Origin of the sequence: Nocardia sp. NBC_01377, assembly GCF_045040005.1 — a bacterium.
Lineage (GTDB): Bacteria > Actinomycetota > Actinomycetes > Mycobacteriales > Mycobacteriaceae > Nocardia > Nocardia noduli.
In genome coordinates this window covers 3,511,335-4,434,080 of record NZ_CP109566.1, presented here as the reverse complement: position 1 = coordinate 4,434,080, position 922,746 = coordinate 3,511,335, and the positions used below count along the sequence as shown (strand labels likewise).

At 66.5% G+C, this 922,746-nt stretch carries 829 protein-coding genes, 3 tRNA genes, 36 pseudogenes and 1 riboswitch (2 of these 869 running past the window's edge); of the genes and pseudogenes, 457 read left to right on the top strand and 411 right to left on the bottom strand.

What is annotated here, in order from left to right; translation table 11 throughout:
• The 5 genes from tatA to OG225_RS20505 all read left to right on the top strand — a co-directional run.
• Positions 1 to 91, top strand: the final stretch of a protein-coding gene (tatA, locus tag OG225_RS20525) for a Sec-independent protein translocase subunit TatA (protein ID WP_109527308.1). Its footprint begins 164 nt before the window's first position; the window shows 91 of its 255 coding nt (coding positions 165-255); its start codon lies off the left edge, out of view; the stop codon is at positions 89 to 91.
• A 117-nt stretch (positions 92 to 208) separates the two neighbouring features.
• Positions 209 to 1,153: a twin-arginine translocase subunit TatC gene (gene tatC / locus OG225_RS20520; RefSeq protein ID WP_216910240.1), complete on the top strand. Its 945-nt coding sequence runs from the start codon at positions 209 to 211 to the stop codon at positions 1,151 to 1,153.
• A gap of 176 nt (positions 1,154 to 1,329) precedes the next feature.
• The gene (locus tag OG225_RS20515; RefSeq protein WP_216910238.1) at positions 1,330 to 1,497 is read left to right on the top strand and encodes a DUF4236 domain-containing protein; all 168 of its coding nucleotides are present in this window, start codon (positions 1,330 to 1,332) and stop codon (positions 1,495 to 1,497) included.
• Positions 1,498 to 1,613: 116 nt separating this feature from the next.
• Entirely contained in the window at positions 1,614 to 4,316 is a 2,703-nt protein-coding gene (locus OG225_RS20510) for a DEAD/DEAH box helicase (protein ID WP_405183136.1), read from the top strand.
• 118 nt (positions 4,317 to 4,434) lie between these two features.
• On the top strand, positions 4,435 to 5,145 hold the full coding sequence (locus OG225_RS20505; RefSeq protein ID WP_405183135.1) for a DUF4333 domain-containing protein: 711 nt from the start codon (positions 4,435 to 4,437) through the stop codon (positions 5,143 to 5,145).
• 99 nt (positions 5,146 to 5,244) lie between these two features.
• Here OG225_RS20505 and OG225_RS20500 read toward each other — a convergent pair whose 3' ends face one another.
• The gene (locus tag OG225_RS20500) at positions 5,245 to 6,216 is read right to left on the bottom strand and encodes a 5'-3' exonuclease H3TH domain-containing protein (protein ID WP_405183134.1); all 972 of its coding nucleotides are present in this window, start codon (positions 6,214 to 6,216) and stop codon (positions 5,245 to 5,247) included.
• 133 nt (positions 6,217 to 6,349) lie between these two features.
• Here OG225_RS20500 and OG225_RS20495 point away from each other — a divergent pair, with 133 nt between their 5' ends.
• Positions 6,350 to 7,477 carry a M24 family metallopeptidase gene (locus tag OG225_RS20495; protein WP_405183133.1) on the top strand — a complete coding sequence of 376 codons (1,128 nt, stop codon included), beginning with the start codon at positions 6,350 to 6,352 and terminating at the stop codon, positions 7,475 to 7,477.
• Between the two features lie 144 nt (positions 7,478 to 7,621).
• Here the strand turns inward: OG225_RS20495 and OG225_RS20490 are convergent, their stop codons facing one another.
• The gene (locus OG225_RS20490) at positions 7,622 to 8,020 is read right to left on the bottom strand and encodes a PPOX class F420-dependent oxidoreductase (RefSeq protein WP_216910228.1); all 399 of its coding nucleotides are present in this window, start codon (positions 8,018 to 8,020) and stop codon (positions 7,622 to 7,624) included.
• 88 nt (positions 8,021 to 8,108) lie between these two features.
• Here OG225_RS20490 and OG225_RS20485 point away from each other — a divergent pair, with 88 nt between their 5' ends.
• From OG225_RS20485 to OG225_RS20470, 4 genes are all read left to right on the top strand, one after another.
• Positions 8,109 to 8,873, top strand: coding sequence for an SDR family NAD(P)-dependent oxidoreductase (locus tag OG225_RS20485; protein WP_405183132.1), 765 nt, complete (start codon positions 8,109 to 8,111; stop codon positions 8,871 to 8,873).
• Positions 8,870 to 10,111 (top strand): precorrin-6y C5,15-methyltransferase (decarboxylating) subunit CbiE, encoded by a 1,242-nt coding sequence (cbiE, locus tag OG225_RS20480; RefSeq protein ID WP_405183131.1) that lies wholly within the window; start codon positions 8,870 to 8,872, stop codon positions 10,109 to 10,111. Before OG225_RS20485 ends, cbiE begins: the two co-directional genes overlap by 4 nt.
• 107 nt (positions 10,112 to 10,218) lie before the next feature.
• On the top strand, positions 10,219 to 10,809 hold the full coding sequence (locus OG225_RS20475) for a hypothetical protein (protein ID WP_405183130.1): 591 nt from the start codon (positions 10,219 to 10,221) through the stop codon (positions 10,807 to 10,809).
• The gene (locus OG225_RS20470) at positions 10,806 to 11,570 is read left to right on the top strand and encodes a cobalt-precorrin-6A reductase (RefSeq protein ID WP_405183312.1); all 765 of its coding nucleotides are present in this window, start codon (positions 10,806 to 10,808) and stop codon (positions 11,568 to 11,570) included. Before OG225_RS20475 ends, OG225_RS20470 begins: the two co-directional genes overlap by 4 nt.
• Here OG225_RS20470 and OG225_RS20465 read toward each other — a convergent pair.
• From OG225_RS20465 to OG225_RS20450, 4 genes are read right to left on the bottom strand one after another with little or no spacing between them, the layout of a single operon-like run.
• Positions 11,552 to 12,121 carry a PadR family transcriptional regulator gene (locus tag OG225_RS20465; RefSeq protein WP_405183129.1) on the bottom strand — a complete coding sequence of 190 codons (570 nt, stop codon included), beginning with the start codon at positions 12,119 to 12,121 and terminating at the stop codon, positions 11,552 to 11,554. The genes OG225_RS20470 and OG225_RS20465 overlap by 19 nt on opposite strands.
• A 44-nt stretch (positions 12,122 to 12,165) precedes the next feature.
• Positions 12,166 to 13,737 (bottom strand): precorrin-2 C(20)-methyltransferase, encoded by a 1,572-nt coding sequence (locus tag OG225_RS20460; RefSeq protein ID WP_405183128.1) that lies wholly within the window; start codon positions 13,735 to 13,737, stop codon positions 12,166 to 12,168.
• Entirely contained in the window at positions 13,734 to 14,369 is a 636-nt protein-coding gene (locus tag OG225_RS20455; RefSeq protein ID WP_405183127.1) for a precorrin-8X methylmutase, read from the bottom strand. Before OG225_RS20455 ends, OG225_RS20460 begins: the two co-directional genes overlap by 4 nt.
• 51 nt (positions 14,370 to 14,420) lie before the next feature.
• On the bottom strand, positions 14,421 to 14,858 hold the full coding sequence (locus tag OG225_RS20450; RefSeq protein ID WP_216910216.1) for an Lrp/AsnC family transcriptional regulator: 438 nt from the start codon (positions 14,856 to 14,858) through the stop codon (positions 14,421 to 14,423).
• Positions 14,859 to 15,011: 153 nt separating this feature from the next.
• Between OG225_RS20450 and ddaH the strand changes: the two genes are divergently transcribed.
• Complete coding sequence (ddaH, locus tag OG225_RS20445) at positions 15,012 to 15,842, top strand: dimethylargininase (protein WP_216910281.1); 831 nt, start codon at positions 15,012 to 15,014, stop codon at positions 15,840 to 15,842.
• Positions 15,843 to 15,848: 6 nt separating this feature from the next.
• On the opposite strand, the gene cobG is transcribed toward ddaH, so the two are convergent.
• Positions 15,849 to 17,030, bottom strand: a complete 1,182-nt coding sequence (gene cobG / locus OG225_RS20440; protein WP_405183126.1) for a precorrin-3B synthase — start codon at positions 17,028 to 17,030, stop codon at positions 15,849 to 15,851.
• A gap of 96 nt (positions 17,031 to 17,126) precedes the next feature.
• Between cobG and OG225_RS20435 the strand changes: the two genes are divergently transcribed.
• Positions 17,127 to 17,276, top strand: a complete 150-nt coding sequence (locus OG225_RS20435; protein ID WP_405183125.1) for a nuclear transport factor 2 family protein — start codon at positions 17,127 to 17,129, stop codon at positions 17,274 to 17,276.
• On the top strand, positions 17,251 to 17,568 hold the full coding sequence (locus OG225_RS20430; RefSeq protein WP_405183311.1) for a nuclear transport factor 2 family protein: 318 nt from the start codon (positions 17,251 to 17,253) through the stop codon (positions 17,566 to 17,568). The genes OG225_RS20435 and OG225_RS20430 overlap by 26 nt, the downstream gene beginning before the upstream one ends.
• Before the next feature lie 7 nt (positions 17,569 to 17,575).
• Here the strand turns inward: OG225_RS20430 and OG225_RS20425 are convergent, their stop codons facing one another.
• Positions 17,576 to 18,580 (bottom strand): helix-turn-helix transcriptional regulator, encoded by a 1,005-nt coding sequence (locus tag OG225_RS20425; RefSeq protein ID WP_405183310.1) that lies wholly within the window; start codon positions 18,578 to 18,580, stop codon positions 17,576 to 17,578.
• A 63-nt stretch (positions 18,581 to 18,643) separates the two neighbouring features.
• Between OG225_RS20425 and OG225_RS20420 the strand changes: the two genes are divergently transcribed.
• The gene (locus OG225_RS20420) at positions 18,644 to 19,786 is read left to right on the top strand and encodes an epoxide hydrolase family protein (RefSeq protein WP_405183124.1); all 1,143 of its coding nucleotides are present in this window, start codon (positions 18,644 to 18,646) and stop codon (positions 19,784 to 19,786) included.
• 37 nt (positions 19,787 to 19,823) lie between these two features.
• Here the strand turns inward: OG225_RS20420 and OG225_RS20415 are convergent, their stop codons facing one another.
• Positions 19,824 to 21,401: an MFS transporter gene (locus OG225_RS20415; protein ID WP_405183123.1), complete on the bottom strand. Its 1,578-nt coding sequence runs from the start codon at positions 21,399 to 21,401 to the stop codon at positions 19,824 to 19,826.
• A gap of 109 nt (positions 21,402 to 21,510) precedes the next feature.
• Between OG225_RS20415 and OG225_RS20410 the strand changes: the two genes are divergently transcribed.
• The 3 genes from OG225_RS20410 (at position 21,511) to OG225_RS20400 (ending at position 26,812) form a co-directional block, all read left to right on the top strand.
• Positions 21,511 to 22,119, top strand: coding sequence for a TetR/AcrR family transcriptional regulator (locus tag OG225_RS20410; protein ID WP_405183122.1), 609 nt, complete (start codon positions 21,511 to 21,513; stop codon positions 22,117 to 22,119).
• A 178-nt stretch (positions 22,120 to 22,297) separates the two neighbouring features.
• A complete protein-coding gene (gene cobN, locus OG225_RS20405; RefSeq protein ID WP_405183121.1) occupies positions 22,298 to 25,933 on the top strand; it encodes a cobaltochelatase subunit CobN in 3,636 nt (1,211 codons plus the stop codon).
• A 360-nt stretch (positions 25,934 to 26,293) separates the two neighbouring features.
• Complete coding sequence (locus tag OG225_RS20400) at positions 26,294 to 26,812, top strand: hypothetical protein (RefSeq protein ID WP_405183120.1); 519 nt, start codon at positions 26,294 to 26,296, stop codon at positions 26,810 to 26,812.
• Positions 26,813 to 26,965: 153 nt separating this feature from the next.
• On the opposite strand, the gene OG225_RS20395 is transcribed toward OG225_RS20400, so the two are convergent.
• Positions 26,966 to 27,706, bottom strand: a complete 741-nt coding sequence (locus OG225_RS20395) for a TetR/AcrR family transcriptional regulator (RefSeq protein ID WP_405183119.1) — start codon at positions 27,704 to 27,706, stop codon at positions 26,966 to 26,968.
• 55 nt (positions 27,707 to 27,761) lie between these two features.
• On the opposite strand from OG225_RS20395, the gene OG225_RS20390 reads away from it, so the two are divergent.
• Positions 27,762 to 29,228 (top strand): MFS transporter, encoded by a 1,467-nt coding sequence (locus OG225_RS20390; protein ID WP_405183118.1) that lies wholly within the window; start codon positions 27,762 to 27,764, stop codon positions 29,226 to 29,228.
• Between the two features lie 12 nt (positions 29,229 to 29,240).
• Here the strand turns inward: OG225_RS20390 and OG225_RS20385 are convergent, their stop codons facing one another.
• Together OG225_RS20385 and OG225_RS20380 are read right to left on the bottom strand one after the other, a co-directional pair.
• Complete coding sequence (locus OG225_RS20385; protein ID WP_405183117.1) at positions 29,241 to 30,230, bottom strand: MHYT domain-containing protein; 990 nt, start codon at positions 30,228 to 30,230, stop codon at positions 29,241 to 29,243.
• A gap of 870 nt (positions 30,231 to 31,100) precedes the next feature.
• Complete coding sequence (locus OG225_RS20380; RefSeq protein ID WP_405183116.1) at positions 31,101 to 32,477, bottom strand: FAD-binding oxidoreductase; 1,377 nt, start codon at positions 32,475 to 32,477, stop codon at positions 31,101 to 31,103.
• A 137-nt stretch (positions 32,478 to 32,614) separates the two neighbouring features.
• Here OG225_RS20380 and OG225_RS20375 point away from each other — a divergent pair, with 137 nt between their 5' ends.
• Positions 32,615 to 33,775 (top strand): response regulator transcription factor, encoded by a 1,161-nt coding sequence (locus OG225_RS20375; protein WP_405183115.1) that lies wholly within the window; start codon positions 32,615 to 32,617, stop codon positions 33,773 to 33,775.
• 51 nt (positions 33,776 to 33,826) lie between these two features.
• On the opposite strand, the gene OG225_RS20370 is transcribed toward OG225_RS20375, so the two are convergent.
• A complete protein-coding gene (locus OG225_RS20370) occupies positions 33,827 to 34,363 on the bottom strand; it encodes a TetR/AcrR family transcriptional regulator (RefSeq protein ID WP_216910193.1) in 537 nt (178 codons plus the stop codon).
• A gap of 151 nt (positions 34,364 to 34,514) precedes the next feature.
• Between OG225_RS20370 and OG225_RS20365 the strand changes: the two genes are divergently transcribed.
• Complete coding sequence (locus OG225_RS20365; protein ID WP_405183114.1) at positions 34,515 to 35,306, top strand: SDR family NAD(P)-dependent oxidoreductase; 792 nt, start codon at positions 34,515 to 34,517, stop codon at positions 35,304 to 35,306.
• Here the strand turns inward: OG225_RS20365 and OG225_RS20360 are convergent.
• The 3 genes and pseudogenes from OG225_RS20360 to OG225_RS20350 all read right to left on the bottom strand — a co-directional run bounded on the left by OG225_RS20360 (position 35,293) and on the right by OG225_RS20350 (position 39,073).
• The gene (locus tag OG225_RS20360; protein WP_405183309.1) at positions 35,293 to 35,706 is read right to left on the bottom strand and encodes a DUF5915 domain-containing protein; all 414 of its coding nucleotides are present in this window, start codon (positions 35,704 to 35,706) and stop codon (positions 35,293 to 35,295) included. The two genes, OG225_RS20365 and OG225_RS20360, sit on opposite strands and share 14 nt — an antisense overlap.
• Positions 35,707 to 35,804: 98 nt before the next feature.
• Positions 35,805 to 38,459, bottom strand: a pseudogene (gene ileS / locus OG225_RS20355) (isoleucine--tRNA ligase); the annotation flags it as partial.
• Positions 38,460 to 38,809: 350 nt separating this feature from the next.
• The gene (locus tag OG225_RS20350; RefSeq protein ID WP_405183113.1) at positions 38,810 to 39,073 is read right to left on the bottom strand and encodes a helix-turn-helix transcriptional regulator; all 264 of its coding nucleotides are present in this window, start codon (positions 39,071 to 39,073) and stop codon (positions 38,810 to 38,812) included.
• 74 nt (positions 39,074 to 39,147) lie between these two features.
• Between OG225_RS20350 and map the strand changes: the two genes are divergently transcribed.
• Positions 39,148 to 39,915: a type I methionyl aminopeptidase gene (gene map / locus OG225_RS20345; RefSeq protein WP_405183112.1), complete on the top strand. Its 768-nt coding sequence runs from the start codon at positions 39,148 to 39,150 to the stop codon at positions 39,913 to 39,915.
• Here map and OG225_RS20340 read toward each other — a convergent pair.
• A complete protein-coding gene (locus OG225_RS20340) occupies positions 39,912 to 40,631 on the bottom strand; it encodes a VOC family protein (protein WP_405183111.1) in 720 nt (239 codons plus the stop codon). The genes map and OG225_RS20340 overlap by 4 nt on opposite strands.
• Before the next feature lie 120 nt (positions 40,632 to 40,751).
• Here OG225_RS20340 and OG225_RS20335 point away from each other — a divergent pair, with 120 nt between their 5' ends.
• The 3 genes from OG225_RS20335 (at position 40,752) to OG225_RS20325 (ending at position 42,415) form a co-directional block, all read left to right on the top strand.
• On the top strand, positions 40,752 to 41,324 hold the full coding sequence (locus OG225_RS20335) for a PadR family transcriptional regulator (protein WP_405183110.1): 573 nt from the start codon (positions 40,752 to 40,754) through the stop codon (positions 41,322 to 41,324).
• A gap of 9 nt (positions 41,325 to 41,333) precedes the next feature.
• Entirely contained in the window at positions 41,334 to 41,729 is a 396-nt protein-coding gene (locus tag OG225_RS20330; RefSeq protein WP_216910178.1) for a PPOX class F420-dependent oxidoreductase, read from the top strand.
• Positions 41,730 to 41,881: 152 nt separating this feature from the next.
• Positions 41,882 to 42,415 (top strand): DUF4333 domain-containing protein, encoded by a 534-nt coding sequence (locus OG225_RS20325; RefSeq protein WP_405183109.1) that lies wholly within the window; start codon positions 41,882 to 41,884, stop codon positions 42,413 to 42,415.
• 19 nt (positions 42,416 to 42,434) lie between these two features.
• Here the strand turns inward: OG225_RS20325 and OG225_RS20320 are convergent, their stop codons facing one another.
• Together OG225_RS20320 and OG225_RS20315 are read right to left on the bottom strand one after the other, a co-directional pair.
• Complete coding sequence (locus OG225_RS20320) at positions 42,435 to 43,751, bottom strand: metallopeptidase TldD-related protein (RefSeq protein ID WP_405183308.1); 1,317 nt, start codon at positions 43,749 to 43,751, stop codon at positions 42,435 to 42,437.
• A 65-nt stretch (positions 43,752 to 43,816) separates the two neighbouring features.
• Complete coding sequence (locus OG225_RS20315) at positions 43,817 to 45,364, bottom strand: TldD/PmbA family protein (RefSeq protein WP_405183108.1); 1,548 nt, start codon at positions 45,362 to 45,364, stop codon at positions 43,817 to 43,819.
• A gap of 151 nt (positions 45,365 to 45,515) precedes the next feature.
• Between OG225_RS20315 and OG225_RS20310 the strand changes: the two genes are divergently transcribed.
• Complete coding sequence (locus tag OG225_RS20310) at positions 45,516 to 46,172, top strand: helix-turn-helix domain-containing protein (protein WP_308165275.1); 657 nt, start codon at positions 45,516 to 45,518, stop codon at positions 46,170 to 46,172.
• A 10-nt stretch (positions 46,173 to 46,182) separates the two neighbouring features.
• On the opposite strand, the gene OG225_RS20305 is transcribed toward OG225_RS20310, so the two are convergent.
• The gene (locus OG225_RS20305; protein ID WP_405183307.1) at positions 46,183 to 46,950 is read right to left on the bottom strand and encodes a sulfite exporter TauE/SafE family protein; all 768 of its coding nucleotides are present in this window, start codon (positions 46,948 to 46,950) and stop codon (positions 46,183 to 46,185) included.
• 113 nt (positions 46,951 to 47,063) lie between these two features.
• Here OG225_RS20305 and OG225_RS20300 point away from each other — a divergent pair, with 113 nt between their 5' ends.
• Positions 47,064 to 48,239 carry a sensor histidine kinase gene (locus OG225_RS20300; protein ID WP_405183107.1) on the top strand — a complete coding sequence of 392 codons (1,176 nt, stop codon included), beginning with the start codon at positions 47,064 to 47,066 and terminating at the stop codon, positions 48,237 to 48,239.
• Positions 48,240 to 48,245: 6 nt separating this feature from the next.
• On the opposite strand, the gene OG225_RS20295 is transcribed toward OG225_RS20300, so the two are convergent.
• A complete protein-coding gene (locus OG225_RS20295; RefSeq protein WP_405183106.1) occupies positions 48,246 to 50,717 on the bottom strand; it encodes a DUF4132 domain-containing protein in 2,472 nt (823 codons plus the stop codon).
• A 250-nt stretch (positions 50,718 to 50,967) separates the two neighbouring features.
• On the opposite strand from OG225_RS20295, the gene OG225_RS20290 reads away from it, so the two are divergent.
• The 7 genes from OG225_RS20290 (at position 50,968) to OG225_RS20260 (ending at position 71,623) form a co-directional block, all read left to right on the top strand.
• A complete protein-coding gene (locus tag OG225_RS20290; RefSeq protein WP_405183105.1) occupies positions 50,968 to 51,627 on the top strand; it encodes a response regulator in 660 nt (219 codons plus the stop codon).
• Positions 51,628 to 51,721: 94 nt separating this feature from the next.
• On the top strand, positions 51,722 to 52,204 hold the full coding sequence (locus tag OG225_RS20285; protein ID WP_355084237.1) for an FxsA family protein: 483 nt from the start codon (positions 51,722 to 51,724) through the stop codon (positions 52,202 to 52,204).
• 64 nt (positions 52,205 to 52,268) lie between these two features.
• Positions 52,269 to 53,867 carry an amidohydrolase gene (locus tag OG225_RS20280; RefSeq protein WP_405183104.1) on the top strand — a complete coding sequence of 533 codons (1,599 nt, stop codon included), beginning with the start codon at positions 52,269 to 52,271 and terminating at the stop codon, positions 53,865 to 53,867.
• Positions 53,857 to 55,485 carry an apolipoprotein N-acyltransferase gene (gene lnt / locus OG225_RS20275; protein WP_405183103.1) on the top strand — a complete coding sequence of 543 codons (1,629 nt, stop codon included), beginning with the start codon at positions 53,857 to 53,859 and terminating at the stop codon, positions 55,483 to 55,485. Before OG225_RS20280 ends, lnt begins: the two co-directional genes overlap by 11 nt.
• Positions 55,486 to 55,967: 482 nt before the next feature.
• The gene (locus tag OG225_RS20270; RefSeq protein WP_405183102.1) at positions 55,968 to 69,731 is read left to right on the top strand and encodes an amino acid adenylation domain-containing protein; all 13,764 of its coding nucleotides are present in this window, start codon (positions 55,968 to 55,970) and stop codon (positions 69,729 to 69,731) included.
• Positions 69,732 to 69,740: 9 nt separating this feature from the next.
• The gene (locus OG225_RS20265; protein WP_109530568.1) at positions 69,741 to 70,736 is read left to right on the top strand and encodes an ATP-binding cassette domain-containing protein; all 996 of its coding nucleotides are present in this window, start codon (positions 69,741 to 69,743) and stop codon (positions 70,734 to 70,736) included.
• A gap of 71 nt (positions 70,737 to 70,807) precedes the next feature.
• Positions 70,808 to 71,623: an ABC transporter permease gene (locus tag OG225_RS20260; RefSeq protein ID WP_355084357.1), complete on the top strand. Its 816-nt coding sequence runs from the start codon at positions 70,808 to 70,810 to the stop codon at positions 71,621 to 71,623.
• A gap of 100 nt (positions 71,624 to 71,723) precedes the next feature.
• Here OG225_RS20260 and OG225_RS20255 read toward each other — a convergent pair whose 3' ends face one another.
• Positions 71,724 to 72,059, bottom strand: a complete 336-nt coding sequence (locus OG225_RS20255) for an RNA polymerase-binding protein RbpA (protein ID WP_109530567.1) — start codon at positions 72,057 to 72,059, stop codon at positions 71,724 to 71,726.
• A 254-nt stretch (positions 72,060 to 72,313) separates the two neighbouring features.
• Between OG225_RS20255 and OG225_RS20250 the strand changes: the two genes are divergently transcribed.
• Positions 72,314 to 72,667 (top strand): hypothetical protein, encoded by a 354-nt coding sequence (locus tag OG225_RS20250; RefSeq protein WP_109530646.1) that lies wholly within the window; start codon positions 72,314 to 72,316, stop codon positions 72,665 to 72,667.
• Here the strand turns inward: OG225_RS20250 and OG225_RS20245 are convergent.
• Together OG225_RS20245 and OG225_RS20240 are read right to left on the bottom strand one after the other, a co-directional pair.
• Entirely contained in the window at positions 72,639 to 73,721 is a 1,083-nt protein-coding gene (locus tag OG225_RS20245) for a hypothetical protein (protein WP_405183101.1), read from the bottom strand. The two genes, OG225_RS20250 and OG225_RS20245, sit on opposite strands and share 29 nt — an antisense overlap.
• 221 nt (positions 73,722 to 73,942) lie before the next feature.
• On the bottom strand, positions 73,943 to 74,686 hold the full coding sequence (locus OG225_RS20240) for a M23 family metallopeptidase (protein ID WP_405183100.1): 744 nt from the start codon (positions 74,684 to 74,686) through the stop codon (positions 73,943 to 73,945).
• 183 nt (positions 74,687 to 74,869) lie between these two features.
• On the opposite strand from OG225_RS20240, the gene OG225_RS20235 reads away from it, so the two are divergent.
• Positions 74,870 to 75,205, top strand: coding sequence for an ArsR/SmtB family transcription factor (locus tag OG225_RS20235; protein WP_405183099.1), 336 nt, complete (start codon positions 74,870 to 74,872; stop codon positions 75,203 to 75,205).
• Here the strand turns inward: OG225_RS20235 and OG225_RS20230 are convergent.
• On the bottom strand, positions 75,148 to 76,206 hold the full coding sequence (locus OG225_RS20230) for a glycosyltransferase family 9 protein (protein ID WP_405183098.1): 1,059 nt from the start codon (positions 76,204 to 76,206) through the stop codon (positions 75,148 to 75,150). The genes OG225_RS20235 and OG225_RS20230 overlap by 58 nt on opposite strands.
• A 201-nt stretch (positions 76,207 to 76,407) precedes the next feature.
• Between OG225_RS20230 and OG225_RS20225 the strand changes: the two genes are divergently transcribed.
• The 4 genes from OG225_RS20225 to OG225_RS20210 all read left to right on the top strand — a co-directional run bounded on the left by OG225_RS20225 (position 76,408) and on the right by OG225_RS20210 (position 79,991).
• A complete protein-coding gene (locus OG225_RS20225) occupies positions 76,408 to 76,821 on the top strand; it encodes a VOC family protein (protein WP_405183097.1) in 414 nt (137 codons plus the stop codon).
• Between the two features lie 87 nt (positions 76,822 to 76,908).
• A complete protein-coding gene (locus tag OG225_RS20220) occupies positions 76,909 to 77,487 on the top strand; it encodes an HdeD family acid-resistance protein (protein WP_405183096.1) in 579 nt (192 codons plus the stop codon).
• Between the two features lie 146 nt (positions 77,488 to 77,633).
• Positions 77,634 to 79,037: an amidohydrolase family protein gene (locus tag OG225_RS20215; protein WP_405183095.1), complete on the top strand. Its 1,404-nt coding sequence runs from the start codon at positions 77,634 to 77,636 to the stop codon at positions 79,035 to 79,037.
• A 9-nt stretch (positions 79,038 to 79,046) separates the two neighbouring features.
• The gene (locus tag OG225_RS20210; protein WP_405183094.1) at positions 79,047 to 79,991 is read left to right on the top strand and encodes an antibiotic biosynthesis monooxygenase; all 945 of its coding nucleotides are present in this window, start codon (positions 79,047 to 79,049) and stop codon (positions 79,989 to 79,991) included.
• Between the two features lie 23 nt (positions 79,992 to 80,014).
• On the opposite strand, the gene OG225_RS20205 is transcribed toward OG225_RS20210, so the two are convergent.
• Positions 80,015 to 80,698 (bottom strand): carboxymuconolactone decarboxylase family protein, encoded by a 684-nt coding sequence (locus OG225_RS20205; protein ID WP_405183093.1) that lies wholly within the window; start codon positions 80,696 to 80,698, stop codon positions 80,015 to 80,017.
• A 104-nt stretch (positions 80,699 to 80,802) separates the two neighbouring features.
• On the opposite strand from OG225_RS20205, the gene OG225_RS20200 reads away from it, so the two are divergent.
• The 3 genes from OG225_RS20200 (at position 80,803) to OG225_RS20190 (ending at position 81,900) form a co-directional block, all read left to right on the top strand.
• Positions 80,803 to 81,036 carry a hypothetical protein gene (locus OG225_RS20200; RefSeq protein ID WP_405183550.1) on the top strand — a complete coding sequence of 78 codons (234 nt, stop codon included), beginning with the start codon at positions 80,803 to 80,805 and terminating at the stop codon, positions 81,034 to 81,036.
• The gene (locus OG225_RS20195) at positions 81,012 to 81,596 is read left to right on the top strand and encodes a hypothetical protein (protein WP_405183092.1); all 585 of its coding nucleotides are present in this window, start codon (positions 81,012 to 81,014) and stop codon (positions 81,594 to 81,596) included. The genes OG225_RS20200 and OG225_RS20195 overlap by 25 nt, the downstream gene beginning before the upstream one ends.
• Before the next feature lie 160 nt (positions 81,597 to 81,756).
• Entirely contained in the window at positions 81,757 to 81,900 is a 144-nt protein-coding gene (locus OG225_RS20190) for a hypothetical protein (protein ID WP_157978982.1), read from the top strand.
• Between the two features lie 54 nt (positions 81,901 to 81,954).
• Here OG225_RS20190 and OG225_RS20185 read toward each other — a convergent pair whose 3' ends face one another.
• Positions 81,955 to 83,079: a fatty acid desaturase family protein gene (locus OG225_RS20185; protein WP_405183091.1), complete on the bottom strand. Its 1,125-nt coding sequence runs from the start codon at positions 83,077 to 83,079 to the stop codon at positions 81,955 to 81,957.
• 276 nt (positions 83,080 to 83,355) lie between these two features.
• Complete coding sequence (locus OG225_RS20180) at positions 83,356 to 84,978, bottom strand: alkaline phosphatase D family protein (RefSeq protein WP_405183090.1); 1,623 nt, start codon at positions 84,976 to 84,978, stop codon at positions 83,356 to 83,358.
• Between the two features lie 146 nt (positions 84,979 to 85,124).
• Here OG225_RS20180 and msrB point away from each other — a divergent pair, with 146 nt between their 5' ends.
• The 4 genes from msrB (at position 85,125) to OG225_RS20160 (ending at position 87,127) form a co-directional block, all read left to right on the top strand.
• Positions 85,125 to 85,577 carry a peptide-methionine (R)-S-oxide reductase MsrB gene (gene msrB / locus OG225_RS20175; protein WP_405183089.1) on the top strand — a complete coding sequence of 151 codons (453 nt, stop codon included), beginning with the start codon at positions 85,125 to 85,127 and terminating at the stop codon, positions 85,575 to 85,577.
• Positions 85,574 to 86,089, top strand: coding sequence for a peptide-methionine (S)-S-oxide reductase MsrA (gene msrA / locus OG225_RS20170; RefSeq protein WP_405183088.1), 516 nt, complete (start codon positions 85,574 to 85,576; stop codon positions 86,087 to 86,089). Before msrB ends, msrA begins: the two co-directional genes overlap by 4 nt.
• Positions 86,090 to 86,207: 118 nt before the next feature.
• On the top strand, positions 86,208 to 86,417 hold the full coding sequence (locus OG225_RS20165; RefSeq protein WP_405183087.1) for a molybdopterin-binding protein: 210 nt from the start codon (positions 86,208 to 86,210) through the stop codon (positions 86,415 to 86,417).
• A gap of 383 nt (positions 86,418 to 86,800) precedes the next feature.
• On the top strand, positions 86,801 to 87,127 hold the full coding sequence (locus OG225_RS20160) for a hypothetical protein (RefSeq protein WP_405183086.1): 327 nt from the start codon (positions 86,801 to 86,803) through the stop codon (positions 87,125 to 87,127).
• A 214-nt stretch (positions 87,128 to 87,341) separates the two neighbouring features.
• Here OG225_RS20160 and OG225_RS20155 read toward each other — a convergent pair whose 3' ends face one another.
• Entirely contained in the window at positions 87,342 to 88,679 is a 1,338-nt protein-coding gene (locus OG225_RS20155; RefSeq protein WP_405183085.1) for a glycosyltransferase 87 family protein, read from the bottom strand.
• 445 nt (positions 88,680 to 89,124) lie between these two features.
• Between OG225_RS20155 and OG225_RS20150 the strand changes: the two genes are divergently transcribed.
• The 10 genes from OG225_RS20150 (at position 89,125) to OG225_RS20105 (ending at position 101,618) form a co-directional block, all read left to right on the top strand.
• The gene (locus OG225_RS20150) at positions 89,125 to 90,783 is read left to right on the top strand and encodes an ABC transporter substrate-binding protein (RefSeq protein WP_405183084.1); all 1,659 of its coding nucleotides are present in this window, start codon (positions 89,125 to 89,127) and stop codon (positions 90,781 to 90,783) included.
• A 5-nt stretch (positions 90,784 to 90,788) separates the two neighbouring features.
• Positions 90,789 to 91,742 carry an ABC transporter permease gene (locus tag OG225_RS20145; protein ID WP_405183083.1) on the top strand — a complete coding sequence of 318 codons (954 nt, stop codon included), beginning with the start codon at positions 90,789 to 90,791 and terminating at the stop codon, positions 91,740 to 91,742.
• Positions 91,739 to 92,602 (top strand): ABC transporter permease, encoded by an 864-nt coding sequence (locus tag OG225_RS20140; RefSeq protein WP_405183082.1) that lies wholly within the window; start codon positions 91,739 to 91,741, stop codon positions 92,600 to 92,602. Before OG225_RS20145 ends, OG225_RS20140 begins: the two co-directional genes overlap by 4 nt.
• Positions 92,602 to 94,239: a dipeptide ABC transporter ATP-binding protein gene (locus OG225_RS20135; protein ID WP_405183081.1), complete on the top strand. Its 1,638-nt coding sequence runs from the start codon at positions 92,602 to 92,604 to the stop codon at positions 94,237 to 94,239. The genes OG225_RS20140 and OG225_RS20135 overlap by 1 nt, the downstream gene beginning before the upstream one ends.
• A 97-nt stretch (positions 94,240 to 94,336) precedes the next feature.
• Positions 94,337 to 95,530, top strand: coding sequence for an acyl-CoA dehydrogenase family protein (locus tag OG225_RS20130; protein ID WP_405183080.1), 1,194 nt, complete (start codon positions 94,337 to 94,339; stop codon positions 95,528 to 95,530).
• Entirely contained in the window at positions 95,527 to 96,867 is a 1,341-nt protein-coding gene (locus OG225_RS20125; RefSeq protein ID WP_405183079.1) for an LLM class flavin-dependent oxidoreductase, read from the top strand. Before OG225_RS20130 ends, OG225_RS20125 begins: the two co-directional genes overlap by 4 nt.
• Entirely contained in the window at positions 96,867 to 98,210 is a 1,344-nt protein-coding gene (locus OG225_RS20120) for an NtaA/DmoA family FMN-dependent monooxygenase (RefSeq protein WP_405183078.1), read from the top strand. Before OG225_RS20125 ends, OG225_RS20120 begins: the two co-directional genes overlap by 1 nt.
• An 11-nt stretch (positions 98,211 to 98,221) precedes the next feature.
• The gene (locus tag OG225_RS20115) at positions 98,222 to 99,265 is read left to right on the top strand and encodes an aldo/keto reductase (RefSeq protein ID WP_405183077.1); all 1,044 of its coding nucleotides are present in this window, start codon (positions 98,222 to 98,224) and stop codon (positions 99,263 to 99,265) included.
• Complete coding sequence (locus tag OG225_RS20110; protein ID WP_405183076.1) at positions 99,262 to 100,308, top strand: aldo/keto reductase; 1,047 nt, start codon at positions 99,262 to 99,264, stop codon at positions 100,306 to 100,308. The genes OG225_RS20115 and OG225_RS20110 overlap by 4 nt, the downstream gene beginning before the upstream one ends.
• A gap of 215 nt (positions 100,309 to 100,523) precedes the next feature.
• Entirely contained in the window at positions 100,524 to 101,618 is a 1,095-nt protein-coding gene (locus OG225_RS20105) for a mechanosensitive ion channel family protein (protein WP_405183075.1), read from the top strand.
• A gap of 9 nt (positions 101,619 to 101,627) precedes the next feature.
• On the opposite strand, the gene OG225_RS20100 is transcribed toward OG225_RS20105, so the two are convergent.
• Positions 101,628 to 102,545, bottom strand: a complete 918-nt coding sequence (locus OG225_RS20100; protein WP_405183074.1) for a DAPG hydrolase family protein — start codon at positions 102,543 to 102,545, stop codon at positions 101,628 to 101,630.
• A 181-nt stretch (positions 102,546 to 102,726) separates the two neighbouring features.
• Here OG225_RS20100 and OG225_RS20095 point away from each other — a divergent pair.
• Positions 102,727 to 103,008, top strand: a pseudogene (locus OG225_RS20095) (diacylglycerol kinase); the annotation flags it as partial.
• 70 nt (positions 103,009 to 103,078) lie between these two features.
• On the opposite strand, the gene OG225_RS20090 reads toward OG225_RS20095, so the two are convergent.
• Positions 103,079 to 103,816, bottom strand: a complete 738-nt coding sequence (locus tag OG225_RS20090; protein ID WP_405183073.1) for a sulfite exporter TauE/SafE family protein — start codon at positions 103,814 to 103,816, stop codon at positions 103,079 to 103,081.
• 440 nt (positions 103,817 to 104,256) lie between these two features.
• Here OG225_RS20090 and OG225_RS20085 point away from each other — a divergent pair, with 440 nt between their 5' ends.
• Positions 104,257 to 104,595 carry a hypothetical protein gene (locus tag OG225_RS20085; RefSeq protein ID WP_405183072.1) on the top strand — a complete coding sequence of 113 codons (339 nt, stop codon included), beginning with the start codon at positions 104,257 to 104,259 and terminating at the stop codon, positions 104,593 to 104,595.
• A gap of 409 nt (positions 104,596 to 105,004) precedes the next feature.
• On the opposite strand, the gene OG225_RS20080 is transcribed toward OG225_RS20085, so the two are convergent.
• The gene (locus OG225_RS20080; protein ID WP_405183071.1) at positions 105,005 to 105,796 is read right to left on the bottom strand and encodes a helix-turn-helix domain-containing protein; all 792 of its coding nucleotides are present in this window, start codon (positions 105,794 to 105,796) and stop codon (positions 105,005 to 105,007) included.
• Positions 105,797 to 105,883: 87 nt separating this feature from the next.
• Here OG225_RS20080 and OG225_RS20075 point away from each other — a divergent pair, with 87 nt between their 5' ends.
• Together OG225_RS20075 and OG225_RS20070 are read left to right on the top strand one after the other, a co-directional pair.
• The gene (locus OG225_RS20075; protein WP_405183070.1) at positions 105,884 to 106,279 is read left to right on the top strand and encodes a nuclear transport factor 2 family protein; all 396 of its coding nucleotides are present in this window, start codon (positions 105,884 to 105,886) and stop codon (positions 106,277 to 106,279) included.
• A 222-nt stretch (positions 106,280 to 106,501) separates the two neighbouring features.
• Positions 106,502 to 106,714 carry a hypothetical protein gene (locus OG225_RS20070; protein WP_405183069.1) on the top strand — a complete coding sequence of 71 codons (213 nt, stop codon included), beginning with the start codon at positions 106,502 to 106,504 and terminating at the stop codon, positions 106,712 to 106,714.
• 270 nt (positions 106,715 to 106,984) lie between these two features.
• Here the strand turns inward: OG225_RS20070 and OG225_RS20065 are convergent, their stop codons facing one another.
• The 3 genes from OG225_RS20065 to OG225_RS20055 form a co-directional block, all read right to left on the bottom strand.
• Positions 106,985 to 107,179: a hypothetical protein gene (locus tag OG225_RS20065; RefSeq protein WP_405183068.1), complete on the bottom strand. Its 195-nt coding sequence runs from the start codon at positions 107,177 to 107,179 to the stop codon at positions 106,985 to 106,987.
• A gap of 114 nt (positions 107,180 to 107,293) precedes the next feature.
• A complete protein-coding gene (locus tag OG225_RS20060) occupies positions 107,294 to 107,842 on the bottom strand; it encodes a TetR family transcriptional regulator (RefSeq protein ID WP_405183067.1) in 549 nt (182 codons plus the stop codon).
• Positions 107,839 to 109,731: an MFS transporter gene (locus OG225_RS20055; RefSeq protein WP_405183066.1), complete on the bottom strand. Its 1,893-nt coding sequence runs from the start codon at positions 109,729 to 109,731 to the stop codon at positions 107,839 to 107,841. The genes OG225_RS20060 and OG225_RS20055 overlap by 4 nt, the downstream gene beginning before the upstream one ends.
• A 360-nt stretch (positions 109,732 to 110,091) precedes the next feature.
• On the opposite strand from OG225_RS20055, the gene OG225_RS20050 reads away from it, so the two are divergent.
• The 3 genes from OG225_RS20050 to OG225_RS20040 all read left to right on the top strand — a co-directional run bounded on the left by OG225_RS20050 (position 110,092) and on the right by OG225_RS20040 (position 112,343).
• Complete coding sequence (locus OG225_RS20050; RefSeq protein ID WP_405183065.1) at positions 110,092 to 110,286, top strand: ferredoxin; 195 nt, start codon at positions 110,092 to 110,094, stop codon at positions 110,284 to 110,286.
• A 46-nt stretch (positions 110,287 to 110,332) separates the two neighbouring features.
• Positions 110,333 to 111,568 (top strand): cytochrome P450, encoded by a 1,236-nt coding sequence (locus OG225_RS20045; RefSeq protein ID WP_405183064.1) that lies wholly within the window; start codon positions 110,333 to 110,335, stop codon positions 111,566 to 111,568.
• Between the two features lie 73 nt (positions 111,569 to 111,641).
• Positions 111,642 to 112,343, top strand: coding sequence for a TetR/AcrR family transcriptional regulator (locus OG225_RS20040; RefSeq protein ID WP_405183063.1), 702 nt, complete (start codon positions 111,642 to 111,644; stop codon positions 112,341 to 112,343).
• A 389-nt stretch (positions 112,344 to 112,732) separates the two neighbouring features.
• Here OG225_RS20040 and OG225_RS20035 read toward each other — a convergent pair whose 3' ends face one another.
• The 4 genes from OG225_RS20035 to OG225_RS20020 form a co-directional block, all read right to left on the bottom strand.
• A complete protein-coding gene (locus tag OG225_RS20035; protein ID WP_405183062.1) occupies positions 112,733 to 113,842 on the bottom strand; it encodes a tyrosine-type recombinase/integrase in 1,110 nt (369 codons plus the stop codon).
• The gene (locus tag OG225_RS20030; RefSeq protein WP_405183061.1) at positions 113,806 to 114,228 is read right to left on the bottom strand and encodes a hypothetical protein; all 423 of its coding nucleotides are present in this window, start codon (positions 114,226 to 114,228) and stop codon (positions 113,806 to 113,808) included. The genes OG225_RS20035 and OG225_RS20030 overlap by 37 nt, the downstream gene beginning before the upstream one ends.
• Positions 114,229 to 114,490: 262 nt before the next feature.
• Complete coding sequence (locus OG225_RS20025) at positions 114,491 to 115,096, bottom strand: hypothetical protein (protein WP_405183060.1); 606 nt, start codon at positions 115,094 to 115,096, stop codon at positions 114,491 to 114,493.
• A 901-nt stretch (positions 115,097 to 115,997) separates the two neighbouring features.
• Positions 115,998 to 116,420 (bottom strand): transposase, encoded by a 423-nt coding sequence (locus OG225_RS20020; RefSeq protein WP_405183306.1) that lies wholly within the window; start codon positions 116,418 to 116,420, stop codon positions 115,998 to 116,000.
• 168 nt (positions 116,421 to 116,588) lie between these two features.
• Here OG225_RS20020 and OG225_RS20015 point away from each other — a divergent pair, with 168 nt between their 5' ends.
• Both OG225_RS20015 and OG225_RS20010 read left to right on the top strand, forming a co-directional pair.
• Positions 116,589 to 116,810 carry a hypothetical protein gene (locus OG225_RS20015; protein ID WP_405183059.1) on the top strand — a complete coding sequence of 74 codons (222 nt, stop codon included), beginning with the start codon at positions 116,589 to 116,591 and terminating at the stop codon, positions 116,808 to 116,810.
• A gap of 422 nt (positions 116,811 to 117,232) precedes the next feature.
• A complete protein-coding gene (locus OG225_RS20010; RefSeq protein ID WP_405183058.1) occupies positions 117,233 to 117,643 on the top strand; it encodes an SRPBCC family protein in 411 nt (136 codons plus the stop codon).
• 548 nt (positions 117,644 to 118,191) lie between these two features.
• On the opposite strand, the gene OG225_RS20005 is transcribed toward OG225_RS20010, so the two are convergent.
• From OG225_RS20005 to OG225_RS19990, 4 genes are all read right to left on the bottom strand, one after another.
• Complete coding sequence (locus tag OG225_RS20005; protein WP_405183057.1) at positions 118,192 to 118,719, bottom strand: carboxymuconolactone decarboxylase family protein; 528 nt, start codon at positions 118,717 to 118,719, stop codon at positions 118,192 to 118,194.
• A 1-nt stretch (position 118,720) separates the two neighbouring features.
• Positions 118,721 to 119,470, bottom strand: a complete 750-nt coding sequence (locus OG225_RS20000; protein WP_405183056.1) for an SDR family NAD(P)-dependent oxidoreductase — start codon at positions 119,468 to 119,470, stop codon at positions 118,721 to 118,723.
• 20 nt (positions 119,471 to 119,490) lie between these two features.
• Positions 119,491 to 120,342, bottom strand: a complete 852-nt coding sequence (locus OG225_RS19995; RefSeq protein ID WP_405183055.1) for a mycofactocin-coupled SDR family oxidoreductase — start codon at positions 120,340 to 120,342, stop codon at positions 119,491 to 119,493.
• A 322-nt stretch (positions 120,343 to 120,664) separates the two neighbouring features.
• Positions 120,665 to 121,189 carry a hypothetical protein gene (locus tag OG225_RS19990; RefSeq protein ID WP_405183054.1) on the bottom strand — a complete coding sequence of 175 codons (525 nt, stop codon included), beginning with the start codon at positions 121,187 to 121,189 and terminating at the stop codon, positions 120,665 to 120,667.
• Positions 121,190 to 121,710: 521 nt separating this feature from the next.
• Here OG225_RS19990 and OG225_RS19985 point away from each other — a divergent pair.
• The 3 genes from OG225_RS19985 (at position 121,711) to OG225_RS19975 (ending at position 124,961) form a co-directional block, all read left to right on the top strand.
• A complete protein-coding gene (locus tag OG225_RS19985; protein ID WP_405183053.1) occupies positions 121,711 to 123,081 on the top strand; it encodes an SRPBCC family protein in 1,371 nt (456 codons plus the stop codon).
• Between the two features lie 93 nt (positions 123,082 to 123,174).
• Positions 123,175 to 123,636 (top strand): hypothetical protein, encoded by a 462-nt coding sequence (locus OG225_RS19980; RefSeq protein ID WP_405183052.1) that lies wholly within the window; start codon positions 123,175 to 123,177, stop codon positions 123,634 to 123,636.
• A gap of 53 nt (positions 123,637 to 123,689) precedes the next feature.
• Entirely contained in the window at positions 123,690 to 124,961 is a 1,272-nt protein-coding gene (locus OG225_RS19975) for a cytochrome P450 (RefSeq protein WP_405183051.1), read from the top strand.
• A gap of 31 nt (positions 124,962 to 124,992) precedes the next feature.
• On the opposite strand, the gene OG225_RS19970 is transcribed toward OG225_RS19975, so the two are convergent.
• The gene (locus OG225_RS19970; protein ID WP_405183050.1) at positions 124,993 to 125,637 is read right to left on the bottom strand and encodes a TetR/AcrR family transcriptional regulator; all 645 of its coding nucleotides are present in this window, start codon (positions 125,635 to 125,637) and stop codon (positions 124,993 to 124,995) included.
• 351 nt (positions 125,638 to 125,988) lie between these two features.
• Between OG225_RS19970 and OG225_RS19965 the strand changes: the two genes are divergently transcribed.
• From OG225_RS19965 to OG225_RS19925, 9 genes are all read left to right on the top strand, one after another.
• Positions 125,989 to 127,197 (top strand): cytochrome P450, encoded by a 1,209-nt coding sequence (locus tag OG225_RS19965; protein ID WP_405183049.1) that lies wholly within the window; start codon positions 125,989 to 125,991, stop codon positions 127,195 to 127,197.
• A 246-nt stretch (positions 127,198 to 127,443) separates the two neighbouring features.
• A complete protein-coding gene (locus OG225_RS19960) occupies positions 127,444 to 128,295 on the top strand; it encodes an MlaE family ABC transporter permease (protein ID WP_405183048.1) in 852 nt (283 codons plus the stop codon).
• A complete protein-coding gene (locus OG225_RS19955) occupies positions 128,295 to 129,149 on the top strand; it encodes an ABC transporter permease (RefSeq protein WP_405183047.1) in 855 nt (284 codons plus the stop codon). Before OG225_RS19960 ends, OG225_RS19955 begins: the two co-directional genes overlap by 1 nt.
• Complete coding sequence (locus tag OG225_RS19950) at positions 129,142 to 130,464, top strand: MlaD family protein (RefSeq protein ID WP_405183046.1); 1,323 nt, start codon at positions 129,142 to 129,144, stop codon at positions 130,462 to 130,464. The genes OG225_RS19955 and OG225_RS19950 overlap by 8 nt, the downstream gene beginning before the upstream one ends.
• Positions 130,461 to 131,498 carry an MlaD family protein gene (locus tag OG225_RS19945; RefSeq protein ID WP_405183045.1) on the top strand — a complete coding sequence of 346 codons (1,038 nt, stop codon included), beginning with the start codon at positions 130,461 to 130,463 and terminating at the stop codon, positions 131,496 to 131,498. The genes OG225_RS19950 and OG225_RS19945 overlap by 4 nt, the downstream gene beginning before the upstream one ends.
• Before the next feature lie 46 nt (positions 131,499 to 131,544).
• Positions 131,545 to 132,561, top strand: coding sequence for an MCE family protein (locus OG225_RS19940; RefSeq protein ID WP_405183044.1), 1,017 nt, complete (start codon positions 131,545 to 131,547; stop codon positions 132,559 to 132,561).
• Positions 132,558 to 133,661, top strand: a complete 1,104-nt coding sequence (locus tag OG225_RS19935) for an MCE family protein (RefSeq protein WP_405183043.1) — start codon at positions 132,558 to 132,560, stop codon at positions 133,659 to 133,661. Before OG225_RS19940 ends, OG225_RS19935 begins: the two co-directional genes overlap by 4 nt.
• Entirely contained in the window at positions 133,658 to 134,767 is a 1,110-nt protein-coding gene (locus OG225_RS19930) for an MlaD family protein (RefSeq protein ID WP_405183042.1), read from the top strand. Before OG225_RS19935 ends, OG225_RS19930 begins: the two co-directional genes overlap by 4 nt.
• Positions 134,764 to 136,035 carry an MlaD family protein gene (locus OG225_RS19925; RefSeq protein WP_405183041.1) on the top strand — a complete coding sequence of 424 codons (1,272 nt, stop codon included), beginning with the start codon at positions 134,764 to 134,766 and terminating at the stop codon, positions 136,033 to 136,035. The genes OG225_RS19930 and OG225_RS19925 overlap by 4 nt, the downstream gene beginning before the upstream one ends.
• A 141-nt stretch (positions 136,036 to 136,176) precedes the next feature.
• On the opposite strand, the gene OG225_RS19920 is transcribed toward OG225_RS19925, so the two are convergent.
• Positions 136,177 to 136,542, bottom strand: coding sequence for a hypothetical protein (locus tag OG225_RS19920; RefSeq protein ID WP_405183040.1), 366 nt, complete (start codon positions 136,540 to 136,542; stop codon positions 136,177 to 136,179).
• A 130-nt stretch (positions 136,543 to 136,672) separates the two neighbouring features.
• Positions 136,673 to 137,215: an aldo/keto reductase gene (locus OG225_RS19915; protein WP_405183039.1), complete on the bottom strand. Its 543-nt coding sequence runs from the start codon at positions 137,213 to 137,215 to the stop codon at positions 136,673 to 136,675.
• On the opposite strand from OG225_RS19915, the gene OG225_RS19910 reads away from it, so the two are divergent.
• Positions 137,096 to 137,731, top strand: coding sequence for a hypothetical protein (locus tag OG225_RS19910; RefSeq protein ID WP_405183038.1), 636 nt, complete (start codon positions 137,096 to 137,098; stop codon positions 137,729 to 137,731). The genes OG225_RS19915 and OG225_RS19910 overlap by 120 nt on opposite strands.
• A gap of 499 nt (positions 137,732 to 138,230) precedes the next feature.
• Here the strand turns inward: OG225_RS19910 and OG225_RS19905 are convergent, their stop codons facing one another.
• Complete coding sequence (locus tag OG225_RS19905; RefSeq protein ID WP_405183037.1) at positions 138,231 to 139,340, bottom strand: tyrosine-type recombinase/integrase; 1,110 nt, start codon at positions 139,338 to 139,340, stop codon at positions 138,231 to 138,233.
• A complete protein-coding gene (locus tag OG225_RS19900; protein WP_405183036.1) occupies positions 139,337 to 139,639 on the bottom strand; it encodes a hypothetical protein in 303 nt (100 codons plus the stop codon). The genes OG225_RS19905 and OG225_RS19900 overlap by 4 nt, the downstream gene beginning before the upstream one ends.
• Positions 139,640 to 139,941: 302 nt before the next feature.
• Here OG225_RS19900 and OG225_RS19895 point away from each other — a divergent pair, with 302 nt between their 5' ends.
• Positions 139,942 to 140,940 (top strand): phosphatase PAP2 family protein, encoded by a 999-nt coding sequence (locus tag OG225_RS19895; protein WP_405183035.1) that lies wholly within the window; start codon positions 139,942 to 139,944, stop codon positions 140,938 to 140,940.
• A 7-nt stretch (positions 140,941 to 140,947) separates the two neighbouring features.
• On the opposite strand, the gene OG225_RS19890 is transcribed toward OG225_RS19895, so the two are convergent.
• A complete protein-coding gene (locus tag OG225_RS19890; RefSeq protein WP_405183034.1) occupies positions 140,948 to 141,514 on the bottom strand; it encodes a TetR family transcriptional regulator in 567 nt (188 codons plus the stop codon).
• 83 nt (positions 141,515 to 141,597) lie between these two features.
• Between OG225_RS19890 and OG225_RS19885 the strand changes: the two genes are divergently transcribed.
• Together OG225_RS19885 and OG225_RS19880 are read left to right on the top strand one after the other, a co-directional pair.
• Entirely contained in the window at positions 141,598 to 142,074 is a 477-nt protein-coding gene (locus tag OG225_RS19885) for a DUF4334 domain-containing protein (protein WP_405183033.1), read from the top strand.
• A complete protein-coding gene (locus OG225_RS19880; protein WP_405183032.1) occupies positions 142,068 to 143,156 on the top strand; it encodes an NAD(P)-dependent alcohol dehydrogenase in 1,089 nt (362 codons plus the stop codon). Before OG225_RS19885 ends, OG225_RS19880 begins: the two co-directional genes overlap by 7 nt.
• Positions 143,157 to 143,162: 6 nt before the next feature.
• On the opposite strand, the gene OG225_RS19875 is transcribed toward OG225_RS19880, so the two are convergent.
• Together OG225_RS19875 and OG225_RS19870 are read right to left on the bottom strand one after the other, a co-directional pair.
• Complete coding sequence (locus OG225_RS19875) at positions 143,163 to 143,618, bottom strand: hypothetical protein (RefSeq protein ID WP_405183031.1); 456 nt, start codon at positions 143,616 to 143,618, stop codon at positions 143,163 to 143,165.
• A gap of 79 nt (positions 143,619 to 143,697) precedes the next feature.
• A complete protein-coding gene (locus OG225_RS19870; RefSeq protein WP_405183030.1) occupies positions 143,698 to 144,885 on the bottom strand; it encodes an MFS transporter in 1,188 nt (395 codons plus the stop codon).
• A 133-nt stretch (positions 144,886 to 145,018) separates the two neighbouring features.
• On the opposite strand from OG225_RS19870, the gene OG225_RS19865 reads away from it, so the two are divergent.
• Positions 145,019 to 145,540, top strand: a complete 522-nt coding sequence (locus tag OG225_RS19865; RefSeq protein ID WP_405183029.1) for a MarR family winged helix-turn-helix transcriptional regulator — start codon at positions 145,019 to 145,021, stop codon at positions 145,538 to 145,540.
• Between the two features lie 10 nt (positions 145,541 to 145,550).
• Positions 145,551 to 145,898, top strand: coding sequence for a rhodanese-like domain-containing protein (locus OG225_RS19860; protein ID WP_405183028.1), 348 nt, complete (start codon positions 145,551 to 145,553; stop codon positions 145,896 to 145,898).
• A 71-nt stretch (positions 145,899 to 145,969) separates the two neighbouring features.
• Here OG225_RS19860 and OG225_RS19855 read toward each other — a convergent pair whose 3' ends face one another.
• Positions 145,970 to 146,746, bottom strand: coding sequence for a DUF5134 domain-containing protein (locus tag OG225_RS19855; protein WP_405183027.1), 777 nt, complete (start codon positions 146,744 to 146,746; stop codon positions 145,970 to 145,972).
• Between the two features lie 8 nt (positions 146,747 to 146,754).
• A complete protein-coding gene (locus OG225_RS19850) occupies positions 146,755 to 148,170 on the bottom strand; it encodes a hypothetical protein (RefSeq protein ID WP_405183026.1) in 1,416 nt (471 codons plus the stop codon).
• Between the two features lie 219 nt (positions 148,171 to 148,389).
• Here OG225_RS19850 and OG225_RS19845 point away from each other — a divergent pair, with 219 nt between their 5' ends.
• Both OG225_RS19845 and OG225_RS19840 read left to right on the top strand, forming a co-directional pair.
• Positions 148,390 to 148,749 (top strand): hypothetical protein, encoded by a 360-nt coding sequence (locus tag OG225_RS19845; RefSeq protein WP_405183025.1) that lies wholly within the window; start codon positions 148,390 to 148,392, stop codon positions 148,747 to 148,749.
• A 107-nt stretch (positions 148,750 to 148,856) separates the two neighbouring features.
• Positions 148,857 to 149,528 carry a CPBP family intramembrane glutamic endopeptidase gene (locus tag OG225_RS19840; RefSeq protein ID WP_405183024.1) on the top strand — a complete coding sequence of 224 codons (672 nt, stop codon included), beginning with the start codon at positions 148,857 to 148,859 and terminating at the stop codon, positions 149,526 to 149,528.
• A 25-nt stretch (positions 149,529 to 149,553) separates the two neighbouring features.
• On the opposite strand, the gene OG225_RS19835 is transcribed toward OG225_RS19840, so the two are convergent.
• Together OG225_RS19835 and OG225_RS19830 are read right to left on the bottom strand one after the other, a co-directional pair.
• On the bottom strand, positions 149,554 to 149,715 hold the full coding sequence (locus OG225_RS19835) for a hypothetical protein (protein ID WP_405183023.1): 162 nt from the start codon (positions 149,713 to 149,715) through the stop codon (positions 149,554 to 149,556).
• A gap of 84 nt (positions 149,716 to 149,799) precedes the next feature.
• Entirely contained in the window at positions 149,800 to 150,885 is a 1,086-nt protein-coding gene (locus OG225_RS19830) for an AMP-binding protein (protein WP_405183022.1), read from the bottom strand.
• On the opposite strand from OG225_RS19830, the gene OG225_RS19825 reads away from it, so the two are divergent.
• From OG225_RS19825 to OG225_RS19815, 3 genes are all read left to right on the top strand, one after another.
• On the top strand, positions 150,799 to 151,074 hold the full coding sequence (locus OG225_RS19825; RefSeq protein WP_109530523.1) for a GlsB/YeaQ/YmgE family stress response membrane protein: 276 nt from the start codon (positions 150,799 to 150,801) through the stop codon (positions 151,072 to 151,074). The genes OG225_RS19830 and OG225_RS19825 overlap by 87 nt on opposite strands.
• A gap of 331 nt (positions 151,075 to 151,405) precedes the next feature.
• Entirely contained in the window at positions 151,406 to 151,867 is a 462-nt protein-coding gene (locus OG225_RS19820) for a hypothetical protein (RefSeq protein WP_405183021.1), read from the top strand.
• Between the two features lie 231 nt (positions 151,868 to 152,098).
• Complete coding sequence (locus OG225_RS19815; RefSeq protein ID WP_405183020.1) at positions 152,099 to 152,836, top strand: FkbM family methyltransferase; 738 nt, start codon at positions 152,099 to 152,101, stop codon at positions 152,834 to 152,836.
• 67 nt (positions 152,837 to 152,903) lie between these two features.
• Here the strand turns inward: OG225_RS19815 and OG225_RS19810 are convergent, their stop codons facing one another.
• Complete coding sequence (locus OG225_RS19810; protein ID WP_405183019.1) at positions 152,904 to 153,431, bottom strand: hypothetical protein; 528 nt, start codon at positions 153,429 to 153,431, stop codon at positions 152,904 to 152,906.
• A 179-nt stretch (positions 153,432 to 153,610) separates the two neighbouring features.
• On the opposite strand from OG225_RS19810, the gene OG225_RS19805 reads away from it, so the two are divergent.
• Complete coding sequence (locus OG225_RS19805; RefSeq protein WP_405183305.1) at positions 153,611 to 153,916, top strand: hypothetical protein; 306 nt, start codon at positions 153,611 to 153,613, stop codon at positions 153,914 to 153,916.
• A gap of 208 nt (positions 153,917 to 154,124) precedes the next feature.
• On the top strand, positions 154,125 to 154,301 hold the full coding sequence (locus tag OG225_RS19800; RefSeq protein ID WP_405183018.1) for an MbtH family NRPS accessory protein: 177 nt from the start codon (positions 154,125 to 154,127) through the stop codon (positions 154,299 to 154,301).
• 17 nt (positions 154,302 to 154,318) lie between these two features.
• On the opposite strand, the gene OG225_RS19795 is transcribed toward OG225_RS19800, so the two are convergent.
• The 4 genes from OG225_RS19795 to OG225_RS19780 form a co-directional block, all read right to left on the bottom strand.
• The gene (locus tag OG225_RS19795) at positions 154,319 to 155,077 is read right to left on the bottom strand and encodes an SGNH/GDSL hydrolase family protein (RefSeq protein ID WP_405183017.1); all 759 of its coding nucleotides are present in this window, start codon (positions 155,075 to 155,077) and stop codon (positions 154,319 to 154,321) included.
• Positions 155,078 to 155,316: 239 nt separating this feature from the next.
• The gene (locus tag OG225_RS19790; protein WP_216910557.1) at positions 155,317 to 156,627 is read right to left on the bottom strand and encodes a bifunctional o-acetylhomoserine/o-acetylserine sulfhydrylase; all 1,311 of its coding nucleotides are present in this window, start codon (positions 156,625 to 156,627) and stop codon (positions 155,317 to 155,319) included.
• On the bottom strand, positions 156,624 to 156,752 hold the full coding sequence (locus OG225_RS19785) for a hypothetical protein (protein ID WP_405183016.1): 129 nt from the start codon (positions 156,750 to 156,752) through the stop codon (positions 156,624 to 156,626). The genes OG225_RS19790 and OG225_RS19785 overlap by 4 nt, the downstream gene beginning before the upstream one ends.
• A 208-nt stretch (positions 156,753 to 156,960) precedes the next feature.
• Positions 156,961 to 157,572 carry a nucleoside deaminase gene (locus tag OG225_RS19780; protein WP_216910726.1) on the bottom strand — a complete coding sequence of 204 codons (612 nt, stop codon included), beginning with the start codon at positions 157,570 to 157,572 and terminating at the stop codon, positions 156,961 to 156,963.
• Positions 157,573 to 157,923: 351 nt separating this feature from the next.
• On the opposite strand from OG225_RS19780, the gene OG225_RS19775 reads away from it, so the two are divergent.
• Positions 157,924 to 158,232 (top strand): hypothetical protein, encoded by a 309-nt coding sequence (locus tag OG225_RS19775; protein WP_405183015.1) that lies wholly within the window; start codon positions 157,924 to 157,926, stop codon positions 158,230 to 158,232.
• 11 nt (positions 158,233 to 158,243) lie between these two features.
• On the opposite strand, the gene OG225_RS19770 is transcribed toward OG225_RS19775, so the two are convergent.
• Positions 158,244 to 158,906: a DUF308 domain-containing protein gene (locus tag OG225_RS19770; protein ID WP_405183014.1), complete on the bottom strand. Its 663-nt coding sequence runs from the start codon at positions 158,904 to 158,906 to the stop codon at positions 158,244 to 158,246.
• A 96-nt stretch (positions 158,907 to 159,002) separates the two neighbouring features.
• Here OG225_RS19770 and OG225_RS19765 point away from each other — a divergent pair, with 96 nt between their 5' ends.
• Positions 159,003 to 160,229: a homogentisate 1,2-dioxygenase gene (locus tag OG225_RS19765; RefSeq protein ID WP_405183013.1), complete on the top strand. Its 1,227-nt coding sequence runs from the start codon at positions 159,003 to 159,005 to the stop codon at positions 160,227 to 160,229.
• Positions 160,226 to 161,395, top strand: a complete 1,170-nt coding sequence (fahA, locus tag OG225_RS19760; RefSeq protein ID WP_405183012.1) for a fumarylacetoacetase — start codon at positions 160,226 to 160,228, stop codon at positions 161,393 to 161,395. Before OG225_RS19765 ends, fahA begins: the two co-directional genes overlap by 4 nt.
• 386 nt (positions 161,396 to 161,781) lie before the next feature.
• Here the strand turns inward: fahA and OG225_RS19755 are convergent, their stop codons facing one another.
• The 3 genes and pseudogenes from OG225_RS19755 to OG225_RS19745 form a co-directional block, all read right to left on the bottom strand.
• Positions 161,782 to 162,234 carry a hypothetical protein gene (locus tag OG225_RS19755; RefSeq protein ID WP_405183011.1) on the bottom strand — a complete coding sequence of 151 codons (453 nt, stop codon included), beginning with the start codon at positions 162,232 to 162,234 and terminating at the stop codon, positions 161,782 to 161,784.
• On the bottom strand, positions 162,222 to 162,686 hold the full coding sequence (locus OG225_RS19750) for a hypothetical protein (RefSeq protein ID WP_405183010.1): 465 nt from the start codon (positions 162,684 to 162,686) through the stop codon (positions 162,222 to 162,224). Before OG225_RS19750 ends, OG225_RS19755 begins: the two co-directional genes overlap by 13 nt.
• A 346-nt stretch (positions 162,687 to 163,032) precedes the next feature.
• Positions 163,033 to 163,621, bottom strand: a pseudogene (locus OG225_RS19745) (alpha/beta hydrolase); the annotation flags it as partial.
• A 695-nt stretch (positions 163,622 to 164,316) separates the two neighbouring features.
• On the opposite strand from OG225_RS19745, the gene OG225_RS19740 reads away from it, so the two are divergent.
• The gene (locus tag OG225_RS19740; RefSeq protein WP_405183009.1) at positions 164,317 to 165,015 is read left to right on the top strand and encodes a response regulator; all 699 of its coding nucleotides are present in this window, start codon (positions 164,317 to 164,319) and stop codon (positions 165,013 to 165,015) included.
• A gap of 149 nt (positions 165,016 to 165,164) precedes the next feature.
• Entirely contained in the window at positions 165,165 to 166,097 is a 933-nt protein-coding gene (locus tag OG225_RS19735) for an ATP-binding protein (protein WP_405183304.1), read from the top strand.
• Between the two features lie 31 nt (positions 166,098 to 166,128).
• Here OG225_RS19735 and OG225_RS19730 read toward each other — a convergent pair.
• From OG225_RS19730 to OG225_RS19705, 6 genes and pseudogenes are all read right to left on the bottom strand, one after another.
• A pseudogene (locus OG225_RS19730) lies at positions 166,129 to 166,778 on the bottom strand (SDR family oxidoreductase).
• 91 nt (positions 166,779 to 166,869) lie between these two features.
• Positions 166,870 to 167,157, bottom strand: coding sequence for a DUF1330 domain-containing protein (locus OG225_RS19725; protein WP_109530509.1), 288 nt, complete (start codon positions 167,155 to 167,157; stop codon positions 166,870 to 166,872).
• A gap of 80 nt (positions 167,158 to 167,237) precedes the next feature.
• Complete coding sequence (locus OG225_RS19720) at positions 167,238 to 168,152, bottom strand: cutinase family protein (protein ID WP_405183008.1); 915 nt, start codon at positions 168,150 to 168,152, stop codon at positions 167,238 to 167,240.
• A 1,186-nt stretch (positions 168,153 to 169,338) separates the two neighbouring features.
• Positions 169,339 to 170,040 carry a hypothetical protein gene (locus tag OG225_RS19715; RefSeq protein ID WP_405183007.1) on the bottom strand — a complete coding sequence of 234 codons (702 nt, stop codon included), beginning with the start codon at positions 170,038 to 170,040 and terminating at the stop codon, positions 169,339 to 169,341.
• A 327-nt stretch (positions 170,041 to 170,367) separates the two neighbouring features.
• Positions 170,368 to 171,126, bottom strand: a complete 759-nt coding sequence (locus tag OG225_RS19710) for an enoyl-CoA hydratase (protein ID WP_216910600.1) — start codon at positions 171,124 to 171,126, stop codon at positions 170,368 to 170,370.
• A 78-nt stretch (positions 171,127 to 171,204) separates the two neighbouring features.
• On the bottom strand, positions 171,205 to 171,714 hold the full coding sequence (locus OG225_RS19705; RefSeq protein ID WP_216910602.1) for a MarR family winged helix-turn-helix transcriptional regulator: 510 nt from the start codon (positions 171,712 to 171,714) through the stop codon (positions 171,205 to 171,207).
• A gap of 97 nt (positions 171,715 to 171,811) precedes the next feature.
• On the opposite strand from OG225_RS19705, the gene OG225_RS19700 reads away from it, so the two are divergent.
• Both OG225_RS19700 and OG225_RS19695 read left to right on the top strand, forming a co-directional pair.
• Positions 171,812 to 172,594 carry a dioxygenase gene (locus OG225_RS19700; protein ID WP_405183006.1) on the top strand — a complete coding sequence of 261 codons (783 nt, stop codon included), beginning with the start codon at positions 171,812 to 171,814 and terminating at the stop codon, positions 172,592 to 172,594.
• A gap of 30 nt (positions 172,595 to 172,624) precedes the next feature.
• The gene (locus OG225_RS19695; RefSeq protein ID WP_405183005.1) at positions 172,625 to 173,161 is read left to right on the top strand and encodes a DoxX family protein; all 537 of its coding nucleotides are present in this window, start codon (positions 172,625 to 172,627) and stop codon (positions 173,159 to 173,161) included.
• Here the strand turns inward: OG225_RS19695 and OG225_RS19690 are convergent.
• Positions 173,148 to 174,482, bottom strand: coding sequence for a DUF5933 domain-containing protein (locus tag OG225_RS19690; protein WP_405183004.1), 1,335 nt, complete (start codon positions 174,480 to 174,482; stop codon positions 173,148 to 173,150). The two genes, OG225_RS19695 and OG225_RS19690, sit on opposite strands and share 14 nt — an antisense overlap.
• A gap of 100 nt (positions 174,483 to 174,582) precedes the next feature.
• Positions 174,583 to 175,461, bottom strand: a complete 879-nt coding sequence (locus tag OG225_RS19685) for an alpha/beta fold hydrolase (protein ID WP_405183003.1) — start codon at positions 175,459 to 175,461, stop codon at positions 174,583 to 174,585.
• A gap of 79 nt (positions 175,462 to 175,540) precedes the next feature.
• Here OG225_RS19685 and OG225_RS19680 point away from each other — a divergent pair, with 79 nt between their 5' ends.
• Positions 175,541 to 177,562 carry a BTAD domain-containing putative transcriptional regulator gene (locus OG225_RS19680; RefSeq protein WP_405183002.1) on the top strand — a complete coding sequence of 674 codons (2,022 nt, stop codon included), beginning with the start codon at positions 175,541 to 175,543 and terminating at the stop codon, positions 177,560 to 177,562.
• On the opposite strand, the gene OG225_RS19675 is transcribed toward OG225_RS19680, so the two are convergent.
• A complete protein-coding gene (locus tag OG225_RS19675) occupies positions 177,502 to 178,119 on the bottom strand; it encodes a TetR/AcrR family transcriptional regulator (RefSeq protein ID WP_405183001.1) in 618 nt (205 codons plus the stop codon). The genes OG225_RS19680 and OG225_RS19675 overlap by 61 nt on opposite strands.
• Positions 178,120 to 178,342: 223 nt before the next feature.
• Between OG225_RS19675 and OG225_RS19670 the strand changes: the two genes are divergently transcribed.
• Together OG225_RS19670 and OG225_RS19665 are read left to right on the top strand one after the other, a co-directional pair.
• Positions 178,343 to 179,284, top strand: coding sequence for a metal-dependent hydrolase (locus tag OG225_RS19670; RefSeq protein WP_405183000.1), 942 nt, complete (start codon positions 178,343 to 178,345; stop codon positions 179,282 to 179,284).
• Positions 179,281 to 180,444 (top strand): hypothetical protein, encoded by a 1,164-nt coding sequence (locus OG225_RS19665; protein ID WP_405182999.1) that lies wholly within the window; start codon positions 179,281 to 179,283, stop codon positions 180,442 to 180,444. Before OG225_RS19670 ends, OG225_RS19665 begins: the two co-directional genes overlap by 4 nt.
• A gap of 53 nt (positions 180,445 to 180,497) precedes the next feature.
• On the opposite strand, the gene OG225_RS19660 is transcribed toward OG225_RS19665, so the two are convergent.
• Complete coding sequence (locus OG225_RS19660; protein WP_405182998.1) at positions 180,498 to 181,034, bottom strand: glutathione peroxidase; 537 nt, start codon at positions 181,032 to 181,034, stop codon at positions 180,498 to 180,500.
• Between the two features lie 351 nt (positions 181,035 to 181,385).
• On the opposite strand from OG225_RS19660, the gene OG225_RS19655 reads away from it, so the two are divergent.
• The 4 genes from OG225_RS19655 to OG225_RS19640 all read left to right on the top strand — a co-directional run bounded on the left by OG225_RS19655 (position 181,386) and on the right by OG225_RS19640 (position 185,697).
• Positions 181,386 to 181,802 carry an OB-fold domain-containing protein gene (locus OG225_RS19655; RefSeq protein WP_355090927.1) on the top strand — a complete coding sequence of 139 codons (417 nt, stop codon included), beginning with the start codon at positions 181,386 to 181,388 and terminating at the stop codon, positions 181,800 to 181,802.
• Between the two features lie 35 nt (positions 181,803 to 181,837).
• A complete protein-coding gene (locus OG225_RS19650) occupies positions 181,838 to 182,980 on the top strand; it encodes a thiolase family protein (RefSeq protein ID WP_405182997.1) in 1,143 nt (380 codons plus the stop codon).
• Between the two features lie 94 nt (positions 182,981 to 183,074).
• Complete coding sequence (locus tag OG225_RS19645) at positions 183,075 to 184,448, top strand: FAD-dependent oxidoreductase (protein WP_405182996.1); 1,374 nt, start codon at positions 183,075 to 183,077, stop codon at positions 184,446 to 184,448.
• Between the two features lie 52 nt (positions 184,449 to 184,500).
• A complete protein-coding gene (locus tag OG225_RS19640) occupies positions 184,501 to 185,697 on the top strand; it encodes an AI-2E family transporter (RefSeq protein WP_405182995.1) in 1,197 nt (398 codons plus the stop codon).
• Positions 185,698 to 185,700: 3 nt separating this feature from the next.
• Here OG225_RS19640 and OG225_RS19635 read toward each other — a convergent pair whose 3' ends face one another.
• Together OG225_RS19635 and OG225_RS19630 are read right to left on the bottom strand one after the other, a co-directional pair.
• Positions 185,701 to 187,068, bottom strand: coding sequence for an NtaA/DmoA family FMN-dependent monooxygenase (locus tag OG225_RS19635; RefSeq protein ID WP_405182994.1), 1,368 nt, complete (start codon positions 187,066 to 187,068; stop codon positions 185,701 to 185,703).
• A gap of 19 nt (positions 187,069 to 187,087) precedes the next feature.
• Positions 187,088 to 188,140 carry an LLM class flavin-dependent oxidoreductase gene (locus OG225_RS19630; RefSeq protein ID WP_405182993.1) on the bottom strand — a complete coding sequence of 351 codons (1,053 nt, stop codon included), beginning with the start codon at positions 188,138 to 188,140 and terminating at the stop codon, positions 187,088 to 187,090.
• A gap of 190 nt (positions 188,141 to 188,330) precedes the next feature.
• Here OG225_RS19630 and OG225_RS19625 point away from each other — a divergent pair, with 190 nt between their 5' ends.
• From OG225_RS19625 to OG225_RS19615, 3 genes are read left to right on the top strand one after another with little or no spacing between them, the layout of a single operon-like run.
• Positions 188,331 to 189,170 (top strand): hypothetical protein, encoded by an 840-nt coding sequence (locus OG225_RS19625; protein WP_405182992.1) that lies wholly within the window; start codon positions 188,331 to 188,333, stop codon positions 189,168 to 189,170.
• Between the two features lie 59 nt (positions 189,171 to 189,229).
• On the top strand, positions 189,230 to 189,916 hold the full coding sequence (locus OG225_RS19620) for a crotonase/enoyl-CoA hydratase family protein (protein ID WP_405182991.1): 687 nt from the start codon (positions 189,230 to 189,232) through the stop codon (positions 189,914 to 189,916).
• The gene (locus OG225_RS19615) at positions 189,917 to 190,501 is read left to right on the top strand and encodes a TetR/AcrR family transcriptional regulator (RefSeq protein ID WP_405182990.1); all 585 of its coding nucleotides are present in this window, start codon (positions 189,917 to 189,919) and stop codon (positions 190,499 to 190,501) included.
• Here OG225_RS19615 and OG225_RS19610 read toward each other — a convergent pair.
• Positions 190,487 to 191,863: a purine-cytosine permease family protein gene (locus OG225_RS19610; protein WP_405182989.1), complete on the bottom strand. Its 1,377-nt coding sequence runs from the start codon at positions 191,861 to 191,863 to the stop codon at positions 190,487 to 190,489. The two genes, OG225_RS19615 and OG225_RS19610, sit on opposite strands and share 15 nt — an antisense overlap.
• Positions 191,861 to 191,974: riboswitch (TPP riboswitch) on the bottom strand. (Overlaps the previous gene by 3 nt.)
• A gap of 96 nt (positions 191,975 to 192,070) precedes the next feature.
• Positions 192,071 to 193,033: an alpha/beta hydrolase gene (locus OG225_RS19605; RefSeq protein ID WP_405182988.1), complete on the bottom strand. Its 963-nt coding sequence runs from the start codon at positions 193,031 to 193,033 to the stop codon at positions 192,071 to 192,073.
• Between the two features lie 212 nt (positions 193,034 to 193,245).
• Here OG225_RS19605 and OG225_RS19600 point away from each other — a divergent pair, with 212 nt between their 5' ends.
• From OG225_RS19600 to OG225_RS19590, 3 genes are all read left to right on the top strand, one after another.
• Complete coding sequence (locus OG225_RS19600; RefSeq protein WP_405182987.1) at positions 193,246 to 194,649, top strand: cellulase family glycosylhydrolase; 1,404 nt, start codon at positions 193,246 to 193,248, stop codon at positions 194,647 to 194,649.
• Between the two features lie 252 nt (positions 194,650 to 194,901).
• Positions 194,902 to 195,900: an acyl-CoA dehydrogenase family protein gene (locus tag OG225_RS19595; RefSeq protein ID WP_405182986.1), complete on the top strand. Its 999-nt coding sequence runs from the start codon at positions 194,902 to 194,904 to the stop codon at positions 195,898 to 195,900.
• Entirely contained in the window at positions 195,884 to 197,059 is a 1,176-nt protein-coding gene (locus OG225_RS19590; protein ID WP_216909571.1) for an acyl-CoA dehydrogenase family protein, read from the top strand. The genes OG225_RS19595 and OG225_RS19590 overlap by 17 nt, the downstream gene beginning before the upstream one ends.
• A gap of 63 nt (positions 197,060 to 197,122) precedes the next feature.
• Here the strand turns inward: OG225_RS19590 and OG225_RS19585 are convergent, their stop codons facing one another.
• The 6 genes from OG225_RS19585 to OG225_RS19560 form a co-directional block, all read right to left on the bottom strand.
• Positions 197,123 to 197,656 carry a carboxymuconolactone decarboxylase family protein gene (locus OG225_RS19585; RefSeq protein ID WP_405182985.1) on the bottom strand — a complete coding sequence of 178 codons (534 nt, stop codon included), beginning with the start codon at positions 197,654 to 197,656 and terminating at the stop codon, positions 197,123 to 197,125.
• Positions 197,657 to 197,750: 94 nt separating this feature from the next.
• On the bottom strand, positions 197,751 to 198,434 hold the full coding sequence (locus OG225_RS19580; protein WP_405182984.1) for a TetR/AcrR family transcriptional regulator: 684 nt from the start codon (positions 198,432 to 198,434) through the stop codon (positions 197,751 to 197,753).
• 216 nt (positions 198,435 to 198,650) lie between these two features.
• On the bottom strand, positions 198,651 to 199,361 hold the full coding sequence (locus OG225_RS19575; RefSeq protein WP_405182983.1) for an SRPBCC family protein: 711 nt from the start codon (positions 199,359 to 199,361) through the stop codon (positions 198,651 to 198,653).
• A gap of 28 nt (positions 199,362 to 199,389) precedes the next feature.
• Complete coding sequence (locus OG225_RS19570; protein ID WP_405182982.1) at positions 199,390 to 199,938, bottom strand: (2Fe-2S)-binding protein; 549 nt, start codon at positions 199,936 to 199,938, stop codon at positions 199,390 to 199,392.
• A complete protein-coding gene (locus OG225_RS19565) occupies positions 199,931 to 200,806 on the bottom strand; it encodes an FAD binding domain-containing protein (protein ID WP_405182981.1) in 876 nt (291 codons plus the stop codon). The genes OG225_RS19570 and OG225_RS19565 overlap by 8 nt, the downstream gene beginning before the upstream one ends.
• Positions 200,803 to 203,154: a xanthine dehydrogenase family protein molybdopterin-binding subunit gene (locus OG225_RS19560; RefSeq protein ID WP_405182980.1), complete on the bottom strand. Its 2,352-nt coding sequence runs from the start codon at positions 203,152 to 203,154 to the stop codon at positions 200,803 to 200,805. Before OG225_RS19560 ends, OG225_RS19565 begins: the two co-directional genes overlap by 4 nt.
• Positions 203,155 to 203,575: 421 nt before the next feature.
• On the opposite strand from OG225_RS19560, the gene OG225_RS19555 reads away from it, so the two are divergent.
• Positions 203,576 to 204,676 carry an XdhC family protein gene (locus OG225_RS19555; protein WP_405182979.1) on the top strand — a complete coding sequence of 367 codons (1,101 nt, stop codon included), beginning with the start codon at positions 203,576 to 203,578 and terminating at the stop codon, positions 204,674 to 204,676.
• Positions 204,677 to 204,735: 59 nt separating this feature from the next.
• Here OG225_RS19555 and OG225_RS19550 read toward each other — a convergent pair whose 3' ends face one another.
• A complete protein-coding gene (locus OG225_RS19550; RefSeq protein ID WP_405182978.1) occupies positions 204,736 to 205,572 on the bottom strand; it encodes an SDR family oxidoreductase in 837 nt (278 codons plus the stop codon).
• Positions 205,573 to 205,672: 100 nt separating this feature from the next.
• Between OG225_RS19550 and OG225_RS19545 the strand changes: the two genes are divergently transcribed.
• From OG225_RS19545 to OG225_RS19530, 4 genes are read left to right on the top strand one after another with little or no spacing between them, the layout of a single operon-like run.
• Positions 205,673 to 207,250, top strand: a complete 1,578-nt coding sequence (locus OG225_RS19545) for a methylmalonyl-CoA mutase family protein (RefSeq protein ID WP_109530625.1) — start codon at positions 205,673 to 205,675, stop codon at positions 207,248 to 207,250.
• Positions 207,250 to 207,648: a cobalamin B12-binding domain-containing protein gene (locus tag OG225_RS19540; protein WP_109530481.1), complete on the top strand. Its 399-nt coding sequence runs from the start codon at positions 207,250 to 207,252 to the stop codon at positions 207,646 to 207,648. The genes OG225_RS19545 and OG225_RS19540 overlap by 1 nt, the downstream gene beginning before the upstream one ends.
• A gap of 37 nt (positions 207,649 to 207,685) precedes the next feature.
• The gene (locus OG225_RS19535; RefSeq protein WP_405182977.1) at positions 207,686 to 208,642 is read left to right on the top strand and encodes an LLM class F420-dependent oxidoreductase; all 957 of its coding nucleotides are present in this window, start codon (positions 207,686 to 207,688) and stop codon (positions 208,640 to 208,642) included.
• A complete protein-coding gene (locus OG225_RS19530) occupies positions 208,639 to 209,685 on the top strand; it encodes a CaiB/BaiF CoA transferase family protein (RefSeq protein ID WP_405182976.1) in 1,047 nt (348 codons plus the stop codon). Before OG225_RS19535 ends, OG225_RS19530 begins: the two co-directional genes overlap by 4 nt.
• A 58-nt stretch (positions 209,686 to 209,743) precedes the next feature.
• On the opposite strand, the gene OG225_RS19525 is transcribed toward OG225_RS19530, so the two are convergent.
• Positions 209,744 to 210,799, bottom strand: a complete 1,056-nt coding sequence (locus tag OG225_RS19525; RefSeq protein WP_405182975.1) for a 2Fe-2S iron-sulfur cluster-binding protein — start codon at positions 210,797 to 210,799, stop codon at positions 209,744 to 209,746.
• Between the two features lie 75 nt (positions 210,800 to 210,874).
• On the opposite strand from OG225_RS19525, the gene OG225_RS19520 reads away from it, so the two are divergent.
• The 4 genes from OG225_RS19520 to OG225_RS19505 are packed head-to-tail and all read left to right on the top strand — an operon-like array spanning position 210,875 to position 215,033.
• Positions 210,875 to 212,308 carry a class I adenylate-forming enzyme family protein gene (locus OG225_RS19520; RefSeq protein WP_405182974.1) on the top strand — a complete coding sequence of 478 codons (1,434 nt, stop codon included), beginning with the start codon at positions 210,875 to 210,877 and terminating at the stop codon, positions 212,306 to 212,308.
• Positions 212,286 to 213,191, top strand: a complete 906-nt coding sequence (locus tag OG225_RS19515; protein WP_405182973.1) for an acyl-CoA dehydrogenase family protein — start codon at positions 212,286 to 212,288, stop codon at positions 213,189 to 213,191. Before OG225_RS19520 ends, OG225_RS19515 begins: the two co-directional genes overlap by 23 nt.
• Positions 213,178 to 214,266: an acyl-CoA dehydrogenase family protein gene (locus OG225_RS19510; RefSeq protein WP_405182972.1), complete on the top strand. Its 1,089-nt coding sequence runs from the start codon at positions 213,178 to 213,180 to the stop codon at positions 214,264 to 214,266. Before OG225_RS19515 ends, OG225_RS19510 begins: the two co-directional genes overlap by 14 nt.
• Before the next feature lie 2 nt (positions 214,267 to 214,268).
• Positions 214,269 to 215,033 (top strand): enoyl-CoA hydratase/isomerase family protein, encoded by a 765-nt coding sequence (locus OG225_RS19505; RefSeq protein WP_405182971.1) that lies wholly within the window; start codon positions 214,269 to 214,271, stop codon positions 215,031 to 215,033.
• Positions 215,034 to 215,239: 206 nt separating this feature from the next.
• Here the strand turns inward: OG225_RS19505 and OG225_RS19500 are convergent, their stop codons facing one another.
• Entirely contained in the window at positions 215,240 to 216,013 is a 774-nt protein-coding gene (locus OG225_RS19500; RefSeq protein ID WP_405182970.1) for an SDR family NAD(P)-dependent oxidoreductase, read from the bottom strand.
• Positions 216,010 to 216,774: an SDR family NAD(P)-dependent oxidoreductase gene (locus OG225_RS19495; protein WP_109530472.1), complete on the bottom strand. Its 765-nt coding sequence runs from the start codon at positions 216,772 to 216,774 to the stop codon at positions 216,010 to 216,012. Before OG225_RS19495 ends, OG225_RS19500 begins: the two co-directional genes overlap by 4 nt.
• Before the next feature lie 124 nt (positions 216,775 to 216,898).
• Here OG225_RS19495 and OG225_RS19490 point away from each other — a divergent pair, with 124 nt between their 5' ends.
• Together OG225_RS19490 and OG225_RS19485 are read left to right on the top strand one after the other, a co-directional pair.
• Complete coding sequence (locus OG225_RS19490; protein WP_405182969.1) at positions 216,899 to 218,044, top strand: thiolase family protein; 1,146 nt, start codon at positions 216,899 to 216,901, stop codon at positions 218,042 to 218,044.
• Positions 218,045 to 218,099: 55 nt separating this feature from the next.
• Entirely contained in the window at positions 218,100 to 218,981 is an 882-nt protein-coding gene (locus tag OG225_RS19485) for an ArgK/MeaB family GTPase (RefSeq protein WP_405182968.1), read from the top strand.
• Positions 218,982 to 219,014: 33 nt separating this feature from the next.
• On the opposite strand, the gene OG225_RS19480 is transcribed toward OG225_RS19485, so the two are convergent.
• Positions 219,015 to 219,668: a TetR/AcrR family transcriptional regulator gene (locus tag OG225_RS19480; RefSeq protein ID WP_109530623.1), complete on the bottom strand. Its 654-nt coding sequence runs from the start codon at positions 219,666 to 219,668 to the stop codon at positions 219,015 to 219,017.
• 300 nt (positions 219,669 to 219,968) lie between these two features.
• Between OG225_RS19480 and OG225_RS19475 the strand changes: the two genes are divergently transcribed.
• Both OG225_RS19475 and OG225_RS19470 read left to right on the top strand, forming a co-directional pair.
• Positions 219,969 to 220,754 carry an enoyl-CoA hydratase gene (locus OG225_RS19475; RefSeq protein WP_109530470.1) on the top strand — a complete coding sequence of 262 codons (786 nt, stop codon included), beginning with the start codon at positions 219,969 to 219,971 and terminating at the stop codon, positions 220,752 to 220,754.
• A gap of 246 nt (positions 220,755 to 221,000) precedes the next feature.
• Positions 221,001 to 221,516, top strand: coding sequence for a hypothetical protein (locus OG225_RS19470; RefSeq protein ID WP_405182967.1), 516 nt, complete (start codon positions 221,001 to 221,003; stop codon positions 221,514 to 221,516).
• Positions 221,517 to 221,646: 130 nt separating this feature from the next.
• On the opposite strand, the gene OG225_RS19465 is transcribed toward OG225_RS19470, so the two are convergent.
• From OG225_RS19465 to OG225_RS19440, 6 genes are read right to left on the bottom strand one after another with little or no spacing between them, the layout of a single operon-like run.
• Entirely contained in the window at positions 221,647 to 222,459 is an 813-nt protein-coding gene (locus OG225_RS19465; RefSeq protein WP_405182966.1) for an acyl-CoA dehydrogenase family protein, read from the bottom strand.
• Positions 222,456 to 223,571: an acyl-CoA dehydrogenase family protein gene (locus OG225_RS19460; RefSeq protein ID WP_405182965.1), complete on the bottom strand. Its 1,116-nt coding sequence runs from the start codon at positions 223,569 to 223,571 to the stop codon at positions 222,456 to 222,458. The genes OG225_RS19465 and OG225_RS19460 overlap by 4 nt, the downstream gene beginning before the upstream one ends.
• Entirely contained in the window at positions 223,568 to 223,984 is a 417-nt protein-coding gene (locus OG225_RS19455) for a nuclear transport factor 2 family protein (RefSeq protein ID WP_216909529.1), read from the bottom strand. Before OG225_RS19455 ends, OG225_RS19460 begins: the two co-directional genes overlap by 4 nt.
• Entirely contained in the window at positions 223,971 to 225,212 is a 1,242-nt protein-coding gene (locus OG225_RS19450) for an amidohydrolase family protein (RefSeq protein ID WP_405182964.1), read from the bottom strand. Before OG225_RS19450 ends, OG225_RS19455 begins: the two co-directional genes overlap by 14 nt.
• 3 nt (positions 225,213 to 225,215) lie before the next feature.
• Positions 225,216 to 225,575, bottom strand: coding sequence for a hypothetical protein (locus tag OG225_RS19445; protein WP_109530464.1), 360 nt, complete (start codon positions 225,573 to 225,575; stop codon positions 225,216 to 225,218).
• The gene (locus OG225_RS19440) at positions 225,556 to 226,827 is read right to left on the bottom strand and encodes an aromatic ring-hydroxylating dioxygenase subunit alpha (protein WP_405182963.1); all 1,272 of its coding nucleotides are present in this window, start codon (positions 226,825 to 226,827) and stop codon (positions 225,556 to 225,558) included. Before OG225_RS19440 ends, OG225_RS19445 begins: the two co-directional genes overlap by 20 nt.
• A gap of 449 nt (positions 226,828 to 227,276) precedes the next feature.
• On the opposite strand from OG225_RS19440, the gene OG225_RS19435 reads away from it, so the two are divergent.
• From OG225_RS19435 to OG225_RS19385, 11 genes are all read left to right on the top strand, one after another.
• Positions 227,277 to 228,662, top strand: a complete 1,386-nt coding sequence (locus tag OG225_RS19435; RefSeq protein WP_405182962.1) for an ABC transporter substrate-binding protein — start codon at positions 227,277 to 227,279, stop codon at positions 228,660 to 228,662.
• 16 nt (positions 228,663 to 228,678) lie between these two features.
• Complete coding sequence (locus OG225_RS19430) at positions 228,679 to 230,802, top strand: ABC transporter permease subunit (protein WP_405182961.1); 2,124 nt, start codon at positions 228,679 to 228,681, stop codon at positions 230,800 to 230,802.
• Positions 230,780 to 231,493: an ABC transporter ATP-binding protein gene (locus OG225_RS19425; protein ID WP_216909521.1), complete on the top strand. Its 714-nt coding sequence runs from the start codon at positions 230,780 to 230,782 to the stop codon at positions 231,491 to 231,493. The genes OG225_RS19430 and OG225_RS19425 overlap by 23 nt, the downstream gene beginning before the upstream one ends.
• An 11-nt stretch (positions 231,494 to 231,504) precedes the next feature.
• Positions 231,505 to 232,260 (top strand): ABC transporter ATP-binding protein, encoded by a 756-nt coding sequence (locus OG225_RS19420; protein ID WP_216909519.1) that lies wholly within the window; start codon positions 231,505 to 231,507, stop codon positions 232,258 to 232,260.
• Entirely contained in the window at positions 232,257 to 232,631 is a 375-nt protein-coding gene (locus tag OG225_RS19415) for a hypothetical protein (protein WP_216909517.1), read from the top strand. The genes OG225_RS19420 and OG225_RS19415 overlap by 4 nt, the downstream gene beginning before the upstream one ends.
• 315 nt (positions 232,632 to 232,946) lie before the next feature.
• Positions 232,947 to 234,113 carry an acyl-CoA dehydrogenase family protein gene (locus tag OG225_RS19410; RefSeq protein WP_405183303.1) on the top strand — a complete coding sequence of 389 codons (1,167 nt, stop codon included), beginning with the start codon at positions 232,947 to 232,949 and terminating at the stop codon, positions 234,111 to 234,113.
• Positions 234,113 to 234,877: an SDR family NAD(P)-dependent oxidoreductase gene (locus tag OG225_RS19405; RefSeq protein WP_405182960.1), complete on the top strand. Its 765-nt coding sequence runs from the start codon at positions 234,113 to 234,115 to the stop codon at positions 234,875 to 234,877. The genes OG225_RS19410 and OG225_RS19405 overlap by 1 nt, the downstream gene beginning before the upstream one ends.
• Positions 234,877 to 236,265 (top strand): CaiB/BaiF CoA transferase family protein, encoded by a 1,389-nt coding sequence (locus OG225_RS19400; protein WP_405182959.1) that lies wholly within the window; start codon positions 234,877 to 234,879, stop codon positions 236,263 to 236,265. Before OG225_RS19405 ends, OG225_RS19400 begins: the two co-directional genes overlap by 1 nt.
• The gene (locus tag OG225_RS19395; protein ID WP_405182958.1) at positions 236,262 to 237,107 is read left to right on the top strand and encodes an enoyl-CoA hydratase/isomerase family protein; all 846 of its coding nucleotides are present in this window, start codon (positions 236,262 to 236,264) and stop codon (positions 237,105 to 237,107) included. The genes OG225_RS19400 and OG225_RS19395 overlap by 4 nt, the downstream gene beginning before the upstream one ends.
• Positions 237,100 to 238,245 carry a thiolase family protein gene (locus OG225_RS19390; RefSeq protein WP_405182957.1) on the top strand — a complete coding sequence of 382 codons (1,146 nt, stop codon included), beginning with the start codon at positions 237,100 to 237,102 and terminating at the stop codon, positions 238,243 to 238,245. The genes OG225_RS19395 and OG225_RS19390 overlap by 8 nt, the downstream gene beginning before the upstream one ends.
• 27 nt (positions 238,246 to 238,272) lie before the next feature.
• On the top strand, positions 238,273 to 239,424 hold the full coding sequence (locus OG225_RS19385) for an acyl-CoA dehydrogenase family protein (RefSeq protein ID WP_405182956.1): 1,152 nt from the start codon (positions 238,273 to 238,275) through the stop codon (positions 239,422 to 239,424).
• A gap of 157 nt (positions 239,425 to 239,581) precedes the next feature.
• Here the strand turns inward: OG225_RS19385 and OG225_RS19380 are convergent, their stop codons facing one another.
• The 5 genes from OG225_RS19380 to OG225_RS19360 all read right to left on the bottom strand — a co-directional run bounded on the left by OG225_RS19380 (position 239,582) and on the right by OG225_RS19360 (position 243,402).
• On the bottom strand, positions 239,582 to 240,460 hold the full coding sequence (locus tag OG225_RS19380; RefSeq protein WP_405182955.1) for a helix-turn-helix domain-containing protein: 879 nt from the start codon (positions 240,458 to 240,460) through the stop codon (positions 239,582 to 239,584).
• Between the two features lie 4 nt (positions 240,461 to 240,464).
• On the bottom strand, positions 240,465 to 240,836 hold the full coding sequence (locus tag OG225_RS19375; protein WP_405182954.1) for a nuclear transport factor 2 family protein: 372 nt from the start codon (positions 240,834 to 240,836) through the stop codon (positions 240,465 to 240,467).
• A 182-nt stretch (positions 240,837 to 241,018) separates the two neighbouring features.
• Positions 241,019 to 241,450: an NUDIX domain-containing protein gene (locus OG225_RS19370; RefSeq protein WP_405182953.1), complete on the bottom strand. Its 432-nt coding sequence runs from the start codon at positions 241,448 to 241,450 to the stop codon at positions 241,019 to 241,021.
• A 148-nt stretch (positions 241,451 to 241,598) separates the two neighbouring features.
• Positions 241,599 to 242,417: an SDR family NAD(P)-dependent oxidoreductase gene (locus OG225_RS19365; RefSeq protein ID WP_405182952.1), complete on the bottom strand. Its 819-nt coding sequence runs from the start codon at positions 242,415 to 242,417 to the stop codon at positions 241,599 to 241,601.
• 58 nt (positions 242,418 to 242,475) lie between these two features.
• Positions 242,476 to 243,402 (bottom strand): hypothetical protein, encoded by a 927-nt coding sequence (locus OG225_RS19360; RefSeq protein WP_405182951.1) that lies wholly within the window; start codon positions 243,400 to 243,402, stop codon positions 242,476 to 242,478.
• A gap of 301 nt (positions 243,403 to 243,703) precedes the next feature.
• Here OG225_RS19360 and OG225_RS19355 point away from each other — a divergent pair, with 301 nt between their 5' ends.
• The 4 genes from OG225_RS19355 (at position 243,704) to OG225_RS19340 (ending at position 247,200) form a co-directional block, all read left to right on the top strand.
• The gene (locus OG225_RS19355; protein WP_405182950.1) at positions 243,704 to 244,024 is read left to right on the top strand and encodes a hypothetical protein; all 321 of its coding nucleotides are present in this window, start codon (positions 243,704 to 243,706) and stop codon (positions 244,022 to 244,024) included.
• A gap of 800 nt (positions 244,025 to 244,824) precedes the next feature.
• Positions 244,825 to 245,406 carry a pentapeptide repeat-containing protein gene (locus OG225_RS19350; RefSeq protein WP_405183302.1) on the top strand — a complete coding sequence of 194 codons (582 nt, stop codon included), beginning with the start codon at positions 244,825 to 244,827 and terminating at the stop codon, positions 245,404 to 245,406.
• 539 nt (positions 245,407 to 245,945) lie between these two features.
• On the top strand, positions 245,946 to 246,335 hold the full coding sequence (locus OG225_RS19345; protein ID WP_405182949.1) for a hypothetical protein: 390 nt from the start codon (positions 245,946 to 245,948) through the stop codon (positions 246,333 to 246,335).
• Positions 246,336 to 246,360: 25 nt separating this feature from the next.
• Positions 246,361 to 247,200 (top strand): 2OG-Fe(II) oxygenase, encoded by an 840-nt coding sequence (locus OG225_RS19340; RefSeq protein WP_405182948.1) that lies wholly within the window; start codon positions 246,361 to 246,363, stop codon positions 247,198 to 247,200.
• A gap of 243 nt (positions 247,201 to 247,443) precedes the next feature.
• On the opposite strand, the gene OG225_RS19335 is transcribed toward OG225_RS19340, so the two are convergent.
• From OG225_RS19335 to OG225_RS19280, 12 genes are all read right to left on the bottom strand, one after another.
• Positions 247,444 to 248,187 (bottom strand): SDR family NAD(P)-dependent oxidoreductase, encoded by a 744-nt coding sequence (locus tag OG225_RS19335; protein ID WP_405182947.1) that lies wholly within the window; start codon positions 248,185 to 248,187, stop codon positions 247,444 to 247,446.
• Complete coding sequence (locus OG225_RS19330; RefSeq protein WP_405182946.1) at positions 248,184 to 248,936, bottom strand: TauD/TfdA dioxygenase family protein; 753 nt, start codon at positions 248,934 to 248,936, stop codon at positions 248,184 to 248,186. The genes OG225_RS19335 and OG225_RS19330 overlap by 4 nt, the downstream gene beginning before the upstream one ends.
• Positions 248,937 to 248,973: 37 nt before the next feature.
• Positions 248,974 to 249,531: a nuclear transport factor 2 family protein gene (locus OG225_RS19325; protein WP_216909484.1), complete on the bottom strand. Its 558-nt coding sequence runs from the start codon at positions 249,529 to 249,531 to the stop codon at positions 248,974 to 248,976.
• Positions 249,532 to 249,574: 43 nt separating this feature from the next.
• Positions 249,575 to 250,435 carry an SDR family NAD(P)-dependent oxidoreductase gene (locus OG225_RS19320; RefSeq protein WP_405182945.1) on the bottom strand — a complete coding sequence of 287 codons (861 nt, stop codon included), beginning with the start codon at positions 250,433 to 250,435 and terminating at the stop codon, positions 249,575 to 249,577.
• Positions 250,432 to 250,974 carry a nuclear transport factor 2 family protein gene (locus tag OG225_RS19315; RefSeq protein WP_405182944.1) on the bottom strand — a complete coding sequence of 181 codons (543 nt, stop codon included), beginning with the start codon at positions 250,972 to 250,974 and terminating at the stop codon, positions 250,432 to 250,434. Before OG225_RS19315 ends, OG225_RS19320 begins: the two co-directional genes overlap by 4 nt.
• Positions 250,975 to 250,986: 12 nt before the next feature.
• Positions 250,987 to 252,420, bottom strand: a complete 1,434-nt coding sequence (locus tag OG225_RS19310) for an aldehyde dehydrogenase family protein (RefSeq protein WP_405182943.1) — start codon at positions 252,418 to 252,420, stop codon at positions 250,987 to 250,989.
• 2 nt (positions 252,421 to 252,422) lie between these two features.
• Positions 252,423 to 254,129, bottom strand: coding sequence for a thiamine pyrophosphate-binding protein (locus OG225_RS19305; protein WP_405182942.1), 1,707 nt, complete (start codon positions 254,127 to 254,129; stop codon positions 252,423 to 252,425).
• Entirely contained in the window at positions 254,119 to 255,042 is a 924-nt protein-coding gene (locus OG225_RS19300) for an SDR family NAD(P)-dependent oxidoreductase (RefSeq protein WP_405182941.1), read from the bottom strand. The genes OG225_RS19305 and OG225_RS19300 overlap by 11 nt, the downstream gene beginning before the upstream one ends.
• A 23-nt stretch (positions 255,043 to 255,065) precedes the next feature.
• Positions 255,066 to 256,889 (bottom strand): flavin-containing monooxygenase, encoded by a 1,824-nt coding sequence (locus tag OG225_RS19295; protein ID WP_405182940.1) that lies wholly within the window; start codon positions 256,887 to 256,889, stop codon positions 255,066 to 255,068.
• 27 nt (positions 256,890 to 256,916) lie between these two features.
• A complete protein-coding gene (locus OG225_RS19290; protein ID WP_405182939.1) occupies positions 256,917 to 258,293 on the bottom strand; it encodes an aromatic ring-hydroxylating dioxygenase subunit alpha in 1,377 nt (458 codons plus the stop codon).
• Between the two features lie 140 nt (positions 258,294 to 258,433).
• Positions 258,434 to 259,969, bottom strand: coding sequence for an SMP-30/gluconolactonase/LRE family protein (locus OG225_RS19285; RefSeq protein WP_405183301.1), 1,536 nt, complete (start codon positions 259,967 to 259,969; stop codon positions 258,434 to 258,436).
• Positions 259,970 to 260,539: 570 nt separating this feature from the next.
• The gene (locus OG225_RS19280; RefSeq protein ID WP_405182938.1) at positions 260,540 to 261,346 is read right to left on the bottom strand and encodes a FadR/GntR family transcriptional regulator; all 807 of its coding nucleotides are present in this window, start codon (positions 261,344 to 261,346) and stop codon (positions 260,540 to 260,542) included.
• Positions 261,347 to 261,478: 132 nt separating this feature from the next.
• Between OG225_RS19280 and OG225_RS19275 the strand changes: the two genes are divergently transcribed.
• From OG225_RS19275 to OG225_RS19255, 5 genes are read left to right on the top strand one after another with little or no spacing between them, the layout of a single operon-like run.
• Positions 261,479 to 262,648 (top strand): acyl-CoA dehydrogenase family protein, encoded by a 1,170-nt coding sequence (locus OG225_RS19275; protein WP_405182937.1) that lies wholly within the window; start codon positions 261,479 to 261,481, stop codon positions 262,646 to 262,648.
• Between the two features lie 32 nt (positions 262,649 to 262,680).
• A complete protein-coding gene (locus OG225_RS19270; protein ID WP_405183300.1) occupies positions 262,681 to 263,625 on the top strand; it encodes an acyl-CoA dehydrogenase family protein in 945 nt (314 codons plus the stop codon).
• A 5-nt stretch (positions 263,626 to 263,630) separates the two neighbouring features.
• Positions 263,631 to 264,407, top strand: coding sequence for an enoyl-CoA hydratase/isomerase family protein (locus OG225_RS19265; protein WP_109530435.1), 777 nt, complete (start codon positions 263,631 to 263,633; stop codon positions 264,405 to 264,407).
• Positions 264,404 to 265,600: an acyl-CoA dehydrogenase family protein gene (locus tag OG225_RS19260; protein ID WP_405182936.1), complete on the top strand. Its 1,197-nt coding sequence runs from the start codon at positions 264,404 to 264,406 to the stop codon at positions 265,598 to 265,600. The genes OG225_RS19265 and OG225_RS19260 overlap by 4 nt, the downstream gene beginning before the upstream one ends.
• Positions 265,600 to 266,712, top strand: a complete 1,113-nt coding sequence (locus OG225_RS19255; RefSeq protein ID WP_405182935.1) for an acyl-CoA dehydrogenase family protein — start codon at positions 265,600 to 265,602, stop codon at positions 266,710 to 266,712. The genes OG225_RS19260 and OG225_RS19255 overlap by 1 nt, the downstream gene beginning before the upstream one ends.
• A gap of 438 nt (positions 266,713 to 267,150) precedes the next feature.
• Here OG225_RS19255 and OG225_RS19250 read toward each other — a convergent pair whose 3' ends face one another.
• From OG225_RS19250 to OG225_RS19230, 5 genes are all read right to left on the bottom strand, one after another.
• Positions 267,151 to 268,857: a class I adenylate-forming enzyme family protein gene (locus OG225_RS19250; RefSeq protein WP_405182934.1), complete on the bottom strand. Its 1,707-nt coding sequence runs from the start codon at positions 268,855 to 268,857 to the stop codon at positions 267,151 to 267,153.
• Between the two features lie 29 nt (positions 268,858 to 268,886).
• The gene (locus OG225_RS19245) at positions 268,887 to 270,200 is read right to left on the bottom strand and encodes a MaoC family dehydratase N-terminal domain-containing protein (RefSeq protein WP_405182933.1); all 1,314 of its coding nucleotides are present in this window, start codon (positions 270,198 to 270,200) and stop codon (positions 268,887 to 268,889) included.
• A 14-nt stretch (positions 270,201 to 270,214) separates the two neighbouring features.
• Positions 270,215 to 271,198, bottom strand: coding sequence for an MDR family oxidoreductase (locus OG225_RS19240; protein ID WP_405182932.1), 984 nt, complete (start codon positions 271,196 to 271,198; stop codon positions 270,215 to 270,217).
• 149 nt (positions 271,199 to 271,347) lie between these two features.
• A complete protein-coding gene (locus OG225_RS19235) occupies positions 271,348 to 272,124 on the bottom strand; it encodes an SDR family oxidoreductase (protein ID WP_355086896.1) in 777 nt (258 codons plus the stop codon).
• On the bottom strand, positions 272,121 to 273,662 hold the full coding sequence (locus OG225_RS19230) for a class I adenylate-forming enzyme family protein (protein ID WP_405182931.1): 1,542 nt from the start codon (positions 273,660 to 273,662) through the stop codon (positions 272,121 to 272,123). The genes OG225_RS19235 and OG225_RS19230 overlap by 4 nt, the downstream gene beginning before the upstream one ends.
• Before the next feature lie 109 nt (positions 273,663 to 273,771).
• On the opposite strand from OG225_RS19230, the gene OG225_RS19225 reads away from it, so the two are divergent.
• The 4 genes from OG225_RS19225 (at position 273,772) to OG225_RS19210 (ending at position 277,495) form a co-directional block, all read left to right on the top strand.
• The gene (locus OG225_RS19225; protein ID WP_405182930.1) at positions 273,772 to 274,965 is read left to right on the top strand and encodes a CaiB/BaiF CoA transferase family protein; all 1,194 of its coding nucleotides are present in this window, start codon (positions 273,772 to 273,774) and stop codon (positions 274,963 to 274,965) included.
• Complete coding sequence (locus tag OG225_RS19220) at positions 274,962 to 276,233, top strand: acetyl-CoA hydrolase/transferase family protein (protein WP_405182929.1); 1,272 nt, start codon at positions 274,962 to 274,964, stop codon at positions 276,231 to 276,233. Before OG225_RS19225 ends, OG225_RS19220 begins: the two co-directional genes overlap by 4 nt.
• Positions 276,233 to 277,000 (top strand): enoyl-CoA hydratase/isomerase family protein, encoded by a 768-nt coding sequence (locus OG225_RS19215; RefSeq protein ID WP_405182928.1) that lies wholly within the window; start codon positions 276,233 to 276,235, stop codon positions 276,998 to 277,000. The genes OG225_RS19220 and OG225_RS19215 overlap by 1 nt, the downstream gene beginning before the upstream one ends.
• Before the next feature lie 183 nt (positions 277,001 to 277,183).
• A complete protein-coding gene (locus OG225_RS19210; protein WP_405182927.1) occupies positions 277,184 to 277,495 on the top strand; it encodes a 2Fe-2S iron-sulfur cluster-binding protein in 312 nt (103 codons plus the stop codon).
• A 194-nt stretch (positions 277,496 to 277,689) separates the two neighbouring features.
• On the opposite strand, the gene OG225_RS19205 is transcribed toward OG225_RS19210, so the two are convergent.
• The 6 genes from OG225_RS19205 to OG225_RS19180 all read right to left on the bottom strand — a co-directional run bounded on the left by OG225_RS19205 (position 277,690) and on the right by OG225_RS19180 (position 283,167).
• Positions 277,690 to 278,508, bottom strand: a complete 819-nt coding sequence (locus tag OG225_RS19205) for an SDR family oxidoreductase (protein ID WP_405182926.1) — start codon at positions 278,506 to 278,508, stop codon at positions 277,690 to 277,692.
• A complete protein-coding gene (locus tag OG225_RS19200) occupies positions 278,505 to 278,963 on the bottom strand; it encodes a VOC family protein (RefSeq protein ID WP_405182925.1) in 459 nt (152 codons plus the stop codon). The genes OG225_RS19205 and OG225_RS19200 overlap by 4 nt, the downstream gene beginning before the upstream one ends.
• Positions 278,964 to 279,055: 92 nt before the next feature.
• A complete protein-coding gene (locus tag OG225_RS19195; RefSeq protein ID WP_405182924.1) occupies positions 279,056 to 280,030 on the bottom strand; it encodes an NADPH:quinone oxidoreductase family protein in 975 nt (324 codons plus the stop codon).
• 1 nt (position 280,031) lies between these two features.
• On the bottom strand, positions 280,032 to 280,817 hold the full coding sequence (locus OG225_RS19190) for an enoyl-CoA hydratase-related protein (RefSeq protein ID WP_405182923.1): 786 nt from the start codon (positions 280,815 to 280,817) through the stop codon (positions 280,032 to 280,034).
• Entirely contained in the window at positions 280,814 to 281,869 is a 1,056-nt protein-coding gene (locus OG225_RS19185) for a phosphotransferase family protein (protein WP_405182922.1), read from the bottom strand. Before OG225_RS19185 ends, OG225_RS19190 begins: the two co-directional genes overlap by 4 nt.
• Positions 281,866 to 283,167: an acyl-CoA dehydrogenase family protein gene (locus OG225_RS19180; protein WP_405182921.1), complete on the bottom strand. Its 1,302-nt coding sequence runs from the start codon at positions 283,165 to 283,167 to the stop codon at positions 281,866 to 281,868. Before OG225_RS19180 ends, OG225_RS19185 begins: the two co-directional genes overlap by 4 nt.
• Positions 283,168 to 283,326: 159 nt before the next feature.
• Here OG225_RS19180 and OG225_RS19175 point away from each other — a divergent pair, with 159 nt between their 5' ends.
• Complete coding sequence (locus tag OG225_RS19175; protein ID WP_405182920.1) at positions 283,327 to 284,001, top strand: TetR/AcrR family transcriptional regulator; 675 nt, start codon at positions 283,327 to 283,329, stop codon at positions 283,999 to 284,001.
• On the opposite strand, the gene OG225_RS19170 is transcribed toward OG225_RS19175, so the two are convergent.
• The 4 genes from OG225_RS19170 to OG225_RS19155 all read right to left on the bottom strand — a co-directional run bounded on the left by OG225_RS19170 (position 283,998) and on the right by OG225_RS19155 (position 288,247).
• On the bottom strand, positions 283,998 to 284,864 hold the full coding sequence (locus OG225_RS19170) for an SDR family NAD(P)-dependent oxidoreductase (protein WP_405182919.1): 867 nt from the start codon (positions 284,862 to 284,864) through the stop codon (positions 283,998 to 284,000). The genes OG225_RS19175 and OG225_RS19170 overlap by 4 nt on opposite strands.
• The gene (locus OG225_RS19165) at positions 284,864 to 285,775 is read right to left on the bottom strand and encodes an LLM class F420-dependent oxidoreductase (RefSeq protein ID WP_405182918.1); all 912 of its coding nucleotides are present in this window, start codon (positions 285,773 to 285,775) and stop codon (positions 284,864 to 284,866) included. Before OG225_RS19165 ends, OG225_RS19170 begins: the two co-directional genes overlap by 1 nt.
• A 69-nt stretch (positions 285,776 to 285,844) precedes the next feature.
• Positions 285,845 to 287,074, bottom strand: coding sequence for an acyl-CoA dehydrogenase family protein (locus OG225_RS19160; protein ID WP_405182917.1), 1,230 nt, complete (start codon positions 287,072 to 287,074; stop codon positions 285,845 to 285,847).
• Between the two features lie 33 nt (positions 287,075 to 287,107).
• Positions 287,108 to 288,247 carry an acyl-CoA dehydrogenase family protein gene (locus tag OG225_RS19155; protein ID WP_405182916.1) on the bottom strand — a complete coding sequence of 380 codons (1,140 nt, stop codon included), beginning with the start codon at positions 288,245 to 288,247 and terminating at the stop codon, positions 287,108 to 287,110.
• Positions 288,248 to 288,386: 139 nt separating this feature from the next.
• On the opposite strand from OG225_RS19155, the gene OG225_RS19150 reads away from it, so the two are divergent.
• Genes OG225_RS19150 through OG225_RS19140 form a run of 3 tightly spaced genes read left to right on the top strand, consistent with a single transcriptional unit; the run spans position 288,387 to position 291,448 of the window.
• Positions 288,387 to 289,685, top strand: coding sequence for a cytochrome P450 (locus OG225_RS19150; protein ID WP_405182915.1), 1,299 nt, complete (start codon positions 288,387 to 288,389; stop codon positions 289,683 to 289,685).
• Complete coding sequence (locus tag OG225_RS19145) at positions 289,682 to 289,870, top strand: ferredoxin (RefSeq protein WP_109530416.1); 189 nt, start codon at positions 289,682 to 289,684, stop codon at positions 289,868 to 289,870. The genes OG225_RS19150 and OG225_RS19145 overlap by 4 nt, the downstream gene beginning before the upstream one ends.
• A gap of 21 nt (positions 289,871 to 289,891) precedes the next feature.
• Positions 289,892 to 291,448 (top strand): acyl-CoA synthetase, encoded by a 1,557-nt coding sequence (locus OG225_RS19140; RefSeq protein WP_405182914.1) that lies wholly within the window; start codon positions 289,892 to 289,894, stop codon positions 291,446 to 291,448.
• Positions 291,449 to 291,484: 36 nt separating this feature from the next.
• On the opposite strand, the gene OG225_RS19135 is transcribed toward OG225_RS19140, so the two are convergent.
• From OG225_RS19135 to OG225_RS19100, 8 genes are all read right to left on the bottom strand, one after another.
• Positions 291,485 to 292,294, bottom strand: coding sequence for an NAD(P)-dependent oxidoreductase (locus tag OG225_RS19135; protein ID WP_405182913.1), 810 nt, complete (start codon positions 292,292 to 292,294; stop codon positions 291,485 to 291,487).
• A 14-nt stretch (positions 292,295 to 292,308) separates the two neighbouring features.
• Positions 292,309 to 293,127: an NAD(P)-dependent oxidoreductase gene (locus OG225_RS19130; RefSeq protein WP_405182912.1), complete on the bottom strand. Its 819-nt coding sequence runs from the start codon at positions 293,125 to 293,127 to the stop codon at positions 292,309 to 292,311.
• The gene (locus OG225_RS19125) at positions 293,127 to 293,681 is read right to left on the bottom strand and encodes a DoxX family protein (RefSeq protein WP_216909407.1); all 555 of its coding nucleotides are present in this window, start codon (positions 293,679 to 293,681) and stop codon (positions 293,127 to 293,129) included. The genes OG225_RS19130 and OG225_RS19125 overlap by 1 nt, the downstream gene beginning before the upstream one ends.
• The gene (locus OG225_RS19120; protein WP_405182911.1) at positions 293,681 to 294,643 is read right to left on the bottom strand and encodes an alpha/beta hydrolase; all 963 of its coding nucleotides are present in this window, start codon (positions 294,641 to 294,643) and stop codon (positions 293,681 to 293,683) included. Before OG225_RS19120 ends, OG225_RS19125 begins: the two co-directional genes overlap by 1 nt.
• A 22-nt stretch (positions 294,644 to 294,665) precedes the next feature.
• Positions 294,666 to 296,354, bottom strand: coding sequence for a thiolase C-terminal domain-containing protein (locus OG225_RS19115; protein WP_405182910.1), 1,689 nt, complete (start codon positions 296,352 to 296,354; stop codon positions 294,666 to 294,668).
• Between the two features lie 82 nt (positions 296,355 to 296,436).
• Positions 296,437 to 297,807 carry a cytochrome P450 gene (locus OG225_RS19110; RefSeq protein ID WP_405183299.1) on the bottom strand — a complete coding sequence of 457 codons (1,371 nt, stop codon included), beginning with the start codon at positions 297,805 to 297,807 and terminating at the stop codon, positions 296,437 to 296,439.
• A complete protein-coding gene (locus OG225_RS19105; protein WP_109530409.1) occupies positions 297,808 to 298,002 on the bottom strand; it encodes a ferredoxin in 195 nt (64 codons plus the stop codon).
• 69 nt (positions 298,003 to 298,071) lie between these two features.
• Complete coding sequence (locus tag OG225_RS19100; RefSeq protein WP_216909394.1) at positions 298,072 to 298,779, bottom strand: SDR family NAD(P)-dependent oxidoreductase; 708 nt, start codon at positions 298,777 to 298,779, stop codon at positions 298,072 to 298,074.
• 301 nt (positions 298,780 to 299,080) lie between these two features.
• On the opposite strand from OG225_RS19100, the gene OG225_RS19095 reads away from it, so the two are divergent.
• From OG225_RS19095 to OG225_RS19080, 4 genes are read left to right on the top strand one after another with little or no spacing between them, the layout of a single operon-like run.
• Positions 299,081 to 300,544: an aldehyde dehydrogenase family protein gene (locus tag OG225_RS19095; RefSeq protein ID WP_405182909.1), complete on the top strand. Its 1,464-nt coding sequence runs from the start codon at positions 299,081 to 299,083 to the stop codon at positions 300,542 to 300,544.
• Complete coding sequence (locus OG225_RS19090; RefSeq protein WP_405182908.1) at positions 300,541 to 301,749, top strand: CaiB/BaiF CoA transferase family protein; 1,209 nt, start codon at positions 300,541 to 300,543, stop codon at positions 301,747 to 301,749. The genes OG225_RS19095 and OG225_RS19090 overlap by 4 nt, the downstream gene beginning before the upstream one ends.
• Before the next feature lie 19 nt (positions 301,750 to 301,768).
• Positions 301,769 to 302,953, top strand: a complete 1,185-nt coding sequence (locus OG225_RS19085) for an OB-fold domain-containing protein (RefSeq protein ID WP_405182907.1) — start codon at positions 301,769 to 301,771, stop codon at positions 302,951 to 302,953.
• A complete protein-coding gene (locus tag OG225_RS19080) occupies positions 302,950 to 304,122 on the top strand; it encodes a thiolase C-terminal domain-containing protein (protein WP_405182906.1) in 1,173 nt (390 codons plus the stop codon). The genes OG225_RS19085 and OG225_RS19080 overlap by 4 nt, the downstream gene beginning before the upstream one ends.
• Positions 304,123 to 304,266: 144 nt before the next feature.
• On the opposite strand, the gene OG225_RS19075 is transcribed toward OG225_RS19080, so the two are convergent.
• Positions 304,267 to 305,523: an amidohydrolase family protein gene (locus OG225_RS19075; protein WP_405182905.1), complete on the bottom strand. Its 1,257-nt coding sequence runs from the start codon at positions 305,521 to 305,523 to the stop codon at positions 304,267 to 304,269.
• A 292-nt stretch (positions 305,524 to 305,815) separates the two neighbouring features.
• Between OG225_RS19075 and OG225_RS19070 the strand changes: the two genes are divergently transcribed.
• Together OG225_RS19070 and OG225_RS19065 are read left to right on the top strand one after the other, a co-directional pair.
• The gene (locus OG225_RS19070) at positions 305,816 to 306,679 is read left to right on the top strand and encodes an SPASM domain-containing protein (RefSeq protein ID WP_405182904.1); all 864 of its coding nucleotides are present in this window, start codon (positions 305,816 to 305,818) and stop codon (positions 306,677 to 306,679) included.
• Between the two features lie 35 nt (positions 306,680 to 306,714).
• Complete coding sequence (locus OG225_RS19065) at positions 306,715 to 307,734, top strand: hypothetical protein (protein ID WP_405182903.1); 1,020 nt, start codon at positions 306,715 to 306,717, stop codon at positions 307,732 to 307,734.
• Between the two features lie 24 nt (positions 307,735 to 307,758).
• On the opposite strand, the gene OG225_RS19060 is transcribed toward OG225_RS19065, so the two are convergent.
• Genes OG225_RS19060 through OG225_RS19045 form a run of 4 tightly spaced genes read right to left on the bottom strand, consistent with a single transcriptional unit; the run spans position 307,759 to position 312,144 of the window.
• Positions 307,759 to 307,905 carry a hypothetical protein gene (locus tag OG225_RS19060; protein WP_405182902.1) on the bottom strand — a complete coding sequence of 49 codons (147 nt, stop codon included), beginning with the start codon at positions 307,903 to 307,905 and terminating at the stop codon, positions 307,759 to 307,761.
• Positions 307,902 to 309,353 carry a FadD3 family acyl-CoA ligase gene (locus OG225_RS19055; RefSeq protein WP_405182901.1) on the bottom strand — a complete coding sequence of 484 codons (1,452 nt, stop codon included), beginning with the start codon at positions 309,351 to 309,353 and terminating at the stop codon, positions 307,902 to 307,904. Before OG225_RS19055 ends, OG225_RS19060 begins: the two co-directional genes overlap by 4 nt.
• A complete protein-coding gene (locus OG225_RS19050) occupies positions 309,350 to 310,546 on the bottom strand; it encodes an amidohydrolase family protein (RefSeq protein ID WP_405182900.1) in 1,197 nt (398 codons plus the stop codon). Before OG225_RS19050 ends, OG225_RS19055 begins: the two co-directional genes overlap by 4 nt.
• Positions 310,547 to 310,584: 38 nt before the next feature.
• Positions 310,585 to 312,144: an AMP-binding protein gene (locus tag OG225_RS19045; protein ID WP_405182899.1), complete on the bottom strand. Its 1,560-nt coding sequence runs from the start codon at positions 312,142 to 312,144 to the stop codon at positions 310,585 to 310,587.
• Positions 312,145 to 312,224: 80 nt separating this feature from the next.
• Here OG225_RS19045 and OG225_RS19040 point away from each other — a divergent pair, with 80 nt between their 5' ends.
• Together OG225_RS19040 and OG225_RS19035 are read left to right on the top strand one after the other, a co-directional pair.
• Positions 312,225 to 312,941, top strand: a complete 717-nt coding sequence (locus OG225_RS19040; protein WP_405182898.1) for an enoyl-CoA hydratase/isomerase family protein — start codon at positions 312,225 to 312,227, stop codon at positions 312,939 to 312,941.
• A 368-nt stretch (positions 312,942 to 313,309) separates the two neighbouring features.
• A complete protein-coding gene (locus OG225_RS19035) occupies positions 313,310 to 313,822 on the top strand; it encodes a hypothetical protein (RefSeq protein ID WP_216908855.1) in 513 nt (170 codons plus the stop codon).
• Between the two features lie 22 nt (positions 313,823 to 313,844).
• Here OG225_RS19035 and OG225_RS19030 read toward each other — a convergent pair whose 3' ends face one another.
• Positions 313,845 to 314,453: a TetR/AcrR family transcriptional regulator gene (locus OG225_RS19030; RefSeq protein ID WP_405182897.1), complete on the bottom strand. Its 609-nt coding sequence runs from the start codon at positions 314,451 to 314,453 to the stop codon at positions 313,845 to 313,847.
• A gap of 819 nt (positions 314,454 to 315,272) precedes the next feature.
• Here OG225_RS19030 and OG225_RS19025 point away from each other — a divergent pair.
• The 14 genes from OG225_RS19025 to OG225_RS18960 all read left to right on the top strand — a co-directional run bounded on the left by OG225_RS19025 (position 315,273) and on the right by OG225_RS18960 (position 329,308).
• Positions 315,273 to 316,175 carry an ABC transporter permease gene (locus OG225_RS19025; protein WP_216908817.1) on the top strand — a complete coding sequence of 301 codons (903 nt, stop codon included), beginning with the start codon at positions 315,273 to 315,275 and terminating at the stop codon, positions 316,173 to 316,175.
• Positions 316,175 to 317,029 carry an ABC transporter permease gene (locus tag OG225_RS19020; RefSeq protein WP_405182896.1) on the top strand — a complete coding sequence of 285 codons (855 nt, stop codon included), beginning with the start codon at positions 316,175 to 316,177 and terminating at the stop codon, positions 317,027 to 317,029. Before OG225_RS19025 ends, OG225_RS19020 begins: the two co-directional genes overlap by 1 nt.
• Before the next feature lie 6 nt (positions 317,030 to 317,035).
• On the top strand, positions 317,036 to 318,298 hold the full coding sequence (locus OG225_RS19015; RefSeq protein ID WP_405182895.1) for an MlaD family protein: 1,263 nt from the start codon (positions 317,036 to 317,038) through the stop codon (positions 318,296 to 318,298).
• On the top strand, positions 318,295 to 319,338 hold the full coding sequence (locus tag OG225_RS19010; protein WP_405182894.1) for an MCE family protein: 1,044 nt from the start codon (positions 318,295 to 318,297) through the stop codon (positions 319,336 to 319,338). The genes OG225_RS19015 and OG225_RS19010 overlap by 4 nt, the downstream gene beginning before the upstream one ends.
• Positions 319,338 to 320,393 carry an MCE family protein gene (locus OG225_RS19005; RefSeq protein ID WP_405182893.1) on the top strand — a complete coding sequence of 352 codons (1,056 nt, stop codon included), beginning with the start codon at positions 319,338 to 319,340 and terminating at the stop codon, positions 320,391 to 320,393. Before OG225_RS19010 ends, OG225_RS19005 begins: the two co-directional genes overlap by 1 nt.
• Positions 320,390 to 321,496: an MCE family protein gene (locus OG225_RS19000; RefSeq protein ID WP_216908800.1), complete on the top strand. Its 1,107-nt coding sequence runs from the start codon at positions 320,390 to 320,392 to the stop codon at positions 321,494 to 321,496. Before OG225_RS19005 ends, OG225_RS19000 begins: the two co-directional genes overlap by 4 nt.
• The gene (locus tag OG225_RS18995) at positions 321,493 to 322,596 is read left to right on the top strand and encodes an MlaD family protein (RefSeq protein ID WP_216908798.1); all 1,104 of its coding nucleotides are present in this window, start codon (positions 321,493 to 321,495) and stop codon (positions 322,594 to 322,596) included. The genes OG225_RS19000 and OG225_RS18995 overlap by 4 nt, the downstream gene beginning before the upstream one ends.
• The gene (locus OG225_RS18990) at positions 322,593 to 323,900 is read left to right on the top strand and encodes an MlaD family protein (RefSeq protein ID WP_405182892.1); all 1,308 of its coding nucleotides are present in this window, start codon (positions 322,593 to 322,595) and stop codon (positions 323,898 to 323,900) included. Before OG225_RS18995 ends, OG225_RS18990 begins: the two co-directional genes overlap by 4 nt.
• A 46-nt stretch (positions 323,901 to 323,946) precedes the next feature.
• A complete protein-coding gene (locus OG225_RS18985; protein ID WP_216908788.1) occupies positions 323,947 to 324,642 on the top strand; it encodes a hypothetical protein in 696 nt (231 codons plus the stop codon).
• Positions 324,643 to 324,756: 114 nt separating this feature from the next.
• On the top strand, positions 324,757 to 326,034 hold the full coding sequence (locus tag OG225_RS18980; protein ID WP_405182891.1) for a cytochrome P450: 1,278 nt from the start codon (positions 324,757 to 324,759) through the stop codon (positions 326,032 to 326,034).
• Between the two features lie 71 nt (positions 326,035 to 326,105).
• A complete protein-coding gene (locus OG225_RS18975; protein ID WP_405182890.1) occupies positions 326,106 to 326,945 on the top strand; it encodes a mycofactocin-coupled SDR family oxidoreductase in 840 nt (279 codons plus the stop codon).
• Between the two features lie 137 nt (positions 326,946 to 327,082).
• A complete protein-coding gene (locus OG225_RS18970) occupies positions 327,083 to 327,967 on the top strand; it encodes an LLM class flavin-dependent oxidoreductase (protein ID WP_216908782.1) in 885 nt (294 codons plus the stop codon).
• A complete protein-coding gene (locus tag OG225_RS18965; protein ID WP_405182889.1) occupies positions 327,964 to 328,866 on the top strand; it encodes an acyl-CoA thioesterase in 903 nt (300 codons plus the stop codon). The genes OG225_RS18970 and OG225_RS18965 overlap by 4 nt, the downstream gene beginning before the upstream one ends.
• Positions 328,867 to 328,891: 25 nt before the next feature.
• Positions 328,892 to 329,308, top strand: coding sequence for a DUF427 domain-containing protein (locus tag OG225_RS18960; RefSeq protein WP_405182888.1), 417 nt, complete (start codon positions 328,892 to 328,894; stop codon positions 329,306 to 329,308).
• 87 nt (positions 329,309 to 329,395) lie between these two features.
• Here OG225_RS18960 and katG read toward each other — a convergent pair whose 3' ends face one another.
• Together katG and OG225_RS18950 are read right to left on the bottom strand one after the other, a co-directional pair.
• On the bottom strand, positions 329,396 to 331,624 hold the full coding sequence (gene katG / locus OG225_RS18955) for a catalase/peroxidase HPI (protein ID WP_216908776.1): 2,229 nt from the start codon (positions 331,622 to 331,624) through the stop codon (positions 329,396 to 329,398).
• Between the two features lie 38 nt (positions 331,625 to 331,662).
• The gene (locus tag OG225_RS18950) at positions 331,663 to 332,100 is read right to left on the bottom strand and encodes a Fur family transcriptional regulator (RefSeq protein WP_216908774.1); all 438 of its coding nucleotides are present in this window, start codon (positions 332,098 to 332,100) and stop codon (positions 331,663 to 331,665) included.
• Positions 332,101 to 332,385: 285 nt separating this feature from the next.
• Between OG225_RS18950 and OG225_RS18945 the strand changes: the two genes are divergently transcribed.
• Positions 332,386 to 333,243: a DUF1206 domain-containing protein gene (locus OG225_RS18945; RefSeq protein ID WP_405182887.1), complete on the top strand. Its 858-nt coding sequence runs from the start codon at positions 332,386 to 332,388 to the stop codon at positions 333,241 to 333,243.
• A 61-nt stretch (positions 333,244 to 333,304) separates the two neighbouring features.
• Here OG225_RS18945 and OG225_RS18940 read toward each other — a convergent pair whose 3' ends face one another.
• From OG225_RS18940 to OG225_RS18925, 4 genes are all read right to left on the bottom strand, one after another.
• Positions 333,305 to 333,568 (bottom strand): hypothetical protein, encoded by a 264-nt coding sequence (locus OG225_RS18940; RefSeq protein ID WP_405182886.1) that lies wholly within the window; start codon positions 333,566 to 333,568, stop codon positions 333,305 to 333,307.
• 42 nt (positions 333,569 to 333,610) lie between these two features.
• Positions 333,611 to 334,021: an alpha/beta fold hydrolase gene (locus OG225_RS18935; protein ID WP_405182885.1), complete on the bottom strand. Its 411-nt coding sequence runs from the start codon at positions 334,019 to 334,021 to the stop codon at positions 333,611 to 333,613.
• A 124-nt stretch (positions 334,022 to 334,145) separates the two neighbouring features.
• Positions 334,146 to 335,513 carry an NtaA/DmoA family FMN-dependent monooxygenase gene (locus tag OG225_RS18930; RefSeq protein ID WP_405182884.1) on the bottom strand — a complete coding sequence of 456 codons (1,368 nt, stop codon included), beginning with the start codon at positions 335,511 to 335,513 and terminating at the stop codon, positions 334,146 to 334,148.
• A gap of 11 nt (positions 335,514 to 335,524) precedes the next feature.
• The gene (locus OG225_RS18925) at positions 335,525 to 336,739 is read right to left on the bottom strand and encodes an LLM class flavin-dependent oxidoreductase (protein WP_405182883.1); all 1,215 of its coding nucleotides are present in this window, start codon (positions 336,737 to 336,739) and stop codon (positions 335,525 to 335,527) included.
• Between the two features lie 601 nt (positions 336,740 to 337,340).
• On the opposite strand from OG225_RS18925, the gene OG225_RS18920 reads away from it, so the two are divergent.
• The gene (locus tag OG225_RS18920) at positions 337,341 to 339,131 is read left to right on the top strand and encodes an alpha/beta fold hydrolase (RefSeq protein ID WP_405182882.1); all 1,791 of its coding nucleotides are present in this window, start codon (positions 337,341 to 337,343) and stop codon (positions 339,129 to 339,131) included.
• Positions 339,132 to 339,182: 51 nt separating this feature from the next.
• On the opposite strand, the gene OG225_RS18915 is transcribed toward OG225_RS18920, so the two are convergent.
• Entirely contained in the window at positions 339,183 to 341,057 is a 1,875-nt protein-coding gene (locus OG225_RS18915) for an alkyl/aryl-sulfatase (protein ID WP_405183298.1), read from the bottom strand.
• 82 nt (positions 341,058 to 341,139) lie between these two features.
• Positions 341,140 to 341,691, bottom strand: a complete 552-nt coding sequence (locus OG225_RS18910) for a hypothetical protein (RefSeq protein ID WP_405182881.1) — start codon at positions 341,689 to 341,691, stop codon at positions 341,140 to 341,142.
• A gap of 215 nt (positions 341,692 to 341,906) precedes the next feature.
• Here OG225_RS18910 and OG225_RS18905 point away from each other — a divergent pair, with 215 nt between their 5' ends.
• Complete coding sequence (locus OG225_RS18905) at positions 341,907 to 342,308, top strand: hypothetical protein (protein WP_405182880.1); 402 nt, start codon at positions 341,907 to 341,909, stop codon at positions 342,306 to 342,308.
• A 48-nt stretch (positions 342,309 to 342,356) separates the two neighbouring features.
• Positions 342,357 to 344,054, top strand: coding sequence for a SulP family inorganic anion transporter (locus OG225_RS18900; RefSeq protein ID WP_405182879.1), 1,698 nt, complete (start codon positions 342,357 to 342,359; stop codon positions 344,052 to 344,054).
• 22 nt (positions 344,055 to 344,076) lie between these two features.
• On the opposite strand, the gene OG225_RS18895 is transcribed toward OG225_RS18900, so the two are convergent.
• On the bottom strand, positions 344,077 to 344,409 hold the full coding sequence (locus tag OG225_RS18895; protein ID WP_216908752.1) for an Lsr2 family protein: 333 nt from the start codon (positions 344,407 to 344,409) through the stop codon (positions 344,077 to 344,079).
• A gap of 175 nt (positions 344,410 to 344,584) precedes the next feature.
• Here OG225_RS18895 and OG225_RS18890 point away from each other — a divergent pair.
• Positions 344,585 to 345,252: pseudogene (locus OG225_RS18890) on the top strand (isochorismatase family protein).
• Positions 345,253 to 345,270: 18 nt separating this feature from the next.
• Here the strand turns inward: OG225_RS18890 and OG225_RS18885 are convergent.
• Positions 345,271 to 345,990 carry a hypothetical protein gene (locus tag OG225_RS18885; protein WP_405182878.1) on the bottom strand — a complete coding sequence of 240 codons (720 nt, stop codon included), beginning with the start codon at positions 345,988 to 345,990 and terminating at the stop codon, positions 345,271 to 345,273.
• Between the two features lie 27 nt (positions 345,991 to 346,017).
• Between OG225_RS18885 and OG225_RS18880 the strand changes: the two genes are divergently transcribed.
• From OG225_RS18880 to OG225_RS18870, 3 genes are all read left to right on the top strand, one after another.
• Positions 346,018 to 349,245, top strand: a complete 3,228-nt coding sequence (locus OG225_RS18880; protein WP_405182877.1) for a BTAD domain-containing putative transcriptional regulator — start codon at positions 346,018 to 346,020, stop codon at positions 349,243 to 349,245.
• A 155-nt stretch (positions 349,246 to 349,400) separates the two neighbouring features.
• The gene (locus tag OG225_RS18875; RefSeq protein WP_405182876.1) at positions 349,401 to 350,420 is read left to right on the top strand and encodes an ABC transporter substrate-binding protein; all 1,020 of its coding nucleotides are present in this window, start codon (positions 349,401 to 349,403) and stop codon (positions 350,418 to 350,420) included.
• A gap of 196 nt (positions 350,421 to 350,616) precedes the next feature.
• On the top strand, positions 350,617 to 351,030 hold the full coding sequence (locus OG225_RS18870; RefSeq protein ID WP_405182875.1) for a hypothetical protein: 414 nt from the start codon (positions 350,617 to 350,619) through the stop codon (positions 351,028 to 351,030).
• Positions 351,031 to 351,130: 100 nt separating this feature from the next.
• Here OG225_RS18870 and OG225_RS18865 read toward each other — a convergent pair whose 3' ends face one another.
• Positions 351,131 to 351,715 carry a TetR-like C-terminal domain-containing protein gene (locus OG225_RS18865; RefSeq protein ID WP_405182874.1) on the bottom strand — a complete coding sequence of 195 codons (585 nt, stop codon included), beginning with the start codon at positions 351,713 to 351,715 and terminating at the stop codon, positions 351,131 to 351,133.
• Between the two features lie 85 nt (positions 351,716 to 351,800).
• On the opposite strand from OG225_RS18865, the gene OG225_RS18860 reads away from it, so the two are divergent.
• The 6 genes from OG225_RS18860 (at position 351,801) to OG225_RS18835 (ending at position 355,835) form a co-directional block, all read left to right on the top strand.
• Entirely contained in the window at positions 351,801 to 352,307 is a 507-nt protein-coding gene (locus OG225_RS18860; protein WP_405182873.1) for a DUF4437 domain-containing protein, read from the top strand.
• 128 nt (positions 352,308 to 352,435) lie between these two features.
• Positions 352,436 to 352,693, top strand: a complete 258-nt coding sequence (locus tag OG225_RS18855) for a hypothetical protein (protein ID WP_405182872.1) — start codon at positions 352,436 to 352,438, stop codon at positions 352,691 to 352,693.
• A gap of 242 nt (positions 352,694 to 352,935) precedes the next feature.
• The gene (locus OG225_RS18850) at positions 352,936 to 353,550 is read left to right on the top strand and encodes a hypothetical protein (RefSeq protein ID WP_405182871.1); all 615 of its coding nucleotides are present in this window, start codon (positions 352,936 to 352,938) and stop codon (positions 353,548 to 353,550) included.
• A 161-nt stretch (positions 353,551 to 353,711) separates the two neighbouring features.
• Entirely contained in the window at positions 353,712 to 353,978 is a 267-nt protein-coding gene (locus tag OG225_RS18845) for an MFS transporter (protein ID WP_405182870.1), read from the top strand.
• A complete protein-coding gene (locus OG225_RS18840; RefSeq protein ID WP_405182869.1) occupies positions 353,972 to 355,192 on the top strand; it encodes an MFS transporter in 1,221 nt (406 codons plus the stop codon). Before OG225_RS18845 ends, OG225_RS18840 begins: the two co-directional genes overlap by 7 nt.
• Before the next feature lie 28 nt (positions 355,193 to 355,220).
• The gene (locus tag OG225_RS18835; RefSeq protein ID WP_405182868.1) at positions 355,221 to 355,835 is read left to right on the top strand and encodes a YfbM family protein; all 615 of its coding nucleotides are present in this window, start codon (positions 355,221 to 355,223) and stop codon (positions 355,833 to 355,835) included.
• On the opposite strand, the gene OG225_RS18830 is transcribed toward OG225_RS18835, so the two are convergent.
• The gene (locus OG225_RS18830) at positions 355,777 to 356,832 is read right to left on the bottom strand and encodes a helix-turn-helix transcriptional regulator (RefSeq protein WP_405182867.1); all 1,056 of its coding nucleotides are present in this window, start codon (positions 356,830 to 356,832) and stop codon (positions 355,777 to 355,779) included. The two genes, OG225_RS18835 and OG225_RS18830, sit on opposite strands and share 59 nt — an antisense overlap.
• Before the next feature lie 129 nt (positions 356,833 to 356,961).
• Between OG225_RS18830 and OG225_RS18825 the strand changes: the two genes are divergently transcribed.
• Positions 356,962 to 357,387 (top strand): VOC family protein, encoded by a 426-nt coding sequence (locus tag OG225_RS18825; RefSeq protein ID WP_405182866.1) that lies wholly within the window; start codon positions 356,962 to 356,964, stop codon positions 357,385 to 357,387.
• Positions 357,388 to 357,399: 12 nt separating this feature from the next.
• Here OG225_RS18825 and OG225_RS18820 read toward each other — a convergent pair whose 3' ends face one another.
• Positions 357,400 to 358,392 carry a fatty acid desaturase gene (locus OG225_RS18820; protein WP_405182865.1) on the bottom strand — a complete coding sequence of 331 codons (993 nt, stop codon included), beginning with the start codon at positions 358,390 to 358,392 and terminating at the stop codon, positions 357,400 to 357,402.
• 309 nt (positions 358,393 to 358,701) lie between these two features.
• Between OG225_RS18820 and OG225_RS18815 the strand changes: the two genes are divergently transcribed.
• The 4 genes from OG225_RS18815 (at position 358,702) to OG225_RS18800 (ending at position 364,393) form a co-directional block, all read left to right on the top strand.
• Positions 358,702 to 359,487: a class I SAM-dependent methyltransferase gene (locus tag OG225_RS18815; protein ID WP_405182864.1), complete on the top strand. Its 786-nt coding sequence runs from the start codon at positions 358,702 to 358,704 to the stop codon at positions 359,485 to 359,487.
• Positions 359,488 to 359,685: 198 nt separating this feature from the next.
• Positions 359,686 to 361,332 carry a DUF4331 domain-containing protein gene (locus tag OG225_RS18810; RefSeq protein ID WP_405182863.1) on the top strand — a complete coding sequence of 549 codons (1,647 nt, stop codon included), beginning with the start codon at positions 359,686 to 359,688 and terminating at the stop codon, positions 361,330 to 361,332.
• A gap of 73 nt (positions 361,333 to 361,405) precedes the next feature.
• Complete coding sequence (locus tag OG225_RS18805; RefSeq protein ID WP_405182862.1) at positions 361,406 to 362,725, top strand: tetratricopeptide repeat protein; 1,320 nt, start codon at positions 361,406 to 361,408, stop codon at positions 362,723 to 362,725.
• Positions 362,726 to 362,794: 69 nt separating this feature from the next.
• Complete coding sequence (locus tag OG225_RS18800) at positions 362,795 to 364,393, top strand: HD domain-containing phosphohydrolase (RefSeq protein WP_405182861.1); 1,599 nt, start codon at positions 362,795 to 362,797, stop codon at positions 364,391 to 364,393.
• Positions 364,394 to 364,475: 82 nt separating this feature from the next.
• On the opposite strand, the gene OG225_RS18795 is transcribed toward OG225_RS18800, so the two are convergent.
• The 4 genes from OG225_RS18795 to OG225_RS18780 are packed head-to-tail and all read right to left on the bottom strand — an operon-like array spanning position 364,476 to position 367,074.
• Complete coding sequence (locus tag OG225_RS18795) at positions 364,476 to 365,042, bottom strand: neocarzinostatin apoprotein domain-containing protein (RefSeq protein ID WP_405182860.1); 567 nt, start codon at positions 365,040 to 365,042, stop codon at positions 364,476 to 364,478.
• A 7-nt stretch (positions 365,043 to 365,049) separates the two neighbouring features.
• Entirely contained in the window at positions 365,050 to 365,328 is a 279-nt protein-coding gene (locus tag OG225_RS18790) for a hypothetical protein (protein ID WP_405182859.1), read from the bottom strand.
• On the bottom strand, positions 365,249 to 366,052 hold the full coding sequence (locus tag OG225_RS18785; RefSeq protein ID WP_405182858.1) for a neocarzinostatin apoprotein domain-containing protein: 804 nt from the start codon (positions 366,050 to 366,052) through the stop codon (positions 365,249 to 365,251). Before OG225_RS18785 ends, OG225_RS18790 begins: the two co-directional genes overlap by 80 nt.
• On the bottom strand, positions 366,049 to 367,074 hold the full coding sequence (locus OG225_RS18780) for a hypothetical protein (protein ID WP_405182857.1): 1,026 nt from the start codon (positions 367,072 to 367,074) through the stop codon (positions 366,049 to 366,051). The genes OG225_RS18785 and OG225_RS18780 overlap by 4 nt, the downstream gene beginning before the upstream one ends.
• A 421-nt stretch (positions 367,075 to 367,495) precedes the next feature.
• Here OG225_RS18780 and OG225_RS18775 point away from each other — a divergent pair, with 421 nt between their 5' ends.
• Positions 367,496 to 368,140 carry a hypothetical protein gene (locus OG225_RS18775; protein ID WP_405182856.1) on the top strand — a complete coding sequence of 215 codons (645 nt, stop codon included), beginning with the start codon at positions 367,496 to 367,498 and terminating at the stop codon, positions 368,138 to 368,140.
• Positions 368,141 to 368,180: 40 nt separating this feature from the next.
• Here OG225_RS18775 and OG225_RS18770 read toward each other — a convergent pair whose 3' ends face one another.
• The 8 genes and pseudogenes from OG225_RS18770 to OG225_RS18735 all read right to left on the bottom strand — a co-directional run bounded on the left by OG225_RS18770 (position 368,181) and on the right by OG225_RS18735 (position 374,130).
• Positions 368,181 to 368,783 (bottom strand): SDR family oxidoreductase, encoded by a 603-nt coding sequence (locus OG225_RS18770; RefSeq protein ID WP_405182855.1) that lies wholly within the window; start codon positions 368,781 to 368,783, stop codon positions 368,181 to 368,183.
• Entirely contained in the window at positions 368,780 to 369,697 is a 918-nt protein-coding gene (locus OG225_RS18765) for a hypothetical protein (RefSeq protein ID WP_405182854.1), read from the bottom strand. Before OG225_RS18765 ends, OG225_RS18770 begins: the two co-directional genes overlap by 4 nt.
• Entirely contained in the window at positions 369,694 to 370,383 is a 690-nt protein-coding gene (locus OG225_RS18760; protein ID WP_405182853.1) for a hypothetical protein, read from the bottom strand. Before OG225_RS18760 ends, OG225_RS18765 begins: the two co-directional genes overlap by 4 nt.
• Complete coding sequence (locus OG225_RS18755) at positions 370,358 to 370,987, bottom strand: hypothetical protein (RefSeq protein ID WP_405182852.1); 630 nt, start codon at positions 370,985 to 370,987, stop codon at positions 370,358 to 370,360. Before OG225_RS18755 ends, OG225_RS18760 begins: the two co-directional genes overlap by 26 nt.
• A gap of 29 nt (positions 370,988 to 371,016) precedes the next feature.
• Positions 371,017 to 371,154, bottom strand: a pseudogene (locus tag OG225_RS18750) (Rieske 2Fe-2S domain-containing protein); the annotation flags it as partial.
• A gap of 75 nt (positions 371,155 to 371,229) precedes the next feature.
• Positions 371,230 to 371,979, bottom strand: coding sequence for an alpha/beta hydrolase (locus tag OG225_RS18745; RefSeq protein ID WP_405182851.1), 750 nt, complete (start codon positions 371,977 to 371,979; stop codon positions 371,230 to 371,232).
• Positions 371,980 to 372,019: 40 nt separating this feature from the next.
• A complete protein-coding gene (locus tag OG225_RS18740; protein ID WP_405182850.1) occupies positions 372,020 to 372,514 on the bottom strand; it encodes a hypothetical protein in 495 nt (164 codons plus the stop codon).
• On the bottom strand, positions 372,511 to 374,130 hold the full coding sequence (locus OG225_RS18735; protein WP_405182849.1) for a nitrilase-related carbon-nitrogen hydrolase: 1,620 nt from the start codon (positions 374,128 to 374,130) through the stop codon (positions 372,511 to 372,513). Before OG225_RS18735 ends, OG225_RS18740 begins: the two co-directional genes overlap by 4 nt.
• A 253-nt stretch (positions 374,131 to 374,383) precedes the next feature.
• Between OG225_RS18735 and OG225_RS18730 the strand changes: the two genes are divergently transcribed.
• From OG225_RS18730 to OG225_RS18715, 4 genes are all read left to right on the top strand, one after another.
• Complete coding sequence (locus tag OG225_RS18730) at positions 374,384 to 374,893, top strand: GNAT family N-acetyltransferase (RefSeq protein ID WP_405182848.1); 510 nt, start codon at positions 374,384 to 374,386, stop codon at positions 374,891 to 374,893.
• Positions 374,894 to 374,979: 86 nt separating this feature from the next.
• Positions 374,980 to 375,651 carry a hypothetical protein gene (locus OG225_RS18725; RefSeq protein WP_405182847.1) on the top strand — a complete coding sequence of 224 codons (672 nt, stop codon included), beginning with the start codon at positions 374,980 to 374,982 and terminating at the stop codon, positions 375,649 to 375,651.
• Positions 375,648 to 376,037 (top strand): hypothetical protein, encoded by a 390-nt coding sequence (locus OG225_RS18720; protein ID WP_405182846.1) that lies wholly within the window; start codon positions 375,648 to 375,650, stop codon positions 376,035 to 376,037. Before OG225_RS18725 ends, OG225_RS18720 begins: the two co-directional genes overlap by 4 nt.
• 22 nt (positions 376,038 to 376,059) lie before the next feature.
• Positions 376,060 to 376,377: a hypothetical protein gene (locus tag OG225_RS18715; RefSeq protein WP_405182845.1), complete on the top strand. Its 318-nt coding sequence runs from the start codon at positions 376,060 to 376,062 to the stop codon at positions 376,375 to 376,377.
• A 237-nt stretch (positions 376,378 to 376,614) separates the two neighbouring features.
• Here the strand turns inward: OG225_RS18715 and ligA are convergent, their stop codons facing one another.
• On the bottom strand, positions 376,615 to 378,603 hold the full coding sequence (gene ligA, locus OG225_RS18710) for an NAD-dependent DNA ligase LigA (protein ID WP_405182844.1): 1,989 nt from the start codon (positions 378,601 to 378,603) through the stop codon (positions 376,615 to 376,617).
• Positions 378,604 to 378,909: 306 nt separating this feature from the next.
• Here ligA and OG225_RS18705 point away from each other — a divergent pair, with 306 nt between their 5' ends.
• Positions 378,910 to 379,479 carry a hemerythrin domain-containing protein gene (locus OG225_RS18705; RefSeq protein ID WP_405182843.1) on the top strand — a complete coding sequence of 190 codons (570 nt, stop codon included), beginning with the start codon at positions 378,910 to 378,912 and terminating at the stop codon, positions 379,477 to 379,479.
• 85 nt (positions 379,480 to 379,564) lie between these two features.
• Positions 379,565 to 379,771, top strand: a complete 207-nt coding sequence (locus OG225_RS18700; protein WP_405183297.1) for a Dabb family protein — start codon at positions 379,565 to 379,567, stop codon at positions 379,769 to 379,771.
• 102 nt (positions 379,772 to 379,873) lie between these two features.
• Here OG225_RS18700 and OG225_RS18695 read toward each other — a convergent pair.
• From OG225_RS18695 to OG225_RS18685, 3 genes and pseudogenes are all read right to left on the bottom strand, one after another.
• Positions 379,874 to 381,178 (bottom strand): annotated as a pseudogene (locus OG225_RS18695) (aldehyde dehydrogenase family protein); the annotation flags it as partial.
• Between the two features lie 321 nt (positions 381,179 to 381,499).
• A complete protein-coding gene (locus OG225_RS18690) occupies positions 381,500 to 382,771 on the bottom strand; it encodes an acyl-CoA dehydrogenase family protein (protein ID WP_405182842.1) in 1,272 nt (423 codons plus the stop codon).
• Positions 382,768 to 383,223, bottom strand: coding sequence for a flavin reductase family protein (locus OG225_RS18685; protein ID WP_405182841.1), 456 nt, complete (start codon positions 383,221 to 383,223; stop codon positions 382,768 to 382,770). Before OG225_RS18685 ends, OG225_RS18690 begins: the two co-directional genes overlap by 4 nt.
• A 125-nt stretch (positions 383,224 to 383,348) precedes the next feature.
• Between OG225_RS18685 and OG225_RS18680 the strand changes: the two genes are divergently transcribed.
• Positions 383,349 to 384,134: an IclR family transcriptional regulator gene (locus OG225_RS18680; RefSeq protein ID WP_405182840.1), complete on the top strand. Its 786-nt coding sequence runs from the start codon at positions 383,349 to 383,351 to the stop codon at positions 384,132 to 384,134.
• Between the two features lie 3 nt (positions 384,135 to 384,137).
• Here the strand turns inward: OG225_RS18680 and OG225_RS18675 are convergent, their stop codons facing one another.
• Both OG225_RS18675 and OG225_RS18670 read right to left on the bottom strand, forming a co-directional pair.
• Positions 384,138 to 384,452, bottom strand: coding sequence for a hypothetical protein (locus OG225_RS18675; protein ID WP_405182839.1), 315 nt, complete (start codon positions 384,450 to 384,452; stop codon positions 384,138 to 384,140).
• A gap of 54 nt (positions 384,453 to 384,506) precedes the next feature.
• The gene (locus OG225_RS18670) at positions 384,507 to 385,412 is read right to left on the bottom strand and encodes an aminoglycoside phosphotransferase family protein (RefSeq protein WP_405182838.1); all 906 of its coding nucleotides are present in this window, start codon (positions 385,410 to 385,412) and stop codon (positions 384,507 to 384,509) included.
• Positions 385,413 to 385,608: 196 nt separating this feature from the next.
• On the opposite strand from OG225_RS18670, the gene OG225_RS18665 reads away from it, so the two are divergent.
• Positions 385,609 to 386,274 carry a class I SAM-dependent methyltransferase gene (locus tag OG225_RS18665; RefSeq protein ID WP_405182837.1) on the top strand — a complete coding sequence of 222 codons (666 nt, stop codon included), beginning with the start codon at positions 385,609 to 385,611 and terminating at the stop codon, positions 386,272 to 386,274.
• Between the two features lie 37 nt (positions 386,275 to 386,311).
• On the opposite strand, the gene OG225_RS18660 is transcribed toward OG225_RS18665, so the two are convergent.
• Positions 386,312 to 388,219 carry an AMP-dependent synthetase/ligase gene (locus OG225_RS18660; protein WP_405182836.1) on the bottom strand — a complete coding sequence of 636 codons (1,908 nt, stop codon included), beginning with the start codon at positions 388,217 to 388,219 and terminating at the stop codon, positions 386,312 to 386,314.
• Positions 388,220 to 388,670: 451 nt separating this feature from the next.
• Here OG225_RS18660 and OG225_RS18655 point away from each other — a divergent pair, with 451 nt between their 5' ends.
• The 5 genes and pseudogenes from OG225_RS18655 (at position 388,671) to OG225_RS18635 (ending at position 392,284) form a co-directional block, all read left to right on the top strand.
• A complete protein-coding gene (locus tag OG225_RS18655) occupies positions 388,671 to 389,408 on the top strand; it encodes an SDR family oxidoreductase (RefSeq protein WP_405182835.1) in 738 nt (245 codons plus the stop codon).
• A 129-nt stretch (positions 389,409 to 389,537) separates the two neighbouring features.
• Positions 389,538 to 390,107, top strand: a pseudogene (locus tag OG225_RS18650) (hypothetical protein); the annotation flags it as partial.
• Positions 390,108 to 390,262: 155 nt separating this feature from the next.
• Positions 390,263 to 390,559 (top strand): hypothetical protein, encoded by a 297-nt coding sequence (locus OG225_RS18645; RefSeq protein ID WP_405182834.1) that lies wholly within the window; start codon positions 390,263 to 390,265, stop codon positions 390,557 to 390,559.
• A gap of 455 nt (positions 390,560 to 391,014) precedes the next feature.
• Positions 391,015 to 391,851, top strand: coding sequence for a carbonic anhydrase (locus tag OG225_RS18640; protein WP_405182833.1), 837 nt, complete (start codon positions 391,015 to 391,017; stop codon positions 391,849 to 391,851).
• A gap of 97 nt (positions 391,852 to 391,948) precedes the next feature.
• Positions 391,949 to 392,284 (top strand): YdcF family protein, encoded by a 336-nt coding sequence (locus OG225_RS18635; RefSeq protein ID WP_405182832.1) that lies wholly within the window; start codon positions 391,949 to 391,951, stop codon positions 392,282 to 392,284.
• A gap of 25 nt (positions 392,285 to 392,309) precedes the next feature.
• On the opposite strand, the gene OG225_RS18630 is transcribed toward OG225_RS18635, so the two are convergent.
• From OG225_RS18630 to OG225_RS18620, 3 genes are all read right to left on the bottom strand, one after another.
• Complete coding sequence (locus OG225_RS18630) at positions 392,310 to 392,966, bottom strand: TetR family transcriptional regulator (protein WP_405182831.1); 657 nt, start codon at positions 392,964 to 392,966, stop codon at positions 392,310 to 392,312.
• A 276-nt stretch (positions 392,967 to 393,242) separates the two neighbouring features.
• Positions 393,243 to 394,583 (bottom strand): sensor histidine kinase, encoded by a 1,341-nt coding sequence (locus OG225_RS18625; protein WP_405182830.1) that lies wholly within the window; start codon positions 394,581 to 394,583, stop codon positions 393,243 to 393,245.
• 15 nt (positions 394,584 to 394,598) lie between these two features.
• Complete coding sequence (locus OG225_RS18620; RefSeq protein WP_405182829.1) at positions 394,599 to 395,315, bottom strand: response regulator transcription factor; 717 nt, start codon at positions 395,313 to 395,315, stop codon at positions 394,599 to 394,601.
• A 163-nt stretch (positions 395,316 to 395,478) separates the two neighbouring features.
• On the opposite strand from OG225_RS18620, the gene OG225_RS18615 reads away from it, so the two are divergent.
• Complete coding sequence (locus OG225_RS18615) at positions 395,479 to 396,285, top strand: hypothetical protein (protein WP_405182828.1); 807 nt, start codon at positions 395,479 to 395,481, stop codon at positions 396,283 to 396,285.
• Positions 396,286 to 396,357: 72 nt separating this feature from the next.
• Here OG225_RS18615 and OG225_RS18610 read toward each other — a convergent pair whose 3' ends face one another.
• Entirely contained in the window at positions 396,358 to 396,804 is a 447-nt protein-coding gene (locus OG225_RS18610) for a hypothetical protein (RefSeq protein ID WP_405182827.1), read from the bottom strand.
• A 376-nt stretch (positions 396,805 to 397,180) separates the two neighbouring features.
• Here OG225_RS18610 and OG225_RS18605 point away from each other — a divergent pair, with 376 nt between their 5' ends.
• From OG225_RS18605 to OG225_RS18595, 3 genes are all read left to right on the top strand, one after another.
• The gene (locus OG225_RS18605; protein ID WP_405182826.1) at positions 397,181 to 398,707 is read left to right on the top strand and encodes a sulfatase; all 1,527 of its coding nucleotides are present in this window, start codon (positions 397,181 to 397,183) and stop codon (positions 398,705 to 398,707) included.
• 81 nt (positions 398,708 to 398,788) lie between these two features.
• Positions 398,789 to 399,127: a hypothetical protein gene (locus OG225_RS18600; RefSeq protein WP_405182825.1), complete on the top strand. Its 339-nt coding sequence runs from the start codon at positions 398,789 to 398,791 to the stop codon at positions 399,125 to 399,127.
• A 1-nt stretch (position 399,128) separates the two neighbouring features.
• Positions 399,129 to 399,199 (top strand) — tRNA-Cys (locus tag OG225_RS18595).
• 293 nt (positions 399,200 to 399,492) lie between these two features.
• Here the strand turns inward: OG225_RS18595 and OG225_RS18590 are convergent.
• The 5 genes from OG225_RS18590 to OG225_RS18570 all read right to left on the bottom strand — a co-directional run bounded on the left by OG225_RS18590 (position 399,493) and on the right by OG225_RS18570 (position 406,159).
• Positions 399,493 to 399,831, bottom strand: coding sequence for an Lsr2 family protein (locus OG225_RS18590; protein WP_405182824.1), 339 nt, complete (start codon positions 399,829 to 399,831; stop codon positions 399,493 to 399,495).
• Between the two features lie 417 nt (positions 399,832 to 400,248).
• Entirely contained in the window at positions 400,249 to 401,244 is a 996-nt protein-coding gene (locus OG225_RS18585; protein ID WP_405182823.1) for a hypothetical protein, read from the bottom strand.
• Between the two features lie 1,067 nt (positions 401,245 to 402,311).
• Positions 402,312 to 403,949: a SulP family inorganic anion transporter gene (locus tag OG225_RS18580; protein ID WP_405182822.1), complete on the bottom strand. Its 1,638-nt coding sequence runs from the start codon at positions 403,947 to 403,949 to the stop codon at positions 402,312 to 402,314.
• 2 nt (positions 403,950 to 403,951) lie between these two features.
• The gene (locus tag OG225_RS18575; RefSeq protein WP_405182821.1) at positions 403,952 to 405,775 is read right to left on the bottom strand and encodes a phosphoenolpyruvate carboxykinase (GTP); all 1,824 of its coding nucleotides are present in this window, start codon (positions 405,773 to 405,775) and stop codon (positions 403,952 to 403,954) included.
• Positions 405,776 to 405,862: 87 nt separating this feature from the next.
• Positions 405,863 to 406,159 carry a metalloregulator ArsR/SmtB family transcription factor gene (locus tag OG225_RS18570; protein WP_357785689.1) on the bottom strand — a complete coding sequence of 99 codons (297 nt, stop codon included), beginning with the start codon at positions 406,157 to 406,159 and terminating at the stop codon, positions 405,863 to 405,865.
• Between the two features lie 101 nt (positions 406,160 to 406,260).
• Between OG225_RS18570 and OG225_RS18565 the strand changes: the two genes are divergently transcribed.
• A complete protein-coding gene (locus OG225_RS18565) occupies positions 406,261 to 407,064 on the top strand; it encodes an alpha/beta fold hydrolase (RefSeq protein ID WP_405182820.1) in 804 nt (267 codons plus the stop codon).
• 55 nt (positions 407,065 to 407,119) lie between these two features.
• Positions 407,120 to 407,332: pseudogene (locus OG225_RS18560) on the top strand (PhnA domain-containing protein); the annotation flags it as partial.
• 28 nt (positions 407,333 to 407,360) lie between these two features.
• On the opposite strand, the gene OG225_RS18555 reads toward OG225_RS18560, so the two are convergent.
• Positions 407,361 to 407,936, bottom strand: a complete 576-nt coding sequence (locus tag OG225_RS18555) for a hypothetical protein (protein WP_405182819.1) — start codon at positions 407,934 to 407,936, stop codon at positions 407,361 to 407,363.
• A 758-nt stretch (positions 407,937 to 408,694) separates the two neighbouring features.
• Between OG225_RS18555 and OG225_RS18550 the strand changes: the two genes are divergently transcribed.
• Positions 408,695 to 409,615: an alpha/beta hydrolase gene (locus OG225_RS18550; protein WP_405182818.1), complete on the top strand. Its 921-nt coding sequence runs from the start codon at positions 408,695 to 408,697 to the stop codon at positions 409,613 to 409,615.
• 128 nt (positions 409,616 to 409,743) lie between these two features.
• Here OG225_RS18550 and OG225_RS18545 read toward each other — a convergent pair whose 3' ends face one another.
• The 3 genes from OG225_RS18545 to OG225_RS18535 form a co-directional block, all read right to left on the bottom strand.
• Positions 409,744 to 410,667 (bottom strand): universal stress protein, encoded by a 924-nt coding sequence (locus OG225_RS18545; RefSeq protein ID WP_405182817.1) that lies wholly within the window; start codon positions 410,665 to 410,667, stop codon positions 409,744 to 409,746.
• Positions 410,668 to 410,703: 36 nt separating this feature from the next.
• The gene (locus tag OG225_RS18540) at positions 410,704 to 411,360 is read right to left on the bottom strand and encodes an SRPBCC family protein (RefSeq protein WP_405182816.1); all 657 of its coding nucleotides are present in this window, start codon (positions 411,358 to 411,360) and stop codon (positions 410,704 to 410,706) included.
• An 82-nt stretch (positions 411,361 to 411,442) separates the two neighbouring features.
• Complete coding sequence (locus OG225_RS18535; RefSeq protein WP_405182815.1) at positions 411,443 to 411,679, bottom strand: hypothetical protein; 237 nt, start codon at positions 411,677 to 411,679, stop codon at positions 411,443 to 411,445.
• A gap of 238 nt (positions 411,680 to 411,917) precedes the next feature.
• Between OG225_RS18535 and OG225_RS18530 the strand changes: the two genes are divergently transcribed.
• Positions 411,918 to 412,208, top strand: coding sequence for a magnesium transporter (locus tag OG225_RS18530; RefSeq protein ID WP_405182814.1), 291 nt, complete (start codon positions 411,918 to 411,920; stop codon positions 412,206 to 412,208).
• Between the two features lie 159 nt (positions 412,209 to 412,367).
• Here the strand turns inward: OG225_RS18530 and clpB are convergent, their stop codons facing one another.
• Positions 412,368 to 414,917, bottom strand: a complete 2,550-nt coding sequence (clpB, locus tag OG225_RS18525) for an ATP-dependent chaperone ClpB (protein ID WP_405182813.1) — start codon at positions 414,915 to 414,917, stop codon at positions 412,368 to 412,370.
• A gap of 450 nt (positions 414,918 to 415,367) precedes the next feature.
• Between clpB and OG225_RS18520 the strand changes: the two are divergent.
• A pseudogene (locus OG225_RS18520) lies at positions 415,368 to 416,486 on the top strand (IS701 family transposase); the annotation flags it as partial.
• Between the two features lie 22 nt (positions 416,487 to 416,508).
• Positions 416,509 to 416,673: a hypothetical protein gene (locus OG225_RS18515; protein ID WP_405178874.1), complete on the top strand. Its 165-nt coding sequence runs from the start codon at positions 416,509 to 416,511 to the stop codon at positions 416,671 to 416,673.
• A 355-nt stretch (positions 416,674 to 417,028) separates the two neighbouring features.
• Here the strand turns inward: OG225_RS18515 and OG225_RS18510 are convergent, their stop codons facing one another.
• Positions 417,029 to 417,514 carry a GNAT family N-acetyltransferase gene (locus OG225_RS18510; RefSeq protein ID WP_405182812.1) on the bottom strand — a complete coding sequence of 162 codons (486 nt, stop codon included), beginning with the start codon at positions 417,512 to 417,514 and terminating at the stop codon, positions 417,029 to 417,031.
• Between the two features lie 574 nt (positions 417,515 to 418,088).
• Positions 418,089 to 418,670, bottom strand: a pseudogene (locus OG225_RS18505) (phosphoketolase); the annotation flags it as partial.
• Between the two features lie 98 nt (positions 418,671 to 418,768).
• Here OG225_RS18505 and OG225_RS18500 point away from each other — a divergent pair.
• Together OG225_RS18500 and OG225_RS18495 are read left to right on the top strand one after the other, a co-directional pair.
• On the top strand, positions 418,769 to 419,470 hold the full coding sequence (locus OG225_RS18500; protein ID WP_405182811.1) for a hypothetical protein: 702 nt from the start codon (positions 418,769 to 418,771) through the stop codon (positions 419,468 to 419,470).
• A gap of 307 nt (positions 419,471 to 419,777) precedes the next feature.
• Positions 419,778 to 420,758 (top strand): CHAD domain-containing protein, encoded by a 981-nt coding sequence (locus OG225_RS18495; RefSeq protein ID WP_405182810.1) that lies wholly within the window; start codon positions 419,778 to 419,780, stop codon positions 420,756 to 420,758.
• Here the strand turns inward: OG225_RS18495 and OG225_RS18490 are convergent.
• The 3 genes from OG225_RS18490 to OG225_RS18480 all read right to left on the bottom strand — a co-directional run bounded on the left by OG225_RS18490 (position 420,755) and on the right by OG225_RS18480 (position 424,356).
• Entirely contained in the window at positions 420,755 to 422,503 is a 1,749-nt protein-coding gene (locus OG225_RS18490; RefSeq protein WP_405182809.1) for a GAF domain-containing protein, read from the bottom strand. The two genes, OG225_RS18495 and OG225_RS18490, sit on opposite strands and share 4 nt — an antisense overlap.
• A 207-nt stretch (positions 422,504 to 422,710) precedes the next feature.
• Positions 422,711 to 423,670 (bottom strand): Acg family FMN-binding oxidoreductase, encoded by a 960-nt coding sequence (locus OG225_RS18485; RefSeq protein ID WP_405182808.1) that lies wholly within the window; start codon positions 423,668 to 423,670, stop codon positions 422,711 to 422,713.
• 215 nt (positions 423,671 to 423,885) lie between these two features.
• Positions 423,886 to 424,356 (bottom strand): hypothetical protein, encoded by a 471-nt coding sequence (locus OG225_RS18480; RefSeq protein WP_405182807.1) that lies wholly within the window; start codon positions 424,354 to 424,356, stop codon positions 423,886 to 423,888.
• Between the two features lie 228 nt (positions 424,357 to 424,584).
• On the opposite strand from OG225_RS18480, the gene OG225_RS18475 reads away from it, so the two are divergent.
• The 5 genes from OG225_RS18475 (at position 424,585) to OG225_RS18455 (ending at position 430,058) form a co-directional block, all read left to right on the top strand.
• Positions 424,585 to 425,799 carry an IS110 family transposase gene (locus tag OG225_RS18475; RefSeq protein WP_405179552.1) on the top strand — a complete coding sequence of 405 codons (1,215 nt, stop codon included), beginning with the start codon at positions 424,585 to 424,587 and terminating at the stop codon, positions 425,797 to 425,799.
• A gap of 310 nt (positions 425,800 to 426,109) precedes the next feature.
• Positions 426,110 to 427,108, top strand: a complete 999-nt coding sequence (locus OG225_RS18470; RefSeq protein WP_405182806.1) for an Acg family FMN-binding oxidoreductase — start codon at positions 426,110 to 426,112, stop codon at positions 427,106 to 427,108.
• A gap of 136 nt (positions 427,109 to 427,244) precedes the next feature.
• Positions 427,245 to 428,165, top strand: a complete 921-nt coding sequence (locus OG225_RS18465) for a universal stress protein (protein ID WP_405182805.1) — start codon at positions 427,245 to 427,247, stop codon at positions 428,163 to 428,165.
• Entirely contained in the window at positions 428,131 to 429,129 is a 999-nt protein-coding gene (locus OG225_RS18460; RefSeq protein WP_405182804.1) for an Acg family FMN-binding oxidoreductase, read from the top strand. The genes OG225_RS18465 and OG225_RS18460 overlap by 35 nt, the downstream gene beginning before the upstream one ends.
• Before the next feature lie 158 nt (positions 429,130 to 429,287).
• Positions 429,288 to 430,058, top strand: coding sequence for an SDR family NAD(P)-dependent oxidoreductase (locus OG225_RS18455; protein WP_405182803.1), 771 nt, complete (start codon positions 429,288 to 429,290; stop codon positions 430,056 to 430,058).
• Positions 430,059 to 430,138: 80 nt separating this feature from the next.
• On the opposite strand, the gene ppsA is transcribed toward OG225_RS18455, so the two are convergent.
• Entirely contained in the window at positions 430,139 to 432,430 is a 2,292-nt protein-coding gene (gene ppsA, locus OG225_RS18450) for a phosphoenolpyruvate synthase (protein ID WP_405182802.1), read from the bottom strand.
• Positions 432,431 to 432,698: 268 nt separating this feature from the next.
• On the opposite strand from ppsA, the gene OG225_RS18445 reads away from it, so the two are divergent.
• The 6 genes from OG225_RS18445 to OG225_RS18420 all read left to right on the top strand — a co-directional run bounded on the left by OG225_RS18445 (position 432,699) and on the right by OG225_RS18420 (position 438,608).
• Positions 432,699 to 433,028 (top strand): sporulation protein, encoded by a 330-nt coding sequence (locus OG225_RS18445; protein ID WP_405182801.1) that lies wholly within the window; start codon positions 432,699 to 432,701, stop codon positions 433,026 to 433,028.
• Positions 433,029 to 433,170: 142 nt separating this feature from the next.
• Positions 433,171 to 434,979: an acetate--CoA ligase gene (gene acsA, locus OG225_RS18440; protein ID WP_405182800.1), complete on the top strand. Its 1,809-nt coding sequence runs from the start codon at positions 433,171 to 433,173 to the stop codon at positions 434,977 to 434,979.
• Entirely contained in the window at positions 434,976 to 435,968 is a 993-nt protein-coding gene (gene pdhA / locus OG225_RS18435; RefSeq protein ID WP_405182799.1) for a pyruvate dehydrogenase (acetyl-transferring) E1 component subunit alpha, read from the top strand. The genes acsA and pdhA overlap by 4 nt, the downstream gene beginning before the upstream one ends.
• The gene (locus OG225_RS18430) at positions 435,965 to 436,933 is read left to right on the top strand and encodes an alpha-ketoacid dehydrogenase subunit beta (protein ID WP_405182798.1); all 969 of its coding nucleotides are present in this window, start codon (positions 435,965 to 435,967) and stop codon (positions 436,931 to 436,933) included. The genes pdhA and OG225_RS18430 overlap by 4 nt, the downstream gene beginning before the upstream one ends.
• A gap of 1 nt (position 436,934) precedes the next feature.
• Complete coding sequence (locus OG225_RS18425; protein ID WP_405182797.1) at positions 436,935 to 438,353, top strand: dihydrolipoamide acetyltransferase family protein; 1,419 nt, start codon at positions 436,935 to 436,937, stop codon at positions 438,351 to 438,353.
• Between the two features lie 3 nt (positions 438,354 to 438,356).
• The gene (locus tag OG225_RS18420) at positions 438,357 to 438,608 is read left to right on the top strand and encodes a phosphopantetheine-binding protein (RefSeq protein WP_405182796.1); all 252 of its coding nucleotides are present in this window, start codon (positions 438,357 to 438,359) and stop codon (positions 438,606 to 438,608) included.
• 96 nt (positions 438,609 to 438,704) lie between these two features.
• On the opposite strand, the gene OG225_RS18415 is transcribed toward OG225_RS18420, so the two are convergent.
• A complete protein-coding gene (locus OG225_RS18415) occupies positions 438,705 to 441,911 on the bottom strand; it encodes a beta-phosphoglucomutase family hydrolase (RefSeq protein WP_405182795.1) in 3,207 nt (1,068 codons plus the stop codon).
• A gap of 352 nt (positions 441,912 to 442,263) precedes the next feature.
• Between OG225_RS18415 and OG225_RS18410 the strand changes: the two genes are divergently transcribed.
• Positions 442,264 to 443,325, top strand: coding sequence for a hypothetical protein (locus OG225_RS18410; RefSeq protein ID WP_405182794.1), 1,062 nt, complete (start codon positions 442,264 to 442,266; stop codon positions 443,323 to 443,325).
• Between the two features lie 22 nt (positions 443,326 to 443,347).
• On the opposite strand, the gene OG225_RS18405 is transcribed toward OG225_RS18410, so the two are convergent.
• On the bottom strand, positions 443,348 to 443,512 hold the full coding sequence (locus OG225_RS18405) for a hypothetical protein (protein ID WP_405182793.1): 165 nt from the start codon (positions 443,510 to 443,512) through the stop codon (positions 443,348 to 443,350).
• Positions 443,513 to 443,601: 89 nt separating this feature from the next.
• Complete coding sequence (locus tag OG225_RS18400) at positions 443,602 to 443,880, bottom strand: hypothetical protein (protein ID WP_405182792.1); 279 nt, start codon at positions 443,878 to 443,880, stop codon at positions 443,602 to 443,604.
• Between the two features lie 532 nt (positions 443,881 to 444,412).
• Between OG225_RS18400 and OG225_RS18395 the strand changes: the two are divergent.
• A pseudogene (locus tag OG225_RS18395) lies at positions 444,413 to 445,102 on the top strand (DUF4389 domain-containing protein); the annotation flags it as partial.
• Positions 445,103 to 445,683: 581 nt separating this feature from the next.
• Here OG225_RS18395 and OG225_RS18390 read toward each other — a convergent pair.
• Positions 445,684 to 446,118, bottom strand: coding sequence for an Hsp20/alpha crystallin family protein (locus tag OG225_RS18390; protein ID WP_405183267.1), 435 nt, complete (start codon positions 446,116 to 446,118; stop codon positions 445,684 to 445,686).
• Between the two features lie 137 nt (positions 446,119 to 446,255).
• Between OG225_RS18390 and OG225_RS18385 the strand changes: the two genes are divergently transcribed.
• Positions 446,256 to 446,576 (top strand): MerR family transcriptional regulator, encoded by a 321-nt coding sequence (locus tag OG225_RS18385; RefSeq protein ID WP_405182791.1) that lies wholly within the window; start codon positions 446,256 to 446,258, stop codon positions 446,574 to 446,576.
• A 66-nt stretch (positions 446,577 to 446,642) separates the two neighbouring features.
• On the opposite strand, the gene OG225_RS18380 is transcribed toward OG225_RS18385, so the two are convergent.
• The gene (locus tag OG225_RS18380) at positions 446,643 to 449,462 is read right to left on the bottom strand and encodes a cation-translocating P-type ATPase (RefSeq protein ID WP_405182790.1); all 2,820 of its coding nucleotides are present in this window, start codon (positions 449,460 to 449,462) and stop codon (positions 446,643 to 446,645) included.
• 193 nt (positions 449,463 to 449,655) lie between these two features.
• Here OG225_RS18380 and OG225_RS18375 point away from each other — a divergent pair, with 193 nt between their 5' ends.
• From OG225_RS18375 to OG225_RS18350, 6 genes are read left to right on the top strand one after another with little or no spacing between them, the layout of a single operon-like run.
• Positions 449,656 to 450,783 (top strand): 4Fe-4S dicluster domain-containing protein, encoded by a 1,128-nt coding sequence (locus OG225_RS18375; protein WP_405182789.1) that lies wholly within the window; start codon positions 449,656 to 449,658, stop codon positions 450,781 to 450,783.
• Positions 450,770 to 451,279, top strand: a complete 510-nt coding sequence (locus OG225_RS18370) for a Crp/Fnr family transcriptional regulator (RefSeq protein ID WP_405182788.1) — start codon at positions 450,770 to 450,772, stop codon at positions 451,277 to 451,279. Before OG225_RS18375 ends, OG225_RS18370 begins: the two co-directional genes overlap by 14 nt.
• The gene (locus OG225_RS18365) at positions 451,276 to 452,130 is read left to right on the top strand and encodes an FAD/NAD(P)-binding protein (RefSeq protein WP_405182787.1); all 855 of its coding nucleotides are present in this window, start codon (positions 451,276 to 451,278) and stop codon (positions 452,128 to 452,130) included. The genes OG225_RS18370 and OG225_RS18365 overlap by 4 nt, the downstream gene beginning before the upstream one ends.
• On the top strand, positions 452,130 to 452,903 hold the full coding sequence (locus OG225_RS18360) for an oxidoreductase (protein ID WP_405182786.1): 774 nt from the start codon (positions 452,130 to 452,132) through the stop codon (positions 452,901 to 452,903). The genes OG225_RS18365 and OG225_RS18360 overlap by 1 nt, the downstream gene beginning before the upstream one ends.
• Positions 452,887 to 454,179: a Ni/Fe hydrogenase subunit alpha gene (locus OG225_RS18355; protein ID WP_405182785.1), complete on the top strand. Its 1,293-nt coding sequence runs from the start codon at positions 452,887 to 452,889 to the stop codon at positions 454,177 to 454,179. Before OG225_RS18360 ends, OG225_RS18355 begins: the two co-directional genes overlap by 17 nt.
• On the top strand, positions 454,176 to 454,682 hold the full coding sequence (locus OG225_RS18350) for a hydrogenase maturation protease (protein WP_405182784.1): 507 nt from the start codon (positions 454,176 to 454,178) through the stop codon (positions 454,680 to 454,682). Before OG225_RS18355 ends, OG225_RS18350 begins: the two co-directional genes overlap by 4 nt.
• Here the strand turns inward: OG225_RS18350 and OG225_RS18345 are convergent.
• The 4 genes from OG225_RS18345 to OG225_RS18330 form a co-directional block, all read right to left on the bottom strand.
• Entirely contained in the window at positions 454,648 to 456,066 is a 1,419-nt protein-coding gene (locus OG225_RS18345; protein WP_405182783.1) for a wax ester/triacylglycerol synthase domain-containing protein, read from the bottom strand. The two genes, OG225_RS18350 and OG225_RS18345, sit on opposite strands and share 35 nt — an antisense overlap.
• A gap of 234 nt (positions 456,067 to 456,300) precedes the next feature.
• Positions 456,301 to 457,164, bottom strand: a complete 864-nt coding sequence (locus tag OG225_RS18340) for a universal stress protein (protein WP_405182782.1) — start codon at positions 457,162 to 457,164, stop codon at positions 456,301 to 456,303.
• Positions 457,165 to 457,341: 177 nt separating this feature from the next.
• The gene (locus OG225_RS18335) at positions 457,342 to 457,989 is read right to left on the bottom strand and encodes a response regulator (RefSeq protein WP_405182781.1); all 648 of its coding nucleotides are present in this window, start codon (positions 457,987 to 457,989) and stop codon (positions 457,342 to 457,344) included.
• A gap of 27 nt (positions 457,990 to 458,016) precedes the next feature.
• Complete coding sequence (locus OG225_RS18330) at positions 458,017 to 459,540, bottom strand: AAA family ATPase (RefSeq protein WP_405182780.1); 1,524 nt, start codon at positions 459,538 to 459,540, stop codon at positions 458,017 to 458,019.
• Positions 459,541 to 459,774: 234 nt separating this feature from the next.
• On the opposite strand from OG225_RS18330, the gene OG225_RS18325 reads away from it, so the two are divergent.
• Positions 459,775 to 460,674 (top strand): NAD(P)H nitroreductase, encoded by a 900-nt coding sequence (locus tag OG225_RS18325; RefSeq protein WP_405182779.1) that lies wholly within the window; start codon positions 459,775 to 459,777, stop codon positions 460,672 to 460,674.
• A gap of 31 nt (positions 460,675 to 460,705) precedes the next feature.
• On the opposite strand, the gene OG225_RS18320 is transcribed toward OG225_RS18325, so the two are convergent.
• Complete coding sequence (locus OG225_RS18320) at positions 460,706 to 461,584, bottom strand: GyrI-like domain-containing protein (protein ID WP_405182778.1); 879 nt, start codon at positions 461,582 to 461,584, stop codon at positions 460,706 to 460,708.
• 14 nt (positions 461,585 to 461,598) lie between these two features.
• Complete coding sequence (locus OG225_RS18315; protein ID WP_405182777.1) at positions 461,599 to 462,126, bottom strand: hypothetical protein; 528 nt, start codon at positions 462,124 to 462,126, stop codon at positions 461,599 to 461,601.
• 233 nt (positions 462,127 to 462,359) lie between these two features.
• On the opposite strand from OG225_RS18315, the gene OG225_RS18310 reads away from it, so the two are divergent.
• From OG225_RS18310 to OG225_RS18295, 4 genes are all read left to right on the top strand, one after another.
• A complete protein-coding gene (locus OG225_RS18310; RefSeq protein WP_405182776.1) occupies positions 462,360 to 463,268 on the top strand; it encodes a universal stress protein in 909 nt (302 codons plus the stop codon).
• Positions 463,269 to 463,373: 105 nt separating this feature from the next.
• Complete coding sequence (locus OG225_RS18305; RefSeq protein ID WP_405182775.1) at positions 463,374 to 464,762, top strand: wax ester/triacylglycerol synthase family O-acyltransferase; 1,389 nt, start codon at positions 463,374 to 463,376, stop codon at positions 464,760 to 464,762.
• An 84-nt stretch (positions 464,763 to 464,846) separates the two neighbouring features.
• Positions 464,847 to 465,596 (top strand): SDR family NAD(P)-dependent oxidoreductase, encoded by a 750-nt coding sequence (locus OG225_RS18300; protein WP_405182774.1) that lies wholly within the window; start codon positions 464,847 to 464,849, stop codon positions 465,594 to 465,596.
• A 162-nt stretch (positions 465,597 to 465,758) separates the two neighbouring features.
• Positions 465,759 to 466,196 (top strand): hypothetical protein, encoded by a 438-nt coding sequence (locus tag OG225_RS18295; protein ID WP_405182773.1) that lies wholly within the window; start codon positions 465,759 to 465,761, stop codon positions 466,194 to 466,196.
• A gap of 406 nt (positions 466,197 to 466,602) precedes the next feature.
• Here OG225_RS18295 and OG225_RS18290 read toward each other — a convergent pair whose 3' ends face one another.
• Positions 466,603 to 467,001 carry a VOC family protein gene (locus OG225_RS18290; RefSeq protein WP_405182772.1) on the bottom strand — a complete coding sequence of 133 codons (399 nt, stop codon included), beginning with the start codon at positions 466,999 to 467,001 and terminating at the stop codon, positions 466,603 to 466,605.
• Positions 467,002 to 467,025: 24 nt separating this feature from the next.
• Positions 467,026 to 467,805 (bottom strand): ArsR family transcriptional regulator, encoded by a 780-nt coding sequence (locus tag OG225_RS18285; protein WP_405182771.1) that lies wholly within the window; start codon positions 467,803 to 467,805, stop codon positions 467,026 to 467,028.
• Here OG225_RS18285 and OG225_RS18280 point away from each other — a divergent pair.
• Positions 467,714 to 468,561: pseudogene (locus tag OG225_RS18280) on the top strand (APC family permease); the annotation flags it as partial. The gene OG225_RS18285 and the pseudogene OG225_RS18280 sit on opposite strands and share 92 nt — an antisense overlap.
• On the opposite strand, the gene OG225_RS18275 reads toward OG225_RS18280, so the two are convergent.
• From OG225_RS18275 to OG225_RS18260, 4 genes are all read right to left on the bottom strand, one after another.
• Complete coding sequence (locus OG225_RS18275) at positions 468,543 to 470,573, bottom strand: erythromycin esterase family protein (protein ID WP_405182770.1); 2,031 nt, start codon at positions 470,571 to 470,573, stop codon at positions 468,543 to 468,545. The pseudogene OG225_RS18280 and the gene OG225_RS18275 sit on opposite strands and share 19 nt — an antisense overlap.
• Positions 470,574 to 470,611: 38 nt before the next feature.
• The gene (locus OG225_RS18270; RefSeq protein WP_405182769.1) at positions 470,612 to 471,778 is read right to left on the bottom strand and encodes a site-2 protease family protein; all 1,167 of its coding nucleotides are present in this window, start codon (positions 471,776 to 471,778) and stop codon (positions 470,612 to 470,614) included.
• Positions 471,778 to 472,452, bottom strand: a complete 675-nt coding sequence (locus OG225_RS18265; RefSeq protein ID WP_405182768.1) for a DUF2267 domain-containing protein — start codon at positions 472,450 to 472,452, stop codon at positions 471,778 to 471,780. The genes OG225_RS18270 and OG225_RS18265 overlap by 1 nt, the downstream gene beginning before the upstream one ends.
• 262 nt (positions 472,453 to 472,714) lie before the next feature.
• On the bottom strand, positions 472,715 to 473,146 hold the full coding sequence (locus tag OG225_RS18260) for an Hsp20/alpha crystallin family protein (RefSeq protein WP_405182767.1): 432 nt from the start codon (positions 473,144 to 473,146) through the stop codon (positions 472,715 to 472,717).
• A gap of 266 nt (positions 473,147 to 473,412) precedes the next feature.
• Between OG225_RS18260 and OG225_RS18255 the strand changes: the two genes are divergently transcribed.
• The gene (locus OG225_RS18255; RefSeq protein ID WP_405182766.1) at positions 473,413 to 474,045 is read left to right on the top strand and encodes a hypothetical protein; all 633 of its coding nucleotides are present in this window, start codon (positions 473,413 to 473,415) and stop codon (positions 474,043 to 474,045) included.
• Positions 474,046 to 474,145: 100 nt separating this feature from the next.
• Here OG225_RS18255 and OG225_RS18250 read toward each other — a convergent pair whose 3' ends face one another.
• The 6 genes from OG225_RS18250 to OG225_RS18225 form a co-directional block, all read right to left on the bottom strand.
• The gene (locus OG225_RS18250; RefSeq protein ID WP_405182765.1) at positions 474,146 to 474,721 is read right to left on the bottom strand and encodes a flavodoxin domain-containing protein; all 576 of its coding nucleotides are present in this window, start codon (positions 474,719 to 474,721) and stop codon (positions 474,146 to 474,148) included.
• 116 nt (positions 474,722 to 474,837) lie between these two features.
• Positions 474,838 to 475,299 carry a DUF2267 domain-containing protein gene (locus tag OG225_RS18245; protein WP_405182764.1) on the bottom strand — a complete coding sequence of 154 codons (462 nt, stop codon included), beginning with the start codon at positions 475,297 to 475,299 and terminating at the stop codon, positions 474,838 to 474,840.
• 12 nt (positions 475,300 to 475,311) lie between these two features.
• Positions 475,312 to 476,238, bottom strand: coding sequence for a universal stress protein (locus OG225_RS18240; RefSeq protein ID WP_405182763.1), 927 nt, complete (start codon positions 476,236 to 476,238; stop codon positions 475,312 to 475,314).
• A 262-nt stretch (positions 476,239 to 476,500) separates the two neighbouring features.
• Positions 476,501 to 477,055, bottom strand: a complete 555-nt coding sequence (locus tag OG225_RS18235) for a flavodoxin domain-containing protein (protein WP_405182762.1) — start codon at positions 477,053 to 477,055, stop codon at positions 476,501 to 476,503.
• A gap of 178 nt (positions 477,056 to 477,233) precedes the next feature.
• On the bottom strand, positions 477,234 to 479,645 hold the full coding sequence (locus OG225_RS18230; RefSeq protein WP_405182761.1) for a flippase-like domain-containing protein: 2,412 nt from the start codon (positions 479,643 to 479,645) through the stop codon (positions 477,234 to 477,236).
• Positions 479,646 to 479,743: 98 nt separating this feature from the next.
• Positions 479,744 to 480,388 carry a phosphatase PAP2 family protein gene (locus OG225_RS18225; protein ID WP_405182760.1) on the bottom strand — a complete coding sequence of 215 codons (645 nt, stop codon included), beginning with the start codon at positions 480,386 to 480,388 and terminating at the stop codon, positions 479,744 to 479,746.
• 106 nt (positions 480,389 to 480,494) lie between these two features.
• On the opposite strand from OG225_RS18225, the gene OG225_RS18220 reads away from it, so the two are divergent.
• The 4 genes from OG225_RS18220 to OG225_RS18205 all read left to right on the top strand — a co-directional run bounded on the left by OG225_RS18220 (position 480,495) and on the right by OG225_RS18205 (position 486,375).
• Positions 480,495 to 481,403: an ATP-binding cassette domain-containing protein gene (locus tag OG225_RS18220; RefSeq protein ID WP_405182759.1), complete on the top strand. Its 909-nt coding sequence runs from the start codon at positions 480,495 to 480,497 to the stop codon at positions 481,401 to 481,403.
• Positions 481,400 to 483,022, top strand: coding sequence for an ABC transporter permease (locus OG225_RS18215; protein WP_405182758.1), 1,623 nt, complete (start codon positions 481,400 to 481,402; stop codon positions 483,020 to 483,022). Before OG225_RS18220 ends, OG225_RS18215 begins: the two co-directional genes overlap by 4 nt.
• A gap of 42 nt (positions 483,023 to 483,064) precedes the next feature.
• Positions 483,065 to 485,380, top strand: coding sequence for a heavy metal translocating P-type ATPase (locus tag OG225_RS18210; protein WP_405182757.1), 2,316 nt, complete (start codon positions 483,065 to 483,067; stop codon positions 485,378 to 485,380).
• Between the two features lie 551 nt (positions 485,381 to 485,931).
• On the top strand, positions 485,932 to 486,375 hold the full coding sequence (locus OG225_RS18205; RefSeq protein ID WP_405182756.1) for a pyridoxamine 5'-phosphate oxidase family protein: 444 nt from the start codon (positions 485,932 to 485,934) through the stop codon (positions 486,373 to 486,375).
• An 11-nt stretch (positions 486,376 to 486,386) separates the two neighbouring features.
• Here OG225_RS18205 and OG225_RS18200 read toward each other — a convergent pair whose 3' ends face one another.
• Entirely contained in the window at positions 486,387 to 487,388 is a 1,002-nt protein-coding gene (locus OG225_RS18200; protein ID WP_405182755.1) for an Acg family FMN-binding oxidoreductase, read from the bottom strand.
• Between the two features lie 285 nt (positions 487,389 to 487,673).
• On the opposite strand from OG225_RS18200, the gene OG225_RS18195 reads away from it, so the two are divergent.
• Entirely contained in the window at positions 487,674 to 488,672 is a 999-nt protein-coding gene (locus tag OG225_RS18195) for a zinc-binding alcohol dehydrogenase family protein (protein ID WP_405183296.1), read from the top strand.
• A gap of 45 nt (positions 488,673 to 488,717) precedes the next feature.
• Here OG225_RS18195 and OG225_RS18190 read toward each other — a convergent pair whose 3' ends face one another.
• The 4 genes from OG225_RS18190 to OG225_RS18175 all read right to left on the bottom strand — a co-directional run bounded on the left by OG225_RS18190 (position 488,718) and on the right by OG225_RS18175 (position 491,992).
• The gene (locus OG225_RS18190) at positions 488,718 to 489,131 is read right to left on the bottom strand and encodes a DUF302 domain-containing protein (RefSeq protein WP_405182754.1); all 414 of its coding nucleotides are present in this window, start codon (positions 489,129 to 489,131) and stop codon (positions 488,718 to 488,720) included.
• A 60-nt stretch (positions 489,132 to 489,191) separates the two neighbouring features.
• Positions 489,192 to 489,437: a DUF2892 domain-containing protein gene (locus OG225_RS18185; RefSeq protein WP_405182753.1), complete on the bottom strand. Its 246-nt coding sequence runs from the start codon at positions 489,435 to 489,437 to the stop codon at positions 489,192 to 489,194.
• Between the two features lie 44 nt (positions 489,438 to 489,481).
• On the bottom strand, positions 489,482 to 489,751 hold the full coding sequence (locus OG225_RS18180; protein ID WP_216916671.1) for a metal-sensitive transcriptional regulator: 270 nt from the start codon (positions 489,749 to 489,751) through the stop codon (positions 489,482 to 489,484).
• Positions 489,752 to 489,829: 78 nt separating this feature from the next.
• Positions 489,830 to 491,992, bottom strand: coding sequence for an MMPL family transporter (locus tag OG225_RS18175; protein WP_405182752.1), 2,163 nt, complete (start codon positions 491,990 to 491,992; stop codon positions 489,830 to 489,832).
• 380 nt (positions 491,993 to 492,372) lie between these two features.
• Between OG225_RS18175 and OG225_RS18170 the strand changes: the two genes are divergently transcribed.
• From OG225_RS18170 to OG225_RS18160, 3 genes are all read left to right on the top strand, one after another.
• Entirely contained in the window at positions 492,373 to 493,020 is a 648-nt protein-coding gene (locus OG225_RS18170) for a disulfide bond formation protein DsbA (RefSeq protein ID WP_405182751.1), read from the top strand.
• Between the two features lie 248 nt (positions 493,021 to 493,268).
• Positions 493,269 to 494,156, top strand: coding sequence for a universal stress protein (locus OG225_RS18165; RefSeq protein WP_405182750.1), 888 nt, complete (start codon positions 493,269 to 493,271; stop codon positions 494,154 to 494,156).
• A gap of 267 nt (positions 494,157 to 494,423) precedes the next feature.
• Complete coding sequence (locus OG225_RS18160; protein WP_405182749.1) at positions 494,424 to 495,227, top strand: sigma 54 modulation/S30EA ribosomal C-terminal domain-containing protein; 804 nt, start codon at positions 494,424 to 494,426, stop codon at positions 495,225 to 495,227.
• 214 nt (positions 495,228 to 495,441) lie between these two features.
• Here OG225_RS18160 and OG225_RS18155 read toward each other — a convergent pair whose 3' ends face one another.
• The 6 genes from OG225_RS18155 to OG225_RS18130 all read right to left on the bottom strand — a co-directional run bounded on the left by OG225_RS18155 (position 495,442) and on the right by OG225_RS18130 (position 501,416).
• Complete coding sequence (locus OG225_RS18155) at positions 495,442 to 496,464, bottom strand: Acg family FMN-binding oxidoreductase (RefSeq protein WP_405182748.1); 1,023 nt, start codon at positions 496,462 to 496,464, stop codon at positions 495,442 to 495,444.
• A gap of 90 nt (positions 496,465 to 496,554) precedes the next feature.
• Complete coding sequence (locus OG225_RS18150) at positions 496,555 to 496,749, bottom strand: hypothetical protein (protein WP_405182747.1); 195 nt, start codon at positions 496,747 to 496,749, stop codon at positions 496,555 to 496,557.
• 307 nt (positions 496,750 to 497,056) lie between these two features.
• On the bottom strand, positions 497,057 to 498,088 hold the full coding sequence (locus OG225_RS18145; RefSeq protein ID WP_405182746.1) for a 1-phosphofructokinase family hexose kinase: 1,032 nt from the start codon (positions 498,086 to 498,088) through the stop codon (positions 497,057 to 497,059).
• Entirely contained in the window at positions 498,021 to 498,539 is a 519-nt protein-coding gene (locus OG225_RS18140) for a DUF2267 domain-containing protein (protein ID WP_405182745.1), read from the bottom strand. Before OG225_RS18140 ends, OG225_RS18145 begins: the two co-directional genes overlap by 68 nt.
• Positions 498,540 to 498,715: 176 nt before the next feature.
• Complete coding sequence (locus OG225_RS18135; RefSeq protein WP_405182744.1) at positions 498,716 to 500,509, bottom strand: AMP-dependent synthetase/ligase; 1,794 nt, start codon at positions 500,507 to 500,509, stop codon at positions 498,716 to 498,718.
• A gap of 265 nt (positions 500,510 to 500,774) precedes the next feature.
• A complete protein-coding gene (locus OG225_RS18130; RefSeq protein WP_405182743.1) occupies positions 500,775 to 501,416 on the bottom strand; it encodes a TetR/AcrR family transcriptional regulator in 642 nt (213 codons plus the stop codon).
• Between the two features lie 86 nt (positions 501,417 to 501,502).
• Here OG225_RS18130 and OG225_RS18125 point away from each other — a divergent pair, with 86 nt between their 5' ends.
• The 4 genes from OG225_RS18125 to OG225_RS18110 all read left to right on the top strand — a co-directional run bounded on the left by OG225_RS18125 (position 501,503) and on the right by OG225_RS18110 (position 504,077).
• Positions 501,503 to 502,162, top strand: a complete 660-nt coding sequence (locus OG225_RS18125) for a class I SAM-dependent methyltransferase (protein WP_405182742.1) — start codon at positions 501,503 to 501,505, stop codon at positions 502,160 to 502,162.
• Positions 502,159 to 502,344: a hypothetical protein gene (locus OG225_RS18120; protein WP_405182741.1), complete on the top strand. Its 186-nt coding sequence runs from the start codon at positions 502,159 to 502,161 to the stop codon at positions 502,342 to 502,344. Before OG225_RS18125 ends, OG225_RS18120 begins: the two co-directional genes overlap by 4 nt.
• Before the next feature lie 113 nt (positions 502,345 to 502,457).
• The gene (locus OG225_RS18115) at positions 502,458 to 503,702 is read left to right on the top strand and encodes an MFS transporter (RefSeq protein WP_405182740.1); all 1,245 of its coding nucleotides are present in this window, start codon (positions 502,458 to 502,460) and stop codon (positions 503,700 to 503,702) included.
• 3 nt (positions 503,703 to 503,705) lie between these two features.
• Positions 503,706 to 504,077 (top strand): ArsR/SmtB family transcription factor, encoded by a 372-nt coding sequence (locus OG225_RS18110; RefSeq protein ID WP_405182739.1) that lies wholly within the window; start codon positions 503,706 to 503,708, stop codon positions 504,075 to 504,077.
• Between the two features lie 33 nt (positions 504,078 to 504,110).
• Here OG225_RS18110 and OG225_RS18105 read toward each other — a convergent pair whose 3' ends face one another.
• The gene (locus tag OG225_RS18105) at positions 504,111 to 504,524 is read right to left on the bottom strand and encodes a DUF1003 domain-containing protein (protein ID WP_405182738.1); all 414 of its coding nucleotides are present in this window, start codon (positions 504,522 to 504,524) and stop codon (positions 504,111 to 504,113) included.
• Between the two features lie 430 nt (positions 504,525 to 504,954).
• Between OG225_RS18105 and OG225_RS18100 the strand changes: the two are divergent.
• From OG225_RS18100 to OG225_RS18085, 4 genes and pseudogenes are all read left to right on the top strand, one after another.
• Positions 504,955 to 505,083, top strand: a pseudogene (locus OG225_RS18100) (TetR/AcrR family transcriptional regulator); the annotation flags it as partial.
• A gap of 82 nt (positions 505,084 to 505,165) precedes the next feature.
• Complete coding sequence (locus OG225_RS18095; protein ID WP_405183295.1) at positions 505,166 to 505,534, top strand: VOC family protein; 369 nt, start codon at positions 505,166 to 505,168, stop codon at positions 505,532 to 505,534.
• Positions 505,535 to 505,690: 156 nt separating this feature from the next.
• Complete coding sequence (locus tag OG225_RS18090; RefSeq protein WP_405182737.1) at positions 505,691 to 506,359, top strand: TnsA-like heteromeric transposase endonuclease subunit; 669 nt, start codon at positions 505,691 to 505,693, stop codon at positions 506,357 to 506,359.
• Complete coding sequence (locus OG225_RS18085; RefSeq protein WP_405182736.1) at positions 506,347 to 506,658, top strand: hypothetical protein; 312 nt, start codon at positions 506,347 to 506,349, stop codon at positions 506,656 to 506,658. Before OG225_RS18090 ends, OG225_RS18085 begins: the two co-directional genes overlap by 13 nt.
• Positions 506,659 to 506,852: 194 nt before the next feature.
• Here OG225_RS18085 and OG225_RS18080 read toward each other — a convergent pair.
• The 5 genes and pseudogenes from OG225_RS18080 to OG225_RS18060 all read right to left on the bottom strand — a co-directional run.
• Positions 506,853 to 507,245, bottom strand: a pseudogene (locus tag OG225_RS18080) (hypothetical protein); the annotation flags it as partial.
• Positions 507,143 to 508,708 carry a glycoside hydrolase family 3 C-terminal domain-containing protein gene (locus OG225_RS18075; RefSeq protein ID WP_405183294.1) on the bottom strand — a complete coding sequence of 522 codons (1,566 nt, stop codon included), beginning with the start codon at positions 508,706 to 508,708 and terminating at the stop codon, positions 507,143 to 507,145. The gene OG225_RS18075 and the pseudogene OG225_RS18080, both read right to left, overlap by 103 nt.
• Before the next feature lie 69 nt (positions 508,709 to 508,777).
• A complete protein-coding gene (locus OG225_RS18070) occupies positions 508,778 to 509,125 on the bottom strand; it encodes a hypothetical protein (RefSeq protein WP_405182735.1) in 348 nt (115 codons plus the stop codon).
• 174 nt (positions 509,126 to 509,299) lie between these two features.
• Positions 509,300 to 510,265 carry a LacI family DNA-binding transcriptional regulator gene (locus OG225_RS18065; RefSeq protein ID WP_405182734.1) on the bottom strand — a complete coding sequence of 322 codons (966 nt, stop codon included), beginning with the start codon at positions 510,263 to 510,265 and terminating at the stop codon, positions 509,300 to 509,302.
• A gap of 223 nt (positions 510,266 to 510,488) precedes the next feature.
• Positions 510,489 to 511,733, bottom strand: coding sequence for an ROK family protein (locus OG225_RS18060; RefSeq protein WP_405182733.1), 1,245 nt, complete (start codon positions 511,731 to 511,733; stop codon positions 510,489 to 510,491).
• Between the two features lie 61 nt (positions 511,734 to 511,794).
• On the opposite strand from OG225_RS18060, the gene xylA reads away from it, so the two are divergent.
• The 5 genes from xylA to OG225_RS18035 all read left to right on the top strand — a co-directional run bounded on the left by xylA (position 511,795) and on the right by OG225_RS18035 (position 519,301).
• The gene (gene xylA, locus OG225_RS18055; RefSeq protein WP_405182732.1) at positions 511,795 to 512,970 is read left to right on the top strand and encodes a xylose isomerase; all 1,176 of its coding nucleotides are present in this window, start codon (positions 511,795 to 511,797) and stop codon (positions 512,968 to 512,970) included.
• Positions 512,971 to 512,980: 10 nt separating this feature from the next.
• Positions 512,981 to 514,447: a xylulokinase gene (xylB, locus tag OG225_RS18050; RefSeq protein WP_405182731.1), complete on the top strand. Its 1,467-nt coding sequence runs from the start codon at positions 512,981 to 512,983 to the stop codon at positions 514,445 to 514,447.
• 265 nt (positions 514,448 to 514,712) lie between these two features.
• On the top strand, positions 514,713 to 515,477 hold the full coding sequence (locus OG225_RS18045) for an alpha/beta hydrolase (RefSeq protein ID WP_405182730.1): 765 nt from the start codon (positions 514,713 to 514,715) through the stop codon (positions 515,475 to 515,477).
• Entirely contained in the window at positions 515,474 to 517,930 is a 2,457-nt protein-coding gene (locus OG225_RS18040) for a glycoside hydrolase family 2 TIM barrel-domain containing protein (RefSeq protein ID WP_405182729.1), read from the top strand. The genes OG225_RS18045 and OG225_RS18040 overlap by 4 nt, the downstream gene beginning before the upstream one ends.
• Positions 517,931 to 517,942: 12 nt before the next feature.
• The gene (locus OG225_RS18035) at positions 517,943 to 519,301 is read left to right on the top strand and encodes an ABC transporter substrate-binding protein (protein ID WP_405182728.1); all 1,359 of its coding nucleotides are present in this window, start codon (positions 517,943 to 517,945) and stop codon (positions 519,299 to 519,301) included.
• A 770-nt stretch (positions 519,302 to 520,071) separates the two neighbouring features.
• Here the strand turns inward: OG225_RS18035 and OG225_RS18030 are convergent.
• Positions 520,072 to 520,623 (bottom strand): TetR/AcrR family transcriptional regulator, encoded by a 552-nt coding sequence (locus tag OG225_RS18030; protein ID WP_405182727.1) that lies wholly within the window; start codon positions 520,621 to 520,623, stop codon positions 520,072 to 520,074.
• Positions 520,624 to 520,744: 121 nt separating this feature from the next.
• Here OG225_RS18030 and OG225_RS18025 point away from each other — a divergent pair, with 121 nt between their 5' ends.
• Both OG225_RS18025 and OG225_RS18020 read left to right on the top strand, forming a co-directional pair.
• Positions 520,745 to 521,497 (top strand): carboxymuconolactone decarboxylase family protein, encoded by a 753-nt coding sequence (locus tag OG225_RS18025; protein ID WP_405182726.1) that lies wholly within the window; start codon positions 520,745 to 520,747, stop codon positions 521,495 to 521,497.
• A gap of 683 nt (positions 521,498 to 522,180) precedes the next feature.
• Entirely contained in the window at positions 522,181 to 523,287 is a 1,107-nt protein-coding gene (locus OG225_RS18020) for a terpene synthase family protein (protein ID WP_405182725.1), read from the top strand.
• A 207-nt stretch (positions 523,288 to 523,494) separates the two neighbouring features.
• On the opposite strand, the pseudogene OG225_RS18015 reads toward OG225_RS18020, so the two are convergent.
• From OG225_RS18015 to OG225_RS18005, 3 genes and pseudogenes are all read right to left on the bottom strand, one after another.
• A pseudogene (locus tag OG225_RS18015) lies at positions 523,495 to 523,653 on the bottom strand (helix-turn-helix transcriptional regulator); the annotation flags it as partial.
• A gap of 125 nt (positions 523,654 to 523,778) precedes the next feature.
• Positions 523,779 to 523,988, bottom strand: coding sequence for a hypothetical protein (locus tag OG225_RS18010; RefSeq protein ID WP_405182724.1), 210 nt, complete (start codon positions 523,986 to 523,988; stop codon positions 523,779 to 523,781).
• The gene (locus OG225_RS18005; RefSeq protein WP_405182723.1) at positions 523,985 to 525,040 is read right to left on the bottom strand and encodes an alpha/beta hydrolase family esterase; all 1,056 of its coding nucleotides are present in this window, start codon (positions 525,038 to 525,040) and stop codon (positions 523,985 to 523,987) included. The genes OG225_RS18010 and OG225_RS18005 overlap by 4 nt, the downstream gene beginning before the upstream one ends.
• Positions 525,041 to 525,613: 573 nt before the next feature.
• Here OG225_RS18005 and OG225_RS18000 point away from each other — a divergent pair.
• From OG225_RS18000 to OG225_RS17985, 4 genes are read left to right on the top strand one after another with little or no spacing between them, the layout of a single operon-like run.
• Positions 525,614 to 527,056 (top strand): MFS transporter, encoded by a 1,443-nt coding sequence (locus tag OG225_RS18000; protein WP_405182722.1) that lies wholly within the window; start codon positions 525,614 to 525,616, stop codon positions 527,054 to 527,056.
• A gap of 34 nt (positions 527,057 to 527,090) precedes the next feature.
• Complete coding sequence (locus OG225_RS17995; RefSeq protein WP_405182721.1) at positions 527,091 to 528,827, top strand: glycoside hydrolase family 3 N-terminal domain-containing protein; 1,737 nt, start codon at positions 527,091 to 527,093, stop codon at positions 528,825 to 528,827.
• Positions 528,828 to 528,855: 28 nt separating this feature from the next.
• Entirely contained in the window at positions 528,856 to 529,641 is a 786-nt protein-coding gene (locus OG225_RS17990; protein ID WP_405182720.1) for a TetR/AcrR family transcriptional regulator C-terminal domain-containing protein, read from the top strand.
• A complete protein-coding gene (locus OG225_RS17985) occupies positions 529,638 to 530,486 on the top strand; it encodes an alpha/beta hydrolase (RefSeq protein WP_405182719.1) in 849 nt (282 codons plus the stop codon). The genes OG225_RS17990 and OG225_RS17985 overlap by 4 nt, the downstream gene beginning before the upstream one ends.
• A 48-nt stretch (positions 530,487 to 530,534) precedes the next feature.
• Here OG225_RS17985 and OG225_RS17980 read toward each other — a convergent pair whose 3' ends face one another.
• From OG225_RS17980 to OG225_RS17930, 11 genes are all read right to left on the bottom strand, one after another.
• Positions 530,535 to 533,000, bottom strand: coding sequence for a glycoside hydrolase family 2 TIM barrel-domain containing protein (locus tag OG225_RS17980; RefSeq protein WP_405182718.1), 2,466 nt, complete (start codon positions 532,998 to 533,000; stop codon positions 530,535 to 530,537).
• A 162-nt stretch (positions 533,001 to 533,162) separates the two neighbouring features.
• Positions 533,163 to 534,290 (bottom strand): arabinofuranosidase catalytic domain-containing protein, encoded by a 1,128-nt coding sequence (locus OG225_RS17975; RefSeq protein ID WP_405182717.1) that lies wholly within the window; start codon positions 534,288 to 534,290, stop codon positions 533,163 to 533,165.
• Positions 534,291 to 534,907: 617 nt separating this feature from the next.
• Positions 534,908 to 535,948, bottom strand: a complete 1,041-nt coding sequence (locus tag OG225_RS17970) for an alcohol dehydrogenase catalytic domain-containing protein (protein WP_405182716.1) — start codon at positions 535,946 to 535,948, stop codon at positions 534,908 to 534,910.
• Positions 535,949 to 536,035: 87 nt separating this feature from the next.
• Positions 536,036 to 536,836, bottom strand: a complete 801-nt coding sequence (locus tag OG225_RS17965; protein WP_405182715.1) for an SDR family NAD(P)-dependent oxidoreductase — start codon at positions 536,834 to 536,836, stop codon at positions 536,036 to 536,038.
• A gap of 38 nt (positions 536,837 to 536,874) precedes the next feature.
• The gene (locus OG225_RS17960) at positions 536,875 to 538,020 is read right to left on the bottom strand and encodes a thiolase C-terminal domain-containing protein (protein ID WP_405182714.1); all 1,146 of its coding nucleotides are present in this window, start codon (positions 538,018 to 538,020) and stop codon (positions 536,875 to 536,877) included.
• Complete coding sequence (locus OG225_RS17955) at positions 538,017 to 538,463, bottom strand: Zn-ribbon domain-containing OB-fold protein (protein WP_405182713.1); 447 nt, start codon at positions 538,461 to 538,463, stop codon at positions 538,017 to 538,019. The genes OG225_RS17960 and OG225_RS17955 overlap by 4 nt, the downstream gene beginning before the upstream one ends.
• Before the next feature lie 2 nt (positions 538,464 to 538,465).
• Positions 538,466 to 540,070 (bottom strand): AMP-binding protein, encoded by a 1,605-nt coding sequence (locus OG225_RS17950; RefSeq protein WP_405183293.1) that lies wholly within the window; start codon positions 540,068 to 540,070, stop codon positions 538,466 to 538,468.
• A gap of 59 nt (positions 540,071 to 540,129) precedes the next feature.
• Positions 540,130 to 542,148 (bottom strand): FAD-dependent oxidoreductase, encoded by a 2,019-nt coding sequence (locus tag OG225_RS17945; RefSeq protein ID WP_405182712.1) that lies wholly within the window; start codon positions 542,146 to 542,148, stop codon positions 540,130 to 540,132.
• 782 nt (positions 542,149 to 542,930) lie between these two features.
• Entirely contained in the window at positions 542,931 to 543,824 is an 894-nt protein-coding gene (locus OG225_RS17940; RefSeq protein ID WP_405182711.1) for an LLM class flavin-dependent oxidoreductase, read from the bottom strand.
• 367 nt (positions 543,825 to 544,191) lie between these two features.
• Positions 544,192 to 544,965, bottom strand: a complete 774-nt coding sequence (locus OG225_RS17935; RefSeq protein WP_405182710.1) for a hypothetical protein — start codon at positions 544,963 to 544,965, stop codon at positions 544,192 to 544,194.
• A gap of 78 nt (positions 544,966 to 545,043) precedes the next feature.
• Positions 545,044 to 545,991 (bottom strand): SDR family NAD(P)-dependent oxidoreductase, encoded by a 948-nt coding sequence (locus tag OG225_RS17930; protein WP_405182709.1) that lies wholly within the window; start codon positions 545,989 to 545,991, stop codon positions 545,044 to 545,046.
• Between the two features lie 255 nt (positions 545,992 to 546,246).
• Here OG225_RS17930 and OG225_RS17925 point away from each other — a divergent pair, with 255 nt between their 5' ends.
• The 9 genes from OG225_RS17925 (at position 546,247) to OG225_RS17885 (ending at position 554,900) form a co-directional block, all read left to right on the top strand.
• Complete coding sequence (locus tag OG225_RS17925) at positions 546,247 to 546,846, top strand: TetR/AcrR family transcriptional regulator (RefSeq protein ID WP_405182708.1); 600 nt, start codon at positions 546,247 to 546,249, stop codon at positions 546,844 to 546,846.
• Between the two features lie 468 nt (positions 546,847 to 547,314).
• Positions 547,315 to 547,992, top strand: coding sequence for a TetR/AcrR family transcriptional regulator (locus OG225_RS17920; RefSeq protein ID WP_405182707.1), 678 nt, complete (start codon positions 547,315 to 547,317; stop codon positions 547,990 to 547,992).
• Positions 547,993 to 548,134: 142 nt separating this feature from the next.
• Complete coding sequence (locus OG225_RS17915) at positions 548,135 to 548,920, top strand: LysR substrate-binding domain-containing protein (RefSeq protein ID WP_405182706.1); 786 nt, start codon at positions 548,135 to 548,137, stop codon at positions 548,918 to 548,920.
• Between the two features lie 82 nt (positions 548,921 to 549,002).
• Entirely contained in the window at positions 549,003 to 549,806 is an 804-nt protein-coding gene (locus OG225_RS17910; protein WP_405183292.1) for an enoyl-CoA hydratase, read from the top strand.
• Positions 549,807 to 549,810: 4 nt separating this feature from the next.
• Positions 549,811 to 550,854 carry an alpha/beta hydrolase gene (locus OG225_RS17905; RefSeq protein ID WP_405182705.1) on the top strand — a complete coding sequence of 348 codons (1,044 nt, stop codon included), beginning with the start codon at positions 549,811 to 549,813 and terminating at the stop codon, positions 550,852 to 550,854.
• A 119-nt stretch (positions 550,855 to 550,973) separates the two neighbouring features.
• Complete coding sequence (locus tag OG225_RS17900; RefSeq protein WP_405182704.1) at positions 550,974 to 551,705, top strand: SDR family NAD(P)-dependent oxidoreductase; 732 nt, start codon at positions 550,974 to 550,976, stop codon at positions 551,703 to 551,705.
• Positions 551,706 to 551,792: 87 nt separating this feature from the next.
• Positions 551,793 to 552,839, top strand: coding sequence for an acyl-CoA dehydrogenase family protein (locus OG225_RS17895; RefSeq protein WP_405182703.1), 1,047 nt, complete (start codon positions 551,793 to 551,795; stop codon positions 552,837 to 552,839).
• A 29-nt stretch (positions 552,840 to 552,868) separates the two neighbouring features.
• Positions 552,869 to 554,044 (top strand): acyl-CoA dehydrogenase family protein, encoded by a 1,176-nt coding sequence (locus tag OG225_RS17890; RefSeq protein WP_405182702.1) that lies wholly within the window; start codon positions 552,869 to 552,871, stop codon positions 554,042 to 554,044.
• Positions 554,045 to 554,144: 100 nt separating this feature from the next.
• A complete protein-coding gene (locus OG225_RS17885) occupies positions 554,145 to 554,900 on the top strand; it encodes a TetR/AcrR family transcriptional regulator (RefSeq protein ID WP_405182701.1) in 756 nt (251 codons plus the stop codon).
• 125 nt (positions 554,901 to 555,025) lie between these two features.
• Here OG225_RS17885 and OG225_RS17880 read toward each other — a convergent pair whose 3' ends face one another.
• From OG225_RS17880 to OG225_RS17860, 5 genes are all read right to left on the bottom strand, one after another.
• The gene (locus tag OG225_RS17880) at positions 555,026 to 556,024 is read right to left on the bottom strand and encodes an alpha/beta hydrolase (protein ID WP_405182700.1); all 999 of its coding nucleotides are present in this window, start codon (positions 556,022 to 556,024) and stop codon (positions 555,026 to 555,028) included.
• Between the two features lie 18 nt (positions 556,025 to 556,042).
• Positions 556,043 to 557,689 carry a flavin-containing monooxygenase gene (locus OG225_RS17875; protein ID WP_405182699.1) on the bottom strand — a complete coding sequence of 549 codons (1,647 nt, stop codon included), beginning with the start codon at positions 557,687 to 557,689 and terminating at the stop codon, positions 556,043 to 556,045.
• A gap of 182 nt (positions 557,690 to 557,871) precedes the next feature.
• Positions 557,872 to 558,963 (bottom strand): helix-turn-helix domain-containing protein, encoded by a 1,092-nt coding sequence (locus OG225_RS17870; protein ID WP_405182698.1) that lies wholly within the window; start codon positions 558,961 to 558,963, stop codon positions 557,872 to 557,874.
• Positions 558,964 to 559,019: 56 nt separating this feature from the next.
• On the bottom strand, positions 559,020 to 559,985 hold the full coding sequence (locus OG225_RS17865) for an acyl-CoA dehydrogenase family protein (RefSeq protein ID WP_405182697.1): 966 nt from the start codon (positions 559,983 to 559,985) through the stop codon (positions 559,020 to 559,022).
• Complete coding sequence (locus tag OG225_RS17860) at positions 559,978 to 561,138, bottom strand: acyl-CoA dehydrogenase family protein (protein ID WP_405182696.1); 1,161 nt, start codon at positions 561,136 to 561,138, stop codon at positions 559,978 to 559,980. The genes OG225_RS17865 and OG225_RS17860 overlap by 8 nt, the downstream gene beginning before the upstream one ends.
• A gap of 161 nt (positions 561,139 to 561,299) precedes the next feature.
• On the opposite strand from OG225_RS17860, the gene OG225_RS17855 reads away from it, so the two are divergent.
• The 10 genes from OG225_RS17855 (at position 561,300) to OG225_RS17810 (ending at position 571,266) form a co-directional block, all read left to right on the top strand.
• Positions 561,300 to 561,758, top strand: a complete 459-nt coding sequence (locus tag OG225_RS17855) for a Zn-ribbon domain-containing OB-fold protein (RefSeq protein ID WP_405182695.1) — start codon at positions 561,300 to 561,302, stop codon at positions 561,756 to 561,758.
• Positions 561,751 to 562,896 carry a thiolase family protein gene (locus OG225_RS17850; protein ID WP_405182694.1) on the top strand — a complete coding sequence of 382 codons (1,146 nt, stop codon included), beginning with the start codon at positions 561,751 to 561,753 and terminating at the stop codon, positions 562,894 to 562,896. Before OG225_RS17855 ends, OG225_RS17850 begins: the two co-directional genes overlap by 8 nt.
• 41 nt (positions 562,897 to 562,937) lie before the next feature.
• Entirely contained in the window at positions 562,938 to 565,079 is a 2,142-nt protein-coding gene (locus tag OG225_RS17845) for an acyl-CoA dehydrogenase family protein (protein ID WP_405182693.1), read from the top strand.
• An 89-nt stretch (positions 565,080 to 565,168) separates the two neighbouring features.
• Positions 565,169 to 565,405 (top strand): hypothetical protein, encoded by a 237-nt coding sequence (locus tag OG225_RS17840; RefSeq protein ID WP_405182692.1) that lies wholly within the window; start codon positions 565,169 to 565,171, stop codon positions 565,403 to 565,405.
• Positions 565,336 to 565,908 (top strand): LLM class flavin-dependent oxidoreductase, encoded by a 573-nt coding sequence (locus tag OG225_RS17835; RefSeq protein ID WP_405182691.1) that lies wholly within the window; start codon positions 565,336 to 565,338, stop codon positions 565,906 to 565,908. The genes OG225_RS17840 and OG225_RS17835 overlap by 70 nt, the downstream gene beginning before the upstream one ends.
• A 147-nt stretch (positions 565,909 to 566,055) precedes the next feature.
• On the top strand, positions 566,056 to 567,264 hold the full coding sequence (locus OG225_RS17830) for a CaiB/BaiF CoA transferase family protein (protein ID WP_405182690.1): 1,209 nt from the start codon (positions 566,056 to 566,058) through the stop codon (positions 567,262 to 567,264).
• Between the two features lie 33 nt (positions 567,265 to 567,297).
• The gene (locus tag OG225_RS17825; RefSeq protein ID WP_405182689.1) at positions 567,298 to 568,494 is read left to right on the top strand and encodes an acyl-CoA dehydrogenase family protein; all 1,197 of its coding nucleotides are present in this window, start codon (positions 567,298 to 567,300) and stop codon (positions 568,492 to 568,494) included.
• A gap of 43 nt (positions 568,495 to 568,537) precedes the next feature.
• Positions 568,538 to 569,701 carry an acyl-CoA dehydrogenase family protein gene (locus OG225_RS17820; RefSeq protein ID WP_405182688.1) on the top strand — a complete coding sequence of 388 codons (1,164 nt, stop codon included), beginning with the start codon at positions 568,538 to 568,540 and terminating at the stop codon, positions 569,699 to 569,701.
• A gap of 40 nt (positions 569,702 to 569,741) precedes the next feature.
• Positions 569,742 to 570,488, top strand: a complete 747-nt coding sequence (gene fabG / locus OG225_RS17815) for a 3-oxoacyl-ACP reductase FabG (protein WP_405182687.1) — start codon at positions 569,742 to 569,744, stop codon at positions 570,486 to 570,488.
• 139 nt (positions 570,489 to 570,627) lie between these two features.
• A complete protein-coding gene (locus tag OG225_RS17810) occupies positions 570,628 to 571,266 on the top strand; it encodes a TetR/AcrR family transcriptional regulator (protein ID WP_405182686.1) in 639 nt (212 codons plus the stop codon).
• A 285-nt stretch (positions 571,267 to 571,551) separates the two neighbouring features.
• Here OG225_RS17810 and OG225_RS17805 read toward each other — a convergent pair whose 3' ends face one another.
• Both OG225_RS17805 and OG225_RS17800 read right to left on the bottom strand, forming a co-directional pair.
• Positions 571,552 to 571,761, bottom strand: coding sequence for a hypothetical protein (locus tag OG225_RS17805; protein ID WP_405182685.1), 210 nt, complete (start codon positions 571,759 to 571,761; stop codon positions 571,552 to 571,554).
• Positions 571,762 to 572,040: 279 nt separating this feature from the next.
• Complete coding sequence (locus OG225_RS17800; protein ID WP_405182684.1) at positions 572,041 to 572,775, bottom strand: TetR/AcrR family transcriptional regulator; 735 nt, start codon at positions 572,773 to 572,775, stop codon at positions 572,041 to 572,043.
• 310 nt (positions 572,776 to 573,085) lie between these two features.
• Here OG225_RS17800 and OG225_RS17795 point away from each other — a divergent pair, with 310 nt between their 5' ends.
• Entirely contained in the window at positions 573,086 to 575,011 is a 1,926-nt protein-coding gene (locus tag OG225_RS17795) for a CocE/NonD family hydrolase (protein WP_405182683.1), read from the top strand.
• A 118-nt stretch (positions 575,012 to 575,129) separates the two neighbouring features.
• On the opposite strand, the gene OG225_RS17790 is transcribed toward OG225_RS17795, so the two are convergent.
• From OG225_RS17790 to OG225_RS17780, 3 genes are all read right to left on the bottom strand, one after another.
• Entirely contained in the window at positions 575,130 to 575,435 is a 306-nt protein-coding gene (locus tag OG225_RS17790; protein ID WP_405182682.1) for a hypothetical protein, read from the bottom strand.
• A 241-nt stretch (positions 575,436 to 575,676) separates the two neighbouring features.
• On the bottom strand, positions 575,677 to 576,756 hold the full coding sequence (locus OG225_RS17785) for a phosphotransferase family protein (RefSeq protein WP_405182681.1): 1,080 nt from the start codon (positions 576,754 to 576,756) through the stop codon (positions 575,677 to 575,679).
• The gene (locus OG225_RS17780) at positions 576,753 to 577,085 is read right to left on the bottom strand and encodes a hypothetical protein (RefSeq protein ID WP_405183291.1); all 333 of its coding nucleotides are present in this window, start codon (positions 577,083 to 577,085) and stop codon (positions 576,753 to 576,755) included. The genes OG225_RS17785 and OG225_RS17780 overlap by 4 nt, the downstream gene beginning before the upstream one ends.
• 577 nt (positions 577,086 to 577,662) lie before the next feature.
• Between OG225_RS17780 and OG225_RS17775 the strand changes: the two genes are divergently transcribed.
• The 12 genes and pseudogenes from OG225_RS17775 to OG225_RS17720 all read left to right on the top strand — a co-directional run bounded on the left by OG225_RS17775 (position 577,663) and on the right by OG225_RS17720 (position 590,064).
• The gene (locus tag OG225_RS17775; RefSeq protein WP_405182680.1) at positions 577,663 to 578,874 is read left to right on the top strand and encodes a CaiB/BaiF CoA transferase family protein; all 1,212 of its coding nucleotides are present in this window, start codon (positions 577,663 to 577,665) and stop codon (positions 578,872 to 578,874) included.
• Positions 578,871 to 579,296, top strand: a complete 426-nt coding sequence (locus OG225_RS17770; protein ID WP_405182679.1) for a Zn-ribbon domain-containing OB-fold protein — start codon at positions 578,871 to 578,873, stop codon at positions 579,294 to 579,296. Before OG225_RS17775 ends, OG225_RS17770 begins: the two co-directional genes overlap by 4 nt.
• Complete coding sequence (locus OG225_RS17765; RefSeq protein WP_405182678.1) at positions 579,293 to 580,513, top strand: thiolase family protein; 1,221 nt, start codon at positions 579,293 to 579,295, stop codon at positions 580,511 to 580,513. The genes OG225_RS17770 and OG225_RS17765 overlap by 4 nt, the downstream gene beginning before the upstream one ends.
• Positions 580,507 to 581,976: an aldehyde dehydrogenase family protein gene (locus OG225_RS17760; RefSeq protein ID WP_405182677.1), complete on the top strand. Its 1,470-nt coding sequence runs from the start codon at positions 580,507 to 580,509 to the stop codon at positions 581,974 to 581,976. The genes OG225_RS17765 and OG225_RS17760 overlap by 7 nt, the downstream gene beginning before the upstream one ends.
• Positions 581,977 to 582,000: 24 nt before the next feature.
• The gene (locus OG225_RS17755) at positions 582,001 to 583,203 is read left to right on the top strand and encodes an amidohydrolase family protein (RefSeq protein WP_405182676.1); all 1,203 of its coding nucleotides are present in this window, start codon (positions 582,001 to 582,003) and stop codon (positions 583,201 to 583,203) included.
• A 1-nt stretch (position 583,204) separates the two neighbouring features.
• A complete protein-coding gene (locus tag OG225_RS17750; RefSeq protein WP_405182675.1) occupies positions 583,205 to 583,414 on the top strand; it encodes a ferredoxin in 210 nt (69 codons plus the stop codon).
• Entirely contained in the window at positions 583,411 to 584,199 is a 789-nt protein-coding gene (locus OG225_RS17745; RefSeq protein ID WP_405182674.1) for an SDR family NAD(P)-dependent oxidoreductase, read from the top strand. Before OG225_RS17750 ends, OG225_RS17745 begins: the two co-directional genes overlap by 4 nt.
• A gap of 3 nt (positions 584,200 to 584,202) precedes the next feature.
• Positions 584,203 to 585,450 carry a cytochrome P450 gene (locus OG225_RS17740; RefSeq protein WP_405182673.1) on the top strand — a complete coding sequence of 416 codons (1,248 nt, stop codon included), beginning with the start codon at positions 584,203 to 584,205 and terminating at the stop codon, positions 585,448 to 585,450.
• A 56-nt stretch (positions 585,451 to 585,506) separates the two neighbouring features.
• Entirely contained in the window at positions 585,507 to 585,908 is a 402-nt protein-coding gene (locus tag OG225_RS17735) for a nitroreductase family deazaflavin-dependent oxidoreductase (RefSeq protein ID WP_405183290.1), read from the top strand.
• Positions 585,909 to 585,993: 85 nt separating this feature from the next.
• Positions 585,994 to 586,251 (top strand): annotated as a pseudogene (locus OG225_RS17730) (helix-turn-helix domain-containing protein); the annotation flags it as partial.
• 522 nt (positions 586,252 to 586,773) lie between these two features.
• The gene (locus tag OG225_RS17725) at positions 586,774 to 588,315 is read left to right on the top strand and encodes an AMP-binding protein (protein ID WP_405183289.1); all 1,542 of its coding nucleotides are present in this window, start codon (positions 586,774 to 586,776) and stop codon (positions 588,313 to 588,315) included.
• Between the two features lie 114 nt (positions 588,316 to 588,429).
• A complete protein-coding gene (locus tag OG225_RS17720) occupies positions 588,430 to 590,064 on the top strand; it encodes an AMP-binding protein (RefSeq protein ID WP_405182672.1) in 1,635 nt (544 codons plus the stop codon).
• 83 nt (positions 590,065 to 590,147) lie between these two features.
• Here the strand turns inward: OG225_RS17720 and OG225_RS17715 are convergent, their stop codons facing one another.
• From OG225_RS17715 to OG225_RS17705, 3 genes are read right to left on the bottom strand one after another with little or no spacing between them, the layout of a single operon-like run.
• Complete coding sequence (locus tag OG225_RS17715) at positions 590,148 to 591,407, bottom strand: ABC transporter substrate-binding protein (RefSeq protein ID WP_405182671.1); 1,260 nt, start codon at positions 591,405 to 591,407, stop codon at positions 590,148 to 590,150.
• Positions 591,408 to 591,454: 47 nt separating this feature from the next.
• A complete protein-coding gene (locus OG225_RS17710; protein ID WP_405182670.1) occupies positions 591,455 to 592,213 on the bottom strand; it encodes an ABC transporter ATP-binding protein in 759 nt (252 codons plus the stop codon).
• Positions 592,206 to 594,968: an ABC transporter permease subunit gene (locus OG225_RS17705; RefSeq protein WP_405182669.1), complete on the bottom strand. Its 2,763-nt coding sequence runs from the start codon at positions 594,966 to 594,968 to the stop codon at positions 592,206 to 592,208. The genes OG225_RS17710 and OG225_RS17705 overlap by 8 nt, the downstream gene beginning before the upstream one ends.
• Before the next feature lie 382 nt (positions 594,969 to 595,350).
• Between OG225_RS17705 and OG225_RS17700 the strand changes: the two genes are divergently transcribed.
• Complete coding sequence (locus OG225_RS17700; protein ID WP_405182668.1) at positions 595,351 to 596,208, top strand: alpha/beta fold hydrolase; 858 nt, start codon at positions 595,351 to 595,353, stop codon at positions 596,206 to 596,208.
• A gap of 31 nt (positions 596,209 to 596,239) precedes the next feature.
• Here OG225_RS17700 and OG225_RS17695 read toward each other — a convergent pair whose 3' ends face one another.
• The 3 genes from OG225_RS17695 to OG225_RS17685 all read right to left on the bottom strand — a co-directional run bounded on the left by OG225_RS17695 (position 596,240) and on the right by OG225_RS17685 (position 598,505).
• Entirely contained in the window at positions 596,240 to 596,707 is a 468-nt protein-coding gene (locus OG225_RS17695) for an SRPBCC family protein (protein WP_405183288.1), read from the bottom strand.
• Between the two features lie 187 nt (positions 596,708 to 596,894).
• Positions 596,895 to 597,203 (bottom strand): alcohol dehydrogenase catalytic domain-containing protein, encoded by a 309-nt coding sequence (locus OG225_RS17690; protein ID WP_405182667.1) that lies wholly within the window; start codon positions 597,201 to 597,203, stop codon positions 596,895 to 596,897.
• A gap of 51 nt (positions 597,204 to 597,254) precedes the next feature.
• Positions 597,255 to 598,505: a cytochrome P450 gene (locus OG225_RS17685; RefSeq protein WP_405182666.1), complete on the bottom strand. Its 1,251-nt coding sequence runs from the start codon at positions 598,503 to 598,505 to the stop codon at positions 597,255 to 597,257.
• Positions 598,506 to 598,763: 258 nt separating this feature from the next.
• On the opposite strand from OG225_RS17685, the gene OG225_RS17680 reads away from it, so the two are divergent.
• The 11 genes and pseudogenes from OG225_RS17680 (at position 598,764) to fgd (ending at position 609,600) form a co-directional block, all read left to right on the top strand.
• The gene (locus tag OG225_RS17680; RefSeq protein WP_405182665.1) at positions 598,764 to 599,081 is read left to right on the top strand and encodes a hypothetical protein; all 318 of its coding nucleotides are present in this window, start codon (positions 598,764 to 598,766) and stop codon (positions 599,079 to 599,081) included.
• Positions 599,082 to 599,176: 95 nt separating this feature from the next.
• The gene (locus OG225_RS17675; RefSeq protein ID WP_405182664.1) at positions 599,177 to 599,533 is read left to right on the top strand and encodes a hypothetical protein; all 357 of its coding nucleotides are present in this window, start codon (positions 599,177 to 599,179) and stop codon (positions 599,531 to 599,533) included.
• A gap of 141 nt (positions 599,534 to 599,674) precedes the next feature.
• Positions 599,675 to 600,490: pseudogene (locus OG225_RS17670) on the top strand (thioesterase family protein).
• Between the two features lie 138 nt (positions 600,491 to 600,628).
• Positions 600,629 to 602,149 (top strand): class I adenylate-forming enzyme family protein, encoded by a 1,521-nt coding sequence (locus OG225_RS17665; RefSeq protein WP_405182663.1) that lies wholly within the window; start codon positions 600,629 to 600,631, stop codon positions 602,147 to 602,149.
• Between the two features lie 107 nt (positions 602,150 to 602,256).
• A complete protein-coding gene (locus tag OG225_RS17660; RefSeq protein ID WP_405182662.1) occupies positions 602,257 to 603,033 on the top strand; it encodes an enoyl-CoA hydratase/isomerase family protein in 777 nt (258 codons plus the stop codon).
• Positions 603,026 to 603,436 (top strand): nuclear transport factor 2 family protein, encoded by a 411-nt coding sequence (locus tag OG225_RS17655; protein WP_405182661.1) that lies wholly within the window; start codon positions 603,026 to 603,028, stop codon positions 603,434 to 603,436. Before OG225_RS17660 ends, OG225_RS17655 begins: the two co-directional genes overlap by 8 nt.
• A 76-nt stretch (positions 603,437 to 603,512) precedes the next feature.
• The gene (locus OG225_RS17650) at positions 603,513 to 604,724 is read left to right on the top strand and encodes an acetyl-CoA C-acetyltransferase (protein ID WP_405182660.1); all 1,212 of its coding nucleotides are present in this window, start codon (positions 603,513 to 603,515) and stop codon (positions 604,722 to 604,724) included.
• Between the two features lie 43 nt (positions 604,725 to 604,767).
• Positions 604,768 to 605,859: a phosphotransferase family protein gene (locus tag OG225_RS17645; RefSeq protein ID WP_405182659.1), complete on the top strand. Its 1,092-nt coding sequence runs from the start codon at positions 604,768 to 604,770 to the stop codon at positions 605,857 to 605,859.
• A 141-nt stretch (positions 605,860 to 606,000) separates the two neighbouring features.
• The gene (gene gnd, locus OG225_RS17640; protein WP_405182658.1) at positions 606,001 to 606,975 is read left to right on the top strand and encodes a phosphogluconate dehydrogenase (NAD(+)-dependent, decarboxylating); all 975 of its coding nucleotides are present in this window, start codon (positions 606,001 to 606,003) and stop codon (positions 606,973 to 606,975) included.
• Positions 606,972 to 608,545, top strand: a pseudogene (gene pgi, locus OG225_RS17635) (glucose-6-phosphate isomerase). The gene gnd and the pseudogene pgi overlap by 4 nt, the downstream one beginning before the upstream one ends.
• The gene (fgd, locus tag OG225_RS17630; RefSeq protein ID WP_405182657.1) at positions 608,545 to 609,600 is read left to right on the top strand and encodes a glucose-6-phosphate dehydrogenase (coenzyme-F420); all 1,056 of its coding nucleotides are present in this window, start codon (positions 608,545 to 608,547) and stop codon (positions 609,598 to 609,600) included. The pseudogene pgi and the gene fgd overlap by 1 nt, the downstream one beginning before the upstream one ends.
• A gap of 36 nt (positions 609,601 to 609,636) precedes the next feature.
• On the opposite strand, the gene OG225_RS17625 is transcribed toward fgd, so the two are convergent.
• Entirely contained in the window at positions 609,637 to 610,806 is a 1,170-nt protein-coding gene (locus tag OG225_RS17625) for a CaiB/BaiF CoA transferase family protein (protein WP_405182656.1), read from the bottom strand.
• 97 nt (positions 610,807 to 610,903) lie between these two features.
• On the opposite strand from OG225_RS17625, the gene OG225_RS17620 reads away from it, so the two are divergent.
• The 12 genes from OG225_RS17620 (at position 610,904) to OG225_RS17565 (ending at position 623,223) form a co-directional block, all read left to right on the top strand.
• Entirely contained in the window at positions 610,904 to 611,533 is a 630-nt protein-coding gene (locus tag OG225_RS17620) for a TetR/AcrR family transcriptional regulator (protein WP_405182655.1), read from the top strand.
• Positions 611,534 to 611,841: 308 nt separating this feature from the next.
• Positions 611,842 to 612,069 (top strand): ferredoxin, encoded by a 228-nt coding sequence (locus tag OG225_RS17615; protein ID WP_405182654.1) that lies wholly within the window; start codon positions 611,842 to 611,844, stop codon positions 612,067 to 612,069.
• Positions 612,066 to 613,268, top strand: a complete 1,203-nt coding sequence (locus OG225_RS17610; RefSeq protein WP_405182653.1) for a cytochrome P450 — start codon at positions 612,066 to 612,068, stop codon at positions 613,266 to 613,268. Before OG225_RS17615 ends, OG225_RS17610 begins: the two co-directional genes overlap by 4 nt.
• 20 nt (positions 613,269 to 613,288) lie before the next feature.
• On the top strand, positions 613,289 to 614,149 hold the full coding sequence (locus OG225_RS17605) for an SDR family NAD(P)-dependent oxidoreductase (protein ID WP_405182652.1): 861 nt from the start codon (positions 613,289 to 613,291) through the stop codon (positions 614,147 to 614,149).
• Positions 614,146 to 615,279 carry an NDMA-dependent alcohol dehydrogenase gene (locus OG225_RS17600; protein ID WP_405182651.1) on the top strand — a complete coding sequence of 378 codons (1,134 nt, stop codon included), beginning with the start codon at positions 614,146 to 614,148 and terminating at the stop codon, positions 615,277 to 615,279. Before OG225_RS17605 ends, OG225_RS17600 begins: the two co-directional genes overlap by 4 nt.
• Before the next feature lie 22 nt (positions 615,280 to 615,301).
• Complete coding sequence (locus tag OG225_RS17595) at positions 615,302 to 616,537, top strand: cytochrome P450 (RefSeq protein ID WP_405182650.1); 1,236 nt, start codon at positions 615,302 to 615,304, stop codon at positions 616,535 to 616,537.
• A gap of 36 nt (positions 616,538 to 616,573) precedes the next feature.
• Positions 616,574 to 617,656: a phosphotransferase family protein gene (locus tag OG225_RS17590; RefSeq protein ID WP_405182649.1), complete on the top strand. Its 1,083-nt coding sequence runs from the start codon at positions 616,574 to 616,576 to the stop codon at positions 617,654 to 617,656.
• 1,018 nt (positions 617,657 to 618,674) lie between these two features.
• Positions 618,675 to 619,118, top strand: coding sequence for a Zn-ribbon domain-containing OB-fold protein (locus OG225_RS17585; RefSeq protein ID WP_405182648.1), 444 nt, complete (start codon positions 618,675 to 618,677; stop codon positions 619,116 to 619,118).
• On the top strand, positions 619,115 to 620,311 hold the full coding sequence (locus OG225_RS17580; protein ID WP_405182647.1) for a thiolase C-terminal domain-containing protein: 1,197 nt from the start codon (positions 619,115 to 619,117) through the stop codon (positions 620,309 to 620,311). The genes OG225_RS17585 and OG225_RS17580 overlap by 4 nt, the downstream gene beginning before the upstream one ends.
• A gap of 75 nt (positions 620,312 to 620,386) precedes the next feature.
• Positions 620,387 to 621,826, top strand: coding sequence for an aldehyde dehydrogenase (locus tag OG225_RS17575; RefSeq protein WP_405182646.1), 1,440 nt, complete (start codon positions 620,387 to 620,389; stop codon positions 621,824 to 621,826).
• Between the two features lie 125 nt (positions 621,827 to 621,951).
• Positions 621,952 to 622,722 carry an SDR family oxidoreductase gene (locus OG225_RS17570; protein WP_405182645.1) on the top strand — a complete coding sequence of 257 codons (771 nt, stop codon included), beginning with the start codon at positions 621,952 to 621,954 and terminating at the stop codon, positions 622,720 to 622,722.
• Between the two features lie 147 nt (positions 622,723 to 622,869).
• Positions 622,870 to 623,223, top strand: a complete 354-nt coding sequence (locus OG225_RS17565; protein WP_405182644.1) for an LLM class flavin-dependent oxidoreductase — start codon at positions 622,870 to 622,872, stop codon at positions 623,221 to 623,223.
• Here OG225_RS17565 and OG225_RS17560 read toward each other — a convergent pair.
• The 3 genes and pseudogenes from OG225_RS17560 to OG225_RS17550 form a co-directional block, all read right to left on the bottom strand.
• Positions 623,175 to 623,444: pseudogene (locus OG225_RS17560) on the bottom strand (LLM class flavin-dependent oxidoreductase); the annotation flags it as partial. The gene OG225_RS17565 and the pseudogene OG225_RS17560 sit on opposite strands and share 49 nt — an antisense overlap.
• 7 nt (positions 623,445 to 623,451) lie before the next feature.
• A complete protein-coding gene (locus OG225_RS17555; RefSeq protein ID WP_405181851.1) occupies positions 623,452 to 624,237 on the bottom strand; it encodes an SDR family NAD(P)-dependent oxidoreductase in 786 nt (261 codons plus the stop codon).
• Positions 624,234 to 624,767, bottom strand: a complete 534-nt coding sequence (locus tag OG225_RS17550) for a nuclear transport factor 2 family protein (RefSeq protein WP_405182643.1) — start codon at positions 624,765 to 624,767, stop codon at positions 624,234 to 624,236. The genes OG225_RS17555 and OG225_RS17550 overlap by 4 nt, the downstream gene beginning before the upstream one ends.
• A gap of 725 nt (positions 624,768 to 625,492) precedes the next feature.
• Here OG225_RS17550 and OG225_RS17545 point away from each other — a divergent pair.
• Complete coding sequence (locus OG225_RS17545) at positions 625,493 to 626,758, top strand: ABC transporter substrate-binding protein (protein WP_405182642.1); 1,266 nt, start codon at positions 625,493 to 625,495, stop codon at positions 626,756 to 626,758.
• Positions 626,759 to 626,961: 203 nt separating this feature from the next.
• On the opposite strand, the gene OG225_RS17540 is transcribed toward OG225_RS17545, so the two are convergent.
• Positions 626,962 to 628,404, bottom strand: a complete 1,443-nt coding sequence (locus OG225_RS17540) for an MFS transporter (RefSeq protein WP_405182641.1) — start codon at positions 628,402 to 628,404, stop codon at positions 626,962 to 626,964.
• Positions 628,405 to 628,501: 97 nt separating this feature from the next.
• Between OG225_RS17540 and OG225_RS17535 the strand changes: the two genes are divergently transcribed.
• Positions 628,502 to 628,969 carry a MarR family winged helix-turn-helix transcriptional regulator gene (locus OG225_RS17535; RefSeq protein ID WP_405182640.1) on the top strand — a complete coding sequence of 156 codons (468 nt, stop codon included), beginning with the start codon at positions 628,502 to 628,504 and terminating at the stop codon, positions 628,967 to 628,969.
• Between the two features lie 56 nt (positions 628,970 to 629,025).
• Here the strand turns inward: OG225_RS17535 and OG225_RS17530 are convergent, their stop codons facing one another.
• The gene (locus tag OG225_RS17530; protein ID WP_405182639.1) at positions 629,026 to 629,415 is read right to left on the bottom strand and encodes a hypothetical protein; all 390 of its coding nucleotides are present in this window, start codon (positions 629,413 to 629,415) and stop codon (positions 629,026 to 629,028) included.
• Between the two features lie 214 nt (positions 629,416 to 629,629).
• On the opposite strand from OG225_RS17530, the gene OG225_RS17525 reads away from it, so the two are divergent.
• Complete coding sequence (locus OG225_RS17525; RefSeq protein WP_405182638.1) at positions 629,630 to 630,613, top strand: hypothetical protein; 984 nt, start codon at positions 629,630 to 629,632, stop codon at positions 630,611 to 630,613.
• 28 nt (positions 630,614 to 630,641) lie between these two features.
• Here the strand turns inward: OG225_RS17525 and OG225_RS17520 are convergent, their stop codons facing one another.
• The gene (locus tag OG225_RS17520) at positions 630,642 to 631,580 is read right to left on the bottom strand and encodes an SMP-30/gluconolactonase/LRE family protein (RefSeq protein ID WP_405182637.1); all 939 of its coding nucleotides are present in this window, start codon (positions 631,578 to 631,580) and stop codon (positions 630,642 to 630,644) included.
• 176 nt (positions 631,581 to 631,756) lie between these two features.
• On the opposite strand from OG225_RS17520, the gene OG225_RS17515 reads away from it, so the two are divergent.
• Entirely contained in the window at positions 631,757 to 632,602 is an 846-nt protein-coding gene (locus tag OG225_RS17515; RefSeq protein ID WP_405182636.1) for a MaoC/PaaZ C-terminal domain-containing protein, read from the top strand.
• Positions 632,599 to 633,528 carry an LLM class flavin-dependent oxidoreductase gene (locus OG225_RS17510; protein ID WP_405182635.1) on the top strand — a complete coding sequence of 310 codons (930 nt, stop codon included), beginning with the start codon at positions 632,599 to 632,601 and terminating at the stop codon, positions 633,526 to 633,528. Before OG225_RS17515 ends, OG225_RS17510 begins: the two co-directional genes overlap by 4 nt.
• A gap of 93 nt (positions 633,529 to 633,621) precedes the next feature.
• Here OG225_RS17510 and OG225_RS17505 read toward each other — a convergent pair whose 3' ends face one another.
• Positions 633,622 to 634,782 (bottom strand): hypothetical protein, encoded by a 1,161-nt coding sequence (locus OG225_RS17505; protein WP_405181837.1) that lies wholly within the window; start codon positions 634,780 to 634,782, stop codon positions 633,622 to 633,624.
• Positions 634,775 to 635,710 (bottom strand): metal-dependent hydrolase, encoded by a 936-nt coding sequence (locus tag OG225_RS17500; protein ID WP_405181836.1) that lies wholly within the window; start codon positions 635,708 to 635,710, stop codon positions 634,775 to 634,777. The genes OG225_RS17505 and OG225_RS17500 overlap by 8 nt, the downstream gene beginning before the upstream one ends.
• Before the next feature lie 89 nt (positions 635,711 to 635,799).
• On the opposite strand from OG225_RS17500, the gene OG225_RS17495 reads away from it, so the two are divergent.
• Positions 635,800 to 636,420 carry a TetR/AcrR family transcriptional regulator gene (locus tag OG225_RS17495; RefSeq protein ID WP_405182634.1) on the top strand — a complete coding sequence of 207 codons (621 nt, stop codon included), beginning with the start codon at positions 635,800 to 635,802 and terminating at the stop codon, positions 636,418 to 636,420.
• A gap of 117 nt (positions 636,421 to 636,537) precedes the next feature.
• Here OG225_RS17495 and OG225_RS17490 read toward each other — a convergent pair whose 3' ends face one another.
• From OG225_RS17490 to OG225_RS17465, 6 genes and pseudogenes are all read right to left on the bottom strand, one after another.
• A complete protein-coding gene (locus tag OG225_RS17490; RefSeq protein WP_405182633.1) occupies positions 636,538 to 637,107 on the bottom strand; it encodes a TetR/AcrR family transcriptional regulator in 570 nt (189 codons plus the stop codon).
• 191 nt (positions 637,108 to 637,298) lie between these two features.
• Positions 637,299 to 637,355, bottom strand: a pseudogene (locus OG225_RS17485) (hypothetical protein); the annotation flags it as partial.
• Positions 637,356 to 637,549: 194 nt separating this feature from the next.
• Positions 637,550 to 637,978 (bottom strand): roadblock/LC7 domain-containing protein, encoded by a 429-nt coding sequence (locus OG225_RS17480; RefSeq protein WP_405182632.1) that lies wholly within the window; start codon positions 637,976 to 637,978, stop codon positions 637,550 to 637,552.
• A complete protein-coding gene (locus OG225_RS17475; protein WP_405182631.1) occupies positions 637,956 to 640,367 on the bottom strand; it encodes a nitrate- and nitrite sensing domain-containing protein in 2,412 nt (803 codons plus the stop codon). Before OG225_RS17475 ends, OG225_RS17480 begins: the two co-directional genes overlap by 23 nt.
• 1,164 nt (positions 640,368 to 641,531) lie before the next feature.
• A complete protein-coding gene (locus tag OG225_RS17470; RefSeq protein WP_405182630.1) occupies positions 641,532 to 642,287 on the bottom strand; it encodes an SDR family NAD(P)-dependent oxidoreductase in 756 nt (251 codons plus the stop codon).
• A 64-nt stretch (positions 642,288 to 642,351) separates the two neighbouring features.
• On the bottom strand, positions 642,352 to 643,623 hold the full coding sequence (locus tag OG225_RS17465; RefSeq protein ID WP_405182629.1) for a CaiB/BaiF CoA transferase family protein: 1,272 nt from the start codon (positions 643,621 to 643,623) through the stop codon (positions 642,352 to 642,354).
• Positions 643,624 to 644,006: 383 nt separating this feature from the next.
• Here OG225_RS17465 and OG225_RS17460 point away from each other — a divergent pair, with 383 nt between their 5' ends.
• The 3 genes from OG225_RS17460 (at position 644,007) to OG225_RS17450 (ending at position 645,063) form a co-directional block, all read left to right on the top strand.
• Positions 644,007 to 644,345: a hypothetical protein gene (locus OG225_RS17460; protein WP_405182628.1), complete on the top strand. Its 339-nt coding sequence runs from the start codon at positions 644,007 to 644,009 to the stop codon at positions 644,343 to 644,345.
• A gap of 185 nt (positions 644,346 to 644,530) precedes the next feature.
• Positions 644,531 to 644,917, top strand: a complete 387-nt coding sequence (locus OG225_RS17455) for a nuclear transport factor 2 family protein (protein ID WP_405182627.1) — start codon at positions 644,531 to 644,533, stop codon at positions 644,915 to 644,917.
• Positions 644,914 to 645,063, top strand: a complete 150-nt coding sequence (locus tag OG225_RS17450) for a hypothetical protein (RefSeq protein WP_405182626.1) — start codon at positions 644,914 to 644,916, stop codon at positions 645,061 to 645,063. The genes OG225_RS17455 and OG225_RS17450 overlap by 4 nt, the downstream gene beginning before the upstream one ends.
• 11 nt (positions 645,064 to 645,074) lie before the next feature.
• Here OG225_RS17450 and OG225_RS17445 read toward each other — a convergent pair whose 3' ends face one another.
• A complete protein-coding gene (locus OG225_RS17445; protein WP_405182625.1) occupies positions 645,075 to 645,320 on the bottom strand; it encodes a hypothetical protein in 246 nt (81 codons plus the stop codon).
• A 73-nt stretch (positions 645,321 to 645,393) separates the two neighbouring features.
• Between OG225_RS17445 and OG225_RS17440 the strand changes: the two genes are divergently transcribed.
• From OG225_RS17440 to OG225_RS17415, 6 genes are all read left to right on the top strand, one after another.
• Positions 645,394 to 645,747 (top strand): hypothetical protein, encoded by a 354-nt coding sequence (locus OG225_RS17440; RefSeq protein ID WP_405182624.1) that lies wholly within the window; start codon positions 645,394 to 645,396, stop codon positions 645,745 to 645,747.
• 195 nt (positions 645,748 to 645,942) lie between these two features.
• Positions 645,943 to 646,134: a ferredoxin gene (locus OG225_RS17435; RefSeq protein ID WP_405182623.1), complete on the top strand. Its 192-nt coding sequence runs from the start codon at positions 645,943 to 645,945 to the stop codon at positions 646,132 to 646,134.
• A gap of 67 nt (positions 646,135 to 646,201) precedes the next feature.
• The gene (locus OG225_RS17430; RefSeq protein ID WP_405182622.1) at positions 646,202 to 647,182 is read left to right on the top strand and encodes a phosphotriesterase; all 981 of its coding nucleotides are present in this window, start codon (positions 646,202 to 646,204) and stop codon (positions 647,180 to 647,182) included.
• A complete protein-coding gene (locus OG225_RS17425) occupies positions 647,179 to 648,426 on the top strand; it encodes an NAD(P)/FAD-dependent oxidoreductase (RefSeq protein ID WP_405182621.1) in 1,248 nt (415 codons plus the stop codon). The genes OG225_RS17430 and OG225_RS17425 overlap by 4 nt, the downstream gene beginning before the upstream one ends.
• A gap of 37 nt (positions 648,427 to 648,463) precedes the next feature.
• On the top strand, positions 648,464 to 649,435 hold the full coding sequence (locus OG225_RS17420) for a zinc-binding dehydrogenase (protein WP_405182620.1): 972 nt from the start codon (positions 648,464 to 648,466) through the stop codon (positions 649,433 to 649,435).
• Between the two features lie 91 nt (positions 649,436 to 649,526).
• The gene (locus OG225_RS17415; RefSeq protein WP_405183287.1) at positions 649,527 to 652,370 is read left to right on the top strand and encodes an FAD-binding and (Fe-S)-binding domain-containing protein; all 2,844 of its coding nucleotides are present in this window, start codon (positions 649,527 to 649,529) and stop codon (positions 652,368 to 652,370) included.
• Positions 652,371 to 652,461: 91 nt separating this feature from the next.
• Here OG225_RS17415 and OG225_RS17410 read toward each other — a convergent pair whose 3' ends face one another.
• The 11 genes from OG225_RS17410 to OG225_RS17360 form a co-directional block, all read right to left on the bottom strand.
• Positions 652,462 to 653,274, bottom strand: a complete 813-nt coding sequence (locus OG225_RS17410) for an enoyl-CoA hydratase-related protein (RefSeq protein ID WP_405182619.1) — start codon at positions 653,272 to 653,274, stop codon at positions 652,462 to 652,464.
• 25 nt (positions 653,275 to 653,299) lie between these two features.
• Entirely contained in the window at positions 653,300 to 653,794 is a 495-nt protein-coding gene (locus OG225_RS17405; protein WP_405182618.1) for a MarR family winged helix-turn-helix transcriptional regulator, read from the bottom strand.
• A 34-nt stretch (positions 653,795 to 653,828) separates the two neighbouring features.
• Complete coding sequence (locus OG225_RS17400) at positions 653,829 to 654,056, bottom strand: hypothetical protein (protein WP_405182617.1); 228 nt, start codon at positions 654,054 to 654,056, stop codon at positions 653,829 to 653,831.
• A gap of 132 nt (positions 654,057 to 654,188) precedes the next feature.
• Positions 654,189 to 654,650 (bottom strand): nuclear transport factor 2 family protein, encoded by a 462-nt coding sequence (locus OG225_RS17395; protein WP_405182616.1) that lies wholly within the window; start codon positions 654,648 to 654,650, stop codon positions 654,189 to 654,191.
• Positions 654,651 to 654,775: 125 nt separating this feature from the next.
• Positions 654,776 to 656,023 carry a cytochrome P450 gene (locus tag OG225_RS17390; protein ID WP_405182615.1) on the bottom strand — a complete coding sequence of 416 codons (1,248 nt, stop codon included), beginning with the start codon at positions 656,021 to 656,023 and terminating at the stop codon, positions 654,776 to 654,778.
• Positions 656,024 to 656,646: 623 nt separating this feature from the next.
• Positions 656,647 to 656,853: a hypothetical protein gene (locus OG225_RS17385; RefSeq protein WP_405182614.1), complete on the bottom strand. Its 207-nt coding sequence runs from the start codon at positions 656,851 to 656,853 to the stop codon at positions 656,647 to 656,649.
• Positions 656,854 to 656,856: 3 nt separating this feature from the next.
• The gene (locus OG225_RS17380; protein ID WP_405182613.1) at positions 656,857 to 658,494 is read right to left on the bottom strand and encodes an AMP-binding protein; all 1,638 of its coding nucleotides are present in this window, start codon (positions 658,492 to 658,494) and stop codon (positions 656,857 to 656,859) included.
• Entirely contained in the window at positions 658,491 to 659,294 is an 804-nt protein-coding gene (locus tag OG225_RS17375) for a TetR/AcrR family transcriptional regulator (protein ID WP_405182612.1), read from the bottom strand. The genes OG225_RS17380 and OG225_RS17375 overlap by 4 nt, the downstream gene beginning before the upstream one ends.
• A 534-nt stretch (positions 659,295 to 659,828) precedes the next feature.
• Complete coding sequence (locus tag OG225_RS17370; protein WP_405182611.1) at positions 659,829 to 661,010, bottom strand: hypothetical protein; 1,182 nt, start codon at positions 661,008 to 661,010, stop codon at positions 659,829 to 659,831.
• On the bottom strand, positions 661,004 to 662,143 hold the full coding sequence (locus tag OG225_RS17365; RefSeq protein ID WP_405182610.1) for a TIGR03857 family LLM class F420-dependent oxidoreductase: 1,140 nt from the start codon (positions 662,141 to 662,143) through the stop codon (positions 661,004 to 661,006). Before OG225_RS17365 ends, OG225_RS17370 begins: the two co-directional genes overlap by 7 nt.
• A gap of 10 nt (positions 662,144 to 662,153) precedes the next feature.
• On the bottom strand, positions 662,154 to 662,303 hold the full coding sequence (locus OG225_RS17360; protein ID WP_405182609.1) for a hypothetical protein: 150 nt from the start codon (positions 662,301 to 662,303) through the stop codon (positions 662,154 to 662,156).
• 280 nt (positions 662,304 to 662,583) lie between these two features.
• Here OG225_RS17360 and OG225_RS17355 point away from each other — a divergent pair, with 280 nt between their 5' ends.
• Entirely contained in the window at positions 662,584 to 663,243 is a 660-nt protein-coding gene (locus tag OG225_RS17355; RefSeq protein ID WP_405182608.1) for a TetR/AcrR family transcriptional regulator, read from the top strand.
• 181 nt (positions 663,244 to 663,424) lie between these two features.
• Positions 663,425 to 663,907: a hypothetical protein gene (locus OG225_RS17350; protein ID WP_405182607.1), complete on the top strand. Its 483-nt coding sequence runs from the start codon at positions 663,425 to 663,427 to the stop codon at positions 663,905 to 663,907.
• On the opposite strand, the gene OG225_RS17345 is transcribed toward OG225_RS17350, so the two are convergent.
• From OG225_RS17345 to OG225_RS17330, 4 genes are all read right to left on the bottom strand, one after another.
• Positions 663,829 to 664,353 carry an aldolase/citrate lyase family protein gene (locus OG225_RS17345; protein WP_405182606.1) on the bottom strand — a complete coding sequence of 175 codons (525 nt, stop codon included), beginning with the start codon at positions 664,351 to 664,353 and terminating at the stop codon, positions 663,829 to 663,831. The genes OG225_RS17350 and OG225_RS17345 overlap by 79 nt on opposite strands.
• A gap of 60 nt (positions 664,354 to 664,413) precedes the next feature.
• Positions 664,414 to 665,775 carry a cytochrome P450 gene (locus OG225_RS17340; RefSeq protein WP_405182605.1) on the bottom strand — a complete coding sequence of 454 codons (1,362 nt, stop codon included), beginning with the start codon at positions 665,773 to 665,775 and terminating at the stop codon, positions 664,414 to 664,416.
• Between the two features lie 19 nt (positions 665,776 to 665,794).
• On the bottom strand, positions 665,795 to 665,986 hold the full coding sequence (locus OG225_RS17335; RefSeq protein ID WP_405182604.1) for a ferredoxin: 192 nt from the start codon (positions 665,984 to 665,986) through the stop codon (positions 665,795 to 665,797).
• Positions 665,987 to 666,393: 407 nt separating this feature from the next.
• The gene (locus OG225_RS17330) at positions 666,394 to 666,612 is read right to left on the bottom strand and encodes a hypothetical protein (RefSeq protein ID WP_405182603.1); all 219 of its coding nucleotides are present in this window, start codon (positions 666,610 to 666,612) and stop codon (positions 666,394 to 666,396) included.
• Between the two features lie 551 nt (positions 666,613 to 667,163).
• On the opposite strand from OG225_RS17330, the gene OG225_RS17325 reads away from it, so the two are divergent.
• Both OG225_RS17325 and OG225_RS17320 read left to right on the top strand, forming a co-directional pair.
• Entirely contained in the window at positions 667,164 to 667,373 is a 210-nt protein-coding gene (locus tag OG225_RS17325) for a hypothetical protein (RefSeq protein ID WP_405182602.1), read from the top strand.
• Positions 667,374 to 667,749: 376 nt separating this feature from the next.
• The gene (locus OG225_RS17320) at positions 667,750 to 668,010 is read left to right on the top strand and encodes a hypothetical protein (protein ID WP_405182601.1); all 261 of its coding nucleotides are present in this window, start codon (positions 667,750 to 667,752) and stop codon (positions 668,008 to 668,010) included.
• 114 nt (positions 668,011 to 668,124) lie between these two features.
• Here OG225_RS17320 and OG225_RS17315 read toward each other — a convergent pair whose 3' ends face one another.
• The 3 genes from OG225_RS17315 to OG225_RS17305 all read right to left on the bottom strand — a co-directional run bounded on the left by OG225_RS17315 (position 668,125) and on the right by OG225_RS17305 (position 671,736).
• A complete protein-coding gene (locus OG225_RS17315) occupies positions 668,125 to 668,802 on the bottom strand; it encodes a TetR/AcrR family transcriptional regulator (protein ID WP_405182600.1) in 678 nt (225 codons plus the stop codon).
• A 4-nt stretch (positions 668,803 to 668,806) separates the two neighbouring features.
• Entirely contained in the window at positions 668,807 to 670,549 is a 1,743-nt protein-coding gene (locus OG225_RS17310) for an amidohydrolase family protein (protein ID WP_405182599.1), read from the bottom strand.
• Between the two features lie 578 nt (positions 670,550 to 671,127).
• Positions 671,128 to 671,736, bottom strand: a complete 609-nt coding sequence (locus OG225_RS17305) for a TetR family transcriptional regulator (RefSeq protein WP_405182598.1) — start codon at positions 671,734 to 671,736, stop codon at positions 671,128 to 671,130.
• A 215-nt stretch (positions 671,737 to 671,951) separates the two neighbouring features.
• Here OG225_RS17305 and OG225_RS17300 point away from each other — a divergent pair, with 215 nt between their 5' ends.
• The 4 genes from OG225_RS17300 (at position 671,952) to OG225_RS17285 (ending at position 677,247) form a co-directional block, all read left to right on the top strand.
• Complete coding sequence (locus OG225_RS17300; RefSeq protein ID WP_405182597.1) at positions 671,952 to 672,881, top strand: cyclase family protein; 930 nt, start codon at positions 671,952 to 671,954, stop codon at positions 672,879 to 672,881.
• Between the two features lie 31 nt (positions 672,882 to 672,912).
• On the top strand, positions 672,913 to 674,133 hold the full coding sequence (locus OG225_RS17295; RefSeq protein ID WP_405182596.1) for an alpha-hydroxy acid oxidase: 1,221 nt from the start codon (positions 672,913 to 672,915) through the stop codon (positions 674,131 to 674,133).
• A 61-nt stretch (positions 674,134 to 674,194) separates the two neighbouring features.
• On the top strand, positions 674,195 to 675,412 hold the full coding sequence (locus tag OG225_RS17290; protein WP_405182595.1) for a cytochrome P450: 1,218 nt from the start codon (positions 674,195 to 674,197) through the stop codon (positions 675,410 to 675,412).
• Positions 675,413 to 675,612: 200 nt separating this feature from the next.
• Positions 675,613 to 677,247, top strand: coding sequence for an AMP-binding protein (locus tag OG225_RS17285; RefSeq protein ID WP_405182594.1), 1,635 nt, complete (start codon positions 675,613 to 675,615; stop codon positions 677,245 to 677,247).
• A gap of 117 nt (positions 677,248 to 677,364) precedes the next feature.
• Here the strand turns inward: OG225_RS17285 and OG225_RS17280 are convergent, their stop codons facing one another.
• A complete protein-coding gene (locus tag OG225_RS17280; protein ID WP_405182593.1) occupies positions 677,365 to 677,748 on the bottom strand; it encodes an aldehyde dehydrogenase family protein in 384 nt (127 codons plus the stop codon).
• A 228-nt stretch (positions 677,749 to 677,976) separates the two neighbouring features.
• Complete coding sequence (locus OG225_RS17275) at positions 677,977 to 678,633, bottom strand: TetR/AcrR family transcriptional regulator (RefSeq protein WP_405182592.1); 657 nt, start codon at positions 678,631 to 678,633, stop codon at positions 677,977 to 677,979.
• 200 nt (positions 678,634 to 678,833) lie between these two features.
• Here OG225_RS17275 and OG225_RS17270 point away from each other — a divergent pair, with 200 nt between their 5' ends.
• The 9 genes and pseudogenes from OG225_RS17270 (at position 678,834) to OG225_RS17230 (ending at position 689,861) form a co-directional block, all read left to right on the top strand.
• Positions 678,834 to 680,045, top strand: coding sequence for an acetyl-CoA C-acetyltransferase (locus OG225_RS17270; RefSeq protein ID WP_405182591.1), 1,212 nt, complete (start codon positions 678,834 to 678,836; stop codon positions 680,043 to 680,045).
• A gap of 15 nt (positions 680,046 to 680,060) precedes the next feature.
• Positions 680,061 to 682,298 (top strand): 3-hydroxyacyl-CoA dehydrogenase NAD-binding domain-containing protein, encoded by a 2,238-nt coding sequence (locus tag OG225_RS17265; protein ID WP_405182590.1) that lies wholly within the window; start codon positions 680,061 to 680,063, stop codon positions 682,296 to 682,298.
• Complete coding sequence (locus OG225_RS17260) at positions 682,295 to 683,860, top strand: AMP-binding protein (RefSeq protein WP_405182589.1); 1,566 nt, start codon at positions 682,295 to 682,297, stop codon at positions 683,858 to 683,860. Before OG225_RS17265 ends, OG225_RS17260 begins: the two co-directional genes overlap by 4 nt.
• 395 nt (positions 683,861 to 684,255) lie before the next feature.
• Entirely contained in the window at positions 684,256 to 685,506 is a 1,251-nt protein-coding gene (locus tag OG225_RS17255) for a TetR/AcrR family transcriptional regulator (protein WP_405182588.1), read from the top strand.
• 163 nt (positions 685,507 to 685,669) lie between these two features.
• Positions 685,670 to 686,583 (top strand): annotated as a pseudogene (locus tag OG225_RS17250) (acyl-CoA thioesterase).
• A 6-nt stretch (positions 686,584 to 686,589) separates the two neighbouring features.
• Complete coding sequence (locus tag OG225_RS17245; protein ID WP_405182587.1) at positions 686,590 to 687,186, top strand: DUF427 domain-containing protein; 597 nt, start codon at positions 686,590 to 686,592, stop codon at positions 687,184 to 687,186.
• A gap of 48 nt (positions 687,187 to 687,234) precedes the next feature.
• Positions 687,235 to 688,134, top strand: a complete 900-nt coding sequence (locus tag OG225_RS17240; protein ID WP_405182586.1) for an SDR family NAD(P)-dependent oxidoreductase — start codon at positions 687,235 to 687,237, stop codon at positions 688,132 to 688,134.
• Positions 688,135 to 688,198: 64 nt separating this feature from the next.
• Positions 688,199 to 688,813 carry a TetR/AcrR family transcriptional regulator gene (locus OG225_RS17235; RefSeq protein WP_216915823.1) on the top strand — a complete coding sequence of 205 codons (615 nt, stop codon included), beginning with the start codon at positions 688,199 to 688,201 and terminating at the stop codon, positions 688,811 to 688,813.
• 286 nt (positions 688,814 to 689,099) lie between these two features.
• Positions 689,100 to 689,861, top strand: a complete 762-nt coding sequence (locus OG225_RS17230; protein ID WP_405182585.1) for an SGNH/GDSL hydrolase family protein — start codon at positions 689,100 to 689,102, stop codon at positions 689,859 to 689,861.
• Positions 689,862 to 690,046: 185 nt separating this feature from the next.
• On the opposite strand, the gene OG225_RS17225 is transcribed toward OG225_RS17230, so the two are convergent.
• On the bottom strand, positions 690,047 to 690,838 hold the full coding sequence (locus OG225_RS17225; RefSeq protein ID WP_405182584.1) for a DeoR/GlpR family DNA-binding transcription regulator: 792 nt from the start codon (positions 690,836 to 690,838) through the stop codon (positions 690,047 to 690,049).
• A 316-nt stretch (positions 690,839 to 691,154) separates the two neighbouring features.
• Between OG225_RS17225 and OG225_RS17220 the strand changes: the two genes are divergently transcribed.
• Positions 691,155 to 691,316, top strand: coding sequence for a heme-binding protein (locus OG225_RS17220; protein ID WP_405182583.1), 162 nt, complete (start codon positions 691,155 to 691,157; stop codon positions 691,314 to 691,316).
• A 391-nt stretch (positions 691,317 to 691,707) separates the two neighbouring features.
• Positions 691,708 to 692,640, top strand: coding sequence for an alpha/beta hydrolase family esterase (locus OG225_RS17215; RefSeq protein ID WP_405182582.1), 933 nt, complete (start codon positions 691,708 to 691,710; stop codon positions 692,638 to 692,640).
• Here OG225_RS17215 and OG225_RS17210 read toward each other — a convergent pair.
• Positions 692,625 to 693,107, bottom strand: coding sequence for an SDR family oxidoreductase (locus OG225_RS17210; RefSeq protein WP_405182581.1), 483 nt, complete (start codon positions 693,105 to 693,107; stop codon positions 692,625 to 692,627). The genes OG225_RS17215 and OG225_RS17210 overlap by 16 nt on opposite strands.
• Positions 693,108 to 693,248: 141 nt before the next feature.
• On the opposite strand from OG225_RS17210, the gene OG225_RS17205 reads away from it, so the two are divergent.
• On the top strand, positions 693,249 to 694,202 hold the full coding sequence (locus OG225_RS17205; protein WP_405182580.1) for an AraC family transcriptional regulator: 954 nt from the start codon (positions 693,249 to 693,251) through the stop codon (positions 694,200 to 694,202).
• Between the two features lie 460 nt (positions 694,203 to 694,662).
• On the opposite strand, the gene OG225_RS17200 is transcribed toward OG225_RS17205, so the two are convergent.
• From OG225_RS17200 to OG225_RS17190, 3 genes are all read right to left on the bottom strand, one after another.
• Positions 694,663 to 695,478: an HpcH/HpaI aldolase/citrate lyase family protein gene (locus tag OG225_RS17200; protein ID WP_405182579.1), complete on the bottom strand. Its 816-nt coding sequence runs from the start codon at positions 695,476 to 695,478 to the stop codon at positions 694,663 to 694,665.
• Positions 695,479 to 695,628: 150 nt separating this feature from the next.
• Positions 695,629 to 695,934, bottom strand: coding sequence for a hypothetical protein (locus OG225_RS17195; RefSeq protein WP_405182578.1), 306 nt, complete (start codon positions 695,932 to 695,934; stop codon positions 695,629 to 695,631).
• Between the two features lie 186 nt (positions 695,935 to 696,120).
• The gene (locus tag OG225_RS17190) at positions 696,121 to 696,930 is read right to left on the bottom strand and encodes a response regulator transcription factor (protein ID WP_405182577.1); all 810 of its coding nucleotides are present in this window, start codon (positions 696,928 to 696,930) and stop codon (positions 696,121 to 696,123) included.
• A gap of 130 nt (positions 696,931 to 697,060) precedes the next feature.
• Between OG225_RS17190 and acs the strand changes: the two genes are divergently transcribed.
• A complete protein-coding gene (acs, locus tag OG225_RS17185) occupies positions 697,061 to 698,992 on the top strand; it encodes an acetate--CoA ligase (RefSeq protein WP_405182576.1) in 1,932 nt (643 codons plus the stop codon).
• Positions 698,993 to 699,379: 387 nt separating this feature from the next.
• Positions 699,380 to 699,748 (top strand): FAD-dependent oxidoreductase, encoded by a 369-nt coding sequence (locus OG225_RS17180; protein WP_405182575.1) that lies wholly within the window; start codon positions 699,380 to 699,382, stop codon positions 699,746 to 699,748.
• 63 nt (positions 699,749 to 699,811) lie between these two features.
• Here the strand turns inward: OG225_RS17180 and OG225_RS17175 are convergent.
• A protein-coding gene (locus OG225_RS17175) for an IS3 family transposase (protein ID WP_405178671.1) occupies positions 699,812 to 700,956 on the bottom strand; the annotation gives its coding sequence in 2 pieces (ribosomal slippage) (positions 699,812 to 700,677 and positions 700,677 to 700,956; 1,146 coding nt in all).
• A gap of 6 nt (positions 700,957 to 700,962) precedes the next feature.
• Between OG225_RS17175 and OG225_RS17170 the strand changes: the two are divergent.
• The 3 genes and pseudogenes from OG225_RS17170 to OG225_RS17160 all read left to right on the top strand — a co-directional run bounded on the left by OG225_RS17170 (position 700,963) and on the right by OG225_RS17160 (position 703,609).
• Positions 700,963 to 702,113, top strand: a pseudogene (locus OG225_RS17170) (IS3 family transposase).
• On the top strand, positions 702,038 to 702,310 hold the full coding sequence (locus tag OG225_RS17165) for a hypothetical protein (protein WP_405183549.1): 273 nt from the start codon (positions 702,038 to 702,040) through the stop codon (positions 702,308 to 702,310). The pseudogene OG225_RS17170 and the gene OG225_RS17165 overlap by 76 nt, the downstream one beginning before the upstream one ends.
• Positions 702,311 to 702,991: 681 nt before the next feature.
• Positions 702,992 to 703,609 carry a histone-like nucleoid-structuring protein Lsr2 gene (locus OG225_RS17160; RefSeq protein ID WP_405182574.1) on the top strand — a complete coding sequence of 206 codons (618 nt, stop codon included), beginning with the start codon at positions 702,992 to 702,994 and terminating at the stop codon, positions 703,607 to 703,609.
• A 164-nt stretch (positions 703,610 to 703,773) separates the two neighbouring features.
• Here OG225_RS17160 and OG225_RS17155 read toward each other — a convergent pair whose 3' ends face one another.
• Entirely contained in the window at positions 703,774 to 705,384 is a 1,611-nt protein-coding gene (locus OG225_RS17155) for a sigma-54-dependent Fis family transcriptional regulator (RefSeq protein WP_405182573.1), read from the bottom strand.
• Between the two features lie 16 nt (positions 705,385 to 705,400).
• Positions 705,401 to 706,172: pseudogene (locus OG225_RS17150) on the bottom strand (hypothetical protein); the annotation flags it as partial.
• A gap of 744 nt (positions 706,173 to 706,916) precedes the next feature.
• On the opposite strand from OG225_RS17150, the pseudogene OG225_RS17145 reads away from it, so the two are divergent.
• A pseudogene (locus OG225_RS17145) lies at positions 706,917 to 707,033 on the top strand (hypothetical protein); the annotation flags it as partial.
• Between the two features lie 88 nt (positions 707,034 to 707,121).
• Here OG225_RS17145 and OG225_RS17140 read toward each other — a convergent pair.
• Both OG225_RS17140 and OG225_RS17135 read right to left on the bottom strand, forming a co-directional pair.
• Entirely contained in the window at positions 707,122 to 707,622 is a 501-nt protein-coding gene (locus OG225_RS17140; RefSeq protein ID WP_405182572.1) for a helix-turn-helix domain-containing protein, read from the bottom strand.
• Positions 707,612 to 708,046, bottom strand: a complete 435-nt coding sequence (locus tag OG225_RS17135) for a winged helix-turn-helix transcriptional regulator (protein WP_405182571.1) — start codon at positions 708,044 to 708,046, stop codon at positions 707,612 to 707,614. The genes OG225_RS17140 and OG225_RS17135 overlap by 11 nt, the downstream gene beginning before the upstream one ends.
• A gap of 67 nt (positions 708,047 to 708,113) precedes the next feature.
• On the opposite strand from OG225_RS17135, the gene OG225_RS17130 reads away from it, so the two are divergent.
• Positions 708,114 to 708,785 (top strand): nitroreductase family protein, encoded by a 672-nt coding sequence (locus OG225_RS17130; RefSeq protein WP_405182570.1) that lies wholly within the window; start codon positions 708,114 to 708,116, stop codon positions 708,783 to 708,785.
• 211 nt (positions 708,786 to 708,996) lie between these two features.
• On the opposite strand, the gene OG225_RS17125 is transcribed toward OG225_RS17130, so the two are convergent.
• The 4 genes from OG225_RS17125 to OG225_RS17110 form a co-directional block, all read right to left on the bottom strand.
• Positions 708,997 to 709,311 (bottom strand): hypothetical protein, encoded by a 315-nt coding sequence (locus OG225_RS17125; RefSeq protein ID WP_405182569.1) that lies wholly within the window; start codon positions 709,309 to 709,311, stop codon positions 708,997 to 708,999.
• Between the two features lie 884 nt (positions 709,312 to 710,195).
• The gene (locus tag OG225_RS17120; protein ID WP_405182568.1) at positions 710,196 to 710,942 is read right to left on the bottom strand and encodes a tetratricopeptide repeat protein; all 747 of its coding nucleotides are present in this window, start codon (positions 710,940 to 710,942) and stop codon (positions 710,196 to 710,198) included.
• 138 nt (positions 710,943 to 711,080) lie between these two features.
• Entirely contained in the window at positions 711,081 to 711,368 is a 288-nt protein-coding gene (locus OG225_RS17115; RefSeq protein WP_405182567.1) for a hypothetical protein, read from the bottom strand.
• Positions 711,369 to 711,455: 87 nt separating this feature from the next.
• Complete coding sequence (locus OG225_RS17110) at positions 711,456 to 713,258, bottom strand: pyruvate kinase (RefSeq protein WP_405182566.1); 1,803 nt, start codon at positions 713,256 to 713,258, stop codon at positions 711,456 to 711,458.
• 178 nt (positions 713,259 to 713,436) lie between these two features.
• On the opposite strand from OG225_RS17110, the gene OG225_RS17105 reads away from it, so the two are divergent.
• From OG225_RS17105 to OG225_RS17090, 4 genes and pseudogenes are all read left to right on the top strand, one after another.
• Entirely contained in the window at positions 713,437 to 713,664 is a 228-nt protein-coding gene (locus OG225_RS17105) for a hypothetical protein (protein WP_405182565.1), read from the top strand.
• A 109-nt stretch (positions 713,665 to 713,773) separates the two neighbouring features.
• Positions 713,774 to 713,974: a three-helix bundle dimerization domain-containing protein gene (locus tag OG225_RS17100; RefSeq protein ID WP_405182564.1), complete on the top strand. Its 201-nt coding sequence runs from the start codon at positions 713,774 to 713,776 to the stop codon at positions 713,972 to 713,974.
• 992 nt (positions 713,975 to 714,966) lie between these two features.
• A pseudogene (locus OG225_RS17095) lies at positions 714,967 to 715,337 on the top strand (wax ester/triacylglycerol synthase domain-containing protein).
• 323 nt (positions 715,338 to 715,660) lie between these two features.
• A pseudogene (locus OG225_RS17090) lies at positions 715,661 to 715,762 on the top strand (hypothetical protein); the annotation flags it as partial.
• Positions 715,763 to 715,921: 159 nt separating this feature from the next.
• Here OG225_RS17090 and OG225_RS17085 read toward each other — a convergent pair.
• The 3 genes from OG225_RS17085 to OG225_RS17075 all read right to left on the bottom strand — a co-directional run bounded on the left by OG225_RS17085 (position 715,922) and on the right by OG225_RS17075 (position 720,953).
• On the bottom strand, positions 715,922 to 718,735 hold the full coding sequence (locus OG225_RS17085; protein WP_405182563.1) for a cation-translocating P-type ATPase: 2,814 nt from the start codon (positions 718,733 to 718,735) through the stop codon (positions 715,922 to 715,924).
• Between the two features lie 7 nt (positions 718,736 to 718,742).
• The gene (locus tag OG225_RS17080; RefSeq protein WP_405182562.1) at positions 718,743 to 719,273 is read right to left on the bottom strand and encodes a flavodoxin family protein; all 531 of its coding nucleotides are present in this window, start codon (positions 719,271 to 719,273) and stop codon (positions 718,743 to 718,745) included.
• A 465-nt stretch (positions 719,274 to 719,738) separates the two neighbouring features.
• Positions 719,739 to 720,953 (bottom strand): IS110 family transposase, encoded by a 1,215-nt coding sequence (locus tag OG225_RS17075; RefSeq protein WP_405179552.1) that lies wholly within the window; start codon positions 720,951 to 720,953, stop codon positions 719,739 to 719,741.
• Positions 720,954 to 721,206: 253 nt separating this feature from the next.
• On the opposite strand from OG225_RS17075, the gene OG225_RS17070 reads away from it, so the two are divergent.
• Positions 721,207 to 722,351 (top strand): IS3 family transposase gene (locus OG225_RS17070; RefSeq protein WP_405178671.1). Its coding sequence is split into 2 segments (ribosomal slippage): positions 721,207 to 721,486 and positions 721,486 to 722,351, totalling 1,146 coding nucleotides; the frame shifts between segments, so codons are not numbered across the junction.
• 486 nt (positions 722,352 to 722,837) lie between these two features.
• Here the strand turns inward: OG225_RS17070 and OG225_RS17065 are convergent.
• The 5 genes from OG225_RS17065 to OG225_RS17045 all read right to left on the bottom strand — a co-directional run bounded on the left by OG225_RS17065 (position 722,838) and on the right by OG225_RS17045 (position 725,034).
• Positions 722,838 to 723,167 carry an integrase core domain-containing protein gene (locus OG225_RS17065; RefSeq protein WP_405182561.1) on the bottom strand — a complete coding sequence of 110 codons (330 nt, stop codon included), beginning with the start codon at positions 723,165 to 723,167 and terminating at the stop codon, positions 722,838 to 722,840.
• 2 nt (positions 723,168 to 723,169) lie between these two features.
• Complete coding sequence (locus OG225_RS17060; protein WP_331758801.1) at positions 723,170 to 724,015, bottom strand: transposase family protein; 846 nt, start codon at positions 724,013 to 724,015, stop codon at positions 723,170 to 723,172.
• 115 nt (positions 724,016 to 724,130) lie between these two features.
• Positions 724,131 to 724,472: a DDE-type integrase/transposase/recombinase gene (locus OG225_RS17055; RefSeq protein ID WP_405182560.1), complete on the bottom strand. Its 342-nt coding sequence runs from the start codon at positions 724,470 to 724,472 to the stop codon at positions 724,131 to 724,133.
• Positions 724,473 to 724,735: 263 nt separating this feature from the next.
• Complete coding sequence (locus tag OG225_RS17050; protein WP_405182559.1) at positions 724,736 to 724,891, bottom strand: hypothetical protein; 156 nt, start codon at positions 724,889 to 724,891, stop codon at positions 724,736 to 724,738.
• A gap of 23 nt (positions 724,892 to 724,914) precedes the next feature.
• Entirely contained in the window at positions 724,915 to 725,034 is a 120-nt protein-coding gene (locus OG225_RS17045) for a transposase (RefSeq protein WP_405182558.1), read from the bottom strand.
• Between the two features lie 134 nt (positions 725,035 to 725,168).
• Between OG225_RS17045 and OG225_RS17040 the strand changes: the two genes are divergently transcribed.
• Complete coding sequence (locus OG225_RS17040) at positions 725,169 to 725,570, top strand: hypothetical protein (RefSeq protein ID WP_405182557.1); 402 nt, start codon at positions 725,169 to 725,171, stop codon at positions 725,568 to 725,570.
• A 40-nt stretch (positions 725,571 to 725,610) separates the two neighbouring features.
• Here OG225_RS17040 and OG225_RS17035 read toward each other — a convergent pair whose 3' ends face one another.
• The 3 genes from OG225_RS17035 to OG225_RS17025 all read right to left on the bottom strand — a co-directional run bounded on the left by OG225_RS17035 (position 725,611) and on the right by OG225_RS17025 (position 729,911).
• Complete coding sequence (locus OG225_RS17035; protein ID WP_405183286.1) at positions 725,611 to 727,407, bottom strand: UvrD-helicase domain-containing protein; 1,797 nt, start codon at positions 727,405 to 727,407, stop codon at positions 725,611 to 725,613.
• A complete protein-coding gene (locus OG225_RS17030) occupies positions 727,400 to 729,247 on the bottom strand; it encodes an ATP-dependent nuclease (protein WP_405182556.1) in 1,848 nt (615 codons plus the stop codon). The genes OG225_RS17035 and OG225_RS17030 overlap by 8 nt, the downstream gene beginning before the upstream one ends.
• Positions 729,248 to 729,647: 400 nt before the next feature.
• A complete protein-coding gene (locus OG225_RS17025) occupies positions 729,648 to 729,911 on the bottom strand; it encodes a MarR family transcriptional regulator (RefSeq protein WP_405182555.1) in 264 nt (87 codons plus the stop codon).
• A gap of 231 nt (positions 729,912 to 730,142) precedes the next feature.
• Between OG225_RS17025 and OG225_RS17020 the strand changes: the two genes are divergently transcribed.
• From OG225_RS17020 to OG225_RS17010, 3 genes are read left to right on the top strand one after another with little or no spacing between them, the layout of a single operon-like run.
• Positions 730,143 to 730,472, top strand: coding sequence for a hypothetical protein (locus OG225_RS17020; RefSeq protein WP_405182554.1), 330 nt, complete (start codon positions 730,143 to 730,145; stop codon positions 730,470 to 730,472).
• Entirely contained in the window at positions 730,453 to 730,980 is a 528-nt protein-coding gene (locus tag OG225_RS17015; RefSeq protein WP_405182553.1) for a DUF6879 family protein, read from the top strand. Before OG225_RS17020 ends, OG225_RS17015 begins: the two co-directional genes overlap by 20 nt.
• Positions 730,977 to 731,807, top strand: a complete 831-nt coding sequence (locus OG225_RS17010) for a helix-turn-helix domain-containing protein (RefSeq protein ID WP_405182552.1) — start codon at positions 730,977 to 730,979, stop codon at positions 731,805 to 731,807. Before OG225_RS17015 ends, OG225_RS17010 begins: the two co-directional genes overlap by 4 nt.
• A 7-nt stretch (positions 731,808 to 731,814) precedes the next feature.
• Here the strand turns inward: OG225_RS17010 and OG225_RS17005 are convergent, their stop codons facing one another.
• Positions 731,815 to 733,062 (bottom strand): helix-turn-helix domain-containing protein, encoded by a 1,248-nt coding sequence (locus OG225_RS17005; protein ID WP_405182551.1) that lies wholly within the window; start codon positions 733,060 to 733,062, stop codon positions 731,815 to 731,817.
• A 530-nt stretch (positions 733,063 to 733,592) separates the two neighbouring features.
• On the opposite strand from OG225_RS17005, the gene OG225_RS17000 reads away from it, so the two are divergent.
• Positions 733,593 to 733,787: a hypothetical protein gene (locus tag OG225_RS17000; RefSeq protein ID WP_405182550.1), complete on the top strand. Its 195-nt coding sequence runs from the start codon at positions 733,593 to 733,595 to the stop codon at positions 733,785 to 733,787.
• Between the two features lie 918 nt (positions 733,788 to 734,705).
• Here the strand turns inward: OG225_RS17000 and OG225_RS16995 are convergent.
• Both OG225_RS16995 and OG225_RS16990 read right to left on the bottom strand, forming a co-directional pair.
• Complete coding sequence (locus tag OG225_RS16995; RefSeq protein WP_405182549.1) at positions 734,706 to 737,435, bottom strand: hypothetical protein; 2,730 nt, start codon at positions 737,433 to 737,435, stop codon at positions 734,706 to 734,708.
• Positions 737,436 to 737,472: 37 nt separating this feature from the next.
• Positions 737,473 to 738,063: a hypothetical protein gene (locus OG225_RS16990; RefSeq protein WP_405182548.1), complete on the bottom strand. Its 591-nt coding sequence runs from the start codon at positions 738,061 to 738,063 to the stop codon at positions 737,473 to 737,475.
• 283 nt (positions 738,064 to 738,346) lie between these two features.
• Between OG225_RS16990 and OG225_RS16985 the strand changes: the two genes are divergently transcribed.
• Both OG225_RS16985 and OG225_RS16980 read left to right on the top strand, forming a co-directional pair.
• Positions 738,347 to 738,490, top strand: coding sequence for a hypothetical protein (locus OG225_RS16985; RefSeq protein ID WP_405182547.1), 144 nt, complete (start codon positions 738,347 to 738,349; stop codon positions 738,488 to 738,490).
• A gap of 98 nt (positions 738,491 to 738,588) precedes the next feature.
• Positions 738,589 to 738,912 carry a hypothetical protein gene (locus OG225_RS16980; RefSeq protein ID WP_405182546.1) on the top strand — a complete coding sequence of 108 codons (324 nt, stop codon included), beginning with the start codon at positions 738,589 to 738,591 and terminating at the stop codon, positions 738,910 to 738,912.
• 138 nt (positions 738,913 to 739,050) lie between these two features.
• Here OG225_RS16980 and OG225_RS16975 read toward each other — a convergent pair whose 3' ends face one another.
• The gene (locus OG225_RS16975; RefSeq protein ID WP_405181495.1) at positions 739,051 to 740,436 is read right to left on the bottom strand and encodes an IS1380 family transposase; all 1,386 of its coding nucleotides are present in this window, start codon (positions 740,434 to 740,436) and stop codon (positions 739,051 to 739,053) included.
• 7 nt (positions 740,437 to 740,443) lie between these two features.
• Between OG225_RS16975 and OG225_RS16970 the strand changes: the two genes are divergently transcribed.
• The 12 genes from OG225_RS16970 to OG225_RS16915 all read left to right on the top strand — a co-directional run bounded on the left by OG225_RS16970 (position 740,444) and on the right by OG225_RS16915 (position 753,360).
• Complete coding sequence (locus tag OG225_RS16970) at positions 740,444 to 741,448, top strand: OmpA family protein (protein WP_405182545.1); 1,005 nt, start codon at positions 740,444 to 740,446, stop codon at positions 741,446 to 741,448.
• A gap of 191 nt (positions 741,449 to 741,639) precedes the next feature.
• The gene (locus OG225_RS16965; RefSeq protein WP_405182544.1) at positions 741,640 to 742,908 is read left to right on the top strand and encodes a hypothetical protein; all 1,269 of its coding nucleotides are present in this window, start codon (positions 741,640 to 741,642) and stop codon (positions 742,906 to 742,908) included.
• Positions 742,909 to 743,047: 139 nt separating this feature from the next.
• Entirely contained in the window at positions 743,048 to 743,320 is a 273-nt protein-coding gene (locus OG225_RS16960; RefSeq protein ID WP_405182543.1) for a hypothetical protein, read from the top strand.
• A 381-nt stretch (positions 743,321 to 743,701) separates the two neighbouring features.
• Complete coding sequence (locus OG225_RS16955) at positions 743,702 to 743,986, top strand: hypothetical protein (RefSeq protein ID WP_405182542.1); 285 nt, start codon at positions 743,702 to 743,704, stop codon at positions 743,984 to 743,986.
• Positions 743,976 to 746,186, top strand: a complete 2,211-nt coding sequence (locus OG225_RS16950; RefSeq protein WP_405182541.1) for a type IV secretory system conjugative DNA transfer family protein — start codon at positions 743,976 to 743,978, stop codon at positions 746,184 to 746,186. The genes OG225_RS16955 and OG225_RS16950 overlap by 11 nt, the downstream gene beginning before the upstream one ends.
• 269 nt (positions 746,187 to 746,455) lie before the next feature.
• Entirely contained in the window at positions 746,456 to 747,244 is a 789-nt protein-coding gene (locus OG225_RS16945; protein WP_405182540.1) for a replication-relaxation family protein, read from the top strand.
• Positions 747,241 to 747,804, top strand: a complete 564-nt coding sequence (locus OG225_RS16940) for an MT-A70 family methyltransferase (protein ID WP_405182539.1) — start codon at positions 747,241 to 747,243, stop codon at positions 747,802 to 747,804. Before OG225_RS16945 ends, OG225_RS16940 begins: the two co-directional genes overlap by 4 nt.
• A gap of 135 nt (positions 747,805 to 747,939) precedes the next feature.
• A complete protein-coding gene (locus OG225_RS16935) occupies positions 747,940 to 748,305 on the top strand; it encodes a hypothetical protein (RefSeq protein WP_405182538.1) in 366 nt (121 codons plus the stop codon).
• 423 nt (positions 748,306 to 748,728) lie between these two features.
• Entirely contained in the window at positions 748,729 to 748,998 is a 270-nt protein-coding gene (locus OG225_RS16930) for a hypothetical protein (protein ID WP_405182537.1), read from the top strand.
• A 115-nt stretch (positions 748,999 to 749,113) separates the two neighbouring features.
• Positions 749,114 to 749,959, top strand: a complete 846-nt coding sequence (locus OG225_RS16925; RefSeq protein ID WP_331758801.1) for a transposase family protein — start codon at positions 749,114 to 749,116, stop codon at positions 749,957 to 749,959.
• Positions 749,960 to 750,065: 106 nt separating this feature from the next.
• Positions 750,066 to 751,475, top strand: a complete 1,410-nt coding sequence (locus OG225_RS16920) for a tyrosine-type recombinase/integrase (protein ID WP_405182536.1) — start codon at positions 750,066 to 750,068, stop codon at positions 751,473 to 751,475.
• 139 nt (positions 751,476 to 751,614) lie between these two features.
• On the top strand, positions 751,615 to 753,360 hold the full coding sequence (locus tag OG225_RS16915) for a recombinase family protein (protein WP_405182535.1): 1,746 nt from the start codon (positions 751,615 to 751,617) through the stop codon (positions 753,358 to 753,360).
• Here the strand turns inward: OG225_RS16915 and OG225_RS16910 are convergent.
• Positions 753,342 to 753,426, bottom strand: a tRNA-Leu gene (locus OG225_RS16910). The genes OG225_RS16915 and OG225_RS16910 overlap by 19 nt on opposite strands.
• Before the next feature lie 162 nt (positions 753,427 to 753,588).
• Positions 753,589 to 754,449 (bottom strand): NAD(P)-dependent oxidoreductase, encoded by an 861-nt coding sequence (locus tag OG225_RS16905; protein WP_405182534.1) that lies wholly within the window; start codon positions 754,447 to 754,449, stop codon positions 753,589 to 753,591.
• Between the two features lie 190 nt (positions 754,450 to 754,639).
• Between OG225_RS16905 and OG225_RS16900 the strand changes: the two genes are divergently transcribed.
• Positions 754,640 to 754,984 carry a winged helix-turn-helix transcriptional regulator gene (locus OG225_RS16900; protein ID WP_405182533.1) on the top strand — a complete coding sequence of 115 codons (345 nt, stop codon included), beginning with the start codon at positions 754,640 to 754,642 and terminating at the stop codon, positions 754,982 to 754,984.
• Positions 754,985 to 754,993: 9 nt separating this feature from the next.
• Here the strand turns inward: OG225_RS16900 and OG225_RS16895 are convergent, their stop codons facing one another.
• The 5 genes from OG225_RS16895 to OG225_RS16875 all read right to left on the bottom strand — a co-directional run bounded on the left by OG225_RS16895 (position 754,994) and on the right by OG225_RS16875 (position 758,958).
• Entirely contained in the window at positions 754,994 to 756,415 is a 1,422-nt protein-coding gene (locus OG225_RS16895; RefSeq protein WP_331758060.1) for an NF041680 family putative transposase, read from the bottom strand.
• A 404-nt stretch (positions 756,416 to 756,819) separates the two neighbouring features.
• The gene (locus OG225_RS16890; RefSeq protein WP_405183548.1) at positions 756,820 to 756,924 is read right to left on the bottom strand and encodes an NAD(P)-binding protein; all 105 of its coding nucleotides are present in this window, start codon (positions 756,922 to 756,924) and stop codon (positions 756,820 to 756,822) included.
• Positions 756,925 to 757,084: 160 nt separating this feature from the next.
• Positions 757,085 to 757,507 carry a hypothetical protein gene (locus OG225_RS16885; protein ID WP_405182532.1) on the bottom strand — a complete coding sequence of 141 codons (423 nt, stop codon included), beginning with the start codon at positions 757,505 to 757,507 and terminating at the stop codon, positions 757,085 to 757,087.
• A 461-nt stretch (positions 757,508 to 757,968) separates the two neighbouring features.
• On the bottom strand, positions 757,969 to 758,400 hold the full coding sequence (locus tag OG225_RS16880; RefSeq protein WP_405182531.1) for a hypothetical protein: 432 nt from the start codon (positions 758,398 to 758,400) through the stop codon (positions 757,969 to 757,971).
• A gap of 57 nt (positions 758,401 to 758,457) precedes the next feature.
• On the bottom strand, positions 758,458 to 758,958 hold the full coding sequence (locus OG225_RS16875) for a hypothetical protein (RefSeq protein ID WP_405182530.1): 501 nt from the start codon (positions 758,956 to 758,958) through the stop codon (positions 758,458 to 758,460).
• A 384-nt stretch (positions 758,959 to 759,342) separates the two neighbouring features.
• Between OG225_RS16875 and OG225_RS16870 the strand changes: the two are divergent.
• Both OG225_RS16870 and OG225_RS16865 read left to right on the top strand, forming a co-directional pair.
• Positions 759,343 to 759,528, top strand: a pseudogene (locus tag OG225_RS16870) (hypothetical protein); the annotation flags it as partial.
• 36 nt (positions 759,529 to 759,564) lie between these two features.
• Positions 759,565 to 760,140, top strand: coding sequence for a DUF4333 domain-containing protein (locus OG225_RS16865; protein WP_405183285.1), 576 nt, complete (start codon positions 759,565 to 759,567; stop codon positions 760,138 to 760,140).
• A gap of 144 nt (positions 760,141 to 760,284) precedes the next feature.
• On the opposite strand, the gene OG225_RS16860 is transcribed toward OG225_RS16865, so the two are convergent.
• On the bottom strand, positions 760,285 to 761,727 hold the full coding sequence (locus OG225_RS16860) for an aldehyde dehydrogenase family protein (RefSeq protein WP_405182529.1): 1,443 nt from the start codon (positions 761,725 to 761,727) through the stop codon (positions 760,285 to 760,287).
• 513 nt (positions 761,728 to 762,240) lie between these two features.
• The gene (locus OG225_RS16855) at positions 762,241 to 762,525 is read right to left on the bottom strand and encodes a hypothetical protein (protein WP_405182528.1); all 285 of its coding nucleotides are present in this window, start codon (positions 762,523 to 762,525) and stop codon (positions 762,241 to 762,243) included.
• Positions 762,526 to 762,755: 230 nt separating this feature from the next.
• On the opposite strand from OG225_RS16855, the gene OG225_RS16850 reads away from it, so the two are divergent.
• Positions 762,756 to 764,411 carry an ATP-binding protein gene (locus OG225_RS16850; protein WP_405182527.1) on the top strand — a complete coding sequence of 552 codons (1,656 nt, stop codon included), beginning with the start codon at positions 762,756 to 762,758 and terminating at the stop codon, positions 764,409 to 764,411.
• 25 nt (positions 764,412 to 764,436) lie between these two features.
• Here the strand turns inward: OG225_RS16850 and OG225_RS16845 are convergent, their stop codons facing one another.
• The 4 genes and pseudogenes from OG225_RS16845 to OG225_RS16830 form a co-directional block, all read right to left on the bottom strand.
• Complete coding sequence (locus OG225_RS16845; RefSeq protein WP_405182526.1) at positions 764,437 to 765,525, bottom strand: magnesium and cobalt transport protein CorA; 1,089 nt, start codon at positions 765,523 to 765,525, stop codon at positions 764,437 to 764,439.
• A gap of 146 nt (positions 765,526 to 765,671) precedes the next feature.
• Positions 765,672 to 765,818 (bottom strand): hypothetical protein, encoded by a 147-nt coding sequence (locus OG225_RS16840; RefSeq protein WP_405183547.1) that lies wholly within the window; start codon positions 765,816 to 765,818, stop codon positions 765,672 to 765,674.
• An 11-nt stretch (positions 765,819 to 765,829) separates the two neighbouring features.
• Positions 765,830 to 766,048: a serine aminopeptidase domain-containing protein gene (locus OG225_RS16835; RefSeq protein ID WP_405182525.1), complete on the bottom strand. Its 219-nt coding sequence runs from the start codon at positions 766,046 to 766,048 to the stop codon at positions 765,830 to 765,832.
• Positions 766,049 to 766,058: 10 nt separating this feature from the next.
• A pseudogene (locus OG225_RS16830) lies at positions 766,059 to 766,115 on the bottom strand (hypothetical protein); the annotation flags it as partial.
• 887 nt (positions 766,116 to 767,002) lie between these two features.
• Between OG225_RS16830 and OG225_RS16825 the strand changes: the two are divergent.
• Complete coding sequence (locus OG225_RS16825; protein ID WP_405182524.1) at positions 767,003 to 767,290, top strand: hypothetical protein; 288 nt, start codon at positions 767,003 to 767,005, stop codon at positions 767,288 to 767,290.
• Between the two features lie 31 nt (positions 767,291 to 767,321).
• Here the strand turns inward: OG225_RS16825 and OG225_RS16820 are convergent, their stop codons facing one another.
• The 3 genes from OG225_RS16820 to OG225_RS16810 all read right to left on the bottom strand — a co-directional run bounded on the left by OG225_RS16820 (position 767,322) and on the right by OG225_RS16810 (position 768,853).
• Entirely contained in the window at positions 767,322 to 767,924 is a 603-nt protein-coding gene (locus tag OG225_RS16820; RefSeq protein WP_405182523.1) for a helix-turn-helix domain-containing protein, read from the bottom strand.
• A 53-nt stretch (positions 767,925 to 767,977) separates the two neighbouring features.
• Positions 767,978 to 768,520, bottom strand: coding sequence for an HAD family hydrolase (locus OG225_RS16815; protein WP_405182522.1), 543 nt, complete (start codon positions 768,518 to 768,520; stop codon positions 767,978 to 767,980).
• 162 nt (positions 768,521 to 768,682) lie between these two features.
• Positions 768,683 to 768,853 carry a hypothetical protein gene (locus OG225_RS16810; RefSeq protein WP_405182521.1) on the bottom strand — a complete coding sequence of 57 codons (171 nt, stop codon included), beginning with the start codon at positions 768,851 to 768,853 and terminating at the stop codon, positions 768,683 to 768,685.
• 31 nt (positions 768,854 to 768,884) lie between these two features.
• Between OG225_RS16810 and OG225_RS16805 the strand changes: the two genes are divergently transcribed.
• From OG225_RS16805 to OG225_RS16795, 3 genes and pseudogenes are all read left to right on the top strand, one after another.
• Positions 768,885 to 769,073, top strand: coding sequence for a hypothetical protein (locus tag OG225_RS16805; protein WP_405182520.1), 189 nt, complete (start codon positions 768,885 to 768,887; stop codon positions 769,071 to 769,073).
• A gap of 221 nt (positions 769,074 to 769,294) precedes the next feature.
• Positions 769,295 to 769,417, top strand: a pseudogene (locus OG225_RS16800) (LysR family transcriptional regulator); the annotation flags it as partial.
• 353 nt (positions 769,418 to 769,770) lie between these two features.
• Entirely contained in the window at positions 769,771 to 770,196 is a 426-nt protein-coding gene (locus OG225_RS16795; protein ID WP_405182519.1) for a hypothetical protein, read from the top strand.
• 102 nt (positions 770,197 to 770,298) lie between these two features.
• On the opposite strand, the gene OG225_RS16790 is transcribed toward OG225_RS16795, so the two are convergent.
• Together OG225_RS16790 and OG225_RS16785 are read right to left on the bottom strand one after the other, a co-directional pair.
• The gene (locus tag OG225_RS16790) at positions 770,299 to 771,078 is read right to left on the bottom strand and encodes an SDR family NAD(P)-dependent oxidoreductase (RefSeq protein WP_405182518.1); all 780 of its coding nucleotides are present in this window, start codon (positions 771,076 to 771,078) and stop codon (positions 770,299 to 770,301) included.
• A 155-nt stretch (positions 771,079 to 771,233) separates the two neighbouring features.
• On the bottom strand, positions 771,234 to 771,824 hold the full coding sequence (locus OG225_RS16785) for a TetR/AcrR family transcriptional regulator (protein ID WP_405182517.1): 591 nt from the start codon (positions 771,822 to 771,824) through the stop codon (positions 771,234 to 771,236).
• A 762-nt stretch (positions 771,825 to 772,586) separates the two neighbouring features.
• Here OG225_RS16785 and OG225_RS16780 point away from each other — a divergent pair.
• From OG225_RS16780 to OG225_RS16765, 4 genes are all read left to right on the top strand, one after another.
• Positions 772,587 to 773,360 (top strand): SDR family NAD(P)-dependent oxidoreductase, encoded by a 774-nt coding sequence (locus tag OG225_RS16780; RefSeq protein WP_405182516.1) that lies wholly within the window; start codon positions 772,587 to 772,589, stop codon positions 773,358 to 773,360.
• 281 nt (positions 773,361 to 773,641) lie between these two features.
• Entirely contained in the window at positions 773,642 to 775,003 is a 1,362-nt protein-coding gene (locus OG225_RS16775) for a hypothetical protein (RefSeq protein WP_405182515.1), read from the top strand.
• A gap of 115 nt (positions 775,004 to 775,118) precedes the next feature.
• Positions 775,119 to 776,363 (top strand): AAA family ATPase, encoded by a 1,245-nt coding sequence (locus OG225_RS16770; RefSeq protein ID WP_405182514.1) that lies wholly within the window; start codon positions 775,119 to 775,121, stop codon positions 776,361 to 776,363.
• Positions 776,360 to 777,595, top strand: a complete 1,236-nt coding sequence (locus OG225_RS16765) for a DUF2201 family putative metallopeptidase (RefSeq protein ID WP_405182513.1) — start codon at positions 776,360 to 776,362, stop codon at positions 777,593 to 777,595. The genes OG225_RS16770 and OG225_RS16765 overlap by 4 nt, the downstream gene beginning before the upstream one ends.
• Before the next feature lie 118 nt (positions 777,596 to 777,713).
• Here the strand turns inward: OG225_RS16765 and OG225_RS16760 are convergent, their stop codons facing one another.
• Positions 777,714 to 778,850: a hypothetical protein gene (locus OG225_RS16760; RefSeq protein WP_405182512.1), complete on the bottom strand. Its 1,137-nt coding sequence runs from the start codon at positions 778,848 to 778,850 to the stop codon at positions 777,714 to 777,716.
• Between the two features lie 204 nt (positions 778,851 to 779,054).
• Between OG225_RS16760 and OG225_RS16755 the strand changes: the two genes are divergently transcribed.
• The 3 genes from OG225_RS16755 (at position 779,055) to OG225_RS16745 (ending at position 781,704) form a co-directional block, all read left to right on the top strand.
• Positions 779,055 to 779,495: a VOC family protein gene (locus tag OG225_RS16755; RefSeq protein ID WP_405182511.1), complete on the top strand. Its 441-nt coding sequence runs from the start codon at positions 779,055 to 779,057 to the stop codon at positions 779,493 to 779,495.
• A 225-nt stretch (positions 779,496 to 779,720) separates the two neighbouring features.
• Positions 779,721 to 780,845: an esterase/lipase family protein gene (locus OG225_RS16750; protein WP_405182510.1), complete on the top strand. Its 1,125-nt coding sequence runs from the start codon at positions 779,721 to 779,723 to the stop codon at positions 780,843 to 780,845.
• Positions 780,846 to 780,855: 10 nt separating this feature from the next.
• The gene (locus OG225_RS16745) at positions 780,856 to 781,704 is read left to right on the top strand and encodes a PucR family transcriptional regulator (protein WP_405182509.1); all 849 of its coding nucleotides are present in this window, start codon (positions 780,856 to 780,858) and stop codon (positions 781,702 to 781,704) included.
• On the opposite strand, the gene OG225_RS16740 is transcribed toward OG225_RS16745, so the two are convergent.
• The 3 genes from OG225_RS16740 to OG225_RS16730 form a co-directional block, all read right to left on the bottom strand.
• The gene (locus OG225_RS16740) at positions 781,656 to 782,312 is read right to left on the bottom strand and encodes a TetR family transcriptional regulator (RefSeq protein WP_405182508.1); all 657 of its coding nucleotides are present in this window, start codon (positions 782,310 to 782,312) and stop codon (positions 781,656 to 781,658) included. The two genes, OG225_RS16745 and OG225_RS16740, sit on opposite strands and share 49 nt — an antisense overlap.
• 387 nt (positions 782,313 to 782,699) lie before the next feature.
• Positions 782,700 to 783,095, bottom strand: a complete 396-nt coding sequence (locus OG225_RS16735; protein ID WP_405182507.1) for a YybH family protein — start codon at positions 783,093 to 783,095, stop codon at positions 782,700 to 782,702.
• Positions 783,061 to 783,687 (bottom strand): NADPH-dependent FMN reductase, encoded by a 627-nt coding sequence (locus OG225_RS16730; protein WP_405182506.1) that lies wholly within the window; start codon positions 783,685 to 783,687, stop codon positions 783,061 to 783,063. Before OG225_RS16730 ends, OG225_RS16735 begins: the two co-directional genes overlap by 35 nt.
• A gap of 135 nt (positions 783,688 to 783,822) precedes the next feature.
• Here OG225_RS16730 and sigJ point away from each other — a divergent pair, with 135 nt between their 5' ends.
• Complete coding sequence (gene sigJ / locus OG225_RS16725) at positions 783,823 to 784,716, top strand: RNA polymerase sigma factor SigJ (RefSeq protein ID WP_405182505.1); 894 nt, start codon at positions 783,823 to 783,825, stop codon at positions 784,714 to 784,716.
• 30 nt (positions 784,717 to 784,746) lie between these two features.
• Positions 784,747 to 785,562, top strand: coding sequence for an SAM-dependent methyltransferase (locus OG225_RS16720; RefSeq protein WP_405182504.1), 816 nt, complete (start codon positions 784,747 to 784,749; stop codon positions 785,560 to 785,562).
• 11 nt (positions 785,563 to 785,573) lie between these two features.
• On the opposite strand, the gene OG225_RS16715 is transcribed toward OG225_RS16720, so the two are convergent.
• Complete coding sequence (locus OG225_RS16715; RefSeq protein ID WP_405182503.1) at positions 785,574 to 786,614, bottom strand: hypothetical protein; 1,041 nt, start codon at positions 786,612 to 786,614, stop codon at positions 785,574 to 785,576.
• 262 nt (positions 786,615 to 786,876) lie between these two features.
• Between OG225_RS16715 and OG225_RS16710 the strand changes: the two genes are divergently transcribed.
• A complete protein-coding gene (locus OG225_RS16710; RefSeq protein ID WP_405182502.1) occupies positions 786,877 to 787,902 on the top strand; it encodes an alpha/beta hydrolase in 1,026 nt (341 codons plus the stop codon).
• 97 nt (positions 787,903 to 787,999) lie between these two features.
• Entirely contained in the window at positions 788,000 to 788,806 is an 807-nt protein-coding gene (locus OG225_RS16705; RefSeq protein WP_405182501.1) for a methyltransferase domain-containing protein, read from the top strand.
• A gap of 25 nt (positions 788,807 to 788,831) precedes the next feature.
• On the opposite strand, the gene OG225_RS16700 is transcribed toward OG225_RS16705, so the two are convergent.
• Positions 788,832 to 789,515 carry a hypothetical protein gene (locus OG225_RS16700; protein WP_405182500.1) on the bottom strand — a complete coding sequence of 228 codons (684 nt, stop codon included), beginning with the start codon at positions 789,513 to 789,515 and terminating at the stop codon, positions 788,832 to 788,834.
• A 199-nt stretch (positions 789,516 to 789,714) separates the two neighbouring features.
• Here OG225_RS16700 and OG225_RS16695 point away from each other — a divergent pair, with 199 nt between their 5' ends.
• Entirely contained in the window at positions 789,715 to 790,710 is a 996-nt protein-coding gene (locus tag OG225_RS16695) for a hypothetical protein (RefSeq protein ID WP_405182499.1), read from the top strand.
• A gap of 353 nt (positions 790,711 to 791,063) precedes the next feature.
• Here the strand turns inward: OG225_RS16695 and OG225_RS16690 are convergent, their stop codons facing one another.
• The 6 genes from OG225_RS16690 to OG225_RS16665 form a co-directional block, all read right to left on the bottom strand.
• Positions 791,064 to 791,405, bottom strand: a complete 342-nt coding sequence (locus OG225_RS16690) for a sigma-70 family RNA polymerase sigma factor (RefSeq protein WP_405183284.1) — start codon at positions 791,403 to 791,405, stop codon at positions 791,064 to 791,066.
• Positions 791,402 to 791,794, bottom strand: coding sequence for a hypothetical protein (locus OG225_RS16685; protein ID WP_405182498.1), 393 nt, complete (start codon positions 791,792 to 791,794; stop codon positions 791,402 to 791,404). The genes OG225_RS16690 and OG225_RS16685 overlap by 4 nt, the downstream gene beginning before the upstream one ends.
• 95 nt (positions 791,795 to 791,889) lie before the next feature.
• Positions 791,890 to 792,954, bottom strand: coding sequence for a fatty acid desaturase family protein (locus OG225_RS16680; RefSeq protein WP_405182497.1), 1,065 nt, complete (start codon positions 792,952 to 792,954; stop codon positions 791,890 to 791,892).
• A gap of 524 nt (positions 792,955 to 793,478) precedes the next feature.
• Positions 793,479 to 794,684, bottom strand: a complete 1,206-nt coding sequence (locus OG225_RS16675) for a glycoside hydrolase family 76 protein (protein WP_405182496.1) — start codon at positions 794,682 to 794,684, stop codon at positions 793,479 to 793,481.
• 177 nt (positions 794,685 to 794,861) lie between these two features.
• The gene (locus tag OG225_RS16670) at positions 794,862 to 795,977 is read right to left on the bottom strand and encodes a rhodanese-like domain-containing protein (RefSeq protein ID WP_405182495.1); all 1,116 of its coding nucleotides are present in this window, start codon (positions 795,975 to 795,977) and stop codon (positions 794,862 to 794,864) included.
• A 230-nt stretch (positions 795,978 to 796,207) separates the two neighbouring features.
• Positions 796,208 to 797,641, bottom strand: coding sequence for an ABC transporter substrate-binding protein (locus OG225_RS16665; protein ID WP_405182494.1), 1,434 nt, complete (start codon positions 797,639 to 797,641; stop codon positions 796,208 to 796,210).
• Between the two features lie 724 nt (positions 797,642 to 798,365).
• Between OG225_RS16665 and OG225_RS16660 the strand changes: the two genes are divergently transcribed.
• From OG225_RS16660 to OG225_RS16645, 4 genes are all read left to right on the top strand, one after another.
• Positions 798,366 to 798,641 (top strand): SDR family NAD(P)-dependent oxidoreductase, encoded by a 276-nt coding sequence (locus tag OG225_RS16660; RefSeq protein WP_405182493.1) that lies wholly within the window; start codon positions 798,366 to 798,368, stop codon positions 798,639 to 798,641.
• Complete coding sequence (locus tag OG225_RS16655; RefSeq protein WP_405182492.1) at positions 798,565 to 798,957, top strand: CocE/NonD family hydrolase; 393 nt, start codon at positions 798,565 to 798,567, stop codon at positions 798,955 to 798,957. The genes OG225_RS16660 and OG225_RS16655 overlap by 77 nt, the downstream gene beginning before the upstream one ends.
• Before the next feature lie 38 nt (positions 798,958 to 798,995).
• A complete protein-coding gene (locus OG225_RS16650; protein WP_405182491.1) occupies positions 798,996 to 799,670 on the top strand; it encodes a CocE/NonD family hydrolase in 675 nt (224 codons plus the stop codon).
• Between the two features lie 200 nt (positions 799,671 to 799,870).
• Positions 799,871 to 800,410 (top strand): ester cyclase, encoded by a 540-nt coding sequence (locus OG225_RS16645; RefSeq protein WP_405182490.1) that lies wholly within the window; start codon positions 799,871 to 799,873, stop codon positions 800,408 to 800,410.
• A 73-nt stretch (positions 800,411 to 800,483) separates the two neighbouring features.
• Here the strand turns inward: OG225_RS16645 and OG225_RS16640 are convergent.
• From OG225_RS16640 to OG225_RS16630, 3 genes and pseudogenes are all read right to left on the bottom strand, one after another.
• Positions 800,484 to 800,837 (bottom strand): annotated as a pseudogene (locus OG225_RS16640) (histidine phosphatase family protein); the annotation flags it as partial.
• 241 nt (positions 800,838 to 801,078) lie between these two features.
• Positions 801,079 to 801,576, bottom strand: a complete 498-nt coding sequence (locus OG225_RS16635; RefSeq protein ID WP_405182489.1) for a hypothetical protein — start codon at positions 801,574 to 801,576, stop codon at positions 801,079 to 801,081.
• 241 nt (positions 801,577 to 801,817) lie between these two features.
• A pseudogene (locus tag OG225_RS16630) lies at positions 801,818 to 802,851 on the bottom strand (epoxide hydrolase family protein).
• Here OG225_RS16630 and OG225_RS16625 point away from each other — a divergent pair.
• The 3 genes from OG225_RS16625 to OG225_RS16615 all read left to right on the top strand — a co-directional run bounded on the left by OG225_RS16625 (position 802,842) and on the right by OG225_RS16615 (position 806,201).
• Positions 802,842 to 803,375, top strand: coding sequence for a CGNR zinc finger domain-containing protein (locus OG225_RS16625; protein ID WP_405182488.1), 534 nt, complete (start codon positions 802,842 to 802,844; stop codon positions 803,373 to 803,375). The pseudogene OG225_RS16630 and the gene OG225_RS16625 sit on opposite strands and share 10 nt — an antisense overlap.
• Positions 803,376 to 804,254: 879 nt before the next feature.
• The gene (locus tag OG225_RS16620) at positions 804,255 to 804,608 is read left to right on the top strand and encodes a DUF4870 domain-containing protein (protein WP_405182487.1); all 354 of its coding nucleotides are present in this window, start codon (positions 804,255 to 804,257) and stop codon (positions 804,606 to 804,608) included.
• A gap of 972 nt (positions 804,609 to 805,580) precedes the next feature.
• Positions 805,581 to 806,201, top strand: coding sequence for a DUF6461 domain-containing protein (locus OG225_RS16615; protein ID WP_405182486.1), 621 nt, complete (start codon positions 805,581 to 805,583; stop codon positions 806,199 to 806,201).
• A gap of 426 nt (positions 806,202 to 806,627) precedes the next feature.
• Here the strand turns inward: OG225_RS16615 and OG225_RS16610 are convergent, their stop codons facing one another.
• A complete protein-coding gene (locus OG225_RS16610; RefSeq protein WP_405182485.1) occupies positions 806,628 to 807,353 on the bottom strand; it encodes an SDR family NAD(P)-dependent oxidoreductase in 726 nt (241 codons plus the stop codon).
• 105 nt (positions 807,354 to 807,458) lie between these two features.
• Between OG225_RS16610 and OG225_RS16605 the strand changes: the two genes are divergently transcribed.
• Entirely contained in the window at positions 807,459 to 808,382 is a 924-nt protein-coding gene (locus tag OG225_RS16605; RefSeq protein ID WP_405182484.1) for a LysR family transcriptional regulator, read from the top strand.
• Here OG225_RS16605 and OG225_RS16600 read toward each other — a convergent pair.
• Positions 808,358 to 808,585 carry a hypothetical protein gene (locus tag OG225_RS16600; RefSeq protein ID WP_405182483.1) on the bottom strand — a complete coding sequence of 76 codons (228 nt, stop codon included), beginning with the start codon at positions 808,583 to 808,585 and terminating at the stop codon, positions 808,358 to 808,360. The two genes, OG225_RS16605 and OG225_RS16600, sit on opposite strands and share 25 nt — an antisense overlap.
• A gap of 73 nt (positions 808,586 to 808,658) precedes the next feature.
• Here OG225_RS16600 and OG225_RS16595 point away from each other — a divergent pair, with 73 nt between their 5' ends.
• The 3 genes and pseudogenes from OG225_RS16595 to OG225_RS16585 form a co-directional block, all read left to right on the top strand.
• Positions 808,659 to 809,402: a hypothetical protein gene (locus OG225_RS16595; protein ID WP_405182482.1), complete on the top strand. Its 744-nt coding sequence runs from the start codon at positions 808,659 to 808,661 to the stop codon at positions 809,400 to 809,402.
• Complete coding sequence (locus tag OG225_RS16590; protein ID WP_405182481.1) at positions 809,302 to 810,150, top strand: dihydrodipicolinate reductase; 849 nt, start codon at positions 809,302 to 809,304, stop codon at positions 810,148 to 810,150. The genes OG225_RS16595 and OG225_RS16590 overlap by 101 nt, the downstream gene beginning before the upstream one ends.
• Before the next feature lie 258 nt (positions 810,151 to 810,408).
• Positions 810,409 to 810,696 (top strand): annotated as a pseudogene (locus tag OG225_RS16585) (hypothetical protein); the annotation flags it as partial.
• 49 nt (positions 810,697 to 810,745) lie between these two features.
• Here OG225_RS16585 and OG225_RS16580 read toward each other — a convergent pair.
• The 6 genes from OG225_RS16580 to OG225_RS16555 form a co-directional block, all read right to left on the bottom strand.
• Positions 810,746 to 811,540 (bottom strand): adenylate/guanylate cyclase domain-containing protein, encoded by a 795-nt coding sequence (locus tag OG225_RS16580; RefSeq protein ID WP_405182480.1) that lies wholly within the window; start codon positions 811,538 to 811,540, stop codon positions 810,746 to 810,748.
• Positions 811,541 to 811,638: 98 nt separating this feature from the next.
• Complete coding sequence (locus OG225_RS16575) at positions 811,639 to 812,664, bottom strand: phosphotransferase family protein (RefSeq protein ID WP_405182479.1); 1,026 nt, start codon at positions 812,662 to 812,664, stop codon at positions 811,639 to 811,641.
• Between the two features lies 1 nt (position 812,665).
• Positions 812,666 to 813,448 carry an SDR family oxidoreductase gene (locus tag OG225_RS16570; RefSeq protein WP_405182478.1) on the bottom strand — a complete coding sequence of 261 codons (783 nt, stop codon included), beginning with the start codon at positions 813,446 to 813,448 and terminating at the stop codon, positions 812,666 to 812,668.
• The gene (locus OG225_RS16565) at positions 813,445 to 814,689 is read right to left on the bottom strand and encodes an acyl-CoA dehydrogenase family protein (protein ID WP_405182477.1); all 1,245 of its coding nucleotides are present in this window, start codon (positions 814,687 to 814,689) and stop codon (positions 813,445 to 813,447) included. Before OG225_RS16565 ends, OG225_RS16570 begins: the two co-directional genes overlap by 4 nt.
• Before the next feature lie 205 nt (positions 814,690 to 814,894).
• Positions 814,895 to 815,581: a TetR/AcrR family transcriptional regulator gene (locus tag OG225_RS16560; RefSeq protein WP_405182476.1), complete on the bottom strand. Its 687-nt coding sequence runs from the start codon at positions 815,579 to 815,581 to the stop codon at positions 814,895 to 814,897.
• Between the two features lie 76 nt (positions 815,582 to 815,657).
• Positions 815,658 to 816,323 (bottom strand): TetR/AcrR family transcriptional regulator, encoded by a 666-nt coding sequence (locus OG225_RS16555; protein ID WP_109530340.1) that lies wholly within the window; start codon positions 816,321 to 816,323, stop codon positions 815,658 to 815,660.
• Between the two features lie 235 nt (positions 816,324 to 816,558).
• On the opposite strand from OG225_RS16555, the gene OG225_RS16550 reads away from it, so the two are divergent.
• From OG225_RS16550 to OG225_RS16540, 3 genes and pseudogenes are all read left to right on the top strand, one after another.
• Positions 816,559 to 817,344 (top strand): spirocyclase AveC family protein, encoded by a 786-nt coding sequence (locus OG225_RS16550; protein ID WP_405182475.1) that lies wholly within the window; start codon positions 816,559 to 816,561, stop codon positions 817,342 to 817,344.
• 81 nt (positions 817,345 to 817,425) lie between these two features.
• A complete protein-coding gene (locus tag OG225_RS16545) occupies positions 817,426 to 818,634 on the top strand; it encodes a cytochrome P450 (protein WP_405182474.1) in 1,209 nt (402 codons plus the stop codon).
• A gap of 170 nt (positions 818,635 to 818,804) precedes the next feature.
• A pseudogene (locus OG225_RS16540) lies at positions 818,805 to 819,089 on the top strand (acyl-CoA dehydrogenase family protein); the annotation flags it as partial.
• Between the two features lie 134 nt (positions 819,090 to 819,223).
• Here the strand turns inward: OG225_RS16540 and OG225_RS16535 are convergent.
• The 9 genes from OG225_RS16535 to OG225_RS16495 are packed head-to-tail and all read right to left on the bottom strand — an operon-like array spanning position 819,224 to position 828,399.
• Positions 819,224 to 819,781 carry a hypothetical protein gene (locus tag OG225_RS16535; protein WP_405183546.1) on the bottom strand — a complete coding sequence of 186 codons (558 nt, stop codon included), beginning with the start codon at positions 819,779 to 819,781 and terminating at the stop codon, positions 819,224 to 819,226.
• Between the two features lie 12 nt (positions 819,782 to 819,793).
• Entirely contained in the window at positions 819,794 to 821,074 is a 1,281-nt protein-coding gene (locus tag OG225_RS16530) for an MlaD family protein (protein ID WP_405182473.1), read from the bottom strand.
• The gene (locus OG225_RS16525) at positions 821,071 to 822,180 is read right to left on the bottom strand and encodes an MlaD family protein (protein WP_405182472.1); all 1,110 of its coding nucleotides are present in this window, start codon (positions 822,178 to 822,180) and stop codon (positions 821,071 to 821,073) included. The genes OG225_RS16530 and OG225_RS16525 overlap by 4 nt, the downstream gene beginning before the upstream one ends.
• Complete coding sequence (locus OG225_RS16520; RefSeq protein ID WP_405182471.1) at positions 822,177 to 823,280, bottom strand: MlaD family protein; 1,104 nt, start codon at positions 823,278 to 823,280, stop codon at positions 822,177 to 822,179. The genes OG225_RS16525 and OG225_RS16520 overlap by 4 nt, the downstream gene beginning before the upstream one ends.
• A complete protein-coding gene (locus OG225_RS16515; RefSeq protein WP_405182470.1) occupies positions 823,277 to 824,317 on the bottom strand; it encodes an MCE family protein in 1,041 nt (346 codons plus the stop codon). Before OG225_RS16515 ends, OG225_RS16520 begins: the two co-directional genes overlap by 4 nt.
• Positions 824,318 to 824,334: 17 nt before the next feature.
• Positions 824,335 to 825,372, bottom strand: coding sequence for an MCE family protein (locus OG225_RS16510; RefSeq protein WP_405182469.1), 1,038 nt, complete (start codon positions 825,370 to 825,372; stop codon positions 824,335 to 824,337).
• A complete protein-coding gene (locus OG225_RS16505) occupies positions 825,369 to 826,676 on the bottom strand; it encodes an MlaD family protein (protein WP_405182468.1) in 1,308 nt (435 codons plus the stop codon). Before OG225_RS16505 ends, OG225_RS16510 begins: the two co-directional genes overlap by 4 nt.
• Before the next feature lie 5 nt (positions 826,677 to 826,681).
• The gene (locus OG225_RS16500) at positions 826,682 to 827,536 is read right to left on the bottom strand and encodes an ABC transporter permease (protein ID WP_405182467.1); all 855 of its coding nucleotides are present in this window, start codon (positions 827,534 to 827,536) and stop codon (positions 826,682 to 826,684) included.
• Complete coding sequence (locus tag OG225_RS16495; RefSeq protein WP_405182466.1) at positions 827,536 to 828,399, bottom strand: MlaE family ABC transporter permease; 864 nt, start codon at positions 828,397 to 828,399, stop codon at positions 827,536 to 827,538. Before OG225_RS16495 ends, OG225_RS16500 begins: the two co-directional genes overlap by 1 nt.
• 393 nt (positions 828,400 to 828,792) lie before the next feature.
• Here OG225_RS16495 and OG225_RS16490 point away from each other — a divergent pair, with 393 nt between their 5' ends.
• Entirely contained in the window at positions 828,793 to 829,653 is an 861-nt protein-coding gene (locus OG225_RS16490; protein ID WP_405182465.1) for a mycofactocin-coupled SDR family oxidoreductase, read from the top strand.
• 54 nt (positions 829,654 to 829,707) lie between these two features.
• Here OG225_RS16490 and OG225_RS16485 read toward each other — a convergent pair whose 3' ends face one another.
• Both OG225_RS16485 and OG225_RS16480 read right to left on the bottom strand, forming a co-directional pair.
• Entirely contained in the window at positions 829,708 to 830,997 is a 1,290-nt protein-coding gene (locus OG225_RS16485; protein ID WP_405182464.1) for a TetR/AcrR family transcriptional regulator, read from the bottom strand.
• Between the two features lie 278 nt (positions 830,998 to 831,275).
• On the bottom strand, positions 831,276 to 832,562 hold the full coding sequence (locus OG225_RS16480) for an amidohydrolase family protein (RefSeq protein ID WP_405182463.1): 1,287 nt from the start codon (positions 832,560 to 832,562) through the stop codon (positions 831,276 to 831,278).
• A 171-nt stretch (positions 832,563 to 832,733) separates the two neighbouring features.
• On the opposite strand from OG225_RS16480, the gene OG225_RS16475 reads away from it, so the two are divergent.
• The 8 genes from OG225_RS16475 to OG225_RS16440 all read left to right on the top strand — a co-directional run bounded on the left by OG225_RS16475 (position 832,734) and on the right by OG225_RS16440 (position 841,892).
• Positions 832,734 to 833,549 carry a CbbQ/NirQ/NorQ/GpvN family protein gene (locus OG225_RS16475; protein ID WP_405182462.1) on the top strand — a complete coding sequence of 272 codons (816 nt, stop codon included), beginning with the start codon at positions 832,734 to 832,736 and terminating at the stop codon, positions 833,547 to 833,549.
• 100 nt (positions 833,550 to 833,649) lie between these two features.
• Positions 833,650 to 834,768 (top strand): ABC transporter substrate-binding protein, encoded by a 1,119-nt coding sequence (locus OG225_RS16470; protein WP_405182461.1) that lies wholly within the window; start codon positions 833,650 to 833,652, stop codon positions 834,766 to 834,768.
• Positions 834,765 to 835,910 carry a spirocyclase AveC family protein gene (locus tag OG225_RS16465; protein WP_405182460.1) on the top strand — a complete coding sequence of 382 codons (1,146 nt, stop codon included), beginning with the start codon at positions 834,765 to 834,767 and terminating at the stop codon, positions 835,908 to 835,910. The genes OG225_RS16470 and OG225_RS16465 overlap by 4 nt, the downstream gene beginning before the upstream one ends.
• Positions 835,907 to 836,983, top strand: a complete 1,077-nt coding sequence (locus OG225_RS16460) for an SDR family oxidoreductase (RefSeq protein ID WP_405182459.1) — start codon at positions 835,907 to 835,909, stop codon at positions 836,981 to 836,983. Before OG225_RS16465 ends, OG225_RS16460 begins: the two co-directional genes overlap by 4 nt.
• Positions 836,976 to 838,460: an aldehyde dehydrogenase family protein gene (locus OG225_RS16455; RefSeq protein ID WP_405182458.1), complete on the top strand. Its 1,485-nt coding sequence runs from the start codon at positions 836,976 to 836,978 to the stop codon at positions 838,458 to 838,460. Before OG225_RS16460 ends, OG225_RS16455 begins: the two co-directional genes overlap by 8 nt.
• A gap of 11 nt (positions 838,461 to 838,471) precedes the next feature.
• Positions 838,472 to 839,698 carry a cytochrome P450 gene (locus OG225_RS16450; protein WP_405182457.1) on the top strand — a complete coding sequence of 409 codons (1,227 nt, stop codon included), beginning with the start codon at positions 838,472 to 838,474 and terminating at the stop codon, positions 839,696 to 839,698.
• Positions 839,695 to 840,597, top strand: a complete 903-nt coding sequence (locus OG225_RS16445) for an SDR family NAD(P)-dependent oxidoreductase (RefSeq protein WP_405182456.1) — start codon at positions 839,695 to 839,697, stop codon at positions 840,595 to 840,597. Before OG225_RS16450 ends, OG225_RS16445 begins: the two co-directional genes overlap by 4 nt.
• A gap of 35 nt (positions 840,598 to 840,632) precedes the next feature.
• Entirely contained in the window at positions 840,633 to 841,892 is a 1,260-nt protein-coding gene (locus OG225_RS16440) for a cytochrome P450 (RefSeq protein ID WP_405182455.1), read from the top strand.
• Here the strand turns inward: OG225_RS16440 and OG225_RS16435 are convergent.
• The gene (locus tag OG225_RS16435; RefSeq protein ID WP_405180616.1) at positions 841,889 to 842,953 is read right to left on the bottom strand and encodes an IS630 family transposase; all 1,065 of its coding nucleotides are present in this window, start codon (positions 842,951 to 842,953) and stop codon (positions 841,889 to 841,891) included. The genes OG225_RS16440 and OG225_RS16435 overlap by 4 nt on opposite strands.
• A gap of 67 nt (positions 842,954 to 843,020) precedes the next feature.
• Between OG225_RS16435 and OG225_RS16430 the strand changes: the two genes are divergently transcribed.
• Positions 843,021 to 844,763, top strand: a complete 1,743-nt coding sequence (locus OG225_RS16430; protein ID WP_405182454.1) for a nitric oxide reductase activation protein NorD — start codon at positions 843,021 to 843,023, stop codon at positions 844,761 to 844,763.
• Between the two features lie 84 nt (positions 844,764 to 844,847).
• Entirely contained in the window at positions 844,848 to 845,090 is a 243-nt protein-coding gene (locus tag OG225_RS16425) for a hypothetical protein (protein ID WP_405182453.1), read from the top strand.
• Here the strand turns inward: OG225_RS16425 and OG225_RS16420 are convergent.
• The 3 genes from OG225_RS16420 to OG225_RS16410 form a co-directional block, all read right to left on the bottom strand.
• Complete coding sequence (locus tag OG225_RS16420; protein ID WP_405182452.1) at positions 845,087 to 846,151, bottom strand: IS630 family transposase; 1,065 nt, start codon at positions 846,149 to 846,151, stop codon at positions 845,087 to 845,089. The two genes, OG225_RS16425 and OG225_RS16420, sit on opposite strands and share 4 nt — an antisense overlap.
• Before the next feature lie 222 nt (positions 846,152 to 846,373).
• Positions 846,374 to 846,817, bottom strand: coding sequence for a hypothetical protein (locus tag OG225_RS16415; protein ID WP_405182451.1), 444 nt, complete (start codon positions 846,815 to 846,817; stop codon positions 846,374 to 846,376).
• Between the two features lie 340 nt (positions 846,818 to 847,157).
• Positions 847,158 to 847,976 carry an enoyl-CoA hydratase/isomerase family protein gene (locus OG225_RS16410; RefSeq protein WP_405182450.1) on the bottom strand — a complete coding sequence of 273 codons (819 nt, stop codon included), beginning with the start codon at positions 847,974 to 847,976 and terminating at the stop codon, positions 847,158 to 847,160.
• Positions 847,977 to 848,484: 508 nt separating this feature from the next.
• On the opposite strand from OG225_RS16410, the pseudogene OG225_RS16405 reads away from it, so the two are divergent.
• Positions 848,485 to 848,709: pseudogene (locus tag OG225_RS16405) on the top strand (thiolase C-terminal domain-containing protein); the annotation flags it as partial.
• Positions 848,710 to 848,727: 18 nt separating this feature from the next.
• On the opposite strand, the gene OG225_RS16400 reads toward OG225_RS16405, so the two are convergent.
• The 3 genes from OG225_RS16400 to OG225_RS16390 are packed head-to-tail and all read right to left on the bottom strand — an operon-like array spanning position 848,728 to position 857,300.
• Positions 848,728 to 849,414, bottom strand: a complete 687-nt coding sequence (locus tag OG225_RS16400) for a hypothetical protein (RefSeq protein WP_405182449.1) — start codon at positions 849,412 to 849,414, stop codon at positions 848,728 to 848,730.
• A 52-nt stretch (positions 849,415 to 849,466) separates the two neighbouring features.
• A complete protein-coding gene (locus OG225_RS16395) occupies positions 849,467 to 850,870 on the bottom strand; it encodes a condensation domain-containing protein (RefSeq protein WP_405182448.1) in 1,404 nt (467 codons plus the stop codon).
• Between the two features lie 28 nt (positions 850,871 to 850,898).
• Entirely contained in the window at positions 850,899 to 857,300 is a 6,402-nt protein-coding gene (locus OG225_RS16390; protein WP_405182447.1) for a type I polyketide synthase, read from the bottom strand.
• A 264-nt stretch (positions 857,301 to 857,564) separates the two neighbouring features.
• On the opposite strand from OG225_RS16390, the gene OG225_RS16385 reads away from it, so the two are divergent.
• Positions 857,565 to 859,796: an MMPL family transporter gene (locus tag OG225_RS16385; protein WP_405183283.1), complete on the top strand. Its 2,232-nt coding sequence runs from the start codon at positions 857,565 to 857,567 to the stop codon at positions 859,794 to 859,796.
• A 7-nt stretch (positions 859,797 to 859,803) separates the two neighbouring features.
• Here OG225_RS16385 and OG225_RS16380 read toward each other — a convergent pair whose 3' ends face one another.
• Positions 859,804 to 860,817 carry an alpha/beta hydrolase gene (locus OG225_RS16380; RefSeq protein WP_405182446.1) on the bottom strand — a complete coding sequence of 338 codons (1,014 nt, stop codon included), beginning with the start codon at positions 860,815 to 860,817 and terminating at the stop codon, positions 859,804 to 859,806.
• 340 nt (positions 860,818 to 861,157) lie between these two features.
• Here OG225_RS16380 and OG225_RS16375 point away from each other — a divergent pair, with 340 nt between their 5' ends.
• Both OG225_RS16375 and OG225_RS16370 read left to right on the top strand, forming a co-directional pair.
• The gene (locus tag OG225_RS16375; RefSeq protein WP_405182445.1) at positions 861,158 to 861,652 is read left to right on the top strand and encodes a GyrI-like domain-containing protein; all 495 of its coding nucleotides are present in this window, start codon (positions 861,158 to 861,160) and stop codon (positions 861,650 to 861,652) included.
• A 48-nt stretch (positions 861,653 to 861,700) separates the two neighbouring features.
• Positions 861,701 to 862,654, top strand: a complete 954-nt coding sequence (locus OG225_RS16370; protein WP_405182444.1) for an alpha/beta hydrolase — start codon at positions 861,701 to 861,703, stop codon at positions 862,652 to 862,654.
• Positions 862,655 to 862,693: 39 nt separating this feature from the next.
• On the opposite strand, the gene OG225_RS16365 is transcribed toward OG225_RS16370, so the two are convergent.
• Complete coding sequence (locus OG225_RS16365) at positions 862,694 to 863,545, bottom strand: endo alpha-1,4 polygalactosaminidase (protein WP_405182443.1); 852 nt, start codon at positions 863,543 to 863,545, stop codon at positions 862,694 to 862,696.
• A 207-nt stretch (positions 863,546 to 863,752) separates the two neighbouring features.
• On the opposite strand from OG225_RS16365, the gene OG225_RS16360 reads away from it, so the two are divergent.
• A complete protein-coding gene (locus OG225_RS16360) occupies positions 863,753 to 864,676 on the top strand; it encodes a WD40 repeat domain-containing protein (protein ID WP_405182442.1) in 924 nt (307 codons plus the stop codon).
• Positions 864,677 to 864,878: 202 nt separating this feature from the next.
• Here the strand turns inward: OG225_RS16360 and OG225_RS16355 are convergent, their stop codons facing one another.
• The 6 genes and pseudogenes from OG225_RS16355 to OG225_RS16330 form a co-directional block, all read right to left on the bottom strand.
• Positions 864,879 to 865,919 carry a hypothetical protein gene (locus OG225_RS16355; RefSeq protein ID WP_405182441.1) on the bottom strand — a complete coding sequence of 347 codons (1,041 nt, stop codon included), beginning with the start codon at positions 865,917 to 865,919 and terminating at the stop codon, positions 864,879 to 864,881.
• A 147-nt stretch (positions 865,920 to 866,066) separates the two neighbouring features.
• Positions 866,067 to 866,390: pseudogene (locus OG225_RS16350) on the bottom strand (inositol monophosphatase family protein); the annotation flags it as partial.
• Between the two features lie 25 nt (positions 866,391 to 866,415).
• A complete protein-coding gene (gene cysC, locus OG225_RS16345; protein WP_405182440.1) occupies positions 866,416 to 866,892 on the bottom strand; it encodes an adenylyl-sulfate kinase in 477 nt (158 codons plus the stop codon).
• A gap of 364 nt (positions 866,893 to 867,256) precedes the next feature.
• Positions 867,257 to 868,810, bottom strand: coding sequence for an acyl-CoA carboxylase subunit beta (locus OG225_RS16340; RefSeq protein ID WP_405182439.1), 1,554 nt, complete (start codon positions 868,808 to 868,810; stop codon positions 867,257 to 867,259).
• A gap of 180 nt (positions 868,811 to 868,990) precedes the next feature.
• Positions 868,991 to 869,644: a methyltransferase gene (locus OG225_RS16335; RefSeq protein WP_405182438.1), complete on the bottom strand. Its 654-nt coding sequence runs from the start codon at positions 869,642 to 869,644 to the stop codon at positions 868,991 to 868,993.
• Positions 869,645 to 869,746: 102 nt separating this feature from the next.
• Positions 869,747 to 871,015, bottom strand: coding sequence for an MFS transporter (locus OG225_RS16330; protein ID WP_405182437.1), 1,269 nt, complete (start codon positions 871,013 to 871,015; stop codon positions 869,747 to 869,749).
• Positions 871,016 to 871,081: 66 nt separating this feature from the next.
• Here OG225_RS16330 and OG225_RS16325 point away from each other — a divergent pair, with 66 nt between their 5' ends.
• A complete protein-coding gene (locus OG225_RS16325; RefSeq protein WP_405182436.1) occupies positions 871,082 to 871,462 on the top strand; it encodes a MerR family transcriptional regulator in 381 nt (126 codons plus the stop codon).
• Between the two features lie 31 nt (positions 871,463 to 871,493).
• On the opposite strand, the gene OG225_RS16320 is transcribed toward OG225_RS16325, so the two are convergent.
• On the bottom strand, positions 871,494 to 872,333 hold the full coding sequence (locus OG225_RS16320; protein ID WP_405182435.1) for a hypothetical protein: 840 nt from the start codon (positions 872,331 to 872,333) through the stop codon (positions 871,494 to 871,496).
• Positions 872,334 to 873,336: 1,003 nt separating this feature from the next.
• Between OG225_RS16320 and OG225_RS16315 the strand changes: the two genes are divergently transcribed.
• Together OG225_RS16315 and OG225_RS16310 are read left to right on the top strand one after the other, a co-directional pair.
• Positions 873,337 to 891,429 carry an amino acid adenylation domain-containing protein gene (locus OG225_RS16315; RefSeq protein ID WP_405182434.1) on the top strand — a complete coding sequence of 6,031 codons (18,093 nt, stop codon included), beginning with the start codon at positions 873,337 to 873,339 and terminating at the stop codon, positions 891,427 to 891,429.
• A 254-nt stretch (positions 891,430 to 891,683) separates the two neighbouring features.
• The gene (locus tag OG225_RS16310) at positions 891,684 to 892,580 is read left to right on the top strand and encodes a PaaI family thioesterase (RefSeq protein WP_405182433.1); all 897 of its coding nucleotides are present in this window, start codon (positions 891,684 to 891,686) and stop codon (positions 892,578 to 892,580) included.
• Between the two features lie 141 nt (positions 892,581 to 892,721).
• On the opposite strand, the gene OG225_RS16305 is transcribed toward OG225_RS16310, so the two are convergent.
• Complete coding sequence (locus OG225_RS16305; protein WP_405182432.1) at positions 892,722 to 893,033, bottom strand: hypothetical protein; 312 nt, start codon at positions 893,031 to 893,033, stop codon at positions 892,722 to 892,724.
• A gap of 405 nt (positions 893,034 to 893,438) precedes the next feature.
• Between OG225_RS16305 and OG225_RS16300 the strand changes: the two genes are divergently transcribed.
• Together OG225_RS16300 and OG225_RS16295 are read left to right on the top strand one after the other, a co-directional pair.
• The gene (locus tag OG225_RS16300) at positions 893,439 to 895,157 is read left to right on the top strand and encodes a hypothetical protein (protein WP_405182431.1); all 1,719 of its coding nucleotides are present in this window, start codon (positions 893,439 to 893,441) and stop codon (positions 895,155 to 895,157) included.
• 168 nt (positions 895,158 to 895,325) lie between these two features.
• Positions 895,326 to 896,957 carry a CHASE3 domain-containing protein gene (locus tag OG225_RS16295; RefSeq protein ID WP_405182430.1) on the top strand — a complete coding sequence of 544 codons (1,632 nt, stop codon included), beginning with the start codon at positions 895,326 to 895,328 and terminating at the stop codon, positions 896,955 to 896,957.
• A 62-nt stretch (positions 896,958 to 897,019) separates the two neighbouring features.
• Here the strand turns inward: OG225_RS16295 and OG225_RS16290 are convergent, their stop codons facing one another.
• Both OG225_RS16290 and OG225_RS16285 read right to left on the bottom strand, forming a co-directional pair.
• Positions 897,020 to 897,265: a CsbD family protein gene (locus OG225_RS16290; protein WP_405182429.1), complete on the bottom strand. Its 246-nt coding sequence runs from the start codon at positions 897,263 to 897,265 to the stop codon at positions 897,020 to 897,022.
• A 426-nt stretch (positions 897,266 to 897,691) separates the two neighbouring features.
• Positions 897,692 to 897,946: a lipopolysaccharide assembly LapA domain-containing protein gene (locus OG225_RS16285; RefSeq protein WP_405182428.1), complete on the bottom strand. Its 255-nt coding sequence runs from the start codon at positions 897,944 to 897,946 to the stop codon at positions 897,692 to 897,694.
• Between the two features lie 552 nt (positions 897,947 to 898,498).
• On the opposite strand from OG225_RS16285, the gene OG225_RS16280 reads away from it, so the two are divergent.
• Positions 898,499 to 898,693, top strand: coding sequence for a hypothetical protein (locus tag OG225_RS16280; RefSeq protein WP_405182427.1), 195 nt, complete (start codon positions 898,499 to 898,501; stop codon positions 898,691 to 898,693).
• Between the two features lie 95 nt (positions 898,694 to 898,788).
• On the opposite strand, the gene OG225_RS16275 is transcribed toward OG225_RS16280, so the two are convergent.
• Positions 898,789 to 899,835 (bottom strand): NAD(P)-dependent alcohol dehydrogenase, encoded by a 1,047-nt coding sequence (locus tag OG225_RS16275; RefSeq protein ID WP_405182426.1) that lies wholly within the window; start codon positions 899,833 to 899,835, stop codon positions 898,789 to 898,791.
• A 100-nt stretch (positions 899,836 to 899,935) separates the two neighbouring features.
• Here OG225_RS16275 and sthA point away from each other — a divergent pair, with 100 nt between their 5' ends.
• From sthA to OG225_RS16255, 4 genes are all read left to right on the top strand, one after another.
• On the top strand, positions 899,936 to 901,336 hold the full coding sequence (gene sthA / locus OG225_RS16270) for a Si-specific NAD(P)(+) transhydrogenase (RefSeq protein ID WP_405182425.1): 1,401 nt from the start codon (positions 899,936 to 899,938) through the stop codon (positions 901,334 to 901,336).
• 80 nt (positions 901,337 to 901,416) lie between these two features.
• Entirely contained in the window at positions 901,417 to 902,076 is a 660-nt protein-coding gene (locus tag OG225_RS16265) for a helix-turn-helix domain-containing protein (RefSeq protein ID WP_405182424.1), read from the top strand.
• 123 nt (positions 902,077 to 902,199) lie between these two features.
• The gene (locus OG225_RS16260) at positions 902,200 to 903,240 is read left to right on the top strand and encodes an alpha/beta hydrolase family esterase (RefSeq protein WP_405182423.1); all 1,041 of its coding nucleotides are present in this window, start codon (positions 902,200 to 902,202) and stop codon (positions 903,238 to 903,240) included.
• 446 nt (positions 903,241 to 903,686) lie between these two features.
• Positions 903,687 to 904,292, top strand: coding sequence for an SLATT domain-containing protein (locus OG225_RS16255; protein ID WP_405182422.1), 606 nt, complete (start codon positions 903,687 to 903,689; stop codon positions 904,290 to 904,292).
• Between the two features lie 17 nt (positions 904,293 to 904,309).
• On the opposite strand, the gene OG225_RS16250 is transcribed toward OG225_RS16255, so the two are convergent.
• Positions 904,310 to 905,257: a hypothetical protein gene (locus OG225_RS16250; protein ID WP_405182421.1), complete on the bottom strand. Its 948-nt coding sequence runs from the start codon at positions 905,255 to 905,257 to the stop codon at positions 904,310 to 904,312.
• Positions 905,258 to 905,374: 117 nt separating this feature from the next.
• Complete coding sequence (locus OG225_RS16245; RefSeq protein WP_405182420.1) at positions 905,375 to 906,325, bottom strand: zinc-binding alcohol dehydrogenase family protein; 951 nt, start codon at positions 906,323 to 906,325, stop codon at positions 905,375 to 905,377.
• 90 nt (positions 906,326 to 906,415) lie between these two features.
• Between OG225_RS16245 and OG225_RS16240 the strand changes: the two genes are divergently transcribed.
• Together OG225_RS16240 and OG225_RS16235 are read left to right on the top strand one after the other, a co-directional pair.
• On the top strand, positions 906,416 to 906,943 hold the full coding sequence (locus OG225_RS16240; protein ID WP_405182419.1) for a TetR/AcrR family transcriptional regulator: 528 nt from the start codon (positions 906,416 to 906,418) through the stop codon (positions 906,941 to 906,943).
• Between the two features lie 133 nt (positions 906,944 to 907,076).
• The gene (locus OG225_RS16235) at positions 907,077 to 908,564 is read left to right on the top strand and encodes a serine/threonine-protein kinase (protein ID WP_405182418.1); all 1,488 of its coding nucleotides are present in this window, start codon (positions 907,077 to 907,079) and stop codon (positions 908,562 to 908,564) included.
• 19 nt (positions 908,565 to 908,583) lie between these two features.
• On the opposite strand, the gene OG225_RS16230 is transcribed toward OG225_RS16235, so the two are convergent.
• The 8 genes from OG225_RS16230 to OG225_RS16195 all read right to left on the bottom strand — a co-directional run bounded on the left by OG225_RS16230 (position 908,584) and on the right by OG225_RS16195 (position 916,653).
• Positions 908,584 to 909,894: a hypothetical protein gene (locus OG225_RS16230; protein ID WP_405182417.1), complete on the bottom strand. Its 1,311-nt coding sequence runs from the start codon at positions 909,892 to 909,894 to the stop codon at positions 908,584 to 908,586.
• A gap of 78 nt (positions 909,895 to 909,972) precedes the next feature.
• A complete protein-coding gene (locus tag OG225_RS16225; RefSeq protein WP_405182416.1) occupies positions 909,973 to 910,149 on the bottom strand; it encodes a hypothetical protein in 177 nt (58 codons plus the stop codon).
• Positions 910,150 to 910,231: 82 nt separating this feature from the next.
• Positions 910,232 to 912,481 (bottom strand): hypothetical protein, encoded by a 2,250-nt coding sequence (locus OG225_RS16220; RefSeq protein ID WP_405182415.1) that lies wholly within the window; start codon positions 912,479 to 912,481, stop codon positions 910,232 to 910,234.
• Positions 912,482 to 912,484: 3 nt separating this feature from the next.
• Positions 912,485 to 912,556: transfer RNA gene (locus OG225_RS16215), tRNA-Gly, on the bottom strand.
• Positions 912,557 to 912,815: 259 nt separating this feature from the next.
• A complete protein-coding gene (locus tag OG225_RS16210) occupies positions 912,816 to 914,189 on the bottom strand; it encodes an ABC transporter substrate-binding protein (protein ID WP_405182414.1) in 1,374 nt (457 codons plus the stop codon).
• A gap of 447 nt (positions 914,190 to 914,636) precedes the next feature.
• A complete protein-coding gene (locus OG225_RS16205) occupies positions 914,637 to 915,104 on the bottom strand; it encodes a hypothetical protein (protein ID WP_405182413.1) in 468 nt (155 codons plus the stop codon).
• Positions 915,105 to 915,248: 144 nt separating this feature from the next.
• A complete protein-coding gene (locus OG225_RS16200) occupies positions 915,249 to 915,752 on the bottom strand; it encodes a cupin domain-containing protein (RefSeq protein WP_405182412.1) in 504 nt (167 codons plus the stop codon).
• A 28-nt stretch (positions 915,753 to 915,780) separates the two neighbouring features.
• Entirely contained in the window at positions 915,781 to 916,653 is an 873-nt protein-coding gene (locus OG225_RS16195) for a LysR family transcriptional regulator (protein WP_405182411.1), read from the bottom strand.
• Between the two features lie 615 nt (positions 916,654 to 917,268).
• Between OG225_RS16195 and OG225_RS16190 the strand changes: the two genes are divergently transcribed.
• Positions 917,269 to 922,746 carry the 5' portion of a type I polyketide synthase gene (locus tag OG225_RS16190; protein ID WP_405182410.1) on the top strand. 2,586 nt of this gene lie beyond the right edge of the window, so only the first 5,478 of its 8,064 coding nucleotides appear in the window; its start codon is at positions 917,269 to 917,271; its stop codon lies off the right edge, out of view.

Here is a 922,746-nt window from a genome sequence, read left to right as displayed (position 1 = left end):
CGCGCCGACTCCGCCGCCCGCGCAGCCGTTGCCGCCGGGTCAGTCCGCGGCCGAGCCGGTGCCACCGCAGCCGCAGCAGAAGTCGGCCTGAGCGGTCCGTTCCCATCGGGGTGAGTCCGGCTCACCCCGATCAGTGCTGTTCGGCGGACCGTGACATGGTTCGCGGCACCCGACTCAGCGGCTCTCGACTCAGGGACACATCAGACCTATGCGAATCCCATTCGATCCTCGGCGCAGCAAGCGCAGGACGAATCCCGACGGCACCATGTCGTTGGTCGAGCACCTGCAGGAATTGCGCGGCAGGCTGCTGAAATCGCTGGCCGCGATTCTGCTGACCACCGTGATCGGCTTCTTCTGGTACACGCATTCGTTCTTCGGTCTGGAAAGCCTCGGCGATCTGCTGACCGGTCCCTACTGTTCGCTGCCACCCGAGGCGCGTGCCACGTTGACCGCGGACGGGGCGTGCCGACTGCTCGCGACCGCGCCGTTCGAACAGTTCATGCTGCGACTGAAGGTCGGTTTCACCGCGGGTGTGGTGCTGGCCGCACCGGTCTGGCTGTATCAACTGTGGGCCTTCATCACCCCGGGCCTGTACGCGAAGGAACGGCGCTACGCCGTCGGCTTCGTCGTCTCGGGTTCGGTGCTGTTCGGCGCGGGCGCGGTGCTCGCCTACTTCATCGTCGCCCACGCGCTGCAATTCCTGCTGACCATCGGCGACAACGTCCAGATCACCGCGCTGAGCGGGTCGCAATACTTCTCGATGATCATCCAGTTGCTGATCATCTTCGGCGTCAGTTTCGAAACCCCGCTGATCATCATCGGCCTGAATCTCACCGGTGTGCTGACCTACGTGCGGCTCAAGGCCTGGCGGCGTGGAATCATCTTCGGACTCTTCGTCTTCGCGGCGATCGTCACCCCGCAGGACCCGTTCTCGATGCTGGCCTTGGCCTGCGCGCTGACCGTGCTGTTCGAGGTCGCCGTGCAATTCGCCCGGATCAACGACAAGCGGCGCGCGCGCAAGGACGCCGAAGCGGCCCTGCGCGACGAGGAAGCCTCGGTGCTCGCGGGGCCCGAACCGATCAGGCCCGCCGAGTCGATGTCCGGTTCCGCCGACGCGTCGCGTTCGGTCTCGGACTTCTCCGACACCCTCTGACGCTGCCCGCACCGGATCGATCGGCCGCGTTCGCGACACCCGCGACGATCGCCTCTCGCACGTGAACCGAATCATCGCTTCGTCCAAGTGATTCCGAATACCGGAACCCCGAATCGGCCCGAAGCCGTTTGGACCGCCCGTGTTCGGCTATTGCTGGATCGAACGAGGAGGATCACATGCCCATCAAGTACCGCCAGCGCAAATCCTACGGGCCGCTGAAGCTCAACTTCACCCAGTCGGGCCTGTCCTCATGGGGCATCAAGATCGGCCGCTGGTCCTGGAACTCCCGGACCAAGAAGAACAGCGTCGATCTGCCGGGCCCGCTCAGCTGGCGCCAGCGCTGATCCCGACGCGCCGGTCGTCGATCGGCGAACGACCGGCGCGGCCGGGGCATCGCTAGGGCGGGATCGGAGAAAAATCCATACGACCGGTGTCGTACTCCTCCGATACGCTCTGACAAGTGACAGTTGACCGGTCTCGGACGGGCGAATTGGCGAAATTCTCCGCCGAGCTGAAATTCACCCTCGACCCCTTCCAGCGCGATGCCTGCGCGGCGCTGGAGGACGGGCACGGGGTTCTGGTGTGCGCTCCCACCGGAGCGGGTAAGACCGTCGTCGGCGAATTCGCCGTGCACATGGCCTTGGCCGCCGGGGGGAAGTGCTTCTACACGACGCCGATCAAGGCGCTGTCGAACCAGAAGTTCGCCGATCTGACCGAACGGTACGGGCGCGACCAGGTCGGTCTGTTGACCGGTGACCAGGCGGTCAACCCGAACGCCCCGGTGGTCGTGATGACGACCGAGGTCCTGCGCAACATGCTGTACGCGTCCTCGGACGCGCTGCGCGGCCTGTCCTTCGTGGTGATGGACGAGGTGCACTACCTGGCGGACCGATTCCGCGGCGCGGTGTGGGAGGAAGTAATCCTGCATCTGCCCGCCGAGGTGCGGTTGGTCAGCCTGTCGGCCACGGTCAGCAATGCCGAGGAGTTCGGCGCGTGGATGGAGACCGTGCGCGGCGACACCAGCGTCGTGGTCGACGAGACCAGGCCGGTGCCGCTGTGGCAGCACGTCATGGTCGGGCGACGCATGTTCGATCTGTTCGACACCGAGTCCAGCGAGCAGAAGGTGCTGGTAGACGAGGATCTCGTGCGCTACATCAAGCAGCGCGAGGCGGCCGACCGGATGAACGGCTGGGGCGGCGGCCCGCGCGGCCGCGGTGGCGGCAGGCGCGATTTCCGTCCGTTGCCGCGCCCGGAGGTGCTGGCGAAACTGGACGAGGAAGGGATGCTGCCCGCGATCACGTTCATCTTCAGCCGGGCGGGCTGCGACGGCGCGCTGGCGCAATGCCTGCGGTCGCGGCTCGATCTGAGCCGTGACGCCGATCTCGCCGAGATCGACGCGATCATCGACAGGCATACCGGGGATCTGCCCAAGGGCGATCTGGAGGTGCTCGGCTACTGGGAGTGGCGCGAGGCGCTGCATCGCGGGTTGGCCGCCCACCACGCGGGGATGCTGCCCGCGTTCCGGCACACGGTCGAGGAACTGTTCGTGCGCGGGCTGGTCCGTGCCGTGTTCGCCACCGAAACCCTCGCACTGGGCATCAACATGCCCGCGCGGACGGTGGTGCTGGAGCGGTTGGTCAAATTCAACGGTGAATCGCACGCCGAACTGACACCGGGGGAGTACACCCAGCTCACCGGACGTGCCGGTCGGCGCGGTATCGATGTCGAGGGCCACGCCGTGGTGCTCTGGCAGCCCGAGGTCGACACCAGCGCGGTCGCGGGGCTCGCCTCGACCAGGACCTACCCGCTGCGCAGTTCGTTCAAGCCCGGCTACAACATGTCCATCAATCTGATCGATCGGATGGGCTCCGACGAGGCGCGGGCACTGCTCGAGCGGTCCTTCGCGCAGTTCCAGGCCGATCGCTCGGTGGTCGGGCTGGTGCGCGGCATCGAACGCAACGAGATGCAGCTGCGCAAATTGCGCGGACAACTCGACGGCGCCGAAGGCGGGTTCCTGGAATACATCTCGCTGCGCGAGCGGATCAAACAGCGCGAGCGTCAGCTCGAACAGCAGACCAGGATGGATCGTCGCGGTGCCGCGGTGACGGCACTGACCGCGTTGCGCCGCGGCGACGTGGTGGCGATTCCGACGGGCAGGCGGGCCGGACTCGCGGTGATCCTGGAGCCGGACGCGACACCGGGGGATCCGCGTCCGCTCGTTCTCACCGAGGACAAATGGGCAGGCCGGGTCTCGGTCGCCGACTTCCCGGTGCCCGCCGAGGCGCTCGGGCATATGCGGCTGCCGCGGCGGGTCGACCACAGGACCGCGCGCATCAGGCGCGATCTGGCCTCCGCGCTGCGCGACACCGGGATCTCGGTGCCGGGCAGGCAGCGCAGGAACAAGCGCTCGGGTGCGGCCGACGACAGGGAACTGTCCACGCTGCGCCGCAGTCTGCGTTCGCATCCGGCGCACACCCGCGCCGATCGGGAGCAGATGAGCCGGGTCGGCGAACGCTACAACCGCCTGAGCCGCGAGACCGACTCCATGCGCCAGAAGGTTGCCGCCACCACGAATTCGCTGGCACGTACCTTCGACCGGATTCTCGGGCTGCTCGAGGAACGCGGTTTCGTGCACGCGGGCGAGGTGACCGCGGACGGACGCAGGCTCGCGCGCGTCTACGCCGAATGCGATCTGCTCGTCGCCGAATGCCTGCGCCAGGGCCTGTGGCGTGGGCTCGGGCCCGCCGAACTGGCGGGCGTGGTTTCCGCGCTGGTGTTCGAATCGCGGCAAGAAGGCGGTTACCTCGGCGCCGCCGGTCCGACCGAACCGATTCGGCGAGCGATCGGCGCGACCATCGGTGTGTGGAGCCAGTTGCGAACAGACGAGGCCCGGCACAAACTCGCGCCCACCAGGGAACTCGACACCGGTTTCGTCGCCGGTGTCTACAAATGGGCCGGCGGCGAGGGGTTGGCCGAGTCGTTGCTGGCCAGCGGTGATCAGGGGTCGCCGCTGTCGGCGGGCGATTTCGTGCGCTGGTGCAGGCAGGTCATCGATCTGCTCGACCAGATCCACGGCACCGCCGACGACGTCGAGGTGGCCGCGACGGCGGCGAAGGCTGTGCGCGCCATTCGGCGGGGTGTCGTTGCGGTGGACGCCGCGTAGGCGATTCACTTGTGATTTGATTTCTTCGCGTACCGACCGTGGCCGAGGAGTTGTGCTATGCGACTACTCGCCGTCGGGGGGCTACCGTATGTATACCGATGCGAGTGGAGGCAAGCAGATGAGCGGCCCGTACGGACCGAACGACCCCGGGGAGGGACGTAACGATCCCACCCAAGTGTGGGGTGCACAGCAGCCGCAGGGCGGGGCCGCGCCGACCCAGCACTGGGGTGGTCAGAATCCGGAGCAGGCGCAGCCGACCCAGCAGTGGGGCCAGCAGCAGCCGCCGCAGACCGGTGGTCAGCCCCAGCAGCAGTGGGGCCAGTCCCAGCCGCAGTGGGGGCAGCAGCCGCCGCAGACCGGTGCTCAGCCGCAGCAGCAGTGGGGGCAGTCCCAGCCCCAGTGGGGCCAGCAGCAGCCACCGCAGGACTGGAACCAGCAGCCGCAGCAGCAGTGGGGGCAGCAGCAGCAGCCGCCGCAGCAGTGGCATCCCGGTCCGCCGACGCCGCCCTCCAGCGGCGGCAAGGGCAAGGGGCTGTTCATCGGCCTCGGCATCCTCGGCGTGCTGGTCGTCGGTGCGATCGTCGCGCTGGTGGTCGTGCTGACCTCGAAGGACAAGCTGGACCAGGCCGCCGTGCAGGAGGGGGTGAAGAAGGTGCTCACCGATTCCTACGGCATCCAGGACGTCGACGGCGTCTCCTGCCCGTCCGGCCAGGAGGTCAAGGTCGACGCCACCTTCGAATGCACCCTCCAGGTGAGCGGTGAGCAGAAGAAGGTCAACGTCAAGATCACCAACGAGAACGGGACCTACGAGGTCGGTCGCCCGAGCTGAGGTAGCCGATCGCCGAGAGGTGCGCGGGGTTGCGCCGAGCCCGGCCGTTCGTGAATTCCGCTGGGGGCGGGGGAATTCAGTCGGTCGGGCTCCGTCGTGTCAGTGCGATCTCGGCGCGCCGAGCGCGGTGACCAGGCGGGTGACGGGACTTTCCGCGTTGTACTTCGTGGCCAGTTCGCGCAGCCGATCCGGGTCTGCGGGTGCGGTGGGCAGGGTGTCGGCGCGGGAGAGTTCGACCTCGGCGTCGCGGACCACACGCACGACGGGGGCGGCGGCCTTCAGATAGTCGTCCGCGGCGCGGAGTTTGGCGCGCACGCCCGCGGCGAGTTCGGATTCCGGGTCCTCGACCGCGGCGATCAGGGCTTCCAGCGATCCGAAGCGGGTGATCAGCGTCGACGCCGATTTCTCGCCGATTCCGGCGACGCCGGGCAGCCCGTCGGAGGCGTCACCGCGCAGGGTCGCCAGGTCGGCGTAGGCCGGACCCGCGTTCGGCACGGGCACACCGTATTTCGCGGCGACCTCGGCTGGGCCGAACAGTTCGGCCTTGGCCAGACCGCGACCGGCGTAGAGCACTCGCACCGGCGGCGCCGGATCGTCGCGGACCAGTTGCAGGAGGTCGCGATCACCGCTGACGACCACCACCGGATCGGTGCGTTCCCGCGAGGCGAGGGTGCCGAGTACATCGTCGGCCTCCAGTCCCTCCGCGCCGCCGGTGGCGATTCCCGCCGCGGCGAGTACCTCCAGGATCATGTCGACCTGCGGGGTCAGTTTGTCGGGTACTTCCTCCGCGCCGTCGGCCGCGCCGACCGTCGTGTCGAGGCGGTGCGCCTTGTAGGAGGGCACCAGGTCGACGCGGAATCCCGGGCGCCAGTCCAGGTCGAGGCACACCACCAACCGGCTCGGCGAGTGTTTGGTGATCAGCGAGGCGACCATATCGGTGAAACCGCGCAGCGCGTTCACCGAACGACCGTCGGGGGCGGTGATCTTGTCCGGGATGGCGTAGAACGCCCGGAACCACAGGCTGGCCCCGTCGAGGAGCAGCAGGGGCGCACCGGAAGTCGCAGAGGTCACGCGCAGAGGCTACCTTTCCGCGCCGACAAGTCCCCGGACTTCGCCCTCGCCGCACCCGCGTCGCGGGGCGGAAACCGCACCTCACCTTTGTTCCGGTTCGCGCGGCCACGGTCGGCGGGTAACGTCGGACCCTATGAGTTCGCACACGGAGTCCAGGTTCGCGGCGGATGTGTACGGAGAGCGGCTGGAGCGGGCGGTGGAGTTGATGCGGGTCGCGCATCTGGACGCCCTGCTCATCACGCCCGGCCCCGATCTGCGGTATCTGATCGGCTCGGCGGCCGAATCCTTCGAACGGCTGACCTGCCTGGTGATCCCGGCCGACGGTGCGACACCGTCGGTGGTGATCCCGAAATTGGAGTTGGCCTCGCTGTCCGGTTCGGCGACGGGTGAACTCGGCCTACAGATACTCGACTGGGTCGACGGCGTCGACCCCTATCAGCTGGTGAAATCCACCCTGCACGCCGGTTCGCGGGTCGCGGTGGCCGACGCGATGCCCGCTCTGCATCTGATCCCGCTCGCCCAGTCCGTCAGCGGCCTGCCCGCATCGGCCACCCCGGTCCTGCGTGAATTGCGGATGATCAAGGGGGACGCGGAAATCGACGCGCTGCGCCGGGCGGGCGCCGCCATCGACCGGGTGCACGCGCGCATGGGGGAGTTCCTCGCCGCGGGGCGCACCGAAGCCGAGGTCGGCGCCGCGATCGAACGGGCGATCGTCGAGGAAGGCCATCTCGAGGCGGCGTTCGTCATCGTCGGCAGCGGCCCGCACGGCGCCGATCCGCACCACCACGTCTCCGAACGTCGGATCGAACGCGGCGACGTGGTGGTCATCGATATCGGCGGCCCCGTGGAACCCGGCTATTTCTCCGATTCGACCCGGACCTATGTCCTCGGTGAACCCGCCTCCGAGGTGGCCGCGAAATTCGACGTCCTGGAACAGGCGCAGGCCGCCGCGGTCGCCGCGGCACGTCCGGGCGTCACCGCGGCCTCGGTGGACGCGGCGGCGCGAGAGGTGTTGACCGAGGCCGGTTTCGGCGCGGCGTTCGTGCACCGCACCGGCCACGGCATCGGGCTGTCGGTGCACGAGGAGCCCTACATCGTCGCGGGTAACGACCTGGTGCTGCGGCCGGGTATGGCCTTCAGCATCGAGCCCGGCATCTACTTCCGCGGCGAATGGGGTGCGCGTATCGAGGACATCGTCATCGTCACCGAGGACGGTTGCGAGTCGATGAACCACCGCCCGCACGGACTGACGGTGCTGTAGGTGACCGCGGCGGAGTGAACCGAGCCGCCACGGCTCCTTGTCCGGCGCGGTCACCGGGCGATACGGGGCGAAGCCATATCGGCAGTCGGTGTCCTCGGCGAGTGCGTGGGGCGCCGGTGCGCCCGGCGCCGTACGCGGTGCTGTTCAGCGCAGGGTGCTGCTGGACAACACGCGGGCGACCTGGATCGCCAGCACGACGCGCGTCGGGTTCTCCCGGGGAACCCGGTAGCGGCCCGCGTAGCGCGCCACCGCGTCGGCGACGTCGGCGGGATCGTCCAGGACGGTGGCGGGCCCTTCCAGGGTGAGCCACCGGATTCCGTCCACCTGGCTCACCGCCGCGTACCCGGAGCGGCGCGTGTTGCGCACTTTCACCGAACCGTCGTTGGTGATCACGCGCGCGATCCCGGCCTCGGGATCCCAGGTGAACCCGACCGCGACGACGTGCGGGGTGCCGTCGGCGCGCAGGGTGGTCAGGGTGGCGAGATGCCGTTCGGTCACGAATTCGAGGGCGGTCGGCGTCAGTCGCGCGGTGGTTGTCGGCATCCCCCGACCGTAGCCGCCGATGTCCGCGCAGGTCACGAGGGGACCGGTGGCGGCACGGGCGCACGGCCGGCAATGACAGACTGTCCGCATGGGATTGCGAGGTGGGCGTGGCATCGCCGACGGGCCTGTGCTGGTGCTCGGCGGACGCAGCGAGATGGGTATCCAGGTGGCGCGGCGGTTGGCGGCCGGCCGGACGGTGATCCTGGCCGCCCGTCGCCACGGTGACCTCGACGGCGAGATCGCGACACTGCGAGACGCGGGGGCCACGGACGTGCACACCGTCGAATTCGACGCCGACGACACCGCGAGCCATCCCGCGCTGCTGGAGAAGATCGACGCCGAGCACGGCGGGATCGGCGTCGCGGTGCTCGCCTTCGGCGTACTCGGCGATCAGGCACGCGCGGAACAGGACCCGGCGCACGCACTGGCGGTGGCGCACACCGATTACCTGGCCCAGATCAGCGTGCTGACCACCCTCGCGAACCTCATGCGGGCCCGTGGCTCGGGGCAACTGGTCGTCTTCAGCTCGGTGGCGGGCGCGCGGGTGCGCCGCGCCAACTACGTCTACGGGTCGGCCAAGGCCGGACTCGACGGATTCGCGACCGGATTGTCGGATGCCCTGCGCGGCAGCGGCGTTCGGCTGCTGCTGCTGCGTCCCGGTTTCGTCATCGGGCGCATGACCGAGGGCATGGAACCGGCCCCGCTGTCGAGCACCGTCGATCAGGTCGCCGACGCGGTGGTCCGTGGCCTGCGTCGTGGCTCCGCCCGCGTGTGGGTGCCTCGGATCTTCCAGCCGATCTACGCCGTCGTCCGTTTCGTCCCGCAATCGGTCTGGCGTCGGATGCCGCGGTGACGAAGGTATGGCCGGGCCCTCCGATCGCGGTGATCGGGATCGGCGCCGACGGCTGGGACGGACTCGGGGCGACGGCGCGGCGCGAGATCGCGGCGTGCGAGGTGCTGTTCGGCTCGCCACGCCAGTTGGCGCTGATTCCCGACGACGTCACCGGCGAGCGGATGCGGTGGCCGTCGCCGCTGGTACCCGCCCTGCCCGGTCTGCTGGAGACCAACGCGGGCGCGCGGATAGGTGTGCTGGCCAGCGGTGATCCGATGTACTACGGGATCGGTGTCACGCTGGCCCGACTCGTCGGCGCTCGAGCGCTGCGGGTGTTCCCGCAGCCGTCGTCGGTATCGCTGGCCTGTGCGCGGCTGGGGTGGCCGCTGGCCGATGTTCCGGTGGTGAGCGTGGTCGGCAGACCCCTGGCGACGGTACTGCCCGAACTCGGCGACGGACGCCGGATCCTGGTGCTCAGCGCCGATCAGCACACCCCGGCCGCGCTCGCCGAACTTCTGCGGGACAACGGTTTCGGCGCGTCGAACTTGACGGTGCTCGAACAACTCGGTGGCCCCGACGAGTGCCTGGCGTCCGGTGTCGCGGCCGAATGGCGAAGGGGCGAGGGCGATCCGCTGAATATCGTCGCGATCGAGTGCGTGGGCGATCCGGCCCGTGCGCGGACCACTCGGGTGCCCGGCCTGCCCGACGAGATGTACAGCGGCGACGGACAGCTCACCAAATCCGAGGTGCGCGCGCTGACGCTGGCCGCGCTCACGCCCGCGCCGGGCGAACTGCTGTGGGATATCGGCGGCGGGTCCGGCACCATCGCGATCGAATGGTGCCGGACGCATCCGGCGTGCCGGGCGGTGACGTTCGAACAGCACGAGGCGCGACGTCGGCAGATCGCGGGCAATGCCGCCGCGCTGGGCGTGCCGCAGGTCGTCGTCCGCGGCGCGGCCCCCGAGGAATTGGCGATCGTGGCCGCCGAATCCGGATCACCCGACGTGATTTTCCTCGGCGGCGGGCTCACGCAGGATGGCCTGCTCGAGACATGTTGGTCGTATGTGCGACACGGCGGCAGGTTGGTGGCGAACGCGGTCACCGCCGAATCGGAATCGCTGCTGCTGACCTGGGCCGACAGTCACGGAGGTGAGTTGCGAAAGTTTCAGATCTATCGGGCCGAGCCGCTCGGCGGCTTCACGGCGTGGCGCCCACAGTTACCGGTAACTCAGTGGTCGGTACGGAAAATACTGTCGTAGCAGACTGGAAATACCGGAACTGCAGGTGAAACAGCGGGAGTCGGGCGGTAGGGTCGGTGGCCGAGATCCGATAGTTATCGGACTTCAGGTTTCTAATGGGGAGATTGATGAAGTACAAGAAGTTCGCCGCCACCGCGATCCTCGCGGTCGCCGCCACCGGCATCGCCTCCGGCACCTCCGGCGCCGCGCCCTCCGCACCGGCCCCGGCCGTGCAGAATCAGGCCGTGGCCGGCGTGCAGGGCACGGATCAGGGCGTCGGCTACACGGTGCAGGCGCTCGACAAGTCGATCGTCGCCGCGGTCACCGGCGGATCGTTCGCCTTCGACGCCGACAAGAAGTACGTCACGGTCACGAACGCCGACGGCGCGGTGGTCACCTCCATCCCGTTGCAGGCGAAGGTCGGTGAGGAGCTGATCTCCATCGCCGCCACCATCGATCCGACGGCGCAGCAGTTGACGCTGACCCCGGATGCCAAGCCCACCGCCGACGCGGTCGCCAGGCACGCCGAGGCCATCGGTTCGCAGGACTGGTTCTTCAGCGAGTTGCAGCGCGCGTCCCTGGGCGCCGTCATCGGCGGGATCATCGGATTCTTCTTCTTCGGCATCGGCCTGCCGGTGGGTGCGCTGATCGGCTTGCTGATCGCGGGTGGTCCGAACCTGATCAACGCGGGCATCGCCTACTTCAGCGGGCAGCCCTGAGGGTTCTGATTCTGGGCGGTTCCCAGGAAGCCAGGGAACTCGCCGCATCGACGTCCGGTGAGCGGGGATTGGAGATCGTCTCCTCGCTCGCCGGTCGCGTGCGCGATCCGCATCTGCCCGAGGGGCCGGTGCGGATCGGCGGTTTCGGCGGCACCGAGAAACTTCGCGACTGGCTGGCGGCCGAGGATATCGGCGCCGTCGTCAACGCGACCCATCCCTTCGCCGCGAGAATCGGCGCGAACACCGCCGTCGCCACCGCGGCGCTCGGCATCCCGCTGTTGCGGATACTGCGTCCCGCGTGGAGCGAACAACCGGGTGACCGCTGGACCAGGGTCACCGACCTCGACGCCGCCGCTCGAGCCCTGACCGCATTCGGCGACCGGGTCTTCCTGACCATCGGCCGCCAGGGCGTCGGCGCGTTCGCGGGCCTGACCCGGCAGTGGTTCTTGATCCGCGCCATCGACCCGCCGGAAGGCGCGCTGCCGCCGAAGCACGAATTGCTGCTGACCCGTGGACCTTTCGCGGTGGACGACGAGATAGCGCTGCTGTCCGACCGGCGGATCGACGTGCTGGTGACCAAGGACAGCGGCGGCGATCAGACCGAGGCGAAACTCGTGGCGGCCCGCGCCGCCGGACTACCCGTCGTCGTCGTCGACCGGCCCGTGCTGCCCGAGGGCGTCACCGCGGTGGAAACCGTCGAGCAGGCGCGGGAATGGTTGCTGCGCACGGCGGTTCGGTCCGATCAGGATTCCATCCGCTGAACCCGGAGCAGGTCGGGGAGGCGCTCGAACCATTCGAGGACGGCTGTTTCGTAACCGATGCCGAATTCCAGGGTGGCCCGCTGGTGCGGGGTGAGGGTGTCGGGGTCCTCGGCCCGGTACCGGTCCAGCCGCGTGTGGTGGATGGCGCGGTTGGCGGTGATGATCCGGTCGAGATGACGCGGATCGAGGTGTTCGCCGAAGGACAGCGTCAGCAGCAGCGGGACGCGGATCGTCTCGCTGCCGGGGTCGCGGCCGATCCATTCGCGGAAGGCCGCGCGGCCCGCGTCGGTGATCCGGTACGGCGTCCGGTCGCGCGCACCCGCCTGCCCCTTCTCGACCAGGCCCGCGCTGTCCATCGCGGCCAGTTCGCGGTAGACCTGGCTCTGGGTGATGGTCCAGAAGTCGCCGATGCGCTCCTGGGCGATCGTCACCAGATCCCATCCCGACATCGGACCCTCGTGCAGGAACCCGAGCAGGGAGGCCGCCGTGGAATTCAGGGATTTGCGGCGCTCGGTCGATCGGGTCTCGTTCGCTACATCCTCACGTTCCATAGTGGAATGTTAGCCGATCGACCCCGCGAGACGAAGCGAGGCCGTCAGCGCGTGTATCGGCGGGACGTGTAGACCCGCGGCCCGGCGTCGGTGTCGAAGGACGCGGTGGTGGAGGAGCCGATGATCAGCAGCGTGCGCATATCCACCTCGGCGGGATCGAGTTCATCGAGGGTGACGACCCGCACCGACTCGGTCGGTCCGCCGACATCGCGCCCGAGCACCACCGGTGTATCGGGTTTGCGATGTTCGAGCAGCAGCTCGCGCATGGCGGCGACCTGCCAGGTGCGCTGCGACGAGGCCGGGTTGTAGATCGCGATCGCCATATCCGCCGCGGCGACGGCCGAAAGGCGCTGTGCGACAACCTCCCATGGCTTGAGCCGGTCCGAGAGCGAGATCATGGCGTAGTCGTGTCCCAGCGGCGCGCCGACCCGGCTGGCGACCGCGTTCGCGGCGGTGAGGCCGGGCAGGACGCGCACCGGAACCCCTTCCCACTGCGGGTCGGCCGATTCCTCCAACACGGCGGCGGCCATCGCGAAAACCCCGGGATCGCCCGAGGAGACCACCGCGACGCGCGCACCCTTGCGGGCGAGATCCAGTGCCATGGCGGCTCTTTCGGATTCCACCCGATTGTCGCTGGCGTGCCTGCGCTGGCCGGGGCACACCGGCACCCGGTCGATATAGGTGGTGTAGCCGACGAGATCGGTCGCCTCATCGAGCGCGCGACGCACCTCGGGGGTCGTCCACTCGGCCGACCCCGGACCGAGCCCGACGACGACGACCTCACCCGCCGTGCTCGGCGTCACGGAGTCGTCGGCGGTCGCGGGCGACTCGACGACCGCGTGCTGGGCCGCGGCCCGCACGACCGCGCGTGGAAGCGGGGTGGTGGGCCGGGGACCGGGAACCAGGGTGATGGAGAAGTACGGGACGTCGGCGTCATCCACGTCTGCGGCGCGCAACACGCGCTGACGGGTGCTGCTCGCGCGCTCCACGTAGTAGGCGTCGTCGAGCCGTCCCGAATCCGCGAGCGCCTTGCGCACACCGGGGTAGGTGCGGCCGAGTTTCATGATGGCGGCGGCCTCGGTGCCGCGGAGCCTGCGGGTCAGTTCGTCGGTCGGCATGGTCCCCGGCAGCACCGTGAGCACCTGTTCGCCTTCCACCAACGGGGTGCCCAGCGCCGCCGACGCGGCGCTCACCGAGGTGATGCCGGGGATGATCTCGGCCTCGAAGCGGTCGGCGAGCCTGCGATGCATATGCATGTACGAGCTGTAGAACAGCGGATCACCGGCGGCGAGCAGCGCGACGGAACGACCGGCGGCCAGATGCGCCGCGAGGCGTTCGGCGGCCTGTTCGTAGAACTCGTCGATGGCGCCCTGGTACCCGCCGGGGTGATCGGTGGTCTCGGTGGTCACCGGGTAGACCAGATGTTCCTCCAGCTGGCCCGCCCGCATGTACGGCGCGGCGATACCGCGCGAGATGCTGCGCCCGTGCTTGGCGCTGTGGAAGGCGATCACATCGGCGGATTCGATCACCCTGGCGGCCTTGACGGTCACCAGTTCCGGGTCGCCGGGGCCGAGCCCGACACCCCACAGCTTGCCGGGTGCGCTGATCTCGGTCATTCTTGTTCGCTCGCAATCGCATTCAGCGCCGACGCGGTGATGGCGCTGCCGCCACGCCTGCCCCGGACGGTCAGATACTCGATACCGCCGAAATCGATCAGCGCGTCCTTGGATTCGGCGGCGCCGATGAACCCGACCGGGATGCCGAGTACGGCGGCCGGGCGCGGGGCGCCCGCGTCGAGCATGTCGAGCAGGTGGAACAGCGCCGTCGGCGCGTTGCCGATGGCGACGACCGCGCCGCCGAGCCGCTCGCCCCAGAGTTCGAGCGCGGCCGCCGAGCGGGTGTTGGTCATCTTCGCGGCGAGTTCGGGCACCCGCGGATCGGCGAGGGCGCAGATCACCTCGTTGTCGGCGGGCAGACGTTTGCGGGTGACGCCGGAGGCGACCATATTGGCGTCGCACAGAATCGGCGCCCCGGCGCGCAGCGCGGCCCGCGCCGCGGCGACGACACCGGGGGAGAAAGCGATGTCATCGGCCAGATCGACCTGTCCGCACCCGTGGATCATCCGCACCACGACCTGCGACACATCCGAGGGAAAGCGAGCCAGATCGGCCTCGTCGCGGATCGTCGCGAACGAGCGCCGATAGATCTCGGCCCCGTCGGTGAGGTAGTCGGCACGCACGTCGGACATGCGCACCACATTAGGAGGGCGAGGCGAGCACGATCACGCCCGGGTACCGCTTCAGGTGCGCGGACGTTCCAGGATGCGCGACATCACGAGGGAACTGCGGGTGCGCCCGACCCGGGTGTTCTCGCGGATCCGCTCGACGGTCGACTCGATTTCGGCCATATCGGTGGCCATCACATGCACCAGGGCGTCGGCCTCGCCCGCGATCGTCCAGACGCCGACCACCTGTGGGATCGGTTCCAGGCTGCGGCGCAGTTCGGCCGGGGTGATGTTGTCGCGGTAGTAGACCTCGACGTAGGCCTCGGTGGTCCAGCCGAGCGCGGCGGGGTTGACCAGCGCGGTGAATCCGGTGATCTGCCCGCTCGAGACCATGCGATCCACCCGGCGCTTCACCGCGGGAGCCGACAGTCCGATGCCGGAACCGATCTCCTGGTACGAGGCACGCGCCGAACGCAGCAGGTGCCCCAGAATTCGGCGGTCGATGTCGTCCATGTCACATTCTCCTCGCGCTACGCAACAAATCGCCATATTTCCCGTTGATTGCGCAATGAATTGCTATTTCTGGCGCAATGATAGGCGAATTATGGTCGTGGCAGTGGAAGATTCGCGACTACCTCGGGAGCCACGTTGACCTCTGTAGCCACCATGCCCACGTCGGAGTCCGATCCGGTCCGGCGGCAGTCGACACCGCGACGGTTCGTGATGTGCCGCCCCGATCATTTCGGGGTTTCGTACTCGATCAACCCCTGGATGGATCCGGCCCGACCGGTCGATCGCTCGCTCGCGCTGTCCCAGTGGGAGGCGTTGCGCGTGGAATTCGAGCGCCACGGCCACCGCATCGAGGTCGTGCCGGGTGTGCCGGGCCTGCCGGATATGGTCTTCGCCGCCAACAGCGGTGTGGTCATCGGTGGGCGGGCCATGTCGGCGCGGTTCACCCATCCCGAACGCGCGGCGGAGGGCCCCGCCTATCACGAGTGGTTCGCCCGGCGCGGATTCCGCGAGCTCGTCGCGGCCACCGAGGTGAACGAGGGCGAGGGAGATTTCCTCCGGGTCGGCCGTCGAATCCTGGCCGCCACCGGGTTCCGCAGCTCGCCCGCCGCCCACCGCGAGGTCGAGCGCTATTTCGGTCGCCCGGTGGTCTCGCTCGAACTGGTCGACCCGCGCTTCTACCACCTCGACACGGCCCTGATGGTGCTGGACGAGGACAATATCGCCTACTTCCCCGAGGCGTTCAGCGCCGACAGTCGCGACATCCTGGCCGCGCTGTATCCCGATGCCGTCCTCGCCGACGACGCCGACGCGATGGTGCTCGGCCTGAACGGGGTGTCGGACGGATTCAACGTGTTCATCGCCGCCCGCGCGCACGGTCTCGGGGAGGCGTTACGCGCGCAGGGATACAACCCGGTCGGCATCGACATGTCGGAACTGCTCAAAGCGGGCGGCGGCGTGAAATGCTGCACCCTGGAACTGCATTAGCGCCGCTCAGTCGACCCGGTAGCCGTCCGGCATCGCGGTGATCTCGGTGACCGCGCCCGGCGGCCGTCCGCAACGACGTTCGCAGCCCGACCAGTGCTGGCGTCCGCCCGCCACGACCATCGCGGCCTCCACCGGATCGGCCGGTGGAATGCCCGCGTCGTCGCGGGTGGGCAGTACCCGTCCCGATTCGACGGCCGCGGCCGTGTCGGCGCGGACATCGGTGCGCGATTTCGCGCATCCCGGTTGCCCGGCGCAGGCGCTCACGCGCAACCAGGGCGAGTCCGCGTCGAAGATCATTCCCATCGGCGCGAGCACCCGCACGACCTGTTCGGCGGCCCACTCCTCCAGGTCGACCACGAGCAGACTGCGCCACGGGGTGACGTAGATCGGGCGCTGTACCGCGGCCAGGAATTCGGCGACCCGCGCGGGCAGCGTCCCCAGGCGCACCCCGGCGCCGAGTGCCACCGAGCCGTCGCCCTGATCCAGCCAGCCGATCGGAATATCCTGGTACGCGACGAATTCCAGGCGTTCGTCACCGGGGGAGAGGCCCAGGTGCTCGATGACCCGGGCCGCGCCGTCCTCGATGTCGCGCAGCCGCCACTGCCCCGAATCCAGGTCGAGGAATCCCTCGGCCGCCGCCAGCACGAGATCGACGGCATGCGTCGCGCCGACCCGGATACCGCTGTCGGACCCGGCGAGGACCAGTGCGAATTCGTCGGCGCGCACGGCGTGTACGCCGATATCGCCCGCCAGTCCGCTCACATCGCCGCGTCCGTCGTCGAGGGTGAACAGCACACGCCCGGGCAGATCGGCCAGCCGCGCCGTCGCGCGCAGACCTTCGTCGAGCGCGATCACCCGATCGCGCACATCGGCCAGTCCGCCGAGCCGACCCGACAACGGCGACGCGACGATATTGCGCACCCGCTCGTGGGACCGGCTCGGCAGCAGTCCGGCGGCGGCGAGCCGATCGGTCAGCGCGACCGCGTCACCCACCTGCCGCAATTGCAGATTGCCGCGCGAGGTCAGTTCGATGTTCCCGTCGGCGAGATCGACGCTGATCGCGGCCAGATCGGCCAACTGATCCGGCTCCAGCCTGCCGCCCGGCAGCCTTATGCGGGCCAGGGGTCCGTCGGCGGCCTGATGTAGCCGCAGGACACCGGGGCAGGAATCGGGAGCACGTCGAGTCATAGCACTGCCAGCCTACGACCGGCTCCCGCGCGTCGCCGGGCGCCCGGCGGGAAAATGCGCGTGCGCGGCGGCGGGAGCGGTGAGTAGGGTCGATCCATGTCCGAAACCTCCTACCTCGCAGATCGTTTCGCGATCATCGAGGTCGTCACCCGCATGTTCGTCTACACCGATCAGAAGCGCTGGGACGAACTCCTCACCGAGGTGTTCACCGCGAACGTGGATTTCGACGGCGGGCTTCGGTGGTGATGTCGCCATCCGCCCCGCCGCCGATATCGTCGGCGACTGGCGCACCGGTCTGAGCGATCTCGACGAAGTCCACCACCAGGCCGGGAACTATCTGGTCGACCTGGACGGCGACACCGCCGCGGTGCACGCCGACGCCATCGCCGTCCACGTCAAGAACAGCGCGGCCAACGGTGCGACCCGCACCTTCGTCGGTAGCTACGCCATCGGCGCGGAACGTACCGCCGCGGGTTGGCGCGTCGACCGCTTCCACTATCACCTCAAGGTCATCGACGGGAACGCCGATCTGACCTGATCCCCCGTTACGCGGTGGCATCACCGGAGCCGGGGGAACGTGCCCGGCGGGTGACCGACGGCCGAGAACCTGCCGCGCGGCGGAACCTCGTCGCCAGGCGATCGAACGCCACCGCGAGTTCGTCGCTGTCGATCACCTCGATGTCGACGTCGAGTTGTGCCATCCACAGCGCAAGCCGGTCCGGGTCGTCGGAACCCAGTTCGACACGGCACGTGGACTCGTCGACCACCTCGATGTGGACCGGGATGTGGATCTTCGCGGCGACCCGGGCGGCGGGAGCGTGGACGAATACCCGGGCGCGGTACTTCCAGGCCGCCCTGCTGACGCGTCCGACGACGTACTCGACGGCATCGTCCTCCGGGACCGCGCGCGGCTGGAACCGCGCACCCGTCGGTGCGTGCGGAATCATGCGGTCGACACGAAAGATCCGCCAGTCGGCACGGTCGAGATCCCACGCGAGCAGGTACCAGAGCGGCCCCCAGGTCACCAGCCGTTGCGGTTCGGTGTGGCAGGCCCGTTCGGCGCCCCCGTGCTTGGTGTATCCGAACCGGAGCCGTTCGTGGCCGCGGATCGCGGCGGCGACCGCGCCGAGAACCGAGAGATCCAGCGGCGGTTCAGCTCCCGGAACGACGCTCATCGCCTCGCGTACCGCCTCGACGCGCCGACGCAGGCGTGAGGGCAGCACGTGCTCCAGCTTCGCGAGCGCGGTGAGCGAGGTCTCTTCCACGCCGAGCCTTCGGGTCGCGACCGCGCCCAGCCCGACCGCGACGGCGACGGCCTCGTCGTCATCGAGCAGCAGCGGGGGCATCGCCGTCCCGGCGGCCAGCCGGTACCCGCCCGCCACGCCGGGGCGCGCGTCCACGGGATAGCCGAGCGAGCGTAACTTGCCGATGTCGGCGCGCACGGTCCTCGTGCTCACCTCGAGCCGACCCGCGAGTTCGGAGCTCGTCCAGTCGCGCCTGAGCTGGAGCAACGACAGCAGTGCGAGCAGGCGGGCCGAGGTCTCCAACATGTTCTCGATCATTTCAGCAATCGCGGAAGCTGATCTGCCGCATTACCCGGGAACGTGGACGCCATGACCGAGAACACCGCACTCGCACCGTTCCGCATCGACATCCCGCAGGCCGACGTCGACGACCTCCGCGACCGGCTGGCGCGCACGCGCTGGCCGATCCCCGTGCCGGGCCGAGACGATCGCACCGACTTCAGCCGTGGCATCCCGCTGGTGTATTTGAAGGAACTCGCCGACTACTGGCGCGACGGGTTCGACTGGCGTGCGCAGGAGGCGAAACTCAACGAGTACGACCAGTGCACGACGGCCATCGACGGGCAGACCTTCCACGTCGTGCACGCGCGATCAGCGAATCCGGAAGCGACCCCGCTGATGCTGAACCACGGTTGGCCGGGCTCGTTCGTGGAGTACCAGCGACTCGTCCCGCTACTGACCGACGAGTTCCACGTGGTCATCCCTTCGCTGCCCGGCTTCGGGTTCTCCACCCCGCTGTCGGGAACCGGCTGGGAGTTGGCGCGGACGACGGAGGCCTACGCCGAGATCATGATGCGTCTCGGCTACGAACGGTTCGCGGCCCACGGCACCGATATCGGTTCGGGCATCACCGGGCGCCTCGCGGCGCTCTACCCGGAGCGCGTCATCGGCACACACATCGGCACCGACTCCCGGTGTCTCGGGTTCGTCGGCGACAAGTTCCCCTACCCCGACGATCTGTCCGATGACGAGATGGCCCAGTTCGCGGCCGCGCGCACCGAGGACGCGGCCGATCGCGGGTATCTCGAGATGCAGAACCACCGTCCCGACACGATCAGCGCGGCGCTCACCGACTCGCCGGTCGGTCAGCTCGCGTGGATCGCCGAGAAGTTCAAGACCAGGACCCGCGGCGACCACCGGACGCCGGACGAGACGGTCGACCGGGACCAACTCCTCACCAACATCAGCCTGTACTGGTTCACCCGCAGCGGCGCGTCGAGCGCGCAGTTCTACTACGAGGGCGAGCATTCCGGACTCGACTGGCTCGTGGCCTCCGACGTGCAGTCCGGATGGGCCGTGTTCGACACCCACCCGCTCGTGCGCCGCGCGATGGACCCGTGGAAGGCGATCGGCCACTGGAGCGAGTTCCCCGAGGGCGGTCACTTCCCCGCGATGGAGGAGGTGGAGCTGCTCGCGGACGACCTCCGCGTCTTCTTCCGCGGCGTTTCCTGACCCCGAGTCGGGGCCGACGGGCCGCGAAGACCCCCGACTACTCCGATTTCGTCGACGTGGCCGCCGCCTGCGGTTCGGTCACCGCGGGCTTCGGTTCGGCGGGCACGGCGGCGCGTCGGCGGCCGGGGGTCCAGAAGGCGATGAGCACCGCCGCGCCGATGGTCAGGAAGCCCAGGGTCGTCGCGGATTGGTGCAGGCCGTGGATGAACGCGGATTTGGCGAATTCGGCGAGTGGTTGGGCCGCCGAACCGGCGCGTTCGGCGACTTGCAGCGCGGCCGCGAGCGAGTCGCCGACCGGTTCCCGCGCGGCTTCGGGGAGGCTCGGCAGGGCGGGGGCGATGCGCTCGCTGTACCCTGCCGCGAGCACGCTGCCGCCGATCGCGATGCCGATCGCCGCTCCGACTTCGCGTGCGGCGTCGTTGACCGCCGCCGCGACACCGTGCTTCTCCACCGGTGTGCCCTCGATGATCGCGGCCGTGGCCGGTGCGGTGCACAGTCCGACGCCCGCGCTCATCAGCAGCAACGGGGTCAGCAGGTCGACGTAGGAACCGTCGACGTCGATGCGGGCGATCATCAGCAGCGCGCCACCGATCGCGAGCAGCCCGGCGAAGGTCGGGATGCGCAGGCCGACCCGCTGCGCCAGCCAGGGCGAGATCGCCGAGATCATCACCATGGGCACGATCATCGGCGCGAGCGCCACCGCCGAGATCAGCGGCCGGTATCCGAGGATCAGCTGGAAATACTGCACGAGCAGCATGAACATGCCGAAGGTGACCAGGAATTGCACCGTGACGATCGCGGTGCCGCTGCCGAAACCCCGGTCGGCGAAGAGTTTGATATCGATCAGCGGATGCGCGACCCGTTTCTCGACGACCACGAACGCGACGGCCGCGATGATGCCGATGACGGCCGCGACGAGCACCAGCGGGTCGAGCCAACCGCGAGCGGGCACCTCGATCGCGGCGATCACGAGCGCGCCGACCGCGAGGGCTCCGGTGATCGCGCCGAGCGGGTCCATCGCGGGCCTCGACTTGTCCACCGATTCCGCCACGGTGAACGCCGCGATGGACAGGACGACGCCCGCGACGGTCATGCCGACGAAAATCGAGAGCCAGGACCAGTATTCGATCAGGATGCCCGAGCCGAGGATACCGAGGATCGCGCCCGCGCCCGCGACGCCGGCCCACAGTCCGATCGCGCTGCCGCGCCGTTCCTCGGGGAATCCGGCGGTCAGCAGCGATAACGTCGATGGCATCACCAGCGCCGCGCCGACTCCGGCGACACCTCGGGCGGCGATCAGCCAGGTCGGGCTGTCGAGTACCAGCGGGATCGCCGAGGCCAGCGAGAAGATGATCAGGCCGACGATGAGGACCGCGCGCCTACCGTATCTGTCGCCCAACGCGCCCGCGGGCAGGACCAGGCAGGCCAGCGCGAGGGTGTAACCGTCGACGATCCAGGTGAGTTCGGCCTGGCTGGCCCCGGTCGCGGCCGCGATCTCGGGCAACGCTGTATACAGTGCCGCCATCGAGGCGATGACGAGAACCACCGCGAGACACGACAGTGTCAGCAGCCAGCGCTGGGCGGCGGACAGTCCGGCGCGTTCGGTGGATTCCATCGGACCTCCGCAACTATTGGTATCGCTACGCTACTATGAGTAGCATAAGTCGCTCGGTCCCCGGTAGACCGGGTGAGGTAGCCCACGATGTGAAGGAATACTGGGCGATATGAGCGGAACCGACGACGTCGACATCGACCCGCGCAAGGTGCGTTCGCGCGCCCGCCTGCTCGACGCCGCGACCGCCCTGCTGAAGGACGGCGGGCTGGAGGCGGTGACGGTCGAAGGCGTCACCAAGCTGTCGAAGGTCGCCAAGACCACGCTCTACCGGCATTTCGACAACGCGATGCAGTTGCGGGCCGCCACCATCGAACGCCTGCTGCCGCCCGTGCTGGAGACACCGGCCGAAGGTCCGCTGCGCGAACGCCTGATCACCCTGCTGGAACGTCAGGCCGATGCCATCCGTGACATGCCGTTGCAGGTGGGAACGCTCGCCTGGCTGGCGACCGGATCCGACCGTGTCGCCGAGAACGCGACCATCACCTCGCTCAGCCAGCGCCTCATCGATCAGTACCGGGTGCCGTTCGACCGGGTGCTCGACACCCAGGAGGCCCGCGCGCAACTCGGCGAATTCGACACCTTCTTCGTGCTCTCGCAGTTGGTGGGGCCGCTCGTGTTCGCCAAGCTGATCGGACTGCGCGCCTCGACACCGCAGGACTGCGCCCGCATCGTAGACGATTTCCTGGCCGCGCGCTCGGTCGCCCATCCGGTGTCCTGACCGTCCCCCGCGTATGCCGGGTCGGGAGGCGCTCGGCGGGCAGGTAGCATCCTGCATGCTCGGCGGGCGTCGAGGAAACCGGTGCGATTCCGGTGCGGTCGCGCCACTGTGAACAGCCAGACCCTCCCCGGCGAGCACCGAATATCCCGATGGGCGCGTCACCCGAGGAAGGTCACCCGTGATCCTGCTGCTGTCCACGTCCGACACCGATCTGCTGAGCGCGCGCGCCAGCGGCGCCGACTACCGCTGGGGTAACCCGGCGCGGCTGCTCGTGGACGATCTGCCCGCCCTGCTCGACGGCGCCGACCTGGTGATCGTGCGGATCCTCGGGGGCAGACGGGCCTGGGAAGAGGGCCTGGAGGCGGTACGCGCGAGCGGGGTTCCGATGGTGGCGCTCGGCGGCGAACTCGCGCCCGACGCCGAACTGATGGAATGCTCGACCGTTCCCGGCGGCGTCGCCGCCGACGCCCACAACTACCTGGCCGCGGGCGGTGCGGAGAATCTGCGCCAACTGCACGCCTTCCTGTCCGACACGGTGCTGCTCACCGGTCACGGCTTCGACCCGCCGGTGCAACTACCGAGCTGGGGCGAACTCGAGCGCTCGGCGCGCGAACTCGACGTCGAGGCGCCCACCGTCGCGGTGATCTACTACCGCGCGCAGCATCTCGCGGGTAATACCGGCTATATCGACGCGCTGTGCACCGCGATCGAGGACACGGGCGCCCGGCCGCTCCCGCTGTACTGCGCGTCGCTACGCACCGCCGAACCCGAACTGCTCGACACCCTGCGCCGGGCCGACGCGCTGGTCGTCACCGTGCTCGCCGCGGGCGGCTCCAAGCCCGCGACCGCTTCGGCGGGCGGCGACGACGAGGCCTGGGACGTGGCGGCGCTCGCCGAACTCGACGTGCCGATCCTGCAGGGTCTGTGCCTGACCAGCGGACGGGCCCAGTGGGAGGCCAACGACGACGGGCTCTCCCCGCTCGATGTCGCCACCCAGGTCGCGGTGCCGGAATTCGACGGCCGCATCATCACGGTGCCGTTCTCGTTCAAGGAGTTCGACGCCGACGGCCTGTCCACCTATATGCCCGACGCCGAGCGCGCGGCGCGGGTCGCGGGGATCGCCGTCCGCTACGCCCGGCTGCGTCATATTCCCGCCGCGGACAAGCGGATCGCGATCATGCTGTCGGCCTACCCGACCAAACACGCGCGCATCGGCAACGCGGTCGGGCTCGACACTCCGGCCAGCGCCATTCGTCTGCTCACCGAATTGCGTTCGGCCGGATACGATCTCGGCGCGCCGGGGGAGGTGCCCGGCCTCGAGGAACGCGACGGCGACACGCTGATCCACGCCCTCATCGCGGCCGGCGGCCAAGATCCTGACTGGCTCACCGCCGAACAGTTGGAGGGCAACCCGATCCGGATCGGCGCCGCCACCTACACCACCTGGTTCGACACGCTGCCGCAGGATCTGCGCGACGCCGTCGTCGAGGCGTGGGGTCCGCCGCCGGGCGAGCTGTATGTGGACCGCTCCGCCGACCCGAACGGCGAAATCGTCATCGCGGCACTGCGTTTCGGCAATATCGCGCTCATGGTGCAGCCGCCGCGCGGTTTCGGCGAGAATCCCGTCGCCATCTACCACGATCCGGATCTGCCGCCGAGTCACCACTACCTCGCCGCCTACCGCTGGCTGCGCGCCGACGAGGGTTTCGCCGCCGACGCCATGATCCACCTCGGCAAACACGGCAACCTGGAATGGCTGCCGGGCAAGACCCTCGGCATGTCCGCGTCCTGCGGCACCGACGCCGCGCTCGGCGATCTGCCGCTGATCTACCCGTTCCTCGTCAACGATCCAGGCGAGGGCACCCAGGCCAAGCGCCGGGCACACGCGACGCTGGTCGATCACCTGATCCCGCCGATGGCGCGCGCCGAGAGCTACGGCGACATCTCGCGTCTGGAGCAGCTGCTCGACGAGCACGCCAACATCTCGACCCTCGACCCGGCCAAACTGCCCGCCATCCGGCAGCAGATCTGGACGCTGATGCGCGCGGCCGAGATGGATCACGATCTCGGACTGGCCGAACGCCCGGACGAGGATTCCTTCGACGATATGCTCCTGCACGTCGACGGCTGGCTGTGCGAGATCAAGGACGTGCAGATCAGGGACGGTCTGCATATTCTCGGTCAGGCGCCCGTGGGCGAGATGGAACTCGACCTGGTGCTGGCGATGCTGCGCGCGCGCCAATTGTGGGGCGGCGAGCGCAATGTGCCCGGCCTGCGCGAGGCACTGGGCCTCGACGAATCCGGCACCGAGACCCGCAATCGCGTCGACGTGGTCGAGCGCAAGGCCCGCGAACTGGTCGAGGCGTTGCAGGCCACCGATTGGTCGGTGGACGCGGTGGACGGCATCGTCGCCGAATTCGCGCCCGCCATCGTGGAATCCGCACCGGGCGAGCAGGATTCGACGCAGCGTCTCGACGCGGTGCGCACCGTGCTGCGCTTCGCCGCCGCCGAGGTCGCTCCGCGCCTGCGCCAGACCGGCATCGAGATCGAGCGGGTGCTGCACGCGCTCGACGGTGGCTTCATTCCCGCCGGTCCGAGCGGTTCGCCGCTGCGCGGACTGATCAATGTCCTGCCCACCGGTCGTAACTTCTACTCGGTCGACCCGAAGGCCGTCCCGTCGCGGCTGGCCTGGGAAACCGGTCAGGCCATGGCCGAATCGCTGCTGGAGCGATATCGCGCCGACCACGGCGAGTACCCGCGCTCGGTCGGCCTGTCGGTATGGGGCACCTCGGCGATGCGCACCTCGGGCGACGATATCGCCGAAGTGCTCGCGCTGCTCGGTGTCCGGCCGGTCTGGGACGAGGCCAGCCGTCGCGTGACCACCCTCGAGGTGATCTCGCTCGAGGAACTCGGACGCCCACGCGTCGACGTCACGGTACGAATCAGCGGATTCTTCCGCGACGCCTTCCCGCACGTCCTGGCGCTGCTCGACGACGCGGTACGCCTGGTCGCCGATCTCGACGAACCGACCGAATCGAATTACGTGCGCGCGCACAGTGAATCGGATCTGGCCCAGCACGGCGACCGGCGTCGCGCCACGACCAGGATCTTCGGGTCAAAGCCCGGCACCTACGGCGCGGGACTGCTCCAGCTGATCGACTCCAAGAGCTGGCGCACCGACGACGATCTGGCGCAGGTGTACACCGCGTGGGGCGGCTTCGCCTACGGCCGCGACCTGGACGGCGCGCCCGCCGCCGAGGACATGCGCACCGCCTACCGGCGAATCGCGGTGGCGGCCAAGAACACCGACACCCGCGAGCACGATATCGCCGACTCCGACGACTACTTCCAGTACCACGGCGGCATGGTCGCCACCGTGCGCGCGCTGACCGGCAAGAATCCGGAAGCCTACATCGGTGACAGCACCCGCCCGGACGCGGTGCGGACCCGGACCCTGTCCGAGGAGACCGCGCGGGTGTTCCGCGCCAGGGTGGTCAATCCGCGCTGGCTCGAGGCGATGCGCAGGCACGGGTACAAGGGCGCGTTCGAAATGGCCGCCACCGTCGACTACCTCTTCGGCTACGACGCCACCACCGATGTGGTCGCCGACTGGATGTACGAGAAGCTCAGCGAGAGCTACGTTTTCGACGACGCGAATCGCAAATTCATGGAGCAGTCGAATCCGTGGGCACTGCACGGTATCGCCGAGCGGTTGCTCGAGGCGGCCGAGCGCGGCATGTGGTCGGCTCCCGAACAGGAGACGCTCGACCGTCTGCGTCGGGTGTACCTGGAGACCGAGGGCGAACTCGAGTAGTGCCGTTCGGGCGGCGGGCGAGGTCCGCCGCCCGAACGGTGGGCTCCGATACCTCTCGTGGCCGTGTTCACCGCTGCCGGAGCGCATTCCGCGCCGCCGTTGATCATTACGTGATCGAATAGCGACACGTCGGTTTGCCACGTAAGGCACAACGTATGTGGTCGACAGCCCGTGATGGGCGAAGATTTTACTGGAGTACATGATCGCAAGACCCGAAAAATCGGGCCGATCAGACGTTCCGCCAACCTGATTCGAATTCTACGATTCGCGCCCGCGATTGATGTCGAACGCGCATCATTATTGGTGTCCCAAGTCCGTTTCTCGGGGAACATCAATCGATTCGGCTGGATTGGAATACACATGAAGATCAGAAAATTGGTAGCGGCAACGGTTTTGACGGTCGCCGCCACCGGCGTCACCGCGGCCACCGCGTACGGTTCGCCCTCGGTCGCCGCCCCGGTGCTCGCGGGCAACGACCGCGGCGTCGAATACACGGCCGCGGTGGCTCCCGATCGCTCCGCGGCCACCGTGACCTTGGCCTCGGGCCGGTTCGTGGTGACCCCGGATGCCGGGATCGTCGTGGTCGCGCCGGACGGCGCGGTGGTGGCCACGGTACCGACCACCCTGCACGCGGTCGCGGGCCAGCAGGTGGAGGTGGCGCCCGAAGTCGACGCCACCGCAACGACATTGACACTCACCCCGGTCGGCGGAGTCCCGGCGCAGGCGGATTTCATCGGTGACGCGGGAACGACGGTCGCGGGGGCGTTGATCGGATGCGTGATCGGCGCGTTGATCGGATTCTTGTTCTTCGTCGCCGGATTCCTGCCCGGCTGCCTCATCGGCGGTCTCATCGGCGGCGTGATCGGCGCCAACCAGTAACCGTGCCGGAGTAAGGCATTCGGAAAGATCGAATATTCCCCGGTCGCCCTCGCTAGATAATTGCCGAGGGCGGCCGGGTAATTCACGTGCCCGAATTGTTTTCCCGGATACACCATTCCCGGCGGCGAGGGATTCGCCCGGTGCGCGGTCGGATCAGGGGAGCACGGATTCTGCCGGACTGCCGTGCGGTCGGTCCCGTTGACGCAGCCGTGCGTGCAGACCGTCGAGTACGCAGCACAGTCCGAAATCGAACGCCATCGCGCGAGCGGCGGCGGGGGTGATGTTCGTCGTGGTCCGGAATTCCTCGATCATCTCGGGGTAGTCGGCGGCGAGTTCGACCACGCTGTCGATCATCGTGTCACGATCGGGTTCGGTGTCGCCGAAAGCTTTGGTCCAGGCCAGTTCCGGGATGACCTGGCCGAGGACGAAGGAGATCACCGAGCCGCTGGCCAGGTAGATGTCGGTGCCGGTGAATCCGGCCTCGATGAACGCGCGGCGCAGTCGATCGGTGAGTCGCAGGGCATTCGGGCCGATGCTGGGTAGTTGGCCGACCAGGGACGCGGCCCACGGGTGCGCCCGCAGGGTCTCGCGGAAACTGTAGGCGAAGGTGGTGATCACCTCGCGCCACGGCGCCTGTCCGGGTTCGGCGCTGTCGAGCATGCCCCACACCTCGTCGAGGACCAATTCCAGCAGTTCGTCCTTGTTGGTGACATACCAGTACAGGCTCGTCGCGCCCGCGTCGAGTCTGGAACCCAGTTTGCGCATGCTCAGCGCGGCCAATCCCTCGGCGTCGAGAATCTCGAGTGCGGCGGTGACGATCTGGTCGCGGGTCAGGCCCGACGCCTTGGGGCGACGGGTTTCGCGGGTCCATACCGAGGAGAACTGCTTGGTCACACCCGTGATTCTATATTCACTCGCACATCGTTCGAGTTTGCCGTACGGTGTGCGAGTGGAATCGAACACTGTGCGAGACCCCCGTCGTTGGTGGATCCTCGGAGTTCTCTGTCTTTCGCTACTGGTGCTGATGATCGACGGCACCGTGCTCAACCTCGCGATCCCGTCCCTCATCCGGGAACTGGGCGCGACACCGGCCGATATCCAGTGGATCCTCGACGCCTACGTCCTGGTCTTCGCGGGACTGCTCCTCACCTCGGGCATCCTCTCCGACCGGTTCGGCAGGCGCCGGATGCTGATCATCGGCCTAGCCGTGTTCGGCGCGGCGTCGCTGGCCGCGGTCCTCGCCACCGAACCCTGGCAGCTCGTCGGCGCGCGCGCCGCGATGGGAGTCGGCGGCGCGCTGCTGATGCCGTCGACGCTGTCCATCCTCATGACGACATTCCAGGAGGACGAACGGCGCACCGCCATGGCCGCCTGGGCCACGGTGTCGGTCGTCGGCATCGTCGCGGGTCCGACGCTCGGCGGCACATTGCTCGAACATTTCTGGTGGGGTTCGGTCTTCCTGCTGAACATCCCGGTGGCGGTCGCGGCGATCGTCGCCGCTCTGGTGCTCATGCCCGAAACCGTGGGTGATCAGCGCCCGGTCGATCCGGTCGGTGTGCTGCTGTCCATCGTCGCCCTGGGGGCGGCGATCTACGTCGTCATCGAGCGTGAGCTCAATATCGGCATGATCGCCCTCGCGGTGGCCGCCGCGGTTGGTTTCGTGGTGTGGGAGGCGCGGTCGGACCATCCGATGTTGCCGCTCGGCGTGTTCCGCAACAGGGATTTCACCGGCACGGCGCTGACCCTGCTGCTCATGGTGTTCGGCATGGGCGCGCTCATGCTGATGCTGACGCAGTACCTACAGTTCGTCCTCGGCTACGGCCCGATGAAAGCCGGTCTGGCGTTGCTGCCGTACGCGGTGGCGGCCGCCGTCTGCAACGGACTGGGCGCCACCCTGGGCAAAGCGGTGAGCAACAAGACCCTGATCGTGTCGGGCCTGCTCGTCATGTCGGCGGCCTTCGTGATCCTCGCCATCGGCCAGGGATATCTGTGGGTGCTGGTCAGCATGCTCGTCATGGGTATGGGCGGTGGTCTTGCCGGTCCGGCCGCCTACGCCGCCATCATGAACGCCATCCCGCTCGAACACGCGGGCGTCGGCTCGGCGATGAACGACACACTGCAACAGGTCGGTATGGCGATCAGCATCGCTGTTCTCGGCAGCGTGCTGGCGGGTGTCTTCACCTCGCGCATGCCGGACGACGCCCCCGAGGCGGCGCGTGAATCCATCGGCGCCGCTTTCGAACTCGGGTACACCGAACCCGCCAAGGAAGCGTTCACCGCGGCCATGGCGGCGGGTGCGTGGATCAGCGCGGGCTTCAGCGCCGCGGCGGCTCTGCTCGGGTTGATACTGCTGCGCTCGCGACCGCCCGTCGCCGCCACCGAGGGCGAGGAACCGGAACAGGCGAAGGTGGCCTAGAGCCCCCGGGGATCACGTGTTGTCGTGGCGTCCGTACCGCGGCTGTCGTGGCGCTCGCTCGTCGACGGCGCGCGGTCGTGCGGTTTCCGATTCGGCGCGCGCCGACGAATTCGACGGTCTGCTCGGCCAGTACTGGTTGGTGGGAACGCCGCCGGTGCCTTGCGTCTCGGATCGATCCTCCCACCAGTTGATGCGGTCGGCCGGAAGGGAATCCGAGCGTCTGGGCGGTGCGAGGCCGACGCCCGTGGCGGGTCCGCTCGCGTCCGTGGGAGTGCGCCTGACGGGGGTGCGTTCGATGGAGGTCAGACCGACACTGATGAGCAGGAGCATGGTCACGATGCTGATCCCCGCGATCAACGGGCCGAGCAATTGCAGTGCTTCCGCTCCGGAGGGTGTGCCGTGGTGCGCACCCGCGTGGGCGTGCATGGAGGCCATACCGGTGTAGTGCATTCCGGAAACCGCGACACCCATGATCAATGCCGCGCCGATGGTGGCGAACGCGCCGTCGATATGCAGGGTGAACCACAGCGCCGCCGTGGCCGCGACGACCGCGATCAATACGGACAATCCGACCAATCCGGCGTTGTAGGTCACGGCCGCATCGGATTTCATCGCGTACATACCCGTGTAATGCATGCCCGCGACGCCGAGTCCGGTGATGGTGCCGCCCGCGAGTAGTCCGGGCAGCGTCGGCTCCGATTTCACCACCAGCATCAATCCGATCCACACCACCACGATGGCGGTGACGGCGCTGAACAGCGTGATAGGCACGTTATAGCGGATCTGCGCGTCCTCGATCGAGAAGCCGAGCATCGCGATGAAATGCATCACCCAGATACCGGTGCCGCCGATCGCCAAGGCGGACAGGCCGAGCCACGACGTCCGGCTCTCCTGCCGTGCGCGTGCCGCGCACTGCAATCCGAGTAGACAGCCGATGAACGACATGATGTAGGACAGCAGTGGCGTCAACCAGCCGTGACTGAAGTGGTAAATGTCTAGCACCTTGAAAACCCCACTGCCGACGGTACTGCCGAGATCACGAAATGATGTAGCGGAACAGACGATACGGCAGGTGGCAGGTTGGCCCTAGGTTGAAAATTATGGCGTTGATCACGTTTTGGTTTAACGGAAGGTCTTCCGGGAAATGGGGTACTCCCGCCCGGTAGTTACGTCCGAGCTATTTATCGGCAATATTGTCGGAGCTCGAGATCGGTGACCGGACCACCGCGTGGCCGGAACGCGTCGAGGGTGACGTTTCGGTGTGCCGGAAAAGATGACCTCCCGGTTCTCGCGTCTCATATGCGACACGTGTCGGAACAATAGTGCGGTCCAGCGGAATCCGATGTCGCAACCGCCGTTGTGCGTGTCCGGGCCTCCCGGTTCGATGTGGCCGTATCCGGATCGTGAACTGTGTGCGGTCGGCTCGATATCCTTTACCGCATATACGTTTACGACCCGGATGATTTCGACAACACTACATACCGGGTGTACTCGGATGCCGGAGTATCCGCCGACAGGCGGGGCTCGACCGGATATGTGGCGGCGTGCGACCCGCGTCGGAAATACTGTCTGCGGGGTTGCTGATATCGCTGTCGCACTGCTGAATCGGTGAATTCGACGGCATATGTGGAACATGCACATGTCGGATAACGCGGGGTCGTCACGTACAAGCGTGGAATTCCGGTCGTGCGGCCGACGACGCCGCCACCGCGCGCCTCGGCGGTAGCCCACGGCAGCACCCCTCGTCGGCGCCGCGACTACCGGTGATCTCGCGGTGGCGGTTCGGCCATGGAATCGGAACCGCCCGTGGCCGTATCGATTCCGTGATCGGAGCGGCGGAGCCGGTGTCCTCGCCGACGCCGCCGCATCACGCTAGAGCGCGTGATTCGCCACGAAGACCGCGCCCGGGGCGAGTTCGTCGCGGACCGTGCACAGGCGGGCCCAGTCCTCACCGTCGTACATGCGGCCCGAATCCGCGCGGTTCTCGGTGAAGGTCGGAATCAGATTCGGCAGCGACCAACTCGACATCGCACGAACGACGGAGAACGCCGCCGCCCTGCCCGCCACGGCGGCCTGCGGCGTCGGAGCCACAGCGACACAGAGCAATCCGTAGACGCCGGGGATGTGGGACAGCGCGCCGCCCGTGTCGGACGGGCGTCCGATGGCGCCGCCGAGGTGACGCAACTCGGTGAACATCAGACCGGGGGCGGTGCCGGGGCCGATATGGGCGAGCAGCGCGGAGATCGCGGCGTCGTCGAGATCGCCGAGGACGCTGTGGTCACCGACGGTCGGCGTCGGTGCGGGCGGGTCCATGTGGACGAGAAGCAGGGCGGCCGAGGGGATTCGGGCGAAGGTGTCCATTTCCGGGCGCAGCGCCCGCAGCGGTTCGACGATCGTCGCGGCGGTGTCGTCGTCGGCCAGGATCGCGCCGTCGACGACGACGATGTCGCGGCCGGACAGGAACGGCGGCAGTTCGGGCAGCGGCGGGAAGCTCATGACCCGCAGCGATGTGGTCACCGATTCGGGGGCGGTCCTGCTCCAGCGCACCCAGGCCGGAATCACGTCGGCGGCGCGCTCGCGATCCCACAGCAGCATTCCGGCGAAAACGTCGGCGTAGGGTAGCAATTCGAGTTCGATCGACACCACGACGCCGAGGTTGCCGCCACCGCCGCGCACCGCCCAGAACAGATCGGGGTTCTCCCGAGCGTCGGCGTGGACGAGGGCGCCGTCGTGCCGCACCACATCCACCGAGCGCACCGCGTTCGCGGCGAGGCCGTGTTCGCGGCCGTAGAACGACAGCCCGCCGCCGAGGAGGTATCCCGCCACCGCGACATCGGGCGCGCTGCCGTGCGACGCGGTCAGTCCGTGTGGAGCGGCGGCGGCGATCACCTCCTGCCACAGGGTGCCGCCGACCACCGTGGCGGTCCGCGCGACCGGATCGATCGTGACCCCGGTCAGCTCCGACAGGCGCAGCAGCACGACGTCGTCGAGCGCGCGTTCGGCGAGCGGTCCCGCGCCGTGACCGGTGCTCTGCGGGGCGACCCGCAGACCCGCCGAGGTGGCGGCGCGCACCACCGCGGCCACCTCGGCGACGCTGCGGGGGATCGCGACCGCGGCGGGGCGCTGGTCGACCGCCACGTTCCACGGGGTCCGCGCGGCGTCGTAACCGTCGTCGCCGGGCAGGTGCAGTTCGCAGTGGTCGCGCAGGGTCTCCAGGGCGGGGGAGGCGGTGAGGTCGAAAGAAGTCATGGCGACAACATTCGGCCCGCGCCGACCGCCACGCCATCCCGCGAAGCCGGGGAATCGCGGCCCGTCGGATCTGGTGGTCGGCGGTACCCAGACTTCTGGGATGGTGGGAATCCGCTCGCGGGCGCACACTGATCGTCATGGCTCGAGGACTGACCGCGGCACGCGTGCGACAGGATATGGATATCGTCGCGCGCGCCGGACTCGACCTCGACACCTTCCTCGAGGAAGCCGTCGCCTCGGTATCGCGCGCGGTGCCGTGGGTGAGCGCGTGCATCGCGACCCAGGACCCGGTCACCCATATGCTGACCAGCGCCAGGAAATACGGTGACCTGCGCGATCGCAACAGTCACGACCACGAATTCGGGTTGATCGAATACGGCACCGTCGAACCGACCGCGTTCACCGAACTCGCGCGCGCCGAGGTGCCCGCCGCGGGCGTGCACCTCATGACCAACGGTGACGTCGAGCGTTCCGGGCGGATGAGCACCTTCATGAAACCGCATTTCGGATTCGCCGACGAGGCCCGTCTGGCCTTCCGCGACGGCCACGAGACCTGGGGCGCGATGGCGCTGTTCCGCGGTGCGGGCGACGCGCCGTTCGACGCCGCCGAAATCGATTTCCTCGCCTCCCTCGCGGCGCCGTTCGCGCACGGGGTCCGCACCGGCATGCTGGCCCGCCTGGTCGAGGTCGCCCCGCCCGCCTCGATCACCGGCCCCGCCGTGCTGATCGTCGGCTCCGACGATCAGATCGTGCAGATGAGTCTCGGCGCCGAGCAGCGCCTCGCCGAACTCGACTGGGGGGTGGGCGGTGGCGATCCGCTCGGTCCCGTCGGTGCCCTGGTCGGCGCGGCCAGGCGATTCGGGCGCGGAGAGACGGCCGTCCCGCCGCGCTGCCGGATGCGCACCACCGGCGGTATGTGGCTGGTACTGCACGCGGGCCCGCTCACCGCACGCGGCGGCAGGCAGGGCGACGTGGTGATCACCATCGAGGAAGCACGTCCGCCGGAGATCGTCGCGATCGTCGTCGCCGCCTACGGGCTCTCACCACGGGAACGCGACGTCGTCCAACTGGTGCTCCAGGGCATCGACACCAAGGAGATCGCGGCCACCCTGCACCTGTCCACCTACACCGTCCAGGACCACCTGAAATCGGTTTTCGACAAGGCGAACGTCCGCTCCCGACGCGAACTGATCTCCCGCGTCTACTTCGACCAGTACGTCCCGCGCATGGGCGCGGAACTCACCCCGACCGGCTGGTTCGTCGCCCGCGAGCCGGAATCCGGCCGGGTCGGCGCCTGACCCGCGCCTCACCGGAGTCGATCCGCGGTGAGGGGTGCGATTCCGTTCGGGTCAGCAGAGACTCTTCTGCAGTGTCTCGCAGATGGCGCGCTTCTCGGATTCGGCGTGGGGGTGGACCAGTAGGCCCTCGATGGTGAACACGCACAGCCGTACGGCCGCGTCCAGTTCGGTGGGTGTGAGGCCGGGGCGGTGGATCTCGGCGCGCAGCATCGCCTCGCCCGTGGTGTGGAAACGGTGGTGCCAGGCGTCGATGGATTCGGACACGGTGGTGCGGGCGTGCACGGTGCTGACCAGTTTGCTCACGGTCGACAGTCGGTCGATCAGCCACAGCATGCGACCCGCGAGGCCGGTGGGGGCGTTCGGCCAATCCAGGAGGGCTTCCTCGACGAGGGTGTCGAGTACCGCGATCAGTACATCGTCCTTGTCGGTGAAGTACCAGTACACGGTGTTGGCCGCGACCCCGGCCTCGGCGGCGAGACGGCTCATGCTCGTGGCGTCGTAGCCCGCGTCGACGTAGAGGCGTCGCGCGGCGGTGACGATCTCGTCGCGCTTCTCCTGTCGGTCCCTGGGGCGTTTGTTGGCCGGCATGGGTTCCTGTCGCTCGTCGGCAAGGCCACGATCCTATCTTGAACGGCAATCAAGGATCGGCTACGCTCGCGAAGTTCTTGATTGCCATTCAAGAAACCCGGCCGTGTACCCGCGCGACCGTCGGGTTTCGCCCGCCGAGCCGAGGAATCGAATGCCCACCAGAACCGCCCTCGTCACCGGGGCCTCCGCCGGCATCGGCGCGAGTTTCGCCCGTCACCTCGCGAGTCAGGGCTACGACCTGCTGCTCGTCGCCCGCCGCGCGGAGCGGTTGGAAGCCCTCGCCGCGGAACTGCGCGCCGAATACGACGTGCGCTGCGCGGTTTTCGCGGCCGATCTGAGCGACCCCGCCGCGCCCGCCGCCATCACCGAACATGCCGCGGCCGAGGGCATCGACATCGACATCCTCGTCAACAACGCCGGACTGTCCGGGAAGACCGCATTCGCCGAGACACCGTGGGGCACGCTCGCCGCCGAGATCCAGCTGATGGTGACCGCGGTGACCGAGTTGTCGCACCGCGTCGTTCCCGGCATGAAGGAGCGCGGGTGGGGCCGGATCGTCAATCTCTCGTCGCTGGCCGCGTTCTCCCCGCCCGGCGCGAGCCTGCTCTACACGGGCGTCAAGAGCTACGTCCTCAATATCTCGCAGTCCCTCGACATGGAGCTGAAACCGCACGGCATCCACGTCACCGCCCTGTGTCCCGGCTTCACCCACAGCGAGTTCCACGATGTGATGGGTACCCGCGACGAGGCGAACAACCTCCCCGGCCTGCTGTGGCAGCAGCCCGACGACGTGGTGTGCGAAGGCTGGCAGGCCGTCATGAACGGCAAGCCGGTCTGCGTGCCCGGCACCGTCAACAAGGTCGTGGCCGCGGCGATGCGCCCGATCCCGACCCGTGTCGGCTACTACCTCGGTGGCAGGCTGAATCCCTTCAAGGACGCGTGAATTCGCCGGGCGTCGTCACGACGCGGACGCTGATCTCGGCCCCGTCGCCGACGGTTCCGGTGAAACCGTCGGTCACCGCGTTCACCAGCGTCGTCGAGGTGGCGAGAGTTTCGGTGGCGATGAAGGTTTCGTGAGATTTCACCGTCGCCAGGATGTCGTCGGATCCGGCGACGGTGAGCTCGATCCGGTCCGCGATCGCCAATCCCGCGTCGCGGCGGGCGTTCTGGACCACCCGAACGACATCGCGGGCGACACCTTCGGCCGCGAGTTCGGCGGTGATCCCGATATCGAGGGCGATGGTGGCGCCGCGCTGGGTTTCGACCACCCAGCCGGTGCGTGGCAGTTCCGAGACGATGACCTCGTCGGGTCCGAGAGTGACGGTGGCGCCGTCGAATTCGATCGTCGCCGCCCCGGTCTCGCGTAATCGCTCGACACACGCGCGGCGTCGGCGGCGTGCAGCGCATCGGCGACGGCCTGCGTCTTCTTGCCGAAACGCTTCCCGAGCGCGCGGAAGTTCGCCTTGACGCCGATATCGATCACGGTCGCCGCCGACCGCAGCGTCTCCAGACGTTTGACATTCAATTCGTCGGCGACATCGTCGAGCAGATCCTGCCCGAGCGTGACACCGGGCGGCAATCCGACGAACGCCCGCGCCAGCGGTTGACGAACCCGGACCTTGCTCACCTTGCGCGCGGCGCGACCGGCCTCGGCCAACGCCTGTGCCGTCGCGACCTCGTCGGACAGGGCGCGGTCGATCAGTGCCGCGTCGGACACCGGCCAGTCCGACAGGTGCACCGATTCGGCACTCGCCCCGCCCCGGCGCAGCACGTCCTGCCACACCTGTTCGGTGAGGAACGGGATGAACGGCGCGAGCAGACGGGTGAGCACATCGAGGCATTCGAACAGGGTCGACAGCGCGTCCTGGTCGCCGTCCCAGAATCGGTGGCGCGACCGGCGCACGTACCAATTCGACAGCGCGTCGACGAATTCGGCGAGCAGCCTGCCCGCACCCGTCGTGTCGTAGTTCTCCAGCCGCGTGTCCACCGCGTCGGCCAGCGTGTGGAGTTCGCCGATGATCCACCGGTCGAGCACGGGGCGCCGCGCGGGCGGGTGCGCCGCGGACGGATTCCATTCGGCGTTGCTCGCGTACAGCGCGAAGAACGACGCGGTGTTCCAGTAGGTCATCAGCAGGCGTCGTGAGATCTCGTCCAGTGGGCCGGGACCCACCCGGCGAGCCGACCACGGCGACCCCGAACATGCCATGAACCAGCGCAGCGCGTCGGCGCTGTGCGTGTCCATGAGCGGGATCGGCGCGAGGACATTGCCGAGATGTTTGCTCATCTTGCGGCCGTCCTCGGCGAGGATATGCCCGAGGCAGACCACGTTCTCGTACGACGAGCGATCGAAGACCAGGGTGCCGACCGCCATCAAGGTGTAGAACCAGCCGCGGGTCTGGTCGATGGCCTCGCAGATGTACTGCGCCGGGTAGTCGCGTTCGAAGGCCTCGACGCTGCCCTCCACGTGCGGATAACCGAGCGCGGCGAACGGCATCGAACCCGAGTCGTACCAGGCGTCGACGACTTCCGGCACCCGTGTCGCGGTGGTGCCGCAGTCCGGGCAGCCGAAGGTGACGGCGTCGATATGGGGCCGGTGCGGATCGATGTCCGACACGTCGACACCCGCGAGCTCACCGAGTTCTGCGCGCGAGCCGACGGCGGTGACGTGGTCGTTCTCGCAGCGCCACAACGGAAGTGGTGTTCCCCAGTACCGGCTGCGCGATACCGCCCAATCGATATTGTTGTCGAGCCAATTGCCGAATCGGCCGTGTTTGATGGTCTCGGGGAACCAGTTCGTCCGCTCGTTCTCCCGGTGCAGTTCCGCGCGGACCGCCGTCGTGCGGATGTACCAGGACGGCTGCGCGTAGTACATCAGTCGCGTGTGGCATCGCCAGCAGTGCGGGTAGCTGTGCTCGAAATCGGTGCGACGGAACAATAATCCGCGTCGGTCGAGTTCCTCGGTCAACACCGGGTCGGCGTCGTGGAAGAACATGCCGCCGATCAGCGGGACGTCGGGGGCGAAGCGGCCGTCGGATTCGATCGGATTGACCAGGGGCAGTCCGTTGGCCTGACAGACCGCGAGGTCGTCGGCGCCGAACGCCGGAGCCTGATGGACCAGGCCGGTGCCGTCGGCGGTGGTGACGTAGTCGGCCGTGACGATGCGGTGCGCGTCCGGGATGTCGACCAGGTCGAAGGCCCGTCGATACCGCAGACCGGCGAGGTCGGCGCCGAGCACGGTCGCCGCGCGTTCGGCGTCCGGACCGAGCACCGCCTCGACCAGCGGTTCGGCGACCAGGAAAGTCCCCGCGCCGGTGCGCGCGACGACATAGGTCACCGTGGGATTGACCGCGACCGCCGTATTGGCGGGCAGGGTCCACGGTGTGGTGGTCCAGATCAGCAGATCGACGCCGTCGATCCCCGCGACCGGTTCCGACACGGGCAGCCGGACGTACACCGACGCGTCGGTGACCGTCTCGTAGCCCTGGGCGAGTTCGTGATCCGACAGCGTCGTCCCGCAGCGCGGGCAGTAGGGCGCGACCCGGAAATCCTCGGTCAGCAGACCGCGGTCGAAGATTCGCGCGAGCGACCACCACACGCTGTCGATGTATTCCGGCGACATGGTCGTGTACGGATGGTCGAGGTCGATCCAGTACCCCATGCGCTCGGTGAGCCGCTCGAACTCCCCGACGTGGCGCATGACGGATTCGCGGCAGCGGGCGTTGAATTCGGCCACCCCGAATTCCTCGATCGCGGGTTTACCCTCCAGCCCGAGTTCCTTCTCCACCGCGAGCTCGACCGGCAGGCCGTGGCAGTCCCAACCCGCCTGGCGTGCCACCGAATACCCCTTCATGGTCTTGAAGCGGGGGAAGACGTCCTTGAACACGCGCGCCTCGACGTGATGGACACCCGGCGAGCCGTTGGCGGTGGGCGGCCCCTCGTAGAATCCCCACCTCGGACCCGTCGCGGTGCGTTCGAGACTGCGGGCGAAGATGTCGCGCTCGCGCCACCATTCGATAATCGTCGACTCGGTCGCGGGGAGGTCGATTCGCGCCGCGAGGGCGACGAAGGGTGACGTGGGTCGATCGTCATGGACCATATTCCGACTGCTCCCGTTTGTTCCGTGCTCGCACAGGTAGGTGAACTCGCCCGTGCGGGGACGAAACACCCGATCGACGAGGATCGGGAGCCCGCGGTACCACCCCGCTTGCACACGAAAATCCGCGTGCCGCTCATTGGTCGCTGTGACGTGCGACGGACGTCCGGTTCTACTGGGAGACTCCACGGAGTCCCTGTTCTTCCGGAGGCTTCCCGGTGATGGCCGGATCAACGCCGTTGTTTCGAAGTTGGCAGGTCGGCGCGCAACACCGAAAACGCGGCGAGGCGTTCGCGCGGTTCGGTGGGGCGATCACTGCGCGTCGACGTGGCTCGCGACCGGGCGCCGCTGCCTCAGGCGGATTCGGCGAGGCCGACCGAACGCCAGGTGTCGGCCAGTTCCTGGAGGGGGATGTCGAGGGCCTGGCTCAGGGCGACGACGGTGCCGAAGGCCGGGGAGGGGAGTCGGCCGGTTTCGATCTTGCGCAGGGTTTCGGGGGAGATTCCCGCCTCGGCGGCGACGTCGGAGAGTTCGCGGTCGGCGCGGGCCGCGCGCAACCGTCCGCCGAGGCGGCGGCCTGCCTCGATCTGGGCGGGGGTGAGCGGGAGTCGGACCATGCGACCAGGGTACGAGTGGTATTAAAATACCGCAAGCCGCTACGCTGGTATTAAAATACCGACTGGAGGTCGTGATGGTGGAGTTGAAGTCGCCCGCGGAAATCGATCGCATGGGGGTGACCGGGCGGTTCGTCGCGGGTGTGCTGGCCGAGGTGCGGGCGCTCGCGCGGGTCGGGGTGAACCTGCTCGAGCTGGAAGCGCATGTGCGCGAACGTATCCGGGAGGCCGGTGCGCAATCCTGCTACTGGGACTACGCGCCCTCGTTCGGGCGCGGACCGTTCCGCAACACGGTCTGCCTCTCGGTGAACGACGCCGTGCTGCACGGACTTCCGTTCGACTATCGGTTGCGCGACGGTGACGTGCTCGGTATCGACCTCGCCGTCGGCATCGACGGATGGGTGGCCGATTCGGCCACCACGGTCATCGTCGGCACGGCGGATCCGGAAGATCTGCGACTGGTCCGCGCGACCGAGGAGGCGCTGGCCGCCGCCATCGAGGCCGCCCTGCCCGGTAATCGGATCGGCGACATCTCCGCCGCCATCGCGGGAGTCGCCCGCTCCCACGGCTACCCGGTGAACACCGAATTCGGCGGCCACGGTCTCGGACGGACCATGCACGAGGACCCGCACATCCCCAACGCGGGCAGGCCGGGCCGCGGCTACACGCTGCGGCCCGGCCTGACCATCGCCATCGAACCCTGGTTCGCGCGCACCACCGACCGGATCTACACCGACCCCGACGGCTGGACCATCCGGTCCGCCGACGGTTCCCGCACCGCCCATTCCGAACATACGGTCGCGATCACCGCCGACGGCCCGCGAGTGCTCACCGCCTCGGGTTAGTCGTCACCGTCGAGCCAGTGCTCCAGATCGGTGCCCGCGCGTAGTTCTTCGGCGACGGCGTCGCGGTCCTCGGCGGATAATTCCAGCGCGCGGATATCGGCGCGGAATTTCTCGGCGCGCCCCGGTTCGTCCGTGGCCACCGCCAATTCGGCGAGCATTGCCATGGCGCGGGCGCGTTCGAGTGGGGTCGCGACCGTGGCGAACCGGCCGAGTCCGACCTCGAGCACGCGCGCGGCGGCTTTGTCGTCGTTCTTGAAATCGCGCAGGATCCGGGCATTGTCGAGAACGCGCGCGAGATCCTCCAGTTCGGCCGAACCTCCGTATTCGACATCCTCGGGTTCGTCGCGCTGGATGAATATGAGGGTGTTGCCGTCGGGGTCGACGACGCTGAATCGACTCTGGCCGGGACGGAATCGGGTGATGCGCGGACGCCCTTTGGCGGGAATCTTGCCGAAGTGGGCACGCAGGGCGGTGCTGAATTCGCGGTGCGCGTCGGCCACGTTGTCGACCATCACCAGACAGCCGACATGTTCGATGATTGCTTCCGCTGTCTCGGGCGCCGCCGTGAAGTGGATCGGGCAGCCGTTGCGTTCGAAGGCGAGATAGACGTAGGGGCGGGTCTGCTCGTAGGTCACGGTGTAGCCGAGTGTTCGGTAGAAATCCAGGGTCGCGGCCGGTGCTGCGGTCCACAGCACGGGAACCGGGGTGTCGCCCATCGGGAAGTTCCTCCACGTCGTCGAAGCTAGTCAAATTTGACTACCCCAGCCTAGGGCGCGTTTCGGGGAAGTCAAGCTCGAGTAGCATGTGCGGTCGACGACGAAGGAAGGAAGGTCGACATGTCCTCGGTGCGACTGCTCGTGCTCGGGGTGATCCGCGGGCAGGGGCGCGCCCACGGGTACGCCGTGCGCGCCGAACTGCTGTCGTGGCGCGCGGACACGTGGACCAATGTGAAACCGGGCTCGATCTATCACGCCCTGAAACAGCTCGGCGCGGAAGGAAAATTGAGTGCCTCCGATACCGAGAGCAGCGAGAAGGGACCGGGACGAACCCTGTTCACGCTGACCGAGGCCGGGGAAGCGGAATTCCGCGCGCTGATGGACGCGGCGCTGGTGAGCGTCGACATGGAGGAGTTGGGCGCCGCCATCGCCTTCATGGACGCGCTGCCCCGCGCGCACGTCATCGAGAAATTACGCGAGCAGCGCCGCAACAGCGACACGGTGCGCGCCGAACTTCTCGCGATGATTCCCGATTTCCCCGGCCGCTACGAAGCGCCGCACGCCACCGATCTACTCGAATTGTGGAGTGGTGTCTTCGCGAATCTCTCGGCGTGGACCGGCGGCATTCTCGCGCGGCTGGAGGCGGGCGAATACCACATGCGGGAACGGGCATACCCGGATCCGGAAGATTAGGCTGCGGGCATGACCAACACCCTCGGTCCCGTCGGCGACGCGGACTACGTTCTCCTGACGACGTTCCGAAAGGACGGCACGCCCGTCGGGACACCGATCTGGGCGGTGGCCGACGGCGACAAACTGTTCGTCTGGACCGTCACCGACAGCTGGAAGGTGAAACGGCTGCGCAAGAATCCCGCCGTCACCGTGCAGCCCTGCGACGTGCGCGGCAAGCCGCGCGGCGAGGTGGTCGAAGGCACCGGCCGGATCCTGGACGCCGAAGGCACCGCGCGGGTGCGCAAACTGCTGATGCGCAAGTACTTCATCCTCGGCCCGTTGACCATCATCGGAAGCAATCTGCGTCGCGGGAAATCCGGGACCGTCGGGATCGAGATCACGCCGACGCCCCCACCTGCGCCGTAACCATACGGTGATACGCAATCCGCAAGTCCGGTAGGGCGATTCGGGGGAGTGCGGGGCGAAGGACCCACCCACTCGGTTATCCTTGCGCGCGCACCGGGGTAGTTCACTGGCAGACCTCATTTTTCGGCCCTGCCCCGGGGGGAGGGAACGTGATGACGGTACCGACGCGACAGCCGAATACCTCTCGCCCTTACCCGATCGCCGATCACTCGGCGTCGGGGCAGGCACCCCGGTCCACCGCGAACGGCTGGGTGCCGGTGATCATCGCCGGCGTCGTCGCCGCTTTCGTCATCGCGATCGCGGGGGTGATCAGCGGTCTGATCGTGGTCGGCATCCGGGAGTCGTCGATGCCCGACACCGCGCCGAAACCGGCGGTGTCCGCGCCCCAGGCCAGCGTTCCGGTGATACCGCCCGCCGCGGCGGTGCCGTCGACGATCGCGGCGCGCACCAGCGTCGCGAGCGCGCCGGAGAATCTGGATCCGCTGGTCGTCCAGCGCGGCGTGGTGCAGGTGCTCGGCGAGTCCTACGGGCAGGAAGACGTCCGCGAGGTGAAATGCCCCGCCGGTCAGCCGGTGGAGGTCGGCACGGTCTTCGACTGCACGGCCAGGGTGGACGGGATCAAGAAGAGCGTGACGATCACCGTCACCGATCTCGACGGCACCTACGAGGTCAGCCGCCCGCACTAGGACAGGGCGCGCCGTTCGATCAGGTCGCCTGACTCACCGACGACATGTGGAAGTCGGGAATACGCAACGGCGGCATGGCGGTTCGGGTGAACCAGTCCTTCCACTCGCGCGGCAGCGTCGTCTCCGTCGCGCCCGCCTCGGTCGCGCGCCGCAGCAGATCCAGCGGGCTCTCGTTGAAGCGGAAGTTGTTCACCGCGCCGACCACCTCGCCGTTCTCGATCAGATAGACACCGTCACGGGTGAGCCCGGTGAGCAACAGGGTCGCCGGATCGACGACGCGGATGTACCAGAGCGTGGTCAGCAGCAGACCGCGTTCGGTGCGCGCGATCATCTCGTCCAGGGTGGCCCCGGAGCCGCCGATCAACAGCAGATTGTCGCCGGGGACCGTCGCGGGAGCGTCGTATTCGGCGGCGGTGGCGCGCGGATAGATCAGCGATTCGATCACGCCGTCGCGCAACCAGTCGACCCGTCGCGCGGACAACCCGTTGTCGAAGACCGACATCGCCTCCGAGGACGCGCGGGTCGCGACGAACGGCTGGTACTTGAGTCCACTCGCCTCCGGATCGGAGTACAGGGTCAGCGGAATCTCGCTGAGTCGCTCGCCGACCCTGGTGCCGCCCGCGCGCGCGAACGCCGAATGTCCTTCGTGCGCGCCTCGGCCCTCCATAGACCAGGACATATAGATCATCATGTCCGCGACGGTCGACGGCGGCATCAGCGTCTCGTAGCGCCCGGCGGGCAGTTCGATCCTGGTGCCCGCCCAATCCAGCCTGCGTGACAGGTCGGCGAGCATCGCGGCGATATCGACATCGGTGAAGTCGGTGGTTCCGACCCCGACCCAGGCGCTGGCCAGATCCGTGCCCTCGCCGCGCTTCCCGTTGATCTCCACCGACCCCGTCGGCTGGGTGAAACGGCGGCGGACCCCGGTCGACGTGCCGAGCCAGGTGGTGACGACCCGGTGTTCGGCGTACCCGTAGAGACGGTCCGTGCCGTCGAATCCGACCGCGAGATCGCGCGCGAGTTCGGTGAACACCTCGATGTCGGTGTGCGCGGGCGGAGCGGACCAGTCCTCGGCGTCGGCTCGCGGTTCCAGCAGCGGCATGGCGTCTTTCGCGGGTTCGGCGCTGCTCGCCGCCGCCTCGCTGGCCCGCACCGCCGCCTCGATCTCGTCCGGATCGACGCTGGTGGAGCTGATGCTGCCGACGCGCGCGGTCTGCGGTCCCTCTCGGAAGACGGAGACGACCGCCCAGTCCCGCGCGGTCGTGGAACCGTTGGTCGTCATCGAATTACCGGCCCAGCGCAGCGTCGCCTCGGACGCGTCGGAGACGATGACCATCACCTCGTCGGCCTTCGAGAGCGCCAGTGCCCGCTCGACCACCTCGCCCGCGTGCGGCAACTCCGTCACTGCCCTGCCTCCGTCCGCGTGTTGAGAATATTGATGCCGCGCACCAGGATCGACGGGCAGCCGTGGCTGACCGGGGCCGCCTGACCGGGCTGGGCCTTTCCGCAGTTGAACGCGCCGCCGAGCTGCCAGGTGGACCGACCGCCGACCGCTTCCATCGACCCCCAGAAATCGGTGGTCGTCGCCTGGTAGGCGACATCGCGCAACTGCCCGTCGAGTTCGCCGTCACGGATACGGAAGAAGCGCTGTCCGGTGAACTGGAAGTTGTAGCGCTGCATATCGATCGACCACGACCGGTCGCCGACGATGTAGATGCCGTTCTCGACCCGCGAGATCAGCTCCTCGGTGCTGGTGTCCACCTCGAGGTCGGGTTGCAGCGAGACATTGGCCATGCGCTGGATCGGCACGTGATGCGGGGAATCGGCGTACGAGCAACCGTTGGAACGTTCGAGGCCCAGGCGCGGGGCGAAGACCCGGTCGAGTTGGTAGCCGACCAGGGTTCCGTCACGGACCAGATCCCAGCGCTGTCCGGCCACACCCTCGTCGTCGTAGCCGACGCTGGCCAGCCCGTGCCGTTCGGTGCGGTCACCGGTGACGTGCATGATCGGCGTGCCGTACCGCAGGGTCCCGAGTTTGTCCGGGGTGGCGAAGGAAGTGCCCGCGTAGGCGGATTCGTAGCCGATCGCGCGGTCGTACTCGGTGGCGTGCCCGATGGATTCGTGGATGGTGAGCCACAGATTGGTCGGGTCGATCACCAGATCGGTCGGCCCCGGCGTCACACCGGGCGCTTTCACCTTCTCGGCGAGCCAGGCCGGTATCTTCGCGAGTTCGTCGTCCCAATCCCAGACCCCGTCGGCTCCGGTGACGTACTCCCAGCCCCGGCCCGCGGGCGCCGCGAGGGTCCGCATACTCTCGAAAACGCCCGCCGAGGAATCGACGGTGACCGCTTCCAGGGTGGGATGCAGGCGAATCCGCTGCTGGGTGATCGAGGAGCCCGCGGTGTCGGCGTAGTAGGTCTGTTCCTTGACCTGGAGGACCGACGCGGTCACGTGGTCGACGCCGTCGGCGCTGGACAGGCGTTCCGAATAGTCTTGGAGCAGCGCGACCTTCTCCGTCGTCGGCACCGCGAACGGGTCGATGTCGTAGGCCGAGGACCAGCGCGCGTCACGGTAGACCGGTTCGTCGGCGAGTTCGACACGTTCTCTGTTGAGCGCGCGCAACGTCGTCGCGACCGTCACCGCGCGCCGCGCCACCTCGGCGGCGGTCTGCGCGGTCAGCGCCGGATGCGACGCGAAACCCCAGGTGCCGTCGACGATCACGCGGACGGCGAATCCGAGATCGGTCGCGTTCGTGATCGCCTCGACCTCGCCGTCGCGCAGCCGAATCGATTGGGTCACCAGCCGCTGCACACGCAGGTCGGCGTATTCGGCGCCCGCGGATTTCGCCGCGCCGAGCGCGGCGTCGGTCAGCGCGGGCAGTGGTAGCGCGAGGAATTCGGCGTCGATGGCCGCAGTTCCCGACGAATCCTCGGAATTCGCGATGCTCACCCCGGCTACGCTACCGGGTCCGCCCGTGACCGGGTGTCCCGGCGCACAACCCGGCGCAACCGGACGAATTGCCCAGCGGCGCACGATCAACGGCGCGCTGGAAACCCCCTGGTTACCGCGAGGACGGCAGTCGATGTCGTACTGTGCCCGCGTGCCGCCATCTGCCCTGCGCGACCGTAAACGGGAACGTACCCGCCGTGCTCTGCTCGAGGCCGCTGTCGAGCTGTTCGAGAACAGAGGCTACGAGGAGACGACCGTTGCCGATATCGCCGCCACGGCCGATGTCGGCACCCGCACGTTCTTCAATTACTTTGCCAGCAAGGAAGAACTGCTGTTCCCCGAACCGGACGAGCGGGTGCGCGCCGCCGTCGTCGCGATCGGCGGGCGCAGGCCGGGCGAACGTCCGGTCGAGGTGCTGCTGCGCGCGCTACGGGCCGCGGGGGACAATCCCGGTGACCACCTGATCGACGATCTCAACGCGAGGATCGCCGCGGTGCGCGCGCAGGTCTCGCGCACCGTGCCCGCGGTGAGCGGTCGGGCCGCGCACGCCCAACTGCTCGCCCAGCGCGAGATCGGCAGGCAGTTGCACGCCGCGTTCCCCGAGGAATTCGATGAAGTCGGGGCCGCGGCACTGGTGGGCGCGGTGGTCGGCGCGGTCTCCGGGGCGCTGACGGTTCTTTTCCAGCAACCGCATTCGAGCCAGGAGGACGGCGAGCGACTGCATCGCCGGATCCACGAGACCACCTCGCGGGTACTGCAACCGTGGCTGTCCGCGCCCCACCCGACCCGCGCCGAAACCGTCGGCTGAGGGCTCCCGATCAGGCGAATTGCTGCCAGCCCAATCGGATCACCATCCCGATGACCACGACCAGCAGCACCACGCGGACGAATTCGGCGCCCTTGCGCAGTGCCATCCGCGAACCGGCCACGGCCCCGGCGACATTGCCCACCGCCATGGCCGCGCCGAGCGCGAAGAGGATGTGGCCGGTGGCGCCGAAGTAGATCAGCGCGCCCACATTGGATCCGCAGTTGATCACCTTCGCCATCGCGGCCGCCCGGACGAATTCGGTGCCGAGCACGGTCGCGAAGGTGATGATCAGGAAAGTGCCGGTGCCGGGACCGAGCAGGCCGTCGTAGAACCCGATCAGTCCGGCGGCCAGTCCGACGACCAGGATCACCTTGCGCCGCGTCGGCGGGTGCGTCGCCATGGTGACGCCGATCGACGGGCGCAACGTGACGAAGATCGCGACCCCGACCAACACGACCATCACGATCGGGATGAACAACTCGCGGTCGATCAGCGACACCGCCGCCGCCCCGACCCCGGCGGCCACCGCGGAGATCACGGCGGCGGGCAGCAGGATCCGCCACCGCATGGGCACCTTGCGGGCGAAGGTGATCGCGGAGGCCGACGTCCCCGCGACCGCCGCCATCTTGTTGGTGCCCAGCGCCGTCTGCGGCGCGATACCCGGCGCAACCAGGAACAGCGTCGGCAGCACGATCAACCCGCCGCCGCCGACCACCGCGTCGACCCAGCCCGCAGCGGTCGCGGCGACGAGCAGGGTCGTCCAGTCCGCGAAATTCACCCCGTCAGCCAACCAGACGTCCCATGATTCGACGCGGGTGGCATCCGCGGGGGAATCGGGCACGCCGCCGCGGTCGGGGCCCACCGCCGCGCCGCCGCCCTAGGCTGAGGTTCGTGCGTCGGTTCAGTCTGTGGCTTCGCGGCAAGCCGCTCGTAGCGGATTCCATCCTCGCGTTCGGACTGCTGCTGCTGGATCTGACCGGACTAGGCGAAAGCCGGGAGAAGGTCGTCTACCTGGTGATCGGCGGATTGCTGCCGATTCCGGTGGCGTTCCGTCGCGCCTATCCACGGGCCATGTCGGCACTCATGCTGCTGCTCGCGCTGAGTACGTCGGCGGTGAACTATCTGCTCGACGATCACGCGAGTCATCCGGCGCTGCTCGCGCTCGGCATCATGCTCTACACCCTCGTCGCGTACGTGGGCAGGCGCGAAGGGCTGCTGCTGCTGGTCGGCCTCGCGGTCGAGAGCACCGTCTCGGTACTGCTGCTGGATCAACCGGTGCCGTCCACGGTCGCGTTCATCTCGCTGTTCTACGCGCTGTGCTGGACGCTGGCCGAATTCAACGGCGCGCGCCACGCCTACGATTCGGAGGTCGCGGCCCGGCTCGCCGTCGCCGACTACGACCGGGAACGGCGCACGCACGAAGCGGTGGCCATGGAACGCACCAGGATCGCCAGGGAACTGCACGATGTGGTCGCGCACGCGGTGAGCGTGATGATCGTGCAATCCGACGGGGCCCGCTACGCGCTGCGTCGAGATCCCGACGTCGCCGAACAGGCGATGGCCACCGTCGCGGCCACCGGGCGCGAGGCATTGCGTGAATTGCGCCGCACCGTCGCGCTGTTGCGCACCGATCACGCGCCCGACAGCCTGCCCCAGCACGGCACCGCGGGACTGGCCCGATTGGTGGAGATGATGCGCGGCACCGGACTTGCCGTCGACACGGAACTCACGGGCGGACTCGACGGGATCGCGCCGGAAGTCAGCCTCGGCGTGCACCGCATCATCCAGGAATCGCTGACCAACACCCTGCGGCACGCCGGACCGAATCCGAAGGCCTGGGTTCGCGTGCGACGTCGCGACGCCGATGTCCTCGTCGAGGTCACCGACACCGGCGGGATACCGGTGCACGGTCCGCCCGGGCCTCTGATCGAGGGCAGCGGCATGGGCCTGGTCGGTATGCGCGAGCGGATCGCCGTCCTCGGCGGGACGCTGGAGACCGGCCGGATGCCGGACGGGGCCTGGCTGGTGCGCGCCACCATCCCGCTCGATCCCGGCCTGTCCGACTGAGCCGGGTCAGACGACGAGAATCTCCAGGTCGCGCAGGATCTCACTGGCGGTGATCGGGTCAAGGACCTCGAATCTGGTGTCGCCGCACCGGTGCCACCAATGCCGGGGCGGACCGGCCGCGAGTTCGACCGAGGCGATTCCCTGCTCCGGGATCGACAGGGGATCACCGGCATCGATGCCGTCATCGAGCACGATGAGCACCTGGAGGTCGGCGCCGACCGGGCGGAACAGGTAATCCTGGACTCCGCCGTCGGCCGGTGGGCTGCGTCGCCAGCCGGAATCCTCCAGGCGCAGCAGCGCGCTCGTCGCCACCATCCGATCCGCGAAACGCGCCAGCGAGGTGGCCGCCGCTTCCTCGGCCGAGAGCCGGTGCACCGTCCGGTCGAGCTGCGGGAACGGCTGCCTGATCCGGTCGTCGGCGAATCGGGCCGCCCAATACGGAAGCCGCTCGCCCAGATGTAGCGGATGCGCGATGACGACTTTCTCGGTGCGCAAGTCCAACGGCCGGTCGGCGTGGTCGCGCAGTGTGCCGTCGGCCGCGAGATGGAAGGAGTTCGCCGGGTGCGCGTCGTCGTCGAGGACCACCCAGACCAGTTGCCGCGCGATATGACGCAACAGCGGGTGCTCGAGGAACGCCGTGCGATGTTCGGCGGCATACCAGGTGCGTCCGCGCACCATCGCGGCCTCGAGTCGCCGCGCCTGCTGGGCGGCGACCGCTTCGACCTCCCTTTCGAGGTCGGTGAAACGTTCGGCGGTCGGCCGGGCGAGGGTTCCGCGCAACAGTGAGCCGACACCGGGTTTCGGCTGCGCGACGAATCCGACGAGCGAGATGCGGGTGCCGTCCGCGAGTACAAGGGTTCCGTCGGATTCCAGGCCGCAGGTGGGGACCTGGCGGTCGGCCAGTTGATCCGCGCTGAGGCCGATCCGATCGGCGACCGCGGACACCCCGCGCTTGGCCTCCGCGTGCAATTCGTCGGGCGGCAGGATCAGGGTGAGGCGGATCAGCTGGGTGAGCGCGGCCTCGGTGCCGATCGCCGTCAGCACCCGGATAGCGGTGACGGCCCTGCTGTGCCCGGCCGGTCCGTCCCAGGTGACGAGCAGTTCCGCGAGGGTGCGCGCGGTGGTGTCGTCACCGGTTCTCGCCAGGGCCGTCAGCACCCAGTCGTCTGAGGGCGGATAGCCCGCGGCGCGCCACCGCTCGAACAGCGCGATACCGAACGCGGCGCGATCGGCGGGATCGAGTTCGGCGATCAGCGCGTCCACGTAATCGTGTTCGGGTCCGGCGAGCAGGGTGCACAGCCGCATCGCGTCGGCGGGCGCCAGCGCGGGCAGCGCGGTGAGATCCAGCCACGGCCGGAAGTCGAGCGGTCCGTCGACCGGTGCGCCGAGTTGCTCGCCCAACAGCGCCGCGCACGCGACGCCACTGTCGTCGCCGCGGTGGGCCGCGGTCGCGAGCAGTCGGCGCGCCCGCTCGGGAAACGCCGTGACCGCGCCGCGCAGCGCGGTGCGCGCGCGACGGTCGGGCAGCAGGTCGATCAGCAGGTCGAAGGCCTCGTCGGTGGGGAAATCGGCCAGGATCTGGACCGCCCGGTGGTACATGTCGTCGTTGGCCTGCGCGACGCAGGCGGCGATCGACGCGGCGGCGGCGGGCCCGAGATGGGCGGCCACGCTGTAGAGCACGTGCGGGTCGCGGGCGAGCACGGTGTGACCGGCGACAGCGGCGACGCGTTCGGCCTGGGCGGGGGTGGCGACCGCGCTGAACAGGGCGGCCACCGTCCAGTGCCGATCGATGCCGTCTCCCAGTTCCGCGACGGCCTCGTCGACCCACTCGGCTTCGCTCGGCGCGAGATAGGCCAGCAATCGACGCGCGTAAGCGTCGCCGCGCAACGCGGTGAGCACTCCGATGGCGCGCGAATACGAGTCGTCGGGCGCGACGGCGAGGAAGGCGCGCAGCCGCCGTGCCATCGGCCGGGTCGCCGTGGTGGCCGCGTCCGTGTTCATCCGGACGGCCGCACCGGCCAGTCGCGCGCCGATGCCGTCGTCCGTGCCGCCCTCGCCCGCGCTGTCGGGGCGAACCAGCCGGACCCGGCTCACGTGGACGAGCGCCTCGGCCGCGAATTCGAGGCCGTACCACTCCACCAGCAGGTCGGCGACGTCACCGCGATCGGGTGGCGGCAGCATCCGCAGCAGCAGCGCGCTGATCACACCGGAACCGACCGGTTCGCCGATGCCCGATTCCAGTACCGCGAGTCCGCGGGCCGCGATGACGGGATCGGAAGCGGGGTCGGCGAGTACGGCGCGCAGCGCGTCCACCGAGTCGTAGAGCAGTTCGCGAACCCGTTGCGCGGCCGCCGAATCCACCGCGACGCGACACTGTCCGCGTCCGCGCCACGGCTCGGTACGACGCCACCAGCGCGCGGGAACGATCCATGTCCGCTCGTCGGAGCGCAGCCGTGCGAGTGATTTCCTGTCGGACACCTCGTCCCCCCGGGTCTATGTCTGGTCGAACCGAAAAGGATATCGCGCAATACCGACAGGAACGAACTCGCACGGCTCGCGCACGCATCGCCGCCGGAATTCTTTCAGTAACCGCGCGGATTCCGAAATCGGCGCGCACGCAACCGAACCGGATCGCGGCGATGTCGTGAATGGTACGGATCTCGCGGGGTCACGGCGTCGCTCGCAACGCCGTGGGCACGCGCGCGCGGGCAGGTCCTAGATTGGAGAGGTGCCGATCACCGTGCTCGTCGTCGACGACCAGGAACTCATGCGCATGGGTCTGAAGATGGTGCTGGGCGCGCAGCCGGATCTCGAAGTTGTCGGCGAGGCCGAGAACGGCGCGGGCGCGGTCGCGCGCGCCAAGGAGTTGCGGCCGGATGTGGTGCTGATGGATGTGCGTATGCCGGTGGTCGACGGTGTCACCGCGACGGGACGCATCATCGAGGCGGGCGACGGCTGCAAGGTGCTGGTGATGACCACCTTCGATCTCGACGAGCACGCGCTCGGCGCGTTGCGGGCCGGCGCGAGCGGATTCCTGCTCAAGGACACCCCGCCGGAGGATCTGATCTCGGCCATTCGCAGTGTCGCCGCCGGTGACGCGGTCGTCTCGCCCAAGGTCACCAAACGGCTGCTCGACCGGCTCATCGCCGACGATTCCGGCGGTATGCGCGATCCCGGCGTGCTCGAGGTGCTGACCGCGCGCGAACGCGAGGTGCTCGAACATATCGCGGCGGGGCGATCCAATGCCGAGATCGCCCGGCAGCTGTACCTGTCGGAGGCGACCGTGAAGACCCACGTGGGGCGGGTGCTGACGAAGCTGGGGCTGCGCGACCGGGTGCAGGCCGTGGTCCTCGCCTACGAAACCGGTCTGGTCCGCCCCGGCGGCTGACGCGTCGGGGGTCTCAGCGAGCTATCAGGCGCGATCGGGAGAAAAACCGGGCTCTTCGGCGTTGTACCGGGTAGATCCTTCGAAAGGAACGCCGATGCCCGCCCTGATCTTCGCGCTGTACGTCGTCACCGAGATCGCCGCGCTCTTCGCCGTCGGTCATTTCCTGGGCGTCGTGCCCGCGATCCTGCTGCTGATCGCCGTATCGGCCGCGGGCATGCTGCTCCTCGGTTCGCAGGGCCGCCGTGTCATCGAACAGTTCCGCCGTGTCGGTCGCGGCGACCTCGATCCCGGTACCGCTGTCGCGGACGGCGCGCTCGTCGCGGTGGGCGGCGTGCTCATGTTCGTGCCCGGTCTGGTGACCGGACTGATCGGCCTGTTGTTCCTGCTCCCGCCCACCCGCTTCCTCGTGCGTCCCGTCGTCACCGCGGTCGCCGCCCGGCGGATCGGGAAATTCGCCGCGGCCCGGCCGTATCGCGGTGTGGTGATCGACGGCGACGACGTCATCGACGGCACCGTCGTGCAGCAGTGGTACGACGACGGACAGGGCAACGCCCGCCGCGCGGTCGGCCCCGCCTGATCCGGGCGTCCACGCGCACTCCGGCGAGCGGCCCCCTCGAGCGGATGCGGCAGACTGATCCCCCGTGAGTACCCAGTTGCTTCTCGGCGGTCGTCTCTACAGTTCCAGTGCCCCCGACGCGACCGCGATGGCGGTCACCGACGGAATGGTGGTGTGGCTGGGAGCCGAGAAGCCGGGCCGGGCCTTGCACCCGGACGCCGAGATCATCGACGTCGACGGCGCGTTCATCGCGCCCGCCTTCGTCGACCCGCACGTGCACGTGACCGCGCTCGGACTGCATCTGACCGGACTCGACCTGTCCGGCGCCGAATCCCTCGGTGCCTGCCTGGACCTGGTCCGCGCCTACGCGACCGCGCATCCGCGGGGCGCGATCCTCGGCGACGGATGGGACGAGACCCGCTGGCCCGAGGGCAGGCCGCCGACGATCGAGGAGATCGACGCGGCCGCAGGCCCCGGCAGGCAGGCCTATCTGGCTCGCGTGGACGCGCATTCGGCGGTGGCATCGACGGCCCTGCTCGACGCGGTTCCGCAGGTGCGCTCGGCGACCGGATTCACCCGTGGTGAGCCGGTACGGGCCGCCGCCCACCACCTCGTACGCGCGACCGTGCTGGCGGGGCTGGATCGCACGCGCCGCGATCACGCGCGCCGCGCCGCGCTCGACGCGGCGGCGGCACACGGCGTCGCCGCCGTGCACGAATGCGGGGGGCCCGAGATCGCGGGCCGTACCGATCTGCGCGAACTGCTCGAATTCGAGCACGGGGTCGAAGTGCGGGCGTACTGGGGTGAGGCGGTGCGCACCGCCGATCAGGCCCGCGAACTGATCGGTGACCTCGGCGCGCACGGCCTGGCCGGTGACCTCTTCGTCGACGGCTCGCTCGGCTCGCGTACCGCGTGGCTGCGCGAACCCTATGCCGACCATGCCACGTCGGGACTCGGATATCTCGACGCCGACGCGATCGAGGCGCATGTGCGCGCCTGCACCGAAGCGGGTATCCAGGCCGGATTCCATGTCATCGGCGACGGGGCCATGGCCGCGGTCGTCGCGGGATTCGAGCGGGTGGTCGACGCGCTCGGCGGTCCGGCCGTCGCGGCCCGCGGACACCGTCTCGAACACACCGAGATGCTCGACGCCGAGCAGATCGCGAAACTCGCGGCGTGGGGTGTCATCGCCAGCGTGCAGCCCGGATTCGACGCGGCGTGGGGCGGCGGTTCGGGCATGTACGCCGCGCGACTCGGCGCCGAGCGCGCCGCCGCCATGAATCCCTTCGCCGCCATGGCGTCCGCCGGTATCGCCCTCGCCATCGGATCGGACGCCCCGGTCACCGCGCTGAATCCGTGGGCCGCCGTGCGCGCGGCCGTCAACCACCGCACCGCGGGCAACGGCATCTCCCCGCGCGCGGCCTTCTCGGCCGCCACCCGCGGCGCGTGGCGGGCGGGCGGCGTCCGCGACGGACTCGCGGGCACGCTGGTTCCCGGCGCCCCCGCCTCCTACGCGATCTGGGAGGCCGACGAACTCGTGGTCGCCGCGGCCGCCGACAGCGTGCAGCGATGGTCGACCGATCCGCGCTCCCGGGTGCCGGGACTGCCCCCGTTGGACGCGGACGCCCCGCTGCCCCGCTGCCTGCGCACCGTCCATCGCGGAGTCACCATCCATGAAGCCTGATCCCGTCGTCGCGGCCCCGGGGACCGAGGCGGTGTCGCGGTGGCGGTCGGTTCTCGACATCGTCGGCCGGTACCCGGTCCCGGCACGGGCGCTGGCCGCCGTGGTGGCCGGAGTGCTGCTGTTCGGCAGTTTCCCGCCGCGCCCGTACTGGTTCCTCGCCCCGGTCGGCCTCGCCGTGCTGGTTCTCGTGCTGCGCGCGCCCGGCGGGCTGCGCGGCGGGTTCGGATACGGGATGCTGGCCGGACTCGGCTTCTTCCTCCCGCTGCTGCCGTGGACCGGGATCTACGTCGGCCCGGTGCCGTGGCTGGCCCTGTCGACGGTATGCGCGGTCTTCCTCGGCGGTTTCGGGGTGCTCGCCCGTCTGCTCGGCAAGCTGCCGGGGTGGCCGGTATGGCTGGCACTGGCCTGGACCACGGGGGAGTGGGCGCGGTCGAGTTTTCCTTTCGGCGGGTTCCCCTGGGGGCGTGTGGCTTTCGGCCAGGCCGATGGCTGGTATCTGCCGCTGGCGATGATCGGCGGCGCGCCGCTTGTCGGCTTCGCGGTCGCGCTCACCGGTACCGCCGCCGCCGCGCTGGCCGAACGCCTGTGGGCGCTGCGAGCACCGGAGTCCGCCTCGAACGAGGCCGCACCGGTCCGCGCGTCACGGCGCGGAATCGTCACCGCCGCGGTCACTCTCGCGATCCTGCCGCTGGCGGGCCTGCTGCTCCGCTCCGCGCTGCCGGGCCCGCAGGACGGTGAGCGGATGATCACCGTCGCCGCAATCCAGGGCAGCGTGCCCCGGCTCGGCCTCGATTTCAACGCACAGCGACGAGCCGTACTGGACAACCATGTCCGGCGCACCGAGGAACTGGCGCGCGAGGTCGCCGCGGGCCGGGTGAAAAAGCCCGACGTGGTCATCTGGCCGGAGAATTCCTCCGATATCGACCCGTTGCGCAACGCCGACGCCGCGGCGTTGATCACCGCCGCCTCCGAGCGGATCGGCGCGCCCATCCTCGTCGGGGCCGTTCTGGTGAACGCGGACCGCACCACCAGCAATTCGGTCATCGTCTGGAACGGCGCCGCCGGACCGGGTGAGCGTCACGACAAGAAGATCATCCAGCCCTTCGGTGAGTACCTCCCGATGCGCGGATTCTTCCGCCTCTTCTCCGACTACGCCGATCGGGCCGGGTACTTCGTCCCGGGACACGGTGACGGCGTCGTCCACGCGGCCGGGACCGATATCGGTGTCGCGACCTGCTACGAAGTAGCGTTCGACCGCGCCTTCCGCGATTCGATGCGCGCGGGCGCGCAATTACTGACGGTGCCGACCAACAACGCGACCTTCGGCGACAGCGAGATGACCTATCAGCAACTCGCGATGTCGCGGGTGCGCGCGGTCGAACACGGCAGGGCCCTCGTCGTCGCGGCGACGTCCGGGGTCAGCGCGATCATCACCGCCGACGGCGACGTTCGGGCCGAGACGCCGCTGTTCGTACCGTCCGCGCTGGTAGCGGACCTGCCGCTGCGAAACGGAAAGACAATCGCCACGCGAATCGGCCCCGCGCCCGAACTTCTCTCGGTTATCCTGACCAGTGCCGCGGTGGTGTTTGTGCTCTACCGGCGTCGAAGGCGCGCGTGAGCGCCTCGACCGATCCGGGACCGGATGCTTCGTCGATCGGGACGCGATACCCGATCCGCCCTTGATCCGGGGGCGGTAGGGGCTCTTCTCTCCACTGAACCGAACATCTCCACCAACCGAACAATCGTTCTGTTTCGGGCCCGGCCTGTCTGTTTACCGCCGGTTCCGAACGTTCCATGCTGTTCGCCAGTCTGTTGCTGATGTCGCCGAGATCACTATCCAAGATCAGCGCCGGTAACCGTGCTACCGCCGGTGATCACTCGATGAACGGCCGTGGAACCATCCGGTTAGCGGGAATATAGCCAGCGAAAATCGCCGTCCTACACCGGCGTTCGATGCAAAACAAATCAAGCACACCGGCCATCCGCCGGATGTGGTGCTCCGAATCATAGGGCGTGGATCAGGCTCTACGGCTGGCGCATGCGCGCGGGTCGTGGTGGTGCTCGGGGAGTTGCGTCAACTGCGGCAGAACGGAGTGATTGATGAGTTCATTGGCCACCGATCGCGTAGACCAATGCTCTTCCGGCGAATACTCGCCACAGCCATTCGCACTCTCTCCCGCACAGACAGCTCTGTGGTACGCCCAGCGCATCCGTCCGGATGTGCCGCTGACGATCGCCCAGTACGTCGAATTCCGCGGTGACCTCGATATCGGCCGTCTGCTGTACGCCACCGAGCGCTACGGCGCCGAGTCGCAGGCGGGCTATGTCCGGTTGACCGAGATCGACGGCGTCCCGCACCAGTACATCGACCTGAACTGGCGTCCCGGCTGGGGCCGGATGGATCTGCGCGACCAAGAGGATCCCAGAGCCGCCGCCCTGCGGTGGATGCACGAACACGCGGGCTCCCCGATCGACGTCGAACACGACCCGCTCAGCACGAACGTGATCCTGCGGGTCGGCGACGCGGAGTATTTCTGGTACGCGCGTGCCCATCACATCGTCATCGACGGCTACGGCTCCATGACCGCGATGACCAGGGTCGCGGAGATCTACACCTCCCTCGAGGAGCACACCGAGCCCACGGTGTCGCGCGCCACCGATCTCGCCGCGATCTACGCGGGCGAGTCGACCTACCGCGCGTCCAAGCGGTTCGTCACCGACCGCGACTACTGGATGGAACAACTCGCGGGCGTCGGCGCGCCCAAGAGCCTGTCCAGCGTGAACACGTCCGGTTCGGTACCCGCCGCCGCGCGCTGGCTGGCCGGTGACGTGCTCGACGACCGGGCCGACGCCGCCCTCGCCGCGGTCACCGCGGCCAACGGCGCGCACCCGTCGACCGTCTTCGTCGCGGCCCTCGCCTGCTACGTGCGCTCGGTGACCGGCGATTCCGAGGTGGTGCTGAGCCTGCCCGTCTCGGCGCGCACCACCGTCACGCTGCGGCGCTCGGCCGGTGTCGTGTCGAATGTCGTGCCGTTGCGCATCCACTTCGACGACGACACCACGATCGCCGACGTCGTGCGCCGCGCGGAACTCCAGATCACCGGCGCGCTGCGGCATCAGCGCTACCGGCACGACGATATCCGGCGTGACTGCGGCTATTCGCGCGACGCCCGCGGGTTCTTCGGGCCGATGGTCAACATCATGCTGTTCCACAACGAGCTGAAATTCGGCAGTCTCACCGGTTCGCTGCACGTGCTCGCCACCGGCCCCGTCGAAGATCTGTCGATCAATCTGTACAACGGCGAGGGCGGCCGCATCCACATCGACTTCGAGGCCAATCCGGGGCTGTACTCGGAGAACGAGGTCACGGGGCATCAGGAGCGTTTCTTCGATTTCCTCGGCAGATTCCTCGAGTCCGAAGCCGATACTCGGGCCCTTGCGCTCGCCGCCATCACCGAGCCCGAGCGCGCCAGAGTACTACACACCTGGAATTCCACGGATCAGCCCGTTTCACAGGGCACTCTCGCGGGGCTGTTCGCCGAGCGCGTGGCGGACAGCCCCGATTCGGTGGCGGTGGAATACGACGGTGAGACGCTGACCTATCGGGAACTCGATCAGCGCGCCAACCGGCTGGCCCGTCGGCTGATCGTGCGCGGTGCGGGACCGGACCGGACGGTGGCGCTGTGCCTGCGGCGCAGTGTCGAACTCGTCGTCGGCATGTACGCGATCATCAAATCCGGTGCGGCCTATCTGCCGCTCGATCCCGACCATCCGGTCGAGCGGATCGACGGCATCCTCGAGCAGGCGCGACCGGTCTGCGTGCTGACCGCCGCCCGCGACGCGCTCACCCTGCCGCACAGCGCGGCGACGATCGCGCTCGACCTGCTCGACCTGCGCGAGATCGACGCGAGTCCGGTCACCGACGACGACCGCCGCGCGCCCCTGCGCGGTGACGACCTGGCGTATGTCATCTTCACCTCCGGTTCGACCGGAAAGCCCAAGGGCGTCGGGGTGTCCCACGCCGCCATCGTGAACCGGTTGCGCTGGATGCAGCACGAGTATCCGCTCGACGCCACCGACGCGGTATTGCAGAAGACCCCGGCCACATTCGACGTGTCGGTCTGGGAGTTCTTCTGGCCGTTGCAGATCGGCGCCAGGCTGGTGGTCGCCGACCACGACGGTCATCGCGATCCCGCCTACCTGGCCGCGATCATCGCCGAGAAGAACATCACCACGGCGCATTTCGTGCCCTCCATGCTGTCGGTGTTCGTCACCGACGCCGATATCCGCGGCTGCACCGGCCTGCGCCGGGTCTTCTGCAGCGGCGAGGCGCTGCCGTCGGCGACCGTGCGCGGTTTCCACGCGGCGCTGCGCGGTACCGAACTGCACAACCTGTACGGCCCGACCGAGGCCGCGGTCGACGTCACCTACTGGCCATGCCCGCCGAATCCGGACTCCGTGCCCATCGGCTCCCCGGTCTGGAACACCAGGACCTACGTACTGGACGCGCACCTGCAGCCGGTGCCGCCGGGGGCGGTCGGCGAGCTGTACCTGGCGGGTGTGCAGCTGGCACGCGGGTACATCGGTCAGCCGAGGCTCACGGCCGATCGGTTCGTCGCGAACCCGTTCACCCCGGGTGCGCGGATGTATCGCACCGGTGACCTGGCCCGCTGGCAGGTCGGCTCCGATTCCGAGCGCGGAGTACTCGAATACCTGGGCCGCACCGATTTCCAGGTCAAGATCCGCGGTCTGCGCATCGAACTGGGCGAGATCGAATCGGCGCTGCTCGCCGAGCCCGTCGTCGCCCGCGCGGTCTGCGTCGCGCACGCGGGTCGCAAGGGCGACGAACTCGTCGCCTACGTCGTCGCCGCACCGGGGGAATCGGGGCGATCGGAGGAAGCGGGGGGCATCGACACGGCCGCCCTCGTCGTCGCCCTGCGTCAGACCCTGCCCGGATACATGGTGCCGTCGGTGGTGATGGAACTCGACGAACTACCGCTCAGCGCGAACGGCAAGATCGATCGCAAGGCACTGCCCGCGCCCGTGGTGACCGTCCGCTCGCATCCGGTCGCCGAGCAGCCCGCGACCGAGCTGGAACGCTCCCTGGCGGCGATCTTCGCCGAGGTGCTCGATCTGGACGAGGACGCGATCGGCACCGGTGACAGCTTCTTCGACCTCGGCGGCAACTCGCTCGTCGCCGCGCGCGCGGTGTCGCGGATCAACGCGAACCTCGCCACCGGAATCACCATCCGCGACCTTTTCGAGGCCGCGACCATCGCGGGACTGGCCGAACTGCTGGCCACGCATACCTTCGACACGGTCTCGCCGCGCCTCGTCCCGATGAACAGACCCGAGCGGGTGCCGCTGTCCCTGGCCCAGCAGCGGCTCTGGATCCTCAATCGTTTCGCCGAACACGCGGCCGCCTACAACATGCCGCTCGCGGTGCGCCTGGAAGGGCCCGTCGATATCGAGGCCTTGCGCGCCGGCTTGACCGATGTGATCGAACGGCACGAGAGCCTGCGCACCACTTTCCCCGAATCGGCCGACGGCCCCTACCAATTGGTGCACCCGACCGCGGAGATCCCGCTCTCCCTCGAGCCGGTCGGCGCCGAGGGCGCCGACGCCACCGCGCTCGCGACCGAATTCGCCGGATACGGGTTCGATCTGCGCGGACAGGCGCCGATCCGGGTCGCGCTGTGGGCGACGGGTCCGAATCAGTACGTATTCCTCGTGGTGCTGCACCACATCGCGGGCGACGGCTGGTCGATCGCCCCGCTGGCGCGCGACCTGATGGTCGCGGTCGCCGCGCGTGCGCGCGACGCCGCGCCGCGGTGGAGCCCCCTTCCGGTGCAGTACGCCGATTTCGCGCTGTGGCAGCGGGAACTGCTCGGCGACGAAACCGATCCGTCGAGCGCGCTGAGCAGGCAGCTCGCTTTCTGGCGCACCGAACTGGCCGGTCTGCCCGATCAGCTCGATCTGCCGCTCGACCGTCCACGTCCGCTGCGCAGGACGACGGGGGGCGGCACGGTAGGATTCACCATCTCCGCCGAAACACACAGGGCGGCAAATGAACTGGCCGCCGCGCGCGGTGTCAGCATGTTCATGGTGCTGCACGCGGCACTCGTGACCTTGCTGTCGCGGCTGTGCGCGTCGACCGATATCGCGATCGGCACCCCGATCGCCGGTCGCTCCGATCCGGCGCTGGACGAGCTGGTCGGCATGTTCGTCAACACCCTGGTGCTGCGCACCGAGGTCGAGTCGGCCCGTGGCTTCGACCGGATGCTCGACGTGGTCCGCGAAACCGACCTGAACGCCTTCGCCAACGCCGATGTGCCCTTCGACCGGCTGGTCGAGGTCGTCAACCCGGAACGCTCCACCGCGCGGCACCCGCTGTTCCAGGTGATGCTGTCCTACGACCGGACACCGGAGATGCGCGTCGACCTGCCCGGTGTGCGCACCGAGGTACTCGAGCTGGATTCGGCGATCGCCAAATTCGATCTACAGCTCGAAGTGCGCGAGGACGCGACCGACGGCCCGATGCACGCCGAATTCGGCTATGCCACCGATGTTTTCGACGAGGAGACGGTCACCTCCTTCGCGCGTCGATTCGTCGCGGTACTCGATTCGGCGGTCGCGGCGCCGAAGGTTCCGGTGGGCGACATCGATCTCCTCGACCGTCGCGAGCGCGCCAAACTGGTCCCCATCGCCGGTGGTCCCGGTGAGCCGCCGGTCACCCTTGCCCGCATGCTGTCGGAAACAGCCGAGCGCATGCCCGAGCGGGTCGGCGTGCGCTACCAGGGACGCGACACCACCTACGGCGAGTTGGACGCCATGTCCAACCGGCTGGCACGCGTGCTCATCGATCACGGCGCGGGCCCCGAGGTCGTCGTGGCCGTCGCACTGCCGCGCAGCCTCGACTCGATCCTCGCGATCTGGGCGGTGGCGAAGACGGGAGCGGCCTACGTCCCGATCGACCCGAGCTATCCCGCCGAACGGATCGGCCACATGATCGCCGATTCCGGCGCCATGCTCGGCCTGACCGTCGCCGATTCGCTGATGGCCATGCCCGCCTTCCCCGACACCCACGGCAAGCATCGCAACACCTCACTGGACTGGCTGGTGCTCGGCTCGAACGCGCTGGCGGGCGAACTGGCCGAATACACGACGGCGCCGGTCACCGACGCCGAGCGGCACTACCCGCTGCGCATCGGCCATCCCGCCTATCTCATCTACACCTCGGGGTCGACCGGCAAGCCCAAGGCCGTCGTGGTGACCCACGGGGGTATCGCCTCGCTCGCGCGGGAGCAGATGTACCTGTTCGGCGTCACGGAATCGGCACGCACACTGCACTTCTCGTCGCCGAGCTTCGACGCCTCGGTGCTGGAGATGCTGCTCGGCTTCGCGGCGGGCGCCACCATGGTGGTCGTCCCTTCGGGTATCTACGGCGGTTCCGAACTCGCGGATGTGCTGCGCCGCGAGCGGATCACCCACGCGTTCATCACCCCCGCCGCACTCAACACGGTGCCCGACGACGATCTCGACGATCTCCAGGTCGTCATCGTCGGCGGCGAGGCGTGCTCGGCCGAGCTGGTGCAGACCTGGTCGGCGCGCCACCGCATCCACAATATGTACGGCCCGTCCGAGGCCACGGTCGCCGCGACCGCGTCGCGGGCGATGGTGCCCGGCCTGCCGGTGCCCCTCGGCCTCCCTGTGCGCGGCATGCGACTGTTCGTGCTCGACGCGAGGCTGCGTCCGGTGCCGCCGGGCACACCCGGCGAGCTCTACCTGTCCGGGCCCGGCCTGGCGCGCGGCTATCTGGGACGCAACGGACTTACCGCACAACGCTTTCCGGCGAATCCCCTCGGACGGCGCGGCGAACGGATGTACCGCACCGGCGACCTGGTGGTGATCGATCACACCGGGCATCTGCGCTTCCTCGGCCGAGCCGACGATCAGGTCAAGATCCGGGGTTTCCGGATCGAACTCAGCGAGATCGACCATGTGCTGCGCGCGCATCCGGGGGTGCAGTTCGCGCTCACCGTCGTGCACACCGACGAGCACGGCCAGCCCCGCCTCGCGGCCTACGTCACCGCGGACGAGGGCGTCGACGCGATCGCCGTCGCCGATACCGCGCGTCAGCGGCTGCCCGGCTACATGGTGCCCGGGTCGATCACCGTGCTGGACGACATGCCGGTCACGCCCGCGGGCAAACTCGACCGCAAGGCGTTGCCGGAGCCGGTCTTCGTCGCGATCGGCAGCTCGCGGGCACCGGAATCGGCCGCGGAGTTCCGGGTCGCCACCGTCTTCGGCGAGGTGCTCGGCAGGCCGGTCGAGGGCGCGGAGGACAGTTTCTTCGATGTCGGCGGCAACTCGCTGCTGGCCACCCGCCTCGCCGCCGCGCTGCACACCGAATTCGGCGTCGATCTGCCGGTGCGGGAGATCTTCGAGGAGCCGACCGTGGCCGGGGTGGCCAGGCGGATAACGGAAGCGCCCCGGACGCAAAGGATGGCGCTGGCGGTACACACCCCGCGCCCGGGACGCCTTCCACTGTCGCTGCCGCAGCAGCGCCTGTGGTTCCTCAATCGATTCTCACCCGAATCGAGCGCCTACAACATCGCTTTCGTGATTCGCGTCGATGGCGAACTCGATATCGACGCGCTCGGCGCCGCGCTGACCGATGTGGTCGACCGGCACGAGGTGCTGCGGACGATGTTCCCGGAGGACACCGAGGGCCCCCAGCAGGTCGTGCTCCCGATCTCCGAGGCCGCTCCCGTCCTGCACCCGATCACGACCGACGACGAGGGCGCGCGGCGGGCGCTGCACACCATGGCGCGCAGCGGATTCGACCTCACCCGCTCGACACCGGTGCGTATCTCGTTGCTGCGTACCGCATCCGACCGCCACCTGCTCGGCATCGTGATCCACCACATCGCCGCCGACGGCTGGTCGCTCGGTCCACTGACCCGCGACCTCGCGGTCGCCTACGCGGCGCGGCAGGATGGCGCCGCGCCGGTCTGGGCGCCGCTCCCCGTGCAATACGCCGACTTCGGGCTGTGGCAGCGGGCCTGCCTGGGCGACGAATCGGATCCGGCGAGTGTCGCGGGCACGCAGCTGGAATTCTGGCGCACCGCCCTCGCCGACGCCCCGGAGGAACTGCCGCTGCCCTACGACCGCCCGCGCCCGGCGCAACCGACGCACGCGGCGGGTTCGGTACGGCTGTCGGTCCCGGAGTCGGTGCGGCACGGCCTGACCCGGCTGGCCGCCGAACAGGGCGTCAGCATGTTCATGGTCCTGCGTTCGACACTGGCGGTCCTGCTGCGTGTCGTCACCGGAGGCCGCGATGTCGTGATCGGCACGCCGGTCGCCGGCCGCACCGACACCAAACTCGACGAGTTGGTCGGCATGTTCGTCAACACGCTGGTGCTGCGCTCCGACGTCGATCCCGACAGTTCCTTCGCGGCGCTGTTGAAGACCGATCGCGACACCGAACTCGCGGCCCTGGCCCACGCGGACCTCCCCTTCGAACGGGTCGTCGACGAATTGGGCAAGCAGGCGGGCACGGGTAGCCGTCCGCCGCTGTTCCAGGTGGCGCTCACCGTGGACGACAACCCGGTGCCGTCGCTGCGCCTGCCGGGTCTGGCACTGCGCGCCGAGGAACTCGATATCGCGCTGGCCAAATTCGATCTCGAACTGCGTGTCACGAGCACCGGTGACGCGGCCGACCACGCGCTGGGATTCGAATTCCTCTACGCGGCCGAACTTTTCGACAGCGCCACGATCGAGATACTGGGCGATCGGTTCCTGCGGGTGCTGTCGGCGGTCACCGGTAATCCGCGGGTGCTCGTGCGCGATATCGACGCCAGGACCGAGCAGGAACGACGAACGCTCGCACCGGCTTCGGGTGGCCCGATCGTGGCCCCGCGCACACTCGCCGCCTACTTCACCGGAACCGCGCAGCGGTATCCGCAGCGCACCGCGGTCGTCTACGCGTCCACCGACGGCGAGGCGCTGACCTACTCGGAACTGGACCGCCGCTCGAACAGCATGGCGCGGGCGTTGATCGCGCGTGGCCTCGGCGCGGGCGATCGGGTGGCGCTCGGCCTGACCCGTTCCATCGAATCCGTCGTCACGATGCTGGCCGTCACCAAATCCGGCGCGGCGTTCGTCCCGGTCGACCCGAAGTACCCGGCCGACCGGATCAGGCACATGCTGTCCGATTCCGGCTGCCTGGTCGGCCTCACCGATTCGACCTACGCCGACACCTTGCGCGCCGCCGGGCACGAACCGGGGACGACGGGTCCGGTCACCGACTGGCTGTTGCTCGACGAGCCGGGATTCGCGGCCGAACTCGCGGCCCGTGACGGAAGCGCCATCGAGGACGGCGAGCGTCTGCGCCCGGCCAGGATCGCCGATCTCGCGTACCTGGTCTACACCTCGGGTTCCACCGGGAAGCCCAAGGGCGTCGCGGTCACCCACGCCGGGTTGTCCAACCTCGCGGACGAATTCAGCGAACGTCTGGACGCGGGACCGTTCGCGCGCACCCTGCACTTCTCGTCGCCGAGTTTCGACGCGGCGATCCTGGACCTGTTGCTCGCGCTCGGCGCGGGCGCCGCGATGGTGATCTGCCCGCCGGATATCTTCGGCGGCGACGAACTGGCCGAACTGCTCGAAGGCGAGCGGATCACCCATACGTTCATGACACCCGCCGCGCTGGCCACCATCGACCGCGATCGCTGGGAACTGCCGCATCTGCGCTCACTGCTCATCGGCGGCGAAGCGTGCAGCCCCGATCTGGTGGCCCGGTGGGCGCCGGGCCGCAACCTCTTCAACGGGTACGGGCCGACCGAGACCACGGTCGTCGTCACCATGGCGCAGGTCGACGTCGGCCTCCCGATCACCATCGGTTCGCTGGTGCGCGGCTCGCACGCGGTGATCCTGGACGAGCGGATGCGCCCGGTGCCCGTGGGCGTCCCGGGTGATCTGTACCTGGGCGGACTCGGTGTGTCACGCGGCTACTTCGAGCGTCCGGCGCTGACCGCGGGCCGTTTCGTGGCCGACCCATACGGGCCTGTCGGCTCGCGGATGTACCGCACCGGCGACGTCGTGCGCTGGGACGCGGCGGGGGAGATCGTCTACCTCGGCCGCAGCGACCACCAGGTGAAGATGCGCGGTTTCCGCATCGAACTCGGCGAGATCACCTCCGCGCTGAGCGGACACCCTTCGGTCCGGTTCGCGCATACCGAGGTCCGCCGTATCAACGACGCGGACCGGATCGTGTCCTTCGTCCACCCGACCGACGAAGCGGCCGGGATCGACACCGACGCGGTGCGCGCGCATGTCGCCGGACTGCTTCCGGCCCACATGGTTCCGGCCGCGATCACGCTGCTCGACCGGATCCCGCTGACCCCGACCGGAAAGCTGGATATCGCGGCCCTGCCCGAGCCGACCTTCGGCGCCGCGCGGACGGCTCGTGAACCCGCGACCGAGGCCGAGCGACTCGTCGCCCGCATCATGGGCGAACTGGTTGGCGCGGAAACCGTCAACGCCGACGACAGCTTCTTCGAGATCGGTGGAAACTCGCTGCTGGCAACGCAATTCGTGGCCAGGCTGGCGGCGGCCACCGATACCAGGATCGAGGTGCGCACGGTCTTCACCTCGCCCACCGTCGCCGAGATCGCCGCGCTGCTCGATCCGTCGACGACGGTGTCGGTGGACGACGAGCAGCGGGAGACCCGTCGCGACGATCGTCCGGCCCTGGTACGCCGGGTACGCCCGGAGCGCATCCCGCTGTCGGCGGCGCAGCAGCGACTGTGGTTCCTCAACCGCTTCAACGACGGGGCCGATTCCGATCGCGCCGCGGGCGCGTACAACATCCCGGTCGTGCTGCGGCTGCGCGGCGCGCTCGAGACGCGGGCGCTGGTCGAGGCCCTGCACGCGGTGCAGCGCAAACACGAGACGCTGCGCACGGTGTTCCCGGAGATCGCGGGCGCGCCCGTGCAGCAGGTACTCGATCCGGTCGACGCGGCGATCACGCTGTCGCGCGTCACGGTGACGGCCGACCGGGTCGCCGACGAGGTGCGTCGCGTCGCCTCGCCCGGATTCGATCTCGCCGACACGGTGCCGGTGCGAGCCGCGCTGATCACCGTCTCCGAAGACGCCTATGTCGACGCCGGTGTGGGGTACGAGCACGTGCTCGTACTCGTCGTGCATCACATCGCGATGGACGGCTGGTCGCTGGAACCCCTCGCCGCCGATTTCGTCGAGGCGTACAGCACGATCGTCAGCGGCGCGGAACCCGCGTGGCTCGCGCCGGAGGTCCAGTACGCCGACTACACGCTGTGGCAGCGCGACGTACTCGGCACCGAGGACGATCCCGATTCGGTGATCAGCAAGCAGCTCGCCTACTGGCGTGACACCCTGGCCGAGAATCCGGAACTGCTGAGCGTGCCCGCGGACCGGTCGCGTCCGCCGGTGCCCTCCTACCGTGGCGGCATCGTGGAATGCCCGATCGACGCCTACACCCACCGGGAACTGCACACGGTCGCCAATGCCAACGGCGTCAGCATGTTCATGGTGCTGCACACCGCGCTGGCGGTGCTGTTGCACCGGATGACCGGGGTGGACGACATCACCGTCGGCACTCCGATCGCGGGGCGCGGACATCCCGCGCTCGACCGGATGATCGGCATGTTCGTCAACACGCTCGTACTGCGCACCCGGGTCCGCCCCGACGCGCCCTTCACCGAGTTGCTCCGGGCCGTGCGCGATATCGATCTCGACGCGTTCGCCCACGCCGACCTCCCGTTCGAGCGCATGGTCGAGGTGCTCAACCCCGCGCGGTCGCGTTCGCACCATCCGCTGTTCCAGGTGATGCTCTCGGTGCAGAACCAGCCGGTCGGCGCGGTCGAACTGCCGGGTCTGCGCATCGAGGCGGGCGATGTCGACACCGGGATCGCCAAATTCGATCTGCAGTTCACGCTGACCGAATCGCACAGTTTCACAGAGGGGCAGCGGCAGCCCGACGGTATCAACCTGTCGGTGAACTACGCCGCCGATCTGTTCGACGCCGCGACGGCGCACCGACTTGCCAAGCGGCTGGCCCGCCTGCTGAGCGCGGTGGCGGCCGGTCCGGCCACGCCGGTCGGCGATCTGGAATTGCTCGATCCGGCCGAATGGTCGGGACTGGCCCCGGTCAGCGGCGCCGAGGCGGAACGTCCGCTCACCCTGCCCGCGGTCTTCGCGGCCGCGGCCGCGGTCGATCGCGACGCCGTGGCACTGCGTTCCCACGGCACCAGGATCAGCTACGACGCACTCGACCGCTGGACCAACCGGCTCGCCCGCGTGCTGATCGGCTACGGCGTCGGTCCGGAAACCCTGGTGGCGCTCGGCATTCCGCGCTCGGTGGAGTCGGTGGCCTCGGTACTCGCGGTCGCCAAGGCGGGCGCGGCGTTCGTCCCGGTCGATCCGCTGTATCCGGCCAACCGGATCAGTCACATGCTGTCGGATTCCGGTGCGGCGCTGGGCATCACCCTCGCCGACTACCGTGACGAACTGCCTTCCGAGGACGCCGAGTGGATCGTGCTCGACGACGACGATTTCCGCGCCGCGGTGATGGCCGCGTCCGACGCACCGATCACGCAGGCGGACCGGATCACCGAGTTGCGGGTCGACAATCCCGCCTACGTGATCTACACCTCCGGCTCGACCGGCACCCCGAAGGGCGTCGTCGTCACCCACGGCGGGCTCTCGAATTTCGCCGCGGAGACCGCGCAGCGTTTCGACGTCCGGCCCGGTTCGCGTGTTCTGCACTTCGCGACGCCGAGTTTCGACGCCGCCATGCTCGATCTGCTGCTGGCACTGGGCGGTGCGGCCACCCTGGCGATCACTCCGCCCGGTGTGGTCGGCGGCGCCGATCTCGCTCGCGTCTTCATCGAGGAGCGCATCACCCACGCCTTCATCACCACCTCGGCGCTCGGCACCGTCGACCCGGCCGGTGTTACGGAACTGGCGCACGTGCTGGTCGGCGGCGAGGCGCTGCCGCCGGATCTGGTGACCCGCTGGGCGCCGGGACGCAACCTCTACAACGTGTACGGCCCGACCGAGACCACGATCGTCACGGTGATCGGTCAGCCGCAGGTGCCCGGTGGCCCGATCACCATCGGCGGCCCGATCCGCGGCGTCGGCGCCACCATCCTCGACGCGCGCATGCACCCGGCCCCGGTCGGCGTGACCGGCGAACTGCATCTGGCGGGTAACGCCCTCGCCCGCGGCTATCTCAACCGGCCCGGTCTGACCGCACAGCGGTTCATCGCCAACCCGTTCGGCAAGCCGGGTGAGCGGATGTACCGCACCGGTGACCTGGTGCGCTGGTTCGCCGGTGCGCGACAGGCGCCGATGACCCGCGATCTCGGGCGCGACGCCGAGGAGGAACGCGCGACACCTCGGGCACGCGAGATCGAGTACGTCGGGCGTACCGACCATCAGGTGAAGATCCGGGGCTTCCGGATCGAACTCGGCGAGATCGACACGGCGCTTTCTCGTCACGATGCTGTTGAATTCTCGACCACCGTCGGCCATCGCACACCCGCCGGTGTCACCGCGCTGGTGGCGTACGTGAAACTTCGTCGCGGCAGCGGGGTCGCGGTCGCCGAACTCGTGTCGCACGTGTCGGCGCTGGTGCCGAATTACATGGTGCCGCAGTCGATCATGCTGCTGGACGAGGTGCCGCTCAGTCCGGTCGGCAAACTCGATCGAAAGGCGTTGCCCGAACCCGTCTTCAGCGCGACCGGCGGTTACCGGGCACCGAGCACGGCGACCGAAGCGGTGTTGTGCGCGGCGTTCGCCGAGGCGCTCGGCGCGGAGACCGTCGGCGTCGACGACGGCTTCTTCGAACTCGGCGGCAACTCCCTGCTCGCCACCAAGGTGGTGTCGTCGGTGCGCGAGGCCGGAATCGAACTGTCGGTGCAGATGATGTTCGGCGAGGCCACCCCGGCCGCGATCGCCGCGAGGATCGACGGCGACGTCGATCCGGCCGTGGCCATGGCGGCGGCCCTGGCGCCGATGCTGCCGATCCGGCCTACCACCGGGTCGTCCCGTGCGCCGCTGTTCTGCGTGCACCCCGCGATCGGGTTGTCGTGGTGCTACTCGGGTCTGCTCGCCCATCTCACCCCGGACCGCCCGGTGTACGGATTGCAGTCGCCGCACGTGGCGGGAGAACAGGGGTTCGGGTCGATCGTCGAAGCCGCCCGACGTTACGTGGACAGGATCAAGACGATCCAGCCGTCCGGCCCCTACCACCTGCTCGGCTGGTCACTCGGCGGTCTGATCGCCCACGAGGTGGCGGTGCAGTTGCAGCAGGCCGGTGACGAGGTGGCGCTGCTGTCGATGATGGACAGCTACCAGCTCTCCGACGAACTGCTCGAACACGCGATCCCCGGCGTCGCCGAAATCGTCGCCGAATTCGGTAGCGACCTGCTCGACGGCGGCGAACTCGATCCGGGAATGGATCTGCGCGCGGCGGCGGATCTGCTCCGCTCACGGCCGGGCCCGTTCGCGGCGCTCACCGTCGACCACTTGGAAAGGCTGTACGAGGGATACGCCAACGGCACGGTGCTCGCGCACGGTTTCCGGCCGCGCACCTTCGTCGGCGACCTCGTCTTCTTCAGCGCGGCGGACGACGAGATCAATCGGGCCGATCCGGCCCGCCGGGCGACGGCGTGGGAGTCCTTCGTCACCGGGACCGTCCACGATCACCCGCTCCCGTGCCGCCACGCGGCAATGACGACCCCCGAATCGCTCGCTGTCATCGGTCCGGTGCTGCACCGGCATCTGGACGGCGCCGCCGGAACCGCAAAGGACAGGTGAGGTGCGCTCATGAGTTTCGCCGTAGAAGTGCAGGGACTGTCGAAGAATTTCGGCAAGGTCCGCGTACTCGACGATATCGACCTGCAAATCCCCGCGGGCACCGTCATGGGCCTGCTCGGACCCAACGGCGCCGGTAAGACCACGACCGTCCGGATCGTCACCACACTGCTCGCGCCGTGTGCGGGATCGGTGCACGTGGCCGGTGTCGACGTCCTGCGCGATCCGGCCGGAGCGCGACGGCGTATCGGGCTCTCGGGCCAGTACGCCGCGGTGGACGGCAACCTGACCGGATACGAGAACTTGCGCATGGTCTCCCGGCTGTACGGCATGTCGCAGCGGCAGGCGTCGGCGCGGGCGGCCGAACTGCTCACCGCCTTCGGCCTCGACCACGCGGCGCATCGCCGCGCGGGCACCTACTCCGGAGGTATGGCGCGCCGCCTCGACCTGGCGGGCGCGCTGGTGGCCCGGCCCGCCGTGGTCGTGCTCGACGAGCCGACCACCGGACTCGATCCGCGCGGACGCCTCGATATGTGGCAGGTCATCGGTGATCTCGTCGACGACGGCACCACCGTGCTGCTCACCACCCAGTATCTGGAAGAGGCCGATCTGCTGGCCGACCGGATCACCGTCATCGACAAGGGCAAGGTCATCGCCAGGGGTTCGGCCGACGAGCTGAAGACCTCCATCGGCGGCGACCGACTGACCGTCACCCTGGCCGCAGGCCAGCGGATGGCGCCCGCGTTGCGGGTACTCGCCCAGGTCGGGGTCGGCGAACCGCTGCACGAGCCCGGTACCGACGAGGCGTCGGTGGTCGTCGGCGACGGATCGCGCACCATGGTCGAGGCGCTGCGCAGGCTCGACGACGCGGGCGTGTGCGTGCTCGACGCGAATGTGCACCGGCCGAGCCTGGACGACGTATTCCTTTCTCTCACCGGAACTCCCGCCGACGACGCGGTCGCGCGGGAACCGGAAACCGATGACGTACAAGAGGAGATCATGTCGTGAGTGTCGCCGGTACCGTCGTGAAAGACGAAGCGCCGCGCGCGGATTCCGCCGTCGATACGGCGAAGACGCGGGTGAACACCGAGATCACCGCGCCGCGCGTGCGGGTCTTCCGTGACAGCGCGATCGTGGCCTACCGCAATCTGCTGACGATCCTGCGGGTGCCGACGCTGCTCGTGACCGCGACGATCCAGCCGCTGATGTTCGTCTTCCTCTTCGCCTACATCTTCGGGGCGTCGCTCGGCGGCAGTCAGTACCGCGAATTCCTGCTCGCGGGCATCTTCGCGCAGACCGTCGCCTTCAACGCCGCGTTCACCACCGTCGGTCTCGCGGGTGATCTGCACCAGGGCATCATCGACCGCATGCGCACACTGCCGATGTCACGGCTCGCGGTGCTGATGGGACGCACGCTGTCCGATCTGGTGGTCAACATCCTGAGCCTGATCGTCATGGTCGGCTGCGGCTACGTGGTCGGCTGGCGGATCAACGGCAGTGTCGCCGACGCGGCGCTCGCGTTCGGCGTCATCCTGCTCTTCGCGTTCGCGATGTCGTGGGTCGGTGCGCTGACCGGCCTGATGTCGCCCACCGTCGAGGTGGCGCAGAGCGCGGGGCTGATCTGGTTGTTCCCGCTGTCGTTCATCTCCTCGGCGTTCATCTCCGCCGAGACGCTGCCGGGCCCGCTGCGCACCATCGCCGAGTGGAATCCGATCACCGCGGTCGCGGGAGCGGGACGCAAACTCTTCGACAACGGCGCGCCGCCCACGTTCACGCCCGCCAGCGGGTGGGCCGCCGATCACTGCGTCCCCTATGCGATCGCCTGCTCGCTGGTGATCCTGGCCGTCGCCGTGCCGCTTGCCCTGTTGCAGTACCGCAAGGTCGCCAGTCACTGATCGTCCGCCGACGTGACGGGCGGCGGCGTCCGAATACGAGAAAGGCCGCGTCCCCGAGGGGAGCGGCCTTTTTCCGACTGTCTACCGACGCCGGATGCGATCAGACGCGGCGACGAGTCTTCAGCAGGTCGAGCCGCTCCTTGAGCAGCTCCTCCAACTCGTCCTTGCTGCGACGCTCGAGCAGCATGTCCCAGTGTGTGCGCGGAGGCTTGACCTTCTTGGTCTCCTGGGTGGTGCCCTCGAGCAGGATGCCCTCCTGGCCGTTGCGGCACAGCCAGTTCGGGGGGATCTCGGCATCGTCGGCGAAGGGAACGTCGAATTCCTCGCCGTTGTCGGTGCGGTACCGGGCGATCCGACGCGGCGCCAAGTCGTGGTCGCGATCGGTCTCGTAGCTCACCGCTCCGAGCCGACTGCCCCGGAGTACGCGATCTGCCATGGTGTGCCTCTCCCTGTGTGCTCGAGTCCGTGTTGCGTTGCGGGTCGTGTTCGGACGAGCACGTCGCGCGCTCACCGGACCTTCGGTACAACGAACGGGTCTGTCTGAATAGTTCCCGCCCCGGCGACGGTGAACCGTGCAATTGTAGTGGTCGCGCCCCGTTCGCGTGCACACGCCCCGGGATATGTCCTGGATTGCCAAGCCTCGCAACGGCAATTACCACCGCTCCCGCGCGCGGCGCTATCGTGTGCGACGTGCCACACACGCCCAGGTCAGGCAATGCCACCGCTCAACGTCAATTGTCCTGCCTGTGGTGCGGGCGCGAAATAGTCGAATCGGAGGCCGGACGCCGTCGCCGGTACTGCAGGCAGTCGTGCCGTCAGCGCGCCTACGAGAATCGCAACAGCCTCAAGGGGACCGGAATTCCGGACGATTCGGTCGTGCTCAGCGCCCAGGAAGCCGCTGATCTGGCCGATCGCTGGTTCGCGGCGCGCTGCGCGGCCGAGGACGTCGCGATCGCGATCGAGGAGGGCGCCGAACACGCCGAACTCGCCGCGTTGAGCAAGACCCTGCTCGAACTCACCCGAGAGGCCGAACGACTGCGCTGAGCGCGGGTGCCGTGCCGGGTTGCGCGCGGATCAGGTCGCGACCGCGTAGGTAGACCAGGATCGTCAGTCCCGCGACCACGGCCACCAGTCCGGCGAACACCCCGAGGGTCGTGTCGTCGGGATGGATCAGCGACTGGGCGCGCATCGCCTGCCAGAAGACCAGTGCGAACAGACCCGTGTAGCCGAACGCGAGCACACCGATCAGTTCGGCGCGGGTGCGTTCGGCGCGTAACCAGGGCCGACGCGGCGCCAGCCAGGCCGTGACGATCACGGCCAGCAGCAGTATCTGGATGCCGTGCAGCCCGACGAAATGCGCGATCCTGAGGTCGCCGCCGGTCGTGCTCCAGTGCGTGATCGGCATACCGTTCGCGTCGCGAACGGCCTCGGTGCGGGACGCGGTATCGATCACCGTGTGCCCGGCGACCAATTCGACGACCTCGCCGTCGGCGTCGAGGACCCGCTGCTTACCGGTGAATCCCATCAGATACGCCTGGAACATCCCGAGTGCCGCCAGCGCCATTCCGGCGTGTATCGCTCGCGCGGTCGGCCGGTCGACCAGTCGCTGCCACGAGAGGATCACCACGATGGCGAGATTCGCCAGGAACAAGCCCGGCACGCCGGACATGAAGATCCGCTGTCCGATGACGTTGACCGCGTCGGATTCGGAACCGTTGAAATGGCTGAAGGTGCCGCGCGCGGCCTGGACGACGATGAATCCGACATCGACGACGCCGGTGACCGCGAAGACGGTGCCGAGCCACCAGGTGGCACGACTGCCACGGTGCGGCAGCGACAGCAACCACGCCAGCGTCAGCCCGTACGCGGCGAAGGCGAACCCGAATTTCAGGGGTTTGACCCAGACCGACTCACCGAGCAGCACGCGGTCGTCGACCAGGATGCCGCCGAGGGACACGACGACCAGCGTCGTCATCAGGGCGACCATGGCCAGTAGCGGACGGTGCACGCGACCGCCCCGGGGGATGAGCGAGGGAATGCGACGATACCGCCCCGGTGCGGAATCCGTTACGGCGGAATCGATGTCACTGTTCGGCATAGACCGAAACTAGGAATCGCGCCCGCGCGAAGGCGTCCCGCCACGGGGCCATTCGACGGTGATACCGCAGTACTGGTTCGGCGCGCGAGCTACACCGAGGTATCGGGTCGGGAGACGACGAATGCCCGCGAACGCCGTTGTCCGCGAGCGCTCATCAGGGCGCTGAGAACCGCTCGGTGCCTGCTCGCCCCTCATCGAACGCGCGGGCAGTCATCGGGAAATCAGGCCGGGAATCGGAAGGCGTCGATGCCGCGCTGGGCGAGCCAGGGCAGCGGGTCGATCTTGCCCGCCTCGGGGTCGTGGACTTCGTAGTGCAGGTGGGGGCCGGTGGACTGGCCGCGATTGCCGACCGTCGCGATGATGTCGCCGGCGCGCACTTCCTGGCCGACGGAGGCGAGGATGTCGTTGACGTGTCCGTAGACCCCGACGGTGCCGTCGTCCTGTTGCACGCGTACCCACAGGCCGAAACCGGTGGCCGGTCCCGCCTCGATGACGACGCCGTCGGTGACGGTCGCGATGGGAGCGCCGAGCGGCTCGCCGAAATCGATTCCGGCGTGCATCTCACCCCAGCGCATCCCGAAGTTGGAGGTCAGGATACCGCCGACGGGACGGACGGTCTTGGGCCGTGCGGCCTCGACGGCGACGTGGTGCTGTTCGGCGATGTGCTGCTGTTCGGCGATGCGGTGCTGTTCGGCGAGCGCGGGGTCGGGCGCCGACTGCGGTATCCCGGGCTGGACGAAGGCGACGTTCTCGGCCGGTGCGGCCGGTGCGGCGAGGGTGTCGGCGGTGGTGGTGAGCGGGCCGGTCGCCACGGCGGCATCGGCGCCGTGCTTGTCGGCGCCGATGAGCACGCTGAGTGCGGCGCTGATGACGGCGGACACGGCGACTACACGAGTCGCGGTGCGGTGACGGCGGGGGAGGTCCGCGCCGGGCCGAAGCGAAGGTAACAGATCGGTCACGGGCATCACTCGAACGTACGGGACGTCTTCGAGGTCGCAGTAATCTTGTGGCTACCATCACGGAGCGGTAAAAACCCAGTTGGCAGGTCACGGCCGGGTAACAAGAACGCCAGGATGACGCGATGAGCTGGTAATTCGCCGATTTGCCGCGAATTGACCAGCGACCTTCCGGTTGGTCACACTCGTTAAGTGCCGACTAATGGAGTGCGTGCTCTGCAAGCCCTCGCAGACCCCACCCGGCGTGCGATTTTCGAGGCGCTGCCGCAGTCGCCCCGGTCGGTCGGCGAACTGGCCGCAGCCCTCGGCGTCACCAGTTCGGCGATCTCCCAGCATCTGCGGGTGCTCCGCGATGCCCGCCTGGTCATGGTCCGCGCCGAGGGCACCCGCCGCCTCTATTCGCTCGACCCGCGCGGCCTCGGCGACGCCCGCGACTATCTCGAACAGTTCTGGCCGAGCGCCCTCGCCGCCTACGCCTCGGCGCTCAGCGAAGCGCGGGTCGGCGCGGAGCCCGGGACCGACGGCTGAACCGCCGAGGCCCGAACCGGCCAGCCGACGCGGCGATACGGTGCGCGTCCGGATTCCGTCCCGGGCACGGTCCGCCGCGCTAGTTGTTTGTCGACCGCGTCCACGACCTCGCCGACATCGATGCGCAACAGTCCGGCATCGGGTGTCTGGGCGTCCGGGTCACCGAGCTGTCCCGCCCACAACACCGCGTGCCTGGCGAGCAGATGCTGCGGCGGGCCGTTCCAGTGCGGCGGGGTCGGGCCGAACAGCAGCACCGTCCTGGTGCCGAACGCGACGGCCAGACGGGAGACCCCGGTATCGCCGGAGATGACCAGTGCCGCCTCGGCGACGGTGGCGGACACTTCGATCAGATTCTGCCCACCCGCGAGAACCCGCCCGACCGGCAGCCCGGCGCGCGCGGCGATACTCAACGCCAGGTCACGTTCGGATTCGTCACCGGTGAGCACCACGTCTCGGCCGAGGACGAGCAGGTGGCGCACCACGGCGGCGAACCGCTCGGCGGGCCAGCGGCGCGCGGGCGCGCTCGCCCCGACATGGACGACGACGCAGTCGCGATGACTGATCGTCGACACCGGCGGCACCAAACCGAGGTTGCGCCGATCCGCGCCGATACCGCCGGATTCGAGCAGGCGGCACCAGCGCTCGACCTCGTGGGTATCGGTGTGCCACACCGGGCCCGCGAGATCGGGGAACGCCGGATCGCGGTAACTCAGGATGCGCTTGGCCCCGGTTCTGCTCAGCGCGGCGATGCTCTCGGCGTCGGGACCGTGCAGATTGATCGCCAGTTCGGGCGGCTGGCCGTCCCAGCGCAACGCGGCGGGCTCCGAGGTGGGCACCAGGGTGTCCACGGACGCGATGAGGTCGATGATCGGCTTGAGGCGCTGCGGCGCGGCGAGCACGATGTGGTCGCGCGGCTGGGCCCGTCGCAGCGCACGAAGCGCCGGGACCGCGGTGAGCAACTCACCCAGCCCGCGTGCCTGCAGCACGAGCACTACCGCCACCCTCTACTCCTAGCCACCCGAAACCCGTCGACCGCCGCGCCCCGTCGCACCCGGTCGGTGCTTACGACGAGAGTCACGAGTGATTACTTCCCCCGGGGCGGATCCGGTAAACGTCGGACATGGCGGGGCGTCATCGATCGCGCGGGGCATCCGCGGCGGTAATCTCGCAGGTGACGGCACCTACAGCTGAAGGAGCATTCCATGGTCTCCAGGCTCAATCCGTACATCTCATTCGGCGAGACCGCGCGTGCGGCGCTCGAGTTCTATCGCGATGTGTTCGGCGGCACGCTGACCGTCAACACGTTCGGCGATTTCGGTGACAAGGAGGCGGAGGGCGCCGATCTGGTCATGCACGGCATGCTCGAAACCCCCGGCGGATTCACCTTGATGGCGGCCGACACTCCGCCCGGCATGGAATACACGCCGGGCAGCAGTATTTCGGTCAGCCTCAGCGGTGAAGACGCCACCGAATTGCGCGGCTACTGGGAGAAATTGGTATCCGGCGGCACCGTCGCGGTACCGCTGGAGAAACAGATGTGGGGCGACGAATTCGGTATGTGTCTCGACCGTTTCGGAATCTCCTGGATGGTGAACATTTCGGCGGAAACCGCGTAGCCGGGCCGGTCAGAGTGGGGACACCACTCGGCGCGTTCATCAGCAAATCATCAGATAACCTTTGCTCCGAGGCATAACATCGGGGTCATGACCACAAATAGCGTGCTGGAGGGCCCTCTCGCGTCGCTGGCGAAGAGTGCCTGGCAATCGGTTCTGGTCATCGGCGTCCTGTCGGTGATCCTCGGCGTCATGATGCTGGTGTGGCCCGGCCCCACCCTTGTGGTCGCCGGCATCCTCTTCGGTATCTATCTGGTCGTGACCGGCGTCCTGCAATTGGTCGCGGCGTTCGGCACCAGCGCGAGTGCGGGCATGCGGGTGCTGTTGTTCGTCACCGGCGTGCTGTGCATCATCGTCGGGATCTTCTGCTTCCGCGACGAACTCGCCTCGATCATGCTGCTCGGCCTGTGGATCGGCATCGGCTGGCTGTTCCGCGGCATCGCGATCCTGATGGGCGCGATCTCGGAGCCGGTGCCGGGTCGCGGGTGGCAGATCTTCTTCGGCATCCTCACGGCCATCGCGGGCGTGGTGCTGATCGTATGGCCGATCACCTCGACGACGACGCTGGTACTCGTCGCGGGCATCTGGCTGATCGTGCTCGGCGTCATGGAGGTGATCACGTCCTTCGGCATCAGGAAGGACGCGAAGGGTATTCCGGCCGGTGTCTGATCACCGGTCGTAGCGGGCGCTCCGGCCGGTGATCGATATCGGCCGGACCGTTTCCGCGCACCCGGTCGAAAGCTCCGTCCGTACAGGTGCGGACACTTCTCGGCGATTCGCTGGCTAATGGTTGGCAAATATGCTGTGCTCGCTACGTGAACCAAGTCCACTTGGGGCACGTATTCCACCTCGCCGGACGTCCCACCGTCCAGGACGCGGCGGATGCGCTGGTCTCCCTGCCGAATGGCGCGCTGATCGTCGCCAGCGACGGTCGAATCGTCTATTGCGGTGACAGTGACGACATTCCCGCCGAATTCCGGGGGGACGAGATCGTCGACCACCGTCCCGGATTTCTGTTGCCCGGTTTCGTCGACACCCATATCCATTTTCCCCAGACCTTCGCGGGCGACGCCTACGGCGGCGGTCAACTGCTCGAATGGCTCGACCAGTGCATCTATCCGGCCGAATCTCGATTCGCTGATCCCGAATACGCGCGGATCGCGGCCGCCGAATTCTGTGCACGGCGAATCGCGGCGGGCACAACGGCCGCGATGGTGTTCGGCTCGGCTTTCCGGCACGCCCAGGACGCGCTGTTCGCCGAAACACATCGCCGGGGTCTGCGCGTGGTCAGCGGCCGGGGCATCCAGACCGTCGGCGGGGAATCGGTGGCCCCGCTGCTGATCCCCGAACAGGACGTGGTCCGGCTGACGCGCGCGGAGATCGACGCCTGGCACGGCGCCGACACCGGTGACGTCGACACCGCGCTGCTGCACGTCGCGGTGATCCCCCGATTCTCGCTCTCGGTAACCACGCGGACCCTGTTCGAACTCGGAGAACTGTACGAGTCGGTCCGCGACCGCGGCGTGTACTTCCACACCCATCTCAACGAGAACAATCGGCCGGGCACCGGCGAGGTCGACACCACCAAGACGGTCTACGGGGTGAATTCCTACCTCGACACCTACGACGGCAGATTCCTGCCCGGGTCGGCGGTGGGCGGACGGAGCATGCTGGGGCGGCGCAGCATCTTCGCGCATTCGGTGCACTGCCAGGACGGTGAATTAGAGCGGATGGCCGCCACCGGCAGTTCGATCGCGCACTGTCCGATCTCGCAGCAATTCCTGGGCTCGGGGACGATGCCGTGGAAGCGCACGATCGCCGCGGGGGTGAACGTGGCCGTCGGCACCGATTTCGGCGGTGGCGACGAATGGTCGATTCCCCGGGTGCTGTCGGCGGCGTTCAAGGTCCACATCTCCGAACCCGGCGCGGACGCGATATCGATGCATCCGGCGCAGATGTTGTTCACCGGAACGCTGGCCGGGGCGCGCGCCCTGGACATGGAGAACCGGTTCGGCAATTTCGATATCGGCAAGGAAGCGGATTTCCTGGTCGTCGACCCGGCGGGAACCCCGGCGCTCGCGGGCAGGCTGACACACGGGGTCCGGTCCGACGATCCGGTCCTGGCCCGGGACCAGACGCTGTTCACCCTGATCATGGGGATGGACGAGACCACGATCGCCCGCGTCTACGTGCAGGGTCGTCGGATCGACGACGACTAGCGTGCGCCGATGAACGCGACCGCGGTCACCGTATTCCACCGTCCGGCCGACGCGACGGCGTTCCGTACCTGGCTGGCGCGGCTGGCCGAAATCGCCGCCGCCGCCGAAGGATTCGTGGAGGCGTGCCGTGCGGCGGACGCCGAGCCGCCGTTGGAACCGGGATTGAGCGTCACCTTCCGCACGGCGCGGGCGGCCGACGAATTCCTGGATTCACCGCGGCGCGCCTCGGTGCTGGCCGAGGGGGAGTCGCTCGGATTCCACCGCCGTAGCACCGACCTGATCATCGTCGACGGGCAATTGCCGCCACCGGGCGTCGGCGTGTTCCAGCACACGGTGTCGCCGGGCAAGGAATCCGATTTCGTGGCGACCGAAGCGCGCCTGGTGACGTTGAGCGCCACCTTCCCCGGATTCGACGGCGCCGCCCTCTTCCATACCGGCGGCGCCGGTCGCTGGTGTTCGGTTCTGCGGTTCCGGACGCCCGAACACCTGTCGGCGTGGATGCGGTCGGAACAGCGCGCCGCCGCGCTACCCGCCCTGCGCTCGGAACTCGCCGAGGATTTCTCGGTGGTCGCGCACACCACGCCGTTCGGATCGACCCTGCGCACCGTCGACGGCGAAACACGCGTGACCCCGACGTGGAAGATCGCCATGCTCGTACTGCTCGTGCTCTATCCGACGGTCATGACGCTGTCCCGATTCCTGGGGCCGATCCTCGACGCGGCGGGCGCGCCGCCCTGGCTTGCCATGTGGCTGAGTCAGATCGTCAGCGTCGCCCTGATGAGCTGGATCCTGTCGCCCGCGGTCGCCGTGTGCTTCCGTCGCTGGCTGGACCCGGTCGACGGTGCGGGCAAGCGGATCAGCGCCCGGGGCGCGGCGGTCGTCGCGGTCGTCTACGCGCTGACACTGCTGCTGTTCGCCTCGGTCAAGTGGCTCCAGTACTGGGACTACACCTGACCACGTGCGGGGCGGATCCTCGCTCAACCACCGGTGGTCGCGGGTAGCACCTCGTCGATCACCCGCAGCGCGTCGATCGCCCGCGGATACCCTATGAACGGCAGGAGCGCGGCCACCACGTCGATCAGGGTGACGCGGTCGTTGCCGACGTTGCGGTTCGCGCGGACACGGCCCGCGGCCTGTGGTTCGCAGCCGCCGAGCGAGACGATCATCGCGAAGGTGATCAATTCGCGGGTACCCACGTCGAGCCCGCCGCGCGTGTAGTAGTCGCCGAAGCAATTCGCCGACAGATAGCGCTGGATATGCGCCTGACCCGAGGGCGCCGACGCGTACATGTCGGTGACCGTGTCGTCGCCGACGCACCGCTTCTGCGCGGCGAGTCCGTCGTCGTGGCGGGTGTGCGGTGTCGTGGTCGATTGCGGTGCCGGGGGCAGCGCGATGCCGCGTTCGGTCATGACCTCGTTCGTCGCGTGCACGAAATCGAACACCCGCGCCATCCCGACGTAGGCGACGGCCTGGTAGACGATCTCCTCGACCTGCGCGGGGGTGACCCCGACGGTCAGCGCGGCGCCGAGCATGACGCGGTATTCCGAGACCGCGCCCGCGGCGATCATCGACGCCGACTGGACGATCAGGCGGGTCGGGACGTCCAGTGCGATATCGCGCAGGACTTCGTCGAAGGCGAAGTTGTCGAAGATCTCGATCAACTCGGGATTCGGTCGCTCCCGATCGACGCTACGGCCTCGACCGCGCGTGGAGGAGGTTCTGGCGTTACCCGGAAGGTCAGGCACTACCACGCGCGTGTCGCGCGGTGGGGCTGCCGGCAGTCCTGTCGGCTCGGCGGCTCGGCGCCGAACAGATCGTCCTCACGGGACGTCACCGCGACCGGACCGCTCTCGAGCGCGAATTCGGCGCGCTGTTCGGCCGCTACCTCACCCTGAGCGGCGGCCCCGCTCCCGTGCGCGCGTATATCGATGAACTGCTCGGCCGAATGTCGTTGTCCGCGTTTACCATCCATGGGTGCCCATTTCCCGTGACGCCCTGATCGGCTATGCCGAGCGCGATCTCGAAGCCGATCTGACCCGATGGTTCCCCGACCGGCCGCCGGTCGAGGTCCCCGAGGACACCCGTCCGATCACCGACTTCCAGCAGCGGCTGGCCACCGAACACGCGACGGCGCTCAGGGCGCTCGATCGTCTCGTGCGTTCGGGCGGTATGCCGCAGGTTCTCGACATCCACGACTGGAGTTACGGTTTCGACTTCGCTGCCAACGACTGCGGAATTCGCGACAGCGACTACGAGACCGAACTCACCGACGATGACATCTACTCGGTCGGCGCGGACGGCGGCGGCAACCTCTACGTCGTGCTGACCAACGGTCAGATCGCGGTCTGGTTCCACGAAGAGGAAGTGCTGGAAGCCGATACGCGTTTCGACGATCTCGACGTCTTCCTGTGGCACGCGGTCCGCTACCACGCCGTCCGGGCCGGGAAACTCGACCGCGCCGAGGTGGAGGCGGATTTCCTCGCGCTCGGCCAGGACGGCGCCCTGGTGCCGGAACTCGGACTGCTGCACACGATGTTCCCCAGGGAGCAATTCGCCTGAGCACGCCCGGACCTCGCACCGGACCGGATCACCGCCCGGTCATCGGCGAATATCCGGCATCGGCGACGCCCCGGTCGAATGGTCGGTTCGGCTGTCGAACCGGGGCACAACCGAATACGGATCTCGTATCCTGAAACCACTTCGAGGGTGGGAGCAAGCCGTGAAACGTTTCGTATTCCTGATCATCGCGATCGTCGTCGCCGCGTCGACACTCGACTACGTCGGATCGTCGGGCTACTACGGGCTGGTCGTGGTGGGCGGGATCATCGCCGCGTTCCTGCTGTTCGAGAAGGCGGTGAGCTGACCGTCGCGAGTGACCGTGCGGGTCGCCCGGCACAATCCGGGCGACGACCCTCGATCACACGCCCGCGTGGGTTTCCGAGTTCGCTGCCGCGCCCGGTCGCGCGAATCTGCCCGCGGCGTCGAGCGCGGCGAGGGCCTGGGCGTAGGAGGCGATCAGGCCGGTCTGGAGATAGGGGATGTCGCGTTCGGCGCAGAACTGCTCCACGATCGGCTGAGCCCGACGCAGGTTGGGGCGCGGCATGGACGGGAACAGGTGATGTTCGACCTGGTAGTTCAGCCCGCCCATCGCCGTATCGATGATCGGTCCGCCGATGACATTGCGGGAAGTGAGCACCTGCCGGCGCAGGAAATCCACGGAGTTGCCTTCGTGCAGCACCTCCATGCCCTTGTGGTTCGGGGCGAAGGTGCAGCCCATGTAGAAGCCGAAAAGCCCCTGCTGGACGGCGATGAACACCAGCGCGTTCGCCGGTGAGAGCACCAGGAAGACCGTCGCGAGATATCCCACGAAATGGGCGGCGAGTAGTGCGCCCTCCAGGACCCGGTTCGGGATCGGCCAGCGCAGCACCGCCCTGACGCTCGCGAAATGCAGACTGCCCGCCTCCAGCAGCAGCAACGGGAAGAACAGCCACGCCTGGTATCGGAAGATGAATCGCCGGAAGGTGCGGTCGGTCCGGGCGCGTTCACCGGAATAGGCGAGCACGCCCATCACGTCGGGATCGGCGCCCTCGGTATTGGGGTGGGCGTGGTGGCGATTGTGATTGGCCACCCACCAGCCGATGCTCAAACCGATCGCGAGATTTCCCGCGATCGCCCCGAACGCGTAATTGGCTTTGCGGTTGGCGAAGATCTGCTTGTGGCCGGCGTCGTGTCCGAGGAACGCGAGCTGGGCGAAGACCGCCGCGAGGAAGGCGGCGACGCCGAGCTGCCACCACGAATCGCCCAGCAGGACGAACGCCGTCCACCCGCCGACGAACGCCAGCGCCGTCAGCGCGATGCGCCACGTGTAGTACCGCGAACGCCGATCCAACAGTCCGGCCTCGCGGACACGGCGCAGCAGGACCGAGAATTCGCTACCACGCGTCTTGGTCTGCGGCCCGGTCGATATCGGTGACTGTCCGCTCGCGTCGTCGCGGTCCTCCGCGACCAGCGCGCTCGTCCCGGCGCCGGAACTCGGCGTCACCCGATCGGCAGTGCTGTCAATTACCACGGGTGGCCTGCACATCCCTATGCGTCATTGTCGGTTCGGGCTGCGACTGTCCGTCCGTCGAGCCTGCGCAGACCCTAGCGGGCCGCGGGAAATACGCAAATCGCACCCCGCGCCTCCGACACCAGTATCCAGCGAATACACCACCGTCGGGTGAACTCCAGGTCGCTCGATGACACATTCCGGTGACGTTTCCGCTGTCGGCGGTCGCCGAGGAGCCCTCCGAGCCCGGCACGGACGCGCTGAGCGCCCTCACCGACCCTTCGGCGGCGCCGCACCGGAGGACGGCAACGCCACGTCGGCGACCTGGAACAGTCCCTTCCGCTCGCTCGCCGTTTCCAGGGTGAACCGCGCGGATCTGCCGGTGATGCGCAGGCAGCCGATCGAGTTGCCGAAATGCGGCCCGCTGACCTTGTTCCACCGAACCGGATCCGGCGAGATCCCGCGCCGATCCGCCAGCCATCGCAACGTCGAGGCGAGCGGTTTCGCCCACGAGAGCGCGAACGCGGGGCGCAGGTACCCGGGTGGATCGTTGTGCACGGGTGAGCACACCAGTTGCAGCACATCGGATTCGGTCGGATCCGGGTAGGTGGCACGCGCGGCGTAGCTGTGGTGCACGTCCCCCGACAGCACGCAGATCGTGCTCGGTGCGCCGGGCGCGGTGCCGATCCGGTGGATCAGATCCGCGAGATGTTCGAACGACGCGCGGAACGCGGGCCAATGTTCGAGATCGGCCGCCTGCCTGACCTTCTCGCCGAGTCGTCCCCGCCATCCCGGCAGACCGGCCGCGCGCTCGTTGAGCGACTGGAAGTGGCTCAGCGAAGGCGGCATCAGCCACGGCAGCGACGATCCGATCAGCAGGTGGTCGACATCGCCCGCGGCGTTGTCCTCGATCCAGGCGAATTCCTCGGCGCCGACCATGAGCCGCTGCCCGTCGAGGATGCGGCCGTTGCGGGTATCGATCACCAGCAGACGGATCCGGCCGAAATCGCGTCGATAACTCCACCGGGTGGGTTTACGGCCCTCGATCTCCTTGTCGGCCCGTCCGGCGAAATCCTCCAGCAGGTTACGCACGTCACCGTCGGCCGCGCTGATCTCGCGGAACAGTGCGTCGTCCGCCAGTTCCGTCGGTCCGAAGTTACCGAGATGCTGGTATACCCAGTACGAGGCGAGTCCGGCGCGAATGCGTTTGTCCCACCACGGTTTCTCCGCCATCTGCGCGCGCCAGGTCAGCGAGGTGTTCCAATCGTCGCGCACATCGTGGTCGTCGAAGATCATCGAGGTCGGCACCGTCGACATCAGCCAGCGGATCTCCGGATCCGACCACGACTCGTGATAGAGCTCGCCGTACTCCCGGAACGAGACCACTTCGCCGCGCGGCTCCTCTTCGCCGCGTCGCCGCGCCAGCCATTCCCGCATATGCGGTGTCGGTTCGTCGGCGTAGACCTGGTCACCCAGCAGGACCAGCGCGTCGGGCCACCGATCCTCGGGCAGCAACTTCATGCGCAACGCGTAGGCGTCCAGCGCGTCGGGGCCGAGCCGGTCGGCCTCCAGCGCGCCGGGGGCGGACTTGGCGGCCCGGCACGAGCCGAACAGGATCGTCTCGACGGTCCCCGTGCGGATGCGGCTCGGCGGGAAATCCGACCCGGGTTCCGGCCACACCGCCGCCCCGTCGAGACGCACCTCGTACCGGATCGACGTGTCGGGTTCGAGACCGTCGATGACGACCAACGCGAAATGCTGCTCGCCGACCTGGAATGTTCTGGCGCTGCGCCCCAGAATCACCACTTCGCACGAAACGTTCGTTTCCACCCACACGGTCGCCGATGTCGCATCGACGTGACGCAACACCGGGCCGAGTACCAACTCCGGCATGTGAACGACGTTACGTCGCCCGGTCGCGCGAGGCGCGGCGAAAGCCGATGCCGGATCGGAGATGACGGAAATATGACGTCGCCGTTCGGCGGGGACTTTCCGCACGGGGGATCTCGTTGTATCGGTAGTCGATATGAGGAGGTCATGTGGCACAGGAATACAACCGGAATCCCGCGGCGGCGGCCCTGTCGCCGGAGCAGTACTACGTCACCCAGGAGAACGGCACCGAACGGCCGTTCACCGGCGAGTACTGGGACAATCACGAGCCGGGTATCTACGTCGACGTGGTATCGGGTGAGCCGTTGTTCGCCTCGGTCGACAAATTCGACAGCGGATCGGGATGGCCGAGTTTCACCAAGCCGATCGATTCCGCGAACGTGGTCGAGAAGCGCGACCTCAGTCATCTGATGGTCCGCACCGAGGTGCGTTCGACCCACGGTGACAGCCATCTCGGGCACGTGTTCACCGACGGGCCGCGCGAGGCGGGCGGGCTGCGATACTGCATCAACTCGGCGGCGCTGCGCTTCATCCGCCTCGACGACCTCGAGGCGCAGGGTTACGGGCAGTACCGGACTATTTTCACGAAGGAGGACGCGTGAGCGAGACGCGGAAGGCGATTCTGGCCGGTGGATGTTTCTGGGGCATGCAGGACCTGATCCGCAAGCGCCCCGGGGTGGTGTCGACGCGGGTCGGCTACACCGGAGGACAGAACGACCACCCCACCTACCGCAACCATCCGGGTCACGCGGAGGCCGTGGAGATCGAGTACGACCCCGCGCGGACCGACTACCGGGCGCTGCTGGAGTTCCTGTTCCAGATCCACGATCCGACCACCAAGGATCGTCAGGGCAACGACATCGGCTCCAGCTACCGGTCGGCGATCTTCTATCTCGACGACGACCAGAAGAGCGTCGCCCTGGACACCATCGCCGACGTGGACGCCTCCGGCCTGTGGCCGGGCAAGGTGGTCACCGAGGTGACCCCGGCGGGTGCGTTCTGGGACGCCGAGCCCGAGCACCAGGACTACCTGGAGAAGTTCCCGAACGGCTACACCTGCCACTACCCGCGCCCGGACTGGAAGCTGCCCAAGCGGCAGACCACCGCCTCGTGATGTTCCGGTAGGCACGAAATTGACCGCACCACCCGATCGGGTGGTGCGGTTTTTCGTCGGACACCGGATTACCGCGCATCCCACATCACGAGACCGTCGCTGCCTAGACTTGCCACTCATGCGACTGAGCACGCGCAATCAACTCGACGGCACGGTGGTCTCGGTGACCCGCGGTGAGGCGATGGCCGTGGTTCGCATCCGGCTCACCGGCGGCGACGAGATCACCTCCTCCATCACCCGCGACGCGGTGGACGACCTCGGCCTCGCCGAAGGCACCCCGGTCAAGGTCCTCATCAAGTCGACCGAGGTGAGCCTCGGCGTCGAATAGCGGCGCTGCGCCCCGTCGGATTTCCGGTCTCCGGAGTTCGTCGGCGGGCGCTGATATCGTCCGGCCATGCTGATCGACGGGGCGGGGCAGGCCGCGCACGGAATGGAATCGACCGAGCGCGTGCTCGAGATCGTGCGACGGGATCCCGACGCGTCCGTACTCGACTACCGGAACATCCCGTGGGTCGCCGGAACGCGACGTCCGATGGCGCCGGATACGTTGGGGGAGTTGGTCTTTCCCTCCGGACGGCCGCTGTCGCCGAGCCTGCGGGCGTGGCTGGCCTACGACACGACATTGCTCGAGCGCCACGGGTGGTTCGACGCCGACGGAGGTCTCGCCCCGCGACCGCCGGACGAGTTGGTCGACGCGGAACTGGGTCCGCCGTGGGCGTCGGAATTCGCCCGTTGGCGCGACGTTTCCCCGAATGTTTCCTCCTGCCGGGCGGTTCGGACTCCCGCCGGATACTGGCCGTGGGCGATCCCGATTCCACGGGGGAATATCCGGTACTCGCCGTCGATGTGGACGACCTGCCGTTCGTCGGCCTCATGTATCCCGGTTTCGACGTCTACCTGGCGCACACCGCGGGTCTGTTCACCGCTGAATTCCCGACCTATACGGCCCTTTTCGATCACGAGGTGTACGGCCGCCGCATGCGCGAACACGCGAAGCTGCGATTCGGCGGTGACTCCTGTGCCGAGTGGCCCTTCTGAGCAGGGGCGAGTGAGCCGGCGCTGCGGATCGGCGTCCGCGCCTGTCCCGACGGCTCGCTACTCGCCCGTCCCGACGGCTTGCCACGCGCCTGTGCTGATGGGGGCCATGCGCCATTTCCGACGGCTCGCGACTCGCCTGGCATGGCGGCCCACCACGCGCCCGACGCCGCGCAGTGTGCTCACCGCCGACTTCGGTTCCGAAGTCGGCCCGGCGTCAGCCGACCTTCGCCCGTTCCACGGCGCTCGCCCCGGCCAGAGCAGTGACCGGGACCATTCCGTCCGCGTCGGGCGCCTCGGAACCACCCCGCCCGGAGGTGCCGCGCAGGAACAGCGCGGCCGCACCGAACAGGACCAGCGTCATCACCAGGTACGCGTTGCGGAACACCACTTCGAACGGTCCGCGGATATCGAGGACGGTGTCCATGGTCGGTCCGAAGTAATGCAGCAGTCCGCCGGACACCGTGACGCCCGCGCCGAACAGCAGCAGCGGAGCGAGTACGCCGCGACGCCGCACAGTCACCTCGCCGAGGCAGATCAGCAGCGGCGCGACCCACACCCAGTGGTGCACCCAGCTGTACGGTGACACGGCGGTGGTCGTGAGACCGCACAGCACGACCGCGTGCAACTCGTATCCCCGCAGCGACAGCCGCCGCGCCAGGTACAGGCAGAGCGCCGCGAACGAGGCCGCGCCCGCCAACCACAGCAGTTGGTGGCCGCCGTCGACGCCCACCGCCCTGGCGATCATGCCGCGCAGCGATTCGTTGGACAGATTCTCCGGCAGCCCGACGCGCGCCGGGTCGGCGAACGCCCCACTCCAGAAGGTCAGCGAGTCCTTCGGCAACGCGGCGAACCCGAGCAGGACCGTCGCGGCGAACGAGCCGGCCGCGACGGCGGCGGCCCGGTAGCGGCGGGTGACCAGCAGGTAGAGCACGAAGAACGCGGGGGTCAGTTTGATCCCGGCGGCGATGCCGGTGAGGACGCCTTTGCCGCGCGCGGAATCGGGGAGCGCCATATCCGCGAGTACGAGCAGCAGCAGAAGTATGTTGATCTGCCCGAAGCCCATGGTGCTGCGCACCGGCTCACACCACAGCAATATTCCGGCGACCCCGATGCCCGCGAATGCCAGGCGCAGGTCGCGGCGGTAACCGAGCATCCACAGCGCGGCCCAGGACGAGGCCGCGAGCATCGCGAAATTGCCGAACCCGCCCACGAACGTGTAGAGGTCGCCGCTCAGCCCGCCCAACGGGACGAACAGCAGCGCGGCGAACGGTGTGTAGACGAATTCCCAGACACCGCGGGTATTGCCGAGCAGCGGGGTGTCGTAGACGGAATCGCCGTCCGCGACCCGGTTGCCCGCGATCTGATACACGCTCAGATCCTTGAGGTGCATGAGCACCTGCGGCAGGTCGAACACCATTTTCAGATACCAGCCGCCCGCGATCGCGCCGACGACGAGAATCGCCAGGTACGCGGGGGTGCTGAGGGAACGTCGTCGTGGTGAGTCCGGGTCCGAGACGGTTGTTTCGGCTTCGGCGATCATCGACAACGGCACGCTCACTCCCTGCGTTCGGCTCCTGATTCGCGTTCCCACGCTCGCCGCACGGTGCGTATCGCGACCGTGCGGTGGGGTCTTCGCCATTCTGGCAAACATTCAGCACATTCTCCTGTTCGGTCCTTCACCAAAACTGAATGAATCTCGTAGGAAAGCTTGGTTGTTCTCCACTCGGCCGCTGTGCACACTCACTTCGGAGCGCAGAGGCGCGTTCGATTCGAAGATCACGAAGGGAGCGGCACATGAATGTCGGGCATTCCACGTCCTACCGCTCGTTCTCCCGGTGCGTCCGCTGTGCGGCCGCCCGCTGTTGTCGCTGATCGCCTCGCCCCGCCCCCTTCCGACTGCCGCCTTCGGGCCGTCACCTTCGGTCTGTCACAGCCACCGTCCTTCCTGCCTTCGCGTGGAGTTCGCACGCGAGGTCGATTACCCAGGAGTTCCCCAGATGTCACGAAGTTTGTTCGTCCGAGCCACGGTGCTCGCGACGGCGGCGGCGATCGCCGCCGCCGTACTGACCGGATGCGCGGCCTCCGGCAACCGGGTGACCGGGGCCGATGACAGCGCCACCCCGGTGGCGGGCGGCTCGTTGCGTTTCGCCGTGCTCGACGCTCCGGCGAATCTGGACCCGCATTCGGGCAGTTCCTACCCCGAATCGCTGATCACCAGCAATATCACCGACAAATTGACCTACCAGAATCCCGAGACCGGCGCGATCGAACCGTGGCTGGCGAAATCCTGGGAGATCGACGACCGGCTCACCGAATTCACCTTCCACCTGCGCGACGATGTGACCTTCAGCGACGGAAGCAGATTCACCGCGGATTCGGTCAAGGAGAATTTCGATCTGCTCGGGCGGGGTAACAAGGAACTCGGCATCATTCCGGTCACCGCCTACTGGGTCGGTTACCGCGACACCGTCGTCGTCGACCCGCTGACCGTGAAGGTGAGTTTCGACCGGCCGAATGCCGGTTTCCTCCAGGCACTCTCGCTCTACTTCTCCGGAATCGTCGGGCATTCCACACTGCAATTGCCCAAGGATCAGCGCGGGCTGGCGCGGAATCTCGTGACGACCGGACCGTTCACCGTCACCGAACACGTCTACCAGCAGAAGACCGTGCTGAAGAAGCGTTCCGGATACAACTGGGCGCCCGCGAGCCGCAAACACAGCGGCGAGGCCTATCTCGACACCGTCGAGATCGACGTCATCCCCGAGGCCGGGGTGCGGACCGGCTCGTTGCGGTCGGGCCAGGTGGACGCCATTCTGGACGTGAACAACACCGACGAGACCCCGCTGCGCAACGAGGGCTATCGCATCGTCCCCCAACTCATTCCGGGGCGCGATATCTCGCTGGATCTCAAGACCGATCTGTTCCCGACCAATGACCGCGCGGTCCGGGAAGCGGTCAAACTGGGTTGGAATCGCGACGCGCTGGCCAAGACGGTGCTGACCGACAGCTACCGGGTGTCGAGTTCGGTGATCTCCTCGCGGGTTCCCGGCTACGTCGATTTCAGCGCCGAACTGAAACAGGATCAGAAGAAGGCCGAGCAGATCCTGGAGTCGGCGGGCTGGACGAAGGGTTCGGACGGAATCCGGGTGGACAGGGACGGCAGGCGGCTCGAGTTGTCGCTGCTCGGAATCAACAACCTGGTCAACAACAAGCCCGCCTACGAACTGATCCAGCAGGATCTGCGCAAGATCGGCATCGATCTGAAGCTCAACGTGCTGCCCATTCCCGACTACACCGCGGCGGCGACCCAGCAGCAGCGCTGGAATATCCAGGTCGCCAATCAGAGTCGCGCCGATGTGGCGGTACTCGAGCAGGTGTATTCGCCGCAGTACGGCAACATGTCCAAACTCGCGCAGACCGATCCCCTCTACCAGCAGGCGATCACCGCACTCAGCGCCGTGAGTACGACACTGGACCCGAGCCGCCGGGCCGCCGCCGCCGAAGCGGCGCAACGGTTCCTGCTCGTGGATCAGGTGCTGACCGTCCCGGTCTACAACCCGGCCCAGGTGACCGCGGCCAGCCCCAAGGTGCACAACATCGGCTACGAGGCGCAGTCGCGCAATGTCTTCTACGACACCTGGATCGAGCCGAGGTAGCTCCCATGATCCGGTATGTGTTCGCCAAGCTGGGGCAGGCGGTCTTCGTGGTGTGGGGCGCCTACACCGTGACCTTCGTGCTGCTCTACGTGCTGCCCTACGACGCGGTCGACGTGCTGTTCGACCCGACCCAGGGCGATCTGATCACCGAGCAGGACAAGTCGAACGCCCGCGAGTACTACGGGCTGGACCAACATCTGATCGGCCAGTACCTGCACCGACTCTTCGACGCCGCGCAGGGAGATTTCGGGGCGTCGACCCGCAGCGGTGAACAGGTGTTGCCGCTGATGATGTCGGTGCTCCCGCAGACCGCGGCGCTGGCGGGTTTCGCCCTGGTGCTCGCCATCGTGATCGCTCTCGCGGTGGCGTTGACGGCGGGCTACGCCCGCACCCGCTGGGTCGCCGATCTGGTCGCCACCCTGCCCGCGGCGGGTGTCTCGGTGCCGGTGTTCCTGGTGGGATTGGCGCTGCTGCAAGTGTTCTCGTTCCAACTCGGCTGGTTCCCGCCGATCGGCAACGACGGGTTCGCCTCGCTGGTTCTGCCCGCGATCACCCTGGCCATTCCGGTCTCCGCGCCGATCGGGCAGTTGTTGATCAAGAATTTCGATTCGGGACTGAGATCCGGCTACGTCACGGTGTCGGTCGCCAAGGGGGCGACCAGGTTGTGGGTGCTGGTCCGTGAGGTGCTGAAGAACGCGGGCCTGCCCGCGCTGACCATCGCCGGTGTCACCTTCGGCAATCTGCTCGCGGGCGCGGTGATCGTCGAAACCGTCTTTTCCCGTTCGGGTCTGGGCAGGCTGACCGAGACCGCCGTTCGCACCCAGGACGTTCCGATCGTGCAGGCGGTGGTGGTCTTCGCCGCCGTGATTTTCGTGGCGGTGAATTTCGCGGTCGACCTCGTCTACCCGTTGCTGGATCCCCGGCTGCGGACCCGCCTGCGGACCGGGGTACCGGCATGACCGTTCTGGAGATACCCGCCGATACCACCCCCGTCGCCGCCGAGCAGCGGGTGCGTCGGGTGGCGCGCGCGGTCGTCGCGGCGCCGGGGCTGACGCTGTCCTGGCTGGTGATCGCCACCGTCGTGGCCTGGGCGCTCGCACCGTCCTGGTTCACCGCGTTCGATCCGAACGAAGGCGATTCGGACGCCAGCTTCCAGGCGCCGAGCCCGGCGCACTGGTTCGGCACCGACCGACTCGGCCGGGATCTGCTGGCCCGCACCATCCACGGCACCTCGACCACGGTGAGCGCGACCCTGATCGCGGTCGCCCTCGGTTTCGTGATCGGCGCGTCGATCGGGCTGTTCAGCGGATTCGTCGGCGGTCGGGTCGACGCGGTCGTCATGCGTTTCGTCGACGTGCTGCTCGCGATTCCCGCGTTGCTGCTCGCCATGACGGTGGTGACCGCGCTCGGCTACGGCACCCTCAATATCGCGGTGGCCGTGGGTATCTCGGCGGTGGCCGCGTTCGCGCGGGTGATGCGCTCGGAAGTACTCAAGGTGGCGCGCAGCGACTACGTCGAAGCCGCCTACGGTTCCGGCGCGGGTTTCGGGCGGGTGGTGTTGCGCCATGTGCTTCCCAATTCCGTCTCGGCGGTGCTGTCGCTGGCGGCGCTGGAATGCGGCACGGCGGTGCTCGCGGTCGCGGCACTCGGCTTCCTCGGCTACGGCGCACCGCCACCGGAGCCGGAATGGGGACTCGCGGTCGCCGAAGGCCGTGATTTCCTGGCGACCTACCCGTGGATCTCCATCCTGCCCGGTGTGCTGATCGCCGTAGTCGTGTTGTCCACCAACAGGATCGGCCGATCGCTAGGAGAGTTGTGATGAGCGCGAACGAACCCCTGCTCCGGGTCCAGGATCTGAGCGTGCGATACGGGCCGAGGGCCGAGGACGCCGTCGACGGCGTGTCGCTGGTCGTGCGGCCGGGCGAATTCGTCTCCATCGTCGGCGAATCCGGATCCGGCAAGAGCACGACCATCCACGCCGCCCTGCATCTGCTGCCGCCGGGTGCGCGAGTACGTGCCACCGCCCTCGAACTCGACGGCCGCGACATCACGGGGTGGAACGACCGCAAGCTGGCTCGGCTGCGCGGGCCGTTCGTCGGATTCGTGCCGCAGGATCCCGGCACCTCCCTCAACCCCGTCAAACGGGTGGGCACGCAGGTGCTGGAGGCATTGCGGTTGCATCGGCGGATGGCCTCGGGTCCGGGGCGGGATCTGGCCCTGGCCAAACTTGAGCTGGCGGGTCTGCCGGACCCGGAGCGCGTGTACGAGCGGTATCCGCACGAACTGTCCGGCGGGATGAAACAGCGCGTGCTCATCGCGATCGCCCTCGCCAACGATCCCGCGCTGCTGGTCGCCGACGAGCCGACCTCGGCGCTGGATGTGACGGTGCAGAAGGTCATCCTCGATCACCTGGCCGGGCTGCGGACCACGCTCGGCCTCGGGGTCCTGCTGGTCACCCACGATCTCGGCGTGGCCGCCGAACGTTCGGACCGACTGCTGGTGATGCAGCACGGTCGGATCGTGGAACAGGGCAGTGTCGAACAGATACTCACCGACCCCCGCGAGGAGTACACCCGCAAACTGGTCGAGACCGCGCCGTCGCGGCACAGTGTCCGATTGCGGCCCAGCCGGAAACGGGAGTCGGTCGCCGTGTCCGAGCCGTCCGGCCCGCCGTTGCTGAGTCTGCGGGGGCTGACCAAAACCTTCGGCTCGGCCGGATTCCGCGCCGCCGACGACGTCGGGATCGACGTCGCCGCCGGGTCGACCCACGCCATCGTGGGGGAGTCCGGGGCGGGGAAATCGACCGTCGCGCGTATCGCCGTCGGCTTCACCGCGCCCGACAGCGGTTCGGTCTGGTTCGACGGACAGCGGATCAGCGGGCGTTCGCGCAGGCAATGGCGGCCGGTGCGCCGAGGTATCCAGTTCGTCTACCAGAATCCGTACTCCTCACTCGATCCGCGATTCGACGTCGAACAGATCATCGCCGAACCGCTGGTGACCTTCGGTCTGGTGGACGGACGGGCGCGACGGCGTGAACGGGTGACCGAACTGCTGGATTCGGTGGCGCTCGAGCGCGCGCATCTGAGCCGCAAACCCGCCGAACTGTCCGGCGGGCAACGACAGCGGGTCGCGATCGCGCGGGCGCTGGCGGCCGGTCCCCGTGTGCTGGTACTGGACGAGGCGGTCTCGGCGCTGGACGTGTCGGTGCAGGCGCAGATTCTGCAACTGCTGGTCGATCTGCAACACGAACAGGGGCTGACCTACCTGTTCATCACCCACGATCTGGGCGTGGTGCGACTGGTCGCCGACGAGGTCACCGTGATGCGCGCGGGTCGTGTCGTCGAATCGGGCACCGTGGCCTCGGTTTTCGCCGCGCCGGAACACGAATACACCGAGCGCCTGCTGGCCGCGGTGCCCGGTGTCGGTGCCCGGACGTCCGAACTGGTTCGGGTCTGAGAGCGCGAGTGCCCACCGTGAGAACCGAATGAAATCCACCGGGGGACCCTCGCGCCGCCCGCACCCGACACGACACCGACAGGAAGGCGAACCGCCGATGACAGCCGTGGTAACCGAGCGGACCGCGCACGGACTCGACGACGCCGCGTTCACCGCGGCGCTGGCGGTGATCGCCGAACGCGCGGAGGAACACGACCGCACCGGGGCGTTCCCGTTCGCGGCCTTCCGCGCCCTGACCGAGATCGGCGCGCCCGCCCTGGTCGTGCCGACCGAATTCGGCGGTAGGGGAGCGGGGATCGCCGAAGCCGTCGAGGTGATCGAGAGGATCGGCGCCGCCGACCCGTCGGTCGGACTGATCCTGCAATGGAACTACACCAACCACCTCGGCCTGGCGCGCGCCGACAACCCGTGGCCCGCCGAACTGAAGGAACAGGTGTTCCGCTCGGCGGCCGAGTCCGGCGCGCTGATCAACGGCCTCGCGGTCGAACGCGAACTCGGCAGCCTCTCGCGCGGCGGTCTGCCCGCGACGACCGCCACCAGACTGGCCTCCGGCGACTGGCGTATCGACGGTGAAAAAGCCTATGCCACCGGCATTTCAGGGCTGAGCTGGTTCACGGTCACGACGACGACCGCGGAACCGAGCCCTCGGATCGCCACCTTCCTGCTCGACCGCTCCGCCACGAACTGGCGAATCGAGAAGACCTGGAACCACCTCGGACTGCGCGCCTCCGACACCCAGTCGGTGGTGTTCGAGGGCACCGTGGTGCCGCAGGCGCGTCTGGTGGAACTGCGCGATCCGGCCGACGGCGCCGGGAAACCACGCAGGCCAGGACGGCAGGCACTGCCGCTGCTGCTGGCCGCGAACTACAACGGCGTCGCGGTCGCCGCGCGGGACTGGCTGGTCCGCTACCTGCACACCAGGGTGCCCACCGCGCTGGGCGCGTCGCTGGCGACGGTGCCGCGCTATCACGATCGGGTCGGTGAGATCGAGGCGTGGATCCAGACCAGTCGCGCGCTGCTGCGCCAAGGCGTCGCCGCGCTGAGCACCGACCCCGACGGTTCGCTGCCGGGGCTGGCCAAACACGTCGCCACCACCACCGCCATCCGCGTCACCGAATCCGCGCTCGACCTGACCGGCAACCCCGGCCTCGATCGGCGGTATCCGCTGGAACGGCACCACCGCGACGCCATGGTCGGCCGAATCCACACCCCGCAGAGCGATTTCGTGCTGGCGAACCTCGGTCGCGCCGCGATCGCGGCGGGCCGTGACCCCCAGGAGAAACAGGTATGACCCGACGGCAGGTCCATCTGAACGTCAATATCCTCAACGCCGGTGTCTTCGGCGGGTCGTGGCGCTTCCCCGGCACCGACCCGGTCGCGAGTTTCACCCTCGACCACTACGTGCGCATCGCCAGGCGCGCCGAGGAGGCGACCTTCGACGCCGTCTTCCTCGCCGACGGTCCCGCGATCCGCGAAGACCTGCGCTACCGGCCCTTCAACAGCCTGGAACCCTCGGTGGTGCTGGCCGCGGTGGCCGCGGCCACCAGCCGGGTCGGGCTGATCGCGACGCTGTCGTCGAGTTACAACCACCCCTACGATGTCGCCCGTCGATTCGCTTCGCTCGATCAGCTCAGCGGCGGACGTTCGGGCTGGAATGTGGTGACCACCGCGGGCACCGAGGCCGCCGCCAATTTCGGCTACGATGCCGAACCCGAACACGCCGCCCGCTACGAGCGCGCGGCCGAATTCGTCGAGGTCGTCCGAAAGCTCTGGAACAGTTGGGAACCCGACGCCCTGCTCGGCGACAAGGCGAATCACCGCTTCGCCGATCCGGACAAGATCCATCCGGCCGCGCACCACGGCGCCCGTTTCGATGTCGAGGGCGCGCTCAATGTGCCGCGTTCACCCCAGGGTGAGCCGGTGGTGGTACAGGCGGGCGCGTCCAAGGACGGGCGCGCGCTGGCGGCACGGGTCGGCGAGGTGATCTTCACCGCGGCCCAGACCGAGGACGAGGCCGACGAGTACTACCGCGACATCAAGTCACGCGCGGTGGCGCTGGGACGGCGTGCGGAGGACGTGGTCATCCTGCCGGGACTGTCCACGGTGATCGGCGCGACCGAGGCGCAGGCCGCCGAACGTCGCGAACTGCTCGCCGAACTGGTGCCGCCGGAATACGCGCTGGCCCGGCTGGCGAGCCAACTCGGCGTCGAGCAGGACGCCCTCGCGCTGGACTCGCCACTGCCGTGGCAGCTGCTCGCCGATCCCGACGAGGCGGGCGGATCGCAGACCTTCTACAAGATCGCGCTCGGCCTCGCGCGCCGCGAGAACCTGACCGTGCGGCAATTGCTGCGCCGACTCGGCGGCGGGGCCGGACACCGCATCGTCACCGGCACACCCGAACAGATCGCCGACGCCATCATCGACTGGGTCGACAAGGGCATCGCCGACGGATTCAACCTGATGCCCGATGTCCTGCCCGGCGGCTTCGACGATTTCGTCGACGGTGTCGTGCCGATCCTGCGTCGGCGCGGCGTCTTCCGCACCGAGTACTCCGGAACCACCCTGCGCGACCATCTCGGGCTTCGCACCCCGGACCATGTCGCACGTCAGCACGAGGGAGCCGCGTGATGAGCCGACGACTACGGTTCTTCGTCAATATCGGCAGCGCCGGATATCACCGGGCCGCATGGCTGGAACCGGGACTGCCCGCCGACGCCTTCATCCGGCTCGACCACTACCGGCGTGTCGCCGAGATCGCCGAGCGCGGCGCACTCGACGGGCTGCTCTTCCCCGATATCCCGGTCCAGCAACCCGGCATCGCCCGGGCGCCCGCAGCCACCCTCGACCCGATCCTGCTCGCGGCCGCGCTGTCGGTCTCGACCGAGCGGATCGGACTCGTCCCCACCGCGACCACCTCGCTGAACCTGCCCTACAACCTCGCGCGCCGTATCCTCTCGCTCGATCACGCGACGGGCGGGCGGGCCGGATGGAACGTGGTCACCACCTTCGAGCCGAATGCCGCGCGCAACTTCGGGATTCGTCAGCTGCCCGAACGCGACGAGCGCTACCGGCGTGCCGCCGAATACGTCGAACTCACCGGAAAGCTCTGGGACAGCTGGGAAGCCGACGCGATCATCGGCGACCAGGAGTCCGGCCGGTTCGCCGATCCCGAACGGGTGCACGCGGTGCGCCACCGCGGTGAATTCTATTCGGTGGCGGGGCCGTTGAACGTCACCCGGTCGCCGCAGGGCAGACCCGTCCTCGTGCAGGCGGGCGCCTCACCGCAGGGCAGGGCCTTCGCGGCCGCGCACGCCGAGGTGATCTACACGACCCAGCTGAGTCTGTCCGCCGCACGGGAATTCGCCGAGGAGATCCGGGCGACGGCCACCTATTCCGGTCGCGACGGTGAGGCCATCCGAATCCTGCCCGGCCTGATCCCGGTACTCGGCGCGACCGAGGCCGAAGCTCGCGACCGCTTCGACGAACTCCAGGGCAGGCTGCACCCCGACAGCACGCCGGTCCGGGAACTGGCCGCCTGGCTCGGCTACCCGGACGCCGAGATCGATCTGGACGCGCCGCTGCCGCAGCGGCTGACCGTCCTGCCCGAGGGACGAATCGGTCCGCAGGGTTTCTTCACCTCGCTGACCAGGTACGCCACCGAGACCGGCTATCCGGTGCGGCGCCTGCTGACCGAATTCCTCGGCGGGCACCGGGTGGTGGCGGGAACCCCGAAATCGGTGGCCGACCACATCGAATTGTGGTTCCGCAACGCCGGGATCGACGGCTTCACGATCATTCCCGCGGTGCTGCCCTCGCACCTGGAGGATTTCGTCGACCAGGTGGTGCCGGAGCTGCGCCGTCGCGGGCTGTTCCGTCACGAGTACGAGCACGAGACCCTGCGCGGCCACCTCGGTCTGCCCGAACCGGCGAATTCGTTTGCCCGCGAGACAGTTTCCACGACAAGAAAGTGACGGATCCGACGATGACACATCGCTATCTGGGCCGGACCGGAGTCCTGGTCAGCGCGCTCACCCTGGGCGCCATGAATTTCGGCGCCTGGGCCAACCGCGACCACGACGACGCCGCGCGGATCATCCACCGGGCACTCGACGCGGGGATCAACGTGGTCGACACCGCCGACGTGTACTCCCAGGGCGAGAACGAGGAGATCGTCGGCAAGGCGCTGGCCGGTCGCCGCTCGGAAGTGGTGCTGGCCAGTAAATTCCACGGCCAGATCGGGACCGATCCCAATACCAGGGGCAATTCGCGGCGCTGGATCGTGCGCGCGGTGGAAGACAGCCTGCGCCGCCTCGGCACCGATCACCTGGACCTCTACCAGGTGCACCGGCCCGACCCCGAGGTGCCGATCGAGGAGACCTTGCGCGCACTCGACGACCTCGTCGCCGCGGGCAAGATCCGCTACTACGGCACCACCACCTTCGAACCGCACCAGCTGGTCGAGGCGCAGTGGGTCGCCCAGGATCGCAACCTGAACCGGCCGGTCACCGAACAGCCGCCGTATTCGATTCTCGCCAGGGGCGCGGAGCGGGCCACCCTGCCGATCGCGCAACAGTACGGCCTCGGGGTCCTGACCTGGAGTCCGCTGGCGGGCGGGTGGCTGTCCGGGAGATACCGGGCGGGGGAGACCGCGACCGAATCCAGCCGGATCGACCGCCAGCCGCACCGCCACGATCCGGAACTGGCCGCCAACCAGCGCAAACGGGCCGCCGCCGAGGAACTGGCCAAACTCGCCGACGACGCGGGTCTGACGCTGGTCCACCTCGCGCTGGCCTTCGTCCTCCAGCATCCCGCGGTGAGCACCGTCATCATCGGCCCGCGCACCCTCGACCACCTGGAATCCCAACTCGGGGCGGTCGACGTGCGCCTGGATGCCGAGATCCTCGACCGCATCGATCAGATCGTCGCGCCAGGGGTGACGATCAGCCCCGCGGACGAGGGCTATCTGCCGCCTTCGCTCACCGATGCCGCCACCCGCCGCCGCGACCCCGCAGGAGTTCTCCGATGAGCCTGTCCGACCTCCGTCCGCTCGGCCGCACCGGTGTGCGGATCAGCCCTTACGTGCTGGGCGCCATGAATTTCGGCACGCGCGGCAGCACCACCCACGAGGAATCCGTCGCCCTGATCCATCGCGCGCTCGACGCCGGGATCAATGCCATCGATACCGCCGACACCTACTCGCGCGGGGAGTCGGAGGTGATCGTCGGCAAGGCGCTGCGCGGTCGTCGCGACACCGTGATCCTGGCCAGCAAATTCCACAATGCCGTCGACGACGATCCGACCCACCGGGGCAACTCCCGGCGCTGGATCGCGCGCGCCGTGGAGGATTCGCTGCGCCGACTCGACACCGAACACCTCGACCTCTACCAGGTGCACCGGCCCGAATCGGTGACCGCGATCGAGGAAACCGTCGGCGCGCTGGACGATCTGGTGCGCGCGGGCAAGATCCGCTACTACGGCACCTCGGCCTTCCCGCCCGCCGAACTCGTCGAAGCGCAGTGGGTCGCCGACCGACGGAAACTGAATCGTCCCGCTACCGAACAGGTTCCGTATTCGCCGCTGGTACGCGGTATCGAACGCGAAACCCTGCCCGTCGCGCGCAAATACGGACTCGGCGTGATCACCTACGGTCCGCTGGCCGCGGGCTGGCTGTCCGGGAAATACCGGATCGGCGCGCAGCAGCCGCATTCGCACCGGGCCGACCTGATCCCGGGACGTTTCGACATCGACTCACCGAACAACGCCGCCAAACTCGCCGCCGCCGACGCGCTCGCGGAACTCGCCGAACAGTCGGGGCTGTCGCTGATCGACCTGTCCGTCGGCTTCGTGCTCGCCCACCGTGACGTCACCGCCGCCATCATCGGCCCGCGCACCGGGGAGCACCTCGACGCCTACCTGCGCGCCGCCGAGGTGACCCTCGGAGCGGACGTGCTCGACCGCATCGACGAAATCGTCGCGCCGGGCACGATCTTCAGCGAACGCGATACCGGGGCGATTCCCCGCGCCCTCGCCGAACCCGCCCTGCGCAGGTCGGTGGTCCCGGCGCGATAGTTCCCCGCAGCGGTGGCGGCGGCCGTCGTCCGCGCTGACCTGCGCGGACGACGATCCCGAGGCGAAACCCCGTGACAGGGTGGCATTCGCCACATCACCGGTGCCGTAGTTCCCTGTCGCGAGTGGGTAAGCGACTGCCTGTTGCGAGTCGACGACGAGTGGTCACGGCCGCGCGTATCGCGGCGCGGCGGTGACCACGGGAGGAGTTCGAACTCTTGGAGGAAGTACTACGGCCACTCATCGTCGTGGCGGGAACCGTCGCGGTCACCGTGATCGCGGGCCTGTTGATCGACCGACTGCTGCGCCTGGGCGCACGCCGTCATCCCGATACCCACCTGCCGCTGCTGCTGCGAAGACTCCAGTTGCCCCTGCAACTGCTGCTGGGAACGCTGGCGTTGCAGGCGACCTATCCGCTGGCGCACCTGGACCCGCACCAGGACACCTTCATCAGGAAAATGCTCGCCGCGGTGACGATCATCGCCGTGGCCTGGCTGGCGATCCGCGCCGCGGACGCGGTGGCGGAGAATATGCTGCGCCGCTATTCCCAACGGACCAGCGAGATCTCGCGCGTGCGGCAATTGCGCACCCAGCTCGGTCTGGTGCGTCGCATCGTCACCTCGGTGCTGGTGGTCACGACGGTGGCGGTGGCGATTCTGCTGCTGATCCCCAGTATGCGGGCGCTGGGCACCTCGATGCTGGCCTCGGCGGGTGTCATCGGCATCATCGCCGGTGTGGCGGCCCAGTCGACGCTGAGCAATCTCATGGCCGGGTTGCAGATCGCCTTCGGCGATTCGGTCAAGATCGGCGACACCGTGGTGGTCGAGGGCGAATGGGGTGTGGTCGAGGAGATCACCCTGGCCTTCCTCACGGTGCGGATCTGGGACGACCGCCGACTGACCATGCCGGTCTCCTACTTCAACAGCAAACCGTACGAGAACTGGTCACGCGGCGGCGCGCAGATCACCGGCACCGTCTACCTGCATCTCGACCACAGCACGCCGATCACGCTGTTACGCGAACACCTGCACGAGTACCTGCGTGAACGCCGGGAATGGGACGGCCGTTCCTGGGGTCTGGTCGTCACCGACAGCACGCCGACGAATATCGTCGTGCGGGCCACCATGTCGGCCGCCGACGCCGACGACGTGTGGGATCTGCGCTGCGCCGTCCGCGAGGAACTGCTCGGCTGGCTCGGGCGCACCCATCCGCAGGCGCTGCCCAAGATTCCGACCGCACTGGCCGGACCGTCCGACGGCGACTACCGGATGGCGATGAGCGCCAACGGTTCCCGTGGTGAATCCGACGAATGACGGGCGGCGCTACCGGAATTCGCGGTAGAGCTCGGGCAGGAACCCCGCGAGGTGGTTCATCTCCTGACCGCAGTGCAGCAGCAGATCCCGCGCCGCGTCCAGATCGGCCGCGATATCCCTCGGATCGACCGAGGGGCCGCGGCCGACGGCGTCGGCGGCCCTGGCCAGGTCCGGGACCCGCAGACTCCACATATTGAGGTAGAAGCGGCTGCGCATCTCGCATCCGCCGGTGATCGGCCTGACCTGGTGGGCCAGCCGGCCGACGTCCAGCGGGGCGACACTGCTGCCGACCTTGCCGAAGACGACGGTCTGTCCTTCGGGGACGTCGAATCCGTGGGCGATCGGGTCCTGGAACGCGATGGCGAGCTGTTGCAGTTCGGTGCCGATGTACTCGTCGACGTAGGAGATGTTGCCGACGTATCGTTCGCGGTCCGGCAGCGGTGCGGCGGTGCGGTCGGCGGCGATGGCCGCGTACAGGTGCGCGTCGGGATGCCACAGTTTGTAGCGCGCCGATTCCGAGGAATGCCAGCCGAACCACCAGTCCCACATGGCGGCGGTGACACGGGGCATCTCGGTGCGCACCGCGACCCACGCCTGGCCGGAAGCCGTGCGCCCGTACCCGGTTTCGATCGGCGACGATCCGGTCGCGGCGAGATCGGCGCGCAGCGCCGAGAAGTCGGGGATGTCGGCGGCGGGCGTCGGCGGCCCGGCGTAGGCGGCCGATACCGGCGCGGGTTCGCGCGCGGTGCGGTCGGCCATGTATTTCGCGTACGGCCGGGTGCGATCATGCTCGGAGTAGCCGCGATATCTGGTATTCGGTGAATCGGGTTCGGCATTCGCCGCGCCGACGCCGGTGACCATCGCGCCCGCCACGGCGGCTCCGAGGGAAAGTGTCACTCTGCGTGTCAGGTACCGCTGTCTCGCCACCCGACGAGATTAGCCAGGCCGGGCGGACGACGACAGGAGTTACCAACAGTTCACAACGGGACCGTCCGTCGCGCGGCACTTCTCGGAGACATGTCACTGGCACGACGTCCGCCCGGCAGTCGTGCTACCGGGCGGGTCTGCCGTGGCGCCCGGGACTATTTGTGCGGAACGGCCGTGACCGCTGCGCGACGACCTGTGCCCCGGCTGGCCGCGCCCCGCGCAGCCCGGTGGCTCGTACCGGGTCGAGATCACCGGCGAACCGTCCTGCGCGGTCGACATCTGCCCGACCAGCCTGGTGGGCGACCACAATCACGCGGCGATCGTGGCAGCGGCGGGACGGATCGTCAACGCGGCGCCCGCCGTCGTAACCGCGGCCCCCGGTATCCGCACCACCCTCGACCTGCCGTTCATCACCGGAAAAGGGGTGTTCACCGTGCCCGCCGCGTCCCAACCGGTCGGATAGCCGGTCGCGCTTCGGGCGCGCCCGCGCACCGCGGCCGCCGTCGTCCATGCGGTGGGTGACGGCGGCCCGATCAGGTCAGCGCCAGATAGGCGGCCAGGCCGACCCCGCAGATCGCCACCGCCACCCGTACGACAGTCGGCGGCAGCACCTTGACCACCGGGGGTCCGCACCATCCGCCCGCGAACGCGCCGATCGCCATCGCGGCGGCCGCGAGCCAGTGCACCGGACCGAAGAGCGCGAAGCCGATCGCCGCGACGAGGTTGGCGACCACGGTCAGATAACTCTTCAGAATGCTGGCCCGCCAGATGTGCTCGGACGTGCAGACCAGGATCAGCGCCAGGAACATCACACCGACGCCCGCGCCGAAATAGCCGCCGTACACCGCGATCGCCATCATGCCCAGCGGATACATGCGCGGGAACTCCCGATCACCCGCCAGTTCGCGCAGCTTGGGTTGCAGCAGCAGGCTCACCGACGCCGCCGCGAGTAGGAACGGCACCGCGATCTCGAACGCGTCGGCCGGGGTGAGCAGCAACAACGCCGCGCCCGCGATCCCGCCCGTCGCCGAACAGGCTGCCCAGAGCACGAGTTTGCGGCCGTCCTTGGCCAGCGCCGCACCCGAATTCGCGGTGGAGCCGACCCCGACCGCCACCATCGCCACGGTATTGGTGACATTGGCGGCCACCGGCGGCAGGCCCGCGGCCAGCAACGCCGGATAGGAGATGAGCGAGGCGATTCCGGTGACGTACCCGACCAGGCCCGCGAAGAATCCCGCGACGACGACCAGAAGGAAGGTGAGCACAGTCAACGCGGATTCTCCGGTGTTCGATGGGCGGATCACGGCGAAGGCCCCGCACCTCGGGATCACCGAGTGGCGGGGCCTCCTGCGCTGGGAACTATACGGGCGGGTAACCGGAGGGCCGCCCTCGGCCGTTCGAGTGCGCGGCGATCGTTCACGCACGCGGATCGCGCGATGTGACGCAGTCGATCGATCCTCGCCGTCGACGGCGCCGAATGGGTAGATGAGCGTCCCGCTCGCCGCCTCGTTTCCCCGCGCACGGCCGTCTTCCGCTGTCGCGCGCGCACGGATGAACGCGGACAGTTCCGCGCGGGGTGCGGATCGACCGCGCTGATCCGGTTCCGTGATCGTCCCTGCCGTCGAATGTTCGAACTCCCTCGGCACGGCCGGTGACGTCCCCTCGATCGCGCGGGCACCTGCCGAACGCACCTGACCTGAGGAGATTCCCGATGAATCGGGTACACACCGCTCTGCTTGCCTGTGCCGCGACAGCCTGTGCGGTCGCCGCCGCCGCTCCGGCCGCCCAGGCCGCCGTCCTGATCGACTCACCGACGAGCACCACCGTGATCCTGACCCCCGCCGAAGCCTCCGCCCTCTCGGTCGGAAATATCGGCGGCATCCTCGGCCAACTGCCACCGACCTTCACCCCCGAGGCGAAGACCAGCCTCGGCCACACCCTCACCCGCCTGGCCGGACAGGCCGCCGCCGACCAGCACTCGACGATGATCATCGTCATCGAAGGCCCGCTCACCGGACCGACGGCGGTATCGGTCGGCGTCTTGTCCTGAACGGGCGATTCGGGATCTCGTACTGGAATCCATTGGTAATGGACATGTTCGGCGTGGCGGTAGACGCACCGCCACGCCGAGATGAAAGCGTGCGGAAGTTACGGGCCCGGGGTATCTCTATGGTTCCTGTCAACCGGTTGCGGGCTGTGGCGCGCGGTAGGGCTGTTTGGCTCGGTGCGCTTGCGCCAGCGATCCGCGCCGGCCGATCCAACATCGTCGCCGCGCTGTCCGCGAGGTAGGCATCGGATCCACCGGCCAACGACGTGGCCGACTCCGGCATAGCCTCCCCCGCGGATCTACCACGGTGCTGACGGCATCGGGTTCCCTGAGATGCTGCCGGTGCGGAGTCGACCGCAACAGGGGGCTGTTTCCGGAACGGTCGGGAACCCGGTCCTACTACTCGAACTCGTCAACGGCCGGGCTTGGTGCTGTCGGCCAACTCGTGCAGGTAGTTCGTGGTCTCGGCGTCACCCGGAAAGTACGCCTCGACGGCGACTTCGGACAGGGTGATGCCGTGGGCGGTGCCGAAGGTCGTCACCGTGCTGAACAACGTCAGTTCGACATCGTGGTGGACCAGCCGGATCGGAAGCACGATCTCGGCCGGCTCCGTGTCGGTGATGAGCGCGGCGTAGGTCAGGAGTTCCTCGTGGAGAGTAGTCAGTTCCGGATCGCCGCTGGCCATCGCCTGACGGGCCAGGCGCGGCAACAGGTTCGCGCGTATCTGGTCCAGGTTGCGCAGTCGGTGGGCGAATCCTCGGGGGTGTAGGCCCAGTCGCATCATGTTGATGGGAGGTTGTAGTAGGGCCGGGTCGACGTCGTCGAAGAAGACCCGCACGCAGTCGTTGGCCTGCACCAGGTTCCAGTGTCGGTCGACCGCGAGCGCGGGAAAGGGTTCGTGTGGATGCAGGACCCGTTGAACGGCTTCGCGGGTGGGTCGCAGTTTCGGGTCGGACCAGTCGCGGCGGTGGAATTGCGGTGCGTGCCCCGCAGCGGTGAGTAGCCGATCGCGTTCGCGTAGAGGCACGTTCAAGTGCTCGGCCAGGTGTAGGACCATTGTCCGGCTGGGTATCGTGCGTCCGGTCTCGATGAAGCTGATGTGCCGCGAGGAGACGTCGGCCGCGATCGCCAGGTCCAGTTGACTGAGCTTGCGCCGGTGTCGCCATTCTCGCAGTAGTTCGCCTATCGGTCGGTCCGCGTGCATCGGTCCAGTATCGCGGCGTCGTGGTCGGGTCGGCCATTACGTGCCGAGTAATCGACGGGTCGTGCTCGGTCGGTCAGGCTCGTTCTCATGACGAACAACGACCTCGCGGCTCACGATCCGGCCGCGTACAACAAGCAACTGGCCCGGCGTGGCTTCGCGGAAGTCGCCGCAGGTGATTTCGATGTCCTGCGTACGCTGCTGCACGACGATTTCGTCGAACACAGCCCCGGAAACCCTTCCGGCAAGGAGGCTTTCATCGAATTCATCGCCGAGTCCGCGTTCGCCTCGGCCGGGTTGGAGTTGGCGCGGATCATCGCCGACGAGGAGTACGTGGTCGTGCATTACCGGATGACGGTGGCGGGCGAAGCGCGCGGTACGGCGGTTGTCGATATCTTCCGGATGGTCGAGGGAAAGATGATCGAGCATTGGGATGTGGTTCAGGCTGTTCCCGAACCCGAGCAGATACCGCACGGCATGTTCTGAGCCGGCAGCACCTCACGGCGCCACGAGACGGTCGGCCGGGACGCCGGCTACGTATTCGGCAAAGGGCGGCTCCGCGCGCAACTCGGTGTTGTCGACACTGTTGTGTAGCAACGCCTTACGGTAGAGCCTGGCCGTGTAAGGGTGACCGATGAGGGTTGCTGGCGATGCGCCCCGGCCGTTGGGACACGTTTGGATCACGATCAACAGGGGTAGCCCGGTGATATGACTGCGATGAATATCCAACCCGGCAGGGGCGGTCGCGTCGAGTCGGGAACCGCCCTGTTGTTCGCGATCATCGCCCTGGTCTTCGGTTTCGGGGTGGCGATGCTGGCAGGATCGCTGATGGCAGGCCTCGGCGCGGGCGCTGCGATCTGCCTGGCCATGATGGTGGCTCTGCCTTCCCTACCTTCCGGCAACGTCGTCCACGACCGCTGACCGGGCGTCGAGTCGACACCGGCCGCTCCTGAGCGGTGCACGCACCGGGGACGGGTGTGCACTGTGGACTCCGAGGCGGTGATACGGGTTCGGTCGCGACGCATGGCGGCGCCTATGCGCGCGTCCTGCGGCGACGTCGTGGATTGCATGGTCGATAGTTCGCCAGCGGCGCAGGGGCCACAACCAAGGATGGGGCAGATGCGCCGCGCCCAGTGACAGCAGAACGCTCACCGAGCCCGGATTATCCCAACGAGGGTGCCTGGCGCGGCACTAGCCGCCGTAGAGGCGAATGAAGTCCTGGGCCGGGTCGACGGCGGGAACCATGTAGCTCGACGAACTCCCGTCGAGGTGGGTTTCCTCGATGTAATAGGCGGGTTCGGCGGGCAGGCGGCGCCATCGGGCGCGTGAATCATCGACCTGTTCTTGATGGCTGTTCGACATGATTCCCCCGACAAATCGTGTCATCACATTCTACTCGAAGGGAACTCGGTGGGGCACGCGTTGCGGCACAGGCCAACTCGGACCGGAGGTTCCAGGATGTCGCTGTCGGCCCGGGCTCGGGCGTCGTGTGTTTCCCGTTTATCGCGGCTGGTTGTCGATGATGGCTTGCACGGCTGCTCCGTAGCGGGTGATGAGCGTTTCGGGATCGATGGTTTCGGGGCCGAGCAGACCGAGGTGGCGTAGGCCTGCGGCGAGGCCGAGGAGTTCGAGTATGACGAGTTGGGCCCGGACGCGGTGTTCGGTGGTGTCGTCGATGCGGTGGGCGATGGCGTCGAGGTATCGGTTGCGGGTGGCGGTGCGGGTATGTGCGGGGTCGGCGGATTCGTGGATGAGGAGCGGAGCCATGGCCCACGGCTCTGGTTCGTCGTTGTCGCGGCGGTCGACGATGCGACGTACCAGTTGCATGCCGATCGGTTCTTCGGCGGGCGGTGGTTCCTCCAGTCCGGCTGCCGACGGGTCGGCGGCGGCGAAGAGTTCGGCTTTGCTTCCGGTCAGTTTCATGACCAGTGCGGGGGAGCAGCCTGCCGCGGCGGCGATGTCCTTGATGGTGGTCGCGGTGTAGCCGCGGCGGGCGAACAGTTCACGCGCGGCGGCGACGACGGTTTCGCGGGTGGAGGTTTCGCTCATCGGGCGCCGACCGCTTGTGGGTCGTGTGCGAGATCGAAGTCGACCACGGCGGGACGGGTCAGGACGACAACGTGGCGGGTGGCGGTGCGACGGTCGGCGCCGAGCGCGGTGACCAGGTAACGACCGCTGGGAGGTTGGGCGAGTTCGTAGCTGCCGTCTTCGGCGGTGACGGTGGCGGCGACGTATTCGCCGGTGGTTTTGACCAGGCTGACCACTGCGCCCGTGCAGGGGTAGGCGCCGACGGTGACGTGGCCGTGCAGACTCAGTTGTTCGGTGAGCAGCACGTGGTGGCGTTCGGCGTCGGTGGTGAAGTCGACTACCTGTGAGTGTGGTGCCCATCCGTCGGCGCTGGTGATCATCAGGTAGGGGCCGGGTGCGGGGAGTACGACGGTGAATTCGCCGGTGTGATCGGCGCGGCTCCAGTCGACCGGTTCGCCTGCGGTGTCGAGCACGGTGATGACCGCGTGGCGGATCGGTTGTCCGCCTGCGCGGTGAACGACGCCGGTGACGACCAGTTCGTCGGGTGGTTGTTGGTCGTCGGTCGTGGTGTCGGCGGTGTCGATGCATGGGATGAACGACGCGACGGCCAGGGTCGCCAGGGCGGCGGTCGCGGCCAAGGCGAAGATGAGCTGGAAGGCGGTCAGCGACGGGTATTGCCGGTCGGCGACAGTGATGGTGACGGTGGTCAGCAGTGCGGAGATGAGGGCGCTCGAGATGGAGGTGCCGATCGATCGCATGAGGGTGTTGAGCCCGTTGGCCGAGGCGGTTTCGGTGATCGGGACCGAGCCCATGATGAGCATCGGCATGGCGGAGTAGGCGATCGCGGTGCCGACGGTGACGAGCATGGAGCCGAGCACGATGAGCGGAACCGACCCGGTGAGCAGTATCCGCAGCAGGTAGGCGAGGCCGAGTAGGGCGGTTCCGGCGATCAGAGTGTGTTTGGCGCCGATGCGTTGGATCATTCGCGCCGAGACCGGTGCGAAGGCGACCATCATCATTCCGGCGGGCATCATGCACAGCCCCGCGGTCAGTACCGAGAGTCCGAAGCCGTATCCGGTGGCGGTGGTCATCGCCAACTGTTGGGTGGTGGTCAGCATGTTGGCATACATCGAGATGCCACAGAGCAGGCCGCAGATATTGGTCAGCAGCACCGGCCTGCGGGCGGAGGTTCGTAGGTCGACCATCGGTTGTCCGACGCGGAGTTCGAACGGGAACCAGGCCGTGAAGGCGAGGATCGCGATCACCGCCGTGATCAGGGTCGGTGGACTGGTCCACCCCCAGGTGCTGCCTTTGGAGATGGCCAGCAGCATGGCGACCAGTGCGATCGACAGCAATACCGCCCCGCCGAAGTCGAATCGTCCCGGGTTGCGGACCGCGGATTCGGGGACCACCAGCAGTACCGCGACGAACAGTGCCGCCGCTGCCGCCGCCGACAGCCAGAAGATCGACTGCCAGCCCAGGCGCTCGTAGAGTATCCCCGGCAGCGGAAGTCCCAGTGCCGCGCCGACTCCCAATGTCGCGCTCATGATGGCGGTCGCACCGGCGACGCGGGCTTTGGGTAGTTCGTCGCGCAGGATCGCGATGCCGATGGGCACAAGTGCCGAGGCCAGCCCCTGTAGTCCGCGCCCGACCAGGACCGTCAGGAATGTTCCGCCGATCGCGGCGACCGCCGATCCGGCGACGATCGTGGCGAGGGAGACCAGCATCATCAGTCGTTTGCCGAACATGTCGGCCAACCGCGACAGGATCGGTGTGGCCACGGCGGCGGTCAGCAGCGTCACAGTGACGAGCCACGAGGCGCTGGCGTAGTCGACGTTCAGGATCCCGGGGAATTCGCCGAGCAGGGGAACGACCAGAGTGTGCTGTAGGGCAACCACCACGCCCGACATGCACAACACGATCGTCAGGGCGCGACTCGGCGGCGATTCGACAGGACTGTGCACGAGGCCTCCGGTTCACAGGGATGGCCCCATTCATACCATCGAGGTGAACGTGCGTTCACCCCCGAGGCGGCTGGAACCTGCCGGAGAGCCGGCTCGGTCGCGCCCGGGAGGCGCTGGGCGATACTCGCCACTCGGTCGAGTTAAGTCAATCAGTTGACTTAAAGATTGCGCGGTAGTTGACTGAACGAATGAACGATCTGATTTCCGGAGCGGTTGTGACGGGAATCGGCGTGGCGAACTGCGCGGACGCGCGATGAAGCGGACTCGAATCCGCCCGATCCAGGATGTTCAGAAAGGAAGACTCCGATGAAGATCACCATCGATCAGGTCAAATGTGTCGGGGCCGGCCACTGTGTCATGCATGCGGTCGACGTGTTCGACCAGCGAGACGAGGACGGCATCGTCGTGCTCCTCGATGAAGCCCCGCCGCAGGAACTGGCCGAGGATATCCGCCGAGCCGCGGCGGTCTGTCCCGCCATGGCCATCCACATCGAGGAATGAATCGAGTTCTGCGGTGTCACCGCAGTCGAGTACTCAGGAGTGAACAGTGTCCGAAGCGTTGATCGACACCTCCGCCGTCGCCGAGATACCCGAGTATCCGATGCTCCGGTCCGGTGCGTGCCCCTTCGCGCCGCCGCCGGAAGCGATGGAATTGGGAAAGGTCAAGCCGCTCAATCGTGTTCGGATCTGGGATGGCAGTACGCCCTGGCTGGTGACCGGCTACGCCGAGTTCAAGGCTCTGATGTCGGACCCGAAGGTCAGCGTCGATCATCATGTCGAAGGATTCCCGGATTGGAATGCGGGGATGCGCGCGATCAAGGACAGCAGGCCGAAGTCGCTTTTCACCACCGACGGTGAGGAACACAGTCGGTTCCGCCGGATGCTGACCAAGCCGTTCACCTTCAAACGGGTCGACGCGCTGCGGCCGGTGATCCAGCAGATCACCGATGAGCACATCGATCGGATCCTGGCCGGACCGAAGCCCGTGGATCTGGTCGAGGGGCTGGCATTGCCGGTGCCGACGATGATGATCAGCGAGATGCTCGGTGTTCCCTACGGTGATCACGAGTTCTTCCAGAAGCACGCGGCGGTCAACGTGGATCGTTTCGCGACGCCGGAGCAGGCGGCGGCGGGTCGCGCCGGATTGGCGAAGTATCTGATCGATCTGATCAATCTGAAGCTGGACGAGCCGGGCGAGGATGTGGTCAGCGATATCGCCGAGCGGGTCCGCTCGGGGGAGATCACGATCCTGGAGGGCGCGCAGCTCGGCACCGGCGTGTTGATCGCCGGGCATGAGACAAGCGCCAACATGATCTCCCTGGGTACTCTGGCGCTGTTGGAGAATCCCGAGCAGTTCGCGCTGCTGCGCGATACCGAGGATCCCAAGGTGGTGGCGAACGCGGTCGAGGAGTTGCTGCGCTATCTGGGTATCATCCAGAACGGCCAGCGGCGCGTCGCGGTCGGCGATATCGAGATCGCCGGTGAGACGATCCGTGCGGGTGAGGGGTTGATCTTCGATCTGTCTCTGGGGAACTGGGACGAGAAGGCCTGGGAGACACCGGAAAAGCTCGACCTCACCAGACCCGCGTCACATCATCTCGGTTTCGGCTTCGGTCCGCATCAGTGTGTGGGACAGCAGCTGGCCAGGGTCGAATTGCAGATCGTGTTCCGCACCCTGGTACGGCGGATTCCCACGCTACGTCTGGCGATTCCGTTCGACAAGGTCGAGTTCAAGCATGATCGCCTGGCCTACGGAGTGTATGAACTACCCGTGACCTGGTAACACGTCCGAAGTCGCACGTAGCGGTTCGGCATTTTAAGTCAACCGCTTGACTTAAACAAGTCACAGTAGTTGTGTGGATCACATCGAGCTGCCGACGGCGGCTGTGGTCGCGGCGAAGGGAGCGCGGGTGGGTAGGTCGGTTCGTGCCGAGCGGGCGGGGTCGACGCGGGAAGCCATTTTGTCGGCTGCGGAACAGTTGTTCGCCGAGCGCGGGGTGGGAGCCGTGTCCAATCGTCAGGTGAGCGAGGCCGCGGGCCAAGGGAACAACGCGGCGGTGGGATATCACTTCGGTTCGAAGGCCGAGTTGGTGCGGGCGATAGTGCGTAAGCATCATGCGAATACAGAGCTGTTGTGTCGGGAGATGTTGGGTCGGGCTCGGGGATCCTCGGACCCGCGTGATTGGGTGGCGTGTCTGGTGCGTCCGGTGACCGACCATTTGGCTGGGTTGGGCGGAGTGACCTGGTATGCGCGATTCAGCGCGCAATTGGTGTCCGACCCGGCGTACCGGGTGCTGTTGGCTGATGAGTCCCTGTCATCGAAGACGATTCAGTGCATCGTTTCCGGACTGCACGGCTGTCTGCCGGATTTGTCGCCGGAGTTGCAGCGCGAGCGTAATGCCATGGCGCGGTTGTTGATCGTGCATACCTGCGCCGAATATGAACGCGGGTTCGCCGACGGTTCGGTGCTGGGCGGGGTGGGATGGGAATCGGTCGCGGGGGGTTTGATCGATGCGATTACGGGGCTGTACTTGGCGCCGGTAGTGGATCGCGCATAGGCGGGCACAGCGCGTGATTCCTCCGTGACGTCGGCTTCGGTGGGGCCGCGGTGGTGCACCTCGAGGTATTGGCCGGTGCTGTTCCCGAACAGTTTCTCGCGGTCGGGTCCGAAGTCGGTGAGCGCCGCGAGGAATTCTTCGGGTGTCGCGGTCGTCGTCTCGGTGAAGTGGAGAGGACCGACGGCGGCTTCGGCCGGCGTTTTGTTCTGAATGGGTGATTCAGCTGATGACGGCAGGGAAACCGGTGGTAGCGGGCACTTTCCCGCCCAGATTCCCCGCGCGAGAATCTCGGAGCGCAACGCTCGGAACGCAAGATGGTGAATCGGCGTGGAACACTGGTTCCGACACGTAAACCGCAGCGAACACGCGATGTTTGCGTGTTCATGAGCTCAGATCCTACCGCCGGAGCCCTCCTCGGGGGTAACCGGTCGCCCGCTCAATGGATGTAGGTCGGTCGCGGCCAGGGGGTGGGGTTCGCCGGTGAGCGCGGAGAGGGCGTGCGCGACTTCGGGCAGGCCGGCTCGGACGTAGGTGAAGGTCGCGCCGAGCGAGCTCGTGGGTGCCGGTGCGTGACCGGCGTAGGCGCGGGCCACCGCGTAGCTGTACTCGCGTTCCACCCACGTCAGGGTGGTGTGTCGAAGCCAGTGGATGCTGAACTGCAGAGCCTGCGCCCACGGGAGGTGCTCGCGCAGACGCTGGCTGAGGTAGTCGAAGCGCCGCCGCCCCATCGCTTTGCCGTTGCGGTATCGCAGCAGTGCCGCTATCGTGTCGGTTCCTCCACGAGTCCGGACGTGGTTGAGAAGATGACGTGTCAATGAGGGGGAGATGGGCTGGCGACGGACTGTGCCGCCCTTCTCGTGGAGTTGCAGCAGGCAGTCGGTGCTGTTGAGGTCCGCGACTCGCAGGGCGAGAGTGCCGCCGCGTCGGCAGGCGGTTTCCAGATGTAGTCGAAAGATCAGCGCGTCGAGTTCGGGGTCGTTGCCGGTGGTGGAGGCGACCTCGGCCAGTTCCATGACGTGTGCCAATGACAGCGCGTGGCGCGGACTGGGCAGCTGAGGCGGACGCCGGATCCTGCTTGCGGGATTGTCGGCGGGATGGATGAGGCTGTCGCCTTCAGCGTGGCGGTAGATGCAGCGCAACGCCGAGACGAAGCTCGCCGCGGCACCGCGACCGTCACGAGAATTCGCGCGCACGACAGCGTGGGCGCGGTGTGTGTTGATGAGCTGGTCGATCTCGGTTGGTGTGGGCTCATCCAGCTTCCGCCCACCCCACGTGGTTTCGATGACATGCCAATACGAGTCGTAGTTCTTGACCGTCACCGGTGAGATCGACGCACGCAATTGCCTCAGATAGGAGGTGAAGGTGGGAACCGCCGCGGGCGGAGATACCGAGATCGACAGGTCCTCGACGGTGAGGCCGAGGCGGGTCAGCAGGTGGAGTGCGGTGGCGACGTCGTCGGACTTCATGGCTTCGGTGCCCGAAGGTCGGGGTGTCTGCATGCCAACGCGTCGGCGACATAGGCGGTGGAGTACACCGCCAGCACGTCATTGTCGGGGGCAGCGAGCAGGAGGACGCGATCGGTGAGCCCGATGTGGGATTCGCGGCGTAGTCGGGCCGGAAGACTGAGGTAGCCGGAGGCGCCGATGGTCCATCTGCCGGTCGGCTCGGCTACGACAACGACGCGCCCCGGCTCGGCGGACAGAGTGAGCGGCTGGCCCGGTTCCCAATGCAGGACCTTGATCGCGGAGCGTTCGCCCAGGCGTCCCCGGATGTCGACCGTGGTTGTCGCCATGTAGATCTCACCGATCGGGCTGATCGGTTCGGGTGGGGGAAACCGCAACGGAACACCGCCGAACTGCGATGGTCTGCGGTTCGAGGTGAACATGCCGCGGAAACCGACCAATGCTTCGGGGTGGCTGCCGCCAATGGATGATCGGGAAGGCATAGAACTCTCGATTCTTTTGCCAGCCCGCTGATCCCGTTCCGCTTCCATGAAACCCGATCTTCAACGATTTCGCCACACCGAGCTGCGGTGGAGCTGAGCTGGCTTGCGCGCCTGGTTACCGCGAGCAGGCCTGACTGACCCGAATCGCTCGCGCTGCCATGAACCGTGCCCGGTATCAGCGCTGAACTGCGCGAGGCTCGAATTATTTGGGGGTGCGTGCGATGTCGATGCGGATGGTGTCGTTGTCGGGTATGACGAAGACGCGGTCTCGGGTGGCTTTCCATTGTTGGGGGAGCAGGATGTAGCGGTCGGGTGTGCGTGCCAGAAGCCAGACGCCGCTGTAGACCCATTTGTAGCGTTCGTCGGGGTGGTCGATGTGGCCGGTGACGGTGCCGGGGCCTTGGATGCCGAGTCTGTCGATGCTGAAGATCATCACCGACGGGTAGTGGTGGAAGTGTTGGTTCTCGGCTTGTTGGGCGGTGGCGGTGCCTTCGCGGTGGGCGTAGGAACCCACTGCCCACAGACATCCGATGAGAGCGAGGGCGATGAACGCGGCCATGTTGATTCTGAGCGCGGAGGTCTCGCTGTTCGTGTTGCGTGGACGTAGGCCGAGTAGTGCCCGGTATCTGATGCGTAGGGAGTTCGAGTATCCGAGCAGTGCGACGCCTGCGATCAGCATGACTGGTAGCCAGAGGCCCAGAGCGCTGGTGACCACGGCTGGGGTGCTCTCGGGTAGCTGGATGAACATGACCGCTGCGACGAGCACGGTGATCGCCACCCCGATGGAACAGGTTGCGGCTACCCACATGCGCAGCACTCGTCGTGGCCTGCGGCGGCGGATGGCGTGCCATTGGGGTAGTCGGCGTGCCGCGAGCAAACACCACGGTGACGAAGATCGCGACGACGGCCGGGCGGAAGCCGCCGTTGAGGCTGCGCAGTACATAGTCTTGGGTGGAGAATCCGAGCAACCGCAGGTCGACACCGAAATGCTGGTAGAAGGCGCTGGCGTAGGCCCATCCGAAGTAATAGAGCACTCCGGTCACCACGACGGCTTGGGAGGCGACGACGGTGATAAGTGACCACGCCGACCCGATGGTGGCGGGTTCGCGCGCGTTCACGGTGTACCCGGGTCGACGGGCCCGGTGGACGGAGGCGGTTGTGGCGTGTCGTTCGGTGTCTGTGTCTCCGGGGCTGGTGGTTCGAAACTGGTTGTCTCTGCCTCGGTGTAGGGCAACGGAGTTGCTGTGGGCGGAATGATCCCGGTGAGGATCGGCGGCGAATCGTGCGCCGACGAGGACTGTGTGGTCGGTGCCATGCCGTTGGTCGGGGTCGCTCCACCGGTCGGCAATTGGTCCTCGGTCGAGGACGGATCCGCGTTCTGTGGCGTTACCGTGGCGGGGAACGTGTTTGGTACGTGTTGCGGATTCTGCTCCCGATCGCGGCATCCCCCCGCTACCAGGCACAGTCCGACTGCGGCGCTCAGGGCGGTCACCTTGACTGAAGCGAGTGAATTGTTCATTGCGCACAACCGATCACGTCGGGGTGCTCGACGGGCTGATACTCCCGGAACATCGACTCGGCCTTCGCACTTGAATCATCGGACGCGGAGCCGGTGTGCACCTGTGATGCACACAATGATCGTCGGACCTCGAGGGGATCAAGTCCAAATGCGTGGTGTAGCAGGATGGTCGCCGCGTGATCCTGTTTGGTCAGGCGGTCAGTGCTGCGGTGGCGTCCTCCTGTTCGGTGGCGGGGTCGGTGAGGCCGCGAGAGCGCGTCAGGACGTCGAGGCCGAGGTAGCGGCGGCCTTCGATCCATTCATGTTGTTCGGCGAGCACGGCCCCGACCAATCGGATGATGGCTTGTCGATCGGGGAAGATCCCGACTACGTCGGTGCGGCGACGGATCTCTTTGTTCAACCGTTCTTGGGGGTTGTTGGACCAGATCTGACGCCAGATCTGTTTCGGGAAGGCGGTGAACGCGAGCAGATCAGCGCGTGCGCCGTCGAGATGGGCGGCGACTTTCGGCGCGAGCCGGGCGAAGGCGTGGTTGAGCCGGGATGTGTTGGGCCGCGCGATGGATACCCTGACGGGAATCGTCGTGGTCGGATTCGGGCTGAAGCTGGCGGCCAGTCACCGCTGACCATCATGACGACGAGCAGGCCGCTCGTCAGTCGGTCCACCAAAATCCGCTACTGCCGCGATCCGCGCGATCCCCGGGAGTTGCGGTGCCGGGGGTGACCGACTCTCTCGGGTAGCCCAGTGATCTTGACCTGGTCCACAGCTCCGATAGCCTCATGTGTGTTGTGCCTCACAGGACAGTTCACTACTAGCGACAGGAGGCTGCCGACATGGGCGCTTTCAGCGAAAAGTGGGACAAGGTGGATTTCAAACAACGCGAAGACCATTCCCTCTGACGACCTCAACGACGAGGACGACCACGAGGTCGAGGACACCAGCACCGACATCGACACCGAGATCGCCGCTGCGCTGCAGGAGAAGATCGATCGCGGGGAGTATTGACCGAGTAGGGCGACAACAGTTGCGCGGTTGCAGCACTTTCCGCTGCGTCGATCACCGCCCGGCAGCACGAGCGCGGCGCAGAGGTCCGGCACGCGAGCCCTTCGGCTCCAGCATCCCGAGTGGCACTCTCGATGCTGACTTCAGTCGGATTGAGTGAGCTGTCAATGACACACGGTCTCGGGGGCCACGCGCAGCATGGCCCGCGCCGACGCGTCGTTGCCGACCCGTGCCGCCGATTCATCGAGTGCGGCGCCGCCAGGTCGCGCGCATCGGCGGTGCCCAGGCGGCGAAGCAACAGCTAACCACTGGCAGTTAACGATTGCCCGGCCCAGGGGCTGTGCGGATGGAGCGGCGATCTGCCGTGTTGCCTGGACACAGGCGTCTTCGCCGTGATTGCTCGACGCCCACGCCAGGATGAAGGGATGACACCGACGCTGCACGACCGGCGCTGGAGCGTGCACCGCCACATCCCGGTGCCGCCGGATGTGGTGTGGCAACTGCTCACCGATCTCACGGCCTGGCCGCAGTGGGGTCCCACGGTGTGCGCTGCCGCCCTCGACGACGCTGAGCTGACCGCGGGTGCGCGCGGCACCGTGAAGACCATGGTCGGAGTGAGGCTGCCGTTCGTCATCACCGACTTCGTCCCGGGACGCCGCTGGGCGTGGACGGTGGCGGGGATCCCCGCCACCGTCCACGAAGTCGAACCGGTCCAGGGCGGATGCCGGGCGTCGATGTCGGCACCGCTGTGGGCACCGGCCTACCTACCCATCCTCGATATCGCCCTTGTCCGTATCGACCGTATGGCCCGACACAGACATCGGGATCAGACGTGACGCTCGCGGGAGCCGCGCGACCGCTCTACCAGTACGGGGACGGTCTGTACCGATTCAGCCGACGGCCAGAGCGGATCGCGGGCGAGTACGGGCTGAGGCTGCGTGACGGCGTCGGCCGGGGCGGGCAAGTCCGACATTCGGCAGGCCTTCAGCCAGCTGCGGCCCGCTGTGCTACCGAGTTCACTCGAGCGGATTTCGGTAGAAGAGGGCGATGACGACCAGCGCAGCACCCACTCTGGATCTCGACCATCGCTTGGTTGGGCGACGTGCTGCAACCGATCCCGCCCCCGTTGTGCTCACGACTCAGCCTACGAGTCCCACGGGTACGCGCGATGATCTGCTGAACGAGTTCTTTGTTCGGACAGTCGAAGGTTGCATCCTGTCAGCCGTTATGTCCTACGTGTGACTTCCTCGTCCTCGCGGTAGATGAACCGTGATCGGCAGGCCGTCGCGCCCGTCGGCCCGACATACGACCGCGCAGAAATGGGATGCATCCGGATCTGTGGTTCGGCGAGATAGCAGACACCTACGAGCCGGGGTTGCGCTGGTCAGTGTTCGTCCTCGATTTCGAACGACTCGATGGCCATGGCCAGCAGGGTGTAGCAGCCCGTGGCGAATACGAGATCCATCACCTGTCGCTCATCGAGATGCTCGTGCAAGCACTTCCAGTGCGTCTCGGAGATCTTGCCGCGGTCGATCAGGTCATCGATGGCATCGATGACAGCGCAGGTCGGCGGGTCGTCGGTCAGTCCGGTGCGTATCTCTTCACGCCGAGATTCGGTAAGCCCCGCGCGCTCGGCCAGGGGCACATGGTGGTCCCACAAGTATCGGGATTCGCGCCGCGTGGCCGTGCGAAGGACGATCGTCTCGGTGATGTGCGCCGGCAGGGTCGTCCTCGCGAGTACGTGGAGATTGAAGGTGAGGTATGCCTTTGTCAGCTTCGGATGCCGTACGAAGGTGGCGAGCATATTGCCGACGGTGTCGGGACGAGCACGCTCGGTGGGCATCATCACCGAAAGCGCGCGGACGACGTCGTCATCCCAGTGCTCGGCCGAGAGCGGTTGTAGTCTGGCCATATCAAATCACCGTTCCGCCGTTGACACCGAGGATCTGACCGGTGATGAATCCCGCGCGCTCCGAGGTCAGGAAGCCGACGGCCGCGGCTATGTCATCGCTGGTTCCCATGTGCCCCAGAGGGATTCGTTTGGCGAGTTCGTCGGGTGTGTACAGTGTTCCCTCGGCTTGGGACTGCCGTGCCATCGGGGTGTCGATACTCGACGGTGGGATGTTGTTGACGGTGATCCCCTTTGGTGCGAATTCATTTGCCAGGGATCTGGTGAGAGTGATGACGGCGCCTTTGGCCGCGGCGTAGTGCGCCATGTAGGGAGATCCCCGCTGGGCGCTGGAGGACGAGATTGTGACTATGCGACCCCAGCGCGCCCGGACCATGTCCGGCAGGGCGACTTGGCAGCAGTGGAATGTGCCGGTCACGTTGACGCTGAACATCTCTGACCACGATTCGGGTGTGATGTCCCGGAACTTGCCGAAGGCGACTTTCCCGGCGCTGGTAACCAGGATCGCGACGGGACCCAGTTCGATTCTGGTCTGCTCGAACGCGGCTTCCACCGATTTCCGATCGGCGACGTCGACCCCGATGCCCAGCGCTACCGCACCGCCGGTTCGCAAGTCGTGGGCCACACGCTGCGCGCCTTCTTCGTCTATATCCAGAACGGCGATACTGTGTCCGTGTGCGGCCAGTTCATGACAACTGGCTTCGCCCATCCCTGATGCGCCGCCGGTGACGACGGCTACCCGAGGAATAATCATGTGTGATCCGATCCGGCCGCTTATTTGAGGCAACTGCCGAGGTCGACCGGCAGCGAAACGCCGGTGATGTAGCGCGATTCGTCGGAGGCCAGGAACAGCACCGCGTTGGAGATGTCCTGGGCTTCCACCCAGGGTTTGGGCATCGTGTGGAACATCTGACAGATCGGCGCGATGTCGTCGGGGCCGGGGTTGTCGAGGTCGGGTCGGAACAGGCCGAAGGTCTCGTCGTTCATGACCATCGGAGTCGCACAGTGGGTCGGGTGCACGCTGTTGGCGCGGATCATGTGCTGGCCGAGTTCGACGGCGAAGGAGCGCATGAGGCCGACGATGCCGTGTTTGGCAGCGACATACTGGCCCATCAGGGGGTATGCCTTGAGGCCCGCGACCGAACTGGTCAAGATCACCGAGCCGCCGTTGCCGCCGGCGACCAAATGGGAAACGCCGGCCTTGACGGTCTTCCACACACCGGTCAAATTTACGTCGAGCATGGTCTGCCAGACATCCTCGTCGAGTTCCTCCAGTGACTGGCCACCGTTGCCGATTCCGGCGTTGGCGACGACGATGTCGAGACGGCCCAACTGTTCGACACCGTCATCCACTATTCCCTTGAGGCGCGCATAGTCTCGGACGTCGACTTGGGCGGTCACGACGCGGCGATTATGCGCCTTGACGAGTTCGGCGGTCTCGGCCAGATCGTCCGGTGTGGCCAGCGCGTAGGGAACCGTGTCGACAGGGCCACACAGATCGACGGCGATGATATCGGCGCCCTCGGAGGCGAGTCGTACCGCGTGACTGCGGCCCTGTCCACGCGCGGCGCCGGTGATGAACGCGACCTTGCCTTCTACGCGACCACGTGTGCGCTCTGTCGACATGGCTTCCTCGATTCCTTCTTGGATTGTGGAGCCTGGGTCCGGCTTTTGAACCGTGCGACTCTTCGCCGCACCCGGTGACCAGACGTAGTTGCCCCGCACGGATCTACGATCGACCACGACAGCCCCTGATCTCGACCGGGGTTTCGCACCGAAGTCGGCCGCGTCCGAGACATCGCCACGGTTGCCCTGCCACCGTGGCGTGATAGTCGGACTCGTCTCTGACTTCGTATCGGCTCCCGGACATACGCCCACCTCGGAGGCGGGCGTATGAACCCGCGTCCCGCGAATCTCGCCGGTCCGATGAAGCCGCGGAAAGCGCCGACTACAGAGTTATGCTGTGTTTCTCGAAATGACGTGAGAGTGCCTGCATGTACTCGTCACCGTGGAACGGGCCGCGTGCCCCGATGGCGGCTTCGAGGAAGGGGCCGTACTCCTCGTCGTTGACATAGGTCGACCAATGAGTGATCTGAGCCTCGTCGTTGGTCTCGACGAAACTGATGGAATAGAACCCCATCGTCCGCCCCGTGTTGATGTTGGTGCCTTCCCAGCGATACCGCTGGACGAAGCCGTTCTCGGCCGGCCAGACCTTGAACCCGGCGGGTTTCCAGTCCGGGAATACCACACCGTAGGCCTTCGCCTCGATCGTCGCCGCGGTATCCCAATGTGTAGCAACGTCTTTGAGGACCAGTTCCTGGTCGGCTACGAAGTACGGGGAGGTGTAGACGGCGTCGTCGGTGAACTCCCACTCGTCGTAGGTCTCACCTTCCTGAACCTTCTGCAGGACGTACTTGTCTCGGTAGCTCTCGGCCATGCGGCGATGCTTGGCGATCCGATCGACCAGGTCCATGGTGTTCCCTTTCGCGATGATTTCGTCTGCGCCGCGTTATCGCCGCCCAGGGGCGCTGCCCCTCTGCCGGGGAATGAAGGGGTCTGGCCCGAACTCGCCCGGGCTAGCTCTGTGGCGTAGCGCACACAAGTAATATACATAGCTGTATCGCAGATACAAGATTGGATTTTTTGTAGCAGGTGGGACGATCGTGGCGGTCTCGGTCGTGCGGGGTAGGCGCGCATGCGGCCGATCGCGTCGATGGGGGTGTGGGAGGCCGCCGCGGCACACCACGATCGCATCAAATATACGGTCTTGTATTTAATATTCTGATGCGTATAGTAGTGACCGGCATCACTATGTAGGTCGAGGTCGGGAGGCCGGTCGATCACGGATGTCCAGAACGGAGTCGTCGCGTTCGAGCGGCGATTCTCAGGTTTTCCAACAGGTTTGGGCACCGAGCAGGATGGTGTGCCGGATGCTCGCACTCGTCGAAGAGCGACACCTTCGCCGTCGCCGACACAGCTGAGGAGCGATTGCCGATGACAACGACACAGCCGACGCGCCCGGGAGAGTGGGTCGACAGCGGTATGGGCTTGGCCGATATCGACTTCGGGCGATACCGCATGGACATTCCGACCGACCGCTATACCTCCGCGGCCTATGTTGAACGAGAACGCGACCATATCTGGATGCGGGTGTGGCAGGTCGCCGGGCGGGTGTCGGAATTGCCCGCGGTGGGTGATTGGAAGGAGTACCGCCTTCTCGATCAGTCGTTCATCCTGGTGCGCGGGAAGGACTACAAAATCAGAGGTTTCGTCAATGCGTGCCGCCACCGCGGCAATGCGTTGTGCAGCGGTAAAGGGAACGCTCGACGTTTCCTGTGCCCCTACCATCTGTGGTCCTACGACCTCGACGGGCAGTTGCGCGGAGTGCTGCGCGAGAAAGAAAATGTGGTGACCCCCCTGGACAAGGCCGGGATGTCCTTGTTGGAGGTCCCCGTCGAATGTTTCGCCGGATTCATCTTTCTCAACCCGGATCCCGACGCGAAACCACTCGCCGAATTCCTGGGGCAGGAGGTCGTCGATCTGCTCGCGCCGTACCACCTGGACGAAATGACCACCGTCCTCGATGTGCGCGAGAGCCTGAACTGCAACTGGAAGGTGGTGATGGATGCTTTCGAAGAGGGTTACCACATTTCCGGCATCCATCCCCAGTTGTTGCGTGTCATCCTGATCGACCCCGCGAAGAGCAGATATCGGTTCTTCGAGAACCACAGCGTCGCGTGCGCGCCCTTCGAGGTGGCGGGCGCGTCGAAATACGGACCCGAGGAACAGGTCGAGGGGATCCTGGAGTTGCCCGAGACCTTCCCCTCGGTTCAAGCGGTGCTGCCGCGCTTCCAGGAGTTGGTCGCCGCCTACCGCGACAGCGACGGTGTTCTGAGCTTTCCCGACGGCGTGGCACCGCGAACGTTGTTGCAGACCGCGACGCGGGAAGTGCTGACCGGCATGGGCCTGGATGTCAGCGGATTGACCGACGCCCAGATGAGCGACAATCACGGCTGGGTTCTGTTCCCCAACTTCTTCATGACCATCAGGGCGGGGGAGGCGACGATCATCATGTCCCTTCCGCACGAGGACGGCGATCCGCACAAGAGTCACTGGCACATCATGAGTTTCATGTGGTTGCCCGAAGAAGCCCGCGGTGCTTTCGCGGCCGAGGCGGTCGTGGTCGACGAGCCCGGAAGTTTCAAATACTTCCTGGCTTTGCAGCAGGACTACGAGCAGATGCCCAAACAGCAGATCGGTCTACGCAATACGGCGCTGAAGGCGATGTCCCTGGTCAAGGAAGAAGTGGTCATCGCGCACTATCACTCCGTGGTGGACAGGTATCTCGAGAACTCGGCCGGTTAGGCGATATTTCGGATACCGATCTCAAAATCTGTTAGCGGCCGAAACATATCGAAGGTTTCGGCCGTAGTAGTTGTACCTCAGGAGGGTGGCGGCATGGATATTCGCGTAGCGATGGAAAATCATCACGGCAATGTTCGGCGGGCGCTGGAATACGCCTGTGTGACGAAGGGTGTCGTGGACGGCGCCAAACAACCCGGATTCTCGGCCGCGAGCTGGGACCCGCTGCGCGCGCTCGTCTCGGTGCATGATTTCGTGCGGGTCGGAAATTTCAAGGAGACAATGCGCTGGGATGAATACGTATCGTTTCTGACCGGCTGGGCGTCTGCGGCGGAATGGGATTGCTCCTTCAAGCGGATCACCGAAGCCGGTGGGCTCGTTTTTCTCGAATTGGAAGAGCGCAGCGCATTCGGCGAGTTCTCGAATTCCGTCAACTCGTTGTCGGTGTACGAATTCACGCAGGAAGGCGCGATCCGCCGGATCGACGTCTACCTACAGATGGCCCTTCCGCCCAGCGCCCTGCCGGACGCGTACGAGGGCGTAGCGATCTCGGAATGAGGCAAGGGTCCGGCCGAGGCCGGGTCGGCATCACTGGTAAGGAGCGTGCCTACATGACCGAAATCGATTCGGTCGATTTCTTCACCAACAGAATGGTTCTGGACAATCCGTACGGCTATTTGGCGGCGTTGCGCGAGGAATCTCCGCTCCGCCGCGAGACGCACCACGATGTGGTGATGGTCACGGGGTACGAGGAGGTGGTCGCGATCTACAACGACCCGCAGCGGTTCTCCTCGTGTATCTCGGTGACCGGCCCCTTTCCCGGGTTCCCGGTTCCGATCACGGCGGATAGCGACGTGCGCGCGCTCATCGCCGCGCACCGGGACGTGTTGCCGATGAGCGACCAGTTACCGACATTCGATCCGCCCGCGCACACCGTTCACCGCTCGCTGCTCTCGCGCATGATCACTCCCAAGCGACTGAAGGAGAATCAGGAGTTCTTGTGGCGCCTGGTCGACCGTCAGTACGACGAGGCGCTGCGGGGAGGGGAATGTGAGTTCATCGGCGACTTCGCGAGTCCGTTCGCGATGCTGGTGATCGCCGATCTGCTCGGTGTGCCGGAGTCCGATCACGCGGAGTTTCGGGATTCGCTGCTGCACAACGCGGCAGGTGCCATCGGCAGTAGCGAGGGCGAGACCATGCGCGACACCCCGTTGCAGTATCTCTACGGCAAATTCGCGGAATATATCGAGGACCGACGGCGTCGGCCTCGTGATGACGTGTTGACCGGCGTCGCTTCGGCGACATTTCCCGATGGCAGCACTCCGGAGATCATCGACGCCGTGCGTGTGGCTTCCAACCTGTTCGCTGCTGGACAGGAGACGACCGTGCGTCTGCTCAGCGCGGCGGTGATGACCATCGCCGAAGATCGGGCTTTGCAGGAAAGGCTGCGCGGCCACCGCGAGTTGATTCCGAACTTCATCGAGGAAACGCTGCGTTACGAGAGTCCGATCCGGGGCGACTTCCGGCTCACCACCGAGGAGGTCGAGGTCGGCGGCATGACATTACCCGCGGGGACCACGGTGATGCTGCTCAACGTGGCCGCGAACCGTGACCCTCGCAAATTCGATGAGCCCGACACCTTCGATATCGAACGAACCAACGCGCGCAGCCACATCGCGTTCGGCAGGGGCGTGCACAGCTGTCCCGGTGCTCCACTGGCCCGCACGGAGGCCGTCGCCGCTGTGGAGAGACTCTTCGATCGCACGAGCATCATCGAGATCGATGACAGCAGGCACGGCCCCGTCGGCGACCGGCGCTACCGATATCTGCCGACCTTCATATTGCGTGGTGTGTCCAAACTCCATATCCGAGTCGGACTGTGACCGAGGACCGACGCACATCCGGCCCGTTCGCTCAGGAACCGGACGTGCTGACCGCCCCGCTCGAATGGGATTCGGCGCCGATCGGCTCGACATTCGCGAGCACCAACTCCAGAAATGCGCGGTACAGGTCCTCGCCGTCGATATGGCTGGCGAGGGTGACTCCTTCGTGGGTGGCGATCAGCAACCGGGCCACCGTCGTCTCCGGAAGCCGGAGTCTTCCGCCGACATGGGTGAGATGTGCGGCGATGTAGTCCGCCAAGGAATTGGCGGTCTGCTGCCGCTGGGCGGCGATCTGCTGTCGCGCTTCGGGATTACGCAAGAGGAAGAGGGTGAATTCATAGCCCAGTGCCGCGCGCTCGGGACCGCCGATGGTCAGCTCTCGCCATCGCTCGGCCAGTTTGTCGACGTCGAGGTCGTTGTAGGCGCGAAACGAGTCGACGATATCGGTGAATCCGCCGAGGAATCGTTCTAGTTGGCGCTCCATGACCGCGAGAAACAGCGCTTCTTTCGTCCCGAAGTGCGAATAGATCGCACCGCGGCTGTAGCCGGCCGCATCGGCGATGACTTCGAGCGAGGCGGCGCCGAAGCCCAACCGGGCGACCACCTCCTCGGCGGCATCCAGTAGGAGGGTCCGCGTTTGTTCGACCCGCCGTTGTCGCGTCCATCGTTCAGCCACGCCGTCATCCTCCCAGGAAAACGAGCGATGTGGGATCCGCCCTCTTGAGTACCATTTAAATATTCATCCTTGTATTTAGGATACACTTCTGTATATCATTAGTGTGCGGCGACACATCGGATGCCCGGAGGGTCGGCTGGCAGATCAGCCACCCGCCGCCGCGCGCAGGCCGTTCCGGTAACCGCGGCGGAATAGACACGATCGGATCCGGTCGAGCGTGGACGACTCCGATGGATGCCACGCGGCCCGAAGATCGGACCGAATATCAATTCGCCCGTGGCAGACAAATGTCCCGTGCCGATATCCATGTCGATAACCGACCAGAGTTCGAAGCAGTAGTGGGAAGCAATAATGACAGCGATAGCGGATGACCTCTACTACGACCCGTGGAATGTCACGTTGAACGCCGATCCGTACCCGATGTTCCGCCGGATCCGTGCCGAGGCGCCCCTGTATTACAACGAAACACACGAGTTCTACGCTCTGAGTCGTTTCGACGACGTTCAGCGAACCCTGATCGATTTCCGTACGTTCAGTTCCGCCAAAGGCGTCGTTCTCGAGATACTGAAGTCGGGCATGGAGATCCCGCCCGGGGTGCTGATCTTCGAAGATCCGCCGATTCACGATATCCATCGCAGTCTGCTCTCACGAGCCTTCACTCCGCGCAAGATAAACGCGCTGCACGACAGCATCCGTGAATTGACCGTGCAATGCCTGGACAATCTACCCGACGGTGACCGATTCGATTTCGTCAAGGATCTGGGCGCGGTGATGCCGCTGCGAGTGGTGGGGATGCTGTTCGGCATTCCGGTGGAGTTCCAGCAGCGCGTACAGGAGGACGGCGACCGTCACGTCCGAACCGAGCGCGGCGGCTCGATGGCCGACAACCCCAACGGGGTCCTCAGCGACGGTCGGGTATTCGCGGAGTTCATCGACTGGCGGGTCGACCACCCGGCCGACGACCTCACCACCGAGCTCCTGGAAGCGGAGTTCGAAGACGAAACCGGCACCCGGAGGAGGCTTCGCCGCGACGAGCTGCTGATGTTCATGAATGTCGTGGCGGTCGCCGGTGCCGAGACGACGACGCGGCTGATCGGATGGACGGGAAAGCTACTGTCCGAGCACCCCGACCAACGCCGCAGATTGGCCGCGGATCGGTCACTGTTGCCCGGGGCGCTGGAAGAGATCCTGCGATACGAGCCGCCTGCTCTACAGGCCGCCCGCTACGTCACCCGCGACGTGGAGTACTACGGTCGGACGATCCCGGAAGGCAGTGCGCTGCTGGCCCTCATCGGTGCGGCCAATCGCGACGAAGAGCGCTTCGGTGCCGACGCGGACAGCTTCGACATCACCAGGGCGCCCCGCCAGAACATGACGTTCGGCGCGGGAGCGCACTTCTGCCTGGGTAACTCGTTGGCGCGCACCGAAGGTCGTATCGCTCTGGAGGAGATCCTCAACCGATTCCCGGACTGGGAAGTCGATCTCGACAGCGCGGTCTTCTCCTCGTCATCGGCGGTCCGGGGTTGGGACAGCATGCCCGCCCAGATGCGTCGCTCCTGAACGAAACTCGGGGCTTGTGGCGCGGTTCTCTTCGAACGAATCGATCCGCCGGTCGGCGTCGGAGCGGTTCGACGTGGGGATCCGTGACGGCCGAGACCCGCCGAAGTCGACACCGCACCAGCGCGAGGAGTCTCATGAATCCGCCAATCGTCACCGGTCACGTGCGGCCCGCCTGTTGCGGTCCCGGTGCCTCGGCGCGCGGGCCATGTCGAATACCTCCGCCCGCGGTCGAGGATCGGTACCGCGATGCTCGCTGACAACGACCCGAGGACGAGCGCCGTCGATGAAATCCGCGACTGGTCGAAAGATTACGTTCGTCGGCACCCCGTACGCTCGATGGAAACGTTGGGCCGCCAGGTCATCATGGGCGGCCGAGCCATCCGCTACCTGGTCGCGGATGTGTTCGCGTGGCGGTTTCCCTTCAAGGAATTCGTCGATCAGGCGGCGTTCATGGTCAAGGTATCGCTGATACCGACTGTGGCGGTGGCCCTTCCGATCAGCGCGACACTATCGATTCAATTCGGTCTACTGGCAGGCCAGGTCGGAGCGTCGTCGTTGGCTGGCGCGGCCAGTGGCCTGGCCGTCATCAGGCAGACAGCGCCGCTGGTCACCGCAGTGTTGTTGGCCGCGGCTGTCGGCTCGGCGATCTGCTCGGATCTCGGGGCCCGAACGATCCGTGAAGAAGTCGACGCCATGGAAGTGATGGGCGTGTCGGTGCTACATCGGTTGGTGGTTCCGAGGTTGGCCGCCGGAATTCTCGTCGCCCTGGCGCTGACCGGTTTCAGTTGCTTCGTCGGTTTCCTCGCGGGCTACCTGTTCAACGTCTACGTGCAGGACGGTACGCAGGGAAGCTTCATGGCTACGTTCTCCTCCTTCGCGACCGCGGGCGATCTCTACCTGGCGATGGTGAAAGCGGTCGTCTTCGGCGCGATAGTGACGATCGTCGCCTGCGAGAAAGGGCTCAACACAAAGGGCGGGCCCGGCGGTGTCGCCAATTCGGTCAATGCCACCGTTGTCGCCTCGATGATCTTGCTGATGGTCGTCAACGTCGGATTCACCGAGATGTATACCGTCCTGTTCCCGAGGACCACACTCTGATGGCCGCGACGTACCAGCCACCGTTGCTGCGCCCGCTCATCGGGGTGGTCGGCGCTCCGATGCGTGTTGTCCGCCTGCTTGGACACATGGTCACCTTCTTCGGACGTACCGTGATGTCGATTCCGGTTGCCCTTCGGTCCTATTCGCGAGAATCGGCCAAGATCCTTTCCGATGTAATCTGGGGAAACGGCTCGATCGTCGTCGGCGGTGGAACCGCGGGAGTCATCCTCGTACTCGGCGCCGCGGCGGGCGCGATCGTCGGCATCGAGGGATTCAGCGCGCTCAAACTTCTCGGTATGCAGCAGGCCACCGGAATGATCGCCGCGACCGCCGCTACCCGAGAACTGGCCCCCATCATGGCCTCGATCGCCTTCGCGTCACAGGCAGGTTGCCGTTTCACCGCCCAACTCGGATCGATGCGCATCGCGGAGGAGATCGACGCGCTCGATTCGATCGCGATCCGCCCGATTCCCTACCTCGTCTCCACCAGGATGCTGGCGTCGGTGATCGCCATCGTGCCGTTGTTTCTCGCGGCGCTCGCCGCTGACTATCTGGCGGTCGAGGTCTTCGTCTGGATCGCCGGAGGCAGCTCGTCGGGAACCTACGATCACTATTTCAATCTGGTCCTGAGCGGCACCGACATTGTCTACTCGCTACTGAAAGCAGTGGTATTCGTCATCATCACGACCACGATCCAGTGCTATTACGGCTACTACGCGACCGGCGGACCCCAAGGTGTCGGCGTCGCGGCCGGACGGGCGATGCGCGCGAGTATCACCGTGATGATCTCGGTGAACCTTCTGATGACCATGGCGCTGTGGGGTTTCGATTCCGGCTCCAGGATAAGTGGGTAGACCGATGTACCTCGGATTCGAGTCCGACAACCGGAACCTGACCAACACGAAACTGGTCCTGCGCGGCATGGCCTTCATACTCGCCGCGGCAGGCCTCGTCGCCGTGGGAACAGCGCGCTCGGAAGGCAGATTCGAACACCGCGTCGAGGTGACGGCGCTGATGAGCAACCTCGGAGACGGGCTGCCACCGAGGTCGGACGTGAAGTACCTCGGCGTCCTGGTCGGCGTCGTCGAGAGCGTGGTGTCCGGTCGAGGTGACCGAATCAGTCGCGTGCGGATCGCCCTCAGGTCCGACCGCGCATCCGGAATACCCGCCACGGTCACCGCCCGAGTGGTGCCGAGCAACGTGTTCGCGGTGCCTTCGATCCAACTCGTCGACAACGGGCCGGGGCCCGCCCTGCGGCCCGGCGCCGACATCGCCGAGGACCGCGGCTCGGCGACTGTCCAACTCCAGACATCGTTGACCGCGCTGAGCAGGATCGCCGCCGCCGCGGGTCGTTCGGGAACAGATCCCACCGTCGGGATTCTGGAAACCGTGCAGCGAGCGACAAACGGCCGCGGCGCAGAGGCGGTCGAGGCCGCCGCGCAACTCGAGCGGATCGTGGCGGCGCTGACCGAGGTGGCTTCCGCCGACGGCACCGCATCGACGCTGGCGACACTGTCCACTGCGATCGCGGGGCTACGGTCCGCCGCGCCCGATCTGCTCGCCGCTGTGAACCAGTCGGTCGCGCCGATGCGAACCCTCGCCGAGCAGCGAGCACAACTGGCCCGACTCCTCACCGGTGGTCTGGTGACCGCGACGACCGTCGGCGACGGGATGGTCGCGCACACCGCGACTGTCACCGACATCACCGGCGCGATGGCGCCCGTGCTGGATGTCCTCGGCCGCGGCAGTCAGAACTTCGTCCGGATGACCACGTCTCAGACCAGGATCGCGCAGAAGTTCTACACCGAGTTCTGGCGAGCGGACACACAGAGCGCCACCGCCAACGTCATCATCGAACTCACGCCGCACAAGTTGTACAGCCGTGCGGATTGTCCGCGCTACGGCGAACTGGCCGGCCCGAGTTGTGTGACCGGCTCAGAGGGACCGGCGGTGCTCGGAACCGGTGATGGACTGCCCGCCTCCCGTCCTGCGGCGGCTCGGGAGCAGCCGCCCGGGAATGTGGACGAACGCGCGCAGATCGCCGAGATCCTCGGCGCTACCCCGAATGTCGCCGCGGAACTGCTGCTCGGTCCGCTGGTTCGGGGTAACGACGTACGGGTCGTCCCCGTCGACGGCAGCAGCGCACAGCCAACCGGAGGGGTCCGATGAACTACCGCAGATCACTGACGGGTCTCACGATCTTCTTCCTGGTCGCGATCCTGCTCACCTGGGTTGTGCACGCCACTCTCCAGCGGGGTGTCCCCGGGCACACCGATCGGTATTCGGCCCTGTTCACCGATGTGTCGGGTCTGCGTGTCGGCGACGACGTCCGGATAGCGGGCGTTCGGGTCGGCCGGGTCGACGCAATCGAGATCGAGGGCACCTTCGCCGAAGTTGGCTTCGCGGTGCGATCCGAGCAACGGCTGACCGGCAACACGATGGCATCGGTCACCTACCAGAACCTCATCGGACAGCGCTATCTCGGCCTTTCCAAGGCGACCTTCGGTTCGCCGGAAGTATTGGCACCGGGCACGCGAATTCCCCTCGAACACACCGAGCCCTCCTTCGACATCTCCGGATTGCTGAACGGATTTCGGCCGCTGTTCGGGCTGCTGGACCCGAAGGACGTCGACAACATCACCGCCGCACTCGTCCAAGCCCTCCAAGGCGACGATAACGCCGTTCCGGTGCTGATCGCCGAAACCGCCGCGCTGGCACAGTCTTTCGTCGGTCCTGATCAAATCCTCGGATCGATCATCGACAACCTGAGCGGCGTGGTGTCCGATCTCGCCGCCCAGAGCGGCAACCTCCGGACGACGATCGCGCAGACCCGCAAGCTATTCGAGGGACTCCACGAACGTCGCGATGTACTCCTGACCCAAACCGCCGAGATCGCGCGTGTGGTCGATCGAGCATCGCAGGTCATCCAAGGGGCGTCGCCTTCCATCAACCGGTTCGTCGAACGCGAGCCCGGTTTCGCCGACCATTTCGTCGACAACAAGGACAAGTTCGCCTACCTCGGATTCAATCTGCCGCCGATGCTGAAATCGCTGAGCCGGGTCGTCGACAGCGGCGCGTATCTCAACGCCTACGTCTGCGATATCGGGTTGAGCATCGTGCCGGGAGTCGACCCGCTCATGGCCCGGATTCTCGGGCTGGCCACCCCCAGCGGGCAGCCGGAACATTCCCCGATCTGTAGGTGAGCACATGAGACAACCACGTGAGTCGACCGTCCCGAACAGGATCGCCATGAGTCCATCGCGCCGATCGTTCGGCCCCCTGGCGGTAGGTCTGGCCAGCATCACGGTCGTCACCGTCGTTCTGCTGGCGAGCGTCGTCGTTCATTCGCTACACCTCGGAAAGACCACCTACTACGCCGATTTCGCGCAAGCGGCCAATCTCGGCGTCGGTGACGGTGTCACCTATGCGGGTGTCCCGGCCGGAACCGTCACCAGTATCCGGCTGGCCGGGGACCACGTCGCGGTGACCATGAAGGTGGACAGCGACCTCGCGCTCGGCGCGGATACCCGTGCCGCCATCAAACTGACGACGTTGCTGGGTTCCAGGTACGTCGAACTCCGATCCGACCGAACCGGAGAACTACCGGGCAGAACAATCCCGCTGTCGCAGACCGACGTGCCCTACGACCTGGAAAGCGCACTCCAGGACGCGACCGAAACCTTCGGTCAGGTCGACGCCGACCAGATCGCCCGATCCATGACGGTCCTGTCGCAGCAACTACAGACGATGCCGCCACTGGTGCCGGAAGTACTCCGCGACATCCAGCAGCTGTCCTCGGTCATCGCACAACGGCGCGATCAGCTGGGCACTCTGCTCGAAAGCACCGCCGAGGTGACCACGGTCCTGCGAGATCAACAAGCCGACCTCGCGACACTGGTGAGCCAGGGGCGAACAGTGTTGCAAGAGATCAACACAAGGCAACAATCCCTGCGGCGCTTGCTCGACGCGACGACCGCGCTCGTGCACCAACTGGAACCGATCGTCGTGAACGATCGTCCACGGCTGCAAACCCTGCTCGACGATCTGCACGGCATGACGACCATGATCGCGGGCAACGACGCCCTGCTCCGCAACCTCCTACAGATCCTGCCGGTGCCGTGGCGGTTGTTCGCGAATGCGACGGGCACCGGCATGGAGTTGTCGGCCAACGCACCCGACGGCGCGTTCATCGACTCCTTCATGTGCGCGCTCAGCAAACGTGCCGTCGAAATCGGCAGAGCTGCCTATTTGAAGGATTGCCAATGAGCCGAGTATCGACACCGCTGAAAATCCTCGTCTTGGTCGGCCTCGTCGCCGCGCTGGCCGGATGCTCCAGCGGCCCGCCGTTGTCGCGGAACGACACCACGATCACCGCGACCTTCGCCAATGCCAACGGACTCTTCACAGGCAACGCGGTGTCGGTGCTCGGAATGAGAGTCGGGAAGGTAACCCGGATCCGACCGCGCGGTTCCGGTGTCGATGTCGAAATGCGCGTCGACGGCGGCATCACCCTCCCCGCCGATGTCAAAGCGGTCACAGTGTCGGACTCCATGCTCACCGACCGCCGGGTCGAGCTGTCTCCGGCCTACCGGGGCGGTCCCACCCTCGGGAAGGACGTCGTGCTCGGCCGCGACCGCACCCGAACGCCGATCGAGTTCGACAGTCTGCTCGGGATGGTCGAGAAACTCGCCACCGCTCTCGGCGGCGACAGCGCGGCCAAAGGACCTGTCGCCGATCTGTTGGATCTCGGCGCGAAGGCCACCTCCGGCAATGGAGAAGCCATGCGGTCCGCGTTGACCGAACTCTCCCGGGCGTTGCAGCTCAGCGGAGACAACGGCGCGGCCACCCGCGACGAGATCACCGAGGTGGTGATCAACTTGGACGCGCTGATCGATCTGGCCGCCCGCAATGACCGAACGCTGCGCGAATTCGGTACGGGAATACACCAACTCGGTGATCTGCTGGCCGATCAGAACCTCGGTACCGGTGATACCGGCACCGTTCTGAACCGAATCATCGTCTCGGTCACCGAACTGCTGGAGCAGAATCGACACAAGATCGCAGACCTGCTGGCGAACTCGAACACCATGTTCACCTCGGTAGCGGACTACAACACCAATGTCGCCGAATTTCTCGATGTGTTTCCGCTGGCAGTGGACAACACCTACAACGCGATCGATCAGAATATCGGCGCACTCCGCGCCAGCGTCGATCTCAACCGCGTCTTGCTGGACGGGCAGATGGTCAAGGAGATCTGCAATCTGGTCGGTCTGAGCAATCTCGGCTGCGCGACCGGGACCATGCGCGATATGGGGCCGGACTTCGGGATCACCGCAATACTCCAAGCCCTCGCGGCGGCGAAATGAACGACCGGATACGCCGCCTCCGATACACCGCGTTGGCTGCGGCCGCGGCCATACTGTTGGCAGGCTGCTCGATCAGCCTCGATCGGCTTCCGCTTCCCGCGCCGGGACTCGACGAGAGCTCCTACACGCTGACCGCGACCTTCACCAACGCACTGAACCTACCGACCAAGGCGAAGGTGAAACTCAACGGCGCGGATGTGGGCCAAGTCGAATCAATGACCGCCCACGATTTCACCGCGCTGGTCACCATGCAAATCCGCCACGACGTCGAACTGCCCGTCGGCACGACCGCCGAACTCCGCTCGGCCACACCGATGGGTGACGTGTTCGTCGCGATCACTCCTCCTTCGACGCCCAGCCCTTCGGGCGGCATACTCCACGACGGGGCAACCATCCCCATCGAGGCCACTTCGGCGGCCGCAACCATCGAAGAGGTGCTGAGTCGAGCCTCCGTACTGGTCGGCGGCGGCGCGCTGGAGAACCTCGCACACCTTGTCGCCGCACTCGGCGAGCACTCCGCTGACCGCGGCGAGCGGTTGGCCGCCCTGATCACGCAGACTCGGCAATTGCTGTCGAGCATCACCGCCCGCTCCGACCGGATTCGTGAGGTGGTGGCGCAAGCGAACGAAGTGTCCGCGCTCCTGGCAGCGCAACGCGCCTCGATCACCGACGCGGTGACCGCAGCGGGCCCGGCCGTCGAGGTCATCGCCGAAAACACCGGCAGCATCCTCGATCTGGTCGACCGTGTCGACGTGATAGCGCGGCAGCTCTCCCGTTTCCCGTCGATCCAGGGAACCAACAGCGGAAGCATCATCGAGGATATCGATCTGCTGGCCAAAGGTCTCAACGATGCCGCGTCCAACCCCGAAGCCGACCTCGATGCGCTCAACAGCATTCTCGATATCGTTCTGAAGCTGACCAACGGATCGTCCGCGCATGCCGATATCGATATCGTCCAGGTGGCGGTCGGGGCCGTGCCGGATCCCGGTTTTCGTGGCACACCCGGCGGCCGTCTCCCCGACGGCGGCGACTGGACGGCGTTCGTCGGCTCGCTGCAACACATGCTCGACAGGCTCGGCGGACGCCTGAACGGACAACCCCGATGACGAAACGCATACTCGAGGTGCCCGCCCGCGCTGTGGTGGCGGTCGTCGGTGCCCTACGCCGGCACAAGACCGCAACATCGTCGATCGGGTTGCTGCTCATCTTGGCCATCGGTGTCTGGCATCTGATGATCGGCGCCCTCGATATCGACCCGCTCGCCACGCACTACCGCGTACGAGTCGAACTCGCCCGATCCGGCGGTCTGTTACCGGGCCAGGACGTGACGCTGCACGGTGTGAAGGTAGGGACAGTGGAATCCGTGGAGGTGAACGACCATCGAGTGATCGCTGTCGCGGCGATCGATACCGAGACCAGAATTCCGGCGAGCGGCCACGCGCGCGCCGCGTCACTGTCCGCGGCAGGCGAACAGTATCTCGACTTCACCGCCGACACCGACTCCGGGCCCTTCCTGGCCGACGGTGCGATCATCGGATCCGACCGCACATCCACTCCGGTGCCACTGTCGGACATGCTCGAATCGCTCAGCGGCACTCTGGTGCAGATCGACCCCACAACACTGCGGGCGATCGTCGACGAACTCGGAGTGAGCGAAACCGGACCCGAGAAGTTGGCCGCGATCATCGACGGCGGCACATTTCTGATCGCCTCGCTGGACGGAGTTCTCCCACAAACGGTGAGACTGCTCCGCAACAGCAAAGTCGTTCTGACCACACTGGCCGACAGCGAAGCGGGAATGCGCGAGACCGCAGCGGATCTCGCGGCAACGATGGGGGGTGTCTCATCGATGGCCGATGGTTTCACCGACCTGGTCGACCATACCCCGGACCTGCTCGCCACCGTGGACGCCGTTATCGCGCAGAACTCGCCGACGATGGTGCAGTTACTGGGCAATCTCGCCACCGTGGCACCGATGGCGTATCTGCGAGTTCCCGCGTTCGAGGAGTTCTTCTTCCCGAAACAGCGTGCGGGCTCGACACTGGACGCCATGACGACCGCCTTCCACGACGGCCGAGTGTGGGCGCTGGCCAGCGTCTATCCCCGCTATCAATGCGACTACAACGTGCCACGCAGGCCCGGCACCTCCGCCGACTATCCCGAGCCGTACCTCTACGCCGACTGCACCGACCCCGACCCGACGATCCTGCCCCGAGGTGCCCGGAACGCACCGCGGCCTCCCGGGTGGAATCCTTCGGTGCTGCCTCCCGGCGCGGACCCGCACCGGACGGCCGACCCCTCGCCGGTCGGCGCGTTGTCGATCCTGACTCCGCTCGGTGGAGGCCACGTACCCTCCTACGTCCCGAGCCGATGAAGCTGTGCCTGCGGGCATCTCAGCGCAAGCGCCGTCAGCGCGCCGGCGTCACGAGGCGGCGTGACCACTCGCCGGGGGTGTGATCTCCTCGGCTGCGTCGAGGCGTCGGAGCAGTGCTGTCAGGGCTTTCATCGACTTGCCTCAGCGGCGTCCGGATTCGAGGCATTCACGCAACGAGTCGATGTCTTGGTCGCGGACCTTGCCACCGTGATGGAAACGGTTGAACGCCTGATAATCCAGTGGGCGATAGCCTTTCTCGGCGCTGGTGTGGATCGCTCGGGTGACGCGAGGCCCCATCGCGATCACCATGAGTCTGCCGCGCCAGCCGTGTTCGGGCAGGGCCGCGATTTCGCGTTGAGCGCGACAGACGAGTTTCCACAACGGTTTGTCAGCGGCCATAGTGGTGAAATCGGGCCACCAGGCCAGATCGCAGGCGACATAGACCGGAAACCCGACGGTCGAGAACAGTTTGTCCATCTGCGGACTCGTCAGCGCGCAGCGCGACACGCCGCAACGGTCGTAGAGGGACGAGCCGAGCTCGGCGCACGGACCCCGATTATCCGGTGGGCGGTTCGATCCACAGCCGGCGGTTCCGTGCGGCGGCCCTGTCTGCCCGACCGGCGCCCGTCGCTCTCGGTCAGCGCCGCCGATTCGTGGTGAGCAGTGCGGTGGCTCCGTAGCTGTTGTCCTCGGGGTTGATGGTGACGCCTGGCGGGACGAGTTCATCGATGCGGTCCAGCACCTCGGTGGACAGGGTGAGGTCGGCGGCGCGCAGGTAGGACTGCAACTGCTCCATGGTGCGGGGACCGACGATCGCGGAGGTGACGCCGGGGTGGTTGATCGTGAACGCGATCGCCATGTCGATGAGCGTCATGTCGTTCTGCTCGGCCAGTTGCGCGAGGTCCTCGACGATGTCGAGTTTGCGCTGGTTCGCGGGTGTCGACATGTCGAACCGGGCGGTGGGACGCGCCGCGGAGGTAGGTGCGGCGGCGGCGTTCTTGCGCCACTTGCCCGACAGCCATCCACCGGCCAACGGGCTGTAGGTGAGGGTGCCCATGCCGTGCCGCAGTGTGGTGGGCAGTACGTCCTCCTCGATGCCGCGAACAAGGATCGAGTACGGCGGCTGTTCGGTGACGAACCGTTCGAGGCCGCGGTCGCGCGAGGCCCACTGTCCCTGCACCTGCAATCCGCCGACGAGCTACGCCAGCGCCTCACCCGCCAGGGCGTCGACGCCCACCTCGACACGCGCAACGTCCTCGCCGTCTGCATCGACCCACTACGCACCGTGCTCCACGGCAACCGCACCTTCCACCGCCTGGTCCCCGGCCTCGCCGAGGTCGACAACAATTACGTGCGATGGCTGTTCACCCCCGCCGCCCGCGACCGCATCACCAACTGGGACGCCGAAATCGTCCACGCCGTCACCATCCTGCGCGCCAACCTCGGCCGATACCGCGACCTACCCCGAGCCCGAAAGCTCTACCGGGAACTCCGAGCCACCCCCGACTTCCCACCCATCTGGGACTCCACCCCCATGCAGGTCGCCTTCGGCTGCCCCCGCCTCGAACCCCTCCACATCCGCACCCCCGACACCCACGAAACCTTCACACTCGGCCTCGAAATCATCGACTACGGCGGATCCCCCGACATCCTTCTCTCCTACGGCTTCTCCGACACCCACGCCATCGCCTGCTGAACCGAACAACCGCAATGAGACCTACAGGATTCGGATTCGAACGGACTCACCGCGGCGACAACCCGGGCAGGGGAGCACGTCTCGACAGACCACCGAGCATCCCGGAATCGATCCCCACCAGACACGAAGAACACCCCGACCTCCACGATGGCCTGTACAGCCCGCGACACCGACGACCGCGTCGGACAACGCACCCCGGCCAGTTGTCGGCGGCCCACAGGCCGACCATAGGCGAAGACGGCGCACGCTGACCACCGGCCAGTCGTGCGCATCCGGGAGTCGATCGTCTGTATCGGCGGCGCGGGTTCACCCGGAGGGTCGAGAATTACGCCGAACCGCTGCCGTGTCCTGCGCGACTCCGGCACGAAGATGATCACGAACGAACCATGATCATCTTCGTGCAGCGTCCTGCCACCGCGAATCCGGGCGAGGCTCTGGCACGGCAACGACTTCCCTTTGCGACGATCAGGAGACTTGCTGTGCGTCCTGAATCCAGACGTCATGGCTGCTGCTTCGGGCCGGAGGCGAGGTAGTCGAGGTCGAACGCAGTCGATGCCGCACACGGATGTGGCTCGCCGGTGAGTTCTGCCAGGGCCCGCGCGACCCCCGGCAGACCGGCGCGGGTGTAGAGAAGTGTCGCCGCGCCACCGGGGTTGTCGGTGTGCCCGGCATACGCTTTGGCGACCGGTACTCCGTAGCGTCGTTCGACCCAGGTCAAGGTCGTGTGCCGCAACCAGTGAACGGTGACCTGGTGCGCGGCGACCCACGGTACAACAGCGCCGATGCGCGCGAACATATGTCGGTACTGGTTGACCGAGATCGGGTCGCCGTTGCGATAGCGCAGTAGTCGCGTTTCGGCGTCGGCACTGATAGGCACGCCGTTGCGAGCGCGATGTCCGGCACGTCGATCGTGTGGGGTGCGGGTGCGATGGTGATATCGAAGTGCCGTCATCAAGGTCGGTGAGACCGGCTGCCATCTGCTGAGCTCTCCCTTCTCGCGCAGGTGTACGAGACAGTTCACCGGATCGAGATCGACTTCCCGCAACGCCAACCCTCCGGCGCGACGGCACGCGGTCTCGGTGTGCAGCCGCAGGATCAGGGTGTCGAGCTCGGGGTCGTTGCCGGATTCCGCGGCGGCGCGATTGATCTCGATCAGTTGATCGTGCAGCAGGGCGCGTCGGCGCGAGGGTGGCATGCGTGGCTTGGTCAGTTTCTTGGCCGGGTTTCGCTCTGGTCGGATATGGCCGTCGTCGACGGCGAATTCGTAGAGTTTGCGGATCGCCGAGACCGCGCTGCGGGCCGTGCCTTTGCCGCCGATGTCGTTGCGTCTGATCTCGCGGGTGTCGACGAGTTCGGCCATCAGGGTTTTGAACTCGGTCGCCGTGGGCTCGTCGATGCGCCTGTCCGGCCACGCCGCGGCGACCTTGTTCAGATAGGACCGGTACTTGCTCACCGTTCTGGTCGCGGGCAGGCCGGCCAGGACGCGGGGTACGTATTCGGCGAAGGTCGGGACCTCGCGACTCGCGTCGGTGAGGGCCAGGAGGTCTTGCGTCTGGTCGAGCAGAAGTCGGGCGGCGTCGAGGTCATCAGGGGAGGGGGCGGCGCTCATGACTGTCCTGACTCGGCTCGGTAGCCGTCGACAATGTCGCCGATCAGTCGGTCGACTGCTCGCAACGGCAGAAGGATCAGCGCCGCACGTTGCGTATCGGCTGCCAAAAGGACCTGATCGCCCGCGTTGATCGACAGGATTCGGCGAGTTCGTGCCGCCAGCCGCAGGTCGCTTTCGTTGGTGATCCGGTTCCTGCCGGTCTCGCAGAGCGTGAGCCGGACAGCGCCCTCGACGGTGGTCGCGTCCAGGCGCGTACCCGGGTGCCATCCGAGGGCCGCGATCACCGATTTGTCGATCACGCGCCCGTTGCGGTCGACGCGCCGAAGACCATATGCCCATCGCTCGTCGCGGGGCGGGTCAGGATAAACCACCGCGATCAGCGGGAGCACAACGTGCGCGCTCGGCCCGATCACTCGACCCCGGCCGGCCGATCCGGTCGCATCAGGTGCCAGAGCAGCGATGACATGATTGTTCATCGGTGTCCTCCCGACGTCGCGACGAGGAGTGCGGCGGCCAGAAACCGCAGAGAAGTGTCAGTTGGGTTACGGGATGCCGGATCAGACGCGAATTCGCTGCGAAATTGTGTCAGTACACTGGGTGAATGACGGGGTTGTCCACTGAATTCACTCGGACAGCGGTATCCGAGGAAGACGATCCGCACGGGACGCGGCGCGTGGTGCGCGTCGCGGTCCGGTACGCCTACCTGATCGCGCTCGTCGCGGCGGTTCTCACCGGCCTCATTCCGGGTGGTCGGTTGACCGAGGTGGCGTGGATCCTGACCGGAATCATCGCGTTCAGCATCGATCGGCCGTGGCGGGATCATCTGCGGGTCGTGGTGGATTGGCTGCCACTGGTGGCGGTGCTGCTGGTGTACGACTTCACCCGCGATCTGGCCGACACCGTCGGGATGCCGTTGCGCATGCACGAACTGGTGACGGTGGAGCGTTGGTTCTTCGACGGCGCGTTGCCCACGGTGTGGCTGCAACAGCATCTCGCCGAGGACGGCCAGCCCTGGTGGACGCCGATCATCGGCATCGTCTACACCACCCATTTCATCGTCCCGTGGGCGGTGGCGGCGATCTTCTACCTGTATTCGCGGCCGATGTGGGCGCGGTACATGCGCCGCATCCTGGTGCTGTCCTATCTCGCCCTGGTCACCTACATTCTCGTGCCCGCCGCTCCGCCGTGGTACGCGAGTCGTGAGGGTGCGATCGACGAGGAGGTCCGGCGGATCTCGGGTTTCGGGCTGGGCATGGTGTCGCCGGACGTGAGTGCGAAATGGCTCGAGGAGCAGGGCAATTACGTCGCGGCCCTGCCGTCGCTGCATACCGCCTTCGCCGTGCTCGTGACCGTGACGCTCTGGCCGCTGGTGCGCAGGTGGTGGCTGCGAGTCCCGTTGGCGCTCTTTCCGTTCGCCATGGCGTTCACCCTGGTGTACGGCGGTGAGCACTACGTCATCGACGTGCTGCTCGGTTACGTGTACGTCGGTATCACCATCGTGGTGGTGGCGATGTGGGAGCGGTACCGGGCCGGTCGCGCCCCGGTGGGGGAGGATGACGACGCGGCGGTGAAGGAAAGCCGCGTCAGGGCCGACGCCTGACCCGTTCTCACCCCTGGTCGGGTGTCACCAGCCGCCGTGCCGCGAGCACCAGTGCGGCGCGGCGTTCGGCGATATTGTGCTTGCCGTCGTCCCTCGTGGCGTGCGCGGCGGCGGTGCGGGCCAGGTCGGTGAGCATGACGATCAGGGTGATCGGCTGGAAATCGGTCGTCGCCAGACCTTCGCGCTGGCCGCGTTCGACCTCGGTGATCTTGGCGGCGATCACGCGCCGGACGACCTGTTCGGCCTCGGGGATGTGGAGCCGTTCCACATCGGCCCAGGCCTGTAGCCGGGCGTTGTCCGGATATCGGAGGTAGTGGTCATACAGCCGTCCGACGTAACCGGGTAGGTCGGCGGCGTTCAACGCGGTCTCGGTGGTGGTCTGGTCGGCCCACTGCTCGGTGACCGCGGTGTAGAGCGCGTCCTTGCTCGCGAAATAGGCGTAGAGCCGGTCCTTGCTGGCCTTGGCCGCCGCGGCGATGCGATTGATCCTCGCGCCCGCGACACCGTACTGCGCGAATTCGGCCTTGGCGGCGACGAGAATCCGTTCCCTGGTGGCATGACCGGCGGCGCGCATTGCGGCATCCTATCTTGCCGAACCATTTGGTTCGCGGTTAAGGTTCACGAACCGGATGGTTCTGAAAGTGGAGGGTGTCGCCGATGGCTGTAACTGTGGAGTCCTGGAGGGAACTGGCCGCCCGGGAATCGGGGGTGGCCACCGCGGATCTGGACGCGCTGTGGGCGCAACTGCCGACCGTGCGAGCCGAGGAGATCCTCGGACGGTGGCGCGGCGCGGCCTTCGCCACGGGACACCCGCTGTGTCGGGTCCTGCCCGCCAGCCGCTGGTACGGCAAGAATTTCCATGCGCTGACCCGCGCGGAACCGTTGATCTGCCGGGCCGAGGACGGGTCGCTGTTCTCCAATGTCGAACTCGGCGGCGGCGAGGCCAGTCTGTGGAATATCGAATTCCGCGGTGAGGTCACCGCGACGATGGTCTACGACGGACGCCCGGTCTTCGACCATTTCAAGCGTCTGGACGAGTCGACCCTGATGGGCATCATGAACGGCCGCCCCGATCTGGTGCTCGCCGAGGGCGAATACTTCTACTTCCTGCTCGAGCGGGACGGCGAGTGCTGACCACCGCGCTGCTGTCACGTGACCCCGCCGCGCCGTTCAGCCTCGAGGACGTCGAGGTCGACTCCCCGCGCGAGGACGAGATCCTGGTCCGGGTCGAGGCCGTCGGCATCTGCCACACCGATCTCGTCACCCGCGCGGCGGGCGGACCGGATCGCCCGGTCCTGCTCGGGCACGAGGGCGCGGGCGTCGTGGAGGCGGTCGGCGCGGAGGTCGGCGGGGTGCGTGCGGGGGATCGGGTCGTCCTGAGTTTCCGCTCCTGCGGTGAGTGCGCGAGCTGTCGCGGCGGGCGCCTCGCCTATTGCCGACATTCGTTGGCCTTGAACCAGTTCGGCGCCAGGTCCGACAAGTCGCCGAGGGTCACGGTCGGCGGTGCGCGGGTGCGCGACGGATTCTTCGGGCAGTCCAGTTTCGCGGGCTACGCCTTGAGCACCCGGGACAATACGGTGGTCGTCGACGCCGCCACCGATCCGGTTCTCGCCGCGCCGCTGGGCTGCGGATTCCAGACCGGCGCGGGTGCGGTGCTCAACGTCCTGTGTCCCGAACCCGAAGCGGCCCTCGTCGTCTACGGCGCGGGTGCCGTGGGGATGGCCGGTGTGCTGGCGGCGCGCGCGGCGGGTGTCGAGCAGATCATCGTGGTCGAACCGAACGGACCGCGTCGCGAACTCGCGCTCGCTCTCGGCGCCGTCACCGCGATCGATCCGGCCGGTGGCGAGACGACCGCTGCGATCCGCGACTCGACCCGGGGCGGCGCGACCCACGCGCTCGACACCACCGGATCGGCGACCGTGCTCGCCGAGGCCGCCGCGGCGCTCGCGGTCGGCGGGACGGTGGTCGCCGTGGGCTTGGGCGCAGGCGTGCCCGCCATCGATATTCGCGATATCGTCCTCGGCGGCAAAACCGTGCGCGGTTGCCTCGAAGGTGACGCCGACCCGCATACCTTCATCCCGCGTCTGCTCGCACTGCACGCGGTGGGCCGATTCCCGATCGAGCGACTGGTGGCCGGATATCCGCACGCCGATATCGAGGCCGCGCTGGCGGATCAGCGTGCGGGCCATGTCGTCAAGCCGGTGCTGACCTGGTGACGCGGCCTATCGGCTGACGGTCGGGTCGATCACCAGCTGGAATGCGGGGGTGTCGATCCGGATCGGCGCCAGTGCGGTCACGGACAGCGCGGGATCGTCCACGGCGCCGAATGCGCAGTGGCCGTTGGGATTCAGTACGGTCGTCGTGCCGTCGACCGGAGACGGCAGGGTCACCCGCGCCGCACCTCGGATCTCGAGGCCGGTGTTCGCGGGCACCGGCACCAGGGCGTGCACCCACGGTGCGAGGTAGGGGTGGGCGACGACGGTGGTGTCGAGTGTGTGCCGCACGTCGAGATCGGGCACCTGGATAGGGGAGGCGCCGGGGGTGAGATTGTCGGCCGGGTCGTCGCCCGATCCGTTCGCGACCTGCGCGTAATCCGGTGTCAACGTGTCGGCTCCGGCGATCCCCGCGCTCCACAGGCAGGCGGCGACCGCGGCGGACACGGCGAAAGCGATCCTCATACCGCGATTGTCGTCACCGGGGATCGAGGGGAACAAGGTTTGCGCTCGCGGTGAATCGGTTCCCGGCGACCCTCGTTTGTCAGGCGACGCCGCGCGAGTCCATTCCCGGTTCCGGAGTCTCGAGCACGGTCGGGGGCGCGTCCGTGCGGAAGTGTCGCGAGAACGACGCGGCGGTCGCCCCCGCGCTCGCCGCCAGACAGGCGGTGTGCACGACGAGACCGTAGGTGACCAGCGGCGGTCCGTGCGTCGCGAAGAGTCGCTGCCCCCAGCCCGACGCGACGATGCGCGCGATGGCCGAGGGGATGAGCGCCAGCGCGATGGCGAGCGCGGGAGTCTCGCACACCTGCATGAAATAGATGGTCTTGACGGTGTGGAAGGCCAGGCTGGACCCGAACCACAGCAGTGCCACCACATTGCCGGTCACGTAGCCGCGTGACCGCATCAGCGCCGGTGCGAACAACGGCAGGCGTCCGGTGCGAGCGTAGTGCCGTTCCCAGCACGCGAGTCCGACCGCCAACCCGCAGCCGAGGACGCAGACGGCGGCGATGGCGGCACCCGGGAGTCCGGGATCGATGATCGGCACCGTCACGAGGACGACGAGGAGTCCCAGTGCGGCGATACCGGGCAGGTCGAGGTCGGTCGCGCGACGCGCTCGGGGAACGCGCGGCAGTCCCCGGACGCCGAGCACGATCGTCGCGATGGTGAAGGGGATCGGTAGCAGAAGCACTACGCGCCAGGCGAATTCGGTGGGCAGCAGCCACAGCGCGATCCCGGCGAGCACCGGGCCCGCGATGGCCGCGGCCGCTCCCGCGGCGGAATACCGGGCCAGGGCGCGCAACCGGTCGGGGCCGGTGAATACATCCTGGATGACCCCGAGTACCTGCGCGCTGATGACGCCCGCGCCGAAACCCTGGACGAGCCGTCCGAGGATCACCGACCAGGTGCCGACCGCTCCCGCCGACGCGACGCATCCGATCAGGAAGAAGCCCAGCCCCGCCAGGAACAGCCCGCGCCGCCCGTAGGCGTCGCCGAGCCGTCCGGCGGGCGCGAGTCCGAGCCCGAACGTCAAAGAGAACGCGGATAGGAACCACAGCGTGGCGGAATCGCCGAGGCCGAGTGCCGACTGGACCGACGGTGCGGTGAAAGCGATGACGGCGCCGTCGAGCAAGGTCGCGAAACCCGCCCCGAGGCAGCACCACAGGGTGGACCGCCGGTCGTAGACGACCGGCGAGACCGGTCCCGTCGCGCGCGCTACACCGAATGCCACGGGCCCACAACGCCGTTCGCGGCAGAATTCATGGGAGGATTCTGCGCGGCAAGGCCGGCGCGCACCAGATTTGCGCTCGCGGTGATCGCTCCCCAGTTTCAGTTAGACTGAAACTAGAAAGGTGGTGAATGTCGTGTCCGATGACCGGGGTGGAGTCCCGCCGCTGAGTCCCGCGTTCCTGCTGATCATGCTCGGGAGTCGGTTGCGCGGCGGTGTCGAAGCCCGATTGGCGGCCGAGGGCATCGCGATCCGCCATCTCTCCGCGCTGGGGCACCTCTCCCGGGATCCGGGCCTGTCCTACAGCGAGTTGGCCCGCCGCGCCTCGGTGACCCCGCAGAGCATGCAGGCGACGCTGTCGAAACTCGAGGAATCGGGAGCGGTCGAGAAGGTGACCGGCGGCGGCCGCGGTCGCACCGCGAAGCTGGCGGTGACCGACGAAGGGCGACGGCTGCTCGACGTCGGGAAACAGGCGTACACCGAACTCGACGCTCTCCTGTCGGAGGCGATGGGCCCGGGCGCGCTGCGCGAGATACTGCCCGGCCTCTTTCGCGCCGCACAGGCGGCCGGTGACCGGCCCGGATCGGGGCGATCGCGTGAATCCGCCGGGCCGCGCAGACATTCGCGAACGAGTATGAACGACCGACCGACCACGTGAGGACCGACCCATGAGTATCCGCCACTACCTCCATCGCGCCCCCGCCGTTTCGGCGGCCGAGGCGATCGACGCCGTCCGGGCGGGCGCGTTGATCGTGGACGTGCGCCGCCGGTTCGAATGGAACCGCACCCACATCCCCGGTGCGATCCATCTTCCGCTGGAACAGCTGACAGAGGGATGCGAGGAACTACCCGAGAACCGACTCCTGATCACCTTCTGCACCGGCGGCCTGCGGTCCTACGGCGCCGCCAACCTGCTCATCGATTACGGCTTCGACGCCAAGAACATGTCCGGTGGATTGATCGACTGGCGCGCCGCCGGCGGAGCACTGGAGGTGGGACCGCGCGGCGAGCGCTGATCCGACAGGGCGCGAACTGCGTCGAGGGAGGCGCGTACGGACCCGGGGCATCGTAGATGGCCGCGGGGCGTTCAGCCGGGAGGTCGCAGGGCGAGGGCGAGCATCGTCGCCATGGCGAAATCCATTGTTGCGTGCGGGAATACCGCCGCGAACGTCGCGGGACGACTTCGGCCGAACCGCTCGGGCACGCGGCGCGCGGTGGCGACGAGAACCATCGCGTCGAGGACGAACAGTGCGACCAGCACCCATCCGATCGCCGGGATCGGCGGACTCGACGCGTGCGGGGTGTGTTCGGCACGCGGACCGTGCGCGTGCGGGGTGAGCGTCGCGTAGACCATGGCGAACGCGGCGATTCCGTGATAGATCGCCGCGCCGGATTTCTCGCCGAACAGTTCCGCATCGTTGCCCCCACCGACGGATCGCCCGCTCGCCTCGGCCCGCCGGTCCGCAACGGCCGGTTCGCCGGAGCGTGTCGCATCCGGTCGGCTGGACGGTGCGATATCGGCCCGCCCGACGGAACGGTCCACACCGGTCGATACGCCGGGGACCACGGCACCGAACCGACCTTCTTGGCTCACCGGACCGATCCATCGACATCCGACGACCAACCACACCGTCGATCCCACCGCCACCGCGCCGAAAACGATGCGCCAGAAGGAGATCGTGAGCCCCGCGCCCGCCGTGGTCCACATCGCGGACATGGCGACGAGCATGACCACGTGGACGAGCTCCCCACCTCGTCCGAACCGGCCGGGCTCGGGTCGGAACAGCCGGGTGCCCGCCACGATCGCGGCGAGCAGGCACGCGACGAACAGCGCCCATGTCACCGCGGTGTTCGCGTGATCCACGCCGAGGTTCAGACCGGGGTGACGTGCACGTCGGTGCGTCCGCCGAGGTCGACTTCGATCACGCGTTCGCCGTTCGCGTCCGCGGATACCGTCGGCTCGGTCGCACCCGTGACGCGGTAACTCCGGTGCGGGAGGAGTCGGTGCACTGCCAGCCGAACCCGCTTGTCGCCACGTCCCGGCCGCAGCACCAGTTCGAGTCCGGTGCCGTCGGTCACCGCGCGCGCGACGAGCACGTCGGGACAGGCGGCGTCGGCCAGAACGGGCCCGGTCCGCCACCCTGGCGGAACCGCGCCGAGCATCAGATCGCGCAGGCCGTCCGGTCGCAGGAATCGGGTCAGCGCGTGATGGGCGTTCGTGACGGTCGAGACGCCGAAGAAACGTCGCGCGCCGTCGCGTTCGACGAGGCGATAGCTCTCGCCCAGGGAACGGGCCAGCGCGGCAGCGAGATCGGTGTCACCCATCTCGGTCGCGGCGCTCGCCACGAAGACCTTGGTCATGCCGTCGCCGTTGACGACGTTGTAGTTGCCGAGATCGACCCGGGCGCGGGCGCTGCCGCGCAGGAGCGCGTTCGTACCGTCGTAGTCGACGAACCGATCGCGGATGGTGGTCCACGTGTCGCGCGCGAGGTCGGGCATCATCGCGTTCAGCCAGGCGACCATGCCCGCGTCGTAACCGAGTACCGGCTTGCTGATGGTGAGGGAGGGGCCGAGCCTGCCCGGGATGAACCGCCCGTTGCGCAGTCGCCATCCGTCGTGCAGGTAGCTGTGGCGTACCCGGTCGACGAGATCGCCGGTCAGTTCCGTGCCGTGCAGGCGGTCGTGCATGACCAGTGTGTTGAATGCGAAGACGTTGCAGATCGGGTAGATCAGATGCGGTTCACACGCGTACTGCGGACAGTCCTTGCGCGCCAGCATGTTGCGGCGGATCGCGCGGGAGAGCCGGGCGAAATCGTAGTCGTGTGTCGTGCGCGGGCTCCAGGTCAGTTTCAACGATCCCGGACGGTCGAAAGTCTGGTCGGCGTTGAGGGTTTCGTAGAGGCCGAGCATGACCCCGAAATAGCCGCTGTACATGACGTTCGCGTGCCGGATGGGATCGGTGTTGATCCTGGCGTAGCCGACCAGGCTTTCCGCGGCCCAGTAACCCCACACGCGTTTGTCGCACATCTTGACGATGGCGTTGCGCTGCGCCTCGGCGAGATAGCCGGTGAAGGCCGGAGTTCTGGTGTATTGCGCCATGGCGAGTGCGTAGCCGATGAAATTCAGCTGGTAGCGCAGCGCGCTGCCGCCGATCTGTTCGATGCGGTCGAATCCGTCGAACCGGTCGATCGGTTGCAGTGCCAGGTCGAGGACATAGCGCTGGAAGGCGAGATCGTCGGTGTCGGATTCGGTGACCGAGGGCATGATTCGCGGGGCGGGCGCGCTCATCAGGCGGCCTCGGTTCGTGCCGTGTGCGAGGCGGCGGGGCCGGGGCGCTGTGCGGTCGGCGCGAATTCCGCCGGTGCGATCGGTCGGCCGCGCACGCGCCGCCAGAGTCGGTGCGCGCCGGCGGAGAGGTATCCGGCAAGCAGGCAGCACGGCATCGGGTCTCGCTTCTCGCACGGTCTGATCGGTGACGCGAGCGCTCTCACCCGCCCGATCTTCACTGTGCTCGGATCGGAACTGCCGCGCGGCTTCTTCCTCATGGTCAAGCGCGGCAGAGAACTCGTTCCGCGGATCACCATGCTCGACCCCGGCCTGCTCGCGGCGGATCATTCCTACGCGGTCCGCCTCGACCACGAGCGAGTGGAATTCTTCATCGACGGCGGCTCGGTCGGCGCGTTCACGAACCCGCCGCACGGCGAGGGCGTGAACATCCTGGGTAAGCCGGTCCCGCTGCTCGGTCAGATGTGGCTCGACGGAAGTTACTGGTTCCCGCTGCCGATCCCCGAATACAACGCCGTCGAACAACGACTGACGATGACGCGCTACCGCCAGGGCCCCAGCGCGACGACTCCGCTCACGTAACAACCGGGACCGGCCCGCCGCGAAGACGCGAAGAATTCGCGTTCGTGCCACCCGCGGTTCGGCTGCGCGAAACGGTGGTCGGGAGCGCGGCGAATAGGTTGACGCGCGTGAGGATTCCACGCCTGCGGCGGGCATATCTCGGAGCCGAATACGCGGTGCTGTTCTTCGGTGGACCGACGGTGTACAACGCGGTGACGCGCGGTAGGTCGCCGATTCCCGCGTTGCTGGCGTTGACCTCGGGGGCCGTGCTCTATCTGCGCCGCGCACCGGATTTCGATCGCGGCACATTCTGGCGGGCGGGCGCGTTGCGCGCGCAGGGCCGGTCCATGGCGGCGGCCGCGGCGACCAGTGCGCTCGGATTGTCCGCGGCCGTCGCGGTGTTCCGACGCGCAGACCTGTTCGATCTACCGCGACGGAATCCGTGGATCTGGCTCGCGGTGCTGCTGGCCTATCCCGTGGTGAGCGTGTATCCGCAGGAAGTGATCTTCCGGTCGTTTCTCCTGCACCGCTACGCGCCGATTTTCGGTGACGGCGTCGGCGCGGTCGCCGCCAGCGCGGCCGCCTTCGGCTACGTGCACATCATCTTCGGGAGCTGGTTCTCCGTGGCGGCGAGTGCCGTCGGCGGCTGGATCTTCGCGACCCGATATCTGCGAACGCAGTCACTGTTCACGGCCTCGGTCGAGCACTCGATCTACGGAATCATCGTCTTCACGGTGGGTCTCGGCCGATACTTCTACCACGGCGCGCTACCGCCCGCGGGCGGACAGACGGCCGGGTGATCGCGGCGCACGCCGGAACGCGACATCAGCGCGGTCGTTCCGCACCGGGCGGATTCTGTTGTATCGCGGCGGGTTCGACGGATTTCCGCATTTCCCACCAGTAGCTCAACGTCACCGTCGTGTATGCCGCGAGCACCGCGACGGCCGGAAGCAGCAGTGCGATCAGCACCACCACGGTCAGGGACATGACGCCCTCCCCTACGAATCGAACGTGTCACGATCAGCGCCGCGCGGCGCGTTCCTATTCCCGCCACGCGATATCGCCCGCGGCTCACGCCGGGCAGCGGGGTGCGAGCACATGATTGGGAACGCGTTCGGCGATGTAACTCCGGACCCGGCGATAGTCGGGTTTGCCGCTGGGGGAGCGCGGCAGGGAATCGGTGCCGCGCTGGTCCTTGTAATAGCCGAGCGGCAGATTTCTGGTCGCCGCGAGATATCCTTCGGCCCCGGTCTCGGTCGGCGCGCCGTCGGCGTCGACGACGACGGTGCGGGGGGCGAGGTGGAAGCGGGAGCGACGGGCGAGATCGTCGTCCTTGCGGGCCACGCCCGCGCCGCGCAATCCGGTTTCCGACGATCCGATGGCTTCGAAGACGTCGGTCCACGGGAATTGTTCGAGCAGTTCGTTCTTCACCGATTGCGACAGCGGGGCGGCGCAGGAGGCGATGGTCGTGAGCGAGGTGGCGTCGGTCGGGCATCGGCGATAGGCGTCGAGGAGCGGACGCGCCATCGCGTCGCCCGCCGACACCACGACCTGCGGACGATTCTCCGCGACGATCCGCCAGATCTCGTCCGGATCGAATCGTGAGGTCGGCACCACCGTGTGGCCGCAGAGCAACGCGGTCAGCGTCGGCATGACGCCCGCGGCGTCGCCGAGCGGAACGAGGACGAGCCATTCGGGATGACCGGCGCCCTGGTGGGAGCCGCGCAGTCTGCGCGCGCCGCGCCGGTCGAGGTGGAAATCCATACTCCCCGCGAGTACCCGCGCCAGATCCTGGTGTTGCCACATGATCGCCTTGGGCGGTCCCGTGGTGCCGAGCGTGTAGACGAGCATCAGATCCTCGCCGCCGCGTGCCGAGAGCGGGCGGAACGGCAGGCCCGCGCGCAGATCCGTTTCCGCGGACGCCGCGCTCGGCGCCTGCCTGCGCTCGGTGAACTCGTCGGCGACCGCGATGGTGTGTGATTCTGCTCGATTGAGCGCTCTCGTGCGGGGTATGCCGTGGGCGAAGCGACTCGAACGGTGAGGCGCTCGGCTCCAGAATGGGAGAACACGATGCTCGGTCTCGGAATCATCGGATGGATCATCATCGGCGGCCTGGCCGGATGGATCGCCAGCAAGATCATGAAAACCGATGCGCAACAGGGCATTCTGCTCAATATCGTGGTCGGTGTCATCGGCGGCCTGCTCGGCGGGTTCGTCCTGAAGCTCTTCGATGTCGACGTCGAGGGCGGCGGCCTGTGGTTCAGCTTCTTCACCTGCCTCGGCGGCGCGGTGATCCTGCTGTTCCTGGTCGGTCTGGTGACCGGGCGCAGCCGCTCGGTGCGCTGATCCGCACCGACCGAGAGCAGGTGCGGGAGCTGTCGTTCCCGACACCTGTTCTCCCGGTGTGTCGAGCCCGTATGCCGAGGTCGGCATACGGGCTCACTCGCATAACGGATCGGGCCGTTGCTCCGCCGCCGCGGCGGCGGTCTGCTACGAATACCGAGGTGGTGCACCGCCGTCGCAGCCCGTTCGGCGATGCGCCCCTGCCGTTACGGCGGGCGTTCTCCGGGAGTGATCTTCGCCTCGGACGTCGTCCCGCGTCCTGAGATACACACGCGTTCGTGGTCCAGACCGTCCCCGAGCGCGACAGGTGCGTTTCGAGTCGTGAGGAGACAGCGTGGCAGTGATCGTCGAGCGTCATTCGAAGTGGTATTTCTCGGACTACGGCGTGTACGGCCCGGCGGTGACAACTCCGGTGACAGGTCGCGGGCGCATGCCGTTGCGCACCCTGGTCTTCGAGACCATGGCCCATTACCGGCCCGAGGTGTTCACCGATACGACGCGGGCGGGCATCCACTTCCACGGCGGGGGTCGTGAGGAACTGCTGCGGATCCGCGCCGATATCGAGGAGCCCGGTGACCTCTGCTACGCCCAGATGGACGACCGCGGCCTCACCATCGCGGGCACCCTCGGCCAAGCGGCCGCCATCGCCGCGCACCTGCGCCGCCACATTCCCGCCGACACCCCGCTACGCATGGTCACCAGGGGCGCGGAATGCGACCTGATGCCCGGTGTCACCGTCGACACCATCACCGCGGCACTCACGCCCGCCGACATCCTGGCCGACGCCGCCCGCTGAATCGCGCGGCTCCCGTTCCCGCGCGGGGCGCGTTCCCGCGCGGGTGACGCGCGTCCGACCCCGGTTCTTGCGTGAGCGCGGGCGCGGATGAATCATGGACGGCGTTCGGCACACCATCTCGAGTTCGATCAAGTTCTCTGCTGTCCTCATCGGAGTGATCCTCGAAAGGTTCGTGAACGTATGCAAACGAGTTCTTCGCAGATTCAACAGCTTCGGTTGGACGACGGCAGGATGATCGCCTGTACGAGTCCGGCCGAGGCGCGCATGCTGTGGGGCGAGATGTCGACGACCGGTTTCTACCGTCTGGCCGCCGCGGAATTGCGGCCCTCCGACGTCGCCATCGATATCGGGGCCAATATCGGGCTCAGCGCGATGATGTTCGCCGACACCTGCCCGGGGGTCAAGGTCGTCACCGCCGAACCGGCTCCGGCGACCTTCGACTGCCTGGAGCGGAACGTGGCTTCCCATGTGCCCGGGGGCATTCCGTTGCGCATCGCCGTCGGCGCGGAACACGGAGTGCTGCCGTTCACCTGGTACCCGCGGGCAACGGCGAATTCGGGTTTCTACGCCGACCGCGCGGCCGACGACGAGGCGACCAAGGTCTTCCTTCGCAACAGCGGCCTGCCCGACGAGGCGATCGACATGATCACCGCCGAACTCCACGAGGGCGAGCAGATCGACGTCGAGGTCACCACCGTGTCGGCGATCATCGCCGAGCACGCACTCGACAGCGAGATCGGCGTACTCAAGATCGATGTCGAGCGAGCCGAGATGGATGTCCTGCGCGGTGTCGCCGAGGGCGATTGGCCCCGCATCCGCGCCGTCGTCGCCGAGGTCCACGATATCGACGGCCGCCTCGCCCAGGTCTGCGATCTGCTGAGCAGGCAGGGATTCACGGCGCGCACCAGACAGGACGCGGCGCTGATCGGCACCGAATTGCACGAGGTCTACGCGACCCGTCGTCGATGAGACGGCGGTGCGGGCGCGCTGGACGCTGAGTGTCGAAGGGGCGTGCGGGAAGCCACCCGCGCGCCCGCTACTCGTACTGGCTTCGGAGGTATTCGGCCGACCGCGCCGCGACGGCGGCCACCTCGCGCACCTCCGGCGGCGCGGCGGCATCGTCCGCGAGGTGGTCGAGGACCTCGCGTAGTCGGCGTGCCAATCGTATTGTCTGCGTGACACATTCGGTCAGGTCGGGACCGATGGTGGTCAGCAGGGGATCGGCGAGTTGTTCGACGATCGCGTGCTGGTCGAGTCGATACTCGAGACGCCGATGTTCGCCGATGACCTCGATCAACTCGTAGCTGATCGCCTCGCATTCCTGTGCCACCGGCAGACATTCGTGCGGGCGGGGCACGTGATGCTCGTAGAGCGCCGTGCTGGACAGTCCCGCCGCGGCGAATCCGTGGAAGCATCGGGCGAGCATGACGACCGCGGGTTGTGGCGCGTACGGGACGTCGTCGAGCCGTCGAGCCGCCGCCGACAGCATCGCGACCAATCCGCCCGCGTCCGGTCGATATCCTGGCTGCTCCAGCGTTTCGGTCACGTCGAGTCCGCCGATCATGCCGGACAGAATAGGCGAATCCGGTCCGGTCGCCCCCGCGCCACGCTCGCGTTTTCGGGTCGGCGGGAACCGGCACGGTAGAACGGACGGCATCGGTCCTCGTCCAACGGTTGGGAGTTCGCAACGTGAGTGCGCCGGAAGTCGTCTACAACGTCGTGGTCGTGACACATCTGCTCGGTATGGCGGCGGTGGTCGGCGGATATGTCGCCGGGCAGCCGAAGGTCTCGGAACCGATGGTGTGGGGTGCGCGCGCCCAGATCATCACGGGACTGATCCTGGTCGGTATGGCCTCGGCGATCGATTCGATCGGCAAGGAACCCGATAACGCGAAAGTCGGGGTCAAGCTGGTGATCGCGATCCTCGTCGCGGCCTTCGCGGAGATGGGCCGCGCGGACGCGAAACGCGGCAACGACATCGCGTGGATGACCCATGCGGCGGGCGGACTCGCGATCGTGAACGTCCTCGTCGCGGTGCTCTGGACCTGATTCCGGCGTCGATATCGCGCACCGGGAGGCGGTGGCGCACGGCCTGTTGCCTCCCTCCCCGGTGAGTGCTATAAATCAACCCTGCCAGTCATGCTAAGCACTCGTTCAGCATCAGGGAATTCGGAGTCCGGCGGAAGTTCGGCACAACCGGTAACTCGGGTTTTCCGAAGTCGACCGGACGAGCCGCCGTACGACGGTGAGGTGATCTATGGGGCCTTTCGAGGAAATCGAGGACTTCTTCGTCCTGCTCGACGCGGCGCAGCGGTACGCGCTGTGGCCTTGTTTCGCCGAGTCACCGGGCGGGGCGCAGGTCGTCTTCGGGCCCGCCTCGCGCAGCGCGTGTACCGAGTACCTCGAGATCGCGGCGACCGGGGCCGCCTCCTGATCGACCGTCGGTCGCGGTCAGAGCAGCACGGGCAGCAGGTCGGGGCGTTTGGCGGACAGTCCGGTGCCGGAGGAGGTTCCGCGCATCCGCCTGCCGATCCACGGCAGCAGATGACGGATCGCCCACCCCGATTCCGCGGTGAGCGTGCTCGCGTGCGGAGCCGGGGGCAGCGGATCGCGCCAGGTGTCGCCGGAGCCGGGCAGCCTCAGGGCGTCGGCCACGGCACGGGCGACGAGATCGTGCCCGAGCGGGCCGAGGTGCAGGCGATCATCGCACCAGACGAGTGGATGCGTGGTCGCCTCGACCAGTTCGAAGTCCAGGAGTACGACACCGTGCTCTTCGGCCAGGGTGCGCAGATCGTCGTTCAGCGCGTAGATGCGCGGTGAGAGCGGGCGCACCAGCGGGGCGATGCCGCCGATATCGGGATAGGTGAAGCTGACCACCGTCGCGCCGGTGTCGATGAGCGCGCCGAAGATGATGTCGAGATCGGTGAGCAGCGATTTCCGGTCGAAGCGCGGCCGGATCAGATCGTTCATACCCGCCATGACCGTGACGAGATCCGGATCGAGGGCGATCGCCTGCTCGAGCTGTTCGTCGCGGATCTGCCCGACCCGTCGGCCCCGGACCGCGAGATTCGCGTAATGCGCTCCCGGATGCGCCGCGTCGAGCAATTCGGCGAACCTGTCGGCCCACCCACGATAGCCGCCCATGCCGTCGGGATCCCCGACGCCTTCGGTCTGGCTGTCTCCGATGGCGACATATCGGGAGTACGACATCCAGGATCCGGAGTACGGGTCCATATGCACCTCGCGGGTCGACGGCTACCTCGGCCCGGCGCGTGCTGCGTGCGGGGGATCCGACTGCGCTCATCGACCGGCGTCGCGCGTTCCTCGCGACGCACGAACATCGTATGTGTCACCGCGCGTCGCGGCCATCGGTGGACGAGCATCCGGTGGAGAGGTCGCGGGAGCGCGCTGCGGGGCGGTGGACCTCGGCCCACCACCCCGACGACGGATCACGCGTTGGCGGCAGCCAATCCGGTGCGCAGATCGGCGAGGATGTCGTCGATCCCCTCGACGCCGACCGCGAGGCGGACCAGCCCCGGCGTGACGCCGGCGGCGAGCTGCTCCTCGGGGGTCAGCTGGGAATGCGTGGTCGAGGCCGGATGGATGACCAGCGACCGGACGTCACCGATATTGGCGACGTGGCTGTGCAGGGTGAGCGCTTCGACGAAACGCTTACCCGCGTCGACACCGCCCGCGAGTTCGAATCCGATGATCGCGCCCGCGCCCTTCGGGGCCAGCGCCAGCGCGCGCTCGTACCACGGCGAGGACGGTAACCCCGCGTAGGCGACCGAGGTGACGCCCTGCTGTTCGGTGAGGAATTCCGCGACGGCCTTCGCGTTGCTCACGTGCCGTTCGATGCGCAGGCTCAGCGTTTCCAGGCCCTGGCTGATGAGGAAGGCGTTGAACGGCGACACCGCCGAACCGAGGTCGCGCAGCAACTGCACCCTGGCCTTGAGCGCGTACGCCGGAGCGCCGAGATCGGCGTAGACGACGCCGTGGTAGCTGGGGTCGGGTTCGGTGAAACCGGGGAAACGCCCACCGCGCCAGTCGAAACCGCCGCCGTCGACGATGACACCCGCGATCGCGGTGCCGTGCCCGCCGAGATATTTGGTCGCCGAATGCACGACGATATCCGCGCCGTGCGCGAGCGGCTGGATCAGGTACGGAGTGGCCACCGTGTTGTCCACGATCAGCGGAACTCCGGCGGCGTGAGCGACCTCGGCGATACCGGGGATGTCGAGAATGTGGTTCTGCGGATTGGAGATCGTCTCGCCGTAGACCGCCTTGGTATTCGGGCGGATCGCCGAACGCCACTGCTCCAGATCGTCGGGATCGTCGACGAAGGACACCTCGATACCGAGTTTCGGCAGCGTGTACCTGAACAGGTTGTAGGTGCCGCCGTACAGCCGCGGGCTCGACACGATGTGGTCGCCTGCCCCGGCGATATTCAGGATCGCGAAGGTTTCGGCGGCCTGTCCGGAGGACAGCAGCAGCGCGGCCACACCGCCCTCGAGCGCGGCGATGCGCTGCTCGACCGCGTCCTGGGTGGGATTCATGATGCGGGTGTAGATATTGCCCGGTTCGGTCAACCCGAACAGCGCCGCCGCGTGGTCGGTGTCGCGGAAGGTGTAGGAGGTGGTCTGGTAGATCGGCAGCGCGCGTGCGGAGGTGGTGCCGTCGGGAAGTTGTCCGACGTGGATCTGCTTGGTCTCGAAACTCCAGCTCGCGGTGGGATCCGCGGCCGTCGACGGGTCGGTCATGCGAGGGCTCCAGACGATGGGGGTGAGGTTCGGAACACCACGCGCGCGGCGGTCGGGTCATCGGCCACCGCGGTCGCCGTGGCGTCGACGAGCTCGATCGGCGGGTCGCGCGGATCCGTGGTCATGCCCCGAAAGGCTAGGAACGCTCGGCGGTTTGCGCGACGTTTACATTCGGCTCGAGCGCAAGGGTGGCCGAGGTGCGGGCAGGCCGTTCGGCTGCGGCGGAGGCGGCGAACCCGCAGGTGTTCTCACCCGCGCGGGCGTGATCGCGTGCGCGGCACCGTGAGGCGGGGTGATTGCGGTGCGGGTTACCGGAGGGTGGCGGAGCGTCGCTCAGGCGGCGCCGCGTGCGTTGTAGACGGTGAACTCCCGGTCGGCCGCCATGCGTCCGTAGTCGGCGAACACCTCGAGCGCGCGGTCGCGCTGGACGCCGATATCGACCCGGATCCCACGCCCGCGGAATTGTTCGGCCCAGTCCTCGCGCATCGGTCCTTCGTCGAATCCGGTCAGCTGCTCCAGTTCCGGTCCTTCGCCCGCGATGACCAGACGTTTCACCCCCGACCACAGCACCGCGCCGTAACACTGTGCGCAGGGCCGCCAATTGACGACGAGTTCGCGATCGGGCGCGTCCACCGCGCCGAGATCCCAGTCGCCCACCCGGGTCTGCGCGAGCGACAGCGCGACCACCTCGGCGTGGGCGGACGAAAGCCCGCTGGCCAGTACCAGATTGACGCCCGCCGCGACGATCGCGCCGGTGGCGCTGTCGATGACGAGTGCCGCGAACGGTCCGCCGGACCCTTCGCGCGGGTTGCGTGCCGCGAGCCGGTGGACCAGCGCCATGCGCTGTTCGTCGGAGTCGAGAACGGCGGGGGAGTGCTCGATTTCGTCGAAGACCCAGTCGGGCATGGTCGCGCCGTAGGAGCGTGGCAGAGCGTAGGTGTTCACGGCGTGCCCTTCGTCGGGTGGTGGTCATCGGGTGTGGGTCAACGTAGAGGGCGGGCGTTGCGGAGTGATTTCCTGGGCGCGTCGGCCGGGTAAGAGTTGTACGATGCCGATATGGAAATATTGCGATCAATGCATTTGACTGACCCTCGATGGTGAAACAGAGGCTAGACGTGACGGACGAGATCGCAAGGAACGCAGGGGAAGGCCTCGATTCCGTCCGCTCGGGACGGTCGAATGCGGGCGACGGTTCGACTCGGTGCGGTTCGAGTGCGGGAATTGGATATGGTCTAACCAACTGACCAGTACGCTCCGGAGGGCGCCGTGTGGTTCGACGCCGTGGAGGAGGCGAGTATGGGAGCCGGCGGTTCCGAACGAATCACGTTCACCGATCGGCCCGTGGTGGGTTCGGACATCTATGTCGACAACCAGCTGTTCCTCGGCCACGGCGAGGACGATATGCGCGGTGGTCTGGCCCGGGTGGTCGCCGTGCACGAGGATCTCGACTATCCCGACGACCCGCTGGTCGATGTCGCCGAACATCCCGACTGTAGCTACGACTGGGCGCTGCTCAGCCGCGAACAGGAACGGTTACGCGCCGCGTTCGGCGAACGGCGCGCTTCCGCCGATCCTGATCTACGGCCCGAATTCGATCTGTACTGACCGTCCCGGGTTCACGTATGCGATACGGGAATTCGCTGCGTCCACGCCACGTGGACGGCGCTGCCGCCGACTCCGGCCAGTGCCAGATTCGCCGCGCCGAGCAGGACCAGTCCCGCCGCGGCGAGGAATCCCAGCGCGGTCGGCGATTCCGGGGGAAACAGCAGGACGAGAATGCCGACGAGCATGGTCGCGACGCCGGTCAGTTCGTGGCGCACGGGTTCGGCCAGCCGGTCGTCCCAGACCGAGACCGTCGCCTGACCGACACCGCTGATCGCCCAGCTCGCTCCGAGCCAGATCGACAGTAACGGAATCGAGTTGCCGCCCACCACGTTGAACAGCGCCAGTGCTGCGGTCAGTATTCCGCACAGCGCCAGCACGGCGCGCAACGGTGCCGCGAATCGGGCGGCGATCGCGAGGTATATCTGTACTCCGGCGCCCAAGGCGATGCCCGCGCCGAGCAGCATTTCCAACGAGTGGACAGTCTTGTCGGGCCAGATCGCCACCAATAGTCCGAGTACGGTAGAGCCGATCCCGAGGACGAGGACGGCCTCGTGTCCCCGGTGCACCCGGGGAGCGCTCGCCCGGACGCGCGACGCGCCGGACGCGGGGCCGTCATGGGAACGCGAGAACGGCCGACCCGTCGTCGCGGGAAGTCGGGAGCGCAGTGTCACCATGGGGCAGCAATGCCCGCTTTCCGCGATCCGACACAGCTCGAACCGATAACTTCTGATGATCGGCGTCCATCCGCATCGACATCCGAGGAGTGCCACGTGCCGTATTACCGATCGGTGGGCTCGGTTCCCCCGAAGCGTCACACGCAGCACCGGAGCCAGGAAGGCGCGTTGTACTACGAGGAGTTGATGGGGGAGGAGGGCTTCTCCTCGGATTCGTCGCTGCTCTATCACCGCCACATTCCCTCGGCGATCGTCGACGCCACCGCATGGGAGTTACCGGATCAGACATCGGTGCCGAATCATCCGCTACGCCCGCGCCACCTGCGCCTGCGCACGCTGTTCGACGCCGACGCGATCGCCGGGACCGACGTCGTCACCGGGCGGCGGCTGATCCTCGGTAACGCCGATGTCCACATCTCCTACGTGGCGGCGGGCGCGCCGTCCCCGCTGTACCGCAACGCGATCGGCGACGAGGTGGTCTACCTCGAATCGGGCGAGGCGTCGGTCGAAACCGTCTTCGGTGTGTTGAACGCGCGCCGGGGCGATTACGTCGTGATCCCCCGTGCGACGACGCACCGCTGGATTCCCCGCGGTGACGAGGTGTTGCGGGCGTACGCGATCGAGGCGGGCAGCCATATCGTTGCGGCGAAGCGTTACCTGTCGCGCTTCGGTCAGTTGCTCGAATCCGCCCCGTATTGCGAGCGGGATCTGCACGGTCCGGGTGAACCCCTGCTCGCCACCGTCACGGGTGACGTCGAAGTGCTGGTCAAACATCGGGGCTCCTCCGGTGTCGTCGGCACCAGGATGGTCTATCCGACACACCCGTTCGATGTGGTCGGCTGGGACGGATGTCTCTACCCGTACACGTTCGACATCGCCGATTTCGAGCCGTTGACCGGACGGGTGCACCAGCCCCCGCCCGCGCACCAGGTGTTCGAGGGCGCGAATTTCGTGATCTGCAATTTCGTGCCGAGGAAAGTCGACTACCACCCGTTGGCGATCCCCGTTCCCTACTACCACTCCAATGTCGACTCCGACGAGGTCATGTTCTATTGCGGCGGCGACTACGAGGCGCGCAAGGGATCCGGGATCGGGGCGGGTTCGGTCTCGCTGCATCCGGGCGGTCACGCCCACGGGCCGCAGCCGGGCGCGTACGAGCGCAGCATCGGGGCCGAGTTCTTCGACGAACTGGCCGTCATGGTGGACACCTTCCGGCCGCTCGAACTCGGGGAAGGCGCTCTCGCCTGCGAGGACCCGGATTACGCGTGGACGTGGGCCGGTCGCGGTCCCGGCGACGTCCGCGAGGCAGCGGGTCCGGCGTGACCGGTCTGTCGATTCCCGACGACTCCCTCTTCGGCCCGGACAATCTCCCGTTCGGCATCTTCTCCACTGCGGAACTCACGCCGCGCGCGGGCGTCCGGCTCGGCGATCACGTCCTGGATCTCGGCGCGGTCTTCGACGACCCGGTCTTCAGGACGGGTTCGCTGAACCCGTTCATGTCGCGCGGTCCGTCGCGGTGGGCGCAGGTGCGGGAGCGACTACGGGGATTGGTCGGGGTGGGCGAGGTGCCCGACGGTGTTCCGCACGCAGTGACCGAGGTGCGGATGCACCTGCCGTTCGAGGTGGCCGACTACGTGGACTTCTACGCCTCCGAACACCACGCCGTCGCCCTCGGTCGCCTGTTCCGGCCGAATGCCGAACCGCTGCTGCCGAATTGGAGACATCTGCCGGTGGGATACCACGGTCGAGCGGGCACCGTCGTGGTGTCGGGGACCGATATCGTGCGACCCGAAGGACAGCGGCGAGCCCCCGGTGCCGTCAACCCGGAATTCGGGCCGAGTACGCGTCTGGATATCGAGGCCGAACTCGGATTCGTCGTCGGCGTGCCGTCCACGACACCGATCGGCGTCGACGATTTCGCCGAGCACGTGTTCGGGGCGGTGATCGTCAACGACTGGTCCGCCCGCGACATCCAGGCGTGGGAATACGTTCCGCTCGGGCCGTTCCTCGGCAAGAGTTTCGCGACCTCGATCTCGCCCTGGGTCGTCCCCCTGGCGGCGTTGAGCCACGCCTGGATCCACACCCCGCCCCAACTCCCGGTGCCGCTGCCCTATCTGCGCGGGGCGCGGCCATGGGGGCTCGACGTCGATCTCGAGGTGCGCTGGAACGGGGAGCGGGTCAGCCGACCGCCCTACGGGCAGATGTACTGGTCTCCCGCGCAGATGCTGGCCCATCTCACCGTCAACGGGGCGACGGCGCGGACGGGGGACCTGTTCGCCTCCGGAACGATCTCCGGCGCGGGGGAGGACCGACGCGGTTCGTTCATCGAGTTGACCAGCGGCGGTGCGCGGCCGATCACCGTGCGGGGCGAGACCCGCACCTTCCTCGAGGACGGCGACGAGGTCGTCATCTCGGCCGACGCGCCCGGCCCGGGTAACTCGCGCATCGGATTCGGCGAGGTGCGCGGCAGGATCGTCACGCGAGCGTGAACAGCGCTCGGTCCGACCGGTCGGCTCGGCGGCGTCGCACGGCCGATGCCAGGCCCGCTCCGAGGACACCGGCGCCGCGCGCTCGCGGGGGCGGTGACCAGCGCGGCGGCTGATCCTGCGGTGACCGATAGGGCGGCTGGGGCGGTGGGTACTGATACGACACGTTCACTCCGATCCCCCGGTCCCCGAGCGCGTTGGCGCGCGCCCTCCATCGCTGTCGACGGTACCGCGTACGCGCCGTGCGTGCCCGGTGTGCGGGCAGTGAAGCGACCTGCCGATATCCCTTATGGAAAGTTCTCCAGAATGATCACCAGAATGCGCTACTGGAATACACTCGGTACTCGACTCGTCGGCCCTGCTGTTCGTACGGGCTCGGCCCGTGACATCTAAATGACCACGCGCACGCACGTGTTCGATGGGTCGGAATTCGAAGTCAGGCCGACGCGGCATCGGGGGTCGCGTGCGCTGCGGCGGCGGTTGAAATTGTTGCCGATGTGGGTTCGCAGGGTGTCTATCAACATCGGATGGGCGTCGAGCGGCGCCGGCATCTCGCCGAGAAACCGACGTGCGGGGCTCGGCCTGGTCAGCTGGTATTCGACCGCCAGATCGGCGAAACGGTAGAGCCCGGGAGCGAATTGCAGTTGCCTGACCAGATTCAGTAGTTCGCGCAGATGCTCCACCACCGCCGGAATATCCTCCGGCTCGGCCTCCGCGCAGGTCGCGGTCAGTTCGATGTCCGCCGCCTCGGACCGGCCGACCACCAGGCGGTCCAGGTCGCCGTCGGCGCACCGTGACGAGGGAATCGAAATGATTCCGCCATCGATGTTCAGCAGGGACAACGCGCCCACCGAGATTGCGCGGCGAGCGATACCCGTATGCGCCGCAGTACTCGTCCGCCGATGATATGGGTGCTCGACGTGGAGTTGTAGTCGTCTCGTCGAGCGGGAAAGTGCACGGCCAACACCGAATAACTTCGCGCGATCTTGATGCCGCTCTCGTGCGTGATCGTCAACGTATCGTGCCCGCCGAGCAATGCCACGGTCAGCGCCCGCGGGATTCTGTGATTCTCGGCGATCACCGCGTGGAGTTCTTTGACATAGGCGAACGACATCGTCGAGGTGACTGTTTCCAGTACCTCCATCGCAACTCGCCGCACACGCGCCAGATAACTCGCGTCGGTGCCGAACGCGTTCGACGAGATCAGTTCCATCATCATGCGGAAGCCGTCGTGGATGGCGTGGTTGATCCGCTCGATCGGGACCCCGTCGCGAGCCCACTGTGCCGCGGCCACCTCGAGTGGTTTCAGGACTTCTCGCCGCCGACTTGTAGCGCCCGTCCAAGGTGGCGACAGCAACATCCAGGCATGCCTGGGTGACGTCGGTGACGTATTCGCGGGTCCCGCTGTCGGGGGCGGCGCCACGCGAAACCACGCTGTCGAACAGGTGGCGGACCAGATCGTCGGCCAGCGCCCGGGTAGCCATTGCTGTTTCGGATGCGGTAACGCCCGTCGATACGAGCTCGGATCCGTCCGGATATTCGGTAGTCATCGTCGACTTCCTTATTGCGCTCCACGCGGCTCTCGGCGGCGGTCACGCTGTGGCTTCCCGCGCCGAGGACGTCCCGGTGTCGATGTGAGGTCAGGATGTCGCCACGACGGCGTCGCGGATCACCGCGGTCACGCGGTCGGGCCGAGAGACGGGGGAGACGTGCGATGCGTCGACGTCACCGGTGCGGCCGGGTGCGGCGCGATCGGCCATCATGCGTTGCGGTGCCGGTGGGATCACCCGGTCTCGGGTCGAGACGAGGTACCAGCTGGGCGTGTGCGCCCAGGACGGTGGGCCGCTGGGTTCGAGGTTGGCTTGCAAACGCCGCGGTTGTCTGGTGGGCGTACAGGTCGGCGGCGACCGCGGGCGTGAGGTCCTGGGCGAAGACCTGGTGGAAGAAGAGTTCGGGGATGAATCCGTCGATACCGATGCCGACGGGGCTGTTCGCATCCGGGACCGGGGTGATCAGCACGGCAGGCGGCAGCAGCGGGCTGCCCGGATAGGTGAACGGGTTCAACAGCAGTTGCACGATTTCGCCCTCCGCGGGAGCGAAGGCGGCGACGAAGACATTCGCCTTCACATCGGGATCGTGGACATTGCCGATGACCGCCCCGCCGTAGGAGTGGCCGACCAGCACGATCGGACCGCCGATGCCGTCGAGGCAGGCGGTGAGCGCGGCGGCGGCCGATCGCAGGCGAGCGGTTCTTGGGGAGTTCATGGATCCTCCGGATACGAGAAAGCGTGGTGCGTGGGACAACAGGAAGTGGGTGGACGGGCATCGCGGCACCGGGTGTCGAATCCACTGGGCGGTACGGGTCGAGCCGACCGATGAACTCGGCCGCCTCGCCGGGGGGACGAGCGACGAGATCGATACTTCATGCAATCCAATAAGAACAGCTAGTAACTTATCAGTCTTCGTGTAGGTGGCGAGTGGATCGCCCGAATCTGGAGAGTTCCCCACTCGCCGGTCGTCGCAATGCCGAAGCGCCAGAGAAGTATACGTAGAAGCGCACTCCGACTGTCTCGAGTCACAGATCGCTGACCGGGGCTCCTCGACGTGATATCGCCGCCACCGCCGTAGGCCTTTTCGAATCGTGTGCCACCGTCTCGTTTCAGGGAAGAATATAAAGTAACTTTGTGCGGTTGAATTGCCTCGAGGCTCGCGACCGCTTCGTGCGAATGATCGACCACGATGATGCCGCGCGAAGGTCAGAGGCGGCGGCGCACGGAAGCGCGGGGCCGTTCTCTCGATGTCGCTCGGTGCGAGATCATCCTCCGACGCCTGCGCCGTCGAAGGTCTGGATCGATGACGAAAACCGCACCGAATCTCCACAATCGGGGCGGGTGGTCTCCACACCGAATGGTTAGGGTTCCGACATGGAACACAGTGGGGCGGGGAATGGGCGGGCGCGGCGGATTCTGGTGGTCGACGACGAAGTGACCATCGCGGAATCGGTCGCGGCTCGATTGCGGGCGGAGGGATTCACCGTCGAAGTGGCGCACGACGGGCCGGGGGCGGTCGCGGCGGTGCGGGCGAACGAGCCGGATCTGGTGGTGCTCGACGTGATGCTGCCCGGGTTCGACGGGTTGGAGGTGTGCCGCAGAATCCAGGCGGGGCGGGCGATTCCGGTGCTGATGTTGACCGCGCGGATCGACGAGACCGATCAGCTCGTCGGCTTGGGGGTCGGGGCGGACGACTATCTCACCAAACCGTTCTCGATGCGGGTGCTCGCCGCTCGGGTCCACGCGCTGCTGCGCCGGGTGGATCGGGCGGCGGACCGCGACGGGGCGAGCATCGTCGTCGGCGATCTGCGCATCGACGTCGACCAGCGCCGGGTGTGGCGCGCGGAGAACGAAGCTCAGCTCACGCCGCTGGAATTCGAAGTGCTCGCCCGACTCGCGCGCCGCCCCCGTGTGGTGCTGGCCAGGGAACGGTTGCTCGAGGAGGTGTGGGACTGGGCCGACGCCGCGGGTACCCGTGCCGTGGACAGTCATGTCAAGGCGTTGCGCCGCAAGCTCGGGGCCGACCTGATCCGGACCGTGCACGGTGTCGGGTACGCGCTGGAGGCGCCGTGATCGAGTCGCAGACCGATTCCGCTCGCGGCGGCGAGATCGGGAACGGTTCGTCCGCACAGCGGATTCGGGTGTGGACGGACCACATCGCGACGGTACTTCCGCGTCCGCTCGACCCGGTGCGCTCGGTCAAACTCAAACTGGCGATTCTGATGTTGGTGTCCGGCGGTGTCGCGTTCGGGTTCTTCCGATTCCGGATCGGGTGGTTACCGCCGAAGACCACCGTGGCCGCGTTGGTGATCGCGCTGGTGACGTCACAGTTTCTCGCGCACGGCATCACCCGGCCGCTGCGGGAGATGACGGCGGCGGCGAAGCGGATGGCGCAGGGGGATTACACGCGCCGGGTGCGGGCCAGCTCGCGCGACGAGGTCGGCCAGCTCGCCGAGGCGTTCAACCAGATGGCCGCCGACCTGGCCGCCGCCGATCAGCAGCGTCGCGATCTCATCGCCAACGTGTCGCACGAATTGCGCACGCCGATCACGGCACTCAACGCGGTGCTGGAGAATCTGGTCGACGGGGTGTCCGAACCGGATCCGGGCACGCTGCGCACCGCTCTGGCCCAGACCGAACGTCTCGGGTTGCTCGTCTCCGAACTCCTGGATCTGTCGAGTATCGAAGCGGGCGCCATTCCGCTCGACCGTGAAGAAGTCGCCGTCGCACCGCTATTGGCGCGGGTGGTCGACGAAGCCGAGGTGACGGCGGCGGCGTTGGGCCGTGGCGTGCGTTTCGGCACCGACGTGGACCCCGGCGATGTGTGCGTCCGTGCAGACCGCGCACGATTGCATCAGGTGCTGCTCAATCTGCTCGACAACGCCGCCCGGCACGGTCCCGCGGGGGGCGAGGTGCGGATAACGGCGCGCGCAGCCGAGGGCAGGGTGGTCATCGATGTCGAGGACGACGGTCCCGGAATTCCGGTGGCGGAGCGAGCCGGGATCTTCGATCGTTTCACCCGGGGTGGTCGCTCCGACGGTGGCGGAACGGGATTGGGATTGGCGATCTCGCGGTGGATCGTGGAATTGCACGGCGGCACGATCGCCGTCGCCGATCCGGGCTCCAGGATTCGCGTCGTCCTGCCCGACCACTGAATTCCCTACGCCCGGCGGCGTCGTCCACCGCTCAGCGAGTCGTGCTCACCCCGCCGTCGACGGGGATGACGGCGCCGGTGATGTAGGAGCTGGCGCGGCTCGCGAGAAAGACGGCGATACCCGCGATATCGTCGGGCCTGCCGATGCGTTTGAGCGGGAACTGCGCGGCGATGGCGTCGCCGCCGGTCTTCAGGACCGCCGCGGACATCTTCGATTCGAACAGGCCGGGCGCGATGGCGTTGACCAGGATTACCCGCGCCGGATCGTCGTCGGTGGCCGCGTCGCGCAACATCGGCAGCAGAGCGCGGGTGAGCGTGAAAACGCTTTTGACATCGAGGTCGAAGGTTCTGTCCCAGGCGGAGTCGGGGAATTCCTCCAGCGGTGCGCCCCAGGTCGCGCCCGCGTTGTTGAACAGGGTGTGGACCGAGTTCTCGCGTCGGCCGACGGTGTCGACCAGTTCGGTGATTCCCGCCTCGGTACTCAGATCGGCGGGGATGGCCTCGATGCGGCCGAGCGGGGAGAGTTCGTCGACGGTCGCGTCGAGTTCGGGGCCTTGCGGCTGCTCACGTACACGGTGGCCCCCGCGTGCAGCAGGCCGCGCGCGATCATCTTGCCGATGCCACGTCCGCCGCCGGTGACGACCGTGACCCTGCCATCCAACGTGAACAGGTCGTAGGACATATCTCTCCTGGTCAGCCGTGGCGATTCGAACACGAATCGAGGTTGTGATCGACACGGGTGCCGATCACAACCTCGGGGATTCGAGCGGGTCCTACAGCCCGTTCACGATCACGAAATTGGCGTCCGCGGCTGCCTGGCGCAGCGGGATGGCCGCCTGGTATTCCTCGGAGTCGTACCAGGCTTTCGCCGCCTCGGGGGATTCGAATTCCAGCACAACCGTCTGGTTTCCGTGCCATTCGCCCTCGAGCACCTGGGTCTTGGTATCGACGGCAAGGACGGTAACTCCCTTGGCCATGGCCTTCGCGGCGGCTTTGCCGTATTCGGCCATCTTGCTCGGATCTTTGATCGCCTCGGTAACGATCACATAGCCTTTGGACACTCCGGATCACCCTTCACGCAGAAAAGTCGACGTCGACTCTTCAGCTGAAGGTACCAAAAGAGAACCGTGCGGGACCATGGTCATCGACCGGCGGCCTCGATCAACCGTTGACGCAGCCAGGTCAACGGGGTGGCGCCGCCCGGGTCGACGGCGTACGAGGGATAGGCCTGGTGAGCGCCGGACTTCAGGAAGTTGTCGACCTGCTGCTTGCGCTGCTCGTAGGCGCTGCCGTTGAGTTGGTCGGACAGTAGACCGAGCCCGCCCGCCGCCAGCGCGTCGCCGATGAGCTCGCCCGCCTGGCTCTGGTAGCTGCCGATCTTGGTGGGATCGGGATTCGACAGCTGGACGACGAAACCGGCGATCCGGCCGGCGAAATCACCGTCGGGCATGGCGCAGTAGAGGTCGCCGTCGACGCAGAAGGTGTAGGTCTGCGGGGTGACCCAGCCGAAACCGCCGACCCTGGGGCCGCCCGCTCCGGCGCCGCGCACGGGCGGGCCGATCAAGGTGTCGGAGGGGGAGCGGCGAGGATCGGAGATCAATCCGACCAGCGCGACCCGGTGCGCCGCGACGACGCCGAGCCCGGTGCCGATCTCCGCCGCGAGATCGCCCGCCGCGTCCGCGCCCTGGCTGTAACCGACCAGCGCGATACGGGTCGCCGCGCAGGACCGGCCCATGTCGGCGACGAATCCGCGCGCTTTGTCGATCGCCTCCTGTTTGGAGCGGCCGTATACCTCACCCTCCCAGGGGAATGCGGTGGCCGCGTAGGTGACGTAGTCGACCTGGACATCACCGGGCAGATTGTCGACGCTCTGCGCGAGTATCCCCCTGCCCGGTTCGGAATTGGATGTTTCCCATGTGCCGGGAACAGCCACGACATACAGGTCGGGGCAATGGGCCGGTGCGCCTCCCGCGACGGCGGCGCCCTCGAACTGGAGGGCGGCGGTCAGCATCGTGGCCACGCAGGCGGCGGCATGGATCTTCCATCGTGTCAGCATCGTGTACTCCGTTGTATTCACTGCCGAAAGTCACTCGGTCGAAGTGGTGCCCGGGACGGTTGCGCGATACAGGGCGGATCCCCTGTCGGCACAAGGTCTGGCGAGAGTGCCGCGACACGGAATTCATGGAGTACGGGGACCGCCCGGGAAGTGTAAGCCATGTTGCGCGCGCGGCGTGTGCGGTCGTCCCGGTTCATGGGGATGACGGCCGACGCTGTCCATCGTGGCCGGATTCGGCGTCGATGCCCGAATCGCTGGTCGGTGGCGGGCTGTCCCGGCTTCTTCGTCGAGTTGTCGTGCGCATGTCTTCCACCCGTTCGGTCCACCCGCGGAGATCTGCCGACACGTCGGCGCTGACACTCCGGGCTGCTATCCCGCCGGTGATCGGAGACGAGTGATGCGGGTGCGCGTCACGTCGTCAGCTTCACTGTGCCAGAATTCGTACTAACATATAGGAGGCTACGGCGAATCGTCGACGATTCGGTGTGAGGTTTCGAGCGAACTGTCCGCACCGGGTGCGGTTCGTCGGAAGAGGCGTGCCACGCTGCGGTTGCCGGGTAGGACATACTGATCATGTTCATCTTTCGGCCGTCGAGTCCGCAGGCCAAATATCGCGACGGCAGTGACCGCGCGAAGTGTCGGGGCCTCGATCGTGCGTGCGAACCGCCTCGCGCCGGTCTTCGTCGAAGTCGTCATTCGGCGAAATAGCCGTGAAGTGATGGATAACTTGTGGCTTACGGAAGTCACACTGTCCCCCGATGTGACACCGCCGTCTCCCCAATGTCATTGCGTCGGTGACGGACCCCGGTGTCGTCGCCGGGGTGGTGCCGTCGACACGGCGGTCGGGGTTCGGTGGTCCGGGATGCGGGCGTCGCGCCATCCTGCGGTGTGTTCGGGCGGGGCGATCCCGGAAATTGTTGGGCTGGAATGTCTTTCGCGCATCCGTTGTGGATTCCGCCGCTGCCGTCCGATGGCGTCCCGTTCGCCCGGATCTCGCGCGTGAAACTCGTGTGCGGGTCGGGCGTGTCGGTCATCGATCGAAAGGAATCGCGCCCGAACCCCATGCCGGGAAATCGAGAGCGCCCCCGGATCGAGTCGGCCGACTCGATCCGGGGGCAATGGTCCGGCGACGCGGGAGGGTGAAACTATCGGCCGCCGAACCGATCTCGGTGGCCGTCGGAACGACTCACTTGGTCTGGAAGGGGGCGTTGATTGTGGCGAAGTACTGGATCGCGGCGCCGATCGCGACCGGCGCGGTGACCAGGAGTTGTCCGGCGACGGTGCCGAGCGCGCCGACGGCGACGACGCCACCGAGGCAGCCGATGACGGCGGCGGGGATGAACGGTCCGAACAGGCCGATGATGGTGGCCGAGGCGACGGTCGCGCCCGCGATGCCGCCCAGGACGCAGCCGACGGCCGCGCCGCCGAGACCGCCCGCGAGGGTGCCGATGGTGGCGCCCATGGCGATGGTGTCCTTCATGCGGTTGAAGGCGGCCTGCTCGCGGTCGTATTCGCTCTTCCAGGGCGCCTTGTCCTCGAACGGCAGCGCGACCGGCTTGTAGGTCGCGTGCGCCATGTCGAGTTGCGGGGTCAGGGTCGCGGTGTGGTCGGCGATATCGGCGGCGATCGGGAATTCGAAATCGTCGACGCGGAAGGACAGCGGTGCGCCCGCGAGCACGGTGCCGTTGTCGGCCCTGATCTGGAAGACGCCGTTGTCGACGGTGAGGGATCCGGCGTCGGTTCGCACGACGGTCGAGGAGCCCACGGTGTCGGCGGTGAAGCCGACGGGGGTTTCGGTCGGTGCCGGGGCGGCGTCGGCGGCGCCCGCGGTGACGCCCAGCGCGGCGATCAGAAGTGCCGACGTGGCGGCGAATTTCCTCATCAGCATTTCTCGGATACCTCGTTCGAATCGTTTCACAAGTGGGACGATTCGATAACAATCGATTCCAGCGAACGGCCGGTTAACCAATTGTGTCCGTCTTTTGAAACTCTGTTCTCCGCGAGGTGTCGAGCGCGGTGAGAAGAATTGAAACCGCAGCTCAGAGCCTGTCTATTGCCTCGGTCGAGCCGCTGTGGAGACAAGTGTCACATGTTTTGTCGTATGTCGGTAATCGGGCATTGGGTCGTATTGACCGAATTCGGCAATTTGTTATGCGTGATACTTCCGTGATCGAAACGATGTGCCGCAGCCGAAGTCACTGCGGCACATCGGGTATCAGTTTCCGCCGATTCTGGCCTTCATCGTGGCCAGTCTGGCCGCGAACTCCGGTGATTCGATCGAGGCGACCTGCGGCACGATCTCGGCGTCGACCGCGTCGGCGTGCGCGTCCAGCGTCGCGGTGTGGCGCATGGTGCGCTTGGTGGTCTTCAGCAACTCGCGCGGCGCTTCGGCCGCACCGCTCGCGAATTCGACGGCCGCCGCCAGCAGTGCGTCGTGGTCGCCGTCGACGACCCGGTGCGCCAAACCCGCTTCGCGGGCCGCCTCGGCGTCGAGGATCTCCCCGAACAGTGTCATCGCGGTCGCTCGTTGGGTGCCGATCGCCCGTTGCAGCATCCAGGTCATCCCGCCGCCGGGATGGATGCCCAGGCGCAGGAATCGCGCGTCGAAACGGGCGCGCGGCCCGGCGATCCTGATATCGGCCGCCAGTGCCAGGTTGAGTCCGGCTCCCACCGCCGCGCCGCCGACCGCGGCGATGGTCGGCAGCGAGCATCGCGCCACGGCGAGGAATCCGTGATAGATGGCGCGCAAACCCTGCTCGCGCGCTTCACCGAGTGCCGTCAGATCGGCGCCAGCGCAGAACGCGGGCGGTGTTCCGGTGACGATCACCGCGTGCACGGCATCGTCGCGCTCGGCGTCGTCCACCGCCGCCGCCAACTGTTCGGACAACTCCAGTGTCAACGCGTTCCGTCGGTCGGGGTCGTGCACGGTGATCACCGCTGCCTTGCCCCGCCGTTCACTCCTGATCTCGGCCATGGCCGGATCGTAGGCAACGCGGTCGAGCGGGCGGGCAGTGGTGGGGGTGGAACCGTCCCCGGCCGAGCCGAAAGGGAGTCAGACGGTGCGCTCGGGCCGCCGTGTCGTCGGCGCTCGTCCGGCGCGTGGCGAGCCTTCCTGGATGCGGCGCGCGACCTCGCCGAGGCCGTCGGCCAGCGCGGTGATTTGCGTCGGCGTCAACACGTCGATGAGCAGTTCGCGGACCTGGGCGACGTGACCGGGCGCGGCTTTGTCCAGGGTGTCTCGACCTTTGTCGGTGAGGACCGCGCTGACACCGCGGACATCGGTCGGGCAGGCCTCGCGGCGCACCAGTCCGGCCTCTTCGAGGCGGCTCACCTGGTAGGTCAGCCCGCTCTTGGAGTTCACCAGCGAATCGGCCAGTTCGGTCATCCTGATCCGGCCCTCCGGCGCGGCGGCCAGTCGCACCAGCACCTCGTACTGGGTGTGGGACAGTCCGGAATCGTTCTTGAGCTGGTGCTCGATCTCGCGATCGAGCAGCGCCCATCCGGACAGCAGTGCCTGCCAGGCGCGCATCTCCTCGCTGTTCAGCCACGTCGTTTCGTCCACGCTGATAAGCCTACCGCTGTTGTTCGAATCCGAACTAACAGGTAGTCTTCGAGAAGGTTGTTCAAATTTGAATGATATGAGGGACATGGGAGGTCTCATGACAGCGACGCAGTCCACGCGGATGCCCGTGCTGTACCTGTCGCACGGCGCGCCGCCGCTGGCCGACGACCCGATCTGGCCGGGGCAGCTCGCGGCGTGGTCGGCGGAACTGCCGAAACCCACCGCCGTCCTGATGATCTCCGCGCACTGGGAGGACGCCCCCATCGCGCTCGGCGCCACCGAATCGGTGCCGCTGGTCTACGACTTCGGAGGATTCCCCCGGCACTACTACCAGGTGCGCTACCCGGCGCCCGGCGCTCCCGAACTGGCCGCCCAGGTGCGCGCGCTGCTGAGCGGGCGGGGCACGGCGGTGCGGGACGTACCGGAGCGCGGACTCGACCACGGCGCGTACGTGCCACTGGTCGAGATGTATCCGAACGCGGATGTGCCGGTCCTCCAGATGTCGCTGCCCACCCTCGACCCGCACGGACTGTTCGAGGTCGGGCGCGCGCTGGCCCCGCTGCGCGACGCGGGAGTGCTGATCGTGGGCAGTGGCTTCTTCACCCACAATCTGCGCGCGCTCACCGACGACGGCTCGGTGCACCCGGTGATGGCCGAATTCGACGACTGGGGCAACCGCGCGTTGGCCTCCGGCGATATCGACGCGCTCCTGGATTTCGAGCACAAGGCGCCCGCGGCGCAGCTGGCGCATCCGCGTTCCGAGCATTTCGCCCCGTTGTTCGTCACGTTGGGCGCGGGCGAAACCGATATGGCGACCCAGCGCACGGTCATCGACGATTTCTGGCACGGTTTATCCAAACGCTCCGTCCAGTTCGGCTGACCCGATCACCCCACCGGTAAGGAGATACCCATGGCAACGATTCCCTCGAACAGGCCCGTGCTCACCGCACCCGTCGCCGATCAATCCGCGCTCGACCTCGGGTTGCTCGTCATCCGACTGGTCGTCGGCGTGACCATGGCGGCCCACGGCACCCAGAAATTGTTCGGCTGGTTCGACGGCGGCGGGATCTCCGGGACCGGCGGGTTCTTCGAATCCAGCGGCTACCCGCAGGGCGAGACCATGGCCTGGATCGCCGGGCTGAGCGAAACCCTCGGCGGTATCGGCCTGATCGCGGGGCTGTTCACCCCGCTGGCCGCCGCCGCGATCCTCGGCGTGATGATCAACGCCATCGCGGTGAAGGGCACCGGCGAATTCTTCGCGCCGAAGGGAATCGAATACGACCTGGTCCTGGCCTGCACGGCGGCGGGACTCGCGTTGACCGGGCCGGGGCGCGTCGCTTTCGACCACTACCTGCCCGGTCTGCGCTACCACCGCCTCGCCTACGGCATCGCCGCCATCGCGCTCGCGGTCGTGACCGCGGCGGTCGTGCTGATCATTCGGGGCTGACGCGGTCGCCGGGCTGGTCGGCGAACCAGGTTCGGTAGAACACGATCGCCAGCGCCGTCAGCGCACCGAGGATCACGATGCCGAACGGCGCGGGATAGGTCGCCATCGGTATCGCGAGATAGCGCGTGCACAGCAGCACCCCGGCGAAGACCGCGACGCCGAGTGTCATCACCGTCACCCGCGCGCGGTCCCAGCCGCGTTCCGGGTCGCGCAGCGCCGACTCGACCGTCAGGCACAGCGCCGCGCCCGCCACCAGATCCAGGCCGTAGTGCGCCCCGAGTCCGAGGGTCGCCACGAGGGTGCACACCAACCAGAACGCTCCGCCCCAGCGCAACCACAGCGGCCCGCGGCGGGAGTGGATGAACAGCGACAGCGCCCACGCCGTGTGCAGCGACGGCATGCAATTGCGCGGGGTGATGCCGTCGAACGGCATGGAATCCACCGAAGCGGGCAGGGCGGGAACGAGATCGGGCCACACATCGGCCAGTTCCAGCCCGTTGCCCTGCGGTCCGAACGCGAGAACGGGTCCGACCACAGGGAACAGCACGTAGCAGATCGGCCCGACCAGACCGAGTACGAGGAATGTCCGCACCAGGTGATGGCTCGGCCACACCCCCGTGGTCACCCGGCGCAGTTGCCAGGCCGCGACGACGATCGCGGCCACGGGCAGTTCGAAGTACACCCAGCGCACGACGCCCAGCGGCACCGGCCCCGCGATATCGAGCGCGTGCCCGACGACCCACGCGGGACTGCCGAGGGCCCGATCGGCCACTTCCACATAGGAATCCAGGACCTGCGGGCAGGCCCACGCGGTGATGTCGAGCCAGATCTCGCCCACCTTGGTCGCCAGGATGAGCAGCGCGCCCAGGGCGATGGTGCGCAACGCGGTCGAGCGCCGGATGCCGGACCAGCGCAGCGCGGCGATGAGCGCCACGGCGGTCAGCACGATGGTCGGACCGTTGCCGACGGTGAACGGCCTGCCGTCGACGGTCCGGATCGCGACGAAGATCAGGTCGATGACCACGGCGGCGGCGAGGGCGTTCACCCGGGCCCGCGCCGTGATGCCGATCAGCGCGAGCAGGAAACCGGCCCACGGCGTCGTCGCGGATTTCGGAACCCCGGCGTAGTCGCGAAAAAGGCTGGTCAGCGGGCCGAGCGCGTGGATGTGAACGGACATGAGCTGACCCGCGACCAGTACCACGATCGCGGCGCCGATCCCGCCCCAGATCACCGCGGGCCGAAAGTGACGCTCCCGGAGTCCTTCCGCACCCGGTGGATCCGGTGGTGAGGTCGAACTGCCGGGCGCGTCGTGAATAAGCATTCGGTCATCGTAAACACGATGTGAACACGGTGAGTCGCAGGATTGAACGCGCGACGATCCCGAAGGGTGCCCGGGCCTCTCGGGAAGGTGGCGGGGCGGGTCAGCGGCGGAGGAGATCGCGGAGGGCGGCGGCGATCTCGGTGGGTGCTTCCTCGGCCATGAAATGGCCCGAGGTGACGGTGCGATGGTCGAGGTCGGCGGCCCAGCCGGACCACAGCGCCGCCGCGTCGTAGCCGAGTGCGGCGCCCCAATCCTGTTGCAGGACGGTCACCGGCATGGACAGTCGGGTGCCCGAGGCGCGGTCGGCGCGGTCGTGGTCGAGATCGACGGTCGCCGAGGCGCGGTAGTCGGCGACGATGGAGGGGACCGCGGCGCGGCAGGCGTCGAGATAGGCCGCGCGGATCTCCGTCGGGATCGCGTCGGGATCGTTGGTCCACTGATCGAGGAAATGGGCGAAGAACGCGTCGGCCGACGCCGTGATCATCCGTTCGGGAAGTCCGGGCGGCTGGGCCATGAGATACAGATGGAAGCCGACGGCCGCGTCCGCTCCGCGCATGACCTCCCACATATCCAGCGTGGGCAGCACGTCGAGGCAGGCCAGGTGGGTGATCGCCGCGGGGTGGTCGAGACCGGCGCGGAACGCCACGAGCGCCCCTCGGTCGTGTCCGGCCAGCGCGAAGCGATCGTGGCCGAGTTCCGCCGCGGCGGTGACGATATCGGCGGCCATCGTGCGTTTGGCATAGGTGTCGGGCCCGGCTTCGGTCGGTTTGTCGCTGTCGCCGTAGCCGCGCAGGTCCGGGCACAGGACGGTGTGATGTGCCGCCAGTTCGGCGGCGACGTGACGCCACATGAGATGGGTCTGCGGGAAGCCGTGCAGGAGCACGATCGGGGTTCCCGAGCCCGCGACGGCGATATTCAGCGCGACGTCGTCGGCGACACGGACGCGACGGTAGTCGAAACCGGGAAGGGTGACATTCATCGTGGGCGACTCCTCGTATCGGGGTTGCGCGCCGTCGGGCGCCTCGGTTCCCACCCTGCGGTGAGCCGATGAGCAACCGATGAACGCGCACTACAGTGGACCGATGCGCTTCCAGGTGCTCGGCCCGGTGATCGTGCGGGACGAGACGGGTGAACCGGTCGCGTTGCGCGCGCGACACCGCGAGGTCCTGGCGCGGCTGATCCTCGCCCGCCGCCGCGTCGTCCCGGTCGGTCGTCTCGTCGACGACCTGTGGGACGAACCGCCCGCCGACCCGGTGGGGGCGATCCGCACCTTCGTCGCCGGGCTGCGGCGCGCGCTCGAACCCGATCGCGCGCCGCGCACTCCCGCCCGGTTGCTGGTGACCGAAGGACCGGGCTATGTCCTGCGCGCCGCACCGGACGCGGTCGACGCGTGGCGATTCGATGACGCGGTCCGGGCGGCGGTCGAACTTCCCGCCGCGCGAGCGCTTTCCCGGCTGACCGAGGCACTTGGCTGGTGGCACGGCTTCGCCTACGCCGATTTCGCCGACAGCGAATGGGCGCGGGCCGAGCGCGCGCGGCTCACCGAGCAACGACTACTCGCCGTGGAACGGCGCGCGGCGGCGCAACTCGCGACGGGCGCGGCCGCGGCGGCGATCCCCGATCTCGATGTCCACGTCGCCGAACATCCCTGGCGCGAGGACGCCTGGCAGTTGCTGGCCACCGCGCTCTACGGTTGCGGGCGTCAGGCCGACGCGCTCGCGGTCGTGGGCCGGGCCCGCGCGATGCTCGCCGAACAGTTCGGCATCGATCCGGGACCGCGCCTGCGGAGGCTGGAGCAGGATCTGCTGCTCCAGGCCGAACACCTCGATCCGGGTGTCACCGACCCGGCCGAGCGGGTGTGGGAACAGGCGCGCGCCGCCTACGACAGCGCGGTGGCGTCCCGGACCAGAACCAGGCTGGAGTCGACGGCGGGACTCATGCGCGATCTCGCGGTGACCGGTGGCGGCGGGCTCCAAGCCGCCCGCAGACACCGGATCGCGGCGGTCGCCGCCGCCGAGCGGACGGGTGACGCGCGACTGACCGCGCGGGTCATCGGCATCTACGACGTGCCCGCGATCTGGACCCGTTCGGATGATCCCGCCGCGGACCGCTGGTTGGTCACCGTCGCCGAGAAGACGATCGGACGCCTGCCCGAGCACGACACCGATCGGGCCCGGCTGCTCGCGACGATCGCGGTCGAATCGCGTGGTGCGCTGCCCACCGAATATCGCGCCGACGACGGTCTGCGGCCGCTGCACGCCGCCCGTGCGGCAGAGGAGATCGCACGGCGGCTGCGCGATCCGTCGCTGCTGGCCTTCGCGCTCAACGGCGTGTTCATGCAGAGTTTCGAACGGGCCGGAATGGCGCGACAGCGGGACGCGCTCGGCGCCGAGGTGCTGTCGGTGGCCACGGGCAACAACCTGTTCACCTACGAGGTGCTCGGTCATCTCGTGCGGATGCAGGCCCACTGCGCGCTGGCCGATCTCGAGGGGGCGCAACGGCACGCCTCGGCCGCGGACGCCGTCGCGCGACGCTACGACCTGCCGTTGGTCACGGTGTTCACCGACTGGTTCCGGGCGCTGCGCACGGCGGAGACCTCCGACATCCGGGCGGCCGAAGCGGCGTACGAGGCGGCGGCCGTTCCGCTCGAAGGGGCGGGTATGCCCGGACTGCATCGCGGCCTGTTGCCGTTGGCGCTGCTGAGTCTCGCGCTGCGCCACCGCGATACGGAACGGATCGCCTCGTTCGACACCGGCCGGGACTGGGGACCGTACGCACCGTGGGTTCGTCCCGCCGTGCTCGCCGCGCGAGGCGAGATCGACGGCGCCCGAACGGCTCTGCGCGATATCGCGTCCCCGCCACGGGATCTGCTTTTCGAGGCGCTGTGGGCCGTGATCGCCTACGCGGCGATCGCCGTCGACGACGCGCCGGTCATGGCGCGAGCCGTCGCCCAGCTCTCACCCGCCGCGGCCGAGACCACCGCGCAGAGCGGCCTGCTCGGTGTCGGACCGGTGCGGGGCTACCTCGACGAGCTGTCGACCTGGGCGCGGATCGCGGTTCCCATCCACCGCCGGAGATAGCGGCGCAGTTCCGCCTCCTCGCGCGGCGGATTTCCGGGGGACAGGAAGAACGACTGCATCGTCCGAAGGGCGTATTCGACGAGTTCGTGCAGGGATTCGTCGTCGTAGCCGCAGTGGCGCCAGTCGACGTCGAAGCGCTCGATCATCGTCATGCCGAAGGTGTGCGCTTCCTCGGAGGTGAGACTTTCCGGGTCGGCCTCGGAATAGGTGCTCGACAGCAGGATGCCCAGGTGCGGGGTCCGCGGCACATCGGTCAGGGTGAAGACCACGGCCTCGGTCATGGCGTCGGCCGGGTCGGTGATGCCGCCGACGTGCCGGGCCAGCCGGTCGAGGAAATTGTCGACCGAGGCGAACGCCGCGGCACGCATCAGCGCGTCCGAACTGGGGAAGTAGCGGTAGACGGTCTGGCGGATGACGCCGAGGGATTCCGCGACGTCGGCGATGCTGATCTCGGCGCCGGTTCGTCCGATCAGTTCGACAGCGGCGGCGACGATTCGACGAGACGCTTCTTCGTCGTCCTTCGGCGGACTGCCGCCCCACCCGCGCCTGCCTGCCACTGCCCGCTTCCTCGGCCGAATTCGTTGCGTGCGAATCAAGGAATCGAACCTACCACAGCGCTTCCGGCCGACTGTTCGCCCAGCTCGAGGCGATATTTCGATTCATATCATACACAGTGATAGTCATATGTATGATCACAATTGTCAGGCTCGGGCATGCCCGAGCGGGCTTATCCGAGCGGCCCGACAGCCCGGACCGCTCCCGAGAACGAGGTGGAGACCGGTGACCGACCTACAGGTCCGGAAGATGCGATTCGCATTCGCGGACTACGACGTGCCCTTCCTGTGGAACGAGCGGAATCCGGCCTTCTCCGCGATGGCCAACGCCGTGTCCTTCCTGGCGATCGGCTTCGAGAAGATGATCGTCAACATGATCCGCGAGGCCATGCCCCGGATCACCGATCCCGCCGTCGCGCGGGAGGCCGACGCGTTCGTGCGTCAGGAGGGCCAGCATTCGACCGCGCACCGTCAACACGCCAACGCTCTGATCAGGCGCTATCCGGGACTACAGGAAACGCTCAACCAGGTGATCGGGGAATTCGACCGCCTCACCGTCGACACGTCCCTCGACTACCGCCTCGCCTACACCGCGGACCTGGAGGCGACGTTCACGCCGGTCTTCAAACTGATGCTCGACAACGACTCGTCCCTGTTCCGGCCGGGCGACGATCGCGTCGCGTCACTGTTCATCTGGCATTTCGTCGAAGAGGTCGAGCACAGGAGTTCGGCGCTGATCATCTTCGACTCGGTCGTCGGCAGCGATATCTACCGGATGCGCATGGCACCCTCGATCTTCCGGCACGTGATGAAGGTGATCCGGATCGCCAGCGCGGGTTTCAACGAACACGTTCCGCTGGAGGATCGCAAAGTCGACGCGATGGCGATGTTCGCGACCTACCGCTACCAGCAACGACTCGCCGGATTGTTCCGCCGTTCGCGCGCCGGGGGCAACGGCCCGATGTCGCGCGCGTTCGACCACCTCCGGCTCGGTCCGCAACTCGTCGCGCTGGTCGGCATCATCCGTAGTCAGATGCCGCGACACAATCCCGATCACGAGACATTGCCCGAACTCGCCGGAGTGTGGTTCGAGCGCTACGACGCGGGCTACGACGTGTCGCAGTGGTACACCGCGAACGCGGTCACTTCGCCGCGGGCGGACCGATGACCGATCATTGCGCCCCCACCTTCGAGAAACTCGCCGGAGAACTCGGCTTCTCCTGCGAGGAAGCGGGTGGACTCCTCGAAGTGCGCAACCCGTTCGCGCTGGAGAACTGGACGCTGCCCGTCCTCGAATTCACCATCGTGCTCGGCGCGATACTCGCCCTGATCTACGCGATCGTCCGGCTGCGCCGTCACGGTGATCCGACCAACCTCGTCGTCTGGTTCGGCGCGACGGCGTATCTGTTCATCATCGAGCCGCCGCTGTATTTCCCCGCGGCGTTCGGCATCGACGAACATGTCGACACGATGTTCGCGCACAACGTCTTCACGGTCGAATTCCTCTGGGGCCGACTGCCGTTGTACATCGTCGCGATCTATCCGCTGATGGCGACGCTCGCCTTCGAAACGGTTCGATCGCTCGGGGTGTTCCGCCGCTACGGTGTGCTCGTCGGCGCGGTCTGCGTCGGGTTCGTCCATCACGGCTTCTACGAGGTCTTCGACCACATCGGACCGCAGTTGCGCTGGTGGGAATGGTCGGTCGACAATCCGATCAACCAACCTATGTTCGACTCGGTCCCCATTCCCAGCGTGGTCGTCTTCGCCGCGCTGTGGCCGATGTCGCTGGCGTTCTTCGTCCAGTTGCTCGTCGGTCGCCATGTCGACGCGGGCCGGGATTTCTCGGGTGTGGAAATCGTCTGGCGCACCGTCGTCATCGGCATACTCGGATCGCTGGGCACCGGGATACTGCCCATTCCCGCGACGGTTCTCGGCGCGGGCAGCGACACGGTCAGGGGATTGCTCTACGTGGCGGAACTGGTTGTCGTCTCGGTCGTCGCGGTGGTGGCGTTGAGCCGCCGGTGGCTCGCGCTGCGCCGGGGCGAGTCGGATATCCCGCGCTATTCGAATCGATTCGTCCGGATATACAGCGTGGTGTATCTGGGCGTGATGGCGCTGCTCTGGGTGACCGCGCTGCCCGACTACTTCGCCGCCGTGGACGGCTCGACCGCGAACGGCGATCCCATCGGCAATATCTGGTACGCCCTGGCGTGCTTCGCCATCGCCGTCCTGTGCGTGCTCGCCACGTACACGGTGCCGCGCTCCGACTCCGGTGGTGACGACCGGATCGGACCCGCGCGCGAACCCGAGGTGAGTCACTCGGCATAGTCGCGCCGGGGTGGTGCTTCGTGGGCGCGGCGCCCACGAAGCACCAACGGGTCTCAGTCGAGGTCGGCTTCGATATCGGCCCGGATCTGTTCCGGTGTCGCGCTGGATTCGTAGCGCCGGATGACCGCGCCGTCGCGGCCGACCAGGAACTTCGAGAAGTTCCATTTCACCTCGTCGGTGCCGAGCACTTCGGGACGTGAACTCTTGATGTGCTCGTAGAGGGGGCCCGCGTCGGGGCCGAAATCGCCCGGCGCCTGGGCGCGCAGGTAGGTGAACAGGGGATCGGCGTCGGGGCCGTTGACGTCCACCTTGGCGAAGATCGGGAAGGTGACCCCGTATTCGGTCGAGCAGAATTCCTGGATCTCGGCGTCGGTGCCGGGTTCCTGGTTGCCGAACTGGTTGCAGGGAAACCCGAGGATGTCCAACCCGCGGTCCTCGGTCGCTCGATGCAGTGCCTCCAACCCCGCGTACTGCGGGGTGAAGCCGCATTTGCTGGCGACATTGACGATCAATACGAGGCGGCCGCTGTAGTCGCTCAGGGGTTTGGCGGTTCCCTCGGCGGTGGTGACGCTGAATCCATGGATGCTCATGCTCCCGACGATAGCGGAGCACTTCTCTCCGTTTAGTTCCGATCGGCGGGTCGCCGGCGGGCAATCGAAAAGCAAACTTTTTGCTATCGGCCTCCCGGTGGGTCGAACGTGTTCTATCCCTCCCTGTTCGGCATCCGTCTCGAGGTTGACTCCGTGGTTCCCGCGTGGAAATCTATCTTCGGGAATTGAGAATCGAATTCTCGCAGGAGGATAGTGGGATGTGCATTCGCGGTCGCCGATGGGCCGATCGGACTGTGTCATCACCTTCTCTGGCCTGAAAACCATTGAGCTACAGCACATTCGAATACAAAAACCCAGCTCGCAAGAGGAATCGACAGAGGAGGACAGTAGATGGCGAAGGCACTGGCGCCGGATGTCTCGACGTGGCCCGAGGAAAATCCGCAGCTGATCGGCAGCCGCTGCAACGACTGCGCGGCCACCACCTGGCCGCGTCAGCAGCGGTGCCCGAGGTGCAGTGGCGCGGATCTGTCCGACCTGCTGCTCGAGCGTTCCGGCAAGTTGGTCGCGTGGACGACGCAGGGGTTCGTTCCCAAGCTGCCGTACGCGGGCAAGGAGAACGCCGACAACTTCGAGGCGTTCGGCATCGGCCTGGTGCAGCTCGGCGATGACGTGCGCGTCGAGACCCGGCTGACCGAGGGCGACCCGGCCGTGCTGCGCACCGGCATGGACGTCGAACTCACCTTCGTTCCCCTCTATGTCGACGACGCGGGCGAAGAGGTCGTGACGGTCGCGTTCAAGCCGGTCTGACACCGACCCTCACCGAAGAAATCAAGGAGCTTCACATGAACGACGTCGCCATCATCGGCGTGGGTCTGCACCCGTTCGGCCGCTTCGCCAAAACGGCGATCGAGATGGGCGCGGAAGCGATCCAGCTCGCCCTGTCCGACGCCGGAGTGCAATGGAAGGACATCCAGTTCGGGTTCGGCGGTAGCTACGAGGTGAGCAACCCCGACGCCGTGACGCGGCTGGTGGGCCTGACCGGTATCCCGTTCACCAACGTGTTCAACGCCTGCGCCACCGCCGCCAGCTCGATCGAGCAGACCGCCGAGGCGATCCGTTCGGGCCGCTACGACATCGGCATCGCGGTCGGCATGGACAAACACCCCCGTGGCGCGTTCACCGACGACCCGTCCAAACTGGGCCTGCCCGGGTGGTACGCCGAGAACGGTCAGTTCGTGACCACCAAGTTCTTCGGCATCAAGACCAACCGCTATATCGAAGAGCACGGCATCTCCCAGCGCACGCTGGCCAAGGTCGCCAACAAGAACTTCCGCAACGGCGCGCTCAACCCGAACGCGTTCCGGCGCAACCCGATCTCCGAAGACGACATCCTCAACTCGACGATGCTCAACTACCCGCTGACCCAGTACATGTTCTGCTCGCCCGACGAGGGCGCGGCGGCCGTGATCATGTGCCGTGGCGATCTCGCGGCGCGCTACACCACCAAGCCGATCTACCTGCGGTCCAGCGTCATCCGCACCCGCCGCTACGGCGCCTACGAGGTGCACAGCACCTGGGCCGCCGTCGACGAGGACGTCTCGCCCACGGTGTACGCCTCGCGCGCCGCCTACGAGACCGCGGGCATCGACCCGTCCGATGTCGACGTGATCCAGCTCCAGGACACCGACGCAGGTTCGGAGGTCATCCACATGGCCGAGAACGGTTTCTGCAAGGACGGCGAGCAGGAGAAGCTCATCGCCGAGGGCGCGACCGAGATCGGCGGCAGGCTGCCGGTCAACACCGACGGCGGACTGATCGCCAACGGCGAGCCGATCGGTGCCTCCGGTATCCGGCAGGTCTACGAACTCGTCCAGCAGTTGCGTGGAAACGCCGGGGACCGTCAGGTTCCCGGTAACCCGAAGGTCGGTTACGCGCAGGTCTACGGTGCGCCCGGAACGGCGGCGGCGTCGATCCTGACCACCTGATCCACCCGCGAGTACACATCGGCCCCCGCCGTCACGGCCGGGGCCGATGTGCTGTCGCGGGCCGGGTGCGCGCCCGGCGACGTAGCGTGACGGTATGAGTGAGCGACTGGTGGTCGTCGGTGGCGACGCGGCGGGGTTGGCGGCGGCATCACAGGCTCGAAGGATGCGCGGCGCCGACGAACTCGAGATCGTCGCGTTCGAGCGGGGCAGGTTCGCCTCGTATTCGGCGTGCGGGATTCCGTACTGGGTCGGCGGGGATGTGGCCGAACGCGACGCGCTCATCGCCAGGACTCCCGAGGAGCACCGGGCCCGCGATATCGATCTGCGTATGCGCACCGAGGTGGTCGAACTCGATATCGAGGGTCGCGCGGTGCGGGCGAAGGACCTCGAGTCGGGTGCGGAATCCTGGTTGTCCTACGACAAACTCGTGATCGCCACCGGCGCGCGACCGGTCCGCCCCGACCTGCCCGGCATCGACGCGCGGGGGGTGCACGGTGTGCAGACCCTCGACGACGGGCAGGAGTTGCTCGACACGCTCGACCGGATCGAGGGCAAGCGGGCGGTGGTGGTCGGCGCCGGATACATCGGTATCGAGATGGCCGAAGCGCTGATCAATCGCGGGTACGAGGTGACGGTGGTGCATCGCGGTTCCGCGCCCATGTCGACCCTCGATCCGGATATGGGCGCGCTCGTGGCCACCGCCATGCTCGGAATGGGGATCGAGATCGTCTGCGAGGCCGAGGTCGTGGAGATCCGCGCCGACGACGCCGGGCGGGTGCGCTCGGTCGTCACCGCGTCGGCGGAATACCCGGCCGACGTGGTCGTGCTCGGGATCGGCGTCACCCCGGAGACGACGCTCGCGCGCGCGGCCGGACTGCCGCTCGGCGAATACGGGGGCCTGCTCACCGATCTCGCGATGCGGGTGCGCGGTCACGACGACATCTGGGCGGGCGGCGACTGCGTCGAGGTCCTCGATCTGGTGTCGGGCCGTGAGCGCCACATCGCCCTCGGCACGCACGCGAACAAACACGGGCAGGTCATCGGCACCGGCATCGGCGGCGGGTACGCGACGTTCCCCGGTGTGGTCGGCACCGCGGTGAGCAAGGTCTGCGAACTCGAGGTCGCGCGAACCGGGCTGGGGGAGCGGGCCGCCGCCGATGCCGGGCTGCAATTCGTCGCCGTCACCATCGAATCGACCAGCAGGGCCGGGTATTACCCCGGAGCGGACCCGATGACGGTGAAGATGCTCGCCGAACGGCGGACCGGCCGCCTGCTCGGCGTGCAGATCGTCGGCCGCGAAGGCGCGGCCAAACGGGTCGACATCGCGGCTGTCGCGTTGACGGCCGGGATGACCGTCGAACAGATGACCGCGCTCGATCTCGGCTACGCGCCGCCCTTCTCGCCGGTCTGGGATCCGGTGCTGGTCGCGGCCCGCAAGGCAGCGATCGCGGTGCGGGCCCGCGGGTGATGCTCGCGCTCCAATCCCCGCCGCCGCGAGTGCCGCGTGCGAGACTGGCGGCGTGAGCGGGCCGACAGAGGAAACCAGCGGAGCACAGAAGAACGGCACATCGTGGCGCGATCGCGGCGACGTGATCGGGGGCGGGATCCTGTGGCTCGCCAAATGGTCGCTGGCCGTCGTGGCCATCGCGGCCGGTGCGTGGGTACTCGGATTCCTCACCGCCCGGCTGTGGGTGGTGATCCTCCCGGTCGCGCTCGCGATCGTGGTCGCGACGATCCTGTGGCCGCCGACGCGGTGGCTGACCTCGCACGGATTTCGCCCCGCCGCCGCGGCCTCGGTCACCGTGCTCGGATTCCTCGCACTGCTGGCGGGGGTGATCGCGCTGATCGTGCCGTCGGTGGCCGATCAATCGCCCGAACTCGCCGACAAGGCCACCGCGGGCGTCAATCAGGTGCGGGAATGGTTGCAGGGCCCGCCGTTGCGGGTGCGCGACGAACAGTTGGATTCCGCGGTCGACGCGATCGTGCAGCGACTCCAGTCCAGTTCCGAGCAGATCGCCTCCGGCGTCTTCACCGGCGTCAGCACCGCGACCTCCGCGCTCATCACGCTGTTCCTCGTGCTGGTGCTCGCCTTCTTCTTCGTCAAGGACGGACCGCGCTTCCTGCCCTGGATGCACCAGGTACTCGGCAACCGCAGCGGACGCCACGTCGAGGCGGTGCTGGAACGGGTCTGGGCCACCCTCGGCGGCTTCATCCGCACCCAGGCGCTGGTCAGCCTCATCGACGCGGTGTTCATCGGCGCGGGCCTGTTCATCCTCGGGGTGCCGCTGGCGATGGTGCTTTCGGTGATCACCTTCATCGGCGGATTCATCCCGATGGTCGGCGCTTTCGTGGCCGGTGCGCTGGCGGTACTCGTCGCGCTCGTCGGCAACGGGCTCACGACCGCGCTGATCGTGCTCGGCATCATCATCGCGGTGCAGCAGCTGGAAGGCAATGTGCTGCAACCGGTCCTCCAGAGCCGCAGCATGAAACTGCACGCGGTGATCGTGCTGCTGGCGGTGACCGCGGGCGGTTCGCTCTACGGCATCACCGGCGCCTTCCTGGCGGTGCCGGTGGTCGCGATCATCGCGGTGGTGATCCGCTATATCGGCGAGCAGATCGACGCGGTCAGCGGCCCGCCACCGGAGTCGGACCACGTCGACGTGTCCGACGAGCCGTCGCCCGAATCCGGTGGCGATCTCGCGCCGTCGGCCGAATAGCCCTCAGGCGCGGCGCGTGAGCGGGTCGCGCAATCCCAGGTGCTCGCGCAGGGTGGTGCCGGTGTACTCGGTCCGGTAGACCCCGCGTTCCTGGAGTTCGGGAACCAGCGACTCGACGATCTCGTCCAATCCGGTCGGCACCAGATACGGCGAGATATTGAATCCGTCGGTGGCGCCGTGGCGGACCCAGCGCGCCAGCTCGTCGGCTACCCCGGCGGGGGTTCCCGCGAAACCGGAACGGGCGGTGGTCGCGATGACGACCTGGCGCAGCGACAGATTCTCGGCCTCGGCACGGGCCCGCCACTCGCGGGCGATCTCCAGCGGATCCTGGCCGCCGCGCGGTGCGCCCCGGGTCTCGGAGATGGGACGCGGCTCCGGATCCTCCGCCGGGAGCGGACCGTCGGGATCGCGGTCGGACAGATCCTTGCCCCACACCTGACCGGCAAGCGACAGCGTTGTCTGGCCGGTGTACTGACCCTCGCGGACCCAGCGGACCTTCTCCTCGACCTCGGATTCCTTCTCCGCCAGCACGATCTGGGTTCCCGGCAGGATCTTGATGTCGTCCTCGGGCCTGCCCGCGGCGCGCAGCCGGGTCCGCACATCCCGCGCGAAGGCGAGGGCGTCGTCGAAATGGGTTCCGTGCCTGGAGAAGATGACATCGGCGTTGGCGGCGGCGAAATCGCGGCCCGTCGGGGAATCCCCGGCCTGGAAGATGACCGGATGTCCCTGCGGGCTGCGCGGCAGGGTCGGGCGTATGGTGGCGCGGATATGCGCGCCGGCGCGTTCCACCGGAGCGATCGCGTCGGGTTCGATCCAGTTCGCGCCGTGCTGGGAGGTCGCGATCGCGTGATCGCGCCAGGAATCCCAGATCTCGCGGACCGTGCCGACGAATTCGGCGGCCCGGTCGTAGCGGTGCGCGTGGTCGAGGTAGCCACCGCGCCGGAAGTTCTCGCCGGTCCACGCGTTGTCGGTGGTCACGGCGTTCCATCCGGCGCGTCCGCCGGAGATCACATCCAGTCCGCTCAGCCGTCTGGCCAGATCGGCGGGTTCGTTGTAGGTGGTGTTCTGCGTCGCGACCAGGCCGATGCGCTCGGTGATCCCGGCCAGGGCGGCCAATTGGGCGATGGCGTCGGGGCGGCCCGCGATATCGAGTTCGAGGATTCTGCCGTCCTGTTCGCGCAGGCGCAGGCCCTCGCCGAGGAAGAAGGCGTCGAACAGGCCACGTTCGGCGGTGGTGGCGACGCGGCGGAAGGTCTCGAAATCGATCTGCGATCCGCTGCTGGGATCCGACCAGATCGTGGTGTGATTCACGCCCTGGAAGAAGATCCCGAAGTGGACCTGTGCGTCGGGGCGCGGAATGTCGGCGGTCATGGTGATATCTCTCCTCGGATCAGGGGGTGACCGCGTAGCGGTTCGCCGGACGGGACAGCCCGAGTTCGGCCCGCAGGGTCGATCCGGGGACCGGTCGGTGTGCGAGGCCCGCGAGGATCAGGGCGGGCAGGACCAGCCGGGCCAGCACCGGAAGGTCCTCGTCGATGACCGCGGGATGCAGGCGCACGCCGTCGAGGTGGGAGGCCAGGCCGGTCAGCAGCGCGACCAGTTCGGCGGCCGAACCGGAGAACGACAGTCGTCCGGTCGATCGTGCGGGGGCGTGGCGATCGAGGTCGGCGAGCCGGTCCGCGGCGGTCACGGTGGGGGTGTCGAGGGCCACCGAGATCTCACCGAAGGTGCGCGGCGCGTCGGATCCAGCCGCCGCCGCGACGAGTTCGTCGACGGTGTTCCCGGTGACGAGCCGGACGTCGACCTCGCCTTCGACGCCGAACACCACTGGTTGGCCCTGCGGCGGGCGCGGCACGATCGCCGGACCCTTGACCGAGATGGTCCCGCCCTCGAAGTCGATGTAGTGCAGGCGATCCCGGTCGAGGAAGCGTCCGCTCGCGTAGTCGCGCACGACCGCGTCGTCCTCCCACGAATCCCACAGCCGCCGTGCCACCTCGATCGAGTCGCGCTGTTCGGCAGCGAGATCGGAATCCGCCGACACCACGGGACGACCCCAGGTGGCGGCGGCGCGTTCGTCGTCGACGCGCTGCGCGATCCAGCCCGCGCGACCGCGCGAGGAGTAGTCCAGCGTCGCGATCTGCGAGGCGGTGTGGAACGGCTCGGCATAGGTGGTGGCCACGGTCGGGACCAGGCCGATGGTGCTGGTCGTCGCCGCCACGAACGACGCCCGCGTCACCGCGTCGATACGCCCGGGCACCGCGTCGTCGGGCAGGATCGAATCCGCGAACGTGGCCAGGGTGAATCCGGCGTTCTCGGCGGCGACGACCCGTTGCCGGACCGTGTCGCCCGAGAGCAGCCGGTCCGGTGTGCGGCCCGAGCGCCGCCACGCGGCCGGGTGGTACCCGTCCCCGTCGAGTTCTATGCCGACACCGAACGCACCCATACGCCACCTGCTTCCGCCCGAGAGAACACTGCTCGAACCTCTAGGATTCGACCCGGTAGCCGCCACCGCGACGGTTTTCCTCGCTCTGATCCGAACCGGTCGTTCGGGAATAATCGGCAGGTCGTCCAGCCGCGTCGCGCGGACTCCGGATTCGGCGTCGCGTCGTGAGCGCAGCGACCAGACTGTCTCGGTGACCGCATTTCCCCTGTCGCCTCGGCGACGTGACGAACTGGCCGCACTTCTCGCCGACGAGCACCGGCTGCGCGCCGAGCATCCCGCCGTCGCCGACTATCTCGACACCGCCCCGCTTCTCGCGGGCACCGGCGACGAGAGCGCCGATGGCGCTTTCGATCTCGGGCTACTGCACTATCTGACCGGCGGTGCGGCCGACAATCCGTACTGGGAGATCGTCCGCCCCACGGTCACGCCCGGCCCGGACAGCCGCGGCCGCAGACGCGAAGCCAACGGCGGCGACCCTCGCGGCAGTGCCAGGCTCGCGTTCGCGCAAACCGTCCTCCAATCCGCCTACGCCTACGCGGTTCCCGCGCCGGAGACGCTGGATTGGATCGTCGCCCGCTGCCAGGGCCGTCGCCTCGTCGAACTCGGTGCCGGACGCGGCTACTGGGCCGCCCAGCTGTCGCGTCGCGGTGCGGAGGTCCTCGCCTTCGACGTCGAACCGCCCGGCGCGCGCTCGAACCTGTCGTTCCCGGCGACCTCGGGAATTCCCGAGACCTGGCATCCGGTCGGCGATCTCACCGCGTTCGCCCACATCGACACCACCGACGCCGTCCTGTTGCTGTGCTGGCCGCCGGGATGGGACGACCCGATGTCGTCGGAGGCGTTGAACCACTACCGCGAGGCCGGGGGCGACCGGCTCGTCTACATCGGTGAACCGCGCGGCGGCCGGACCGCGAACGAGTCCTTCTTCGCCACGCTCGACGCCGAGTGGGTGCTCGTCGAACAGGACCCCGATTTCGTCTCCTGGTGGAATCTGGCCGACGCGGCGCAGATCTGGCGCCCGCGCGAATGACGCTCGAATTCGTGGTGGAGTGCTACTCTAGAGCGGGGCTCTAGGACGAAGGAGTTGTGGTGCCTGATCTCGTCGGATACACACGAGAAGGTGCCGTCGCCACCATCGCGATGGATGACGGTAAAGCGAATGTGATGTCGCAGAACATGATTCGCGAATTGACGGCGGCGCTGGCGCAGGCCGAGACGGACCGGGCCGTGGTCGTGCTGACCGGGCGGCCTCGGCTGTTCTCCGCCGGATACGACCTCGCGATGTTCGGTCGCGATCCGGAGGAAGTCGTTCGGACCCTGCGGGCGGGCGGCGAACTCGTCCACCGACTACTGAGTTTTCCGTATCCGGTCATCGCGGCCTGCGCCGGACACGCGATCGCGCAGGGTGCGTTCGTGCTGCTCGCGACCGATGTGCGCTTCGGCGTCGCCGGTGATTTCAAGATCGGACTGAACGAAGTCGCGATCGGACTCACCATCCCGCACTACGGCGTCGAGACGGCCCGGCATCGGCTCACCGCACCCGGATTCGATCGCGCGGCGGGCACCGGGGCGTTGTTCGCGCCGGGGGAAGCGCGCGACCTGGGTTTCCTCGACGTCGTCGCCGAGGACGAGGACGCGTTGCGCAGCGGCGTGTACGCCGAGGCCGAACGGCTCGCGGGCTTGGACATGGTCGCGCATCTCGGCACGAAGACACGGGTGCGGGCCGCGGTGCTCGAGGCCGTGCGATCCGGTATCGATACCGAGTTCGGGGTCTAGGTGGCGGGGGACACCCGCGACCGGATCCTGGCCGAGGCGAGGACGCATCTGCTCGCGAAGGGGTATCCGGCGTTCACCGTCGCCGCGGTGCGCGATCGGCTCGGATTGTCCAGCGGCAGTATGTTCCACGCCTTCGGCTCCAAGGCCGGGCTCGCGGCGGCGGTCTACGTCGAAGCGATGCTGGACTACCAGCGCGCCGTGCTCGACCGCCTCGGTTCCGGCGACGGCGAGCGCGACGTACTCGCGTTCATCGCCGCGCATCTGGGCTGGGTCGAAGATCGCCGAGAGCTCGCGCGCTTCCTGTTCGCCACCCTGCCCGACGAGGTCGGAGCCATAGCGAAACCCGCACTGGCGCAGCACAATCAGGAATTCTTCGACGCGCTTCGACGCTGCTACGCGGAGCTGCCCGGCGCCGGAGCCGACGACGGTTCCGGTTTCTCGCTGGCACACGCGCTCTGCGTCGGACCGGCCCAGGAGTACTGCCGCCAGTGGGTCCGCGGCGGCGTCGACACACCGCCGCGAACCCACACGCGAACCTTCCAGCGGGCGGCGCTGGCCGCCCTCGCGACCCTATCCGCGCGCTGACACCGAGGCGCGGCGGTCGATGAACCTGCCCACCAGCCACGCCACCGCGACGGCGGCGAGGAACGACAGCAGCGACGCGCTCATCCACGGCTGCTTGGTGAAATGCAGCCATTCCTGTACCCGCACCCAGGCATCGGTCCACACGCCCGCGTCGCCGGGATTGATCAGCTGGTACACCGAGAGGCCGACCAGCCAGGCCACGATCATGCCCCAGCGTGACGGCGCGTCGGCGGCGGTGTTCCACTCGCCGTGCGTGCGCAGGAAGAAATCGGCGACGAGAACGCCGAGCAGCGGCACGAATACCGAGCCGATCAGGCCGAGGAAGCCGAAGTAGTCGTCCATGTCCAGCCACAGCGCCAGTACCGTGATCAGCGCGCCGAGCCCGATCGAGAGCGCCCTGCGGTCGACGCGCGGCGCGAGGTTCTGGATCGAGATCGCGGTGGAGTACACGTTGGCGAAGGACTGGTCGGCTTCGCGCAGCACCAGGATGAAGAAGAACGCCGCGCCGAGGGTGACGCTGAGGAACGGCCCGTAGGTGCCGTCGCCGGTGGACAGCGCGAGCGCGAACAGACCGAGGATGTAAGCGAGGATCTGGGTGAGTCCGTACGCGCCGCTCGCCGCCCCGAACGCCGCTTTCGTGCTGCGCGAGTGACGGGTGTAGTCGGCCGCGACCGGCATCCAGGAGATCGATACGGCCAGTGCGGCATCGGTGGCGATCCAGAACAGCGACCAGTCGGCGCCGAACGGGCCGTTGCCCTCGGGGCCGGGATCGGCGGTCAGATCGGGCAGGCCCGCACGGAAGAACTGGATGTAGAACCAGAGCAGCGCGACGCCGACGCCCACCGTCACGAACCGGCGCAGCAGTCGTACCGACCCCAGCGGCCAGATCGTGAGCACGGTGGTGATGACCCCGGCGACGACGACGTAGAGCCAGCGCGGACCGCCGCCGAACATCTCTTCGGCGGCATTGCCGATGACGATCAACTCGAAGGTGCCCCACCCGATGAGCTGGGCGATATTGAGCACCGTCGGCACATAACTGAGTTTCGCGCCGAACAGACCCCGCAACAGCATCATCGCCGGTTTGCCGGTTTTCGCGCCGGGGACGGCGGCGAGCCCGAGCATCAGTCCGCCGACCACGGTGCCGATGATCATCGCGACGATGCCCGCCGCGATCGAGATCTGCGCCGCGCCCTCGGTATTCGGCGCGAGGACGGTGTAGGCCCCGGAGAACGCGAAAAGACTGACGCCCAGATTCGCCCAGAACGCGCTCTGATCCCAGAACGACAGCACCCTCGGCGCGGGCTGATCCAACGTGAGCGGGGCCTCCTGGCCCGTCGTGTCGGCGGTCGATGAGGCCATCGGGCAACTCGCTTCCCTACGCCGGCATTACCCGGACAGGTTCATGCGGTCGGCGGCGCTTCGGGTCCGCCCTCTCAGCCCGGCCATTTCCGAGCTCCCGCGGGTGTATATCCGGGCAAATGGTACACGCGTACTGGCACACGCACCGGGGCGAGTTCGCGATCGGCGGATGTGGGCGCGCTGGCGCACCGACCCCGGGTAGCGCGGTCAGGGTTGCGGTGCGCGGTGGGTCCGCAGGGCGTGGTCGAAGCGATCGAGCAGAAAAGCCGTGGCCCGCTTGGCGATCGGGGTCCAGACGGCGGCGTCGAACCCGTGGAACGCGCCGGGAAACAGCTGGAACTCGACCGGCACGCCCGCTGCGCGCAAGGCATCGACGTAGGCGATGGTCTCGTCGCGGAAAGGTTCGATGCCGCCGACGAAGCTGATCGTCGGCGGCAATCCGGCGAAGTCGGCGGCGCGTGCGGGTGCGGCGTAGGCGGGCACGTTCCCGCCGTAGAGATCGCCCAGGTAGAGACGCCAGGCCGATTCGTTGGTGACCGCGTCCCAGACCGGGGCGTTGTTGTCGACGGCGGAGTCGGTGCCGCCACGGTCATCGATCATCGGGTATATCGGCATCTGGAAGGCGATGGCGACCTCGCCGTGGTCGCGGGCATACAGCGACACCGCCGCGGTGAGACCGCCGCCCGCCGAGGCCCCGCCGACCGCCAGTCGGTCGGTGCGGACCCCGAGTTCGTCGGCGTGATCGCGCGACCACAGCAACGCGTCGTAGCAGTCCTCGAACGCCGCCGGATACGGTGCCAGGCGGCTGAGTCGGTAGTCGGGGGAGACGATCACGCAATTGCCGGTGCGCACGAGTCTGCGCATGGCGGCGATTTCCCACTCCGGCGCGCCCATGGCGTAGCCGCCGCCGTGGATCCACAGGATCCCCGCCGCCTCCGGTGCCGGGTCGGGGCCGGTGACGATCAGAACGCGCAGGGGCGAGCCGTCGCGCCGACGGATCCATCGTTCGCGGCGACGGATACCGCCGATCGGCACGGCGCGCGCTATCCGGTCCATGATCGGTGTCGGCTTCCGCAGTTCGTCGACGGTGCGCGCGCGTCCGGCCGCCCTGCCCAGCACCGCGGCCGCCCTTCGCAGGCCGGGATCGATCATCGTCTCGGTGACATGCATGGTGTTTCGCTCTTTCACACGGTCGCCGCGCTCCGCGACAACAGGACGGCACGGGGGCTTGGAGTGTCGTGATCCCATCCGGTCGCGGAGATATAGCATTTCCGCATCAGCGGTGCCGGGGATTCGACGGCGGCCGCGTATCGGAGCTTCTCTCGCTCGAGTCGACGGTGCCGTAGCGGGGCGGTCGGCGCACTCGTCGAAAGGTTTGCGCGATGACCCTCATGTCCTCGGCCGCTCGGTGTCTCGGGTTGGTCGTCTTGCTGCTCGGACTGACCGTACCGGCCGCGGCGACGCCGACGGCGTCGGATCTGGTGCAGGCGGGGCGCTGGCTCACCGACGAACAGGGCCGGGTGATCACCGTGCACGGTGTGAACATGGTCTACAAATATCCGCCGTACTTCCCCGCGGCGGGCGGTTTCGGCGAGGAGGACGCCCGGTACCTGGCCGAGCACGGTGTCAACGCGGTCCGGCTCGGGTTCGCCTGGACGGCCGTCGAGCCGCAGCCGGGCGTCTACGACGACGACTACATCGCGCAGATCGCGCAGACCCAGGGTGTGCTGGCGGAGTACGGCATCTACAGTCTCATCGATTCCCATCAGGACGCGTTCAACGAATCGGTCGGCGCGAGCTGGAGCGGGTTCCCGAACTGGGCGACATTCACCGACGGGTTCCCGTTGCAGCCCGATCCGGGCTTCCCGTTGGTCTACTTCGTCAGCCCCGCGCAGAACCAGACGTGGGCGAATTTCTATCGCAACCGCGCCGCGGCCGACGGCGTCGGGGTGCGGGATCATTACGCGGCCATGTGGGAGCACGTCGCGCGACGCTTCGCCGACGAACCGTATGTGCTCGGCTACGACCTGATCAACGAGCCGTGGCCGGGGTGGGAATACCCGACCTGTTTCCCGCAGGGCTGCCCCCGGTTCGAGAACGACGTCCTCGCCCCGTTCCAGGCCGAGGTGATGAACGCCATCCGCCGGGTCGACTCGAAACACGTGCTGTTCTACGAGCCTTCGGTGACCAACGACTTCGGCACTCCGAACTGGATGCCGAATCCGACCGGTGATCCGAACGCGGGGATGAGCTTCCACGACTACTGCGTGGGTCGGGACGACGCCTGTGTGAGCAGCGGATTGGATCGCGCCGACCGCGAGGGCGTCGTCGGGATGGTGACCGAATTCGGCGCGACCAGGGACTGGTCGAAACTGACCCGTCTCGGCGATCTCTACGACGACCGCATGGTCTCCTGGATGCTCTGGTCCCTGTCGCAGAACCAGACGCCGGGTCATCCGCAGGAACCGCCCACCGGTCCCGACCTGATGGACCCGGCGATCGTGCGGGCCTATCCGCAGGCGGTCGCGGGCACTCCGCTGCAATGGCGCTACGACAGCGCGACCGGCGCTTTCACCCTGCGCTACCGCGCCGTTCGCGTCGATTCCGGCCAGCCGTTCCCCCTCGGAGCCCGGACCGAGGTGTCGCTGCCGCGGAGCATCTACCCCGGCGGCTACGACGTCGACGTCCAGGGCGCCGATGTCGTCTCCGAACCCGACGCCCCGATGCTCGAACTGACCGCCGCCCCCGGGCAGGACCCGGTGACGGTGACGGTCACGCGGCGGTGATCGACGCCGAGGACGCGGCGAACGTCCTCGGCGTGCGACGCCGACAGTCCGACTACGCGGGTGAATCGGGTCGTGTCTCTTGTCGGATATATGCGGTGCCCGTGCGCGCCTAGGCGGTTCAGTGGTGGATGTCAAGCCTGCGGGGGCGGGAAATCGGCGTGGTCAGAGGGGGAATCAGATCGGTCCTTTCGGAATTGAGAATGTTATTCTCATGGAAGTACATCTTCATTCCGCGAAAGGAGGGAGGCTGAGATGCTGTTCGAGTTCGACGCCGACCAGCGACTATTGCGCGATACGGTGCGTGAGGTCACGGCTAGAGAGTGCCCACCGGCGCTCATTCGAGACATCGTCGACAAGGACCTCGACGCCGGTCAGCTATGGCAGACCTACGTCGGTCTCGGCTGGACCGAACTGACGGATCCGGACCTCGCCGTGGAATTGGCCATCGTGCTCGAGGGCCTCGGTCGGGCCACCGATCCCACGCCCTTCCTCGCGTCGGTCTCGCAGTTCGCCCCCCTCGTTCCCGACACGGGAGCGATCGATCGGCCCGGTACCGCCGTGTATTCGGGTGTGGTGCCCAGCCGCGACGGCGCGGGCTGGCGGTTGAACGGCACCGCGCGCCACGTGCTCGACGGTGACCGCGCCGAGCAGTTCGCGGTGGTCACGCCCGCGGGTGTCTTCGTCGTGCCCGCGTCCGCGGTCACCGTGCGCCGCACCGCGATCTTCGATCCGGTGCTGCATGTCGCCGAGGTCACCTTCTCCGATGTGTCGGTCGGCAACGCCGACCGCAGCGGTATCGACACCGAACGCGCGCGTCAGCACGCGCTGACCGGCATGGCCGTGACCACCGTCGGCGCCTGCCAGCGGATTCTGGATCTGGTCCTCGAACACGTCCGCACCCGCAAGCAGTTCGACGCCGCCATCGGATCGTTCCAGGCCGTCAAGCACAAGGCCGCCGATATGCACATCGCGATCGAACGCGCCCGCGCGCTCGGCTATTTCGCCGCGCTGTGCCTGGCCTCCGACGACCCGCGCAGGCGGCTGGCGGCCTCGATGGCCAAGGCGTCGGCGGGCGAATGCCAGTCCGTGGTGTTCCGGCACGGGGTTCAACTCTTCGGCGCCATGGGGTTCACCTGGGAAAATGACCTACAGTTCGCGCTCAAGCGAGCCAAGGCCGGCGAGTTGCTGCTCGGCGGCGCGGCCGAGCACCGTGCGCTGATCTCCGAGGAGTACCGTGCAGCTCACGTTTGATTCCGATGTCGAGGAATTCCGGGCCGAATTCGTCGCCTTCCTCGACGCCAACCTGCCCGGCGAGGACGTCGCCGTCGAGCGGTCCGGATCCAGCGCCGACGTTCCGGAGTGGGCACGGCAGTGGCAGCGGCTGATGTTCGACAGCGGTTGGCTGCTGCCCGCCAATCCGCCCGAGTTCGGCGGGCGCAACGCCACGCTGATCCAGCAGTACGTGCACCTGGAAGAACTGTCCAAGCGGCGGATCTACCACAGCTTCAACCCGCAGGGCCTCGGCATCATCGCGGCCTCGCTGCTGTCGTTCGGCACCGAGGAGCAGAAGCGCCGCTGGGCCGTGCCGATCCTGCGCGCGGAGATCACCGCCGCGCTCGGCATGAGCGAGCCGGGCGCCGGTTCGGACCTGGCAGGGCTGCGTACTCGCGCGGTTCGCGAGGGCGACGAATTCGTCGTCGACGGCCAGAAGGTCTGGACCTCGGGCGCGCACGACGCCGATGTACTGCTCACCTTCGTGCGCACCGATCCGACCGCGCCCAAGCACAAGGGCATCAGCGTGCTGCTGATCCCGACCGATTCGCCCGGTGTGACCAGGCGGCCGTTCCCCTCGGTGTGCTCGCCCGACGATCTGGACTTCAACGAGGTCTACTTCGAGGGCGTCCGGGTGCCCGCCGAGAATCTCATCGGCGAGGTCAACGGCGGCTGGTCGGTGGCGAACGGGTCGCTCGGACACGAGCGCACGCTGCTGTGGCTGAGTTTCGCCGATCGGCTCGAGGATCTGCTCGGTGATTTCCGTCCGCACAGCGTGCAGGATCACGACGCCTTCGCGAAGCTGGTCATGGACAACCAGGCGCTGCGGCTGCTCGGCTCGGCGGCACTGGCCAGGGAGGCGCGCAACGAGCAGGATGTGCCCGCGCTGTCGATCCTGAAGGTGCTCGGTTCGGAGGCGATCCAGACGGCCTCCGAACAGGCTCTGTACTCGGTCGGGCTGGAAGGGCTCGCGCATCCGACCCTGAGCTCGCCGCCGAGTCGGATGTCGCTGGATCATTTCTCGTCGGGGTGGTTCGAGCGTTACATGCGTAGTTTCGCCGGCACCATCGCGGGCGGCACCTCCGAGATCCAGCGCACCATCATCGCCGAGCGGGTGCTCGGCCTGCCGCGCGCCTGAGCGCGGATAGACAGTTCGGGGGCGGTACGCGATTCGCGTACCGCCCCCGAGTCGTCGGCGGGGTCAGTGCCGGGTGTCGACCTCGATGCCGAAGGTGTTGATCGCCGACGCCAGCATGGCGTACGCGCCGACGGTGAAGACGAAATCCATGATCTGGCGCTCGCTGAAGCGTTCGCTCAGCGCGGCCCACGTCTCGTCCGACAGATTCGACTTCTCGTCGAGTTCGTCGACCGCCCGCAGGATGGCGAGATCGAAATCGTCGGTGATCTGGGCGTTGCCGCGCGCCGCCTCGACCTCGGTCTCGGTGAGTCCGGCGTCGATGCCCATCCTGGCGTGATGGTCCCACTCGTAAGCGCAGTTGCGGCGGTAGGCCACACGCAGGATTGCCAGTTCACGCACGCGCTCGGTGAGCGTGGACCGGAACAGCAGGTGCACGTTGAACGTCAGGAACGCCTTGGTCAGCGCGGGGTGGCGCGCCATGGTGGTGAGCACGTTGCCCGCCTTCTCGGCGTTGCGGCGCTCGGCGGGCAGCATGCGGGACAACGCGCTGATCACTTCGTCGTCCCACTCTTCCTCCGGAAGGGGGCCCAATCTCATCGCGTCCTCCTGATCACCTAGCGAGAATGCGATTTGCATTCTTGACTAACACATTTTCAAATCCGTGTCCCCCAGTCAAACCACCGCGCGCACCTCAGGTGAGCAGGCGATCCTCCGCCTCGTCGGAGCGGGCGGTGATGCCGTTGGCGCAGAAGTTCCACACCTCGGCGGCGCTGAGCGGTCGGGCGTCGGAGTCCACGCTCGCGGGCTGGGAGATGAACATGACGGTATGCATGGTCATCGCGGCCAGCCTGCGCGGGTTCGCGTCGCGCTGTAGCCGCGTCGACTTGTTCGCCTCGGTCATCAGCTCGGTGAACAGCGCGAACAGTGCCGCGTGCGCCATGCGCACCTCGGCGGGATGCGAACTGAGCAGCTGCGGAGCGAATTCGGTGAACAGCGGCCGCTTGGCGTCGGGGTCGGGACGGCAGAGCTGGAAGAGCAGTTCGACCGCGGTGCGCAACTTCTCCAGCGGTTCGACGCTGTTGCTGGTCGCGGCGCGGATCTGTTCGACGGTCCGGCCGAGCGCGTCCTCGTAGAGCGCGAGCAGCAGTTCGTGTTTCCCGTCGAATTGCAGGTAGAAACTGCGCAGCGACTGTCGCGACCGGTCGACGACCTCCTGCACCGTGAAATCGGTGCTGCCCTTCTCGGTGATGATCGCCTGCGCCGCGTCGAGAAAGCGCTGAACCCGTTGACTCGCACGGATTTTAGCCGTCCGGAGCGAGCGGTCCACCGCGCGTTGCTTCCACGCGGGCACGTTGCCTTCATCGGTACGGCTCATAGAGACCTCGAGCCGGTGCATCGATGGGCGGAAGCCCTCCGGAGGATGAACATCATTGAATAGTACCGGAAGGGAAGGAACATTCTACTGATTCGTATATCTCAATTCTTATCAGAAAGATCGAGACTATCCAAAATCAAGAACTACGTTCTCAGGCCCGGTGGGGCGCGTATCCGGCCTCGCTCCTGACGAGGCCGGTACGGAAGACCGCGCCGATCAGGCCGTCGGCTTGGACGAACGCCTGCGGAGCAGCACCGCGAGCAACAGCGCCGCGACACCGGCGAAGGCGAGGCCGCCGAGTTTGGTCGCGTTGCCCGCTCCCGCCGCGGCGAGCAGATCGATCGGTTCGGCCGGTTTACGGGGCGCCGACGAGGTCGGCGCCGTGGCGGTGGACGCCGAGGACGCGGCCGGGCTCACCTGCTCCGACGGCGGGACGGCGGCCAGAGTCGGCGGCGCGGGTTCGCCGCCGGGCGCCCCCTGTGTCGAGGCGGTGATCTCCTCGGCCAGGTTGGCGGCGAACTGGCCGATCAGCGTTCCGGCCACGTCCGCGAGCGCGCCACGCCCGAACTGGGCAGGTTTGCCGGTGATCGCCAGATCCGTGTCGACGAAAACCTCGGTGATGCCGTCGGTTTCGACCAGGCGGCAGGTGATGGTCGCCTTGGCCGTTCCGTTGCCACGGGTCTCGCGGCCGCGACCCTCCAGCACGGCGATGCCGCCGTCCTCGTCCTGGAACACGACCTTGATGACACCGCTGTAGCTCAGGCCGACGGGACCGAGCTTGACCTTGATCTTGCCGTGGTAGTCGTCGCCCTCCTTGGAGGTGATGGTCGCGCCGGGCACACAGGGGGCGAGGCGTTCCAGATCGAGCAGCACCGGGAAGGCCTGCGCGGCGGGGACGGGAATCGTGAAGGTGTTGTCGAGTTTCATTGGTGTCCTTCAGAGGTCGCGCGGATGTTCACGACTGCCGCGCCGCGGCGTCGGTCGTCTCCGCATCGTTCGCATCGGAATTGTTCGTCCGGTCGCCGTGCGCGTCGGCGATGGAATCGGCCGCGGCGCGAACGGCCCGGATGATGCCCTGGTATCCGGTGCACCGGCAGAGGTTGCCCGAGATCGCGTCGCGGATCTCGGGTTCGGTCGGGTCCGGGTTCGCGCGCAGGAAGGCGGTGGCCGACACGATGAAGCCGGGGGTGCAGAAACCGCATTGCAACCCGTGTTCGGCACGGAACGCGGCCTGCACGGGGGACAGGGTGCCGTCGGGGGCCGCGATGCCCTCGACCGTGGTGAGTTCGGCGCCGTCGGCCTGCACGGCGAAGATCAGGCAGGCCCGGACCGCGTCGCCGTCGAGCATGACGGTGCACGCGCCGCACACACCGTGTTCGCAGCCCAGGTGGGTTCCGGTCAGCCCGCATTTCTCGCGCAGGTAGTCGGCCAGGGTCAGTCGCGGCGCCACGATGTCGCGGCGCGACGCACCGTTGATCGTGACCTCGATCTCGATATCAGTCATCGCTCGCCTCCTCTACGGCACGACGCCACGCGCGCACCACCATTGCCGCGCCGACCCTGCGCCGATAGTCGGCGGAGCCGTGCACATCCGATGTCACCGAATCCAGTCCCGCCGTGGCGGACCGGCCGATTTCCTCGACGTCGATATCGTCGATCGAACGGCCGACGAGTCCGGCCTCGGTGGTTCTGGCCCGCACCGGTGTCGGAGCCAGTCCGATCAGTCCGATCGCGGCGCTCTCGATCCGCGAATCCGCGTCGAGGCGGACCGCGATCGCCGCTCCCGCCATCGCGAAATCGCCACTGCGGCGGGTGAATTCCTCGATGGCGTAGCCGCAGCGGCCGCGCCGGACCTGGAATCCGATCGCGGTGACGATCTCGTCGGCCTCCAGATCCGTCGACCACATGCCGGTGAAGAATTCGGCGGCCGGGACGACGCGGCGGCCACGGGGGGACAGCGTCTCGATCTCGGCGTCCAGCGTCAGTGCCACCGTCGGATATTCACCCGCCGCGTCGGCGTGGGCGATCGCGCCACCGATGGTGCCGCGATTGCGGATCTGGAAATGCCCGATGTGCGGGGTGGCCCGCGCCAGCAGCGGCACCGCGCGCCGCACCTCCTCGGACCGGCCGACCTCGGCATGGGTCGTCCCCGCCCCGATCCACACCGTGTCGTCGCTGGTCCGGATGCCGCGCAATTCGGTCACCTTGCGCAGGTCGACCAGATGGTCGAAGACGGCGAGCCGCAACGCCAGCATCGGCATCAGACTCTGACCGCCCGCGATGATCTTGGCCTCCTCGCCGAGGTCGGCGAGCAGGGTCACGGCCTCCTCGGCGGTGGCGGGGGCGTGGTATTCGAAGGCCGCCGGTTTCATGCGGGACCCTTTCCGGCGGCGCGCGCCTCGTCGAGCATCGACACGATCGTGGCGGGGGACAGCGGCAGTTTCGAGATCTCCACACCGAACGGCGACAGCGCGTCGGCGACGGCGTTGAGGATCGCCGGTGTCGAACCGATCGCCCCGCCCTCCCCGACGCCCTTGAAACTGCCCGGCCCCGGGCTCGGGGTCTCGACGTGACCGACCTCGATGCGCGGCACCTCCGACGCCGTCGGCATCAGGTAGTCGAGGAAGGTGGTGGCGACCGGGTTGCCGCTCTCGTCGTAGGCGAGATTCTCGTAGAGCGCGCCGCCGATGCCCTGCACGGTGCCGCCGTAGATCTGGCCCTCGACCACGGCCGGGTTGATCATGGGGCCGCAGTCCTCGCTCACAATGTAGCGAAGCAGTGTCACCTCGCCGGTCTCGATATCGACCTCGCAGGTGCACAGGTGGGTGGCATTGGCCCAGATCGCCATCTGCGTGGTCTTGTGCCGTCCGACGGCCTCGAGACCGGGCGGTATGCCCGGCGGCAGCGCGTCGGCCTGGAGGTAGGCGATCTCGGCGATCTCGGCCAGTGTGAGCGCCTTGTCGGGGGTGCCGACCACGGTGGCCCTGCTGGCGGCGAACTCGATCTCGTCCACGGCGACGCCGAGACGATGCGCGGCGATCGCGATGATGCGCTCGCGCAGGGGCGCGGCCGTCGCGGCGATCGCGCCCGCGGTCATCGAACCGGAGCGACTGCCCTGGGTGCCGCCGCCGAAGGGGGTGACGGCGGTATCACCCTGCACGGTGCGCACATCGGCGATATCGGCGCCGAGCGCGTCGGCGGTCAACTGGACGACGGTGGTCTCGATGCTGTTACCCGCCGAACCGCCCGCGACGAAGACGTTGACCTTGCCGCTGGGCGCGATCCGGATGGTGGCGCCCTCGGTGCTCAGGAACGGACTCGCGCCCGCCGTCGGCTCGATATAGGTGCAGGTGCCGACGCCGAGGTAGCGGCCTTCGGCGCGGGCGGCGCGCTGCTGGGCGCGGAAGGCGTCGTAGTCGAGCATCTGGACCGCCTGCTCCAACGTCTCCATCGGGGAGGCGTTGTCGTAGACCATGCCGTTGGGGTTGGGGAAGGGGAATTCGTCGCGGCGCAGGATATTTCGTCGGCGCAGTTCGATCGGGTCGATGCCGATCCGCCGCGCGGCGTGATCGAGCAGCACTTCGCGGGCCACCGACTCGAACTGCCACGGTCCGCGGTAGGCGATCCGGCCGACGGTGTTGGAGTAGAGGAATTTCGCGTGGAAGGAGGCGTTCGTGACCCGGTAGGGGCCGGGGAACAGCATGCCGACCGGAACGCCGCCGGTGATCGGTGAGGGCGCCGGGTAGGCGCCGACGTTCTGCGTGTGCTCGATGGAGGCGGCCAGGATCTTGCCATCCTCGTCGAAAGCCATTCCGACAGAGGCGTGTTCGTGTCGCGACATCCCGGCGGACATGAGGTTTTCCTGCCGGTCCTCGATCCATTTCACCGCCGAGCCGAGTGTGCGCGCCGCCAGCAGCACGCAGGCCTCTTCGCGCAGCGGCGCGACTTTCATGCCGAAGCCGCCGCCGGTGTCCCGGGCGAGGACGCGCACCTGGTGCTCGTCGATGCCGAGCAGTCGCGCGGTGAAACCGCGAACCTCGAAGGGGGATTGGGTGGAGGCCCAGATCGTCATCTCCGAGGTGGGGATCGACCATTCCGCGACGATGCCCCTTGTCTCCATCGGCACCGGCGAATAGGCCTGCTGGAAGATCTGCTGGCGCACCACGTGGGCGGCCGAGTCGAAGATCGGCGCGAGGTCGGAGGCCGGTCGGCCGCCGATCTCGCCCGCGGAATTACCGGCGAAACCGGCGTGCACGAGGTTCGGTGATTCGCCCGCGGTGATGTAGTCGACCACCGGGTCGAGCGGCTCGTAGTCGACGATCACCTGTTCGACGGCGTCCTCGGCGATATAGCGATCGACGGCGATCACGAGGACCACCGGGTCGCCGACGAAGCGGACCTCCTCCTCTGCCAGCGGCGGACGCGGCACCGGCGGCATGCCGATCATGTCGAGCCCGTAGGAGATCTGGTGCGCGGTGGGATTGAGGTCGGCGGCGGTGTAGACGGCCAGTACGCCGTCGAGTTCGAGCGCGCCGGAGACGTCGATGTCGCCGATGCGCGCGCGTGGCAGCGGGCTGCGGACGAAACACGCGTGCACCATGCCGGGCCGCGTGACGTCGTCGACGAAGGTGCCCGCTCCGGTGACCAGGCGCGCGTCCTCGACCCGGGGTACCCGGGAGCCGACAACGCCGGTGCTGGGAGGGGTGTGCGTGCGGGTCATCGCGCGGGTCTCCGGCCGTATCCGCCGTCCACCCCGATGGGCTGCCTGGAAGAAGTCATCCGGCTGGTACTCCGTTCACCTCGGATGCCGACCGGTGCCGCCCCGCGCGGGCTTCGGCGCCGTCGGCGAGTTCGGACATCGTGAGGGGCATCGTGATCGGAGGTCGGCGTCGGGCGCGCGGGCCGGGGCTGCGGGCCGCTCGCGGGACGACGGGTGCCGTTCGTGGATGCTGAACATGTGTTTAGCATTGAGATTCGCGGGATGTCAACCTCCTATGCCGTAAACGGATATGTCGCTAGAATCGTACGAGAATTGTATTCTCGCTGACAGTGCGACGTGATCGGAGTCCCTGGCAGGCTCCCATCCGATCGGCGGCGGGCCGTTCTCGCGGGCCGGAGCCGATGACTGCGAGAGGACTCCCATGCGTGAACTCGGTGCGCATCTGCTGCGATGGCATGCCGCGGGAGCCCCGTATGTGCTGGCCACGGTGGTCGGCGTGACCGGAAGCGCGCCGCGCCCGCCCGGGGCGACGATGGCCGTCGACGCCGAGGGCAATATTCGGGGGAGTCTGTCCGGAGGATGCGTCGAGGGCGCGGTCCTCGAATTGTGCGGTCGTGTGCTCGAGACCGGTGAGCCAGTCCGCGAGATTTTCGGATACAGCGATAGCGACGCCTTTGCCGTCGGCCTGACCTGTGGCGGTGAGTTGGAGATTCTGGTCCATCGGGTCACCCCGGACCGGTATCCGATCATCGAAGCCGTGCTCGACGCCGACGGTGGACCGGTCGCGCTCGTGCGCGATCTGGAGTCGGGGGAGATGCTGGCGCTGCGCCCGGACAGCGTGGTCGGGCCCGACGCCGACCCGACGCTCGTGGCTCGGGCGCGGGCCATGCTCGACACCGCGAGCACCGCGGTGCGGGTGATCGGCTGCGCTGATCGGGAAAGAACGGTTTTCGTAGAATCGTTCGCGTCGCCCCCGCGCATGCTGGTCTTCGGCGCGACGGATTTCACCACCGCGCTGTGCCGGGTCGGCCGGTTGCTCGGCTATCACGTCACCGTGTGCGAGGCGCGTCCCGCTTTCGCCGATCCGGCCAGGATGCCCGACGCGCACGAGGTCGTGCGGGAATGGCCGAACACCTATCTCGCGCGCACCCACGTCGACGCGCGCACCGTGATCTGCGTGCTGACCCACGATCCGAAATTCGACATTCCCGTACTGGTCGAGGCGCTGCGACGTCCGGTGGCCTATGTCGGCGCAATGGGGTCGCGGCGCGCGGACCGGGAACGCAGGCTGCGATTGCGCGCGGCCGGACTGGGCGACGAGCAGTTGCGTCGGCTGCGTTCGCCGATCGGCCTCGAACTCGGCGGGCAGACGCCGGAGGAGACCGCCGTCGCGATCGGCGCGGAGATCGTCGCCGTGCGACGGGGTGGTTCGGCACGGCCGCTGTCGGTGACCGATCGCCCCATTCATCCGGGTGGCCTCGTGTCCGGCGTGACACCGGCCGAGCAACTCGCCACGGGGTGAACATCGGGGGGCTCGAGGTGCGGTCCCCGGCCGATACCGCCGGGAACCGCGCTCGTGGATCAGGCGTCGAGGAAGAGGTCGAGCGTGGGGTTGTCGCCGCCGCCGTAGCGGGACATGTCGTCGATGCCGGTGAAGCGCTTCACCGCGTCCTCGTCGATGAAGGTGTTCCCGGTGATCTTGCCCGAGGGCTGGGTCATGATCGCGACGGCGGCGTCGGCCATGATGCGCGGGCTGCGGGCGGCGTTAAGGCGCTCCTCGCCGTTGTCGAGATTGGCGACCGCCGAGGTGGCGATATAGGTCTGCGGCCACAGGCAGTTGAAGGCGATCACGGCGTCGGCGTACTCGGTGGCCCAGCCGAGGGTCAGCAGGCTCATGCCGTATTTGGAGAGGGTGTAGACCGGGTGCGCGCCGAGCCAGTACGGATTCATGTTGATCGGGGGCGCGATGGTCAGCACGTGCGCGTTGGCCGACTTGCGCAGGTGCGGCAGGCAGGCCTTGGTCAGCAGGAAGGTGCCGCGGATATTGATGTCCTGCATCAGGTCGAACTTCTTGGCCGAGAGTTGCTCGGTCGGCTCGGTGGCGATGGCGCTGGCGTTGTTCACGACCAGGTCGACGCCGCCGAACCGTTCGACGGCGAGGTCGACGGCCCGCTGGACGTCCTCTTCGTTACGCACGTCGCCGACCACCGCCGCGGCGTGTCCGCCTGCGGCCTCGACGTCGGCGGCCGCGGTGTGGACCGTGCCGGGCAGCCGCGGATGCGGTTCGGCGGTCTTGGCGAGCAGCACGACGTTCGCGCCCTGCTCGGCGGCGGCGAGGGCGATCGCCAGCCCGATTCCGCGACTCGCGCCGGAGACGACCAGCGTGCGGTCGGTCAGTTGTGTTTCCTGATCGGACATCGTTCTCCTCAGTCCCGAGAGTGTCCCGAGAATATTTTGCGGTCTCGTTCACACCAAACGGTATTGGCATTCTCCTTTTGCGAAAGTATCGTATTCAATGATGAACAACCAAGTGCAGACCTCGTCCGGAATCCCGCTGGAGCCGATCTACGGACCGGATGACCGGCGCGGTGACCCGCCCGACCCGGGCGCTTATCCCTTCACGCGCGGAAACTTCGCCACCGGCTACCGGGGGCGACTGTGGACTTTCCGGCAGTACTCCGGTTTCGGAACCGCCGAAGAGTCCAATGAGCGATACCGCTACCTGCTCGGGCAGGGCGGTACCGGCTTGTCGGTCGCGCTCGACCTCCCCACCCAATGCGGGTACGACTCCGACGACCCCGAGGTGAGTGAGGAAGTCGGCCGCGTCGGTGTCGCGGTCGACACCCTCGCCGACGCCGAGGTGCTCTTCGACGGCATCCCGCTGGACAAGATCAGCACGAGCTTCACGATCAACGGCACCGCCGCGATCCTGCTGGCCTTCTACGTGGCCGCCGCGGAGAAGAAGGGTGTGCCCAGGGAGAAGCTGACCGGCACGATCCAGAACGACATCCTCAAGGAATACGCCTCGCGCGGCACCTGGATCTGGCCGCCGGAGCCCTCGCTTCGCCTGATCGCCGACACCATCGAGTTCTGTGCCGCGGAGGTACCGCGGTTCAACGCGATCTCGGTGGCCGGGGCGCATTTCCGCGACGCGGGCGCGACCGCCGTGCAGGAGATGGCGTTCACGCTGGCCGACGGCGTCACCTACTGTGACACCGTCGTCGAGCGCGGCCGGATGACGATCGATCAGTTCGCCCCGCAGATCTCCTTCTTCTTCTACACCCACGGCGATTTCTTCGAGGAGATCGCGAAGTACCGCGCGGGCAGGCGTCGCTGGGCGACCCTGGTGCGCGAGCGGTACGGCGCGACCACCGACAAGGCCTCGATGTTCCGCTTCGGCTGTGTGGCCGGCGGCGCCTCGCTGTACGCGCCGCAGGCCCAGAACAACCTGGTCCGCGTCGCCTACGAGGCGCTGGCCTCGGTGCTCGGCGGGGTGCAGTCGATGTTCACCGCCGCGTGGGACGAGCCGTTCGCGCTGCCGAGCGAGGATTCGGCCACCCTGGCGCTGCGCACCCAGCAGGTGCTGGCCTACGAGACCGGCGTGACCCGGGTCGCCGACCCGCTCGGCGGCTCCTACTTCGTGGAAGCGCTCACCGACGCCACCGAGGAGAAGATCATCGAGATCATGCGTGACCTCGACGATCACGGCGGCATGGTGCGCTGCATCGAAGACGGTTACCTCCAGGGCCTCATCGCCGACGAGGCGTTCAAACTCCACCACGAGGTGGAGAAGGGCGAACGCCCGGTGGTCGGTGTCAACAAATTCGTCTCCGACGAACCCGCCCCCGATATCGGTACCTACGAACTCGACGCCGAGGGGCGCGAGCGACAGCTCAAGCGACTGGCGCGGGTGAAAGCCGAACGTGATCCCGCCGCCGTTCGCGACACCCTTGCCGCGCTCTCGCGCGGCGCCGAAGGAGACGACAACCTGATGCATCGCCTGATCGATTGCGCCAACGCCTACTGCACGGTCGGTGAGATGACCGCCGCGCTGAAGTCGGTATGGGGCGAATTCCAGCAGCCGGTGGTGTTCTGATGCCCGCTCGCGTACTGGTCGCCAAACCAGGTCTGGACGGACACGACCGCGGCGCGAAGATCGTCGCCCGTACGCTGCGCGACGCCGGATTCGAGGTGGTCTACACCGGGATTCGCCAGCGTGTGGAGGACATCGTCTCCATCGCCTTGCAGGAGGACGTCGCCGTCGTCGGACTCAGCATCCTGTCGGGCGCGCACGTCGCGCTCACCGCCCGCGTGGTGAACGCGCTGCGCGAGGCCGACGCCGGTGATATCGCGGTGGTCGTCGGCGGGACCATCCCGCAGGCCGACGTGCCGAAACTGCTGGAGGCCGGTGCGAAGGCGGTGTTCCCGACCAGCACCCCGCTCGAGACGCTCGTCACCGAGATTCGCGCACTGACCGGAACACCGGCCCCGTGATCCAACGGATGCCGACGACACACAGCTTGGAGGAACAGTGCGTATCGGAGTAATGATCGGGCCGGAGAAGGGTGACTCCGGGCGCAAGCTCGAGCGCATGCTCCGCGATATCGAGTGGGCCGAATCGGCGGGGATGGACACCGCGTGGATCCCGCAGATCCCCACCGATTTCGACGCCCTGATCACGATCGCCGCGATGGGTTTGAAAACCTCGCGTATCGAATTGGGTACCGCCGTGGTGCCGTTGCAGGCGCAGCATCCCATCGCGCTGGCCCGCCAAGCGTTGTCGGCGCAGGCCGCTGCCGGGGGCAGGTTGGCGCTCGGCGTCGGCCCGTCGCACCACTGGATCGTCAGCGATATGCTCGGCCTGCCCTACGACAAGCCCGCCGCCTACACCCGCGACTACCTCGAGGTGCTCAACGCGGGACTGCTCGGTTCGGGTTCGGTGGACGTGGAGAACGACACGTTCACGGTGCACAACCCCCTCGATCTCGGCCCGGTCGCCCCGGTGCCGGTGCTGATCGCCGCGCTGGGACCGGTGATGCTGCGCATCGCGGGCGAGCAGGCCGACGGCACCGTGCTGTGGATGGCCGACGAGCGCGCCATCGAGAGCCATATCGTCCCCAAGATCAGCAAGGCCGCCGCGGACGCGGGCAGGCCCGCGCCGCGCGTGGTCGCCGGACTTCCGGTCTGCCTGTGCGAACCCAACCGGGTCGACGAGGCGAAGGCGCGCGCCAATCGCATTCTCGCCGAGGCCGAGGTCTCGCCGAACTACCAGCGTCTGCTGGATCAGGGGTCGGCGCAGAACGTCGGAGATATGTGTATCGCCGGTGACGAGAAGCAGATCGAGGCCGGTCTGCGGCGCTACGCCGACGCGGGTGCGACGGATATGTCGATCCGGCTGTTGCCGATCGGTGAGACCCGCGACGAACTGGTGGCGTCCAAGCAGCGCACCAGGGAGATGATCGCGGCGCTTGCCCAGGAGCTGCGATGAGCGGTCCGAATTCCGGCCCGCTGGCCGGAATTCGGATACTCGAGGTCGGCACCATGCTCGCCGGTCCGTACGCGACGATGATGCTCGCCGATCTCGGGGCCGAGGTCACCAAGGTGGAGCCCGCGACCGGCGATATCTCACGACAGGTCAGCGACAGCTATTTCGCCAGCCTCAACCGTGGGAAGCGGAGCGTCCGTATCGAGATCGGCAGCGAGGCGGGCCGCGCCCGTCTCGGTGAACTGGTCGGGCAGTCGCACGCGCTGCTGGTGAATCTGAAGCCGTCGGCTATTCGGCGACTCGGCCTCACCTACGAGGCGCTGCGGCAGTACAACGAGAAGATCGTCTGCGTCGCGATCACCGGATACGGGCTCTACGGCGGCGACGATCCGGCGTTCGACTACATCGTCCAGGCCGCCGCGGGCATCGCGGCGCTCACCGGCGATCCGACGGGTCCGCCGACCCTGCCCGGCTACTCGTCGGCCGACAACTCGACCGGCCTGACCGCCGCGCTCGGCCTGCTGGCCCAGATCGTGTCCGGTCGGGGCGGGCAGGTGGATGTCTCGCTCTACGAGACGATGCTGTCGCAGTTGAACTACCACGCCGCCGCCTACCTCAACGACGGTAAGCGACCGGAGCGCCGCCCCCACGGCGCGCATTCGTATTACGTTCCGGCCCAGATCTTCCCGACGGCGCAGGGCTACCTCGCGCTGTTCGTGACCCACGACGGGTTCTGGAAGACCTTCGCCGCCGAGGCGGGCGTCGACGGGTTCGAACTGATGGCGGATCGCGCCGTGCGCCGCACCGAGGTGCTCGACGCGGTCACCACCGCGTTGGCCGCCGACACCGCGGTCGGCTGGGAAGCGCGCCTGCGCCCGTTGGGCATTCCCGCCGCCGCCGTGCGGGATCTGCCGGAGGCGTTGGATACCAGTCCGGACGCGGTGGTGACGGCGGGACAGTTCCGTCTGGTCGGCAATCCGATCCGGATCGACGGGTACGAGCCCGCGTACGGCCCGCCGCCTCGGCTCGGTGAGCACGACGACTGAGTCCGTGCGCGACGAAACCCTGGGGCGGCCCGTGATATTCACGGGCCGCCCCCTCGGTTCACTGGTCGTAGTCGACGGTGATCGATTCGCTGTCGGGCACCGCCTGGCAGGTCAGGACGTAGCCGTCGTCGACCTCGTCGTCGGTCAGGGCCTGGTTGGCGCGCATCGTCGCGTGGCCCGCGGTCACCTTGGCCATGCAGGTGGCGCAGTTGCCCGCCTCGCACGAGAACGGCGGGGTGAAACCGGCACGGCGGGCGCTCTCGAGCAGCGTCTCGCCCACCTTGCGCGGTACCGACTTCTTCTTGCGCTTGAGGGTGATATCGACATTGCCCAGTTCGACCGCGGCCTCGGTGGGCGACGGGCTCTGCACGGGCGCGGTCACGACGGTGTCAGGCGTCGCCTCCACGGTCTCGCCGGGAATCGGCGCGGCGGCGCCGAATCGCTCGCTGTGCACCAGACCCGGTCCCGGCAGCGCGAGTTCGATCATCTCCATGAACGCCTCGGGGCCGCAGATGTAACTGTCACCGTGGCCGTCGGCGCCGACGAAGGTCTTGATCGCCTCGGCGTCGAGGAAACCCGCCGTGGAATCCAGGTGTCTGATCACTTCCAGCCTGCCGGGGTACTTCTGGGCCAGCTCCCTCAGGGCTGTGTCGAAGATCACCGAATCCGCGTCGCGATCGGCGCACAACAACCGAACCGATCGGTTGGTCGTCGCCAGTGCGGATTTGGCCAGCGACAGGATCGGGGTGATACCGCTGCCGCCACTGAAACCCAGCAGTGGGACATCGGTCTCGCGCAGGCAGAACCGGCCCGCCGCCCTGGTCACCTCGACTTCGTCGCCCTCGGTGAGGTTGTCGTGCATCCAGTTCGACACCGCGCCGCCCGGCACCCGTTTGACCGTGGTCATCAGCTCACCATCGGTTTCGGGTGCGCTGGACATCGAATACGCGCGATACAGCTCGGTGCCGTCGACGGTGACCTTGAATGTGCAGAACTGCCCGGCTGTGTAGGAGATCGGCCCGTCGTGCGGCGCGAGCACGAACGTCCGGGCGTCGACGCTTTCCTTCACGATCCGGGTCACCGTCGCGCGCTGGAACAAAGAGGGTCTCGCCATGAGCCGCAGCCTCCTGGTATTAAGGTTCTAGTAGTAAGAGAATTATATTCTCACTCACGAGACGGGATCTCTCAAATGTCGCCAGGAAGCAAGTCGAGTGCGCTCGACTTCGAGGGGCGGTCCTACTCACGGGACGACCTCGACGACCTCGCGGCAGGTTTGGCGGACGAACTGGCCGCCGAGGGCGTGCGAACCGGTGATCGGGTGGCGCTCATGTCGTCCAACCGTCCCGAATTCGTGATCGCGGTGCTGGCGATCTGGCGACTCGGCGCGGCCGTCGTCCTGCTGAGTCCGGCCTGGAAACATGACGAGGTCGCGCACGCGCTCGCGGTGACCGGACCGACCCGCGCGGTCGGCGACAACCCGGTGCTCGGCGCGCTGCTGCCGATGCGTGATCTCGACCGCCCGATCTCCCCGCGTGCCGCCGACGCCGCGCCGCCCGATCCCGCCGCCGACGCGGTGCTGGTGTTCAGTTCCGGCACCACGGGGCTGCCGAAGGCGGTCCGCCACACCCACGCTTCGCTGGCCTTCGGGGTGCGGCAGTGGATCGAGGTGCTCGGACTCACCGGCGCGGACCGCATCCAGATCGCCACCCCGCCCTCCCATATCCTCGGGCTGCTCAATATAGTGACCGCGCTCCAGGCGGGCGCGTGGATGCGGCTGCACCGCCGCTTCGACCTGGACACCATGCTCGGGTGCATCCAGAACGACCGGATCACCATCGAGATGGCCGTCGCGCCGATCGCCCTCGCCATCGCGTCACATTCGAAACTCGAAACTTTCGATTTGAGTTCGCTGCGTTACATCATGTGGGGCGCCACCCCGGTCACCGCCGCCGTCGCCGAACAGGTCACCGCGCGCACGGGGGTGCGCTGGCTACCCGCCTACGGTGCGAGCGAATTACCCGTGATCGCCTGCAATCCGCTCGACGGCGCACGCCTGGACACCGTCGGCAAGGCCGCGCCGGGGGTACGCGTGCGCGTGGTGTCACTCGACTCCGGCGAGGTTCTCGCGTCCGGGCGGACGGGTGAGATCCAGTGCCGCGCGGATTCGGTGATGGCGGGGTATCTGCCCGCCGAGGCGACCGCGAGCGCGTTCGACGACGGCTGGTACCGCACCGGCGATGTCGGCCACGTCGACGACGACGGCTGGATCAGGCTGACCGACCGGGCCAAGGAGATGATCAAGGTCCGCGGATTCCAGGTCGCCCCCGCCGAGATCGAGGCCGTCCTGCACGGCCATCCGCTCGTGCGCGACTGTGCCGTGTTCGGCGTCCCCGCCGAGGACGGCGAATCCGTCGTCGCCGCGGTAGCGGTTGTGGACACCGCCGCGGTAGCGGGCGCCGACACCCTCACCGAAGACGAATTGATCGACCTGGTCGGCGCGCGACTGGCCACCTACAAGCGGCCGCGCCGGGTCGTCTTCGTCCCCGAAATTCCCCGCCTGCCGTCCGGCAAGGTGTTGCGTCGAGTCCTGAAGGAGCGCTATGGACGTCCGTCTGACCAGTGAACAGCGGCAACTGCGCGATGCCGCAGCCAAATTGGCCGATGATCTAGGTCCTGGATCGGTCGCCGAACTCGATGACGAGAAACGCCGCGCGCGGCTCGAGCGGGCGGTCGATGTCGCCGGCTGGCGAGCCCTGCGCACCGACGGCGCCTCCGGCGTCGAAGTCGCCATCGTGGCCGAGGAATTCGGTCGTCGTCTGATCGACGTCGCGTTCCTCGGCCCGGTGCTGGCCGACGATCTGTACGGCAAACCCGCCGAGGACGGCGACGCCTGGACCGTCGCCGTCGGTGAGCGCGCGATCGACGCGCGCGATCGCGGCCGGGCGCTGTTCGTCGAGGACAACAGCCTTTTCGCGATCTCGGTCGGCGACGCCGCCCCCGGCGCGGATCTCACCCGGCGCAAGGCGCACCTGACCGGTGACCGCGAACATATCGGTGAGCTGTCGGCCGATCAGGTCATCCAGTGGCAGGCCCTCGCCGTCACGGTGACGACGGCGGACCTGCTCGGCGTCGCCCGCGGCGCACAGGATCTGGCGGTCGAATACGCCAAGATGCGTGAGCAGTACGGCAAGACGATCGGGTCCTACCAGGCCGTCGCGCATCTGCTCGCCGAGAGCCAGGCCCTGATCGAGGGCTCGGTCAGCGTGCTGCGCCACGCGGCATGGGCCGTGGACGAATTGACCCCCGCCGAGGCATTGCGCGCCGCGCGGATCGCCAAGCTCTACACCGCTCGTGCCGCGCGCACCATCTGTGAGACCTCGATCCAGGTGCACGGCGGCATCGGCAACACCTGGGAATGTCTCGCGCACGTCTACCTGCGTCGCGCGCTGACCTCGACCGAACTGTTCCCCGTACGTCTGGAGGAGATCGACCTTGGACTTTCGTGATTCACCGCAGGAGACCGAATTCCGCACGCGACTGCGGAACTGGCTCGCCGAGATTGCCGGGACCTTCCCGACCTCGGGTGACGAATACTGGGCCAAACAGGGCGAGTGGCACCGCGCGCTGTACGAGGCGGGATTCTTCGGGACCTCGTGGCCCGAGGAATTCGGCGGCCAGAACCTGCCGCCCGTCTTCGACGTCATCGTCGACGAGGAACTCGCGGTCGCGGGCGCGCCGCCACGGCCCAGCCTCGGATATCTGGTCCAGGGACTCGGCAGGCACGGCAGCAAGGAATTGCAGCAGCGCTTCCTGCCCGGACTGATCAACGGCACCGAACGCTGGTGCCAGGGCTTCTCCGAGCCGGGCGCCGGTTCGGACCTGGCGTCGTTGTCGACCACCGCGACCCGCGACGGCGACAACTACATCATCCACGGTCACAAGATCTGGACCAGCTACTCCGATGTCGCCGACTGGTGTCTGCTGCTGGCACGGACCGACTCGACCGTGGCACGCCACAAAGGCATCTCGGCCTTCCTCATCTCCATGCATCAGCCTGGCATCGAACAGCGTCCGCTCAAGATGATCAGCGGTGTCACAAAGGAATTCGGCCAGGTCCTCTTCGACGGCGCGGTCGTGCCGGCCGACCAGATGGTCGGCGAGCCGGGCGACGGCTGGAAGATGGCGATGACCGTCGTCGGCCACGAACGTGAGCCCTCCACCCTCGGTTTCGCGGCGCGCTACGGAAAACTGGTGCGCCAGATGGCGGCTCGCGTCGACGGCAGGAATCCCGACGAACTGGCCTGGGCCGCGGTCGAGGTGGAGATGTTGCGTCTGCACGTGCGCCGTCGGCTGTCCGAACAGCTCGACGGTGTGGTCCACGGGCCCGACGGCTCGCTCGACAAATTGCTGATGACCTGGGTCGATCAAGCGGTGGGGCACGCGGCGCTTGCCGTCGGCGGCACCGACGACACCGAACTGATGGGCAGCTACTTCTACAGCCGGGCACAGAGCGTCATGGGCGGCACCTCGCAGATCCAGAAGAACATCATCGCCTCGCGCATTCTCGGACTAGGAGTTTGACCATGTACGACATGCCCGACGAGATCCAGGTCGAGGCCGACGGCCCGCTGCGGATCATCACCCTGAACCGGCCCGACGCGCTCAACGCGGTCAACGACGACCTGCACGCGGGTCTGGCCAGGCTCTGGCCCCGGCTCAGCCGCGACCGTGACGCGCAGGTCGCGGTGCTGACCGGCGCGGGCAAGGCCTTCTCGGCCGGTGGCGATTTCGCCTACCTCGCCGAACTGGGCAGCGACGCGGATCTGCGCGCCAAGACCATCTCCGACGGCCGCGACATCGTCCTCGGGATGACGCGCTGCCGGGTGCCCGTCATCGCCGCGGTCAACGGCCCGGCGGTGGGGCTCGGATGCAGTCTGGTCGCGCTCAGCGATGTGGCCTACATCGCCGAGACCGCGTACCTGAAGGATCCGCACGTCCAGGTGGGACTGGTGGCCGCCGACGGCGGTCCGCTGACCTGGCCGTTGCACACGAGTCTGCTGCTGGCCAAGGAATACGCGCTGACCGGTGCGAAGATCCCGGCCGAGCGGGCGCGCGAGATGGGTCTGGTCAACCATGTGGTCGCCGATCCGCTCAACGAAGCCCTCGCCTGCGCCAAGCGCATCCTCGAACTGCCGCGTCAAGCCGTCGAGAGCACCAAGCGGCTGATGAACGTGCATCTGGAGCGCGCGGTCCTGGCGACGCTGGATTACGCGCTGGCCGCGGAGGAAGCCTCCTTCCAGACCGAGGAATTCCACGCGGTGATCGCGGGTCTCACCAAGCGCGGCTGATTGTCGGTCGGCGTGCCGCACCGTATGGCGCGCCGACCGGGTCGTGGCGAGCACCACGAACGCCGCGACAACGAAAATCCCCCGGAAGCTACCGGGGGATTTTCACGTGCTATCGGTGAGCCGTGCGCTCGGCCTGAGCGGACATTCTCGCTCGCGAGATGCGGGATTCCGCTGCTTTGTGGGGATATCGACCGCTCAGGCCGTTGTCAGCGGGCCGCGATGAGATGTTCGGAACGCTGTACGGTTCCGGTGATCCCGTCGGCGTTCTGGGCCGCGAGCAGGACGGCCGCGTCGGCCATCGCCTCGGGCGGCTCGACCATTTCCGGTGGAATCTCGCGTCCGCCGCTGCCTGCCTGCCAGCCTTCGGTCAGAACGACCCTGGTCGGGCTCAGGCAGTTGACGGCGATATTGTCGCCACGCAGGTCCGAGGCCAAGCCGAGGTACATTCGCTCGACCGCGGCTTTGGAGATCCAGTAGGCGTTCGAGCCCCGGTCGATCATGTCGACGCCGGTGGTGGTGATCGCGATGAGTGAACCGCCGCCGCGAGCCCGCAGATGCGGAATCACCGCCTTGGTCACCAGGAAGACTCCGGTCAGATTCACATCCAGGCACAGCTGCCAGCGTTTGAGCGGCGTCTTCTCGATCGGCGCCAGCCACATCACACCCGCGTTGGCCACGAGGATGTCGATGCCGCCGAACTCGGCGACGGTCGCGGCGATCGCGGATTCGACGGATTCCTCGTTCGTGACATCGCACGGCACGGGTAGCGCTCGGCCGCCCGCCGCGGTGATGCGTTGCGCGACAGCGTGAATCGTTCCGGGCAGCGCGCCTTCCTGTTCGGAACGCGCGGCGACGGCGACCGAGGCGCCCGCCGCGGCGAGTCCTTCGGCCACGGCCGCGCCGATACCGCGGCTCGCGCCCGCCACGAAGGCGACCTTGCCGGTCAGGTCGCCTGTCGCGGGTAGAACTGTGTCACTCATTTCGGCGGGAAACGCAGCGCGCCGTCGAGACGGATGACCTCGCCGTTGAGGTAGTCGTTGTCGATGATCGACAGCGCCAGCTTGGCGTACTCGTCGGAACGGCCCATACGCTTGGGGAAGGGGACCTGCGGACCCCAGTAGCCCTCGAGCTGGTCAGCCGCCTTGCCGTATGCGGGGGTGTTCACGGTGCCGGGGGCGATGCTCACCACGCGGATACCCGCGGGGGACAGGTCGCGCGCGGCCACCAGGGTCATACCGACCACGCCACCCTTGGCGGCGGCGTAGGGGAGCTGACCGATCTGGCCCTCGAACGCGGCGATCGAGGCGGTGTTGATGATCACACCGCGGGCGCCTTCCTCCAGCGGCTCGGTCTTGGCGATCGCGGCCGCCGACAGACGCAGGATGTTGAACACCGCGGTGAGGTAGAACTCGATGGTGGTACGGAAACCATCGAGAGCCAGCGGGGAGCCGTCCTTGCCGATCAGCCTGCCGCCCGAGGCGGGACCGCCGTGGGTGTCGACCGAGATCCGCAGCGGGCCGAGGGCTTCGGCCTCGGCGATGGCCGCGAGCACCGAATCCTCGTCGGTGGCGTCGGTGTGTACGTAGGTGATGCCGAGCTCGTTCGCGAGTTCTTTGCCCTTGTCGTCGGCCACGTCGGCGACGACGACCTTCGCGCCCGCCGCGTGCAGTCGACGGACGGTCGCCTCGCCGAGACCGCCGGTTCCACCGACGACGAGCGCTGAGCTTCCACTTATCTGCATGTCATAATCCTATCTTGCAACTGTCACTCTCGTACTGAGAAAATAGCATTCTCGCGACTCTCGGCATGATTGCCGAAAAGCTCTCGAACCGCAATCTCGTCCGTTCGTAAATGGAGGCCAACCAATGCCTGAAGCCGTCATCGTGTCCGCGCTGCGGACCCCCATCGGCACCGCGCGCAAGGGCACCCTGCGCGACACCAACGCCTTCGATCTCGCCAAGCACGTCGTCAGTGCCGCCGCCGAAGGTCTCGATGCCGACCGCATCGACGATGTGATCCTGGGCGAGGGACGCTACGGTGGCGGCGTGCTCGCCCGCCACGCGGCCGTGACCTCGGGTCTGACCTCCGCGCCCGGCCTGGCCCAGAACCGCCACTGCGCGGCCGGAATGGCCGCCGTGCAGAGCGCGGCCGCCGGAATCCGCGCGGGCATGGACGAACTGATCATCGCCGGCGGCGTGAACTCCGATTCCACCGCGCCCCGGGTCCGGTTCCGGGTCGGCGAGGACTCCTGGATCGACCCGTGGGTCTCGCCCAGCCACCCCGATCGCCCCGACGCCCCGGCGATGGACATGTCCATCACCGTCGGCTGGAACGCCGCGGTCAAGGCCGGGATCACCCGTGCAGACCTCGACGCGTGGGCGCTGCGCTCGCACCGCAATGCCATCGCCGCCATCGACGAGGGCCGTTTCAAGGAAGAGATCGTCCCGATCGACACCCCGCACGGTCTGTTCGACACCGACGAGCACCCGCGTCGCGACACCAGCCTGGAGAAGCTGGGCTCGCTGAAGGTGCTGCACCCGGAGATCGAGGGCTTCTCGATCACCGCGGGCAACTCCTCGGGCGCCAACGACGGCGCGGCCGCACTGGCCATCGCCAGCGACGCGCTCGGCCTGCCCGCCCTCGGCTACATCCGCTCGTGGGCCTCGGTCGGCGTCGACCCCGCCATCACCGGCCTCGCGCCCATCGAGGCGATCAACAAGGCCGTCGAGCGGGCAGGGATCTCGCTGTCGGAAGTGAAGCTCATCGAGATCAACGAGGCGTTCGCCTCCGTCCCGATCGCGGCCATCCGGGCGCTGGACCTGGACCCGGACTCGGTCAACTTCAGCGGCAGCGGCTGCTCGCTCGGACACCCCGTCGCCGCCACCGGTGCGCGGATGATCGTCACCCTGGTGCACGAACTGCGTCGTCGCGGTGGCGGTTTCGGCATCGCGGCGCTGTGCGCGGGCGGCGGCATGGGTTCGGCCACCGTGATCGAGGTCCCCGCCCCGTGATCGGGCCGGACACGCACTGGCAGGACACCGTGGACACGACGGTTCGGAGCGGGCGGTGATCGCGGAGACCGCGACCATCGCCGAACTGCTCGATCAGGCGAGGTCGGGCTCGGCACGGGCCACGGGCAGGCTGCTCAGCCTGGTCGAGGGCGAGCGTCGCGACGAGGTGCAGGCGGCGCTCGGGACCGGCACGATCCGGGTCATCGGGGTGACCGGTCCGCCCGGGGCGGGTAAGTCGACGACGATCGCGGCGCTGGTCGCCGCGTACCGGTCGCGCGGACTGCGGGTCGCGGTACTGGCCGTCGACCCGTCCTCGCCCTACAGCGGCGGTGCGCTGCTGGGGGACCGGATCCGGATGGCCAGGCATATCAACGACGCCGACGTGCTGATCCGTTCGCTGGCCACCCGCGGGCATCTCGGTGGGCTGTCCGCCGCGGTGCCCGCGGCCCTGCGGCTACTCGCGGAATTGAAATACGACGTCGTCATGCTGGAGACGGTCGGCGTCGGGCAATCCGAGATCGAGATCGCGGCCGTCGCCGATCCCACCCTGGTGATCCTGAATCCCGGTGCGGGCGACGCGGTTCAGGCCGCCAAGGCCGGGCTGCTGGAAGTGGCCGACCTGCTGGTGGTGAACAAGGCCGACCGGGAGGGCGCCGAGCGCACCGTGCGCGACCTGCGCGCGGAATCCGATGTCCCGATCCTCACCCTGATCGCCTCGCGCGACGAGCGGATCGAGGAACTGGTCGAGGCGATCGATGCCCACCATCGGGCCGATACCCCCGCGCGGCGTGCCGCCCGTGCCCGTGCCCAGATCCTCTCGCTGGCGCAGTCGTTGATGCGTTCACATCCGGAACTGGATCGACTGGCCGAGGCGGTCGCCTCGGGCGATCGCGATGCCTACGCCGCCGCCGCGGCACTGCTGACTTCGCGGGAGTGAGTCGGCGCGATCACGGCCTCGCCCGCGGGAGAACTAGCCGCGGGCGAAGCCGTGAGCGCAGAAGTTCCAGACCTCGGACGCGGTGATCGTGTGCTGCGTGTCGTCCTCGGACACCCCGGCCGACTGCGCGGTGAACATGACCGTCTGCATGACCATGGCGGCCATGCGGCGCGAGTTGATGTCGGGGGGAACCTGTTTCGCCTCTTTGGCGAGTTCCATCAGTTCGGAGAACAGCGCGAGCATCGGCGCGTGCGCGATCTTCACCTGGCTGGGATGGGTGACCAGCAGCTGCGGCGCGAAATCGGTGAACAGCGGACGCTGCGCGGCGGGATCGGGACGGCACAACTCGAACAGCAGTTCGACAGTCACCTGGAGCTTGTCCAGCGGGTCGGTGGGGCCGTCCGCGGCGGCGCGCAACTGTTCGGCGATACGGCTCAGCGCGTCCTCGAAGAGGGCGAGCAGCAGTTCGTGTTTGCCATCGAATTGCAGGTAGAAGCTGCGCAGCGATTGCCGGGAGCGATCGACGACCTCCTGTACCGTGAAGTCCGTCGTGCCCTTCTCGGTGATGATCGCCTGCGCGGCGTCGAGGAAGCGCTGAACGCGTTCCTCGGCACGTAATTTCGCACTGCGTAGGGAGCGCTCCACCGCGCGCTGTTTCCATGCGGGCTTCTCACTCAGGCTTGTCACCGGCGCCTCGGCCCTGGGTCGTCTGAAGAGAACATGGATGCACTGTACCGGAAATGCCAAAATTTTCGGGTTCCGTCGATTACGGTCCTCCTTATTGGAGACTATCCTTTCCAGTAGTGAGAATGTTATTCTCGCATCCGATCAGGCATCGACGCTGGCAAGGAGGCAAGCCGGATGTTCGTGGCGTACGGCTCCGACCGACCGCCGGGGCGCACTCACGGCGCCGGTCGTGGCCCGGATATCCAGCGCGCCATCGTGGCCGGGCGTGTGCCCGGTCATCCACGGAGTTGAGGAGTCGTCTTGTACATTCGCTACGAGGTGGCGGACAAGATCGCCACCATTTCGCTCGACCGGGCCGACGCGGCCAACGCGCAGAACAGTGAACTGCTCGACGAACTCGATGCCGCCTGGACACGCGCCGCCGACGACGACGATGTCGCGGTCATCGTGCTGCGTGCCGAAGGCAAGCACTTCTCGGCGGGGCACGATCTGCGGGCGGGTTCGAAGGCGGATTGGGGCAAGATCACCCTCGAGCGGATCTACACCAACGAGGCCCGCCGCTATCTCGAGTACTCGCTGCGCTGGCGCAATGTCCCCAAACCGTCCATCGCCTCCGTGCAGGGCCGCTGCATCGCGGGCGGGCTGCTGCTGGTCTGGCCGTGTGATCTCATCGTCGCCGCCGACGACGCCCAGTTCTCCGACCCGGTCGTGCTCATGGGCATCGGCGGCGTCGAATACCACGGTCACACCTGGGAACTCGGGGCGCGCAAGGCCAAGGAGATCCTGTTCACCGGGCGACCGGTGACCGCCGAGGAGGCCGCGCAGGTCGGCATGGTCAACACCGTCGTCCCGCGCGCCGAACTCGATGAGCAGACCAGGGCGCTGGCCACCAGGATCGCGGCCATGCCGCGGTTCGGACTGCGCCAGGCCAAACGCGCGGTCAATCAGACCCTGGATGTGCAGGGGTTCTACGCTGCCATCCAGTCCGTATTCGATGTGCACCAGACGGGTCACGGAAATGCCCTCAGCGAGAACGGTTTACCGATTCTGGTGCAGCTGGAAGACATGAAGGCGAATATCGAATAATTCTCCCCAATGTTTACGGCATCGCTTACAGTTTTTCCGAGTCGCTGGTGACCCGCGTAGCGACCGGTACGCCGGTATCGACAACATCGAGTCGGCCGCCGGTATCGCCGAGCAGGCGTAACCGGTGATGAAGCACAGATCGCGCCGCACCCATCTATACGACGCGATCGTGCACACAATAAATGTTCGGCGAATCGGGGCACCGAGGCCGTTCAGCAATTCCCTTTCCTGAGACGAGGATTTCTCATGCGCATTTCTTTCCCCCGCACTGCCGCGGTGTGTAGTGGTCTCGCGCTCGTCGCGGCCGTCGCCCTGACCGGCTGCAGCTCCGATGACGAATCGACCAGCTCGACCTCGACGTCCGCTTCGGCGGGTAGTGCCGCGAGCTCGGCCGCCGCCGCGCCCGGCGCCGCCGATGCCGAGACCACCAAGGCGATCACCGACGCCTACACCGTCTTCTTCAACGCCGCCGCGCCGGTCGATCAGCGCATCGCGTCGGTCGAGAAGGGCGAGATCTTCGCGCCGGTCCTGCAGGCGCAGGCCGCCGACCCGGCCAAGGGTGGCACCACCGCCACCGTTTCGGCCGTCAAGACGGTCGACGCGACCAACGCCAAGGTCACCTACACGCTGCTCATGGGCGGCAACCCGGTGCTGCCGAACCAGGGTGGCGAGGCCGTGAAGATCGACGGCAAGTGGAAGGTCGGCGCCACCACCTTCTGCGCGCTGATGGCCCTTCAGGGTGGCACTTCGCCCGCCTGCTGATTCCAGCAGCCTGCCGATGAGCCGGTAGAAACACCGAATGGCCCGGTCCCGACACAGAGTCGGGGACCGGGCCATTCGGTGTTCGAGGTGCTACTTCAGTAGTTGTGGAGAAGAACGCCGAGCGGACAGCTCAGAGCTGAGCCAGTCGCGGCGCCGAACCCGCGGCGCGGATGAGCGCACCCGCCTCGCGGGTGAGTTCCCTTGCGCTGCCGAGCAGTCCGTCCAGCACCAGGGTGCGGCGGACATGCCGGGACAGATCGTGTTCCGCGGTGAAACCGATACCGCCGAGCACCTGCTGGCAGTGCCTGGACGCGGTGAGCGCGGCGTGGCCCGCCGCGGCCTTCGCCAGCAGCGCGCCGAGTTCGCCGTCGGCGTTGTTCAGGGCGGCTTCGGCCCCTTCCAACGCGACGAGGGTTTCGGCGAGCCGATGCCGCACCGCCTGGAAGGACGCCAGCGGACGGCCGAACTGGGTGCGCTCGACGGCATGGCGCCTGGCGAGGGCGAGCATGGTGTGGCCCGTGCCGAGCAACCACCAGCCCAGCGCCCGCCTGCCCTCGGCCAGGGCCTCGGCGGGAAGCGCCGTCCCTTCCGTGAGCGTGCGCAGCGCGAGTTCCTCGTCGACCGCGCCGCCCGTGGTGCCGGTGCTGTCCCAGATCACGAAGGTGCCGCCCGCGAACGGCAGCGTCACCGGATCGGTTCCGGTCCATCCGGCGGCCCTGCGGACCACGTCGTTGAGTACCGAGGCGTGCGCCCCGGTCTCACCCAGCAGCCGGAACACCAGTGGTACGGCCAGATCCGGCAGATCGTCGAGCAGATCCGGCCAGCCCAGTTCGGCGAGCGCGGTGTCGAGCTCGTGACCACTGGCCGAGGTCAGGGTTTTGCGCAGTGTGTCGGTGAGCAGTTCGAGTTCGGCCCGATCGGCACCGGAATCGGCCACGGTCATTCCTTCCCCAGGTCCAGCAATCGCCGGGCGATGATATTGCGCTGGATCTCGGCGGTTCCGCCGTAGATCGTGGCCGCCCGCGAGTAGAGAAATTCGGTGCGCCAGGGCGATTCGCCGAATTCCACCTCGCCGGGGAGCAGATCGCGCGCGGTGTCGAACAGACGCTGTTCGGCGGTCGCGAGCAGCACCTTGTCGATCGAGGTCTCCGCGCCGAGCCGTTCGCCCGCGGCCAATCGCCGCTGGGTTCCCAGGGATCGGCACCGCACGGTGTGCAGGGCGAGGTAGGCCGCGCCGAGTTCGGCGTCGTCGGCGATGGTCGTCTGCTCGATCACCTGGTCGAGGCGGGTGAGCAGATAGGCGATCCGATGCCAGAAGCACGTGGAACGTTCGTAGGGCAGCAGATCCATCGCCACCCGCCAGCCGTCGCCCGGTTTACCGAGCATGCGATCGGCGGGCACGACGACGTCGTCGAAGAACACCTCGGCGAATTCGTCGACGCCGTGCATGGTGCGCAGCGGACGGACGGTGATGCCGGGGGAGTCCATGTCGACGAAGAAGGCGGTGATGCCGTCGTGGCCGGGACCGGTGCGGGTGAGCAGCACACAGCGGGCGGCGTACTGGGCCAGGCTGGTCCACACCTTCTGACCGCTCACCACCCATTCGTCACCGCGCTGGGTCGCCTTGGTGGACAAGGAGGCCAGATCGCTGCCGGAACCTGGTTCGGAGAAACCCTGGCACCACTGTTCGCGGCCGGAGAGCAGCAGCGGCACCATCTCGGCCGCCAATTCCGGTCGCGCGTAGGAGATCATCGTCGGCGCGAGCACCTCGATCATCGAGTAGATGCCGGGTTCGGCCAGATCGCGGGTGGCGACCTCCTCGCCGAGGATCGCGCGCAGCGCGGCGGGTCCACCGAGGCCGGTCACCTCGGCGGGCCAGCCGTAGCGCATCCAGTCGGCGTCGTAGAGCGCACGACGGACCCGCATCAACTGCTCGACCTGTCCGTCGAGCGAGTGATCCGGGCCCGGAGTCAGATCGTTGTCTTCGAGCCACGCGCGCAGACCGTCGCGGAATGCGGCGATCTGCGCGTGCGGGTCGGTGTCTACCGCCGTCATGCCTTGGAACGCTCGAAGGCGTGCGGGATTCCGGAGTCGTGATCGCCGTTGCGGCGGATGAAGGTCATCCGCCGCGTCTTGATCCGCCAGCCGTCCTCGGTGCGGACGATGTGGTCGGTGTAGTACCCGATCCGCATGTCGTGGGTGCTGTTGTCGATGAAGCACAGCGGCTGGGTGCCCGCCGCGGTGTCGCCATCGATGTCGAGAACCGGTGTGCCCGTGAGGAACAGGCCCTTGGGCGCGGCGGCGACCAGCTCCGGGAACAGGTCAAGGGTGTAGGTGTCGCCGAACGCGCTGTAGGTGCCGTCCGGGGTGAACACCTTCACCACCCCGTCGATATCGCCCTGCGTGATGTACACGGCGTATCGGGCCAGCAACTGCTGGATATCCAGCAGGTCGTCATTTCTGGACATAGATCTTTCCGCCTTTCATCACGAATCGCACGTCCCTGGTGACGGTGATGTCGTGCACGGGATCGCCGGGGACGGCGATGATGTCGGCCAGTTGCCCCGCGGCCAGCCTGCCGCGGTCGGTGACCCCGATCAGTTCGGCGCCGTTGATCGTCGCCGCCCGCAGCACGTCGATCGCGGGCAGACCGCGTTCGACGAGCGCGACCAGTTCGTCGGCGTTGCGGCCGTGCGGGATCGCGGGCGCGTCGGTGCCGACCGCGATCTTGACCCCCGCCTTGTAGGCGGCCAGCACCGAGGTGCGGGCCTTGGGGAACATCAACGCGGCTTTGGCCTGCAGTTCGGGCTCGGCCTCGGACACGTCCATGGCGTCGGCGAGGCGGGTGGTCGGCACCAGCCAGGTGCGGTTCTCGACCATCAGGTCGATCGCCTCGTCGTCGATGAGGAAGCCGTGCTCGATGCAGTCGATACCCGCGGCGACCGCGTGCTTGACCGCTTCGGCGCCGTGGGTGTGCGCCGCGACCTTGAGTCCGCGCCGATGCGCCTCGTCGACGATCGCGAGCAGTTCCTCGTCCGAATAATGCTGTGCGCCGGGCTCGCCCGTCAGGGACATGACGCCACCGGACACGCAGATCTTGATCAGCTGCGCGCCGTGCTTGATCTGGTACCGCACCGCCTTGCGCACCTCGTCCACACCGTTGGCGATTCCCTCTTCGAGGGTCAGGTGCAGTACGTCGGGCGCGAAGGCGGCGAACATCGTCGGATCGAGATGACCGCCGGTCGGGGTGATCGCGTGTCCGGCGGGCACGATCCGCGGGCCGTCGATCCAGCCCGAATTGATCGCCTTGCCCAACGCCACGTCGAGCAGATAACCGCCGGTCTTGACGAACAGCCCGAGGTTGCGGACGGTGGTGAAACCCGCACGCAGCGTGCGACGGGCATTGCCCACCGCGCGCAGCATGCGCAGTGCCGGGTCGTCCTTGACACTGGAGGCCAGGCCGGTTTCGCCCCGGCCTCCCATCAGGAGGTTGACCTCCATGTCCATCAGGCCCGGCATCAGGACGACGTCGCCCAGATCGATGACCTCACCGGATTCGACCTCACCCGACACGGCTGTGTCGGCACCGCCGACACCGACGATCCGATCGTCCTCGATCCGAATGATTCCGGGTCGGACGATGGTGCCGGTGTCGACGTCGAGCAGTCCGGCGGCTTTCAGTGTCAGCGCCGTCATGGGTCAGACCACAGGCTCGTGGACCAACGCCACGTAGGCCGCGCCGGAGTCGGGCACCCGGGCCTGGCTCCAGCATTCGATCGGGAACGACACCATCACGACCGACTGCAACAGGTGGAACAGGTTGCGAGCCTCGTCGGGCAGATCGTTGATGTCGAACTTGTCGCAGTAGTCGAGCGCGGCGTCGAGGTGCTCCATGCCGACGTCGTAGAGGTCCTGCATCTCCTCCATCGACGAGGCGAGGCGCTTGGTGTAGCGCTCGGGCTCGGTCGGCAGGATCCAGGCGGAGAACCGGGAGAGGGCGGCGAATTCTTCGGGCAGCTGCTTGGTCACGGTCGCGGCCTCAGTTGTTGACGTTGTCATTGCGGTATTCCTCCACGATTCGCTGGACGGTGGTGTGCAGGTGGCGCAGCAGCACTTCCTGGTCGTTGAGCGGGAAGTCGCTGATCTCGCGGGTGGCGAGCATGGTCTGGGTGGCCTCGAGGGTGTTCGCGTCCTGCAGCGCGTACTCCTTGAAGGTCACGGCGGCCAGTTCCTGGGCCAGCCGCTCACGGGCGGTCTTGGCGGGAACGAAGTAGAGGTTGGCCTCGAAGATATGCTTGTTCACCGCGGTCGGCCAGTAGTGGTAGGTCAGGTACCAGCCCGGCGCCCAGAACAGCAGCGACATATTCGGGAAGATCTCGAACTCGTCGATGCCCCACGCGCGGTGGCGGGCCGGGTTGATGCCCTCGGGCAGCGGGTCCAGGCCCTCGATATCGGGGCGATCCCACGGACCGAAAAGGCCGCTGCGCAGTTTGCGCTCGATCGGCTTGACCATGTTCGGGTCCTTCGGCGGGGCCATGCCGCCCCACGAGGAGACCATCGAATGCGGCGCCTCGATCTGGTAGTGCAGCGCCTCGAAGCCGACGTCGAGCAGCTTGCTGGCCTCGTCCCTGACCGCCTGCTTCTGGTGCAGGATCGGCGCGTGGTAGAACTCGGCGAAGGCGTCGATGAACAGCTTCCAGTTGCTGCCGATCTCGGCCTTGTAGCTGTAGACCTCGGTCATCTCGTGGAACGGGTAACCCTCGGTGCCCTTGATCAGCGGGCCGAGGAACTCGGTCAGCGGCTTGGCGTTGACGTCGAGGTTGATGAAGATGAACCCCTCCCACACCTCGCAGCGGATGGTCTTGAGGCCGTACTTGCTCTTGTCCAGGTCGAAGAATTCCTTCTCCTGCTGCACGAAGGCCAGATCACCGTTGAGTTCGTAGCGCCACGCGTGGTACTTGCAGGTGAACTGACGGCAGGAGCCCGAGGTCTCCTCGTTCGGGAAGTCGTCCCAGACCAGCTTGTTACCGCGGTGACGGCAGATGTTGTGGAAGGCGTGGATCTCGCCGTCGCGGTCCTTGTTGATCACGACCGAGGAGCCGATGCAGGGCAGTTCCTTGGTGAAGTAGCTGCCGACGCGGGGGAGCTGCTCGACCCGGCCGACGTTCAGCCAGTTCCGGCGGAAGATCGCGTGGCGCTCGTCCTCGTAGAAGGCGGGGTCGACCGAGTCGGTGTAGTCCACCGGCCCCGTGCCGAGCTCGGGATAGTTCTGCGTCCAGCTTCCCGCAGCCGGCTTGCTGAATTTTGCCAAGGGATTACCTTTCCTGGTCCGGCGGATCGCCGAAGGGGTTGACTGCCATGACCGGTGGGCGGTCCGGTCAAGACCTGAGGCGGGCCACGTGGCGACAGCCCGAAACCGAGCTGTCCCCCCCGTGGTCCTGCACATTGCTGCTCTCCGTTAAGAGAATAGCATTCTCAAAATCTGTCATCAGATTTTCATGCCGCCGGGCTGCTGTCAATCAGCGGGGTAGAAGTCACGTCACCGGCGGAGGGCTCCCGGCGGGCTGGGGGCGGCCGGACCAGGGGTGCAGGTGTGACTCTCCGAAAAACAGATATTGATTATCCAAATCTGAGAAGATAGTTTCCCTGGAGCGGACGGTGCCATGCCAGGCACCCGCAGCTCATCGACGAGCACGGGCAAGACGTCGACGACGTATCGGCTTCGCACACGGGACGCCGAGCCCGCAGAGGAGGAAAACGGTGAAACCGCAGCGAATAGTCGTTGCCCTGATCGCGATCGCACTGGTGGCAGCTGGTTGCGCTCGTGAGGGTGGTGGCACCGAGGCCGTCGAAGGTGGTGGCTCGTCGGGGCCCGCCGCCACGGCGAACTTCGGCAGCCTCAACGGCGTCTGTCAGCCCGGCAGCGCGAAAAGCGCTCCGGCGCAGGGTGTCACGGCGTCCGACATCGAGGTCGGCATGTTCTCCGATGTCGGGTTCACCAAGAACCCCGACTATGTCGACGCCGCGAAGGTCTTCACCTCGTGGTGCAACGCGGCGGGCGGTATCAACGGCCGCAAGGTCAACGTCAACCTGCGCGACACCAACCTGATGGAGGTGCGCCAGCGGATGCTGGAAGCCTGCCGTGAGGATTTCGTCCTGGTCGGCGGTAGCGCCGCGCTGGACGGACTCGGCGTCAAGGACCGGCTGAAGTGCACGCTTCCCGAATTCCCCGCGCAGGTCACCCAGGTGCCCAATACCGGCTCCGATCTGCAGGTTCCCTCGTTCGGCGCGTCCGCGTCGGAGAGTGTCAACCCGTATACCGGGCTTTACGAGTGGCTGACCAAAGAGGCCTACCCGGATTCGCTCGGCGCCATCGGCATGATCAACGGCGACTCGCCGATCACCAAGTCGATGGGCGACAAGCAGACCGAGTTCTTCAACGCCGTCGGCGCGAAGATCGTCTACAACGATCTGTACCCGGTCGCGGGCGTCTCGGACTGGACCCCTTACGCGCAGGCGATCAAGGCCAACAACGTCAAGGGCCTGATCTTCCTCGGCGAGTTCCGCTACCTCGCCAAGCTCGAGGACATCCTGACCAGCATGAACTACAAGCTGGACTGGATCGACGCCAACGCCAACGCCTACAACCAGTCCTTCCTGAGCGCGGCGAAGGGTTCGCTGGCCGCGCAGACCAACGTCTCCGACCTCAGCGGCACCGCTCCGCTGGATGCCGCGGGCTCGGTTCCCGCCATCGCGGAGCTGAAGGACCTGTACGCGAAGTACGCACCCGGTGCGGCGATCACCTTCCAGGGACTGCGGGCCTTCCAGACCTGGCTGCTGTTCGCCAAGTCGGCCGCCAGCTGCGGCGACAGCCTGACGCGCTCGTGTGTCTACAACGCCGCGATCAAGGAGACCGCCTGGACCGCCGGTGGCTTGCAGGCGCCGATCGATCTGTCCAAGCCGCTCGCGGAGCAGCCGCGCTGCTTCAACGTGCAGCAGGCCACCCCCGACGGCTGGAAGGCCGCCGATTTCAAGCCGAACAACGGTCAGTTCCGTTGTGGATTCACCCCTTACAAGTACACCCAGGATTTCGGCAAGCCGATGACGCTCGCCGACGTGGGTTTGAGCATGAACGATCTGAAGTGACGGAGCAATCGCACTGATGGAGCAATTCATCGCTTTCGGGATCGTAGGTCTCAGTACCGCCGCGATCTACGCAATCATCGGCAGTGGCCTGGTGCTGACCTACACCACCACCGGTGTGTTCAATTTCGCGCACGGTGCCGCGGGCATGATCTCGGCATTCGTGTACTGGCAGCTCACGATCGGCTGGGGCTGGCCGACCCCGACCGCGATCGTCGCCGTACTACTGGTATTCGCGCCATTGTTCGGCCTGGCCTTCGGAAAGGCGCTCGCGCCCACCCAGGGGCTCGGTGACGCGGAAAAACTCGTGATGACGATCGCGCTGCTCAGCGGCCTGATCGTCCTCGCGCGGTGGATCTGGAATCCGAACGAATCCCGTTCGCTTTCCCGGTTCTTCGCTGACAAGAAGTCGATCGACCTCGGCGTGGTGACCATTACCTGGCACCAGGCGCTCACCATGGTGGTCGCCATCGTCGTGGCCATCGCGCTGCGGATCCTGTTGTTCCGCACCAGGACCGGCGCCGAGATGCGGGCGACCGTCGATGATCGCGCGCTGGTGGGTCTCACCGGCGCCGATCCCAAGCGGGCCAACCGGGTCGCCTGGATCCTCGGCATCGAACTGGCGGCGATCGGTGGCATCCTCATCGCGCCCACCGTGGCGCTCGATGCCGCGCAGCTCTCACTGCTGATCGTCAGTGCCTATACCGCCGCCATCTTCGGCAGGCTCAAGAGCCTGCCGATGACATTCCTCGGCGCGGTGGTCGTCGGGCTTATGGAAAGCTATCTGACCGGATACCTTCCGCAGAACGAGTACCTGCCCGGCCTGCGCCTGGCGGCCCCGGCACTGCTGCTCTTCGTGGCATTGCTGGTGTTCCCGCACGGCAGGCTGCGCGGGCGTGATCGCAAACTCAATCCGGTGCCGTTGCCGACCAGATCCGGTTCGGTGGCATTCGCGGCGACGGTGATCGTGCTCGGCCTGATGTTGGCGACGATGCTGACCGAGTCGGATCTGATCACCTACGGTGCGATGTTCGCCTGGGCCATGATCGCGTTGTCCTATGTCCCGCTCCTGGGTTTCGCCGGGCAGATATCGCTGTGCCAGTTGAGCCTGGCCGGTGTCGGCGCGGTCGCCTACTCCCATCTCGGGCCGGACGGTCAGTGGTGGGCGATACTGGCGGCGATGGGAATCGCCGCGGTGGTCGGGGTGGTGATCGCGATCCCTGCCCTGCGCTTGTCCGGTGTCTACATGGCATTGGCGACGGCGGCGTTCGCGGTCATCCTGGACCGGTGGATCTTCACCCTGCCGTCCTTCGAGATCCTCGGCATCAAGATCTCGCTGTTCGATCAGGGTTCGATCTCGCTCGTCGGGCCGGATCTGTTCGGATGGAAACTCGAGAGCATCGAGGAGATCACCGTCTTCGCGGCGGTCTGCGTCGCGGTGGTCGGTCTGGCCATCGCGGTGCTGCGGCGCAGCAAGTACGGCCGTAGGCTCATCGCCCTGCGTGACAGCGAGGCGGCCTACGCCACCCTCGGTGGCAGCCTGCTCATCGCCCGGGTCCTGGTGTTCGCCTTCTCGGCGGCCATCGCCGGACTGGGCGGCGCGCTGTACGGCATGCAGTCCCAAGCCGTCGCGCCGGAGCAGTTCGGTCTGGTGTCGGGTCTGCCGATCTTCCTGGTCGTCACCATCGCCGGTCTCGGCGCTGTCGGCGCGGGCATGTTCACCGGTCTCGCACTCGCGGGTCCGCTGAAGGTGATCCCCGTGCTGTGGCCTGGACTGTCCAACCTCGCACAGGTATTGCCCGCTCTGGGTGGTATCGCCGCGGGTGGCGGTGCGCTCAAGGAAGGCGCCATCGGTCCGTTGCGCCGGGACTGGTTCCCGATGCTGCGCGACAAGATCATCGCGCCGCTGCTGGTCGTGGTGATCCTCGGCCTGTGGGGTCTGCGCCTGATCGACGCGATCGACGGCTGGGGTTTCTTCTTCGGTGTCGTCGCCGCGGTGATCGCCGCACGCTTCTGGCATTCGGAGCGGGTCAAGCCCGATCCGGAGACGCTGGAGATCCCGGTGGAGTGGGTCGGCGTCAAGCGACGGTGGACATCGGAGGACGAGGAGGTGCTCGAACGTGGTGTCACTGCTGGAAGTTGACGATGTCACCGTCGTATTCGGCGGTAACAAGGCTCTGGACAGCGCGGGCCTGCGGGCCGAGCGTGGTCAGGTGACCGGTCTGATAGGGCCGAACGGCGCGGGCAAGTCCACGCTGTTCGACGTGATCGGCGGTCTGCGCAAGCCGACGACCGGGCGGGTGTCCATCGGCGGTGTCGATGTCACCAAGCACGGTCCGGCCAAGCGCGCCAAGCACGGACTGGCCAGGACATTCCAGCGACTGGAACTGTTCGGACGCCTCAGTGTCCGCGACAACCTGCTGGTCGCCGCCGAACTCGGTCCCGAGCGCAGGCGCGCGAGCCGCGCCGTCGACGAGATCATCGAACGGCTCGACCTGCACCACATCGCGGATTCGTCCGCGGACGAGCTGCCGACCGGCACCGGTCGGCTGGTCGAGGTCGGACGCGCGATCGCGGCGCGCCCGAGCCTGATCCTGCTCGACGAGCCCGCGGCGGGTCAGGACCACACCGAGACCGAGCGTTTCGGTGAACTGCTCCGCTCGCTGGCCGACGACGGCGCCGCGGTGCTGCTCGTCGAACACGACATGGGTCTGGTGATGAACGTCTGTGATCAGCTGTTCGTGCTGGATCTGGGCAAGATGATCGCCTCGGGTCCGCCCGAGGTCATCCGTGCCGACGAAACCGTACTCGCCGCCTATCTGGGGGACGTATGACAGCCCGAAACATGACGGCCACCGACCTCGAGAAAGCACCGACGAGTACCGCGGCCGCCGAAGGAAACCTGCTGGAACTGCAAGAGGTTCGTGCCGCCTACGGCGCGATCTCGGTATTGCACGGTGTCGACCTCGCGGTCGCACCGGGGCAGGTCGTCGCACTGCTCGGTCCCAACGGCGCGGGCAAGACCACGACACTGCAGGTGATCGCGGGTAATCATCCCGTGGCCTCCGGCCGTCTCGTGCTCGGCGGACGCGATGTCACCGGCGTCGATCCGCGCGACCTGGCTCGGGCGGGTGTCTGCCTCATCCCCGAGGGACGCGGCGTCTTCCCGAACCTCACCGTGCGCGACAACCTGCTGATGATGACCTTCACCGGACGGTCGAAGGCCGAAATCGAGGAGATCGCGTTCAGTCGCTTCCCGATCCTGGGCAAGCGAGCGAACCAGGTCGCGGGCACCATGTCCGGTGGCGAGCAGCAGATGCTGGCGCTGGCACGCGGTCTGGCCACCGATCCGGCCGTGCTGTTGCTCGACGAACTCTCCATGGGCCTGGCGCCCCTGGTGGTCGGGCGGCTCTACGACGAGGTCGCCCAGATCGCCGCTCAGGGTGTCGCGGTACTCGTGGTCGAACAGTTCGCGGCCTCGGTACTCGACACCTGCCATCACGCGGCCGTGCTGGTGCGCGGCAGGGTCGTGCGGCAGGGTCATCCGGAAGACGGAATCCGAAATGAATTGGCAGCCCTCTATTTAGGAAGTTCCACATGACCGAAACACGTGCCGACCGGTTCGTCCAAGAACTGAACGCTCTCAAGATCCCCGATCCGTCGGCAGGCCGCTCCGGATTGTGGTTGCGCACCGGCGTCATCCTGATGGTCGGCGGCCTGGTGGTCGCGGTGCTGGCATACTTCATGTCACACGGCACCACCAACCCGCTGTCGCAGCGCGACGCCATCGTTCTGGCCCTGGGCGGCGTCGCGGCGTCCATCGTCGGATCGGCGCTGTTCCTGCGCTATTCGCTGACCAACTTCCTGCGATTCTGGCTGGCGCGTCAGTCCTTCGACCTCGACGCGCTCGGTAACAGGGTCGTCGGAGCCGACAACAACCGGTACGACGGCGTCGGCGCCGGGTCGAGGTAGATGACTCACCCGCCATCGCGCGGGTCGTGGATGTCCGTATCCGGCGAACACCGTTCGCCGGATACGGACACAAGCCCCCGGTGCAGTGCCGCACCAGTGGCGGCAGACGTTCGGGAAAACTCGTCTCGACTGGGGAGACGGGTGAGCTACGTGCTGGATACCGAACAGACGCCGGGTGGACACGGTGCGTGCGGTCCATCGACCGCACGCACCCGTGTGCGCTGTGGCAGGCCGGGTCCGGATCAGCCGGCCCGTGGAACCCGATCAGAGGAAAGTGGAGGTGCGGATGTGTCCGGTGAGACCAACAGCGAGGGCATGAATTTCGAACTGTCCGAGGATCAGGAGCTGATCCGCAAGTCGGTGGCGGAGTTGTGCCGCAAATTCGACGACCAGTACTGGATGGAAAAAGACCTGGCGCACGAATTCCCCACGGAGTTCTACAACACGGTCGCCAGCGGCGGTTGGCTCGGGATCACCATTCCAGAAGAATACGGCGGCCACGGCCTCGGTATCACCGAAGCGACAATACTGGCCGAAGAAGTTTCGCGATCCGGCGGCGGCATGAACGCCGCGAGTTCGATCCACATGTCGATCTTCGGTATGCATCCGGTGGTCGTGCACGGCTCGGAAGAACTGAAGAAGCGCACCCTGCCGCGCATCGCGACCGGTGATCTGCACGTATGTTTCGGCGTCACCGAGCCGACCGCGGGACTCGACACCCCCCGCATCACGACATTCGCGCGCCGCGACGGCGACCACTATGTCATCAACGGGCGCAAGGTGTGGATCTCGAAGGCGCTGGAATCGGAGAAGATTCTGCTGCTGACGCGCACCACCCCGTACGACGAGGTGACCAAGAAGACCGACGGCATGACGTTGTTCCTGACCGATCTGGACCGCGCGCACGTCGACATCCGGCCGATCAAGAAGATGGGCCGCAACGCCGTCAGCTCCAACGAGGTGTTCATCGACGATCTGCGCGTCCCGGTGGAGGACCGCGTCGGTGAAGAGGGTCAGGGCTTCAAATACCTGCTCGACGGCCTGAACCCGGAGCGTATGCTCATCGCCGCCGAAGCGCTGGGTCTCGGCCGCGTCGCGCTCGATCGCGCGGTGCGCTACGCCAACGAGCGCATCGTGTTCGACCGTCCGATCGGCATGAACCAGGGCATCCAGTTCCCGCTGGCCGATTCGCTGGCCAGGCTCGACGCGGCCGAATTGATGCTGCGCAAGGCCACCTGGCGCTACGACAACGGGAAATCCTGTGGGCGCGAGGCGAATACGGCCAAGTACCTGTGCGCCGACGCCGGCTTCACCGCCGCCGACCGCGCGCTGCAAACGCACGGCGGTATGGGTTACTCCGAGGAGTACCACGTATCGCGTTACTTCCGGGAGTCGCGGGTCATGAAGATCGCCCCGGTCAGCCAGGAAATGATCTTGAACTTCCTGGGTTCGCACGTTCTTGGATTGCCGAGGAGCTACTGATGACACAGCAGACGTTGTTCGATCTCGCCGGGCGTTCCGCCCTGGTCACCGGCGCCGCGGGCGGTATCGGCTCGGCCGTCGCCCAGGCGCTCGCCAACGCGGGCGCCGCGGTACTCGTCAGCGATCTGAACGGTGACGCGGCCGCCGCCGTCGCCGAGAAGATCATCGCCAACGGCGGTATCGCGTCGAGTTTCGCCCTGAATGTCTCCGATCGCGAGGCGGCGGGCGCCGCTGCCGAGGCGGCCGCGAAACTGACCGGCGGCGCGCTGCACATCGTGGTGAACAACGCGGGCATCACCGCCCCCGCGATGTTCAAGGACACCACCGCCGAATCGGTGCAGAAGATGATGGACATCCACGTGATGGGCACCATCAACTGCACCCAGGCCGCGCTGGAGTACATGCCCACCGACGGCACCGGGCGCGTCATCAACGTGACCTCCGCCGCGGGTATCGTCGGCACCCTCGGCCAGGTGAACTACTCGGCCGCCAAGGCCGCGATCATCGGCATCACCAAATCGCTGGCCAAGGAATTGGCGCGCAGGCAGATTCTCGTCAACGCCCTCGCGCCGCTGGCGGCCACGCCGATGACCGAGACCATCCGCACCAACGAGAAGTTCTCCGAGCAGATGCTCAACCGAATCCTGTTGCGCCGCTGGGCCGAACCCGAAGAGGTCGCGGGCGCTTTCGTATTCCTCGCCTCCGACGCGGCCTCCTTCATCACCGGCCAGGTGCTGCCGGTGGACGGCGGCACGGTCATCTGATGACCGCCTCCCCGCAGGACATCCCCCCGAGCGGGTCCGGTAATCCGGGCCCGCTGGCCGGTATCACCGTCGTCGCGCTGGAACAGGCGGTGTCGGCGCCGATGTGTACCCGCACCCTCGCCGATTTCGGCGCGCGGGTGATCAAGGTGGAGAATCCGGACGGCGGTGATTTCGCGCGGTACTACGACGATGTCGTCAACGGCCAGGCCGCGCATTTCGTCTGGGTCAACCGGGGCAAGGAATCGGTCACTCTCGACCTGAAATCCGAAGCGGGCGTGGAGATCCTGCACCGTCTGCTCGATCGCGCCGATGTGCTGGTCTCCAACCTCGCGCCGGGCGCGACGGCCAGGCTCGGCCTGTCGCCGACGGACCTGGCGCAGCGGCATCCCGATCTGATCTCGGTGGAGATCGACGGATTCGGCGCGGGCGGGCCGCTGTCGCACAAACGCGCCTACGACCTGCTGGTCCAGGCCGAATCCGGGGTGTGCGCGGTGACCGGCACCGCCGACGCTCCGGCCAAGCCGGGACCGCCGGTGGCCGACGTGACCACGGGACTGTATGCGGCACTGTCGATTCTGGCGCAGCTGACCGGTCGCGGGCGCGGTGCGGTGGGCTCCGGCCCGGGGAGCGGCAACAGCATCGCGGTCAGTCTGTTCGACACGATGGCCGAGATGATGGGTTATCACCTGACCTACGCGCGGCATTCGGGAGTCGACCTGCTGCCGCTCGGCATGAGTTCGCCCGCGGTCGCCCCCTACGGCGCGTTCGCGACCGCCGACGGCCGCACCGTCGTCCTCGGTACCACCAACGACCGGGAGTGGCGGCGACTGGCGACCGATATCATCGGCCGCCCGGATCTGGCCGCCGACGAGCGATACCGCACCAATTCCGACCGGACGCGCCATCGCGAAGAACTCGACGAGGCCATCGGGGCCTGGTGTCTGCGCCACGACCTGGCCCAGATCCAGAAGATCGCCGACGACGCGGGCATCGGCAACTCCTGTTACAACAAGCCGAGCGAGGTCGTCGACCACCCGCAGCTGGTCGAGCGGAATCGCTGGCGCACCATCGACACCCCGAACGGGCCCATCCCGTCGCTGTTGCCGCCCGCCGTGATCGACGGTTTCGAACCGCCGATGGGCGCGGTGCCGGGTCTCGGTGCGCATACCGACACGGTGCTCGGCGAAATCGGTTGCAGTGCGGCCGATATCGCCGGACTACGGGATGCGGGCGCGATCGGCCCGGCCGGAGTGCGGGAGTCGGCGAAAGTACAGGGTTCCGCCGACGGGCGGGGCCCTGCCGACGCGCCGAGTTCTGCCGAGGGGCTGGGTTCTGCCGAGGGGCTGGGTTCTGCCGAGGGGCTGGGTTCTGCCGAGGGGCGGCGATGAGCGCCGAACCAGTCCTACTGAGCGCCGATCACGAGGGTGTCCGCACCCTCACCCTGAACCGGCCGCACCGCAAGAACGCCATCGACGCGGCGCTGTGGACGTCGCTGGCCGACGCGTTGCGCGCGGTCGCCGCCGACCGTTCGGTGCGGGCACTGGTCATCACCGGCGCGGGCGACGCCTTCTGTTCCGGCGCTGACATCTCGGTGCCGGACAACGCGCATCCGATCTATCGGATGCGCGCGCTCACCGACGTGGCGGCGCTGCTCTACGAACTGCCGCTGCCGACCGTCGCGAAGGTCACCGGCGTCGCGGTCGGCGCGGGCTGGAACCTCGCCCTCGGATGTGACCTCGTGGTCGCCACCCCCGAGGCGAAGTTCTCGCAGATCTTCGCGCGGCGTGGGCTTTCGATGGATCTCGGCGGATCCTGGCTGCTGCCGAAACTGGTCGGCTTGCAGCAGGCCAAACGGCTGGCGTTGCTCGCCGAGGACATCGACGCCGAGCAGGCGCGCGAACTCGGTCTGGTGACGTGGGTGGTGCCCGCGACCGAGATCGACGCCCACGTCGCCGATCTCGGCGCACGTCTGGCGGCAGGTCCGCCGGTCGCGCTCGCCCAGATCAAAGCGTTGCTGAACGAGGGCGCGTCGTCGACTCATCGCGACGCGCTCGCCGCCGAGGCACGGGCGCAGGGACTCAATTTCGCGACCGCCGATGCCCAGGAGGCCTTCGCGGCCTTCGCCGGGCGGCGTGAACCCAGTTATACCGGGCGCTGGCTGATCGAACGTCCGCCGATCCGGACCGCCGACGGCGCCATGAAATCCGAGAACGGGAGAACTGATGCGTGAAGTAGTCATCGCCGGGGCGGTTCGCACCGCTGTCGGTAAACGTAACGGCGGCCTGTCGGCCGTGCATCCGGCGGATCTGTCCGCCTACGTGTTGCAGGCGCTCGCGGCGCGCACCGGGCTGGACCCGGCCGTCGTGGACGACGTCATCTGGGGCTGCGTCTCCCAGGTCGGCGACCAGTCCAGCAATATCGGCCGCTACTCCGTGCTCGCCGCGGGCTGGCCGGAGAGCATCCCCGGCACCACCGTGAACCGGGCGTGCGGATCGAGCCAGCAGGCCCTGGATTTCGCGGCCCAGGCCGTGATGTCGGGTCAGCAGGACGTGGTCGTCGCGGGCGGTGTCGAATCGATGAGCCGGGTGCCGCTGGGCGCGGCCAAGGGTGACGGCGCGCCGTACGGCCCGAAGGCGTTGGCCCGCTACGACGGCTTCGTCTTCAACCAGGGCATCGGCGCCGAATTGATCGCCCAGAAGTGGGGTTTCGATCGCACCCGGGTCGACGAGTACTCGGCGCTGTCGCACGAGCGGGCCGCCGCCGCGCAGGACGCGGGCGCTTTCGCCGATCAGATCGTCGCGGTGGAAACCGAAGCCGGTGTGGTGAACCAGGACGAGGGCATCCGCCGCAGCACCACCGTGGAGAAACTCGCCAATCTCAAGCCCGCCTTCCAGGAGGACGGCGTCATCCACGCGGGTAACTCCTCGCAGATCTCCGACGGCGCGGCCGCGCTGGTGCTGACCACCCCGGAGAAGGCGCGCGAACTGGGCCTGACGCCGCTGGCGCGTTACGTCGGTGGCGCGGTGGCCGGTTCGGATCCGGTCCTCATGCTCACCGGACCCATCCCCGCGACCGAGAAGGTGCTGGCGAAAACCGGTCTGTCGATCGGCGATATCGGCGCCTTCGAGGTGAACGAGGCGTTCGCGCCCGTCCCACTGGCGTGGCTGGCCGAAACCGGCGCCGACCCCGCGCTGACCAATCCGCTCGGCGGCGCCATCGCGCTCGGCCACCCGCTCGGTGGTTCCGGCGCGGTGCTGATGACCAGATTGATCCATCACATGCGCGACAACGGGATCAGGTACGGGTTGCAGACCATGTGCGAGGGTGGCGGCACCGCCAACGCCACCGTGATCGAACTGATTTCCTGAACCTCTCTCCCGAACGGAGGAACCGGCGTGCGCCGCGACCTTTTCACCGAAGACCACGAGGCGTTCCGGCAACTTGTCCGGGGCTTCATCGAAAAGCAGATCGCCCCGAACTACGCCCAGTGGGAGAAGGACGGGCAGATGCCCCGCGAGATCTTCCGCGAGATGGGCGGTCTCGGCATTCTCGGCTTCGCGCTGCCGGAGGAATACGGCGGCGGGGGATCGCGTGACTACCGCTACAACGTGATCCTGCAGGAGGAGGCCGCGCGTGCGCTGGTCACCCTCGGCACCGTGCGCACCCAGCTCGACGTCATCCTGCCGTACTTCCTGGAGTACGCCGACGCCGCGCAGCGCGAACGCTGGTTCCCCGCCATGGTGAACGGTGACCTGCTCACCGCCGTCGCCATGACCGAACCCGGCACCGGCTCGGATCTGGCGGGTATGCGCTCGACCGCGGTCCGCGACGGCGACCACTACATCCTCAACGGCGCCAAGACCTTCATCACCGGCGGCCTGCTCGCCGATCTGGTGATCGTGGTCGCGCGCACGTCCACCGATCCGGACAACCGTCGCGCCGGCCTCACTCTGCTCGTCGTCGAAGGCGGAATGCCCGGTTTCACCCGCGGCCGCATGCTGGAGAAGATGGGCTGCAAGGTGCAGGACACCATGGAGCTGTCCTTCGAGGACGTGCGTGTTCCGGTCGAGAACCGGCTCGGCGAGGAAGGCGCGGCATTCGGCTACCTGGGGCACAACCTGCCGCAGGAGCGTATGACGGTCGCCGTCGGCTCGGTGGCCCAGGCTCGCGCCGCGATCAACGCGACCATCGAATACACAAGGGAGCGTAAGGCTTTCGGCACACCGGTGTCCTCGTTCCAGAACACCAAATTCGAGCTGGCCGCCATGTCGGCCGAGGTCGAGGCCGCCCAGACCATGATCGATCGGGCGGTCGCGGATCTGGTCGACGGCGAGCTGTCCGGCGCGGACGCGGCCCGGACCAAACTGTTCTGCACCGAAGTGCAGGCCAGGGTGGTCGACCGCTGCCTGCAACTGTTCGGCGGGTACGGCTACATGATGGAATATCCGATCGCCCGGCTCTACACCGACGCCAGGGTGGCGCGGATCTACGCGGGCACCAGCGAGGTCATGAAGATGATCATCGCGCGCGATCTCGGGGTTTCCTGACATATCGCCGGTTCGAAGAATCGGATGATCGGGGCCGGTCCACTCCACGCGGAGGGACCGGCCCCGGCGCTCTGTCGCCTGTTCGGAAGCGAACCGCCGCATATCGGACAGCATCGAGCCGGTGGACTCGAGGTGCGTTGCCACATCGGCGGCCGAGTTATGGTCCCGAGCCGATGGGGATGGCGTAGCCCATGACCGAGTCGGGGCTGTCAGGCTGGTATCCCTCGCCGTAGATCTCCAAATCCGGGCCGTAGGTGTGGTGATGGTCGGAGCTGGTCAACCACGTGGAGTAGACGTAGTTCACCGTGAGGTTCAGGTCGGTGGCCGGACCACGGTGGGTGAAGCGTGCGTAGGTGGCGGCGGGCACGTCGAAGCGGAGCATGTGCTCGGGCAACGTGTCGATCCTCGAGACCTCGACGGCGGCGTCGTACACGAGGCGGTCGCTGTCGGGGTTCTCCGAACGGACGACGCCGTAGGCCTCGGGGCCGCTGCGGTGCTCCACCTCGTCCAGCCGTGCGAGGAAGGCGTCCCACAGGGGTGGGAGTTGGTCGGCGATATTGTTCTTCTCGCTGTCGACGCTGAAGAAATGCGTGCGCATCCCGACCAAGGTCATCGGCTTCTGCTCGATGACCTCCGGTTCCATGGTGAGGTTGGTGGTGATGTGGTGGAGGTAGTCGGCGTCGAACCGGGCTTTGCGGAGGAACAGGTTGCGTCGCCCGAGTTTGCGGAACTGGTAGGGGGTCATGTCGAACGCCTTGCGGAAGGCTCGGGTGAAGGTCTCCTGGGATTCGAAGCCCGCCATGATGGCGATATCGATGATCCGCGTGTCGGTGCACGCCAAGCGCTCCAGCGATCGGGCAAGGCGACGGGAGCGGATGTAGGACTTGAGCGTCTCGCCGGTGACCGCTGAGAAGATCCGCTGGAAATGCCAGCGACTCACCCCCGCGGCCCGCGCCACCTCGGCCGGCGACAGCTCGAAGTCCAGTTCGGCTTCGATGTGGTCGACTCCGAGCTGGAGCCGGTCGAGGTAGTTCACCGGATCACTGCTCGGGGGTGTCGAAGAAGCCGGTCATGGCGACCAGCCTGCCATCGTCTCCGAACTGCCCGTGGCTGATCCCCTCGCTCAGTACTGTCCCGTCGCCGGCGACCATGTCCCACCGTGCCAGGCAGGCTCGGTGGTGGACCTGGAAGCGTCGGGTGACGAAATGGCCGCCGGGGACCTGCCGGTCGAAGTCGATCATGTAGGCGATCAGCTCGTCCCACCCCTGTGTCCTGGATATCGGGTCGGTGTAGACGCAGTCGGGTGCCAGGGCCTCGGCGAAGAGCGCCTTCTTCTCCGTCTCGGTCCCCGCCGTCCACGACGCGACGTAGGTCTCCCATGTCTCACGCTCATCGATCCGGTGTTCGGTCATATCGTTGCCTCTCTGCTGGTGACCGACGATGGCCCCGTCGGCGCCCACCAGCCTGCGACAAGACACCGGGCGAACTTTTGACATTCTGTGCGGGCCGGGTCGCGGATTCGGGTGAGATCCGTCATCGGTCCCGCCCGACTCGGCGCCTTCGATGTCCGCGGGTGTGCGGCCTCGTCGCGCGGTTACTCGTTCCAGGCGTGCCAGCACTGCGCCGAGTCGCGATCGGCGACCAGTAGCGCGTTCTTCAGTGCGGCGGGACGGATATCGGTGTCGACGAGTCGGGTTATCGGGAGCCAATGGAGTTCGATGTGGTCTTCCCGGCTCGTCGGCTCCAGGTCTGCGATGGTGACCTCGAAGACGAGGTTCAGTTCGTGGTGCGGGGTGCCGTCCTCGACGTAGCCGTGTTCGACCACGCCGACGAATCCGGTGATCTTCGCGTCCGTGCCCAGTTCTTCGGCGATTTCGCGAATCAGCGCCACTTCTACGCGTTCGCCGGGTTCGACGTGCCCTCCGGGCAGGAACGACCAGTTCTTCGCTCGTTGCTTGACGAGCAGGATGTCGCCGTCTCGCCGGACAACCGCTCTGGCGATGATTGCCGTGCGTGCAGTGTCCATGGTCGAACCTTTCACGTCGATGGCTGGATCTGCCGTGGACCTTCGACTTGGAGGCGTCGAGAACACGATGACGCGGCCGGGAGACCGCCCGCACCGACCAGGGCACCTGGGGAATACGTCCGATCGAACCCGGTCGGCTTCTCTCGCGTCAGTTCGGTGTGGCGGTGGTGGTCAGCGGTGCGGGTGTCGCGGTCAGGGTATGTCGCCCGGTCGGTTTCTCGGTTTCGAGCGGACCTTCGATCGCGTACACCCCGCCGGTCATGCGGCCGCGGTCCAATTCCAGGATCGACAGCAGCACCTTCTCGGTGGGCACCGATGTCGGAAACGCTCGGGGCGCGATGGTATTCACGCGAACCCCGAATTCCTCGAACTCGACGGCCAGGTGCCTGCCCAGATGGTTGAGCGCCGCCTTGGATGCGCCGTACAGCGCCTGCCCGCCTTCATGGACCTCGGTGCCGGACATGCTCGACACGTTGACCACATTGCGATTGCGCGCCAGGTTCGTCTCGCGATCGTGCAGCCAGCAGCGCTGCGCCAGCCGCGTCGCCACACGCAGTGGCACAGCGACATTCGTGTGGAAGTGGTTGTCGAAATCGTCCAGCACCGTATCGCCGTCGACCACGCCCCGCCCATGGAACGTCGTGTGCGCGGCATTGTTGATCAGCAGATCCACCGTGCCGAACCGTGCCAGCGCCAGATCGACGACCCGCTCCACCTCGCCCGGCTCGTTCAGGTCGGACTCGAGCAGGTAGACGCGCGAATCGTTCTCCGGCAGTTCGGCTTCCGGATCGAGCGGGTCGACGAACCACTCGTATTGCGTCGGTACCGCCGGTGTCCGCGTCCGATGTACGGCCACGATGTCGTACTCGGTGTACAGCGCCTGGCAGAACGCATTGCCCAGCGACCCGCCCGCCCCGGTGATCAACGCGACCTTCCGGTCGCCGAGCACCCGTCCACCGTCAGCCAATTCCGTCTCCTCCCCATCCCGCGAGCATGTCGATATTAGGGTGTGCCGCGCAGCGCCGTCACTCCGAACGCTGAGCCAGCGTCGCCAGCAACGCGTTCTTCAAACGCTCCGGATCCGCCCGCAGCAACTGCGTCACCGGGCTGTACACCCGCAACTCGTCGGCCGCCAGCATCCGCTCCCGACTCGCGTCATCCGGAATCCATGACCGGAAATACGCGCGCGCCTCCACCCAATTCCCGCTCGCCGAGGCTCGGTGTATCAGATCCCGCGACCGCAACATGTACTGCAACTGGATCGGCACACTCGGATCGTCCCACCAGAAATTCGAGAACTCCCCGTGGTTGCCGAATTTCGCCACCCAACTCTCGAACGATGGATTCGGATAGTGCAGGATCACCGGCCCGATCGCCACGTGATGCTCACCCGCGTAGTCGTGGAATTCGTGAATACCGGCGCGCACTCCGGGCGATACGCGCACCGCGCTCTTGCCGTTGCCGTATGCCATGAAATCGGTCCGCCCGTTGACCCGGAACAGCGTGCACTCGGCGAAGCAGTTCTCCGGCCGGTGGTCCACCGGCACTGCCTCGTGGTTCGCGAACGTCACCTGCCCCACCCGCTCCTGATCCCGCCACGCCCCACCGCTCTCGTCGTAGAGCAGTTCATCGCTGTCCACCGCCGCCACCCAATCGAACCCGTGCTCCACCGCATGGGTCACCGCGGCCTGCGTATTCGCGATGATTCGCCGAACCACCGCCGACGGAGTGTTGTCGGCGCGATCCCCGGCCCCGTCCAGCACCAGCACCGGCCGATCCCCGACCAACTCCTCGAACTCCGCCCGCTTGCCCGGGTCGTCCAGAAAGAGCATGATCGACTCGGCCTGCCGTAGGTGGAAGTCGAGCCAGAACCGATGCCCGGCAACGGGATCGAGCACTGTCGAACAGATCAGGAATCGATTGGACACCGTCGGCGCAGGGTTACCGGACACGCGCTGATCGTAATCAGGTCGGTCGAATCGGGTACGGCCGCCGGACCCGCGCCGTCGCCCGGGTGCCGCCCGACCGGGATGTCCGCGATTGAACCTTTTGCCCATCGCGCAGTAGATTTCCGTGCGTGTGGTCCGGGCCGAAGCGCGGCTTCCGGATCCGATGGAACCGGTGCGGGCACGCGTGCGTCGAAGACAGTAGAACAGCAGTCTGCGCAATCGACGGAGCCGGTGTCCGGAACCCGGGGAGGGGTGACGATCATGGGCTCGGCGCGTGAGATACGAGACAGGTGGAGGACGATCCATGGCTACGTTGGATGTCAGTACGGCGGATCTGACAACGCTGTCGAACACGATGAAGGAATCGGGCAACGCGGTCGGTGGGCAGATCGATCCCGTCAGGAAGAATCTCTGGGGCATGGGCACGCACAACGGCCAGCGCGAGTCCGGGAAGAATTATCCGAAGCAGGGCGAGGACGCCAATGCCGCGCTGGAGCGCGTCGCCTTCTGGTTGACGCACTGGAGTACCGCCGTGAAGGCTACCGGCAGCGCGCTGGGGCAGAGCGCCGTCGCCTATGGCAACACCGACGCGGTCAACGCCAAGAAGGTGAACGAACTGTCGTAGACGGCACCACAATTCGAGCGGCGTGTGTGAACTGACCGAGTAGGAAATATGGCTGAGGCAAATGTCGACGACATCCTGACAGCGGGCGCCTGGGGATTGGAATACTGGAAACAGTTCCATCCGCACTTTGTGAAACTGTGGCCGAGGGAATGCGAATACACGGTCCAACAACTCGATGACAGGTATCACGAGCAGCAGGGGCTGAACCTGGTCGGGCTCGGCGGCACACTCAAAGCGCTGACCGACGCGAAGACGGTCGGCGACGACCAGATCACCAATCAGCGCAATATCGTCGGGCGGTTGCCGAACGTCTGGAGTGGGAACGCCTCGCAGCAGGCGCAGAACAAGATCTGGGAGCAGATCGGACTCGCGGAAGCCGACGTCACGAAGCTCCAGACCGCGATCAACGCCATCCGCACCTTCATCGACGATGTCAAGAGTGCGGTCGACACGAAGGCCGAGTTCACGCTCGCCCTACTTCGGGAAGTCTGGATCGAGCGGGTCGCGGTCGAATGGCAGATGGGCCAGAACTTCACCGGTCAGTTGCCGGTGAAGATCGATGGAAAGACCCCCGACGATGTCGACAAGATGATCCAGATCCGCGAGGCGCGTGAGTGGTTGAGTTACGACCAGATCTGCTGGGTCTACGACAACTTTCCCGAAACCAAGTCGCTGATGGACGATCCGAAACACCACACTTACAAGGACGGGGAAAGTAACAAGCTCAACTGGAAGGGTTCGGAGAGTGGGAATTTCGAACTGACGCCCAATGCCGATATAGCGCAGGCTGCGGTCAACAGGTGGCTGGACAACGTCTTCAAGAACGATTTCACCGGCAAGCTGTCGAAGTGGGGGCAAATGTGCACGGATGTCGACAATCTCATCATCGCGCATTACACCTCCATGAACAACGCGCTGGGGCAGCTCGACAGGGATCCCTACCCGCAGCCGGCCGGAGCGCCGTCTTCGCCCTCGTCCACACCCTCGCCGAGCTCTGGAACTCCGAGCTCGGGAACTCCGACGTCCGGAACCCCCACCTCTGGGACACCGAGCTCGGGAACACCGACCTCCGGAACACCCACTTCTGGGACACCGACCTCCGGCACTCCGACGTCCGGAACGCCAACCTCTGGGACGCCCACCTCCGGAACACCGTCCGCCCTGACGACGATGAGCGGTCTGGCGTCGGCGCTCACGAGCACGCTGAGCACGGCGGCCACCACGCTTGCCGCGGCCGCGACCAGCGGTCTGTCCACCCTCACCACCACCATCTCCGATGCCTTCGAGGACGCGACCGAGGACAAGGGCACGGAGGACAAGGACGACGACAAGAAGGACGATGCGAAGAAGAACACTTCGTCCGAATTCGACCTCGCCGGTAAGCATTACAAGCTCGAGGTGGGTGCCGACGGGCAGCCCAAGCTGGTCGAGACCAGCCCGGACGGCAAAACTCATGAGTACAGCGTGAAGCTGGACTCGAACGGAGTCCCAGTCATCTCCAGCGAGGAGAAGAAGGACGACGACAAGTCGACCGCCGGGACGCCGTCTGCCGGGACGCCGTCTGCCGGGACGCCGAGCGGAGGGACACCGTCCGCCGGGGCACCGAGCGGGGGAACACCGTCCGAGGGAGCACCCACTGCGGGAGCACCGACCACGGGTACGCCGACCACGGGTACGCCGACCACGGGTACGCCGACCACGGGTACGCCGACCACGGGCACGCCGACCACGGGCACGCCGACCACGGGCACGCCCAACTCGGTCGTGCCGCCGGGCGGAACCAACAAGCCCGCGCAGGACGGTGAGCACACGCCGAAGACCGCCGAACAGCCCGCACCGGCACGGACCGGCGCCGAGCTGGCCGAGGCGGGCCCACTGTGACCGGTGTGCGAGAGCTGGAACTGGTGAAGAGGTAGCGGCGATGGATTACGTCAGGGAAATGGAATACGCCTTCGAGGATTTCCGGCGTCGGTCACGAGCGAACCTCGAGGAGCTCGAAGAACAACAGCGCGAGACCCGAGCGGCCTACGGCAGGGCGGTCGAACAGGCCGTGGCCGAAGAACTTCGATTCCGTGAGGAGCACGCGGAGGAAATCGAGGCGGCTCGTGTCGCGGGTGCGGAGCGCGAACGACTCGAAGCCGAGGCTCGGGCCGAGCGGGAGCGAGTCGAAGCCGAGGCGCGCGAGCAGCGCGAATCGATCGCGCGTGCGGCATCGTCACGCCAGACCCAGGGCTATGCCGCGCCGAGCGACGACGACGAGTGGGACGATCCGGACTCTCGGTACTACCGCCGCGAAAGCTGGCTCGTCTGAACCTGTGGGGGACAAGAAGATGGTTGTGAAGTTGGACAGTGACTGGCGGAACTGGCTGGCCGAGAACGTGGATCGCGGCTGCCGGGTGGAGACGATCGTCAGCGCCATGGTGGGGGCAGGCTTCGAGGAAGCCGCGGCGGATTCCGCCGTGAAGCGGGTCCTGGGAGGCGAGACCGCGCAGCCGATCGCGCGGGAGCCGAATCCCGAATACGTGTACGACGAGTGCCCGGTGTCGAGCGACAACGTCATTCACGCGCACGACCGGGATGTTCGAGTGCTGACGCGTATCCGGCGACCGCAGGTGGTCCTGTTCGGTGACGTGCTCTCGACGCAGGAGTGCGATCAAATGATCGAACGGTCGCGGCACCGGTTGAAGCGCTCGACCACCGTCAACGGCGCGACCGGCGCGGACGAGACCATCGCGAACCGCACCAGCGAGGGCGCGGTGTTCCAGCGCGGTGAGGACGAGTTCATCGATCGTCTGGACCGCAGGAGCTCGGCGCTGATGAACTCGCCGCTGGAGCACGGTGAGGGTTTGCAGATTCTTCGCTACGGCGTCGGCGGCGAATATCGCCCGCACTTCGACTACTTCCCGCCGGAGGATCCCGGCAGTTGGCAACACGTCGCGACGGCCGGGCAACGGGTCTCGACACTGATCGTCTACCTCAACGAGGTCGAGGCCGGTGGCGCGACGGCCTTTCCGGAGGCGGGCCTGTCGGTCACACCGAAGAAGGGCGACGCGCTCTACTTCCGATACCGCAATGGGGTGGGCCAGCTCGATCCGCTCACCCGCCACTGCGGCGAACCGGTGATCGCGGGGGAGAAGTGGATCATGACGAAATGGATGCGCCTGCGCGCGTTTTGAGCTCTTCGCCGCGTGGTCGGGCCGGTCCCGCCCGCCCGGCGGGACCGGCCCCAGCTGTCGAGACCGGCGTCCCGGCCCTCATGGGCATCGCGGCGTGGAATCCGCCGCGATCTTGTCCAGGGAATCGACGATCGGGCGGGCCCGATCCGTTCGTCATTGCACGCGAATCCCAGCGCGTACAAGCGGTTTCGGATCGGGCCCCGCCCGACCGGCGTCGCCCACGTTCCCCCTGGACGACGTTCTCTAGGTGTTGCGCCCGCCGTTGACACCGATGATCTGGCCGGTGATGTAACCGGCTTCCTCGCTGACCAGGTAGGCGCAGGCCGAAGCGATATCCTCGGGACGGCCGATGCGACCGACCGGGGTGCGTTCGGTCTGGCTCTCGACGTCGAAGAAGCCCCGTTCCACCGCCTGCTGCAACATGGGGGTGTCGATGAAACCCGGTGGGACGGTGTTCACGGTGATCCCGTGCCTGGCGAATTCCAAGGCGAGGGATTTGGTGAGGCCGACGACACCGGATTTGGCCGCGACATAGCTTGCCAGCCAGGCGGATCCGCTGTGCACGCTCGACGAGGAGATGGTGACGATACGTCCCCAGCGTTCCTCGATCATGCCGGGCAGCACAGCCTGGCAGCAGTCGAAGGTTCCGGTGAGATTCACCGCGAGCGACTTGTTCCACATCTCCGCGGTGACGTCGAGGAAATTGCTCTCCAGACTCAGTCCCGCGCTGGTGACCAGGATGGTCGGCCTGCCGAGTCGCGAACGTACCTCGTCGATGCCCGCGTCGATCGCGGCCCGATCGGTGACGTCGACGGCGAGGCCGACGGATTTACCGCCCGCCCGCTCGAGTTCGGCGGCCATGGTGGCGGCCGCCTCACCGTCGAGATCGAAGACGGCCACCATATTTCCGTCGGCGGCCAGCCGCGAGGCGATGGCCGCGCCGATACCCGACGCGCCCCCGGTGACGATGGCGGTGCGCGAACTCATCCGATCGCCTCCTCGCCCGCGAGGGTGGTCCGATGCATGCGGCGCGGTTCCGAACGGTCGAATTCGCAGGCGCGGTGCACCAGGCCCCTGTTGTCCCACATGACCATGTCGCCGACGGTCCAGGTGTGCCGGTACACCCGATCCGGGGCGGTCGCCCGCTGCTCGAGATCGAGCAGCAGCGCCTTGCCCTCGTCGAGGTCCATATCCACGACATGTGCCGCCGTCGCGCCGAAAACCAGTGAGCGTCTGCCATTTTCGTGGTTCCACACGAGTGGATACTCGCGCAAGGGCCAGCGCGCCCAGTCCGCCGCCTGTTTCGGCGTCGGATTCGGGTTCGCTCGGCTCTGCACTCCCGACATGCTGTGCGCGACCCGCAATTCGGCGAACCGCTGCCTCTCGGTTTCGGTCAGCGCGTCGTAGGCCGCGTAGGTGCTGGCGAATTCGGTCTCCCCGCCGACGGCGGCGATCACCCGCGCCGACATGATCGACGCCTTGGCGGGATCGAAACTGATCTCCATGACTTCGGGGTTGGCGTACTGCGGGAACTTCACCAGTTCGCCCAGTCGCCTGCCGAACGCCACCTGGGCGTCGTCGGCGTTCAGTTCGCGGAACAGCGGCACGCCGTAGGTGTCGAGCGCGTCGAGGCACCACGCGGGAATCTCGTCGTTGTTCAGCAGCCGGTCCACGTCGACGTCGAGCACTTCGATACCGACGTTGTCGCTCAGTTTCTCGAATGTGATGTCGGACATGCCTACCGTTCTCCTCGCTGTCATGCCCGCCGTGTGCTCAGGCGGGAATATGCGGTGCCCGCGTGTTGGTGAGCGGGCGGCGGTAGGACGGGTCGTCGCCGCTGCGCGACGGGGCGCCGTTCTGGTGGATATCCGGAACGTCGGCGAAGGGGATCGGCATGGTGGGCACCAGGCCGGACCACTCGATCACGTTGGTGCGCAGCGCGATACGCCATTGTCCGTCGCGCTTCTCCAGACGGTCGATGTAGCGTCCGCCCGCGATCCAGTTGCTCTCGTCGCGATTGCGTCCGACGAACAGGTAGTAGGTCTCGGTGTGGGCGGTGTCGCCGTCGAGGTCGCAGGTGTGGTTCAGCAGGTTGTGGTGGGTGGCGACCTGGCCGGTCTCGTGCATGGCAGAGGCCCAGTCGTACAGATCGGTGGGTCCGCCGACGTAGTCGCCCGCGGCGATGGTGGCGTCGGTGTGGAAGGCGGAGAGGAACAGTTCCCTGTCGAAACGGTCCATGCCGCGGCTGAATCGGGTCAGGGCATCGAGGATGTCCTGGCGGTCGAGCAGTGATTCGAGGCGGGCCTGACGGTCCGTATCGGTAGAGGTCATGATCTTCTCCCTGGTGGATCTGTGAATCGGGATGCGGGCCCGGTCATACCGGCGACCAGATCGGTGCGCCGCGAGTCGCGCGCAGCGACGGGATCACCGACCCGTCGATATCGGTGACGTCGTATTCCCGCGCGAGTTCGGCGGTGATGAACGTGCCGCCGGATCGGGCGAGCACGTCGGGATCGGAGGCCATGGCGGCGATGACGCGGCCGGGGAATTCCGGTGTGCAACTGTCCTGCGGACGGGTCGCGGACTGTCCGCTCAATCCGGGCAGCGCGGCGAGATTGCGTTGCGCGCGCTCGGTGAGCGTCAGCCCCTGCCACAGCGAGATCGAGGTCACGCCATGCGGTTTCAGTTCCACGGCCATATCCCGCGCCATCCGGTCGACCGCGGATTTCGCGGTGCCGAACACGACGCCGTAGGTGTAGGCCACGCCGGTGTACCCGGAGATCGCGACGATCACGCCGCTGCCGCGCGGTGTCATGAGACGGGCGGCGTGCCGGGCGGCCACGAAATTCGAGCGGACCCCGACGTCGACCATCTCCCAATTGGACAGCGGCTTCTCCCAGAACGGCTCGGGGGCCGTGAGGTCGTCCGGGAGCGCGAACGCGTTGTTGACCAGGATGTCGAGACCGCCCTGTTCACGCTCGACGCGTTCGAATAGGGCAGCGACCTCGTCGTCGTTCGCGTGATCGACTTTGACGGCGATTCCCTTGCCGCCCCGGCGATCACATTCACTCGCCGTCTCGGCCAGACTGCCGGGGAGCGGATGCGATCCCTGCGTGGCGGTCCGGCCGGTGAGGTAGACCGTGGCGTGCTGTTCGGCCAGGGCCAGCGCGATACCTTTACCGATACCGCGACTGGCCCCGGTGACGACAGCCACTTTGCCGGACAACGTGGTCACGAGGAAGCCCGCGTGCCGAAGAACGTCGCGCTGTGATCACCCGACGTCCGGCCGATATAGCGACGGCCGGTCAGTTCCGCACCCAGGATGCCCTTCGACCAGTCCGCCGCGTCGCCGCCTTCGCGAACCCAGTCGTAGAGCATGGTGCGTTTGGCGATGCGCCACTGACCGTCGCGTCGTTCGAAACGGTCGAGATAGCGCCCGCCGAGGGAGATATCGCGCTCGCCCTCACCCATGTCGACGCGGTGGTACGCGTCGACGTAGGTTTCGGCCAGTCCGATATCGCCATCGAGCTCGACCAGGGTCTGACCGAGCATGTGCTGGGTGAGGATCACCGCGGGCGATCCCGGCACCACCCAATTCAGATAATCGTCGAACGATCCGGAGAAAATACCGAAATCGGTCGTGGCGTCCTTCCAGAAGGACGCGGTGATGGCCACCGCGTCCCTGCGGTCCTCGCCGCGGGCCAGACGCACGATCTGCTCGCGGATGCTCTGCTTGTCGAGCAGCGCCTGCACTTCTTCGGGCACGACACTCATCTCTGTCTCGAACTATGCCGAAGTATCCGGCGCGTACCCGAGGATGCCCTTGATCTCCAGGTAGTCGTCGAATCCGAATTCGCCCCACTCGCGGCCGTTTCCGCTCTTGCGGTAGCCGCCGAAGGGCGCGCCGAAGTCGAAGGCGTCGTTGATCGTGACGTAGCCGGCGCGGATACGACGTGCCACCGCGCGTGCCTGCTCCAGATCCGCGCCCGCGACATTGCCCGCGAGACCGTATTCGGAATCGTTGGCGATCTCGACGGCCTGGTCGACGTTGTCGTATCCGAGGATGGACAGCACCGGCCCGAAGACCTCTTCGCGCGCGATCGTCATATCGTTGGTGACGTTCGCGAAGACGGTCGGCTTGACGTAGTAGCCGGTGTCGAGGCCGTCCGGACGGCCGACGCCGCCGGTGACCAGGGTCGCGCCCTCGTCGATGCCCTTCTGGATCAGCGACTGGACCTTCTCGAACTGCGCGCCCGAGACGACCGGGCCGATGACAGCGTCACCGTTGGGATCGCCGACCGTCACCTGCTCGGTCGCTTCCTTCGCCGCGGCGATGGCCTCGTCCATCCGAGCCGCCGGGACCAGCATGCGGGTGAGCGCGCTACAGGTCTGGCCGGAGTTCATCATGAGCGGGCCGATCGCGGCGCCGACGTTGGCCGCCAGGTTCGCGTCGTCGAGCACGATATTGGCGCTCTTGCCGCCCAGTTCCTGGGTGACGCGCTTGACGCTCGGCGCCGCGTTCTTGGCGACCTCGATGCCACCGCGGGTGGAACCGGTGAACGAGATCAGGTCGACATCGGGATGCGACGCCAGCGGCACACCGACACTCGGTCCGTCACCCTGCACCAGGTTGAACACGCCGGCGGGAACACCCGCGGCGTCCAGGATCTCGGCGAAGATCTGCGCGGAGAACGGCGACTGCTCCGAGGGCTTGAGCACCACGGTGCAGCCGACCGCGAGGGCCGGGAACACCTTGACGGCGATCAGGCTCAGCGGCCAGTTCCACGGGGTGATGAGCCCGCAGACACCGATCGGCTCCTTGGCGATCAGCGTGGCGCCACGCTGCTCCTCGAAGGAGAAGTTCTCCAGGATGCCGATCGCGGTACCGAGATGTCCGGCAAGGAGATCGAGCTGGAAGCCGTTGGCGAGCGCGGCGGGCGCGCCCATCTCCTGGGTCAGTGCCGCGCCGAGGTCGTCGCGGCGTTTGCCGAACTCCTCGTCGATGGCGCGCAGCACCCTGAGCCGTTCGTCGATCGAGGTCGCCGACCAGGTGGTGAACGCCGCGCGGGCGGCCGTCGCGGCACGGTCGACATCCTCGGCCGTGCCCTGTGCGACGCGACCGAAGACCTCTTCGGTGGCCGGATTCACCACGTCGAAGAATTCGGTGCCAGCGGGCTCGACCCACTTGCCGCCGATGTAGAACGTTGTCAGATCACTCATGACTACTGTGTCCCTTCCGCGTACCACGTGCGGAACTCGTCGTAACTGGGCATTTCTTCCGAGTTCGCCTTGGGGTCGACGGCCACGTGGATCAGGCCCGGCTTGCCGCTGGCGTACGCCCGCTTGATGGCCGGTGCGATGTCCTCGTCGCGTTCGACGTACTCGCCGTAGCAGCCGAAGCCCTCGGCGACCTTGTCCAGTCGCGTCTCGGTGCCCCAGTGCACGCCGGTCTCGAGCGAGCCCTGACCGAAGGTGCGCTTGTAGACGCCGACCTCGAGGCCCCACGCGTAGTCGACAGCGACCACGACGACCAACGGAAGTCCTAGCCGCACAGCGGTTTCCAGCTCCGCGATCTGGAACTGGATCGACGAGTCACCGGTGACGAGCATGACCGGACGCTTGCGGCCCTCGGCGACCGAGGCGCCGACGGCGTAGGGCAGACCGGTGCCGAGGTGACCGAAGTTCTGGTTCCAGATCACGTCGTGCGGCTTGGCCTGGGAGTAGGTCCAGCCGAAGATCGTGGTGGCGCCACCGTCACGGACCATGATGCCGTCGGCCGGGAACGCCGTGGTGGCCTCCACGATCAGACGCGCGGGGTGCACGGGGGTCATCCCGGACGGCGCGGTCTCGGCCAGTTCGGCCAGACGCGCGGCATCCTGTTCGATCCAGCCTGCCAGCTCCGGCGTCGCGGTGCGCGGGGTGTCCTTCAGCGCCTCGACCAGCTGCGGGACGACGGCACGGAGGTCGCCGACCAGCGGAACGTCGATCGGGCGGTTGACGCCGAACGCGTACGGATCCTGTTCGATCAGAATCCATTTGCGGTTCGCCTCGTTCGCGACCCAGTGCCGACCGCGACCGTAGTGCACCGGCTCACCGAGTTCGGTGCCGATGGCCAGGCACAGATCCGACTGCACGACCGCCTCGACCGCCGAGGGCGAGAAGCCGTACGGGAAGGTGCGATCCTCGAGGCCCTCGATGTAGGAGGTGCCGCCGGAGGTCTGGATCACCGGGCAGGCCATCGCCTCGGCCAGCGCCCGGACCGACTCACCGGAGCGGGTGGTGTGCACACCGTGTCCGACCAGCAGCACCGGCTGCTTCGCGGCACGGATCAGTTCCACGGCTTCGGCGATCACGTCGGCGCCCGCGGTCTGTCCGACCAGGCGGTAGCGCGACGGCGGCACCGGATCCGGCACATCCAGCTCTTCGAGGATGACGTGCGACGGGTATTCGATGTAGACCGGTCCCGGGGTGCCGCCGAGCGCCTTGCGCAGGCCCTCGCGGATGATCTCGTCGGTCTGGTCCGCGTATTCGATGCTGGCGGAGTACTTCACCGACGGCTCGAACAGCGCGGCCTGCTTGACGAACTGGATCCGTCCGCGGCGTACCCGCTGCTCGGTGATCCTGGCGCGCTGACCGCCCAGGAAGATCACCGGCGAATTCTCGACCTTGGCGCACATCATCGCGCCCGCGAGGTTGGCCACACCCGGGCCGAGGGTGCCGATGCAGACCGCGGCCTTACCGGTCATCCTGGACACGGCCTCGGCCATGAATCCGGCGGATTCCTCGTGATGGGGTGCGATGACATTCCAACCGCGTTCTTCGGCGAGATGGAACATGTGCACGAAGTTCGGATCGGGGATACCGAAAATCGTGTTGATGCCCTCCGCTTCGAATAGCTGGAGAATGCGTTCGTAAACTTTAACCGACATGCTGGCCTGCCTCCGTGGCTAGCGCGAAACTCTTCGTTAGGTGTTCTACGTGTCCTGTGGTCGCGGGGAAGACCCACGAATCCGCGGTGTCGCGGATCGCATCGATCTGCTCGCCGACCTGCTCGATGGACCATGAGGGTCGATAGACCCCCGGGGTCTCGGCGATATACGCCCGCGCCACCCGACCCCCGACGGCCACCAGCATTTCGCCTGTGACCGAACAGGTTTCGTGAGCGAGCCAACCGACGGTCGGCGCGATCAGCTCCGGACCCATCGGCGGGTAGGCCGAGGTGTCGAGTCCGTCGGCCAGCCGGGTCACCGCGGCGGGCACGATGATATTGCTGCGCACACCGGATTCGGCGCCCTCGAGCGCGATCACATTGGACAGACCGATCATGGCCGACTTCGATACCGCGTAATTCGCGACGCCCTGATTGCCGTACAACCCGCCGATAGACGAGGTGAGCACGACGCGGCCGTAGCCTGCGTCGGCCATCAACGGAAACGCCGGGCGAACGACATGGAACGCCCCGCGCAGGTGGACATCGAGTACCGCGTCGAAATCCTCGTAACTCAGCTCGCGCAGCGAGCCGTAACGGACATTGCCCGCGTTGTGCACGAGGATATCGATCCGGCCGAAATTCTCGATGGCCGATTCGATGATCGCACGGCCGCCTTCGGGGGTCGCCACCGACTCCGTGCACGCGACGGCGATACCGCCCGCCGCTTCGATCTCCGCCACCACCTCGGCGGCGGCGTCCACTTCGACACTGTCGCCGCGCACGCTGCTACCGGGGTCGTTGACGATCACCTTGGCGCCACGTGACGCGAGCAGCAGGGCGTATTCACGCCCGAGCCCGCGTCCCGCGCCGGTGATCACGGCAACTCGATCGTCGAATCTGAGTTCCGGCACTGGATCTCCTCCTTCTGCGATCGTCACTTGTCCAGGACGAGGCCCTGGTGGTCTCCCGCGTCGCGCCACGCCTGGAACAGGTCCTCGAGGGCGTAGAAGCCGGGCCAGTACGGGTCACCGAGGTGCGACTTGATGGTCTTCTCGCCCTCGTTGTTGTAGTAGCCGGGCGTGCACTCGCGCTGGAAGGTCGTGTTGTCGACCGCCGACTCGCGGATGGTGGTGCACCATTCCTCGACCGCTTCCGCGGTGGGTTCGACCGTGGCGGCACCGGTTTCGTACGCCTTCGACAGGATGTAGGCGATGTGGTTGGCCTGCTGGTCGAACATGTCGGTGGTGCTCGCGGTCACGCCGCCCTGGATGAACCCGGTGAAGAACACGTTCGGGAATCCGCGGGTGGTGAGGCCGTGCAGGGTCTTGTAGCCGCCCGCCCAGTGCTCGTAGAGCGAGAGGCCGTCGCGGCCGGTGAACGGCGCGATGCCCAGGCGACGGTCCAGATCGGTGGTGATCTCGAAACCGCTGGCGAAGATGATGACATCGACTTCGTGCTCGACACCGTCGGCGATGATGCCCTTGGCCGTGATGCGTTCCACGCCTTTGGACTTGGACACATCGACCAGGGTCACGTTGTCGCGGTTGAAGGTCGGCAGGTAATCGTCGTTGAAGACGGGCCGCTTGCACAGGAACCGGTAGTAGGGCTTGAGCGCCGCCGCGGTCGCGGGATCCTTCACGATCTCGTCGACGCGGTTGCGGACCCGCTCCATCGCCTTGTAGTCCTCGGCTTCGCGCAGCTCCATGAACTTCTCGGGAGTCAGCGTCGCCCACTGGCCGGTGGCGCTGATATGCGCCTCCAGGTTGCGGCTCACCTCGGTCCAGCCGTCGCAGATCAGGTCTGCCTGGCCCGGGGCGAACGCCTCGAAGGCCGCGGTGTGGAAGTTACGCTTGCGCTCACGGGTCCAACCCGGCTGCACCGTGGCGGCCCAATCCGGATCGGTGGGCACATCGCCGCGCTCGTAGACGTAGGACGGCGTGCGCTGGAAGACGTAGAGGTGCTCGGCCGATTTCGCGAGGTGCGGAATCACCTGGATGCCACTGGCGCCGGTGCCGATCACGGCGACCTTCGTGTCGGCCAGCTTGTCGAGGCCGCCCTTCAAACTGCCGCCGGTGTACTCGTAATCCCAGCGAGCGCTGTGGAAGGTGTGCCCTTCGAACTCCGAAATGCCCGGAATGCCAGGCAGTTTCGGCTTGTTGAACGGACCCTGCGCCATGATGACGTAGTGCGCGCGGATGTTGTCGCCACGGTTGGTGCCGACATTCCAGAGCTTGGTCGCCTCGTCCCATTCCAAGGAGGTCGTCAGCGTGGAGAAGATCGCGCGCTCGTAGAGGTTGTAGTGCTTGCCGATGCGCTGCGCGTGCTCGAACGCCTCGTCGCCGCGGGCGTACTTCTCCTTCGGCATGTAGCCGGTTTCCTCGAGCAGCGGCAGGTAGGCGTAGCTGTCGGTGTCGCACTGGATGCCGGGGTAGCGGTTCCAGTACCACGCGCCGCCGAAATCGCCCGCCAGCTCGATGATCCGGAAGTCGGTGACGCCCGCCTCTTCCAGCCGGGCCGCGGCGATCAGGCCTGCCCACCCGCCGCCGAGGATCGCCACACCGATCTCGGCGTCGATCGGTTCCCGCGGAACGACCGTGGTGTACGGGTCGCCCTCGTAGAACTCCTTGAACCCCTCTTCGGTGACCAGGTACTGGCCCTGGCCCTCCGTGCGCAGACGCTTGTCGCGTTCGCCGAGGTACTTCGCCCGAAGTGCGTCGATATCGACCTCGGGGGTCTGCGTGGGTGCGCAGTCAGTCATGCGGGTTTCCTTGCTGGGTGTGGTGATTCAGACGAGGTCGTGTGGTTCGCCGGTACCCATGTACTGGGCCAGGCCGTGGTGGAGGTTGACCACGCTGCGTTCGCGATAGGGATTGGGTTTGGGACCGGAGAAGCCCCTGGACTTCATGCCCTGCTGGACCGCGGCCATATTGTCGAAATCCTGGGGGAGCACGGTGCGCCACCCCGGGTCGCCGACGGGGGTGTATTCCCATTCGGTCTCGGGTTCTTGCCCTTCGGGGAAGAGTTCGAAGACCGCGGCCTCGAAGACGCACTTGTCCGGGTCGGCGCCGAAGGGCCGGAACCGGTAGCAGAGCATGTTGTTGACCGCGTGCCCGATCTGGAAGTTCGGGAAGATCTGCCAGGCGGTGCCCGCCTTGGCCACGACGTCGGGTTCCACCTTGGGCCAGTCGACACCGCGGGCCTGATCTTCGGCACGAGAGGTCTCGAGCCAGTAGCGCAGCACCTCGGCACTGGGTGTGCCTTCAGGCAGTTCGTCGACGAGGCGGTTGGCGACGTCGACGAGGGTGCGGGTGGTGTTGGTGTTGGCGTTCTCCCAGGTGAAATTCTGCAGGGTCGCCGTGGAGATACGGGCGTCGGCACCGCCGCCGACGCGCAGCTTGGCCTGGTTCTCTTCCATGCCCTTGGGCGCGTCGTAACCGATGTTGCTGTGCTTGCCCTGCTGGCGGGCCCACCCCAGGAAGCTACCGAAATTCGTGAATTCCGGGTGGGTGTAGGGGACGTGGTAGGTCTCCATGAAGGCTTCGAAGGCGACTTTCCAGTTGCAGTCGAAGGTCAGCCATTTGCGCCAGCGGTAGCGCATCTTCTCGAGTTCGAAATGCTCGAGCAGGCTCGCGGCGGGCTCGAGGTAGTCGCGCAGCGGTTCGGCCTCGGGGTCCATGTTGATCCAGACCCAGCCGCCCCAGGTGTCGACCTTCACGTGGTTGAGGCCGTCGTTGCGTTCGGTGAGTCCGCAGGTCCAGTCCTCGCGTTCGGCGACGAAGGTGTTGTTGCCTTCGAGGTCGTAGCGCCAGCCGTGGAATCCGCAGATGAACTGGCGGGCTTGCCCGCGCGCGTCGTGCGCTCCAGCCGGGGTGTCGACCAGGCGGCGGCCGCGGTGGGCGCAGACGTTGTGGTAGGCGCGGATGGTGTCGGGGGCGGTGCGGACCACGATGATCGAGTCGTTCACGACCTCGTAGGTCAGGAAGTCACCGACCTTGGGGATCTCCTCCACGCGGGCGACCTGCTGCCAGACCTTGGCCCAGAGCTTGTCGCCCTCGGCTTTGGCGTATTCCGGGGATATGTATGCCTCGACACCGATCGACATCGGAGTCGACAGGGGTTCCGTCGTGGTGGTCTCGGTGATGTTCTCAGCGGTTTCGGTCATGACATCCTCCTGGTGGAAACCGTGGTGTCAGTAGGTGGTCGCGGCGCGGTGGCTGGTCCGGCCGGTGTTCTCTCTCGATAGCCCGGCAGCGGGGAACAGGCTTTTCGCGTTTCTGTTCCCCGCCGTCGGTCATCGGTGGCTCATGCCTCCTCGCGCAGGACGAGCACGCTGCCCTCGGCGTCGGCCGAGATGTAGACGGTGCCGTCCGGTGCGGCGGTGATACCGGCGAACGGACCCATCGGGCCCGAGAACGGCGGGGTGCCCTGGAGCGGCTTGGCGACGACACCGTCGGGGGTGCCGACCGGCAGGTTGGTCGCCAGCGTCGCGCGCACCTTGGTCTCGAGGTTGAAGCTGATCAGAGCCTTGAGGCCGACATCGACGATGAGCAACTGCTTGCCGCGCACCAGAATGCCGTGCGGGGTCTCGAGGCCGTCGACGACGGTGTCGACACCGCCCGCGCCGACCGAGACGATGCGTCCGGCACCGGACTCGGAGACCAGGATCGCGTTGTCCGGGCCGAGCGCGACGCCGATCGGGCGTTGCAGCCCGGACGCCAGCACCTCGGTCTGTCCGCCGCGCACCGAAATCGCCTGCCCGGTGCCCGCGTCGACCGCGACGACGGAGCCGTCCGACGCGACCGCGATGCCGTACAGCTGGTCGAAGCCGTCGGCGATCAGCCCGGTCTCCGGCTCCGTGCCGTGCTTGTAGGTCACGATCTGCCCGGTCGAGGTGGTGCCGACGAACTCGTTGACGCCGGTCGCGACGACGCCGCGCACGTAGCCCGGGCTGTTCAGGCTGAACAGCGAGGCGACCACCGAAAGCTTGCCATCGCGGAACTCGTGGAAGTAGGTGCCGTCCGCGACGTAGAGCGTGCCGTCCGGGCCGACCGTGAGGTCGAGCGGCCACAACAGCCCGCCCGGCAGGATCGACTTGCTCTCGCCGCCGCCGAGCACCTCGGTGATGGTGCCGTCGAAATTGGAGACGAAGAGCCTGCCGTCGACGAAGGTGCAGTTGTCCAGGCCGGGTTCGAGCTGGGCCAGCACCTCGCGGTTGCCGGTGCGCGGATCGATGCGCAGCACCTGCCCGGTGCCCGCCTGGGTGGAGACGATGAACCCGGCGGCGTCGAACTTCACCGAGTCCGGCCCGGCCAGATCGCCGATGACCCGCTCCGGCGTCCCGCCGTTCGGGTCGATGCGCCAGATGTCGTTGGTGCCCATCACGGGGTAGTAGAGCAGCCCGTCCGGGCCGACCTCCATGGCGTTGGGCATCGGCAGGTTGTCCTGGAGCACCACCGGGGCACTGCCGTCGAGCGGCACCTCCATGAGCCTGCCGCCGATGCGGCACTCGTTGACGAAGAGCCTGCCGTTGTACACGGTGATGCCGTTGGCGCCGGGCAGATCGTCGCGCAGTACCCGGCTGGTGCCGTCGGGGCTGCGCACGCTCACCCGCGCGTCCATGTACTCGGTGGCGATGAGGTTGCCCGCGGGGTCGAAGGCCATGTCGTCGGGGGCGATGATGTCGCCGCCTTTGGCGCTGATGGTCTCGAGATCGCCGGTGGTGATGTCGAGGGCGCTGATCGTGCTGCCCACCACCTGGGCGACGTAGATGCGGTTATCAGGTCCGGTGCGCAGGCCGTTCGCGCCGAACAGTCGGCTCGGCGGTGTGAGCCGTTGGATGCTCACACCCTCTGCGGTGGTGATGGACGTGGTGCTGCTGTAACGCGCCCCTCGAGTCAAGGTGGGGCCCTCCGATGCGGTGAGAAGTCCGATATTCGCGTTGCGGCACTGCCCGGACCCGGCGGCGCCGTGGGGCGGGATTCCGATGGGGGCAAGTGCAGGACCGCGTGTCGTGGGTCACGCTACTTCAATCCTCACAAGGATAGCAATACTTGAACAATTGCTTACCGGTGGGTAATTTGCCGCGGGCTGTCGATGACGCCTCGAAGCGGCGTGAAGCGGTCGTGCCGCCGAGCGGAGACGAGGTGTCGCCCGTCTCGCTGCTGGATTGAAATATGTTGTACTGCAAGCAGATAGCCGCACACAACGACCCCTCGGCGGTGTCGGCCCGCACCGACCCGGTCGGTAGGTGCCGACCGGTGCCCGGGTCTACCCGAGCATACGCCTGAAACACGATTGGAAACGCTGATTTCACTGGGATGAGAACATGATTATCCTAGGCCGTTCGCGGCGTCCAGCAAGGAAAACGCGACTTCAGCGGGGGTGCGATGGAATTCGTGACGCGGTGCGTCAGATCCGGGAACGCAGCCCGGAGTGCGCGGCGAGACGCGCGCCCGCCGACGCGGCGTTGACCACGCCGTCGTCGAAGCGTTCCAGCACGAGTGCCTGGGTGGCGGCCAGGTGGGTGCGATACAGCCGCTCGGCCTCGGCCGCTCGGCCCGCCGCGATCTCGGTGACGATGCGCTGGTGGGTGCGCACCACCGCGGCGGCCTCGTCCCCGGAGGGATATTCACCGCGTCGGGTGAGCGCCTCCGCCCAGGCCTCCTCCTGCGCAGACCACAGCGTGACCAGGGTGCTGACCACGTATCGGACGGTGAGATTGGGGGTGTTCTGGACGATGAGGTCGTGGAATTCGCGCGCGGTGTGGGTGAAGGCCATGCCGTCGGCCACGAGTTCGGCGGATTTCTCGACGTTCTCGGCGAGAACGGGCACCACGGTGTCGGCGCGATCGGGCCGTTCGGCGCATTCGGCCGCGCACAGCGGCTCCAGCATGCGCAGTCCCGCGGCGAGGTCGCCGAGCGTGACGCGAGCGCCCTGGAGGGCCAGGCCGAGGTGATACGCTGCGGAAGTCGCGTCGGGACGGTGTACTTCGGCGCCTCCGACATTGCCGCGCCTGACCGTGACCAGGCCTTCTGTCTCCAGGATGCGCAATGCCTCGCGGATCGAGGGATAGCTGACACCGAAATCCTGTACCAACTGGTCCTGGGTGGGAAGTCGGTAGTTCTCGTCACCCGCGAGGATGCGCGTGCGTAGCTCGGCGGCGACGGTTTCGGCGATGCGGCGCTGCGGCACCCGGCCGCGTTTGGCCGTGGTCATGCGGACCGTCGCGAGTTCGTCCGATTCGTTCGAACGCAGGTGGCCGTATCCGTCATGGCGGCAGTCTAGTCATCAACCGGCTGACCATTCAAATATTGCTATCCTTATGAGGATTGAAGTAGTGTGCGCCACATGGACTTCACGATGGGTGGGTCCGCCGCAGAACTCCGGCGAGAACTGCGGCGGCTGATTGCCGAGGAGGTCCCCGCCGATTATCTCGGCGCGTTCACCGACAATCCCTCGGATCTGGCAGTGGCCCAGCGTTTCTGCCGGGTACTGGCCGAACACGGACTGCTCTGCGCGGCCTGGCCGGAGGATTTCGGCGGTGGTGGCGCCTCGGTGTGGGAACAGACCGTCGTCCGCGAGGAGATGTGGGCACACCACGAACCGCGCGGCGCACAGTACATGGGTGTCAACTGGGTCGGCCCGACACTCATGCGGCACGGTACCGCCGACCAGCAACGCAAACATCTGCCGCCGATCGCGCGCGGCGAGGTGATCTGGTGCCAGGGCTTCAGCGAGCCGGATTCCGGCTCGGACCTCGCCTCGTTGCGCACCGCGGCCCGCCGTGACGGCGACGGATGGCGAATCTCCGGACAGAAGATCTGGACCTCCTACGCCTCGATGGCGCAGTGGTGCTTCCTGCTGGCCCGCACCTCGACCGGCGCGCGCAAACAGCAGGGCCTGACGGTCTTCCTCATCCCGATGTCGGATCCCGGCATCGAGGTGCGGCCGATCAAATCCATGCTCGGACCGCACCACCTCAACGAGGTCTTCTTCGACGGCGTCCGCGCCACCGAGGCCGATGTCCTCGGCACGGTCGACGAGGGCTGGTCGGTGGTGCAGGAAGTGCTCGCCTTCGAACGCGTCGGCATCGCCCGCTACGCCCGCTGCGACCGCCTGCTCTCCGCCGCCCCCGATGTGCTCGGCGAACGCTGGGACACACTGCCCGCGGAATTGCGCGTGCGCTGGGCGAAGACGCTGGTCCGGGCCAGGCGCGCCAGGTTGCTCGCCTACCAGGTGGTCTCCATGCAGGCCACCGGCCGGGTCGTGCCCGGCGACGCCGCCGCCTACCGGATCGCGGTGACCACACTCGATCAGGAGAGCGCGAGCGTGCTCACCGAACTCGCCGCGTTCGTGCCGAGTGAGGGTGAAGCCCAGCGGCAGTTCCGGCGCGCGGTGGACGATCACTGGCGCTACGCGAACGCGGCGACCGTCGCGTCGGGAAGTATCGAGATGCAGAAGATCCTGCTCGCTCGCTCACTGCTGAGCGCGCCCCGCCTGTCCGGGGAGGCCGCATGACCACCGCGCCCTTCCCTTCCGACGGTCATGCCATGACCATCGAATTATCCGACGAGGCACAGGAATTCGGTAGGCAGGCGTTGCGCGCGCTGCGCGCCGCAGGCGGCGACGAACTGGTGCAGGCCGCCGAATCGGAACCCGCGCGCAGGCACGAACTCGTCGCCCCGGTGCTCGACGCGCTCGGCGCGTGGGATCTGGAGCCGCGCCGCGATCCGGAGGAATTGGAAGCGGCCGCGGCGCTGTGCCGCAGCGCGGGCTACTGGGCGACGCCGTACCCGGTCGCCGAGCGGCTCGCCCGTCCGATCGGCATGGACGTCGACGGCCTCGTCGTCGTCGCCGGTGACGAACCCACCGCCGCGTTGGCCGGGGTGGATCTGCGCTGGGCCGCGGTGACCCTGGAGGGCGCGCGCGGCGAGATCACCGTGCTGCCGTCGAGCGAATCCGCGCGCTACTCCGCGTTCACGACCGGTGTGCGGGTGCGCCCGGTCGACACCGAAGGCGCCGCCGATGTCGCGCTGGCGCTGGTCCTGCCCTGCTGGACGCTGCTCGGCATGCTGGATCGCGCGATCGAATCGGCCCGCGAACACGTGCTCGTGCGCGAACAGTTCGGCAAACCGCTGGCCGAATTCCAGTCCGTGCAGTTCCAGCTGACCGATGCCGAAGTCGACCGGCGCGGGGTCGACATGCTCGCCAGGTACGCGCTGTGGAGTATCCAGGCCGGCCGTGAGGACGCGCTCATCGACGCGCTCTCGCTGCGCTCGGCGATACTCGACGCGGCCGACACCATCTTCCGCGCCGCGCACCAACTGCACGGCGCCACCGGCTTCTGCGACGAGACGCCGCTGTCGTGGCTCTCGCGCTACAGCCTGCCGCTGCGACGTTTGCCCTTCGCCTCCATCGGCACCGACGAAGCGCTGGCCGCCCACATGGGCCGCCGCGGGCCCGCGGGACTTTTCACCCAGATCGGGGGAGTGTGAGTCGCATGGGATACGACCTGCCCGCGGTGCTGACCGTGGAATCCGAGGGCCCCGTCCGCATCGTCACCTTCAACAGGCCCGACGAACTCAATGCCGTCAACGCCGATCTGCACCGCGCGGTCGCCGAGGTCTGGCGGCAACTGGCCGCGGACCAGGAGGCCAGGGTCGTGATCCTGACCGGCGCGGGCCGCGCGTTCAGCGCGGGCGGCGACCTGGACTGGATCACCACCTTCCTCGACGATCCCGCCGCGCGTGACGAGAGCATCCGCGAGGGCGCGCAGATCATCGAGGAGATGCTGCGCTTCCCGCTGCCCGTGATCGCCGCCGTCAACGGCGCGGCCATGGGACTCGGCGCGAGCATGGCGGTGCTGTGCGATGTCGTGCTGATGTCGGAACGGGCCTACCTGGCCGATCCGCATGTCGCGGTCGGACTGGTCGCGGGAGACGGCGGCGCGGCGTTCTGGCCGCTGCTCACCCCGATCCTGCGCACGCGCGAATTCCTCTACACCGGTGATCGCATCGATGCCGCCACCGCGGTCGAGGTGGGATTGGCCAGCCGCACCGTCGCGCCGGACGAACTGCTCGCCGAGGCGCGCAAACTCGCCGAACGCCTCGCCGCGATGCCCGCGGAGGCGTTGCGCAGCACCAAACGGGTGGTGAACATGTACCTGTCGCAGGCCCTCGGTGGGCCGATGCAGGCGGGTTTCGCCGCCGAGGTCTCCACCATGAAGTCCCCCGAACACCGGGAGCGACTGCTGGCGATCAGGGCACGCGCGCGGTGACCGGGCGCGATCTGCACGAGTTCCGCGCCGAGGTGCGTCGGTGGTGTCGGGACAACGTCCCGGCCGACTGGCGACAGGCTCAGACGGGACCGTCCGAGGCGGAATTCGTTCGCTTCCAACAGGAGTGGTTCCAGAAATTGCGCTCCGCGGGTTACGCGGTGCCGCACTGGCCCGCCGCCTACGGCAGCGGCATGTCGATTCCGGAACAGGTGGTGCTCTACCAGGAACTCGCCGCGCACGACGCGCCGCGCCTGGTCCTGGCCTTCGTCGCGGTCCATCACGCCGCCGCGACGCTGCTCGCGGCGGGCACAGAGGAACAGCGCAAGCGGCATCTGCCCGCCATTCTCGACGGTGAACTCTGGGTCCAGGGCTTCTCCGAACCGGGGGCGGGATCGGATCTGGCGGCACTGCGCACCACCGCGCGCCGCGACGGCGACACCTACCGGGTGACCGGACAGAAGGTCTGGGCCAGCGGCGCGCAATACGCGGACTGGTGCCTGCTGCTGGCACGCACCGACCCGGACGCGCCCAAACGTCGCGGTATCTCGTACTTCCTCATGGATATGCGCACACCGGGCATCGAAGTGCGCCCGATCCGCAACGCGGCGGGCGAATCGCATTTCTGCGAGATCTTCCTCGACGACGTGCCCGTTCCCGCCGCCAACCTGATCGGCGCGGAGAACGCGGGCTGGCAGGTCGCGCAGCGGACCCTCGGCGCCGAACGCGGGCTGACCATGCTGGAGCTGGCCGAACGTCTCGGCAACGCCGGATTCCGCTGGCTGGTCGAGGCGTGCGCGACCCCCGACGCGACCGGACGACGTCCGGTCGACGACCCGGTGGTGGCCGACCGACTGGTCGCACTCGATATCGAGATCACCGGATTGCGCGCGCTGTGCAGCGATCTGGTCGAACGTCACGACACCGGCACCGCCGGTCCGGCCGACGCCTCCATCGTGAAGTTGTACTACAGCGAACTGCTCCAGCGCATGACCGATTTCGGCACCGAGGTCGGCGGCGTCGGCGCGCATACGGTGCTGCGTAAACCGATGTCCGGCGGGTGGGAATCCGGAGCGTGGGTTCTCGATTTCGTCGGCTCGTGGGAATGGACCATTCCGGGCGGAACCAGCGAGATCCAGCGCACCATCATCGGTGAGCGCGGGCTGGGACTGCCCAGGGAACCGACGGGGACGTGATGAGCGAAGCATTCGCGGCGGGCGACGAATTCGCCGAGATCCACGACGAACTGCGCGCGGTGGCCCGTGATCTGCTCGGCAAGGCCGGTCGCGAGACCGCCATCGACTGGTCGCTGATCGCCCGCTCCGGCTGGCTCGGTCTGGAAGCGCCCGCCGAATTCGACGGAGCCGAAGCCACGTTCGCGGAAGTGGCGGTCCTGCTCGGTGAGCTGGGACGGGCGGCGGCATCGGGTGCCTACCCGGCGGTGGCCGCGCTCGGACTCGGCGCGCTGGGCCTGGTGAGCCCGAACCCGGAACGCGACACGCTGCTGCGCGGCACCGTCGCGGGCGCGTCCGTGCCGATCGTCGTACTGTCATCGGGGCGTTCGCCCGCACTCGATCCCGACACCGCGCCGGAATTCCGGCTCGTCGACGGTGAGAACGGACCGACCCTGCACGGCAGCGCCGATTTCGTGCTGGACGCGGTCTCGGCTGACCGGCTGCTGATCCCGGCGAGCACACCCGACGGCGCGATCGTGCTCGCCGCGATCGAACCGGGTGACCTTGTCACCGAACAACCGGTCGTCGACGAGACGCGCGGATTCGGGCAGGTCCGCATCGACGGACTGTCGCTCACGACGGAGCAGGTGTGGCATTTCGACGATGACGGTGCGCGCGCCGTCGGGCGACTGCGTGACCGCGCCGTGGTCGCACTCGCCTGCGACAGCCTCGGGCTGAGTGAGGCCATGCTGGACGCGACCGTCGAATACGTCGCGGTCCGCGAACAATTCGGCCGCCCCGTCGGCTCGTTCCAATCGGTCAAGCACGCGTGCGCGGACATGCTGGTCCAGGTGACCGTCGGCAGGCAACTGGTCTCGGCTGCCGTACGCGCCCTCGTCGCGGACACACCCGAGGCGAGCACCGCGGCCTCGATGGCCAAGGCGTTCACCAGCGCCGCCGCCGTCGACGTCGCGGGCAAGGCGATGCAACTGCACGGCGGCATCGGCTACACCTGGGAAAGCGGCATCCACCAGTACCTGAAGCGGGCCGTGCTCAACCGCTCCCTGTTCGGCTCTCCTGCCGAACACCGGAAAGTATTGGCCCGCCGCTACCTTCCTTCCGCCGCCGAGTAGACGCCGACTCGGTGCGGCGGCGCACCGGCCGTGGACATCGAGACAACCCGAAACACGATGAGCCCGAACAGTGTTGTCTGTTCGGGCTTCGTCGTGTGGCGCGGGGACGCCCGGCCCGAGCGGACAATGTCGCCTCGAACAGACGGGTTCATGTACCTGAGCGCCGCGTTTGTCCGCGTAGGCCGGGCCTTCCGGATCCGATTCGGAACGACACCGCGTGCCCGGCGCCCCGGGACACGACAAGGCCCGAACAGCTGAGCGGCTGTTCGGGCCTTGTCGTGTCACGTGACGGGATCCGCCGTAGCGCGCGGACGGATCGGACGACGCCGTTGTCGGGATCCGGTCCGCCGCGCGCGTGGGACGCGGGCGACGGACCGGCGACAACGTCGTTGTCGACGCCGGACCCACCCCGCGGCCGTGCCGGGGGCCTTCGTGCGGCTAGGTTTCCAGCCGCTGTGCGGCGAGCAGCCGCAGGTCACTCGATTTGATCTTGGCGCTGCCGGTGATCTCGATATCCTCTTCGGCGAAGAAGAGCACGTGCCGGGGCACCTTGTAGCTGGCAAGGCTTTCGCGCAGGAAGGTGCGGATCGCCTCGCCGTCGAGCGTCGTGTCCGCGTGCGGCACGACACAGGCCACCACGACCTCGCCGAGGGTTTCGTGCGGAACACCCACGGTGCGACCGACCTTCACGCCGGGGTAGCGGTTGAGTTCCTCGTCCACTTCCAGCGGGGAGACGTTGGCGCCACCGGTCTTGATGATGTCGGTGAGCCGTCCTTCCCAGTAGAGGCGGCCGATATCATCGAGGTAGCCGCCGTCGCCGGTGTGGAAATAGCCGTCCTCGTCGAGCGTCTCGTCCAGCGGGATGCCGACGTAGCCGAGCATCAGGGTCGGGCCCTTGACGCAGATCTCGCCGCGTTCCCCGCGTGTCAGCACCAGGCCGGTGAGCGGGTCGACGACCTTGATCGTATTGCCGGGCAGCGGCTCGCCACTGCTGCCCGCGATCACGTCCTCGGGGGTGTTGGCCGCGAAACACGTGGTGATGGTGAAGGTTTCGGTATTGCCGTAGGCGTGACCCGGTTCTGTCCAGTCGGTTTTCACCGTGGGATGCCGTGCGGCCGGGTAGTCGCGGTCGACGAACCGCAGACTGCTCAGATCCACCGTCGCCCAGTTGGGCGCGCCCTCGAGCTGTGCCCACTGATGCGGCCACGCGACCGGGAAATTCACCCGCTCGGACTGCATCAGTTCCAGGGCCGCCGCACCGTCGAAGGTCGACTGGAGTACCAGTGATCCGCCCGCGGCGAGGGTGGAGCCCAGCGCCTGACCGAAGTTGCCCGACCAGAAGAACCCGTTGGCGGTCCAGCAGCGGACGTCGTCTTCCGGACCGAAACCGAACATCCGCCGGAAACGCCACATCTGGATCGTGACGCCCCGATGCGCGCTGCGGATGCCCTTGGGCTTACTCGTGGTGCCCGAGGAGAAGAACAGGACAGCGGTATCGCTCGGGTTCACCGACGCGGCGCTGGCCTCGATCAGTTCGACCGGTTCGGTCTGTCCGCGGGCCACGAAGGTGTCCCAGTCGTCGATCGCGCCGCCTGGCACCGGCTCGCCGACGACGGCGAGATGGCGCAGGAACGGGTAGGTCGCCGACTGCGCGGCGCCGGGCGCGGAGGTACCGATGGCCGGTTCCAGATCGGTCAGCACCGACGCGAAATCCCTTTTCACCACGGTGCGTTCGAACAGCAGGACCGAGACTCCGGACAGCCCGAGCAGATGCTCGAGTTCGGCCGGGGTGGAGAAGGTGCTGAGCGCGACGGCGACACCGCCCGCCAGCGCGGTGCCGAAGACGGCCGCGAGCCATTCGGGGCGGTTCGTCATCAGCACGCCGACGCGGCTGTCCTTGCCGACGCCGCAGGCGCGTAGCGCCCGCGCCACCTCGACGGAGCGTTCCCACAGCTCGTCGTACGTCCAGCGGGTGACACCGGCGTCGTCGTGGAAGACCAGGGCCTCGCGACTGCCGAACTGCTGTGTCACCTCGCGTAGGAAGCCCGGCAGGGTGAGGGTGCCCAGGCCCGGCTCGTCCGCTAGCGGCAAGCCGGACGCGATCGCCGGTTGTTGTTCGGATACTTCCTTGGTTTCGGTGGTCATCCTCGACCTTCCCCGTTCCTTCCGCCGCCTCAGAACGGCAGTTCGACCTCGGCGACGCACTTGACGAGCGTGCCGCCATTCTGGTCGGTGAGCCTGAGCTCGACCTGGACCAGTGGTACGCCCCAGACAGACTGGGCTTCCTTGCCGATGATCTCGGCGTCGAAGTAGGTCACGTCGCCCTCGAACGCCGGAAGGCGGAAATCGGCCTTCGTGTGGCGCACCATGCCGTCGTTACCCGCCCAGTAGGCCAGGAAGTCGGTGCACCAGGCGCCCATGGTCGCGCCGTAGCCGTAGGCCCGCGCCATGCCGACCTCGCCGGCCTTCTCGTTATCGATATGGCCGCGCGAGGGGCCGACGTAGAGACCGTCGCGCAGTCGCGGATCGATCTTGGCGCCCTCTTCGTCGAAGCCGAACCCCTCGGTCCAGCCCGGATCCTGGTACACCCACGGATCCTTGATGCCCTCGGGCGCGGTCCAGCGGAAGGTGCCCCAGATGTTGAACAGGAAGGCGCGGTACTCGGTGGTGAAACTCGCGATCGAGTGCGGGCCGATGACGCGACGCGGCAGCTTGTCGCCGACCTTCACCTCGTCGAAATGCGGTGAGACACCGAGACGATTGGAATGCAGCCATTCGGTGCGCAGCGCGTCGACCTCGGCCAGTTCCTCGGCGGTCCAGCGCTTGAGCTCGCCGACCGAGTTGTCGTACATGCCGCGCTTGGCGGCTTCCTCGGCGAGGTAGCGGATGGCGGTGGAGCGTTCGCGGGCGACGAGCACGCCGTTCTGGTTGCGGTGGGTGGTGTCACCGCGCGAGAACATGGTCGGCCCGGCGAATTTCGTGTCCGCGACCTTGTAGTCGTGGAAACGCCGATCCTGGAACAGGGTGTCGCCGGGGCGCACGGGCGCACCGTAGAACCACCACTCCTCGCCACCGAAGATCAAGTGGCTGTTGGGGATATGGCCGACACACGCGGGCGCTGCGCCGTGACCGTAGTCCAGTCCGACCGCAATCGACTGCGGAGCGACCAGGCCGCCGTAGCGGGACTCCCTGGCGAATTCCTGATCCCAGTGCAGCGGATTGGGGTAGTCCATCGCCATCACCCAGCGGCGGATATCGGAGGTGCTGCACGGATCCCACAGCTGACCGCCGCCGATCGGCTTGCCGACCCGGTGGTCGACGTCGGACAGATCGAGTTCGACGGTCGGCTCCGCCGCTACCGCCTTGGTGGCGGCGGTCTTGGTGGTGCGGGTGGTCTTCGCCGCGGGCGCGGCTTTCGCCGCGGTGGTCTTCTTCGCCGCTGGTGCGGCCTTCGCCGCCGGTGCGGCGGCTTTCCTTGTGGTTGCCACGAACAAACTCCTGATCAGCGATTCACGTCGACGACGATGCGACCGCGCACGGTGCCGTCGATGAGCCGGCTCGCCTCCGCGATGGACTCACCGAGACCGACTTCCTGGGCGATGGACTCCAAGGCGGTGGGGTCGAGGTCACGGGCCAGTCGGGCCCAGGCCTCGAGACGGCGCGGTTTGGGCGCCATCACGCTGTCGACGCCCAGCAGCGCGACTCCGCGCAGGATGAACGGCGCGACGGTGGCCGGGAAATCCATGCCCTGGGCCAGGCCGCAGGCCGCGACGGCGCCGCCGTAGCGGGTCTGCGCGGCCGCGTTGACCAGGGTGTGGGAACCCGCGGTGTCGACGACACCGGCCCAGCGTTCCTTCTGCAGCGGCTTGCCGCGCTCGGACAGTTCGGCGCGATCGATGATGGTGCCCGCGCCGAGGCTCTGGAGGTATTCGGTCTCGGAGGTCTTGCCGGTGGCGGCGGCCACGCCGAATCCGACCTTGGTCAGCAGCGCGATCGCGATGCTGCCGACGCCGCCGGTCGCACCGGTCACCAGGATCTCGCCCTGGTCGGGCGTGACGCCGTGGCGCAGCAGCGCCTCGACGCACAGGCTCGCGGTGTACCCCGCGGTGCCGATCGACATCGCCTGGCGCGCGGTGAATTCCGCGGGCTTGGGGATCAGCCAGTCGCCGTCCAGACGCGCCTTCTGCGCGAGGCCGCCCCAGTGCTTCTCACCGACACCCCAGCCGTTGAGGATGACCTCGTCGCCCGCCGAGTAGTCCGGATGCGCGCTGTCGGTGACGACGCCGGCGAGATCGATGCCGGGGACCATCGGGAACGACCGCACGACCGGCGACGAACCGGTGATGGCGAGGGCGTCCTTGTAGTTGAGGGTCGAATACGCCACCTCGACGGTGACGTTCCCCTCGGGAAGCGCCGCTTCATCCACATTCGTCAGCGCGACTTTTGTTCCCTCGTCGCCCTTTTCGATAACAACTGCCGCAAACATTCGGAGCGGATTCCTTCCTCGCCCTTGGACTTTCCGGATCTCGCACATCAATTTTCGTCATACGAGAATTAGATTCTCCAGATGGGAAAACAATATTTCCATTATTGGTACCGGGTGTCAACCGGCTCTGACCAGCGCAAGCGCACAGGTCAGCGGGTCGTCCAGCCGCCGTCCACGACGATCGTCTGACCTGTGACGTAGCGGGCCGCGTCACCGGCCAGCCAGGTGACCGCGCCGACGATGTCGTCGGCCGTTCCCTCGGTCGGCAGGGGAGTGTTGCGGCGCAGATAGTCCGCGCCGCGGTCGCTGTCGTAGAGGCTGTCGGTGATCTCGCTGCGGAAGAATCCGGGCGCGACCGTATTCACCCGGATCGAATGCCGGGCCCACTGCACCGCGAGTTCGGCGGTGAGTCCGGAAAGCCCCGATTTGCTCGCGGCGTAGGAGGCCTGGGGAATTCCCGGCACGCCGACCCGTCCGCTGATCGAGGAGATATTGACGATCGATCCACGTCCGGCGTCGCGCATGTACGGGAACACCGCCTGCGCGAGCAGGAACGGGGCGATCAGATTCAGGCCGAGCGTCCGGTGCACGTCTTCGAGCGATTCGGATTCGGCGCGATCGTTGCTGAAGCGGTTGCCCGCGGCGCTGACCAGGATCTCCGGTGGTCCGAGCGCGTCGACCACCGCCGGAACCACGTCGCCGACCCGGTCGGAGTCGCCGAGATCGCAGACGACGGGATGTCCGTCGATGCGCTTGGCGAGTTCGGTCAGCCGGTCCTCGCGGCGCGCGACCACGGCGACCTTGGCGCCGAGCGCGGCCAGGGATTCCGCGACCGCGACCCCGAGACCGGACGACGCGCCGGTGACGATGGCGACCCGGCCGTCCAGGTCGAACAGTCGTGTCGCGTGCTCGCGGGGCAGGCTCACCGGGAGACCTCCGTTGTCCGGTCGGCGGCGGGCGCGGCGAGTTCGGTGAGCTTGGTGCGTTCCACCTTGCCCATGGCGTTGGTCGGCAGCGCGTCGACCCGCACCCAGATCTCGGGCACCTTGTATCCGGCCAGGTCCCGTTTGCACAGCGCCGCGAGTTCCGCGAAATCGACCGTTGGGGAAATGCTTTCGACGATCGCCGCGACCTTCTGGCCGAGCCGTTCGTCAGGGACGGGGCAGACCGCGACCTTGTTCACGTCCGGATGGGCGCCGATGACCCGCTCCACCTCGAGCGGGTACACATTCGCGCCGCCGCGAATGATGACCATCTTCTTGCGATCGAGCACCGACAGCATGCCCTCGGCGTCGACGGTGCCGATATCGCCGGTGGGGGTCGGACCCGGTTCGGGGGGCCGCACGCGACCATCCTCCCAATAGCCGAGCATCGGTGTCCACAGTCCGGCCCACGGTCCCGCGGTGGCGGGTGCGACCTTCAACTCGCCGAGCCCGCCGGGCGGCAGGCGTCGGCCGTCGTCGTCGTAGGCGGCGACATCGAACTGGGGCATCACCAGGCCGCTGCTACCGGGCGACCACTGCGAGCCCGGCTTGTCGATGGAGACGACGGTGGGGGTTTCGGTGAGGCCGTAGGTGACGCGGGGGGAGATGCCGTGCGCGGCGGCGAAGGCCTTGCGGATGGTGTCGGGGGTGTCGCTGCCGCCGCTCCAGACCTCCCGCAGCGAGCTCAGATCGAGCTCGGGCCGCCGTGCCAGGTCGTAGAGCTGGGCGGGCGCGCCGTTCCACACGGTCACGCGATGGCGAGCGATCCACTCGGCCACGCCTTCGAGATCGCGGCGGTTCATGACGACCGCGCAACCGCCTGCCTGTGCCGTGAGCAGGGTCGACAGCACCATCAGATTGAGGATCGTGAACGGAAAGCTGTCGCCTTTGCGCAGTTCGGGGCCGTATCCGCGGGTGGCGACCAGCGCCGCGCCCGGCAGCAGCAGGTTACGCTGACTGTGCACGACGGCCTTGGGCTTACCCGATGTCCCGCTGGTGAAGGCGATACCCGCGGGTGCGTCGATGTCGAGTTCGACGGCGGGCGGCGCTTGGGCCGATTCGGTCAGGGCGGCCCAGCGCTCGGCGTCGACGGTCTCGGGCGTGTCGAGCAGCCAGCGCGGTCCGGCGAGTACCACCGTCGGCGTGACCAGATCGACCAGATGTCGCTGTTCGGGAGCCGACAGGGCCTCGCCGATGCCCGCCCACACGGCGCCGATCCGCTGCGTGCCGTGAAAGGCGACGACGATGCCGAGGTCGTTGGGCAGGCACGCGGCGACGCGGTCGCCGGGGCGCACGCCGAGCGACCACAGGGCGCCCGCCGCGCGGTCGGCTCGTTCGTCGAGTTGGGCGTAGGTCAGGGAGCCGGAGGCGGCTTCTACGGCCGTCGCGTCGGGCTCGGCGCGCAGAGGCGCGTCGAGCACACGGGCGATCGGTCGAAGGGGGGCCGGGCCCGGTGGGCTGTCGCCGTTGAAACTGTCCACAGCGTCTTTGATATCACTATCCTTGCAAAGATTCATCAGATAGCCTCACGGTACCCATCGCGATGGGATTTGTGTAGACACCGGAGAGGTCGCAAAAAAGGACGTGGCGATGGAACATACAGGCCCGCTGTCCGGCATCCGTGTCATCGACCTGACGGCGATGGTCATGGGCCCATACTGCACGCAGATCATGGCCGATATGGGCGCGGAGATCATCAAGATCGAACCTCCGGCCGGCGACAACACCCGCTTCATCTCGGTAGGCCCCGAACGCAGCATGGGCGGCGTCTTCGTCAATGTCAACCGGGGCAAACGCAGTGTGGTGCTGGACCTGAGATCCGACGAGGGCGCCGCAGCGCTGCGCGACCTGGTGGCCACGGCCGACGTGTTCATCCACTCCATGCGCGCCTCGGCGATCGATCGGCTCGGATTCGGCTACGACGCGGTCGCGGCACTGAATCCGTCGATCGTCTACACCAACTGCTACGGCTACGGCCGCCGCGGTCGCGACGCCGATCTGACCGCCTACGACGACACCATCCAGGCCGAATGCGGTCTGCCGTCGGTCCAGGAACAGCTCACCGGAACCGCCGGATACGTCGGCACCATCATGGCCGACAAGATCGCGGGCCTGACCGCGGTGTACGCGACGATGATGGCGCTGTTCCATCGCGAGCGCACCGGCGAGGGCCAAGAGGTCGAGGTCGCCATGTTCGAGACCATGGCCGCGTTCATGCTGGTCGAACACGCCAACGGCGCGCTGTTCGAACCGCAGCTCGGGCCCGCGCACTATCCGCGCGCGGTCACCCCGAATCGCAAGCCCTATCGCACCGCCGACGGCTACCTGTCCGCGCTGGTCTACAACGACAAGCAGTGGACGACCTTCGTCGGCGCGGTGCGTCCCGCCTGGGCGGGCCCGGAATTCGCGACGCTGGAACAGCGCGCGGCGCGGATCGACGTCGTCTACGCCAGGCTCGCCGAGACCTTCGCCGAGCGCACCACCGATCAGTGGCTGGAACTGCTTCGCGCGCTGGGTATTCCGTGCGCGCCGGTCCGCTCGCTGGACGAATTGTTCGACAATCCGCACCTGAACGACGCGGGCTTCTTCGAAACCGTCGAATCCTCCTACGGGCCTTTGCGTTTCCCCGGCCCTCCGACGTGGTTCTCCCGGACGCCCGGCCGGGTCGCCGGTCCCGCGCCGCGACTGGGTGCCGACACCGAGGAAGTGCTCGGCGCACTGCGCGAACACGCGGACGTGGGCGCGAACGGAACGACTCACGCGAACGGAAAGGCACAGCCGTGACGACAGTGCTCGAGGCGGACGAACTGGATCTGCGCACGATCCTGCGCCCCGGCGACCGGATCGTCATCGGACAGGCGTGCGGTGAACCGACCACGCTGCTCGAGGCGCTCATCGCGCAGGGCCGCGAGATCGGCGGACTGTCCGCGTTCGTCGCCACCAGTTTCTCCGGGATCTTCACCCCCGAGGCCACCGAATCCTTCGCGCTGTCGAGTATGGGCGCGATCGGCACCCTGCGTTCGCTCACCAAGGAACATCGCCTGGCCATCGTGCCGTGCCATGTCAGCCGGGTCGGTCCGCTGATCGAATCCGGGGCCATCGGCTGCGACGTCGCCTTCGTCCAGGTGAGTCCGGCCGACGAGAACGGTGAGCACAGTTTCGGGCTCATCAGCGACTACGTGCGCGCCGCCGTCGCCACGGCGCGGGTCGTGGTGGCCGAGGTCAACGATCAGGTGCCGTTCACCCTCGGCGAGCGGCTGGCCGCCTCCGATATCGATGTCGCCGTGCGGGTCTCGCGTCCACCGGTGCGGGTCCGGGCCGCGAACGTCAGCGAAACCGACTCGGCCATCGCGAAATTCGCCGCGGCCTATATCGAGGACGGCTCGGTGTTGCAGGTCGGGGTCGGCGCGGTGCCCGACGCGATGCTGCGACTGCTGCACGACCGTGTCGATCTCGGCGTGCATTCGGGCATGATCGGCGACGGACTCGTCGACCTGGTCGAGGCGGGCGTTCTCACCAACGCGCGCAAGAAGATCGACCGGGCCGTCTCGGTCACCGGTGCGCTCATCGGCACCGACCGGCTGTATCGATTCGCCGACCGCAACCCGTCGATCCGGATGTGCGCCACCGGCTACACCCACGATGCCGGGGTGCTCGCGCAGATCGAACGTCTGGTCACCATCAATTCCGCGATGGAGGTCGACATCACCGGCCAGGTGAACGCCGAACAGAGCGGCGCGTCCTACCTGGGCGGCACCGGCGGCCAGGTCGATTTCGTCCGGGCGGGCGTGCGTTCGCCCGGCGGTCATTCGATCATCGGGCTGCCCGCCACGGCCAAGGGCGGCACCATCAGCCGGATCACCGTGGCACTGAGCGGCCCGGTGACCACCGCGCGCAGCGATGTGGACGTGATCGTCACCGAATTCGGCGCGGCCGAACTCGCCGGGCAGACGCTGGCCGAGCGCACCCGCAGGTTGATCGCCATCGCCCACCCCGACTTCCGTGAAGAGCTGGAGCGCGCGGCACACGTCGTCCAGCAGAGAGGTTTCTGATGTCGGACGCCGTACTCTTCGATGCCCGATCCGATGGCATCGCGATCATCACCATCAACCGGCCCGAGCGCCGCAACTGTCTGGCGCTGGACGTGCGCGCCGGACTGTTCGAGGCGTGGGACCGGTTCGAGCGCGATCCGGATCTGCGCGTGGCCGTCCTCACCGGCGCGGGCCCCAAGGCGTTCTGCGCCGGCGGCGATCTCGAGGAGATGGTGCGCACCGGGATGACGGTCCCGCCGCGCGATATGTTCGCGCTGCCCTACGACACCATCGAACTGTCCAAGCCGACCATCGCGGCGGTCAACGGCGCGGCGTTCGCCGGTGGCTGGATGATCGCGCAGGCCTGTGATCTGTGCGTCGCGAGCACCACCGCGACCTTCGCGGTCACCGAGGTGAAGGTCGGCCGCAGTTCGCCGTGGGCGGCGCCGCTGATCCATATGATCCCGCAGCGGATCATGATGGAGCTGTTGCTGACCGGTAAGCCGATCACCGCGCAGCGGGCCTACGAGATCGGTCTGGTGAATCGCCTGGCCGAGCCGGAGGATCTGCTCGACGCCGCGATCACGCTGGCGACCGAGATCACCGCGGGCGCACCGCTTTCGGTGCGCGCGGCGCGGGATACGGTCATGCTGGCGACCGAGATGGGGCGTTCGGCGGCACTGGAGGCCGCGCGGCACGCGTCGACGCACTGCTACGAGAGTTCGGATGCGCAGGAGGGGCCGCGTGCCTTCTCGGAGAAGCGCACGCCGCAGTGGACCGGTCGGTGAGCAGGTCTTCAGCGTGCAGGTCGCTGACCTGCCGGTATTGACCGTCCGCGAAGTGCCGTGCTAAGCATGTGCACAGCCCAAAATGCTGAGCGAGCGCTCAGGCCAATGGCCTGAGCGCTCGTCGGTACCGTCGGGGGTTGCCCATCCGACGTGTGCGATTTCACCGATCAGGAGTGTGCCGTCATGGCCGGATCATCAGTACCCCAGCGCGACACCGCCACTGCCTCGGTGGTGACCGTACGACTCGACGGCGGGGAGTCCGTCGTCGAGATGAAGCCGGACGAGACAGTGCTGGAAGCCGGTCGCCGCACCGGACTCAATCCGCCGTTCGCCTGCGAGGCGGGCAACTGCGGCACATGCATGGCGCGACTCATCGAGGGTCGTGTCGAGATGCGGGTGAACGACGCGCTGACAGACGAGGATGTCGCCGAGGGGTACATCCTCACCTGTCAGTCGGTCCCACAGACGCCGTCGGTGGTCGTCGAATACGAGTGATTCCCGGCGTTCGGCCGGAGAGCACAAGCCTTCGTCCGGAGCGTGCCGCGTTGAGCCAGCCGATAACCGCGGCGCTCGGCGGGAGTCCGCAGTAGTCAGCCGGAGACCACAGCGGTTGGGCCGGAGACCGCGGCATCGGGCCCTGTGGAGGGGCTTCGACCGCCGTCTCCGGCGTCAACCGTTGTTCGCGGCGATCAGCCCCGCGCGGCGGCACATACGCCACCGTCCACGAGCAGATCCACGCCGTTGAGGAAACTCGCCTCGTCGGAGAGCGCGAAGGCGACCACCGCCGCGAGTTCCTCGGGCCTTCCCGTGCGCCCCAGCGGGGTCCGCGCGACCAGCGCCTGCATACTCGCGTGCTGCTCGGCCTCCTGACGCCCCTGCGGGGTGTCGATCATGCCGGGTGACACCGAGCAGATGCGGCCGCCCGCCGCGCCGATACGGATCGCTTCGCGTCGGACGAACTGCTTCACACCGTATTTCGCCCACGAGTAGGCGACGCCCGGATCTTCGACCGACGGGCCGACGGCCGCGCGTACGGCGTCGAGGAATCCCTCGGCGAGCGGATCGTCGAGAATCTCGGCGACCGCGGGCTCCGCGGCGATACCCGCCAGGACCGGCGCCATCGACGCGAAACACACCGTCGCGGTGCCGGTGGTGACCAGCGGCCGCAGCTCGCGGGCGAGCAGGGCGGTGCCGACCAGGTCCACGGTGAAGATGCGTCGCCAGTCGGCCATGGTGGGGGAGATGCCCGCGACATGGGCGACGGCCCGCAGGGTGCCGAGTTCGCCCGCGCGCGCGGCGATTTCCGCGACGCCGTCCGCGTCGGAGATGTCGATGACGATCGGTTCGATCCGCGCCGACCCCCGCGCCGCGAGGGCATCGGATGCCGTGGCGAGGGTTTCCTTGTCCAGGTCGGCGACGAGCAGCACGTCGACCATGGTCGACAGCCGTTCGGCACAGGCCAGACCCATGCCGCGGCCGGCGCCGGTGACGATCCCCACGGTGGTCATGAGGCACTCCGTTCGGTGGCCCAGCAGTCCGAGAGGCCGGGTTCGGTCAGACGGTTGACGAGTTCGATCCTGATACCCGACGGACCGCGCAGGAAGGCGAATTGCGGCAGGCCGTTGGGCAGGTCGCGGGTCACCTCGCTGGCGTAACCGTTGTCGAGCAGCGTGGCCGCGTCGGCGGCGAGGTCGTCGGACCAGTAGCCGAGGTGGTGGATGCCGCCGCCCGAAGGCTCCCACAGCGTGCCGGGGATCGAACGGACGATCTCGATGCGCGGGACGGTCACCGAGTAGGTGCACGCGAGATCGATGACGGTCGCGCCCGCGGGCGTGGTCACCTCGACGGAGCCGCCGACCTGCGGGCCCCACCGGTAGCCGAAGGCCTCCGACAGTTCGGCCACGGTCGCCTCGAAATCGTCGGAGACGATGCCGAGATGGAATTGGTTCTCGGCCCGGATCATCGGGTTACCGCCCGACGTGCCGGACGGTGGAGAACGAGATGGGCACCGGTGTTGTTGATGACCCCTCTCCTTTCGGTCGAAAGGTATATCGACTACTGGTCGCCGGACAGATCGACCAGGATCTTGCCGACCGCGCGACCCTCGGCGACCTCGCGCAGCGCGGCGCCGACGTCGGCCAGCGGATACTCGCCGCCGATATGCGGGCGGATCCGGCCCTCGGCCAGCATGGCGGCCAATTCGTCCTCGTTGCGGCGGTATTCGGCCGGATCGAGATCGTGGAACTGGAAGCCGAGTAGGTGGACGCCCTTGATCAGCACCAGGTTCAGCGGGATGTCCGGGATGACGCCCGAGGCGTAGCCGACGGTGACGAAACGGCCACCGCGCGCCAGTGTGCGCAGCGCGGGTACCGACAGGTCGCCGCCGACCGGATCGACCACGGCGTTCGCGCCGTCGGGGAGCGCCTCGCGCAGGGCGGCGCGGATGTCACCGGCCGTCCGGTCGATGAGGTGCGCCGCTCCGTATCGTTTCGCCGCCGTGAGCTTTTCCGGCGACGACGCGACCGCGGTCACCTCGGCGCCCAGCTGGACGGCCAGTTGCACGGCCGCCAGCCCGACCCCGCCGCCCGCGCCGAGCACGATCAACCGATCGCCCTCGCCGATCCGGGCCATCGACCGCAGCGTGTGATACGCGGTGCGATAGGCGACCCCGAACGCGGCCGCGGTGGGCAGATCCACCCCGTCCGGTATCCGCGCCAGCTTCTTCGCCGCGAAGACCACCTGTTCGGCGAAGGCACCATACAGTCCGGTGCCGGTGACGCGGTCACCGATCGCGAGATCGGTGACCGCACTGCCTGTTTCGATGACCGCACCAGCGAATTCGCTACCGGGAACGAACGGCGGCGGCACGCTGATCTGATACTTGTCGGCGATCAGCAGGACATCGGGGAAGTTGACCGCGGCCGACCCGACCCGGACCAGCACCTCGTCGGCGGCCGGTTCGGGTGCGGGCAGCGTGCGGATCTCGACCGCCTCGGGCGGTCCGTAGGCCGGGCAGACGGCCGCGCGCATGTCAGCGACCCTGCCACACCGGCGCGCGCTTCTCCAGGAACGCCATCGCGCCCTCTTTCGCGTCGTCGCTGGTGAAGACCTTGCCCTGCCAGTGTGTCAGCCGCCTGTCGGCCTCGGCCGCGTCGTCGACAGCCAACCTGACCAGTTCCTTGCACGCGGCCAGGCCGAGCGGCGCGTTGGCCGCGATCCGTTGGGCGAAGTCGAGCGCGGTCGCGAACACCTGATCCGCGGGGACGACCGCGTTGACGAGGCCGATCTCGTAGCCGCGTGCCGCGGTGATCGGATCGCCGGTCAGCGTCATCTCCAGGGCGATGTTCATCGGGATCCTGGTGCCGATGAAAGTTCCGCCGCCGCCGGGAATCAGCCCGCGTTTGATCTCGGGGAACGCGAATTTCGCGTCCTCGGAGACGATGAGCACATCGCCGCCGAGCAGTAGTTCCAGACCGCCGCCGATGGCGGAACCGTTGGCCGCGCCCACCACGGGCACCGACAGCTTGCCGCGCGCCAGGCGCAGGTAGGCGGCCGTATCGCGGTCCTCGTCGGAGAAGGAAGCCCCGGAGGAGAACGCGCGCAGATCCATCCCGGAACAGAACGCGCGGTCACCGGCGCCGGTGAGCAGCAGCGCGCGGATCTCCGTATCGCTTTCGGCCTCGAGAGCCGCCGCGCCGATGCCCTGCATCATCGCCACCGTCAGCGCGTTGCGGGCTTCGAGCCGGTTCAACCGGACCACCGAGACGGCGCCGTGCCGTTCGAACAGGAGTTCCGCTGTTTCGGTGTTGTCGCTCATCCCTTGTACCCGCTCGATTCGGCGAGTTCGGCGGCCGAGCGCATCAGCTCGGGAACGATCGCGCCGAAGGACTGGAGTGTGGTGTCGTCACCGGCGCGCTGGAAACCCTGCTCGAGCACGATCGCGAGCTTCCACTTGGCCAGCACGAGGTAGTAGTCGAGGTCGTCGACCTGACGGCCCGACACCTTCGAGTAGTGGTCGGCCAGCTGTTCGACCGAGGGCATGTACCTCAGATCGACGTAACCGGAGGTGGACGCCTCGGGAGCCGAGGTGTCCTGCGGCCACCCCTGTAGCATCCACGCGAGGTCGAGTTTGGGGTCGCCGACCGTGCCCATCTCCCAGTCCACGATCGCCGACATCCGCGCCGGTGCGCCGTGGTGGAACATGACATTGGCGAATTGGTAGTCGCCGTGCATGACACCGGGGACGAAGTCGAGCGGACGGTGCTCGCGCAGCCACGCCGTCGCGGTCTCCATACCGTCGAGTTCGCGTGCCTTGATGCGCTCGAAGAATCCGGTCCAGCGTTCCACCTGGCGTTCGTGGAAACCGTCCGGCCTGCCGAGATCGGCGAGACCGTTGGCCTGCCAGTCGAATTCGGACAGCAGCGCGATGCCCTCGGTGAGCTGGTATGCCAGGTCGGCGCGGGCCGACAGATCGGCGTCGAACGGCTCGGGCCAGTGCTGGCGCTGCTGCATCGGCGACCAGCCGTCGACGAAGCCCATCAGGTAGAATGTGCGCCCGAGCACCGAGGGATCGGTGCAGACCGAGACCGCCTCGGTGTGCGGCACGTCGGAACCGTCGAGGGCCTCGATGATGCGCCATTCGCGCAGGATGCCCTTGTCACGGTCGGCCGGGGCGGCCTTCGGCGGAATCCGCAGCACGCTGCGGTGATCACCGTGGCGGATCTCGTAGATCTCGTTCTGGGTGCCGCCGGAGAGCAGGCCGATCTCGATCGGGCCCCCGGCCTCCGGGAGACCGGTCTGTTCCATCCAGGCGGCGAGGCGGGTGACGTCCAGCGTCGACTCGGTCTCCGTTACTGCGTCGCTCGTCATCGGTTTCCTACTTCGTCTTCCAGGAATTCGGCGTACTTGGCCAGCGCGGCCTCGCGCTGGCGCGGAATCCATTCCGTCGGCCAGGTGTCCTCGGTGGGCTTGTGATCGCGCAGCACCTGTTTGGCGACGGTGGTCTTGTGCACTTCGGTGGGTCCGTCGGCCAGGCCCATCACGGCCGCGCCGTGGATCATCCGGAACAGCGGCAGTTCGTTGGTCGTGCCGAGCGCGCCGTGGATCTGCATCGATCGCCAGGCGATATCGTGCAGCACGGTCGGCATGACGACCTTCACCGCGGCGATGTCCTTGCGGACCTTCTTGTAGTCGTTGTGCTTGTCGATCTCCCACGCGGTGTAGAGCACGAACAGTCGGAACTGCTGCAACTGCGCGTACGAATCGGCGATGTAGCCCTGCACGAACTGCTTCTCCGACAGCCTGCTGCCCGCCGTCTCGCGGCTGAGCGCGCGTTCGCACATCATGTCGATCGCCTTGCGGGCCAAGCCGATGGTGCGCATCGCGTGGTGGATGCGTCCGCCGCCGAGGCGGGTCTGCGCGATGGCGAAGGCCTGTCCCGGGCCGCCGAGCAGGCCCGCGTTCGGCACCCGCACGTCGTTGTAGTGGATCAGCGCGTGCTGGCCCTCGCCCTCGGCTTCGCCGTAGAGGCCGACGTCGCGCACGATCTCGATGCCGGGGGTGTCGGTGGGTACCAGGAACATCGACATGCCCTTGTACGGGCTGACATCGGGGTCGGTGATCGCCATGACGATCAGGAACGCGGCGGTTCTCGCGTTGGACGAGAAGAACTTCCAGCCGTTGATGACCCAGTCGTCGCCGTCACGCACCGCGATGGTGCGGAACTGCGTCGGGTCGGCGCCCGCCTGCGGTTCGGTCATCGAGTAGCAGGAGAACAGCTCACCCTCGAGCAGCGGGCGCAGATAGCGCTCCTTCTGCTCGGGTGTCCCGTAGTGGGCGATGATCTCGGCGTTGCCGGTGTCGGGCGCCTGGCAACCGAAGACGATCGGGGCCCAGGACGAGCGGCCGAGGATCTCGTTGAGCAGGGCGAGTTTCACCTGCCCGTGGCCCTGGCCACCCAGATCGGGGCCCAGGTGGGTCGCCCACAGGCCCTGTTCGCGGACCCGCTGCTTGAGCGGGGCGATCGCCTTGCGTCGTCCTCCGTCCAGCGGCACGAACTGCTCGTGCGGCCAGACCAGGTCCAGTGGCTCGACCTCTTCGCGGACGAACTCCTCGGCCCAGTCCAGCTTCGCCTGGTACTCGGAGTCTGTTTCGAAATCCCATCCCATCGCATCTCCTCTCGCCATGAAGAATAAGCTTCTCCTGAAACAGAATGCAATTCTTGGCGAGGGCCGGGCCAGCGCTCGACGCTCGCGTTTTCGCAGCTGGCGTCAGCATTTGCGCTGGAGGAGCCTGTCGAGAATAATATTCTTGTGAAGGAGAACGCGGTGACGAACCTGGAGGTCGACCTGTCCTACGACAGCGCGGCGCCCGACGAGGCGGATCGCGTCGATGATGTCGCCGCGCGGATCGCCAAGCGCGCCCTGGCCAAGCGCCGCGCCGACTACGCCGACGAGATCCGGCGTCTGCTCGATGCCGCGCTGTCGGTGATGACCGCGGGCGGGGTGACCGCCAAGCCGAGGGTCGTCGATATCGTCGCGGCCGCGGGACTTTCCAACGACGCCTTCTATCGGCATTTCCCGTCCAAGGACGCGTTGGTTGCCGCCCTGCTGGAGGACGGCTCGGAGCGGCTGGCCCGCTACGCGGCGCATCAGATGGCCAAGGAATCCGATCCCCGCCTGCGCGTGCGCCGCTGGGTGGCCGCGATCCTGGCCCAGGCCGACGAACAGACCGCGGCGGCCACCCTGTCCGTGCTGTGGAACGCGGCCGGACCGGGCCTGGCGCTCGAGGCGGGCCCCGGAGTGGTCGGCAGCGGACTCGCCACCCTGCTGCGTGACACGCTCGCCGAATTGGGAAGCGCCGCGCCCGATTCGGATGCGGCGCTGATCGCCCATGTCGCCATCGGCACGCTGGCCGACCTGCTGCGACAGCGATCCGGTCCCACCGAGGACGACGTGGACCGGATCACCGCCTTCTGCCTGCGTGCCCTTACCCCGGGTTAGGTCACGGCGCCGTTCGCGCCGCGGAGGACCTCGAGCGGGGCGTGGTTGGCCCAGCCCTGGCCGGGCCAGTTGAACCAGCCCGCCGACGCGCTGGTGCCGCCGTCGGGATGCAGCGTGGACCCGGTGATGTAGGACGAGAGCGACGAGGCCAGGAACACCACGCTGTTCGAGATGTCGGTGACGCGCCCGACCCGGCCCATCGGGATCGCAACCTTGACCCCGACCGGATCGTCCAGCGCGCCGTCGGCGTGGCTGAACCGCGTCAGGTTCGGCGTCGGCACGTAGTCGGGCGCGACATTGTTGACCCGGATGCCGTCGGGGGCGACTTCCACGGCCAGGGTGCGGGCGAACTGTTCCACCGCCGCCTTGGCCGCCGCGTAGACCGCGAAACCCGGTGCGGCGCGGTGGGCTTCGATCGTGGTGATGTTCACGATGCTGCCGCCGCGTCCACCTGCGCGCATGCGGGGCACCGCCAGCGAGCACGCGTGCAGCACGTGGCCGAGGTTGGTGCGGATGACCGCGTCCCAACCTTTGGCGTTGGTCTCGGTGAACGGGGCGCGGAAGGTGCCGCCGACCACGTTGACCAGGGTGTCCAGGCGTCCCCATCGGGCGTCGACGGCGTCGAACAGCGCGGCGAGCACGTCGGGATTCCTGGCGTCGCCGACCTCGATCAGGATGTCGTGGCCGCGCTCGGCAGCCAGCCGTCCCAGTGCCGCCGCGGCGTCGGCGTCGGCGTCGAGTACCGCGGCCCGCACGCCGTTGGCGGCCAGGTCGGTGACGACCGCCTGACCCAGTCCGCCAGCGCCGCCGGTCACCACGGCGACCGTGTCGTGCAGGCCCGCGCGTTCCTCGAACCAGCCCATCAGCGGGCCGCCGTCGGATACGTGGTGCCGAAACCTTCGATGAAGTCCATCGTCTCGGCCTGTTCGCGGGTACGGCTCGAGATGACGATCCAGTCCACCCCGGCCTCGGCCAGTTCGGCCAGCGCGTCGGTATGGCGCTGGGCGTCGACGGTCGGTTTCGTGATCCCCTCGCCGCTGTAGGAGTACACGACGTCGATATGTTCGGTGCGTCCCGCCGCTTGGGCCTGGTCCCTGATCTCGGTGATCTTGCGGGCGAGTTCGGGTACCGGTCCCAGCGACGGTGTCCGTGCGGTGGTGGACAGTTCCGCGCCGCCGCTCATCGGGATCCAGCCCTGGGCTCGCTGGGCGACCCGGCGACGGCTCAGTGCCGAGTTGCCGCCGATCCACAGCGGGATCGGTTGTTGGATCGGGCGTGGGCGGGCCACCACGTCGCGTGCGCTGAAATGGGTGCCGGTGTAGCTGAACGGCTCACCGCTCCAATGTTGGGGCAGCACATCCAGGGCTTCGTCGAACAGGACGTTGCGTTCGTCGAAATCGACGCCGAGGGCGTGGAATTCGCTCTTCTGGTAGCCGGTGCCCAGTCCGACGGTCATTCGTCCGCCGGACAGGATGTCGAGGGAGGCGGCGGTTTTGGCCAGCAGCATCGGATTGCGGTAGGGCGCGACCGTCAGATAGGTGATCAACCGCAGCCGCTCGGTCGCCGCGGCCACGAACGCCAACGCGATGAACGGATCGAGGGTCTGGTGACCGCCCGAGGCCAGCCATTTGGCGCCCGGGGCGGGATGCTCGCTGAGGGAGAACCCGTCGAATCCGTGCCGCTCGGCCGCCGCGGCGACCTCGGGCAGTGGACCCGCGTCGAGCAGGCTGCCTTCGTATCCGGCTGTTTCCGGATAATGGAATATGAATCGCATCGACTCCCTATCGGTGGGTTCGGCTCGGCTGGGTTCGGCTCGGCTGGGTTCGGCTCGGCTGGGTTCGGCTCATCGGCCGCGCTTGACCTGGTTGAACGGGACGTCGCGGTCGGCGGCGTATTCACGCGGCATGCCGAGCACCCGTTCGCTGATGATGTTGCGCGCCATCTCGGTGCTGCCGCCCGCCAGGCTCCACGCGTTGCGGAACAGGTAGTCCAGGCCGATCTTCTCGCTGTTGACCGGATCGCCGGGCGCCTGGGTGGCCGCGACCGAACCCGCGATGCGCACCCGCGTATCCGTTTGCATCCATTCGGTTTCGGCGCTGAACAGCCGGGTGATCGAACCCGCCGCGGGCGGAAGGGCGCCGTTCATGATCGATTTCGTGACGTGGGCGATGAGTTGATCGCGCACCACTCGCATGGCCCGCGCCTCGCCGATGTCCTCGCGGACGCGCGAGTCCTCCCACTGACCGGTCGCCTTCGCCACCTGGACCAGCGAGATGGTCTCGGCGCCCATGTGCACGGTGTGGCCGCTGATGTAGGGGGAGGTGCCGCCGAGCGCCGCGCGTTCGTGGTTGAGCAGCCGCGACGCCGCTTCCCAGCCCGCGTCGACCTCGCCCAGCACCGCTTCGGCGGGCAGCGCGACATCATCGAAGAATTCCTGGCAGAACTCGGTCGAACCGGTGACCTGTTTGATCCGCTGCACGGTCACACCGGGCGCGTGCACGGGAACGATGAACAGCGTCAGTCCGCGGTGCTTGGGCACATCCCAGTTGGTGCGGGCCAGGCACAGACCGTAGTCGGCGGCGTAGGCGCCCGAACTCCAGATCTTGGAGCCGTTGAGGATCCAGCGATCGCCGTCGCGTTCCGCGCGGGTGGTCAGGCCCGCGAGATCCGATCCGCCGTTGGGCTCGGACAGGAACTGGACCAGGACTTCCTCACCCTTGAGCACGGCGGGCAGATGCGCGCGCTTCTGCTCGTCGGTGCCCAGTTCGGCCAGTGTCGCCGCGCAGATGGACAGGGTCGGCACATTGAGCAGCAGCGGCATCTCGTAGCCCGCCGATTCCTTGTTGAAGGCGCGCTGGTGTGCCGGGGTCAGCCCGCGTCCGCCGTATTCGGCCGGGTAGCAGATGCCCGCGAAACCGCCGTCGAAGAGGATGCGCTGCAACTGACGCGCGCGCTGCCAGGCCTCGTCGGAATCGGGTTTGAGTTCCGTCGACGGGGCGGTCGGCATGTTGTCGCGCAACCAGATTCGCGCGCGTTCGCGGAAATCGGCGACCGATTCGAGCTCTGTGGTCATTGGTGAGGTGCCTTCCTGGAGATTCGGTGCGACTCAGGCTGCCGCGGTGTCGAGCAGGTCGGTGATGTGGCGCCGGTGCTCTTCCGGGGTGCCGTACAGGGTGCGGCCGAGGGTCACCCGACGCAGGTAGAGGTGCAGGTCGTGTTCCCAGGTGACGCCGATGCCGCCGTGCAACTGCACGCAGTCCTGGGCGATCTCGGTCGCCTTCGCGCCCGCGAAGGATTTCGCGATGCTGACGGTCTCGGCCGCGCCCGCCGCGTCCTCGTCCCACGCCGCGGCGGCCGCGGCCACGGTCGCCTTGCAGGCTTCGAGCCAGGTCTTGTTGTCGGCCATGCGATGCTTGAGCGCCTGGTAGGACGCCAGCGGCCTGCCGAAGGTGTAGCGATCGGTGAGCCATTCCAGCGTCGAGTCGAAGGCGGGGCCGGTGGCGCCGACCGTCTCGGTCGCCGTCAGCACCGCGGCGGTGAGCGCCTGGGTCCTGATCGAATCGGCGGCCTCGGCGCCGACGTTGACTACGGCGTCCGCCGCGACCTCGACATTCTCGAACGACACCTGCGCGGTGCGGCGCACCAGGTCCAGGGTCCAGGCCGGGGTCACCGTCACGCCGGGGGCGTCGGCACGCACGAGCAACTGGATCGGGCCCCGCTCGCTCTCGGCGGAGACGAGGAACACATCCGCCTGATCGCCCGCCTCGACCCGGTCCTTGACGCCGGTCAGTCGGTAGCCATCGCCGTCGGGCTCGGCGCGGGTGCCGGTCACGGTGCCGGAGAGCGCCTCGAAACCGCGGTTCGGTTCGTATACCGCCCATGCCACGACGGTCTCACCGCTCTGCACGGCGGTGAGGGTTTCGGCGAACCGGTCCGCGCCGGGAACCAGTCCGGCGAGTACGGCGTTGGTGGTGACGAAGGGGCCGGGTGCGACAGCGCGGCCCAGTTCCTCGGCGACCAGGGCGAGTTCGGTCATCGCGTAACCGGATACCGTTCCGCCGCCGAGACTTTCGGGGATGAGCATGGACGTCCAGCCGAGTTCGCATCCGCGCTGCCACCAGTCGCGGTCGAATCCGGTGCCGGAGTCGCCCAGCGCGCGCACCGTGCTGATCGGGACGGTGTCGGCGAGGAAGTCCCGGGTGGTCGACTGGAAAAACCGCTGATCCGCGGTGGGGTCATTGGGCATGATGGCGGTCCTCTGGTTGACGCGGAGCTATGAATATGGAAATCTCATATTCACAGATGAGAGCCTTATTCTCAATCATGGAAGTCAACTGGCAGCGTCGGCCCCGTGCGCTCGCCGGAGCATCGAAGGGAACCGTCGAGTGGTGAAAAACTTCCAGGATCTGGACTTCTTCCTCGGACAGGAGCTGGTCGACGATCCGTACCCGTACTTCGACTCGCTGCGCGAGGTGTGTCCGGTCACCAAGGAGAACCATCACGACGTGACGATGGTGACAGGGTACGAGGAAGCGCTGGAGGTCTACAACGACGTCGAGCGTTTCTCCTCCTGCATCTCGGTCACCGGCCCCTTCCCCGGCTTCCCGGTCTCGCTCGAGGGCGTCGAGGATGTCGACGCGCTGATCGCCGAACATCGCGACAAGCTGCCGATGAGTGACCAGCTGCCGACGATGGATCCGCCGATGCACACCGGGCACCGCGCCGTGCTGATGCGTCTGATCACCCCCAAGCGCCTCAAGGAGAACGAAGAGGCGATGTGGTCGATCGCCGACCGGTTGCTCGACGAATTCCTGGTGATGGAAGACGCCGACATCATCCGCGACTTCGCCGGTCCGTTCACCCTCTACGTGATCGCCGACCTGCTCGGCGTGCCGGCCGACGACCAAGAGGAATTCCTCAACAAGCTGCAGCGCGAGAAGCATTCGCGTGGCGCGGTCGGCAGCACCGACGGTGAGGACCTACAGCACGCCCCGATCGAATTCCTCTACACGAAGTTCTCGGGCTACATCGACGACCGCCGGGCCAATCCGCGTAACGATGTGCTGACCAGCATGGCGACCGCGACCTTCCCCGACGGCAGCACGCCCGAGGTCATGGATGTGGTGCGGGTGGCGGCCAACCTCTTCTCGGCGGGCCAGGAGACCACAGTCCGCCTGCTCAGCTCGGCCCTGCGCACGCTGGCCGAACGCCCCGACATCCAGCAGTACCTGCGTGAGGACACCAGCCGCATCCAGAACTTCATCGAGGAGTCGCTGCGGATGGAGAGCCCGGTCAAGGGCGACTTCCGGCTGGCGAAGGTGGATACCGAGGTCGGCGGGGCCGAGGTGGCCCAGGGCAGTGTCGTGATGGTCATCAACGCCGCCGCCAACCGCGATCCGCGCCGCTTCGACGACCCGACGACCTTCGACGCCGCCCGCTCCAACGCCCGCGCCCACGTCGCCTTCGGTCGCGGTGTGCACAGCTGTCCCGGCGCTCCGCTGGCCCGCGCCGAGGCGCGCGTCGCCATCGAGCGTCTGTTGCAGCGCACCGCCGAGTTGCGGATCAACGAGAACAGGCACGGTCCGGCCGACGCCCGCAACTTCTCCTACCTGCCCACGTTCATCCTGCGTGGACTCAACGAGCTGTACCTCGACATCGACGTCGCCGAGGCCGAAGCACGATGAAGGTCTCCATCGACGACGAACGCTGTCGCGGACACGGCATCTGCATGGTGCTGTGCGACGAGGTGTTCGCCATCAACGACGACGGCTACGCCGAGGTGCTCGTAGACGAGATCCCCGCCGAACACGAGGACAAGGTCCGCGAGGCCGTGCAGAACTGTCCCGAACGGGCGATCGTCGAAGAATGAGCACGGAACGAGCGGCCGGGCATGAGTGATGCCGAAGCGACGCTCGGGTGGCACGCGACCCGATCCCCGGATCGGGTCGCGCTCGTCATGGCGAGCGGCGGCGAGACGGTCACCTACGCACAACTCGAGGACCGTTCACTGCGGTTCGCGACGGCACTGCGCGAACGTGGCCTCGGCGTCGGCGGCCATATCGCCATCCTGCTGGAGAACACCCGCGCCTATCTCGAAGTAGCCTGGGCCGCACAGCGTTCCGGGCTCTACTACACCGCGGTCAACCGGCATCTGCGCCCGGCCGAGGTCCAATACATCCTGGCCGACAGCGGCGCGACCGCGTTGGTGACCAGCGCCGCCATGGCCGATGTGGTGGCCGGGCTGGATCTGTCCGATATCCCGGTACGCGTCACCGTCGACGGTGACCTGCCGGGTTTCGAGCGTTACGACGACATCCTCGCCGCCACCGCCGCCGGTCCGCTAGCGGACGAGTGCGAGGGCCGCGAGATGCTCTACTCCTCGGGCACCACCGGCCGTCCCAAGGGCGTGCGCAAACAACTGCCCGCCACACCGCTGGGCGATCCCACCGCCGCGCCCGTGCAGATCGCGCGCGGCCTGTTGATCTCCGGCGCCACCGGCGACGGCGTATACCTCTCGCCCGCGCCGCTGTATCACGGTGCGCCACTGGTGTTCTCGATGTCGTGGCAACGGCTCGGCGCGACCGTCGTGGTGATGGAGCGTTTCGATCCGGCGCAATGCCTCGATCTGATCGAGAACTGCCGCGTCACCCACACCCAGATGGTGCCGACGATGTTCGTGCGCATGCTGCGGCTGCCCGCCGAGCGCCGCGCCCGCTTCGACCGCTCGAGTCTGGTGGACGTCGTGCACTCGGCCGCGCCGTGCCCGGTCGCGGTCAAGCACCGGATGATCGAATGGTGGGGACCGATCATCAGCGAGTACTACTCGGGCACAGAGGATATCGGCACCACCTACATCGGCGCGCGGGACTGGCTGAGTCATCCCGGTTCGGTGGGCAAGCCGATGCAGGAATGCCATATCGTCGACGCCGAAGGCAACGAGGTGGGCCCGCGCGTGGTCGGCGTCGTCCATTTCGGCGGCGGCAGACCCTTCGAGTACCACAACAATCCGGACGCGACCGCGGCCGCCGCCCATCCGAAGGGCTGGCGCACCATCGGCGATATGGGCTACCTCGACGAGGACGGCTACCTGTATCTGACCGACCGCAAGGCGCACATGATCATCTCCGGCGGGGTGAACATCTACCCGCAGGAAGCGGAGAACGTGCTGGCGGGCCATCGGGCCGTCGCCGACGTCGCGGTGATCGGCGTACCGGACGAGGAGATGGGCGAGGCGGTGAAAGCGGTTGTCCAGGCGGTGGATCCGGCGCTGGCCGACGACGCGCTGGCCGCGGAACTGATCGAGTTCTGCCGTGCGGAACTGGCCTCGTACAAATGCCCGCGCACGGTCGATTTCGTCACCGAGTTGCCGCGCGATCCCAATGGGAAGTTGTACAAGCGACTGCTGCGCGAACGCTACTGGGAAGGGCGCGAATCCCGCGTCATCTGACGCGGAACCCGCGCCCCGAGAAGGCTTTCCGAGCGGTCAGGCCGGATCGTGCGCGGGGACTCCCGCGTCGATGGCCGCCTCCAGAATTCCCAGGTCTCCGCCGAGTTCGGCGACGAGCGCCCTGGCGACGGCGACATCCTTGCCGAGGAATTCACCGACCGAGGCCATGAACTGCGCCACCGCGCCCTTGCTCGCCACGCTGAGCAGCGCGCGACCGCTACTGCTGGCGTGCGGCAGTGCCGAGAGCAGCGTCGCCTCGTCGAGCCCGAGCTGTTCGCCGAGCCGTACCGCGTCGGCGACCAAGCCGATCTGCGCCGCGAACAACGCGTTGTTGACGAGTTTGACCCGCTGTCCCGACCCGAGCGGGCCGACGTGCACCGCCGGATCGGCGTAGGCGCACACCACCTCTCGCGCGCGGGCGACCGCTTCCTCGGATCCGCCGAGGAAAACCGTCAACTTGCCCGCGGCGATATTGTGCGGTCCGCCGCTGACCGGTGCGTCCACCACCTCGACACCGTATCGCTCGGCGGCCTCGGCGACAGCGGCCACGGTCGCCGGACTCCCCGTGGTGTGCACGATGAGCACCGCACCGCGCGGCAGATCACTCAGTAGCGAACCGTCGAGGCAGACCTCGCGGACCTGCTCGTCGGTGAAGACACACACCACGAGAGCCTCCGCTCCCGCGGCCGCGGCGCTGACCGACGCCACCGGTTCGGCGCCGGTCTCGGCCAGCGCGGCCCTGGTCTCGGCGGAGCGGCCGACGGCGCGCACGGTATGCCCGGCCTTGGCCAGGCGTTCGATCATCGGGCGGCCCATCCGCCCGGCGCCAACGAATCCGATACGCATGCCGGCTGTCTCCCTCAACGTGAACGATCCATGAAGCCCAGAGTCGCGTCGGCGGCGTCGAGCACGATTCCCGGGGTGACATCCGCCGCGGCGGCCAGGGCCGCGACCAGACCGACATCCTTGAGCAGCAGATCGCCCGCGTGCGCCGCGAGCCGGTCCAGCGTGCCGCCCGCGTCGACGATGCGTCCGAGCGCGAAACTGTTCGCGGTGCCGTTGGAGATGACCTGACCGAGGCGTTCCTGGCTCAGGCCGAGCGAGGTGCCCAGATCCAGTGCGCTCTTGGCCGTCGCCAGATTGGCGGTGAACAGCAGGTTGTTGAGCAGTTTGGTGACCTGCCCGGCGCCGACGTCACCGAGGTGCACGATCGGATTCGCATACGATTCGAAGATCGGTCGGCTGCGCTCGACGGCTTCGGTCGGCCCGCCGACCATCACCAGCAGGGTGCCCGCCGCGGCGCCGGGGCCGCCACCGCTGACCGGGGCGTCGATCAGCTCGACACCCTGTGCCGCGGCTGTTTTCGCGAGATCACGGCAGGTGTCCGGGTGCACCGTGGAGTGCACGGCGATGATCGATCCCGGCGCGATTCCGGCCAGGATGCCGTTCTCGCCGGTGATCACCTCGCGCACGTCGGCATCGCCGACCACGCACAGGCAGACCAGATCGCTCTTCTCCGCCAGGGCGGCGGGGGATTCGGCAGTGTCGGCCGCCGTGTCGGCGTAGGGCTCCAGCGACGCGGGCCTGCGTGCCCACAGTGTGGTCGGGTGGCCCGCCTCGATGATCCGGCGGGCCATCGGGCCGCCCTGGCTGCCCAATCCGATGAATCCGACGCGCATCAGTGCGCCTCCTCGCTGACGGTGGTTTCCGGTGCGGCACTCGCGGGTTCGGGCGCCGGGCTCGCGGGAGCGGGGCGGTAGAACACGGCGAGCAGTCCCGCGGTGCCGAGTACGCCGACGCCGAGCGCGACCGCGCCACCGGCCCAGCCGGTGATCTCGATGCCCGCGGCATGATCCAGCGACAGCCATCCCGGTCCGGAGAAGCCGAGCGCGAGCGAGGCCACGGCCAGCACGAGGACGTACTCGTAGCCCTCCTTGAAGACGAAAAAGCCGTTCTTGCGGTGCGCGAGCAGTCCGGCGACCAGCATCACCGAGATGACGGCGGCGGCCGCGAACGGCGTCAACAGTCCGACGATCAGCAGCACGCCCGCGCCGATCTCGGTGATGACGCTCAGCCATGCCTGTAGCACGCCGTTGCGCAGCCCGAGTCCGCTGAACCACCGTGCCGTTCCGGCGATCTTGCCGCCGCCGATCCAGTGATTCGCGCCGTGCGCGATCATCGTGACACCCACGACCAGCCGCAGCAGCAGCGGCGCGATATCGGTGACCTCCATTACCTGACCTCCCTGGCCGCGCTGTCGCCGCCGTCGAATTGTGTTGTCGGTCCGGTGAATTCTCCGGTAGTCGCGGCGACAACGCATTCCTCCACGAAGGAAAGCACCTTCAGGTGGTATGCCGCCGCCGTATAGCCCAGGCTCGCGTTGTGCCCGGTATTGGGTTGCAGGTTGAGCACGACGCGCGGCGCCGCCTCGAACAGCGCGCCGATACGCGCCACTTCCTCCGGGTCGTTGCGCCAGATGGCCTCGTACTCACCGGCGGTGTAGCGCACCGGGATCCGCACACGCGCGGCCAGGGTGGGGAAGTGGTGTTCGGCCCAATCGGCGATGGTCTGCGCCTCCAGCTTGGGGCCGGGCACGTAGATCGCCCCGCTGCCGAGCGAGGGCGGGTACAGCCGACGCGGCTTCCACAGCAGTCCGCCGAGCCCGATCGGCCTGCGGCCGCCCTCGGATCGAGGCCCCCACAGCACTTCCTGGGCTTTCGGGTGATGGTTGCGTCCGGTCCCGGCCAGCTCGAGGCCGAGCAGATCCGCGCCGCGATCCGCGCTCGCCATCCGCAGCGCGAGTTCGCAACCGGCCGAATGGGCCATCAGGAATACGCCCGCGCCGCGTTCGCGATTCGCCAACAGCGAGTCGACGACGCCGTACATGAGATCGACGCGCCGCTGTGCCTGGGTGAGTTCCTCGGTGAACGGCGCGGAACTGCCGTAGCCGGGCCGGTCGAGCGCGAGCACGGTGTAGCCGAGGCGTTGCCCGAGGCGCAGCAGCGAGAGTTCCGGGTGCCCGGGGCAGTCGAAATACCTCGAATCGGTCGCGCCGCCGTGCAGGGCGATCAGCACCGCGCGTGGGGCGGGCGCCTCGGCGAGCAGGCCCGAGACCGGGATGCCGTCGAATTCGGCGACGACCGGCAGCGGGGCCGGACCGTCGAGCGGGCGTAGGTCGGACTCGATGAGTGTCATAGGGAGACCGACATTCTCGCGCTCACGAGTCGGTGCGGAGCAGCATCGCGCCGCCCGGGGTCAGTCCGCCGCTGGAGACCACGGCGACCCTGGCCCCGCCGACCTGGCGTGCCCCGGCCTCGCCGCGCAACTGCACCACCGCCTCGTGCAGCAATCCCATGCCGTGGGTGCGCCCGTGTGACAGCTGGCCGCCGTGGGTGTTGACCGGAATCGTGCCGTCGCGGGCGATGTTCTTGCCGCCCTCCAGGAAATCCTTCGCCTCGCCGATCCCGCAGAAGCCGAGCGCCTCGATCCAGGACAGACAGTTGAAGGTGAACCCGTCGTAGAGTTCGGCGACGTCCACATCGGCCGGACGCAGGGTGGTACGGGTCCACAGATGCGCGGCGGGGCCGAGTACCTGCGGTTCGTGGGTCAGGGTGCTCTGATCCCATTCGATGCGCTCGACGATCTGGGTGCCGACGGCCTCGACCAGCACCGGCGGTTTCGCGAGATCGCGTGCCACGTCGACCGCCGACACGATGACCGCGACCGCGCCGTCGCACGGGACGTCGCAGTCGTAGAGCCCGAACGGGGTGGTGATGGCGCGGGCGCCGAGGTAGTCGTCCATCGTCATCGGGTCGCGATAGACCGCGGTCGGTTCGAGTTCGGCGTTGGCGCGCTGATTGAGCGCGATCCAGCCCAGTGTCTCGCGGGTGGTGCCGTAGCGCTGGAAATGGCGCTGGGCATTCTGGGCGAGCGTGTGCGCGGCGGAGGTCGCCCCGAAGGGCATCATCCAGCTGGTGGTGCGTCCGCCCGAGGACGGGATGCGACCCGCCTTCCTCAGTTCGTTGAACGTCGATTCCCATACGGTGCGGAAACAGAGCACATGGTTGGCCAGTCCGGCCGCGACCGCGGTCATCGCCGCGATCACCGAACCGCCGGGGCCGAAGGTCTCGATACCGCCGTTGTGCCAGGTCGGGCGCAAGCCGAGCGCGGCCTCGACCGCGGTGACGCCGCCTTCGCCGAATCCGCCGACATTGCCGCCGCCGGGATAGGAGGCGATACCGTCGATATCGTCCATGGTCAGCCCCGCGTCGGCGACGGCCCGTTCGCACGCCTCGACCGTCAGCGCCAGCGGCGGGACCATCAGCCTGCGTCCGAGCCGCGACATGCCGATGCCGGTCAGCGCGATCTTGTCCTCGAACTTCTCCTGGCGCACCATCGGGCGCACGTATTCGCCGAAACGCTCGGGGGCGATCTCGTCCACCGGCAGCGGCGCGAGTTCGGGCTGGTCGGCCACGGGCCGGAACAGCGGCAGCCACACGTCGGCGTCCTGCTGGAAGACGACCTCGACGCGCATCCCCAGCTCCAGGCTGTCGGGATCGGCGTCGATGATGTTGGTGGTCAACCGGACTCGCGGATCCTCGACCAGCGCGACCTGGGCGACCACGTAGGGCGGCGGCAGGCCGGGCAGGCCGAAGCGGTGGTTGACGGTGAAACCGGCGAGCACGGCCTGACCGGAGACCTCGCGGATTCCGAGGTCGTGGCCGCGGCAGTAGCGGCAGATCGGCTGCGGCGGGTGGATGAGCGCCGCGCAGGAACGGCATTCGGTGATGCGCAGGACGCCGTCGGACCCCGAGGTCCAGAAGAACTCGGTGTCCAGACTCAGCAGCGGCAATGGCCGCCCCGACGGTTCGGCCTTCGCCGCGGGTGAACTCTCCGCCTCTGCCACAGTGCCTCCTCGTATCGTCGCAGCCGGTAGCCGCGCGCGACCGGATCGGCCACGCGCGGCGCGTGTTTCAGTTGTCGTCCGGTCAGATTTCCGCGGTGTGCTTGTTCGCGGTCACCGGCTCGGCCAGCCGCTGCTCGTCACAGACGACCTGCAACTTCTCCAGGGTCTCCTCGATTCCCGGGCCCAGGCGCGGGCCGGGGGTGAACTCGGCGGGCAGATGCCGCATGCCCTGGATGATCGCGATGGTGTCGTAGTGCACCGTCTCCTCGGGGATGCACCGGTAGTCGGGCATCCGATCCAGCACGGCCACCAGCATCCGCTTGAAGACCATACGGGCCATGTTGGAGCCGATGCAGCGGTGGATGCCGAGACCGAAGGAATAGTGCCGGTTGCCCTTGCGGTCCAGGATGACCTCTTCCGGATCCTGGAACACCGAGGGGTCACGGTTGGCCATCGCCCAGGACAACCAGACCCGGTCGCCTTCCTTGAACGACGTGCCAGCGACCTCGCAATCCTCGGCGATGGTGCGACCGTCACCGGGCGCGGGGCAGTAGTAGCGCAGGAATTCCTCGGTGGCCGAGTTGAGCAGCAGATCGCGGTCCCGGCTGAGGTTCTCGCGTTCGGCGGGGTTCTCCGACAGCCATTGAAGCGAATGCGCGGTGAGCGCGGTGGTGGTGTCGAAGCCGCCGCCGATCAAGAGGCTGAGCATCCCGAGGATTTCCATATCGGGCAGCGGCGCGCCGTTGACCGTCGCCGAGTTGACCGCGTGGATCATGCCGGGACGTGGGCTCTGCCTGATCTCGGCGAGGTTGGTCAGCAGATCGATGCCGAGCGCCCTGTGCATTTCGGCGATCCGGGGATAGTCCGGATCCTCCGGGTGGGTGTACACCGCGGCGTGGATGGGCTCGTTGTAGATCTGCCACTTGTTCAGCGGCACACCGAGCATGCCGAGTGTCAGGACGGCCGGAGTGATATTCGCCAGCTCGTCGACGAAATCGATACGGCCGCTTTCGATCTTCTCGTCGATCGACGCCCGGACGATCTCGTCGACGAACGGAATCCAGCGATTCACGGCGGCGGGGGACAGGTACGGGTTGAGCACCGCCCGCAGTTCCCTGTGCTCGGGCTCGTCCATTTCCAGAATGCCCGCGCGGATGCCCTTGGCGCGGGGCGGCGGCGGAATGGAGATGCCCTTGTAGCCCGACCCCGTGCTGTTGGGGTCGTGATCGTTGGACATGTGCGGGCAGCGGGCGAGTTCGAAGACCTCTTTGTTACCCGCGGCGACCCAGTGGCCGTCGTAGGTCTCGGTCCACGCGACCGGGCATTCGCCCTGCATCTCGTCGGTGATCGCCTGGAAGTTCTCCCGATATTCGGGCGCGAAACGATCGAAGTGGAATTGTGGCTGCTTGCGATCGGTATCGGTGATGTTCTCCACGGTTATAGCGGTTCCGATCTACTCGTCGATCGAGATCGCGCGCTCGGGGCAGGAATGGACGGCCTCGCGGACCTGCTCCTCCTGGCCGTCGGCGACGGATTCGTCGACCGGGGACGAGTGTCCATCGATATCGCTGAGTTCGAACGATTGCGGGGCGATCATCGCGCACAGCGTGTGCCCCTGGCAGCGGTCTTGATCGACGTGGACCTTCACGGTGTTCTTCCTTTTCCGTCTTGCTGTTTCGGGCTGCACCGTCCGCGCCCGGTAGGGCGGGCCGGGGTCTTACGTGTTGCGTCCGCCGTTGACGCCGAGGATCTGACCGGTGATGTAACCGGCTTCCTCGGAGATCAGGAACGCGCAGGCCGCGGCGATGTCGGCGGGGGTGCCGACCCTGCGCACCGGGGTGCGCTGGATGTGGTCCTCGACGGTTCCGCCGAGTCGTCGCGCTTCCTCGTTCTTGCGCAGCATCGGGGTGTCGATGAAGCCCGGCGGCACCGCGTTGACGGTGATGCCCGACGGTCCCAGTTCCAGCGCCAGGGACTTGGTCAGCCCGTTGACGGCGGATTTGGCGGAAACGTAGTGCGACATGAACGGCTGACCCGAATGTGTGCTCGACGAGGAGATGTTGACGATACGACCCCATCCCGCTTCCAGCATGTCGGGCAGCACCGCTTGGACGCAGTGGAAGACCCCGTGCAGGTTGACGTCGACGACGCGCTTCCATTCCTCGAACGAGATGTTCTGGAATCGCTTGAAGCCGTCGAGACCCGCGGAATTCACGAGGACGGTGACCGGCCCCAGCTTGGCCCGGATGGCGTCGAGTGCCTGACCGATCTGCTCGGGATCGGTGACGTCGGCCCGATAGGCGAAGTCGTCCTCGGCGGGCGGATTCAGATCCAGCGTGGCGACGTGGAATCCGTCGCTGCGCAAACGCTCCGCGATACCCAAACCGATTCCGGACGCGCCTCCGGTGACCACTGCCGTCTTCACGCCTGGAACCTCTCTCCGTTGACCATGTTGCCGGACGAAATCGCGCGGGTGTCGCGCGCCGCCCCTTCGGGGACCGGGGCGAGTGTAGTGTCGAACACAAGAATCTCCCTTCCGGTTGTGAGAACCGTACTCTCGCACCGAACACCTTCGCAAGAGTCGCCTGCTTGCTGAACGGTCGCCAAGCGCAATGGAGGGCGTGGCGGGCTGTCGCGTGATGTCGATTATTGCTACAGTTCCGCGTTGTGAATGTTACATTCTCCAGAAGCGAGAATGTAATTTCCATTGTTAGCGAGGAGACGGGATGTCAACGCAGGAACAGGCAGTAGCGGTGACGCGGCGGCTACTGATCGACGGGCAGTTGGTCGAGACCGAGCAGACGCTCGCCTCGCTCGATCCCGCCACGGGCGAGGTGTTCGGCTACGCGCCGGAGGCCACCGTGGCCGAGGTCGACGCGGCGGTCGCGGCGGCGCGGCGCGCCTTCGACACCACCGACTGGTCGACGAATCACGCGCTGCGGGCACGCTGCTTGAACCAGCTGTACCAAGCGCTGCGCGACAACGTCGAGGAATTGCGCGAGCTGACCATCTCCGAGGTCGGCGCCACGCGCGCGCTGACCCACGGCAATCAGCTCGAGGTCCCCTTCGAGATCGTGCGCTACTACGCGGGGCTGCTCGAGGGCTACGAGTGGAGCGAGGATCTCGGCAATATCGAGATCCGCGGTCAGCAGCATCACCGCTGGGTCGAGAAGGAGGCCGCGGGCGTCGTCGCCGCGATCGCCGCCTACAACTACCCGCACCAGCTCGCGCTGGCCAAGCTGGCGCCCTCGCTGGCCGCCGGTTGCACCGTGGTGCTCAAGGGCGCGCCCGACACCCCGCTGTCGACCCTGGCGCTCGGTGAGATCATCGCGCAGACCGATATCCCGGCGGGCGTGGTCAATGTGCTGACCTCCTCCGATATCGAGGTCGGCAAGCGCATGACCACCCATCCCGACGTCGACGTCGTCACCTTCACCGGGTCCACCCCGGTCGGCCGCGAGATCATGGCGGCGGCCAGCGCGACCCTGAAGAAGGTCTTCCTCGAGCTCGGCGGCAAGTCCGCGATGATCCTGCTCGACGACGCCGATTACGTGAAGTCGGCCCAGTTCGCGGCGTTCAGCGTGGCGACCCACGCCGGACAGGGCTGCGCGCTGACCACCCGCGTCCTCGTGCCCGCCGCCGATCACGACAAGGTGGCGCAGATGATCGCGGGCGTGTTCGCCCACGTCAGCTACGGCGATCCGCGCGATCCCAAGACCTACATGGGACCGCTGATCAGCGAGCGTCAGCGGGAGAAGGTCGACGGCATCGTCCAGCGCGCGGTCGCGGCGGGCGCCACGCTCGTCGCCGGTGGCGAGAAGGTCGATCCCGGCTTCTTCTACAAGCCGACACTGCTCGCGAATGTCGATCCCGACAGCGAGATCGCCCAGGAAGAGGTGTTCGGGCCGGTCATCGCGCTGATCCCTTACACCGACGAGGACGACGCGGTCCGCATCGCGAACAACTCCATCTACGGTCTGTCCGGCGGCATCATGAGTGCCGACGCCGAGCGGGCGAAGGCGGTGGCGCGCCGCGTGCGCACCGGCACCTTCAGCATCAACGGCGGTAACTACTTCTCCGCCGACGCTCCCTTCGGCGGTTACAAGCAGTCGGGCATCGGACGGGAGATGGGCCGTCAAGGTCTCGAGGAATTCCTTGAGCTGAAGACCTTCGCCGAGGTTCTGGCATGAGCAAGCCGCTGGAAGGTATCAAGGTCCTCGAAGTCGCGATGTACGGGTTCGTCCCGTCGGCGGGCGCTGTCCTGTCCGACTGGGGCGCCGAGGTCATCAAGGTCGAACACGCGGTCAATGGCGATCCGCAACGCGGCCTGCGACGCATCGGAGCCTTCACCGTCGAGGGCGATCCGAATCCCAACGTGGAGCACGCGAATCGCGGCAAGCGCAGTATCGGCATCGATATGACGGTGGCCGAGGGACGCGAGGTCATCCTCGAACTGGCCGAGAAGGCCGATGTCTTCCTGACCAGTTTCCTGCCGCAGGCGCGCGCCAAATTCGGGATCGACGTGGAGCACATCCGCGCGGTGAACCCGAATATCGTGTACGCCCGTGGCAGTGCGCTCGGCCCGCGCGGTGTCGAGTCCACGCGCGGTGGATACGACATGACCGCGTTCTGGTGCCGTGGCGGCGTCGCCGCCACGATCACCCCGCCCGGAACCGACGGCATGATCCAGCCGCCGGGACCCGCGTTCGGTGACACCATCTCCGGCACCAACCTGGCGGGCGGTATCGCCGCCGCGCTGTTGAAGCGGGAGCGCACGGGGGAGACCTCGGTCGTGGACGTATCGCTGCTCGGTAGCGGACTGTGGGCACTCGGCCACACCATCGCGCTGTCGGCACAGCAGAAGCAGCCGATGGTCGCGCCGGTTCCCGGCGCCCACGGTGCGCCGACCAACCCGCTGTCGGGGCTCTACGCCACTTCCGACGACCGGTACCTGTCGTTCGTGATGCTCCAGCCGGGCAAGTTCTGGGCCGACGTGTGCCGTCATATCGATCGGCCGGAACTGATCGATGATCCGCGTTTCGCCGATTCCGCCGCGATCTCGGCGAATACCGCCGAAGCGGTGGCGATCCTGCGCGAGGTGATCAAGGGACGCACTCTGGCAGAATGGACCGAGCGGTTCGCGACCCTCGCGGGGCCGTGGGCACCCGTTCAGGACTCGTTGCAGCTCGGATCGGACGCCCAGATCAGGGCGAACGAGTACCTGTTGCAGGCCGGTGAACTGGAATTGGTCTCCAGCCCTGTGCAATTCGATGTCGGTGCGCCCGAGCTGCGGCCCGGCCCCGAATTCGCGGCGCACACAGAAGAAGTTCTGCTCGAACTGGGTATGGACTGGGATCGCATTATCGAGCTGAAGACCGCGGGCGCGGTGTCTTAGCTCGGGAAAGGGGTGACCGATGCCTTTTGTCACGTCTATCGGGACCTATCTGCCCTGTTGGGGCAGTAGACGCAGCAGAGTGCCCGGTGAGGACGAAGACGCGGTCACCCTGGCGGTCGAGGCGGGCCGTGCGGCGGTAGCGCACGGCGAGCCGGTGGAACGGGTGGTCCTGGTCAGCCGGGACCTGCCGCTCATGGACAGCAGTAATGCCGCGGTGTTGCTGGCCGGGCTGGGGCTCGATCCCGAACTCGAGGTGATCGAACGCCTCGGCGGCGCTCCGGCGACCTTGGACGCGTTGAGTTCGGCGCGGCCGCGCACCATCGTGATCGGCGTCGATCTGGAACCCGCGGGCGCGGTGGCGGCCTACGTCTCCGACCGCGGCGGCATCCAGGTCCGCACCGCGGCCAGGGTGACGCGCAGTCTTCCCGTGCGCACCCGCAACGCGGTCGGGGCCGTGCACGACTACGGCGACCCGCGCCTGCTGCACGAGCGCGGACTCATGGCCTCGCTCTCGGCGGCCTGGCTCGACACCCCGGTGGCGGTGGCGGGCGTCGACCACAAACAGGCGTCGGCGCTGTGCCTGAGTCCGCCGCCGCAACTGCCGACGCTCGGCGCGAGTTCGAGCCTGTTCGCCCTGGCCACGATGGCCGAATGGGAAACGGGAGGACTGCTCGTCGGAGTGGAGCAGGCGAATCTGTCCGGCGTCACCGTCGTCGCGGGCGCGGGCGCGGGCGACGTCCGGCGTAACGAACAGCCCGCGCGGGCGCTTCCCGAAGGTGTCACCGTGCCGGGCGCCGATCTTCCGCTGTCGCTGGCCGCCTACGAGCGCGCCTTCGAGGCCAAGGTCCGCTGGGAAGCGGGCAGGCATCCCGGCAGCGACGAACTGGATTTCCCGCCGCGCTACCGGATCGGGCCCGACGGACTGTTGAGCACCGACTACACCCTGGTGCCGCTCCCGCGTACCGGCGTCGTGTACTCCGAGACGACGGTGCGGATTCCGGTACCCGGCGTGAAGAGTCCGTATTCGCTGGTGATCGTGGAACTCGACGAAGTCGGCGTGCGTGCCGTCGCCAAGGTGACCGGCGCCGATCCGGGCACCGTCGGCATCGGCGACCGCGGTCGGATGGTGCTGCGCCGCGTCGCCGTGCGCGCCGGGGTCCCCGACTACGGATACGCGTTCGAACCGGAACCGGAGGCGGTATGAGGAAAGTGGCCATCGTCGGCGCGGGGATGACGCCCTTCGCCGAACATTTCGCACTCGGCATCAAGGATCTGTTGCCGATGGCCTTCGCCGAATGCGCGGCCTCGGTCGACAAGGGGTTCCGCACCGCCGATCTGAAAGCCGCCTGGTTCGGCGCGCTCGGATCGACCGACGGTTTCCCGTCCGGGGTGCTCGCCGACGCGCTCGGCCTGCCCGGCCTGCCCGTCACCCATATCCAGAACTCCTGCGCGACCGGTAACGACGCGGTGCGCAACGCGCTGTACGCGCTGGCATCGGGTGCGGTCGACGTCGCCCTGGTGATCGGGGCCGACAAATTGCGCGAGACGGCGCAGAAGGATCTGCTCGGCGAGTGGCAGCCCATGACCTGGGACCGCGCCTGGGATTCCCAGCTGGGTCTGTTCCCGCACGCGGGGTACGCCCTGCACGTCAATCGCTACCTGTACGAATCCCCGGCGACGCATGAGCACATGGCCATGGTCGCGGTGAAGAACCACTACAACGGCGCGCGGAATCCCAAGGCGCGACTACGTTTCGAGATCACCATGGAACAGGCGCGCGACGCCCCCGTGGTGGCCGATCCGTTCCGCGTCTACGACTGTGTGCCGCAGAGCGACGGCGCCGCCGCGCTCATCCTCGCCGCCGAGGACGTGGTCGACCGCTACACCGACAGGCCGGTATGGGTCCGCGGTGTCGGCCTCGGCCTGGATTCGGTGATGCACCAGCACAAGCGGGATATGACGACCTTCCCCGCGACCGTCCGCGCCGCGCGCGAGGCGTTCCGGATGGCGGGCCTCGGACCGTCCGACATCGATGTCGCCGAAGTGCACGATTTCTTCACCGGCATCGAGTTGATGAGTTACGAGGACCTCGGCTTCGCCGAACGGTTCGAGGGGTACAAACTCATCGAATCCGGCGTCACCGCGCTCGGCGGCGCGCTGCCGGTCAACCCGAGCGGCGGCCTCAAGGCCAAGGGGCATCCGCCGGGCGCCACCGGTGTCGCGCAATGCGTGGAACTGTTCGAGCAGTTGCGCGGCAGCGCGGCCAACCAGGTCGACGGCGCGCGTATCGGCTTGGCGCACAACGTCGGTGGGCCCACCGCGGTCGCCGCCGTGACGATCCTGGAAGGTCCGAGCGGAGATACCTCGCGCTGAGATCGCTCGCCCGCCTCGGGCGATGTCGTGACAGAACCCGGCCGGAACAATCCGGCCGGGTTTTCGCTGTTCCGATCGGGGTAACCGGGCAACGGCGAACAGAGAAATGCCCCGGTCGGAGAATCGGGGCATTCGTCGTGCAACTCAGCTCGCGCTGGGCGTGTACTCCAGTGCGTACTGCGCGCGCGACTTGGTCGAGATGTCGACGTCGGTCGCCTTGGCACGCAGCGCGCCCACCGTGGCCTGCTCACGCGGGACGGTCGCGAACGGGTCCCAGTTGAAGTGACGGCAGGCGTTCTGCCAGGTGATCTTGTTGATATCGCTGTCGTCGGCGCCCGCGTGCTCGAGTTCCTCGAGCACGAATTCCGGGGCCCCGGGCCACAGGGAGTCCGAATGCGGGTAGTCGCATTCCCACGCGATGTTGTCGATCCCGATGTCGTGGCGGTACTTCAGCGACGTCCGGTCGGTCACGTAGCAGGCGAGCACGTGCTCGCGGAACACCTCGCTGGGCATCTTGCCGCCGAAGTCGCGGCGCAGCCAGCGCTGGTTGGTGTAGTGCCGGTCGGAGCGGTCGAGGAAGAACGGGATCCAGCCGACGCCGCCCTCGGACAGCGCGATCTTGAGCTTGGGGTAGGTGCGGAACGCGGGGCCCCACAGCAGATCCTGCGCGGCGATGAGCGAGATGCTCGGCGCGAGCACCATCAGGTTGTCGATCGGTGCGTCCGGCGCCAGCTTCAGCACGCCGAAGCCCTGGCCGATGTGCAGGTTCATCACAGTGTCGTTGTCGCACAGCGCTTGGAACACCGGAGCCCAGTACTCGAGGTCGTGGTAGCTGGGCAGGCCGTCGATATGCGGCAGCTCCGGCATCGTCACCGAATGACAGCCGCGCTTTGCCAGTCGCTCGATCTCGGCGACCGCGAGTTCGGGGTCCCACATGGGCAGGATGCCGATCGGGATGAAACGGCCAGGGTACGCGCCGGCCCAGTCGTCGATATGCCAGTTGTTGTAGGCCTCGATCATCGCGACGGTGATCTCGTCCTGGCCGCCACGGCTCAGGTGCCCGGCGCTGAAGCCGGTGAAGGTGGGGAAGCACATCGAGGTCAGCACGCCGTTGACGTCCATGTCGCGAATCCGCGCGTGCACGTCGTAGACCGCGGGTCGCATCTCGGCGTAACCGGCGGGATCGCGGCCCCATTCCTCGGCGGGCCAGGTCACGACGGCGTTGAGCCCGGCGACACCGGTCGGCCGGTCCCGGTAGATCCAACGATCGATGCCCTTGTCGTCGACGACGACCTTCGGTGCGTAGTCAACGTACTTCTTCGGAACATGGCCGTCGAACATGTCGAGCGGCTCGACGACATGGTCGTCGATGCTCACCAGGATCAGGTCGTCGATGTTCACGTGACTCCTCGGTGTTCATGGGGCTGCGTGGGGGCTGCGCTCCACCGGTTCGAGATTGGAAAAGTTTCGAGATGATAAGTCTTCATTGAAGAGAATGTCACTCTCATACGTGTCCTCGACCATACACCCCAGGTGCCCGGCTGGTCGACATATATGCGAGCAATGGTCGCAAATCCCGTTGGGGCATGGGCCTTGTCCCTTGATTGAAATAGGATTACCGTTATTTGAGAATGACATTTCCGCTCGTGCCGCCGCACGGCGACGCGGCGGCCCAACCACGACGGAGGCCGGTATGGGCGCACCACTACCCGTGGTCGGACAACTCGGACACCGGCCCGAGGCGCCGCACCGCGTCAGCTGGGAATTGACCCACGACCACGAAGCGTCGGAGGCGGTGTTCCCGTCCACTGCGGTGCGGGAACTCGGCACCGCGGAATGCCTGGGGCTCGTCGAGGAGTTCGACGCCATGGGCGTTCCATACCTCGACATCGTCGGCGGCGAGCCGATGGTCCGCACCGACTTCTGGCGCATCGTCGACGCCGCGAGCGCGCGGCGCATCGGTGTCGGCTTCCGCACCGACGGCGCGACCGAGGCCACCAACGATCCGGTCGGCGGCGCGGGGGCCTATCGCGCGGCCGTGCGCGCCATGGAATTGCTCTACTCCTCCGGCGTCTACGATTTCGCGGTCGATGTCGTTCTCACCGAGCGGAATATGGGGCAACTCGACGCGATGGCCGCCGTCGCCGACCTGTTCGGCGTGCGCCTGCGCACCTCGAGCCCCCGCTCGCCCCGCCGGACCGGACGGCCGTGGTACGAACCCCGCCCCAGTGCCCGTCAGCAACTGGACGTGCGGCGCAGGCAGCGCGAGATCGGCGACGCGGCCGCCGACGATCACGGACAGACGGCGGTCGGATGCGGCGCGGGCCGGACCGCGTGCCTGATCGACGCGACCGGTGACGTCTACGCCTGCCCGTTCGCCTCGCACGAGGCCCTGCTGGCCGGAAATATCGGCACCGCGAACGGCTTCGCCGCACTCTGGCGATACTCGCCGCTGTTCGAACACCTGCGCGGTGCGGAGAACGACGCGCTGTGCGTATCCTGCGGCGGACACCACCGCCACGAGGACATCCTCGCGAGTGTCGGTCGGTCGGCATAGCGGCGCTCGGGTCACGGACCGGAAAGAAGGATCGGATGGTGGGGGCCGAATCCCGTACGGCGGAGCGCGACGAGCCGGACCGCGAGCCGATCGGACCAGGAGGGCATCCGGTGGTCGGAACCTTCGGCGAGCAACGCAATCTCACCGCCGATCAGGTGGCCGCCGCCGTCGGCGTGCCCGCGGAGCGCGGCAGGCGCTACCTGCGCGCGCTCGGCTATCCGCGGGTCGATGACGCCAGCGTCGATTTCGCGGCCTCCGACGTCGATCTGGTTCGTCTGGTCACCGGGTACGCCGACCGGGGGCTGGTCGACGAGACGGAGGCCTTGCACCTGGTCGGCGTACTCGCCAGATCCATCTCCCAGCTCGCTCGTCTCCAGGCCGAGATCGTCGCGGGCCAGATGCTGCGGGCCCCGGAATCCCTCGACACCACCGCGGCGCTGGCCGAGCGGATTCCCGAGGTGCAGTGGATGCTCGGGCAACTGTGGCGACGCAGGCTCGAGGACGCGATGGATATGCTCGACCCCGGCTCGGAAACGCCGCCGGGCCGCGACGCGGGCGTCGGCTTCGCCGACATCGTCGGATTCACCGAACTGAGTCGCGACCGCCGTGCCGCCGACCTGCTCAGGGTGGTGGCGCGATTCGAACACCGAAGCATCGACGTGGTGTCGGAATACGGCGGCAGCGTGGTGAAACTGCTCGGCGACGAAATCCTGTTCACCGCCGATTCCCCGGTGATCATCGCGGAGATCTGCACGCGCCTGGCCCGGGCCTTCGCCGCCGATCCCGATATTCCGGGTCTGCGCGTCGGCGCGGCGTGGGGGCCGCTGCACCATCAGCTCGGCGATATCTTCGGCAATACCGTCAATCTGGCCAGCAGGCTCACCGCGCTCGCCGCGCCGGGCGGCGTCGTGATCGCTCCCGCGCTGGCCGCCGAACTGCGCGGGCACCCGGATTTCCGGTTGACGGATATGGCGTGCGCGGAGATCCGGGGGATCGGCACGCTCACCCCGGTGCTGTTGCACCGAGCGGTCGAGAACCGCGCTCAGGACCGGTGATCCGGCGCCCGAGCGCGGCGTCGATCAGCTCAGGTACCGGACCAGATGCCGGTCGTCGGTCGCCTCGGCGAATCCGTCGATGCGCGACCGGTCGATCTCGAACCAGTCGCCGGTGCCGATCTCGGTGCCGACGGCCGCTCGCAGCGCGTCGAAGTCGGAGAAGTCCGTCATATCGCTTTCTCTTGTCCCAGCTGGTCTTTCATCACTTTGCCGGTGGCGTTCAACGGCAGGGTGTCGAGGAAACGTATCGAGCGGGGGACTTTGAAGCCCGCCATGCGGTCTCGGCTCCACTCGATCAGCTCGTCCTCGGTGATCGGCGCTTCGGCGACGATGTAGGCGCGTCCGACTTGGCCGAGGCGTTCGTCGGGCACGCCGATGACGGCGGCCTGGGCGACCGAGGGGTGTTGGATCAGGAAACCCTCGATCTCGGCCGGATAGACGTTGAACCCGCCGACGATGTACATGTCCTTCTTACGGCCGTCGATACGTAGACGGCCTTCGGCGTCGAGGCTGCCGAGATCGCCGGTGTGCAACCAGCCCTCCGCGTCGATCGCTTCGGCGGTGGCTTTCGGGTCGTCGAGGTAGCCCTGCATGACGCTGTAGCCGCGCACGAGTACCTCGCCGTCGTCGGCGATGGCGAGTTCGACACCGTCGCAGGCCTGTCCGGCGGTGGTGGCGATCTGTTCGAAGGTGTCGCCGGGGCGTGAGGCGGTCGCGGTACCCGCCTCGGTGAGTCCGTAGCCGGTCATGATCGACCGGAACGGCAGTTCTTCGCTGATCCGGCGGATCAGGTCGACCGGGATGTCGGCCGCGCCGGTGACCGCCGAACGCAGCGACGAGAGGTCGTGTGCGCCATCGGCTTGCAGCAGGGAGTGGTAGAGGGTCGGCGGGCCGGGCAGCATGGTGACCCGTTCGCGGGCGACCAGTTCGAGTACCCGGTCCACCTCGAAGACCGGTACCGGCAGGATCGTCGCACCACGGATGAGCGAGGCGACCAGGCCGGCCTTGTACCCGAAGGTGTGGAAGAACGGGTTGACGATCAGGTACTTGTCGCCCTCGCGTAGATCGGCCAGATCACACCATTCGGTGTAGAGCCGCAGCGTCTGTAGGTGGTTCATCATGACGCCCTTGGGGCGACCGGTCGTGCCCGAGGTGTAGACGATATCGGCGATATCGGTGCCGACGATGTCGTCATGTTCGAACGCAGTGCCCTCGGTCAGGAAATCCGACTTCAGATCGATCACCGCCACACCGCCCGCGGTGAAACCGCTGTAGTCCACGCCGAGGAAACCCTGTTGGACCAGGACCATCTTGGCGCCGCTGCGGGCGATGATGTCACCGGCCTCTTCGGCCTTGAACCGGGTGTTGACCGGAACCAGCACCCCGCCCGCGGTGAGTAGCCCGAACGCGGCGACGATCCACTGCGCCGAGTTCGGGGCCCAGATCGCCGCGCGGTCACCCTTGTCGATACCCGCTCGAGCGAAAGCACCCGCGGCGCGACGGATCCGGTCGACGAGTTCGGTGTAGGTCCACCGGATCTCCCCGTCGACGACCGCTTCGGCATCACCGAAGCGGGTCGCCGTACCGAGGACCATCTCGGGGATGGTCTGCCAGGTCATACCCCGAGCAGCCGAGCCAGGTTGCCGCCCATGATCTTCGCCTGGTTCTCCAGCGGCATTTCCTTGATCTCGTGGATGTAGCGCGCGGGCTCGGCCAGACCCTCCGGGTGCGGCCAGTCCGAACCGAACAGGACGTGATCGACGCCCATCACGTCCGACAGACGGAAGAGGTCCTCTTCCCAGAACGGGCTGACGTAGAGGCTCTGCTTGATGGCCTCGATCGGATCGCGGAAGCCGAAGCCCTCCGGTGCCTTCTTGTAGACGTCGGACAGCTGGTTCAGCAGCGGCTCGAGCCAGGCCGAACCGTTCTCGATGACCGCGATCTTCAGGTCGGGGAAGCGGTTGAGCGCGCCGTGGCACACCCAGGAGGCGACCGCGTCGGTGACCGGACGCCACTGGTTGGTCATGGCGAAGGTGTTGGTCTTGAACGGCAGCATCTCCAGGCCGCTGCCTTCCCACTCGGCGTCGAAACGCGAGTAGCCCGAGTCCGAGGAGTGCATGGTGACCAGCACGTCGAGTTCGACGACCCGCTTCCAGAACGGATCGAACTCCGGCAGCGCGAACGAACGCATACCGCGCAGCCCGGGAACCGGGGCCGGGCGGATCAGGATTGCCTTGGCGCCGTGCTCGACGACGGCCCAGTTCAACTCCTCGATCGCCTTCTCCACGATCGGCAGCGTGATGACCGGGATCGTGAAAATCCGATCCGAATGCACGAAGTTGCCGTCCTGGCCCCACTCCTCGAGCATCCACTCGTTGAGCGAGTGGATCACCGCGTGAATGAGCTCGGGATGATGACGCATACGCTCTTCGACCAGACTGGCCAAGGTCGGGAACATCAGCGCGCGCTGCAACTGCAAGTCGTCCATGACCTTCAAGCGGGCGACCGGATCGCGGAAGGCCTCGATCGCCTTCATCGACTTGCCGAAGATCTCGCGACGGCTCTTGCCCTCGGGGTTGCCGTACTTGAAGTAATCCTCCATGGCGCCGGGACGCGCCACGACATCGAAGGTCGGGTTCGGGATGTACTCACTGATCTGGCCCAGCACCGCGATCTTGGTGCGGCCGTTGATCTCGATGTACTGGATCGCACCCTCGTACTGCTCGGGCAGATGCCTGGTCAGCGCGTCCTTGGTCTCGTAGAGATGGTTGTCCGCGTCGAACAGTTGGTACGGCAGATCGACCTTGCTCATGGAATCCTCCTTGTCACTTTATGAGAATCGTATTCTCTTCATGAATGTATAGCAATGCCCGCGGCCCGCGTCTGCGCCAGATCCCGGCGGACGATGAACTTCTGGACCTTGCCGCTCGGGGTACGGGGGAAATCGGCGACGACGTGCACTTCCTCCGGCCACTTCTGTTTGGCCATTCCGGCGTCGGCGAAGCACTCCCGTACCTGGTCCAGGCCGGGGGCCTCGGCTCCCGGGTGCAAGCGCAGCACCGCCGCGGTGCGCTCGCCGAGGCGGTCGTCGGGAACCGCGACGGCGACCGCCTCGGCGACTCCCGGCAATGTGAGCAAGACCTCTTCGACCTCGAGCGCGCTGACGTTCTCGCCGCCGCGGATGATCACGTCGGATTTGCGGTCGGTGATGGTCAGGTAGCCGTCCTCGTCGAGGACGCCGATATCGCCGGTGTGATACCAGCCGTCCTCATCGAACATCTTCGCGGTGAGCTCGGGATCGGTGTACCCCAGGCACAGATCCGGTCCGCGGCTGAGGATCTCGCCGTCCTCGGCCAGTCGCATCTCCACGCCGGGCATGGTGTTGCCGTCGGTGAACAGGCGTTTGTGCTCGGGTGCGGTGTACAGCGAACCCGTGATCGACGGATGTTCGGTGCTGCCGTAGGACCGGTAGACGGTGATGCCGATAGCGGCCAGGCGGGTGGTGAGGGCCGCGGGCACCGACGCGCCGCCCATTCCGGCGTAGCGCATGAAGGGCAGATGCGCGTCGGTGTAGTCCGGATGGTCGAGCAGGCTGGTGACGTAGTAGGGCACGCCGCCGCCCACCGTCAGCCCGTCGGAGAGCATGAGCTCGAGCACCTTGGTCGGATCCCACACATCGGTGACGTTGATTGCGATGTTGTTCAGTACCGGGATGAGCAGCGCGTTGACCATGCCGATGAAATGGCCGACCGGCGCCGCGGTGATCTGATTGCCGAGTTCGGGGGGATACCAGGCCGCCAGTTGGCGGGTCTCGCAACCGAGGGTGCGATGACTGTGCACGACCCCCTTCGGCGAGCTGGTCGTGCCGGAGGTGAACGCGATCAGCGCCGGGCTGTCGGGGTCGACCGCCAGTGTTCCCGCCATCGGCTCGGGGTCGAGAAGTTCCTCGAAATTCCCGCCGACGACACCGACGATCGGGATGTCCTCGCGCAGATCCGCGCAGGTGTCGGGAAGACCGAGCAGTTCGGTGACGACGAAGACCTTGGGGCGCACCGTTTCCAGGATGTAGGTGAGTTCCTTACGTCCGTAGAAGTGCACGATCGGTACCACCGTGGCGCCGAGGAAGGCCGACGCCCAGAATACCGTCGCGGCCTCCACCCAGTTCGGCAGCTGGAACGCGACCACGTCACCCGGTTCGACTCCGCGCCCGCGCAGGCCTGCCGCGAGCCTGCGGGCGTCGTGCTCGACCTCGCGGTAGGTGCCCGACCACGGCCGCTTCGCCGAATGGATTCGGAACTGGGTGTCCGGTGCGGCGGCCAGGCCCGCCGCGAGTAGATCGCCGAGCGACTCGGAGGTCCACCAACCCTCTTCCTGGTAACGGGTGACCAGGTCGACGGGGATCTTGCGCATCGTCGAGCTCCTCGGAATCGCCTGCACGTATATTGTTCTCCTGACAAGAGAATCATATTTCCTCCTAGGAGAACAAGAAGATGGTCGAGCTAGAGCTGGACGAGGGATTGGCGGTCATCACCATCAATCGCCCCGAGGCCCGCAACGCGATCGCGCCCGCCACGATGGACGAGTTGGAGAAGGCGATCGACGCCGCAGGTGAGGCTCGCGCTCTGGTGCTCACGGGTGGGGGCGACAAGGCCTTCGTCTCCGGCGGCGACCTCAAGGAACTCGCCAAGTTGCGGACCGAGGAACAGGCCGCCGAGATGGCGTGGCGCATGCGCGGGATCTGCGATCGGCTCGCGGCGTTCCCCGGCCCGGTGATCGCGGCCCTGAACGGGCACGCGCTCGGTGGTGGCGCCGAGGTGTCGGTCGCCGCCGACATCCGCATCGCCGCGCACGACATCAAGATCGGCTTCAACCAGGTGTCGCTGGCGATCATGCCCGCGTGGGGCGGCGCGGAACGGCTGGCGCGGCTGGTCGGACCGGGTCGGGCGATCATGCTCGCCGGTTCCGGGGAGATCCTCGACGCCGCCTCGGCCGAGCGTCTCGGGCTGATCGACCGTGTTCTTCCGCGTCAGGAGTTCGACAAGGGGTGGCGCGCCCTGGCGAAGTCGCTCGCGACCGTTCCTGCGGGTGAAGTCAAACGGGTGGTCAGAGGTGTTTCCGAACAGGAAGCTGTACAGGCATTCGCGCGGTTGTGGGTGTCGGATGAGCACTGGGCGGCGGCGGATCGAGTAATGAACCGCGCCAAGTGATTTCAGTGTCCCGCAACGTAGGAACTACGTAGTTGGGTGTGGGTCGCAATAGGGCGTTTGCGCAGGAAGCGAGGGGTCTTCCACAACCGGATATGTGACATAGATCACATATCCTTCAGGTGTGAGGCCGGTATCACATTTCGGAGAACCGCCTTACTGTGTGAGCGGTAGATCTCCCTGCGGGAAATCCCGATGTTTGTCATTCAGCCCAGACGCATCGGCCCTGACCCGGGGGGATCCACCGCGATCTTCACGTTCGACAAGCGGGATGGGAAACCATGGCTGTACGATCCGTCGACTCCGTCAACCAGGGCGTTCGGGACCTTCATTCGGTGGCTCGTTGGCGCGCGCACGCGCGCCGACACCCACTGCGCTATCGCTTGGCGGTTGTCGCGCCCAGCGCCGTCGACGTGATCCGTCACGCCGGCGGGTGGCTGTTCGACCGCACGACCGCGGGCTGGGAGGTGACGGTACTGGTGACCGATCACAGCGATGTGCGCCCGCTGCGGATTCTGGGCGCTACCGTCCTGGATCTGGAACAGTCACTGGCCACCTCGGTACACGACACGTGGCCCAACGCGGTCGCGGTGGCGTCGGAGACCTACATGTCGGACAGCCGGGTTCGTGAAGGCGTGCTCGAGTGTTTCGACCGCGGCCTCATGGAGGTCGCGATGTGGGGCGATGTGATCCCGCCCGAGCTGGAACACCGCGCGGGCACCGCGCATCATCGTGTGAGCGTGGCGGCGCGCGCTTTCAAGGCGTGCGCGTTGAACGCGGCGGGCCACCCCGCCGAATCGGTCGAGTCGACCGAAGCCTTCCGGGTCGGCGAGATCCCGCCGCCCATCTACCGCTCCGACGCCGATCTGGTTCCCGCTACCTGATCTCCGATCGCGACACAGCCGGTCAGGAAATTTCCCGGCCGGCGTTCGCGTGCCCGCCCTCGAGTTTGTCGATCTCCCTCTCGACGAGCGCGAGGGCTTCGGCGTGCCCGCCCGACATCCCGAGCGCGCGTTCGATCACCACGACCCGCGAAATGCTCGTGATCAGGACCGCCATGGCCGCGGCCGGGAATCTCTCGGTATCGAATCCGTATTCGCCCAACAGTTCCTCCAGCGCGTTCGCCTGGATGGTGCGGAATTTCTCCGCGTATTCGGCGACGGCCGCTCTGATAGCTGGGCGATGGTTGGACAGGCCGACGAATTCCATTGTTAATCGCACCGCGGTCGGATCGGTGCTGAAAGCCCATAATGCGTGGAGCGGTTTGTCCGTTTTCATCATCTCGGCCTGCAGTTCGAGACCTTCATCCGCATTTCTTCGGAAAATATCCAGCAACAGCTCGTCCATCGAGCGGAAGTAATAATGCACCAACTGCGGTTTGAGGCCCGCCCGCTCGGCGACCTTACGCGAGGTCACCGCCGCCCATCCTTCCTCGAGCAGAAGTTGCTGGGCCGCCTCGATGAGGACCTGGCGATTCTTGGCATCGGGGGCACCGATCCTTCGGGGCGATGGCATTCGCCGTCCTCCTTGTTCGAAAACCCGTGGTGGGGTCAATTCATAGCCCAGTGCGAGCCTCGTCGTCTATTGACTGACTGAGTCACCTCATGCTATGCATATGCACAGCACCGATGCTGAGCAGTCGCTCGGCATCCGGTGGCCGATCGTAGCCCGGATCGTCCGCCGGTGGGTGTCGAATACTTCACTAGCACATTTCTTGTGGTCAGGAGGGGCAATATGGGTCACGACGGTGTGGTCCGCCCGTGGATTGCCGTGCGCCGATCGGCTGATCCCAGGCCGGACACGCGCGCGATATCCGGCCGGGGGCGGCACATGCCGACGGGGAGGCGGTCCGCACCGGTGTGACGCGGGAAGTCCTCCCGACGGCGCCCGGCCGAGCGAACGGGCGGCGGAATCGATGGTGCCCAGGCGTCGATCCGTCGTCGGATCCGGCGGTCGTCGAGTGTGCCGGATGCCCCATATCCACCTATCTCCTTTTTATTACGACTTAATTCGAACCGGCGGCAAAACCTCAGCTGATTCCGTGTTCTGCTATTGACTCGCGATGTGACTGCAAGCACAATGTCTTATCGACGATGCACGCCGAAGAGTTTTTCGGAGAAATCCTCGAGCCGGGGCGAGAAGTGGACTCGGCAAGGATTCAAGGAAATCCGGCAAGGGGATTTCCTTGCCCGAGGCGTGCGCGCCGCAGAGTGGCTCGAATAATCGGGAGACTCAGTTCAGAAGGCGAACCATCGCCTGAAAACACATGTTCTTACAGATCGTTCGTCGGCGGTGGGATGCTGCCCGCCGGACCTGAGAGTTTCGAGATCGAAGATGACTCACCAAGAATCCGATGTGCGCGAAAGCGCCGTCGGTGTGGACGGTGGCGTCGACCAGGATCCACCGCCCAGGTGGGCGACTCGGGAAATTACCGGATGGTCGCGCGGATACCTTCGGCGTCACCCCGTCACCGCACTGGAAACGGTGGGTGGACAGTTCGTTCTCGGCGTGCGCGCCGTCCAGTACCTGTGCGTCGACATCGTCACCGGGCGCTTCGCCTTCGCCGAATTCATCAGGCAGTCGGCGTTCATGGCCTCGGCCGCGGTGCTGCCGACGATTTTCGTCGCGCTTCCCATCGGTGTCACCCTGTCGATCCAGTTCGGGCTGCTGGCCGGACAGGTCGGCGCGACATCGCTGGCGGGTGCCGCGAGTGGTCTTGCGGTGATCCGCCAGGGCGCGCCGATGGTCGCCGCGTTGCTGATGGCCTCAGCGGTCGGCTCGGCGGTGTGCGCGGACCTGGGGTCGCGCAAGATCCGCGACGAGATCGACGCGCTCGAGGTCATGGGGGTATCGGTGGTGCGGCGCCTGGTCGTGCCGCGCCTGGCCGCCGCCATCCTGGTCGGCGTCTCGCTGACCGGCATCGTCTGCTTCGTCGGCTTCCTCGCCGGCTACCTGTTCAACGTGTTCGTCCAGAACGGCGCGCCCGGAAGTTTCGTGGCGACCTTCGCGTCGTTCGCGACCGTGACCGATCTCTGGCTGACCCTGTTCAAGGCCGTCATCTACGGCGCAATCGTCGCCGTCGTCGCCTGTGAGAAGGGGTTGTCCACCAAGGGCGGCCCCGCGGGCGTCGCGAATTCGGTCAACTCGACCGTGGTCTCCTCGATCCTGCTGTTGATGACGATCAACGTGGTCGTCACCCAGTTGGCGATGATCCTGCTCCCGAGGCAGGGCCTCTGATGGCCGCGACCTACTACCCGCCCGGGACTTATGCGCTTGTGCGCACCGCCCGGAACCTGGGCACCGCGATCATGCGCCTCGGGCACATGTTGACCTTCCTCGTGCGTGCTGTGGCCTCGATTCCGGTGATGCTGCGCCAGTACCGCAAGGAATTCCTGCGCATTCTGTCCGATGTCACCTGGGGCAACGGCTCGATCGTCGTCGGCGGCGGCACCGCGGGTGTCATCATCGTGCTCGGCGCGGCGGGCGGGGCGATCGTCGGGCTGGAGGGGTACAACGCATTGCACCTGCTCGGGATGGAACCGACCATCGGTTTGATCGCCTCGACGGCGTCCACCCGTGAACTGGCCCCGATCATGGCGTCGCTGGCGTTCGCGGCGCAGGCGGGCTGCCGCTTCACCGCGCAGCTGGGCGCGATGGGCATCGCCGAGGAGATCGACGCGATGGAATCGATGGGTATCCGCTCGATCCCGTATCTGGTCTCGACCAGGTTGCTCGCCTCGGTGCTTGCCATGGTTCCGCTGTACCTGGTGTGCCTGGCGGTGAACTACATCGCGGTGCAGGTCGTCGTGAACGTGTCGGGTGGACTGTCCGCCGGTACCTACCAGCACTATTTCCAATTGGTTCTCAACGGTCCCGACATCGTGTACTCGCTGATCAAGGCGATCGTCTTCGTCGTTCTCACCACCACGATCCAGTGCTACTACGGCTTCTACGCCGCCGGTGGACCCCAGGGGGTCGGCATCGCCGCCGGGCGCGCGATGCGCGCCGCGATCTCGCTGATGATCGTGGTCAATCTGCTGCTGACCATCGCCCTGTGGGGCATCGGCGCCAGCGCACGGCTGGGGGGATAGGAACCGATGTCGGTACTGTTCGAAAAGGACGGGCGCGGACCTTCGCCGCTGGCGTTGTTGCTGCGCGGCGTGGTGCTTCTGGTCGCCGCCGGGCTGGTGGTGTCGTTGCTGCTGATCAAATCGACGGGTGCCTTCGACGACAAGGTCGAGGTCACCGCGATGCTCGATCAACTCGGTGACGGCCTGCCCCCGCGTTCGGATGTCAAGTTCCGCGGTCTGCTGGTCGGCACCGTCGCGTCGGTCGAACCGGCGACCAACGGCGGCCGCAATCGGGTCCTGTTGCAGATGGATCCGGCGTCGCTGGGCAGAATTCCGCGTTCGGTCACCGCGCGGGTCGTGCCGAGCAATGTGTTCGCGGTGTCCTCGATCCAACTGGTGGACAACGGTCCCGCGCCCGCGCTCAGCGCGAGCGCCGAAATCGCCCAGGACAAGAGCCTTTCCACGATCCAACTCCAGACCGCGCTGACCAAACTGCGCGAGATCATCGCCAGCACCGCGCGTCTCGGGAGCAGCAATACCGTCGGCGTTCTCGCCGCGGTCGCCGAGGCCACCGACCGGCGCGGCGCCGATATCGTGGCCGCGGGCACTCAATTGGACCGCATCACCAAGGAATTCGACGCGCTGCTCACACCCGACGGCAGTACGCCGACGCTGACCCTCATGGCCGACGCGGTGCGCGGTCTGAACGCTTCCGCGCCCGATCTGCTCGACGCGCTGCACCACGCGGTGACGCCGATGCGGGTATTCGCCGAACAGGACGAACAGCTCGTTTCGCTGATCTCCGCAGGTAACAACACCCTGGCGTCGGTCAATGGAACCCTGGACCGGAGAACCGACCAGATCGTCACTGTGACAGAACAAATGGGTCCGGTCCTCGACGTGTTCGCCAAGGGCTCGCCGTCCTTCACGCCGATCGTGACGACGATCAGGAAGATGTCGGACAAGTGGTACCAGGAGTTCTGGAACTCCGACAGTCCGCGCGGCCGCGGCAAGTTCCAGTTCCGCTTCACCCCGCACACCCTCTACACGCGGGCGGATTGTCCGCGATACGGCGACATGGCCGGTCCGAGTTGCGCGACCGCGCCCGACGTCATTCCACAACAGGAGTTGCCGGCGACCATGGACCCGCGGAACTTTACGGCGCCACCAGACCTGCCCGCCGACCTCCAGGAATTCCTGCGCCGCGCGCTCACCGGTGAGGCGAACGGAGCCGAGTCGATTCTCGGCTCGCTGCTGGCCGACGGTCCGCTCACCGGGGGTGCGCGATGAACCTGCGCAAACCGCTGATCGGCGTCAGCCTGTTCGTCGTTGTCTCCTTCCTGCTGATCTGGATCACCTACGTCACCCTCGACCGTGGCATCAACAGCGAAACCCATTCCTATTCGGCGGTTTTCACCGATGTGACGGGGCTGCGGGCCGGTGACGACGTGCGGATGGCCGGTGTGCGGGTCGGGCGCGTGGACAAGATCGAGTTGGACGGCGACAAGGCGAAGGTGAATTTCCGCGTCGAGGTCGATCAGAAGCTCTACGGCAATACCAAGGCGTCGGTGACGTATCAGAACGTCATCGGTCAGCGGTATCTCGGATTGTCGCTGGCCGACTATCACGCGCCGCAGCAGTTGCGCCCCGGCGACGAGATCGGGTTGGACCACACCGAACCGTCGTTCGATATCTCCGCGCTGCTCAACGGTTTCGAGCCGCTGTTCGGTGGGCTCGATCCCAAGCAGGTCGACAATGTCACCGAAGCGCTGATCCGGGCGCTGCAAGGCGACAACACCTCCCTGGTATTGCTCATCGAACAGGTGTCTTCGCTGGCCCAATCGCTGGCGGGACCGGACCGGGTACTCGGTTCGGTGATCACCAATCTCAACCATGTCGTCGGGGATCTCGCGGTGCACAGCGACGAGGTGAGTTCGCTCATCACCAGTTCCCGCTCGATTGTCGAGGGGTTGTCGAAACATCGCGAGGAACTGATGGGAACGCTCACCAACGTGAGCGGCATGACCACCCGGATGGCCGAGGTGGTCGGGGGCATCCAACCCGACCTCGACGAATTGCTCTACCGGGAACCGGGTTTCACCCGCCATTTCATGGAGAACAAGAGCGAGTTCGCCTACCTCGGGTTCAATCTGCCCGCCCTGATGAAGGGGCTTGCACGGGTCAGTCAGCAGGGCGCGTTCCTCGACACCTACCTGTGCGATATCAACGCCACGTTCCTGCCCTCGCTGTCCGAACTCGTTCCCACCATCGTCGGCATGGCATCGGCCACCGGCAAACCGCAATATTCTCCGACCTGTCAGGTGAATTGATGAGTCCGAAAGATCGCGCGCGTCGATCCGCCGTGGTGCTGCGTCGACCACTGGAAGAACATCGCAAGGTGGTGCTGGGCTCGGTGGCGCTGGTGTTGCTGGCCGCGATGCTCTTCGGCGCGGTGGGATTCACCCGACTCGGTGTGGGCACCGAGGAATACGAGGTGGAATTCGCCCAGGCCGCCGGGCTCAGCCCGGGTGACTCGGTCACCGTCGCGGGAGTTCCGGTCGGCACCGTCACATCCCAGCGGCTGGCGGGCGACCACGTCGTCGTGCGGCTGACCGTCGAGAATTCGGTCGCGCTCGGTGCGGAGACCAGGGCGTCGATCAAACTCACCACCCTGCTGGGCGCGCGCTACGTCGAATTGCGTCCCGGTGGCACCGGATCGGTCCCGGATCGTCGGATCACGTTGAACCACAGCGCCGTTCCCTACGACCTCCAGGAAGCGCTGGACAACGCGACCGTCACCTTCGATCAGATCGACGCGGGCCAGATCGGCCGATCGCTGGACACCCTCGCGACCCAGCTCGAGGGCGTGCCGTCGGTACTGCCCGGTCTGCTCGGCAATATGCGGTCGCTGGCCACGATCGTCGGTGACCGGCGCGGCGAACTGACCGCGCTGCTCGCGGGCACGGAACGTCTGACCACGGTGGTCTCCGAACAGCAGTCCGATCTCGGGCAGATCATGACCCAGGGACGCGACCTGCTCACCGAGGTCGTCGCCCGGCGCGACGCGATCCTGCGGCTGATGGAGGGCACCCGGCAGCTCACCGGCCAGATCCGTGACCTGGTCGGCACCGACAGGGCCCAGGTCGACGAACTCCTCACCGGGTTGAACGGCCTGCTCGACACCCTGTCGCGCAACGACGAACTGCTGCGCAACCTGCTCGAGGTCCTGCCGGTTCCGATCCGCAATTTCACCAATGCCTCCGGTACCGGTAAAGAGGTCGACTTCACCTCGTTGGCGGGGCCGATGATCGACAGCTGGATGTGCGCGATCAGCAGCCGCGCCACGCAGGCCAACCTCCAGCCCTATCGCGAGGACTGCCGATGAACGTCAGAAGTGTGCTGAGTCGGGTCGTGGTCGTCGCGGCGATCGGCGCGATCGCCGGATGCTCCGGCAGTGTCGCCGGACTCGGCGACTCCACGAAAACCGTTGTCGCCGACTTCGACAACGCCGCGGGACTCTACGTCGGCAACTCGGTGGCTGTCCTCGGCATGCCGGTGGGCAAGGTCACCGCGATCGAGCCGCACGGTCCCGTCGTCGAGGTCACGATGGAAATCGACGACGATATCGCCATTCCCGCCGGCGCTCGGGCGGTCACGGTGTCCACCTCGGTGCTGACCGACCGGCACGTCGAATTCACGCCGGCCTACCAGGGCGGTCCCGCGCTGGCCGACGGGGCCCGAATCGGGATCGACCGGACGAAGACACCCGTCGAATTCGATCGCCTGCTCGGCGCGGGGGAGCGGATGGCAGGTGAGCTGTCCACCGAGAATCCCTCCGACGGCCCGATCGCGCAGTTGCTCGCGGTATCGGCCACCATCGCCAGCGGCAGCGGCCCGCAGATGCGCGAGACGATGGACGAACTGGCCACGGCGTTGCGGATGGGCGACGACGGCGGCGCGCAGGTGCGCGAATCGATCACCCGCATCGTCGAACAGTTGTCGGTACTGGTCCGCGCGGCCTCCGACAACGACGCGGTGATCCGGGAATTCGGCACCGCCACCGGCCAATTGGGTGATGTGCTGGCCCAGCTCGATATCGGGTCGGGTTCGACCGGCGCGCAGATCAACGACATCATGGCCCAGACGACGGCCCTGCTCACCGACAACGCCGACGAACTGCGCGCGACGCTGTCCAACGCGAGCACGGTGACCAAGGCGCTGGCCGACTACCGGACCCAGCTGGCCGAATTCATCGACGTGACGCCACTGCTGCTGAACAACGCCTACAACGCGATCGACTTCGAGCATCGAGGGGTGCGGGTGCACGCGATGCTGGACAAGGTCTTCTTCGACGGACAGCTCATCAAAGAGGTCTGCAACATCCTGGGATTGCGCCAACTCGGCTGTGCCACGGGAACTCTCCAGGATTTCGGACCGGACTTCGGTCTCACCGACATGCTGACCGCGATGTCGAGGATGGGGCAATGAGCACACGTGACAGACGCGCCCGCGTGATCGCCCTGGCGGCGATGGCGCTGGCCACGAGTACGGCTTGTTCGGTAGGTCTGGGTGATCTGCCGCTGCCCGCGCCGGGCGGCGGCAGCAACAGCTACACGATTCACGCCGACTTCGCCAACGCGCTGAATCTGCCCGCCAAGGCGAAGGTTCGGCTGTCGGGAGCCGAGGTCGGTGAGGTCTCGGCGATGGCGGTCCGCGACTACAACGCGATCGTCACGATGAGTATCGAGAAGGGGGTCCGGTTGCCGCTGGGCACCCGCGCCGAACTGCGGACCGCGACCCCGTTGGGTGATGTGTTCGTCTCGCTCACCGCACCCACCGACGCCACCGACGTGACCCCGATCCTGCGCGACGGCGACAGTATCGCGCGCGACGCGACCGCCGCGGCCGCGACCATCGAGGAATTGCTCACGACCGCGTCACTGCTGGTCAACGGCGGGGCCATTCGCAACCTGACCAATATCGTCAACGGTCTGGGTCGGGCGGTGGGGGATCGAGGCGATCACGTCGCCGCCCTGATCGAACAATCGACCCGGGTGGTGCAGGCGCTGGCCGCCCGGTCGGAGGACATCCGCACGACCCTGACCGAGATCGACCGGCTCACGGCCCGATTGCACGAGCAGGCGGGCACCATCGACGATCTGGTCTTCGCGACCGGTCCGGCCCTTGCCGTGGTCAAGGACAACGCGGATCAGGCGCTGGCACTGGTGCGACGGGTGGACGAGATCAGCGGTCAGCTGATGCGGTTCCCCGGCTTGAACGGCAGCGAGGGCATGGTCGCCGATATCAACCGGATCGCGGCCGAACTCAACGCCGCCGCGACCGATCCCAACGCGAGCGTGGCCGCCATGAACGCGATGCTGGGTCCGGTCATCGCCATCACCAACGGAACCGCCGCCAGTGTGGACGCCGACGGTCAGGATCTCGCGATCGGCGCGCTCCCGGATGTGAACCACAGCGGCGATCCGCTCAGCCGGATCCCGGACGGTTCCGACTGGCAGGCATTCGTCGGCACCTTGACCTACACCCTGCTCAAGTTGCAGGCGCAGATCACCGGGGGCCGACGATGACTACCTCCACTCGCGCGGGCGGTTCCGGCGTGAACCCTGTCGAACTGCTCGCCCGCGCCACGGTGACGACCGTTCGCGTCGCCAGGCAACGCCGCAACGCGCTGTCGGCCGTCGCGCTGGTTCTGCTGATCGTGGTCGGCAGCGGCTACCTCGTCTTCGGGGCGCTCGGCGCCGATCCGACGGCGACGACGATGAAGGTCCGCATCCATCTGGCCGATTCCGGCGGTCTGCTGTCCGGGCGCGAAGTCAGCCTGCGCGGTGTCCCGATCGGCAAGGTCGAATCGGTGGAGCTGAGCGATACCGGGATCGTCGCGGTCGCGGAGGTCGACGCCGACACTCGCGTGCCCGCCGACAGCGAGGTCCGGGTCGCGGGCCTGTCGATGGCGGGCGAGCAGTACCTCGATTTCCGCCCGACCCACGACAACGCCCCCTACCTGCGCGACGGCGCCGAGATCGCGGTCGGGCAGACCTCGACGCCGACACCGATGTGGAAGACGCTCTCGTCGCTGGATACCGCGCTGGCGCAAGTGAATCCGGCCGATCTGGAAGCCATCGTCAAGGAACTGGGCGTGAGCCCCGAGGGACCGGGCAAACTCGCGGATATCGTCGACGGCGGAGTCTTCCTCATCTCGACCCTGGATTCGGTGCTCCCGCAGACGGTGAGCCTGCTGAAGGACAGCAAATCGCTGCTGGCCACCATCGATGACTTCGGCCCCGGCCTGCGTACCTTCGCTCAGAACGCCGAGAGCGTCATGAGCGGAGTCGAGGCGAAGACCGGCGGATACGTCGAACTGCTGGGAGCGGCCCCTGGCACCTTGCGCGCGTTCGATGCGGTACTGGCGCAGAACGCCGGGACCGGAGCCGACCTGCTGGCGAATCTGGCGGTGGTCGCCGATGTCACCGGTAAACGCGTTCCCGCCTTCCAGGAGTTCTTCTTCCCCACCGAGCGCGCCGGTTCCACGTTGGACGGAATCATGGTGGCGTTCCACGACGGCGGGATCTGGGGTCTGGTGAACCTCTACCCGCGCTACGTCTGCGATTACGACCTGCCCCGGCAGGCTCCGTCGCGGCCGGATTTCCCGGAGCCGTACCTGTACACGTACTGCCCGAACAACGACCCCTCGGTACTGATCCGCGGCGCGCGCAACGCGCCGCGTCCGCCGGGGGAGGAGATTCCCGGCGCTCCGCCGCCGGGAGAGCCCGCCGACAAGCGGACGGCGCCGTCGCCGACCGGTCCGGAATCACTTCCGCTGACCTTCGGCGGTCCATCACTGCCGCCCGCCCCACCCGCGCCGAAGCGATGAGGCGAAGGCAGTCCATGCAAGGAATAACCACACGCGAGGAAACACTATGAGCGACAACGACACCGGCAGCTCCGTCGCGACGAAGGAGAAGTCCGAGGGCGCGACCGCCGAGACCGAGGCGACCGGTCAGGACAGCGAGGCGACCGCAGCTACGGTGGTGCTGGACAAGCCCGCCGCGGCGAAGGTCTCGGACACCGAGGCCGCCGAGCCGCCGACCGATGCCGATGCGTTGCCGCCCACGGCCGGTAAGTTCTCACGGCTGTCCCTCGTGATTCGTATCCTGATTCCGCTCGTCTCCCTGATCGCCATCGTGGCACTGGTCGCGGCCGGTGTGCTCGGCTGGAAACTGAAGCAGGAGCGCGACATCGACGCGGCGGGCGAGGCGGGACTGGCTGCGGCCCGCACCTACGCTGTCACCCTGACCAGCGTCGACTCGAGCAAACTCGACGGTGATTTCGCGGCGGTCCTGGACGGATCGACCGGCGAGTTCCGGGATATGTACACCCGTTCCAGCGGACAGCTGCGCCAGCTGCTGCTGGAGAACAAGGCGACCGGCAAAGGCACTGTGCTGGACGCCGCCATCAAGTCGGCGACCGAGACCAAGGTCGAGGTTCTGCTGTTCATCGATCAGACGGTCACCAATTCGGCGTCGGCCGATCCGCGAGTGGATCGCAGCCGGGTCGTGATGACGATGGAACTGGTCGACGGCCGCTGGCTGGCCAGCCGCGTCTACCTGCCCTGATTCGGAGCGAATCGGCTGGTAGTGCGGTTGCGCACTCATGAGAATGAGATTCCCACAACTGAATAATGATGTTATCCTTCCACTGGTTGCTTCGATATTTCAGGAGTTCCGCACATGACTGATTTCGATACGGTCGATTACTTCACCGACCAATCCCTGGTCCCGGATCCGCACCCGTATTTCGATCACATGCGGGCGAAGTGCCCCGTCACGCAGGAGCCGACCTTCGGCGTGTACGCGGTGACGGGTTACGAGGAAGCGGCCGAAGTTCTGAAGAACTCCGCCGAGTTCTCCTCGGCGATCGCGGTGGGCGGTCCTTTCCCGCCCCTGCCGTTCGCCATCGAGGGTGAGGACATCACCGGTCTGATCGAGCAGCACCGCAGCCAGCTGCCGATGTACGAGCACATGGTCACGATGGACCCACCGAATCACACCTACGCGCGTTCCCTACTCAACCGGCTACTGACGCCCGCCCGGTTGAAGGAGAACGAGGACTTCATGTGGCGGTTGGCCGACCGTCAGATCGATGAATTCATCGCGCAGGGCAAGTGCGAATTCCTCGCCTCCTACGCCAAGCCGTTCTCGCTGCTCGTCGTCGCCGATATGCTCGGCGTCCCGGAGGAGGACCACGAAGCGTTCCGCATCGTGCTCGGCGCCGCCGGGCCGGGCACCCAGGTCGGCTCGCTGGACAACGAGATCGTGGCGAGCAACCCGCTGGAGTGGCTCGACGAGAAGTTCAGCGCCTACATCAGTGACCGGCGCGAGAACCCGCGCGACGACGTGCTCACCTCGCTGGCGCTGGCGAAATATCCGGACGGCTCCACCCCCGAGGTCATCGACGTCGTGCGTTCGGCGACGTTCTTGTTCGCCGCCGGTCAGGAGACCACGGCGAAACTGCTGAGCGCGTCGCTGCGGGTGCTGGGCGACCACCCCGAGGTGCAGGCGCAGTTGCGTGCCGACCGCACCTTGATCCCCGCCTTCATCGAAGAGACCCTGCGCATGGATTCGCCGGTCAAGAGTGGTTTCCGGCTGGCCAAGCGGGCGACATCAATCGGTGAGACCGAGATTCCGGTCGGCGCGACCGTCATGGTCTGCCCCGGTGCGGCCAACCGTGATCCGCGCCGGTTCGACAACCCGCACGAGTTCCGTCTCGACCGGGCGAACTTCCGTGAGCACATGGCATTCGGACGTGGCGTGCACTCCTGCCCCGGCGGCCCGCTGGCCCGCGTGGAAGGCCGAGTCTCCATCGAGCGGATCCTGGATCGGCTCGGCGACATCGGCGTCGACGAGGAGAAGCACGGTCCCGCCGGTGCGCGCGACTACACCTACGAGCCCACGTTCATCCTGCGCGGACTCACCGACCTGAACATCACGTTCAACGCCAATTCCTGACATCACCAACGAATTTCCCGTGGCGGTTCACGTCGACCGCCACGGGCACGACGACGAATAGAGGTATAGATATGAGCGGACGGGTAGAAGGAAAGGTCGCCTTCATCACGGGTGCGGCGCGTGGTCAGGGTCGTAGTCATGCGGTGCGTTTGGCGCAGGAGGGCGCGGATGTCATCGCGGTGGATGTGTGTGCGTCGGTCAGTGGTACGGATTTGATTCCGTCGTCGACGCCGGAGGATTTGGCCGAGACGGCGGAGTTGGTGAAGGCGCAGGGGCGTCGGGTCGTGACCGCGCAGGTGGATGTGCGTGATTTCGATGCGTTGTCGGCTGCTGTGGCCGGTGGTGTGGAGGAGTTGGGTGGGCTCGATATCATCGTGGCCAATGCCGGTATCGGTAATGGTGGTCAGACGTTGGATCAGTTGAGTGAGGCCGATTGGTCCTCGATGATCGATATCAATCTGGCGGGTGTGTGGAAGTCGGTGAAGGCGGGTGTGCCGCACCTGTTGTCGGCGGGTAGGGGTGGTTCGATCATCCTGACCAGTTCGGTGGGTGGTATCAAGGCGTATCCGAATACGGGTCATTACATCGCGGCCAAGCATGGTGTGGTGGGGTTGATGAAGACGTTCGCGGTGGAGTTGGGTCAGCATTCGATTCGGGTGAATTCGGTGCATCCGACGAATGTGAATACGCCGATGTTCATGAACGAGGGGACGATGAAGTTGTTCCGTCCTGATCTGGAGTCGCCGGGTCCGGAGGATATGTTGCCGGTGGCGCAGTTCATGCATGTGTTGCCGATCGGGTGGGTGGAGCCGGTCGATATCAGTAATGCGGTGTTGTTCCTGGCGTCGGAGGAGGCTCGTTACATCACGGGTTTGCAGATGACGGTGGACGCGGGCAGCACCCTCAAGTAGGAGCAGTACGCACAAATCTCGACGATTTCCGGGGCGCGCCGCGCGTCCCGGAATTCGTTCGTTCACAGGCATATTCGTGAAACGGTCGGCCGGGCGCCCGGTCGCGCCGCTTCTCCGGAAGGGAATGGAGGCACACTGTGCGTTTCGGACTGTGTGTGCCGTGTCTCGGTGAATTCGCCGATCCACGGCGGGTCGCCGAATTGGCCCGGCGCGCCGAGGAATCGGGCTGGGACGGCCTCTACGTGTGGGACCACGTCGTCTTCCCGTTCGGAGCCGTCGAAGTGGCCGACCCGTGGGTGCTGCTGACCCTGGTCGCCGCCGCGACCGAGCGAATCTCCTTCGGCCCCTTGGTGACTCCGATCGCGCGGCGCCGGACCGGGACGCTGGCCAGGCAGACGACCTCGCTGGATCGACTCTCGAACGGTCGCCTCGTCCTCGGCGCGGGACTCGGGTTCACGCTGGAGGCCGAATACGGCACCTGGGGCGAACCGATCGAGCCCCGTGAGGTCGCGGCCCGCCTCGACGAGGGCCTGGACCTGCTCACCGCGCTGTGGTCCGGCGAGCGGGTCGATTTCACCGGCGAGCACCTCACCGCCACCGATGTCACCTTCCTGCCGACGCCGGTCCAGCGGCCACGCCCGCCGATCTGGATCGGCGGCAACTGGCCCAGTCGCGCGCCCCTGCGCCGGGCGGCGCGCTGGGACGGTTTCGCCCCGATGATCATCGGACCCGACGGTTCCTTCGCGCCGACCCCCGAGATCGTCGGCGAGATGATGCGGATCATCGGCGCGCATCGGGAGAGTTCGACACCGTTCGATATGGTCGTGACAGGCCGGACTCCGGCCGACCGGTCCGCCGAAACCGTCGACAAGGTCGCCGCGGTCGCCGCGGCGGGCGCCACCTGGTGGCTGGAGGGTTTCCATCCCGGACCGGGCGAGTACGAGCAGGCGTTACGCCGAGTAGAGACCGGCCCGCCGCGCGAGTTCGCGGCCACCGGGCCCAGTGAGGAGCAGTCCGCATGACCGAAACGGCGCGAGAGCACGCCGCCGTGACCGACGACGGTCCCGACCTCGAATCGTCGGTCCAGCGCATCCTCGACATCTTCGATGTCCGGCCCGCGGGCGAGAACGCCTTCACCGGCACCAGCGACGGCGGCTCCCGCAAGGTGGTCGACGGCACCCAATTGCTGGCCCAGTCGATCGTGGCTGCCGCGAAACTGCTGCCGGGCAAATCGATTCGCTCGGCGCACGTCGTCTTCGCGCGTGCCGCCGACGCCGACCTGCCCGTCGAATTCGCCGTCGACATCACCCACGAGGGCCGATCCATCGCCTGCGCGGAAGTGGTGGTGCACCAGGGTGCGCGCCGCTGCGCGTCGGTGACGATCCTGGCCGACGTTCCGTCGCCGGATGTGATCCGCCACCACGTGCCGCGTCCCGCCGTCGCCGGTCCCGAGGAGGCGATCGAGGCCTGGATGCCGATGACGGGGCGTCGACTGCGGATCGTCGATGTCGCCGACGTGAACGATCCGCACGAGGTCGGCCCGCCCGAACTGCACGCCTGGCTGCACTACGATCCGATCCCCGAGCGCGACGATCTCGCCAAGGCCCTGCTCGCGCATTTCACCGGCCACCTGTCGGTGTCGACGACCATGCGCGCGCATGCCGGAGTCGGCACCAGCCAAGCGCACCACACCATTTCGACCGCGGTGATGAGCGTGACGGTCAGCTTCCACGAACCACTCGGCTGGGACGGCTGGTTGCTCTACTCCCACGAGAGCACCCAGGTGGGTTCCGGAATGTCCTACGTCCGCGGCCTCGTGCACACCGAGGACGGCAGGCTGATCGCCTCGTTCACCCAGGAAGCGCTCATCCGCCCGCTCGCAGGCGATGTCTCCGCCATCCCCGCCTCGGCACGGCTCTGAGCACCCGTACGGAAAGGACCATCCGATGAGTTCACCATCGCTGCAACCCTCCGCCTTCGACGAGCGACCCGACTACCGCGTGGACATCCATCGACGCCGCAACCTGGTCACCGCCCACCTCGGCGATCGGCTGATCGCCGAGACCACCCGTCCGCTTCTGGTCGACGAACAGGACCACGGCCTGGTCTTCTACTTCCCCCGCGAGGACGTGAAAGTCGAACTGCGCCCGGACGAGTCGGTATCGACCCGCTGCCCCTTCAAGGGCCAGGCCAGCTACTGGCGTTTCGACGGCGACGGCGAAACCCCGCTGTGCTGGAGCTACGACGACCCCATCCTCCAGGTAGCGCGCCTACAGAAGCACGTCGCCTTCTACCAGGACACCCTCCACGTCCGCCTCGGCGTCGCCACCCCCGCCGTCGCCGGCTATCCCCCCAAGAGCTGACCCGCGCGGGCGGGCTGCGCTGCTCCGCCACGCGTTCTCGCCGAAGACCACGACAACCCCACGCGCACGGGGTTGTCGTGTGTCGGATCAGGCCAGGTCGTACCGGTCGAGTTCGGAGACCTTCACCCACGCGCTGACGAAGTCGCGGACGAACTTCTCCTTCGCGTCGTCGGTGGCGTAGACCTCGGCCAGCGCTCGCAGTTGCGAGTTGGAGCCGAAGACCAGGTCGGCCCGGCTGCCGGTCCACTTGACCGTGCCGGAGGCGTCACGGGCCTCGAAGGTTTCGGCGTCCTCGGAACTGCCCGAGACCGGCGACCACGTGGTGTCGAGATCGAGCAGGTTGACGAAGAAGTCGTTGGTCAACGTCTCCGGGGTGTCGGTGAGAACGCCCAGCGTGGACTGCTGGTAGTTCGCGCCGAGCACCCGCAGGCCGCCGATCAGGACCGTCAGCTCGGGCCCGCTCAGGGTGAGCAGGTTCGCCTTGTCGACCAGCAGGTATTCGGCGGGCAGCCGGTTACCCTTGCCGAGGTAGTTGCGGAAACCGTCGGCGACCGGCTCGAGCGCGGAGAACGACTCCACGTCGGTCTGCTCCTGGGTGGCATCGGCGCGGCCCGGGGTGAACGGTACCTCGATCTCGAATCCCGCACTCGCGGCGGCCTTCTCGACCGCGGCCGCGCCACCGAGCACGACGATGTCGGCGAAGGAGATCCTGGTGCCGCCCGACTGCGCGGCGTTGAAGGCCTCTTGGACGCCCTCGAGCGTGCGGATCACCTGGGCGAGCTCGTCGGGCTCGTTGACCTCCCAGCCGATCTGCGGCTGCAACCGGATCCGGCCGCCGTTCGCGCCGCCGCGCTTGTCGCTGCCGCGGAACGACGAGGCCGCCGCCCACGCGGTCGAGACCAGTTGCGACACGGTCAGACCCGAGGACAGGATCTGGTTCTTGAGGGTCGCGATGTCATCGGCTCCGACGAGATCGTGACTCACCGCGGGGATCGGGTCCTGCCAGAGCAGGGTCTCCTGCGGGACGAGCGGGCCGAGGTAGCGCACCACCGGACCCATATCGCGGTGGGTGAGCTTGTACCAGGCCTTGGCGAACTCGTCGGCGAACTCCTGCGGATGGTCGAGCCACCGGCGGGTGATCTGCTCGTAGATCGGGTCGAAACGCAACGCGAGGTCGGTGGTCAGCATGACCGGCGTGTGGGTCTTCGTCGCATCGTGGGCGTCGGGCACGGAGCCCGCTCCCGCGCCGTCCTTGGGGATCCACTGCCACGCGCCCGCGGGGCTCTTGGTCTTCTCCCACTCGTAGCCGTACAGCGTTTCGATGAAACTGTTGTCCCAGGCCTTCGGGGTGGGCGTCCACGCGCCTTCCAGACCGCTGGTGATGGCGTCCTTGCCGACGCCGGTGCCGAAACTGCTGCGCCAGCCCAGTCCCTGCTCCTCGAGCGGCGCGGCTTCGGGCTCGGGACCGACGAGGTCGGCCGGACCGGCGCCGTGGGTCTTGCCGAAGGTGTGCCCGCCCGCGATCAGCGCGGCCGTCTCGACGTCGTTCATCGCCATCCGGTGGAACGTCTCGCGGATATCGATCGCGGCGGCGAGCGGATCCGGATTGCCGTTGGGGCCTTCGGGATTGACGTAGATCAGGCCCATCTGGACCGCGGCGAGCGGGGCTTCGAGATCGCGGTCGCCGGAGTAGCGTTCGTCACCGAGCCAGGTGTGCTCGGGACCCCAGTAGACGTCCTCCTCGGGCTCCCATTGATCGACCCGGCCGCCACCGAAACCGAAGGTCGTGAAACCCATGTCCTCGAGCGCGACATTGCCCGAGTAGACGAACAGGTCGGCCCACGACAGTTTGCTGCCGTACTTCTTCTTGACCGGCCACAGCAGACGCCGCGCCTTGTCCAGGCTGGCGTTGTCCGGCCAGCTGTTCAGCGGCGCGAACCGCTGCATGCCCGCGCCCGCGCCGCCCCTGCCGTCCTTGATGCGGTAGGTGCCTGCCGCGTGCCAGGCCAACCGGATGAACAGCGGGCCGTAGTGGCCGTAGTCGGCGGGCCACCACGGCTGCGAGGTGGTCATGACATCGATGATGTCCTGCTTCACCGCGGCGAGATCGAGGGTCTTGAACGCGGCGGCGTAGTCGAAATCCGCGCCCATCGGATTCGCGACGGCCGGATTCTTCTGCAGGATCTTGAGGTTGAGCTGGTTGGGCCACCAGTCGCGATTTCCGCCGCCCTCGGTGGGGTGCGCGCGCAGGCCGGAGATCACCGGGCAGCCGGGCTCGGTGTTGGCTTCCGCTATCGGCGGATGTTCCTCGGGCATGGCAATTCCTTCCGAAAAAGGGTGTGATCAGGCTGTGATCACATCCGTGATGTGGTGCAGCCGGGGCACAGGCCCCAGTAGATAACTTCGGCTTCGTCGAGCTGGAAACCCTCGAAGCCGTTGTCGTCGGCGGCGTTCAGGCAGGGTGTGTCGCCGACGGCACGGTCGACGTCGACGATGAGCCCGCAGGAACGACAGATGAGGTGGTGATGGTTGTCGCCGACCCGCGACTCGTAGCGGGCCGAGGAGCCGGACGGCTGGATCCGTCGCACGAGTCCGGCGGCGGTCAGGGCGTGCAGCACGTCGTACACGGCTTGCCGGGACACCCCGGTCAGCGCCGTGCGGACGACTCCGTAGATCGTGTCCGTATCCGCGTGCGGGTGCGTGCGTACCGCATCCAGCACGGCGATCCGGGGCTGGGTCACACGCAGGGCAGCCGCTCGCAACTGCTCTGGGTAATCCGGCGTCGTGGACACCCTGACACTATGACTCGCTTTTCTGGAATGAGTCAAGAGTTTGTCCGATTCGATTTTTAGGAGAGAGGGGATACCCGGTCCTCGCCGGTTCATCCGTCGGGGCGACGCCCGATCGGATCGTATCGAAACACCGCGTGCCTGTGCGGGTTTCGAGGTGAGGTCCCCGGGTATTCGCCGATCGTTCACCTCGATGGGAGCGAAGACGCGGAGAGCCCGCGCTCCGATCGGCAGGCCCCCGTGGGCGCGGTGCGCACCCCCCCACCGCTATTTCCGGAGGAAAGCGATATGAGTCGAATCACAACTTCCATGACGTCGAGCGGTTCGTCGTCCTCGCGGGTCGGCGTGTCCGCGACCGCGGGGCGGCTTGCCCGCAACGACACCTTCGAGCGATTCGCCCGCGCGGGTTTCGTCATGACCGGCATCGTCCACCTGCTCGTCGGCTATATCGCGATCCGGCTCGCGCTCGGCGGCGAGGGCGGCTCGGCCGACCAGTCCGGCGCCATGGCCGAACTGGCGCGGAAACCGGGCGGCACCTTCGTCCTGTGGGTGGGCGCGGTCGCGTTCGTGGCGCTCGGCCTGTGGCGGCTGATCGAATCGGCGATCGGCAGCTCGTCCAAACCCGAGCCCGACAGCAAGAAGTCGCTGGCCTTCCATCGCGGCAAGGCCTTCGCCGAGGCGGTGCTGTACTTCGTGTTCGCGGTTTCGGCCGTCGCCTTCGCGCGCGGCACCGGCAAGTCCAGCGGCGAACAGAACGCGGGCATCACCGCGCGGCTCATGCAGAATACGGCTGGCACGATCGTCCTCGTCCTCGGCGGTCTGGTCATCATCGGTGTCGGCGGCTACTACCTGTACAAGGGCGCCACCCAGCGCTTCGTGAAGGATCTCGACGGTGGCGCGGGCTCGGTCGCGCGCAGGCTCGGCACCGCCGGATATCTCGCGAAGGGCACGGCGGTCGCCGGTATCGGTGTACTCGTGATCGTCGCGACCACGAGGTCCGAGCCGGACAAGGCCTCGGGGCTCGACGGCGCGTTGAAAACCCTCGGCGCGCAGCCCTACGGCGTCTTCCTGCTCATCGCCGCGGGCCTGGGCATCATCACCTACGGTCTCTACAATTTCGTCAGGGCCCGACACGCGAAGATGTGAGTCCTCGGACACGGCATCGCGGGCGTGCCACCGAAATCGGTGGCGCGCCCGCGGCTTTCGATCACCGCGAGCCGCCGCCCCCGTGCGCGCCGTCGACGCGCGAGACGATCGCCGCCGCCAGTAGATCGGCGGCCTGCTCGGGAATCCAGTGACCGACGCCGCTCAGCTCGACGAATTCGTAATCGCCCGTGAGGTGCTCGCCGCACCTCGCCGCGGCTTCTCCGGTGACCGCCGTGTCCTCGTCGCCGAAAGCCAGCCGCAATGCCGCCCCGCCATCGGCGAGCAGGAGTTCCGCGTCGAGGTCGCCGTCGTCTATCGAGGTCATGTACCCCGACAGTTCGCGTTGTCGCGGGTCGTGTTCCATCGACTACGCGAAGGCCGCGGGATGCGGCGCCGAGACCGCGGTCAGCGACGCGACGAGTTCGGGGTGCTCGGCCGCGACCGCCCAGGCCACGATGGCGCCCCAGTCGTGTCCGACCAGGTGCACCCGCCCGGCGGGCAGTGTCGCGCACAGCCCGAGCGCGTCGTCGACCAATTCGCCGAGGCGGTAGGCGTCCACCTCGGACAGCCGCGCGGTCGGCGAATACCCCCGTTGATCCGGGGCCAGTGACGCGATGCCCGCCGCCGCCGGCCGTCGTGCCACGTCGGTCCACGAGGCCGCGCTCTGCGGGAAGCCGTGGAGCAGCAGGGCGTAGGCCGAGGCGTCGCCCGCGGGCGTCTCGTAGACGGTGAACCGGTGCTTCCCGGCCTGCCGCGGCGTGGGCGTCGTTGCTGTCACGTCCACAGGTCAGTGTCACCCGGGCCGAAATGTATACACCTGTCCGGATAACTGTATGGTCAACGGCCGAACGGTCGCGGCTCCGTTCATCGGGGATTCCGAATACCCGGAGCCGCAGCCGAACTCAGGCGTCGGACGAGACGCTGACCGTCGAGCCGACCCGGGGGAGTCCCAGGTTGTCGCGCAGGGTGGTTCCCTCGTAGTCGGCGCGCAGGACGCCGCGATCCTGGAGCAGCGGCACCACCTGGTCGACGAATTCGTCCAACCCGGTGGGCACCAGATGCGACCCGAGAATGAAACCGTCGGAACCGTCGTTCTGGACGAACGCGTCGATCTTCTCGGCCACCTGGGCCGCGGTGCCGACCAGCGGACCGCGCTCGAACTGGTCGATCACCACCTCGCGCAGGGTCAGCTTCTTCGTCTCGGCGACCTGGCGCAGTCGCTCGACCGTCGCGAACCGGTCCTGGTGGACGAAGGCGCGACCCCGGATGATCGGCGGGGCTTCGGGATCGGGGTCGATATCGGGGACCGGACCCTCCGGGTCGTAGCCGGACAGGTCGCGATTCCAGATCTGCTCCAGCAGGATCAGCGCGGTCCGGCCGGTGACCTGCTCGTTGCGGACGGCGTGGTATTTCTCGACGGCGTCGGCCTCGGTGTCGCCGAGGACGAAACTCGCCGACGGCAGGATCTTGATGTCGTCGGCGGCGCGTCCGGCGGCGACGGCGCGCGCCTTGATGTCGCGGTAGAAGTCCGCGGCCTCGGGCAGCTTGCCGTACGGGGAGAAGATGGCGTCGGCGTTGGCCGCGGCGAAATCGCGGCCCTGCGGCGAGACGCCCGCCTGGAGGATCACCGGCCTGCCCTGCGGACTGCGCGGCACCGTGAACCGGCCGGAGATGTCGAACTGGTTGCCGTGGAAGGCGAATGCCCCGGCATCGGCGCGGGCCAGGAACCGGCCCGATTCCTTGTCGGCGACGATATCGTCGGCATCCCACGAATCCCACAGGGCGCGAACAGCCTCGAGCGTCTCCTCGGCGCGCACGTAGCGGTCGGCCGGATCGAGGAAGCCGCCGCGACGGAAGTTCTGGCCGGTGAACGCGTCGAAGGAGGTCACCACGTTCCAGGCGGCCCGCCCGCCGGACAGGTGATCCAGGCTCGCGAGCTGGCGTGCCAGCTCATAGGGCTCGTTGAAGGTGGCGTTGATGGTGCCCGCGAGTCCCAGATGTTCGGTGACGGCGGCGATCGAGGCCAGCACGGTGAAGGTGTCGGGCCTGCCGATGATGTCCTGGTCGAAGATCTCGCCCGCGCGTTCGCGCAGGATGAGTCCCTCGGCCAGGAAGAAGAAATCGAATTTGCCGCGTTCGGCGGTCCTGGCGGTGTGTTCGAAACTGCTGAAATCGATCTGGCTGCCCGCCTCGGGATGCCACCAGGCGGTGTGATGGTTGACGCCGCCGAGGTAGGCGCCGAGGATGACCTGCTTACGTGGGGTGCTCACGGTGACCTCGCTCAGACAGTCGTGTAACGGTTGGGTGCGGTGGCGGACAGGCCGAGCAGCGAACGCAGCGACCCGTCCGGGTAGTCGGCGCGGAACGCGCCGCGCCGCTGGAGGGCGGGGACGAGCCGGTCGGCGATGGCGGTCAGGTCGTCGACGGCGACGCCGGGGCGCAACCGGAATCCGTCGGCGCCCCGTGCGCTCCACTCGAGCAGCAGGTCGGCGAGATCGTCCGCGCTTCCGGTGAAAATCGCGGCATCGGAGGAGAATGCGCTTCCGGAGAGTTCGTCCAGACGTGCCAGGCGCTGCGCTCCCGACCCGTCGTCGGTGTCGAGGAAGACGACGAGATCGGGGTAGACCCGCAGCGGTTCGCCGCCGCGTTCGGCCCGTGCCGAGGCCGCCGCGACCTGTTCCACGACGGGACCGGGCCCGGCCCCGCGCCCCGGGGTCACGAACACCACATCCGCGACGCGGGCGGCGAATTCGTAGACCAGCGGGGAATGGGCCAACGCCGTCACCACCGGCTGCCCCTGGAGCGGACGCGGGGTGATGGAGGGGCCGCGCACGCTGAAGAAGCGGCCTTCGAAATCGATGTAGTGCAATTTGTCGCGGTCGATGAAGCGCCGGGTCGACACCTCGCGGATCTCGGCGTCGTCCTCCCAGCTGTCCCACAGTCGGCGCACCACCTCGACGGCGTCCACGGCTTCGCCGAACAGATCGTGCACGTGGGCGGGATAGACACCGGAGCGCAGCGCTTCGCCCAGTTCGGCGGCGCTGAGATCGGGCACGGTCCGTCGCCCGAAATGCGCGGCCTCCTGCGCGGTGCCCGACACCCGCACCTGCCAGCCCGCTCGGCCGAGCGAGGTGTAGTCGAGCGTCGCCAGCGCCTTGGAGACGTGGAACGGTTCGGTATGGGTGGTGGTCACCGTCGGTATCAGGCCGATCCGGCGCGTGACGGGGGCGACGCGCGCCGCGATCAGGTGGGCGTCGATCCTGGCCCGCACCCGGTCGACGGCGTCGTCGGCCTGCGTGTGCGGCGGCCCGGGAATCGTCAGGGTGTCCTCGATGGTCACGAAGTCGAGCAGTCCGCGCTGGGCGGTGGTGACCAGGTCGGTCCAGTAGCCGGGACCGAACAATTCGGCGGGACGTGAGTTCGGCGCTCGCCAGGCGGCCGGATGCCAGCCTGCTCCGTCGAGCGCGACGCCGATATGGAGTGGGTTCGGTGCCATCGTCTCCCGTTTCTGTGCTGCGTGAAGGCTGTGTCACTCAACGCGCGAATCCGCGCGTCCCGGGGTCGCGCTCGCGGCCGCTGCCGGGAGGTCCGCGTCGTCGCACGCGTCGTCGCGTCGCGCCGACCCGTTCCGCCTGGCCTTTTGCCGGACGAGGACACCGGCGCGGTTCTCGTCGACGAGACTGTCAACCGTTGAAATCAGGTCGATCGCGGGGAAATACGTTGTCCCCGAGTGGAATCGGATCCCAGTCTCCGAAGGCGGATATTCGCCACGGCCCCGGATCACGGCGAGCGCGACCGGTGCCCGTGTCCATGTGTTCGACCCGACGTCGTCCGTGCGGGCCACGGACCGGCGCGAGGCGAAATCCGCCCGGAATTCACGCGCGCGCCGTCGGTTTCATATCCCTCGATTTCCGTAATTCGAGTCGGTTCGGCAATTCCCCGTAATCGTCGAAACAGTTCCGGAGAAAGCCATTCGAGATCGTTATACGCCCACGATCGAAACAGCGGGCGGTCCTTTCTCGACCATGTCAGGCTTTCTCGTGGCGCACGTTGACGAAGACCGAAAAAACACTGGCACGTCACGGAAGGAGATAGTTTTGGCAAAAGAGGATTCCCGCATCGGAATCACCGCCGAACAGGTCGCTCGTATCTCCGAACACGGCATGTGGGACGCCGACGGTTCGGTCCGGCCCGAGGCGGTGCGGATGGCCGCGACCCTGGTCGACGCGGTCCGGGCGCGCAGTGCCCAAGGGCGGGTGCCCGACGAACTCGGCGATGTCGTCGAGCGGGCACTGAACATGGTCGTCCCGACCTTCCACCGCATCCCCGGCGCGAACGGTGTCGGGCTCTCGGCGCACATGTTGCAGCAGATCACCACTCGGCCGTGTCCGCTGGTCGTCATCCCCGCCGGGTGGACACCGGTGGGCTGGCCGCTGTTCGAGTACGCCTATCTCACCCTCGCCCTGAAGGGCTACCACGTGGTGGCCTACACCCCGCGCGGCATCGGCTGGACCACCTTCCCCGGGACGAACAAGCCGTGGATCGGCACCTCGGAGGGCACCGTCGACGTGGCGGGACCGCTCGACCGCGAAGACGGGCGCAAGGTGCTCGACTTCGCGATAGAGGCCCTCGCGCCCAGCAGGGTCGCGTTCTTCGGCGAGTCCTACGGTTCGGGCATCAGCCAGTTGGTCGCCGCCCAGGACGACCGGGTCGACGCGGTCGTCGCGTTGAGCACCTGGGGCAATCTGGCGACCAGCCTCTACGACAACGGAACCCGTCACACCAGGACCGTCGCCGCGCTGCTCGATCTGACCGGTGGCGACCGCGCGGACAAATTCGACGCCGACACCCTCGAGATCCTCACCAGGTTCGAAGAGGGCGGCGATATGGATCCCGTCGTCGAATGGGGTGAGGAACGCTCGCCGGAGAACTACGTCGGCGGCGCGGGTCCGGTGCCGACCTTCTTCTGCAACACCTGGCACGAGGGCCTCTTCCCGCCGAATCAGATGCTGCGAACCTTCCAGAAGCTGACCGGACCCAAGCATCTGAGCATGTGGATCGGCGATCACGCGGTGCCGGAGGGCCCGGGCCTGATCGCGCCCTCCCTCACCCCGAACGTGGCCCTGCGCGAGGCCTACGCCTGGCTCGACCACTACCTCATGGACGAGGACAACGGCGTCGACACCTGGCCGGAGGTCACCAACCAGGTCATGTTCACCTACGTGACGACTCCGGCGGGCGACAACGGCGACCACGTCATCATCGAACCGGCTCGCCGCGAACAGAAGCGGTCCTGGTCGGCGGTCACCACCGATACCGAGACGCTGATCCTGACCGGTGCGCACGGCAGCGGTGACGGCGCGCTGCTGCCCGAGGCCACCGCCGACACCACCGGGTGGCGGCGCAGTTTCTCGGTGGGCAAGGAACCCGAGATCGTCGCCATGGACGCGATTCTCGGCACCGGGCAGCGGGAGTGGGAGGGCAATCCGAAGCCCTACCGGGTCGACGAGATCGACCGCGGCCACGCCCTGGTGTGGTCGACCGAACCGTTCGCCTCCTCCCGGCGCATCCGGGGAATCCCGAGGGTTCGGCTCGGCATCGACAGCACCGAATCCGCGGCGACGGTAATCGCGTATCTGCTCGACGTCGACGCCGACGGCGTGGGCCGGATGATCACCCACGAACCGATGACGGTCTCCTCGGGGCTGCCCGCCACCCCCGTGTGGGAAATGCAGGCCGCGGCCTACGACATGTCTCCCGGCCACCGCCTGATGGTGGTCGTGGACAGCAGGGACCCGCACTACTCGACCGACAACATCCTCGACGCGACGATCACCGTCGGATCCTTCGACGGCGCCGCGTGTTTCGTGGAGATTCCGCTCGGCTGACACGCTCGTGGCCCGGATCCCTCGAGGATCCGGGCCACGGTGCGTTCGTTGTCAGGGAACGACGATCGGGAACTGCGGGTCGGGGGTATCCAGCAGGTCCACCAGCGTTTTCAGCACCGCCGGATCACCGTCGACGCCGATGCCGTCGAGTCCCTTGCCCACCAGCAGTTCGAGCAGTTGCTCCTTGGTGAGGTGCAGCGTCAGATCGGCCGCCCCCCGCAGCGGAGCCGCGGTGGTGTGCGCGCGGTGGGTGAGCGCGCCGTTGGACAGGGTGAGCCGGATGACCTTGCCCTCGTCGAGGAGATCCCAATCCATGGTCAGCGGCGAATCGGCCGCGCGCGGACCGTCGACGCGGACGGCGAGGGAATCGATGATCATGTCGACGGGCAGGGCCGCCAGCATCTCGGGGCCGGCGGTGTTGATATCGGTCGGTGTCGTGCCGTTTCGCAGTTCGTGCGCGCCGACCAGGTAGAAGTTCCGCCATGTCCCGTTCTCGGCCCCGCTGCCGAGGCGCTGGTACACATCGGCCAGTGCGCGCTTGGCGTCGTCGTTGCCGGGTTCGGCGAAAACCGCGTGGTTGAGCAGGGTCGCGGCGAACCGCAGATCACCGTCGTCGGCGTAGGCGCGGCCCTTGGCGACGATGGCGTCGATCCCGCCGTAGTCGGCGACGTAGCGCTGCGCCCGCGGAACCGGGGGATGCTCCCACAGATGCGCGGGATTGCCGTCGAACCAACCCATGTAGCGCTGATAGATGGCCTTGATGTTGTGGCTGGCCGATCCGTAGTACCCGCGGTTGGCCCACAGACTCTCCAGCGCGGACGGGAAGGTGAGTTCCTCGGCGATCTCCGAACCCGTCAGGCCCCTGTTGGTCAGGCGCAGCGTCTGATCGTGCATGTAGGCGTACATGTCGCGCTGTCCGGCGAGCCATGTCGTCCAGTTGTCCCGCCCCCAGGTCGGCCAGTGGTGGGAGGCGAACGCGACATCGGCCTCGTCCGCGAACATTCCGATCGTCTCGTCGAGATACTCCGCCCACACGCGCGAATCACGCACGAGCGCGCCGCGCAGCGTGACGATGTTGTGCATGTTGTGGGTGGCATTCTCGGCCATGCACAGCGCGCGGCGATCGGGGAAGAGGAAGTTCATCTCGGCGGGCGCTTCGGTGCCGGGGGTCAACTGGAAGACGATACGGACCCCGTCGATCACTTCCTCCTGCCCGGTATGGGTGATGTCCACGGTCGGCGGGACCAGGCCGACGGATCCAAGGGAGGTGGTCATGCCGAGACCGCAGCCGATCTGTCCGTCGGGCCCCTTCCCCAGCCCGGCTCCGTACATGAAAACCGCGCGCCGGGTCATCGCGTTGCCCGCGTAGACGTTCTCGCTCACGGCGTGTTCGAGGAATCCCTCGGGGGCGAGGACCGGCACCGCGGCGTGTCCCGGTGGGATGACACCGCGGACGCCGCCGAAATGGTCGGCGTGCGAGTGGGTGTAGATGACGCCGGTCACCGGCCGGTCACCGCGATTCTCCCGGTAGAGGGCCAGCGCCGCGGCCGCCGTCTCCGCGGAGATCAGCGGATCGATGACGATGACGCCCTTGTCGCCCTCGATCACCGTCATATTGGACAGATCCAGGTTGCGCACCTGATAGATACCTTCGGCGACCTCGAACAGACCCTGTTCGTTGCACAATTGGCCCTGCCGCCAGAGGCTGGGATTCGCGGTCGGGGGGCATTCGCCGTTCAGGAAATCGTAGGCCTGCCCGTCCCAGATCACCCGGCCGTCGGAGGCCTTGATCACCGCCGGTTCCAATGCCGCGATCAATCCGCGGGTGGCGTTGTCGAAATCGGTCGTATCGTCGAAGTTCAGCGATGCGCTCATATATTTCCTCGTTTCCGAATATGTCGACTTCTCGCGGACGAATACGGCGATGTGGGCCACGGTAGGGAATCGGCGGGTCCGGCGTATCACCCCCGGTGGGTGATACGCCGGACGGTGGAATTCGAGGAGCGGTTCACATATCGGCCGGATGCCACACGGCCATGGCCCAGATGGCGGCCACCTTCACCGTGATCACCACGGCCGCCCAGCCTGGATAGTGCGGCAGCCAGGCGAAATCGGCGACGATCGATGCCATCGCGCAGATCACCGCGCCGATCCGCGCCCAGGTCCGCCCGACGACCGAGCCCACACCGCAGAGGATCAGCGCGGCGCCGAGACCGAGGTGGATCCATCCCATCGCGCCGGCGCCGAGCCGGTCGACGGCGGCGATATCGGCGAGCACCACGTGGTCGCCCGCGAAGCAGGGCACGCCGAGCAGGATCGACATCGTGCCCGCCGCGATCAGGAACACCGCCCAGGCGATGGCCGCGACCGAGGCCGCCGCCTGCCGCGAGGACAGTCCGGCCTCCTCGACGTAGGTCACCGGCGGCACCAAGGCCACGGACGGGCGCGGTGTGCTCGGCATGGCGTGGTGGCCGCGGTAAATTCGCTGTCGCGGAGGCGAATTCATCCCCGAATAGCGCACCGGGCTCATACATCCCGGGCACAGTTTCTCGTTGACCATTACGGCATCGTCGGGCTTCCTCGCGCGTGGCGCCTCATCCGATTCGGGTGAGCGCCGCCGCCCCGGATCACGGTTGTCGCACGTGCGCGCGGCGGTCACCACGACCGTGATCCCGGGGCGGCGGCGGCACGATCGATCACCCCGAGCGGGTGAGGTGCCGCCGGGTGCGGTGCGGGCATAGTCGCCGTCGAACCCGTGCTCGGAAGGAGTCGGAGATGACCGCACCTGACAACCGCCCCGTACGGCAGGGCCTCGCCGCCGGTACCTCCATCGGCGCCGCGATCTTGCTGATGGTGCTCGGCATCGTGTCACTGCTGCAAGGTATTTCGGCCGTCGCCGAGGACGAGGTGTTCGTCACGGGCATCGACTACATCTACGAATTCGACCTCACCACGTGGGGATGGATCCATATCGTGCTCGGCGCGCTCATCATCGTCTGCGCGCTGGCGCTGGTCACGGGCACCGCCTGGGGACGCGGCGCGGCGATCGGATTCGCGTCGCTGTCGATCCTGGCCAACTTCCTGTGGCTGCCGTACTACCCGCTGTGGTCGGTGCTGCTCATCGTGCTCGACGTCGTCGTCATCTGGGCCGTGGTCACCTGGCGTCCCCGGCACTGAGGTGACGTGCGGGTTCGGTGACGGAACCAGCGAACGGGCGGTGTGAGGATGGCACGCTGGACGGTGTTCGAATCGCTCGCCGGATATCGCAGGCAGTGGCTGCGCCCCGATATTCTCGCGGGCCTGACGGTATGGGCCGTCCTCGTTCCCGAAGGTCTCGCCTACGCCTCGATCGCCGGGGTGCCGCCGGTCGTCGGTCTCTACGCCGCGATCCCGTCGCTGGTGCTCTACGCGCTCGCGGGCAGTTCACGACACCTCGTAGTCGGTCCGATGTCGGCGACCGCCGCGCTGTCGGCCGCCATCATCACCCCGATCGCCGGGGCCGACGGCGGCCGCTACATCGCCCTTTCGGCCGGACTGGCCATCGCCACCGGTCTGCTCGGTCTGGCGGCAGGCGCGATCCGATTGGGTTTCGTCGCCGCCTTCATCTCCGAACCGGTCCTCGAGGGTTTCATCGTCGGACTGGCGCTGACCATCATCATCGGCCAGGTGCCGAAACTGCTCGGCATCGACAAGACCGCCGGTGATTTCTTCGACCAGCTGTGGGGGGTGCTGACGGGGCTCGGCGACCTGCACTGGCAGACCGCCCTCGTCGGATTCCTGAGTCTCGCCGTGGTCGTCGGCCTGAAACGGTGGCTGCCGCTGATACCGGGATCGCTGCTCGCGGTGCTGCTCGGCATCGCGGCGGTGTCGGTTCTCGGTCTGGACGATCGAGGCGTCGACATCGTCGGCCACATCGATGCCGGGCTGCCCTCGGTCGGATTGCCCGACGGTGTGGCTTTCGCCGACTACCTCGATCTGCTCGGACCGGCGGCGGGGGTGCTGCTGATCGGTTTCGCCGAGGGCCTGGGAGCCGCGAAAACCTATGCGGCCAAACAGGGTTACCAGGTCGACCCCAACCGGGAACTCGTCGGGCTCGGCGCGGCGAATCTCGGCGCGGGACTCGCCTCGGGCATGGTCGTCAACGGCAGCCTGTCCAAAACCGCGGTCAATGGTTCCGCCGGTGCCAAGACACAGGTCAGCGGCCTGGTGGTGGCCGGACTCACGGTATTGACCCTGCTGTTCCTCACCGGCCTTTTCGAGAAACTGCCCGAGGCGACACTGGCCGGTGTGGTGATCGCCGCGGTGATCGAGCTGGTCGATTTCCCCGCGCTGCGACGGCTGTACCGGGTGTGGACGGTGCGACTCGGCGGGATCTACGGCAAGGCGGCCCGAACCGATTTCACCGCCGCGGCGGCGGCCATGATCGGCGTCCTCGTATTCGACACGCTGCCCGGTCTGTTGATCGGCATCGGGATCTCGATCCTGTTGCTCGTCTACCGCAGTTCCCGGCCGCATATCGTGCCCGTGGTCCGCAGCGGCACCCTGTGGCTGGACGCCGACCGCCATCCCGACCTGCCACGGCGCCCGGACCTGCTGGTGGTGCGGGTGGAGTCGGGTCTGTACTTCGCCAACGCCGACTACGTCCGCGACCGCGTCGAACAGCTGTGCACCGACCGGACACGATTGGTCGTGCTCGATGCCGAGACTTCGCCGACCATCGACGTGACCGCCGCGATGATGCTCTCCGACCTTCGCGACAGTCTCGGTCGCCGCAGGATCGACTTCCGCATCGCCCGCTACATCGGCCAGTTCGGCGACGAGCTGGGGACCGCGATCCCGCACGAAATGGCGATCACGGTCTTCGCGACCGTCACCGACGCCGTCGCCGACCTACCGGAATCCCCGGCCTCCTCCGACGGCTGAGCCGCCCGCGACGACGACCCGGTTACGCGTTCGACTTCTGATAGGCCTCGACGACCTCCGCCGAGATCCGGCCACGGCTCGAGACCTCCATGCCGTTGCTTCGCGCCCACTCGCGAATGGTCTGGGCCTGCTCGCGATCGGTGGCCTGCCCGGAGCCGCTCTCGCCGCGCGGCACCCGGCCAGCCTTGCGGGCGTGGGGCGTCCACTGTTCGAAGATGCCGCGTAGTCGCGCGCCGTTGAGTACCGACAGGTCCATCTCGTAGTCCACGCCGTCCACGGCGAAACGCACGGTCTCCTGAGCCTCGGATTTGCCGTCGTAATCATCGACCAGCTCAACGGTGACCTTGCGCGCCATTCCATATTCCTTCGACGATCGACCCGAACGATGAGACGTCATCGTAGCCCGAATGCCGACTTCGCTCCTGCGGAGCGTCCGTTACCCGATCGGTTCCGGGGGGAAACATGCCGTGCATACCTTCGAGGTCATCGCCCATCCGATTCATCGCCCCACCGAGAGGGAGTGATCCGCCATGCCGGTTCCCGACGACCTCGCCGCCGACTACGCCACCGCCGGATTCGGCGGCGAACTCACCCCGGGCACGAGGCCCGCGTTGATTCTCGTCGACCCGGCCCGCGCGTACGTCGATCCCGGCTGCTCGCTCTACGCCGGGGTCGACGAGCCGGTCCGTGCGATGCGCGCACTGCTCGCCGCCGCGCGCAGGGCCGGAATCCCGGTCGTGATCACCGAGGTCAGGCTGCGCGCCGACGGCGCCGACGCGGGCCATTTCTTCCGCAAGTCCGGTGGTCTCGTCGCGTTCTGCGAGGGCAGTCCGTTCGCCGATTTCATCGAGGGACTCGCCCCGAACGCGGACGAATTCCGGGTGAACAAGAGCTATCCGAGCGCGTTCTTCGGCACCACCCTGCACTCCTATCTCACCGCCAAGCGCGTCGACACGGCGCTGATCGCGGGGCTGTCCACCAGCGGATGCGTCCGCGCGACCGCGTTGGACGCGTTGCAGCACGGATTCGTGCCCATCGTGGTCGAAGACGCGGTCGGTGATCGGGACCGTCGCGTGCACGAGGCAATCTGTTCGATATCGCGCACAAGATCGGCGAGGTGTGGGCATTGGATCGCACGGTGGACTATCTCGGCGGTCTCGGCTCGCGAGCCGACGCCGTTCTCACCGGCACGGGATGAGAACGGCTGTCACGGCTGTCACGGACGCGCGGCCCACCGGCGCAAGCCGCGCGGTCTGCGCATCATCAGGACACCGAGTGCGGCCACGGCGATACCGCGCGGCGCTTCGTAGATGAACCCGGACAGTCCGGCCGTCGCGGGAATCGGCAGGAAGAAGCCGACCATGCCGAGCAGGGTCAGCACCGCGATCCAGCGCGGCACCGCGCGATTGCGCAACAGGCTCGCGCCGAGCAGACCCATTCCGGCCAGCATCACCAGTCCGCCGACGGTGTTGAACAGCATGAACGCGGTCGAGTCGATCATGTTGTCGTTGTCGGCGATCAGATGCGCGGTGTCCGGATCGGACGCGAACGGGTAGGCGACGAACAATTCGACGGTCAGGTGTCCGGTGGCGGTGACGATATTGCCGACCAGATAGGTGAGCGTGCCGAGAAAACCGGCCGGGCCGAGTCGAGGCCGCAGCCACGCGTACATACCGGGCAGGCCGAGCACGAGCAGCACGGTGCCGAGGCCGAGCAGGGTCTGCGCGATCGGTGTTCCCGGACTGGTCAATGCCTCGACGGAATGCCCTTTACCCGCGACGATCGGATGCAGGGTGCCACCCGCGACGCACAGTGCGCCGCCGATGGTCAACGCGGCGCCGCACATTCGCAGTACAGTTTCGCCGGACGGGCTGCCCGTGCACGCCCGGTCGTCGGTGGTGGTCGGTGTCGGCAGGAGTTCGTTCGTGGTTGTCATGAGCCGAGGATCGGCGAGGGCGCTGGTGTGACGCTGGTGCGTGCCTTGTCCGGCGACGTCGCGCGGGTCCGGCCCGCGATCGCGGTGCTCGGGCCGCTGGAGGTGAGCGGCCCCGACGGTGTCCGGATCGCGGTTCCCGCGCGAAAACACGCGGAACTGCTCGTCATCCTCGCCGCCGAGCGCACCACGCGCAGTGCCGGGTATCTGTGCGAACTGCTGTGGCGCGGAAATCCGCCCGACAGCGCGCTGGTCACGTTGCAGGGCTATGTCTCGCGGTTGCGCAGGGCGTTGAAACCGCTGCCCGACTTGCGCATCGACACCGACACCAACGGCTACGTGCTGCGATGCGACGGATCGGGTACCGACCTCGACCTGCTCGACGTGTGGTCGCGCGACGCGCGGGCCGCCGTCGCGGACGGCGATATCGGGCGCGCGGTCGAACTGCTCGACCAGGCACTCGGCCTGTGGCGCGGTGACGCCCTGTCCGATGTCGACGATGTCGCGGAACTGGCGCCCGAACGCGCCCGCCTCGACGAGTTGCGGTCCGAACTCGTCGAACTGTGCGCGGAAGCCCTGATCGTGCTCGGCCGCGCCAGGCACGCGGTGACATTGCTCGCCGACGAACGCGAGCGGCATCCGTTCCGGGAAGGCACGGCCCGGCTGCTCGCGCTCGCGCTGCGCGACTGCGGCCGGATCTCGGAAGCGCTCGATGTGATGGTCCGGCTGCGCCGTTCGCTGCGCGCGGAGTTCGGACTCGACCCCTGCGCCGACACCGTCCGGGTGGAGACCGAGATCCGCACGGTCTCGGCCGCGCCGACGGTCGACGCGGTCACGGCGCTGTACGGCCGCGGCGATATCGCGGCGGTTCTCGATCGGGCGTGGCGGCGGTCTCGGCGGGGACTGACCGTGGTGACGGTGCGCGGCGCTCCGGGGATCGGCAAGACCGCCGTGGTCGAGGACGCGGTGCGCCGCCACGGCGGCGCGGCCTACTTCACCGCCGCCGTCGGCGGTTTCGGCGCCCAGCCGCTGGCGACCCTGACACCGTGGCTGGACCAGGCGGCACTGTCGGGCCGTGTGGTCCCCGATATCCCGACCCCGCGCGCGCTCGCGGCCCTGTTCGCCGATATCACCCGCGAGACCGGCCGGATGGTCGCGGTCATCGATGACGTGCAGTGGGCCGATCCGGATTCGGTGCGAATGATCGCCGCCGCCGTGCGGGTGCTGCGCGCGCACCCGATCCTGCTGCTGCTCACGGTCCGCGGCGAAGCGCTGCCCGCCGAAACGGCCACCGCGGTGCAGTCTCTGCGCGCCGCGGGCACGCACGTCACCGTCGACCTCGCGCCGCTGTCCGACGCGGCCGTCGCCGAGTTCGTCCGCGCCGAACTCGGCGATGTCGGTGCCACCGCGCACCCCGACATCGTGCGCACGAGTCTGGGCAGTCCGTTCATCGCGGCGCAACTGTGCGATCTCGTGCGCGCCGGTCGCCCCGTTCACGGAACCGGCGCGGTCACCGCGATCACCGAGGCGAAACTGGGCGCCGTCACCGAAGCCGTGCGCGAACTCGCCGAACTGCTGGCCGTTCTGGGCGTTCGCGCCTCCCTCGGGCTCGCCGCGGCCGCCGACGGCACACCGCGTTTCGATGAGGGGGTGGCCGAACTCGTTGCCGCGCAGATCGTCTCGGTGACAGACCATACGATAGGCTTCGGGCACGAACTGGTGCGCGACGTCGTCGTCTCCGGGCTCGGCGCCGTCAGGAAGGCGTCGCTGCATCGGCGGATCGCGGACACACTGGCGGTCTCGCGCCCCGACGACACCGCGTCCGCCGCGCTGCACCGCAGTGCCGCCGCCCTCGATTCGATCGACCGCGCCGCCGCGCTGGCATGTGCCACGGCGGCACGGGACGCGCTGCGCCGCGACGCGGTCAGCGACTGCGCCGATTTCGCGGCGCGCGGCATCCGGCACGCCGAGCCGGGCGACGCCGAACTCCTCGTCGAACTCGACTGCCTCGCCGGACAGGCGCACCACCGGCTCGGCCACTACGACTCCGCCGCCGAATCCTTCGATCGCGCGGGCAGACGTTGCGCCGAACGCGACGACCGCACCGCGCTGGCACGCACCGCGCTGCTCGCCGCACCGCGCGGGGTCGCCGGCTACTTCTCCGGATACGGTGTGGTACAGACGGGTTCGTCGGCACTGCGGGCGCGAGCGCTGGCCCATCGGCAGGATCTGGACGCCGATCTCGTCGCCGAGGTGGAGGCGATCGAAGCGGCGGACCGCGCGATCCACGGCGCCGCGGGCGATCTCGAGGTGCTGGCCGACGCGCGTTCGCGCAGCGCCCCGGGACGCAGGTCGTGGCGGCAGGTGCGCCTGGCCGAATTCATCTGCACCTGGGAGCCGACCACGGTCGCCGAGCGTCGGGTGATCGCCGAGGAATTGGAGGAACTCGCCGGCCACGATCGCGAAGCGCTGGCGACGGCGATCCATCTGCGCCGCGTCTGCGCGCTCGAGTCGGGGGATATGCGGCTGGTCCGGCGGCTCTCGGCCGAATTCACCCGGCTCGCCGCCGACGGCGGTACCGATCTCGCGGCGACCCAGCTGTGGTGGCAGGTGATGCTCGCCGTGCTGCGTGGCGACTACGAGCAGTCGCGCACGCTGATGACGACCTTCGCTGACGGACTCGGCGCCGTCGACGGTCCGGCCCGGCTGCTCGCCGAGGCCTCGCTGCTGACCAGTAGTTCGATCGAACTGTGGCATCGGGGCCGCCTGCGCGAGGCGCTGGCCGACGCCGATCGCATGGCCGAGGATTTCGACGAGGATTTCGCGATCGTCGTCGCGATGGCCGCCGCCGAGATCGGCGATCACGAACGCGCCATGCGGTTGATCGAGCAGGTCGTCGCCCTGCCGGGGCGGTTGCACGGGCCGCGACTGGTCGTCCGGGTGCCGTTGCTGCTGGAGGCGCTGCTCGTGGTCGGTCGGCACGCCCCGGACCGTCGTGACCGCGTGGTCGAATTCGCCGCCGTCCTGGCGCCGCTGACCGCGGGATGGGGCGAGACGTTGATCGTGCAGTGGCCCGGCCTGGTCTGCCTCGGACCGTCGGGTCTCTACCGCGGCACCGCCCGCGGCATGCTCGGCCGCGCGGGTGCGCGCGCGGAAGTGGTCGCCGCGATGCACCGCGCGCGGGCGCTCGGCGCGCGGCCCTACGAATCGCGGGCGCGAGATCGGTTGACGCGCTGGCCCTTCGCCGACACCGAATAACCGAACCCGGATCGTCACAGCGACGAACCCCGTGCGGTGAGGTCGCGGGTGGTTCGAATCGGACCGATGACAACCCTGTACCTGGAAGAACGTGTGCCCCAGGCTCTCGGTACCGCGACGCGAACGCGCGCCGCCGAAGTCCGAGGAGAGTTCGAGTGAGAGCGCACAGCAGGTTCCTGATACCCGCGGTCGTCACCGCCGTCGCGGCGATGCTGCTGACCGCGTGCGGCGGCGGGAGTGAGGTCCGCGAGTCCGGCGGTGTGCCGGTGCTGCGGTATCAAGGCTGGGCCTCGCAGGTCGTCATTCCCGAACTGGCCGAGGATCTCGGTTACTTCGAGAACAAGGTGAAGCTCGAATGGCAGGGCAACACCATCAGCGGACCGCAGGACATCCAGTCGGCGGCGACCGGTCAGGTCGATTTCGGTGGCGCGTTCGGTGGCGCGGTGGCCAAACTCGGTCAGGCGGGCGCTCCGATCACCGCGGTGATCAACTACTACGGTTCCGACGAGAAGACCTTCACCGGCTTCTACGTGCCCGAGAACAGTCCGATCAAGACGCCGAAAGATCTGCTCGGCAAGAAGATCGGGGTCAACACCCTGGGCGGTCAGGCCGAGGCCGACGTCCACGACGTGCTGAAGAAGAGCGGGCTCGACGAGGAGCAGATCAAGTCGGTGCAGCTGGTGGTGCTGCCGCCGCCCAACACCGAGGACGCGGTGCGGCGCGGGCAGGTCGATGTCGCGGGTCTGTCGGGACAGTTCCAGCAGCGTGCCGTCGCGAACGGCGGACTGCGGGCCGTGTTCACCGATTACGAACTGTTCGGCGCCTTCAACGGCGGCCAGTACGTTTTCCGCGACGACTTCATCGGTAAGAGCCCGAAGAGTGTCGAGGCGTTCGTCGGTGGGGTCGCCAAGGCGATCGAATGGCTGCGGGTCACCCCGCGTGAGGAGGTCATCGCGCGGTTCACTCAGATCATCGAGAAGCGCAAGCGTGCGGGAGAGGACACGTCGTCGGTGAAGTACTGGCTGTCGGTCGGCGTTCCCGCCGTCAACGGCGTCATCGCCGACGCCGATCTCCTGCGGTGGGAGAGCTGGCTGCGCGACACCGGCGCTATCACCGGCCCGTTCGATCCGGCCAAGCTCTACACGAACAAGTTCAATCCGAATGTGAAGAAGTAGCGCGGCGGTCGGATCCGGCACCGATCTGGTGACCGGATCCGACCGTAGCGGTTCAGGATCGCTTCTTGCCCGCGGCGATCCATCGGCCGGTGGACGGCGCGGCAGCCGGTACGAGCGTCGCCGCGACGACGGCGGTGACCCGGCTCGACGGCCACCCTGCCGGGACGCCGCGAGCCCCCCGGCCGCGCGGAATTCAGTGTTCCCGCAACAGCGTCCCCGCCCCTTCGGCGAGCCGGTCGTCGAAGCCGTGCTCGCGCAGGGCGTGCCACAGCGTCGCGGCATTGATGGCGATGACCGGCTTGCCGAGTTCGGCCTCGAGCCGGTCGGCCTGCGCGACGAAGGACAGATTGGTGCCGACCTGGACGACGGCGTCGGCGTCAGCACTGTCGATCTCGGTGCGTTCGCGCAGCCTGCGTTGAACGATTCGTTGCCCGCGACACCACCCCAGAACGTCTCCGCCGACATCCCCATGACCATGCGGTCGGGTTCGGCGGTGAGCACATCGCGGACGGCGGTGTCGATGGAACCGCGGATCTGTCCGAGCAGGGCGGTGAAATCCTCGTCGTCGCCCATGACCGGATTCGGGATGTACATCGAACCGGCGCGGTAGCTGACACCGTCCAGGCCCGCGCGCCAATAGTCGTGTTCCACCACGGTATTCGTGCTCGGCACGATCACTCCGAATACCGCTCGCGTGCCTACCGCGTTGGTCATGGGCCGGTCTCCTCGAGATGTCGGACGGATGTCGGGGTCAGGGCGCGCTCGACGGCACGGTGTGCGCGTTCGCGGTCGATCGGGTGGTCGAGCAGCAGGGCGTCGACCAGCAGCGGCGACACGATCGCGGTGGCGGCTTCCTCGATATCGGCGTCGTCGAGTACGCCGTGCGCGTGGAACGCGGCGTGGAACGGCGCGAACAGGTCACCGACGTAGCGGCGGCGCAGTTCGGCGCAGGAGGGATCGGTCGCCGAGGCGGTGACCAGCGCGCGCAGGAAGGCGTCGACAGGCTTGTCGCGCAGGCGATCACACAGTCCGTCCACTTCCGCGTGCAGATCGGCGGCGAGGTCGCCGGTCGGCCGGACCGGGGGATGGGGAGCGACGGCGATGAGCGCGGCGAGGAAATCCCGCGGTGTCGGCCAGTGCCGGTAGACCGTGGTCCTCGCCACCCCGGTGACGGTGTGCAGCCGCGCCGGAGTCAGGGCGACGGCGCCCTCGGTGAGGAGCAGTTCGAGGGCGGCGGTGAGCACGATCTCCTCGGTGTCGGCGGAAGGGCCGGTGGGGCGGCCGGGTCTGGTCACGAAATTAACGATACATCTTGTATTCGAAAATGATAATTGCTACGTTCCGTATCGGAAAAGGAACGCAGTCCGCGAGGAGAACGGCATGCGACCCCATGTCGAACTGATCGACGAAAAAGATCTGATCTGGCACAACGCCGTGTTCCAGCACGCCGACGGCATCGCCGAGCAGCGCAACCTCAGCTACGACGAGGAAGACGGTTCGGCCTCGCTCGAGGTGCGATTCACCAGCGACTGGTCTCGGCCCGCCGGTGTGCATCACGCCGGGACCGAATGGTTCGTGCTGTCGGGCAGCGTCACGATCGGTGACACCGAACTCGGGCCGGAGGGTTTCTGGAACGCGCCGATCGGCGTGCTGACACCCCCGATCACCGTCACCGACGGCACCGAGATCCTGCTGTTCCGCGAAGGCGGCGACTGGCATTTCGACCTCGCCGAACAGGATCGCGAATTCGTCCGCCCCGACCAGGAACTCGTCGTCCTGCACACCTCCGAGATGCCGTGGATCGATGTCAAGGACGGCAGTCCGATGCGCTTCGATCTCCGGGGGGACGCCGGTGCCCGGCCTGTACATCAAGCTGCTGCATCGTGACGTGACGACCGGGTTCTACAGCCGTCTGATCAAGGCCAAACCCGGCTGGCGGGAAGTGCCGCTGGCCCATCACCCGTGCAGAGGAGGCATACTGCCTCTCCGGCGGATTCGACTACAACTACGGAAAGATGTGGCCCGGCGCCTATTTCTGGCGCCCGCCGCGGATCCGGCACGGAGATTTCACCGCCGACGCCGAGCGCGGGTGCGCCTGGCTGGTGCGATCCGACGCCGACCTCGTGGACTGGTACACCGACAACGCCCGCGTGGTCATGTCGGGCGATGCCACCAATTGGGGTCCGGGGTATCCGCGGAGCGTCGCGCCCAAGCTGGTCGAGCCGGTGCGTTCGCGTTCGATCGGCGCGTGGGCCGACGCCACCCGTCGGTAGTGCGGCCGGGCCGTTCGGCCCGTACATGCGGTGGCGGCAGCAGAGCGGCTGCTGCTCCCGGATAGTTTCCCAATGCGAAACATTCCGATGACATAGGGCATTGACCAACTGCTCATTTGACTGAAACGACCATGTTTCGGAAATCGAGTTTCGCAGAGAGAAACGGAGTACAAGGTGTCGCAGACCGATCTGGTGATTCGAAACGCCCGCGTGGTGCGCCCGGGCGACCCCACCACCGACGCGTGCCGATCGTACTCGAGGCGATGGCCGGGCGCTCCTTCGTCGACTACGCCCTGCACCTGGCCCCGATGACCGCCGAACACATCGACGAGATCCCTTCGCTGGTCGAGGAATTCGGCATCACCTCGTTCAAGATCTTCATGTTCTACGGCGGCCATGGCCTACACGGGCGCTCCGACGACCAGGCCGAATTCCTGATGATCGGTCCCGGCGAACGCTACGACCTCGCGCATTTCGAATTCGTCATGCGCGCACTCGCACGGGCCCGCGCCCGCTTCGGTGACCGGATCTCGCTGTCGCTGCACTGCGAGACCGCCGAGATCATGGCCGCCTACACCGAGATGGTCGAGCGCGAAGGGGTATTGACGGGGCTGCGCGCCTACAGCGCGTCGCGACCACCGCATTCGGAAGGTCTCGCGATCACGATGGCCTCCTACCTCGCCCACGAGACCGGACTCGCGGGCGGCATCTGCTCGCGGGCGAGATCGACTGGGTCGTCAGCGATCACGCGTGCTGCCCCGATATCGCGCTCGTCGATCCCGACGCGCAATGGACCGTGCGGGCGGGCGATTCCGACTCCGCCCAGGAATACACCCCCTTCGAGGGTTTCGACATGAGCGCCAGAGTGACCGATGTCTTCCTGCGCGGACATCACATCTGTCGTGCGGGCCGGGTCGTCGGCGAACCACGCGGCGCCTACCTCCGTCGTTACCGGGCCTGACCGGTGCGGGCCGTCAGCCCGGGGGCGTCCGCCACCGCTCGCCCCTGGCGGGTTTTCGTGGCGACCAGCATCGGCGTCGTCGCGGTGTTCCTCAATATCAGCGGCCTGAGCGTGGCCTTGCCGACCATCGCGCGCGAGCTGGGAGCCGATGCCACACAGGCCAATTGGATCCTGCGCAGCTATCTGCTCGTCACCACGGCGCTGATCCTGGTATTCGGCAGACTCGCCGACATCATCGGCCGCCACCGCCTGTACCTGGCGGGCCTGGCACTGTCACCCTGTCCACCGGCCTGTGCGCGCTGTCGGTCTCACCACAGATGTTGATCGCGGCGCGGATAGTGCAGGGTATGGGGGCGGCGGCCTGCGTCACCAACAACACCGCGCTGCTCACCGACACCTTCCCCGCCGCCGATCTGGGCCGAGCGCTCGGCTGGAACGTCACCATCGCGGCGACCGCGCAGGTCGCGGGTCCGGTCGTCGGCGGCGCGGCCACCGCGCTGTTCGGCTGGCGCGGACTTTTCCTGGTCTGCGCGCCGATCGGCCTGCTCGCCCTGGTGATGTCGCTGCTGTTCATTCCGCGCCCGGACCGGACTCGCAGGCGGCGTGAACGTTTCGACCTCGCGGGCGCGGCCCTGTCCACACTCGCGCTGACCGTGACCGTGCTGGCACTGACCACGACGGCGGAGGCCGACCCCCGCCTGGTGCGGGTGTGCGGTGTCGCGGCGGTGGTTCTTCTCGTCGCGTTCGTCGTCGTCCAGAGGCGACGCGAACACCCACTGATCGATATCGGGCTCTTCCGGCTGCCGACGATCGCCGTCGCCCTGACGGCCGTGATCGCCAATGCCGTCGCCACCAACGCGGTGGTTGTGCTCGTCTCGCTCTACGGGCAGGCGGGCGGATTGACACCCGTGCGGGCAGGAGTCATGGTCGCGCTCGGCACCGTGCTCGCCGCCGCGCTGACCGCCGCCTTGACCACGCGCTACAGCCCGAGAATCCTCACCGCGACCGGTATGGCCGCCAGTCTGATCGGCCTGATCGGTCTGGCGGCCACCATGACCGACGACGCGAATTCGCTCTGGGCGGTGACACCGTTCCTGTTCGTCATCGGCGCGGGCAACGGGCTGTTCATGACACCGAGCACCAACGCCCTGATGCTGGCCGCTCCCGCCGCACGCCGCGGCATCGCCAACGGCCTGCGCTCGACATCGCAGAACCTGGGCACCCTGGTCAGTTCGGCCCTCGCTCTGGCCCTCGGCACCGCGGGCCTGAGCGAATCCGCGCGCCGCGCCGCCATCGACGGAACCCTCGGCGCTATCGGGCAGGTCGACCTCGCGCATTTCGTCGCCAATCTCCGTACCGCCACCGCGGTTTTCGCCACCGTCGCCGCGCTCGGCATCGCCCTGTGCTGGTTCCTGCCCGGCGAACGTCCGAATCTCGATCCGGTGGGGACGGCGCGATCGCCGACGATTCCGTGGACCGAGTGTCCAGGGAGCGCGCGCACACTATTCGGTGATTCCGAGGACCGGGCGGCGACGTGATCGCGGTGAGTCGCGGATGTGCGGTGGTGTGCTCCGGGCGCGTCGCGTGGCGCGGGCGCGGGTCGCCGGGGAGTTGGGTCCGGTCCAGCGGTTCCCGGTGTTGGAGAACCTGTCGGTCGCGGGCGATACCGTGCGGGCGTATCGGCTCGAGCACGGAGATCGGAAGTGTCGCATGGGTATGGTCGTCTCGTTCACGGCGGTGACGGAAGCGCAACTCGCGCGACTGGTCGCGGCACCGGATTCGGCGTGGGAACTGTTGCACGAGAGCGACTCCGGTAAGCGCGGACCCAGCGGATACATCGACAAGGCTTGGGCCGGGCTGGATTACCTGTTCACGCGGGCGGGGGTGGGCGTCGACCTGTTCGTCGACGGGGAAGCGCTCGGCGAGGACGGGGAGCTCTACGCGTGGTCACCGGCGCTGGTGAGTGCCACCGCCGCGACATTGAAGTCCACACCGTTCGCCACGCTCGCCGCGCATTTCGACGCCGTCGACATGGATGAACGCGATATCTATCCGCCGATCTGGAAACGGGACGGCGACGATATCGGCCTGGGCTACCTGGGGGAGAACTACACGGAGCGGGTCAGGTTCTTCGTGTACGCCGCGAAATCCGGGTCGGGGGCCGTGATGAGTTTCGGCTGAGCGCCCGGGTCGGTGCCCGGCTTTCGGCCGCCGCGTCGGCGAAGCGGCGGGCCAGATCCGCGAACGCGGCGGTGAGTTCGGCCGGACCGACGATCTCGAAATCGGCGTCGAACCCGGCGATTTCGGCTGCCAGGCCGGGCCAGGACCACGAGCCGAGGACCACCCGGCAGCGGTGCGGGCCGAGTTCATCGACGACGGCCTCGCGGGAGAATTCCAGGACGGTGGACGCGGGCAGTTCGAGGATCACCTCGCCACGGCACGGCCAGTCACCCGCGCCGTCGGACCCCTTGAATCTGCCGGTCACGAACGCGGCGACATCCCCGCCCGGCACCTCGCGCGGGGTGAAACGCGGGCCGGTGGGAACGCGCGGCACGACCCGGTCCGCGCGGAAGATACGCCAGTCGTCGCGATCGAGATCCCACGCGAGCAGATACCAGCGACCATCCCGGGTGACGACACGATGGGGTTCCACCCGACGCGGTGGTGCCACCTCGAGGGCATCCGCGCGCGCCGCGGACGCGGGAGCGTAGTCGAAACGCAGCACTTCGCGGGCTCCGACCGCCGCGTTCAACGCCATCAGCACGGTGGCGTCGGCCACTGGGGCGGCCGGGCGATCCACGGTGGCGAAGTGGACCGCGTCGATCCGGTGGCGCAACCGCGCGGGCATGACCTGTCGCACCGTCTCCAGCGCCCGGGCCGCCGCCTCCTCGATACCGGCACCACTGACAGCCGCGGTCCCCAGGGCGACGGCGAGGGCGACGGCCTGTTCGTCGTCGAACAGCAGCGGCGGTAGTTCCGTTCCCGCCGCGAGCCGGTACCCGCCGTCCGGGCCTTTGCTCGCCACGATCGGATAGCCGAGTTCCCGCAGCCGGTCCACGTCGCGGCGCACGGTGCGCGGACTGATGTCGAGACGTTCGGCCAGCACTGCCCCCGGCCAGTCGCGGCGCATCTGGAGCAGCGAGAGCAGCGACAGCAGTCGCGCGGACGTTTTCGGCATATCTCCGATACTGCCCCGAGTAGCGGACACATTCTGGCCTCTTCTGCTGCGACCGTTGTCCCGTGTCGCCGCGACGGCGACACGAGCCGGTGACCACGCCGGGAAATATCCCTTCGACGACAGGAATCGATGATGTCCGTCACCACCACCACACACCTCAACTTCCGCGGTGATGCCAGGGCCGCGCTCGAGTTCTACCGGTCCGTTTTCGGCGGCGACCTCGCCGCCGTCACCTACGGCGACGCGGGCGCGGCCCAGGACGGGCCCGAGGCGGAACAGGTGATGTGGGGGCAAGTGCTCGCAGACAACGGCTTTCACGTCATGGCCTATGACGTTCCTGCGGCGATGCCCTACGACCAGGGCGCGAATTCGGTCTTCGTCTCGGTGCGCGGCGACACGGTCGAGGAGGTCACCGAGTACTGGAAAGGGCTGTCCGAGGAGGCGACCGTCGTCGTTCCGATCGGTCCGGCACAGTGGGCGCCCGCCTACGGAATGCTGAAGGACCGCTTCGGCGTCGTCTGGGTTCTCGACGTCGTGAGCCACCACAACGGCTGATCGACGGCACGGCTATTTCGCCGCGACGGGACCTCGGATCTGGCGTCCCGCCGCGGTGAACCAGCCGAGGTCGTAGTTCCCGCCCCCATCGCGGAAGGCGTCGGGCAGTTCGTACCAGCGCAGACCGGGATGACGATGGTGCACGCCGTGCAGATGGAAATTCAGCGCGAGGGCGTCGAGCGGTCGTGGCAACCGCAGGTTCAGCGCGTCGCGGGGCGCGTCCAGGTCGGTGCCGTAGTGGTAGGCGTTGTCGGACCAGGAGATGACCACCGCTCGTCCGCCCAACGCCGCCAACAGCATCCAGCAGTGGCTGCCGTAGGCGAGCAGCGCCGCGGCGTAGAGGATCACGATCGCGGCCGCGTCGGTGCGGAACCGGCGCAGTACCCCGGGTTGCCCGACGCGGGCGAATATCGGCCCGGCCACGGTGTCCGGTGCGTCGAGTCGGCGGCCGAGTTCGCGCACCGCCGCGGCGGGCAACAGCGCGAGCAGCAGCGCGGCGACCTCGAGCAGATAGAGTCCGCCGAACAGCCGCGGGTAGTAGCCGAGGGCGGCACGGCCCCAGGTGGTCGTCGCCGGGTCGTAGATCTCGGCGCGTTCCCGGGTCCGGCTGTACCGGTGATGTAGCAGGTGGCCCGCCTTGAGCAGGACGAACGGCGAGCCGTACAGCACCGCGAGCACTCGGCCGCAGCGGTCGTTGAGGCCGCGCTCCCCGGTCAGCGTGCCGTGTACGGCCTCGTGGATCAACGACCAGAACGGTGTGGTCAGCAGCGTCAGCGGCACCAACGTCCAACCCCAGGCGGCATCGCGCGGCAGCAGTCCCAGCGGCAGTGCGATCAGCTGGAACACCCCCAACGCGATCGCCACGGCGGTCAGCCACACACTGATCGACCGGTCCGGGCGCGCCGGGCGGCGCGGCACGGAAACTGTTCCGGCGGTACGTGTTCGCGCCATCGCGTCGGCCCCCTGGTCCGGGTCGGACTCGTCGATCCACGCATATGGTGCCACCCCCGACCCGGCTCCGCAGCCCGCCGCCGCCCCGGGCACGGCCATTTCACCTACCGGTCCGCGAACCGTCACGAACCGGACAGCGACGACCACCCGGTGTTCGCCCGGAGCCCGGAAAAGATCCGGCTTGCTCACCGCGTGTGCGTGTGGGCCGTCGCGCGGGATACCGGTGCGGACGGGCTGCCCGGGGAATCCCGCGCGGAGCGGAACTCGAGCTACAGTCAGCCTCTGCACGGTGGATGACGCGCTTGTTCCGGTACCGGAGGGGTACGCGCCGCATCGAAGAGGTAGTGAACTGAGAGGTATGCGGTGAAGGACCGGTCGGGGGATGCGGTTCGGCGGTTACGGGCACGCGGGCGGGATGTGCTCGACCGGATCGGGCCGAAATTTTCCGAACAGCGGGTGATCGCCGAGGCCGCGAAATACTGGTCGGCGCGCGCGGACAGGGCCTGGGAAGGCAACTCCCATTGGCGCGACGGCATCCCCGACCAGTGGGAACAGGTCGGGCGTGACCATTTCGCCCTGTTCGGCAAACTGGCGCGGGTGCTGGATCGGGAACCGGCGATCGGCACGATCGTGGAATGGGGATCGGGCGGCGGTGCGAACGCCGTCGCCTTCGCACCGCACGCGGATCGTTTCATCGCCGTCGACGTCGTGCAGGCCAGCCTGGACGAATGCGAGAGCCGTACCCGCGCGGTGTGCGAGACACCGTTCCTGCCGGTCCTGATCGACGTCGCCGATCCCGAGGAGGCCATCGAGCGGATCGGCCCCGGATCGTGCGACCTGTTCCTGTGCCTCTACGTGATCGAGTTGCTGCCCTCCCAGGAGTACGCGCGCCGCATACTCGACATCGCCGCGGAACTGCTCGGCCCGTCGGGGGTGATGTTCGTGCAGATCAAATACCGCGACAACGCCGACCGCGCACCGCACAAACGCAACTACGCCCGAAACCTGGCATCGCAGACCATCTTTCCGATCGACGCGTTCTGGCAGCTGGCGGTCGCGCACGGCTTCGAACCCGAAGTGGTGTCGCTGGTACCGCGCAACGAGCTGGACCACAACTACGCCTACCTGCTCCTCACGCCGTCGAAATAGGACCGCGGCCGGATAGGTCGATCGACCGATGCGACGGGACGGGACCGACGTACACCATTGGTGACACGGTCTCCATAAACGCTCACCGAGGCTCGAAGACGCAATGCGAATTGCGGACAGCCTCGCCCGCCGACACTTCCGACAGACCGTGCTCGACTGCGCGCCGCGCAGGATTGTCGCACCGATCGAAGGAATCTCATGTCTCATCAACTTCGGTACGGCGCCCGTCGTCGTACCGTCGGCGTCCTCGTGGGTGTCGCCGCCATCGCGTTCGCGACCGTCGGCGGCCCCGCGCTGCCGATCGCGGGCGCGTCCAGCCATCGCGAGGCGCCCCTGGTCGCCGCCGATCCGGCGGTGGACAACACCGATGTGTACGCGTTCGTCAGTCCTGACAAACCGGATACGGTGACGATCGTCGCCAACTGGTTCGGGCTCCAGGAGCCCAACGGCGGGCCGAATTTCTATCCCTGGGCCACCGACGCCAACTACGACATCAATATCGACAACGACGGCAACGGCAAGCCGAATCTCAGTTACCGCGTCAACTTCACCACCGACGATCGGCGCGGTGGCACCACCTTCCTCTACAACAACGGCCCGGTGACCGGTCTGGACGACGAGAATCTGCTGTTCCGGCAGAACTACACGGTGTCGGTCAGCCAGGGCGCCGACGACTGGCGTCCGATCGCGCACGGTCGAGTGGCGCCGTCCTACACCGGGCAGGCATCGATGCCCGACTACGACGCGCTGCGCAAACAGGCGACGACGACTCTGCCGGGCGGCGGAACCGCCTACGTCGGCGCCGCCGAGGACCCGTTCTTCCTCGACCTGCGGGTGTTCGACCTGCTCTACGGCGGGGACCTGTCCGAGGTCGGCACCGATACGCTGGCCGCGTCCAACGTCAACACCGTGGTGCTGCAAGTGCCGAAAAGCGATCTCGCGCTGCGCAACGACGCGACACGAAACCCGGTGATCGGCGTGTGGAGCGACACCGAACGCAAAACACTGCAACTCACCCCGGGCGCGGCCACGTCGGTCGGCGAATTCGTGCAGGTGTCGCGACTGGGCAACCCGCTCGTGAACGAGGTGGTCGTCCCGGTCGCGCTCAAGGACGCGTTCAACAGCCTGTCGCCGAGCAGGGACGCGACCATTCCCGAAGTGGTCCGCCGGGTCACCGATCCCGAACTGCCGAAATTGATCGAAGCGCTCTACAAGGTGCCCGCCCCCGCGGGCCCGCGCAACGACCTGGTGGAGATCTTCCTCACCGGAATCGCCAAGAAGGCGCCGACATTGGACGGCAGCGCACCGCCCATCCAGGCGGATCTGAATTCGCAGATCCTCAACGCCGACGTGCAGGCCTCGACGTTCCAGCCGTCGGAGATGCTGCGGTTGAACATGTCGGTGCCGGTGACGGCGAAACCGAATCGGTTGGGCGTGGTCGGCGGGGATCTCCAGGGATTCCCCAACGGTCGCCGCTTGAGCGACGACGTCGTCGATATCGCCTTGCAGGCCATGGTCGGCGCGGCCCAGACCGGCAAACCGGTCGAGGCGCTGGCCGCGGGGGACAAGGTGGACGCCAACGACACGGCGTTCTCCGGGAGCTTCCCCTATGTCGCGCTGCCGTCACCGGGTAAGACCACCGGGGGCAAGGCCGTCGGCCAGACCTCGTCGACGGCCGACACGACGAACACCTCCGTCGCGATGCCGCAGGGCGGTGACGACGACACGTCGGCCGTGCTGCTCGTCGCCGCCGGGGTCGGTGTGGGCGTCCTCGTCGCGGGCGGCGGACTGCTGCTGATCCGCCGCCGGTCGCGTCGGGCGCCGAGCCCGTCGTCGAACGGCTGATTCCGGTGCGGGCGGTGACATCGAGTCGATGTCGCCGCCCGCACCTCTCCGTACCCCTGCCACTCGAGGACTCATGATGTCCGACAATCTCTTTCGCACTTTCCGCACACCTCTGCTCGTCCTGCTGGTGCTCGCCGGGTTGATCGGCGCCGCCGTCGGTGTCACCGTCGCGTGGCCGGGCGGTCCCCCGACGGTCGAAACCGTCGCCGCCGATCCGAGTGCCCCCTTGCGCGCGGAGATCGCGCGGGCGAGACAGCAGTTGGATCGGGTGCCGGGTAATACGACCGGATGGGCGGCGCTGGGCGCCGCCTACGTCGAACTGGCGCGGATAACCGCGGATCCGGAACACTACGGCGCGGCCCAACGCGCGCTCGACCGATCGATCGAGCTGAAACCGCGGGACAATGCCGACGCGCTGATCGGGTTCGGCGCGCTCGCCAACGCCCTGCACGATTTCACCGCCGCGCGTGACTACGGCGAGCGGGCGCTCGCGCTGCGACCGAACAGCGCCGACGCCCACGGTGTCCTGATCGACGCGCTGACCCAACTCGGCGAGGCCGACGCCGCGACGGCGGCGGTGCAGCGGATGCTCGAACTACGACCGGGCGTACCCTCGTTCACCCGCGCCGCCTACGACCTGGAACTGCACGGCCGGACCGACGACGCCGCGGCGGCACTTCGTATGGCGCTCACCGCCGCGACCACCGCCGACCAGATCGCCTTCTGCCGCTACCACCTCGGCGAACTCGCGTTCGACACCGGCAACCTGGATCAGGCCGAAAGCGAGTACCGCGCAGGTCTTCTGGCGTCCCCGCACAACGTGGCGCTGCGCCGGGGAATGGCGAAGGTCACCGCGGCGCGCGGGGATCTCGACGGGGCCGTCGAGATGTACCAAGCGCTGACCGCCGCCGCGCCCCTGCCCGAATACCTGATCGAGATGGGTGAACTGCTCGAAGCGGCGCGACGTCCGGAGGAGGCGGCCGCCGTCTTCCACGAGATCTCCGAGCGGTTCCGTCGGCTCGAGGAACAGGGCGTGACCGAATATATCGACGCCGCCCACCTCGCGGCCGAACACGGCGATCCCACCGAGGCGGTGCGATTCGCGGAACTGGAGTTCGGCCGCAGGCAGAGCGTGATCACCTCGGATGTGCTCGCGTGGTCGCTGCACAAGGCGGGCCGCGACGCCGAGGCGCTCGGCTACGCGGACCGGGCGGCGGCGCTCGGGTGGCGCAGCGCGTCACTGGCCTATCACCGAGGCATGATCCTGGCGGCCCTTGGCCGGGCGGATCAGGCCGCCGCCGCGCTGACCACCGCACTGGAGATCAACCCGCATTTCTCGCCGCTGCACGCACCCCGCGCCAGGCAGGCACTGGCGACCCTGGCCGGACGCTGAGCGCGGCCGTCCAACGGGCTTGACAGCCAGCGTGATTCGGGCCGAGCCGGCCCGCGATACGGTAGGGGGGTGACTGGCGCTTCTCCCCATCTCGACACCGGTAGCGAGCATCGGGGGTCGGCTCGGTCGGGCGGTGTCCCACCCGCGTCCATCCGGGTCACCGAAGTGCTGGCCGCGCTGTCGTTGACGACCGATCTCGCCACCGGAGTCCCGTTCGAGAAGGGGCTGGCGACCTGTCTGGTGGCGACCGCGCTGGCCGAGCGGATCGGCATGGATCAGCCCGACCGGCGCGTCGTCTTCCAGGCCGCCCTGCTCGGCGCGATCGGCTGCACCAGCCGGGCCTCGGAGAACGCCGCGTCCTTCGCCGACGACATCGCCTTCCAGCGCGCCTATCACGTGCTCGACCCCGGTGACGCCCCGGTCTACGCCGCCCAGCTGGCGCAGTTCGGCTCCTGGGCGCCCGGTTTCCAGCCCGCGGTGCGCGAGCGGCTCGTGGAGATGACGCCGGAACAGGGTTCGGCGGCGGTCCGCTCGGTGTGCGAGGTCAGCCGAGCCCTCGGACCCCGGCTCGGTCTGCCCGACGCCGCGGTGCTCGCGCTGACCGAGGTCAAGGAACGCTGGGACGGTCTGGGAAAGCCCGAACACCTCGGGGGAGAGAATATTTCGCTGCCAGGCCGGATCGTGCACGTCGCCGAGCAGGCGGTGCTCGCCGCGACGGACCTTGGCAGGCGCGGCGCGGTCGACGAACTGCGGCGGCGCGCGGGCGGGCATCTCGATCCGGACCTGGTCGCCGCGTTCGCCGCGGGCGAGATCTGGGATTGCCTCGATGTGCCGGACGCGCTCGCCGCGGTCATGCGCGCCGAGCCCGGTGTCCCGGTGTACATCCGACCCGCCGAACGGCTGGAGCTGTGTTCGGCGCTCGCCGTCGTCGTCGATCTGAAAGGCCGCTGGCTGCTGGGGCATTCGGCGCACGTCGCGGGCCTCGCGCACGGCGCGGCGAAACTGTCCGGGCTGAGCGCGGCCGATATCGATACCCTCAGCGCCGCGGCCATGCTGCACGATATCGGCCGGGTCGGTGTGTCGTCGGCGATCTGGGATCGCCCGGGACCGCTCGGCGCGGGGGAGTGGGAGCGCGTCCGGCTGCACACGTACTGGACAGATCGGGTACTGCAACGCTGCCCCGGCCTGGCGGATCTGCGTGAGATCGCCTCGGGTCACCACGAATGTCTCGACGGCAGCGGATATCACCGGGGCGTACGCGGCCACGATCTGTCCAAATCCGCCCGAATCCTCGCCGCCGCCGATGTTTTCGCGGCTCTCACCGAAGCCCGGCCGTACCGCCCCGCCCATTCGCCCGACGCCGCGGCCGGGATCCTGATGTCGGCGGCGACGACGGGTCGGCTGGACACGGCGGCCTGCGCCGCGGTCGTGGAGGCCGCGGGCCTGCGGAAACCGCGCACCGAATATCCCTGCGGCCTCACCGAGCGCGAGGTGGAGGTGCTCCGGCTCGCCGCCCGCGGCCTCTCGAACCGCCTGATCGCGGCGGAACTCGTGCTGTCCGAACGCACGGTGGGCCACCATCTCGCCCACATCTACGACAAGACCGGCCGCCGTACCCGCGCGGGCGCCGCCGTCTTCGCGATGGAACACGGTCTGATGCCGGAATGATCCGCCGTCGCCGGACCTCGCGCGCCGGTAGTATGCGAACAGGATCCCCGAGGCGATACGAGCACCTCGGGGATCCTGTCGTTCACTCCGCTCGCGCGCGCCGTCGCACCGCCAGCAGAACCAGACCCGCGAGCACCGCGACCGTCACCGCGCCGACGATCACCATCGTGTAGTCCGAGTCGTCCTCGGCCGCCGCCGGTGCCGCCCGGGTGACCGGTGCGGGTTCGGGGCTACCGAAGGTCAACGGAACCGCGGCCAGAGTGGCGGTGGGATCGGTCAGGCTGGTCACGGCGATGGCGCAGGCGCCCGCCGCACTCGTGCAGTCCACGCCGCCGACATCGGCGGCCAGGGTGATGGATGTGCTGCCGCCGTTGGGCTTCCACACCCCCGCCGCGTCGGCGCTACCCATCAACGCGGTCGGCAGGTTGCAGTCGGTCGGCCCCTTGATCAGCGGTTTGCACTGTCCGACGGCCACCATCGGCAGATTCGCTGGCAGCCCTTCGAGTGTGACGGTGACCGATTGGCCGACCGCGACCCCGGTATGCGATTCGACCTGTAGCGCGGGATCGGCCGCCGCCACCGGACTCGTCGCGAGCAGGCCCGCGCCGAGCAGTACGACCGCGCCCGCGCGTAATCGCGTCGTCGTCATACCGCGCCTATCCGAAACTCAACGGAACGGTCGCCATCATGGCGGACGGATTGTTGAGCGCGGTGACGGCGACGATGCAGGCACCGTCGAACGCGGTGCAGTCGACACCGCCGATACTGGCCGCGAGAGTGATGGCGGTACCGGAATTGGAGGTCCAGTTACCCGCGTCGTCGGCCTTGCCGAGCAGGGTGCCCGGCAGATTGCAATCAGCAGGTCCCGAGACCTGCGACTTGCACTGGCCGATCGCCACCGAACCCTGGATCCCCTCGATTCCGCTCAGCGACACATACACCGCCTGCCCCGGCGAGACCCCGGCGGTCTGACTGACCGACAGATACGGGCTCGCCGCGGCGACACCCGTCGCGCCGAATGCCGCCGCGCAGGTGAGCGCCGCGATGGCGCCGAACCGGATTCGCGTGAATGGTCAGCGCCAGGCCCGCGATGATCGCCAGCAGCGCCGCGGTGGCGAACCACAGCGGTGTCGACGGGCCGGACAGGTCTTCGACCGTGGCAGTGCTCGCGGCCACCGGCGTCTGCACAGTGCCGCCGTGGAATCGCGTTCCGGCGAATCCGATCAGCACGACGGCGGAGTTGGCGGCGAGAATGGATTCCGGCTCGCTGCCTGGCAGCGGCGCGGCCGCGATGACACATTGCCGCTGGGCGCAGTCGATATCGCGGAATTTGGACCGGGCGGTGAGCGTCAGCTCCGGAAACGTTCCGTCGGCGCCGATATTGACGAAGGTCGCGCCGCCCTCCAGATCGCAATCGGTGAGCCCGTTGGTATAGCCCTGCTCGCAGAGCCCGACCGCGACGGCGGCGAGACCGGGCCGGAACCCACTGCCTCGGACGGTGATCCGCTGACCTTCGGTCACACCGTCCTCGGTCCCGACGTGCAGGGTCGCGGTGTCGGCGGGCGCGGCGTGGCCGATCGCGGGCGCGGCGGCGAGGCAGGCGGCGAGCAGGGGAGCGACGACGGCAAGGCGCAGCGCGGCGCGCGTGGAGGTGCTCACGAGTGGTCTCCTTCCGAAACAGGGGACTGGGTGCGAGGTTTCGCCGCCGCGACCGACCCGGCGATGACCGATGCGGCGACGATCGCCAGAACGGGAACGACGGTCAGCGTGAGCGCCGTCCCCGCGCCGAATATCGCGCCGAGTGCCTCGGCGACCGCGAGCCCGGCGACGGCGCCGAGCCCGCCCGCGCACACGGCGAGGGCGGTCGGCCGGACGGCGCGGGGATCGGTGGACCGGTCCAGTTCGAGTGTCGCGCGCGCGGCGGCCGCCACGGTGACCGCGAGTCCGATCGCGAGGGTCGACGGTCCGGGGGCGAACAGCAGCGGCCCTCCGGCCGCGACGACCAGGATCAGCGCCACCGAGACCCGTCGCAGCGGTGCGAGCACGGCCACCAGGGCCGCGACCGCCGCCGCGCCAACGACGGGCATCTGATCCACCCCGACGACTTCCCAGCGGAACAGCAGCAGATGCAGTGCGGGAGTGAAACTCACGCCGAGAGCCAGACCGGCGGCGGCATAGCCGAGCAGGACCGCACCCGCCGCTGTCGTGCCGCCGGTGACGGGCGCGGCGGGCGCGGGGGTCATGGCCAGCGGTATCGCGAGCACGCCGAGCCCGGCGGCCACGACCCCGGCCACCATCAGCCCCGACATCGGGTCGTCGTAGGACAGTCGCGCCAGCGTGGCCGCGCCGAGCAGACCGAGCCAGTTCAGCGCGTGCCGGGTGGTGCGCGCGTTCGCGCCGAGTGCGCCGAAGGCCGTTCGGCCGGTGGTGTAGGCGATGCCGGTGAGCGCGCCCGCGGCCAGCGTCGTCGCGGTGAAGAAGATCGGTTCGGCGGCGACCGCGACCAGGATCAGCGCCGCCCCCGCGCCGATACCCGACCACGCGCCCGCGCGGGCGGCGGTGTGGCGGAACAGTCTCGGCACGGCGAGAGCGGTGAGGCATCCGAGCAGCGCCGCCGTCACGACGACATATCCGACGACCGCGCCCGGGATATCGAGGACGCCGCCGATCGGTTTGGACATCAGGATCAACTGCCCGCCGCCCACCGGGGCCCCGTGACGGCCGCTCCCGCGGCGAGGGCCCACGCGAGCAGCGTGTCGCCCGGTTGGCGTCGGGTTCGGTGGCCGACGCCGAGGCGAGCGCGGTCGAGTCGATCGACGGCCGGACAATGCTATGGTCCGGTCACCTTGCCTCCTGACATGTTCCGCTATGAGAAACGCAGTTTCGGAATGGGCTCATTTGAATCGGTGGCGGAGTGAGAGTGTCAAGGTGCGAAAACGTTCCGAAACACGAACGTTTCATCGGATTTCGCGACCGGCGTGACGCAGCCGACAGGCACCGATCGGTACGGCTGGAGAAACGGCCGTTTCCCTTGTAGCGTGGCCTTCGATCGCGTTGCTTCGATGCCGGGCCGCCGTGTCCGGCGCTGTGGAAGGAGGCGCGATGTTCTCCGTCGCACTGGTTGCGCTGTCCCTCGTCGAAGTCGCGACACTGGTCGCGCTCGGGCGACCCGGCACGGGTGTGCGCCGTCGCCTGCTGATCTGGGCGGTCGGCCTCGGATGTGCCTACGATTCGGCGATATTCGGGCTCGGGGCCGTGGTGGGAGCCGGGCAGGCGCTCGAGACAGCGAGTTGGTTCCGGTTCCTCGGCCACGCGGTACTGACCCCGTTGCTCGTGGTCTGGGCCGCGTGGAAATACGCGGACCGACCGGGGATTCGGCGCGGCGCGGCGGCGGTGACCGCGTCGCTGATCGTCTGGGGCCTCGTCGCCGACGTGTGGGGTCTGCGGCTGACGGTGCGCACCTGGGCGGACACGGTGCGTTACGCCCCAGAGGAGGCCGCCGTCCCGCTGCCCGCCCTCATCGTCGTGGTCGTTCTGATCGTGGCGGGGGCGATCGCATGGCGACGCGGCGGCGACGCCGCGTTGCTGATCGGCGCGCTGGTGATGTTCGTCGCGGCAGGCGCCGGTGCCGCCGCGCCACCGCTGGGCAATCTGGGCGAGGCCGTGTTGCTCGCCGCGATCGTGGTGGCCGAACGCGGCACTTCCCAACGCCGCACCGCTGATCCGGCCGGTCGGCGCGAGGCGTAGCACCGAGCCACGCCGACCGGTTCGCGGTGGAACCGCTCGATCAGTACGGGCGCAGGATCTGCTCGCCCGGCGCCGCGGCCACCCGGCGGAAACTCTCGTCCGGGTAGAACTCCGAGGTGGGGGTGCCCGACAGGTAATCGTCGGCCCAGCCGATGGCGAGTGCGTCCAGTTCGGCCACGTTGAAGGTCTGCGGCTCGCCGCACAGCAAGGTGCCGAGCAGATCCGAGCTGCTGCCCTCGGCGTCGGTGTGCACGCCGCCGCCCGCGGCCATCCCGGCGATCGCGACCGCGCAACCGTGGATCGCGCCCAGCAGATTGGTCTCCACCACCGCCTGCGAGGTGACGGCGCTCAGTGCCCACGCCCGCTCGCGGTCGTGCGAGATCCCGGCGTTGTTGATCCAGATGTCGATGGGGCCGAGCAGTTCGCACCCCGCGTCCCAGAACCGCTGGACCTGGTCGCGATCGGTGACGTCGGCGGCCATCACCAGTGCCTCGTCGGGCAGTTCGGCGCGCACGCGCTCGATCCGCTCGGGATCGGTGCCGCAGACCGCGACCCGATGACCCGCCGCGAGCAGGGCGCGCGCGATCCCTAGTCCGACACCGCGGGTGCCGCCGGTGACCGCGACGGTCTTGACGGCGTTCACGACCGCTCCAGAATACCGTGCAGCACCGCGTCGAGGCGGTTGTGCTCGAAGATCTCGTAGACCACGGCGATCCGGGTGCCCGCACCCATGCCCGGTTCGGCGTTCATGACGAATTCCCTTCCCTGCGCCCGCTTTCCATCGGCGAAATGCACCAGCGGATAGTCGGCGCGCCCATAGGCGGTCGCGTTGCCCCAGCCGTCGAGGCCTTCGTAGAACAACCGGGCGCCGTCGCGGCGCGCCAGCGTGCGGTAGTCGTAGTCGATCGCGCCCGACCAGGTGATCTCGTGCCGCGCGGTGAGCAGATTCACCGGGTCGATCGCCAGTTCCATCCGTACCGGCCCGAGCGGTCGCTGGTCCGCGCCCCACAGTTCGCATGCACCGGTGTATCGGCTGACCTCCTTGGACGGCAGGATGAAAGGCACCGCACCGCAGCGTGTCTCGTGCGCGAGATGGTCCCGCACCAGTTCCGGGACCCGCGTGTAGAGACCGTTGAAGACCCCGACCATCGCCGGTCCCTGCCGCAGCACCGAGGAATACACCTGGGTGTCCTTGATGGTCTGGTTCCAGGTGTTCAGGCTGACCTGCCAGCCCGGCCCGTAGTACTGGGCGTCGACGAAACTGCCGTAGGGCTGGCCCGCGCCGAAGAAATCGGGACCGGTGTAGAGCCGATCGGCGTCGGAATCGGTGACGCCGAACGCGAACGGCGCGGCCAGCGCGAAACGTCCGGCCAGTGCGCCGCCGCCCTCGATGCCCCCGTCCATGTAGTAGGTGGTGACACCGTCGCGGAACACCGAGGAGCGGCGGATGTTCTCGAATCCACACCAGGTGCCCAGCGCGTCGAACAGCGACGGCCTGCCGACCCATTCGCCGGTGATGCGCTGCTGCCAGCGACGCGGTTCGACCGCGGTGCTCATGCCAGCAACTCTCCACGCACCAGATCGCACTGCTCGGGACCGATCAGCCGGGTGACCCGATCCCACACCGGATCGACCCGGGGATCGAAGAGATTCGCGCGGTTGGCGCGATCACGACCCGCCAGGTCCGCGTCGACCTCGCCGATGCCCTTGTCCACCAGGGTCAGCCAGTGTTCGAGATAGCTGTCGACGGTGCCGTCGAGTGCGACGAAAGCCTCGGGTGTGACCCGGCACACCAGCATCCAGGGCGACATCATGGCCCGCTGACCTGGGCGGATTGCGGCTGGTGAAATGCCTTCGGTCGACCATGCCGTTTCGAGTAACGGTGTGAGGGGTGCGAAAACCTCGTCCAGGTAGTCCAGATTCACCGCCAGATCTGCCCGGGGGACCAGATCCAGATGCATCGCGTGGTACTCGGCCGACGTGACCGAATCCAGGGTGAAATGCGGTATCGCCGAATCGCTTCCAGTGAACGCGAAGATCATGTGGCTGTCCAGGCCGATCTGCGGCACGACCAGAGAGACCGTCACCGCCTTGTCGATCGGGCCGCCGCGTAGCACGCGCAGCCTGCCGACCGGTTCGGGTGACATCGCACTGGTCAGGGCGACGTCCCGGGTCACCGTCAGATCGAGGGCGTCGGACAGTGTCGCCAGCGTGCGATCACTGAGCGCGGCGGGCAGGCTCATCGGGTTTACCTCCATTGCGGGCCTTGTGCACCCACGCACTGGCCAATTCGGGGTGGTCGCGGCGAGTGGGCGAGGCGATGACGGTCGCGTTGCGCCGTGGCCCCTCGGTGGCGATGATGTCGTCGCCGCCGACCCACCAGCCCTGCGCGATCAGCTGGGCGCGGCGACGACGGTAGGCCACCTGGAGCGCGTCACTGCGGACATGCAGTTCGTCGGCGAGATCGAAGGGCAGCAGTTCCGGGCGTTGCGATTCGACCACGGGCCGATCCTGGACCAGGATCTTCTCGATACGTTTGCGGGCGTTCTCGTCGGCCCAGCCGCCGGTGAAGAAATTGCGGTAGCCGATGATCTTCACCATGGTCCGGTCCTGGCTGATCGGGATGTTGAAGTCGTAGAGCAGCATGTCGCCGATCGCCAGGCGCACATGCAGTTTCACCACGTTGGGCAGGTACCAGCCGTTGGTGACGGTCACGTATTCCGGACGCGGTCTGCGTTTGGCCAGCAGGCCCCACAGCCCCTTGGGCGGCGGCGGGCTAGATAGGAATCCACCCGCGCCTTGCGCGGAATACTTCGCTCCTCGGCATTGGCCGGGATCTTCACGCACGCCCCATCCGGGTTGTACTGCCAGCCGTGATAGGGGCAGGCGATGCGGTCCCCGACGAGGCTGCCCATCGCCAGGGATCCGCCGCGATGCACGCACAGATCCGACAGGCAGACCGGTGCGCCGGATTCGCCCCGGTAGAGGACGAAATCCTGGCCGAGACAGGTCACCCTGATCGGTTTCCGGGTGACCTTCTCCGCGAATTCCAGTGCGTATCAGAAGTTCTTCAGCATGTGTGCTCGCTCCTATCGGCGGTGCAGGACGACACCATCGTCGGAAACGGAGACGTCGCCGAACGCGGACAGTTCGGCTCGCGCGCGTGCCGAACCCGACACATGGGTGTGCAGGAACAGCGCGGTCAGCCGGGAGAAGGCGGGCATCGCGTCGCTGTCGGCGGGCCCATCCAGGAATGCCCGCGCGGCGGTCGGATCGGCATCGGCGATGGCGAAGTGGTTGGCGCCCTTGATGATCGCCAGTAGATTCTCGCCTTCGGGCAGCGCCTCCTCGAAGGTGCGGGCGACCGGATCGGGCCGTTCCAGCCCGTCCTCGCCGTAGCGGTCGGCACTGCCCATGATGACGCCGTCGTTGGTTCCGACACCGAGCAGGACCGGGCAGGTGACCTGTGCGGGCAGCACCGTGCCCGGCGCCGCGGTGCCGTAGGTGTCGGGCCGGGCGGCGGCGAGGTCGACGCCGGGCGTGAGCCCGAACTGTCCGCCGAACAGTTCGGCGACCCTGTCGAAAGTGACGACGACGAAACCGTTTTCGGCGATGGCGGTGGCGAAACGGCGGTAGGCGTCCTGGCCGACGTTCACCCCGGACAGGAACAGGACCACCGGATACGGCGCGTTCGCCGGATCGGCCCCGAAGACGCCGGTGAGACGTTCGGCGTCGTCACCGCGGACCTCCGCCGGGTAGTAGACCTTCAGGTGCGCGGTATCGAAGGGTGCGGTCCCGTCGGTGCGGACCGACCACCACAGGGAACGGATGATGCTCATGGATGTCTTCCGGCGATTCGGGGTGGACGGCGTCTCGCGCTCACGCGACCGGCCCTGGTAGGACGCGGTCGCCGCCCCACAGCGCGCGGACCAGCCGTTCGGTCAATTCGGCGTAGTAACTGTCGAAGTAGTCGCCGTCGCCGACCATATCGCCTCGGGGTACGGCGTCGACGTAGAACCAGCCCTCCGGCCACAGCAGCAACGCGATCGCCAGATGCGGGACCCGGGCCTGGGGGCCGAGCCACAGCGTCAGGTGCAGGTTCACGAATCCGGTGCCGGGGTCGCCGATCCACGAGTGCACCAGCCAGTCGACCTCGGGACCGGTGTAGGCGGCCAGACTTCCGGCCGGACCGGTTTCCGGGTCGCCGTAGTGTTCCAGATCGACGGTGGACGGGTCGCGCGTCAATTCGAACCGCGCCGCGAGCCGATCCTTCAATTCGGTGAGCAGAGCCCGCCATTCGGTGAAGGTCTCGCTCACGTCGGTCCGCGGATTCTCGTCGACCATCTGCTCGACGTGTCGCAGCGTTTCGCTCACCTGATCACTTCCGTTCCTGACGTTGCGATGGCGAGCGGCCGCAGCGGACGCCCGTCCACGAGATTCGTGCCCTTGGAGACATTGCGGTTCACCGCTTGGGCGGGCCGCAGGGCGGCGCTGAGACTCACCGACCCGGCGACCGTCGCGCTCACGACCGGATGGCTGATGACCCCGGTGAACGGACCACGCCACGCGGTCCACAGCGTGAAATCCGGGCTCAGCGCATAACACGCGCCACGGAATTCGCCGTCCGCGTCGTACCCGGCGGCGGCGATGTTGAGTCGGTTCTCCGCCGACCGTTCGGCCAGGCCGAGCCGCAACTCCCACGGCTCGGACGGCGTGTGGGTGACCGCGACGACGTCGGCGTCGGCGACCGCGGCCAGCCGGAACGTCTCGGGGAAGACCGCGTCGTCGCCGACCACGATCGCCACACGGCCCCACGGCAATTCGAAGACGAGCAGGCCGTCGCCGAGCTCTGTCAGCCACGGGTGCCGATGCGTCGGATGCAGTTGCGGCTGATGGCCCACCACGCCTCCCGCGTTCACCAGCAGTCCGTGGTTGGCCGCACCATCGCGCACCGAGACCACCGTGTGCGCGGTCGAATCGGCGAGCGCGTCGACGAGATCGCCCAGCGGGATATCGGCCAGTTCCGGCAGCACGATCAGCGCGGCCCCGGCGCTGGCGGCGGCGCGGATCAGCGCGACGTCGGCGGCCACCACCGCGGCCGTGACGAAAGGAGCGCCGGGCGGTGCTGTCCGGGCGGACGGTTCGGCGAGCGGGTGATAGATCTCGGGACGTCGCGCGGCCAGCAGATCCGTGCCGTCGGGCCGGATCTTGTCATCGGCGCGCGCGACATCGATATCGGCGACGACGATCGCCTCACCGGTCGGCGGCGCGATAGCGACCACCGTGCCGTCCGGCGCGACGATCTGGCTTTCCCCCGCGCCGTGCAGCCGGTCCGGCGGAACCCCGAGGCGCGCGGCGATCTCCGGAACGAGTTCTTCCGGCAGCAGCGGCCCGACCTTGTTCGAGGCGACCACCCACACCTTGTTCTCCGCCGCCCGCACCGGCACGTGCAGACTCGCCTCGTCGACGGCGAAGGAGTTGAGACTGTTCAACAGGATCTGCGCGCCGCGCACCGCCAGTGAGCGGGTGACCTCGTTGATGACGCCTTCCATGCACGCGTACATCCCCAGCCGCCCGATCGGGGTGTCGATCACGGGCGAATCGGTGTCGCCCGGATCGAAGTAGTCGTTCTCCGCGCCCATCAGGACCTGTTTGTCGGACTCGCCGAGCAGCGCGCCGTCCGGTCCGTAGAGCAGGCTCGTCGCCGTCGTGCGGCCGTCGTCGCGGGCGAGGCCGACGCCGATCTTGACGTAGAGGCTGTGCCGTGCCGCACGTTCGGCGACCGCGGTGAGGAACTCGTCACCGATCCGGCAGGCCGCGCGCCGTGCGTGCTCCCGATCGGCGTACCAGGATAGGTGGTGACAGAACTCCGGCAGCACGACGAGTTCGGCGTTCGCCTCGGCGGCGGCATCGATGGCGCGCAGGCACGCGGCCAGATCGACGGTCACCTCCGTGCCCGCGGCGAATTGCGCGGCCGCGACTCGACTCACGGCATCGTCCTCTTTCCGCAGCGGATGGTGTTCCGTAGATCGAAACAGTGTTTCCAATCGACTCGAATTCTGTCCCCCCTGCCGATCGCGTGTCCAGGCAGGCAACAGGCAATACATTCGGACGTAACGAGCGGTGAGCGACGCCCGCGCGGCGTTCGGCTCGTTCGGAGAAACGCGAATGGGCTTCGGTCGACCGTTCGGCGCGCTGTCGAAATCATTCGAAGGCTCGGCGGGACCGCAGTACCGTCGCGATATGCCCGCCCTGATCACTCCCACCACGCGTCTACACACCGCGTGGCTCCAGGCGCACGCCGAATGGGGACCCGGCCCGCACGAAGACGGCTTCGGGCTGCGACCCTCCGACGAGGTCGACGCGCCCGCCGGTTTCGCGGACTGGGTGGCACGGTTGACCGCCGAATCGGACGAGGCGAGCGGTGCGCCTTGCGCTTACCGATGGATCGTCGAAGGCGACAGCGTGCTCGGCGGGATCGCGCTGCGGCACGAGTTCGACGATCACGCGCGCTGGGCAGGCCATATCGGCTTCGGCATCCGACCGTCCGCGCGCGGTCACGGGTACGCGGGGTGGGCGCTGGGCCGGATGCTCGGCGAGGCTGCGAAACTCGGCATGAATCGGGTGCTGATCGTCTGCGCCGTCGACAACATCGCCTCGGCCAAGACCATCGAACGGCACGGCGGTGTCCTCGAAGGCATTCGGGAAACCCCGCTCGGACCCGCACGCCGCTACTGGATCAGCGTGGAGTAACCGCTGTCGCGGCGACTTCGCTGCGGTACAAAGGAGTTCGCGTTGTCCGAGGTCCCGAGACACCGCCCGCGCAGTATCCTGCTGCCATGACGTGGTCCACCGCCGAGATCCAGCACCAACGGAGCAGGTTGCGCGCGATCCTCGAACGGGCCACCGGGGTATCGGCCACGGAACACGACGTGTACGCCACCGTCAAATTCGTTCACGGCGTCACGACGACGCAACGGGTGAGCATGTGGTGGGCGGGAGACACCGTGCGGCTCGGTGCGTGGGTCGGCGAATTGAAACCGCAGTACACCGCCTTCTATCCGAATCCGACCGTGGTCGACGGACTACTCGCCCTTGAGTACCGTGGCTGGTCGATCGGGGCGAATCTGCATCTGGCGTACCACACTTCGCGACCCGAGCAGCGGTGGTATCCCGCCATGGCCCTGACCGGCCGCGACTACATCGGCCGATGGACGCGGGACCTCCCGCACGCGGGACGTCGCCCGCGAGAGGAGATCGCCGATCCCCGATTCGGCCGATGGCTCGTCGACCGCAGCTACCTCACCGACCGCGAACTGCCCGGCCTGCGCGACTGGCTCGATCGACACTCCCGGCGGCATATCGATATTCGCCCGAGCGTCGCGGTCGAAAAGGAATGGGCCACCGACGAGACATCGACCGGCGACCGAACCTTCGCGGCGCGAGTACGCGCCGCCATCGACGAATTGCTCGACGCCCTCGATGAACCCGGCCTGCGCGCGACGCCGTGAGTGCTGCGTCCGCAACCACCGCGGTCGACGCCATGACCATGTTCTATGCCCACCATCGCGTCACGGATGTCGACCTCGCCAGCGACGGCGACATGCTGCTGTTCCAGTGGGGCACATACTCCGGCGACCAGCAAGAATTCGTCTACGACATCACCCGCCAAGTGATCACCGACGACGGAGACGACGACCGGATTCGACAGCTCTCACTCACCCTGCGCTACCCGTCGACGACGACCTCTCGTGACATCGGAAACGGCAGCCGATGGTGCCCACATCCCGAGCAGACCGAATCGTTTCTGTCCGTGATTGCGCACCACCCGGCGACAACGCATATCCGCACCTCCCACCCGCACCGAACCCAGGTCACCTTCGCCCTTGCCGGATAGCCGGCTCGGTACCCTCGTGGGCATGGGCGGGGACTTGCTACTGCTTATCGTCACCATCGGCCCGTTGGCACTGTTCGGGTGGGCGGCTCTTCGGGCGAAACATCGCGGCCTCGGGGGCTCGTTCGTCGGGCCGTTTCAGGAGATGTTCGATCCCGGCGCAACGCGAGCACAGATCGTCATCGAGGAGATCGCCGAACTGCCGGATCCTGCCGAATCCGGCGACCCCTGCAACGATGACGATGCGCTGAACACGGTGGTGTACAAGGGTGTTCGGCTCCATATCGACCCTGACAAGGCTCGGCGGCGTGGAGGTGACGGGACCACCGGGCGAGCCGGGTGAGCACCCGCCCTGCCGACCCGGCAACACAGTTCCCCGAAGTCGGTCAGCCGATGGTCGGATCCGGTGGGAGGTACTCACCCCCCCATCCTGTCTGTCAGCCGAATACCCGACTCTCGCAACCTCACCGAGCGTGGAAAAGAATCGTACCCAGAACGCGGCCCCATCACGGCGCCGACCGATGATCGTTGACACCGGCCGGCTACCGCCGCGAGGCACATCGGGCAATCCGTCGAAGGTCTAGACGACCTTGGCGGTGATCAGCAGGTTCCAGATCGTCGCTTGGTCGATGACCTCGACGCCGAGCTTCTCCGCCTTGGTCAGTTTGCTCTCCCCGACCCCGGCGCCGGTGATGAGCATGTCGGTATTCGCCGACACCGACGACGCCGCCGTCGCGCCCGCCTTCTCGCACAGACGCTGGAACGTCGGGCGAGCCACCTTCTCTCCGGAGCGCGGGTCACTGAGCGCGCCGGTGATCACCACCGTCTTGCCCGCCAGGGGCGCACCTGCCGCGACGACGGGCGGTAGGTCCTCCGCGCGGACGTCGAGACCGACACCCCGCTCGCGCAGCCGTTCCAGTTCCGGGCGCAGACGCGTGAGGTGCGCGACCAGCGAGGCCGCGACCTTCGGTCCTATGTCTTCCACCGCGACGAGTCGTTCCTCACCCGCGTCGGCGACCTCCTCCAGTGAGCCGAATCCCGCGCGGGCCAGCCGGGCGGCGGTGCCGTCGGAGGCCATCGGGATCGCCAGCCCGATCAGCGCACGGCGCAGACCGACCTGGCGGCTGGCGTCGATCGAGTCGATCATCCGCGCGGCCGAGACCTCACCGACGCGATCGAATTCGAGCAGGCGCTCCTTGGTGAGCGTGTAGAAGTCCGACGGGTGCTCCAGGATGCCCGCCTCGGCGAGGCGTTCGATCCAGACTCCGCCGATGGCGTCGATGTCGGCCGCGGCGCGCGAGGCCCAGTGGATGAGTCTGCGGACCGTCTGCGCGGGACAGGAGACGTTGGTGCAGAACAGTTCTCGGCTGTTTCCCTGTTCGGTCACCGGCTGCGCGCACGAGGGGCAGGCGGTGGGCGGCACGATCTCGAGTTCCTCGCCGGTGCGTTTGGAGGCGTCGAGGACGCCCGCCACGAACGGGATCACATCACCCGCGCGACGTACCAGGACGGTGTCACCGACCTTGATATCGCGGGCGCGGATCACCTCCTGGTTGGCCAGCGTCGCCTTGGTGACGGTCGTGCCGCCGACGAACACCGGCTCGAGCCACGCGACCGGCACGATCTTGCCGGTCTTGCCGACATCCCAGATCACCTCGCGCAGCAGCGTGGTCTTCTCCTCGGCGGCGAATTTGAACGCCAGCGCGCCACGCGGCGAGTTGGACCGGGTCCCGGCCGCCGCGTAGGCGTCACGGTCGGCCAGTCGCAGTACCGCGCCGTCGAGGTCGTAGTCCAGTTCGTTGCGATCCCGCTCGATCGCGGTGATCGCCGCCTGCGCCTGTTCGGCGTCGGCGCACAACCGCATCTGCGCCCCCGCTACCCCCAGCGCCCGCAGTCCCTCTCCGAGGTCGACCGCCGTGTCGTCGTCGGTATCCAGGTCGAAACCGAAGAATTGCAGGCGGCGTTCGGCGACCGTGGCCGGGTCCTTCGCGCGAAGCGTGCCCGCGGCGGCATTGCGCGGATTGATCAGGGGTTTGTCCGGATGTGCGGTGTTGTAGGCGAGGAAGGTCGATCGCAGCATCACCGCCTCGCCGCGCACCTCCACCCGCCCCCGGGAATCGATCCGCTCGGGGACGCCGTCGACCAACGCGCGGACCAGCATCGTCACGTCGTCACCGGTGGTGCCGTCACCCCTGGTGATCGCGCGCACCAGCGCCCCGTCCTCGAACACCAACGCCAGCGACAGGCCGTCGAGTTTGGGCATCACCACCACCGGCTGGCCGGGGAAACGGTCGAAGAACGCCGCCACCTGCTCGGGCGTTGTCGACTTCTCCAACGACAGCATCGGCCGCGAATGCCGGATCGGGGCGTGCAGCACCGCGGGCGCGCCGACCTGCTCCAACGGATTCGGGTCCGGCGCGAGCTCGGGGTGCGCCGCGATCAGGGCGCGCAGCTCGTCCTCGACCGTGTCGTAGTCGGCGTCCGCGACCAGCGGCGAGCCCTGGTAGTAGGCCTCGCGCAGCGCCACGATGCGGTCAGCGAGCTCTCGGATGTGTTCCCCAGTCTCCACAGACCATGACGCTACAGAAACCCACCGACACCACCGCGCACCGTGGACACCGTTGGTGTCCGCGTCTACGCGGCGGGCGCCGCGAAAACCGGTTCTCCGATCGGGATCAGCCGGGTGTAAGGGCGCAGCCTCATCAGCCGCCCCCTCTGACGCGACACCGTGTTTCCATCGATGAGCGTGCTGTGGGCGGTGCGGCAGCCGTGCTTCTACTCACCGATGCGTTATCGTCGCCCCCCGAAGGGTATGCCGGGTAGGTAAGTCACCGACGTTCATCGCTCACCTGAAACACGTTGTCAGGGAGGAATTGTGGACATCACCGAACTGATTCTCGACGACCACCACGAGCAACGGCGGCTGTTCGCGATCCTGGAGCAGATCGATCGTTCGGAGGTCGCCGTGCTTTCCGTAATCTGGGACAGACTGGCGGCCTTCCTCGAACTGCACGCGCAGGCGGAGGAGGAGATCTTCTACCCGGCGCTGCTTCAGGTCGGCATTGCCGCCCGGCGCAAGAGCGGCGTGGAGGACGAGACACTCGACGCCATCGGCGACCACAACGACATCAGGGACGCGATCGCCGAGGTAGCGCGTCATCGGACCGGTACCGACGACTGGTATGCGGCTGTGGCAGCGGCGAATGCGGCGAACAGTGACCACATGGGCGAGGAAGAGCGCGAGGGTCTCACCGACTTCCGCCGCTTGGCGAGCCTGGACCGCCGCCACCGGTTGGCGGTCACCTTCGCCGCCTACGAGGCGCGCAATTACGCGGGCGTCCGGCCCGTTGACAAGGATCCCGTCGGCTACGTCCGTGCGGAAGAGAAGAAGTTGCGCACCGACACCGGCGGTTCGCTGAGTGTCGGCACCATGAAGCGGAACTGATCCGGCGGACGGGATCGAGCACGCCGCCTGGCGCCCGACGATCAACAGGTCCGACGCCTTCGAGGCCAAGCGCAAACTGCTGGCGATGGCGCGGTCGGTACCCGAGATCAGCACCATCGCCATCGAACTCGACGAGGCGGGCACGGAAGTGTCCTACGACCTGTGCATGACCACGGTGCACGATTCCGCCGAGGCGCTGCGCGGATATCAGGCCCACCCCGCGCACCTCGAACTCGCGGCCTGGCTGGTGCCGCGCCTGGCCGATCGCGCCGTGGTCGACTACCGGCGCTGACCGCGTGCGCCCGGTTCCGCCCGCCGGATAGGCATTGGCCGCCGCCCCCGTCCCGTCCCGCCGGAATGCCGCCGGTGCGTGCCGTACGACGGTTTGCGCGTACTCGCGCAACCCTTCTTCGGCGTATTCGCGCCCGAATCCACTGCCCTTGATCCCGCCGAACGGCGCGCGTAGCGACATACCGGTGCGATTGTGCGTATTGACGAAGGTGAAACCCGCCTCGACGCGCGCGGCGACGGCGAAGGCCCGATCCTCGTCGGCCGACCACACCGACGCGCCGAGTCCGAGTTCGCCGTCGTTGGCGCGGGTGAGGGCCTCGTCTTCGCTGTCATAGGTGAGCACGGGCAACGCGGGGCCGAACTGTTCGAGCCGGACCAGGTCGGCATCATCGGATAAGCCGAGAACCAGTGTGGGAGTGAGGAAATAGCCATCACCGTCGGGTACGGACGCCAAGGGGACCAGCTGCCCGCCGCGCCGCGCCGCATCGGCGAGCAGTCCGCTCACCCGTTCCGCCGCACCGCGCGTGACCACCGGCCCCATGGTGACCTCCTCCGACGTCGGATCACCTACACGCAGAATGCGTGCTGCCGCCGCCCGATAGGAATGCACGAATTCGTCACCGCGTGCGCGCGGCACGTAGAGGCGTTTGGCCGCCATGCAGACCTGGCCCGCCGTCGCGAACGACGCCAGCACGAACCGTTCGTAATCGGCGTCTGTCAGGGCGAAATCGTCGAGGAATATCGCCGGATCGTTTCCTCCGAGTTCCAGCAGGATCGGCGTCAGTGCCCGCCTCGCCGCGGCGGCGATATCGCGCCCCGCGGCCGCACCCCCGGTGAACGCGATCTTGCGGACCGATTCGTGCTCGACGAGCGCGAGCACGGTGTCGGGACCGCCGGGCACGACGGTGGTCTCGGGCAGGAGTGCCGCCACCGCCGACACGGTCAGCGGGGCCAGCGGCGACGGTTTGAGGACGACGGTATTCCCCGCCGCCAGCGCCGGGGCCACCTTGAGCATGGACAGGATGATCGGCGCGTTCCACGGGGTGATCGCGACGACGACCCCGTACGGCCGCGCCACCAGATCCAGACGGCCCTGGTCGTCGTCGAACATCGAACCGGCCAGTACCGCAGGAGCTTTCGCGCACACCCAGCGCAGATAGGTGACCGCGAAACCGATCTCGCCCCGGCAGTCGGCCACCGGTTTGCCCGACTCGCGCGCGAGCAGCAGCGCCAACTCGGGAATGCGGGAGGCGATCACGTCGGCGGCTTCGCCCAGCACGACCAGCCGCTCGGCCATCGGACGGCGTGACCACACGCGGAAACCCTCGTGCGCATCTCGCACAACGGCCGCCACCGCCGCCGGTTCGGTGACCGGCACCGATCCGACTCCGAACCTGTTGTGCGGCAAGGCGGAACGATCCGGAGACGATCACGCCGAGCGGTGCGGTCTGGCTCAACGGCACCCCGGTGCTCACCGCGTCGAGCGCGGCGATCGCGTCCAGTTCCGGTTCCAGTGCGTCGGCGATGGCATCGAGCATGTCGGGGTCGATCCGCCCACGCGCCGCCGCGACCACTTCGAGACTGCGCTCGACCCGCGCGGGCGTACTACCCACCGCGCGGACCGTCGTCGCGCCGGTGGCCGGATCTTCCAGGTCGAAGCCGAGATCGATCGTCGCATCGCCCCATTCGCCGTCGACGAAATCCATGATCGGCGTCAGTCGTGTGTCCATCACCCCACCTCGGCCGGTGCGGTGGCGAACAGTTCGTTGGCTTTCGCCTCGGTCGCGATCTCGGCGACCTCGAGCATGCCGCGTTCGGCGGGAAAGGTCATGACCAGGCCCATCGCGAGATCGCGCAGCGCGCGCCCGGCCGAACCCTGCATCGATGCCGCGGAGGTGCCGCCCGCCTTGAGCGCCCCGAGTGCCACATGGAAACACGCCTCGGTGACCGAGCCTTTGCCCAGGCGCCACTGGGTGAAGACATCCTGCTTCGACTTGAACGCCGGCTCGGCGGTCTCGACCATGAGCTGATAGCGCTGCCACAGGTAGGCGGTCTGCAATTGCGGGGTCATCTCGCCGAACAGCACCTGGTGCACCGGTGAGGACGCCACCGGATTTCCGGTGTCGGCGAAGGTTTTCGAGGTGGCGGCGGCCAATGCCTCGTCGTAGACGTTCTGCGCGCAGCCGGTGTACACCGCCGCGATCGCGAGCTGATTCCCGACGAAACTGCCCCGGCTCCTGGTGAGCATCTTGGGAAACGCGCCCGGCACCCCGAGCGCCTCGTCGTCGGCGATGAACACATCGGTGAGCCGGATGCCGTTGTTGGCCGTTGCCCGCATGCCGAGCCCGTTCCACGGCGCGCGCACGCTCACCCCCGGCGCGTCGCGCGGAACGAAGAACGTCGCGATTCCGTCGGCGGTGTCGTGGCCGTCGAGTTTGGCCGAGGTGAGGTAGTAGTCGGCGACGCCGGTCGCGCAGCCGAACGACTTCTCGCCGTTGAGAATCCAGCCGCCGTCGACCTTGCTCGCGGTGGTGGCGATGGTGATGTTGGCCGCTTCGGTCTTCACCGATTCGGAGGCGAAATTGGCCAGCCACACCCCGTCGGCCATACGGGTGAGGACCTTCTCCGCGAATGCCCGCACCACCGGTATCTCGTCCGCGTCGAACAGTCCGGCGTCGATCGCCTCCAGCGGTAACAGGCCGCGCGAGGCGCTGGTGTTGTGGAAGAAGTACGCCAGCGCGGTCGAGGGACAGGCGGTGCCCATCGCGTAGGTGGCGGCGGCCAGGTCGCGCAGTCCGCCGCCGAGTCCGCCGAATTTCTCCGGCACGACCAGGCCGAGCAGGCCCGCGTCGCGCAGCAGATCGACGTGGCCCGCCGGGAAGGTTCCCGTGGTGTCGGCGTGGTCGGCCGCCGCGCGCAACACGGGCAGGATCGAATCCACCCGCCGCGCGCGGTCGCGTTCGTCCGCGGTCATATCTTCGACAAGTCGTTCACCGATCATCTGACGAGTCCCTCGTAGTAGGTGCGGGCGTGGTAGAGCAGGGGAGCGGCTGACCGCGGCGTCGCCGCGTCCTGCACCGATCCGAGCAGTATGGTGTGATCACCGGCCGGATGACAGGCTGTGACGACGCAGTCCAGCCAGGCCAGCGAATCGGCCAGCACGGGGGATCCGGTCCAGGCGGTATCCCAGTCGCCGTTCGCGAAACGGTCGCTGATATCCCGGTGATCGTGGCCGAGCATATTCACGGCGAAGACGCCGCTGCGCCGGATCATCCGGTACGTGGAGCCCGCCGAGGCCAGGCAGACCGAGATCAGCGGCGGGTCGACGGCGACGCTGCTGAACGAACTGGCCGTCGTGCCGTATCTGCGGCCGTCACCGTTGCCGGCCGTGGTCACCACGGTGACGCCGCTGGCCCATTGCGCCGGGACCGCCCGGAAGAATGGGGGATCCACCGCGTATCTCGTTTCGTTGGTCGAAACGCTGTCTCCCACAACGTAACGCTAGGTCTCGGTTCGTGCAAGGGGAACGGGTGTGTCGTCCGTTTCCCATAGGGAAATTTCCTGCTTACACTGGCCGAGTGGCAGTCAGTGAACCCGAAAGTCCCAGTCGATCCATCGCCGCCGTCGAGCGCGCCATGGACGTCCTGCTGCTGTTCGGCCGCTCCGGTCGCGCCGACCTCGGCGTCACCGAGATCGCCACCGAACTCGGCATCACCAAGGCGGCTGTCCATCGCATCCTCACCGCGCTACGCAACCGCGACCTGATCGCGTTCGAACCGTCCACGCGGCGCTACACCCTCGGCCACGCCGCCATCGCGCTCGGCCGGGCGTACATGGCGCGCACCGATTTACGCATCATGGCCGCGCCCGAGTTGCGTCGCCTGGCGTCGCTGACCGGCGAGACGGTGACGTTGTCGATCCGCCGCGGTGACACGAGAATGTACGTCGACCAGGTGGTGCCCGATCACGAACTGCGCGTGGAAGTGTCTCTGGGCGTTCCGTATCCGCTCTACGCGGGCAGTTCGTCGAAAGTGATCCTGGCCTACCTCGGCAAACAGGACATCGACGATTACCTGCGCAGGCAGGACCTGGTCGCCTTCACCGACGACACGATCACCAGCCGCACCGCCCTGCGCGCCGAACTGACCGCGACCCGCAAACGCGGATACGCGATCTCGCTCGGCGAACGCCAGATCGGCGTGGCCTCCATCGCCGCTCCCATCCTCGATCACGACGGCGGCGTCATGGCGGCCATCAGCGTCTGCGCCCCGCTGTCGCGCTTCGAGCCCCGCATCGACGAATTCGTCCCGATCCTGCTCAAATCCGGTCGTGCCATATCGGCGCAATTGGGTTACGCGGGTTGATATTCAGAGGTTCGCGCCGGGTTTGAGCACGCCGAGCGCGGCGGCGGCGAGCACACTGCCCCAGATCGTCCAGACGTAGGGCAGGCAGCCGTCGACGCTGCGCCGGATGGCGCGTTCAACCTCGTCGGTCGAGCCGGTCGTCATCAGCGCGCCGAACGCGGGGCCGAAGGGGCGCAACGTCATTCGGATGCCGAGTCCGGCGGCGATGGACGCCGAGTACAGTAGGATCTTCGCGCCGAGCCAGCGCGGCTCGGTGGTGACGCCGAACGGTTCGTCGACCGCGACGGTGTAGAGGCCGCACGCGGTGAGCGCGAACACCACCGCGTACCTGATCCCGACGCGTACCGCGAGCGCGGGGTCGCGCCCGAGGACTCAGCGAGATCGCAGAAGTCGGCGCGCCACCTCCAGGTGATCCGGCACGAGCGGCCGCCCGTCCTCGATCTCCCACAGGCAGTTCTGGAGTACCCGCCCCAACGTCCACGCCTTCGCTCGCGCCCGGTCGAGCCCGATGATCTCGGTCATCGCGTCGAAGCGCCAGAGCACGTCCTCGGGAGCGAAACTGTTGTCGATCGCGGGCATCAGATCGAATCCGGGATCGCCAGCCAGTGGTTTCGGATCGATGGCGAGCCATGGTTCGCGATCGCCCGCCAGGACGTTCTCGAAGTGCAGATCCCAGTGCAGCAGCCGATCACCGGCGTCGTCCATCACTTCGCGCACCGCGCTACCACATGATTCGAGCAGGTGGCGCGCGTCGGGGTCGTCGACGGCGGTCAACGCCGTCGGCAGGTCCGCCACCATCCGACGTGCGATGTCGCCGAGTCGACGCGTTCCCGGCGGTGCCTGGACCGAGGTGAGTCGTGCGAGCAATTCGGCGATGATCAGCACGGCCCGACGGGTATCCGCCGCTCCTCTCGCCGCGATCGTCGACAACATCCGTGCGGCGTCGAGGCGTTCGAGCAGCAACGTGCCGGTCTCCTCGTCGTGGTCCAGGAGCCGGACCGCTCCGTCGCCGTCCCACACCCGCAGCGCGATCGGCTCGCCCTCGCTCTCCTCGTCGCGGTGCTGGAATTTGATCGCCGCGCGGGTACCGTCCGGGCGCACCACCGGCAATACGAGCGCGGCCATTCCGTGCATCGGGCCACCGTCGACCCGCAATTCCCAGCGCCGGAGAAATTCGTCCATCCGTTCCGGCAGCGCCGCGATGAAGGCCTGACCACCCGCCCCGGCATAGGTGAACTGGGACTCGATCAATCCGCGCGGAATGGGTATGTCGACCACGCAGGCACCCTACCGAGCCGATGATCACCGCCACCGCCACCGCCACCGCCACCGACATAGGCACCGGAACCGCGACCGCAATCGGAACCGCGAACGGATCCCGAGCGGGTGCGGTGGATAATCGGGTGCACGGGAAGACCGAGATCCGCGAATGCGCGTCCGGCGATTCGGCGGCGGTGTCGGTCGGAGAGGTCGGATGTCCGAGCAACCGGGAGCCTTCGCGGACGACCCGTTCGACGATCGCACTCCCACCGGTCACGAACGCATGACCGGCCTGCCCTGGGACGCCTCCTATCGCGACGGTCCCGCGCCGTGGGATATCGGCGGCCCGCAACCCGCCGTGGTACGGATCGCGTCGGACGGCGGATTCACCGGCGCCGTCCTCGACGCGGGCTGCGGCACCGGCGCGAACGCCCTGCACCTGGCCGCCTCGGGACTGTCGGTGCTCGGCGTCGACGTCGCCGAAACCGCCTCGGCGATGGCGCGCGAACAGGCCGAAAGTCGAGGCATCACAGTCGAATTCGCGACCGCCGACGCGTTCGCGTTGCACCGGCTCGGCCGCACCTTCGACACCGTCCTGGACTCCGGACTGTTCCACACCTTCGGCGCGGACGAGCGCGCACCGTATGCGGACAGCCTGGCCGCGGTGACCGAACCGGGCGCCACGCTGTACGTGCTGTGCTTCAGCGACGAGGGCCCCGAGACCGGCCCGCACCCGGTCCGACGCGACGAGCTCGACACCGCCTTCGCCCCGGACCGAGGCTGGAAAGTCGTCACGATCGAACGCGACCGGATCCACACGAGATTCCACGACAACGGCGCACCCGCCTGGCTCGCCGCGATCACCCGCGTATCGAGGTGACCGAGGACCGGCGTGGCCCGTAGCAGTACGAACGGTGCTAGCGCCAATTGTGACGCCTGACGCGACGCGGCGGCGTCGGAATCGACTGTCGTACGGCGACATCGACGACTCCCGGTGCGAGCGGATCCGAATAGAGCGATTCGATCGAGGCGGCGTAATTGCGCTCGACCACGTAGCGGCGCAGCGACATCTTCGGGGTGAGTTCCTCGTCGCCGGGAGTCCAGGCGTGGTCGAGCAGGATGAACCGCTTCACCTGTTCCGGGCGTGACACCGTGGCGTTGCCGTCGCGGACCGCGGCCACGACCTTCTCGCGGATTCCGGGTCGGTGGACGAGGATGTCGATATCGGCGGCGAGCACGCCCGCGGCGGCCGAGTCCGCCGCGATGGCGTCCGGGTCGAGGGTGATCAGCGCGGTCAGATACGGTCTGGCCTCGCCGATGACCATGACGTGTCCGATCAGGAAGGACGCGGCCTTGATCGCGTTCTCGATGGCGGCGGGCGCGATGTTCTTTCCCGCGTCGTTGATGATCATCTCGCTCTTGCGCCCGACGACGAACAGGTTCCCCGCGGTGTCGACGGATCCGAGATCTCCTGTGGCGAGCCAATTCCCGGCGCGGAACGCGCGTGCGGTGGTCTCGGGATCGCGGTGGTATCCGAGCATGACCATGGGTCCGCGAACCATGATCTCGCCGTCGGCGGCCAGGGCGATCTCGGTCCCGTGCACGGGTCGGCCGACGCTGCCGAAGGCCGGATCGTCCAGTGTCGTGGTCGTGCTGACCCCGGCCGCCTCCGACAGGCCCCACACCTGGGTCAGCCGGATGCCCAGACCCGCGAAATACGCGAGCAGATCCGCCGACACCGGGGCGGCCCCCGATGCCGCGAACCGAATGCAGTCCATACCCAACTGTCGCCGGACCCGCGACAACACCAGGGCATCGGCGATCCGGCGGCGGACCGGCAGCCGCCGGTAACGCGGCACACGGCGGGTTTCCGCGTCCGCGGCGCGGCGACCGATCTCGAATGCCCAGAGGGCGAGTGCTTTCCTGGCGTGACTCGGTTCGGCATCGATACGCGATTCGATCGCGGCGCGCGCCTTCTGCCAGACCCTCGGCACACCGAAGAGCACCGTGGGGCGCACTTCCGGGAGGACGGCGGCCATCAGGTGCGGGTCGGCGACCGAAGTCACCTGGATACCCCGCACCATTCCGGCGTAGTGCGCGGTGATGCGGTCGGCGATATGTGCCGCGGGCAGATAGGACACGATCCGATCGCCGTGCTCGGCGGGCAGGTGTTCGCCGAGGCCGACGAGCTGGGCGAGGATATTGCCGTGAGTCAGCTCGACACCTTTGGGCGGGCCCGTCGTTCCCGAGGTGTAGCTGATGGTGGCCAGGTCGTCGGGGCGGACCTCACGCCAGCGTGCCTCGAAATCGAAATCGGGGGCCGACATGCGCACCAGTTGCGCGAGTGACATGACGCCGGGCGAGAGCCCGTCCACGCAGACGATGTGGTCGAAGGCGACACCGGACTGGAGCAGCCTCGGCAGGAACTGCTGTTCGGTGATCATGATCCGGTTGCCCGCGTTCGCGCAGATGTAGGCGATCTGCGCGGGCGGCAGCGTGTTGTAGATCGAGAACGGGGTGGCCCCGACGTGGAGTGCGGCGGTGTCGACGAGGTGGAATTCGGGCCGATTGGTCAGCATGATGCCCACGGTGTCGCCGAAGCGGATGTCGAGCGCGGCCAGGCCCGCCGTGATCCGCCGGACCTCGCGCGCGTATTCCCGCCAGCTGTATTCCCTGCCGCCGCTCACCCGCAGCGCGATCGCCTCCGGCCGCACCGACTGCGTGGCCTGGAAGGCCTCCGGGAGCGTGTAGACCGGGTAACCCAGGCTGTGCTGAAACGCGAAGAACCGCTCCCGACCGCGTATCGCACCCCTTCGTCCGATCAATCTTGAAGAAACAAAGAGTAACTTATCGACGGTCGTTCGGGACCTGAACGAACTCGAAAGCTCGATATATAGAGCATCTTGAGCGTTCTTCCGGTGTGTCATGTTGCCGCATGAGATTGGCGATCGTACTGTGAACGTCCATTAACTTACTGATCCGATGTCCAGATCGATGTTCGGGAGAGCCCCCGCTCTGCGTCGATCGGTTCCCGATGTGATCGCGGGTGCGACGGTCCGTGGGAAGGTCTCGAACCGGTCGCCATCCGGCAGACCCGTGGTGTCATCGATGGGCCGATGGGATGCTGTATCGGCAGCTGGTGGTCGACCGCTCGGGCCCGACGGCGAGTGAGAGCGGATTCGGTCCGAGTGGGCCACGAAAAGGACTTCCGACGTCAGCGCAACCGATCTCCACGAACCCCGGCGTGCCGGCGGCACGTCGTGAAAGGTGCGAATCATGAAGCTCACAGTCATCGGCGGTACCGGACGAATCGGCTCCCAGGTGGTGCGGAAGTTGACCGAGGCCGGGCACCAGGCGGTCCCCGCGGCGCCGTCCACGGGCGTGGACCTGATCACCGGAGAGGGGCTCGACCGGGCGCTGGCCGGCGCGGATGTCGTGATCGACCTGGCCAATTCGCCGACATTCGACGAGGCCTCCATCGACTTCTTCCGCACCTCGATGAACAATTTGCTCAGGGCGGGGGAGCGGGCCGGAGTCCGGCACCAGGTCGTCCTGTCGATCGTCGGGGTCGACCAGGTCCCCCAGCTCGACTACTACCGCGCCAAGACCATGCAGGAGGAACTGCTCAGACAGGGGCCGACCCCGTACTCCATCGTCCGCGCCACCCAATTCTTCGAATTCGTCGACGCGGTCATGGACTGGACCGCCGACGGCGACACCGTCCACCTGCCGACAACCCGCCTCCAGCCGATCGCCGCCGCCGACATCGTCGACGCGGTCATCGAGGTCGCGACGGGCGAGCCGCTGCTGGGAATCAGGAATGTCGCGGGCCCCGACGTCTTCTCCCTCGACGAACTCGGCCGGGTCACGCTGGCGGCGCACCACGACGCCCGGACCGTCGTCACCGACGACGAGGCCGGAATGTTCGCGGCCGTCACCGGCGACGTGCTGACCGCGGGCCCGGACGCCCACCTGGCGCCCACCCATTACCGGGACTGGCTCCAGAAAGTGTGAACGGGCGGAAGCGGTTTCCGGCGATCGGTCGACAAATGTCGCGGAGTGACAAATGAGACCGGATGTGTAAAGCTCGGAAACGCGAGCGGTGACCTACGTCACCGCTCGGCCTCGGCCGCATCGAGGCGGTCCGCCGATGTCTCGGTCTACGAATCCGCCGAGACCTGGCAGGCGCTGGGCATGTCGCTGCCCGAGGCGACACCCCGGGTGATCGAGATCGCCAAGATGTGGCTGAGCACCTTCCACGACGCCGTCCAGCGGATGGCGGTCACGCTCGGATACGAACTCGATGACGTGGAATTCTTCATCGAGCACGCGACCACCTCGGAAAAGGTCGATCTGGGCTGGTTCTGCATGGAGAAGTACACCATCGCCGCCATTCGTGCGGGCTGGAACGGCAAGGTGAACGGCAAGACCGTGGTGCAATCCAAGGTCGCCTGGTACCTCACCAAACAACTGAACGCCGACTGGGATTTCCTCGACGATCACTACCACGTCGTCATCAAGGGCGAACCCGAAGTCGACACCCGCATCCGCTTCATCCCGCCCGACACCTGGGGCAACCACGAGTGGGACACCATGACCGCGATGCCCGCGGTCAGTGCCGTGCTCGACGTCGCCGCCGCCCCGGCGGGAATCCTCGGCTTGAAGGACGTCGGCCTGGTCACCGCGCCCGCGGGGATCTGGCGGCACGACTGAGACGCCGATCGGTCGCCGGAACGTCGCCTCACGATGTTCCGGCGCCGCGTCCGATCGCGAATGGAGTAGCGGAATACCCTAGCTCGGCCTGTGCCCCGAACCGGACGATGGATACGCGCAAGAACAGCAATCACATCTCTGGTGAGGAGACCATCATGGCGCAAACTCCAGCTATTCACGTCGGTTCCGATACTCGGGCCAAGTCGCAAGCGGACGCTCGCCGGGACGCGGAATTCGCGATCCGGGAGACCGGCCTGGCGGTGACCTTCACGTCCGATCCGCATATCGGCGGTGCGGGCGACCTCGACGGATCCGGCGTCGCGGTACTGGTCACCTGCTTGCCGCAGGGGTCGAGGACCTTCATCGAGGTCGTCGGCGCCAGCGACAACAGCGCGGCGGCCGAACAGGCCCGCAACAGGATTCGCACGATCACGATGGGCCCGCCCAGCTGACGTCGTGCGGTCACCGCGGTGCGTACGACGAGATACTCGAACGCGAAAGCGTCGAGCTCGTGACCGATCGAACATTTCCCGGGAATTCGACGGGGCATTCCCGGATGGAGTTCGGGCCACAGGCGGACTGTGACCGTGGCCCGCCCTCGGTGGCCGCGCCGTCGTCGTCGCGGCCGCTCCATTCGCCCTCTGCGAGGACAGGATTCGGTATGCGGGGATCGGCTGTGATGTAGGTCGCCCTACGACCCTCTGTCGGAGACATAGCGCCCCGCGTTAATCTGGCTGCGGCGCGATCGCGAAACAGCTTGTTCCGCAGGCTCGTTCGCTCGATTTCGAGAATTCGACTCCGCGATCCGCGTCAGGTCACGCCGCGTGCCGTCCGTGCGCCTCGAGCTGTTCCGGCGCACACCACGACTCCGTGAAACGGCGACGCGCATCCTCACTAGGAGTCTCCGATGTCACTCCCGTCCAACACTTCCCCCGCCTCGGGCGGCTGTGCCGGGTTCACCCGCCGTCGCGCGCTCGTCGCGGCAGCCCTGCTGGCACTTCCCGGTTGCGGCGCCATCGGCCCGAGATCCGGCCCGGAGGTCGAGCGACATCCCGAAGCCGGTGCGCCTCACTGGGATTACGACGCCGACGGGCCCGTGCGCTGGCCGGTGATCGACGGCCGATACAGCGCCTGCGGCTCCGGCGCCAGGCAATCCCCGATCGACCTCGGCCATCCGACGCGCGTCGAGCCCGCCGAACACATCGATATCGAATACGGATCGGTTCCCTCGCTCGAGCTGGTCAACAACGGTCACACGATCCAAGCGAACCTGCCCGCAGGCACCGGCCGGCACATCGTCGTCGACGGACGACGTTTCGCCCTGAGCCAGTTCCACTTCCACGCACCGAGCGAGCACATCGTCGACGGAGTCGGCGCCGCCATGGAACTGCACCTGGTCCACGTCGCGGACAGTGGCGCGGTCGCCGTACTCGCGGTCCTGCTGGAAGTAGCGGGGCAGCGATCGGCCTTCGGCGAGGTACTGGCCGAGCTGCCACAGGTCGGGTCGACGCGCACCGTCGGCACCGTCGATCTGCGCACCGTCCTGCCGAGCGACCACGCCCAGTTCCGCTACGAAGGCTCGCTGACCACGCCACCGTGCACCGAAGGGGTGGCATGGACCGTCCTGCGTCACCCGGTCACGGTGACACCGGACGAACTCGACCGCTACCGGGTGCGATTCCCGCACACCAACCGCCCCGCCCAGGCGCTCAACGGGCGACCGGTAGTGCTCGCCGGAGGGTGACGACGCGCCGAAAAGCGAACCGACGGATCGGCTCTGACCGTCATGTCAAGCACCTGTCCGCTTTGCGACCCGAGCTGATCGACCGGCTCCGGGCAGGATGCCTGCAAGCCCTGCTCGCACCGCGTCGCCGATCATCGTCACCGGTGGCAACCCGCACAACGGCATCACCGAGGCGCGGGCGATGGCGGACTGGTTCGGCCGACAGTGCATTCCGGCCGATCGGGTGCATATCGAACCCGACGCCGACTCGACCCGGCAGAACGCCGAACACTCCGCGCGGTCGATGCACGAGCTCGGCGCCGACGACGCGGTGGTGGTCACCTCGGCCGATCACCTCGACCGTGCCGTCGAAACCTTCCACGCCGCAGGCGTCGACGTCATCGGAACGGTCACCTCCGACGTGATGCCGCAGTCGGCCGGGTCGCAGTTCTGAACCCGAGTCCTGGTGTCCGCGGCCGTCAGGGGGCGAACGGCGAATGGAACGAGGGACCGATCCCGAAAGTGGGGAAGTCCTCGGTGTGATCGTTCGCCGCCTCCTCGACGGGAGTGGTGAGAGGGACGTTGTCGCTCGTCATCCGCATGATGATCCGTTCCATCGCGGGCAGGATCTCGGCGCTGTCCAAATCGCCTGCGGCACAGCGACCGATGAGTGCGTAGGTCATATTGGTGAGCACGAGGCCGAGGTCGGCGGCGTAGTCGGGCTGAATTCCGGCGAAGATCTGGGCCGCGACGGGCAACACCGCTTCGAAACCCTTCGCGTCGAGGCGATGACCACCGGGGATCGACCGGGCCCGGAAATACGGTTCGAGCATGTGGGGATTGTGTTCCCAGGGCTCGAACACGTAGCGCAGCATCCGTATCAAACCCTCGGCCAGGGTCTCTTCCGGATGCGGCGGCGCCAGCTCACGATAGATATGGGCGTCCACCCATTCGGTGATCGCCGCGAGTACCAACTCGTCCCGATTCGGATACCTCTGATAGATGGTGCTCATCGAGACACGGGCGACACGCGCGACGTCACGCAACTGAAGGGCGTCGTAGCCGTCGGATTCCAGCAACGCCCACACGGCGTGGGTGATCCTGGTACCCGGATCCACGCTCACCTCACCCTCCATACCCCTACGATAACTGCGTTACCCGCAGGAGCGCAGATGGGTGGGCGCCATTCGGAGTCCAGGCGCCGCCGCGGAACAAGTTCGGGCAGTGCCGACTTCTGAAGGTCGAACACCGCCCGGAATCCATCTGGTGTCCGGAGGGGACTCGACCACTATGCCCACGACGGTCGCGGAGGGTATGACCGCCACGGCGCTACTTGGCGTCGTATCGTGCCTGCCCGGGTTGCGGTCATTGGCCACGAGCCCGTATCAGAGCCACGAGGCGGGTATCGATCCTCATAGCGGCTCGGCCTGTGTCGGGGGTATGGAGTTGTCGAGTTCGAATGTGAGTCGGGCGCCGCCGAGGTGGCTCGCGGTGAAATACGCTCGGCCGTCGTGGAGGTCGGCTTGTTGGGCGACCAGTGCCAGTCCGAGTCCCGATCCTTGTGGTGCGGCATTGCTGCCCCGGTAGAAGCGGTCGAAGACGAGGTCGCGTTCGTCGGTGGGGATGCCGGTGCCGTTGTCGTCGACGGTGAGGACGATGTGGCGGGCTTCGTGGCGGGCGGTGATCAGGACGGCGGTGGCGTTGCCGTGTTTGACCGCGTTGGTGATGGCGTTGTCCAGGACCGAGCGCAGACCGGATGGTAGTCCGAGGACCGGCATCGGTGGTTCGGTGCCGACGGTGATGCGGACCCCGGGGTGGTGGCGGGCGGCGTCGCGGGCCGCCTCGTCTGCCAGTTCGATCAGGTCGACGACGGTGTGTCGGGGCCGGCCGCGGGCCAATTCACCGGAGGCGAGCTGTTCCAGGGCGGTCAGGGTCGATTCGATACCACTCTGTTTTCGCAGGACATCGTCGATGATCTCGACGCGTTGTTCTCGTGGCAGATCGAGTCCGCGCATGACTTCCAGATCGGTTCGCATCGCGGTGAGCGGGGTGCGTAGTTCGTGGGCGGCGGTGGAGGCGAAGGTGCGGGCTGTTTGCAGGGCCGAGTGGGTCTGGTCCTGGGCGTGGTTGATCCGGCCGAGCATGTCACGCACCGCCGCCGACAACTCGGACGCTTCACGGACGCCGGTTCCGGTTCCGGTCAGGTCCGGGGTCGGGGGGCCGGTGCTGATGCGGTGGGTGAGATCGACCAGTGGCCGGACGGCGCGTCCGCCGAGTACCCAGCCGAGTCCGGTCGCGGTGAGGACCGCCGCGATACCGGTGGTCAGGACACGCTGTTGCTGGGTGCGGGTGATGGTATCGGCACGTGCGGTCGGGACCGCCAGCGAAATTGTCAGCGGGCCACCGATTCTACGGAGGATGGTTTCGGTTTTGACCCGGTATCGGGTGTCGCCCAGGGTTTTGGTGGCTCGCCCGTCCGACATCGGTGGCAGTTGCGTTGTGCTGGAGGCGATGACCGTCCCGCCTTCTCGCAGGGTCACCGCGAACGCTCCGGCGTCGCCGATTCTGCCGAGGAACAGTGCGGCGGTGTCGGCGTTGAGTTCGATGAGGTCGATCGCGGTGTCGAGTTCGTCGTCGAGGTGGTTGACGTTGTTGCGGGCGACGGCGTACGAGATCAGGGCCACCAGGGCGGCGACGATGACGAAGGCCCCCAGTCCTGTGGCCAGCGCGACTCGTGTGCGTAGTGACAGCATCGGAGACAGCCGACGTCAGCCTGCGCGCAGCACGTAGCCGATGCCGCGGACGGTATGGATCACTCGTGGCTCGCCGCCGGCTTCGAGTTTGCGACGCAGGTAGCCGACGAAAACATCGACCACGTTGGTGCCGGTGTCGAAGGTGTAGCCCCACACGTTCTCGAGGAGTTGTTCGCGCGATTGCACGACCTCGGGATCTGTCGCCAGCGCCGCCATCAGTTCGAACTCGCGCCGGGTGAGCTCGAGTTCCCTGTCCGCGCTCCACACTCGTCGTCCGGCGAAATCGATGCGAACGGCGCCGACGGTCAGCGGGTCGGTGCGGGTGGGCGTGGCCCGGTCCGCGCGGAAGCGGCGCAGCAGCGCTCGCAGGCGGGCGGTGAGCTCATCGAAGACGAACGGTTTGACCAGATAGTCATCGGCGCCGGCTTGCAGGCCCATGATCCGGTCATCGGGTGCGCTGTGGGCGCTGAGTACACAGATCGGGACGTCGTTGCCGCTCGCGCGCAGTGCCGTGATGACGGCCAGTCCGCTCAGTTTCGGCATCTGCATATCCAGCACGACGGCGTCGGGATCACGGTCGGTGCACGCGGTGATGGCCTGCGCGCCGTCGGCGGCGGTCAGCACCTCGAATCCGGACAATCCCAGGCCACGCCGCAGGGATTCGCGGACATTGAAGTCGTCGTCGACGACGAGGACTCGATACGTGGGGCGGGCAGCGGTTACCGGTGGCACGGCTTTTCCTCCCGGCGTGGTGACTGGGTAATCGGGGGCACCGTATCAGCATGGCTTGCCGATCCGGCGAGTGTCGGATCGGCGACGATGAGGAAACGGTGAGAGTCGTTGATTCGAGCTTCGTCCGGCCGTAGTCTGCGACGGTCCACATCTGGAGGTTCGCTTGGGGATTGTCGCCCGACGGGGCTACCTCGTCATCGCCGCGGCTGTCGCCATCGGTGGTGTCTCGTGTGCTCCTGAATCCGGTTCGGCTCCGCCGAATATCCGGGTCGAGATCCCGGACGATCCGGTGCTGACCGGGACGGTCACCGCGACCGGCGGCGGTGAACTCGTGATCGACATCGGTGTGGCGCGTCCAGTGGTCGTCGCGTTGGCCGGGATAGCGGCCACCGACTGTGGAGCGGGCAGCCGCGAGGCGTTCGACGCGGGGGTCGGCGAACTCGCGCCCGTCGATGCTCCGGTCGTGCTCGTGCGTTCAGGTGCGGCGGTGAAGCCCGGGTACGACCTCGCCGCCTTTGTCCATATAGGGACCGTCCGCGGTGTGGCAGCGGAAGATGTAGGCGTCAACGAGGCCCTGGTGCAATCCGGTCGGGCGCGCCTGGACCCCCCGCTGGACCGTGGGGCCGCGGCGGCACCGGTTCAAGACCAGATCGTCGCTCAGGCCGCGGCCCTGCCGTCACCGGACCGCGAATTCATCGGCGTACTCGCCGCGTCGGAGACCGAGGCGTGGCAGGGGCATACCGGCCCGATGGGGCGCTGCGCGAGCAGACAGGAAGAACTGGATCGCAGCCGTGTGCCCTCTGTCGTCGTCGCGCCGACCGCCGATTCCCTCCCGGCCGCTGAATATCCCGTCGCCCCAGCCGATCCCGTACCGGCGGCCGAAACGCCCGTGGCTCCGAATGTGCGTATCGAGGTCACCGTGCAACGTCCACCGCGTCCCCGCCCGTGTGAGCGAATCGGGCGATGCTGATCCAACTTGGCGACGGCCGGACCGACCACGCACACGTGGTCGGTCCGGCCTGGATAAGCGCTGTGGTTGTGATCAGTGCAGGAACGGGTGCCCGGGCAGACCGGGCAGCCCCCAACCGAGCCCTGGCAACAATCCCAGACCGGGTGCGCCTCGATCTGCCGAACCGGTCCGGGGCACGAATACCCCCGGACCGGGAACGCCGATACCCGGTCCCGGGTCGGACACCGGCTCGGTCCTCGGCACGAACACTCCCGGACCGTCGACACCGATCCCGGGGCCGGGATCGGTGGGGCGGGATTGGAATACCCCCGGACCCGGCACGCCGATACCCAGGCCGGGATCGGTGTCCGGCCGCGGAATGACGACGCCCGGACCGGGAACGCCGATACCCGGTCCCGGGTCGACGGCGTTCGCGATGCCGGTACCGGCCGCGACGGGTATCGCGGCCAGTACACCGACCACCGCGATCTTCGCGGCCATCCGGCCGACCTTGCTGTTCGAATAACGATTCTCGGCCATGATTTCGCCTCTCGATAGATGCCCGGCATACTTCGTGGACGGCGTTGGGTCCGACCGTGCCGGGTGAAATCGACCGTATGGCGTTCATATTCGGGCGGCAATATCGTATGTGATTGTCTCACCGGGTTTTAATGTTGTCGATAGGCGCCTCGCTGGCGACCAGGTCATCCGTGTGTGCTCGAAATATTCTGTGTGCGTGTCACTTTCCGATCATCGATGGACGGACTGCCTGCGATCGTGAGGTCGTTCGCCGAAGATGAGGGTGCGATGAGACTTCGCTTTCCGAGCGGCGTACACATTTTCTACAGACTACTTTCGATATCGATGAGCACAATTTCTGTGTATCAATACTTCAAGTGTTCAGGTAGGAGTTTCGATGCGACGAGTTCGTCTGTTCCATCGGTCGATGGGGTCCCTCGCCGTCCTGTTGCTGTCGGCTGCGGCGGGATTGTCCACGGCGTCGGCTGTTCCCGAACGCCATGACGACCGCCCGAATATCGTCCTCATACTCGCCGACGACCTCGACGCGACCACCACGCCGGTGTGGCAGGCGATGCCGCGCACCTCAGCGTTGATCCGGGACCGCGGTGTCGATTTTTCCAACGGGTTCGCGCCTATGCCCATCTGTTGCGCGGCGCGTTCCTCGATCCTGACCGGGCAGTACGGACACAACACCGGAGTGCTGACCAATGGTGGCGAGGTAGGCGGGTTCGAGGCATTCCGCGACAACGGCAACGAATCCCACACGATCGCCACCTATCTGCACGAGGCCGGGTATCGCACCGGAATGGCAGGCAAGTACCTCAACGGCCTCGAACACGATCCCGATCACATCCCTGCGGGCTGGGACGACTGGAACGCCGGAATCGACAACTTCCTCTACAGCGGCTACAACTACACGCTCAACGAGAACGGCCGCCACGTGAAATACGGTGTCGCGCCGAAGGATTACGAAACCGACGTGATCGCGGACAAGTCGGAACGGTTCATCACCGACGCCGCGGCTTCCGGGCAGCCGTTCTTCTGGTACGCCGCGTCCACCTCACCGCACTTTCCGATACCGCCGGCACCGCGACACCTGGCCGAGACAACTCCGTCCGCGGCGCCGCGGACGCCGAACTACCAGGAGGCCGATGTCTCCGATAAACCGAGTTGGCTCGTCGACACCGCGACCGCCCGTGCGGCCACGATCGCGCTGACCAACGACGCGGACTACACCAATCGGCTCGGTGCGCTGAGGTCGTTGGACGAGATGGTGGCCGGAATAGTCGAAACCCTCGACCGCACCGGACAACTCGACAACACCTACCTGATCTTCACCTCCGACAACGGGTACAGTCTCGGCGCGCACCGGCTCACCCAGAAGATGGCACCCTACGAAGAGTCCATGCGCGTGCCCCTGGTGATCGCCGGACCGGGTATCACCCGCGCCGAAACCGATGCCATGGGATTGTCGATCGACCTCGCGCCGACAATTCTCGACTGGGCCGGTATCACCACTCCCGACCAGATGGACGGACGTTCCCTGCGCCGGGTGCTCGGCGGTGACACCGATGCGTGGCGTGTCGACTTCACCGCCGAGTACGGAGGTCCCGGCGGCGACGGACGCAACGGCATCGCCCAAGAACAGGTTCCCGGCACCGACACGCCGCGGATGTATGCCATGGATATGCCGTCCTGGATCGCGGTACGCACCGATAGGTACCTGTACGTGCGCTGGTACGAACGCGAACGTCCTCTCGCCGACCGCGAATACGAGCTCTACGACCTCACCATCGATCCCTACCAGCTGACCAACCTCATCAAAACCGCCGACGGCCGGGTCGAACACGCCACCGTGGTCGCCGAACTCGACGAACGCCTGTCCGAACTGAGCGTGTGTGCCGGGGCCGGATGCCGATAGTCCGCACCGCAGGCCGAACCCGTCGGGCCTCGGTAACAGGACCGGGTCTGTCGCCTCAGCCAGCGGTGTCCCGAACGAACGGTGGCCACGCCGACTACACCCCGGGGCATCACCGCCACGACCATCCTCGCTCACGGCGAGCCTGGCACCAGCCGCACGGTGCTACCGATTGCGCTAAATACATTCGACCGTAACTATTTCCGTACCATCACCATCACCATCACCATCACCATCACCATCACCATCACCATCACCATCACCATCACCATGGATCCGCGCGTCGCCCGAGCCCATCGGGAAAGATCGTGGGCCGGCGGCCGAGGATTACCGCGCCCGAGCCGAGCCCTCACCTGCCAGGTTCGGCAACTCCTCGTCAGAGGCTCCACAGATAGCTCTGTTACCCTGACCTTACACTTCTGATGGTGGGGTGGCCGAGAGGCGAGGCAGCGGTCTGCAAAACCGTCCACACGGGTTCGAGTCCCGTCTCCACCTCATTCGAACGGTTCGACCGATGACGCATGTCGGAGCAGTGTCACAATTCAGCTCAGCTATCCAACAGAGATGGAGTTGCTCTTTGGGCAATCGCACTCTCCATTCGCGGCGTTTGCCGGTGAACCCAATTTCTCTACGACAACGGGGACGGTGGCATTCACGTGCCATCCTGTCCATAGGAACAGCCTGCACAGGTGAAAGGGCCGATGCTCTCGCCGACTCTCTTATCGGAACGATACGGTCTTCTGAATGGTGGCCAAGGATTCGCCGCTCGGAATTCGCAGTGCCTCTGGTCAGCTCACGGCCGTGATGTAGGCGGAGACGATTTCTGTCGAGATTCGGCCTCGGTCCGAAACCCTGTGCCCGTTCTCGCGAGCCCATTTCCGCACAGCGGCGCTCTGCACCCGGTCATCGTTCGGCGAAGCGGCGCTGTTGGACTTGGCTTTTGGCACCCGGCCTACCTTGCGGGCGTGCGGGGTCCATTTTTCGAAGATGTCCCGCAACCGGCTGCCATTGAGTACCGATAGATCGATTTCGTAGGACGCGCCATCCAGCGAGAAGGCTAGTGTCTCGTGCGCCGAGGATCGACCGTCGTAGTCATCGACCATTGTAACAACGACTTTGCGGGCCATTCGAGAATGTCCTCCGTGTTCGACTCGGCGGGCTTGCGAACTTGCCATAGTAGCCGAGTAAAAGCAGATGCGGAAAGGAACGGTACATGCAGTGCTTCGGATCGAGGATGCGTTTTCGATTCAGTCGGTTATCTCCATATTACGCAATACTCACACTCGAGCAATTGTTTGCGTGAGCAAGAATGTGGCGTCGATCCCGCTGCATGTCTGCGAACCGCTTGTTGCCGCGGCATCATGGGGTAGGTGCAGAACCTGTCGAACTACCGATCGATAGGTTGACCTCGCGTTGCTCGACCGAATCGCCCCGTACGGTTCAATACGTTTCGGACAAAGGGCCTGTCCCAACCTCGATTTTGTCGTGACCCGCGAGGGGCTGCTCGCGATTCGAGGTCGGGCAGAGTCGAGGCGGAGCGGCCGTCATCGGCCGAGACAGCTGGCGAAGAAGTCGAGGACGGGGCGGTTGTACTCGTCCTGCCATAGATGATTCGCCAGACTGCGCCGCGCGCCGCGAAGCAGGAAGTCCGGTTCCCCGGGATAGCCGTGCGCGCGAAGCTGGCGAGCGACCTTCTCGGCGCACGATACATCGTTGATTCCGTCCATCTCGTGATGGAAGAGCCGGAAGGTCGGCTTCGACGGTTTCTGCCCGTCATCCCATACGGTCTCGTTCGGGTAGCTCTGCGAGAGGCACGAATTCCGCTCGGTGATCTGCTTACCGGTCTCGTTGTCATATCCCGCGCCCTCGACCTTGCGGCGTGGTGTCAGGCCCGGCTCGCAAATCCGATGCCAGCCGTAGGGGTCTCCGCTGGAGACCGGCGCGAAAGCGGTGACGAGGGCGTTGAAATGCGTGGCCGCCCGGACAGTCATGTACCCTCCGGAGGACAACCCGGTGAGGAAGATCGCACCCTCGCTGCCGGCAGGGCGCAACGGTGGAATGATCTGCTGTACAACCTGTTCGATGAACGGCAGATCCAGATTCGGGCGGTCCCGAACCTCGTCGTCCCAGACCTTGCCGCAGACCCGACCTTGGCTGTCGCTCACCTCGCTCGACGAGTTCAGCAGAAAGACCGCGAACCCTTCTTCGACGGCGAGTTCACTGAAACGCACTTGCGCCGCCGCCGACCCGAAATTCGACCCGCACCACTGGACATGTTCGCCACCGCCACCGTGCATGACGATGATCACGCCCTTGGGCCAGGACCGTGCGGGAGCCTTCCACAACACCTCGCGTGGCTTGCTCGATACGTCGACGACGACGGATCGCCATCGGTGGTCCACGCACCGACGTTCCTGGGACGTGGTGGCGCCCTGATCGGAACCGCGATCCTGCGCGACCACACCGGCAACCAGAACCGATCCCGCGGCAACAGCCGACAACAGCAAGGCGATCGCCAACCGGGACTTCGGATACTTCATCCTTCGGCACCCTCATCCAAGAAAATCGGATCCGACCGATCAGATCCAAGCATGCCACGAACGATCCCTGCGCACCTTGGCTGCCTGCGGCCGAGGCACCGCCCGGTCAGTCCTCTGCCGTGATCGCGGCGAGTAGTGCTTCGAGGTCGTCCATCGGGACGTCTCGGAGTCCGGGGCCTCGGCGAGGACCGAATCGATTCCCTCTTCGGTGCAGCGGTCGAGGCCGCCGACCGACGACTCACGGCCGGTAGAGCTCCTTGTCGATCCGCGCCCGACCCGAACGCCTGGCATAGGCCAGGAACACCCCGCGTTGAGAATTTTCCACACGCCCGTGGCACACCAGAGCCAGTATTCGTGCGCTCCACTGGTGGCAGCAACCCCGTCGGATATGCCCGCGCTGACCGCCGCGGATCCGCCCGATAGGACAGCCCCGCCACGCCGAGATATCTTCGGCTGCACCATTACCAACATATGCGACAAACTGCACAGTATCAACTATGTTGCAGCACAACGAGATACCACTGTCGTGTTACAGCAGTGGTTCCTCACGGTGTCGATGACGCCGAAGCATCGGTCAACTACCTACTGGGCCTTGGAGCGCAACGTGAGCTGCGAGCTGTCCTCAGATCAGTGACAGGTAGCAGCGACGTCAACCGTACCCGGGTTTGCGCGTGCCCTTCACGCGTGCCCAAGGCGTGATCCAGCCGTTATTGAAACGTGGGAACTTTTCACCTGTTCGAGGGCAGAGAGGGGGCGAGTGGCAACGGCCGATAAGGTTCGCGGAGGGCGGTATCCGTCGAGGTTCCGAGTAAAGGGACACCGCCCGGTGACATCACAACAGCCACCAACTCAGGAGTCGGATCCGCGTGCGCGCTGGCGGTACTTCCCGCAGAGCCGCGCGAATGATCGACGCGTAACCGGTCGCCTCCGCCACAAGCTACACACCCGAGACCGGATAAGGCCATAGCGCTGCCGCCCGCTACGGCGGCTGAAGCGCTCTCCAAAGCCGTAAGGATCCTCGATGGGAGGGCGCGGGCAGTGCTGGCAGTTCGCCGGAAGTCCCGATTTCAGTGAGCTCGGCGAGTAGTGGGGAGGAACCGGCGGGCGTAGGTGATGGCCGCGCCGGTGTCGGGGAACACCGCGTCGTCACCGCCCGCTGGGAGCGCGCTCATCGCGGCCAGGCGCTGGCGGTGGTCCTCGCGCAGGCCGGACATGAGCACTGTGATGTGGCGGTGCTGCAACTTGGTGATGGCATCCTCGAGGACCCGTGCGCCGGTGGTGTCGAGGGCGGTGACACGTGACATCCTCAAGATCACCACCTTCACGTCGGCGACGTCGGCCAATTCCAGCAGGAAGCGGTGGGCGGCGGCGAAGAAAAGGGGGCCGTCGATGCGGTAGGCGACGATGTGATCGCGCAGCAGTTCGTGTTCCTCACCCAGGTGGTCGGTCTCGTCGAGCGGCACCTGATGCAGGTTCGCCTCCCGGGCGATCGCGCGCACCGCCAAGACCAGCGCGAACCCGATGCCGATCACCACTGCGGTGACCAGGTCCAACGCGACGGTAACGACGAAGGTGACCGCCATGACGATCGCGTCGCCCCGTGAAGCGCGGGCGATCGCGGCGAGTGAGGCCGCCTCCACCATCCGCACTGTCGTCGCCAGCAGAACACCGGCCAGCGCCGCGATCGGGATAGCGGCGACCAGTCCGGCGGCCAGGTAGACGATGCCCGCCAGGATCACCGCATGGGTGAGCGCCGCCAGCCGGGTGCGCGCACCTGAGCGCACATTGACCGCGGTGCGGGCGATCGCGCCGGTCGCGGGCACTCCGCCGAACAGCGGCACTGCGATATTGGCGAGGCCCTGCCCGAACAGTTCCCGGTCGGGGTTGTGGCTGGTGCCGACGGCCATGGCGTCGGCGGCGGTGGCCGACAGCAGCGATTCGAGTGCTGCCAGCGCGGCGACGGCGAGCGCGGGCAAGAGCAGGGCGGTCAGGTCATCGAGTCGCAGGAAGCCGAGCGAGGGTGCGGGCAGACCGGCCGGGATCGTCCCGATGCGCGCGAGCGGCAAGTCGAAGATGCTCGCGACCGCCGTCGCCACCGTCACAGCGACGAGCGCGAACGGTAGTTTGGGCAGGTATCGCCCGCCGACCAGGATCACCACGGCCACGACGAGCGCCGTGACCGGTGCGGTCGCGTGTGGATCGTCGGCGAACTTGCGGACCGCGTCGAACGCGGACTGCCAGACCTTCTCGCCCTCGGCTCCGGACACCCCCAGCGCACCCGGAAACTGTTGCAGGGCAATCACGACCGCGATGCCCGCGGTGAATCCCTCGATCACCGGGGCCGGCATGAACCGTATGGCTCGGCCGACTTTGGCGAACGCCAGCGCGACCAACAGCACCCCGGCCAGCAAGCCGACGGTCAGGACCCCGGACGCGCCGTGTTCGGCCACGATCGGCACCAGTACCACGGTCATCGCGCCGGTCGGCCCCGAGACCTGAAAACGTGAGCCGCCGAATACCGCGGCCAACGCACCGGCGATGACCGCCGTCGCCAGACCGGCGGCGGCACCGAGCCCGGAACTGATGCCGAATCCCAACGCCAGCGGCAATGCCACCAGCGCCACGACCAGCCCCGACAACAGATCCGTGCCCGGCGCCCGGAAAGCGGGCTTCCACTCCGACCAGGTCGGCAGCAGGGCCCGCATGGTCAGCGGTTGCCGAACAGGCGCAACTTCAGTGCGGCGAGTTGCTCACGCAGCTCCTCCGGTAGCCGATTGCCACCGATGCGGGCGAACCATTCGTCGATGGACTGGGTTTCGGCGACCCATTCTGCGGTGTCGACGGTCAGTGCCTGCTCGACCAGTGCGCGATCGGCGTCGTCGAGGCCGGTCAGGTCGATCGCGTCGGCGGTGGGGACATAGCCGATCGGTGTCCACTCGCCGTCGGCGGTGCCGTCGAGGCGTTGCAGCGCCCACTTCAGCACGCGCACGTTGTCACCGAAGCCGGGCCACAGGAAGGTGCCGTCGGCGTCGCGGCGGAACCAGTTGACCTGGAATATCTTCGGCAACTTCGTGGGGTCTGCCTGCGCGCCGAGCCACAGCCAGTGCGCGAAGTAGTCGCCCACGTGGTACCCGAGGAACGGCAGCATGGCCATCGGATCACGGCGGACGACGCCGACCGTGCCGGTCGCCGCGGCGGTGGTCTCCGAGGACAGCACCGACGCGGTGAACACCCCGTGTGCCCAGTCGAATGTCTCGGTCACCAGCGGCACCGTGCTTGCCCGGCGGCCACCGAAGAAGATCGCCGAGATCGGTACCCCGGTCGGGTCGTTCCACTCCGGCGCGACCGAGGGGCACTGCTCGATCGGCGTGCAGTAGCGCGCATTCGGGTGTGCGGCAGGGGTGCCCGATTCGGGTGTCCAGTCGTTGCCGTGCCAATCGGTGAGGTGCGCGGGCGGCTCCTTCGTCAGGCTCTCCCACCACACATCGCCGTCGTCGGTGAACGCGGTGTTGGTGAAGATCGAGTTGCCACGGTCTATGGTGGCGATCGCGTTGGGATTGGTGCGCGCATTGGTGCCCGGCGCGACACCGAAGAACCCGGCCTCCGGGTTCACCGCGTAGAGCCTGCCGTCGGCACCGAAACGCATCCAGGCGATGTCGTCGCCGATGGTCTCGGCCTGCCAGCCCGGCAGCGCGGGCTCGAGCATCGCCAGATTGGTCTTGCCGCACGAGGACGGGAACGCGGCCGCCACATAGTGCGTCTTGCCTTGCGGCGAGATGAGTTTCAGAATCAGCATGTGCTCGGCCAGCCACCCCTCGTCGCGGCCGAGTACCGAGGCGATCCGCAGCGCGAAGCACTTCTTGCCGAGCAGGGCATTGCCGCCGTAGCCGGAGCCGTAACTCCAGATTGCGGGCGACTCGGGGAAGTGCGCGATGTACTTGGTGCGGTCACACGGCCACGGCACGTCGGCCTGGCCCACGCCCAATGGTGCGCCGACCGAATGCAGGCACTGCACGAATTCGGTGGTGCCCGTGAGCTTTTCCCAGACGGGTGCACCGGAACGGGTCATGATCCGCATCGAAACCGCCACATACGGCGAATCGGTGATCTGCACACCGAACTTCGGCTCGGCGGCATCGAGCGGGCCCATGCAGAAGCCGATCACGTACATCGTGCGGCCGACCATCGCGCCGCGGAAGTGCTCGGTCAGCACCGTGCGCATGTCGAGCGGGTCGACCCAGTTGTTGGTCGGGCCCGCGTCGGCGGGGTCCTCGGAGCAGATGAACGTGCGGTCTTCGACCCTGGCGACGTCGTCGGGGGCCGAGACGCACCAGAAGGAGTTCGGTTTGCCGGTGACCCGGACGAAGGTGCCCTTCTCGACGAGTTCGTCGGTGAGGCGGTCCCATTCCGCGCGTGACCCGTCGCACCAGATGACGCGGTCGGGGGCGGTGAGTTCGGCGATCTCCTCGACCCAGGCGAGGATGGCCGGGTGGTCGGTGAGGACTGTCGTCGGTGCGGAGCTCGTGATCACGGGCGCTCTCCTTCTCACCTTGTTAGGTGTCTAATTTAGAAAGTATGCAACTAGTGGGCATTGGAGATTCGGGGCTGTTCGGTGGGGTCAGGCGGGGTCTAGTAGCTCGGCTTGTCCTGCGACGACGCCGGTGAGAATCGCGCGGGCCACGATCAGAAGCTCCTTCACCTGTGGCGAGGTGAGTTCGTAGGTCACCGACAGGCCTTCGCGCCGCGCCGTGACCAGGCCGGCCCGGCGCAGGATCGCCAGCTGCTGAGACAGGTTCGCCGCCTCCACGCCGACCTCGGGCAGCATCTCCGAGACCGCGTATTCGCGCTCGCTGAGCAGCTCCAGCACCCGGATGCGGATCGGATGGCCGAGGGTTTTGAAGAAGTCGGCCTTCATCTGGTATAACGGCCTGCTCAGTCCTGGCACCGTGGCGAACCCCTTCCTGCTGTGGCGGTAAGCTATTTTCTAACTTTAGCAAACAGGATAACAGGAGAGATATGCCCCTCGCCTCGCTCAATGGCATCCAGCTCAATTACGACGTCACTGGTTCGGGACCACTGGTCCTGCTCGTGATGGGTAGCGGCAGTCCCGGCCGTATCTGGCGCACCTATCAGGTGCCCGCCCTGGTCAAGGCGGGGTTCAAAGTCGTCACGGTCGACAACCGCGGGATCTCGCCGTCCTCGGAATCGGCGGCGGGCATCACCATGACCGACCTCGTCGGCGATACCGCCGCCCTGATCGAACGCCTGGGCGCGCCCGCCCACGTGGTCGGCACGTCGATGGGCTCGCGGGTGGTCGCCGAACTGGCGCTGGCCCGCCCCGAATTGCTGGGCAAGGCCATCATGTTCGCCGCCACCGCGCGTCCGGACCCGATGTCTAGCACACTCAATCGAGGCGAACAGGCGTTGTTCGACAAGGGAATCCAGCTGCCGCCGGAGTACTCGGCCGCGATCAAGGCGATACTCAACCTGTCACCGCACACCCTGGCCGACCCGGCCAAGGCGCAGGAATGGCTCGACATCTTCGAATTCACCTCGGGCAAAGGTACTCCGGGCACCCGCGCCCAGCTCGGGATGGACCGTTCGCAGGACCGGCGCGAGGCCTACCGCCGGATCACGGTGCCCAGCCTGGTCATCGGGTTCGGCGACGACCGGATGGTGCCGCCGCGGTTCTGCCGCGAGGTCGCCGAGGCTATCCCGAACGCCCGTTACGCCGAGATCGAGCGTTGCGGACACTACGGTTATCTCGAGCGGCCGGACGAAGTCAACCGCATCCTTGTCGAATTCCTCTCCGCCGCTTGATCGTCGACCCACTCGAAGGATTCCCACGAGCGACTCGCTGCCGCTCTGTCCCGACACGGTCGTCAAGTCGCTCCGAGTGAAAGGCAGCCCCGCCGGCATCGAGGCGGGCGGCAAGGTGCGCGATATCCGCCTGGTGAACGGGGTGGGCGATCACGACATCGACCACTCCGATTGCGACACACCCTGTCCACACACCGGCCGTGACAGGCCGCGACGATACCGCCCCCGCCGTCGAGTTCGATCGCGCCGTCGGCACGGTGTGTCGTGAGGACCACCATCAGTTGCGGGATCCCACCTCACTTCCTATCCGGCAGGTATGAGTTCCAGTCGATGCGGGCGAGCATCACGACAGCAGCGATCAGGACGATCTGAATTGTGATTCCGTAGGGCGAAGTAACTGAAGCAATAAGCGTCGCACCGAGATTTCGCTCGGCGACGCCTGCTGCGGCCATGTATACGGAGAAGCTGACCAGTCTTCCCAGCACGTGCGCAACTGTTATCGGAACAAGGCGAACGCCCATCAGTCCGGCCGCTTCGAACATCTGCGCGGACGGCAGGGGGGAGAGCAGGAACAACCCAAGCCCGGCGGACGAGCGTCCGCGATGACCTGTCAGATAGTTGTTCGCGGCTTGCAGACTGGCTTTGCGGTGCGGCCCCAGATGGTCGCGGACGCGGTTGGTCGCGACGGCGAGAAGATATCGACCAGCGCCCGAACTCAGGGCGCCGAGGATGACGAGCGCGATCGGGTCGAGGTGCCAGTTCAATCGGAACAACACAAGGACCAACGAGTTCGGTGGACCGAATGCAGGCAACAGATTGACCGCGAACATCACAGCGACCACGACCACGAAGGGCAGCAGAGTCGTGTTCACCGCAGGTGGGTACATGTCGGAGTGGCAATGAGCTCGATGAGCTGCGCGAATGAGGAGTTGGACGGGGGCCTTCCGCAGGATTCGGTCTCGGTCTGTTCGGCTCCTCGGATGTCGGGATGGAGCTGACCGGGATCGGGCATGCTCACTCGATTACGCCAGGTGAGTTCAATCGCTCGAGCTGCGAAACAATCGCCTGCGATGAATGGCGCGGACCGAGAGTCGGGCGCGCCGGGGAAGCCTCGGATGGACGTGCGGTGCTGCGCAGGGCGCGGTACCACGGTGTCCGGGTAGGTCGATGTCGCCGAGTTCGGACGGCAATTGCGGGTAGACCCGTGTAGGGCATAGTGGTATCTCCCTTTTCGGCTGGTGATAGACCTCTACGGTGCGCTCTCGACCCGCCGCCCGCCTACGGGAATTGGTTGGTGGCCGAAAGGTCGAAGGCCCCTGGCCGGTTCTGGGGTGCGACCAATGGTGCGTTTACCGAATGTGCCTGGTGCAGTTGTGGATCCGATCGAGATTGCAGACTGCGCTCCGGGAACAACTCGGGTGATCGTGCGCATCCCGCCGAGGGGGCCGCACCCGAAGATGCCTATTGTCGTCCATACCTGGTGCGGGCTATTTCGCTGCCACTCGCAATAGTCCAGGTTGCTCGGAGGACGGCGTCGACTGTTCGATAAGTACCGTATGGCGGGGTAGGGCACACGACGCAACCGTCACCGTGCCGAACCGGTTCCCGGTCACGGACTACAGGAGCTGCCATGTCCGAACGTCATGATCCGTCGACGCCGATCGCCGACGGTTGCGCTGTCGCTCGTCGGGACGACCACGTTGATATGCCGGTTCGCACGCTCGATCGAACACTGCCGAGAAGGTGGGGCGGCGCGATCCCCATTCGCGACTACCACCCCGCACAATCCCGGGAGGGCTCGCCGGCGGTGCTGTGGCTCCATGGAGGCGGATTCGTCTCCGGAAACCTGGAACAGTCGGAATCCCATTCGGTCGCGTTGGGCATCGCCTCGTCTGGGCGCCGGGTGCGCACCGTGGACTACCGGCTCGCGCCCCGATTCCCGTGGGGGCATTCGTCGACCGCCAACCCCTCGCTGAATCACTACCCCGCTGGGCTGGACGACGTGGTCGACGCAGGTCGCTCTCTGGCGCAGGAAGGCGGCCGGATCGTGCTCGGGGGTGCCAGCGCCGGCGCCTGCCTGGCTGTCACCGCCGCGCAGCGGCTGCCTGACCCGGCCGGGTTGCTGCTCTGCTACGGCGTCTACCACGCCGAGCTGCCGCCGCTATCGGAATCGGTGCGCGCCAGCGTACGTGGGCTCGCCGGATACCGGCAGTTGACTCCGCCCGCCGTTCATCGGATGAGCCTCAACTATGTCGGGGACGAGAGTCTGCTGAGCAGTGGTGCTTTTCCCGGGGGTGGCGAGCTGACCGGCCTGCCGCCTGCTCTGCTGCTCGACGCCGATCACGATACTTTGCGTGCCTCGGGTGAGGCCTTCGCCGCCGAACTCGCCGCCGCCGGCGTCCCGATGACGTACTCCGTGGTGCCACATACCTGGCACGGATACCTGAATCGCCGTCACCTGAACGGATTCCGCTACGCCATGGCCGCAATTCGAGGCTGGTTGGACGAGTTGGACGGAGAACTGGTCACCCGCCCGCTCGAACCATCCTGAGGCCGCTGTCGAACCCGCGGGAACCCGCAGGAATCGCCGGGTTCGCCGTGACCTCGACGTGGGATTCGCCAGGGCGGGGTCAGCCTCGCGCGGTCGGGCAGTTTGCTCCGTTCGTGGCGGTCAGCGGTTCATGCTCGCCGTTCATGGGTGATCAGCACGGGGCAGTGCGCGTGCTGGACCAGAAAGTTGCTGGTGGATCCGAACAACAGACCTGCGAACCCGCCGCGGCCGCGGCTGCCGACCACTATCAGTTGTGCTCTGATCGACCAGCGGGTCAGCTGCTCGGTAGGCCCGGCCAGATAAACCTTGCGGGTGACGGCGACATCGGGGTACTTCTCCTGCCACCCGGCCAGGCGTTCGGCGAGGATCGCGGACTCCGCGGTCTCCAGTTGGTTCGCGTCGATGGACAGGGCCTTCTTGCCCGCGAACTCACCGGCATCCCAATCGCTCCAGGAGTGCACGGCGACCAATTCTGTTCGGCGTTCGGAGGCCTCCGAGAATGCCGCCGCGATGGCGGCTTCGCTCGAGGGGCTCCCGTCGATGCCGACCACGACGGGGCCGTCGCGGCGAACACCCTGGTCGGTGCCCGAAGCACGGACGACCACGGTCGGACCGTGACCGTGGCTGGTTACCGCGAGCAGCGTCGAGCCGAGGTGCGCGAAGGTCCCTGTGTCGACTGTGACGCCCAGGACCACCATCCAGGCAGTTTTCGAATAGTCGATCAGCAGACGAGTGGGTGAGTCGTCGGAGATCTCGGTTTCTATTTCCAGCTCGGGGGCGATTTCGCGCGCCGATACCGCCGCTTTGTCGAGGACCGCCCTCGCATGCTCGCGGACCGCGTCGATGATCGCGGGTGTGATGACGTCGTGGCTTTCCACCGAGGAACTCAGCGTCAGGAGATCGATACCGTGCACGATCCGCAAGGGGCGACGGCGCTGTGCCGCAGTCTCGGCGGCCCAGCGAACAGCCAGATCGCTGCCGCGAGAGCCGTTTACGCCGACCACCACTGATCCCTGCTCGTGTTGTGGTGGGGTGTCGGGATGGTGGTCCATGGTGAGTACCTTTCAAGAGTGCGGGAATCGAAGGAATCAGATCCGGGCCAGCGGTGCGGCCGGTAAAGCCGTGCTCTTCTGTTCGGCGCGTCGTGCGATGCCCAACAACATCTTTCGCTCCATGACCCAGCTCCCCGGTTCCATGATCACGCGATTCAACAGTCGGACGGGCGCGGAGGCGGTGGGTGTCACGATGCGATTGCGGCTGATCAACCGGGTGCCGCTGACGCCGGGGTACAGCCCGAATGCCCAGATCCAGTTTCCGTCGGTCGAGCGGAACACGAGGGTGCGTTCGGGCTCCAGTTCGGTGACGCGCATTGTCGGCCCGCTGGTCCCCAGGCTGAGTGTGTCTCCGACGGCGAGGTCTTGGAATTGGGGCAGAATTTCATCGGCGCTGTGCATGTCGAGTCCGAGCAGGTTTTCGATCCAGTCATAGGTGTAGGCGCCGCCACGGCCGGGCCCCATTTGTACGAGCCAAGGCCATATCGCGGAGGGCGGGGCCTGGACGGTGACGGCCCTGGTAGCGACGATGTCGGGTATGGGGAGCAAGTCGTCGCCGGGCATCGTCCGTGTCGCTTCGTCGGGCGTGGTGCCCCAGTTGAGGCATCGGTCGCGAAGCAGTACCTGGTAGCCCACTGCCAAACCAGCGAGGTAGGTGCCGAGGCCGATCGCGCATGCCGTGGTTTTCTTCATACCGATACGGTCCGTCCGACTGTCGATATCAAGGAAGGGCACTTGGGCCGTAGTGGCGTTGACCATGGTCGTCGCTGCTCGATCAGCGACGGCGGCGCTTGCGGACTGCGACGCCCCAGCACAGGAGCCGCGATGCCGCCGCGAGGTAGAGGATGAGGACCACATACAGCAACGGCCCGTAGTCCGCCGACCACCCGGAGATCCTGCTGCTGATGACCAAGGGGGTGAAGAGCATCGTCAGGGCGAGAAGGATCGCAGGCACGCCCAGCGGTGCCGCAGGATCATCTGCCTGGGGAGCGAGGCGTCTGGTCTGCGTCATGTTCGAAGTGTGTCGGACCCCACGGCTTCGCACGTAGAGGACTCCGACCTCGGAAACAGGGTCCAAGGCCGGTGACTATGAGTGCCGCAGCTGACCTGAGCTGCCTGTCTACCGCCGCGTACCGATTCGAGACGCGAGATCGGGGCAGAGGCTGTCGTGGTGATACGGTGAAACCGCGCTACCGTTCGCCGGTGAGTGACCCCGCCTCCCATGGCTCCTGGTCGGCTTGATCGGATCCATGTTGGCCGCAGGACTGGTGGACGCCTTCCAAAGCCAACTGGAGCGCCAAGTCCTCCTCGGCTTCTTCATACCCGCGATCGTCTACTTGGCGGACGCGGTGGGCACCCAGACAGAGGCGCTCGTCATCCGCGGCCTGTCGGTGGGGGTCGGTATCAAACGAATTCTCTGGCGCGAGACGGTCACCGGACTCCTCATCGGCGCGCTCGTCGCCGTCGCCGCCTATCCGATCACCCTGCTGTTCTGGCACGATGCCGCTGTCTCGGTCTCGATCTTCGTCTACTTGACGTGAACGCGGTTGTTGTCGGTTGACCGGGGGTGCATCGCCGAGCGTCCACGCTGCGCTGCGGACCTTTCAGCGCATCCGTGTTTCGAACATTCGCAGTGCTGTCGATGGCGACCGGCGTGAAAGTGCTGTTCGCCATCGACGGGCAGGTGCCGCACGGTCGGCTCATGTGCTGACAGTGAGCGAATCGCCGTCCTCGTTCACCTTCACGGTGTCGCCGTCGATGATCTTTCCGGCCAGTAGTGCTTTGGCGAGGGTGTCGCCGATGGACTGCTGGATCAGTCTGCGTAGCGGTCTGGCGCCGTAGGCCGGGTCGTAGCCCCGCACCGCGAGCCAGGATCTGGCCGAATCGCCGACGTCGAGGGTGAGCCTGCGTTGGGCGAGCCGTTTCTGGAGTTGGGCGAGTTGGATGTCGACGATGTGTTGGAGTTGTTCCTCGTCGAGCGCGTGGAACATGACCACGTCGTCGAGCCGGTTGAGGAATTCCGGTTTGAACGCCGAGCGCACCGCGTTCATGACGAATTCCTGGTCGCCGCCGGCACCCAGGTTCGAGGTCAGGATGAGGATGGCGTTGCGGAAATCGACCGTCCGCCCCTGACCGTCGGTGAGGCGGCCTTCGTCGAGGACGGCGAGCAGGATGTCGAAGACATCGGGATGGGCCTTCTCGATCTCGTCGAAGAGCACCACCGAGTACGGCCGCCGCCGCACCGCTTCGGTGAGTTGACCGCCCTGGTCGTAGCCGATATACCCGGGGGGCGCGCCGACCAGGCGGGCCACCGCGTGCTTCTCGCTGTACTCGCTCATATCGATGCGGACCATGGCGCGTTCGTCGTCGAACAGGAAGTCCGCCAGGGCCTTGGCCAGTTCCGTCTTACCGACGCCGGTCGGGCCGACGAACATGAACGAGCCGGTCGGACGGTTCGGGTCGGCGACCCCGGCGCGCGCTCTGCGCACCGCGTCGGAGACAGCTGTGACGGCCTCCATTTGACCGACGACCCGCTGACCCAGTTCCTGCTCCATGCGCAGCAGTTTCCGGGTCTCGCCCTCGAGCAGCCGCCCGACCGGGACGCCGGTCCACGCGGAGACCACCTCGGCGATATCGTCGGGGCCGACCTCCTCCTTGAGCATGACCGAACCGTCGGCGGCCGATTTGGAGACCTGCTCGGCCTGTGCCAGATTCTTCTCCAGTGCCGGGATCCGGCCGTAACGCAATTCCGCGGCCCGGCCGAGATCACCGTCGCGTTCGGCCCGCTCGGATTCCCCGCGCAGCGATTCCAGTTCCTCCTTCAGGACGCGGACCCCGTCGATGGCGTTCTTCTCGTTCTGCCACCTGGTCGTGAGCTGGTTCAGTTTCTCCCTGTCGTCGGCGAGTTCCTGGCGCAGTTTCTCCAGCCGCGCCTTGGACGCCTCGTCGGTCTCCTTGCTCAGCGCGACCTCTTCGATCTCGAGCCTGCGCACCGCGCGCTCGACCTCGTCGATCTCGACGGGACGGGAGTCGATCTCCATGCGCAGCCGCGACGCCGATTCGTCGACCAGGTCGATCGCCTTGTCCGGCAGGAACCGGGAGGTGATGTAGCGATCCGACAACGCCGCCGCCGCGACCAACGCCGAATCGGTGATGCGCACACCGTGGTGCACCTCGTAGCGTTCCTTGATGCCGCGCAGGATGGCGATGGTGTCGGCCACCGAGGGCTCACCGACGAGCACCTGCTGGAAACGGCGTTCCAGGGCGGCGTCCTTCTCGATGAACTTGCGGTATTCCTCGAGGGTGGTCGCGCCGACCAGGCGCAACTCACCCCTGGCCAGCATCGGCTTGATCATGTTGCCCGCGTCCATCGCCGATTCACCGGTCGCGCCCGCGCCGACGATGGTGTGCAGCTCATCGATGAAGGTGATGACCTGTCCCGCGCTGTTCTTGATGTCCTCGAGCACGGCCTTGAGCCGCTCCTCGAACTCACCGCGATATTTCGCGCCCGCCACCATGGCGGCCAGGTCGAGGGAGACCACGGATTTGCCGCGCAGCGACTCCGGCACGTCACCGGCGATGATGCGCTGGGCCAAACCCTCCACGATCGCGGTCTTGCCGACACCGGGTTCACCGATCAACACCGGATTGTTCTTGGTCCGACGGCTCAGCACCTGCACCACGCGGCGGATCTCGGTGTCGCGCCCGATCACCGGATCGAGTTCGCCCGCCCGCGCCGCCTCGGTCAGATCGGTGGAGTACTTCTCCAGCGCCTGATAGCTGCCCTCGGGATCGGGGCTGGTGACCCTGGCGCTACCGCGCACGGTGGTGAACGCCTCACGCAGCCCGTCGGGGGTCGCGCCGTACTTCGTCAACAGCATGGTCACGTCCGAATCGCCCTGCGCCAATCCGACCAGGACGTGTTCGGTGGAGACGTATTCGTCACCGAGTTCGGTCGCCAAACGCTGAGCGGCGGTGATCGCCGCCAGCGCCTCGCGTCCGAGCTGCGGGGTCGTGGTCGCGCCGGTGGCGCGCGGCAGCCGGTCGACGATCTCTTGTGCCTCGCGTCGTACCGTCGCCGGATCGGTTCCGACAGCCTTCAGCAAAGGAGCGGCGATACCGTCGGTTTGATCCAGCAACGCCACCAGCAAGTGCGCCGGACGAATCTCCGGATTACCCGCGGCCGAGGCCGACTGCAGTGCGGCGGTCAGCGCCGCCTGGGTCTTGGTGGTGGGATTGAACGAGTCCACGAGCACCTTCCTACCTAGTTGATATACCTATTCGTACTGGGCTGTCTCCGGCTCGTCGAAGAGCATTCAGTCAGCAAAAGCAGAGACCAATGCCACCGCTGACGACCTTCCGGCCTGAAAATGCCTTGTGCACTGGAGTGAAGACCAATGGAGTTGAGTCCATTGCGCTCAACTCTATTGGTTCGTGCCGATGTCCACGGTTGGTGTCGCCGCGCGTAGGCCACTTTCGTGCCCGGCGATAGTAGTTTGGTGCGGCAACCGCGAAATCGCGTGGTGCAGAATTAGTTCGGTCTCGAGGCTGTGACGAGTCGGCGCGCCGACAGGTACCTCGATCGAAGGTGGTTCGGCGAAAGTGGACTGCTCGATTCAACAAGCGGGAACGCGAGAGGTCCCCTTCTGGATTAGTACTGCAACGGCACTCGGTTGAGTGTGTGCTGGTAGATCTGGCATGTGGTGTTGGATCGTGTTGTGGCCGAGTTGGATTCGTTGATGTCTCGGATAGGTTCCCGGTTCGCGCGGTCCGAGCCGCGGCAGCGGGCGCGGGAGTACGTGTCGGGCCTGCTGGCCGGTTTGGAACGCAAGAACGGGTGGACTCTGGCCGAACGCGCTGGTGAGGGGTGCCCGGACGGGATGCAGCGGCTGCTGCGCAAAGCCGATTGGGATGTCGAGGGGGTGCGTGACGATGTGCGGGACTACGTGGTCGAACACCTCGGCGACCCTGACGCTGTGCTGGCCGGTGACGAGACCGGGTTCTTGAAGAAGGGCACCAAATCTGCTGGGGTGCAACGCCAATACTCGGGCACAGCCGGGCGTACGGAGAACTGTCAGATCGGGGTGTTCCTGGCGTACGCGTCGAAGCAGGGGCACGCGCTGATCGATCGGGAACTCTATGTTCCCGAGTCGTGGACCAGCGATCGCGAGCGTTGCCGCGACGCTGGGATTCCCGACGAGGTCGAGTTCGCCACCAAACCCCGGCTGATGATCGCCATGCTCGAACGCGCGTTGGCCGCGAAGGTGCCGTTCGGGTGGTTCACCGCCGATGAGGCCTACGGGCAGGCCGGTTACCTACGGGACTGGTGCGAAGACCACGACGTGTTCTACGTGATGGCCACCCGCTGCGACCACCAGATGGCCACCCGCGCCGACCGTGTCGCGCGCGCCGATGATCTGGTCGCCGAGTTCGGCGGCCGCACCTGGCAGCGGCTCTCGGTCGGCGCCGGCGCGCACGGACCGCGCGAATACGACTGGGCGCGCCGCCAAATCGAGGGCACCTGGGCCGCCGGGCGAGGACACTGGCTGCTGGCGCGACGTTCGCTCACACCCAACAGCAGAGGCGAACTCGAGATCGCCTACTACATCTGTTACGGCCCCGCCACCGCCCGGCTGGTCGATCTGGCCTGGACGGCCGGGTCACGCTGGCATGTGGAAGAGGCGTTCCAGCAGGCCAAAGGGGAAGCCGGACTCGATCACTACCAAGTCCGCAGCTGGCGGGCCTGGCACGCCCACATCACCCTGTCGATGCTCGCCCTGGCATGGCTCGCCGCGTCGAAAACCCTTGCTGCAAAGGGGAACCAGTGACCTCGACGAGGGCATGATCGCTCTCACGCTACCGGAGATCCGCCGCCTGCTCATCGCGTTCGTCCTCACCCCACGCCATGCCGCCGATCACATCTGGTCATGGTCGACCTGGCGACGACGACGCCAGCACCAAGCCCGCCTCAGCCACTACCGGCGACGCGGACATCCACTTACCTGAGCGCCGAGTGCCGTTGCAGTATTAGCCGGTGAGCAGGCGCGCCTTGCGCTTTTGCGGACACTCGTCCGCTACGCCGAAAGTGCCCCGATGTTCGAGTCACTCGAATCGTGAATGAGAACGCCCCCCCGGAGGGCTTGTGCGCCGCGAGTCCGACCGTGCCCAGCTACCTGTGGTTGATCGCCGCGGGCGCGGAGGCTTCGCTGCTGTGACGCTCGGCTCGGTCGGTCCGAACGCGCTCCAAGCCCCCATGCTGCCGATCATTATCGCCCTACCGGAGCTGTGATGCTCCGCTGTCCACGGCTCTCCGGATCCGTCGCGTTGACCAGGTTCTCGAAGGATGCTCGGTAGCGTGGCTTCAGAGCTGCACACCGACCCGGGCCATGTCGTTGTGTTTATGTGCCACAACAGGATAACCAGTCTCGATGAACCAGCGCATCATCGCGGAGTTGGTCGGTGCCACGTCGAGGACGAAGCGCTGCATGCCGCGCTCACGAGCTAACCGAGTCAGCCGGGCCATGAGTTCTGCGGCCACCCTGTCCTGGTGAGCTTGCATGGTGACCAGCGCGACCTCCGCAGTGGAGGTTGCCCGTCCTGGGAAGAAACTTGCGACCCCGACGAGGCGGTCACCGATGAACGCTCCGACAGCACCACATGACGGATCACCTCTCCCAACGGCGGCTGCGACCGTCTTCAATTCCTTTCCATCTTGTGTCGCTGAACAAAAGACACCGGCTACCGAAGGGATCCGGTCGTCGAGATCGAGAATCGCGTCGGTGTGCTCTACGTCGAGTAGGTGTACTACTACAGCCTTGTCGGCGTCGATACTGTCGATGGTGGTCACGTTGATCTCCTTCGTCCGGTCCGGGGTGCCCGGCAGCAGCTCGTCAGTTGGCACGGTCCTCACCGAGGCCTGACGTCGGCACACGGATGATTCTTCGCGGCGCCGAAAAGCAAGAAGGTATTGTCCCCGGGCTGGGCGCGCGCCGACCAAGCTGTTACAGCCTAGGTCGATACCTACGGGGGTACTCGGTACAGCAGGTGAAGAATCCGACAACAACTGCTCGCGATCGCTTCAACTGCAAAGCTGTTGATACGCAGCATAGTTGGACGGTGCGGGTTCCGGTGGTGTCGGCAGCGAAACAGTCGTGTCCACAATCGGGCAACGTGGCGGTCGCCGGCGGCCTCGCCACAACCGGCACCCCGCCATATCGACGAGGTCCGATGTTCGTCGCTGATTCCTACAGGTCATGGGTACGGGAAAGGTGACCCACGTCGAGCCGTCTCTTCGTACGCCACAAACTCGGCGACTCCGAGGAGCTGTCACCGACGAAGCGCTACGGTGACGATGCTGGATCGTTGCGGGCGATCGTGGTGGATTTCGTCCAAGTTCCCGGAGCATCCTGCCTGCTATGCGCTCACAATGCGGGGTCGGGCCAGCGCCACTGCGAGACCACAGGGATGTCCGCGCCGTGTTCGCGAGTCCACGCCCTGGCCTTCCAGCGCGCGTCGACCATTTCCTGGCGCAGTCCCGCTGCCTTCTCCCGCAGGCCGGGAACGCGATCGACGACATCCATGACCAAGTGGTAGCGGTCCAGGTCGTTGAGCATCACCATGTCGAAAGGTGTTGTGGTGGTGCCCTTCTCCTTGTATCCGCGCACGTGCATCTCGGAGTGGTTGGTACGGCGGTAGGTGAGCCGGTGGATCAGCCACGGGTACCCGTGGAACGCGAAGATCACCGGGCGGTTCGTGGTGAAGAGTGTGTCGAATTCACTGTCGGGCAGGCCGTGCGGATGTTCGTCGGCGGGCAGCAGCCGCATCAGGTCGACCACGTTGACCACGCGAACACGCAGATCGGGCAGGCGATCCCGCAGGATCGCGGCAGCGGCGAGAGTTTCCAGCGTCGGCACGTCACCCGCGCAGGCGAGCACGACATCGGGGCTGGTGCCGAGGTCGTCGTTGTGGCGTGACCGCAGGCAGTGGTCGTAGGTCGACAGCAGCGCAACCGGTCGGCCGACCATGGGGTGACGTTTCACAAGACGTTCGATGATGTGCTGGATCTGCACCTTTTCATCGATTCGCATGAGTCGATCATCGATTGCATCGGGTGCTGAACGAAGAGGCCTTCAGCCCCGGATTCGCTGACTTCCGGCTTCTGCTGTGGACGATGGCACGGGATACGCTCCCAGTAGGTCCGCGGTCGGTCGTACACCGACGGAAAGCGTTCAGAATCCACTCGGCGTGCGTGCGCCGACGAGATGGCGACAGCGGTGGCGTCCTGATCCAGTTCCGGTGGTGGACAACGTCCGCATCCAAGGAGTACATCATGTGGGGATATGACAGCTACCTGCGGTGGCTGTACCGCGGCGGTAGGCCCAACCTGTTCGCTCGGATCCAGAATCGTTTGTCGGCAAGGCTTTTCGCGGTGGGAGTCGCGCCGCGGCGGGTCGCAGCTCTAGGAGTGCGCGGGCGACGCACCGGTCGTGTGATCTGGTTCCCTGTCGTTATCGCGGAGTTCGACGGTCATGACTACCTCGTTTCGATGCTGGGAAACAACGCGAACTGGGTGCGCAATGTCGCCGCGGCCGATGGCCGTGCCGTGCTGCGTCACGGCACCGAAGACCCGGTCCACCTCGTGGAGGTCGAACCCGATCGGCGTGCACCTGTTCTGCGCAAGTACTTGAAGGTTGCGCCCGGCGCGCGTCCTCATATCCCGGTCGACAGGAACTCCCCTTCGGCCGACTTCGAGCGGATCGCCGCTAACTATCCGGTGTTTCGAATCGACCAGCACAGAGATTGAGCGACTCGCTGTTCCGGCTCCGCACACGAGGCAGGTCGGCGTGAACCGCGAGATCGGGCATCGGTCACGTCGCACGGGCACTCGTGCGCCGCAGTGGTGGCGATCTGCTACATATTCGACATATGTCAATAAAGTTCGCGTGGTTGATTCCATGCCCAAGGCGTGATCGATCGCCGGAGCCAGGGTCCTGGCCGGGCAGATGTACCGGCCGGAGGACTCGCGGTTCTGCGACCAACGGCCCTGTCGGGACAGGTTGTTCCTGCGCAAGTGTGGAGCAAACGACCGAAATTCCACGTGAGGTGGCACCATGACGCGCGAACAGACCCTGAACACGGATTCATCAACAGCCGGCGCCTTCGACATCGATTCGGTGAGGATGTCCAACGCCGCGGTGTTGGCGGATTACCTGTGCGCACAGCGCGACATCATCGTCGAGGGGGAGATCGCCGCGCGTAGTGGAGATGCCGAGGCGATTCCAGCGATCATCGTCGCGGCGCGGCGGGCCCGCAGTGCGGTTGCCGCTCATCGCGCCGCGCGCGATCATCACCGCGAACTACGTCGATTGATCGAGGATCTGCGCTGGTTCGGGCTCGCACTCGGTGCGGCACACGATCTGGATGTCCAGGCCGTGCGCCTGCGGTCGAGCGCCGGAGCGTTGCGCGCTCGGTATCTTCGCGGTCCGGTGCGCGAGCGAGTCGAACAGTATTTCGACTACAACATCGAACAGGCAAGGAACGAGGGCCGGGCCTTGTTGGGCTCGAGACGCTACCTCGCCGTTCTGACCGACCTCGACTCGCAGATCGATGAACTACGCGGCGGCACGGCCGGATGGGCGTCCGTGGATCGCCCCGACGTGCTACTCGCCGATCTCGTCGAACGTGTGCAGGACCGGATGCGGGCCGTGGCGCTGGCGCTGGGCGAGGATTCGCGCGACGCCACCGTCCATTCCGTCCGCAAAGCCGTCAGAAGGTTGCGGTATTACATCGAGTCGATCGGTCCGTGCGAGCCGGAACGAGAGCGAGCGATGGCTGCATTGGAGTCGCTGCAAGACGCGCTCGGCGAGCATCACGACGCAGTGGTCGCCAAGCGGCACCTGTTGCAGATCAGCCGGGACGCAGAGAAGGCCGAGGAGCCCAGTTTCACCTACGGTCTGCTCTACCAACGTGAGTTGGACGTGACCGATCGGCTGTTGGGAGTACTCCCGCAGGCGTGTGATGGGGCGGTGCGAGCCGTGCGTCTCCTTGCCGCTGCCGAGCAGTCCGGCGACGGGGGCACCTCGAACGGTTAGGGCAGGGGAGCAGACCAGCGCAGGATCGTGCCTCCGCCAGGGTTCGGAGCGATGCTGAAGGTGCCTCCCTCGTTCTCCGCGCGGGTAGCAAGATTGGCCAGGCCGCTCCTTCGGGTATCGCTCTCGCTGATCCCCTTGCCGTTGTCGGTGATCTCTATGGTGACGTCGTCGCGGATACGCAATTCCACCGACAGGGTGGTCGCGCGCGCGTGACGGACCACATTGCACACGGCTTCGCGCAGGACAGCCTCGACGTCGTCGGACAACGGGGGTTCCAGAACGGTGACGGGTCCGGCCAGTCGAATGGTGGTGCGCAGACCGGAATCAGCGGTCGTGTCGACGATGATGCCGTGTAGGTGTTTGCGATAGCTCGACGAGTCGGCCGCGTTGTTGCTGTGCAGGTCGAAGATCGAATGTCGGATGTCCTGGACGATTGTCTGGACGTCTTCGATCGTCGCTGTGAGCCGGGACTTGACCTCCGGAGATTTTATTCGCTGGGCGGTGCCCTGCAGGGACAAGCCGACGCTGAACAGTCGCTGGATGACGTGATCGTGCAGATCACGCGCGATACGGTCACGGTCGGACAGGACATCCAGTTCGCGCACGCGAGCCTGTGTGTCAGCCAGGCGGAGGGCGAGTGCGGCCTGATCCGCGATAACGCCGATCATCTGCTGTGCGGCGGCGTCCAGCGGCTGCGCGCCCACGGGACGCAGCGCGGTGAGCACGCCGATGACCGAGTTCCCCGCTCGTAACGGCAGGATCAGCGCGGGACCGTATTCGTCTGTGTCGTCGCCGAACGGGTTGTAGGCCAACTTCTCGACCGAAACCATTCGCCCCGTCTTGAAAACATCGCCGGAATGTGACTTGTCCACGGGGATACGCTGAGTGACCAGGGTGTCCGATCGAGCGCCCGCCGCGGCGACCACGATGAGTTCCGCGGTCTCCTCGGCGGGCACGTCGGCGTCTTCGGGTCTGGCGACGAACGCGACGGCGGAATCGGTGAGTTCCAGCGTGCGCTCGACGATGACCTCGAGGACTTCGGTGGACTCACCGTTGCCGAGTAGTTCGGTGGCGACGTCCCTGGTCGCTTCCAGCCAACGCTGCCGTACCCGGCTCAGTTCATACAGTCGGGCGTTCTCGATCGCGATACCCGCGGCGGCGGCCAGCGCTTGGACGACGACCTCGTCGTCATCGGTGAATTCCAGACCGCCGGCTTTCTCGGTGAGGTAGAGATTGCCGAAAACCTCGTCCCGGACCTGGACAGGCACTCCGAGGAAGGTGTGCATCGGAGGATGGTGCGCGGGGAAACCGACCGAGGAGGGATGGTCGGACAGGTTGGCCAAGCGGATGGGCTCGGGGTGTTCGATCAGAACGCCGAGAACGCCGTGTCCGCGCGGCAGGTCGCCGATGGTGACCCGTGTGCGGTCATCGATGCCCTCGTATACGAATTCGGCGAGCTGTTTACCGTCGCTGTCGCGGACGCCGAGTGCGCCGTAGCCCGCGTCGACAAGTTCGATGGCAGAGTGCACGATGGCGCGCAGGGTGTTGTCGAGATCCAGTCCGGCGGTCACCACCAGCATGGCTTCGATCAGTCGATCCATCCGGTCGCGAACATCGACGATCTGGGCGATCCTGTCTTGCACTTCGAGAAGTAACTCGTGGAGTCGCAGTTGCGACAGTGTCTCGGTGACAGCGATCCGGCCATTCGATCTCGAACCAGACCGCTGGGCCCCAGTGTCCGGCATGACACCACTATAGGGCGAGGAGACAGGGGCGCGATATAGCCCGCCGTCGGATCGCTGGTCGGTGCTCGGTTTCGGGCGCGCGGTGACCGCGGTTCGGGACGTCTGGGCTGTGCTGGGTGTTCGTGTCGAGGCGACAAAGGTACGGAGTCGGCAGGGAACTGAGTGGCCCCACTCGCTGCACGGTCTCGCCGAACACATAGCCTGTCCTCACCCGATGATCAGGACTTCATCGACTGGTCGTCGGGGTGTGCGCGGCGGTTTCGGCGCGGTGGCGCGACCCAGACGCACGAAGATCTGGGGGTGGGACTCACCCATCGCCTCGATAACCCGCGCGCGCGTCGCGGGCATTTCCGTGAGATGGCTCATCACGCAGGTCGACAGGCCATACTTGGTGCACTCCAGGAGCACCGCCGATAACGCCTCACCGCAAACCAACAACGATTCGACGGCGTCGTCGTGGCTGACGAGTGCGATGATCCGTGCCTGGTCGTTGTGCTCCACCCCTTGGTCTGCTGTGCCGGTGAGGAATTCGCGGTTGGCCGGGACACGGGCAGGGTCCTCGCGAGGCGGCAGGGCCGAGGCGGGGACACCCGCGTACGGACCGGCGCCGCCGAGCCACCAGGCGAGCTCGGATTGATAGTGGGGGTCTCGACGCCGCAATGCCGAGGCACTCCACGAGATCTTGCCGAGTGTGGCCCGTGTCCGGTCATCGATCGGCACCAGGCGAGTGTCGTGCTGACGGCACACCTCCCCCAAGACCGGTGCGAGGTCGGGCCATCGTTCTGTGGGGCCGTAAGGCGCGCGGTCCGAGTATCGGGTGTCGATCGCCGCGGCGAGTTCGAAATCGGTGTCCGATGGGGCGTGGCGTCCGTGGAATTCGAGCGAAGCCAGATGGGTGCGGTCGCCCGGTTGCGGGAAGCGCTCGAGTCGTGGCCGCCACCAGGTCGCGTTCCACGCTGCGACCGCGTGGTGCAGAACGGCGCCACAGCCGATGATGCCCTGTCGGTTGAAGGCATCGGTGACAGGCAGAAGTCGTTCGGCGTCGACGGCCAAGGCCAAGCGGACGCCGTTCCAGCGCCATTGCCAGGGCTGGCTGTTGTGTAATGAGGGCGCTCGGTTCGCGCGCGCGAGGACTGCGCGGACAGTGGTCTCGTCAGGAGCGGTCATTCCGGCTCCCTGTCATCGTGTGTCCTGGATGAGGCGGCCGTTGTCGGGCGGCGCGGTGTGGTTTCACGGTTTTCTCGTCGACAGGTACGTGGTGATGATGACCATCACGGCGAAGACGACGGCGACGATCACTACTGCGAGGGGCCAATTCACGATAATTGCCTTCCATTGTTTGCTGGGACAGGTGCCGATCGAGCCGCCGTAGTGGTCACAGATCAGGTGCCGAGGACCATCCGTGGAGATACAGCCGCAGCACGCGATGCTCGGCCGGTCGCGTGGTGACGGTGTCGCCACAGTCCGTACGCCAGCACGCACATCGCCGATCCGAGCAGGCCGAGTACGGGTTGCTGCCAGAGCGAGCGGCCGATGACGATCGGCTGGATGGTGACCCAGGCGAACAAGAGCAGACCGCTACCTCCGCACAGCGTGACAACGCCCTTCCACGAGCGCAAAGCCGCCACCGCGCTGACCGTCATGGGGATTCCGACCACGAGTGCCAACAGCATGGCGGCGATGCCCGGGCTGTGGAACGGCAGCCGGGCGGTTGTCTCGGAGCCGAGATCCGCTCCCGCGCCGGAGGCGAGACCCACCGCACCGGCGTACGCCCAGATGGCCACGAAGGCCGCGACGCTCGCGAGTGCGGTACGGAAACCACGATCGGTTCGCCGTTGAGCCAGCGTCGACATGATCACTCCCTAAGTTTGTAGGTGTCTGGGGTTGGTGCCCTGGATGCCCAGAGCGGTGGGGTGTAGCTGATGGTTGCTTGCCGTTGGTTTGGCTTCAAAGGACTGGCTGCCCCACCGCGCTGGACACTCCGACCGCTGATTGAGAGCTTGTTGCGGGTCGTCGCTGTTTAGGGATCTGTCGGCGGGGTTGTCCACGGGCGTAACCGTTTTCGAGTCAGGAGCACGCGGGTGACTACTCGCCCTCAGATGTGGGTCGGGATCGACGTCGGCAAGCAAGCGCATCACGCGTGCGCGGTCGACGAGACCGGCAAGACGGTGTTCAGCCAGAAATTCGGCAACGACCAAGCCTCGATCGAGACGTTGATCGCCCGCGCCGGCCAGGCCGCGCAACAGGTGCGGTGGGCGATCGATCTGACCAGTCCGATGGCGTTGCTGCTGATCACGGTCTTGTTGGCCGCTGATCAAGCGGTGACGTATGTGCCGGGCCGGGTGGTCAATACGATGGCCCACGGATTCCGCGGCGAAGGGAAAACCGACGCCAAGGACGCGAAGGTGATCGCCGAGACCGCCCGCATGCGCCGCGATCTGGGGCAGGTCACGATGCCCGACGAGCTGGTGGTCGGGTTGACCCAGCTGACCAGCTACCGCACCGACCTCATGAGCGACTGGGTCGCCGGGATCAACCGATTGCGGGCTCTGCTCGGGTCGATCTTCCCGACGTTGGAGGCAGCGTTCGATTTCTCGAACCGGACCCCGTTGATACTGGTCGCCGGAATGTGCACGCCTGCGGAGATTTGCGCCGCCGGAATCGACGGTGTCACAACATATTTGACCGACAACGGGGCATGGAAGCCCGGCATCGTCAAGGCCGCGGCCGCTGCGGTCGATGCCGCCGGGCGCCAAAGCCTGGCCCTGCCGGGCGAGGCCGATACCGCGATGCTGGTCAAACGTATCGCCCGAAAGCTGCTGGACCTCGATCGCGAGATCAAGGACACCGACAAGCTCATCACCGCACGTTTCCGGGAACACCCGTGGGCGCACATCATCGAGTCGCTGCCCGGGATGGGACCGGGTTTGGGTGCTGAGTTCCTCGTTGGCACCGGTGGTGACCTGGCCAATTTCGCCAGCGCCGGACGTTTGGCGTCCTACGCCGGTTTGGTCCCGGTCCCGCGCGATTCCGGTCGAGTTTCGGGCAACCTGCACCGTCCGAAGCGCTACAACCGGCGCATGCGGCGTGTCTTCTACATGGCCGCCCTGTCGAGCTTGCGCTACGAGAACGGGCCGTCGCGGCGGTTCTACGACCGAAAACGCGGTGAACGGCAGATACATACCCAGGCCCTTCTAGCTCTGGCCCGGCGGCTGGTCGATGTGTTGTGGGCGTTGCTGCGTGACGGTCGTGAATTCAGCGTCGGCAACCCGGCTCCGGTGGCCGCTGCGGCTTGACACGGTCATTGAGAGTCCTTTCGGCCGCTGCGGCAGACGATTCTCCGCGACAGCGTTTCACTTCCGAGTGTCGCGTTCGGCGTCGATCGCGCGTTAGGGGCGCAGTGCCCCGGTGAGGAGGACCAAAGGCAGGCACAGAACAACGCGTCTCGTGGCGCGGCTGTGTCGAACTCGGTCGAGAACCGAGGGCCTCGAGCGGAAGGTATCGCCGTAGGTCCTCCGGTGCGGGTACATCTTCCCCTAACCGGGAGCGGACCGCGGTGGCAGCGTGAATTCCAGAAGCTCGAAAGGAAGGAAAGGACAACGCAGGATGCGGTACGGACTGCCCGATGTGGAAATCATCGAAACCGCCCTCACGCTCGCGGTGCGCGCGCCATCGGTGCACAACACCCAGCCGTGGCGCTTTCGTATCGTCGACCGCGGCCTGCGCCTGTATTCCGACCCGGCGCGCGCGCTGCGTGTGACAGACCCCGATCAGCGCGACCTGCTGTTGAGTTGCGGGGCGGTGCTGCATCACTTACGCATCGCTTTCGCCTCGCTCGGATGGTCGACCGTCGTGGACCGGATGCCCGATCCACACCGGCCCGACCACCTCGCCACCGTCGAACTGGTTCGATACAGGCCGACGATGACCGATATCGCGCTCGGTGCGGCGATCACCCGACGACGAACCGATAGACGGAGTTTCACCTCCGAGCCCATTCCGCAGGGCTACCTCGGGTTGATGACCGAACGCGCCGCGGCCAATGGCGCCTCGGTGCGCCAGGCCGCGTACGAATCTCGTCGTACATTGGTCGAGACGATGTACGACGCGGCTCGGCGACATGCCGGAGACCACGAATACGCACTCGAACTCGCCGAATGGAGTGGCCGACAAGGCGGTTCGGACGGTGTTCCGTCCGCGAGTACGCCCCGGGCACGCCGGGGGCGGGCCATCCCGAGCCGGATCTTCGCCTCCCCCCGTCTGGTGGATACCTCGCGAGAACCGGACTACGCGGAGTTGCTGGTGCTCGGTACTGTCAGCGACAGTCGGCTGTCTCGCCTGCAGGCGGGTGAGGCGCTCAGCGCGGTGCTGCTGACCGCTACGAATATCGGTTTGTCGACGTGCCTGTTGACCGAAGCGCTCGAGGTCCCCGAACTGCGTCATCGCATTCGTGCCGGAGTGCTGGACGGTACCGCCTACCCGCAAGCCATCATCCGAATCGGGTGGTCGGACAGCGACGTGGCGTTGCCCGCGGTGCCGCGGCGCCCGGTTTCGGAGGTCCTGGAGACCTCCGCAGCGCCACTGTGTGACTCCCCCTCTGTCTGAGGAACACCGGAAACGTGAGGCGTTCGAGTTAGGTGCCACAGGCCCATCGGGGCCGGGACTTTCGTCTCTGCCCTGCGGAACACCGATGCGGAAAGCTCGGTATCAGAGGTGACCGACGCCGATGAAAGGCAAGAAAATGGCAGATGACTCCGCGCAGGCTCGCGGCTCGCGATTGGTGGTCGCTGTCGATAATTCGGCGTCCGCGTACCAGGCCGCGGCATGGGCGGCCGTGACCGCTGCCATGCGCCGATGGCCGTTGCACATTCTGACCTCCATGGGACTTCCCGAGGGGCTCGGGCCGACAATGCCCTTGTCCGACTCGGATATCGAGTCGTTGACCAGTGCCGGTGAGCGGTTCGTGTCCGAGGCCGCCAGGGTGGCCCGAGAGGCAGCACCCGGCGGAGAGCTCGAGATCACCACCGAAGTGGCGTTCGAGGAAGTGCGACCGTTGCTGATCGAACGGTCGAAGTCGGCGTCGATGCTGGCAGTCGGAAGTCGTGGCCTCGGGGCGCTTCAGCGTGGGCTGCTGGGCTCGGTCAGTACCGCGATAGTGCGACACGCGCACTGTCCGGTCGCGGTGATCCACGATATCGCCGGACTGACCGAGGAATGGAAGGTCAGACCGGTACTGGTCGGAGTGGACGGCACCGAGAACAGCAGACCGGCGATCGAACTCGCCTTCGCCGAGGCGTCGCTGCGCAAGGTCGGGCTCACCGCCCTGCATACCTGGAGTGATTCGACCGGAATCGCCGTTCCGATGGTCGGATGGGATTCGATCCGCGAATCGGAGCACGCGCTGCTCGCCGAACAACTCGCCGGCTATCAGGAGCGATATCCCGACGTCCCTGTCACACGGATCGTCGAGTGCGACCGGCCCGCCCGCGCTCTGCTCGACGAATCGGCGGGAGCCCAACTGATCGTCGTCGGCAGCCACGGCCGCGGCGGTTTCGCAACTATGACGCTCGGATCCACGAGCAACTCCCTCCTGCACTCGGCAGAGTGCCCCATGATCATCGTCCGCGATGCGTCCGAAAAGAGGCAAGACCATGACCGGTAAGCACCCTGACGCCCACACCGTGCGAGCCGCGCTGGCCTTGGCTGTGCGCGCGCCCTCGATACACAACAGCCAGCCGTGGCAGTGGCGGGTCGGCGACACCACCGTGCACCTCTACGTCGATGACGACCGAAGTTTGCGTCACACCGACCCGGACAATCGAGATCTGCTCATCAGCTGTGGTGCGGCGCTGCATCACTTCCGTGTGGCCGCGCGCTCGTTCGGCTGGCACACGGTCGTGCATCGGCTCCCGAATCCCGACGACCCTCGGCACCTGGCTGCTGTCGAATTCGTACCGATCACACCGACCGCCGACGTGGTGTCGATGGCGCGTGCGATCGAAGACCGACGCAGCGACAGACGACATCTCACCTCGTGGGAGGTGCCTGCCCCATTCGTCACCGCCATGGCGGCGGCGGGCGCGGCGGAAGGCGCGCAGGTCAGCGAGATTCCGGGAGGAAGCACTCGTATCCGCCTCGTCGAGGCGTTCCGTGAGGCTGCTGCCGCGCACCGGGCCGATCCGGGGTATCAGGACGAACTCGCCCGGTGGAGCGGGCGCCACGCCGATTCCGAAGGAGTGCCCGCCCGCAACGCGGTGCTGTCGCCGGATCCGCTGACACGAGAATTCCACGCCTCGACCCTCACCGAGACGGCGACAGGTGATCTCGACGAGCACGGATCCCTGATGCTCGTGCATACCGGCTCCGACGACAAGCTCTCTCGCCTGCGCGCGGGCGAAGCCGCCAGCGCCGTGCTGTTGTCGGCCACCGTCTATGGATTGGCGACCTGCCCGCTGACCGAGCCACTGGAACTGCCGGGTACGCGGGAACTGCTGCGGGCCGATGTCTTGTCCGACAGCGGCTTTCCGCAACTCGTCGTCCGGGTCGGCTGGGCCGCCACGAGCGCCGCGGACTTGCCTGCCACGCCGCGTCGGGCATTGGCGGAGGTAGTACGGCCGATGGAGTGATTCGCGATCGGCTCAGATTGACATACTCGAAATGAAGAACGATATTCTTCATTTCGAGAGTCAGGAGCTGTGCGGATGGAAACCGAAGGTCTACCGACCGTTGTCGGGCTGTTGGCTCGGCGAGATGACACGATGTCGCCGCCGAGCGGGAGCCTCTGATGGGATACGCGGACGGCGTTTTCGATCTGACCGATCAGGTCGTGCTGATCACCGGCGGCAGCCGTGGGCTCGGGCGCGAAATGGCTTTCGCCGTGGCGCACTGCGGTGCCGATGTGATCATCGCGAGCCGCAACTACGACTCGTGCGTGGCGACCGCCGACGAGATCCGGGAAACCACCGGCCGCCGTGCACTGCCCTATGCGGTGCACGGCGGCCGCTGGAACGAACTCGACGGACTGGTCGACGCCGCGTACGAGCGGTTCGGCAAGGTCGACACGCTGATCAACAACGCCGGGATGCAGCCGGTCTACGACTCGCTCACCTCGGTCAGCGAGAAACTGTTCGACTCCGTACTGAACCTCAACCTCAAGGGCCCGTTCCGGCTGGCGGCACTGGTCGGCGAGAAGATGGTCGAGGCGGGGCGCGGGTCGATCATCAACGTCAGTTCCACCGGTTCGATCCGCCCGACACCGTGGATCGTGCCCTACGCGGCGGCGAAGGCCGGTCTCAATGCCATGACCGAGGGGCTTGCCCTCGCGTTCGGACCGAAGGTTCGGGTCAACACGCTGATGGCGGGCCCGTATCTTACCGATGTCAGCAAGGCGTGGGGGCTGGACACGCTCGAGCCGTCACGCAACCCCTTCGCCACCCACGCCCTGCAACGCGCCGGAAAGCCATCCGAAATCATCGGTGCCGCCCTGTTCCTGGCCTCCGACGCGTCCAGCTACACCACCGGATCCATTCTGCGGTCCGATGGCGGCATCCCCTGATCGAGTCCCGACCGCGGCGACGTCCGAACCCGGGAAGGAGGGGTCCCCCTCCCGGTTCCGGAAAGGTCGTCGGCGTCTGATCAGGTCCGCGGGTCGAGCAGGGCGCGGTCGAGCAGCAGGCGTCGCTCGGCGGCGGCGACGGTGGCGCGGACGGCGGGCGCGGCATCGGGTGTCACCGAGATCGAGGTGATACCCATGCGCACCAGATGCTCCGCGAATTCGGGATGATTCGACGGCGCCTGACCGCAGAGCGAGGACGTGATGCCGTGTTGCCGCGCGGTGGACACGATGCGTCCGATGGCGTCGAGCACGGCGGGATCGGATTCGTCGAACAGTTCGGCGCATTGCTCGGAATCACGGTCGACACCCAGCATGAGCTGGGTGAGGTCGTTGCTGCCGATGGAGACTCCGTCGATGCCGAGGCCGATGTACTCGGGGAGCCAGTGCACGACCGAGGGGACTTCCGCCATGACCCAACGGTGCAGGCCGCGATGGCGTCCGAGCGGGCTCGCGTCGACCAGTTCCAGGCAGGCGGCCAGCTCCCAGCGGGTGCGCACGAACGGAATCATCAAGTGCAGGTTCGGTGTTCGTTCCCTGACACGAGCTATCGCGGCCAATTCGAGATTGAACAACTCGGGCTCGCGAACGTAGCGGTAGCAACCTCGGTAGCCGATCATCGGATTGTGTTCGACCGGCTCGTAGCGGGAGCCGCCGGTCAAGGCGCGGAACTCGTTGCTGCGGAAATCGGTGGTCCGGTAGATGACCGGTCGAGGCTGGAAGGCCGCCGTGATGCGGTGCAGTGATTCCGCCATTCGGTCGATGAACAGATGCTCCTCGCCGCGTGCGATCAGATCTCGCGGATGCCTCCCGCCGAGCGCCTGGGTCAGCAAGGTCTCCGCGCGGAGCAGCCCGACCCCGTCGACGTCACCCGCGGCGACCCGTTCGGCGGCATCGGGTATCGCGAGGTTCACGTAGACCCGAGTCGCGGTGGGTACCTGAATCACACCCGGGACGCCGGTCGGGAGACGACTGGACTCGGTCGCGATCGGCTCCGCCTCTCCCGCGCGGACCTCACCTGCCGCGCCGTCCACGGTGACCATCGACCCGTCCGCCAATGTCGTTGTCGCGGAACGTGTGCCGACGATGCACGGGATTCCCAGTTCGCGGGCGACGATGGCGGCGTGGCAGGTCATGCCGCCGTTGTCGGTGACGACGGCGGCGGCGCGGGTCAGTGTCGGAAGCCAGTCCGGGTTGGTCATCGGCGCGACGAGGATTTCGCGGTCTCGCAACGAATGTCCCTGAGCGGGGGAGGACAGCACGCGCACCACGCCGCTCGCGATTCCGGGGGCGCCGGCCAATCCGCGTACCAGGACACGGGTGGGCACCGGGCCCGCGATGGGACGTCGGGTCGGTTCGTCGTGCAGGGTGGTGATGGGGCGTGCCTGCACGAGCCACAGGGTGTCGTCATCGAAGACCCATTCGACGTCCTGCGGAATCCCATCGTGGTGTTTCTGCACCTCCAGTGCGAGTTCGGCGACCGCGGTGGCCTGCTCTTCGCTCAGCACCGGGGCAGCGGTCTCGGCATCGGACAGACTGACCTGCCGATCGCCATCGGGTCCGGCGACGATCGCGTAACTCTGGTGGCCGGTGCGCGTGTCGAGTCGAGTCGGTCCTTCGGCGTCGAAGATATAGGTGTCGGGTTCGGTAGCGCCGGAAACCACGACCTCGCCCTGGCCGCGGGCGGCCTCGATCACCACCCGGTCCCTGCGTCCGCTCGACGGGTCAGCGGTGAACGCGACCCCCGAGCGCTGTGCGTTCACCATGCGCTGGATGACAACGGCCATCACCGGACGCCCTCGCATGCCTCGTCGCGCCCGGTAGGTGACCACACGGGGAGTGAAAAGCGACGCCCAGCAGTCGACGACGGCCTCGAGTACTTTGTCGTCACCGCGCACGTTGGTCCGTGAGATATTCATGCCGGCGAAGGACGAAGTGGCGCTGTCCTCGCCGATCGCCGACGAGCGGACCGCGACGGGAACCTGGTCGCCGAGTCCGCGATAGGCGGACAAGACCGCTTCGCGGACCACGCCGTCGAGGGCTGCCTCGTGTACGAGTTCACGCATCCGCAGACACGACTTCGCGATCCGGGACTCATCGGTGATCGAATCGAGCGCCTCACCGTGTAGGCGGTCGAGTTCGGGGCCGTGCGGACCCGACGTGATCACCTGCTCGTAGCAGGAACGCAAGATCACGAAACCCGGCGGAACGGGCAGGTCGCCCGCCACCAACTCTCCGAGGTTGGCTCCCTTGCCGCCGGCTATATCGGTATCGGCGAGCCGCAACTCGCGGAAGTCGGCCACGTACTCGCCCATATCGGCTCCGATCTGCGCATCAGGACTGTGTCGCCTCAGCCTCGCGCAGTCGCGAGCGGGTAGTCAGAGCCGTCGTGCCCGGGTGCTGGGGACCAAGGGCCTCATCTCTGCGGCCGTGGCGAGCAGGGGGCCCGCGCCGTGCCCATTTCTGATGCCGTTACGCCTTCGAACAGCGGGCCGAAAGACCCTCGGCGCGACGGTATCCGTGGCCGAGACTGGACTCGGCCGAGCATCCGCTCAGGCCTTGACCGATAGATAGGTCCGGCACATGAAAATCGATGAATTGATGACTCTCGCGAAAGATTCGATGACGGTACGGCGTGTCTACTCCGATCCCGTGCAGAGCGACGGAGTCACCGTCATCGAGGTCGCAGCGGTTTCCGGCGGCGGTGGCATCGGCACCGGGAGCGACAAAGACGGTGGTGAGGGATCCGGAGGCGGGTTCGGTCTCGGAGCCAAGCCGGTGGGCGTGTACGTGATCGAGAACGGACGACTGACGTGGCGGCCCGCTGTCGATGTCAATCGGCTCGCGATGCTCGTCGGCATCGTCGCGGTAACCGCACTGCTCGTCGGGGCGCGCATCGTGACCGCCGACTGAGGTCGACGTCATGCGCGCTCGCTGCCACGACACAGAGGTCCCTGCCGGGGCGGTCGAGGGTCGGAGACCCCCTCGATCGGTGACTTTGCTCCTGCGATCGGTGGGCCAGAGGCTCTGCCCCCCGGCCTGCCGCAGCGAGACGATGAACAACATGACCGAGACAAACGCGGCAGGCGTATCGGCGGGCGGCTTCTCCGGATGGGCGCCCATCGAGAAGTCGTCGTCGCAACGCTCGCAGGCCAACATCATCGATTACGACCGAGTCTGTCGTGAATTCAGTTGGGACGCGGCGCGATCGCAGCTGTCCGGGCTGCCGAACGGCGGCGTGAACATCGCCTGGGAAGCGGTCGATCGGCATCTCGGCAGCCCGACCGCCGGCGTCGTCGCTCTGCGTTGGCTCCGCGCGGACGGGCAGGTCGTCGAATACACCTACGCCGCACTGGCCGCGGCGACCAACCGGTTCGCGAATGTGCTGCGAGACAACGGAATGCGCGTCGGCGATCGGGTCGGAGTGCTGCTCGGACGCACCCCAGAGCTGTATATCGCGGTTTTGGGAGCGCTGAAGGCCGGTTGCGTCGTCTCCCCGCTCTTCTCGGCGTTCGGGCCGGAACCGGTGCGACAGCGCTTGGCGATCGCGGAGGCCGCCGCTGTGGTGACCACGGCGGCGCTGTACCGCCGCAAGATCGCCCCCATCCGCGAGGAGGTACCTACCCTACGGACGGTCCTGCTCACCGATGGCGGCCCCGATGGCGTCGACCTGCCCGCCGCGATGGCTGCCGCGGATGATCACTGCGCCCCCGCGCCGACAGGCCCCGAGGATCCGGCGCTGCTGCATTTCACGAGTGGGACCACTGGTAAGCCGAAGGGCGCCCTGCATGTGCACGGGGCGGTGCTCGCGCATCGGATCACCGCCGGATACGCCCTCGACCTCCGCGCCGGCGACGTCTTCTGGTGCACCGCGGATCCAGGCTGGGTCACCGGTATGTCCTACGGGGTGATCGCACCCCTCTGCCTGGGAGCCACGGTGATCAGCGACGAATCGGAATTCGACGCGAAACGGTGGTATCGGATACTCGACGAACAGCGGGTATCGGTGTGGTACACCGCCCCGACCGCCCTGCGGATGCTGATGCGAATGGGTGATCGCCCTCCCGACGGCACCGATCTGTCGGCGCTGCGGTTCGTCACCAGCGTCGGCGAACCGCTGAACCCCGAAGTCGTCGTCTGGGGCGAACACGCGCTCGGGCACCCCGTGCACGACAACTGGTGGCAGACCGAGACCGGCGCGATCATGATCGCCAACCTCGCGGCCACACAGGTGCGCCCCGGCTCGATGGGCCGCCCGCTCCCCGGTATCGAAGCGACCACGTTGCGACGCGGCCCCGACGGGCGTGCCGCGGTCACCGACGGTGCGGTGACATCCGCCGAACCAAGCGAGGTCGGGGAGCTCGCCCTACGGCCCGGCTGGCCGTCCATGTTCCGGACCTACTGGGGGGAGCCGCACCGGTACGCACAGTGCTTCGCGGGCGGCTGGTACCTCAGCGGCGACTTGGCCCGCCGGGACACCGACGGCTACTACTGGTTCGTCGGACGCGCCGACGACGTCATCAAGTCCGCAGGACATCTGGTCGGCCCCTTCGAGGTCGAAAGCACGCTGCTCGAGCATCCCGCGGTCGCCGAAGCGGGCGTCATCGGCACTCCGGACCCCGTCGCGGGGGAGTTGGTCAAGGCCTTCGTACTCCTGCGCCCCGGCTACGAGGCCACCGAGGAACTGCGCGCCGACCTGCTCGCCTTCAGTCGTAAGGCATTGGGCGCGGTCGCGCCGAAGACCATCGAGTTCACCGCCGCGCTGCCGCACACCCGCAGCGGCAAGGTGATGCGCAGACTGCTCAAAGCACGCGAACTCGACCTCCCCGAAGGCGATGTGTCGACCCTGGAAGGCCCGTCATGACCGACACCGACTTCGCGGCGACCGAATTCGGTTCCTTCGACCGGATCGGTCTGCTGCGCCAGATGATTCGCATCCGACATTTCGAGCAGCGATGCGTTCAGCTCTACAGCGCCGAGAAGATCCGCGGGTTTCTGCATCTCTACATCGGAGAGGAAGCCGTCGCGGCCGGACTCCTCGGTGAGCTGACCCCGCAGGACGCTGTCGTATCGACCTATCGCGAGCACGGTCACGCCATCGCCCGCGGCATTCCGATGACGGCGCTGATGGCCGAGATGTTCGGCCGCTCGACCGGGTGCAGCCGGGGCCGCGGCGGATCGATGCACCTGTTCGACGCCGACCTGCGCTTCTACGGAGGCAACGCGATCGTCGGCGGCGGGTTGCCGGTCGCCGTCGGGCTCGCGCTGTCCGACGCGATGCAGGGTCGCGACGCGGTCACGGTTTGCCTGTTCGGTGACGGCGCTGTCGCCGAGGGCGAATTCCACGAATGTCTCAACCTGGCCGCGCTGTGGCGGCTTCCGGTGCTGTTCGCCTGTGAGAACAACAGATACGCGATGGGCACCGCGCTCGCCCGCGAGCACGCGAACATCGACCTCGCGTTGCGCGCGGGATCCTACGGGCTGACGTCGTGGCCGGTCGATGGAATGGACGCGATCGCGGTGGCGGCGGCCACCCGCAGGGCGATCACCTCGATCAAAGGTGGCGGCGGACCATGTTTCCTAGAACTGCGCACCTACCGATTTCGTGCCCACTCGCTCTACGACGCGGATCGCTATCGATCCAAAGAGGAGATCGCGGACTGGAAAGAACGTGATCCCATCACCACCCTCGGTGCCACGCTCGGTGCTTCCGGCGAACTGGATGAAGCCGAGCGGGCTTCGATGGACTCCGCGGCAGAAGCGGAGTTGGACGCGGCCATCGCCGCCGCGGAGGCAGCACCGGAAGAACCGGTGGCCGACTTGACCAGGTATGTCTACGCGGAGCCGTCATGACCACCTACCGCGAGGCGATCGCGGAAGCGATCCGCGAGGCGCTGCACCGTGACGACCGTGTCTTCCTGATGGGGGAGGATGTCGGCGCCTACGGCGGCTGTTTCGGCGTCAGCCGTGGCATGCTCGACGAGTTCGGCCCGCGCCGGATCCGGGATACCCCGTTGAGCGAATCGGCGTTCGTCGGCGCGGGAATCGGCGCGGCACTGGGCGGCATGCGCCCGATCGTCGAGATCATGACCGTCAACTTCAGCTTGCTTGCCCTCGATCAGATCCTCAACAACGCCGCCACCTTGCGCCACATGTCGGGAGGACAGCTGGGAGTGCCGCTGGTGATCCGGATGGCGACCGGGGCCGGGCGCCAGCTGGCCGCCCAGCATTCCCACAGTCTCGAGTCCTTCTACGCGCATATCCCCGGCCTGCGGGTCGTGTCTCCCGCGACCGTCGCCGACGCCCGCGGCATGCTGTGGGCCGCCTTGGAAGACCCGGATCCCGTGCTGATCTTCGAACCGATCGCGCTGTACAACGCCGAAGGCGAACTGCCCGCGGACGGTGCGGTGACCGATATCGTTCACGCGGCGATCCGACGTCCGGGAACCGACGCCACCATCGTCGCCTACGGAGGCAGCCTGCGGGTGGCCGAAACGGCAGCCGAGCGGTTGGCCACCGAAGGGATCGCGGCCGAGGTCATCGACCTCCGTGTGCTGCGCCCGCTGGATGAGACCACCGTCTTGGAGTCCGTCGCGCGCACACACCACCTGGTGATCGTCGACGAAGGGTGGCGCAGCGTCGGCATCGCCTCCGAAATCGCCGCCCGCGTAGCCGAATCCGGCTACTACGAACTCGACGCTCCGATCCGCCGGGTGTGCACCGCCGAAGTCCCGATCCCTTACGCACGCCACCTGGAGGAGGCTGCCCTGCCGCAGCCCGCGACTGTCGTCGACGCGGTACGCGCGGTGGTGAGCTGAGATGGTCGAATTCCGGATGCCCTCCCTCGGCGCCGATATGACCGAGGGCACGCTGCTGCGGTGGCTCGTAGCACCCGGCGAGGCGGTACACACCGGCCAAGTGGTCGCCGAGGTCGACACCACCAAGGCGGCCATCGAAATCGAATGCTTCGACGACGGGATCCTGGCCGATGTGCTCGTTCCGGAAGGCGCCACCGTGCCGGTCGGCACCGTCCTCGCGACGATTCGTCCGCAGAGGGCCGACGACAGTGCGCCCACCACCGCCGATTCCACGGTCGGGCAAAGTATCGGTGAGGACGCGGCCCCGAACCGCATCGAAGCGGAAGCGCAGGTCGCAACCCTGCCATCGGAGCAGCGGGCCGCCGATCGTGTACCCGAACCCGATGTGCACGCCACCCCGCTGGTCCACCGCCTGGCCGAGGAGGCCGGACTCGATCTGGGGTCGATCACCGGTTCCGGACCCGGTGGACGAGTCCTGCGGACCGACGTGGAACAAGCCACCGCGAAACGTCGCAGCGGTGACCACGATCGGGTGCCCGCATCGGGTTACGCCCGGCGCCTCGCGGCCGAATTCGGTGTCGATCTGGTCGGCGTCGGCGGCACGGGGCCCGGTGGCGCCGTACTGGCCGGTGACGTCCTCGCCGCCCGGTCGGCGTCGTTCGCCGCACCCGCGCCACCCGCGCCACCCGCGCCACCCGCGACGGCTGCCCCCGCACCGCCCAGCACGAGCGCGGAACAACCCGCGCCACAACGGGATCGCGACGAGATCCGACGGGTCATCGCCGCCGCGATGACCCGGTCGAAGCAGACGGTGCCGCACTACTACCTGTCCAGCCCGATCGATATGGACGCCGCGCTGCACTGGCTGCGCGAAGTGAACCTCGACGCACCGGTCTCGGCGAGAATCCTGCCTGCCGCCCTGTTGCTGCGGGCTGTCGCCGGCGCCGCCCGCGCGGTGCCGGAGCTGAACGGGCACTGGATCGATGACACGTTTCGCCCGGTCGATTCGGTACACGTGGGCGTGGTGGTGTCGCTGCGTGGCGGCGGCATCATCGTACCGACCATCCCGAACGCCGACACCCTGTCGGTAGCCGAGACCATGGAGCGGCTGCGGGCCCTGGTCGCCCGCGCCCGCGACGCTCGTCTCCGTTCGGCGGACACCACGACGGCGACCATCACCGTCACCAATCTCGGCGATCTCGGTGCGGAAACCGTCTTCGGCGTGATCGCCGTGCCACAGGTCGCGATTGTCGGCTTCGGTGCGATCGAGCCGCGGCCGTGTGCCGTGGACGGGCTGCTCGGTGTCCGTCCGCAACTGACCGCGACGCTTTCCGGTGATCATCGCGCCAGCGATGGCGTCACCGGGTCGCGCTTTCTCCACGCCTTCTCCGACCTGCTACAACATCCCGAGGAGCTGTGAGCCGTGCCCGAGACCCTGACCAACGCCCAAGCCGATCAACGTGTGCGAGCTGCCCTGCGCGGGTTCGGATCCGATGCCGAGGTGGCCGCGCTGTCGTCCGACGAACCGTTGCGTAGCGCCCTGGAACTCGATTCGATCGACTTCCTGACCTTCGTCGAACGCCTGTCCGAAGTGCGCGGGGCGCGCATAGAAGAGGACGATTACCCTCGACTGATCTCGATCCGCTCGTGTGTCGAATTCCTGCTGACCCGATAGGTATCGGACATCCGCCGCGGGCAGGTCACCGCTCTCCGGTCGAACTGACGACGGCGACTGTCGATCGGACCGTTGTCCGCTCGGGCGTCGAAATCTCTACCCGAGCGCGATGTCCCACGTTTGGCCCGCTCCGAGGGTCCGTTGCTGGTCCTCCACGGAAACCGATATCGGATCGGCACTGCTGGGATGCAGACGCAGCGTGATCCGATGATGGTTCACGGTGATCGTCAGCGGTTGGTCGCGGTAGCTGAGGGTGAATTCCACCTCGCGCAGTTCGAGGGGCAACACCGGGTGCAGGCGCAGGGTGTCATGGCGGGTTTCGACTCCGCCGTAACAGCGCAGCACCATATCGGCGGTGCCGGCCATCGCGCCCAGATGCACGCCTTCGCGAGTGGTGCCGCGCTGGGTGTCGGCGACGTCCGCGTCCAGAGCCTGGGTGAACAGCGACCAGGACAGGGCGCGGTTGGTACGGGCCAGCACCCATGCGTGGATCAGGCGACTCAACGTGGAGCCGTGGCTGGTGCGGGCGAGATAGTAGTCCACGGTGCGCGGGATCAGCGCTGGCGGTAGCTCGTAGCCGAGGCGCTCGAAGATCTCACGCAGTTCCTCCGCGGAGAACAGGTAGAACAGCATCAGCACATCGGCCTGTTTGGACAGTTTGTAGCGATTGGTCGTGTCGCCCTCGGCCTGCAATATCAGGTCGAGGCGACCGATATTGCCGTAGCGGGATCGGTAAGCGTCCCAATCGAATTCGGCGAGATCCTCGTACCCGTCGAACTGGCTGATGATGCCGTCGGCATGGAACGACACACGCAGGCGCCGACTGATCCGGTCCCAGCGCCGCGGTTCGTCCGGTCCCAGACGAAGCCGGTTCCACAGGGGCGCGCAATCGTGACCGGACAGCAATTCCACCACCTCGTGGGCGCGGGCGAGCACCCAGGCGGTCAGCACATTGGTATAGGTGTTGTTGCGGACCCCGAGGCCGGGGGTGTCGGGGTAGCCGTCGTGATACTCGTCGGGACCCATGACTCCGCTGATGTCGAAGCGATCCGTGGCCGGGTCGTGTGTCGCGAGGTCGGCGAACAGGCGTGCGACCTCTACGAGTATCTCGGCGCCGTTGTCGATGAGGTATCGCAGATCCGCGGTGGCCTGGTAGTACTGCCAGACGCTGTAGGCGAGGGCAAGTCCGACATGACGCTGGCGATGGGAGTGGTCGGGCATCCATTGCCCGTTGCGGACGTTGAAGAGTTCCGTCGGAGTTTCCTCGCGCCCGTCGCTGCCGCTCTGCCAGGGAAACAGCGCCCCGCCGAGTCCCAGTGCGCGTGCCGCGGTGCGCGCCGCTGGTAGCCGTCGGTAGCGGTAGCTCAGAAAGGCGCGGCTCAGTTCCGGTCGACGCAGGGTGAGCACGGGATAGACGAACAACTCGTCCCAGAAGATGTGGCCGCGGTAGCCCTCTCCGTGAAGTCCGCGGGCGGGCAGGCCCGCGTCGGTATCCGGGCAGGCGGCGACCGTGGCTTGCAGCACATGGAAGACATGGAGGTTCAGCGCGAGCCGATGACCGCGGCCGTCGCCCAGACGAATGCCGAAGCGGTCCCAGAGCTGGGACCACGCGTCCATGTGAGCGGCCACCAGCGCACCGAAACGAGGAGCCTCATCGATGCGCTGGACGGCCGCCAGCGCCGCGGTCGACAGGCCACGTTCGCGAGAGGTCGCCACGGCGGCGATCTTCTCGATGACGACGGGACACGCGGGTGCTAGGGCAAGGGTCAATTCGACACCGGGACGTTCGATCTCACTGTGTGGCCGGAGGTCGACGGGTGCGGCGTCGGTATGGGTGCGTGCCGCGATGGCGATCGTGATGCCGGACTGGCCGGTGACAGCCTCGTAGAGCACGGTCCGGTCGTCCAGCGCCCGATGGTGGCCCGAGCTCAGGTGCCGACCGTTGAGTGCGCGATCGGCTGCCACATTGCGATTGGCGACCTGTCCGTCGATCTGCGACGTGACCACGACGGTTCCCGACCAGTCCTCGGCCTCGACGCCGAGCTCGATGGCGGCAAGATGGGGGTGGGTCAGAGACTGGAACTGGCGTGTGGTCAGGCGTGTGGTCCGGCCGAGGCTGTCGCGGTACCGGTTCGTCCGGGTGAGTACGCCGGCGCGCAGATCCAGATCCTGGTGGTGGCCGATCATTTCGGGGCACCCGGGATACAAGAGCGGACCCTGGTCCGCTCGTACTCTCAGCACGGTCCAGTCCGGGGCGTTGACCAGGTGTTCGGATTCGTCGTCGTGGTCGTCGAGACGGGTGGTGACGCGGTTGTAGATTCCGGCGAGGTAGGTGCCGGGATAGTGCACCGCGTCCGCGACACAACCCGGTGACGCGCCTCGGGTGGCCCAGTAGCCGTTGCCGGTGGTGCACAGCGCTTCGCGTGCGCCCTCGTGTGCGGGCTCGAAGCCGTCGTAGATCAGATTCCATCCGCCCGCGGTCGTCGTCGTCGCGCCGCCGCACCAGCGCGTCGGCGAAGGTTCCGCGAAGGTGACGCCGGTGTGTGCGATCAGGGGCAATTCCGCGAGGTCGGTGACGACGAGATCGGCTCCGGCCTCGGTCAGTTGTGCTCGTGTACCCGTACGGTCGACTCCGACGACGAGACCGAAGCCCGCCTCGGCTGCCGCGCGCACGCCCGCGGTGGCGTCTTCGAGCACGACCGCATCGATCGGTTCGACGTGCAGGCGGCGTGCCGCCTCGACGAACATGGCCGGGTCGGGTTTGCCTGCCAGAGCGAGCCTCGCCGCGTCGGTGCCATCGACACGCACGGTGAACAGGGAGGTGATCCCGGCCGCGTCGAGCACCGCGGTGCTATTGCGGCTAGCGGTCACCAACGCCGTGGGAACCCCGGCGGCGCGCAGACCATCGAGCAGTCGGCGGGCATCGGGAAATACGCACACACCGACGCGAGCGAGTTCGGTGGCGAACAGACGTTGTTTGCGAGCGGCCAACCCCGCCACGGTCCAGGATTCGGATGTGTCGTCGGGTTCGCCCTCGATGACGCGCAACCCCCGCGAGCTCAGAAAGCCGCGTACGCCGTCTTCGCGACTGCGGCCGTCGACAAAGAGCCGGTAGTCGTTCACGGGGTCGAACGGCCGCTCCGAGGGGTCCGCGAGTCGAGCGAGCACTTCGTCGAACAGGATCTTCCACGATTTGGCGTGGATGGCGGCGGTGTCGGTGACCACGCCGTCCATATCGAATACGACTGCGCCGTAATCGTTGACCGTTCGCCCTGGGGACGAGGGGAGATTCTCCAGTCGCATAGCGGTTCTCGTTCCCCGTTCGGATCTGTGGATTCGGGCCACACGCTGTCGCGGTGCGGCGTGTCGCAACGCTTCGCGGTCGTGGCCCGAACCTCCCTAGCGGGAAGTCTGTCCTGACATCGCAATTCTCCTCGGTCGTGAACACCGACAGAAACCGTGCACATCCGACATTACGGCTGGTCGGCGACCACGGATAGTGTCCAACCGTCGTCGGCCGATGGACTTTCGACCATATGGCGGCAGTGCGCCGAACCTATCTGTGGGGCCCGTCGAGCGGGGACGGACGAATGGCATCGGCCAGCGGGTCTTTGGATACTGGCCCGTTGGCGGTGTTCGCGGCGACCATCGGTGGATGACAGAGATGACTCGCTACCGGACTCCCGGGTTCGGAGCGTCGGCTGTATTGGCCGTCATGCACACACCGTTCGGCCGGGGACTGGCCCCGAATCTGGGGGAATTGCGCTACCAGGCGAGGCGTTCGGGGCGAAATATCGCATTGCCCGTGTCCTGCGTTCGTTCCGGCGACATCGCCATAGTGCGTGTCGCGCGACCGGAGACCAAACAGTGGTGGCGCAACTTCCGTTCGCCGCGATCGGTATCGGTGCGCCTGGACGGGCACTGGATTCACGGGATCGGGCATGTGGCGTCGGCGGGGACTTTGGAGCACGAAGAGATCGCGGTGGTCTATCAGCAGAGTCATCCGCGCATGGAGATTCCCGCGACCGACCCTTTCGTGGTGATCGACCTGGCTGCCGAACGTCGGCGCCACGATCTCGAGGAAGGCACCCGACGCCTGGAGAAGGGCATCCGGCGGCATTGGTTCACCGCGGTGACCCTCGGAGAACTTCTGGGCTTCGCTGCTCCGGCGGTCGCCGGCTCTGTCGTGTGGGACGCCGCACCCGCCGTTGTCATCCCGGCCATGCTGGCCGCGGGCGCCTTCGAGGGAACCGTATTGGGTTGGTTCCAGGCTCGGGTACTTCGGCGGGTATTGCCCGGCATCCGTTCGAGAGCATGGGTTCTCGCGACCGCGCTCGGTGCGTTGGCGGCGTGGTCCATCGGCGTCGTACCGATGATCTCGTCCGACGGGTTGGGGTCGTGGCCTCCGGCATTGCTCGTACCCGCCCTGGTGATCGGCGGTTCCTTGCTGCTGTTGTCGTTGGGAGTGAGCCAATGGGTGGTGTTGCGCCATCACGTTCCTCGCGCTGCCCGATGGATCGCGATCAACGCCGCGGCCTGGCTGGCCGGGCTCGTCTCCTTCACCGTGATCACCACTCCGCTCTGGCACCCCGGTCAATCCGTTGCGCTGGTGGTCTTGATCGGAATTGTCGGTGGCTTCGTCATGGCCGCCACGATGGCCGCGGTCACCGGCTGGGGGCTGACAAAGCTGCTGTCGACGCGACATGCCGCGACCTGAGGCGAATGAGAACCAGTCGTCGCTATCGTCCGACGATGCCCGTGTCGTGGAGAAGAACCGCCAGGATCGGTAGCGCGACCACCAGAGGCAGCGGAAGCAGGAATGCCGGCGGCAGCCCCGCCACCGCTGCGATCACGATGACAATCGAGCTCGCGACGATGAACACGGGAGTGTGACGGATAAGCACGGAATACTCCTGGCAGTACTGGACGTGATGCGGTCGATTTCGATATGGGCCGTGCGAAGCGATCGGGCGGGGGAGTGCCGACGAAATCCTCAGCGGCGCGCGGGCCGACCATGTCGAGTTCGTGAGACGTACCGGGCCCGTGGGGCCCGATGCGCGGCACCCCACCACCAGATTCGGGCGGCCACAGCCAAGTACAGCAGCGCAGCCGGGTACACCAGTGCCGGTCCGTATTCGCTCGCCCATTGCGGCAGCCGGGTCAGCGCGGTCAGCGCGGGAGTCGACATGAGCACCGCCAGCACCATCGCGGGAACTGCCAGCGGGGCCGCGGGGTCCGTGGTGGTGGCGCTCGAACTCCATGTTGTCGTCATGGTGTGAGAGCTTGCCGAGGGGCAGGGGGCGGGATGAGAGGACTCGGGCTCTATGTTCCGGGACCAACGACACCGACAGCACTCCGGTCGCGCGCATCGCCACCGCGTCGAGCGATCCGGTCGCCCCGGGAGTCGGCGACTTTCCGCCCATCCGATAGGACCCTCCCGCGAGGGAAGCTCGATGGAGATCCCTTCGCCCTGTCGGATCACCGCGTCCTGGTTGGCGTCCACCGCGTCCGGGCAATGGCGGAGGAGGAATCGTGTCGGGAACCGATCAGGTCGAGACGCGACGGCATATCGGTCGAGGGGCCACGGTCGGAGCCGCAGTCGAGGTTGTCCGGGGCCACGCAAGCGGAGAAGTTCGTGAAACGCCGAGGGCACAAAGTCCTTTCGACCCGGTGACCATCGGCGCCGAACCGGTTCGTTCGGCACTCGGGCCGCAGTGCCATCGGGGGGAAGCTCGAATTGTTCGATTCCGAGCGACCTGGCACGACTTCAGGAGCACCCTGTCATGAATTCCGATTCCGCCCAGAGCTATCCGGCCCGTTTGCGAGGCGACCTGGACGAGCCGCTGTCGCGCTGGCTATGGCTGGTGAAACCCATTCTCGCGATACCGCATTACGTCGTATTGCTCTTCTTGTGGATCGCATTCGTGGTGGCGACCATCGCCGCCGGATTCGCGATCCTGTTCACCGGCCGATACCCGAGGAACCTGTTCGACTTCAACGTCGGAGTGGTGCGCTGGTCGTGGCGGGTGCAGTTCTACACCCTGGCGGCGCTGGGCACCGACCGTTACCCGCCATTCACTCTCGCGTCCACCGACTATCCGGCCGACTTCCACGTCGACTATCCCGAGCGCTTGTCCAGGGGCCTGGTTCTCGTCAAATGGTGGCTGCTGGCCATACCGCACTACGTGATCGTCCTCGCCCTCACCGGCGGCGGACTGAATCTCGGTGACAGCGACAGCGACAGTACGATCCCGTTGCTCGGTGTGCTCGTTCTCATCGCCGCCATCGTCCTGCTGTTCACCGCGAAATATCCCCGGGGTCTCTTCGATTTCGTGATGGGTATCAACCGCTGGTTCTATCGGGTCCTGGCGTACGCCGCCCTGATGCGCGACGACTACCCGCCGTTCCGATTCGACCAGGGACCGCGTGAACCCGGTACCACGCAAACTGTTCCGACAACGCTCATCGACGGTGATCCGACCGGATCCCGGTAGCCGACCGCAGCGCTAGTTCGGAACCGGGCCGTGACCGTGATTGGAACGCGAGCAATGTATGAGCCGACCGAGATCACTGTGAAGGATGGGGACGTCGACAGGATCGGTCCGATGGTGGTCTGGCCCGACCCCAGTCCGCTGAGCGCTTGGTGGGAACAGGTGATGGGGCTGACGACCGACAGCCCGCTCGAGGTGCGAGGGTGAACTCGTGCCGATCCGGCTCCGATCGGTGGCTGGGCTATCCGTGGCCGCTGGTCGGCTGCTGACGTCGCTGACCATCGTGCACCCGCTGAACGGCAAGCCGGTTCGGACGAGAATAGCGAAGATCCCCGGTTCGCTCTGAGTCGAGGATCTGGGCGGGTCCGAACATTCGGACCCGCCCACGGGAAGAAGAGTGATGTGCGGACGAGTCGGCGCGCGGCGGCCGCTGGTCCTCGCACACCGTGATCAGGGGGTGAATATCGTGCTGGATCATCACCTCCTCGAGTGGGAGGTGTGCCTGCGGTACGGGACCGACGAGAGTTCGAGGGCCGAGCCCGGCCTCGGTCGGCTATTCCGCTGAGGCCGGGCGTTTCCGAGTGTCAGACGGTGATTGCCTGACGGTTGTCGTTGTGTCCGATCTCGATCTTGCGGGGTTTGGCCTTCTCCGCGACCGGGATCACCAGTCGGAGTACTCCGTCGGTGTAGTCGGCGCGAATGTTGTCGGTGTCCAGACCTTCGCCGAGGAACAGTTGGCGGCTGAATACGCCGCGGGAGCGTTCCGCGGCGATCATCGAGCGGCTGCCGTCGAGGGGCGGGCGGGTCGCGCGCACGGTGACGACGTTGCGCTCGATGTCGAGGTCGAGGGATTCGGGATCTATGCCGGGCAGGTCCAGTTCGACGAGGAATTCGTCACCGTCGCGCCAAGCGTCCATCGGCATGACCGCGGGCCTGGCCGCGGTGCCGAATACCTGCTGTGTGAGTCGGTCCAGATCGCGGAAGGGATCGGTACGCATCAGCATGGTCGCCACCTCCAACACACTCCGTTCTCGGTAGTAGTGGTTGCCGGATAACCTCTGCTATTCGGCATAGATTTGTTTTAGCACTGTCGTAAGGTGAGTGCAAGGGGTTACGATAGGAAACCTGATATGGCAGTGTGGGAGTGAGGGGCGCAATGACAAGCGAGCAGCAAGGGAGTCGGCTGCCCGGTCCCGGGCATGCGGTGTACGCGATCTCGGTGGCCGCCGAGCTGGCCGGGATCGGCGTGCAAACCCTGAGGCTGTACGAGCAGCACGGTCTCATCACGCCGGTGCGTAGCGGCGGAGGGACGCGGCGCTACAGCGGCGACGATCTCGCGCGCCTGCATCGGATCACGGTTCTGGTCTCCCAGGGAGTCAACCTCGCGGGCATCGGGCGCATCCTCGATCTCGAAGACGTCAACGCCGAACTCGGTGCCGACAACGCTCGCCTTCGCGGCGGCCGCGAAGGAACTTGATTGCGTCATCCCGTGCCGTCCTGGAAATTTCAGGGGCGCTTGGGCGCGATGTGGGTGCGCACATAGTCAGCTACGGCCCGGATCGCCCGCGCGGCGGCGCAGTACCCACCGCCGAAGTTCGTCGGCGCCCCACACGATGAACGGGAACGGCAGCGTGAAGGCGAGCATCGACGGCGTGAGAGCGGCTGTGCCGAGCAGGCGTTGCAGTACCGGAACGTAGATGATCGCCGCGGCCAGCGCGAGCTCGAAGGCGATCCCCCACAGCAGCAATGGGTTGGACAGGACGCCGATCGAGCGTAGGGAGGCGCGCTCGGTGCGGGCGGCGAACGCGGTGCCGATCTGGCCCGCGACAAGGCCGAAGAATGTCATGGTTGTCGCCTGCTGGTAGGTGTGATGCAGGGAGGTGCCCGGTCCGGTGGGATCACCCGGATGCCAGCCGCCACGCAGCAGGACGAAGAAGAATCCGGCCATGGCCAGCACCGCGGCGATCAATCCGACGAACAGCCAGGCGCGCAGCAGCATCGGTGTCCTGATCACCGACTCACCGCGTTCGCGCGGCGGCCGTTGCATGAGGCCGGGTTCGGCCGCCTCGCGTCCGAGCGCGAGCGCGGGCAGGGTCTCGGTACCGATGTCGAAAGCGAGCAACTGCAACACCGTCAGTGGCAACGGGACCGCGCCGCCGGACAGCGCGAAGATCAGCAGAGGCGTCACTTCCGGCGTCGCGTGCGCGAAGATGTAGAAGATGAACTTACGGATGTTGTCGTAGACAAGGCGCCCGGCCTGGATGGCGGCGGCGATGGTGGCGAAGTTGTCGTCGGTGAGCACCATGGTGGCGGACTCCCGGGCGACGTCGGTGCCCGAACGACCCATCGCCACACCGATATCCGCGCGACGCAGGGCGGGAGCGTCGTTGACGCCGTCGCCGGTCATGGCCACGACATGTCCGACGTCACGCAGCGCGTCGGCGATTCGTAACTTGGCCTCGGGCGAGGAGCGGGCGAAGATCAGCTCGTCCGGTCCCGCGAGCAGCTCGTCGAGTTCGTCCTCGGTCATCCGGTCCAGATCCACCCCGGTGATCACCGTCGGCGTGCCCCGGGTGATGCCGACCTGAGCGGCGACGGCCGCGGCGGTCAGCCCGTGGTCACCGGTGATGACGATGATGCGTATCCCGGCCTCGTGGCACAGCCGGACTGCCTCGGCGACTTCGGGGCGGGGTGGATCGGCCATCGCCACCAGGCCGAGCAGGACCAGATCCCGCTCGGCCGCTTCCCGGTTGTCCGGCAGTGCCTCGTCGGCGAGGTCACGGGAGGCGATGGCCAGCACACGCAAGCCCTGCCGTGCCCGGGAATCGACCAGGTCGGCGAGTTCGTCGCGGCGGCGCGCTGTCAGCGGCACGGTGCGGCCCTCGGCATCGAATTCGGCCGTGCACAGCGGTAGCACCGACTCCGGGGCGCCCTTGGTGTGCACCCGGAGCAGTCCGCTCTCGTCGGCGTCGACCGTCGACATCCGCTTGCTCACCGGATCGAAGTGAAACATACGGCGGCGCAATCGTTCCCGTTCATCGGGATCGATTCGACCGCCAAGCGCCGCGGCTGCGGTGAGCATCGCCAGCTCGGTCGGATCGCCGACGTCGGGCCCGGTTTCGCCGAGCCTGGCGTTGTTGCAGGCGTTCATGGCGGTCGCCACGCGTGCCACGACGGGGTCGCCTCCGACGGACGCCGCGAACGGATCGTGGGATCCGGTCGCGGTGTGGATAGCGATCACCCGCATATGGTTCTCGGTGAGGGTGCCGGTCTTGTCGGTGCAGATCACATCGGTCGAGCCGAGGGTCTCCACGGCACTCAGACGTTTGACGACCGCGCCCTGGCGCGCGAGTCCGCGCACGCCGATCGCCAGCGCCAGCGTGATCACCGGTAGCAACCCCTCCGGGACGTTGCCGACCAGGAGTCCCACCGCGAAGATCACCGAGTTGATCGGCGACAGCCCGGCGCCGATCATCGCCAGCGGGATGAATGCCGCGGCGAGCAGAACGGAAATGAGCGCGATCAACCAGGCCACGCGTCGCACCTGATGCTCCAGGGGACTCTCGTCGCGCTCGACCTGCTCCGACAGCGCCGCGATACGGCCCAGCTCGGTATGCATGCCGGTCGCGAAGACGATCGCGGCGGCCTGGCCCTCGGTGCACGACGTGCCGCTGAATACCAGTTCGCGCGCCTGTGCCATCGGCACCGCGACATCATTGGCCTCGGCGGTGCGATACGCGGGCATCGATTCCCCGGTCAGTTCCGACAGGTCCACCTCGATACCGCCGTCGAGCAGCCGGGCGTCCGCGCAGATCCGGTCACCTTCGGCGATCACCAGGACATCTCCCGGTACGACGTCGGTCGCCTCGATTTCGCTGACCTGCCCATCGCGCAGCACCTTGGCCCGCACCGGCAGGTACGCGGCCAACGCCTCGACCGCCTGTTCGGCGTGCCGTTCCTGCACGAAAGCGAACGACGCGTTGATCGTGATCACCACCACGATCGCGATGGCGACCGGGATGATCCCGACAGCCGCCGCCAAACCCGCCGCCGCCCACAGCAGCAGTGCCAGCGGGTGCGTGAACTGGCGTGCCAGCTCCCGCGGCCAGTTGCGCTCGCCTCTTCGCCGCAGCACGTTCGGGCCGTAGTGGATCAGACGCCGTTCAGCCTCCCGAGCCGACAACCCGGAACGGGAGCCGCGCAGATCGCGCAGCAGTAGTTCGATCCGTTCCGTGGGGTCGATCCGGACACCGGGTTCGGTCTCGATGAGCTCGGTCATCTCGATGCCGCCGAATCGCCCGGTCGGTCGTAGGAGCGCGGTGTCGTCGGAATAGACGTCGACCCGACCACATCCAGTTGGCACTGCATCGAAACCTCCTCGGTGCCTTGTGCACCGAGCGTGCCTCGCGGCGGTGGCCGCCGTACAGGGGCCAAGGTCCCGCCCGGTGGGTACTACCGGCCTATGAGATGTGTGGCCGTCGTTCCCTCGCCACGGACCACGCATGTGGGGCAGACTGGAAATCGGACGGCTCTACCCCGACTGAACAGGGGCTTCGATGATGCCTGACGATACCGTGGTAATCGATCGCGCCGGTCTGGATCACTTGGTCGACGTGCTGCGTGGGCACGGCTACCGGGTCATCGGTCCGCAGGTGCGCGACAGCGCGATCGTGTTGGACGTGTTGGACTCGGGCGCTGCGCTGCCCGCCGGGTGGGGTGTCGAGACGGCGCCGGGCCGCTACCGGCTCCATCGCCGCGACGACGAGGCGGTATTCGCGCATTCGGCGGGCCCGGGGTCCTGGAAACAGTTCCTGCATCCGCCCCGCCGCAAGATGCTCGAGATCGGACCGGATCTGGAGGCGGTACCCGTCGAAGATGTGCCGCCGCGCTTCGCGTTTCTCGGCGTGCGCGGCTGCGACCTCGCCTCGATCGAGATTCTCGGACGAGTGCTCGGTGGCGGGACATATCCCGACGCCTCCTTCGCAGCCCGCCGCAAAGACCTGTTCATCGTCGCCGTGAATTGCACCGAACCGGGTGGCGTCTGTTTCTGCGCGTCGATGGGCACGGGCCCCGGTGTATCGGCCGGATACGACTTGGCCCTCACCGAGCGTACGGGCGCCGACGGCCACCATTTCCTCGTCGAGGTCGGCAGCCCGGACGGCGCGCGGATCCTCGCCGAGCTGACCTCGCGTCCGGCCGAGCAGGCGGAGGTCACGCGGGCTCGCACGGAGGTGTCCGACGCGGCGGGCCGGATGGGAAGGCAGATGCCTGAACTGGACATCCGTGCCCTGTTGCGCGACTCCCTCGAGTCGCCGCACTGGCAGGATGTCGCGAGCCGCTGCCTCACCTGCGCGAACTGCACGATGGTCTGCCCTACCTGTTTCTGCACGACCACCGAAGATGTCACCGATCTCACCGGTGATCATGCCGAGCGCTGGCTGCGGTGGGCGTCGTGCTTCGAAGGGGACTTCTCCTATCTGCACGGCGGCAGCGTGCGGCAATCGGGCGAGAGCCGGTACCGGCAATGGCTCACTCACAAGCTCGGCACCTGGCACGACCAGTTCGGTAGTTCGGGATGCGTCGGATGCGGGCGGTGCATCGCGTGGTGCCCGGCAGGCATCGATATCACGGCCGAAGTGGGAAAGCTCGCCGAACTGGCGGGGGACCCCGATGCCGACGGCTGACGAACTATCGGTGTTCACCCGGCTGGCCACACTCACTCCGGACGAACTCGGCACCCTCGCCGCGGCGGCGCACGAGGTGTCCTTCAGCGCGGGACACCGTCTGATCGAGGAGGGCCGCCCCGCCGACCGCTGCTGGCTGATCCGCAGCGGACTGATCCTGCTCGACGCGCAGGTGCCGGGACGCGGGGACGTCGTCATCCAGACGCTGGGCGGCGGCGATCTGCTCGGCTGGTCCTGGCTGGTGCCGCCGTATCGCTGGCATTTCGGCGCGGTAGCCGCGGAGCCGGTCGAGGCGGTCGAATTCGACTCGGCGGCCTTGACCGAACTCGTCGACGCGGACCCGCGATTCGGCCGCGCGCTGACCTTGACTCTGTTCGAGGCACTACTGGAACGTCTACAGTCCACCAGGGCCAGACTGCTCGACCTCTATCGCAATCCCGCCGAAACTCCCGCCCTCTACCCGCCTCGCCTCACAGCCGAACGCGGTGGCCGATGAGCGTCGACGCACGGCCCGGCGCGACGTCGCAGGCGGACACGATGTCCGCCTATCGCGTCGTCGGCCGCCTGCCACAGACCTCCGATACCGCGACCCTGCGACTGGAGCCGGTTCACGCTGTGGCACAACGTTTTCAGCCGGGACAGTTCATGATGCTCTACAGCTTCGGCGTCGGCGAGATCGCGATCTCGATCAGTGGCGACCCGGGGGCGGGCGAGGGTCAGCTGGAACACACCATCCGGGCCGTGGGCGCGGTGAGCGGCGCTCTGCACGCTACCTCCATCGGCGGTGTGATCGGAGTGCGCGGCCCCTTCGGCACCGGGTGGGATCTGGATTCGGCGGCCGGGGGAGATCTCGTCATCATCGGCGGCGGACTCGGATTGGCGCCGCTGCGCCCCGCGGTGCTAGCGGTACTTTCCGACCGTGGGCGCTACCGGCGCGTCGTCGTGATCACGGGCGCCCGCACGCCCGCCGACATCCTCTTCCGTCGCGAGCAAGACCTGTGGCAGACAGACGATTCTATCGAAATATATCGAACCGTCGACCACCCGCTGCCGGGCTGGACCGGGCCCGTCGGCTTCGTCACCGAGCCGTTGACGCATCTGAATCTCGAACCGGACCACGCCACGGCGCTGCTGTGCGGTCCGGAACCGATGATGCGATTCTGCGCGCGAACTCTCCTGCGCAAGGGAATCGCCGCGACGAATATCCAGGTGTCCTTGGAACGCACCATGCAATGCGGTGTCGCACGATGCGGTCACTGTCAACTCGGCCCGCTGTTGCTCTGCCGCGACGGACCGATCATCGACTACGAGGTGGCGGAGCCGCTACTGGCCGTGAAGGAGTTGTGATGACGGTTGCGACACTCGCGGTGTGGAAGTTCACGTCCTGCGACGGCTGTCAGCTGACCTTGCTCGACTGCGAGGACGAACTGCTCACCCTCGCGAGCCGGATCCGTATCGTGCATTTCACCGAAGCATCGAGCGCGTCGGAACCCGGACCCTACGATGTGTCCTTGGTCGAAGGTTCAATCACCACCCCTCGAGAGCTACGCCGCATCACCGAGATCCGCGAGCAGTCGAAAATCCTGGTGGCGATCGGGGCGTGCGCCACCCACGGCGGAATCCAGGCGCTGCGAAATTTCGCCGATGCCGACGAATTCACCTCGAGGGTCTACGCCAGCCCCGAGTACATCGCCACCCTGGCCACTTCGACTCCGATCTCGGCACACGTGCCGGTGGACTTCGAACTGCGTGGCTGCCCGATCGACCGCCGCCAGCTGATCGACACACTGTGCGCGTTCCTCGCCGGACGCAAACCCGACATCCCGAACACCAGCGTCTGCACCGAATGCAAACGCCGGGGAACGACGTGTGTGACCGTCGCCGAGGGGATTCCCTGTCTGGGCCCGGTCACCCAAGCCGGATGCGGCGCGTTGTGCCCGGCGCACCATCGCGGGTGCTACGGCTGTTTCGGGCCGATGGCCGACCCCGATATCCATGCGCTGCTTCCCATCCTGCGGGTCAACGGCATGTCGACCGATGACATCGATCGGGTGTTCACGACCTACGCGGCGGCGGCACCGGAATTCGCCCGGAGGTACCGCGATGAGCCACCGCACTAGGCAGTTGAAGGTCGGCGCCCTGGCTCGCGTGGAGGGCGAGGGCGCACTCCGCGTCGTCATCGACGATGACCGGGTCGATCGTGTCGAACTGCGGATCTACGAGCCCCCGCGATTCTTCGAGGCTTTCCTGCGCGGCCGTGCTTATACCGAACCACCCGACATCACCGCTCGCATCTGCGGGATCTGCCCGGTCGCCTATCAGACCAGCGCCTGCAACGCGCTCGAACAGGTCTGCGGCATCGAATTGGATCCGCCGTTGGCCGCGCTGCGTCGGTTGTCGTATTGCGGGGAGTGGATCGCCAGCCATTCCCTGCATATCCTCCTTCTGCACATCCCGGATTTCCTCGGATACCCCGACGCGATCACGCTCGCGGCTGATCACCGCGACCTGGTCGAGCAGGGATTGGCGGTGAAGAAGGCGGGCAACGCGCTGCTCGAATTCATCGGCGGCAGGGCGATCCACCCCGTCAACGTCCGGGTCGGCGGCTTCTACTCGGTGCCCGACCCCGCTGATTTCGCACCGATCACCGCGCAATTGCGCCACGCGCACGAGTGCGCGGTGAACACCGCGCGCCGTGCCGCGGGTTTCGAATTTCCCGACGTGCAACTCGAATGCGGACTGCTCGCCGTCACCGCGCCCGATCGCTACGCCATCGAGGGGGGTGAGATGTGTACCAGCGGCGGACTTCGCTTCCCGGCCAACGATTTTCCCACCCACGTGAAGGAACGACAGGTGGCGCATTCCACCGCCCTGTACGCGGAACTCGACGGCATGCGGTATTTGACCGGCCCTTTGGCCCGGTACACCCTGAACTCCCGCCAGCTCTCCCCATCCGTGCGCGGGCTCGCGACAGAGATCGGACTCGGCGACGAATGCCGCAACCCGTATCGCAGCATCCTGGTCCGTGCGGTCGAAGTCGTCTACGCCATCGAGGAGGCGCTGGCGCTCATCGCACGGTACGAGCGCCCCGAGCGCGCGGCGGTTCCCGTCGAGCCCCGCGCCGGAACCGGTCACGGGGTGAGTGAGGCGCCGCGCGGATTGCTCTATCACCGTTACGATCTCGGCGACGACGGAATCATCCGTGCGGCCGATATCGTCCCACCGACGTCGCAGAACCAAGCCGCCATCGAGGAAGATCTGCGCCGGGCCGTCTCGGCCAACCTCGATCTGGACGACGCTGCTCTCACGGCGCTGTGCGAGCGCGTGATCCGCAATCATGACCCGTGCATCTCCTGTTCCGCGCACTTCCTCGACCTCGACGTGGTGCGCCGGTGACCGCGTCGCGGGCCGTCGTGATCGGCGTCGGCAACGAATTCCGCGGTGACGACGGGATCGGCCTCACTGTCGCGTTCCAGATCGAGCGACTAGGCCTCCCCGGAGTTGTCGTGGCCCGGTGTGAGGGCGACCCCACAGAACTATTGGACATCTGGACGGGTGTCGGCCTCGCGGTCGTCATCGATGCCGTTCGCCGCGACCCGGCGACTGCGGGTCGAATCCGACGGGTCGGCGTCGACGCGCTGCGCGGCGGTTCGGGCAACACCGGTTCCCACGCTCTGTCCATTCCCGAGGCCGTGCCACTCGGGCGCGCGCTGGACCGCGTCCCCGGCGAACTCGTCGTCGTCGCGGTGGAGGCCGACTGCTTCGACTTCGGCGTGGGTCTCTGCGAGCCGGTCGCCGCCGCGGTGCCGCGAGCGGTCGAGGCGGTGCTGACGGAGTTGCGGCATGTCGTACGGATCGATGACGTCACTCCCGGTGTGAACGAGGATGAGGCACGCTGACATCGACCCGCGGCCCCATGTCCTCGACGAGGTCGAGCACGCACTGGAAACCCTCGGCGAGACAGACTGTCAGGGGCACGATGTCCGGGATAGCGGCGGTATCCGCGTTGATAGCGATACAGCACGTTTCGACATGCGAGGTCAGCGTCACGTTCACCGCGGTACCGATGGTGGGGCCGAAGGCATACATCCGGTCGATCCGCGCCCCCGCCAGATACAGCGGAACTGGCGAACCCGGGACGTCGGAGGCCACGAAGTCGACGTGTTTGAGCATTTCTGTGAGCAGTCCGACCGGCAATCGATTGAGGCCTGCGGCGACAGCGCTGGAGAAGGGGATCGCCGGTTCGTGACGCCAGCCGGCGATCGTGGTGTCGACGGCGCGCATGAGGTCGGCGGTACCGGCGATGTCGACCGGTAGCGCGAAGCGGGCGAGCGTGATGCGATTGCCGCCCAGCGGATCGTCGGGCGCGCGCAGGCTGATCGGCATGGTCAGCCGCAGCTGATGTATCTGTTCCCCGTGCCGTGCGTGATAGGCCCGCATACCGATGATCACCGCCGTCAGAAAAGCGTCGTTCATGGTGACGCCCACGATCTGTGCGGCCCGATGTAATTGCGCGACAGGAACTTCGAGCATCGCCAGTTCGCGGCGGGTACTCCGTCCGGTCATCACCGGCGACATCGTCGAGGTGATCGGCCGGACCAGGCGGGCCAGCGAGGTGGCCAGCCTGGAACCGTCACGGACCGCCCGCGCCGGGTGGGTGACAGCTCGCCATGCGGTGGGCAGTGTCGCGGTGATGCCGCCCCGGAGGAGATCTGTGCCGACCGCCCAATTCCACGCGGCGATATCGAGCAGCCCGGTGGTGCTGCCGGCGGGCGGCTCCGGCGCGTCGGCGCGATCAGTGCCCGCCCGGTCGACGTCGAGCATCTCCGTCGCGATCCGGATGCCGCCGATGCCATCGGTGAGGCTGTGGTGCACGGTCAGCACCACCGCGCATCCGCCGCCGTCCAGACCGGTCAGCACAGTCGACCGCCACAGTGGCCGCACGGGATCGAACGCGGTCATCGCCTCGGTGCGGGCGAAGTCGACCACGGCGGACAGGGTCGCCGGTTGCGGTAGCGCGGCGCGGCGCACATGCCAGAGCAGGTCGAAATCGGGATCCGGTGCCCACTTCGGCGGAGCGAGACCGAACGGTACACGCACCAGCCGCTCCCGCAGTCTGGGAACCAGACGGGTGCCACGATCTATCGTGCGAACCAAGCGATCCCAGTCGGGTTCGGCGTCGAGCAGCAGGACCGAGACTATCGTCGAGCGCAGCGCCGGGTCGCGCTCCATGTTCCACGAGAACAGGTCCGACTGCGACATATGGGTTTCGCGGTATTCCATCGCCTGCTGCCTTCGCCTGAGTGAGTTCAGCGTGTCGAACCCACCCGACCCGATTCGGCACTCTCACCGACGTCGCGAGGATTTGTGCGGATCGACGTCGGGGTTCCGGCAACGCCGTGCCGGTTTTACCTACCGAACAGTCTGCTTGGATTCGGCCGATTTCGCGCGGACACGAAGACCTCTATGGGGAGGCCGTTCGTCCTCTGTTCGGGCCACCCACCGGTTCGCGCTCGGTCAGCTGGTCCTGGCGATGATGACCGGCACTTGGGCTCCGTGCAGTACCGCCTGGCTTACCGATCCCAAGGTCATTCCGGCGAAACCGCCACGGCCGTGGCTTCCGACCACGATCAATTCCGCGTGTTCGCCGGTCTCGAGCAGACGCTTCGCCGGGCGGTCCTCGACGACGATCCGTCTGACCGCGACATCCGGATACGTCTCGCCGTAGCCCGCCAGACTCTCCGACAGCAGTGCTTCACCCTGTTGTTGCAGGTCGTCGCGCGACACGTACCGGAACGACTCCGACCAGGTCAGCACCGCGACGACATCTGTCCCGCGGCGCGCCGCTTGGTCGAAGGCGATCTCCACCGCACGCTTGCTACAGGAGGAGCCATCGACGCCGACGACCACCGGCCCGGGCCGACCCGCTGTTTCCGGTACCTCGGGAATCACCGCGACCGGGCATTCGGCATGCCGGGCGAGCGCCGTGCTCACCGAACCGAGCAGGGTGCGCCCGAAGGCGCCGTGCCCCCGAGTGCCGACGACGATCAGGTCCGCGTTCTTGGATCGGTCGCGCAAGGTCGGGATGGGCGGTGCTTCGACCAGATCGGTGGTGATGACGAGGTCACCGATCGGCGCGGCAGCCGTCGCCGCGGTTTCGGAGGCGGCGTCGAGTGCGTCCCGACCCGACTCGCGGAACCGTTCGTAGTCGTACTGGTCGAATGCGATACCCGGTCCGAACTCCGTCGGCGCGACGATTGCCTCGAGGATGTCGAGCCGGGCGCCGCGTCGAGCCGCGTCGATCGCGGCCCAACGCACGGCGGCGAGTCCGTCGGGCGATCCGTCGATGCCGACGACAATGGGGAGGTTGTTGGGAGACATGAGATTCGCTTCCTGACGGATTCGGGGCGGGCGCTGCGAGGCGACGGCCCGTTGATTCGACTATCCGTAGGTTAGGAATTTCTGTCGGTGCGCGATGCGGCCGTTCGGCCCGAATGACCGGGTCCGAAGGCACATTCCCGGAAGTGGACGTGTTGACGGTGGCGGCGCTCTGCTGCCTCATTCCTTCTTGGCGGGCGTGTCCAGCTTGGAGGCGATGACCGCGGCCTGGGTCCGCCGCTCGACGCCGAGTTTGGTCAGCAGTCGGGATACATAGTTCTTGACTGTCTTTTCCGCCAGGTACATGCGCGCGGCGATCTGCCTGTTCGTGAGTCCCTCACCGAGCAGTCCGAGCAGCACCCGCTCTTGATCGGTCAGTGCGGCCAAGGGGCCGGTCTTGGTCTCGGTTTCGGCGCGCAATTTCGCCATGAGTGCCGCTGCGGCCCGATTGTCGAGCAATGATTTGCCTGCCCCGACGTCGCGGATGGCGTCGACGAGTTCGGTGGTGCCGATGTCCTTGACCACGTAGCCGCTGGCACCGGCGAGGATCGCGTCGAGCATCGCCTGCTCGTCGGTGAACGACGTCAGAATCAGGCAACGGAGGTCGGGGTGCTGGTCGAGTAGTTCGCGGCACAGTTCGATGCCGTTGCCGTCCGGCAGTCGGACATCGAGCACGACGACTTCCGGCCGCAGGGCTGGGATACGCGCGAGTGCGTGGGATACGCTGCCGGCCTCGCCGATCACCTCGAGATCCGGCTCGGCCTCGATCAGATCGGCGACTCCTCGGCGCACAATGTGGTGGTCGTCCACCAAGAAAACCGTGGTCATGCGGACCTACCTTTGTCGCCCATTTTGTCAGCTTACGACGGCATTCGGTGATGTGTGCCGTGGACGGGCCTCTGACGAATGACCCGGGTCCGTCGATTCCTGTCCGTCCCACACGCGGCGCGCGAGTGAGATGGTGTCGGCCAATGTCAGCGCGGTATCCACCGGCGTCGCATCCGACCAATCGGCCGCTGTCCTCGACATGGCCGCGGCGATCGAGGGTGTCGCGTCGGAGTCGCCGACGGCGCGGTGACGAAGACGGCCGTCGGCGACCGAGGGCGGGCATTGGCATCGCAATTGCAGCAGGTCCGCGTGTGTCTCGCCCGCGAGGTCGCTCGCATGCGCGCGTTCGTCGGCGTCGATCCAGCTCGCGTCCAGGATTACCGAGTGACCGGTCGCCAGGAGTTCTCGGGCCATCGCACGGATCTCGGCGTAGACACGCGCCTTCGCGGTGGCCGAGTATGTGCCCGCGCCGAAGTCGACGGTGGTCCCGATGACCTCCCTGGTGGCTCGTAACTGCTTGCGCACGTGGTCACTGGAGAGCAGGACCGCGCCGGTCGCCGCCGCGAGTTCGCGGGCGACGGTCGATTTGCCGGTGCCGGGTAGCCCGCCCACCAGTACGAGACGGACGGCCGCTCGCTCGAGGTGGCGCAGTGACAGCAGAAGATGCCGCCGCACGCGGTCACGGGCGGCTTCCTCGCCCTGGCCGAAGCGGATAGCGTCGACTTTCGCGCGGACGAGAGCACGGTAGGCGATGTAGTGCGAGCGCAAAGACGGTGGAGCGGCGTCGGCGGTCACCCGCTGGTAGTCGTCGAGGAGCCGCGTGCCCAGGTCCGCATGGCCGCGGAACTCCAGATCCATTGCCAGAAAAGCGATGTCGTCGATGCGGTCGAGGTACCGCAGCCGGTCGTCGAAGTCCAGGCAGTCCAGCACGCGAAACCCGTCGGCCAGCTCGAAGATGTCCTCGGCCTGGAGATCGCCGTGCCCATCGATGATGTCGCCTGCGGCGATCCGGTTGTTCAGCAAGGGTTCCCGGCCGTCGATGTAGCGCATGGCCTTGTGCCCGATCCTGGTCAGGACGGCGGGATCGACGACATCGGTCCGCTGATCCGCGAGGCTGTCCAGCAGAACCTGCCACCGTAGTCGTAGGGCCGTGGCAGTGCCTTCGGCGTCGATTTCGCTGCCACGTAGTGCTCTTGCGTGGAAATCGGCCAGTACCCGAACCAGAGCGGACAACTCGGCACCGCGCTCGGCTGGATCGGCCAGAACGTTGGACAACCTGGCACCCTCGGGCATGCGCCGCATGACGATCACCGGCTCGGCGGGGCCGCCCGCCGGATCGCTGAGATGGGACAGGCCGATATAGACGTCCGAGGCCAATCGGCGATTCAGTTCCAGTTCTCTCGCGCAGGCGCGTTCCCGTAGTTCCGGTGTGCTGAAGTCGAGGAAATCGGTGCGAATCGCCTTCTTCACCTTGTAGGCCCGGTCGGCGTAGAGCGCCACCAGGCCGGTATGGGTCTCCCGCAGTTCGGCGGGCGCCGCGTACTCGCTCATGGCGCGATCCCTTTCGATGTGGATACGCCCAGAATCGCGGATCGGTGCTCGCCCTGGGATGGCCGAAGGTCATCGAAGCGTGGGATTTCCGCATCTGTACGGACCGACCGCGCATCGGGCTGCGGAAGTCCCACGTGTAGGGGTCGTCCTGCTCTAACCCGGAACCGTCCGATAGCGGCAGCGTGAAGGAGCGAGTGTGGGGTATGTGGAGAGACGACGAGAGGATGCCGGCAGATGAATGACCGACTGCCCGACGACATCGCGATCGCGGCTCTCACACTGGCTGTGCGGGCGCCGTCGGCCGGCAACACGCAACCGTGGCGGTTCGGCGTCAGCGAGCGCGGATTACGCCTGTACCTCGATGGGAGCAGGGTCCGTTCCGGCATCGATCCCAGCGGCCGCGAGTCGGTGCTGAGCTGCGGCGCCGTGCTGCACCACCTGTGTATCGCGCTCGCAGCGCTCGGTTGGCTGGGCGTGGTGCAACGCCTGCCCGATCCGAGAAATCCGGACCACCTCGCCTCGATCGGATTGATGCGGCATCGACCGACCATGACCGACGTCGCACTGAACGCCGCGATCACCCACAGGCGTTCGGATCACAGGCCTTTCGGCTCTGGGCCGGTTCCGCCCGGCTACTTCGGGCTGGTGTCCGAGCGCGCCGCGGCGGCGGGCGCGAAGGTCCGCCAGGCAACCGATGAACCGCGTGAACGATTGGCCGAGTTGATGCGCGCGCCGTTGCCGGCAGTGCGCACACCGGACCTTCTCGCGCCGACCTCCGTGCCCGAGATCTTCGTCGCGCTTCGGCCGGTCGAGCTCGATTGCGCAGACTTGCTCGTGCTCGGCACCGACTCCGACGAGCGCGAATCGTGGTTACGCGCGGGGGAAGCCGCCAGCGCGGTCCTGTTGACCGCGACCAATATCGGATTGGCGACCTGCCTGAGGAGTTGGCCTTTCACCGCCCGTGAACTCCGCGCCGCGATTCGTCGCCGGGTGCTCGACGGTGCAGCACACCCGCAGGCTGTTGTTCGCATCGGGTCCGCACCTGTCGGTCCTGCGTTGCCGCTACCGGGTCGGCGTCCGCTTCAGGACATACTCGTGCCGATCGGTGCCGATGCACACGACGCCGATTGCTGACCGGAGCCGCGCGCCGCGGAAAGTGGCGGCCTCAGTCCGTGGGACGCGAGTATTCGGCGACGGCCTCGATTACGGATACCAATCGCGACCTGGCGTCGCGCGCGATCGCTGCCAGCGCCGCTTGGTCCTCGGTGTCCACGAGTCGTAGCGGGTCCACGGCTTCGATGATGGTCGTTTCGCCGTCGGCGCGCAGCACGATATTGAACGAGAGCAGCAGCCCGGCTCTGGGATCGAGTTCGAGTGCTCGATGCGCCAGTTCCGCGTTGTACGCGCCGAGGATCCGGCAGTCCTGCATCGCGGTGCCTGGGCCTGCCTGGAACGTCGCGCGCGCATCTACTTCGGTCAGGACAGTGAACCCTTTGTCGGTCAACGTGTTTCGAACCAGCGTAACGGCCTTGGGGAGCGTCGCCGGTAGCCGGATCGCCAGGTCGGGCCTGGTGACTACAGGTAACCGGATCTCGGTGACGAGATCATTCGGATGCACAGCCTCGTCCGGTGCCACCAGATAGACCTCGGTGGGTGGTCCGCAGGCGTAGAGGTTCGAAGCGCCGATCCAGTCGTAGAGGTCCCGGTAGGCGGTGCCGATGTGCTCGTAGCCGCCGTGATGGGTCACGTAGGCGAACCGCATGGGTTCGGTTCGCCGCACGGTGATCTGTTCGGTGGTGCCGTCGACCGGACCTGCGGTGACAGGCAGCCCGAAGTCCGCCTCTGTCGTGTGACCCGGTCCGAATTCACCGTGGTAGGTCGTCGACGGCGGGCCCGTAGGTACGAGCCCGATGCGGCCCGCGAGCTCGTACAGTTGCCGCATTCCCGCGCCGATATCGTCTCCCGCCTGCTCGGCGCGCACCGCATGCCGGAGTTCGAGTCGAGTGTGCGGCGCGGACTGTGCCACCGTGATCCGATGCGACATCGTCGTCCTTCCGTTCAGAGCGGATGTGCTTGGCGGTCGACCTCGGTGCGGCCGATGCGTTCGCCCCACGCCTTCGCGCGCTTCAGCTCTTTCGTCGAGGCCGGTCCCAGCACGTTGTAGACCAAGAACTCCGCCGGATCGCCGACGAGTTGATAGCCGAGGCGCCGCAGCTGTTTTCCGATGGAGTGCGCGGCCGACCCGGGAGGAGGGAGTAGGTGGACGACCCGGGTTTCGAAAGCCGCGGCTCGCGTACCCGGTGCCGGTGCGTGGGCGTTGGCCAGCCACTCCCGGATACCGAGATCGATCACGATCGGCGCACTCGTCCGGTGTGTCGCGATACGGCGCTCACGGGTGCCGCTCATCCCGAACAGATGGGTCCGGGCCCCGACGACGAGCAGGTCGACCGTCGGCTCGGGTTGCTCGCCCGCCGCGACCACGTTCATCACCTCGACCGTGCCGGAGGCACGCAATCCCGCCGCGACGGCCTCCGCGAATTCGGCGGTGCTGCCGAACAGTGATTCGTAGACCACTCGGGCGTGCATCGGAGTACTCCTGCTCCTGTACCGGATAACTCGACGTTACTGCGGCGCACACCGGTGACACAGTGCCGAACTGCCATTCGCCGATGGACATTGGGCCATGGTCGGGCTCGGTGGTCGGACCGTCGACCCGAGGATCGGTGGCTCACGAGGAGAGGTCTTTTGTCCCTGCCGTATCGCCGCCTCGGCCGAGGAGGCTCGATATCGACACACTCACACAGACGAGAGGCTAGATCATGGCCGAGCATCATTTCGCACAGTCCGGCCCCCCGATAATCGCCGCGATCGACAGCTCGGCTTGTTCGTACCAGGCAGCGGCTTGGGCTGCTCTCGATGCCGTGCTGCACCGCAGTCCTCTGCACCTGCTGATCGCCGTCGGGATTCCGCTGGGGTTCGGTCGCGGCGCGGCACCGAGCGCCTCGGATGCGGAGTGGCTGCGCCGTGACGGTGAGCGCGTACTCGTCGAGGCCACCCGGATCGCGCGGGAGGCGGTGCCGGGTGAGGAGCTCGAACTCACGACCGAGGTGACATTCGAGAATGTGATTCCGGCACTGCTCGACCGTTCGGAACGGGCACGGATGCTCGTGGTCGGAAGCAGGGGTGTCGGCGCGTTTCATCCCGGAGTGCTCGGATCGGTGACCACGGCTGTCGTGCGACACGCGCACTGCCCGGTGGCAGTCATGCACGACATCGCCGATATCGACCCGGATCAGGGCAAGCGTCCGGTGATTGTCGGGGTGGACGGCTCGAGCAACAGCGTCCCCGCCATCGAGCTGGCGTTCGAGGAAGCCTCGCTGCGCAAAGTGTCCTTGACCGCCCTGCACACCTGGAGCGACGCCAGCGGTCTCGATCTGCCCTGGTCGGGCTGGGAGGCGGCCCGCGAGTCGGAAGAAGCCCTGCTTGCCGAGCAGTTGGCCGGCCTGCGCGAGCGCTATCCCGATGTGCCGGTCCAGCGGATCAGCAAGGTTGATCGGCCCGCGCGCGCACTGCTCGAGGCATCGGCGAATGCTCAGCTGCTGGTTGTCGGAAGCCACGGCCGCGGTGGCTTCGCGGGCATGATGCTCGGCTCGACCAGCAACGCGCTGCTGCATTCGGCGCAGTGCCCGATGATCGTCGTCCGAAATGGCCAACGTCACCGGTCCTGAGGGCTTTGGCACCTGGTGAAGCCACAGATCCGACTGCCAGGATCGAGTGGTGGCAGCGGCCGTGGCCGATCCGGTGACGGCGCACCTCGGAGATAGGCAGCGCGAATGACCGGACTCGGCCCGTTGGATTCGGGTTTCATGGAACTGGAGGACACCGACCGCCACGTGAGTGCCGGAATCGGCGCGGTGGCGATCGTGGCCGGCCCGCCCCCCACGCGCGCCGAGTTCAGCACGATGCTCGCCGAGCGATCGCGCAGAGATCCGCGACTGCGCCAGAGGGTCCAGCGCGCACCGTGGGATATCGCCGCTCCGGAATGGGTCGACGATTCGAGTTTCGACATCGGACACCATCTTCGTTGGATGGCCCTGCCCGAACCGGCCGACGAAGCCGCGCTGTGCGAACTGATCGCCGTGGTGATGGAAGAACGGTTCGACCGAGACCATCCGCTGTGGCAATGCGTCGTCATCGAACACCTTGCGGGAGGGCGATGGGCTGTGGTGGTGAAAGCCCACCACAGCATGGTCGACGGGATCTCCGGGATCACCATGTTCGAGCGGCTGTGTGACGAATCGGTCGACCTCGCCTCGACTTCGCGGTCGGCGAAGGATTCACCGACCGACTGGCGTCGACTACTGGTCAGGGGGCTGAGGCTGCCGATCGACGTGCCGCGGACAGTGCTGGCGACCGTTCGGGCAGCTGTGCCGCTGATCCTGGATGTGGTTCTGCCCGCGACGGATTCGTCACTCAACGGTCCGATCGGACGGCAACGCCGATACGCGGTGGCGAAGACCTCGCTACCGGAGGTCCGCGAGATCCGGACGACGTTCGGGGTGACCATCAACGACGTCGCCCTCGCCGCGGTGGCCTCGGCGTTCCGGACAGTACTACTCGGGCGCGGCGAGGAGCCACGAGCCGACAAACTACGTGTCCTTGCCCCGGTATCGATGCGCGCCTCGGGCGCGAAAAATATTCTCGACAACCGGGTTTCGGCGATGTTGCCGCTGCTGCCGGTCGAGCTGCCGCACCCGGTCGAGCAGTTGGCCGCGGTGCACACCCGATTGTCGCGACACAAGGTCAGAGGCGAAGCGGGCGCGGCGAATTCGCTCCTCGGACTCGCCGATCGACTGCCGTTCGCGCCGGTGGCCTTGGCGCTGCGCTTGGTGACGATGTATCCCCAGCACAGCGTCTCCGTACTCGCGACCAATGTCCCCGGCCCGAAACACCGCCTACATCTGCACGGCGGAGAAGTGCTCGAGATCTTCGCCTACGCCCCGATCGCCATGCGCTTGCGCACGGGGATCACCATCCTCAGCTACGGCGACCAGCTTGTATTCGGTATCACCGGTGACTACGACAGCACGCCCGATATCGCCATGATCGCCTCCGGTATCGAGAAAGCCGTCGCGGAGTTGCTTCGACACGCGCGACAGGACCCCGACGCCACTTCCCGGTACCGCTCGATCGTCGCCGAACGGGTGCCGGAGGGCCGGTGAACCCGTGACTTTCGACCATCGTCGGCCGTGCGGGCGGCGCGGGATGCTCGATCGACAACACCACCGAATCGAAGGAATCTCATCATGAGCACTTTCAGCGGACGCACCGCGATCGTCACCGGCGGCGCGCGTGGCATCGGTGCCGCCATCGCGAGCGCGTTGGTCAAAGAGGACATCTCGGTGGTGATCGCCGACCTTCTCGAATACGACGGCACCGAACTCGCGCGCACGCTCGGCCCGAACGCGAAGTTCTGCCGACTCGACGTCACCGACGAGGCAAACTGGAACACGGTGGTGGACGAAGCGGAAGCGGTTTTCGGTCCGTTGGCCATTCTGGTGAACAACGCGGGCATCCTCGATTTCGGCACCATCGATACGCAGTCGCCCGCCATGTTCCGGCACGTGGTGGACGTGAACCTGTACGGCGCCTGGCTCGGAATGCACACCGCTGTCCCGCGACTTCGTGCCAACGGTGGCGGGGTCATCGTCAACATCTCCTCGACAGCGGGACTGGCGGGATACGCCGGAATCGGCGCGTACGTGGCGAGCAAGTGGGGCCTGCGCGGACTGACCAAGTCCGCCGCGGTGGAACTGGGGGCAGCGGGAATCCGCGTGTGCTCGGTGCACCCGGGACCCATCCACACCCCGATGACCGCGGGGCACGGCGACGCGCTCGCCGCGGCTCAGCCGCTGGCACGGTACGGAGAGCCCGAGGAGGTCGCCGCGATGGTCCGGTTCGTGATCACCGAGGCCAGCTTCTCCACCGGCTCGGAGTTCGTACTCGACGGCGGCGCGACCGCAGGCCAGGCCTTGCCACTGCCCGACGCGTCCTAGGCGGCGGGTCCGATGGTCGGATACGTGTCCAGCGGTCTGCGGCCCGGCCGGCCGGGCCGGGAATGGGCGTCGAGAACGGCGGGTCGCGAATTCTCGTCGACTGCGATCACCGGGACGGTGATATGTCTGGCGCTCGTACTGGTCGCCGCAGTGATCGGTACCGTGATCGCACTCGATACCGCGGCAACGATCCGCGCCGAGAACGTCGGCAAGGTCGCCGTCAGCGCGACCCTCACCGTGGACCCACAGCGTGCCGCGCCCCCCGACAGGCGATTCCAGGCTCCTGTGGAATGGACCGTCGACGGACGGACTGCGCGAGCCACCGTTCACGTGCCGGACGACGCGACACGCGGCTCACACGTGGTCGTATGGCTCGACGCGAAGGGCAACCTGGTCGGCCCCCGGAGGAATTCGTGGCATGCGGCAATGGCCGGCGTCAGTTCTGGCGCCACGATCCTGCTGGCCCCGATTTCGGGCGCACTGTTTTTCAGCTGGGCGGCCGGACGTTTGGAAGGTCGCGGGCACGGCTCGCGACGGCACGGTACCGGTGGCGGCACGACCACCGGGCCAGAGAGGAATAGCGGTCATGTATTGGAATGATCAGATGTATTGGCATGGCGGTGTGATGAACGGCTGGATGTTCGTTCTCGTTGTTCTCGCATTGATACCGTTGTGGCTGGCGTTGGCCGTGGGCATAGCGGCGGCGATGCGGAACGCGGCGCGGCCCGAGCGCGGGCAAACCCCCCGATCAGGGGATGCTCCGATCGGAGGTATCGAATCCCGTACGCCCACGGAAATTCTCGCGCTCCGATTCGCCAACGGTCAGTTGGACGAGACCGAATATCTGCGACGGTTGTCGATATTGCATCATCGCGTGGACGACCCAGGGTTGTCGGGAAAACCGCGAGCTCGTCCGGATGATCTGTAGCAGGTCCGAACGGACGGTATCGGGCGTGCTCTGCGAGGCGCGCTGACGATGTCCTGCGTCCAATGGGTCGCGCTGCGGCTACCGCTCGGTGGGGGTTTCGGTGTGGGTGGGTTGGAATAGTTCGATCAGGTTGCCGGCGGGATCGGCGATCAGTATCTGACTTCCGCCGGGTCCGGCGACCTTGTCGCTGTCGAATGCGATATCGGCGTCGCGCAGGCGTGCGATCTCGGCGTCGAGGTCATCGACGGGTAGCTGAATGCGGTTACCACCTCCGGCTGTGTCGGCGGGCGTGGCGCGGGCACCGGAACTGGAAGGCCCCGACAGCAGTAGCCGTAGTGGCCCGTGGGTGACGTCGGCGAATGCGGGTTCTGCGTTGGTGTGCAGGGTGAAACCGAGGTGGTTGGTGTAGAAGTCGATGGCCGCTTGCACGTCGTCGACGAGGTAGCGGATATCGGCGTATTCGGTCGATGTGGGCAATTTTGTTCGTTCCTTCCTGGCGGTTTATCGGGTGGCGGGGACCGGCAGCAGATGGCGGGTGCGGGTGTCGATTTCGGTGGCGGTGGCCTGGAACAAGGGGTAGCTGTCTTCGTCGGTGTTGCCGGTCGCCGCCGGGTCGGCGATGCTCCAGTGGATCGCAGCTGTGCTGTTCCCGAAGTCGGGGCAGATTTCTCGGGCCTTGTCGCACAGGGTGATCACCGCGTCGAACCGGCGCTCGCCGAGGGGGGCGAGGTGGCGAGGGGACTGGTCGGAGATGTCTCTCCCGTACTCCCGCCGCAGGACCCGCACCGTTTTGGGGTGCATAGCGGGTTTCGGGCGGCTACCGGCACTGAGGACTTCGACGTGTCCACCGCAGTGGCGCCGCAACAGGGCCTGCGCGATCGCTGAGCGCGCGCTGTTGCCGGTGCACACGAACAGCACTGCCAGCGGTCCTGTAGGTTCGAATGCCGTTGGCGCGCAGCGAAGTCGAAGCGCAGGATGCAGCGCCGCGCCCGCGCCGATCAGTATGTCGGCGCAGTGGTCGAGATTCAGGTGGTAGTAGCTGTCGCGCCCGTCGTAGCTGCTGCGCGTGCTGGTCACCAGCCCGCCGTCGCGGAGCAATCGCAGGTGATAGGAGACCAGGTTCTGCGGTTCACCGACCTGTGTCACCAGTTCCCGGACCCGGTAGTCACCGCGGGACAGTTCGTTGCGGTATCCGTCCTCGGGCGGGACATATGTGTACGCACGTGAGCGGCTGGGGGAGTTCTGGGGGTACCTGGCGGGATGGTGTTTCGTGGTCGGCAAGACCACCTCGTGCGCGGCGATGGCGCTGACGGTCGGTGTGTACGCCTTGCCCGAGCACGCGCACGCTGTCGCTGTCGCGGCGGTCGTCGCATTGACGGCGGTGAACTATCGGGGCGTGCAGAAGTCCTCGCTGACCACCCGTGTGGTCGTCGCGATCGTGCTCGCGGTGCTCGCAGCGGTGGTGGTCGCGGCGCTGAGTGCCGGATCCCCCGATGTCGCACGGCTGGAATTCGGTTCCGGCATAAGCATGTTCGGGGTATTGCAGAGCGCGGGTCTGCTGTTCTTCGCCTTCGCCGGTTACGCGCGGATCGCGACGCTCGGTGAGGAGGTTCGTGACCCGGCGCGCGCGATTCCCCGCGCGATTCCACTCGCCCTCGCCCTCGGTATCGCTGTGCTCGTGTACGTGGCTGTCGTGGTCGCCGCGCTGATGGTGTTGGGGCCACAGGATCTGTCGCGAGCGAGCGCGCCCTTGTCGCAGGTGGTGCGGTCGGCCGGGGCCTCCTGATCTACTACGCGATCGCGAACGTCTGCGCGTGGACACTGCCCGCGACCGAGGGACGACCGATGCGGGTGATCCCGGCGGTCGGGTTGATCGGATGCTCGGCCCTTGCCTTCACACCGCCGTCCTCGTCGGCGCTTGCGGGCGCGCTGGTCGTCTTCATCGGTGCTGTGATCTACGCCGTTCGCCGCGGGAGCGCTCCGAGAGGCAGCGCCGGGCATCGCCGAGTCGGGCTCCCTCACAACCCGGATGGATAGGTCTCGGGTATCGTGCCGTCGATCCATTGGCGGGTCGGTTCCAACGGCGTGATCGCGGTGGTCACGTCGAGGTGAATGAGTGCGTCGAACTGGTCTGCTGGTCTGGCGTGGTAGTAGTGGCTCTGGCGTTCGGTACCGGGGTGGTAGATCACCCCGATGGCTCGCTGCAGCCGCGGTTGTCGCAGGATATCGATCGCGTCGCCAGGAAGGTCCATGCGGAGCACGAATTCCGTCATGCCGGTGTCGTGCATCAACTCTTCCATGCTCGACCCGAGTGCCGGCCGTACGCCCTCGCGTTTGGCGGGACCGCCCCATTCCTCGGCGGCCGTGACCGAGCCGGCGTAGGTGCTGAATCCGATGCAACGGCAAGCGGCACCGTATTTCTGACGGACCAACTGGCCGAGCGTCAGCTGGTCTTCCGCGCCCATCTCGGTCGCGCGGGCGTCGCCCACGTGCGAGTTGTGCGCCCACACCACGATCCGCGCCTTTCGGTCGCCCGGCTCGTCGGGCTGTAGGTGTTCGACCAGCGCGTCCAGCGTCTCGGCCATATGCCGGTCTCGTAGATTCCACGACGAGACGCGGTCGCCGAACATCGCGCGGTAATACGTCTCCGCGTCATGAACGGTCCACGCATTGCGGAGTGCGTCGAATCGGTCGTCGGCGTCGGCGGGGTCCGAATCCTCCCGCGCCAGGAGATCGTCTCGTAGTTCGACGAGCTGCTCGATCGCCTGCGTCTCGCAGGATCTTCCCGCTCCGAAAGCGGCCGCGAATCCATACGCTTGTCCGTCGTCGCCCGAGATATGGTCGAAACAGCCGTATCGGTCGCGCGCCCGCAGCGCCGCGCGGGGATCCACGCGGTCGAGGTAGTCGATCACCTGCTGCATGGATCGGTGCATGCTGTACAGGTCGAGGCCGTAGAACCCGGTGCGCGGGAGATCACGTGATCGCTGTTCACGGTTGTGATCGTGTAGCCAGGCGATGAAATCGCGGACCACCGTATTGCGCCACATCCAGGAGGGGAAGCGCTCGAATCCGCGCAGAGCCTCCTCGGCGGTGGTGTCCGGCCCGTGCCCGCGTACGTAGCGGTTCGCTCGGTAAGCGTCCGGCCAGTCGGCCTCGGCGGCGACCGCGGTGAAACCCTTGTTCTCGATCAGCCAGCGGGTGATCGCCGCCCGCGCGGCATAGAATTCCTCTGTGCCATGCGAGCTTTCGCCGATCAACACGATCTGTGCGTCGCCGATCAGTTCCTCGAGGACATGCGTGGGTGGCACGCCGCCCGGTGCCTCGACGGCGGCCGCGGCGATGGTCGCCGCGATATCGATGGGTGGCACAGCTGTTCCCGTGGTCCGCGTGCTCAGCAGCACCCGGACCTGTTCGTCGGTGACCTGGGTGAAGTCCCAGAACGACGCACCGACCGACCCGAACGGCGAAGGCATTGTCGCGCAGACCACTTCATCGACGCCTGCCCCCAGCTCACGGCAGGTCGACTCGGGCGCGGCCGGGACCGCCACGATGATTCGCTTGGGTTGGTCCGCCCGTATCGCGTCGACCGCGGCGAACATGCTCGCACCCGTGGCCAATCCGTCGTCCACCAGGATCACCGTCCGCCCCGCCATCTCGAGCGGGCCGCGGTCGCCACGGTAGGCCGCTTCGCGGCGATACAACTCGTCGGTCTCCGTGCGGGCGATCCGGCGGACCTCCTCTGCGGTGATATGCAATCCGCGGATCATGTCGTCGTTGAGCACGATTCTGCCGCCCATCGCCAGCGCGCCGATGGCGAATTCCGGATGGCTCGGGGCGCCGAGCTTGCGCACGATCAGCGTATCCAGAGGTGCGTCGAGCGCCGCGGCGACTTCCCAGGCGACCGGGACACCGCCACGGGCCAGGCCGAGCACGAGCACGTCCGGGTCGTCGCGATAGTGTTCGAGCAACCCGGCGAGGACCCGCCCCGCCTCGTGCCTGTCACGGAAGATCGCCCGGGGAGTATCGGATTCCACGTGAACCTGATTCATCGTTTTCCCTAAGTTGCCGAGTGGACCGAGTCGTGTTCTTACAGCTCGCCGACCGCGGACCCGTTCCGTTCGCTCCCACGTACGGGCAGGCCCAGCGTGCTGCGGTGACAGGCCAGCGCCACGTCGGTTGCGGTGACCACTCCGGTGAGTCGTCCTTGCTGATCGACGGCGGCGATGATGTCGATGTGAGGCCGCAGTACCACCCGGGCTGCGACATCGCTGAGTGATCGGTCCTCGGGGACCTTGGCGGCGGCGGGCAGCGGTCGGGCTACCGCGTGTACCGATGTCTGCTCACGGGAGTGAACCGGCAGGGCGGTGAGATCCGACCAGGACAACACAGCGACCGGCTGCCCGGCCGCGTCCACCACCGGGAACACCCGATGGTCGGTGCGCATCTCAGGGGAGCGCAGTAGTTCCGCGACCGACCAGGACATCGGGATCGCCACCGGGTGGGATGTCATCACGTCGCGAATCACGATGTCGCCCAATTGGTGTCGTAGCCCTGCGGTGGTGAGCTCTGCGTTGGCCGCCGAGTAGAGGAACCAGCCGAGGAGCATGAGCCAGATGCCGCCGGGATTGCCGACCAGGATCAATTCCGCTGCGCCGAGCGCCAGCAGGAAGAGCCCGAGGATCCGGCCGCTGCGGGCAGCGATGGTGGCCGCGCGCAGCCGGTCACCGGTTGAGCGCCATACGAGGGCGCGCAACACCCGGCCGCCGTCCAGAGGCGCGCCGGGCAGCAGATTGAACACAGCCAGTAGGAGATTCATCGTGGCGAGCCACATCAGGGTGTGCAGGACGGCTTCCCCCGCCGCGTCCCCGAGGATACCGGCGACGGAGAAGAAGCCGATGGCGAGCAGCAAGCTGGTCAATGGACCGGCCAGTGCGATGCGCAGATCAGACCGTGCGTCCTTCGGTTCGTCGGCGAGTTCGGAGACTCCACCCAGCAGCCACAGCACCACGCCGTCCACCTGTATGTCCGCGCGCCGGGCGAGCACCGAGTGAGCGATCTCGTGCAGGAGCAGCGATACGAGTAGACCGACCGCGCCCATGGCCGCGATCAGCCAGACGTTCACGGACCCGCCGAAGGCGCTGACCAGGGACTGGCCGAGCAACAGAATGAACAGGGCGAGTGTGACCAACGCCGACCAGTGCGCGCCGACGCGGATGCCCGCGATCCGGCCGAATGAGACAGTTTCTCGCAGCATCACGACTCCGCGCCGTCTGCGCCGACCAAGCCCTCCGCGAGTAGTAGGCGATGTGCCTGCTGCGCGGCGGAAGCCATTCGGTCGTTCTCGATTTCATCGATCGGCAGGCGCTCGGCGCCGCGCGCGAGTAGCGCTACCGCGGCGCCCAGAACCTTCACCCGGTCTTCGAGGTGAACGAGCCGATCGGCGTCGGCCCGCCCGTTGCCTTCGGAGGTAGTGGTCGGTTCGAACCGCTGCACCTCCTCACTGTCGAGATCGCCGGACAGGACACGGAACAGCGGCATCGGCATGACCGCGGACACCTTGTTCAGCTGTCCGGGCGAGAACAAGTCGTTCAGCGCTCTGGTGACCGCGCCCGCGATCTCGGGTACATCGTCGGGCTCGAGACCTGCCTCGTCGGCGAACTGTCCGACGAACGCGCCGACGTCGTGGTGCACCGGGACACGGCCGGGCACCCATCCCTCGTAGTACATGCCTCGCAGTACTTCGGGCAGTTGCGCGGCCAAGTGCGCCGAGCTGTTGACGCCGATCCGGTCGCGTACCGCGTGCAACCAGGATCGCAGTACCCGATAGGCGAAAACTCTGTCGTCGGTGCCGATACTCTGCGCGACCGTGCGCACCCACGCGTGCGCTGTCTGAAGTGCGGTGGCGAACGGATCGTCCTGATGCGTCATGTTTTCCTCCTGGGCTCATCCGGCGTGACGAGCGCCGTAGCTCGAGCCTGCGCCGTCATGATCGACATCCACAGGGTCCAAGGTTGGTGCCGCCGGGGCATTGGTCCTGGGTTTGCATCGGGTTCGGCTCGGGTGCCGGCGAATTCCGCTGACTGGCTGCCGTGCTGTACGTGCTCGGAGAGTCGGTGACGTGGCTCGGTAATTGCCTTCGCCGTACGAACGGGTTCCGGGCCGATCATCGAGATCCGCCCGGATGACCCGGCTATTCCGCGGACGTGATCGTCACATGCTTCGGCTCTGACGCCTCGGCGGCGGCGATCGGAACGGCGATCGTGAGAATTCCCTTTTCGTAGGTGGCGGCGATGTCGTCTTCGTTCGCGCCTTCGGGCAGGGCCACCGAGCGGGTGAACGAGCCGTAGGTGAACTCGGTGCGTCCCTTCGTCTCTTGCCGCTCGCTGCGTTCCGCCTTGATCGTCAGCAGTCCGTCCCGGACGGTCACGCTGACGTCCTTGTCCGGGTCCAGGCCGGGAAGTTCAGCGCGAACGAGATATTTGTCGTCGGTGGTCTCGTCTTCGACGCGGATCAGACGGCCTTCGACGAACGGGCGGATGTTCTCCACGGCGGGGAATCCGGTGAGCCAGTCGGTCAGATCGGGCAACAGGGAGTGGTGACGGTGTGCGGGGAGCAGGCTCATGATGGCCTCCATATGGTGGGGAAGATGACGATCTCGATTCGACCAGGGATGAGCAGATCGCAGTAGAGACCGCCGACCTACCGGCAAAGGTCTTTGGTCGTCGTCGTGGAGGGCCGATCCGCCGCCGATCGATGGCGATCGCCGAGTGTCGGCCGGTCGCCGAAAGCGAGGTCGGTCGACCCGTCGATCAGAGGACCTTCGTCTCTGCCGCGCCATCACTCGAACGCGGGATGCTCGTCGACAGATTCGACGCGATCCGCGTCGAGATGACAGCACCATCGGAAGAGGTGATCGGGGTGGCCGCCTACCCGTCGCTGCCTGTGCGGCTCTGGCGAACCGCGCCGTGGCAGGCCAACTCGCTGATGCGTATGTCGGACCGGACTCAGTGGGTGATCGGCCTGTTCGCCGTCGCGATGGTCCTCATCGCGGTCCCGCTCGCGGGTGCGGTGGGCACCATGCAATACGCGGCGTCCGCGGACCGCATCCATGTCGAGAATGCCCGGAAGACACCGGTGAAGGCGATGGTCACAGCCGAGCCCGAGCGGACGCTACCGGCGACTTACCGCTACGGGGCCGACGATGTCCAGTTCGAGGCCGAGGTGCAATGGAGCCGGAGCGGGCATACCGCGACCGCGACCGCTGATGTTCCCGGCGGAACTCGTCGCGGTGACGACGTCACGATCTGGCTGGGGGCGGATGGCGAGCCGACCACCGCGCCCGCGGGAGCGGACGATGCCGCAGGCGACGGGGTCGGGGTGGGCTTGGCGGTGCTGATGGCGTTCTGGAGCGGTGCACTGGTCCTGGTCTGGGGCACGGGGCGACTATTCGACGCGCACCGGGCTGCGTGCTGGGCACGGGACTGGGATCGATTCGGTCGGCAGAAGAAGTACCTGCCGTGACTTGTCCGGCATCCACGCTCGACCTGGAGATGACGTACCCGGCCCCCTAGTCGCCGCACCGAGACCGGACGACGAAGTCCGGGTCCGGCGCGGCTCGTGCCTATAGCTCGCCGTGTGCCGCCGGATATCTGGTCGCAGGGCGTGCGGTGTCGATCCGGGCGGTGATGACGTCGGTCCATGCCCCGATGGCGGGCCAATCGCGTTGATCGCCGAAGCGAGCGCCGAGCAACCGGACCACAACTCGGGTTCCGAGCCCGTCGGGGCGCGCGAAGACACCGGCGAACTGCTGGAATCCACAGGGGTGGAGTTGGTTTCGAACCTGCGTGATGGCAGGGGGTGTGACGTGTTTCAGTGGATAGCCGAGAGGTCCACGCAGTCCGGGGGCCATGCCCACGCTGAACAGCCATGTCGGACGCCGGCGCAGTGTCGGGCCGTGCTGACGAATGTAGGCACTGAATTCGGGCAGGAGCGCTCGGTTGTGCACCGCGCTGCCCAGTACCGCGGCTTCGTAGTGGGCGGGATCGGGATCGTCGGCGACCGAGGCGACTCGTACCTGTAAGCCGCTGTCGCGCATTCGGTTTCCGATGAATTCGGCGATCTCCGCGGTGGAACCTGCGGCAGAGGCATGGACGACGAGCACCGTGTGTCGGGTGTGGTCGTCGGGTTCGGTGGTCATGGTGTAACCATCCGCGCGAACGGTCCGCGCCGACAGGGTCCTTCGGTACGTGACGAATCGACTTTCGTCGCCTCGCACCCGCGACGAGCGTTCCGGCGGAGCTCGGAGGGGGCTCCTCACCTCATGTCGGCGGGTTGCTCGTCGAACGGACCGGTGGACACGCCGAGGATCACATCGCTCAGGTCGCGGGGGAACACCGCGCATGTCTGTTCGAGCAGACCCGATGACAACAGTTCACGCAATGCGTCCGACACCAGCCAGATCAGGCCGGCGGCTTCGTCCGGGTTCACCCCGGCCTCCCGGGAGAATTGGTCGACGAACGCCGACAGCTCCGGGGGGACGGGCACATCGGTAGGAACCCAGCCTTCGAAGAAGATGCCGCGCAGCAGTTCGGGTAGCTGCGCGCTCAGGTGGAGGGCGCAGTTGATATCGAGCCGATCGCGCATGGCGTGTAGCCATGCGCGCAGCACGCGGTAGGCGAAGGCGCGGTCGTCTGTCGCCAGGTCGTCGGTGATGCGGCGCAGCCAGACGCGCGCGGTGTGTTCGGCGCGAGCGAAAGGATCGTTCGTCGGTGACATGCTCGCCGCCGCCTATTCGGGATGGGCGACGAGTACCGGGCAGGACGCTTGCTGGACGAGGGCATTGCTGGTCGAGCCGAGAATCATGCCGAGAAAGCCACCGCGACCGCGGCTGCCGACCACGACGAGCTGTGCGGTCTCCGACCAAGCGAGCAGGTGTTTGCGCGCCTCGGCGAGATAGACCTTGCGGGTGACAGTGACGTCGGGATACTTCTCCTGCCATCCCGCGAGCTGCTCGGACAGCATCTCGTGGGCGAGTTCGTCCATCTCACGAGTCGGAAGGGTCGTCGGAAGGCTTTCGGACAACCCGGCGATGGCCGCGGCCGAGATATCGTTGGCGGCGTGCACCGCGACGAGAGGCGCGTCGCGCAGGGATGCTTCGGCGAAGGCGGTAGCCGCCGCGGCTGTGCTGGCAGGGCTGCCGTCGATGCCGACGACGACCGGTCCGGTCCGGCGGGTCTGCTGCTCGGTGCCGGTGTCGCGGACGACAACGACCGACCCTCTTGCGTGCGCGGTCACGGCGAGCAGCGTCGAGCCCAGATGCGTGACCGGTCGACGGGTCCCGGCGCCGAGCACCATGAGATGCGCGGATTCGGACGCGTCGATGAGTATCTTCGCTGGATGGCCGTCCGACAGTGCGGTCTCGACGATCAACTCCGAGTCGATCTCGCGTGCGAGTCGGTGCGCGGTGGCGAGGCGACGTTCGCCTTGTTCGCGCAGCGCTTCGGTCACAGCGGGCACCATGAGGTCGTACATGCCGAGAACCGCCTGGGCCGCGGCGAGATCGAGTCCGTGCACGATGCGCAGTCGGCGTCGACGCCGCGAAGCGGTTTCCGCGGCCCAGCGTACGGCCAGGTCGGAGGGCTCGGAGCCGTCGATGCCGACGACCACGTCGGCCGAGACCAGTCGGTGTGGATCGTCAGCGGACTGGGCAGACATGGGCGGCGTCCCTTCGTGGCCCGGAAGTTCGGTCATTCGTAGGCTACGAATCGAGCCCGTGTACAGCGCCTGTCATTGGTCCCGAACCCAGGTGCCCAAGGACCATTTCTCGTGGCAAGACCTCAGCGGTGATCGGCTATGCGAGCGGCTTCGGCGCACGCCAGTCGACTCGCCCAGATCCGGGCTCTCTCGACTTCTCCGGTCGTGAGCGGCCCGGTGGTCGACTCGACGAGAAATGTCCGAGGAGAGTGTTGTCGCGACCCTACGGTTGCACGATGCTCGTCGTAGCCTCCGGCAGCCCCAGTGATTCCGCGATACGTGCGGACCAGCTGCGGATCGCGCGCCAGTCACGTAAATCGCCGTAGCGCCCGCCGCCCATCAGCAGGTGCAGTGTCCGGGCGGGTTGCGAGACACGGTCTCGGTCGTACCGACCGGCGAAGGCTCGATATTCGTGGGGGGCGACCGAGTCGCGCAACGCCGCGATCTTCTTCGGCACCCTCCGTGCGAAGACCCGTCCGACCGGTCCTCGCAGCGCCGGGCCGAGGCCGACACTGAACAGCCACAGATCGGTGGCTGCGAGTGCCGTGTGGTTGGTGTGGAGATACGTGGTCGCGGCGGGCAAGAGGGCCATGTCGTGTACCGCGCTCCCCAGGACGACCGTGTCGAACCGGGACAGTTCCGGCGCGTGTTCGATATCGCTGAGTTCGACCTGCGCGCCGCGCCCGGCGAGGTCGTCGGCGATGAATTCGGCGATATCACGTGTCGAGCCCTGTGCTGTCGCGTACATGACCGCTATACGGTGGATTCGGGATTCCATACGGTACAGCCTGTCGCAGGACAATGGTCGGGGATCAGAGCCCTGATACCCGTAGTAGTGGGACCTTGGGCCCCGTGTCGACAACCTTCGGAAGGACCTACCGCGTCGTTGTCAGTGGCGTGCCGGAACTCGAGCGGTGACCACAGCCGGTGTCGACGAGCACGATCGCGGGTTGCGGTCATATGGTGTGACGGCGTTGCAGACCCTTGAACGAGAAGAAGCCGGCGATGGCGGGAAGCCAGAATGTCGCGAGCCGATAGGCCAGAACACCGGCGACCGCCGCTGAGCTGGGCACCCCGCCCACCATCAAACCCGCGACGAGTGCGGCTTCCACGACGCCGAGGCCCGCCGGTGTCGGGCTCGCGGCGCCCAAAGCGGATCCGCCGAGGAATACCGCGGCGACCAGTGCGGCCGAGGGGCGGCCGCCGAACGCGTGCACCGCGAAGCCGAGGGCCGCGATATAGGCGACGTTCGCACTGATCTGTCCGCCGAGCAGCAGCATCGCCTGGCGCGGCCTGCGCAGGATGTCCAGCATCGAACGGGAGGCGTTGCGCACCTCCGCGAACCAGGCCGGGCGGCGCAGGAGGATACCGACGGCGATTCCGAGCGCCGTCATCACGGCGACGAATGCGATCAGCAGGACCCAGCCGCTGGGCAGCGCGGATACCAGCAACAGTCGCGACTGGCCCAGCCAGAGCCCCACACCCGCCAATTCGACCAGATGCAGGATCGCGCCCGAGGTGATGGTGAGGGCGATCGCCGCCACCGCCGTGGCCCGAGACACCCCGGATCGTTCCAGGTAGCGCTCGTTGACCGCCGTGCCGCCGATGCCATAGGGCGCGAGGCGATTGGCGAACGACGTTGCCAGTTGGACATTCATCGTGCGCCCGAAGGCCAGGGGGCGTGGGCTGGCGCCCATCAGCGTCAGCGCGGCCGCGGCGTAGGTGGCCACGGCCATCGCCAACGCGCCGGCGAGCCATTGCCATTGCGCGTCGTCTAGAGTGGCGACGGTCTGGCCGAGTTGGCCGATCTGTGGCAGCAGTATGTAGGTGGCGAAGACCGTCGCCGCGATCCATCCGAGTGTGCGCCATCGGAATCGCAGCATGACTGCGGGCTCTGCGGGTTCGCTGCCGGTCGCGTCGGCCAGGGCGGCGCGCAATCGCGGCAGCAGATCACGCCGCTGCCGGACAGCGCTGCGAGTCGCTGTGGCCAACGCCAAGGGTTGTAGCAGAGGCGCGGCACCGGTCAGCGCGTCGGGACCGAGTATTTGCCGCGCGGTGGAGACGGCGCGTCGCACGTCGACCTTCAGGCTCATCGACACCAGTAGTTCGGCGATATCGGCGTCGAGTCGGTGCTGGGAGGCGCTGGCTTCGCCGAAGCCGAAATCGATGATCCACGGCGTGCCGTCGTCATCGATCAGGATGTTGGCCAGCCGCAGGTCGCGGTGAGCGATCCTGGCCGCGTGCAGCAGTGCCACCTGGCGCCAGACATCGCACAGCAGTTCGTCGGAGACGGCTTCATCGACCGTCCGCGCGAGGTTTCGGCCGGGAATATGTGCCTCGGCGAGCCAGGCGTCCCCGCTCGCCGCGGTGCCGACCGAGACGATATCCGGTGTGCGCACGCCCGCACGTTGGGCCAGCAGCGCGATGAATGCCTCGTGCTCGGCCTCCTGCTTCGGTGTGACAAAGGGAGATTCGTCCTCGACCTCGCGAAATACGAGGTGGCGGAAGAGCTTGAAAAGTACATCGGAGTTGCGCTCGTGGTATCCGATGACCTTGACGAAGATCTCGGTACGTCGGCCGCCGGTTTCGGTGGTGACGTAAAACGGCCGGGATCCTCGCGCGTCTTCCAGTACCGGCGTCGCCCGCGAGGGTGACATTCCCGCGGCCGCGAGCGCCTTCAGCAGAGCGGGCGCCTCGGTGCGCCGCACCGGTGCGCCCCAGAGCAGATGCAGCACGGCGGCCACCGTCCATCCGAGCGCGGCGCCGCCGAAGACATCGAGCACGAGGTGAGCGCCGACGAAAACGCGCGACAGCGCCACGACCGCCGCTCCCGCCCAGGCCACACGGCGCCACGGCCGTGGCAGCCAGGGACCGGCCGCCGCTGCCATCGCGGCCGCGACCGCGGCATGACCGGAGACGAAACCGAGTCCGCCCTGGTGGGTTCGCAGCACCATGTCGTGGATCAGCATGTCGGGACGTGCCCGCCCGATCAGGTCCTTGACCTGGATGGCGAGCACATAGGCGAGGGTTCCCGCTGCCGCTATATCGCGTGCCATCCGCCAGCGCCGAGTGGCCAGGGCGGCCGCCGCCGCCACGCCGACCGCGCCGATGCTGCCGAGCTGCATGATCACATACAGCACCGGCATGATCCACGACGGAAGGTCGTTGATCAGGCGGAAAAGGTCGACCTCCAGCCTCGGAACTTCGGTGTTGCGCGCGATGAGCGCGGAAATCACCAGCACTGTCACACCGATGACGACCCGGACCGCGTCACCCGGATGTCGCTGCATGATCGGTCGGGGCCGTGTGTACTCGGGTGGTGCGCTCGCGCGGTCTGTCGAATTCGGCAGTGCTACTTCGGTTGTCATCGCCCCTCATCTCGTGCGTCGATGCGAACTGTCGCAAAGCCTCGCGGCGCCGAACCAGGGGAGTTGGGCTCGGAAGGCAGGGCCGATCGGCCCTGCCTTCACCGAATCCGTTCTCGCGGTGACTGTTCTCGTGGTGACCGCGAGACACCGACCAGAAGGTTGAGCAGTGCTCCTATCGCCAACCCCGCTGCCGCCCCGCCGATCACGTCGGCCGGTGAGTGCGCGCCCAGATACACTCGGGCCGCCGTCGCGACCGCGGCGAATCCGAACAGCCCGCCGAGTGCGCGTCCACTCAGGTAGGGACTCAACAGTGTGACCATCCCGAACAGGATCACCGCGTGGCCGGACGGGAAAGCCGAGCCGACCGTAGGCACGTCACGCAAGATCGCGCCGGGAATCCGAGCGCCCGGCCGTTGCTGGTACACCAGCTGTTTGAGGATCCCGCGCTCGACGATGAGTTTCGCCGGAACCAACAGCACCGAGCCGAGCGCCAGTCGAAATCGTCGCGTCGCCGCCGCGACCGCGGCCACGGCTATCGGCACGCCGAGCACGCCGAGCAATTGCGCCACCCACAGGGGCCTGTGTAGTCGTTCGGGCAGCGAGTTGAGTAAATCGAACAACAAACGATCCACGCGGTCGAACGCATCCCGGTCGATCGCCCATGCGGTGAGCGCCACGAGGGCCGTGCCGTAGATCGCGAGCCAAAGATCGATGCCGCGCCGCCGCACGCGGTGAGAAGTCATAGCGGGCACGGTCTCGCGATCGCGACCGCGGCGACAGGGGCGAATGGTGCCGACGGCGGGACCTTCGCCCCTGTCGCCGGTATGTTCTCCGGCTCACGATTGTGCGATGGAGACCGACCTCGCGATTTCGATCGCCGGCCTGACGAAGTCGTTCGGCCGGGCCAAGGCCCTCGATGGACTTGATCTGACTGTGCGCACCGGCGAAGTGCACGGCTTTCTGGGGCCCAACGGCTCGGGCAAGACGACGACGATCCGGATACTGCTCGGCCTGCTGCGCGCCGACGCGGGGCAGGTACGCCTGCTCGGTGGAGATCCGTGGCTCGACGCCGTGGCGTTGCACGCTCGCCTGGCCTACGTGCCCGGGGAGGTGACACTGTGGCCGGGAATCACCGGCGGCGAGATCATCGACCTGTTGGGCAAGCTGCGCGGCGGCATCGATCGGCGCAGGCGGGCCGAATTGCTGGAGCGCTTCGACCTCGACCCGCACAAGAAAGCGCGCGCGTACTCCAAGGGCAACAGGCAGAAGGTCGCGCTCGTCGCGGCCCTGGCGTCCGAAGCCGAGCTGCTGCTGTTCGACGAACCGACCGTCGGACTCGATCCGCTCAAGGAATCGGAGTTCCAGACCTGCGTTCGGGAACTGACCGAACAGGGCCGGACCGTGCTGCTGTCGAGCCATATTCTCGCCGAGGTCGAGGCGCTGTGTGATCGGGTGAGCATCATCCGCGGCGGCCGCACCGTGGAGAGCGGCACCCTCACCGAACTGCGCCATCTGACCCGAACGGCGGTGACGGTCGAAACAGAAAGCCCCGCAATCAGTTTGGGATCGATGGTGGGGCTGCACGATCTCGTGGAGAACGGGACACGGGCCAGATTCGATGTCGACGCTTCGCAACTGGACACGGTGCTGCGAGTGTTGACCGAGGCCGGTGTGCGCAGCCTCACCTGTACGCCGCCGACGCTGGAGGACATCTTCCTTCGTCACTACGGTGCACAATCCGCGTCGGTGATGTCGTGAGTACCCGGACGCGCGATTCGCGGCGCGATGCCCTGGCGAGCGCCACAGGTTCGGGCGAACTGCTGCGCTTCTCGCTGCGGCGCGAACGCTTCGCACTGCCCGCCTGGTTGCTCGGGGTCGGACTGCTGTTGGCGATGCAGTCGGTGAGCAGCCAGCGCTTCTACGACACCCCTGCCGAGCTCGCGAACCTGCGGGAGATGATGGGCGCGAACGCGACCGCCGTCGCCCTGGGGGGTCCGATCCGGCTGCTGGACACGATCGGCGGCGAAATCCTGTTCGAGATTTTCGCCTACCTGGCGATCGTCGTCGCACTCATGAATATGTTCCTGGTCGGCAGACATACCCGTTCGGACGAAGAGGCCGGGCGGGATGAACTGATCCGGTCCGCGAGAGTGGGGCGGCGAGCACCCGCCCTCGCTGCTCTCGCGTTGGCCGCGGTCGCCGACCTCGCTGTAGTCGCGGTCGTCTTCGGGGTCGCGGTGGCGACAGGACTACCCGCCGGTGGTTCGTTGCTGTTCGCGGTGGTCATCGCCGGGGTCGGGCTGACATTCGCGTCGATCACCACGCTCGCGGTGCAGGTGTTCGAGAATCCGCGCAGCGTATACGGCTGTGTCACGCTGCTGCTGGCCGCCGCCTATGTGCTGCGGGCGATCGGAGATGTCGGTAACGGCGCGCTGTCGTGGGCCTCGCCGCTGGGATGGGGGCAGCGTGCCTATCCCTATGTGGTCGATCGCTGGTGGCCGGTCTTCTTGTTCATCCTCGCGAGCCTGGTCCTGCTCGCCGTCGCCTTCGCGCTGCTCGATCGGCGCGACTTCGGGGCAGGTCTGCTGTCCTACGGCACCGGCCCGGCCGAGGCGTCGTGGGCCCTCGGCTCACCACTGGGGTTGGCTTGGCGATTGCAGCGGGGGTCGTGGATCGGTTGGAGTGTCGGAGTATTCGGACTCGGCGCCGCCTACGGATCATTCGCCGACAGCATCGCCGACTATCTCGCCGACAACCCCGAGATCGCCGCGTTTCTTCCGGGCGGCGCCGCCGACGCGGTCGATTCCTATCTGGCACTGTCGGTTTCGATGACCGCGCTGCTGGCGGCGGCGTACGGCATCACCGCCGTGCTGCGCGCACGTGGGGAGGAGACCGGCGGATACAGCGAGTCGATTCTCGCGGCGCCCGTCGCTCGGACGAGATGGTTGGCAAGCCATGCCACCATCGCGCTTGTCGGCGGAGCCGCGGTCGCGGCGATGGGTGGCCTCGGTATCGGGTTGACACACGCTCTGACAGTGGGGGATTGGGCTCAGGTGCCGCGCATGATCGGGGTCGCGGCGGTGTACTGGCCCGCGGTGTGGTCGATCGCCGCTGTCGCGGTACTCGGATTCGGCTGGATCCCTCGCGCCGCGGCGGCATCAGCGTGGACATATTTCGCCTATTGCGTGGTGGCTCTGCTGTTCGCGGACTCGTTCGACCTGCCGGGGTGGTTCGCCGTGGCATCGCCATTCGAGCACACTCCGCAGGTTCCGCTCGACAATGTCACCGCGACGGCGATGGTCGGAATCGGTGGTGCCACAGCAGTCGCTCTGCTCGCGGGCTTCGTCGGCTTCGGTCGCCGCGACACCGGCTACTGACGTGCGAGCCGCCGAGTCGTTCCGCGCGGAAAGGAGAAGACGATGAACTCGATGATCCACCGGCAGGTGGGTACCGCCGGGAGTGCGATTCGCGAAACCGCGCTCGGCGGACTACTCGTCGTCCTCCTGGTTTCCGGGTTGTCGGCCCGACCGTTCAGTGACGAGGTGGCCGACCTGCTGTGGCTGTCGGCTGTTGTGGTCGCTGTCGTCCCGGCGACCTGGTGGGTGGTGGGCGATCTACGAAAAGGTCGTTACGGGGCTGATCTGCTCGCCCTGATCGCTTTGGTCGGCTCCGCCGTCGTCGGCGAATATTTCGCCGGTGCGCTCATCGCACTGATGGTGGCCACCGGCCGGATACTCGAGGCGTACGCGGGCAGGCGCGCCGGACGGGACTTGACCGCTCTGATGGAGCGAGCCCCAGCGCAGGCACATCGGCGGGTATCGGGCGGTCTCGAGACGGTCCCGGCGGAATCCATCGTTCCCGGTGACGTCGTCGCCGTGCTGCCAGGGGAAACCGTTCCCGTGGACGGAACTCTGCTGGCGGAAGGCGTGTTCGACGAATCCGCGCTGAGCGGCGAATCGGTACCCGTAGTACGTCGCGCCGACACCGAGATCCGCAGCGGTGTGGTGAACGCCGGTGCGACGGTGGATATCCGGGTCGCTGCGACGGTCGAGAGCAGCACCTACGCGGGCATCGTCACCCTGGCCGGACAAGCCGCCGCCACCAGTGCTCCGGTCGCCCGGTTGGCCGACCGGATCGCCGTGTGGTTCCTGCCGCTCGCGCTCGCCGTGGCAGGCGCCGCGTGGGCGTGGACCGGGGATGCGGTGCGTGCGGTCGCGGTCGTGGTCACCGCGACGCCGTGCCCGCTGCTCCTGGCTGTCCCGGTGGCGATCACCGCGGGTATGTCCCGCACAGCCCGGGCAGGGGTGGTAGTCAAGGACGGCGCCGCACTCGAGACTCTCGGGCGAGCGCGGAACCTGGCGATGGACAAGACCGGCACCGTGACGGTCGGCAGGCCCGAAGTCGTCGACATCATCACCGAACCGGGAGCCGACGGTGACCTGGTGCTGCGGCAAGCGGCCGCCGTCGAACAATTCTCACCGCACGTACTCGCGCGCGCGGTCGTCGCGGCCGCCACCCGACGTGGGCTCGAACCCGCGACCGCGCGGGAAGTATCCGAGCAGCCAGGACAGGGCGCGACAGGGACCGTGGACGGGCACCGCGTGCGGGTCGGGCGACTGCCCGCCCAACTCGATTCGCAACCGTGGGCAGACGCAGCGCTGCGGCGGGCCCGTCTGGATTTGGCCGGGATCATCTGGGTCACGGTCGACGGCAGACCCCGAGCCGCCCTGCTGGTCCGTGATCGCCTGCGCGCCGACGCCGCCCGGACGACACGTCGACTGCGGGCAGCGGGGCTGAAACGCCTGCTGTTGCTGACGGGCGATCGTGTCGACAACGCCACCGAGGTCGCCAGGATGCTCGGCCTGACCGAGGTCCTCGCCGACGCCGACCCTTCCGACAAGATCGCCGCCATCCGTACCGAGCGTCGAAGCGGGATTACCGTCATGGTCGGGGACGGCGTGAACGACGCGCCCGCGCTGGCGGCGGCCGATGTTGGCATCGCGCTCGGCTCACGCGGATCCACAGCGGCGGTCCAAGCCGCGGACGCGGTCATCATCGACGATCGGATCGATCGACTCGCCGACGCCGTCGAAATCGCCCAGCGCGCGCACCGCATGGCGGTTCAGAGCGCGGTGGCGGGTATGGCGCTGTCACTGCTGGCGATGATCGCCGCCGCGTTCGGGCTCCTCACACCAGCAGCGGGCGCCTTGGTGCAGGAGGGGATCGATATCGCGGTCATAATGAACGCGCTGCGAGCCCTGCGCACCGGCGACCGTCGTCATACCGCGACGATCGACCCGCTGGTCGCGCGATTCGCCCACGAACACGACCGGATGCACACCGCACGGGCCTCGGTTCGCGCCGCGGCCGACTCTCTGGCGGATGGTCCCGGTACCACCGCCGACGCCGCGATTCGACGTGCTCTCGATTCGCTCACCGAATTCGTGCTGCCACACGAGCACGCCGAAGAATCCGACCTGTATCCGGCGCTCGCCGAATACCTGCGTGATCCGGAGGCGATGGTTCCCATGAGCCGCGAACACACCGAGATCGACAGGTTCGCCGACCGGATCCGCCGACACCTCGAAGCCTCTCCCGATGGCATTCAGGCCGACCAGATCGATGATCTTCGCGCGACGTTGTACGGCTTGGACGCCATCTTGACCCTGCACTTCGCCCAAGAGGACGAGGCACTGTTCACTTTGGCGGATCACCGGGAGACCGCACCGGGATAGCAGTGGACCTCGCGCACTCCAGGAAGGTACGTCGGGGATGTTTCGATCGGGACTTCCGAGTCGAACTGCGCGACGACAGAGTCTTTGTACCCGAGGGTTCCGGGACCGATGTCCTCGTTCGGTCAGGCCATGTGCTCTGTGTCAGCTGGCATGGCCCGGCGGATAGTAGGTGAGCCGGCCACCGCGACGTCGGGAGAACGCCGATCGACAACCAGCCCTTCCTCGGATACGGATGAACGGGCCGCCCTGTCGTCAGTGTTTCTTCCCCGCCCGGTGGCCGGGCTTCCGGTCCCCATCGAATCCGGTGACAGGGCCGGTCTTCATCGGAACCGCGCACTGTCGCGTGTGTGGGCCGAGTCGGTGTGGTGGTCGAGAATTCCTGGATTCGGAAGTGGGTTGTCACAGGTGGAACTGTCCCCGACACGGACGCGCGGAATTGGATCGCGCGGTGAAGCGATTCCCGGCGTGCGGGCTGTAATCGCAGGTCGAGCGCGCCCTGCGGCTGTTCGGTCGGATTGTGGTGTCGCAGCAGCCGAAAGCAGTGATCGGCCGTGAACGAAAATCGATCGGCCGCCGACGCGGGTCGTGCCGTGCATCAGCTGGATCGCGTCGATGCCCTGTGCCTGCTGGCGAGCGTTCCCGTCGGGCGTGTGGTGTTCACCCGCAACGCATTACCGGCGATCCGGCCGGTCAATCATCTCATCGAACCGGACGGGACGATCATCGTGCGCACCCGGTTCGCGGCATCGCTCACCACCGCGCTGCGCGGTGACTCGGGGCTCGTTGTGGCATACGAAGCGGACGAGATCGACCCGGTTCGACGGATCGGATGGTCGGTGGTGGTCACCGGGATCGCGCGGCCGGTGACCGACGCCGAGCGCGTCGCGAAATTCGAACGGCTGCTACGACCCTGGGTCGACAACATCACCGACACGGTGATCGAGATCGACCCCACCATCGTCCGCGGCATCCGGCTCGTGGAGAAGTCGAAATAGGCGACGACCCTTCACTCTCGCACGGTCAGTATGTCGGCCAGCGGCCGACGTGGTGTCGGCGTGATCGGGTCTTCGTCCTTCGGGGCGATGCCCACCCGAACGACGACTTGCGGCACGCCCGGTCGAGGCAGCAACCCGGCGAGGACGTCTCGGCCCGCGGGCAGTTCGGTGATGTGCGTGAGTGCACAGGTCGCGAATCCGGCGGCTGTGCACTCGAGCAGCAGAAGCGACAGCGCCTCACCGGTATGCAGCCATTGCAGCGCCGAGTCGCTCTCGGAACTGAGTACAAGCAGCCGGGCGTGGTCATCGAGGTCGCCGCGTCGTGTCGAATGCGGTGCGGACGGGAACCTGCGCGCGACATCGACGCGGGCGGACTCGGCGTCCGAGGTCAGCGCGCTGGCGGGCACACCTTCGGCCGCGCTGGAATGTCCTGCCCACCAGTGAAGTTCGGTTTGGTAGTCCATATCGTAGTGGTGCAGTGCGGCAGCCAGCTCGGATGCCGCGGCGATGCGCGGTCGCGCTGATTCATCGAGAAGTTCGAGTTGGAGTTCGTGGGGGTGCACGAGTATGCGCATTGTGTGCAGCAGTTCCGGCAGGTCAGCGGGCTCGTGCAGCGGCAGCCGATCGGTATGTCGCCGCTCGATGGCACGCGCGCGTTCAACTACCCCCTCGGGCGGCTCGGGCCAGGGGCGGAAAGTGATGGTCGCGAGCAGTTCGGGATGTTCGGGGTCGGGGATCCGGACGGTGTCGGTGTGCCAGCCCGCGGCGGCGAACGCGGTGCGTGCGTGGTGCAGCACAGCGCCGCAGCTGATCACCTGCTGCCTGCCGCGTGGGTCCATCTCGGTCAGCAGTCGGTCGGTATCGCGGTACAGGTGCAGTCGCGTGCGGTCGTACACCCACCGCCAGGGTTGTGTGTTGTGGACCGACGGAGCCCGGCTCGCGAGCCGCAGCGCCGCAGACACCGTCGATCGGTCCGGTACGGAGAGCACAGGGGATCGGTTACTGTCGGTCATATCACCCAGTCTGGTCGCGCGGGGCCGTTACGGGTATGGGACTTCCGCCCGTTGTCCGAGGTCTATGGTCACCCGACGCGCACTGCTCGGTGATCGTGGGCGAGTGCGTATCGCTACGGGGACCGAGGTAATCGCACAGGGGACTTTCGACCGCTGCGGCCTCACTGCCACGGGTGTGACAGTGGAAGTGTCAGGGCTCGCCGTGAGGTAAACCAGGAGACCAACGACGACCGCTGTTCGTGGCGGTGAAGTCCTGCCCCGAGCGGATGGGATAAAGATGACATGATGCGAGTGTGGCGAGTGGACGCCCCGGGACCGGTCGATTCGTGTCCGCTCCGCATGTACCGCGAACCCCTGCCGGAACCCGGGCCCGATGAGTTGCTGGCGCGGGTCCTGGCGTGCGGGGTGTGCCGGACCGACCTGCATGTGGTCGAGGGAGATCTCGATGTTCGTCGTGAATCGGTGGTCCCCGGCCACGAGGTCGTGGGCGAGGTGATCTCGGTTCCGGCGAAGACCGGTGAATTCCAGGTCGGCGATCGGGTCGGTATCCCCTGGTTACGCCACACGTGCGGAATCTGCCGGTACTGCGAACGCGGTATGGAGAACCTGTGCCCGAACTCGCGCTACACCGGATGGGACGCGGACGGCGGATACGCCGAATACACCACGGTTCCCGTCGACTTCGCGCTGCGATTGCCCGATGGGTACGCCGACGAGGCGTTGGCCCCGCTGTTGTGTGCTGGCATCATCGGATATCACGCGTTGCTGCGTGCGGAACTACCAGTGGGCGGCGTGCTCGGTATCTACGGATTCGGCGGCAGTGCGCATCTCACCGCGCAGGTCGCGCTGGCGGGCGGGGCGCGGGTGCACGTGATGACCAGGGGAGAGGCGTCGCGGGAGTTGGCCTCCGCACTCGGCGCGGATTCCGTGCGGGGCGCGGCCGACCCACCACCGGAACCGCTCGACTCGGCCATCCTGTTCGCCCCGGTGGGGGAGTTGGTGCCACCGGCACTGGAAGCCTTGGATGCCGGTGGCACGTTGGCGATCGCGGGCATCCATCTGACCGATATCCCGACGCTGAACTACCAGCGACATCTGTTCCGGGAACGCCAGATACGCAGCGTCACCTCCAATACGCGAGAGCAGGCGCGGGCCTTCCTGGACTTCGCCGAACGACACCGGTTGCGGGTGTCGACGCACGGCTACCCGCTCGACCGGGCCGATCAGGCCTTGAGTGATCTGGCGCATGGCCGGTTCGACGGCGCGGCGGTCCTGCTGCCATGATGAGAGTTCCGCGCGGCCGTTCCCGACCGCGCTCCTCGCGGCAGCTCACGCGCCGGAAACGTCCTCGCCCAGCGCTCGGATCGCCGATCCGAGTTTCGAGGTGGCCTCGGCGGCAATCGGTTCGAGCGCGGGTTCACCACTGACCTGCACCATCAACTCCGGATCCATCGCCTCGACGATGATCATGTCCTCGGCGGCGGTGTCACGACGAACGACGACGTTGCACGGCAGGAGCAGACCTATCTGGCGATTCACCTCGACGGCACGGTGAGCCAGTGGCGGGTTGCACGCGCCGAGGATGAGGTATTCCTCCATATCGTGGCCGAGTTTGGCCTTCAATGTCGCTTGCACGTCGATCTCGGTCAGCACTCCGAACCCTTGTTGCGACAAAGCGTCACGGGTGCGCTCGACAGCGTCGGCGAAGCTGGTCTGCAGGGTGGTCGACAAGGCGATGTTCATGACGGTCTGCTTTCTGTCGCGGTGTGATGTGCTTTCTTTCCCGACCCGCTACACGAGGAACTACGGCTGTGGCGTCGCGTAACGGTTCACCGAAGTGGGTAGGCCGAGCCGGGCCATCAGCAGGCTCGCCGGACACCAGCCGAGGGTGCCGTAGAGCACAAGATTCGCTCCGGCGAACCCCGTCGGCAACAGCCACCACGGCGACACCGTCGCCGCCAGCAGTGTGCCGACCAGTACGACGAAACCTGCGAGCAGCGGGACCACTCGCGGAATCGACCAGCCTTGGTGACGAGGTAGTTGTGACATCGGTATCTCCGTCGGTTCTAGGGACGGCACCCGCGTTGTACAGGTCAGGCGAGAGCCAGGAACAGTTTTTCCAACTCGGCTTCGGTCATCGGCGTGCTGCCATCGGGGGTCTGTCCGCTCAGACATTCCCGCAAACCGGTGGCGACGATCTTGAATCCGGCCTTGTCCAGCGCGCGCGACACGGCGGCGAGTTGGGTGACGACGTCCTTGCAGTCGCGACCCTGTTCGATCATGGAGATCACTCCCGCGAGTTGTCCGTGCGCCCGGCGCAGCCGATTGAGTACCTGGGCGATAGTGTCTTCGTCGCCGACCATGATGTCTTCCTTCCTCGATCCCTATGCCTGGATCATACCCCCAGGGGTATGATCCAGGATTCGGTCCGGTCGGTGTGGTCAACGGTGGTGGGCGAAACTGATCGAGGGCAGGATCCTGGTCAGCCAGGCCGGTGACCACCATGCGCCGTGACCGGTCAAGCGCAGCAGGACCGGAAGCAGCACCAGTCGCACGAGTAGCGCGTCGAGCAGTACGGCTGTGCCGAGAATGATGCCCATCTCCTTGGGGGGCAGCGGATCGGCCAGAGCGAAGGTGAAGAACACGGCCACCATGACCGCCGCCGCGGCGAAGATCACCCGCCCGGAGTGGGCGAGACCGTCGACGTGGGCGATCTTCGGATCACCCGATCGCTCGTAGTGCTCCTTGGCGGTCGCCAGCAGGAACACGGTGTAGTCCATCGCGATCGCGAAGATCATGGCGAAGAAGAACACCGGACCCCATCCGTCCAGGAAGCCCTGCGGGGTGAAGCCGAGCAGACTCGCGCCGTGCCCGTCCTGGAAGATCAGTTTCGCGACGCCGAACGCGGCGGCGGTCGAGAGCAGGCTGACCACGGTGCCCAGCACGGCGATCACCGGGGCCTGCAACGCGACGAGCAGCAGCAGGAACCCCAGAACCAGAATGATGCCGACGATGAGCGGGAAGTAGTCGTTCAACGCCTGCTGCAAGTCGAGGTTCTCCGCGGGAGCGCCACCGACCAGGGCGTCGGCGGGCAGCGCGCCGCGCAGCCGGTCGAGAATCGCACCCATCTGCGGATCGGAGGGATCGACGCCGGGCAACGCCTGCATCATGACCACGCCGCTGCCGTCTGTGGCGGGTTGGGGCGGGGTCACCATGGTGATTCCGTCGGTCGCGCCCGCGAGCTGTGCGGTCCGCGTCGCCTCGGCGGCGGGGGCGATGATCTGGAGCATGCCCGGCGCGCCCTCGCCCATCTGAGCCTGGACCAGTTCGTAGCCCTGGCGAACCGGGGCGTCGGCGGGCACGACCTCGATCGATGGCATGGCCACCTTCAATCCGAGTGTCGGCAGTGACAAGGCGATCAACACGAGCAGTGCGCCGATCGCGAACGGCCACGGATGTTCATGGAGCAGATTGCCCCAGGCCGCGAAGCGGGGCGAGCGATGCTGCTGCTTCTTGGCATACGGCAGCGAACCCGCGTTGACCTTTCCGCCCAGCGCGCCGAGCGCGGCGGGCAGCAAAGTCATCGTGGCCAGCAGGACGAACAGCACCGCGAGCATGATCCCGACCGCCATCGTCCGCACCGCGGGAGCGGGCACGATCAGTACCGCCGACAGGCTCACCAGCACCGTGAGGCCGGACAACACGACGGCCTTGCCCGCGGTGTCCATGGTCTCGGCGACCGCGTCGCGCCTGGTGGCGGCGTTGCGGAGCGCCTCGCGGAAGCGGGCGACGATGAACAGCGCGTAGTCGATACCGAGGGCCAGTGCGAACATCATCGCGAAGTTCATCGCCCACACCGAGATCGGGGTGATCTGGTTGAGCAGCACAAGTCCGCCCGCAGAGGCGACCAAACCCGCCAGCGTCAGCAGCAGCGGCAGACCGGCCGCGACCAGTGACCCGAAGGCCAGCACCATGATCGCCAAGGTCACCGGCCAGGAGAACAATTCGGCCTTGATCATCGCGTCGTGATTGGCCTTGTTGAAATCGCTCCACAGCGCCGAGGCGCCGGTCGGATAGACCTCGATCCCGTCCCCGGCCAGCGCGGTCAGGGCGTCCTTGTGCTCATCGACGGCCTTGACCATGTCGTCGGTGCTCGCGTTGGCACCCGCGATGAGGATGCCGGTGTGGCCGTCCGGGCTGATCGACATGCCGGGTTGCGGCGCGATCACCGCCCCGAACCGGCTGTCACCGGCGAATACCTCGCTTATCTCGCCGAGCACCCGCTGCGCCTGCGGACTCTGGATCGTGACCGTGCCGGAGTGCACCACCACCTGCACCGCTGCCGAGGAATTACCGCCGAAGTGCTGCTGCGCCAGCTCGCGGACCCGGACCGACTCCGATCCGTCGGCCTGCCAGCCAGCTCCGGCCAGTGAACTGAACACCGACGGTGCCGCCGTGCCGAGCGCCACCAGCACAACGAGCCAGACGCCGAAGACGATCTTGGCGTTGCCCGCCATGACAGCGCCCAGCCGGGCGAGCAAACCTCCGGCGGTCGCCGGGGAACCGGGTGGGGCGGTCGGCTCGATGCTCGTAGTGCGACTCATCGGAGGTCCTCCTCGAAACTGGGCGACGAAGTTGTGAACAGGCGTCGGCGGCATGGTCGAAAGCCAGTGAATCTGCAATGCCACGGGGTCCTGGCTTGGTCAACCTTTATACCCCTAGGGGTATTCCTCGACGATTCCGAATATACCCCACCGGGTATCGGTCGATGGAACGGTCGACCTCACACGACTCGGCGGTCGGTGCGCCTCGGCAGTCGGACGGGTCGGCTCCCATGTCGCCGACGGATCGCTGCATACCCCTGGGGGTATGCTGGGTTTCGGTGCCCGCTGATCCGAGAACGAACTCGATGTGCCCATCGTGACGCGACTGCTCGCCGGCTCGTCGCGGTGGAGATCTCAGCCGTTCCAGAAAGGAATTCGCAATGACCGATATAGACCTGTATCTCGATCCCGTATGCCCGTTCGCATGGGTGACCTCGCGCTGGCTCCTCGGTGCCGCCGAGGCCGTCGGCGCCCGGGTCACTCTGCGGCAGATGAGCCTGGCTGTCCTGAACGAGGGCCATGACGTCGACGCCGCCCATCGGCCGATGATCGAACGATCGCGTCGGCTGGGGCGGCTGTTCGCCGCCGTCACCGAGGTCGAGGGCCGGGAGGGATTCGCGCGTCTCTACGAGACGATCGGAACACGAATGCATGTCCACGGCGAGGATGTGACGCACGACGGGCTCGATGAACTGCTCGAGAATTGCGGACTCGATACGGCGCTCTCGGCGTCTCTCGACGACATCGCCTTCGACGACGCCGTCGCGAGTGCGCACGCTGCCGGTCAGCGAAGTCTCGGCGGACGCGGCGGCAGCCCCATCCTCGCGATCGACGACCGTGGATTCTTCGGCCCGGTGCTGACCGAGGATCCCGGTCTGCGGCAGGGCGTGGCCTTGCTCGAAGCCGTGATCACCATGGCGACAACGCCGGGATTCGCTGTGCTGCAACGGCCTTTCACCGGACCGCCGACCATCGACAAGGCCGGACACCGCAGCGTCGCGCCTCCGGAAGACGCGCTCCGGTCGTGACCCCGCGCTGATCGCAGCGAGGTACCGGAGGTGTTCGGCTGATCGCGCCGACGTCCGCTGCGCGCTACGGGGACCTACGACCCCTGTTCGTGGGTCTGCGTGCCCTGTCTCCATCCGACGCGCGCGGCGATAGTCGAGTATGTCGGCCATAGCGACCGCGACGACTTTCCCGTTCGATCGACGGCGCGGTCGCGGCAGCGGGTCGATATGACGAATTCTCCCAGCACACAGTCGAAGTGGAGCCTGAAATGACCACCCTCGCGAACCATCAGTCGATCGTCGTAGGAATAGACGGCAGTCGGGCAGCCGTGTCCGCCGCGCGGTGGGCGGGTGCGATCGCTGCCCGGCAGCAGGCGCCGCTCGAACTCGTCGCCGTGGTGTCGACCCCCGACCACCGGCTCACCGCCGCCACCCTCGCCGAAGCCGGTCTGCTCCCGCGGCTGCGAGAGGTGGCGATGGAAAAGCTGCGTGTGGCCGCGGCGGCGGTGCACGAGGACCATCCGCGGTTGCGCGTCGACCAGCGGGTGCTGGAAGGGGCGCCGTCGCGGGAACTCATCGCCTCCGGCGATACGGCACAACTGGTGGTCGTCGCCTCGAGCGCCGACGATCGATGGAGCACGCTGTTGCTGGGCTCGACCGCGCTGCGTGTGGCGAACAAAGCGAGTTGCCCGGTCGTGATCTGGCGGGGTGACCGCGCGCAGCCGCTGCCCGACGAGCGTCCGATTCTCGTCGGCGTCGACGGTAGCCCGGGCAGCGACGCGGCGGTCGGTCGCGCCTTCGAACTCGCCGCGCTGCTCGGGGTGGGAATCGTCGCCCTGCACGCCTGGAACGACCCGGACCTGTTGCAGTGGACACAGGTGGCCGACAGCTGGGAGGTCCTGGCGCAACAGGAAGAGGAACTGCTCGCTGAGCGCTTGTCGGGCTGGACGGAAAAGTACCCGGATGTGTCGGTGACCCGGGTGCTGCAGAAGAGCCCTACCGCCCAGGCGCTGCTCGAGCACGCGGCCGGGTCGCAACTGGTGGTGACCGGAAGCCACGGACACAACCGCGTCACCGGGGTGTTGCTCGGATCTGTCAGCCAGAATCTGCTGCACCACGCACCGTGCCCGACCTTGATCTGCCGCGATCGCGGCTGATCGGCACGAGGCGGAATCGGGATCGCCGCCACTTCTCTACGCGCCGACCGCGCGAGGGTGCGGCTGGCGGTGACCGTGTCCCCTCGCTGTGTCGAACGGCGTGAGTTCGCGTGAGGGTGCCTGCCTCCATCGAGGCAGGCACCCTCACGCGATGGGGACACATTGGTGTGAACGGTCATCGAGCAATGTATCTTCCGGTCGAACGGCCTTGTTGTTGAGGGACTTTCGCCTCTGAATCTGGCTGATCGAGCTGGGCAGGGTGGCATTATGCGTACGAATGAATCAGCTATCGACTCGGTCATCCGGATCTCGGTCGGCCACCACGTCTCGGCGGGAGCGTCCGACTATGCGCGTGCGAAGATCATTCCGGTTCTAGATCACGGATTCGATCCCATACTGGGCGTGCGGGTCCGGTTGACCGGGCACCCCGATCCCGCGGTGGCTCTCCCGATTGTCGCTCAAGCAAACGTCAGCACCGTCGACCGGACAGTCCGGGTCCAGGTCGCGGCGGCGACCACACGCGAGGCGATCGACCTGTTGGCCGCCCGGTTGAAGACGCGTCTGGAACGTTTGGCCCGGCATCGCGATGCGGTCCGTAACGGCCGCCGTGGACTCCGCGGGCACGACTGGCGTCACGGAGATATCCCACGAGTCTGGCTGTCCGGTTTTCCGCGCGAGTCCGACCAGCGCGAGGTCATCCGGCGCAAGTCCTACGCGCTGATCGGAGAGACCTGTGATGAAGCGGTCTTCGACATGGAGACGATGGACTACGAATTCCATCTGTTCACCGAATCCGGCAGTCGCGCCGATAGCGTCATGTACCGGGCAGGCGACACGGGTTACCGTCTCGCGCAGGCAGTTCCGCACCTCGACACCGTGGTCCGAGGCGCGACCGCGTGCACGATCAGCCGGATGCCGGCTCCGATCCTGGACGTCGGCAACGCCGTCGAGCGACTCGAGCTGACCGGGTACCCGTTCGTCTTCTTCCGCGACCGCACGACGAATCGCGGCAGCGTGCTCTACCACCGCTATGACGGCAACTACGGACTCATCACTCCATCGACACAATGACTTCGATTTCGTTGCGGAAGGATCTCAGAACCTGAGCCCGGACTCTGCGGAGTCGGGCAGAACCTCGAGTCCAGGGACTGGCTGCCTCCCGCAGCTCTGTGCTGCGGGAGGCAGTTCGACACCGCGACTGCGCAGGTGGGAGAGCACCTGTCTGTAGGCCGGGCGATCGTGCCGCACGGCGCCTCGCTGGCGCGGCGTACCCTCACAACGCACATCAGTGAGGACCGGTCTGGAAGTCCGGGGAACGGACGGGATCGTCTCGTCTGCTGTGCTCGAGGATGTCACCGAGGGCCAGACGTGGTGTGGCGGGCGGATCGGTACGGGCCTCCGGCGCCATGCCGACGCGAACGAGTACCTGCGGTCGCTGGCCACGGCCGGTCAATTGGCGGACGATATCGCGGCTGCGAGGAAGTTCGGTGAGGTGGGTGAGAGGACAGGTCGCGTAGCCGGCGATCGTGCATTCGAGCAGCACGGTCGACAGTGCCTCGCCACATCGCAGTAGGGCTTCGGGGGAGTCGTCGTCGGTCGAAAGCACCAACACGGCCGCCCGGTCCGGTCCGGTGTCGGCGTCTCGTGGTCCATCGGAGCCGGAGGGGAACTTCCGGTTGATGCCGACGCGTTCGTAGTCCTCCTGGGAAGTCAGCACCTCGGGTGGCACACCGGCGGCTTCGACGGAGTGCCCCGACCACCAGCGCAATTCGGCCTGATATCCGGAGTCGTAGCGCCGCAACGCGGCGGAAAGCTTCGAGGCTCGGGCCAGGTCGGGGCGGCTGTCGGCGGGGAGGACATCCAAGGAAGCACCCTCGGGGTCGAGGGTGCTGCGCAGCACGATCTCGAAATCTTCCCAGTCCGTCGGCTCGGCGAAGGGCAGCCGGTCGGTATGGCGGGCCACGATGGCGTCGGCGCGTTCGCGGTCGGCATCGGTAACGATCAGCGCTGGCCGGAACTCGACAGCAGCCAGGTAGTCGCGCTGGTTGGGATTGGGAAACCTCCTGATCACAGTCCGCCAACCCGCCGCTGCCATCGCCGCGTGAAGATGACCCAACGCGACTCCGCAACTGATCAGCAGTTGTCGGCCGGCCGCGTCGGTGGCGGGCAATATGCGGCTGGACACCGAATACAACCGCAATTCGTGACCGTCGAATATCCACCGCCAGGGTTGGCTGTTGTGTAACGACGGGGCACGACCGGCCAGCAGTACGGCCTTCTCGATGACCTCTCCGGTGGGCGCATTCATATTCCTACCGTATGAATTCGGTGACATCGGGTCTGGAGTCGGAGGTCCCGAGATGAACGGCCGGTAGGCCCCTGGTCGTGGTCGCCGCAGTCAGAGGACGAGAGCTACCTCGGCAGTCCGCGTCCCCACCAGAGTTACGAAGTTCGCCACCCCGACGAGACGGTCTTCGACGAACGCACCTACCGCGCAGTGGTCGGGATCGTCCTTCGATAGCGCCGCACCGACTGTCGTGAGGCTCTCCGGCAGTGTGGCGAAGAACCGATAGTAGCTGTCCTTCGCGTCCATCCCGGCATGCAGACCCGAATGGCTTCTTGGTCGTCGGGGCCGAGTCCGCGGACAGAAGGAGGCGCCGACTTCATCGTCCGGACCCTCTGCCCGGATGGGAGATGAAACGCCTCATTCGCGCGAAACCATGACAGTTGTGCGGGCGTCTTCCTCGACGCTGTTCAAGGTCCGCGCCGCGATCGGTTACGGCCACCTGCACGATCGCATCCGACTCCCGCGTGGTCGGCTCGGAAATCTGCTGCCTGGCGGATGCTCTCGGACAGTGGTGAAGAAATATGCGCATGAGTTCTCTTCGATGTGAGGACGATCAGCGTCTGATGATCTTTCGGGTAATGACTTCGGAGCGGAGAGTTTCGACGGTGGAGAATTCGAACACTTCGGTTCCCGGAAGTCGCACGGTCGCTGCGGCGGCGGCCACCCCGAATTCGCACGCGTGCAGACACGTGTGCCCGCGGCTGAGCTGAAATGTCACCGATGCCACCAGGCTGTCGCCGGCGCAGACATCGCTACGTGGCGGGTGGGGCGATATCGGGGCTGATATCTCGTAGTGCGCAACACGATCGGAGTACACCGCTCCGAGTGCGCCTACCGTGGTGAGGGCGTTGTGTATGGCACCGTTGGCGAGCAGGTAATCATTGGCGGCTCGAGCGTCGCCGAAGTCTTCGATCGGCTGGCCGATCAGTTCGGCGGCCTCATGCCTGTCCAAGCGAACCATGAAGATGTCTTCCTGCAAGGCCTTCGGTAACTGCTCTGCGGCGATATCCAGGATGACTTTCGTGCCATTCGTTCCTGTACGGCGCACGATCTCGGCGCAGAAGTCATCTCGGAGCCCATGGGTGACGCTGCCGGTGATGATCAGATAGGAGACGTCGTGGGCTGCGGCGACGATCGCGTCCATGCACAGTTTCTCCTCGTCGTCCGTGAGGACGGGACCCGGTGGCACGATGTGGTAGCTGTGCCCGGTCCAGTGTTCGGCGACGATTATGGCTTCTCTTGTATCAGAACCGATTTCGGTGCTCCGGTGATCCAGTCCCTCGGCGTCGAGCAGTCGGTTCAGCCTCGCTCCGACTTCTCTGCCCGAGGTGTGCCAAGCGGTCGCCGATCCACCGAGCCTGCGCAGGCATCGTGCGACGTTGATTCCGCCGCCGCCACCTTGGACCGACTGCGGTTTCGCGCGGTTCTTACCGCCACTGCTCAGACGTGGCACTTCCATGCAGGTATCGACAGTGGGATTCAGCGTTACCGTCAGGATTCGCTGCGTAGCATTCTGCTCAGAACTCGACACTGCTCGGCCTCTCTGCGTCTCGGTCGGCGTTCCCGTCCAGGAAGTAGTCCTCATCCCCTTCATCGATGGGGAATGTCAGGGGATACTCGCCGCGTAGCACGGAGCGGATACGCTCGGGCAGGACCTCGAATACATGATCGAGTTGGCCGTGGGAAAACCGTCGACGGAGCGCAGTGGTTGTCGCTCCCGCGAATGCCGGCACTTCGAGCGGGTCGATTCGCGCCGAGGTCGCGAACTGAGTTACGAATGAAGCGAGACCATGCCGCTTCGGCACAGCGGCAGGTTGCCACCCCTCGTAGAGAACCCCTCGCAACAGCGAAGGGAGTTGAGCGCCCATATGTGCGGTGGAGTCGACCGGAATTCGGTCCCGGACGGTGTGCAGCCAGGCTCGCAGGAGACGGTATGCGAATTCCCTGTCATCGGTTCTGTTGGAGACGGCGACATCTGTGATCCAATCCTGCGCTTGTCGCAACGCCGAGGCGAAGGTGTGAATGGGAGCGTGCATCGAGGCCTCCTGCTACCGATCTCGTCCCTATGAGCCTGGCGCTGAGACGTCCGCGATCTACAGTGCCGAAAGGCCCGGAGGCGTTGCCGTTGGTCGTTATTCGCGCCGGACTGCAAGTACCGCAGGTTGCTGATCGTGGTCGCAGAGGCGCCGTCCAATCGAAGGTTGGATTGCGCTCAGGCGCTGTACATCGCGCTGATTTCCGTTGCGAAGTCGCGGAGCACGATATTTCGTTTGAGCTTCAACGAGGGGGTGATGTATCCACTTGCCTCGGTGAGGTCGGCGTCGATCAGTCGGAATTTGCGCACCGCCTCGGCTCGAGAGACGGCTCGATTGCCGTCATCGATGGCGGATTGGACAGCGGCGAGCAGATCCGTGTCGTCGGAGAGATCGGCGATGCTGGCATCACCGGGTTTGCCATTCAACTCTTTCCACGTAGGGAACTGCTCCTCGTCGACAGTGACCAGGCAACTGACGAACGGCCTGCCGTCGCCGACGACAATCACCTCACCGATGATCGAATGGCCGCGGATGCGGTCCTCGATCACGGCTGGAGCGACATTCTTTCCCGCGGCGGTGACGATGATCTCCTTCTTGCGTCCGATGATCGTGAGGTATCCGTCGTCATCGAGCGTGCCCAGGTCTCCCGTGGCGAACCAGCCGTCTCGGAACGTGTCGGCGGTGGCGCGTGGGTTGTTCCAATATCCGGTGAATACGTTCGGTCCTCGGAGCAGAATTTCGCCGTCATCGTCGATACGGACCGTGGAGCCGGGGAGGGGCTGACCGACCGTGCCGATCTTGGGTCGGTCATCCGAGTTGAACGTGGCGGCCGCGCAGGTCTCGGTCAGTCCGTAGCCTTCCAGGACGGTGAACCCGACCCCACGGTAGAAGTGGCCGAGTCGTTCGCCGAGCGCGGCGCCGCCCGAGATGGCGTGCGTGGCGCGGCCACCCAGCGCGGCACGCAGACGGCGATAGACCAGACGGTCGAACAGCGCATGCCGCATCCGCAGCGTCAGCGGGATTCGGCCGTTGTCCCCGGCGCGACTGTACGCGATGGCCGTGGTGGCGGCCAGATCGAAGATGCGGCCCCGACCGGCGAGTTGGGCTCGTGTGCGGGCGGTGTTGTACACCTTCTCGAAAACGCGCGGAACGCCCAGTATCAGAGTCGGTCGGAAAGCGCTGAGCTCGGCGGTGATGTCCTTGGCATCGCTGACATGGGCGATATCGATGGGAACGAATGCCGCCGCGACCTCGGCGAGCCTGCCGAGCACGTGCGCCAGCGGCAGGAACAGCAGCACCGAGGATTCGCCGGTGCGGAACAACGTCGGCATCCGCGCGGTGATGTTGCCCAATTCGGCCAGGAAGTTGCCGTGGGTGAGTTGGCAGCCCTTCGGTCGGCCGGTGGTGCCGGAGGTGTACACGATCGTCGCCAGCCCGTCGGCCGATACGGCGGCGCGGCGATCGGTGACGGCGCTGTCGTCGATCCGTGTGCCGTCCGCCGTCAAGGTCGCGATGGCTTCGGCGTCGATTTGCCAGGTGTGCCGTATTTTCGGCAGTTCGTCGCGCAGGTCGGCGACCACGGCCGCATGGTGGTCGGTTTCGGTGATGATGGCGACCGCCCCGGAGTCGGCGAGGATCCACCGCACTTGTTCGACGGAGGAGGTGTCATATACCGGGACCGTGACGGCTCCCGCACACCAGATCGCGAAGTCCAGCAGCGTCCATTCGTAGCGGGTGCGGGACATGACGGCGACCCGATCACCGACCTGAACGCCGTTGGCGATCAATCCCTTCGCCGTCTCCCGCACCTCGGTCCGGAACTGGGCAGCGCTCAGTTCGTGCCAATCGCCACCGACCTTGCGGCTGATCACAGCGACGTCGGGAGACTTCTCGGCGTTGTGCTCGATCAAGTCGGTCAGATTCCCGCTGGCAGGAACGTGGTACAACGCTGGCAATCCGAATTCGTGCATGACGGCTCCTCGTCGGCGACGCTGCCGGAAGGCGCGGTTGCGCTCGCCTTGGACAAGTGGCCCACATCAAGTGGCTGTGAACCAAGTGTGATCCGTACAACATCGACGTGGCGACGGCTGTTGGCAGTCCCGGGCAAGGACCAAAGTCCTCTGTCTCAGAGGTCCGGCCTGGTGGACAGGGGTAGGGCGTAGCAACAGATCGGAAGTGACAAAGGCAATCGGCGTACGGAATTCCGGCCGGAGGCGTGGAACGATCGGTCGGGATTCAGTGCCTTCGGGACGGGTTCGGCTCCATCAAGGCTTGAAGTGTCATTGCGGCGAGGTGATCTTCGAGCCGCTGGCGATCCGGCATCACGGCGCTGCGGAAGCGGTGCGCGGACATGAATGACAACAACAGCCAGGCGGCCGCGTCGGGTTCGAGGTCGGAGCGGAGGTCACCGGCCTGTTTGCCTTGGGCGATGACCTCGGTCAATACCTCGGCGAGCTCGCCCATGTGTCCGCGTACCGCTTGTTCGACGGCGGGTTCGGCGGTCAGCGTCATCGCGTCGGCGAAGATCACCCCGAGCGAACCGGGGGCATGGAGTTCATCGATGTGTCCGGGGCTGAGCAGGTGTTCGAGCAGGACTGCGATCGAGTCGGTCTCGGCGGCGAAGGCGCGCATCATGGCGCACATCTGGCCGGAGGCGTGCGCTACGACGGCAGCGTAGAGGCCGACTTTGGAGCCGAAGTTCTGGAACAGCACCGGTTCGGTGACGCCGACGCGAGCCGCGATGTGGGCCATGGTGCTGCGCTGAAACCCGGACTCGGCGAACGCCGAGGTAGCGGCGTCGATGATCGACGCGCGACGTTCTGCGGCGCTCAGGCGAGTGCGCCGGGAGTCGGCGGGTCTCGAGGATGCGCGGGCCATGCGGTCATCGTATCCACTCTTGCGAAATAACTTAGTCACAACTAAGTTGAGGCCGTCTTAGTGACTACTAAGTTAGGGAGAGGGCCATGGGCCTCGGACATCTCATGCATCACAATTCCAACCCCGGCACGCGGGGGCTGACGATCGACCACGGCGGAACCTACGATGTGTTCGGCGCGGTGTTCTTCGGCGGGCGCCGCGACCACGTCTACCGACGCCTCGCCGAACTGAGCGGCGCCCGCCCCGGCGATCGCGTCCTCGACATCGGTTGCGGCACCGGCTATCTGACCCGACGCCTGGCCGCGGTCGTCGATTCGGGAATGGTGGTGGGCATCGACCCGTCCGCCGCGGGGATCGACCGGGCCCGCAGGATCACCGAGGAACCGAACTGCACCTACAGCACCGGCGTCGCCGAATCGCTGCCCGCGGAGGACGATTCGTTCGATGTGGTGGCCAATTGCCTGATGTTGCATCATCTGCCTGAGGATCTGCGTCCGACGGCGCTCGCGGAAATGCGGCGGGTGCTGCGTCCGGGCGGGAGGCTGTTGATCGGTGAGTTCCGGCCACCGGCGAATCCGGTCGGCAGGCATATCGTCGGCGCGCTGACCGGGCCGTCGATGGAGCACAACCCGATCCATCTGCTGGCGCCGATGGTGCGGGACGCGGGATTCGAGCAGGTCGACTCCGGAGATCTGCGTCCGTGGATTCGATACGTCACCGCCGTCGCGCCCGGTGCGCGCGGATGAGTCACCTCGGCCGTGGCACGTTGCGGATCATGGCGTTGCCGTTGATCGTCGGGGGAATCGTCGTGCACCTCTGGCTGGGCAGTATGGTCGGCCTCGCGGTCGCGATCTTCGGCCTGGTCGCCCATGTGGCGATCGCGACACTCGGCAGCCGTCGATTGCGCCGCCGTAGACCGTCGATATAGGCGTCGGTCGAACTCGTCGCTCCGACCTCTGGTCAATAGGCCATCAAGTTCGCAACTGCGCACATATGGTCCTAATGTGTACCCGGGGGGGTTCACCGAGTCCGGAGGCCGGAGTGATCGAGATATTGCGGCAGCGTCGGTTCCGCCGACTCTTCACCGCGCAGGTGGTAGCACTGGTCGGTACGGGTCTGCTGACGGTGGCGCTCGGACTGCTGGCCTACGACCTCGCGGGCAGCGACGCGGGTGCCGTCCTCGGCGCCGCGCTCACGATCAAGATGATCGCGTACGTCTTCGTCGCACCGGTGATCTCGGCGGTCACCGACCGGGTACCGCGCCGTATAGTGCTTGTCGGCGCCGACTCGATTCGCGCCGCCATCGCCCTGACGCTGCCTTTCGTCACCCACACCTGGCAGATCTACCTGCTGATCTTCGTACTACAGGCCGCCTCGGCGACCTTCACCCCGGCGTTCCAGGCAGTGATCCCCTCGATACTGGTCGACGAGGACGACTACACAAAAGGATTGTCGCTGTCGCGACTGGCATACGACCTGGAATCACTGCTCAGCCCGGCGCTCGCCGCGGCGGTGCTGACCGTACTCACCTACAACCTGCTCTTCGTCGCTACCGCTGCCGGATTCATCGCCTCCGCTTCGCTGGTCATGACGACCGCGTTGCCGCGACCCATACCCACGGACCGGTCGGTGCCACTCTCACGACGGATCGCCAGGGGCGCACGATTCATGTTCGACCGGCCGGTATTGCGCGGGCTGCTGGCAATGAACCTCGCCGTCGGTGCCGCGACGGCGCTGGTCGTGGTCGATTCCGTCGTGTACGTCCGGGACCTGCTCGACGGCTCCACCGCCGGTGTCGCGCTGGCACTGGGCTGCTACGGCGGCGGATCCATGGTGGTCGCGCTCTCGGTGCCACGCCTACTGACCCGTGTCACCGACCGTGGACTCATGCTGGCCGGGTGCGCCCTGCTGCCGATCGGACTGCTGCTCGGCGCCTCGATCGCGGCGCTGCGGCCCTCTCCCGGCCCCGGATGGCTGATACTCGCCGTGGCCTGGGTGACACTCGGCGCGGGGACCTCGATGGTCAACACACCATCGGCGCGCTTGCTGCGCGCACAGTCGACCCCCGACGTCCGCCCGGCTGTTTTCACGGCCCAGTTCTCGCTTTCGCACGCCTGCTTCCTGCTCACCTACCCTCTCGCCGGATGGGTCGGCGCGAGCGCGGGCCAACTCACCGCGGCAACAGCTCTGGCTGTCATAGCTACACTTGCGGGAACAACAGCCGCGCGAGTGTGGCCGGTCGACATTCCGTCGCGGATCGAGGCGGTACCAGCGGGGAGACGGTGAGCAATGGCGGGCACAGCGGACGCGACGGCTGAACCACCCGCGCCCAGCCTCGTTCACACCGCCGATCCCGACCAGGCGCGCCTCGACGCGGCCGCCGACGCGTTCCGGATGCTGTCCGATGCGACCCGACTCCACATCCTGTGGATCCTCGCCGACGGCGAGGCCGACGTCACCACCCTCACCGAGGCGTGCGGCGCTTCTCGGACCGCGGTCAGCCAACATCTCGCCAAACTTCGTTTCACCGGACTGGTCGACACCCGGCGAGAAGGTCGTCGCATCATCTACCGCGTCCGCGATGGACACCTGTCGCGCTTGGTCCGCGAGGGCCTCAATCTGGCCGACCACATCGTCACCGGAGAACCTCCACACTCCTGATGGTGGGGTCGGGGTACCACGAGGCTTGGGCTTTCAGGCCCGCTCGGCCGGAGTGACGGTTTCATCGATGATGCGACGGTGCAGTTCAGTGGTCATGGCATGGATGGCGCGGGTGAGTTCGGTATTGGTCTTGAGTTCGAGCTCTTCCTCGGCGAAATCGTGGTCAGCTTTGAGCTGCTGGAATTCGGCCGAGCGGTTCTGTCCGATCATCACGAACGTCGACAAGAATATCGCCTCCAGCGATACCACCAGGGTCAGCGTCGGCCAAGGGCTCTGCTCGCAGTAGAGCATCCAGGCAGCGAACCCGATCGCATGGATATAGACGAACGGCATCGATCCGGCGAAGCGGGTGATCCAGTCTGCGACCCGTAGTTGCCAATCGTCGCGGCGACGAGCGTGGAGGTCGGCCACGACGGGATGTCGGCCAGAGTTCGACAGCTGGGACATGGCATGGCTCCTCGACAGAATGAACAGCGATCGACTACGCCGGAATGCTATCGGGCGCAGCGTGTTTCTCACGGATCGGTCGCTTCGGGGCGCTCGGAAACCGGGCGGGATCCAGACGGCCCGCGCTGAGTTTGGCAGCGGCTCGCGGGATAGGCGCGTTGGGAAAAAATCGGTTGTCCGATCCGGACCGGCCGATTGTACTGCGGGTATGACGACTTCATGGGCGCGGTCACGGTAGCTTCTTCTCGATCGAGTGGGACGTCGTACGAACATTCCGAACCCCGTCGCCAGAACCACGATCGCCATCGCCATCGCGACCATCCGCGGCGATCTCATCGAAAGCCCTCCCGGAGGGGTGAAGCGTTGCGCGGCGCCGGCAATGCGGCATGGCAATCTCTACAGAGTTGACTCATCCGAGGCGAGGGGCCATATGTCGATCAGTTCACCGTCGCTGGGGCGTCCGGTCGGCGCCCATGGAGAGCAGACGCGGCAGCGTGTCATCGCGGCCACGATGCGTTGTGTTGCCGAGGTGGGCTATTCCCGTGCGGCGATCCGCGAGGGTCGGGGGCGATCGGCGTGACCTGATCGCCCCCTGACTGTCGCATTCGCGAGTGAATTCGGAAATCGTTCGTCTCGGGTATGTGGTGGCTTGGACAACGCGTTCGTTCGCGTTGTCGTGTTATTTCGCCGATCCCCGGGCTCTGACACGGTTCTACCAAGAGCTGACAGGCATGCAGCTCGGCTATGACTCTGACGAGTTCGTCGCCCTGACCGATGGTTCGGGTTGCGACCTGGGCTTCCAACAGGTCGACCGATACCGGGCACCGCGGCGGCCCGGTCAGGACGTGCCGCAGCAGTTGCACCTGGACCTCAGGGTCGAGGAGCTCGACGCGGCGGAGAAGTTGGCCCTGGAGCTCGGCGCGGTCAGGCCGGACCACCAGCGGGGCGGCGACCGGTGGCGGGTGCTGCTGGATCCGGCCGGTCACACGTTCTGCCTTGTCGTCGGCTGATATGTCCTGTCTCGGTTGAGCTGGTGCAGTCTCATCGATCTGAGGCATTCAGCGGTTTGTCTCACATGACCTGTAGCAGCGCATAGTATTTCGCGGGTGATGGGTGCGTTGTCGGCGCGGGGTCCGGTTGGGGCTGCGGGTTTCGAGGTGGAGTTCGTGACCGTGGGTGGCCCGCTGGTACGGCGGGATCTGGCAGCGGCGTGGGATGTGCCGTTCGAGGTGGCGGATCGGCCGGTACGGACGTTGCGTTCACATCGGGGGCAGCGGAGTGATTCGAGCTGGTGGTGGATGGCGAGTTCGGCACGGCACGTCGGCTACGAGTCGTGGCTGGAACGGGACAACGTGATAGTCCTGGATGCCGATCCCGATGTCGCCGCGGCCGTGTCGCAGCCGTTCCGGTTGTGGTGGAGCGATGGGGTCAAACCGCGTCCACGCCTGCATGTGCCCGACTATTTCGTCCGCCGGACCGATGGCGGCGTGGTGATCATCGATGTTCGTGCCGACGACCGCATCGGGGACGACGATGCGGCGTTGTTCGCTGTGACCGAGGTCACGTGCCGGGCGGTGGGCTGGGAGTATCGTCGGGTCGGCGAGGTAGATCCGGTGCGGTCGCCAACCATATACGACCCGCCCACCTGCGCCGATATCTGCAGGACCCTCACGACGGCAACCACATCCGGCTCGACCGGCTCGCGCCCCTATCGGGCCGCTCACCAACCGCGCTGCAATACGCCCTCACCGATCTCCACCCCCACCCGACACAGGCCGGCCCGGCCAACCGCCGGTCGCGGTCCGCCCTTCAACGAACCGAAGTGTTCTGGCTGATTCGACGCGCCGCCCGCCTCGGCATGAGCATCGACGCGCTCGCCGACCGATACGGCGTCGGCGAACGCACCGTCCACCAAGCACTGAAGTCACCGAACCCGCAGCCACGCAAGCAAATACCCGCAGCGCGCGTCCCGGCTCGCCCCGTGTATCCAGAGCAAGGCCTCCGTGCCGGTGAGGAAATCGACGCGGGCTGGGGCTGGAAGATGCCCGAGCCCGACGGTAAGTACTCCCTCGGGGCCAGAAACGGCCACCTCGCGCTCTCAGGATACCCGGCTCTGGATCTACCGTGCGTGTGATTGAACGACGAAGCAGTACAGCGGATTTCGGACCGAGCGCCAGCGTTGGAATGAACCGTGCGCGGGTGAGTTCGGGACAGATGAGCATTCTTATCGGCCTCGGTACGTGGCTGAACGATCCTGCTGTCTCGGATCGGCTGGCGGATCTGAGGCTTGTGTCCTCGGCGTGTATGGGCGGACACGGCGGGGGGCGATCAGCGCGACGGTGGAGATACAGTCGGAGCCATTTCGACAGGTTTCGCGCGGTGTACTTCGTCGAGCAACTGCTCGATGTCGAAGTGACCGCCTCCCATTTTCATCACTCGTGCCAGTGGCATCGACTCGACCATCTGCAGTATTTCGGGACTGCGGGCCAACGTCGAGTCCGGGCCAGTTGTGAGTGCGCTGCGCAGGATGGGACCACCCACCGGGTGTGCCAGCCACTCCGCGAGCGTCGATTCGCCGGTCAAGGTCCCGGCGACTTCGGTGTCCTCGGCTGTGATGGTCACCGAGAGCCGCAGATCGCGCGATGAGGTACCGGCTGAGAGTTCGAATGCGCCCGGTTCGAACATACAACGGCCATGGTGGGTGCTGTAGAACGACAGACTCCGAGCGTCGAGTTCGAAGGTGACCGGGGTTGATTCTCCTGGCGCGAGATCGACTTTGCGGCGAGCTCACGAACGGGACGATCAACCGACGAGTCGATGTCTCTCACATAGAGTTGCACGACGTCCTTGCCGCGAACCGACCCGGTGTTGGTGACGTTGAGACGCACGTAAACTGTGATGTCGTCGCCGGTTCCGCGGACGGCGGCTTGGAGATCGGTGTAGTGGAACGTGGTGTACGACAACCCGTGCCCGAAGGGAAAACTGACCGGCATGTGCTTTGCGTCGTAGTATCGGTAACCGACATAGAGACGTTCGCCGTAGATCACAGAACTGTCGGAGCCTGGGAAGTTGAGGTGGGCCGGTGTGTCCTGAAGACGTAGCGGAATCGTCTCGGCGAGCCGACCGGATGGGTTGGCGATACCCATCAACAGATCCGCGATCGCCGACCCTCCGGCCTGTCCGGGAAGCCACATTTCCAGGATCGCCTTCGCGTGATGTTGCCAGCTGGATACTTCGATGACACCGCCGTTGCAAAGAACCACGATGACATTGCTGGTCACTGCGCCGATGGCAGTCAACAGCCGTGTTTGCGCAAGGGGCAGTTCCAAACCTCGGCGGTCGAAGCCTTCTGATTCCTCACCATCGGGCAAGCCCAGGAACAATACGGTGACCTCGGCGGTTGCGGCGGCCTGCACTGCTTGGGGCATCAGCGCATCGTCGGCACCCGACAGCGTGAATCCTGGATGGAAGCTGACCTCGATTTCTTTTCCAGCCACGGTGCGCAGCGAGTCGAGGGTGTTGTCGATCTGCGTCGGAACTACCTGGGAGCTACCGGCCCCTTGGTATCGCGGCGTCCGGGCGAACTCGCCGATCACCGCGATGCGGGTGTGGCCCTTCAGTGGCAGAACAGCGTCTTCGTTCTTGAGCAGCACAGCTGATTCTGCCGCCACGCGGCGCGCTAGCGTGTGATGGGCTGCCGAATCCACAGGATCGGACGGGGCGTTGGTGGTGTTGCCTATCAACATCAGCATCCTGGCGACTGCTCGATCCAGGACCTCCTGATCCAGATTGCCGGATCCCACGGCCTCGACCAAGGTTCGCGCGCTGGCGCCTCTGGTGGTGGGCATCTCCAGGTCGACTCCCGCGACCACGGCCGCTACCGGGTCTGTCACTGCGCACCAGTCCGAGACCACGACCCCCTCGAAGCCCCATTCCTCACGGAGCACATCGGTGAGAAGAAACCTGCTTTCCGTCGCGGGTACGCCATTGACGCGGTTATAGGCCGCCATCACCGTCCACGGTGCGGCAGTTGTCACGATGTACTCGAATGCCGAGAGGTAGATCTCCCGTAGTGTCCGCTCATCGACCTCGGCGCTGACCCGCATCCGATCGGTCTCCTGATTGTTCGCAGCGAAGTGCTTCACCGAAGCACCGACACCTCTGCTCTGGATGCCGCGTACCATCGCTGCGCCCATGCGGCCAGTGAGGTGTGGGTCCTCTGACACATACTCGAAGTTCCTGCCGCACAACGGTTATCGCTTGATGTTGACTCCTGGTCCCAGCAGAACCCCGACGCCTGCGGAGCGGCACTCGGCGCCCAGTGCCGCTCCGACCTCTGCTGCCAGTTCGACGTCCCAGGACGAGCCGAGTGCGGCGGCAGTCGGGAAACATGTCGCGGGCCTGCTGGTCTCGAAGCTGAACTGCGCTTCGCTGGGATCGGCCAAACGCAGACCGTGCGGACCGTCGGTCAGCGTGATCGAGGGGATAGCGAGCCGGGCGATCGCCGCCGTTTCCCAGCCGCCGGCTCCCGAGAGCAGTTCAGCTTTCTCATCCAGGCTCATGGCGCTGACGAAAGCGTCGAGTTCGGTCTTGTCGTGCATGAATGGATTCCCACCGTCTTGTCTTCGGACATCACTAACGCGCGTTACTGCGTCACAGTAGGCGTAGTCCATACTGTCGACAAGAGGGTCACCGTTCCCTACTACGCGCATGGTCGCCGGACCGACTCCCGCAGACCGTCCGGGGTAATGATGAGTCCCTCCTGGAAAGAGGGCCTATACCGAAGAGCGTTCGACTACTTGGGGAGTGATGGGGATGAGTGGAGCGTGCTGAGCGGCACCGGACAGGATGGCCACGACGGCTTCCGCCCGCTTGACACCCACTTCGCGGAGATCGAAAGCCACCGTCGTCAGCGCGGGTATGGACACCGCAGCTGTCGGAATATCGTCGGCGCCGATCACAGCGATGTCGGAAGGTGCCGTTAGCCCGGTGGCGTGCACGCCGGCGAGGACGGCCACCGCAATCTCGTCGTTGTAGGCGCAGATGCCAGTCACCGAGCGCGTTCTCCATCGTTGTACTGCGCGTGCGGCTTCGGCGGGGTTCAACGTAATCGCGTGAGTGATCGGAGCATCGAGACCTGCGTCGGCGCATGCGTCCACCGCACCTCGCAGGCGTTCCTCGGCCATGTCGAGCAGTTCGGGTCGGTCCGGTAGCGCGTAGCCGATCCTGCGGTGGCCTTTTGCGATGAGATAGTCCGCTTGCACGCGGCCGATCTGCTCAGTGGGAAATGTGGCCCCTTGCTGTTTGTCGGTCGGAATGACGACATCGGCGCCGGATCGATGGAGTTCCTCCACAACCCGCTGGGGGAATGGCGTCAGTCCGATCACGACCGAGGCATCTACACTGGCGCATACCTCCGACAGCGACCCACCACCATGCGTGGCCGCGAGATGAGCTACCAAGGTCAGACCGTGCGCCGCGAGGGCAGCGGCGAGTTCCTCCACGAACCGGGTGATCGCCGCGCCGAGCGGCAGGTCGGGCACCGAGAGCAATACAATGTCGCTACGACCGGCGGCCAGTGCGCGAGCGGCCGCTCGCGGCCGGTAGCCGAGGCGGCTCGCTGCCTCGACCACTCGTCGCCGCGTCTGGTCCGGAATGGACTGTCCAGGCCTGTTATTGAGAACAAAACTGACTGTGGTGCGCGAAACGCCCGCAGCGAGAGCCACATCGGAGCCTGTCACACGTCTTTTGGAGTGGATCATCTGTCCTCGCGCGTGTATGACTACCTCGTCGGAATGTCATCGTCGGGACCCTGGTCCCGAATTGGCGGTTCGCGGTGCACGATCGCCGACCACTACGGGGTGATTGTACATCCGCAGTGCCGGAGGGCGGATCGATGCTCGATTCGTGAGCCGGCGCAAGAGTGGACCGAGAGCGCGTACTTCGTCGAGGTGGAGTCGGCCATCAGCAGACGACGGCCGAGGTCGCGTTATGGGAGGTATCGATCCAGCGCGCGGGGTGGTCGAGCAGTCCGGCCAGTTCGAAATAGGCTGCTCCGGTAGCGCCTGGTGCGGGGTCGTCACCGGCGGATTCGATACGGGGGCTTTCCCAGCGGGACGTAAGCACTCTTACCTGCAGATATCGCCGCAGTTGGGGAGTAAGGAATTCGGCTAGCGCCCCAAGGTGTCCGCCCATCACTATCACTGGGATGTCCAAGAGATTGATCGCCCCAGCCAACGCAATGCCCAGGGCCCACGCGGCGCGCTCGAGGGCAGCGATCGGCACTGGTTCACCGGCTAGAGCGCGAGCGGTGAGATCGTGGGCGGTGGCCGATGATGGGAGGTTCGCGGCAGCGAGAAGAGCGAATCTGCCCACGTACAGTTCGAGGCATCCGGTGGACCCGCATCGGCACGGCGGGCCGTAAGGGTCGACGGTGAGGTGGCCGATTTCTCCGGCCCGGCCGTGCTGTCCGGTCATGACTTTTCCGTCGAGCACCGTGGCGCCACCGATACCGGCTTCCCCCGACAGGTAGAAGAAGTCACGCAACGGCCCGGGGCGGCCCGGGGCCACCTCGGTGATTGCCAGTGCTGCGTAGTCGGCCTCGTTTCCGATTCGCAGTGGCAGATGGGCGCGTTTCGCGAGCGGTAGGTGATCCTGTGGGGCGACATCAACCCAGCCGAGGTTGGGTGCTATCAGCAAGCGATCCGGATTCGTGGAGACGATGCCCGGTAGAGCCAGTCCGACGCCGACCAGTCTCGTGCCGAGGGTATCCGCGATGAGTCTCGTACTGATATCACCGAGCCTGGCGAGGACGGGACCGGCTTCGCTGCCGCGGAGATCGGAGAATTCGATGTGTTCGGCCAGCACGTCGCCGGACAGGGCGATGACCCGGCCCACGAGTCCGTCTGCCTTGACCTGCAATCCCAGCGCCGCGAGGCTGCGCCCGGCTGACACCGGGGTGGCAGGGCGACCTCGACCCGACGGCACGGCTTGGGCGAGTTCGGTGAGCACTCCACTGACGATCAGCTCATCCACCAGCCGCGAAACTGTGGCTCGGGTAATGCCGGTGGCGGTGGAGATCGCCGCCCTGGACAAGGGCTCGACGGCAGCCAACGCGGTGCGAGTCACCAGCCGCAGATTCGCCTCACGCAATGTGGACTGCCGGGAGCCGACCGGTAGGGACTCGGCAGGCGGGGGTGGTGGAGTCACCTGTTGACCTTATCTCGATCACACATTAAGTTTACCCTCTAAACAAAATGAGGAGAAGGTCGTGCGCCTGCCTACCAGGGAAGATAGGTTCTCATTCGGGCTGTGGACAGTCGGATGGACCGGGATCGATCCGTTCGGCGCCCCGACCCGCCCCGCGCTGCGACCATGGGACTACGTCGAACGTCTGGCCGAAATCGGCGCCTGGGGTATCAGCTTCCACGACAATGACGTGTACGCCTTCGACACCGACGAAGCTGAGCAGGACCGGATTCTCGACCGTTTGAAGACGACGGTCGACAGCGCGGGGCTCACGATCGAGATGATCACTACGAACACCTTCACTCACCCCGTGTTCAAGGACGGTGGCCTGACCTCCAACGATCGATCGGTGCGCCGCTTCGGGCTGCGCAAGGTGCTGCGCGCGGTCGACGTCGCGGCCCGGATGGGGGCGTCGACCTTCGTTATGTGGGGCGGACGTGAGGGCAGCGAGTACGACGGCTCCAAGGACGTCTTCTCGGCGTTGGAACGTTATAAAGAGGGCATCGACACGGTCGCCGCGTACATCAAGTCCCGGGGCTACGATCTGCGTATCGCGTTGGAACCCAAGCCGAATGAACCGCGAGGCGATATTTTCTTGCCGACCGTCGGTCATGCGCTTGCGCTGATCGCCGAACTCGAGCACGGCGACATCGTCGGGCTGAATCCCGAGACCGGGCACGAGCAGATGGCCAACCTCAACTTCACCCACGCCATCGCCCAAGCGCTGTGGAGCGGCAAGCTGTTCCATATAGACCTCAACGGTCAGCGTGGCCTGAAATACGATCAAGACCTGGTGTTCGGCCACGGTGACCTGATCTCGGCCTTCTTCTCCGTGGATCTGCTCGAGAACGGGTTCCCCGGCTGTCCCGACGGCCCCCGCTACACCGGGCCGCGGCATTTCGACTACAAGCCGTCGCGCACCGAACATTTGCCTGGAGTGTGGGAGTCGGCGAAGGCGTGCATGGACACCTATTTGAGGCTGGCAGCGAAGGCGCGCGCCTTCCGGCAGGACCCCCGTGTCATCGACGCGATGACCTACGCCGGGGTGTTCGATCTCGCCCGTCCGACACTCGGGGATGGAGAGAGCATCGAGGCATTCCGTTCGGCTGACGCCGACTTCGATCCGGATGCCGTGGCACAGCGCGATTTCGGCTTCGTCGGTCTTCAACAACTCGCTGTCGAACATCTCATCGGCTGAGGAGTAGGCGATGCCCCTGGTTGCCGGAATCGATTCCTCGACCCAGTCGTGCAAGGTCGTGATCTGCGATGCGGACTCGGGGCGAATCGTTCGTCACGGAACCGCCCCGCACCCGCCGGGGAGCGAGGTGGATCCTGAACGTTGGTGGGATGCCGTAGGGCTGGCGGTCGAACGCGCGGGCGGACTCGATGACGTTGCCGGTATGGCTGTCGCCGGTCAGCAACACGGCATGATCTGTCTCGATGAGAGAGGCCGTGTGATCCGGCCCGCGTTGTTGTGGAACGACACCCGTTCCGCGGCCGCCGCCGAGCAGCTGATCGTCGAATTCGGAGATGGGGACCCAGTGCTCGGTGCCCATCGATGGGCCGAGGCAGTCGGCACCGTTCCGGTGACATCGTTGACCGTCAGCAAATTGCGCTGGCTGATCGACCATGAACCCGACAACGCGGCTCTCACAGCCGCAGTAGCCCTGCCGCACGACTGGCTCACCTGGCGGCTGCGCGGTTCCACGGCGATACAGTCCCTGATCACCGACAGGTCCGATGCCTCGGGAACCGGCTACTTCGACGCGACGTCGGGCGCTTATCGGCGAGATCTGCTCGCCCTGGCGCTTCGTCGTGACGAGGCTGCATCGGCCGCAATATTCCTTCCGACCGTCCACGGCCCCCGCGAACCCGCTGGACGGGCATGTATCGATTTCGCAGCGAACGATACCCTGGTCGGGCCCGGGTGCGGCGACAATGCCGCAGCGGCACTGGGACTCGGCGTCGACGACGGCGATGTGTTCGTATCGCTGGGCACTTCCGGGGTCGCTGCGGCTGTCTCGAGCGATCCGGTCAATGATCCGTCGGGGGCGGTGGCAGGGTTCGCCGACGCTACCGGCGGATTCCTGCCGCTGGCCTGCACCCTCAACGCGACGCGAATCCTCGACGCCACTGCCGCGGTGCTTGGCGTCGATGCCGAAGAGTTCAGCGCGCTCGCACTTGCCGCTCGGCCTGGCGCGGGAGGATTGGTCCAGGTCCCCTATCTCGAAGGGGAACGCACACCCAATCTTCCCGACGCCACCGGTGTCCTGTACGGCATGACCCTGTCATCGTTGACGCGGGAAAACCTTGCCCGCGCGGCGGTCGAAGGGATGCTGTGCCTGATGGCCGACGCGATGGAAACCCTCCGGGCACAGAATGTCACCATCGATCGCGTCACTTTGGTCGGCGGCGGAGCCCGATCGAAAGCGGTGCGCGAAATCGCTCCGAGCGTTCTCGGTGTTCCAGTCGTTGTGCCCGAACCCGGAGAGTACGTGGCCCGAGGTGCGGCGAGACAGGCGGCATGGACACTCACCGGCGAAAACCGGCCACAGCCATGGCCGATGGTCGGCGTCCGGACCTACACCAGCGAGCATCGACGCGACATACTCGACCGCTACCGAGAATTCGCAGCGATCTCAGCTTGCCGTGCCGCGTCGACGACCGCCCTCTAGCAAACACCGTCAACACGTGATGTCGCCCGTCAATATGAAAGATGAAGACACTGTGGTCTACGCATTCGATCCCGAGCTCGCTCCCTGGACCTCGATGATCCCAACTCTCGACTTCGCCGATCTGGCGTCGATCCGCGACATGCTTCGCAACATGTCCAGCATGAACCGTGATGGCGGTCCGACGGCGCCGCGATACGAGCCTCCCACCCCGGTCGCTGTCCGTGACACGACGGCCCCCGGCCCGCGCGGAGCCCCGGATGTACCCGTGCGAATCTATCGCCCCGAGGAGTCCGATGCTCCCCTGCCCGGATTGCTCTACATCCACGGCGGCGGGTTCGTGATGGGAAATCTCGAATTGGTGGATCACGAGGTCAAGAGAATCGCATCCGAGGTCGGTGTCGTGGTGGTATGTGTGGACTACCGCCTGGCACCGGAGAACCCGTTTCCCGCCCCTCCTGAGGATTGCTACGCCGCACTCACCTGGACCGCCGAACACGCCGAAGAACTCGGCATCGATCCGGAACGCCTGGCGGTAGGCGGCGAGAGCGCGGGGGCTGGACTGGCTGCCGCAGTCACGTTGCTCGCTCGGGATCGTGGCGGGCCGACGCTGTGCTTCCAGTACCTCGCGGTCCCCGAACTCGACGATCGCTTGGGTACGCCGTCGATGCGCGACTACCACGACACACCGATCTGGCACCGTTCAGCAGCGGAGTTCAGTTGGGACAGCTACCTGGGGCCGGGGGTGCGTGGCACCGACGGCGTTTCGGCCTATGCCGCTCCCGCCCGGGCCGAGGACCTTTCCGACCTACCACCGGCTTTCGTGTCCGTATGTCAGTTCGATCCCCTGCGCGACGAGGGCATCGCCTACGCCCAACGCCTCGCGCAGGCGAACATACCCACCGAACTCGTCCTTTACCCTGGGACCTTCCACGGCACTGCGATCGTGCAGCAAGCGGCGATCACCCGACGTATCGTCGCCGACCAGATCGCCGCGCTGCACCGGGCCCTGCACGCCGGGGCGCAACAATGATCCGCACCTCGTTCAACGACGGCTGGCAGACCCGACCCAAGGTCAATCCCTTCGCCGAACTGGCCGGTGCCGTGGTCGCGTTCGAGCCCGTCACCTTGCCGCACGATGCGATGATCGCCCGACAGCGGGTGGCCCCGCGCGAGGGCGAGACCGGGATGGAAAGCGGCGCCGGTGCCTACTTTCCGGGCGGGGCCTGTGAGTACCGCAAATCCTTCGTCGTCCCCGAGGAGTACTCCGACAAACGGATCCTGTTCGAGTTCGAGGGGGTCTACCGCGACGCGGTCGTGCACCTCAACGGCGACTACGCCGGGCAACGTCCCTACGGATACTCCCAGTTCTACATCGACGCCGACCGCTTCCTGAAATTCGGACAGCACAACGAAATCCACGTCGAAGCCCGCAGCCATCGCGACTCCCGGTGGTATACCGGGGCAGGCATCTACCGCGACACGTGGATGCTGGTCGGAGGGCTGGTCCGGATCGGACCCGCGGGCATCCGTGTCAACACACCCGATATCGACCGTGACCAGGCCGTCGTGGAGGTCGCCACCAAGATCGAAAACGACTCGATCAGAATACGGACGGTCGAGGTCGTCACCGAAATCCACGATGCCGCAGGAGCTGTCGTAGCCCGCGACACCTCCGAGCTCACCGTGCTACCCGGTGAACCCGCAACTGCCCGTCAGCGGCTCTATCTGCGCGACCCGTCGTTGTGGAGCGTCGATTCGCCCACTCTGTACCGCGCGCAAGTAACGCTAGGCAAAGAGAACGGTACGGTCGACACCGACACCGTCACCTTCGGGGTCCGCTCGCTCCGCCTGGACCCCGAGCGAGGGCTACGCATCAACGACGAGACCGTCACATTACGCGGCGCCTGCGTGCACCACGACAACGGCGTCCTGGGCGCCGCGACGTTCGCTCGCTCGGAAGAGCGACGCGTCGCGATACTCAAGCACGCGGGGTTCAACGCGATCCGCATCTCCCATCAACCCATGAGCACAGCGATGCTGAATGCGTGCGATCGCCTAGGCATGCTCGTGGTGGACGAGACCTTCGACGTATGGACCTCCGGCAAAAGCGAATTCGACTACAGCCTGAACTTCCCCGAATGGTGGGAACGCGACGTCGAGGCCATGATCGCCAAGGATTTCAACCATCCCAGCGTCATCCTCTACTCCATCGGCAACGAGATCCCCGAAACCGGCACCCCCGTCGGTGCCGCGTGGGGCCGAAAGCTCGCCGAAAAGGTCCGATCCCTCGACAGCACCCGCTACCTCACCAACGCCGTCAACAACATGCTCGCCGTGATGGCCGACCTCGCGAAGATGAAAAGCCAAGCAGCACAGGCCGCCACCGAGGACACCGGCATCAACACGCTGATGGCGGACCCCGGACAGATGATGAACGCCATCAGCGCCTCCGAACTGGTAACCCGACGCACAGCCGAGTCCTACAGCATGCTCGACATCGCAGGCATGAATTATGCCGACAGCCGCTACGCCCTGGACCGTGACCTGTTCCCGAACCGAATCATCCTCGGCACCGAGACATTTCCCACCCGGATCGACGAGAACTGGCGACTGGTCGAACAGTACGGCCATGTCATCGGGGACTTCACGTGGACCGGATGGGACTACCTCGGAGAGGTCGGTCTCGGCCGGGCACAGTACCTTGCCCCCGACACCCCGAAACCTACCCACACCGCGCCGCATCCCTACCTGGTTGCAGGCTGCGGAGACATCGACATCACCGGTCACCGCAAACCCGCCTCCTACTATCGCCAGATCGTCTTCGGGCTACGCAGACAGCCCTACATCACGGTCGAGAGACCCCAATACCACGGACAGGCCTTCGCTGGAACGCCCTGGGCATGGCGGGATTGCATCTCCAGCTGGACCTGGCCCGGCTTCGAAGGCGAACCGATCACCGTCGAAGTCTACGGTGACGCACACGAGGTCGAGTTGTTCCTCGACGGCCGCTCTCTGGGGCGACGTCCGGTCGGCGAAGACCATCGATTCCGCACCGAATACAACACCGTCTACCACGCCGGTGAGCTGCTTGCCCTCGCCTACGAAGACGGCGTCGAAACCGGCCGCAGCCTCCTACGAACCGCGACAGGACCGGTGCTGTTGCGCGCCGAGGTCGATCGAGCGGTCATCGCCGCAACCGGTGGCGACCTCGCCTATATCGAAATAACCCTGACCGACGCACACGGCACCTGCTACACCTACGCCGATCGCCCGGTCAGCGTCGAAATCTTCGGCGCCGGGGTCCTTCAAGGCTTCGGCAGCGCCGACCCATGCACCGAAGAACGATTCGACGCCAACGAACGTCGCACCTACGACGGACGCGCACTCGCGGTCGTTCGCCCCACCGACATCGGCGTCATCCGTGTCGTGGCTCGCGCACCGGAATGCGATCCGACCGAAATCTTGATCACGGTCGAGAAGTAGTTAGGAACCAGCATGAAAATTCAGCGAATCCTCGTCGCCGCCGTGACGGCGCTTCTGCTCTCGGCCGTTGGCTGTAGCAGAAGCGAAAGCATCGGCGAGGACACCGGTCAGCCGACGAAGACGACCACCACCACAGCCGATCTCGGGTCCCTGCGAAACCTCTGCCAGAGCGGCACACCGTCGGCCGCGACCGGTCGCGGAGTCACCGCCGATGCCATCACCCTCGGCGTGTTCACCGACATGGGATTCACCAAGAACTCCGAACTGGTCGACGCCGCGAAGGTTTTCACCTCATGGTGCAACGACCACGGCGGCGTCAACGGCCGCAAACTCGTCCCCGTCATCCACGACGCCAATCTGACCGAAGTCCGCCAACGCATGCTCGAAGCCTGCCGCACCGACTTCGCACTCGTCGGTGGCAGCGCCGCCTTCGACGCCCTCGGCGTCAAGGATCGGCTCTCATGCTTGCTGCCCGACTTCCCCGCCCAGGTAGACCAAGTCGAGAACGTCGGTTCCGACCTACAGGTGAACGCCTCCGGAGGAACCTCCGGCATGCACGAATGGCTGTTGAACCAGGCATACCCGTCCTCGGCCCCCTCTGTCGGACTCATCGTCGGCGACGCACCGATCGCCAAAGTCGCGGGCGACATGCTCCGCGAGTCACTGCCGGGCTCCGGCGCGACCATTGTCTACAACGGCATATACCCCGCCACAGGCGTACCGGACTGGACGCCCTACGCACAGGCCATCAAATCCGCCGGTGTCAAGGGCATGGTCTTCCTCGGCGACTACCGCAGCCTGGCTAAACTCGAAGAAGTCCTCACCTCGATGGACTACCGCCTGGACTGGGTCGACGCCAACAGCAACGCCTACACCCCGGAATTCATCCAACTCGCCGAGAATTCTTTGTCCGCCCAGCACAACTACGCAGACCTGTCGAGCATCGCGCCCCTGAGCGCAGCCGACACCACCCCCGCGGTCGCCCAGGTCAAAGAACTGTTCACCACATACGCCCCCGGCAAGAACGTCACCTACCCGGCGTTGCGGGCCTTCAACCAGTGGGCGCTGTTCGCCAAGTCGGCCAATGAATGTGGTGACAACCTGACCCCCAGATGCGTCTACACCGCAGCCACGAAACAAACAGCGTGGACAGGCGGCGGACTGCAGGCAGCGGTCAACCTGACAAACCCGCGCGCATCGTCCGACTGCTTCAATGTCCAACAGGCCACACCCACAGGCTGGCGACCCGCCGACTTCCAACCCGACACCGGCCCTTTCCGCTGCGACATACCCGCATACACGCCGAAGGGTGACTACGGCAAGGCTCGCACCCTGGCCGACGTCGGCAAGAGCATGAGCGATGTCAAATAGTGAATCGTCCTGGAGAGGCAGGGCGTACTTCGCCATCAGATCGAACCGGGCCGGTTGTTCTGCATCGCGACGAGGTACGCCAGGCTCTTGCCAGGAACGCGTTGTTCTTATCCGGTTTCGAGGCCTGCCGACGCAATCGACGTAACTACGCCCGCTAGGTCGTGTTCAGGGAGCTTGTCTCCGATGGCCGGCGTGGCGATCCGGCGCTGCTCGGCCTGACCCAAGCGTCGAAGGACGAAATGCCGGGCTTCTGGTCCGTGGAGGTCGAAGCCCAGTGGACGTGCCGGCACCGGATGCAGGGCAGCTCCGCACATTTGTGGTAGTCCTGTGGGCATCCAGTCGACGGGGGGTGAAAGTCTGGTGCCGTCCATGGGAGTCGGACCCTGCTCGATCGGGCTGAACGGTGCCAGGATGTCGGAACTGTACGAGATGGCCGAAGGTGAAGGCGTTGCTCAGTTCGGCCAGCCGATAGGTGCCGAGTTCGGCGAACAGATATCGACGGATGACCAACACAAGGTTCTCGCGGTCGCCCGACTCGCGTCGCTGACGACATCGAGGCTTCACTATGGTCGGCGAGAACATCCTGAGAGTCGGTGTTGCTGTTGGCCTGACCGTCGACCTGCGCCCCCGATCGCGTCTCGGCTACCCCAGGGGAGGTAGTTACCTGCTTGGCGTGCCGCAGTGGCGCAAGTGTCGAAGGCCTGTGTTCGAGCCCGATCCTTGTGCGGCACACTGATTCGACATGTCCGGTGTCGACAACGAAGCCGGATTCAGGCGAGTAGCCGCGCGGCGATGGCCCGTGCGCGCGCGGCGGCTGCCGGACTCGACTCGCGCACCGCCGTCACGATCGCCCCGTCGACCAGGAGCGCGAATTCCGCGGCCAATTCGGCGGCGTCGGGGCGGCCCGCGTCCTGCAGCAGTTCCGCCAGGTAGTCGATGACGCGCCGCTTGTGCATGTCGGCGACCCGGTGCGCGGGAGAATCCGGATCGGCCATCTCGATCATGGTGTTGATGAAGGCGCAGCCACGGAAATCGTTGCGCGCGAAACGTTGCGCGAGTGCGTCGAATACCGCGAGCGGGCGTTCGGCGGGCGCGCGGTTCTCGGCGTCGACCGATTCCCGCAGCCACGCCAACCACCTGCGGTCCCGGTCCTCGAGCACCGCGACGACCAGCGCGTCCTTCCCGTCGAAATGCCGGTAGAAGGAGGCGCGGCCGACCCCCGATTCCTGGAGCAGCCGGTCGACACCGACCGCGCGGATCCCCTCGGCGTAGAAGAGATCTTCGGCGGTGGTGAGCAGACGCTGCCTGGCCCGGGTTGCCATGAGCACGAGACTAGCAGAACGGCACCAATCGGTACCGTTCTTCTTGACGAAGATGGCACCGATCAGTACCGTCTGAATTCGGCACCGATTGGTACCGTTTGGAGTCGAGCTCGGAGCGCACATGTCCCGACTGCCCCTGATCACCACCGAAATCGCCGACGACGAACAGAACGCACTACTCACCGAGGTGAAGCGCCAACTCGGGCGAGTCCCGAATCTCTATGCCGCCCTGGCGAACAGCCCCGCCGCACTGCGCGGCTACCTCGATCTGCGCGACGCGCTGACGGCGGGCGTGCTCGGCGCGCGGCTGCGTGAACAGCTGGCCCTGCTGATCGCCGCCGAGAACGGTTGCGACTACTGCGTCGCCGCGTACACCATGCGCGCCGGTCGCATGGGGTTCGGCGAGCGTGAGATCGCCGATACCCGCGACGCCCGCTCCGATGAGCCGCACTCCGACGCGGTCCTGCGGTTGGCGCGCGACATCCTGCGGACCCGAGGCCGGATCGATGACGCCGCACTCGCCGCCGCTCGCGCCGGGGGCGTCTCCGACGCCGAGATCGGCGATATCACCGGCCATATCGCCCTGAACGTGCTGTCGAACTACTTCAACCACATCGCCGGGCCGGAACTGGATTTCCCGGCCGCGACCTCGACGGAAGGATCGAAGATGAACCAGGCATGGCGCGATGCCGCCCGCGTCGAACTGGCCGAGGGCTACACGCTGCTCGATCGCGAGGGACAGCCCGCGCGCACGGTGCAGGACGCGCGGATCTCGATCGAGGGTGGCTTCCTGCACATCCGGGTCGCCGACGACGCGGATATCCAGATCGTCTCGGCTCCGGGCGTCGCGCTGGTGACCTACCGGGCCGAGTGAGCGACGCGGGCACCACAGCTGCGCTGCACCCGGTGTGCGCGACGCTGTCGACCATGACGTGTCCCGTCGTCGCCCGCGCGGGCATGTGCGTGCGGCGAACAGCGCCTGTCCGCGTCGCGACGGCGATATCGCCTCCGAGATCGGCATGATCCAGCGTTGGCAGTTCGTCGCATCCTCCAGCGGCGACCGGGCAGCGTCCCCTTTCCCCGGGTGATGCCCAACCGGCTCCATCGGTGCAACATCGCTGTGGCGCAGCATGTGTCGCGGTACAGGTCGCGGTTTCGGGACACCGGTGAGTATCCGGTTTGGGCATGGTGAACTCCACCCAACACACCGGAACCGCTCCAAACCCGGACCGTGAGTCGCTGTCGGAGTTGCCGCGATGGAGCGCGATCGCACAGTCCCGCAACGCCACACCATCTCCTGTGGTCCCGGTCACCGCCACCACCGTGTGGTAGGTCGCCCGGCCTCCGCGCACCCAAAAGTATTATGGCAGAGTAGGTTAGGGGTCCAGGTCCGGCGACAGACTCGGTTCGTGTCCGGGGTCGGAGAGTAGCGCAGCGGTCGCGCGGGAGCCCGGAACCCCTGCGGTGCCGGAGTGCACACGCATCCGGCGCTCACACCTCTCGTCGCGTCGGTTTTCCGCCGGAGGGCGCGGCGAGTCCGTTCGCGAAGGGATAGTGATGTCGGTCGATTACACCGCACCGGTCGAGGCGAAGCTGCTTGCGATGCGCGAGGAGTACCAACAGATACTGCGGTCGCCGCGGCGGTGGTCCCTGCGGGATCTGTTCAGCACACCGGAACTCGATATCGTGGAATACTGCCGCGATCTGACACCGAACCGATTCGGGGAGCCGGCCTGCCGGGAGGTGGAACGGTGGTGCCGCCAGCACCGGATCTGGCTCGAACCCGGTGCGACGCACTACAACAGCATGACTCCCTACCTGCATCCGAACACGGTCACCGTCGAGCGGATGACGGTGATCGGCCTGTTCAACGCCATCCTGTACTGGCTCAACGACACCGTGGGACGTGACAAGCACGCGCACTTGTCCCACACGCAGCAACAGCACGCCCGAGCCACCATCGACCGCCTCTGTGACATGCTCGAAACCGGCACCGTGCCACCGGAACCCGTCCCGGTCGAAGTCGCCACCCACGAATTCCTGCAACGACTCAGCCGCGACGCCGACCCGCGCTGGCTGCAGGAAACCCTCGCTTCCACCGTCGCGCATCTGCGCCCAGCCAACCGTGATCAGAACGCCCGCGCCCGCGGGCAACTCCTCGACGTCCAGGACTACATCGCGCTACGCGCCGACATGTCGGGAATGTATCCGGTCATCGCGTTCTGCGAATACGGGCGTGACACCTACCTGCAGTGGGGTCCGATCACTGCCACCGGGCTCGACACCGACCTGTTGCGACTACGGCAACTGACCGTGCAGATCGGGGGCCTGATGAACGACCTCTTCTCCTTCGAGAAGGAATGCATCACCGGTGGCGCCGACTCCAACTTGATCCCGATCCTCCTGCTCAACTCCACAGACGCGACCCTGGCCGACGCGATCGAGCACGCCGCCGCACTCGTGCGTGAGCAACTGACCGAATTCCACTCCCTGCGTACCGGACTCACCGCGCGCCGCGCCGCACTCGCCGACACCGCACTGGCAACCATCATCGGTGAGCACATCGACGACCTCACCGGCGCGGTGCAAGCCACCTGGGTGTGGCAGGTGCGCACCGCCCGCTACAAACGCAGCTCCATATTCACCGAAAACCACCAGCATTGAGCTCGGTCGCTCGCATCGCTCCCGGCGGCACTCCGTTCGGACAGTCGTGGCCGACCCACGACGCGTTCGACGCACTGACCGGTGCCATCGGCGTGCCTGATACGCCGACAACCGGGATCGAAACAGGGGGTCACTCGCACGCCGCAGACTTCGATTGCCCTGGGGCGGGGCAGGTCGTGGGTCTACCAGGGTGGCGAGCCCATCGCGGCTGCTGATGCCGGTGCCTCGGGAAGCGCGGAACAGGTGGCCTTCCACGGTCCGTATCGAGGTGACGAGTTGTTCGGCGATCTGACGATTGGACATCCCCGCGGCGACCAGGGCGATCACCTCACGTTGTCGCACGGTCAAAGGGCTCGGGCACCGCATGGCGTGTAACGCGGGTGTGGCGGCTCCGGTGATGGTGGCGAGTCGGGTCGCGGGCTGCGGCGGCTCGGTTACCGAGGGCGCGCGGCATCGGTGAAGAAGGTACCCCGTGGTATCGGCATCGTTGGCTACTGAGCCTCGATACCTTCGAAGACGACGTCGACGATCCTGTCGGCGAATGCCTCATCGAGGTCCTGGCGAGTCAGAACTCGAAACAGCAGCGCACTCACGATCAGCTGAACGACAGTGTGCACCGGGGGAGTGATCGTGCGATCGGATTCGGACTGTCGTCGATCATCGCGATGTCCGCCGAGGCGGTAGTCGTCCCGGCAGCTCACCGCGATAGGTCATCGGAGGCGCATCCACGATCCGTGCCGCTCTTGGTGAACCGACGAAAGAAGTCCCAGGAAGCGGAGGAGGCGTCGGGCCCCTCAGGGTCGGACCAGCGGGACCATCGCGGATCGCTCGAGCCTCCCGACCAGAAATGGCCCATCCCGTCGACTATCCACCGTTCTCCGATCCGGCAGCCCGACCTGTTGCCGAAGACCTGCTTCGTCCAGGTGTACCCATCGGGTACCGCGCCATGGACCGTCGAGGCCGGGTCGAGTTGGTAGGAGTCGTCGGCGCCGAGGTCGGCCGCGATCAGGTTGTCGGTTGCCATCCACTGCGCGAAGGCCAGTCTGCTACATCCCCCCGGAGCCGACTCCTCGCCCAACGGGTCGACGGTCCCGCCGATGGCGAAGAACGGCATGACCCTCGCCGCGGTGCGCATCTGCGCGACGGCTTCCCGGGCGTACAGCGGTACGACATCGTCTGTCAGCGCGGCACACGACACATTCATGCCGTAGCCGCCTCCGGCGCTGACCCCGATGGCCGCGTAAAGGTCGGAATAGGCAGCACCGCCGGCGCTCGCCTGGAATCCCCCGGACGACATACCCATCAGATAGACGCGTTCGGGGTCGACCGTGTAGCGCTCCATCGTGGCGCGGGTGATGGCGGCGACGATGTCGGCGTCACCGCCCGCACCACGCTGCCCGCTCGCCGGATCGCCGAAGAACGCGCGCCAGCATCCCCCCGCGGTCGCCTCGTTCACATCCGGATATACGACCAGAAATTGCTCGCTGTCCGCCACTTCGTTGAGCCCCGTCGAGTACATCTGCTGTTCCGCGGTCGTCGAGCAACCGTGCAAATTGACGTATAGGGGCCACGAGTCACCGGAACGGTAGCTCGGCGGCGTATAGACGAGATACGGATTGGTACCGCTCGATGACGTGTACGTCCAGCTGTGCACGGTGCCGTTCCCGCCACGGGGCGCCCCGGCGGCAGGCTCGGCGTCGGAGCGAGTCCCGAGGTTGGCGACGACGACCATGCTCGCGGCAATACATATCACCCCCAACACGTTCCACGCTGACCATGGAGATCGAATCTCGCGAACGCGCACCCGACCGGCCGCTGTGCGGACCCGGACTCTCGAAGGGGCGAACCGTCGCATGCGTCCCGGCCTGCTCACGACTCACCCGGTCCACATGATGCCGAATACCTACGGCCACCCGTGGCGGCGGCGGTGATCACAGATTGCGGCGCATGCACCTGTGTGTATTCCTGAATAGGAATTATTACCATACAGGAATACGATGCCGCTTCGGGCGGGAAACGTCAAGGGGCCGAGGTGGATTCGCCTACTTCCAGGGCGAAGGTCGCCTACTATCCTCGGCTCGACAGAGCCGACGGAGGCGGGCCGCCAGGCGACGGTGAAGCATCGCACCCCGAAGCGACCTTCGAAGCGCGGGTTCGAGAGCATGCGGCACCCACGTCATCGCCTCGCGTTACGGAGAGGCAAGTCCGCGCATTCACGAACTTGACCCCTCGGACACCCTCGTGCACGATATTCCCATACGGGAATTGATTCCCGTATGGGAATTGAATTGCCTCTCTCTCCGCGCATCCAGAGGAAGTTGCCTGCGTGAACGAGTCTCACAGGCTGGCCGAAGCCAGCAGACCGGCCGATGACATCCCCTCTACCGAACGCGGCACTTCCCTGAAGGTGGGCCAAGGACGCCCCTTCCGCCGCTACGTGGTGTCCTACGCGTTCGCCTTGATGGGCTTCTTCATGCTCTTCGGGGCGGTCGGTGGGATCCTGCTACCGAACCAGGTGCAGGGAATCGAGTTCGACAAATTCTTCACCGGCGCCGACCACGGGGCCGATCTGCACCAACTCAGCGATCTGAAGGCACAGGTGGAAGCAGGTTCGGTCACTCCTTCCGCCGACCAGCAACGCCTGCTCGCAATCCTGGACAGGTTCGAGTCCGCGCGTGCCCAGAGTCTGTCCTACGTGCAAGCCGCGGCAGTCTTCGTCGCGATGTTCATCCAGCCGATAACCGGTGTGCTCTCGGATCGGACCCGGTCGCCATGGGGGCGGCGCGCCCCCTGGATCGTCGGTGGTGCTGTTCTCGGCACGCTGCTGCTGGTCGGCCTGCGATACTCCCCGACCATCGCGTACATGGCAGTGTTCTGGGCTCTCTCCCAACTCCTGCTCAACGTCAGCTCCGTCCCTCTCACGGCAACGGTCGCCGATCGTGTCGATGCGCGGAGGATCGGCATGGCGTCCGCCATCTCCGGTCTGTGTTCGATGCTCGGAGCGGCCGTCGGCGCCGTCGGCGCCGGACTTGCCTTCGACACTCTCGGCTTGGATGCCTATTACCCGTTCGCGCTGGCATTCGTCGTCCTCGCGACACTGTTCGTGCTGATCAGCCGCGACCGCTCATCGATGGAGCTCACGACTGCGCCGATGGAGTGGACGGATACCTTCAGGTCGTTCGTGATCCCGCTGCGAGACTCCGATTTCCGCTGGGTCTGGTTCGCCAAGATCGTCATGATGTTCGGGTACTCGATCTCCATCCTGTACTCGATCTACATGTTGCAGAGCTACGTCCATCCGGCCCTCAGCCCCTCCGAGGCGACGAAGATCGCACCGCTGCTCCAGGTGGCGGCCCTGCCGTGCATGCTCGTCGCCATGGTGGTGGTCGGACGCTGGTCGGACCGGATAGGACGCCGCAAACCCTTCGTCTTCTGGACATCCGTCCTGATGGCGACCTCCATGCTCATACCACTGATCTGGGCTACGGTATCCGCCCTGTTCATCCAAGCCGTGATCGCCGGAATCGCACTCGGTGGATACGTCGTGGTCGATCAAGCGCTGTTCATCGACGTCATCGAAGACAAGAAGACCGCGGGTCGCGACCTGGGCATGGCGAGCATGGCAGGCAATCTCGGCCAAGGCATCGGTCCCATCATCGGTGGACAGGTCGTCGCGTTGGCCGGGGGCTATCGTGCGGTGTGGGTGGTCGCCGCGGTGGTCGTTCTCGCCGCCGCGGCCGCCATCATCCCGGTGAAACGTGCTCGATAGCCCGCCTACCCTGAAACGAAAGGACGACTCACTCGTGAACTCCACCGAATCCGGCCACCCCTACCGGGACTCGTCGCTGCCGGTCGACCAGCGGGTCGAGGACCTGCTCTCCCGGATGACCCTGCAGGACAAGGCCGGGCTGATGTTCCACGAAATGGCGTTCGTCTCCGATCTCGATGAGCCGGGCCAGTTCGGAAAACCTGCACTGCGCGCGTCCCTCGACAAACGCATCAACCACTTCAGCACCTTGTTCGTCCCATCGGCCCGTGAAATCGCGGTGTGGCACAACACCGTGCAGGAGGCCGCGTCGAGGCATCCGCTCGGCATCCCGGTGACCCTGTCCAGCGATCCCAGGAACTCCTTCACCAACAATCCGCTGACCGCACTGATGGCCGGTCCCTTCAGCCAGTGGCCCGAACCTCTCGGCTTCGCCGCTATCGGCTCGGAGCAACTCGTCGAGCGTTTCGCGGACGTGACACGGCGCGAGTACCTCGCGGTGGGCATCAGAACAGCGCTCCACCCGCAGATCGACCTTGCCACAGAGCCGCGCTGGGCCCGTACGAGCGGCACCTTCGGCGAGGATGCCGACCTCGTCTCCCGTCTCGGGGTCGCCTACGTGCGCGGGCTTCAGGGAGAGAGCGTCGGGCCGGAGTCGGTGTCGGCGATGGCCAAGCACTTCCCCGGCGGTGGGCCGCAGAAGGACGGTGAGGATCCGCACTTCGCCTATGGCCGCGAGCAGGTCTATCCGGGAGGACGTTTCGATCTGCACCTGCAACCGTTCAAGGCCGTCATCGCGGCGGGCGTCTCGCAGATCATGCCCTACTACGGCATGCCCGTCGGCACCGAGTACGAAGAGGTCGGCTTCAGTTTCAACAAGGCCATCATCACCGATCTGCTGCGCGAGCGACTCGGCTACGACGGAATAGTGTGCAGCGACTGGGGCATTCTCGGCAACACCTGCTGGGGCGTGGAGAATCTCACCTACGAAGAACGCATGCTCAAGGCTTTGGACGCCGGAATCGACCAGTTCGGCGGCGAGAGCAAACCGGAAGCCCTTGTCGCTCTGGTGAAGGCGGGCAAGGTCGAAGAGAAACGCTTGGACTCCTCCGTGCGACGACTCCTGCGTGAGAAGTTCGCGCTGGGCCTGTTCGAAAACCCGTTCGTGGACCCCGACAGCGCCGATCGCCTGGTGGGCGCCCCCGAGGCACGCGCCGAAGGACTCGCGGCTCAGGCCGCCGCGCACACTCTTCTCGAGAACGCCGACCAGGGCCCCGCTTCCTTACCACTGTCGAGTGGCCTGCGGCTGTATCTGGAAGGACTCTCCGCCCAGGCGGTCGGTGACCGCGCTTCGGTGGTGAACACCCCCGAGGAAGCCGATGTGGCCGTGTTGCGACTGGCCGCACCGTGGCAATCGCGCGGCGAACCGGGAACCCCCGAATCGTTCTTCCACGCAGGCTCCCTCGCGTTCCCCGCCGAGGAAGTATCGCGAATCACCGAGATCTGTGAGAAGGTCCCCACCGTCATCGACATCTACCTCGACCGCCCCGCCATCCTGGCCGATATCGAGCAGGCCGCCGCATCGATCATCGCCAACTTCGGTGCCTCGGAAACCGCGTTCGTCCAGGTACTGTTCGGCGAAGCCGCCCCCGAGGGCAAGCTGCCCTTCGACATTCCCTCCTCGATGGCGGCTGTCGAAGCCAGCCGATCCGACACACCTCACGACACCGCCGCCCCGACCTATCGATACGGCTTCGGGCTCCGCTACTCCTGACCGCGCCGCCTCCGGATAGAAAGACACTGTGAGTAACCAACAGTCCCCGCCGCCCGATAGCTCGGAGAATGTCCCCGCCCGCCGCCGAAGAAACCCGGGGCAGCGTGGTCCTGGTCACCGTGCGAATCTGACCAGGCAGGTGATCTTGGCCGCCGCCGCCGATCTCGATCCCGAGAAGCTCACATTGCAAGCGGTCGCCGACAGCCTCGGCGTCGACCGCAAGGCTGTCACCTATCACATCTCCAAACGCGAAGAACTGCTCGCGCTCATGGGCGCGGAGGCATTGGCGGCCCAACTCGAGGATCTGGTCCTGCCGAAGGCCGACTGGAAGGCCGCGGTCCGGGTGTTCGCCGTGGGAACGCGCGACGCACTCCTGCGAGAGCGCACGCTCGGCATCTACGTCACCGAGGTATCGACGTGGGCGTTGATGAAGCCGGCCGAACAGTTGGCCGAGATTCTGTTGGACGCCGGATTCGGGGACGACGCCGCGGGAAGAGCGCTGGCTCTCATCACAGCCGTCGCCCACGAATCCGCTCGCGCCCAACTTCTCACCGACCAGTTCGGGGAGCATCCCTCGAGAGTCGAGATCCTACGTGTCCTCGACGAGTTGCCCGAAGGCGAACTCCCGGTTCTACGACGGATCCTTCCCGAGCTTCGCGTGTTGGAGGCCGACCGCCTCGACTTCGACCTGACGATCCTCATCGCGGGTTTCGAAGCCTGGCTGGCACACCACCCGCAAGTCCTCACATTCCGCTCACATCCCGGCGATCGGCCCTCACCCGCCGATCGCCGCTCGGTTTCGAAAGAACTATGACCATCGAGAAAACGCCTGTCACCACCGAAGACCGAACCGTCACCGGCCGCCACGGGGACTTCCGCGTGCGCGACTACCGACCGGCGGTGACCACGACGAACACCCCCATGGTGTGGGTGCACGGAGGTGGATTCGGCTCCGGAGACCTCGACATGCCGGAATCACACGCGGTCGCGACGGCCATCGCGTCCACGGGTCGTCCTGTCACGACGGTCGACTATCGGCTGGTGCCAGCTTTCGCACTGATCGGCCGATTTCGCTTGAAACCCTCGACGAACCGCTACCCCGTACCCCTGGACGACGTTACTGACGCCGTGCTCGATACCGTCGGCAGGCACCCGGGCCGCGCCGTCATCCTGGGAGGCGCTAGCGCGGGCGCATGCCTAGCGGCCTCCGCCACGATGCGGGTACGACAGGACATGACCGCGGCCCCCACGGGCCTGCTCCTGGTATACGGACTGTTCCACGCCCAGCTCCCCGCGCTGTCCGCGAATTTACGCCCCCGCTTGCGTGGTATCGCGCGACTCGGCGCAGCACCGGAGATCTTTCGCCGAATGACCATGAACTATGTCGGAACCGACGAACTATTCGCCGATCCCGCCGTGTTTCCCGGAACCGCCGACGTCCGCGGGTTCCCCCCCACCCTGCTGCTCGATGCCGACCGCGACGCACTGCGTGCCTCGAGCGAGGCATTCGCCGATCATCTGCGCGCCGTGAACGTCCCGCTCAGCACATCGGTGATTCCCGAAACCCGTCACGGCTTCCTGAACAAGCCCGGCTCCCGCGGCTACCCCGAGGCGATCGCGACGATGACCGATTGGCTGAGTCATCGAGACCGGAACTGAACACAGCGGCAATCTGCCGAGGAAGGCCGTTCTCGCGCGCCGCCGTTGTCAATCGGGATCGATGACCCGCAATTCGATCCGGACGGGGTCACACCCGTCGGCAGTGACAGTGATCCCGACTTCTCCCGCTTCGTGGCCTGCTCGGATGACCGCGAGAGCGCGTCCGTTGAACGTGCGATGGGTGTCGGTGGCGAAACCTTCGGTGGTGATGGGCTCCGCGCTTCCCAGTCCGAGAAGTGTGGCCGCACCCTCGACCCGCACCGTGACAGGGCGATCGGCCAGGGGGCGTACGGTTCCCGCGTCATCGGTGATCGAGATCGGTATATAGGCGAGATCGGCGCCATCGGCCCGCAGTGTGGTGGTCTCGGGTACGACGGTCAGCCGAGTTCCGGTGGTCGCGCTGACCAGAGTCCGACGTCCGATCTCGCTGCCGTCCTCGGCGTACGCGATCGCTGTCAGCCGGCCCGGCCGGTAGGGGAGGGTGAACTTCGCGAGATAGTCCCTGTCCGCCCCCGATGGCGCGGATCCCACGGTTTCGCTGTCGAGTTTGAGCTCGACCCACGCGGCGTCGGCGTACACTTCGACGGTCGCGGTGCGCCCCTCACAGCCCTCCCAACTCCAGCTCGCGATGGAGTTGGTGGCCCGCCAGCCGGTATCCATGACCTTCTCGCCGGAGTGGTCGACCGGTTCGACGGCTATGTGTGGCCCTGCCGAGAGGTGCCAGCCGATCTCATCGAGGTAGGACTGGGTCTGGCGGAACCCCGTGATGTCGATCACCGGCTCCCCGGCGAGCAGAGCGGGGTACGGGTGGTAGATCGCGCGCTTGGTCGTGCCGTACCGCTTCACCGCGATACCGGCCTCGCCGATGTAATCCCAGCCGGTCCAGGCGAAGTCACCGATCACATAGGGGAGGTGTTCGATCCTCTTCCAGATGGTCGCCGTCTGCGCGGCTCGGGTCTCGCTTCCGACGATCACCCGGTCGGGGTGCAGCTTTCCGTCGAGTTCGTATCGGCCGACCATGTAGTTGTACCCGGCGACATCGACTTCCGCGTAGATCTCACGGGTGCGTCTATCCACCGCGGGAAGCCTGACGATGCGCTCGAGCATCCTGTCGAGCACACCGAGCAGAAGGTTCAGCACGCGGATGAGGTTCTTGTTCGGATTCTCCTCGCCGGTCCGGGCTGATTCGACCTTCTTCTCGATCTTCGCGTCATCGCGCGAGGCGATGAGGTTGAGGAAGCCGTTGACGCTGTTGGTGATCAGTCGTGTCGGGTCGAGTTCGCGTGTCTTCTCGGCGATCAGACGGTTGGCGGCGATCCCGCGCGGTGCGGCGGTCTCGGAGATCTCGTTTCCGATCGAGTACATGATGACGGAAGGGTGATTGAAGTCGTTGGCGATCAATGCTTCGAGATCACGCTCCCACCACTGTTCGAAGTATCGGCTGTAGTCGTACTTCACCTTCGGCACGAACCATGCGTCGGTGAGCTCGTCCATGACGAGCATGCCGTGCCGGTCGCAGGCACGCAGCAACGCTCGCGATGCCGGGTTGTGCGAACTTCGGATCGCGTTGAACCCGGACTCCTTCAAGATGCGGATCCGCCGCTCCTCGGCCGCGTCGAGTGTGTGCGCTCCGATCACGCCGTTGTCGTGATGGATCGCGGTCCCGCGCAGTTTCACCGACCTGCCGTTGATTCGCAGCCCGTTTCGAGCGTCGACGGTCAGCGTCCGGATCCCGAACTCTTCCCGGGTGGTGTCGACGGTCCGGCCCCCCTCCGAGACGGTGACCTCGGCCCGATACATGTGCGGGGTGTCGGGTGACCAGAGCGCCGCTTGCGCGACCGAAACCTGTTGGCGCAGCTCAGCCGTGCCGTGGGCCGGAATGGCGAGTTCGCCGATCGTCGGCTCGATGGCCGCCCCATCCGGGCCGGTGAACCGAGCGCTCACCGTGACCGTCCGCGCTGCCTCGGAGTCGTTCACCACGAGCGTCACTACGCCGACGATCGCCGTCGATCCGGATAGTGCCTCTGTGGCGATACGCACGCCTGTCGGGGCGATGCGAACGCGTCCTCCGACCATCAGGTGCACCGGACGATAGATGCCGCTGCCCGTGTACCAGCGACTGTTCGGCTCATCCGAATTGTCGGCCACGACCTCGATAGTGTTCTCGGTCCCGAATACGAGGAAATCGTCCACGGCGACATGGAACAGCGCGTATCCCGAGGGACGCTCGCCGGCGAGCCGACCGTTCACGAACACCTGTGAACGGTGATAGACACCTTCGAATTCGAGGACCACGGCCCGCTCGCGCCATTCTTCCAGAGCCGTGAACGATTTCGAATAGCGGTAGACACCACCCGGGTAGAAGCCGGTGTTCCCGCCGTTCTTGCAGTCGGGGTCACGCGCCTCGAAGAACATCGCGTCGTAGGGCAGGGTCACAGGCCCGACCGGCGCTCCCGCCGCCGCGCCGTCACCCTTTCGGACATACCACTGCTGATCGAAGGACTCTCGAAGCATGAAACTTCCCTTCCGGGCTGGCGGGGCTTGGCGGATCGCCGGCTCGACGTGAACCGGCACCGCTCCGGCCGCCGTCCGTCGACCTTCGGATGACGTGCTCGATCACGGTCCTCGCCGAATCGAGCGCGTCGCCGTGTGACGGTTGCGAATGGACGCAGGGATCTACTTCGTCGGGGCAGGTGACCCGTACCCGGCGGCGACGATGTTGGCGTGAACCGCGTTCTCGGCTTCGTCGGTCGGAAGGTTCCTCGTGATCACACCTTCGAAGAAGTCCCCGGCGCCCGAGCCGCCGTCGCCGCCCGTGCCCAGGATGATCGCACCCTGCTTACGCATGGGTGAGTAGCCGTTGCCGTCGGCCGGGTTCGGCACGAACGGCTTGGGGGGCAGCGGACCCGCGTAACGGGTGGACAGCGCCCCCGACTGGGCGTTGCCGCCCTTGAGGGCGAAGAAATTCGTGCCGTCGTTCTTCAACATCGCGGTGACATACGGGTATTGCTCTCCGACGTAGCCGGGGTCTCGACTCACGCCGGTATCGGACCCGTACAAGCCGTTCTCGAGATCGGCTTGAACGAAGGGGCCATCGCCCTTGCACTGCGAGTCCGGCGGGACGCCGCCGAAGAAGTTCGGCATAGCGCCGACTCCGTTGGGGAACCAGCATATGGTCGACAGGTTGACCGCGTCCATGGTGCCCGCACCGTCGTCGGTGTCGTCGGTCTCGGCATTACCGAAGTCGAAACAGCACGTGCTGTTGAAGTGGTCGCCACCCGCCACCATGTACATGCCTTCGGGCTGGTCGCCGATCGGCATGTTGGCGGTCTGGTTGTTTCGGTATCCGGAATGCTCACCGTCGAAGTACATCCCGTACACCTTGTGCCCCGCTATCACGATAGGCAGAAGGCTCGCGTCCAGGAGATGGAACGGGATCAGTCGGAGTAAGCCGTGCGTCTCGAACGACAACGGCTCCGGAAGTCCGAGGTCGTTGTGGTTCGGCGACTGGTCGAACACCTTGGCGAACACGCACGTGGTGCCCGTGCAGAACTCGTCGTGCGCGGCCGCGTCGGCGTATCCATCGGGCAGCACACCGATGTTGAGCGAGGCCCGGTCAGAAGCCCGCTCGAGCTGATAGAGCGGCCCTCGATAAGTCGCGGAGAGCGCGCGCGTCGTGCTGAACGCGGCGACACATGGTGATTCGGCGGCCATATAGATGTCGCAAGGTCCCTGGGGGCGCCCCTCGCTCGGTGCGGCAGTAGCCAACGGAGCCACTCCCAACACCACGACGAGCACAGACACGACCATCCCGATCGCCGCCGTGGCGACAGAGCGCGTACGTCTGCTCCGCCTGTGACTCGGAGGCGATAGGAAACGGTCGTGACGATTCCGCGAGGCGCTCTCGCGCGTTCGACGCCAGCCGTGGGATCTGGTCGGCTCCATAAGTCGGCCCTTCCTATAGTGAGTGCCAACGGCACGCATCCGCGCACCGATGCCCGAGATCCGCGGCAACGACACTCGCCGCGGCGAACGCAGTGGTCAGCGGCAATGAATCCCGAACGTTCGAGCATCATCGCAGCGGTGATCACCGGAATCGACACCGTCCTGATCACCCAGACATCACGAGGGCGAACACCCGTACGGGATGTCGATCCACGCTCGTTCGAGTCCGGTACCCGGACGCCACCAACTCGTAGTCGTGTGCCCGACGCAAGCCTACGACCGCGAATTACGTTACCGATAGTAAAGTAATTTGTCCAAAGCCGGTAGGGAGACCTCCCAGAAGATCGTTCGACGTTGGCGGGCCAGCCGGCCCGTCCGCGGTGCCGACCGAGGACGTCGCCCTCGACCAATTGGCCCACCCGACGACGACTGGATCGCGGCCTGCGCATCGGTGCCGCGTGGCCTGCCGCGCCCGACTACGGCACCAGCACGGCGCGGCCGGTGACGAGCCCGCGTTCGAGTCGGTCCATGGCATCCCGGCCGTCGGTGAGATCGAAACGCTCGACCTGGACCCGGAGTTTGCCCGCGTGGGCCAGTGCGACCGCGTCGATCAGATCACTCTTGGTACCGCCGTAGGACTTTCGGATCGACGCTCCCCACGGCCAGCCCGTCGCGCCCGCTGCCCCGGTGCTCAAACGCAGGGTGCCGCCCGCGACACCGATCATCCGGTAGGCCCCGTTCGGGGCGACGGATTCGAGCGCCAGCGCCGCTGTCGCTTCGCTTCCGACGAAGTCGAGCACCACCTCCGCCCCTCGCGCCTCGGTCAGTTCGAGGACGCGCTGTGCGGTATCCGTTTCGGCGATCAGGCCGAGTTCCGCGCCGCAGCGGGTGGCGAGGTCGAGTTTGTCACGGCCGACATCGATCGCGATCACCCGCGCGGCGGACGTGGCCGTCAGGATCTGCACGGCCACGTGACCCAGTCCGCCGACGCCGATCACCACGGCGGTCGAGCCGGGGCGCAGCAGATGTGCGACGCCCCTGATCACGTGACAACTGGTCAGTGCGGCGTCGGCGAGCGGGGCGGCCTCGGCGTAGTCCAGATCGCCGATCGGCACGAACGAACTCGCGGGGATACGGATGTAATCGGCCATGCCGCCGTCGGGGCCGAGTCCAGGGCACGGTGGCGACGCACCGCGACCTGCGGCGAGGCACACGTTCTCGTTTCCGCTCACACATTCTCGACAGCGGCCGCACGACCAGCAGAGGTAGACCAGGCCGCGTTCGCCGAGCACACGGCCTTCGACGTCCGCTCCGATCGCTTCGACCGCACCCGCGACCTCGTGCCCGAGCGTCATCGGATGCGGCCGCAGCGTGTGCGACAGGCGAAGGACGTGCAGATCCGAATGGCAGACACCGGCCGCGCCGACGCGCAGCAGCAGATCGGCCGGCCCGATCTCGGGTATCGGGACCTCGCGAATCTCGAGGACGCCGGGTGCGGTCAGTTGTAGGGCGCGCATCGCTCACCTCGTGTCGCGGGGGATATCGGGCGGGAACGGAAGCGGACGCGCTCCGCTGCCACCGCGTTCGGGCGGTGCTGTATCCGCTCAGGAGCGTGGCGGCGCGGCACGCGGAAAACCGGTCAGGTTCGGGAAGTTACTGATCTCCCAGCCACCGTCGACGACGAGACTGGTGCCGGTGATATAGGACGCGTCGGCACTGGCCAGATACAGACACGGCGCGGCGACCTGCTCGGGGGTCGCCGCTGTGCCCAGCGGTATCCGGTCCAGGAAGTCGGCGCGGGCGGGCGGATCGCTCAGCACCCTGGCCATCATCGGGGTGTCGACCAGCCCGGGCAGAACTGTGTTGACGCGAATGCCGAAGGCGGCCAGTTCGATCGCGGCGTTCTTGCCGAACATCTCGACACCGGCCTTCGCGGTCGCGTACGCGCCGTTGCCGAAGACCGGGATGTGCGCCGCGAGCGAGGCGACATTGACGATCGCACCGCCACGGCCGCTGTCGCGGATCAAGCGGGCGGCGTGTTTGGTGCCGAGGAAGACGCCTTTCTGGAGCAGGTCGACCGTGAAGACCCAATCCTGCTCCGTCATATCCACGATCGCGGCGGCGCGGGCGGCGCCCGCGACATTGAAGGCCAGATCGAGACCGCCGAATCGGTCCGCGGCGAGACCGACCGCGGCCGCGACCGCGGTCTCGTCGGTGACATCGGCCGCGGCCGCGACGAATGCCGGGCCGAGTACGGTGGCCAACTCGTCGAGAGCCGTCGCGGCGATGTCGATTCCGACCACCGTGGCGCCCTCGGCGATCAGCCGGGTGGCGATCGCGGCGCCGATTCCGGAGGCGGCGCCGGTCACCAAGGCGGTCTTGGCGCGAAATCTCGATGTGCTCACCGCTGATACGTCTCCTGTGCCGATCGGGTCCGCGGCTGTCACCGGCGCTCGAGAATGTGTACGGCGCAGGCGGTTCCGAGGTCGTAGCCGCCTCCGACCACGTGGGTGAGGCCGAGCCGGGCACCCGGGACCTGACGCGCGCCCGCACGGTCGCGCAGGTGTGTGCACACTTCATAGACATTCGCGATCCCGGTCGCGCCCAGCGGATGCCCCTTGGACAGCAGCCCGCCGGAGACATTGACCGGAATGCGGCCGCCCAGCCGGGTGACGCCCTCGTCGACGAGTTTGCCCGCCTCCCCGTCGGCGCAGAGGCCGAGGTTTTCGTAATGCACCATCTCCGCGGTCGCGAAGCAGTCGTGCAATTCGACCAGGTCGAGGTCCTCCGGACCGACTCCCGCGGATTCGTAGACCTGGGCGGCGGCCAGGCGGGTGGCCGAACTGAAATCGGGCAACGCGGTTCCGCGTTCCTGGTAGGGATTGCTCGTCATCGCCGAGGCCCGGATCTTCACGGCCCGGTCGGTCAGCCCCAGACGCTCGACCGCGGCCTCCGACGCCAGTACCGCCGCGGCGGCGCCGTCGACATTCACCGAACACATGAGCTTCGTATTCGGATACGAGATCATCTCCGACGACATCACCTCATCGAGTGAGGCTTCCTTGCGGTACATCGACTTGGGATTCATCGTCGAGTGGAAATGATTCTTGACCGAGATCTTCGCGAATTGCTCGAACGTCGTGCCGTACTTCCGGGTGTGTTCCACCCCGATCTGCGCGAACATCGCCGGATTCGAGGCGGATCCGATGAATCCCTCCGGGGAGACGCCCGCGCCACCGCCGAGCAGGCCCTTCCCCATTTGTTCCACGCCCACGGCGAGCACCAGGTCGTAGACTCCTGCCAGTACGGATGTCCAGGCATCCCGGAACGCCGTGGCGCCGGTGGCGCAGGCATTCGCCACATTGGTGACCGGAATTCCGGTTTGGCCGATTTCGGCCAGCAGTCGCTGGCCCACCATCGTGCGTGCCTCGTAGACGTTTCCGCAGTAGAGGGCCTGAATATCCGCGATGGTCAGATCGGCGTCGTCCAGCGCGAGCAGCGCCGCCTCGGCGGCGAGATTCGGCACGGTCCGCTCCGGATACCGGCCGAAGCGGATCATATCGACACCGACGATGTAGACGTGGCTCATCGGAAACCTCCGGAGGTGGTCCCGTTCGCCGGGAGGAAGTGATAGCTCAGGTAGGCGCGGCCCGCCGCGCCCGGAGGCACGACCTCGGTGAAAACCAATTCGACCGGCATGTCGAATGGGATGGATTCCGGTGTGGGGGCGACGTTTTCGAGTGTGCCCCGGATATGCGCGCCGTCGCTCAGGTCCACGGTCACCGCGACGAACGGTGTCCTCACCCCGGGAAAGCTGCGGTGCACGATGGTGAAGGCGTAGACCGTGCCTCGGGTCGCCAGCCGGACCTCGCTCATCCGGTCGCGGGTGAAGCAGCGTGCGCAGACCGACCGGCCGCCCGCGAAGATCGCGGTGCAGCCCGAACATCGGGAGCCCGCCAGATAGTGCTGCCCGTCGGCGTCCGTCCTGATGGCCGGGATCAGCGGTTCGGCAGTGATGTTGTCGTTCGGCATCGTCAGTGTGATCCCGATCCCGATGCGGCGGTGGCGTATTCGGCGCGCAGCACCTTCTTGTCCGGCTTGCCGAGTCCGGTGCGCGGGATCGACGGTGCGAACACGACACGCTTGGGCGCCTGCACGGGCCCCTTGGCGGTGCGTACCAGGGCGATCAATTCGTTCTCGGGCACTTCGGCGCCCTCGCGCAGCACCACGATCGCGGTGACGGCTTCGCCCCACCGCTCGTCGGGCACACCGATGACCGCGGCTTCGGCGATCGCCGGATGGCTCGACAGCACATCCTCCACCTCGCGCGGATACACGTTGAATCCACCGGTGACGATCATGTCCTTCTTGCGGTCCACGATGCGCAGGAAACCGTCGGCGTCGCGGACCGCGATGTCGCCGGTGTGCAGCCAGCCGTCCTCGAAGGCCGCCGCCGTGGCCTCCGGTTTGTTCAGGTATCCGCTCATCACCAATTGTCCCTGCGCGCAGATCTCACCGGGCTCGCCGTCGGGCACCGGCCGGGCGTGGTCGTCCAGCAGTTCGACCCGCACCCACGGCACCGGCCGTCCGCAGGACGCGAGTCGGGCCGGGTTGTCCGGATCGTGCTCGGCGCGTTTCATCACCGACAGCGTCATCGGCGCTTCGGCCTGGCCGTAGAACTGGAAGAAGATCGGGCCGAGCTTCTCGATTCCCTCCTTCAGGCGGGTCGGCGAAATGGATGAGGCGCCATAGTAGATAATCTCCAAACTGGACAGGTCGTAGTCGGTGAGCCGCGGATGATCGAGCAACGCGTAGATCATCGTGGGAACCATGAGTACGCAGGTGATCCGGTGTTTCTGGATCGCCTCCAGCACCGCCGTCGGCTCGAACCCCGGAAGTACGATCAGGCTGCCTCGTTTGATCATCGTCGGGGCGAACACCGCCCCGCCGCCGTGTGAGAGCGGCGAGCACACCAGTTGCCGGACCTGCGAGGGCCACTCCCATTCCTTGAGCATGATGTCGATCAGCGCGGCGGCGCTCCGAGGCGAACCCATGATCCCCTTCGGTTTGCCGGTGGTCCCGCCGGAATAGCTCAGTCGGGAGATGTCTTCCGGTGCGCGGCGAACCCCCCGCACAGGTGCGGGTTCGAACTTTGTCGCCACCGCCGTCAGATCCTCGCCGACCGCGGTGGGCCCGAGCGCCAGCAGGTGACGCAGATGCGGAATGCGTTCCCGCAATTCCCGGGCGTGACCCTGGTAGTGATCAGGATCGAAGATCAGTGCCTCGATGTGGGCGTCGTCGACCGTGTAGGCCAGATCGTCCACCGAACCCATCGGATGCAGTGCCACGGTGCACAGCTCACTGGTCACGAAATTCAGTGCGCCGTTGACGAACAACACCTCCGGGCGATTCCGGGACAGCAGGCCGATCCGGGTGCCGGGCTCAAGTCCGAGTGTGTCGATCGCCTGCGCGTATCGGCCCGCGACATCCTGGAATTCACGGGCGGTGACCGCGCGGCCGGTGTCGTGGAAGATGACGACAGGCCGATCAGGATCGATGGACAACGAGTGCACCAGCAGATCGCCGGGGGACTGCGGGGCAAGCGTGGCCGGCGTGACGGCGGCCGTCTCGGCGAGCATCGAATTCAACTTCTTCGTCATGTCCTGGTCCTTCGGGCGGCGGTGGAAACGGATCCTGGTCAGAGATAGCGCGCGAGGTAGGCGGCTTCGTGGATGGCGTTCGCGTACGAACGCGGCTTGCGCGCGTCGCCGATCACCTGGACCACCAGACCGGCCTTGCGCAGCGGTTCGACCAAGGCGTTGCGTGGCCGCCGTCCGCCGCAGATGACGAGTGAGTCGGCCGCGACGACCTGTGTGACACCGTCGGCGGCACGGAACACCGCCTTACCCGCGCTCACGCTCTCGAGTGCCGATCCGGTCTCGACCTCGATCCCTTCGCGGGCCAGCGCGCCGACGATCACGCGCGCACGGGAACCGATGTAGTTGGCGGGCCGGAAGACCGGCCCGGGGTCGAGCAGTCGTACGGTACGCCCGGACCGCGCCAGCTCCAGTGCCAACTCGGCCCCTTCACCCGCGCCCCAGATCACCACCGACGAGCCGGGGTCCTTCGCGTTCTCGCGGGCGAGCACCTCGTCGATGGTCAGTGCGAAACCGGAATCGCGGGCGTCGTCCAGTCCCGGGACGTCGGGCAGTATCGCTTCCGCGCCGGTGGCGACAACGACTACGTCCGGCCGTTCGGCCTGGATCAGCTCGGCGGTCGCCTCCACACCCAGCCGCACCGGTACCTCGTATCCGGTCATCATGGTGCGGTGGTAGTCGGGCTGGTGGCGCAGCATCCGCATGTTCTCGATATTCGGATAGTTTCCGGCCCAGTCCATGGCCCCGCCCAGAGTGGCGGACTTCTCGAGGACGACGACCTCGTGTCCGATCAGCTTCGCGGTGATGGCGTATTCCATTCCGCCCGAACCGCCGCCGACGATCACGACCTTCCGCGGGCGATTGGTGGGAACGATCCGGTATTCGTCGTCCCGGCCGAAGCTGGGATTCTGCGCCGAACCCGCCCAGCCCTTGCCGAAGATATTGCCTTGCAGCAAGGACGCGCCGGTATGTGTCGAGAGCCTGATCTCGTGTTCGCGCCCGGTCTGCATCTTCGTGGGAAAATCCGGATCGTCCAGCGACAACCGGCACACCGCGGCGAAGTCCGCACCGGCTTCGTCGACCATGGTGCGCAGGTGGTCCGGGGTGATCAGATTCGCCGATCCCATGATCGGGATATCGATGTTCTGCTCGCGCAGGAGTCGCTTCAGATGCTTGATGTTGTCCAGATTGACCGCGGCGGGGGTGTAGAAATCCGGCCCGATGAATTCGTTGGACGCGATATCACTGCGACGGCTCTTGGCGCCGAGCATGGATCCGAAGGTGCAGTCCAGCGCCGCTACTCCGAGTGCCTGGAGTCGCGGCGCGAAATTCTGCACGAAGTATTCGGTGTCGAAGCCGCCCTCGAGGTTCTCGTCGACGCAGATCCGGGGAATGAGCGGGAAGTCGCGGCCGCACAGTTCCTGGGTGCGTTGCAGGATCTCCTCGCAGAACAGGAAATGGTCCGCGTACTTGTCGGTGCGACCCTGGTTTGCCAGCAGTGACAAGTTGGTGTGCGGCAGTGAGCCGTGACAGAAATGGTAGGACAGGTAGTCGAAACCGGCCTCGCGGGCGCGCCGTCCGGCCTGCGCGAAGTCCTCGACGAGCTGTTCGTAGACCTCGGTCGGGACGACGTCGCTGTTCGGATTGCCGATGACGTACTTGTTGCTGGGACCCCAGGCGACCGTATCCGGAATCCAGCCCTTGGCCGACGGCAGCGGAATCGTCGTCCCGAGACCGGGAATCAGTCCGCCGTAGAACAGCTGGATACCGGCCAGCGCGTCGTTGTTCTTGATCTCGGTGACGGTGTCGCGGAACTCGATCACATAGTCTTCGTCGTAGAGCCCCAGCATCCGCTCGTTGATCAGGCCGTCGCGGCGCACACAGGTAGCGCCAACTGTGACCGCCGCGTATCCGCCGCGCGCCAGCGTGCCGTACGCCGCGGCCAGACGCCGCGTGGCGTAACCGTGCGGATCCGACATGTTCAAGGTGGTGGGTGCGTGCACGATCCGGTTCTTGAAACGCAGCCCGCCGACCTCGAAAGGCTCGAAAATCTTGCTCATGGAGTCCCTTCCGGGGAATCGTCGTCTATTGCCCATGGGGCCGTGAACGGATCCCGCTCCGTTCCGGCACCCATATACCGCGTGGATGAGGGACGACTGCACGCCCCGTTCTCCCTCGCGGGGCGCAACGAGATCTGGGGTCGCACCCTCGATGTGGCATCCCGCTCCGAGTGATGCGACCGCCGTCTAGTTGTTGATACGGTAACAGATACCGTACTACACTACGATTTGCTCTTCGGCAAGTCGCCCGGAAATGCGTCGGGCTACAGTGAGGTACGAGAACGAGCGCTCCGGGGTGACCTCACCGGCGCAACCTCGATGACGCGCGAGGTGATCGCGCCGCTGGGCGCTGTACGGCTCTGCGCGATCCCGGTAGGCGACGCGCCGAGACGACTCGGTCGCCGAGCGCACCTATCCGCTGATCGGGATGCGTTGCGTCGGTCGCGTGGACACCGACCTCGCGGCGAACGTGTCGGACCGGCGTCGTCCCTTGGCACCGAACGGTGCCGGCGCTCTTCCGCTGAAGATATTGGGCGTAACGCTCCACAACCCGAACCGCTGACGGTCGAAGGGCCAGCGGTTCGGATCATGCCGGTAGGCGTTCGGCAGGTGAAACCCGTGGCCAGAACTCCCGTTTTCGCCAATTGTCGGTGATCGGCGGTTCGCTGGCGCATCGGACCAGACCCACCGCGCACACCCGGCGTCAGCTCGGGTCGTCGCTCGGTAGGTGGCATTGCAGGACAGTGTCCGCCGATCTTGTTGGAGCGGATCCGAGGAGGTCCTCACCGGGGTTCGGCGAGGGCATGTTCGCTCGACAGCGCGGCGAGCACTTCCCGGGTCCGCTGGATGTCGGCCTGGTCCGCCCCGACGACGTGCGCGGCGAAGTCTGTCACGCCCAACTCCGCGAATCCGGCGATCCGGTCGCGCACCTGCGCGGCCGAGCCGACGACCGAGAGTTCCGCCACTCCCCGCACTCCTTCACGGTCCAGTACTCGACGATAGGAAGGATGCTGGTCGTTGCCGCCCAGGCGTGCCTGGATCAGCTCCCGTACGCCGTCGGGATCGTCGGTGACCGACAGCGGTAGTGCGACGACGACGCGGAAGGCGCCCTCCCTGTCCGCGGCCCTGACCGCGTTCCGCACCAGGGTACCGATCGTCGCCTCCGCCACCGACCAGGTCACGAGGCCGTCCGCCAGTTCCACCGCCAGTCTGATCATGGCCGGGTTCACCGCGCCCAGCACAATCTCGGTCGGCTGGACCGCCGGACCCGCTAGGCCGCGTGCACCGGTGCCGGACAGAATTTCCCGCAACTGCTCCAGACACGTCCGTGCGGTCTCGAGCGGCGCACGCCAGCTCTGCCCGAACAGGTCGCGAGTGAGGCTTTCATGCGAGGTTCCGACCCCGAGCACAAAGCGACCTCCGACCACTTCCTGGACAGTGCGTACCTGCTGGGCGAGGGCGAACGGCGAGCGCAGCGGCATCGGCACAACGGCGGTGCCCAACTCGATCCCACCGACCTCGCGACCAGCGAGAGCCAGCGTGGTCAGAGTGTCCTGGCCGCCCAGCATCGGCGCCCAGTACCCGCCCAACCCGTCCTCGGCGGCGCGGCGCACCTCCGAGACGACGTCCTCCACCGATCCGACGTTGGTCGTTGCGGAATGGATGGCGATACGCATGTGAATCCGGATCCTCTCGGTCCACTGCTCCCGGTGCCGATCGCGGCGGCCCGAGTGTCAGCGAGTGTCAGTTTGTAGCTCCGACAGGTCACGGTCGGCACGTATCGTTTAATCGAGGACCCTTCAGACACGCTGATGGTCGACAACTTCGAACGATCTTGCGCGCACTGCCGGACAGGCTGGGCCGCCACTCGACGACACCACGCCGATCCCCGCTCAGAAAGCCCTGACGCTGTCGTACCGGCGACACAGCCACGGAAATGCCTGTTCACGGCGCGCGGTCCGGCCGCCAGACCAACGTGCCCGGCTACGGAGGCCGACCATGCGGACCGTATCGTCGGCCTCCGCGCGCGGCCCGCCGAGCCCATCAGATTTCGCGTATGAAGCTGCCCTTTACTGATGCGAACGAGACGTGTGCGCCGATATCGTCGGCGAGCACGCGGGCATCACCGCTCGACGGATCCGCCGCCGCGGGAAACCCGTCACGCGTATGTCCCAGGTACATGATGTCGATAACGCACTGACCCGTCACGGCTGTTCCTGTGGAATCGGCCACCAGGGCATTGAACTCGGGTGCGATGTGGAGTTGGTGGTAGCCGACTTGTGCGGGATTGGCGCGGCGGTGGTCATCGCCGTGCCGAACCCACCATTCGTTGTACTGTTCGACAGAGAGCTCCGGGACGCGATCGAGGATGAGAATCATCGACGTGGGCGCGAAGCCCGGTATGGTCAGATTCGCGACACCGGCGAGGGTGACCGACTCTGCCAGGTCGACGACGTCGATCAGCGGCTCCAGGCAACCTGCCGCGGCTTTGAACAGCGTCTCGAAGTCGGCCGGTGTCGGGTCGAAGATCTCGAGATCGAGCGAGACATAGCCGTCGATCGCCGTGACCTCGGCTCCCGAGGCCTGGAATTGTTTGTCGAGATCGTCCTGCATTTCGGCTATCGCCACGCCCGCCCTGGCGATGATCGTGCCGGGTGCGACTCCGAATTCCCATCGTCGTCGCCAGTCGCCCAGCGCTTGTTCGAAAGCTTCGGGGCTGGCCCCGGGCCGTCGCCGGAGAACGAACAGTACTCGAGGGCGGTGCGGGTACCGGCTCTTCAGCACCGGCTCGAGAGAACTCGGGATGCTCGAGGTCATAGCTTCAAACCTTCTCGTGAAATGAAATATGCCGACCGAGTGCTCGATGCGGCATGCATCGAGCACAGTTGAAATGCGTCAGCCAACCGCGCCGCTTCGCCGAACCTCGGCGGGGTCCCTGTAGAAGATCGGCTCTTCGATGCCGTCGAGGGTCGTCAACCGCAATGCGTAGAGCTGATCCCGATCCACGCGTTCGGCCTGCGCCGCGATCTCCGCCTCGTCGTAGTGGACGGAGAAGAACCTCCCCGACAGCGCATCGGCCTTGCCGGACGCGAGGAACAAGCACAGGGCGGCGGCGCGTTCGGGGGGATACCAGCCGTGATCCTCCAAGGCGTGGCCGGGGGGGAACACCCACGGAGAAGCGTCCGGCGGCGCGGCGATGAACTGTTCGCGGCCGGGCCACAGGGCTGCGGTCAGGTTGGTGAGTACGTTGCCGGGCGTGATCGAGAAGACCGAGACGCCGCGGCCTTGAAGTTCCAGGGCCAGTGCCTCACTGAAACGGATGACGCCGGTCTTACCGACACAATAGGGCGCCAGGAAGGGCATTGCCATCATGCCCGCTCCGCTTGCCACGTTGATGATTCGCCCCTCGCCTTGCTCGAGCATGCCGGGCAGCACGAGCCGAGTCAGCAGCATGGTGGATATCAGGTTGACCTGTAGCCCCGCCACGATCGCGTCGGGCTCGATGGTCTCGAAGGGACCGTTGCCGCCGCGCTCACCGCCACCGGCGTTGTTCATCAGCAGTGTCGGCTTGCCCAGCTCCGACTCTGTGACAGCCAGCATCTTCCGCAAGGAATCGAGATCGGTCACATCGGCCGGATATGCCACGGCACGGCCGCCCGCGGCCTCGATGAGAGATGCGGTCTCTTCGATCTCGGCCACGGAGCGCGCGGTGACCATCACCGCTGCCCCCGCCGCGCCGATCGCCAGTGCGGTTGCCCGTCCCACCCCGCGCCCGCCGCCGGTGATCAGGGCGACCCTTCCCTCCAGCCTGTCCGTTGCTGTCTCAGCGCTCATGATCGTCATCTCTCGCTTGTTCCTACGTGTCCTGCCCATGGCCGCGACTCGGCTTGCACGGTTCGCGTCGCCAACACGGCTTCGCGACCGGCTTGAGTCACCCTAACGTTTGGCAACAGTAGACTGTTTACCTAGTTCATATCAAGCCGATCGGCAGACTAAATTTTGTCGGGCGGTCAGAATCAGCGGGTACTATGATCGAAAAGCTCGCCCACCTCGGTGGGTAAAGGAATCGAATCGAACGACCCTCCCCGAAAGGTTGACTTGGCGAAAACGGTGTCACCACGCGGCCAAGCGCGAGGGCGGGTTCTGGAGGCCGCACTGGCGCTCTACACCGAGCGCGGAGTCAGCGGTACGTCGTTGCAGATGATCGCGGACCGTGTCGGCGTGAGCAAAGCTTCGGTGTACTACCAGTTCCAGTCCAAGGACGATATTGCGATGACGGTCATCCGCCCCGTGTTCGAGGACATCGAACGCGTCGTCAGAATCGCCGAAGCGCTGCCGACTCACGAGGCTCGGCGCGCGGTCGCGTTCAGCGGCGTGATCGAGCTCGTCGTCCGCCACCGCCACATAACCAGGGTTTTCTACGGGGACCCGGCGGTCGGTCGCCTGCTCGAAGATCACCAGGACTACAAAGAAGCCGGCGACCGCCTCTCCGAACTCTTGGCAGGTTCCGACGCCGGGGTGACGAGCCGGGTCGCGGTGTCGGTGCTGGTCTCGGGGATTTTTCACAGCGCGGCGGACCCCGATCTCTCCGATCTCGACGACGCACAGCTCCGCACGGCGCTTCTCGAGTGCTCGCACCGCATGGTGAGCACTATCGGGGCCGACCTCGATGCGCCGTCACCCAGGGCAGGCTTCTAGTTTCGGTCCACGAAGGGCTTGTGTCGGTGGCCAATCGGTGAACGAGCGGAGTGCCCCGATCCCGCTGGCCGAGCCGTCGCCAGACCGAAGGGCGAATCATGAACGAGGGTCGTGTTGTGCGGCGGGGACTGTGGATTCATCGGTCGGGTGGCCCGGGGTTGAGATACCCCGGGCCACCCGACCCTTGGCGAAACAGTCCCCAATCAAACAAGTGTTCGCGCAATGGCAAACATGGTTGGGCGCTCGGGGATCGAACTCACGGACGTGACGACGTCGTTTCCGGGCGTGGCATGCCCGGCCGCGCTGGCGGTGGAGATGAACCTCTACGCCGACGATGCGCGACTTCGTTCCGATCGCTACCTCGTCTCGACGGTTTGTCCGGCTGAGGCAGATGGACACTCTCGTTACTGCGAGAAACCGCCTGTGGCATGCTGGTCGTGTCCTGGTCCGCAATGAGAGGTCCTTGCTGTGACCGAATCGAATCCGTCGGCAAACGACGGCGTGAGTGCTCCGGCGCCTCATTGGGCCGATCGGGCAGCTGATCGATCCCGTTCTGTGCAGCGATCGCGTGCGCGCAGCGTGGAACAGGCCAAAGTAATCGTCGATGCCGCGCGCCGACTTCTGGGGACCGAAGGGGCCGGCCTCACCACGCAGGAGCTGTCGAAGGAAGCGGGCATCGCGCTACAGACTTTCTACCGGCATTTTCCCAGCAAGGATCAACTGCTGCTGGCGGTGTTCGAGGACGTCATCGGTGAACGCGCCGCGCAACTCGCGGCCGCGGCCGGCAGCATGCCGGATCCGGTGGCACGCCTGCGTTTCTATGTTCTGTCCGTGTTGCGTGCGGTGGACGATAACGGCGGTGTCGCGCAGCGCTTCATCACGGCCGAGCATTGGCGGCTGCACCAGCTGTTTCCCGACGAGATAGCGCAGGCGACGCAGCCGATCGCCGACCTCATCGAACGGGATCTGCGCGAGGCGGCCGCGATGGGATTGCTGAAACCCAATGATCCGTCGGCCGATGCCTGGCTGGCGATGAAGCTGTTGATGTCGGTTTTCCATCACTACGCCTTCGCCAAGCCAGAGGATGGCGGCGATATGCCCGAGCGTGCCTGGGCCTTCTGCCTGGCCGCCTTCGGCGGTTCCTGACGGTCGGATCGAGCTCGGGAGCGCACGGTCGGCGTCGATCCATGTCATCCGCGCGGTGACCCGCAGGTCTGGTAAACGGTTGCCTCTACACGGCCCCTCAAACGTTCGTGGGGTGACCGACGCTTGCCCTGGATAGCCGGCCGTGGCCTTCGTGGCGTGGTCGTTCGATCGGGAAGCCCGGCGTGCCGTACGCCGGGGCCTCCGATTCGGCCCGGACCCGACGCTCGGATTCTGGCTCGCGCCCGGCCAGGAAATGCTGGGTGGGATCATCGAGACCTTCGCCGCCGTCCACCCCGATACGCAGCTGGATCTGCGGCGCGCGGACTGGTCGGAGAAGGGCGCTGGCGTCGAGTCCGGCGAATCCGATATCGGGCTGATCTGGCTGCCGTCGGACCAGCGGTTGCGGCGCCTGAAGTTCCATCGGCTCGGGCTCGAACCGATGGTGGTCGCGTTGCCCGCCGGGCACCGCCTGACCGCGCGGGAGCGACTGGGTCCGGCGGATCTGGCCGCGGAAACCATGTTCGCGGTGCCTTTGCCGGGCGCTTCGACGTTCCATCGCCCCGGTCGTGAGGGTGAGCGCGGTCAGATACGCACCGTTACCACCATCCGCCCACGGCCTTCAGCTGACGGCTCCTCACGTCGAGCACGCGATGCCGCCGTTCCGGTCGGCTCCGTCAATGATCATGGGTGCTCCATCGGTCGGATCCGGTGCCGGGATCGGCACACGAATCATGGTGCGCGGGCCGTCGAACTCTGTCCAAGAACTGTTTCCATAACCGCCGGCTATGCGGATGGAGCGGGCGGCGAGCGGATCCGTGCGGTCGGCGCAGGTGTCTGCGGAAACCGGCCGACGCGGGGCGAGCGGCACGCCGGACCAGTGACGGCGGCTGATACTGTTGTTGATACCGTATCAAAATCCGCACAATGACCGAACCGAACCGGCGGATTCCCACCCGAAGGGGGATCTTGGCGCCGTCCGTCTCGGCGACACCGTCACAGATTGGAGCATGATGTCCGAGGAACTGGTCACCTACGAGGTGTCGGACGGGATCGCGACGATCGCTCTCAACCGTCCCGAGGTCGCGAACGCGCAGAATCCCCAACTGCTGCGTCGCCTCGACGAATGCTGGACCGCCGCGGCGGACGACCAGGACGTCCGGGTCATCGTCCTACGGGGGAACGGGAAGCACTTCTCCGCTGGCCACGATCTGAGCGCTTCTGCCGACCGCGACCCCGCGCAGAAGTGGACGGTGTCGGAAGTCTACGAGTACGAGACACAGCACTACATCGGCTATTCGCTGAAATGGCGCAATGTGCCGAAACCATCGATCGCGGCCGTGCAGGGCGCCTGCATCGCGGGCGGGTTGCTGCTGGCGTGGCCGTGCGACCTGATCGTGGCCGCCGACAACGCCAAATTCTCCGATCCGGTCGTGACCATGGGCATCGGCGGCGTCGAATATCACGGCCACACCTGGGAGCTTGGTGCCCGGCTGGCCAAGGAGATCCTGTTCACCGGCCGACCGATCACCGCGGCGGAGGCATTGCAGGTCGGCATGGTCAATCGGGTCGTTCCGCTCGCCGAATTGGAATCGGCCACCCGGCAGCTGGCCGCCGAGATCGCCCAGAAGCATCCCTTCGCGCTGCGGATGGCCAAACGCGCGGTCAACCAGACCCTCGACATCCAGGGATTCACGACCGCGGTGCAGGCCGTCTTCGACGTCCACTCGCTCGGACACGGTCACGCCATATCCGAGTCAGGATCCCCCGCCCTGGCCGGATTGGCCGGGATGAAGAAGTCCATCGCGGCGAAGTGATCAGATGACCTCGAATATCGACATCGACCCGCCACAGGGACTGCGGCGTCTCGACCCCGCGCTCGTCCCGATCGCGCGATCACTGCCCGTCCACGGCTTCCGTTCGGACTCGCTGGCGGCCGAACGGAAATCGATCGAAGCCGGCGAGACGAAGCGGGCCGCGGAGACCGACGAGACCGGAGTGGCGATCGAGCACCGCCGTATCGTCGGCCCGCTCGGCGACGCCCTGCGCCTGCGCGTCTACCGGGGCGGGGGCGACGGTCCGCTGCCCGTGGTGCTCTACGCGCACGGCGGCGGCTTCGTCAGCGGGAGCCTGGACACCGATCACGCGTCCTGCGTCGAACTCGCCCGCGATGTCGGGTGCGCGGTGGTATCGGTGGAGTACCGGCTGGCCCCGGAGCACCCCTGCCCGGCGGCCCTCGATGACGTCGAGGCGGCATTCCACGATGTTCTCCAGCACGCCGAGGACCTCGGCCTGGATCGACATCGTCTCGCGGTCATGGGGCGCGATGCCGGAGCCGCGCTGGTCGCCGGACTCGTGCACCGGGTCTTCGACGCGAACGGCCCGCGCATCGTGCTCCAGATCCTGCACCATCCGATGCTGGACTGCGACGAGACGCTGTCGCGCAGCGCGTTTCCGCGCACCCCCGGCTTGGGCGGGGCGGCGGTCGGCCGCGGCTGGGCGCATTATCTCGGGCACACCAGGGCATCGGCCCGCTCCGTTCCGTCCTACCGCAGCAATCTGGAGGGCCTGCCCAGCGCGTTCGTCGCTTGCGCCGAGGTCGATCCATGTCGGGACGAGGCGATCGATTATGCGACCCGGCTGCTGCGCGCGCGGGTTCCGACCGATCTGCACGTGCTGTCGGGCACATTCCACGGATTCGACTCGGTCGCACCGGACTGGGAAGTCTCCGCCGGAGTTCGGCGGCTGCACGCTCAGGTGCTGGCGAGGGCTTTTCACGCATGGTCCGGGTACGAACGGTCCGATGGTGTAGGCGCCACCGGATCCGATGATCCGGGCTCGGCGGCGTCGCCGCGTGTGGTCTGACCGGTCGACGACGATCGCGATGTCTCGATTCGAGGAGGAATTACTGTGATCAACTCGGCACACGGTGCCCACGTCGCCGTCCGTAGGCCCCCGGCCACCGATGTCGGGGGAGGGGCACGATGACCGATCGACGGGTGGCGCTCGTGTCCGGTGCGGCGGGCGGACAGGGCTGGGCGATTGTGCAACGGCTGCGCGCCGACGGAATCGCGGTGGCGGCGTGCGATATCCGGGTGGATGCATTGGCCGCGGCGGTCGCCGAGAGCGGTGACGCCGACATTCTGCCGTTGTCGCTCGATGTGACCTCCGAGGAGCAGTGGGCGGCCGCGATCGATGCCGTCGTTGAGCGGTTCGGGGGATTGAACGCGTTGGTCAACAACGCCGGCATATTGCATCGCTGTCCCCTCGAGAACGAGACCTCCGAGCAGTTCGAACACCTGTGGCGGGTCAACTGTCTCGGCGCGTTCCAGGGCATGCGGGCGGCGCTGCCGCACCTTCGGGTCGCCGCCGAACCGGTCATCGTCAACACCTGCAGTACCGGGGCACTGCGGCCCTTCCCGAATCACGCCGCCTACGGCGCGTCCAAGTGGGCGTTGCGCGGCTTGACACAGGTGGCCGCCGCGGAGCTCGCGCCGCACCGCATCCGGGTGAACGCGGTATTCCCCGGGCCGGTCGCGACGCCGATGCTCGATGAGAGGATTCAGCAGCGGCTCGCCGCCTCCTCGCCGTGGCAGCGGCTGGCCGAACCCGGCGAGATCGCCGACGCGGTCGCCTTCCTGATATCCCCACAAGCCTCGTTCATGACCGGTGCCGAGGTCACGGTGGACGGCGGGCAATCCCTCCAGATCGGCTGAGGTCGCACGCGGTATGGATAAGCGGCCCTTCATTTGATTGAATCAAAGTTCATATTTTTGTAGATGTAGTGAAATGGATGACTTGCCATGGCAGACGACCTAGAGCACGTGCTACGTCGCAACGACTACTCGTTGGACGAGGAGCAATCCGCGGTGAGCGAGGCCTTCGGTGACTTCTTCGAGTCGGTCTCGACCAGCGAGGTCGTCCGTGCCGCGGTCGACGGCTTCGACCCGGAGGTGTGGCGTCGGGCCGCGGAACTGGGCATCGTCGCGATGGCGATACCCGAATCCCAGGGCGGCGATGGTGCGACCGTGGTCGATCTGGTCCTCGTGGCGGAGCGCTACGGCGCGCACCTGGCCCCGATTCCCTTGGTCGAAGCGATCGTCGCCGCGAGGCTCGCCGCCGAGATCCAGGCGGGGGACGTCGTGCGGTCGATGATCGAGGGCGAACGGATGGTGACGATGGCGCTGCGGCCGAGCCACGAGCGGTCGTCCCAACTCGTTCCGGCGGGCGCGATCGCGCAGGCCGCGCTGGTATCGGACGGGGACTCCCTGCTGCTGGTCGAGGCGCCCGATGACGTCCGTTCCGAGCCGAACCTCGGTGAGTCCCCCGTCGCGTGGTGGGATCTCGCGGGTTCGCCACGGCGGGTGCTGGCTTCCGGTCCGGCGGCCGTCGGTGCCTATCGGCGGGCTGTCCGGCTGTGGAAGCTGCTGACCGGGGCCGCGTTGACGGGATCGGGGCAGAAGGCGATCGATCTCGCGGTCGAATTCGCGAGTTCGCGCAAGGCGTTCGGACAGTACATCGGCACCTTCCAGGCGATTTCCCATTCCATCGTCGACGCGGCGAACCTGGTGCAAGCGAGCCGGAACCTGACGCGCAAGGCCGCGTGGTATGCCGAGTACGAGCCCGGCACCGCGCCCGAGTTGATCCCCGCCGCCTACGTGTCCTCGGTGCGTGCCGCGGTCAAGGCGTCCACGGTGGGCGTCCACGTGCAGGGCGGCTTCGGTTTCTCCACCGAATCGGATATGACGCTGCATTTCCGGCGTGCGAAGGGCTGGCCGCTGATCGCCGGGCCACTCGTCGAAGAGGTGCACGCCGTCGGCGCGGTGCTTCCGCTCGCGCGGGCGCTGTAGGAATCTTCGAGTACTCAGGAAGAAGGACGATGGATTTCGGAAAGATCGCTCTCACCCGCGAGCAACTCGACCTCTGGGACTCGGCGAGCGAGTTCTACGACACCTACGCGACCGAGGCCGTCTACGACGAGGAGCGGCGGTCCGGCTCCGGCTACAGTGACACCCTGCACAAGGCACTCGGCGAGCGCGGGTGGATCACCCCGACCTGGCGTCCCGAAGAGGGCGGCGCGGGCCTCGACGCGGTCTCCGTTCGCATTCTCGAACTCGAGATGGAGCGTCGCGGCGTCCCCGACATCACCTTCGGCACCACCCACCTGGTGCTCACCCTCGTCGAGGCGTCGGGATCCGACGCGCTCACGCGGAAGGTGCTGCCCGGCGTCGCCTCGGGCGATATTCGCATGTGCCTGGGATACACCGAACCCGACGGGGGCTCGGATCTCGCCGCGGTCCGCACCCGGGCGCAGCGCACCGAGGACGGCGGGTGGGTCGTCAACGGTGCGAAGATGTTCACGACCGGGGCGCACAACTGCCAGTACACGATTCTGGTCACCCGCACCGATCCCGACGTTCCCAAACATCGTGGCATCACGCTCTTCCTGGTGCCGCTCGACATATCCGGTGTCGAGATCCGCCCGATCCACACCGTCGGCGGAGAACGCACCAACGCGGTGTTCTACGACGACGTCCGTATCGATGACGATCATCGACTCGGTCCGGTGAACGGGGGCTGGGGAACGCTGTCCATAGCGCTGAAGCAGGAGCACGGCCAGTACGAGGCGACCGGACTCAACGAGATCAGCGGTGGCATGGTGTACGCCAAGCCGCTGCGGTCGCTGCTGTGGCACGCGACCAGATGGGCCAGGACGCCAGGGGTGGACGGCACCGTGCCGTTCGACGATCCGCGAGTTCGCGCCCTGCTCTCGGAGATCGTGATCGACCTCGAGATCATCCGCGCCGCGCCGGGCTCGATGGGCCGAATTCTCGGTTCCGATCGCCTCGTGCAGCGCAGCGCGGAACTGCTGGATATGATCGGCGCCGAGGCGATACTGTCCCACGACGGCGCGGGTGCGCTGGAAGGCGGCATCTTCGAGTGGGCGCATCGGTACGCGCAGGGCACCGCCATCTACGGTGGCACGACCGACATCGCTCGAAACATCGTCGCGCAGCACACCCTGGGGTTGCCGCGCCCGCCCAAACTCGACTGAATCGTATGATGGGCTGACCGCGTCGACCGGCCGTTCAAATCCGTGTGTGATGATTCGTTCGCTCGAGCGGGTGAGTGCTGTGTCGGTGAGAGGAGCGGTGATGGCGAAGGCGAAGACGGACACCGAGCATCGCGAGGTCGACGGGGGCGACGGCTCCACGGGCGGCGTCGAGGGCGGTGCGGCGGAGTCTGCGCCCAGTCCGCGTGAACTTCGCAGGCAGCAGCGCATGGATATGTCGCGCGAGCAGATCCTCGATACCGCCGAGGAACTCTTCGCCGAACGCGGCTACCACAACACCGGTTTGAAGGACGTCGCGCTCCAGTGCGAGTTCTCGGTGGGCTCGATCTACACCTTCTTCGACAGCAAGGACGATCTGTACGGTCAGGTGCTGATGCGGCGCAGTATCGCGCTCGAGTCGATCCGCAACCTGGTTCCCGAGGACGTGGCGGCCGACGAGCGCCTCGTCGCGCTGGCCGAATTGCAGATATCGCACGCGTTGAGCCATCCCGCGTGGGGCGCGCTGTCGGCGGAGATCTCGCGTATGGCCAGGATTCGCGGGACGGAGATTCCGGAGGCGTGGGTCGGCTATCAGCAGCGCGTCCTGGACTATATCTCCGAGGTCATCGAGACGGGCCAAGCGGACGGCACGCTGCGGCCCGGTTCGCCGATCGCGTTGGCGCGGCTGTACTTCGCGGTGGTCTCCTCGTTCATCCTGGTGACGACGATCGCCAAGACCTCCGGCGAACAGGGGTGGCCGAGCGATACCGCGGAGTTCCTCGAGTTCGTCTTCGACACCTTCAGCGCACGCCCGGGCACATCGACGCGGGGTGATGATTCCGCCACGGCGGCGCGGTGACAGATTCCGCGCCGCCGTCCCGGTCCCGCAGACAGCGAGCTACAGTCCGCGGATCATCGAGTGCGAGAGCTGGGGTGGTCCGGCCTGGATCACCACCGGCCGGCCGGACGCCGCGCGCCGGAGTCTCATCGGACCGGCGCCGGCGTTCGGATGTCGGCGAAGTGCCTGCCGATGGCCCCGATCAGGTCGCGCACATGGGTGGTCGCCAGTCGGCTCCCCGGCACCATGTTGTAGCCGTGAGGCCCGCCGGGATGGACGTGCAGTTCGGTCGGAATACCCTGTTCCAGTAGCCGTTTCGCGTAGGTGATGTCCTCGCCGACGAACAGATCCAGCGCGCCGACGCAGATGAACGCCGGGGGCAGTCCGGTGATGTCGGGCACCCGAGCGGGAGCCGCGTAGGGTGACACGTCGTCGCCGCCGGGGTCGTGCCCGAGATAGGACGTCCAGCCGTAGATGTTGTCGGAGGCGTGCCAGACGAAATCGCCCGTACGCGCGTGCGGCGCGGCCGTGGTCGCGGTGCGGTCATCGAGCATCGGGTAGATCAGCAGCTGGAAGGACACCGGGATCTCGCCCTTGTCCCTGGCCAGGATCGCCAGGGCCGCGGCCAGTCCACCACCCGCCGATTGGCCCCCGACCGCGATCCGGGCGGGATCGACACCCAGGTCCCCGGCATTGCCGGCCACCCAGCGCAGCACGGCGTAACCATCGTGCAGCGGGCCGGGTGCGGGGCATTCCGGCGCCAGGCGGTAGTCCACGGAGACGACGATCGCCGATGTCTCCGTGGCGATCTGGCGGCACAGCAGATCGTCGTCCTCGGCGCTACCGATGACATAGCCGCCACCGTGGTGCCAGATCAGCGCGGGAACCTCGGCGGTGCGCTCCCGCGGTTCGTAGTGCAGCACGCGGACCTCGGGGGCGCCGTCGAATCCGGGCACGTGGCGCTCGGTCCGAGCCACCGCCGGGAACAGGGCGTCGCCATCGGGAGTCGGCCGTGCGCGCATCTGGTCGCGGATGGCCTGTAGGGTCCGCGAGCTGAGCTGGAAGGGCGGAAAGGCGGCCAGGACGGGCGCGATCTCGGGGTCGAGCAGGTGGTGGCTGCTCTTCGGCGCGGTGGAACTCATCATCGAATCCTGTCTGCGGGGCTATCGGGACACGGATGCGTCGACGGCGTCGGACGCCGTCGCGGGCTCGGTGAGTACGAAACCCCGATAGCTGTCGGCGGCGACGTCGTCACAGATCTTGCGGTACGGACCCGCACCTCCGACATAGGGCATGAACACGCGCGGCTTTCCGGGGATGTTCGCCCCCAGATACCACGAGTTCGCCTCCGGGTACAGCGTGTACGAGGCCACCTGGTTGACGTGCTCGACCCACTTGTCCTCGTCCTCGGGCACCGCCTCGACCCGCGAATATCCCTGCTCACGCAGATGAACGAGCAGATCGGTGACCCAGTCGACGTGCTGTTCGATGGAGATGATCATGTTGACCAGCACCGACGGGCTGCCGGGGGCGGTCAGCATGAAGAGGTTCGGGAAACCCGCCGTCGCGATTCCGAGATAGGTGCGCGGCCCGGCCGCCCATTTGTCGCGCAGCAGCCTGCCGCCGCCGCCGCGGATATCGATCGCGTTGAGCGGTCCGGTCATCGCGTCGTACCCGGTGGCGAAGACGATGATGTCGACCTCGTACTCGGTGTCGCCGACGCGCAACCCGCGCGGGGTGATCTCCTCGATCGGAGTCTCCCGCACACTGACCAGATCCACATTGTCCCTGTTGTAGGTGGCGAAATAGTCGGTGTCCAGGCAGATGCGCTTCGCGCCGATCGGATAGTCGCGCGGGACGAGTTTCTCGGCAGTGTCGGGGTCGGCGACGATCTCGCGAATCCGTTCCCGGACGTAGTCCGCGGAGAATTCATTGGCCTCGGAATTACGCAGGGTGTCGTTGAACGCGCTCAGGAAGGAGGTACCGCCCCGGTTCCAGCGCTCGGTCATGACGTCGGCGCGCCGTTGGTCGTCCACCGAGAACACACTGCCGACCGCCGGAATTCCGGGTACGCCGGACGGCGCGACCCGTGCCGCGGCACGGCGCTCCCGGAAATTGGCCTTGAACTCGGCGATCTCCTCGGCCGCCAGCGGACGGTTGCGCGCGGGCAGCGAGAACGAGGGGGTCCGCTGGAAGACCGTGAGCTGGGCGGCCTGCTGCGCGATCATCGGAATCGCCTGGATTCCGGACGATCCGGTGCCGATGACCGCGACCCTCTTGTCGGTGAAATCGACGCCATCGTGCGGCCACTGCCCGGTGTGATAGGTCTGACCCGCGAAGGTGTCGAGACCGGGGAACGGCGGAACGCGTGAGGCGGACAGACAGCCGACCGCTGTGATCAGATAGGGCGCGGTGACCCGCTCGCCGCGATCGGTCGTGACCGTCCACTCGGTGGTGTCGTCATCGAAATCGGCGGATTCCACCGAGGTTTCGAACGAGATGTCCTTGCGTAGATCGAAGCGATCGGCCACATGGTTGGCGTAGGCGAGGATCTCGGGCTGCGCGGGGAAAAGTTCCGACCACTCCCATTCCTTCTCCAGGTCCTCGGAGAAGGAATACGAGTAGAACATCGACTCGACATCGCATCGGGCGCCTGGATAGCGATTCCAATACCACGTACCGCCGACGTCGGTGCCGCGCTCGAAGACCCGTACCCGCATTCCCAGATCGTCCCGGAAACGACGCAGCGCGTACATGCCCGCGAAACCGGCGCCGATCACGATAGCGTCGCACCGCTGGATGTCCGACATGCCGATGACTCCCTTCTGCTCTCGGGGGCGCGTCACCTGGATCGGCCGATCGACGTCCGAGTCTCGCGGACTGCCGATTCGCGCCCCCTCCAGCCCATGCTGGCAGGGTGCGCGTCGTGAGGCATCGGTCAACTAGCGCGCGTTGCGCGCCAAATGGCTACCGTTCCCGTGTGCGGGCACGGTCAGAACTGCCGCCAGGAATCCATGATGCGATGCAGGGTGAGCACGAACATCAGACGTGCCCGCCCGTAGGGCTGGGTGCAGCTGAATCCGAGCACTTTCTCGGCGCGCTGCACCCGATAGGTGACCGAGTTGTGATGCATGTGCACCACCCGCGCCGCCTGCCGCAGCGATTCGGTCGCCGCCACCGCGAGCAGGGTGTGCAGCATCTCGGGGCCGGCGTCTTGGTACAACTTGTCGAGCCGCTGCACGTCCTCGACCCGTGCGATCTGATCGGCGGTGAGCTGCTCGGCGAGAATGCCGTAGGGGCCGACGCGCGCCGAGTCGAGCATGACGGCCTCCTCCAGCAGATACGGCCCGCTCGAATGGTTGCTCGGCATGGCGAACCGCAGCGCGCTGCGGGCCCGGCGCCATGCCGCCGGGGCAAGGTCGATCGGTCCGGCGGGGGAGTAGGCGCAGCGAACTCCTTCGGGGATGTCCAGACCGCGCGGCGTGCGCAATTCCTTGGCGAGCACCAGGTGCACCCGGTCGTCGGTGAGGTGGTGGACCGCCGCCGATCGGGTGCGCAGTTGGCCGAGCATGGTCTCGATATCGTCGTCCGGACCCGCCAGGGCGAGCACTGTGACGGTGGCTCCGGCGAGTCCGAGCCTGCGCTGAGCGGAACGGCGATCCTGATCGGAAAGACGCGGATCCACGATCGCGCGCAGATCGTTGGTGCGGGCACGAGTGCGGTCGTCGTGCTGGGCGGACGCCCGCACCGCGATACCCAGACGCCGCAGCAGCCGCAGTCGCCGCGTCGCCGCCGCGTCGCCGTCGAAGGCGGCGGGATACGCCGATCCGGCCGGCGCCATCCACACCCTGGTGCCGTCGGGAAGCAGTCTGTCGTGGACCGCCGTATCGGCGGGTGGTGACGTCCCCTCGGCGCTGTCCACCCCGACTCGGCATCCGAACATCTCCGCGCAACGATCGAGCAGAGCGGGCAGGTCGAGACCGGACTCGATGAGCTCGTCGAGTGTGTCCAGAGCGCGGTCGAGATCAGCTGCCCGGTCGACGTCGTCCCCGGTCAACGGTGCGGATCGGTCCGTCGCGAGCACATTGCCCACACGCTACGCCCGCGCACCCGCCGCGATGGCGGAACCGGCGCTCACGGTCATGTCAGATCCGCCAGATCCAACAGCTCCGGGTATTCGTCGCCGGAACGGATCTCGCGCCCGATGGCGGCGATCAGGTCGGCGGAGGAGCCCGCGACCGCGTCCAGGGTCAGCACCCGGCGGTGCAAGCGGTTCACCGAGTATTCCCACGTGAAGCTGATCGCGCCGGTCGCCTGGGTGGCCGCCTGCACGATCGCGTGCCCGACTCGGCCTGCCATCGCCTTGACCGCGCGTGCGAGTGCGGGATCGAGTGTGCCCGCGCTCGCGAGCGCGGTCGCGTGATCGAACAGGCAGGCCAGTTGGTATCGCTCGGCCGCCGCCCAGGCGAGGATGTGCTGAACGGCCTGATAGCTGCCGATGGTCCGGCCGAACTGGCGGCGGGTGCCGGCATAGGCGACCGCGTCATCGAGCAGCCGATCGCAGACACCGAGGATCTCGGCGGCGATGCCGAGATGCGTGCGTGCCAGTAGATCCGCGCGGAAGTCGTTCACCAGCGGTTCGGTCGCGAGCACCGTGGTCGGCGCGGTGGTGGGATCGATCACCGTGAGGTAGTCGTCGGCTTCGTCGGCCGCCCGCCCGGCCGCGAGCGGATCGGCGACGACGACCACTCCGGCGCCGGGGATGTCGAGTACCGCATCGGAGCCCGGTATCGGTCCGGGAATCGCGAATCGCGTGGTGTCCACGGTGAATCCGGCCAGGACACGGCGCTGGGCGGGGAGGGCGCCCCAGGGCGGCAGCGGACCGGTCAGCGCGAATCGGCCGAGCACATCGGTGCGGGCGCCGTGATAGCCCTGGGCTTCCAGGAAAGCCAGGACCGGACGCGGATCGTCCAGATCGGCAGACGGTGTGAGCAGGTCGTCCAAGCCGAACGCCTCGACGGCCGCGTCGCCGTCGAGGCGGCCGAAAATCGACAGCGCCGCCGAGCGGAAGTCGGCGTATTCGGCCGGACGCAGTATCTCAAGCATCGCGGAGCCCCAGGACGTGGCGCGCGATGGTCATCAATTGCATCTGCTGGGATCCTCCATAGACGGTGACGATCCGTGAGAACAGGTACTCCTGCTGGAGTACCGGGTCGGTCTCGGAGTCGAGCGGAAACGCGACTCGCGCGCTGTCGATATCGCGCAGGACGTTGTACACCGTCTGTTCGGTGCGGGTGGTGAGGAGCTTGTTGAACGCCGAATCCGGTCCCAGCTCCACGTCCAGCGCTTCGCGGGCGAGCAGGTTGATCGCGGTGGCCCGGACGCCGAGCAGGTGCAGCGCGGCCTCGCCGACCTGCCGGTCGCTGCTGTCGTTCATCGCTTTCGCGGCCGCCGTCAGATTCTCGCGGAATCCGCAGTGCCGGACCCAGGACAGCGTCCCCCGCTCGTGGGCCAGCAGGTACATCGCGGCCTTCCAACCGCCCCCGACCTCGCCGATGATCCGATCCGGCGGCACCCGCACATCCTCGAAGGCCACTTCGCCGAGTTCGTCGGTGCCGTTGGCCTGGCGGATCGGGCGCGGCGTCACACCCGGCGAGCGGAGGTCGATGGCGATCATGGTCAGCCCGCGGTGGCGCTGCTCGGTGGTTCCGGTGCGCACCAGCGCAAGGCACCAGCGCGCGTACTTCGCCCAGCTCGTCCAGATCTTGGCGCCGTTGACGATCCAGTCGGTGCCGTCGAATTCCGCGCGGGTCCGCAATCCGGCGAGGTCGGAACCCGCTTCCGGTTCGGAGAAGCCCTGTGCCCACGGCTGGCTGCCGTCGAGGAAGCGTGGCAGCACGGCGCGCACGAAATCCGGGTCGGCGTAGCGCACCAGGGTCGGGGCCACGATCTCGAGGTGCTCGAAGATGGTCGGGCCGCCCCAGCCGGCGCGGAAGAGTTCGTCGTGCATCGCCGCGCGGTGCAGGATCGTGCCGCCGAGCCCACCGGCCGCTTCGGGCCAGCCGACGCGACCCCACTCCGCGTCGAACAGCATCTTCCGCAGACGCTTGGCTGTCTCGACCCGAAGGTCGTAGTCCGCGTGTGCGGGCAGCAGCGGTGCGAGCTCGGCCTCGTTGGCCGCCATCCAGCCGCGGAACCGGCCGACGAAATCACGGAGGCCCGATTCGCGTCCGTGGGCGCCGTGGCCATCGGTATCCAAGAATCCTCCACGAGTTCGCAGCGACACCTTCATTGATTTCGACGTCAGTGTAGAATTTGGGCCGGTACTTGCACAAGACGGGCGAGCGCCGACACTTCGGCGTCACCGCGGACGGTTGTTCCGGATGGCGCGATGACCTGCATCGGTGAGAAAGGGCGCTCATGGAGAGCCGGAAACCCATTGCCGAGGATCTGTTCACCTGGCCTGCCGACGACCCCGCGTTGCTCGCCGGGCGTTGCTCCGCGTGTGACACCCTCGCGTTCCCGCTGCGCGACAGCTGCCCGCGCTGCGGCGGCACCGCCATCGAGCGGACGACCCTGGAACGCGAAGGGGTGCTGTGGTCCTGGACGTCACAGGGCTTCCGGCCCAAGGCGCCGTTCTCGGGCACTCTGCTCGGCGCGGACAACGAGGTCTGGTACGTCGGGCTCGTCGAGATCGGCGGCTCGATTCGGGTCGAAAGCCTGCTGACCGGGGTCGCCGAGGCGGATCTCGCGATCGGGATGCCGCTGCGTCTCACGGTGATCCCGTTCCGCACCGACGAGACCGGGGCGGAAGTCGTCACATTCGCATTCGAACCCGCGGCCATCGCCGCGAAGACCTCGGAGGTCGTCCATGTCTGACGTCGCGATCATCGGTGTCGGTCTGCACCCGTTCGGCCGCTTCCCGGGCAAGCCCGCGCTGGAGATGGGCGCGTACGCGGCGCGCGCCGCACTGGCCGACGCCGGGGTGAGTTGGCCGCAGATCCAATTCGCGGTGGGCGGAAGTTTCGAGGTGGACCAGCCCGACGCGGTGGTCGCCCAACTGGGCGTGACCGGCATACCGTTCACCAACGTCTACAACGGCTGCGCCACGGCGGGCAGCGCGCTCTCGGTCGCCAGCCAGACCATAAAACTGGGTGAGCACCAGCTGGGTCTGGTCGTCGGACTCGACAAGCACGAGGGCGGCGCGTTCACCTCCGACCCTACCGACTACGGCTGCCCGGACTGGTACGGCGAACTCGGGCTCTTCCTGACCACGAAGTTCTTCGGCATGAAGATCAACCGCTACATGCACGATCACGCCATCACCGCCGAGACGCTGGCCGCGGTGGCGGCCAAGAACTACCGCAACGGTGTGCTCAACCCGAACGCACACCGGCGCAAGCCGTTGAGCGTGCAAGAGATCCTGGAATCGCGGATGATCAATCATCCGCTGACCCAGTACATGTTCTGTAGCCCCGACGAGGGCGCGGCGGCCGCGGTCGTCTGCGACGCCTCGATCGCGCACGAGTACACCGATACGCCGATCTTCCTGCGCAGCGTCGTGACCCGTACGCGACGTTTCGGTGCGTACGAGGTGCACACCCCGGCGACCTCCTCCGACGACATTCCGGCGCCGACCGTCGACGCGGCGCGCGCGGCGTTCGAACTCGCGGGCGTCGCGCCCGAGGATGTGAAGATCGCTCAGTTGCAGGACACCGACGCGGGCGCCGAGGTCATCCACATGGCCGAGGTCGGGCTCTGCGCCGACGGCGAACAGAACGATCTCATCGCCCGCGGTGTCACGGCGCTGAGCGGATCACTGCCGGTGAACACCGACGGCGGCCTGATCGCCAACGGCGAGCCGGTCGGCGCGTCGGGACTGCGGCAGGTGTACGAGTTGGTCACCCAGATGCGCGGCCGGGCCGGTGACCGACAGGTCGATGGCACCCCGGACGTGGGGCTGGCCCAGCTCTACGGCGCGCCAGGGGTGGCCGCCGTGTCGATCCTGAGCCGATAGCCGGACGGCGCGAAGTCAACACAGAAGGAACAACGGGAACCATGAGCGATACCGCGCAAGCCCTCGACAGCGAGGAACTCGAGCTGCTGAAGGCCACCGCCGGGAAAGTCTTCGAATCGAGCGCCGGCCTCGGCCAATTCGGAGAACTCGGCCTGATCGGGCTGTTGACCCCCGAATCGAGCGGCGGCGACGGCTGGCGGGTCGTCGAGGCGTGCGCGGTCGCGCTGGAAGGCGGCCGGGCGCTGGGCCGGGCACCGTGGGCCTTCGCGGCGGTGACGGCGGCGGCGCTCGCCGCGACCGGGCGGGAATCCGCGCGGGTGGCCGAGTTGCTGGCCGGGCGGACCGAGGTCGCGCTGTCCGGCGCGGCGGCCGGGCTCGCGGGCAAGGTGGTCGCGGTCGGCAGTGCCGAGCCCGCGACTCTGCTCGTCTCCACCGCGTCCGGTCTGGTCGTGGTGCCCGACGCCGCGACGCTCACGGTCGAGGCGGTGGCAGACGGTCTCGACACCACCCGGGATCTCGCACTCGTCACCGTCGAAGGCGCGAGCACGGTCGCGGTCGGTGCGGATCCGGCTCCAGGGCTGCGCGCCGCGCTGGTCCTGCTGCTGGGCGCCGACAGTGTCGGCGCGCTCGCGGGCAGTGTCGAATTGCTCACCGACTATCTGACCGGCCGCGACGCCTTCGGGCAGCCGCTCGCGAGTTTTCAGGTGATCGCGCACCGGCTGGCCGATCTGGCGGTTCTGGTCGAGGCAGGCCAGGCTCTGCTCGACAGCGCGGCCGCCGCGCTCGCGGCCAGGGAACCGCGCGCCGGGGCGCTCGTGGAACTGGTGCACGGGTATCTCGCTCGCCGGTGCGTCGCGGCACTCGACGACTGCATCCAGCTCGCGGGCGGCATCGGATTCACCTGGGAGTGGCGGCTGCACCACGCGATGCGCCGCGTGCTGGTCAACGCCGCGGCGCATCCGGTCAGCACCGATGTCGCCACTCTCATGGGCGGGCTCACCGCGCGGACCGATGACGACGGCGAGTCGGCCGGATTCCGTCGGCGTGTGCGCGAGGTCATCGCCCGGCACCGCCCATACGAGGCGCGCGAAGGCCATCGCGCGCCCGAATCGCCGGAACAGGAACGCGCACTGCGGGACTGGTACCGAATCCTATACGACGAGGGCCTGCTCGGGGCTTCCTTGCCGGGGGAGTGGGGCGGGCGCGCCGACTGGGAACCGAGGCAGGATCTCATCCTGACCGAGGAACTGATCAGGGCGCGCGCGCCGCGGCCCATCGACCAGGTCGGACTGGCCACCCACGTACTGCTGCACTTCGGCACCGAGGAGCAGAAACACCGGCATCTGCCCGCCATTCGCGAGGCGCGCGATATCTGGTGCCAGTTGTTCAGTGAGCCCGGCGCTGGCAGCGACCTCGCGGGCATCACCGCCCGCGCCACCCGGCGCGAGGATGGCCATTGGGTGCTCGCGGGTCAGAAGACCTGGACCACCGACGGCCATTGGGCGCAATTCGGTCTCGCGCTGCTGCGCACCTCGACGGAGCCGAAGCGCCACGGCGGCATCACCGCGTTCATCGTGCCGATGGATTCGCCCGGCCTCGAGGTCAGGCCCAAGCCGACCATCGGAGGCGCCGACGAATTCAACGACGTGTTCCTCGACGGTGTCGTGCTCGCACCGGAACAGGTCATCGGCGAGGTGGGGCGGGGCTGGTCGGTGGCCATGTCCGGCCTCGAAGTCGAACGATTCACCGTCGGCGCGAATGTGGTGCTACTGGAACTGTTGCTCGCCGATGTGCGCACAGTCGCCGAGCAGGTCGCGGTGGACGGTATCCGGCTGATCGACCGGGGGGATATCGCCACCCGGATCGTCGATTCGATCGCCCAGTTCGCGGCCGCCAAAAGCTTCCTGGACGCCCATGTCGCCCGCGCGCTGGCGGGTCGGGAGGGCGAGGCCGAAGCGCCGATAGCGAAGATCCTCTACAGCGAGACCTACAACCGCATCGCCCGCTTCGGCGTCGAACTCGCGACCGCCCATCAGCCCCTGCCCGAGGTCGCGGCCGCCGCGGCGCGCCGGTTGCAGGACGCGTGGCTGTGGTCGCGTGCCCTGACGATCTCGGGCGGCAGTTCGGAAGTGATGCGCAACATCATCGCCAAACGACGGCTGAAGCTGCCCGGCGCTCGCTGAATCCGGTCGCGCCCGCTCCGGCACGACCGCGCTCGAACCCGACCCACGCGCAGCGATTCGGCTGCGCACCACTGCAGAGGTGATCTACGATGCCCGCACTCCGACTGGCTGTCATGCTTCCGCCGAGCGCGGACGTCGACCGCACCGCGCAACTCGCGCGCACCTACGAGGAAGCCGGAGTCGACGTCATCGCGGTTCCCGAGGCGTACGGAGTCGACGCCATCAGCTGGCTCGGCTCGGCAAACCGCTCAAGATCGTGGACGCGCCGCTGCGCGAACGGATTCCGGTCTACGTGGCGGCGCTCGGGCCCGCCAACACCGAGTTGACCGCCGAACTGGCCGAGGGCTGGGCGCCGTTCCTCTACATCCCCGAACGCGCGGACGCCGTCTGGGGTGAGGCGCTGGCGCGGGGTGCTGCGAAGCGGTCGGCCGAACTCGGGGCCCTCGAGATCGTGGCGGGCGGGCCGATGGCAGTCGGCGACGACGTCACCCACAAGCGCGAACTCGACCGCCACCATCTGGCCCTCTATGTCGGCGGTATGGGCGCGCGGGACAAGAACTTCTACAACACCGTCGTCCGCAAGTACGGGTTCGAGGCGCAGGCGCGGGAGGTGCAGGACCTCTACCTGGACGGCAAGCGGGACGAAGCGGCGGCGAAACTCCCCGACGCGCTGCTCGAGGGCACCTCGTTGATCGGCGACAGAAGCTATCTGCGTGACCGGCTGGCGGCCTACCGGGAACGCGGAGTGACCGTCGTCCAGGTACAGCCGGTCGGTGACGATCCGATCCGTGACCTGCGCCTGTTCCGCGAGATTCTCGACGAGTGCTGAACGGTGGCCCGATCGCGGCAGGTCGGCGGGGCGCCGAGCAGGGCCGCTTGTGTCCTTCGTCACCGCCCCGTCAAATTTTTGATATTGACGTCAAGATTACAGTTTGCCACGATGGGGACCGACGCCGCAGGGATTCCGGGAGGTTGTATGCACAGGGGTGCCGAGGGAGTAGAAGGCTCACGCGCGGCCGCGCCGTTGAACGGTATCGTCGTGGTCTCGTTCGAACAGGCCGTGGCGGCGCCCTACTGCACCAGATTGCTGGCCGATCTCGGGGCGCGCGTGATCAAGGTCGAACGACCGCGAACCGGGGACTTCGCGCGTGACTACGACGATGTGGCCAACGGCATGGGCACGCATTTCGTCTGGGTGAACCGCAACAAGGAATCGATCGTCGTCGACTTCAAGGCTCCGGAAGCGGAGACGGTGCTGGAAGCGCTGCTGGATCACGCCGATGTCGTGGTGCAGAATCTCGCGCCCGGCGTGGCGCGCGGTCTGGGTATCGATGCCGCGACCGTCGTGGCCCTGCGGCCTTCGGTGGTCGCGGTCGACATCTCCGGGTACGGCACCGGCGGACCGCTGGACAATCGACGAGCCTACGACCTGCTGGTCCAGGCCGAGGCCGGTTCCTGCGCCGCCACCGGCACCGAAGACGCACCCGCGAAACCGGGTATCCCGATCGCCGACGTGGGCGCGGGCCTGCAAGCGGCCGTCGCGATCCTGGCCGCGCTCAACGCGCGCCACCGTTCGGGCAAGGGCGTCGCGATCGAGACGAGTTTGTTCGATTCGGTAGCCGACCTGCTCGGATTCGGTCTGCTGCACGCCGCCTACACCGGCGCCGAACGGCCCCCCAACGGGTTGAGTTCGCCTGTGGTCTCCCCCTATGGCGCCTACCCGACCCGCGACGGCCGAACGGTAGTCCTCGGAACCACCAACGACGCGGAGTGGCAACGTCTTTCGACCGTGCTGCTCGACCGTCCCGACCTGGCCGTGAATCCCGCGTACGCCACCAATCCGCTGCGCTGCGACCACCGCGCGGAATTGGACTCCGCGATCGCCGAATGGACCGAGACACTCGATCTGGACGAGATCTGCGCGCGCGCCGACGCCGCGGGCATCGGGAACGCGGAATACCACCGGGTGCTCGACGTCGTCGACCATCCCCAACTCGTCGAACGCGGACGCTGGCGCGAGGTCGACTCTCCGGTCGGCCCGGTGCGTTCGCTGCTGCCCGCGTTCATCGGAGCCGGGTGGCCGCAGCTGTTGAATCCCGTGCCCGCCCTCGGCGAACACACCGCGGCGATCCTGGCGGAATTCGGTGTGAGCGCGACATCCACGACATCGCCGGTGGACGCGTAACGCGTGCCGGCCCGGGGCAGCACTGGAGGAACCATGCCCAAACTCTGTGCGACAGAAGGACTCACCGATGTCCAACGCGACATCCTCGACGCCGTGCGCAGATTCGTCGACGAGCAGATCCTGCCGGTCGCGACCGAACTCGAACACGCCGACGAATACCCGGCCGAAATCGTCGAGCAGATGAAGAAGCTGGGCATCTTCGGACTCACCATCCCGGAGGAATTCGGCGGACTCGGTGAATCGCTGCTGACCTACGCGCTGGCCGTCGAGGAGATCTCACGCGGCTGGATGAGCGTGAGCGGCATCATCAATACCCATTTCATCGTCGCGTACCTGCTGCTCCAGCACGGCACCGAGGACCAGAAGCGGCACTACCTGCCGAAGATGGCGACCGGCGAGGTGCGCGGCGCGTTCTCGATGTCCGAACCCGCGCTCGGCTCGGACGTCAGCGCCATCACGACCACCGCGACTCCCCGCGACGACGGCTACAGCATCAGCGGCCAGAAGATGTGGGTGACCAACGGCGGTTCGGCCAATCTGGTCGCGGTTCTGGTGCGCACCCCCGAGGGCTACGACAAACCGCATCGGAATCTGACCACCTTCCTGATCGACAAGGAGTGCGGATTCGGCGAGACCGCGCCGGGCGTCACCGTGCCCGGCAAGATCGAGAAGATGGGGTACAAGGGGGTCGACACCACCGAACTCCTCTTCGACGATCACCGGGTCGGCGCGGACCGAATTCTCGGTGGTGTGCCGGGCCGGGGCTTCTATCAGATGATGGACGGCGTCGAGGTCGGCCGCGTGAATGTGGCCGCCCGCGCCGTCGGCGTCGCCACCCGCGCCTTCGAACTCGGCATCTCCTACGCCCAGCAGCGCCGGACCTTCGGCAAGAAGATCGCCGACCACCAGGCGGTGCTGTTCCGGTTGGCCGAGATGGGTACGAAAGTCGAGGCCGCACACCAGATGGTGGTGCGCGCGGCGCGGATCAAGGACGCGGGCAATCGCAACGACCTCGAGGCGGGTATGGCGAAATACCTCGCCTCCGAATACTGCCGCGACGTCGTCGAGGACTCCTTCCGTATCCACGGCGGCTATGGCTTCGCCAAGGAATTCGAGATCGAGCGGCTGTATCGCGAGGCACCGATGTTGCTGATCGGTGAGGGCACGGCCGATATCCAGCGCATGATCGTCGGCCGCAGGCTGCTTGAGGATTACGCGCTGCCGCGCTGACACACCGGAATCCGTTCGCCCACGAAGAAAGTGACGCCATCCCATGTCGGAAGTGAGTTCCGAAGACTTCGCGCCCATCCTGGCCCAGGTACGCCGGTTCGTCCGGACCCGGGTGGTGCCGCGCGAACAGGAGATCCTCGACACCGACGCGGTGCCCGAGGATATTCGCAAGCAGGTCGCCGAGATGGGGCTGTTCGGCTACGCGATTCCGCAGCGGTGGGGCGGGCTGGGACTTGACCTGACCCAGGACGTCGAACTCGCGATGGAGTTCGGCTACACGTCGCTGGCGTTGCGGTCGATGTTCGGGACCAACAACGGCATCGCCGGTCAGGTACTGGTCAATTTCGGCACCGACGAACAGAAGCAGCGCTGGCTCGAGCCGATCGCCTCCGGTGATGTGGTCGCGTCCTTCGCGTTGACCGAACCCGGAGCGGGATCGAATCCGGCGGGGCTGCACACCAAGGCGGTACGCGACGGTGACGACTGGGTGATCGACGGGCAGAAGCGGTTCATCACCAACGCGCCGTGGGCGAATCTGTTCGTCGTCTTCGCCCGCACCCGGCCCGCGGACGCCTCCGGCCCCGGCATCGCGGTGTTCCTGGTCCCCGCCGACACCGCGGGTCTCACGGTCGGCCCGAAGGACAAGAAGATGGGCCAGGAAGGTGCCTGGACCGCGGATATCACCTTCGACGCGGTGCGGGTGCCCGGCGCGGCGCTCGTCGGCGGCAGCGAGGACGTCGGCTATCGCGCGGCGATGAACTCATTGGCGCGAGGACGTGTGCACATCGCGGCGCTCGCGGTCGGATCGGCCCAACGCGCACTCGATGAATCGGTGGCCTACGCGGCCTCGGCGACCCAGGGCGGCACCCCGATCGGCGACTTCCAGTTGGTGCAGGCGATGATCGCGGACCAACAGACCGGGGTGATGGCCGGGCGCGCGCTGGTCCGCGACGCCGCCGCCCAGTACGTCAGTGGCTCGGATCGGCGCATCGCCCCCTCGGTGGCCAAGCTCTACTGCACGGAGATGGCAGGGACCGTCGCCGATCTGGCCGTGCAGATCCACGGCGGCACCGGCTATATGCGCGACGTTCCGGTCGAGCGCATCTACCGCGAAGTTCGGCTGCTGCGCCTCTACGAGGGCACCAGTGAGATTCAGCGCCTGATCATCGGCGGTGGACTTGTGCGCGCCCACCAGAAATCCAACTGACCCGTCCTGCCTCTCCGGCACATTCCGAATGGAGTTCGATGTGACCCGTCCACTTCTGACCGACCGCACCGCTGTCATCACCGGCGCCGCGCAGGGCATCGGCTACGCGATAGCCGAACTCTTCGTGGCCGAAGGCGCGCGCGTGGTGATCGGCGATCTCGACGCCGGACTGGCCGCCGTCGCCGCCGAGAAGCTCGGCGGTCCCGGAGTCGCCATCGGCGTCGGATGCGATGTCAGCAAATCCGCGGATGTGGACGGAATGCTGGCGGCAGCCGTCGACACATTCGGAACCCTGGACGTGGTGGTCAACAACGCGGGCATCACCCGCGACGCGACGATGCGCACGATGACCGAGGACCAGTTCGACCAGGTGATCGCGGTACACCTGAAAGGCACATGGAACGGAGTCCGCAAGGCCGCCGCGATCATGCGCGAGGCCAAGTCCGGCGCGATCGTGAACCTGTCCTCGATCTCGGGCAAGGTGGGTATGGCGGGGCAGACGAACTATTCCGCCGCTAAGGCGGGAATCGTGGGCATGACCAAGGCCGCGGCCAAGGAGATGGCCCATCACGGTGTCCGGGTAAACGCGATTCAGCCGGGGTTGATCCGCACGGCGATGACCGAGGCGATGCCGCAGAAGGTGTGGGAAGAGAAGGTGGCCGGGATTCCGATGCAGCGTGTCGGCGATCCGTCCGAGATCGCTTCGGTCGCGCTGTTCCTGGCCTCGGATCTGTCCTCGTATATGACCGGTACGGTGCTCGAGGTGACCGGCGGCCGATTCATGTGAACTCGGGTCGGCCTGCCCCTGGCGGTCCTGCTCCGGCGCAGCGGGGACCGGTGTGCCTCGGTGTGCGGTGATCGTCGGGTCTGTGGTTACGCTGCGGTGCGGTGTATTCGCAGCCGCGCGTCGGAGAGGAGAGGTTTCGATGGATGCCGGGCCGCGGTCGGCGAAGGGTCGCCGTACTCGTGCTCGTCTGCTCGAGGCGGGTAAGGCGGTTTTCGAGCGTGACGGGTTCCTGCAGGCCAGGATCACCGACATCGCGGCCGAGGCGGATGTGTCGCACGGGTCGTTCTATCACTATTTCGATTCCAAGGAGTCGCTGTTCCGCGAGATCGCCGAGGAGGTCGAGGTGCGTTTGGTGTCGATGGATGACATCGCGCAGGACGGCGCCGTCAAAGGTGGTGCGATCGGCCGGATCCGGGCTGCCAATCGTTCGTATCTGCTCGCCTATCGTCGTGAGGCCAGGATCATGCGGGTGATCGAGGAGGTCAGCCGTTATGACGAGGACGTGCGGCGGGTGCGTACGAAGCGTGATGACTATCTGGGTGTGCGCCTGGAATCGGCGATCGCGCGGTTGCAGGCTGATGGGCTGGCCGATTCCAGGATCGACAAGCGGTACGCGGCGATGGCTCTCGGCGGTATGGTGGCCCGCTTCGCCGAGACGATGTTCGTCGGTGGCGGCTCCTACGACCTCGACACGGCGGTGGAGCAGCTGACGCTGCTCTGGGCGAACTCCCTCGGACTGGACGCCACCGATTCGCGAACGAGGTGTTCTCTCGACTGACCGGAATTCTCGGAGATGGCCGACGCCTGTGACGGGTCGGGCCGTTGCGGTCTGCGGCCGCTGCACACGCCCCTTCGCCGGGAATTCGGCCGCCGACCGCAACCGGGCAGTCGGCGGGCACCCTCGACTCGCTCGCGCCGGAGTAGCGCCTGCGCGAGAGCCCGCTATCGAAGCGGGATGTTTTCGTAGTAGGGGATAGGGATCTCGTCGGCGCTGTCGGTGTAGCCGACCTTACCGAACGAGGCATCGACGAATTCGGCGACAGCCGTGCTCACGGTATTCCTCCTACGAAAAGAGTTGCGCCCGAGTGCTGCCGGGCACCGCTGGGCTCGACGGTTTGCGGTAGGCGATGGACAAGATGTCCTCGTCCTCGTAGGCCCCGACCAGCTGCGGGTGTCGCTCGCCGAGATGCGCGGTGACCAGGTCGAGGAGTGCTTTCTCGTCGTCGGCGACGAGTTCGAGTCCGCAGGGACACCGGATCGCCCATACACTCACGCGCATCTCCTTCCCACCTCTGGTGAAGCGTGCCGGGTGAACCGGCTACACGGCCTTTGTTCCACCCTGTGACCTCGGCCACGATTAGTCCAACAACCGGCGCGACAACCGATGGTTATCGCTCGGAACGGACATCGGAGTGCAGGCGGGTCGAAAGGGAAAGGTGGAAGCGAGCGAGTACGCGGCGCTCGACCCGCCCGCCGCGGTTCGGTGCGGTGGCGCGAAGTCGGCGGCGCCCGCCGGGAGGTATCTTGCCGGCGGGCGCGGGGACTCGAAGATTTATCTGCCGCGGCGCTCTCGGCGCGCGATCGCGGCTCGCTCGGTTTTCGCGAGCACGAGTTTCGCCTGCTCTATGGCGATGGTGAGTCCGTACTCGAAGGTCTTCTCGTTCGCGCCGAGTCCGTGGCCCTGTTTCAACAGTTTGACCAGTATGGGCAGCTTTTCCTTGTCCTCGAAACCGGGCACGCGGATATCGGATTCGCGGTCGATGTCCTGCTGACGCTCGAGCATCGCGAGTCCGCGGGTGTGCAGCGCGATGGACAGGTAGGTGTTCAGCGCGTCATCGGGACGGAAGCCGACATCGATCAGCGTCGACAGGACCGATTCGATCTGCTCCATCATCTTCTGACTGCTGGACGCGCCGTAGGCGGCGGTGCGCATGACCACCAGGTCGCACAGTACGGGATCGTCGCGCAGCAGTCGTCGCATCGCGCGCCCGTGCTCACGGAGTGTCTTGTCCCAGTGCTTCACCGTGACCGCGGGAAGTTCGCCGCTGTAGCGCTCCAGCGCGCGATCGGTCATCGCGTCGAGCAGGTCCTCTTTGCGACGGAAGTACCAGTAGATACTGGTGACTCCCACCTTCATGTGCGCGGCGAGCCCCGGCATCGTCAGACCCTCGAGTGACGATCCCGAGGCGAGCGCGAACGCGCCGTCGAGGATATCGTCGGCGTTCAGCGAGCCGCGACGACGGCGGGTGCGTGGTGGCGGGGTGAGGTCGGCATGCTCGACGGACACGGGAGATCCTTCCGGTTGCTGGCGCACGGGCCGCACTCGCGATGGTCGCCTGCCCGTCCCGATCTGGAGCTGAACAACAGTATACGATACCGTATTTGCTTCCAGTCATGCGGCAGACCGTCGTGGCGGGCGATACCGGTTGTGGAAACCGTATGCCATACCGTAGTGAATTCTACCTGTTTGCGCGGTCGTAGTCGGTGTCTTCCCCCAGTGTCTAGAACTCCACTTCTCATGGTGTGAGAATCGGACTATTGTCCAGCTGTTGGTGCAGGCGGAGTGGCCGCGTGGGCGGTCAGGGGCGGAGGTCCTCGTGCGTACTCGAATGGTCGGTGTCGTTCTGGTTCTGGCGATGTGCGCGGTGGTGCCGCCGTCCGCCGGAGCGGATACGACGGCGTACCCGGGCGGCTGGTGGGCGCCGGAGCCCGCGACCTACGCGGCAGCGGTCGATCCGGTCGAGATGGTGCCGATGGACGACGGTGTGAAGCTGCGGGTACAGATCGTCTACCCGACGGACCCGATGACCGGAGCGCGGGCGCGCGGGCCGTTCCCGGTACTGCTCACGCAGACGCCCTACTCGACCACCGTGGGCGTGACATCCAATGCGCCCGTCTGTGACGACAGTGTCATCGCGCCGCTCGAGTCACTGCCGGGCCTGCTCGGGGCGGCTCGCTCGGTCGTCGGCCCGTGTCCGGGCGACTACTTCGCCAAACGCGGCTACATCGTCGTCCAGTCCGATCAGCGCGGCACCGGTCTGTCCGAAGGCGATGAATGGGGGATGTTCGGACCGCGTGACGCCCGCGACGGCGCCGCGATCGCGCTGTGGGCCTCGAAAGCGGCGAACATTCCCGAATCCTCCGGGCAGGTCGGCCTGTTCGGCTGCTCGGCGATGGGGATCTCGCAACTGGTCACCGCCGCCGAACTCGGACGGCGTTACGGCGCGGACCAGCCGGTGAAGGCGATGGTGCCGGGGTGCATCACCGGCGGGATGTACCGCGATACGGCCTTCGACAACGGAATCCCGGCGCCGGTGTCCGCCATGTTGAGCGCGAAGGTCGTGCAGGATGCCACCCGGTGGCCTGCCACCCCCGACAGTTGGCAGCGTGCGACGCATTCGATCGGCCCCGACATCTTCCTCGGCGGCGACTCCGCCTACGAGCGGCAGTTCTGGCAGGACCGCAAGATCGCCGACCAGGCGGGTGACATCGTGAAGTCGGGGGCTCGCGCTCTGATCTACGTGGGCTGGCAGGAAGGCGGATTCATCGGTGCGCTGGATCTCTACGGACAACTGCAGAACGCGTGGGCGGGCCGTGACCAGTTCGGGCCGATGCTGCCGGGGCAACGGGCGACGGGGCGCTACCAGCTCATGATCGGCCCCGGCGCGCACGGCTGCTGTCTGAACGATCCTGGTGTGCAACTCCAGTTCTTCGACCATTGGTTGAAAGGAAAGGACACCGGGATCGACGACACCACGACCACGCCGATCCATGCCTACGAACGCGGCGGGGATCGCTACGTGAATCTGTCGAACTATCCGTTCACCGACGACTACACCTCCTACCGTCTGGGAAACGCGACGTTGGCCGCGACGCCGTCCGAGGGCGGTGTGGATCGACTCGCCTGGGGACCGCCGAGCGATGCCGGTACGTCGCGGAGCTATCTGTCGGAGCCGCTGCGCGAAGGCGCGACGATCGCCGGTCCGATATCGGTCACCGTGTATGCGGCGTCGTCCACCACGAATCTGCGTCTCGTGGCGACGATGTCGGATGTCGCCGCCGACGGAAGCGCCACCGAGATCACCCACGGTTCCCTGCTCGCGAGTCTGAGCGACCTCGACGCGTCCCGATCGTGGACGAGCGCGAACGGCGCGATCATCCGTCCGTATCCCTCGCTTCGCTCGGACGACTACAAGCCGGCGGGCGAGGTCGTCCGCTATGACGTGGCACTGCAACCGGCACTCTTTGCTGTCGCGGAGGGCCATCGGATACGACTGACGCTGGCCACGCAACCCGATCCCGCGGCGTGCGGGGCGGCCGTGGGATTGGGCGCGCCGATCGGTTGCCTGTCGACGGCGACACAGGCGGCGACTCTCGGTGGAGGCGTCTACGAGATCTGGCGTGACGACCGCTATCCGAGCGCTCTGCATCTGCCACTGCTGCCGTACCGGCGATACTCGACGGTGCCCAGCGACGCCACTCCGACGAGCTCGGGATACGCCGTTCCGCGGAACTGGGGATGATCGAGCGCGGGGACGGCGGAGGATTATCGCCGTCCCCGGCCACCGCGGATCATCCGACCGCTGTCCTTCGAGCGAAATGATGGCCGGGCGGGGTGATCCGCGGCGGCCGGGGACAGCGTCAGTCGCTCGCGGGCAGCGGCTGAGCGCTCTTGAGCCGCAACAGGACTGCGCCAACACTCAGGGATCCGCTCCCGGCCTTGGTGACCAGGACTTCGAGGCCATCGCCGTCGGTGTAGCGCTTGCCGACCGCGTTGCCGTCCGCGAATTCCCGGTCGAGCACGGCATCGGTGTCGACCGCGCCGTCGATCGGCACGACCGGCACGCCCCCGATCCGGAGGTCGAGGTCATCGGCCGAGGTACGGATGACGATCACCTCGGTCGTGCAGACCTGGCTGCGTAGGCGAGTGCCGTTCTTGATGGTCACGATGCGTCCTTCGTTCGTGTCGTCGAGGGTATGTTCCGAGGGGCGTGTGCGCGCCGGTCGAGGGCGCGGTCCACGATCTCACCCGCGTTCGGCGAGCCGCGTTCGTACCGCGGTCTCGTCGTTCGACGTTGTCCTGCGGCCATGTCCTGCCGGTTCTTCGGGAATCTTGTGCGCGTAGATACTGTAATAGGTACGGTATTGGTGGTATCCGAACCTCCGCGCGGAGGGAGTGGTACCGCGATCACCATCCGGCCGCCACCGTCTCGTACGCGCCGTGGTCGGCGGCGGCGGTGCCGAGCCTGCGCAGCAGCTCGGTGGTGACCTCCGGCGCGACCTGCACCGTGATACCCCAGAGGTAGAAGCCGTGCAGAATCCCTCGGCTGATCGCCTGCCACGCGGCGTCCCACGGCGGGGATTGGACGCCGTGTGCGGCGAGGGTGTCCAGATAGTGCCGGAGCAAGTCGCGTTCGGAGTGCCGACGGTCTTCCACAGTGAGGGTCGAGGCGATGTGGTAGCCGACGTCGAGGTACCAGTGGCCGCGCTGGACGAGTTGCCAGTCGAGCAGCGCCGGACGGCCGTCGCCGTCGAGGTAGAGGTTGCCCATATGGGCGTCGCCGTGGATGACGCAACTCGGCGCGGTCGAGGCCGCTTCCGCGCTCACGAGGGCCCGGTACGTGTCGTAGAGTCGTCGCGCGTCGCGGACTTCGATCGGGACTTCCGCACCGATCGGGCCGTCGAAATTGGCGGCGATCTCCGCCATGCCGCGCGTGGCGTGCAGGTGGGCCAGGCGCGGCGCCAGCCACGACAGCCGCTCGTATTCGGGGGCGGTCCAGGTCGCGGCGTGGAGTGTGGCGAATTCGCCGAGACTCGCGGCGGTCTGCTCCGGTGTGTACGGGCTGGTGACATCGAGAAACCTCCCGCCTCGCGCGTGCACGTCCTCGGTGATGACGACGCCGTGCTCGCTGGCCGGATCGACATCGGCGTAGACACTGCGCAGGGTCCGGACTCCGGTCGCGGCGGCCAGATCGCGGTAGAAATAGGCTTCGGGCGCGCAGGCTCGCCGTGCTCCGCGACCGAGGTCGTTGAAATAGCCCTTGACGCACAGATCTCGCGGCAGTCCCGCGGGTACGCCTCCCGCGCATTCGATTCCGAAACGCGCGTTGGTCGAGACCCGATCGACGACCGGACCGCGATGGACCGCCGTGACGTCGATGCCGGGGTAGTTCGGACGCAGTGCCGCGGTGAGCCACGTCGCGGACAGGGCTTCGTCCAGACTCTCCGGCACGATCGCGGTCATGCGCTCGGGCGAATCGGAATTCACGCCGGGTCCGTTTCGGCCTGCGTCGGGATAGAGGCGGCGATTATCCGCTCCATGACGTCCATGCACGTCTTCAGGGCGGCCGCGGGATTGAGCTCGAGCGCCGTGGTCGGCTCGTCGTAGATGAGGACGTGCCCGGCGGGGAAGAAGTACGCCTCGCCCGCTGTGGCGGTCTCGTCGGGTATGCCGGTGTTCGGATACACCGCTCGGATGCTGCCGGTGAAGATGTAGCCGTAGTGCGGGCAGGTGCAGACCCCGCCGGGCATACCGCCGACGCGGTACAGTTCGGTGCAGTCGAGCGGGGCCTCTACGGTCGTGAAGCCGACCTCCATGTCGCCCCACTGCTCGGAACGGAAGGCGGTCGACACGTTCGGCCAGCGCCCGCCGCCGCCGGCGGGCAGATCCTCGGGCTTCGCGTGGGGCATGGGTTGTCTCCGATCTCGCAACGACACGACGACTCACCCTCGCGGTCGCCCAACCGGCCCGGATGGACCGCGGGCAGAGGTCGCCGCGTTCGCGAACACGGTCGCCTTCGGGCGTTGAGCCGCCGTGGATTCAGGCTTTCCCGACAGTGGATCACCACTTCGCTGATAGCTAGAATTAGACTCTAGGTCTTGTGTCACTATTGGGCAAGGGCGTGTTCCCCGATTGCCGAGCGCGGGTCGACCTGTATCGGCGGCGGAATCGCCTGCGTCGGCCGAAATCTGAGTATTCGCACCTCGAAGGCATGATTCGGCCCCCGCATCGCGCCGCGAGCGGTCCGGACTTCGGTCGACTGCCGGTGTTCCGCGAGGCGGCGAGTCGCCCGGATCATCGACCCGACAGGTGAAACCAGGTGTTGATTTTGGGTATAGTGGCATTCTACTATTCGAACCAGTGTAATTTTGGCAACACCATTGGAGGTACTCGGTGGACAACGACGCGTTTGCCGGAATACGGGTCGTCGAACTCGCCCAGTGGGTGTTCGTCCCGGTGGCAGGCGCCCTGCTGGCCGACTGGGGTGCCGACGTCGTTCGGGTCGAACACCCCGACGGCGACCCCTATCGGGGTCTGGCGACGCAGGGGATCGGCACCGACAGCGGCGGGGTGAATCTGTCACTGGCGCTGGCCAATCGCGGCAAGCGCTCGATCGCGCTGGATCTGCGCACTGCGCGCGGACGCGAGATATTGGACCAGCTGCTGGAAACCGCGGATGTCTTCCTCACCAGCCTGCGGCCCGGCGCGCTGCGGCGGCTCGGACTCGATGCCGAGCAGCTCACCGCCCGTTTCCCTCGTCTCGTCTACGGCCGGGGGCACGGCTACGGAACGCGCGGACCGGATGCGGACCGCCCCGGCTACGACTCGTCGGCATTCTGGGCGCAAGGCGGTATGGCGCATGTCCTCACGCCGCCCGAGGCCGAATACCCCCCTTCGCCCCGCGGTGCGATGGGGGACCGCAACGGCGCGATGGCCCTGGCATTCGGGTTGTCCACCGCGCTGCTGCGACGCGAGCGCACCGGCAAGGGTTCGGTGGTCGATGTGTCCCTGCTCGCCACCGCGATGTGGACGCTGTCCTCCGATATCCTCTCCGCTCTCGCGGGGGGGAAGCCGCGCGGAGTGTCCGGGCGCGGCGGTGCGGTCAACCCGCTCGTCGGTACCTACCGGACCAAGGACGCGCGGCACATCCAACTCGTCTTCTTACAGCCGGACCGGCACTGGGCCGACTTCTGCCGTTTGATGGAGCGCCTCGATCTCATCGATGATCCGCGCTTCGCCGACATCAAGGCGCGCGCGGAGAACCGCGACGCCTGCGTGGAGATCCTCGAAGCGGAGTTCGAGCGGCGCACGTTCACGGAGTGGAAGGATCTGCTGGCTGGCTTCGATGCCCCGTGGGCACCGATACAGGCCATCGAGGAACTGATCGATGACCCGCAGGTCCTGGCCAACGGATATATCAGCGAGGTCGCCGACTCCGAAGGACCTACGTATTCGCTGCCCACCGTTCCCGTGCAGTTCGACGAAAAGCCCCCGATCGTCCGGCGGGCGCCGGAGCACAGCGAGCACACCGAGACCCTGCTGCTCGAACTGGGCTACACCTGGGATCAGATCATCGAGCTCAAGGACGCGGGAGCGATTCCGTGACCCAGCAGCGGCCGGTGCCCGCCCCCGATGCGCGATCGGCGCCGTACTGGGCGGCCAGCGCGCGCCACACCTTGGTGGCCGCGCGTTGTGCGCGATGTCTGCGTTTCGCCGTCCCACCCGACGAGGTCTGTCCGCACTGCGGTTCCACCGATCCGGCATTCACCTTCGAATCGCTGAGCGGCGACGGGTTCGTGCGGTCCTGGACGGTCATCCGGCAATCGTTCCTGCCCGGGTTCGCCGACGACATCCCCTTCGTGCTCGTCGATGTCGAATTGGCCGAACAGACGGAACTGCGGATGATCGGCAGGCTGCTCGACGGGCCGCGGGCGCGCCTGCGGATCGGTGACCCGGTGCGGGTGGCTTTCGAGGATCTCGGCTCCGACGTCGCGATCCCGGCGTTCACCCTGGCGGGTGCGGAATGAGCCGGGGAGCCGGCGTGGCCGTCGTCGGCTACAGCCACAGTGCGGTCGTCAAACACGCCGAGCGGTCGCTGGGAGCGCTCGCCATCGACGTGGCGCGCGCGGCGATCGCCGACGCCGGGCTCGCGACGAGCGCGGTCGACGGATTCGTCACTTCCGCACTGTTTCCCACCGCGGGCGCGCACCGGGTGCAGGACGGCATCAGTTCGGTCACCGCCGAGTGGATGGCCGCGCATATCGGCGCGAGTCCCCGCTATGTCTCGAGTTTCCAGGGCATCGGTCAGATACCGGGCACGATGGCGCTCGCGGTGAACGCGATCGCCAGTGGCTCCGCCGACTACGTCGTACTGCATCGTGCTCTGCACAATCCTCCCGGCCGGTATCACGGCAACCCGATGACTCGTGCGGCGGGTAACGATCAGTGGACCGCGCCACAGGGCTTCTTCGGGCCGCTGGCCATGATCTCCCTGCCCTACAACGAATACCTCCAGCGCTACGGTGCCGATCGCGAGTCCATGGCGGAGGTGGTCGTCGAGGCGCGCAAGAACGGGGCGCGTATTCCGTGGTCGTATTGGCGGGATCGTCCGCTGACGGCGGCGGAATACCTCGAGTCGCCGATGATCAACGATCCGATCTGCCGCTTCGACGCCGACATACCGGTTGACGGTGTCGCGGCGTTCGTCCTCACGTCCGCCGAACGCGCGAAGGACCTGCCGAACAAGCCCGTCTACGTCACGGGGTGCGCGATGAGCCCGCCCCCGCCGCACCGGCTTCCGCTGCACTGGCCGCTGGACGACATCATGGCCGGTGGCCGTGAAACGGCGCGCCGACTGTGGGAGCGGACGGGGCTCCGGCCCGCCGACGTCGACCTGCCGCAGGTATACGACGGCTTCTCGCCGTTCGTCTACTTCTGGCTGGAGGCCCTGGGTTTCTGTCCGACAGGGGAAGCTCACCGATTCGTCCGCGGCGGCGGTATCGACAGTGACAAGCCCGGCGGGCTGCCTGTGCTGTCGGGCGGCGGAGCGTTGGGGAACGGCCGTATGCACGGCATTCCCCAGTTGCTCGAATGCTATCTCCAGTTGGCGGGCCGTGCCGGTGACCGTCAGCGTCCCGAGGCGACCGTCGGCGTCGCCTGCCATTCCTCGCCGCATTTCGGCGGCGCGGTGGCCTTGAGTTCTGAGAACGCCGCTCGGCGGCAGGAGGGAGACGAGTCGTGGTAGCGATCATCGCCGAACAACGCTCTTACGTAGCAGGTAGTTGGGTGGAGGGTGACGAAGTCTTCGGCGTGGACAATCCCGCCGACGAGTCACATGTCGCCGATATCTTCGTCACGCCGACCAGCGAGGTCGAGCGAGCGGTGCTGGAGGCACGGCGCAGCTTCGACGAGGGCGTGTGGGCCGACCGGGCTCCCCGGGAGCGCGCGGCGGTTCTGCACACCTTCCTCGATCACCTAGAGGCGTCGCGGGCCGAGTTGAGCGCCACGATCGTCGCCGAGGCCGGGCAGCCGCGCTTCTTCGCGGAGTTCGCGCAGATCGTCTCCAGCGTGGCGATGGCCCGCGCGACCATCGATCTGTACCTGTCGATGCCGGTCGAGGAAATGAATCCGGTGCCCGTCGACGAATTGGTGCGCAACCGGGTCGCGTTGAGCATCCGCCGTTACGAGCCGGTGGGTGTGGTCGCGGCGATCACGCCGTACAACGCGGCCATCATCATGGCGTTGCAGAAGATCATCCCCGCGCTGATGGCGGGGAATTCCGTGATCCTGCGCCCCAGCCCGCTCACCCCGATCTCGTCGCTGGTGCTCGGCGCCGCGGCGGACGTGGCGGGGCTGCCGCCCGGAGTGCTCAGCGTGGTCGTCGAACACGGGTCGGCGGGGGCCGAACTGCTCACCACCCACCCCGCCGTCGATATGGTCTCCTTCACCGGTTCGACGGTCGTCGGCAAGATGATCCTGGCGCAGGCCGCGTCCACGGTGAAGGTCGTCGCTCTCGAACTGGGCGGTAAATCGGCGCAGATCTACCTGCCCGACGCCGTCACGAAAGTCGCGGCCGGAGCGGTCGGCGTGATCGCAGCGACGGCCGGGCAGGCCTGTATCGCGGCGACACGGATGCTGGTGCCCGCAGAGCACAAGGACCAAGTGCTCGAGGCGGTGGCACAGGCGTATTCGGCGGTCGTCGTCGGCGCACCCACCGACCCCGCCGCGACGATGGGCCCGGTGATCAGTGCCGCCCAGCGCGAACGCTGCGAGCGCTTCGTCGCGCTCGCCGAGCAGCACGGCGGTAAGGTCGTGCACGGCGGTCGTCGCCCCGAGAACCAGGAACACGGGTACTACTTCGAACCGACCGTCCTCGACCTGCCCGACAACGCCAATCCCGCGGCGCAGGAGGAGATCTTCGGCCCCGTCATCTCGGTGCTCGGATACCGCGACCTCGATGACGCCGTGCGGATCGCCAACGACAGTCCCTACGGTCTGTCCGCCCAGGTCTACGGCCAGGACGTCGCGGCGGCGACCGCGATCGCGCGTCGGCTGCGGACCGGCGCGGTGAATGTGAACGCCAGCGTGTTCAGCGCCTACGCGCCCAGCGGGGGCTACAAGCAGAGCGGCCTCGGCCGCGAGCGCGGCCCGGATGGCATCCGAGCGTTCCAGGAAGTCAAACATCTCGCCATCGGCGAGTTGAAGTAAGCCCATTCCGAGAGAGGAAATGTGATGACATCAACCGAAATCGATCTGAACTGGCTCATCTCCGTCGACGACCATGTGCTGGAGCCGCCGAACGTGTGGCAGGACCGCATCGCGCAGAAGGATCGCGACCGGGCGCCGCGTCTGGTCCGCGAGGGCGACAACGAAGTGTGGGTCTACGAGAACAAGGCCGTGCCGACCAACGGGTTGAGCGCGGTCGCCGGTAAGAGCGCCGAGGAGTTCAGCCCGAAGCCGGTCACCTACTCGGAGATGCGACCGGGATGCTACGACCCGCTGGCGCGCGTCGAGGATATGAACGAGGCGGGAATCCTTGCCTCGCTTGCCTTCCCATCGTTCCCTCGGTTCTGCGGTCAGATCTTCTACGAGGCCGAGGACAAGGAACTGGCCCTGCGGTGTCTGCAGGTCTACAACGACTGGATGATCGAGGAATGGTGCGGCTCGGCCCCCGGCCGGTACATCCCGTTGGCGATCATGCCGCTGTGGGATCCGCAGTTGGCCGTCAAAGAGATCGAGCGGGTCGCGGCGATGGGCGCGCGCGGCGTGGCGTTCTCGGAGAATCCGGAGCCGCTGGGTCTGCCGACGATCAACGACGCCAGCAGGTACTGGGATCCGGTCATGGCGGCGGCCGCGGACAACGAACTCGTCATCTGCATGCATGTCGGCTCGTCATCGACGCTGCCCAATATCGCCACGGACGCGCCGTTCATGGCGAATCTCGCCTGGGGCGCCAGCCGCACCGCGGGAACCATGTTGCAGTGGCTGTTCAGTGACTACTTCGCCAAGTTGCCGACCCTGAAGATCGCCTTGTCCGAGGGCAATATCGGATGGATTCCGTACTTCTTGGAGCGCGCCGAGCAGGTCTACACCAAGCAGCGCTTCTGGGCGGCCCGCGGTGTCGAGTACGAGGGCCACGCCGCCAGTGAGATCCCGATGGACATCGATCTGCGCCAGCGGTTCCGTGACCACGTCTTCGGGTGCTTCATCGAGGATACGGCCGGCATCGCGGCGATCGACCTCATCGGCGAGGACAACATCATGATCGAAACCGATTACCCGCATTCGGATTCCACGTGGCCGAACTGCATCGAGGTGGCGCGCAAGCAGATCGCGCACCTGCCGGAGGCTACTCAGTACAAGATCCTGCGCGGCAACGCCGAGAAGCTGTTCCGCTTCACGCCCGCCGAGCCCCCCACGATCACCAAGGCCTGACATGTCGAATTGGTCGGTCGACGCGGACCGAGAGATCTGCATAGGCAGCGGCATGTGCGCGATGTACGCACCCGGCACATTCACCCAGGACGACGAGGCCAAGGTTGTCCTCCTCGATGCCCCGACCGACCGGGTCGAAGCGGTCCGCATCGCGGTGGAGGCATGTCCGGCAGCGGCATTGGAACTCGTCATAGACAAGCAAGGAGCGTGAGCGGCGTGCTGCTCAACGATAAGAACGCCGTCGTCATGGGCGGCGGATCGGGCGTCGGCGCCGCCACGGCGCTGCGCTTCGCGGAAGAAGGCGCCAGCGTGGTGGTCGCCGATATCCGACTCGACGCGGCCAAGGAGACCGCGAGCCGGATCGAGGCGGCGGGCGGAACTGCGTTCGCCATCGGATGCGACGTATCGCGCGAAGACGAGGTCGAGGCCGCGATCGCGGCCGCGGTCGAACAACTCGGCCGACTGGACATCATCTTCAACAACGTGGGAATCCCGACCCCCCGCTTCGGTGTCAAGCTCGAGGACCATACGGTCGAGGATTTCCAGCGCCTCGTCGCGGTCAACCTCGGCGGTGTGTTCCACGGCTGCAAGCAGGCCGTTCTGCAGTTCAAGCGGCAGGGTACCGGCGGGGTCATCCTGAACACCGGTTCGGTCGCGGGTCTCGTGGCCTGGGGCGGATCGGTGTACGGGGCCACCAAGGGTGCGGTACATCAGCTCACCAAGGCCGTCGCCATCGAGGGCGCCCCGTTCGGCATCCGCGCCAACGCCATCTGCCCGGCCGGTATGCCGTACACGAAATTCATGGCCGCGGGCGGGATGGGCGAGAGCCCGGAAGATGTCGCGCGAGCGGCCGAGCAGACCGCGCAGATGCACCCGCTCGGGCGGGCGATCACCGCCGAGGACTGCGCCGAAGCCGCCGTGTACTTGGTGTCGGACCGTGCTGCCAACGTCACCGGCGTGCTACTGCCGGTCGACGGCGGCTACGTGGCGAGGTGATCGGTGACTACCAAACATCTCCTCGATCGTGATCGAGTTCGGGAACTGTTCGATCTGCGCGCGGCGTACAACGCCAAGATGGGCGGCGGATACGAAGAGGATCCGAATCCTGTCTGGCACGACCTGCGTTCGCGTGCGGCGGTGCATCCCGGCGTCGTGCACGAGCTGACCGGCTATGCCGGGCCCGCGTTCTTCCAGGGCCTGCCCCACCCTGACCGGCCGCACTTCTCGGCCTTCAGCTACGAGGCCTGTTCCAGTGCGTTCCGGGACAACGAGACGTTCGCGTCATCGCTGGTTCCGGTCGATCTGGAGAACGGCAACCTGAGCGCGCTCAACAGCATGCTGTCGATGGGGGGTCAGCAGCACCGGCGATATCGTGCTCTGGTCCAGCCGTCGTTCATGCCCAAGAACGCCGGATGGTGGATCCGGAACTGGATCGAAGAATGCGTCACACTGCTCATCGACAGTTTCGTCGACGAGGGCCGGGCCGAGTTGAACGTGGATTTCTGCGCCGCGATCCCGGTGTTGACGATCGCCAGCAGTTTCGGCGTCTCGGTCGAGAAAGCCCTCGATATCCGCGAGGCGATGAATCGACCGCACGAGATCGTGAGCATTCTGGAGCCGATCGTGGCGGCACGGCGCGAATCGCCGCAGGACGATCTGATCAGCGTGCTGGTCGCGGCGGAAATCGTCAACGAGGACGGTGTCAAGCAACGTCTCTCGGACGCCGAGATCTACTCGTTCTCGGTGTTGCTGCTCACCGCCGGTTCGGGAACGACCTGGAAGCAGATGGGCATCGTATTGACGGCGCTGCTGGAACGACCGGAGGTGTTGGCGGCGGTTCGGGACGACCGCGGGTTGCTCAATCCCGCGATCGAGGAGGCGTTCCGATGGACGCCGACCGATCCGATGTTCTCGCGTTTCGTCAGTCGCGATGTCGAATTCGCCGGTACGCACCTCCCTGAGGGGTCTGTGTTGCACCTGTGTCTCGGTGCGGCGAACCGTGATCCGGCGCGTTGGGAGAACCCCGACGTATTCGATATCGACCGTCCGCTCCAGCCCGCGTTGACGTTCGGAGGGGGAGTGCACACGTGTCTGGGTATGCATGTCGCGCGAGCGGAGATACGTACCGGAATTAACGCCCTGCTGGACCGACTCCCGAATCTCCGCCTCGATCCGGATGCGGACGCACCGCGGTTCATCGGCATGTACGAGCGTGGCGCCACCGAGATTCCCGTGATCTTCGGATAGCGCCGGACAAGGAGAAGGCGGATATGAGCGAACCGAGCTATCAGGCTCCCGATCTGATGTTGGTCGGCGATGCCCATGTGGCGCGATATCGCGAGACCGACGGTCAGGTCGGGTACGAATGGAACGGCGTGACCACGCTGCTGCTGAGCACCGTGGGCCGTAAGACGAATCAGCCCAGGACCTCGGCACTGATCTTCGCCCGCGACGGCGCGGACTTCCTCGTCGTGGCATCGATGGGCGGCGCGCCGCAGCACCCCGCGTGGTATCTGAACCTCCGCGCGAATCCGGAGGCCGAGGTGCAGGTCAAGGATCAGCGCATTCCGGTGATCGGCCGAACGGCGTCGGAAGCCGAGCGGTCGCGATTGTGGGGGATCGTCACCGAGAGTTGGCCGAATTACGACGTGTACCAATCGCGCACCGACCGGGTCATACCGGTCGTCGTGCTCACACCCCGGTGAGACGGGTCGCCCATCGGGGAGTCGCACTTCCCGGTCGGCGACCGCCTCCTCGCCGTAACGCGGATATCTGGAAAGGAAAGCAGTCGTGACCGATCGAGCGGAAACTCCCGCCGTCGGCGGCTTCGCCGGGGCAGATGCGGCGTGGGCCGCCCGCGCTGCCGATCGGTCACCCTCGGTGCAGCGATCGCGCACGCGCAGCGCCCGTCAGGCGAAGATCATCGTCGACGGTGCACGACGGCTCATCCGGGCCAAGGGCGCATCGTTCACGACCCAGGAGTTGGCCGGGGAAGCCGGTGTCGCGCTGAAGACCTTCTATCGCCATTTCGCGGGTAAGGACCAGCTCTTGCTGGCGGTGTTCGAGGACGAGATCGCCAAGCAGGTGGCTTCGTTCGACGCCGCGGGACACGCGATTTCGGATCCGGTCGCGCGCCTGCGGTTCTATATCGACGCCGCGGTGCGTTCCCTGCACCGATCCGCGGATAGCGGCACACTGGGCCCACGGTTCATCACCGCCGAGCACTGGCGTCTGCACGAATTGTTCCCCGACGAGATGATGCTGGCGAATCAGCCCTTCGCCGACCTCATCGAGGGCGCGTTGCGGCAGGCCGTCGCGCAGGGTGCCCTGCGTTCGACCGACCCGGCACGGGATGCCTGGTTCATGATGAAGCTCGTGATGTCGGTGTTCCACCACTTCGCCTTCGTGACGGAACCAGCTCGCGTCGACCACGTCACCGACCAACTGGTCGCCTTCTGCCTGGCCGCGGTCGGCTTTCAGCAACCGACGCCCTCCGACCAATCGACCAAACATCCGGTAGCACCGCGGGCGACCGTTCGCCCCGGGCTACCCGCAACAGGAGTTCCGAAAATGCGAGAGATTCCGCAGGAGCTGATCGAGCACTACACGGCGGAGGGTTGGTGGAATTCCGACACCCTCGGCGACATGCTGGTGCGCGGTCTGCAAGCCAACCCCGACGCCGAATTCCGAGTCCACTCGGCCGTACGGCCGTGGTCGGGCACCTACGGCGACGTCGAGCGTGTGGCGCGCAGACTCGCCGCGGGACTGCGCGCCCGGAGCGTCGGGCCGGGGGATGTCGTGGCTTTCCAGTTGCCGAACTGGATGGAGGCCGCCGCCGTCTTCTGGGCTACGGCCATCCTGGGAGCCACAGTCGTGCCGATCGTGCACATCTACGGCCGCAAGGAGCTCGGATACATCCTCGGCGCTGTCGAGCCGAAGGTGTTCATCGCGGCCGAGAACTTCGGCAATATGGCCGTCCACGAGGACCTGTGCGCACAGATCCCCATCGTCGGCGTGATCGACCGAGATTTCGATGACCTGCTCGCCGACGAACCTCTCACCGACCTCGTCGCCGTCGATCCCGCGCGCCCGGCGGTGATCGCCTTCACCTCCGGAACCACCCGGGATCCCAAGGGGGTCGTCCACAGTCATCGGACATTGGGATTCGAGACCCGGCAGCTAGCCGCGACCTATCCCCATGACATCGGCGCGCAGCTCATCGCCGCCCCGGTCGGGCATTTCATCGGAATGCTCAGCGCGCTGCTGATTCCGGTGCTCGGAGGGCGTTCGATCCACCTGCTCGACGTCTGGAATCCCGAGCGGGTGCTGAAGCTGATCAGCAGCGAGGGGCTGACGGTGGGCGGCGGGGTTCCGTACTACCTGACGAGTCTGATCGAACATCCCGATTTCACCCCCGAGCACCTCGCGCGCTTGAAGTACGGGCCGTTGGGCGGCTCGGCTGTTCCGGCCGCGGTCACCGACCGCCTGACCGGTCTGGGCATCAATGTCTACCGCGCGTACGGAAGTACCGAGCACCCCTCGATCACGGCGTCGCTGTACACGGCTCCCGAGGCGAAGCGTCTCTACACCGACGGTTCGCCGTTGCCCGGCACGGAGATCACGCTGACCGAGGACGGGGAGATCCTCAGTCGTGGACCCGACCTGTTCCTCGGCTATACCGACGCGGAGTTGACGGCCTCGGTCTTCGATGAGCAGGGCTGGTATCACACCGGTGACGTCGGCGAGATCGATGCCGATGGCTACCTGACGATCACCGATCGCAAGTCCGATTTCATCATCCGCGGCGGTGAGAACATCAGCGCCCTGGAAGTCGAGGAGGTGTTGCTCTCGATGCCGAGCGTCGCCGAGGCCGCCGTCGTCGCGGCGCCGGACAGCAGGCTCGGGGAGCACGCGGCGGCCGTGGTCCGCCTCAAGCTCGGTCATGAACTTCCCACGATGGACGATCTGCGCGCGCATTTCGCGGCGGTGGGTATCGCCAAGCAGAAATGGCCCGAGGAACTACACCGGGTCGACGAGTTCCCGCGTACCGCGAGCGGCAAGGTGCAGAAGTTTCGGCTCCGCCAGATGCTCGCGGCGGGCCAGCTCGCGTAGTAGCCGGACGGCGCCGGTCGCTCGGACAACCTGTTCAAACTGAGATTCTCGTTCTACTATCGGAAAGCGCCGGCTTCCACCTCGCTCGTAGTGCGACGCATGAAAGAAGGTCCAATGGCGACCACCTTCGGAGCAGCCGATCGCGGCGGTTGGCAAGGCTTCTACCTGTTCGCGCGGGCGCACCGAGATCGAACGGCACTGGTCATTCCCGACGGGCCGACAATGTCGTTCGGATGCCTACTCGACCGGGTCAACGCGCTGTCGAACGCCCTGCGAACGCTGGGATCGGGGCGCGGAGACGTCGTCGCCGCCGTGGTGCCCAACGGGTTCGAGTACATCGAGTTGTATCTCGCCACCGCCCAGGTGGGAATGTACTTCGTGCCGATCGACCGGCAGCTCGCCGACGCGGAGATCGCCTTCATCGTGCGCGACTGCGACGCGACCGTGCTGATCGCCGATGCCGAACGGGTGTCGGGATGGTCCCCCGAGGACCTTCCCGGCCACCGTTTCGTCTGCGGCGGAGCCGCCACGGGGTGGCAGCCCTACGAAGCGCTGATCACGGGGCAGCCGACTTCGCCGCCGGAGGATCGCAGCGCGGGCAGTCTCATCGACTACACGGCCGGGACCACCGGGCGGCCGAAGGGCGTCAAATGGTGCCTGCCGCGGATGCGGCCGGAAACGGTGATCTCGCGGCATCTCATGCCCGCTTTCGCCTCGTACGGCGCGCAACCGGGCAGGGGAGTGCATCTGGTCTGTTCGCCGCTGCACCATTCCGCGCCCGGCGCGTTCGCGATCGGACTCCTGCACTTCGGTCACACCGTGGTGATCGAGTCGAGTTTCGATGCCCGGACATTTCTGCGTGATGTGGATCGCTACGGCGTGACGAGCAGCCACCTCGTTCCGACGCATTTCCATCGCTTGCTTCGCCTTCCCGACGACGTCTGTTCCGAATACAGCCTTGCGAGCTTGGAATTCGTGATCCACGGCGGCGCACCGTGTCCGATCCTGATCAAGCAGAAGATGCTCGATTGGCTCGGGCCGATCATCTGGGAATACTTCGGATCCAACGAGGGCTGGGTGTCGCGAGTCGGCCCCGAGGAGTGGCTCAGCCGGCCGGGAACCGTGGGACGGGCGCTGCCGCGGACTTCCGTGGTCATCGTCGACGAGTGCGGCGACGAGATGCCGCCGGGCGTTCCTGGCACCATCTACTTCGGCTCGGAAGAACACGATCCCATCTTCGAGTATCACAATGACCCGGACCGGTCCACCGCGGTCCGCCGCGGGAATCTCGTCACCGGCGGCGACTACGGGTACGTCACCGAGGACGGCTACATCTATTTACTCGACCGGCGCGCCGATCTGATCGTCGCAGGCGGGGTGAACATCTATCCCGCCGAGATCGAACAGTATCTGATGCTGCATCCGGCGGTTTCCGACGCGGCGGTGGTCGCCATTCCGGACGCGGATCCGGGGCGCGGAGTACTCGCGGTCATCCAGCCGTCCACGGCGTCCGGTCCGAGCTGGATCCTGGAGCGGGAATTGCAGGAGTATTGCGGCGATGTGCTCGCGGCCGTCAAGCGGCCGGAGCGCTTCGGATTCCTCGTCGATTTCCCCCGAACGGAGACCGGAAAGCTGCAACGCAACAAGATCCGAGAACTCTTCTCGGACGTGCGATTCATGAAGCGGGTGTCCGCCGATGACAGAGCGTATTCCGGTCATGATATGTCCTGGCCCAACGGCGCGTGTTGACTGTTGTCGGAGGCGTGAGTTTGTCCGGTCACCGAATCCGGAAGGATCGATCCGGTGACCGGACGCTCATCGCCGCCGGTCGCTCAGCTGCCAGGCAGCTTGAACAGCGACGGTTGCAGTGTGACCTTGCGGAAGTCCGACAGCGTCCCGTCTTTGGCCGCCGTGGCCACGACGCCGTCGTTGCCGCACATGAACGGCGAGAGCGGGTTCTGCTTGCCGTCGCACTGATAGGTGACGCCGCCGCCCAGCGGGAGCGGGAGCGCGGGAGCGGACTGCACGGCCGCCAGGATGCTGCTCGGTGTCAGTTCGGCGGGTTTGGTGGCGTTCAGCGCCTGGATGAACGCGAGCGTGGGCTGCCAGCCGTATCCGGTCGTCGGCCCGAACTTGCCGCCGTCGCCGTATTCGGCCAGGGCCGCGGTGAAGATCTTGGAGTCGGGCGCCTCGGGGGTGTAGTCGCCGGAGGTCGCTACCTCCATGCCCTCGTATCCGTTGGGGATCGAGCCGCCGGTTCCGACAGTGATGCAGCGGTCCGGAATGGTGATCGCCGCCTTCGGTGCCAGTGTGCGAATCGCCTTGAGGCTGCTCAAGCAGAAGGCGTCACTGCCGAGTACCAGGTACTGGCCGACGTCGTTACCGGTCGCGGTGACCTGGGGCATCATATCGGCGGTGCCGAGAGGGATCGGCACGACCTCGAGCGGGACCCCGGCGTTGCCGTAGACGAGTTTGCCGACCCCTTCGGCCGAACCCTGCGCGACCGGGACCGCGGCCACGATGACCGCGGCCTTCTTCGCTCCGGCTTTCTGGGCCTGGACGGCCGAGATGCCGAAAGCCGACATGCCGTTGTAGAAGCCGTACACCCCCGGGGTCGAGAGAGACTTCTGCGTTGTCCCGCCGTACATGAAGATCGGGATATCGGCGGGCCGCAGGGTGTCGATCGCGGCGTCGAGATTGTTCAACGCCCCGACGACGACGGCCGCTGCCTTGGCCTGCACCATCTGGTTCGCGCAGTCGGTGGTCCCGGATGGCGCGAGCCCTGACGCGCATGCCTTGAATTCGATGCGGTGGCCGTTGATCCCGCCGAGGTAGTCGTTGGCGTATCCGATGGCGGACTGGGCACCGAGCACTTCGTCGGTCGTGTCGCCGAGCTGAGTCTTGCCGTTGTAAATGAAGCCGACGGTGACGGGATCTCCGGTCGCCTTGTTCGGCGTCCCCAGTGCCGACTTGTCGACGACCGCAGGCGCCGACGAGTCCTGCGAACTACTACACGCTGTCATGGCGGCGGTGCACGCCACCGACATCGCGGCGACGGCGATCGCGACGCGACGTTTTCTTGTCGAATACATTTCTTTCTCCTGAACGAGGTTGCTACATCGAAATACGGCGTCGGATCTCAGACGAACTCGTCGCTGCTCAAATAGGCCGCCTCGATCCTTTCTCTGTTCCTGGCGAGTTCGTCGGCCGGCCCACGCAGCCGCACCGATCCGTGGACGAGGACAACGGCCTCGTCGGCGACCTCGAGCGCCAGTTGCACGTGCTGTTCCACCAGGACCACGACCGCGTGGGTCTCATCGGCGATCCGGCGGACGACGGGCAGTAGGTTCTCGACGATGACCGGCGCGAGTCCCATGCTCATCTCGTCGATGAGCAGCGCCCTCGGCTTCTGCACGAGTGCGCGCGCCATCGCCAGCATCTGCTGTTCGCCACCGGACAGAGCGCCCGCGGCGACCTTGAGCCGATTCCTCAGTGCCGGAAAGAGATCCAGCATCTGCTCGAGTTGCGGTCCGTTCTTGCGGCGCGCGATCTGAATGTTCTCGCGAACCGTCAGACGGGTGAACAACGCCCGGTCGTCCGGGACGAGGACGATGCCGCGCTTGTTCGCCTCGGCGGGCCTTCCGTTGTGCAGCGCGGTCCCGCCGAGCGAGATCTCTCCGGCGCAGCGCGGCAGTATTCCGGCGATGGTGTTGAGCAGGGTCGTCTTGCCCGCACCGTTCGGGCCGAGCAGCGCCAGGACTTCGCCCTCGCGCAGCGACAACTCGATGTCACGCGCGACGACCGTGGGCCCGTGGCCGACGGCCAGTCCGCGACAGTCCAGCACCGTGCTCCGCGGCGAGCCCTTGTCGCCGTGACGGGTCTCCATCAGGTCAACCATTGACTTTCGCCTCTCCACCGAGATATGCCTGCGTGACCAGCGAATTCGCTCTGATCTGCGCGGGTGTGCCACTGGCGATGACTTCGCCGAAGTTCAGGACGTGGATGGTGTCGCAGATGGTGAGCACCAGGTCCATGTCGTGGTCGACCAGCAGGATGGTCACACCGCTGTCGACGATCGGGCGCAGTCGTTCGCCGAGCCAGCGGCTCTCCGAGCTGTCGAGCCCGCCTGCGGGTTCGTCCAGTAGCAGGACCGATGGGGAGCCTGCGAGCGCGCGTGCGATCGAGACCAGTTGTCGTTGGCCCTGGGACAGTTCCGCGACCGGGCGCGGGCTGAATTCGGCGATGCCGAGCAGTTCGAGGATCGTCTCTACCGCGCCGCGATCGTGGCCGACGCGGATACCGGAGGTGCGCGCGGCGGTCGCGGTGCGCCCGACCTTGACATTCTCGTAGACGCTCAGGTCGTCGTACAGTTCGATGGCCTGGAAGGTTCGACCCAGACCCGCCCGGATGCGCTTGTGCGGAGGAAGGTTCGCGAGTGAACGCCCTTCGAGTTCGACCTCTCCGCTCGCGTTCGCGAAGCCGCAGATGGCATCCATCACCGTGGTCTTGCCCGCCCCGTTGGGACCGATGAGACCCACGAGCGAGCCTTTGGTGAGGGCGAGGTCGACATTGTTGACCGCCTGCACCCCGCCGTAGTGCACCGAGAGACCCCCGACCCGGAGGGCGACTTCGTCGGTGCTGCCCCCGAGATTGTGTCCGAAGAGTTCGACGGTCCGCTCGGCCGAGGGCGCGTTCTCGCCGCCCGCTTTCGGGCCGACGGGCCGACCGCGGCCGGCGCGGAACCTCGCGAGGGAGGTTTGGGCGGGGCCGACGATGCCTTCGGGGTTGAAGATGACGGTGATAATCAGCAGGATCCCGGAGATCACGGTGAACCAGTTGCCGGTCAGGCCGAGTTCGTCGGTGATGATGAACAGTAGTCCGCTGGCGGCTAGGAATCCGCCGAGGATGCCGCCTGCGATCGAGGTGGCCCCCGCGAGGTAGACGGTGGCGAACAGTCCCAGTGATGCCATCGCGGCGAAGGAGTCCGAGGTGATCGTCTGCTGCTGATAGGCCAGCATCGCGCCGCCGAGTCCGGCGATGAAGGCGCCGATGGCGAAGGCGAGGATCTTGACGCGGATGACGCTGACGCCTGCCGCTGCCGCCGAGCGTTCGTTCGCGCGCACCGCGAGCATTTCCGAGCCGAGGCGGCTGCGGCGCAGCATGGCCACGCCGATGGCGACCACGACCAGCACGAACAGGCACAGGAGGCCGAAGGTCACCCGGGGGTAGGCGATGCCTTGACCGATACCGAGGTCCCATCCGAAGATCTCGGGTTTGGGGATCTGTTCACCGCTGGGGCTGACGAAATCGGTATTACGGAACCAGAGTGCTTCGACGGCGAATGCCATCGCCAGGGTGACCACGGCGACGAACAGGCCGCGGATGCGCAGGGCGGGCAGTCCGATCGCGACGCCCAGTGCGGCGGCGAAGAGGGCCGCGACCAATGGCGCGAAGGGGAAGGGGATGTGCAGCGAGTTGGTGATGGGGCCGATCAGGAAGCCTGCCACGCCCGCGATCGTCAACTGTGCCAGTGAGATCTGGCCTGCGTAGCCGGTGACCACGACGGTGGACAGCGCGATGATCGCCATGATGAGGCTGACGATGAGTCCGGTGCGGAAGCGGTCGTCGAGCACGATGATCGCCACCGCTGCCAGCGCGGTCGCAACAGCCGCCGTGCTGTAGACGTATTGCGGGCGGTGGGCTCGGCCGAGGGTCTGGAGAATGATCTCACCGCGACTGGGCAGCGGTTTGGCCCGCACCAGCAGCACGATCAGGATCAGCGCGAGCGGCACCAGTTCGGGCAGGCCCGCCGAGGGGAGCCAGTCGTGCAGCGTCACGAGGTACTGCGCCTCCGACTGCAGCGCGCCGATCGCCAGACCGGCCACCACCGCGACGATCACGTACTCGAAGCGTGCCACGATGGCGGCGGCGAGGCCGGGCACGATGAACAGCGTGTAAGCGATCGGTTGTAGCGGGACGATGGGCGCGATCAGGATGCCCGCCAGTCCGGCGACAGCGGAGGAGAGCATCCAGTTGTAGGCGGCGATCCGGTCGGGGGAGATGCCGCTGACGTAGGCGCCGCGTTCGGTTTCGGCGGCGGCTCGGGTGGCGAGCCCGAATCGAGTGAAGCGGAACGACAGCGTCAGCAGCACGGCCAGCACGAGGATCGTCAGCGCGAAGTAGACACGGTCGGCCGATATCGACAGCGAACCGGACTGCCAGAGGTCCATGGGGAAGATCGGTTCGACGATCACCGAGACCGTTCCCGCCCTTTCGGCCATCAGCGCGGTCATGGCCAGCGAGATCCCGAGCGCGGCGGTCGCCCGCGCGACCAAGGGCGAGGAGCGCAGGGGCCGGAACACCAGCAGGTAGAGCAGCAGGCCGAGGAGCATGGCCAGCAGCAGCGAGATGATCAGGGCGGGCCACATTCCCATCGGATCACCGACATCGATGCGCCGGGGAAGTCCCGGGATGGGTACCAGCAGGTCGCCTTGGCGCAGGTTCGCGTACATGTACGCGGAGAACAGGGCGATCGCGGCGGACGCGAAGTTCATCACCCCGGAACTTCGGTAGGTGAGCACGAGTGCCAGTGCCAAGGCGCCGAATACGGCTCCGTTTCCCAGGCCCAGCAGCAGGAACGCCGAATGTTGCATGTCCAAGTAACTCCACTTCGAGTTGATTCGGCGAATGCCGCGGGCACGACCAGGGCAGGTGGTCGCGCCGAGTCTCATGCCCCACACGTATGGATGTGTGTTCGGTAACATACTACGGTATCAGATACAGTATCTAGTGCTATATGAAAATTCTTCCCCGAATAGGCTTGAGCAGGTATTTCACCCTGCAAGCGCTGTCGGGTTCGGCGGGATGGGTCCGGCCGGTTCCGGTCGCTACGGGGAACCGGAGTGTCGGATCGCGCGTCTCGCGGTGGCCACCCACGGTGGCAGCGGGCGCAGTCGGCCCGGCTTTATTGAAATAGGTACGGTACCTTATACCGTAACAGGTGGCTAGTGGGCAAGGGTTCGTGGAGGTGGAGAGATGGACGGTCCGGTCGAGCCGTTCGCCGGCGTCGTGGACGGTGTTCCGATGTCGGGACTGATCGCTCGCGCGGCCGACCCGCGCGCGTTGGTGATCGCGCTGCACGGAGCGGCGGCAACACCGCACTACTACGACGCGCCGGGATATCCGGAGCACTCGTTGTTGCGTATCGGCGCGGCACAGGGGTACACCGTTGTCGCGCCGTGGCGGCCCGGATACGGGCCGTCCTTCGACGCGCCGGAGACGGATCTCGTGCCGCGGCGGCAAGTCGAGCTGATGTTCGGTCTCATCGACCGGTTGGCCGCCGAGAACGCGAATCGGTGCCGGGTGTTCGTCGTCGGGCATTCCCTGGGTTGTGTTCTCGCGTTGCGAATGGCCGCGCATTCGCGCGGGCGCGACCTGCTCGGGATCGAGATCGCCGGAACGGGGATCCGCCGTCAGCCCGGTGTCGTCGTCACTTCGGAAAGGGATGGCGCCGAGACGCCTCGACCGATGTCACGTGACCGTGCGCGTGAACTGTTCTGGGAGCCGGCAGAACTGTATCTGGATCATGCGATGCGCTTCACGGAGGTCTCACGCCGCGACATGCTCGACGCCGGGCGATGGCCGATGCTGTTCCCGCGACTGGCCCGCGGTGTGAGCGCGCCCGTGCGTATCACCCTGGCAAGCGGCGAGCGCATGTGGGAAGCGCCTCCCGCTGGTCTCGCCTCGATGGCGGCACTTTTCACGGCGTCGAGCCGTGTGGTGACCTCCGAGGAGTACGGAGCGGCCCACAGCATCAGCGTCGGGGTCACCGCTCGCGAGTACCACGCCGAGATCATGACCTTCGTCGAGGAGTGCGCGCAGCCGACACGATAGTGATGGCGGTCGAGTGACGGGGCCGCTCAGGTCAGCCGTTGATTGCTTTCTTGACAGCCGCGTGATACTGATCGATGAACTTCGGTTCGAAGCTGCGGATGAGACCCGGCGGCAACTCGACGCCTTTCGGCACCTCGACGGTCATGCTGCGATGAAATACCGTGACACCCTCACCCGGTGACAGGAACGAATACGAGATCGTCATGATGCCCTGATGTCCGCCGCTGCCGTCGGTACGGTTGTGCCCGAGCGCGCCGTGGGATTGGAACACCCACCGCCAAGGCCGCTCAGCGGTGACCAGGCGCCACTCGTAGCGTTGTTCCGACTTTCCCGCCTCGTGCCACCTGTCGCCGACCTTCAGCGGCAGTTCGTCTACGCCCTCGATCATTTCGCTGCCGGGATAGACCTTCACCCAGTTGCGCGGGTCGGTGACGAAATCGTAGATTTCCTCGGCGGAATTCTGGAACGCGGTCTCGGAACTCACTTGAACGATACCCATGAAGTCTTTCCTAAGATATTGGTCGGGTCGGTGATCGGCCGTCACCATGGTCGGGCGCACGTCCTGTGCCGGGCCGAGTCTCGTCATCACCTGCCTGATCAGGGCATCAGGACGACCGGCTTGACCGCGGTCCCCGCGATGGCGTCGGCTTCGGCCTTCGCGATATCGGCCAGATCGTAGGTGGTGATCATCCGGTCGAAGGGAAACTTGCCCCGCTGCCACAGATGTCGAAGCTCAGCACCACGTGGTCGCCCGGAACGACCGAGCTGACGCCGACGCCGACCCTTTCGACCACCCCCGCGCCTTCGTGACCGAGCACGGCGGGCAGGAATTGCTCGCCGAGCAGTCCACTGCGACCGATGAGGTCGGTGTGGCAGAAGCCGGTGGCGACGATACGAACAAGCGCTTCGCCCGGCCCGGGTTCATCGAGCCGGATCGGCTCGATCGAGTACGGCGCTTCCGGATCGCGAATGATTGCGGACAGTGAGGTCGTCACCGGGGCTGTTCCTTCGTTCGGGGCAGGGGATTGGGGACGGACTGACTCGGCTCAGCCGATGTGTGCGGGCAACGACTCGATACCATTGATGAAATTGCTGACCAGCTGTACCGGTTGGCCGAATTCGATGTTCGGGACGCGGCGCAGCAATTCACCGATGATGGAACGGAGCTGGACCTTGGCGACGTTGTGCCCGAGGCAGTAGTGCACGCCGCCGCCGCCGAATCCGACGTGGCGGGTCCGGGGCCGAGTGAGATCGAACGCGTTGGGATCGGGGAAGATCGCCTCGTCCCGATTTCCCGAGCAGTAGAACATGACCACCTTGTCACCCGCGGTGATCTGCTGGCCGCCGAGTTCGACGTCCACCGACGCGGTGCGCGAGAACTGGATGACCGGGGTCGCGTACCGGATGAATTCGTCGATCGAGCCCATGGCCGCGTCGTCGAAGTTCTCGAGCAGCCAGTCCCGCTGCTTGGGGTGCTCGCTGAGAGCCAGCATGGTCTTGGTCGTGGTCTGCTTGGTGGTGTCGTTACCCGCGACACTCATCAGCAGCATGAAGGCGCCGATGTGGTCGTCGCTGAGGCCTTCGCCGTCGATGCGGGCCTCGACGAGATTGGTCATCAGGTCGTCCCCGGGGGTCTTGCGCCGGAAGGATGCCAGATCCTTGGCGATGGCATAGAGGAACAGGGCTTCTTCCATGAGCTTCTGGTACCGCTCCTGCCCCTGCAAGGCGGCGACTTCACCGCCGCCGACGAGGTTTTCCGCCGCCCGGGCTACCCGCAGTCGTTCGGACCGGGGAACGCCGACGATATCGGAGACCGTCTCCATCGGCAGCCGAGACGAGCACGCCTCCACGAAATCCACGTCGCCCGCGCCGATCAGGTCATCGACGATCGACTCGGCGTTGGCGACGATCCTCGACTCGATGCCTTTGACCTGTTTGGGCGTGAACGCGGCGTTCACGAGCCCGCGGTAGTGGGTGTGTTCGGGCGGGTCCATGGCGAGGAAGAAGCTGCCCGCCGCGGCGCTGGCGTTGCTCGGATCGAGGGTGGTTCCGTGCTTGGATTCGAAGACTTCGCTGTTCGTGCTGACCGTGGTGATGTCGGCCGCACGCGTCACGGCCCAGAAGCCCTTCTCCTCGTGCGGGCTGTGGTAGTCGACCGGCACATGCCAGCTGACCGACGCTTCCGCGCGGAGCCTGGCGAAGGACTTCTCGCGTTCGTCGAACGTCTGGGCCCAGAACCCGGATGACGATATGTCGATATCGGTGGTGAGCGGGTGACTTGTCTGGAACAGGGCCATGATCGTCCTTCTGTGGGTCGAACGGTACTGCGAAATACGGAGGGCTCGGCCTGGCCCCGCGGGGGCGATCGGCGCCCGCACTGCGCCGAGTCGGGCACTGCCGTACGACACGGCATGAATACGCGCCCGATGCGGAGACACGCGGCCGAGCGCGGTCACCGGTGGGTGACTCGCCTCACAGAGGCTAACAAGACTTAGGTTCTTATTTCAATAGCTGATCTCCGCGAGCTCGGCCCGGTCTGCGCGGACGTGAGTGCGGTGGCGCGGATCGCCCCCGCGGGGCTGGCTCGCGCCGGGGCGCGCGCCCACGCGATCGTCGCGGCGTTCGAGAACAGCCCGCAGTTCTTCCGGCTGTCGGTAGCGCTGTTCTCCAGCGCGGATCCCGAAGTGAAAGCCGAACTCTCGGGTGTCGCGGCGCGCACGAGCGGCTATTTCCGCGACGATTTCGCCGAACTGAGCGTCGTTTCCCCGGCCGACGCCGCTGTCATCACGCAAGCGATCGTGCACTCCGCTGTGATGTCGGCCATCTATCACGAGTCGACCTTCGTCGACGCGTCGCCGCCGCGGCCGACGTAGCGCTCGGCACGCTCTACCGCTACTTCCCCTCCAAGGAGTCACTGTGCGCGGCGGTATTGCGCGACTGGTTCGCGGCCAGCGACTTCGTGGCGCCGATGAGCGACCTCGCGCCCCGAACGCGCGCGGGCACTCGTGTCCGCATCGCCCTGGACGCGTTCGAAGCCGATCCGCAATTCTTCCGGGTGAACGTCTTGCTGTACGCGGTCGACGACCCGCAGGTCCACGCCGTCCTCGCCGAGATGTTGATGTCGGCGAAGCAGGCGCTGGTCGGCGATTTCGACGCCGCGGGAGTCGCCGATCCGCCAGCGGCCGCGACGATCACCTGGTCGCTGCTCAGCACACTCGGCGCGGGAGTCGTCTCCTACGGTCGCGGTTTCGCCCAGGCGCGAGGAGTGGCGGACGCCTTCGTCGCGCTGATCGTGGCCGGGATGGCCCAGCAGTGCGAAAACTAGAATCTCATTATTGACAGGTTCGCTGCGCGGCCCTTAGCGTCGGTACGGACCGCCGATTCCGTCGTGCGCGTGCTGCCGTGAGTGTCATCGACGCGCAACTCATCGGTGCACCACGACTCACATCCCAGAGAGGCGTCTGTCATGGGAGACGCGTACTACGAGTTGATCGAAACCGGCGACCTCGGTGAGCTGTTCGCCTCCGGTGATCTCACCCGCGGTACGTGGGGAGATATGCAGCACGGCGGGCCACCGTGCGCACTTCTCGTCCGCGTGCTCGACAACTGCGCACCGCGCGCGGGCACACGCGGCTGAGCCGGGTCGTGGTCGAGTTGCTCGGTCCGGTTCCGGTGGCTCCGGTGTGGGTCTCGGCCCGGGTGGAACGAAAAGGGACGAAGATCGAACTCGTCTCGGCGGTCATGACTTCGGCCGATGCGGCGGCCGGTTCGCGTCCGGTCGCCAGGGCGTGGGCCTGGCGGATGGAGCAGACCGATACGGCCGAGATCCAGCGTTCGTTCGCGCCCCCGCTTCCCGCGCTCGGTGACGACATGCCTCGGGCGCGGTTCGAGCGCTTCCCCTCCGGGTATGTATCCACGCTGGACCGGCGTTGGTTGACCGTGCCGGGGGGGAGGAGACGGCGCGGGGGAGCCGTGGATCCGCTCGGCCGTCGACCTCGTACAGGGCGAGACGATGTCGCCGCTCGAACGGCTGTTCGCGGTCGCGGACAACGCCAACGGTGTCGGAACGAAGGCCTCCGTTCGACAGTGGACCTTCCTCAACACCGACATCACCGTTCACCTCTACCGGGCGCCGGAAGGGGAATGGACCGGGGTCAGGGCCGATGCCGCCTACGGCCCGGACGGTGTCGGCGCCACGATCGGCACGCTGTTCGATCACCGCGGCCCGGTCGCAGGCATCCAGCAGGCGGTGCTCCTGCGTCGCCGGCTCTCGAAGACATAACCCGGCTCCTGATTTCGACGTCGGTGTAAAATATGGCTTCGGGTCCGGCTCCGACGTCTCGGTCGGGACTCGTTCTCGGCGGCACGAGCGGCGGTGGGGGACGTCCGACCTGTTTCCCCCCTGAGCGGAGGTTGTCCGATGGATTACGGCGACATCCTTTTCGACGCCGCGCACGCGCATCCCGAGTCTGTTGCGATGTGGTACCTCGACGAGGTGTGGAGCTACTCCCGGCTCGCCTCTGCGGCCGATCACCTCGGTGCGCAGCTGTATCGGTGCGGTGTCCGCCCGGGAACTCGGGTGGCGCTGTGTGTCGGCAACGAGCCCGCGTGGGTCATCTCGTTCTTCGCGCTCGCGCGATTGCGCGTGTCCGTGGTGATGGTCTCCACCGCGTGGCGCGGCCACGAGCTCCGACACTGCCTCGAAACGACCCGGCCGAGCGCTGTGATCGCGACCGCGGACAGTCTGGCCCGACTCGACGAATCGCGGTGGCCGGACCTGTGCGTCGTGGTGGGCGACAGCACGGCGAACGGGCGCTGGACAACCTTCGACAGTCTGTTGGCGGCCGCTCCGGCACCCGAGGTGCCATGGAGTCGGTCCGCCCGGGCGGACGACGAACTCGCCCTCCCGTTCAGTTCCGGCACCACGGGCCTGCCGAAAGCGGTCCTGCACACCCACGGGTCGCTCACCGTGGCCACGCGGCAATGGCGCTCCGCGCTGGATGTCGGCCCGGCCGATCGTCTGCAAGCGGTCACGCCCTTGTCCCACATCCTCGGGATCGTCAATGTCGGAGCCACCTTTCTCGGGGGCGCCGCCATCCGGCTGTTCCCCCGATTCGGTGTGGCGGAGATGGTGGACGGCATCGAGCGTGATCGCACGACCATCGGAATCACCGTGGCGCCGATCGCGTCCGCGCTGACGGCAATGCCCGCGCTGGAGTCGCGCGATCTGAGCAGTCTGCGCTATCTCAACTGGTCCGCCACGCCGATCAATGCCGATATCGCCCGTGAGTTCACCCATCGCACCGGCGTCGCCTGGCAGCCCGCCTACGGTTCGACCGAAGTGCCGATCCTGGCGGTGAGTCCGGTCGACCGGCTCGATCAGAGCCGTCTGTACTCGGTGGGCCGCGCGGCCGATGCTGTCGAGGTGGAGGCCATGGACCCCGACTCGACCACGGTGTTGCCACGCGGCTCCACCGGCGAACTCGTGGCGCGCAGTCCGGCGCGAATGGCAGGCTATCTTCCGGAGTCGACGCCATCCCCGTTCACGGCGGACGGCTGGTACCGGACCGGGGATCTCGGCTCGGTGGACGCCGACGGATGGATCGTCATCAGCGGCAGGCTGAAGGAACTGATCAAGGTCTCCGGCTATCAGGTATCTCCGGTCGAGATCGAGACGGTGCTGAGTCGTTCGCCGGATGTGGCAGATTGCGCGGTCGTCGGCATTCCCGACGAGAGGCGTGGGGAGATTCCGTGCGCGGTCGTCGTGCGTGCGGCGGGCTCCTCGGCCGACGAGCGGTCGCTCATCGAATGGCTCGCACCCGAACTAGCCCGGTACAAGCGCCTCGGACACGTGGTGTTCGTCGACGAGATCCCGCGCTCGGCCTCGGGCAAGATCTTGCGTCGCCGCCTGACCGAGACCGTCTCGGGTCGATCCTCGTGAAGGCGGTTCCCGGCCTGTTGCGCCGGGCGAACTCTCGAACCATTTCTTCAGTATTGACGTCGACTAATGTTTTTTGAGATGCTGACGGACGGTGCGAGGAGGTACCCATGTCCGCAGGTGATGTCCTGCTCATCGAAGTCGATGACGACGGCATTGCGCTCGTCACGCTGAATCGGCCCGACGCGTTGAACGCGGCCGACGAGGAACTGCACGGTGTGATATCGGCGGTGTGGAGCGAACTGGCCGCACGGTCCGACGTGCGCGCCGTGGTGCTGACCGGAGCCGGTAAGGCCTTCTCCGCGGGCGGTGACCTGCCGCTGTTGGAGCGTATGACGCGGGATGTGGATCTGCGGGCCAGGATCATGACCGAAGCCGCGTCGCTCGTGCGTGGCATGGCCGGCCTCCCGGTGCCGATCGTCGCCGCGGTCAACGGCCCGGCGGTCGGGCTCGGGTGCAGCCTCGCGTCGCTGTCCGATCTGGTCGTGATGGAGCGGGCGGCGTATTTCGCCGACCCGCACGTATCGCTGGGGCTGGTCGCGGGCGACGGCGGAGCGCTGACCTGGCCGCTGAACATGGGTTTGCAGCGCGCCAAGGAATGGCTGCTGCTCGGTGGGCGGATCTCGGCGGAACAAGCGCACGCCTATGGTCTCGCCAACCGGATCGTCGAACCGGGCGAGGCGGTGAGCGAGGGCAAGAAGCTCGCGAAGCGGCTGGTCGAGCTCCCGCCGCAGGCTCTCGCGGAGACCCGGCGAGTGCTCAATCAGCCACTGTCCCAGCGGATCGAGTCGGCCCTGGACGACATCCTCGCCGCCGAGACGAAGTCGTTCGACGAGCCTGCCTTCCGCGCGAACCTCGCGAGCATGATCAGCCGCAGCCGTGGGTGAGATCACGCCGCTGACCCTCGCGGACCGCGTCGCCATCGACGATCTGCTGTCCGAGTACGCGCTGCGGCTGGACGTGGACGATATCGACGGCGCCGCGGCGCTGTTCCTCGAAGACGGCGAATTCGACACCTACGGCCATGTCTTTGCGGGCCGTCAGCGGATCCGGCGAATGTTCGCCGGAGCGCCGAAGGGGATTCATCTCGCCGGACGTTCGACGGTCACCGCTCGCGCGGACGGCGCCGACGTGCGGATGCAACTGGTGTTCTTCCCCGCCGACCGGTCGCCGCACCGGCTGGCGATCTACGACGTCCACGTCGTCGGAACCGCGGGCACGGCGTGGGCGATCCGGCGAATGCGATGCCGATTCCTGAACGACGCGGGCGAACTGGCCGCCGAACCGTGATCGGCCCCGAGCGCGGACCCGATCGTAGGCAGGCCGTGACGGAATCCTCCGTCGACAACCGAGGAGATGAATTCAGATGCGCGATGCGGTCATCTGTGAGCCACTGCGCAGTCCGGTAGGGCGCTACGGCGGCGTGTTCAAGGAGGTGCCCGTGGTGGATCTCGCCGCCGCGGTGCTGCGTGAATTGATGCGCCGTACCAGGATCGAGCCGTCCGAGGTCGACGACGTGCTGTTCGGTCAGTGCTATCCGAACGGCGAGGCTCCCGCCATCGGCCGGGTCGCCGCGCTGGACGCGGGCCTGCCGGTGACCGTGCCCGGCCTGCAACTGGACCGCCGCTGCGGGTCCGGGCTGCAAGCGGTGATCGACGCCGCGATGCGGATCCAGACCGGAGTCGCCGATCTGGTCGTCGCAGGCGGAGCCGAAAGTATGAGCCAGGCCGAGCATTACGCGTTGGGCCTGCGTTTCGGGCTGCGCGGCGACTCGACTCCGTTGTCCGATCGCATCGGCCGGGGTCGGGTCACCGCAGGCGGGAAGCACTATCCGGTGCCGGGCGGAATGCTCGAAACCGCCGAGAACCTGCGCGCGGAATACTCGATCACCAGGCAGGCGCAGGACGAGTTGGCGCTGAACTCGCACCGCCGCGCGCTGGCCGCACAACAGGACGGCCGATTCGGGGCCGAGATCGTGCCGATCACGGTGGCGACCCGCAAGGGCGAGAGCACCGTCGACCGGGACGAGCATCCGCGGGCCGACGTGAGTATGGAATCGCTGTCCGCGCTGAAACCTGTTCTTCTGAAAGCCGATCCGAAGGCCACGGTGACCGCGGGCAACGCCAGCGGACAAAACGACGGCGCCGCCGCGTGCCTCGTGACGACTCGGGAGAAGGCCGACGAACTCGGGCTGCGGCCGCTCGCGCGTCTGGTGACATGGGCGGTCGCAGGTGTCGAGCCCCATCGCATGGGCATCGGGCCGGTGCCGTCCTCGGAGCTCGCACTGGCCAGGGCCGGTCTTGCCATGAAGGACATCGATCTGATCGAACTCAACGAGGCGTTCGCGGCCCAGGCGCTCGCGTGCACCGCGGCCTGGAAGTTCACCGACACCGACTTCGACCGGCTCAATGTGAACGGTTCCGGTATCTCGCTGGGGCACCCGGTCGGGGCCACCGGCGTCCGGATACTGGCCACAATGCTGCGCGAACTGGACCGTCGCGAGCAGCGGTACGCGATGGAGACTATGTGCATCGGCGGGGGACAGGGCCTGACCGCGGTCTTCGAGCGGGTCGCGTGATCACCGTCGTCGCCGATGGCGGACAGCAGAGAAAAAGGCAATCATGAACGCCACACCTACGATCCCGGCCACACCCGATGACATCACCGCGAGTTGGTTGTCCACGGTTCTGAGTAGTCCGGACGCACCGGTGACCGTCACGGAGGTCGAGGTGGCCGAGGTGGGGACCGGGCAGACCGGCGCGACCTACCGGACCGTTGTCGAGTACGAGAACCGGCCACCCTCGCTGCCCGACAGCTTCGTGGTCAAATTGCCCTACCAGGACGAGGAGGTTCGCGCTCGCGTATCGCCGAGCTACCGCGCCGAGCATGCCTTCTACACCCAGGTCGCCCAGACCGTGCGAGCGCCGGTGCCGCATTGCTTCCACAGCGAGATCGCTTCGGAAGGAACTGAATTCGTTCTTCTGATGGAAGATCTCGCTCCCGCGGTGCAAGGCGACCAACTTGCCGGTTGCGGGGTCGACGACGCAGGTCTGGCTGTGGAGGCCCTCGCCGGACTCCACGGTCCGCGCTGGTGCGATCCGGAGTTGCTGCACTTCTCCGGTGTCACCATGCCGAAACCGGATGAGCAGCGAGCGGCCATGCTGGGGCGGGTGGCCACGATGGCCGCGGAGACGACCATCGAGAAGATCGGTGCGAATATATCCGCCGACGCCGAACGGACGTTGCGCGAGGCCGGTGCCTTGGTCGCCGACTGGCTCATGCTGGAGCCCGATCGCTATTGCCTGCTCCACGGAGACTTCCGCCTCGACAATCTGTTGTTCGGGTCAGGAAGCCGCCGCGTGACCGTCGTCGACTGGCAAACGGTGACGGTCGGGCTGCCCGCGCGCGATCTCGCCTACTTCGTGGCGACGGGGCTGCTCGCCGACATTCGTTCCGAGGTCGAGCGAGACCTCGTCGCCCGCTATCACACGGCATTGCTCACTCACGGGGTCTCCGGATACGCCGAAGCCCAGTGCTGGCAGGACTACCGGCTCGGTTTGCTCCAGATTCCCTTGGTCGTCAGCCTCGGCACCGCCTACTCGGCTTACACCGATCGGGGCGCCGAGATGATGGTGACCATGCTGGAACGTGGTACCCGAGCCATTCGCGAACTCGGCAGTCTCGACTTGATCCGCGATCTGTCCGGAGGGTAGATGCCGAACGGTACCCGCGGAGCTGTCGCAGGCCTGTGAGGGGACCGTCCCGGGGCTGCGGAGTGATGAGTCGTGTTCGCGGGGATGACATCTCGCTGCGCGCGAAGATCGACATAGCCGTTGCCAGCGCTGCATGATTTCGTGCATCGACTGCCTGAAAAGCGGCAGTCGCAATTGATCGTGAGGTGGCCCATGGGCGACGCCGTCCAGCGGCTGCGACACGAGGGCATCACCGGAGTGGCCACGTTGACCGACCTCATCGCCGAACTGGACCCGCCTCGGGTGGTGTGGCTGATGGTGCCCGCCGCGCTGACCCAAGCGGTGGTCGTGGAACTGGAGTCCCTGCTGTCCGCCGACGATATCGTGGTCGACGGCGGCAATTCCTATTATCGCGACGATATCGCGCGGGCGGAGCGGTTGGCCGGAAACGGTATCCACTATCTCGACGTCGGCACATCCGGCGGGGTGCACGGATTCGACCGAGGATTCTGCCTGATGATCGGCGGCGATGCCGAAGCCGTCGCCGTGCTGGATCCGATCTTCCTGGCGTTGGCGGCGGGCCCGGAATCGGTCACCCGCACGCCGGGCCGTGCCGGGGCGTTCGCTCAGGCCGAGTACGGTTACGTCCACTGCGGGGCCGCCGGTGCCGGGCACTTCGTCAAAATGGTGCACAACGGCGTCGAATACGGTCAGATGGCCGTGCTCGCCGAGGGAATGGCCATTCTGCGCAACGCGGATATCGGCGCGGTCGAGCGGTCGGCGAACGCGGAGACGGCCCCGCTGGCCGACGCGGAATTCTACCGATACGACTTCGACATCGCCTCGATTCTCGAGACGTGGCGACGCGGAAGCGTCATCAGCTCCTGGCTGCTGGATCTCACCGCCACCGCGGTCACTCGCAGTCCCGAACTCGGCGAATACTCCGGTCACGTCGCCGATTCCGGGGAGGGACGGTGGACGGTGCGCGCCGCGATCGACGAGGGAGTCCCCGCCCACGTCCTGGCCGCGGCGCTGTGGGAGCGGTTCGATTCCCGCGGCGGAGCGGAATACGCGAACAAGGCCCTTTCGGCGATGCGGAGTGAATTCGGCAGCCACAACGAAAGCGCGGCAAGGTGACCACCGAATCCCTTTCGGCATGGGCCGAACTCGAGCGACATCGCCGCGAGGTCGGCGGAACCCGGATTCGCGCACTGTTCGACGATCGTGCCGACCGCGCCGAGTCGATGACGGTCGAGTACGACGGTGTGGTCCTGGACTATTCGAAGAACATCGTGACCGCGCGCACCATGGATCTGCTCATTCGATTGGCTGAGCAGCGTCAACTCGCGAGTGGCATCGATGCCATGTTCGCGGGCGAGCCGATCAATGTCACAGAGGGGCGCGCGGTGCTGCACAGCGCGTTGCGGGCGCCGCCGCACGCGGTATTCGAGACCGGTGGCGGCAACGTCGTCCCGGAGGTCCATGCGGTGCTCCGCCGTATGGCGGACTTCGCGGATCGCGTCCGTTCCGGGCGGTGGCTCGGCGCGACGGGCGAGCCGATCCGGACCGTGATCAACATCGGGATCGGCGGTTCGGACATGGGCCCGGCCATGGCCTGTCAGGCCTTGCGCGAGTTCGGCGGAGTCGCTGTCGACGTACGGTTCGTCTCGAATGTGGACGGTCACGACCTCGCCCGCGCCATCGGTGATCTCGACCTCGCGACAACGTTGTTCATCGTCGCGTCCAAGACGTTCACGACCGTCGAAACCCTCACCAACGCGCGCGCGGCCAAACGGTGGCTGTTGTCATCCATCGCCGACTCCGCGGCGGTGGAACAACACTTCGTCGCGATTTCGACGAACAGCGCCGAGGTCGTGGCCTTCGGAATCGACCCGAACAATATGTTCGAGTTCTGGGACTGGGTCGGGGGCGCTACTCCGTGCACTCCGCGATCGGTTTGTCGCTGATGATCGCGATCGGACCCGCCTACTTCTCGGAGTTCCTCGCGGGCGCACACGCCATGGACAACCATTCCCGTACCGCGCCCCTGCGCCGCAATATCCCGGTGCTGCGGTCCTCCCTTACGATCAACGTCTCGCGCGCCTGCCGGCCTACCTCCAACAACTGGAGATGGAGAGCAATGGGAAATCAGCTGGCCGCGACGGCCGACCCGTCGCGGCCCGCACGGCGCCCATCATCTGGGGCGAACCCGGCACCAACGGACAACACGCGTTCTTTCAATTGCTGCACCAGGGCACCGATGTGGTGCCGTGCGACCTCATCGGCGTCCTCACCCCCGAACACGACCTCGGCGAGCACCATGACCTGCTGATGGCCAACCTCTTCGCGCAGTCGGAGGCCCTGGCATTCGGCAGGTCCGACTCCGTGGACGAATCCGGCGAGGTCGACCTGCACCGCTCCTTCCCGGGCGACCGGCCCAGCAACATGCTGCTCGTCTCGCGGCTGACCCCGTACACGCTCGGACAGCTGGTCGCCGTATACGAGCACAAGGTATTCACCCAGGGCTGGATCTGGCAGGTGAACTCGTTCGATCAGTGGGGCGTCGAACTGGGAAAGGTTCTGGCGTCGGAAATCCTGCGGGGAGATCCGAGCCGACGGCGAACCACGCCGTGACAGTTCGACCAACGCCCTCATCCGTCGTTATCGGCGAGATCGAAATATGCATCATCGGAAGGCTGGAATGTAATGCGGTTGAAGATTGGCTACAAAGCATCAGCCGAACAGTTCGGTCCGCGTGAGTTGGTCGAATTCGCTGTGCGCGTGGAGGAGTTGGGATTCGACAGCGTCTTCGCCTCCGATCACTTCCTGCCGTGGCGGCATCGGGGTGGCCACGCGCCCTTCGCGCCCGCGTGGATGGCCGCGGTCATCGAGCGGACTCGTCGCTTGCAGGTCGGAACGAGCGTGCTGACCCCGACATTCCGATACAACCCCGCGGTTCTCGCACAGGCCTTCGCGACGATGTCGCTGTTGTCGGAGGGGCGCGTGATACTCGGCGTCGGCACCGGCGAAGCGCTCAACGAGACCGCCGTGTCCGGCCGCCCCTGGCCCGAGTTCGGACAACGGTTCGCCCGCCTGCGCGAAGCGGTCACCCTCATGCGGAAACTGTGGACCGAATCCGACGTCTCCTTCGACGGCGACTTCTACACCACCGTCAACGCCAACATCTACGATCGCCCCGACGAGCCGGTCCCCGTCTACGTGGCGGCGGGCGGCCCGGTGGTCGCCAAGTACGCGGGTCGCGTCGGTGACGGGTTCATCTGCACGTCCGGCAAAGGCATGCCGCTGTACAACGAGAAGCTGCTCCCGGCCCTCGCCGCGGGGGCAGCGCTCGCCGAACGCGATGTCGACGCGATCGACAAGATGATCGAGATCAAACTCTCCTACGATCGCGACGCCGGGAAGGCGTTGGAGAACGTCCGCTTCTGGGCTCCGCTGTCGTTGACGCCGGAACAGAAGCACAGCGTCGGTTCCGCGCTCGAGATGGGAGAACTCGCGGACCGGCTCCCGATAGATCAGATGGCCGAACGCTGGATCGTCGCGTCGGACCCGGAGGAGGCGGTCGCGGGCATCGGGCAGTACCTCGACGCGGGTTTCAACCACCTGGTCTTCCACGGACCCGGCCACGATCAGGAACGGTTCCTGTGGCAGTTCGCGGAGGATATCCTGCCGAAACTGCGTGCTCGCGGCGCGCGGACGGTTCCGCGCGTTCCGTCCGAAACAGTTGACAGCACAACGGGTTAGCGTTCCCGCGCGATAGTCTCGCGCTGGTGCGAGTGGTCACAGATTCCGCGCTGTCTTCAGCTCGGCGAGGATCTCCTCGGTGTGTTCGCCGAGTCCTGGAGCGACGGACCGGGGAGTCCAGGGGGTGCCGTCGAAGTCCACGGGCGTGGCGATCATCGGGAGGGTGCCGTCGTCATCGGGGACAGAGACGACGCCTCCGCCGGAGTGGAATTGCTCATCGGCGAGGACGTCCTCGATCGTGTTGATCGGCGACCAGAAGATCTCCGGTTCCGCGTCGAAGATCCGCGCCCATGCGTCGAGGGGCTTGGTCGCGAAGATTTCGTCCAGTTCCGCGATCAGCTCGGTGGCGTTGCGGGCGCGCGAAGCGGCGTCGCTGTAGCGCTCATCGCCTTGCCAGTCAGGGTGTTCGACCGCCCGGCACAAAGCGGGCCAGTGGCGGTCGGACTCGAGACCGACGAGCCAGAAGTGGCGACCGTCGCCGGTCGCGTAGTTGTTCATCAGCGGGTTGCGCATCGTGTCGCGTTGTCCGATGGCGATGGGCTGGCCGGTCAGCAGAAACATGTTGAGATCGAAACTGACGGTGTACGCGCCGGTTCGGTAGAGCGAGGTGCTGACCAGCTGTCCCGCGCCGGTCTTCTCGCGCGCGTACAGCGCGGCGCATATCCCGGCCGCCAAGTTCATTCCGGCGAGATGGTCTCCCATTCCGCTGCGCTGGAACGGCGGTGGTGACCCAGGACCGCTCAGCAACGAAGCGATACCCGATCGGGCCCAGTACGCTGCGACGTCATAGGCGGCCTTGTCGGCGTCGGGCCCGGCGGTGCCGTATCCGGTGAGCAGCCCGTAGATCAGCCGGGGGTGCTGCGCGGAAACGGTCTCGTAGTCCAACCCGAGGCGCTGCAGAGCCGCCGGCCGGACGTTGGTGAGGAAGACGTCGGCCGCCGCGATCAGGTCGAGGGCGACTGCGCGACCCTCCTGGGCCCTGAGGTCGAGGATGATACTGCGCTTCGAGCGGTTGTCCATCTCGAATGCCGGGTTGAGGTCCACATCGCTGCCGAACATCCTGCTGAATGTGCGCGCCGGATCACCTCGTGGAGGTTCGATCTTGATGACGTCCGCGCCCCAGTCGGCGAGTATGCCGCCCGCGGCAGGCCCCGCCACCCACACGCCGAGTTCGACTACGTTGATTCCGTCTACGGGGCCTGCCATGGGCCAACTCCTGTCGTGAGTTCGGTGCGTGCACACCGGGAAGAGCACAAACTGCAAGGATGCTTTAGATCGTTCAGGCGTATCGAAGGAGAGAACTGTGGCCGAGTCCGAGACACGCAACCACCGGGCGACCTGGGATATCCAGGCTCCGCCGCTGGAGCCGCGTGACCGGATCATCGCGGCAGCGTCGCGGTGCCTGGCCGCCGTAGGGTTGGAGCGAACCTCGATCAGTGCGATCGCGCGTGAAGCGCGTATGTCTCGCCAGACCGTCTACAACCATTTCGAGACCAAGCAGGAAATCGTCCAAGAGGCCCTGACGATGGCGGCGTCCGCCGCCGCCGAACGAATCATCGCGGCGGCGAGGATGAATACGTCCGCGGCCGGCTTCGTGGTGGAGCTGTGCCTTTCCGCGCTTCGCGAGTACTCTCTCAACCCGGCGATTTCGCCCGTCATCTCGTTCGTTCAAGGCGATGAGGTCCGCAGGCGGATTCTGAGTCCCCACGGATTGGCCACCGCCCGTCATTTCGTCGAGCCTGTCCTGTCGTATGTGCCCGAACGGGAGCATGATCTCGACGAGATGACCGAGACTCTGCTGCGCTTCGTGCTCTCCTTGCTGACGCTGGAGAGCGGCGTCACCCGCTCGCAGGATGCTCTGCGGAGCTATCTGCACCGTGTTCTGGTACCGGCGCTGGGGCTCGAACCCGATCCGGCATACGACGGCACCTGACGCCGTCCGGGGCGTTGTGAACCCGCGCCGCCGCTGAGCAGCCCCCGACCCGCCGGTCCGCGTCTGTCCAGCGATACCGGCGTCCCGTTCGGCTGCCGCGCACATTGTCGCATCGTTGCACCGGAGCAATCGCGAGTCAACTATGGACAAATTGAGTCAAAAGTGTCAACGTGTCTGTGGATCTGCCGTACCGGGTGTTATGCGCCTGGAGGATGCGCGGCCGCGGTAAGTCACCGGTAACGGCCCCCGCAGCGCATCACGGCGCCATTGGCGATATCTGAATGTCCACGTAGGGATTCAAGGAATACATGAAAGTCCAGATTGATCAGCACCGATGCCGTGGACACGCCCGCTGTCTCGATATCGCGGCGGAAGCCTTCGACTTCCTCGATGACGAGGATCGGGCGGTCGTGGTCGACGCGGGCGTCGGTCGCACCGATGTCGAACTGTTGCGGGAAGCGCAACAAGCATGTCCAGAACAGGCGATTTCTGTCGAAGGCGACAGCACGACCGATGAATACGAAAGGCCGAGATGACCACGTCACGTTCGAGGGACTACGTTCTTTCCGACATCGATCACCACGCCGACTACTTCGTGGAGCACAACTACGAGATCTACGAGGAACTCCGTGCGGAGTGTCCGATCGCGCATTCCACGGCGCACGATGGCTTCTACATCTTTCTGGACTACGACACGGTGTATTCCGCTGACCATGATGTCGAAACCTTCAGCAGCGCTCCCGGCCGCAACGTACCCGCCGGAGACACGCCGCCGCAGTTCGTCCCCCTGGACAGCGACCCGCCGCTGCACACGCAGTACCGCCGGATCGGGGTTCCGTACTTCTCGCCGAAACTGGCCAAACAGGACGAGCCGTACTTCCGCAGCGTCGCAACGGAACTCATCGACGAGTTCATCGAGAGCGGCGAGGCGGATATCGTCGGTCAGCTGACCACACCGCTGCCGGCCATCTGGATTTTGAAGATGCTCGGATTCGACGAGACGCGCTGGGCCGACTGGGTCGGCTGGGTCCACACGATGATCCACGACCGTCACTCCGAACACGCGCTGGCGGCTCGGGACAACGTGGTGAAGACAGTCTTCGAGGAGATCAACCTTCGTCGTACCGAGGGCTTTCGCGACGATCTGCTCAGTGTGATCATGCAGGGTCGAGTCGACGGCGAACCACTGCCCGATCATTTGATCTTCACCTACGCCCACCTGATGCTGATCGGTGGAATGGATACCACCAGCGGGCTGACCGGCAACGCGCTGGTTCAGCTCATCCGCCAGCCGGAGTTGCGCGAGCGTCTCATCCGGGAGCCGTCGATCCTGCCCCAGGCCACCGAGGAATTCCTTCGGCACGATACGCCCGCGCAGACGCAGGGCCGCACGGTGACGAAGGATTGCGTGTACAAGGGCCAGGAGTTCAAGGCCGGTGACAAGGTTCTGCTGTCCCATGCGGCGGCCAACCGCGACCCCAAGGTGTTTCCCGATCCCGACAAGATCGACTTCGACCGGAAACCGAACCGGCACATCGCGTTCGGAGTCGGGCCGCACCGCTGCCTCGGCTCCCATCACGCGAAGGTCATGTTCGAGGTGATGATCTCGGAGATCTTGAGCCGGTTGCCGGACTTCACCCTCGCCGGTGACATCGAATACTTCCCGGACGGCGGCGATGTCTGGGCCGTGCGGCGACTGCCGATCCGGTTCACCCCCGGCCCGCGTTCACGATAACGATAAAGGACAAGACGTAAATGACGGATTCCGATGAGGTGCGACCGTTCCCACGTCGCTTCGTGGGGCGTGGCGTTCTGGTCACCGGCGGTGGCTCGGGCCTCGGTCTGGCGTGCGCGAAACGTCTTGTCGCCGAAGGCGCGATCGTCACACTGTGCGGCCGTGACGAGGCCCGGCTCAAAGAAGCCGCGGTTCTTCTCGGCCAGGGCGTGCACACCGCTCGGTGCGATGTGACCGACGAGGATTCGGTCGCCGAAGCGGTCGAGGCGGCACGCGGCAACGCCGGGCGGTTGGATCACGCCGTGGTGAACGCGGGCTCCGGCGGCGCCGGCCCCGTGCTCACCACGGACAAGCGGAATTGGGACGCGGTCATCGCCACCAATCTCACCGGTTCGATGCTCACCATCAAACACGCGGGCCGGGCGATCGCCGAATCCGACGGCGGCTCCATCGTCGCGATCTCGTCCATCGCCGGGATCTTGAGTCATCGATTCATGGTTGCCTACAACGCCTCGAAAGCCGGATTGGAGATGCTGGTGCGAACGGCGGCCGACGAGATGGGCGTCATCAACGTGCGAGTCAACGCCGTTCGGCCCGGCATCGTGCCCACCGACGCGACCGATGTGTTGATGAAGATCGAATCGGTCAAACAGGACTACCTCGACAAGATGCCGCTGAGCCGCATCGGCACCGGGGAAGACGTGGCATCCGCCACCGCGTTCCTGCTGTCGGACGAATCGGCGTGGATCACCGGCGAGATCCTCAATGTCGACGGTGGCCACCACCTGCGTGGCGGGCCGAACATCGACGGAGTCCTCGCATTGGGTACAAGCCGAGAGTTCATCGCCTCGGCCGGACTGCATCAAGGAGAGACTGTATGAAGACCAGGGCGGCACTGCTGACCGGTGTGGGTGAACGATGGATCGTCGATGACATCGAACTCGGCGAACTCGGTCCTCAGGATGTGATGATCGAGATCAAAGCGGCCGGTCTGTGCCACTCCGATGAGCACATGTCCTCCGGGGACATGGTGATTCCCGAGAAGACCCGGTTGGCGTTGGGGCTGCCGTCGCAGTTTCCGCTCATCGGCGGCCACGAGGGCGCCGGGGTGGTGGTCGAAGTGGGTTCCTCGGTCCAGCGATTCGCGGTCGGCGATCACGTGGTGACGAGCTTCATGCCCGCCTGTGGCATGTGTCCATCGTGTGTCGACGGGCGTCAGTATCTGTGCGACCTGGGCGCCAGCCTGCTGCAGAAGTCCGAGATTGCCAAGCATACGTGGCGCGGTGAGCAGACGAACGTCTATTCCAATCTGGGAACGTTCGCCGAATACGCTCTCGTGCACGAGTACTCCTTGATCAAGGTCGATCCTGAACTCCCGTTCGAGATCGCGGCGCTGTTGTCGTGCGGTGTCCCGACGGGATGGGGTGCGGCAGTGGTTCGAGCCGGAACTCGACCGGGCGACGTCGTCGCGGTGGTCGGTATCGGCGGTATCGGCATCAACGCGGTTCAGGGCGCGGCCGCGGCCGGGGCGCGAGTGATCGTGGCCATCGATCCGGTGGAGATGAAACAGAAGAAGGCCCTCGAATTCGGTGCCACCCACACCGCGGGATCGGTGGACGAGGCGCGCCCCCTGATTCAAGAACTTTCCCGCGGCAGGCTGTGCGATCGGGTGATCGTGGCGCCCAGCGTTCTCTACGGCGACATTCTCAGCGGAGCGATGTCGATCACGGGGAAAGGGTCGACGTGCGTGGCGGTCGGGGTAGCGCCGTTCAGTCAGACCGAAATCCCCATGGCACTGCACGATCTGGTGCTGTGGAGCAAGGAACTCAAAGGGACGATCTTCGGCTCGATGAATCCACGCACCGCTATCCCCAACCTGGCCGCTCTCTACGCGAGCGGGCAGTTGAAGCTCCAGGAACTCATCACACGGCGCTATCCGCTCGATGAGGTCAACAACGGCTACGACGACCTGCGCAACGGAGAGATCCTGCGCGGCGTCATCACGACCTGATACCACCTGTTCGGAGGCTGACGTGAGCACCACCACGCAAGTTCCCATCGATCTGTGGAGTTCGGCGTCCTTCGACGCCGGGCACCCCGTCGAGCAGTACCACTGGCTGCTGGACAACGCACCGGTGTACTGGCACGACGAACCGGACGGCCGAGGATTCTGGGCCGTCACCAAGGCGGAGCTCGTCAGATACGCCAGCCGCCTACCGGAGGTGTTCGCCAACCGAAACGGCATGACGATGTACGACCTCGACCCCGAGTCGCTGGTCAGGCTGCGGCGGATGATCATGTTCATGGATCCGCCGGAGCACGCCAAATGGCGCAGGTTGGTCGCCAACGAATTCACCCCTCGGGGGGCGGGACGCTGGGCACCTTTCATCGATGACCTGGTCGAGGACATTCTCGACGAGGTCAGCGAAACCGGTGAGTGCGAACTGATGACTCAGGTGGCCGGGCTGTTGCCGTCCTACGTCGTCGCCGAGCTGCTCGGGGTCTCCCGCGCGGACGGTGTCCGCCTCTACGAGTTGACCGAGATCATGCACTCGGCGCTGGATGCGGTGACGAACGAGCAGCGCCAAGGCGCCCAGGTCGAGATGATGAAGTTCTGCACCGAACTGCACGCCGCGAAGCTCGACCACCCCGACGAGACGCTGGCAAGCCGAATCGCCCACGCTGAACTGGACGATACTCGGATAGACGTCATGGACTTCAACATGTTCATCCTGCTGCTCATCAACGGCGGCGGGGACACCGTGCGCAATTGTGTGGGCAGTGCGGTCTTGTCGTTGCTCGACGATCCGCGCGCGATGAGTCACCTGCGCGCCGAGAGCGAGGAGCTCAGGTCGACATCGACCGAGGAGTTCCTGCGCTTCCAGAGCCCGGCGATCTTTCAGCGGCGCACCGCGACTCAGAACACCCGGCTGGGCGATGTCGACATCGCCGAGGGCGACAAGGTATTGCTCTACTACGGTGCCGCCAATCGCGACCCGTCGGTGTTCGCCAACCCCGATGAACTTGTGTTGGACCGAGATCCCAATCCCCACATGGCTTTCGGTGGGCATGGGCCGCACTACTGCCTCGGGGCTCATATCGCCAGGTTGGAAATCTCGGCCATGATGGGACGTCTCGTCACCCGACTGCCGGACTTGCGGTTGGCGGGCGAACCCACCTGGCTGGCATCGAACTTCATCTCGGGACCCACCTACGTGCCGGTGGAGTTCACCCCCACTCCGCGCGTTCGCAACGGCGAGCCCCGGTGAGTATCGCCAATAGGAACTGTCGTTATCGGAGGAAAATTGCCTGAGCAGGTCGTATCCAAGCGGCGCGATGTCGAGGAACTGGACCGGGCGCTGCATCCCTGGCTGGCACAGCGATTTCCCGGCCGGCAGTTGGAGGACCTGGACGTCGCCGCGCCGAGTGGCCACGGATTCTCCAACGACACCATCATGGTCGAGGCCACCGTCGACGCGACGAACGTGCCGCTCGTCGTCCAGGCGGCGCCCCGAGGTCCGGGATTGTTCCCCGAGTACCCGATCGACCGGATGGCGGCGATCCAACGCGACCTGCGTGACCATTCCGATGTGCCGGTCGCGAATGTTCGCTGGTTCGAGGCCGACACGTCGGTCCTCGGCGCGCCCTTCTATGTGATGGACAGGATCGACGGGCTCGTGCCCGACGAATCCCCCCTGTCCTATCACTCGACCGGTTGGGTGTTCGACGCCACCGTGGAACAGCGGCGGCGGATGTGGCTGTCGAATCTCGAGGCGATGGGCCGACTGCACCGCCTCGAGGTGGCCACCCACTTCCCCTATTTGACGACGACCCGCTGGGGCATGCCGCTCGATGCCGATCCCGCGGCGCAACGCGTCCGGCAGTGGCGCGAGTTCACCGTGTGGGCGTCGGAGACCGGTCCGCCGCCGCGACAGCTGATGGACGCGTGGGACATCCTCGCGAAGACGTTGCCGCCTCGGCCCGAGAGTCTGTCCATCTGCTGGGGCGACTCCAAATTGGGCAACATCATGTTCCGCGACTTCGAAGTCGTGGCGCTGCTCGACTGGGAGCTCTGCGGTGTGAGTGCCGCCGAGGAGGATCTCCTCGGTCAACTCGCCGTCGATGCGGTTCTGGCGGGCGTCGATTCCTCCGTGTCGCGGATCGACGGCTTCCTGTCGCACGAGGAGACGCTCGCGGCCTACCCGGAGATCCTGCGACGCGGGCTCGTCGGCACCGAATGGTGGTATCTGTTCTCGCTGGCGAAGATGGCGGCCCAGATACATCGGCTGCTGGTGCAGTCGAAGCAGCAGGGCAAGATACCCGGCGGCGTCGATATCGCCGCCGTCAACATCGCCTTGCCACATCTGCGCGAAGCGCTCGGAGCCTAGGCGCACCGCGGCGCCGCGAATACATTGAGGAGTATCTTGTGCCTGATGACGCCATGATCGAGAAACTGAAGTCATTCGGTTCGAAGTTCGTCGCCGACGACGGTTTTCACGTACCGAAGACTCTGGACTATTTCTGGACCGAGACGAGTTGGTTCGCACTCGTCATCCCGGACCGCAAGATCACGATCCAGTTATATCCGTTCTTCCAGCCCAATCTCGGCGTCTGCTCGGCCGGGGTGTACATCTGGGACGACACCGGCGACCAGTGGTGGAACTGTCTGTATTACAAGAACTTCTGGCACCTGCCGTTCCCCAGCCAACCGCTCACCGACGTGCGGCTACCGAACGGAATCCGCTACAAGACGCTCGAATCGCTGCACAAATACGAGATCGGCTTCGACTGCCCGGATGGCGGCGACGTGCACCTCGACGTGGTCTGGGAAGCTATCGTGCCCCCGAATGTGGCCGCGACGAAGACACACATGGACCAGCCCGGGCGCATCCGAGGGACCCTGGTCCTGAATGGTGAGACCATCGAAGTCGACGGAGTCGGTTTCCGTGATCGGACATGGTCGGCGCGTACGCAGTTCGGACAGGGAGTCGGCCCGTTCGACTCGATGGGTTACACGTGGGGAACGTCGCGAACCTCCGATGACGGGTTCTTCGTGTTGTCCGGCAACGTCGACGACCATTTCCTCGACTATCGCTTGCTGGACGGAATCCTCTACCGCGACGGTGAATCCGCGAAACTGAGTGAAGCGCGACGGACCATTGTCGAACGTGATCCTACCGATGGGCATCCGCTGTCGCTCACGATCGATCTGGTCGATGTGAAGGGCCGCACCGCGCACATCGAAGGTACGAACGTCAACAGCTTCTGCGCGAATCTCTATCCCAATCTGTTGGTGTGGGAATGCCAGACCCGGTGGACGATGGACGGTATCGATCTCGTGGGCGAAGACGAGGACAACTGGGGTGTCCACCCGTTCCGGCGGTTCATCCGTGAGTGGAGCAAGCGATGACGACCGCTGCGAGTTCGGACGCCCGCCCGGCGGTGGTCCCGGTCGTGAATTACTTTGTGCCGGAAGCTTCGTCGCCCCATTTGCTGGCGTGGGTGTGTGACAGCTGTGACGCACGCTATCTGGAACGCCGCAACGGCTGCGGTCGTTGCGGCGGCACTGCCTTCGGCCGCCTGGCGGTATCGGGTTCGGGAACCGTGAAGACCTACACTGTGGTGTGGCGAAACGCGCCGAACGTCACGACTCCGTTCGTGTCCTGCGTCGTCGATCTCGGTGGGGGATTGTTGGTCAAGAGCAATCTCGTCGGTATCGACCCGGCATCCGTCAATCCTGATGTCTTGGATAAATCGGTAGAACTTGCCGCGACGGAACTGGGGACCGATGCGGCAGGGACGGTCGCGCATACCTTCGTATTCAGACTCACGAACGAGGCGACTCGATGACGGTAGGCATATGGGTTCTCGGTGTCGCGATGACGAACTTCGGCCGATTCCCGGACCGAGACGATGTCGATCTGGCATTCGAAGCGTGCTCCGGAGCGCTGGCCGATGCGGACATCGCCATGAGTCAGGTCGAGATTCTGGCAGCGGGATCGACCATGAACCGCACAGGTATCGGGCAGGAGGTCCAGAAGCAGCTCGGCCAGTACGGTATTCCGGTCTACAACGTCACGAACGCGTGCGCTACCGGGGCGACGGCGTTGAGGACCGTCTGCGTGGCGCTGGCTGCCGGTGAGGCGGAGGTCGGCCTGGCCGTCGGCGCCGAGCAGATGGGCAAGAAGGGCTTGCTCGGGATGACGTCGCGTTGGCCCGACACCTACACAGCGCAGGGGCGCTCGGGTGCCGTCGCGGCCACCGAAGGTGTTCTGGGTACCAATCTGATGCCCGCGCTGTTCTCGCACGCGGCAATGGATTACGTTCGGCGCTACCCGAACACCGGGGAAGAGGTATTCGCCGAGATCGCCGAGAAGAACCACGCGAACTCGGTGAACAATCCGTTCGCGATGTACCAGAAGGCGTACACCCTGGACGAGATCCTCGCGTCTCCTGTCGTGACGAGCCCCAACACGGTTCTCATGTGCGGACCGACCTGCGACGGCGCGGCGGCCGCTGTCGTCGTGACCGACGACTTCCTGCGCCGACTGGGTCCCGCGGCACGCGCGCGTGCGGTTCGGATCGCGGCGTCGATCCTGACCTCCGATCCGTGGTCCGAAGGTTCGGAAGTCGTGCCCGACCTCAACACCCTGAGCGCTCTTGCCGCGAAGCGAGCCTACTTGCAAGCGGGGGTCGGCCCCGGCGATCTCGATCTGGTCGAGTTGCATGATTGTTTCGCCACCGCGGAGCTCCTGCATTACGAGAACCTTCAACTGTGCGGGCCCGGCGAGGCAGCCGACTTCTTCCATTCCGGCGCAACGCGGCGTGACGGACGCATTCCGGTCAATCCGTCGGGCGGACTGGTGTCCAAGGGGCACCCACTCGGTGCGACGGGGCTGGCCAATATCTTCGAGGTCACGACTCATCTTCGAGGTGAAGCAGGTGACCGTCAGATCGATGGCGCCCGTCGCGGTATGACACATGTCGTCGGCCTCGGCTCGTCCTGTGCGGTGCACATCCTCGACCGGCCGACGGATGCCTGACGAGTCGCTTTGTCGCACGATCGACGGCCGTGTGCCGGACGATTCGGTAACGATCTCTGTGGGCGAGGCGGTCTCGTGAGGACCACAAGCGCAAGCGTCTACATCAACGGTAACTGGGTTGCCCCGAGATCTGATCGGTTGCTGGTGGTTCACTCGCCCAGCAGTACGGAAATCGTCGGTGAGGTTCCGGACGCCAATGCCGCGGATATCGACGCTGCTGTCGGTGCCGCGCGAGCGGCCTTCGATCACGGACCGTGGCCGCGCATGCGTCCGGATGAGCGCTCCGACGCAATGCGGGCCCTTCTGAGAGAGCTCACCGACCGGGCCGACGAACTCGCACACGTCATCGGAACCGAGAACGGCACGCCGCAGCGGCTCTTGCGGCCGGCTCAAGTGGACAACGGGCTCGATGTCCTGCGGTATTACGTGGACATGGCCGCGAATTTCGAAGTGGAGACATGGGTCGAGGGCCTGTATTCACCCGCCCTGGTCCGGCAGGAGCCGGTCGGCACGGTAGCCGCGATCACCCCGTGGAACGTCCCCTTCTTCCTGGCCATGCTCAAAGTGGCGCCTGCCCTGGCCGCAGGCTGCACCGTGGTATTGAAGGCCGCCCCCGAGACCCCGCTCAACGCTTATCTGCTGGCCGAGGCAGCGCACGCGGCCGGATTGCCGGCCGGTGTCCTCAATGTCGTTGCGGCAGGGCCGGAAGCATCGGAGGCTTTGGTCACCCATCCCGGGATCGACAAGATCGCGTTCACCGGCAGCACCGCTGTCGGCAAGCGGATCGCCGGTCTCGCCGGTGCTCATCTCAAACGTCTGACTCTCGAACTGGGCGGCAAATCGGCCGCGATCGTGCTCGATGACGCGGATCTGGCCGCGACGGTGCCACAGTTGATCGGCGTCAGCATGTCGCTGTCGGGTCAGTTCTGTACCGCGCAGTCGCGTATTCTCGTCTCGCGCGATCGGTACGACGAGGCTGTCGAGCTGTACTCCGGTATCGCGGCCGAACTGCCGGTCGGCAACACCTTCGACGAAGGCACATTCATCGGCCCGCTGATCTCCGAACGTCAGCGTGATCGAGTTCTCGACTATATCGAGATCGGTAAGCGGGAAGGCGCGGTACCTGTGGTCGGGGGTGGTCGACCCGTAGGCCTCGACCGAGGCTGGTTCGTGCAGCCGACCGTATTCCGCGATGTGAACAAGGACATGCGGATCGCCCAGGAGGAAATCTTCGGACCGGTCGTCGCGTTCATTCCCTACACTGACGAGGAAGACGCGATCAGCATCGCCAACGACTCGGCGTTCGGCCTGCACGGCACGGTGTGGACGGCGGACATCGACAGGGGTGTGGAGGTCGGCCGTCGCATTCGTACCGGCACCTATTCGGTAAACGCGCTGTCACTCGATCCGGCGGCTCCGTTCGGCGGCGTCAAGAACTCAGGTCTCGGCCGCGAAATGGGGTGCGAAGGTCTTGCCGCGTATTTGGAGCCGAAGACGATCACAGTGCCGAAATAGGTCACGCTACCTCCCGGCGCACCTCACTACCCGTGTAGCAGCAGCCATGAGAGCCTTCGTTCGCGTCGACCAGGTGTCGCATATCGCGGATCGAGAATCCTTCCCAACTCACCAGGAGCAATACCGTGTTTTTCGAGGGTGAAGTCGTACTGGTCAGTGGCGGCGCAGGCGGTTTGGGAGCGGCCACCGTGCGCCGATTGCACGCGGCGGGCGCCGGTGTTGTCATCGCAGACCTCGCCGATGACAAGGCGAGTTCGCTCGCCGAGGAACTCGGTGAGCGGGCCGTATACGTCCGGACCGATGTCCTGAACGAGGATTCGGTCCAGGAGGCGCTGGCGGCAGCGGACGAATTGGGCACGCTGCGCTATTCGGTTATCGCGCACGGCGGTTTCGGGGTGCGGGAGAAACTGGTCAACCGAGACGGCACCCCCCACACGCTGAAGGGATTCACCGACACTGTCGCGCTGTACCTCACCGGTACCTACAATGTTTTGCGGCTGGCGGCGGCGAAGATCGCCACGAGCGACCCCAAGGACAACGGCGAGCGCGGTTCGATCGTGATGACCAGCTCGATCGCGGGGTTCGAGGGGCAGATCGGGCAGTCGGCCTACTCCGCCGCCAAAGGCGGGGTGATCGCGCTGACCCTGACCGGCGCCCGCGACCTCAGTGCGGTCGGCATCCGGCTCAACAGCATCGCGCCGGGCACCATGCGAACCCCGATCATGGAGCGGATAGGCGAGGAGGGCCTGGCGAAATTCGCTGCGACCGTGCCGTTCCCGAAGCGGTTGGGCACGGTGGACGAGTACGCGAATCTGGCGCAGCATCTGCTGGAGAATCCGTACATCAACGGTGAGGTGGTGCGCATCGACGGCGCATTGCGCTTCCAACCGAAATAGCCTTCCGCTCCTACCGGTCGGTCTTGGTCGTGATGGCGGTGGTGTAGCCCGGAGAAACCGAAACCTGTACTCCGGCCATCCTGTGACCCCGCCCTGGGTAGTCGAACAAGCTTCGAAAACCACTGGATCCAGAGAAGCCGGACTCACTTGCGCACTGCCATTCATTCCGCGACGACCGATGTCGGGTCGGTGGCAACTGTGGTCGCCGAGGTGCGTCGGGCCGCCGACGTCGGGCTCGGCGGCCATTGGGCGCCGATGCTCGGCGGTCAGGACACCTTGACCGCGCCGGCGCTGGCCGGTCGCGAGGTGGGCGGGATCGAGTTGGGCACCGCGGTCGTGCCGATGCCGCTGCGCTCGCCGTTCGCGCTCGCCCAGCAGGTGCGCACGGTGCAGGAAGCGGTCGGTGGCCGGTTCGTGGGCTACGTCGAACCCAGTGCGGCGTGGACGGTGGCGAGAGCCTCTGTCGCGAAACGGATCTGCCTTGTCCGTGCTGCGAGGTAGCCGAACGTCGCGAGTGGATCCCAGTAGCGCGCGCCGCGCCGGTCCAGGGCCTCGGCGGGGAGCGCGATGTGCTCACTGCAGGTGAGGTGGTGGTAGCCGAGACGGTCGGCGGTCTCGGCTACCTGTGCGACATCCTCGAGGGTTCCGGTGACCTCCCAGGGGCCGTAGGCGCCCTTGGTCAACGACAGTACCGGGGTGACGATTGAGAGTTTCACTGTCATCGTTTCGTCATCCTTGCATGTACCCGCCGGCGTCGACGGGGATCGACTGGCCCGTGATCGTCCGGCTTTCGTCGCTGGCCAGGAACAGTGCGAGGTTGGCGACGTCCTGGGTGGAGGAGATATCGCGCAGCGGCACCGATCGCAGCAGGTTGGCGCGATGGGTTTCGACATCGACCCCCTGTTCGTCGGCGATTCTCTTCACCCAGTTCTGCCACAGTTCGGTGTCGATGCTGCCCGGGACGATGCAGTTGCAGCGAATGCCGTGCTGTCCCGCCTCCAGCGCGACGGTCTTGGTGAACGCGCGCAGCGACGCTTTCGCCGTGACGTAGTGCGTTTTGCGTTCCATGCCGTTGTAGGCGGCGGTGGAGGAGAAGTTGAGGATCACGCCCGAGCGACGTGCCAGCATGGACTGTTTGATGACCTCGCGCGTGCACAGCATCGCCGCGGTGACGTCGACCGCGATGGTGGCGTTCCAGTTCTCGAGCGTCTGCTCCCAGATCCACAGGTCGGTTCCCGGTGTGGCGGCGTTGTTGCAGAGGATGTCCACGTGCCCGAACTCGTCGATCGCGCGTGCGACCATCGCCGCGACATCGGATTCGCTCGTGACGTCGACGCGCATGGCGATGGCACCGTCACCCGCTTCCTTCGCGGCCTGCTGGACGAGTTCCTCCCGGCGCGCGGCGAGCAGCACCCGCGCGCCTTCGCGGACGAAGTTCTCGGCCATGACCGGCCCCAGGCCGGTGCTGGCGCCGGTGATGATCGCGACTTTGCCTGCCAGTCTCCCGGTGCTCACTGTGTGACGTCCTCGAACAGTTCGGTCAGCGAGTCCCGGAACAAGCGGAGTCCGCCCCCGGTCGCGTCGAGAAGTCGATTGGTGCGCCTGCGTACCCGCCATCCGTTATCGGTTCGGGCGACTTCCCAGCGGACCGCGCTGACCCGCCACAGGAAGGAGCGGTCCTCCTCGCGTCGCATGATGAGCGAGTAGTTGAGTACGGTCGCCTCATCGCCCTGGAGGTCGATGAGCAGTGGTCCGGCGAAATGCGCGACGCCCGCGGCGATCAGGCTCTGGTGCAGGTCGGCCTGCAGCATGGTGTCGACCTCGGCGCTGCCCTGGTACGGCTGCCCGTCGGCATCCCAGTCGTAGAGGCCGTCCTCGAGCCACAGCCCACCCGCGAAAGAGGTCAGACCCGCGTCCGCGGCGGGACCGTAGGTCATGATCAGCCGATTGATCGCGGCCTCGTCCTCGAGGCGACGCACCCGCGCGAGAAGCTCATCGAGTTCGGTGCCTGTGCGTGGTCCTGGGAGGTCGCTGTTCGCGGTCATATCTCGCTTCCTGGTAGGCGATATTCGTGATGGGTTCAGGGCTCGCGGGCTCAGCACGCGGGTGTTCGCCGCGTCGACGTCACTTGCCGGCCAGTGTGGTGGGTGGCAGCGCAGGTGGGCCGCGCGGTGCGTGCCGCCCGGGTGTGTCACGGTCCGCTGCTTCGCGCGGTCCGACCGGACTTGACCAGGAACCGCTCATAGGAAACTATCCGAATATCCATTCAAATGTCTACGCTCATGTTCATTCGACTGGGTTGGTGGTGCCGCCGAGTCGGCCCGGCGATGCCGTCTCGGGCGATCGGGGACCGGTTGCGCCGGGCCCGCTGATCAGGTGATCGCCACGCCGCTGGTCCGAGAAGGATCGCGGACCGCCCGCGCACTTCGGCATATTGATACCGTATTTGATACGGTATCCGCCTCCAGTCGCCGGTCCTTCATGTTAAAGTCGCGATCGCGGGTCGGTTTCCACTGCGGCGCAGTGGATCTGCTCGGCCCGGCGTGCTGTTGTGCCGAAGGTGGGTTCTTCGTGTCCGGCGGAGCGCATTCTTCGGCCTCGACCGGGCCGGATGCGCCCTCTCCACTGGAATCCACCGCTATCGGACAGAGCGTAGACGCGGCGGTCCGGAGACCGACAGAGCGAACGCGTTGTCGGCGTGCCCGAAGTGGGCCGATGCCGCGTCGAAATACGCCGATTACGGCGAAGTTGTGCTGACGTAGGAGAAAAGATGCGATCGACGACAAGAGGCCGCCTCGCGGCTGCCATAGCCGCCATGTCGGTGGTTCTGACAGTAGTGATGTCAGGGTGTAGTTCGGACGACGGCTCGGCGTCGGGAGCGCCCTCGGCGGACGAATCGTCCTTGGGTACACCCAATAAGGCGACCGGAGCCCCGGTCACTATCGGATTCCTACTCGATGGCAAGTCTCAATTCGCGGATACGACGGATGAAGCGCGAGGTGCCCAAGCCGCTGTTGGGTATGCCAACAATTACCTCGGCGGTATCAACGGTCGCCCCATCGACCTCAAGACGTGTGTCACAGCGGCTACGCCCGCCGCTACCACCGACTGTGCCAATCAGATGGTGCAGGCGCACGTCTCGGCTGTCGTCGTCGGAGCTGTGGTCAACATCGATGCCGCCGTCGATACGCTCGCGACGGCCGGGATCCCGCTGTTCATGTTCAGTGGAGTCACGCAGAAGGCGCTCAGCACTCCTGGGGTGTTCGGCTTCTACAACGGAATGTCGCTCTTCGGCATCGCGGCCGTCCAGGCTCAAGAGGTCGGTGCGACGAAGGCCGCGGTCATCGCGGCCGCGCTGCCGAGCATCCAGGGCGCGGCGGAGGGACTCGGCCGGATCGTCTACGGCAATGCCGGTGTGAGTGCGCAGGTCGTGGCGATTCCGCCGGGTACAGCGGATATGGCACCGCAGATCACCACGGCAGCGGGTAACAACCCCGGTCAATTCATGGTACTGGGCAGTGACGCGTTCTGTGTGAGCAGTCTGCGGGCCATTCGTACAGTCGCGCCGAAGGCCGCCATCGCCATCCCCGACCGCTGCATCACCGTCGGCACCGGCTCTTCGATTCCCAACGGCTACGAGGGAATGCGGGTCTCGACTTCCGGAAACTACGATCCTGAAGCACCGGACTCGAAGATCTTCATCGCCGCCCTGGCCAAGTACGGTGACAACGCCGGATTCGGGCCGACAGCCGGATACGGCTGGCAGCCGACCTTGGCATTGATCCAGGCTCTCAACGCGTCGAAGGTCACCGATGTGACACCGGCCGATGTGGTGGCGGCCGTGAAGTCGGCGCCGCCTCTGCCGCTGCCTCTCGGCGCCGGAATCACCTACCAGTGCAACGGGAAACAGCTTCCGCTCTCTCCGAACGCCTGCGGCAGTGACGGTATCGTCGCCACCCCGGCGAAGGACGGAAGCCTGACCGACTTCCGAAAGGTCACCCTCACCCCGTCGCTGTTCAAACTGCCCGGAAGTTGAACCACGACACCGGTGGTGGGAACCGCCGGTGGTTCCCACCACCGGCGGTTCGGGCCGCCCGGCTTTGATCGCCGCCCACCTCTCATCGGTGATCTCGAGGTCAAAGGGCGATGCGGTCGGCGAAGGCGGCCGCTCCGGCGCACCACGTACTGTCCCGCCCTGACCTGCCGGTACGGTCGAGAGTTCGTGCCACGGCGGAAATGTCACTGCCGCGAGGCAGTCGGGGTGCGCCGCGGGATGAACAGCGCGACGACGGCGCCGGTCGCGGCCGCGCAAGCCCCGACGATGAAGCACAACCGGAACGCGTCGACGGTCGGGACCTCCGCGGCGCCGGGCGCGAGCACGCTCGTCCGGCTGGTCAGGATGACAGCCATCGCCGCGCCCGCTACGACGGTTCCCGTCGAGCGCATCAGGGAGTTGAAGCCGACGCTGGAGGCCGCTTCGGATACCGGAACGTTCTCCAGGACGAGGGTCGGCATGGCGGCGTAGCCGATGCCGACTCCCGCCGCGGCGATGCAGGTCACCAGCATGAGCTGCCAGGGGGAGTTCATGAAGACCGCGCCGAATACGTAGGCCGTGGCCAGGACCACGATTCCGGTGCTCAGCGCCACACGGCCACCGAATCGTGTCAGCAGCGTGCTCGAAACGGGCGCGAACGCGAGCATCATCACTCCGGCGGGCGCCATCCAGAGTCCGGCGCTGAGCATGGTCTGGCCGAGCCCGTATCCGGTGGATACCGGCATCTGCAACAGTTGCGGCACGACGATCGACTGGGCCATCAACCCGAAGCCGACCAGTGCGGCGGCGATATTCGTCAGCAGGACGGGCCGCTTCGCGGTGGTGCGCAGGTCGATGAGCGGGTCGTCGTGGTGCAGTTCGTACGCGCCCCACAACAGCAGGACCACGACACCGCCGACGATCAGGCCGATCGTGCTCACGGCACTCCATCCCCAGTCGTTGCCTTTGGTGACTCCCACGAGGACGCCGACCAGACCCGCCGCCAATCCGAGTGCGCCCGCCACATCGAGCCTGGCTCCGTGCGCATCGTGCACATGCGGGATCAGCGAGTAGGTGAGGGCGAACATCGCCACGGCCAGCGCGGTCGCCAACCAGAACAGGTCATGCCAATCATGGCTCTGCGCGATCCACGCGGCCAATGGCAGTCCGAGCGCGCTGCCGACGCCGAATGTCGCGCTGATCGAAGCGGTCGCGGTGTTGGCCATGCGCGGCGGAACGAGCTCGCGAACGAAGCTGATCGCCACGGGTATGTAGCCCATCGCGAGACCTTGCAGCACGCGTCCGGCGAGAATCGGTGCGAGCGAGTTCGACAACGCGCAGATCAGCGAACCCACGGCGAGGATGACCGCGGAGGTGGCGAGAACCGGCTTCTTCCCGACGATATCGGCGAGACGACCGGCGACCGGCATGGCGACCGCCCCGGCGAGAAGAGTCGCGGTCACCACCCACGAGGTGTTGCTCGCGGTACTCGAAAGTAGGTGCGGCAGTTCGGTCTGGATCGGGATGACCAGCGACTGCATCAGTGATACGGACAAACTCGAGAAGCCCAGAACGAGCAACGCGATGACGGGTCTGCTTGTGGGCGCGTCCGTTGCGGCACCCGTCACGACCGTTGAAGTCGACTGCATTCGCTACCCTTCGGGGTCGGTATGTGTAAATTACACATCGGCTACAATGTGCATATTACACATGCTTCCGCGTGGGGCGTATCGAAGAGGTGGTCGAATGACGGAACGCACGACCGAGCGCCAGTTGCGAGAGGCGGGAACGCTCGCGAGTCGGCGTCTCGCGGGGGCGGTGGCCCAGCTGGAGCGGCACCGTCGCCATCAGGAGCAGGCGGCGACCATCAAGACCGCCGATATGAGGCTGCTGTGGCTGTTCAGCGATCGCCGCCCGCGGACCCTGCGTTGTATCGTCGACGATCTCGGGCTGGAGAGATCGACCGTGAATCGCCAGGTGAACGCCGCAATGGCAGCGGGCCTACTGCGCCGATACCGGAATTCCGCCCAGAGTGCCCATTTGATCGAGGCGACCGAGGCGGGGCTGGCGGCCTTCGAAGAGGAGGTCCGCGACGTTCTCGAGTCCTACGACCTCGCGATCGCCCGATTCGATCCCGCGGACGCGCAACGGCTGCTGGACCTTTTCGACCGGTTCGTCGATGTCTTCGGAGAGATCGTGCGCGCAGACGTCTGAAGCGAGGCCGATGAGAGCCGGCCCGGGGACCGCGAGCGGCAGGACTCGCACCGGAGTCAATCGCCGGGTTCGGCGTGCGCGAACTGCAATCTGACGGAAGGGCGTTGGAGCACGCCACTGCGGGAAATGGCCATGACGGCGATGCCGTAACGCCTGGCGACAGTGTCGGCGAGTAGGCGCGCGCCGACCGGGGCGTGGTACCACCGCCATCCGCACCCGTGTTCGGCCAAGGTATCGGCCGCTTCCAGGAAATACGTGTGCTCCGGTTCGGTCATGTCGTAGATGACGCCGCTGACCGCGAGCGTGCACGCGATGAGGGAACTCGGTCCGGCTTCGCTGACGACATGAACCAATCCGTGCGGCCCGACGTATCGTCCGGCCCACTCGAGAACGGCGCGCCGCCGCGCCGATCGTCCGCTGACGAGGGCTACCACCTCGGTCTTCATCGACTTTCCGATCCGCCGCCGCGCAACACCCGAGCGCGCTGTCCGGGCTGTTTCAGCCGGCCGGCCGGCCGCGCTCGTGCGGAGGCGGGGTCGTCCGACGGCATCGATAACCGGGACGGTTCCGAGTGCACTACTGTTGCTGTACTGCGATACCGTATCAACAACGGTATCTCGAAACGGTGTGAATCGGCCGAATGAAGCCGACCCGTAGCCCGTGGCGCGGAACATCTCGACAACCTTCGACCTGTCGGGGGAGCGAGCGGTGATCGTCGGCAACGGCAACGTGGCCCTCGATGTCGCCCGGGTACTCACGGTCGACCCCGATCACCTCGCGACCACCGATATCGCCAATCACGCTCTGGAAGCCCTGCGGCGGAGCAACATTCGTGAGGTCGTGGTGCTGGGGAGAAGAGGTCCGCTGCAGGCCGCCTATACGACTCCCGAATTCCTGGCGTTGGCGCACCTCGAGAATATCGACATCGTCGTTGATCCGGCGGACCTCGAGCTGGATCACACCAGCCGTGCGCTGCTCGATGCCGCCGACGCCGAGCCGGCTCTCGCGATGAAGTACACCCTCGCGCAGGAGTACGGGGCCATGCCTGCGCCCGAACTGTCGGTCAACAAGCGAATCGTATTCCGCTACCTGGGATCTCCCGTCGCACTGCGCGGAACCGGCCGGGTCGAGTCGCTGGATTTCGTGCACAACGAGCTGATCGAGGACCGCGGCCGGCTCGTCGCCCGCCCGACAGCGCGCACCGAGACGATCGAGACGGGGCTGGTGCTCAGAGCGATCGGGTACAAAGGCACCCCGGTCAAGGACCTGCCGTTCGATGAGGCGCGCGGCGTCGTCCCGAATGAGCACGGGCGGGTCATCGGCCCGGATGGCAGCCCGGTGCACGGCGTCTATGTGTCGGGGTGGATCAAGCGCGGCCCGCGAGGAGTCATCGGATCGAACAGGACCGACTCCGTCGAGACCGTCGAACATCTGCTCTCGGATTTTTCGACCGGCAGACTCGCGCCACCTCGGGCGGGCCGCGAGACGTTGAAAGCCCTACTGGCCGAACGCCAGTCGGATCTGGTCGACCGCGACGGCTGGAAGGCCATCGATCGGGCCGAAACGACAGCGGGCGACGCGAGCGGTCGGCCGCGCGTCAAGTTGACCACCCGCGCGGCTCTGCTCGAAGCCGCGCGCGAATGATCCGTCCGTGCACGGGTGCCGTGTGGACTCAGGGACGACCGGCCCCTCCGCGGAAACCGACGTCGGCGGCCCAGATGCTGCCCGCCGCGTCACGCGCGGATTTGCCGAAGTCCGCCACCTCGACGCCGACGGTGACGTAGAGGCTGTCGTGGTGCGGGCCGCCGAGCAGGCAGGCCGAACCGAGGCCCGCTTCGAGCGGCACAGCCACCGCGTCGGTGATGGCCCCTCCTTCGACGAATCGTGCGACGTATCCGCTTCCTGGCATCGCGGCCCACACCCCTCCCTCGGCATCGGGCCCGATACCATCCGGCAGGCTGGGGCATTCGGCGAATACACGGCTGTTGGAGAGAACGCCATCCGCGTCCAAATCCATAGCGGCGATTCGGTTGGCGAACGCCTCGGCTGCGTACAGCCTGCGTCCGTCGCCGGAAATGGCGATACCGTTGCCCCCCATCAATGGCGCTACCGAGTCTGCGGCGCGGGCATTTCCGGTGGGATCGACCACGATGATCGGCGAGGGCGCCGGCTTCTCACCGTGGAAGAAGTCGAATCCCAGCTGGGTGACGTAGGCCTGCCCATTCGCCGCGACAACCATGTCATTTATCGGGAAAGGCGCCAGATCGCGCAGATCCGCGTAGACCGATAGCCCACCCGGGGTTTCCATCCCGCCGCAAACCAGCAACAGCCTTTCGTACATGGACACGACGATGAGACGGCCGTCGGGCAGCCATCCGAAACCGCCGAGCACGATCGGCACGTCGGCGCGCGCGGCGCGCGCGCTGCTGTCGACGACGACCCGAACGACGCCGGAGCTGTCGACGGTCTTCAGGGTGCCGGTGTACATGTCGGTGAACCAGAGGACGCCGTTGTGCCATCGTGGGCACTCGGGCCAGGACAGGCCGCGGGCGACCGGGCGAGCGTCGACGATTCGGGCCGCGACCATCGCGTCGGCCATTTCTCTTGGCATGTGACAACTCTCCGGATCGCTACGTCACCCGCGGGCGCAGTGACGTCGAAGCCTCCGCGAAGGATGACCAACATCGCCAGGGCCATTCGGGTCTGCGGCAGAACCTACAATAGAACAAGAATCTAATTCCCGTAAGAAGCTCGATGACGCGGGTACGCATGGACCGAGGTGGCGTGATGACCGATAGTGGCTCGACGACAGTTTCCATCGACCGGCACGGTCCCTTTCACTGCCGACTGACGAGCGATCGCATCGCCGCTTACGCGGCCGTGACCGGTGATCGGTCGGCGGCGGTGTCGGCCGGTCGTGCTGTGCCCGCTGTCTATCCGGTTACCGAGGTCTTCGACGCCCAGGCAGCGGCGAACGGTGACCTTCCGGCGCAGGTGTGGCACGAGGCGATCGGAGGTGTGCACGGCGAACACGACCTGGTCGTGCATCGGCCGCTCAGCCACGGTGAGTCGCTGGAGAGCTGGTCCGAAATCACCTCGATACGGTCCGCGCGACCAGGCACTCGAGTGGTGCTGCACATCGAACAATTCGATACCGGCGGCCGTCTGGTGGTCGAACAATGGTGGACCACACTGCTACTCGGCGTGCGCTGCCTGGCCGATCATGGATCGGCGCCGCGGGATCACCACTTCCCCGACACCGCGCGCGGCAATCCGCTCGGATCGGCAACCCAGTACGTGGACAGCGAGGTGACCACCCGCTACGCCGAGATTTCCGGGGACTGGTCGGCCCATCATTTCGAGCTCGATGCCGCGCGCTCGACCGGATTCGACTACTTGTTCACCCACGGCCTCTGGACGATGGGTGTGTGCGCCCGCGGCGTACTGGATGTGATCGGAGTCGATGATCCCGGCCGTGTGCGCAGAGTGGCGGTCCGGTTCGCTTCGCCCACACCGCTCGGCAGTGATCTCACCATCTCGGTATACGGAATCGACCCTCGGACGTTCGCCTTCGAAGCCGCGGCCAACGCCGAACTGCGTATCACGCAGGGGCGGTTGGAACTACGATCATGAGCGCCCTCGACATCGGCGTCTACGTTCCTCAGATGGCCTTCACATATCAGGACATCCTGCATCGGGCGTTGCGTTGTGAGGAGTTCGGGATCGGGTCGCTCTGGCTCTACGATCATCTGTACTGCCCGGCGAAACCAGATGTCCCCTCACTGGAAGCGTGGACTCTGGCTACCGCCCTGCTGGCGCACACGCAGCGGCTTCGGGTCGGACACCTGGTGTTGTGCAATCAGTTTCGCCACCCGCTGGTGCTGGCGAAGATGGCCACGACGCTCGACCAGATCTCCGGAGGCGGGCGGTTGCAGTTGGGGATCGGCAGTGGCTCCATCGAAGACGAACATGTTCGTGCAGGTATCGAATGGGGCCGTCCCGCATGGCGGGCAAGCCGGCTGAGAGAGACAGTCGAGATCTTGGACCAGGCGTTCACCCGTGGCCGAATCGACTTCGCCGGCGAGCACTTCACGATCCGGGACATGCCGATCACTCCCGGGCCGGTCCAGCGGCCCCCCGTCATCATCGGTGGGGCAGGCGAGAAGTACACCTTGCCGTTGGTCGCTCGGTACGGCGACATCTGGAACGTACCGACCTACGCTCTCGGCGAACTCGAGCGCAAAGTCGCCGCGCTGCGGTCCGCATGCGCGCGGATCGGCCGTGATCCCGACACCATCGGGATGTCGGTGGAGGTCGTGATGGGGCTCGCGCCCGACGACGCCGCCCTGCCGAAAGTCCGTGAGACAGCGGAACGGCGGTTCGGTGACCCCGGCTTCGGTTTGCGTGAAGGAGGACTGATCGGCACACCGCCGGTCATCGTCGATCGGCTCAGAGAGTTGCAGGATCTCGGATTCGACCAAGTCATCCTCTTCACACACGACCGGGCTTCGGACCAGACCCTGGAACTGTTGGCGGAATCGGTGATCGGTGAATTGTAGGATGCCGCTGCGGATCCCTCTCTTGTCGCAGAGAAGGATCCGCAGCACGCGAACGAAACTTCCCACCTCCGGTTCCGCTCGGCGGGGGTTCGGTCACGCTTCCACTCTGGGCGCCCGGGGCTTTTCGGCGGTGTTGTTCCGGTGGATGGTGACGCCTGCGGCGGCCGCGACGCAGAGTGCGGCGAGGACGATACATACGGCGGCGTAGAGCAGGTTGCCGGTGGGTGTGCCGTCGCTTGTCCTGCCCGCTGTCGCATCGAAGTAGTCGGGGAGCGCGCCGATCCACAGCACCAGCATGGTGACGAGGTAGATGCTGCCGAAGGTGGCGACGAATCGATTCGGGATCTCGATGCCGTCGGGGGCATCGCGTCGGGCGAGGAGCCACTGCTGTGTCAGTACCGGGATGGCGATGGCTGCGAACACGGCCAGTTCGAGGGACAAGACGAACGCTTGCGCGGTGGTGTTCGGGTCGTCGCCGCCGAAGATCTGAGACGGCATGCTGAAGATGGTGACACCGACCGGAACCAGTATCCCGGCGAGAACGGTGCGCAGGACGAGTTGCGCGCGCCCCGGGCGGGGTCCGCGCTGGACTCGACGGGTCACCAGCGTGCGGACGAGAAAGACCACGACCGCGGGCCCGACCGTGGCGAACATGAAGACGCTGGTCATAGGGACCGAACTGAGCATCGGATGATTGGTCTTGTTGTCGGTGTTCCATGCCCACCAGCGCAGTTGGGGTCCGAGCTGATCGAAGATCTCGTAGAGCACGTGGTGCACGAATCCGACACAGACCGCGCCGATCAGGATTCCTCGTCGGCGCTGGAATACGCCCAGGCTGCGTACGATCTCGTAGGCCAGCGTGGTGAGTGCTGGGTACAGCGCCACGATGTAGAGCGGCAGTCGGTCGAAGAGAAACTGGACGGTGAAGACGTTGTGCGCGAATATGACGCCCACGGTGTCTTCGAGATGGAAGATATTCGGAAAATATTCCGGTATCTCGATCACCAGGGAGTAGATGATCGGCGCGAACCACAGCGCCAGGTTCGTCGGGTCGCCGTCGCGGCGCAGTCTACGGAAGGCGTGGACCAATGCCAGGACCGCGCCGAGGACCATCATCCACTCGATAATCGGCAGGGTCCAGTTCGACAGCCCGAAGGGATTGCGGAAATCGACCACCGCGGCCGCGTCGTGGCAGCTGAACCCGCCCAGTGATCGCGCTATGGAGTCGAAGATGGGATTACACTGCTCAGCCACGGTTGCCGTCTTTCCCTGCGAGTTCCGATGTGTACCAATGCCATACGTCGTCACCGGCTCGATAGCGGGCAAGCCATCGATCGGCGAACTCGGGCAGGGGCGAGTTCGCGGGCTTGTGGAAGGGTGTCTGGCTCAACAGAACGTTGACCACCGCGATGATCTTCTCTCTGCGCCTGATGCCGGCGTACGACGGTGGCGTGGCGTCCGGATCCGGGGGGTCCAGACGCAACCAGCGACGCACGGCCCGTCGCATGCGTACCGTTCGCATCATGGCCCCGGCATCGACGCCGCGCTCGTCCTCGGGGACACTGTCGTTCACTCCGTCGGCGATGATCGTTATCACTTCGCCGAGATGTCTCACGACGGAGGGCAATACTCGCACGCGGTACCACGGCTTGCCGACGACGGCGTCGTAGATGATCAATGCCGAGCTGCGGTGTTCGACTTCTTCCACGAAGTGCCACAGGAACAGTGATGCGACGCGATCGTCGCCGCCCCTGAACAGCAGGGCCTCGTTGTCGAGCATCATTTTCATCGAGGGCGTGAAGGTCGCCTCGAGGTCGGCGATGTAGGCGAGCCGGTATGCCAGCGGGGTGGTCGCGGTCAGCTTGTCGTAGTGGTTGATCGCGGCGTCGAGAGTTTCCTGCAGGCCCGGATAGCGCCTGTTCAGTGCCTGCAAGTGCCTGCGGTGGGAGCGTGCGTGCTGGGCTTCCTGACGGAGAAACGCGTCGGCTTCCGCGGCGACGGCGGTATCGGAGATCAGCGGCAGGGCCTCCTGCACTGCCGCGACGATCATCTTCTCGAAGCAGACCGCGATGATCGAGGTGGCGTTCATCGAGAACGAGAACGCGGGATTCCCGGGGTTCCAGATGAACGGGACGTCGTCATCGAAGTCGAATTGTGCACGGCGGATCTCGAGATCGGTCACTATCACACCTTCGTATATCAAGACACACAATGTCATTTCGTGTATCTTGTACAGTGATAGTCGACCAGGGGCGGAGTGTCAACCATCACATGGGACGTAAGGGATGGGGCGGTCTGCCGCCCGACGATGACGACGACGCGCGCAAACGCATCCTCGATGCGGCGTTGCGCTGCATCGAGATTCACGGTCCAGCCGCAACGACGCTGTCCGGTGTCGCGGAAGAACTCGCGATCACACGTCGGACCGTGTACCGCTATTTCGCGAGCACGCAGGAGTTGTTCGCGGCAGCCGCCGAGGTGGCGTTGATCGGTTTCATGGCCCAGATCGAAGCCACCATGCGAATCACCGACGTGGCCGACCAGATCACCGAGATGGTGGCGCTCATCATCGAGCGTCTACCCGACGAGCCGCTGCTGGCATTGGTCCTGGCCAACGACCCCGCTGACTACTTCGGCAGGCGGATACTGCGTCGCGACGTGATCGTATACACCCGCAAGGTTTTGGAGACTTCCGAAATCGACTGGACCGCAGACGGATACGATCGGCAACGACTCGACGAACTGGCCGAGTTCCTGCTTCGAACAATCCATTCCATGGTCGTAGCCCCCGCGGAGCCGCCGAAGCGCGGTACCGATCTACGCACCTATCTGAGCCGATGGATCGGTCCCGCGCTGCGGGCCGGCGACAACAGCGGCCCCGGCGGGCGATGACGCCGCCGGGTCGATCCCGGTGCGCAGCAGTGGCCCGTCCGCGGGCACGCGCAGCGCGATGTCGTCGGCGACGAACACGGGCATCCGAGTCTGGCAGGTAGGGAGAATGCGAAAGCCTCAGGAGCGGCTGACGGTCATCACCTGATGCCTGACCGTGGGAGCGATCCAATGTTCGAACAATTCCCGCAATTCGGATTCGGTGCGCGGCGGGTCCCTCGGGTCGATCACCATCGACTGGAGAGTTCGCAGCATCAACTCGATGAGCTCATCGAGTCTACGGTCGTCGTAGCCGACGGCGCTCCAGTCGATCGGACTGCGCTCGAAGAGATCCCTGCCGAATCTCATGGATGAGGCCGAGGTGATGCCGCGCGTGAACGTGCCCGCCCTTCCGGCCGCCAGCAACAAAGTCAGACCCGGCTTGACGGGTAGCCGGAGGATAGCGGCCGTCAGTGCCTCGACGACCCAGCCCGCCGGATCGTCGATATCGCGCAGATGCTCGGTGAGATCCTCGATGAAGGTGATGACCTCTACCCTTCCGACCGCGGTGAACAACTCATCGGTGCTGGCGTAGTAGCGGTAGATGGTCGCGCGCATGACCCCGAGATCGGTCGCGACGTCGCGAAGCGTGAATTCGGCGGGGCCCTTCTGCGCGACACATCGCATCGCGGCCTCGCGTGGGGGAGGCATTCGGCGAACGATCGGTCCGCTGCCAGCTCGGTGGACAGGTGGAACAACAGATCACGCAACGCGGTGAACGCGTCGTCGCCTCCGGCGGCTCGCTCGATACGCTCTTCGAGCCACATCGCGTGATGCCGCGCGACCGCCGCGATGAGATCGGCCTTGGTGGGATAACTTCGGTAGACGGTGGCCTTGCCGACGCCCGCGTGGCGGGCGATATCGACAATGGAAGCCCCGCAACCTTTCTCGGCGAGCACGGCCAGCGCCGCGATGGTCACCCGCTCGTGATTGCGGCGTGCGTCGGCCCGTCGGCCGGACCGGGCGTGTGATCGCCGCGACGACGGTGCCGTCCTGAGACTCGCCGCCGCTGGCCGGTCGGCCCGGGCATCGTCGTAGTCATCGGACGGCGATGCCGAGGTGATCCCCACACGGTTCCTCTCGCACGGGTATCTCAGAGCGCCCTACTCGACGGTGTCCGCTGTGCCGGATCTTGGCGTGCCGCTGTGGACAGGTGATCGCCGACACGCTGGACGGTCACGTTCAACTCGTAGGCGACTATTCCGAGGTTGGCCGTCTCCCCGGCCTGGACTGCCAGACATGCATTGCTGCCCGCGGCGGTGACGAGCAGCACAGCGTAGTCGAGTTCTATGACCGCTTGTCGGACGTTGCCGCCGCCGAATCGGGAACCTGCGCTGCGCGCCAGTCCATAGAGCGTGGACGACATCGCGCTGAGGTGTTCGGCGTCGTCGCGTGGCGTCGATCGAGACCGGCCGAGCAGCAGACCGTCGGTGGAATGCACCACCGCGTAGTGGACACCGTCGATGCGCTCGACCAGGTCATCGAGCAGCCAGCCGAGGTCACCGTATGTGGAAACCATCATTACCCTCCGTTTCGACAGTGTTCGGACGGAAGTCGGCGAGCCTGCCTCTTCTCGTCCCGTTCTCGATGGCGGACATCAGATCTCGCGCTTGCTGGGCGGTACGTGGTGTCGGAACTCGCGGTTCCGGAGCGACATTGGTCTCGGCCAACTCGGGAGCGAGGTTCGCTTGCCTGTTGCGACGTGGTAGGGGCGGATTGGTGCCGCTGTTCGAGGGGGGCACCACCTCCACCCACGGTGCGGTATGCCCGGGATCCTCATCGCGGGACGTCGGCGACACCGTCGTCGTGTGCACGGTATCGGGTGTCGTCGGCGCGGCGCGCACGGAGGTGCTGTCGCGTGCGTCGTGCGCGGCGGGCAGGGGCGATCCCGCTCGGGTGAGGTTTTCGTCGGCAACCCGTTCTGAGGAGATCAGCGCAGTCGGAACGAGCACGATCGCGCGAACGCCACCGTAGTCGGACTCGGTCAAGCGGACCGATATCCCATATTGATTGCCGAGTCGTGAGATCACGAACAGGCCGAGGCGCGAGTCGGTGGTCAGGGAGGCGAGGCCGAAATCCTGTGGGCTGCCCAGTGTCTCGTTCGCTACTCGCATCGCCGCGGGTGTCATGCCCACGCCCTGGTCGATGATCTCCACCACGACGCCTTTGCCGACCGCGTTGGCGGCGACGTGCACGCGACTGTGCGGGGGAGAGAACGAGGCGGCGTTGTCGATCAGTTCCGCCAGCAGGTGAATCAGGTCGGCCACCGCGGCGCCTACGATGAGCAAATCAGGGAATATCCCGAGCTGTGCGCGGGTGTAGTCGACAGACTCCGCGATCGAACCGCGCACCAGTTCCATCAGCGACACCGGGTGTCGCCACTGACGTCCCGGTCGGTCACCGCCGAGGATGAGCAGATTCTCGGCGTTGCGGCGTTCACGGGTCGCGAGGTGATCGAGTCGGAAGAAGATGTCGAGGAGGGCGGGATCCTCCTGATTGCGTTCGGCCTCGTCGAGGATGGTCAACTGCCGATGTGCCACTGTCTGGCTGCGCCGTGCGATGTTCATGAAGACGGCGCGAATGCCGGAGCGCGTGCGGGCCTCGTTCACGGCGGCGGCGATCGCCGCGGTGTGCGCGATCCGGAAAGCCTCAGCGACCGAGCCGATCTCGTCGCTGCCGAAATCCAGGTGCGGCACCGCGGAGTCCACGTCCACAGTCTCGCCTCGGCCGAGTCGGAGCATGGCGTCGGGCAGTTGCACCTCGGCCACCGCGAGCGTTTCCCTGCGTAGCCGCTTCAAGCGGCCGATCAGCCGGTTCGCCAACCATGCCGACAGCATCAGCACCGCCAGCGCGAACACGACGACGGCGGCGCCGGCGAGGACGGACCGGCGCGCATTGCGGGACCCTGTGTCGGCGGCTCGCTGTTGCGTCTGTTTGGCGTGGTCGACCCACACCGTCATCAACTGACCGTCGACCTCGGCCGCGGCTTCGCGCCACTCCGCGAATCCGACGGGATCCGGAGTGGGCGTTCTCGACGTGAGCGAGGCCGGGTGCAACACCGCCTCCTCTGTCGAGGTCAGCCGCTGCCATGCCTGCGTCGCAATGAGATTGTCGATCCGCTGTGCGAACTCGGGTTCGAGTTCGTCGTGCACGCGCGTCAGACCGGTGTGATAGGCGCCGACGAGGTTGCGATAGATAGTGGCCAGATGAGCGGGCAATCTCTCCGGGCTGACGGCCGCGGCGGTCAGCGCGCCGGTCTGTGACAAGGACTCCATCACATAGAGCAGATCGAAGCTCTGTTTCAGCTGTAGAGCCGAAGACGCGTCGGGCGCGCTCTGCTCGATGACCGTGACTCCGAATTTGAAGACGCCCTCGAGGAGTCCCCCGTAGAAGCGGTACACATCCTCGGTCGGCATGGCGCCGGAGTCGACTCGCGCGCGAAGTATCGGAAGTTGAGTTTGCAACCGCTGGAAAGCGTCCGACGTGTCTTCCAGCGCGGCGGCGCCCAGGTTATCGAATGCCGATCGCGCGGTGACCAGAGTTTCGATGGAGCTGTCGAGGTCGGCTCGGGCCGCGTTCAGTTCGACTGGATCGATCTTCTCGCCCGCCAGGCGCCACATGGAGAGGTTGCGCTCATGCTGGACCGCAGTCACGAGCGTTCTCGTGATGGCCAGGTTGTCGGCCTGTGCGCTGGCGTAGTTCTCGACTTCGGTCCCCTGCTCGACCAGTACGGCCGCGGCGGTGACACCGATGATCAGCAGCACCAGACTCGGAATCATCGCGATCGCCAGAATCTTGGTGCGGATGCCGAGTGGTCGCGGCGAGCGCATTCGCAGCGGATAGGAGCGTGTCGGTCGCGCTTTCGATTCTTCCGACGCCCGGTCCGCCGACGCTTCCTCGTGTTCAGGCATGCGGTGTTCCGCACGACGTGCCGATGAGAGGATCGCTCGTCGAGCGGGTGAAGAGGTTCGGTGCGTTCGAGGTCGGATCGAACTCGGCTCGCGATGTCATCAGTGGTGTTCTCCTCGCGCGGCCGCCACAGCCGCAGTCGTCCGAGATCTGCTGTGGGCCGCTCGGCGGGCCGGGAAGTTGGGCTTCGATACGATACTGGAGTCGGTATCTGGAACAGTATTGAGATGCAGTCGCCTTTCGGCAACTATTCGAGCAATCTCTCGAAGGAAAGATGATCGCTCGGGATTCCGGGAGCGACCGATGCGCGGCGGACCATTTGGGCCGGGAAGTTCTCGGGGTCGGTCAATCCGTGTGGACGAATGCGCAGAACCGATCGGCGAGGGTTTCGATGACGAGAGGATCATCGGCCATGCCGGAGGACAGCCAGGCTCGGAGCCATCGGCGTCGGCGGGCGGGGTTGTCGGGACCGGGGGTGAAAGCCGGGATCGATGTGTCCGATCAGGCTGCCGTGACCCTACCCGGCTGTCGCAGTGAGGCAGTGTCCCTTGCGAATTCCGTAAGCGATGGTGGTGGTCGGCCGGGCGACGCGTCGCCCGGCCGACTCCGAACTTTCACCGCGGGGCTCGTTCCGGTGCAGGCGGTTTGCCGCTTATCGTCTGATGCCAGCCGCACGGCAGTCCACACGTGGCTTGCATCTCGGTCTCGATCCTGCCCGAGTCGGTCTCGCGTATCGTCTGCGTGGCGGTTGCGTGGTAGCCGCATCGCGGGCATTTCGCGAAGAAGTCGACCACGTCCTCGATTCTGGTGCGCATCCCTTGTCTCCCTCGCCTGTCGCATATCTGTCCGACCCACATCGTGGCGGACCGGCGATTCCAGTGTGTGACCCTAATCACGATAGGTCCAACAACCGGTATGACAACCGATGGTTATGACTCGAACAGGCAGGCGAAAATCCGCGCCGTCACCCCGGGTGGGCGCACTGTCGATCACTGATGTGATCTCGGATACTGTATTCGATACCGTATTAAGGTCCAATGTGGTCCCGGCGTGATCTCGAAAGAGGAGAAACGGCATCCGGCCGCAGTCTTTGATCGACCGTTTGTTGGCCCATCGCGCCGCGGCGGGGGTGTCGGTACCCGCAGACGGATTCGCCGCCATCGGGGTCACACGTTCAGACCGCCGTTGATACTGATGACCTGTCCGGTGATCTTCGTCGCGGCGGGGCCACACAGGAACAAGACGGTGGGAGCGATGTCGGCCGGGGTGGGAAGGCCGAGTCCTGCCCTGCTCGCGGCGGTGGCGGCGCGCCCGGCGTGCGCCTGGAATGCCCTGGTGCCTTCGACGAAACTCGGTGAGACGCAGTGGACCCGGATTCGATCGCGTGCCGATTCCATCGCGAGATTGCGGACGAAGGTCATGACGCCACCGAAGGCGGCACCGACCAGTGACTGCCGTGCGGCGGCGAAACGCCCTGCGTCGGAGGCGAAACCGATGATGGTGCCACCCTCGCGCGCCAGGTGCGGCAGGGCTGCCGCGCACAGGCGCTGGAAGCTGCCGATCACCAGTCCGGCATGTTCGACGAACGCGGTTGGATCGGTGTCGGCGAACACGCCGACCACGCCGGGCGCGCCGGCCACTGCGCAGTGCACCAGCGAGTCCAGCCGTCCGGTTTCCCGGACGACCGCGTCCACCATTCGCTCGATCCCGTCAACGGTCCGGAAGTCGGCCTGCGCCGCGATGAGGCGAGCGTCGGGTACTCGGGCCAATAGGCGGGCGATGGCATCGTCCACCCGTTCCGCGCGCGAACCGTGCACCGCGACCGTCGCCCCCGATTCCGCCGCCTGGGCCGCTATCTCGAAGCCGATCGAGCCGGTCGCGCCGGTCACCAGAATTATCTGATCGGCCAGTTGCCGAGCCACGGTGGTTCCTTCCGATCGCGGGTCCGCCGTAGGCCGCTACGACCGGCGGCGGTGGGATGCAGGGTCATTCGGGAACCGGCTGCGTGCTGTCCATCAGCCGCACGGCACCGTCCTTCTCGAGTACCGCAATGTGCCGCTCGTCGTAGCCGAGCAGGTCGGTGAGAACTTCGCGACTGTGCTCGGCCAGCAGCGGCGGTGTCCGATAGTCGCACGGGGTGCGACTGAGCCGGTAGGGCTGCGCTATGGCGGGAACCCGGCCCGCGGTCGGGTGCGGGAGATCGAACACGACTTCTCGTTCGGACGCCTCGTCCGAAATCAGAGCATCGCCGACCGAGCGGACCACGCCGCAGGGTATTCCCGCCCGCTTGCATCGCTGCGACCAGACCGCGCCGGATTCGCGCGTGAAGATGGCGTCCATCTCACGCAGGAAGGCGGCGCTGTTGCGTATACGCGCCTGCTGGGTCGAGAACTCCGGTGTGTCCAGCCAGTCCGGGCGATGCACGACATCGAGGCATAGGGCGCGGAACATCTTCTCGCCCGCGCACGTGATGACCATGCTGCCGTCGGCGGTATCGAATACACCGCGGGGCATCGCCGTCCGGCGAACGTTGAGCGCTGGCTCTGTGCCCGAGGCGAGGAATGCGGCGGCTTGGAACGACAGATTGGCTACGGCTGTGTCGAACATGGCGACATCGACATGCTGACCGAGCCCGTCGCGGTCGCGGGCGCGCAGCGCGGCCAGGACGGCGATCACGGCGTTGAGGGCGGTGCTGAGATCGGTGTAGGGAATCGCGCCGAGGACCGGTGCCCGGCCGGATTCGTGACGGTTGAGTCCGAGGGCACCCGCTTCGGCCGTCACGGGTGAGTCGTATCCTGCGGCGTCGGCGTTGCGTCCCGATCGCCCGTACGCGGAGATCGAACAGTAGACGAGTGTGGGAAGACGCTCACGCAGGCTCGGATAGTCGAGGCCGAACCGGCGCATCACGGCGCCGGTGAAGTTCTCGACCAGCACGTCCGCGGTGGCGAGCAGATCCAAGATGATCCGGCGCCCCGACTCGGATTTGAGGTCGACGGCCACACTCTTCTTGCCGCGGTTGAGGGAGAGGTAGAACGAACTCTCACCGCCCAATTCGGCGCCGCCCGGAGAGGTGCGGGTATCGTCGCCGCCCAGTGGATTCTCGATCTTGATGACCTCCGCGCCGAGATCGGCGAGTATCTGGGTGCCGAACGGGCCCGCGACCACCCTGGTGAAATCAACGACGCGCACACCCGCGAGCGGCGGTGCGGCCGCTTCGGCGCGAGAGTGCAGCGGCAGGTCGGGGCGGTTGGCCGTCATAGGACCATCCTTTCGATCGCCCCCACGATAGGTACGTTATTTAACGATGTCTAGTTTCATCACTCAACGTCGTTGAGTTGCATCGATATACCTCCGAAAGGCATTGTCGATCAGGAAGTCCGAGATGCCGAACGCAATCCGGCGGGACGGTCCACCCCACTCCGCGTCGGCAGCGGTCCGCCATAACCAACGGTTGTCCCATCGGTAATTGGACAGCCGATCGGCGCTCGCCACATAGTTTTCGTGCCGGCCCATCGTGATGAACCCCACAGACGACCAGCGATCTCGGAACCGGTGTACGGGCTCCCGCGATGACTATCTCCCGCATGAGCCGACCATTCGAACGACGATCGGTCGGCGCACGATCACACAAGGAGAACAGCATGACAGCGACAGTCGCGCCCATTCGCCACCCGGACCGGTTGTTCATCGGCGGGGCATGGGTGACGCCGTCCTCGGAGGGCAGGATCGAGGTCCTCGATTCGGGTACCGAGGAGCTGTACTTCACCGTGCCCGCGGCCGAGGCCGCCGATATCGAGCGGGCCGTCTCGGCGGCGCGCACCGCGTTCGCGTATCGACGTCCGCGACCTCGTCCGGGCCACGGTGCCCGGATGGGGTTCGGTTGTCGGAACCGCCGCCTCCGGATGACGCTTCCGAGTGACCGTGCGCCGCTGTTCTCGCCGCGGGCGGACCTGGCCGAGCGATCCTGGGCGATCCGGTGACGAGCGCGACCGCAGCGTCCGGACCCGCCCCACTGCTGGAACCGGCCAACGCCGTGGGCGACAGTCGACTGTTTCTGATCGGCTGAACATCGAGGCAATATTGCGGGATCGTTGATACGGTATCAATTACAGTATTGACTTCTGGAGAGTGCGTCCGACGGCGCACACCTAGATAGGAGACGCATATGGAACCGGACGTGATCGCCGTCCACGGCCTACTCGCTCGCTACGGATCACTCATCGATCAGCGCCATGCGCAGGCATGGAGCGAACTGTTCGTGCCGGACGGCCGACTCGAGATCGCGAACCGGGCACCGATCCAGGGCAGACAAGGATTGGCCGCATTCGCCGAGAACTCGCCCGTGGGAACCCACCTGACCGGGATACCGGAACTGGTGGTATCGGGATCGGTGATTCTGGCGACATCGACGTGGATCTTCCTCGATCGGCGGGCGCCGGGAAGCCGCTCGGGCATCTACCGCGACGAGATCCTGCTTCCGTCCCAGCCGGGCGGCGCGCCGCTGTTCATCTGCCGAGGCATCGAGATTCTGCCGAACGAGTACGCCGCGTGAGCGCCGAGGAGGTCGCCCACGGCAAGGATCCGCTGTGGCGCGCGGCCGAAGTCCAGTCGGCGCCGTTCTACGACGCCTCCGCTGGTTCGTTCATCGCCATGGACGGCCGGGTGTGGCACACCTCGGGCGCAAATGTGACCGGGTAGACCCGGCGGCGTCACGGCTCGCGCGTCGCCTTTCCCAGATGCCCATCGGCTACACCCGCGTCGATATCGTCGCGGGTGTAGCCCAGTACGTCGCTCAGGACATCGGCGCCGTCGGCCCCGAGGGTCGGCGCCGCCCCGGCAAACAGATGCCTGCCGTCGAACACGGCGGGCAGGCCTGCGGCCCGGCAGGTTCCGATGCCGGGCTGCTCGATGAGGGCGAACATCGGGTTGCTGTCGAGTTCTCCGCTCTCGACCACGTCGGCGAAGCTGCGATAGCGTTCGCAGAGCGGACGCCGCGCGGCCGATGAGCGCCTCGTCGCGCTGGCCGAATTGCAGATATCGCACGCGTTGAGCCATCCCGCGTGGGGCGCGCTGTCGGCGGAGATCTCGCGTATGGCCAGGATTCGCGGGACGGAGATTCCGGAGGCGTGGGTCGGCTATCAGCAGCGGGTTCTCGAATACATTTCCGAGGTCATCGAAGCGGGTCAAGCGGACGGCACGCTGCGGCCCGGTTCGCCGATCGCCCTGGCGCGGCTGTACTTCGCGGTGGTCTCCTCGTTCATCCTGGTCACGTCGGTCGCCGAAACCTCAGCCGAAGAGGGATGGCCGACCGACACCGCCGAGTTCCTCGAGTTCGTGTTCGACACCTTCAGCACGCGCCCCAGGCATATCGACGGCCGATGAGATGGCCCGGTCCGGGGGACGGGCGCGGCCCGTGCCCCGGACCGAGCTGTCGCCATGAGCGCCCCGTGCGCGAGATGTGTGCCGATAACCGATCGGCATGGCAGTGGATATTGGAATTCCGTCAGCCGCCGCCACAGACTGGCTGAAGCACGTCGATTCGTGTCACATATCAGCCCGAGCGACGAGGAATTCGCAATGAAAGTGGTTGTCGACTGGGAGCTCTGCGATGGCAACGGAGTATGCGCCATCGAAGCGCCGACTGTTTTCGAGATGGATGACGACGACGAGCTGCAGGTGCTCAAAGAGGAAATCGCCGATGCCGAGCGCGCGGCGGTCGCTTCCGCGATTCGAGTGTGCCCGAAGAGGGCACTGCGGCTGGAGCCCTGACTCCGATCGCGCACCATTCCGTTGCATCATTCGCTGATGGTCGGCCCAGGCAAGATGAGGAATTTCGATGACGACTGTTGAGACTGTTCGAGGTCCGGTGCCGGTGGATCGGCTCGGGCCGACGTTGATCCACGAGCATTTGATCATGATCTCCGCGGAGTTCCAGAAGTTCTATCCGGAGCTGGCATGGAGCCTGCCGCGCGAGGAAGTCGTGGAGCGCGTGGTCACGGCTTTGCAGGAGGTCCACGACCGGGGGGTTCGGACGCTCCTGGACTGCACGGCGTTCTTCCACGGTCGCGATATGGATTTCGTGCAGGAGGTCAACCAGCGGGTCGATCTGAACATCATCATCTCGTCGGGAATCTATACCTTCGACTTCTTGCCGTACCACCTCTCGCATCGCGTCCCCCCCACGGTGGAGAAGGACATGCTGACGCGGATGTTCGTGCGCGATGTGACCGTCGGGGTCGGTGATTCGGGTGTGCGGGCGCAGTCGATCAAGGTCGCGACCGACAAGGAGGGGATCACGGTCAACATCGAGCGGGTCCTGCGGGCGGCGGCGTGCGCGTCGGCGCAGACCGGGGTGCCGATCACGGTGCACACCCATCCCGCCGACGAGCTGGGGCCTGCGGTTCAGAAGATCCTGGTGGAATACGGCGCGGACCTGACCAAGGTCGTGATCGGCCACAGCGGTGACAGCGAGGACTTGGACTACCTGCGTCGATTGATGGACGCGGGGTCGATGGCGGGTTTCGACCGCTTCGGGCTCTACCTGCCGGGGACATCGACGATGGAACAGCGGCTGGACGCGGTGGCGACGTTGTGCGGCCAAGGCTACGCCGATCGCATCGGCCTGTCCCACGACGCGGTCCTGTATTCGGACTGGGGCCCGCCGGGGGTGGCACTGAAGCGGTTCCCGACCTGGGTACCGACGCATATCTCGGATGTGGTGGTGCCCGGCCTGCGCGAGCGCGGTGTCAGTGACGCCGATATCGACACGATGCTGGTCTCCGCGCCCGCAGCGTTGTTCGACAGCATCAAGGCATGAGCGGACCGATCGTCGGCACCGTGCCTGCCATCGCTGTCGTCGGAGCCTCATTGGCAGGCTTGACCGCGGTGCAGACCCTGGTGGAATCGCAGGCGGTCAGCCAGATCACCGTCTACGGCGCAGAACCCCACCTGCCCTACGATCGGCCTCCGCTGTCGAAGGAAGTGCTCAAGGGCACGTGGGACGTCGAACGGTGCGATCTGGCACCGGTCGGGGACAAGCGGGTCGTCTGGAATGTGGGTACCGAGGTCGTCGGCCTGAGCGCCGGGAAGGGCGCGGCGCCCTCGCTGCGACTCGGTGACGGGACCACTAGGGAATTCGCGGGCGGAGTCGTCATCGCGACCGGCGCGGCCCCCCGGTCGCTGCCCGGTGCACGACTTCCGGGTGTGCATGTGATCCGGTCGCGGGACGACGCGGTCGGACTGCGCGCCGATCTGGATGCGCGACCGTCGCACGTGGTGATCGTCGGCGGCGGTTTCATCGGCGCCGAGGTCGCGTCCGCGTGTGTGGAACGCGGACTGCGAGTGACACTCGTGGAGACCCAGGTCGCGCCGTTCGAGCGAGTTCTCGGCGCCGAGGTCGGCTGGGCCGTCGTCGCCGAACACCAGCGGCGCGGCGTCGATGTGCGCACCGCTACGGCGGTGGCGGCTGTGCGCGGAACGCACCGGGCCGAATCCGTGGAACTCGCCGACGGCAGCGTGATCGCCGCGGATGTGGTGGTGCTCGGCCTCGGTGTGACGCCGTGCACCGACTGGCTGGAAGGCAGCGGCCTCACCATCGATAACGGTGTCGAGTGCGATGCGAGTCTGCTGGCCGCGCCGCGGGTGGTCGCGGCGGGGGACGTAGCCCGCTGGCCGAACCATCGGTTCGGTGAGTTCCGCCGGGTCGAGCATTGGGACAACGCGATTCGGCAGGGCAGGCACGCGGCACAGCGACTGCTGGCCGAACACGGCCACGGCGCCGTGCTGGACTTCTCGACCGTTCCGTGGGTGTGGTCGGACCAGTACGAGAACAAGTTGCAGGTGGTCGGGTCGACCTTCGAGTTCGAGGAAGCGGTGATCGCGCACGGGTCCGTCGAGGAGCAGCGGTTCGTCGCCCTGTACCGGCGCGGCGCGCACTTGGTCGCGGCGGTCGGCTTGAACCAGGCGAAGTTGATCACACGCTATCGGCGGATGCTGGCCGAACCCGTGCTGTGGACGGAGGCTCTGGCGAAGGCCGAGTACTCGGGCGCACCCCAGCGCTGATCGGCGGCCAGGACAGATCGAGGAAGGACAGGCGGATATGTGGGCTCAGATGCTCAGCGCGCCGGGAAAGTTCGAGGCCGTCGAGGTCGAGGCCCCCGTGGCCGCCGACCTCGCCGCCGGACAGGTGCTGCTCGCCACCAAAGCGGGCGCCATCTGCGGCAGTGATCTGCCGAACTTCAAGGGAGCGCCGTTTCCCCATCCCAAGAACACGGGTACCTGGGTGACGAGTGCACCGGGTTTCCCCTTGCACGAGGTCGTGGGCGAGGTGATCGCCTCGAGCCATCCCGACCATGCCGTGGGGGATCTCGTCGTCGGCTGGGCGTCCGGTTTCGATGCCCTCGCCGAGGTCGTCGTCGCCGACGGCGAGGGACTCGCCCGCTACGACACCACTCTCGAGCCCGCTACCGCGGTCATGTTGCAACCCCTCGCGTGTGTGCTCTACGCCGTCGAGCAACTAGGCGACCTCGCGGGCAGGACGGCGGCCGTCGTCGGTCAGGGGCCGATCGGTCTCCTGTTCAGCCACATCCTCAAGAGTCGCGGCGCGGCGCATGTGATCGGCGTCGATCGGGTCGATCGGAGCGACGCCGGAAAGGTCTTCGGGGTCGACGAGGTGGTGACCGCGAGCGCGAGCCTCTGGGCGGGGTCGCTGGCGCCGCGCGACCGGCCGCAGGTCGTCGTGGAAGCCGTGGGGCACCAGGTGACCACCATGAAGAACTGTCTGGACGCGGTAGCGTTCGGCGGTGAGGTCTACTACTTCGGGATACCCGATGATGTGGTCTACCCGGTCGACATGATGACCCTGCTGCGCAAGAACCTCACGCTGCGCTCGGGCGCCACGATCGAGCGCAGGCGCGTCCTCGCCGACGCGAGCGCCTACCTCGCCGAGTATCCGGAACTGCGGGACGCCTACGTCAGCCACGTCTTCCCGGTGGGTGAGGTCGAGGCGGCGTTCAATGCCGCCGTCGTACCGCGCCAGGGCCAGTTCAAGATCTCGATCGACATGGCATGACCGCCCGGCGTCGGTCCCAGCTTGTCGGAGGTGCGCCGTGAGTCCGGAGAGAGCGGCTGCCGAGGCGTCCGCGCGGGCGCGGCGATCCGCGGTGGCAGCGGAGCGAGATCTCACGCGCGAACTGGCCCGTGCCGGAGTCGGCGACGTTCTCACCTCCGCGGCGGACCGATCCGCCTACAGCAGCGACGCGTCGTTGTATCGCGTCGTGCCTCGGGCGATCGTGCGTCCGCGGCACGAGGACGAAGTCGCGGCCACCCTCGACGTCTGCCGTGCGCTCGGGGTGCCCGTCACCGCACGCGGCGCGGGCACTTCGGTGGCGGGTAACGCGGTCGGCGCGGGCGTTGTCATCGACTTCAGCAGGCATATGAACGAAGTCCTCGAACTCGATGTCGAAACACGCAGTGCCCGAGTGCAACCCGGAACCGTGCACGCGACGCTACAGACCGCCGCCCAGCGTGCCGGGCTGCGCTTCGGTCCGGATCCCTCGACCCACACCCGGTGCACCATCGGTGGCATGATCGGCAACAACGCTTGCGGCGCGCGGACTCTCGGCTACGGCCGGACGGTGGACAACGTCGAGAAGCTCAGTGTTCTGACCATGCGCGGGGAGCGGATCACCGCGGCGACGCGCGTGCTCGGCGCCCCGGAAGTCGGTGGGGCGCCGCGTGTGGTCGACGGACTGCGCGAGATCATCGGCGCGAACCTGGCTGTGGCGAGGTTGGAGTTCGCCACCTTCGGCAGGCAGGTCTCCGGATACGCGGTCGACAATCTGCTGCCCGAACGTGGTTTCGATGTGGGCGGCCTGCTCGTCGGAAGCGAAGGCACCCTCGCGGTCGTGACCGAGGCCTCCGTACGACTGGTGGTCGACCCGCCCCATCGGGTGGTGGTGGTCCTCGGATACGAGGATTTCGGCTCGGCGGGTGACGCGGTCTCCTCGATCCTGCCCTTCGCGCCGACCGCGTGCGAGGGTATCGATGCCAGGATCGTCGAGGTCGTGACCAGCAGGCGCGGGCCGGGTTCGGTGCCTCCGCTACCGGACGGCCGGGCCTGGCTGATCGTGGAACTGTCCGGTGCGGCGCGCGAATCCGTCCTCGAACAGGCTGACGCGCTGGTGCGTGTCGGCGGCGCGATCGACGCACGCGTGGTCACCGACCCGCGACTGGCCGCCGCACTGTGGCGGATCCGCGAGGACGGCGCCGGTTTGGCGGGCCGGGCCCCTTCCGGCCTGCCCGCGCATGCCGGATGGGAGGACGCGGCGGTGCCGCCCGCGCGTATCGGAGACTACCTGCGCGCGTTCGACGTCCTGGTGGACGCGCACGGACTCACCGCGATGCCCTACGGCCACCTCGGCGACGGATGTGTGCACGTACGGCTGGATTTCCCGCTCACCGCGACCGACGGCACCCGCCGATTCCGCGAATTCCTCCTCGAGGCAGCCGATCTCGTCGTCGGTTTCGGCGGGTCGCTGTCCGGCGAGCACGGCGACGGCCGGGCCCGCAGTGAACTGCTGCCCCGGATGTACTCGCCCGAGGCGATGGGGTTGTTCGGCGCGATCAAGGCGATGTTCGACCCCGACGGCCTGCTCAATCCCGGAGTCCTGGTCGACCCGGACCCGATGGACGCCGCCATTCGCGTCGCGGCTCCCCGGCCGGTGCGCCGACAGTTGGCGCTGGCATATCACAGTGACGGCGGCGACTTCGACCAGGCCGTGCACCGGTGCACCGGTGTGGGCAAATGCCGGGCGGATTCGACCGCCGCGGGCGGGGTCATGTGTCCGTCCTATCTGGCCACCCGCAACGAGCGGGATTCGACCCGAGGGCGGGCGCGTGTGCTCCAGGAGATGCTCGACGGCGAGCAGACCGGGGGCTGGCGCTCACCCGCCGTCCATGACGCGCTCGATCTGTGCCTGTCCTGCAAGGGGTGTGCCTCGGACTGTCCTACCGGTGTCGACATGGCCGCCTACAAATCGGAGGTATTGCACCAGTCCTATCGGCGACGGTTGCGTCCTCGCACGCACTACGCGTTGGGCTGGCTCCCACGCTGGTCTCGACTGGCCGCGCGCGCGCCACGACTCGTCAACCGGGCCATGAGAATTCGCGCTCTGCGCGGTGTGACGCTGCGGCTGGCGGGTGTCGACTCGCGCCGGTCCCTGCCCACCTTCGCCGACCAGACCTTTCGCCGGTGGTTCGCCGCCACCGCGGCAGCGCGGCGGACCGACGGGAAAGCGGTGCTGCTGTTCGTGGACAGTTTCACCAACCATTTCTGCCCGCAGGTGGCCATCGATGCCGTGCGCGTCCTCGAGGCGGCGGGCTACAGTCCGCGGATCACCGAACGCGAGACCTGTTGCGGGCTCACGTGGATCACCACGGGCCAACTGGACGCCGCGCGCCGAATTCTCGCGCGCACGCTGGAACAACTCGAACAGCCGCTGGCAGAGGGAATTCCCGTCGTCGGCATCGAGCCGTCGTGCACCGGCGTACTGCGGGGCGATCTGGTGGAGCTGATCGACTCCGACGCCGCGCGCGCCGCGGCTGCCTCCACCTGTACACTCGCCGAACTGCTGGCCCGCGACGCGTCGTGGCGCGCGCCCTCGCTCGACGGTGTACGGGTGATCGCGCAGCCCCACTGTCATCACCACGCGGTGATGGGCTGGGAGGCCGACCGGCAGTTGCTCGAGCGTGCGGGCGCGGAAGTGGTCCGGCTCGGTGGCTGCTGCGGTCTGGCCGGGAACTTCGGTGTCGAGATCGGGCACTACGAGGTCTCGACCGCGGTCGCGGCCCACCAATTGCTGCCCGCGCTGGAGGCGGCGGGCCCCGAGGATATGTTCCTGGCCGACGGATTCTCCTGCCGCACGCAGGCCGCGGATCTGGCGGACCGTGACGGAGTTCATCTGGCTCAGTTACTGGCCCGAGCACTGGAAAAGGGAGCGCAATAGCGCGGTGGGGCGTCGGCACCGGTCGCGGGCCCCGAGGAATCCGCGGCCGTCCCGACGGGCGCGGATTCGCTCGGAATTCGTTCGCGTCGGGTCAGCGGCGAGCGGAAAGAATTTCGGCGACCGCGGCCCGATGTTCGGGCGTCTCGAGCAACCGGACGTGCCAGTGGACCTCGGCGTCCGCGGCCGCCGCGATGTCGGAGCGGTCGGCAGTCGCGATATTGCTCTTGATCGCCTCCAGGGCCGGGCGAGATCGCTCGGCCAGCGTGCGCACCCTCGCCCCCGCGCGTCCGGCCAGCTCCTCGTCGGTGAACACGGCGTTCACCAACCCGAGCTCGACCGCCCGGCTCGTGGAGACCGGCTCGGCGAAGTACAGCAGTTCCTGGGCGCGTGCGCGGCCGAGCAGTCTGGTCAGCAACCACGTCGCACCGAAGTCGCCCGCCAGCCCCACTGCGGCGAATCCCGGTCGCAACTGGGCCGAGTCGGCCGCGTAACGCAGGTCGCAGGCGAGGGCGAGTGCCAGACCCGCCCCGACGGCGTGACCGTTGAGTACCGCGACTGTCGGCTTGGGGAATTCCCACAGGCGCACGGTGGTCGCGCGTTGCGCGGCGATCTGGCGGGCTATGCGGCCCTCCCGATCGGCGATGGGACCGAAGATGCTTTCTCCGCGGGCGAGGGTCTTGACATCGCCGCCCGCGCAGAACCCTCGGCCGGCACCGGTCAGCACCACCACCCGGACCCGCTCGTCGTCGGCGGCCCGGTCGAGTGCCGCGCCGAGCGCGTCGAGCATCGCGAGCGAGAGCGCGTTGCGCGCGGCGGGCCGGTTCAAGGTCAGCGTGAGGACGCCGGAATCCAGTGTCTCGAGCAGGGGTGCCCGTTCCGTGGTCTCGTCTGTGTCCACTGTCATCGACTGCCTCCTTTGATTTCCGTGCTCAGCCGATACATCCGAATGTATCGCGCGTGCGGTCGGATCCGGGCCGTGGCCACGGCTCGCTGCTCAATCGTTCGATACCGCTGTTGAATTCGTACAGATACGCGGCCAAGCGATCGATGTCCTCGGGACTCCAGTCGATGAGAACATCGCGCAGGGCCGCGAGCTTGCGCGCACGTTCGTGATCCAATACGCACGCACCACGCGCGGTGATTCGAAATTTGCGGGCGATCCCCCCGTCGGGATCCGGAATGCGTTCGGCCAAGCCGCATTTGCTGAGTGCCGCGGTTTGCCGGTGCAGGGTCGAACGGTCCAGTGCGAATGCCGCACTCAATTCGCCGATGCTCATCGGGCCCTGTATCCGGATTCGGCTGAGCACCAGATAACCGCTTCGATCGAGATCACGATCGCCACGACGGCTGTCGTAATCGAGGATGCGCCGGGTCAGCAGCATCGTCTCGAACTCCAGTCGTCGAATCAATTCGGGCCGTGTCATCGGTTACCTCGGCTAGTCGGCTGCGGCAGATCCGTCAGTCGTTCTCGGACGCCTTCTCCAGTCGGTCGAGTCCATTGATTCGTCCCAGCACCTGCGGCCGGAAGCCGAGCAGGGTTTGCACGGTCTCGGAGCCGAATCGGCGAATGGACGCCGGGCAGGTTCCAGATGCGCTGGTGATGTGATCGTCGCTGCCGTGGGCGTGTTCGCGACGGCGGCCGCGGCCGGCATCGCCGTCGGCGGCGCGATAGCGGGCAGTGCGCACCTCGTCGCGGAAGGTGGCGTCGAGGGCGTCGAGGACTACGCACCACCATGTTCGGCGAGGTCGCGCTCGGCGGCGTCCGGGTCCCGGGTCGGGACGGGGCCTCGTGCGTCGACATGGCTGGTGGACATCGGATCACCTCGGGATCGGGTCGGGCGCTGCGCCGTCGGTGCGCGCCGACCTGTCGATGGGCTCCAGGCCCGGGGTGGTCCGGCTGTCCTCGACCGGTATGAAATGCCCAGCTCGGTCGAGGTATTCATCGAGGCGAGCGATCCGACCGTCCTCGATCCGCACCACGATGCAGGCGGGCCAGGCCAGCCGCGCGCCGGTTCGGGTGTGCACGGTCATCAGATGCTGTTGGACGAACCCGGTCGGGATCGGCGCGCGTCGCACATCGGTGACCCGTCGCAGGGACGAGCCTGCGACCAGTCGCTCCCAATCCGCGCGGATGCTGTCGACGTCGTGCACCACCCGGTCGAAGGAGTGCCAGATCGTCGCGGCGTCGGTCAGACAGGCGACGGCCGCGCCGACGTCACCGTGTTCCAGTCCGATGAAGAGTCTGTCGATCACCGCGCCCTCGGTGCTGCCTGCGGGCATCGTTGCCTCCACCTCATTTACTGGATTAGATACGGTATCTGATGCCATACTGTATTCTTCACGCTTGGGTCGTGATTCGCTGTCGCTGACGCACGAACTTCCGCGGTCGGCGATCGTCTCCACGCTCATCCGTTGACGGCGCCGACCTCGACGGGCAGGTGGCTGTAGCCCCATTGGAAGCTCGAGGGGCTGCGGACCGCGCCGGTGGTGTCGATCTGGTATTCGCCGACCCGGGACAGGAATTCCTGGACGATCACCTTGGCTTCGAGGCGGGCGAGGTGGATGCCGACGCAGAAGTGCTGGCCGCGGCCGAAGGCGAGGGTGCGTGGGATGTCGCGGTTCCAGATGAATGTGTCGGCGTTGCGGAATTCGCGTGGGTCGCGGTTGGCCGATTGCGTCAGGTAGATCACGCGTTGGCCGGGGCGGATGACTTGGCCGGCGATCTCGGTTTCGACGCGGGCGGTGCGCCCGAACCATTGGGCGGGGCCGCAGTAGCGCAGCATCTCCTCGACGGCGGCGGCCGCGTTGACCTCGAGGTCGGCGCGGACGTCGGCGAGTTGGTCGGGATGTCGCGCGAGTTCCCACAGTCCGTGCCCGATGACTTTCGGCAGGGTTTCGGTGCCACCGACGAGTACGCAGGTGAGGTTGGCGGCGATTTCGAGGTCGGAGAGTTCGCGTCCGTCGAGGCGTAGGTCGAGCATGCCGTCGACCAGGTTCCAGCTGCCGTCGTGTCCTTGGGCGCGGCGCTCGGTGACCAGTGGGCGGATGAACCCGAGCATCTTCTTCTGCATGTCGGGGTCGCGGGCGAAGCCGTGGCCCTCCTCGTCGGTCGCGGTGACGGCGTTGATGGTGTCGAGGAGTTCGCTCGCCTGCTCCAGCGGGATGTGGAACAGGTGGCAGATCGTCGAGACGGAGATGATGCCGCCGAATTCGTGGACGAGGTCGAATCGGCCGCGGGGGAGTAGTCGGTCCAGTCGGTCGCGTACCAGGTCGCGGATGAAGGGTTCGAGTTTGCGCACCGCTCCGGGTCGCAGCCCTTTGCTGTGTGCTTGTCGGATCTGTTCGTAGACCGGCGCGCCGTAGGCAAGGTGGGTGCCCAGGAACGGCGCGGTAGGGGGATCGGCGGTGGCGCCATTGTTGTGCTTCAGCAGGTCCGCGCGCATGAAGACGCTGCCTTCGTTGGTGACGAAGACGTTGTCCGCGATATCGAGGAAGTCCCACGCGTCCTGGAATCGTGACAGCACGAAGGTGTCGTAGTTCTCGAGGTAGTAGACGGGGTGGTGTTCGCGGAGAATCTCGTAGAACGGCAGGGGATTGCGCATCTCCTCCTTACCGAACGGGTCATAGACGAATTCGTCGACCGATGTACTCACGGTATTTCTCCTCCTGCGAACGAGTTGCGTCCCCCGCGACCTCCGGGGACGGGAGCCGGGAGTTCCAATGTTTACGACCGGCTGTGCACATCGCGCGCGTCGCGCCGACCGGCTTCGGCTACAGCCGGTCATTACACCTTGTGACTGCTGCCACGATTCGTCCAACAACCGTTGCGACAACCAATGGTTATGACCGGCCGACCTTTCCGGCACGCATGAGGAGCTGCCCTCCGAGGGCGCATCGGAGGAATTTGCCGCACCACCTGATTGCGCGGTGGCGCCGTCGAGCCCGTATTCGAAATCGCCCGCCGAAAGGTGATCGTAGAGAACCTCTTCCGGTGTCACGCCGCGCACGCGCGCGATGGAGTCCAGGCGCTTGTCCGGTCCCGGTTCGCAGTCCAGTGGCATATCCAGCATGAACGTGGCGCCGACCCGGGGAGCGGTGGTGCGGACGAGTTCCGCCGCGCGGCAGGATCTCCCGCCATCGCCTCGGCGCTGTCCCGCTCGCCGAGGATCGCGTTTCTGCGGGCCGGGTCGCGCATGGCGAGGGCTGCGCCAATTTTAGTCGAGGCCTTCGTCGAGCACGATGCCCGGGATGTCTTCGACACCCTCCATCAACTCGATCAACCGTCGTAGTGGGTGTGGACATCGACGAAGCCGGGGACCACGAGCGCGCCGTCGGCGTCGACGACCCCGGCCGCCGGGGTGGCGATGCGCGTTCCGATCTCGACGATCCGGCCGTCGGCGACCGCGACGTCCCCGGTGTAGCGGGGTCTGGAACCGGAACCGTCGATGATCGTTCCGCCTTTGATGAATATGTCGACAGCCATAGCTCAGTCCTTCTGTGCGGTGTCGCCGGACTGCGCGGCGGCACCGAATCTCGGTGCGAACAGCGCGGGTCGGCCTGCGGCGCCCGCGGCGACCTCTTTGCGTTGGATCTTGCCGCTCTCGGTGCGTGGGAACGGCCCGTCCCAGCGGACGATCTGTTCTGGCAGTTTCCATTTCGCGAGGCCGCCGCGCTGCAATCGTGCGATGACATCGGCGAATTCGAGTGGTGTCTCCGGATCGCAGCGGATGGCCAGGGCCAGCCGTTCGCCGGTCTCTCGGTCGGGCAGGCCGAAGGCCACGCATTCCCCGAGATCGCGCAGGACCGCCGCCGCCTCGTCGATCTCACCCAGCGAGATCTTCATGCCCTTGCGGGCGACGATCTCCTTGAGCCTGCCCTTGATGATCAGCCGCCCGTCCTCGATACGGGCCTGGTCGCCGGTGCGGACCCACTCATCCTCGAACGCGCCCGCGTTGTGGGCGGGATCGAGGTAGCCGAGGAAGCGGTGCGGGCCGCGAACCAGTAGTTCGTCGTCGACGGAATCGCGTATCGCGATCTCCACCCCCGGCATCGCGGTGCCCTCGTCGGTCCCCGATTCGGTGGTGTTCGATCGGACCGTATTGCACGTCGAGAAGGGGACCTCCGAGGAGCCGTACACTCGGATGGGCTCGATGCCGTAGGTCTCGATGGCGGTGGCGACCAGTTCGCGCGGGACCGCGGTCCCGCCGAGGGCGATGGCGCGCAGCGGCAGCGCACGCAGGTCCCGTCGTCGGGTTTCGGCGAACAACTGCTCGACGATGACCGGCGCTCCGCCGATGACGGTGGCCCCGTGGGCGCGAATGCGATCCAGTGACGACGACGGATCGAAACGGTCTTCGAGTACCAGGGTCGCGTGGGCTTCCATCGTCATGTGCAGCTGCACCACGCCGGTGATGCTCGCGAGCGGACTGGACAGGAACGGGATGTCAGCGGCTCCGATGCCGAGCGCGGCGGCCATGTTCGCCGCCCCGCAGCGCAGGGTGTTCAGGCTGTGAACCACGCCTTTGGGTGTGCCGGTCGTCCCCGAGGTGAACAGCACGACTGCCGGTGCGTCGAAATCCAAGGGCGCGGTGTCGTCGGTCTGCGTCGGCCTCGCCTGTGCGATCTCGTCGAAGGTGCGCACGGGCCCGAATTCGCCCAGCCCGAGGCGTTCGATATCGGCCGACGCGGCAAGTGTCAGCCGCGGTCGCACGGCGGCGTGCGCGTGCCGGATATCGGAGAGGCCGGACCGTCGATCCAGGAGCACGGCCACCCTTCCGCTGTGCACTGCGGCCAGGTAGGCCGCCGCCGCGGCGTTCGTCAGCGGCGCCACGATCAGAATCGCGGCCCCGGTGCGGATTCCCGCGCCGTCCAGACCCGCGGAGATCGAAGCGACGGTGTCGGCGAGCGCCGAATAAGACCATGCGGCGTCGTTGTCCACGAGGGCCGTCCGGCCACCGCCCACGCGCAGCCGCTCCTCGCCCGCGTTGCTTGACTGCGGCGGCAACCACCATCCGCGCGTCCGGTAGTGCTGCGCGGAGGCGGCGGCGATCGGTCTGGTCGGCATCGCCGGGCTGTCCGAGGCCGTGGAACCGCCGTCGGCCTCTGATGGGTTACCGAATGTCATTGCTGTGAGGATCCTTTGCGCGAATGCGCGGGCGGGAGGTGTCCGCTCGCGGTTTCGGTCAGCGGCGGCGCGTCACGGGTGATGCCGTAACCGGGCTTGAATACCAGTGCCGAGGCGCGGGCCACTATGCAGTCCAGTCCGTACTCGAAATTCCGGTCGTCCGGTGCTCCGAGCTGGTGTCCGGCGCTCATTGCCCGGAACAATTCAGGCGTCTTGTCCGGGGTGATCTCGGAGCGGTCGAAGTATCCGCCGACCGCGGATTCGGGTTGCCGATGTTTGTCGTGCAGTCGTTGCAGCACCACCGACCCGTGTACGTGCAGGCAGAGCGCGGAATGCACGTCGAGTGCGTCGTCGGTCGACAGGCCTGCCTCGATGAGACCCAGGATCGCCGCGTCCATCCCCGCGGTGCGGAAGTGGGCGGCCAGTAGCGCGGGTGTCGATCTGACCAGGATCAGGTCGCAGAGCACGGTGTTCGCCAGGAGGGTGTCGCGGATACGGTGCGCGTGTGCGCGCAGCATGGCGCGCCAGTCCGCGGGCGGTGGGGCCTGCCTGCGCGGGGCTGCGGGCAGGTACCGCTGCAACGCGCGGCCTGCCATCGAGTCGAGCAGGTCGTTCTTGCGATGGAAATACCAGGAGATACTCGTGGCGCCGGTATTCAGATGCTTGCCGATGAGCGCGAAACTCAGCCGGTCGACGGAGATCTGCTCGGCCAGATCCAGGGCGCTGTCCACGATGTCCTCGACCGTCAACGAACCGCGCTCACGCCTCTGCTTCTTAGCAGTGGAGTCTCTTGCGGCCATTTCCCACCATCCTCGGGCGCGTGCGGATGCGATCGTCCGCGCGATGCGGATCGCAGGTCGGTCTCGGTGCGAACAGGACGAACACCGAGCGTGCGGGCCGATGGTTCCTGCTGTAGATACTGTAACAGGTACGGTATCTGACTGCGCAAAGTCGGGAGCCCGCCGGGGCGTCCGCATAGCGGTGTGGGGTCGCCGCGCGGCATCGCCGTCTTCGCGGAGATTTGGCCTGGTCGATAGGGGATAGTCATTACAGTATTGGATACCGCTTCTGGATCGAACGATGTCCGCGCCAGATCGGGCAGGTGATGGACACCACATACTGTAATTAATACGGTGTCTGATACCGACTTGTGGTGCAGTTCTCGGCGCGTCCTGTGATGACGCGCGACGCGGGCCGATGTCCGACACCGACGACGCGGGGTGCCGCCGTGACGGCGCGGCCTTGCGACAGAACGAAATATTGAGGAGTTGGATCGACGGGCTTTCCGACGAAGGCGTCTGGGCTGCCGATCGGCGGCCCCGCCCTCGGGCCGTTCAGTTCGCGGCGGCGTCGGCAGAGGCTGTGTCCCCGACCGATGCGGCGGTCTCAGGAGTCGCAACGCCTGCCCCGTCGAGGAATTCCCGGAAGCCGTAGCGTGGCAGCGGTCCCATGGCCAGCTGTTCGAGTACGCCGAGGCCGGATCTACCGTTCCATGTGGCCTGGACGAGCTGCTGGACGTGCAGGTTCTCGAAGCTCAGCGGGTCGAGTCGCGCGGGTTCGTAGCTCTCGGCGGCCACTGCCGACTCGCCATGCCATTTTCCGTGACCCCACACCGGATGTCCGTAGCCGAGCCCTTTCATCTGGAAGCACATGAGCGGTTCGAGTTCGATCGCGCCCAGGCTTTCGCCATCCACGGTGCGCGGGGTCAGCACCGCCGCCCGTGCGCGCCGGTGACCTGGCAGCCACGAGATCTCGTGCTCGACGCGGGCGATCCGTCGCCCGGCAGCAGGCTGAGCCGTCCCGTCGACGGTCCGGCGGGTGAGGGTGGTCTTGGGGACGAGGGCAGCGTCATGAATGCGCGGAAAGCCGTCGGTATCCTCGAATACCAAGTAGTGGAAGCATTCCGAGTCGAAGTGGATCGGAGACCACAGGAACAAGGTGCCCGCGGGCGCTATGGGCGCCGCGTCCTTGGCCCCCGGGCTCAGGCGTGCCCCCCAGGAGCGATCCTTGGTCGCGTGCGCGCCGTCGGCGAGATCGATCACCGTGCCGCCGACCTCGATGACGCCGGTCCACGTCCCCCACTGGGTCGCGCGGGTCACGTCCATCAGATGCCGATTGCCGGAGAAGGCTGTCTGGTGGACTTCCTCGATGGCCTCCGTGGTGGCGGTGTAGGTCAGATCGGCGCGGATGTCGTACTCGGGCGAGTCGACGACGACCCGGTTCACCCGCATGGGTTCGACGATCTCGATGCGCAACGGACCCAGATCCATATCGGTGGGATCAGCCTTCATGCGGGCGCTGCAATGCAGCGAGGTCTGCCTTCCGTTCACGAGAACGGAGAAGGCGCCGTCGGTGATCTGTTTGTTCGGATAGTTGCAGAAGGCGATCCCGAACAGCAGATCCTCACGAAAACCGTTGAACCAGAAACGGTCGTAGTGGTTCGGATTCCCCGCGCCGGTCTGGCCGAGCGGCAGCGAGGTCTGATGGACGGGATAGTCGTCGAACGGGATCAGCATGGCCGGTACTCCGACGATGCCCTGGTCGCGACTGCCGTGCGTCGGGCGCCGGGATTGTTCTGGAGGTCACTGTGCAGGGTGGGGCGGCGCATTCCGCGGTACGCCTCGATGATCGGGGCGAGTTCGTCGGGGCTGCTGCCGTGCATGATCACCCCGTCGACGCCGAGGTCGAACTGACGGTCCACCATCACCGCACAGTGTTCGGCCGGGCCGACGGCGGCCGCCTCCAGCCACTCCGCCGGGATGATCGTGGCGATATGGCGCAGCTGATCCGGCGTTGCGATCGTATCGATCGCCCCGCGGATCGAGGTGACGATCTCGTCGTTCCGGAAGCGCGCGAGGGCAGCGGGGTCCCAGCGGTTGGTCTCGACCATGAGATCGCCGTAGCCCTGCAGGTAGCTGGACAGCCTGCCGACGGTCTTCTGGAGGACGACATCCTCGGGGAGAGCGGAATCGATGGTCGCGTAGCACGACCAGATCCTGACCTCGGCCGGGTCACGCCCGATGCGCTCACATTCCTCGCGGACCGTGCGCACCGCGCGCGCGGTCGTCTCGTCGCTGAAGAAGGTGTGCAGCACCACCGCGTCGAAAGCCCGGGCGGCCAAGCGCAGCGACCGAGGGCCGAACGCCGTCATCAGCAGGGGGAGCGCATATTCCGGTCGCGGCCGCACGTGGAGATAGGGCCACGAACCGGCGGGCCCGTCGTGGCCGAGGATGGGCTCCCCGCTCATCATCGCCTTGACCAGACCCGCGAAATCCTCGAGTTGGGCGGTCGTCGCGGCTCCGACGCCCATCGCTGCCAGCATCGTCGCGATACCTCGGCCGATCCCGAGCGTGTAGCGGCCGCGGGTCAGTGCCTGCATGGTGTTCGCGTGCGCGACCGTCACCTGCGGATGCCGGATGTTGAAGTTGGTGACGCCGGTCGCGATGCCCAGGTCGGACGAGACGGCTCCGATCGCGCCCGCGATGGTGGCCGCTTCCTTGATACCGAGACGTTCGGAGATGAAGGCGCTGCCGATACCGAGGCGCTCGGCCGTCGCGGCCTCGCCGACGAGGGCGCGTGGATCCGGCGCTCCGCCCGCCAATGCGTAGTACCCGATTTCCGGAAGTCCTGCGGTGCTCACTGATGTCATCCTCTGTGTGTCAGGCCGAGACGGTGATCGCCTGGAACCGCGTGAATTCGTCCAAGCCGCACGTACCGTTCTCGGCGCCGATACCACCGGATTCGGTGACCTCGAAGGTTCCCGCGCCGGTGGCGCTCTCGTCATCGACGAGCATTCCGAATGCGGGCAATGGACTCTCCTTGATCGGGTCCTCCACGAGGCGCGCATCGGGTGCCCTCGGTTCGGGGCGCGCCGACCTGTGCGAGCGGCCGTGCATCAGTGGGAGCCTAGCAAGACTTAGGTTCTCATTTCAATCCATACCGGTGGTGACAAGCCTTCGCCGCGGACGCCAGCGGTATCCGGCGGCGACGTCCCGATCGACCACCGCGAGAACCGGCCGCTGTGCGTATCCTTCCGAGTACCCGATACCGCGAGGTGAGAGCGTCGATCCCGGCTATGATCGGCGCACCATGTCCGATATCGAGCCCGAGCGAGGATCGGCGAGCTACCCGAGGGCCGTCGATCCGAACACCGCGGGCCGGGGTCGCCCCCGCGATGTCGAGGTCGATCGCCGTATCATCGAGACGGCGCGCAGCGTCTACGCCGAGCGCGGCTGGTCCGGATTCAATTTCGGCGCCGTCTGCAAGGCTGCCGGTGTCAGTAAGGACGCCCTGTATCGCCGCTACCGCACGCGGGAGGATCTGCTCGCGGCGGCGCTGGATGTGCCGCCGCCCGCGATCGATCTCGCGCCGGGCGGTGATCTGCGAGGTCAGCTGATCGCGATCGCCGTCCAGACGCTCGAAGCGTTCTCCGGACAGGGCGGACTGATCGTCTTCCGTATCTTCGTGGAATCGACCGCCAACACCGATCTTGCCGAGATGTACCACCACCGGGTCGCCTTCCCGCACGTGCGGTATATGCGTGATCTGGTACGCGATGCGATCGCCGACGGAACCTTCACCGCGATCACGGATTCCACGGCCTTCGTCGACGGGCTTATCGGCGGTCTGATGATGCACGTCCTGGCCACGCCGCCGCGCAAACGAGCAGCCATGATGGCCGATGCGCAGGCGTTCGTGCGCTCTCACGTCGATCTGATGCTCAACGGGGCGGGCTATCGGCGCGACTGACCGGCGGGCGGGACCGGTTCGGCATGCGGTCGCGTACGGCACGGACAGAACGTGTCACCGGTCGCGGGGCCGGTCGGGCGTTCGGGTAACCAATCGGCCTGAAACAACGTACGACTTCGGTCCGCTGGGGCGCGCGTGGGATGACCACCTGCGTGAGCGCGCGCAGGGGCTCGTCGACGCGGTGGGCGCGTCGACGATCGACCATCACGACACCGCGGCATGGCTCGGCAGGCTGAAGGCGGGAACAACCCCGCAGTTGGCGGCCGAATTCGATGCCGGCGCACAGCGACTCGAACAGATCCTGCTCCCGTTGCAGTGGACCTCCACCGCGACGCCGCTGTCGGCGGCCGTCACCGTGGGGGCCGGGGGCGTCTACAAGGTCAACGTCTACCTGAACGTGAATTCGACCAGCGTGCAGACCACCAGCGGAGCGGTGACGGCCGCCGACAGCGGGCGGGCGGCGCCGGGCTCATTCCGGCTGTCCGGTGCTGTGGGCCGACAGGCGAAAGCGGTTGTTCCAGTCATCGATTCGACGCGCGTCGGCCGCAAGACCCGCCCTGATGTAGCCCACATCGCTGCCGAGGGTCACAAGCCGGACCCCCGCGTCGAGCAGGGTCTCGGCATGTTCGGGGCCCATTCCGGCGACTCCGGTGAATTCCCGTGAGCTTCGGCGGCTCGCACGACGGTCGCCACGGCTGACAATACGGTCTCGTTCGTCGGATTCATGCCGCCGAGTCCCACGCCGAGCGCGAGTCCCAAGTCCGCCGGTCCGACGAAAAGGCCGTCGACTGCCGGCGTCGCCGCGATCTCGTCGACGTTGTCGAGGCCCTCGGCGGTCTCGATCATGAACAGACAGGTGCTCACCGCGGCTGCGGCTTCGACGCCGTAGAAGTTGCGGACGGGGCCGAAGGACCGGGTGCCGTGCGGTGGATATCGGGTGGCATCGGCGGCGGCTCGAGCCTGTGCGGGGGTGGACACCATCGGGACGACCACGCCGATGGCGCCCACATCCAGCGCGCGCATGATCAGATCGGGCTGGTTCATCGCCACTCGCACCAGCGAGGCGCCGCCACCGAGCTCGACCGCCTGGATCACCGGCAACAGATTCATGGATTCGGTGCTGTGTTCGCCGCCTCTCGCGGCCCCGCATCCCCCGAGGCCGCAGTTCGGTCAGAGTTTCGCCGCGGCCTTCTGTCTGGTCACCGGCTCGGCCAGACGCTGCTCGTCGATGATCTTCTGCATACGTTCGATGGTCGCCGCGAGTCCTTCACCTCGCCGCTCACCGGGTGTGAAGGAAGCGGGCAACTTCTGCATCCCGTTGATGATGCCCACCGACGGGTAGTGGATCGCCCCGTCCGCGTCACACACGTAGTCGGGCAGCCGCTCGAGCACCTGAACCAGCATGCGCTTGAACAGGTTTCGCGCGAGGTTGGATCCGATGCACCGATGCACGCCGAGACCGAAACTCGCATGCCGGTTGCCGGTGCGGTCGAGATCGATCTCGTGCGGGTCGGGGAAGATGTCAGGGTTGCGGTTGGCCATGGCCCACGACAGCCACAGCCGCTCGCCCTCCTTCAATTCGATGTCGCCGACGTGCCCGTCCACTGCGACGGTGCGGCCATTGCCCTGCGCGGGAGTGTAGAAGCGCAGGAACTCCTCGGTCGCCGAATCGAGCATGGTGTCCAGATTCTCGCTCAACCGTTTACGCTCGCCCGGGTGCTGCGACAGCCATTCCAGCGAATGCGCCGACAGCGCCGTCGTGGTGTCGAATCCGCCGCCGATCAGCAACTGGCACGATCCGAACACGTCGACGTGCGGCACCGGTTTTCCATCGATGGTCAGTGAGTTCAGCGCGTCGATGAGACCCGGACGCGGTTCGGCGCGGATCTTCTTGATCCAGTCGCCCAGATGCACCTCGGCTTCGCGCAGTCGCCGCATCACATCGAGGATCTCCGGGGAGGTCGGATCGGTGTACACCGAGGCGTGCACCGGCTCGCAGAAGATGTCCCAGTCCTGCAACGGCATACCGAGCAGGCCCATCGTCAGCACCGCGGGCACGATATTCGCCAGATCGTCGATGAAATCGATCCGCCCGGATTCGATGACCTCGTCCAGGCACGCGCGGGTGATCTCGTCGATCACCGGTACCCAGCGCGCGACCGCCGCGGGCGAGAGATAGGGGTTGAGCTGCCTGCGGAAATCCTGCTGCTCCGGGGGATCCATCTCGATGAATCCGCTACGGTTGCGCTCCATGGTGTAGTTGGGGATCAGGATTCCCTGATAGCCCTTCCGTTCACCGGCCCCGTCGAAATCACTCGACAACAGATCGGGTCTACGTGCGGCCTCGAAGACCTGCGGCATATCGCTGGCAACCCAATATCCGCCGTAGGAACTCGACCACGCGATCGGGCATTTGCTGTGCAAGGTGTCGGCGCGTTCCGCGAACGAGTCACGGAACCCGGTGGTGTGCCGCTCGAAATCTATCGGGCACCCCTTGGTGCCCGGAGCGCTACCCGTGCTGTCTGAAGCCATATCTCGATTCCTCAGCCGATCACTGTTCGATTATCGCGCGCTCGGGGCACGATCTGGCTGCATCGCGGACACGCTCGACCTGATCCGGCGGGATCTCCCCCTCGAGTGCGGTCGCATGACCGTCGACATCGTCGAGGGTGAACGCGTCGGGCGCGGTCATCCAGCACAACGTATGCCCCTGACACAGACCCTGATCCACTTGAACTTTCATCTAGATCGTCTTTCCCTTGTTCGTCCCGGGGGCCCTTGAGATGTACATCGCACCGAGCGGCGACTGAGATCCGAATCACCGTAACGGCATCGACGGTGGTTCGCGCTGAGCTGCGCGGTCGACTCGAATGCGGCTCCGCTCGAAAGTTGCTGCGGCGTGAACGGATTGGATGCCTAACGTAGTTCGAGTAGTCTCGCGAGCACCCGCTCGCGGAGTTCGCCGCTCACCATTGTCTCCGATCGTGGGAGTCTGCCGTCGAGCCGAATGCGCCGCGGACACACGCGACGAACCTCGTACCTGCCGGTATCGTCGGCGCGGCCCCCGCAGGCGGGAGGTCGGGGGGTGGGTGACGGGCAGTGGTCCGCTGTACCCCGGCGTCGCGCGGGCGCCCGATCCGTGTGGTATGCCTAGCTGCCGATCACCGTCGCGGCGCGCGTGCCCGCGATGCTGATCGGATCCGTGGCGAGCGTCCCGGGCAGGCCCGCCACATGGATCACCGGATCGATGTCGTCGGCCGGCCTGGCCGGCATACTCTCGAGGTTGCCGGTGTCGGCGAGATCGCAGAACAGGTGAGTCGGGGGCGGTACGCGAGGTGATGTCGCAACCGGAGATTCGCGCACGGTCACTCCATACTCCTGCGAACTATCGTGATCGGGATCACTTCCATGGACGCCACCCTAATACCGACTGTGATGGTCGGCAAGTGACGATTCGCCGCCGGGGGCCGCTGGTGATCAATGCGGACGCTGTTCGAACGGCGCTGGCCTGTGTCGGTTGTATCGCGCTTGACCGGGTGTGACCGGTCGCCGAATTGCGCGCTCCGACCGGGGGCGCGTCAAGAACTAAAACTAGAATCTAATTATTAAAATCTTCGCGGGCTGAGGCCTGGCGTCGTGCCGCGAGGGCCGTCGGTGGGGGCGAAGATCTCGCCGTGGAAGCGGGGGCTTCTCTTGATTTCGACGTCAGTGTAGAATTTGACTCTGCAACCGCCCCGGAGCACGCGTCCATCAAGCACGTGGACAGGCGCGACCGCCGCGGCCGTGAGTATCAGAAAGGGGCGCCGGCATGCCGTTCCGCCTGAGCATTGATCGAAGTCGGGAAGCCTGCCGTCCGGCGGGCGCGGACGTCCGGCCCCGACTCCCGCGCACGACCCCCGACAACCACTGAGGCTGGGGAGTTGGACGCGACAATGGCGACGCGCGATGTGCATCTGCGGATCCGGTTGGCCGGAAGGGTCTTCGACTACGCGGCAACCGCCGAGGCGGCCCGCAATATGATCGCGGATTGCGCGAGCCGATGCTGGTGTGTGGTCGAGTTGGTCGATTCGCCCGACGATCTGCATCGGCTGCCGCGGCTGCCGTGTGAACGACTGTTCCGGGGGCCATGACCGGTTGCTGCCGCTCCGACGGATTGCCCCGGTCCGGCTCGTCACGCTGAATCGGCCCGAGGTGTTCACTGCGGATCCACACATATCGCTGGCCGTATTCGCGCGGGTGGCACCGTTGTCGTGGACCGCTGAGGACAGGAAAGCAAGTCAGCCATGAATACGGGGCCCAGAATTCCCGCGAAGCCGTAAGAGATCACCGCTACTTGGCTGTCGGCTGTCCTCGGCAGTGCTGAATCTCCGGTGTCCATCACGGATGTCGGGGTGACATCGGTGGGCACCGGACAGACCGCCGCCGCCTATCGGGCGGCGGTCGGCTACGAGACGCGACCGCTCGGGCTGCCCGAATCCTTCATCGTCGAATTGCCGTATCCCGACGATGAGGTCTGCGCGCGTGTCGATGGGCTATCGATCCGAGCACGCGTTCTACACCGAAGTCGCGCACACCGTGCGCGCACCGCTGCCGCCGCTGAGCGAGGCCAACGCGTTGGTGGCATCCTGGTTGATGCTGGAGCCGGATCGGTATTGCCTGCTGCACGGGGACTACCGGCTGCTGGCAGGACTACATTCTCGGCCTGCTCCAGATCACCTTGATCGCCAGTTTCGGCACCGCCTTCTCGGCGTCCACCGATCGGGGTGACGAGATGATGGTGACGATGCTGGAATGGGCTGCCGGGCCATCCGCGAACTGGGTAGCCTCGAGCTGATCCGGAAACTGTCCTGAGGCAACGGTTCCGCCGGGACCGCGTGCGCGTCAGGCCGGGCTGTCTCGACGAACGAAGGCGAGGAAGCGGTCCGCGAGTATCTCGATGACGAGCGGATCGGTCGCCACACCCGAGTCCAGGGCGGCATGGCTGCTCTGGTCGAGGATCTCGTACAGCAACAGCCATGCCTCCAGCCATCCGCGTCGCTGCGCGGGTGCGTCGGGATCGACCGCGAAGGCCGGAATCGCCGCGCCGAGTCCGGCGATGAGCTCGCGGATGTATTCCTGCGCGCGGGGGGTGAAGTCGCCCTCGTCCGCGGTGGCCTGGGTGAAAGCCCGCAACAACCTCCGGTTGGCCTGATCGGCCTGGAAGATCTCGGTGATCCATTCGACGACGGCTTCGCGTCGTGTGAAGTCGACGGCCATGATGTGCAGGAACATGGGCCGGGAGGTTTCGGCTGCCGCGTCGAACAGGTGCGCGGCGAGATCGGCTTTGCCACGGAAATGCCGGTAGAAGGTCATTCGACTCATGCCCGCGGCGGCCGCGATCTCCTCCACCGAGACGGGGAGATAGCCCCGGTCGCAGAATTCCCGCGCCGCGGCCGCGAGTAGACGCTCGCGACTGTTCCGTTTGCGCTGCCGATGGAAGGCGGCCAATGCGGCGACACGCGGATCGGGGACGTCGTCCTGCGACAACGCCCTCGCACCGTGACCCGCTGTGTCGGCCACAGTCCTATCCGGAGGCCGCGCTGAGCGCGATATTCGTCTCGGGACCGATGAATTCGCCGGGGAAACGACCGGTGAAGGCGTTGTTGTCGAAGATCGGTACACCGTGGACCAGGGTCAGGCGCATCGGGGCCGCCGCTCGCGTGTAGCGGTAGGTGCGCCCGCCGCGTCCATCCCAGACATCCCAGATCTTCTCTTCCGGGCGCCGTTCGATCTCGTCGAGATCGAAGACGGTGATATCGGCGATCTTTCCGACGGCGATGAGCCCGCGCTGCTGGAGACCGAAGAAATCGGCGAGTTTGCCCGTGAGCACATGTACGCCTTCCTCGATCGTGAGCAGTTTCCGGTCGCGGACGAAATCGGTGAGCAGATAGACATTGTCGCCCGCACCGCAGAACATCTTGCCATGGGCGCCCGCGTCGGAGATATTGCCGACCGAGTTCGGATCCCGCAGCAACTCCAGCAGGACCTGCTCGTCACATTCCCACGAGCGCTTGTGGACAACCGATTCGGCACCGTTCTTGAACACCCAGTCGGCCAGCGCGTCCGAGGGATGGGAGAGTCCGGTCTGTGCGATGTAGTCGGCCAGGGTGATGCCGACCGGACCCCATCCGGTCTCGCTCTCGCGCAGCGTCAGCGCGGACGGGTCGTGAAGATAGGAGTGGCTGTAGGCGCCGTCCCAGCCCGCGCGGGCGTCGGCGAGCCAGTCCGGATCCAACAGCATGGCGCTCTTCTCCTCCCAAGTCACCGCGTCCACCACGGTCTGCCAGACCTGGTTGCCGTTCTGCGCGAAGACCAGCGATCGGGCGAAGTTGATCACCGAGGTCGGTGAGACGTGGTGGAATCCGGTGTAGATGTCGAGCCCTTCGGCCTTGAATCGCTCGTGCAGCTCCTTCGAGCGTTTGCCCACCTCGGCCTGGAATTTGAGAGTGGGCAGGCCTGCCCATTGCATCCGCACGCCCGCCTGCTGGGCGATCCGGCCGAGCCGTTCGGTCTGTTCCGGCCCCGTCATGCGCATGAAGTGGTCGACGATGACCTGGAAGGTGGCGCCCTCGTAGCGGGCCAAGACCTCGAGCAGCGCACGGTATTCGGCGTCGTCGGCGAGCTGGGAGGGCAGGGGGCGATCGTGTTTGTCGTAGTCGAGCTGATTCGACGACAACCCCATGGCGCCCGCGGCCAGCGCATCATCGAGCAGCGCGCACATCTGCTCGATCTCCTCCGGTGACGCGGTGCGTTTCCATGCCTCCTGGCCCATGACCGTCAAGCGGATCGGGATATGACCGCAGAACGCCGCGTAGTTGACCGGCACCCGCACATTGCGCATCATCGACGCCTTGTACTCGCTCCACAGGCTCCAGTCCCACGGCACGAGTTTCTTCATCGGTTCTTCGGGAATGTCCTCGAAGAAGTTGAAGATCTCGATCAGATTCTCCTGATCCTCCGGATTCTTCGGCGCGGGCGCCATCGAGAAAGCGCAGTTGCCGTTGATGGAGGTGGTCACGCCGTAGGCGGGCAGCGGCTCCATGTTCGGCGACCACCAGACCCCGCCGTCCCAGTGGTTGTGCGTTTCGATGAATCCCGGGGTCACGTAGCAGCCCGTGGCGTCGATCACCCGCTCACCTGTGCCTGCCCGCAGGTCGGTTCCGATCTCGGTGATGCGGCCCTCGTCCACACGCACGTCCGCGGCGTAGGCCGGAGCGCCCGATCCGTCGACGACGGTGCCGCCCTTGATCAGTAAGCGAAAACCCATTGTCCCAACTCCTGTTTCGCGAAATATCAGCCTGGGCCCAGCTACAGTTACACCGTGTCACACAAGGCTGATGTGACACACTGTAACGCTAGTCGGTGGCGCTCGGAGCCGAACGGGATGGTTTCGTCGGGAAGTCGCCGAAAACCCGGATGCCCACCCGGCCTGCAGAAGGTATTGAAAGGTAAACGGTATTAGATACCGTATAGGGATCTATTCGGTGTGCCGCCGTGGCGGCGGACGGTGTGTTCGGCGGGCAACGCAGGTCCGTGCACTCGGCGCGTTTGGGAGAGGCAGCCACCCGGTGGGCCGGACGGGACGTGCCGCTGGACGTTGTTCTCGGTTTCCGTGCACGAGGCGTTCCAGCTCGGTGTGGATCTGATCGCGACCGAGGGGGTTGCTGATCAGCGGTCACCGTCCGGCGAACTGCCTCCGGTCCGTCGAACCGGAGATCCGGGAGCCGACGTCGCCGCGCGGCTGATGTCGGGTCCGCACTAGTCACGACCGCGACCGAACGCGCGGGCCGACGCTTGGACGCGTGCGATCGGGCCGTCCGATGAACGCGACGAGTCGCCGCCGTGTCACCGGTCGAAGATTCCGAGGGCTCGATCGCAGATCGTGGCGATACCGTCGACGTCATCGGCGATGTCGTCGTAGTCCATCTGGCCGTGCGTCCAGCGGAGCAGACCGGCCCAGTACACCTTGTCCATGTAGTCGACCATGGTGTCCCAGTTCCTGCGTTTGGCCCCCGTCGGTGGTTCCCAACCGCTTGAGCCCTTGACGAGGACGCGTCGGTCGCGAACGAACTCGTCGGAACTCAGCATCGACAGCATGTAGGTCCGCAGCATGTTGGGGTGTTGTTTGAGGACGGCGGCGGAGGTGTGGATGACGTGACGCAGTTCTTCCAGGGTTGAGAGTTGCTGTGCGGATGGGCTGACGTCATCGACGACCTGCCTGATCCAGGTGGTGCCGAGAACGTAGGCGAGGTAATCGCGTGACTTGAAGTACCGATAGATGGTTGCCAGAGCGACGCCGCTCTCCTCCGAGATGGACCGCATCTGCAACGCGTCGTAGCCGCCGGCATCCGCGATGCGGTGCGCGGCGGCGAGGATGGCGTCGTACCTCTCTCGCTGCGCCTGCGATGTCCCGCGTCGGCCGATGCCGATTTCGGTCGCCTCCCGCGGAGGCACGTCCCGCAACAACCGTGATGCTCCCTGTTCGTCGCCATTGGCTCGTACGGCCCCGAGGATATCGAACGACCTAGGAGTGACAGCGTACTGCCTGGAAAATCGAGAACCAAGTTATAGAACATGGTTCTTGACTGACCTCCCCGTCGTCCTTTAGCGTCGGTCGCTGGGGCGGGACCGACCACTTCGCGTGGCGTAACGGGCTTCGGGAAAGGTACATGGTGGAGACGTTCAAGGCTCTCGGCGACAAACTGTCGAATTGGGGGCGGTGGGGTGTCGATGATCAGAAGGGCACGCTGAACCTCATCACCGCCGAGATGGTGCGCGCGGCATCGGGGTCCATCCGGTCGGGCAAGGTCTTCGAGCTGAGCCTGCCGCTCGGGCACGACGGGCCTCAGCGGGGCGGACATGGGCGTTTCAATCCGCAGCATTCGATGAGCGTGTTGCCGGGGGAGTTCGCGACTCCGGACGGGCTCGTCGTGACCGATGACGTGCTGATCCTGCCGCTACAGTGCGCGACCCAGTGGGACAGCCTCGCCCACGTCGGCTACGACGACAAGTTCTACAACGACGTGACCGCCTCGGAGTCGGTCACGGCCAGGTTCGGCGCGAGCCGCAACAGTATCGACGCGGTGCTCCCGGGTGCGGTCGGGCGCGGTGTCCTTCTCGACATCGCGCGGCTGCGCGGCGTCGAATGGATTCGAGCGCAGGATGATCCGATCGGGCCGGAGGAACTCGAACGTGCTGAGGCCGAGCAAGGTGTGCGAGTCGGCGCAGGCGACATTCTGCTGGTTCGCACCGGCTGGCGACGCAAGGCCATCGTCGAGGGCTGGTCGAAGGAATGGATCACGGTGAATCCCGGTCTCGGGCTCGACTGTGCCGAATGGCTCTGCGAACGGGAGGTTTCGGTGCTCGCCGCGGACAACTGGGGCGTCGAGGTGCAGCCGTCGCGTACGGACGGGGCCTATCTGCCGTTGCACTGCGTGATGCTGCGCGATGTCGGAATGATGTTCGGTGAGATGTTCGACCTCGAGGATCTGGCGGCGGACTGTCTGGATGACGGGCAGTGGGATTTCTTTTTCTCCGCGCCGCCGCTGCGGGTCGTGGGAGCGGTGGGGTCTCCGGTAGCCCCGATCGCCGTCAAATGACTTCGAGTACCGCTGCCGAGGAGTGCCGCTGATGCCTGTTTTCCGATACCGGTGGTCGTCGCGGCCGGGGCCACTGACGGTCGAGGATTATCGCGAGCGCGCACGTCGCGCGGTCCCGGACATGGTCTGGGCCTATGTCGATTACGGCGCCGAGAGCATGACGACGTTGAACGCGAACAGGGCCGCGTTCGACCGCTACATGCTCAAATCCAAGGTTCTCACCGGCCGCGAGGCGAAGGATCTGGGCACGACGATCGCGGGTCAGGACATCTCCGCGCCTATTCTGCTGGCACCGACCGGCGCGGCGGGCCTGTCGCATTGGACCGGTGAACTGGGTGCGGCGCAGGGCGCGGAAGCCGCGGGCACGCTGTCGATCGTGAGCACCGCGGCGTCCTACTCGTTCGAGGAGATAGCCGCGGGTACCCGACGCGGACACTTCTTCCAGCTCTATCCCTGGGCGGATACGACAACCGGCCGACACGACCTGACGCACGCCATGATGAAGCGCGCCGCGAATGCCGGCTACACCGGGATGTTCGTCACCGTCGATGTGCCGACCCACGGTAATCGTGAATCGGAGCAGAAACGTGGTATGGGCAATCCGCCGGTGCTCACGCCCGCGCGTGTCCTGAACGCCGGGCTCAGGCCCAAGTGGTGGGCCGCGTTCCTCCGGCACGAGCGTATGTCGTTGCGAAATCTGGTCGATCCCGGTGAGAAGGCCGGTGGCGCGAAGACCGCCATGAAGACGCTGAACCGGCAGTTCCGCATGATGCGACCGGAATTGAACTGGGACGACTTCGCGTGGATGCGTGAGAACTGGCATGGGCCGCTCTATATCAAGGGTGTCCTCGACGCGGCCGACGCCGTGCGCGCGGTAGAACTCGGAGCCGACGGTATCGTGGTCTCGAATCACGGTGGCCGACAACTCGATTGCGCCCCGGCGGCGATCGACGCGTTGCCCGCCATCGCCGCCGGGGTCGGTGATCGCGCCGAAGTGCTCGTCGATGGCGGCATCCGCCGGGGGACCGACATCATCAAGGCGCTGTGCCTGGGCGCGGATGGCGTCTGCATCGGCAGGCCCTACCTCTACGGCCTCGCCGCAGGCGGGCCCGACGGCGCCAGGCATGTCGTCGAGATCCTGAAGACCGAGATGCGGCGGGCCATGACGCTCATGGGCGTCGCCGAGCTCGCCGAGCTCGACGAGTCGTGGCTGATCCCTGCGGGAGCGCCGGTCCCGGTCGTCGACCGCTGACGTGCCCATTCGAGGACCCCGCAGAGAGAAAGCTGTACGCCATGACAGAGCGAGTAACGCGATGACCACCACCTCGTCCACCATTCCCACCGTGAACCAGGATCTGACCGACTGGGACTTCTGTCAGGATCCCTACCCCGAGATGGCGCGCTGGCGTCGCCTCGGGCCGGTCGTCTACAACGAGTTCGCCGACCATTACATGGTCACGGGGTACCGCAACTGCTCGCGAGTGCTCGCCGCGGTCGAGAAATTCGGCTCGCAGGATCTCGAGGCACTCTTCGTCCGTGCGTTCGGCGGGGTGACCATGGAAGCACTGGATTCGCAGCGCCACCACGATATACGCGGTATCTGGTCGAGATTCTTTCAGCGGGACTCGCTGGTTTCGCAGCAAGAGTTGGTCACCGATATCGTGACGTCGCAGGTGGATCAGTTCGTGGAGCGGCTGCGCTCGGGTGAGTCCATCGACGCGATACCGAATATGACGCGCGCCATCCCGACTCTGGTCATCGCGCGGATGCTGGGTATCGATGAGTCGATGCACCAGCAGTTCAGCGAGTGGAGCGACGCGATGGGCGGGTCTCAGGAAGGAGCCTACGACTCGACTCCCGAAGGCCGGGCGATCCTGCGCAAGGGCGCCGACGCGACGGCGGCACTCAACGCGTATATCAAGGAAGTCATCGGGCGACGTCGAGCTGTCGGCCCGGGTGCGGATCTGGTATCGATGATGGTCTTTCACGACTACGCCAAGGAGATGGCAGAGCAGGAGATCATCGCCAGCAATACCCAACTGGTGTTCGCGGGCAATGAGACCACAGCCAAGCTCATGGCCACGACTCTCGTCGCGCTGGCCCAGCATCCGGATCAGCGTCGTGCGCTCGCCGCCGACCGGACATTGATACCCCGAGCCATCGAAGAGATCCACCGCTGGCAGACATTGGTGCAGGTATTGCCCCGGCGCGCACGTTCGGACGCCTCGGAGGTAGACGGTGTCCTGGTGCCCCGCGGCGCGGAGGTGAAGGTGTTGATCGGCGCGGGCAATCGTGATCCCGAACGTTGGGAACGTCCCGATGAACTCGACATTCATCGGGAGCCACGTCAACATCTCGGCTTCGGTTTCGGCATGCATTCCTGCCTCGGGCTCAACCTGGCTCGGCTCGAGGTGCAGATCTGGTTGAACCAGGTACTCGACAAGATGCCCGAGTTCGAGTTGGCGGACGAGATCGTTTACGGCCGCGGTCTGGGACTTCGCGGACCGAAGGCGGTACCGCTCGTCGTGTGACGAAAGGCTTCGCTCCCGAAGTGTTGTTCGCTCGGGTTCGGCAGTGCGGGCTGCAGAGCCGAGGGTGACGCCGGCGCAGGTCGGTGTCACCGGGGCGGCCCGCGCGATCATCGATACTTCTCAAAATGAGAATCTAGTTCTAGTATTGCCTCGAGCGCCTGTTCTCACCCGCTCGCGGCGCATGCACGAAAGAAGGTCCGATGGCGACTACTATCGGCGCGGTTCGCGCGAGCGGTCGGCAGGGCTTCTATCGGTTCGCGAGCGACCATCGGGATCGAACCGCTCTGATCATTCCCGGCGGTGCGACGATGACCTTCGGATGCCTGCTCGACCGCGTCAACGCGCTGTCCCACGGCCTGCGCGGTCTCGGCCTTACGCGCGGTGACGTGGTGGCCGCGGCGGTGCGCAACGGATTCGAGTACATCGAGCTGTTTCTCGCGACTGCCCAGGTGGGTATGTATTTCGTGCCGATCGACTGGCGGCTCGGTCACCGCGAGACTTTTCATATCGTGCACGACAGCGACGCGACCGTGTTGATCGCCGAAGCCGAAAGGGTGGCGGGATGGAGTGCCGACGCCCTTCCGGACAGGCTCTTCGTCTGCGGCGGGACGGTCGAGGGATGGCGGCCCTACGAATCGCTGATCGCAGATCAGCCGGTCTGCTCGCCGGAGGATCGATCCGCGGGCAGCCTCATCGGCTACACCGCCGGAATCACAGGCCGCCTCAAGGGCGTCAAGTGGTATCTTCCGTCGACGCGGCCGGAACAGGTGATCACGCGGCATCTCATGCCGGTCTTCGCCGCGTACGGCGCGGAGGTGGGCAGGGGAGTGCACCTGGTCTGCTCCCCGCTCTATCATTCCGCGCCGGGCGCGTTCGCGATCGGACTGCTGCATTTCGGGCACACCCTGGTCATCCAGTCGAGTTTCGACGCGGAGGCCTTCCTGCGCGACGTGGATCGCTACCGCGTGACCAGCAGTCACATGGTTCCCACACATTTTCACCGCCTGTTGCGCTTGGCCGACGTCGCCTGCGCCGAATACGACCTCGCCAGCCTGGAGTTCCTGATTCACGGCAGCGCACCCTGTCCGATACTCATCAAACAGAAGATGCTGGACTGGCTGGGACCGATCGTCTGGGAGTATTTCGGTTGCAACGAGGGCTGGGTGTCCCGGATCAGTCCCCACGAATGGGTCGGAAGACCAGGCAGCGTGGGCAAGGCTTTGCCGGATCTCACCGTCGCGATCGTGGACGACGCCGGCGACATCATGCCCCCCGGCATGCCCGGCACGATCTATTTCGGCTCCGACGAACATCGGCCCGTTTTCGAGTATCAGAACGATCCGGACCGCACTGCGGCAGGCCGACTCGGGAATCTCGTGACCGGTGGCGACTACGGCTACGTCAGTGAGGACGGGTACATCTATCTGCTCGACCGCCATGCCGACGTCATCGTGTCCGGCGATGTGCGTATCTATCCCGCCGAGATCGAACAGTATCTGATGCTCCATCCGGCGGTGTCCGATGCGGCGGTGGTCGCCATTCCGGATGCGATTCCGGGGCGCCGCGTACTGGCGGTGATCCAGCTGTCCACCACGTCCGGTCCGAGTTGGGTGGTGGAAAAGGAACTGCACGAGTACTGCGACGATGCGCTCGCGGCCACCAAACGGCCGGAACGCTTCGGCTTTCTCACGGATTTTCCCCGTACCGACACCGGAAAACTTCGGCGCAACAAGATCCGCGAGATATTCGCCGATGTGCAGTTCATGACGTCGGTGCCGCTCGAGGGCCGGGAGTATTCGGGTCACGGCATGTCCTGGCCCGACGGCAAGTACTAATGGTTCTGCGCATCACCGCCCGCACCGGGTATCGGCCGGCGCCGTCGCCGGTCGTCGCGGTCACCTGCGGGGGTCAGGCGCGAGTGGCGCGGTGGTACCGGTTGGAACACATCGGGATCACCTGCGCCGCAGCATCTTTTCGTTGCGCTCGGTGAAGGGCGGGCGCGCGATGCGCATCAGGAAGTCCGAAACGTTGCGGCGCACGAGGACCGAGCGCTCGTGGCTGAACACTCGCACGCTCCGCTCGCCGTGATACGAACCCGTGCCGCTGGTGCCGACACCACCGAAAGGCAGGTCGGGAACACCCAACTGGAGCATGACGGCATTGACGGCCATCGAACCGGACGTGGTCTGTTCGACGAGTGTCTTCCGCGCGGCGGCGGAGTTGGTGAAGGCGTACAGGGCCAGGGGGTGAGCGCGCCCGTTGATGATCCGTACCGCCTCGTCCAGATCGGCGACCGTGACGATGGGCAGGATCGGGCCGAGGATCTGCTCGCTCATCACGGGGGAGTCGAGGTCGACATCCACCAGGACGGGCGCGCGACCTGGTCGGCCAGTGATCCTCGGGTGGCCTGTGACGCCACGGCGGTCATGGTTGAACTCCTACTTCGCCCTGAGGGTGCCCGGCCGGAGTGCCGCACCGGAGGTGTTCGGCATGCCGGGATTTACACGGCCGTTCGATGTCCGGAGACCTGCGGGCATGTGACACCGAACCTTCCGAACGATAGTTCAGTTGTCCACATCGGCGTTCGGTGACGGCTGCCCGTCGCCTCGGCTCGCCAGTTCGGCGGCGCCCAGTTCGGCGGCGATGAGGTCGATGAACTTGTCTCCGACCCGGCGGGCGTCCTCATAGGTGCCCGCCGACAGTCGGATGCGCGTGTAGATGGTGTTGTTGATCGCCCACAGCATCAGCCCGAGGTCGTGGGCGCGGTCTTCGCCCAGTAGCGACAATTCGCTGTTGAACCACTCGAAGCCCGACTGCTGGTATGTGGCGAGCAGTTTCTGGACGACGGGATTGGTACTAGCGTGCAAGGTGTGCTGCATGGCCAGGAAGTGCGGGTATTTCTTGTTCGCCGCGACCATCATGTGCAGCTTGGAGCGTAGTCGCGCTGCGGCGCCTGCGGCTGGGTGGCGGGCCGGCTCGCGAACCGGGCGTACCCATTCGAGGAGTGTGATCGCGTAGAGGTGTTCCTTGGACTCGAAATAACGGTAGAGGGTACCCAGCGCTACTCCGGCTCGTTGGGCGACGTCACGGATCTGGATGTTCTCGTAGGGGCGTTCACCGAGAAGGTCGATCGCGGCATCGATGATCTGACCGCGCCGGGCGAGCTGCCATTCCGGTAGCGGCTTCTCGCTCGACGAGTTCGCGGTGTTTCGCCCGGCCATGGACTCCCCGTTCTTCTGTGCGGCAGGTTCGCTCGAGTCGCAACGCCGACGAGCCTATCGCTATCCGATGGCGCCGAAGCCGACGGTGGACTTCGCAAGTTTCTGAAGTTAGAGTCTAATTCTACTACCATCGGTACTCGGGCGCCGGGTGCCGACACTCGCATCTGCTCGCATCGATCATCAGAACAGTGGAGAGATTCATGGATGATGTCTTCATCTACGACCACGCCAGGTCACCTCGCGGGCGAGGAAAGCCCTCCGGTGGGTTGCACGAGATCACCTCGGTCAGTCTCATCACGCAGGTACTCACCGCGCTGCGAGAACGCAACCGCCTCGCTCCTGACGCCATCGACGATGTCGCGCTCGGCGTGGTGAGCCCCGGCGACGAAGCGGGCGCGACGACGGTGCGGATGGCACCGATCGCCGCGGGCTTCGCCGATTCGGTCGGCGGTCTGCACCTGAACCGCGCCTGTGCGTCGGCCATGGAAGCCGTCGTCATCGAGGCCGCGAAGATTCGCGCGGGCTGGGCCGACGCGGCCATCGGCGGCGGCTACGAGAGCATGTCCCGGGTGCCTCCCGGCACCGGGGGCGGCGGCGCGTGGGGCGTGGATCCCCGGCTCACGGCCGATCATCCGTTCATGATGCAGGGTGTCGCGGCCGACTTGTTGGCGACGCTGCGCGGCATCGGTCGCGCCGACCTCGACGCATACAGTCTGGCCAGTCAGGAACGGGCCGCCAAGGCCCAGGCGGGGGGATTCTTCGACGACGCGTTGGTGCCGATCACCGATATCCTCGGCACCGTCGTGCTCGATCGTGACGAGCATCCGCGCCCTGGCACGACCCTGGAGGGTTTGGCCGCGCTGCCGGCGGCATTCGAGTTCGAGGGTCGCAAGCTCGGGTTCGACGACGTGGCCATCCAGCGGTTCCCGCAGCTCAGCGAGATCCACCATGTGCACACGGCCGGGTCGAGTTCCGGAGTGGTCGACGGCGCGGCGGGCGTGCTGATCGGCAATCGCGAGTTCGGCGAGCGGACCGGGCTGCGTCCGCGCGCGGTGATCAAATCGTCGGTATCGTTGGCTTCGGATCCGCTGTTGTTCCTGGACGCGCCGCCCGAGACCTGCCGCCGCGCTCTGAAGCGCGCCGGTCTCGGGGTTTCCGATGTCGACCTGTGGGAGTTGAACGAGGCGTTCGCGGTCGTTCCGCTCGTGCTGATGAACGAGCTCGGTGTCGAACACGACCGGCTGAACGTCAACGGGGGCGCGATCGCCCTCGGACACCCGCTCGGGGCTTCCGGGGCCATGATTCTCGGCATCCTGCTCGATGAACTCGAGCGCCGGGACCTGGCCACCGGTGTGGCCTCCTTGTGCGCCGCGGGCGGTATGGGCATCGCGACTGTTATCGAACGAGTCTGAGACGGACGAGAAGAAATGACCGATACAACGATCAGCAGCATTGCCTATGCCGTCGACTCCGACGGCATAGGCACCCTCACCATGGACACCCCGGGCGCCTCCGTCAACTCGATCGGAGCGCGTTTCCTCGCCGATCTGGTCGAGGCGATCGAGCGTGCCGCGACCGACGACGCGGTCCGCGGCATCCTGCTCGTCTCCGGCAAGGACGGTTTCCTCGCGGGCGGTGACCTCAAGGAGATGGGTTCGGACAAGCCGCGGACCACCGTCGAGTTGACCCCGGCGCAGCGGCTGGATCAGCAGCAGGGCCTGTCGAACGCGGTGCGGCGCCTGGAGACCTGCGGTAAGCCGGTGGCTGTCGTCATCAACGGCGTCGCGGCGGGCGGCGGCCTCGAACTGGCGCTGGGCTGCCACTATCGCGTCGCGCTCGACGACCGCGGCGTCCTGGTCGGACTGCCCGAATCCCAGGTGGGCCTGATTCCCGGGGGCGGAGGTACCCAGCGACTACCGCGACTCATCGGTATCGAGAAGGCCGTCCCGCTCATGTTGCAGGGGACACTTGTGTCCGCACGCGAAGCCGAGGCACTCGGGATCGTGGACAGGGTGTTGCCGCGCGAGGAAGCACTCGCCGAGGCCAAGCGGTGGTTGCTCGAGGACGGGGATCCGGTCGCGCCCTGGGACAAGAAGGGTTTCGAGATCCCGGGCGGCCTACCGTCGCGTTCGCCGGGCGCGGGCCGGGTGTTCCTGTTCGGCAACACCATGACCAAGGCCAAGACCTTCGGCAACGCCCCCGCGCAGTCCGCCATTCTCGCCGCGGTGTGGGAGGGCGTTCGCCTGCCGTTCGATATGGCGGTTCGCCTGGAGGGCAAGTACTTCCAGCGCATCTTCGAAGACCCCGTCTCGCGGGCGATCATCAAGACGATGTTCGTCAGCAAGAAGTCGGCCGACAAGCTCAGCGCCCGTCCGGCGGGGATTCCCAAGGCCGACCTCGGGACACTCGGCATCGCGGGCGCGGGCACCATGGGCGCGGGTATCGCGCTGGCCGCGGCGAAGGCCGGACTGCGGGTCGTGCTGCTCGACGCGACCGAGGAGAAGGCGACCGCGGGCAAGGGGTATGCCGCGAAGCGGCTGAACCGTGATATCGAGAAGGGCCGCTCGACCGAGGAGAAGCGGGACGCGATTCTCGCTCGTATCGAGGCGACCGCCGATTTCGCCGATTTCGCCGACGTGGATTTCGTGGTGGAGGCGGTCTTCGAATCCAAGGACGTCAAACGCGAGGTCTTCGCGAATATCGCGAAGCATCTGCCCGCGGGGGTCGTGCTGGCCTCGAACACCTCGGCGCTGCCGATCACCGAACTGGCCGAGCTGACCGATCGTGCCGAGGCGTTCATCGGCATGCACTTCTTCTCGCCCGCCGAACGTATGCCACTGATCGAGATCATCCGTGGCCGGACGACTTCCGATACGACGCTGGCACACGCGCTGGATCTCGCTCGGATCCTGCGCAAGACCCCGATCGTGGTCAACGACAGCTGGGGCTTCTTCACCAGCCGGTTCATCGGCTCGTTCCTCACCGAGAGCATGCGGATGGTCCAGGAGGGAGTCCTGCCCGCACTCATCGAGAACGGCGCACGCATGATCGGTATGCCGCAGGGCGGCCTGACCGTCACCGACGCGGTCGGTATCGATGTCGGCCGCGCGGCGCTGATAGAGAAGGTGCGCGCCGCGAAGGATCCGCAAGCGACCGATTTCGAGCTCGGCGCGTTCTTGGTCGGAAAGTACGACCGTCGCGGTCGCAAGAACGGCAAGGGTTTCTACGACTACGGCGCGGACGGGTCGAAGCATCTCTGGGAGGGCCTGTCCGAGGCGATCCCGCCGCTGGCCGAGCAGCCCTCGATCGAAGAGGTCAAGTCCCGCATCCTGTACGCGCAACTCGCCGAGGGCGCCCGCGCCTTCGCCGAGGGCGTGCTGCTGAGCCCGGTGGACGGCGATCTGGGCGCGACCCTCGGCGTCGGGTTCCCGGTGCATCTCGGGGGCCCGTTCGTCGCGATGGACCAGATCGGCATCGCCGAGGTCGTCGCCGAACTCGATCGCCTCCGTGCCGCCTACGGCGACAAGTTCGCCGCACCGGAGCTCCTTCGTACGATGGCTCGGGAAGGGCAGACCTTCTACGGCTCGAATCCTGTCACGTCTCCCGGAGCCGCGGGACGTGTCGCGGAGCGGACTGTCGCGGCGGGGCAGGAGCTGGGGAAATGACGCGATCCGAGCCGATCTACGACGACCCGGCCTTCCACGACAAGGGTGTGTACGCCTGGGGGCGCCATCATCCCGACCGGGTGGCGCTGATCAGTGACGAGACCGGCGAGACCGTCACCTTCGGGTCATTGCTCCGACTGTCGAACAGCATCGCCAACCAGCTCAGGGCATCCGGGGTCGGCGCGGGTGATGTCGTCGCGAGCTGGCAGAACAACGGCGTCGAGCAGTGGGAGCTGTTCGCGGGCGCGCTGCAGATCGGTGTGTTCGTGGTGCCGATCAGTACTCACCTGACCCCCGCCGAGGTGGAGTACATCCTCGAGGATTCGGGTGCGAAGCTGCTCGTGGCCTCGGTCGAGTTGGCCTCGGGACTGACCTCGGCGGGCGCGATACCCGCCGATCGCCGCTTCGTCACGGGTGATCCGGTCGAAGGGTGGCGCCCGTTCTCCGACCTGCGCGACACCGATGCCACCGAGGTACCCGCTGATCGTGTCGTCGGCTCGTTCATGTATTACACCTCGGGCACGACCGGACGTCCGAAGGGGGTGCGGCGCACGTTGCCGCGGATCACGCCGGAGGTCTACGCGATCGGCGCGGCGATGTTCCTCCAGCAGTTCGGTATCGACGGCGACCCGCACGTCGCGCTGCTGAGTTCGCCGGGCTATCACGCCGCGCCGGGCACGAATATGTGGAACGCGCTCAACCAGGGATATACGCTCGTCGTTCTCGAGAAGTTCGATGCCGAGAAGGTGCTGCGCGCGATCCCGAAATACTCCGTGGCGCTGATGAATTCCGTGCCGACGCATATCCATCGTCTGCTCGCGGTGCCCGAGGACACCCGCGCGGGATTGGATATGTCGAGTCTGCGGCAGATACTCGTGGCGGGCGCGAAGTTCTCACCGGCGCTGAAGGAACGTGCGATCGGCTACTTCGGCGGTGTCGTATGGGAGTATCTCGCGGCCACCGAGGGCTTCGTGTGCAGCGTCGGTCCGCAGGAGGCGCTGGAGCGGCCGGGTACGGTCGGCAGGCCGGACCCGGACTCGATCCGCATTCTCGACGACGACGGCGAGATCGTCGGGCCGGGCGTGACCGGGACTATCGTGTTCAAATCGCTCGGTGGCGGCTTCGACTATCGCAACGACGCGGAGAAGACCGCGACGAGCGTGGCCGCCGACGGGTTCATCAACATCGGCGACATGGGTTATCTGGACGAGGGCGGCTACCTCTTCGTCCAGGATCGCCGGGTCGACCTGATCATCAGTGGTGGTGTGAACGTGTACCCCGCCGAGATCGAGCAGTTCCTGGCCGAGCATCCGGCGGTCGCCGATGTCGCGGTGGTCGGCGTTCCCGACGACGAATGGGGGCAGCGTGTCACCGCCGCAGTGCAATTGAATGCCGGATACGAGGCGAGCACCGAACTCGCCGACGAGTTGCGCGCTTACAGCAAGGAGGGGCTCGCGGGTCCCAAGGTGCCGCGCCTGATCGTCTTCGTCTCGGCGCTGCCGCGCACCGCGACGGGAAAGATGCGTCGTCGTGAGGTTCGGGATTCCCTCGTGAGCGCCTGACCTCTGTCGCGGAGTCCATTCGGGTCCGCGGGCCGGTCACCTCGTGTGGCTACCCGCGGGCCCGATGTCGTATGCGGTGCCGGTGCCGGGTCGGGTGACTGCCTGGAGCGGGGCCGTGGTCATCTTCGCGCGGGGTGGTTCGCCGCGTCCTACAGAGGACTATAATACTGAGACTCTTATTTCAATACTTGGCTGTCGCAGTGAGCGAAGTGGGCTGACATGTGGGTTATGTGAGGCAGGTCGGCACGCTCGAGAGGCTGCCGTGGCGCATTCGCCCTCACGCTGAACCGGGACTCCGAGTCTGATCGCGAGTTACTGTCTATCCGATATCGGAGTATTTCCGGTACCCGGCACGCACTCCGGTGGAACTGACCACCAGGACGGAAGGACCCCGAGTGACGGCGGAACGCGGGGACGGGGAGAGTCTTCGGCGCGGCCGCCGTCGGCGCATCGTGAACGCCGCGTTCGAGTGCCTCGTGGCAAGCGAGTTCGACCAGATCAGGATCGATGAGGTCGCGGCCGCCGCAGGGGTCGCCAAGGCCACGCTGTACCGCTATTTCCCGTCCAAGGAATTCCTGTACTCGATCGTGCTGCGCGAGTGGGTGGACCAGCACCACCTGCGGCCGACCGGTGTCGAGGGGTTGGAGCGTGCCAGGACGCGCGCCCATGCGATGATCGCCGCGTTCGAGGACGACCCGCAGTTCTTCCGGCTGTCGGTGGCGTTGTTCTCGAGCGCCGACCCCGCGGTCAAGGCCGAATTGTCCGGCGTCGGCGCGCGCACACATCAGTACTTCCGCGACGATCTCGCGGACGTGACGGCGGTGTCGCCCAACGACGCGTCCATCATCATTCAGGCGATCGTGCATTCGTCGGTCATGTCCGCTCTCTATCACGGCAGTTCCTTCCTGGAGGCCGGTCGCCTCGTGGAGCAGGTGATGCGACTGTTCGCCGGTGACGACGTGGTGGCCTCGCAGCCCGGGGTGGCGGACGGTGTCGTTGAGATCCCGACGGTCGCGGCCCTGCCGCCGTTCAAACAGCGACGGCGGCAGCGGATCGTGGACTGCGCGGGTGTGGCGTTGCGCGCGAATCCCTATGAGAAACTGCATGTCTCGACCGTCGCGACCGACGCCGACGTCGCACTGGGCACGCTCTATCGGTACTTCTCCTCCAAGGAGGTACTGTGCGCGTCCGTTCTGCGTGAGTGGTTCGCCGCCAGCGACTTCGTGACACCACTGGAGCATCTGCCGCCCGAGGAGCGCATCGGAGCGCGTCTCCGTATCGCGTTCGACGCGTTCGAGGCCGACCCGGAGTTCTTCCGGGTCAACGTTCTGCTCTACGCCGTCGACGAGTCGCCGGTGCGTGCGATCCTCACCGAGATGCTGATCCGCGCCAGGGCGGTCATGGTCGCCGACTTAGTCGCGGTGGGTATGGGCAACCCGTTCGATGTCGCGAAGATCTCCTGGTCGCTGCTGAGCGCTCTCACCGCGGGCGCGATCTCCTACGGGCAGACCTTTGCTCAGGCTCGGCAGGTGGGCGAGGCATTCGCCGCGATGCTCGTCGCGAGTGCGTCCGGGCGCGACCGCGGCGGCGCTGACCGCCGATCGGGATCCGCAGGTCTCCGACCGCCCCGTTCGCTCGAGTCGTAGGCGACCCCCCGAACGCGAGCGAGCACGCGATGAACGAACCCGGTTCCATCGGGTCTTCGAGTGCGTGGACATTGCGTACTAAGATACTGTATCGACAACGGTATTAAAGAATAGTTATTGGTGCAGGACAACCGGGAGACAGCTGAGCCATGACAACTGAGCCATGACAACCGAGCCCGAGCTCATGTCGTGGTCAGTCGCTGAGATGCTGACCTTGTCCGACGTGTCGCCGACCGACTCGCAACGGTTCGTAGGCGAGACCGGCGGGGTAGGTGACAGTGACCGCCAGGTGGTCGAGGGAACCCAGGTGCTCGCGCAAGCGATCGTGGCCGCGGCCAAACGGTTGGAGGGCAAGTCGATTCGCTCGGCACACGCGGTGTTCGTGCGTGCAGTCATGGTCGGCGCACCCGTCGAATTCGATCTCGACGTCGTCCACGAAGGCCGATCGGCGGCCACCGTGGTGATCACGGCGACCCAGAACGGCAAGCGCTGCGTGACGGTGACCGTGCTGGCCGACGTGCCCTCCGCCGATGTGATCCGCCATCACATCCCGCGCCCCGAGGTCGGCGCTCCCGCCGAGGCGAACGTCGCCTCGATGCCGATGCCGATGCCGATGCCGATGCCGATGCCGATGACAGGGCGGGAACTGCGACTGGTCGGCGTCGAGGACGTCGACAGCCCCGACGAGATCGGACCGCCGGAACTGCACGCCTGGCTGCACTACGACCCGATACCCACTCGCGACGATCTGGCCAAGGCGCTGCTCGCGCACTTCACCGGGCACCTGGCGATCTCGACGACCATGCGTGCCCACGTGGGCATCGGCACCGCCCAGGCCCACCACACCGTCTCGACCGCCCCGATAACGGTGAGCGCGTGAGCTTCCACGAACCCGTCGGCTGGAGTGACTGGCTGCTCTACACCCACGACAGCACCCAGGCGGGCGCGGGCATGTCCTACGTCCGCAGCACCGTGCATACTGAAACAGGCGAGCTCATCGCGTCTTTCACGCAGGAAGCGCTCATCCGCCCACTGCGTAGCACCGACGCCGCGATCGAGACACGATCACGCCTCTGACCGCCGATGGCCTCTCAGGGCCGATTGTCGGTCCCGTTACCCGACGATGTGGTGTACATCGAGCCGCATCCTCGGCGCGTCCAGGCGGTCCGCAACGGACGCACGGTGATCGATGCCGAGCGAGCACTGCTGATGCATCGTCGCCACCATCCCCTCACGTATGTCTTCCCTGCCGACACGGTGATCGGCATCGCCGCTGAGCTCGAGCCTCACGTACCGGGGCATGTGGTCGTGCCCTGGGGTTCGGTCGACACCTGGATCGAGGAGGGGCGACGACTCGTCCACTACCCGCCGAACCCCTATCATCGGGTCGATTGCAGGCCGACGACGCGACAACTGCGAGTGGAGGTCGCGGGAGAGCTACTCGTGGACACCTCGGAGACGATCATCCTGTTCGAGACCGCGCTGGATCCACGACTCTACGCCGCTCCGCAGCTCGTCCGGTCCGATCTGTTGCGACCGACGGCGACGAGCAGCTACTGCAACTACAAAGGCGTCGCCACCTATTGGGCAGCAGTCGTCGGTGACGTCGTGATCGAGGACGTGGCTTGGAGCTATTCGGACGGTAGAGCCGGAACAATTACGTTACAATTAGTCAAGTAATTGTTGGCCGCAGACGCTGCGGAGCCGGACTCGGATCAGGAGACTCTTGTGGGTGATCGATTGAAGGGGCGGGTTGCCGTCGTTACCGGTGCAGGAAACGGCGTGGGGAAGGCATGTGCGTTGTCGTTGGCGGCCGAGGGGGCGCGCATAGTCGTGAACGATCTCGGTACGAGCGCGGCGGGGGAGGGGAAGAGTTCTGCCGCGGCCGACTCGACGGTTGCCGAGATTCGAGGGGCCGGCGGCGAGGCGGTCGCCAACTACGATTCCGTAGCCGAACCGTCGGGCTGCGCCAACTTGGTGCAGGCGGCGGAGCGTGCTTTCGGCCAGGTGGATATCGTGCTGGCCAATGCCGGTGCGGTGATGCCGGGGCAGGTCGATGTGTCCGACGAGCAGTACTACAGGTTGATGGATCTGTTCCTCGGTCAGAAGTTCTGGCTTTCGAGGCTGACTGTGCCGGGGATGGTCGAGCGGGGATACGGCCGGATCGTCGCGACCGCTTCCGAGGGCGCGCGAGGTGGAGTCGGCAACCCGCTCTTCGCCGCGGCGATGGGTGGGACGGTGTCGATGATGAAAGGTTTGGCGACCGAGCTGCGAGGGACAGGTGTCACGGCGAATGTCTTGGCGCCGGGGGCTTCCACCCGGACATACGAGCTGATGCTTCCCGAACTCGAGCAGGCGCACGCGGAGGGGCGGTTGAGCGATGAGATGTGGGCGCTCGCGAAGAAGGGTCCCGGACCGGTCGAGCACGTGCCGCCCATCGTGACTTGGCTGTGCACGAGTGCGGCCGCCGAGGTGAGCGGTCGAGTGTTCCATGCAGGTGGCGGGCGGATCAGCGTCTGGTCCGAGTACGAAGATCTCAACACCATCTCCAAGGGTGACCCACACGAGAACGCTCCGTACACGCTCGACGAGCTCGACGAGCTCGTGCCGAGTAAAGTCCTGGGCTGACGCCGCTTGCGAGGGCTCCCGGTTCGGTTGGATGTCCCACCACGATCACCATAGGGTCGACTCCATGCCTGCAGGACGTCCGCGCAGTGAGGCTGCGCGTCTCGCCATCCTCGCCGCCGCGCGCGAAGAGCTTTCCGAGCGCGGCTACGACAAACTCACGCTCGACCGCGTCGCTGCGAGGGCGGGGATATCGAAACCCACGGTATATCGCTGGTATCGGTCGAAGAACGCGTTGGTGGCCGAGTGTTTGCTGCATGGTTACGTTCTGACCCCTGCCATCGTGACGCAGGATTTCGGGGATGTGCGGTCCGACACCATCGGATGGATGCGGGAGTTCGCGGCGATCGCGAGGGATCCCGACGCGGTCGGATTGATCCGGGCGGCTGTAGCGGCCGCAGCGGAGGATCGGGAAATCGCGCGAGGCTTCCAGCAGCAGATGAGCGCGATCGCCCACGACGGTCTCGCCGCACGCTTGCGTCGGGGGGTCGACGCGGGGCAGCTGCGTCCGGGTACGGCCACCGACGTCGTAGCCGAGATCATCGTCGGGGCGCTCGTGCATCGGTTGCTCACCTACGAGGAGGTCACCGAGGATTTCATCGGCCATCTGGCCGTGACGGTCCTCGTCGGTATCGAAGCGTCGCCGGGCACAGGGCATCTCGACGGTTCGCTCGCCGAATGATCCTGCAATGACGGGGTCGCAGCCCCTCGGCGGGAAGAAACAGTGCCCTGCTCGGGGGCGGCGGTCCGGCCGACGGTACGCGATCGTAGGAATCGGCTGACGGCGTTCCCGGAGGTCGGGATCATGCGAGTGAATTGCTGTTCACTTCTATGCGTACCTTGTGTGATCAATTGAATGAATATACTGTCAAAGTGATTCGGATCTCGGTGTCCGGGCTACGTCGTGCGGTGGTCAGGAGACTTCGAGGATGACCGGCGGGTAAAGACTGTTCAGATCGGAGTTCCTGATGAGTAAGAATCCCATCGCCCCATCCATCAAGAAATTTCCACCTCGGCAACGTCCGGACGGTGAGCTCGTCGTCTGCCTGGGGGACAGTATTACGCACGGGCAAGTCAGCGCCGACTGGGTGACTGCGCTGATGCGCGCCGATCCGTCGCGAGCCTTCATCAATGCCGGGGTAGGCGGCGACATGGCGTGGAACATCTCTCGCCGCCTCGATGCCGTGATCGCGCTGCGCCCCGATGTCGTCACCCTGCTTGTCGGGACGAACGACGTCAGCGTGACGTTCAGTCCACAAGCCGAGCGGATGTATCGACTTCTGCAACGTATCCCTCAAACTCCGAACCTCGCCTGGTACATCGAGAACGTCGATGTCATCCTGGGCCGCCTCAGTCGGGAAACGGGTGCCCGCGTCATCGTTCTCGACATTCCGCCCGTCGGCGAGGATTTGGACAGCGAGATCAACAAGAAGGTCCTCACCTACAACGCCGCGCTTCGACTGACCGCCGCCAAGTACGGAATCGAACCGCTTCCGCTGCGGGAGCGGCTGGTCGATCTGATTCCCGCAGTGCACGAGGTACCGAAGCTCGAGGTCAAGATCAGCAAGGTGATCAGCACCACGGGCCGAGCGAGCCTGGCCCATGCGTTCGGAAAGTCATGGGACCACATCTCGCGGAAGAACGGCTATGCGTTCACGATCGACGGAGTGCATCTGGCTGACCGAGGTGGACGGGTCGTGGAAGAACTCGTCCGGTCCACCCTGGGATGAATGAACGGATGGCTGGCACGGGTCGAGATGGGAGTGCCGGTTCGATCATGAGACAGCCGACCGAATCGAGGCAAGCCCGTGCGCGCGAGAACGCTGATCGGTCGAAGGGAGCGACGCCGCGCCCCGAACTTCTGCCGTGATCGAGGTCGGCCGGACGACGAAACAACCGCTTCGAGCGCGAGCTGTCAGTGTTCTCGCGCTGTTGTTCGCGACGCGGAACCGAGTGGAACCCGAATCAGTCGTTCGCCCAAACGGTCGCTGAGCGGGGGGCCGAGTTCCTCGTCGGTGACTATGTGGTCGACCTCCTCCGTTCCGGCGATTCTAGCGAGCGCGCGGCGGCCGAATTTGGAGCTGTCGGCCACGACGATCGTGCCGGTCGCCGCGGTGATCATGGCACGTTTGAGAGGGACTTCGAGGGTGTTCATATTCGTTATTCCCGCCTCGAAGTCGACAGCGTCGGCACCGATGAATGCCCAGTTCGCGGTGTACTCACTGAGGAAAGCGATGGCGTGTTCACCGACCAGGGTGAAGGCCGAGCCGAGGAGTTCTCCTCCGGCGACCAGCAGTCGTGTTTCCGGCAATCCCGCCACGTATTTGGCGATCCGTAGGTCGTTGGTGATCACGGTCAGCCCGGTCCGGTGCCGCAACGCCACGGCGATCTCGTAGGTGGTCGAGCCGCTGTCGAGGATCACGGTGTCGCCGTCTCGTACGAAGTCGACTGCGGTCTGAGCGATCGCGGATTTCGCGTCCAGTCGTTCGTTTTCCTTCATGGCGTACGGCAGTTTGGCGGTAACCCCGGGGGTCGGACGTGCGCCACCGTGGGTGCGTTGCGCCTGCCCGGCACGCGCGAGTGCGTCGAGATCGCGCCGAATGGTCGAGGCGTCGACGCCCATCTCGTCGGCGAGGGTCTTCGCTTCCACATAGCCGTCGGTGATGAGGCGATGCAGTATCTCTCGTCGGCGAGTGCTGGTGAGCAACGGTGTCCTCCGGTGGTTCTCGGCTCTGGTCGAGGTCAGCTGACTTCTCGATCGTAGCGACGAACGCGCGAAGTATTGTCAACCCGCCACCTTGCGTGCATGGTTTCGTGCGAATCGTGTACGTATTCGTGCAGCATTGGGTGTCAGCGATCCGCGGCGGCGGCTGCTACGGCTGGAACCCGGGCATCGCGCGGAACTGCGCGCGATACTCGTCGGGGGTGTGCGTACCCGGCCGAGGCGGCGTTCCCGCTGCACCGATCGCGGCGACGACAGCAGGAAAGACTGCTGACGGGCGACGGGTTGTCGAGCGAGAGGGATGCTTACGCGCGAAGTCGATGATGCTGTCGGCGAATGCCTCATCTTCGCCGGCGGCGTACCCCTCACCCGCGACGGAGTCGTCGTCGGCGGCCTCGGCGTCAGTGGCGGCTCCGGTGAGCAGGACCAGACCGTGGCCGAAGCGGGACTCGCAGCACTCTAGTTCGGAGAAGATGGGCTATCACCGCTCCGATACGCCGGGTACTTGTTCGCGAAAGTGTTACAGCACTGTCGAGTCGAACGGACAGACGCCGGACCCGGAGTTGAACGACGACGGCGGCCGTCCATCGTCGCCGCTACGGAGATGAACCTGGCGGCGTCGCCGATGAATGGCTGGGACGAAGCGGAGGTGAAGGAGGTGATCGGCATCGGAAACCATGACGACTCGGCTATCGCCTTGCTCGTGTCGATCGGATACCCCGCCGAAGAACTGCTTCATCCCTGTCGACCCCTTTGGAGCGCAACGTTTTCCACGAGCGGTACATCGCGAAACAAGCGGGCAAGTCCGGTCCGGCCCTATGACCGACCGGTCGGTCATAGGGTACGGTCGCATCATGTTCCGACACGAGTTCGCCAACACGCTCTCGCGCGTGATCGGCGTTGTCACAGCATTTCTCATGGTTTCGACATGGCCCCTCGCGCTCGCGAACGCCGAGTCGGAGATGGGGGTGACCGTCGCCGATTACGTCAATGCGGCCGGTTCGCGCCGCTACCTCGTCTACACCCCTTCGGGTGACACCGAGGGAAGACCGATGATCGTGTGGCTCCACGGTTGCGACCCGGCAGCGAACGACCCGACAAAGCTTCTCGAGTCACCGTTGGCCAGGGTCGCCCGCGAGCGGGGGTTCGTCTTGGTTTCCCCGATGCAACCCACGTCCGCGCATCCGGGCGCGTGCTGGAACTGGGGGCGTGAGAGTGATCAGCATCGTGGCAGTGGTGAGCCGTCGATCATCGCCGGGATCACCGAGGAGGTCCGGGACCGGCTCGGTATCGACCCGGACCGGGTGTACGCCATCGGTCACTCCGCCGGCGGCCTGATGACCACGATCATGGGCGCTACCTACCCCGACATCTACGCCGAGATCAGTTCGTGGTGCACCGGGGCCTACGCGGGCGGCACGGATACCACCGGGCTCGCCGCACACGCCGAAATGGGTTCTCGCGCACGCCCGTTGCCGGTTCTGGTGGTAGAGAGCAACACCGATCCCCTCAGCACTGTTCCGCTCGGGCGGATGGCGGTGGGGCAGTGGGTCGGCACCAACTCCGCGACCCTCGCGATGGCGAGTCATCCTCGACCTCGCGTGCTGCGTCAGGAGGCCGATCCCGGCCGCGGATTCGAACACGGCGCCACGGTCGAGACCTACGATTTCGGTCCGGCGCAGGTGCGGATGCTTGCCCTCGATGACGGCGGTCATCTCCTGGACGGAGACAGTGATGGCGTGACCGAATACGCCGTCGACTTCGTGCTGGGTTATCGACTGAGGTAACCGCGGGTGATCGCCGACCTGTCCACACCGTTCACCCGAAGCGGGGCGTCCCCGGCCCCAGGGCGTGCGCCGGAGCTGAATGTGATCGAGCCGCCGTCGCGCAGTCGCGGTGCGGCGTACTTGGCGGAGAGCAACGCGCCCCAGAAACGGCGTTCGAAGACGGCCCTGGCCTCCTGCGGGCTGGTGTCGATCAAGGGCTTGATCAGCAGTGATTCACCCGCGGTGTAGACGAGGTGGTCGAACTCCCCGATCTGCTCGAAGAACTCGGCGATGGCGTTGCCGTCGGCGACGTCCAGGCGTCGGCCTTCGGCCGGCGCGCCGAGTTGCTTCGTCGCGGCGTCCACGCGGTCCTGATTACTGGAGGCGATCACGACCTCCGCGCCGACCGTGGCGGCCTGTTGGGCTACCGCGAAGCCGATGCCGGAGGTTCCGCCGATGATCACGATCTTCTTACCAGCCAGAGACATGGGATCCATTCCTTCGTCGATGCAGTGCCGATCCGGCAACCGGCAAGGCTTGAACCTACGCCTGTGCATCGAGACGGTGAATGCCTTGAAGTCTCTGATTCATGTCATATCGTCTCGCCTCATCGCTACTAGAGTGGTGCTGTGGACATTCTCAGCGACACCCTCGAAGTCCTGCGTACCGGACGCTCGATGGTGACACGCACCGACGCGCACGCCCCGTGGGCGCTGAAGTTCCAACCCGTCTCGGGAGCCGGATTCCACGTGGTGGTGGAAGGGCGCTGCCATGTGCTGGCACCGCACGGCCGACCGCTCGCGCTCGGGCCCGGCGACATCGTGTTCCTGCGGCGTGGCAGCGGGCACACATTGTGCGACGCGCCGGGCCGCGATCCGGTGGACTTCGTGCCCGAGCGTGTGGACCGTTCCTCTCCGATCGGCCAGGTCACCGTGGACGGCCCGGGCCCGCGCACGGTACTGGTGTGCGGTGCGTACGCGATCGACGTCGATCGCCCGCATCCGCTGTTCAGCGATCTACCGGAGCTCATCCACCTGCCCGCGGTTCCCGGCCGTCACCCGGTGCTGCGCTCGGCGGTCGATCAACTGTGCGCCGAGTTCCATGCGCCGCAACCGGGTTCGGACGCGGTCGTCACTGCGCTGGTCGATCTCCTCCTGATGTACATCCTGCGGTCGTGGTATTCCGCACTACCGAAGGAGCCGGCCCGGGGGTGGGTGGCCGCGCTGACCGACCCGGTAGTCGCCCCGGCCCTGAAGGCGATCCACGACGATCCCGGCCATCCCTGGACCGTGGAATCGCTGGGCGCCCGGGCCGGGCTGTCTCGCGCGGCGTTCGCTCGCCGTTTCGCCTCGGTGGTCGGCGAGCCGCCGTTGGCCTACCTGACCAACTGGCGGATGGCCACCGCGGCGCGGTTACTGCGCCGATCACAGACCCCGCTGAGCGCGATCGCGCAGCACACGGGGTACACGTCGGAATTCGCCTTCGCCAAAGCATTCAAACGACACTTCGGATCGGCGCCGGGGGCCTACCGCAAGCAGGTCGAGACGGTAGACGGCGAACCACGCGGAGACAACGGACGGTGAGACAGCGCCGACCGACGACTTCGACAACAGACCGAAACCGAAGCGAGTCGCGCCCGACGCGTTGCCCGCCAGCCGCCAATCCTCAGCGACCAGCCTCGATCCGCCCGCCGTCGCGGCAAACCATCGACCACGCTGCCGTCGTCGATGACGCCATACCGCCCACGGCGGTTGTGCCGAGTTCGGTTCAGGCGTCGTAGTGGGGAGACCGCATCTGGCGGCTGGCTTCTTCGGTGATATCCCCGTCGAACAATTTGGTCTGGAAGCTCACCGACATCGCGGCTACCTCGGTCGGGAAGTAGACGTCGGCGAAATGCCGTGCGTTGTCGTAACCGTCGAACTCGTGGAAGCCGCCGGGAGTATCGGTGCCGATTCCCTGAGAGCGGAAGGTGGCCGAGCGTCGCGCCGAGCGCGGATACCGAAGGTGCAGTGTTACGGCCGGTCGGTCTCGTGAACAGCGAGGCTACGAGAGGGTGGCCCGGTCGGCTTGCCGAAGAATGCGTTCTGCTCTGGCCAACACCGGAGGATCGACCATCTGATTGTCGATCACGACAACTCCTTCATGGACCACCCGGGCTATTCGGGTTGCCCACGCTATCTCTGTTTCGGTGGGGGTGAGCGAGGCATTGACATACTCGACTTGTCTGGGATGGATGCAGAGTTTGCCGGTGAACCCGAATTCGCGAGAGGCCGCCACGTCGGTGAGTAGCTGGTCGAACGGTTCGAGGACTGTGGTGACTCCGTCGATGGGTGGGAGAATGCCCGCAGCGGCGGAAGCGAGCACCACGCGGCCACGCGCGTAGGCGAGCGCTGTCTGTGACATGGGGTCGACGCCGAGTTCCGCGGCAAGATCCACGTTTCCGATCGCTATACGAATAGTGCCCGGTACCCGGCAGATTCGATCGGCGTCGGTGATCCCCGCAGCGGTCTCGATGAGCGGTATCAACCGATCTTCGCCCAGCGCCGCGACGAGATCGGCAAGGCCCGCAAGGGATTCCGCTTTGGGAAGCATCAATACCGCGTCGGTGTCACGCAGGGCGGCGATCTCCTGGGCGTGCCATTGCGTACCTATGCCGTTGATTCGAACAACGGCACTCGCTCCTTCGGCGAGCCATGAGATCGCATTGCCGAGGGCGATCGATTTCTCGGCCGGTGGGACAGCGTCTTCCAAGTCGATGATGATGGCGTCAGCGCCGGAATCGACAGCTTTGGCGAATCGCTCGGGTCGGTTGCCGGGAACGAACAGAAGGCTGCGCGCAATTCCGGTGGTCGTCTGCATGGCTCTCCTGCCGTCGGTTCTATATTTGTACGGCCAAATATGCCTTCATGCTCGGGTATCGTCAAACTATCGGTGTAAGTAGCGGGCATCGTGGCGGCCTCGCGAGCGGCATACACCGAAATCGGTATCTATGTGGCGCCCACCGCGTGTTCACGCGGCGCGGGGGACTACCTCGGCGAACAGCCGGTCGAGTACCGGCCCGGGGTCCGCGCCCGCGGTGGCGGGAAGGAAGATGAAGTGCCGCGCGCCCGCATCGTAGAAACTGCACAGTGTTGCCGTCACATCAGCGGCCGTGCCGGCGGCGGCGACGCTGTCGATCATGGTCCGAAAGTCTTGGCTGTAGGTGCCGCCCATTGTGCGGGCGCCTTCTTCGCGAGCGATATCGTCGTCCGGGTCGATGTTGAGGAAGCGGCCGTCGTGTATGACCTCCTCGGCTGTCCACAATCGCCGTGTCAATCGTGGCCTTCGCCGAGAGAAGAAACTGATGCGCTCGCTCCACTGACGGTGTTACGCGCGGAGCGCGGTGAAGTGGATTCCGGTGTTGACGCCGCTGCGACTCCGCGAACCCCGATTGGCCGAACCGCCGGAGCGTTTGTTCGGCTCCGAGGATCGGGCTGTGCGAGATTCGGTACAGCCCGGCCTTCAGCCGATCAGGCCGAGTTCTCGGGCTCGTCCGACCGCTTCGTGGCGACTGTGGGCATCGAGTCGGGCCATGGCGGCGCGTAGGTAGCTTTTGACGGTCGCGGGGGACAGGCCGAGACGGTCGGCGATCGCCGCGTTGCGGTGGCCGAGCGCGGCCAGGGCCAGTACGTCGAGTTGTCGTGGCGTCAGGGTGATTGTCGAGTCAGGTGTGAAGGCACTGTCGAGGAGTTCCCGGATCCGTGGTCCGACCGAGGTGTCCGGCGAGGTCGAGACCAGCTGCCGGATCTCGGCGTAGAAACGTCGAAGTCTGGCGAGTTCGACCGAGTCGGCGTCGGCGGAACTGGATGTAGGGCTTTTTCGGGTGTGGACGGCCAGTTCGGTCGATGTCCGTATCCCTTCGCGGAACAGCGCCGACAGCAATTTCTGCGATAGCGGTCGTGGCTCGCGTGTGCCGACGTAGATCAATCCTGCCAACGTGTCGTCGACGATCACGGGTGCGACGGCCAGAGCGCTGATGCCTTCGGCGAGGATCTGGCGGTCGTAGTCGTGGGTGATCGTGCGCGCGGTGCCGTAGTCATCGACGAATTGTGGGGTGTGGCGTATCCAGGTTTGCCCGCCGAGGCCTCGGCCTTCGCGGATGGTGAGTGTGTGTAGATCGGGCGAGCGGGTTCCCGCGACCGAGGTGATCGGTATGCGGTCGCCTGTTCGGATACCACCGAAGGTCAGGGGTGCCGCTGTGGTCGTCCGGAGCCTGACGACGGCCCGCCGCACGAGTGTCTGGGCGGTATATGGATCGGTGTCGAGCGTCAAGGGTGACTACCGCCTTTCGGGGCTGGTGCGATCGTGGGTCGTATCCGAGTATGTGTCCTGGGTCATCGTTGTCAGGCCAGTGTTGCCTGGCAAGCGGCCTTCTGTCACCTGCGCCTGAATGAGAGATTCGATGAGTCGTCCGCAGTCGAGCGAGCCCGTGTCCTACCCGCCGAGCCCGGAGTTCACCGCCGCGGCCAATGCCGGCCCCGAACTGCGAGCCGCCGCGGAGGCGGACAGGCTCGGGTTCTGGGGCGCACAGGCCGAGCGTCTGGACTGGGCGACCTCGTGGACGCAGGTACTCGACTGGTCGGACGCGCCCGTGGCGAAATGGTTCGTCGGAGGCAGTTTGAACGTTGCCTACAATTGCGTGGATCGGCATGTCGAAGCAGGCAACGGTGATCGGGTAGCGATCCATTTCGAGGGCGAGCCGGGTGATACGCGGTCGCTGACCTACCGCGACCTGCTCGCGGAGGTGTCGCGGGCGGCGAACACTTTTACCGACCTGGGTCTGGTGGCCGGTGATCGGGTCGCGATCTATATGCCGATGATTCCCGAAGCGATCGTGACGATGCTCGCGTGCGCACGCCTCGGGCTGACACATTCGGTCGTCTTCGCGGGGTTCTCGGCCACCGCGCTGCGTTCGCGGATCGATGATGCGCAGGCGAAACTCGTCGTCACCGTCGACGGACAGTGGCGCCGCGGGCAGGCCGCGCCGCTCAAGTCGGCCGTCGACGAGGCTGTCGAGGGCGCGGAGTCGGTGCGGAACGTCCTGGTGGTCGCGCGGACCGGAATCGCCGTCGACTTCACCGAGGGGCGTGACCTGTGGTGGCACGAGACCGTCGGGAAGGCGTCTGACGAGCACACCGCGCGGGCGTTCGACGCCGAGCATCCGCTGTTCATCCTCTACACCTCCGGCACGACCGGCAAACCGAAGGGCATCATCCACACCTCGGGTGGTTACCTCACCCAGGCGTCCTACACCCATCACAACGTGTTCGATCACAAGGCCGGCGTCGACGTGTACTGGTGCACCGCCGATATCGGTTGGGTGACCGGCCACTCCTACATCGTCTACGGGCCGCTGAGCAACGGTGTCACGCAGGTGGTCTACGAGGGCACACCGAATTCACCGAACGAACACAGGCATTTCGAGATCATCGAAAAGTATGGTGTGTCCATCTATTACACCGCGCCGACTCTGGTGCGGACGTTCATGAAGTGGGGACGCGATATTCCCGACGCTCACGATCTGTCCTCGATCCGTCTGCTCGGTTCGGTCGGTGAGCCGATCAACCCCGAGGCCTGGCGCTGGTTCCGTGACGTCATCGGTGCTGGCAGTGCGCCGATCGTGGACACCTGGTGGCAGACCGAGACCGGTGCCATCATGATCTCGCCTCTGCCGGGGATCACCGCGACCAAACCCGGGTCGGCGATGGCGCCACTGCCGGGCATCTCGGCGAAGATCGTCGACGACCGAGCCCGCCCGCTGGGGGCGGGCGGCAACGGTTACCTGGTGCTCGATCAGCCGTGGCCGTCCATGCTGCGTGGGATCTGGGGCGATATGCAGCGCTACATCGACACCTACTGGTCCCGCTACGCCGAGGAGGGCTGGTACTTCGCCGGTGACGGCGCCAAATACGACGAAGACGGCGCCCTGTGGGTCCTGGGCCGAGTCGATGATGTGATGAACGTCTCCGGGCACCGCATCTCGACCTCCGAGGTCGAATCCGCGTTGGTCGCCCACCACGCGGTGGCCGAAGCGGCTGTGGTGGGAGCCGCCGACGAGACCACCGGACAGGGCATCGTCGCGTTCGTCATCCTGCGTGAAGGTGCCGAGAACACCGGTGACACCTTGATCGGGGAACTGAAAGCTCAGGTGTCCACCGAGATCTCGCCGATCGCCAAACCACGCCAGATCACCATCGTCCCCGAATTGCCCAAGACCCGATCCGGCAAGATCATGCGACGTCTGTTGCGCGACATCGCCGAAGGCCGCGAACTCGGCGACACCTCGACCCTGGTCGACCCCAAAGTCTTCGACACCCTGCGCGAGAGTCGGTAGTCCGCACGGGCTGTCGGTTCAAACTGCTGAGCGCTCTCTCGACCGCAGCGTGATCCGGGCACCTCGAGTGGTAGTGCGGACTCGGTCAGAAGATGCCGCCGAGGGGCGGTACTTGTCACCGGTCCACGCAGCAGCCCCCAGAGCCGTTCACCGGACAGAACCTTCTTGAAGGCTTTCACGTTGTGTTGCCGTCGGGGCGCCCCTACGGGGAACCCGGGTCGCTGCAGCGGCATACGCAAGAAATCTGTGCATGACGCTGGTCGGAATTCGATGGATGGGCGAGCACGCGGTGATGTTCAGCCGTGATGCGGCTCACTGCGCCGTCGCGTCACAAGTGGTCGGCGGCCGGCATCCCATGTGCGATTCGTTTCACAGCAGGAGGCAGACATGAAGGTTGTGGTGGTAGGTGCCGGCTATGCGGGGACCATCGCGGCGAACCGGCTGGCGGGGAAGGCACGCGATGCCGAGATCACGGTGATCAACCCGCGGTCGGACTTCGTCGAGCGAGTGCGCTTGCACGAGCAGGTCGCCGCGACAGGTGCGGCCTCGACTCCGCTCACCTCGATGCTGCGCGGTGGGATCACCGCGCAACTGGGCATCATCGACAAGATCGGTGACGGCGGTATCACACTCGACGACGGCGGGAGTGACACCTTCGACTACCTGTTCCTCGCTGTGGGCAGCACGTTCGTACCACTGCCCGGCGCCGTCGCGGTGGTGAATCTCCCCGGGTTCTGTGCTCACCTCTTTCCTTGAGAGGATGGGCAGATCATGCCAAGGGACTGCCCCGGCTTTGGTTGACTCGCGGGGTGTGGTGTTTCAGGCCGCGAGTGCGGGCTGATTGATTGTCTCAAACTCGATCGGGGTCAGTCGCCCGAGTCGGCGTTGTCGACGCTTTCGGTGGTAGGTCTTCTCGATCCAGACCACGATGGCCAGGCGCAGTTCCTGCCGAGTCGACCAGCGTTGGCGGTCCAGCACATTGCGTTGCAGCAACGCGAAGAACGATTCCATCGCAGCATTGTCGCCACATGCCCCGACCTTGCCCATAGACCCTCGTAAACTGTTGTCCGCCAACACTTTAACAAACCTCCGAGACCGGAACTGGCTACCACGATCGGAATGAACGATCGTGTCTTGCGGACCCCGCAGCGCGATCGCGTTCACCAGCGCCGCCACCGCCAGGGACGCCTTCATCCGCGAATCGATCGAATAGCCGACGATCCGGTTGGAGTGCACGTCCTTGATCGCGCACAGATAGAGCTTGCCCTCATCGGTCCAATGTTCGGTAATGTCGGTGAGCCACAACGCATTCGGTGTGTCCGCGGTGAACTTGCGCTGTACCAGATCGTCATGGGCCGGGGGTCCGGACTTGCGGGTCAGGCCCCGCTTCTTGGCGAACACACTCCAGATCCGCTGCTGCGAGCACAACCGGGCGACCCGGTTCTCCCCGGCGGTGATCCCGCGTGCCGGCAGCTCGTCAGCGATGAAACGGTACCCGAACGCGGGATCCTCGGCATGGATCCCCAGGGCTGCGTTGATCAGGTGCGCGTCATCCCAGTCACGTTGTGAGACAGGGTGTTTCTTCCACTTGTAGAACCCTTGTCGAGAGAATTCCAGTACCCGGCAGGTCACCGCGACGGGGATGCCGTCGGTGGCGAGGTCAAGGACCAGCGGGTACATCATTTTGGGTTGACGCCCCGGGAGAAATAGGCCACCGCGCGGCGCATGACCTCGGCTTCTTGTTCGAGTTCGCGAATCCTCTTCTTGGCCTCGCGCAGCTCTGCTGACTCCTGGCCGGTCACACCGGGCCGGTGACCCTCTTCGATATCGGCCTTGCGCAGCCAGTTCTGCAGGCAACTCACCGAGATCCCGAAATCCTTGGCGATTTTCGGCAACGGGATCTCGCCCTTGCGGGCGAGCGCGACCACGTCGCGACGGAACTCCACGGGATAGGGCTTGGGCATGGTGACATCCTTCCAGCGAGGACCAGGTCCTCACAGGTCAGGAGTCAACCGAACCGGGGGCAGTCCCCAACGAAGTACGACGAAGCGACCAAGGTCAAGGCTGTCCGGCTGGTCATCGATCATCGTGAGAACTACGCGAGTGAGCGACCCGTGACATCGTTGATCTGTGAGTTCATCGCCGAACACAAGGGCCGTTTCGGGGTCGTTCCGATCTGCCGCGCGCTGTCGGCGCACGGATGCCAGATCGCCCCGAGACGTTCTACGCCTGGCTGGCGCGCCCGCCCTCGCGGCGGGAGCTGTGGGATATCGCGGTGACCGGGATACTGGCCGGGCTACTACGAGCCCGACGAGACCGGCCGGCGCGCTCCGGAGTCGCTGTACGGGGCGGTGAAGATGTGGGCTCACCTGCAACGACAAGGCCTGGCGGTGGCCCGCTGCACGATCGAGGGAGTTGATGCGCGCCAACGGGTGGCGCGGGGTGACCCGGCGTAAGAAGGTCCGCACCACCGAGTCGGATCCCGCGGCGGGCAGGGCTGCGGATCTGGTGGATCGCCGGTTCCGGGTACTGGCGCCGAATTTGCTGGTCGTGGCCGATTTCACCTAATGTGCGGCTCGCGTCGGGGGCGTTCGCGTACACCGCGTTCGTCATCGATGCCTACGCGGGCCGGATCGTGGGCTGGGAGTGCTCGACGAGCAAGGAGACCGAGTTCGTGGAGTCTGCGATCCGCCAGGCGGCATCACTGCGGGAACGTGAAGGGACTCCGTTGACCGGCATCACGATTCATCATTCCGATGCCGGAAGTCAGTACACGTCAGTGCATTTCGGAGAAACTCTGACCCTGTCGGGGTTGGTTCCCTCGATCGGTTCGGTCGGTGACGCCTACGACAATGCGTTGGCCGAGAACACAATCGGGCTCTACAAGACCGAAGCGGTACGTGAGGATTCACCGTTCCGGACCGAGCCGCTGCGGCGCCTGGCCGATGTCGAACAGCCTACCTACACGTGGGTCATCTGGTACAACGACTCCCGGCTGATGCACCGGCTCGGCCGCAAACCGCCGATCGAGCTTCCAGAATCACCATGCCGAAGAAGGTCTTCGTCTACACCGAACTCCAACTCTCCGTCCCGTTCGACCAGGTGCCGTGGCCTCGGATGAATCCGGTCCTGCTCGCGCAGCCGGGCCCGGTCCGCAAGACCTGGCTCAGCGGGATCGGCACCGATACTCCCGGTGGCTTCTACGAGTTCGACGGTTACGACAACGCGCGGCACTTCGCCGACGTCTACTTCCCGACCGAGGCGGCCTCGATTGCTGCGGTAAGCCTGTTCGACATGATCGCGCATCGCAGTCTTTGACTTGGGGCCAGAGTGCGGAGATGGCCGAGCACGACGAATTCAGCACCGCCACGAACTTCGAGGTCTATTTCGCAGACCGGGATCGCCATGGCGCGGCAGGAACGAGAGCACGAACGGACTTCTGCATTACCGGTACAAGATGCGGTGTGGTTTGCCACCGGATCGGTTTTCTGCCCGGACTGGTGGGTTTGCTTCGATCATTGCGATCAACGACGAGTTGTTCCACTGGGAAGTTACGAAGTGGCGCCGCCACCGCAGCAGGTGTGATCTCTGAGTGCGAATAGGCCGACGGAGAATCTGGTCGGCGTATGTCTGTATTGATCGCAGTAGGTTTGGGTGCGAGTGGACCATCGCCACGTGGACACCGGCGGTGCTGGTTTTCGCTGGCTCGGCGACTTCGGGGGTGAGTGGTGCCGCAGAACTCGGTGGTGGGAGTATCGGCGATCACCCTGCGCGGAGCTCACGAGGCCAACGAAATTCGACCTGAGTCTACCTGCCGGTTCCGTGCGGCCGACGTACGATCGTCTCTAGTGTCGGCACTCCGTTCGTCGAAGATCTGAAGCCACATCCGGGACGATGTATAACCGAATGCTGTTTGGCTGATCGAGTCGCGATATGAGCGGCGGACGGAACGAACCGGACGGGTTGTTAGCGTGCAGAATTGGGTGCTAGCCTGCGCACATGGCTAAGTCTACTGTGATCGTCACCAGAGATGACTGGACCGGCGATATCGTCGAGGCGACCGATATTGCCCCCAAGCAAATCACCACGTTCAGTTTCAATGGACGGGAATATTCACTCGATCTTTCGATGGCGAGCGCCGATGAGCTGCAGGCGGCCCTCGCTCCCTGGATGGAGAAGGCGTCGAACGTCAACGTTGTCGGGCGGCGGTCTCGACAGGTCCGGGCTGGGGGCCGGCAGTCCGAGGAGCCAACCTCCGAGGGCCGCACCGATATTCGTGAATGGGCGCGGCGCAATGGGTTCGATATCGGCCCGCGCGGCAGAATCCCGGAAGTCATCGTGCAGGCATACCAGGACCGCGATGACACGCTCCAGGAACCTGTCGACGACGAAGACTCCGTTCCCGAGTCCGAGGCCAACGTCAGTGCGGTGACTGTCGATGCGGGACCGGCCGTCGAAGCGGAGCAGGAGCATGTCAGCGACGAATCCAAGCCGACCGTCGCCGAGCGTGCGGCAATTCGCCAGTGGGCGCTCGCGCAGGGGCGGGATGTGAAATCTCGCGGCCCACTGTCGCCGGAACTCATCCGCGACTATCGCCAAGCGCATGCCGCAGCATGACCCGATCGGTCGCGCTGACGCGGACATTCAGTTCGTGCCGGTGGGTGGATGTCGTCGAACGGTCGCTGAACCGAGCCTCGGTAGTGAATTCGGCTGTACAACAAACTTATTCACCTCGGAGTAGTGCGAAGAGCGCGGCCGTGGCCGCACGCCTATTTCGCGCGTTATCCGATAATGCCGAATTCCTTGATCCTGCGGTAGATCGTGGCGCGCGAGATGCCGAGGGCGGTCGCTGCGGCTTTCTTGTTCCCGGCGTTCTCTTCGAGGCTGCGGACGATGGCGTCGCGCTCGAGTGCCTCGATCGGTGTCAGGACATGTCTGCTCAAGGCACGACACATCGGTGGCAACTGCTCGATCTCGATGACGCCGGATCGTTGTCGCTGCACGACATCCCGAAGCACCTCTCTCAATTCGGAGACGTTCCCGGGCCAGCTGTATTTGCTCAGCTGACTCATCCGCATCGCCGCGGAAGACAGTTTCGGTTCGGTGCCGCGGCCGAGCTGGCGGAGCAGGTGCGGAACGAGGTCGTGCAGATCCTCGATCTGGTGGCGCAGTGCGGGAACAGGGACAGTGTGGCTGAAACGTGTGAGGAGCAGACTGTCGGCTTCGGTGTCGTGGGTGGCGCCACCGATCGTCGCACCGAGCCATCCGGCATCCTCACGGCCTTGGATCAGCTCGGCGAGCAGCCTCTGATATTCGTTGTCGAGTAGGTCGATGTCACGCAAGATGACGTTGAAACGATCCTGCGCGAGTTCCTGTTCGAGTGCCTGCACCGCGCTGTCGTCGGCGACCAGTTCGGCGGAGGAGAAAATTCGGGTCGGTGTCAGGACATGGGCGGTCGCGGCCGCTTTGAGGACTGCTGTTCGACCGCTTCCCGGTTCCCCGGAAACCGTGACCCACCTCCCGGCTCGCGCGTGGCGGGTGATCTGCTGGCAGCCGCGGCGCCATGAGGCGCTGCTCCCGACGATGCCGGGCAGATAGCCGATGGTCTCGATCCGGCCGCTGGTGGTCGCGGGGGTGCTCAGCAGGTGGACGTGGAACAACGCGGTCTGCCCGCGAGTGTCGGCATCGAAGATGTCCGCCGGCGAGAGCCGCGCGGTCCTTCCGCTGGGCAGCGTCACGATACGACGGAAGGCGGCGGGGCCGCCGATCTGGTCGATGGCGTGCTCGACCAGCGCGGCCTGATCCACCGCGTCCAGCGCCAGCCGAAGCCGTAGATTGAGGAGCACGATGTTGTCGCCGAGCGCGAGGACACCGCTCCGGGGGGAGCGTCGACAGGCTTTCAGGTAGGCGTTCAGCAATGAAATCTGTTGAGCACCGGCCTGAGCGAGCAGCCGGGCTTCGATCTGGGCGGTGGCTGATCTGGCCAGCGTCGCCAGCAGCGGACCCCGGTCTTCCACCCAGCCGGTGAGGTCGAGTACTCCCGCGAGGGTGCCGGCGATCGGGTGGGTGATCGGGACACCGGCGCAGGCCAGTCGACCGAGGCATGCCACGTAGTGTTCGGCACTGGTGACGAGGGCGGGCCGCCGGGTCTCGAGGGCGGTTCCGATGCCGTTGGTGCCGGCGAATTCCTCGGAATAGCTGTATCCCGGCGCGAGACTGACCTCATCGAGGATGCGGTAGAGGCGTCTGCTCGAGGTGATCCTGGTCAGCACCACCCCATCGGGCGAGGTGAGGATGACGCCGACGGGCTCCTCGGTCAGTCCGTCCGCCAGTTGCCTCAGGACCGGCTCGGCGGCGGCGAGCAGCGGCGAGTCGGGATCGGGCTCGCGCACGTAGGGAAGATCGAGTCTCGTGCACGTAGCCCTTGTCGACGATCCGTTTCCACGCCTCCTCGACCAGGTCGTGCGGAATGGTGCGGCCGTACTTCTCGAGCGGGATCAGATAGCTGCGGTAGTAGTCGTCGTAGATCCACCGCCGCCACATCTCGGTGTAGCTCTCGCGATCCTTGCGTCGGTCCTTGGTGCCGTACTCGATGAAGGTGCCGATCGCGGCGTCGACCACGTAGATGTTCGCCGCGGTGATCGCGTCGCCGGTGATGAAGCCTTCACCGAACTGCCTGCCGATGGTGCCCGCGTAGTTGTTCGCGAAGGCCTTCTCGGGTCATATCGAACCCGGCGGGATCGATATAGTTGTTCATATACAACTTCTTGAGATTCATCTGGATCGTGGAGTGGCGCACCTCATCGATCATCTGAACCGCGAGTCCGTTGTGGATCTCCGGATTCGGAACCGCGTCGATCGCCATGGGCATCGCCCGTGCGGCCGAGATCTCCGGGAACGGGATGATCGACAGGAACAGTTTCTGCCACTCGAGCCATCGTTGCTGAACCTGCCGGAACATGCTGCCGCGGATCGCACCGTCCGTGGCACCGTAGACGCGATTGTCCTTCTCCTCCTCCATCGGGAAGTAGGAACGCATGATCTGCTTCAGCGGATCCTTCTTCGGGGCCTTCTCGAAGGTGTAGTCGGTCCCGAACCGGGTCGCTGGTGTCGCGAAGGTGGGATCCCATGACAATTCGGTGATTTTAGCGCGGGCCTTCGTCAGGCTTTGCCTAATCAATGTCCGCCTCCTGAATCGTGTGCCGACCTGTTGCCGGCGACGAGGACGTTGTGCGATTGATGAAACCCTGTGATCCATGTCTCATTTGTCTCACTTTGAGATAGGTGCGCATTCCATGCGGATTGATGGCCGATCGCCGCCATGTGAATCGCTGGTTCCGCTGAGCCCGTGAGACATTCGTGATTCGGCACAGTCGCTTGTGCGGGGAACCGGCGCCGGTTCGTTGTGCAGTCGGCCCATGGCGTTCAGGGATGGCCCCGCGAGTTGGCTGGGCCTACGTAGTCCGACGTGGAGGGCAGGCGCGATGCTCGGTGCAATGAGGCGTCGAGGGTGAGGACGAGTGCGTCGGTCTGTCGATGACGCAGTACGCATCGACCGGATGATGCGCAGCGGCGGTCCCGGCTTCGGACTGCTGTGGCGGCTCCGCCCGGGCCCGGCCGCGGTATTGTCCAGGTCGGTTCCGACACTATTCGTTTGCGCCCTCGCGGGATATCGGCAACACGGCCGAACGCGTTCGGTCCTTCCGTTGGCCGCATTCGGCGGTTCTCAGGGTGCAGCCAGTCGGCCCGCGGATCTACGTGCTGACAGCGCCGTCCCACACGCGGACCAATCGGCGTCGGTCCCTGGTTGCCGCGTCTCCGGCCGTCCCGCCACGTATTTACCGGATCCGTAGATCGTGGTGATCACGGTCGGCCCAGTCCTACGCCGTAGCGCCACCGCGATCTCGTAGATGGTCGAGCCGCTGTGGAGACGGCGACGTGGGATGCGCAGACACACGCGATACTGCCCGACGACCAGCGGCCTTCCCGGGTACCCGCCTATTTGCAGCAGTTGGACATGAAAAGCAACGGCAAGTCGGCAGGAATTGATGGTCGAGAGTGTCCGGTCGGCACCGCCCCGATCAGTTTCGGCTACAGCGTGTGTGTGATCTGCCAATCCATATTGCGGCTCAACGCCGAGGGGGCATACCGAATGCCGCCCGGCACGTGCGCGTCAGATGGGCGCTGTCGGAGAATCCGGCGGCGTGCGCGCTCTCGGTCAGGTTGTGACCGGCTGCGGTGTGGGCGATGGCTCGGGACAGTCGCAGCCACAGGATGTAGCGGCGCAGGCTGGCGGATTCATCGACCCAACCGAGCGCGTGCGCTCTTTGCTCGGCGGCACGTCCGGCGTCGCTGTCGGGCTCGAGGAAGGCGGCGACTCTTTTCGGTGCGCCCGCAGTAATTCGATGAGAAACATTGCTGGGCAAGATGATTCGACTACCGCAGCGCTGATTGCCGGTGTGGTCGGCCACACTCAGCCGGGTAGGTGCGGTCATCACCTGCACGGCATGGTGGGAATGTCGCTCGGTCTGGCCGATCGACCCGGTGAACGCGAGGACGCCCGGGCGGATCAGGGCGCTGCCCTCCCAGCCGATCGGGTTGGTCGCCGAACGTCGACTGTCATGGTCCATCGGTTGCCCGTGGCGTGTCGGTGGAAGCAGCTGCGTGACCGGACTCGGCCGTGGCGGTGCGAGTGCGGGCTCGTTCGATCTCGTTGATATGGGTTTCTGTCCATTGCCGCAGTGCGGAGATGGGCTCGGCCAGGCTTCGGCCGAGGTCGGTCAGGTCGTATTCGACTCGGGGCGGGATGGTCGGATGCGCTGTGCGGGTGAGGAATCCGTCGGATTCGAGGCTGCGCAGTGTTTGGGTGAGCATTTTCTGCGAGACACCCTCGATGCGTCGGCTCAAATCGGTGTAGCGCATGGTGCCGCCGAGGAGGGAGTCCACGACCAAGATCGTCCATTTGCTGGCGATGCGATCGAGGACGTGGCGTGTCGGGCACTTCGCGGAGTACGCGTCGGCTACGAGACCGGACGAATCCACCTTGGTTTTCATGACAGGAGAGTAGCGCACCAGAAGGTGCTGTCTTCCTAATCAGGCGTCACTCTCCGATAGTTACCTCATGACCAATCATCGTATGTCTGTCGCGGATGCGATCCGCACCCGGCGCACCATCCGCCACTACCGACCCGACCCGATCCCGGAGGAGATACTGGATGCGCTCCTCGAACTCGCGATCGAGGCGCCGACCAGTTGGAACTTGCAGGACCGCTCGATCGTCGTGGTCGCCGGCGGCGAAGGTCGCGAGGGGCTGGCGTTGGCCACGAGTGGTCAGCCCCAATCGCGGGAAGCCCCGGTTATTTTGGTCTTCGTGGCCGAGTCGCAGTCCTGGCGTGAGGATCACAGTGATATCTATGACCAAGCCCGTCGCAATGGGGCATGGAGCGAGGAGTTCATCGCTACGTTCTCTACCGCGTCACATGCATTCCAGAGTGATCTCGAACAGCGCGGCCTGCTTCGCGAGTATGCGGTCAAGGACGCGATGATCGCAGCCTCCTATCTGATGCTCGCCGCTACAGAAGTCGGCCTCGCGACATCGCCGATGAATGGCTGGGACGAGGCCGAGGTGAAGAAGGCCATCGGCATCGTCGACCGTGACGACCTTGCTATCGCTCTGCTCGTCTCGCTCGGCTATCCGGCCGAGCAACGACCTCACCCCGGTCGGCTCACCCTGGAACACAACGTCTTCCGCCAGCGGTATGGCTCGAAACGAAGTGCTGGAGGCCCGAAATAGGCGCCACGAAACCTCGGTCAGGAAGTGAACGTCGCATACGCTGCCCGGCGCGGGTTGCCATGAGGCGGAATCGGTGTGACCGAAGGTGTCGGGCGCCGACGACTCGGGCTCACGGGGGCAACTAGTGAAAGCCCGATCGAGGTGGAGGTCGCTTTGCCCGTGCCGCTCCCGCTGCGGGCGGGAGCGGCACGGGCTCTGTACGAGTCGGCGTTCAGATGTCGTAGTGCGGAGACCGCATCTGGCGGCTGGCCGCCTCGACGATATCCCCGTCGAACAGCTTGGTCTGGAAGCTGGCCGACATCGAGGCCGCCTCGGTCGGGAAGTAGACGTCGGCGAAGTGCCGCGCGTTGTCGTAACCGTCGAACTCGTAGAAGCCACCGGGAGTATCTGTGCCGATCCCGCTGAGCCAGGTCTTGCGGACCAGGCCCGGCTGCGCGAGCAGGACCGGATTCATCCGAGGCCACGGCACCTGGTCGAACGGGACGGAGAGTTGGAGTTCGGTGTAGACGAAGACCTTCTTCGGCATGGTATTCCTTCCTGGGGGCGGCAGGCCGGGCCGGTTCGGGTATCGATGCCGGGCAATTTCTAGGATGGCCGTACTAGTGCCGCTGTCGAAGCATGCACTAGTACGGTCATCCTAGTCAAGTGGTCCGGAGGCGGCTTCGGTGTTCGGCGCTGCGGAATCCGTCGCAGTTTGTTCGACATCACTCGTCCGCTGCCACCGTAGGAGTCTTGGTGATCGCAACGGACACAGCAGATCCGACGGCTGCGATCGGGGGTTCCTCGGGCTGGTTGCCTGAAATTGGGCACGGCCCGCGCTGGGGCTGCGGCGCGGCAGTGCGCCGAAGCTGACCGATGAAGGCAGGGATTCGCCCTGCTCGCCGAGCAGTTTCCGCGCTGCGGTGTCCACAAAAGCGTTGCCGTGCTGGAGAGCCTCTGTGCGTGGATTGTCCACCCGAACCGGAGACTCTCCGCCTGGTTGGTGAACGGGCCGGCTGTCGCGCTTACCGGGCGCTTGGTCGCCTATCAGGAGTTCGGTGACGGTTGATGGTTGATGAATAGCCGTTGTGCGGCTTCGCGGGCACGGCGTGCGGTCCTGGGATCGCCGTGGATTCCGGCGGTGACGAAGGCACTGGAACTGGAAGTGCGCTACCAACCCCAATAAACAGTGCGCGATCGTTGGCGTCACCCCTTGCGGGGTTAGCGCTGGTGTCCGGAGGGGGTATCGACCAGTACGCCAACATTCTTCGACACCGAAAACTACTGGTCATCGACTGATAGTGATGCCATGACGATGGCGATCCGTCGCGCTTCCATTGGCCCATAGTTCTGCTACGGATCAAGGGCGGCGTGCCTGTCTTCCGGGTATCCGGCAGTGTGGTTGGTCTGCATGTGTCTTGAGCCGTTCGGCTATGTCTGGTCGGGTTGGTCGAGTCGTTGTCGCAGTGCGGTCGCGGTGGTCGGGTCGAGTGCGTCGATGACGCCGTCGATGGTGTGCTGGTCGAGGTGGGGTCGTTGGTCCTCAAGCAATCCGATGTCTCCGGAGTCGAACTCACCGGTCGACCGCCGCCATCCGACCGCGGCCTCGACGAGAACCGGAAACGCCTCCGTGTGCCGACCGGTGTCGGCCAGCACACGCCCCAGCCTCGTGGCCACCTGCGAGGCCGCGCGTTCGTCGTCGGTGTCCCGGTATGCCTGGAGAGCTTGGCGGTAGTAGTCCTCGGCTTGGTCGAATCGCTGCTGCACCTGCGCCACCCGGCCTGCGAGGTCCAGCAGCGATATGCGTTCGGTGCGGGCGCTGTCGTCGGTGCGAGTGGACAGGGCCGTTATCGCCTGGTGGAGTAGGTGTTCGCGGGTGGTGTGTTGGCGGTTCTGGTCGAGCAGTTCCTCCACCGGGGCCAGAACGGGCAGCACGGGTAAGCCGTGTTGCAGGGCGGTGTCGATGGCGGTGGTGAAGTTGGCGTAGCTGGCGGTGGCGCGTTGGTCGGGGTCGTTGTCGGTCAACATGGCGTTCAGGGCGGGGCCGAGTTGTGCGTGGAGTTGGTAGTGGGCTGTTCGGGTGATCGGCGCCCAGGTGGGGTGGTGAGTGTCGATGCCCTCCCCTAAATTGCCGACCGCACAACAGATCCCCACCGCCACCAGCTCCTGCTCGAGCAAGCGAAGATGATCGAACGCTCGGTCCAGGAGTCGATTCCGGAAGCGGCCGATCGCGAAGATGTGCTCCGCCGCTATCGGACGTTGATCGCTGCGCCTAGCTCGCATCATCGACAACCTCCGAAGCAACATGCCCGTGAACTACGTGACCGTTGTCGTGCGGCCACCCGGCACTACGTGGGCGAGCCATGGAGCAGCGGAGTTCTCCGCGTCCACCAATCGCCGGCGGGCAAGTCGTTCGCACAGCTCGGGCATAGCGCCGAGCGGACTTCCGGCCAGGTCGATCACACATCCGTAGACGACCGAACTGATCCCTTCTCTGGTGGACCGGTCACCGAATTCCGTGCACAGTCGATCGACCGTCTGGGTGATCGGTCCGTCATCGACCCTCATCCGTAGTGGGCGGTGCGCCATAGCCACAGTGGTCACCTGACAGATCCTTCCGCCCCATGATGCCGGGCGTCAGGGTCGCAAGTCCTTTCGGCTGTGGTAGCACGACCTCCGTGACACCGCGGTTCAGGGTGTCGACTCGTCCCACGAACGTAGTTGCCGCAGAACCGGATTCTTCTTGCGCTGATGGTCAGCCATCCGGATGAGGATGTCGTCGAGGAAGGCGACAGCATGGTCGATATAGGGGCCCTTGTTCAGCATCACGCACTCGGCCCGGCCCGACATCGCCGCATCGGTGACCTCGGCCCGGGAGGGACGGCCGGTACGAGCCAGCGTGTCCAGCACCTGGGTGGCCCAGATAACGGGCACATGTGCCGCCTCGCACAGCCAGAGGATTTCTTCCTGTACTTCGGCGAGCCGGGCGTACCCGGCCTCGACCGCCAGGTCGCCGCGGGCGATCATCACTCCGACCCGGGGCCAGCGCATCGCGGTCAGCAGTATCTCCGGCAAGTTCTCGAAACCGGCCACCGTCTCGATCTTGAGGATGAGACCGAGTTCGGTACCGCCTAATTCGGTCAGCTGCCGGTGCAGCAGTTCGACGTCGGCACTGGTGCGCACGAACGACAGGCTCACTGCGTCGGCGTGTTCGATGACGAACGGCAACCTCGCGATGTCCTCGTCGGTCAGCGCGGGCAGGCCCAGTTCGGTATCGGGCAGGTTGATTCCTTTGCCCGCACCCAGCCGAGCCCCCTGCGCCGGCGCATCGGTGATCCGCACCCGCAGCTCACCCGCATCGAGCGATTCGATCAGACCGCCGATCTTGCCGTCGTCGAAGAAGATTCGCTGACCGACCCTGGCGTCCTCGAACACCTGCGGCAGAGTGCAGCCGATCCGGTGTGGGGTGCTCGCCGGATCGACCGGTTCGACAGTCGCGCCGACGAGCAGAGTCTCGTCCGCCCGCAACAACAGTTTCTGCTCCTGCGGCGGTACCGAGCCGACCGCCGCCACGTCGTGGTGCGCGGCCCGCAACAGAGTGCCGGGCACCAGGTACGCGGTGTCGGCCAATTCGGCGAGACACCCGTCAGGGGCGACCGTGCTGACGACGAAGCGACGGCCGGACCCTCGGGCGTCCCGAAAACTGATGTGCTCTCCCACCTTTCGCCGGTCAAGCCACTGCCGATCTGCTACCGGCAGCCAGGTCGCGGCGGCGCCGGCCCGCCTCGTCGAATCGGTCAGCCATACGCGGGCGGGGGCGACACACCGGCCGAGCGCGTCACGGACCGGCTTGACGTGCACGACCCGGGGGCCAGGAAGAAGTGGACCGGTACGCAGTTTCGGCCCGCCGAGATCCATCGTCACCCGGACATGGCGCCCGTGTGCTCGCCCGGCGGCGCGAACGTTGGCGATCATCTTTTCCCACTGCTCGGGGTCGTCGTGCGCACAATTCAACCGAACCAGCTCCGCACCGGCGGCCACGATCCGGTCGACGAGCACGGCATCCACCCCTGCTTCGGTCGGCAAGGTCACCATGATGCGGGTGCGACGTCCATTGCGAGCCGCACCGAACAGTGCGTTCGCATTGTGGCGCGACAGCCTTTCCCCGGCAACGAAGTCCACCGGGCCCGGATCCCGCTGCGGCGCGACGCGACCGGACAGGCCCGCCACCGCCGCCCGCACCGCGTCCAGCGACGCCAGCACGTGCGGCTCCGCGCGACCCAGCGACGAGAGTCCCAATACTGCCAAATCCGCTTGCAGATCGCGCACATCGCGGCGGCGCAACGCGACATAGTGCGCTAGATTCTCGGCACTGGCGCGATTGTCGGGATGCGCCGCGGACAATCGATCGTCACCCGCGGACTCGACAAGGTAGGCGCGCAACTCGTCCAGACGATCGCCGAGGTCATTCGATCGGGTGCGCCGCACGTTCATCCCGACACGGTAGGCCAGTGGCATTGCCAGCAGGTGTCAGCGCCGTGCATAGGAGCCGGTCATCGAGATTCGAGCGCCCGATCGTCCGGCCGTGGCATGCGCCAGCCGCCGAGGACGTTCATCGAACTCTGCTACGCTGCGGCACAGGTGATTCGGCTGGCCGGGCATCGTAGGCAACATGGGCGTTCGCCACATACGCCATCCTGATATTCGCGTATTCGCACCCGCCGAAGACCGATCTCGTCCTACTACCTATCTGCTCGCCACAGCGACCAACCGCCTCCGCGACCACCTCGGCCCACGTCGCAAAGCCAGTCTGCAAGCCGCCAACGACTACCTGACCGGCCACCGCGGCCGCTCGATCGCCGGGCTCGCCCTATTCCTGCTGTCCAGGGCAGCGCGATAGCCGCATGTCGAGACACGTGTCTGGGCCTCAGTACGGAGGTCCGAGTGCTCGTTTATCCGGGCAGAACTTCCCTATGATCGGGCATCGGTGATCGGGAAGCATTCGGAGTGTGAGAAACGACGAGGCCACCCAGATTCAGTTCATCCAGGAACGACTCACCCAACGCCATCCTGAGCTTCCACCAGGCACCATCGCCGCGATCGTCGTCCGCGCTCGTGACGTCTTCGCCGAAGCGAAGGTGCGCAAATTCATTCCCCTGCTCGTAGAACGCCGCGCCAAAATCGAACTGTCCGCATCCGGAACCCGGTAGTCGAAGGATCAAGTGCTCGACGGCTCGGCCGAACACCCGCCAACTGTTTCGACCCGCGTGTTTCGAAACCCGAAGCGCGCCGTCACCGACGGCCAGCACCGGGCGGTCATGCCGCCGCGGCGGCAATCACGCAGTGGATCACCCCACTGACTCGGTCGATTCGCCGGTAACTGTCGAGGATCGCAACCAACGGGGTCGCAATGCCCCCGTTTCCTAGACCTCGGGACGGCAGCGACTGGAGAAGAATGGCAGCGGATCTATCGAACTCCGCGTTGCGCTTCCGGCACAGATCGACTCGACGCCCCCTCACAGGCCGCCGCGTTCGCGGCGGCCCTGATGTTCGGTGACGAACCCGACGATCAGTAAGCCCAGGATCGAGCGGCCATCGGTCGCTCGTGCGGCCGAAGACTGGCCGGAGAGCGGTGGCCAGCTGTATATGTTCGAGGTTTCCCGGCGTAGAGTTCTAAGACCAAGCGTGCGGGCGGTCCGGTGCCGATCCCGCGAGCGCCGCCGGGTGACGGCGCGCCGCTGCTGGTGAGATCGGACATGATCGGCGTCCCTTCGCTACCACGGTCGTTACCAGGGTTCCGGAGACCGAAGTCTGGTCGAGACGGTCGACAGTCCTCAACCCAGGGGGACCGTCGACCGCAACCGCGGGCGACACCGCCGAAGGTCATCGGAGGTGACTACCTTTCGCATCTCACCGCACTGGCATCGGCACGAGGAGAATGAGCGGCGGTAGGCTCGGTCACTCGTTGTCGGCGCACCGATGAACGGGGCCGACAACGGCCTGGTCGCCATCGAGGACGGAGCGTCACTATGAGTCAGCTGGACCAGGTGGATTCGGGATTCATGACCGTCGAGGACGTTGATCGACATGTCAACCTCGGGATCGGCGCGGTAGCGATCATGGCGGGCCCAGCACCGGCGCGCCGACTTCGTCGCCGCGATAGCCGAGCGACTGTCGGTCGACGTACGACTCCGGAAGAAAAGTGCGCACCACCGTATTCGACCTCACCGCACCGGTGTGGGTCGATGACCCCGAACTCGATCTGGCGCATCACATCCGCTGGGACGCTTTGCCCGACCCGTGCGACGAACCGACCCTGTGTGAACTGATTGCCACCATCATGGAGGAGCGTCTGGATCGGGACCACCGCTGTGGCGGTGCACGGTGATCGAACGCCTCACCGATGACCGCTGGGCCGTGCTGGTGAAGGCCCATCACAGCATGGTCGACGGAATCTCCGGCATCGCGCTGTTCGAGGCACTGTGCGATCAGCCGACGAGCGTCAACGACGTCGCACTCGCGGTAGTCATGTCGGCGTTCCGGTCCGTGCTGCTGCGTCGGGGGAAAAGTTGACAGCCGACAAGCTCCGGATCCTGATGCCGGTCTCGTTGCGGTCATCGGGTGCTGACAATGTGCTCGGAAACCGTGTTTCGTTGATACTTCCCTCTCTTCCCGTCGAGCTGGATGATGTCGTCGATCAGCTCGACGAGGTGCACCACAAGGTGTCCTCGCATAAGGGAAACGGCGAAGTGCACGCGACGTAGGTGGTGCTGTCGATCGCCAGGTGGCTTCCGTTCGCGCCACTCTCGTGGATTGTGCGCCTTGCCTCGAGGTACCGACAGCGCGGGATCGGTGCGGTCGTCACCAATATACCGGGGCCGACTCGACAGCTCTGTATGCAGGGCAAAGAGGTGCTGGAGATCCTGGCCTACGTCCCGATCGCCATGCGAATCCGCACCGGAATCGCGATCCTCAGCTATCGCGATCAGCTGGTGTTCGGGATCACCGGCGACTTTGACACCACCCCTGATATCGATGCGATCGCCGACATTCTGGTAACGGCTCCCACGAGCCGAAGGCACCGACTCGACGATAGCTCCGGACTACCGCTGGATCGTGACTCGATACGACACGGCCCGGCTCCGGTGGTCGATTTCTCAGATTTCGGCACTCGACGGGGCCACGGAAATCCCGCCTGCCATAGGAGCCACGAGTCGACCGCCGGTCGTCCGACTGGCTTGGAGTCGCCGGATCGCCAGCCGCCGCAGCTCATCGGCACCCCAGACGATGACGGGGAACGGTGCCACGATCGCGAGCATCCATGGTTCGAGGGCTGCGGTGTCGAGCAGATTTTGGATCGGTGGCACGTAGACGATCGCCGCGGTCAAGGCGACCTCGAACGCGATGCCCCACAGCAGCAACGGATTCGAGAACAACCCGACCGAGCGCAGCGACACCCGGTCGGTGCGGGCGGCGAACGCGGTGCCGATCTGCCCGGCGACGATGCCGACGAAGGTCATGGTGGTCGCCTGCAGGTAGGCCTCGTGCAACGGCGTACCCACCCCGGTGGGATCACCGGGATGCCACCCGGCGGCCAACAACACAGCGAGAAAGCCGGTCATGGCCAAGGCCGCGCAGAGGACCCCCAGGAACAGCCAGGCGCGCAGCAGCATTGTCGGCTGGACCACCGATTCGCTCCGTTTGCGGGGTGGTCGCTGCATCAATCCCGGCTCTGCCGGTTCTCGCCCGAGTGCGAGAGCGGGCAAGGTCTCGGTGCCGACATCTATCGCCAGCAACTGCATGACGGTCAGCGGTAGTGGTATCGCGCCGCCGGATAGCGCGAACACCAGCAGCGGTGCGATTTCAGGGGTGGCGTGGGCGAAGATATAGAAGATGAACTTGCGAATGTTGTCATAAACGCGGCGACCCTCCTGGACCGCCACCGCGATGCTCGCGAAGTTGTCGTCGGTGAGCACCATGGTCGCGGCTTCCCGTGCGACGTCGGTGCCCGAGCGACCCATCGCGATCCCGATGTCGGCGCGGCGCAATGCGGGTGCATCGTTGGCCCCGTCTCCGGTCATCGCGACCACATGCCCCAGCCCGCGAAGCGCGTCGGCGATCCTCAGCTTCGCCTCCGGTGAGGAACGGGCGAATACCAGTTCCGCGGGCCCGCTCAATAGTTCGTCGAGTTCCTGCTCACTCATCCGGTCCAACTCGTTGCCGTTGACGACGGTAGGTTCGTCGCCGACGATGCCGACCTGGCGCGCGACGGCGGCGGCGGTCAGGCCGTGGTCTCCGGTGATGACGATGATCCGGATGCCTGCGGCGTGGCATTGTGTGACGGCATCGGGTACTTCGGGCCGAGGCGGATCAGCCATCGCTACCAACCCGAGCAAGGTGAGTCCTTGCTCGGCGCTGGTGTCGGATTCAGGCATTGCCTGCTCGGGCGGAATGCGTCGGTCAGCCACAGCCAGCACCCGTAGTCCGTTGGATGCCTGGGCGTCGACCAGGTCTGCCAGTTCGGTTCGCCGTTTCGGCGTCAGAGGGCGTTCGCTGCCGTGGGCACCCAATTCCGCCGCACACAGTGGCAGTACCGATTCCGGAGCGCCCTTGGTGTGGACCCAGAGCAGACCACCGCTCTCATCGACGGTCGACATTCGTTTTCGGACCGAATCGAACGAGAACAGTTTGCGCCGCAAGCGCTGTCGGCCCGCCGTGTCCAGGGCTTCTCCGAGTGCGATCGCCGTTGTGAGGATGGCGATCTCGGTCGGGTCGCCAGTAGCAGTGCCGTCACGATCGATGTCGGCGTTATTGCATGCCGCCATCGCGGCCCTGAGTCGGGTCGTGCCGACGTGGCTGCGAGTCGGCGTTGGGTCTGCGACGAGATCGATCGGTCCGGACGCGGTGTGGACAGCGGTGACGCGCATGTGGTTCTCGGTCAGGGTGCCGGTCTTGTCGGTGCAGATCACATCGGCGGCGCCGAGGGTCTCCACTGCGCTGAGCCGCTTGATCACCGCCCCCCGTTCGGCCATCCCGCGCACACCGATCGCCAATGCCAAGGTGATAACCGGCAACAGACCTTCCGGCACGTTGCCCACCAACAGGCCGACGGCGAAGATCACCGCGTTGACAAACGACAAACCCGCACCGAACGCGGCCAATGGTATGAATGCCGCCCCGATCAGCACCGAGATCAACGCGATCAGCCAGGCGACGCGACGGATCTGTGCCTCGAGTGGGCTTTCATCACGCTCCACACGCTCTGTCAGCGAGGCGATCCGCCCGAGTTCGGTCCGCATACCGGTGGCGAATACCACCGCCTGAGCGGCGCCCTCGGTACAGGTGGTTCCGCTGAAAACGACATCGCGAGCCTCCAACAACGGCACCTGCGTATCGAGGAGGTCAGCGCTGCGGTAGGCGGGCATCGATTCCCCGTTGAGAGTCGACATGTCGACTTCGATGCCACCGTCGAGCACCCGGGCATCCGCCGAGATCCGGTCGCCTTCGGCGATGATCAGTATGTCGCCGGGCACCAGTTCGACGGCATCGACAACGAGTGGTCGTCCGTCGCGAAGAACGTTCGCGTGCAACGGGATGAACGCGGCGAGCACTTCGACCGCATGCTCGGCATGCCGTTCCTGGACGAAGGCGAACAGTGCGTTGATTCCGATCACCACGATGATCGCGATAGCGACGGGCACGATGCCGACCGACCACGCCAACCCGGCGGCCGCCCAGAGCAACAGGGCCAGTGGGTGCGTGAACTGTCGGGCTAGTTCCTTCGGCCACCGACGACCGCCGCGACGGCGAAGTGAGTTGGGCCCGATATGGAGTAGGCGACGCTGCGCTTCGCGGGCGGACAACCCGGATCGGGCACTGCGCAGATCGCGAAGGAGTACATCCAGATGCCCGGTCGGATCGACCACCGGCGTCTGGAACACCGTGTCGTCCGCGGCTAGTGTGTCCGTCATGGCGCTGTCACACCGGGGGACGGTGCGGTGTGGCCTGGGTGTAGGCGAGCTGCTCGCCCCAGTTTCTTGCTCGGGCGAGTTCACCGTGTGACAGCGGGCCGAGTATCTTTTCGACGGTGAAGTCCTCGGGCGGTACAACGAGCTGATAGCCCAAGTGGCGCAGACGCTTTCCGATACCTCTTGCTGCGGATCCGGTCAACCACGCCTTCTTGTCTGCGCGGGTGCCGAACGCCGCGGCCTGCGCGTGTGGCGCGGCGGGGCTCAGCGCGGCGAGCCATTCCCGAACTCCGGTTTCGATGCCCCCGTGTCGAGGGGCGCGGGCGGCGGCGTCCTGTCTGGTTTTGGGTCGGCTGAGCCCGAAGGCGTGGGTGGGCCCGCCGACGACGAGCAGGTCGACCGGATGTTCTGGTAACTCGACTGCGGCGGCCACATCGACCCGATCGACGGTGGAATAGGCTGCTGCTAGCCCGCCGGCAATCTTTTCGGCGACTGCGGCAGTGTTCCCGAACATGGATTCGTAGACAACCAGTGCATGCATGTGCGTCCCTCTTTGTCGCGCGGGCACTACTCACGAAGGCTTCGAGAATCGACGCTATGGCCCGAGCAGCCACCGCGTACAGGGCCGAAATACGCGATGATCAGTGACTTTGGATAGTTCGGCCTCGACCACCGGGCAGGCGGGTCGACCGCAATTCGGCAGCGCTGCGAGCTGCGGGCTGTCGGGCTGTGCCCTGATGGCGGCAGGGCGCTCGATCAGGTGCTGCAACACCGAGAGGGCCCGGTTGGGAATCCGGTGCTCAGCGCGTTCGATCAGATGATCACGGAACGGGATTGCCACCCGCACCACCTCTGCGAGTGGGCTGCGGATGAGGCTGTTCGTCACCTACGAGTAGGCATCAGGGCTCTGGTCGGCGAAACCCTGCTGCGCGAGGCTGAGAGCTGCGAACCGCGGGCCCGGATCGAGCGGGATGGCGATACTGGTAAGGGACTCTCAATGACCGTGTCAAGCCGCAGCGGCCACCGGAGCCGGGTTGCCGACGCTGAATTCACGACCGTCACGCAGCAACGCCCACAACACATCGACCAGCCGCCGGGCCAGAGCTAGAAGGGCCTGGGTATGTATCTGCCGTTCACCGCGTTTTCGGTCGTAGAACCGCCGCGACGGCCCGTTCTCGTAGCGCAAGCTCGACAGGGCGGCCATGTAGAAGACACGCCGCATGCGCCGGTTGTAGCGCTTCGGACGGTGCAGGTTGCCCGAAACTCGACCGGAATCGCGCGGGACCGGGACCAAACCGGCGTAGGACGCCAAACGTCCGGCGCTGGCGAAATTGGCCAGGTCACCACCGGTGCCAACGAGGAACTCAGCACCCAAACCCGGTCCCATCCCGGGCAGCGACTCGATGATGTGCGCCCACGGGTGTTCCCGGAAACGTGCGGTGATGAGCTTGTCGGTGTCCTTGATCTCGCGATCGAGGTCCAGCAGCTTTCGGGCGATACGTTTGACCAGCATCGCGGTATCGGCCTCGCCCGGCAGGGCCAGGCTTTGGCGCCCGGCGGCATCGACCGCAGCGGCCGCGGCCTTGACGATGCCGGGCTTCCATGCCCCGTTGTCGGTCAAATATGTTGTGACACCGTCGATTCCGGCGGCGCAAATCTCCGCAGGCGTGCACATTCCGGCGACCAGTATCAACGGGGTCCGGTTCGAGAAATCGAACGCTGCCTCCAACGTCGGGAAGATCGACCCGAGCAGAGCCCGCAATCGGTTGATCCCGGCGACCCAGTCGCTCATGAGGTCGGTGCGGTAGCTGGTCAGCTGGGTCAACCCGACCACCAGCTCGTCGGGCATCGTGACCTGCCCCAGATCGCGGCGCATGCGGGCGGTCTCGGCGATCACCTTCGCGTCCTTGGCGTCGGTTTTCCCTTCGCCGCGGAATCCGTGGGCCATCGTATTGACCACCCGGCCCGGCACATACGTCACCGCTTGATCAGCGGCCAACAAGACCGTGATCAGCAGCAACGCCATCGGACTGGTCAGATCGATCGCCCACCGCACCTGTTGCGCGGCCTGGCCGGCGCGGGCGATCAACGTCTCGATCGAGGCTTGGTCGTTGCCGAATTTCTGGCTGAACACCGTCTTGCCGGTCTCGTCGACCGCGCACGCGTGATGCGCTTGCTTGCCGACGTCGATCCCGACCCACATCTGAGGGCGAGTAGTCACCCGCGTGCTCCTGACTCGAAAACGGTTACGCCCGTGGACAACCCCGCCGACAGATCCCTAAACAGCGACGACCCGCAACAAGCTCTCAATCAGCGGTCGGAGTGTCCAGCGCGGTGGGGCAGCCAGTCCTTTGAAGCCAAACCAACGGCAAGCAACCATCAGCTACACCCCACCGCTCTGGGCATCGGGACTGCCCCCGGTTCGGTTGACTCCTGACCTGTGAGGACCTGGTCCTCGCTGGAAGGATGTCACCATGCCCAAGCCCTATCCCGTGGAGTTCCGTCGCGACGTGGTCGCGCTCGCCCGCAAGGGCGAGATCCCGTTGCCGAAAATCGCCAAGGATTTCGGGATCTCGGTGAGTTGCCTGCAGAACTGGCTGCGCAAGGCCGATATCGAAGAGGGTCACCGGCCCGGTGTGACCGGCCAGGAGTCAGCAGAGCTGCGCGAGGCCAAGAAGAGGATTCGCGAACTCGAACAAGAAGCCGAGGTCATGCGCCGCGCGGTGGCCTATTTCTCCCGGGGCGTCAACCCAAAATGATGTACCCGCTGGTCCTTGACCTCGCCACCGACGGCATCCCCGTCGCGGTGACCTGCCGGGTACTGGAATTCTCTCGACAAGGGTTCTACAAGTGGAAGAAACACCCTGTCTCACAACGTGACTGGGATGACGCGCACCTGATCAACGCAGCCCTGGGGATCCATGCCGAGGATCCCGCGTTCGGGTACCGTTTCATCGCTGACGAGCTGCCGGCACGCGGGATCACCGCCGGGGAGAACCGGGTCGCCCGGTTGTGCTCGCAGCAGCGGATCTGGAGTGTGTTCGCCAAGAAGCGGGGCCTGACCCGCAAGTCCGGACCCCCGGCCCATGACGATCTGGTACAGCGCAAGTTCACCGCGGACACACCGAATGCGTTGTGGCTCACCGACATTACCGAACATTGGACCGATGAGGGCAAGCTCTATCTGTGCGCGATCAAGGACGTGCACTCCAACCGGATCGTCGGCTATTCGATCGATTCGCGGATGAAGGCGTCCCTGGCGGTGGCGGCGCTGGTGAACGCGATCGCGCTGCGGGGTCCGCAAGACACGATCGTTCATTCCGATCGTGGTAGCCAGTTCCGGTCTCGGAGGTTTGTTAAAGTGTTGGCGGACAACAGTTTACGAGGGTCTATGGGCAAGGTCGGGGCATGTGGCGACAATGCTGCGATGGAATCGTTCTTCGCGTTGCTGCAACGCAATGTGCTGGACCGCCAACGCTGGTCGACTCGGCAGGAACTGCGCCTGGCCATCGTGGTCTGGATCGAGAAGACCTACCACCGAAAGCGTCGACAACGCCGACTCGGGCGACTGACCCCGATCGAGTTTGAGACAATCAATCAGCCCGCACTCGCGGCCTGAAACACCACACCCCGCGAGTCAACCAAAGCCGGGGCAGTCCCAAACAACACAAACAGGAATCGCTCATCGACGTCGACGACGTCGCCCCCGGCCACCACACCCACCTCACATGGAACCCGAAAGCCGACTGGGTCTACTCCGACCAAACCGTCCACGACGTCATCATCGGCCGAGAAGTCTTCGGACAGGCACAAGCCAAATTCGGCAGCCGCACCGTGCGCTCACCGCACCAGGCCGTGCGCCGCACCCACCCCTACGCTTTCAAGGGACTCGTCGTCCACGAGACCTGCGGACGCAAGATGCAGGGCAACTGGTTCCACAACGCGGCCGTCTACCGCTGCCGCTACCCCCGCGAATACGCCCTCGCCAACCATTTGCAACACCCCCTGAACGTCTTCCTCAAAGAAGACCAACTCATCGACCCCCTCGACACCTGGCTAGCGGATGAGGAGCTGGAAAGATTTCGGACAGCGGATCTTCGGTTCTCTACGCTGCCTTGTTCTGTTCGAACCATTCGGACTCTACTTTGTTCGGCGTCCGATAGTCAATTGCCGAGTGAAGTCGAATCTGATTGTACCGCAGCTCGATATAGCGGGTGATGTCCTTTCTCGCGTGTTCGCGGGTGGGGTATTCGGTCCGGTTCACCCGCTCGTTCTTCAGAGTGCCGTTGAACGATTCCGCCCAGGCGTTGTCGAAGCATGACCCGGTGCGGCCTACCGAGCGCAACACACCCAATTCATCTGCCACAGCAGCGAACTCGGCGGACAAATATTGGCTGCCGCGGTCACTGAGCCTTTCCGAGTAGCGGCGTGTCACGGTCAGACGCTGCGGCCGTGTTGAAGATGCAGCAACACCAGCGCGGCTGCGGCGATGGCACCGATCCGGCACGGGCACAAGCTGACTCGACGCAATGCCTTGAACCATTTGAGCAGTGCGTTACCGCGCTCACCGACCGCGCGAACCTGGTTGTGGGCCTTGTTCGCCGTTTTCTGTTCGTCGGTCAGCTGCCCGCCCTTGGGCTTCTTGACCGCGACCGTGATCGTTGTGGCCTCGCCCAAGTATCCGAGATCGCCCAGCACGGGCAGGTTTTCACCGGTCCAGTCCGTGAGCGCGGGCAGCATCTCGGGGTGGGCGCGCAGCGCGGTGACATCGTGCTCACGTCCCGGACGAACCTCGGAGGTCCACATCGGCCACCCGTCCGGGGCGGTAACGACCTGGATGTTCCCGCCGTGGCGGCCGTGTTTTCCCGACCACCAGAGGTCGACTTTGACCCGGCGTGGCACCGAGGTGGCTTTGGCGGTGGTGGGGCCGGCTTGGCCGACCCGGTCGGTGTGGATGAGCGTACCGTCCACGCTGATGTGCTGGTGCCCAGCGACTTTCGCGGCCAGCAGCACGTTGTGCAAGGCCGGGGCCTGGGCGGCGAGAGTATCGATCACCTCGTGGAGGCTGTCGTAGGCGGTGGTGCGGCCGATCGCGTTGTCCAGGGCGAGCTGCTCGACACGGGTGCCGTCGGTGAACCACCGCAACCCCAGCACTGCCTGTTCGAGGCAGGTCAACGCCCTCCAGCGGGTCCCCAAGGCCTGGCGGCGCGCGGCCAGCAAGCCCGCGACGTGGGCGACGGTGGACTCGGGCAACGGCAGGATGGCGATGTATGCGACACTCATGACGCGCGGAACCTCTGTGAAGTTGATCTTTAGTCGGACCTCCTTCATACGCCAGAGGTTCCGCGTTTCGCGTTCCACCCCAACATCTTTCAGCACCGCCGCAGCAACCGATCCGTCAGACCACTACTCGGAAACGTTCACTGTGAAAAATTGTGCCTCCAGGATTGAAAGCAGCATTCCTGGCAGCCATGCCCAGGGCGTCGCTCACGAGTTCGGTGCGCATATGCTCGGCCATCGCATAACCGATGACTTTCTTCGAATAGCAGTCGAGCACGGTCGCCGGATACAGCCATCCTTCCCAGGTGCGAATGTAGGTGATGTCACCGACGAGTTTGGTCGCCGGCGCGTCGGCGGTGAAATCACGACGCACCAGATCCGGCAGGTCGGCCGCGTCGCCGGCAAGGGTGGTGACCGGCCGGAACGGGCGCGGCTGGCACGGCACCAAGCCCGAGCTCACGCATGATCGTGCGGACCGTACCCGGATCCAGCGACGTGCCCCAGCGGGCCAGTTGGGCGTGGACACGCGGTAACCGTAGGTGCTGTCGGAGTGCTCGAAACAGAATCGGATCTCGGCGGCCAGGATTTCGCGACGTTGCGTGGTGGCCGAGGGTTCCCGGTCGCGCCACGCGTAATAGCCCGACCGCGATACCTTCGCCCACCGGCACATGGACACCACGGAATGATTGCCTTCTTCAGCGGCGATGAACGCGTACTTCACCGTCACCGGTGCTTCTTCGCGAAGAAGGCCACCGATCTTCCCAAGAACCGATTCTCCTCCTCCAACTCCCGCACCCGACGCTCCAACTCCTTCAAGCGGGCACGCTCGGAGATCGACGACTCCGAATCGGTGACATGCGCACGCCGGAAATCGCTCACCCAATTCCGGATCGTCTGACCCGTCACCCACAGTCACGAGCGACATCGGCGACCGCCCGCGACTTCTCCACCACTTCCCTCGCCGCAGTCTCCCGAAACTCCGCGCTGAACGGCCGCGGTTTCGGCGACTTCTTCTGTGCCACAAACAACTCCGTTCAGTTATCCCAAAGCCTACTTTGGAACGCTGTCCGAAGTCCTTCAGACACCTCAGGAGATATTCGAGCCCGGGCGAGTCGAACACACACTCACCCAACTCGAAGCCGCACACCCCGACACGATGGCCGCACCCAACCACCAGCAACGCGCGATCACCGAATGCGACCGCAAACTCGCCAAACACCGCGCTGCCCTGGAAGCCGGAGCAGACACCGAGATGGTCGCCGCGTGGAGCAGCGACGTCTACCGCGAACGCGCGGCCCTCGTCGCTCAACTCACCACCACACAGCACACGCAACCAACCCGGCGGATGAACCGAAACGAGATACGCCAACTGGTCGACGCCCTGGGCGGACTACTAACGATCCTGTGCGCCGCCGACCCCGGCGACAAACTCGAGGTATACCGAGAACTCGGCCTGAAATTGACCTACGACCACGAAACCCAACAAGTCACAGCAGAAACCAAACCGCGACCGCAGGTTGGCGTACTGGTTGTGTCCGGAGGGGGACACGCGCGTTAACCACCGTGTTCTGGTTGGCTTAACCGGCCACGCGTGAAAGTCAAACGGGTAAGGCTAGCATACCCGCCTCTTCGTACTCTGCGGGTATATTCGCATCTTCGAGGAGGTCCCTTAGCGTAGAAAAATGTCTGGGAGAAGTAGCCAGCACTAAAAGTCGACGCGCCCTACTTGCTCCTACATATAGAACACGAACCGCCTCGTGGGTTTCTCCGGATCGCCATAAATCCAAGATATGCGGACGACCGCCCTTCGGCGACTCTTCTATATCCAGAAGCACAGCGTCGTACTCTTTTCCCTTCACGGCGTAGGTATGAGCAGCCGACAGGATTGAGAGATCGTGCATGGAGCCGCTCGATCTTTTCCAGCGATTCCAATCAGCACTTTCTAAGTCCTTGAAACGCGTCTTTGCCGGTTTTATCGCGATACAACCCCGAGCGAGTTCGGCGGAAATAACATCTCGCATAGATTCAATCGCTGCCGCAGGGCTTATCCAGTCACGCGCTTCCGACAGAAGTATTCCTACGATTCCTCGTAGATCGCCAGGTGTGAGACCTGCGATTTCCAGCCGCGCCTGTTTGGTTTTGCAACCGGGATCGTCGGGGAACCTGAAAGTAGCGAGGATAAGATCCTCGATCTGAGAAATCGCCTCTTTCCTGACCGATGCAACCCTGCTTTCTCTCAGGATTGCGAGACCTTGCAAAAGCTGAGATGAGCAGTGTTTGCCAATAGCCTCAATGGATTCTCGGCCAGCAAGAGCGGCCGCTCCCTTCCGGGTGGCCGACAATGCTATTCGCTCCGAGCGAGAAATATCAAGGCCAGTCGATAGCTCATCAAATTTCAAACGAGCATCAAGATAGTCGCCTGACACTACATGGATGCGTTCTGCGCACCGATTAATGGAGTCGACTGGCCTTCTGGCTATAATGCGCCCGTCACCTATGGTTCTGAGACTGGAGATCAGTGCACAAATTACGTGCGACGACCGATAGTTCTCGTCCAAGCGGACAATTTCCGTCTCGTCGAGCTGAGAGCGATACCGAGCATAGGCTTCAGGCGACGCGTGGCGAAACTCATATATTGCTTGATCCGGGTCAGCCACCGCGACAATTCGTATGCCAATAGATTCTAATCCAGATATGATTTTATGATCGAGCGACGAACAATCTTGAAATTCATCGACAATAATTTCTTCAAAGCGATCCGCAAGGCGTTGTTGAAGCCACTCGGAGTGACGATCACGCAACAGTGTTAGCGCCTTTAGTCGCGACTGATCGGAGTCGTATAGTCCGCTTTTGACGAGACTATGAATTCGATTCTTCGCCTTCCATAATAGATCTACGGGGAAAGTTCCTTCTTTCCTGAGTGATGCAACATAAGATTCGTCCGCTTTTGGAGTTTCAACAGGATAGGAAACCTCACCATCGGCATCGATTCGGAAATTAGAAAGCAGGAGGCCGGTTCCATGCACGTCTTTGTGCCGAATCTTCGGCGCCATTCCGCGACTATCGGAGATATCATTCCAGCTATCGACATATTGCGGTTGCTTACCGGTTTCTCGGACTACAGCAGGTGTTACTAGATAGCGATGAAGAAAGCGATCAAAAGTGCCGATGAAATTCGGTGCATGAATTACACTTGGGGTATCTACACATCGGGAAGTGGCCTCACTCACTGCCGCATTCGTGAATGAGAGAAATGCGACTCCCCGCGAACTATGTTCTGAAATTTCTATAAATCGCCTAACGATGGCGCGCGTCTTACCTGCGCCGGGCCCTGCTTCGACCAAGCGGATGTTCGGGTTTAGGATCAGATTTTGCGCGTCGCTTAACTTAGCCATCGACACTCGCCACATCCACGGAAGACGAATTCTCAACAGATGGTTTCAGGGCGTAGCGTAGCGCGTCGAGGGCACCCTTAATGTATGTCGGCAGCGATACTATTTCATCGAGCTGGCCGGAGTGTTCAGCAATCATTTCACATATGACATGAGCAAAGTCCCCCTTGCCGATGTCAATTCCACCCTTTTCCGCTCGCAGAGCTTCTGCGAAAGAGTTAGCACGAATTTCAGTGTCCGGCCCTAGATCTCCAAATAGGCCATCCCACTTTTCGCCCGATCGCTCATGAAGCCTTACGAAAGCTTCACGCAGCAGCGTATAGTTTTTGACATGAGAAAATAACTCGGCCTCAAAAGTTGTACCGCCGACGAATATTTCTAGACGACTATCGCTTTGAAAGAGTTCCAGATAGCGATTCTTTCGATTATCCCCCTGCCGGACCCCGGTTTTCTTGATTGGATCCCCATCTGTTATCACGATTACTTTATCTACACGCTTGGATGAGCCTGACAGAAGAAGTTTGAGATATGGTTCGAAATCGACGCCATCAATAGCTACGAACGATATGCTCGCAAGATGACGAAGGAGATCGGGATCGTTCGAGTATAGCTTTCTTGCAAATTCCGGGATGACCAGCGATTCGGCGATACCTTCAACTAGCACGACATGACGTGCAAAGAGTAGCGCCGACCGTGTTACCGAAAGATATCGGTTGAGCTTGCGGAACTCTGGTTTCGTCAATTTTAAGCCGCCGAGTGGGGTTGCGCTCGTCCGCCAACAACCGTCGATATCTTGATCGCGTGAAACCACTAGAACTTTTTCGATTGCAACGCTGCTGGCTAAATTTGGGGAATGGGTCGAGACAACTACTTGCACTCTTCCTGCTGGCTCAAGCCCGATTGGTTTCCTGCTACGTGATTCAGCTGCTTGCTGTTCAAGATAGTGAAGAAGTACTGATTGAAGTTGCGGGTGAAGATGGGCCTCCGGTTCTTCGACCAGCAGTATAGTAAGGTCGTAGTCCTTTGCATTTACCAACTGGACAATCACCGTGGCGATATACATCAGATTCGCATATCCCAGTCCGGACGATGCTAGCCTCAGTGGATCTATATGATCATCTGCGAGCTGCATTCGCAAAAGAGCCGCAAGCCTTCTGAGTTCCTGTTCTTTTCCTATAAGCCTTACGTTATGCGTTCTGCTTGGCGGAGTAATCTTATGGAGGTGTTCAGAAATTTCCTTGCGCGCGTCTTCTGGCAGACCAAGTTCTGCCACTTGGGCCAACACCTTATTTGCGTCTCTGACGAATTCCTCACGTCTTGGCCTGTCTCCAGCTGTCAAGACCTTCAGAACCTCCGCCAAGCGATCGCCATTGCCCGAGTCCAGCTCTCGTACGGCATCGCGAAGCGGCGGGAGATATACATGCGCTATTCGCTTGCGATTAATCGGCTCTGGATCATCGGCACCAATTTTGCCAATCGAATGAGCTGTCGAGCGCCAATATGGTAGATCCAGGCTTGTCGAGAAAGTAAGATTATAGCGGAGGATGTCATCGGGATCGATCAGCGCAGCGAGGTAGACGGCCTTCTCTGAGTCCGTTAAATTACAGTACTTGGCCGATATCGATACCTCTACTGCCTCCGTGCCGCGCGTAACATCAAATTCAGCAGAAAACCTAAGCCCTTTTCCTTCAATGGCAGGAATCGTTGCAAATCGAATGCTGTCGATTATTGCACTTTTCCCAGATGCATTTTCGCCGACGATAACTGTCAGATCCTCAGCTAGGCCGACAGTGACTTCCCGGCAGCTTCGAAAGTTGCTTAGCGAAACTTCCGAAAGTCTCACATCCATCCCCTTTGAGCATTGTACGCGCGCCAACAGAGCTGATCGATCACACGAATTACAAGCGTGTGACTATAACACAGCAACCGCTTGGCACTGCCGAAGCAGGCAACGCCAGAGGAGGGCTTGGACCTAAGAAACCTTACGGCCGTTTTATATTGAGTCCACGAAAGAACCGAATAGACAGCTTCTCCATACTTCGCTACCGGTCATCTTGTCCGTCTCGAATCCGGCACCAGCACACCGGCCTCCGTCAAAGTCCGGTGTGCTGCCGTCTTGGCGGCGCACTCTCCGACCAGGCAATCCAGATGTACCTGCATGGCCGAATGCGCCGCTGAGACACACGAAGACGCCCAGGTGCTGTTGTGGCAGGCGATCCGTTCCAGCAGTTCGGCATCCAGCATCAGCGTGCCGTTCGTGGTGTCGAAGGAACATCGAGGATGGCACGGCGACGGACCGACTCGGCGAAAGCTCGCCCGCGTTGACTCAGCTTCCACGCGATGGAGTTCCCATCGGGTACAGCAGTCAGCAGACCACGCGCGATCAGCGCCACCACCGCCTGTCGGACACTGGGAGTGTCGAGGCCCGTGATTTCGGACAGTTCGGCGGTGGAGCAGTGCTCGTGGGTTGTCAGAGCACCCAGTACCTTTGTGTCGGCTTCGCGCATTCTGTTGCCACCCCTCCGTTTCGCGATGGTGAGGCAACCCACGGCCAGGAGAGGACACCACCGGCCGCGGGCGCCTGGCTGAAACCATATGAACAGCGCGATCACGCGGACAACGAGTGTGCGTGAACTTGCGCCATGACCGCTAAACCGTTGACCTGCGGTCGATGTCGTGGCGAGGATGGTTCTGCTCGTAAGCAAGCTGACGCACACCAGTTGGCAGGGGTCTCCACCATGCGTTTACGTTTCCTCGGCAAGAACACCGGCTCGCACCAATCCCCGACGCTGTATGCCAGCGATCGGGGGACCTACGTCGTGCAGGGCTGGCGCGTGCCAGATCAGCCGACACTGATAGAAATACCGCACCCTCTGCTCGGATTCTTGGAGCGCGGAACCTGTTTGGGCACAGAGCTTCACGACACTGGACACGGTACGTTCACCCTGACGGGTGAGCCGCTGACCGACGTCGAAGCCCTGGCGCAGATGGATATTCCGCCTCACGAGGCGAGTGTCGAGGTACCGATCGGAAAGGAAGTCCGCCGCGATGTACTCACTGACGGGTGACCAGCTCGACGATCTGTTCCGCTCTTCGTGGCGGCGCGCGTTTCATCTCGAACTGCAAGATACCTACGCGGTGTCCGGCGAGTTCGAGCCCCTGCGCCAGTTCCTCGCGGGCGAACCCGAAGTTGCGTCATGGCAGGAATCTTGGCTTGATCTCATCAGGGAGCTCACCGGCACCGGCAAGGTCGTCCAACGAGTGCGGGTGGTGACCGAGCCGCACACCGACTACACACGGTGGGCACTCTCAGTGTCGCCCCGCAACATCGGCGCGGGCGAGGAGATTCGATGGTTGCCGAGGCATTCGATCGATGTACGGCAGTTGACCAGTGACGACTACTGGCTCTTCGATGACCACCTCGCCGCGTTCAGTGTCTTCACCCCCAGTGGCGAAGGCGCAGGATTTGCCGTTACGACCGATCCTGTGATCGCCGCACACTTCCGCGCCGTTCGCGATCGGGTGTGGCCGGCCGCAGTCCCGCATGACGAATACACGCGTGCCCTGCATCGGTGACCAACCTTCGTGAGGCCCGAGAAGCACTCGGACAGCGACTCCGGGAGATCCGCAAGGGTGCCGGTCTGACCGGCCGTGCTCTGGCGGATCTCGAAGGGTGGCACGAGTCGAAGATCTCGAAAATCGAATACGGCAAGCAGACACCGTCGGAGAAGGATATCCGGGCGTGGTGTCTGCATTGTCGTGCTGCCGGTCAGTTGCCCGATCTGATCGCTACCCTGCACAACGTCGAAGCGGCCTACCTCGAAGTCCGGCGCATACGCATCCCCCAGTGGCAGCGGGTGATCGCCAAGATGGAAGCTGACGCCGAGCTAGTTCGGCTGTATGAGCCCGGCCTCATCCCTGGCCTCCTGCAGACGCCTCGATACATCCGGGGTGTTCTCGAAACCATCGAATCCCTCTACGGCGGCCCCAATGTCATCGAGGCATCCCTGGCTGCGCGGCTGGAGCGGCAAACCGTCTTGTACCGCGGTCGCCACCGATTTCACTTCCTGATCGGCGAGCAGGCCCTGCGCACCGTTGTCGGTGACCCGGAAGTCATGGTCGAGCAGCTTGACCGCCTACTGGTCGCGATGACTCTCCCACGTGTCGTGCTTGGCGTGATCCCGGTGGATGCGGCCTACCGAATACCGCTAATGAACTTCGCCATCTTCGATCGGAAGATGGTGCAGGCTGAAACGATCACGGCGCAGTTGACGGTGACGCAGCCCCGCGAAGTTGTGCTCTATGAGCGGGCGTTCGCCGCACTGGGCGAACAGGCCGAGATCGGCAATCGCGCCCGCGACGTGATCCGAACCGCGATGGAGCGGCACAGCGCAAACGGCTAAGGAATCCTTACACCCGTTCCGCCATCTTCCCCATGATCTCTCGGACTTCCGGAACCGCGACGTGGGGTCGAAGGTCGGTCATGATCGTGTCGAGCGTGGAACGAAGCCGGGTCGAGGTAGTGCTGTTGATCTGATCGAAGTGATCGACCAGCACCTGGCACCCCTCGGCAAGCTCGTGAGCCTGAATGTGGTTCTCGGCCAATTTGATACGCCAGCCGATGTTCTCTCGCTGCCATGACATCGAACCATCGATCGCGGCCTGCAAGTGAATGGCTGCCGAGCGGTGATCGCCACTGCGCATATAGGCCCAGCCGGTCATGCCGGAAAGAGCTGCTGGCGGCAGGTACACCCAATCGGGGTCATGGCCGCGAGTCGACTCGTAGGCGCGGTGTGCACGGCTGATGGCATCCGCCATCGCTGACCCATCCCCCTTCGCGCTCTGCGCTCCGGCTTCATAGATCGCACCAATGGCACGAAGCCGTGGTCCGCCCTCACGACGAGCTGCGGTCTGCGCGGCCTGGGCCAGGTTGACACCCTCCCGAGGGCGCACATCCTTCGAAGGCTTCGATGGTGAGAATCCGCCCTGGTAGCTCAGGAAACTCGCGTTGAGCAAAGCATGCGAAATTGCCGTGCTGTCACCGGCGGCGTTCGCCGTTTGAGCCGCATCGGCGTAGTACCGCCGAGCATGCTCCAACCGTCCCGCGTCGAAGTGCACCCACCCCGCGGCGGTCATCATCTCGGCTGCCGCGCTGGTGAGTTGGCGGCCTACCACGTCGCTGTAGGACGCCGAGTTCAGAAGTTGTTCGGCGTAGCGCACCTCGTTCGCGGCGACCCGACACAGGCGATCACCCCCCACGATCAGGTCCAACTCGTGAATTTCGTTGGTGCTGGCGACGATGTCGGCGACGTCGCTGGCACCAACCTGGATTGAGCCTCCGACCCCAGGTGGAGTTGCGGCGGCCCGGTGCGCCGCACCGACTGACACGGCCAGGCCAGCGCCGATCGCGCCGTTTCGTAGGAAGTTGCGACGATTCACGTCTGCCTCCTCGTTCGATTCCACTACCAGTATGGCAAGCGGCACCTGAAGTGCACGGGCCACACGACGCAGCGTCCGAAGGTCGTTGACCGCCGGACCGTCATGTTCCAGCTGAGAAACAGCCGGTTGTGTGAACCCGATCAACGCGCCGAGTTCGCGCTGCGTCATGCCGGTATTCGAGCGAACCCGACGTATTACTTCGCCTGTGGTCAAGTGCATGCTGGTACTCCGCCGCTTGGTCAGCCTAGTCTAATGGTTCATCGAAGAACATTGCCGTGCAATAACTTTCACCCCTCACACGGACCTTATACCGAATTCGGTATTTCTGAAAAGCCTTGCTAATTCTTGCGCCAGAAAAGGGCCAATTTGCGCTTACGGTCAGGCCGGTACCCGGTACCGGGGTGTCGCCGCTGACCCTCTCAGCGGCGCACCGGCCCTCAAAGGCGGGGCGTACCGGTGGCCTTGAGCCCCCGGTGCCGGGTACCACCCTCGGCCTACCGGTCGAGTCTCCGCCCGACCCGGAAGAGATCCTTCGTGCATTCGCTCACCACACGCCAGCTCGCCGCCATGACGCCACAAGAAGCTCACCAGGCGCCGGTCGTGCCCTTCACGATCGAGCAGGCCCATCGGATCATGCAGTTCCACGTCGCCTGTCGCGTCAGGCGCTGTCCGCGAAAGGCCGCCGCTCAGGGAGTGCTGGTGACAGCTGGCAAACAGGTGCTCGCCGTGAACAGGCCGCGGTGACATCGATGCCTTCGACGCAGCACATCCGCCATATCCATATCGAATCAGGTGCTTTGACCCTCGACTTCAAGGGCAGTGCTGAGCAGATCCAAAATGTAGCGGACGAACTGGCACAGACCTTCCCAGAGTTCGTCGTGGCAGTCGATGACGACGTGCATGCCGATCTCCCTGTCCTGCCGTGTGCTGAACTGTGGGATTGAGGCGGAACTACCGGTGATGTCGGACTCGCTGCTCGTAGTCCTGTGGCCACTCAGTGCCTCGCTGGCAGTGATCGTTGGAATCCGAATCGGCCTGCGGTGGAGAGGAAACCGTGATTCCCACGGTGATGAGGCTGGCCCATCACGCCGTCACGGTGACGGTGGGATGGGTGACCACGGGGGCAGCCTTGGAATCGGTGAGAGGCAAACGGATAGGGACTCACCGCCAGCCGAGCTCAGCCCTCGTCCGTGGCCCAACATGAATGCCAAGACGGATGTCCTGCCGCGGGTGCAGGACATCCGGCCACCTACGCGGGCGACACCGATTCGACGGCCACCGTGGGTGTAGCCCCTTGCTGAACCTCAATGGCGCAAATGCCAATACAGAAATCCAGAACGGTTGGCGAAGTATTCGTGTACGTAATCCTGTCGAATCTACTCGAAGGCGGCCTTTAGTACTCCAAATACAAATAGACAGACAGCAGCGACGGCAAGGAGAAACACTGACGCAGCAAGCAAGCCAACCATTAGAGCAAGAATAACTGGTATGAGCCCTATCGTTGCGACCCAGAGAAATATATTGAGTGGGGTTCGACTTCTGTGACGAACACTTCTAAATCCGTTGGTTTCGATCGCGAAGTACACCAAACCGCTAAACCCGGCCAGGAGCACAATTTCCTGTGCCCTTGGGTGCGGCCAGTGAGATACGCGATGTAGCCAACTTAGCGGCCAGTCGGTACTGGCGTGTAGTTTTGGCGACAGCCAGACATGCAGTACGAGGCCAACCAGGGTAAGCACCACCGTGGTCCACAATTGTGTTCGCTTACCTGATCCAATAGCGGATGCCGACGCCATCATGCGAGTACGGTACACCGATTTGACTAGCGTGGTGCATACGAGAGAAAAAGCCAACTGGTACGTTTATTCCTCTCTCTTTACCTCAAGGTCTCGTAGATATTCGGCCAGTTGCTTGTGTCGGAAGCGATATACAGGACCGGACTGCCGAAGGACTCCACGCTGATGAGCATCATCCAGGAATGCCAAGAGACGGCGGGGCAGCTTTCCGGTGGCCCACAGCCATCCTCGGGTTAGCACACCCCAGCGGCCCCATGCACTGTTACCGATACCGTTTGCGAGACCTGTCGCAATGCCAAAGATGATGCCACCCCAAGGGCCGATAAGAAATCCGACGGGAAACCCGATCATTCCTCCTGACATCACCGTGTAGTAGATAAAGTGCGTCCGACTCATCACCACCATTTTGCTTGGCGTCACGACTTCATCAACCTCAAGACGGGCATGTGGCCCGAATGTAAGTAGCGTAAACAACGCGAAGATCATTGATACTCCGAGCCAATCCCAGATTGAACCTATCGAAGCTTTTGTGACCCAACCGACTGAACCAATAATAAAACATATGGCAGCGCCGCCTGTAGCTGCGATGCCGACTTCTTGCCAAAAGGGTTTCCGATCTGGCTGATTAATCCATTTCTGCACTAAACAAGGAGGAAAGGCCGCCACCGCCCCAGCGAGAGGAAGAAGGAACCACGACCATGTTCCCATGATTGTCGCGCTGGCGGATTTGACCATCAGCCATCCAACGAACGCTCCAGTTCCACCATAGAGGGGCGTTTTTACCATTTCACAGCGGAAGTTTTCCCAACTCCCTCGGCTAAACAACCGGACGCTCGTCGGTAGCTCAGCGCTGTACATCCATCCATAGAATCCTCCGAGGACACCCCCGATGCCCACGCCCAATGAAATGGCTAACAATGAGGCATCAAATTGTGCTGTTGCCCATCCGCACGCACCACCGACAATAGCTGCAAGTAGTCCGAAAATAATGGCGCGCGTATATGGACGAACTTTAGAGGCTAACTCCCACCATCTAATTTCGTTATTATCGAGGTGTTCGGCAAGGTACTTCAACCAGATGAGAACACTTGCAGGGTCATCATAGTGTCGACGTTTACGTGTGGCTATCTCACCGTCGACTACGACATTTTCGGTCTCGCTCTCCTCGCCTTCGGGGAAGATAGTAGAAATATACCTGCCAAAGAGGTGCTTTTCGAGCTCAGGAACACTCGAATAACCGCCATCAGTGAGTTCGTCTGGATCAGCATCAGCCGAGGCATAGATAGTGCGCGCCAGGTAGACCATTAGACGGGTCTTCAATACTTCGCCTGCTACAACAGCCTTTGGATCGCCTTCTTTGATTTTGTTCAGAACGGGAATCCATCTTGCACCGATTTCTTCTTTGTTTCCTGTTCGCGGCAGGTATTCGATAAGATCGTCGACGGTCAATTCTTTCAATTCGATAGTCCATCCCCTGGACAGCGCCTCTACATAATCGGTCGTCACCATATAGGGCTTCGTCCGACTGGTAAGCATGAGTGGATCATCAGGTTTCCCGTTCAGCTTCTCCAGAGCCCTCTCGCCAATCGTTCTCGCGCCGGTGTCATATTGCTTCTTCTTATCTCTCTCGCGCATCTCGTCCAATCCCTCAAGGATGGGGAGGATATGCCCTCCATGAACCAGCTGCGCCGCTTCTTCGGGTTTGAGTCCGGGATGATCTCGAACTAACAGGGATGACATCCAATCATTGAACGAATCACCACCTTTTGCGTCCCAAGATGCCAGATTGAATATTACCGGGATCTTCCCTTTGAATGTACCGGGGTCATCGGGGGGTGGAGTTGGTGAATCTCCCTTTCCGAGAACCGAATGGGCGAAATTTCGCACGATTGTCGATTTTCCCGAGCCGGGGCCGCCCAGAACAACCAAACGGTGGCGATCAATCGCACTCAGCACCGCAACAATATCCTCAAATCCGCCTTCCTCAACGGATTTTCCGTCGATATTCATCGGGATATTTTCGAGATTTTGCCTGAGATCAGGGCCGACCGAAGACCATCGAACCGGCATTGGCACAGGTTCACTGACTTTCCAGCGCAGCGCTTCGTCATGCAGTTCTTTTCGTACGGCGAGCGCGAGTTGACGGGCTTTGCCGGTGAGGGGTGGATCGGATGGCGGAGCATTCTCAATAGAAGGTGGAGGCGCTAGCTGCGCGTTTTTGAACTGATTGGGCGGCGACTCTTGTGATGCGGGTATTTCTGACACTGACTCTGATGATTGCAGACCAATATTGGCTTCAGATTCGAGGGCAAGCAGCGCTTCGACAAGGTATTCTCGGAGCTTCTTCGTCCACTCTTGCTTCTGACGAGAACTGGGTGACCACTTCAGTGAGTCATCGAATATGCGTTTCAGCAGATAAGAATCTAGATCTCCACGAATAACTAACAGCTTCATGTCTCTGATTACGTACAGACCGTGCGCCAATTGCCTGTAAGTAATCTCAAGACTTTTATCGAGTTTCTTGTCAAACTGTGTTTCCTTGGCCGCCTCTTCAATAGCCTCTTCAATAGCCAACACTGGACCGTCTGATGCCCACCTGCCCGGCTGCAAATTCATGACTAAGCGGGCCAGATAATATAGATCGACGTGAAACTTTTCACTCGAGTAGTCGTCTGAAGGCTTAACGATCGCGTACGTGCCAGCCTTCAATTTCTCTTCTACCGTGGCCCGAAGCGTGAATAATGCGACCAACTCTTTGTATATCGCCTTGCGCCGCTCGGCCTCCCCGTCTGACATGTGAGCATGATACCGCTTCAGCCCGAACTATGTTGCTCTACAAGCGAATATCACTTCGATCATAGTGTGATAGCAGTTCCCGCTCAAACCAACTACCGATGTCGGCAGGCAGCCAGCTGGTGGATGACGAATTCCTCGGATCAAGCGTGCGATATCTGACCAGATCACTCATCAACCTAGTCGCCGAGAAATCTATAGTGGCACTCAGAACCTCCGGCGATATCCTGCCGCTGTTTTCATCATGCATAATTCGAACCAGGTCAGATGCGGTCGGAAGAATGTTCTGATCATCCTCGGCCAGGCAATCCCTACGCAAAAGTCGCTCAAGTGGATAAACCGATAGTATTTTCTGCCAATCGCTACCGTGAGTCATGATACGGAGCGCGTCTCGTGCTAACGGCGTGTTTTCCTCTATGAGACGGTCCATACCGTTGAAGGCGGCGTCGTTGACAGCTTCAACTTGACTACGCGTCGGAGAGCCATAGCCTGTGAGGTGTGATTCTTTGCCCACAGTCTCAAGAAGGTGGGCTATTGCATCTGCCTCAAGCTGCCCCAAGGGCAATATTGGTGGTCCCCGTTCGGGTTCAAGCTCAGGACGTGGTGGCGTTGTTGGGAATTGTTCACTCATATCTTCTTATTCCTAAGAGACATTAAACCACCTTCAGCTGCATACTGCAATCATTGATGCACGCTCAACTATCGAATATTGCCCTAATAGTCAAGCGGTTCAGGCCACCGTTTGGCCACCAATTCGGGCCAGTGGAGTCGTATCGGATCGAGCATATTCGCTGGTTGGAGGGCTGTGGCCAGCTCGTGGCCTGTCCGTGGCGGCAAAGTATTGCCTGGGTCAGACGCTCTGCGGTGAGATGGATTCCGTCGACAGATCGACACCAGACACAAAGGAGAATCCGATGGATACGACGTCAGCCCTGATCATTTTCGCGGCAATCACCCTCGCCCCCGAGGTGACCGTGGTGATCAAGCTGTCGCCGCGCGGAATTCGTGCAACCGATCACAACCAAAAGGACGATCAGCACGAATCGAATCACATCTAGTCAGTAACTGGATGTACCGCTCATAGGGCCAGCGATGCTGGCCCTATGAGGAACAAGGTTCTCCTTCCAGCCATTCATCACAGCGGAGATTAAATACCGTGATCCTTGTCATCGCTCTACGTCAAACCAAACGCTATTGCACACTGACTACTTTGGTTCTGTGCGCCGTTGTTCTCCTGTGCATCATCGCTGCCTGCACCCAAACCTCCCAAACCTCCCAAACCCTGACATTGGTGGCGTCGGCATCCTCCGCCGAACCAACCCCTTCCATCCCCACAACCCTCGAATCCGAACTGGTCTCCATGGCTACCAAGGCCAAGAAGCCCGGTGATGCCCTCGTTCGCATCATCACCGCCCCCAACAGCCCTGCCATCGAACGGGATCTAACCTCAATCTTTCGTGGGGCTGACGTGCTGGCCTGAGCGGGTTCGGATTGGTATTTCGATCGTAGTTTCCCGATTGTGGGTGCGGCAGTCAGCCCGCGCAGCGGGCTGACTGCCGGGTTCCACGGACCTCGGGAGGGTTGGTTTCCTTGGTTGTCGGGACGGTGGAATGGCTGGTCATCCTGGTTGCAGGCGTGCCGCGGCGGTGGTGAGTAGTTCGGTGAAGGGTGCGTGGCGGGCGAGGTGGAGTCGGGTTCTGCGGGCGTGACGGGCGATGCGTCCGGCGGCGGAGAACACGCGTAGCCGTAGGGTTTTGGGTTCCCAGCGGCGTGCGTGGTGGTCGTGGAGGGCAAGGGTTTGCATCCATGTGGTCAGGTCAAGGGCGAGCGCGATGAGTGCGAGCCAGATGCGGTTGGCGTCGAAGGAGTGGAACGGCAGATTCCGTAGTCCGGTGTCCTTGGCGGCGCGTATGCGGTCCTCGCAGCGGGCGCGGCGGCGGTGGCGCAGTTCCAGATCGGGGAGTTGACCTCGGCGGGTATTGGTCACGAACGCGGTCAACCTGAGTCCGTCACGGTCGGTGAACCGCAGTTGGGCACCGGGATGGGGGCGTTCCTTCCGCACGATCAGCCGCATGCCCGGTGGCCATCCGGACAGGTCGGTGAGGCCGGTGACTTCCACGACCCAGGCGCCGGGCCGGACCTGGCCGTCGGCATCGTAGGCCGGGGTCCAGTCACGGTCGGTGAGGTGGGTGTCCATGGCTTCGACGATGTCGTCGGTGAGGGTGAACCCGATCGAGTATTGCAGTCGGCGGCGGTGGCAGTAGTCGAGGAACTCATGGGTTCCACCACCGGAATCGGTGCGCACCAATACCTTCCGTCCGACCCGCCATGAAGGCTGCCATGGCATTTGGGCGAGGGCGTCGGACAGGACTCGCTTGTGGTCTGCGGCGGTATTGGAACCGGCGTTGCCCGGGCGCAGCATTACCGCGGCGGGTTCCCCGGTCCCGTCCGGGCCGTGGTCGATGAACGACCACAGTGAATGGAACCCGAAGCCACGTTTGAATGTCGGTGCCGCACCCTGCTTCTCCGAGTGCGAGTCGGTCAGGGTGGCATCGAGATCGATGATCAACGGAGTATCGATGCCGATCCGGTGATCGGGGGCGTCGGATCCGGCCAGGGTCCAGGCTCGGGCGCGAGCGTCGGCACGGGCCGAAGCGATAGCAGCCAACACTTTCGGCGCCTCGGCCGCCAGAGTGGAGATCGTGCGCGACACGGTCGGGTCCGAGGCCACCGAACCGAACACCCCCGGTTCGGCCCTCAACAACGCCAGATCCGCGGCGCAATCACCACCGATCGCGAGGCAGACCGCCAGATCGAGCACGATCTTGCCGGGATCGTGGATAGTCATCGACTTGCGCCACGGCCTCAACTTTTCCGATAAACCGCCGGTCAACCCGATCTTCTCGGCAGTGCGCAGCAGTAGCGTCGCACCTGCGTGTGACACCACGCCCGAACCTTCACCATCGATACCCAGCCGCGGATACGGCGATATAGACTCACTCACCAGAAAGGTGCTCCAGACCCTCGAGAAATTCAACTGTCGCAAGTCGAATTATCGCAGGTCAGAGCACCTTTCGCCATTCCTGCCGCAGGTCAGAAGCTATTTCCATGACTGGGCGAGGCTAACGCCCCTCCGTGGCAAAGGGGAGATCGAGCATGGAGCCGCCCGCGATCGGAAGATCCGGGAGAACATCGACGCCCTGAAGGCTGATCTCGCCGATACTGTTTCGCAGGCGCCTGGACTGGACTTGGTCCGACTCCTCGACGCCGCCAGTCAGTACCCCGGTTCCAGGATCGTGGTGCTGAGCAGCGGACTCAATACCGATGCACCGGTAGACATGACGACCCTCGGGTGGAACTTCGATCCTGAAGTAGTCGCCGAATCGGTCCATCGCCAAGGACTGCTTGATCTGGCAGGCAAGAACATCACGTACTTCGGCATCGGCGCCACGGGTGGCAGTGTGCAACCTCGGCTTCCGGTCTACGCGCGTAAGTTGCTGGAGAACTTGTGGATTCGCATCTGTCAGGAGGCGGGGGCGACCAGCTGCGTAGTGGGAGATGGTGAACCGTCCGCGGCTGAACCCCGATCGACGCTGCCGGTGCCGGTGGTTTCTGTTCCTGCTGCCTACACGGACGGCAGCGGTTGCCCGGTATGGCAGCGCCTCGACGAGGCGGCATTGCCATTCACCGCGAATAGCGCCGTTCTTTCCGCCAGCGCTGATTCCACGCTCCAGCCGTTGGTCGACGCCACCAGGAAGTGCCATATCTCCCTCATTGCCGTCGAGGGGCATATCGCCGACACCGGTTCCGGCAGCGATCCAACCAATCTGTCTGGCCGGCGGGCCCAGGTGGTGGTGGATCGCCTGGTCGCCCTGGGACTGCCACCCAACATCCTCGGCACCGTGACCGGCCGCGGGGCCTCGACACCAGCAGTCCCGAACCTGACGCCTGACGGCCGGTTCATCGAGTCAGCAGCCGCCCAAAATCGCCGAGTCGAAATCTTCCTGACCCGCTGAATACCTGGCATCCGGCGTGCCTAGTGAGCACGCCTCCATTTCGCTACTTCCATTCCTCATGAAGGGAAATCTCCATGCCTCCACGCTCCCGCCGAACGCCGCCCGCCGTGGCGAAACCGGCAGTGCATTCGGTCAGTCCGCCACCGTTGTCTCGCCGCCTCATCTGGGTATCGCGGCTGTTCGGAAGGCCGGTGTCACGTGACGCACTGCCGTTCGTTGTGGCGCTACACCGCGAACAGGAACGGGTCGGCCAGCGTCGCCCGCCAGATCGACACAGCTGGTACGAAGCGACGGTCATTGGTATGGGAAAGGCTGAGGCCGACCGGATTCGTGACCGCGGTGCGGTCGAGATCAACCGCTTGGGCGACCAAGCTGTCACGCTGCACGGAGAAGTCTCGGTCATCGACGGGGACATCGCCCGGCTGGACCAGGAGCCGGTGCGCGGTGTGCATCGCGAACTGCTGAACGCCGAGGAAGCCGAACAGCGACAGACGGCGATCGCCGCGACGATCGCAGGCGCCACGCGTGCAGGTAGTTTGAAGCATCATCGGGTCTCCCGGATGATGCGGTGGGCCGTTCGCCTGATCCCGCTTATCGATTGGCCGGTTCTCACCATGTTCTCGGCCGACATTTTCAACCTTCCCTGGGATGCCGCCCTCGAAGGGGGCAACATCGTCCGGCTGTTGACGTCGGTCACCTTCGGATTCTTGGGCACGGTGGTGCTCGCGGCAGCACTGCACAAGGCCGGGACTGAACTCCGGCAGTTCAAGAACGATCAGGGCGGGGTCGCGTGGCCGTCCGGCCGCGGTGCACTACTGACCACCCTGCTCCTTGGCGGAGTGCTGTCCATCAGCGTCGGTGCCGCTGTCCTGATGGGGTTTCGCGTCCTGACCGAGGCGCTGGCGGCTGAAACCGGCCTGGCTGGCGGCATCATCCTGGGGCTGTTCTTCTCGTGCGTGGTGGCCACCGCCAATTCGGTTGTGCTGCTGACGGTATTTCGTGATGGCTCACTGCTCACCAATGAAGTCGAGCACCTCCAACGGCAGCTCGTGCCTATTCGAATGCGCCGGTTGCGCCTGCAGCAGCAACGAGACGAACTGGTGGTGCGGATCGGTGAATGCATCGGCAGGGCAGAGCAGTTGCACGCCGAAACGCTGGCCAGGATGGCCCTTCCCATCGAAATTTCCCACAGGATAGTTGCTACCAGTCGCTCTCTTCACCAGGGATGTGGCTGGAGCGCGGAGCTGCTGCGCCCAGACCGGGGTGCTTTCGGCCTGTTCGCTCCGCTGGTAACAGGGGACGTGGCGACACTGGACCAGTCGCTGGAACGGATAGCAGCGCTGCGGATTCCGACCGACCATGAAGGGCATTCCGCGATTAGTCAGTCTGCCGATACGCCCGCAGTTATCCCTGCTTCTATCGCGGACACGCCCGCGCCTGGCATCACGTCGGCTGCCTGAGTTTTAGACAGTCTGCCGGGGCCGATTCCTGGCGCAGTTCTCTCCTCTTATTTTCCTCCGCATTTCCGAGGTGCTGCCGCCTACCGAAAAAGAGAGCGGCAGCACCAATCTATCGCCTTCAAAGGAGGCCACGAGAATCATGAGCGAAGAATCAAATCTGATCAATCCGCCGCCCGATCCTGACCCACTGCCGTGGGTATTCGAGGGAAAAACTCCCGATGGGGACAACCCCGACGTCACGGTGCACCTGACGGAGGCGACGGTTCACAAGCTTTCGACCACGATGCGCGAGATCGTCGACATGGTAGAGGTTTTCGAGGATATGGCACCTCGGACGGCTACCTGCATATGGGAGCTGCTGAGTGTCACCAGCGCGGAGCTGCTGCTGTGGACTCGCAGGTGGCAAGCGTGAGCGGCCACGAACCTTCCGGCATCGATGTCCTTCTGAGCGCTAGCCTGAAAGCTGTTGGGGCGGCTATCGCGATCTATATCGCCGTCTCTCTCATTGCATCGATCGTGTGGTGGGTAGTGGGCATTGCCGCTGTGGCCGCGACGGTTTGGTTGGCGATCGTTGTAGTTCGCACACTGCGAGAACGCTGGTAAGCCGTCGCACCATTACGGGAGGTCACCCGTTCGCTTCGGTGTTGCAAAATTTTACCATTTAATTGTCAGTTAATTTTCTTTCCACATAGTGAAGTCAGAACGGCACGAACATTGGGTGGGCGCAGGACATGCGTCATTGCTCGCTGGTGCCGGTCAGCAACCAACCATTAATTCCAAGGAGGGCGAAGCTATGTCTAAAAACAACAAGTTCAACTACCGGCGACCGGAGAAGGGGCGTAACCGGCCGAATCGGCCGAAGCCGCACATCACGGTACGCAGCGTTCGGAGGACGCCGCCGGATCTGACCAAGCTGGGCCGGGCCATCATCGCCGCAGCCCTGGCGGAGGCTGCGGCTGAGAAGGCCGCCGCAGTGGAAAGCCACACGGACGACAGCAATCTCCCATCGACGTCGGCTGCCACCACCGAGGCCGTGGCCGCTCCAACGGAAAGGCAGGAGGTTGTCGATGACGAATGAGCAACTGCCTCTTCCGCTGACACCTACGACAATGCAGTGGCAGTATGTGTTTTGGCCGAGTCCGTTCAGCGAGGTGGCGGCGTCGGGGTTGCTGCGGCACTGGGCCGCCCAGCAGCATCGACCGAAAGTCGTGCTGGAGGCCCGTGCCGATCAGAAGGGCATTCGCTATCTAATCGGCACGCAGCGCCGCTATTCCGAAACGGTTCGGCGTGCTGTCGAACAGTTGGTGCCGGGCAGCATGGTGACCGATGCCGCGGAGAAGGGCCGCCCGGCGGTGGCTGCAACCCGGCGACTCGGCCTGTCCACCACGGATTGGCCGTTGGAGGCCGCTGACCGTCTCAGCGCTGAACGTTCGATTCTGTCCGCGCTCACAGCGGTAGCCGAGGCCGAGGAACTGGTTATCCAGATTGTGCTGGGTCGCAGCCGACTTCCCTCGTTGCCAGCAGCGGATCGTCATGACGGCAGCCAAAGTGTGCTATCCAAAGTGCTGGTCGGGCTGCAACCCGACGACCGACCGGGCGCGACGCAGGCAGTAACCCGCAAGTTGGGGCAGCATGGCTTTTCGGCCACCGTGCGGATCGGAGTGTCGGCTCCGGCCGCGGGAAGACGGAAGTCCCTGCTGCTGAACCTGGCATCGACTCTTGGCACGGTCAATGCCGCCGGGGTGCATCTGCGGTTGAAAGACGACGCACCCGCACGACTGAACGATCCCCGCACATCGTTCTGGTCACTGTTTTCGCCTCCACAGCGCCTCAGTGTCCCGGAGGTCACGCTCTTGGTGGCATGGCCGATTCGGGACAAGGATGACGTACTGCTGCCAGGAGTGCCGTCGTCGCATCCCCGGCTAGTCCGACCGACAGCGGCCGTGCAGTCCGGAGAGCGCGTCATTGCCTTGGCGAACGCCCCCGGTTCAACGGGGACGATCGGAATTGATGTGGTCGACTCGCTGAAACACATGTGGCTCAGCGGGCCTACAGGTACCGGCAAATCGACGCTGTTACTGAACCTGATCGCGCGGGACCTGGAAGCGAACCGACCGGTGGTGGTCATCGAGCCCAAAGACCTGATTAACGACGTACTGGAGCGGATTCCGGCCCCGCGACGCGACGACGTCGTGATCATCGATCCACTTTCCGACGCGCCTGTCGGATTGAATCCGTTGGACCGCTCACCAGGCAGCGGCCGAGAGAACATGTCACCGGACGTCATCGCCGACAGCATGTTCGGTACTTTCCGTTCGCTCTACGGGGAATCGCTCGGGCCGCGAAGCAGCGACATCCTGCGAAACTGCCTCAAGGTGCTGGTGCGACGCGAAGATGCCAGCCTGATCATGTTGCCGCTGATCCTGACCAACCCCGGATTCCGGCGTCCACTGGTGCAGGCAGCGGTGCGCGATGATCCATTTTCGAGCGGGCCGTTCTGGCAGTGGTATGACGGCATGACGCCCGAGGCCGCAGCAAACGTCGTGGCTCCCCTGAGCAACAAGATCCGACCTCTGTTGGATCGGCATCTTCGGGCAGTGCTGGCACAGCAACGTCCGCGCTTCAACGTTCGCCAGGTCTTGAACGAACGCAAGATCCTGCTGGTGCCACTCCAAAAGGGCGTCATCGGCCCTGAAGCGTCGCAACTCCTCGCAGCGGTAGTTCTCTATGACCTGTGGCAAGCCATATTGGAACGAGTCAGCATGCCCGAAGGGCTGCGCATTCCGGTCATGGTCTACATCGACGAGGTACAGGAGTTCCTCAATCTGCCAACGGATTTGGATGAGGCGCTGGCACTCTCCCGGAGCCTGCGCGCCGGGTTCCATTTGGCACATCAGTACGAAAAGCAACTGCCTGCCCCGATGCTCAACGCCTTTCGAAATAACGCCCGGAACCGCGTCACCTTTGCTCTGAACGCCGACGACGCCAAGACTGCTGCTGCCGGTCAATCCGCGCTTACCGCAGAGGATTTCACCGCTCTGCCTGCGCACCATGTGTACGCCCGCTTGGTTCGAGACAACAGCATGCAGCCTTGGGTCTCGGGGGTGACGCAGGCTCCGCCGCCGAAGACGGCTGACCCCGATGCGATTCGTCGCCTGAGTCGTGAACGCTATGGTCGACCGGTACAGGAGATCGAGGCCGGATTCTCCCGCCTGCTGGACGACCTTGGCACTGATGTATCACGCAACCGGACACATCAGCGACGGAGGCGATCATGACCGAGCGGCCGACTCCGCGTCACGGCGGGTGTCCCGCAGCGGAAGGGGAGTTCAGTATGGACAGCTCTACGTGCGAACTCCTGCGGCGCGATCATCTCGCCAACCGCCTCGACAGCCGTTTCACGTTGTCTTCCACAAGTAAGTTATCGCCGGTCAGTCGCGATTCCGGCCGCGTTCGTGCAACGACTGATGCGGATTCCGCTTCATCCTCCCGTCGTCCCGGCCGCCCACACAGTGTTCGACGCGACGCTGCTGCTGTCAGCAGCGAAATGAGCGGGCGCGACTTTCAGATCCTGCGGTCTGTCGCCGAACACCGGTTCTTGACGGTTCGCCACATCCACCAGCTGCACTTCCAGGGCCTCAGCTCGAAATCCGGACTGAGGATTACCCAACGCAGTCTCGCCCGATTGCGGCGCTGGCGAGTTCTCGGCACCTTGGAACGCCGCATCGGCGGACTTCGTGCCGGATCGGGAGGACTGGTGCACTACGTCGACGTCGTCGGTGCGAAACTGCTCCAGATCGAGAACGCCGAGCCATCGAAGCGGCGCTACACCACACCGAGTCACACGTTCCTGACCCACACCCTGGCGGTCGCGGAATCCCACATCGCTCTCATCACCGCCCAGGTGCATGGCCGACTCGAACTGGTTCGAGGTGATGTCGAGGCGATGGCATGGCGGACCTACCACGGCCTCGGCGGTGCCCTGCTGACGCTACGACCGGACATGTACTTGGAGACAGCCGCTGCGATCGGGGGTGACCTGATCAGCAGCTGGTTCTACGAACACGACATGGGCACCGAAAGTCTGCCCACCCTGCTACGCAAGTCCCGCGAGTACGAGAGCTATCGACGGACGGGGATCGAACAGGAACAGAACGACGGCGTCTTTCCACTCGTCATCTGGAGCCTCAGCGCCCAGACCGAGGCGCGTGCCGCCGAGAGACGATCGGCTCTTGTCGAAGCGATCGAACGTGACCAGCGACTTGACGCCAGCCTGTTTCGAATCATCGCGCCCCACCAACTCATCTCGCTGATCAAGACGGGAGGCACGACGTGAGCGCTGTTCGCCGTTACAGAACCATCCTGGTCGACCCGCCGTGGGACATCCTGCAACGTGGCCACTATGGGGCGAGTAGGCACTATTCGCTGATGACGCTGGAACAGATCAAGGCGCTTCCCGTTTCGGATCTGGCCGAAGACGACGCGCATCTCTGGCTATGGGTTACTAACGCCACTCTCCGGTATGGCTACGACGTGATGGAGGCGTGGGGCTTCACACCGCGATCACCGCTGACCTGGGTGAAACCGCGCCTGCAACTCGGGCAGTACCTACGCAACATGACAGAACATGTTTTGTTCGGCACTCGCGGACGGGCACCGGTGAACTTCCGGGCACAACCAACGTGGTTCATCGCCCCCGTTCAGGAGCACAGCCACAAGCCGGAAGAAACGTTTGCAATCGTCGAGCGAATCAGCAGCGGACCATATCTCGAACTGTTCGCCCGCCGACGCCAGCCTGGCTGGGAGGTGTGGGGGAACGAAATCGACTCGGACATCGTGATTCCCGGATATCCGGTGCCATCGGATCGGCTGCATCGGCAGCGAGGTTCAGCATGACCGGACGACGGATCACGGTGCGCGCTGGCCCCGAACAGTATCCGCCACTCAGGAGTCGGCTTCGTCGGTAGCCCGCGGCTGAACCAGTGAGTGCATCCGCACTCACCAGTCGCACCTACCGAGGAGGTAGCTGCCATGTCCCAACCGGACAACGACTCCACCCGCAAGACCATGGCCATTCGGGTAGACCCCGCGATCCACGCCGAGATCAGCTTGATCGCTCAACTCCGTGGCAACACCCTCGCGGACGAACACCTGCAGGCCGTGCTCGATCACATCGAACGAGCACGAAATGAGGCTGATCTCGCGGAGCGCGCTGATTCTGCCATCGAGGAAATCGAGCGAGAGGCAGCACTCAGACGTGCAGCGATCGAACGCCTGCGTGGTGGTCGCTCTTCGGCGGTGATTGCCACCGAGACGACCGACCAGGGCAGCGGGGAATCCACCCCGACGCCCTCACCACGGCGAAGCAGGAAGAGCGCTGACGCGTCGGACGGCTGAGTCCCAGTTCTTGAAGAGCTGCCCTGATGGGCACGTCATGAACTGACCGGCTCAGTCGCCAGATGGAATATCGAAGGTTCGACAGGTTGGGACGATGAACGGCTACCGCCATTCATCACCCGCCTGTCGGACTTCGATCCCCATCCTTCAATATATCGAACATAATCGATGGAAGATCCCGCCGATAAATCGATGTCACAAACGATAATATGTTGTTAAATAATCCTATGAATATTGATTGGTTGCGCCAACGGAGTTAAAATCAGGGCAAATTCAGACGAAGCCAACGGCTAGCCCTGACGCACATACTCCCGAGCGTATTCCATTCATGAAGCAAGGAAAGGAGGGAATCACTATGCATGCACTGACAAACCTTGACATCGGAGGATCTTATCGCTGGTTCTCTCCAGCGGAGATACTGCAATGAACGGTACATTGAAGAACAGTCAGGTGCTGCACACCCTGGCCGATGCACTTGTGCGAATCGCCGACGGTGATGAGGTTGAACGCGATTGGCTGATCGAACAACTTGCGACTACCGACAAACCTGCTCGAAAAGCTACTGCTGGCGAACTGCTCGAAATTACCGAAGCTTGTTCGCGTCTACGCATCAGCAAGTGGAGCCTGTACCAGCTGATCCATGAACGCAAAATCGGCACGGTGAAGATTGAACGTTTCCGAGTAGTGGTCTGACGGATCGGTTGCTGCGGCGGTGCTGAAAGATGTTGGGGTGGAACGCGAAACGCGGAACCTCTGGCGTATGAAGGAGGTCCGACTAAAGATCAACTTCACAGAGGTTCCGCGCGTCATGAGTGTCGCATACATCGCCATCCTGCCGTTGCCCGAGTCCACCGTCGCCCACGTCGCGGGCTTGCTGGCCGCGCGCCGCCAGGCCTTGGGGACCCGCTGGAGGGCGTTGACCTGCCTCGAACAGGCAGTGCTGGGGTTGCGGTGGTTCACCGACGGCACCCGTGTCGAGCAGCTCGCCCTGGACAACGCGATCGGCCGCACCACCGCCTACGACAGCCTCCACGAGGTGATCGATACTCTCGCCGCCCAGGCCCCGGCCTTGCACAACGTGCTGCTGGCCGCGAAAGTCGCTGGGCACCAGCACATCAGCGTGGACGGTACGCTCATCCACACCGACCGGGTCGGCCAAGCCGGCCCCACCACCGCCAAAGCCACCTCGGTGCCACGCCGGGTCAAAGTCGACCTCTGGTGGTCGGGAAAACACGGCCGCCACGGCGGGAACATCCAGGTCGTTACCGCCCCGGACGGGTGGCCGATGTGGACCTCCGAGGTTCGTCCGGGACGTGAGCACGATGTCACCGCGCTGCGCGCCCACCCCGAGATGCTGCCCGCGCTCACGGACTGGACCGGTGAAAACCTGCCCGTGCTGGGCGATCTCGGATACTTGGGCGAGGCCACAACGATCACGGTCGCGGTCAAGAAGCCCAAGGGCGGGCAGCTGACCGACGAACAGAAAACGGCGAACAAGGCCCACAACCAGGTTCGCGCGGTCGGTGAGCGCGGTAACGCACTGCTCAAATGGTTCAAGGCATTGCGTCGAGTCAGCTTGTGCCCGTGCCGGATCGGTGCCATCGCCGCAGCCGCGCTGGTGTTGCTGCATCTTCAACACGGCCGCAGCGTCTGACCGTGACACGCCGCTACTCGGAAAGGCTCATTGGACGACGTCGGTTCGTGCCGTCCAAAGAGATTGGCCGCTTTATCGATGAGCTAACGGCAGCCGGAGGAGCGCTATGACCCGGCGAGGTATTGGTGAAGGAACTGTCTACCGTCGCAAGGATGGGCGGTGGGAAGGGGCTGCCTATCTCGGCACTGTTAGCGGCAAGGTTCGTCGGCTACGAGTGTATGGCAGGACACGGAAGGAAGCGCATGAAAAGCTGACGATCAGAGTGGCCGATATGCAGCGAGGCATACCGATCCCTGATCAAGAGTGGACCATAGGAGCATACGTCGAACACTGGATGCGTACGATAGCCCCATCAGTATTGCGCCCGACGACGATCCATCTGTACCGCAATATCATCCGCCTTTATCTCAGGCCCGTGCTCTATGAACGATCGCTAACACGATTGACTGTCACAGAACTTCAGGCAATCGTGGATCGAGAGTACGAGACAGGCAAGACACCCTCGATGCTCCGCCAAATGCGAACGGTGCTGAGTGCTGCTCTGACTCGAGCGATGCGTGAGGATCTGGTAGTTCGCAATGTTGCGCGCCTGGTCGTTCTGCCTGCCTACCGCCGAAGGGTCACGCAGCCCTGGACATCTGCTGAAGTTGCGCGGTTTTTGTCTGCCGCCAAAAGTCATCGGCTCTATGCTGCCTATTTGATTGTGTCCCTGTATGGCGTGCGGGAAGGTGAAGTACTCGGGCTTCGATGGTCCGACATCGATTGGAAGCGTGGCCAGATCCACATCCGGCAGCAACTTCATTATTACGATGGTAAATTCACGACGGGAGCACCGAAGTCCGACATGGGCAAGAGAGATCTCCCCCTTTTGCAGCCTGTTCGTGTTTCGCTACAGAATTATAAAATCCACCATCAGCATATTGACGCCGAAACGGCCGAACTGGGGGATATAATATTTCACACCAATGGTCAGCCAGTCAGTCCGAGCTATCTCCTTTGGACCTTCAAGCGGATGCAGCGTAAAGCCGGGCTTCGAAGGATACGCTTGCACGATCTGCGACACACCGTGGCCACGCTGCTCAAGAACGCCAATGTTCCAGACCGCGATATTCAACTTATCCTGGGTCATGCTCGCATTACTACGACGCAAGAGTTGTACGAACATAGCGACGTCGACAGGCAGCAGCAGGGGCTCAGTCAACTGGAACGTTCTGTGCTGGGCGGTGACGGACGCCCACTTAGCCGTCAAACCCTGCCGTCAGACGACAAATCCAACAAAATCCGCTTTGTCAGTACCTCTGTGGAAGATGCGCCGATCTACCGAAATGCGGCAATTATGGTATATTTTTCTGCCCCTTCCGAGAGAGTTCCTGTCACCTCTGTTATTCGACAACTACATGCGCGCTTATCCATACGATTCCTAGGCGGCTTAGCCGTCAACGTAGCCGTCAAAAATCGTAGCTCAAATAGTGAGCAGTGGCAGCTTAAAAATCCCAGCCAGCAGGATTATCGGTGACAGAAAATCCCCCGGACATCACCGCAGATTTTCCGCACTATCCACCACCCCTCAATCCCGCAGCAGCTCGCATCCTGCTGCGCATCATCCGGCAAACAGCGAAGCCAACCAAACCGATCAAAATGAAAGGAGGCGTGCCATGTCAGACCAAAGCGGTGAGTGGGCCACCCTCGACGGGCTCCTCGGCATCACGATCGAGGATGTCAGCAGGCTCGAAGATGTCCTCTTCGCGTTCTACGGGCGATGCTCGACCGAAGACAACCAGGACCCCGAAACGTCGTATGCGTGGCAGTACGGCAACGGGGAGAAGTTCACCCTCGGCAAGATCGTCACATCGTACTTCGACGTAGGCCAATCCCGTTCGGTGCCGTGGCATCGACGCACCGAGGCAGGGCGCCTGCTGGCGGACATCAAGAATCCGAACCGGGGCTGGACCGCAGTGGTAGTGGGTGAAGGCACCCGCTGCTGGTTCGGCAACCAATTCAGTTTGGTGGCACCGCTATTCAGGGCCTACGGCGTCGAGATCTGGGTTCCCGAACTCGGCGGGCGATACGATCCCTTCAATCCTTCCCACAACATGTTGATGAGCATGCTCGGTGGGATGAGTGAGTCCGAACGTCAACACGTGCAGAAGCGCACCCGGGCAGGCATGGACGCCCAGGTGCTCAACGAGGGCCGTCATCAAGGCGGCAGAGCGCCATACGGATACCTGGCAGTCGATGGGCCGCCCCATCCCAACCCCAGCCGGGCAGCAGCCGGTCTAAAGCTGCGTATCTTGGTTCTCGATGAACCTGCGGCTGCGGTAGTGCGCCGGATCTTCCGCGAATACCTGCTTGGTCGTGGTGATCGAGCGATTGCTGCAGCTTTGAATCGTGACGGCATTCTGTGCCCCTCAGCGCACCATCCCGGCCAGAATTCTCACCGTTCCGGTGACGGCTGGCAGGCATCCACGGTCCGGGCGATTCTGGAGAACCCGCGCTACACCGGCTATGCGGTGTTCGGGCGGTGGAGCAAGCATGAAGATCTGCTCGATCCCAACGACGTGGCAGCGGGGCACGTCGTACGTTTCCGTCGGGCGAACCAGGACCGAGTAGTGCGCTCCCGCCGACCCGCACATCCGGCGATCGTGTCTGTCGAAACATTCACCCAGGCATACCTGACCCGTCGTCGGAAAGCAGCTGGCGGCCACCAGGGGCAGGCACGGTTGGAACGGACTAGAGTCACGACATCCAGCAACCGGTGGTATCCATTGCGCGGATGCATCCGGTGCGAGCTGTGCAACCGCAAGATGGAAGCAACCGCCAAGGCCAACCAGATCTACTACCGTTGCCGCGTCCGCACGCTAGTTCCGGGAAGCCCCGTGCTTGATACGCACCCGATCACGGTCAACCTGCGCCAGACGGCGCTCCTCGGTCCGCTGAATAACTGGATCGGCACCCTGTTCGACCCCACTCATCGTGCTGACACCATCGCCCAGCTGATCGACGCACAGGAAACCGTCGACTACGAACAGCAGCGACGGTCGGCCAAGCAACGGCTTGTCGACGCTGAAACCAAACTGCGCAGGCACCAGGCAGCAATTGAGGCCGGGGTCGATGCCGCAGCACTCGTCGAAGCCATCAACGGAGCGCAGATGGATCGCACCCTCGCTCAGGCTGAACTCGATACCACCCCGACCCTGCGGCCGATCGAGGCCAGCGAGCTGGAGCGGATGATTGATGGACTGGGCGATATCGCGGAAGTCTTGTCAGAAGGAAGCCCGAGCGACCAAACCGCTCTCTATCAGGCATTGCGGGTTGAAATCCGGTATCACCCTGAACGCAAACGGGCTACCGTCAGCGTTCAGGGACCGGTGGTTAACGTGTGTGTCCGGAGGGGGACTTGAACCCCCACGCCCGTTAAAGGGCACTAGCACCTCAAGCTAGCGCGTCTGCCATTCCGCCACCCGGACCGGTGGTGCTCAGCAAGATTAACGGATGCGTCGGCTGGGACCAAATCGCGGTACAACCGGACGCGCCCGGCGGGATTCTGCCGGGCGCGTCCGGCCTCTGGCCGGGGCGAATTCATCGGTTCGGCACGATTCCGAGCCCCGGTCGTCGGCGGCTCAGCGGAGCTATTCGAACGTTCGAGCGAAAGCGAGGTCGCCGTGCCCATCGGCGACCTGACGGTCGATGAGATTCTTCACCGGCGCGATGACATCGAGTGCGATCCCCGCGTCGCGACTGGCCGTCACGATGGCGTCCAGCGCGGCTTTCTGGAAACCCAGGTGCTGGACATCGGTGGTGTAGTCACCGGAATCGATGGTTCGGCCGTATTCCGGGAGCCCGTGTGCCATCGCCGTCACCCACCTGGACGCGCGTTCCACGAATTCCGCGGCGGACACACCGACCGAGCGGATCATCGCCGCCCCGTGGAAGAAGCCGGCGAACATCGAGTACATCACCGACAGCAGGGCGAAATCGTAGGTGGAAGCCAGTCCCGGATCTTCCCCGAGATATTCTGCCGCAGCCAGCGACTCGAGCAGCGATCGGTTGCTCTCGAATACGGCGCGGTCCCCGCTGTAGAGGATCGACGCTCCTGGCTGCCCGATCATCGACGGCACCGCCATGATCCCGCCGTCGAGATAGCCGACGCCGTTCGCCGCCGCCCACCTCGCCAGTTCGCGGGCGTGTTCCGGCGCGGTGCTGGTCAGGTTGATCAGCTGTCGTCCTCTCAGTCGAGCGACGACGGGGTCCAGAGTTTCGTGCACCGAGGTGTGGTCGAGCAGCACCGCGATGACGAGATCGTTCACTCCGACTGCCTCGGCGACCGAGGGCGCGCGAGTGGCGCCGACTTCGATCAGATCGTCACCGCGCCCGGATGTCCGATTCCACACGGTCGTCGGTCGGCCGCTCGCGACGAGCGCCCCGGCCAGAGCATGTCCCATAGCGCCGAGACCGAGCACGGTCACTCCGTCGTGCAGGATTTCCGCCATGTGCGGATCAACTCCTCGAATAGGAAATATCGTGGTCAGCGCGCTGAAACAAACAGTGCCTCCGCGTCGTTGAGTCGACAAGTACCCACTATTCGGTCGGGGACTTACCGGTGGGTGTGTGAGCAGGTAGCGAGGTCGCGCGGTAGGTGAGAAGAGATCCGGCCCATATTTCTGCGGTATCGACGCTGCCATGGACGTGATCGGCGGTAAATGGAAGGCCCTGATCCTGTGGGAGCTGGAAGCGAACGGCGTACGCCGTTTCGGTCAACTCCGCCGCGGACTTCCCGGAGTCTCCGAGAAGATGCTCATCCAGCACCTGCGCGAACTCGAAGCCGACGGCATCATCGCCCGCGAGATCTTCGCCGAGATCCCACCCCGCGTGGAATACGAGCTGACACAACTCGGTTCGGAGCTCAACAGCGCCCTGCGACCGCTCGGGGCATGGGGCCGCGACCGCATCGACCGCATCGGCGCGAATCGCGTCCAACCGCCCCCGTGCCCCCGCGATTGGCATTCCTTGTACCGATATGTCTAAGCTTGAGATTTAAGGTTGTGGCCCCGGCGTAGCCGGGGCCACACGGGTTTTGCCGACCTCTGGATGTGGCGCGATGTGCCGGTTCTTGCTGCCTTTCGGGCGGCCGGGGCCGGGGCGTGAGGGTTTCGGCGCGCTGGCCGGATTGGGGGTTTTCCGGCGGAGGTGGCGAAACCCGCGACGGACGCGGGCGGGGGTGAGCCGGTGCGGGTCGGTGACGGGTTTCTCCCAGGGGCGGCGCAGGTCGGTGGTGAGGCCGCGTGCGAGCCGCAGCTGGGTGTGGGCGGTGAGGATCAGCCAGGTCCAGCGGTCGCCCTGGGCGGCGGTACGGACCCGGGGCCGGGTCCAGCCGAGGGTTTGTTTCAGGAACCGGAAGGTGTGCTCGATGTCGAAGCGGCGCAGGAACGCCTGCCAGTAGCGGTCCACGTCCGCTGCGGCGCTTTCGGCACGGGATGTCCACAGCCACACCGGTTTCGGGTTTCGGTCGCCGGGTAGCCGATCCACGGTCAACCGGATCAGGGCGCCCTCGATGATCGGTGGCGGACCGTCGAGGTCGGCCCAGGGGCCGCGGTGGGTGAGCCGGGGATGCAACCGGTGCCAGGCAGTGGTGCGGGCGGTGCCGTAGCGAAGGGTGTCGGTGCTGGTCGTGACCGCGGGCTCGGGATGGGTCGCCGGGTCGGCGAGGGTGAACACCGGGCCGTGGCGCGGCGGGCGGCCCGTGCGGGCCCGCGCGGCGGCGGGGAAGCAGAACACCCGATCCGACCGCACCCTACCTACCAGCTCAACCGGCAGATCCGCCAACAGCCACGCCAAGCGGCAGATATCGTAGCCGGCGTCGAACACGATCACGATGTCGCGATCCCCGGGCCGATGATGCCCGGCCGCGCGCAGCCGGGCAACCACGTCGCGGACCTGGGCGGCGGTCACCGCGGTGAGGTCCTCGTCACGGCCGATACGCTGCGCGTCCAGCAGCGCGCACCAGCTCGACGCCCCGGACTCGAGCGCGGCGACGAACGAGTACGGCCAGCCCGGGATCAGCTGCGCGTTGCCCTTGCCGCGCCCATAGGTATGACAGAAACAACGGTCGGCACTGGTCATAGCGTCGGGCCGCAGCCACGGTGACACATCCACCGCCAGCCTGATCCGGCCGCCGCGCTCACACGGGACCGGCAATCCGGTCACCGCCCGCCGCAGCCTGGTGACATCGAGCCGGCCCGCCGCCAGCGCGTCGTACATACCGCCATGACCACGGCGATGCTCGGCCACCAGAGACAACCCGACCAGCGTGGTCACCGGCCCGTCCGCGCACAACACCGCCTCACACAGCTCGAACAACGCATCCGCTCGCGCGCTCGCACACCGGTACAACTCCTGCCGAAACGCCGACAACTCCCCGGCCGCACCCTCGCGACCAGGATCGTGCACACTGTTCATCGAAGCCCTTGGTTCATGAGATTCGTTCTGTAGCAAGATGAATCATCAACCAAGGGCTTCACCCATGATCAACCGGGGCGACCTACCCCAGCTCAGAGGTTAAATCTCAAGCTGAGAGATCCTCGAGAACCGACGACATCAGCGGATCATCGGACCTCCCTACTGCAGACGACATCAACCGATCGCATCCACCGCAGGCAACCCTGGCTACACCGCTTCCGAAGGTGGACCCAATGCAGAAACCGGAACTGCCCCAGAACTCTTCACCGGCGCACGCCACCCGCCGAGGCGCCGGCACCGAGCCTGCAGAACTCGAAGTCATCATCCCGACGAATCCGCCCGACCCCACACCCGCCGCGGCTCGAGCATTGCTGGATCTCCTCACCAACCTCGTAACCAGGCCGCTATGCCGAGGTGCGCTCGACGACGGTGACTCGGAAGCCGTACCTGCTGAGCCAATACGCGAGTACCGGACCCGCGATGCTGGCGCCGGAAATCAGAATGCGCATAGGACCGCTTTCTCTCGATCGATCGGTGATGCGGGCATCCTGTCGAGAGACGACGCGATGCGTCTTGGAGAAATGTCAGCCGATGGTCGAAGAGAGGGCGTTGTCGGATCGGTGCACACGCACGGCGCCGAAGAGGCCCCGGCATGGATTTGCCCTGCCGTTATCGGCGGAAATCTTGGGTCGGGTCGTCGGCTGCGATATTTCGGAGTTGCTCCGCGATTGCCTTCTGTTCTTCCGTGGCCGTCTCGCTCGGTTGGTGAATCCACCATCCGGGTCCCCAACGCAACACCTTGCCGTACAGGGGCAGGATAAGACCATCCTCGAAACCGGCTGCGGGAGTGCGAATATCACGGACCAGCGGGTCGGCGTCGGACTCTGCGTCGAAGCGCCCCGCACCGGGAACGTAGCGGTGCGTCACCTCTTGCAGGCAGTCGAAGAAGACCCACTGCCCACCGTCGGACGGCGCGTAACACAGCACGCGTCGGCCGACCCGCAGACTCGGCTCGCCGAAGGTGGCCGCGATCTCGCTGCGCCGTAGGTCGCGGTTCGCTACCCAGTCCCGCAAGCCGTCATCGGTGCCCATTCGGTCGGGCCGAGAACCCTATCCAACTCGAGGTAGCCGAGTCGGTGGTAGAACTCGGCATATACCGATGCGACTTCGGCGGTGCCCCGATCGGACTCGGCGCGGCGTTGTGTGTGGGCTGCTGCTCGGCCCCGATCCTCATCGCCGCCGGAATCCTGAGCAGCGGAACACTGTCGGTGAGCCTGTCATGGCTCGAACCCCTCGGCTTCGGGCTGCTCACCATCGGTGTGGCCGGTCTGATCCGGTCACGGACCCGCACCCGCCGCACCACCTGCGCAGCAGCCGAAGACAGCGGCGCAGGTGGATGCGCGGGCACCGGATGCGGCTGCACGAGCTCTACGACCGCGATGCGGTGGGCGCGTCCAACACTGGTGCCGGATTTGAAGCCCCACTCGGCCGGTACGGATTCCTTATCCCGCCTGCGACCATGGCCAACGGTTCGTACCAGGCCGTTGTCATGATCACCGCCGTCGCGCGACGACCCAGGCCAGGACCGCCGCCGACACCGCACCCACCGCGATGACCGCAGCGCGGTTGCGTCGGGTCCATTCGGCGAGCTGCTTGCCCGCGTCCTCGACCCGTTCGGAGAACGAAGGCTCCGCCGCGGTCCCCGGCGGCTCGGTGGCGGTCGCGGGTGTGACTTCGCGGTCGGTGTGCAGTCCCTCGAGGTCATCGGTCAGACCGGGGGTCATCGTCGGGGTGGTGGCCGCGACCAGATCCGGTGGCCCCGGAATCTCGGATTGTGAGCTGTCGCCGTCCACGCGGGGACCGGGGTGCACGCTGTCGAGGTCCTCGTGCAGGCCCGGGGTCATCTCGGGGGTGGTGGCAGCAGCCAGTTCCGGTGCCTCGAGAGTCTCGGATTCGGGTGAGTCGGTGTGCTTGTCGGGGGTCATGGATACCTCGCTTCCTGTCCGCGACGTACCCGCCGAAACCGCAGGCAAACGAGCGGGCTAGCGCTTGTCCTTCTTGGCTTGGCGCCGTGCCCCGGCGGCGATGCTGGATGCCTCGTACTTCTTTCGGCCAGGGGATTCGCGGGTGGTATCGACGCGTGTCTTTCCCGGAGAGTCGACCTTCCCGGGACCGGTGTCGATTTCGCTGAAGGACGGCGCGTCCTTGCGGGCGAGTGCGAGCCTCTCGTCCTTCAACTTGCGAGCATTTTGCCTCGAGGCCGTGGCCAGTTGGCGGCTGACCCTGCTGAGTGCGCCTTCGAAGATTTCCGCTTTGGCCGCGCTACGGATATTCGCGGATTTTCCGGTGCCGCGCGCGCCCTTGGCTTCGACCTTCTCCGCGCCGGCTCGGCGATACACCTTGACGAATTTGTTGCGCGCGCGCCGCACGCGGGTGTGCAGTCGGATCAGCGCCTCTTCGTCGAGGTCGGCGATCTGTGCCTTCTTGGTGCTGCGGACCAGGACATATTCATCTTCGGACAGCGAGTTCAGCGTCTTCGTCATATCGACTCCGATCTACCCGGGGTTCACCATCAGTTGGGAGTGTAGTGACGGGAGGAAACGTTTCCGCAGCGTCGCGGCAGTGTGAATCCATACCGAGATGGGAAATTGACCGTGATCCCGGCAGCTTGTCCGGGGCGGGATCGCGACCAGTTCCGGAGACTGTGTCACGGTGCTACCCGCGACCCGGCGGATCGGCTCCGCTGGTCGGACCACTCTGCGCCGATCGTGCGCGGCCGAGAATCGTGAACCCGAAGGCAGGCGATTCAGGGAATTATCGAGCGAGGATTGCAGAATCAAACCTTCGAATCTGTGGTGTGCGTTTCCGTGAGAATGCCGACAAAGAGCTGATTTTGAACCGATCGCGCTGCGACGTAATCTTCTTCGATGCGTAGGTGGTTGGCGGTTCTTGTCGTATTCGCCGCGTCCGGATGTGGTTTGTTCGGGCCGGAAAGGATCAGCGGTGACGAGGTAGCGGACAAAGTCCGCTCGTTCTTCGTGTCGACGGCGGGCGCCGATGCCAAGAGCGTGACGTGTGAAGGCGTCGATGCCGAAGTGGGCGCCGAAGCCTCCTGCACGGCAATAGATCTCGATGGCAGGAACTGGCCCATGACCGCCGTCGTCACGAATATCGAGGACGACCGGATCTCCTACACGCCACGGTTCGACGACCGGGTCATCGACAATTTCACGGTGCAAGCGAATATCGCACGAGCCCTCGAGGTGAAGACCGAGCGCTACTACAAGACCGTTACCTGTTCCGGCATCCACAAACTCGTGATCGACACGACTCGTACGTGCACGGTGACCGAAACGAACGACAACGTGTGGAATGTCGACTACACCATCACCGACACGAACGGCGGCGCCACCGTCACACTTCAGGATTCGGTGCTGTACGCAGGTACTTTGGAACCGATCGTCGAAGACCTCGCCCGGAGACTGTCCCTGCAATACCGTCTCGCGTCGGGCTACTTTTCTCAGGCGAGCGCCAGTTGCGCGAATATGTTGCGCGGCAGAACCGGAGAGGCCGTCCACTGCACGGCCGTTCTCGCGGACAAGAGCAGCACCGACGTCACCATCCGCACCACCAAGGTCGAATTCGACAAGATCTTCTTCGAAGTGTTCCCGGACAACGCACCCGACCTGAGTCTGGGCGGATGGCACTTGGCGGACCCTCGCTGAGAGTTCCCGTCGGCAGCCGCCGTGCTGATGAATCGAACGCGCCCGGGTCACGACGGGCCTTCGGTGACCGCGAAACCGGCGGAGTCGCCTCCGCCGGTTTCCTCACGGGCGCGGGAATACCCGCAGGACCTTCAGACCGACCGATCAGTGGCCGATGTAGACCGACTTGGTGTTGAAGTAGGCCTCGAGGCCCTTCTTGCCGCGCTCACCGCCCCAACCCGACTGCTTGTGGCCGCAGATCGGCATCGAGGGATCGGCCGCGAGGGCGGAGTTCACCCAGACCTGGCCCGCGCGCAGTTCGTTCACGACGCGGTGGGCGCGACCGAGGTTCTCGGTCCAGATGGACCCCGCGAGACCGTATTCGGTGTCGTTGGCGGCGGCGATGACCTCGTCCTCGTCGTCGAAGGGGATCACCGAGCCGACCGGGCCGAAGATCTCTTCCCGGATCAGGCGCATATCGGGTGTGGTGCCGGTGACGATCGTGGCCTCGTAGAAGTAGCCGCGACGGTCCATCGCCTTGCCGCCGGTCACCACCTGCGCTCCGGCGGCGACGCCCTCGTTCACGATGCCTTCCACGCGTTTGCGTTGTTTCTCGCTGATCAGCGGTCCGAGAACGGAATTGGGGTCGTCGCTGCCGCCCATCGGCAGCATCTTCGCGAAGGCGGCGAGACCGTCGACGACCTGTTCGTAGATGCCGCGCTGGACGTAGATGCGCGAGGTGCACGAGCAGTTCTGTCCCGATCCGGCGAGCAGGCCCATGCCCGCGCCCATGATCGCCTTGTCCAGATTCGCGTCGTCGAACATGATCAACGGTGATTTGCCGCCGAGTTCGAGTGTCAGACGCTTGAGGTTGCCCGCGGCCGCTTTGACGATCAGCCGTCCGACCTCGGTCGACCCGGTGAACGCGATCTTGTCGACGTCCGGATGTGCGGCCAGCGCCGCGCCGGTGGTCTCGCCGTAGCCGGTGACGACGTTCAGGACGCCGTCGGGCAGACCCGCCTCGCGGAAGATCTCCTCCAGTTTCAGCGCGGTGAGCGGCGTTTCCTCGGCGGGTTTGAGGACGGCGCTGCAACCCGCCGCGAGCGCGGGCGCGACCTTGAGCATCGCGATGAAGAACGGCCCGTTCCACGGGATGATGAGTCCGACCACGCCGACCGGCTCGAGCTGGGTGAAGGTGTGATAGTTCTCGAATTCGCCGAGTAGGCCGTCGGATACGAGATTGCTCGACTCGCCGTGGATCTTGCCGACCCAGCCCGCGTAGTACATGAGCATCTCGAGGGAGACCTTGATGATGTGCCGCGCGGCCACCGGATTCATACCGTTGTCGCGGGCCTCGATCGCCGCGAGTTCGTCGGTGCGGTCCCTGATGATGTTCGCGGCGCGGAAGAGCACGTCCGCGCGGTGCGCGGCGGGCAGTTTGCGCCAGACGCCCGACTCGAACGTCTCCCGCGCCCAAGCCACCGCCTCATCGACGGCCTTCCGGTCGGAATCGACGACTTCGGCGATCTGCTCCTCGGTGGACGGGTCGTAGACCGGAATGATTCCCGAGCTTTCGACCACGGGCTCGGCGTCGACGGTGGTAGTCACTGTTGCTCTCCTTTCACCGCGCCGCTCCGACACGGAGCAGCGCGATGCCTTGTGTTACCGAGAACCTTTGCTGGACAAGCAAAGAAGAGATCCGGCTGTCTGCCGACGGCATGCGTGGGCAGGCGGCGAACTTCGGTTCGAGGATGGTCTGGCGTTCGGAGGTGAGACTCCCGTGGACGTTCGCGCGCACTCGTTCGGCGTCGACCACCCGCCATGAGCATCACCCCTCGTTCGTCCACCACCGCTCGATCGAAGAGATCGGCGCTCCCGGCGTCACTTTGCTGATGCGCGTAAGTTCGACCGCCTCGGGCCCTTTCGGGTATTCGAGGCTGTCGACATCACCGCATCCACGGATGCCGGGAACATGTTCGTCCGCAGCGACGGACGACATTGCGAGAATATCACTCTCTTCAGATGAAAATCAGAGTTTCTTCTGACGAGAGGTCAAAATCCGCACGGCGGTGGCGACCTCGACGAACGTGGTCCGCGCATCGGGTCACCGCCGACGGATTGCTATGCCGTCGTACCGTTCGTCGCGGCGAACACCAGGAACCACACGAACAGCGCGACCGTCCCGAGCGTGCCTCCGACCACCGCGTCGCGGGGGTTGGTGGCCAGACCTTTGTCCCACCGCGCGAACCCGACCCACCCACACACGACCGCGATCACCGCGGCGGGCACCGCGACCAGATCGCCCACGGCCGGAACGAACGCGAAGACGAGCGCCACGATCCCGGCCACCAACGCGATGACGCCGACACCGTCGCGCGGCTCGGGCCGCGATGGTCGGTGCGGCAATGTGGCTCCTCCGTGCTGTCGAATCCGATGGTTCCGCCCGCCCTCGCCCGACGCTCGACCGGTGACCGCGGAACGGACCCGCACCTCATCGTGCCCTGCCGATCGCGAGGACGCAGCACCAACACGGGTTCGGGAGGTCGGCTAGGATTTCGGCGCCTCGCGGTCGGTTCCGGGCGGGTGTTGAGGTTCACGGCGCCCAGCTGGACGCCGTGTCCGGGTAGGAGGTACCGATGTCCGAGACCGGTTCCGCGGTGAGAACCGTGCCGAGCGGAGCGCGAGGCAGCGGACGTTTCACCGTGCAGACGTGGTTTCAGCTGGTCCTGGCCGTGATGGCGATCGTCGTCCTCATCGGTGCCGCCGCGGGCGCGCAGGTGATCGCCGAGACCAACACCGCCACCGATCGGCTGCTCGAGCACACCCAGCCCGCCTCCCGCGAGGCCGCCCAGTTGCAGAACGCGTTGATCAATCAGGAAACCGGTGTCCGCGGCTACGCCCTCACCGGGGACCGCAAATTCCTCGAACCCGATACTCTCGGCCGCGAACAGCAGGCCCGCGCGGCCGCACGGATCGCCGCGTTGATCGCCGACGATCCCGATCTGCTGACCGATCTGGACTTCGTGCAACGCGCCGCGGCGAAATGGCGAGCCGACTACGCGCGTACCGAGACCGCGTCCCCCGCGTCCCCCGCGTCCCCCGCGGCGCTGGCGGCCAATTCGGTGCAGGGTAAGGCGCTGTTCGACGAAATCCGCAAGGCTTTCGACGACCAGAGCGCGGGCTTCACGGCGGCCATCGCCGAAGACCGCCGCACCCTCGATCAGGCCAGGGCCCTGCGCAACACCGTGCTCACACTCATGGTGGCGGTACTCCTGCTGACCGGTCTCGTCCTGACGGTATTGGTGCGTCGTTTCGTCGCCCGCCCGCTCTCGGCGCTGACGACAGCGTCGTTGCGGGTCGCCGACGGCGATTTCGACCACCGCATCGACGTCACCGGCCCCGCCGATATCACCACCGTCGCCGCCGCCACCGAAAGCATGCGCCGCCGGGTGGTGTCGGAGTTGGAGATCTCCCGCGCCCAGGAAGCCGTTCTCGCCGGTCAGAAGGCCGAGCTCGACGTCCAGACCGAGGATCTGCGCCGCTCCAATACCGAATTGGAGCAGTTCGCCTACGTCGCCTCCCATGATCTCCAGGAACCGTTGCGCAAGGTCGCCTCGTTCTGTCAGCTGCTGGAGAAGCGCTACGGCGACCAACTCGACGCGCGCGGCAAGCAGTACATCGACTACGCCGTCGACGGCGCGAAACGCATGCAGGTCTTGATCAACGACCTGCTCACCTTCTCTCGCGTCGGCCGGTTGACCGATAGCGCCGCCCGTATCGGTCTCGGCGCCACCCTCGACGTCGCGTTGTCCAATATCTCCCCGGTCATCGAGGACACCGGCGCCCGCCTCGAACTGCCCGCGCGGTTGCCGGAGGTGGTGGGTGATCCGACGCTGTTGACGATGCTGTGGCAGAACCTGATCGCCAACGCCGTCAAATTCCGTGCCCCGGATCGCGCACCCCTGGTCAGGATCGACGCCGAACTGGAGGCCGATACGGGGATGTGGGGATTCGCGGTGACCGACAACGGGATCGGGATCGAGCCGGATTTCGCCGAGAAGGTGCTCGTCATCTTCCAGCGACTGCACAATCGGGAGGAATACGGCGGCACGGGGATCGGACTGGCGGTGTGCAGGAAGATCGTGGAGTATCACGGCGGCAAGATCTGGGTCGATACCGATTACACCGACGGTGGAACACGCTTCCGGTTCACCCTGCCCGCACCGGCATCCCTCGTCGAGGGCAGCACCGTCCTTACGGCCGATGACGGCGGTCGCGAAGTTCCACGGTGACCGACGCTCGAACAGACGCCGTGGGTCAGAGCCACTTGTTGCGACGGAAACCGATGAACAGCCCGGTGCATATCGTGAAGATCAGGATCAGTGCGGCCGGGTAGCCCCACACCTGTTTCAGTTCCGGCATGTGTTCGAAATTCATGCCGTAGATCCCTGCGATCATCGTCGGAACGGCGGCGATCGCGACGACCGCGGAGATGGTGCGCATATCGGTGTTCTGCTGCACCCCGATCTTCGCCAGGGCCGCGCTGATCAACGCGGTCAACGCCTCGTCGAGATCGGTGATGCGTTCGGCGACGCCGGAATGGTGATCGGTGACATCGCGCAGATAGCGGCGGATCTCCTTGGGCAGAAAAAGGTCCGGGGTGTTGAGCAGTTTGCCCAACGGTGTCGCCAGCGGGTTGACCGCGCGACGTAGTTCCACGACCTCACGTTTGAGTTGGTAGATCGACTCGACCGCGACCTGGCCGCGGGGAGTGAACACTTCCTCCTCCATCGCCTCGATATCCAACTCCACCGCGTCGGTGACGTCGACGTAGGAATCCACGACGTGATCGGTGACCGCGTGCAGCACCGTCGGGGCACCGTACATCAGTCGCGCCGGATCGGCTTCGAGTTCGCGGCGCACGCCGGTGAGCGCGCAATGTTCGCCGTGGCGCACGGTCACCACGAAATCGGGGGCGGTGAAGATCATGATCTGCCCGGTCTCGATGATCTCGCTGACGCTGTGCATCTCGTGCTCGCGGTGGACCACCGTGCGCAGCACCAGGACCACGGTGTCGTCGTAGCGCTCCAATTTCGGGCGCTGGCGGGCGTTGATCGCATCGTCGACCGCGAGCGGATGCAGGTCGAATATCGCGGCGATCTCACCCATCTGGGTGTCGTCGGGTTCGATCAGCCCGACCCACACGAATCCCTCACCTCGATTGCGGATTTCGGCCAGCGCGTCGGCGGGGGTGAACCGGCCCGGCAGGCGTCGACCCTCGACGTAGACACCGCAATCGACGACCGCGCGTGCCGTCGGCACGACGATCCGCGGCACCCGGCGTCGACCGGCGCCGCGCACCGAGCGAACCGTGCGGACGGGGTGTCGTGGGTCGATCGTGGGCATCCGAGCATGGTACGGGTCACCGTTGCGCGGCATCCGGACCCGGTGGTCACCATGGGACCGGCTCGTGGGGATATCGGTCCGCGCCACCGCCCACAGGTGCCGAACTGGTACAGCCACCCGACCGTGACCCGCGTGACCGGACCGGTTCAGCCCGTGACGCGCTCGATCCAGGCGATCAGATCGTTCTCGACGTGTTCTCGGTCGAGTTCGTTCTGGAACCGGTCATTGAACAGGCCGAGTAGATCACCGCCCGCGGCCCCGATGTTCTCGAACAACCCGTCGACCGCGGTCACGCCGGAAAGCGCTACGTATCGAGCAGTTCGGCCTCGTCCACCAGGTACTGCTGCGCGGCCATGGCGCCGAGACTGTGCGCGAACAACACCAGCGGTACCGCCGGATGCCGATCGCGCAGGATCTTGGTCAGGGCGACCATGTCGGCGACGAACATATTCCAGCCGTCGGGTCCGAGGTCCCCGGGCGTCCCGGGCGATGCTGTGCCCGTGGCCGCGTTGATCCGCGGCATAGACCACGTAACCCTCCGCGACGAGCCGTTCGGCCAGGTGAGCGTACCGGGCGGCGTGTTCGCCCATGCCGTGCGCGATCTGCACCACGCCACGCACCCGCGGTCGTGACGGAGCCCACGCGTGCACATGGATGGTGAGTCCGTCGGCGCTGGTGAACGTGAACATCGATGCGGCTCCTGGTGGACTGTGATCGGGAATTCGACACCTCGACCGGCGAAAGCGACTCGGCGAAAGGGAAAGTCACCTGTTCCGAGACGGGCGACATCGTGCGGATTCAGGAGATTCGCCTGTGCGAGCCTCGCCGACGCCGTGCGATTGCGGACGTTGAAATCGTGACATCGGCGTGTGTGGCCGTCCATGGGCGTGGAGCACAAGACTGTCGCGGCCGGGTTGTCGGCGGAGATAATCACACCCGTCTGCGCAGAGTCGGACCGCTCGAACCTCTCGACGGATACAGCGTTCTCCTTCGGCAACGTTGCGCGGTGGGAGCACGGAGGCAGGATCCATGTCGGCGAAACGCATTGCAGACGGCGGTCGGGCAGTGACATACGATCGAACGACGCTGCCCTGATCCATTGAATTGTGAAGGGAATAGATACGTCGTGCGCATTCGCCGAAGTTTTGTCGCGCTCGTTCCCGCTGTCGTGGCCATTATGACACTCTGTGCACCGACGGCATCCGCCGGACCGATGCAGATCGGTGGAACGATCGGTTGCATCAATAGCGCTTCGCCAGTGGGAGTTTGGGTCCAGGCCAAGAACTCCAAGTCGGGATTGTCCGCATGTTCGGTCGGCCTGATCTGACGCAAAATGTTCCCTACGGAGAATGCAAGCACATTCGGTAAGTCGAAATGGTGACATGATCTTGCCTGCAAGCAATATCTTGTTCGATGCGCTATGTCCACCGGCCGATGGCATCGCACCTGTTCGGTCTGCGGCGACGGTGGTTTACGGATGTCGATCCGGCTTTTCGTGAACCCCGACGCTCTCGATATCGATCTCTCGCTCGGCACAGTTTTCTACTTCTACAACCCGCTGAGTTCGACCGAGGAAACCGACGCTGTGGGAATTCTCGCAGGCCGACTCACGGAACTGGGCGGGCGTAAGCGCATCCAGATCGCAGTTCGGGGCGAGTCCATGCGGGAACTCCTGCGGGCCAGTGGCGTGTTCACGTGGCATACGGTGCTGGAGTACCCCGGCGTCTGGACCGTCTTCAAGAGTCCGGGGGACGCGAGCATGTGATCGAGCGTCGGCCGAGCGCTGCGAAATTCGTTCACTGGGAAGAAGAGTCATCGGGACGGTAGCGGGCTCTGAGGTGGACGCGTTCGCCCTGGGGGCCGAGGATACTGAGGAATTCCACCGCGCGTTGGTCGGCGTTGCCGAACCAGTGCGGGAGGTGGGTGTCGAATTCGGCGGCTTCGCCCGTGGTGAGGATGAAGTCCTTGTCGCCGAGTACCACCCGTAGGTGACCGTTGAGGACGTAGAGCCAGTGGTATCCCTCGTGGGATCGGGGATCGGGCGCGTTTCCCTCGGTCAGGCCGGCGGGGATGATCTGTTTGAACGCCTGTAGTCCGCCGGGTTTGCGGGTCAGTGGAATCACGGTCATGCCGTTGCGGGAGAACGGCTGCGGATATACGCGCGGGTCGAGATCGGTCGGAGCGCCGACGAGTTCCTCGATCGGGATCCGGTAGGCCCTGGCCAACGGGAGGAGGAGTTCCAGGCCCGGTTTGCGGTGCCCGGACTCCAGGCGGGACAGGGTGCTGATCGGAATGCCGGTGGTCTCCGACAAGGCGGTCAGGGTCAGGTCGCGGTGACGGCGCATCTCGCGTAGGCGCGGCCCGACCGCGGCCAGCACTGCGTCGAAGTCGTCGTTCATTCATCGACTCTGATCCCGGCATTGCAATTCGGGCAAATAGGTTTGCGGAAACGTCAAAACCATCGGGACAGCGCGACGGCCGAGCCGTCCTCGTCGGCGGACGGGCAGATCTCGTCGGCCGCGGCGAGGACGGGCGCGGGCGAGTTGCCCATGGCGATGCCGTGCGCGGCCCACGACAACATCTCCAGGTCGTTGACGCTGTCGCCGATTGCTCCGGGGAGGTCGATCTCGGCGAGAGTCGCGGCCAATGCTGTGCCGCTGTGTCCGGGCCAGTGCACGGCGAGCCGCGTGGTCGGCACGGCGGCGAGTTCGTCGATCTCGACCAGGTCGATCGTGCCGTGGTGCGTATCGGCGTCGTCGACCCGATCGGTGGCTCTCACCCCGACGCCGGGGTTCTCGGACACGAAGCCGGCACCCGGCAGTCGCTCGCGCAGTATCGCGACGGGCGTCGTCAGGTCGAAGAGGACCTGCTCGACTACCTGCCCGGTCGAGGCGTCGACGAGCACGGCACCGTTGGAACAGACCGCGAAGCCGGAAGCGAGATGCAGTTCGCGCAGGAACGGCAGTGTTGCCGGGAACAGTCGGCCGGTGCACAAGCACCACGTGGGAGCCCGAGGAAACGACGGCTCGCACCGCCGCCCGCACGGCGGCGCTGATCGTCTCGTGCGCCCTCGGGTCGGTGTCGGGTGCGGCGTGCAGGGTGCCGTCGATGTCCAGGGCGACCATCATCGGTCTGCCAGTACCGAAGATGTTGCGTGTCAACGGTACTCGTATCGAGCCTCGACCACCGCGGCGGCGATCGTGCGCAGGGTGCCGATGGTGTCGTCGCCGAGGGGGTAGACGCCGACATGGTCGGCACCGGCGTCCAGGTGGGCGATCAACCCGCGGTGGTGGTGTCCGGCGGTGGCGAGTTCGTCCAGATAGGACACGAGGGTGGCGTAGGGGGGAGGCGTATTCGGCGTGGACCTCGCGGTGGCCGATGCCGACGCCGAGCAGGAACCGGTCGGGGTATCTGTCGGTGACCCGGTGGTACGAGGCGGCGACCTCGTCGGCGTCGGCGGTCCACGCGTTGACCACGCTCGTCGCGACCATCATCCGGGTGGTCGCCTCGAGGAGGCGTTCGGCCAGTGCGAGATCGGCGGGCGGTGAGCCGTCCAGTCAGAGGGTGCCGTACCCGGCTTCCTCGACCTGTGCGGCGCGTTCCGGTGTTACCTCGTGCTCGCGCAGGTGGGCGCCGAGCATGCCTGGTTCGATACTCGTGCGGCGACTTCACCACGCTGTCTCGCGGCGAACCAGATCCGAAGCGCACGCACAGCGATAGGCGGACGTTATCGTTGCAGGACAGGGAGTTTTCGACACCGGGAGATGTGATGGAACTGCGGGCGTTGCGGTACTTCGTCGCCGTCGCCGAGGAATTGCACTTCGGTAGGGCGGCCGAACGTCTGCACATCGCCCAGCCCGCGGTCAGCCAGCAGATCGCCCGGCTGGAACGGGAACTCGGCGTCCGCCTGCTGGACCGTTCACCGCGCAACGTGGCGCTCACAGCGACCGGCAGTCGCGTGCTCGACGCCGCACGAGACGTCCTCGTGGCCGCCGAACGGCTCCGCGTCGTGTCGGGCACGCCCGCCGTCACCCTGCGCATAGGCACCGCGGCCGGGCTGTCCGCCCGCGTGGAGCGCGGCATCGACACATTGGGAGCGAACGGAACCCCGTTCGATGTCGTACTGGTCGATCTTCCCTTCTCCGCCCGTCTCGACGCCCTGCTCCGCGGCGAACTCGATGTCGCGCTGGTACTGGGCGAGTTCTCGGCACCGCGCTCCCGAATTGGACCGAACCACTGCTGGCGGTGGTGTCCCGGCATCACCACGTCGCCGAGCGCACCACCGTCGCCCTCGCCGAACTGGCGGATGGCGTGTTGCGGATGCCCGCCCGTGAACGCGACCGCCGGCTGCACGACGCGGTCACCGCCGCATTGGCGGCGGCCGGGGTGCGTCCCAAGCTCGGACGGCCCGCGGAGTCGACTCGCGCCACGATCGTGGAAGTCGGAACGACCCCGCACAGTTGGACTCTGCTCCCGGCGGGGCAGGTCGACGAATTCGCTTCCGCCCGTGTCCGCGCGATACCGCTGGACCCGCCCGTCACGATCACCGGCAGTGTCGTCGTTCCGGCCGACGGTCCCGGTCACTCCGCTGTCTGCGCCGCTCCTGCCTTCGGCGGGGACACGGCTCCGCCGAGTACGAGGTCGTTGGACATCGTGTCGGAGAGCCGGTGATCCGAATGCGCTGGGGGAGACCCGTGACGGGACAACTTCGAGCCGCGTAGCGGGCAGGCTCAGACTGCGGAGCGAATCGCGAACTCGGGGGTGCCGCGTCGGTCACCAGGTGGGTATGTAGCCGCCGTCGATGCGGAAGTCGGCGCCGGTGATGTTGCCGCCGCGGTTGTTCGCCAGCATCAGGACCAGGGCCGCGATCTCGTCGGGGGTGGAGAACCGTCCGGTGTCCGTCGCCGACGCGGCGGACGCGGCGACGTCTTCCGGTGTGTTTCCGGCAGTCCGGCTCACGGTCGCCGCCACACCGTCGGTGCCCAGCCACAGGTCGGTGGCGACGGGGCCGGGGCTGATCGTGTTCGCCCGGATGCCTCTGGATCCGAATTCCTTGGAGATCGCTTTGGTGAACGCCGAGAGTCCCGCTTTGGCGGCGCTGTAGTCGACGACGAGCGGTTCGGGGAGGGCGGCGTTGACGGAACTGATGTTGATGATGTTGCCGCCGTTGTCGCGCAGCATCGAGGGCAGTACCGCGCGTGTGGTTCGGACGGCGGTGAGGAGATTGAGTTCCAGGGTCGTCTGCCACTGCTGGTCGGTCACCGCGAGGAATCCTTCGGTGCGTGCCGGTGCGCCGCCGACGTTGTTGACCAGAACATCGATGTGATCGTCGGCCGCGGCGACCAATTCATCGGGTGCCGAGGCAGCGGTCAGGTCGGTCGCGACGCGGCGCACGCGGCCTTCGCCGACGAGGTCGTCGAGTTCGTGGCCGAAGGTACGTGCCCCGGCGATCACGTGGGCGCCCTCATGGGCGAGTGCGATCACGATGGCCAGCCCGATGCCGCGACTCGCTCCGGTGACCACGGCGGTGCGTCCGTGTAGTTCCGATCCCATGGGTTCTCCTCGATCGAGTGGCGGACAACGGGAGGCGACGCAGTCGGTGGCCGTCGTGCGGGAATGGGGCGTTGCCGATGTTCGTCACCCTGTCACAGCCACTTCGCGGAGGGGGATCGACGCGCTCGGGATGTCCAGCATCTGGACACCGCGGCTCAGGTGGTCGACGGGTAGGGGCGCACCATGCGCAGGACCATGTCGACGGTGCGTTCGATGGGGCGGCGGCGGGTGGTGACGGCGAAGAGCATGACCCGGGTCCAGATGGCGCCGAGGAGCATGTCGAAGACGTCGTCCGGGTCGACGGTGGGGTCGACGCTGCCCGGCGGGGCGGCCGCCAGGATCGCGCGGAATTGCGGGCGCGCCGATACCCGGAGGTAGACCGAGGGCGCGCCCGGATTGTCCGATGTCCGGTGGTGGGCGAGCAGACCGGCGGCGGCGACCCGCGCGGCCGGTTCGCCGAACGCGGCGATGTAGGCGCGGACGAAGCGGCGCAGGTCCACATGCAGATTTCCGGTCGGTGTGACGTCCACCGGCCGGGCGGTGGGGAAGGCGGCGTCCTCGATCAGTTGGATGCGGGAAGGCCAGCGCCGATAGAGCGCGGACGCGTGCACTCCCGCGCGTTCGGCGATCGCCTGCAATGTGGTCGCGTCGAAGCCGCGTTCCACGAGCAGCGCACGCGCCGCCGCGAGCGCTTTCGCATCGATCGTGATGTCGCGTGGCCGCCCGACCTGTTGCACATTGGCCATGGCACCTATCGTAACTCGCCGTGATACCAGGTGGTTTTCCCTGTTCAGAGCCGGTACTACAGATCGCCATCTCCTGTAAGTTATAGGAGACTCTCTTTCTTTATTGCCGAGCGTGTGGCTATGGTCGGATCCTGGACCCGCATCGTGGCGTGGTCGGAAATGGATCACCCGGAAGCCGGGGCCTACGACGACAGCGGTATGTCGACCTATGCCCAGGACGTCGACATCGTGATGGGTCACGAATACTGCGCGGAGGTGGTCGGCCACGGGCCCGAGACCGACCGGCGCATCGCCGTCGGATCCCGGGTCAGCTCACTACCGATACTGCGAACCTCCCACGGGCGCAGGATAATCGGGCAGAATCCGGATTCCCCCGGTGGGTTCGGGGAACTGCTGCTGCTCGACGAGGCATTGATGCGGCCGGTGCTGCCGGATCTGCCGAGCGAGATCGTGTGTGTGGCGGACGCGATCTCGGTGGGATGGTCCGCGGCCGCGCGCGCCGAGCTGACCCCGCGCGAGGTGCCGTTATCCGCTTCGACGCGGAGACCGGCCGATTCTGGGTCGCGCGTGTCTCGGCAAATACCTGGACCTGGGTTCGCACCCCGGAGGGGTGGCGAATCAGCGAACGCGTCAGCGCCAATCTCGACGGCTCCGACCGACCTCGCGACATGCTCGCGCCCACAGAGCCGAACCCGTCGTGATGCTTCACGAAAAGCCTTGCCATACCGCAGAACCCCGCCGCACGGAAAGAAGGACCCGTCCATGACCGAATTCCCCGCCACCTACGGTTCCTGGGCGGTGATCGCCGGCGGATCCGACGGCGTCGGCGCCGCCTTCGCGCAGGGGCTCGCCGCCCGCGGCATGACCATCGTGCTGGTCGCCCGCCGGGCCCCGGTCCTCGAAGACTGCGCCACCGCCCTGCAAAAGGATTACGGCGTGCAGACGAGGACACTGTCGCTGGACCTGAGCACCGACGAGGCGATCGGCGAACTCGAACACGCCACCGCCGACCTCGATATCGGGGTGTTCGTCTACAACGCCGGAAGTGACAGCCACACCGTCGAATTCCTCGACCGCACCCTCGACGAACACCGCGCGCTCGTCCACCGCAACTGTGTCAGCGTGCTGGAAGCCGCCTATCGATTCGGCGGCCCGATGGTGACCCGAGGCCGAGGCGCAGTGGTCCTGGTCACGTCCGGAGCGGCCTGGGCCGGTGGGCGCAACCTCGCCTCCTACGGCGCCAGCAAGGCCTTCGATCTCATACTCGCCGAAGGACTCTGGGCCGAATGGCGTGAACACGGCGTCCACGTCCTCGGCCTGGTACTCGGCGCCACCGACACGCCTTCGCTGCGACGGACCCTCGATATCGGCGACCGCGTCCTCGCCGACCCGCGCGACGTCGCCGAACAAGCCCTCGATCACCTCGCTGACGGCCCGACCTGGATCCACGGCAGCGAAAACCTCACCGGTGGAACACCTTTTGGTTCCCTCGATCGACGCTCCGCCGTCCTGGCCATGAGTACGCCACGCCACTGATCAGCGACCAAGGGCGTCGGCGAAGTCGGATTGGTCGGGGTGGCCCTGCCATCGGCAACGCCGTGTTCCATGCGACCGGTCGCCGGATACGGTCGCTAGCCATCACCATCGACCAACTCGTGCTGTGAGCGACAAGCGTTGGCGCACACGGTGAATCGATTCGGCGCGTGCGGGATTCCGGCCTCCGATCGGCGCGGAGCCAAGGCATGCTCTATGATCGACGCGATGATGAAATCTTCTGATCGCAGATTGGGGGTCCCATTCGTCCAAGGTGAGCGCTGATGCTCACTGCGAAGACGAATGTGGACGATTCCCGCCTTTCCTTCTGGTCGCGCGTGCGTGAGTTCGCCGTGCCGCCCTCCATGATCGAGATTGCTACCGCTCGGCGTCGCGCCGGGGACTGGGCCGGGGCCTGTGCGGCTGCCGGTTTCGATGTGGATATCGATATGCGTTCTACGGCAAGGCTTTACGGCCGTGCGCTGGCGACAGACATCCGGTCCGACCTCCGGCGCCTGGCCCCGGACCTCCTGCGCTGGCACCTGCCGAGGATCGCTCCCACCGGATTGCTCCGGCCGGGGTCGACGATCACGCTCGCTCGCTATCGTCGCGGCGGAGCCGGTGACCTGCATCTGGTGGTGCGGTCCGCACCCGCGTGGGCGGACGCCGGACAGCGGGTCGGCCTCGCACTGTGGGACGACTCCCGCGCCGCGCCCGGCACACATCCACGTCCTCGGCCGGACCGGCGATTTCGGATGGACCTGCACCGCCACCTCTGGGACGCGCGACGGTCCGATGAGCTGCGGGTACGGTGCGGAGCCGAACCCGACGTCGACCGGGTGGAACCGGACCCGGCCCTACTCGAGATCGCGCCGCCGGATCACGGCTACGCGGTCGAACGCTGGGGCGCCGAAGCGCGAATCCTGCTCGACGACGAAGGGCGAGAGGACAATACGTTTCTGGTGCAGTCGGTAGCCGGACACCGGATCATCGCCGAGCTCGGGACGTCCCGCGTGCGGATCGCGACGGCGTATCCGGCCGGAGCCGTCTCCGCGCTGCCGGTGCTGCCCTACGCCGCGACCTGGCGACCACCGGACCTGGAACTGCTCGGCGCCGGGGCGATCTCGCCCGATCGACTACATCCGCTGGTCGCCGCGGCACTGGTCCCGGACCGTTCGCCGAGCGCCGTCCCGGCCTCGATCCGGGCGGAGCGAACGCACTCGGTGGAATGCGGTGGCAGGCACCATCGAATCGGACTGGTCGACGGTGTGCTGTCCGCGCTGGACCACGATCCGGCCGAGATCCGGCGCGAGGAACTCCTGGCGGCCCTGACCGGCACCCCGGTGCCGTGCCTGCAAGCCATCGATCGGGCCTATCGCCGACCGGATTGCCTCGAGGGCGTCGGTGAACGTCTCGCGCACGGCGATGTCGCGGGCGCACTCCGCGTCGTCGAGGGCCTGCTCGGTCCCGAAGCGATCCTGCGCGACGGCGCACTCCGGGACCTGCTGACAGCCACCGCGGAACAGCGAATCACCCACGGGCTCTACCGATCCGGTCTGTCCGTACCCCAACTCGCCCCCGACTACCCCGGCGCTCGCCGTCCACGGGCCCGCCGCGCGCATCCACGTCACGCGACGCGCGACTGACCTCGCCGGAGCGCACACCCGGCGCGCGCCGATCACCGCGACACGCCCGCTCGACACCACCGCGACGGCGCGACCGTCGAATCCATCGATCCTTCTACGACACAAGGTGATTCCTATGACTACCGCTGTCACGGGCTCCGCTGCCCACACCCCGACCGGTCACGATTCCCAGCTCGATATCGCCGCCGACCTGCTGACACTGCTCGGCGAGTCCGACACCGAGCCGCGGACCGACATCCAACTCGAGGCCCTCACCCTGGCGGTGGCCGCCGACCTGCCCGTGCTGCTGTGGGGTGAGCCGGGAATCGGCAAGACCGCGGCACTGACGCAGCTCGCCGAAACCCTGGAGCTTCCGCTGACCACGGTGATCGCGAGCGTGCACGAACCATCGGACTTCTCCGGGCTGCCGATCGTCGGTGACAATCCGTCGGAGCACGGCGTTCCGATGGCACCACCGGACTGGGCGGTGCGATTGGTCCGGACCGGCCGGGGGCTGCTGTTCCTCGACGAACTGTCCACCGCGCCGCCCGCCGTGCAGGCCGCGCTGCTTCGTCTGGTGCTGGAACGTCGGATCGGTTCGCTGACACTGCCGCCGGGGGTCCGCATCGTGGCGGCGGCCAATCCGCGTTCGTCGGCGGCCGACGGCTGGGAGCTGAGCGCGCCGTTGGCCAATCGGTTCGTGCACCTGCAATGGGTACACGATCACGACGTGGTCGTTCGTGGTCTCGGCGGCACCTGGCCGCGCGCGACGATGCCGCGACTCGACCCGGAAAAGCTCACGGAGGTCGTGACGTTCGCGCGCCGCGCGGTCTGCGTACTGCTCGCGGCGCGCCCGAAACTCGTGCATCAGATGCCGAGCAGCGAAGCGCGCCGGGGCGGTGCGTGGGCATCGCCGCGAAGCTGGGAGATGACACTGCGACTCATCGCATTCGCCACCGCGGCGGGATCCTCCAAGGATGTGCTGTCGGTGTTGGTCCGCGGCGCGGTCGGCGACGGCCCTGGTTTCGAACTGCTGACCAGCCTGGACCGGATGGACCTCCCCGACCCCGAGACGTTGTTGGCCGATCCGGCGAACGCGCGGCTGCCAGAGCGCGGAGATCTGCGTCAGGCGGTGCTCGACGGTGTGGTCGCGGCGGTGCGCAAGCGCCCGGAGCGATCCCGCTGGGACGCGGCGTGGGCACTGCTGGTCAGGGCGTGCGAGACCGGTGCCCCGGACCTGGTGGTCGTTCCCGCGACCACGCTCGCCACGTTGCGCCAGGGCGATTGGCAGGTGCCCGCGTCGATCGAGAAACTGGCGGGGGTGGTGTCGGTATCGCGGCGCGCCGAGCGCGCCGCCGATCTCGTGCGGGCGGGCCGATGACTGCGCGGGCAGTGGATCGGGAACTGGATCTGGAGAAGCTGTTCGCCGCTCGGCTGTATGCCGTCCGAGTCCGGCCCTATCTGGCGACCGCCCTGTTCGCCCTGCGCATCGTCGAATCACGCCGCGTGCCGACGATGAGCGTGGACCGGCACTGGCGCTGCTACGTCTCACCCGCCTTCGTGGACCGCCTGCCCGTCGAGGAATTGGCCGGTGTCCTGGTGCACGAGGTGTCGCACCTGCTGCGCGACCATCACGGCCGCGGCGATCGTTTCGCCCGCGAGCACGAACTCAGCGGGCCGGGGGAGCGGCTGCGCATGAACATCGCCGCGGATTTCGAGATCAACGACGACATCTTCGGTGACGGTCTGGTCCGCCCGCAGGGCGCGATCCTGCCATCCGACATCGACTTGCCCGCGGGCAAACTCATGGAGGAGTACCTGACGGAGTTCCGGTTCGGCACCTACACGCCGGGCATGGCGTGGCTCGACTGCGGTAGCGGCGCGGACGGTCTGGACCGCGAGTGGGAGCTCGGGCCGCTCGGCGCCGACGGACTCAGCGAACAGGAACGCGCCGGTGTGCGCTTCCGAGTGGCGCAGGGCATCATCGGTCGCCCGGGCAGCGTGCCGGACGGTTGGCGGCGCTGGGCGCGCGAAGCCTTCCATCCGCCGCAGCCGTGGCGCGACCTGCTCGGCGCGGCACTGCGCGGTGCCTTCTCGGCGCCCGGAGTCGGCGAGGACTACACCTATCGCAGATCCTCGCGACGTTCGGCCGGTGTGCCCGGCGCCGTCCTGCCGAGCCTGCGGCGCACCCCACCTCGGGTCAGCGTGATCATCGATACCTCCGGTTCGGTCAGCGACGCCGAACTGGGCAGCGCCCTGCTCGAGGTGACCGCCATCTGCCGCGTCGTCGGCCTCGGCCGCGGTCAGGTCACCGTGCTGTCGTGCGACGCGGCCGCCCGAATCGCGCACCCGCTGTGCGCGGCCGAGGGCATTCCGCTGATCGGCGGCGGCGGCACCGACCTGCGAACGGGTTTCGCCGAAGCCCTTCGCGCCGGGAACCGCCCGGACGTCGTCGTGGTCCTCACCGACGGTCAGACACCCTGGCCCGAGACCAAGCCGAGTTGCCGCACCGTCGTCGGCCTGTTCCGACGGGCCTTCACCGGGAGCGAAGACGATGCCGACTATGTCCCGGACCGGCCACCGGAGTGGGCGCGAGTCGTCGACATCGGCTAGGCATCGCGTTCACGGCGGGATGGGACAGCGGGAATGCGGCGCGAGACTATCGCCCCGATCACGAGTCGCCGACGGCAGCGACTCCCAGCATCGGCATCGGAACTGTGCGACCGCGCGTTCAGCGACGGGCGAGGCAGACCGTGATGCCCGCGGTGACTCCGGGAGTCCAGGTGATCGAACTCGATGTTCCGGACGGGCAGTTGTTGTCGGGGGATTCGTGTCGTTCGATCACCTCGTCCGCCGCCGCGGGGTCGGTGCAATCGATCCGAAACGAACGCGACGCGGGTCCGGGGCCGCCATTCGTGAGGCAGTCGCCGACGACGGAATACAGGGCGGCGTTCGGATCAGCCGGTCCCAAGCAGATCCCGACGACGAGATCGGTCTTGTCGTTGTGATTCATCGTGAACGCGCTCGCACCGAATACGTCGGGGCACTGCGGTGATTCGGGCCGCTGGTAGAGGCTGCGCACGGCGAGCGCCCGCAGCGCGGCGGAGGGACTGTCACACGCGACCAATCCGCCCAGGTTCCGATCGGCGCAGTCGCCGACGTCGGCACCGATGACGGCTCGCGGGTCGGTCGGTTCGACGCACACGACAATCGCCCGTCCACCCAGTGACGGATGGGCGAATGCCGAACGCGTCAACGGTTGCGCTCGGCAGGCTTGATCGGTGACGGGGATCTGGCGGTGCAGTTCGGTGGCGACGACGCGCGAGCCGAGCGGGCTCTGCCGACACTGGACGCGGATTATCGAGTCGCCGGCGCCTTTGACCTCGACGCAGTCACCGGCCTGCAACGCGCCGGGATCGGTGGTGTTGGACCGGGTCGGCGCCAGACACAGTGCGGTATCGGGTTGTTCGCCCGCGGCCGCGGGTTCGGGCACCGCCTCGGTGCTGTTCTGGAATTTCAGACAGGCCGAGTCCACCGGCCACACGATGTCCTCGCGTGCCACGATCCGATATGTCGCGCGATCCTCGGTGCAGGGATATTCGATCGGACGCTCGGATTCGATTGCGACGCAGTCGTTCACGGCCAGCGCGATCTCGGTGTCGCGGTCGTGTCGGAGGGCGACCAGCACGGAGGCGGCGGCGAGCAGGACGCCCGCGCTGAAGGCGACGATGGCGAGGGCGAGTCGGTGACGCCCGAGGAACCGCTTCGCCCCTGGGGGCCGCGCGGGCTCTGTCGGTGGCATCTGCGGCGCCTGCGGTATGGGCGTCGCCGCGGTCTCATCGATATGGCTGTACCACTGGTCGTGCACGAATATCCCCCACGGCTGAACAAGACTGTCTTCGATCCCCGCTCGATCGCGGAGAAGTAGATCCTAGCCGTCGACCGGAGCGGCGCCGCGCATCCCCTCCGTCGCGGGGCGGATCGAGCGGACCGTGTCGAGAACGGCTCGTCGGCTCCGTCCCAGGGGCAGATGCGGGCACCGCGTCCGCACTACATCGAAGGAGGCCACGGTATGGCGATACAACGGATGGACAACGTCCTGATCGTCGTCGAGGATCTGGACGCTGTGATCGCGTTCTTCGTCGAACTCGGTATGGAGTTGGAGGGTAAGGGGCCACTCGAGTGGCGCGGGGCCGAGCGTGTCATCGGACTGGAGGACGTCGAACAGGACGTCGCGATGCTGCGGATCCCGGACGGCCACGGCCGGGTCGAGCTGGCGAAGTTCCACCGGCCCGGAGCCATCACCGCCGAGCCGAAGAACCCGCCCGCGAACACGCTGGGCATTCGTCGCATCATGTTCGCCGTCGACGATATCGAGGATGTCGTCGCCCGCCTGTGCGCCCACGGCGCCGAACTCGTCGGTGAGCTGGTGCGGTTCGAGGACATCTATCGGCTCTGCTACGTCCGTGGCCCCGAGAACATCGTCGTCGGATTGGCCGAGCAGCTCGGCTGAACATCGGCACCGGATGCCTTGTCCCCGGCTACAAGGTCGGGGTCGGGTACTTCGTCCGCGCGTGTAGTGACGGCACGCGCCGTCGGGACCAGACTTCGGATACCGCCACGGCGCAGCGTCGCGTATCACATTCCGATCTGTGTTGTGTTCTGTGCCATACGTATTCCGTGTGGCCGCGGTGACGAACCGATGGGAATACCGAAGATGTTTGCAACGAGGCAACGCATGCGCCGCATCGTCGCGTGCGCCACAGTCGTCGCGGGGGTAGCTCTCGCGCAGGAGCTCGGCGGATCGGTGAGCGCGGCACCGGCTCCTGAGACCGAACTCGATACCTTCGCCGACATGGTGTCCGCCGGACTCGAACCGGCAGCGGACGGTCGCCGACCCGAGCCGATCGTCGACACCGGCAGCGGCTCTACCTGGGGCCGGAGCACCGCCACGGCGGCGGTCGGTGAAGGTCCCGAGATGACCGCGCCGCTGGCGGCCTTCGCCTACGGACTCCTGCACCCCGATGTCGCTCCGCCGGGCGCCAACAAGTGGGACTGCCGACCCACCGCCGAGCATCCGCGTCCGGTGGTGCTGCTGCACGGCACCTGGCTCAACGCCTACGACACCTTCTCCTACCTCTCGCCGCGACTGACCAGCGCCGGATACTGCGTGTTCGCACTGAATTTCGGCCGGTCCGGACTGCTGGAGGGCGGCGGGCTCGGCGCGGTGCTGCCCGGACGTTACGGGGTCGGCCCGATGGAGGAATCCTCGCGCCAGGTCGCGCGATTCGTGGATCGGGTGCGCGCGGCCACCGGGGTGGACAAGGTCGACATCGTGGGGCACTCGCAGGGCGGCACGGTCGCCAACCGCTACCTGAAATTCGACGGCGGCGCGGACAAGGTCGCCGAGCTGGTGACCTTCGGCGCCACCCACCACGGCACCACCCTGATGGGGATCGCCTCGCTCGGCCGGGCCATCAACAATCTCGGGGTGGACATCCTCGGGTTCTACGAACCGATCGTCGGGTTGTCGAATATCCAGCAGGCCGTCGGCTCGCCGTTCTACGCCACGCTCAACGCGAACGGTGACACGGTGCCGGGCGTGGAATACACCGCGGTCGGGTCCCGCTACGACGAGGTCACCAACCCCTACGACTGGACGTTCCTGCGCGCCGGAGCCGGAGCGACCGTCCACAACATCACCTTGCAGGACGGCTGCGACCAGGATCTGTCCGACCACCTCACGCTCATGTACTCACCGCGCGTCGCGAGTATCACCCTCGCCGCGCTGGACCCGGCGGGCGCGAAGCCACTGGTCTGCACATTCAACCCGTGGCTGATCGGCGGGGGCGGCGGACTGTGAGTCCGCGGGCATGAGCGCGACCCGGACGTGCGCGCAGACCGAGCACATCGTGGGGCAGTTGCTCGCGACGATTCCCCGGCACGGCGGGCGGGGAAATCTTCCGCGGGAGGAGATACGAGGCGTCGTCGCGGGATGCCTGGACCTGGTGGCCCGCGACCAGCCGCACCCCACGACCAGGGTGTCGCGCATCCACCGGGCCGCGGTCCGGTGGGCGGCGGTCGGAGTGCCGATCGAGACCGTGCACGGGATGGTGCGCGAAGGCTTCCGCCTGCACAGGGACGGTCCGGCACCGTACTGCCCGAGCCACGGCGAGATCGGTCGTCTCATGGACGCGCTGCACGCCGTGACCGCGACGGTGTCGGCCGACCGGATTCCGGCGGCCGCCGGAATCGCACACGAACTGCTCGACGTCGCGCGCCGACTCTACGGGCGGCCGGGGCTGTACCGTTTCGACGATCTCGCCCTCGAATACCAGCTGACCAGACCGGGACCAGGCCGAGATCGTTTGACCGCCGTCCCGGACCCGCTCGCCGCGCACCCCGAACTGCCGCGCACCCTGCGCGTGCACGTGCGCAACGACATCAACCGCAGGCTCACCGCACGAGCACTGCACATCCACCAGAACACCGTCGATCACCGGCTCGAGCGGATCGGTGTGCTCGTCGGACTCGACTCGGCTCGTCCCACATCGCTGTGGCGGTTGCGGGCGGCCCTGGTGGCGCGCAGCTACACCCACCCCGATGAACCGGGGTCCGGACGACTGAGTCGAACGCGACCGACGTGGCTCACGGCGACGGTGGTCGATGTCCACTATCGCGGTGGTCGCGGCGTGAGATTGCCGCGGAACGGCGCGGCGTAGGGGTTGAGGACCGAGTGGGACCGGCGTTCGCCGGAGCGCGCGGCGGCAGCCGGTGACGCGTTGTCGCCGGTCAAACGGTCGACCGCACGTTCGAGGATCGGCAGGATGTCGGCGGCATCGAGATCCTCGTCGGCGCATCGCACGACCATGGCGAAGGACATATTGGCCAGGATCAGCCCGATATCGGACGCGTAGCGCGGATCCGCGCCTCCCAACAGCGCCGCGGCCGCGGGGAGCAACGCCTCGACGCTGCGGGCGTCCAGCGTCGTACCGCCGGGAGTTCGGCGCACGTGGGCGTAGGCATCCAACATCCTGGGATTGCGCTCCCACGGCTCGAAGACGTAGGACATCAGGCGTACGAGGCCGTCGTGCAGTGTCTCGTCATCGCTCGGCAACTCGACCCCCGCGAAGCAGTTGTCGGCCATCCAGCGTCCCAGCGCGGTGATGATCAACTCGTCGCGAGTGCGGAAGTGTTTGTAGACCGTCGACAGCGAGACGTGAGCGCGCCGCGCCACTTCCCTGAGCTGGACCGCTTCGTGTCCCTCGGACTCCAGCAGTTCGAGCACCACGGCGATTATCCGCTCACTCAGAACCTCGTTCCGGTTCACGCCTTCAGGCTACCTCCGACGCCGGGAGCAGCACCGATGCCGCTCGGCATGCGAACCCCTTGCCAAGTTCTCGTGATAGGTGCTATACATCACCCGTCCTGGGCTGAGCGATCGCTCAGCTCGTGGTGAACCACCGCGGAGCCAACTCGAAGCGTGGTGCGGGCGACGTGGTATTCACCTGTCGGGCAACCGATCTCGGAGGTGGTATGTGCCACAGCCGACCTGGGAAGCTGCCACCCTTCCCCGGACACGTTGCCGCCGTGATGGCATGCGCGGCGGCAACGTGTATGCCGTCGAGAGACCGTTCGGGACGCGCTCAGGGCTCGAGGTCGACCACGCCTCGACCGGTCGCGAGGTCGAACGGCACCGACACCTGGTCGTGCGCGATCAACCAGAGGCCGTCGATCTTGCGGAAGCCGTACGTGACCCGGACCCACAGCCGTTCGTCGCGGCCCCGTTCTTCAGCGTGCCGCTCAGGCGCGCGAAGGCGTGTCCGAACGCGACATCGTCGCCGACGGTGAACGTCAGGTCGCGCACTTCGTAGGTGACGCTCTCGAAGACCTGGAACACTGTCGCCCAGTTCTCGAGTTTGGCCGCGATCCCGACGTGCTGGAGCGGCGGTTCGATATCGAAGGAGACGACATCGGTGGTGTACAGCCGCTCGAGGGCCCCGAGATCCTTGGCCCGCAGTGCTTCGACGGCCCGGGCTATCCGCTCGCGAATCTCGACTTCGTCCGCCGCGTCACGTTCAGCGCGTGACCGGAAGTCGTTCGGCGTCGTCATGATCGGTTCCTTCCGAATCGATGGTGTCGGTGGCGGGTCGGCGCAGCGGAGCGAGGGAGGAACTCCATGCGACGACCTGATCCAGCACCTTGTCCAGGGCCGCGGTGGGACGGTTGCCCGGTGTGAAGTCGGCGTGGTTCTCGAAATCGGTGTGCAGCGAAATCGCCGCCTGGGGGCCGACGGCGGCCATGCCCAAGGTGCCGCAGAGCTGCCGTAACTGCGACGCCGCGCAGACGCCGCCGTTCACACCGTAGGAGACGAACCCGACCGCCTTGTTCACCCACTCCGCGTACACGTGGTCGATGGCGTTCTTCAGTACCGCGGGGGCCGACTGGTTGTACTCGGGAGTCACGATCACGAATCCGTCGAACGGGGCGACCCGCCCGGCCCAGGCGCGGGTGTGGGGGTGGACGGAGGGGCCGAACATCGGCGGCGCGGGCTCGGTCAGATGCGGTAGCGGGTGCTCGCACAGGTCGATCAGTTCGAAGTCGGCGTCGTCACGCCGCGACGCGATGTCCAGGACCCAACGGGCGACCTGCGGGCCCTTGCGGTTGGGTCGGGTGCTGCCGAGGATGATGCCGATTCCGGTCATATCAGGAACTCCTGTTCTGCTGAGGGTGTCACGACCTTCCGACGACACAGCCGTGCGGAATGTCAGGCCGCCTCACAATCCGGGTCACTGTTTCGTCGAATCGATGAACCCGCGTCGACCGAAGGAGCCGAGATCATGACCGATTCGCACCAGCCCGTGGTGATCGGTGAACGCCGTCAGCTGATCAATCTCGCCTACCGGCTGCTCGGTTCCCTGGCCGAGGCCGAGGACGTGGTGCAGGAGAGTTACGCGCGCTGGTACGCGCTCTCGGAGCGGCAGCGCGAGCAGGTGGCGGCGCCGGGCGCGTGGTTGACGACGGTCGCGGGCCGCATCTGCCTGGATCTGCTCGGATCGGCACGCGCCAGGCGGGAACGTTATGTGGGCGAGTGGATTCCGGAGCCGATACCCGGCCGGTCCGAATGGCTCGATGGCCGGTCCGCCGTCGATCCGGCCGACCGTGTCACCCTCGACGAGTCGATCGGCATGGCCTTCCTCGTCGTGCTGGATTCCATGACCCCGGCCGAGCGGGTGGCGTTCGTCCTGCACGACGTCTTCCGCTACTCCTTCGCCGAGGTCGCCGACATCGTCGGGCGCACCCCGGCGGCCTGCCGACAACTCGCCTCCAGCGCCCGCCGCCGCATCGACACCTCGCGGGGACCCTCGGGCGCCGAACGCGCCGAGGTGGTCCGGGATTTCAAACGAGCATGGGAGACAAAGGATATCGAGGCCCTGATCGGCCTGCTCGATCCACGGGCGACCGCGACGGCCGACGGCGGCGGCATAGCGCCCGCCTTCCTCGACCCGATCCACGGCGTCGAGCGGATCGCCCGCCTCTGGATGGAGATCGCCACCAGGGGCCCCGCGGTGACCCTGCTGGAGCGGACGGTGAACGGCCAACCCGGCCTGGTGGCGCAGCTCGGCGACACCGTCGTCTCGGTGTACGCCTTCGACATCGCCGACGGCCGGATCACCCACATCTGGGTGATCCGGAATCCGGAGAAACTACGACCCTGGACGGCTCGGAGGTGAATTCGATCCGAACACAGTAGGGTTGCGGCCGTGAGCGGGGATATCGAGGACAGGGCCGCCGAGGCCGCACGCGTGCCAGAGGGCGCGGATCCCAACCGGCCGAACGCGGCGCGCGTCTACAACTACCTGCTGGGTGGTAAGGACAACTACGAGGTCGACCAGTTACTGGCCCACCAGATGCTCGCGGTCGCGCCCGACACCAGGACCACCGCGTGGTTCAGTCGCCGTTTCCTGCTGCACGCGGTGGAAATGGCCGCGCGAGCGGGCGTGCGTCAATTCGTCGATATCGGTGCGGGCATCCCGATCTCGCCGAATGTGCACGAGGTGGCCCAGGCGATCGAGCCGGACGCGCGCGTGGTGGCCGTCGACTACGACCCGGTCGTCCACGTGCACGCCAACGCGTTGCTGGTCAGTTCGCCCGGTGTCACGTCGATGTTGGGCGATATCCGGCAGCCGGACGTCATCCTCGAGCGGTTGCGTTCGGAACAGCTCATAGATTTCGACCGACCGGTCGCGATCCTGATCGTCGGTGTCCTGCACTACGTCATGGACGACGAGGATCCGACGGGAATCATCGCGCGGTTGCGCGACGAGCTGGCACCGGGTAGCTATCTGGCCTTCACCCACGGCAGCGACGACACGCACAAGGATTTCATCGAGCGATCCTCCGACAGCACCGCGGGCAGTTCCTCGCAGCCGCGCTACCGCACCGAAGAAGAGGTGACGCGGCTGTTGGACGGTTTCGAAACGCTCGGGCCCGGTGTGGTCCCCGTGCAGGATTGGCTCGACGACGACCTGCCAGGCACCAATCTGGTTCTGCTGGGCGGAATCGGCCGCAAGGCCTGATCCGCCGGGCATCACGTCACATCGGCCAGGGCGGCGGCGCGGGCCACCATCGCGTCGGCGATCTCCCGCGGCCGCCGACCGAGGCCGCAGGCGCTCGCGATGCCGTCCAGTCGCCTGCCCAGCGCCTCCTCGATCATCAGCAGTGTCGTGGATTGTTCTTCCAAGGAAGGACTTTCGTGCACGAACCCGGCGATGAACCGGGTACCCGACGGCAGGTCCAGATCGGCCAAGGGCGTGTAGAACCGAGGATCGGTGGACGGCGGGACATCCCCGGCGGCGAAGGGCCCGTGTATGTATTCGAGCGGTCGGTCCGACGGCCATCGGCGTGCCACCGAGTTGGCGAGTTCGACCAGTGGCCGCGCGTCCCGCATGGTGACGCGGGACCGGTTGTTCATACTGCCGACGCATAGGTGCACACCGAAGCGGGTGCCCGCGGGAGCGGCCTCGGCCGCCGCGGCGATACCTTTCCCGATGCCCAGGATCGAGTCCAATCCTCGATGCAACGGTGCGGATTTCGCGGTCAGCACCATCTCGGCGGTGGCCTCCAACTGCACGATCACCTCCTCACCCGCCGACTCGCGAATCGCCGCGATATCGCGGGCCGCCGCAGCCCGGAAAGCGTCACGGTGCGAACGGATTCCGGCGACGCCCATCGCGATGAAGGCCAGCGTGAAATCGGTCGGCATGCCGATCTGCAACGGCAGGCCGGTGAGATCACGCTCGGCACGCAGCCGCCGGTAGATCGGCAGCGCCTCCTCCGCCTCGGCGCGATATCCGAGTTCCATGGCGTCACCGGTCAATTCGGTGCCGCGCGGCACCTGGTACACGGTGCGTTCCCGGCTGGACTCCCACGATCCGGCCCGCTTGACCTCCAGCACCCCCTGCGCCGCCAACCCTTCGATGATCGGCTGGATATAGAACTCGTAGCGGCTCGTCTCACCGGTCGGGAGCGTCAGCAGGCGCGCACCGGCGCCCTCGAGCATTGCCAGCATCGCCTCCTCGGCACTCCCGGCCGGATAACTGCCAACGAGGTGCACCGCGCGTGCGCCCATGTCGTGCATCGTGAACCGCAACCTTCCAGGAACATCCTCGTAGCCCTGCCCAGGTCGGCGGACTTTCGCCATAGTGACCGGCACCGTGTTGGAGCTTCTCACAATCCTTTACGGCGCGATAGCTGTGAAACCGGCCGGGGCCTATCAGGATTCGCCGAGGTGTCGCTGTCTTGCGTGTCGCGGGCACATCGCTATACCCTGCCTCACCGATGGTCGGCCGACAGGTCGGCGCGTATCGCCGCCACCCAAGGGAGCTCCTCGCGTGCGAACCTCGGTCCGAAACCTGGCCGCCTCCGCTGCGGCGCTGCTGCTGTGCCTCGTCTGCCCCGGCACGGTCACCGCCGAACCGACCACGCCGCAGGCTCGGTGTCAAGAGTTGAGTTTCCCTGTGCCACAGGGTGTCCTGGCCGCCACCCTGTGCCTGCCGGATCGGCCCACCGACACCGTGATGGTGCTCATGGCGGGCTCCAACTACAACCACACCTACTGGGACTTCCCCTACGCCCCGGAGACCTACAACTTCCGCCGGGCCATGAACGCGGCGGGTTACGCGACCCTGGTGGCCGATCGACTCGGCAACGGCGCGAGCAGCAGACCGCCCAGTGCGTCGTTGACCGCCACCGCCACCGCCGAGGCGCTGCACGGCATCGTGCAGGCGCTACGGCACGGCGTCGCCGGGGCCGCGCCGTTCGCCACGGTGGTCACCGCCGGTCACTCGCTGAGTTCGGGCACCTCGGTCATGGAGGCCACCGCCTACCGCGACGTCGACGGAGTCCTGCTCACCGGCTACTCGCACGCGCTCAACGTCCCCGAGGTACTCGGCGTGATCAGCACCTACCATCCGGCCGTCGAGGACCCCGACTTCGCCTCGGGCGGACTCGATTCCGGCTATCTGGTGACCCGCCCCGGCACCCGCGAACGCGATTTCCACGGCGAGGGGAACGTAGATCCGCAGGTACTGGCTCTCGACGAGTCGACCAAGGAGACCTTCTCGCTCACCGAATATCCCGACGGACTCACCTCCACCCTGCCCGGGATGTCCTCGTTGATCGACGCGCCGGTCCTGTTGGTCAACGGCAGCCTGGACCGGTTGTCGTGCGGACCCGAGTTCGCGGTGTGCCGCGACAGCGCCACCCTGCTCGCCGCCGAGGCCCAGTACTTCGCCCCCGCCGCACAATTGCGTGCCTTCGTCCTCCCCGGCGCCGGCCACTCGGTCAATCTCGCGCGCAATACCGTGGCCTATCAGAACGCCGTCCTCGACTGGATGCGGACCGTCGTCACACGGTGATGCCCTGCTGCCGGATCTGCGGAGCTTCGGCAATCGGGTGGCTATCGCACGCGCGCGGCGGCTTCGGAGCGGCGGCGGGCGCGCGCATACTGGCGGGGTGAGCGATCAGGGTGGCGTTCCGTCCTTCCATATCGACCAGGTTCATCGCGCCGAGCAGACACTGAATGTGCGGCTTCTCGACGATCAGGCCGAGTTGCCCGGTGTCGTGCGGATGCGTCGGTGGGTTCGCGACGCGCTGGCCGTGCGGGCAGGCGAGACCGCCGTGGATCTGGGTTGCGGTACCGGTACCGAAGTCGTGGAGTTGGCCCGATCGGTCGGCGAGAGCGGCAGGGCGATCGGGATCGATCCGAACCCGTCGATGCTGGTGGTGGCGAGGCAGCGGGCGGCCGGGGTGAGAACCGAATTCATCGAGGGATCGGCCTACGCGTTGCCGCTGCCGGACGCCGTGGTCGACGTGCTCCGCTGCGAACGTGTCTACCAGCACCTGGACGATCCGGCGCGGGCTACCGCCGAGATCGCCCGGGTGACGCGGCCCGGCGGGCGGGTGGCGCTGATCGACAGCGACTGGTCGACCGCGATCCTGTATCCGGGGGATCCGCAGGTCATCGAGGCGATGCGGCAACGGATGGACGCCGCCGTCCCGAACCGGCGGTCCGGCCGACGGTTGCGCGGTCTGTTGGCCGAGGCGGGATTCGTGATCGAGGACGTGGGCTCCGAGGCTGTCATCTGGGGGCCGGACTCGGCGGTGCCGATGTGCACCGCGTTCGCGGAAAGCGTTGTCGCGGACGGGACCATCACCGCCGAACAGCGCGATCGGCTGCTCGGCGATATCGAGCACGGCATCGCGGCGGGCGACTACCACTTCTCGGTGACGATGTTCGCGGTGATCGCCCGCAAACCCTGACCGGTCGGCGAACGCGACGGCGGCGTCAGCCTCGGCCGAGATCGTCGGACAGATCGATACGGTCGTCGAGTCCGATATCGACGACGACACCGTTCTCGATCAGGGCCATCGCGTCGGTGTTCACCTCGGCGGCGACTCGCTCGTCCACGGCCAGGCCCGCGCTGATGGTGCCGACGAGCAGGGGCAGGCCTTGCTCGAGGGTGCCGAGACCGAGTGCGCTGTTCAGCGCGGTCGAGCCGTCGGCGGTGAGCACCACCCGGTTGTCGTCGCCGAATCCGATGCCGAGGTACAGGTTCTTGTCACCGGGGTTCTTGCGCAGGCGGAGGTTGTCGGTGTCCATGGTGGCCAGCCGCAACGGGCGGCTGTCGAGCGTGGCATCCACGGTGCCGGTCCCGATGTCTAGCGTGAGATCGGTCAACCGGGCCGTTCTCGCGCCGGAACGCACGGTGATCTCGCCACCGAAACGAATCGTGCCCCCGCTGATGCGGTGGCCGAAGAAGGCCACTCGGCCGCCGCCCACCCACAATGCGGCAAGGCCGTCCAGGCCGCTGCTCGGATCCAGTCCGAGAGCCTGCGTCGCGTCCATGACCGTGACGATGGTGCCGCCCGCCGCCGCGGGCACCGCCCCGGCGACCCCGGTGAGAGCGGGACCGACCGAACCGATCATCACCGCAGCGGCCAGTGCCGCGAACTTCCTTCTCGAACGCACAGGGACAACCTCCTCGAAGCCGGGGAAAGATCATCGGTTCCCTTGAGCTTCGTCACCGCTACCCCGTCCGGATTGCCGGATCCTTCACCCGGCTCCGGCGCGGACGGCCCGTACGAGGCGCTGTCGGCCGTCCCCGACGGGGTCCCGGCCCGGCGCGCCTGCCGTGGATAGTGCCGCGCGGCCCGCAGAATCGCTGCTCATGGCGATCACGGTGGGACGCAGATCGGCACTCGCGCTGCTGGCCGGACTGCCGTTGCTGGCGGCGGGTCCGGCTCGGGCACAGTCGGCGCTACCGGGGGTCGGCGTCGATTCGGTGCGCGTGCCCGTGCGGTACACGATGGCGGCGTTCCGCGCGGACAACGACACCACCGCGGCGGTGTACGAGTCGGTGGACGGGACACGGTTCACGCCGGTGGCCGAACGCGCCTACACGCCCGCCACGGGGTTGGTTCGAGATACCAGCGTGCTGCTGCACACCGACGGCTGGTACTACCTCACCTACACGATGGCCGCCGACGCGACCTCGATCGGACTGGCACGCAGCCGGGATCGTATCGACTGGACGGCGATGGCGCCGGTGCCGATGTCGGTGCCGGGCCGCCTGGAGGGGGCGTGGGCGCCGGAGTGGTATTCGGATGCGGCGGGCCGGGTCGGCATCATCGTGTCGCTGACCTGGGGTCACGGCTTCACCCCGCATCTGCTCGCACCGCTGGGGGCGGGGTTCTCCGCGTGGACGCCGCCGATCCCGCTAGTCGGTTTGAGCCCGAGCGGTCCGGGCTCGCTCGGCTATATCGATACCGAGCTCGTGCGACTGGACGGGCGGGTATACGCGTTCGTGAAGAACGAGGACACCACACTGATCGAACTGGCGGTGGCCGATAATCCGTTGGGCCCGTACAGCTTCGTGGCCAAAGGGGACTGGGCGGGCTGGGGCGGTCCGCGCGAAGGACAGTCGGTGGTGCGACTGTCCGACGGCGGGCATCGCATCTACCTCGACGCGTATACCGAGGGTCGCTACCTCTACAGCGACAGTCACGACGGTTTCCGGACGTGGTCCGCGCCGACCGAACTCCCCGGACTGTCCGGCGTCATCCGGCACGGCACGGTGATCGCCGAATTCGGACCCGCGAAGAGTCTGGACGGTCGCGGTGTCGACACGTCCTCGTCGGTGCAGATCCCGGCCTCGCCTCGGTAGCGGGTATCGGGTCCCGCTTCTGGTCCGCTGGTCTCCGGACGATTTCCGGCCCGCCGATTCCTTCCGGTGGTGGTGGAGGTCTACATGGTGAGGGCACCTCCCATCGACACGGGGTCGGGCCCGATCATGCACGCCGAGTAGAAAGCTGATTGCACTGACCCCGGGACAGCCGACCATATACGACCTGGCCGACGGCCCGAAGGCACTCGCCGAACTGGAGAACAGAGCGACCGTCGGAAAACTCGCCCTGCTGCCCTGAACGGGATCGTCACGGCGAAGCACGCATTCGATCGCCCCGGTCGACGACGATCCGGCGACGGTGGTCGTCGCGCGGGAGTCGCTGCGGCTCGCGCTCATCGCCTGTCCGGCAGTGGCTCCAGCCACGAGACCTCCTCCGGAGCAACAAGATCCGGTGGTCGTTCGGGCCCGTCGTACGGGCCGGTCAGACCCGAGGGCAGTACCCGGCTACGTCGAGTCCGCAACGCGGTGAGACAGACATTGGTGGCGATCCGGTAGAGCCAGGACCGAACCGACGCGCGGCCATCGAATCCGGAGTCGGAGCGCCACGCCCGCAGGTAGGTCTCCTGCACCAGGTCCTCGGCGTCCTGCGCCGAGCCGACCATCCGGTAGCAGTGCGCGAACAACTTCCGCCGGAACCGCTCGGTCTCCGCGGCGAACCGGTTCTGATCGCTCAGGGAGCGTCCAGCACGCTGGCCGGAACGCCGTAGGGAAGGAACCGCACCCGACGGCGATCGTCGGTGTTGTCGCGATGCGCGCGCAGGGCCTCCAGTTCGTTCGGGAAGACCTGGTCGACTCTGGCCTCGCCGTTGTCGCCGAGGCTGTAGATCGCCCACACGCCGCTGCCGGTCTCCCCGGTGGTCTCGCCCTCGGGTTTCGGCGCGCGCGGCGCTTCCGGTCGGGTGAACTGACCGAGCAGCGACGCGAGCGAACCGACCGTCGTGTGGTCGACGCGATCCAGGTAGACGCCGGCTTTCCCGAGCAGGTCCCGGAGTTCGGTTCCCGCCCCGCGCAGCGCGCGTTCGAAATCTTCGGGATCGATGCCGAAAGGCCCGTTGGTTGCCATCGCATGTGCTCCTGGGGACGAGTTGGGGCGCTACGTCCTCAGTGTCCTCGCGAAACGCCGACTTCGCCACGCCGACCCGGCCGGGAAGCAGGTCATCAGGCCCGGTGGCCGTCGTCGGCGCGTAGCGGCGCGCCGACGTGGTGCATATGCTTCAGCGCTTCGCTGTAGGAGCGGATCAACCCGGTTTCGTGGTACGCCACGCCGATCTCGGCGCAGTAGTCACGGACGATCACCCGCGCGTGCCGCAGATTCGGCGTCGGCATACTCGGGAACAGGTGGTGCTCGATCTGGTAGTTGAGTCCGCCGAGGGCGATATCGGTCAGCACGCCGCCGCGCACGTTGCGGGAGGTCAGCACCTGTCGGCGCAGGTAGTTGGGGCGGTCGTCGCCGGTCAGGGTCGGCATACCCTTGTGGTTCGGGGCGAAGGTGCAGCCCATGTACAGACCGAACAGCGCCTGGTGCACCGCGAGGAACGCGAAGGCCTTGTCGGCGGGCAGCACGGCGAACAGCACGGCCAGGTAGGCGATGAAATGGCCGAAGAGCAGCGCGCCTTCGAGTGCGCGGTGTTTGACCGAACGATTTCGGAGCGCGCGGACTCCCGCCACATGCAGGTTCAGACCCTCGAGCATCAGCAGCGGGAAGAACAGGTATGCCTGCGCCCGTCCGATGAGACGCGCCGGGCCTCGGCTGGCTCGCGCCTGCCGTTGTGACCAGACCAGAAGGTCGGGCGCGACGTCGGGGTCGAGTTCCTCGTGGTTCGGGTTGGCGTGGTGCCTGGTGTGCTTGTCCTGCCACCAGCCGTACCCGAGGCCGATGCCCGCGTTGCCGACGATTCGGCCGACGATCTCGGTCCGCTGCCGCAGCCGGAACACCTGGCGGTGCGCCACGTCGTGCATGACCAGGGCGGTCTGCGCGAAAGTCACCGCCATGAACGCCGCCACCGCGAGGGTCCACCAGGAGTCACCGACGAGGACGAACGCCGCCCAGCCTCCCGCGAACGCTATCCCGACGAGTCCGAGTCGGACGGTGTAGTAGCGGGGACGCCGGTTCATCAGTCCCGCTTCGGAGATCCGCCGTAGCAGACGGGCGTAATCACCGTCGGTGCCACCGCGCCGCGGTGACGGTGTAACTGATGTGGAGACCAAGGCCGGTGTCGTCATAGATCTTCCTGAGAGCTGGGTCGGAGATGCCACCCGCGCGTGTCCTCGATGCGGGTCGATGTCGATCGGAGAATCGATGTCGGCGGGAACTGCTCGGTATGTCGGTGCCGAGGTGACGATTCGAAGCTATCGGCCGGATTCTCGTTCGATGTAATCCCTTGGTATGAGATGCAATCAGTCTGCGGTGTGAGACGCGCGCGGCGGCGGTGCGGATCCCGGACCCACGGCGAGCGCCGACCACGACCGCACGGCCGAGAACGAGCCATGTGATCGAGCACGCCACCTCGGTGTGCGTCGAACGAGGGATAGCGAGTTGCGTTGCGGCTCAGTGCATCCGAGCGTTCGAATGGTGAGCGTCAGCCCGATCGCCACGGGATGACGCCGTCGGCGAATCACTTCTCCGGTGGTCGCCACGGTGTCGATCGTGTGCCCCGACTCTCCTCGGTGTCGGGTTGTGTGCTCGACAGCACCCTAGCGGTCGATCGAATTCTTCGGTGGTCGGGTCCGAGTGGGCTCGAGCGGGTTCAGCGTCCGGCGGCGGTGAGCCGGTAGTCCGCTTCGAGCAGCATCCACCCGCTCAGCTGCACGGAGAGATCGCGGCTCAGGTTCGCCGACGACGCGGCGGACGAGTCCGTCGGCTGGAGAAAGGCTCCCGGATACTCCGGCACCGTGACCGCGCGGGTCCAATCCGCGCCGAACAGCGGCAGTCCGTCCACCTCGGCGCGATGTTCCCAGGCCGCCCGCGCCGACGCGTGCACGATATCCGCCGCGGTCGTGCTCCCGGATGACAGCGCCGCCTCGGCGAGATATCTGGCGAGGATGCCCATGAACAGTCCGGAGTCGTCCCCGGAGGCCGCGATGATCACGCCATTGTCGGTGAGTCCCGTCGCGGTCGCGGCGACGAGTGTGGCGGCGCGGCGGCGATGGCTCGAATCATTTGTGCGCGAGGCCAATTCGGCTTCGAGACCGATCGACACACCCTGACAGTAGGTGTGGACGGTGCGGTTCATCCGTCCACCGGGCTCGTGGACGCCGTCGACGATCAGGCCGCTGTCGGCGTCGCGCAATCGGGTGTGCAGGAATTCGGCGAGTTGTCCGGCGCGAGACAACTCGCCGAGCCGAGCCATGGCGATACCGGTCGGACCGATCGCTGGGGTGTTGTAGTAGTCGTCGCCGGACCGCCAGGGCAGAGCGCCGACCTCCGGGTTCCAGCCGTCGAGCAACGCGGCGCGCAGATCGTCGACGGCGTCGCCGAACCGGATGCCGAGCAGTCGGTCGGCGCGTTCGAGCGCCAGTGCCAGCCAGGCCATATCGTCGTAGTACCGGTTGGTCCAGCCGGTGAGATTACGGGTTCGGATCCCACGTGCGAGGGAGACGACCCGCTCCACACGTTCGTCGGTGCCCGCGCGATACGCGGCGTCCACCGCGCAATCGAGCAGGTGGGCCTGCCACCAGTAACACCATCGTCCGAACGACTGTTCCGCCAGGGACGCGGGCCAGACCAGCGCCCCGAGCTGTCGCTGCGGCAGACCCCAGAGCGTGCGCACGTGCCGTGCCACGACCGCCTGTTCGGCCAGGTCCGCTCGCTTGCCGCACTCCTCGGGGCCGGCGGAGACGGTCCGCGTGATCGTCCCCGCCTGCGTCGGCTGCGCCAGTGCGGTCAGCGCGATCGCACCCCCGGCCGCGAACAGCACGCTGCGCCGTCCGATCGCGTTGTTCCGGCGATCCATCCGTTCGGACTCCTCCTACGGACATCGACGTCGGAACCGAAGACCGCACCGCCAGAGTGTCCCACCGGGGTTGCCGACGTCTGAACTGTTCCGGTTCGCCGCGAGAACTTTCGGCGGAAACGGTGAGATCGCACGCTCCGCACCGACGCGGACCCTTCTCCAGGTGAGTCCGAGCGCTCAGGCCCGCGCCTCGAAATCGTGGAGCAGCAGGGCGATTTCGAAGCCGCGGCGTTGCAGCCAGTGCGCGACCACCGAGGCCCGGGCGGCGGTGAGATCGTCGATCAGGACCACGCGCGCGCCACGCACGGCGATGGTCCGGTGTGAGACGCCGAGCAGTTGTCCGCCTTCGGAATTGATCGATCCGGGCAGGTGTCCGCGAGCGAATTCCTCGGGTGTGCGCACATCGAGCAGGTAGGTGGTGCGGTCGGGATCGGCCGCCCACTCGTGTGCGGTCGCGAGGTCGACGCGGTCGAACTCGTCGTCGGCGGAGATCGCCCGGACCCACTGCGCGGCGCGTTCGCGAGCGGCCTCGTCGACCGGGCCGTACAGGGCGGTCGCACCGGTCTCGAGTTCGAGATTCTCCTGCTTCCAGGCTTTGGTTCCCTCGTGCAGGTAGGACACCCGGTTCGGCACACCCGCGTCGATCAGGGTCTGGGCGCCGATGATCGCGCGGGGCAGTCCCGCGCAGGAGACGACGATGTGGGTGTCGGGGGAGGGGACCACGTCGGCGAACCGCAGCAGCAGTTCCGCGCCGGGCACCCCGACAGCGCCGGGCACGTGACCGGCGGTGAACTCCGCGACCGTGCGGGTATCGATGACGACGACGTCGGCGCTCTCGTTCTTCAGTGTCTCGAGTTCGGCGGCGGTGACCGACGGTGTCTCGCGTTCGTCACGGATGCCGAGCGAGAATGTCTGGCCCGGGATATCGAAGGTCGGCAGATTCTCGGTGCCGTGGCGGGTCCATTCCGGGATACCGCCGGACAGGACGTAGACCTCGGTCCGCCCGGCAGCGGACAGCGCTACGGCGACGGCGCTCGCGGTCGCGTCACCGTCGTCGACCAGCACGGTTCGCACGAGTTTGCGTGGTACGAACCGGTCGATCTCCGCCTCGACCCGATCGGCGGGAAGGTTCGTTGCGAACAGGGGTGAGGCGTAGCCGACCACGTCGGTGGGACGGACGTCGAGCACCGCGAGTTCGTCGCCGTCGGCCAGCCAGCGGCGCAGCGTCTCCGAATCGATGGTGTTCGTGGCGGTCTCGGTGGCGGTGCCGTGCCCGATCGATGATGTGCTCACGTGCGTGGTCCACCTTCGCTGGAGGGAGGTCGGGTATCCCCGGGCTCGATCACCCGGGGATTCACACGGTAAGCCCCGATTTCGGGTGCACCGGCCCGAAATCGGGCCGGGCGGGGACCATCGAGGGCTACTGAGCTGCGGAGTCGGCACTCGGTGACCGTTCGAATCACCATGGTTCGAGTGTCGCGGGATCCCGCTCGGCAGGCCCTCTCGGTCGACGCCCGCGTTCTCTATTCGAATTCCGTCATCGACTTCCCGACATCGGCCAGTGTCGTCGGCGCGCCGTAATTCTCGGTGAATCGGTAGAGTTCGACATCGCAGCGATACAGCCCGGTATCGGGTTTGAAATCGGCCGGAACCCAGCCGTCGGGTGTGGCGCGTTCGATATTGAAGCAGGAGACCGATTTCTCCCGATCGCTCAGATCCACCGGTGCGTGCAGGCCACCGGCGGTCCACGCCTTCACCGCGCTCGCGGTTTCGTAGAGGCAGCGACGGGTCAGGTCGTCGCCGCACGTGGTCGCGGATTTCGCGAACAACAGCCAGGACGAGATCGAGCGAAGCTGCGGAAACGTGATTCGCGCACCGGGAGCGTATTCGGCGAACATCGCCTCGATCTGTCGCACCGCGGGCACTTCGTTCGATTTCTCGAAGGGTGCGACGCCGCTCAGATCCACCACGTTGTTCTGGAATGCCAGCGACGGCCCGAGTTCCTTCAGGAACGAGTCGGCGTAGTTGTTGTTGGTCGCATCGATCCAATCGAGGCGGTACCCGATCTGGGTCAACGCGTCTTCGAGTTTGGGCAGCTGTTCGGGCTGTCCGTTGAAGACCAGTCCTCGAACCCCCTTCTCCTTGATGGCCTGGGCATAGGGCGCCCAATTCGATATGCCCGCGACCGGGTAGTAGTCGTGATAGGCGATGCCGGCCCCTTGGGCGCGGAATACTTCCTCGGTCATCTCGCCGAGCGCTTTGGTGACCGGGGAATCGGCATCGATCATTCCGACTTTGTCGATCGATGCCGGATAGCCTTCGTGCACCAGCCATCGGTGGAAACCGGAGTAGATGTCGTGGAACGGCAGCGCCGCCGGTGAGGCGCTGATCTCCAGATCGGCACCGACGGCCCCGGCCCCGGACACCTGCGCGGGCAGGCTGGGCAGCAGACATTTGAGCCGCTCTTTGACTCCGAGCGCACCGAATCCGGCACCGCCGCCGACAAGGGCGAAATCGTCGCGGCACGCGTCGAGCATCCTCTGACGGACCTCGGTGAGATTGGTGTCGTGGACGACGACTTCGACCTTGCGGCCCGCCACCCCGCCGTGATCGTTGCACCAGGAACTGAATACCTTCGCGGCATCGACGAATTCGGGATCCTTGGTGAACCCGAAGTCGGTGAAGACACCGACGACGATCTTGTCCGCGGTGACGCCCTGGGCGGAGGATTTCGTCGGCGATCCCTTGCCGCAGACGGCCCCGAGATCTCCGAACTCGCTCGGGATGGAGGAACCGGTGGTCTTGCCGACAGTCGCGTCCTCGCCGCCCGTGCCGTCGCGGGCGCAACCGGCGACCAGCATCAGGGCCGCCGCGAGTATGACGGTCGGTGTTCGGATCGTTCTGAAGATGCTGCCGCGCCGGGTGGTGGCGGTCGATCGTTCGGTGTCGATGTGCACAGTGCTCCTCGGTCGATCTCACGCGCGGGAGGTCTCGACCGACCCGGGGCTACCGGGTGCTTTCGAGGCTCGGGCCCGCGCGTCCGGCCAATGATGTCCGTTTTGCGACGAACGATCTCCTCTTTCGCCGAGTTCGGGGTCGGCACGGCACGATTCGCGCGGCCGATTCGCCTGCCGGGTCCGGCTCGAGCCGAGCATTTCGAGGTTTCGGTGGTCCGTGCTCCGGCCATCGGAAGTGGGGCTCCTGCCCAAGTCGAAAACCGTTTCGTACATAACAATCTGCCGCGGGTGTCGTGGGTGGCGGGGGTCTCGACCGCGGGCGTGGAAGGCGTCGAGATGCGGCAAGGGGTATTGACGAAAAGTGGAGCTTCGGCCCGACGGGGGAGTCTGTGCCGATCTCGTCGCGGGACGGCGCGAGGCTGATGACCACGTCGGATCCGCCGAACGACGTCGTCGGCGGATGTGCAAAAACGACATTCCGAATAGAAAGAATGCTATTCTCCGATCCGGCGGCAGCCACGAAGGAGTCGGATGTGACGCTGAGGAATCGCCCGTTGGAAACAGTCGAGCGAACGCGAGCCGAGACCACCGCGGTCATCACCGGCGGTGCGCGTGGCTTCGGAAAGGCTTTCGGCGTGGCGCTCGCCGACGAAGGCGCCACCGTCGTTCTCATCTCAACAACGCCGGACTGCACAGCGACGAATACAGCAAACCCATCGGCGAATTGGGATTGCCGAAAACCCGACGCCTCTTCGAGGTCAACGTCGTCGGCGTGATCGCGTGCACCGTCGCCGCGCATCCGCACATGGCGCACCGCGACGGTGCCAGCATCGTCGATATCGTCTCCGCGGCAGCGCATCTGGGCGGCGCCGCCTACGGCACCTCGAAACTCGCGGTCGCCGGATTGACCATCACCTTCGCGCGTGAACTCGGCGCCGAAGGCATCCGCGTCAACGCGATCTCACCGGGCAGGTGGCGTCTTCACCCCGCAGATCGATGAACAGCGCGACGGCGTCAGCACTCACCGGTGGGTACGTCGACAGTCGTGGTGCGCCGGGTCGGTCGCCACCTTCGGCGCCAGCTACATGGGCTATACCCAGTGGGCCGTGGCCGCGGAACTACAGAAAGTCGACCCCGACAGCGCGCCCGACGCCCTGTGCCTGATCACCACCATGCCCGACTTCGGCGCCATCACCTGGGACAACGCCGCGTTCTCGCTGCACAACGCCCTCGGCTTGACCCAGATGATGGACCGCATGGTGCACGGGCAGCGACTCAGGATTATCCTGAGTCGCTGCGCCCGGATCCCGCGCTGAACAAGGCATTCGACGCGCTCCCGCTGGCCGAGGGTGACGTGGCGGCGACCGGGCATCGCGTGCACTGGTACCAGGACTGGGTCGGTCACGAGAACCTCACCGACGAGTTCTGGACCCAGCAGTCGCACACCGCCTCCGTCCCCGAAGTCACCGCGCCGGTCTACATGATCACCGGCTGGTACGACATCTTCCTGCCGTGGCAGCTGCGCAACCACGCCCAACTCGCCGCGGCAGGACGCCCCCCACGCCTCACCCTCGGCCCGTGGGGCCATATCTCACGCGGACTGGGCGCACCCTCGGTCGGCGAGACCGTCTCGTTCCTGCGCGAACACTTCGCCGACGCCGAAAGTGACCGGGTCGCGCCGATCCGCGCGTACCTGACCGGAACCGAACGATGGTTCGACCTGGCCTCGTGGCCGCCGCCCGGCACACGGACCGAACGCCTGAACCTGCACGACACGGGCGGACTGAGCCCCGACCCGACCGCCGGTGGCAGTACGGTCCATGTCTACGACCCCGCCGATCCCACCCCCGCGCTCGGTGGGCCCGGCCTACAAGCGAACCCGGGCCCGGTCGACAGCACCGCCCACGAGCGCCGCGGCGACGTCGTCGTCTTCCGAGGCGATCCACTGTCGGAACCGGTCACCGTCGCCGGTGAACCATTGGCGCACATACGCTTTCGCTCCTCGCAGCCCAGCGCCGATGTGTCGTAGCCCGCTGAAAGCGTGCCGCGACCATAGTGGGCGCTGTACGGCAGGGGCTGCTGCCCGCGGTGGCGTTCGGCGTCTGCGGGAAGTCGTCATGCAGGTCAGAGGTCGGTCTCAGCGTGGTGTTGTCCGTGGAATTGAACCCGAAGCCCGTCGCGATCGATACATAGGGAGACAAGTTCACCTGACTCGATTGCGAGACCCTCATGGACAGCACAACCCTGACCGCAGCCGACACCGCGCGGGCCCTGGCCATCCGCTCGGTGCAGATCATGGCCGACGGTGAACGCGCCGATTTCGACGCGATAATCCACCCCGAGGCGACCAACCGGGAGGCCGCGGCCGAACCGCCCGCCACCAGGGGCCGCGGACCCGCCGCCTACTACGCGACCGCGCTCTGGCTGCGCGCCGCGTACGCGGACCTGCACCACACGATCGAATCCGCCGTCGTGGACGGTGACCTCGTCGCTCTGCACACCACCATGCACGGCCGCCACGTCGGGCCGTTCGTGGCCTACGGCGCGGACGGGCAGGTGGACCAGGTGTTCCCACCGACCGGCAAGACTTTCGCTGTCACGCAGTCGCATTGGCTGCGGATCGCGGACGGCAAGGTCATCGAGCACTGGGCCAACCGCGACGATCTCGGCCAGGCGGTGCAGTTGGGATGGGTGCCGCCGACTCCGATCTACCTGATGCGGATGGCGTTGGCCAAGCGGAAGGCCCGGCGGGAGAACGGGGCTGGATAGCGGGGCCCTCTTCGGGTTGGCGGGTGCGCCGATCGGCATGCAAAGCTGATGGGGCTGGTGGTCCCGAGTCGGGTCGCGTTGCTGCCCGGCGATCGCGAACGCCATGTAGTGCCGCGGCGGTCCGCTGTCGGACACCGGGATCGGTGGTCGCCTCCGCCCTGCCGATCCCGACCTCGGCCAACTCGGTAGGTGTCACGATGTCGATAGCGCGACTCGCCAGCAGGGCCCTGGCGGTTTGTCGTGTGCGGAGCGCCGTACTGCAATAGACACGGGCGATCGGCTCGGTGGCCAGCGCACGCGCTGCCGCCGCGGCTTGGCGAAACCCGCGGGATGTCAACGGCGACATCGGCATTACTCCGGCCAAGCCCGCGATCACATTCTCCGATTCGGCGTGGCGCAGGCACCATATCCGTGCGCCGACATTCATGTAGCAATCCTCCGCCTCCGGATCGGATGCCCGTCGTTCACCGTCGTCGGCTTCGCCCCGGCGGCGCTCGAGTTCCCCGACGGCACCGCGCCGCCGCTGTAACTCGAGCTCGTACTCATCTCACGCAACTGGTCTGCCGTCGTTTTCCTGTGCTCTCATTCGATCGAGGCCTTCGTCTCGATGGTGCTGAATCTGAACACCGACAACGGGATTCATGCGCACGACCCGGTGCCGAACGAGATCAGGGTGTGGTGAGGCAGAAGAGGGTGGCGGGGTCGGGGACCGAGATGTATTGGTCGGATCCGTCGGGGCAGCGGTCACTGTCGGTGGTGCCGTCGATGCGGAACAAGACTCGGAAGGTGGCCTCGGGGGTGCCGCACGGTACCTGCATGTAGGGGGAGGTGCCGACGTCGTTGTAGCAGGAACCCTGCCGGAAGCTGGGTGCCAGGCACAGGCGGAGGGTGCCGGTACGGGTCTCCTTGGTATAGGTGGTGTAGTCGTCGGACGGGCAGTCGGCGAGGCTGTGGTGAACGGAGTGAACTCGGTAGACGGCGTTCGGGTCGGAGCATGCGACGCTGGCGCCGACGGTGTTTTCGGGTGTGTTGTCGGTGATGGCGACGCAGTCGCCCACGCCGAGATCCTCCAGCGGGGAGGCCATGGCTTGTGCGCCGAAGGTCAGCACCGATGCGGCTACCGCCGAAGTGATACAGGCGAACAATCTCGAAATGGGGTATTGCATGGTGAATCCCTCTCGGTCTCATACGGTTTCACGATGTCGTGAACCGGACGACACTACACGAGGTGGCGTGAGCGGGCCGCGCCCGCCGGTAGGGCAGACTCCGAGCTTTCTCGCGCGGGAGATACGCGCGAGTGGCAGTCCCGGCCATCGATGGACCATCTGAGAATCCCCCTGAGCGGCCATCGACGATCTGTGGCCTCGTGCGAAAACCTGGGATCGGTAGAATGGCACCCGGCCGCGTTCACCGATTGGCGGCCAGCACTGCCGTGAGACCATCTCGCAGGTCTTCGACGAAGTACTCTGGAACCTCCAGCGACGGGAAATGTCCCCCGGTTTCGGGCGATCTCCAGTGGACGATCCGTCGGAACCGCTGCTGCTCCCAGGGGCGTGGACACTTCTCGATATCGTGGGGATAGACGCTGATCGCCGACGGGACGTCGACCCGGAGTTCGGGGTCGAGCGAGTTGTGGCTTTCGTCGTAGATGCGGGCCGCCGATGCACCGGTCCGCGTCAGCCAGTAGAGGGTGACGTCGTCGAGAATTCTGTCTCTGGAAATCGTCTCGAACGGGCTGTCTTCGGTGTCTGTCCATTCGGCGAACTTGTCGAGGATCCAGGCGAGAAGACCGACCGGTGAGTCGACGAGCGAGTAGCCGATGGTCTGTGGTCGGGTCGCCCGCTGTTTCGCGTATGCCGCGCGGTGGCGCCAGAAGTCGCGGGTTCCCTCGGTCCACTCGCGCTCGGCCGCGGTCGGCCCGTCGGTGGGCAACCCGTGCGGTGCCTGCGCGGTCGTTGTATGGATGCCGAGAACGTGCGCCGGAAACCTGCCGGCGAGGATCGTGGTGATCACCCCGGACTCAACCAGTCGTCGCCGTGGGCCGCGAACCTGCTGTAGCCGAGCCTCCCCATGAGTTTCACCCATGCGGCCGCGATCTTTTCGGTTCCCCACCCGGTGGTGGTCGGCCTGTCGCTGTAACCGAAGCCCGGTAGCGACGGGACCATGACGTGGAATGCCTGCGTCTCTGCGTCTTTCGGATCCGCCAGTTCATCTACCACAGCGATGAACTCGGCAATGCTGCCCGGCCAGCCGTGCGTCAAGATCAGAGGAGTGGCGTCCGTGCGCGTGGACCGGCGGTGCAGAAAGTGGATTCCCAGATCATCCATGGTCGTACGGAACTGGCCGATTCGGTCGAGGCGTTCTTCGAACGACCGCCAGTTGTACCCGGTGCGCCAGTAGTACTGAGTTCCCTGAATATCGGCTCGGTAGCGTGCTGGCAACCAGCTTCACCGGGACCCTGTCGGAACGTCATGGCAACGCTGTGGAGCGCATTCCCACGCCGCGACGCCTGGTCGACTGGCTGGCAGTGAACGGCCTCGCCGTCCAGTCCTGCACCCCCGCCCAGCTCGAACTCGCCCGGGAGTTGAGGGAATCGATTCACACCGCCGCGACAGCGGCCGCGATCGGAGACGCTCTTCCCACGCCCGCGGTCCGAGTCATCAATGACCGCAGCATTCAGGGGCGGGCCGCGGCCGTCCTGACGCCCGAGGGCAATCGGCGATGGCGACTCGGTTCGGCTACGCGCGTGGAAGATGCGTTGGGGGTGATCGCCGCCGACGCGATCAGCATCATCGCGGGCGAACGAGACGGACGATTGGCATTGTGCGCGTCGCCGACCTGCCGAGCCGCCTTCTTCGATACCAGTCAAAGTCGCACCCGCAAATGGTGCGACATGAACACATGCGGGAATCGTCAGAAGAAAGCGCGCTTCAATGCGAACCAGCGCAAGAACATCGGCGACTGACTGCTATCGATATCTTGACATGGGGGAGGACTATCGACGGCCAAGCGCATCGGAGTGGACAACGTCCGGCGACGTGCCGACGTCGACACACTCGAGAATTCGCCCATCGCTGGCACCGAGGAGAAGTCGCCCGGGCCCGGTCACTGTCAGCGCGGTCGGCAAAACCGGTACGGCCCCGACGAGGACGTGACCGCGCCATCGCGCGGTACCGGTGTCGAGGTCGAGGTCGAGCGCCACGGGTTTGCCACCGACTCGGGCACGGCAACCGCTCCGCATCACGGGTGCGCGAGCCGACGGAAGACATTGCGCCGCAACCTCGACATCGGATGCCAGAGCGGCGGGGAACGAGGACCGAATCACGCTGGTGAGTGAATCGGGCCGACCGTCGGCGTCGAGGGATACCGACGACGTACCGGGGATCACCAGCAGGGGCGCGCAGCGCCCTTTCCACGAGAGAGGATCACGGGCACACCGTATCCTGCTGTCGCGGCGCCTGCAAAGGCGACTTTCCATCGCGATGAACTTCCGGCTACGAACTCGGTGGCTCGTCGCCATCGTTCGGACACCGCCTATTCACCGATCGGGATAGATAAGCCCGAGGTCGATCTCGAGGTCTCGGTACGTCGGCGGTCCTTGCTCGGACACGGACTCCGCCGCCCGGCTTTTCGGAGCTCGATTGTGTAACAGCCGCCATCCGGGAATTGCGAGGGCATCGGCAGCCGTCTCGTCGAGAGAACCCGTCCACGATCTCGGTCACAGGCCGACGCGCGGCCCGTCGGTCCGCGCCGAAAACTGGGATCGGTAGGTTGCCCTCGCGCGTGATCTACTTACGCCATGACATCTTCTGAATCCCCCACGAATCAACCACAGTCCACCGGCTTGGACAAAAAGACGAGCGCGATCCTGTCCTACGCACTGGGGTGGGTCACCGGAGTCGTCTTCCTGTTCGTGGGAAAGAACGACCCCGACGTGAAATTCCACGCCTCGCAATCGATCGTCTTCTTCGGTGCGGTCACGGTGCTCAATGTCGTTCTGAGCGTCCTCGGCTCGCTGCTGGGTGCACTGGGGATCATCTTCAGCCTCGCCGGACTCGCTCTCGCGGTCCTCGCGTTCGTCGTCTGGATCATGGCCATGATCCAGGCCAACAAGACCGGCGGGGTCCGCGCGGAACTTCCCATCGTCGGAAAATTCACTGCCCCCTACGCTGATCAGCTGGCCGCTGCGGTCAAGTAGCGAAGTATTCGAAGTCCGCACCCTGGATTTCGTCATCGAGAATGCTGTCGACCCCCTGCCGACAGCAGATGCGACAGTTCGAAGAGCGACGGCCCGAGACTATCTCGGGCCGTTGGTGTTCGCGTGGAAGGTCCGATAGTGCGGAGAAACGCGCGATCCGAGAACGTATGCTTCAGCTGAAGTCGATATGTGCGGCATCGATAGCACGAAGGTCTGGCTTGTCTCTCACTCCCACCGACGCTATTTGCGCTGGCACCGCCGACGCTCGGGCCTGACATTGCGTCAGGAGCAAGCCGAACCTTCCCCGTTGGATTTCGCTACAAGTGCTTTCGTCGGCGACGGTTTGTTCAATTGCGTGTTCCAGGGGCGGGGTCGGCTGGCGATCACGAGCCACGGTCAGCCGATCGTCGTCCCCGTCGGCCACCAGCAACCGGTGTTTCATCGATTCCGATGCCCTGATCGGCTGGTCGGGCTTGCGGACATCTATCGTGCGCACCCAGAGTTTCGGATCAATGCTGCGTGGTGGCTCCGGTGAGGTAGCGCAGGTGCGATTCCTCGGCGCAGGGTTCGTCATTCTCCAGCCCTCGGAATTCAACTTCGGGCCGACAGGTTCGAAGTAGCAACATCGTGTTGCCTCGGCCGGACGTGAGATGGCGGGTCACAATTCCCGGGCCACGAGGTCGTGCCTCGTTCCATACGACGAGGTTGTACAGCTCGGCGATCTCGCGGGCCGATCGGACACGACAGCGACGGCCGAGACTATCTCGGGCCGTTTGGCGTTCGCGTGGAATGGGCGATAGCGCCGATTGCCGTGCGTTCAGGGGGGTTTCGAGAATCCGGGCCCGGCCGTGGATGTCGGCGGCTCATGGCAGTGTCGGTCGCTGTGACTGCTTCAGCTGATGACGACGCCTGGTTTCATGATCATGGTCTACGTTTCCCGACCTCTATCGCGATCAACGAATCGCGGGCGTCGTGAACACCACGACAGGTGGCCTCGGGTGGATGTACGGCAGGGATCTGCCGCTGCTCAGCCTCACCTTCGCGCGTCAAGTCAACGCCCGGGAACTGTTGGAGCGGATGGGTGTCGACCGAAATACCGTGGCAGTGCGCGAGCAGGATGCCTTCCACCACGAACTGGGCGACCTTCTCTACGCATCCGACGGATATGTTGTCAGCGCGGGGCATTACGGAAGCTGGGCTTGGGCATGGGAGCACGGTAGTTGGAAAGGCATCGAAGACCGAGGACTGGTGCTGCGCGCTTCGATCGGGACCGCCGCATTGGTGCCGAACGCCAACGAGAAACCGGGAGTGGTGTTCCGGTACGCCGAGGACGGCCGCCTCGTCACCGGACTCGACGCCATGATCGGCCTCGCCCCAGCCGACCGGACAGGCAGCGAACCGCACCGCTTCGACACCGAGATGCAGGCCCTCGGAGCCCGACCCGAAGAACACGAATACGGCCCATTGGGGCCCCGTGGACTGTTCTGTGTGAATGCGCCGCACCGGCAGGCCTGTGACAGCGCGCCGACAGGGTCGCCGACTCGGGCACGCCGGGAAAACAAAGTATCGAACATATGTTCTACAGTGCGGTAGCCTGGCTCGCGTGAAGATACATTCGACCGCGCCGGCGCCGGATGCCCGAACGCCAGGATGGCGGGATCTGGCCGATGTCGACTTGCTGCGCGCCCTCGTCGAAACCGAACGCCGACGGAGGCGATTGGATGTTGCCATGCGCGCGGCCGTCGCTGAAGCCGAGCGTCGTGGCCTCGCCGCGGACACCGGCTACCCGGACACCGTGGAGCTGTTGACCGATCTGCTGCGGATCAGTGCTCCCGAAGCGCGCCGACGAATCGAGTGCGCGGCTCCACAGGCTCGCTCGCGTTCCAGAAAGAGATGGAGGGTGCTGGCGGCCGCAAGCTGAGGCCGAGCCCCGGTTCCTCGAGCCCTGTTCGAGGTGACCACTCGACCCGTCGATGCGCGGCTGATTTCGAGAACGGGAATGGTTCGCGCCGGTGCCCGTCACCAGGGCACGGCTCCGGCGTCGTCGAAGAATCCGCCGGTCGGTCCGTCGTCGGGCAGGGTCGCGAGGCGAATCGCGATGGCTGCACCTTGTTGCGGTGTACGGACGCCGCGAAAACCGTTGAGGTCGGTGGCGGTGAAACCGGGGCAGCCGGAGTTGATCAGGATGTTGGTGTCGTTCAGTTCCTCGACGTATTGGATCGTGACGGCGTTGAGGAAGGTCTTCGACGCCGAGTACACAGCGGGAGCCGGGCCCATGTCGATACCGGGCGTGGTTCGCAGGGCGAGCGAGCCCACGCTGCTGGACATGTTGACGATTCGCGGTGATGCCGAGCCGCGCAGCATCGGCAGCATCGCGTTGGTGACCCGGATGACGCCGATCACGTTGGTTTCCACGACAGCTCGCACGGTCGCGGGATCGACCTTGGTGGGCGTCTGTGGCATACCGCCGGTGATCGCGGCATTGTTGACCAGGACGTCGAGCCCTCCGTCATGGTCGGCGATCAGCTCGGCCGCGGCGGCGACACTCGCGTCGTCGTTCACGTCGAGCGGCACGCCGAACGCGTCGGTCCCGGCCGCGCGCAACTTCTCCACCGCGGTCTCGCGGCGTCGCCGATCACGCGCGCCCACACCGATTCGCCAGCCGAGCGCGCCCAGGCCTGCGGCGATCTCGTATCCGATTCCCTTGTTCGCGCCGGTCACCAGCGCGATCATCTGTTCACTCACATCGTCGATCGTGCTGCGATTCCGGGTGTGGCGTCCAAGACCGATCGGGTGGGCGGCGATACCGCAGGGGTATCGGCCGTGGTCATCGCTGGTTACCATGGCCTGGTGGAGACTCGGGAGTTGCGATACTTCGTCGCCGTCGCCGAGGAGTTGCACTTCGGGCGGGCGGCGCAACGGCTCGCGATGGCGCAACCGCCGCTGTCACGGGCGATCCAGCAGCTGGAACGGCGGCTCGGAGTCGTTCTGCTGCACCGCGGTTCTCGCGCGATCGCGTTGACCGAGGCCGGCGCGGTGCTACTGCGGGAAGCCCGGCTCGCCATCGGAGCGGTCGAAGCCGCCGAGCGCCGCACCCGCCGCGCCGCCGACGATCGGGGCGGTGTGGTGCTGGCTACCAAGGCGGGAGCGTCGCGTGACCTGTTGTCGAAGCTGCTGGACGCCTACGCCGCCGACCCCCGCGCTGTCGCAGTAGAGGTGATGCTGTGCGGGCCCGGCGAACCGGAACGCCTGTTACGCAACGGGACTGCCGACGTTGCCCTACTCCACCGGCCCTACGACACGACGGCCGGATTCGACACCGAGGACCTGCACACCGAACAGCAGGTCGTGGTCCTGCCTGCGGGGCACCCCCTCGCCGACCGACCCCGTATGTCGATGGCCGAGGTCGACGCCCTGACGGACCTGCCCCTGCCGCGCTGGCCTCGACCGGATGGGAGTTATCCGGACGGCCCCGGCCCTCAGGTGCGCGACCATACCCAGTTGATCCAGCTGATCACGCTGGGACGGGCCTGTGCGGTCATGCCCGAGTCGCTCCGAGCCCAACTTCGCGACGATCACGCCATCGTGCCGGTGCCGGACGCACCGGCCGTCACGACCGTCATCGCCTGGCCGCCACACAGCAGATCCAAAGCCGTCGCAGACCTCGTCCGCACGGCGATACGCCTTCAGTCGGTAGCAAACTCCGGCGGCGTCGGTCGATGTGTGTCCGCCTCATCTGTGTGGACGGATCATGCCCACACGCCCTGTCCGTAGCCGCGGTTCCACACCTCGGTGATCCGCCCGTCGACGACGCGGCGGACGGCCTCTTCCCTGGTCAACGTGCGCGCCTCGCCTACTTCGTGGCGGATGACGGTGTCGGCGAACAACTCCTGGGCCAGTTCGAGGTCGTGTTCGTTCCAGACGACGAGGTTGTACAGTTCGACGACCTCGCGGGCCGATCGGCGAGGGTGACGCACAGGTCGCGGGAACGTTGCGGCAGGGTGTCCCAGCCGACGAGGATGGCGACCGGTAGGACGATCCCGCATCGATGTGCCGGGACCGCCCGACGACGTCGGCTACACCAGTTCGGGCTGCGCCGTCTCGGGCAGGATCGAGGGTTCCGAGATCGTCGGTGGCTACGGCGGAGTCGACCGCATGTACTGCCTGCCCGGAATCAGCGCCCAGATCTCCAAGATGGCCCATCTCGAGCACTACTGGTTCGTGTGGGGAGCGATCTTCGACGGCGGGCACTGGGAGACCGGCAATGCCATGCTCGGCGCGGGCGGCTACGCGACGGCGACGTTCCACCGCCAGGGCGAAGCGCCGCTCGTCGCGACCAACGACGAGGTGGACGCGAAGGTTCTCCGGGAAACGAAAGGCGGTGTCTCGCAACCGCATCTGGCCTGCATCTCCTTCTGCGGCCGAACCTTCGACTTCCAGGGCACCCACAACGCGGCGGCCTGTGCGGCGGCGCTCGGAATCGCGTGGCTGCACGGAACCGTCCGGGAACAGGGCGGTCCGGAGCCGACGAGCAGTTGGTCGACGATGGAAGTCATCGAGCGCAATTGGGCGGTCGCGAGGGAGGGCGCGCCGCACCGCGCGGGTGAACCTATGCGGCCATCACATCCGTCGACGGCCGACGTCATCGAGGCCCGAGAGCCGAGGAACATATCGTGCCCCTTCGAATTGCCCGATGCTGCGCCCCGACTGCGTCGCCTATATGCCGTTGTATCCGGATGTCGGGCACCTGTGCCTGCTGTTGGAAGCCGGAATCAACATCGTGACCACGGCTGAATTCATCACCGGCGCCGCGATCGGCGCCGACGCGCGAACTCGACTCGAGAAGGCCGCGATCTCCGGTAACGCGAGCCTTTTCGGCAGCGGTGTCAATCCGGGGTGGATCGAGTATCTCGCCGCGGTCGCTTCCGGAGTGTCACGTAATCTCCGGTCGATCCGCGTCACCGAATCGTTCGATCTGGCATTCCTGTCCGCCGACGGCAACCAGGACGATTTCGGTTGGGGTCGCCCGGCCGGTGATCCCGGCCATGCCGAGGATGTCGCCGCGGGGGTGGACGAGTTCCGCGACGCCGTCGAGATGATGGCCCGGGTCATGGGAGTGACGCTGGGCGATATCCGCCACGAGGCCGAATTCGCGCATGGCACCGAGGATTTGGATGTCGCGGGGCGTGATGTCGCGCGTGGAACCGTGGCGGGAATCGACATCACCTGGTTCGGGGTCGTCGGCGGCGCCGATGTCATCGAATTGAACGCGCGCTGGACACTCGGTACCGATCTCGAGCCGGCGTGGAAGACCCTGATGGGCTACCTCATCGAGGTTCGCGCCGACCCGCAGGTCAACCTGCGCATCGACTTCCTTCCGCAGAACATGGAAACCGCCACCCCGGCCGAGTTCGCGCTCATGGGAACGACATTGACCGCGTCCCCGGCGGTCGACGCGATCCCGGCCGTCGTCGCCGCTCGACCCGGCATCGTCACCTACGCGGACCTGCCTCCGATGACGGCGAATACGACGCCACGGTGAGGTCGGGGTCCGAGAAAACCGGTGTCATCAGAGTGTGAGCGGCAGGAACGTATCGTGGGCCGGTTCCGGGCTGACCACACCGTCGAACCCCATGTCCTCGGCCTGTCGAGCAGCCGATCTCCACCGCGCGAAATCGAGCAGGAACGCCGCGTCCGCCTTGATTCGGCTCCATCAGATGGTGTTGACAACATTACTGTATTAGGAACGGTAAGTGGTGTGCCCGACTGTTCCGGGCTATGACCGGACCGGTTGGTCCAAACCTCGGCCGCCGCGCCCGACTGGGACTTTCCGCCCGACGGGCACGTCGGCGTGCACCGCGTCGTGATCGACGGCGACCCGAGGGCGGAGGTGAACACGCACGTATCCCATCCGGTGCTCGACCCGACGGACGCGGGCTGCATCTCCACCGCGGCCAGGGCGGTCAACGCGATCGACTGGGTGTGCAACGCCCCCGTCGGACTCGTCGCCATCGAGGACATACCGCAGGCCGCGATCATCAAAGGTCTGATGTGGGCGCCGGATCGGGAGCCGCGACTGCCCGCCTGAACGGCGTCCACCAGTTCGTTGGCCGAGAGGTCGCCCGGGACGGTTCGGGTCAGCGACGGCTCTCGACCGCGTAGAGGCGATGGATTCCCTGGAACCCCTTGAGTTCGACTTCCCGCGCGGCGGTGACGACGATGCCGGGCTCGTCGATCACCGCGCTCCGCACTTCCTCGCTGATGAGGATCTCCCCGCCGTCGGCCTGCCCGGCCACCCGGGCCGCCATCGCCACGTTGCGTCCGAACAGATCGTCGCCGCGGCGAACCGATGTGCCCGAGTGGATGCCGATACGCACTCGAACATGTTCGCGTCCGGTGAATTTCGCGGTGGTGTCGCCGAGCGAGCGTTGGATGTCGACGCCGCAGCGCACGGCGTGCTCGGCCTCGGCGAACGCGATCATGTAGCCGTCTCCCTGGCCCTTCACCACGTGCCCGGCGTGGGCGGTGACGAGTCGGCGGATCAGCCGGTCGTGGCGGTCGAGCAGTGTGACCCAGGCCTGATCGCCGAGTCGCTCGTTGAGCGCGGTGGATCCTTCGATATCGGAGAACGCGATCGTGACCCGACCGTCGGGAGTCAACCGCGCCAGATCCGGTCGTTCGACCTGGGCCCAGCCGGCCAGATCCTCGATCGAGCTGAGGACCGCTCCGCGAAACCCCTTCTTGCGCAGCAGGTTCGCAGTCTCCCATACGGTCTTGACCGCTTCCCGGCCGCCGTTCTTCAGCAGCCGACGTGTCTCGACCCTGCGCTCGAGTTCCGCGAAGTCGCGGCGGCTGCGCGCGAGCAGCCGCCACAGCGCGACCAAGCCGACAGCCTCCGCCACGGCGATTACCGCAAGTCCGATCTCGATCATCACTGGGATCCACCGAAAGGGTCGCTGCCGACAACAACGTGTCCGACCCTAGCCGAGGACGTCCGCTCGAAGGCGACGGTGGTCACGTGGCCTATCGGTCAGAACCCCGCCGCGTCGGCGATCCGACGCGCGGTGTGCACCAGCCCGTCGATGCGCTCGGCGGTCGGCGTGCCCGTGGCCGCCCGGTTCTGTGGTTCGTCCATGGCCCGGCGCATGACACCCTCCGCGATGACCGCGAGCTTCCACAACCCGACCACATGCCAGTACCGCAGCGCGTCGGGATCGCGGCCGGTCTGCCCCAGGTAGGTGCCCGCCATCTCGGCGCGGTCGGGGAAACCGGGCAGGGTCGAGGCGGGGAAATCGCCGCCGTCCTCACCCGGTTCGGTCCAGTAGGCGAGCAGACTGCCCATATCGGCCAGCGGTTCACCCAGGGTCGACAGTTCCCAGTCCAGCGCGGCGACCAGATCGCCGGAATCCCGATCCGCGACGACGTTGCGCAGATGGAAATCCCCATGCACCAGCGTGATCTCGCGCTGTTCCGGTATCGCCGCACCGAGCCGTCGGGTGAGGTCGTCGAGTTCGGGCAGATCCCTGTTTCTGGACTTCTCCCATTGCCCCGCCCACCGCTTCAGCTGACGCTCGGCGTACGGTTTGCGGCTCGCCAGGTCGCCGAGTCCGACGCCTTCGATATCGACGCTGTGGATCTCGGCGAGGGTGCGCGGCAGCGACAGCGCGAGCGCGCGACGCCGCTCGGGCGTGAGCGAGCGCGCGATATCCATGGTGTCGACGATCTGGCCGTCGACGAATTCCATCAGCACCATGGCGACATCGCTGACCGCGGGGTCCTCGGCGACGCCGAGAATGCGCGGCACCGGCACGGCGGTGTGCTCGAGGGCGGCCATGATGCGCGCCTCCCGCGCGACATCGTGGGCCGAGGCGAGCAACGTGCCCAGCGGTGGCCTGCGCAGCACCCAGCGGCCGGGTCCGGCGTCGGTGACGAGGTAGGTCAGATTGGACTGGCCAAGGCCCATCCGCTCGAAACGCAACCGTCCGAGATATTCGACGCCGAGTGTGTCGAACCAGCCCGCCACCGCGTCGGGGTCGACTCCGGCGGCCGTACTCACCTCAGACACGCGCGCCGGCCTCTCGGCGGAACTCGCTCGCGTCGCCGAGTCGCTGCCCGCCGTCGATGACCATCGTCTCGCCGGTGACCCAGCTCGCGGCGTCGGAGGCCAGGAACACGATCGCCGACGCGACGTCGTCGGGCTCGCCGATGCGTCCCGAAGCCGTTGTCGCCGTGAGCTGTTCCTCGTGCTCCTGCCACAGCGCCGCGGCCAGTTTGGTGCGCACGATACCCGGTGCGACGGCGTTGACCCGGATCTTCGGCGACAGTTCCAGCGCCATCTGCTTGGTGAGGTGGATCAGCGCGGCCTTACTCGCGTTGTAGACGCCCAGATTCGCCTCGAACCCGAGCCCGCCGATGGAGGCCATGTTGACCACCGCGCCGCCGTGGTCACCCATCCAGGCCCGCACCGCGAGCGAGGTCCACAGGACCGGTGCCCACAGGTTCACGTCGAAGGTCTTGGCGAAGCGGGCGTAGTCCTGGTCGATCACCGGACCGTAGGCCGGATTGGTGCCCGCGTTGTTGACGAGAATATCTATGCTGCCGAAGGTTTCGAGCGTCGACTCGACACAGCGCCGCGCGGCCTCGGCGTCCGTGGCGTGCGCGGCGATGCCGAGGGCGCCGCGGCCGACCTGTGCGGCGGCCGCGTCCGCGGACTCCTGTGACCGCGACGTCAGCACCACGTTGCCGCCCGCCGCGGCGATCGCCTCGGCGGTGGCCAAGCCGATGCCGCGCGAGGCTCCGGTGATGATCGCGGTCCGGCCGGTGAGATCCAGGTTCGTCATGCCTTCACCTGCTGTCCGTTCGTCGCCGCGGCCGCGCGGCGGTACTTGCCGAGTTCCTGCCGCGCGATGGTGCGTTTGTGCACCTCGTCCGGACCGTCGGCCAGTCGCAGGGTGCGCAGATGGGCCCAGGCCATGGCGAGCGGGAAATCGTCGGTGACACCCGCGCCACCGTGCACCTGGATCGCGCGGTCGATGACCTTCAACGCGATATTGGGGGCGGCGACCTTGATCGCGGCGATCTCGGTGCGCGCCCGCTTGTTGCCGACGGTGTCCATCAGATAGGCCGTCTTGAGGGTGAGCAGGCGGATCATCTCGATATCGATGCGGGATTCGGCGATCCAGTCCTGGATATTGGCGTTCTCGCTGATCGGCTTGCCGAAGGTGGATCGCGACGCGGCCCTGGTACACATCAGTTCCAGCGCGCGCTCGGCCATCCCGATACAGCGCATGCAGTGGTGGATGCGGCCGGGACCGAGGCGCGCCTGGCTGATCGCGAAACCTTCGCCTTCACCCGCGAGTACGTCCTTGGCGGGGACGCGGACATCGCGGAAGTCGATCTCGGCGTGTCCCTCTCGGTCGTGGTACCCGAAGACCGGCAGATTGCGCATGACCGTGACACCGGGCGCGTCGATCGGGACGACCATCATCGACTGCTGGCGATGCGCCGCGGCGGTCGGATCGGTCTTGCCCATCACGATGAGCACCTTGCAGTTCTTGTGCATCGCGTTGGAGGCGAACCATTTCCGGCCATTGAGCAGGTATTCGTTCCCGTCGCGCACCATCGACAATTCGACATTGGTGGCGTCGGAACTGGCCACGCCCGGTTCGGTCATCGCGAACGCCGAGGCCATCGTGCCCGCGAGCAGCGGTTCGAGGTATTTCTTCTTGTGCTCGTCGGTGCCGAACAGGGTCAGCACTTCCATATTGCCGGTGTCGGGCGCGTTGCAGTTGCACGCCTCCGACGCGATATGGCTGCGGCCCATGATCTCGGCCAGCGGCGCGTACTCGAGGTTGGTGAGTCCGGGACCCCACTCCGGATGCGGATGGAAAAGGTTCCACAGGCCGCGCCGCCGCGCTTCGGCTTTGAGTTCGTCCAGGATGGGCGGCTGGAAGTGCGGATCGCCGGATTCGATCATCTGCTGTTCGTAGACCGATTCAGCGGGGTAGACATGCGATTCCATGAATTCGAGCAGTTCGATCCGATAGCGCTCCGCGCGCTCGGAGGTGTCGAACAGCGACATCGTGGCTCCTGACGATAGTGGGACGGGCGCCGGTGATCGGTGATCGGGTGCGCGTCGATCGGGGACCTGCTCGGACGCGGCCGCCCGCAGGGGCCGCGCCGCGTTCACACCTGTCTATCTGAATTTGAAACCAACTTCAAGTTCATGCCTGGAATATGGCGCGTCATCTGGGGTTATTCGGGTGCGAAACCATCGTCCGCACGACCTAGTTCTTGGCCGGAACCCGCAGCGCGTTGACCCACAGCCTGGTCGCGGTATCGACCAGATCGTTCAGCGGGACACCCGCGCGTTCGGTGTCGTCGGCCGAGAAGTAGGTGAACGCGAGCCTACTGACCATTCCCGACAGCGCCTGGGAGGCCAGCAGCGGATCCAGCACCGGGTCGGCCAGGCCGCGTTCCTGCAAATTCTGGATACTGCGCGCATTGCGCGCGATGAAGGCCTCACCGCGCAGACGGCGCAACGTCCTGAACTCGGTGTCGATATTGGCGACCTGCTCGAGCAGGATCATGAGTTTCGCATTGCGCCGGTAGGCGTCGAAATAGGCGCGGTTGGACGCCTCGATGATCGCCGCCGGATCGCCGTCGTCGGCCACCCTCGGCATACCGGGATGCATCATGTCCTCTTGCGCGACCTCGAGGACGGCGGCGAAGATCTCCTCCTTACTCCCGAAATAGGTGTAGAAAGTCCCGGCCGAACATTTCGCGGACGTGGTGATATCGGACAACCTGGTCTCCAGGTAGCCCCGTCGCTCGAACACCTTGCGAGCCGCGGCGACCAGCGTGGCCCTGGTCCGCAGCCCGCGCGGAGTGGTCGGCAGTTCGCGCAGCAGCGAGGATCGCGCCATCGACGGCGCGGCGGGCTCGTCGTCGAGTTCGATTCCTGGGCTGTCCATGCAGCATTTATACGTCAGCCCGACATACGCCTCGTGTGACCCTCGCGTCGGCGACGGCCTTTTTCGGTGGGTGGGTTCACCCGTGACGATGCAGGAACCCGTGGAGGACGGCCTGGGTGAGCTCGTCGACGATCGCCTCCCGCGAAGGCTGCTCGGTTCCGAAGTAGGTCGAACGCAACGCGGCCATGCCGACGATCATCGCCACTGTCGAGTGAGCCGCCAGATCGGGATGGCTCGACCGCATTCCCCGCAGGTCCATGCCCTCGGTGCTGATCCGACCGAGAACCGAGAGTGAATGCCGGATATCGGCGATGCCCGCGTCGACTATTTCCTCCTCGCTCAAACTCTCCGAGGCCAGCAGGGTGACGACGAGGCCTCGGTGCTCGACGAACACGTCGTAGAGCTGCCCGACGAAATGCCGGGCCAGATCTTCCTCGTCGGTCTCCTCGGGGACGACCGCCTGCCATGTTCGGCTGAATTCATCGATGAAGCCGGTGAAGGGGAGAACGAGGGCCTCCCGAAACAGGGCCGCTTTCGAGCCGAAATGACGAAAAAGTAGTGGCTCGGTGACGCCTGCCGCCTCGGCTATCTCACGTGTCGTGGTGCTGCGGTAGTCCTGCCTGGCGAAAAGGGCGCGGGCAGCATCGAGTAGAAGTCCGCGCACCGCGCCCCGAGGTCGCCGGGGCGACGGGACGGGCTTCTCCGCCGCTGTCTGTTTGCTGGAGGACGGTCGCTCGGGCACGGGTGATTCGCTCCTCGAGCCGCTCTTGGCGGCCGATGAAAATTAAGATAGTCTCCACTATCCAAAGATAAGATAGTAGGCACTACCCAATGGGTGGGTTCGGATCGAAAAGGGGCGTGGACGTGGGCGCAGTCATTATGCTGGTTACGCTGTTCGGCCTGATAGTCGCCATCTTCGCGGTGGTGCTCCGTTACGACCCGGAAGCGCGCGGCGCTCGGAACCGGGAGCGCGACCGGTGAACGGCGAGTTGACGCCATTGCTGAAGGCGGCCATCGCCTTCGCCTACGTCGGCGGGTTCACCTTCGTCGCTATCGGCGTGTATCTCAGCTACCGGCGCCGCCGTCTGCATCCGCTACTGCTGGTGTGCATCTCGGCGATCTCGTTCTCCTGGATCGAGGCGCCCTACGACTGGGCGGTCTACGCACAGTTCGCGCCCGCCATTCCGCGCATGCCGTCCTGGTGGCCGTTGAACCTGACGTGGTACGGACTACCGGCATCGGTGCCCCCCGGCTATATCGCCTATTTCGTCCTGCCTCCCGTGATCGGTGCCGCGCTCGGACGACGGTTGATCGCGAGGTTCCACTGGTCGAGACCGACCACGCTTCTCGTCGTCGGATTGGTCGTCGGCTTCATCTGGGCTTTCCTCTTCAACGCGATCCTGGGCGCGCGACTGGGGGTCTTCTACTACGGTCGGGTGATCCCCGGACTGGCGTTGTGGGAGGGGACAAAGAATCAGTACCCGCTCTACGACGCCCTCGCGATGGGGGTGCAGATGATGGTTTTCACCTATCTCCTCGGGCGAACCGACCACGAAGGGCGCACCGTCGTCGACATTTGGGCCGATGCGAAGGCATCCACCCGTCTACGCTCGTCGGTCTTGTCCGTCGTCGGGGTCGTCCTCATCGGACACCTGCTCTACGGTGCCGTCTTCGCGCCCCACCTCGCCACCAAACTGGGGGGTTGGGTCACCGCCGGTCCGACGGCTCCCTTATTCCCCGGAATACCGAATCAGCCTCCCTAGCAGAGGCGTTCATCACTGTATGAAACAAATATCAGGCATGCCGTGGTCACTGTGCCACGGCGCGTGAAGGGAAGCAGACCGGTGGCCGAAGCCCGAGCGGTTGATCTCTACTACGATCCCTACGACTTCGAGATCGACGCGAATCCGTATCCGGTCTGGAGACGGCTGCGCGACGACGCGCCGCTGTACCACAACCGGAAGCACGGCTTCTACGCGCTGAGTCGCTACGACGACGTCGCCGCAGCACTGGTCGACTGGGAGACCTTTCGCTCGGGGCGGGGCACGGTCGCGGACGTGATCTTCTCCGGCGCGCAGATCCCGCCGGGAATCATCCTGTGGGAGGACCCGCCGATCCACGATGCGCACCGGAAGCTGCTCGCGAAGGTCTTCAGCCCGCGTCGCATGCTGGGAATCGAGTCGCAGGTGCGGGATTTCTGTGCGAGGGCCCTCGATCCGCTGATCGGCGCGACGGAATTCGACGTGATCGCGGACTTCGGCGCGCTGATGCCGATGCGTACGATCGGCTACCTGCTCGGCATTCCGGAAGCCGATCAAGCGGCCATTCGTGACAACACCGACGAAGTGCTGACCCTCGAGAACGCCGACGCCGCCAGGCAGTTCGACGCGGGGACCTTCGAACGCAGCATCGAGGTGTTCACCGAGTACATCGACTGGCGCGCCGAGCATCCTTCCGACGACCTCATGACCGAGTTGCTCAACGCGGAGGTCGAGGAGCCGGACGGCACCCGCAGGCGGCTGACCCGTACCGAGGTCCTCACCTACACCAGCACCGTCGCGGGCGCCGGCAACGAGACGACGACGCGGCTGATCGGGTTCATGGCGCAGTCGCTCGCCGAACATCCGGATCAACGGGCACAGATCGTGGCCGATCCGACGCTGATCCCGCGCGCGGTGGAGGAGACGCTGCGTTTCGAGGCGCCGTCCCCGGTGCAGGCCCGTTACGTCGCCCGCGACGTCCGATTCCACGATCAGCTCGTGCCGGAGGGTTCGGTCGTGTTGATCCTGAACGGGTCGGCCAATCGCGACGAACGTCGGTTCGCCGAACCCGATCGTTTCGATATCCATCGCGAAGCCTCGCATCTCAGCTTCGGCTACGGGTTGCACTTCTGCCTCGGCGCCGCGCTGGCCCGCCTGGAGGGCCGGATCGCGCTCGAAGAACTACTCCGGCGCTGGCCGGAATGGGACATCGACTACAGCGGCGCCGCGCGTGCTCATACCGCCAGCGTCCGCGGCTGGTCTCGGCTGCCGATGATCGTGCGTCCCGCGTAGAAATTCCTCATTCGCGAGTGTTGACGCGTTCGACCTCCCTCGTCAGTGTCGGAACGAATATTAGGTCACATGTCGAGGTTGTCAGAATTGCTCAATCTACCGTGCACGACATCACGATCGGTGATCGAGTGGGAATCCGGCGACGACAGCGAATCGAGTAGGCGGCGCCCATGGAGTTCTCGTTCCCGGCAAGGAGGGAGGCGTTCCGGGAAGACCTCCGGAACTGGCTGGCCGAGCACCTGACCGACGAGATCGTCTCGGCGGGACAGCGCGTCTCGAGCGATCCCGCGGCATTCGAGGTGGCGAGGCGGTGGAGCCGCACGATGGCCGACCACGCCTGGGCGGCGGTGGCCTGGCCGGTGGAATACGGCGGCAGAGACGCGACACTGCTGGAGCAGATGGTCTATGTCGAGCAGACCGTCCGCGCCGGGGCGCCGATGCCGATCAACATCATCGGCATGAACAACATCGCGCCATCGGGTCCGCACTTCCCACCCGGGAGTGTCCTCGGTCGACGGGTAGCAACGCCGCGTGGTCCACACCCGGGATGGGCGCGGACCACGCGGCGCGTTACTCGGGAGCTGCGGCGTCAGAGGATTTCGACACTGCTGGTCAGCCAGTGCCCCCCGACGTCGTCCAGAGTCATCAGGATCCGACTGCGATCCACCCGGGGGCCGGTGGTGGTCGAATTGGTGACCTCGGCGTCGACGAACATCATCACCACGACGCGTTCGCGCGACGCGGATTGCACACTCGCGCTCAGGACCCGCCCCTTGCTCACCGATTGTGCCTGCACCAGCAGCGGCTGTAGCTGGACGGCGGACTGGGCGTACATCTGTTTGAACGCGCCCGTGGCTCCCGCGTCGATCGCGGCGAAGTCCCGATCGATGTGGGCCGCGTCGATACTGGTCAGGGTCACCGCATACTGTTGGCCGACGGCGAGCGCCTGTGTCGCGGCTTGGTCGATTGCGTTGTCCTGCTGTACTTTCCATCCGAGAAATCCCGCCGCCGCCATCGCTGCGACGAGCAGCGTCGACAGGCCGATGATCACGGCCGGGTAGGGGCCGGTCGAGGCGACAGCCGGACTGTCATCGACCGATGCCGGGCTCGGCTCCTCGGTCGATTCTGTTGTCTTCTGTGTGGTCACGTGCGCGGCCCGTCATTTGGGGGGAATGTAGGACGGCGCGGGTGCGCCACCGTACGGCGTCGGAATGCTCGACGGTCCGGTGGGCGGCGGATCGGCCGTGGCCAACGGGTCGGCGCCGGGCGGTACGGTCGGAACCGGCCAACCCGGCGGCCGGGGCGCGTTGCGGGCGCCGCGTGGAATCAGTGTGGGATCGGGATTCCCACAGTCGGAATACAGATAGGGCGCGGGAAAGTTCGGGACCGCCCCCGGCCGTCGCGGTACGTCGTAGTCGCACTGGTAGCGCGGGTAGATACTCGCGAGTGCCCAGACGCCGCCGTCGTGGAATGCCGAGGCCACCGCGTCGAGTGTGGAACCGCCGCGCTGTTGCGGGAAGAAGAACTCGTTGAACGCGGGCACCCGCAGGTACGTCATCTGCCCGACGGTGGCCAGATTGCCGAGCAGTTGCACCATCGTGGGGGAGTTCTGGGCGATGATCGCGTCCATGGTGGCGAGGGTGTCGGGGGTGTGGGTCACCAGTTCCTCGAATCCGCCGCTCATCCGGGCGACGCCGCCGAGAGTCGCGGACAGATCCCGCGCCGTCTTCCTCAGTTCCGGCTCGGCCTCGGAGAACGTCGTCAGTACCACTTTGCTGTTGCGGATGAGGCGGACGGTTTGCGGCAGCACCCCGTCGAGCGTGGAGATCAGGAATATGCCGCCGTCGACGATGTCGGCCAACTTGTCCGGTCCCGCGGCGGACACGCCGAGTTCGTTCGTGATGGTCCGCAGTTTGTCCGGATCTACCTGGATGAGAGTGCTGCTCAGCGATTCGAGCATGCGTGACATCGGGATAGGGCTCGAGGTGCGATCGGCCCTGACGACCGACCCATCGGTCAGGTAGGGGCCGTCGTCGACATCGGGGAGAAAGTCCAGATACTGCTCACCCGCGGCGGACAGTGCGGCGGTGCGTACCTTTCCGCTGTCCGGAATCCGAACGCGCGAGTCGATGGCCGCGACCGCGACCACTCTGTCGTCCGCCACCTCGACCGAGGCCACCCGGCCGACACGCACGCCGCGCAGGGTGACGTCCTGGCCGGGTAGCAGACCGCCGGATCGGTCCAATTCGACCCGTACCCGGTACGGCGAGTCGAACGGGTCGAACTTCAGGGTGCCGATGGTCAGGTAGCCGCTGCTCGCGACGAGGATCACCAACAGTCCGAATACCGATGTCGCCAAGCGGTGTCCACGGACGCGGCGGACGCCGCCGACGATCACTTCGGCGGGAAGTTCCCGAATACGCGGGCCAGGCCGTCTCATCGCGGCGCTCCGTTCAGTCGTCCGCCGAGTCGCTCGAGCATGTAGTGCAGTGAACCGGCGAATGCCGCCAAATCGGTGCCGTCGGGCAACCTGGCGCCAGGAGTGCCGGGGAAGCCGGGATCGGGAACCGCTCCGACGGCGAGTTGAGCGACGTCGACCACGACATGCGCGGAGGACGAAGTAGTCAACTTCACCACCGTCGCGATGATCGCGTTGAGCGCGTCGAGTTCTGCGTCGGGATTGTTCGCGGCGTCGGCGAGTCCCTGGGCGAGCAGGTCGATGTGCGCGGCCATGCTGCCGTTGTTGGTGCCCCGGATGGAGGGAAACCGCGCCAACTGCGCGGTGATCGCGTGGATGCGATCGACCAGGCCGATGAAGCCGTCGGTGTTGGAACCGATGACCTCGAGCGCGGGGCCGGCGGCGGCAACGGCATCGTTGATCGAATTCTGTTGCATCGCGACGGTATTGCTGAGGTCCGCGGCTCCACTGATTACGCCCTGGATCTGTTCCGAGCGCGTGGCGAGGCTGTTCAGCAGCTGTCGAGTGTTCTCGATCAAGTCGGCGAGCCGATCGCCGCGCCCGCCGACGTATTCGCCCAAGGCTGTCACGACCTGCGTGAGGTTCTCCAGGGTACCGCCGCTGACCAGCAGAGAAGCGCGGCTGAGCGCTTCCTCGATGGTCGAGGCCGCCGAGGTGTTCTCGATCGGGATGGTCGAGCCGTCGTGCAAGGTGCCCCAGGCGGGGGCGGGAGTCTTCGGCGGGCTCACCGCGACGAAGACATCGCCCATCGGCGTGGCGGAACGCAGTTCGGCGGTGGAGCCGACCGGCAATTCGACTCTGGGCTGTATTCGCATGGTGACCACCGCGGCGTAGTTCCGCGCGACCATCGATTCGACTTCGCCGATATCGGCGCCGTTCATCTTGACCTTCGCCTTTGTCGGCAGATTCAACGCGTTGGCGAAGGTGGCGGTGAGTGTGTACGCGTCGGCGTCGAGTCCGGGTGAGGGCAGGGGGATTCGATCCAGGCTCACCGCGCAGCCGGTCGCGGTCAGTGCCGAGGCGACGGCCAGAACCGCGAGCGGGCCGGTCGTTTTCCGATACTTCATTTCGTCTGTGCCAGTCCTTGCAGTATCGCGGTGATGCCGAAGTCGGGGCCCATGTCACGCATGTCTCCGGTATTGCAGCCGAGGTTCGTCAGATTCAGTAGATTGCAGACCTCCTTGACCATCTGCCCATCCAGGAGGAGCCGATTGAGGTCGACTGTGGCACGCAACGCGCCGACATTCTGGTCGATAGCGTTATAGGTGTTGCTGGTGACCAACGGAAAGACATCCAGGAATTCGGCTATGTTGTCGTTGTAGTCGGCCAGCGAGGTGAATATCGTGTCGGCGTTTCCCGCCAGATTCGCGAGCGTCTGCTGGTTTTTTTGCAGCAGTTCCGTGACCGCGGTGAGAATCCGATTGACGGTGGCGCCCGTGGTGCCGCCACCGATGTTCTGATCCGCCAGAAGTTCACTCAACTGATATATGCCGGAACCGAATTCGCGCAGCGTCCGGTCGTTGCGCGCGGCCAGGTCGGTCAGCGCGTCGAGGTTGGTGACGACCTCGGTGATGGCATCGCGGGTGGCCGCGCCGTTGTCGTCGCCCGTTCGCATAGCCCGGGCGAGTTCGCTCAGCGCCGCGCGCATATCGTCGCCGTTACCCGAGGTGACCGCGGTACCCAGGTCGACGAGGTCGGCCACCGGCCCTTTGCCCGCGCCGTCGCCGCCGAGCGCGCCGGTGAGCTTTTCGACCATTTCCAACAGGCTGTCGAATTCGATCGGCGTATTCGTACGGTTCGATCCGAGGGTGGCGTTCCTGCCCAACCTCGGTCCACCCCGATAGACGGGGGTGAGTTCCACATGCCGGTCGGTGAGAATGGAATCGGAGACGGTGACCGCCCGGACGTCGGCGGGGATCGCGACATCTCCGTTCACGCGGAGCTCGACATCGACACCGATGCCGTGCGCCCGGACATCGACCACTTCGCCGACTTTCATCCCCAATACCGCGACCACATTGCCGACATAGATGCCGTTGGCGTTGTCGAAGGTCGCGGTGATCGTCGTGTCGTCGGCCAGTGGATCGATACCGGTCGAACAGCCGGCCAGCGCGGCACCGAGTGCGATGATCACGGACAGTTTCACCCAGGGGGGTACGCGGATCATTCGCAATCCTCGAGATAGGGGGCTTTGCCCATTTCGATGGCGCGCTTGCTCAGCGCGCACATGAACGAGTCGATGAACGCCCCGTCCGGTGCCGCGGCCGACAGCTCCATACCGGTTCCGGTGGCGTTGGCGAACAATCTCCACGGGACGGGCAGGATCTGCAGGATGTTGCGCAGTAACGCGTCGTTGCTCGCGATCATGGTCGTCATCGAGTGCAGATCATCGAGCAGCCCCTGCAACTGCGCGCGGTCCTCGACGATGATCGGTTCGAGCTGATGGACGAGCGCGGTCGTGGCGGCGAGCAGTCGCCGCAGCGCGTCCTGTCGGGAGTTGATCTCCTGCAACACGGTGCGTCCCTGGCTCACCAATGACGCGAGATCGCCCTGCTGGTCACGGATCACGCTCGTGACCTGAGCGGTGCTCGTCACCAGGGTGCCGATCTGGTCGCGGCGCTGAGCGATGACCGCCGACAGCGCCTGTACGTTGTGCATCACCTCCGGTACCGCCGGCGGCAGATCCCGCAATTTGTCGGAGAGCGTGGTCATCGAGTTCGCGATCTGCTCGGCGTCGAGTTTGCCGAAGGTCTTGGTCGCGTCCTGCAGGGCGGTCTCCAGGTTGTAGGGGACTTCGGTGTGTGACAGGGGGATGTTGTCGTCGCGCAACCGGCCGGTCCCGTTCGAGCGCAATTCGATATAGCGCGACCCGAGCAGGGTCGTCAGCTTGATCGAGGCGCGGGTGTCGGCGCCCAGTTTCGCGTCCCGGTCGATTTTCATCGTGACTGTCACGTGGTCGCCCGTGAGTCGGGTGCCGGTGACGGTTCCGATCGGGATCCCGACGTAGGTCACCGCGTCGCCCGGGGCGATTCCGGCTGCCTGGACGAATTGTGCCTGATACGTGGATTTCCCCAGATGTAGCGAGTTGACGAAAACGGTGGCCGTGAGCACCGTCGCCAAGAGGGCGACCGTGATCATGCCGACGCGCAACGGGGCGGCCGTATCGGACGGTCGTGCGGTGCCGCGTTTCCGGAGTGTAGGCACACGTGGTCTCATAGCGATCACCTGCAGATCGGGGAGTGTTCGGGTTTGCCGCTCGGACTGGCGATTCCCAGGATCGAGGCGATCAGCGGATCGATTCCCGGAACCACGCTGAAGCCGATATCGCAGACATAGGCGGTCAGATACGCCCCCTGGTCGACGATGCGCCCCAGCGTCTGCAGCAGCAGCGGAAGGTTGTAGGCGAGGTAGGCGAAGGACGCCTTGTTGTTCACGAAATGTGCGGCGAAGCCGGATGGACGTTCGACGAAGCGGTTCATCGAGGGTGCGGCCCCCTGTACCACCTGCGAGGCCCGATCGACCACCGCCGCGATCGCGGCGGTCTGATCGAGTAGTGTGTCCCGCCGCTCGTACAGGCCATCGAAGATCTTGCGGGTCTGTCCGATCGTGGTCGCCAGATCGCCGGTCTGCTTCGCGAGGTCACCCACCACTCGGCTCAGGTTTTCGATGATCGAGCCCAGGATCTCGTCCGGGCCGGCGAAGGATTGTGCCAGCGTGGCTGTTTGGGCGATCAGGGTGGGAATCGCACTGTCTTCGCCCTGGAGTGCGCGAATCAGCGCGGAAGTGATGTCATCGACGTCTTCGGGATCGAGCAGGCCGAACAGTGGCTGGAAACCGTTGAGCAGTCCGGACAGATCGAAGGAGGGTTCGGTGTGTTCGAGTGGTATCCGCGCGCCCGGTTCCAGCGGTTCGGGCTCGCCGAAATCGACCAGCGACAGTCCGAGATAGCGCTGACCGATCAGATTCTGGTAGGTCACCGCCACTTGGGTGTTGCCGTAGAGAATCTGATCGCGCTGCACCTCGAACGTGACTTCGGCAGCGGTTCCCGCGATTTCGACTGCCTCGACCCGGCCGACCTGCACACCCGCCATGCGCACGTCGTCACCGACCCGTAGACCCGACACATCGGTGAACAGCGCCGAATAGCTGTGGGTTCTGCCGGGAACACCCCGTTGCAGAGTCGCACCGACCATCCAGGTCAAAACGACCGCGATCACCAGGAACAGCGTTACTCCGACCAATGGCCGTCGGTAACTCATCGGGGCCCTTCCTCGGTCGGCGCACCGGCCGGAACGGGTGTGACCCGCACGTCGTTGCCACGCACGAGTGGTCCGAGCAGAAGCGTCGACAACGCGTCGGGTGTCGTTCCCAGAATTCGCGCGATCCGCGCGCGATCGCCGACGCTGCCCGTCGGCTCACGTCCGCCGGTGTCGGCCGCTGGTGTCGGTCCGGTGTTCGCGGTGCCGAGGACGCCGGGCCCGGGTGGTCCGGTGAGGCAGCTGGGGCCGGCCAATTCGCCGTAGCGGGGACAGTCTTCGCGCGTGTACTGCTTGTGCGGGGTGAGTTCGACGATGATCTTCGGAACGGCGCTCTGACTTTCCGGACGCCAGAGCACCTGGGTGACCTTCTCGGCGACATTGCGTTGAGAGGACGTCATCTGGACGAAGTTCTGGCTTCCGGCGCCGAGTACACCGAGCACCGGTCCGAAATCGGCGGTGACGTCGAGCAGCGTGTCGGTGTTGTTGTTCATCGCCTCGGCCACCGTCGCGGTGGTCACCAGTCCGCCGCTGACGAGTTCGGTCAACCGCGCGCGTTGTGCCGCGACGGTGCGTAGGGGGACGACCGCCTGATTGACGGCGTCGAGCAGATCGGGCGAGGAGGACCGCAACCCGTTCAGCGCCGCGGTGAGCACGCCCAGGGTGGATTCGCTGCCGTCCGGCGCGGTCAACTCGCTCATCGTCAGCACGATCCGCTCGAGTTGGGCGCCCGCGCGCAACGCGTCGGATCCCCGGCCGCTGGTGGCGCGTTGGACGGTTTCGAGAATGCCGACCGTCGGATCGGTGCGTGATCGACCCGCAGAGGCGGCGATTCGGCTCAACGCCGTCAACGAGGTCTGTAATTGCACCGTCGCGAGTCCGTGATCCTCGTGAATCTCCGTGCCTGCCCTCAAAGGTGGCCCCGCGCCGTTGTCGACCAGTTGGATCGACGGGACGGCGAAGACATTGCTCGGCACGACCCGCGCGGTGACCGTGCTCGGTATACCGGGGGCGTGTGCGGATTTCAGCGCGAGCCGCACCAGGGTCGGTGCGCCGTTCGAGGCCGCCACGACCTCCGACACCGAGCCGACGAGTACGCCGCGATACTTCACATCGGATTTGGGCGGCAGCCCGTCTCCTATGTCGCTCATCAGCGCCGTCACCGGCACCGACTCCTCGAAACCGCCCTGCGATCGCACGATGCCCGCGGTGACCACCGCCGCCGCCACGACGGTGAAGGCGATACCGCGCAGCAGCAGTTTCGCGTTGGTGAGATCTCGGTCGTCGGATTCGAACAGAATGGACATCGGGGTCACCCGCTCAATCTCGAACCGGAGTCGAAACCCCAGAGCGCAAGTGTCATCAGTAGATTCACCGAGATCATCACGGTGATGGCGGCGCGCATCGCGCGCCCGGCCGCGACGCCGACACCCTGCGGTCCGCCGGAGGCGTAATAGCCGTAGTAGCACTGGATCGTCGTGGTGATCACGACGAAGACCAGGCCTTTCAACAGTGAATAGAAAATATCGGTGCCGCTGAGCACCAGGTTGAAGTAGTGCCCGTAGGTGCCGAACGAGTCGCCGCCCGCGACCCGGACGAATGCTTCGACGGCGAGGTAGTCGGCGGCGAGCGCGGCGAGGTAGAGCGGCACCAGGGCCACCATGGACGCCAGCAGTCTCGTGGAGACCAGGTAGGGGATCGGCCGGATCGCGATCGATTCGAGCGCGTCGATCTCCTCGGCGATCCTCATGGCGCCGAGTTGAGCGGTGAACCGGCATCCGGCTTGCGCGGCGAAGGCGATCGAGGCCATGATCGGGGCCAATTCCCGCGTCGCGGCGGTGGCCGCGATCATGCCGGTGGCGGGTTCCATGCCGAGGAGTTTCAACGCGCTGTAACCCTCGATGCCGACGATCGCCCCGGCGGACGCGCCGAGAACGATGATGACACCCGCGGTTCCGCCGCCGACGACCAGTGAGCCGTTGCCCCAGGTGACATCGGACAGGATTTTGACCGATTCCCGGCTGTAGTGCCGTATCGCCGAGGGAATCGATGTGAAGGCCCGCAGGAAGAAGGTGATCATGTGACCGAGTCGGATGAGGACGTTCACCGGTCCTCGGGTGATGGTCCGTAGCGGTCGAATTCCCGGTGGAAGGTAGGTCGCCGCCATCAGAGCGTCGTCCTCGGGAACAGGATCGTGTACATCTCGGTGAACCCGACGTTCACGACCATCAGCAAGATGATCGACGCGACCACGGTGGCGTTCACGGAATTGGCCACCCCGCCCGGGCCGCCCTTGGTGTTGAGGCCCTTCTCGCAGGCGACCACCGTCACGATGGTGCCGAACACCGCGGCCTTCACCATCGCCAGATACAGATCGCCCGCGGTCGCGAAGGACGAGAACGTCGCCATGAAACTGCCCGGCGTCCCGTCCTGGACGTAGACATTGAACAGATATCCGGCGAGAAAGCCGATGAAACAGCTGAATCCGGTCAACGCCATCGCCACGATGATTCCGGCGGCGAGCCTCGGAACCACGAGCCGCCGCAATGCCGAGACGCCCATGACCTCCATGGCGTCGATCTCATCGCGAATCGTGCGCGCGCCGAGGTCGGAACATATCGCCGAGCCGACAGCGGCGGCCAGCAGAATCGCTGTCACGAGTGGCGCCGATTGCCGGATCACCGCCAGGCCGCTGGCCGCACCGGCCAGCGAGGTCGCTCCGACCTGGCCTGCCAGCAAGCCGAATTGGATCGATAGCGTGGCGCTGACCGGCAGCGCCACGGCGGCTGTCGGGACGACCGAGGTCTTGACCATGAACGCCGCTTGGTGGACGAACTCGCCGAACGGGAATCTTCCCGTCCAGGTATCGATGACCAGGTAGCGGACTGCACGGCCGCCGAGGATCACCTGCCGACCCAGCGTTTCCAGAGACGCGGCCGGATGCCTGCGAACGTATCCGCGAGACCAGGTCGCGATCTCCTCGGCGGCCGAACCCCGGACACGTTCTGCCCCGACGGGTTCGGCACTCATGTGCGACACCGATCGCCGGGACGAAATGGGCTCATCCCGCAGGCGACAGTGTTGCCGATCGTGGTCTCGATGAGCGATGCCACGCAGCCTCCTGTATGCGACCGAATATTCGTTCCGCGTCACCATAGAGGCGCGGTGCTCGGGCCGTCAACAGTTGAAAGCGCGACCGGCGCGGGGGATTCGGAGTATTCGGTGCGCCGGCCCGCCGGAGTCGCCGTGTCCTGCATGCCCTCGGCGGGCGTTTCCCCGGAAAGTTACCGGCCTCTTGTGAACCGAATTTTCGTTCCGTACGCTTCGGACTAGGCGAAGCGTCCGGAACAGGCGGCGCTACTGCCCTTCTGCTGACGGCCTGTCGGCATTCGCCGATCCAAGAACGGTTGAAAGGAAATCCAGATGGGACGTGTGGAAGGAAAGGTCGCGTTCATCACGGGCGCGGCCCGAGGTCAGGGACGCAGCCATGCGGTGCGGCTGGCCGAAGAAGGGGCCGACATCATCGCGGTCGATCTGTGCCGGGATATCGAAACGCTCAGGTACGCGCTGGCGCGGCCGGAAGATCTCGCCGAGACGGCACGACTGGTGGAAAAGGCGGGCCGTCGTGTGCTGACGCGAGAGGCGGATGTTCGTTCCGCCGATCAGATGGACGCCGCGGTCCGCGCGGGGATAGCCGAGTTCGGCAAGCTCGACATCGTCGTGGCGCAGGCCGGTATCGCGGGCATGAAAGGAGAACCGAAAGACCAAGCCTGGTGCGATGTGATCGCCACCAATCTCGTGGGCACGATCAACGCCATCCAGGCCGCGTTGCCGCATCTGAGCGACGGCGCGTCGGTCATCGCGACCGGGTCGACCGCGGGTCTGATGCAGACCAAACAGCTGGACAATCCGGGAACCGATCCGGGCGGTATCGCCTACCCGTTGTCCAAACGCATGTTGGCCCAGTATGTTCACGAGTTCGCCGCGCAGTTCGGGCCGCGCAATATCCGGGCCAACGTGATCCATCCGACCAACTGCAATACGCCGATGTTGCACAGCGAACCGATGTATCAGGCCTTCCGCCCCGATCTGCCGAATCCCACCAGGGCGGACGCGGAACTGGCGTTTCCGGTGCAGCAGATCATGCCTGTTCCGTATGTGGAACCGGAAGATATCAGCGATATGGTGGTCTTCTTGGCCTCGGACGAGGCCCGCTATGTCACCGGCATGCAGATGCGTGTCGACGCGGGCGGCTATCTGCGGTGGTACGACTACCACATCTGATCAACCGTCGGCGGCGAGGCGCTGTGGCGTCCGCCGCCGTGCGGTCGGGGGCGATCAGTGAGCCACAACTCCGCGCAGCGAGGTGTCTCGGACCAGTTCCAGCGCGTGGCGGGGGCCCACCTGCCGCAAGATGTTCTCGGGAATCCATTGGACGCCGATGAAACATCTCGCGAGCATCTCGGTCGATCGGCTCTCGACCGAGATGTCACCCGCGCGGATGCCCGCGGTGAGCATCGACTTCATCTGGCGTACACGAGCCGCGAACGACCAACCGGGATTCGGTGTGTCCGGTGGGGATTGGCGCATCCATGCGAGCTGGATCCGGAACTCGTCGGGAAACCGTTCGAGGGCCATGATATTGATCCAGCTCAACGCGTCCAGCTTCTCCAGCACGCTGGAATTCGAATTCAGCGCGGCGACCCAGCCCGCCCCGACCTTCTCTCCGAATTCCTGCATGATCGATGCCAGTAACTGGTCCTTCGAGCCGATCAGCCGGTACACCGTGCCGGTCGCCATACCCGCCGCCGCAGCGATATCGCGGGCAGTGGTGGCCTCGTAGCCGCGTCGGCCGAAAACGGCCCGTCCCGCGGCTCGAACATGGCGCGCCTTGTCGCTGGCGTCCACGTCGACCTCGGCCCAGGAATCGATGACCTCCGACACCGCGGCGAACGCTGCGGAGCGATCCAGTTCGGCATCGCCGAGAGGTTCGGAAGCGATACCTTCCAACAGAATTCGGGACAACAGGGTGGCCACGCGAGCGGGCGTCGCCTTGTGCCTGATCACATCGAGGCCCACGTGCAGCATCGACTGGCAGATGCGATCCGCGAGCACCGGGAGATCGATGTCGGAACGGATATATCCACTCCACCGCCCCGCCCGCAGAGTCTGCAACATCGCGTCGTTGAGCCGCACCGGCCGAAGTTGGGTGAGCGCCGTCAGTTCTGTTGTGGCACTAGGCCCTTCGAAGAAGGACATCTGCAGCGCGGCACGATTGCGGACGGCGCATTCCGCGATGGCCGTACCCAGTTCCACGATTCTGTCCGAGGCCGACCGCTCATCGGACTCGTCGAGTCCGGCGACGGCCGCCTCGGCCACCCGGTCGAGGTCGGCGTGGTATCGCCGCATCAGTTCGACGAGGATGGCCTCTTTCGAGTCGAAATGGTGATAGAGACTTCCCGGGAGTATGCCCGCCGCGTCGGCGATCTCCTGTAACGAGGTGCGCAGGCCGGAGGTGGCGAAAAGGGTCTCGGCGGTCATCAGGATCTCTGTCCTGCGCGTACCGTTGTCCGAGGATTCACCGCCCCGGGGCTTCGTCACGGCGGTGGTGCGCTTGGCTGCTGTCATCGCCGTGATGCTCTCGCCGATGGGTGCCGAGGCGACTCGCCCCGGCACGGCCTGTCGACGGGAAGAGGGAGGCGCGCACGACTCGGCGCGGGCGTGCGTGAGGTCATGGTCGGGGCCGACTCGAAACCGAGTCGCCCTGGTCACCGCCGGACATTGCTCTCCCGTCGTCTCGTGTGATCATTCGACAATACCGTCCCGAGACATAAATTTGTTTTCCGGTATCCGAGCACGGACGAGAGGCGATCGAAACCGTGCCGACTCGGCGGCACGATTCGAGATTACGACGAGGTCGGCAACTTGGCAGCGAGGTCGAGCACCGTGACGGTATCGGTTCCGGTCTTACGCAGCCGTTCCGACGAGCGGAAGCCGAGGTCCACGTCCTTCGCGAGGGCGCGTAGCGCGCCGACGTTCGCCTGGTCCTCGGAAATGTGTCGGAACGGGTCGAAGGAGAAGAGACGCAACGCGTTCTGGTGGGTTATCCGATCGATATCGTGATCGGATACTCCCCGGAAATGGTCGGCCAGCCCCTCCGGGGCCAATGGCCATGTCGAGTCCGAGTGCGGATAATCGCATTCCCAGGTGACCATGTCGAGGTTGAGTTTATCCCGGCTCTCGATACCGAAACCGTCAGCGATGAAACAGGTGACGATACGTTCGAGAAAGACCTCACTGGGCAGTTTGCCTTTGAAATCCTGGTGCGTCCACGCGCGGTGCATGGTGTAGACGCGGTCGATTCGTTCGAGGAAGTACGGAATCCATCCGATCCCGCCCTCGCTGAGGGCGAAGGTGAGGTCGGGGAATTTCCGTAACACCGGTGACCACACCAGATCGGCCGCGGCCTGCACGATACTCATCGGCTGCAACGTGATCATCGTGTCGACGGGAGCGTCCAGCGACGTGATCACGACCTGTGACGACGAACCGATATGCAGGCAGACGACGGTGGCGGTATCGCTACATGCCTGCCAGAACGGATCCCAGTGCGGATCGTGCAACGAGGGGTAGTCGAGTCTCGCGGGATTCTCGGAAAAGGTGACGGAGTGGCAACCCTTCCTCGCGACCCGCCGGACTTCCTCTGCCATCAACTGTGGATCCCAGATCGGCGGGAGCGAGATGGGAATCATTCGTCCCGGGTAGGTGCCCGCCCATTCGTCGATATGCCAGTCGTTGTAGGCGCGCAGCACCGCGAGGCCGAGCTCCTTGTCCTTCGCACGAGCGAAATACTGGCCACAGAATTGCGGATAGGACGGGAAGTTCATCGCGGCGAGCACCCCGTTGGCGTTCATGTCGCGGATTCGCTCGTGGATGTCGTAGCAGCCCTCGCGTATCTCACTGAGCTTGGTCGGCTCGGCGCCGTACTCGTCGGGGGGCCGTCCGGCGACGGCGTTCAGTCCGACATTGGTGGCTACCTGCCCTTCGAAGACCCACGCTTCGGTTCCGTCGGCGCGTTGAATCAGCTTCGGGACGTCGTCCTTGTATTTGGCGGGGATGTGATGCTCGAACATGTCCGGCGGTTCGACGAGGTGATCGTCCACCGAGACCAGGATGAAATCGTTCATGTCCATGAGGCGCGCTCCTTCGCGTGCGGCAGTTCGAATCCCGTGCGGGTGTGAGAACTTCACATGATTCGTGTCCGGAGATTGACTTGATGTCCCGCCCGACCTTACGTTGGAACAGAAATTTGGTCAATCGGCGCGGAAGCGGGCGGACATGTTCGACCACGAGGTGACTCGACGATGAGCACGATGATCGAGCAGGGAAGACGGAGTCGACCGTTCTACGTGCCGGTCTCGACGGAGGTCGCCGTCTTCGAGGCGGCCTACCGGCAGGGGCTGTCCATCGTGCTCAAGGGGCCGACGGGATGCGGCAAGACCCGCTTCGTCGAGGCCATGGCGCATGATCTGGACCGGCCGCTGATCACGGTGTCCTGTCACGACGATCTGACGACCGCCGACCTGGTGGGGCGATACCTGCTTCGCGGCGGCGAGACCGAATGGGTCGACGGTCCGCTGACCCGGGCCGTTCGCGAAGGCGCGATCTGCTACCTGGACGAGGTGGTCGAGGCTCGTCAGGACACGACGGTAGTCCTGCATCCGCTCGCCGATCATCGTCGTCAGCTGCCGATCGAGCGCCTCGGTGTCACGGTGGACGCGGCCCCGGGTTTCGGTCTCGTCGTGTCCTACAACCCGGGCTATCAGAGCGTCTTGAAAGATCTGAAGGACTCGACCCGCCAGCGCATGGTCGCGATCGAATTCGGCTATCCGGCAGCGCATGTGGAAGAGGGCATCGTCGTGGCGGAAGCGGGGCTCTCGGCAGCGTACGCCGCGGATCTGGTCAGGCTGGCGCAGGCGATACGGCGGCTGGAGACCGGTGGCCTGCGCGAGGTCGCCTCCACCCGGGTGCTGATCGCGGCAGCGCGATTGACGGCGGATGGTCTGCCGCCGCGGGTGGCCGCGCGCGCGGCCATCGCGGGCCCGTTGACCGACGACCCGGTGGTGTCGCGGGGGCTGGTCGAGATGGTCGATACCTATCTCCCGGAATTCCTCGCCTGAAAGGTGATTGACGGGTCAGGAGACCTGTCGCTACAGTCTGAACAAATCTTAGGTCGGCTCGCGTGCTCGATGCCGCGAGTGAGAATCATCGGAAGGCGCCATGTCCTACGAAAGCGCAGCACAACCGATCAAAATTGGCTATCTCATGGACTTTCGGCTGCCCGAGAGTTACCCGCAGGAGATGCTGGACGACTTCACGCTCCCGTTCGAATTGGTCTTCGACGAGGCCCTCGCGGCGGGCGAGATCGACCGGCCGGTCCATATCGTCTACAAAGAAGTCGAAGGATTGCCGAAGGGCTCGGTCAAGGCGGTGATCGACGGATTCGCCGAACTCGTGGACGAGGGCTGCCTCGCGGTTTTCGGGCCCAACATCACCGACAACTGCGTCGCGGTGAAGGAAGCCGTCGAGCAGCGGTTCCGAGTGCCCGCGATCTCGGTCACCGGAACCGACGACTGGCTGGGGGAGTGGACCTTCGCGTTCCCACAGGGATCCATGACCGACGAGCCCATCTTCTGGGCGGATCTACTGGCGAAACAGGGCTATTCGACGGTCGGACTCCTGGTCGAACAATCGCTGATCGGCCGCAGTTACCAACAGAACTTTCATCGGGCGGCTGCCGCGAAAGGTATCCGGGTCGTGGCCGAGGCTTCGATCGCGCAGACCGCGCAGGACATCGGCGAGGCCGTGCGGGTTCTGCACAAGGCCGAGCCCGAGGCCATCATCCACTGCGGCTTCGGATTCGGCATCGTATTCATCAACCCCGCGCTCCAGGAGCTCGGCTGGGATCCGCCCAGGTACACCAGCACGGCTTTCCAGAATGCCTGGGTCAATCCGGTGATGTGGAAGGCGTTCACCGGCTGGATCGGGGTCGATCAATACGACGAGTCCAATACCGTCGGCCAGGCGTACCTCGATCGCTTCGAGAAGCGCTACGGGCGTCGGCCGCAGTATGTCCTGCCGATGGTCAATCACGATGTCGCGCAGACTCTTCTGCGCGCCTTCATCGACGCGCGGCCGCTGAGCCCGCGCGGAGTCAAAGAGGCGCTCGAACGAGTCAAGATGCTGCCCGCCGCCTCCGGTGCGCCCGGCACCCGGGTGTCGCTGGGCAAGTGGACCAGGCGGGCCTGGATGGGGGCGGGTTACCTCGTCGCCCGTCGGCTCGACACCGACGGGGTCAACTCGCACCTCGTCGATCGCTTCGGAGAGGACCGGTCATGACCGTGGGCGAGACCGTCTCGCAGGAACCCCCGGGCAGGCGGGCCGCCGGCGTCGCCGCGGCGAAGAAGAACTACCTGGGGTGGGGCCTGCTCGCGCTGGCGATCCTCGTGGTCGGGCTGGTCGGGCTGGTCGCGGCGAACGCGCGCCGCGGCGCGGTGTCGGACCGCATCCGAAATCCCGAGGTGACCGGGGCGCCCTGGCCGGTGGAGCCGCTGTTCGGGTTCGATCACTGGATCGCCGTGATCCATATCGGGACGCTGGTCGCGGTACTGCTGGTGATCGCGATATGGGTACGCATGTTCCGCCGCAATCCGCGTGATCCCGTCCTGATCATGGGTTTCATGACGACCATGATCGTCTGGCAGGACCCGATCATGAACTGGGCTCCCTTCGCCGTCTACAACCCGGAACTGTGGCATTGGCCCGAGGATTGGCCGCTGGTGTCGCTGTCGCCGACGGTCGAGCCGTTCGTCGTCATCGGCTACGTGATGTTCTACCTGGGCCCCTATTTCCCGGCGATCAGGATTCTGCGCAAGTTGCAGGCCAACCGTTCTCCGGACGCTTTCGTCTGGAGACATCCGCTGATCAGCCTCGCCCTAGTGATCTTGCCCATCGGGTTCGTGTTCGACATGATCCTGGAGGTCTCGCTGGTCCGCACCGGCATGTACATCTACTCGCAGGTGATCCCGTTCGGATCCCTGTTCGCGGGTTCTGCCTTCCAGTTCCCACTGCTGTGGGAGTCGCTGTCGGTGACCTTCGTGATGATCCCCGCGGGGGTGCTGATCTTCCGAGACGACACCGGACGGACCGTGGCGGAGAAACTCGCGCAACGGGCCAAGATATTCGCCGGTCGGCCCTTCGTCGGCATGGTGATCGTGATGTTCGTGACCATGAACGTGTCTTATTTCGTCTACGGCGGATGGTTCGCGGTCATCAAGTGGACTCGCGCCGCCACGTCGGTGGCCTGCCCGTGGCCGTATCCGGAAGCCAAAGTGTATGACCCCCAGGGTTTCTACGAGCAGAACGGCGCCGAGGGGCCGTATTCGGTCGGGATCTGGTCGGAGTGGATGAGCGCACAACCCGACGGCAGGCCCGACGTCGAGGCGCCGGCCGACGGCGGACGATGCGGGGTGCCCGAATGAGCGAGTCACGAAGTGTCGTCATCACGGGCGCCTCGCGCGGGCTCGGACTCGCGTCGGCGAAATATCTGTATCACCGCGGCTGGCGCGTGGTCGCCGCGGTGCGGTCGATGGACAAGGGAATGGCCGCGCTGCGCGAGGCCACCGGTGCCGCCGAGGACGACCCCCGCCTACTCGGGGTGCGGTTGGACCTGTGCGACCCGGACTCGGTCGCCGCGGCCGCCCTCGCGATCGGAGAGCTGGTCGGCGTGCCGGACGCGGTGGTGCACAACGCGGGTATCGCCGCCGCGGGAGCGGTCGAGGAAACGCCGATGGAGCTGTGGCAGACGATGTTCGCGACACACCTGTTCGGTCCGGTCGCGTTGACCAAGGATCTGCTTCCCGGGATGCGCGAGGCCGGGCGCGGGCGCATCGTCCTGATCTCGAGCGCGGGCGGCGTTCGAGGCATGCCGGTGATCGCGGCCTATTCCGCCGCCAAGGGCGCACTGGAGCGCTGGGGAGAGTCGCTCGCGGGCGAGGTAGCGCCGTACGGACTGGGGGTCACCGTCCTCGTCACCGGTGTCTTCGATACCGAGATCATCACCGACGACGGAACAACGAGCTTCCGCGACTTCGAGGGCCCGTACGGGCAGCACCACCGAACCATCGACAAGCGCGGCCGCGCGGCGATGAGAATCGCCAGTCCTCCCGAGAAGTTCGCGGTACGGCTGGGCCGCGCGCTCGACGGGAAAGCGCCGTATACCCGCCGGTCGGTCGGGTTCGACGCCACGGCACTGCTCGCGTCGAACCGGTTCCTGCCGACGAAGGCGATGCATCAGATCGTCCGGGTCGCGATGGGGTTGCCCGGGTACAAGAGCATGCGCCCGCCGACGCCGCGGCTCGGTCCGACAGCACGCACCTCGATCTTGCTGGCGAAGGTGCTTTCGGCACCGACGATGCAGCGGATCGGCTTGTTCCTCATGAAGATTCGTCCACCGACCCCACCCCCCGTCGATTCCGCCGCGGCCCTCGAGGAAGCCTCGAAATCGCCGGTGCGGGACAGCGATCGCGGCCAGGAGAACCCGAACCATGACTGACACAACGACATCCCGGTCGGAGTCGAGGATGCTGATCGACGGCAGACTGGTGGAGGGCGGTGCCGGGACCTTCGCGAATATCAACCCGGCGACCGAGGAAGTCATCGGGGAAGTGAGCGATGGCTCCGTGGCCGATATGCGCCGTGCGATCGGTGCGGCCCGCAACGCCTTCGATGACACCCGGTGGTCACAGGATCACGCATTTCGGCAACGGTGCCTGCTGCAACTGCACGACGCGGTGGTGGCCGAGAAGCAACAGTTGCGCGAGGAACTGATCCTGGAGGCCGGTTGTCCTCGAGCGATCACCTACGGCCCGCAGCTCGACGCACCACTCGCCGAGGGATTCATTTATCCGGCGAAACTCATCGATACCTACGCGTGGGAGACCGATCTCGGTGACGCGTTCGTGCCGCTGACCGGCGTGCGGACGACACGAAAAGTGCTGCGCGAACCCGTGGGTGTCGTCGGCGCGCTCACCCCGTGGAACTTTCCCTTCGAGATCACCGTCCACAAACTGGGACAGGCCCTGGCCACCGGCAATACGGTCGTCCTCAAGCCCGCCCCCGACACCCCGTTCACTGCCACCAGGCTCGGGCGTCTGATCGCCGAGCAGACCGATATTCCGGCCGGTGTGGTCAATGTCGTGACAGCGTCGGACCACCTGGTCGGTGAGGAGCTCACCCTCTCGCCCGAGGTCGACCTGATCTCGTTCACCGGTTCCACCGCGGTCGGGCGCCGGATCATGGAAAGAGGCGCCGCGACGATGAAGCGGCTGTTCCTCGAACTCGGAGGCAAGTCGGCCACGATCGTCTGCGACGACGCGGATCTGAACTTCGCGTGCGCCATCGGGATCGCGCCGTGCATGCACGCGGGCCAGGGCTGCGCCAACCCCACGCGGATGTTGCTGCCGCGCTCCCGATACGACGAGGGAGTCGCGTTGTTGAAGGCGATGTACGACAACATCGCCCCGGGCGACCCGCAGGATCCGTCGACGCTGTGCGGTCCGGTCATCTCGGCCCGGCAGCGCGACCGGGTACTCGGATACATCCAGCAGGGCATCGATGAAGGAGCCACCCTGCTCTCCGGAGGCAAGGAACAGCCACGCGGATTCGACCGTGGATTCTGGGTCAAGCCCACCCTGTTCGTCGACGTCGACAATTCGATGACGATCGCCCAGGAGGAGATCTTCGGTCCCGTCCTGTCGGTGATCCCCTACGACGATGACGACGACGCGGTCCGTATCGCCAACGACAGTCGCTACGGCCTGGCGGGCAACGTCATGGCCGGTTCGCTCGATCGCGCGTTGTCACTGGGCCGCCGTCTGCGGGCCGGATTCATCGGTCTCAACGGCGCGGCCGGATACAGCGCCGACGTCCCCTTCGGCGGATACAAGGCCAGCGGTATCGGTCGTCAGAACGGCACGGCCGGATTTGACCAGTACACCGAGATCAAATCCGTCGCCTACCCGGCCTCGTAAAAGGAGTTCCCATGCAGTTGTTCGACGATCTGGAGGATTTCGGGTCCTTCGACGACGTGGTGTCCGGAGATGTTCGCGACCCCTACACCGAGTTGGCGCGCCTGCGCCGCGAGGAGCCGGTTCAGCGCATCGAGTTGTCCACGATGCCGGGGGACGACACCAAACCCTTCTTCATCGCCTACCGGTTCGAAGACGTTCAGCGGATGCTGCGCGATAATCGGACGTTCTCCTCGGCGATCATCATCCAGGCCTTCGGCGACGTCCTCGGTCGTCACGTGATGCTCGGTATGGACGAACCCGAACACGGACGCCATCGGGCGCTGGTGTCACGGGCCTTCGCGCAGAAGGCGCTCGCGAAATGGGAGGACTCCCTCGTCGGTGGGGTCGGCAACGAATTGATCGATCGGTTCGCGAGCAAGGGCAGCGCCGATCTGGTCACCGACTTCACTTTCCCGTATCCGACCCAGATCATCGCCGGACTGCTCGGCCTGCCCCGCAAGGACTATCCGCAGTTCCAGCGGTGGTCGATCTCGCTGCTGAGTTTCACCATCAATCCCGAGCGGGGCAAAGCCGCATCCCTCGCCCTCGAGGAGTACTTCGCCCCGATTCTCGCGGCCAGGCGCGTGGAACCCCAGGATGATCTGATCAGCAGACTCGCTGTCGCCGAGATCGATGGCGAGCATCTGAGCGACGACGAGATCTTCTCCTTCCTGCGACTGTTGTTGCCGGCCGGCGTCGAAACCACCTACCGAGCCCTGGGAAACCTGTTGTTCGGCTTGTTCAGCAATCCCGAACAGCTCGAGGCCGTTCGCGCCGACCGGTCGCTGATTCCGCAGGCGATCGAGGAAGCGGTGCGATGGGAGCCGCCGCTGCTCACGATCACGCGTATCGCGACCAAGGACACCGAACTCGGTGGCGTCGCGATACCCGAAGGTTCCTCGGTCATGCCGATGTTGGGAGCGGCCAACCGACAGGAAGATCGCTACGAGGATCCCGATACTTTCGATATCTTCCGGCCGGCGCGTCCCAATGTCGGCTGGGGCTACGGAACCCACGTATGCCTCGGCATGCATCTGGCACGGCTGGAAATGCGCGTCGCGATCAATCTACTGCTCGACCGGTTGCCGAATCTGCGGCTCGACCCCGACGGCAAAGATCCGCACATCCGCGGACAGGTGTTCCGGTCACCGACCTCGCTGCCGGTGCTGTTCGATGCCGATCCGGGGGTGCGGCCGTGACCGAGGAACTGCGTTTCGACGGGCGGGTCGCGATCGTCACCGGAGCGGGAAGGGGTGTCGGCAGGAGCCACGCGCTGCTCCTCGCGGCCAGGGGCGCCCACGTCGTCGTAGCCGATTACGGTGTCCGACTGAATGGTTCGGGTTCGTCGAGCGAACCCGCGGCGGCCGTCGTCGCGGAGATCCGAGCCGCGGGCGGACAGGCGGTCGCGTGTTTCGCTTCCGTGGCGGACGAGGAAGGGGCGCGGTCGGTCGTCGACACCGCGATCGACGCGTTCGGTCGGGTCGACATCGTCGTCAACAACGCGGGGATCTCGGATCCCGACGATTTCGAAGCGCTGACGGTGGCGCAGTTCCGCGCGATGGTCGATGTCCACTATTTCGGCAGCCTGTTCGTCACCCGGGCCGCGTGGCCGCAACTTCGTCGGGCCGGATACGGCCGGGTCGTGAATACCGTGTCCGAGGCGATGCTCGGCAATATCCCCGAGATGACCAGTTACGGCGCCGCCAAGGGCGCGGTATGGGGGCTCACGCGCAGTCTGGCGACCGAGGCGGCCGGTTCCGGGATACGGGTCAACGCGGTCGCGCCGCGGGCGTTCACCCGTATGTCGGACGCCCAGGCGGCGAAGATCGCCGATTCCCGCGGGCTGACTCCCGAGATGATGGACCAGATCAACGCGGCGATGCCACCGGACATGGTCGCGCCCGCGGCCGCCTTTCTCGCCCACGAGATCTGCGAACTCAACGGCGAGGTGTTACGAGCCGGGCTGGGAGGTGTGGCGCGCATCGCGATCGTGGCCTCGCAGGGTATCTACAAGACGCCGCTGACGGCCGAAGACATCGCCGAGAACCTCGCCGAGATCATGGACACTCGCGACAGCGCCGCTGTCGAGATCGCCTGATCCGAATCGAAACACGCTATTGCTGAGGAGGATTCGTGCCCGAATTCGAGTCGGTCGACTATTTCACCGACCAGAGCTTGATCCCCGATCCCTATCCCTACTTCGACTATCTGCGCGATCGGTGTCCGGTACTTCCGGACGGCCCGGCCGGCGTCATCGCGATCACGGGGCACCAGGAAGCGCTCGCGGTATACCGCGACCCGGCCATGTCCTCGGCCAATGCCGTTGTCGGCCCATTCGCGCCGCTGCCCTTCACACCCGAGGGCGACGACATCAGTGACCTGCTCGAGCAGCATCGAGGTTCCATCCCGATGGCGGAGCATGTGGTCACGATGGACGCCGACCAGCATTGGCGGACCCGTGCGCTGTTGAGCAGCCTGCTGACGCCGAAACGGTTGCGAGAGAACGAAGATTTCATGCTCGCGCTCGCCGACCGGCAACTCGACTCGTTCCTCGCGGCGGGTCGTGTCGAGTTCATGTCCGGTTACGCCAAGCCGTTCTCGACTCTCGTCATCGCGGACCTGCTCGGCGTGCCGAGCGAGGATCACGAGGAATTCCGCCGCGCGCTGTCGGATCAGATCGCCGGTCGGCTGGACGGGGAACTGGCATTCAACCCGTTGGAATGGCTCGAGCAGAAATTCACCGACTACATCACCACTCGGCGTGAGACACCCCGGTCGGATGTACTCACCCAGTTGGCGCTGGCGCAGTACCCGGACGGGTCGAAACCGGAGGTCGACGAAGTCGTGAAACTCGCGACATTTCTTTTCGCCGCGGGACAGGAGACGACGACAAAGCTTCTGAGCGCGGGGATTCGTAATCTCGCCGAACAATCGGACCTCCAGACGCGGATACGGACCGACCGAAAATTGATTCCCTCGTTCCTCGAGGAAACACTGCGGTTGGAGAGCCCGGTCAAGAGCCACTTCCGGCTGGCCCGGACGACGACATCGGTCGGCGACTGCCCGATCTCCGCGGGGGCCACGATCATGTTGCTGCCCGGTGCGAGCAACCGCGATCCGCGGAAGTTCCCGAATCCGAACGACTTCCAGGTCGATCGGCGCAACGTCCGCGAACATGTGGCATTCGGACGAGGCGCGCACACCTGCCCCGGTGCCCCGCTGGCGCGGACCGAGGGACGGATCTCGATGAATCGCATTCTCGACCGGATGGCGAACATCCGAATCGACGAGACCCGGCACGGCGTAGCGGAGAATCGCACCTACCAGTACGAACCCACCTTCGTGATGCGCGGATTGTCGGAGTTGCACATCGAATTCGATTCCGCGTCCTAGTGGGCCGTATTTGAAGTTCTTCGGCGGTCAGCCTTCGCCAGGATCTGCTCGGCGGTCTTGGTCCAGACGAAGGGCTTCGCTCGCGGGTTCCAGCCGTTGATGAACTCGCGGATCTTGGTAGTCAGCTCGCGGACGTTGCGGAAGGTCCCGCGGTGGATGGCTTGGCGTTCGATGATGCCGAACCAGACTTCGACCAGGTTCATCCACGACGCCGAGGTCGGGGTGAAATGCACTCGGATACGCGGGTTCTCGGCGAGCCAGGCCCGGACCTCAGCCTTCTTGTGGGCGGCGTAGTTGTCCATCACCAGGTGCAGCTCACCGGCCGGATAGGCGCGGGCCACGTGACGCAGGAAAGCAAGAAACTCCTGGTGGCGGTGCCTGGGTTTACACACCCCGGTGACCTTGCCTGTAGCGATCTCCAGCGCCGCGAACAGGGTCGTGGTGCCGTTGCGGACGTAGTCGTGGGTTTGCCGTTGCGGGATCCCGATCTGCATCGGCAACGTCGGCGCAGTCCGGTCCAGGGCTTGGATCTGGGATTTCTCGTCGACGCAGAGCACGATCGCGTTCTCTGGCGGGTTCATGTAGAGCCCGACGATGTCGGTGACCTTGCCGGCGAGTTCTGGATCGGTGGAGAACTTGAACGTCTCGGCTCGCCACGGTTGGACCCCGTACTCGCTCCACACCTTCGACACGGTCCCGTGCGCGATACCCAGATGGTCGGCCAGAAGACGCGAACTCCAGTGCGTGACACCGTATTTGCGCGGAGGTGGGGTCAACGTGGTGGTGATCAGTTTGTCCCGGTCCAGAGTCCGTGGCCGTCCTGACCGGTGCTCGTCGTGCAACCCGTCGATCCCATGGGTCTGGTAGCGGGATCGCCAGTTGATCACGGTCTGGCGCGAGATATCGAACCGGCGAGCGATCTCGGCATGGGCCACACCATCGGCGGCCAGAGTGATGATCCGGGCTCGTAGGACGAGTCCGGACTTCATCGTCGTCGACCGGATCCAGGCTTGCAGGATCTCTCGGTCACCATCACGCAACACCAGCGGGGCAGCTCGCACCAGCCGATTCAACCAGATCGAGTACTGCCCAACAACTTCGAAAATCGACCCACTAGCCGCCGACGTCATGGAATACGACGTCTCCACCAACGACCCGAGCCGGCTCGAGATGCTCGCCTCCGCGATCGCGGGCCGCACGCTGCGGGTGGCACGGCTGGCGCCGGGGGAACCCGCCTGGACCGATGGCGTCACGCTGTTTCTCGACGGGGCCGCAGACCCCCGTCGTGACCTCGAAGCACTGTCGGTTCAGGCGTCGTTGCTCGCCTGCGGAAGTCTGGACCCCGCTGTCGTGCGCAAACTCGGTCGGCGCCCGAAATCGGCGGCCCGGTATCTCGCGATCGAAGGGCATCGTGCTCTGCTCGGCAACGAGGTGCTGTTGCCGCCATCGATCATCGAAATGGCAGATCGAGGATTGGCGCGGTCGGTCGATTCACCGGAGGCATCGCTGTCGGCCGCTGCCGGGCGTGAATCGCCGCGCGATCCGCCGGAGTGTTTCGGGGTGATCCGGCCACACGAATTGGTCGTCGCCGTCGAGAGCGACCGGCGTTCCGGGACCGCGGCCGCGCACGCTCCCCGGCGAAAGTCGCCGCCGGAATTGGTGGACATCCCCGATGAATCCGCTGACGGCGACGAGACGGACGGGTTCACGAGCCCGATCGGTGGTGGCGGTGCGCTCGGGCGCCTGTTCCAGCGGATGTTCGGGGTCGCCCGTCGCGCCGGTGGCAACGGGCAACCCGGAGCCGATTCGGCCACCCACCGAATGCGGGGCGGCATCACGGGCGGCGGCACCGTCCTGTCGGCCGCGACCGCCGACAGTTCGGATCCGAGTCACGATGACGTGGCCGCGGGCGTCAGCTATCCGGAATGGGATGTGCATCGGGGCCGCTATCGTCCGGCGTGGTGCACCGTGCGAGAGGTCGCGGCGACAACCGAATCAGCGGAGTCGGTGTTCCGATCGAACGGCGGGCAGCTACGACGCCCGCTGTCCCGGCTCGGACTCGGACTCGGCCGGTATCACCGACAGCCGCGGGGTGACGACCTGGACCTGGACGCGGTCGTCGCGGCCCGCGTCGAGGTGATCGCGGGGTCGACACCCGACGAGTCGGTCTATCTCGACAGTCTGCGGCGCCGTCGAGATCTCGCGGTGTTGCTGTTGCTCGACATATCCGGTTCGGTCGCGGAAGCGGGATCGAACGGACAGACGATTCACGAGCAGCAACGCACCGTGGCCGGGGAACTGGCTGTCGCACTACACGAACTCGGTGATCGGGTGGCGCTGTACGCCTTTCGGTCGCAGGGGCGCGCGGCGGTGCAGCTACTGCCCGTCAAGAGATTCGACGAGGGGCTCGACACCACGACGATGCGACGACTGAGCGGATTGACTCCCGGTTCCTACTCGAGACTGGGCGCGGCGATTCGGCACGGCACTTCGATCCTGCGCACCGGCGGCGGCACGCCTCGGCGGCTCCTGGTCGTCCTGTCCGATGGCTTGGCCTACGACCACGGGTACGAGCGCGCCTACGGCACAGCCGACTCGAGGCGCGCGCTCGCCGAAGCACGCCGGGAGGGGATCGGTGCCGTGTGCCTGACGGTCGGCGCGCGGACAGCCGACGACGAGCTCCGCCGCGTGTTCGGAAGCGCCGCACACGCGCGTATCGCGAATCCCGACCACGCCGAGGGCATCATCGGACCGCTGTTCCGATCGGCCCTTCGGCACACGAACGCACGCCGCGGAGTTGCCCGCTCCGCGATGCCGGACAATGCCGAGATCGCGATTCCCGAATCGATGAGATCACGGGGTGCGACGTGAACGCGCGCGGCGGGGGAGTCGATTCGTCGACGTCCGTCGCGTCGTGTCGTCGGAGAACCTCGGGCGACCCATGAGCGTGGATGGATGCTGATGACTCGGTCGGACCGGGACCTCATGATCTCCGGGAACCCCGCCTCGGCGTTGCTCCGCTATTCCGCCGTCATCTCCCGGCAGATAGTCGAACACCTCGTCCGGCATGTCGCCCCCCGCCGTGCCCTGGGCGGTGACGTCCTCGATGGAGAGGTCGTCGCGGTGACCGGAGTCTGCTTGGGCATCGCCGCCGCCATGCTCGACGGTGAGGGTAGCCCCCGGAATCCGAGCAGCTAGTGGGCCGTATTTGAAGTTCTTCGGCGGTCAGCCTTCGCCAGGATCTGCTCGGCGGTCTTGGTCCAGACGAAGGGCTTCGCTCGCGGGTTCCAGCCGTTGATGAACTCGCGGATCTTGGTAGTCAGCTCGCGGACGTTGCGGAAGGTCCCGCGGTGGATGGCTTGGCGTTCGATGATGCCGAACCAGACTTCGACCAGGTTCATCCACGACGCCGAGGTCGGGGTGAAATGCACTCGGATACGCGGGTTCTCGGCGAGCCAGGCCCGGACCTCAGCCTTCTTGTGGGCGGCGTAGTTGTCCATCACCAGGTGCAGCTCACCGGCCGGATAGGCGTGGGCCACGTGACGCAGGAAAGCAAGAAACTCCTGGTGGCGGTGCCTGGGTTTACACACCCCGGTGACCTTGCCTGTAGCGATCTCCAGCGCCGCGAACAGGGTCGTGGTGCCGTTGCGGACGTAGTCGTGGGTTTGCCGTTGCGGGATCCCGATCTGCATCGGCAACGTCGGCGCAGTCCGGTCCAGGGCTTGGATCTGGGATTTCTCGTCGACGCAGAGCACGATCGCGTTCTCTGGCGGGTTCATGTAGAGCCCGACGATGTCGGTGACCTTGCCGGCGAGTTCTGGATCGGTGGAGAACTTGAACGTCTCGGCTCGCCACGGTTGGACCCCGTACTCGCTCCACACCTTCGACACGGTCCCGTGCGCGATACCCAGATGGTCGGCCAGAAGACGCGAACTCCAGTGCGTGACACCGTATTTGCGCGGAGGTGGGGTCAACGTGGTGGTGATCAGTTTGTCCCGGTCCAGAGTCCGTGGCCGTCCTGACCGGTGCTCGTCGTGCAACCCGTCGATCCCATGGGTCTGGTAGCGGGATCGCCAGTTGATCACGGTCTGGCGCGAGATATCGAACCGGCGAGCGATCTCGGCATGGGCCACACCATCGGCGGCCAGAGTGATGATCCGGGCTCGTAGGACGAGTCCGGACTTCATCGTCGTCGACCGGATCCAGGCTTGCAGGATCTCTCGGTCACCATCACGCAACACCAGCGGGGCAGCTCGCACCAGCCGATTCAACCAGATCGAGTACTGCCCAACAACTTCGAAATCGACCCACTAGAGCTGGCGGCGGCGGAGTGGGCACGCGAGGGGGTACCGATCGAGGCCGGTCACCGCGCGGATTCGCGGACCGGAAAGTAGCGCCGTCGGTGGGAAGGCGACGCGGCCGATCACACGCGATCACACCCGGCCCGGCTGCGACGCCGGGCCGGGTGCTGCGGTCACTTCCTACTCGAAATCCGTCATCGACTTTCCGACATCGGCCAGTGTCAGGGGCGCGCCGTAATCCTTGGTGAATCGGTAGCGTTCGACGTTGCACCGGTAGAGCCCTTTGTCCGGGCCGAAGTCGGCGGGAACCCATCCGTCGGGAGTCGCGCGTTCGATATTGAAACAGGAGATGGGAACCTCGCGGTTTCCCAGATCCACCGGTGCGTGCAGTCCGCCCGCCGTCCAGGATGTCTCCGCCCGCGCGGCTTCGTAGACGCAGCGCCGGGTCAATTCGTCGCCGCAACGGGTCGCCGATTCGGCGAACAACAGCCAGGACGATATCGCGCGTAATTGCGGGAAGGTCATCTCCGCGCCGGGCGCGTACTCGGCGAGCATCGCCTCGATCTGACGCAGCGCCGGGACCGTACTCGATTTCTCGAAGGGCGCGACGCCACCCAGATCCACCACGTTGTTCTGGAATTCGAGAGAACGGCCCAGATTCTTCAGGAAGGATTGCGTGTAATTGTTGTTGGTGGCGTCGATCCAAGAAGCAGGTTCGCGGTCTGGTCTTCAACGGCGAGCCCGCGCAGCTGCCGAAACTCGAGGAGGCGCTGACCGCGATCGGGTACCGTCCGGAAGGTCACCGAATTCGCTGGGTACCGACGCGCCGGAAGACTTACCCGCCGGAGGGTCTTCGGTGCCCGCTACGTCGCGACCACAGCCGACGAAAAGCAGCAACGAGGCTGCCAGCAAGGTGACCGAAATATGAATGGATCTCATGGTTGTTCCACTTCCTGATGGACGGTCAGCGGCCCTGCCACACCGGCTTGCGTTTCTCGATGAATGCCCGCGCGCCCGCGCGCGCGTCTTCGCTGTGGAATACGGCTTTCTGCCAGTAGCCGAGGCGCTCGGTGGCCTCGGCGGCATCGGTCACCGCGAGCCGGACCAACTCCTTGCACGCCGTCAATGCCAGCGGGGCGTTGTCCGCGACCTGTCGTGCCAGCGACAGTGCCGTGGAGAGCACGTCCCGCGGTGGCACGACGGAATTGATCAGTCCCACCTCGTACCCGCGCTGCGCGGTGATCGGATTCCCGGTCAGGGGCATCTCCAACGCGATGCCGAGTGGCAAACGGGTGCTTATGAAAGTTCCACCGGAAGCGGGAAAGAGTCCGCGTTTGGCCTCGGGAAAGCCGAATTTCGCCGTGGCGGACGCGACGATGAGATCGGCGCCGAGCAAGAGTTCGAGGCCGCCACCGACCGCGGTGCCGTTGGCCGCGACGACCGGCACGGAGAGTTCGCCGCGGACCGGGCGTTGGTAGGCGGCGCCTTCCTCGCTTGCGGTATCGAATCGCGTACCGTCGGTGAACGATCGCAGATCCATGCCCGCGCAGAAGGCCTGATCTCCGGCCCCGGTGAGCACCAACACCTGGATCTCGGGATCGGTCTCGGCCGCTGCGCCGATGTCGCGCGGCATGGACGTCGTCAACGCGTTCCTGGCGTCGGGCCGATGGAGTTCGATGACCGAGACCGGGCCGTGTCGGTGTATCGCGAGTTCCTCGGCGGCGCTCATCGATGGCTGATCGGACGGGGCGGGACCGGGTGGTTTCGCGGAATTTCGCGTCATGTCGGCTCCTTCGCGTTTCTGTCTCGGTTGTCTCGGTGTCGCCGGATGGATTCCCCGGCACGGAGTTCGCTCGGCGTGCCGACCCGGGGCCTCGCGTGTACTCGCCGGATCCCGCGTGATCGCCGAAGACGCGCCGCATCGTCGGTCAGTGGTGACGGCGTCCGTTGCCACGGGTGAAATGAACAGTGCGACAACCTATCCGGTGTATCGGCTGCGACGGTGGTCCGATCGGTGACGGGCTGGACCCGAACCGGTGGCGGGCGACCGATCGGTGTCCGGGCGGGCGGGCGATAGAGCGGATGGCAGGTGACCAACGCCTTGACGCAGTTGTAGCCGATCGCTACCGTTCACGGAACGAATATTAGGTCATGTTCGAGGAGGTTACACGTCGAACGTGGGTGTGGGAATAGGGTCCGCAGACGACACCCACGCTCCGACGAGGGGTTTCGGCAGGCCCTCGGACGTGCCTCGGTGTGGGCGCGAAAGGCCGTGACGATCGATGAGAAATGATGGCGGGCGCGCGATCGCCAGGGACGGCGTGCTCCCGGTGAACACGCACGGCGGTCAACTGTCCCACGGTCGAACGAAGGGGATGGGTCTCGTCCACGAGGCCGTGAGCCAGCTTCGCGGCCAGGCGGGTGCTCGTCGGATCGCCGGAGCACGTGTCGGGGTCGTGAGCAGTGGTGGCCTCACACCCAGCGGCGTCCTGCTGCTGCGCGGCGACGGGTTGTGACGGGCAGGGTAGGCGTCCTCAGGTCACCAGCTCCATGAGTCCGCGGGGGTCCCACGGCATCGGACCGGTCGGGAATTCGAATCGCACCATCCGATGCGGTGGGGCCGCCTCGATGTGCACTACGGCCGGGGGAAGGAAACCGCTGAGCATCTTCTCGAGGATGGAGTTCAGACCGGCCAGCCGGGGGCGCAGCCGGAGCTGCCAGCTGTCGAAGGTGCCTGCCGGTACGTCGACCACGGTGCGGTGTTCGACCTTCGCGTTCAGCGGGATGTGTATCGAGAAGGCGAGCCACAGGGGGATGTCCACTTCGCCGCCTTCGATGAACTCCAGTCCACGCAGCAGGGTCAGGCCGCCCGCGAGCGGCATGAGATCGGTGGGGAAGGGCGCGACCCCGTCACCGATCTGTAGATGACTGGTCCCGAGGAAATTCGCTTCCTCGCGGCTGACTGTCTCGGTGCCGGACCGGGTTTCGGCGCGATAGTCGGCGGCAAGGAGACGGTCGCCCGCCCGCTGGAATCGCTGCTCCACCATGATCGTGAAGTCACCGTCGGCCGAACCGGCCCGGATGATCGAACGGTAGCCTTCGCTGTCGCGGCCGGTCACGCTGACCAGGTCGATCGTCGGTGACCGGTCCGAGACGCCGACGGTGTAGACGCATTTCTCTCCGTCGGGAATCCCGGGGTCACGAAAGACGCTGTCGATCATCGCTGTTCCCTGCCCTGCCGGGGATCATCATGTGGTCCTCCGCGAGGAATTCTCATCGGCCCTGCTCCCGTGCCGCCGCGTGGAACACCCGGCGTAGCCGCTCGACGTATCGTTCGACGGATCGGTGCGCCACCGGGGTGTCCGGGTAGATGACGCTCAGCGTGGTCTCGGTCGCCAATCGGTTGATCCAGATCAGAACCTGTTCCGACGCCGCGCGATTGGCGTAGAGCCCGCACGAGGCCATGTCGAAGAACTCGTTGCCGAGCATTTCTCGCGCGTCCACGTAGGAGATCATCGGGCAGGACCAGCCGGGTCTCAGGTCCAGATCGGAATCGGCGGGCAGCAATTCGACGACGCGCTGGAACGAGGTGGGCGCGAGCCGCAGCCCGTTCTCGTAGGAGTGCTGCGCGAGGGTGACGACCCGATCGAAGGAGGGGGTGGACCCGAGCGGGAACGCCACCGGCAGCAGCGTCACGTACCAGCCGACCGAGGCGCGCTCGGCGGCGGTGGCCCGGGTACTGACCGGTGTCATGCCGAAGTAGTAGTCGCTGTCGAGGAGTTCCTGTTCGGTCAGGGCAGCCGCCGCGAAGATGCCGCCGACGAACTCCGCGCCGTTCGCACGGCAGCGCCGCTCGAAATTCGACGCGGTCTGCTCGTCGAACAGCGTCACCGTGCGGTGCGCGCTGCGGTTGTAGACGTCGGTGCGCCTGCCCAGATCCAGGGGGAACGACGGGAGTCGGCCCTCGTTGCCTCGGAGCAGTTCCAGCCACTTGCGTACGCCGGGCGAGGTGAGCGACATCTGCTCGGTATAGGTCCGCTCGACGGTGCAGTAGTCGAGATAGCTGGCCGCGGGGGACAGCATGTCGGGTGCGTCCGGCCAGATCTCGCGGGTGTAGAGCACGGCGAGATCGAAGCCGGACAGGTACTGTCCGAACCCGTCGGTGTGCAGGTGATCGACCGCGAGGTAGACCGTGGTCGAATCCTCGCGCTCGATCGTCCCGAAGGTGAAACAGTCCCAGTCGAACGGGCCGGGCGTCGTCTTCTGCACGTGATCGCGGACGGTGCGCGGATCGTCCACCCGCCCGCAGTCGACCGGCACGAATTCCACGTCGGCTTCGGGCACCAGGTGCCGTTCGATGGCACCCTCCGCTCCGGTGCGGAACCAGGTGCGAAAGGTGTCGTGCCGCAGAAGGAACGCGTTGACCGCGCGGGTCATCGCGTCCCGGTTCAGGTCACCGGTCGGGATCTCGGCGGTGACCAGGCACAGGCCCGAGTATCGGAATTCCGCCGCCGCGTGGCGGCTCGCCAGACGCAGGTACTGCTCCTGCTGATGCGAAGGCGGGGCCGGGTGGACCGGCGCCAGCCGGGCGCGCGCCACCGATTCCGGTGACGCCACCCAACTGGTCAACCGGCCGGGGGCCGGTTCCCATTCGTCGATCAGACCGAAATCGACCATGGTGCAACCTCGTTTCGATGACGGCCGGTCACGATGTCGCTCCCACCGGAACCGGTTCGGGCGCGCCGTCGCGCGCGTCGTCGGCGATCGGGGCGGCCGGGTCCGGCAGGGACCGCCCGTTCGCGGATTCCGCGGCGAGGATCAGCTCCGCCACCTTCGGGCCCGCCTGTTCCAGGCTGAACGACCGGCCCATCTGCAACGACATCAGGTCGATGCCCAGGGTTTTGGTGACCCGGGCGCCGAGTTCCACCGCCATCAACGAGTCCAGGCCCAATTCGGGGACGGGGACCGTCATATCGATGGATTCGACCGGAACCCCCATGACCACGGCGAGTTCCTCGGCCATCTTGCGGGCCACGAAGGCCCCCCGTTTGCCCTCCTCGATCGCGGCCACCTCGGCGCGCAATCCGGCCAGTTCCGAGGTGTCCTTCGCCGAGACCCGCGCGAGCGCGATCGTGCGGCCGGTGCGGGTCAGCTGCGGGAAGGTGCCGGTGAGTTTGGCCCAGTCGGTGGGAATGACGCCCGCGCGCGAAACACCGAGCCGCAGTGTCTGTTCCAGGTAGGCGGTGGCGTCGGCCATGTCGATCGGGTCGAAGCCGACCAGATCGAGGTACTTCACCGCCGTCCGGTCGGCGGCCATACCGCCGGTGGCGCCGGACAGATGCCCCCAGCCCACGCACAGTGCTCGCTCGCCCGCCGCGGCCCATTGCTGGGCCATGGTCTCCACCGCGACATTGGCCGCGCAGTAGTTGTACTGGCCGTAGATGCCGTACATGGAACCGCCGGAGGAGCAGAGCACGAACATGTCCAGCGCGATCCCGGCGTCGGCGACCGCCCGGTGCAGCACCCTTGCCCCGTGCACCTTGGGCCGGTACACGACGTCGAGTTCCTCGAAGGTCATCGCGGACAGGCGATTGTCGGCGACCGAACCGGCCGCGTGGAACACCCCGCGCAGGGGATGTTCGGCGGTGTGCGCCCGTCCGACGATCGCGGCGATCGCCGCCGGATCGGTAACGTCGGCCCGTTCCACGATCACCTCGATATCGGCGGCGCGCCACACCTCCAGTTGCCGCCGCGCCTCCTCGGTATTCGCGCCACCCCGGCCGATCAGCACCAGCCGCCGCGCTCCGCGCAGCGCCAGCCAGCGACCGATCGCCATACCGAAACCGCCGAATCCGCCGGTGACCAGATACGTTCCGGCCGCATCGATCTCGACCTCGGCCAGGTAGGGACGCACCGACGGCTGCGGCGAGTCCATCCGCAACGCGATCCGGCTCAGGCCGGTCGAGCGAATGGTCTCCTCGAACGCGCTCGCGACGTCGTCGGTGTCGAACAGCCGGTAGGGCAGTGGCTGGTAGGTGCCCGCGAGCACCTTCTCGTAGACCCGGCGCAGGAGTGTGATCAACCGTTGCGCGTCCACCGCGACCAGGCGATCGAGATCCATCGAGAAGTACGCGACGTTCTTGTCGAAATTGGCCAGCTCCAGCAGACCGCCGGTGTAGATGTCGGCCTTGCCCACTTCGACGATGCGCCCGAATTCGGCGACGGCGTTGAAGTTCTGGCGCAGGATCTCACCCGGCGCGCTGCTCAGCACCACCTCGACGCCTTTGCCGCCGGTCAGCGCCAGTACATCGTCGACGAAGTTCAGCGAGCGCGAGTCGATCGCGTGGTCGGCGCCCAGGTCGAGCACGTGCGCGCGACGTTCGTCGGTACTCGCGGTGCCGATGATGCGCGCCCCGCGATCCTTCGCGACCTGGATCGCGGCCGTGCCCACGCCGCCGGCGGCCCCGTGGATCAGCACCGTCTCACCCGGTTGCAGCCGGGCCAGATCGTGTAGCGCGTATTCGGCGGTGCCGAAAGCGATGGTGCTGGTGCAGTATCCGGGATCGGCGTCGGGCGGCAGCGGGATGGCGCGCGCCCGGTCGACGATCACGTAGCGCTGCATCATGCCCTTGGCGGCGATGGCGACCTGATCGCCGACCGCGAGATCGGTGACTTCCGCGCCGACCCGTACCACTTCGCCGACGCCCTCCATACCGGGCACGGTGCCGAAATAGGTCGGGGCCAGTTCGCGTTCGCCGAGCAGACCGATGACCTTGAGCGGGTCCTTGTAGTTCAGCCCGACGACCTTCATCCTGACCTCGATCTGGCCCGAGCCGGGATCGAGGCGCGGGCACTGCCGCCACGCGAGCGCGGACAGTACCCGGCTGCGCGGCATCTCCAGCCCGAAATTCGCCTCCGCGTCGGCCAGTGGCTCGGCGGTGTCGAGGGCCTCGAGCCGATCCGGAAGCGGCTTGGTCACCAGCGGCGTCCACCGGGTGCCCGAGCGCAGCGCGACCTCGTCGGAATTGTCGGTCCAGAACGCGCCGGGCACCGCCAGCTCGGTGATGAGATCGACTGTCTCGGTGCCGGATTCGACGTCGATCAGCCGCCACCGCAGCGCGGTCTGCTCGTTGAGCAGCACGCGGTGCGCACCGGCGAGCGCGGCATGTCCGGAATTCGTCGGTGCCGGGTGCTCCGGCATCGCGAACGCGTGTTCGGTCACCAGGGTGACGTGGCATTCGCCGTCACCGAATACGCTCTCGGCCCCCTGATCGGCGCTCTCCGGATGCGCGAAGGCATCGATGGCGACCGCGACCTGCTCCAAGGTCCACAGATCGGCGATATCGTCCTCGACGCGGCCCGCGACCACGACGACGTGCAACCGGTCGGCGGCGTCGGCCTTCGCGGCCTCCAGTGTCGCGGTCAGACCGGCGGCCGGCTCCGCTCCGGGCAATCCGACCAGGTGCAGCCTGGCGCCGGGGATCGCCTCCGCCAGCGCCTCCGCGCGGCCGTTGGCGCCGCCGAGCGCGAGGACCACCGTGCTCACCGAATCCCGTGGCAGTGCGGTGGGATCGAGCGGGTCGCGCCGTTCCATGGTCTCGATGTAGAAGAAGTCGGCCATCCGGCGCAGTGGGTCCTGCCCCGGTGTGAGCGCGCCGATCTGTAGACCGCTCAAGCGCATGACGAGATTGTGATCGTCGTCGAGCAGATCCACGTCGGCCCGCAGCCGGGCGCCCCGCGCGCGACGGGCGATGACGGTGATCCGCTCGGGCAGCGGGGCGACCAGCCGCACGGCGGCCACCCCGACCGGCACCAGAGTGCCTTCGTCGACCCGTGATTCGGCGAACAGCAGCGCCGCGGTCTGCATCGCGGCGTCGACCACGGCGGGATGGGCGAGATGGCCCGAGTCCACGGCGATACTGCCGTCCACGGTGGCGACCACGGTGTCCTGGCCGACCCGCGCGGTGCGGACCCGCTGGAAGGACGGGCCGTACCGCAGACCCGCCGCGGCGAGACCGGTGTAGAACATCGTCGGGTCGATATCGACGCCGACCTCGATCTCGGGCACATCGACCCGCGTCTGTTTGTGACTGCCGGTCAGCGTGCGGCCCGAGGCGTGCAATGTCCACGCGGTGCCGGTGGCCGAGCGGGACCGGATCGAGAAGCGGCCACTGGCCTCCTCCACGGTCAGCGAGACCAGCGGGACATCCGGTGCGCCCATGATCAACGGTGCGACGAAGCGGACCTGTTCCAGCGCGACGCGTTCCACGCCGAGTCGTTTCGCGGTGGCGCTGAGCGCCGCGTCCAGATACGCCGCGCCGGGCATGATCTTGATCCCGTTGACGACGTGATCGGCCAGCCACGGCAGCAGCTGGGTGCCCACCTGGAGCAGCCAGTCCGGCCTGCCCTCGACATCGGGATCGCCGAGCATGGCGTAGCCGCCCGGACTGCCGAGCCTGGCCTGCTCGAACAGTGGCAGCGCGGAATGCAGCCGGGTCCGCTGCCACGGGTAGCGCGGCAGCGGCACGTGCGCGGTAGCCGGTCGATCGGCCGGGAACAGCGTGTCCAGATCGAGCACCCCCGCGCCGTACAGGCCGATGACGGTGCGCCTGATGCTCTCCGAGTCGGGCTGTTTGCGATCCAGCGTCGGCACCGTGGTGCCGTTCACGTCGGCGCCGAGCAGGGTCTCGCGGATATTGCCCGACAGCACGGGGTGCGGCCCGACCTCCAGGAACACCCGGCGTTCGGCGACGAGTTTCGATATCGCGTCGGCGAAGCGCACCGGTTCACGGACGTTGGCGCACCAGTATTCGGCGTCCCAGTCCGGTCCGAGCACCTGTTCGCCGGTGACCGAGGAGAACAGCGGGACGGTCGGCGGCTGGGGTTCCAGCCTCGCCAGCACCGCGCGCAACTCGTCCAGTATCGGATCCATCAGCCTGCTGTGATAGGGCACCTCGACCCGCAGTCTGCGCGCGAAAATGCCGTCCTCGGTGAGCTTCTCGGCGATCTCGTCGAGCCGGTCGACATCACCGGACAGGGTCAGCGAGCTCGAGCTGTTGATCGCGGCGATGTCCACCCGAGGATCGTCGGCGACGAGTTCGCGGGCCTGTTCGGGCGACATGCCGACGGCGAGCATGCCACCGGAACCGGCGGTGCTCGCCTGCAACCTGGCCCGGTGATACGCGACGAGCACCGCGTCGCGCAGCGACAGCACGCCGCTGACGTAGGCCGCCGACACCTCGCCGACACTGTGACCGACGATGGCCGCGGGCTCGACGCCGTATTCCGCGAGTTCGCGCACCAGCGCCACCTGCACCAGGAAATTGGCCGGTTGCGCGACTTCGGTGCTGGTGACCCGCGACTCCTCCTCGGGTTTGCGCAACTCCTCGATGATCGACCAGCCCGCGATCGCGCGGAACTCGGCGTCGATCAGATTCGCCGTGTCGGCGAAAACGCCTTCGGTGGTGAGGAGTTCGCGCGCCATACCCCACCACTGCGGTCCCATACCGGAGAAGACGAAGACCGGCTCGGTGGTGCGTGCCACGATGGTGCGCACCGCCTCGCGGCCCTCACCTCCGGCGAAAGCGCGCAGTTCGTGGACCAGATCGTGGGTGTCGCCGAGCAGCATGCCGGTGCGGTACTGGTGATGCGCCATCCGGGTCCACGCCGCTTCGGCGAGCTGCTCCGGCTCCGCGCCCGCGCTGATCAGATCGGCGAACCGGCCCGCCAGCGCGCGGGCGGCACCGGTGCCGCGCGCCGAGATCGGCAACACACCCAGGTGTTTCGGGGCCGACGCCGGTTCGACGACCGTGGGCGGCCGGTACTCCCGCAGGATGGCGTGCGCGTTGGTGCCGCCGTAGCCGAAACCGTTCACCGCGATGGTCATCGGCTCGGCGTCGGCGGGCATCGGCTCGGCGTCGGCCTGCACGTGCAGGCCGAGTTCGTCGAACGGGATGTCCGGGTTGGGCTTGTCGATCCAGCCCTGCGGCGGGATGGTGCGGTGCCGGATGGCGAGCGCCGCCTTGATCACGCTCGCGATACCGGCGGCGGCCTCGGTGTGTCCGAGCGTCGATTTCACCGAACCGACGCCCAATGATCCCGCCCGGCCGGTGGAGGCACCGAAAACCTTGCCGAGCGCGCGCAATTCGACCGGGTCGCCGACCAGGGTTCCGGTGCCGTGCGCCTCGACGTAGGTGATCGACTCCGGTGGCAGCCCCGCGCGGGCGCACACCGAACGCGCCAGCGATTCCTGCGAATCGGCGTTGGGCACGGTGATCGCGGTGGTGCGGCCGTCCTGGTTGGCGCCGGTCGCCTTGACCACGGCGTAGATCCGGTCGCCGTCGCGCACCGCGTCGTCGAGTTTCTTCAGCGCCACCATGCCCGCGCCCTCACCGCGGCCGTAACCGTCGGCGGCGGCGTCGAAGGATTTGCAGCGCCCGTCGGCGGCGAGGAAGCCGCCCTTGCACATCAGCACGAAGGTTTCCGGCTGGAGCATCACATTGACGCCACCCGCCATCGCCACCTCGCAATCACCGTTCTCCAGCGCCTGACAGGCCAGGTGGAACGCGACCAGCGACGACGAGCACGCGGTGTCGACCGTGAGCGCGGGGCCGACCAGGTTGAGCGCGTATGCGATCCGGTTGGACAGCATCGTGTACGACGCGCTCGCCGGGGTGTGCATATCGGTGTGGAACAGCGCCGGGCCGACCACGCCGATCACCGACTGGTCGACCACGAAACCGCCCACATACACCCCGACCGGCCCGCCCGCCGCGTGGCGCGCGATCCCGGCGTCGTCGAGCGCCTCCCAGGTGACCTCGAGCATCAACCGCTGCTGCGGGTCGAGCACGGTGGCCTCACGCGGCGAGATGCCGAAGAAGTCCGGGTCGAACTCCCACGGATCGGTGGTCATGAACGCGCCGCGTTTGGTGTAACTGCGGCCCGGTGTGCGGGGTTCCGGGTCGTAATAGCGGCGGAAGTCCCAACGGTCGGCCGGCATGTCGACCACGCCGTCACGTTTGTCCAGGACGAATTCCCAAAAGGTGTCGGGAGATTCGATTCCGCCTGCGAATCGGCACCCTATGCCGACAATAGCGATATCCGACATGCACATCCTCCAGAGCCGGATCGGGTTGAGCGCCATCGATTTCCGGCGACTCGTGATTATGGCCTGCGCAGCTGGCGACGGCCACAGCGTAACGGCCGTCACACGGGGTGATACCTGCTTCAGGGACACTTCACAATTCGCGAACGACTCGATTGTGGAATGTCGAACCTGTGCGATCAGGTGGTGTGTAACCGATTGCGGTTGCCTATGTTTCATGTGTCCGGCGACCTGGGCCAGATCAGGATTCTCGGTTGGGAGGCGGCATTGTTCGGGGAGTTCACCCGCTGGATCGATCTGATCGTCCGGCGGCGATTCACCGTCGTCGCGGTCGTGGTCGGCGGACTGATGGCACTGGGCGTCTACGGCCTCGGACTACACGACCACCTGAGTGTCAGCGGGTGGGACGACCCGGGTTCGGAATCGGCGCGGGCGGCGAAACTGCGTGACGAGGCGTTCGGCCACGACCACATCGCCGACGTGATCCTGCTGTTCCACGCGCCGACCGGCAAGACCGTCGACGACCCGGAGTTCGCCGCGACCGTCGTCGACCACCTGAACGCGCTGCCGCAACGTTTTCCGGACCGGATCGAGAAGGTGAACGGCACCTACTGGACCACCGAGACCGGGCTGTCGGTTCCCGATGTCTTCGGCACCGAGCGGGGCGATCACGCCTTCGCCTCGGTCGCCATCCGCGGTGACGACGACACCACGGTGCTGAACAACTACCGCGCCGTCGCCGACGAGTTCCCGATACCCGGCATCGACATGGAGGTCGCGGGCGGACAACCCGTCGCGCTCGCGCTCAACGACACCATGGCCCACGATCAGCGACGCATGGAGTTGATCGCGATCCCCGCGGTGGCGGTGCTGCTGTTCTTCCTGTTCGGCGGTGCGGTCGCCGCGTCGCTGCCCCTGATAGTCGGCGCGTTGACCGTGCTCGGAGCCTGGGGGATCGTCCGCCTCCTGACCTCGTTCATGGAAGTGAATTCCTTCGTCTCCCCGGTGGTTTCGATGATCGGACTCGGTCTGGCCATCGACTACGGACTGTTCATCGTGAGTAGATTCAGGGAGGAGCTGGCCGCAGGTCGCGACGTGCCCGACGCGGTGCGGCGCTCGGTGGCGACCGCGGGCCGCACCGTCATGTTCTCCGCGACGATCGTGGTGATCGCCTCGGGCGCGATCCTGCTGTTCCCGCAGGGATTCCTGCGCTCGTTCGCGTTGGGCGCGATGGTGACGGTGGCGCTGGCCGCGGCGGTCTCGGTCACCGTGCTGCCCGCGGTGCTGGCGATACTCGGTCCACGGGTGGACCGGCTGGGATTCAACCGGTTCCACGCACGGCGGGCCGACACCGATCAGCGGAACAATCCGTGGGGCCGTATCGCCGGATGGGTCATGCGCAGACCGATCCTGGTCGCGGTGCCGGTCGTGGCGATCCTGGTCGTGCTCATCGCCCCGGTGCGCGACGTCGCCTTCGGCGGTATCTCCGAACGCTTCCTGCCGCCCGAGCATCCGACGCGCACCGCGCAACAGCATTTCGACGAGATCTTCCCGCTGCGCCGGATCAATCCGATCGACCTGGTCGTGATCACCTTCGACACCGCCGATATCGACGCGGTGGTGACCACGGCGAACGGCGCCCCCGCACTGGAAGCGCCGTTCCCCGACGCCGTGCAGGCGCAATCCGAGCTGGGCGTCTTCACCACCTCGACCGTCGTGCGGGACGCGCACGACGCCGGGGCGACCATCGACTACCTGCGCGCCATGCCACTGCCGAAAGGGACGATCCTGCTGGTCGGCGGTCAGCCCGCCGTGGAGCGCGACAGCGTGGACGCGTTGCTGGATCGGATGCCGTGGATGATCGCGCTGGTCTTCCTGATCACCACGGTGCTGATGGCATTGGCCTTCGGCTCCCTGATATTGCCGTTGCAGGCCGGGCTTCTGAACCTGCTCGGACTCGGCTCCACCCTGGGCATCCTGACCTGGATCTTCGTCGAGGGGCACGGCGCCGGACTGCTGAATTTCACACCGCAGCCGATCATGGCCCTGGTTCTGGTGCTGATCATCTCGGTGATCTACGGCCTGTCCACCGACTACCAGGTATTCCTGCTCGCCCGCATCGTCGAGGCGAGGGCCGAGGGCGCGACGACCACCGAGGCGGTGCGCACCGGCATCGCGCGTACGGGGTGGATCATCACCGCCGCCGCCCTGGTCCTGCTGGTGGTGTGCGGCGCTTTCGCACTGTCTGACCTGGTCATGATGCAGTACATCGCGATCGGCATGGTGGCGGCCTTGTTCATCGACGCCACCATCCTGCGCGTGGTGCTGGTGCCCGCGACCATGAAACTGTTCGGGGAGGCCACCTGGTGGGCTCCGGGTCGGTCGCGCCGCGCGGGTCGGCGCGATGAGCCGAACCGGGGGAGCAGCGAACCCGATGAGGGCCTGGTAGAGGCCAGCCGGGACGAATCCGAGGGGCGGCTCGTCGGAGAACTCCGGTAGCGGCCGACTACCGCTGCGGCTCCTCGGTGCGATTCAGCGCCGCGTCGAACATCGGCCACGACCTGTGCAGATCGTCCTGCCAGTAACCCCAGGAATGGGTGCCGGTGGGCCGGAGATCGAAGGTCGCGGGAATCGCCGCCGCGCGGAGACGGTCCTGCAACTGCCGCGTGCACGCGTTCGCGACCACCTCCAGCGGGGCCCCGAACATGAACTGGTAGAGCAGATTCACCAGACTGCCGCGCGCGCCCGCGAGATTCTCGTTCGGCCCGGGCAGGCCGGTTCCGGTGGAGACGTAGACGGCGGTGCCGCGCAACTTGTCGGCCTGGAGATACGGGTCGTTGGCCCGCCAGGCCGGATCACCGGGCGGCCCCCACATATTGGCGACGGTTCCGCGCTGGGTGGTGACCACGGTCTGGACGATGGCCTGGCCGGCGGGGTCGCTGGTGCGCACGCAGCCGCTGTAGGAGCCGATCGCCCGGTAGAACCCCGGCACAGCCAGTGCGAGCTGGAACACGGCTGTCCCCGCCATCGACACCCCGGCGATGGCGTTCGCCCCGGTGCCGTCGAACTCCCGGTCGACCATCGGTGGCAGTTCCTCGGTCAGGAAGGTGGCCCAACGCTGCCTGCCCAGGACCGGGTCGTCGGCGCGCCAGTCGGCGAAATAGCTGCCCGCCCCGTCCAGCAGCACCACGACGTTCACCTGTTTGTCGGCGAAGAAATCGGTGAGGTCGGTCCGGTCGAGCCAGTTGCCGTCCGTACCGCCGCTCGACCCGTTGAGCAGATACAGGGTGGGCGCGGGCGCATCCGGGTTCGCCGCGCGCAGCAGCGTCATGTTCACGGTGCGGTCCATCGAGGGCGAATACACCTCGAGCTGCGTCTGCCTGCCAGGTCCCGGTCGCAACTCCGCGATCCGTGAGACCTGCACCTCGGCGGGCTCGGCGTGCGCGCTCGTCCACGCACAGGCCAGAGAAAGACACGCGGCGAGCAGTGCCACACTCGTGCGTCGAAGCTGTTCGGACATATCGACTCCTGGTCCCCGGTGGGACGGTTCCGATTCGCAGTCAAGAACATTCGCGGGGTGCGGCGATCGATTTCGGAGCGATCCTGTGGACGTTACCAATCGGCCGAGGCGCGCGTTGGTTCCCGAACCAGCACGTCGGTCGAAGAACTCGGCACGCGGCCGGTTAGGCGTTGGGAGTGCGGGTATGTCGAGTGCAACGCACGCTCGGTCGGTGAGCGTGCCGCACGGACGATTCGGCGTCGGTGATGCTCGGTCTCGGAACCGGTGCACACCTCGTCGGCCCGTGCGTGGAAACCGATGCCGAAGAGGGCATCCGCAGCGGAAGAATCTGGGTGTCGGCATGAATTGCACTGCGAATACGGTCGAGCCGCAACTGGTGACGGTACGCCCGTGGACAACGGCGGTCGTCCACGACGTCGTCCCGCTGACGGGGTTGCGAGATTTCTACGACGTGTCGTTCCATTCGGTGGTCCAGACGATCGCCGCCCAGCAGCGCGCCATCATGAGCCCGGCATTCGGGCTCTACCGAGGCGAACCCGGCGACCTACTCGACGTCGAAGTCGGATTCGCGACCGAACGGCCGGTGATCCCACAGGCGCGGGTCGTCGCCGGATCCCTGCCCGGCGGCGCCGTCGCGCGAACGACACATTTCGGCGGTTTCGACGGCATCGCCGAGGCGTGGGATCGGTTGGGCGCATGGCTCGCCGAACAGAATCTGAGGCCCGCCGCGCATCGGTGGGAGGTCTACGTCACCGATCCCGCCCCGGATATCGATCCCGCCGACCTGCGCACCGAACTCAACTGGCCACTGGTCCTCGCCGATGGCGACCGATAGCCGAAAGTTCCACACATCACGAGCACCCTTGCGGGGCAGGAGAATTCGATGAGCATTCGCGCACGACCTCGCCCGATCGGTCTGGTCGCCCTGATCGCGCTGGCGGCCGCGACGATACTGTCCGGCGGCACCGGCAACGCCGACCCGGGACCTCGACACGAATCGCTCACGGTGTATTCGGCCGCGATGGGCCACGATATCCACCTCGATGTCCTGCTGCCCCCGCGGCCGAGGGCGAGTGCGGTGCTGGTCTTGCTCGACGGCGCCGACGCCGCGAACGACAGCGGTAACCGCACCAGCGATTGGATCACCAAAACCGATGCGGCCCAGTGGTTCAGCGACAAGAACATCACCGTCGCACTTCCGGTCGGCGGTCGCGGCAGCTACTACACCGATTGGCAGCGGTCCGATCCGGTCCTCGGCGTCAACAGGTGGGAGACCTTCCTGACCGACGAACTTCCCGGGGCCATGGCGGCGAACTACGCCGTCGATTCCACCCGAACGGCCATCGCGGGCACGTCGATGGGTGGTCACGCGGCACTGACCCTGGCCGCGCGCCACCCGGGCCGGTACCGGTCCGTGGCGGCGTTCAGCAGCTGCCCCTCCACCGCGGATCCGCGCGCGCAGCAGTCCATCCGGGCCACCGTCGCCTCCCGAGGCGGCAATCCCGATCTCATGTGGGGTCTGTCCGATGATCCGCAGTGGCGCGACCACGACCCCCTGTTACTGGCCGAGAACCTGCGCGGCACCGACCTGCTGATCACCGTCGGCGCCGGACGACCCGACCCGAGGGATTCACCGGGGGACACCTTCGGCGGCGCACCGCTGGAATGGGGTGCGAACATGTGCACCCGCGAATTCGAGGGACGCCTGCGCGAACTGGGAATACCCGCCACTTTCGCCTATCGCCCCACCGGACTGCACGCGTGGCCGTCCTGGGAAACCGACCTCCACAACGCCTGGCCGCGACTGGCCGATTCCCTCGGCATTCCGGACTCCTGAGTCGACGACCGGCGCGGGTGTTCACCGTTCAACCGGGATTCAACAGCGCCGGTAGAAATATTCCGGGTTTCCGGCGGCGACCAATCGGCGGTCACGGAGTATCACGTGCGGTATATCGGACCGACCGCACACCTGCCGGAAGTCCACGTCGAGGGTGTCGGTGTATTCGATATCGAGTACGTGGTCGCCGTAGACATCACTGTAGGAATCGCATTCGTCGAATTGCGCGCATTCCTCCGCCACGGCGAAGTCGAATCCGATCCGCCGTCCGCGTTCGCTCAGTTCGGCGGCGTTCTTCTGCCCGATCGCCACCCCGTGGTCGTGGGCTTTCCGCACCAGCAGCGCGGCCAGCGCCAGATTGTCCTCGGCGGTGAGCAGGCCCCGCGAGCGCGTGAAGGAATCCAGATTGTCGATCTCGACCGCGCGGAACCCTTTTCGCGCACACTCCTCGATGGTGCTTCCCACGGCCTCGGCGATCCGTCGGCGTCGATCGGCGGTGGACGTGTCGAGGATCAGTTCGTCCGGCCAGCCCTCGTCGACGAGCGGTCGACCGCCGGGGCCTTTCAGGACGAGATCGCGGTACTCGCCCGTCCACCGATCCCGCTCGTCGGGTTGGGTCTGAAATCCGTTGACGTAGCACACGTTGTAGAGACCGGCGAGAGGCAGATCGGTGCTGTCGCGCACGACCACGGCGGTGCCCGGCGGCGGGGGATAGGCGCCGCCGAGTTGATAGTCGAAAGCGGTGTCGGTCCGCGAATCCCAGAGGGCGGGCGAGTTTTCCGCCGACACCGGCGTCGGCGCGGTGTCGTCGCCCGGCGGTGACGAACACGCGGCAGTCGCGCCGACGAAGATCAGCACGGCGAGTCTCACGGCCATCGGCACTGCCTTCATCCCACGATTGTGACCGAATGGCTCGCGGAACCCTCCGGGTGCCGAGCGGCGTCGACGCGCCTTGTGTCACACCGGACCCGGTCCGGAAGCCGATTCGACGGGCATGACCTGCGATTATTCCTCCGGGCCGATAGCTTGTCGCCGTGATCGTCCTACTGTCGAGGCGAACCGGGGGGTTGCGCTCCGGGGTGGTCGCAGGAGGGGCGGATGGATACGAATCCAACGGAATCGCGGTGGCAGCCGTCGCCGCGGGCGGTGTTCTCGCGACAGTTCGCGGCACTGTTCGAAGCGGCGGGCAATCCGACATTGCGGCGGGTGGCGGCAGCGACCGAAGCGCGGATGCGGGGCGCGCGGGCAACGGCACAGAAGGGCGCGGTCTCGGTACAGTGGATCAGCGACTGGAAAGGGGGCCGCAATGTTCCCGCGAGGTTCGAATCCCTGGTGCCTGTCCTGCTGACGCTCATCGGCGAGGCACGGAAATCCAGTGGGCCGGTGCCACCGGCACTGCTGGATATGCAGGAATGGAAGCGATTGTGGACCGCGTCCAACGATTGGGATCCCGATTCCGAGATTTCCGAATGCCCCTACCTCGGACTGACCTCGTACCGGCGCCGCGACGCGGAGTTGTTCTTCGGCCGGTCCCGGCCCACGGGGGTCGTCCGTGTCTGGTCGCTGCCGGAATCAGTGTTGCCCGACCACGCGGAGTGGATATACGCCCCGGTCTTCGACGCGGCGAGGCGGCGGATGGTCGCCATCACCGAGGATGCGCTCGAGATCTGGGATACGTCGGAGACCTTGGGGATCCGACGAGTCGGCAGGCTGGACATGCGACCGGGGCGGTCGAATGCCCCCGCGCTGAGTCCCGACGGCCGCACCGTCGCCTTCGTCGATGACCGCATCACCTCGGTGTCCTTCAGCGCCGATGGACGAATGCTCGCCACCGCCGAGCGAGATTTCGTGCGGCTGTGGGATTTCTCCGATCCCGCTGCGCCTGTCGCGATCCGGCACGCCATTGTGCGCTACCCGGATTTCGAGGGCCGGACCTCGGCGACCTTCCACGGAACGACGACCTGTTCGGAGTCGGCGCGGGCACCGAGGCACACCACTGGAACTTGGACCCCGCGCCCGTGATCAGCCGGATCTGCGATATCACCCGCGTGGTGTTGACCGAGCAGGTGTGGCGCGACCACCTGCCGGGACTACCGTACGACCCACCCTGCGATTGGCGGTGGGACGAGCGGAAATGCCCTCCGTCGTCGTGTGGGCGACGGCGGGCACTCCGTCAGCGCACGGCTCGAGCGGGACGACTTTTGCGGACGCGATCCGGATCCGATCACCATTTCCCGTCCTCGACCGGCTTGTCGCCCAACTGTATGACCGGAAGCGGCTTGTCGGGAACGGGATCATGGCCCTCGTCGGCCAGCCACTCACCGGTGGGGCGGACGGCGGCGAGATCCTCGGAGGGCGCGAGATCCTCGGCGTCGCTGTCGTAGTAGTCGAACCACGGAAGGCCGTGTTCGGCATAGGAATGCGCGGTCACCGGGGTGCTCGGCGCCGGTTCGCCGGTGATCTCCTGCCATTCGGCCGCCGAGACGAGGTGGACGAAGATCCGTCCGTCGGCGTCGGATCGATAGTCGGCGACGGGACGGGGATCGGTGTAGATCTCCTGGCGCATCGTGCCACCGGCCCCGAGTCCCATCGCCCGTGCCTTCCGTGCGGTGGGGACCGAACCCGGACGGGCGGGCGCAGCGCCGTAGGCGGGGGACGGCGCTGCCCCGGCGGGGGCGGGCGGCGGTACCGCACCGTAGGCGACCGGGGTCGGCCGCGCGGAGCGGGCACGCTGTTCGGCCTCCCACGCGGTACGTGCCGTCTCGGTGAGGGTGTGCACCGCGACCTGGATGCCACCCCACTGTTCACTACCGGTGACCTGACCTTCGACCGTGGCGCCGAGTCCCAGCGGCATCGCGACGAACTGACGGACCGTGCCCTTCCCCGAATTGATGCCGTCCAGCCACGGCTGCTGCGGCAGCGGGACATAGTTCTGGGGTTTGCCGACCAGCGCGTCGCTCCACGGTGTGCCGGAGATCGCGCACACCTTCCCGACGCCGACCTTCAGCGCCGCGGGTGCGTGCGCGGAAAACCTCAGCCACATGGCTTCGCGCTGATACACCGGCAACATCACCCCGCCACGTTCGCGCCACTGTTCGGGAACCGTGCCGGGGTAGTCGGCGACCCGGCGCAGTGGGAACGGCCCCAGGCCGGGAGGCAGCGGGTAGGTGCCGGTTTCCGGCAGTCGCAGGGTGCGGATGAACGTCACCCGGACCTGTCCGGGCAGCTTCAGCGCATCGCCGACCAGTTCTACTTCCGTGGCCATACTCGCACCTCTCGATCGTCGCGGACGGGACTCGACCGGTCGGTCCCCCGCGCGCGCCCGTCCTCCGTCGGGCACGCGCGACCGCCATGGTGCCCGCGAACGAGATGGCGCGCAAACACCCACCGGCGGGCCCGCGCAGCCGCCGATCTACCGTGCCAGTGCCCCGAGCACGGTGTCGGCGAGTTCCGGGCGACAGACCAACAGATCCGGCAGGTAGGGGTCCGGCTCGTTGTAGCGCAGTGGCGAGCCGTCGAGCCGTGACACATGCAGACCCGCCGCCGCGGCGACGGCGACCGGTGCGCACGAGTCCCACTCGTACTGGCCGCCGGAATGCGCGTAGACATCCGCCTGCCCGCGAACGACAGCCATGGCCTTCGCGCCCGCCGAACCCATCGGGACCAGCGTGGCGTCGAGGTGTTCGAGCAGCGAGGCGACGCACGTCGGCGGACGTGTCCGGGAGATGACGAGGCGGCGAGATGATCGTCATCGATCGCGCTCATCCCTGCTGCTCCGGCGGCGGTGCGAGTACGTTCGCGCGACGCAGGCAGTCGACGACGGCCTCGGCAGACACCTCCGGGGTCACGGCGCCGCTCGTGTCGAGTCGTAACTCCGGTGACGCGGGTGCTTCGTAGGGTGAGTCTATTCCGGTGAAATCGATCAATTCACCCTGTCGGGCTTTGCGGTAGAGGCCCTTTCGGTCGCGGGCTTCGGCGACCTCGAGCGGGACGTTCACGTGGACCTCGAAGAACTCGCCGTCGGCGAACGCGTCGCGCGCCCGCTGCCGTTCCGCGCGGAACGGAGAGATGAACGCTGCCAGCACGATCAGACCCGCGTCCACCATCAGCCCGGCCACTTCCACGACGCGGCGGATGTTCTCGACCCGGTCGGCTTCGGTGAACCCGAGATCGGCGTTCAGGCCGTGGCGCACATTGTCCCCGTCGAGCAGATAGGTGTGGAAACCTTGTTCCTGCAAACGCTTTTCGACGAGATTCGCGATGGTGGACCTGCCCGCGCCGGACAGACCGGTGAACCCGGACGACCGCGGGCCGCTGGCCTTTCTGCGCGGCTCTGAGCAATGCCGAGATCGGAATGCAGACGACGTCGGTGAGTCCGAAGCCGCGCACGACCTCGGACGCCGCCGCGAGAATTCGGTCCCGCGTCTGCGCCGCCCGCGCGCGCCGCAGGGGGCTGTCGTAGGCCCGCCGCGGGGTCGCCCCCGCCTCTCCGTCGTTCTCCGCCATTTCCCTCATGTCCAGGTCACGATACCGACGCCGATTGTCGTCGGACGGCGGCGGAGGCCGGGTGGATCGAGCTCGACCCACCCGCGAGACCGAGGGTCACATCGGGTAGATCGGGTGTTTGCGCGGATTGAATTCCGGCCGCACCGACTGCTTGTCGCGCAACAGGCGCAGCGCGTGCCGGATCTCCAAACGGGTGGTCGACGGTTCGATCACCGCGTCGATGTATCCGCGTTCGGCGGCGATCCACGGGGTGGCGATCGTCTCGTTGTACTGGTTGACCATGAACTCGCGCGCCGCGGCGCGGTGTTCCTCGGGGACCGCGGCCAATTGTCGTTTGCCGATGAGGTCGACCGCGCTCTCGGCGCCGATCACCGCGATCCTGGCGGTCGGCCAGGCGAAACTGATATCGGCGCCGACCTGCCTGGCGGCCATCATTCCGTAGGCGCCGCCGTAGGACTTGCGGACCACCAGGTTGATGATCGGCACCGTCGCCTCGATGATCGCGCGCGGAACCCGGCCGCCGCGAATGATCACGCCGTTGGCCTCCTGCTCGAGGCCGGGCAGCACACCGGGGGTGTCGACGACGAACACCAGCGGGATGTTGAACGCGTCGCAGAGCCGGATGAAATAGGTCGACTTGTCCGAGCAGGCGGCGTCGATGGAACCGCCGAGTACCAGCGGCTGGTTGGCGATCACCCCGACCGGATATCCGTCGACCCGGGCGAATCCGGTGATCAGATTGGGCGCGAACGCGGCGCGGATCTCGTGGAACTCGCCGTCGTCGAAGATCCGCAGCAGGATCTCGTGCATGTCGTATCCGGAGCGATCGGAATCCGGGATGATCGAGTCGAGTTCGCGGTCGCTCGCGGTGACCTCCGGTTCGAGGCCGGGGTTGACGATCGGCGGCTGTTCGATGCAGCTCGTCGGCATATAGCTGAGGTAGTTGCGGGCCCAGTCGTAGGCTTCCTGCTCGGTCTCGGTCACGTGGTGCAGGGTGCCGCGAGTCGCCTGTACCTCGGCGCCGCCGAGCGCCTCGGCGGTGATGTCCTCACCGTTGACGGCTTTGATCACGTCCGGACCGGTGACGAACATGTACGAATCCTTGGTACCGATCAGCACATCGGTGTTGATCGGTCCGTACACCGACCCCGCGGCGCATTTGCCGAGAATGATCGACACCTGCGGCACATATCCCGACAACTTCTCCAGCACCCGGGAGATGTTGCCGAACGAGGCGATCGATCCGACCGCGTCCTGGATGCGCGCGCCACCGGAATCGTTGATGGTCACGACCGGGCAGGCGTTGTCGAACGCGAGTTGCAGCGCGCGCATGAATTTGCGGGCCGAGGTCACCCCGACCGACCCGCCGTACACCGTCTGATCGTGGGCGATCACTACCACCGGGCGGCCCCCGATCGTCCCGCGGCCGGTGACCAGGCCGTCACCGTAGAGGGCGTCCGGCTGGTCGGGCTGGCGAGCCAGCGCGCCGAATTCCACGAGGGTGCCGGGATCGAGCAGCATGTTCAGACGCTGGCGGACGCTCGGAACGCCCTTCTTCTCCCGTTTGGCGATACCGGCCTCACCCGCTGGCTCCTCCGCGATCGAGAGGATCTTGACGAGTTCATCGAGCTTTGCCTTGGTATCGACCACGCCTACTGCCACCTTCCAGACCAACTGTGTGCTGCTGGCGATGGTAAGCGGTATCTACGGTGAATCGGTCATCGTGCTGGAAGCCCTAGACAGATCACAGTCGTCGACGGCCTGACATTGCGTTCCGAACAATGCCAGCACAAGCAGAGACGACGCACGCGGACCCGGTCGGCAGTCCGGTCAGGTGTCGGCGGCGCGGAATTCGAGCAGGCAGCGCTGATCGGTCAGGTCGACCACGGCGTCGAGTACGAGTCCGTGGGCGGCGGCAAGGGCGCGGAACTCCTCGACCCGGCGTTCACGTCCCGCGAAGATCACCAGCATGGCCAGGTCGAACTCGGTGTTCGCGCGACGTCCGCCGACCGGTTCGACGACGAGAACGCGGCCGCCGGGACCGAGGGCCTCGACACAGCGCGCGAGTATCCGGTGCGCGTGCTCGTCGTCCCAGTCGTGGAGAATGTCACACAGCAGATACGCCTGTGCCCCCGCCGGGAGCGGATCGAAGAAGCTCTGCGCGCTCACCCGAACTCGGTCCCGCACCCGGTGCGCGACGAAGGTACCGACCGCCTCGGTCGCGGTGGGTTCCAGGTCGATCAGGTGGCCGCGAACCCGAGGATGGGCGGCGAGGATCGTGGCGAGCAGGGTGCCGTGACCGCCGCCGACGGCCGTTGTCGGCGTCGGCGTCGGCGCACAGTGTCGCGCCGTAATCGGTGGTCCGGTAGCCGGTAGATGTGCCCTCGACGATCCCGAGGGTTTCGAGGTGGCCGAGCAGCAGGTGCAGCGCCACCGGTGCCAGGTCGAGTTCGTGCGCGACGCGGTCGACGGTGGCGCCGTCACCGCGCAGCCGGTCAGGCAGGCCGAGGGTCACCGCGATCCGCAACGCCATCGGTGTGGCCAGGCCCGCGAGGTTTCGGATCGCGGCGACAGGGTTGTGCTCGTTCACCTGTCGAGGGTGGCACGTCCGGCGCATTCGTCTCGAACCGAATCCTGTTCGGCGAGCGTGGGTTCGGTGGCAGCCTCGAGTAGGCGCCGGTCCGCGAAGCCGTGGGCCCTGGCGGCGACGACCACGACGAGTGTCGGGACGAGCAGCGCCAGGACGGTCCACGGAAACACCTCGGGCCCGAACGCGTCCAGCAGCACACCGCCGACTATGCCGCCGCCCGCCATCGCCACGTTCCACAGCGTGACCAGCATGGCCAACGCGGTGTCGGCGGCCTCGCCGCCCGCGATCGCGACCGCGGTCTGCAACAGGGTCGGCACGCCGCCCCAACCGAGCCCCCACAGGGCGGCCGCGACGTATACCAGGACGATCTCGCCGGAGGACACGGCCAGACCCGCGACCGCCACGGCGACAAGAACCGTTGCGGCGATGGTCGATACGCGCAGTCGGCGATCGATGTGCGCGCCGACGAACCAGATGCTCACCAGCGAGGCGATCCCGAAGACCAGCAGTACTTCGCCGACCGCGTCGCCGAGGTCCCGCTCCTCGAGAAAGGTGGACACGTAGGTGTAGAGGATGCTGTGGGCCAGTACGAACGTCAGCGTCACGAACAGCACCGCGCCCACTCCTGGCACCTTCGCGGTGGCGACGAGGGGGATCCGGCCCGCGCGGCCCGGCCCGTCGAAATCGGGCACGGTCACCGCGATCCAGCCGATCAGCACCACCGCGATCACCGACATCACCCCGAAGGTGACCTGCCAGCCGAACGCGTCGCCGAGGAACGTCCCGACCGGAATCCCCAGCGACAAGGCCAGCGGAATACCCGCCATGACGATCGCGATCGCCTTGCCCTGCAATGCTTTCGGAGCCATACGTACCGCGTATCCGGCGAGCAGTGCCCACACGATGCCCGCGCCTACCCCGGCGACGAACCTGGCGGCGAGGGTGAGGGCGAACACCGGCGATACCGCCGTCACCGTATTCGCGACGAGGAAGCCGATCACCCCGACCAGCAGCAGTCGTTTGCGCCGCCACCCGGCCGTCACGATGGACAGCGGGATCGCCGTGGCCGCGGTGCCGATGGCGTAGACCGTCACCAATTGTCCGGTCGCCGATTCGCTGACGTGCAGGTCGGCGCTCATACCCGGCAGCACCCCCGCGGGCAGGGCCTCGGTCAACACCGTGAGGAAGGCGGCGATGGTCAGGGCGAGCAACGTCGGAATCGGCAGCGGTGAGCCGACCTTCGGGCTGTTTTTGTGTTCGACCATTTTCGTATGCTCGAACCTTCACATTGATGTGAAGGTCAAGGCTCGCGCGACTGTGAGGTAGGGCACATGCGAATCGGTGAATTGGCGAACAGGACCGGTACGTCCCGCCGTCTCCTGCGGTACTACGAGGAGCAGGGCCTGATCGTCTCGCAGCGGGCAGTCAACGGGTACCGCGAATACGACACCGCGTTCGTCGACCGGGTCCTCCAGATACGCGGCCTGCTCGACGCGGGCCTGCCGACCCGGATCATCAAGCAGATCCTGCCCTGCCTGAACAAGCCGCGCGTCATCCATTTCTCCGACGCCACCCCGGAGATGATCGCGACCCTGGAACACGAGCGCGACCGGATGACGCGGCGGATCGAGGTGCTCGTCCGCAACCGGGACGCCGTGGCCGAATACCTCGAAACCGTCCTCGAAGGTGACCGGATCGCCGCCGAATCCTGACCGGCTCGGTGCCGTGGGCCGAACCCGGGGCTCAGCCGGCGGGCGGCGGCGGATCGAGCGGTGCGTTCCAGCCTTCGACCGCGCCGACACCCGCGCCGATCACCGCGCCCGCGAGCACCGCGGGCACGGCGACCAACGCCGCGACCATGGTCGCACCGACGACTGGCCCCACGACCAGGCCGGTCGGCAGGAACGGGATACCGAAGACGAACCCGGCCACACCACCGACGACCGCGCCGACTGCCGCGGCGACGGGTGCGACCACCACGCCGCCGATGACCGCGCCGACCGCGGCGTCGCCGACCATCTGCGCCGCCATCTCGTCGGAGCGCGCCTGATCGACGCCGTTGCTGTCGAGCACGTCCGAGACCACGTCCTCGACCTCGGCCGCACCCGCGTTGATCTGGGCGGCCTGCTCCGCGGGCACGATGCTGGGCCGGGAGAGTTCGACGTTGCCGACGCGGATCTCGTTCGCCTGGGGCAGCGCGTTCGGTTCGGGCTCGTCGACCGCTGTCATGGCGGGCATCGGCTCACTCGAATCGGTCCACGCCGTCGGCGCGGGTGCGGCGACCTCGGGGGTCACGCCGAGTGCGTCGGTGATGATCCGCGTGAAGTCCTCGCCGGGCGAGGGAGGTTGCCCGGCGTCGGTCGGTGGGGCGCCGAACGGGATGGCGCCGATCAGGCCGGTGTCGATGGCGGGCACGGGGAAGGAGAAGGGGAGTTGTCCGGCCGATGCGATGCCCGGCTGGTCGTCGGCGACAGCGGGCGTTGTCCCCGCTACCGCCGCGCAAACGGCACCGCCCAGCACGACGATGGCGGGGCGTAAGAGGGAGGAGCGGTGCGAAGCGGTGGGCCTGCGGTATGTGCCCATGGGCTACCTCATTCCTCAGTAGGACCTACGGTTCTGATTCGACGCTGCTCAGCTCGCGGACGGTGGGGAATGCCGCATTGCCGATACCCGATACGGCGCGGAGTATCGCGTCGTATCCCACTTCATCGAGACGACTACCCGGCTGCGCAGTTTACCAACCGTGCGTTCGACCGTCGACGGATTCATTTATTGCCGACTCCGCGGATGAATTGTCGTCGGTAAGCGGCCGAGCATCCGGTCGCGTATCCCTATATAGTGAGCGTCGCATACCGGGTGCCGTTGATGATCATTGCGGACGGAGTTGCTCCCCGATATGATTACTGATTCAAGCTGTTCGCCGACACAGCTAGCGTGATTCGGCGGCTGCCGGTCGGAATATTTCGGCCAACGGGGTTCGGCAAGTCGGGGACCAGCATCCCGCTTGCCAGGGGTGCGACGAATCCGTTGCGCAAATCGACGACAGAGCTGTCGTGCGATTCGGCACAAATTGGTGCAAGACCCTACTTCTCAGATCTGTGCGGTGCAACCGATGAATCATAACGATATCTGCTTTCCGCCCGACGAATCCCACGGCGACCCGTACGACCGGGTTCGCGCGTCGACCGCCGACGGTCGACGCTGGAATCGCCGCGTACGACTCAAACATTCGCATTCGTGACGATTCGACGCGGGTGATGGCCTCCGGCCGAACCCGCCCACGGTCGCCTCACGTTCTCCAGCCACCGAGGCCCTGACCTCCGGGTGGCGTCGCGAGCTCTCGAATCGTGCTGATTCCGTCCTCGGCCTGCGCGAATGACGCGTCCGGGGCGGTCAGGGGTCGCCAGTGACTCCCGAGGGCCGTTCGCTCCGCAAATGATGAATGCATGGAGGTCAGATGACCACGTCCCAGCGTAACTTCGACAGCCGTTCCGGGCGGTCCAACTCATCGCAGGCCGGCTCATCCGAATTTTCCGGTCAAATGATTTCCGGCAACGGTTCCGAAGCGCGCAGCGGCAATGGATCCATGAACGATGCATCCTTCGATGTGCTTCGTCTGTCCGCGGCACAGCGGGGAATATGGTTCGCGCAACATCTCGCGGGCGCCTCCCCGATATCCGTTGCACAATATGTCGAGATCGTTGGCGAATTGAAACCCGAATTACTTGTCGAGGCCTGCAAGACCGCCGGTCGAGAATTCGGGTCGGGGCATCTACGTCTCATCGAAGTCGACGGCGAACCGCGTCAGTTCGTCGATCTGACACAAGAGCCCGCCGTAGCGGTCACGGATTTGCGTCGTTACGTCGATCCGGTGGCGACCGCGCATCGGCTGATGGTAGAGGACTATTCGAACCCGCTGGATTTGCTGAGCGACCGTCTCATGACCTGCGTCGTGTACCGGGTCGGCGAGAATCATTTCCTCTGGTATCAGCGCGCGCACCACATCGCCCTGGACGGCTACGCGGCGGTCACGATAATGCACCGAATTCGCCAGCTGTACAACGCTTGGGTACATGGAGAAGAAGCTCCGCCGTCGACGGCGGACGATCTCGCCGATGTCATCGAGCAGGATCTGACCTACCGGGGTTCGACACGATTCGAGAACGACCGCAAGTACTGGACCGAACATCTGGCGGGCGCGCCGCCGGTGGTGAGCCTCGCCGGTCGCGTCAGCAAACCCACGATTCATCCGATCCTCGTCAGCGTCCCGCTGCCGGAGGACACCGCGAAACTACTCGACGCCGCCGTGCTGGACCGCGGCACGAGCGTCGCGCCGATCATCGTCGCGGCCTTCGCGACCTACCTCGCCCGGATGACCGGTAGCGACGAGGTACTGCTGAGCCTGCCGATCTCGGGCCGGCATTCGGCGGTGCTGCGACGCTCGGGTGGCATGGTCGCCAATGTCGTCCCATTGCGTGTGCCGATCGCGGGCCTCACCGTCGGTGCGGTGACCGCCGCCACTCAGGGCGAGCTGACCAGTGCGCTTCGTCGGCAGCGCTACCGCCAGGAGGACATCTTCCACGACATGGGGATCGCGCGCGACGAGGCCGCGTCCTTCGGCCCCGCCGTGAACCTCATGATGCTCGAGAACGAGATGGTGCTCGGTGAGACGACCGGCCGCCTGAACGTCCTGACCTCGGGACCCACCGCCGATCTGTTCGTCAACATCTACCCGGGCGCGGGCAAGGACAGCACCCACATCGATTTCCAGGGCAATCCGAACGTCTACAGCCCGGACGAACTCGCGGGACACCACAGGCGCTTCGTGATGTTCCTGCACAACTTCCTCGCGGGCGGCGCGGACCACCAGGTCAGCCGCCTGCCCCTGCTCGAGCCCGAAGAACGGTCGGCGCTGCTGCCCGTGCGCGGTCCGCGCAGCATCGGAACCCGGCTGCTCCCGGACATCCTCGCCTACAGCGCGCAGCGCGATCCGCGCGCGATCGCGATCATGTCGAGCGGGCGAACCGTGACCTACGGCGAGCTCGACACCCGATCCTCCCAACTGGCGCGGCAGCTGATCGCCGAAGGGGCGGGCCCGGACACGGTGGTGGCGATCGTGCTGCGACGCTCGGTCGAATCGGTCACGGCGGTGTGGGCGGTCGCGAAGGCCGGGGCCGGGATCGTGCAGGTGGATCCGGAGTATCCGCGCAAACGTATCGAGCACATGATCGCCGACAGCGGCGCGCGAGCGGTGATCACCCTCGGTGCCTACGGCGAACGACTACCGGATTCGGTGCACAGGGTGGTTCTCGACGATATCGACACCGTGCGGAGCTGCGCCGACGCCGCGGCGGGCCCGATCCGCGACGAGGAGCGGATCCGCCCGCTGCGGGCGGCCAACCTCGCCTATATGACCTATACGTCGGGATCGACCGGAGTGCCGAAGGGGGTACAGGTCACCTACACCGGCATCGCCAATCTCGTCGCCGACCGGACCGAGGCGTACGGTCTCGACGCGTCCTCGCGGGTGTCCTACGCGCTGTCGCCCAGCTTCGACGCCTCGATGGAACAGTTCCTGACCTGCTTCGCGAACGGCGCGACGCTGGTGATCGTGCCGCCCGAGGTGATCGGTGGCGAGAAACTGACCGCACTGCTCGCCGACGAAGGCGTGACCCACCTGACGCTGACACCGGCGATGCTGGCCACCGTGGATCCGGGTCGGCTGACCGATCTGCGCGTGGTGGTGGTCGGCGGCGACGCCTGCCCGCCGCATGTCATCGAGCGGTGGGCACGAACCTGTGCCATGCACAACGAGTACGGGCCCACCGAGACGACCGTGACCGCCGCGGGCGCGGTCATGGAACCCGACGGCGAACCGACCGTCGGCACCCCCATTCGTGGCGTATCGGCCATGATCCTCGACCGCACCCTGCAACCGGTGCCGAAGGGCACCGCGGGCGAGCTGTATCTGTCCGGCCCCGGCTCGGCGCGCGGCTACAGTCACCTCGTCGACCAGACCGCGGCCCGTTTCGTCGCGAATCCGTACGGCGGTTCGGGGGACCGGATGTACCGGACCGGCGATATCGCGCGCTGGGCGGGCGAGGGTTCGGCGATGACGCTGGAGTTGATGGGCCGCACCGACTTCCAGGTGAAGATCCGCGGATACCGGATCGAACCGGGCGAAATCGATGCGGCGCTCGCCGGACACCAGGATGTGGATCTGTCGGTCACCGTGCCGCTGCGCAACAACGCGGGCGTGACCGTGCTCGCCTCCTATGTGGTCGCGGTGCGCGGCCGTCGGGTCGATCCGACCGAACTCGAGCGGTTCGCGCGCGAGTCCCTGCCGCCGCATATGGTTCCCGCGGTGATCCTGCCGATGGACAGCCTCCCGGTGAACGCGTTCGGCAAGGTCGACCGAAACGCGTTGCCCGAACCTGTCTTCCGCTCCGAATCGGCGAGCAGACTGCCCGCCACCCCCGGGGAGACGGTGCTGGCGGCGCTGTTCGCCGAGATACTCGGCGTGGAGCAGGTCGGCGCGGACGACAGTTTCTTCGCGCTGGGCGGTGACAGTATCCTGTCGATCCAGCTGGTGGCGCGCGCCAAGGCCGCGGGTCTGGCGTTCTCCACACAGGATGTGTTCTCGCACAAGACCGTCGCGGCCCTGGCCGCCACCGCCACCGACGCGGGAGCCGATCAGCGTCTGGTCGAACTGCCCGGCGGCGGTGTCGGGGCGATGCCGCTGTCGCCGATCATGCACGCGATGCTTGAGCGAGGGCATTTCGACCGGTTCACCCAGGCCGCGCTCATCGAACTCCCGGACGGAATCGAGCGCGCGGAGCTCGTGCGCGCGCTGACCGCGGTGATCGACCACCACGACATCCTGCGCGCGGTGCTGTGCGGCATCGACTCCGATGACCCGCACCTCGAGGTGGGCGAACCGGGATCGGTGGACATCGACGCCGCCCTGGTCCGCGTCGACCTCGACCGGCGCGATGCCGCGGAAATCGACGCGTATCTCCAGGCGGCCGCCGACCGGCTCGATCCCCGTGCCGGTGTGCTCACGCAATTCGTCTGGATGAGCGATCGCGACGGCACCGCCCCCGATCTGTTGTGGCTGGTCGTCCACCATCTCGCGGTCGACGCGGTGTCGTGGCGCATCATCCTCACCGACCTCGCGCAGGCGTGGCAGCAGATCCGCGAGGGCGGCGACCCGCGTTTCGCCGCCGCGACGACCTCGGTCCGCCGGTGGTCCCACGGTCTGGTCGAACAACTGCCCGAACGGCGCTCGGCGGAACTCGAACGGTGGAAAGCGGTTCTCGCCCAGGGCGATCAGCTTCTCGGTGCCCGACCGCTCGATCCGGATCGCGATACCGGGGACACGGCGGGCAAGATCCGGCTGCGTCTCCCGGCCGAGGTCACCGAGGCGGTCCTCACCACGATCCCGGCCCGCTTCCACGGCGGCGCCAACGACGCGCTGCTCGGGGCGCTCGCCTTGGCCCTGGCACGGTGGCGGCGGACGCGGGATATGACCGTCGGCGGTGAGGTCATCTCGCTGGAGGGTCACGGGCGCGAGGAACAGGCCGTGCCGGGGGCCGATCTCGTCGGCACCGTCGGCTGGTTCACCACCCGATTCCCGGTCCGGCTCGCCCTGCGCGACATCGACCTGGACGACGCGTTCGCCGGCGGCGAGGCCGCGGGACTGGCGATCAAGCAGGTGAAGGAACAGTTACGGGCGGTGCCGGACAACGGCATCGGCTACGGGATGCTGCGCGCCCTCGACCCGCGGGGGCACGCCGAACTCGGGAGTTCACCGGAACCCCAGATCAGCGTCAACTACCTGGGACGCGTTGCCGCGCACGAATATTCGGGACCGTGGGCGCCGACCGCCGAATTCGACGCGCTCACCGCGACGACCGATCCCCGGATGGCGCTGGCCGCCGTACTCGATATCAACGCGATCGCCGAACAGGGCCCCGACGGGCTCGAACTCGACGCGACCTGGGAATACGCCGCACAGGTGCTGCCCGCCGCCGATGTCGAGGAACTCGCCGATCTGTGGGTGCGGGCGCTGGGCGCGCTGGCCCGGCACGCGCGCTCCGACACCGCGGGCGGATTCACCGCCTCGGACTTCCCGCTGGTCGAGGCCACGCAGGACGATATCGACCGCTGGCTGCGGGAATACCCGTCGATGACCGACGTGTGGCCGCTGACCGCGTTGCAGTCCGGACTGCTGTTCCACGCCATCTACGACGGTGACGGCGTCGACGGCTACATCGTGCAGGCCGCGCTCACCCTCGGCGGGAAGGTGCACGCCGAACGGATGCGCCAGGCCGCCCAGGCACTCATCGACCGGCACGACAGCCTGCGGGCCGCGTTCGTGGAGAGCAGCGACGGGCCGCGCCAGATCGTGTTGCGCGATGTCCGGGTCGATTGGCGGCAATCGGATATCACCGATATCGGCGATGCCGGAGACCGCGAGCGCGAACTACGGCGACTGGCCACCGCGGCGACGGAGTCGTTCGATCCGGCCCGTCCGCCGCTGGTGCGATTCCATCTCATCCGCGTGGCCGACGAGGAGTTCCAGCTACTCATCACCAACCACCACATCGTCCTCGACGGCTGGTCGATGCCGCTGATCGTCCACGATCTGCTCGCGTACTACATATCCGACGGCGGCGCGGCCGAACTCGCGCAGATGCGCTCCTACCGGGACTATCTACAGTGGCTGCACGCACAGGACGGTGAGGCCGCGACGAACGCGTGGCGGCAGATGCTCGCCGGGATCGAGAGCCCGACGCGGGTCACGGGCAGGCCGGATCGCACGGTCACCGCCCGCAACGGCGAAGTCGACCTGAGCCTCGATCCGGAGACCACCGCCGCGGTGTTCGGCCTCGGCCGCTCCCACGGAGTCACCGCCAACACCTCGCTACAGGTGGCGTGGTCGCTGCTGCTCACGGTCATGACCGGACGGTCGGATGTGGTCTTCGGCAATACCGTGTCGAACCGCCCGCCGCAGATCCCCGGTATCGAGCGCATGATCGGTCTGTTCATCAACACGCTGCCGGTGCGGGTCCGGCTCGACCCCGACGAAACCGTGGCCGAACTGCTCGTGCGCGCGCAATCCGAGCAGGCCGCCATGCTGGATCACCTGCACATCGGTCTGTCGGAGTTGCAGCGCGCCACCGGGATCGCCGACATGTTCGACACGGTGACGGTGCTGGAGTCCTATCCGCTCGACCGGGAGGGATTGAAGCGCAGTCTCGCCGACGCCGGACTGCAATTCGTCGATCTGGTCGCCCACGATGCCACGCCGTATCCGCTGAGTTTGCAGGTGACCCCGCCGCGTCCGGTGCGCGCGGGCCGGTCCGACCCGGGCGAGCCCGGCTGCTACCTGGTGACATTGCGATTCGCCACCGACCGGCTCGGGCCGCAGGAGGCCCGCACGCTGCTCGAACGGTACGAATTGATCCTGCGGCAGATCGTCACCGATCCCGCCGAGAAGGTCGCGGCCGTCGCCTCGTGCTGGGATTCCGAACGCGCCGAACTGCTGTCGATCGAAAGCGGCTCGCCCGCGGAGGAACTCACCCTGCGCGACATCCTGTCCGCGACCGCGTGCCGGTATCCGGACGCGCCGGCGGTGCGCTGCGGTGATATCGCGCTGACATATCGCGAGCTGGAACACCGCGCTGACCGGGCAGCCGCCGAATTGATCGACCGTGGTGCCCGTCCCGAGTCGTTCGTCGCCCTGGCCGTTCCCCGATCGGTCGAACTGGTCGTGGCGATCTGGGCCGTGGCGAAGACCGGCGCCGCCTTCGTGGCGCTCGATCCGGGTAACCCGCCCGAACGGATCGCGGAGCTGCTGTCCGACTCCGGGAGCACACTCGGGATGACGGTCGACGCTGTCGCCTCGCGCCTTCCGGAATCGGTCGACTGGTTGTACCTGGACGATATGCCCGCCGTGCACCGCTCGACCGGCGAACCCGTGGTGGCGGGCGAGCTGCGGCCCGACAACGCGGCCTACATGATCTACACGTCCGGATCGACGGGCAAGCCGAAGGCGGTCGAACTGAGTCACCGAGGTCTGGCCGATCTCGTCGCCGCACAAGCGGAAGCCTTCGGCGCGGACGCCGATTCGGCGGTCCTCCAGGTCGCCTCGCCGGGCTTCGACGCCTGCCTGTCGGAGGTACTGCTCGCCCACAGCAGCGGCGCCTGCCTCGTGGTGGCGCCGCCGCACGTGTACGCGGGCAGTGATCTCGCGGAACTGATTCGGGCGGAGAAGGTTTCGCACGCCATCATCACCCCGTCGGCACTCAATACGATGGATCCGTCCGGACTGCCGTCGCTGCGGGCCATCGCGGTCGTCGGTGAGGCGACCGGATCGGACACCGTGAACCGGTGGGCGCCGCGGCGCAGGCTGATGAATCACTACGGACCCACCGAAACCACCATCTGGGCAACCGGTTCGGAGGTGCTGCGGCCCGGTGAACCGGTGACGATCGGGCGTCCGATCCGCGGTGTCACGGCGACGGTCCTCGATATGTGGATGCGTCCGGTGCCGGTCGGGGTGGTCGGCGAACTCTATCTCGGCGGACCGGGACTCGCCCGAGGCTATTTCGATCGCCCCGGGGTGACCGCGTCCCGATTCGTCGCCGACCCGCGCTCGGCAGGCGGTGAGCGGATCTACCGCACCGGCGATTCCGTGCGCTGGGTCCGTGGCCAGGACGGATTGGAACTGGATTACCTCGGCCGCAACGACCAGCAGGTCAAGATCCACGGCCTGCGGATCGAACCAGGCGATGTCGACGCCCACCTGGCGCGTCACGGCGCGGTGTCCAGCGTCGCCACCGTCGCCCAGCAGGGACCGGCGGGTCAGCCCGTCCTGGTGTCCTACATCGTCGCCGCGTCGGGCGCCACGCTCGACGTGCGGGCGTTGCACGAAGACCTCGCCGACACCCTCGCCCATTACATGAACCCGACGGCGATCGTGGAACTGGATTCGATGCCGCTCACCCCGACCGGCAAGATCGACCGTAAGGCGCTGCGCGAGCGCGCCTTCCGTTCGGAGAGCGAGGGCGGCAGGCCGCCGTCGACGCCCGCCGAACATCTCATGGCGCAGTTGTTCGCGGATGTGCTGCATCTGGAGAACGTCTCGGCGGACAGCAACTTCTTCACTCTCGGCGGCGACAGCATCGTCTCGATGCGGTTGGTGGCCCTGGCCAGATCCGCCGGACTCACCATCACTCCCCGAAATGTGTTCGAGGGCAAGACGGTCGCCGCCCTCGCCGCGATCGCGCGCGGCGAACCGGCTCCCGTGCCGATAGAGGAACGGCCCCTGCATCGGACCGGCCACCGCGGCGAGGCACGCGCGTACCGGCCCTCGGATTTCCCGCTCGTGGCCCTCGCGCAACCCGATATCGAACGACTCGAGCAGCGGTATCGTGCGCTGGCCGACGTGTGGCCGCTGTCGCCGATGCAGTCCGGCATCCACTTCCACTCGATGTTCGACCAGGACGCAGTCGACAACTACACCGTGCAGACGATGATCGGCTTCTCCGGCGAGGTCGACGGTGAGCGCCTGCGCCGCGCCGCCCAAGCGCTCGTCGACCGGCACGACATCCTGCGGGCCGCGTTCACCGAGACGGCCGCCGGGCCGTGCCAGATCGTGCTGAACCACGCCGACGTCCCGTTCCGGGATGTCGATCTGACCGAGGTCGGCGATACGGAATCTCCCACCGACATCGCCGCTTTCGCCGCCGCGGACGCCGCGGCGGGCTTCGACCTCGCGGCTCCGCCGTTGATCCGGTTCACCCTGATCCGTGTCGATGCCGGTACGTTCCGGTTGCTCGTCACCAATCATCACGTGATCCTCGACGGCTGGTCGATGCCGCTGCTGATGCGTGAACTGCTCGAGTACTACGGATCTCCGTCGCAGATCGAGGCGACCGGACCCGCCCCCTCCTACCGGGACTACCTCGCCTGGTTGCGTCGACAGGATGCCGCCGCCTCCCGAGCCGCGTGGGCGCGCGCCTATTCGGATATCGACTCACCCACCCGCGTCGCCCGTCGCGGCGCCGCCGGCGGTTCGACGGCGGCGGCCGAGATCGGCGCCGAGCTGTCGGCGCAGCGGTTCGGGCAGTTGCGCGCGGTCGCGGCCGAAGCGGCCGTCACCATCAACACCGCTCTGGCCGCGGCCTGGGCACTGAACCTGCGGGTACTGACCGGTGACAGCGAAGTGATCTTCGGCTCGGCCGTGTCGGGCAGGCCGCCGGAGTTGCCCAGGGTCGAGCAGACGCTGGGTATGTTCCTGAACACGGTGCCCGTCCGGGTGCGGCTCGAACCGGATCTCTCGTTGCGGCAGTTGCTGGTTCACATCCAGGAACAGCACGCCGCCATGTTGGACCACCACTACATCGGTCTGCCCGACATCCATCGCAGCGTCGGGGTGTCCGAACTCTTCGACACCGCGCTGGCCTACCAGTCCTTCCCTCTGCACCAGGGTGCGCTACAGCACCTCGTGGAATCCGCCGGTCTGCGTATCGACGACATCACCGGCATCGACGCCACTCCGTATCCGTTGAGCCTGGTCGTCGCGCCACAGCCCGCCGACAACGGCAACGCGCAGGGTTTGCAGATCACCCTCCGGTTCCTCGTGGACGAATTCGACACGGCGCGAGCGCGAGAGATCCTCGACCGGTTCGTCGAACTGCTGGACCGGGTCGCCGCGCAACCGGGCACCCGGCTCGGCGCGATCACACTGGACGAACCGGGCCCGTCGTGGCCCACCGCGGTCGAACACGTCCACCCCGTGCCGCTGCCCGACATCCTCGTGGGCTCCGCATCCCGCGAACCCACCGCGATCGCCGTGACATGCGGTGAGGTCGCGACCACCTACGGCGAACTCGACGAGCGCTCCAACCGCCTCGCCCGAATCCTGCTGCGGCGCACCGGTGGACGCCCGGCGGTCGTCGCCTGCGCGTTCCCGCGCTCGCTGGAGGGGATCGTCACGATCTGGGCCGCCGCGAAAGCGGGTGCCGCGTTCGTGCCGATCGATCCGAATCTGCCCGCCGAACGCATCGGATTCCTGCTGTCGGACTCCGGCGCGTCGCTGGGGCTGACCGTCACCGCCGCCAGGAAATCCCTGCCCGATGTCGTCGACTGGCTGATCGTCGACGACGCGGACACCCTCGGGGGCATGGCGTCGGTGTCCGACGCCCCGATCACCGATGCCGATCGCGGCGGTCCGATCAGGATCGATCGCACCGCGTACGTCATCTACACCTCCGGCTCGACCGGAACACCCAAGGGCGTGCTGCTCGGTCATCGGGGTCTGGGCGATGTCGTCGCGGCGCAACGCAAACTACTCGGCGTCGACCGCGCGTCGACGGTGCTCCAGGTCGCCTCGCCCAGCTTCGACGCCTCGATCTTCGAACTGTTGATGGCGCACGGCTCCGGCGGCAGGCTGGTGCTGTCGCCGCCGGAGGTCTTCGGCGGTCGCGAACTCGCGGATCTGATCCGGCGAGAGCAGGTTTCACACGCGGTGCTGACACCGTCGGCGCTGGCGACGGTCCCGCGCGATGGCCTCGACGGGTTGCGCGTACTGGCGACGGCCGGCGAAGCGGTCGGACCGGAACTGGTCGATCGGTGGGCGCCGGACCGGACCATGGTCAACCTCTACGGCCCGACCGAGTCGACCATCTGGGCCACCGCGAGCGAAGCGCTCAAGCCGGGCGTGCCGATCACCATCGGCGGCCCGGTCGGACCCGTCGCGACCGTGGTGCTCGACACCTGGCTGCGTCCGGTGCCACTCGGTGTCGCGGGTGAGCTGTATCTGTTCGGGCCGGGACTGGCCGAGGGATACATCGGCAAGCCCGGACTCACCGCCGCGAGGTTCGTCGCCTGCCCGTTCGGCGAGCCGGGACGTCCGATGTACCGGACCGGCGATATGGTGCGGCGAAACGCCGACGACCAATTGGAATTCCTGGGCCGCAACGATTTCCAGGTGAAGGTCCGTGGCACCAGGGTCGAGCTGAGCGAGATCGACGCGGCGCTGGGTGCGCACGCGAACGTGGCGTTCGCGGTCACCGTGCCGCGCAGTGATGATCGCCGCCCGTCGATCCTGGTGTCGTATGTGACGCCGTCGCCGGGGACCACCCTGTCCGGCGAGCAGTTGCGCACGGCGCTGACCGAGGTGCTGCCCGCCTACATGGTGCCCGCCGCCGTCATGGTGCTCGACGAGGTTCCGCTGACCCAGACCGGGAAGCTGGATCGGGACCGTCTCCCGGAACCGGTCTTCGCCGTGCGGGAATTCCGGGCGCCGTCGACGTGGCTGGAAGCCGTCGTCGCGACCGCCTTCGAGCAGGTGCTCGATATCCATCAGGTCGGCGTGGACGACGACTTCTTCGCCCTCGGTGGTGATTCGCTGACCGCGTCGCTGGTGGCGGCGCGGGTCGGCGCCGCCCTGGAGGTCCGGGTTCCGGTGCGGTCGCTGTTCGAGTCGCCGACCGTCAAGGATCTGGCCGAACTCGCCGAATCGCTCAGCGGCGGTGGCCGGGTTCCGCTGACCGCGACGGTGCGGCCCGACCCGGTGCCGCTGTCGCTGGCGCAGCAGCGGATGTGGTTCCTGAACCGCTTGGAGCCGGAGTCGGCCGCGTACAACATCCCGGTGATGCTGCGGCTGTCGGGACAATTGGACACCTCGGCCCTGGAAGCGGCGCTGGCCGACGTGATCGGACGCCACGAGGTGCTGCGCACGATCTATCCGGAGACGGCCGGTGAGCCGCGACAGTCGGTACTCGATGATCCGCAACTGGTCGTGGAGACCACGCGCGTGTCCGCGAATTCGGTCAGGGAGGTCGTCGGCGAATTCGTACAGCGTGGATTCGACGTGACCACCCAGGTGCCGATGCGGGTCGGACTGTTCGAGGTCGACCAGGAGACCGAAGGCGGCATCGGACAGTTCATGCTGGTGCTCGTCGTCCATCACATCGCCGGTGACGGCCAGTCGATGGGTCCGCTGGCACGGGACGTGATGGCCGCCTACGCGGCGCGTCTGGCCGGACACGCGCCGGTGTGGGAGCCGCTCGAGGTGCAGTACGCCGACTACGCGCTGTGGCAACGCCAGGTGCTCGGCGCGGACGAGGATCCGGAATCGTCGATGCACGCGCAACTTGCGTTCTGGCGTTCGACGCTGGCCGAGGCCCCGGATCGACTGGACCTGCCCGCGGACCGGCCCCGCCCCGCGGTGGCGTCGCTGGCGGGCGGCCGGGTGCCGGTGGAGATCGGGGCGAGACTGCACGGTCGACTGCTCGCGCTGGCACGTTCGCGCGGATCGTCGCTGTTCATGGTGGTGCACGCCGCGCTGGCGGTGGTCCTCGGGCGTTTGAGCGACAGCGACGACGTCGTGATCGGCACGCCGGTCGCGGGCCGGGGTGAACCGGGGCTCGACGCGCTGGTGGGAATGTTCGTGAACACCCTGGCACTGCGGACTCCGCTGCGAGGCGACGAAGCCTTCGCCGACCTGCTGCGACGGATCAGGGAAACCGACCTCCAGGCGTTCGAACACGCCGATGTGCCGTTCGAGCGGGTGGTGGAGGAACTCAATCCGGTGCGCTCGAAGGCACAACATCCGCTGTTCCAGGTCGCGCTGGCATTCCAGAATATGTCGACCGTCGAGGTCGTACTCCCCGACGTCGCGGTGTCGCGGGCCGATTTCGACTCCGGGATATCGCAGTTCGACCTGCAATTGATCGTCTCCGACTCGTACGCGAAAGCCGGGGTGACACAGGGAATCTCGGGCATGATGATGTTCGCTCGAGATCTGTTCGACGAGGCGACGGTGGTGGGATTCGTCGCGCGGTTGCTGCGGGTCCTGGAAGCAGTCGCCGACGACCCGACGGTAGCCGTCGGGGATATCGATTGGCTCGCCGACGACGAACGGTCCGCGCTGCTGTCGCGGGTCGGTCCGCACGCGGCGACCGCGCCGACACTGTTGCCGGAGGTGTTCGCCTCGGCCGTGCGGGACAATCGTGACGGCCTCGCACTGGTGGCGGGAGACGTCGAACTGTCCTACGCCGAACTCGACGAGCGGTCGAATCGATTGGCGCGGAAGCTGATCCGTGCCGGGGCCGGACCTGACCGCCCCGTCGTCGTCGCCGTCGCGCGGTCGCTGGAATCGGTGGTCGCGTGGTGGGCGGTGGTGAAATCGGGTGCGGCCTACGTTCCGGTCGATCCTCGCTACCCGGCCGCCCGGATCGAGCAGATGGTGGCGGATTCGCGGGCGGCACTCGGGGTGACAGTGTCCTCGGCGCGGGCCACGTTGCCCGATTCGATGGAATGGATCGTCGTCGACGACCCCGCGGTGTCGGCGCGGGTCGACGCGCTGGACGGCGCGCCGGTCGAGCAGGGGGAGCGGCTGCGCCCGCTGCGCACCTCGAACGTGGCCTGGGTGATCTTCACCTCGGGTTCCACCGGTGTGCCCAAAGGCGTCGCCGTGACCCATGCCGGCATCGCCGACTACCTCACGGCGCAACGCGCGGATTCCGAACTCGGACCCGACTCCCGGGTGCTGCATTTCGCGTCGCCCTCTTTCGACGCCTCACTGCTGGAAATCCTGCTAGCGGTCGGGGCGGGCGCCGCACTGGTGGTGGCGCCCTCGGAGATGCGCGGTGGCGACGAACTGGCCGAACTGCTGCGCGCGCGGCGGATCACGCACGCTTTCGTCACCCCTGCCGCGCTCGCCTCGGTGGATCCGGCGGGGCTCGACGACCTGCGGGTGGTGATGTCCGGTGGTGACGAGGTCCCGACGGACCTGATCAACCGCTGGGTCGGCACCGACAGCGCGGGAGCCAGACAGTTCCGAGTGCTGTACGGGCCGACCGAGACCACGATCGTCGCCTCGGCGACCGAACCGCTGCGCCCGGGTGAGCCGTCGACGATCGGCGCACCGTTGCCCGCGATGCAGGCCCTGGTATTGGACAACCGGCTGCGGCCGGTCCCCACCGGGGTGAGCGGCGAGTTGTATCTGGCGGGCCCGGCGCTCGCGCGCGGATATCTGAACAGGCCGGGCACGTCGGCCGCGCGGTTCGTGGCGCACCCCTTCGGCGCACCGGGGCGGGTGCTGTACCGCACCGGTGACGTGGTGCGGTGGAATACCGGCGGCGACCTGGAGTTCTTGGGACGCAACGATTTCCAGGTGAAGATCCGCGGGTTCCGCGTGGAGCTCGGCGAGATCGACGCGCTACTCGGCGCACACGCGGACGTGGGATTCGCCGTGACCGTGCCTCGGCGTGACGGCGTGGCACCGCTGATGTTGGTGTCGTATGTGGCGCCTGTCGCGGACGCCACGGTCTCGGGTGAGCGGTTGCGTGCGGAACTGGCCGAGGCCCTGCCCCCGTACATGGTGCCCGCCGCGGTCGTCGTCCTCGACGAGATCCCTCTCTCGCCCAGCGGAAAACTCGATCGCAGGGCGTTGCCCGCCCCGATCGTCGCGGTCAAGCAGTTCCGCGCACCGGCCTCGCCCGTGGAGGAGATCGTGGCCGGAGTGTTCTCCGAGATGCTCGGCATCGGACGCGCGGTCGGCGCGGACGACGACTTCTTCGACCTGGGCGGCAACAGTCTGGTGGCGACCCGTGTCGCCGCGCGGATCGGCGCCGCGCTCGACACGAATGTGCCGGTGTCGATGATCTTCGAGGCACCGACCGTCGAGAAATTGGCGGCGCGCGCCGAAACCCACACCGACACCGCCCGGCTGGCGCTGACCGCGCAGCCGCGCCCGCGACATATCCCGCTGTCGTACGCGCAGCAGCGGATGTGGTTCCTGAACCGGTTCGAGCCCGAATCGCCCGCCTACAGCATCCCGATCGTGCTGCGCCTGTCCGGGCGACTGGAGATCGACGCCCTGCACGCCGCGGTCGGTGACGTCGTCACCAGGCACGAGGTACTGCGGACCGTCTATCCCGAGATCGCGGGCGAACCCGTCCAACTCGTCCTTCCCGCTGCCGAAGCCGTCGCGCCGACGATGACCGTGACCCGGGTCGCCGACATCGAACTGGCGCAAGCGGTCTCGGACCTGCTGGCGACACCGTTCGACGTGACCACCGAGGTGCCGTTCCGGGTCCGGCTGTTCGAACTCGGAGCCGAGGAGTGGGTGCTGGCCGTGGTGATGCACCACATCGCCGGTGACGGGTCCTCGCTCGGGCCGCTCGCGCGGGACATGATGGTCGCCTACGAGGCCCGGCTGCTGGACGAAGCGCCCGGCTGGGCGCCGCTCACGGTGCAATACGCGGACTACTCGATCTGGCAGCACGCCGTGCTCGGCACCGAGGACGACCCCGAATCGCTGCTGCGCGCCCAGATCGACTACTGGACGCGGCAATTGGCCGATATGCCAGCGCTGCTGGAACTTCCGACGGACCGGCCGCGGCCACCGAGCCCGTCCTACGCGGGCGTGAGCATCCCGATCGATATCGACGCCGACCTGCACGCCGGATTGCAGCGGATCGCGCGGGCGCACAACACGACGCTGTTCATGGTGTTCCACGCGGCACTGGCCGCGACGCTGGCGCGGCTGGCCGACACCGACGACATCACGATCGGCACCCCCTACGCCGGACGTGGCGAGCCCGAACTCGACGGTCTGGTCGGCATGTTCGTCAACACCCTCGTGCTGCGGACCCGATTGCGTCCGGGGATGTCGTTCAGCGAACTGCTCGAGCAGGTGCGTGAGAACGACCTCGCCGCCTTCGGTCACGCCGACGTGCCGTTCGAACGGCTGGTCCAGGAGTTGAATCCGGCCCGGTCCCACGCGTACCACCCCCTGTTCCAGGTGATGCTGGCATTCCAGAACCTCGCCAGAACCGACCTCGAACTCCCGGGACTGTCCATGTCCGGACTCGACGCCGATACCGGTACCTCGCTGTTCGACCTCCAGGTCACGGTGTCGGATACCTACGACGAGACCGGGGCACCCTCGGGCATCACGGGCGGACTGACCTACGCGACCGACCTGTTCGACTCGGGCACCGCCGCGAAACTGATCGCCCGCCTGCTGCGGTTGCTCGACGCGCTGGTGGCCGACCCCGCGCGGCCGGTGCACGACGTCGACCTGCTCGACGCCGCCGAACGGGACGCCGTGCTGGTGCGGTGGAACTCGACCGACCATCCGCTCCCGGACGAGACGCTGGCCTCGGCCTTCGCCCGCGCGGCGCGGCGCTACGCCGACCGCACCGCGGTGCTGTTCGATGATCAATCGCTGACCTACGCCCAGTTCGCCTCGCGGGTCAATCGATTGGCGCGCTGGCTGATCACGCGCGGGGTCGGCCCGGAGTCGCTGGTGGCGCTGCGGATGCGGCGTTCGCTGGATCAGGTCGTCGCGATGTACGCGGTCCACGCCGCGGGCGGCGGATACGTGCCGATCGACCCGGACCACCCGGCCGAGCGCATCGAGTACATGCTGGCGACCGCGGGCGCGGTGGTGGAACTGTCGACCCTGGACGGACTGGATCTGTCCGGATTCGACGACGCCCCCGTCGCCGACGACGACCGTCTCGCCCCGCTGCGGCCGTACAACCTCGCCTACGTGATGTTCACCTCCGGCTCGACGGGCAGGCCGAAAGGCGTAGCGGTACCGCATCATTCGGTGCTCAATCAGTTGAGCTGGGTCAGCGGGACCTACGCGCTGACATCGCGGGACGTGGTGTTGCAGAAGACCCCGGCGACCTTCGACGTCTCGGTGTGGGAACTCTTCGGCACCCTCGCGGCAGGCGCGCGGCTGGTGATCGCCCGCCCCGACGGACATACCGATCCCGCCTATCTCGCGGAAATCATTGCCGCACAAGGGGTCACGCTGACCTCGTTCGTCCCGTCCATGCTTGCGGTATTCGCGGACGCCGCGCCGACGCATTCGCTGGATTCCCTGCGGGCGGTTCTCGTCGGCGGCGAGGCGTTCGGCGCGGAAGTCGCGGCGGCGGCGCGGCCGGTGATGCCGGAGACCGAGTTGCACAATCTGTACGGCCCGACCGAATTCACGCTGCACGCGACGGCGCATCGGGTCAGCGAGACCGATACCGGGAGTATGCCGATGGGCGTACCGGTGTGGAACGCGCGAGCCTATGTGCTCGACTCCAGGTTGCAGCCGGTTCCGCCCGGTGTCGCGGGCGAACTGTACCTGGCGGGCACCCAGATCGCGCGGGGCTACACCGCACGACCCGGCCTGACCTCGGAACGGTTCGTGGCCGATCCGCACGGTCCGGGCGGACGGATGTACCGCACCGGCGATCTGGCGCGCTGGCAGCACAGCGGTGAGCTGGAATACCTGGGCCGCACCGATTTCCAGGTGAAGCTGCGCGGCCTGCGCATCGAACTCGGGGAGATCGAGGCGGTTTTCGCCGAGCACAACGCCGTCTCCCGCGCCGTGGCGGCGGTGATCGCCACCGACACGGTGGACTACCTCGTCTGCTATCTCGTCCCGATCGCGGGCGCGACGGTCGACACCGAGGAAGTACTCGCGTACGCGTCGACCAAACTGCCCAAATACATGGTGCCGACCACCGTCATGGTTCTCGACACGGTGCCGCTCACGATGTCGGGCAAGCTGGACCGCTCGCGGCTGCCGAAGCCGGTGCTCGCGGTCGGCGAATTCAGGGCGCCGTCCTCCCGGCTCGAAGAAGGGGTCGCGCGCGCGTTCGAGCATGTGCTCGGTGTGGCGCGGGTCGGCGCCGACGACGATTTCTACGCGTTGGGCGGCAACTCGCTCCGATCGGTGCAGGTGGTCAGCGAATTGAAGAAGGTACTCGATGTCGAGATCCCGGTTCGCTGGATGTTCTCCGACCCGAGTCCCGCCGATCTCGCCAAGCGGATCGAATCCGGAGTACCTTCCGGTCACGATGCCTCGGCCGCGAACGCGCTCGGGATCGATGTCCTGCTGCCGATCCGAACGGCGGGCGAACGAGCGCCCCTGTTCTGCGTCCATCCCGCCTCCGGCTTGGCTTGGTGCTACCACGTACTCGACCAGTACGTCGCCGAAGGCAGGCCGATCTACGGGTTGCAGGCGCCCCAGATCGGCGGGGAGGATCCCGGTCCGACGACGATCGGCGAAATCGCCCACCGGTACCTCGAGGAGATCCGAAAGGTCCAGCCGCACGGACCGTACCACCTACTGGGCTGGTCGCTGGGCGGGTTGATCGCCCACGCCGTCGCCGCCGAGATACGCGCCGAGGGCGAGGAGGTCGCGCTGCTGGCCATGCTCGACGCCGAATCCAGCGGTATCGACGCCTCGTCCGTCTCGACCATCACGGCCGGGGAACTGATCAGCAATCTCGGCCCGGTCCTCGGCATCGATTTCGTCAGTGCCGACGCGACGGCGGAGGAAGCCGCCGAACAGATCGCGCGGCATCTGGGTGACGGCATCGATATCGACGCCGCGACGATCGAACGCCTGACCGCCGCCTACAACCTCTCGATCCGGGCTGCCGCAGCCTGGCGACCCCCGGTCGTGGACACCGACCTGGTGTACTTCACCGCGACCAGGGACAGGCGCTCCGATGCCGAGGGACATCGGGGATGGGCGCCCTTCGTCGGCGGCCGGATCTCGGACTTCGATATCGACGCCGAGCACCTGGAGATGACCGCGCCCACGGCGATCGCCGAGATCGCGGGGATCCTCAACTCCCGACTGGACTGATCGGGTTCGGCGCGAAGGAATACTCGTCCGCCGACCCACCGCACCGTATCCCACCGAGCCGCCCGACTCCGGGCGGCTCGGTGGTGCGTCACGTGATCGGACCGAGCGGTGTGGAGAATGTTATTTTGCAAATGGAAGTGATCTTTCTATAGGTGTTCGAAATCAGGAGGCCCGGTGCGTTTCGCTTCAGCTGACAGTCGTGACCTCGCATGAGCGATCCCGCGAACCGGAACGTAATCGGCTCGACGAACAGCGTGGCCACGTCGACCGAGGGCGTGCAGTTGCTGGTGTCGGAGACGAACAGTTTCATGTCCGACTTCGGCTTGGTATCGGTACAGCTGGACCGGACGCGCTCGTTGCTGCGATGCGATCTCACCGACAAACTCCGGTCCCATGCCGGGACTGCCCCGGTCGGACTCCAAGCCACCGTCATGGATTTCGTGACCTCCGACCCCGCCCTGGTGGCCGCCGCTCCCGATTGGACCGCGACACAGGACCTTTCGCTGCACGGCGCCGGATGGGTGACCGTCGGTCCGATCGTGGTGGACAGCACGCTGGTCCGGGTCGGTAAGAAGGTCGTCGTGGTGGCCGCCGATGTCTACGACGGAAACGGCTGCGAGGACCTTCACGAGCTGGCGGCGGCGATCGACGCGGCGGATCCGCGTTCGCGGCCGACCCTGGCCGCGCGCGGCCTGGTCACCTTCGCCCGGTTGCCCCGTGCCGCCGCCCACGGCGCCGACGAGTACACCCCCGATCGGTGGATCGGGCAGATCCGCAGCCGTCCCATGGTGAGGATCGAGGACGCGCTGTATCCGCGCCTCGGCATCCGCGTGATCGACGCCGCGCGGGGCGAACTCGAACTCGACCGCACGCCGTTCGTCGCGAATCAGATCGGCACGATCATGGGTGGGGTGCAGGCACTGCTCGCGGAGTACGCGGCCAACGCGATGCGCCCCGAACTGGTCGCCTCCGATATACAGATGAATTTCCTCGCGCAGGTCCGGGTCGGGCCCGCGCGCACCTGCGGCACGGTCATCCGCGACGACGCCGATCACAGCGTGGTGAGCGTCCGGCTCGTCGACGCCGGGGCCGACGACATGATCCTGGCGTTGGCGACCGTGACGCTGAGAAAGCCTCCCGCGCACCGTTGATCGTCGGGTCGTACCCGGCGTCGATCGTCGCACGTGACGACGGTCTCGGCCGAGTCGACCGCGCGTCCGTCCCGGTCGGGGAGGCGGTCACCGTCGCGTCACGGCTACCGACTCACCTCGCGTCGGGACGGGCTGTGTCCGTCATGGCGCTTTGGTGCACGGACTCGGCAGCGCCGAGAGGGTGGCGAGATCGCACACGCCACCGGTCAGGATCGCGAACGGCGTGGTGATCAGAAGCACGAGTACTCCGATGACGTCGCCGTGTCCGAGAAAGTACAGGGCCGAATTGCCCGCCGCGGACCCGGTGTCCACCGCCGAGGAACCGGTTCCGGCCACGGCCGTCGCCGGAACCGGGGTGGAACCGGTCGGTTCGGCGGTCGCTCCGGCCGCGGTGACGACGAGAGTCGCCGCGGCGGCCGATGCGGCGGCGAGACGAAGTGGGGTACGCATCATTGCGCTCCTCTGTTGAAGAATAGTCGGTAACATCGTAGCGAGATGTGTACCACCACGCGGAGGATCGCGATAGATCGAGAGCCCCATGGAGTGCCATCAGTAGCTCTGTGCGCGCACGGTGAACATCATTCCGAAGGAGGTGGAATGACTGGTCACATAGAGTGGATTGTCGACGTCGGCTGGAATCGAACCGGTGCGGATCGGTTCGCTGCTGGCTCGAGGGAATCGCGCAGTGCGCGGTCGAGTTCATCGCGGTAGAACTCGAGGAAACCGTCGCGGTCCGGGCGCGGTCCCGACTCGACCCGGTCCGAATTGTGAGGTGTGCCAGAGTCGGGCCGAACCACCGGCCGATCCCCTCGCCAGGCGGTTCGATGATCGCGATCATCGGTGTGAAGGGATGGGCGGATGCGACTGCGGCGAAATGGACTTTTCGCGGTGATGGTGGTGCTGGCGGGTACGGGGGTGGGGGTTTCCTCGGCGACTCCGGTGCCGGGCGGTGACGTGCAGGGCCGGACGGAGTCGGTCTACGCGTCGTCGTCGCCGGTGACATCCGTCGTCTCCTCGGTGGTGACCCTCTCCGCGCCGTTGCCACCGGGGACTCCGCCCCATCCCGCGGCCTGCGACACCGTGTCCTATCTGCGGTGGCGCTCAGCCGACGGACCGCGTTCCTCGGCCGACGCCGATCGCGTCCTGGTCGCCCAGCCCGGTGTCTTCGAAGGCGCGGGCGCGTTCGAAAGCGTTGCGCGCAACACGGTGTCGCGGGCCGCCGAACTGGGGAGCCATATCGAGTTCTGGGCGCTGGACCGGCGGTCGAACTGTATGGAGGACCATACGGGGGTCCGAGCGGCACTGCGGAGCGGTTCGTTCGACACCGCGGCGGACTACTACTTCCACGGCGCCGAGGCGGAGGGGCGCCGCTTCGCCGGGGTCGCCGAGGGCGCGGCGACGGCATGGCTGCGCGATCAGGGACTCGAGCAGACACTGCGCGACGAATACGATGTGCTGCGCGCGGAATTCCCGGACCCGGCGGTGCGCAAGCGCAAAGTCGTCTGCGGCGGACATTCGCTGGGCGGGTTCGTCACGGGCTATTTCGCGGAATGGGATTTCGACGGCGACCCGGCCACCACCGAGGACGCCGGATACAACCAGTGCTCCGGCTATTTCGCGCTCGACACCACCATCTCGGCCGGACTGAGTCTGCGCGGCCTGCAAGTCCCCGAACTGCCCGGGCCGATCGCCGCGGTGGTGGAAGGCATTTCGCTGCAATTGGATACCGCCCTTCCGGTCCTTCGGCTGCCCGCCGTCATCAACCCCGAGACCACCAACCTCCTGGCACTGGCCGGGCTCGCGGCAAGACTGAACCCCGACGGCGTCAACGATCTCGTTCGACGGCTGCCGGACAATCTCAACATCGCCGCGACATTGCGAACACTGCTCTCACAGGACGCGGGCATCTTCGCCACCGGAGTTCCGGATGTGCGGGATCTGAATGCCACCAACGAAGCCGTGCTCGGGGCGATTCTCGACGACAATTCCCAGCCGTTCGGATTCCTCCAGACCAGCGTGGGATTCGTCGGCGGGGGACCGGTCGGACCGAAGAGCTTCCCGGTTCCCGACGCGGTCGCGCACAGTCCGCTCGCGATGGGCATGTTCGGCGACGCGCCCAAGGTGTCGCCGACGGTGTTCGCCCCCGGCACGGTCTACCGGTGGCTGGACTACGACGACATCGCGGCGCTGACGACGCCCGAGGCCCGCCCGTACACCAGCCCCGGCAGCGAAGTGACCGCCATCGCCGAACTCGCGCGCGATCTCAGCGAACCGCCGCTGGATTTCACCGAATGGTATTTTCCGACGCGGTTGTCACTGGACCTGCAACAGACCGCGGCGCCGTCGTTCGCACGCAACCACATTCATCTCGACGGGGTGAACCGCAATCCGATACTGACCTTCCGTGGCAGCGGTGGAATTCCGGTCGCCGATTCGGGTAGTCCGCGCGACGAGGTCATCGAATTGCCCGGCTACAACCATATCGACGTGCTCACCGCCGCCGCGCGGCAGAACAACGGACAACCCGAGGTGGTGTCGACCAGGCTCGCCGAATTCGCGACACGATCCGATGAGTGACGCGGCGTCGATCGAGTACTCACGCGAAGTGAACGGCGGGGGAAATCTTGCCGAGCAACCTGCTTCGATGGTCGGTTAGGCTGTCGGCGCCTCCGGTCCGATTCGAGTGACCGCGTGGTTCGATGAGCGGTCCGTGCCGAGCGCGCGCCGCGTGGGATGGAGGTGTCGGTGTCGGAGGCGGAATCCGCGGTGGCCGTGGTGCGGAACGGGACTCACGGCGTCGGGCGCTTCACCGTGCAGACCTGGTTCCAGCTGGTGCTGGCGGCGATGGCGATCGTGGTGCTCATCGGTGCGGCGGCGGGCGCGCAGGTCATCGCCAACACCAACAATGCCACCGACCGGGTGATGAACCACACCCAGCCCGCGCTGACCAGGGCATACCAATTGCAGGCGGCGTTGCTCAATCAGGAGACCGGAATCCGGGGCTACGCCATCAGCGGTGACCGGCAATTCCTCGACCCCTACAACGAGGGACAACGCACCGAGGTCCAGGCCACCGACCGTATCGCCGTGCTGTTGGCCGAACGTCCCGATCTGCTGACCGATCTGGACGCGGTCCGGGCCGCCATCGAGAAATGGCGCACCGACTACGCCCGGCCCGTCGCGGCCCGCCCGTCGGCGTCGACCGCGTCCACGGCACAGGGGAAAACGTTGTTCGACGAGGTACGTGCGAGTCTGGCCACCCAGAACGCGCACCTCGTCACCGCGATCGCCGCCGACCGCGAATCGCTCGAGCAGGCCCGGACGTTGCGCAATGTCGTGCTGCTGGTGATGGTCGTGCTGTTCCTGACGACCGGGGTGGTGTTGACATTGCTGGTGCGTCGACTGGTCGCAGGCCCACTCACCGCGCTGACGAAAGCGTCGCTGCGGGTGGCCGACGGCGATTTCGACCACCACATCGACGTCGCCGGACCGGCCGATGTCGCCACCGTCGCCGCGGCGGTCGAGAGCATGCGCAGGCAGGTGGTCTCGGAACTGGAATCCTCGCGCGGGCAGGAAGCGGTGCTGGCCCGGCAGAAGGCCGAGTTGGATGTGCAGACCGAGGAATTGCGTCGCTCCAATACCGAATTGGAGCAGTTCGCCTACGTCGCCTCCCATGATCTCCAGGAACCGTTGCGTAAGGTCGCCTCGTTCTGTCAGCTGCTGGAGAAACGCTACGGCGACCAACTCGACGCGCGCGGCAAGCAGTACATCGATTACGCGGTCGACGGCGCGAAACGTATGCAGATCCTGATCAACGACCTGCTGACCTATTCGCGGGTCGGGCGGTTGTCGGAGACCACGGCCAGGATCGGCCTGGGCGCGACCCTGGATTCCGCGCTGTCCAATATCTCCGCTGCCATCGAGGACACCGGCGCCCGCCTCGAGCTGCCCGCGCGGCTGCCCGAGGTGGTCGGCGATCCGACCCTGCTGACGATGTTGTGGCAGAACCTGATCGCCAACGCCATCAAATTCCGTGCCCCCGACCGCGCCCCGGTGGTCCGCGTCGACGCCGAACTCGACACCGAATCCGGCCGATGGCAATTCGCGGTGGCCGACAATGGAATCGGGATCGAGCCGGAGTTCGCCGAGAAGGTGTTCGTCATCTTCCAGCGTCTGCACAATCGCGAGGAATACAGCGGCACCGGAATCGGTCTGGCGGTGTGCAGGAAGATCGTGGAGTATCACGGCGGCAAGATCTGGATCGACACCTCCTACCGCGACGGAACGTGTTTCCGGTTCACGTTGCCCGCTCCCGCGTCCGTCGAGGACGACCCCGGCACCACCGTCGATACGGCGGTCGAAGAGGCTTCGGTGTGACACGACCGAGGGGCCCAGGCGGTTTCGCCTGAGCCCCTCGAAGGTCGTGGTAGACCTATCCGTCAGCGGTCGTGCTGATACGCGGACTGACGTGCTTCGTCGACGTCGGCCTCCGCGCGAGCCTTCTCCGCCGCGGCTTCCTTGCCCGCGGCCTCGCGCTGGGATGCGGCCTTGTCCTGCTGGGCACGCCCCTCGCTCTTGAAGTTCTCTTTGCCGGTGACGATGCCGACGGCTTCCTTGGCTTTGCCTTTGACGTCCTCGACGACGCCTTCGACACCTTCACGGATTCCGCTACCATGCTTGGGCACTTGTGTGACCTCTCGTCGGAAATGGCTGACAACAGAGGCCTACCCGGCCTCGGTCGGCTCAATCAGCACGGTCGGCGAATCGCTTGTCCGCCGCACGGATTCCCACGGCGACCGCATGAGTTCCTCGATAACGGGTAGCCGGTGAACGGGAGCGCCACCATGTGATGGGCGCCTTCGGGCCGGTGAGTCGGCGCCGCGTTCACACGCGGTCTCAGACGCCGCGCCCGGTGTCCGACCTCGGGCGCACATCGTGGGACCGGTTACGGGTCGGGGTCGGACACCCGTCACCGAATTCGCGCGGCCCGCTATCTATGAAATCGAAATGGCTTTTCCTGCTGCCTGTCTCAGCGCATCGCACGGCGGCAGGGCAGCTCGATCCGACGGTCGCGCGCGGAGGACGTGCGCGACCGGGCAGGTGAACCTGAACTAGCGCCTCGCGACGCGGCGCAGTTGGATGATGCGCGCGCCACCGACCAGGGCCATCACGAGAGCGCCGCCGAGGGCGGACAACAGGACCGCGACACCGGTCGGTAGCCCGAAATCCCAGAAGAACAGGCTGACCTGGATGGTTTCCAGGTTCTGCAGAATGAAGATCAGCAGGACGACGAGGATGACGATGCCGACGACCAAGCCGTCCCACGCGCGCCCGGTACGTGACCCGGTCGACTTCCGGGTCGTCACGTCAGACACCGGCTGCCGCGGCGGGGTCGATTCGGATCCGGGCAGATCTTCGCTGTGTGTGGACATATAGGGGCGATAACCCCGGAGGCGAGAAAGAAACCCGTCATCCGGATTGTTCTTGTGCTCGAGCGGCGATTCACCGCTGAATCGCCGCCCGAGGAATTCGCGACGCAGGCGAGGCAGATCGCCCGGTGCCCGTTGGACGGATCGCGATCCATCTCGAAGGCGATGTAGGAATCGCCACACCCGTGGCATTCGATCCGCGGTAACTCAGACCCAGATCCCGCAGGGCGACGACCACCGCGACCGCTCGCACCCGTGCCCCGGCCTGGAGTCCGAGGGAACGGGCTCACGGGTCGAGCGCTTCGCGTCGACGAGCGCGCAGCCGGTCTCGGCCGGCGGCAGGCGCGGTGCCGCGACGGCGGTGGTCTTCGCGGCCGGTGGGGTCGGCGGACGGGAGAGGATCTTGCGCACCAGGTCGAGATCGGTGCCGTGCGATCCCGCGATCCCGCACCCGCGCATGACCAGCCAGCACGGGTGCCGGTGGCTCCGGTGAAGTGGTCGACGGCCCGACGGATCGCCTCGGCCTCCGACACCGGTTTCGGCGCGGAGGCCTCGACCGGCTCCGAGGTCAGCGCTGCCTCGAGTTGCCGCGCCGACACCGACTCGGGCAGCAGGTACACCGGCATCGAGGCCCGGACGCAGGCGGCGACGAATTCCGGGGCCATGCGGCTCCTTCCGCTCTAGCGCCGCCGCGAATGCTCGCCGGTTGCTGCCGAACCATGATCTCTCGTATTCCCGATTCGATCATCTCGACCGCCTCACGCGCGCGGCGAGACAACTCAGGGGCCCTGGACCGTGAGGACGATCTTCGCGCGCGCGTGCTCGGTTTCCAGGTGGCGGATGGCCGCGGCGGCCTCGCCGAGCGGGTAGGCGCGCTCGATCGCCGGTCTGAGTTTTCCCGCATCGGCCAGCTCGCCGAGCACGGTCAGGTTCTCAACGGACTGTACCGCCTCCAGCACCTCGACCCAGCTGCCGAAGCGGGCCGCCAGCTTTCCCGCGATGATGAGCGCCATCGGCCCGAACACCGAGCCGCCGCGATACACGCCGCCGCCGGACAGCACGATCTTGCCGCCCGGTGCGAGGACTCGTCGCATCCGGCTCAGCGAGTGGTTGCCGACGAGATCGAAGATCAGGTCGTAACGTGCCGCGCCGGTGGTGAAGTCGTCGTCGGTGTAGTCGATGACGTGGTCGGCCCCGAGCGCGCGAACCTGGTCGACATTCCTGGTGCTGCACACCGCGGTCACCTCGGCGTCGAAGGCTCGGGCGATCTGCACGGCGAAGGTGCCGACGCCGCCGGAGGCGCCGTTGACCAGCACGCGGTGGCCGGACCGGACCTGCCCGAGATCCCGCAGTCCCATCAACGCGGTATTGCCCGCCAAGGGAATCGCGGCGGCCTGCTCGAAACTCAGGCGGGCGGGTTTGCGGGCTAGCGCGCTCTCGGGCGCTGCCACATATTCGGCGAAAGCGCCGTCGGCCTCACCGAACACCTCGTCACCGGCTTCGAATCGCTCGACGCCGGGCCCGACCGACTCGACCGTGCCCGCGAAATCGCGGCCGCGGATCGTCGCTCGTGGCACGCGCAGACCCATCATCGGTCGGGCCAGGTAGGGATCGCCCCGCATCATGTGCCAATCCAGGGCGTTGACCGCGGCCGCGTGCACCCGGACCAGCACCTCTCCGCGAGCGGGTTCCGGCCGTGCGGTGTCCCGGAATTCGAGAGCCTCCGGTGATCCGTACCGGTCCTGCATGATCGCCTTCATGGTCTCTCCCGTTCGCGCCGTCCGCTCCTTGCCGAAACCGTAGATCCGCACCCCCGGCACCCACATCGGGGAAATCCCTGAAACAGCCCGTCGGCGGCGCCGCGCCGCTTTCGGATGTTGACCGAACAGCCCTGTGGATTTCACATTCCACTGTCAGGCTCGGTGTGTGTACGACTTCGATGTGCTTGTGCTCGGATCCGGTCCCGGCGGTCAGAAGGCGGCGATCGCCACGGCCAAACTGGGCAAGCGGGCCGCGGTGGTGGAGCGGCGGGACATGGTCGGCGGGGTGTGCATCAACACCGGCACCATTCCGTCCAAGACCTTGCGCGAGGCGGTGCTGTACCTGACCGGCCTCAGTCAGCGCGAGATGTACGGCCAGAGTTATCGGGTCAAAGAGGAAATCACGGTCGCGGATCTGCTCTCACGCGCGAACCACGTGATCGGCCGCGAAGTCGATGTGGTCCGAAATCAGCTGTCCCGCAACCGGGTAGCGTTGCTGCCCGGTATGGGAGCCTTCGTGGACGAGCACACCGTCGAAGTGCTCGACGGCACCGGCCGCGAGACCAAGGTGACCGCGGACAAGATCGTGATCGCCACCGGCACCCAGCCCGCGCGTCCCGACGCGGTCGACTTCGACGGCGCCACCGTGATCGACTCCGACGGCATCCTGCGCTTGGAACGCGTACCGCAATCGATGATCGTGATCGGTGCGGGAGTCATCGGCATCGAGTACGCGTCGATGTTCGCCGCGCTCGGCTGCAAGGTGACGGTGGTGGAGTCGCGGGACCGGATGCTGGATTTCTGCGATATCGAGGTGGTCGAGGCGCTCAAATACCACCTGCGTGATCTGGCGGTCACATTCCGTTTTCGCGAGACGGTCGCCGCCGTGGAACGCCGCCCGTCCGGGGCCATCGCGATCATGGAGAGCGGTAAGAGAATTCCGGCCGAGGTGGTCATGTACTCGGCCGGTCGGCAGGGGATGACCGCGAGTCTGCGGCTGGAGAAAGCGGGACTGAGCGCGGACCGGCGCGGTCGGGTCGCGGTGGACGAATTCTTCCGCACCGAGGTTCCGCATATCTACGCGGTCGGCGACGTGATCGGTTTCCCGGCGCTGGCGGCGACGTCGATGGAACAGGGACGGCTGGCCGCGCACCACGCGTGCGGGGAATCGGTGCAGGCGCTGTCGTCGTTGCAGCCGATCGGTATCTACACCATTCCGGAGATCAGTTTCATCGGAAAGACCGAGGACGAACTGACCGCGGCGCGAATTCCCTTCGAGGTGGGCGTTTCGCGTTACCGAGAATTGGCCAGGGGACAGATCATCGGCGATTCCTACGGTGTGCTGAAACTGCTCGTCTCGTGCGCGGACAGGTCGATACTCGGTGTGCACGTGTTCGGCACCGGAGCCACCGAGTTGGTACACATCGGACAAGCGGTGATGGGATGTGGCGGCACGGTCGACTACCTGGTCGACGCGGTGTTCAACTACCCGACGCTGGCCGAGTCCTACAAGGTCGCGGCCCTGGACGCGATGAACAAGATCCGCCAGATCGAACGCATGGATTGACCCGCCCCGGACGTCGTTGTCCCGGTGCGGGGTCACGATGGTGCCCGGCGGTTTGCCGGTGAGGTTTGTACCGTCGTCATATGGACCATCGCGGTGGGGCACGCGAATTCTTGGCCTCGCGGCGTGCGCGTCTCACTCTGGAACAGGTGGGGCTGGCCGATGACGGCGGTATCCGGCGGGTTCCGGGATTACGGCGCGAAGAGGTCGCGCTTCTCGCGGGGGTGTCGGTGGACTATTACACCCGCGTCGAGCGTGGGAATCTCCAGAGAGTTTCCGACTGTGTGCTGAACGCGCTCGCACGGGCGTTGCGGTTGGCGCCGGAGGAGCGGACCTATCTGTTTCGCGTTGGCGAAGGCGACGGGAGCCGATTCGGGTCGGATATCGCGTCGATCGCGACGCCGACGTTGCGACCGAGTGTCCGCGCGGTGGTCGACGGGTTGTCGGATCTCGCGGTCACGGTCAGCGACAGCAGGATGCGGGTGATCACGGCCAACGTGTTGGGACGGGCGTTGTACGCACCCCTGTTCGATCAGGCGTCCGAGCACGTGAACCACGCCCGGTTCATGTTCCTGGATCCCCGGGCCCGCCTGACCTACGAGATCCTGCGAATCGGCGGCGATTCCGAATTGGCGATGCTGGTGTTCTCGGCGGAGGCGGGGTCGCCGTCCCACGACGCCCTCGCTCTGCTTACGACCTGGTCGATACCCGTCGTCGACGACGAGTCGGCGCGCTATCGATAGTGATCCACTGCACCCGAAGGATTCGGCGACCCGAGATATTCACAACGATGTGAACGGTTGGAGATCTCCACAAGAGCGTCCGATTTCCGAGAATGATGCTTCCGAGTGTGAGAATGTCATTTCATGTTCGAGTTCCTCTCCACCGGCCGGAATCGCCGCTCGCGGCTGATGCGACGCCTGATCGGGTCGGCGGCGGCCGTGGCCTCGCTGACCGCCGTCGTCGGTGCCGTCGAGGTGGCAGCGCAGGCCGCGCCCGCCGCGGCGGCCTCGTCCGGGTGCGCCGCCGCCGCGCCCGCCGAAGGGGAGTCCACCCTGGAATTCGCCGCGGCGGGCAAGGCGGGTACCTACATCCGCGACATCCCGCCCGCGACGGGTGCGCCACTGCCGGTCGTGCTCGACCTGCACGGGCTCATGGAACCGGCGTTCATCGAGCGTTCCAGCACCGCTCTGTCCGAACTCGGCAAGAGCCGCGGGTTCGTGACGATCACCCCGCAGCTCAGCGACATCCGCATCCCCCAATGGGATTTCACCGAGAACAGCGCGGATGTCACCTACCTGTCGAAGTTGCTGACCCACGTCGAGGAAACGGTGTGCGTGGACCGACAGCGGATCTACGCCACCGGGTTGTCCATGGGCGGGTTCACCAGTTCGTCGCTCGGATGCCGGCTCTCGGATCGGATCGCGGCCATCGCGCCCGTCGCGGGCCTCCAGGACTTCACCTGGTGCCACACCGTCCGGCCGGTGCCGGTGATCGCGTTCCACGGCTCCGACGATCCGATCATCGCCTACACCGGCGGTGAGGGCCCCAACGCGCAATTCTTGCCCACACCCAGCAAGACCGGGTCGTCCGGCAATAGTTCCGAGCCGGGGGCGAACGGTCCCAACAACCGCAGCATCCCCGACAACGCCGCCGGGTGGGCCCGGCGCAACGGGTGCAAGCCCGAAGCTGCGCAACGGTCCGTCGCCCCCGACGTGAGTCTGCAAACCTACGACTGCCCCGCCGACGCCACCGTCCAGCTCTACACCGTGCTCGGCGCGGGCCACGTCTGGCCGGGTAGCCCTTCGGACACGTCTCCGGTGCCGTTGGTCGGCGAGAACACGAAATCCATCATCGCCTCCGAGCTGATCTGGGACTTCTTCCAGGCGCATCCGTTGCGCCGCTGAGCGAGAAAGCGTTCGACCGTCGAGCGGGCGTTCGCCACTGACAGGGGCGAACGCCCGCTCGAGGCGGTCGACGCGGTTCGATGACGCGTCGTGAATGTCGCCGTGTAAGCGGTGTGTAAAACGTTGCAGGCCAGTCTGTTTGTCTCATATGGTCGGTGGGGTCGCCGACCGTGCCCGCGTGGGTGAGCGTGGACCGGATCCGGGATCGATTGGCGGCCTTGTGGACCCATAGACGCAGGTGAGGGCGTCCGCTCGATGTCGGGTCGATTCCGTCGAACGAAACCGCCACGCCGATGCTTCGTCCGCCGATCGCCGCGTGTCCGAGACCTGTTGCGGCACCGTAGCTCACGGCTACCACGCGGACCGCGCAGTCGGAATGTCGGCGGTGCCGAGCACTCGACCAGTCCGAGCGCGCGCGTCGCGGCAACGGGCGCTACAGTACCGCCGTGACAGAGCACCGATTGTCCATCGGAGGGGATCGCTTGCAGGACCTCGGAGTACCGCCTTCGCTGGACCTCCGTTCCGCCGATTGGTCGAGTTCCGATGAGACCCTGGCTTGGCTGTTCCAACGAGTCGAGACCTACGCGATGGACGCGCGCGATTGGTATTCGAGGGATCGACGCATCAAGCAGCGGACGAGCCTAGCGCTCACCGCGGCGATGCTCTTCCTCGGACTGCTCGGAATTCTGGTGCCGCTGATGACCACGGCGGGAATCGACGCCGTCGACCCCAGTTGGGGTTATGTCCTGCTGGCCTGTGCCGCCGGATGTTCGGCGGTCGACCGGTTCTTCGGTATATCGACGGCCTGGCGGCGCGATATACGCAGCGTGCACGCGATCAACGCGATGATCTGCGACCTCCAGTTGGAGTGGGCCTCGATGTCGAGGGCCTCGGCCAATTCCAACGGCGAGATCGACCGTCGCATGGGACTGTTGCGGGATTTCTCCTACCGGGTGAACGAGGTGATCATCCGGGAGACCAATACCTGGGCGACCAACCTGCCGATCCCGGCGGAAGCTCGGGGCAGCAGGTCCGACCGCAGGCACACGTAGCCGCGCTCGGGCGGAATTCATTCCGGCACGGTCTGTTTCAGCTCGGCCTCGGGCAGGGCGTCCCGCCTGTCGACATTCCAGAGTTCGATCGACTGGATGATCCAGAACGCCGCGAACTCGAGTATCAACGCCCATTCCAGCACGAGGAGGTCGTGCTGGAATTTCCACCCGGGGAACCATTGTTCGTTCCACAGGTGGAAGGCCGCGACGAGTATCACCGTGACGATCATGACGACGCCGATCACCAGGTATCGAAAAGCGTTGGAACGTAATCCGAGCGTGCGCGCCGACCATCCGTTGAGCCCGACGACGGCGATGATCCCGAGAAACATCAGAATCGCCGCCACATTGTGTCGATTGTCGAGGAACTGCTCGCCCCAAGGCAGATGCAGGACATCGTTGAGCCCCACCGGTGCGCAGAAGTAGACCACCAGCAGCGCCGAGATCGCGAGCCTGATGAATCGCAGCGGCGTCGTATACGCAACGAAACCCCTTGTCCGCCATACGAAACCGAAATATCCGAGTTCGGCGACGATCCATACGGTGACCAGCGCCGCCAGACCGGTCGACAGGACCCGGTCGTAGTCCTGGCAGCCGGGCAGCGCGGTGAACCCGGTGTCCGCCGGGTTCGCGGTCGCGCAGATCCGCATCGGCTGGGTCGGAACGACGGCGACGAAGAAGGCCATGAATCCGGCGAAATTGAGGACCGAATCCTCGCGGTCGGAATTGCCGCGGTAGATGATCAGGCAGGTGCCCGTGGCGAACAGCGCGCCGACGAAAACGGCGTGCACGGAGGTGTAGAAGGATCCGCTGATCGACTGTGCCACATCACCCGTCACCCGATATTCGTCGATCTGCGCGACGGCGATGAGCAGGATGACCACGACCGTCCCCGCGCGTAGTCCCCGATAGGTTTCGAGCGCGACCCGTGGATGTGCGATGGGCGGATTGCCGGTGCTGTGCACGTACGTCCTCCTGCCAGAGAAACGATCGGACACATAGTGTGCGCCGCTGGTGCGTTTCCAGCGGTAGAACGGCGTGAACATTCGCGGGGAACGGGTGAGGTGGACCGATATCCGCTGTCATGTGGTGAGGATGGTTTTTCCGATCGCCGTGCGGGATTCGAACGCGCGATGTGCCGTCGCCGCCTCGGTCAACGGCAGGACCGAGCCGATGACCGGGGTGATCTCGCCGCGTGCGGTCAATTCCTCGGCGTGGCGGGTGAATTCGGGCCACTGCCGCGGGCGGTAGCCGAGGCTGAACGGGATCAGGGTCGCGCCGACCGGGAGGAGTTGTTCGGAACCGATCTCGACCGGAAGACCGCTGGCCGAGCCGAAGATCACCATGCGCGCACCCGGTCCGGTGAGCAGCGAGTAGGCCTCGCGCGCGGTCTGTCCGCCGACGGTCTCGAAGACGACCGACACGGGACCCACTTCCTCGGTCCAGCCCGGCCGGGTGTAATCGACCGTCACGTCGGCGCCGAGATCGGCGGCGAGTTGTCGTTTCGCGCTTCCGCTCGCTCCGGCGACGACGCGGGCGCCCGCTCGTTTGGCCAACTGGACCAGCAGGGAACCGATCCCTCCGCCCGCGGCTTCGACCAGCACCGTCTCGCCGGGACCGATGTCGGCGGTCCGGATCAATCCCACCGCTGTCGCGCCCTGCCCGAGCAGGGCGAGCGCTCGGTGCTCGTCGAGGCGGTGGTCGAGCGGCGCGGCCGCGGCGGCCGGTACCGCCACGAGTTCGGCGTAGCTGCCGTGCGTCACGGTGCCGACCACCCGCTGACCGATCCGGTCGGTGCCGACGCCGGAACCGACGGCGGCCACCGTGCCGACCACTTCGATTCCCGGTGTGTGCGGCAGGGGCAGTCCGAGCGGATCGGGGACCACCCCGCCGCGTACCTGCACCTCGAAGTAGTTGACACCGGTGGCGGCGGTGCGGACGAGCAGTTCGTTCTCGCCCGGTGTGGGATCGGCGACTTCCTCGACCCGCAGGACTTCCGGGGAGCCGTATTCGTGATACCGGACAGCACGCATGAGATCCACCTTTCGATACGGACCGGCGGTCCGTTTTATACTCGCTATAGTACGGACTGTCGGTCCGTTTCTGTCAACAGGAGGTTCGGGATGCGCGCAGACGCCGAACGCAACCGGGCCGCGATACTGGCCGTCGCCGGGCGTCTGATCTGCGAGGAGAAACACGACAACGCCTCCATGGACGACATCGCGGCCGCCGCAGGGGTCGGGAAGGGAACTCTGTTCCGTCGATTCAGCGACCGCGAGGGACTGATCCGCGCGCTGTTCGATGAACGGACCGGCTCTGCGTGGACGGAGGTGAGCGCTCTCGCCGCCGACGCCGCGGTGCCGGTGCGCGAGCGGATCACGGCGTTCGTCGCCTCGGTCTTCGACCTCACCGTCATCGAGTTGCCGCCGCTGATGCGTGCCCTGCCCGAAGGTTGCCGGTCGGAGACCTGGGCGCCGTGGCGTGCGCTGCTGGCGGAGCTGATCTCGCAGGCGGCCCCCGACGCCGACGCGGAGTTCCTCGCGATCACGATCTTCGCGAGTATGCGCCCGGAGATCATCGACATGATCTCGCCGCAGCGCCACCGCGACGGGGTGCTGGAACTGACCGTTCGGACGATCGGAACCAGCTGACCGGACCGCGTTTCCGGGGGCGAACGGCGAACTCGCCTCCGGATTCGCGCACCTGCGCGGTGCCGGTTCGGCGCGGCGCGATAGCTGGGACAGGGCGTATCGTCGGCGCCAGCAGGACATCTGGAGGAACGCGGTGGGGTCAGTGCTGGTGCCGGGGCAGGTATTCGCCGGGTACAGGATCGAACGGCTGTTGGGAGCCGGGGGAATGGGGGAGGTGTTCCTCGCCCGCGACCGCGGTCTGCCGAGATTCGTGGCACTGAAGGTGCTCGCGCGTGCGGTCGGGGAGAACGAGGATGTGCGACGGCGCTTCCAGCGGGAGGCGGATACGGTCGCGAGATTGTCGCATCCGAATATCGTCACCATCTACACGCGGGGTGAAGAAGAAGGACTGCTGTGGATTTCGATGGCCTACGTCGACGGTCTCGATCTGGCCGCGGCGCTGTCCGCGGGTGCGCTCACCATCGAGCGGACGGTGCGGATCGCGGGGGCCGCGGCCGACGCGCTCGACCACGCGCACGACACGGGCGTACTGCACCGTGACGTGAAACCGGCCAATATCCTGTTGACCGGGGGAGCCTCGGAACGGGTGCTGCTCACCGATTTCGGGATCGCGAAGGGGCTGGGCGACAGCGTCGTGCTGACCAGGACCAACGAGGTCTACGCCAGTTTCCAGTACACCGCGCCGGAACGCCTCGACTTCGGCGCGGAGGTCGATAGGCGCGCCGATGTCTATTCGCTCGGCTGCACCGTCTACCACATGCTCACCGGCGAAATCCCGTATCCGGGGACGAGCGCCGCGCATCTGATCCACGGTCACCTCTACCGGCCCGTTCCGAAGCCGAGTCGGCGCAATCCGGCGGTGCCCCCTGCCTTCGACGCGGTTCTCGCCCGCGCCCTGGCGAAGAATCCCGACGACCGGTTCCCCGACTGCGGCCGACTGGCGGAGGCCGTCGCGGCGGCAGCGACGGGGAGCCGCCCGACGGTGGTCGGCGGAGCGCCGCCGCGACCCGTCGAACTGTCACAGACGCGGCCGACCGGGGGATACGGTCGGCCCGCGCGGCCGGTCGCCGAAGCCGGGATAATCGCCGCGGACGGGGCGGGCAGACACACCGTCGAAGACGCCACCGATCCCGGAATTCGATCCGCGCGCCGCGGTCGCACGGTCGCGGCGATCGTCGGCGGACTCGTCGTTCTCGTGGCCGCCGCAGCGGTGGTCTTCGGTCTGACGCGGTCGGCGGACGGTGACGAGCCCGAGCCGACACGGGCGCCGGGGAGCGATCCCGCGCTGGTCGGCACCTGGCAGGGGGTCGCGGAACAGGACGATCAAGGGACCGTGTCTCGCTATCGGATGACGATCACGCTGCGACCGGGCGCCGTCGGCGGCACCACGACCTACGAAGTGCAGGGCGGAAACTGCTCGGGCGAGCTGACCCTGCGCCAGTCGGGATCCGACGGGATGTCGGCGTCGTTCTTCGAACGGATCGTGTCTGGACCGTGTATTCCCAACGGCAATGTCACGGTGTCCGCCGCGAGCGTCGACCGGCTGGACTTCTCGTATTCCGGGGTGACGCGCGAGGGGAAGTCGCAGCGGGTGACGGCGGCTCTGGACCGGGTGGGCTGAGTCGGCGCGGGCGTGGAGGTTACGCGGGTTCGTGGCCGTCCGGTTCGGCGGCGGCGGGTGGCAGCACCGGTTCGACCCTGGCGATCGAGCGCTTGCGCAGCAGTATCACGTTGATCGTGCATCCCGCCGCGATCGCGAGGGCGATCAGCCCCGGGGTGGAATTGTCCAGGGCCGAATCCGGATCCGTGGTGAACATCCGCCCGCGCAGGGCGATCACGACGCCGGGGACGAAGAGCACAGCGACCCCGAGCATGACGCTCGGGCTGTGACTCGGCAGGGTCGCGGCGAAGCTGTATCCGGTGGCGAGCCCGAGTGCCAGGGTGCCGCCGATCGCCGCGCCCGGCCACATATTTCCCGGTGTCCCGCTCGCTGCGGCGGCGGTGGCCAGCGCCAACAGCGCGAGCATGGCGACGAACGGCATGGCCCAGCGTCGCCCGAAGAACATTCCGACGATATTGCCGAGCAGTGACAGCGGGATCATCCACGCGGGCAGCGGAAGCGGCACGATCACACTGCCCACCGCCCCGATCGTGATACTGGTCTGCAACAGCATGCCGTCGCGTCCCGGTAGTAGCAGTCCTGCCGCCAATGCCGCGACCACCGACGCCACCGTCACCAGCACGATTTCGCCGACGGTCGTTCCGTGTCGGACCATCCACTCCGAACCGAGGACGGGCACGCTCACCGCGGTCACGGCGGCCAGGATCGGGCCGAGCGGGAGTTCCCCGGTGGCCAGTGTGAGGCGTTTGCCGAGGCGAGCCCGTGCCGCGCACCACCCGAGCAGTGCTGTCCCCGGCCACAGCAACCACAGCGGTGGCGAGTCCACGAACCACGCGGCCAGACCGTGTGGCGCGACTTCCAGCCCGGCCAAGATACTGACTTCGCCGATGATGACGCTCATGAGAATTCCCAGGAGGAACGCGAGCATCATCGACGTCCGCACCGCCGCGGCCGCGGCCAGGCCCCCGAGCAGTATCCCGGCGGCGAGGGTATCGACGTAGGTCAGCGTGCTCAGCGGCGCGACCGAGGACAGGCGTGGTCCGAGCTGATGGTTGAGCAGCAGTACCACGGTGCCGGACAGCGCCGCTGCCCAGGGCACGATCGTGGACTCGGCGCTGCTGGTGAAGACCGTGATGACGACCGCGGCGAGACATCCGATGGCCGCGGCCCTGGGCATATTGGTCGCGAGCAGTTCGATCTGCATCGTCGCCGTGCCGCCGCGCGCCCACTCCAGCGAGACGGGTGTGGCGAGCGCGAGTCCACCGATCACGGCGGAAAGGAGAACCGCGACCAGCTCGACCAGCTCGACCGACCAGGTGCACCGACGCACCTGATCAACCTATCCGACCCAAGATCGTTTCCCCAGGCTTTGCGACCAGGGTCGGGCATCGGTATCGGGGACGGCCGCTCAGGAGTAGTCGCGGAAGGTCATCACGAATCCGACCGCCGCGATCACGAACAGACCGATATAGGCGGCCACCCGCAGCGCGAGCCACGGCAGCTCACGAACGAATAATCCGCTGATCATGGTGGCCAGCAGCATCAGCGTCCCGTAGAACACCGTTCGTTGGGGGTGTTTGCCCATACTGCCGGTATACGCCGATCCTCGAGCCTCGGCGCCGATCGTTCGTGAAACCGGTCGGTGAGCGGGAGTCTGCGCGTCGGGACTATCGCCGGGCGAACGGATTCGGACGCAACCAGTGCGGCTCGGTGGTCCAGCCGAGAAACCGCCGCGATCGGCCCCGGTCGGCCGAACCGGTCCGATCGAAGGCGCCGCCGTCGGCCACCAGGCGCAACCCGTTCAGGGCGGGGGCCAGACGCGCCGCGACATGCGCCGGATGTTCGAGGGCCGAGGAGGCGAGTCCGCCCACGATCGTGTCGCGTTCCTCCGGTGCGCACAGCGACAGATGGAAAAGCATCTGACGCCACGCGTACGCCGCGTCCTTGATGGTGGCGAGCGGGCGTGGATTGTTGTGGACGCGGGCGGTCAGCACACAGACCGTGCGGAAGCAGCGGCGCGTCGACTCCGCCCACCCCGGGGTCGGCGCGACGCCGATCACGTGGACGAGGGTGGCCAGGTTGTGCGTGGTCAGGATCTGGGCTTGCTCGATGACCTTGCCGTTCGCCGCGACCGACGACCCCGTCCCGCCCGCGCGCTCGGCGCACAGTCGCGCGAATTCGGCCGCGCCGTTCGCGCGCGTCGCGAGGGCCCCGACCGCGGCGTAGTCGATGCCGTAGTAACGCTCGTACAGGGTGTCGCCGAGCAGTTCGTGCGCGATCACCGCCGCGTCGAGGAACTTCGGCGTGAAGGTGCCCATGAAGATATCGGCGGCCAGTTCCTCGACCAGCGGCGCGCGCAGTCCGGTGTGGCGGGCGAGCACATCGAATTCACGGACCAGCGGATTGGGCAGGATGGTGCCGGGAAATCCCTGGACCGCGAGTTCTCCGAGTTCGCGCAGCGCGGACCGAACGGGCGCGGCGTCGGTTCGGTGCGCGGCGAGTGCCCGCATCCACGGCAGTTCCTCGACGCGAACCTGATGTTGTAGGTTCAGCAGCAACAGTGAACGCCGGTTGCGGAACGCGCGGTAGGTCGCGGCGACGAGGGTGCGCGCGGCGGCATCCGGATAGGCCGCCGCGGTTGTCACGGCGACCAATTGCGGCACCAGTTCGGCGAGTACCTCGGCGGACGGGATGACGCCGCGCTCGATCAGCGTGCCGAGCGGTGCGCTCAGCGCGGACTCGACGATTCGGCGCAGTGTTGTCGGAAACCGCACTCCCGCAGGGATTCCCGAGACGGACGACTCGGATTCGTCGACGGGGGCGAGCAGCGGCGCGATATCCCGCACGCCCACCTGCTGTGGCAGCTCCGACAGCCGCCGCAGCAGCAGTGCGGCCAGCGCGTGATACGACGGCTGCGCCGTCTGTTCCGACTGGGCGCGGCGCAGTGCGGTGTGCGCGGCGGAACCGGGCAGACCACGGCGGCGGACCATGGACGCGACGGCGTGGCGGAGCAGACCGAGCTGACGCGGGTCGAGTGTGCGTCCGGTGACGACGTCGGCCAGTGCGTCGTGCAGAATCGCGAGATTCTCCTTGGGGTCGCGATGTTTGCCGCACAGCCTGTGCGCGGTCGCGAGAGCGCGGTAGCGGGTGAGCAAGCGGGCAGCGTCCTCCAGCCACGGGCCGTCGGGAGCCTGTTCGAGGACGCGGACGCGCAACCAGTGCGCGAGCAGTTCGTCGGCGAACGGCTGCCAGACCGTGAGCGCCTCGCGCTGGGTTTCGACGGCCCTGTTCGGGGTGCGCGCGGCCAGAGTGCGGGTCACGTCGGAGACGGTGTGCCGGTGCGTGGTATCGGTATCAGGCACGGGTCGCTCGGTCGGGCGCGGCGTGAAGCGCAGTTGGTCGGCGAAGGGTTCGAGAGTGTCGACGAGCTCGGCGGCACCCCGCACATCGCCGACGCGCACCAGCCACGCGACCGTCAGGAGCGCGGACTCTTCGGGGATCGTCACCTCGTATCGGCCGCTGTCGAGCAGTGCGTCGAGTTCGGCCATACCGGCGGCGGTGAGGCTGTGGGCGAACAGTGCCGCACGGCGCTCGGGTACGGCGGCTCGGCGCGCGGCCGCGATCTCGTAGGGTTCGAGCGCGCCGCCCGCGCTCGCCCGGCCGGTGGCGAATCCGCCGCGCACGACATCGAGTGTCACCCATGCCGGGAAATCGGTGGGTGTCCGCGACCCGATCCGCAGCGTGCCGTCGGTGAGGCCATCCAGCACCTGCCACCACTTGCGAATTCGCGATTCCGCGCGATTGCGCGTCGCCGCGTCCCTGTGCGTGACCGCGGTGACGAAAGCGGTTGCCAGCAGGCCACGGGCGTATTCGGAACCTACCGTTGTCGGAAGCTGCTGACCAGCGTCGTCGTTCATAAGCCGACGTGGCGGGTGCCGCCCCCGCGCCCTCCGGGTTGGAAGCCCGGTGCTCTACTGCTGAGCTACACGTCGATGACCGCACTGTAGCCAATGGAAGTCCCGCGCGCCAAAGCCTTTTCGGCCGCCGCGGCCGGGTGATCGACCTACGCCGAGCCCGGCTGCGATCGTGAGGACGACGACGCTCCACAGGCGGGTGTGGATTCCGGCGAGCACAACCAGGCGCCGCGCCCGGATAAGGGCAGGTTGGACCGTGGATTCGGGGACAGCGTCGTCGAATCCGACCTGTTCACACCAGCCCGCCGGTCCTCGAGGACTGGCGGGTCGCGATCGCCTACGTTCGCGCATGTCCGAACGTCGACGACTGGCAGAGTTCATACCTTCGGTTCGTGAATGGGGTGCCGACGGGCTCCGGCCGCCGTAGCGAGTCGACGGAACTCGAGTCGGAGCTCGGTCGACCGAGGAAGCAGATCATCCGAAAGATGTCGGCTGGGCGATTACTTGAGATCGCCGGCGCTCGTGCCGACGTCGGCCAGTGTGGTTGGTGAGCCTTAATTGCCGGTGTACCGGTAGAGGGCGACGTTGCAGGCGGAACAGGCCCTGATCGGGTTTGAAATCGGCTTGCTTCCACCCGGTTGTTGTTGCTTGGACGACGTTGAAGCACTGTGGTGCTGCGTCTTTGTTGGACAGATCGCGGGGGTATGCAATCCGCCGCCGCTCCAATCGGTCTCCCTACCGGCTGCCTCGACCACACACCGGCGGGTGAGTTGACATCGTGCATCTGCTTCATCGCGGGGGAGGTTTCGACGGCCTCGATCGGGACGGCACCGGTCAGGTCGATAATGTTGTTCTGCGATTTTATCGATTGTGCCGCGGCTTGGAGAAACTGGGAGTTGTAGGAGTTGTTGGTCGGGTCGATCCAATCGAGTTTGTAGTCCATGCTGGTCAAGAAGTCCTCCAACTTCGCCGGCTGGCGAAAGTCGCCGTAGAACGCCAAACCTCTGACACCCTTGTTCTTGATCGACTGGGCATAGGGGGTCCAGTCCGAGACGCCGGAGTCCGGGTAGAGATCGCTGTAGGTCACGGTCCCCGCGGCTGCCTCGATCGACTCGATTGCCTTGTCGGCGAGTACTTTGGTGACCGGGGAATCGCCGGTGATGACGCCGATCGCCTCCGCCGAGTTCGGATACGCCTCGTGCATCAGCCAAGTCCGGAAACCGAAGTAGGGTTCGTAGTGCGCGTATGTGCCTGCCAATGCGGTGATGTGAAGATCGGATTGCAGATTCTGCAGCTGTGAGACCTGCGCCGGGAACTCGGGCAACAGGCACGAGAGACGGTCTTTGACGCCGAGTCCGTCCAGGGCGGCGCCACCGCCGACGAGGACGAAGTCCTCTCGGCAGGCATCGAGCATGCGCTGACGCACCTCCATCAGGTTGGTGTCGCGGACTTCGGATACGATCTTCCGTCCATTGATGCCACCGGCCGCATTGCACCACGCGGTGAACACTTTCGCCGCGTCGACGAACTCGGATTGTTTGGTGAATCCGATGTCGCTGAAGACACCGACTTTGATCTCCGTAGCGGTTACGCCTCGGGTTGCGGCACTGGTTGTCGATCCGCTGTGGCAGATGCTCGACAGATCCCCGAAACTTCCTGATTCGGTTGCGTCCGACTCGGCTTCCGTCGCGGGTCCGCTGCGCCCGCGCACCCGGCGGCGAGCATTGTCAACGCTACGAACGCGATGACTGTACGTTTGAGCTTCAAATCTCTCCCTAACGGGCCTCGATGACCTGAATCTCTCTGCTGCTACGGCGATTCTGGTTCGAGTACTCGGTGCTCGGCTGTGGTTCCGTGTCGAGCGTAGTGGAGGGGAATCGAGTTTTGCTGACGTATAACGCCGCGGTTTGCCCCCCGGCGCACCTCGATCCGGCGCAGGAACCGATCAGCGAAATCGGTGATCGCTCTCGGGAAACGGGGGCGAGGGGCGGCACGTATCCGCGTAACGGTATGTCTGACGCGACTGCCCACGACTACCTGTCAACCACTCGCGAATCCTGGATCTGGCCCGAGTTTCGGGTATCGCGCACTGCGGAGCGAGGGTGACCGGGACGCGGATCCGGCGGGAGTCATCGATCCCTCCCACGCGTCCGCGATGTCACCGCGATGACCCGTTGTGCGCTGTGGGTCCCGCCTCGTGCCCGAGACGGCCGCGAGTGCGGCGATCCTCCTTGAGTTCGGCTTCGTAGATATGCCGAACCCCGTCGGCGAGTTCCTCGCGGGCGGCGCGTTCGACTGCGCGGAACGCCGACCAGTAGCCGTCATCGAACTCCTCGACGACCTGGAAGGTCCACCGTCCCTCGAGCACGTTGAGGCCGATCAGTTCTTCGCGAATGCGCCGCGCCCATCCGTCCTGCCCGGCCGCTTCCAGCGAATCCGCGGCATCGGAGAGCATGAAGTCCGCGCCACCGATCAATTGATGCATCGAGTACAGATGGCCACGGGCTCGCTCGACGGTTTCGAGGGCTTCGGACAGCTTGCCCAGCGCCAGCACGGTCTCGTCGCTGACACCGTCGGGACGAACATCCACCGACGATTTCGCTATCGGCCATTCGTGGTGTTCCATCGCGCACCCCTTCGCCTCGGCAGTCGGTTACCGACCGGCTACCCATCCGGTGCTCGGGCAAACCGACCGACCGACCGGACGCGCGCGCGTCCGGTCCGCGGCGATCGACCGTGTACGCCGTCCTGGCGGAAGGGTTCGGCGCGGCTACTCGGCGGGTTCGGGATGCCGATGGATGGGATCGACCCAGTAGACGGCGTCGGGCTTCTCCACCGGAACGATATCGAGATCGACCACGACCGCCTCGCTGTCACTGCGCACCAGCACGCATTCCAACGGTTCGTCGGTACTGGCGTTGATCTCCTGGTGGGGAACGTAGGGCGGGACGAAGATGAAATCGCCCGGATCGGCCTCGGCGACGAATTCGAGCCGCTCGCCCCAGCGCATACGCGCGCGCCCGCGCACCACATAGATGACGCTTTCCAGCGCCCCGTGATGGTGTGCGCCGGTCTTGGCGTCGGGATGGATTGTCACCGTCCCGGCCCAGATCTTCTGGGCACCCACCCGCGCGGCATTGATGGCCGCCGCGCGGTTCATGCCGGGTGTCTGCGCGGTATTCGGATCGAGGCTATCGGCCTTGATCACCCGCACGCCGCTGTCCCGCCAACGCTGCTCGTCGCTCGTGTCGGGGCCGGGTTCGTTCGCGGTCATTGGTCGATTCTCCGTCTCGGGCGGTTGGTCACGCGACTCCCTTGAGTTGCCGTTCGGTCACCGATCGGTAATGGGTGGTGATCGCCTCGACCGCGGTGAGTTCGATATCGGGGCCGAGTCCGCGCCTGGCCACGAGGCGGACATCGATGCAGCCCATCGCGGGCAGGTCGCTCACCTCGGTGAGGGTCTGCGGAATCGCGGCGTGGAACGGCAGCAACGCGATGCCCAATCCGGCCTGAGCGGCGGCCATGACACCGTCGAGCGTGCCGGACTCGGCCGCCACGGTGACGTCGTAACCCAGTTCGGCCAGTCGGTGCAGCGCCCGTTTGCGCAGACTGCACGGCTCCTCGAACGCGACCAGCGAGATCGGCCCCGGCGACAGTCGCCAGTCCGGCGAGGCGACCCATCTCAGTTGCAGTTCGCCGACCTCGGCGCCGAGCGGTTCGGCGCTGCCGCCGAGTACCACCGCGAGATCGAGGGCGCCCTTGATCACCGATTCGGCGAGGCTGGTCGACCTGTCGATCCGAAAATGCAGGTACACGTCCGGGTACGCGCCGCGCAGGACACCGAGCAGTTCCGGCAGCAGTCGGTCGGCGGCGTGTTCGGTCGACCCGATGGAGATCCGGCCGGGATTGGCGGCGACGAACCGCTCCAACAACCGGTCGTGCGCCCCGAGCAGGGTGCGCGCCTCGAGCACGAACCGCTCCCCATCGGACGTGAAACGCGAACCACGACCGTCTTTTTCGACGAGAATCCGCTTCAACCGGCGCTCCAGCAGTCGAACATGCTGGCTGACCGTCGGCTGGCTCAGGTGCAGCGCGTCGGCCGCACGCCGGAATCCGCCGGTGTCGGCGATCGCCACCAGAGTCCGTAGGTGCACAAGGTCCAAGGGATCTGCCATGCCGCTCATCTGCCTCCGCGTAGACATCCGGTTGCCATCACAGTCCTACACCGGGCCTGCGGTACGGACACTTTGAATCTGTGAGATCGAAACATTCGATTCGACAAGGCATTCGAGCCGGACGCGCGGTCGGTCGAAGTCGGGGAGCGCGGCGAACCGATTTCCCGCGCGGCTCCCGCGCCGGGATCCCGAATATGGTTCCGGTGCAGTGCCTTACGAATGTCGAGATCTCGACGTGACAGTGCGACCGCTGGATCCGGCGCCGCGTCCGGGTGCGGGGTTCTCGCGTCGGTCGGCTCGGCCTTTCACGCATTGTGAACCAAATGCTTATGGATATGAATCCGATCGACTACCTGCCTGTATTATTCGGGTCGCGGGGTGAGAAATGGATCGTGTCGCGCGATAGCCGTCGAATTCGATCGGAATTCCGGATGGACGCGTATCGAACTTTCCGATCCTTCTCACGACAGTCACTGTGCCGCAGGCGATTACGCTTGTGACCGGGTGATGCGAAGTCGGAGCTTGTCGAGTTGTCAGCACTTCGGAAGTCACCGGAACGTGTGGGCGATCGATGTTTCCGGAATGCGCGCTATTCCCCCGATCAAAGGAAGATGAATGTCTGTGGCTGAAACACCAGGGAATGGGTCGGACTTTGTTCCGGTCGCCGTGATCGGACTCGCGTGCAGGCTGCCGGGCGCGAACGGTCCCGCCGAGTTCGAGCGGCTCCTGCGCCGCGGCGAGAGTGCGATCGGAACGCCGTCGGCCGGTCGCCTCACGGCGGATCCTCGTATCGAAGGACTCGTCGGCGGCTTCCTGGACAAGGTCGACGAGTTCGACGCCGAGTTCTTCGGCATCGCCCCGCGCGAGGCCGTCGCGATCGACCCTCAGCAACGCCTTCTGCTGGAATTGGCTTGGGAGGCAGCCGAAGACGCGAATATCCCGATGACCGCGCTGCGCGGTTCCGACACCGGCGTGTACGTGGGCGCGATCGCGAGCGACTACGCCGCGCTGGTGCAGGAGGCCGGTGACGCCGCGCTCACCCGCCACACCCTTACCGGGTTGAGTCGAGGAGTCCTCGCCAACCGCATCTCCTACACCTTCGGTCTTCGCGGCGCGAGCCTGACCGTCGACTCCGCGCAATCCTCCGGTCTCGCCGCGGTACATCTGGCATGCGTCGGCCTCGGCGGCGGCGAGTCGACGACGGCCTTCGTCGCCGCCGCGAACCTGAATCTCGGCCGTGGCAGCGCGGTGACGGCGCAGCGGTTCGGCGGCGTATCCGCCTCCGGTCGCGCCTCTGTGTTCGACGCCGCCGCCGACGGCTATGTGCGCGGCGAGGGGGCGGTGGTACTGCTGCTGAAATCGCTGGACCAGGCGCGGGCCGACGGCGACCGCGTCCACGCGGTGATCCGTGGCACCGCGCTCAACAACGACGGCGCGAGTCCCGGGCTGACCGTGCCGACGGCGGCCGCGCAGGCGGCGGCCATCGAGCGGGCACTGCGGCGGGCGAATCTGCGCGCCGAGGATGTGCGGTACGTCGAGTTGCACGGGACCGGTACCAAAGTCGGCGACCCGATCGAAGCCGAGGCCCTGGCCATCGCCATCGGTCGTGCGCGATCCTCGGACGACCCGCTGCTCGTCGGTTCGGTCAAACCGAACGTCGGGCACCTCGAAGGGGCGGCGGGTCTGGTCGGGCTGCTGAAAGCCATTGTGAGCGTGCGCGGTCCGGAGATTCCGGCGACGCTCAACCACGATCGTCCCCATCCCGACATCGATCTCGCGGGGTCGAACCTGCGTGTGGTCACCGCCGCCGAGCCCTGGCCGCATGCCGATCGACGGGTGATCGCGGGCGTCAGCTCGTTCGGAATGGGCGGCACGAACGCCCACGTGGTCATCGAGAAAGCCTCGGCGAGTGCAGAACTGGATGCGGCGGTGGTGGTCGCCGACACGTCGAGGGTCGACTCGCGGCCCGGGGACGTGACACCGTTCGTGATCTCGGGGGTGTCGGCCGCCGCGTTGACGGGTCAGGCGGCGCGGCTGGCCGAATTCGCCGCACGCGATGACGCGGACCTCACCTCGATCGCCTCCGGCTTGGTCCGTGACCGTGTCGTCTTCGGGACGCGCGGTGTCGTGCTCGCCGCCGACCGAGCCGCCCTGATCGCGGGGGCGATCGGGCCGGCACAGGGTCGGACGGTTCCCGGAATCGTTGTCTCGGCCGGGGCCGTGGGAGGCGTCGGCGTCGTCTTCGGCGGACAGGGAAGTCAGCGGGCAGGAGCCGGAGCGGTTCTCTATGAACGGTTTCCGGCCTTCCGGGCGACGTTCGACGCGGCGGCTTCGGCGTTGGACCGGCATCTGGCGGGTGCGGTCGAACATACGGTGCGCGAGGTGGCGTTCGGTGCCGACGGCACGGCGGGACTGATCGATGCCACGGTCTATACGCAGGCGGTCGTCTTCGCACTGGAGACGGCGCTGTACGGCCTGTTGCGGTCGTGGTCGATCGAGATCACGGCGATCGCCGGGCATTCGATCGGTGGCGTGGTGGCGGCGCATGTGGCGGGTGTGCTGTCGCTGGATGACGCCGCGCGATTGGTGGCGGCCAGGGGCAGACTCATGGGCTCACTGCCGTCCGGCGGAGCCATGATCGCCGTCGAGGCCACCGAAGTAGAAGTGCTGGAGACGATTTCGAGCGTCTCGGGCGGCGCGCACCGGGACGTGTCCATCGCCGCCGTGAACGCCCCGCGCGCGGTGGTGATCTCCGGTTCGGAGGATGCGGTCACCGGGGTGGCCGAGGCGCTGTCGGCGGCCGGGCGGCGGACCAAACGGCTCGCAGTCTCGCACGCGTTCCATTCGGCATCGATGGAACCGGTGCTGGCCGAATTCGAAACGGTGGTCGCCGGATCGACGTTCGCCGAACCGCACGGCCCCGTCGTGATCTCGGACGTCACCGGCAAGGTGGTCACCCGCGCCGAATTGGCAGACCCGACCTACTGGACACGGCACCTGCGCGGCACGGTCCGCTTCGCCGACGCCGTCGCCACCATGCGGGCACTGGGCGTCGGGGTGTTCGTGGAGGCGAGTGCCGACGCTGTGCTGGCCCCGTCGGTGTCGGCCGAACTCGAGCGGTCGAGTGGTGCCGTCGCGGTGATCCCGGCACTGCGCAGAGGCCGAGACGAGATCGCCACGATATCGACAGCCGCCGCGACCGTGTTCACCAACGGTCACCATGTCGACTGGGCGGAGATCGTCCCGCGAGCACGACGAATCCAATTGCCCACCTACGCGTTTCAAAGGCAGCGATTCTGGATCGACACCCCTGCGCAGGCTCGACCTGCCGCGGCGGCGATACCAGACCTGGCAGATGCGGTCGACGGGGTTGCCGGTCCGGCGGTTCGCGCGAACTCCGATGTCGCGGCTGTCCCGGTTCGGCCCGGCGTGACGGAACCGTCTGTGGATGCGGTCTTGGACCTGCCGGTGCCCGTGGACTCCGCCGTCGAGGCCGCCGGGACTCTGCCCCGCGTGACGGAACTTGCCACCGCTGCGATCCGCCCCGGTGTGGCAACTGCGACACCGGCAACGGACGAGGCACGGGCGAACGCCTCCGTCGAGCCCACGGGGTCCATCACCCCGACCCCCGCGCTGGCGGAAGCGGTGATCGGCACGACCGCCGCGGTCCTCGGATACGCCGACCCCTCGGCGCTTTCGTCGGACCGGACTTTCAAGGAACTCGGCCTGGATTCGCTCGGCGCCTCCGAACTCGCCCGGGGACTGAGCGGAGAACTCGGGATCCGAATCGCCGCGACAGCGGTCTACGACTTCCCGACACCGGCCGCCCTCACGGCGCATTTGAACGCCCGACTATCCGGAACGGTTCCCGACGATTCGGACACGGTCCACGACGAGCGTGCCAGACCGCACAACTCCACCGACGATCCGATCGCGATCGTCGCGTTGAGTGGACGGTTCCCCGGTGCGGACACACCGGAAGAACTCTGGGATCTCATCGCGGGAGGGGGCGAGGCCGTGGGCGACTTCCCGGACGACCGCGGCTGGGATCTCGCGGCACTGTTCGACCCGAGCGGGACCGAATCCGGGTCGAGCTACGTGCGGCACGGTGGATTCGTCAGGGAAGCAGCATATTTCGACGCGGCCTTCTTCGGTATCTCGCCGAGGGAAGCAGCCGCGATGGATCCGCAGCAGCGGCTCGTGCTGGAAGCGGCGTGGGAGCTGTTCGAACGGGCGCGCATCGTGCCGGGGGCGCTGGCGGGCAGTCGCACGGCCGTGTACCTGGGCGCTACACCGCAGGAGTACGGGCCCCGGTTGCATCAGATGCCCGACGTGGCCGAGGGATACGGACTGACCGGCTTGTCGCCGAGTGTGCTGTCCGGGCGCGTCGCGTATACGTTCGGCCTGGCGGGACAGGCGATCACCGTGGACACGGCGTGCTCGTCGTCGCTGGTGGCGCTGCATCTGGCGGTGCGGGCGCTGCGTGCGGGCGAGGTGGATCTCGCGATCGCGGGCGGGGTCACGGTGATGTCGAACCCCGGCATGTTCACCGAATTCTCGCGCCAGCGCGGGCTGGCTCCGGACGGTCGCTGCAAGGCGTTCGCGGCGGGGGCGGACGGGACCGGTTGGGCGGAGGCGGTGAGTCTGGTGCTGGTGGAGCGGCTGTCGGACGCGCGGCGGCTCGGTCACGACATTCTGGCCGTGGTGCGCGGTTCGGCGGTGAACCAGGACGGGGCGTCCAACGGTCTCACCGCGCCCAACGGTCCCGCGCAACAGCGCGTGATCCAGGAGGCGCTCGCCGATGCCGGGCTGCGCGCCTCGGATGTCGACGTGGTGGAGGCGCACGGGACGGGAACCGCGCTGGGTGACCCGATCGAGGCGCAGGCACTGCTGGCGACCTACGGCCGTGATCGGTCCGAACCGCTGTGGCTCGGTTCGCTGAAGTCCAACATCGGACACACCCAGGCCGCCGCGGGCACTGCGGGACTCACCAAAGCGGTACTGGCACTGCGTCACCGGACGATTCCGGCGACGCTGCACGTGGACGCGCCGTCGCCACACGTGGACTGGTCGGCCGGCGCGGTCCGGCTGGTGACCGAGCCCCGACCGTGGCTGCCGGGCTCGCGCCCACGCCGAGCGGGCATCTCCTCGTTCGGGATCAGCGGCACCAACGCCCACGTGATCATCGAAGAAGCGCCGATCGCGGCGAACCCGCCCGTCGAACCCCCAGACGAATTCCACGGCGGCCACCTGCCTTTCGTGATCTCGGGTGGCTCGGCGGAGGCGCTGCGCGCACAGGCCAAGCGGCTGGCGGACAGCGATCTCGGGTCGAATATCGCGGAGTTCGCGTCCGCCCTGGTCCGGGACCGAACGGTGTTCGGGACGCGGGCCGTGGTGACGGCCGACGGTGTCGGCGATCTCGTGGCGGGTCTGACCGCGCTGGCCGACGGGCGTTCGGTGCCCGAGGTGACAGTCGGCCCCGCGACCACCGCAGGCGGGAAGGTGGCCGTCGTCTTCGGTGGACAGGGCAGCCAGCGCGCCGGTGCCGGTCGCGAACTGTACGAGCGCTTCCCGGTGTTCCGCGCGGCCTTCGACCGCGCCGTGGAACTGTTGGACGGTCATCTCGACGGTGTGGGGCGGTACTCGATCCGCGATATCGCGTTCGGCGCTGCCGGAACCGAGGGGCTGATCGATGCCACGGTGTTCACCCAGCCCGTGATCTTCGCGGTGGAGACCGCGCTGTTCCGGTTGATCGAATCGTGGGGTATCGACGTCGCCGTCGTGGCTGGCCATTCCATCGGCGGTGTGGTGGCCGCGCATGTCGCGGGCGCGCTGTCGTTCGAGGACGCGGCGCGACTGGTCGCGGCCAGGGGGCGGTTGATGGGATCGCTCCCCTCGGGCGGCGCGATGGTCGCGGTGGAGGCCACCGAAGGCGAAGTACTCGAGGCCATCGCGCGCTCGGTGGTCGACCGTCGCGGCGGCGGGATCTCGATCGCCGCGGTGAACGGTCCACGGTCGGTGGTGATCTCGGGGGCCGAGGCGGCCGTGGAAGCGGTCGCCGCCGAGTTGTCCGCCGCCGGGCGCAGGACGAAA

What these genes read in the sequence shown, in the direction of transcription:
- OG225_RS16570 (WP_405182478.1), bottom strand. Translation starts at nt 813,448, where the DNA reads ATGACGAACCTGGATCTCACCGGCCGGACCGCGATCATCACCGGAGCC.
- OG225_RS19005 (WP_405182893.1), top strand. Translation starts at nt 319,338, where the DNA reads ATGAGTCCGAAAGATCGCGCGCGTCGATCCGCCGTGGTGCTGCGTCGA.
- OG225_RS17395 (WP_405182616.1), bottom strand. Translation starts at nt 654,650, where the DNA reads ATGCCCGCAGGCAGCACCGAGGGCGCGGTGATCGACAGACTCTTCATC.
- OG225_RS19130 (WP_405182912.1), bottom strand. Translation starts at nt 293,127, where the DNA reads ATGCGCGTCGGATTCATCGGATTGGGCAGCCAGGGCGGCCCGATGGCC.
- OG225_RS19680 (WP_405183002.1), top strand. Translation starts at nt 175,541, where the DNA reads ATGAACGCGCACTACAGTGGACCGATGCGCTTCCAGGTGCTCGGCCCG.
- OG225_RS16450 (WP_405182457.1), top strand. Translation starts at nt 838,472, where the DNA reads ATGCAGTTGTTCGACGATCTGGAGGATTTCGGGTCCTTCGACGACGTG.
- OG225_RS20265 (WP_109530568.1), top strand. Translation starts at nt 69,741, where the DNA reads ATGAGTTTCGCCGTAGAAGTGCAGGGACTGTCGAAGAATTTCGGCAAG.
- OG225_RS19890 (WP_405183034.1), bottom strand. Translation starts at nt 141,514, where the DNA reads ATGCGCGCCGCCGGTCATGCCACCAGGGAACGGATTCTCGTCGCCGCC.
- OG225_RS18700 (WP_405183297.1), top strand. Translation starts at nt 379,565, where the DNA reads ATGGCGCGGTCGGTACCCGAGATCAGCACCATCGCCATCGAACTCGAC.
- OG225_RS17940 (WP_405182711.1), bottom strand. Translation starts at nt 543,824, where the DNA reads ATGCGTATCGCCATCCATTCCGCAACGACCAACGTCGGATCGGTGGAG.
- OG225_RS18860 (WP_405182873.1), top strand. Translation starts at nt 351,801, where the DNA reads ATGCGACCCCATGTCGAACTGATCGACGAAAAAGATCTGATCTGGCAC.
- OG225_RS17160 (WP_405182574.1), top strand. Translation starts at nt 702,992, where the DNA reads ATGGCTAAGTCTACTGTGATCGTCACCAGAGATGACTGGACCGGCGAT.
- OG225_RS18645 (WP_405182834.1), top strand. Translation starts at nt 390,263, where the DNA reads ATGGCGCAAACTCCAGCTATTCACGTCGGTTCCGATACTCGGGCCAAG.
- OG225_RS19600 (WP_405182987.1), top strand. Translation starts at nt 193,246, where the DNA reads ATGACCCTCATGTCCTCGGCCGCTCGGTGTCTCGGGTTGGTCGTCTTG.
- OG225_RS18030 (WP_405182727.1), bottom strand. Translation starts at nt 520,623, where the DNA reads ATGGCAACCCGGGCCAGGCAGCGTCTGCTCACCACCGCCGAAGATCTC.
- OG225_RS20335 (WP_405183110.1), top strand. Translation starts at nt 40,752, where the DNA reads ATGTCCTCGGTGCGACTGCTCGTGCTCGGGGTGATCCGCGGGCAGGGG.
- OG225_RS17355 (WP_405182608.1), top strand. Translation starts at nt 662,584, where the DNA reads ATGTCCGATATCGAGCCCGAGCGAGGATCGGCGAGCTACCCGAGGGCC.
- OG225_RS17210 (WP_405182581.1), bottom strand. Translation starts at nt 693,107, where the DNA reads ATGTCTCTGGCTGGTAAGAAGATCGTGATCATCGGCGGAACCTCCGGC.
- OG225_RS18465 (WP_405182805.1), top strand. Translation starts at nt 427,245, where the DNA reads ATGGCAGATGACTCCGCGCAGGCTCGCGGCTCGCGATTGGTGGTCGCT.
- OG225_RS20340 (WP_405183111.1), bottom strand. Translation starts at nt 40,631, where the DNA reads ATGGGCGACACCCCGGTTCCCGTGCTGTGGACCGCAGCACCGGCCGCG.
- OG225_RS17020 (WP_405182554.1), top strand. Translation starts at nt 730,143, where the DNA reads ATGCGTTTACGTTTCCTCGGCAAGAACACCGGCTCGCACCAATCCCCG.
- OG225_RS18690 (WP_405182842.1), bottom strand. Translation starts at nt 382,771, where the DNA reads ATGATCGGTGAACGACTTGTCGAAGATATGACCGCGGACGAACGCGAC.
- OG225_RS16530 (WP_405182473.1), bottom strand. Translation starts at nt 821,074, where the DNA reads ATGAGACGGCCTGGCCCGCGTATTCGGGAACTTCCCGCCGAAGTGATC.
- OG225_RS20115 (WP_405183077.1), top strand. Translation starts at nt 98,222, where the DNA reads ATGACACATCGCTATCTGGGCCGGACCGGAGTCCTGGTCAGCGCGCTC.
- OG225_RS19990 (WP_405183054.1), bottom strand. Translation starts at nt 121,189, where the DNA reads ATGGACCTGGTCGATCGGATCGCCAAGCATCGCCGCATGGCCGAGAGC.
- OG225_RS16480 (WP_405182463.1), bottom strand. Translation starts at nt 832,562, where the DNA reads ATGGACATGAACGATTTCATCCTGGTCTCGGTGGACGATCACCTCGTC.
- OG225_RS19520 (WP_405182974.1), top strand. Translation starts at nt 210,875, where the DNA reads ATGTCGCCAGGAAGCAAGTCGAGTGCGCTCGACTTCGAGGGGCGGTCC.
- OG225_RS18410 (WP_405182794.1), top strand. Translation starts at nt 442,264, where the DNA reads ATGACAGAGATGACTCGCTACCGGACTCCCGGGTTCGGAGCGTCGGCT.
- OG225_RS17275 (WP_405182592.1), bottom strand. Translation starts at nt 678,633, where the DNA reads ATGGCCGGGCGAAACACCGCGAACTCGTCGAGCGAGAAGCCGCTACCG.
- OG225_RS20005 (WP_405183057.1), bottom strand. Translation starts at nt 118,719, where the DNA reads ATGGCCAGACTACAACCGCTCTCGGCCGAGCACTGGGATGACGACGTC.
- OG225_RS20465 (WP_405183129.1), bottom strand. Translation starts at nt 12,121, where the DNA reads ATGGAACGTGAGGATGTAGCGAACGAGACCCGATCGACCGAGCGCCGC.
- OG225_RS20125 (WP_405183079.1), top strand. Translation starts at nt 95,527, where the DNA reads ATGACCCGACGGCAGGTCCATCTGAACGTCAATATCCTCAACGCCGGT.
- OG225_RS17385 (WP_405182614.1), bottom strand. Translation starts at nt 656,853, where the DNA reads ATGGCTGTCGACATATTCATCAAAGGCGGAACGATCATCGACGGTTCC.
- OG225_RS16315 (WP_405182434.1), top strand. Translation starts at nt 873,337, where the DNA reads ATGAACGATGCATCCTTCGATGTGCTTCGTCTGTCCGCGGCACAGCGG.
- OG225_RS18445 (WP_405182801.1), top strand. Translation starts at nt 432,699, where the DNA reads ATGAAAATCGATGAATTGATGACTCTCGCGAAAGATTCGATGACGGTA.
- OG225_RS17885 (WP_405182701.1), top strand. Translation starts at nt 554,145, where the DNA reads ATGGCGAAGGCGAAGACGGACACCGAGCATCGCGAGGTCGACGGGGGC.
- OG225_RS18665 (WP_405182837.1), top strand. Translation starts at nt 385,609, where the DNA reads ATGTCCGAGCAACCGGGAGCCTTCGCGGACGACCCGTTCGACGATCGC.
- OG225_RS17825 (WP_405182689.1), top strand. Translation starts at nt 567,298, where the DNA reads ATGCCCAAACTCTGTGCGACAGAAGGACTCACCGATGTCCAACGCGAC.
- OG225_RS19195 (WP_405182924.1), bottom strand. Translation starts at nt 280,030, where the DNA reads ATGCGCGCGGCCGTCTGCCCGGCCTACGGACCGCCCGAGGCGGTCGAG.
- OG225_RS19775 (WP_405183015.1), top strand. Translation starts at nt 157,924, where the DNA reads ATGGGAGCCGGCGGTTCCGAACGAATCACGTTCACCGATCGGCCCGTG.
- OG225_RS16365 (WP_405182443.1), bottom strand. Translation starts at nt 863,545, where the DNA reads ATGAAGGCAGTGCCGATGGCCGTGAGACTCGCCGTGCTGATCTTCGTC.
- lnt (WP_405183103.1), top strand. Translation starts at nt 53,857, where the DNA reads ATGAAGCCTGATCCCGTCGTCGCGGCCCCGGGGACCGAGGCGGTGTCG.
- OG225_RS19635 (WP_405182994.1), bottom strand. Translation starts at nt 187,068, where the DNA reads ATGACCGCCGACATTCCGCGCCCCGACGCACAGGTCCACTTCGGGATC.
- OG225_RS19170 (WP_405182919.1), bottom strand. Translation starts at nt 284,864, where the DNA reads ATGGGCTGGTTCGAGGAACGCGCGGGCCTGCACGACACGGTCGCCGTG.
- OG225_RS17615 (WP_405182654.1), top strand. Translation starts at nt 611,842, where the DNA reads ATGAAAGTCCAGATTGATCAGCACCGATGCCGTGGACACGCCCGCTGT.
- OG225_RS17320 (WP_405182601.1), top strand. Translation starts at nt 667,750, where the DNA reads ATGAGGTCTGCGCGCGTGTCGATGGGCTATCGATCCGAGCACGCGTTC.
- OG225_RS19445 (WP_109530464.1), bottom strand. Translation starts at nt 225,575, where the DNA reads ATGACAACGTCAACAACTGAGGCCGCGACCGTGACCAAGCAGCTGCCC.
- OG225_RS19495 (WP_109530472.1), bottom strand. Translation starts at nt 216,774, where the DNA reads ATGCAGATAAGTGGAAGCTCAGCGCTCGTCGTCGGTGGAACCGGCGGT.
- OG225_RS18120 (WP_405182741.1), top strand. Translation starts at nt 502,159, where the DNA reads ATGAGTCACCTCGGCCGTGGCACGTTGCGGATCATGGCGTTGCCGTTG.
- OG225_RS20180 (WP_405183090.1), bottom strand. Translation starts at nt 84,978, where the DNA reads ATGCCGGAGTTGGTACTCGGCCCGGTGTTGCGTCACGTCGATGCGACA.
- OG225_RS19215 (WP_405182928.1), top strand. Translation starts at nt 276,233, where the DNA reads ATGTCGGACGCCGTACTCTTCGATGCCCGATCCGATGGCATCGCGATC.
- OG225_RS18040 (WP_405182729.1), top strand. Translation starts at nt 515,474, where the DNA reads ATGATCCGCACCTCGTTCAACGACGGCTGGCAGACCCGACCCAAGGTC.
- ddaH (WP_216910281.1), top strand. Translation starts at nt 15,012, where the DNA reads ATGCCCACGTCGGAGTCCGATCCGGTCCGGCGGCAGTCGACACCGCGA.
- OG225_RS18035 (WP_405182728.1), top strand. Translation starts at nt 517,943, where the DNA reads ATGAAAATTCAGCGAATCCTCGTCGCCGCCGTGACGGCGCTTCTGCTC.
- OG225_RS18160 (WP_405182749.1), top strand. Translation starts at nt 494,424, where the DNA reads ATGCGTACGAATGAATCAGCTATCGACTCGGTCATCCGGATCTCGGTC.
- OG225_RS18075 (WP_405183294.1), bottom strand. Translation starts at nt 508,708, where the DNA reads ATGGTACGCGGCATCCAGAGCAGAGGTGTCGGTGCTTCGGTGAAGCAC.
- OG225_RS16590 (WP_405182481.1), top strand. Translation starts at nt 809,302, where the DNA reads ATGCTGCGCCCCGACTGCGTCGCCTATATGCCGTTGTATCCGGATGTC.
- OG225_RS20270 (WP_405183102.1), top strand. Translation starts at nt 55,968, where the DNA reads ATGAGTTCATTGGCCACCGATCGCGTAGACCAATGCTCTTCCGGCGAA.
- OG225_RS19685 (WP_405183003.1), bottom strand. Translation starts at nt 175,461, where the DNA reads ATGAATGTCACCCTTCCCGGTTTCGACTACCGTCGCGTCCGTGTCGCC.
- OG225_RS17340 (WP_405182605.1), bottom strand. Translation starts at nt 665,775, where the DNA reads ATGGCTTCAGACAGCACGGGTAGCGCTCCGGGCACCAAGGGGTGCCCG.
- OG225_RS18070 (WP_405182735.1), bottom strand. Translation starts at nt 509,125, where the DNA reads ATGCACGACAAGACCGAACTCGACGCTTTCGTCAGCGCCATGAGCCTG.
- OG225_RS20400 (WP_405183120.1), top strand. Translation starts at nt 26,294, where the DNA reads ATGAAGATCAGAAAATTGGTAGCGGCAACGGTTTTGACGGTCGCCGCC.
- OG225_RS16260 (WP_405182423.1), top strand. Translation starts at nt 902,200, where the DNA reads ATGTTCGAGTTCCTCTCCACCGGCCGGAATCGCCGCTCGCGGCTGATG.
- OG225_RS19210 (WP_405182927.1), top strand. Translation starts at nt 277,184, where the DNA reads ATGGCCGGATCATCAGTACCCCAGCGCGACACCGCCACTGCCTCGGTG.
- OG225_RS18345 (WP_405182783.1), bottom strand. Translation starts at nt 456,066, where the DNA reads ATGGAATACCGCGAAACCCATATGTCGCAGTCGGACCTGTTCTCGTGG.
- OG225_RS19505 (WP_405182971.1), top strand. Translation starts at nt 214,269, where the DNA reads ATGTACGACATGCCCGACGAGATCCAGGTCGAGGCCGACGGCCCGCTG.
- OG225_RS17660 (WP_405182662.1), top strand. Translation starts at nt 602,257, where the DNA reads ATGTCCGCAGGTGATGTCCTGCTCATCGAAGTCGATGACGACGGCATT.
- OG225_RS17215 (WP_405182582.1), top strand. Translation starts at nt 691,708, where the DNA reads ATGTTCCGACACGAGTTCGCCAACACGCTCTCGCGCGTGATCGGCGTT.
- OG225_RS16195 (WP_405182411.1), bottom strand. Translation starts at nt 916,653, where the DNA reads ATGGCAGATCCCTTGGACCTTGTGCACCTACGGACTCTGGTGGCGATC.
- OG225_RS19090 (WP_405182908.1), top strand. Translation starts at nt 300,541, where the DNA reads ATGAGCAAGCCGCTGGAAGGTATCAAGGTCCTCGAAGTCGCGATGTAC.
- OG225_RS19695 (WP_405183005.1), top strand. Translation starts at nt 172,625, where the DNA reads ATGGCAACGATTCCCTCGAACAGGCCCGTGCTCACCGCACCCGTCGCC.
- OG225_RS19925 (WP_405183041.1), top strand. Translation starts at nt 134,764, where the DNA reads ATGACGAAACGCATACTCGAGGTGCCCGCCCGCGCTGTGGTGGCGGTC.
- OG225_RS16400 (WP_405182449.1), bottom strand. Translation starts at nt 849,414, where the DNA reads ATGATCGACAGCGTCTTTCGTGACCCCGGGATTCCCGACGGAGAGAAA.
- OG225_RS19805 (WP_405183305.1), top strand. Translation starts at nt 153,611, where the DNA reads ATGGCGGCGGTGGTCGGCGGATATGTCGCCGGGCAGCCGAAGGTCTCG.
- OG225_RS19185 (WP_405182922.1), bottom strand. Translation starts at nt 281,869, where the DNA reads ATGACGAGCGACGCAGTAACGGAGACCGAGTCGACGCTGGACGTCACC.
- OG225_RS17865 (WP_405182697.1), bottom strand. Translation starts at nt 559,985, where the DNA reads ATGCTTGAGATACTGCGTCCGGCCGAATACGCCGACTTCCGCTCGGCG.
- OG225_RS17375 (WP_405182612.1), bottom strand. Translation starts at nt 659,294, where the DNA reads ATGGCCGCAAGAGACTCCACTGCTAAGAAGCAGAGGCGTGAGCGCGGT.
- OG225_RS17290 (WP_405182595.1), top strand. Translation starts at nt 674,195, where the DNA reads ATGACCACCACCTCGTCCACCATTCCCACCGTGAACCAGGATCTGACC.
- OG225_RS17060 (WP_331758801.1), bottom strand. Translation starts at nt 724,015, where the DNA reads ATGAGTGTCGCATACATCGCCATCCTGCCGTTGCCCGAGTCCACCGTC.
- OG225_RS16685 (WP_405182498.1), bottom strand. Translation starts at nt 791,794, where the DNA reads ATGGCAACCAACGGGCCTTTCGGCATCGATCCCGAAGATTTCGAACGC.
- OG225_RS16735 (WP_405182507.1), bottom strand. Translation starts at nt 783,095, where the DNA reads ATGACGACGCCGAACGACTTCCGGTCACGCGCTGAACGTGACGCGGCG.
- OG225_RS17890 (WP_405182702.1), top strand. Translation starts at nt 552,869, where the DNA reads ATGGATTTCGGAAAGATCGCTCTCACCCGCGAGCAACTCGACCTCTGG.
- OG225_RS20365 (WP_405183114.1), top strand. Translation starts at nt 34,515, where the DNA reads ATGCCCACCAGAACCGCCCTCGTCACCGGGGCCTCCGCCGGCATCGGC.
- OG225_RS20450 (WP_216910216.1), bottom strand. Translation starts at nt 14,858, where the DNA reads ATGGACGACATCGACCGCCGAATTCTGGGGCACCTGCTGCGTTCGGCG.
- OG225_RS19565 (WP_405182981.1), bottom strand. Translation starts at nt 200,806, where the DNA reads ATGAAACCGGCGGCCTTCGAATACCACGCCCCCGCCACCGCCGAGGAG.
- OG225_RS17180 (WP_405182575.1), top strand. Translation starts at nt 699,380, where the DNA reads ATGAAGGTTGTGGTGGTAGGTGCCGGCTATGCGGGGACCATCGCGGCG.
- OG225_RS16390 (WP_405182447.1), bottom strand. Translation starts at nt 857,300, where the DNA reads ATGTCGGATATCGCTATTGTCGGCATAGGGTGCCGATTCGCAGGCGGA.
- OG225_RS18245 (WP_405182764.1), bottom strand. Translation starts at nt 475,299, where the DNA reads ATGTCACCGACGAACGATCCTTTCGCTCGCGCCGAACACACCGCGCGC.
- OG225_RS18265 (WP_405182768.1), bottom strand. Translation starts at nt 472,452, where the DNA reads ATGACGCATCAGGACGATCCGTTCGCCACCGCACTTCAGACAGCGCAC.
- OG225_RS16785 (WP_405182517.1), bottom strand. Translation starts at nt 771,824, where the DNA reads ATGGCCAATGTGCAACAGGTCGGGCGGCCACGCGACATCACGATCGAT.
- OG225_RS20030 (WP_405183061.1), bottom strand. Translation starts at nt 114,228, where the DNA reads ATGTTCACCTCGAACCGCAGACCATCGCAGTTCGGCGGTGTTCCGTTG.
- OG225_RS17625 (WP_405182656.1), bottom strand. Translation starts at nt 610,806, where the DNA reads ATGGCAGGCCCCGTAGACGGAATCAACGTAGTCGAACTCGGCGTGTGG.
- OG225_RS17755 (WP_405182676.1), top strand. Translation starts at nt 582,001, where the DNA reads ATGACATCAACCGAAATCGATCTGAACTGGCTCATCTCCGTCGACGAC.
- OG225_RS17850 (WP_405182694.1), top strand. Translation starts at nt 561,751, where the DNA reads ATGTCTGACGTCGCGATCATCGGTGTCGGTCTGCACCCGTTCGGCCGC.
- OG225_RS19470 (WP_405182967.1), top strand. Translation starts at nt 221,001, where the DNA reads ATGCGCATTTCTTTCCCCCGCACTGCCGCGGTGTGTAGTGGTCTCGCG.
- tatC (WP_216910240.1), top strand. Translation starts at nt 209, where the DNA reads ATGCGAATCCCATTCGATCCTCGGCGCAGCAAGCGCAGGACGAATCCC.
- OG225_RS19315 (WP_405182944.1), bottom strand. Translation starts at nt 250,974, where the DNA reads ATGAGTGTCGTGCCCGAAGAAGTGCAGGCGCTGCTCGACAAGCAGAGC.
- OG225_RS17530 (WP_405182639.1), bottom strand. Translation starts at nt 629,415, where the DNA reads ATGAAGACCGAGGTGGTAGCCCTCGTCAGCGGACGATCGGCGCGGCGG.
- OG225_RS19040 (WP_405182898.1), top strand. Translation starts at nt 312,225, where the DNA reads ATGGTCGAGCTAGAGCTGGACGAGGGATTGGCGGTCATCACCATCAAT.
- OG225_RS19850 (WP_405183026.1), bottom strand. Translation starts at nt 148,170, where the DNA reads ATGAGCGCGCCCGCCCCGCGAATCATGCCCTCGGTCACCGAATCCGAC.
- OG225_RS20035 (WP_405183062.1), bottom strand. Translation starts at nt 113,842, where the DNA reads ATGCAGACACCCCGACCTTCGGGCACCGAAGCCATGAAGTCCGACGAC.
- OG225_RS19965 (WP_405183049.1), top strand. Translation starts at nt 125,989, where the DNA reads ATGACAGCGATAGCGGATGACCTCTACTACGACCCGTGGAATGTCACG.
- OG225_RS19945 (WP_405183045.1), top strand. Translation starts at nt 130,461, where the DNA reads ATGAACTACCGCAGATCACTGACGGGTCTCACGATCTTCTTCCTGGTC.
- OG225_RS18170 (WP_405182751.1), top strand. Translation starts at nt 492,373, where the DNA reads ATGACCGATATAGACCTGTATCTCGATCCCGTATGCCCGTTCGCATGG.
- OG225_RS20060 (WP_405183067.1), bottom strand. Translation starts at nt 107,842, where the DNA reads ATGAGCGAAACCTCCACCCGCGAAACCGTCGTCGCCGCCGCGCGTGAA.
- OG225_RS20455 (WP_405183127.1), bottom strand. Translation starts at nt 14,369, where the DNA reads ATGTCCGACGTGCGTGCCGACTACCTCACCGACGGGGCCGAGATCTAT.
- OG225_RS19905 (WP_405183037.1), bottom strand. Translation starts at nt 139,340, where the DNA reads ATGAGCGCCGCCCCCTCCCCTGATGACCTCGACGCCGCCCGACTTCTG.
- OG225_RS19055 (WP_405182901.1), bottom strand. Translation starts at nt 309,353, where the DNA reads ATGACCTGGCAGACCATCCCCGAGATGGTCCTCGGTACGGCGACCCGC.
- OG225_RS18430 (WP_405182798.1), top strand. Translation starts at nt 435,965, where the DNA reads ATGACCACCTACCGCGAGGCGATCGCGGAAGCGATCCGCGAGGCGCTG.
- OG225_RS17720 (WP_405182672.1), top strand. Translation starts at nt 588,430, where the DNA reads ATGGCGACCACCTTCGGAGCAGCCGATCGCGGCGGTTGGCAAGGCTTC.
- OG225_RS19295 (WP_405182940.1), bottom strand. Translation starts at nt 256,889, where the DNA reads ATGACTGACTGCGCACCCACGCAGACCCCCGAGGTCGATATCGACGCA.
- OG225_RS18470 (WP_405182806.1), top strand. Translation starts at nt 426,110, where the DNA reads ATGCGGTACGGACTGCCCGATGTGGAAATCATCGAAACCGCCCTCACG.
- OG225_RS16890 (WP_405183548.1), bottom strand. Translation starts at nt 756,924, where the DNA reads ATGCGCATTCTGATTTCCGGCGCCAGCATCGCGGGTCCGGTACTCGCG.
- OG225_RS17930 (WP_405182709.1), bottom strand. Translation starts at nt 545,991, where the DNA reads ATGACGATCATGAGCGCTGAGACAGCAACGGACAGGCTGGAGGGAAGG.
- OG225_RS20050 (WP_405183065.1), top strand. Translation starts at nt 110,092, where the DNA reads ATGAAGATCACCATCGATCAGGTCAAATGTGTCGGGGCCGGCCACTGT.
- OG225_RS16905 (WP_405182534.1), bottom strand. Translation starts at nt 754,449, where the DNA reads ATGGCGGAAATCCTGCACGACGGAGTGACCGTGCTCGGTCTCGGCGCT.
- OG225_RS19655 (WP_355090927.1), top strand. Translation starts at nt 181,386, where the DNA reads ATGGCGAAGGCACTGGCGCCGGATGTCTCGACGTGGCCCGAGGAAAAT.
- OG225_RS18335 (WP_405182781.1), bottom strand. Translation starts at nt 457,989, where the DNA reads ATGACCACGGTTTTCTTGGTGGACGACCACCACATTGTGCGCCGAGGA.
- OG225_RS16265 (WP_405182424.1), top strand. Translation starts at nt 901,417, where the DNA reads ATGGACCATCGCGGTGGGGCACGCGAATTCTTGGCCTCGCGGCGTGCG.
- OG225_RS20325 (WP_405183109.1), top strand. Translation starts at nt 41,882, where the DNA reads ATGACGGTACCGACGCGACAGCCGAATACCTCTCGCCCTTACCCGATC.
- OG225_RS20410 (WP_405183122.1), top strand. Translation starts at nt 21,511, where the DNA reads ATGAGCGGAACCGACGACGTCGACATCGACCCGCGCAAGGTGCGTTCG.
- OG225_RS19630 (WP_405182993.1), bottom strand. Translation starts at nt 188,140, where the DNA reads ATGGGTGCGTTCGGTGTCGGCATAGAACTCGACGGGGACGGGTACCAC.
- OG225_RS16835 (WP_405182525.1), bottom strand. Translation starts at nt 766,048, where the DNA reads ATGCCGCGGATCAACGCGGCCACGGGCACAGCATCGCCCGGGACGCCC.
- OG225_RS17605 (WP_405182652.1), top strand. Translation starts at nt 613,289, where the DNA reads ATGACGGATTCCGATGAGGTGCGACCGTTCCCACGTCGCTTCGTGGGG.
- OG225_RS19325 (WP_216909484.1), bottom strand. Translation starts at nt 249,531, where the DNA reads ATGACCTCTACCGATACGGACCGTCAGGCCCGCCTCGAATCACTGCTC.
- OG225_RS17585 (WP_405182648.1), top strand. Translation starts at nt 618,675, where the DNA reads ATGACGACCGCTGCGAGTTCGGACGCCCGCCCGGCGGTGGTCCCGGTC.
- OG225_RS17235 (WP_216915823.1), top strand. Translation starts at nt 688,199, where the DNA reads ATGCCTGCAGGACGTCCGCGCAGTGAGGCTGCGCGTCTCGCCATCCTC.
- OG225_RS20285 (WP_355084237.1), top strand. Translation starts at nt 51,722, where the DNA reads ATGCCCGCCCTGATCTTCGCGCTGTACGTCGTCACCGAGATCGCCGCG.
- OG225_RS17545 (WP_405182642.1), top strand. Translation starts at nt 625,493, where the DNA reads ATGCGATCGACGACAAGAGGCCGCCTCGCGGCTGCCATAGCCGCCATG.
- OG225_RS18515 (WP_405178874.1), top strand. Translation starts at nt 416,509, where the DNA reads ATGATCGCTCTCACGCTACCGGAGATCCGCCGCCTGCTCATCGCGTTC.
- OG225_RS16275 (WP_405182426.1), bottom strand. Translation starts at nt 899,835, where the DNA reads ATGTGGGTGCCGGGGGTGCGGATCTACGGTTTCGGCAAGGAGCGGACG.
- OG225_RS16300 (WP_405182431.1), top strand. Translation starts at nt 893,439, where the DNA reads ATGCGACTGCGGCGAAATGGACTTTTCGCGGTGATGGTGGTGCTGGCG.
- OG225_RS17475 (WP_405182631.1), bottom strand. Translation starts at nt 640,367, where the DNA reads ATGCCTGAACACGAGGAAGCGTCGGCGGACCGGGCGTCGGAAGAATCG.
- OG225_RS17830 (WP_405182690.1), top strand. Translation starts at nt 566,056, where the DNA reads ATGCACAGGGGTGCCGAGGGAGTAGAAGGCTCACGCGCGGCCGCGCCG.
- OG225_RS19125 (WP_216909407.1), bottom strand. Translation starts at nt 293,681, where the DNA reads ATGGAGGTCACCGATATCGCGCCGCTGCTGCTGCGGCTGGTCGTGGGT.
- OG225_RS17900 (WP_405182704.1), top strand. Translation starts at nt 550,974, where the DNA reads ATGACCGATCGACGGGTGGCGCTCGTGTCCGGTGCGGCGGGCGGACAG.
- OG225_RS18460 (WP_405182804.1), top strand. Translation starts at nt 428,131, where the DNA reads ATGCGTCCGAAAAGAGGCAAGACCATGACCGGTAAGCACCCTGACGCC.
- OG225_RS18855 (WP_405182872.1), top strand. Translation starts at nt 352,436, where the DNA reads ATGTGGCCCGGCGCCTATTTCTGGCGCCCGCCGCGGATCCGGCACGGA.
- OG225_RS19080 (WP_405182906.1), top strand. Translation starts at nt 302,950, where the DNA reads ATGAGGAAAGTGGCCATCGTCGGCGCGGGGATGACGCCCTTCGCCGAA.
- OG225_RS19710 (WP_216910600.1), bottom strand. Translation starts at nt 171,126, where the DNA reads ATGGCCGAGATCAGGAGTGAACGGCGGGGCAAGGCAGCGGTGATCACC.
- OG225_RS19135 (WP_405182913.1), bottom strand. Translation starts at nt 292,294, where the DNA reads ATGCGTATCGGATTCGTTGGCGCCGGGCGGATGGGCCGCCCGATGATC.
- OG225_RS16495 (WP_405182466.1), bottom strand. Translation starts at nt 828,399, where the DNA reads ATGAGTGCCGAACCCGTCGGGGCAGAACGTGTCCGGGGTTCGGCCGCC.
- OG225_RS16885 (WP_405182532.1), bottom strand. Translation starts at nt 757,507, where the DNA reads ATGGGCACCGATGACGGCTTGCGGGACTGGGTAGCGAACCGCGACCTA.
- OG225_RS18300 (WP_405182774.1), top strand. Translation starts at nt 464,847, where the DNA reads ATGAGCACTTTCAGCGGACGCACCGCGATCGTCACCGGCGGCGCGCGT.
- OG225_RS19770 (WP_405183014.1), bottom strand. Translation starts at nt 158,906, where the DNA reads ATGGTGACACTGCGCTCCCGACTTCCCGCGACGACGGGTCGGCCGTTC.
- OG225_RS19305 (WP_405182942.1), bottom strand. Translation starts at nt 254,129, where the DNA reads ATGTCGGTTAAAGTTTACGAACGCATTCTCCAGCTATTCGAAGCGGAG.
- map (WP_405183112.1), top strand. Translation starts at nt 39,148, where the DNA reads ATGGTGGAGTTGAAGTCGCCCGCGGAAATCGATCGCATGGGGGTGACC.
- OG225_RS19460 (WP_405182965.1), bottom strand. Translation starts at nt 223,571, where the DNA reads ATGACGGCGGTAGACACCGACCCGCACGCGCAGATCGCCGCATTCCGC.
- OG225_RS18320 (WP_405182778.1), bottom strand. Translation starts at nt 461,584, where the DNA reads ATGTCGCATCGGATCACGGTGGCACAGTCCGCGCCGCACACTCGACTC.
- OG225_RS18780 (WP_405182857.1), bottom strand. Translation starts at nt 367,074, where the DNA reads ATGTCCAAACCGATCGGCGGCGTCCTCGATATCCCGGGCGCGGTCGTC.
- OG225_RS16470 (WP_405182461.1), top strand. Translation starts at nt 833,650, where the DNA reads ATGTCCTACGAAAGCGCAGCACAACCGATCAAAATTGGCTATCTCATG.
- OG225_RS17000 (WP_405182550.1), top strand. Translation starts at nt 733,593, where the DNA reads ATGCCTTCGACGCAGCACATCCGCCATATCCATATCGAATCAGGTGCT.
- OG225_RS16920 (WP_405182536.1), top strand. Translation starts at nt 750,066, where the DNA reads ATGACCCGGCGAGGTATTGGTGAAGGAACTGTCTACCGTCGCAAGGAT.
- OG225_RS16990 (WP_405182548.1), bottom strand. Translation starts at nt 738,063, where the DNA reads ATGAGTGAACAATTCCCAACAACGCCACCACGTCCTGAGCTTGAACCC.
- OG225_RS17945 (WP_405182712.1), bottom strand. Translation starts at nt 542,148, where the DNA reads ATGAGCAAGATTTTCGAGCCTTTCGAGGTCGGCGGGCTGCGTTTCAAG.
- OG225_RS18235 (WP_405182762.1), bottom strand. Translation starts at nt 477,055, where the DNA reads ATGGAATCCCGAATCCACCGTATAGCGGTCATGTACGCGACAGCACAG.
- OG225_RS19180 (WP_405182921.1), bottom strand. Translation starts at nt 283,167, where the DNA reads ATGGGATGGGATTTCGAAACAGACTCCGAGTACCAGGCGAAGCTGGAC.
- OG225_RS19120 (WP_405182911.1), bottom strand. Translation starts at nt 294,643, where the DNA reads ATGACACTCATCGAGTCCGACCTACGCCCGCTCGACGGTCCGGCCCCG.
- OG225_RS17280 (WP_405182593.1), bottom strand. Translation starts at nt 677,748, where the DNA reads ATGAGCGAGCAGATCCTCGGCCCGATCCTGCCCATCGTCACGGTCGCC.
- OG225_RS17970 (WP_405182716.1), bottom strand. Translation starts at nt 535,948, where the DNA reads ATGCGCGCCCTACAACTGACCGCACCCGGCGTCCTCGAGATTCGCGAG.
- OG225_RS20080 (WP_405183071.1), bottom strand. Translation starts at nt 105,796, where the DNA reads ATGCACGCGGACCGACCGATAGGCGAACTACTGCGAGAATGGCGACAC.
- OG225_RS18530 (WP_405182814.1), top strand. Translation starts at nt 411,918, where the DNA reads ATGTTGGCCGCAGGACTGGTGGACGCCTTCCAAAGCCAACTGGAGCGC.
- OG225_RS20110 (WP_405183076.1), top strand. Translation starts at nt 99,262, where the DNA reads ATGAGCCTGTCCGACCTCCGTCCGCTCGGCCGCACCGGTGTGCGGATC.
- OG225_RS16500 (WP_405182467.1), bottom strand. Translation starts at nt 827,536, where the DNA reads ATGGCGGCGACCTACCTTCCACCGGGAATTCGACCGCTACGGACCATC.
- OG225_RS16755 (WP_405182511.1), top strand. Translation starts at nt 779,055, where the DNA reads ATGGCGATACAACGGATGGACAACGTCCTGATCGTCGTCGAGGATCTG.
- OG225_RS18230 (WP_405182761.1), bottom strand. Translation starts at nt 479,645, where the DNA reads ATGACAACCGAAGTAGCACTGCCGAATTCGACAGACCGCGCGAGCGCA.
- OG225_RS18260 (WP_405182767.1), bottom strand. Translation starts at nt 473,146, where the DNA reads ATGAGCCTGCTCCCCGCACACCGTCACCACTCCCTGTTGCCCGATCTG.
- OG225_RS18580 (WP_405182822.1), bottom strand. Translation starts at nt 403,949, where the DNA reads ATGCGGGCCCTGCTGCCGACCTGGTCGGAGTGGAAGCCCGCTTTCCGG.
- OG225_RS19980 (WP_405183052.1), top strand. Translation starts at nt 123,175, where the DNA reads ATGGATATTCGCGTAGCGATGGAAAATCATCACGGCAATGTTCGGCGG.
- OG225_RS19645 (WP_405182996.1), top strand. Translation starts at nt 183,075, where the DNA reads ATGAGTGAGCGACTGGTGGTCGTCGGTGGCGACGCGGCGGGGTTGGCG.
- OG225_RS17455 (WP_405182627.1), top strand. Translation starts at nt 644,531, where the DNA reads ATGGAACCGGACGTGATCGCCGTCCACGGCCTACTCGCTCGCTACGGA.
- OG225_RS20375 (WP_405183115.1), top strand. Translation starts at nt 32,615, where the DNA reads ATGGCTCGAGGACTGACCGCGGCACGCGTGCGACAGGATATGGATATC.
- OG225_RS16485 (WP_405182464.1), bottom strand. Translation starts at nt 830,997, where the DNA reads ATGACAGCAGCCAAGCGCACCACCGCCGTGACGAAGCCCCGGGGCGGT.
- OG225_RS17840 (WP_405182692.1), top strand. Translation starts at nt 565,169, where the DNA reads ATGCCCGCACTCCGACTGGCTGTCATGCTTCCGCCGAGCGCGGACGTC.
- OG225_RS20380 (WP_405183116.1), bottom strand. Translation starts at nt 32,477, where the DNA reads ATGACTTCTTTCGACCTCACCGCCTCCCCCGCCCTGGAGACCCTGCGC.
- OG225_RS19375 (WP_405182954.1), bottom strand. Translation starts at nt 240,836, where the DNA reads ATGACCGAACACCGGATCGATGAGCGTGAGACATGGGAGACCTACGTC.
- OG225_RS16370 (WP_405182444.1), top strand. Translation starts at nt 861,701, where the DNA reads ATGAGCATTCGCGCACGACCTCGCCCGATCGGTCTGGTCGCCCTGATC.
- OG225_RS16880 (WP_405182531.1), bottom strand. Translation starts at nt 758,400, where the DNA reads ATGACCCCCGACAAGCACACCGACTCACCCGAATCCGAGACTCTCGAG.
- OG225_RS18590 (WP_405182824.1), bottom strand. Translation starts at nt 399,831, where the DNA reads ATGGCCCGCAAAGTCGTTGTTACAATGGTCGATGACTACGACGGTCGA.
- OG225_RS16460 (WP_405182459.1), top strand. Translation starts at nt 835,907, where the DNA reads ATGAGCGAGTCACGAAGTGTCGTCATCACGGGCGCCTCGCGCGGGCTC.
- OG225_RS19490 (WP_405182969.1), top strand. Translation starts at nt 216,899, where the DNA reads ATGCCTGAAGCCGTCATCGTGTCCGCGCTGCGGACCCCCATCGGCACC.
- OG225_RS19570 (WP_405182982.1), bottom strand. Translation starts at nt 199,938, where the DNA reads ATGACTGATATCGAGATCGAGGTCACGATCAACGGTGCGTCGCGCCGC.
- OG225_RS19370 (WP_405182953.1), bottom strand. Translation starts at nt 241,450, where the DNA reads ATGGACACTGCACGCACGGCAATCATCGCCAGAGCGGTTGTCCGGCGA.
- OG225_RS17310 (WP_405182599.1), bottom strand. Translation starts at nt 670,549, where the DNA reads ATGGGTTTTCGCTTACTGATCAAGGGCGGCACCGTCGTCGACGGATCG.
- OG225_RS17405 (WP_405182618.1), bottom strand. Translation starts at nt 653,794, where the DNA reads ATGACACGGCCCGAATTGATTCGACGACTGGAGTTCGAGACGATGCTG.
- OG225_RS18980 (WP_405182891.1), top strand. Translation starts at nt 324,757, where the DNA reads ATGACTGATTTCGATACGGTCGATTACTTCACCGACCAATCCCTGGTC.
- OG225_RS17910 (WP_405183292.1), top strand. Translation starts at nt 549,003, where the DNA reads ATGTCCGAGGAACTGGTCACCTACGAGGTGTCGGACGGGATCGCGACG.
- OG225_RS17855 (WP_405182695.1), top strand. Translation starts at nt 561,300, where the DNA reads ATGGAGAGCCGGAAACCCATTGCCGAGGATCTGTTCACCTGGCCTGCC.
- OG225_RS17200 (WP_405182579.1), bottom strand. Translation starts at nt 695,478, where the DNA reads ATGCAGACGACCACCGGAATTGCGCGCAGCCTTCTGTTCGTTCCCGGC.
- OG225_RS19390 (WP_405182957.1), top strand. Translation starts at nt 237,100, where the DNA reads ATGCGTGAAGTAGTCATCGCCGGGGCGGTTCGCACCGCTGTCGGTAAA.
- OG225_RS18340 (WP_405182782.1), bottom strand. Translation starts at nt 457,164, where the DNA reads ATGTCTCCCAACAACCTCCCCATTGTCGTCGGCATCGACGGATCGCCC.
- OG225_RS19155 (WP_405182916.1), bottom strand. Translation starts at nt 288,247, where the DNA reads ATGCCCAATGACCCCACCGCGGATCAGCGGTTTTTCCAGTCGACCACC.
- OG225_RS20435 (WP_405183125.1), top strand. Translation starts at nt 17,127, where the DNA reads ATGTCCGAAACCTCCTACCTCGCAGATCGTTTCGCGATCATCGAGGTC.
- OG225_RS16220 (WP_405182415.1), bottom strand. Translation starts at nt 912,481, where the DNA reads ATGAACGACGACGCTGGTCAGCAGCTTCCGACAACGGTAGGTTCCGAA.
- OG225_RS18745 (WP_405182851.1), bottom strand. Translation starts at nt 371,979, where the DNA reads ATGAGCATCATCCGTTCCCTGTGGTGGTCGGTCCGCACCGACGGGACC.
- OG225_RS17845 (WP_405182693.1), top strand. Translation starts at nt 562,938, where the DNA reads ATGAGCGATACCGCGCAAGCCCTCGACAGCGAGGAACTCGAGCTGCTG.
- OG225_RS19240 (WP_405182932.1), bottom strand. Translation starts at nt 271,198, where the DNA reads ATGTTTGCGGCAGTTGTTATCGAAAAGGGCGACGAGGGAACAAAAGTC.
- OG225_RS17005 (WP_405182551.1), bottom strand. Translation starts at nt 733,062, where the DNA reads ATGCACTTGACCACAGGCGAAGTAATACGTCGGGTTCGCTCGAATACC.
- OG225_RS19800 (WP_405183018.1), top strand. Translation starts at nt 154,125, where the DNA reads ATGGGGCCTTTCGAGGAAATCGAGGACTTCTTCGTCCTGCTCGACGCG.
- OG225_RS19935 (WP_405183043.1), top strand. Translation starts at nt 132,558, where the DNA reads ATGAGCCGAGTATCGACACCGCTGAAAATCCTCGTCTTGGTCGGCCTC.
- OG225_RS18765 (WP_405182854.1), bottom strand. Translation starts at nt 369,697, where the DNA reads ATGAGCACCGCGGTCGAACCGCGTCGCTGGCAGCAGCGCATCACCGGC.
- OG225_RS18825 (WP_405182866.1), top strand. Translation starts at nt 356,962, where the DNA reads ATGATGTCCGTCACCACCACCACACACCTCAACTTCCGCGGTGATGCC.
- OG225_RS19270 (WP_405183300.1), top strand. Translation starts at nt 262,681, where the DNA reads ATGACCATCGAATTATCCGACGAGGCACAGGAATTCGGTAGGCAGGCG.
- OG225_RS18565 (WP_405182820.1), top strand. Translation starts at nt 406,261, where the DNA reads ATGCCCCTCGCCTCGCTCAATGGCATCCAGCTCAATTACGACGTCACT.
- OG225_RS17580 (WP_405182647.1), top strand. Translation starts at nt 619,115, where the DNA reads ATGACGGTAGGCATATGGGTTCTCGGTGTCGCGATGACGAACTTCGGC.
- OG225_RS19265 (WP_109530435.1), top strand. Translation starts at nt 263,631, where the DNA reads ATGGGATACGACCTGCCCGCGGTGCTGACCGTGGAATCCGAGGGCCCC.
- OG225_RS20075 (WP_405183070.1), top strand. Translation starts at nt 105,884, where the DNA reads ATGACGAACAACGACCTCGCGGCTCACGATCCGGCCGCGTACAACAAG.
- OG225_RS17285 (WP_405182594.1), top strand. Translation starts at nt 675,613, where the DNA reads ATGGCGACTACTATCGGCGCGGTTCGCGCGAGCGGTCGGCAGGGCTTC.
- OG225_RS17080 (WP_405182562.1), bottom strand. Translation starts at nt 719,273, where the DNA reads ATGCATGCACTGGTTGTCTACGAATCCATGTTCGGGAACACTGCCGCA.
- OG225_RS16320 (WP_405182435.1), bottom strand. Translation starts at nt 872,333, where the DNA reads ATGGGCACATACCGCAGGCCCACCGCTTCGCACCGCTCCTCCCTCTTA.
- OG225_RS18585 (WP_405182823.1), bottom strand. Translation starts at nt 401,244, where the DNA reads ATGAAGTATCCGAAGTCCCGGTTGGCGATCGCCTTGCTGTTGTCGGCT.
- OG225_RS16355 (WP_405182441.1), bottom strand. Translation starts at nt 865,919, where the DNA reads ATGGCCACGGAAGTAGAACTGGTCGGCGATGCGCTGAAGCTGCCCGGA.
- OG225_RS19420 (WP_216909519.1), top strand. Translation starts at nt 231,505, where the DNA reads ATGACGGCCACCGACCTCGAGAAAGCACCGACGAGTACCGCGGCCGCC.
- OG225_RS18455 (WP_405182803.1), top strand. Translation starts at nt 429,288, where the DNA reads ATGGGATACGCGGACGGCGTTTTCGATCTGACCGATCAGGTCGTGCTG.
- OG225_RS17685 (WP_405182666.1), bottom strand. Translation starts at nt 598,505, where the DNA reads ATGGCCCTGTTCCAGACAAGTCACCCGCTCACCACCGATATCGACATA.
- OG225_RS18545 (WP_405182817.1), bottom strand. Translation starts at nt 410,667, where the DNA reads ATGGACCACCATCCCGACACCCCACCACAACACGAGCAGGGATCAGTG.
- OG225_RS20420 (WP_405183124.1), top strand. Translation starts at nt 18,644, where the DNA reads ATGACCGAGAACACCGCACTCGCACCGTTCCGCATCGACATCCCGCAG.
- OG225_RS18960 (WP_405182888.1), top strand. Translation starts at nt 328,892, where the DNA reads ATGAGTTCACCATCGCTGCAACCCTCCGCCTTCGACGAGCGACCCGAC.
- OG225_RS16695 (WP_405182499.1), top strand. Translation starts at nt 789,715, where the DNA reads ATGGCGATCACGGTGGGACGCAGATCGGCACTCGCGCTGCTGGCCGGA.
- OG225_RS16465 (WP_405182460.1), top strand. Translation starts at nt 834,765, where the DNA reads ATGACCGTGGGCGAGACCGTCTCGCAGGAACCCCCGGGCAGGCGGGCC.
- OG225_RS19010 (WP_405182894.1), top strand. Translation starts at nt 318,295, where the DNA reads ATGAACCTGCGCAAACCGCTGATCGGCGTCAGCCTGTTCGTCGTTGTC.
- OG225_RS19560 (WP_405182980.1), bottom strand. Translation starts at nt 203,154, where the DNA reads ATGACCCGCACGCACACCCCTCCCAGCACCGGCGTTGTCGGCTCCCGG.
- OG225_RS16225 (WP_405182416.1), bottom strand. Translation starts at nt 910,149, where the DNA reads ATGGGCAAACACCCCCAACGAACGGTGTTCTACGGGACGCTGATGCTG.
- OG225_RS19515 (WP_405182973.1), top strand. Translation starts at nt 212,286, where the DNA reads ATGGACGTCCGTCTGACCAGTGAACAGCGGCAACTGCGCGATGCCGCA.
- OG225_RS19410 (WP_405183303.1), top strand. Translation starts at nt 232,947, where the DNA reads ATGAATTTCGAACTGTCCGAGGATCAGGAGCTGATCCGCAAGTCGGTG.
- OG225_RS20010 (WP_405183058.1), top strand. Translation starts at nt 117,233, where the DNA reads ATGACACCGACGCTGCACGACCGGCGCTGGAGCGTGCACCGCCACATC.
- OG225_RS16505 (WP_405182468.1), bottom strand. Translation starts at nt 826,676, where the DNA reads ATGTCCATTCTGTTCGAATCCGACGACCGAGATCTCACCAACGCGAAA.
- OG225_RS16475 (WP_405182462.1), top strand. Translation starts at nt 832,734, where the DNA reads ATGAGCACGATGATCGAGCAGGGAAGACGGAGTCGACCGTTCTACGTG.
- OG225_RS19050 (WP_405182900.1), bottom strand. Translation starts at nt 310,546, where the DNA reads ATGAGCAAGGTCGATCTGCCGTACCAACTGTTCGACGCGGACAACCAT.
- pdhA (WP_405182799.1), top strand. Translation starts at nt 434,976, where the DNA reads ATGACCGACACCGACTTCGCGGCGACCGAATTCGGTTCCTTCGACCGG.
- OG225_RS16925 (WP_331758801.1), top strand. Translation starts at nt 749,114, where the DNA reads ATGAGTGTCGCATACATCGCCATCCTGCCGTTGCCCGAGTCCACCGTC.
- OG225_RS19330 (WP_405182946.1), bottom strand. Translation starts at nt 248,936, where the DNA reads ATGTCCGACATCACATTCGAGAAACTGAGCGACAACGTCGGTATCGAA.
- OG225_RS19660 (WP_405182998.1), bottom strand. Translation starts at nt 181,034, where the DNA reads ATGAGCATCCATGGATTCAGCGTCACCACCGCCGAGGGAACCGCCAAA.
- OG225_RS18275 (WP_405182770.1), bottom strand. Translation starts at nt 470,573, where the DNA reads ATGAATCAGGTTCACGTGGAATCCGATACTCCCCGGGCGATCTTCCGT.
- OG225_RS20220 (WP_405183096.1), top strand. Translation starts at nt 76,909, where the DNA reads ATGACCACAAATAGCGTGCTGGAGGGCCCTCTCGCGTCGCTGGCGAAG.
- OG225_RS17935 (WP_405182710.1), bottom strand. Translation starts at nt 544,965, where the DNA reads ATGACCTCGAGCATCCCGAGTTCTCTCGAGCCGGTGCTGAAGAGCCGG.
- OG225_RS19190 (WP_405182923.1), bottom strand. Translation starts at nt 280,817, where the DNA reads ATGAGCGACAACACCGAAACAGCGGAACTCCTGTTCGAACGGCACGGC.
- OG225_RS19255 (WP_405182935.1), top strand. Translation starts at nt 265,600, where the DNA reads ATGAGCGAAGCATTCGCGGCGGGCGACGAATTCGCCGAGATCCACGAC.
- OG225_RS16305 (WP_405182432.1), bottom strand. Translation starts at nt 893,033, where the DNA reads ATGATGCGTACCCCACTTCGTCTCGCCGCCGCATCGGCCGCCGCGGCG.
- OG225_RS19355 (WP_405182950.1), top strand. Translation starts at nt 243,704, where the DNA reads ATGGCTACGTTGGATGTCAGTACGGCGGATCTGACAACGCTGTCGAAC.
- OG225_RS20065 (WP_405183068.1), bottom strand. Translation starts at nt 107,179, where the DNA reads ATGACACGATTTGTCGGGGGAATCATGTCGAACAGCCATCAAGAACAG.
- OG225_RS20505 (WP_405183135.1), top strand. Translation starts at nt 4,435, where the DNA reads ATGAGCGGCCCGTACGGACCGAACGACCCCGGGGAGGGACGTAACGAT.
- OG225_RS18135 (WP_405182744.1), bottom strand. Translation starts at nt 500,509, where the DNA reads ATGCACGAATTCGGATTGCCAGCGTTGTACCACGTTCCTGCCAGCGGG.
- OG225_RS16845 (WP_405182526.1), bottom strand. Translation starts at nt 765,525, where the DNA reads ATGCCCACGATCGACCCACGACACCCCGTCCGCACGGTTCGCTCGGTG.
- OG225_RS20210 (WP_405183094.1), top strand. Translation starts at nt 79,047, where the DNA reads ATGAACGCGACCGCGGTCACCGTATTCCACCGTCCGGCCGACGCGACG.
- OG225_RS19015 (WP_405182895.1), top strand. Translation starts at nt 317,036, where the DNA reads ATGTCGGTACTGTTCGAAAAGGACGGGCGCGGACCTTCGCCGCTGGCG.
- OG225_RS17025 (WP_405182555.1), bottom strand. Translation starts at nt 729,911, where the DNA reads ATGCGCGAAGCCGACACAAAGGTACTGGGTGCTCTGACAACCCACGAG.
- OG225_RS18250 (WP_405182765.1), bottom strand. Translation starts at nt 474,721, where the DNA reads ATGACCACCGAACCCGACGACCACACCCGACACACGGTGCTCGTCGTC.
- OG225_RS17950 (WP_405183293.1), bottom strand. Translation starts at nt 540,070, where the DNA reads ATGCTCGCCGAGACGGCCGCCGTCACGCCGGCCACGCTTGCCCCGCAG.
- OG225_RS18240 (WP_405182763.1), bottom strand. Translation starts at nt 476,238, where the DNA reads ATGTCTGCCCAGTCCGCTGACGATCCACACCGACTGGTCTCGGCCGAC.
- OG225_RS16635 (WP_405182489.1), bottom strand. Translation starts at nt 801,576, where the DNA reads ATGCAATACCCCATTTCGAGATTGTTCGCCTGTATCACTTCGGCGGTA.
- OG225_RS17465 (WP_405182629.1), bottom strand. Translation starts at nt 643,623, where the DNA reads ATGACGGCCAACCGCCCCGACCTGCCGCTGCACTCTCGCGCCGAAGCG.
- OG225_RS19825 (WP_109530523.1), top strand. Translation starts at nt 150,799, where the DNA reads ATGCTCGGTCTCGGAATCATCGGATGGATCATCATCGGCGGCCTGGCC.
- OG225_RS17135 (WP_405182571.1), bottom strand. Translation starts at nt 708,046, where the DNA reads ATGAAAACCAAGGTGGATTCGTCCGGTCTCGTAGCCGACGCGTACTCC.
- OG225_RS17725 (WP_405183289.1), top strand. Translation starts at nt 586,774, where the DNA reads ATGCGAGAGATTCCGCAGGAGCTGATCGAGCACTACACGGCGGAGGGT.
- OG225_RS16715 (WP_405182503.1), bottom strand. Translation starts at nt 786,614, where the DNA reads ATGGGCGCACGCGCGGTGCACCTCGTTGGCAGTTATCCGGCCGGGAGT.
- OG225_RS18975 (WP_405182890.1), top strand. Translation starts at nt 326,106, where the DNA reads ATGAGCGGACGGGTAGAAGGAAAGGTCGCCTTCATCACGGGTGCGGCG.
- OG225_RS20475 (WP_405183130.1), top strand. Translation starts at nt 10,219, where the DNA reads ATGAAGTACAAGAAGTTCGCCGCCACCGCGATCCTCGCGGTCGCCGCC.
- OG225_RS19860 (WP_405183028.1), top strand. Translation starts at nt 145,551, where the DNA reads ATGAGTATCCGCCACTACCTCCATCGCGCCCCCGCCGTTTCGGCGGCC.
- OG225_RS17600 (WP_405182651.1), top strand. Translation starts at nt 614,146, where the DNA reads ATGAAGACCAGGGCGGCACTGCTGACCGGTGTGGGTGAACGATGGATC.
- OG225_RS20245 (WP_405183101.1), bottom strand. Translation starts at nt 73,721, where the DNA reads ATGCCGAACAGTGACATCGATTCCGCCGTAACGGATTCCGCACCGGGG.
- OG225_RS19060 (WP_405182902.1), bottom strand. Translation starts at nt 307,905, where the DNA reads ATGACGGACTTCTCCGACTTCGACGCGCTGCGAGCGGCCGTCGGCACC.
- OG225_RS17260 (WP_405182589.1), top strand. Translation starts at nt 682,295, where the DNA reads ATGACGCGATCCGAGCCGATCTACGACGACCCGGCCTTCCACGACAAG.
- OG225_RS18945 (WP_405182887.1), top strand. Translation starts at nt 332,386, where the DNA reads ATGAGTCGAATCACAACTTCCATGACGTCGAGCGGTTCGTCGTCCTCG.
- OG225_RS19145 (WP_109530416.1), top strand. Translation starts at nt 289,682, where the DNA reads ATGAAGGTCTCCATCGACGACGAACGCTGTCGCGGACACGGCATCTGC.
- OG225_RS19975 (WP_405183051.1), top strand. Translation starts at nt 123,690, where the DNA reads ATGACCGAAATCGATTCGGTCGATTTCTTCACCAACAGAATGGTTCTG.
- OG225_RS19205 (WP_405182926.1), bottom strand. Translation starts at nt 278,508, where the DNA reads ATGACCACCGTGGGGATCGTCACCGGCGCCGGCCGCGGCATGGGTCTG.
- OG225_RS17495 (WP_405182634.1), top strand. Translation starts at nt 635,800, where the DNA reads ATGGGACGTAAGGGATGGGGCGGTCTGCCGCCCGACGATGACGACGAC.
- OG225_RS17765 (WP_405182678.1), top strand. Translation starts at nt 579,293, where the DNA reads ATGAGCCGGGGAGCCGGCGTGGCCGTCGTCGGCTACAGCCACAGTGCG.
- OG225_RS19555 (WP_405182979.1), top strand. Translation starts at nt 203,576, where the DNA reads ATGCGTGAACTCGGTGCGCATCTGCTGCGATGGCATGCCGCGGGAGCC.
- OG225_RS19200 (WP_405182925.1), bottom strand. Translation starts at nt 278,963, where the DNA reads ATGATCCGGGCCGAGAACCAATTCCATCTCGGCATCGTCTCCGACGAT.
- OG225_RS17550 (WP_405182643.1), bottom strand. Translation starts at nt 624,767, where the DNA reads ATGACCGCGAACAGCGACCTCCCAGGACCACGCACAGGCACCGAACTC.
- OG225_RS19550 (WP_405182978.1), bottom strand. Translation starts at nt 205,572, where the DNA reads ATGTCCGATCAGGAAACACAACTGACCGACCGCACGCTGGTCGTCTCC.
- OG225_RS17105 (WP_405182565.1), top strand. Translation starts at nt 713,437, where the DNA reads ATGGGCGTTCGCCACATACGCCATCCTGATATTCGCGTATTCGCACCC.
- OG225_RS17985 (WP_405182719.1), top strand. Translation starts at nt 529,638, where the DNA reads ATGACCATCGAGAAAACGCCTGTCACCACCGAAGACCGAACCGTCACC.
- OG225_RS19940 (WP_405183044.1), top strand. Translation starts at nt 131,545, where the DNA reads ATGAGTCCATCGCGCCGATCGTTCGGCCCCCTGGCGGTAGGTCTGGCC.
- acs (WP_405182576.1), top strand. Translation starts at nt 697,061, where the DNA reads ATGAGTCGTCCGCAGTCGAGCGAGCCCGTGTCCTACCCGCCGAGCCCG.
- OG225_RS17165 (WP_405183549.1), top strand. Translation starts at nt 702,038, where the DNA reads ATGCCGAAGAAGGTCTTCGTCTACACCGAACTCCAACTCTCCGTCCCG.
- OG225_RS20460 (WP_405183128.1), bottom strand. Translation starts at nt 13,737, where the DNA reads ATGACCGAGATCAGCGCACCCGGCAAGCTGTGGGGTGTCGGGCTCGGC.
- OG225_RS18805 (WP_405182862.1), top strand. Translation starts at nt 361,406, where the DNA reads ATGATGTCCGACAATCTCTTTCGCACTTTCCGCACACCTCTGCTCGTC.
- OG225_RS19530 (WP_405182976.1), top strand. Translation starts at nt 208,639, where the DNA reads ATGAGCGGTCCGAATTCCGGCCCGCTGGCCGGAATTCGGATACTCGAG.
- OG225_RS19740 (WP_405183009.1), top strand. Translation starts at nt 164,317, where the DNA reads ATGGAACACAGTGGGGCGGGGAATGGGCGGGCGCGGCGGATTCTGGTG.
- OG225_RS16790 (WP_405182518.1), bottom strand. Translation starts at nt 771,078, where the DNA reads ATGGGATCGGAACTACACGGACGCACCGCCGTGGTCACCGGAGCGAGT.
- OG225_RS19985 (WP_405183053.1), top strand. Translation starts at nt 121,711, where the DNA reads ATGACAACGACACAGCCGACGCGCCCGGGAGAGTGGGTCGACAGCGGT.
- OG225_RS19140 (WP_405182914.1), top strand. Translation starts at nt 289,892, where the DNA reads ATGAGTGATGCCGAAGCGACGCTCGGGTGGCACGCGACCCGATCCCCG.
- OG225_RS16985 (WP_405182547.1), top strand. Translation starts at nt 738,347, where the DNA reads ATGGATACGACGTCAGCCCTGATCATTTTCGCGGCAATCACCCTCGCC.
- OG225_RS18905 (WP_405182880.1), top strand. Translation starts at nt 341,907, where the DNA reads ATGACCGCACCTGACAACCGCCCCGTACGGCAGGGCCTCGCCGCCGGT.
- OG225_RS17675 (WP_405182664.1), top strand. Translation starts at nt 599,177, where the DNA reads ATGAGCGACCTCGCGCCCCGAACGCGCGCGGGCACTCGTGTCCGCATC.
- OG225_RS16200 (WP_405182412.1), bottom strand. Translation starts at nt 915,752, where the DNA reads ATGACCGCGAACGAACCCGGCCCCGACACGAGCGACGAGCAGCGTTGG.
- OG225_RS17480 (WP_405182632.1), bottom strand. Translation starts at nt 637,978, where the DNA reads ATGATGGTTTCCACATACGGTGACCTCGGCTGGCTGCTCGATGACCTG.
- OG225_RS18360 (WP_405182786.1), top strand. Translation starts at nt 452,130, where the DNA reads ATGACGGTTGCGACACTCGCGGTGTGGAAGTTCACGTCCTGCGACGGC.
- OG225_RS19605 (WP_405182988.1), bottom strand. Translation starts at nt 193,033, where the DNA reads ATGCATGTCACCGAGACGATGATCGATCCCGGCCTGCGAAGGGCGGCC.
- OG225_RS20085 (WP_405183072.1), top strand. Translation starts at nt 104,257, where the DNA reads ATGAATCGGGTACACACCGCTCTGCTTGCCTGTGCCGCGACAGCCTGT.
- OG225_RS17365 (WP_405182610.1), bottom strand. Translation starts at nt 662,143, where the DNA reads ATGACATCAGTGAGCACCGCAGGACTTCCGGAAATCGGGTACTACGCA.
- OG225_RS17270 (WP_405182591.1), top strand. Translation starts at nt 678,834, where the DNA reads ATGGATGATGTCTTCATCTACGACCACGCCAGGTCACCTCGCGGGCGA.
- OG225_RS17880 (WP_405182700.1), bottom strand. Translation starts at nt 556,024, where the DNA reads ATGATGAGTTCCACCGCGCCGAAGAGCAGCCACCACCTGCTCGACCCC.
- OG225_RS20495 (WP_405183133.1), top strand. Translation starts at nt 6,350, where the DNA reads ATGAGTTCGCACACGGAGTCCAGGTTCGCGGCGGATGTGTACGGAGAG.
- OG225_RS19335 (WP_405182947.1), bottom strand. Translation starts at nt 248,187, where the DNA reads ATGAGTTCGCGCACCGCCATCGTCACCGGGGGCGCGTCGGGTATCGGC.
- OG225_RS16750 (WP_405182510.1), top strand. Translation starts at nt 779,721, where the DNA reads ATGCGCCGCATCGTCGCGTGCGCCACAGTCGTCGCGGGGGTAGCTCTC.
- OG225_RS16565 (WP_405182477.1), bottom strand. Translation starts at nt 814,689, where the DNA reads ATGTCGCTGTTCGACACCTCCGAGCGCGCGGAGCGCTATCGGATCGAA.
- OG225_RS16430 (WP_405182454.1), top strand. Translation starts at nt 843,021, where the DNA reads ATGGAATACGACGTCTCCACCAACGACCCGAGCCGGCTCGAGATGCTC.
- OG225_RS16745 (WP_405182509.1), top strand. Translation starts at nt 780,856, where the DNA reads ATGAGCGCGACCCGGACGTGCGCGCAGACCGAGCACATCGTGGGGCAG.
- OG225_RS19895 (WP_405183035.1), top strand. Translation starts at nt 139,942, where the DNA reads ATGACGGGGTTGTCCACTGAATTCACTCGGACAGCGGTATCCGAGGAA.
- OG225_RS19700 (WP_405183006.1), top strand. Translation starts at nt 171,812, where the DNA reads ATGACAGCGACGCAGTCCACGCGGATGCCCGTGCTGTACCTGTCGCAC.
- OG225_RS17265 (WP_405182590.1), top strand. Translation starts at nt 680,061, where the DNA reads ATGACCGATACAACGATCAGCAGCATTGCCTATGCCGTCGACTCCGAC.
- OG225_RS19960 (WP_405183048.1), top strand. Translation starts at nt 127,444, where the DNA reads ATGCTCGCTGACAACGACCCGAGGACGAGCGCCGTCGATGAAATCCGC.
- OG225_RS17715 (WP_405182671.1), bottom strand. Translation starts at nt 591,407, where the DNA reads ATGTATTCGACAAGAAAACGTCGCGTCGCGATCGCCGTCGCCGCGATG.
- OG225_RS18715 (WP_405182845.1), top strand. Translation starts at nt 376,060, where the DNA reads ATGGGCGGGGACTTGCTACTGCTTATCGTCACCATCGGCCCGTTGGCA.
- OG225_RS19405 (WP_405182960.1), top strand. Translation starts at nt 234,113, where the DNA reads ATGACACAGCAGACGTTGTTCGATCTCGCCGGGCGTTCCGCCCTGGTC.
- OG225_RS19070 (WP_405182904.1), top strand. Translation starts at nt 305,816, where the DNA reads ATGGGCGCACCACTACCCGTGGTCGGACAACTCGGACACCGGCCCGAG.
- OG225_RS18910 (WP_405182881.1), bottom strand. Translation starts at nt 341,691, where the DNA reads ATGGTCAACGAGAAACTGTGCCCGGGATGTATGAGCCCGGTGCGCTAT.
- OG225_RS18150 (WP_405182747.1), bottom strand. Translation starts at nt 496,749, where the DNA reads ATGGACGCGAAGGACAGCTACTATCGGTTCTTCGCCACACTGCCGGAG.
- OG225_RS17510 (WP_405182635.1), top strand. Translation starts at nt 632,599, where the DNA reads ATGAGCGCCCTCGACATCGGCGTCTACGTTCCTCAGATGGCCTTCACA.
- OG225_RS16245 (WP_405182420.1), bottom strand. Translation starts at nt 906,325, where the DNA reads ATGCGTGCTGTCCGGTATCACGAATACGGCTCCCCGGAAGTCCTGCGG.
- OG225_RS20425 (WP_405183310.1), bottom strand. Translation starts at nt 18,580, where the DNA reads ATGTTGGAGACCTCGGCCCGCCTGCTCGCACTGCTGTCGTTGCTCCAG.
- OG225_RS17520 (WP_405182637.1), bottom strand. Translation starts at nt 631,580, where the DNA reads ATGCCAAGAGAAATGGCCGACGCGATGGTCGCGGCCCGAATCGTCGAC.
- OG225_RS18760 (WP_405182853.1), bottom strand. Translation starts at nt 370,383, where the DNA reads ATGAGCCTGCCCGCCGCGCTCAGTGATCGCACGCTGGCGACACTGTCC.
- OG225_RS18400 (WP_405182792.1), bottom strand. Translation starts at nt 443,880, where the DNA reads ATGACGACAACATGGAGTTCGAGCGCCACCACCACGGACCCCGCGGCC.
- OG225_RS20120 (WP_405183078.1), top strand. Translation starts at nt 96,867, where the DNA reads ATGAGCCGACGACTACGGTTCTTCGTCAATATCGGCAGCGCCGGATAT.
- OG225_RS18605 (WP_405182826.1), top strand. Translation starts at nt 397,181, where the DNA reads ATGCGACGAGTTCGTCTGTTCCATCGGTCGATGGGGTCCCTCGCCGTC.
- OG225_RS16410 (WP_405182450.1), bottom strand. Translation starts at nt 847,976, where the DNA reads ATGACGCGAAATTCCGCGAAACCACCCGGTCCCGCCCCGTCCGATCAG.
- OG225_RS17810 (WP_405182686.1), top strand. Translation starts at nt 570,628, where the DNA reads ATGGATGCCGGGCCGCGGTCGGCGAAGGGTCGCCGTACTCGTGCTCGT.
- OG225_RS16915 (WP_405182535.1), top strand. Translation starts at nt 751,615, where the DNA reads ATGTCAGACCAAAGCGGTGAGTGGGCCACCCTCGACGGGCTCCTCGGC.
- OG225_RS16770 (WP_405182514.1), top strand. Translation starts at nt 775,119, where the DNA reads ATGACTACCGCTGTCACGGGCTCCGCTGCCCACACCCCGACCGGTCAC.
- OG225_RS16895 (WP_331758060.1), bottom strand. Translation starts at nt 756,415, where the DNA reads ATGAACAGTGTGCACGATCCTGGTCGCGAGGGTGCGGCCGGGGAGTTG.
- OG225_RS17875 (WP_405182699.1), bottom strand. Translation starts at nt 557,689, where the DNA reads ATGTCGGACATCCAGCGGTGCGACGCTATCGTGATCGGCGCCGGTTTC.
- OG225_RS16395 (WP_405182448.1), bottom strand. Translation starts at nt 850,870, where the DNA reads ATGGTCGATTTCGGTCTGATCGACGAATGGGAACCGGCCCCCGGCCGG.
- OG225_RS19160 (WP_405182917.1), bottom strand. Translation starts at nt 287,074, where the DNA reads ATGACCACAGAGCTCGAATCGGTCGCCGATTTCCGCGAACGCGCGCGA.
- OG225_RS17980 (WP_405182718.1), bottom strand. Translation starts at nt 533,000, where the DNA reads ATGCTTCGAGAGTCCTTCGATCAGCAGTGGTATGTCCGAAAGGGTGAC.
- OG225_RS20515 (WP_216910238.1), top strand. Translation starts at nt 1,330, where the DNA reads ATGCCCATCAAGTACCGCCAGCGCAAATCCTACGGGCCGCTGAAGCTC.
- OG225_RS18225 (WP_405182760.1), bottom strand. Translation starts at nt 480,388, where the DNA reads ATGACTTCTCACCGCGTGCGGCGGCGCGGCATCGATCTTTGGCTCGCG.
- OG225_RS17110 (WP_405182566.1), bottom strand. Translation starts at nt 713,258, where the DNA reads ATGAACGTGCGGCGCACCCGATCGAATGACCTCGGCGATCGTCTGGAC.
- OG225_RS17705 (WP_405182669.1), bottom strand. Translation starts at nt 594,968, where the DNA reads ATGCAACATTCGGCGTTCCTGCTGCTGGGCCTGGGAAACGGAGCCGTA.
- OG225_RS18220 (WP_405182759.1), top strand. Translation starts at nt 480,495, where the DNA reads ATGGAGACCGACCTCGCGATTTCGATCGCCGGCCTGACGAAGTCGTTC.
- OG225_RS18995 (WP_216908798.1), top strand. Translation starts at nt 321,493, where the DNA reads ATGAGCACACGTGACAGACGCGCCCGCGTGATCGCCCTGGCGGCGATG.
- OG225_RS17535 (WP_405182640.1), top strand. Translation starts at nt 628,502, where the DNA reads ATGACGGAACGCACGACCGAGCGCCAGTTGCGAGAGGCGGGAACGCTC.
- katG (WP_216908776.1), bottom strand. Translation starts at nt 331,624, where the DNA reads ATGCCCGAGGAACATCCGCCGATAGCGGAAGCCAACACCGAGCCCGGC.
- OG225_RS16680 (WP_405182497.1), bottom strand. Translation starts at nt 792,954, where the DNA reads ATGACGACACCGGCCTTGGTCTCCACATCAGTTACACCGTCACCGCGG.
- OG225_RS17420 (WP_405182620.1), top strand. Translation starts at nt 648,464, where the DNA reads ATGTGGGCTCAGATGCTCAGCGCGCCGGGAAAGTTCGAGGCCGTCGAG.
- OG225_RS18210 (WP_405182757.1), top strand. Translation starts at nt 483,065, where the DNA reads ATGAACTCGATGATCCACCGGCAGGTGGGTACCGCCGGGAGTGCGATT.
- OG225_RS18165 (WP_405182750.1), top strand. Translation starts at nt 493,269, where the DNA reads ATGACCACCCTCGCGAACCATCAGTCGATCGTCGTAGGAATAGACGGC.
- OG225_RS18310 (WP_405182776.1), top strand. Translation starts at nt 462,360, where the DNA reads ATGGCCGAGCATCATTTCGCACAGTCCGGCCCCCCGATAATCGCCGCG.
- OG225_RS16825 (WP_405182524.1), top strand. Translation starts at nt 767,003, where the DNA reads ATGTCGATCCGGCTTTTCGTGAACCCCGACGCTCTCGATATCGATCTC.
- OG225_RS19065 (WP_405182903.1), top strand. Translation starts at nt 306,715, where the DNA reads ATGGTGGGGGCCGAATCCCGTACGGCGGAGCGCGACGAGCCGGACCGC.
- OG225_RS16995 (WP_405182549.1), bottom strand. Translation starts at nt 737,435, where the DNA reads ATGTCAGACGGGGAGGCCGAGCGGCGCAAGGCGATATACAAAGAGTTG.
- OG225_RS17710 (WP_405182670.1), bottom strand. Translation starts at nt 592,213, where the DNA reads ATGGTTGACCTGATGGAGACCCGTCACGGCGACAAGGGCTCGCCGCGG.
- OG225_RS16525 (WP_405182472.1), bottom strand. Translation starts at nt 822,180, where the DNA reads ATGAAGTATCGGAAAACGACCGGCCCGCTCGCGGTTCTGGCCGTCGCC.
- cobG (WP_405183126.1), bottom strand. Translation starts at nt 17,030, where the DNA reads ATGACTCGACGTGCTCCCGATTCCTGCCCCGGTGTCCTGCGGCTACAT.
- OG225_RS20320 (WP_405183308.1), bottom strand. Translation starts at nt 43,751, where the DNA reads ATGGTCATCGTCTCCGACGCGTCCGAGGCGACGCTGCGCTGGGCCGGT.
- OG225_RS16850 (WP_405182527.1), top strand. Translation starts at nt 762,756, where the DNA reads ATGTCCGAGACCGGTTCCGCGGTGAGAACCGTGCCGAGCGGAGCGCGA.
- OG225_RS16330 (WP_405182437.1), bottom strand. Translation starts at nt 871,015, where the DNA reads ATGGTCGAACACAAAAACAGCCCGAAGGTCGGCTCACCGCTGCCGATT.
- OG225_RS17540 (WP_405182641.1), bottom strand. Translation starts at nt 628,404, where the DNA reads ATGCAGTCGACTTCAACGGTCGTGACGGGTGCCGCAACGGACGCGCCC.
- OG225_RS16425 (WP_405182453.1), top strand. Translation starts at nt 844,848, where the DNA reads ATGCTGATGACTCGGTCGGACCGGGACCTCATGATCTCCGGGAACCCC.
- OG225_RS16730 (WP_405182506.1), bottom strand. Translation starts at nt 783,687, where the DNA reads ATGACCGGAATCGGCATCATCCTCGGCAGCACCCGACCCAACCGCAAG.
- OG225_RS17650 (WP_405182660.1), top strand. Translation starts at nt 603,513, where the DNA reads ATGCGCGATGCGGTCATCTGTGAGCCACTGCGCAGTCCGGTAGGGCGC.
- OG225_RS19275 (WP_405182937.1), top strand. Translation starts at nt 261,479, where the DNA reads ATGGACTTCACGATGGGTGGGTCCGCCGCAGAACTCCGGCGAGAACTG.
- OG225_RS20415 (WP_405183123.1), bottom strand. Translation starts at nt 21,401, where the DNA reads ATGGAATCCACCGAACGCGCCGGACTGTCCGCCGCCCAGCGCTGGCTG.
- OG225_RS17245 (WP_405182587.1), top strand. Translation starts at nt 686,590, where the DNA reads ATGGCCTCTCAGGGCCGATTGTCGGTCCCGTTACCCGACGATGTGGTG.
- OG225_RS20140 (WP_405183082.1), top strand. Translation starts at nt 91,739, where the DNA reads ATGACCGTTCTGGAGATACCCGCCGATACCACCCCCGTCGCCGCCGAG.
- OG225_RS18630 (WP_405182831.1), bottom strand. Translation starts at nt 392,966, where the DNA reads ATGGAGGGTGAGGTGAGCGTGGATCCGGGTACCAGGATCACCCACGCC.
- OG225_RS19955 (WP_405183047.1), top strand. Translation starts at nt 128,295, where the DNA reads ATGGCCGCGACGTACCAGCCACCGTTGCTGCGCCCGCTCATCGGGGTG.
- OG225_RS17430 (WP_405182622.1), top strand. Translation starts at nt 646,202, where the DNA reads ATGACGACTGTTGAGACTGTTCGAGGTCCGGTGCCGGTGGATCGGCTC.
- OG225_RS18895 (WP_216908752.1), bottom strand. Translation starts at nt 344,409, where the DNA reads ATGGCGCGCAAGGTCACCGTTGAGCTGGTCGATGATTACGACGGCAAA.
- OG225_RS16875 (WP_405182530.1), bottom strand. Translation starts at nt 758,958, where the DNA reads ATGACGAAGACGCTGAACTCGCTGTCCGAAGATGAATATGTCCTGGTC.
- OG225_RS17425 (WP_405182621.1), top strand. Translation starts at nt 647,179, where the DNA reads ATGAGCGGACCGATCGTCGGCACCGTGCCTGCCATCGCTGTCGTCGGA.
- OG225_RS16780 (WP_405182516.1), top strand. Translation starts at nt 772,587, where the DNA reads ATGACCGAATTCCCCGCCACCTACGGTTCCTGGGCGGTGATCGCCGGC.
- OG225_RS19525 (WP_405182975.1), bottom strand. Translation starts at nt 210,799, where the DNA reads ATGGCGAGACCCTCTTTGTTCCAGCGCGCGACGGTGACCCGGATCGTG.
- OG225_RS18200 (WP_405182755.1), bottom strand. Translation starts at nt 487,388, where the DNA reads ATGACCGACAGTAACCGATCCCCTGTGCTCTCCGTACCGGACCGATCG.
- OG225_RS18540 (WP_405182816.1), bottom strand. Translation starts at nt 411,360, where the DNA reads ATGAAGAAAACCACGGCATGCGCGATCGGCCTCGGCACCTACCTCGCT.
- OG225_RS17220 (WP_405182583.1), top strand. Translation starts at nt 691,155, where the DNA reads ATGCTTACGCGCGAAGTCGATGATGCTGTCGGCGAATGCCTCATCTTC.
- OG225_RS19000 (WP_216908800.1), top strand. Translation starts at nt 320,390, where the DNA reads ATGAACGTCAGAAGTGTGCTGAGTCGGGTCGTGGTCGTCGCGGCGATC.
- OG225_RS19585 (WP_405182985.1), bottom strand. Translation starts at nt 197,656, where the DNA reads ATGAGATTGGGCCCCCTTCCGGAGGAAGAGTGGGACGACGAAGTGATC.
- OG225_RS18325 (WP_405182779.1), top strand. Translation starts at nt 459,775, where the DNA reads ATGAATGACCGACTGCCCGACGACATCGCGATCGCGGCTCTCACACTG.
- OG225_RS17410 (WP_405182619.1), bottom strand. Translation starts at nt 653,274, where the DNA reads ATGACAGTGGACACAGACGAGACCACGGAACGGGCACCCCTGCTCGAG.
- OG225_RS18315 (WP_405182777.1), bottom strand. Translation starts at nt 462,126, where the DNA reads ATGCACGCCCGAGTGGTCTACGAATCACTGTTCGGCAGCACCGCCGAA.
- OG225_RS18415 (WP_405182795.1), bottom strand. Translation starts at nt 441,911, where the DNA reads ATGCGACTGGAGAATCTCCCCTCGTCCCCAGGGCGAACGGTCAACGAT.
- OG225_RS20490 (WP_216910228.1), bottom strand. Translation starts at nt 8,020, where the DNA reads ATGCCGACAACCACCGCGCGACTGACGCCGACCGCCCTCGAATTCGTG.
- OG225_RS17300 (WP_405182597.1), top strand. Translation starts at nt 671,952, where the DNA reads ATGGTGGAGACGTTCAAGGCTCTCGGCGACAAACTGTCGAATTGGGGG.
- OG225_RS18185 (WP_405182753.1), bottom strand. Translation starts at nt 489,437, where the DNA reads ATGTCACAACTACCTCGTCACCAAGGCTGGTCGATTCCGCGAGTGGTC.
- OG225_RS20225 (WP_405183097.1), top strand. Translation starts at nt 76,408, where the DNA reads ATGGTCTCCAGGCTCAATCCGTACATCTCATTCGGCGAGACCGCGCGT.
- OG225_RS19250 (WP_405182934.1), bottom strand. Translation starts at nt 268,857, where the DNA reads ATGACCACCGAAACCAAGGAAGTATCCGAACAACAACCGGCGATCGCG.
- OG225_RS18105 (WP_405182738.1), bottom strand. Translation starts at nt 504,524, where the DNA reads ATGTCCCAGCTGTCGAACTCTGGCCGACATCCCGTCGTGGCCGACCTC.
- OG225_RS19450 (WP_405182964.1), bottom strand. Translation starts at nt 225,212, where the DNA reads ATGACGGCGCTGACACTGAAAGCCGCCGGACTGCTCGACGTCGACACC.
- OG225_RS16930 (WP_405182537.1), top strand. Translation starts at nt 748,729, where the DNA reads ATGAACGGTACATTGAAGAACAGTCAGGTGCTGCACACCCTGGCCGAT.
- OG225_RS17140 (WP_405182572.1), bottom strand. Translation starts at nt 707,622, where the DNA reads ATGGACCATGACAGTCGACGTTCGGCGACCAACCCGATCGGCTGGGAG.
- OG225_RS20145 (WP_405183083.1), top strand. Translation starts at nt 90,789, where the DNA reads ATGATCCGGTATGTGTTCGCCAAGCTGGGGCAGGCGGTCTTCGTGGTG.
- OG225_RS17955 (WP_405182713.1), bottom strand. Translation starts at nt 538,463, where the DNA reads ATGCCGAACGACAACATCACTGCCGAACCGCTGATCCCGGCCATCAGG.
- OG225_RS19815 (WP_405183020.1), top strand. Translation starts at nt 152,099, where the DNA reads ATGATCGCCTGTACGAGTCCGGCCGAGGCGCGCATGCTGTGGGGCGAG.
- OG225_RS18840 (WP_405182869.1), top strand. Translation starts at nt 353,972, where the DNA reads ATGTTGATCGCGGCGCGGATAGTGCAGGGTATGGGGGCGGCGGCCTGC.
- OG225_RS18550 (WP_405182818.1), top strand. Translation starts at nt 408,695, where the DNA reads ATGTCCGAACGTCATGATCCGTCGACGCCGATCGCCGACGGTTGCGCT.
- OG225_RS19790 (WP_216910557.1), bottom strand. Translation starts at nt 156,627, where the DNA reads ATGACCGACCCGTCGACGGCCGCGGATCCCACCGCGAGCTGGAGTTTC.
- OG225_RS19810 (WP_405183019.1), bottom strand. Translation starts at nt 153,431, where the DNA reads ATGATCGGCGGACTCGACGTGACCGAAACGCTGGAGCAGCCAGGATAT.
- OG225_RS17895 (WP_405182703.1), top strand. Translation starts at nt 551,793, where the DNA reads ATGGCAGACGACCTAGAGCACGTGCTACGTCGCAACGACTACTCGTTG.
- OG225_RS17085 (WP_405182563.1), bottom strand. Translation starts at nt 718,735, where the DNA reads ATGACGGACACACTAGCCGCGGACGACACGGTGTTCCAGACGCCGGTG.
- OG225_RS16675 (WP_405182496.1), bottom strand. Translation starts at nt 794,684, where the DNA reads ATGGATCGCCGGAACAACGCGATCGGACGGCGCAGCGTGCTGTTCGCG.
- OG225_RS16865 (WP_405183285.1), top strand. Translation starts at nt 759,565, where the DNA reads ATGACCGCCGTCGTCACGAATATCGAGGACGACCGGATCTCCTACACG.
- OG225_RS18020 (WP_405182725.1), top strand. Translation starts at nt 522,181, where the DNA reads ATGTCGGTCGATTACACCGCACCGGTCGAGGCGAAGCTGCTTGCGATG.
- OG225_RS17820 (WP_405182688.1), top strand. Translation starts at nt 568,538, where the DNA reads ATGTCGGAAGTGAGTTCCGAAGACTTCGCGCCCATCCTGGCCCAGGTA.
- OG225_RS20240 (WP_405183100.1), bottom strand. Translation starts at nt 74,686, where the DNA reads ATGCCCGTGACCGATCTGTTACCTTCGCTTCGGCCCGGCGCGGACCTC.
- OG225_RS18305 (WP_405182775.1), top strand. Translation starts at nt 463,374, where the DNA reads ATGACCGGACTCGGCCCGTTGGATTCGGGTTTCATGGAACTGGAGGAC.
- OG225_RS17230 (WP_405182585.1), top strand. Translation starts at nt 689,100, where the DNA reads ATGAGTAAGAATCCCATCGCCCCATCCATCAAGAAATTTCCACCTCGG.
- OG225_RS17125 (WP_405182569.1), bottom strand. Translation starts at nt 709,311, where the DNA reads ATGCCGAAGAAGGTCTTCGTCTACACCGAACTCCAACTCTCCGTCCCG.
- OG225_RS16325 (WP_405182436.1), top strand. Translation starts at nt 871,082, where the DNA reads ATGCGAATCGGTGAATTGGCGAACAGGACCGGTACGTCCCGCCGTCTC.
- OG225_RS16360 (WP_405182442.1), top strand. Translation starts at nt 863,753, where the DNA reads ATGGATACGAATCCAACGGAATCGCGGTGGCAGCCGTCGCCGCGGGCG.
- OG225_RS16945 (WP_405182540.1), top strand. Translation starts at nt 746,456, where the DNA reads ATGAGCGGGCGCGACTTTCAGATCCTGCGGTCTGTCGCCGAACACCGG.
- OG225_RS19165 (WP_405182918.1), bottom strand. Translation starts at nt 285,775, where the DNA reads ATGCGATTCATATTCCATTATCCGGAAACAGCCGGATACGAAGGCAGC.
- OG225_RS19085 (WP_405182907.1), top strand. Translation starts at nt 301,769, where the DNA reads ATGCCTTTTGTCACGTCTATCGGGACCTATCTGCCCTGTTGGGGCAGT.
- OG225_RS16900 (WP_405182533.1), top strand. Translation starts at nt 754,640, where the DNA reads ATGGACGTGATCGGCGGTAAATGGAAGGCCCTGATCCTGTGGGAGCTG.
- OG225_RS17490 (WP_405182633.1), bottom strand. Translation starts at nt 637,107, where the DNA reads ATGCCTCCCCCACGCGAGGCCGCGATGCGATGTGTCGCGCAGAAGGGC.
- OG225_RS17040 (WP_405182557.1), top strand. Translation starts at nt 725,169, where the DNA reads ATGGCCGCACCCAACCACCAGCAACGCGCGATCACCGAATGCGACCGC.
- OG225_RS18830 (WP_405182867.1), bottom strand. Translation starts at nt 356,832, where the DNA reads ATGCCGAAAACGTCCGCGCGACTGCTGTCGCTGCTCTCGCTGCTCCAG.
- OG225_RS18655 (WP_405182835.1), top strand. Translation starts at nt 388,671, where the DNA reads ATGAAGCTCACAGTCATCGGCGGTACCGGACGAATCGGCTCCCAGGTG.
- OG225_RS20055 (WP_405183066.1), bottom strand. Translation starts at nt 109,731, where the DNA reads ATGTCGGGCGTGGTGGTTGCCCTACAGCACACTCTGGTCGTTCCCCTG.
- sigJ (WP_405182505.1), top strand. Translation starts at nt 783,823, where the DNA reads ATGACCGATTCGCACCAGCCCGTGGTGATCGGTGAACGCCGTCAGCTG.
- OG225_RS19835 (WP_405183023.1), bottom strand. Translation starts at nt 149,715, where the DNA reads ATGTCCCTGACCGTGGTGGTGCTGATCGCACTGCTGCTTCCGGCCGTC.
- OG225_RS19665 (WP_405182999.1), top strand. Translation starts at nt 179,281, where the DNA reads ATGACCGATCATTGCGCCCCCACCTTCGAGAAACTCGCCGGAGAACTC.
- OG225_RS19020 (WP_405182896.1), top strand. Translation starts at nt 316,175, where the DNA reads ATGGCCGCGACCTACTACCCGCCCGGGACTTATGCGCTTGTGCGCACC.
- OG225_RS20025 (WP_405183060.1), bottom strand. Translation starts at nt 115,096, where the DNA reads ATGTGGGTAGCCGCAACCTGTTCCATCGGGGTGGCGATCACCGTGCTC.
- OG225_RS16645 (WP_405182490.1), top strand. Translation starts at nt 799,871, where the DNA reads ATGGACAGCACAACCCTGACCGCAGCCGACACCGCGCGGGCCCTGGCC.
- OG225_RS20255 (WP_109530567.1), bottom strand. Translation starts at nt 72,059, where the DNA reads ATGGCAGATCGCGTACTCCGGGGCAGTCGGCTCGGAGCGGTGAGCTAC.
- OG225_RS17750 (WP_405182675.1), top strand. Translation starts at nt 583,205, where the DNA reads ATGTCGAATTGGTCGGTCGACGCGGACCGAGAGATCTGCATAGGCAGC.
- OG225_RS17700 (WP_405182668.1), top strand. Translation starts at nt 595,351, where the DNA reads ATGGACGGTCCGGTCGAGCCGTTCGCCGGCGTCGTGGACGGTGTTCCG.
- OG225_RS19030 (WP_405182897.1), bottom strand. Translation starts at nt 314,453, where the DNA reads ATGCCATCGCCCCGAAGGATCGGTGCCCCCGATGCCAAGAATCGCCAG.
- acsA (WP_405182800.1), top strand. Translation starts at nt 433,171, where the DNA reads ATGAACAACATGACCGAGACAAACGCGGCAGGCGTATCGGCGGGCGGC.
- OG225_RS19580 (WP_405182984.1), bottom strand. Translation starts at nt 198,434, where the DNA reads ATGAGCCGTACCGATGAAGGCAACGTGCCCGCGTGGAAGCAACGCGCG.
- OG225_RS18365 (WP_405182787.1), top strand. Translation starts at nt 451,276, where the DNA reads ATGAGCGTCGACGCACGGCCCGGCGCGACGTCGCAGGCGGACACGATG.
- OG225_RS20165 (WP_405183087.1), top strand. Translation starts at nt 86,208, where the DNA reads ATGCGACTGAGCACGCGCAATCAACTCGACGGCACGGTGGTCTCGGTG.
- OG225_RS17015 (WP_405182553.1), top strand. Translation starts at nt 730,453, where the DNA reads ATGTACTCACTGACGGGTGACCAGCTCGACGATCTGTTCCGCTCTTCG.
- OG225_RS19280 (WP_405182938.1), bottom strand. Translation starts at nt 261,346, where the DNA reads ATGACCACGGCCAAACGCGGCCGGGTGCCGCAGCGCCGCATCGCCGAA.
- OG225_RS16380 (WP_405182446.1), bottom strand. Translation starts at nt 860,817, where the DNA reads ATGTCCGAACAGCTTCGACGCACGAGTGTGGCACTGCTCGCCGCGTGT.
- OG225_RS18795 (WP_405182860.1), bottom strand. Translation starts at nt 365,042, where the DNA reads ATGACGACGACGCGATTACGCGCGGGCGCGGTCGTACTGCTCGGCGCG.
- OG225_RS17735 (WP_405183290.1), top strand. Translation starts at nt 585,507, where the DNA reads ATGTTGGTCGGCGATGCCCATGTGGCGCGATATCGCGAGACCGACGGT.
- OG225_RS16950 (WP_405182541.1), top strand. Translation starts at nt 743,976, where the DNA reads ATGACGAATGAGCAACTGCCTCTTCCGCTGACACCTACGACAATGCAG.
- OG225_RS19930 (WP_405183042.1), top strand. Translation starts at nt 133,658, where the DNA reads ATGAACGACCGGATACGCCGCCTCCGATACACCGCGTTGGCTGCGGCC.
- OG225_RS18385 (WP_405182791.1), top strand. Translation starts at nt 446,256, where the DNA reads ATGACAAGCGAGCAGCAAGGGAGTCGGCTGCCCGGTCCCGGGCATGCG.
- OG225_RS18990 (WP_405182892.1), top strand. Translation starts at nt 322,593, where the DNA reads ATGACTACCTCCACTCGCGCGGGCGGTTCCGGCGTGAACCCTGTCGAA.
- OG225_RS19720 (WP_405183008.1), bottom strand. Translation starts at nt 168,152, where the DNA reads ATGCTGACACGATGGAAGATCCATGCCGCCGCCTGCGTGGCCACGATG.
- OG225_RS17515 (WP_405182636.1), top strand. Translation starts at nt 631,757, where the DNA reads ATGACCGATAGTGGCTCGACGACAGTTTCCATCGACCGGCACGGTCCC.
- fgd (WP_405182657.1), top strand. Translation starts at nt 608,545, where the DNA reads ATGCGGTTGAAGATTGGCTACAAAGCATCAGCCGAACAGTTCGGTCCG.
- OG225_RS16520 (WP_405182471.1), bottom strand. Translation starts at nt 823,280, where the DNA reads ATGATCCGCGTACCCCCCTGGGTGAAACTGTCCGTGATCATCGCACTC.
- OG225_RS17960 (WP_405182714.1), bottom strand. Translation starts at nt 538,020, where the DNA reads ATGAGCCACGTCTACATCGTCGGTGTCGATATGATCCGCTTCGGCCGG.
- OG225_RS17295 (WP_405182596.1), top strand. Translation starts at nt 672,913, where the DNA reads ATGCCTGTTTTCCGATACCGGTGGTCGTCGCGGCCGGGGCCACTGACG.
- OG225_RS19650 (WP_405182997.1), top strand. Translation starts at nt 181,838, where the DNA reads ATGAACGACGTCGCCATCATCGGCGTGGGTCTGCACCCGTTCGGCCGC.
- OG225_RS19045 (WP_405182899.1), bottom strand. Translation starts at nt 312,144, where the DNA reads ATGCGCAAGATCCCCGTCGACCTGGTCACCCGTTACCAGGAAGAGGGT.
- OG225_RS18885 (WP_405182878.1), bottom strand. Translation starts at nt 345,990, where the DNA reads ATGACAACCACGAACGAACTCCTGCCGACACCGACCACCACCGACGAC.
- OG225_RS18610 (WP_405182827.1), bottom strand. Translation starts at nt 396,804, where the DNA reads ATGGCCGAGAATCGTTATTCGAACAGCAAGGTCGGCCGGATGGCCGCG.
- OG225_RS20135 (WP_405183081.1), top strand. Translation starts at nt 92,602, where the DNA reads ATGAGCGCGAACGAACCCCTGCTCCGGGTCCAGGATCTGAGCGTGCGA.
- OG225_RS19095 (WP_405182909.1), top strand. Translation starts at nt 299,081, where the DNA reads ATGTCAACGCAGGAACAGGCAGTAGCGGTGACGCGGCGGCTACTGATC.
- OG225_RS18490 (WP_405182809.1), bottom strand. Translation starts at nt 422,503, where the DNA reads ATGCCGGACACTGGGGCCCAGCGGTCTGGTTCGAGATCGAATGGCCGG.
- OG225_RS19715 (WP_405183007.1), bottom strand. Translation starts at nt 170,040, where the DNA reads ATGCTGATGAGGAAATTCGCCGCCACGTCGGCACTTCTGATCGCCGCG.
- OG225_RS19225 (WP_405182930.1), top strand. Translation starts at nt 273,772, where the DNA reads ATGGAACATACAGGCCCGCTGTCCGGCATCCGTGTCATCGACCTGACG.
- OG225_RS20485 (WP_405183132.1), top strand. Translation starts at nt 8,109, where the DNA reads ATGGGATTGCGAGGTGGGCGTGGCATCGCCGACGGGCCTGTGCTGGTG.
- OG225_RS17345 (WP_405182606.1), bottom strand. Translation starts at nt 664,353, where the DNA reads ATGAATCTGTTGCCGGTGATCCAGGCGGTCGAGCTCGGTGGCGGCGCC.
- OG225_RS18965 (WP_405182889.1), top strand. Translation starts at nt 327,964, where the DNA reads ATGACCGAAACGGCGCGAGAGCACGCCGCCGTGACCGACGACGGTCCC.
- OG225_RS20330 (WP_216910178.1), top strand. Translation starts at nt 41,334, where the DNA reads ATGACCAACACCCTCGGTCCCGTCGGCGACGCGGACTACGTTCTCCTG.
- OG225_RS19455 (WP_216909529.1), bottom strand. Translation starts at nt 223,984, where the DNA reads ATGTCCAGAAATGACGACCTGCTGGATATCCAGCAGTTGCTGGCCCGA.
- OG225_RS19540 (WP_109530481.1), top strand. Translation starts at nt 207,250, where the DNA reads ATGCCCGCTCGCGTACTGGTCGCCAAACCAGGTCTGGACGGACACGAC.
- OG225_RS19735 (WP_405183304.1), top strand. Translation starts at nt 165,165, where the DNA reads ATGTTGGTGTCCGGCGGTGTCGCGTTCGGGTTCTTCCGATTCCGGATC.
- OG225_RS18900 (WP_405182879.1), top strand. Translation starts at nt 342,357, where the DNA reads ATGGCACGCTGGACGGTGTTCGAATCGCTCGCCGGATATCGCAGGCAG.
- OG225_RS16775 (WP_405182515.1), top strand. Translation starts at nt 773,642, where the DNA reads ATGCTCACTGCGAAGACGAATGTGGACGATTCCCGCCTTTCCTTCTGG.
- ppsA (WP_405182802.1), bottom strand. Translation starts at nt 432,430, where the DNA reads ATGGGCGAGTACGTGGCCGACTTCCGCGAGTTGCGGCTCGCCGATACC.
- OG225_RS17780 (WP_405183291.1), bottom strand. Translation starts at nt 577,085, where the DNA reads ATGGAGGTCGGCTTCACGACCGTAGAGGCCCCGCTCGACTGCACCGAA.
- OG225_RS19415 (WP_216909517.1), top strand. Translation starts at nt 232,257, where the DNA reads ATGACCGAAACACGTGCCGACCGGTTCGTCCAAGAACTGAACGCTCTC.
- OG225_RS18940 (WP_405182886.1), bottom strand. Translation starts at nt 333,568, where the DNA reads ATGACCTCGATAGACGACGGCGACCTCGACGCGGAACTCCTGCTCGCC.
- OG225_RS18775 (WP_405182856.1), top strand. Translation starts at nt 367,496, where the DNA reads ATGTTCTCCGTCGCACTGGTTGCGCTGTCCCTCGTCGAAGTCGCGACA.
- OG225_RS18635 (WP_405182832.1), top strand. Translation starts at nt 391,949, where the DNA reads ATGCCTGCAAGCCCTGCTCGCACCGCGTCGCCGATCATCGTCACCGGT.
- OG225_RS18330 (WP_405182780.1), bottom strand. Translation starts at nt 459,540, where the DNA reads ATGAGCGAGTACGCGGCGCCCGCCGAACTGCGGGAGACCCATACCGGC.
- OG225_RS18480 (WP_405182807.1), bottom strand. Translation starts at nt 424,356, where the DNA reads ATGTCGACGCTGGCTCAACGGCGAACCGATCGTGGTTTCCGTACCGCA.
- OG225_RS17370 (WP_405182611.1), bottom strand. Translation starts at nt 661,010, where the DNA reads ATGCTGATCCCGTTCGACGACTATCCCGTCCATCAGACCTCGCTGCCG.
- OG225_RS18810 (WP_405182863.1), top strand. Translation starts at nt 359,686, where the DNA reads ATGTCTCATCAACTTCGGTACGGCGCCCGTCGTCGTACCGTCGGCGTC.
- OG225_RS19575 (WP_405182983.1), bottom strand. Translation starts at nt 199,361, where the DNA reads ATGAAACTCGACAACACCTTCACGATTCCCGTCCCCGCCGCGCAGGCC.
- OG225_RS19690 (WP_405183004.1), bottom strand. Translation starts at nt 174,482, where the DNA reads ATGCTTATTCACGACGCGCCCGGCAGTTCGACCTCACCACCGGATCCA.
- xylB (WP_405182731.1), top strand. Translation starts at nt 512,981, where the DNA reads ATGCCCCTGGTTGCCGGAATCGATTCCTCGACCCAGTCGTGCAAGGTC.
- OG225_RS16765 (WP_405182513.1), top strand. Translation starts at nt 776,360, where the DNA reads ATGACTGCGCGGGCAGTGGATCGGGAACTGGATCTGGAGAAGCTGTTC.
- OG225_RS16490 (WP_405182465.1), top strand. Translation starts at nt 828,793, where the DNA reads ATGGGACGTGTGGAAGGAAAGGTCGCGTTCATCACGGGCGCGGCCCGA.
- OG225_RS19795 (WP_405183017.1), bottom strand. Translation starts at nt 155,077, where the DNA reads ATGTCGTACTCCCGATATGTCGCCATCGGAGACAGCCAGACCGAAGGC.
- OG225_RS18025 (WP_405182726.1), top strand. Translation starts at nt 520,745, where the DNA reads ATGTCCCGACTGCCCCTGATCACCACCGAAATCGCCGACGACGAACAG.
- OG225_RS19545 (WP_109530625.1), top strand. Translation starts at nt 205,673, where the DNA reads ATGAACAACCAAGTGCAGACCTCGTCCGGAATCCCGCTGGAGCCGATC.
- OG225_RS16205 (WP_405182413.1), bottom strand. Translation starts at nt 915,104, where the DNA reads ATGGAACACCACGAATGGCCGATAGCGAAATCGTCGGTGGATGTTCGT.
- OG225_RS20350 (WP_405183113.1), bottom strand. Translation starts at nt 39,073, where the DNA reads ATGGTCCGACTCCCGCTCACCCCCGCCCAGATCGAGGCAGGCCGCCGC.
- OG225_RS18255 (WP_405182766.1), top strand. Translation starts at nt 473,413, where the DNA reads ATGACAGCACCATCGGAAGAGGTGATCGGGGTGGCCGCCTACCCGTCG.
- OG225_RS18180 (WP_216916671.1), bottom strand. Translation starts at nt 489,751, where the DNA reads ATGGTCGGCGACGAAGACACTATCGCCCAGGTACTCAATCGGCTGCGC.
- OG225_RS18190 (WP_405182754.1), bottom strand. Translation starts at nt 489,131, where the DNA reads ATGAACATCGCCTTGTCGACCACCCTGCAGACCAGCTTCGCCGACGCT.
- OG225_RS19430 (WP_405182961.1), top strand. Translation starts at nt 228,679, where the DNA reads ATGGAGCAATTCATCGCTTTCGGGATCGTAGGTCTCAGTACCGCCGCG.
- OG225_RS18140 (WP_405182745.1), bottom strand. Translation starts at nt 498,539, where the DNA reads ATGCACGCTCCCATTCACACCTTCGCCTCGGCGTTGCGACAAGCGCAG.
- OG225_RS17695 (WP_405183288.1), bottom strand. Translation starts at nt 596,707, where the DNA reads ATGGGTATCGTTCAAGTGAGTTCCGAGACCGCGTTCCAGAATTCCGCC.
- OG225_RS18495 (WP_405182810.1), top strand. Translation starts at nt 419,778, where the DNA reads ATGACGCGCGAACAGACCCTGAACACGGATTCATCAACAGCCGGCGCC.
- OG225_RS18370 (WP_405182788.1), top strand. Translation starts at nt 450,770, where the DNA reads ATGCCGACGGCTGACGAACTATCGGTGTTCACCCGGCTGGCCACACTC.
- OG225_RS17645 (WP_405182659.1), top strand. Translation starts at nt 604,768, where the DNA reads ATGAACGCCACACCTACGATCCCGGCCACACCCGATGACATCACCGCG.
- OG225_RS20000 (WP_405183056.1), bottom strand. Translation starts at nt 119,470, where the DNA reads ATGATTATTCCTCGGGTAGCCGTCGTCACCGGCGGCGCATCAGGGATG.
- OG225_RS16955 (WP_405182542.1), top strand. Translation starts at nt 743,702, where the DNA reads ATGTCTAAAAACAACAAGTTCAACTACCGGCGACCGGAGAAGGGGCGT.
- OG225_RS19595 (WP_405182986.1), top strand. Translation starts at nt 194,902, where the DNA reads ATGCTGTTCGAGTTCGACGCCGACCAGCGACTATTGCGCGATACGGTG.
- OG225_RS17380 (WP_405182613.1), bottom strand. Translation starts at nt 658,494, where the DNA reads ATGACATTCGGTAACCCATCAGAGGCCGACGGCGGTTCCACGGCCTCG.
- OG225_RS16510 (WP_405182469.1), bottom strand. Translation starts at nt 825,372, where the DNA reads ATGAGTTACCGACGGCCATTGGTCGGAGTAACGCTGTTCCTGGTGATC.
- OG225_RS16560 (WP_405182476.1), bottom strand. Translation starts at nt 815,581, where the DNA reads ATGGACAGCCCAGGAATCGAACTCGACGACGAGCCCGCCGCGCCGTCG.
- OG225_RS19290 (WP_405182939.1), bottom strand. Translation starts at nt 258,293, where the DNA reads ATGACCGAAACCGCTGAGAACATCACCGAGACCACCACGACGGAACCC.
- OG225_RS17130 (WP_405182570.1), top strand. Translation starts at nt 708,114, where the DNA reads ATGACCAATCATCGTATGTCTGTCGCGGATGCGATCCGCACCCGGCGC.
- OG225_RS19465 (WP_405182966.1), bottom strand. Translation starts at nt 222,459, where the DNA reads ATGACCGTGGCCGATTCCGGTGCCGATCGGGCCGAACTCGAACTGCTC.
- OG225_RS18195 (WP_405183296.1), top strand. Translation starts at nt 487,674, where the DNA reads ATGCGAGTGTGGCGAGTGGACGCCCCGGGACCGGTCGATTCGTGTCCG.
- OG225_RS19995 (WP_405183055.1), bottom strand. Translation starts at nt 120,342, where the DNA reads ATGTCGACAGAGCGCACACGTGGTCGCGTAGAAGGCAAGGTCGCGTTC.
- OG225_RS18730 (WP_405182848.1), top strand. Translation starts at nt 374,384, where the DNA reads ATGCCCGCCCTGATCACTCCCACCACGCGTCTACACACCGCGTGGCTC.
- OG225_RS19785 (WP_405183016.1), bottom strand. Translation starts at nt 156,752, where the DNA reads ATGACCACGGATCCGCGCGACCCGCCGATCGAGCTCGTCGACGCCACG.
- OG225_RS20150 (WP_405183084.1), top strand. Translation starts at nt 89,125, where the DNA reads ATGTCACGAAGTTTGTTCGTCCGAGCCACGGTGCTCGCGACGGCGGCG.
- OG225_RS17905 (WP_405182705.1), top strand. Translation starts at nt 549,811, where the DNA reads ATGACCTCGAATATCGACATCGACCCGCCACAGGGACTGCGGCGTCTC.
- OG225_RS18155 (WP_405182748.1), bottom strand. Translation starts at nt 496,464, where the DNA reads ATGAATGCGCCCACCGGAGAGGTCATCGAGAAGGCCGTACTGCTGGCC.
- OG225_RS19500 (WP_405182970.1), bottom strand. Translation starts at nt 216,013, where the DNA reads ATGAGTGACACAGTTCTACCCGCGACAGGCGACCTGACCGGCAAGGTC.
- OG225_RS18725 (WP_405182847.1), top strand. Translation starts at nt 374,980, where the DNA reads ATGACGTGGTCCACCGCCGAGATCCAGCACCAACGGAGCAGGTTGCGC.
- OG225_RS18175 (WP_405182752.1), bottom strand. Translation starts at nt 491,992, where the DNA reads ATGAGTCGCACTACGAGCATCGAGCCGACCGCCCCACCCGGTTCCCCG.
- OG225_RS18355 (WP_405182785.1), top strand. Translation starts at nt 452,887, where the DNA reads ATGAGCCACCGCACTAGGCAGTTGAAGGTCGGCGCCCTGGCTCGCGTG.
- OG225_RS18110 (WP_405182739.1), top strand. Translation starts at nt 503,706, where the DNA reads ATGGCGGGCACAGCGGACGCGACGGCTGAACCACCCGCGCCCAGCCTC.
- OG225_RS19875 (WP_405183031.1), bottom strand. Translation starts at nt 143,618, where the DNA reads ATGAGGATCGCTTTCGCCGTGTCCGCCGCGGTCGCCGCCTGCCTGTGG.
- OG225_RS19400 (WP_405182959.1), top strand. Translation starts at nt 234,877, where the DNA reads ATGACCGCCTCCCCGCAGGACATCCCCCCGAGCGGGTCCGGTAATCCG.
- OG225_RS16375 (WP_405182445.1), top strand. Translation starts at nt 861,158, where the DNA reads ATGAATTGCACTGCGAATACGGTCGAGCCGCAACTGGTGACGGTACGC.
- OG225_RS18425 (WP_405182797.1), top strand. Translation starts at nt 436,935, where the DNA reads ATGGTCGAATTCCGGATGCCCTCCCTCGGCGCCGATATGACCGAGGGC.
- OG225_RS18625 (WP_405182830.1), bottom strand. Translation starts at nt 394,583, where the DNA reads ATGCTGTCACTACGCACACGAGTCGCGCTGGCCACAGGACTGGGGGCC.
- OG225_RS18125 (WP_405182742.1), top strand. Translation starts at nt 501,503, where the DNA reads ATGGGCCTCGGACATCTCATGCATCACAATTCCAACCCCGGCACGCGG.
- OG225_RS19345 (WP_405182949.1), top strand. Translation starts at nt 245,946, where the DNA reads ATGGATTACGTCAGGGAAATGGAATACGCCTTCGAGGATTTCCGGCGT.
- OG225_RS17435 (WP_405182623.1), top strand. Translation starts at nt 645,943, where the DNA reads ATGAAAGTGGTTGTCGACTGGGAGCTCTGCGATGGCAACGGAGTATGC.
- OG225_RS19310 (WP_405182943.1), bottom strand. Translation starts at nt 252,420, where the DNA reads ATGAGTGATCTGACAACGTTCTACATCGGCGGCAAGTGGGTCGAGCCC.
- OG225_RS19025 (WP_216908817.1), top strand. Translation starts at nt 315,273, where the DNA reads ATGACTCACCAAGAATCCGATGTGCGCGAAAGCGCCGTCGGTGTGGAC.
- OG225_RS18145 (WP_405182746.1), bottom strand. Translation starts at nt 498,088, where the DNA reads ATGAGGACTACTTCCTGGACGGGAACGCCGACCGAGACGCAGAGAGGC.
- OG225_RS19885 (WP_405183033.1), top strand. Translation starts at nt 141,598, where the DNA reads ATGGCTGTAACTGTGGAGTCCTGGAGGGAACTGGCCGCCCGGGAATCG.
- OG225_RS17610 (WP_405182653.1), top strand. Translation starts at nt 612,066, where the DNA reads ATGACCACGTCACGTTCGAGGGACTACGTTCTTTCCGACATCGATCAC.
- OG225_RS17035 (WP_405183286.1), bottom strand. Translation starts at nt 727,407, where the DNA reads ATGGCTAAGTTAAGCGACGCGCAAAATCTGATCCTAAACCCGAACATC.
- OG225_RS20130 (WP_405183080.1), top strand. Translation starts at nt 94,337, where the DNA reads ATGACAGCCGTGGTAACCGAGCGGACCGCGCACGGACTCGACGACGCC.
- OG225_RS20370 (WP_216910193.1), bottom strand. Translation starts at nt 34,363, where the DNA reads ATGCCGGCCAACAAACGCCCCAGGGACCGACAGGAGAAGCGCGACGAG.
- OG225_RS18485 (WP_405182808.1), bottom strand. Translation starts at nt 423,670, where the DNA reads ATGACCGCTCCTGACGAGACCACTGTCCGCGCAGTCCTCGCGCGCGCG.
- OG225_RS17335 (WP_405182604.1), bottom strand. Translation starts at nt 665,986, where the DNA reads ATGAAAGTTCAAGTGGATCAGGGTCTGTGTCAGGGGCATACGTTGTGC.
- OG225_RS18375 (WP_405182789.1), top strand. Translation starts at nt 449,656, where the DNA reads ATGATGCCTGACGATACCGTGGTAATCGATCGCGCCGGTCTGGATCAC.
- OG225_RS18985 (WP_216908788.1), top strand. Translation starts at nt 323,947, where the DNA reads ATGAGCGACAACGACACCGGCAGCTCCGTCGCGACGAAGGAGAAGTCC.
- OG225_RS18130 (WP_405182743.1), bottom strand. Translation starts at nt 501,416, where the DNA reads ATGGCCCGCGCATCCTCGAGACCCGCCGACTCCCGGCGCACTCGCCTG.
- OG225_RS18925 (WP_405182883.1), bottom strand. Translation starts at nt 336,739, where the DNA reads ATGGCACCGAACCCACTCCATATCGGCGTCGCGCTCGACGGAGCAGGC.
- OG225_RS16820 (WP_405182523.1), bottom strand. Translation starts at nt 767,924, where the DNA reads ATGAACGACGACTTCGACGCAGTGCTGGCCGCGGTCGGGCCGCGCCTA.
- OG225_RS17460 (WP_405182628.1), top strand. Translation starts at nt 644,007, where the DNA reads ATGACAGCGACAGTCGCGCCCATTCGCCACCCGGACCGGTTGTTCATC.
- OG225_RS16960 (WP_405182543.1), top strand. Translation starts at nt 743,048, where the DNA reads ATGAGCGAAGAATCAAATCTGATCAATCCGCCGCCCGATCCTGACCCA.
- OG225_RS18535 (WP_405182815.1), bottom strand. Translation starts at nt 411,679, where the DNA reads ATGACGCAGACCAGACGCCTCGCTCCCCAGGCAGATGATCCTGCGGCA.
- OG225_RS16455 (WP_405182458.1), top strand. Translation starts at nt 836,976, where the DNA reads ATGACTGACACAACGACATCCCGGTCGGAGTCGAGGATGCTGATCGAC.
- OG225_RS20070 (WP_405183069.1), top strand. Translation starts at nt 106,502, where the DNA reads ATGACTGCGATGAATATCCAACCCGGCAGGGGCGGTCGCGTCGAGTCG.
- OG225_RS16240 (WP_405182419.1), top strand. Translation starts at nt 906,416, where the DNA reads ATGCGCGCAGACGCCGAACGCAACCGGGCCGCGATACTGGCCGTCGCC.
- OG225_RS18640 (WP_405182833.1), top strand. Translation starts at nt 391,015, where the DNA reads ATGTCACTCCCGTCCAACACTTCCCCCGCCTCGGGCGGCTGTGCCGGG.
- OG225_RS18270 (WP_405182769.1), bottom strand. Translation starts at nt 471,778, where the DNA reads ATGCTGCGAGAAACTGTCTCATTCGGCCGGATCGCGGGCATCCGCGTC.
- OG225_RS19610 (WP_405182989.1), bottom strand. Translation starts at nt 191,863, where the DNA reads ATGGCCTCATCGACCGCCGACACGACGGGCCAGGAGGCCCCGCTCACG.
- OG225_RS18570 (WP_357785689.1), bottom strand. Translation starts at nt 406,159, where the DNA reads ATGAAGGCCGACTTCTTCAAAACCCTCGGCCATCCGATCCGCATCCGG.
- OG225_RS16580 (WP_405182480.1), bottom strand. Translation starts at nt 811,540, where the DNA reads ATGATCGAGATCGGACTTGCGGTAATCGCCGTGGCGGAGGCTGTCGGC.
- OG225_RS19395 (WP_405182958.1), top strand. Translation starts at nt 236,262, where the DNA reads ATGAGCGCCGAACCAGTCCTACTGAGCGCCGATCACGAGGGTGTCCGC.
- OG225_RS16935 (WP_405182538.1), top strand. Translation starts at nt 747,940, where the DNA reads ATGTCCCAACCGGACAACGACTCCACCCGCAAGACCATGGCCATTCGG.
- OG225_RS17665 (WP_405182663.1), top strand. Translation starts at nt 600,629, where the DNA reads ATGGATTACGGCGACATCCTTTTCGACGCCGCGCACGCGCATCCCGAG.